At 67.8% G+C, this 894,424-nt stretch carries 855 protein-coding genes, 4 tRNA genes, 1 other RNA gene and 4 pseudogenes (2 of these 864 cut by a window edge); 421 read left to right on the top strand and 443 right to left on the bottom strand.

The window, feature by feature from the left end; translation table 11 throughout:
• From RZE79_RS11920 to RZE79_RS11910, 3 genes are all read left to right on the top strand, one after another.
• Positions 1-807, top strand: partial view of a S8 family serine peptidase gene (locus tag RZE79_RS11920; protein WP_319360564.1) — the 3' end only. It extends 1,290 nt beyond the left edge of the window; only the last 807 of its 2,097 coding nucleotides appear in the window; its start codon lies off the left edge, out of view; the stop codon is at positions 805-807.
• 89 nt (positions 808-896) lie between these two features.
• A complete protein-coding gene (locus RZE79_RS11915; protein ID WP_099796436.1) occupies positions 897-1,148 on the top strand; it encodes a hypothetical protein in 252 nt (83 codons plus the stop codon).
• A 91-nt stretch (positions 1,149-1,239) separates the two neighbouring features.
• Positions 1,240-2,844, top strand: a complete 1,605-nt coding sequence (locus tag RZE79_RS11910) for a phospholipase D-like domain-containing protein (protein WP_319360563.1) — start codon at positions 1,240-1,242, stop codon at positions 2,842-2,844.
• Here RZE79_RS11910 and RZE79_RS11905 read toward each other — a convergent pair.
• Positions 2,835-3,821 (bottom strand): LysR substrate-binding domain-containing protein, encoded by a 987-nt coding sequence (locus tag RZE79_RS11905; protein WP_319360562.1) that lies wholly within the window; start codon positions 3,819-3,821, stop codon positions 2,835-2,837. The two genes, RZE79_RS11910 and RZE79_RS11905, sit on opposite strands and share 10 nt — an antisense overlap.
• Positions 3,822-3,948: 127 nt before the next feature.
• Here RZE79_RS11905 and RZE79_RS11900 point away from each other — a divergent pair, with 127 nt between their 5' ends.
• Together RZE79_RS11900 and RZE79_RS11895 are read left to right on the top strand one after the other, a co-directional pair.
• The gene (locus RZE79_RS11900; protein WP_319360561.1) at positions 3,949-5,169 is read left to right on the top strand and encodes a M20 aminoacylase family protein; all 1,221 of its coding nucleotides are present in this window, start codon (positions 3,949-3,951) and stop codon (positions 5,167-5,169) included.
• 41 nt (positions 5,170-5,210) lie between these two features.
• Complete coding sequence (locus tag RZE79_RS11895; protein ID WP_319360560.1) at positions 5,211-6,203, top strand: tripartite tricarboxylate transporter substrate binding protein; 993 nt, start codon at positions 5,211-5,213, stop codon at positions 6,201-6,203.
• A 13-nt stretch (positions 6,204-6,216) separates the two neighbouring features.
• Here the strand turns inward: RZE79_RS11895 and RZE79_RS11890 are convergent, their stop codons facing one another.
• Entirely contained in the window at positions 6,217-6,417 is a 201-nt protein-coding gene (locus RZE79_RS11890) for a hypothetical protein (protein WP_319360559.1), read from the bottom strand.
• A gap of 155 nt (positions 6,418-6,572) precedes the next feature.
• Between RZE79_RS11890 and RZE79_RS11885 the strand changes: the two genes are divergently transcribed.
• Complete coding sequence (locus RZE79_RS11885; RefSeq protein WP_319360558.1) at positions 6,573-6,863, top strand: hypothetical protein; 291 nt, start codon at positions 6,573-6,575, stop codon at positions 6,861-6,863.
• A 104-nt stretch (positions 6,864-6,967) separates the two neighbouring features.
• A complete protein-coding gene (locus tag RZE79_RS11880) occupies positions 6,968-7,861 on the top strand; it encodes an amidohydrolase family protein (RefSeq protein ID WP_319360557.1) in 894 nt (297 codons plus the stop codon).
• Between the two features lie 22 nt (positions 7,862-7,883).
• Here RZE79_RS11880 and RZE79_RS11875 read toward each other — a convergent pair whose 3' ends face one another.
• The 12 genes from RZE79_RS11875 to RZE79_RS11820 form a co-directional block, all read right to left on the bottom strand.
• Complete coding sequence (locus RZE79_RS11875) at positions 7,884-8,642, bottom strand: tRNA-uridine aminocarboxypropyltransferase (protein ID WP_319360556.1); 759 nt, start codon at positions 8,640-8,642, stop codon at positions 7,884-7,886.
• A gap of 38 nt (positions 8,643-8,680) precedes the next feature.
• Positions 8,681-9,901, bottom strand: a complete 1,221-nt coding sequence (locus tag RZE79_RS11870) for a DUF1501 domain-containing protein (protein ID WP_319360555.1) — start codon at positions 9,899-9,901, stop codon at positions 8,681-8,683.
• 286 nt (positions 9,902-10,187) lie between these two features.
• Positions 10,188-11,774, bottom strand: a complete 1,587-nt coding sequence (locus RZE79_RS11865) for a DUF1800 domain-containing protein (protein ID WP_319360554.1) — start codon at positions 11,772-11,774, stop codon at positions 10,188-10,190.
• 114 nt (positions 11,775-11,888) lie between these two features.
• Positions 11,889-12,563, bottom strand: coding sequence for a DsbA family oxidoreductase (locus RZE79_RS11860; protein ID WP_319360553.1), 675 nt, complete (start codon positions 12,561-12,563; stop codon positions 11,889-11,891).
• Positions 12,564-12,615: 52 nt separating this feature from the next.
• Positions 12,616-14,037 carry an MFS transporter gene (locus RZE79_RS11855; RefSeq protein ID WP_153284885.1) on the bottom strand — a complete coding sequence of 474 codons (1,422 nt, stop codon included), beginning with the start codon at positions 14,035-14,037 and terminating at the stop codon, positions 12,616-12,618.
• A 48-nt stretch (positions 14,038-14,085) separates the two neighbouring features.
• Complete coding sequence (locus tag RZE79_RS11850) at positions 14,086-16,002, bottom strand: TIM barrel protein (protein ID WP_319360552.1); 1,917 nt, start codon at positions 16,000-16,002, stop codon at positions 14,086-14,088.
• A 140-nt stretch (positions 16,003-16,142) separates the two neighbouring features.
• Positions 16,143-16,919, bottom strand: a complete 777-nt coding sequence (locus tag RZE79_RS11845; protein WP_319360551.1) for an alpha/beta fold hydrolase — start codon at positions 16,917-16,919, stop codon at positions 16,143-16,145.
• Positions 16,916-18,163, bottom strand: coding sequence for an MFS transporter (locus RZE79_RS11840; protein WP_319360550.1), 1,248 nt, complete (start codon positions 18,161-18,163; stop codon positions 16,916-16,918). The genes RZE79_RS11845 and RZE79_RS11840 overlap by 4 nt, the downstream gene beginning before the upstream one ends.
• Positions 18,160-18,606 carry a carboxymuconolactone decarboxylase family protein gene (locus RZE79_RS11835; protein WP_319360549.1) on the bottom strand — a complete coding sequence of 149 codons (447 nt, stop codon included), beginning with the start codon at positions 18,604-18,606 and terminating at the stop codon, positions 18,160-18,162. Before RZE79_RS11835 ends, RZE79_RS11840 begins: the two co-directional genes overlap by 4 nt.
• On the bottom strand, positions 18,603-19,817 hold the full coding sequence (pcaB, locus tag RZE79_RS11830) for a 3-carboxy-cis,cis-muconate cycloisomerase (protein WP_319360548.1): 1,215 nt from the start codon (positions 19,815-19,817) through the stop codon (positions 18,603-18,605). The genes RZE79_RS11835 and pcaB overlap by 4 nt, the downstream gene beginning before the upstream one ends.
• A 16-nt stretch (positions 19,818-19,833) precedes the next feature.
• Positions 19,834-20,667: a shikimate dehydrogenase gene (locus RZE79_RS11825; protein WP_319360547.1), complete on the bottom strand. Its 834-nt coding sequence runs from the start codon at positions 20,665-20,667 to the stop codon at positions 19,834-19,836.
• 30 nt (positions 20,668-20,697) lie between these two features.
• A complete protein-coding gene (locus RZE79_RS11820; protein WP_319360546.1) occupies positions 20,698-21,621 on the bottom strand; it encodes a shikimate dehydrogenase in 924 nt (307 codons plus the stop codon).
• A gap of 199 nt (positions 21,622-21,820) precedes the next feature.
• Here RZE79_RS11820 and RZE79_RS11815 point away from each other — a divergent pair, with 199 nt between their 5' ends.
• Together RZE79_RS11815 and RZE79_RS11810 are read left to right on the top strand one after the other, a co-directional pair.
• Positions 21,821-22,615: an IclR family transcriptional regulator C-terminal domain-containing protein gene (locus RZE79_RS11815; RefSeq protein WP_101493738.1), complete on the top strand. Its 795-nt coding sequence runs from the start codon at positions 21,821-21,823 to the stop codon at positions 22,613-22,615.
• A 74-nt stretch (positions 22,616-22,689) separates the two neighbouring features.
• Entirely contained in the window at positions 22,690-23,694 is a 1,005-nt protein-coding gene (locus RZE79_RS11810) for a tripartite tricarboxylate transporter substrate binding protein (RefSeq protein ID WP_319360545.1), read from the top strand.
• Between the two features lie 326 nt (positions 23,695-24,020).
• On the opposite strand, the gene RZE79_RS11805 is transcribed toward RZE79_RS11810, so the two are convergent.
• From RZE79_RS11805 to RZE79_RS11785, 5 genes are all read right to left on the bottom strand, one after another.
• Positions 24,021-26,075, bottom strand: coding sequence for a DUF2235 domain-containing protein (locus tag RZE79_RS11805; RefSeq protein ID WP_319360544.1), 2,055 nt, complete (start codon positions 26,073-26,075; stop codon positions 24,021-24,023).
• A complete protein-coding gene (locus tag RZE79_RS11800) occupies positions 26,072-26,833 on the bottom strand; it encodes a DUF3304 domain-containing protein (RefSeq protein WP_319360543.1) in 762 nt (253 codons plus the stop codon). Before RZE79_RS11800 ends, RZE79_RS11805 begins: the two co-directional genes overlap by 4 nt.
• 75 nt (positions 26,834-26,908) lie before the next feature.
• Positions 26,909-27,664 (bottom strand): DUF3304 domain-containing protein, encoded by a 756-nt coding sequence (locus tag RZE79_RS11795; RefSeq protein ID WP_319360542.1) that lies wholly within the window; start codon positions 27,662-27,664, stop codon positions 26,909-26,911.
• Positions 27,665-27,694: 30 nt separating this feature from the next.
• Positions 27,695-28,537, bottom strand: coding sequence for a DUF4123 domain-containing protein (locus RZE79_RS11790; protein WP_319360541.1), 843 nt, complete (start codon positions 28,535-28,537; stop codon positions 27,695-27,697).
• A gap of 6 nt (positions 28,538-28,543) precedes the next feature.
• Positions 28,544-31,555: a type VI secretion system Vgr family protein gene (locus RZE79_RS11785; RefSeq protein WP_319360540.1), complete on the bottom strand. Its 3,012-nt coding sequence runs from the start codon at positions 31,553-31,555 to the stop codon at positions 28,544-28,546.
• Between the two features lie 215 nt (positions 31,556-31,770).
• Between RZE79_RS11785 and RZE79_RS11780 the strand changes: the two genes are divergently transcribed.
• From RZE79_RS11780 to map, 6 genes are all read left to right on the top strand, one after another.
• Positions 31,771-32,436: a response regulator gene (locus tag RZE79_RS11780; RefSeq protein ID WP_153284900.1), complete on the top strand. Its 666-nt coding sequence runs from the start codon at positions 31,771-31,773 to the stop codon at positions 32,434-32,436.
• Positions 32,437-33,864: a sensor histidine kinase N-terminal domain-containing protein gene (locus RZE79_RS11775; protein ID WP_319360539.1), complete on the top strand. Its 1,428-nt coding sequence runs from the start codon at positions 32,437-32,439 to the stop codon at positions 33,862-33,864.
• Positions 33,865-33,884: 20 nt separating this feature from the next.
• Positions 33,885-34,904, top strand: a complete 1,020-nt coding sequence (locus RZE79_RS11770; RefSeq protein WP_319360538.1) for a tripartite tricarboxylate transporter substrate-binding protein — start codon at positions 33,885-33,887, stop codon at positions 34,902-34,904.
• 16 nt (positions 34,905-34,920) lie between these two features.
• Positions 34,921-35,325: a DUF6194 family protein gene (locus RZE79_RS11765; RefSeq protein ID WP_319360537.1), complete on the top strand. Its 405-nt coding sequence runs from the start codon at positions 34,921-34,923 to the stop codon at positions 35,323-35,325.
• 66 nt (positions 35,326-35,391) lie between these two features.
• Positions 35,392-35,652: a ParD-like family protein gene (locus RZE79_RS11760; RefSeq protein ID WP_062482851.1), complete on the top strand. Its 261-nt coding sequence runs from the start codon at positions 35,392-35,394 to the stop codon at positions 35,650-35,652.
• Positions 35,652-36,443, top strand: coding sequence for a type I methionyl aminopeptidase (gene map, locus RZE79_RS11755; RefSeq protein ID WP_319360536.1), 792 nt, complete (start codon positions 35,652-35,654; stop codon positions 36,441-36,443). The genes RZE79_RS11760 and map overlap by 1 nt, the downstream gene beginning before the upstream one ends.
• A 130-nt stretch (positions 36,444-36,573) precedes the next feature.
• On the opposite strand, the gene RZE79_RS11750 is transcribed toward map, so the two are convergent.
• On the bottom strand, positions 36,574-37,191 hold the full coding sequence (locus RZE79_RS11750) for a hypothetical protein (protein ID WP_319360535.1): 618 nt from the start codon (positions 37,189-37,191) through the stop codon (positions 36,574-36,576).
• Positions 37,192-37,424: 233 nt separating this feature from the next.
• On the opposite strand from RZE79_RS11750, the gene RZE79_RS11745 reads away from it, so the two are divergent.
• Positions 37,425-37,682 (top strand): hypothetical protein, encoded by a 258-nt coding sequence (locus RZE79_RS11745; RefSeq protein ID WP_319360534.1) that lies wholly within the window; start codon positions 37,425-37,427, stop codon positions 37,680-37,682.
• Complete coding sequence (locus RZE79_RS11740; protein ID WP_319360533.1) at positions 37,667-38,119, top strand: hypothetical protein; 453 nt, start codon at positions 37,667-37,669, stop codon at positions 38,117-38,119. The genes RZE79_RS11745 and RZE79_RS11740 overlap by 16 nt, the downstream gene beginning before the upstream one ends.
• A gap of 282 nt (positions 38,120-38,401) precedes the next feature.
• Here RZE79_RS11740 and RZE79_RS11735 read toward each other — a convergent pair whose 3' ends face one another.
• The 13 genes and pseudogenes from RZE79_RS11735 to RZE79_RS11675 form a co-directional block, all read right to left on the bottom strand.
• Complete coding sequence (locus RZE79_RS11735; RefSeq protein WP_319360532.1) at positions 38,402-39,625, bottom strand: ROK family transcriptional regulator; 1,224 nt, start codon at positions 39,623-39,625, stop codon at positions 38,402-38,404.
• Positions 39,618-40,415, bottom strand: a complete 798-nt coding sequence (locus tag RZE79_RS11730; protein WP_319360531.1) for an ATP-binding cassette domain-containing protein — start codon at positions 40,413-40,415, stop codon at positions 39,618-39,620. Before RZE79_RS11730 ends, RZE79_RS11735 begins: the two co-directional genes overlap by 8 nt.
• The gene (locus RZE79_RS11725) at positions 40,415-41,374 is read right to left on the bottom strand and encodes an ABC transporter permease (protein ID WP_319360530.1); all 960 of its coding nucleotides are present in this window, start codon (positions 41,372-41,374) and stop codon (positions 40,415-40,417) included. Before RZE79_RS11725 ends, RZE79_RS11730 begins: the two co-directional genes overlap by 1 nt.
• A 27-nt stretch (positions 41,375-41,401) precedes the next feature.
• Positions 41,402-42,415, bottom strand: a complete 1,014-nt coding sequence (locus RZE79_RS11720) for a sugar ABC transporter substrate-binding protein (protein ID WP_319360529.1) — start codon at positions 42,413-42,415, stop codon at positions 41,402-41,404.
• A 422-nt stretch (positions 42,416-42,837) separates the two neighbouring features.
• Positions 42,838-44,031: an MFS transporter gene (locus tag RZE79_RS11715; protein WP_319360528.1), complete on the bottom strand. Its 1,194-nt coding sequence runs from the start codon at positions 44,029-44,031 to the stop codon at positions 42,838-42,840.
• A complete protein-coding gene (gene aroC / locus RZE79_RS11710; protein ID WP_319360527.1) occupies positions 44,031-45,143 on the bottom strand; it encodes a chorismate synthase in 1,113 nt (370 codons plus the stop codon). Before aroC ends, RZE79_RS11715 begins: the two co-directional genes overlap by 1 nt.
• Before the next feature lie 33 nt (positions 45,144-45,176).
• The gene (locus RZE79_RS11705) at positions 45,177-45,362 is read right to left on the bottom strand and encodes a hypothetical protein (protein ID WP_153284913.1); all 186 of its coding nucleotides are present in this window, start codon (positions 45,360-45,362) and stop codon (positions 45,177-45,179) included.
• 54 nt (positions 45,363-45,416) lie between these two features.
• The gene (locus tag RZE79_RS11700; RefSeq protein ID WP_319360526.1) at positions 45,417-47,000 is read right to left on the bottom strand and encodes an MFS transporter; all 1,584 of its coding nucleotides are present in this window, start codon (positions 46,998-47,000) and stop codon (positions 45,417-45,419) included.
• Positions 46,997-47,374: a YciI family protein gene (locus tag RZE79_RS11695; protein ID WP_319360525.1), complete on the bottom strand. Its 378-nt coding sequence runs from the start codon at positions 47,372-47,374 to the stop codon at positions 46,997-46,999. The genes RZE79_RS11700 and RZE79_RS11695 overlap by 4 nt, the downstream gene beginning before the upstream one ends.
• A complete protein-coding gene (locus RZE79_RS11690) occupies positions 47,371-47,751 on the bottom strand; it encodes a YciI family protein (protein ID WP_319360524.1) in 381 nt (126 codons plus the stop codon). The genes RZE79_RS11695 and RZE79_RS11690 overlap by 4 nt, the downstream gene beginning before the upstream one ends.
• A 72-nt stretch (positions 47,752-47,823) precedes the next feature.
• A complete protein-coding gene (locus RZE79_RS11685; RefSeq protein ID WP_319360523.1) occupies positions 47,824-49,107 on the bottom strand; it encodes an RNA polymerase sigma factor in 1,284 nt (427 codons plus the stop codon).
• Positions 49,104-49,586, bottom strand: coding sequence for an SRPBCC domain-containing protein (locus RZE79_RS11680; RefSeq protein ID WP_319360522.1), 483 nt, complete (start codon positions 49,584-49,586; stop codon positions 49,104-49,106). Before RZE79_RS11680 ends, RZE79_RS11685 begins: the two co-directional genes overlap by 4 nt.
• Positions 49,587-49,735: 149 nt before the next feature.
• Positions 49,736-49,915 (bottom strand): annotated as a pseudogene (locus tag RZE79_RS11675) (ArsR/SmtB family transcription factor); the annotation flags it as partial.
• Between the two features lie 104 nt (positions 49,916-50,019).
• Between RZE79_RS11675 and RZE79_RS11670 the strand changes: the two are divergent.
• A complete protein-coding gene (locus RZE79_RS11670; RefSeq protein WP_153284918.1) occupies positions 50,020-50,442 on the top strand; it encodes a cupin domain-containing protein in 423 nt (140 codons plus the stop codon).
• Between the two features lie 15 nt (positions 50,443-50,457).
• Here the strand turns inward: RZE79_RS11670 and RZE79_RS11665 are convergent, their stop codons facing one another.
• From RZE79_RS11665 to RZE79_RS11640, 6 genes are read right to left on the bottom strand one after another with little or no spacing between them, the layout of a single operon-like run.
• Complete coding sequence (locus RZE79_RS11665) at positions 50,458-51,246, bottom strand: enoyl-CoA hydratase-related protein (RefSeq protein ID WP_319360521.1); 789 nt, start codon at positions 51,244-51,246, stop codon at positions 50,458-50,460.
• 1 nt (position 51,247) lies between these two features.
• Entirely contained in the window at positions 51,248-52,078 is an 831-nt protein-coding gene (locus RZE79_RS11660; protein ID WP_319360520.1) for an SDR family NAD(P)-dependent oxidoreductase, read from the bottom strand.
• A 34-nt stretch (positions 52,079-52,112) separates the two neighbouring features.
• Positions 52,113-52,532 (bottom strand): MaoC family dehydratase, encoded by a 420-nt coding sequence (locus tag RZE79_RS11655; protein WP_153284921.1) that lies wholly within the window; start codon positions 52,530-52,532, stop codon positions 52,113-52,115.
• Between the two features lie 14 nt (positions 52,533-52,546).
• Positions 52,547-52,987 carry a MaoC family dehydratase N-terminal domain-containing protein gene (locus RZE79_RS11650; RefSeq protein WP_101493760.1) on the bottom strand — a complete coding sequence of 147 codons (441 nt, stop codon included), beginning with the start codon at positions 52,985-52,987 and terminating at the stop codon, positions 52,547-52,549.
• A gap of 13 nt (positions 52,988-53,000) precedes the next feature.
• Positions 53,001-54,185 (bottom strand): lipid-transfer protein, encoded by a 1,185-nt coding sequence (locus RZE79_RS11645; protein WP_153284923.1) that lies wholly within the window; start codon positions 54,183-54,185, stop codon positions 53,001-53,003.
• Positions 54,186-54,236: 51 nt separating this feature from the next.
• Positions 54,237-55,796 carry a long-chain-fatty-acid--CoA ligase gene (locus RZE79_RS11640; protein ID WP_153284924.1) on the bottom strand — a complete coding sequence of 520 codons (1,560 nt, stop codon included), beginning with the start codon at positions 55,794-55,796 and terminating at the stop codon, positions 54,237-54,239.
• Positions 55,797-55,935: 139 nt separating this feature from the next.
• Between RZE79_RS11640 and RZE79_RS11635 the strand changes: the two genes are divergently transcribed.
• Both RZE79_RS11635 and RZE79_RS11630 read left to right on the top strand, forming a co-directional pair.
• Positions 55,936-56,970 carry an AraC family transcriptional regulator gene (locus RZE79_RS11635; RefSeq protein ID WP_319360519.1) on the top strand — a complete coding sequence of 345 codons (1,035 nt, stop codon included), beginning with the start codon at positions 55,936-55,938 and terminating at the stop codon, positions 56,968-56,970.
• Positions 56,971-57,020: 50 nt separating this feature from the next.
• Entirely contained in the window at positions 57,021-57,611 is a 591-nt protein-coding gene (locus tag RZE79_RS11630; RefSeq protein WP_153284926.1) for a GbsR/MarR family transcriptional regulator, read from the top strand.
• 35 nt (positions 57,612-57,646) lie between these two features.
• On the opposite strand, the gene cydX is transcribed toward RZE79_RS11630, so the two are convergent.
• The 12 genes from cydX to RZE79_RS11570 all read right to left on the bottom strand — a co-directional run bounded on the left by cydX (position 57,647) and on the right by RZE79_RS11570 (position 72,369).
• Positions 57,647-57,796 (bottom strand): cytochrome bd-I oxidase subunit CydX, encoded by a 150-nt coding sequence (cydX, locus tag RZE79_RS11625; protein WP_153284927.1) that lies wholly within the window; start codon positions 57,794-57,796, stop codon positions 57,647-57,649.
• Between the two features lie 17 nt (positions 57,797-57,813).
• Positions 57,814-58,968, bottom strand: a complete 1,155-nt coding sequence (gene cydB, locus RZE79_RS11620) for a cytochrome d ubiquinol oxidase subunit II (protein WP_319360518.1) — start codon at positions 58,966-58,968, stop codon at positions 57,814-57,816.
• Entirely contained in the window at positions 58,965-60,584 is a 1,620-nt protein-coding gene (locus RZE79_RS11615) for a cytochrome ubiquinol oxidase subunit I (RefSeq protein ID WP_319360517.1), read from the bottom strand. Before RZE79_RS11615 ends, cydB begins: the two co-directional genes overlap by 4 nt.
• A gap of 44 nt (positions 60,585-60,628) precedes the next feature.
• Positions 60,629-62,332, bottom strand: a complete 1,704-nt coding sequence (locus RZE79_RS11610) for an ATP-binding cassette domain-containing protein (RefSeq protein ID WP_319360516.1) — start codon at positions 62,330-62,332, stop codon at positions 60,629-60,631.
• Complete coding sequence (gene cydD, locus RZE79_RS11605; protein ID WP_319360515.1) at positions 62,329-64,026, bottom strand: thiol reductant ABC exporter subunit CydD; 1,698 nt, start codon at positions 64,024-64,026, stop codon at positions 62,329-62,331. The genes RZE79_RS11610 and cydD overlap by 4 nt, the downstream gene beginning before the upstream one ends.
• A 156-nt stretch (positions 64,027-64,182) precedes the next feature.
• Positions 64,183-65,277 (bottom strand): acyltransferase, encoded by a 1,095-nt coding sequence (locus RZE79_RS11600; RefSeq protein WP_319361161.1) that lies wholly within the window; start codon positions 65,275-65,277, stop codon positions 64,183-64,185.
• A gap of 68 nt (positions 65,278-65,345) precedes the next feature.
• Positions 65,346-66,308, bottom strand: a complete 963-nt coding sequence (locus tag RZE79_RS11595) for a nitronate monooxygenase family protein (protein ID WP_153284932.1) — start codon at positions 66,306-66,308, stop codon at positions 65,346-65,348.
• 78 nt (positions 66,309-66,386) lie between these two features.
• The gene (locus RZE79_RS11590) at positions 66,387-68,177 is read right to left on the bottom strand and encodes an acyl-CoA dehydrogenase (RefSeq protein ID WP_319360514.1); all 1,791 of its coding nucleotides are present in this window, start codon (positions 68,175-68,177) and stop codon (positions 66,387-66,389) included.
• Between the two features lie 88 nt (positions 68,178-68,265).
• Positions 68,266-69,198 carry an FAD-binding protein gene (locus RZE79_RS11585; RefSeq protein ID WP_319360513.1) on the bottom strand — a complete coding sequence of 311 codons (933 nt, stop codon included), beginning with the start codon at positions 69,196-69,198 and terminating at the stop codon, positions 68,266-68,268.
• Between the two features lie 2 nt (positions 69,199-69,200).
• Positions 69,201-69,950: an electron transfer flavoprotein subunit beta/FixA family protein gene (locus RZE79_RS11580; RefSeq protein WP_153284935.1), complete on the bottom strand. Its 750-nt coding sequence runs from the start codon at positions 69,948-69,950 to the stop codon at positions 69,201-69,203.
• A 136-nt stretch (positions 69,951-70,086) separates the two neighbouring features.
• A complete protein-coding gene (locus tag RZE79_RS11575; RefSeq protein WP_319360512.1) occupies positions 70,087-71,376 on the bottom strand; it encodes a mechanosensitive ion channel domain-containing protein in 1,290 nt (429 codons plus the stop codon).
• A 39-nt stretch (positions 71,377-71,415) separates the two neighbouring features.
• Positions 71,416-72,369 carry a histone deacetylase family protein gene (locus RZE79_RS11570; protein ID WP_099796365.1) on the bottom strand — a complete coding sequence of 318 codons (954 nt, stop codon included), beginning with the start codon at positions 72,367-72,369 and terminating at the stop codon, positions 71,416-71,418.
• 89 nt (positions 72,370-72,458) lie between these two features.
• On the opposite strand from RZE79_RS11570, the gene RZE79_RS11565 reads away from it, so the two are divergent.
• From RZE79_RS11565 to RZE79_RS11545, 5 genes are all read left to right on the top strand, one after another.
• Positions 72,459-73,379, top strand: coding sequence for a MoxR family ATPase (locus RZE79_RS11565; protein WP_319360511.1), 921 nt, complete (start codon positions 72,459-72,461; stop codon positions 73,377-73,379).
• Positions 73,376-74,356, top strand: coding sequence for a DUF58 domain-containing protein (locus RZE79_RS11560; RefSeq protein WP_319360510.1), 981 nt, complete (start codon positions 73,376-73,378; stop codon positions 74,354-74,356). Before RZE79_RS11565 ends, RZE79_RS11560 begins: the two co-directional genes overlap by 4 nt.
• A 13-nt stretch (positions 74,357-74,369) precedes the next feature.
• Positions 74,370-76,391: a DUF3488 and transglutaminase-like domain-containing protein gene (locus RZE79_RS11555; protein ID WP_319360509.1), complete on the top strand. Its 2,022-nt coding sequence runs from the start codon at positions 74,370-74,372 to the stop codon at positions 76,389-76,391.
• 74 nt (positions 76,392-76,465) lie between these two features.
• Complete coding sequence (gene mltB / locus RZE79_RS11550; RefSeq protein ID WP_319360508.1) at positions 76,466-77,572, top strand: lytic murein transglycosylase B; 1,107 nt, start codon at positions 76,466-76,468, stop codon at positions 77,570-77,572.
• A 5-nt stretch (positions 77,573-77,577) separates the two neighbouring features.
• Complete coding sequence (locus tag RZE79_RS11545) at positions 77,578-78,201, top strand: N-methyl-D-aspartate receptor NMDAR2C subunit (RefSeq protein WP_319361159.1); 624 nt, start codon at positions 77,578-77,580, stop codon at positions 78,199-78,201.
• Here RZE79_RS11545 and RZE79_RS11540 read toward each other — a convergent pair.
• The 16 genes from RZE79_RS11540 to glpD form a co-directional block, all read right to left on the bottom strand.
• Complete coding sequence (locus tag RZE79_RS11540) at positions 78,177-78,695, bottom strand: hypothetical protein (RefSeq protein WP_319360507.1); 519 nt, start codon at positions 78,693-78,695, stop codon at positions 78,177-78,179. The genes RZE79_RS11545 and RZE79_RS11540 overlap by 25 nt on opposite strands.
• Positions 78,692-79,774 carry a beta-ketoacyl synthase N-terminal-like domain-containing protein gene (locus tag RZE79_RS11535; RefSeq protein ID WP_319360506.1) on the bottom strand — a complete coding sequence of 361 codons (1,083 nt, stop codon included), beginning with the start codon at positions 79,772-79,774 and terminating at the stop codon, positions 78,692-78,694. The genes RZE79_RS11540 and RZE79_RS11535 overlap by 4 nt, the downstream gene beginning before the upstream one ends.
• Positions 79,771-80,049, bottom strand: coding sequence for an acyl carrier protein (locus tag RZE79_RS11530; protein ID WP_153284944.1), 279 nt, complete (start codon positions 80,047-80,049; stop codon positions 79,771-79,773). The genes RZE79_RS11535 and RZE79_RS11530 overlap by 4 nt, the downstream gene beginning before the upstream one ends.
• Positions 80,046-81,203 carry an ABC transporter permease gene (locus RZE79_RS11525; protein ID WP_319360505.1) on the bottom strand — a complete coding sequence of 386 codons (1,158 nt, stop codon included), beginning with the start codon at positions 81,201-81,203 and terminating at the stop codon, positions 80,046-80,048. Before RZE79_RS11525 ends, RZE79_RS11530 begins: the two co-directional genes overlap by 4 nt.
• Positions 81,204-81,212: 9 nt before the next feature.
• Positions 81,213-82,121 (bottom strand): ABC transporter ATP-binding protein, encoded by a 909-nt coding sequence (locus tag RZE79_RS11520; protein WP_319360504.1) that lies wholly within the window; start codon positions 82,119-82,121, stop codon positions 81,213-81,215.
• On the bottom strand, positions 82,121-83,101 hold the full coding sequence (locus tag RZE79_RS11515) for a BtrH N-terminal domain-containing protein (protein WP_319360503.1): 981 nt from the start codon (positions 83,099-83,101) through the stop codon (positions 82,121-82,123). The genes RZE79_RS11520 and RZE79_RS11515 overlap by 1 nt, the downstream gene beginning before the upstream one ends.
• On the bottom strand, positions 83,098-83,493 hold the full coding sequence (locus RZE79_RS11510) for a hypothetical protein (protein WP_319360502.1): 396 nt from the start codon (positions 83,491-83,493) through the stop codon (positions 83,098-83,100). Before RZE79_RS11510 ends, RZE79_RS11515 begins: the two co-directional genes overlap by 4 nt.
• An 87-nt stretch (positions 83,494-83,580) precedes the next feature.
• A complete protein-coding gene (locus RZE79_RS11505) occupies positions 83,581-84,717 on the bottom strand; it encodes a beta-ketoacyl-ACP synthase III (RefSeq protein ID WP_319360501.1) in 1,137 nt (378 codons plus the stop codon).
• A complete protein-coding gene (locus tag RZE79_RS11500) occupies positions 84,707-85,711 on the bottom strand; it encodes a dialkylrecorsinol condensing enzyme (RefSeq protein WP_319360500.1) in 1,005 nt (334 codons plus the stop codon). Before RZE79_RS11500 ends, RZE79_RS11505 begins: the two co-directional genes overlap by 11 nt.
• 167 nt (positions 85,712-85,878) lie before the next feature.
• Positions 85,879-87,609 (bottom strand): ABC transporter substrate-binding protein, encoded by a 1,731-nt coding sequence (locus tag RZE79_RS11495; RefSeq protein WP_319360499.1) that lies wholly within the window; start codon positions 87,607-87,609, stop codon positions 85,879-85,881.
• Positions 87,610-87,698: 89 nt separating this feature from the next.
• Complete coding sequence (locus tag RZE79_RS11490; RefSeq protein WP_153284951.1) at positions 87,699-88,007, bottom strand: DUF2160 domain-containing protein; 309 nt, start codon at positions 88,005-88,007, stop codon at positions 87,699-87,701.
• A gap of 132 nt (positions 88,008-88,139) precedes the next feature.
• Positions 88,140-88,952 carry a carbohydrate ABC transporter permease gene (locus tag RZE79_RS11485; protein WP_319360498.1) on the bottom strand — a complete coding sequence of 271 codons (813 nt, stop codon included), beginning with the start codon at positions 88,950-88,952 and terminating at the stop codon, positions 88,140-88,142.
• Complete coding sequence (locus RZE79_RS11480) at positions 88,949-89,839, bottom strand: carbohydrate ABC transporter permease (protein WP_153284953.1); 891 nt, start codon at positions 89,837-89,839, stop codon at positions 88,949-88,951. The genes RZE79_RS11485 and RZE79_RS11480 overlap by 4 nt, the downstream gene beginning before the upstream one ends.
• 166 nt (positions 89,840-90,005) lie before the next feature.
• Positions 90,006-91,076 carry an ABC transporter ATP-binding protein gene (locus RZE79_RS11475; protein WP_319360497.1) on the bottom strand — a complete coding sequence of 357 codons (1,071 nt, stop codon included), beginning with the start codon at positions 91,074-91,076 and terminating at the stop codon, positions 90,006-90,008.
• A gap of 1 nt (position 91,077) precedes the next feature.
• Positions 91,078-92,151: an ABC transporter ATP-binding protein gene (locus RZE79_RS11470; RefSeq protein ID WP_319360496.1), complete on the bottom strand. Its 1,074-nt coding sequence runs from the start codon at positions 92,149-92,151 to the stop codon at positions 91,078-91,080.
• Positions 92,151-93,827: a glycerol-3-phosphate dehydrogenase gene (glpD, locus tag RZE79_RS11465; protein ID WP_319360495.1), complete on the bottom strand. Its 1,677-nt coding sequence runs from the start codon at positions 93,825-93,827 to the stop codon at positions 92,151-92,153. The genes RZE79_RS11470 and glpD overlap by 1 nt, the downstream gene beginning before the upstream one ends.
• A 122-nt stretch (positions 93,828-93,949) precedes the next feature.
• On the opposite strand from glpD, the gene RZE79_RS11460 reads away from it, so the two are divergent.
• Positions 93,950-94,720, top strand: coding sequence for a DeoR/GlpR family DNA-binding transcription regulator (locus RZE79_RS11460; RefSeq protein WP_319360494.1), 771 nt, complete (start codon positions 93,950-93,952; stop codon positions 94,718-94,720).
• A 165-nt stretch (positions 94,721-94,885) separates the two neighbouring features.
• Positions 94,886-96,382, top strand: a complete 1,497-nt coding sequence (glpK, locus tag RZE79_RS11455; RefSeq protein ID WP_153284958.1) for a glycerol kinase GlpK — start codon at positions 94,886-94,888, stop codon at positions 96,380-96,382.
• A 12-nt stretch (positions 96,383-96,394) separates the two neighbouring features.
• Here glpK and RZE79_RS11450 read toward each other — a convergent pair whose 3' ends face one another.
• The 4 genes from RZE79_RS11450 to RZE79_RS11435 all read right to left on the bottom strand — a co-directional run bounded on the left by RZE79_RS11450 (position 96,395) and on the right by RZE79_RS11435 (position 102,315).
• Positions 96,395-96,859 (bottom strand): SH3 domain-containing protein, encoded by a 465-nt coding sequence (locus tag RZE79_RS11450; RefSeq protein ID WP_319360493.1) that lies wholly within the window; start codon positions 96,857-96,859, stop codon positions 96,395-96,397.
• 412 nt (positions 96,860-97,271) lie between these two features.
• Complete coding sequence (locus RZE79_RS11445; protein ID WP_153284960.1) at positions 97,272-98,228, bottom strand: alpha-E domain-containing protein; 957 nt, start codon at positions 98,226-98,228, stop codon at positions 97,272-97,274.
• Positions 98,229-98,239: 11 nt separating this feature from the next.
• On the bottom strand, positions 98,240-99,736 hold the full coding sequence (locus RZE79_RS11440) for a circularly permuted type 2 ATP-grasp protein (RefSeq protein WP_319360492.1): 1,497 nt from the start codon (positions 99,734-99,736) through the stop codon (positions 98,240-98,242).
• A 110-nt stretch (positions 99,737-99,846) separates the two neighbouring features.
• The gene (locus RZE79_RS11435) at positions 99,847-102,315 is read right to left on the bottom strand and encodes a DNA internalization-related competence protein ComEC/Rec2 (RefSeq protein WP_319360491.1); all 2,469 of its coding nucleotides are present in this window, start codon (positions 102,313-102,315) and stop codon (positions 99,847-99,849) included.
• A gap of 121 nt (positions 102,316-102,436) precedes the next feature.
• Between RZE79_RS11435 and RZE79_RS11430 the strand changes: the two genes are divergently transcribed.
• From RZE79_RS11430 to RZE79_RS11400, 7 genes are all read left to right on the top strand, one after another.
• Positions 102,437-105,955: a transglutaminase family protein gene (locus tag RZE79_RS11430; RefSeq protein ID WP_319360490.1), complete on the top strand. Its 3,519-nt coding sequence runs from the start codon at positions 102,437-102,439 to the stop codon at positions 105,953-105,955.
• A 303-nt stretch (positions 105,956-106,258) separates the two neighbouring features.
• Entirely contained in the window at positions 106,259-109,003 is a 2,745-nt protein-coding gene (locus RZE79_RS11425) for a circularly permuted type 2 ATP-grasp protein (RefSeq protein ID WP_319360489.1), read from the top strand.
• 40 nt (positions 109,004-109,043) lie between these two features.
• Positions 109,044-109,865, top strand: a complete 822-nt coding sequence (locus tag RZE79_RS11420) for a basic amino acid ABC transporter substrate-binding protein (RefSeq protein WP_319360488.1) — start codon at positions 109,044-109,046, stop codon at positions 109,863-109,865.
• Positions 109,866-109,880: 15 nt separating this feature from the next.
• On the top strand, positions 109,881-110,867 hold the full coding sequence (locus tag RZE79_RS11415; RefSeq protein ID WP_319360487.1) for a transglutaminase family protein: 987 nt from the start codon (positions 109,881-109,883) through the stop codon (positions 110,865-110,867).
• Positions 110,864-111,322 carry a RidA family protein gene (locus tag RZE79_RS11410; RefSeq protein WP_101492354.1) on the top strand — a complete coding sequence of 153 codons (459 nt, stop codon included), beginning with the start codon at positions 110,864-110,866 and terminating at the stop codon, positions 111,320-111,322. The genes RZE79_RS11415 and RZE79_RS11410 overlap by 4 nt, the downstream gene beginning before the upstream one ends.
• 283 nt (positions 111,323-111,605) lie before the next feature.
• A complete protein-coding gene (locus tag RZE79_RS11405; RefSeq protein ID WP_319360486.1) occupies positions 111,606-112,667 on the top strand; it encodes a PAS domain S-box protein in 1,062 nt (353 codons plus the stop codon).
• Positions 112,664-113,296 carry a response regulator transcription factor gene (locus tag RZE79_RS11400; RefSeq protein ID WP_101492351.1) on the top strand — a complete coding sequence of 211 codons (633 nt, stop codon included), beginning with the start codon at positions 112,664-112,666 and terminating at the stop codon, positions 113,294-113,296. Before RZE79_RS11405 ends, RZE79_RS11400 begins: the two co-directional genes overlap by 4 nt.
• A gap of 162 nt (positions 113,297-113,458) precedes the next feature.
• On the opposite strand, the gene RZE79_RS11395 is transcribed toward RZE79_RS11400, so the two are convergent.
• The 4 genes from RZE79_RS11395 to RZE79_RS11380 all read right to left on the bottom strand — a co-directional run bounded on the left by RZE79_RS11395 (position 113,459) and on the right by RZE79_RS11380 (position 117,933).
• Complete coding sequence (locus RZE79_RS11395) at positions 113,459-115,213, bottom strand: carboxylesterase family protein (RefSeq protein ID WP_319360485.1); 1,755 nt, start codon at positions 115,211-115,213, stop codon at positions 113,459-113,461.
• A gap of 162 nt (positions 115,214-115,375) precedes the next feature.
• Positions 115,376-116,386, bottom strand: coding sequence for a hypothetical protein (locus tag RZE79_RS11390; RefSeq protein ID WP_319360484.1), 1,011 nt, complete (start codon positions 116,384-116,386; stop codon positions 115,376-115,378).
• Positions 116,383-117,192 carry a hypothetical protein gene (locus RZE79_RS11385; RefSeq protein WP_319360483.1) on the bottom strand — a complete coding sequence of 270 codons (810 nt, stop codon included), beginning with the start codon at positions 117,190-117,192 and terminating at the stop codon, positions 116,383-116,385. The genes RZE79_RS11390 and RZE79_RS11385 overlap by 4 nt, the downstream gene beginning before the upstream one ends.
• A 171-nt stretch (positions 117,193-117,363) precedes the next feature.
• Positions 117,364-117,933: a peroxiredoxin-like family protein gene (locus RZE79_RS11380; RefSeq protein ID WP_319360482.1), complete on the bottom strand. Its 570-nt coding sequence runs from the start codon at positions 117,931-117,933 to the stop codon at positions 117,364-117,366.
• Between the two features lie 117 nt (positions 117,934-118,050).
• On the opposite strand from RZE79_RS11380, the gene RZE79_RS11375 reads away from it, so the two are divergent.
• Together RZE79_RS11375 and RZE79_RS11370 are read left to right on the top strand one after the other, a co-directional pair.
• Entirely contained in the window at positions 118,051-118,701 is a 651-nt protein-coding gene (locus tag RZE79_RS11375; protein WP_319360481.1) for a TetR/AcrR family transcriptional regulator C-terminal domain-containing protein, read from the top strand.
• Positions 118,702-118,844: 143 nt separating this feature from the next.
• Complete coding sequence (locus RZE79_RS11370; protein ID WP_319360480.1) at positions 118,845-120,590, top strand: hybrid sensor histidine kinase/response regulator; 1,746 nt, start codon at positions 118,845-118,847, stop codon at positions 120,588-120,590.
• On the opposite strand, the gene RZE79_RS11365 is transcribed toward RZE79_RS11370, so the two are convergent.
• Complete coding sequence (locus RZE79_RS11365; RefSeq protein ID WP_319360479.1) at positions 120,587-121,234, bottom strand: response regulator transcription factor; 648 nt, start codon at positions 121,232-121,234, stop codon at positions 120,587-120,589. The genes RZE79_RS11370 and RZE79_RS11365 overlap by 4 nt on opposite strands.
• 158 nt (positions 121,235-121,392) lie before the next feature.
• Between RZE79_RS11365 and RZE79_RS11360 the strand changes: the two genes are divergently transcribed.
• Entirely contained in the window at positions 121,393-123,057 is a 1,665-nt protein-coding gene (locus tag RZE79_RS11360; RefSeq protein WP_319360478.1) for a GMC family oxidoreductase N-terminal domain-containing protein, read from the top strand.
• Here the strand turns inward: RZE79_RS11360 and RZE79_RS11355 are convergent.
• From RZE79_RS11355 to RZE79_RS11320, 8 genes are all read right to left on the bottom strand, one after another.
• The gene (locus RZE79_RS11355) at positions 123,023-124,051 is read right to left on the bottom strand and encodes a LacI family DNA-binding transcriptional regulator (RefSeq protein ID WP_319360477.1); all 1,029 of its coding nucleotides are present in this window, start codon (positions 124,049-124,051) and stop codon (positions 123,023-123,025) included. The genes RZE79_RS11360 and RZE79_RS11355 overlap by 35 nt on opposite strands.
• 454 nt (positions 124,052-124,505) lie before the next feature.
• Positions 124,506-125,486, bottom strand: coding sequence for a D-glycerate dehydrogenase (locus tag RZE79_RS11350; RefSeq protein WP_319360476.1), 981 nt, complete (start codon positions 125,484-125,486; stop codon positions 124,506-124,508).
• Positions 125,486-126,439: a sugar kinase gene (locus RZE79_RS11345; protein WP_319360475.1), complete on the bottom strand. Its 954-nt coding sequence runs from the start codon at positions 126,437-126,439 to the stop codon at positions 125,486-125,488. The genes RZE79_RS11350 and RZE79_RS11345 overlap by 1 nt, the downstream gene beginning before the upstream one ends.
• A gap of 10 nt (positions 126,440-126,449) precedes the next feature.
• A complete protein-coding gene (locus RZE79_RS11340) occupies positions 126,450-127,193 on the bottom strand; it encodes a glutamine ABC transporter ATP-binding protein (protein ID WP_319360474.1) in 744 nt (247 codons plus the stop codon).
• Complete coding sequence (locus RZE79_RS11335; RefSeq protein WP_056583293.1) at positions 127,193-127,948, bottom strand: amino acid ABC transporter ATP-binding protein; 756 nt, start codon at positions 127,946-127,948, stop codon at positions 127,193-127,195. The genes RZE79_RS11340 and RZE79_RS11335 overlap by 1 nt, the downstream gene beginning before the upstream one ends.
• Positions 127,949-127,975: 27 nt before the next feature.
• Positions 127,976-128,773, bottom strand: a complete 798-nt coding sequence (locus RZE79_RS11330) for a transporter substrate-binding domain-containing protein (RefSeq protein ID WP_319360473.1) — start codon at positions 128,771-128,773, stop codon at positions 127,976-127,978.
• Positions 128,774-128,824: 51 nt separating this feature from the next.
• Positions 128,825-129,478, bottom strand: a complete 654-nt coding sequence (locus RZE79_RS11325; protein WP_099796310.1) for an amino acid ABC transporter permease — start codon at positions 129,476-129,478, stop codon at positions 128,825-128,827.
• Between the two features lie 31 nt (positions 129,479-129,509).
• Positions 129,510-130,181, bottom strand: a complete 672-nt coding sequence (locus RZE79_RS11320) for an amino acid ABC transporter permease (protein WP_319360472.1) — start codon at positions 130,179-130,181, stop codon at positions 129,510-129,512.
• A gap of 134 nt (positions 130,182-130,315) precedes the next feature.
• On the opposite strand from RZE79_RS11320, the gene RZE79_RS11315 reads away from it, so the two are divergent.
• Both RZE79_RS11315 and RZE79_RS11310 read left to right on the top strand, forming a co-directional pair.
• Positions 130,316-132,022 carry a hypothetical protein gene (locus RZE79_RS11315; protein ID WP_319360471.1) on the top strand — a complete coding sequence of 569 codons (1,707 nt, stop codon included), beginning with the start codon at positions 130,316-130,318 and terminating at the stop codon, positions 132,020-132,022.
• 303 nt (positions 132,023-132,325) lie between these two features.
• Positions 132,326-133,063 (top strand): metallophosphoesterase family protein, encoded by a 738-nt coding sequence (locus RZE79_RS11310; RefSeq protein WP_319360470.1) that lies wholly within the window; start codon positions 132,326-132,328, stop codon positions 133,061-133,063.
• Here RZE79_RS11310 and RZE79_RS11305 read toward each other — a convergent pair.
• On the bottom strand, positions 133,060-133,590 hold the full coding sequence (locus RZE79_RS11305; protein WP_319360469.1) for a cysteine hydrolase family protein: 531 nt from the start codon (positions 133,588-133,590) through the stop codon (positions 133,060-133,062). The two genes, RZE79_RS11310 and RZE79_RS11305, sit on opposite strands and share 4 nt — an antisense overlap.
• 154 nt (positions 133,591-133,744) lie before the next feature.
• On the opposite strand from RZE79_RS11305, the gene RZE79_RS11300 reads away from it, so the two are divergent.
• Both RZE79_RS11300 and RZE79_RS11295 read left to right on the top strand, forming a co-directional pair.
• A complete protein-coding gene (locus RZE79_RS11300) occupies positions 133,745-134,872 on the top strand; it encodes an MBL fold metallo-hydrolase (RefSeq protein ID WP_319360468.1) in 1,128 nt (375 codons plus the stop codon).
• Between the two features lie 415 nt (positions 134,873-135,287).
• Positions 135,288-136,259, top strand: coding sequence for an ABC transporter substrate-binding protein (locus RZE79_RS11295; protein ID WP_153284993.1), 972 nt, complete (start codon positions 135,288-135,290; stop codon positions 136,257-136,259).
• A 30-nt stretch (positions 136,260-136,289) separates the two neighbouring features.
• Here RZE79_RS11295 and RZE79_RS11290 read toward each other — a convergent pair whose 3' ends face one another.
• The 5 genes from RZE79_RS11290 to RZE79_RS11270 form a co-directional block, all read right to left on the bottom strand.
• Positions 136,290-136,487 carry a hypothetical protein gene (locus RZE79_RS11290; RefSeq protein ID WP_225617000.1) on the bottom strand — a complete coding sequence of 66 codons (198 nt, stop codon included), beginning with the start codon at positions 136,485-136,487 and terminating at the stop codon, positions 136,290-136,292.
• A complete protein-coding gene (gene parC, locus RZE79_RS11285; protein WP_319360467.1) occupies positions 136,487-138,883 on the bottom strand; it encodes a DNA topoisomerase IV subunit A in 2,397 nt (798 codons plus the stop codon). The genes RZE79_RS11290 and parC overlap by 1 nt, the downstream gene beginning before the upstream one ends.
• Positions 138,884-138,973: 90 nt before the next feature.
• Positions 138,974-139,915: a lytic transglycosylase domain-containing protein gene (locus RZE79_RS11280; protein WP_319360466.1), complete on the bottom strand. Its 942-nt coding sequence runs from the start codon at positions 139,913-139,915 to the stop codon at positions 138,974-138,976.
• A gap of 32 nt (positions 139,916-139,947) precedes the next feature.
• On the bottom strand, positions 139,948-141,936 hold the full coding sequence (locus tag RZE79_RS11275) for a DNA topoisomerase IV subunit B (protein ID WP_319360465.1): 1,989 nt from the start codon (positions 141,934-141,936) through the stop codon (positions 139,948-139,950).
• A 74-nt stretch (positions 141,937-142,010) separates the two neighbouring features.
• Positions 142,011-142,922: a LysR family transcriptional regulator gene (locus tag RZE79_RS11270; RefSeq protein ID WP_153284997.1), complete on the bottom strand. Its 912-nt coding sequence runs from the start codon at positions 142,920-142,922 to the stop codon at positions 142,011-142,013.
• 90 nt (positions 142,923-143,012) lie between these two features.
• Between RZE79_RS11270 and RZE79_RS11265 the strand changes: the two genes are divergently transcribed.
• From RZE79_RS11265 to RZE79_RS11230, 8 genes are all read left to right on the top strand, one after another.
• Positions 143,013-144,209, top strand: coding sequence for a serine hydrolase domain-containing protein (locus tag RZE79_RS11265; protein ID WP_319360464.1), 1,197 nt, complete (start codon positions 143,013-143,015; stop codon positions 144,207-144,209).
• Positions 144,202-145,398 (top strand): MFS transporter, encoded by a 1,197-nt coding sequence (locus RZE79_RS11260; protein WP_319360463.1) that lies wholly within the window; start codon positions 144,202-144,204, stop codon positions 145,396-145,398. The genes RZE79_RS11265 and RZE79_RS11260 overlap by 8 nt, the downstream gene beginning before the upstream one ends.
• A 136-nt stretch (positions 145,399-145,534) precedes the next feature.
• Positions 145,535-146,764 (top strand): MFS transporter, encoded by a 1,230-nt coding sequence (locus RZE79_RS11255; protein ID WP_319360462.1) that lies wholly within the window; start codon positions 145,535-145,537, stop codon positions 146,762-146,764.
• A 24-nt stretch (positions 146,765-146,788) separates the two neighbouring features.
• Complete coding sequence (locus RZE79_RS11250) at positions 146,789-146,932, top strand: hypothetical protein (protein WP_192196102.1); 144 nt, start codon at positions 146,789-146,791, stop codon at positions 146,930-146,932.
• A 43-nt stretch (positions 146,933-146,975) separates the two neighbouring features.
• Positions 146,976-147,548, top strand: coding sequence for a class I SAM-dependent methyltransferase (locus RZE79_RS11245; protein ID WP_319360461.1), 573 nt, complete (start codon positions 146,976-146,978; stop codon positions 147,546-147,548).
• 119 nt (positions 147,549-147,667) lie between these two features.
• The gene (dapA, locus tag RZE79_RS11240; protein WP_257884969.1) at positions 147,668-148,516 is read left to right on the top strand and encodes a 4-hydroxy-tetrahydrodipicolinate synthase; all 849 of its coding nucleotides are present in this window, start codon (positions 147,668-147,670) and stop codon (positions 148,514-148,516) included.
• Between the two features lie 154 nt (positions 148,517-148,670).
• Positions 148,671-149,750 carry an outer membrane protein assembly factor BamC gene (gene bamC / locus RZE79_RS11235; RefSeq protein ID WP_319360460.1) on the top strand — a complete coding sequence of 360 codons (1,080 nt, stop codon included), beginning with the start codon at positions 148,671-148,673 and terminating at the stop codon, positions 149,748-149,750.
• A 5-nt stretch (positions 149,751-149,755) separates the two neighbouring features.
• A complete protein-coding gene (locus RZE79_RS11230) occupies positions 149,756-150,535 on the top strand; it encodes an MBL fold metallo-hydrolase (RefSeq protein WP_319360459.1) in 780 nt (259 codons plus the stop codon).
• A gap of 79 nt (positions 150,536-150,614) precedes the next feature.
• Here RZE79_RS11230 and RZE79_RS11225 read toward each other — a convergent pair whose 3' ends face one another.
• From RZE79_RS11225 to RZE79_RS11215, 3 genes are all read right to left on the bottom strand, one after another.
• Entirely contained in the window at positions 150,615-150,863 is a 249-nt protein-coding gene (locus RZE79_RS11225; RefSeq protein ID WP_056583267.1) for a hypothetical protein, read from the bottom strand.
• Positions 150,864-150,957: 94 nt separating this feature from the next.
• The gene (locus tag RZE79_RS11220) at positions 150,958-151,464 is read right to left on the bottom strand and encodes a hypothetical protein (RefSeq protein ID WP_319360458.1); all 507 of its coding nucleotides are present in this window, start codon (positions 151,462-151,464) and stop codon (positions 150,958-150,960) included.
• Entirely contained in the window at positions 151,454-152,596 is a 1,143-nt protein-coding gene (locus RZE79_RS11215; protein WP_319360457.1) for a JmjC domain-containing protein, read from the bottom strand. The genes RZE79_RS11220 and RZE79_RS11215 overlap by 11 nt, the downstream gene beginning before the upstream one ends.
• A gap of 14 nt (positions 152,597-152,610) precedes the next feature.
• On the opposite strand from RZE79_RS11215, the gene RZE79_RS11210 reads away from it, so the two are divergent.
• Positions 152,611-153,135, top strand: a complete 525-nt coding sequence (locus RZE79_RS11210; protein ID WP_153285006.1) for a peptidylprolyl isomerase — start codon at positions 152,611-152,613, stop codon at positions 153,133-153,135.
• 68 nt (positions 153,136-153,203) lie between these two features.
• Here RZE79_RS11210 and RZE79_RS11205 read toward each other — a convergent pair whose 3' ends face one another.
• The 4 genes from RZE79_RS11205 to coaBC all read right to left on the bottom strand — a co-directional run bounded on the left by RZE79_RS11205 (position 153,204) and on the right by coaBC (position 156,017).
• Complete coding sequence (locus RZE79_RS11205) at positions 153,204-153,704, bottom strand: glycine zipper 2TM domain-containing protein (RefSeq protein WP_153285007.1); 501 nt, start codon at positions 153,702-153,704, stop codon at positions 153,204-153,206.
• A 190-nt stretch (positions 153,705-153,894) separates the two neighbouring features.
• Entirely contained in the window at positions 153,895-154,341 is a 447-nt protein-coding gene (gene dut / locus RZE79_RS11200; protein WP_101492295.1) for a dUTP diphosphatase, read from the bottom strand.
• Between the two features lie 15 nt (positions 154,342-154,356).
• Positions 154,357-154,794: a hypothetical protein gene (locus RZE79_RS11195; protein WP_319360456.1), complete on the bottom strand. Its 438-nt coding sequence runs from the start codon at positions 154,792-154,794 to the stop codon at positions 154,357-154,359.
• Positions 154,794-156,017 carry a bifunctional phosphopantothenoylcysteine decarboxylase/phosphopantothenate--cysteine ligase CoaBC gene (coaBC, locus tag RZE79_RS11190; protein WP_319360455.1) on the bottom strand — a complete coding sequence of 408 codons (1,224 nt, stop codon included), beginning with the start codon at positions 156,015-156,017 and terminating at the stop codon, positions 154,794-154,796. The genes RZE79_RS11195 and coaBC overlap by 1 nt, the downstream gene beginning before the upstream one ends.
• Positions 156,018-156,141: 124 nt before the next feature.
• Here coaBC and RZE79_RS11185 point away from each other — a divergent pair, with 124 nt between their 5' ends.
• The 8 genes from RZE79_RS11185 (at position 156,142) to RZE79_RS11150 (ending at position 163,158) form a co-directional block, all read left to right on the top strand.
• Positions 156,142-157,824, top strand: a complete 1,683-nt coding sequence (locus RZE79_RS11185; protein ID WP_319360454.1) for a CTP synthase — start codon at positions 156,142-156,144, stop codon at positions 157,822-157,824.
• Between the two features lie 55 nt (positions 157,825-157,879).
• On the top strand, positions 157,880-158,737 hold the full coding sequence (gene kdsA, locus RZE79_RS11180; RefSeq protein ID WP_099796285.1) for a 3-deoxy-8-phosphooctulonate synthase: 858 nt from the start codon (positions 157,880-157,882) through the stop codon (positions 158,735-158,737).
• Complete coding sequence (locus RZE79_RS11175) at positions 158,734-159,024, top strand: DUF1330 domain-containing protein (protein ID WP_056583246.1); 291 nt, start codon at positions 158,734-158,736, stop codon at positions 159,022-159,024. The genes kdsA and RZE79_RS11175 overlap by 4 nt, the downstream gene beginning before the upstream one ends.
• Positions 159,025-159,075: 51 nt before the next feature.
• Positions 159,076-160,359, top strand: a complete 1,284-nt coding sequence (eno, locus tag RZE79_RS11170) for a phosphopyruvate hydratase (RefSeq protein WP_062474653.1) — start codon at positions 159,076-159,078, stop codon at positions 160,357-160,359.
• A 15-nt stretch (positions 160,360-160,374) separates the two neighbouring features.
• On the top strand, positions 160,375-160,653 hold the full coding sequence (gene ftsB / locus RZE79_RS11165; RefSeq protein WP_062474651.1) for a cell division protein FtsB: 279 nt from the start codon (positions 160,375-160,377) through the stop codon (positions 160,651-160,653).
• 162 nt (positions 160,654-160,815) lie between these two features.
• Entirely contained in the window at positions 160,816-161,448 is a 633-nt protein-coding gene (gene pnuC, locus RZE79_RS11160; RefSeq protein ID WP_319361157.1) for a nicotinamide riboside transporter PnuC, read from the top strand.
• On the top strand, positions 161,445-162,122 hold the full coding sequence (locus RZE79_RS11155; protein ID WP_153285012.1) for an AAA family ATPase: 678 nt from the start codon (positions 161,445-161,447) through the stop codon (positions 162,120-162,122). Before pnuC ends, RZE79_RS11155 begins: the two co-directional genes overlap by 4 nt.
• Before the next feature lie 52 nt (positions 162,123-162,174).
• Positions 162,175-163,158 (top strand): hypothetical protein, encoded by a 984-nt coding sequence (locus RZE79_RS11150; RefSeq protein WP_153285013.1) that lies wholly within the window; start codon positions 162,175-162,177, stop codon positions 163,156-163,158.
• A 3-nt stretch (positions 163,159-163,161) separates the two neighbouring features.
• Here RZE79_RS11150 and RZE79_RS11145 read toward each other — a convergent pair whose 3' ends face one another.
• The gene (locus RZE79_RS11145) at positions 163,162-164,037 is read right to left on the bottom strand and encodes an AraC family transcriptional regulator (protein ID WP_153285014.1); all 876 of its coding nucleotides are present in this window, start codon (positions 164,035-164,037) and stop codon (positions 163,162-163,164) included.
• Between the two features lie 105 nt (positions 164,038-164,142).
• Here RZE79_RS11145 and RZE79_RS11140 point away from each other — a divergent pair, with 105 nt between their 5' ends.
• Positions 164,143-164,931 carry an SDR family oxidoreductase gene (locus RZE79_RS11140; protein WP_319360453.1) on the top strand — a complete coding sequence of 263 codons (789 nt, stop codon included), beginning with the start codon at positions 164,143-164,145 and terminating at the stop codon, positions 164,929-164,931.
• Positions 164,932-164,956: 25 nt separating this feature from the next.
• Positions 164,957-165,835 (top strand): NAD(P)-binding domain-containing protein, encoded by an 879-nt coding sequence (locus RZE79_RS11135; protein ID WP_319360452.1) that lies wholly within the window; start codon positions 164,957-164,959, stop codon positions 165,833-165,835.
• 12 nt (positions 165,836-165,847) lie between these two features.
• On the opposite strand, the gene RZE79_RS11130 is transcribed toward RZE79_RS11135, so the two are convergent.
• Both RZE79_RS11130 and RZE79_RS11125 read right to left on the bottom strand, forming a co-directional pair.
• Positions 165,848-166,846, bottom strand: coding sequence for an Hsp33 family molecular chaperone HslO (locus tag RZE79_RS11130; protein WP_319360451.1), 999 nt, complete (start codon positions 166,844-166,846; stop codon positions 165,848-165,850).
• A 31-nt stretch (positions 166,847-166,877) separates the two neighbouring features.
• Positions 166,878-167,402 (bottom strand): gamma carbonic anhydrase family protein, encoded by a 525-nt coding sequence (locus tag RZE79_RS11125; RefSeq protein ID WP_070059531.1) that lies wholly within the window; start codon positions 167,400-167,402, stop codon positions 166,878-166,880.
• A 39-nt stretch (positions 167,403-167,441) separates the two neighbouring features.
• On the opposite strand from RZE79_RS11125, the gene RZE79_RS11120 reads away from it, so the two are divergent.
• Both RZE79_RS11120 and RZE79_RS11115 read left to right on the top strand, forming a co-directional pair.
• Positions 167,442-168,254, top strand: coding sequence for a ferritin-like domain-containing protein (locus tag RZE79_RS11120; protein ID WP_153285017.1), 813 nt, complete (start codon positions 167,442-167,444; stop codon positions 168,252-168,254).
• A complete protein-coding gene (locus tag RZE79_RS11115; RefSeq protein ID WP_153285018.1) occupies positions 168,251-168,931 on the top strand; it encodes a pentapeptide repeat-containing protein in 681 nt (226 codons plus the stop codon). Before RZE79_RS11120 ends, RZE79_RS11115 begins: the two co-directional genes overlap by 4 nt.
• Before the next feature lie 12 nt (positions 168,932-168,943).
• On the opposite strand, the gene RZE79_RS11110 is transcribed toward RZE79_RS11115, so the two are convergent.
• From RZE79_RS11110 to phnD, 9 genes are all read right to left on the bottom strand, one after another.
• Positions 168,944-169,399, bottom strand: a complete 456-nt coding sequence (locus tag RZE79_RS11110) for a MaoC family dehydratase (RefSeq protein ID WP_319360450.1) — start codon at positions 169,397-169,399, stop codon at positions 168,944-168,946.
• 39 nt (positions 169,400-169,438) lie between these two features.
• Positions 169,439-170,572, bottom strand: coding sequence for a thiolase family protein (locus RZE79_RS11105; protein ID WP_319360449.1), 1,134 nt, complete (start codon positions 170,570-170,572; stop codon positions 169,439-169,441).
• Positions 170,573-170,666: 94 nt separating this feature from the next.
• Positions 170,667-171,248 carry a TetR/AcrR family transcriptional regulator gene (locus RZE79_RS11100; RefSeq protein WP_192196080.1) on the bottom strand — a complete coding sequence of 194 codons (582 nt, stop codon included), beginning with the start codon at positions 171,246-171,248 and terminating at the stop codon, positions 170,667-170,669.
• A 45-nt stretch (positions 171,249-171,293) separates the two neighbouring features.
• On the bottom strand, positions 171,294-172,286 hold the full coding sequence (locus RZE79_RS11095; RefSeq protein WP_319361155.1) for a tripartite tricarboxylate transporter substrate binding protein: 993 nt from the start codon (positions 172,284-172,286) through the stop codon (positions 171,294-171,296).
• A gap of 44 nt (positions 172,287-172,330) precedes the next feature.
• Complete coding sequence (locus RZE79_RS11090) at positions 172,331-173,299, bottom strand: tripartite tricarboxylate transporter substrate binding protein (protein WP_319360448.1); 969 nt, start codon at positions 173,297-173,299, stop codon at positions 172,331-172,333.
• Between the two features lie 71 nt (positions 173,300-173,370).
• Positions 173,371-174,474, bottom strand: a complete 1,104-nt coding sequence (gene psrA, locus RZE79_RS11085; RefSeq protein WP_319360447.1) for an iron-containing alcohol dehydrogenase PsrA — start codon at positions 174,472-174,474, stop codon at positions 173,371-173,373.
• Between the two features lie 59 nt (positions 174,475-174,533).
• Entirely contained in the window at positions 174,534-175,355 is an 822-nt protein-coding gene (gene phnE / locus RZE79_RS11080) for a phosphonate ABC transporter, permease protein PhnE (RefSeq protein ID WP_319360446.1), read from the bottom strand.
• Positions 175,352-176,203 (bottom strand): phosphonate ABC transporter ATP-binding protein, encoded by an 852-nt coding sequence (gene phnC / locus RZE79_RS11075; protein ID WP_319360445.1) that lies wholly within the window; start codon positions 176,201-176,203, stop codon positions 175,352-175,354. The genes phnE and phnC overlap by 4 nt, the downstream gene beginning before the upstream one ends.
• Positions 176,200-177,063 (bottom strand): phosphonate ABC transporter substrate-binding protein, encoded by an 864-nt coding sequence (gene phnD, locus RZE79_RS11070; RefSeq protein WP_153286144.1) that lies wholly within the window; start codon positions 177,061-177,063, stop codon positions 176,200-176,202. Before phnD ends, phnC begins: the two co-directional genes overlap by 4 nt.
• A 250-nt stretch (positions 177,064-177,313) precedes the next feature.
• Here phnD and RZE79_RS11065 point away from each other — a divergent pair, with 250 nt between their 5' ends.
• The gene (locus tag RZE79_RS11065) at positions 177,314-178,198 is read left to right on the top strand and encodes a LysR substrate-binding domain-containing protein (protein ID WP_153285026.1); all 885 of its coding nucleotides are present in this window, start codon (positions 177,314-177,316) and stop codon (positions 178,196-178,198) included.
• A gap of 16 nt (positions 178,199-178,214) precedes the next feature.
• Here the strand turns inward: RZE79_RS11065 and xerD are convergent, their stop codons facing one another.
• Positions 178,215-179,129: a site-specific tyrosine recombinase XerD gene (gene xerD, locus RZE79_RS11060; RefSeq protein ID WP_159272478.1), complete on the bottom strand. Its 915-nt coding sequence runs from the start codon at positions 179,127-179,129 to the stop codon at positions 178,215-178,217.
• Between the two features lie 67 nt (positions 179,130-179,196).
• Positions 179,197-180,171 (bottom strand): tripartite tricarboxylate transporter substrate binding protein BugE, encoded by a 975-nt coding sequence (locus RZE79_RS11055; protein WP_319360444.1) that lies wholly within the window; start codon positions 180,169-180,171, stop codon positions 179,197-179,199.
• A gap of 113 nt (positions 180,172-180,284) precedes the next feature.
• Here RZE79_RS11055 and RZE79_RS11050 point away from each other — a divergent pair, with 113 nt between their 5' ends.
• Complete coding sequence (locus tag RZE79_RS11050; protein WP_153285029.1) at positions 180,285-181,202, top strand: AEC family transporter; 918 nt, start codon at positions 180,285-180,287, stop codon at positions 181,200-181,202.
• Between the two features lie 11 nt (positions 181,203-181,213).
• On the opposite strand, the gene RZE79_RS11045 is transcribed toward RZE79_RS11050, so the two are convergent.
• The 4 genes from RZE79_RS11045 to RZE79_RS11030 form a co-directional block, all read right to left on the bottom strand.
• Positions 181,214-182,632, bottom strand: coding sequence for a carotenoid oxygenase family protein (locus RZE79_RS11045; RefSeq protein WP_319361151.1), 1,419 nt, complete (start codon positions 182,630-182,632; stop codon positions 181,214-181,216).
• Positions 182,633-182,658: 26 nt separating this feature from the next.
• Positions 182,659-183,699 carry a MerR family transcriptional regulator gene (locus RZE79_RS11040; RefSeq protein ID WP_319360443.1) on the bottom strand — a complete coding sequence of 347 codons (1,041 nt, stop codon included), beginning with the start codon at positions 183,697-183,699 and terminating at the stop codon, positions 182,659-182,661.
• Positions 183,700-183,800: 101 nt separating this feature from the next.
• Entirely contained in the window at positions 183,801-184,553 is a 753-nt protein-coding gene (locus RZE79_RS11035; RefSeq protein ID WP_319360442.1) for a sulfite exporter TauE/SafE family protein, read from the bottom strand.
• A gap of 40 nt (positions 184,554-184,593) precedes the next feature.
• Complete coding sequence (locus tag RZE79_RS11030) at positions 184,594-185,847, bottom strand: MFS transporter (RefSeq protein WP_319360441.1); 1,254 nt, start codon at positions 185,845-185,847, stop codon at positions 184,594-184,596.
• 89 nt (positions 185,848-185,936) lie between these two features.
• Here RZE79_RS11030 and RZE79_RS11025 point away from each other — a divergent pair, with 89 nt between their 5' ends.
• The 7 genes from RZE79_RS11025 (at position 185,937) to RZE79_RS10995 (ending at position 192,486) form a co-directional block, all read left to right on the top strand.
• Positions 185,937-186,830, top strand: a complete 894-nt coding sequence (locus RZE79_RS11025) for a helix-turn-helix transcriptional regulator (RefSeq protein WP_319360440.1) — start codon at positions 185,937-185,939, stop codon at positions 186,828-186,830.
• 59 nt (positions 186,831-186,889) lie between these two features.
• Positions 186,890-187,576 (top strand): phosphatase PAP2 family protein, encoded by a 687-nt coding sequence (locus tag RZE79_RS11020; RefSeq protein WP_319360439.1) that lies wholly within the window; start codon positions 186,890-186,892, stop codon positions 187,574-187,576.
• A gap of 157 nt (positions 187,577-187,733) precedes the next feature.
• Positions 187,734-187,976 (top strand): acyl carrier protein, encoded by a 243-nt coding sequence (locus RZE79_RS11015; protein WP_099796257.1) that lies wholly within the window; start codon positions 187,734-187,736, stop codon positions 187,974-187,976.
• A 35-nt stretch (positions 187,977-188,011) separates the two neighbouring features.
• The gene (locus RZE79_RS11010) at positions 188,012-189,190 is read left to right on the top strand and encodes a beta-ketoacyl synthase (protein WP_373696569.1); all 1,179 of its coding nucleotides are present in this window, start codon (positions 188,012-188,014) and stop codon (positions 189,188-189,190) included.
• Between the two features lie 120 nt (positions 189,191-189,310).
• Complete coding sequence (locus tag RZE79_RS11005; RefSeq protein ID WP_319360437.1) at positions 189,311-189,778, top strand: DUF2501 domain-containing protein; 468 nt, start codon at positions 189,311-189,313, stop codon at positions 189,776-189,778.
• 61 nt (positions 189,779-189,839) lie between these two features.
• Positions 189,840-191,570 carry a SulP family inorganic anion transporter gene (locus RZE79_RS11000; RefSeq protein WP_319360436.1) on the top strand — a complete coding sequence of 577 codons (1,731 nt, stop codon included), beginning with the start codon at positions 189,840-189,842 and terminating at the stop codon, positions 191,568-191,570.
• 31 nt (positions 191,571-191,601) lie between these two features.
• Positions 191,602-192,486: a LysR family transcriptional regulator gene (locus RZE79_RS10995; RefSeq protein WP_319360435.1), complete on the top strand. Its 885-nt coding sequence runs from the start codon at positions 191,602-191,604 to the stop codon at positions 192,484-192,486.
• 10 nt (positions 192,487-192,496) lie between these two features.
• Here the strand turns inward: RZE79_RS10995 and RZE79_RS10990 are convergent, their stop codons facing one another.
• A complete protein-coding gene (locus RZE79_RS10990; protein ID WP_319360434.1) occupies positions 192,497-192,910 on the bottom strand; it encodes a GFA family protein in 414 nt (137 codons plus the stop codon).
• Between the two features lie 120 nt (positions 192,911-193,030).
• Positions 193,031-193,615 carry a DUF3299 domain-containing protein gene (locus tag RZE79_RS10985; RefSeq protein WP_319360433.1) on the bottom strand — a complete coding sequence of 195 codons (585 nt, stop codon included), beginning with the start codon at positions 193,613-193,615 and terminating at the stop codon, positions 193,031-193,033.
• Positions 193,616-193,750: 135 nt separating this feature from the next.
• Here RZE79_RS10985 and RZE79_RS10980 point away from each other — a divergent pair, with 135 nt between their 5' ends.
• A complete protein-coding gene (locus tag RZE79_RS10980) occupies positions 193,751-194,278 on the top strand; it encodes a hypothetical protein (RefSeq protein WP_319360432.1) in 528 nt (175 codons plus the stop codon).
• Here RZE79_RS10980 and arfB read toward each other — a convergent pair.
• From arfB to RZE79_RS10960, 4 genes are read right to left on the bottom strand one after another with little or no spacing between them, the layout of a single operon-like run.
• Entirely contained in the window at positions 194,247-194,654 is a 408-nt protein-coding gene (gene arfB, locus RZE79_RS10975) for an alternative ribosome rescue aminoacyl-tRNA hydrolase ArfB (protein ID WP_319360431.1), read from the bottom strand. The genes RZE79_RS10980 and arfB overlap by 32 nt on opposite strands.
• 16 nt (positions 194,655-194,670) lie before the next feature.
• Positions 194,671-195,855 (bottom strand): acetyl-CoA C-acyltransferase family protein, encoded by a 1,185-nt coding sequence (locus RZE79_RS10970; RefSeq protein ID WP_319360430.1) that lies wholly within the window; start codon positions 195,853-195,855, stop codon positions 194,671-194,673.
• 42 nt (positions 195,856-195,897) lie between these two features.
• Positions 195,898-196,695: an enoyl-CoA hydratase-related protein gene (locus RZE79_RS10965; RefSeq protein WP_319360429.1), complete on the bottom strand. Its 798-nt coding sequence runs from the start codon at positions 196,693-196,695 to the stop codon at positions 195,898-195,900.
• Entirely contained in the window at positions 196,692-197,354 is a 663-nt protein-coding gene (locus tag RZE79_RS10960) for a TetR/AcrR family transcriptional regulator (RefSeq protein WP_319360428.1), read from the bottom strand. Before RZE79_RS10960 ends, RZE79_RS10965 begins: the two co-directional genes overlap by 4 nt.
• A 168-nt stretch (positions 197,355-197,522) precedes the next feature.
• On the opposite strand from RZE79_RS10960, the gene RZE79_RS10955 reads away from it, so the two are divergent.
• The 6 genes from RZE79_RS10955 to RZE79_RS10930 all read left to right on the top strand — a co-directional run bounded on the left by RZE79_RS10955 (position 197,523) and on the right by RZE79_RS10930 (position 204,247).
• Positions 197,523-198,362: an ABC transporter ATP-binding protein gene (locus RZE79_RS10955; protein WP_319360427.1), complete on the top strand. Its 840-nt coding sequence runs from the start codon at positions 197,523-197,525 to the stop codon at positions 198,360-198,362.
• On the top strand, positions 198,362-199,240 hold the full coding sequence (locus RZE79_RS10950; protein WP_056583166.1) for a branched-chain amino acid ABC transporter permease: 879 nt from the start codon (positions 198,362-198,364) through the stop codon (positions 199,238-199,240). Before RZE79_RS10955 ends, RZE79_RS10950 begins: the two co-directional genes overlap by 1 nt.
• Before the next feature lie 2 nt (positions 199,241-199,242).
• Positions 199,243-200,280, top strand: a complete 1,038-nt coding sequence (locus tag RZE79_RS10945; protein ID WP_319360426.1) for a branched-chain amino acid ABC transporter permease — start codon at positions 199,243-199,245, stop codon at positions 200,278-200,280.
• A gap of 15 nt (positions 200,281-200,295) precedes the next feature.
• Positions 200,296-201,486, top strand: a complete 1,191-nt coding sequence (locus tag RZE79_RS10940) for an ABC transporter substrate-binding protein (RefSeq protein ID WP_319360425.1) — start codon at positions 200,296-200,298, stop codon at positions 201,484-201,486.
• A 122-nt stretch (positions 201,487-201,608) separates the two neighbouring features.
• Positions 201,609-202,418, top strand: coding sequence for an ABC transporter ATP-binding protein (locus tag RZE79_RS10935; protein ID WP_319360424.1), 810 nt, complete (start codon positions 201,609-201,611; stop codon positions 202,416-202,418).
• On the top strand, positions 202,415-204,247 hold the full coding sequence (locus RZE79_RS10930; protein WP_319360423.1) for an AMP-binding protein: 1,833 nt from the start codon (positions 202,415-202,417) through the stop codon (positions 204,245-204,247). Before RZE79_RS10935 ends, RZE79_RS10930 begins: the two co-directional genes overlap by 4 nt.
• A 16-nt stretch (positions 204,248-204,263) precedes the next feature.
• On the opposite strand, the gene RZE79_RS10925 is transcribed toward RZE79_RS10930, so the two are convergent.
• Complete coding sequence (locus RZE79_RS10925; RefSeq protein WP_319360422.1) at positions 204,264-204,605, bottom strand: hypothetical protein; 342 nt, start codon at positions 204,603-204,605, stop codon at positions 204,264-204,266.
• A 9-nt stretch (positions 204,606-204,614) separates the two neighbouring features.
• Positions 204,615-207,236: an ATP-dependent chaperone ClpB gene (clpB, locus tag RZE79_RS10920; protein ID WP_319360421.1), complete on the bottom strand. Its 2,622-nt coding sequence runs from the start codon at positions 207,234-207,236 to the stop codon at positions 204,615-204,617.
• 145 nt (positions 207,237-207,381) lie between these two features.
• Between clpB and RZE79_RS10915 the strand changes: the two genes are divergently transcribed.
• Together RZE79_RS10915 and RZE79_RS10910 are read left to right on the top strand one after the other, a co-directional pair.
• Positions 207,382-208,374 (top strand): Bug family tripartite tricarboxylate transporter substrate binding protein, encoded by a 993-nt coding sequence (locus RZE79_RS10915; protein WP_153285051.1) that lies wholly within the window; start codon positions 207,382-207,384, stop codon positions 208,372-208,374.
• Between the two features lie 106 nt (positions 208,375-208,480).
• Complete coding sequence (locus RZE79_RS10910) at positions 208,481-209,317, top strand: phosphatase PAP2 family protein (RefSeq protein ID WP_319360420.1); 837 nt, start codon at positions 208,481-208,483, stop codon at positions 209,315-209,317.
• 25 nt (positions 209,318-209,342) lie between these two features.
• On the opposite strand, the gene RZE79_RS10905 is transcribed toward RZE79_RS10910, so the two are convergent.
• A complete protein-coding gene (locus tag RZE79_RS10905) occupies positions 209,343-209,825 on the bottom strand; it encodes a molybdenum cofactor biosynthesis protein MoaE (RefSeq protein WP_153285053.1) in 483 nt (160 codons plus the stop codon).
• A 250-nt stretch (positions 209,826-210,075) separates the two neighbouring features.
• Here RZE79_RS10905 and dapA (RZE79_RS10900) point away from each other — a divergent pair, with 250 nt between their 5' ends.
• Positions 210,076-210,975 (top strand): 4-hydroxy-tetrahydrodipicolinate synthase, encoded by a 900-nt coding sequence (gene dapA, locus RZE79_RS10900; RefSeq protein ID WP_319360419.1) that lies wholly within the window; start codon positions 210,076-210,078, stop codon positions 210,973-210,975.
• Here the strand turns inward: dapA (RZE79_RS10900) and RZE79_RS10895 are convergent.
• The 7 genes from RZE79_RS10895 to RZE79_RS10865 are packed head-to-tail and all read right to left on the bottom strand — an operon-like array spanning position 210,962 to position 218,081.
• Complete coding sequence (locus RZE79_RS10895; protein ID WP_319360418.1) at positions 210,962-211,213, bottom strand: MoaD/ThiS family protein; 252 nt, start codon at positions 211,211-211,213, stop codon at positions 210,962-210,964. The two genes, dapA (RZE79_RS10900) and RZE79_RS10895, sit on opposite strands and share 14 nt — an antisense overlap.
• 8 nt (positions 211,214-211,221) lie before the next feature.
• Positions 211,222-212,511, bottom strand: a complete 1,290-nt coding sequence (gene glp / locus RZE79_RS10890) for a gephyrin-like molybdotransferase Glp (RefSeq protein WP_319360417.1) — start codon at positions 212,509-212,511, stop codon at positions 211,222-211,224.
• A complete protein-coding gene (mobB, locus tag RZE79_RS10885; protein WP_153285057.1) occupies positions 212,504-213,049 on the bottom strand; it encodes a molybdopterin-guanine dinucleotide biosynthesis protein B in 546 nt (181 codons plus the stop codon). The genes glp (RZE79_RS10890) and mobB overlap by 8 nt, the downstream gene beginning before the upstream one ends.
• A gap of 16 nt (positions 213,050-213,065) precedes the next feature.
• Positions 213,066-214,481, bottom strand: coding sequence for a threonine synthase (thrC, locus tag RZE79_RS10880; RefSeq protein ID WP_319360416.1), 1,416 nt, complete (start codon positions 214,479-214,481; stop codon positions 213,066-213,068).
• Positions 214,478-215,800, bottom strand: a complete 1,323-nt coding sequence (locus RZE79_RS10875) for a homoserine dehydrogenase (protein ID WP_153285059.1) — start codon at positions 215,798-215,800, stop codon at positions 214,478-214,480. Before RZE79_RS10875 ends, thrC begins: the two co-directional genes overlap by 4 nt.
• A 14-nt stretch (positions 215,801-215,814) precedes the next feature.
• Positions 215,815-216,852, bottom strand: a complete 1,038-nt coding sequence (locus tag RZE79_RS10870; RefSeq protein ID WP_319360415.1) for a DUF1176 domain-containing protein — start codon at positions 216,850-216,852, stop codon at positions 215,815-215,817.
• The gene (locus RZE79_RS10865; protein ID WP_319360414.1) at positions 216,849-218,081 is read right to left on the bottom strand and encodes a pyridoxal phosphate-dependent aminotransferase; all 1,233 of its coding nucleotides are present in this window, start codon (positions 218,079-218,081) and stop codon (positions 216,849-216,851) included. The genes RZE79_RS10870 and RZE79_RS10865 overlap by 4 nt, the downstream gene beginning before the upstream one ends.
• 100 nt (positions 218,082-218,181) lie before the next feature.
• On the opposite strand from RZE79_RS10865, the gene RZE79_RS10860 reads away from it, so the two are divergent.
• The 8 genes from RZE79_RS10860 (at position 218,182) to RZE79_RS10825 (ending at position 223,742) form a co-directional block, all read left to right on the top strand.
• Positions 218,182-218,565 (top strand): Mth938-like domain-containing protein, encoded by a 384-nt coding sequence (locus RZE79_RS10860; RefSeq protein ID WP_319360413.1) that lies wholly within the window; start codon positions 218,182-218,184, stop codon positions 218,563-218,565.
• Positions 218,566-218,709: 144 nt separating this feature from the next.
• Positions 218,710-219,186, top strand: coding sequence for a peroxiredoxin (locus tag RZE79_RS10855; protein ID WP_062472998.1), 477 nt, complete (start codon positions 218,710-218,712; stop codon positions 219,184-219,186).
• Between the two features lie 217 nt (positions 219,187-219,403).
• Positions 219,404-221,191 (top strand): PhoH family protein, encoded by a 1,788-nt coding sequence (locus RZE79_RS10850; RefSeq protein ID WP_319360412.1) that lies wholly within the window; start codon positions 219,404-219,406, stop codon positions 221,189-221,191.
• A 162-nt stretch (positions 221,192-221,353) separates the two neighbouring features.
• A complete protein-coding gene (locus RZE79_RS10845; protein ID WP_319360411.1) occupies positions 221,354-221,725 on the top strand; it encodes a VOC family protein in 372 nt (123 codons plus the stop codon).
• A gap of 5 nt (positions 221,726-221,730) precedes the next feature.
• Complete coding sequence (locus RZE79_RS10840; RefSeq protein WP_319360410.1) at positions 221,731-222,180, top strand: EVE domain-containing protein; 450 nt, start codon at positions 221,731-221,733, stop codon at positions 222,178-222,180.
• Positions 222,181-222,223: 43 nt separating this feature from the next.
• The gene (locus RZE79_RS10835) at positions 222,224-222,673 is read left to right on the top strand and encodes a GyrI-like domain-containing protein (protein WP_319360409.1); all 450 of its coding nucleotides are present in this window, start codon (positions 222,224-222,226) and stop codon (positions 222,671-222,673) included.
• Entirely contained in the window at positions 222,670-222,993 is a 324-nt protein-coding gene (locus tag RZE79_RS10830; RefSeq protein WP_319360408.1) for a hypothetical protein, read from the top strand. Before RZE79_RS10835 ends, RZE79_RS10830 begins: the two co-directional genes overlap by 4 nt.
• Positions 222,993-223,742 carry a YafY family protein gene (locus RZE79_RS10825; RefSeq protein WP_319360407.1) on the top strand — a complete coding sequence of 250 codons (750 nt, stop codon included), beginning with the start codon at positions 222,993-222,995 and terminating at the stop codon, positions 223,740-223,742. Before RZE79_RS10830 ends, RZE79_RS10825 begins: the two co-directional genes overlap by 1 nt.
• A gap of 19 nt (positions 223,743-223,761) precedes the next feature.
• Here RZE79_RS10825 and dnaB read toward each other — a convergent pair whose 3' ends face one another.
• The 7 genes from dnaB to ppsA form a co-directional block, all read right to left on the bottom strand.
• On the bottom strand, positions 223,762-225,168 hold the full coding sequence (gene dnaB / locus RZE79_RS10820; RefSeq protein ID WP_056583115.1) for a replicative DNA helicase: 1,407 nt from the start codon (positions 225,166-225,168) through the stop codon (positions 223,762-223,764).
• Between the two features lie 181 nt (positions 225,169-225,349).
• Positions 225,350-225,802, bottom strand: coding sequence for a 50S ribosomal protein L9 (gene rplI, locus RZE79_RS10815; RefSeq protein ID WP_319360406.1), 453 nt, complete (start codon positions 225,800-225,802; stop codon positions 225,350-225,352).
• A 15-nt stretch (positions 225,803-225,817) separates the two neighbouring features.
• The gene (rpsR, locus tag RZE79_RS10810) at positions 225,818-226,099 is read right to left on the bottom strand and encodes a 30S ribosomal protein S18 (RefSeq protein WP_007830781.1); all 282 of its coding nucleotides are present in this window, start codon (positions 226,097-226,099) and stop codon (positions 225,818-225,820) included.
• Positions 226,100-226,120: 21 nt separating this feature from the next.
• Positions 226,121-226,435, bottom strand: a complete 315-nt coding sequence (gene priB / locus RZE79_RS10805) for a primosomal replication protein N (protein WP_319360405.1) — start codon at positions 226,433-226,435, stop codon at positions 226,121-226,123.
• Positions 226,436-226,439: 4 nt separating this feature from the next.
• The gene (gene rpsF, locus RZE79_RS10800; protein WP_153285067.1) at positions 226,440-226,814 is read right to left on the bottom strand and encodes a 30S ribosomal protein S6; all 375 of its coding nucleotides are present in this window, start codon (positions 226,812-226,814) and stop codon (positions 226,440-226,442) included.
• Between the two features lie 116 nt (positions 226,815-226,930).
• Positions 226,931-227,398, bottom strand: a complete 468-nt coding sequence (locus RZE79_RS10795; RefSeq protein WP_319360404.1) for a hypothetical protein — start codon at positions 227,396-227,398, stop codon at positions 226,931-226,933.
• Between the two features lie 225 nt (positions 227,399-227,623).
• Positions 227,624-230,020 carry a phosphoenolpyruvate synthase gene (gene ppsA / locus RZE79_RS10790; protein ID WP_153285069.1) on the bottom strand — a complete coding sequence of 799 codons (2,397 nt, stop codon included), beginning with the start codon at positions 230,018-230,020 and terminating at the stop codon, positions 227,624-227,626.
• A gap of 193 nt (positions 230,021-230,213) precedes the next feature.
• On the opposite strand from ppsA, the gene RZE79_RS10785 reads away from it, so the two are divergent.
• Positions 230,214-231,035 carry a pyruvate, water dikinase regulatory protein gene (locus tag RZE79_RS10785; RefSeq protein ID WP_056583104.1) on the top strand — a complete coding sequence of 274 codons (822 nt, stop codon included), beginning with the start codon at positions 230,214-230,216 and terminating at the stop codon, positions 231,033-231,035.
• Between the two features lie 81 nt (positions 231,036-231,116).
• Here RZE79_RS10785 and ahpF read toward each other — a convergent pair whose 3' ends face one another.
• Together ahpF and ahpC are read right to left on the bottom strand one after the other, a co-directional pair.
• Positions 231,117-232,685, bottom strand: a complete 1,569-nt coding sequence (gene ahpF, locus RZE79_RS10780; RefSeq protein ID WP_319360403.1) for an alkyl hydroperoxide reductase subunit F — start codon at positions 232,683-232,685, stop codon at positions 231,117-231,119.
• 89 nt (positions 232,686-232,774) lie between these two features.
• Positions 232,775-233,338 carry an alkyl hydroperoxide reductase subunit C gene (ahpC, locus tag RZE79_RS10775; RefSeq protein WP_153285071.1) on the bottom strand — a complete coding sequence of 188 codons (564 nt, stop codon included), beginning with the start codon at positions 233,336-233,338 and terminating at the stop codon, positions 232,775-232,777.
• A gap of 261 nt (positions 233,339-233,599) precedes the next feature.
• Here ahpC and bfr point away from each other — a divergent pair, with 261 nt between their 5' ends.
• The 13 genes from bfr (at position 233,600) to hemP (ending at position 244,771) form a co-directional block, all read left to right on the top strand.
• On the top strand, positions 233,600-234,076 hold the full coding sequence (gene bfr / locus RZE79_RS10770; protein ID WP_062473038.1) for a bacterioferritin: 477 nt from the start codon (positions 233,600-233,602) through the stop codon (positions 234,074-234,076).
• A 131-nt stretch (positions 234,077-234,207) separates the two neighbouring features.
• Entirely contained in the window at positions 234,208-234,855 is a 648-nt protein-coding gene (locus RZE79_RS10765) for a PepSY-associated TM helix domain-containing protein (RefSeq protein ID WP_153285073.1), read from the top strand.
• 95 nt (positions 234,856-234,950) lie between these two features.
• A complete protein-coding gene (locus RZE79_RS10760) occupies positions 234,951-235,451 on the top strand; it encodes a DUF2271 domain-containing protein (protein ID WP_174543631.1) in 501 nt (166 codons plus the stop codon).
• A 52-nt stretch (positions 235,452-235,503) separates the two neighbouring features.
• Complete coding sequence (locus RZE79_RS10755) at positions 235,504-236,313, top strand: DUF4198 domain-containing protein (protein ID WP_319360402.1); 810 nt, start codon at positions 235,504-235,506, stop codon at positions 236,311-236,313.
• Positions 236,314-236,345: 32 nt separating this feature from the next.
• Positions 236,346-237,356: an FAD:protein FMN transferase gene (locus tag RZE79_RS10750; RefSeq protein ID WP_319360401.1), complete on the top strand. Its 1,011-nt coding sequence runs from the start codon at positions 236,346-236,348 to the stop codon at positions 237,354-237,356.
• Complete coding sequence (locus RZE79_RS10745; protein WP_319360400.1) at positions 237,353-238,717, top strand: sulfite reductase subunit alpha; 1,365 nt, start codon at positions 237,353-237,355, stop codon at positions 238,715-238,717. The genes RZE79_RS10750 and RZE79_RS10745 overlap by 4 nt, the downstream gene beginning before the upstream one ends.
• 237 nt (positions 238,718-238,954) lie before the next feature.
• Positions 238,955-241,333, top strand: a complete 2,379-nt coding sequence (locus RZE79_RS10740; RefSeq protein ID WP_319360399.1) for a catecholate siderophore receptor Fiu — start codon at positions 238,955-238,957, stop codon at positions 241,331-241,333.
• 103 nt (positions 241,334-241,436) lie between these two features.
• Positions 241,437-242,117: a Fe2+-dependent dioxygenase gene (locus RZE79_RS10735; protein WP_319360398.1), complete on the top strand. Its 681-nt coding sequence runs from the start codon at positions 241,437-241,439 to the stop codon at positions 242,115-242,117.
• Positions 242,118-242,228: 111 nt separating this feature from the next.
• The gene (locus RZE79_RS10730) at positions 242,229-242,501 is read left to right on the top strand and encodes a bacterioferritin-associated ferredoxin (RefSeq protein WP_062473051.1); all 273 of its coding nucleotides are present in this window, start codon (positions 242,229-242,231) and stop codon (positions 242,499-242,501) included.
• A gap of 104 nt (positions 242,502-242,605) precedes the next feature.
• Positions 242,606-243,295, top strand: coding sequence for an energy transducer TonB (locus RZE79_RS10725; RefSeq protein WP_373696568.1), 690 nt, complete (start codon positions 242,606-242,608; stop codon positions 243,293-243,295).
• A gap of 22 nt (positions 243,296-243,317) precedes the next feature.
• Positions 243,318-244,034: a MotA/TolQ/ExbB proton channel family protein gene (locus RZE79_RS10720; protein ID WP_319360397.1), complete on the top strand. Its 717-nt coding sequence runs from the start codon at positions 243,318-243,320 to the stop codon at positions 244,032-244,034.
• Positions 244,035-244,042: 8 nt separating this feature from the next.
• Entirely contained in the window at positions 244,043-244,456 is a 414-nt protein-coding gene (locus RZE79_RS10715; RefSeq protein WP_192196031.1) for a biopolymer transporter ExbD, read from the top strand.
• Between the two features lie 102 nt (positions 244,457-244,558).
• Entirely contained in the window at positions 244,559-244,771 is a 213-nt protein-coding gene (gene hemP / locus RZE79_RS10710) for a hemin uptake protein HemP (protein ID WP_099796208.1), read from the top strand.
• Between the two features lie 183 nt (positions 244,772-244,954).
• Here hemP and RZE79_RS10705 read toward each other — a convergent pair whose 3' ends face one another.
• A complete protein-coding gene (locus tag RZE79_RS10705) occupies positions 244,955-245,362 on the bottom strand; it encodes a heme-binding protein (protein WP_153285081.1) in 408 nt (135 codons plus the stop codon).
• Between the two features lie 171 nt (positions 245,363-245,533).
• Here RZE79_RS10705 and RZE79_RS10700 point away from each other — a divergent pair, with 171 nt between their 5' ends.
• The gene (locus RZE79_RS10700; protein ID WP_062479032.1) at positions 245,534-246,235 is read left to right on the top strand and encodes a Bax inhibitor-1/YccA family protein; all 702 of its coding nucleotides are present in this window, start codon (positions 245,534-245,536) and stop codon (positions 246,233-246,235) included.
• 46 nt (positions 246,236-246,281) lie between these two features.
• Here the strand turns inward: RZE79_RS10700 and rlmD are convergent, their stop codons facing one another.
• The 5 genes from rlmD to surE form a co-directional block, all read right to left on the bottom strand.
• Positions 246,282-247,718: a 23S rRNA (uracil(1939)-C(5))-methyltransferase RlmD gene (gene rlmD, locus RZE79_RS10695; protein WP_319360396.1), complete on the bottom strand. Its 1,437-nt coding sequence runs from the start codon at positions 247,716-247,718 to the stop codon at positions 246,282-246,284.
• Between the two features lie 66 nt (positions 247,719-247,784).
• Entirely contained in the window at positions 247,785-248,858 is a 1,074-nt protein-coding gene (locus RZE79_RS10690) for a sigma-70 family RNA polymerase sigma factor (RefSeq protein ID WP_319360395.1), read from the bottom strand.
• Between the two features lie 4 nt (positions 248,859-248,862).
• Positions 248,863-249,771, bottom strand: coding sequence for a peptidoglycan DD-metalloendopeptidase family protein (locus RZE79_RS10685; protein ID WP_153285085.1), 909 nt, complete (start codon positions 249,769-249,771; stop codon positions 248,863-248,865).
• An 11-nt stretch (positions 249,772-249,782) separates the two neighbouring features.
• Positions 249,783-250,559 (bottom strand): protein-L-isoaspartate(D-aspartate) O-methyltransferase, encoded by a 777-nt coding sequence (locus RZE79_RS10680; protein ID WP_319360394.1) that lies wholly within the window; start codon positions 250,557-250,559, stop codon positions 249,783-249,785.
• 4 nt (positions 250,560-250,563) lie between these two features.
• Positions 250,564-251,322 carry a 5'/3'-nucleotidase SurE gene (gene surE / locus RZE79_RS10675; protein ID WP_062479041.1) on the bottom strand — a complete coding sequence of 253 codons (759 nt, stop codon included), beginning with the start codon at positions 251,320-251,322 and terminating at the stop codon, positions 250,564-250,566.
• Between the two features lie 128 nt (positions 251,323-251,450).
• On the opposite strand from surE, the gene RZE79_RS10670 reads away from it, so the two are divergent.
• A complete protein-coding gene (locus tag RZE79_RS10670; protein ID WP_095744683.1) occupies positions 251,451-252,437 on the top strand; it encodes an NADPH:quinone oxidoreductase family protein in 987 nt (328 codons plus the stop codon).
• A 97-nt stretch (positions 252,438-252,534) separates the two neighbouring features.
• On the opposite strand, the gene RZE79_RS10665 is transcribed toward RZE79_RS10670, so the two are convergent.
• Both RZE79_RS10665 and RZE79_RS10660 read right to left on the bottom strand, forming a co-directional pair.
• Positions 252,535-252,882, bottom strand: a complete 348-nt coding sequence (locus RZE79_RS10665; RefSeq protein WP_056583066.1) for an H-NS family nucleoid-associated regulatory protein — start codon at positions 252,880-252,882, stop codon at positions 252,535-252,537.
• Positions 252,883-253,166: 284 nt separating this feature from the next.
• Positions 253,167-253,242, bottom strand: a tRNA-His gene (locus RZE79_RS10660).
• A 278-nt stretch (positions 253,243-253,520) separates the two neighbouring features.
• On the opposite strand from RZE79_RS10660, the gene RZE79_RS10655 reads away from it, so the two are divergent.
• Positions 253,521-253,769 (top strand): GlsB/YeaQ/YmgE family stress response membrane protein, encoded by a 249-nt coding sequence (locus RZE79_RS10655; protein ID WP_153285089.1) that lies wholly within the window; start codon positions 253,521-253,523, stop codon positions 253,767-253,769.
• Positions 253,770-253,861: 92 nt separating this feature from the next.
• Complete coding sequence (locus RZE79_RS10650) at positions 253,862-254,194, top strand: hypothetical protein (RefSeq protein ID WP_319360393.1); 333 nt, start codon at positions 253,862-253,864, stop codon at positions 254,192-254,194.
• Positions 254,195-254,200: 6 nt separating this feature from the next.
• On the opposite strand, the gene RZE79_RS10645 is transcribed toward RZE79_RS10650, so the two are convergent.
• From RZE79_RS10645 to RZE79_RS10620, 6 genes are all read right to left on the bottom strand, one after another.
• Complete coding sequence (locus RZE79_RS10645; RefSeq protein ID WP_319360392.1) at positions 254,201-254,875, bottom strand: histidine phosphatase family protein; 675 nt, start codon at positions 254,873-254,875, stop codon at positions 254,201-254,203.
• Positions 254,876-254,984: 109 nt separating this feature from the next.
• Positions 254,985-256,904 (bottom strand): SurA N-terminal domain-containing protein, encoded by a 1,920-nt coding sequence (locus RZE79_RS10640; protein WP_319360391.1) that lies wholly within the window; start codon positions 256,902-256,904, stop codon positions 254,985-254,987.
• 76 nt (positions 256,905-256,980) lie between these two features.
• Positions 256,981-257,056: transfer RNA gene (locus RZE79_RS10635), tRNA-Val, on the bottom strand.
• A 29-nt stretch (positions 257,057-257,085) separates the two neighbouring features.
• On the bottom strand, positions 257,086-257,358 hold the full coding sequence (locus RZE79_RS10630; protein WP_099796196.1) for an HU family DNA-binding protein: 273 nt from the start codon (positions 257,356-257,358) through the stop codon (positions 257,086-257,088).
• A gap of 212 nt (positions 257,359-257,570) precedes the next feature.
• Complete coding sequence (locus RZE79_RS10625) at positions 257,571-258,656, bottom strand: tartrate dehydrogenase (RefSeq protein WP_319360390.1); 1,086 nt, start codon at positions 258,654-258,656, stop codon at positions 257,571-257,573.
• On the bottom strand, positions 258,653-259,564 hold the full coding sequence (locus RZE79_RS10620; RefSeq protein ID WP_319360389.1) for an alpha/beta hydrolase: 912 nt from the start codon (positions 259,562-259,564) through the stop codon (positions 258,653-258,655). Before RZE79_RS10620 ends, RZE79_RS10625 begins: the two co-directional genes overlap by 4 nt.
• 70 nt (positions 259,565-259,634) lie before the next feature.
• Between RZE79_RS10620 and RZE79_RS10615 the strand changes: the two genes are divergently transcribed.
• On the top strand, positions 259,635-260,597 hold the full coding sequence (locus RZE79_RS10615) for a LysR substrate-binding domain-containing protein (protein ID WP_319360388.1): 963 nt from the start codon (positions 259,635-259,637) through the stop codon (positions 260,595-260,597).
• Between the two features lie 20 nt (positions 260,598-260,617).
• On the opposite strand, the gene RZE79_RS10610 is transcribed toward RZE79_RS10615, so the two are convergent.
• Genes RZE79_RS10610 through uvrC form a run of 3 tightly spaced genes read right to left on the bottom strand, consistent with a single transcriptional unit; the run spans position 260,618 to position 264,099 of the window.
• Positions 260,618-261,505, bottom strand: a complete 888-nt coding sequence (locus RZE79_RS10610; RefSeq protein ID WP_319360387.1) for a DMT family transporter — start codon at positions 261,503-261,505, stop codon at positions 260,618-260,620.
• Positions 261,502-262,068, bottom strand: a complete 567-nt coding sequence (gene pgsA / locus RZE79_RS10605; RefSeq protein WP_056583051.1) for a CDP-diacylglycerol--glycerol-3-phosphate 3-phosphatidyltransferase — start codon at positions 262,066-262,068, stop codon at positions 261,502-261,504. Before pgsA ends, RZE79_RS10610 begins: the two co-directional genes overlap by 4 nt.
• 57 nt (positions 262,069-262,125) lie before the next feature.
• Entirely contained in the window at positions 262,126-264,099 is a 1,974-nt protein-coding gene (uvrC, locus tag RZE79_RS10600) for an excinuclease ABC subunit UvrC (RefSeq protein WP_319360386.1), read from the bottom strand.
• Positions 264,100-264,258: 159 nt separating this feature from the next.
• Between uvrC and ggt (RZE79_RS10595) the strand changes: the two genes are divergently transcribed.
• Positions 264,259-266,310 (top strand): gamma-glutamyltransferase, encoded by a 2,052-nt coding sequence (gene ggt, locus RZE79_RS10595; RefSeq protein WP_319360385.1) that lies wholly within the window; start codon positions 264,259-264,261, stop codon positions 266,308-266,310.
• A 62-nt stretch (positions 266,311-266,372) separates the two neighbouring features.
• Here ggt (RZE79_RS10595) and RZE79_RS10590 read toward each other — a convergent pair whose 3' ends face one another.
• Positions 266,373-267,821, bottom strand: coding sequence for a M20/M25/M40 family metallo-hydrolase (locus RZE79_RS10590; protein ID WP_319360384.1), 1,449 nt, complete (start codon positions 267,819-267,821; stop codon positions 266,373-266,375).
• 103 nt (positions 267,822-267,924) lie between these two features.
• Here RZE79_RS10590 and earP point away from each other — a divergent pair, with 103 nt between their 5' ends.
• From earP to RZE79_RS10575, 3 genes are all read left to right on the top strand, one after another.
• Positions 267,925-269,010, top strand: coding sequence for an elongation factor P maturation arginine rhamnosyltransferase EarP (earP, locus tag RZE79_RS10585; protein ID WP_319360383.1), 1,086 nt, complete (start codon positions 267,925-267,927; stop codon positions 269,008-269,010).
• A 153-nt stretch (positions 269,011-269,163) separates the two neighbouring features.
• Positions 269,164-269,718: an elongation factor P gene (gene efp / locus RZE79_RS10580; protein ID WP_093011949.1), complete on the top strand. Its 555-nt coding sequence runs from the start codon at positions 269,164-269,166 to the stop codon at positions 269,716-269,718.
• A gap of 117 nt (positions 269,719-269,835) precedes the next feature.
• Positions 269,836-270,699 carry a TIGR00730 family Rossman fold protein gene (locus RZE79_RS10575; protein WP_319360382.1) on the top strand — a complete coding sequence of 288 codons (864 nt, stop codon included), beginning with the start codon at positions 269,836-269,838 and terminating at the stop codon, positions 270,697-270,699.
• A gap of 9 nt (positions 270,700-270,708) precedes the next feature.
• On the opposite strand, the gene RZE79_RS10570 is transcribed toward RZE79_RS10575, so the two are convergent.
• From RZE79_RS10570 to pncB, 8 genes are all read right to left on the bottom strand, one after another.
• Positions 270,709-271,359, bottom strand: coding sequence for a TetR/AcrR family transcriptional regulator (locus RZE79_RS10570; RefSeq protein WP_319360381.1), 651 nt, complete (start codon positions 271,357-271,359; stop codon positions 270,709-270,711).
• A 2-nt stretch (positions 271,360-271,361) separates the two neighbouring features.
• Positions 271,362-271,817 carry a hypothetical protein gene (locus tag RZE79_RS10565; protein ID WP_319360380.1) on the bottom strand — a complete coding sequence of 152 codons (456 nt, stop codon included), beginning with the start codon at positions 271,815-271,817 and terminating at the stop codon, positions 271,362-271,364.
• An 89-nt stretch (positions 271,818-271,906) separates the two neighbouring features.
• Positions 271,907-273,445 (bottom strand): DHA2 family efflux MFS transporter permease subunit, encoded by a 1,539-nt coding sequence (locus RZE79_RS10560; protein WP_319360379.1) that lies wholly within the window; start codon positions 273,443-273,445, stop codon positions 271,907-271,909.
• A gap of 130 nt (positions 273,446-273,575) precedes the next feature.
• Positions 273,576-274,739, bottom strand: coding sequence for an MFS transporter (locus RZE79_RS10555; RefSeq protein ID WP_319360378.1), 1,164 nt, complete (start codon positions 274,737-274,739; stop codon positions 273,576-273,578).
• Positions 274,736-276,112, bottom strand: a complete 1,377-nt coding sequence (locus tag RZE79_RS10550; protein ID WP_319361147.1) for a DNA recombination protein RmuC — start codon at positions 276,110-276,112, stop codon at positions 274,736-274,738. The genes RZE79_RS10555 and RZE79_RS10550 overlap by 4 nt, the downstream gene beginning before the upstream one ends.
• Before the next feature lie 42 nt (positions 276,113-276,154).
• On the bottom strand, positions 276,155-277,147 hold the full coding sequence (locus RZE79_RS10545; RefSeq protein ID WP_319360377.1) for a D-glycerate dehydrogenase: 993 nt from the start codon (positions 277,145-277,147) through the stop codon (positions 276,155-276,157).
• 34 nt (positions 277,148-277,181) lie between these two features.
• Positions 277,182-278,594 (bottom strand): sodium:proton antiporter, encoded by a 1,413-nt coding sequence (locus RZE79_RS10540; RefSeq protein WP_153285105.1) that lies wholly within the window; start codon positions 278,592-278,594, stop codon positions 277,182-277,184.
• A 49-nt stretch (positions 278,595-278,643) separates the two neighbouring features.
• Positions 278,644-279,864, bottom strand: coding sequence for a nicotinate phosphoribosyltransferase (pncB, locus tag RZE79_RS10535; protein WP_153285106.1), 1,221 nt, complete (start codon positions 279,862-279,864; stop codon positions 278,644-278,646).
• Between the two features lie 180 nt (positions 279,865-280,044).
• Between pncB and RZE79_RS10530 the strand changes: the two genes are divergently transcribed.
• Together RZE79_RS10530 and RZE79_RS10525 are read left to right on the top strand one after the other, a co-directional pair.
• Positions 280,045-280,278 (top strand): CsbD family protein, encoded by a 234-nt coding sequence (locus RZE79_RS10530; protein WP_153285107.1) that lies wholly within the window; start codon positions 280,045-280,047, stop codon positions 280,276-280,278.
• A 55-nt stretch (positions 280,279-280,333) separates the two neighbouring features.
• Positions 280,334-280,744, top strand: coding sequence for a hypothetical protein (locus RZE79_RS10525; RefSeq protein WP_153285108.1), 411 nt, complete (start codon positions 280,334-280,336; stop codon positions 280,742-280,744).
• A gap of 55 nt (positions 280,745-280,799) precedes the next feature.
• On the opposite strand, the gene RZE79_RS10520 is transcribed toward RZE79_RS10525, so the two are convergent.
• On the bottom strand, positions 280,800-281,258 hold the full coding sequence (locus tag RZE79_RS10520; RefSeq protein ID WP_319360376.1) for a thioesterase family protein: 459 nt from the start codon (positions 281,256-281,258) through the stop codon (positions 280,800-280,802).
• Complete coding sequence (locus RZE79_RS10515) at positions 281,255-282,181, bottom strand: histone deacetylase (RefSeq protein WP_319360375.1); 927 nt, start codon at positions 282,179-282,181, stop codon at positions 281,255-281,257. The genes RZE79_RS10520 and RZE79_RS10515 overlap by 4 nt, the downstream gene beginning before the upstream one ends.
• A 184-nt stretch (positions 282,182-282,365) precedes the next feature.
• Between RZE79_RS10515 and RZE79_RS10510 the strand changes: the two genes are divergently transcribed.
• Together RZE79_RS10510 and RZE79_RS10505 are read left to right on the top strand one after the other, a co-directional pair.
• Positions 282,366-282,917, top strand: a complete 552-nt coding sequence (locus RZE79_RS10510; protein ID WP_095950673.1) for a phasin family protein — start codon at positions 282,366-282,368, stop codon at positions 282,915-282,917.
• A 129-nt stretch (positions 282,918-283,046) separates the two neighbouring features.
• The gene (locus tag RZE79_RS10505; protein WP_153285111.1) at positions 283,047-283,805 is read left to right on the top strand and encodes a 3-hydroxyacyl-CoA dehydrogenase; all 759 of its coding nucleotides are present in this window, start codon (positions 283,047-283,049) and stop codon (positions 283,803-283,805) included.
• On the opposite strand, the gene RZE79_RS10500 is transcribed toward RZE79_RS10505, so the two are convergent.
• Positions 283,753-284,700 carry a YihY/virulence factor BrkB family protein gene (locus RZE79_RS10500; RefSeq protein WP_319360374.1) on the bottom strand — a complete coding sequence of 316 codons (948 nt, stop codon included), beginning with the start codon at positions 284,698-284,700 and terminating at the stop codon, positions 283,753-283,755. The genes RZE79_RS10505 and RZE79_RS10500 overlap by 53 nt on opposite strands.
• A 74-nt stretch (positions 284,701-284,774) precedes the next feature.
• Here RZE79_RS10500 and dnaG point away from each other — a divergent pair, with 74 nt between their 5' ends.
• From dnaG to RZE79_RS10480, 4 genes are all read left to right on the top strand, one after another.
• A complete protein-coding gene (gene dnaG, locus RZE79_RS10495; protein ID WP_099796172.1) occupies positions 284,775-286,802 on the top strand; it encodes a DNA primase in 2,028 nt (675 codons plus the stop codon).
• A gap of 295 nt (positions 286,803-287,097) precedes the next feature.
• Positions 287,098-289,461 (top strand): RNA polymerase sigma factor RpoD, encoded by a 2,364-nt coding sequence (gene rpoD / locus RZE79_RS10490; RefSeq protein ID WP_319360373.1) that lies wholly within the window; start codon positions 287,098-287,100, stop codon positions 289,459-289,461.
• A 107-nt stretch (positions 289,462-289,568) separates the two neighbouring features.
• Positions 289,569-290,807 carry a multidrug effflux MFS transporter gene (locus RZE79_RS10485; RefSeq protein WP_319360372.1) on the top strand — a complete coding sequence of 413 codons (1,239 nt, stop codon included), beginning with the start codon at positions 289,569-289,571 and terminating at the stop codon, positions 290,805-290,807.
• Positions 290,808-290,820: 13 nt separating this feature from the next.
• The gene (locus RZE79_RS10480) at positions 290,821-291,948 is read left to right on the top strand and encodes an HPP family protein (RefSeq protein ID WP_319360371.1); all 1,128 of its coding nucleotides are present in this window, start codon (positions 290,821-290,823) and stop codon (positions 291,946-291,948) included.
• A gap of 287 nt (positions 291,949-292,235) precedes the next feature.
• On the opposite strand, the gene RZE79_RS10475 is transcribed toward RZE79_RS10480, so the two are convergent.
• The 3 genes from RZE79_RS10475 to RZE79_RS10465 are packed head-to-tail and all read right to left on the bottom strand — an operon-like array spanning position 292,236 to position 295,399.
• Positions 292,236-293,222: a tripartite tricarboxylate transporter substrate binding protein gene (locus RZE79_RS10475; RefSeq protein ID WP_153285117.1), complete on the bottom strand. Its 987-nt coding sequence runs from the start codon at positions 293,220-293,222 to the stop codon at positions 292,236-292,238.
• 33 nt (positions 293,223-293,255) lie between these two features.
• A complete protein-coding gene (locus RZE79_RS10470; RefSeq protein ID WP_319360370.1) occupies positions 293,256-294,455 on the bottom strand; it encodes a CaiB/BaiF CoA-transferase family protein in 1,200 nt (399 codons plus the stop codon).
• Entirely contained in the window at positions 294,452-295,399 is a 948-nt protein-coding gene (locus RZE79_RS10465) for a hydroxymethylglutaryl-CoA lyase (RefSeq protein ID WP_319360369.1), read from the bottom strand. The genes RZE79_RS10470 and RZE79_RS10465 overlap by 4 nt, the downstream gene beginning before the upstream one ends.
• A 100-nt stretch (positions 295,400-295,499) precedes the next feature.
• On the opposite strand from RZE79_RS10465, the gene RZE79_RS10460 reads away from it, so the two are divergent.
• From RZE79_RS10460 to RZE79_RS10450, 3 genes and pseudogenes are all read left to right on the top strand, one after another.
• Positions 295,500-296,417 carry a LysR family transcriptional regulator gene (locus tag RZE79_RS10460; RefSeq protein ID WP_319360368.1) on the top strand — a complete coding sequence of 306 codons (918 nt, stop codon included), beginning with the start codon at positions 295,500-295,502 and terminating at the stop codon, positions 296,415-296,417.
• Positions 296,418-296,538: 121 nt separating this feature from the next.
• Positions 296,539-297,432 (top strand): annotated as a pseudogene (locus tag RZE79_RS10455) (MBL fold metallo-hydrolase); the annotation flags it as partial.
• A gap of 2 nt (positions 297,433-297,434) precedes the next feature.
• Complete coding sequence (locus tag RZE79_RS10450; RefSeq protein ID WP_319360367.1) at positions 297,435-298,160, top strand: DsbA family protein; 726 nt, start codon at positions 297,435-297,437, stop codon at positions 298,158-298,160.
• On the opposite strand, the gene RZE79_RS10445 is transcribed toward RZE79_RS10450, so the two are convergent.
• From RZE79_RS10445 to RZE79_RS10405, 9 genes are all read right to left on the bottom strand, one after another.
• The gene (locus RZE79_RS10445; protein ID WP_153285123.1) at positions 298,157-298,456 is read right to left on the bottom strand and encodes a putative quinol monooxygenase; all 300 of its coding nucleotides are present in this window, start codon (positions 298,454-298,456) and stop codon (positions 298,157-298,159) included. The genes RZE79_RS10450 and RZE79_RS10445 overlap by 4 nt on opposite strands.
• Before the next feature lie 151 nt (positions 298,457-298,607).
• The gene (locus RZE79_RS10440; RefSeq protein WP_319360366.1) at positions 298,608-299,315 is read right to left on the bottom strand and encodes an ABC transporter ATP-binding protein; all 708 of its coding nucleotides are present in this window, start codon (positions 299,313-299,315) and stop codon (positions 298,608-298,610) included.
• Positions 299,308-300,081, bottom strand: coding sequence for an ABC transporter ATP-binding protein (locus tag RZE79_RS10435; protein WP_319360365.1), 774 nt, complete (start codon positions 300,079-300,081; stop codon positions 299,308-299,310). Before RZE79_RS10435 ends, RZE79_RS10440 begins: the two co-directional genes overlap by 8 nt.
• A complete protein-coding gene (locus RZE79_RS10430; protein ID WP_319360364.1) occupies positions 300,078-301,064 on the bottom strand; it encodes a branched-chain amino acid ABC transporter permease in 987 nt (328 codons plus the stop codon). Before RZE79_RS10430 ends, RZE79_RS10435 begins: the two co-directional genes overlap by 4 nt.
• A gap of 1 nt (position 301,065) precedes the next feature.
• Positions 301,066-301,938 (bottom strand): branched-chain amino acid ABC transporter permease, encoded by an 873-nt coding sequence (locus RZE79_RS10425; protein WP_319360363.1) that lies wholly within the window; start codon positions 301,936-301,938, stop codon positions 301,066-301,068.
• Positions 301,939-302,265: 327 nt separating this feature from the next.
• Positions 302,266-303,450, bottom strand: a complete 1,185-nt coding sequence (locus RZE79_RS10420; RefSeq protein WP_319360362.1) for an ABC transporter substrate-binding protein — start codon at positions 303,448-303,450, stop codon at positions 302,266-302,268.
• Positions 303,451-303,604: 154 nt separating this feature from the next.
• Complete coding sequence (locus tag RZE79_RS10415) at positions 303,605-304,594, bottom strand: PDR/VanB family oxidoreductase (RefSeq protein WP_319360361.1); 990 nt, start codon at positions 304,592-304,594, stop codon at positions 303,605-303,607.
• A gap of 45 nt (positions 304,595-304,639) precedes the next feature.
• Positions 304,640-305,413, bottom strand: coding sequence for a GntR family transcriptional regulator (locus RZE79_RS10410; RefSeq protein ID WP_153285130.1), 774 nt, complete (start codon positions 305,411-305,413; stop codon positions 304,640-304,642).
• On the bottom strand, positions 305,413-306,522 hold the full coding sequence (locus RZE79_RS10405) for an aromatic ring-hydroxylating dioxygenase subunit alpha (protein WP_319360360.1): 1,110 nt from the start codon (positions 306,520-306,522) through the stop codon (positions 305,413-305,415). Before RZE79_RS10405 ends, RZE79_RS10410 begins: the two co-directional genes overlap by 1 nt.
• 145 nt (positions 306,523-306,667) lie before the next feature.
• On the opposite strand from RZE79_RS10405, the gene RZE79_RS10400 reads away from it, so the two are divergent.
• The 3 genes from RZE79_RS10400 to RZE79_RS10390 are packed head-to-tail and all read left to right on the top strand — an operon-like array spanning position 306,668 to position 309,891.
• The gene (locus RZE79_RS10400) at positions 306,668-307,789 is read left to right on the top strand and encodes a 5-methyltetrahydropteroyltriglutamate--homocysteine S-methyltransferase (protein ID WP_319360359.1); all 1,122 of its coding nucleotides are present in this window, start codon (positions 306,668-306,670) and stop codon (positions 307,787-307,789) included.
• Between the two features lie 27 nt (positions 307,790-307,816).
• On the top strand, positions 307,817-308,485 hold the full coding sequence (locus RZE79_RS10395) for a glutathione S-transferase family protein (RefSeq protein ID WP_319360358.1): 669 nt from the start codon (positions 307,817-307,819) through the stop codon (positions 308,483-308,485).
• A gap of 26 nt (positions 308,486-308,511) precedes the next feature.
• Positions 308,512-309,891: a phospholipase D-like domain-containing protein gene (locus tag RZE79_RS10390; protein ID WP_319360357.1), complete on the top strand. Its 1,380-nt coding sequence runs from the start codon at positions 308,512-308,514 to the stop codon at positions 309,889-309,891.
• Positions 309,892-309,926: 35 nt separating this feature from the next.
• On the opposite strand, the gene RZE79_RS10385 is transcribed toward RZE79_RS10390, so the two are convergent.
• Positions 309,927-310,985, bottom strand: coding sequence for an ROK family protein (locus RZE79_RS10385; RefSeq protein WP_319360356.1), 1,059 nt, complete (start codon positions 310,983-310,985; stop codon positions 309,927-309,929).
• A 110-nt stretch (positions 310,986-311,095) separates the two neighbouring features.
• Between RZE79_RS10385 and RZE79_RS10380 the strand changes: the two genes are divergently transcribed.
• Complete coding sequence (locus RZE79_RS10380) at positions 311,096-312,634, top strand: glycine betaine ABC transporter substrate-binding protein (RefSeq protein ID WP_319360355.1); 1,539 nt, start codon at positions 311,096-311,098, stop codon at positions 312,632-312,634.
• A 312-nt stretch (positions 312,635-312,946) separates the two neighbouring features.
• Here RZE79_RS10380 and RZE79_RS10375 read toward each other — a convergent pair whose 3' ends face one another.
• The 8 genes from RZE79_RS10375 to RZE79_RS10340 form a co-directional block, all read right to left on the bottom strand.
• Complete coding sequence (locus RZE79_RS10375) at positions 312,947-314,383, bottom strand: aldehyde dehydrogenase family protein (protein ID WP_319360354.1); 1,437 nt, start codon at positions 314,381-314,383, stop codon at positions 312,947-312,949.
• 53 nt (positions 314,384-314,436) lie between these two features.
• On the bottom strand, positions 314,437-315,534 hold the full coding sequence (locus RZE79_RS10370) for an SMP-30/gluconolactonase/LRE family protein (RefSeq protein WP_319360353.1): 1,098 nt from the start codon (positions 315,532-315,534) through the stop codon (positions 314,437-314,439).
• A 51-nt stretch (positions 315,535-315,585) separates the two neighbouring features.
• Complete coding sequence (gene gudD, locus RZE79_RS10365) at positions 315,586-316,941, bottom strand: glucarate dehydratase (RefSeq protein WP_319360352.1); 1,356 nt, start codon at positions 316,939-316,941, stop codon at positions 315,586-315,588.
• 135 nt (positions 316,942-317,076) lie between these two features.
• Positions 317,077-318,066: a tripartite tricarboxylate transporter substrate binding protein gene (locus RZE79_RS10360; RefSeq protein ID WP_319360351.1), complete on the bottom strand. Its 990-nt coding sequence runs from the start codon at positions 318,064-318,066 to the stop codon at positions 317,077-317,079.
• Between the two features lie 14 nt (positions 318,067-318,080).
• A complete protein-coding gene (locus tag RZE79_RS10355; RefSeq protein ID WP_319360350.1) occupies positions 318,081-318,539 on the bottom strand; it encodes a nuclear transport factor 2 family protein in 459 nt (152 codons plus the stop codon).
• A gap of 54 nt (positions 318,540-318,593) precedes the next feature.
• Positions 318,594-319,505 (bottom strand): 5-dehydro-4-deoxyglucarate dehydratase, encoded by a 912-nt coding sequence (kdgD, locus tag RZE79_RS10350; RefSeq protein ID WP_319360349.1) that lies wholly within the window; start codon positions 319,503-319,505, stop codon positions 318,594-318,596.
• Positions 319,506-319,655: 150 nt separating this feature from the next.
• Positions 319,656-320,645, bottom strand: coding sequence for a tripartite tricarboxylate transporter substrate binding protein (locus RZE79_RS10345; RefSeq protein ID WP_319360348.1), 990 nt, complete (start codon positions 320,643-320,645; stop codon positions 319,656-319,658).
• Positions 320,646-320,769: 124 nt separating this feature from the next.
• On the bottom strand, positions 320,770-321,630 hold the full coding sequence (locus RZE79_RS10340) for a FadR/GntR family transcriptional regulator (protein WP_319360347.1): 861 nt from the start codon (positions 321,628-321,630) through the stop codon (positions 320,770-320,772).
• Between the two features lie 109 nt (positions 321,631-321,739).
• Between RZE79_RS10340 and RZE79_RS10335 the strand changes: the two genes are divergently transcribed.
• From RZE79_RS10335 to RZE79_RS10250, 18 genes and pseudogenes are all read left to right on the top strand, one after another.
• Positions 321,740-322,564: an NAD(P)-dependent oxidoreductase gene (locus RZE79_RS10335; RefSeq protein ID WP_319360346.1), complete on the top strand. Its 825-nt coding sequence runs from the start codon at positions 321,740-321,742 to the stop codon at positions 322,562-322,564.
• A gap of 14 nt (positions 322,565-322,578) precedes the next feature.
• Positions 322,579-323,469, top strand: a complete 891-nt coding sequence (locus RZE79_RS10330; RefSeq protein WP_319360345.1) for an SMP-30/gluconolactonase/LRE family protein — start codon at positions 322,579-322,581, stop codon at positions 323,467-323,469.
• 44 nt (positions 323,470-323,513) lie between these two features.
• A complete protein-coding gene (locus RZE79_RS10325; protein WP_319360344.1) occupies positions 323,514-324,491 on the top strand; it encodes a TRAP transporter substrate-binding protein in 978 nt (325 codons plus the stop codon).
• Positions 324,492-324,627: 136 nt separating this feature from the next.
• Positions 324,628-325,116, top strand: a complete 489-nt coding sequence (locus RZE79_RS10320) for a TRAP transporter small permease (RefSeq protein ID WP_056582957.1) — start codon at positions 324,628-324,630, stop codon at positions 325,114-325,116.
• Between the two features lie 8 nt (positions 325,117-325,124).
• Complete coding sequence (locus tag RZE79_RS10315) at positions 325,125-326,420, top strand: TRAP transporter large permease (protein WP_153285147.1); 1,296 nt, start codon at positions 325,125-325,127, stop codon at positions 326,418-326,420.
• A gap of 22 nt (positions 326,421-326,442) precedes the next feature.
• Entirely contained in the window at positions 326,443-328,014 is a 1,572-nt protein-coding gene (gene garD, locus RZE79_RS10310; RefSeq protein ID WP_319360343.1) for a galactarate dehydratase, read from the top strand.
• A gap of 17 nt (positions 328,015-328,031) precedes the next feature.
• Entirely contained in the window at positions 328,032-328,793 is a 762-nt protein-coding gene (locus RZE79_RS10305) for a glucose 1-dehydrogenase (RefSeq protein ID WP_319360342.1), read from the top strand.
• Between the two features lie 54 nt (positions 328,794-328,847).
• Positions 328,848-329,828: a tripartite tricarboxylate transporter substrate binding protein gene (locus RZE79_RS10300; protein ID WP_319360341.1), complete on the top strand. Its 981-nt coding sequence runs from the start codon at positions 328,848-328,850 to the stop codon at positions 329,826-329,828.
• A gap of 26 nt (positions 329,829-329,854) precedes the next feature.
• Positions 329,855-330,847 carry a tripartite tricarboxylate transporter substrate binding protein gene (locus RZE79_RS10295; RefSeq protein WP_319360340.1) on the top strand — a complete coding sequence of 331 codons (993 nt, stop codon included), beginning with the start codon at positions 329,855-329,857 and terminating at the stop codon, positions 330,845-330,847.
• A gap of 346 nt (positions 330,848-331,193) precedes the next feature.
• Positions 331,194-332,039 carry an archaetidylserine decarboxylase gene (asd, locus tag RZE79_RS10290; protein WP_056582945.1) on the top strand — a complete coding sequence of 282 codons (846 nt, stop codon included), beginning with the start codon at positions 331,194-331,196 and terminating at the stop codon, positions 332,037-332,039.
• A 189-nt stretch (positions 332,040-332,228) separates the two neighbouring features.
• Positions 332,229-332,531: pseudogene (locus RZE79_RS10285) on the top strand (winged helix-turn-helix transcriptional regulator); the annotation flags it as partial.
• A 204-nt stretch (positions 332,532-332,735) separates the two neighbouring features.
• Positions 332,736-333,086, top strand: coding sequence for an FKBP-type peptidyl-prolyl cis-trans isomerase (locus RZE79_RS10280; protein WP_056582943.1), 351 nt, complete (start codon positions 332,736-332,738; stop codon positions 333,084-333,086).
• 261 nt (positions 333,087-333,347) lie between these two features.
• On the top strand, positions 333,348-333,884 hold the full coding sequence (gene grpE / locus RZE79_RS10275; protein ID WP_319360339.1) for a nucleotide exchange factor GrpE: 537 nt from the start codon (positions 333,348-333,350) through the stop codon (positions 333,882-333,884).
• A 114-nt stretch (positions 333,885-333,998) separates the two neighbouring features.
• Positions 333,999-335,939, top strand: coding sequence for a molecular chaperone DnaK (dnaK, locus tag RZE79_RS10270; RefSeq protein WP_319360338.1), 1,941 nt, complete (start codon positions 333,999-334,001; stop codon positions 335,937-335,939).
• Positions 335,940-336,039: 100 nt separating this feature from the next.
• Positions 336,040-337,179, top strand: coding sequence for a molecular chaperone DnaJ (dnaJ, locus tag RZE79_RS10265; RefSeq protein WP_095744576.1), 1,140 nt, complete (start codon positions 336,040-336,042; stop codon positions 337,177-337,179).
• Between the two features lie 651 nt (positions 337,180-337,830).
• Positions 337,831-339,753, top strand: a complete 1,923-nt coding sequence (locus RZE79_RS10260; RefSeq protein WP_319360337.1) for a PrkA family serine protein kinase — start codon at positions 337,831-337,833, stop codon at positions 339,751-339,753.
• A gap of 80 nt (positions 339,754-339,833) precedes the next feature.
• Positions 339,834-341,126, top strand: a complete 1,293-nt coding sequence (locus RZE79_RS10255; protein ID WP_319360336.1) for a YeaH/YhbH family protein — start codon at positions 339,834-339,836, stop codon at positions 341,124-341,126.
• Positions 341,123-342,706 carry a SpoVR family protein gene (locus RZE79_RS10250; RefSeq protein ID WP_228121807.1) on the top strand — a complete coding sequence of 528 codons (1,584 nt, stop codon included), beginning with the start codon at positions 341,123-341,125 and terminating at the stop codon, positions 342,704-342,706. The genes RZE79_RS10255 and RZE79_RS10250 overlap by 4 nt, the downstream gene beginning before the upstream one ends.
• A 7-nt stretch (positions 342,707-342,713) precedes the next feature.
• Here RZE79_RS10250 and aroQ read toward each other — a convergent pair whose 3' ends face one another.
• Together aroQ and RZE79_RS10240 are read right to left on the bottom strand one after the other, a co-directional pair.
• Positions 342,714-343,154 (bottom strand): type II 3-dehydroquinate dehydratase, encoded by a 441-nt coding sequence (gene aroQ, locus RZE79_RS10245; RefSeq protein ID WP_319360335.1) that lies wholly within the window; start codon positions 343,152-343,154, stop codon positions 342,714-342,716.
• A gap of 46 nt (positions 343,155-343,200) precedes the next feature.
• Positions 343,201-344,199 carry a LysR family transcriptional regulator gene (locus RZE79_RS10240; protein WP_319360334.1) on the bottom strand — a complete coding sequence of 333 codons (999 nt, stop codon included), beginning with the start codon at positions 344,197-344,199 and terminating at the stop codon, positions 343,201-343,203.
• Positions 344,200-344,370: 171 nt separating this feature from the next.
• Between RZE79_RS10240 and RZE79_RS10235 the strand changes: the two genes are divergently transcribed.
• Genes RZE79_RS10235 through RZE79_RS10190 form a run of 10 tightly spaced genes read left to right on the top strand, consistent with a single transcriptional unit; the run spans position 344,371 to position 351,537 of the window.
• Positions 344,371-345,054, top strand: coding sequence for a Rieske (2Fe-2S) protein (locus RZE79_RS10235; protein ID WP_319360333.1), 684 nt, complete (start codon positions 344,371-344,373; stop codon positions 345,052-345,054).
• A gap of 16 nt (positions 345,055-345,070) precedes the next feature.
• Positions 345,071-345,916 carry an aromatic ring-hydroxylating dioxygenase subunit alpha gene (locus RZE79_RS10230; protein ID WP_319360332.1) on the top strand — a complete coding sequence of 282 codons (846 nt, stop codon included), beginning with the start codon at positions 345,071-345,073 and terminating at the stop codon, positions 345,914-345,916.
• Positions 345,913-346,560 carry a glutathione S-transferase gene (locus RZE79_RS10225; protein WP_319360331.1) on the top strand — a complete coding sequence of 216 codons (648 nt, stop codon included), beginning with the start codon at positions 345,913-345,915 and terminating at the stop codon, positions 346,558-346,560. The genes RZE79_RS10230 and RZE79_RS10225 overlap by 4 nt, the downstream gene beginning before the upstream one ends.
• A gap of 52 nt (positions 346,561-346,612) precedes the next feature.
• On the top strand, positions 346,613-347,719 hold the full coding sequence (locus RZE79_RS10220) for an S-(hydroxymethyl)glutathione dehydrogenase/class III alcohol dehydrogenase (RefSeq protein ID WP_101492101.1): 1,107 nt from the start codon (positions 346,613-346,615) through the stop codon (positions 347,717-347,719).
• Between the two features lie 19 nt (positions 347,720-347,738).
• The gene (locus RZE79_RS10215) at positions 347,739-348,671 is read left to right on the top strand and encodes an alpha/beta hydrolase (RefSeq protein WP_319360330.1); all 933 of its coding nucleotides are present in this window, start codon (positions 347,739-347,741) and stop codon (positions 348,669-348,671) included.
• Positions 348,668-349,552 carry an S-formylglutathione hydrolase gene (fghA, locus tag RZE79_RS10210; protein WP_319360329.1) on the top strand — a complete coding sequence of 295 codons (885 nt, stop codon included), beginning with the start codon at positions 348,668-348,670 and terminating at the stop codon, positions 349,550-349,552. The genes RZE79_RS10215 and fghA overlap by 4 nt, the downstream gene beginning before the upstream one ends.
• Before the next feature lie 46 nt (positions 349,553-349,598).
• The gene (locus tag RZE79_RS10205; RefSeq protein WP_319360328.1) at positions 349,599-350,093 is read left to right on the top strand and encodes a GNAT family N-acetyltransferase; all 495 of its coding nucleotides are present in this window, start codon (positions 349,599-349,601) and stop codon (positions 350,091-350,093) included.
• Between the two features lie 30 nt (positions 350,094-350,123).
• Positions 350,124-350,519: a VOC family protein gene (locus RZE79_RS10200; RefSeq protein ID WP_319360327.1), complete on the top strand. Its 396-nt coding sequence runs from the start codon at positions 350,124-350,126 to the stop codon at positions 350,517-350,519.
• A complete protein-coding gene (locus RZE79_RS10195) occupies positions 350,516-350,908 on the top strand; it encodes a TfoX/Sxy family protein (RefSeq protein WP_099796117.1) in 393 nt (130 codons plus the stop codon). Before RZE79_RS10200 ends, RZE79_RS10195 begins: the two co-directional genes overlap by 4 nt.
• Positions 350,905-351,537: a 3'-5' exonuclease gene (locus tag RZE79_RS10190; protein WP_319360326.1), complete on the top strand. Its 633-nt coding sequence runs from the start codon at positions 350,905-350,907 to the stop codon at positions 351,535-351,537. Before RZE79_RS10195 ends, RZE79_RS10190 begins: the two co-directional genes overlap by 4 nt.
• An 18-nt stretch (positions 351,538-351,555) precedes the next feature.
• On the opposite strand, the gene RZE79_RS10185 is transcribed toward RZE79_RS10190, so the two are convergent.
• Positions 351,556-352,284, bottom strand: coding sequence for an alpha/beta hydrolase (locus RZE79_RS10185; RefSeq protein WP_319360325.1), 729 nt, complete (start codon positions 352,282-352,284; stop codon positions 351,556-351,558).
• 166 nt (positions 352,285-352,450) lie between these two features.
• Here RZE79_RS10185 and RZE79_RS10180 point away from each other — a divergent pair, with 166 nt between their 5' ends.
• The 6 genes from RZE79_RS10180 (at position 352,451) to RZE79_RS10155 (ending at position 357,887) form a co-directional block, all read left to right on the top strand.
• The gene (locus tag RZE79_RS10180; protein WP_319360324.1) at positions 352,451-352,780 is read left to right on the top strand and encodes a metalloregulator ArsR/SmtB family transcription factor; all 330 of its coding nucleotides are present in this window, start codon (positions 352,451-352,453) and stop codon (positions 352,778-352,780) included.
• A 310-nt stretch (positions 352,781-353,090) separates the two neighbouring features.
• Positions 353,091-354,377 carry an arsenic transporter gene (locus tag RZE79_RS10175; protein ID WP_319360323.1) on the top strand — a complete coding sequence of 429 codons (1,287 nt, stop codon included), beginning with the start codon at positions 353,091-353,093 and terminating at the stop codon, positions 354,375-354,377.
• A gap of 35 nt (positions 354,378-354,412) precedes the next feature.
• A complete protein-coding gene (gene arsC / locus RZE79_RS10170) occupies positions 354,413-354,844 on the top strand; it encodes an arsenate reductase (glutaredoxin) (protein ID WP_319360322.1) in 432 nt (143 codons plus the stop codon).
• A complete protein-coding gene (gene arsH, locus RZE79_RS10165; protein WP_319360321.1) occupies positions 354,828-355,547 on the top strand; it encodes an arsenical resistance protein ArsH in 720 nt (239 codons plus the stop codon). Before arsC ends, arsH begins: the two co-directional genes overlap by 17 nt.
• A gap of 148 nt (positions 355,548-355,695) precedes the next feature.
• Positions 355,696-356,721, top strand: a complete 1,026-nt coding sequence (locus tag RZE79_RS10160; RefSeq protein ID WP_319360320.1) for an AraC family transcriptional regulator — start codon at positions 355,696-355,698, stop codon at positions 356,719-356,721.
• 74 nt (positions 356,722-356,795) lie between these two features.
• Entirely contained in the window at positions 356,796-357,887 is a 1,092-nt protein-coding gene (locus RZE79_RS10155; RefSeq protein WP_319360319.1) for a hypothetical protein, read from the top strand.
• Positions 357,888-357,913: 26 nt separating this feature from the next.
• Here the strand turns inward: RZE79_RS10155 and RZE79_RS10150 are convergent, their stop codons facing one another.
• Entirely contained in the window at positions 357,914-359,101 is a 1,188-nt protein-coding gene (locus RZE79_RS10150; RefSeq protein WP_319360318.1) for an ABC transporter substrate-binding protein, read from the bottom strand.
• 188 nt (positions 359,102-359,289) lie between these two features.
• Here RZE79_RS10150 and RZE79_RS10145 point away from each other — a divergent pair, with 188 nt between their 5' ends.
• From RZE79_RS10145 to RZE79_RS10120, 6 genes are read left to right on the top strand one after another with little or no spacing between them, the layout of a single operon-like run.
• A complete protein-coding gene (locus RZE79_RS10145) occupies positions 359,290-360,552 on the top strand; it encodes a dienelactone hydrolase family protein (RefSeq protein ID WP_319360317.1) in 1,263 nt (420 codons plus the stop codon).
• Entirely contained in the window at positions 360,549-361,514 is a 966-nt protein-coding gene (locus RZE79_RS10140) for a PDR/VanB family oxidoreductase (RefSeq protein ID WP_319360316.1), read from the top strand. The genes RZE79_RS10145 and RZE79_RS10140 overlap by 4 nt, the downstream gene beginning before the upstream one ends.
• Positions 361,515-361,537: 23 nt before the next feature.
• Positions 361,538-362,914, top strand: a complete 1,377-nt coding sequence (locus RZE79_RS10135) for an aromatic ring-hydroxylating dioxygenase subunit alpha (RefSeq protein WP_319360315.1) — start codon at positions 361,538-361,540, stop codon at positions 362,912-362,914.
• Positions 362,911-363,399 (top strand): aromatic-ring-hydroxylating dioxygenase subunit beta, encoded by a 489-nt coding sequence (locus tag RZE79_RS10130; protein WP_319360314.1) that lies wholly within the window; start codon positions 362,911-362,913, stop codon positions 363,397-363,399. The genes RZE79_RS10135 and RZE79_RS10130 overlap by 4 nt, the downstream gene beginning before the upstream one ends.
• Complete coding sequence (locus tag RZE79_RS10125) at positions 363,396-363,989, top strand: cysteine hydrolase (protein ID WP_319360313.1); 594 nt, start codon at positions 363,396-363,398, stop codon at positions 363,987-363,989. The genes RZE79_RS10130 and RZE79_RS10125 overlap by 4 nt, the downstream gene beginning before the upstream one ends.
• Positions 363,986-364,771: an SDR family oxidoreductase gene (locus tag RZE79_RS10120; protein ID WP_319360312.1), complete on the top strand. Its 786-nt coding sequence runs from the start codon at positions 363,986-363,988 to the stop codon at positions 364,769-364,771. Before RZE79_RS10125 ends, RZE79_RS10120 begins: the two co-directional genes overlap by 4 nt.
• 7 nt (positions 364,772-364,778) lie before the next feature.
• Here the strand turns inward: RZE79_RS10120 and RZE79_RS10115 are convergent, their stop codons facing one another.
• Positions 364,779-365,774 carry a helix-turn-helix domain-containing protein gene (locus RZE79_RS10115; protein ID WP_319360311.1) on the bottom strand — a complete coding sequence of 332 codons (996 nt, stop codon included), beginning with the start codon at positions 365,772-365,774 and terminating at the stop codon, positions 364,779-364,781.
• A 131-nt stretch (positions 365,775-365,905) separates the two neighbouring features.
• On the opposite strand from RZE79_RS10115, the gene gnd reads away from it, so the two are divergent.
• A complete protein-coding gene (gnd, locus tag RZE79_RS10110) occupies positions 365,906-367,330 on the top strand; it encodes a decarboxylating NADP(+)-dependent phosphogluconate dehydrogenase (RefSeq protein WP_319360310.1) in 1,425 nt (474 codons plus the stop codon).
• A 42-nt stretch (positions 367,331-367,372) separates the two neighbouring features.
• Here the strand turns inward: gnd and RZE79_RS10105 are convergent, their stop codons facing one another.
• Entirely contained in the window at positions 367,373-368,047 is a 675-nt protein-coding gene (locus RZE79_RS10105) for a LuxR C-terminal-related transcriptional regulator (RefSeq protein WP_319360309.1), read from the bottom strand.
• A gap of 451 nt (positions 368,048-368,498) precedes the next feature.
• Here RZE79_RS10105 and RZE79_RS10100 point away from each other — a divergent pair, with 451 nt between their 5' ends.
• The 5 genes from RZE79_RS10100 to RZE79_RS10080 all read left to right on the top strand — a co-directional run bounded on the left by RZE79_RS10100 (position 368,499) and on the right by RZE79_RS10080 (position 380,445).
• Positions 368,499-374,099: a DUF5801 repeats-in-toxin domain-containing protein gene (locus tag RZE79_RS10100; RefSeq protein ID WP_319360308.1), complete on the top strand. Its 5,601-nt coding sequence runs from the start codon at positions 368,499-368,501 to the stop codon at positions 374,097-374,099.
• Between the two features lie 83 nt (positions 374,100-374,182).
• Positions 374,183-375,979 carry a type I secretion system permease/ATPase gene (locus RZE79_RS10095; protein WP_319360307.1) on the top strand — a complete coding sequence of 599 codons (1,797 nt, stop codon included), beginning with the start codon at positions 374,183-374,185 and terminating at the stop codon, positions 375,977-375,979.
• Complete coding sequence (locus RZE79_RS10090; RefSeq protein ID WP_319360306.1) at positions 375,976-377,700, top strand: type I secretion system permease/ATPase; 1,725 nt, start codon at positions 375,976-375,978, stop codon at positions 377,698-377,700. The genes RZE79_RS10095 and RZE79_RS10090 overlap by 4 nt, the downstream gene beginning before the upstream one ends.
• Positions 377,701-377,727: 27 nt before the next feature.
• A complete protein-coding gene (locus RZE79_RS10085) occupies positions 377,728-379,101 on the top strand; it encodes an HlyD family type I secretion periplasmic adaptor subunit (RefSeq protein WP_319360305.1) in 1,374 nt (457 codons plus the stop codon).
• Between the two features lie 3 nt (positions 379,102-379,104).
• On the top strand, positions 379,105-380,445 hold the full coding sequence (locus tag RZE79_RS10080; RefSeq protein ID WP_319360304.1) for a TolC family outer membrane protein: 1,341 nt from the start codon (positions 379,105-379,107) through the stop codon (positions 380,443-380,445).
• A 7-nt stretch (positions 380,446-380,452) separates the two neighbouring features.
• Here RZE79_RS10080 and RZE79_RS10075 read toward each other — a convergent pair whose 3' ends face one another.
• On the bottom strand, positions 380,453-381,547 hold the full coding sequence (locus RZE79_RS10075) for a PA0069 family radical SAM protein (protein WP_319360303.1): 1,095 nt from the start codon (positions 381,545-381,547) through the stop codon (positions 380,453-380,455).
• 134 nt (positions 381,548-381,681) lie between these two features.
• Here RZE79_RS10075 and RZE79_RS10070 point away from each other — a divergent pair, with 134 nt between their 5' ends.
• From RZE79_RS10070 to RZE79_RS10045, 6 genes are all read left to right on the top strand, one after another.
• Positions 381,682-382,275, top strand: a complete 594-nt coding sequence (locus RZE79_RS10070; protein ID WP_319360302.1) for a MarR family transcriptional regulator — start codon at positions 381,682-381,684, stop codon at positions 382,273-382,275.
• A 68-nt stretch (positions 382,276-382,343) separates the two neighbouring features.
• A complete protein-coding gene (locus RZE79_RS10065) occupies positions 382,344-382,520 on the top strand; it encodes a DCC1-like thiol-disulfide oxidoreductase family protein (protein WP_319360301.1) in 177 nt (58 codons plus the stop codon).
• Positions 382,520-382,777: a DCC1-like thiol-disulfide oxidoreductase family protein gene (locus RZE79_RS10060; RefSeq protein WP_319360300.1), complete on the top strand. Its 258-nt coding sequence runs from the start codon at positions 382,520-382,522 to the stop codon at positions 382,775-382,777. The genes RZE79_RS10065 and RZE79_RS10060 overlap by 1 nt, the downstream gene beginning before the upstream one ends.
• 30 nt (positions 382,778-382,807) lie before the next feature.
• Positions 382,808-383,791, top strand: coding sequence for a methyltransferase domain-containing protein (locus RZE79_RS10055; protein WP_319360299.1), 984 nt, complete (start codon positions 382,808-382,810; stop codon positions 383,789-383,791).
• The gene (locus RZE79_RS10050; RefSeq protein ID WP_319360298.1) at positions 383,788-384,405 is read left to right on the top strand and encodes a DUF4166 domain-containing protein; all 618 of its coding nucleotides are present in this window, start codon (positions 383,788-383,790) and stop codon (positions 384,403-384,405) included. The genes RZE79_RS10055 and RZE79_RS10050 overlap by 4 nt, the downstream gene beginning before the upstream one ends.
• A 7-nt stretch (positions 384,406-384,412) precedes the next feature.
• A complete protein-coding gene (locus RZE79_RS10045) occupies positions 384,413-384,760 on the top strand; it encodes a DOPA 4,5-dioxygenase family protein (protein WP_319360297.1) in 348 nt (115 codons plus the stop codon).
• Here RZE79_RS10045 and RZE79_RS10040 read toward each other — a convergent pair.
• Both RZE79_RS10040 and RZE79_RS10035 read right to left on the bottom strand, forming a co-directional pair.
• Complete coding sequence (locus RZE79_RS10040) at positions 384,757-386,106, bottom strand: aromatic ring-hydroxylating dioxygenase subunit alpha (protein ID WP_319360296.1); 1,350 nt, start codon at positions 386,104-386,106, stop codon at positions 384,757-384,759. The genes RZE79_RS10045 and RZE79_RS10040 overlap by 4 nt on opposite strands.
• A 25-nt stretch (positions 386,107-386,131) precedes the next feature.
• On the bottom strand, positions 386,132-387,115 hold the full coding sequence (locus tag RZE79_RS10035) for a tripartite tricarboxylate transporter substrate binding protein (protein WP_319360295.1): 984 nt from the start codon (positions 387,113-387,115) through the stop codon (positions 386,132-386,134).
• A gap of 115 nt (positions 387,116-387,230) precedes the next feature.
• On the opposite strand from RZE79_RS10035, the gene RZE79_RS10030 reads away from it, so the two are divergent.
• Positions 387,231-388,058, top strand: a complete 828-nt coding sequence (locus RZE79_RS10030; protein WP_153285195.1) for a helix-turn-helix domain-containing protein — start codon at positions 387,231-387,233, stop codon at positions 388,056-388,058.
• A gap of 10 nt (positions 388,059-388,068) precedes the next feature.
• On the opposite strand, the gene RZE79_RS10025 is transcribed toward RZE79_RS10030, so the two are convergent.
• Complete coding sequence (locus RZE79_RS10025; protein WP_319360293.1) at positions 388,069-388,725, bottom strand: glutathione S-transferase; 657 nt, start codon at positions 388,723-388,725, stop codon at positions 388,069-388,071.
• Between the two features lie 91 nt (positions 388,726-388,816).
• Here RZE79_RS10025 and RZE79_RS10020 point away from each other — a divergent pair, with 91 nt between their 5' ends.
• The 3 genes from RZE79_RS10020 (at position 388,817) to RZE79_RS10010 (ending at position 391,138) form a co-directional block, all read left to right on the top strand.
• Positions 388,817-390,037: a polyhydroxyalkanoate depolymerase gene (locus RZE79_RS10020; RefSeq protein ID WP_319360291.1), complete on the top strand. Its 1,221-nt coding sequence runs from the start codon at positions 388,817-388,819 to the stop codon at positions 390,035-390,037.
• 73 nt (positions 390,038-390,110) lie between these two features.
• The gene (locus RZE79_RS10015) at positions 390,111-390,236 is read left to right on the top strand and encodes a hypothetical protein (RefSeq protein WP_257884956.1); all 126 of its coding nucleotides are present in this window, start codon (positions 390,111-390,113) and stop codon (positions 390,234-390,236) included.
• A 254-nt stretch (positions 390,237-390,490) separates the two neighbouring features.
• Positions 390,491-391,138 (top strand): GNAT family N-acetyltransferase, encoded by a 648-nt coding sequence (locus RZE79_RS10010; RefSeq protein ID WP_319360289.1) that lies wholly within the window; start codon positions 390,491-390,493, stop codon positions 391,136-391,138.
• Here the strand turns inward: RZE79_RS10010 and RZE79_RS10005 are convergent.
• Positions 391,135-392,037, bottom strand: a complete 903-nt coding sequence (locus RZE79_RS10005; RefSeq protein ID WP_319360288.1) for a LysR family transcriptional regulator — start codon at positions 392,035-392,037, stop codon at positions 391,135-391,137. The genes RZE79_RS10010 and RZE79_RS10005 overlap by 4 nt on opposite strands.
• 85 nt (positions 392,038-392,122) lie before the next feature.
• Here RZE79_RS10005 and RZE79_RS10000 point away from each other — a divergent pair, with 85 nt between their 5' ends.
• Positions 392,123-393,235 (top strand): adenosine deaminase, encoded by a 1,113-nt coding sequence (locus RZE79_RS10000; RefSeq protein ID WP_373696549.1) that lies wholly within the window; start codon positions 392,123-392,125, stop codon positions 393,233-393,235.
• Positions 393,236-393,243: 8 nt separating this feature from the next.
• Positions 393,244-394,227 carry a tripartite tricarboxylate transporter substrate binding protein gene (locus RZE79_RS09995; RefSeq protein ID WP_319360286.1) on the top strand — a complete coding sequence of 328 codons (984 nt, stop codon included), beginning with the start codon at positions 393,244-393,246 and terminating at the stop codon, positions 394,225-394,227.
• Positions 394,228-394,258: 31 nt separating this feature from the next.
• Here RZE79_RS09995 and RZE79_RS09990 read toward each other — a convergent pair whose 3' ends face one another.
• Positions 394,259-394,717 (bottom strand): CBS domain-containing protein, encoded by a 459-nt coding sequence (locus tag RZE79_RS09990; RefSeq protein WP_099796075.1) that lies wholly within the window; start codon positions 394,715-394,717, stop codon positions 394,259-394,261.
• 148 nt (positions 394,718-394,865) lie between these two features.
• On the opposite strand from RZE79_RS09990, the gene RZE79_RS09985 reads away from it, so the two are divergent.
• Together RZE79_RS09985 and RZE79_RS09980 are read left to right on the top strand one after the other, a co-directional pair.
• Positions 394,866-396,176, top strand: a complete 1,311-nt coding sequence (locus RZE79_RS09985; protein ID WP_099796074.1) for an O-acetylhomoserine aminocarboxypropyltransferase — start codon at positions 394,866-394,868, stop codon at positions 396,174-396,176.
• Between the two features lies 1 nt (position 396,177).
• Complete coding sequence (locus tag RZE79_RS09980) at positions 396,178-396,984, top strand: alpha/beta hydrolase (RefSeq protein WP_319360283.1); 807 nt, start codon at positions 396,178-396,180, stop codon at positions 396,982-396,984.
• Between the two features lie 19 nt (positions 396,985-397,003).
• Here the strand turns inward: RZE79_RS09980 and RZE79_RS09975 are convergent, their stop codons facing one another.
• Positions 397,004-397,669, bottom strand: a complete 666-nt coding sequence (locus tag RZE79_RS09975) for an NAD-dependent epimerase/dehydratase family protein (protein WP_319360282.1) — start codon at positions 397,667-397,669, stop codon at positions 397,004-397,006.
• A gap of 21 nt (positions 397,670-397,690) precedes the next feature.
• Positions 397,691-398,083, bottom strand: coding sequence for a thioredoxin family protein (locus RZE79_RS09970; protein WP_373696548.1), 393 nt, complete (start codon positions 398,081-398,083; stop codon positions 397,691-397,693).
• An 89-nt stretch (positions 398,084-398,172) separates the two neighbouring features.
• Here RZE79_RS09970 and RZE79_RS09965 point away from each other — a divergent pair, with 89 nt between their 5' ends.
• Positions 398,173-398,532: an Mpo1-like protein gene (locus RZE79_RS09965; protein ID WP_319360280.1), complete on the top strand. Its 360-nt coding sequence runs from the start codon at positions 398,173-398,175 to the stop codon at positions 398,530-398,532.
• 13 nt (positions 398,533-398,545) lie between these two features.
• On the opposite strand, the gene RZE79_RS09960 is transcribed toward RZE79_RS09965, so the two are convergent.
• A complete protein-coding gene (locus RZE79_RS09960; RefSeq protein ID WP_319360278.1) occupies positions 398,546-399,757 on the bottom strand; it encodes a YihY family inner membrane protein in 1,212 nt (403 codons plus the stop codon).
• A gap of 66 nt (positions 399,758-399,823) precedes the next feature.
• On the opposite strand from RZE79_RS09960, the gene RZE79_RS09955 reads away from it, so the two are divergent.
• Positions 399,824-400,246 (top strand): DUF2069 domain-containing protein, encoded by a 423-nt coding sequence (locus RZE79_RS09955; protein WP_153285208.1) that lies wholly within the window; start codon positions 399,824-399,826, stop codon positions 400,244-400,246.
• The gene (locus tag RZE79_RS09950) at positions 400,243-401,679 is read left to right on the top strand and encodes an FAD-binding oxidoreductase (protein WP_319360276.1); all 1,437 of its coding nucleotides are present in this window, start codon (positions 400,243-400,245) and stop codon (positions 401,677-401,679) included. Before RZE79_RS09955 ends, RZE79_RS09950 begins: the two co-directional genes overlap by 4 nt.
• A 142-nt stretch (positions 401,680-401,821) precedes the next feature.
• Here the strand turns inward: RZE79_RS09950 and RZE79_RS09945 are convergent, their stop codons facing one another.
• The 3 genes from RZE79_RS09945 to nthA are packed head-to-tail and all read right to left on the bottom strand — an operon-like array spanning position 401,822 to position 403,505.
• Positions 401,822-402,199 carry a nitrile hydratase accessory protein gene (locus RZE79_RS09945; RefSeq protein WP_319360275.1) on the bottom strand — a complete coding sequence of 126 codons (378 nt, stop codon included), beginning with the start codon at positions 402,197-402,199 and terminating at the stop codon, positions 401,822-401,824.
• Positions 402,196-402,861 carry a nitrile hydratase subunit beta gene (gene nthB, locus RZE79_RS09940; RefSeq protein ID WP_319360273.1) on the bottom strand — a complete coding sequence of 222 codons (666 nt, stop codon included), beginning with the start codon at positions 402,859-402,861 and terminating at the stop codon, positions 402,196-402,198. The genes RZE79_RS09945 and nthB overlap by 4 nt, the downstream gene beginning before the upstream one ends.
• The gene (gene nthA, locus RZE79_RS09935; protein ID WP_319360272.1) at positions 402,858-403,505 is read right to left on the bottom strand and encodes a nitrile hydratase subunit alpha; all 648 of its coding nucleotides are present in this window, start codon (positions 403,503-403,505) and stop codon (positions 402,858-402,860) included. Before nthA ends, nthB begins: the two co-directional genes overlap by 4 nt.
• A 36-nt stretch (positions 403,506-403,541) precedes the next feature.
• Here nthA and RZE79_RS09930 point away from each other — a divergent pair, with 36 nt between their 5' ends.
• From RZE79_RS09930 to RZE79_RS09915, 4 genes are all read left to right on the top strand, one after another.
• Positions 403,542-404,381, top strand: a complete 840-nt coding sequence (locus RZE79_RS09930; RefSeq protein WP_319360271.1) for a thymidylate synthase — start codon at positions 403,542-403,544, stop codon at positions 404,379-404,381.
• A 5-nt stretch (positions 404,382-404,386) separates the two neighbouring features.
• On the top strand, positions 404,387-404,905 hold the full coding sequence (locus RZE79_RS09925; RefSeq protein ID WP_319360270.1) for a dihydrofolate reductase: 519 nt from the start codon (positions 404,387-404,389) through the stop codon (positions 404,903-404,905).
• The gene (locus RZE79_RS09920) at positions 404,902-406,029 is read left to right on the top strand and encodes an App1 family protein (RefSeq protein WP_319360269.1); all 1,128 of its coding nucleotides are present in this window, start codon (positions 404,902-404,904) and stop codon (positions 406,027-406,029) included. Before RZE79_RS09925 ends, RZE79_RS09920 begins: the two co-directional genes overlap by 4 nt.
• A gap of 165 nt (positions 406,030-406,194) precedes the next feature.
• A complete protein-coding gene (locus RZE79_RS09915; protein ID WP_319360267.1) occupies positions 406,195-406,434 on the top strand; it encodes a hypothetical protein in 240 nt (79 codons plus the stop codon).
• A 22-nt stretch (positions 406,435-406,456) separates the two neighbouring features.
• Here the strand turns inward: RZE79_RS09915 and gdhA are convergent, their stop codons facing one another.
• Positions 406,457-407,800, bottom strand: coding sequence for an NADP-specific glutamate dehydrogenase (gene gdhA / locus RZE79_RS09910; RefSeq protein ID WP_319360266.1), 1,344 nt, complete (start codon positions 407,798-407,800; stop codon positions 406,457-406,459).
• Positions 407,801-408,470: 670 nt separating this feature from the next.
• Between gdhA and RZE79_RS09905 the strand changes: the two genes are divergently transcribed.
• Complete coding sequence (locus tag RZE79_RS09905) at positions 408,471-409,721, top strand: hypothetical protein (protein ID WP_319360265.1); 1,251 nt, start codon at positions 408,471-408,473, stop codon at positions 409,719-409,721.
• 298 nt (positions 409,722-410,019) lie between these two features.
• Here the strand turns inward: RZE79_RS09905 and RZE79_RS09900 are convergent, their stop codons facing one another.
• Entirely contained in the window at positions 410,020-411,039 is a 1,020-nt protein-coding gene (locus tag RZE79_RS09900; RefSeq protein ID WP_319360263.1) for a TRAP transporter substrate-binding protein, read from the bottom strand.
• Between the two features lie 46 nt (positions 411,040-411,085).
• Positions 411,086-411,868, bottom strand: a complete 783-nt coding sequence (locus RZE79_RS09895) for an IclR family transcriptional regulator (protein ID WP_319360262.1) — start codon at positions 411,866-411,868, stop codon at positions 411,086-411,088.
• 215 nt (positions 411,869-412,083) lie between these two features.
• On the opposite strand from RZE79_RS09895, the gene RZE79_RS09890 reads away from it, so the two are divergent.
• From RZE79_RS09890 to RZE79_RS09870, 5 genes are read left to right on the top strand one after another with little or no spacing between them, the layout of a single operon-like run.
• Positions 412,084-413,067, top strand: a complete 984-nt coding sequence (locus RZE79_RS09890) for a TRAP transporter substrate-binding protein (protein WP_319361143.1) — start codon at positions 412,084-412,086, stop codon at positions 413,065-413,067.
• 40 nt (positions 413,068-413,107) lie between these two features.
• Entirely contained in the window at positions 413,108-413,569 is a 462-nt protein-coding gene (locus tag RZE79_RS09885) for a type II 3-dehydroquinate dehydratase (protein WP_153285219.1), read from the top strand.
• Positions 413,566-414,132, top strand: coding sequence for a TRAP transporter small permease (locus tag RZE79_RS09880; protein ID WP_319360261.1), 567 nt, complete (start codon positions 413,566-413,568; stop codon positions 414,130-414,132). Before RZE79_RS09885 ends, RZE79_RS09880 begins: the two co-directional genes overlap by 4 nt.
• The gene (locus RZE79_RS09875; protein ID WP_319360260.1) at positions 414,129-415,409 is read left to right on the top strand and encodes a TRAP transporter large permease subunit; all 1,281 of its coding nucleotides are present in this window, start codon (positions 414,129-414,131) and stop codon (positions 415,407-415,409) included. Before RZE79_RS09880 ends, RZE79_RS09875 begins: the two co-directional genes overlap by 4 nt.
• A gap of 4 nt (positions 415,410-415,413) precedes the next feature.
• The gene (locus RZE79_RS09870) at positions 415,414-416,820 is read left to right on the top strand and encodes an ELWxxDGT repeat protein (RefSeq protein ID WP_319360259.1); all 1,407 of its coding nucleotides are present in this window, start codon (positions 415,414-415,416) and stop codon (positions 416,818-416,820) included.
• Here RZE79_RS09870 and RZE79_RS09865 read toward each other — a convergent pair.
• From RZE79_RS09865 to RZE79_RS09830, 9 genes are all read right to left on the bottom strand, one after another.
• Positions 416,801-417,733, bottom strand: coding sequence for an alpha/beta fold hydrolase (locus RZE79_RS09865; RefSeq protein ID WP_319360258.1), 933 nt, complete (start codon positions 417,731-417,733; stop codon positions 416,801-416,803). The two genes, RZE79_RS09870 and RZE79_RS09865, sit on opposite strands and share 20 nt — an antisense overlap.
• A 13-nt stretch (positions 417,734-417,746) precedes the next feature.
• On the bottom strand, positions 417,747-418,925 hold the full coding sequence (pqqE, locus tag RZE79_RS09860; protein WP_319360256.1) for a pyrroloquinoline quinone biosynthesis protein PqqE: 1,179 nt from the start codon (positions 418,923-418,925) through the stop codon (positions 417,747-417,749).
• Positions 418,903-419,172: a pyrroloquinoline quinone biosynthesis peptide chaperone PqqD gene (gene pqqD, locus RZE79_RS09855; RefSeq protein ID WP_319360255.1), complete on the bottom strand. Its 270-nt coding sequence runs from the start codon at positions 419,170-419,172 to the stop codon at positions 418,903-418,905. The genes pqqE and pqqD overlap by 23 nt, the downstream gene beginning before the upstream one ends.
• Entirely contained in the window at positions 419,169-419,846 is a 678-nt protein-coding gene (gene pqqC / locus RZE79_RS09850; protein WP_319361142.1) for a pyrroloquinoline-quinone synthase PqqC, read from the bottom strand. The genes pqqD and pqqC overlap by 4 nt, the downstream gene beginning before the upstream one ends.
• Positions 419,847-419,919: 73 nt before the next feature.
• On the bottom strand, positions 419,920-420,840 hold the full coding sequence (pqqB, locus tag RZE79_RS09845) for a pyrroloquinoline quinone biosynthesis protein PqqB (RefSeq protein ID WP_319360253.1): 921 nt from the start codon (positions 420,838-420,840) through the stop codon (positions 419,920-419,922).
• A gap of 57 nt (positions 420,841-420,897) precedes the next feature.
• Positions 420,898-420,972 (bottom strand): pyrroloquinoline quinone precursor peptide PqqA, encoded by a 75-nt coding sequence (pqqA, locus tag RZE79_RS34770; protein ID WP_373696567.1) that lies wholly within the window; start codon positions 420,970-420,972, stop codon positions 420,898-420,900.
• 36 nt (positions 420,973-421,008) lie between these two features.
• Positions 421,009-423,234 (bottom strand): PQQ-binding-like beta-propeller repeat protein, encoded by a 2,226-nt coding sequence (locus RZE79_RS09840; protein WP_319360252.1) that lies wholly within the window; start codon positions 423,232-423,234, stop codon positions 421,009-421,011.
• Between the two features lie 90 nt (positions 423,235-423,324).
• On the bottom strand, positions 423,325-424,386 hold the full coding sequence (locus tag RZE79_RS09835) for a ThuA domain-containing protein (protein WP_319360251.1): 1,062 nt from the start codon (positions 424,384-424,386) through the stop codon (positions 423,325-423,327).
• Between the two features lie 157 nt (positions 424,387-424,543).
• A complete protein-coding gene (locus tag RZE79_RS09830) occupies positions 424,544-425,551 on the bottom strand; it encodes a TRAP transporter substrate-binding protein (RefSeq protein WP_319360249.1) in 1,008 nt (335 codons plus the stop codon).
• A 141-nt stretch (positions 425,552-425,692) separates the two neighbouring features.
• Between RZE79_RS09830 and RZE79_RS09825 the strand changes: the two genes are divergently transcribed.
• On the top strand, positions 425,693-426,475 hold the full coding sequence (locus RZE79_RS09825; protein WP_319360248.1) for an IclR family transcriptional regulator: 783 nt from the start codon (positions 425,693-425,695) through the stop codon (positions 426,473-426,475).
• Between the two features lie 110 nt (positions 426,476-426,585).
• Here the strand turns inward: RZE79_RS09825 and RZE79_RS09820 are convergent, their stop codons facing one another.
• The 14 genes from RZE79_RS09820 to RZE79_RS09755 form a co-directional block, all read right to left on the bottom strand.
• Positions 426,586-427,299, bottom strand: a complete 714-nt coding sequence (locus tag RZE79_RS09820) for a response regulator transcription factor (protein ID WP_194273979.1) — start codon at positions 427,297-427,299, stop codon at positions 426,586-426,588.
• A 232-nt stretch (positions 427,300-427,531) separates the two neighbouring features.
• Entirely contained in the window at positions 427,532-427,762 is a 231-nt protein-coding gene (locus RZE79_RS09815) for a hypothetical protein (protein WP_319360246.1), read from the bottom strand.
• 74 nt (positions 427,763-427,836) lie between these two features.
• On the bottom strand, positions 427,837-428,700 hold the full coding sequence (locus RZE79_RS09810; protein WP_319360244.1) for an intradiol ring-cleavage dioxygenase: 864 nt from the start codon (positions 428,698-428,700) through the stop codon (positions 427,837-427,839).
• A complete protein-coding gene (locus RZE79_RS09805) occupies positions 428,684-429,733 on the bottom strand; it encodes a branched-chain amino acid ABC transporter permease (RefSeq protein WP_319360242.1) in 1,050 nt (349 codons plus the stop codon). The genes RZE79_RS09810 and RZE79_RS09805 overlap by 17 nt, the downstream gene beginning before the upstream one ends.
• Positions 429,734-429,756: 23 nt before the next feature.
• Entirely contained in the window at positions 429,757-430,620 is an 864-nt protein-coding gene (locus tag RZE79_RS09800; RefSeq protein WP_319360240.1) for a branched-chain amino acid ABC transporter permease, read from the bottom strand.
• Complete coding sequence (locus tag RZE79_RS09795; protein WP_319360238.1) at positions 430,613-431,329, bottom strand: ABC transporter ATP-binding protein; 717 nt, start codon at positions 431,327-431,329, stop codon at positions 430,613-430,615. The genes RZE79_RS09800 and RZE79_RS09795 overlap by 8 nt, the downstream gene beginning before the upstream one ends.
• Positions 431,330-431,474: 145 nt before the next feature.
• The gene (locus tag RZE79_RS09790) at positions 431,475-432,194 is read right to left on the bottom strand and encodes an ABC transporter ATP-binding protein (protein ID WP_319360237.1); all 720 of its coding nucleotides are present in this window, start codon (positions 432,192-432,194) and stop codon (positions 431,475-431,477) included.
• Between the two features lie 12 nt (positions 432,195-432,206).
• Complete coding sequence (locus RZE79_RS09785) at positions 432,207-433,460, bottom strand: ABC transporter substrate-binding protein (RefSeq protein WP_319360236.1); 1,254 nt, start codon at positions 433,458-433,460, stop codon at positions 432,207-432,209.
• Positions 433,461-433,508: 48 nt separating this feature from the next.
• Positions 433,509-434,576, bottom strand: a complete 1,068-nt coding sequence (locus tag RZE79_RS09780) for a maleylacetate reductase (protein ID WP_319360235.1) — start codon at positions 434,574-434,576, stop codon at positions 433,509-433,511.
• A 20-nt stretch (positions 434,577-434,596) separates the two neighbouring features.
• Positions 434,597-435,571, bottom strand: coding sequence for a tripartite tricarboxylate transporter substrate binding protein (locus RZE79_RS09775; protein ID WP_319360233.1), 975 nt, complete (start codon positions 435,569-435,571; stop codon positions 434,597-434,599).
• A gap of 32 nt (positions 435,572-435,603) precedes the next feature.
• On the bottom strand, positions 435,604-437,067 hold the full coding sequence (locus RZE79_RS09770; protein WP_319361141.1) for an aldehyde dehydrogenase family protein: 1,464 nt from the start codon (positions 437,065-437,067) through the stop codon (positions 435,604-435,606).
• Between the two features lie 157 nt (positions 437,068-437,224).
• On the bottom strand, positions 437,225-438,232 hold the full coding sequence (locus tag RZE79_RS09765) for a hydroxyquinol 1,2-dioxygenase (protein ID WP_153285242.1): 1,008 nt from the start codon (positions 438,230-438,232) through the stop codon (positions 437,225-437,227).
• 23 nt (positions 438,233-438,255) lie between these two features.
• Positions 438,256-438,765 carry a hydroxyquinol 1,2-dioxygenase gene (locus tag RZE79_RS09760; RefSeq protein WP_319360232.1) on the bottom strand — a complete coding sequence of 170 codons (510 nt, stop codon included), beginning with the start codon at positions 438,763-438,765 and terminating at the stop codon, positions 438,256-438,258.
• Positions 438,766-438,921: 156 nt separating this feature from the next.
• Positions 438,922-439,872, bottom strand: coding sequence for a LysR family transcriptional regulator (locus tag RZE79_RS09755; RefSeq protein WP_153285244.1), 951 nt, complete (start codon positions 439,870-439,872; stop codon positions 438,922-438,924).
• Between the two features lie 204 nt (positions 439,873-440,076).
• On the opposite strand from RZE79_RS09755, the gene RZE79_RS09750 reads away from it, so the two are divergent.
• Genes RZE79_RS09750 through RZE79_RS09740 form a run of 3 tightly spaced genes read left to right on the top strand, consistent with a single transcriptional unit; the run spans position 440,077 to position 440,779 of the window.
• A complete protein-coding gene (locus RZE79_RS09750) occupies positions 440,077-440,262 on the top strand; it encodes a hypothetical protein (RefSeq protein WP_319360231.1) in 186 nt (61 codons plus the stop codon).
• Positions 440,263-440,271: 9 nt separating this feature from the next.
• Positions 440,272-440,517, top strand: coding sequence for a hypothetical protein (locus tag RZE79_RS09745; RefSeq protein ID WP_319360230.1), 246 nt, complete (start codon positions 440,272-440,274; stop codon positions 440,515-440,517).
• Positions 440,518-440,527: 10 nt separating this feature from the next.
• Complete coding sequence (locus RZE79_RS09740; RefSeq protein ID WP_319360228.1) at positions 440,528-440,779, top strand: hypothetical protein; 252 nt, start codon at positions 440,528-440,530, stop codon at positions 440,777-440,779.
• 12 nt (positions 440,780-440,791) lie between these two features.
• Here RZE79_RS09740 and RZE79_RS09735 read toward each other — a convergent pair whose 3' ends face one another.
• From RZE79_RS09735 to RZE79_RS09725, 3 genes are read right to left on the bottom strand one after another with little or no spacing between them, the layout of a single operon-like run.
• Positions 440,792-442,552 (bottom strand): cytochrome c biogenesis protein DipZ, encoded by a 1,761-nt coding sequence (locus RZE79_RS09735; RefSeq protein ID WP_319360227.1) that lies wholly within the window; start codon positions 442,550-442,552, stop codon positions 440,792-440,794.
• A 27-nt stretch (positions 442,553-442,579) separates the two neighbouring features.
• The gene (locus RZE79_RS09730) at positions 442,580-443,944 is read right to left on the bottom strand and encodes an ATP-binding protein (RefSeq protein WP_319360226.1); all 1,365 of its coding nucleotides are present in this window, start codon (positions 443,942-443,944) and stop codon (positions 442,580-442,582) included.
• A 48-nt stretch (positions 443,945-443,992) separates the two neighbouring features.
• Positions 443,993-444,412, bottom strand: coding sequence for an organic hydroperoxide resistance protein (locus RZE79_RS09725; RefSeq protein ID WP_319360224.1), 420 nt, complete (start codon positions 444,410-444,412; stop codon positions 443,993-443,995).
• Positions 444,413-444,605: 193 nt separating this feature from the next.
• Between RZE79_RS09725 and RZE79_RS09720 the strand changes: the two genes are divergently transcribed.
• Together RZE79_RS09720 and RZE79_RS09715 are read left to right on the top strand one after the other, a co-directional pair.
• Positions 444,606-445,346: a response regulator gene (locus tag RZE79_RS09720; protein ID WP_192195878.1), complete on the top strand. Its 741-nt coding sequence runs from the start codon at positions 444,606-444,608 to the stop codon at positions 445,344-445,346.
• A 370-nt stretch (positions 445,347-445,716) separates the two neighbouring features.
• Positions 445,717-446,739, top strand: a complete 1,023-nt coding sequence (locus RZE79_RS09715; protein WP_319360222.1) for an alpha/beta hydrolase — start codon at positions 445,717-445,719, stop codon at positions 446,737-446,739.
• 14 nt (positions 446,740-446,753) lie between these two features.
• On the opposite strand, the gene RZE79_RS09710 is transcribed toward RZE79_RS09715, so the two are convergent.
• Positions 446,754-447,692, bottom strand: coding sequence for a formate dehydrogenase accessory sulfurtransferase FdhD (locus RZE79_RS09710; protein WP_319360221.1), 939 nt, complete (start codon positions 447,690-447,692; stop codon positions 446,754-446,756).
• Between the two features lie 106 nt (positions 447,693-447,798).
• Here RZE79_RS09710 and RZE79_RS09705 point away from each other — a divergent pair, with 106 nt between their 5' ends.
• The 17 genes and pseudogenes from RZE79_RS09705 to RZE79_RS09625 all read left to right on the top strand — a co-directional run bounded on the left by RZE79_RS09705 (position 447,799) and on the right by RZE79_RS09625 (position 464,834).
• A complete protein-coding gene (locus tag RZE79_RS09705) occupies positions 447,799-448,401 on the top strand; it encodes a DUF3305 domain-containing protein (RefSeq protein ID WP_319360220.1) in 603 nt (200 codons plus the stop codon).
• Complete coding sequence (locus RZE79_RS09700) at positions 448,394-449,029, top strand: DUF3306 domain-containing protein (RefSeq protein WP_319361139.1); 636 nt, start codon at positions 448,394-448,396, stop codon at positions 449,027-449,029. Before RZE79_RS09705 ends, RZE79_RS09700 begins: the two co-directional genes overlap by 8 nt.
• Positions 448,989-451,067, top strand: a complete 2,079-nt coding sequence (locus RZE79_RS09695; RefSeq protein ID WP_319361137.1) for a 4Fe-4S dicluster domain-containing protein — start codon at positions 448,989-448,991, stop codon at positions 451,065-451,067. The genes RZE79_RS09700 and RZE79_RS09695 overlap by 41 nt, the downstream gene beginning before the upstream one ends.
• Entirely contained in the window at positions 451,064-451,681 is a 618-nt protein-coding gene (locus RZE79_RS09690) for a molecular chaperone TorD family protein (protein WP_319360219.1), read from the top strand. The genes RZE79_RS09695 and RZE79_RS09690 overlap by 4 nt, the downstream gene beginning before the upstream one ends.
• Before the next feature lie 123 nt (positions 451,682-451,804).
• Entirely contained in the window at positions 451,805-452,029 is a 225-nt protein-coding gene (locus tag RZE79_RS09685; RefSeq protein WP_153285255.1) for a formate dehydrogenase, read from the top strand.
• Between the two features lie 9 nt (positions 452,030-452,038).
• Positions 452,039-455,014 carry a formate dehydrogenase subunit alpha gene (locus RZE79_RS09680; RefSeq protein ID WP_319360218.1) on the top strand — a complete coding sequence of 992 codons (2,976 nt, stop codon included), beginning with the start codon at positions 452,039-452,041 and terminating at the stop codon, positions 455,012-455,014.
• 9 nt (positions 455,015-455,023) lie between these two features.
• Complete coding sequence (fdh3B, locus tag RZE79_RS09675; protein ID WP_062470938.1) at positions 455,024-455,644, top strand: formate dehydrogenase FDH3 subunit beta; 621 nt, start codon at positions 455,024-455,026, stop codon at positions 455,642-455,644.
• A gap of 14 nt (positions 455,645-455,658) precedes the next feature.
• Positions 455,659-455,892 (top strand): hypothetical protein, encoded by a 234-nt coding sequence (locus RZE79_RS09670; RefSeq protein ID WP_319361136.1) that lies wholly within the window; start codon positions 455,659-455,661, stop codon positions 455,890-455,892.
• Positions 455,893-455,904: 12 nt separating this feature from the next.
• Positions 455,905-457,164, top strand: coding sequence for a formate dehydrogenase subunit gamma (locus tag RZE79_RS09665; RefSeq protein WP_319360212.1), 1,260 nt, complete (start codon positions 455,905-455,907; stop codon positions 457,162-457,164).
• Positions 457,161-457,547, top strand: a complete 387-nt coding sequence (locus tag RZE79_RS09660; protein ID WP_319360210.1) for a hypothetical protein — start codon at positions 457,161-457,163, stop codon at positions 457,545-457,547. The genes RZE79_RS09665 and RZE79_RS09660 overlap by 4 nt, the downstream gene beginning before the upstream one ends.
• 147 nt (positions 457,548-457,694) lie before the next feature.
• The gene (gene glp / locus RZE79_RS09655; protein ID WP_319360208.1) at positions 457,695-458,948 is read left to right on the top strand and encodes a gephyrin-like molybdotransferase Glp; all 1,254 of its coding nucleotides are present in this window, start codon (positions 457,695-457,697) and stop codon (positions 458,946-458,948) included.
• Positions 458,945-460,867 carry a molybdopterin biosynthesis protein gene (locus tag RZE79_RS09650; RefSeq protein ID WP_319360206.1) on the top strand — a complete coding sequence of 641 codons (1,923 nt, stop codon included), beginning with the start codon at positions 458,945-458,947 and terminating at the stop codon, positions 460,865-460,867. Before glp (RZE79_RS09655) ends, RZE79_RS09650 begins: the two co-directional genes overlap by 4 nt.
• A gap of 38 nt (positions 460,868-460,905) precedes the next feature.
• Positions 460,906-461,736, top strand: coding sequence for a substrate-binding domain-containing protein (locus RZE79_RS09645; protein WP_319360204.1), 831 nt, complete (start codon positions 460,906-460,908; stop codon positions 461,734-461,736).
• Between the two features lie 70 nt (positions 461,737-461,806).
• Positions 461,807-462,514 (top strand): annotated as a pseudogene (locus tag RZE79_RS09640) (ABC transporter permease); the annotation flags it as partial.
• A 6-nt stretch (positions 462,515-462,520) separates the two neighbouring features.
• Positions 462,521-463,300 (top strand): ATP-binding cassette domain-containing protein, encoded by a 780-nt coding sequence (locus RZE79_RS09635; RefSeq protein WP_319361134.1) that lies wholly within the window; start codon positions 462,521-462,523, stop codon positions 463,298-463,300.
• Positions 463,301-463,515: 215 nt separating this feature from the next.
• Complete coding sequence (xth, locus tag RZE79_RS09630) at positions 463,516-464,301, top strand: exodeoxyribonuclease III (protein ID WP_319360202.1); 786 nt, start codon at positions 463,516-463,518, stop codon at positions 464,299-464,301.
• Positions 464,302-464,306: 5 nt separating this feature from the next.
• The gene (locus RZE79_RS09625; protein ID WP_319360200.1) at positions 464,307-464,834 is read left to right on the top strand and encodes a hypothetical protein; all 528 of its coding nucleotides are present in this window, start codon (positions 464,307-464,309) and stop codon (positions 464,832-464,834) included.
• Positions 464,835-464,860: 26 nt separating this feature from the next.
• Here the strand turns inward: RZE79_RS09625 and ntrC are convergent, their stop codons facing one another.
• The 12 genes from ntrC to RZE79_RS09565 form a co-directional block, all read right to left on the bottom strand.
• Positions 464,861-466,390 carry a nitrogen regulation protein NR(I) gene (gene ntrC, locus RZE79_RS09620; RefSeq protein ID WP_319360198.1) on the bottom strand — a complete coding sequence of 510 codons (1,530 nt, stop codon included), beginning with the start codon at positions 466,388-466,390 and terminating at the stop codon, positions 464,861-464,863.
• A gap of 26 nt (positions 466,391-466,416) precedes the next feature.
• Complete coding sequence (gene glnL / locus RZE79_RS09615) at positions 466,417-467,496, bottom strand: nitrogen regulation protein NR(II) (protein ID WP_319360195.1); 1,080 nt, start codon at positions 467,494-467,496, stop codon at positions 466,417-466,419.
• An 11-nt stretch (positions 467,497-467,507) separates the two neighbouring features.
• Positions 467,508-468,035: a hypothetical protein gene (locus tag RZE79_RS09610; protein ID WP_319360193.1), complete on the bottom strand. Its 528-nt coding sequence runs from the start codon at positions 468,033-468,035 to the stop codon at positions 467,508-467,510.
• A 235-nt stretch (positions 468,036-468,270) separates the two neighbouring features.
• A complete protein-coding gene (glnA, locus tag RZE79_RS09605; RefSeq protein WP_153285267.1) occupies positions 468,271-469,686 on the bottom strand; it encodes a type I glutamate--ammonia ligase in 1,416 nt (471 codons plus the stop codon).
• Positions 469,687-469,833: 147 nt separating this feature from the next.
• A complete protein-coding gene (locus tag RZE79_RS09600; protein ID WP_319360189.1) occupies positions 469,834-470,634 on the bottom strand; it encodes a molybdopterin-binding protein in 801 nt (266 codons plus the stop codon).
• Complete coding sequence (locus tag RZE79_RS09595) at positions 470,631-471,533, bottom strand: EI24 domain-containing protein (RefSeq protein ID WP_319360187.1); 903 nt, start codon at positions 471,531-471,533, stop codon at positions 470,631-470,633. Before RZE79_RS09595 ends, RZE79_RS09600 begins: the two co-directional genes overlap by 4 nt.
• 54 nt (positions 471,534-471,587) lie before the next feature.
• Positions 471,588-472,562 carry a sterol desaturase family protein gene (locus RZE79_RS09590; protein ID WP_319360185.1) on the bottom strand — a complete coding sequence of 325 codons (975 nt, stop codon included), beginning with the start codon at positions 472,560-472,562 and terminating at the stop codon, positions 471,588-471,590.
• Between the two features lie 16 nt (positions 472,563-472,578).
• A complete protein-coding gene (locus RZE79_RS09585) occupies positions 472,579-473,397 on the bottom strand; it encodes a polysaccharide deacetylase family protein (RefSeq protein WP_319360183.1) in 819 nt (272 codons plus the stop codon).
• Entirely contained in the window at positions 473,381-474,388 is a 1,008-nt protein-coding gene (locus RZE79_RS09580; protein WP_153285272.1) for a YncE family protein, read from the bottom strand. The genes RZE79_RS09585 and RZE79_RS09580 overlap by 17 nt, the downstream gene beginning before the upstream one ends.
• Positions 474,389-474,493: 105 nt before the next feature.
• A complete protein-coding gene (locus RZE79_RS09575; RefSeq protein ID WP_319360179.1) occupies positions 474,494-475,237 on the bottom strand; it encodes a 16S rRNA pseudouridine(516) synthase in 744 nt (247 codons plus the stop codon).
• Between the two features lie 61 nt (positions 475,238-475,298).
• Positions 475,299-477,035 (bottom strand): gamma-glutamyltransferase, encoded by a 1,737-nt coding sequence (ggt, locus tag RZE79_RS09570; protein WP_319360177.1) that lies wholly within the window; start codon positions 477,033-477,035, stop codon positions 475,299-475,301.
• Positions 477,036-477,094: 59 nt separating this feature from the next.
• The gene (locus tag RZE79_RS09565) at positions 477,095-478,690 is read right to left on the bottom strand and encodes a class I SAM-dependent methyltransferase (RefSeq protein WP_319360176.1); all 1,596 of its coding nucleotides are present in this window, start codon (positions 478,688-478,690) and stop codon (positions 477,095-477,097) included.
• Between the two features lie 145 nt (positions 478,691-478,835).
• Here RZE79_RS09565 and RZE79_RS09560 point away from each other — a divergent pair, with 145 nt between their 5' ends.
• Positions 478,836-479,042 carry a hypothetical protein gene (locus RZE79_RS09560; RefSeq protein ID WP_056573549.1) on the top strand — a complete coding sequence of 69 codons (207 nt, stop codon included), beginning with the start codon at positions 478,836-478,838 and terminating at the stop codon, positions 479,040-479,042.
• Between the two features lie 47 nt (positions 479,043-479,089).
• Here RZE79_RS09560 and RZE79_RS09555 read toward each other — a convergent pair whose 3' ends face one another.
• From RZE79_RS09555 to RZE79_RS09545, 3 genes are all read right to left on the bottom strand, one after another.
• Positions 479,090-479,584 (bottom strand): CBS domain-containing protein, encoded by a 495-nt coding sequence (locus RZE79_RS09555; protein WP_153285276.1) that lies wholly within the window; start codon positions 479,582-479,584, stop codon positions 479,090-479,092.
• A gap of 153 nt (positions 479,585-479,737) precedes the next feature.
• Positions 479,738-480,175, bottom strand: coding sequence for a PPC domain-containing DNA-binding protein (locus tag RZE79_RS09550; RefSeq protein ID WP_153285277.1), 438 nt, complete (start codon positions 480,173-480,175; stop codon positions 479,738-479,740).
• A 28-nt stretch (positions 480,176-480,203) separates the two neighbouring features.
• Entirely contained in the window at positions 480,204-480,542 is a 339-nt protein-coding gene (locus RZE79_RS09545) for a hypothetical protein (protein ID WP_319360175.1), read from the bottom strand.
• A gap of 212 nt (positions 480,543-480,754) precedes the next feature.
• Here RZE79_RS09545 and RZE79_RS09540 point away from each other — a divergent pair, with 212 nt between their 5' ends.
• Positions 480,755-481,528, top strand: a complete 774-nt coding sequence (locus RZE79_RS09540) for a glutaredoxin family protein (RefSeq protein ID WP_319360174.1) — start codon at positions 480,755-480,757, stop codon at positions 481,526-481,528.
• 15 nt (positions 481,529-481,543) lie between these two features.
• Here RZE79_RS09540 and RZE79_RS09535 read toward each other — a convergent pair whose 3' ends face one another.
• The 5 genes from RZE79_RS09535 to RZE79_RS09515 all read right to left on the bottom strand — a co-directional run bounded on the left by RZE79_RS09535 (position 481,544) and on the right by RZE79_RS09515 (position 489,617).
• A complete protein-coding gene (locus RZE79_RS09535) occupies positions 481,544-484,945 on the bottom strand; it encodes an efflux transporter outer membrane subunit (protein ID WP_319360173.1) in 3,402 nt (1,133 codons plus the stop codon).
• A complete protein-coding gene (locus RZE79_RS09530) occupies positions 484,933-486,258 on the bottom strand; it encodes a hypothetical protein (RefSeq protein ID WP_319360171.1) in 1,326 nt (441 codons plus the stop codon). The genes RZE79_RS09535 and RZE79_RS09530 overlap by 13 nt, the downstream gene beginning before the upstream one ends.
• Before the next feature lie 22 nt (positions 486,259-486,280).
• Positions 486,281-487,570 carry an HlyD family efflux transporter periplasmic adaptor subunit gene (locus RZE79_RS09525; protein WP_319360169.1) on the bottom strand — a complete coding sequence of 430 codons (1,290 nt, stop codon included), beginning with the start codon at positions 487,568-487,570 and terminating at the stop codon, positions 486,281-486,283.
• Positions 487,571-488,088: 518 nt separating this feature from the next.
• Positions 488,089-488,643, bottom strand: a complete 555-nt coding sequence (locus RZE79_RS09520) for an ureidoglycolate lyase (RefSeq protein ID WP_319360168.1) — start codon at positions 488,641-488,643, stop codon at positions 488,089-488,091.
• Positions 488,644-488,750: 107 nt separating this feature from the next.
• Complete coding sequence (locus RZE79_RS09515) at positions 488,751-489,617, bottom strand: c-type cytochrome (RefSeq protein WP_319360167.1); 867 nt, start codon at positions 489,615-489,617, stop codon at positions 488,751-488,753.
• A gap of 74 nt (positions 489,618-489,691) precedes the next feature.
• On the opposite strand from RZE79_RS09515, the gene RZE79_RS09510 reads away from it, so the two are divergent.
• Genes RZE79_RS09510 through ctaD form a run of 3 tightly spaced genes read left to right on the top strand, consistent with a single transcriptional unit; the run spans position 489,692 to position 493,556 of the window.
• On the top strand, positions 489,692-490,114 hold the full coding sequence (locus RZE79_RS09510; RefSeq protein WP_319360166.1) for a c-type cytochrome: 423 nt from the start codon (positions 489,692-489,694) through the stop codon (positions 490,112-490,114).
• Positions 490,111-491,052, top strand: a complete 942-nt coding sequence (locus RZE79_RS09505; RefSeq protein ID WP_319360164.1) for a c-type cytochrome — start codon at positions 490,111-490,113, stop codon at positions 491,050-491,052. The genes RZE79_RS09510 and RZE79_RS09505 overlap by 4 nt, the downstream gene beginning before the upstream one ends.
• Positions 491,049-493,556, top strand: a complete 2,508-nt coding sequence (ctaD, locus tag RZE79_RS09500; protein WP_319360162.1) for a cytochrome c oxidase subunit I — start codon at positions 491,049-491,051, stop codon at positions 493,554-493,556. The genes RZE79_RS09505 and ctaD overlap by 4 nt, the downstream gene beginning before the upstream one ends.
• A gap of 6 nt (positions 493,557-493,562) precedes the next feature.
• On the opposite strand, the gene RZE79_RS09495 is transcribed toward ctaD, so the two are convergent.
• Both RZE79_RS09495 and RZE79_RS09490 read right to left on the bottom strand, forming a co-directional pair.
• Positions 493,563-494,225: a UdgX family uracil-DNA binding protein gene (locus tag RZE79_RS09495; RefSeq protein WP_319360161.1), complete on the bottom strand. Its 663-nt coding sequence runs from the start codon at positions 494,223-494,225 to the stop codon at positions 493,563-493,565.
• Entirely contained in the window at positions 494,222-494,722 is a 501-nt protein-coding gene (locus RZE79_RS09490; RefSeq protein WP_319360160.1) for a YetF domain-containing protein, read from the bottom strand. The genes RZE79_RS09495 and RZE79_RS09490 overlap by 4 nt, the downstream gene beginning before the upstream one ends.
• Positions 494,723-494,909: 187 nt before the next feature.
• On the opposite strand from RZE79_RS09490, the gene RZE79_RS09485 reads away from it, so the two are divergent.
• Complete coding sequence (locus RZE79_RS09485; protein WP_319360159.1) at positions 494,910-496,691, top strand: thiamine pyrophosphate-requiring protein; 1,782 nt, start codon at positions 494,910-494,912, stop codon at positions 496,689-496,691.
• A 36-nt stretch (positions 496,692-496,727) separates the two neighbouring features.
• On the opposite strand, the gene RZE79_RS09480 is transcribed toward RZE79_RS09485, so the two are convergent.
• Complete coding sequence (locus tag RZE79_RS09480; protein WP_153285289.1) at positions 496,728-497,219, bottom strand: hemerythrin domain-containing protein; 492 nt, start codon at positions 497,217-497,219, stop codon at positions 496,728-496,730.
• Positions 497,220-497,541: 322 nt separating this feature from the next.
• Here RZE79_RS09480 and RZE79_RS09475 point away from each other — a divergent pair, with 322 nt between their 5' ends.
• Entirely contained in the window at positions 497,542-497,694 is a 153-nt protein-coding gene (locus RZE79_RS09475) for a hypothetical protein (protein ID WP_153285290.1), read from the top strand.
• Between the two features lie 16 nt (positions 497,695-497,710).
• On the top strand, positions 497,711-498,913 hold the full coding sequence (clsB, locus tag RZE79_RS09470; RefSeq protein WP_319360155.1) for a cardiolipin synthase ClsB: 1,203 nt from the start codon (positions 497,711-497,713) through the stop codon (positions 498,911-498,913).
• Positions 498,914-498,945: 32 nt separating this feature from the next.
• On the opposite strand, the gene RZE79_RS09465 is transcribed toward clsB, so the two are convergent.
• The 3 genes from RZE79_RS09465 to RZE79_RS09455 are packed head-to-tail and all read right to left on the bottom strand — an operon-like array spanning position 498,946 to position 500,428.
• A complete protein-coding gene (locus RZE79_RS09465; protein WP_153285292.1) occupies positions 498,946-499,263 on the bottom strand; it encodes a hypothetical protein in 318 nt (105 codons plus the stop codon).
• Positions 499,260-500,216 (bottom strand): alpha/beta hydrolase, encoded by a 957-nt coding sequence (locus tag RZE79_RS09460; protein WP_319360152.1) that lies wholly within the window; start codon positions 500,214-500,216, stop codon positions 499,260-499,262. The genes RZE79_RS09465 and RZE79_RS09460 overlap by 4 nt, the downstream gene beginning before the upstream one ends.
• Positions 500,213-500,428 (bottom strand): hypothetical protein, encoded by a 216-nt coding sequence (locus tag RZE79_RS09455; protein WP_319360150.1) that lies wholly within the window; start codon positions 500,426-500,428, stop codon positions 500,213-500,215. Before RZE79_RS09455 ends, RZE79_RS09460 begins: the two co-directional genes overlap by 4 nt.
• 296 nt (positions 500,429-500,724) lie before the next feature.
• On the opposite strand from RZE79_RS09455, the gene RZE79_RS09450 reads away from it, so the two are divergent.
• A complete protein-coding gene (locus tag RZE79_RS09450; protein WP_153285295.1) occupies positions 500,725-501,039 on the top strand; it encodes a proteophosphoglycan ppg4 in 315 nt (104 codons plus the stop codon).
• A gap of 31 nt (positions 501,040-501,070) precedes the next feature.
• Positions 501,071-501,709 (top strand): L,D-transpeptidase, encoded by a 639-nt coding sequence (locus RZE79_RS09445; RefSeq protein ID WP_319360147.1) that lies wholly within the window; start codon positions 501,071-501,073, stop codon positions 501,707-501,709.
• Between the two features lie 18 nt (positions 501,710-501,727).
• On the opposite strand, the gene RZE79_RS09440 is transcribed toward RZE79_RS09445, so the two are convergent.
• Positions 501,728-502,504, bottom strand: coding sequence for a metallophosphoesterase (locus tag RZE79_RS09440; RefSeq protein ID WP_319360145.1), 777 nt, complete (start codon positions 502,502-502,504; stop codon positions 501,728-501,730).
• A 161-nt stretch (positions 502,505-502,665) separates the two neighbouring features.
• On the opposite strand from RZE79_RS09440, the gene RZE79_RS09435 reads away from it, so the two are divergent.
• The 5 genes from RZE79_RS09435 to RZE79_RS09415 all read left to right on the top strand — a co-directional run bounded on the left by RZE79_RS09435 (position 502,666) and on the right by RZE79_RS09415 (position 506,090).
• Positions 502,666-503,565, top strand: coding sequence for a nucleotidyltransferase (locus RZE79_RS09435; RefSeq protein ID WP_319360143.1), 900 nt, complete (start codon positions 502,666-502,668; stop codon positions 503,563-503,565).
• The gene (locus RZE79_RS09430) at positions 503,555-503,899 is read left to right on the top strand and encodes a nuclear transport factor 2 family protein (RefSeq protein ID WP_319360141.1); all 345 of its coding nucleotides are present in this window, start codon (positions 503,555-503,557) and stop codon (positions 503,897-503,899) included. Before RZE79_RS09435 ends, RZE79_RS09430 begins: the two co-directional genes overlap by 11 nt.
• 214 nt (positions 503,900-504,113) lie before the next feature.
• On the top strand, positions 504,114-504,539 hold the full coding sequence (locus RZE79_RS09425; protein ID WP_153285299.1) for a CBS domain-containing protein: 426 nt from the start codon (positions 504,114-504,116) through the stop codon (positions 504,537-504,539).
• Positions 504,540-504,597: 58 nt separating this feature from the next.
• A complete protein-coding gene (locus RZE79_RS09420; RefSeq protein ID WP_153285300.1) occupies positions 504,598-505,182 on the top strand; it encodes a YSC84-related protein in 585 nt (194 codons plus the stop codon).
• Positions 505,179-506,090, top strand: coding sequence for an arginase family protein (locus tag RZE79_RS09415; RefSeq protein WP_319360136.1), 912 nt, complete (start codon positions 505,179-505,181; stop codon positions 506,088-506,090). The genes RZE79_RS09420 and RZE79_RS09415 overlap by 4 nt, the downstream gene beginning before the upstream one ends.
• Positions 506,091-506,136: 46 nt before the next feature.
• Here the strand turns inward: RZE79_RS09415 and mrdA are convergent, their stop codons facing one another.
• From mrdA to RZE79_RS09335, 16 genes are all read right to left on the bottom strand, one after another.
• A complete protein-coding gene (mrdA, locus tag RZE79_RS09410) occupies positions 506,137-508,113 on the bottom strand; it encodes a penicillin-binding protein 2 (protein ID WP_319360134.1) in 1,977 nt (658 codons plus the stop codon).
• A 186-nt stretch (positions 508,114-508,299) separates the two neighbouring features.
• Positions 508,300-509,043, bottom strand: coding sequence for a GntR family transcriptional regulator (locus RZE79_RS09405; protein WP_319360132.1), 744 nt, complete (start codon positions 509,041-509,043; stop codon positions 508,300-508,302).
• Positions 509,044-509,101: 58 nt separating this feature from the next.
• Positions 509,102-509,863 (bottom strand): aspartate/glutamate racemase family protein, encoded by a 762-nt coding sequence (locus RZE79_RS09400; protein WP_319360130.1) that lies wholly within the window; start codon positions 509,861-509,863, stop codon positions 509,102-509,104.
• A 22-nt stretch (positions 509,864-509,885) separates the two neighbouring features.
• A complete protein-coding gene (gene hydA, locus RZE79_RS09395; protein WP_319360128.1) occupies positions 509,886-511,313 on the bottom strand; it encodes a dihydropyrimidinase in 1,428 nt (475 codons plus the stop codon).
• Positions 511,314-511,359: 46 nt separating this feature from the next.
• Positions 511,360-512,088, bottom strand: coding sequence for an aspartate/glutamate racemase family protein (locus RZE79_RS09390; protein ID WP_319360126.1), 729 nt, complete (start codon positions 512,086-512,088; stop codon positions 511,360-511,362).
• 20 nt (positions 512,089-512,108) lie between these two features.
• Positions 512,109-513,446, bottom strand: a complete 1,338-nt coding sequence (locus RZE79_RS09385; protein ID WP_373696547.1) for an MFS transporter — start codon at positions 513,444-513,446, stop codon at positions 512,109-512,111.
• A 218-nt stretch (positions 513,447-513,664) separates the two neighbouring features.
• Positions 513,665-514,891 (bottom strand): aminotransferase class V-fold PLP-dependent enzyme, encoded by a 1,227-nt coding sequence (locus tag RZE79_RS09380; RefSeq protein WP_319360125.1) that lies wholly within the window; start codon positions 514,889-514,891, stop codon positions 513,665-513,667.
• A gap of 44 nt (positions 514,892-514,935) precedes the next feature.
• On the bottom strand, positions 514,936-515,706 hold the full coding sequence (locus RZE79_RS09375; RefSeq protein ID WP_319360124.1) for a fumarylacetoacetate hydrolase family protein: 771 nt from the start codon (positions 515,704-515,706) through the stop codon (positions 514,936-514,938).
• A 41-nt stretch (positions 515,707-515,747) separates the two neighbouring features.
• A complete protein-coding gene (locus RZE79_RS09370; protein ID WP_319360122.1) occupies positions 515,748-516,542 on the bottom strand; it encodes a fumarylacetoacetate hydrolase family protein in 795 nt (264 codons plus the stop codon).
• Positions 516,518-517,903, bottom strand: a complete 1,386-nt coding sequence (locus RZE79_RS09365; RefSeq protein ID WP_319360120.1) for an amidase — start codon at positions 517,901-517,903, stop codon at positions 516,518-516,520. Before RZE79_RS09365 ends, RZE79_RS09370 begins: the two co-directional genes overlap by 25 nt.
• Positions 517,904-517,914: 11 nt before the next feature.
• Positions 517,915-519,207, bottom strand: coding sequence for a TRAP transporter large permease (locus tag RZE79_RS09360; RefSeq protein WP_153285309.1), 1,293 nt, complete (start codon positions 519,205-519,207; stop codon positions 517,915-517,917).
• Positions 519,204-519,857 (bottom strand): TRAP transporter small permease, encoded by a 654-nt coding sequence (locus tag RZE79_RS09355; protein WP_319360117.1) that lies wholly within the window; start codon positions 519,855-519,857, stop codon positions 519,204-519,206. The genes RZE79_RS09360 and RZE79_RS09355 overlap by 4 nt, the downstream gene beginning before the upstream one ends.
• On the bottom strand, positions 519,854-520,909 hold the full coding sequence (locus tag RZE79_RS09350) for a TRAP transporter substrate-binding protein (RefSeq protein ID WP_153285311.1): 1,056 nt from the start codon (positions 520,907-520,909) through the stop codon (positions 519,854-519,856). The genes RZE79_RS09355 and RZE79_RS09350 overlap by 4 nt, the downstream gene beginning before the upstream one ends.
• A 185-nt stretch (positions 520,910-521,094) precedes the next feature.
• Positions 521,095-521,916, bottom strand: coding sequence for an IclR family transcriptional regulator (locus RZE79_RS09345; RefSeq protein ID WP_153285312.1), 822 nt, complete (start codon positions 521,914-521,916; stop codon positions 521,095-521,097).
• A 260-nt stretch (positions 521,917-522,176) separates the two neighbouring features.
• Complete coding sequence (locus RZE79_RS09340; RefSeq protein ID WP_228121815.1) at positions 522,177-523,466, bottom strand: bifunctional diguanylate cyclase/phosphodiesterase; 1,290 nt, start codon at positions 523,464-523,466, stop codon at positions 522,177-522,179.
• Positions 523,467-523,726: 260 nt separating this feature from the next.
• Positions 523,727-525,259 carry a sensor domain-containing diguanylate cyclase gene (locus tag RZE79_RS09335; protein WP_319360112.1) on the bottom strand — a complete coding sequence of 511 codons (1,533 nt, stop codon included), beginning with the start codon at positions 525,257-525,259 and terminating at the stop codon, positions 523,727-523,729.
• A gap of 210 nt (positions 525,260-525,469) precedes the next feature.
• Between RZE79_RS09335 and RZE79_RS09330 the strand changes: the two genes are divergently transcribed.
• Genes RZE79_RS09330 through RZE79_RS09315 form a run of 4 tightly spaced genes read left to right on the top strand, consistent with a single transcriptional unit; the run spans position 525,470 to position 528,367 of the window.
• Positions 525,470-526,519: a cyclopropane-fatty-acyl-phospholipid synthase family protein gene (locus tag RZE79_RS09330; RefSeq protein WP_319360110.1), complete on the top strand. Its 1,050-nt coding sequence runs from the start codon at positions 525,470-525,472 to the stop codon at positions 526,517-526,519.
• Entirely contained in the window at positions 526,519-527,310 is a 792-nt protein-coding gene (locus RZE79_RS09325; RefSeq protein ID WP_319360108.1) for a DUF1295 domain-containing protein, read from the top strand. The genes RZE79_RS09330 and RZE79_RS09325 overlap by 1 nt, the downstream gene beginning before the upstream one ends.
• On the top strand, positions 527,307-527,939 hold the full coding sequence (locus RZE79_RS09320) for a DUF6134 family protein (protein ID WP_319360106.1): 633 nt from the start codon (positions 527,307-527,309) through the stop codon (positions 527,937-527,939). The genes RZE79_RS09325 and RZE79_RS09320 overlap by 4 nt, the downstream gene beginning before the upstream one ends.
• Positions 527,936-528,367 carry a DUF2177 family protein gene (locus RZE79_RS09315; RefSeq protein ID WP_319360104.1) on the top strand — a complete coding sequence of 144 codons (432 nt, stop codon included), beginning with the start codon at positions 527,936-527,938 and terminating at the stop codon, positions 528,365-528,367. The genes RZE79_RS09320 and RZE79_RS09315 overlap by 4 nt, the downstream gene beginning before the upstream one ends.
• On the opposite strand, the gene RZE79_RS09310 is transcribed toward RZE79_RS09315, so the two are convergent.
• Both RZE79_RS09310 and RZE79_RS09305 read right to left on the bottom strand, forming a co-directional pair.
• A complete protein-coding gene (locus RZE79_RS09310; RefSeq protein WP_153285317.1) occupies positions 528,330-528,986 on the bottom strand; it encodes a ChrR family anti-sigma-E factor in 657 nt (218 codons plus the stop codon). The genes RZE79_RS09315 and RZE79_RS09310 overlap by 38 nt on opposite strands.
• Before the next feature lie 2 nt (positions 528,987-528,988).
• A complete protein-coding gene (locus RZE79_RS09305; protein ID WP_153285318.1) occupies positions 528,989-529,573 on the bottom strand; it encodes a sigma-70 family RNA polymerase sigma factor in 585 nt (194 codons plus the stop codon).
• Between the two features lie 179 nt (positions 529,574-529,752).
• Here RZE79_RS09305 and RZE79_RS09300 point away from each other — a divergent pair, with 179 nt between their 5' ends.
• From RZE79_RS09300 to RZE79_RS09275, 6 genes are all read left to right on the top strand, one after another.
• Positions 529,753-531,147, top strand: a complete 1,395-nt coding sequence (locus tag RZE79_RS09300) for an NAD(P)/FAD-dependent oxidoreductase (protein WP_373696546.1) — start codon at positions 529,753-529,755, stop codon at positions 531,145-531,147.
• Positions 531,144-531,938, top strand: coding sequence for a DUF1365 family protein (locus tag RZE79_RS09295; protein ID WP_319360101.1), 795 nt, complete (start codon positions 531,144-531,146; stop codon positions 531,936-531,938). The genes RZE79_RS09300 and RZE79_RS09295 overlap by 4 nt, the downstream gene beginning before the upstream one ends.
• Positions 531,935-533,161 carry a cyclopropane-fatty-acyl-phospholipid synthase family protein gene (locus tag RZE79_RS09290; protein WP_319360099.1) on the top strand — a complete coding sequence of 409 codons (1,227 nt, stop codon included), beginning with the start codon at positions 531,935-531,937 and terminating at the stop codon, positions 533,159-533,161. Before RZE79_RS09295 ends, RZE79_RS09290 begins: the two co-directional genes overlap by 4 nt.
• 133 nt (positions 533,162-533,294) lie before the next feature.
• Positions 533,295-533,807 (top strand): sigma-70 family RNA polymerase sigma factor, encoded by a 513-nt coding sequence (locus RZE79_RS09285; protein ID WP_319360097.1) that lies wholly within the window; start codon positions 533,295-533,297, stop codon positions 533,805-533,807.
• Positions 533,800-534,789 (top strand): FecR domain-containing protein, encoded by a 990-nt coding sequence (locus tag RZE79_RS09280; protein WP_319360095.1) that lies wholly within the window; start codon positions 533,800-533,802, stop codon positions 534,787-534,789. The genes RZE79_RS09285 and RZE79_RS09280 overlap by 8 nt, the downstream gene beginning before the upstream one ends.
• Before the next feature lie 243 nt (positions 534,790-535,032).
• Positions 535,033-537,435, top strand: coding sequence for a TonB-dependent siderophore receptor (locus RZE79_RS09275; RefSeq protein WP_319360092.1), 2,403 nt, complete (start codon positions 535,033-535,035; stop codon positions 537,433-537,435).
• Between the two features lie 169 nt (positions 537,436-537,604).
• Here RZE79_RS09275 and RZE79_RS09270 read toward each other — a convergent pair whose 3' ends face one another.
• From RZE79_RS09270 to ompA, 5 genes are all read right to left on the bottom strand, one after another.
• Entirely contained in the window at positions 537,605-540,856 is a 3,252-nt protein-coding gene (locus RZE79_RS09270) for a PAS domain S-box protein (RefSeq protein ID WP_319360090.1), read from the bottom strand.
• Positions 540,857-541,123: 267 nt separating this feature from the next.
• Positions 541,124-541,508: a transfer-messenger RNA gene (gene ssrA / locus RZE79_RS09265) on the bottom strand.
• Between the two features lie 12 nt (positions 541,509-541,520).
• Positions 541,521-542,195 (bottom strand): phosphoglycolate phosphatase, encoded by a 675-nt coding sequence (gph, locus tag RZE79_RS09260; protein WP_319360088.1) that lies wholly within the window; start codon positions 542,193-542,195, stop codon positions 541,521-541,523.
• Positions 542,192-542,920, bottom strand: coding sequence for a bifunctional 2-polyprenyl-6-hydroxyphenol methylase/3-demethylubiquinol 3-O-methyltransferase UbiG (ubiG, locus tag RZE79_RS09255; RefSeq protein WP_319360086.1), 729 nt, complete (start codon positions 542,918-542,920; stop codon positions 542,192-542,194). The genes gph and ubiG overlap by 4 nt, the downstream gene beginning before the upstream one ends.
• 130 nt (positions 542,921-543,050) lie before the next feature.
• The gene (gene ompA / locus RZE79_RS09250) at positions 543,051-543,701 is read right to left on the bottom strand and encodes an outer membrane protein OmpA (protein ID WP_101492498.1); all 651 of its coding nucleotides are present in this window, start codon (positions 543,699-543,701) and stop codon (positions 543,051-543,053) included.
• A 224-nt stretch (positions 543,702-543,925) separates the two neighbouring features.
• Between ompA and gyrA the strand changes: the two genes are divergently transcribed.
• The 21 genes from gyrA to mnhG all read left to right on the top strand — a co-directional run bounded on the left by gyrA (position 543,926) and on the right by mnhG (position 566,332).
• Positions 543,926-546,571, top strand: coding sequence for a DNA gyrase subunit A (gene gyrA / locus RZE79_RS09245; RefSeq protein WP_319360084.1), 2,646 nt, complete (start codon positions 543,926-543,928; stop codon positions 546,569-546,571).
• Entirely contained in the window at positions 546,568-547,155 is a 588-nt protein-coding gene (locus RZE79_RS09240) for a DUF2059 domain-containing protein (RefSeq protein WP_228121817.1), read from the top strand. The genes gyrA and RZE79_RS09240 overlap by 4 nt, the downstream gene beginning before the upstream one ends.
• Positions 547,156-547,161: 6 nt before the next feature.
• Entirely contained in the window at positions 547,162-548,292 is a 1,131-nt protein-coding gene (gene serC / locus RZE79_RS09235) for a 3-phosphoserine/phosphohydroxythreonine transaminase (protein ID WP_153285327.1), read from the top strand.
• A gap of 24 nt (positions 548,293-548,316) precedes the next feature.
• On the top strand, positions 548,317-549,438 hold the full coding sequence (gene pheA, locus RZE79_RS09230; RefSeq protein ID WP_153285328.1) for a prephenate dehydratase: 1,122 nt from the start codon (positions 548,317-548,319) through the stop codon (positions 549,436-549,438).
• A gap of 18 nt (positions 549,439-549,456) precedes the next feature.
• Positions 549,457-550,350, top strand: coding sequence for a prephenate dehydrogenase/arogenate dehydrogenase family protein (locus tag RZE79_RS09225; protein WP_153285329.1), 894 nt, complete (start codon positions 549,457-549,459; stop codon positions 550,348-550,350).
• A 1-nt stretch (position 550,351) separates the two neighbouring features.
• A complete protein-coding gene (locus tag RZE79_RS09220) occupies positions 550,352-552,370 on the top strand; it encodes a bifunctional 3-phosphoshikimate 1-carboxyvinyltransferase/cytidylate kinase (RefSeq protein WP_319360080.1) in 2,019 nt (672 codons plus the stop codon).
• 232 nt (positions 552,371-552,602) lie between these two features.
• Positions 552,603-554,291, top strand: a complete 1,689-nt coding sequence (gene rpsA, locus RZE79_RS09215; RefSeq protein ID WP_056582667.1) for a 30S ribosomal protein S1 — start codon at positions 552,603-552,605, stop codon at positions 554,289-554,291.
• 80 nt (positions 554,292-554,371) lie between these two features.
• A complete protein-coding gene (locus RZE79_RS09210) occupies positions 554,372-554,698 on the top strand; it encodes an integration host factor subunit beta (protein WP_056582668.1) in 327 nt (108 codons plus the stop codon).
• A 57-nt stretch (positions 554,699-554,755) separates the two neighbouring features.
• Positions 554,756-555,091 (top strand): LapA family protein, encoded by a 336-nt coding sequence (locus RZE79_RS09205; RefSeq protein WP_319360076.1) that lies wholly within the window; start codon positions 554,756-554,758, stop codon positions 555,089-555,091.
• On the top strand, positions 555,081-556,268 hold the full coding sequence (lapB, locus tag RZE79_RS09200; protein ID WP_319360075.1) for a lipopolysaccharide assembly protein LapB: 1,188 nt from the start codon (positions 555,081-555,083) through the stop codon (positions 556,266-556,268). The genes RZE79_RS09205 and lapB overlap by 11 nt, the downstream gene beginning before the upstream one ends.
• Positions 556,269-556,405: 137 nt before the next feature.
• The gene (locus RZE79_RS09195; protein ID WP_153285333.1) at positions 556,406-556,738 is read left to right on the top strand and encodes a helix-hairpin-helix domain-containing protein; all 333 of its coding nucleotides are present in this window, start codon (positions 556,406-556,408) and stop codon (positions 556,736-556,738) included.
• 162 nt (positions 556,739-556,900) lie between these two features.
• Positions 556,901-557,869: a TRAP transporter substrate-binding protein gene (locus tag RZE79_RS09190; RefSeq protein ID WP_153285334.1), complete on the top strand. Its 969-nt coding sequence runs from the start codon at positions 556,901-556,903 to the stop codon at positions 557,867-557,869.
• Positions 557,870-557,894: 25 nt separating this feature from the next.
• On the top strand, positions 557,895-558,404 hold the full coding sequence (locus tag RZE79_RS09185) for a TRAP transporter small permease (RefSeq protein ID WP_319360073.1): 510 nt from the start codon (positions 557,895-557,897) through the stop codon (positions 558,402-558,404).
• Positions 558,397-559,698: a TRAP transporter large permease gene (locus RZE79_RS09180; RefSeq protein WP_153285336.1), complete on the top strand. Its 1,302-nt coding sequence runs from the start codon at positions 558,397-558,399 to the stop codon at positions 559,696-559,698. The genes RZE79_RS09185 and RZE79_RS09180 overlap by 8 nt, the downstream gene beginning before the upstream one ends.
• A gap of 34 nt (positions 559,699-559,732) precedes the next feature.
• Positions 559,733-560,113 (top strand): fluoride efflux transporter CrcB, encoded by a 381-nt coding sequence (gene crcB, locus RZE79_RS09175; RefSeq protein ID WP_319360071.1) that lies wholly within the window; start codon positions 559,733-559,735, stop codon positions 560,111-560,113.
• 77 nt (positions 560,114-560,190) lie between these two features.
• Positions 560,191-563,169: a monovalent cation/H+ antiporter subunit A gene (locus RZE79_RS09170; protein WP_319360069.1), complete on the top strand. Its 2,979-nt coding sequence runs from the start codon at positions 560,191-560,193 to the stop codon at positions 563,167-563,169.
• Positions 563,169-563,519 carry a Na+/H+ antiporter subunit C gene (locus RZE79_RS09165; protein WP_056582686.1) on the top strand — a complete coding sequence of 117 codons (351 nt, stop codon included), beginning with the start codon at positions 563,169-563,171 and terminating at the stop codon, positions 563,517-563,519. The genes RZE79_RS09170 and RZE79_RS09165 overlap by 1 nt, the downstream gene beginning before the upstream one ends.
• Positions 563,516-565,222: a monovalent cation/H+ antiporter subunit D gene (locus tag RZE79_RS09160; protein ID WP_319360068.1), complete on the top strand. Its 1,707-nt coding sequence runs from the start codon at positions 563,516-563,518 to the stop codon at positions 565,220-565,222. The genes RZE79_RS09165 and RZE79_RS09160 overlap by 4 nt, the downstream gene beginning before the upstream one ends.
• Positions 565,219-565,710: a Na+/H+ antiporter subunit E gene (locus tag RZE79_RS09155; RefSeq protein WP_153285339.1), complete on the top strand. Its 492-nt coding sequence runs from the start codon at positions 565,219-565,221 to the stop codon at positions 565,708-565,710. The genes RZE79_RS09160 and RZE79_RS09155 overlap by 4 nt, the downstream gene beginning before the upstream one ends.
• Positions 565,707-565,985 (top strand): K+/H+ antiporter subunit F, encoded by a 279-nt coding sequence (locus RZE79_RS09150; protein WP_153285340.1) that lies wholly within the window; start codon positions 565,707-565,709, stop codon positions 565,983-565,985. The genes RZE79_RS09155 and RZE79_RS09150 overlap by 4 nt, the downstream gene beginning before the upstream one ends.
• On the top strand, positions 565,982-566,332 hold the full coding sequence (gene mnhG, locus RZE79_RS09145; RefSeq protein WP_153285341.1) for a monovalent cation/H(+) antiporter subunit G: 351 nt from the start codon (positions 565,982-565,984) through the stop codon (positions 566,330-566,332). The genes RZE79_RS09150 and mnhG overlap by 4 nt, the downstream gene beginning before the upstream one ends.
• 18 nt (positions 566,333-566,350) lie before the next feature.
• Here the strand turns inward: mnhG and RZE79_RS09140 are convergent, their stop codons facing one another.
• Complete coding sequence (locus RZE79_RS09140) at positions 566,351-567,346, bottom strand: ABC transporter substrate-binding protein (protein ID WP_319360066.1); 996 nt, start codon at positions 567,344-567,346, stop codon at positions 566,351-566,353.
• Between the two features lie 119 nt (positions 567,347-567,465).
• Here RZE79_RS09140 and RZE79_RS09135 point away from each other — a divergent pair, with 119 nt between their 5' ends.
• From RZE79_RS09135 to RZE79_RS09110, 6 genes are all read left to right on the top strand, one after another.
• Positions 567,466-568,146 carry a TetR family transcriptional regulator gene (locus RZE79_RS09135; RefSeq protein ID WP_099795911.1) on the top strand — a complete coding sequence of 227 codons (681 nt, stop codon included), beginning with the start codon at positions 567,466-567,468 and terminating at the stop codon, positions 568,144-568,146.
• A gap of 80 nt (positions 568,147-568,226) precedes the next feature.
• The gene (locus tag RZE79_RS09130; RefSeq protein WP_319360063.1) at positions 568,227-569,039 is read left to right on the top strand and encodes an ABC transporter permease; all 813 of its coding nucleotides are present in this window, start codon (positions 568,227-568,229) and stop codon (positions 569,037-569,039) included.
• Positions 569,036-570,085 carry an NAD-dependent epimerase/dehydratase family protein gene (locus RZE79_RS09125; protein ID WP_319360061.1) on the top strand — a complete coding sequence of 350 codons (1,050 nt, stop codon included), beginning with the start codon at positions 569,036-569,038 and terminating at the stop codon, positions 570,083-570,085. Before RZE79_RS09130 ends, RZE79_RS09125 begins: the two co-directional genes overlap by 4 nt.
• Before the next feature lie 4 nt (positions 570,086-570,089).
• On the top strand, positions 570,090-570,935 hold the full coding sequence (locus RZE79_RS09120) for a GNAT family N-acetyltransferase (protein ID WP_319360060.1): 846 nt from the start codon (positions 570,090-570,092) through the stop codon (positions 570,933-570,935).
• A 12-nt stretch (positions 570,936-570,947) separates the two neighbouring features.
• Positions 570,948-572,015 (top strand): dihydrodipicolinate synthase family protein, encoded by a 1,068-nt coding sequence (locus RZE79_RS09115; protein ID WP_319360059.1) that lies wholly within the window; start codon positions 570,948-570,950, stop codon positions 572,013-572,015.
• Positions 572,012-572,803 (top strand): ABC transporter ATP-binding protein, encoded by a 792-nt coding sequence (locus RZE79_RS09110; RefSeq protein WP_319360058.1) that lies wholly within the window; start codon positions 572,012-572,014, stop codon positions 572,801-572,803. Before RZE79_RS09115 ends, RZE79_RS09110 begins: the two co-directional genes overlap by 4 nt.
• 20 nt (positions 572,804-572,823) lie before the next feature.
• Here the strand turns inward: RZE79_RS09110 and RZE79_RS09105 are convergent, their stop codons facing one another.
• The 7 genes from RZE79_RS09105 to RZE79_RS09075 are packed head-to-tail and all read right to left on the bottom strand — an operon-like array spanning position 572,824 to position 580,539.
• A complete protein-coding gene (locus RZE79_RS09105) occupies positions 572,824-573,846 on the bottom strand; it encodes an XdhC family protein (protein WP_319360057.1) in 1,023 nt (340 codons plus the stop codon).
• A gap of 19 nt (positions 573,847-573,865) precedes the next feature.
• Positions 573,866-574,543, bottom strand: a complete 678-nt coding sequence (locus RZE79_RS09100; RefSeq protein WP_319360055.1) for a carbon monoxide dehydrogenase subunit G — start codon at positions 574,541-574,543, stop codon at positions 573,866-573,868.
• Between the two features lie 33 nt (positions 574,544-574,576).
• Entirely contained in the window at positions 574,577-575,791 is a 1,215-nt protein-coding gene (locus RZE79_RS09095) for a VWA domain-containing protein (protein ID WP_319360054.1), read from the bottom strand.
• A gap of 19 nt (positions 575,792-575,810) precedes the next feature.
• Complete coding sequence (locus tag RZE79_RS09090; RefSeq protein WP_319360052.1) at positions 575,811-576,713, bottom strand: MoxR family ATPase; 903 nt, start codon at positions 576,711-576,713, stop codon at positions 575,811-575,813.
• A 58-nt stretch (positions 576,714-576,771) separates the two neighbouring features.
• On the bottom strand, positions 576,772-577,563 hold the full coding sequence (locus tag RZE79_RS09085) for a xanthine dehydrogenase family protein subunit M (RefSeq protein ID WP_319360051.1): 792 nt from the start codon (positions 577,561-577,563) through the stop codon (positions 576,772-576,774).
• 25 nt (positions 577,564-577,588) lie between these two features.
• Positions 577,589-580,027, bottom strand: a complete 2,439-nt coding sequence (locus tag RZE79_RS09080; protein ID WP_319360049.1) for a xanthine dehydrogenase family protein molybdopterin-binding subunit — start codon at positions 580,025-580,027, stop codon at positions 577,589-577,591.
• A gap of 14 nt (positions 580,028-580,041) precedes the next feature.
• Entirely contained in the window at positions 580,042-580,539 is a 498-nt protein-coding gene (locus tag RZE79_RS09075; protein ID WP_153285353.1) for a (2Fe-2S)-binding protein, read from the bottom strand.
• A 191-nt stretch (positions 580,540-580,730) separates the two neighbouring features.
• On the opposite strand from RZE79_RS09075, the gene RZE79_RS09070 reads away from it, so the two are divergent.
• Positions 580,731-581,885, top strand: coding sequence for a helix-turn-helix domain-containing protein (locus RZE79_RS09070; protein WP_319361128.1), 1,155 nt, complete (start codon positions 580,731-580,733; stop codon positions 581,883-581,885).
• Between the two features lie 9 nt (positions 581,886-581,894).
• Here RZE79_RS09070 and RZE79_RS09065 read toward each other — a convergent pair whose 3' ends face one another.
• From RZE79_RS09065 to RZE79_RS09030, 8 genes are all read right to left on the bottom strand, one after another.
• The gene (locus tag RZE79_RS09065; RefSeq protein WP_319360048.1) at positions 581,895-582,272 is read right to left on the bottom strand and encodes a nuclear transport factor 2 family protein; all 378 of its coding nucleotides are present in this window, start codon (positions 582,270-582,272) and stop codon (positions 581,895-581,897) included.
• 91 nt (positions 582,273-582,363) lie between these two features.
• Positions 582,364-583,857, bottom strand: coding sequence for a M81 family metallopeptidase (locus tag RZE79_RS09060; protein WP_319360047.1), 1,494 nt, complete (start codon positions 583,855-583,857; stop codon positions 582,364-582,366).
• Positions 583,854-585,134, bottom strand: coding sequence for a Zn-dependent hydrolase (locus RZE79_RS09055; protein WP_319360046.1), 1,281 nt, complete (start codon positions 585,132-585,134; stop codon positions 583,854-583,856). The genes RZE79_RS09060 and RZE79_RS09055 overlap by 4 nt, the downstream gene beginning before the upstream one ends.
• 163 nt (positions 585,135-585,297) lie before the next feature.
• Entirely contained in the window at positions 585,298-586,005 is a 708-nt protein-coding gene (locus RZE79_RS09050) for an ABC transporter ATP-binding protein (protein WP_153285357.1), read from the bottom strand.
• A 157-nt stretch (positions 586,006-586,162) separates the two neighbouring features.
• On the bottom strand, positions 586,163-586,930 hold the full coding sequence (locus RZE79_RS09045) for an ABC transporter ATP-binding protein (protein WP_319360044.1): 768 nt from the start codon (positions 586,928-586,930) through the stop codon (positions 586,163-586,165).
• A complete protein-coding gene (locus RZE79_RS09040; protein WP_319360043.1) occupies positions 586,927-587,886 on the bottom strand; it encodes a branched-chain amino acid ABC transporter permease in 960 nt (319 codons plus the stop codon). Before RZE79_RS09040 ends, RZE79_RS09045 begins: the two co-directional genes overlap by 4 nt.
• A gap of 7 nt (positions 587,887-587,893) precedes the next feature.
• The gene (locus tag RZE79_RS09035) at positions 587,894-588,754 is read right to left on the bottom strand and encodes a branched-chain amino acid ABC transporter permease (protein ID WP_099795893.1); all 861 of its coding nucleotides are present in this window, start codon (positions 588,752-588,754) and stop codon (positions 587,894-587,896) included.
• Between the two features lie 128 nt (positions 588,755-588,882).
• Entirely contained in the window at positions 588,883-590,088 is a 1,206-nt protein-coding gene (locus tag RZE79_RS09030; protein WP_319360042.1) for an ABC transporter substrate-binding protein, read from the bottom strand.
• A 218-nt stretch (positions 590,089-590,306) separates the two neighbouring features.
• On the opposite strand from RZE79_RS09030, the gene RZE79_RS09025 reads away from it, so the two are divergent.
• Positions 590,307-591,071, top strand: a complete 765-nt coding sequence (locus RZE79_RS09025) for a FadR/GntR family transcriptional regulator (protein ID WP_099795891.1) — start codon at positions 590,307-590,309, stop codon at positions 591,069-591,071.
• 12 nt (positions 591,072-591,083) lie between these two features.
• Here RZE79_RS09025 and RZE79_RS09020 read toward each other — a convergent pair whose 3' ends face one another.
• Together RZE79_RS09020 and RZE79_RS09015 are read right to left on the bottom strand one after the other, a co-directional pair.
• On the bottom strand, positions 591,084-591,563 hold the full coding sequence (locus RZE79_RS09020; RefSeq protein WP_319360041.1) for a GNAT family N-acetyltransferase: 480 nt from the start codon (positions 591,561-591,563) through the stop codon (positions 591,084-591,086).
• A complete protein-coding gene (locus RZE79_RS09015; RefSeq protein ID WP_101492534.1) occupies positions 591,563-592,546 on the bottom strand; it encodes a LysR family transcriptional regulator in 984 nt (327 codons plus the stop codon). Before RZE79_RS09015 ends, RZE79_RS09020 begins: the two co-directional genes overlap by 1 nt.
• A 106-nt stretch (positions 592,547-592,652) precedes the next feature.
• Between RZE79_RS09015 and RZE79_RS09010 the strand changes: the two genes are divergently transcribed.
• Positions 592,653-594,008: an aspartate aminotransferase family protein gene (locus tag RZE79_RS09010; protein ID WP_319360040.1), complete on the top strand. Its 1,356-nt coding sequence runs from the start codon at positions 592,653-592,655 to the stop codon at positions 594,006-594,008.
• Positions 594,009-594,030: 22 nt separating this feature from the next.
• On the top strand, positions 594,031-595,548 hold the full coding sequence (locus RZE79_RS09005) for a CoA-acylating methylmalonate-semialdehyde dehydrogenase (RefSeq protein WP_099795888.1): 1,518 nt from the start codon (positions 594,031-594,033) through the stop codon (positions 595,546-595,548).
• Positions 595,549-595,567: 19 nt separating this feature from the next.
• Here RZE79_RS09005 and RZE79_RS09000 read toward each other — a convergent pair whose 3' ends face one another.
• The 5 genes from RZE79_RS09000 to RZE79_RS08980 are packed head-to-tail and all read right to left on the bottom strand — an operon-like array spanning position 595,568 to position 600,983.
• Positions 595,568-596,956: an FAD-dependent oxidoreductase gene (locus RZE79_RS09000; RefSeq protein ID WP_319360039.1), complete on the bottom strand. Its 1,389-nt coding sequence runs from the start codon at positions 596,954-596,956 to the stop codon at positions 595,568-595,570.
• A gap of 9 nt (positions 596,957-596,965) precedes the next feature.
• Positions 596,966-597,535, bottom strand: a complete 570-nt coding sequence (locus tag RZE79_RS08995) for a phosphonate degradation HD-domain oxygenase (RefSeq protein ID WP_319360038.1) — start codon at positions 597,533-597,535, stop codon at positions 596,966-596,968.
• Positions 597,536-597,537: 2 nt separating this feature from the next.
• Complete coding sequence (gene phnY, locus RZE79_RS08990; RefSeq protein WP_101492537.1) at positions 597,538-598,986, bottom strand: phosphonoacetaldehyde dehydrogenase; 1,449 nt, start codon at positions 598,984-598,986, stop codon at positions 597,538-597,540.
• Between the two features lie 22 nt (positions 598,987-599,008).
• Positions 599,009-600,235 (bottom strand): phosphonoacetate hydrolase, encoded by a 1,227-nt coding sequence (gene phnA, locus RZE79_RS08985; RefSeq protein WP_319360037.1) that lies wholly within the window; start codon positions 600,233-600,235, stop codon positions 599,009-599,011.
• A gap of 1 nt (position 600,236) precedes the next feature.
• Positions 600,237-600,983 carry a phosphonate utilization associated transcriptional regulator gene (locus RZE79_RS08980; RefSeq protein ID WP_319360036.1) on the bottom strand — a complete coding sequence of 249 codons (747 nt, stop codon included), beginning with the start codon at positions 600,981-600,983 and terminating at the stop codon, positions 600,237-600,239.
• A gap of 165 nt (positions 600,984-601,148) precedes the next feature.
• Between RZE79_RS08980 and RZE79_RS08975 the strand changes: the two genes are divergently transcribed.
• From RZE79_RS08975 to RZE79_RS08940, 8 genes are all read left to right on the top strand, one after another.
• Positions 601,149-602,186 carry a putative 2-aminoethylphosphonate ABC transporter substrate-binding protein gene (locus RZE79_RS08975; RefSeq protein ID WP_373696545.1) on the top strand — a complete coding sequence of 346 codons (1,038 nt, stop codon included), beginning with the start codon at positions 601,149-601,151 and terminating at the stop codon, positions 602,184-602,186.
• Positions 602,187-602,263: 77 nt separating this feature from the next.
• A complete protein-coding gene (locus RZE79_RS08970) occupies positions 602,264-603,403 on the top strand; it encodes a putative 2-aminoethylphosphonate ABC transporter ATP-binding protein (RefSeq protein WP_319360035.1) in 1,140 nt (379 codons plus the stop codon).
• A complete protein-coding gene (locus RZE79_RS08965; RefSeq protein ID WP_319360033.1) occupies positions 603,400-605,124 on the top strand; it encodes a putative 2-aminoethylphosphonate ABC transporter permease subunit in 1,725 nt (574 codons plus the stop codon). The genes RZE79_RS08970 and RZE79_RS08965 overlap by 4 nt, the downstream gene beginning before the upstream one ends.
• Before the next feature lie 52 nt (positions 605,125-605,176).
• The gene (locus tag RZE79_RS08960) at positions 605,177-606,307 is read left to right on the top strand and encodes a 2-aminoethylphosphonate--pyruvate transaminase (protein WP_319360032.1); all 1,131 of its coding nucleotides are present in this window, start codon (positions 605,177-605,179) and stop codon (positions 606,305-606,307) included.
• Between the two features lie 39 nt (positions 606,308-606,346).
• On the top strand, positions 606,347-607,138 hold the full coding sequence (locus RZE79_RS08955) for a helix-turn-helix domain-containing protein (protein ID WP_319360031.1): 792 nt from the start codon (positions 606,347-606,349) through the stop codon (positions 607,136-607,138).
• Positions 607,139-607,282: 144 nt separating this feature from the next.
• Entirely contained in the window at positions 607,283-608,029 is a 747-nt protein-coding gene (locus tag RZE79_RS08950; RefSeq protein ID WP_319360030.1) for a hypothetical protein, read from the top strand.
• A gap of 40 nt (positions 608,030-608,069) precedes the next feature.
• Positions 608,070-609,794: a hypothetical protein gene (locus tag RZE79_RS08945; protein WP_319360029.1), complete on the top strand. Its 1,725-nt coding sequence runs from the start codon at positions 608,070-608,072 to the stop codon at positions 609,792-609,794.
• A gap of 106 nt (positions 609,795-609,900) precedes the next feature.
• On the top strand, positions 609,901-611,343 hold the full coding sequence (locus tag RZE79_RS08940) for an MFS transporter (protein ID WP_319360028.1): 1,443 nt from the start codon (positions 609,901-609,903) through the stop codon (positions 611,341-611,343).
• A gap of 7 nt (positions 611,344-611,350) precedes the next feature.
• Here the strand turns inward: RZE79_RS08940 and RZE79_RS08935 are convergent, their stop codons facing one another.
• The gene (locus tag RZE79_RS08935) at positions 611,351-612,640 is read right to left on the bottom strand and encodes an SUMF1/EgtB/PvdO family nonheme iron enzyme (protein WP_319360026.1); all 1,290 of its coding nucleotides are present in this window, start codon (positions 612,638-612,640) and stop codon (positions 611,351-611,353) included.
• Between the two features lie 163 nt (positions 612,641-612,803).
• Between RZE79_RS08935 and RZE79_RS08930 the strand changes: the two genes are divergently transcribed.
• Both RZE79_RS08930 and RZE79_RS08925 read left to right on the top strand, forming a co-directional pair.
• Positions 612,804-613,415 carry a TRAP transporter small permease subunit gene (locus RZE79_RS08930; RefSeq protein ID WP_153285377.1) on the top strand — a complete coding sequence of 204 codons (612 nt, stop codon included), beginning with the start codon at positions 612,804-612,806 and terminating at the stop codon, positions 613,413-613,415.
• 23 nt (positions 613,416-613,438) lie between these two features.
• Positions 613,439-615,301, top strand: coding sequence for a TRAP transporter large permease subunit (locus RZE79_RS08925; protein WP_319360025.1), 1,863 nt, complete (start codon positions 613,439-613,441; stop codon positions 615,299-615,301).
• A 142-nt stretch (positions 615,302-615,443) separates the two neighbouring features.
• On the opposite strand, the gene RZE79_RS08920 is transcribed toward RZE79_RS08925, so the two are convergent.
• The 4 genes from RZE79_RS08920 to xseB all read right to left on the bottom strand — a co-directional run bounded on the left by RZE79_RS08920 (position 615,444) and on the right by xseB (position 619,725).
• Positions 615,444-616,526 carry a TRAP transporter substrate-binding protein DctP gene (locus tag RZE79_RS08920; protein ID WP_319360024.1) on the bottom strand — a complete coding sequence of 361 codons (1,083 nt, stop codon included), beginning with the start codon at positions 616,524-616,526 and terminating at the stop codon, positions 615,444-615,446.
• 130 nt (positions 616,527-616,656) lie between these two features.
• Positions 616,657-618,501 (bottom strand): 1-deoxy-D-xylulose-5-phosphate synthase, encoded by a 1,845-nt coding sequence (gene dxs, locus RZE79_RS08915; RefSeq protein WP_153285380.1) that lies wholly within the window; start codon positions 618,499-618,501, stop codon positions 616,657-616,659.
• A 22-nt stretch (positions 618,502-618,523) separates the two neighbouring features.
• The gene (locus RZE79_RS08910; protein ID WP_319360023.1) at positions 618,524-619,447 is read right to left on the bottom strand and encodes a farnesyl diphosphate synthase; all 924 of its coding nucleotides are present in this window, start codon (positions 619,445-619,447) and stop codon (positions 618,524-618,526) included.
• A gap of 11 nt (positions 619,448-619,458) precedes the next feature.
• On the bottom strand, positions 619,459-619,725 hold the full coding sequence (gene xseB / locus RZE79_RS08905) for an exodeoxyribonuclease VII small subunit (RefSeq protein WP_319360021.1): 267 nt from the start codon (positions 619,723-619,725) through the stop codon (positions 619,459-619,461).
• A 270-nt stretch (positions 619,726-619,995) separates the two neighbouring features.
• Here xseB and RZE79_RS08900 point away from each other — a divergent pair, with 270 nt between their 5' ends.
• The 8 genes from RZE79_RS08900 (at position 619,996) to RZE79_RS08865 (ending at position 628,867) form a co-directional block, all read left to right on the top strand.
• On the top strand, positions 619,996-621,141 hold the full coding sequence (locus tag RZE79_RS08900; RefSeq protein ID WP_153285383.1) for an aromatic ring-hydroxylating dioxygenase subunit alpha: 1,146 nt from the start codon (positions 619,996-619,998) through the stop codon (positions 621,139-621,141).
• Positions 621,142-621,202: 61 nt separating this feature from the next.
• Positions 621,203-622,135 (top strand): DMT family transporter, encoded by a 933-nt coding sequence (locus tag RZE79_RS08895; RefSeq protein ID WP_228121820.1) that lies wholly within the window; start codon positions 621,203-621,205, stop codon positions 622,133-622,135.
• A 53-nt stretch (positions 622,136-622,188) separates the two neighbouring features.
• Complete coding sequence (locus RZE79_RS08890) at positions 622,189-623,097, top strand: sulfurtransferase (protein WP_319360020.1); 909 nt, start codon at positions 622,189-622,191, stop codon at positions 623,095-623,097.
• Positions 623,094-623,675: a DUF2796 domain-containing protein gene (locus RZE79_RS08885; protein WP_319360017.1), complete on the top strand. Its 582-nt coding sequence runs from the start codon at positions 623,094-623,096 to the stop codon at positions 623,673-623,675. Before RZE79_RS08890 ends, RZE79_RS08885 begins: the two co-directional genes overlap by 4 nt.
• 4 nt (positions 623,676-623,679) lie before the next feature.
• The gene (locus tag RZE79_RS08880) at positions 623,680-624,429 is read left to right on the top strand and encodes an ABC transporter ATP-binding protein (RefSeq protein ID WP_319360016.1); all 750 of its coding nucleotides are present in this window, start codon (positions 623,680-623,682) and stop codon (positions 624,427-624,429) included.
• On the top strand, positions 624,426-625,688 hold the full coding sequence (locus RZE79_RS08875; RefSeq protein WP_319360015.1) for an FtsX-like permease family protein: 1,263 nt from the start codon (positions 624,426-624,428) through the stop codon (positions 625,686-625,688). Before RZE79_RS08880 ends, RZE79_RS08875 begins: the two co-directional genes overlap by 4 nt.
• Before the next feature lie 2 nt (positions 625,689-625,690).
• Positions 625,691-626,317: a DUF3299 domain-containing protein gene (locus RZE79_RS08870; RefSeq protein ID WP_319360013.1), complete on the top strand. Its 627-nt coding sequence runs from the start codon at positions 625,691-625,693 to the stop codon at positions 626,315-626,317.
• A 159-nt stretch (positions 626,318-626,476) separates the two neighbouring features.
• The gene (locus RZE79_RS08865) at positions 626,477-628,867 is read left to right on the top strand and encodes a DUF3300 domain-containing protein (RefSeq protein ID WP_319360012.1); all 2,391 of its coding nucleotides are present in this window, start codon (positions 626,477-626,479) and stop codon (positions 628,865-628,867) included.
• Positions 628,868-628,904: 37 nt separating this feature from the next.
• Here RZE79_RS08865 and RZE79_RS08860 read toward each other — a convergent pair whose 3' ends face one another.
• Entirely contained in the window at positions 628,905-630,176 is a 1,272-nt protein-coding gene (locus RZE79_RS08860) for a M20/M25/M40 family metallo-hydrolase (protein ID WP_319360010.1), read from the bottom strand.
• 147 nt (positions 630,177-630,323) lie between these two features.
• Positions 630,324-631,232, bottom strand: coding sequence for a sulfite exporter TauE/SafE family protein (locus RZE79_RS08855; RefSeq protein ID WP_319360009.1), 909 nt, complete (start codon positions 631,230-631,232; stop codon positions 630,324-630,326).
• A 15-nt stretch (positions 631,233-631,247) separates the two neighbouring features.
• On the opposite strand from RZE79_RS08855, the gene RZE79_RS08850 reads away from it, so the two are divergent.
• From RZE79_RS08850 to RZE79_RS08835, 4 genes are all read left to right on the top strand, one after another.
• Positions 631,248-632,012, top strand: a complete 765-nt coding sequence (locus tag RZE79_RS08850) for a helix-turn-helix transcriptional regulator (RefSeq protein WP_319360008.1) — start codon at positions 631,248-631,250, stop codon at positions 632,010-632,012.
• A 140-nt stretch (positions 632,013-632,152) separates the two neighbouring features.
• Positions 632,153-632,452, top strand: a complete 300-nt coding sequence (locus tag RZE79_RS08845) for a hypothetical protein (protein WP_153285393.1) — start codon at positions 632,153-632,155, stop codon at positions 632,450-632,452.
• A 4-nt stretch (positions 632,453-632,456) separates the two neighbouring features.
• Positions 632,457-632,831 (top strand): DUF2845 domain-containing protein, encoded by a 375-nt coding sequence (locus RZE79_RS08840; RefSeq protein WP_319360007.1) that lies wholly within the window; start codon positions 632,457-632,459, stop codon positions 632,829-632,831.
• Positions 632,832-633,066: 235 nt separating this feature from the next.
• Positions 633,067-633,882, top strand: a complete 816-nt coding sequence (locus tag RZE79_RS08835) for a methyltransferase domain-containing protein (protein ID WP_319360006.1) — start codon at positions 633,067-633,069, stop codon at positions 633,880-633,882.
• A 7-nt stretch (positions 633,883-633,889) separates the two neighbouring features.
• On the opposite strand, the gene RZE79_RS08830 is transcribed toward RZE79_RS08835, so the two are convergent.
• Positions 633,890-634,240 (bottom strand): DUF2200 domain-containing protein, encoded by a 351-nt coding sequence (locus RZE79_RS08830; RefSeq protein WP_319360004.1) that lies wholly within the window; start codon positions 634,238-634,240, stop codon positions 633,890-633,892.
• A 33-nt stretch (positions 634,241-634,273) separates the two neighbouring features.
• Complete coding sequence (locus tag RZE79_RS08825) at positions 634,274-634,987, bottom strand: XRE family transcriptional regulator (protein ID WP_319360003.1); 714 nt, start codon at positions 634,985-634,987, stop codon at positions 634,274-634,276.
• A 204-nt stretch (positions 634,988-635,191) separates the two neighbouring features.
• Between RZE79_RS08825 and RZE79_RS08820 the strand changes: the two genes are divergently transcribed.
• The 14 genes from RZE79_RS08820 to RZE79_RS08755 all read left to right on the top strand — a co-directional run bounded on the left by RZE79_RS08820 (position 635,192) and on the right by RZE79_RS08755 (position 652,712).
• Entirely contained in the window at positions 635,192-636,346 is a 1,155-nt protein-coding gene (locus tag RZE79_RS08820; protein WP_319360002.1) for an FAD-binding oxidoreductase, read from the top strand.
• Between the two features lie 44 nt (positions 636,347-636,390).
• A complete protein-coding gene (locus RZE79_RS08815) occupies positions 636,391-637,842 on the top strand; it encodes a M81 family metallopeptidase (protein ID WP_319360000.1) in 1,452 nt (483 codons plus the stop codon).
• Positions 637,843-637,895: 53 nt separating this feature from the next.
• Positions 637,896-639,476, top strand: a complete 1,581-nt coding sequence (locus tag RZE79_RS08810) for an ABC transporter substrate-binding protein (RefSeq protein WP_319359999.1) — start codon at positions 637,896-637,898, stop codon at positions 639,474-639,476.
• 15 nt (positions 639,477-639,491) lie between these two features.
• A complete protein-coding gene (locus tag RZE79_RS08805) occupies positions 639,492-640,427 on the top strand; it encodes an ABC transporter permease (RefSeq protein WP_319359998.1) in 936 nt (311 codons plus the stop codon).
• A 25-nt stretch (positions 640,428-640,452) separates the two neighbouring features.
• Positions 640,453-641,370, top strand: coding sequence for an ABC transporter permease (locus tag RZE79_RS08800; RefSeq protein WP_319359997.1), 918 nt, complete (start codon positions 640,453-640,455; stop codon positions 641,368-641,370).
• 16 nt (positions 641,371-641,386) lie between these two features.
• Positions 641,387-642,421 carry an ABC transporter ATP-binding protein gene (locus RZE79_RS08795; protein ID WP_319359995.1) on the top strand — a complete coding sequence of 345 codons (1,035 nt, stop codon included), beginning with the start codon at positions 641,387-641,389 and terminating at the stop codon, positions 642,419-642,421.
• Positions 642,418-643,422 (top strand): oligopeptide/dipeptide ABC transporter ATP-binding protein, encoded by a 1,005-nt coding sequence (locus RZE79_RS08790; RefSeq protein WP_319359994.1) that lies wholly within the window; start codon positions 642,418-642,420, stop codon positions 643,420-643,422. The genes RZE79_RS08795 and RZE79_RS08790 overlap by 4 nt, the downstream gene beginning before the upstream one ends.
• A 316-nt stretch (positions 643,423-643,738) precedes the next feature.
• The gene (locus RZE79_RS08785) at positions 643,739-645,193 is read left to right on the top strand and encodes a D-aminoacylase (protein WP_319359993.1); all 1,455 of its coding nucleotides are present in this window, start codon (positions 643,739-643,741) and stop codon (positions 645,191-645,193) included.
• Positions 645,194-645,427: 234 nt separating this feature from the next.
• The gene (locus tag RZE79_RS08780; RefSeq protein WP_319359992.1) at positions 645,428-645,967 is read left to right on the top strand and encodes a MarR family transcriptional regulator; all 540 of its coding nucleotides are present in this window, start codon (positions 645,428-645,430) and stop codon (positions 645,965-645,967) included.
• Positions 645,968-645,973: 6 nt separating this feature from the next.
• Positions 645,974-647,566, top strand: coding sequence for an ABC transporter substrate-binding protein (locus RZE79_RS08775; protein WP_319359991.1), 1,593 nt, complete (start codon positions 645,974-645,976; stop codon positions 647,564-647,566).
• Positions 647,567-647,696: 130 nt separating this feature from the next.
• A complete protein-coding gene (locus RZE79_RS08770; RefSeq protein WP_319359990.1) occupies positions 647,697-648,638 on the top strand; it encodes an ABC transporter permease in 942 nt (313 codons plus the stop codon).
• Positions 648,639-648,669: 31 nt separating this feature from the next.
• Positions 648,670-649,620, top strand: coding sequence for an ABC transporter permease (locus tag RZE79_RS08765; RefSeq protein ID WP_319359988.1), 951 nt, complete (start codon positions 648,670-648,672; stop codon positions 649,618-649,620).
• 2 nt (positions 649,621-649,622) lie between these two features.
• Positions 649,623-651,263: an ABC transporter ATP-binding protein gene (locus RZE79_RS08760; RefSeq protein ID WP_319359987.1), complete on the top strand. Its 1,641-nt coding sequence runs from the start codon at positions 649,623-649,625 to the stop codon at positions 651,261-651,263.
• Between the two features lie 63 nt (positions 651,264-651,326).
• Complete coding sequence (locus RZE79_RS08755) at positions 651,327-652,712, top strand: amidase (RefSeq protein WP_319359985.1); 1,386 nt, start codon at positions 651,327-651,329, stop codon at positions 652,710-652,712.
• A gap of 10 nt (positions 652,713-652,722) precedes the next feature.
• On the opposite strand, the gene RZE79_RS08750 is transcribed toward RZE79_RS08755, so the two are convergent.
• The 5 genes from RZE79_RS08750 to RZE79_RS08730 form a co-directional block, all read right to left on the bottom strand.
• Positions 652,723-652,941: a hypothetical protein gene (locus RZE79_RS08750; protein ID WP_153285412.1), complete on the bottom strand. Its 219-nt coding sequence runs from the start codon at positions 652,939-652,941 to the stop codon at positions 652,723-652,725.
• A gap of 130 nt (positions 652,942-653,071) precedes the next feature.
• Positions 653,072-653,977 carry a ZIP family metal transporter gene (locus RZE79_RS08745; protein ID WP_319359984.1) on the bottom strand — a complete coding sequence of 302 codons (906 nt, stop codon included), beginning with the start codon at positions 653,975-653,977 and terminating at the stop codon, positions 653,072-653,074.
• Positions 653,978-654,090: 113 nt separating this feature from the next.
• Positions 654,091-654,990 carry a dienelactone hydrolase family protein gene (locus RZE79_RS08740; protein WP_319359983.1) on the bottom strand — a complete coding sequence of 300 codons (900 nt, stop codon included), beginning with the start codon at positions 654,988-654,990 and terminating at the stop codon, positions 654,091-654,093.
• Positions 654,991-655,094: 104 nt separating this feature from the next.
• Positions 655,095-655,850 (bottom strand): amino acid racemase, encoded by a 756-nt coding sequence (locus RZE79_RS08735; RefSeq protein ID WP_319359982.1) that lies wholly within the window; start codon positions 655,848-655,850, stop codon positions 655,095-655,097.
• A gap of 21 nt (positions 655,851-655,871) precedes the next feature.
• Positions 655,872-656,762 (bottom strand): transporter substrate-binding domain-containing protein, encoded by an 891-nt coding sequence (locus tag RZE79_RS08730; protein WP_153285416.1) that lies wholly within the window; start codon positions 656,760-656,762, stop codon positions 655,872-655,874.
• A gap of 202 nt (positions 656,763-656,964) precedes the next feature.
• Here RZE79_RS08730 and RZE79_RS08725 point away from each other — a divergent pair, with 202 nt between their 5' ends.
• Positions 656,965-658,200, top strand: a complete 1,236-nt coding sequence (locus RZE79_RS08725; RefSeq protein ID WP_319359980.1) for a D-amino acid dehydrogenase — start codon at positions 656,965-656,967, stop codon at positions 658,198-658,200.
• On the opposite strand, the gene RZE79_RS08720 is transcribed toward RZE79_RS08725, so the two are convergent.
• From RZE79_RS08720 to polA, 6 genes are all read right to left on the bottom strand, one after another.
• Positions 658,133-659,707, bottom strand: a complete 1,575-nt coding sequence (locus RZE79_RS08720) for a PepSY domain-containing protein (protein ID WP_319359979.1) — start codon at positions 659,705-659,707, stop codon at positions 658,133-658,135. The genes RZE79_RS08725 and RZE79_RS08720 overlap by 68 nt on opposite strands.
• A 1-nt stretch (position 659,708) precedes the next feature.
• Positions 659,709-661,874 carry a TonB-dependent receptor gene (locus RZE79_RS08715; RefSeq protein ID WP_319359978.1) on the bottom strand — a complete coding sequence of 722 codons (2,166 nt, stop codon included), beginning with the start codon at positions 661,872-661,874 and terminating at the stop codon, positions 659,709-659,711.
• A gap of 117 nt (positions 661,875-661,991) precedes the next feature.
• Positions 661,992-662,351: a DUF2946 family protein gene (locus tag RZE79_RS08710; RefSeq protein WP_319359977.1), complete on the bottom strand. Its 360-nt coding sequence runs from the start codon at positions 662,349-662,351 to the stop codon at positions 661,992-661,994.
• Positions 662,352-662,393: 42 nt separating this feature from the next.
• Positions 662,394-663,296 carry a LysR substrate-binding domain-containing protein gene (locus RZE79_RS08705; protein ID WP_319359975.1) on the bottom strand — a complete coding sequence of 301 codons (903 nt, stop codon included), beginning with the start codon at positions 663,294-663,296 and terminating at the stop codon, positions 662,394-662,396.
• A 22-nt stretch (positions 663,297-663,318) separates the two neighbouring features.
• Positions 663,319-664,605, bottom strand: a complete 1,287-nt coding sequence (locus RZE79_RS08700) for a M20/M25/M40 family metallo-hydrolase (RefSeq protein WP_319359974.1) — start codon at positions 664,603-664,605, stop codon at positions 663,319-663,321.
• A 61-nt stretch (positions 664,606-664,666) separates the two neighbouring features.
• Positions 664,667-667,489, bottom strand: coding sequence for a DNA polymerase I (gene polA, locus RZE79_RS08695; protein ID WP_319359973.1), 2,823 nt, complete (start codon positions 667,487-667,489; stop codon positions 664,667-664,669).
• Between the two features lie 97 nt (positions 667,490-667,586).
• On the opposite strand from polA, the gene RZE79_RS08690 reads away from it, so the two are divergent.
• The 3 genes from RZE79_RS08690 (at position 667,587) to RZE79_RS08680 (ending at position 669,924) form a co-directional block, all read left to right on the top strand.
• Positions 667,587-667,961, top strand: coding sequence for a hypothetical protein (locus RZE79_RS08690; protein WP_099797445.1), 375 nt, complete (start codon positions 667,587-667,589; stop codon positions 667,959-667,961).
• A 73-nt stretch (positions 667,962-668,034) separates the two neighbouring features.
• Complete coding sequence (locus tag RZE79_RS08685; protein WP_319359971.1) at positions 668,035-669,084, top strand: homoserine kinase; 1,050 nt, start codon at positions 668,035-668,037, stop codon at positions 669,082-669,084.
• A 9-nt stretch (positions 669,085-669,093) separates the two neighbouring features.
• Complete coding sequence (locus RZE79_RS08680; protein ID WP_319359970.1) at positions 669,094-669,924, top strand: BPSS1780 family membrane protein; 831 nt, start codon at positions 669,094-669,096, stop codon at positions 669,922-669,924.
• 15 nt (positions 669,925-669,939) lie between these two features.
• Here the strand turns inward: RZE79_RS08680 and RZE79_RS08675 are convergent, their stop codons facing one another.
• The 3 genes from RZE79_RS08675 to RZE79_RS08665 all read right to left on the bottom strand — a co-directional run bounded on the left by RZE79_RS08675 (position 669,940) and on the right by RZE79_RS08665 (position 677,811).
• Complete coding sequence (locus tag RZE79_RS08675; RefSeq protein WP_319359969.1) at positions 669,940-671,433, bottom strand: DUF3999 domain-containing protein; 1,494 nt, start codon at positions 671,431-671,433, stop codon at positions 669,940-669,942.
• Positions 671,430-675,251, bottom strand: coding sequence for a DUF2339 domain-containing protein (locus tag RZE79_RS08670; RefSeq protein WP_319359967.1), 3,822 nt, complete (start codon positions 675,249-675,251; stop codon positions 671,430-671,432). Before RZE79_RS08670 ends, RZE79_RS08675 begins: the two co-directional genes overlap by 4 nt.
• 109 nt (positions 675,252-675,360) lie before the next feature.
• The gene (locus RZE79_RS08665; RefSeq protein WP_319359965.1) at positions 675,361-677,811 is read right to left on the bottom strand and encodes a UvrD-helicase domain-containing protein; all 2,451 of its coding nucleotides are present in this window, start codon (positions 677,809-677,811) and stop codon (positions 675,361-675,363) included.
• Between the two features lie 204 nt (positions 677,812-678,015).
• On the opposite strand from RZE79_RS08665, the gene RZE79_RS08660 reads away from it, so the two are divergent.
• Positions 678,016-678,669, top strand: coding sequence for an OmpW family outer membrane protein (locus tag RZE79_RS08660; protein ID WP_319359964.1), 654 nt, complete (start codon positions 678,016-678,018; stop codon positions 678,667-678,669).
• Between the two features lie 220 nt (positions 678,670-678,889).
• Positions 678,890-679,867 (top strand): GMP reductase, encoded by a 978-nt coding sequence (locus tag RZE79_RS08655; RefSeq protein WP_101492602.1) that lies wholly within the window; start codon positions 678,890-678,892, stop codon positions 679,865-679,867.
• A gap of 44 nt (positions 679,868-679,911) precedes the next feature.
• Here RZE79_RS08655 and RZE79_RS08650 read toward each other — a convergent pair whose 3' ends face one another.
• Positions 679,912-680,778, bottom strand: a complete 867-nt coding sequence (locus RZE79_RS08650) for an alpha/beta hydrolase (RefSeq protein WP_319359961.1) — start codon at positions 680,776-680,778, stop codon at positions 679,912-679,914.
• 88 nt (positions 680,779-680,866) lie between these two features.
• Here RZE79_RS08650 and RZE79_RS08645 point away from each other — a divergent pair.
• Positions 680,867-680,942, top strand: a tRNA-Ala gene (locus RZE79_RS08645).
• Positions 680,943-681,021: 79 nt separating this feature from the next.
• Here RZE79_RS08645 and RZE79_RS08640 read toward each other — a convergent pair.
• On the bottom strand, positions 681,022-681,729 hold the full coding sequence (locus RZE79_RS08640; RefSeq protein WP_319359960.1) for an SDR family oxidoreductase: 708 nt from the start codon (positions 681,727-681,729) through the stop codon (positions 681,022-681,024).
• 150 nt (positions 681,730-681,879) lie between these two features.
• Between RZE79_RS08640 and RZE79_RS08635 the strand changes: the two genes are divergently transcribed.
• Together RZE79_RS08635 and RZE79_RS08630 are read left to right on the top strand one after the other, a co-directional pair.
• A tRNA-Lys gene (locus RZE79_RS08635) sits at positions 681,880-681,955 on the top strand.
• 124 nt (positions 681,956-682,079) lie between these two features.
• Positions 682,080-682,367, top strand: coding sequence for a hypothetical protein (locus RZE79_RS08630; RefSeq protein WP_153285431.1), 288 nt, complete (start codon positions 682,080-682,082; stop codon positions 682,365-682,367).
• A 5-nt stretch (positions 682,368-682,372) separates the two neighbouring features.
• Here the strand turns inward: RZE79_RS08630 and RZE79_RS08625 are convergent, their stop codons facing one another.
• Positions 682,373-683,374 (bottom strand): alpha/beta hydrolase, encoded by a 1,002-nt coding sequence (locus RZE79_RS08625; RefSeq protein WP_319359957.1) that lies wholly within the window; start codon positions 683,372-683,374, stop codon positions 682,373-682,375.
• A gap of 123 nt (positions 683,375-683,497) precedes the next feature.
• On the opposite strand from RZE79_RS08625, the gene RZE79_RS08620 reads away from it, so the two are divergent.
• Positions 683,498-684,496 carry a DUF2272 domain-containing protein gene (locus RZE79_RS08620; RefSeq protein ID WP_319359955.1) on the top strand — a complete coding sequence of 333 codons (999 nt, stop codon included), beginning with the start codon at positions 683,498-683,500 and terminating at the stop codon, positions 684,494-684,496.
• Between the two features lie 24 nt (positions 684,497-684,520).
• On the opposite strand, the gene RZE79_RS08615 is transcribed toward RZE79_RS08620, so the two are convergent.
• The 3 genes from RZE79_RS08615 to RZE79_RS08605 form a co-directional block, all read right to left on the bottom strand.
• On the bottom strand, positions 684,521-684,775 hold the full coding sequence (locus RZE79_RS08615; RefSeq protein WP_153285433.1) for a DUF3297 family protein: 255 nt from the start codon (positions 684,773-684,775) through the stop codon (positions 684,521-684,523).
• 64 nt (positions 684,776-684,839) lie between these two features.
• Positions 684,840-685,304, bottom strand: a complete 465-nt coding sequence (locus RZE79_RS08610) for a ribonuclease HI family protein (protein WP_319359953.1) — start codon at positions 685,302-685,304, stop codon at positions 684,840-684,842.
• 48 nt (positions 685,305-685,352) lie between these two features.
• Positions 685,353-685,820: a DUF4124 domain-containing protein gene (locus tag RZE79_RS08605; RefSeq protein WP_319359951.1), complete on the bottom strand. Its 468-nt coding sequence runs from the start codon at positions 685,818-685,820 to the stop codon at positions 685,353-685,355.
• 161 nt (positions 685,821-685,981) lie between these two features.
• Here RZE79_RS08605 and RZE79_RS08600 point away from each other — a divergent pair, with 161 nt between their 5' ends.
• Entirely contained in the window at positions 685,982-686,932 is a 951-nt protein-coding gene (locus RZE79_RS08600; protein ID WP_319359949.1) for a hypothetical protein, read from the top strand.
• A gap of 182 nt (positions 686,933-687,114) precedes the next feature.
• The gene (locus tag RZE79_RS08595; RefSeq protein ID WP_319359946.1) at positions 687,115-687,498 is read left to right on the top strand and encodes a GFA family protein; all 384 of its coding nucleotides are present in this window, start codon (positions 687,115-687,117) and stop codon (positions 687,496-687,498) included.
• Positions 687,499-687,518: 20 nt separating this feature from the next.
• Here RZE79_RS08595 and RZE79_RS08590 read toward each other — a convergent pair whose 3' ends face one another.
• Together RZE79_RS08590 and RZE79_RS08585 are read right to left on the bottom strand one after the other, a co-directional pair.
• Complete coding sequence (locus RZE79_RS08590; RefSeq protein WP_319359944.1) at positions 687,519-687,788, bottom strand: hypothetical protein; 270 nt, start codon at positions 687,786-687,788, stop codon at positions 687,519-687,521.
• 54 nt (positions 687,789-687,842) lie between these two features.
• Positions 687,843-688,742, bottom strand: a complete 900-nt coding sequence (locus RZE79_RS08585) for a LysR family transcriptional regulator (protein ID WP_319359943.1) — start codon at positions 688,740-688,742, stop codon at positions 687,843-687,845.
• Between the two features lie 105 nt (positions 688,743-688,847).
• Between RZE79_RS08585 and RZE79_RS08580 the strand changes: the two genes are divergently transcribed.
• Together RZE79_RS08580 and RZE79_RS08575 are read left to right on the top strand one after the other, a co-directional pair.
• A complete protein-coding gene (locus tag RZE79_RS08580) occupies positions 688,848-690,014 on the top strand; it encodes a mandelate racemase/muconate lactonizing enzyme family protein (RefSeq protein WP_153285439.1) in 1,167 nt (388 codons plus the stop codon).
• A 30-nt stretch (positions 690,015-690,044) separates the two neighbouring features.
• Positions 690,045-691,034, top strand: a complete 990-nt coding sequence (locus tag RZE79_RS08575; RefSeq protein ID WP_153285440.1) for a tripartite tricarboxylate transporter substrate-binding protein — start codon at positions 690,045-690,047, stop codon at positions 691,032-691,034.
• Positions 691,035-691,080: 46 nt separating this feature from the next.
• Here RZE79_RS08575 and RZE79_RS08570 read toward each other — a convergent pair whose 3' ends face one another.
• The 7 genes from RZE79_RS08570 to RZE79_RS08540 all read right to left on the bottom strand — a co-directional run bounded on the left by RZE79_RS08570 (position 691,081) and on the right by RZE79_RS08540 (position 695,673).
• Entirely contained in the window at positions 691,081-691,407 is a 327-nt protein-coding gene (locus RZE79_RS08570) for a DMT family transporter (RefSeq protein WP_319359931.1), read from the bottom strand.
• Positions 691,408-691,559: 152 nt separating this feature from the next.
• Positions 691,560-692,720, bottom strand: a complete 1,161-nt coding sequence (locus tag RZE79_RS08565; RefSeq protein WP_319359930.1) for an ABC transporter substrate-binding protein — start codon at positions 692,718-692,720, stop codon at positions 691,560-691,562.
• Positions 692,717-693,268 carry an HD domain-containing protein gene (locus RZE79_RS08560; protein ID WP_319359929.1) on the bottom strand — a complete coding sequence of 184 codons (552 nt, stop codon included), beginning with the start codon at positions 693,266-693,268 and terminating at the stop codon, positions 692,717-692,719. Before RZE79_RS08560 ends, RZE79_RS08565 begins: the two co-directional genes overlap by 4 nt.
• 69 nt (positions 693,269-693,337) lie before the next feature.
• The gene (locus RZE79_RS08555) at positions 693,338-693,916 is read right to left on the bottom strand and encodes a dihydrofolate reductase family protein (RefSeq protein ID WP_319359927.1); all 579 of its coding nucleotides are present in this window, start codon (positions 693,914-693,916) and stop codon (positions 693,338-693,340) included.
• Between the two features lie 94 nt (positions 693,917-694,010).
• Positions 694,011-694,376, bottom strand: a complete 366-nt coding sequence (locus tag RZE79_RS08550) for a hypothetical protein (protein ID WP_319359924.1) — start codon at positions 694,374-694,376, stop codon at positions 694,011-694,013.
• A gap of 62 nt (positions 694,377-694,438) precedes the next feature.
• Positions 694,439-694,813 carry a tetratricopeptide repeat protein gene (locus tag RZE79_RS08545; RefSeq protein WP_319359922.1) on the bottom strand — a complete coding sequence of 125 codons (375 nt, stop codon included), beginning with the start codon at positions 694,811-694,813 and terminating at the stop codon, positions 694,439-694,441.
• 65 nt (positions 694,814-694,878) lie between these two features.
• Complete coding sequence (locus tag RZE79_RS08540) at positions 694,879-695,673, bottom strand: ornithine carbamoyltransferase (protein WP_319359920.1); 795 nt, start codon at positions 695,671-695,673, stop codon at positions 694,879-694,881.
• Between the two features lie 124 nt (positions 695,674-695,797).
• Between RZE79_RS08540 and RZE79_RS08535 the strand changes: the two genes are divergently transcribed.
• A complete protein-coding gene (locus RZE79_RS08535) occupies positions 695,798-696,088 on the top strand; it encodes a helix-turn-helix transcriptional regulator (RefSeq protein WP_319359918.1) in 291 nt (96 codons plus the stop codon).
• Here the strand turns inward: RZE79_RS08535 and RZE79_RS08530 are convergent.
• A complete protein-coding gene (locus tag RZE79_RS08530; RefSeq protein ID WP_319359916.1) occupies positions 696,085-696,225 on the bottom strand; it encodes a hypothetical protein in 141 nt (46 codons plus the stop codon). The genes RZE79_RS08535 and RZE79_RS08530 overlap by 4 nt on opposite strands.
• Before the next feature lie 101 nt (positions 696,226-696,326).
• On the opposite strand from RZE79_RS08530, the gene RZE79_RS08525 reads away from it, so the two are divergent.
• Together RZE79_RS08525 and RZE79_RS08520 are read left to right on the top strand one after the other, a co-directional pair.
• Positions 696,327-697,325, top strand: a complete 999-nt coding sequence (locus RZE79_RS08525) for a LysR family transcriptional regulator (RefSeq protein WP_319359914.1) — start codon at positions 696,327-696,329, stop codon at positions 697,323-697,325.
• A complete protein-coding gene (locus RZE79_RS08520) occupies positions 697,322-697,786 on the top strand; it encodes a GNAT family N-acetyltransferase (protein WP_319359912.1) in 465 nt (154 codons plus the stop codon). Before RZE79_RS08525 ends, RZE79_RS08520 begins: the two co-directional genes overlap by 4 nt.
• A 14-nt stretch (positions 697,787-697,800) precedes the next feature.
• On the opposite strand, the gene RZE79_RS08515 is transcribed toward RZE79_RS08520, so the two are convergent.
• Positions 697,801-698,145 carry a hypothetical protein gene (locus RZE79_RS08515; RefSeq protein WP_319359910.1) on the bottom strand — a complete coding sequence of 115 codons (345 nt, stop codon included), beginning with the start codon at positions 698,143-698,145 and terminating at the stop codon, positions 697,801-697,803.
• An 88-nt stretch (positions 698,146-698,233) separates the two neighbouring features.
• On the bottom strand, positions 698,234-698,719 hold the full coding sequence (locus RZE79_RS08510; RefSeq protein WP_319359908.1) for a DUF2165 family protein: 486 nt from the start codon (positions 698,717-698,719) through the stop codon (positions 698,234-698,236).
• 95 nt (positions 698,720-698,814) lie between these two features.
• Between RZE79_RS08510 and RZE79_RS08505 the strand changes: the two genes are divergently transcribed.
• On the top strand, positions 698,815-699,168 hold the full coding sequence (locus RZE79_RS08505; RefSeq protein WP_319359906.1) for a hypothetical protein: 354 nt from the start codon (positions 698,815-698,817) through the stop codon (positions 699,166-699,168).
• A 6-nt stretch (positions 699,169-699,174) separates the two neighbouring features.
• Here the strand turns inward: RZE79_RS08505 and RZE79_RS08500 are convergent, their stop codons facing one another.
• From RZE79_RS08500 to RZE79_RS08475, 6 genes are all read right to left on the bottom strand, one after another.
• Positions 699,175-699,807 (bottom strand): heme-binding beta-barrel domain-containing protein, encoded by a 633-nt coding sequence (locus tag RZE79_RS08500; RefSeq protein WP_319359904.1) that lies wholly within the window; start codon positions 699,805-699,807, stop codon positions 699,175-699,177.
• Between the two features lie 79 nt (positions 699,808-699,886).
• Entirely contained in the window at positions 699,887-700,312 is a 426-nt protein-coding gene (locus RZE79_RS08495) for a hypothetical protein (protein WP_319359901.1), read from the bottom strand.
• Positions 700,313-700,330: 18 nt separating this feature from the next.
• Complete coding sequence (locus RZE79_RS08490; protein ID WP_319359899.1) at positions 700,331-701,665, bottom strand: adenylosuccinate synthetase; 1,335 nt, start codon at positions 701,663-701,665, stop codon at positions 700,331-700,333.
• A gap of 4 nt (positions 701,666-701,669) precedes the next feature.
• Positions 701,670-702,641 carry a VWA domain-containing protein gene (locus tag RZE79_RS08485; protein WP_319359896.1) on the bottom strand — a complete coding sequence of 324 codons (972 nt, stop codon included), beginning with the start codon at positions 702,639-702,641 and terminating at the stop codon, positions 701,670-701,672.
• A gap of 45 nt (positions 702,642-702,686) precedes the next feature.
• Positions 702,687-703,631 carry a protein kinase family protein gene (locus RZE79_RS08480; RefSeq protein ID WP_319359893.1) on the bottom strand — a complete coding sequence of 315 codons (945 nt, stop codon included), beginning with the start codon at positions 703,629-703,631 and terminating at the stop codon, positions 702,687-702,689.
• A gap of 16 nt (positions 703,632-703,647) precedes the next feature.
• A complete protein-coding gene (locus RZE79_RS08475; protein ID WP_319359891.1) occupies positions 703,648-704,958 on the bottom strand; it encodes a hemolysin family protein in 1,311 nt (436 codons plus the stop codon).
• 23 nt (positions 704,959-704,981) lie between these two features.
• On the opposite strand from RZE79_RS08475, the gene RZE79_RS08470 reads away from it, so the two are divergent.
• Positions 704,982-705,833 (top strand): symmetrical bis(5'-nucleosyl)-tetraphosphatase, encoded by an 852-nt coding sequence (locus tag RZE79_RS08470; RefSeq protein WP_319359889.1) that lies wholly within the window; start codon positions 704,982-704,984, stop codon positions 705,831-705,833.
• 22 nt (positions 705,834-705,855) lie between these two features.
• Here RZE79_RS08470 and RZE79_RS08465 read toward each other — a convergent pair whose 3' ends face one another.
• Positions 705,856-707,409: a M20/M25/M40 family metallo-hydrolase gene (locus tag RZE79_RS08465; RefSeq protein ID WP_319359887.1), complete on the bottom strand. Its 1,554-nt coding sequence runs from the start codon at positions 707,407-707,409 to the stop codon at positions 705,856-705,858.
• A 138-nt stretch (positions 707,410-707,547) separates the two neighbouring features.
• On the opposite strand from RZE79_RS08465, the gene RZE79_RS08460 reads away from it, so the two are divergent.
• Entirely contained in the window at positions 707,548-708,504 is a 957-nt protein-coding gene (locus tag RZE79_RS08460) for a LysR family transcriptional regulator (protein WP_319359885.1), read from the top strand.
• Here the strand turns inward: RZE79_RS08460 and RZE79_RS08455 are convergent.
• On the bottom strand, positions 708,470-708,985 hold the full coding sequence (locus RZE79_RS08455; RefSeq protein ID WP_319359884.1) for a response regulator transcription factor: 516 nt from the start codon (positions 708,983-708,985) through the stop codon (positions 708,470-708,472). The genes RZE79_RS08460 and RZE79_RS08455 overlap by 35 nt on opposite strands.
• A gap of 239 nt (positions 708,986-709,224) precedes the next feature.
• On the opposite strand from RZE79_RS08455, the gene RZE79_RS08450 reads away from it, so the two are divergent.
• Positions 709,225-710,253, top strand: a complete 1,029-nt coding sequence (locus RZE79_RS08450) for a helix-turn-helix transcriptional regulator (protein WP_319359883.1) — start codon at positions 709,225-709,227, stop codon at positions 710,251-710,253.
• Here RZE79_RS08450 and RZE79_RS08445 read toward each other — a convergent pair.
• The 7 genes from RZE79_RS08445 to RZE79_RS08415 form a co-directional block, all read right to left on the bottom strand.
• On the bottom strand, positions 710,250-711,212 hold the full coding sequence (locus RZE79_RS08445; RefSeq protein ID WP_319359882.1) for an ABC transporter substrate-binding protein: 963 nt from the start codon (positions 711,210-711,212) through the stop codon (positions 710,250-710,252). The genes RZE79_RS08450 and RZE79_RS08445 overlap by 4 nt on opposite strands.
• 36 nt (positions 711,213-711,248) lie before the next feature.
• Entirely contained in the window at positions 711,249-712,391 is a 1,143-nt protein-coding gene (locus RZE79_RS08440; protein ID WP_319361125.1) for a cytochrome c, read from the bottom strand.
• A 1-nt stretch (position 712,392) separates the two neighbouring features.
• Positions 712,393-713,181, bottom strand: a complete 789-nt coding sequence (locus RZE79_RS08435; protein WP_319359881.1) for an ABC transporter ATP-binding protein — start codon at positions 713,179-713,181, stop codon at positions 712,393-712,395.
• Entirely contained in the window at positions 713,175-714,242 is a 1,068-nt protein-coding gene (locus RZE79_RS08430) for an ABC transporter permease subunit (protein WP_319359880.1), read from the bottom strand. Before RZE79_RS08430 ends, RZE79_RS08435 begins: the two co-directional genes overlap by 7 nt.
• Positions 714,239-715,243, bottom strand: a complete 1,005-nt coding sequence (locus RZE79_RS08425; protein ID WP_319359879.1) for an ABC transporter substrate-binding protein — start codon at positions 715,241-715,243, stop codon at positions 714,239-714,241. Before RZE79_RS08425 ends, RZE79_RS08430 begins: the two co-directional genes overlap by 4 nt.
• Positions 715,244-715,272: 29 nt before the next feature.
• Positions 715,273-716,097: a class II aldolase/adducin family protein gene (locus RZE79_RS08420; RefSeq protein ID WP_319359878.1), complete on the bottom strand. Its 825-nt coding sequence runs from the start codon at positions 716,095-716,097 to the stop codon at positions 715,273-715,275.
• Positions 716,098-716,249: 152 nt separating this feature from the next.
• Positions 716,250-717,359 (bottom strand): LLM class flavin-dependent oxidoreductase, encoded by a 1,110-nt coding sequence (locus tag RZE79_RS08415; protein WP_319359877.1) that lies wholly within the window; start codon positions 717,357-717,359, stop codon positions 716,250-716,252.
• A 218-nt stretch (positions 717,360-717,577) separates the two neighbouring features.
• On the opposite strand from RZE79_RS08415, the gene RZE79_RS08410 reads away from it, so the two are divergent.
• The 4 genes from RZE79_RS08410 to RZE79_RS08395 are packed head-to-tail and all read left to right on the top strand — an operon-like array spanning position 717,578 to position 722,017.
• Positions 717,578-718,810, top strand: a complete 1,233-nt coding sequence (locus RZE79_RS08410) for an acyl-CoA dehydrogenase family protein (RefSeq protein WP_319359876.1) — start codon at positions 717,578-717,580, stop codon at positions 718,808-718,810.
• Positions 718,807-719,778, top strand: coding sequence for an ABC transporter substrate-binding protein (locus RZE79_RS08405; RefSeq protein ID WP_319359875.1), 972 nt, complete (start codon positions 718,807-718,809; stop codon positions 719,776-719,778). Before RZE79_RS08410 ends, RZE79_RS08405 begins: the two co-directional genes overlap by 4 nt.
• Positions 719,775-720,374 (top strand): cysteine dioxygenase, encoded by a 600-nt coding sequence (locus RZE79_RS08400; protein WP_319359874.1) that lies wholly within the window; start codon positions 719,775-719,777, stop codon positions 720,372-720,374. The genes RZE79_RS08405 and RZE79_RS08400 overlap by 4 nt, the downstream gene beginning before the upstream one ends.
• Positions 720,371-722,017: a rhodanese-related sulfurtransferase gene (locus RZE79_RS08395; protein ID WP_319359873.1), complete on the top strand. Its 1,647-nt coding sequence runs from the start codon at positions 720,371-720,373 to the stop codon at positions 722,015-722,017. Before RZE79_RS08400 ends, RZE79_RS08395 begins: the two co-directional genes overlap by 4 nt.
• Before the next feature lie 70 nt (positions 722,018-722,087).
• Here RZE79_RS08395 and RZE79_RS08390 read toward each other — a convergent pair whose 3' ends face one another.
• The 8 genes from RZE79_RS08390 to RZE79_RS08355 form a co-directional block, all read right to left on the bottom strand.
• Positions 722,088-723,563, bottom strand: a complete 1,476-nt coding sequence (locus tag RZE79_RS08390) for a DEAD/DEAH box helicase (protein ID WP_101492660.1) — start codon at positions 723,561-723,563, stop codon at positions 722,088-722,090.
• A gap of 130 nt (positions 723,564-723,693) precedes the next feature.
• On the bottom strand, positions 723,694-724,587 hold the full coding sequence (locus RZE79_RS08385; RefSeq protein WP_319359872.1) for a neutral zinc metallopeptidase: 894 nt from the start codon (positions 724,585-724,587) through the stop codon (positions 723,694-723,696).
• 112 nt (positions 724,588-724,699) lie between these two features.
• Positions 724,700-725,266, bottom strand: coding sequence for a dCTP deaminase (gene dcd, locus RZE79_RS08380; RefSeq protein ID WP_099795730.1), 567 nt, complete (start codon positions 725,264-725,266; stop codon positions 724,700-724,702).
• Between the two features lie 81 nt (positions 725,267-725,347).
• Positions 725,348-726,634, bottom strand: coding sequence for a guanine deaminase (gene guaD, locus RZE79_RS08375; protein WP_319359871.1), 1,287 nt, complete (start codon positions 726,632-726,634; stop codon positions 725,348-725,350).
• 105 nt (positions 726,635-726,739) lie between these two features.
• Positions 726,740-727,855: a BMP family ABC transporter substrate-binding protein gene (locus tag RZE79_RS08370; RefSeq protein WP_319359870.1), complete on the bottom strand. Its 1,116-nt coding sequence runs from the start codon at positions 727,853-727,855 to the stop codon at positions 726,740-726,742.
• A 108-nt stretch (positions 727,856-727,963) separates the two neighbouring features.
• On the bottom strand, positions 727,964-730,498 hold the full coding sequence (locus tag RZE79_RS08365; RefSeq protein ID WP_319359868.1) for a penicillin acylase family protein: 2,535 nt from the start codon (positions 730,496-730,498) through the stop codon (positions 727,964-727,966).
• 99 nt (positions 730,499-730,597) lie between these two features.
• Positions 730,598-731,407 carry a helix-turn-helix domain-containing protein gene (locus RZE79_RS08360; RefSeq protein ID WP_319359867.1) on the bottom strand — a complete coding sequence of 270 codons (810 nt, stop codon included), beginning with the start codon at positions 731,405-731,407 and terminating at the stop codon, positions 730,598-730,600.
• A gap of 104 nt (positions 731,408-731,511) precedes the next feature.
• Positions 731,512-732,465: a LysR substrate-binding domain-containing protein gene (locus tag RZE79_RS08355; RefSeq protein WP_319359866.1), complete on the bottom strand. Its 954-nt coding sequence runs from the start codon at positions 732,463-732,465 to the stop codon at positions 731,512-731,514.
• Positions 732,466-732,570: 105 nt separating this feature from the next.
• Here RZE79_RS08355 and RZE79_RS08350 point away from each other — a divergent pair, with 105 nt between their 5' ends.
• Positions 732,571-733,863, top strand: coding sequence for an MFS transporter (locus RZE79_RS08350; protein WP_319359865.1), 1,293 nt, complete (start codon positions 732,571-732,573; stop codon positions 733,861-733,863).
• Here RZE79_RS08350 and RZE79_RS08345 read toward each other — a convergent pair.
• Positions 733,824-734,891 carry an adenosine deaminase gene (locus RZE79_RS08345; protein ID WP_319359864.1) on the bottom strand — a complete coding sequence of 356 codons (1,068 nt, stop codon included), beginning with the start codon at positions 734,889-734,891 and terminating at the stop codon, positions 733,824-733,826. The two genes, RZE79_RS08350 and RZE79_RS08345, sit on opposite strands and share 40 nt — an antisense overlap.
• A gap of 231 nt (positions 734,892-735,122) precedes the next feature.
• Between RZE79_RS08345 and fabA the strand changes: the two genes are divergently transcribed.
• The 3 genes from fabA (at position 735,123) to RZE79_RS08330 (ending at position 737,375) form a co-directional block, all read left to right on the top strand.
• Positions 735,123-735,638 carry a 3-hydroxyacyl-[acyl-carrier-protein] dehydratase FabA gene (fabA, locus tag RZE79_RS08340; RefSeq protein WP_056574156.1) on the top strand — a complete coding sequence of 172 codons (516 nt, stop codon included), beginning with the start codon at positions 735,123-735,125 and terminating at the stop codon, positions 735,636-735,638.
• 10 nt (positions 735,639-735,648) lie between these two features.
• Complete coding sequence (gene fabB, locus RZE79_RS08335) at positions 735,649-736,869, top strand: beta-ketoacyl-ACP synthase I (RefSeq protein ID WP_319359863.1); 1,221 nt, start codon at positions 735,649-735,651, stop codon at positions 736,867-736,869.
• Positions 736,870-736,973: 104 nt separating this feature from the next.
• The gene (locus RZE79_RS08330; RefSeq protein WP_319359862.1) at positions 736,974-737,375 is read left to right on the top strand and encodes a nuclear transport factor 2 family protein; all 402 of its coding nucleotides are present in this window, start codon (positions 736,974-736,976) and stop codon (positions 737,373-737,375) included.
• A 6-nt stretch (positions 737,376-737,381) separates the two neighbouring features.
• Here RZE79_RS08330 and RZE79_RS08325 read toward each other — a convergent pair whose 3' ends face one another.
• The 13 genes from RZE79_RS08325 to RZE79_RS08265 form a co-directional block, all read right to left on the bottom strand.
• On the bottom strand, positions 737,382-737,759 hold the full coding sequence (locus tag RZE79_RS08325; protein WP_319359861.1) for a hypothetical protein: 378 nt from the start codon (positions 737,757-737,759) through the stop codon (positions 737,382-737,384).
• An 89-nt stretch (positions 737,760-737,848) separates the two neighbouring features.
• On the bottom strand, positions 737,849-739,018 hold the full coding sequence (locus RZE79_RS08320; RefSeq protein ID WP_319359860.1) for a BMP family ABC transporter substrate-binding protein: 1,170 nt from the start codon (positions 739,016-739,018) through the stop codon (positions 737,849-737,851).
• Between the two features lie 52 nt (positions 739,019-739,070).
• On the bottom strand, positions 739,071-739,991 hold the full coding sequence (locus RZE79_RS08315) for an ABC transporter permease (protein ID WP_319359859.1): 921 nt from the start codon (positions 739,989-739,991) through the stop codon (positions 739,071-739,073).
• Between the two features lie 2 nt (positions 739,992-739,993).
• Complete coding sequence (locus tag RZE79_RS08310; protein ID WP_319359857.1) at positions 739,994-741,136, bottom strand: ABC transporter permease; 1,143 nt, start codon at positions 741,134-741,136, stop codon at positions 739,994-739,996.
• Positions 741,123-742,676 carry an ABC transporter ATP-binding protein gene (locus RZE79_RS08305; RefSeq protein ID WP_319359856.1) on the bottom strand — a complete coding sequence of 518 codons (1,554 nt, stop codon included), beginning with the start codon at positions 742,674-742,676 and terminating at the stop codon, positions 741,123-741,125. The genes RZE79_RS08310 and RZE79_RS08305 overlap by 14 nt, the downstream gene beginning before the upstream one ends.
• Before the next feature lie 106 nt (positions 742,677-742,782).
• Positions 742,783-744,180, bottom strand: a complete 1,398-nt coding sequence (locus RZE79_RS08300; protein WP_319359854.1) for an NCS2 family permease — start codon at positions 744,178-744,180, stop codon at positions 742,783-742,785.
• A gap of 76 nt (positions 744,181-744,256) precedes the next feature.
• Positions 744,257-745,249, bottom strand: coding sequence for a LysR family transcriptional regulator (locus RZE79_RS08295; protein ID WP_319359853.1), 993 nt, complete (start codon positions 745,247-745,249; stop codon positions 744,257-744,259).
• Positions 745,250-745,343: 94 nt separating this feature from the next.
• Positions 745,344-747,803 (bottom strand): xanthine dehydrogenase molybdopterin binding subunit, encoded by a 2,460-nt coding sequence (gene xdhB / locus RZE79_RS08290; protein WP_319359851.1) that lies wholly within the window; start codon positions 747,801-747,803, stop codon positions 745,344-745,346.
• A gap of 2 nt (positions 747,804-747,805) precedes the next feature.
• Positions 747,806-749,419: a xanthine dehydrogenase small subunit gene (gene xdhA, locus RZE79_RS08285; protein WP_319359849.1), complete on the bottom strand. Its 1,614-nt coding sequence runs from the start codon at positions 749,417-749,419 to the stop codon at positions 747,806-747,808.
• Between the two features lie 188 nt (positions 749,420-749,607).
• Complete coding sequence (locus tag RZE79_RS08280; RefSeq protein WP_319359847.1) at positions 749,608-750,411, bottom strand: sulfite exporter TauE/SafE family protein; 804 nt, start codon at positions 750,409-750,411, stop codon at positions 749,608-749,610.
• A 518-nt stretch (positions 750,412-750,929) separates the two neighbouring features.
• On the bottom strand, positions 750,930-752,006 hold the full coding sequence (locus RZE79_RS08275) for an IS110 family transposase (protein ID WP_319355424.1): 1,077 nt from the start codon (positions 752,004-752,006) through the stop codon (positions 750,930-750,932).
• A gap of 421 nt (positions 752,007-752,427) precedes the next feature.
• Complete coding sequence (locus tag RZE79_RS08270; protein ID WP_319355424.1) at positions 752,428-753,504, bottom strand: IS110 family transposase; 1,077 nt, start codon at positions 753,502-753,504, stop codon at positions 752,428-752,430.
• 289 nt (positions 753,505-753,793) lie between these two features.
• Complete coding sequence (locus RZE79_RS08265; RefSeq protein ID WP_319359845.1) at positions 753,794-754,705, bottom strand: LysR family transcriptional regulator; 912 nt, start codon at positions 754,703-754,705, stop codon at positions 753,794-753,796.
• A gap of 87 nt (positions 754,706-754,792) precedes the next feature.
• Here RZE79_RS08265 and RZE79_RS08260 point away from each other — a divergent pair, with 87 nt between their 5' ends.
• From RZE79_RS08260 to RZE79_RS08220, 9 genes are all read left to right on the top strand, one after another.
• A complete protein-coding gene (locus RZE79_RS08260) occupies positions 754,793-756,952 on the top strand; it encodes an indolepyruvate ferredoxin oxidoreductase subunit alpha (protein ID WP_319359843.1) in 2,160 nt (719 codons plus the stop codon).
• 14 nt (positions 756,953-756,966) lie between these two features.
• Complete coding sequence (locus RZE79_RS08255; protein ID WP_319359841.1) at positions 756,967-758,589, top strand: indolepyruvate oxidoreductase subunit beta family protein; 1,623 nt, start codon at positions 756,967-756,969, stop codon at positions 758,587-758,589.
• A 14-nt stretch (positions 758,590-758,603) separates the two neighbouring features.
• A complete protein-coding gene (locus RZE79_RS08250) occupies positions 758,604-759,593 on the top strand; it encodes a tripartite tricarboxylate transporter substrate binding protein (RefSeq protein ID WP_319359839.1) in 990 nt (329 codons plus the stop codon).
• Between the two features lie 20 nt (positions 759,594-759,613).
• Positions 759,614-760,060 (top strand): acyl-CoA thioesterase, encoded by a 447-nt coding sequence (locus RZE79_RS08245; RefSeq protein ID WP_319359837.1) that lies wholly within the window; start codon positions 759,614-759,616, stop codon positions 760,058-760,060.
• A gap of 202 nt (positions 760,061-760,262) precedes the next feature.
• The gene (locus tag RZE79_RS08240) at positions 760,263-760,541 is read left to right on the top strand and encodes a hypothetical protein (protein ID WP_319359835.1); all 279 of its coding nucleotides are present in this window, start codon (positions 760,263-760,265) and stop codon (positions 760,539-760,541) included.
• Between the two features lie 289 nt (positions 760,542-760,830).
• Entirely contained in the window at positions 760,831-761,052 is a 222-nt protein-coding gene (locus RZE79_RS08235; protein ID WP_319359833.1) for a hypothetical protein, read from the top strand.
• Positions 761,053-761,269: 217 nt separating this feature from the next.
• Complete coding sequence (locus tag RZE79_RS08230) at positions 761,270-762,013, top strand: hypothetical protein (protein ID WP_319359831.1); 744 nt, start codon at positions 761,270-761,272, stop codon at positions 762,011-762,013.
• Between the two features lie 24 nt (positions 762,014-762,037).
• A complete protein-coding gene (gene mgtA / locus RZE79_RS08225) occupies positions 762,038-764,803 on the top strand; it encodes a magnesium-translocating P-type ATPase (protein ID WP_319359829.1) in 2,766 nt (921 codons plus the stop codon).
• A gap of 89 nt (positions 764,804-764,892) precedes the next feature.
• Positions 764,893-765,609 (top strand): MgtC/SapB family protein, encoded by a 717-nt coding sequence (locus tag RZE79_RS08220; RefSeq protein WP_319359827.1) that lies wholly within the window; start codon positions 764,893-764,895, stop codon positions 765,607-765,609.
• Here the strand turns inward: RZE79_RS08220 and RZE79_RS08215 are convergent, their stop codons facing one another.
• The 4 genes from RZE79_RS08215 to xdhC form a co-directional block, all read right to left on the bottom strand.
• Complete coding sequence (locus RZE79_RS08215) at positions 765,610-767,052, bottom strand: NAD-dependent succinate-semialdehyde dehydrogenase (protein WP_153285500.1); 1,443 nt, start codon at positions 767,050-767,052, stop codon at positions 765,610-765,612. It abuts the gene before it with no gap.
• A gap of 175 nt (positions 767,053-767,227) precedes the next feature.
• On the bottom strand, positions 767,228-768,568 hold the full coding sequence (locus tag RZE79_RS08210; RefSeq protein ID WP_319359824.1) for a glycerate kinase: 1,341 nt from the start codon (positions 768,566-768,568) through the stop codon (positions 767,228-767,230).
• Positions 768,569-768,638: 70 nt separating this feature from the next.
• Positions 768,639-769,850, bottom strand: a complete 1,212-nt coding sequence (locus RZE79_RS08205) for a urate hydroxylase PuuD (RefSeq protein ID WP_319359822.1) — start codon at positions 769,848-769,850, stop codon at positions 768,639-768,641.
• A gap of 214 nt (positions 769,851-770,064) precedes the next feature.
• On the bottom strand, positions 770,065-770,871 hold the full coding sequence (xdhC, locus tag RZE79_RS08200; RefSeq protein ID WP_319359820.1) for a xanthine dehydrogenase accessory protein XdhC: 807 nt from the start codon (positions 770,869-770,871) through the stop codon (positions 770,065-770,067).
• A 53-nt stretch (positions 770,872-770,924) separates the two neighbouring features.
• Between xdhC and RZE79_RS08195 the strand changes: the two genes are divergently transcribed.
• Positions 770,925-771,428, top strand: a complete 504-nt coding sequence (locus RZE79_RS08195; protein ID WP_319359818.1) for a hypothetical protein — start codon at positions 770,925-770,927, stop codon at positions 771,426-771,428.
• Between the two features lie 2 nt (positions 771,429-771,430).
• Here the strand turns inward: RZE79_RS08195 and uraH are convergent, their stop codons facing one another.
• On the bottom strand, positions 771,431-771,781 hold the full coding sequence (gene uraH, locus RZE79_RS08190; RefSeq protein ID WP_070061690.1) for a hydroxyisourate hydrolase: 351 nt from the start codon (positions 771,779-771,781) through the stop codon (positions 771,431-771,433).
• Between the two features lie 108 nt (positions 771,782-771,889).
• Here uraH and RZE79_RS08185 point away from each other — a divergent pair, with 108 nt between their 5' ends.
• From RZE79_RS08185 to RZE79_RS08165, 5 genes are all read left to right on the top strand, one after another.
• A complete protein-coding gene (locus RZE79_RS08185) occupies positions 771,890-772,564 on the top strand; it encodes a GntR family transcriptional regulator (RefSeq protein WP_056574067.1) in 675 nt (224 codons plus the stop codon).
• Positions 772,565-772,572: 8 nt separating this feature from the next.
• A complete protein-coding gene (puuE, locus tag RZE79_RS08180) occupies positions 772,573-773,535 on the top strand; it encodes an allantoinase PuuE (protein WP_319359813.1) in 963 nt (320 codons plus the stop codon).
• On the top strand, positions 773,532-775,319 hold the full coding sequence (uraD, locus tag RZE79_RS08175; RefSeq protein ID WP_319359811.1) for a 2-oxo-4-hydroxy-4-carboxy-5-ureidoimidazoline decarboxylase: 1,788 nt from the start codon (positions 773,532-773,534) through the stop codon (positions 775,317-775,319). The genes puuE and uraD overlap by 4 nt, the downstream gene beginning before the upstream one ends.
• Before the next feature lie 23 nt (positions 775,320-775,342).
• A complete protein-coding gene (locus RZE79_RS08170; protein WP_319359809.1) occupies positions 775,343-776,569 on the top strand; it encodes an ArgE/DapE family deacylase in 1,227 nt (408 codons plus the stop codon).
• A gap of 185 nt (positions 776,570-776,754) precedes the next feature.
• Entirely contained in the window at positions 776,755-778,455 is a 1,701-nt protein-coding gene (locus RZE79_RS08165; protein WP_319359807.1) for an S-layer protein, read from the top strand.
• Between the two features lie 26 nt (positions 778,456-778,481).
• Here the strand turns inward: RZE79_RS08165 and RZE79_RS08160 are convergent, their stop codons facing one another.
• From RZE79_RS08160 to RZE79_RS08140, 5 genes are all read right to left on the bottom strand, one after another.
• The gene (locus RZE79_RS08160; RefSeq protein ID WP_319359805.1) at positions 778,482-779,990 is read right to left on the bottom strand and encodes a PepSY-associated TM helix domain-containing protein; all 1,509 of its coding nucleotides are present in this window, start codon (positions 779,988-779,990) and stop codon (positions 778,482-778,484) included.
• Positions 779,987-780,280: a DUF3649 domain-containing protein gene (locus RZE79_RS08155; protein WP_319359803.1), complete on the bottom strand. Its 294-nt coding sequence runs from the start codon at positions 780,278-780,280 to the stop codon at positions 779,987-779,989. The genes RZE79_RS08160 and RZE79_RS08155 overlap by 4 nt, the downstream gene beginning before the upstream one ends.
• A 5-nt stretch (positions 780,281-780,285) precedes the next feature.
• On the bottom strand, positions 780,286-782,760 hold the full coding sequence (locus tag RZE79_RS08150; protein WP_319359799.1) for a TonB-dependent siderophore receptor: 2,475 nt from the start codon (positions 782,758-782,760) through the stop codon (positions 780,286-780,288).
• 154 nt (positions 782,761-782,914) lie between these two features.
• The gene (locus tag RZE79_RS08145) at positions 782,915-783,892 is read right to left on the bottom strand and encodes a FecR domain-containing protein (RefSeq protein WP_319359797.1); all 978 of its coding nucleotides are present in this window, start codon (positions 783,890-783,892) and stop codon (positions 782,915-782,917) included.
• A 21-nt stretch (positions 783,893-783,913) separates the two neighbouring features.
• The gene (locus RZE79_RS08140; protein WP_319359795.1) at positions 783,914-784,417 is read right to left on the bottom strand and encodes a sigma-70 family RNA polymerase sigma factor; all 504 of its coding nucleotides are present in this window, start codon (positions 784,415-784,417) and stop codon (positions 783,914-783,916) included.
• A gap of 252 nt (positions 784,418-784,669) precedes the next feature.
• Here RZE79_RS08140 and RZE79_RS08135 point away from each other — a divergent pair, with 252 nt between their 5' ends.
• Genes RZE79_RS08135 through RZE79_RS08125 form a run of 3 tightly spaced genes read left to right on the top strand, consistent with a single transcriptional unit; the run spans position 784,670 to position 787,701 of the window.
• Positions 784,670-786,163 carry an NCS1 family nucleobase:cation symporter-1 gene (locus RZE79_RS08135; protein ID WP_153285513.1) on the top strand — a complete coding sequence of 498 codons (1,494 nt, stop codon included), beginning with the start codon at positions 784,670-784,672 and terminating at the stop codon, positions 786,161-786,163.
• Positions 786,164-786,190: 27 nt separating this feature from the next.
• Positions 786,191-786,928 (top strand): aspartate/glutamate racemase family protein, encoded by a 738-nt coding sequence (locus RZE79_RS08130; protein ID WP_319359792.1) that lies wholly within the window; start codon positions 786,191-786,193, stop codon positions 786,926-786,928.
• A gap of 14 nt (positions 786,929-786,942) precedes the next feature.
• On the top strand, positions 786,943-787,701 hold the full coding sequence (locus RZE79_RS08125; protein ID WP_319359789.1) for a GntR family transcriptional regulator: 759 nt from the start codon (positions 786,943-786,945) through the stop codon (positions 787,699-787,701).
• 18 nt (positions 787,702-787,719) lie between these two features.
• On the opposite strand, the gene RZE79_RS08120 is transcribed toward RZE79_RS08125, so the two are convergent.
• Positions 787,720-788,421 (bottom strand): TetR/AcrR family transcriptional regulator, encoded by a 702-nt coding sequence (locus tag RZE79_RS08120; RefSeq protein WP_319359787.1) that lies wholly within the window; start codon positions 788,419-788,421, stop codon positions 787,720-787,722.
• Between the two features lie 152 nt (positions 788,422-788,573).
• Here RZE79_RS08120 and RZE79_RS08115 point away from each other — a divergent pair, with 152 nt between their 5' ends.
• From RZE79_RS08115 to RZE79_RS08105, 3 genes are all read left to right on the top strand, one after another.
• The gene (locus tag RZE79_RS08115; protein WP_319359785.1) at positions 788,574-789,632 is read left to right on the top strand and encodes an SDR family oxidoreductase; all 1,059 of its coding nucleotides are present in this window, start codon (positions 788,574-788,576) and stop codon (positions 789,630-789,632) included.
• A gap of 16 nt (positions 789,633-789,648) precedes the next feature.
• On the top strand, positions 789,649-790,905 hold the full coding sequence (locus tag RZE79_RS08110) for a prolyl oligopeptidase family serine peptidase (RefSeq protein ID WP_319359783.1): 1,257 nt from the start codon (positions 789,649-789,651) through the stop codon (positions 790,903-790,905).
• Positions 790,906-791,031: 126 nt separating this feature from the next.
• The gene (locus RZE79_RS08105) at positions 791,032-792,522 is read left to right on the top strand and encodes a nucleobase:cation symporter-2 family protein (protein ID WP_153285518.1); all 1,491 of its coding nucleotides are present in this window, start codon (positions 791,032-791,034) and stop codon (positions 792,520-792,522) included.
• Positions 792,523-792,539: 17 nt separating this feature from the next.
• Here RZE79_RS08105 and RZE79_RS08100 read toward each other — a convergent pair whose 3' ends face one another.
• Positions 792,540-793,397 (bottom strand): aldo/keto reductase, encoded by an 858-nt coding sequence (locus RZE79_RS08100; protein WP_319359780.1) that lies wholly within the window; start codon positions 793,395-793,397, stop codon positions 792,540-792,542.
• Between the two features lie 272 nt (positions 793,398-793,669).
• Between RZE79_RS08100 and RZE79_RS08095 the strand changes: the two genes are divergently transcribed.
• From RZE79_RS08095 to RZE79_RS08045, 11 genes are all read left to right on the top strand, one after another.
• Entirely contained in the window at positions 793,670-794,761 is a 1,092-nt protein-coding gene (locus tag RZE79_RS08095) for a tartrate dehydrogenase (protein ID WP_319359778.1), read from the top strand.
• Positions 794,762-794,943: 182 nt separating this feature from the next.
• Complete coding sequence (locus RZE79_RS08090) at positions 794,944-795,894, top strand: ABC transporter permease (protein WP_099795676.1); 951 nt, start codon at positions 794,944-794,946, stop codon at positions 795,892-795,894.
• On the top strand, positions 795,891-796,775 hold the full coding sequence (locus RZE79_RS08085; RefSeq protein ID WP_319359775.1) for an ABC transporter permease: 885 nt from the start codon (positions 795,891-795,893) through the stop codon (positions 796,773-796,775). The genes RZE79_RS08090 and RZE79_RS08085 overlap by 4 nt, the downstream gene beginning before the upstream one ends.
• Positions 796,776-796,781: 6 nt before the next feature.
• Positions 796,782-797,774, top strand: coding sequence for an ABC transporter ATP-binding protein (locus tag RZE79_RS08080; protein WP_319359774.1), 993 nt, complete (start codon positions 796,782-796,784; stop codon positions 797,772-797,774).
• Positions 797,775-797,782: 8 nt separating this feature from the next.
• The gene (locus RZE79_RS08075; protein ID WP_319359772.1) at positions 797,783-798,595 is read left to right on the top strand and encodes an ATP-binding cassette domain-containing protein; all 813 of its coding nucleotides are present in this window, start codon (positions 797,783-797,785) and stop codon (positions 798,593-798,595) included.
• Positions 798,596-798,649: 54 nt separating this feature from the next.
• A complete protein-coding gene (locus RZE79_RS08070; protein WP_319359770.1) occupies positions 798,650-800,143 on the top strand; it encodes an ABC transporter substrate-binding protein in 1,494 nt (497 codons plus the stop codon).
• 7 nt (positions 800,144-800,150) lie between these two features.
• On the top strand, positions 800,151-801,551 hold the full coding sequence (locus tag RZE79_RS08065; protein ID WP_319359768.1) for an amidase: 1,401 nt from the start codon (positions 800,151-800,153) through the stop codon (positions 801,549-801,551).
• A 25-nt stretch (positions 801,552-801,576) separates the two neighbouring features.
• Positions 801,577-803,025, top strand: coding sequence for an aldehyde dehydrogenase family protein (locus RZE79_RS08060; protein WP_319359766.1), 1,449 nt, complete (start codon positions 801,577-801,579; stop codon positions 803,023-803,025).
• Positions 803,026-803,034: 9 nt separating this feature from the next.
• Entirely contained in the window at positions 803,035-803,928 is an 894-nt protein-coding gene (locus RZE79_RS08055; protein WP_319359764.1) for an NAD(P)-dependent oxidoreductase, read from the top strand.
• A gap of 219 nt (positions 803,929-804,147) precedes the next feature.
• Entirely contained in the window at positions 804,148-804,474 is a 327-nt protein-coding gene (locus RZE79_RS08050) for a hypothetical protein (RefSeq protein WP_319359762.1), read from the top strand.
• Between the two features lie 17 nt (positions 804,475-804,491).
• Complete coding sequence (locus RZE79_RS08045; RefSeq protein WP_319359760.1) at positions 804,492-804,935, top strand: hypothetical protein; 444 nt, start codon at positions 804,492-804,494, stop codon at positions 804,933-804,935.
• A gap of 22 nt (positions 804,936-804,957) precedes the next feature.
• On the opposite strand, the gene RZE79_RS08040 is transcribed toward RZE79_RS08045, so the two are convergent.
• From RZE79_RS08040 to RZE79_RS08025, 4 genes are all read right to left on the bottom strand, one after another.
• On the bottom strand, positions 804,958-805,353 hold the full coding sequence (locus tag RZE79_RS08040; RefSeq protein WP_153285532.1) for a hypothetical protein: 396 nt from the start codon (positions 805,351-805,353) through the stop codon (positions 804,958-804,960).
• A gap of 586 nt (positions 805,354-805,939) precedes the next feature.
• The gene (locus RZE79_RS08035) at positions 805,940-806,092 is read right to left on the bottom strand and encodes a hypothetical protein (protein ID WP_319359758.1); all 153 of its coding nucleotides are present in this window, start codon (positions 806,090-806,092) and stop codon (positions 805,940-805,942) included.
• Positions 806,089-806,343, bottom strand: a complete 255-nt coding sequence (locus RZE79_RS08030) for a hypothetical protein (RefSeq protein ID WP_153285534.1) — start codon at positions 806,341-806,343, stop codon at positions 806,089-806,091. The genes RZE79_RS08035 and RZE79_RS08030 overlap by 4 nt, the downstream gene beginning before the upstream one ends.
• A gap of 299 nt (positions 806,344-806,642) precedes the next feature.
• On the bottom strand, positions 806,643-807,305 hold the full coding sequence (locus tag RZE79_RS08025) for a tRNA-uridine aminocarboxypropyltransferase (RefSeq protein WP_319359755.1): 663 nt from the start codon (positions 807,303-807,305) through the stop codon (positions 806,643-806,645).
• Positions 807,306-807,452: 147 nt separating this feature from the next.
• On the opposite strand from RZE79_RS08025, the gene RZE79_RS08020 reads away from it, so the two are divergent.
• Positions 807,453-808,148, top strand: coding sequence for an NADPH-dependent F420 reductase (locus tag RZE79_RS08020; RefSeq protein WP_153285536.1), 696 nt, complete (start codon positions 807,453-807,455; stop codon positions 808,146-808,148).
• A gap of 52 nt (positions 808,149-808,200) precedes the next feature.
• Here the strand turns inward: RZE79_RS08020 and RZE79_RS08015 are convergent, their stop codons facing one another.
• Positions 808,201-808,473, bottom strand: a complete 273-nt coding sequence (locus tag RZE79_RS08015) for a hypothetical protein (RefSeq protein WP_319359753.1) — start codon at positions 808,471-808,473, stop codon at positions 808,201-808,203.
• 447 nt (positions 808,474-808,920) lie between these two features.
• The gene (locus RZE79_RS08010) at positions 808,921-809,808 is read right to left on the bottom strand and encodes a LysR family transcriptional regulator (RefSeq protein ID WP_062472076.1); all 888 of its coding nucleotides are present in this window, start codon (positions 809,806-809,808) and stop codon (positions 808,921-808,923) included.
• A gap of 263 nt (positions 809,809-810,071) precedes the next feature.
• Between RZE79_RS08010 and RZE79_RS08005 the strand changes: the two genes are divergently transcribed.
• Positions 810,072-813,614 (top strand): indolepyruvate ferredoxin oxidoreductase family protein, encoded by a 3,543-nt coding sequence (locus RZE79_RS08005; protein ID WP_319359749.1) that lies wholly within the window; start codon positions 810,072-810,074, stop codon positions 813,612-813,614.
• Between the two features lie 33 nt (positions 813,615-813,647).
• Here the strand turns inward: RZE79_RS08005 and RZE79_RS08000 are convergent, their stop codons facing one another.
• Positions 813,648-815,117, bottom strand: coding sequence for an HD domain-containing phosphohydrolase (locus tag RZE79_RS08000; RefSeq protein ID WP_319359747.1), 1,470 nt, complete (start codon positions 815,115-815,117; stop codon positions 813,648-813,650).
• A 142-nt stretch (positions 815,118-815,259) separates the two neighbouring features.
• Here RZE79_RS08000 and RZE79_RS07995 point away from each other — a divergent pair, with 142 nt between their 5' ends.
• Positions 815,260-815,874: a DUF308 domain-containing protein gene (locus tag RZE79_RS07995; protein ID WP_319359745.1), complete on the top strand. Its 615-nt coding sequence runs from the start codon at positions 815,260-815,262 to the stop codon at positions 815,872-815,874.
• Here the strand turns inward: RZE79_RS07995 and RZE79_RS07990 are convergent.
• Positions 815,843-816,817 carry a hypothetical protein gene (locus tag RZE79_RS07990; RefSeq protein WP_319359743.1) on the bottom strand — a complete coding sequence of 325 codons (975 nt, stop codon included), beginning with the start codon at positions 816,815-816,817 and terminating at the stop codon, positions 815,843-815,845. The genes RZE79_RS07995 and RZE79_RS07990 overlap by 32 nt on opposite strands.
• 218 nt (positions 816,818-817,035) lie before the next feature.
• Between RZE79_RS07990 and RZE79_RS07985 the strand changes: the two genes are divergently transcribed.
• From RZE79_RS07985 to RZE79_RS07965, 5 genes are all read left to right on the top strand, one after another.
• On the top strand, positions 817,036-818,367 hold the full coding sequence (locus tag RZE79_RS07985; RefSeq protein ID WP_319359741.1) for a C4-dicarboxylate transporter DctA: 1,332 nt from the start codon (positions 817,036-817,038) through the stop codon (positions 818,365-818,367).
• A gap of 5 nt (positions 818,368-818,372) precedes the next feature.
• Positions 818,373-819,080 (top strand): GntR family transcriptional regulator, encoded by a 708-nt coding sequence (locus tag RZE79_RS07980; RefSeq protein ID WP_319359739.1) that lies wholly within the window; start codon positions 818,373-818,375, stop codon positions 819,078-819,080.
• Positions 819,081-819,249: 169 nt separating this feature from the next.
• Positions 819,250-820,359, top strand: coding sequence for an AI-2E family transporter (locus RZE79_RS07975; protein WP_153285542.1), 1,110 nt, complete (start codon positions 819,250-819,252; stop codon positions 820,357-820,359).
• Positions 820,360-820,513: 154 nt separating this feature from the next.
• Positions 820,514-820,951 carry a DUF2141 domain-containing protein gene (locus RZE79_RS07970; RefSeq protein ID WP_319359736.1) on the top strand — a complete coding sequence of 146 codons (438 nt, stop codon included), beginning with the start codon at positions 820,514-820,516 and terminating at the stop codon, positions 820,949-820,951.
• 11 nt (positions 820,952-820,962) lie between these two features.
• Positions 820,963-822,465 (top strand): carotenoid oxygenase family protein, encoded by a 1,503-nt coding sequence (locus RZE79_RS07965; protein WP_319359734.1) that lies wholly within the window; start codon positions 820,963-820,965, stop codon positions 822,463-822,465.
• Between the two features lie 265 nt (positions 822,466-822,730).
• Here RZE79_RS07965 and RZE79_RS07960 read toward each other — a convergent pair whose 3' ends face one another.
• Positions 822,731-823,633, bottom strand: a complete 903-nt coding sequence (locus RZE79_RS07960; protein WP_319359732.1) for a LysR family transcriptional regulator — start codon at positions 823,631-823,633, stop codon at positions 822,731-822,733.
• 110 nt (positions 823,634-823,743) lie between these two features.
• Here RZE79_RS07960 and gcl point away from each other — a divergent pair, with 110 nt between their 5' ends.
• The 3 genes from gcl to RZE79_RS07945 are packed head-to-tail and all read left to right on the top strand — an operon-like array spanning position 823,744 to position 827,278.
• The gene (gene gcl / locus RZE79_RS07955; protein ID WP_319359730.1) at positions 823,744-825,537 is read left to right on the top strand and encodes a glyoxylate carboligase; all 1,794 of its coding nucleotides are present in this window, start codon (positions 823,744-823,746) and stop codon (positions 825,535-825,537) included.
• A gap of 17 nt (positions 825,538-825,554) precedes the next feature.
• Positions 825,555-826,340, top strand: coding sequence for a hydroxypyruvate isomerase (gene hyi, locus RZE79_RS07950; protein ID WP_319359728.1), 786 nt, complete (start codon positions 825,555-825,557; stop codon positions 826,338-826,340).
• Between the two features lie 23 nt (positions 826,341-826,363).
• Positions 826,364-827,278, top strand: coding sequence for a 2-hydroxy-3-oxopropionate reductase (locus RZE79_RS07945; RefSeq protein ID WP_319359726.1), 915 nt, complete (start codon positions 826,364-826,366; stop codon positions 827,276-827,278).
• A 2-nt stretch (positions 827,279-827,280) separates the two neighbouring features.
• Here the strand turns inward: RZE79_RS07945 and RZE79_RS07940 are convergent, their stop codons facing one another.
• Positions 827,281-828,618, bottom strand: a complete 1,338-nt coding sequence (locus RZE79_RS07940) for an NAD(P)/FAD-dependent oxidoreductase (RefSeq protein WP_319359724.1) — start codon at positions 828,616-828,618, stop codon at positions 827,281-827,283.
• 229 nt (positions 828,619-828,847) lie between these two features.
• On the opposite strand from RZE79_RS07940, the gene RZE79_RS07935 reads away from it, so the two are divergent.
• The 10 genes from RZE79_RS07935 (at position 828,848) to RZE79_RS07890 (ending at position 840,234) form a co-directional block, all read left to right on the top strand.
• The gene (locus tag RZE79_RS07935; RefSeq protein WP_153285549.1) at positions 828,848-831,148 is read left to right on the top strand and encodes an NADP-dependent malic enzyme; all 2,301 of its coding nucleotides are present in this window, start codon (positions 828,848-828,850) and stop codon (positions 831,146-831,148) included.
• A gap of 318 nt (positions 831,149-831,466) precedes the next feature.
• On the top strand, positions 831,467-832,381 hold the full coding sequence (locus tag RZE79_RS07930) for a dihydrodipicolinate synthase family protein (RefSeq protein WP_153285550.1): 915 nt from the start codon (positions 831,467-831,469) through the stop codon (positions 832,379-832,381).
• 37 nt (positions 832,382-832,418) lie between these two features.
• A complete protein-coding gene (locus RZE79_RS07925) occupies positions 832,419-833,036 on the top strand; it encodes a TRAP transporter small permease (protein WP_319359721.1) in 618 nt (205 codons plus the stop codon).
• A 1-nt stretch (position 833,037) separates the two neighbouring features.
• Positions 833,038-834,303: a TRAP transporter large permease gene (locus tag RZE79_RS07920; RefSeq protein ID WP_153285552.1), complete on the top strand. Its 1,266-nt coding sequence runs from the start codon at positions 833,038-833,040 to the stop codon at positions 834,301-834,303.
• Positions 834,304-834,357: 54 nt separating this feature from the next.
• Entirely contained in the window at positions 834,358-835,356 is a 999-nt protein-coding gene (locus tag RZE79_RS07915; RefSeq protein WP_153285553.1) for a TRAP transporter substrate-binding protein, read from the top strand.
• Between the two features lie 154 nt (positions 835,357-835,510).
• Entirely contained in the window at positions 835,511-836,545 is a 1,035-nt protein-coding gene (locus RZE79_RS07910) for an ABC transporter substrate-binding protein (protein WP_319359717.1), read from the top strand.
• Positions 836,545-837,399 (top strand): ABC transporter ATP-binding protein, encoded by an 855-nt coding sequence (locus RZE79_RS07905; protein WP_153285555.1) that lies wholly within the window; start codon positions 836,545-836,547, stop codon positions 837,397-837,399. Before RZE79_RS07910 ends, RZE79_RS07905 begins: the two co-directional genes overlap by 1 nt.
• A 10-nt stretch (positions 837,400-837,409) precedes the next feature.
• On the top strand, positions 837,410-838,180 hold the full coding sequence (locus RZE79_RS07900; protein WP_153285556.1) for an ABC transporter permease: 771 nt from the start codon (positions 837,410-837,412) through the stop codon (positions 838,178-838,180).
• 11 nt (positions 838,181-838,191) lie between these two features.
• Positions 838,192-838,668, top strand: coding sequence for a nucleoside deaminase (locus RZE79_RS07895; RefSeq protein WP_153285557.1), 477 nt, complete (start codon positions 838,192-838,194; stop codon positions 838,666-838,668).
• 54 nt (positions 838,669-838,722) lie between these two features.
• Positions 838,723-840,234 (top strand): hypothetical protein, encoded by a 1,512-nt coding sequence (locus tag RZE79_RS07890; RefSeq protein WP_319359714.1) that lies wholly within the window; start codon positions 838,723-838,725, stop codon positions 840,232-840,234.
• Here RZE79_RS07890 and RZE79_RS07885 read toward each other — a convergent pair.
• From RZE79_RS07885 to RZE79_RS07875, 3 genes are all read right to left on the bottom strand, one after another.
• Positions 840,198-840,419: an oxidoreductase-like domain-containing protein gene (locus RZE79_RS07885; RefSeq protein WP_319359713.1), complete on the bottom strand. Its 222-nt coding sequence runs from the start codon at positions 840,417-840,419 to the stop codon at positions 840,198-840,200. The genes RZE79_RS07890 and RZE79_RS07885 overlap by 37 nt on opposite strands.
• Before the next feature lie 16 nt (positions 840,420-840,435).
• Positions 840,436-841,788 carry a HAMP domain-containing sensor histidine kinase gene (locus RZE79_RS07880; RefSeq protein WP_319359712.1) on the bottom strand — a complete coding sequence of 451 codons (1,353 nt, stop codon included), beginning with the start codon at positions 841,786-841,788 and terminating at the stop codon, positions 840,436-840,438.
• Between the two features lie 61 nt (positions 841,789-841,849).
• Positions 841,850-842,530 (bottom strand): response regulator transcription factor, encoded by a 681-nt coding sequence (locus RZE79_RS07875; protein WP_153285561.1) that lies wholly within the window; start codon positions 842,528-842,530, stop codon positions 841,850-841,852.
• A 124-nt stretch (positions 842,531-842,654) separates the two neighbouring features.
• Between RZE79_RS07875 and RZE79_RS07870 the strand changes: the two genes are divergently transcribed.
• Positions 842,655-843,344, top strand: coding sequence for a phosphatase PAP2 family protein (locus tag RZE79_RS07870; RefSeq protein ID WP_319359710.1), 690 nt, complete (start codon positions 842,655-842,657; stop codon positions 843,342-843,344).
• A gap of 10 nt (positions 843,345-843,354) precedes the next feature.
• Here RZE79_RS07870 and lpxO read toward each other — a convergent pair whose 3' ends face one another.
• The 4 genes from lpxO to RZE79_RS07850 all read right to left on the bottom strand — a co-directional run bounded on the left by lpxO (position 843,355) and on the right by RZE79_RS07850 (position 847,502).
• Positions 843,355-844,251 (bottom strand): lipid A hydroxylase LpxO, encoded by an 897-nt coding sequence (gene lpxO / locus RZE79_RS07865; protein WP_153285562.1) that lies wholly within the window; start codon positions 844,249-844,251, stop codon positions 843,355-843,357.
• Positions 844,252-844,343: 92 nt separating this feature from the next.
• Positions 844,344-845,774, bottom strand: a complete 1,431-nt coding sequence (locus RZE79_RS07860; protein WP_319359707.1) for an ATP-binding protein — start codon at positions 845,772-845,774, stop codon at positions 844,344-844,346.
• The gene (locus RZE79_RS07855; RefSeq protein ID WP_101489285.1) at positions 845,771-846,454 is read right to left on the bottom strand and encodes a response regulator; all 684 of its coding nucleotides are present in this window, start codon (positions 846,452-846,454) and stop codon (positions 845,771-845,773) included. The genes RZE79_RS07860 and RZE79_RS07855 overlap by 4 nt, the downstream gene beginning before the upstream one ends.
• 172 nt (positions 846,455-846,626) lie before the next feature.
• The gene (locus tag RZE79_RS07850; RefSeq protein ID WP_319359706.1) at positions 846,627-847,502 is read right to left on the bottom strand and encodes an NAD(P)-binding domain-containing protein; all 876 of its coding nucleotides are present in this window, start codon (positions 847,500-847,502) and stop codon (positions 846,627-846,629) included.
• A 124-nt stretch (positions 847,503-847,626) separates the two neighbouring features.
• Here RZE79_RS07850 and RZE79_RS07845 point away from each other — a divergent pair, with 124 nt between their 5' ends.
• On the top strand, positions 847,627-847,980 hold the full coding sequence (locus RZE79_RS07845; RefSeq protein ID WP_319359705.1) for a helix-turn-helix domain-containing protein: 354 nt from the start codon (positions 847,627-847,629) through the stop codon (positions 847,978-847,980).
• Between the two features lie 13 nt (positions 847,981-847,993).
• On the opposite strand, the gene RZE79_RS07840 is transcribed toward RZE79_RS07845, so the two are convergent.
• Together RZE79_RS07840 and RZE79_RS07835 are read right to left on the bottom strand one after the other, a co-directional pair.
• Entirely contained in the window at positions 847,994-848,395 is a 402-nt protein-coding gene (locus tag RZE79_RS07840) for an OsmC family protein (protein WP_319359703.1), read from the bottom strand.
• 76 nt (positions 848,396-848,471) lie between these two features.
• Entirely contained in the window at positions 848,472-848,939 is a 468-nt protein-coding gene (locus RZE79_RS07835) for a winged helix-turn-helix transcriptional regulator (protein ID WP_056578796.1), read from the bottom strand.
• A gap of 128 nt (positions 848,940-849,067) precedes the next feature.
• On the opposite strand from RZE79_RS07835, the gene RZE79_RS07830 reads away from it, so the two are divergent.
• Positions 849,068-850,372 (top strand): D-amino acid dehydrogenase, encoded by a 1,305-nt coding sequence (locus RZE79_RS07830; RefSeq protein ID WP_319359702.1) that lies wholly within the window; start codon positions 849,068-849,070, stop codon positions 850,370-850,372.
• A 24-nt stretch (positions 850,373-850,396) separates the two neighbouring features.
• Here RZE79_RS07830 and RZE79_RS07825 read toward each other — a convergent pair whose 3' ends face one another.
• Complete coding sequence (locus RZE79_RS07825; RefSeq protein ID WP_319359701.1) at positions 850,397-851,479, bottom strand: aromatic ring-hydroxylating dioxygenase subunit alpha; 1,083 nt, start codon at positions 851,477-851,479, stop codon at positions 850,397-850,399.
• Between the two features lie 349 nt (positions 851,480-851,828).
• Between RZE79_RS07825 and RZE79_RS07820 the strand changes: the two genes are divergently transcribed.
• From RZE79_RS07820 to RZE79_RS07810, 3 genes are read left to right on the top strand one after another with little or no spacing between them, the layout of a single operon-like run.
• Positions 851,829-852,857, top strand: a complete 1,029-nt coding sequence (locus RZE79_RS07820; protein WP_319359700.1) for an ABC transporter substrate-binding protein — start codon at positions 851,829-851,831, stop codon at positions 852,855-852,857.
• Positions 852,854-853,381, top strand: a complete 528-nt coding sequence (locus RZE79_RS07815; protein WP_101489277.1) for a nucleoside deaminase — start codon at positions 852,854-852,856, stop codon at positions 853,379-853,381. The genes RZE79_RS07820 and RZE79_RS07815 overlap by 4 nt, the downstream gene beginning before the upstream one ends.
• A 28-nt stretch (positions 853,382-853,409) precedes the next feature.
• On the top strand, positions 853,410-854,240 hold the full coding sequence (locus RZE79_RS07810) for an urease accessory protein UreD (protein ID WP_319359698.1): 831 nt from the start codon (positions 853,410-853,412) through the stop codon (positions 854,238-854,240).
• A gap of 2 nt (positions 854,241-854,242) precedes the next feature.
• Here the strand turns inward: RZE79_RS07810 and RZE79_RS07805 are convergent, their stop codons facing one another.
• Together RZE79_RS07805 and RZE79_RS07800 are read right to left on the bottom strand one after the other, a co-directional pair.
• The gene (locus RZE79_RS07805; RefSeq protein WP_319359696.1) at positions 854,243-854,662 is read right to left on the bottom strand and encodes a sel1 repeat family protein; all 420 of its coding nucleotides are present in this window, start codon (positions 854,660-854,662) and stop codon (positions 854,243-854,245) included.
• Positions 854,663-854,767: 105 nt separating this feature from the next.
• Entirely contained in the window at positions 854,768-855,820 is a 1,053-nt protein-coding gene (locus RZE79_RS07800; RefSeq protein WP_319359695.1) for a YeiH family protein, read from the bottom strand.
• Between the two features lie 70 nt (positions 855,821-855,890).
• On the opposite strand from RZE79_RS07800, the gene RZE79_RS07795 reads away from it, so the two are divergent.
• Positions 855,891-856,784, top strand: a complete 894-nt coding sequence (locus tag RZE79_RS07795) for a LysR substrate-binding domain-containing protein (protein ID WP_319359694.1) — start codon at positions 855,891-855,893, stop codon at positions 856,782-856,784.
• Between the two features lie 53 nt (positions 856,785-856,837).
• Here the strand turns inward: RZE79_RS07795 and RZE79_RS07790 are convergent, their stop codons facing one another.
• Together RZE79_RS07790 and RZE79_RS07785 are read right to left on the bottom strand one after the other, a co-directional pair.
• On the bottom strand, positions 856,838-857,044 hold the full coding sequence (locus RZE79_RS07790; protein WP_319359693.1) for a YbdD/YjiX family protein: 207 nt from the start codon (positions 857,042-857,044) through the stop codon (positions 856,838-856,840).
• A gap of 5 nt (positions 857,045-857,049) precedes the next feature.
• A complete protein-coding gene (locus RZE79_RS07785; protein ID WP_319359692.1) occupies positions 857,050-859,122 on the bottom strand; it encodes a carbon starvation CstA family protein in 2,073 nt (690 codons plus the stop codon).
• Between the two features lie 220 nt (positions 859,123-859,342).
• On the opposite strand from RZE79_RS07785, the gene RZE79_RS07780 reads away from it, so the two are divergent.
• From RZE79_RS07780 to RZE79_RS07740, 9 genes are all read left to right on the top strand, one after another.
• Positions 859,343-859,774, top strand: coding sequence for a type IV pilin protein (locus RZE79_RS07780; RefSeq protein ID WP_153285583.1), 432 nt, complete (start codon positions 859,343-859,345; stop codon positions 859,772-859,774).
• On the top strand, positions 859,765-860,232 hold the full coding sequence (locus RZE79_RS07775; RefSeq protein WP_319359691.1) for a GspH/FimT family pseudopilin: 468 nt from the start codon (positions 859,765-859,767) through the stop codon (positions 860,230-860,232). Before RZE79_RS07780 ends, RZE79_RS07775 begins: the two co-directional genes overlap by 10 nt.
• The gene (pilV, locus tag RZE79_RS07770; protein WP_153285584.1) at positions 860,233-860,850 is read left to right on the top strand and encodes a type IV pilus modification protein PilV; all 618 of its coding nucleotides are present in this window, start codon (positions 860,233-860,235) and stop codon (positions 860,848-860,850) included. It begins immediately after the preceding gene.
• Positions 860,851-860,861: 11 nt separating this feature from the next.
• A complete protein-coding gene (locus RZE79_RS07765) occupies positions 860,862-861,917 on the top strand; it encodes a PilW family protein (protein ID WP_319359689.1) in 1,056 nt (351 codons plus the stop codon).
• A complete protein-coding gene (locus RZE79_RS07760; protein WP_228121830.1) occupies positions 861,914-862,465 on the top strand; it encodes a PilX N-terminal domain-containing pilus assembly protein in 552 nt (183 codons plus the stop codon). Before RZE79_RS07765 ends, RZE79_RS07760 begins: the two co-directional genes overlap by 4 nt.
• Positions 862,459-865,788, top strand: coding sequence for a PilC/PilY family type IV pilus protein (locus RZE79_RS07755; RefSeq protein WP_319359688.1), 3,330 nt, complete (start codon positions 862,459-862,461; stop codon positions 865,786-865,788). Before RZE79_RS07760 ends, RZE79_RS07755 begins: the two co-directional genes overlap by 7 nt.
• A 227-nt stretch (positions 865,789-866,015) precedes the next feature.
• On the top strand, positions 866,016-866,858 hold the full coding sequence (locus tag RZE79_RS07750) for a DUF6502 family protein (protein WP_319359687.1): 843 nt from the start codon (positions 866,016-866,018) through the stop codon (positions 866,856-866,858).
• The gene (locus tag RZE79_RS07745) at positions 866,855-868,219 is read left to right on the top strand and encodes a DUF5666 domain-containing protein (protein WP_319359686.1); all 1,365 of its coding nucleotides are present in this window, start codon (positions 866,855-866,857) and stop codon (positions 868,217-868,219) included. Before RZE79_RS07750 ends, RZE79_RS07745 begins: the two co-directional genes overlap by 4 nt.
• Positions 868,220-868,325: 106 nt before the next feature.
• Positions 868,326-869,633 carry an FAD-dependent oxidoreductase gene (locus tag RZE79_RS07740; RefSeq protein WP_319359685.1) on the top strand — a complete coding sequence of 436 codons (1,308 nt, stop codon included), beginning with the start codon at positions 868,326-868,328 and terminating at the stop codon, positions 869,631-869,633.
• Positions 869,634-869,651: 18 nt separating this feature from the next.
• On the opposite strand, the gene RZE79_RS07735 is transcribed toward RZE79_RS07740, so the two are convergent.
• The 7 genes from RZE79_RS07735 to RZE79_RS07705 form a co-directional block, all read right to left on the bottom strand.
• Positions 869,652-870,209: a C40 family peptidase gene (locus tag RZE79_RS07735; protein WP_153285590.1), complete on the bottom strand. Its 558-nt coding sequence runs from the start codon at positions 870,207-870,209 to the stop codon at positions 869,652-869,654.
• Positions 870,210-870,314: 105 nt separating this feature from the next.
• Positions 870,315-870,962: a DUF938 domain-containing protein gene (locus RZE79_RS07730; RefSeq protein ID WP_319359684.1), complete on the bottom strand. Its 648-nt coding sequence runs from the start codon at positions 870,960-870,962 to the stop codon at positions 870,315-870,317.
• 372 nt (positions 870,963-871,334) lie between these two features.
• Positions 871,335-872,108 carry a hypothetical protein gene (locus tag RZE79_RS07725; protein WP_319359683.1) on the bottom strand — a complete coding sequence of 258 codons (774 nt, stop codon included), beginning with the start codon at positions 872,106-872,108 and terminating at the stop codon, positions 871,335-871,337.
• Positions 872,109-872,545: 437 nt separating this feature from the next.
• Positions 872,546-873,982 (bottom strand): IS1182 family transposase, encoded by a 1,437-nt coding sequence (locus tag RZE79_RS07720; protein WP_319359682.1) that lies wholly within the window; start codon positions 873,980-873,982, stop codon positions 872,546-872,548.
• Positions 873,983-874,102: 120 nt separating this feature from the next.
• Positions 874,103-874,345, bottom strand: coding sequence for a hypothetical protein (locus RZE79_RS07715; RefSeq protein ID WP_319359681.1), 243 nt, complete (start codon positions 874,343-874,345; stop codon positions 874,103-874,105).
• A gap of 382 nt (positions 874,346-874,727) precedes the next feature.
• Positions 874,728-875,402: a response regulator transcription factor gene (locus RZE79_RS07710; protein ID WP_319359680.1), complete on the bottom strand. Its 675-nt coding sequence runs from the start codon at positions 875,400-875,402 to the stop codon at positions 874,728-874,730.
• A 5-nt stretch (positions 875,403-875,407) separates the two neighbouring features.
• Positions 875,408-876,772 carry a cache domain-containing protein gene (locus RZE79_RS07705; protein WP_319359679.1) on the bottom strand — a complete coding sequence of 455 codons (1,365 nt, stop codon included), beginning with the start codon at positions 876,770-876,772 and terminating at the stop codon, positions 875,408-875,410.
• Positions 876,773-876,919: 147 nt separating this feature from the next.
• On the opposite strand from RZE79_RS07705, the gene RZE79_RS07700 reads away from it, so the two are divergent.
• Positions 876,920-877,693, top strand: a complete 774-nt coding sequence (locus tag RZE79_RS07700) for a LysM domain-containing protein (RefSeq protein ID WP_319359678.1) — start codon at positions 876,920-876,922, stop codon at positions 877,691-877,693.
• Complete coding sequence (locus tag RZE79_RS07695; RefSeq protein WP_319359677.1) at positions 877,690-878,109, top strand: hypothetical protein; 420 nt, start codon at positions 877,690-877,692, stop codon at positions 878,107-878,109. Before RZE79_RS07700 ends, RZE79_RS07695 begins: the two co-directional genes overlap by 4 nt.
• Positions 878,110-878,119: 10 nt before the next feature.
• Here RZE79_RS07695 and RZE79_RS07690 read toward each other — a convergent pair whose 3' ends face one another.
• From RZE79_RS07690 to RZE79_RS07650, 9 genes are all read right to left on the bottom strand, one after another.
• Entirely contained in the window at positions 878,120-879,058 is a 939-nt protein-coding gene (locus RZE79_RS07690; protein ID WP_319359676.1) for a VTT domain-containing protein, read from the bottom strand.
• Positions 879,059-879,199: 141 nt separating this feature from the next.
• Positions 879,200-880,210, bottom strand: a complete 1,011-nt coding sequence (locus RZE79_RS07685) for an aldo/keto reductase (RefSeq protein WP_153285597.1) — start codon at positions 880,208-880,210, stop codon at positions 879,200-879,202.
• Between the two features lie 243 nt (positions 880,211-880,453).
• Complete coding sequence (locus RZE79_RS07680; RefSeq protein WP_319359675.1) at positions 880,454-881,710, bottom strand: MFS transporter; 1,257 nt, start codon at positions 881,708-881,710, stop codon at positions 880,454-880,456.
• Positions 881,711-881,819: 109 nt separating this feature from the next.
• Positions 881,820-882,512, bottom strand: a complete 693-nt coding sequence (urtE, locus tag RZE79_RS07675) for an urea ABC transporter ATP-binding subunit UrtE (RefSeq protein WP_319359674.1) — start codon at positions 882,510-882,512, stop codon at positions 881,820-881,822.
• Positions 882,513-882,528: 16 nt separating this feature from the next.
• Positions 882,529-883,407, bottom strand: a complete 879-nt coding sequence (gene urtD, locus RZE79_RS07670; RefSeq protein WP_319359673.1) for an urea ABC transporter ATP-binding protein UrtD — start codon at positions 883,405-883,407, stop codon at positions 882,529-882,531.
• Positions 883,404-884,618, bottom strand: a complete 1,215-nt coding sequence (gene urtC / locus RZE79_RS07665) for an urea ABC transporter permease subunit UrtC (RefSeq protein ID WP_319359672.1) — start codon at positions 884,616-884,618, stop codon at positions 883,404-883,406. Before urtC ends, urtD begins: the two co-directional genes overlap by 4 nt.
• Positions 884,615-886,162, bottom strand: coding sequence for an urea ABC transporter permease subunit UrtB (gene urtB / locus RZE79_RS07660; RefSeq protein WP_319359671.1), 1,548 nt, complete (start codon positions 886,160-886,162; stop codon positions 884,615-884,617). Before urtB ends, urtC begins: the two co-directional genes overlap by 4 nt.
• Before the next feature lie 184 nt (positions 886,163-886,346).
• The gene (urtA, locus tag RZE79_RS07655; RefSeq protein ID WP_319359670.1) at positions 886,347-887,615 is read right to left on the bottom strand and encodes an urea ABC transporter substrate-binding protein; all 1,269 of its coding nucleotides are present in this window, start codon (positions 887,613-887,615) and stop codon (positions 886,347-886,349) included.
• A gap of 115 nt (positions 887,616-887,730) precedes the next feature.
• The gene (locus RZE79_RS07650; protein ID WP_319359669.1) at positions 887,731-888,054 is read right to left on the bottom strand and encodes a nucleotide pyrophosphohydrolase; all 324 of its coding nucleotides are present in this window, start codon (positions 888,052-888,054) and stop codon (positions 887,731-887,733) included.
• Between RZE79_RS07650 and RZE79_RS07645 the strand changes: the two genes are divergently transcribed.
• Both RZE79_RS07645 and RZE79_RS07640 read left to right on the top strand, forming a co-directional pair.
• Entirely contained in the window at positions 888,037-888,732 is a 696-nt protein-coding gene (locus RZE79_RS07645; protein ID WP_319359668.1) for a nucleotidyltransferase domain-containing protein, read from the top strand. The two genes, RZE79_RS07650 and RZE79_RS07645, sit on opposite strands and share 18 nt — an antisense overlap.
• Positions 888,716-889,144: a hypothetical protein gene (locus tag RZE79_RS07640; protein ID WP_319359667.1), complete on the top strand. Its 429-nt coding sequence runs from the start codon at positions 888,716-888,718 to the stop codon at positions 889,142-889,144. The genes RZE79_RS07645 and RZE79_RS07640 overlap by 17 nt, the downstream gene beginning before the upstream one ends.
• A gap of 48 nt (positions 889,145-889,192) precedes the next feature.
• On the opposite strand, the gene RZE79_RS07635 is transcribed toward RZE79_RS07640, so the two are convergent.
• Complete coding sequence (locus RZE79_RS07635) at positions 889,193-890,230, bottom strand: PHB depolymerase family esterase (protein WP_319359666.1); 1,038 nt, start codon at positions 890,228-890,230, stop codon at positions 889,193-889,195.
• A gap of 50 nt (positions 890,231-890,280) precedes the next feature.
• The gene (ppk2, locus tag RZE79_RS07630) at positions 890,281-891,207 is read right to left on the bottom strand and encodes a polyphosphate kinase 2 (RefSeq protein ID WP_319361123.1); all 927 of its coding nucleotides are present in this window, start codon (positions 891,205-891,207) and stop codon (positions 890,281-890,283) included.
• A 196-nt stretch (positions 891,208-891,403) separates the two neighbouring features.
• Here ppk2 and RZE79_RS07625 point away from each other — a divergent pair, with 196 nt between their 5' ends.
• The 4 genes from RZE79_RS07625 to RZE79_RS07610 form a co-directional block, all read left to right on the top strand.
• The gene (locus RZE79_RS07625; RefSeq protein WP_319359665.1) at positions 891,404-892,438 is read left to right on the top strand and encodes a transporter; all 1,035 of its coding nucleotides are present in this window, start codon (positions 891,404-891,406) and stop codon (positions 892,436-892,438) included.
• A gap of 97 nt (positions 892,439-892,535) precedes the next feature.
• Entirely contained in the window at positions 892,536-893,393 is an 858-nt protein-coding gene (locus tag RZE79_RS07620) for a 3',5'-nucleoside bisphosphate phosphatase (RefSeq protein ID WP_319359664.1), read from the top strand.
• Positions 893,390-894,367, top strand: a complete 978-nt coding sequence (locus RZE79_RS07615) for a DMT family transporter (protein WP_153285608.1) — start codon at positions 893,390-893,392, stop codon at positions 894,365-894,367. Before RZE79_RS07620 ends, RZE79_RS07615 begins: the two co-directional genes overlap by 4 nt.
• Before the next feature lie 16 nt (positions 894,368-894,383).
• Positions 894,384-894,424, top strand: partial view of an L-threonylcarbamoyladenylate synthase gene (locus RZE79_RS07610; RefSeq protein WP_319359663.1) — the beginning only. The gene runs 595 nt beyond the window's last position; 41 of the gene's 636 nt are visible here — the first part of the coding sequence; it begins with the start codon at positions 894,384-894,386; its stop codon lies beyond the right edge, outside the window.

The following is an 894,424-nucleotide window of genomic DNA, read 5'->3' as shown; positions in this document are numbered from 1 at the left end:
AATTCGCAGGAAGACAACACGCACACGGCGGGCACCGTGCCCGGCAACGGGCACCTCGACGTGTCGTGGACCCTGGTCAACGGCAGGGGCGGCGAGTTCGAGCTCTGGTACGGCGGCAGCCATCGCCTGCGCGCCGAACTGCTGGGGCCCGACGGCGAGGTGCTGGCGAGCGTGGCGCCGGGAGAAAACTTTCCGCTCGGCGCGGGCAACGGCGAGATCGCCGCGTTCCTCAGCAGCCGCATCACCGACCCGAACAACAAGGACAACGTGATCGGCATCTGGCTCGCACCCAACTGGCCCGACGGCGAATTCAAGGTGCGGCTGTACGCCCTGGCCGCCGACGAGGTGCCGTTCCATGCGTGGCTCGAGCGCCTGGACATCGGCCAGTCGTACTTCGGCCACCCGGTGAAGTCGCACCTGCTGGGCTCGCTGTCGACGGGCAAGCTGTCGATCGTGGTCGGCGCGTACGACGCACGCAAGACGGGCGAGCCCGCCGCCAGCTTCTCGAGCGCGGGCCCGACGCGCGACGGCCGGCCCAAGCCCGAGGTCAGCGCGCCCGGCGTGCAGGTGAAGGCCGCGCAGTCGCGCACGAAGGACGGCATGGTGAAGAAGTCGGGCACGAGCATGGCGGCGCCGGCGGTGACCGGGCTCGTCGCGCTGATGCTGGCCAAGGCCCACAAGGCGGGCAAGAAGCTGACCATCGCCGACATCCGCGCCAGGCTCAAGGCGGGCGTCAAGCCCGGCACGGGGCCGGCCGGTTGGGACCCGCAGCGCGGCGATGGCCGCGCCGGCAGCGGCGCGATCTGACGATTCAGCCATGGCCCCCACTCCCGGCGCGGTTGTGCCGAACCTGAACGGGGGGTGTAATCTGTGTTCCGGCCCCCATCTGCCCTCTCATGACCATCGATCTGCGTTCACTCAAGAAGCTCGACTTTTCGGCCGCCCCCGCGCCGGTGTCGGGCGAGCGCGTCGTCGTGCTGGTCAAGCTGTGCGAGGGCGCCGAGCGCCCGGACTACATCGCCGCGCGCGCCGACATTGCGCCCGGCCTGTTCTCGGCGGAGATTCCGCTCGACAAGCTCCAGCAGCTCGAAGCCGACCCGGCCGTCGAATCGGTCGAGCTCTCGCGCCGCCTGCCCAACATCTCCTGACACGCGGCCCCGTGAGGTCGCTCCCTTCGCGCATGCCATGCCGGCAGGCGCCCGCACACGCGTGCACGACAACCCCTCCCAAGGAACATCCATGAGAGTGCTCGACGATGCCGCGCGCGCGGCGGTCCGATCGGTGATCGCAGCCCATCAGGCAGAGCTGACCGGTTTGCCCGGCTATGTGGCGGCGGAGCCGGGCTTTCCGTTGGTCGATGGCCGGTTCCTGCGCGAGCCCGCCGTGATCGTGCTGGTCGACCGCAAGCGCCCTTTGTCGGAGGTGCCCGTGGCCGAGCGCGCGCCCCGGCAGCTGGGCCCGTACCGCGTCTGCGTGATGCAGGCCGACCCGGAGCGGCAACTGGCCGCCAGCGCAGACTTCGAGGACACGGTCAACGCGCTCGCCGAAACGGCTGTCAATCTCGTCTACAAGCCGCCCGCAGGCAAGCCCATCGACAAGCCCTACAACGTGAAGCAGCCCTTCCTGTGCCACGTCGGCCCCGACGCCGGGTGGCCGGTGCTGCGGCCCTTTCTCGAAGGCACCACGCGCTCGCTCTCGGTGGCGATGTACGACTTCAACGCCGACCACATCGCGCAGGTCTTCATCGACCTCGTGCGCGACGGCGGCATCCAGGCCTCGCTGAGCTGGGACGACGGCATGACCAAGGAAGAGCAAGTCATCCGCAAGAAGCTGCGCACACTGCAACAGGAGGCCGACCTGACGGCCTGGCTCGTGCAGTGCGGCAAGGGCCGCCGCTTCGCCAGCGCGTACCACGAGAAAGTGGCGGTGCGCGACGGCAAGGCCTTCTGGCTCTCCAGCGGCAACTGGAGCAAACGCAGCCAGCCCGACATCGACCCCGTGGGCACGCCCACGCAGGCCAAGGGCATGTTCAGCAAGGGCAACCGCGAGTGGCACGTGATCTGCAACGACGCCGTGCTCTCGAAGGTCTTCGAGAAGTACATCCGGCACGACCTTGCCGCGTCCGCGAAGGAAGAAGCCGACGGTGCGGCCGATGCAGCACTGGACGTGGCGCCCAAGCTCACACTGCCCGATCTGTTCGTCCCGCTCGACCATCTGCTGGAACAGGCCGTGGCCTTCGCCGGGCCTGTCGTGCCGGTCGAACCCGCGCGGCTGCCGTCGGTGAAGACCACGGTCAAGGTCCAGCCCGTGCTCACGCCGGACAACTACCTGCCGCACATCAACGCGCTCATCGACAGCGCGCAGACCTCGCTGTACCTGCAGTTCGCCTACATGACCTGGAGCGATGCCGACAAGGACGCCGACTTTCGAGCGCTGCTGCACAAGATCGCCCAGCGCAGCACCGAGCCGGACCTCGACCTGCGCATCATCCTGGGCAGCACCAGCGCGGCCGAGAACATCCGCAAGCTGGTCGAGGCGGGCTGCAACCAGGAGGTGTTCCGCGTCCAGGGCAGCATCCACAACAAGGGAATCATCGTGGACGGCCAGACGGTACTCGTGAGCAGCACCAACTGGTCGGGCGACGGCGTGCTGCGCAACCGCGACGCCGGCCTGATCATCCACAACGAGGACGTGGCGCAGTACTACCAGCAGGTCTTTCTCGACGACTGGGACTCGCGCGCCAGAAGCCGCGTGGACGACGACCCGCCGGTGACGCTGGCCTCAGCCGATGCGCCCACGCCGCCGGGCATGGTGCGGATGTCGTGGGGGGACTATCACGGTTGAGGCGGCAAGGCGCCCGGCATGGCCTCGATGAAATCCACCGAGTGCAGCACCCGCCGCAGCTCCGGATCGTCCGAGGCCTGCCACGCCGGCAGTTGCGCCAGGAAGTGCGCAATGAAGCGCGCCGCCGCGTGCGACGGCGCCTCCTGCGCGCGGCGCACGATGCCCACGACGTTGCTGTGGAAGCGCTCGCGCAGCTGCAATGTCACCAGCGCATGGCGCAGGCTGTCGGTTTCCACCAGCGGCCAGGGGCAGAAGGTGAGCATGTCGGTCTTGCGCACGAGCCCCAGCATCATCGAGGGCGAGTGGGCCAGCTGGATGCGCTGCACGGGCGCGGCCAGGCCGTGCTGGCGGAACAGGTTGTCGAGAAAGCTCGCGCCCTCGCCCGGCGTGAAGTTGAGCACCCAGTCGTCCTGCAGCAGCTCCGCCATCGACTGCGCGCCGGCCCGCGGATGGCCGCGGCGCGCCACCACCGTCATGTCGTAGCGGAACAGCGGCTGCGCCTGCAGGCCCTGCATGGCCTCGTCGGGGCCGATGCGGCCGATCAGCAGGTCGAGGCTGCCTTCGCGCAGCCGCGCATAGCTGAGTGCCGACAGGCCGTCGAACATCTCGAGCTGCACATGCGGCAGCTCTTCGCGGAACAGCGACACCACGCGCGGCAGCAGGGTCTGCGTGACCCAGGGCGTGATGGCCACGGTCAGGCGCTGCTGCGCGCCGGTGTCGCGGTGGCGTGAGAGCGTGTCTTCCGCCTGGCGCAGTTGCGCCAGCACGCGCTGCGCATGTTCCAGCAGCTCCTGGCCGGCCGGCGTGAACGCGATGCCGCCGCCGTGGCGCGTGAACAGCGCGACCTGCGCATGCGCCTCCAGCTCGCGCAGGCCCTGCGTGACCGTGGCTTGGGTGACGCCCAGCGCCCGCGCGGCGGCGCGGATGCTGCCTTCGGAGGCGACGGCGGCGAGATAGCGGAGCTGGTGCAGCTTCATGGCGGTCGATTATCCGCAGCCCTCCGCAGCGACAGGCACAGCCCGCCTCCGCATGGCGGCGCCTGTCTGCCGCCGCAGGCACGCAGTTCCTAGACTCGCCGCAAGACAGCAACAAGACAGATTCCCCATGACGACCTACACCGTCGACAACGCCGCCGCCCTCGAGAACGTGCTGCCCGCCGTGCGCGAGGTCGCGCCCGAGATGGTCGGCCTGCGCCACCAGATCCACGCGCACCCCGAGCTGGCCTACGAAGAACACGTGACCAGCGAACTGGTGGCCACGCGCCTGGCCGAATGGGGCTACGAGGTGCACCGCGGCCTGGCCGGCACCGGCGTGGTCGGCACGCTGACATGCGGCAACGGCACGCGGCGCCTGGGCCTGCGGGCCGACATGGACGCACTGCCGATCCACGAAGCGACCGGCCTGCCCTACGCCAGCCAGGTGCCGGGCAAGATGCACGCCTGCGGCCACGACGGCCACACGAGCATCCTGCTGGCCGCCGCGCGCGTCATCGCGCAGGAGCGCAGCTTCGACGGCACGCTGCACCTGATCTTCCAGCCGGCCGAGGAAGGCCTGGGCGGCGGGCGCCGCATGGTCGAGGAAGGTCTGTTCGACCGCTTTCCCTGCGACGCCATCTTTGCGCTGCACAACATGCCCGGCTTTCCAGCGGGCAAGTTCGGCTTCAAGGAAGGCTCGTTCATGGCCTCGTCCGATTCGGTCACGATCACGGTGAACGGGCGCGGCGGGCACGGCTCGGCGCCGCACCTGTCGGCCGACCCGGTGGTGGCTGCGGCGCACATCGTCGTGGCGCTGCAGACCATCGTGTCGCGCAACGTCGATCCGCGCGAGATGGCAGTGGTCTCGGTGGGCGCGATCCACGGCGGCGACGCGCCCAACGTGATTGCCGACAGCGTGCAGATGCGCCTCACGGTGCGCGCCTACCGCCCGGAGATCCGCGCCATGCTGCGCGAGCGCATCACCGAGCTGGCGCAGGCGCAGGCCGCCACGCTCGGCGTGAAGGCCGAGGTGGACTACCACTGGCGCTACCCCGCGCTGGTCAACGACGAAGCATCGACGCGCTTCGCACGGCAGGTCGCACTCGACTGGCTGGGCGACGATGGCCTGCTGCCGGCGCTGGCGCCGCTCACGGGCAGCGAAGACTTCTCCTTCATGCTCGAGCGCTGCCCGGGCAGCTACCTGATCGTGGGCAACGGCGAAGGCGAGCACCACCGCACCGGCGGTTGCATGGTCCACAACCCCGGCTACGACTTCAACGACGCGATCCTCCCGATCGCGGCCAGCTACTGGGTGCAGCTGGTGCGGCGCTTCCTGAGCGCGAACGCCTGAGCAGGCCTTCTCTTTTCCCACTTTCCCGTACTGGAACCGCGATGACCCGTCTTCCTTCTTCCGTTTCACGCCGCGTGGCTTTGAATGCACTCGGCGCCGCCGCCCTCTGTGCCGCTGCACCCGCGCTCGCGCAGGGTACCTACCCGGCCAAGCCGATCAAGCTGCTGGTCGGCTACGCGCCGGGCGGCTCGGTCGACATGGCCGCGCGCGTGGCGGCGGACATTCTGTCGGCCAAGCTCGGCGCGACGGTGGTGGTCGAGAACGTGAGCGGCGCCGCAGGCGTAGTCGCGGCGCAGCGCGCGGTGAGCAGTGCGGCCGACGGCTACACGCTGCTGGTCGGCTCCAGCAACGAGATGGCGGCCACCGTGATGGTGAACCCGGCGCAGCGCTACGACCCGGTGAAAGACCTGACCCCGGTCAGCCTGCTCGCCGCCGCGCCCGTGCTGCTGGTGGCCGGGCCGAAGGTGGGCGTGAAGAACCTCGACGAGTTCATCGCGCTGGCCAGGCGCAACCCCGGCAAGTACAGCTACGGCAGCTCGGGCGTGGGCTCGACGCTGCACTTCGTGGGCGAGCAGATCAAGCAGCGCGCGGGCCTGTTCCTCACGCACATTCCCTACCGCGGCACCGCGCCGCTCACGAGCGACCTGGTCGGCGGCACGCTGGACTTCGCGATCGTGTCGCCCACTGCCGCGGCGCCCTTCCTCCAGGGCGGGCGGATCGTGCCGCTGGGTGTGTCGTCGGCCAAGCGCTTTCCCGGTTTGCCGCAGGTGCCGGCGCTCGGCGAGCATCCGCAGCTCAAAGGCTATGAGTTGAGCGGCTGGTTCGCGCTCGCGGGCCCGAAGGACCTGCCCGCGCCCGCCGTGCAAAGCCTGCGCGCAGCGCTGCAGGCCGGCCTGGCCGACCCGGCAATCCGCCGCCGGCTGGAAGAAGGCGGCTCCATTCCTGCGACGGGCAAGGAAGACCTCGGGCAGATCATGCGCGAGGACACGGCGAAGTACGCGACGCTGGTGAAGTTCGCCAACATGCGCGACTGACCCTCCGGCTGTTTCAGCGCGCGGGTTCGCCGCCCTGCCGCTCCTCCACCCACCACTTCGATTCCACGGCATTCATCGCACGCGCATTGGCGATCATCTCGTCGATCTGCGCGCGCGTGGCCGGCGAATCGACCATCCAGGCGGTCTGCACGGCATGCGCGGGACCGTCGGCGGCCAGCCGGTACTCCAGACAAAAACGAACCTCATTGCTCATCGGTGATCGAACCCTCTCTCTGCCACCGATTCTGTCCGAATCAAGTGAAACAGAACGCTTCTTCGATGCGTTGCAGCCACAGGAACCGATGGCGTTTTGAGGCCATTCGTTCACAATGATTGCACCGTTGTTGCAGCGGAAAGGAGTGTGAAATCATGTTCGACTTCTTGTTTCGGCCCACCCACACGGCCTATTTGAAACGTGCCTCGGCACTGCTCGAAGAGGCCCAGATGGCGCGCATCGAACACCAGGCTGCCGCAGAGCATCACAGCGCCCTCGCCCGCATGTACGCGGAACGTGCACGGCGGCTCGAGAACGAGCTGTACCGGCAACCGCGCGCCACAGAGCATGGAACCGAAGCGGTCGCGGTGGCGGTGGAAGACCGCCCGCAGCTGTATTCGCTGGATGGCAGCCGCAAGGCGACCCCGCATCCGGCCGGCAGCTGACGCCGGCCTGCGCGATCGCTTCGACGTCGCGTCCGGCGACAAGGGCGCGGCTGCGCCGGCGCGGTGATGTAATCCGGCTGTCCGGTCATCACCGCGAGAACCTCATGCGCCTCATTGCTGCCCCGCTGCTCGCCGCCTGCGCGGCCCTGGTCTTCTCCCCTGCCCACGGTCAGGCTGCCGCGCCTTACGACGGCCCGCTGTTCGACACCCACCTGCACTACAACCAGGAAGCCTGGGACGGCACCGCCGGCCCCTTCCCGCCCACCGAGGCGCTCGCGCGCATGCAGCGCAACCAGGTGAAGGCGATCATCGCGAACTCGCGGCCCAACGCCGGCACGCAGACCCTGGCCGCCGCGCGCGAGACACGCGCCGCCGGCGTCACCGTGGTGCCCTTCGTGCGCCTGTACCGCAACCGCGACGACTACAGCAACTGGTTCCGCGACGAGACCATCTACGAGATGGTGCAGACCGAACTGGCACGCGGCACGGCCAGTGGCCCCTACCGCGGCATCGGCGAATTCCACCTGTACGAAAGCGCCAACGCCAACGGCCCGGTGGCGAAGAAGCTGATCGCGCTGGCCGAAGAGAAAAAACTCGCCGTGCTCGCGCACGTGGACGACGTGGCCGTCGACCTGCTCATGGCGAACGCGCCGTCGAAGGGCCGATCGCTGCGCCTCATCTGGGCCCACACCGGCATCGGCGGCACGCCGGTCGAGCGCGTGCAGGCGATGCTGGAGCGCTACCCGCTGCTGATGGGCGAACTCTCGTACCGCCCGGGCCTGACCTGCGAAGGCGGGCGCCTGTGCCCCGAATGGCGCGCGCTGATCCTCAAATACCCGGAGCGCTTCATGGTCGGCTCCGACACCTGGGTCAACCAGCGCTGGAGCGCCTACGACGAGATCATGCGGGGCTACCGCACCTGGCTCGGCGACCTGCCGCCCGCCGTGGCGCAGCGCATCGCGTGGGGCAACGCGGCGGCACTGTTCGACATGCGCTGAGGCGGACCGGCGCAGGATTTTCTCAGGCTTCTTGATTGCGCAGCGCGACCACCTCGCGCAGCCGCTGGTGCGCGGCACCGTCCCACACCACGGGCTGCTGGTTCTTCGCGCACAGGTAGTGGTGCGTGAACACGCCCAGGTACGCGTCCAGCGTCTGCTGCGCCGCGTGCTCGCCTGCGAGGTCCATGCACATCGCGGCCACCTCGCTGGTGCAGAAATGATCGTCGCGGCCCGAGTTGCGCAGCTTGTACTGCGTGATCTGCTCCGGCTGCAGGCTCAGCACCGGCAGCCGGTCGAGGTACGGGCTGCGGCGAAACATCTTGCGTGCCTCGCCCCAGGTGGCGTCGAACAGGATGAACAGCGGGCGTTTCGCGGCGCCGCCATCGGCCCCATCTGGCGACGAAGGAACGACGCTGAGCACCACGCGCTCGGGCGCCGCGTACTGCCCCGGGAACACCACGTAGGGCTGCCATTGCGGGTCGTTCAACAGCGCCAGCAGCGCGGGATCGGTCTGGGTGCGGGCCCAGCCGAAGGCGAAGGTGTCGGCCACCACATCGGCCACCAACCACCCCGTGTTGGTCGGCTTGAGCGGCTCGATGTCGGCCATGAGCAGGCACACCCCCGCGCGCGTGGCCACCGGCGGCCGCACGGCGCACATGCAGTGGCTGGGCACGAGGCGGCAGCCCGCACAGCGCTCGCGCTTGAAACCGCCACGGGCAAGAAAGGGCTTGGCACTGCGCGCCAGGCGCTCGGCGCGAAGGAGGGAGACGGCATGAGGCATGCGGCGATTCTCGGTGGACCGCATGCGCAGCTGAATCGCTAGACCAGCCGCAGGTCCTTCACCGCCGCCCCGCCAAACACCTTCGCCACCTGCGCCGGCGACAACCCGTACATGCGCTGGAACAGCCCGCCCAGCACCGCCCGGTACTCGTTGAGCACCGGGTAGTCGCGGTTCTGGAACAGCGTGGCCTGCGTCAGCGGCTGCTGTTCGCCCACGACGCGCCCGCCCGCCTGCGCGGCCAGGCCGCCGCCGAGCACCCAGTACACGGTGCCGTGACCGTGGTCGGTGCCGCGGTTGCCGTTCTCGCGGAAGGTGCGGCCGAACTCGCTGACCACGACCACCACGGTCTGGCGCCAGGCGGTGTCGCCCATCTCCTGCGCGAAGCCGGCCACGCCGCGACCGAGTTCTTCAAAACGGTTGGCCAGGTAGCCCTTGGCTGCGCCCTGCCCCACGTGGGTGTCCCAGCCGCCGACGTCGACGAAGCCGATGTCGAAGCGATCGCGCATCAACAGCGCCATGCGGCGCGCGACCTGTTCGAAGCCCTTGGGGCTCATGGCATTGCGGCTGGCGGCCTGCATCTCGGCCTGCATGGCGCGCACCACCTCGTCGCGCACCTGAAAACCCTCGGCCACGGGCTGGGCGAGCGCGGTGTTGCGGTACATCGACGCGATGATCTGGCTCTGCCGCGCATCGACGCCCGGCCGCGCGACGCCCGCGAGCGCCATGTTGGCGGCCTTGGCGTCGTCGCCGCGCAGCACGATGGGCAACTGGTCGGTGAAGGCGATAGGCGAAACGTCGACCAGCGGCCCGGCGCCGAGCACGCCGGCCAGCCGGTTGAGAAAGCCCGAGCGGTAGTCGCGCTGCGCGCTGTCGGGCGCCACGCCGAGCTCGATGGCGTCCTGCGTCTCGAAGTGGCTGCGCGTGAGGTCGTCGGTGCCGGCGAAAGCGATGAAAGACGCCTGCTTCTGCTGGAACAGCGGCAGCACGCTCTGCGCGAGCGCAGGGTGCAGGCCCCAGTCGGCGTCCAGCGGCAGCGCGCCGTCGGGTGTACCGGGCCGGGGGATGGCGATGTTGGGGCGCGAGGCGTAATAGAAGTCGGCGTTGCCGGTGGGCACCAGCAGGCTCGTGCAGTCGTACGCGCCGCGCAGGAACACGACGAGCAGCTTGGTGCCCTGCGCAGCGGGCGCGGCGGCCACGCGTGCGGCGGCGCCGGCGAAGGGTGTGGCGGCGATGAGTTGCAGCAGGTGTCGACGTTGCATCACAGGAATCCTTTCTTCTTGCCTTACCCCTTCCCCCTCTGGGGGAAGGTTGGGATGGGGGCTCGACGGCGCTGGCATTCATCGCTGTGCTTCAGCGAGCGCCGCGTGCCCCCACCCCTGCCCTCCCCCAGCGGGGGAGGGAGAAAAACCAAATGCCTTGCTCCTTCCCCTTCCGGGGGAAGGTTGGGATGGGGGGTCGGCGGCGCTGGCATTCATCGCTGTGCTTCATCGAACGCCGCTGGCCCCCACCCCTGCCCTCACCCAACGGGGGAGGGAGAAAATCAAATCACCGCCGCATCAGCTCGGGCGATGCGAGCAGGAAGGTGTTCCACTCCGGCGGGTTCTTCGCCTGCGCGAGCGCCTGCTGCGTGTCGGCGCTCAGGCCAGGTTGCAGCGCGCGCACGGCGAGCGACTCGGCAAGCGGCGGAAACGGCGGTTTCTCGAGCGGTGCCTTGTCGTCGGTGCGGAACAGCACGGCGCCGCTCATGCCGATGGCGCGCGCCACTTCGAACCGCGTGTTCATCTGCCCCGCGCTGGCCCAGGCGGCTTCGTTGAGCGGGTAGCCGTCGGGCGTCTCGTGGGCGTACAGGGTCTCGCCCATGCGGTTGATCCAGCCGATCATCGGCTGCGTGTTGAGCACCACGCGCTCGTCGTAGGCCAGCCGCACGCCCGCCACCACGTAGTGCACGGGATCGCGGAACTTGCGGCCCAGCGAGGCCGCGAACTCGCGCGATTCGAACAGCGTCTGCAAGGTGGCGGCGATGTCGCCGTCGCTGCGCGTGAAGGAGGCAGCCATGCGCTCGACCAGCGCGGGCGGCGGCTCGTCGGCCACGAAGTACACGGCGAGCTTGCGCGAGATGAAGCGCGCGGTGGCCGGCGCGCGCGCCAGACGGTCGAGCGCCTCGTCGGTCTCGGCCAGGCCGCGTGACTGGATGGGCTGGCCCAGCAGGGTCTTCGGTCCGTAGTCGTGCCGGTTCGGGTGGAATTCGAAGAGGCCTTGGCGCACGTAGTCGGCGCGCACGGCCGCACGCACCGCGGGCGGTGGCACATCGGGCGGCTGCACGCTGACGCCAACGCCGGTCAGCACGCGCGCCAGTTCCTGCACGTCAGCCTGCGTGTAGCCGCCGCCCACGCCAAGCGTGTGCAGCTCCATGAGTTCGCGCGCGTAGTTCTCGTTGATCCGGTTGGCGCCGTTCTGTGCGTTGTCGAGGTAGCGCAGCATCGCCGGATGCCGCGCGGTGGCGCCCAGCAGGTCGCGGAACTTGCCGAGCGCGTGCGGGCGGATCGCGTTCTCCTCGTAGTCGCCGACCATCGCGCGCACCAGGTCCTTGCGGATGCTGACGTTGAAGTGGTTCATCCAGAACCAGGTCATCTGCTCCTGCAGCTGATTGGGCGCGTACAGCGCGCGCAGCAGGAAACGCTGCTGCGCCTCGCGTGCGAGCGTGTTGAGTTCCTGCTGGTAGGCCGCGAGCGCAGCCGTCTTTTCTGCGTCATCGGTCAGCGCGACGGCGGCCTTGCGGCGCGCGTCGAGCGCGAAGACGAGCTGATCGAGCGGCGTGCGCGAAACGGCCATGGCGTCGATCTGCGCCTGCGCCGCCGCGGGCAGCGGACGCGGCGCGGGGCGCAGCTGGCGGCCCATCCAGCGCGGCAGGCCGTCGCGCGAAAGTTCGGCCTGGCTGCTGGCGTTGGCGCCCCAGCTCACGCGATCGAGCCAGCGCAGCTGCGCGGCGGGCGTGTCGGCCGCATGGCCCAGCGCCGTGAGCGGCGGGCCTTCGGGGCGCAGCAGGCCGGTGGAACAGGCAGTGAGCGACAGCACGGCGGCCAGCGCCACGGCGATCGCGCGTGAACGGTGCAGCTTCGGGAACAACGGCATGCGGCTCATCATGAACCGATCAACCGCCGCGCGATGTAGGCGGTTGACCGACCTCGGCCGTGCGCAGGTAAAGCTGAGGGTCAGCTTCGTTTCAAGGCGAAACGAGCGCGTCTGTCAGGCTGTCGCGACGCGGCTGGGCTCCGCGCCCGCGATCTGCCGCAGCGCGCGCTCGAACACCTCGACCGGCTGGCCGCCGGAGATCAGGTGCTGGTCGTTGATGATGATCGCGGGCACCGAATGGATGCCGGCGTCGGTGTACATGCGCTCGCGTTCGCGGGTTTCGGCCGCGAACTCGTCGCCGGCCAAAATCTCGCGGGCCCGCGCCGCATCGAGCCCTGCCTCGGTCGCCGCACGCACCAGCACCTCGGGGTCCGAGGGGTTCTGGCTGTCCGTGAAGTAGGCCTTCAGCAGCAGCTTCTTCAGCGCCACCTGCTTGGCCGGGTCTTCCAGCTCGGCCCAGTGCAGCAGCCGGTGGGCATTGAAGGTGTTGTACACGCGGGGCCGGCCGCCGGGGCTGAACTCGAAGCCGACGGCCGCGCCGCGCTGGCGGATCGCCTCGCGGGCCTGCGCCTGCTGCTCCTGCGAGGAGCCGTACTTCTGGTTCAGGTGCTCGAAGGTGTCCTGGCCTTCGGGCGGCATCTGCGGGTTCAGCTCGAAGGGCTGGAAGTGCAGCTCGGCCGACACCTCCGGCGCCACCCGTTTCAGGGCAGCCTCGAGTGCGCCAAGGCCCACGGCGCACCAGGGGCAGGAGACATCGGAAACGAAATCGATCTTGAGATGAGCGGTCATGGCGCCATTCTTCATGGCGCCACAACCCCTTTGTGCGCGCGGGGTCTTCAGCTCAGGCCACCGCCTTGCGGCGTTCGCGGTCCGTGCGGGCGCTGGCCATCGTCTCTTCGCGCAGGCGGTCGTACTCGGCCTTGTCGACCGGCACGGCATTGGGGTCGCCCAGGTCGCGCATGTGGATGCGGTAGGTTTCGCGGGCGCTCATGGCGGCCAGCGCGGCGAGCACGGTCACTGCGAAGGTGATGGCGCCGACCGTGAACCACACGTTGGTCGAACCCGGAGGCGCCACGGCGGCGAACAGCGCGGGCAGCAGTGCGGTGAAGGTGGTGCCGATGTTCTGCGAGATGGCCATGGCCGACACGCGGTTGCGGGTGCGGAACAGCTCCGGGTAGAAGCTCGGGAAGGTCGCGTTGTAGCCCTGGTACACGATGCCCCACATCAGCAGCGACATGCAGATGGCCAGCGGCACGTTCTTGATGCTGATGGCATACAGGTACACGAACGAGAGCAGGCCCGAAGCGAGCGCGCCCACGATGATCGGCGGCTTGCGGCCGATGCGGTCCGACAGGTTGCCTACGAACGGAATCACCAGCACGGCCAGGATGTTGCCCAGCACGGGAATCCACAGGTACACGTCTTTCTGGAAGCCGATGCCGTAGGCGGCCTGCACCGCGTAGGCGGCGCCGAACACGGTGGCGACCACCGGAATCACGTTCATCAGCGCCATGCAGACCACGCGCAGCATGTCGGCCCAGCTGTCGGTGAAGGCCTGGACGATGGGCGACTTCGCCACTTCGCCCTTCTTGTCGACCTCGGCAAAGGCCGGCGTCTCGTCGACCTCGCGGCGGATGATGTAGCCGGCCACGATCACGAGGAAGCTCAGCAAAAACGGAATGCGCCAGCCCCACGAGTTGAAGGCTTCCTCAGGCATGTAGTGCGCGAGCGGCAGGAACACGGCAGCCGCCAGAATCTGGCCGGCCTGCACGCCCTGCAAGGTGAAGCTCGCGAAGAAGCCGCGGCGCCCGAAGGGTGCGTGCTCCAGGATCATCGAGCTGGCGCCCGAGATTTCGCCGGCCACCGCAAAGCCCTGCACCAGGCGCAGCAGCACCAGCAGCGCGGGGGCCAGCAGGCCGACCTGATCGTAGGTGGGCAGCAGGCCCACGGCCACGGTCGAGAAACCCATCAGGAACATGCACAGCACCAGCACCTGCTTGCGCCCGTGCGTGTCGCCCCAGTGGCCGAGCACGAAGGCGCCGATGGGGCGCGCCACATAGCCCACGCCGTAGGTCGCGAGCGACGCAATGATGGCCGTGGTCGGGTCGCCCTTGGGAAAGAAGATCTGCGGAAAGATCAGCGCCGCGGCGGTCGCGTAGATGAAGAAGTCGTAGTACTCCAGCGCCGAGCCGATCCAGCCGCTGGCGGCGGCTTTCTTCGACTGGTGCCTGCCTTGCGGCTCTTTGGCGGATGTGTTGGCCATGGGTTGTCTCCAGGGGTGTGACTAAGGTGACGGATGCGAGGGGAAAAATCAGTCTTGTTGCTGCTGTGGCTGTGGCTGCTGCTGCTGTGCTTGCGACGCCATGCGCGCGGGTGCGTTGAGCGCGCCGTAGGCGTCGTAGCCGCCCATGCGCTGCGCGACCTCGAAGAAGAGGCCGCCTTCGAAACTCTCGGTGTAGATGTGCAGGTAGTCGCCCGTCGCCGAGCGGTCGAACAGCACGCCCGCTTCGCGCATGCGCGCCAGCAGCTCGGGCGCCACGTCGATGCGCGTGGCCAGGTCGTCGTAGTAGTTGTCCGAGATCGGCACGAAGCGCGTGCCATTGGCGCGCAGCTTGGTCACCGTTTCGAAGATGTCGTCGCAGTCGAGCGCGATGTGATGCACCGCGCCGCCGCCGGTCACGCTCAGCGTGCGCGCGGTGCGCGTGCGCTGGCTCAGCGACACGTTCAGCACCAGCCGCAGGCTGCGGTCGGCATTGGCCACGCCGCGGCTGCGAATCAAGCCGAAGGGGTCGGCCAGCTCCAGGCTCTCGCCGGGCTCCAGGCCGAGCACGGCGCGCGTGAACAGCACCCAGGTGTCGAGCTGGTCGAGCGCCAGGCCCAGCGCGACGTGGTCGATGCGCGTGAGGCCGGCATCGCGGTCGTCGGGCCCCGCGTCCTCGAGGATGAAGTCGGTCTCGTACAGCCCGTTGGCGCCCAGCGCCTCGGGCACGAAATGGATCAGGTTGCCGCCCGGCGCCACGATGGCCGGCACGCGCAGTTCGTTGGGCCCGACCGGGCTGTCGTGGCGCAGCGAGCGCATGGCGGTCGCGCGGCCCACGGCGGCGAGCGGGTCGGCGCAGCGCACGCCCAGCGCGCACACCGAGGTGCCGTGCGCCTCGAAACGGCGGCGCGCAAACGAATCGGGCTGCGCGTTGACGATGAAGTGGATGCCGCCCTGGCGGTACAGCGTGACGGCCTTGGAGCGGTGGCGGCCGACACGGCGGCAGCCCAGCTGCCCGAGCAGCGCGTCGAGCGAGACGGCCGAAGACTCGTCGGCCGCGAACTCGATGAACGACAGGCCAGAGAGCACCGGCGCGGGCGGCGGGTTGAACAGCTCCACGCGCTGCGGCTGCACGGGTGCATCACTGGCGGCGAGCCGCTCGCGCGTTTCGCTTTCGAGGTACAGCAGCGAGCGCATCGCATCGACGGCGGTGCGGCGGTTCGGTGTCTCGCGGAAGATGTCGTTGAAGATCTCCAGCGACAGCGGCCCGGTGTAGCCCGCGCGCAGCACCTGCTCGAAGAAGCCGGTCACGTCGAAGTCGCCCTGCCCCGGGAACGAGCGGTGGTGGCGCGCCCACTGCAGCACGTCCATCGACAGCAGCGGCGCGTCGGCCATCTGCACGAAGAAGATCTTTTCGCCCGGAATCGCGGCGATGCCCGCCGGATCGTCCTTCAGCGACAGCGTGTGAAAGCTGTCGAGGATCAGCCCGAGGTGCGGGTGATCGGCGCGCTGCACGATGTCCCAGGCCTGCGCGTAGCGCGAGGTGTGGCGGCCCCAAGCCAGCGCCTCGAAGCCCACGCGCAGGTTGCGGCGCGCAGCGCGCTCGGCCAGTTTGTGCAGCTGGGCCGCGGCGCGGGCCGGGTCGTTCACCGACAGCGGCGAGGTGTTGGAGCAGCACAGCACCAGCGGCGCGCCCATGGCTTCCATGAGGTCGAACTTGCGTTCGGCGCGCTCCAGGCTGCGCTGGAACTGCGCCTGCGGCATGCCTTCGAAATCGCGGAACGGCTGGTACAGGTCGATAGCCAGGCCCAGGTCGGACGCGATGCAGCGCAGCTCGGCGGCGGTGCCGCGGAAGTTGACGAAGTCGGCTTCGAACAGCTCGATGCCGTCGAAGCCCGCCGCCGCGATGGCTTCGAGCTTCTGACGGAGGGTGCCGCTGAGCGAGACGGTGGCAATGGCGCGGTGCATGGGATGGACTGTAGAAAGAGCCCAGGCGCGCCACAACGCAAATCAGCCCCTCTTGATCGATGATCGCACGCCATCGATCATCATTCGCACGAAATAGGGGTTACACCTAGCCCGCGCGAGGGTGCGGGCCGGATGTTTTTTTAGAGGCTGCGCCAGTAATCGATCAGCATCTGCGCGAACTCGACCGGCCGCTCCACCGCGCTCAGGTGCGCGGCGTCGATGGTCGCCAGCCGCGAGCCCGGAATCTGCGCCACCATGGCTTCGGACATCGCCAGCGGCGTGGCCTCGTCCTGCAACCCGCCGATCACCAGCGTGGGCGTGGCGAAGCGGCGGTTGCTGTCGCGGAAGTCGATGGCGGCCACGGCATTGCAGCTCTCGATGTAGCCCTGCGCGTCGGTGCGCACCAGCGTGTCGTGCAAGGTGCGCGCCGCCAGTGCGCCTTCGGGCGTGCCGGCATATGCGGGCGTGAGCCAGCGCGCCACGGCACCGGGTGCGATGGCGGCCACGCCCTTGGCGGTCACGGTTTCCGCGCGCAGGCGCCACGGCGCCTGGTCGGGGTAGTGGGCGGCCGAATTGGCGATGACCACGGACTTCAGCAACCCGGGGTGCCGCACCGCCAGCGCCTGCGCGGTCATGCCGCCCATCGACAGGCCGACGAAGTGCACGGGCTCGCCGCCCGTTTCGCGCGCAATGAGGTCGGCCGCGTCCTGCGCCAGCGTTTCGACGCGCAGCACGCCGGGCACCACCTCGGAGCCGCCGTGGTTGCGGTGGTCGTAGCGGATCACGGTGTGGGCGCGCGCGAGCTGCGCGGCCACGCCGTCCCACATGTGCAGGTCGCAGCCGAGCGCATGGCTGAGCACGACGAAGGGGCCTTCGCCTTCGCGCACGACATTCAGGCGGGGGGTGGAAGTGGTCATGGGGTGGAGTCCTTCGTCGATGAGGAGGGGGAGGATGGAGAAGCAGGTTGCGGGAGACGCGGCAGCCACAGGAATGCAATGGCCAGCAGCACGGTGCCGGCCATCAGCATCGGCACGACCATCGGCCAGACGCCGTAAGAAAAACTTGTGTCGACGAACAGCGCGGCAACCTGCCCCACGCAGAACGCGACCATCATCATGCCGAAACCGGACCACGACACGGCCCGCCCCGCCAAGTGCGGCAGGTCGCCCGCGGCGCCGGCCTGCCCGCAGGGCTGGTGGATGCCGTGGCCGAGGCAGTACACGGCGTGGCCCGCCAGCAGCGGCACGGCGCTGAGCGGCATCAGCCAGCAGCCCAGCGCCTGGATGACGGCGCCCGTGATGCTCAGTACGGCACCGAGCCGCACGGTGCGCATCGGCCCGAAGCGGCGCAGCAGGCTGCGGCACATCGTGGTGCTGAAGATATAGACCAGCGAGCCGCCGGCCGGAATCCAGCCGTACCACGCAGGCGACCATCCGAGGTAGCCGATGTAGACCATCGGCGAGAGCAGCAGGAAGCAGAACAGCCCGCCATAGGTGGTCGCCGCCACCGAGGCCCAGACGCGGAACGCGCGGCTCGCGAACACCGCGCGCGTGCTGCCGCGCGGCGCGGACGATTCGCCCGTCATCGGTCGGCGCGTTTCATCGAACGAGCGCCAGCACAGCGCGAACAGCACCGCTGCATAGAGCGCCATGGAAACCATCACCCAGCGCCAGCCCGCGCCCTGCACGAGCCACGCGCCGAGCAGCGGCGCCATGAGGCCGACCACGCCCAGCCCCGTGAGTCCCCGCGCCATGACGTGCGGGCCTTCGTGCGCGGGGTACAGGTCGCGCACCGCGGCACGCGCGCACACGAGGATGGCCGCCATCGAAAATCCCTGCAGCGTGCGCCAGCCCGCGAGCACCGCCACGCTGCCCGCGAACGCGCCGCCGAAGGCCGCAATGGCATAGCAGCCCAGGCCCGCCAGCAGCACCGGCCGGCGGCCGAAGCGGTCGGCCAGCGGGCCGCACAGCAGCTGTGCAAAGCCGAAGGCCAGCACGAACAGCGTGAGGCTGGTGCTGGCCGAGCCCAGCTCCTTCGCGATGGCGGGGAGCGCGGGCAGATAGCTGTCGGTGGCCACCGGTTGCGCGGCCAGCAGCAGCGGCAACAGCAAGGTGAAACTGACGTCGAACCGGCCCTTCTTCGGGGCGACCGGCGCGTTCACTGCGCCGCGGATGGAGCGGACGAAGCGAGCGTTGCGGGCAGCAGGCCCTTCTCGCGCAGGATGTTCGTCGCGATGCCGAAGGCGTGGTTGGCCACCGGCACGCCGCAGTAGATGGCGGCCATCATGATCACTTCCTTGATCTCGTCAGGCGTGAGGCGCGACTCGGGCGGGCCGTCGAGCGCGGCGCGCACGTGCATCGCGAATTCTTCGTAGGCATGGATGCCCAGCATCATCGACAGCACCATGAAGCGGCGCGTCTTGTCGCCCAGCGCGGGGCGGCCCCAGATGTCGTTCCACGCGTGGCGCGTGATGAGTTCCTGGAACTCGGCGTTGAAACCGTTGCGGTTGGCGAGCGACTTGTCGACCCAGGCGTCGCCGAGCACGCGGCGGCGGTTGACGAGGCCGTCTTCGTAGGGATTGCTCGGATTTTCGGGCGCGGTCATGGCGAGAGTTCCTTGTGCGATGAGAGTTGGGCTTGCAGGGCTTTCACCTCTGCCACAGCGGTCTGGCCGGCGCTCACGGCAAGCGCAGGATCGAACCATTCGTCGGCCGCATCGCGCGGCAGCTCGGCACGCAGCCGGTCGATGTTGGCGCGCATGCGCGCCGCATCGACCTGCAGGCCGGGCAAGGCGCCGGCCATGGCGCGCACGCTGCCGTGCGCCGACATCAGCAGCTGCGGCCACTCGGCCAGTTCGGCCTGCCAGGCGCCGAGCGCGCGTTCGTGCTGTTGCGGCATCGCGCCAAGCAAGGCGGCCACGCGCTGCGGCGCGCGGTGCGCGGCGGCGATGGCCACCATCGAGGCCACGGGGTTGCGCTTGTGCGGCATCGCCGACGAGCCGCCGCGCCCGGGTTCGCTGGGCTCGGCGACCTCGGCCACTTCGTACTGGCCGAGCAAGGAGATGTCGACCGCGACCTTGCCGAGGCTGCCCGTCATCAGGCCGAGTTCGCAACCGAGCGCGACCCATTCGTCGCGCTGTGTGTGCCACGTCGCACCGGGGTCGCCCAGGCCGAGTTCCTTGGCCATGCGCTGGCGCACCGCGGCGCCCTGCCCCTTCATCTGCGCCAGCGTGCCGACGGCGCCGCCGAGCTGCAACTGCAGCGCGTGCTTCGCCGCGGCGCGCAGGCGCATGCGGCTGCGCACCAGCGGCGCGGCCCAGCCGGCGCACTTGAAGCCGAAGCTGGTGACCGAGGCCGGCTGCATCAGCGTGCGCGCGAGCATCGGCGTCTCGGCGTGCTGCACGGCCAGGCGCAGCAACGCGTCGGCGGCCTTGGCGAGATCGGTCTCGACGAGCGCGACGGCCTCGCGCGTGACCAGCGCCATCGCGCTGTCGATCACGTCCTGGCTCGTGCTGCCGAAGTGCACGAAGGGCGCAGCCTCGGCATTGAACAGGCCCACCGCTTCGCGCAGTGCCTTCACCAGCGGAATGGCGACGCTGCCCGCGCGTCCGCTCTCGCGCACGATCTTGGCCACGTCGAACAGCTCGACCTTGCAGCTGCTGACGATCGAATGCGCGGCGCTCTCGGGAATCAGACCCTCGGCCGCCTGCGCGCGCGCGAGCGCGGCCTCGAAGCGCAGCATGGCGTCGACGAAAGCGCGGTCGCTGAAGGCGCCCAGCGTTTCGGAGGTGGAAAGGAAGCCTTCAAAAATGCTCATGCGTGTTCCGGTGTTTTCAGTATTTCAGTTGCGCGACGGCGCGCAGTTCTTCGGGCGAGGCCGTGCCGAAGCCGAAGAACTCGAGGTAGGCCGGGATCATTTCGAACAGCATGTCGGTGCCGACCTGTACCTGGCAGCCCTTGGCCTTGGCGGCCTGCAGCAGCGGCGTGTACTCGGTCTTCATGACGACCTCGCCGACGAAGGTGTCGGGGGCGATGCGGTCCACGTCGAAAGGCAGCGGGTCGGTGTCCTTCATGCCCAGCGGCGTGGCGTTGACGACGATGTCGAAGCCGGCCGGGTCCTTCGAGCCCGTGGTGACCTTCATGTGCGGGTAGTGCTCGCGCAGCCGTGCGGCCAGTGCCTGCGCGGAGGCGTCGCTCATGTCGAACAGCATCAGCTCGGCCGCACCGGCAGCGGCAATCGACGCCGCAATGGCCGAGCCCACGCCGCCCGTGCCCGACACCAGCACCCGCGTGCCCTTGAACAGGCGGCCCTTGCGCTCCACGCCGCGCACGAAGCCCGCGCCGTCGAACTGGTCGCCCAGCAAGCTGCCGTCGGGCCGCTTGAGCACGGCGTTGCAGGCGCCCGCGACGCGCGCAGTGGGCGTGACCTCGTCGACCAGCGACATCGTCGTCACCTTGTGCGGCATCGTGACCAAGGCGCCGCGCAGGTTCGAGAACCTGAAGATCTGCGCGAGCGACACCGCGTAGTCCTCGGGCTTCACGCCCATCGGCACGACCACCGCGTCGATGCCCTGCTTGTCGAACCAGGGGTTGTAGATCATCGGCGCCTTGAAGGCTTCGGTGGGATAGCCGATGTGGGCGATGAGCGTGGTCTTGCCGGAAATCATGAGAGTCGTTGGGTTCAGGAAGGTGCGGGCTCAGGCCACGCTCGGAGATTGGTAGCGCAATGGCGTTGCGATCTCGGCGTGCATCGCCGGCGGGTAGATGAGCTCGCGCAGAAAGTCGGCGTCGGCCTGCATCGCATCCGCCGCGTCGAGGTGGCCGAAGTAGCGGAAGTAGTGCGGCATCTGCTGCACCAGCATCTCGAAGCCGGCCTGCGCATTGAGCCCGCGCGCACGCGCCGCGCGCACCAGCGGCGTGGGCTGGTTGCGCAGCAAGATGTCGAACAGCGCCGCGTGCGGTTCCATGCGCGCCACATCGAGCGGCAGCGCGTCGTCTTCGGCCAGGCCCAGCGGCGTGGCGTTGATGACAAGGTCGTAGCCCTCGGGCGCGTTGCTGTCGACCGCGACCACGGTCGCATCGAAGAAGGCGTCGAGCTTGGCGGCCACGCCCGCGGCCTTGCCGGAGGCGGTGTCGAAGAAGGCGATGTGCTCCGCGCCGTTCACCGTGCCGCCTTCGGCCAGCGCCACGCCGATGGCCGCGGCGCTCACGCCCGCGCCGAGGATCAGCACGCGCTTGCCGCGGAACGGCACATTGCAGCGGTCGAGCGCGCCGATCAGGCCTTCGCCGTCGAACAGGTCGCCTTCGAGCTGGTCGCCCTCGGTGCGGCGCACCACGTTGACCGAGCCCGCCACGCGGCCGAACAGGCCGCAGCCGTCGAGCAGGTCGACCACGCGCGGCTTGTGCGGCGGCGCAATCACCATGCCGCGCACGTTGCGCGCGAGAAAGGCCGACTTCATGAACACCGCGAAGTCGCGCACCGGCACCTGCATGGGCACCAGCACGGCGTCGATGCCGTGGCGCGCGAAGGCGGCGTTGAACATGCGCGGCAGCCGCACATTGCGCACCGGGTCGCCGGGGATGAGGTAAACCTGGGTGCTGCCAGTGATGAATGGGCTCATGGGCGTGCTTCCGTTCGTCAATCGCTCGTTTCGGGGCGGATCAGCGGGCTTTATAGACCCTTCGCGAGCGGTGTGCTGGCACATGAGCCACCAAACGCTCGATCATCGATCTTTAAAGTTCGTCAATCGATCGAATTACGGGTTTTCACTTAGCCATTCGGGCGCCGCCGCGACGCCCGACGCGGGCACACTTCCGCCCATGACCCCCACCAGCCCCGACGACTCGACGCCGCCCGCCGGCCTGGACAAGCGCGACTGGATCGCCGGGCTGGAGCGCGGCGTGAGCATCATCGAGGCCTTCGACGACGCCAACCCGCGCCTCACCGCCAGCCAGGCCGGCCAGCGCACGAACATGACCCGCACCGCCGCGCGGCGCTACCTGCTCACCCTGCAGCACATGGGCTACGTGGCGAGCGACGGCAAGCTGTTCTGGCTCACGCCGCGCGTGCTGCGGCTGGGGCAGTCGTACCTCGAATCGGCCCGCTTGCCGCGCGTGGTGCAACCTTTTCTGCAGCGCGTGGCAGCCGGCACCAACGAGATCGCCTACCTCAGCGTGATGGACGGCGACGAGGTCGTCTACATCGCCCGCAACGGCCCCAACCGCAGCATGAGCACCGGCTACGTGCTCGGCGCGCGCGTGCCGGCGCAGGTGACGGCCTCGGGCATGCTGATGCTGGCGCTGCGCAGCGACGCCGAGCTGAACGAATGGCTCGCCATGCGGCAGCTCACGGTGTTCACCTCGCACACCATCGCGAGCATGGAGCGCATGAAGCTCGAGCTGGCGCGCATCCGCGCCCAGGGCTGGGCGCTGTCGGAGCAGCAGCTCGACCTGAACTCCCGCGGCATCGCCGTGCCGCTGCGCGACCGCCACGGCACGCTGGTGGGCGCGCTCAACATCACGATGCCGATGGGGCACGAGAGTTCGGAAGACGCGGTGGCCCGCGTGCTGCCGGTGCTGCGCGAGACGGCGCAGGCGATGCGCAACCTGATCTGACGAACTGACAGCATTCCGACAGCATCCGACCGGCAGGATGCGGGCTCTTATCCAAAAAACACTGGAGACAAGCCATGTCCGACCGCTTTCCGACCGATACCCACACCCGCCGCCACTGGCTCCAAGCCGGCGGCGCCCTCACCCTCGGCGGCCTGCTGCCTTCGATGGCCTCGGCGCAGGACGCCTGGCCCAGCAAGTCGGTGCGCTTCGTCGTGCCCTTCGCACCGGGTGGCAGCTCCGAGATCGTGGCGCGCTCCACCGCCGCCGAGCTGTCGCGCACGCTGGGCCAGAGCGTGTTCGTCGACAACAAGCCCGGCGCGGCCGGCAACATCGCGATGAGCGAGGTCGCGCGCGCCACCGACCAGCACACGCTGATCCTGGGCCACATCGGCACGCTGGCAGTCAACCCGTACATCTTCGCCAAGCTGCCCTACGACGCGAACAAGGACTTCAAGCCCGTGAGCCTGCTGGCCAAGGTGCCCAGCCTGTACGTGGTGCACCCCGACGTGCCGGCGAAGAACCTCAAGGAGTTCGTCGCGTACGCCAAGAGCAAGCCGGGCAAGCTGAGCTACGGCTCGGCCGGCAACGGCAGCGCCGGTCACCTGGCCTTCGAGTACCTGAAGATGACGGCCGAGGTCTTCATGCTGCACGTGCCCTACCGCGGCACCGGCCCGATGGTGACCGACCTGCTCTCGGGCCGGCTCGACGCTTCGGCCATCGGCGCGGCGGCGATCATTCCATTCATCAAGTCCGGCAAGGTGCGCTGCATCGCGACCGGCTCGGCCAAGCGCCTGGCGCAGCTGCCCGACGTGCCGACCGTGGCCGAGCAAGGCTTCCCCGGCTTCGAGATGACGCAGTGGTACGGCATGCTCGCGCCCGCCAGCATCACGCCCGCGCAGATGGCCAAGCTCTCCGCCGAGACGATGAAGGCCGTGAAGTCGCCCGACTCGATGCAGCGGCTCACGGCCGATGCGGCCGAGGCCGTGGGCGGCACCCCGGAGCAGTTCGCGCAGTTCATCACTGCCGAGCAGAACCGGTGGCAGAAGGTCATCGCAAGGGCAAACATCAAGCCGGATTGATTGACTGGCACGACGAAGAACAAACTTCGTCCAGCACAGCCGCAGGTCGTAGTTCGCGTCGTCGTAGCCCGTGTTGGTGTACTCCGGCACCCAGAACTTCTTGGGGTCGTGGTTGTCTTCGTGATACCGGCAGTTGCGCCTCCAGGCCTTGTCGCCTATCTGGAGCGGCCGGGTTCGGCTCCTTCGCACCTTCGGGCATGACTGCCGCATCGACCTGCTCGGGCGATGAAATTCGCCAGCCCCTTGACGCGTGTCGCGGGGGTCACCGCGCGACGGGTGGCGTCTTCCGAGAAGACCCGACTGCCTGCCCTGGCTGCACAGATCGATCAGGCTGTCATCGGTTCCTGTGGCTCCTTCTCGGCGGGCCGACGGTTCTGGGTCAGGCGTGTCTCGTCCGCGCCCGCATACACACGGCGATACCGCAAGTAGCCGGCCCCCCACGCATACCATTCGCGCCCTTCCGTGAAATCGGGCGCGTACTCGCCCGTGGTCAGGTACAGGTTGACCCATCGCTCCTGGCGGCGTGTCAGCCCGGCCGGCGCTCCACCTCTGGGTGGATCGATCCCCGTGCGTGCCTCGTCCGCCTTTTTCTTGCGGGCCACCAGTTTTTCGAGTTGCGTCTTGAACTCGGCCGCCTCGGGCCCGGTGAGCTTGAACCATGCATGCGAATCGTGCACGCGGTCCTCGAACAGCTTGCTGGTGAGCACCGGCTCGTTCCAGTACGGCTCGATGCGCCCCCACTCGCCCACCCGCTCCGAATCGATGCCGGGCACGTTGTCGACTTCGCGCGGTGTGCCATCCGGGCTGTTGCGGCCGCTGATCCGCTTCTTTTTCTTGAGCCAGGCTTCGAAATCTTCCACTTCCTTGACGAACTGCTCGTCGGCCGACTTGAGGTCCGCCCGGTCTGGCTCCGAAGCGCGCAAGACGAACGGCATCGTGGCCGCGTGACCAGCCCAGGACTTGCGCCATTGGATGAACAGCTTGCGCTGCTCTGCCATGACATCGCGCAACATACCTTCCTTGACCTGGCATACGGCAAGGTAGGCGTTGAAATCACGGATCAGTTCCTTGGCGACCATGAACTGCGCCTTGATGACTGGACGTGCAAGCTCCAGTTTGAGGGGCACGCCCAGTATTCGCGCCTCACGGTACATAAGGGCAAGGGAAATGCGCGAGAGCATGTCGTCGCCTTTGGGATGGACTCCCTTGCCCTGCTCCGTCGGCATGTAGCCTCCGCCGATGTCCGAGTGCATGCCGGGACACACCCACTCCCGAGAATTCTCAGGCAACGTATTGCCGACGTGAATGGAATCCGACGGGAAGCTGCGACGGAACTCGTGCGCGGCCACGATGTGCAGGCAGGGCACCTCCGCCGGAATGCGCATTGAGGCGTCCGCATCGGCCCATCCGCCATGCCCGTCGGCGAACAGCGACGAGGCCGCTACACCGACCGACGCGACCGTATCGAACAATCCCAGGAAGTCGAAGGTCACCGGGAACGAGGCCAACGTCGGCCCTGTCTGCCCGCGAAGCTCTGCATCGATCTGGCACATCGCCAGGAACCAGTTGACGAAGACCCGTGCCTCGGCTGCTCCCCGCGAAAAGCCGAATGCGCTGACGAAGATGCGTTGCACCCGACCCGGATCGATCTTGCTGCACTGGCCGGTTTCGGGGTCGATCATGTGCGGCTTGACCGACTCGTGCAGCTTGTCGAGCATCGCCTCCAGCGTGCGGCGATTCTTGTTGTCGCGTTGGCGCCGGTCGGCAGGACCTTTACCTGCCTCCAGCAGTTCCTCGCGTCCGAGGTCGAAAGCCTCGCAAAACTTCAGCACTTCTTCGGTGGAGAACAGGCCTGGTCCGTTGCCGCTTCGGGTGAGGTAGCGGTAGACGCAGTTGAGCGCTTGCGCCAACGCCCACAGGATGCGGCGCTCGCCGTAGAGCGCCGTGGCGTTGCCCAGCAGCGCGTCCTTGCCGGTGCCGCTGTCGTCCACCTGCGTGAAGGGCGTCCCCACGCCCGGCACATACACCTTGAAGAACTGCTGGTAGTTGTCGGGGTTCGTGGTCCACTGCGCATCGGGGTCGGCTGGCACCCCGGGCACATGCTGGCCCGGATAGGCACCGTACAGGCGCGCGACGTTGGAGTGCGTGTGATCCTTTTCTCTGGTGCTGCGATCGTAGTTGTTACGCGTGCCGTCGAAGAAGAAACCCATGAAGAGATTCACGTCACAGGACTTGCCGGGCTGGCCGATGGGGCGCAACTCCCGACCTATCTCGTAATTTCTCTTGATGCGTTCACTCTGTTCCTTTCCGAAAAATCGTTCTCGATCTAATAGGTCTGAAAAAGCAAGCTCATCAAGAGAAGAAATGAGCTGCGCAGTCATGGCTTAACCTTCATGAGCTGCTCGATTTTTTCGCGAGAGTACTGCAGTGATTTTTCCTTCCACTGACGTTCGTGGATGAGAAATGCCGGGTCGGTTGGACCAGTAAACATCTGCAGCTCTTTGGGAGGCCGTTTTTGCTTTTTCTCTTCCAAGTAGAAATCCCACGTCTTTTTGAGAGACGTCAATGGGTCCTGATTGAACTCACCTATGGACTTCTCACTTGCTTTGAGACTTTCCTGCGCCAACCGCATATCTCGGTCCCACAACTCCTGCTGGAAAGCCAATGAAGGCTTGGGCCACCCCTTGATTTTCCCCGGCCACTCGTCACCGTTGGGTCGATAGGCAGTCGAAACCACCCCCACCGTGCCATCGGGATAGTTGATGAACCACACATCCCCCGCCTTGCCGCTCTTGTCGTAAGGCGGCAAATCGACGATGAAGGTCTGGCGCGGTCGATAGTCGCGCGCCTTGTTGTCGTAGCTCTGCAGGACCACGCCCACCTGGATGCCAGGTGCCCAGGTCTTCGGCACGTTGTAGCAACAGATCACGCCTCCTGCGGAAAACGGACCGATCTCTTCGGAAGCGACCACGGTCTGCTTTGGGTCCTTGGGGTCGAACAGCCGGTAGCGGATGTCCTGGTCGGTGTAGTTGACGCCGCTGACCGAGGCCGGAACCGTGTCGGCGCGGCCAAGAGCACAACCACTGGTGGCCAGTGATGCAAGAAGCGCGAAGGAAAGTAGCCAATTTCTGAGAATCATCTGTCGTTCCTGTTGCGACAAGCTAAGTACGAAAAGCGCGAGGCGCTTCTTTGCAGTGTTGTTCGGAAAGCATGGTCATGGCTTTATCTTCATTAGGCGGTCGATCTTCTCTTGCTGCCACGCCACGAGCCTCTCCGTCGTTTCTTTTTCCTCTGCAAAGAATGCGGGATCGTCTGGCCCTGAGAATGGCTTTAGTTTGTGCCTGAATGCATGGCTCTTTGAGAGCCAATCCCACTCTTCCCTCAGGTACTTTTTCGGGTCATTCTTCAGTCTTTGCAGCGAACTTGTGCTCGACGTCAACCCTTCCTGCGCCAACCTCATATCCCTCTCCCACAGCTCCCGCTGAAAAGCCAAAGAAGGCTTGGGCCATCCCTTGATCTTCCCGGGCCACCCATCGCCGTTGGGTCGGTAAGCGGTTGAAACCACCCCCACCGTGCCATCGGGATAGTTGATAAACCACACATCCCCCGCCTTGCCACTCTTGTCGTAAGGCGGCAGATCAACGATGAAGGTCTGACGTGGCCGGTAGTCGCGCGCATTGTTGTCGTAGCTCTGCAGAATCACACCGACCTGAATGCCAGGCGCCCAGGCCTTCGGTACGCCGTAACAGCACAGCACGCCTCCGGCGGCAAATGGGCCAATGTCTTCGGAGGCAAGTGTGGTCTGCTTCGGATCCTTGGGGTCGAACAGCCGATAGTGGATGTCCTGGTCGGTGTAGTTGACGCCGCTGACCGATGCTGGAACCGTGTCGGCACGGCCGATGGCGCATCCTGTCGCAGCCAGGGATGCAAGAAGCACGAGGAAAAGAAGGGGCCAGTTCTTGAAAAGCATCTGTTTGTTGTTCCTGCTGCGATGGATGAGCTAAGCCATCAAGGTGCGTAGCGCTTCATGGTCCGGGCGGACGCTGCGGCTGAGTTCGGGCTGCTGCCAAAACACCTCGCACAGTCTCATCCGTTGCGCCACCGTGTCGACCTGCATGGCGTTGGCTGCGGCGAGCCCGCATGTCGCAAGCGCGTGCAAGGCCGAGGGCGAATGCTTCGCTTCGTAGGTTGGCGAGAGCTGCAGCAGGTTCGCGATCATTTCGTCCGCTTCGCTGCCGGCAATGAGCGCCGCGCATTGATCACCATCGAGTACCGGCGCGCAAGGAGCCAGGGATGTGGAAGCGGCCGTTTGCCCGGATGCAAGGAAAGTGCTCCAGCTCGCGTCGCGCCGACAGAAATGCCAGGTGGCGCCGGGACCGCAGAACGCCATCTGCTGCAACGGTGACAGCGCAGCCAGCACATCCGGCAGGCGGCGCGTGTCAGGAAAGCGCAGCACGAAATACTGACCGTCGGCATTCACGATGCACCAGGGGCTCAGACGTTCGAACAGCGATTCGAGCGATTCGACCGAGCGGATAAAGCTGAGCATCGGCAAGCCATTCGTCAGCTGCAGCACACGATCGAGCAAGGACCTCTCGACGGCGTCGATGTTCAGCAGCATCGGTGAATGCCGGATCGCCTCGTCCGAAGCGCCGGGCATGTCCTCGTAGAGCGACCGGCAAGAGCCGGAGCCCAGGTGACTCTTGAGCAACTGATGGCATTGCGGAGCGAAGGCGCAATCGATCAAGGCGTAGCGAAATCCCTCAGTACCCGCGGCAAGAGAGCCGTCGTCCGCAAACAGGGCGTCGATCCATCCGGGCGCGTGCTTGTCGATCAGGTTCATCGTGCGTTACTCCACCTGAGTGAAGGCCGGCGCCGACTTCAGCGACTTCAAGAGGCACGCCACGCAAATGCTCTTGGGAAACGCCGGCAGCGGATAGCTCTTCTGCACCGGCCCAGCCAACTTCCGCTGCACCGCGTGATAGGTGATCTTCCCCGGGCACTCGAAGGTGATGTCCCCATCCTGCAGCGTGATCGACGCGCCCTGCGCAGTCGCGATGCGGATCTTCTTCTTGGCCGCGAACTCCACCGTCTGGTCCGTACTGGCGATCTTCAGCGCGTCCCTGGCCTGGATGCGCAGCTCGTCGTGCTGCGCCTGGAAGTCCAGGTCGTCGTTGCCCGCGATGACTGACAGGCCCGCGTCGGCATCCGCCTTCTGCGCCCCGGCCAGCACCCCAATGGCCTGTCCGCTGTGCACGCGCAGCACGTCGGCCAGTGCCAGGTTGATGTCGCCACCGCTGGCCAGCGTGGCGGTCTCGCCGCTGACGATCTGCAGCTGCTGGCCCGCCACCATCGCAAGCCCGCCGCGTGCGGCCAGCGCGATCACGGCGTCGCTCGTGTGCGGCACCTTGCCTTCGCCGGTGGCGATGGCCTTGTCAGCGGCATCGGCGTAGGCGGTATCGAGCGCGTCGGCAGCGACCATGCCGCTGGCAGTGCGCTCCATCGCCGCGTAAGGGGCACGCTCCTTGTCGAGTTGCGATGCGTCGGCCTTGCTCGCACCGATGTGCCCGGCCAGCTGCACGGTCTCGTGGGTCTTGGCCGCATCGCTCAGCGCCTGCCCCAGCTGCTGCACCTGCTTGAGCAGCGCCATGCCGGCAGCGAAGTCGCCCACGGGTTCCAGCTTCTGGCCACCTGTGCCGTGGTACGTGCTCAGCAAGACGCCCTTGCCCCCGCGCAGGGCCGCATAGCCGTCGGTGCGCAGCTCCAGCCCCTGGCCGCGGAAGCTGCCGCGGAAGTTGTCGGCCTGGTGGATCAGGTGGCCCAGGTTCAGCTGGCTGTGGGCGGTGCTGGCGTGCAGCTGCACACGCAGCTGCTGGTTGGAGTCGTCGAACACCAGCTGGCTGAATCCCTCGCCGCCGAACTCCTTGGTCTTGAAGCCGCTCAGGGCGGCCGCATTGCGGTGGCCCTTGTCGTCGGCGCTGGCGCCGTGCCAGGGCGGCGCGTGGCCCGCGGCCAAGTTGGCCTGGGCGCTGGGCGAGGCGTTGCCCGCTTGGGCAAAGACGTCTTCATTGGTTTCACCGGCTCGCGATGCGCCACCGGGCGTGGGGGCGATGCCGCCGTCGCCGCGGCCGTTGTACAGCGCGCCGACGATGACAGGCTGGTCCACGTCCAGATCGACGAACTTGACCAGCACTTCCTGGCCGATGCGCGGCAGCCATTGCCAGCCCATGCCGGGGCCGGCCTGGCGCTGGGCCACGCGAATCCAGCGGGTGCTGCGGTTGTCTTGAGCGCTGTCGCCGTTTTCATTTGACCCGCTCTGCCAGTGGAAACGCACGCGCACGTCGCCGCGGTCGTTGCAGTACAGCTCGTCGGCGCCGTTGGGCGTGGTCTCGCACGAAGGGCCGACCACGATGGCGCTGTGCACGCCGCTGGCCGTGGGCCTGGCATGCAGGCGGGCACCATCGGCCGCAGCCAGCGCGGGGCGCCAGGGGCGCGGCACGTGCACGCCCGAGAAGCTGTTGGCGTAGCCCTGGGCCTGCGCGGTGGCGAGGTTTTGAGGCTGCGGCTGGACGCCGTCGATGTCGTTGCCCGCTGCTGCAGACACCAGCCCGAACACATCGGCCTCGGCGATCACGGGTGCGCACGGCTGGTCGAACACCAGATGTTCCGTCAGCTCGCCCAGCTGCGCCGCAATCGACGCGGCCGTGTCCTTGGGCAGGTTGTTGATGCCCACATGCTCGACGGTGTCCAGCAGCAGCGCAGGCTTGGCTTGCAGGCCCAGTGCGGGCGCATCGTCGATCTCGATGCGCGTGCCTGCGCGCAAGGTGCGCACGGTGCTGTGGCCCAGCATCACGTCGGCGCGGCATTCGGCCGCTTCCATCATCAGGGCGGCGTAGCGCTCCAGCGTGCGGTTGGTGTCCCAGCCGCGGCTGCGGTCGTTCAGGCCGAGCACGTCGTCGTACTCCAGGCGCGGGGCGTTCTTGCCGCCCACGGGAAAGCGCGCCGGTGCGCTGCCTGTGAGCTGGCGCTTGCCGTCGACGTTCCAGGCGCTCAGGTGCACCTGAGCCACCGACTGGCGCATGCGGCGCACCAGCGCCTGCACGGCGTCGCTGCGCTCCTGCGAGCTCTTGCGGTGGAAGCGAACGGGCGAGCCGGTGTCGGCGGGCTGGGTGTCGTTCGACGAGAAGATGACGAGCTTGTGACCCATCGGGGCCTTGGCGTCTTCTTCGGTGCGCCAGGCCAGGCCTTCTTCGGCCAGCAGGCGCGAGAAGAAGTCGAAGTCGCTCTCGCGGTACTGGGTGCAGTAGGTGCGAATGGGTGCATCGGCGAGGAAGCCATTCACCTCGGAGGAGAAGGCCCAGCTGCCCGCATCCGCATACGGTGCCAGCACGCGTTCGATGATGTCTGCGACGCTGCGCTGCTGGAAGACCTGGCTGCGGCCCTGCTGGGTGGCCAGCCAGAGCCAGGGCACCAAGGTCAGTCGGTAGCGGGCCAAGCCGCCATCGGAACCCAGCGACTCGACGGCTCGGATCAGTCCGGTGCGTCGGCCAAGAGCGCCGTCGGCCAGCACGGTGACCAGCGTCAGCGGCTGGTCGATCAGCGAAGACAGCGCCAGGTCCGCGCGCAAGCTCAGACACACGACGCGCAGCTCGAACAGCTGCGACACGGCCTCGCGCTGCACCCAGCCTTCCACGCGCAAGGCGTCGATGCTCTCGCGGGCCGTGGACGAAGAAGACGAAGCAGTGCTCGGTGCTTCGAGGCGATAAAGCCGGGCCGTCTGGCTCAACTCGGCCCACAGGGCGCTGCGATCAAGAGCAAAAGACGAACGCGCGTGCAAAGGCACGCGGCCTTGAATTGACATGTGATTCCCTGTAGCTTCTTGTTCTGCCCCATGCAGGGGGGGGTGACCTCAGTGGATTGTCCGTGGCGCGAAGGCCTTCGCGTAAGTACCTGAAAGTAGCAGGGCTCCAGTCCCACGCGGCCTATGCATCCGCGCCTTGCCCTATGCATCCACGGGCTGCCTACCGCCCCGCCTCAGGTTCCGAACCGCATGGCGTAGTGCACTAGCATCGCGCCATGCGCATCCTGCTGGCCGAAGACGAACACACCCTGGGCACCTGGCTCTGCAAGGCGCTGGAGCATGCGGGCATCCAGGTCGAATGGGTGGACGATGGCCGGCTGGCCGACCGGGCCTTGCAACAACGCGACCACGACGCGCTGGTGCTCGACCTGGGCCTGCCCGGCATGGACGGCCACACGGTGCTGCAGCGGCTGCGCGAACGCGACCAGCGGCTGCCGGCGCTGATCCTCACGGCGCGCGATTCGCTGAGCGAGCGTGTCGCGTCGCTCAACGCAGGCGCCGACGATTTCCTTGCGAAGCCCTTCGCATTGGCCGAGCTCGAGGCACGGCTGCATGCACTGGTGCGCCGCGCGCGCGGCGTGGAGCATCCACGACTGGCCTGCGGGCCGCTGGTGTACGACGGCGCACGCCGGCAGTTCACGCTGGGCGGCGAAGCGCTCGCCCTGTCACCGCGCGAACAGGCCGTGCTGCGCGCGCTGGTGCAGCGCAGCGGCGAGCCGCTGTCGAAGCAGCAGATCCTCGATCGCGTGTTCTCCGACGATGACGAAGTGCACCTCGAAGCGGTCGAGGTGCTGGTCTACCGGCTGCGCAAGCGGCTGGACGGCAGCGGCGTGCGCATCGTCACGCTGCGCGGTCTGGGCTACGTGCTGGAAGCCGACTGAGTGAGCGCGCTGCGCCGCTTCACCGATCGCCTGCGCCGCACCAGCCTGTGGCAGCGGCTCGCGCTGCTGCTGTTCCCCGCCCTGCTGCTGGTGACGGGCCTCGAGCTGTGGATGACGCGGCACGACGCGCTGGCCGCGGCCAATGCGGCCTACGACCGCTCGCTGCTCGGCGCGCTCAAATCGATCGACGCGAACATCTCCACCGCGTCGGGCGGGCTCTCGGTCGAGCTGCCGTACACGATGTTCGAGTTCTTCGAGCTCACGGCCAGCGGGCAGGTGTTCTTTCGCGTCGCGACCTCCGACGGCCTCGTCGAGCTGGGCAGCGCCGACCTGCCCGCGCCGCCCGTCGAGCCCGCGATGGGCGTGCCGGCCTTCTACGACGCCACCTACTTCGGCGAAGCCGTGCGGCTCGCGGCCTACCGTCGCGACCTCGACCGCGCGCCGGCCGGCAGCACCGGGCGCAGCGTGCTGATCCAGGTCGGCGAAAGCACGCGCTCGCGCCAGGAGTTCACAAGCCGCTTCGTGCGCAGCGCCGCGCTGCGCGACGGGTTGATCCTCGCCATGCTGCTCTGCGGCACCGCGCTGGCGCTGGCCGCGGCGCTGCGCCCGCTGTCGCGGCTGGCGCGCGAGGTGCAGGCGCGCTCGCCCGACGACCTGACGCGCATCGCCGAGACCGACCTGCCCGCCGAGGTGCGCCCGCTGGTCGCCGCCGTGAACCAGCAGATGGCGCGCACGCAGGAACTGGTGGCGCAGCAGCGGCAGTTTCTCGACGACGCCTCGCACCAGCTGCGCACGCACCTCACCACGCTGCAGATGCAGGCCGACTACGCACGGCGCGAAGACGACCCCGCGCAGGTGCGCGCCGCGCTCGACGCGCTGGGCGCCGAGATCGGCCGCGCCACGCGCAGCGCGCAGCAGTTGCTGGCGCTGGGCCGCAGCGACACCGTGGCGGTCGAGCCCGCCGAATTCGACACCGCCGAGTTGCTGCGCGAAGTGGCGGTCGACCTGCTGCCGCTGGCGCGCGCCAAACGAATCGACTTGGGCATCGACCTGGGCATCCACGCGCCCTCTTCCGATCTGCACGCGGTGGGCGATCGGAGCCTGCTGCGCGAAGCGCTGAGCAACCTCGTGGCGAACGCGATCACCTACACGCCGGTGGCGGGCACCATCACGCTCTTCGCGGCCGGCGATGCGGCGGGCTGGAGCCTCAATGTCGAAGACGACGGCCCCGGCCTGAGCGACGAAGAGCGCGCCACCTTGGGCCAGCGCTTCCGGCGCGGCACGCGCGCGGGCCATGGCGGCTTCGGGCTCGGCCTGGCGATCGTGCGCGCCATCGCGCAGCGGCACCGTGGTGATCTGCGGCTCGAAGCGCGCGGCGCGGGGCCGGGTCTGCATGCCATCATCTGGTGGCCCCGTCCTGCGGGGTGAACCGCCGCCCTCCTTCTTCGATGCCACGCCCTTTCGCCTTCACCCGTCGCCACGCGTTGCGCGCGCTGTCCGCGTGGCTCGCGCCTGCTGCGCTGCATGCGACGGCGGCAACGGGCGATGCGTCCGAAGGCCCGGCGGAATGCGTGATTCCTGCCAAGGCCGGCGGCGGTTTTGCACTGACCTGCGCGCTCGCGCGCGACGCGCTGCAGGCCGTGCGCCCCACGCGCACGCCGCTCGCGCAGCGCTACCTGCCGGGCGGGATCGGTGCCGTGGCCTTCGACCGCATCGCGAGCGGCCAGCTCGGCGGACCGGGCACGCTGGTCGCGTTCTCGAGCGGTTCGCTGCTCAACCTCGCGCAGGGCCGCTTCGGGCCGCACCCGCCCTCTGCCGTGCGCTGGATCGCCACGCTCGGCACCGACTACGGCGTGATCGCCGTGCACCGCGACTCGCCCTACCGGCGTTTGCAGGACCTGATCGCCGCGCTGCGCCAGGACCCGTCGCGCATCGTCTTCGGCGCGGGCGGCACGGTCGGCAGCCAGGACTGGGTGAAGGCCGCGCTGCTGGTGCGCGCGGCGGGCGGCGCACCGAAGTCGATGCGCTTCGTGTCCTTCGAAGGCGGCGGCGACGCGCTCGGCGCGCTGCAGGGCAAGCATGTCGATGCCTTCCCGGGCGATGCCGCCGAGGCGCTGCAGGCCATCGCCGGCGGCGCGGCCGTGCGACTGCTCGCGGTGCTGTCCGAAACGCGGCTGGGCGGGGCGCTCACGGGCGTGCCCACCGCGCGCGAGCAAGGCGTGGACATCGTCTGGCCGACCGTGCGCGGCGTGTACCTGAGCGCCAACGTGCCCGACGCCGCCGTGCGCGCCTGGACCACCGCCTTCGCCGAAGCCACGGCCGCACCGGGCTATGCGGCGCTGCGCGAACGGCACAGCCTTTATCCTTTCGCGCTCACCGGCGCCGCGCTCGACGACTACGTGCAGGCGCGCATCAAGGCCTACCAGGCACTCGCCGACGAGCTGGGCCTGCGCCGCTGGAAGCCCTGACCACATCCGCAAATCCATGACCGAAGACGACATCACCCAACACCTCATCGACACGCTCGGCGGCGGCCATTTCGAGGTGGCCGACGACAACACCTTCTTCTTTCACGGCGCGGACAACAAGTTCCCCTTTGCCACGATCGTCACGAAGGACAGCGCGTTCGACAGCGCCTCGAACCTGAACCGGCCCGGCGTGTTTCGCCTGAACGTCGGCGTGGGCAAGGAGACCTTTCGCGCGCTGTTCGGCGACGCCGAGCCGTCGGGCATCGACCACACCGCCCTCGACCGGCTGATGCCGCATCCGGTGTACGCCAGGATGTACTGGGTCAGCGTGATCAACCCGAGCGCCGCGACCTTCGAGACCGTGAAGCCGCTGCTGGCGGAAGCTCGCAACCTGCTGGTCGCGCGGGACAAGAGCGCGTAGATCTCGCCAAGCACCAGGCCATATGAAACGCATACAATACATATACGTTTCATACAGAGGTGACCCATGGGCATCGTCAAGATTTCAGACCTGATGCACGAGAACCTGCGCGTGGCGGGCAACGCCCTCAGCCGGTCGATCAATGCGCAGGCAGAGCACTGGATGCGGGTCGGCATGCTGACCGAGATGCACCCGGACCTGGACTACCGCGAGGTCTGCCAGTTGCTGATCCAGGCCGAGCTTTCGGGCGGGCTGGACATTGCCGCGACAGTCACTGCAGCGCCACCCGGCAAGCCCCGCGCCCCCGCAAACGGCAAGCAGCACTGATGGCACACGGCGTTCCCCTCCGCTCGGCCGAAGAACTGGTGATGGCACGGCGGGCCGCGCAGCTGGCGGCCGAGGTCCTGGCGATGATCGAGCCCCACGTCGTGCCGGGCGTGAGCACGGACGCGCTCGACCGCATCTGCCACGAACACATCGTGAAGGTGCAAGGCGCCGTTCCCGCCAACGTCGGGTACCTCGGGTATCCGAAGACCATCCTCACTTCGGTCAACCAGGTCGTGTGCCACGGCATCCCCTCGCCCGACAAGATTCTGAAGAAGGGCGACATCGTCAACATCGACGTGGCCGTCAACAAGGACGGCTGGTTCGGCGACACCAGCCGCATGTTCTTCGTCGGCGAGCCCAGCGTGCTCGCCCGCCGGCTGGTGGAGACGACCTACGAAGCGCTGTGCGCGGGCATCCGGCAGGTGAAGCCCGGCGCGACGCTGGGCGACGTGGGCCACGCCATCCAGTCGGTTGCCCAGCGCGAGCATTTCAGCGTGGTGCGCGAGTACTGCGGGCACGGCATCGGCCGCATCTACCACGACGAACCGCAGGTGCTGCACTTCGGGCGGCGCGGCGCGGGCCTCGTGCTGGAGCCGGGCATGGTCTTCACCATCGAGCCGATGCTCAACGCGGGCCGCGCCGAAACGAAGCAGCTGGCCGACGGGTGGACCGTCGTGACGAAAGACCGGTCGCTGTCGGCGCAGTGGGAGCACATGGTGGCGGTGACGGCCGACGGGTATGAAGTGCTGACGGCCTGGCCGGGCGGTACGGGGGCTTACGCGCCGGTTTGAGCGAGGCCTGGTTCAGGCCTGCCCATTGCATCGGTGCACAGAAGCGCTTCGCACGGTTCCACGCTCCGTATGACCTTCGCTTCCCCAGACCCGGAAGCGGATGCCATCTCGCAGGTCAGAGAACAGGGAGTCAGCGCGACAGCGTCGCCAGTCTCTTCTTCGCACTTTGCAGCAGGCCGATCTTCTCGACAGGCAGCCGGGCCTTCGTATCCCCGAGCGCGATGACTTCGATGACGGACGCCGCCGCGAGCTTCGACGCGAGCGGGTCGCGCGGCATGAGGCCGTTGAACCTGGCGTTGGAGATGACGTGCACTTTCAGGTGCCGGTGGATGTTCTTCGACAGCTTCTGGCACGCGGCCTTCATGGCCGTTTCGTCGGGCGTCAGCTCGCCGTGCACGACGAGGAGCTCCAGCGTGCCGTCTTCCTCGACCCCCAGCACGAAGGCGCGCACGACCGAGTCCTTGAACTTGGCGCGCAGCATCGCGCGCACCGGCTCGGCGGCGGCGAACGACTTCATGGCGATGCGGCGCAACTCGTCATGGAAGACGAAGGCGCGGTTGATCTCGACGGTTTCGACAGACTCTGTGGGGTCGGCCTTCGGCCTGTGCTTTTTCAGGATGCCGCTGCCCACCAGGTGCTCCAGGGTTCGCGCCACATCGGCGGGGTCGAGCTTCGAACGCCGGGCCAGTTCGCTGGAAGTCAAGGGTTGGTCGGGCGCCGCGTAGGCGACCATCAAAAGCTTTTGCACCTCGGGGGCGAAAAGAAAATCTGCAGCACTCATTTCGCGGTTCTCTACTTCTCTACGTCTGTGGGGTTCTCTACAAGCGGGTTGCATTATCGAGAGCACCCCTGCTTCCCGTGCGATGCGGCTTTCTCCACGGCGTTTTCGCGGCGGATTCCGTCACCGCGCATGGCGCCGGCCTACAGCGGCGCCCGGTGCGCGCCGGTAAGAACGGCTGAACACGACAAGGAGCTTCAGCCATGGACATGGAACAGACGATCGACAAGATCAAGCAAGTGGATGCCGCGCGCGCCGACTACCCCGGCGAACACCTCGTCGTGCTCGGCGCCGGCGTGCTGCTGTTGCTGGCAGCGGGCCGCAGCCGGTCGTTCCTGATGCGCATGGTCGCGGGCGCGGCCGGCGGCGCGCTGATCGGCCGCGCGGCCAGCGGCACCGGCGGCATCGCGAAGCTGGCCGGGGTGTTGCAGAACGGAGGCCTGGCATGGCCGCGGCGCTGAGTTCGCGGGCCCGCCCGCCTGCGGCCGACCCCAGGCGGTATTGGGCGCCCTGCCTGGGCGTCGCGCTGGTGGCGATGGCGCTCTTCCATGCGACCTTGAAAGACCTGGTGAACGAGAGCGCGGCACGTGCCGCGCTCGTGACCACGGCAGTCGTTCCGGCCGAAGCCGAACCCGACAGATCGGCCGCAGGCCAAGCGTTGCCGGATGGGGCGCCGAGTGCGCCGTCAGTCCCCGTCACGCTGACGAACACGAACTTCGAGCCTTCCGTGATCCTTCCCGCAGCGCCCACCGCCAAGGCCGCGCCTGCCGTCGTCGAGGTGCACAAGTGCGTCATGCCCGAGGGCAATGCGGCCTACTCCGACGGACCGTGCCCCGCAGGCGCACACGCGACCACGCTGCGACTGCCGCGCGACCTGCACGCCTCGGCGAGCCTGTGAGCGCCTCCGCACAGGGAGGTTGCGGGAACGCCGGTTTCTGCGGAAATCCGGCGTCTGCTTCAGGCTGCAAGAACCACTTCATCCGGCAGTTCATCAAGATGGGTGCTTTCGTGGGCGGTGCCGATGGCGCAGTCGGATACCTGCGGCAACTGAGCGGCGTCCCTGGGGAAGCGATCGCAAACGCCTGATCGCCTTCCCCAATCGATTTCCACGCCGGCTTTCGCCCAAGGAATGGCCGGCCATCAAGGCGTGCACGTGCTGCGTCGCGACGCCTGCAGCCTCTCAGGCGACCTTCAAGAACACCTCATGGTCCGGTGCGAAATTGGCGTGCAGCGGCAGCATCGCGCCGCCGAGCGCACAGGCCTGCGCCCCCGCCCGCCCGCCGTGCAGCCGCGGCGCCCACAGGCCTTCCCAGTTGCACTGCGCGAGTGCGGCGCGGGTCTGCACCAGCAGCGCTTCGAGCAGCGCGCGTGACATCGAACCGTCCATCACCACGTCGGCCAGGTCGAGCACTGCAGTGCTGCTGACGATGGCATGCGCCAGCGCCCGCGACGCGCTGCCCAGCCAGGCCTGCGTGGCTGCGGCGAACGGTGCCTCAAGTGCGCGGTCGTCGTAGGCGGCGGTGGCGTCGAGGCCTTCGGCGCGCAGGCGCTGCTCGAGCTCCCACAGCGACGCCTCGGCCACCACCTGCGTCGACACGCCTTCGGAAGGCTTCTCGGTGCGCATCGGGATCGACGCAAGCGCGCCCGCATTGCCGTGCGCGCCGGTGTGCAGGTGCGAGTTGATGACCAGCCCGCCGCCCACGAAGGTGTCGACGAAGATGTACAGGAAGCTCTTGAGGTCGTGGCCGCGCCCCGTCACCAACTCGGCCACGCAGGCCGCCACCGTATCGCGCGCAAAGCCCACGGGCACGTCGGTGCGCGCGCGCACCTCGGCCAGCAGGTCCATCTGGTTCCACTCGTCCGATTGCGCCTTCGACAGCCCCAGCGTGCGGTGCCAGCCGCCGAGCTGGAACGGCGCGGCAAGCCCCGCGCCCACGTTGCGCGCGGCCAGCGACCCGAGCCCGTCGCGCAGCCGGTGGATGTGCTCGGCGATCACGGGCAGCAGCGCCTCGGCATCGGGAAACTCGTAGCGGATCGCGTGGTGCTCGCGCACCTGTGCCGCGAAGTCGATCAGCAGCCACTCGGCCCCGCGCCGCCCGAGCTTGACGCCGATGGCGAAGGCGCCGTCGGGGTTGAGCGCCAGCGGCACCGAGGGCTGGCCGATGCGCCCGCGCACGCGGCTTTGTTTGACGATGAGGCCGTCGTCTTCGAGCCGCGCGGTGATGAGGCCGATGGTCTGCGCGCTCAGGCCCGTGAGCCGCGCGAGGTCGGCCTTGGGCAGGCTGGGGTGCACGCGCAGCGCCTGCAGCACCACGCGCTCGTTGAACTGGCGCATGCCCACATGGTTGGAGCCGCGCGGACGCAGCAAGGCCGACGGAAGCTCGAGGGCATCGGGATCAGGCATGCGCCTCCGCGGGCAACTGATCGGCGGTCATGGCACCGGTCATCACGGCCACGGTGTCGCTCATGCTGATCTTCTTGGGGTTGAGCACGGCGGCGCGGCGGCCGAGACGCGCCACGTGGATGCGGTCGGCCACCTCGAACACGTGCGGCATGTTGTGGCTGATGAGCACCACGGGCAGGCCGCGCTCGCGCACGCGGCGGATGAGTTCGAGCACCATGTTGCCCTCCTTCACGCCGAGGGCGGCGGTCGGCTCGTCCATGATGACCACGTGCCGCGCGAAGGCCGCGCTGCGCGCCACGGCCACGCACTGGCGCTGGCCGCCCGAGAGCGTTTCGACCGCCTGCGTCATCGACTGGATGCCCACCTTCAGGTCGGCCATGCGCGCCGTGCTTTCGAGCAGCATCTTCTTCTTGTCGAGCATGCGCAGCACGTTGCCCAGGAAGCCGGGGCGGCGCAGCTCGCGGCCGAGAAAGAGGTTCTCGTAGATGGTCATCGCGGGCGCCACCGCGAGGTCTTGATAGACCGTCTCGATGCCGGCGCGGCGCGCGTCGAGCGGATTGCGAAAGTGCACCGGCGCACCATCGAGCAGGATCTGGCCCTCGTCCGGCACGATGGCACCCGATAGCGCCTTGATGAGCGACGACTTGCCCGCGCCGTTGTCGCCGATCACCGCGAGGATCTCGCCCTCGCGCAGCTCGAAGTCGACGCCGTCGAGCGCAGTGACCTGGCCGTAGCGCTTCACCAGGCCTTTCGCCTGCATCACGATCTTTGGGTTGGCCACGGCGTTCATCAGCGGGCTCCCTTGCGCGAGAGCTGGTCAGCGGCCACCGCCAAGATCACCAGTACGCCCGTCACCAGCACCTGGTAGATCGACGACACGCCCATCAGCGTGAGCCCGTTGCGGAACACGCCCACGATGAGCACGCCGATGAGCGAGCCCAGCACGATGCCGCGCCCACCGAACAGGCTGGTGCCGCCGAGCACCACGGCCGTGATGGCGTCGAGGTTCTCGGTCTGGCCCGCGTTCGGGTCGCCCACGCCGGTGCGCGCCACCGACAGCAGCGAGGCAATGCCGTAGAACACACCCGCGGCCACATACACCGCGAGCAGCACGCGCTGCGTGGGAATGCCCACCAGCCGCGTGGCCTCGGCGTTGTTGCCGATCGCGTAGACATGCCGGCCGGCCGCCGTCTCGCGCAGCACGAACCACGCGAGCGCATAGAGCGCCAGCATGAGCACCGAGCCCCACGCCACTTCGGCGCTGCCGATGGTGAAGGTGGTGCCCAGGCCCGTCAGGCCGCCGGGCAGGTCGGTGATCGTTTGCGACGACGAATACAGCTGCGTGATCGCGAACGCGATGTTCAGCGTGCCCAGCGTCACGATGAACGGCGGCAGCTTGATGCGTGTCACCAGCAAGCCGTTGAGCAGGCCGAACAGCGTCGTCACGCCGATGCCGCACAGGATGGCCAGCGGCACCGGCAGCCCGAGTTCGGTCGCGAACTTGCTCATGACGATGCTGCCCAGCGCCATCACCATGCCGCACGACAGGTCGATGCCGGCCGTGAGGATGATCAGCGTCTGGCCGATGGCGATCACGCCCACCACCATCACCTGCTGCAGGATCAGCGACAGGTTGCCGCCCGTCAGAAAGCGGTCGGACTGCGTCGCAAAGAAGATGCAGGCGCCGAGCAGGGCCAGCCACGGCCCGAGGGCGCCCCACGGGATGTGGTGCGTCGGAGATTTCGCCATCGATGTGCCTCCCTTTCTACCGACCGCTTACTTCTTGCCCCAGCACAGCTCGGCGCCGGTCTTGGTGTCCTTGCTCTCGACACCCGCCACGCTCTTGCCGGCGATGAGCGTCACGCCGGTGTCGACATAGCCCGAGGCCTTCTTGCCGGTCTTGGCGAACTCGACGCCCGCGGCCACGCCCATGGCGGCCATCTTCAGCGGGTACTGCTGCGAGGTCGCGGCAATGACGCCGGCGGCCGTGTCCTTGATGCCCTGGCAGCCGCCATCGACCGAGACGATCATCACGCCCTTCTCCTTGCCCGCGCGCTTGAGCGCGTTGTAGGCACCGGCCGCGGCGGGTTCGTTGATGGTGTAGACCAGGTTCACGTCGGGCGCCTTCTGCAGGCAGTTTTCCATCACCGTCTGCGCCTTGGCCTGGTCGCCGAAGCTGTCGGCCATGCAGACGATTTCGGGCGCCTTCGACAGCTCGTTCGACTTGGCGTCGTTCGCCGCCAGGCCGAAGCCCTTCATGAAGCCGTTGTGGCGCTGCGCGCCCACGGGGTGGCCCGGCAGCAGGTCGAGCGCGACGATCTTGGGCGTCTTGCCGGCCATCGCGGCCTTGGCGTATTCGCCGATGAGCACGCCGGCCGTGTAGTTGTTGGTGGCAAAGAGCGCGTCGGTCGCGTCCGGCGGATCGGCCGGGCTGTCCAGCGCAATCACCTGCACGCCCTTGTCACGCGCCTTCTTGATCGCCGGCACGATGGCCTTGGCGTCGCTCGGCGTGATGAGGATGGTCTTGGCGCCGGCGGCAATCATGTTTTCCATCGCCGTGATCTGGCCGGCGTTGTCGCCGTCGGCCTTGCCCGCGCCCGACAGCAGCTTGGCGCCGAGCTTCTTGGCCTCTTCCTGCGCGCCCTCCTTCATCTTCACGAAGAAGGGATTGGTCTCGGTCTTGGTGACCAGGCCGATGACCGGCGGGTCGGCGGCGAGGGCCGTGGAGGCTGTGGAGGCGGCCAGGGCCAGAACGGCCAGGGTGGGAACGAAGCGCGGGCTGATGAACATGGGTGTGTCTCCTTCAGGGGCGGGGCACGGCGTTTTGCCGTGCTTTTCTGTGAAACCGGCGGCCTTCTTGTTTGCAATTCAACGAGAACGCACCGGACGCGAGACGGACTATCGAACAGTCGACTTACTAAATCAAGTTGATTGAGTTATCGAAAACCCGCGTTTGAACAGATTCGTTGGCCGTGACATTTGCCGCGGTTCATCGGCCTGCGGCCCGCAGTTTGTCATTCAAAAAGCCTCAATGCCTGGACGGCGTCGACGTTTGAATTCAGTTTTTGACGACTGGCTCGAATGTCGCTTCAGCGCTCAGCTGGGTGCGAAAAGTCGGCTACGGACCGAAATGTAAAGAAGGTGCGCTCTTTGTCACCACGGCTGGCAAGCCCCGGCGTCGGCGATGAATGCAGCGCCTCGGGCGGGCGCGCTCAGGCCCGGTACGGACGCGCCGAAGGCTCGAGCACCACCATCCGCCACGCGCACAACGACCCCGCCACCGCCAGCACCGCCGCCAGCGCGAACATGACGCGGTACCCCAGCTCCTGCGCCACCGCGCCGCCGAGCAGCACGCCCAGCACACCGCCGAAGCCGTAGCCGATCACCGTGAACAGCGCCTGCCCGCGTCCGCGCAGGTGGCCCGGGAAGCGGCGCGACACCACGGCGATGCAGGCCGTGTGGTGCGCCGCGAAGCTCAGTGCGTGCAGCCATTGCGCGACGACGAGCGCCGCGATGAAGCCGCCGAGCCCGGCCGTGAGCCCGAGCCGCGCCACGCCGGCAATGCCGCACACCAGCATCCAGCGCGGCATCGGCAAGAGGCCGATGAGGCGGCCCTGCAGAAAGAACCAGACGATCTCGGCCACCACCGACAGCGCCCACAAGAGGCCGATGGTGCTCTTGCCGTAGCCGATCGAATCGAGGTACAGCGAGAAGAACGCGTACACCGAGAAGTGCGACATCACCTGGAAGAACAGCGACGCAAAGAACCAGCGCACAGCGGGGATGCGCAGCACGGGGCCGATGGGCTCCTTCACGGCGTCGTGCGCGGCCGGCGGCTCGCGCACGTCGGGCAGCTTCATCGTGGCGATCAGCACGACGGCCAGCGTGCCGGCCGCCCAGTACGGGAAGTGCTTCATGCCGAAGCGCTCGAACCATTCGCCCGCGACGAACACGGTGACGAGGAAGCCGGCCGAGCCGCACAGGCGAATGCGCCCGTAGCGGCCCCAGTCGCCCGCGACGATCTGCGCCATGGCCGCTTCGGTGAGCGACATCATCGAACTGGTGTGCGTGAACATCACGAGCAGCACGAGCGCGAGCCACCAGGCGCCGCCGTGCCACCACAGCCCGAAGGAGCTGGCCAGCGCGACGGCGGCACTGAAGCGCAGCAGCTTCACGCGCTGGCCGGTGTGATCGCTGAGTGCACCCCAGGCATAGGGCGCAAAGACGCGCGTGATCGATTGCACCGAGGCCAGCAGGCTGATCGTGAAGATCGGCAGGCCCAGGTCCTTGAGCCACAGCGGCAGGTACGGATTGAAGAAACCGATGTGCGCGAAGTAGCTGGCCGACAGGCCAGCGAATGCCAACAGGTGACCGCGCCCGGCGGCCACAGGTGGCGCGGCGGGCACTACAGGAAAGACGACTGCGGCGACGCAGCTTCGCTCTTCTCGGCAGGCGGATTCACGTCGCCGCACTGCGCGCGGTTGCGCAGCACGTGTTCCATCACCACCAGCGCGAGCATCGCTTCGGCGATGGGCGTGGCGCGGATGCCCACGCAGGGGTCATGGCGGCCCTTGGTGATGACTTCGACGGGGTTGTTGTTCACGTCGATGGACTGGCGCGGGCTGATGATCGAGCTGGTGGGCTTGATCGCAATGCTCACCTCGAGGTCTTGCCCCGAGCTGATGCCGCCCAGGATGCCGCCCGCGTTGTTGCTGAGGAATCCGGTCGGCGTGATCGAGTCGCCGTGCGTGGTGCCGCGCTGCGTGATGCTGTCGAAGCCGGCGCCGATTTCCACGGCCTTCACCGCATTGATGCCCATCATGGCGTAGGCGATTTCGGCATCGAGCTTGTCGAACAACGGCTCACCCAGGCCCACGGGCACGTTCGTGGCCGTGACGCGGATGCGCGCGCCGCACGAATCGCCGGCCTTGCGCAGGCGGTCCATGTAGTCCTCCAGCGCGCTCACGTCGGCGATGGGGGCGAAGAAGGGGTTGTTGGGGACGTGGTCCCAGCTCTCGAAAGGAATCGTGATCTCGCCGATCTGCGTCATGCAGCCGCGAAACACCATCCCGTATTTTTCGGCCAGCCACTTCTTGGCGACGGCGCCGGCCGCGACCATGGGTGCGGTGAGGCGTGCCGAAGAACGCCCGCCACCGCGCGGATCGCGGATGCCGTATTTCTTCCAGTAGGTGAAGTCGGCGTGGCCGGGGCGGAACTGCTGGGCGATCTGCCCATAGTCCTTGCTGCGCTGGTCGGTGTTCTGGATCAGCAGCGCGATCGGCGCGCCGGTGGTCTTGCCTTCGTACACGCCGGACAGGATCTGCACCGCGTCGGGCTCGTTGCGCTGCGTGACGTGGCGGCTGGTGCCGGGGCGGCGGCGGTCGAGGTCGCCCTGGATGTCGGCCTCGCTCAGGGCCATGCCCGGGGGGCAGCCGTCGATCACGCAGCCGATGGCCGGGCCGTGCGACTCGCCGAAATTGGTGACCGCGAAGAGAGTTCCGAAGGTATTGCCGCTCATGGCGGGGATTATCCCCACAAAGCAGCAGCCGACTCAGTCGGTGGTGTTTTCCATGCGCTTGGCGAGCGCGCCCAGCTGCAGCTCGATGCTGAACAGCCGCTCGTTCAGCACCGCCGTCTGCAGCCGGATCGCCTCGACGATGGCCTTGGTCTGCGGGTCGGAGGTGCTGTCTGACAGTTCAGACAGGTCATGCAGCTTCTTGCGCAGTTCGTTGCTCATGGGGCCTCCGTTCGGTCGTGGGGTGCGTCGTGGAAGCCCCAGTATGGAGGCTCGTCAACGCTCCGGCAATGCGGCGCCGCCCGGGGGTGCGACGCCCTCCTCCGCATGTGACGCGCCCACGCCGCGCAGCCGCACCGCCACCAGCACGCCGACGAACAGCAGCACCACGGCGCACAGGCCGGCCACCAGCCGCAGGGCGCGCAGCAGCGCCTCGCGCCCAGTGTCGAGCAGCGCGGCGCCCGTGGCGCCGGGCAGTTCCCCGGCCAGCGCGACCGCCCCGCCCAGGGTGCTGCGCGCGGCTTCGAGCGCCGCCGCATCGGCCAGGCCGACCGGCACCGCATCGGCCATGGCCGCGCGGTAGATCGCCGCGCCGACACTGCCGAGGATGGCGATGCCCAACGCGCCGCCAAACTCGGAACTCGTCTCCGAGATCGCCGAGGCCACGCCCGCGCGCTCCGGCGGCGCGCTGCCCACGACCAGGTCAGTGGCCAGCGTGAACACCGGCGCCAGGCCGAGCGACGAGATGATCGCGCTCGTCACCATCCAGGCCAGCCCGCCCTGCGCGGGCAGCAGCACCAGCATGCCGAAGCCCAGCGCCGCCACGCCCAACCCGCCGCCCATCACATAGGCCGGGCACAGGCGCCGCGTGAGCGCGGGCACGATCATCGAGCCGACGATGAAGGCGCCGGCGCTCGGCATGCTCCACAGGCCTGCCTCCAGCGGCGACAGGCCGAGCACCAGCTGCAGGTACTGGGCGTTGTAGAGAAAGAGCCCGAACATCACGAAGCAGGCCAGCATGTAGGCACCGAGCGAGACGCTGAAGGCCGGCAGCCTGAACAGGCGCAGGTCGATCATCGGATTCGCCAGCCGCCCCTGCCGGCGCGCGAACAACCAGCCGAGCAGCGCACCGACCGCGATGGCCAGCAGCGACACCGCGTCGGGACCGTGCTCGGCCACCTGCTTGATGCCGTAGATGGCCGCCAGCACGGCGCCCAGCGAGAGCGCCACGCTGGCCAGGTCGAGCGCGCCCGCGTCGGGGTCGCGGTACTCGGGCAAGAGCCAGGGGCCGAGCGCCAGCAACAGCACCATCACGGGCACGCCGATGAGGAACACCGAGCCCCATGGAAAGAACTGCAGCAGCACGCCGCCCAGCACCGGGCCGATGACCGCGCCGGCCGAGTAGCTCGAGATCCACACGCCGATGGCCACGGTGCGCTGCGCCGGGTCGAGGAACATGTTGCGGATCAGCGAGAGCGTGGACGGCGCCAGCGTCGCCCCCGCCACGCCGAGCAGCGCGCGCGTGGCGATCAGCATGTTGGCGCTGGTCGAGAAAGCCGCGAGCACCGAGGCAATGCCAAACGCCACCGCGCCGATCAGCAGCAGCCGGCGCCGCCCGATGCGGTCGCCCAGCGTGCCCATGGTGACCAGCAAGCCGGCCACGAAGAAGCCGTAGATGTCGACGATCCACAGCAGTTGCGAGGCGGTGGGCTTGAGGTCTTCGCTGATCGACGGGATCGCCAGGTTCAGCACCGTGAGGTCCATCGAATAGAGCATGCACGGCAGCGCGATGACCGCCAGGCCGGTCCATTCGCGCGCCGTGGCGCGGGCGGGCGTCACCCGCTGCGTTGCGCCGCTCATGGGCCGGACCCCTGGTCGCCGTTGTCGCTGACCGAGAACGCCTTGCGCACCTCGATGCTGCTGAAGCGCGCCGACGGAATGCCGGCCGCGAGCTGCAGCGCTTCTTCGTCGCTGTCGGCCTTGACCAGGTAGAAGCCGCCCAGTTGCTCGCTGGTTTCGGCGAACGGCCCGTCGGTGACCGAGAGCTTGCCGTTGCGCATGCGCACCGTGACCGCCGTGCCGGCCGGCTGCAGGGCCTCGGCCGCGACGAGCTTGCCGCGCGCCTGCAGATGGGCGTCGTAGTCGATGTGTTCGTTGATGTAGTGGTCCATGTCCTGCGCCGAGAAGTGGCTCGTCTGCGCGTCGGTTCCGTAGATCAGGCAAAGGTATCTCATGCAACATTCCCCTTCGGGTTTTCGATCATTTCCATGACGTCGATGGGACGCACTTCGATGGCGCCGTAGCGCGCCATCGGAATGCGGCCCGCCAGCTGGATCGCGGCGTTCAGGTCGCGCGCCTCGACCAGGATGAAGCCGCACAGTTGCTCGCGCGCTTCGGCATACGGCCCGTCGACGTGCGAGCGCTGGCCGTGGCGCACCTGCACGACCTTGGCGGCGCTCACCGAGGTCAGCGCCTCGGCGGCGATGAAGTGGCCGGCGGCTTCGAGCAGGCGGTCGTAGGCCATCGAGTCGGCGTTGAGCGCGCGGCGCTCGTCGGGCGGCAGCGCGCGCAGCACCGCTTCGTCGCAATGAACGAGGCAGAGGTATTTCATGCGGAATCTCCTTGCAGGTTTGAGTGAGGACATCACTGGTCGAACGGCGACGGCCGAAATCGACACGGGCTGTCAAAAATTTTTCGTGTCCGGCAACGACGCCAGTTGCCGCTCCAGGAATTGCCGCTCGGGCTGCTGGCGGACCAGCGACAACGCCTGCAGGTAAGCCTCACGCGCGTCCTCGGTGCGGCCCAGGCGCCGGCACAGCTCGGCACGCGCGCCATGCGCCAGGTGGTACTGCGCCAGCTCGCCGCGCGCGAGCAGCGCGTCGATCAGCGCGAGCCCCGCCGCCGGCCCGTCGCGCATCGCCACGGCGGCCGCGCGGTTGAGCTCGGCCACGGGCGAAGGGTCGAGCCGCAGCAGCACGTCGTACAGGCCGACGATCTGCGGCCAGTCGGTGTCGACGGCCTCGGGCGCTTCGGCATGCACCGCGGCAATGGCGGCCTGCAAGGTGTACGGGCCGAAGCGGCGCGACAGCAGCGCGCGCTCGACCAGCGCCGCGCCCTCCCCGATCTGCCCGCGGTGCCACAAGCTGCGGTCCTGCACATTGAGCAGCACGAGCTCGCCCTGCGCCGACGTACGTGCGGCGCGGCGCGCGTCGTGCAGCAGCATCAGCGCGAGCAGGCCCAGCGCCTCGGGGTCGGGCAGCAGCTCGGCCACCAGCCGCCCGAGCCGGATCGCCTCGGCCGACAAGTCGGCACGCGTGACGCTCTCGCCCGACGAGGCCGCATAGCCTTCGTTGAACACGAGGTACACCACGCGCAGCACAGCGTCGAGCCGTTCGGGCAGCTCGGCCAGGCCCGGCACCTGGTACGGAATGCCGGCGTCGCGGATGCGCGCCTTGGCCCGCACGATGCGCTGCGCGATGGTGGGGGCGGGCACGAGAAAGGCGCGCGCGATCTCTTCGGTCGCCAGCCCGCAGACCTCGCGCAGCGTGAGCGCCACCTGGGCGTCGGGCGCGAGCGCGGGGTGGCAGCAGGTGAAGACCAGGCGCAGGCGGTCGTCCTCCAGCGCCTCGGCATCGGGGTCGGCCTCGTGCCAGGCGGGCGCGGGGTCGGCCAGGGTGTCGGTGTGGGCGGTGGCGTCGTCCCACGCCGTGAAGCGCGCCTGCCGGCGGATGCCGTCGATCGACTTGAAGCGCCCCGCCGACACCAGCCAGGCGCGCGGGTTGGCCGGCACGCCCTCGCGCGGCCATTGCTCGAGCGCGGCGCGAAAGGCGTCGTGCAGGGCTTCTTCGGCCCGATCGAAATCGCCCAGCAGGCGCACCAGCGTGGCGAAGATGCGGCGCGACTCGGTGCGGTAGATCGCGTCGAGCGCGTCGAGCGCGTCGGCAACGCCCGTCGTTTTTTCGGTCACCCGGTGTCGCCGCTGAGCAGCCAACTCTCGAGCTTGACGAGCGCGCCGGTCCAGCCGTGGGTGTGGCCCTCGCGCGCCGCTTCGTCGAAGAACTGCTGGTGCATGAGCACGAGCTCGCAGCCGCCCGCGTCGGGTTCGAATTGCAGCGTGACGCGCGACTCGCGCTCGGGCGTGCTGCGCCAGGCCCAGCTGAAGACCAGCCGGCGCTCGGGCACGACCTCCAGGTAGGTGCCGCTCACGTCATGCGTCTCGCCATCGGCCGCCAACATGGTCACGCGAAAGCGCCCGCCCACGCGCAGGTCGACCTCGGCCAGCGGCACGTCGACGATTTCGTCGGGGCCGAACCAGTGCTTCAGCGCTTGCGGGTCGGTCCACGCGCGCCAGACTTTGGCGGGGCTGACGCGGAAGTGCCGGCGGAGCGTGAGCGACGGGCGCTCGGTGGTGGAACTGGTGGGGTTGTCGGGGGAAGGCTTCGCCATTCGGTGTCCTCCTGGTGATAAAGAAAGCGCGCCAGTGCATCGAGGCGGCCGGTCCAGAACTTCTCATAGCGCGAGAGCCACACGGCGGCCTCCTGCATCGGGCCCGCCGACAGCTCGCATCGCACGACGCGGCCCGCCTTCGTGCGCGAGATGAGCCCGGCGCCTTCGAGCACGCGCAGGTGCTTCATGAAGCCGGTCAGCGACATGCCGTGCGGTTCGGCGAGCTCGGTCACGCTGAGGCCGCCCTCGCCCAGCGCTTCGAGCACGCTGCGACGCGTCGGGTCGGACAGGGCCGCAAACACGGCGTCCAGGGCATCTGAGTGAACCATGCGGTTGAGTATCTGGAGCGGCCTGCGGGCCGTCAAGCAATGGGCCCCGCGCAGGAACGGTTTATGCATGCTGCATCGCAGCATCATTCCGCGAAGGAGCGCCCATGCTGGACCGAACCGCCACCCAGTTCTCCCACGTCAAACCCGGCGACACCGAGTACGTCTCGGGCGGGTTGCGAGACTTCTTCCTGTACCGCGACCTCGGCATTGCGGCCGCCACCCACGGCCAGGTGATCGCGCACCTCGTCAAGGCCAACATGGCACCCGAAACGGGCACCGGCTGGCACCGCCACGAGGCGGACTTCCAGATCGTCATCATGCTCAAGGGCTGGGCGCGCTTCATGTACGAGGACAAGGAAACGCGCGTCGAGGCCGGCGACGTGGTGCACCAGCGCCCCGGCATCCGCCACTTTCTGTTCGACTACTCGCCCGACATGGAGTACCTGGAGATCGTCTCGCCGGCCGACTTCAAGAGCATCGACGTCGAGCCGGTGTGCGAGATTCCGCCGCCCACGCCCTGGGCTTGAACCCGCGCGGCCTCGTCAACGGCCCGAGAAACGCGGCGCGCGTTTGGCGGTAAATGCCGCCACGCCCTCGCGCGCATCCGCGCTGCCCGATCGTTCACGCAGCAGGCGGTGCTCCATCTCGAAGTGTTCTTCGATCGGGCGCGCGGTCGCACCGCTGCACAGCGCCTTGATGCCCGCGAACGATGCGCTCGCGCCGTTCGCCAGCCGCGTCACCAGTGCTTCGGCAGCCGCCGCAAGCTCGGCGTCCGGGTACAACGCATCGACCGCTCCCGCCGCCAGGCAGCGTGCGCTGTCGATCGGGTCGCTGAGCATCAGCCATTGCTGCGCGCGCACCGGCCCGATGCGCCGCGACAGGAAATATGAACTCCCCGCGTCCGGCGACAGGCCGATGACCGCATAGCCCGTGCGCAGCTTCATCGACTCGGCCGCGAGCACGAAGTCGCCGCACAGCGCCAGCCCCACGCCGGCACCACCGACCGTGCCGTTCACTGCCACCACCAACGGCGCCGGGTTGTGCGCCAGCCGCAGCAGCGCGGGATGCAACCGGTCGAGGATGGCGTCGACCAGCTCGGGCAGCTTGTCGCCGGCGGCCACGAAGCTGTCGATGTCGCCGCCCGCGCAGAACACGCGCCCCTCGCCGGTCAGCAGGATGGCGCGCGGCGCGGCGTCGATCACCTCGTCGATCGCGCGCGACAGCGCATGGCTGCTCGCCAGCGACACCGAGTTGGCGCGCTCGGGCCGCTTCAGCACGATGCGGCCGATGCTGTCCTGCACGCCCCAGGCGATGCCTTCTTCGTGCTGCATCTCAGATGCCCGTGAGCCCGCCGGTGCACATGAGCGTCTGGCCGCTCACGTAGTCCGACTCGGGCGCGCACAGCAGGTACACCGCGCCGGCCGCTTCTTCGGGTGTGCCGCCGCGGCCCAGCGGGATCGACTGTTCCATCATCGCCAGCAGCCCCGGGTTGACGCCGACCTTGATCTCGCGCCCCTCGATGTTCGCGGTGGTGGCTTCGGCCGTGCTGGCCGTGAGCCGCGTCTGGATGAAGCCGAAGGCCACGCAGTTCACGGTGACGTTCATGCGCCCCCACTCCTTGGCCAGCGTCTGCGTCATGCCGACGATGCCGGCCTTGGCGGTCGAATAGTTGGCCTGGCCCGCATTGCCGAAGAGCCCGGCCACCGACGAGATGTTGACCACCTTGCGCACCACGCGCCGGCCGGCTTCGGTCTCTGCCTTGCCGAGCGCGCGAATCACCGGCTGCGCGGCGCGCAGGATGCGAAAAGGCGCCGTCAGGTGCACGTCGATCATGGCGTACCACTGCTCGTCGGTCATCTTCTGCACCACGCTGTCCCAGGTGTAGCCGGCGTTGTTGACGATGATGTCCAGGCCCTTGAATTCGCTCACCGCCGTGCCGACGAAGCGCTCGGCAAAGTCCGGTGCCGACACGCTGCCGACGCAGGCCACGGCCTGGCCGCCCGCGGCGCGGATGGCCTGCACGGTTTCTTCGGCCGGTTCGGCATCGAGGTCGTTGACGACGATGCGCGCGCCTTCCGACGCGAGCTTGAGCGCGATCGCGCGGCCGATGCCGCGACCCGATCCGGTGATGAGGGCGACCTTGCCTTCGAGTTTGGGTGCCATGTCTCTTCTCTCTTATTTCGTTCGTTCAGGGGATTCAACGCAGCGCCACGAGCGCTTCGCCCGCAATGCGGGGCTGGCCGTACTGGTTGGCGCTGAGCACTTCCACGCGCACGCAGCGCTCGCCGTTGTGCTCGAGCTTCTCGACCACGCGGCCGGTGCAGCGCACGGCATGGCCCAGGTGCGTGATGCCCTGGAAGCGCACGTCGAAGCGGCGCAGCTGCGCCTGCGGCACCCACTGCGTAAGCAGACGGCCGAGCCAGGCCATGCCCAGCATGCCCTGCGCAAACACGTCGGGCATGCCGGCCTTGCGCGCGAAATCGGTGTCGATGTGGATCGGGTTGTGGTCGCCCGAGGCGCCCGCGAACAGCGCGAGCGTGGTGCGGTTGACCGGCGCAAGCTGCAAGGCGGGAAGCTCGTCGCCGATCTGGATGCTGTCGTAGGTGGGATGGGTCATCGTGCGTTCCTTCTTCAGTGGCGGCACACGATCACCGTGCGCAATTCGGCCACGAGTTCGTCGCGCTGGTTGGTGGCGCGCGAGGTCTTCACCACGAATTCGAGCGCGCCGTTCTTCTTGTCGTAGATGTCGCTGATGGTGGAGCGCACCGTCACCGTGTCGCCCACACAGGCCGGCCGGTGGTATTCAAAGCTCTGCTCGCCGTGCAGCAGCTTCGACAGCGGAATCTGCAGGTCGTCGAGCATCTGGCCCGACGCGCCCGAGTCCAGCTCGGCCGCGAACAGGAAGGTCGGCGGCGCGGGCAGGTCGGGGTAGCCGGCATCGCGCGCGGCGGCGGCATCGGTGTAGACCGGGTCGGTCTCGCCGATGGCCTTGGCGAAGAACTGCAGCCGGGTGCGCTCGATGGGCAGCACCGAAGCGGGCAGCTCGTGGCCGATCCATTTCTTGTCGATCATGTTCTGCCTTTTTTCAGACGCGTTCGTACAGCGTGACCACGCAGGCGCCGCCCAAACCCAGGTTGTGCTGCAGCGCCATGCGCGCGCCTTCGACCTGCCGTTTGTCGGCCGTGCCGCGCAGCTGCTGGACCAGTTCCGTGCATTGCGCAAGACCCGTGGCGCCCAACGGGTGGCCCTTCGACAGCAGGCCGCCCGACGGGTTGGTCACCACCTTGCCGCCGTAGGTGTTGTCGCCATCGACCACGAACTTCTCCGCGCCGCCGACCGGGCACAGGCCCAGCGCTTCGTAACTGATGAGTTCGTTGTGCGCAAAGCAGTCGTGCAGCTCGACCACGTCGATGTCCTGCGGGCCGACACCGGCTGCGTCGTACACCTTCTGCGCGGCTTCCTGCGCCATGCTGAAGCCGACCACCTCGCGCATGTCGCGGCTCTCGAAGGTGATGGCGCGGTCGGTGGTCATGGCCTGCGCCTTGATGCGCACGCTGCGGTCCAGGCCGTGGCGCTCGGCGAAACGCGGCGAGCAGACGATGGCCGCAGCCGCACCGCAGGTCGGCGGGCAGGCCATGAGCCGCGTCATCACGCCGGGCCACATGACGGGCGCGGCCATCACCTCATCTTCGGTGACGACGGTGCGAAACAGCGCCACCGGGTTGTTCGATGCATGGCGGCTGGCCTTGGCGCGGATCTTCGCGAAGGTCGACATCTGCGTGCCGTACTGCTGCATGTGCGCGAGCCCCGCGCCGCCGAAGTAGCGCAGCGCCAGCGGCACCTGCTCGTTGCCGACCAGCTCGTCGGTGATCGACTCGAAGTGGTCGAACGGACTCGGGCGGTCGTTGAACACCGCGCCCAATGCGCCGGGGCTCATGTGCTCGAAGCCGAGCGCCAGCACGCAGTCGGCCGCGCCGCTGGCCACGGCCTGGCGCGCAAGGAACAGCGCGGTCGAGCCGGTGGAGCAGTTGTTGTTGACGTTGACGACCGGAATGCCGGTCATGCCCACTTCGTAGAGCGCGCGCTGGCCGGCGGTCGAGTCGCCGTACACGTAGCCGACGTAGGCCTGCTGCACCAGCTCGTAGCCGATGCCGGCGTCTTTCAATGCGGCATTGGTCGCGTGCGCGGCCATCTGCGGGTAGGGCTGGTTCGCGCCCGGCTTGGTGAAGGGGATCATGCCGACACCGACGACGTAGACATCCTGGCTCATGAGCGTCTCCTGAAATGAAGTGAATGAAGAAGAAAAAATGGTGGGCAGTGCTCAGGCTACGCTTCGTTGGCGGTCTTGCCAAAACGGTTCGCGCAGCCGGGTCTTGAGCACCTTGCCCGCACCCGAGAGCGGCAGCGCCTCGACCAGCGCCACGCTGCGCGGGCACTTGTAGTTCGCGATCAGCGTCTTGCAATGCGCGATGAGCACATCGGCCGCCAGCTGCTGGCCCGGCTTGAGCACGAGCACCGCATGCACGGTCTCGCCCCACTCCTCGCTCGGGATGCCGATGACGGCGCAGGCGGCCACGGCCGGGTGCTGGTTGATGGCGTTCTCGACCTCGGCCGAGTAGATGTTCTCGCCGCCGCTGATGATCATGTCCTTCAGGCGATCGACCACGAAGATGTAGCCGTCGTCGTCCATGTACGCGCCGTCGCCGGTGTGCATCCAGCCGCCGCGCACGGCCGCGGCCGTTTGCGCGGGCTGGTTCCAGTAGCCCTGCATCACGTTGGGGCCGCGCACCGCGACCTCGCCGACGGTGCCGCGCGGCACTTCGACGCCCTCGCCATCGACGATGCGCACCTCGGTGCAGTAGCTCGCGCGGCCGGCCGAGCGCAGCTTGCCCCGTCGCTGGCCTTCGGGCGTGTGGTTGCGCGCGGGGTTGAGGGTGGCCAGCGGCGACAGCTCGGTCATGCCGTAGGCCTGCACGAAGTCCACGCCCGGGAAGGCGTCCATCGCGCGGTTCAGCACCGCCTCGGCGATCGGCGAGGCGCCGTAGGTGATGCACTTCAGGCTGCTCAGGTCGCGCGGCTCGCGCATCGCCGGATGGTCGACCAGCATCTGGATCATGGTCGGCACCAGCAGCACGTGCGTGACGCGGTCTTGCGCGATGGCGTTCAGCACCGCCTCGGGGCTGAAGGCCGGAATGATCGCGTGCGTGTTGCCCTCGAGCCAGTGCGGTGCGGAGATGCCCATGTCGGCCAGGTGGAACATCGGCGCGGCATGCAAGTAGCAGCCGTCGGGCGCAGCCAGGCCTTCGGCATGCAGGGCCAGCCCCGAGCTGCCCATGTTGGTGTGGCTCAGCATCACGCCCTTGGGAAAGCCCGTGGTGCCGCCGGTGTAGAAGATGCCGGCCAGGTCTTCGCCGCGGCGGCCCACATCGGGCACGGGCGAGGCGGCCTCCAGCAGTGCCTCGTAGCCATGCATGCCGGGCGGCGTAGGGCCGTCGCCGCAGTAGATCACCTCGCGCAGGCTGGTCGCCTGCCCGCGCATCTGCTCGACCACCGCGCGGAAGGTGTCGTCCACCAGCAGCAGCGAGGAGCCCGAGTCTTCGAGCGAGTACAGGATTTCGGCGGCCGACCAGCGGATGTTGCAGGGGTTGAGCACGCCGCCGCCCCAGGGCACGGCCATCTGGTATTCGAGGTAGCGCGCCGAGTTGAGCGCCAGCATCGCCACGCGGTCGCCCGCCTGCATGCCGAGCCCCTGCAGGGCGCCCGCGAGGCGCGCGACCCGCTCGGCATAGGCGCGAAAGCTCAGGGTGCGGCCGGCGGCGCGCACGGCGATCCGGTCGGGGTGCTGCTGCACGCTGCGGTGCAGCGACTGGGTCTGGTACATGGCGGTTGTCTCCGTTCGGTTCTTGTGTGAACGCATGGTAGAAACCGCGCCGTGCCGCGGCGATTGCGCTTCGCATCGCCCGCATGGCAGAAAACCTCAATCGACACTCGCGCCGCCGTCAGGTCTGATCCGCACACGCATGTTGCAACCGCCCGTCACCATCCCGATCGTGTTCGTCCAGGGCATGCTCTCGGGCGTGCGCGCGCGCGGCGACAACGCACCGATCTGCATCGACACCGCGCTGCAGGATGCCGGCATTGCCCCCGCCCTGCTCGATGCGCCGGGCGCGCGCGTCACGGCCGAGCAGTACGTGGCGCTGTTCGCGCTGCTGATGGAGCGGCTGGACGACGAGGCCCTGTGCTTCCTGTCGCGCCGCCTGCGCCGGGGCAGCTTCGCGCTCATGACGCGCGCCACGATGGGCGCGCCCACGCTCGAGGTGGCGCTGCGGCGCGTGGCGCGCACCTTCAGCCTGCTGCAGGACGACCTCGAGATGGTGCTGCTACGCGAGGGGCCGCTCGCGGGCTTCGGCCTGCGCGTGCAGGGCATGCCGAGCGCGCCGCTGAACTTCCTGCACGAGCTGATGCTGCGCGTGTACTGGCGGCTCTTTGCCTGGCTGCACGGCGGGCGGCTGACGGCGCGCCGCTTCGACTTCGGCTTCGAGCAGCCGCCTTATGCGGCCGGCTACAGCAAGGTGTTTCCCGCGCCGCTGCAGTTCGGTCAGCCGCTCTCGGCCGTGTGGTTCGACGCGAGCGCACTGGCCACGCCGATCCACCGCGACGCACGCGCCATGCGCGACTTTCTGGCCGCCGCACCGGCCCACGTGATCCTGCCGCCGCTGGGCGAACTGGCCGTGAGCGCGCGCGTGCGCACCGTGCTGCAACAGCACCGCCCGGCCTGGACCGACCTGGCCACGGCCGCGCGCAGCCTGCACATGTCGGTGAGCACGCTGCAGCGCCACCTGGCGACCGAGGGCACCTCGTTCCAGTCGCTCAAGGACCAGCTGAGGCGCGACGTGGCCATCGTGCGGCTGAACACCAGCACCGTGCCGCTGGCGGCGCTGGCCGAGGAGCTGGGTTTTTCGGACAGCGCGGCGTTCCAGCGTGCCTTCAAGACCTGGACCGGCGGCGCGCCAGGGTCGTATCGAAGGCGGCCGGGACCGGACCCGGAGGCCTGAGTTTTCAGACACTCCTGAAACTACAGCCATCTCGCGCGACAATCCGCCGCATGGCTTCCGCACCCGAACTCCCTCCCCTCAACCGCCAGTTCGTCGCCCACTTCGGCGAGATGGGCAGCAAGTGGGGCATCAACCGCACCGTCGGGCAGATCTACGCGTTGATCTTCCTGTCGGAGCGCGCGCTCAATGCCGACGAGATCGCCGAGCTGCTGGAGTTCTCGCGCTCCAACGTGAGCATGGGCTTGAAAGAGTTGCAAGCCTGGCGCCTCGTGCACCTGCGCCACCACGCAGGCGACCGGCGCGAGTACTTCGAGGCGCCGAAGGACGTGTGGGAAATCTTCCGCGTGCTGGCCGAGGAGCGCCGCCGCCGCGAGATCGAGCCCACGCTCTCGATGCTGCGCAACGCGCTGCTCGAGTCGCCCACGAGCGACGCCGAGCGCCACGCACAGGCCCGGATGCGCGAGATGCACGACCTGATCGACCGGCTGATGAAGTGGTTCGACGACGTGCAGCGCCTGGCACCCGAAACCGCCATGCAGCTCATGGGCATGGGCGCGACGGTGACGAAGGTGCTGACGCTGAAAGACCGCCTCACGGGCGGTGCGTCGAAGAAGAGCAAGGGCCCCGCGGACAAGGACTGAGTCGCCGCGGAACCGAACGGAAAACTACCCGTTCTTCAAAGCCGTTCCTGCCCCTGCGGGGGTTCCGGCATGCCGAGCTTTTCCTTGCGGATGGCCTCGTCGTCCATGAGTTCGTACCACATGGCGTTGAGCACGGCGAAGGCGGCTGCCAGCGGCAGGCCGAGGATCCAGGCGAAGTACCACATATCTTTTCCTTCCCGTTTCAGTAGGCGTGTCCGCTCTCGTCGCGGATGGCTTGCTCGTCGACCTTGCCCCACAGCACGTGATAGACCCAGGTGGTGTAGCCGATGATGATCGGGATGAAGATCACGGTGACCACCAGCATGATGAACAGCGTCAGGTGGCTCGACGATGAATCCCACACCGTGAGGCTGGCGCGCGGGTCGATCGACGAAGGCAGGATGAACGGGAACATCGACGCGCCCACGCTGAGGATGATGCCGGCGATGCCCAGCGCCGCCGTGAGCAGCGCCAGCCCCGGCCGGCGCAGCACCAGCCCGAGCAATGCACCCAGCGTGCCGACGAAGCCCGCCACCGGCGCGGCGATGGTCCAGGGGTGCGCCGCGTAGTTGCCCATCCAGGCGCCCGCATGCAGCTCGACGGTCTTCAGCATCGGGTTCGACGGGCCCACGGTGTCGACCACGCTGCTGATGCGAAAGCCCCCGATGCCCATCGCCAGCCACACGCCGGCCAGCGCGTAGAACACGAGCGTGAGCACCGCCGCGACCATGCCGTAGCTGCGCGCGCGCTCGGCCACCGGACCGGCGGTCTTGAGCAGCAGCCACGCCGCGCCGTGCATCACCAGCATCGCCACCGACACCAGTCCGCAGAGGATGGCAAAGGGATTCAACAGGCCAAAGAAGCCGCCGTCGTAGAAGATGTGCATGTCGGCGCCGAAGCGGAACGGCACGCCCTGCAGCACGTTGCCCACGGCCACGCCGCTGATCAGCGCGGGCACGAAGCCGCTGAAGAACAGCACGCCGTCCCAGCGCGCGCGCCACTGCGGCGACTCGCGCTTGCTGCGGAACTTGAAGGCCACCGGCCGCAGGATCAGCGCCGAGAGAATCACGAACATCGCCAGGTAGAAGCCCGAGAACGACACCGCGTACAGCTGCGGCCAGGCCGCGAAGACGGCCCCGCCGCCCAGGATCAGCCAGACCTGGTTGCCTTCCCACACCGGGCCCACGCTGTTGATGACGACGCGGCGTTCGATGTCGTTGCGCGCGGCAAAAGGCAGCAGCATGCCGGCGCCGAGGTCGAAGCCGTCGGTCACCGCGAAGCCGACCAGCAGCACGCCGATCAGCAGCCACCAGATGAAGCGCAGGGTGTCGTAGTCGAGAAGTGTGTGGAGGATCATGCGGCGCTCCCGGTCGAGGCAGAAGAGGAAGGCACGGCGGCGCGCGCCGGCGGAATGTGCGAGCGGGCATCGCCCTCGGTGGGCGCGTGCTCGGTCTGGGGGCCCTTCTGGATGGCCTTGAGCATCAGCTTCATCTCGATGATGAGCAGCGTCGTGTAGATCGCGATGAAGCCCGCGAGCGTGATCAGCAAGGTCGTCACGCCCAGGTTCGACACGGCCACCGCGGTCGGCAGCACGCCTTCGATCACCCAGGGCTGGCGACCGTACTCGGCCACCAGCCAGCCGGATTCAATGGCGATCCACGGCAGCGGAATCGCCCACACCGCGACCTTGAGCAACCAGCGGTGGCGGTCGAGCGCGCGACGCGCCGACAGCACGAAGAAGGTGCCGGTCAGCAGGATCAGCAGCATGCCGATGCCCACCATCACGCGGAACAGCCAGAACAGCGGCGCCACCTGCGGCACCGTGTCCCACGCGGCCTTGGCGATCTGCTCGTCGGTGGCCTGGCGCGGGTCGTCCACGTAGCGCTTGAGCAGCAGCGCGTAGCCCATGTTGATGCCGTTCTCTTCAAAGTCGCCGCGCACGCCCTGCGTCACCTTGTCGGCGCCGCCGGCCTCGCGAATCTTCTGCAGCGCGTCGTAGGCCTTCAGGCCCTCGCGGATGCGGGCCTCGGCGCGCTTCACGAGCTCGTCGATGCCGGGCATCACGGTGTTGAGCGAGCGCGTGCCGATGAGGCCCATCACCGCCGGGATGTGAATGGCGTAGTGCGTCTCGCGCGCCTTCTGGTCGGGGAAGCCGATCACGGTGAAGGCGGCGGGCGCGGGTTGCGTCTCCCACATGCCTTCGATGGCGGCCAGCTTCATCTTCTGGTGTTCGCCCGAGAGGTAGCCGCTCTCGTCGCCGAGCACCGCCACCGACAGCGCGGCGGCCAGCCCAAACGAGGCAGCCACGGTCATCGAGCGCTTCGCCAGTTCGACATGCCGGCCCTTGAGCAGGTACCACGCCGACACGCCGAGCACGAACACCGCGGCGCACACATAGCCGGCCGACACGGTGTGCACGAACTTGGCCTGTGCCACGGGGTTGGTCAGCACGGCGGCGAAGTCGGTCACTTCCATGCGCATGGTCGCCGGGTTGAAAGCCGCGCCCACGGGGTTCTGCATCCAGCCGTTGGCAATGAGAATCCACAGCGCCGAGAAGTTGGAGCCGATGGCCACGGCCCACGTCGCGACCAGGTGACCGACCTTCGAGAGCTTGTCCCAGCCGAAGAAGAACAGGCCCACGAAGGTCGCTTCCATGAAGAAGGCCATGAGCCCTTCGATGGCCAGCGGCGCGCCGAAGATGTCGCCGACGTAGTGGCTGTAGTAGCTCCAGTTCATGCCGAACTGGAACTCCATCACGATGCCGGTGGCCACGCCCATCGCGAAGTTGATGCCGAACAGCACGCCCCAGAACTTGGTCATGTCGCGCCAGATGACGCGCCCGGTCATCACGTAGACCGTCTCCATGATGGCCAGGATGATCGACAGTCCGAGCGTGAGCGGCACGAACAGGAAGTGGTACAGCGCCGTCACGGCGAACTGCAGGCGCGAGAGCGCGACGATGTCAAGGTCCATGGGGCTTCCTTTGTGTGTTCTGTTTGTTCGGTATCGGCTCGGGATCAATCAGGGCGCAGGTCACGCAGTGCGGCCTCGAAGGCATCGGTGCCGCGGCGCAGGTCGGCCACGATGCGGCCCTGCGCCATGCACACGAGGCGATCGGCCAGCGCGGCTTCGCGGCGCAGGTGCGTGGCGATCAGCAACGTGCGCGCGCCGGCCTGCTGCGCCAGGCGCTGCAGCACGTCGTGCGCGGTGGCGGCATCGATCGCTTCGGTGGGTTCGTCGAGCAGCCACAGCGGCACGGGCCGCAGCAGCAGCCGTGCGAGCGCAAGCCGGCGCGACTGGCCGCCCGAGAGGCCGAGGCCGCCTTCGCCCAGGCGCGTGTCGAGCCCGGTGGCCAGCGCGCGCACGTCGGCGTCGAGACCGGCAGCGTGCAACACGGTCCACAGTCGCTCGTCACTCGCGCCCGGATCGGCAAGGCGCAGGTTGTCGCGCAGGCTGTCCTGGAAAAGTTCGGTGCGCTGGGTCAGCAGGCAGGCCGGTTGCGCCTGCACGTGGCCGGCGCGCGGGGTGAGATCGCCGGCGATCACGGAGAGCAGCGTGGACTTGCCTGCGCCGCTGGCGCCGACCAGTGCAACGCGCTCGCCATCGTTCAGATGCAGCGACACGCTGCTGAGCACTTCGACAAGGCTGCCGGGGTGGATGACGGTGAGCTGGTCGACCTGCACCGCTGCCGTTTGCTCGGTGCGAAATGGGCGCGCGCCCTCTTCCACTGCGGGGTCCAGCCGCGGCACCAACCGACGCACGGCCAGCCACGTGCGACCTGCGTCGAGCGCGCCACGCCGCAGCGCCGCGAAGGGCTCGGTGGCGGTGAGCGCGATGAGCAGCGCGAGCGCCGCGCCGGGTGCGCCGATGACGCCTTCGCTCACCAGTGCGCCCACGGCCAGCAGCACGCCGACCAACGTCAGGGTGCCGGCGCTGCCGTAGGCGAAACCGGCAGCCGCTTCGAGCTTGTTCAGCGCGAGGTCGGCTTGCGCGAGGTGCGCGTCGGCGTTCATCAGCGCGGCGCGCTGCGCGTCGAGGCGGCCCGCCATTGCGAGGTCGGCCTGGCCTGCGACCAGATCGACGGCCCGCGCACGCAGCGCCTCGACCGAATGGGCACGCTGCCGCGCCGGCCGCCGCGCACGCCGTGCGATGACGTACGCCAGGCCCCAGCCGATGGCGCAGAGCCAGAGCGCGATCGCCACGCCCATCCCCACATGCATGAAGCCGAGCACGATGCCCGCCAACAGCGCAGCGCCCAACGCCGCAGCGGCGGGCACGAACAGGCGCAGGTAGAGCGACTCCAGTGCATCGATGTCGGATGTGAGCCGGAACAGCAGCCGCGCCGGCCGCATCAGCAGATCGCGCGCGGCCTCGGGGCGGGCCCAGCCGCGGAACAGCCTCACGCGCAGTTCGGCGAGCACGGCGAAGGTGGCGTCGTGCGTGACGAGCCGCTCGCCGTAGCGCGACCCCGTGCGCCCGAGGGCGAGCAGCCGGATGCCGGCCGACGGCATGAAGACATCGAAAGTGAAGGCCGTGGCCGCGTGCAGACCCGCGAGCGCGGTCGCCGTGATGAACCAGCCCGACAGGCCCAGCAGCGCCATGCCTGCGAGCACAGTGACAGCGGCGAGAAGGCAGCCTAGCAGCAGCGCACGCGGCTGCGTCGCGAGGAAGGGACGCAGCACGAGGCGCAGGTCGCGCCAACGAGGAGCCCGGTTGCTCATGCGGCCTTCTCCACCCGCGGTTGCGGGCCGAGGCTCACGGTGCGGTCCATGCGCGCGGCCAGTACTGGGTCGTGGGTCGAGACGATCAATGTCCGGCCACGGGCGAGCGTCACCAGCGCATCGGCCACGCGCGCGGCAGTGGCGGTGTCGAGGCGGGCCGTGGGTTCGTCGGCCAGGATCAGGTCGGCGTGCGGATGCACCGCGATGCGCGCCAGCGCCAGCCGCACCGCCTCGCCGCCCGACAGGCCGCTGCCGCCCTCGCCCAGCGCGGTGCCGGGGTGGGCCTGCGCCACGTCATCGAGCGCGGCAAAGCGCATTGCCTCGGCGACCTCGGGCGCGCCGATGTCGGCGCGGCCCAGCGCCACGTTGGCTTCGACCGAGCCGGCGAAGACGTGGGGCTTCTGTCCCATCCACGCCGTGCGCTGACGCAGCGCGGCGGCCGTGTGCTCGGTGAGCGGCACGCCGCCGATGGCGATCTCGCCGCGCGTGGCCGGCATCAGCCCCGCGAGCAGCGAGAGCAAAGCGGTCTTGCCCGATCCGCTGGGGCCGGTCAGCGCGATGTGCTCGCCGGCGCCGATGCGCAGCTCGTAGCCGTCGAAGAGCGCCGTCGCCTCGCCGGGCCAGGAGAAATGCAGCGCGTGGACCGTCACCGCAGGCGCGGCGCCCGCACCGGCGGCACCGGTGGCCGCGCGCGTGACCGCGACACCCGCGCCGGGCAACGGCAGTGCGCCGCGTTGCAGGTCGTCGAGCGCCTTCAACGCCGCCTCACCCGCCGCGCGGTCGTGCCACACCGCCGACAGCTCGCGCAGCGGCTCGAAGAACGCCGGCGCCAGCAACAGCACGAACAGGCCTTCGCCCAGGCTGAGCTGCTGGCCCCAGGCGCCGAAGCCGAGCGAGCCCAGCAGATGAAAACCGATGTAGACCGCGACCAGCGCCACGCCCAGCGCGGAGAACAGCTCCAGCACCGCCGACGACAGGAACGCGATGCGCAACACCGCCATCGTGCGCTGGCGCAGCGATTGCGCGGAGGCGCCGAGCCGGTCGGCCGTGGCATCGACGGCGTCGAGCGCGCGCAATGTGGCCAGGCCGCGCAGGCGGTCGAGCAGGAAGGCGTTCATGCCGCCCATCTCGACCATCTGCGCCTCGCTGGCCGCCTTGGCGCGCCAGCCGACGATGGCCATGAAGATCGGGATCAGGGGCGCCGCCACCAGCAGCACCAGCGCCGCGACCCACGAGAACCAAGCCACGGCTGCGAGAAGGAACAGCGGCACCACCGTCGCACGCCAGCGCGCGGGCTGGTAGCGCACGAGGTACGGCACCAGCGCCTCGGCCTGTTCGGAGAGCACGCTGGCCGCAAGGCCGGAGGGCGCGCGTTCACGGTCGAGCGGCGAGCCGGCCGCCAGCGTCGATGCGGTCTGCGCGCGCAAGGTGGTCAGTTGCGCCCGCGCGCGCCCGAAGGTGCGGCGCACGCCCCAGGCTTCGCAGCCCGCGCGCAGCAGACCGAGCAAGAAGATGCCCACCGCCGGCCACAGCACGGCCACCATACCCTCCCCGCTTGCCAAGCCCTGGACCGCCATCGCCAACAGCGCCGCCTGCGGCAACCACGCGAGCGCGGCGGCGCCTTGCACCACGCTGCCGATGTCGGGCGACGTGAAAGCCTTCAGCGGCGACCGTGGCGGCGTTTGTTCTGTCATTCCTTGATTTTGTGTATTTTCAGTATTTCCTGAAAGTTTCACAATCATACACACGACAAGCACTTGGCGCAGACTGCCCGCTCTGAAGCCCCAAGGCAACAGATTTGCAAAGATTTGGAAAGGAAAAGGTCCGCGCCCGAGCGGGCGCGGCACGCTTCAGTACGACACGATGAGGCCGCTGACGAGCAATGCGGCAAAAAGTGTGCATACGCTGCGCAGCGAGGCCGGCCGGGCTTCGACCCCCCGGTACAGCAGCACCGCGGCGCCCACCGACAGGCCGAAGGTCGCGACCATGCCGAGCAGATCAACCCACGGCCCGTGCGGCCCCAGCGCCGCCACCAGCGCATTCACGGCGAGCAGCACCGGGAAATGGATCAGGAACAGCGAATAAGAAATGCGGCCCAGCTGCTGCAGCGGCACGGCAGCTGCGGGCCAGTGCGCGGGCGACAGCCATTGCCGGCGTTGCGCCACGGCGATGAGCAGCGCAGTGACCAGCGCGATGGCGATGCGGCTGCGCCAATCGATCATGAGCGCGCCCACCCCGACCAGCGCCAGCAGCGCGACGGCGCCGTGCCAGGTGCTGGCGCGCGTGGCACGGCCGACCCAGAAGGCCAGCATGCCGAGCCCGTAGGCGCCGAAGAAATAGAACGCCGTCTCGTCCAGCCGCGCGTGCCGGTTGAACAGCGTGAGCGACGCCACCGCCACGAGGAACACCAGCGCCACGGGCGCCCAACGCGCGGCCGAAGTGGGCTGGCGCAGCACGGCGGGCAACCCGACCAGCGCGAGCGCCAGCGCGAACAGCTGGAAGTCGATGGCCACGTACCAGACACCGGTCGACAGCGACTCGTAATTCAGCAGGTCCTGCAGCAGCAGGCCGTGGGCCAGCATCTGGCCGAGGCCCGGCTCGGCCGGCACCACCTCTTCACCGAGCCATGGCCGTGCCACCTCGGCCACCAGCACGCACACCGTGAGCGCCGCGAGGTACGGCATGACCAGCCGGCCATAGCGCTGGAAGAGCCTGGACAGTGGCCGGTCCGCCCGAAGCATGCCGTCGGGCGCGAGGCTCGCCGCGGCGAGAAAGCCGGCGATCACGAGGAACACCTGCACCGCGAGCCGGCCGTCGTCCGCCAGCCAGCCGAAGAAATCGGGCGCGAGCACCTGCGCGCCGGCCGGCATCGGGCCATAGCGCGCCAGGTGGTGCCCGACGATCAGCGCACAGGCCAGGCCCTTGACCACGTCGAGCAGCGGCATGCGCGCCTGCCGCGCCGTCGCGGGCGCCCCGCTGACCGCGACGGTCGCTGCCGTTGCGTGCGAACCGCTCAAAGCGCCAGTCGCTGTCGTGCTTCCTGGTACTCGCGCTTGAGCTTCTCGATGAAGGCGCCTGCGCTCGCCACTTCGGTGATCGCGCCAATGCCCTGGCCCGAGCCCCAGATGTCTTTCCAGGCCTTGGCCTTGCTGCCCTCGCCGCCGCCGAAGTTCATGGTCGTCACGTCGCCTTCGGGCAGGTTGGCCGGGTCCATGCCGGCCTTGACGATGCTGGGCGCGAGGTAGTTGCCGTGCACGCCGGTGAACAGGCTCGAATAGACAATGTCGTCCGAGTTGCCGTCCACGATGGCCTGCTTGTACTCGTCGCTCGCGCGCGCTTCTTCGGTCGCGATGAAGGCGGTGCCGATGTAGGCGAAGTCGGCGCCCATGGCCTGCGCCGCGAGCACCGCGCCGCCCGAGGCGATGGAGCCCGACAGCGCGATCGGGCCGTCGAACCACTGGCGGATTTCCTGCACCAGCGCAAACGGACTCTTCACGCCCGCATGGCCGCCGGCACCGGCCGCCACGGCGATGATGCCGTCGGCGCCCTTCTCGATCGCCTTCTGCGCGAACTTGTTGTTGATGATGTCGTGCAGCGTCACGCCGCCGTAGCTGTGCACCGCGTCGTTCACGTCGGTGCGCGCGCCCAGCGAGGTGATCACGATCGGTACCTTGTACTTCACGACCATCTCCATGTCGTGCTCCAGGCGGTCATTGCTCTTGTGCACGATCTGGTTGATGGCGAAGGGCGCGGCCGGCTTGTCGGGGTTGGCCTTGTTGTAGGCCGCGAGCTCTTCGGTGATCTCGATCAGCCACTCTTCGAGTTGCGCGGCCGGGCGGGCGTTGAGCGCCGGCATCGAGCCGACCACACCGGCCTTGCATTGCGCGATCACGAGCTTGGGGTTGCTGATGATGAACAGCGGCGAGCCGATGATCGGCAACGGGAGGTTCGCGAGAACAGAAGGCAGCTTGGACATGTCGTCTCCGGAAAGGGGTTCGGTTTTATAAGAGCAAGGGCCGCTGCCGCCCGTCAGGTGGGCGACAGCGGCGGTGCCTCAGAACGCTTCGAGCGCCAGCGCCGTGACGCTGTCGGCGCCTTCGACGATGCTGTCGCGGATGCCCGGCACCTTGTTCAGGATGTGCTCGGCGTAGAAGCGCGCGGTGGCGATCTTGGCCTGCATGAAGGCGACGTCGACGTTGTGCGAAGCCTGGTCCTGCGCCACGATGAGCGAGCGCGCGAGCTGCCAGCCGGCCACGAGGTTGCCCGCGAGCATGAGGTACGGCACGCTGCCCGAGAACACGGCGTTCGGCGAAGCCTTGGTCTGGCCGGCGACGAAGTCGACCACGTCGATGAAGGCGAGGCGCGCAGCGGTCAGGCGCTTGAGCACGGCGGCTGCAGCGGCGCTGTCGCTCTTGGCGAGTTCGGCCTCGGTCTTCTCGATCTGCGCGGCAATCGCCTTGGCCGTCTGGCCGCCGTCGCGCGCGGTCTTGCGGCCCACGAGGTCGTTGGCCTGGATCGCGGTGGTGCCTTCGTAGATCGTGAGGATCTTCGCGTCGCGGTAGTACTGCGCCGCACCCGTCTCTTCGATGAAGCCCATGCCGCCGTGCACCTGCACCCCCAGCGAGGTCACTTCGAGGCTCATCTCGGTGCTGTAGCCCTTCACGAGCGGCACCATGAATTCGTAGAAGGCCTGGTTCTGCTTGCGCGCGTCGGCATCGGGATGGTGGTGCGCGGCGTCGTAGGCGGCGGCGGCCACCGAGGCCATCGCGCGGCAGCCTTCGGTGTAGGCGCGCATCGTCATCAGCATGCGCTTCACGTCCGGGTGATGAATGATGGGCGCGCTGGCGTTGATCGAGCCATCGACGGGGCGGCTCTGCACGCGGTCTTTCGCGTAGGCCACGGCGTGCTGGTAGGCGCGTTCTGCAATGGCGATGCCTTGCATGCCCACGGCGTAGCGGGCCGAGTTCATCATGATGAACATGTACTCGAGGCCACGGTTCTCCTGGCCGACGAGGTACCCCACGGCGCCGCCGTGGTCGCCGTACTGCAGCACGGCGGTGGGCGAGGCCTTGATGCCCATCTTGTGCTCGATGCTCACGCAGTGCACGTCGTTGCGCGCGCCGAGCGAACCGTCGGCGTTGACCATGAACTTCGGCACCACGAACAGGCTGATGCCCTTCACGCCTTCGGGCGCGCCGCTCACGCGGGCCAGCACGAGGTGCACGATGTTCTCGGCCATGTCGTGCTCACCGTAGGTGATGAAGATCTTGGTGCCGAACACCTTGTAGGTGCCGTCGGGCTGCGGCTCGGCGCGGCTGCGCACCATGGCCAGGTCGCTGCCGGCCTGCGGCTCGGTGAGGTTCATCGTGCCGGTCCACTGGCCGCTCACGAGCTTTTCGAGGTAGATGGCCTTGAGCTCGTCGGAGCCGGCGGTGAGCAGCGCCTCGATGGCGCCGTCGCTCAAGAGCGGGCACAGCGCGAAGCTCATGTTGGCCGAGTTGAGCATTTCGCCGCAGGCCGCGCCGATGGTCTTGGGCAGGCCCTGGCCGCCGAAGTCCGCCGGATGCTGCAAGCCCTGCCAACCGCCGGACACGTACTGCGCGAAGGCGTCCTTGAAGCCCTTGCTGGTGGTGACCTCGCCGTCCTTGAACGACGAGGGGTTGCGGTCGCCTTCGACGTTCAGCGGCGCGACCACGTCCTGGTTGAAGCGCGCGCACTCTTCGAGCACGGCCTGCGCGGTTTCGAGGCCGGCGTCTTCAAAGCCGGGCAGCTTGGCGATCTCGCCGATGTTGGCCAGGTGCTCGATGTCGAACAGCATGTCCTTGAGGGGGGCGGTGTAGCTCATGTCTCTTCTCTCCAGGGGCCGCGGCGGATGCGGCAGATGTAAAAAAGGCATCGCGAACGATGCCTTCTGGCTCAATGCGCTGAAGCGATCAGAGCGCCTTCACAAGTTCCGGCACGGCCACGAACAGGTCGGCCACGAGGCCGTAGTCGGCCACCGAGAAGATCGGTGCTTCTTCGTCCTTGTTGATCGCGACGATGACCTTCGAGTCCTTCATGCCGGCCAAGTGCTGGATGGCGCCCGAGATGCCCGCGGCGATGTACAGCTGCGGCGCGACGATCTTGCCGGTCTGACCCACTTGCCAGTCGTTCGGAGCGTAGCCCGCGTCGACGGCTGCGCGGCTGGCGCCCAGGCCTGCGTTGAGCTTGTCGGCCAGAGGGGCCATCACTTCGGTGAACTTCTCGGCGCTGCCGAGAGCTCGGCCGCCCGAGACGATGATCTTCGCGGCGGTCAGTTCAGGACGCTCGCTCTTCGTGACTTCACGGCCGACGAAGCTGCTCTTGCCGCTGTCTGCGACGCCTTCAGCGGTTTCGATCGCTGCGCTGCCACCCGCGGCGGCTGCTGCATCGAAGCCGGTCGTGCGAACCGTGATCACCTTGGTGGCGTCGGTGCTCTGCACGGTGGCGATGGCATTGCCGGCGTAGATCGGACGCTCGAAGGTGTCCGGGCTCTCGACCTTGGTGATGTCGCTGATCTGAGCCACGTCCAGCTTGGCAGCCACGCGCGGCGCGACGTTCTTGCCGTTGGCGGTCGAGGGGAACAGGATGTGGCTGTAGTTCGCTGCGATCGCGAGCACTTGGGCTGCAACGTTTTCGGCGAGGTTCTCGGCCAGCGATGCGCTGTCGGCAGCGATCACCTTGGACACGCCGGCGATCTGCGCGGCGGCCTTGGCGGCTTCGGCGGCGTTGGCACCGGCCACGAGGATGTGGACGTCGCCACCGCAAGCCAGGGCTGCAGTCACGGTGTTGAGGGTGGCCGGCTTGATGCTGGCGTGGTCGTGTTCGGCAATAACAAGTGCGGTCATGTTCAGATCACCTTCGCTTCGTTCTTCAGTTTGTCCACCAGCGTTGCAACATCAGGCACCTTGATGCCTGCACCACGCTTCGGCGGCTCGCTGACCTTGAGGGTCTTGAGGCGGGGCTTGACGTCCACGCCCAGGTCTTCGGGCTTGAAGACGTCGAGCTGCTTCTTCTTGGCCTTCATGATGTTCGGCAGCGTCACATAGCGCGGCTCGTTCAGGCGCAGGTCGGTCGTGATGACTGCGGGCAGCGTGAGCGTCAGCGTTTCCATGCCGCCGTCGACTTCGCGCGCGACGGTGACCTTGTCGGCTGCGAGCTCGACCTTCGAGGCGAAGGTGGCTTGCGGCAGGTCGGCCAATGCAGCCAGCATCTGGCCCGTTTGATTCGCGTCGTCATCGATGGCTTGCTTGCCCAGGATGATCAGCTGGGGCTGTTCCTTGTCGACCAGTGCCTTGAGCAGCTTGGCAACCGCGAGAGGCTGCAGCTCTTCGGTGGTTTCGACCAGGATGCCGCGGTCGGCGCCGATGGCCATCGCGGTGCGCAGGGTCTCCTGGCACTTGGCATCGCCGCACGAGACGGCGATGACTTCGGTCACGAGGCCCTTTTCCTTCAGCCGAACCGCTTCTTCGACAGCGATCTCGTCGAAGGGATTCATGCTCATCTTGACGTTGGCAATGTCCACCCCGGTGCCGTCGCTCTTGACGCGCACCTTCACGTTGTAATCGACGACCCGTTTGACAGGCACAAGAACCTTCATTGACTTGACTCCATTGGATTGCAAAAAGGGGGGCTTCGAGAGCAGCCGGCCATTTTAGGACGCCAGCCTTGGCTGCTACTCCATTCTTCTTGTCGGCCTCGAAGGTCGAAAAAAGAACGATCGTGCTTTTCCGTGATTATAAAACAGCGGGAGGCGCTGCGGCCGCACCCGCCGGCAAAGATTCCACTCGCAGCACCCGCTGCGGATAGGGAATGTCAATGCGGGCAGCGCGCAGTCCTTCGAGGATGGCGACGTTGATGGCCGAGCGCACGTTGTCCTTGCCCTTGTCAGGGTCGGCGACCCAGAAGTTCAGGCTGAACTCCAGGCCGTCGGGCGCAAAGGTGACGAGGTAGGCGACAGGCGCGGGGTCGGTCATGACGCGCGGCTGGGCCTTGGCGGCGTCGCACAGGATGCCCTGCACCTGCGCCACGTCGCTCTCGTAGCCGACCACGATGTTGGTCGCGATGTTGAACTTGCGATCGGCCAGCGACAGGTTTTCCACGCGGCTGGTGATGAGCGATTCGTTCGGCACGATGGCCTCGCGCCCGTTGCCCGCACGAATGAGCGTGTAGCGGGTCTTGATGTCGGTGATGCGGCCTTCGAAGGTGTCGACCTTCACGTTGTCACCGATGCGGATCGAGCGCTCCAGCAGGATCACGAAGCCGCTCACATAGTTGGCCGCCAGCTTCTGCAGGCCGAAGCCCAGGCCCACGCCGAGCGCGCCGCCCAGCACCGACAGCGCCGTGAGGTCGACCCCCACCGCCGACAGCGCAAACAAGAGGCCGATCAGCAGCAAGAAGGCGCGCACCGCATTTGACGCCACCTTGCGCATCGAGAGGTCGCTCACGGCCTCGCGCAGGATGCGTTTTTCGATCGTGCTGGCAATCCACAGCGCGACCATCAGCACCAGCCCGGCCGACAGCGCGCCCTGGATGATGGTCTGCAGGCTCACGCGGGTCTTGCCGAAGGCCAGCGTGATGTCGTCGAGCTCGGCCAGCACGGGCGGCAGCAGGCCGACGATCCACAGGACGGCGGCGATCCAGGCCAGCCAGGAAATGGTGCGTTCGATCAGCCGCACGAGGCTGGAGGTCGGGAACACGGCGCGCAGCACCCGAGCGAACAGCCGGATGACCGCCAGCGACAGGAACACCGGCACGGCGATGCGCAGCACCAGCACCACGGGCAGGAATTCGAGCGCCGCGCGGCGCGCCAGGTCGGTCACCACGAGTGCGAGCAGCGGGAACAGGAGGCCGTCGAAGGTGCGTTCGCCGAACCAGATCGAGTCCTTGGGCTGGTCGCGCCCGAACCATTTGCACACCGCCCATGCCACGGCAACGCAGCTCACGAGCACGGCCAGTTCGATGCCCAAGCCGCGTGCGTCGACCTGGTTCACACGTTGGAGGAAGTCGTTGAAATTGAAATTCATCGATGAAAGAAACATGGCGCCCCGCGGGCGCCGTCTGCGTTAGAGGTCTGCCAGCACGCGGATGTGCGCTTCCACGCTGCGCGCCAGGGCGTCGAGGTGATAGCCGCCCTCGAGCAGCGAGACGATGCGCCCGCGCGCATGGCGCTTGGCGACATCGCGCACGCGGCCGGTGATCCAGGCGAAGTCGTTTTCGTTGAGGCCGAGCTGGCCGAGTTCGTCTTCGCGGTGGGCGTCGAAGCCGGCGCTGATGAAAACCATCTGCGGCTTGAAGGCGTCGAGCCGCGGCATCCAGATCGCCTCGACCAGCTCGCGCACGTCCATGCCCTTGGTGTAGGCCGGGATCGGCAGGTTGAGCATGTTCGAGGCCGGGTGCTCGGTGCCGCTGTACGGATAGAACGGATGCTGGAAGAACCCGACCATCAGCACGCGCGGGTCGTTCGACAGGATGTTCTCGGTGCCGTTGCCGTGGTGCACGTCGAAATCGACGATGGCCACGCGGTCCAGGCCGTGCACCTCGAGCGCGTGCCGCGCAGCAATGGCCACGTTGTTGAAGAAGCAGAAGCCCATCGCCTGCTCGCGGCAGGCATGGTGGCCCGGCGGGCGCACGGGGCAAAAAGCGTTCTCGATCTCGCCGGCCATCACGGCATCGGTCGCCGCAACGGCGGCGCCAGCGGCGCGGCGCGCGGCCAGCAGGGTGAAGCGGGTGAGCACGGTGTCGGGGTCGACCTGCGCATGGTCGGGGCCGCCGGCCGGCGCGTCCGCCACGAGGCGCTGCTGCAGTTCCTCGAGGTGTTCGACGTGCGCGTGGCTGTGGGCCCGGGTGATCTGCTCCAGCGTGGCCAGGGGCACTTCGCCCCGCGCCAGCGCGTCGCCGACGCCGGTCAGCAACAACCGGTCTTCGATGGCATCCAGGCGCTCAGGGCATTCGGGATGCCCGTTGCCCATGTCGTGCTTCCAGAAGTCGCGATGCGTGAAGTAGCCTGTCTTGCCCATCTCTCGCCGTGTCTCGTGTCGTCGCGTCTAGACCTCACACGGCATGGGGCCGCAAGGTCTTACGGTATCGTTTGCATATGGATACAAATATGGACGTAGCCGCGAAGCTAGCCTCTTTGCTGAGTCAGCTTAACACGGTGATTGTTGGCAAAGATGCCCAAGTGCGCGACTGCGTGGCCTGTCTGCTGGCCGGCGGCCACCTGTTGATCGAGGACGTGCCGGGGGTCGGCAAGACCACGCTGGCCCATGCGCTCTCGCACACTTTCGGCCTGCAGTTCTCGCGCGTGCAGTTCACGGCCGACCTGATGCCGGGCGACCTGTCGGGCGTGGCGATCTATGACCGGGGCCAGCAAGCCTTCGTGTTCCACCCCGGGCCGATCTTTGCGCAGGTGCTGCTGGCCGACGAAATCAACCGCGCCAGCCCCAAGACCCAGAGCGCGCTGCTCGAGGCGATGGAAGAAAAGCAGGTCACGGTCGAGGGCGAGACCCGCCCCCTGCCCACGCCCTTCTTCGTGATCGCCACGCAGAACCCGCAGGACCAGCTCGGCACCTTCGCGCTGCCCGAGTCGCAGCTGGACCGCTTCCTGATGCGCATCTCGCTCGGCTACCCCGACCGCGCCGCCGAGCGCCAGCTGCTCGCGGGCGCCGACCGCCGCGAGATGCTCGCCGGCCTGCCCGCCCTGCTGACCGCCGGCGAACTCACCGCCCTGCAGCAGCGCGTGCAGCAGGTGCATGCGGCCGAGCCGCTGCTGAACTACCTGCAGGACCTGATCGCCGCGACCCGCTCGGGCCGATGGTTCCTGCAGGGCCTCTCGCCGCGCGCGGGCATCGCCGTGCTGCGCGCCGCCAAGGCGCAGGCGCTGCTGGCCAACCGCAACTACGTGGCGCCCGACGACATCCAGGCCGTGCTGCCGCAGACGATCGCGCACCGCCTCACGCCCGTGGGCGACGCGGGCCGCGGCGCGGTCGAACAGGTGCGCGCGATGATCGCCGCGGTGCCGCTGCCGTGACCCCTGTCGGCGTCCTGCGTTCGCGCATCGACGGCTGGTTTCTTTCGCGCCGGCCGCCGTCGGACACGCTCGAGCTCACCCAGCGCAACGTCTACATCGTGCCGACGCGCGCCGGCTGGACGCTGGCGGCCACGCTGCTGGTGCTGCTGGTGGCGTCGATCAACTACCAGCTCAACCTGGGCTACCTGCTCACCTTCCTGCTGGCAGGTTGCGTCGCGGTGGGCATGCATGTGTGCCACGCCACGCTGCGCGGGCTGGCGCTGCGCATGGTGCCGCCCGAGGCGCAGTTCGCGGGCGCCGCGGCGGTGTTCCGCGTGGTGCTGCACAACACGCGGCGCAGCGTGCGCTACGGCATCGGCATGGCGGTGCGCGGCAGCGGCCAGTGGGCCTGGACCGACGTGCCGGCCGAAGGCACGTCCACCGTGGAGATCGCCTTCCAGCCCGAGCGGCGCGGCCTGCACCCGGTGCCGCCGCTGACGGCCGAGACGCGCTTTCCGCTCGGCACCTTCCGGGTGTGGACCGTCTGGCGGCCGGCCGCGCAGATGCTCGTGTACCCGACGCCCGAGGCCCATCCGCCGCCGCTGCCGCCGGGCGAACCGCTCTCGGGGCCTGCCGCCGCGTCGGCCGCGATGCGGGCACAGAACGCCGGCGAGTACGACGGCGTGCGCGCCTACCGCCGCGGCGACCCGCTCAAGCTCGTGGTCTGGAAGAAGGCCGCGCGCGCGCAGGCCAACGGCTCCGAAGACCTCGTGAGCCGCGACACGCAGCAGACGCAGCGCGAAGAACTCTGGCTCGACGCGCAGGCCGCCGCACTGCCCGACACCGAAGCCCGCCTGTCGCGCCTGTGCGCCTGGGTGCTGATGGCCGACCGGCTCGGCGTGGACTACGGCGTGCGCGTGGCCGGACGCACGGTGAAGCCGTCGCAGGGCGAAGCGCACCGGCGCGCCTGCCTCGAGGCGCTGGCGCTGTGCGCATGAACGAGGTCGCTGCATGAACCGGGTCGTCCGCGAACTCACCGCACTGCCGAGGGACGCACGGGACACGCTGTTCCTGCTCTGCGTCATCGGCCTCATCCTGTTGCCGCAGGTGAACGAGCTGCCGTGGTGGTGCTCGGCCATCACCGCCATGGTGCTGCTGTGGCGCGCCTCGCTGGCGGTGCAGGCGCGCCCGCTGCCCGGCAAGTGGTGGCGCATCGCGCTGCTGGCGCTGGCGCTGGCCGGCACCTACGCCACCCACCGCACGCTGCTGGGCCGCGACGCGGGCGTGACGCTGGTCGTGTGCCTGCTGGCGCTCAAGACGCTGGAGCTGCGCGCGCGGCGCGACGCCTTCGTGGTCTTCTTCCTGGGCTTCTTCGCGATGCTCACGAACTTCTTCTATTCGCAGTCGCTGCTCACCGCCTTCACCATGCTGCTGGCGCTGCTGGGCCTGCTGACGGCGCTGGTCAACGCCCACATGCCGGTGGGCCGGCCGCCGCTGATGCAGGCCGCGCGCATGGCCGGCTGGATGGCGCTGGCGGGCGCGCCGGTGATGCTCGCGCTGTTCCTGCTGTTCCCGCGCTTCGCGCCGCTGTGGGGCACGCCCAGTGACGCCATGGCCGGGCGCAGCGGGCTGTCGAACACGATGCGGGTCGGCACCATCGCCGAACTGGCGCTGGACGGGAGCATCGCCGCGCGCATCAAGTTCGACGACAACCGCGCGCCGCCGCAAAGCCAGCTGTACTTTCGCGGCCCCGTGCTGGCGCAGTTCGACGGCCGTGAGTGGACGGCGCTGCCGACCTGGGCGCGCAGCGGGCAGGCGGTGTCGAACCTGCGCACGCGCGGCGAGCCGGTGCGCTACGAGGTCACGCTCGAAGCCAGCCAGCGCCCGTGGCTGCTCACGCTCGACGCGGCGCCGCGCGCGCCCGCGCTGCCCGGCTACGAGGTCATCGGCACATCCGACCTGCAGTGGTTCGTGAACCGGCCGGTCACCGACCTCGTGCGCTACCGCGCAGAAAGCCATCCGCAGTTCGAAAGCGGCCCGGTCACGCGCACGGGCAGCCGGCTCCAGCCCTACCTGGCGCTGCCGGCCGGCAGCAACCCGCGCACCGCCGCACTCGCCGCCCAGATGCGCGCCGACCCCGCGCTGGCCGGCGCCGATGCACAGGCCTTCGTGCAGGCCGCGCTGCAACGCCTGCGCACCGGCGGCTACACCTACACGCTGGAGCCCGGCGTGTACGGCAACGAGACCGCCGACGAATTCTGGTTCGATCGCAAGGAAGGCTTCTGCGAGCACATCGCCTCGGCCTTCGTGGTGCTGATGCGCAACCTGCAGATTCCGGCGCGCATCGTCACCGGCTACCAGGGCGGCGAACTCAACAACGTCGACAACTACTGGGTCGTGCGCCAGAGCGACGCGCACGCCTGGGCCGAGGTGTGGCAAGAGGGCGCGGGCTGGGTGCGCGTCGACCCGACCGGCTCGGTCGCGCCGGGGCGCATCGGGCAGTTCCAGCGCCTCACGGCGCAGCCCGGCCTGTTCGCAGGCGCCATCGGCGTCATGAGCCCGACGCTGGTGCAGAACCTGCGCGCCGCCTGGGAAGCCGTGAACAACGGCTGGAACCAGTGGGTGCTCAACTACACGCAGAGCCGCCAGCTCGACCTGCTCAAGACCCTCGGCTTCAACGCCCCGAGCCTGGAAGACCTGGCCTACGTGCTGCTGTACCTGCTGGTGGCCGCAAGCCTGGCCGGCGCCGGCTGGACGCTGTGGGAACGCAGCCAGCATGACCCGTGGCTGCGGCTGCTGGGCCGCGCCCGTGCGCGCCTGGCGAAGGCCGGCCTGCCGCTGCCCGAGACCGCGCCGCCGCGGCAGATGGCGCAGGCGGCCGACGCCCGCTTCGGGCCCGCCGCGCAGGCGGTGCGCGACTGGCTGCTGAAGCTCGAAGCCCAGCGCTATGCGCCCACCACGCCCGCGTCGCTCGCCGCGCTGCGCGCCGAGTTCCGCCGGCTGCCCTGGCCGCCCACACCGCCGCGCGCCTGACACGCAGGCCACGGGGCTGCAACCACATGTGTCGCCCGAAAGTGCGCATGCGCACGGGCGGCACAATCGTGTCCATGTCACACGCCTTCCCCACGCCCTTGCGCGCCGCAGCGGCCGCCACCGCCCTCCTCGCCGCCTGCGCCGCCTGGCCCACGGGAGCCCTGGCCCAGAAGCCCTCCGCGAACGGCCGCGCCGCCGCCGTCACGCCCGTGCGCGGCAGCGTTCCCTACGCCGCGCGCGACGACGCCATGGAGTTTGCCGACGAGGTCGCCAAGCGCCGCAACCTCGACCGCGACTGGGTGCGCGCCACCATCGGCGCCGCGCGCTTCCTGCCCAACGTGCCGCGCCTGATGCTGCCGGGCCCCGTCGGCACCGTGAAGAACTGGCAGACCTACCGCAGCCGCTTCATCGACCCGGTGCGCATCGCGGCCGGCGTGCGCTTCTGGCGCGCCAACGCCGACACGCTCGCGCGCGCCGAAGCCACCTACGGCGTGCCGCCGGAAATCATCGTCGGCATCGTCGGCGTCGAGACCATCTACGGCCGCAACATGGGCAACTTCCGCGTGATCGATGCGCTGGCCACGCTGTCCTTCGACTTTCCGCAAGGCCATCCGCGCGCCGCCGAGCGCATCGCCTTCTTCCGCGGCGAGCTCGAGAGTTTCCTGAGCACCGAAAGCCGCACCGCCGACGATCCGCTCACGCCCGTGGGCAGCTACGCCGGCGCGATGGGCATGCCGCAGTTCATGCCCAGCAGCATCGCCAAGTACGCGGTCGACTTCGACGGCGACGGCCGCATCGACCTCGTGAACAACCCGGTCGACGTGATCGGCTCGGTCGCGAGCTACTTCAAGGGCTTCGGCTGGACGCCGGGCATGCCGTCGATCTACCCTGTGCATTTCGAGGAAGCGCGCCTGAAGAAGGCGCTGCTGCTCGCGCCCGACATCCTGCCGACTTTCAGTGCCGACAGCTTCGTCGCCGCGGGCGCCGTGCCCGAGGGCGAAGGCCTGAAGCACAAGGGCCTGCTCGCGCTCATCGAGCTGCAGAACGGCCTCGACGCACCGCCGACCTATGTCGCGGGCACGCGCAACTTCTACGTGATCACCCGCTACAACTGGAGCAGCTACTACGCGATGTCGGTGCTCGACCTCGGGCAGGAAGTCAAGGCCGCGATGGCGCAGTGACTGCCATGACACCGCAGGCGCTGCACGCGAACTGGACCGCAGCCTGGCGCGCGCTCGGGGTGGCCGCGCCCGACGACGCGCTGTGGCTCGAACTGCAGCGCCGCTACAGCGAGCCGCAGCGCCACTACCACACGATGCAGCACCTCGGCGAATGCCTCGCGTGGTTCGACCAGGAACAGGCGCTGGCCGAACACCCCGGCGAAGTGGCGCTGGCGCTGTGGTTCCACGATGCGATCTACGACGTGCATGCGCGCGACAACGAGGCACGCAGCGCCGACTGGGCACGGCAAGCCCTGCAAGCCGCAGGTGTGGATGCAGTGGCGGCCGATCGCGTCCACGCGCTCGTCATGGCGACGCGCCACGACGCCGTGCCCGAGGGCCGCGACGCTGAATTGCTGATCGACATCGACCTGTCGATCCTCGGCGCCGGGCGTGCGCGCTTCGACGAGTACGAGCGCCAGGTGCACGCGGAGTACGGCTTCGTTCCAGAGGAGATTCGCCTGCCGCGTCGGCGCGCGATCCTCCAGCGCTTCCTCGACCGTCCGGCGATCTACGCCACGCCGCGCCTGCATGCACTGCTCGAAGCGCGAGCGCGCGAGAACCTTCAGCGGTCGATCGCGGCAGCCTGATCGGTCGGCACCAAGCGCCACCACTCGGAGCGCGGCGGCACGTCGCCGAATGCTTCCTCCACCACGCCGAACAGCAGGCCGTCGCGCCCCGCACCGAGCTGCGACAGCGCCAGCGGGCGCGCAAGATCGCGGCACAGCATGAAGCTCGCATCGCCCTGCCAGTCGAGGCAGCGGCCGACTTCCGCCAGCATCAGCGCAGGCTGGCTCTGCATGAAGGTGAAGGGCATCGGCAAGCCCGTGTCGAGCTGCGCCAGCCCCGCGCGCGTGGCTTCCCATGCGCCGCGCTGGCTGGTCACGCGCAGGCGCGCACCGGCTGGCAACGCGGCTTCACCGGCCGCATCGAGGCACGCGCGCGCCCCGTACATCGCCAGCTCGGTCCACAGGCCGACACGGCGCGGCCGACGGCCCAGGCGGGTCGCCAGTGCATCGCGCCAGTCGTCGGGCGGCGGATGCGCCACGACGTGCGCAACGGTGCGCCAAGTCGGGGGGTTCATGCGGCGCTGCAATCCGTCAGCACCAGCGACGCATGCCCGCCGCCGAAGCCCACGACGTTGAGCAGGATGTGGCGCAGCCGCGCCGGCGGCCGGTCGCTCAGTGCGATGCCGAGCGCCTCGTCGAGCGCATAGCCGACCGATGGCCAGACGCCGCCTTCGATGCAGCCGACCAGCAAGGCCAGCTCCGCCGCCCCGGCCGCGCCAAGCGTGTGGCCGATCGCCGACTTGAGCGACACCAGCGGCGGCAGCGGGTCGAACACCTGCCGCAGCGCTTCCACCTCGATCGCGTCGTTGACCGGGCTGCCGGCGGCCTGCACCTTGATGAGGTCGATGTCCGCGGGCTGCAGGCCGCTGCGCGCCAGCGTCTCGCGGCACATCGCGCGCACCGCGCTCGCTTCTGTGCCCGAGGGGTTGCGCCCATCAACCACGTTGGCGCCACCGCCCAGCGCCCAGCGCGCAGGTTGCGACCCGAGCCGCAGCGCCGCCACGGCCTCGCCGAGCACCAGCCCCTGGCGACCCGCGCCGAAGGGCCGCGCGCTGTCGGGCGCGAGGAGCTGCATCGCACCGAAGCCGGCCACGGTGAAGCGGTTGTCGAGCTCGGCGCCGATCACCAGCGCCTCGCGGGCCTCCCCCGCGCGCACCATGTCGGCTGCCGCCAGCATCGCATTGAGCGCCGAGGTGCAGGCGGTCGAGACGGTGAAGACCGGGCCTTGCCAGTCGAGCGCGGCGGCGGCGATGTCGGCAAAGTCCTGCAGGTCGCCGCTCAGCCGCGCGTCGTGCTGCGCGTGTTCCATGGCGCCGATGTCGAGCGACGACGAGGCCACGAACAGCGGCCCCCGCCGGTCCAGCCCGTCGCCGGTCTGCGCGACCACGCGGCGCACCGTGTGCTGCACGCGCTGCGCCCAGTCACCGGGCGGCACCGGTAGCGTGTAGACCGGCCACTGCTGGCCGTCGGCCACGGTCACCGGCGTGGGCGGCACGCCGCCGCGCCGCAATGCCGCGAGCGCCGACGGCAGATCGTCGCCAAGCACGCAGGCCAGGCCCATGCCCGCCAGGTACACCGGACTCCTCAGGCTCATGCCTTGCCCGCTTGCACCAGGTGTTCCGCCAGGTGCGCGATGGAGGTCAGGGCGCGGCGCGTGTCCTTGCTGTCGGGCATGCGCAGGCCGAAGTGCTGCTGGATCGCCATCGACACCTGCAGCGCGTCGAGCGAGTCGAGGTCGAGTCGCGCTTCGGGGCCGAACAGCGGTTCGTCGTCGCCGAGGCCGCCGGGCGGCGCGTCTTTCTCGACGGCCTCGAGCACGAGGGCCTTGAGGCGGGCGATGAATTCAGGAGAAGAAGCGGTGCTCGTCACGGTGCGCGCCTGCGAAACAGAAAGACAGCCACGAAAAACATGAGGGCCGCGAACGCCACCAGCCGGCCGACCTGCGGCAGCACCTCGGCCACGCCGCCGCCGCGCAGCAGCACGGTGAGCAACGCTTCCAGCCCCCAGTTCATGGGAGAGATTTCGACCATGCGCTGCATGAAGCCCGGCATGACGAACTTGGGCACCATGATGCCGCCCGCCGCCGCCATCAGCACATTCACCATCGGCCCGAGCGTGGCGGCCTGGGCATGGCTCTTGACGAGGCAGGCCACCGCGAGCGACAGGCTCACCGCCGCCAGGCTCACGGCCGCCAGCGACAGCAGCAAGCCGCCCCAGTGGATGCCCGACAGCGAGAGCGCGTCGCCGCCGATCATCGGCATGAGCCAGATGCCCGCCGCCAGCATCAGCAGCGCCTGCAGCGCGTTCACGCCGAGGTAAGGCAAGGCCTTGGAGGCCAGCAGCATCGTGCGCGACACGCCCAGGCTCTGCAGCCGGCCGAGCGCGCCCGAGCCGCGCTCCTGCACGAACAGGCTAGAGAGAGAAGCGACCACGAAGAACATGCCGAACACCAGCCAGGCCGGCACGTTCTGCTGCACCGACGTGGGCCGCGGGCCGGCCGTGGCAAAGCGCTCGGCCTGCACCATCGCCTGGATGGACGCATCGGGCGCGGGGCTGGCCGTGCCGGGCACTGCCAGCGCGAGCCGCGCCTTGAGCTCGCCCGAGGCACCGATGAGCTCGGCACGCAGCGCATTGAACAGGTTGGCGTCGATGCCGGGTTCGGCCAGCAGGCGGATGTGGGCGCGCGTGGAAAGCGCGGCCGATTCCAGTTCTTCCGACAGCCCGGGTTCCAGCACGATCACGTACTTGAGCGTGCCGCTGCGCAGCCGCGCCTGCCAGTCGGCGCCCAGCGGTTGCGGCGCGCCGTGGCTGCGCTGCCAGATCTGCAGCAGCCACTTGGCGGGCGTGTCGCTGTCGCGCACGTCGACCGCGTAGCTCAGCTCGGCCAGCGGCGGGCGGTAGATGTCTTTCAGCGTGAGCGACATCAGCACGATGAACACCATCGGCATCACGAACAGCACGGCCAGCCCGTGCATGTCGCGCACGAGGGCCAGCAGTTCTTTCTTGATGAGCGCGAAAAGCATGTCGTTCGATCAGTCGCGCAGCGAACGGTGCGTGAGCGCCATGAAGAGCTGCTCGAGGTCGTGCCGGCCGAACTCGGCCTGGCGCACCTCGATGCCCTCGGCTTCGAGCGCGACCAGCACGGGGCCCGGGCCGGTGTCGGGATTCAGGTGGATGCGCCAGTGCGCCGCCCCCTGCTCCACCGTGCCGAAGCGCGACAGCATCTGCGCATCGAGGCCGTCGGCGGCCAGGGTCAGCAGCATCGCGCTTTGCGACAGCAGCGCGTCGAGCGGGCCTTCGCGCAGCACGCGGCCCTGGTCGAGGATGGCCACGCGGTCGGCGATGGCCTCGATCTCTTCCATGTAGTGCGAGGCGTAGATCACCGCCGCACCGGCATGCGCCAGGCTCTTGATCGCATCGAGGATGAAGGCGCGTGATTGCGGATCGACGCCCACGGTCGGCTCGTCGAACAGCATCAGCTCGGGCTCGGGCAGCAAGGCGATCGCGAGGTTGAGACGGCGCTTCAGGCCACCCGACAGCCGCTCGGCGCGCACGCCCGAGAACTGTTCCAGCTGCGCGAACTGCGTGCAGGTGTCGATGCGCGCCTTCTTGCGCGCACCCGAAAGCTGGCCGGCCGCGGCGAAGCAGGCCAGGTTCTCGGCCACGGTGAGCATCGGATAGAAGGCCTGGTCCTGCGGCGCCACGGCAATGCGCGTGGGCGCCTTGGCGCGCACCTGCTGCAACGGCTGGCCGTCGATGCGGATGTCGCCCGACTGCACCGCGAGCGCGCCCGACAGGTGCGAGATCAGCGTGGTCTTGCCGGCGCCGTTCGGGCCGAGCAGGCCCAGCACGCAACCGCGCGGCACGGCGAGCGACACGTCGGCCAGCGCGGCCTTGTCAGCGTGCGGGTAGCGGTAGCCGAGCTGACGAAGCTCCAGCATCAGGCGACGGCGGCCTTGAGGTCGCGGAAGAAGGTTTCTTCCTGCTGCGCCTGTTCGCGCAGCTTGCCGGCGAGCGCGACCGGATCGACCGGCTCGCGCCCCTTGACCATGCGCGCCGCCTTGAGCGCGAACGCGCGCCAGCCGTCGCCGATGGCGATCAGGCGTTCGGACATCTGCGTCAGCTGCGGCTTGTCGAGCAGCTGCGCCGCCTCCTGCAAAAAGCCCGCGTAGATGAAGCGGAAGCCCGCCCCGCCCGTGCCGATTTCTTCCTGCATGCGCACCAGGTGGCCGATGAAGTCGACGCTGCGCGGATCGCTGGGCGACAGCTTGTGCATGCGCTTGGCCAGCGTGCGCATGCCGCGCACGCCCACGATGGGCACGGGCGCGAGCATGTTGCGCACGGTCTTGCGGATCGCCTTGGTCACCGAGGCGGCGTCGACCGCTTTGCGCTCGATGGCCTGCGGGTAGTACATGAGCCCCTTGGGTGCCAGCACGCCCTTGGCGAAGCGCGCGCGCGACAGGTCTTCGCTGGCGCAGCGCACGGGTTCCTCGAACACGGGGTCGCTGATCAGGTAGTCGTCGCCGTCCTTGCCGTAGACCAGCAGGTTGTGCGCGTTGAAGTGAAAGCGCATGTTCGGCGGAAAGTACGGCAGCCAGTAGACCGAGGTCTGCAGGCCCACGAGCTGGCCGTCGGCCAGCAGCGCGTCGAGCCGCTGCTGCCCTGCTTGCGGGCTGCGGAAGGTCTCGAAGCGGAAGCGCGCGGCCATCGGTGCCAAGAGGCCCTTGATGATGGCCTTGGGCGGCATGCGGTACGAGATGAGCGGCAGGCCCGACAGCTTGATGAACGGCAGGTAGGCGAACGACAGCGCCGACGACAACCCCAGCGCCATCGCCTCGCTCATCGGCGCGCCGTGGTGGCGCATGAGGCTGGAGATGACGCCGCTTTCGCAATGCGCCGCCTGTTGGTGTTGGAAGTTCACGGCAGGCCTTGCAGGGTGGAAATGGGCAGCCCCAGCGCCTGGCCGTAGCGTGCGAGCTGGGTCGGCGACAGCGCGGCGAAATGGCGCGGCTGCAGGTGGCGGCGCACGCGCCATTGCCAGAAGCCGCTGGTCTGCGAGAGCAGCGCCACGTCCATGCGACGCTCGTACATCCAGTATTCGAGCGGCGAAGCCAGTCCGGCCTTCACGCGCACCTTGGCCTCCTGCGCCTGCTCGACCAGCACGTCGACCGCATGGCTGGTGACGATCTCTTCCGCCTCCCAGCCCTTCGACGTCGTGGTGACGACGCGGCCTTGCGCGTCGCGGGCGTACATCAGCTTGGAATGGCCCGCGAGGGTCGCGTTGCCCTCTTGGGGCACGGCATCGAGGTCCATGTCAGGCCTCCCGCCGGGCCGCCCCAAGGGAGGCCTGCGCCCCCTCGGGGGGCAGCGATACGCGAAGCGATGAGCGTGGGGGCAAGGTCATACAGCCTCCAGGTAGATGAAGCCGCTGGAGAAGCGACCGCTTTCGGGCACGAACATCAGCAACTTCTGGCCGGGTTGGATGCGACCGGAACGGAACAGCTCGTCCAGCATGATGTACGGCGAGGCCGAGCCGGTGTTGCCCTTGGTCGCGAGGTTGCTGAACCAGCGCTCGCGCGGAATCGGCAGGCCCAGCGAGGCCAGGCTGGCCGCCACGGGCTCGACGAAATAATGCGACGACAGGTGCGGCAGGAACCAGTCGATGTCGTCGGTCTTCAGCCCGCGACGCTCGATGAGGGCTGCGAGCGGCTCGGTCAGCGTGGCGCGCACGATGTTGTCGTTGAGCAGGCGCACGTCCTGCTTGACGGCGAAGGTCGAGTCGCGCTGCCAGTCGGCGGGCGAGGTGCGGGCCCAGCCGTCGAGACCGCCCTGCGCGTTCTTGTCGGCACCCGCATACATGCACACCGGCAGTTCGTGCGCGGCCGATGACAGCTCGATCCATTCGACGCGCAGCGACAGCGGCCCGCGCGGTTCGCGCTCCAGCAGCACCGCGCCGGCGCCGTCGGACAGCATCCAGCGCAGGAAGTCTTTCTCGAAGGCGATCTCGGGGCGCGCTTCGAGCGCTTCGATCTTGTGCTCGAGTTCGGCTTCGAAGTTGATGCCGCGCATCACGGCCGAGGCCAGTTCGGAGCCCGTGGCGACCGCGCGCCGCGCATCGCCCGCGCGCACCGACAGCCACGCATGCTTGAGCGCCGCCGCGCCGGCCAGGCAGATGCCGGCGCAGGCCACCACCTCGAGCCGGGGCCAGCCCAGTTCGCCGTGCACCATCACCGCATGGTTGGGCATGAGCTGGTCGGGCAGCGAGGTGCCGGTGGCCAGGCAGTCGACCGGGCCGATGTCGTCGCCCAGCGCGCGGATGGCCGCGGCGGTGAGCTGTGCGTTGGTCATGGCCAGCTGGCCGGTGGCACGGTCGATGGCGTAGTGGCGCGACTGGATGCCGTTGCTGCGCAGGATGAGGCGTCGCGCACGCGACACCTTGCCGCCGATGCGACCCAGCACTTCTTCGATGTCTTCGTTGCTGACCGGAGAAAAAGGCAGGAAGGCAGCGGTGCGGGTCAGGAAAACATCAGTCGTCATAAAAAGGGAGCCGGTCCGTGGCAGAGCCCGACGGGCGCTCGAATTGAGCGGTCATTTTAGTCAGCCACCCTCGGAACAAAGGCCGCAGCAGCGCCTGCAAGGTCAGGCTCACCGGCACGACGGTCACGATCAGCGCCAGCAGGAACAGCACGTACAGCAGCAGCAGCGGTTTGCGCACCGCCGCGCCCGGCCCGCCGGCCGCCATGATCAGCTTGCCCCAGAGGTAGAAGCTGCGCGTGCCGGCCTTCTCGCTGACCAGCAGCCGTGCGTCGGCGCGCACCGCGCCCAGCCCGGCCAGCAAGGGCGCATCGCCCTGCTCTCGGCCTTCGTGCAGCGCGTCGCGCAGGGCGCGGCCGAAGCGGCTGCAGCCACGGATCTGTTCCTCGCTCAGGCCCGCGTCGGGCATGCCCCAGAAGCCGCGCTTGCGGCCCCAGATGAGCCAGGCCGGCGTGGTGAAGAAGGTGGCCAGCGTGGGGCCAGGGTCGGTCAGCACCACGTTGTCGATCAGGCGCGCGCCGGTCGCGGCGAGCAGGCCCTTGAGCTTTTCGTGGGCCAGCAGCCACATGTTGCGACACGCAATGACCGTGACCACGGGTTTTCCCTTGAGCAGCCGCGCCGCCACGGGGTGCTGCAAAAAGGCCGCAATCGGCTGCGCGGGCGCCAGGAACCAGACCTGGTACGGCAGGATGACGAGGTCGAAGTCTTCGTCGCCCGTGAGCGCGAGCGGCGCCAGCGGGCCCGGCTTCATGTGGGCCGACTCCGGAAACGCGTCGAAAAAAGTCAGGAACGGCCAGGGCCAGGGAAAGCTTTGCAGCGGCCGCAGCGTTTCCACATGCAGGTCGATGCCCGGGTCGGCGCGCAGCGGCGCGGCGATCTGCCCGGCCACGCGGTCGAGCTGCCCGGTCTGCGAGTACTGGATCAGCAGGACGCGTTTGGCACGCGCGCTCGGGGTGGCAGGAGGGCTGGCGGAGGGGCTGGAAGAACTTGGATTCACAGGCGGGGCGTGGCGGGGGCCGTCGAATGTAAGCGAAGCTTTTCAAAGGTGCATCTGCCATTGGTCATGGCGTCGCATGAATCCGACGAACCATTCGGGCAGAACGAGAAAAAGGGCCGCACCTTGCGGCACGGCCCTTGTTTGCATTTGTGATGCCCGGTGTGCGCTCAGCGCACCTTGCCGTCCTTCCAGGCGCTCAGCAGCTTGTTGTAGTCGATGGTTTCGCCCTTGGGCTTCTCGTTGGCCAGCTTCTTCCACGGGGCGTTCTTGTCGCTGAGCCACTTGTTCGGATCGCCCTTCGCGTTGAGCTTGGGCGCGCAATGGGCCATGCCGGCGCGTTGCAGGCGGGCCATCACGTTGTCCATCTCGTCGGCCAGGTTGTCCATGGCTTTTTGCGGGGTCTTCTCGCCCGTGACGGCTTCGGCGACGTTCTTCCACCACAGCTGCGCCAGCTTCGGGTAGTCGGGCACGTTGGTGCCGGTGGGCGTCCACGCCACGCGGGCCGGGCTGCGGTAGAACTCGACCAGGCCGCCCAGCTTGGGCGCCATGTCGGTCATGGCCTTGCTCTGGATGTCCGATTCGCGGATCGGGGTCAGGCCCACGATGGTCTTCTTGAGCGAGACGCTCTTGGAGGTCACGAACTGGGCGTAGAGCCAGGCAGCGGCGGTCTTGTTGGCGTCATGGCCGTTGAAGAACGACCACGAACCCACGTCCTGGTAGCCGTTCTGCATGCCCTGCTTCCAGTACGGGCCGTTCGGGCCGGGCGCCATGCGCCACTTGGGCGTGCCGTCCTCGTTCACCACGGGCAGGCCCTTCTTGGTCATGTCGGCGGTGAAGGCCGTGTACCAGAAGATCTGCTGGGCGATCTGGCCCTGCGCGGGCACCGGGCCGGCTTCGCCGAAGGTCATGCCCATGGCCTCCTTGGGCGCGTACTTTTTCATCCAGTCGATGTACTTGGTGAGCGCGTACACGGCGGCCGGCGAGTTGGTCGCACCACCGCGCGACACGGCGGCGCCCACGGGCGTGCACTTGTCGTCGGCCACGCGGATGCCCCACTCGTCGATCGGCATGCCGTTCGGGGTGCCGATGTCGGCGGTGCCGGCCATCGAGAGCCACGCGTCGGTGAAGCGCCAGCCCAGCGACGGGTCCTTCTTGCCGTAGTCCATGTGGCCGTAGATCGGCTTGCCGTCGATGGTCTTCACGTCGACGCTGAAGAACTCGGCGATGTCTTCGTAGGCGCTCCAGTTCAGCGGCACGCCCAGGTCGTAGCCGTACTTGGCCTTGAACTTGTCCTGCAGGTCCTTGCGCGCGAACAGGTCGGCGCGGAACCAGTACAGGTTGGCGAACTGCTGGTCGGGCAGCTGGTACAGCTTGCCGTCGGGCGCGGTGGTGAACTTGGTGCCGATGAAGTCCTTGATGTCGAGCCCGGGGTTGGTGTACTCCTTGCCCGCACCGGCCATGTAGTCGGTGAGGTTCATCATCTTGCCGTAGCGGTAGTGCGTACCGATGAGGTCGGAGTCGGAAATCCAACCGTCGTAGATCGACTTGCCCGACTGCATCGAGGTCTGCAGCTTCTCGACCACGTCGCCTTCCTGGATCAGGTCGTGCTTCACCTTGATGCCGGTGATTTCCTCGAAGGCCTTGGCCAGCGTCTTCGATTCGTATTCATGCGTGGTGATGGTTTCCGACACCACCGAGATTTCCTTGACGCCCTTGGCCTGCAGCTTCTTGGCCGCGTCGATGAACCACTTCATCTCGGCCGCCTGCTGGTCCTTGCTCAGGGTCGACGGCTGGAACTCGCTGTCGATCCATTTCTTGGCCTCGGGCTCTGCGGCCCATGCGCCGTGCGCGGCGACCATCGCCGCCGCCATTGCCAATGCCGTGTAGCGCATCTTCATGAATATGTCTCCTCGGTTGTGCTTCCCCGGTTTTTTCATCGCGGCTCCGGGGAGGCGGAGAGCCGGACGTGTGGGTGGAATCGGTGAACCTAGCCTTTGCGCATGACCAGGGCAAGAACGAGCATCGACAGCACGAAGCCGATCCAGATCGAGGGCTCGGCCTCCAGGCTCAGCCACTCCTGCGCCTTGCCGGCCAGGCCGACGAAGATCAGGTTCACATACGCGGCGGACAGCAGGCCGATGAACAGCCGGTCGCCGCGCGTGGTGGCAATGGGCAGCCAGCCGCGCCGCATGACGGTGGGCGACTTGATCTCCCACACGGTCATGCCGACCAGCATGAGCGCGATGCAGGTGAAGAAAACGGCCACGGGGGTGGTCCAGACCATCCAGTCGAACATTCTTTATCTCCTTGTCTTCTCTTGCGCCTTCCCCCTCTGGGGGAAGGTTGGGATGGGCATCAGCGTCCAATGGATACGCCGCTTGCCCCCACCCCTGCCCTCCCCCAGAGGGGGAGGGAGAAAAACCGAACGTCACACGCGACCCATCGCGAAACCCTTCGCGATGTAGTGGCGCACAAACCAGATCACGATCGCGCCCGGCACGATGGTGAGCACACCGGCCGCAGCCAGCGTCGCCCAGTCCATGCCCGACGCACTCACTGTGCGCGTCATCGTCGCGACGATCGGCTTGGCGTTCACGCTCGTGAGCGTGCGCGCCAGCAGCAGCTCGACCCAGCTGAACATGAAGCAGAAGAACGCCGCCACGCCCACGCCGGCCTTGATGAGCGGCAAGAAGATGGTGAGGAAGAAGCGCGGGAACGAGTAGCCGTCGATGTACGCCGTCTCGTCGATCTCGCGCGGAATGCCGCTCATGAAGCCTTCGAGAATCCACACCGCGAGCGGCACGTTGAACAGCAAGTGCGCCAGCGCCACGCCCAGGTGCGTATCCATCAAACCCACGGTGCTGTACAGCTGGAAGAACGGCAGCAGGAACACCGCGGGCGGCGTCATGCGGTTGGTCAGCAGCCAGAAGAACACGTGCTTGTCGCCCAGGAACGAATAGCGCGAGAACGCATACGCTGCCGGCAGCGCCACGGTGAGCGAGATCACCGTGTTGATCGCCACGTAGATCAGGCTGTTGATGTAGCCCGAGTACCACGACTCGTCGGTGAAGATGCGCGCGTAGTTGGCCCAGGTGAGCTGTTGCGGAAAGAACGAGAAGCTCGACACGATCTCCTCGTTCGTCTTGAAGCTCATGTTGACCATCCAGTAGATGGGCAACAGCGCGAACAGGATGTACAGCAGCAAAAAGATGCTGCGCTTGTGGAAGCGTTTTTCGTTCATTGCTCTTTCTCCACTTCCTGTGTACCGACCCGTTGCATCCAGTTGTAGAGCACGAAGCAGAACAACAGGATGATCAGGAAATAGATCAGCGAGAACGCCGCCGCCGGCCCCAGGTCGAACTGCCCCACGGCCTTCTGCGTGAGGTACTGGCTCAGGAAGGTGGTCGCGTTGCCCGGCCCGCCGCCCGTCAGCACGAAGGGCTCGGTGTAGATCATGAAGCTGTCCATGAAGCGCAGCAGCACGGCAATCATCAGCACGCCGCGCATCTTGGGCAGTTGGATGTAGCGGAACACCGCGAACTTGCTGGCACCGTCGATGCGCGCGGCCTGGTAGTAGGCGTCGGGAATCGAGCGCAGGCCGGCGTAGCAGAGCAAGGCGACCAGCGGCGTCCAGTGCCACACGTCCATCACCAGCACCGTGAGCCACGCGTCGGTCGCGCTGCCGGTGTAGTTGTATTCGATGCCCATCACTTGCAGCGCGTGGCCCAGCAGGCCGATGTCGGCGCGGCCGTAGATCTGCCAGATGGTGCCCACCACGTTCCACGGAATGAGCAGCGACAGCGCCACCACCACCAGCACCGCCGACGATTTCCAGCCCGTGGCCGGCATCGACAGCGCGAGCGCGATGCCCAGCGGAATCTCCACCAGCAGCACCGAGAGCGAGAAGCCCAGCTGGCGCCACAGCGCCTGGTGCAGCTCGTCGTCGCGCATCACGGCGGCAAACCATTCGGTGCCGACGAACACGCGCCGATCGGGCGAGATGATGTCCTGCACCGAGTAGTTGACGACCGTCATCAGCGGGACGATGGCGGAGAAGGCGACGCAGATGAGCACCGGCAGCACGAGCCACCAGGCCTTTTGATTGATGGGTTTGTTGGTGGCGTTCATGGTGTTTGCTCCCGCTGCGTTTTCTCCCTCTCCCTCTGGGAGAGGGTTGGGGTGAGGGATGACGGCGCTCGAAAGGCTGCAAGCGGTGGCAAGGCCCCTGCCCTCACCCTAGCCCTCTCCCCGCAAGGGGAGAGGGAACAAGACCGAGCAACGGCTGATTGATGCGTCATGCCACCAACTCCTCATCCTTGTAGTAGCACGTGTGCGTATCAAGCACCCGCAGCCACACCGTGTCGCCCACCGCCGGCGGCTGTTCGTCCGAGTGCATGCGCACCTTGACCACGCCGCCGTCGACCTCCGCGCTCAGCATCGCGTGCGTGCCGACGTCCTGCACCTGCTTCACCACCGCAGGCACGGCGCCAGCCGCGCCGGCATTCGACAGGCGCAGGTACTCGGGCCGGATGCCGATCTTGAGCGCGCCGGGCGGCAGTTCGCGCGTCGGCACCAGCGGCGTACCCGCCACTTCGAGCGCGCCGTTGGCGCTGTGCGCCGACAAAAAGTTCATGCCCGGCGAGCCGATGAAGTGCCCGACAAAGGTGTGGGCCGGCCGCTCGAACAGCGCCTCGGCGCTGCCCACCTGCACGGCCTTGCCGCGCGTCATGACCACCACCTCTTCGGCGAAGGTGAGCGCCTCGACCTGGTCGTGCGTCACGTAGATCAGCGTGAGCTTGAGCTCGCGATGGATCTGCTTGAGCTTGCGGCGCAGTTGCCACTTCAGGTGCGGATCGATCACGGTGAGCGGTTCGTCGAACAGCACCGCCGACACGTCGCTGCGCACCAGGCCGCGGCCCAGCGAAATCTTCTGCTTGGCGTCGGCCGCGAGGCCCGCGGCGCGCTGGTTGAGCTGGCCGCTCATGTCGAGCATTTCAGCGATCTCGCCGACGCGCTTCTTGATCTGGTCTTCAGGCACCTTGCGGTTGCGCAGCGGGAACGCGAGGTTCTCGGCCACGGTCATGGTGTCGTAGATCACCGGGAACTGGAACACCTGCGCGATGTTGCGTTCCTGCGGCGTGGCGCGCGTCATGTCGCGGCCGTCGAAGCTCACGCTGCCTTGCGAGGGCACGAGCAGGCCCGAGATGATGTTCAGCATGGTCGTCTTGCCGCAGCCCGAGGGGCCGAGCAGGGCATACGCGCCGCCATCGCGGAAGCTCATCTTGAGCGGGAGCAGCGCGTAGTCGCTGTCCTGCGTGGGGTTGGCGCGGTAGGCGTGGGCCAGGTCGAGATCGATGCGTGCCATCTCAAGCTCCTTTGCGCCATGCCGGCGCGCGCGCCAGCTTTTCGCTGGCATCGAACACATAGGCCTGCGACGCGCTGAAGTACAGCGTGATCGCGGCGCCCAGTTCGAAGCGGTGCACACCGGTGAGCTGCGCCACCAGTTCGCCCACCGCGGTATCGACGTGCACGAAGGTGTCGGAGCCCGAAATCTCGGCCAGCTCCACCTTGCCGGACAAGGCGATGTCGCCCTCCCCCGCACCCACGTTCAAGGCACTCGCGCGCAGGCCGATGGTGACTGCGCCCGACACGCCTTCGGGCAGGGCCAACGTCAGCGCAGGCCCGCCCGCGAGTTGCACCTGGCCGGCGGTGGCCGTGCCCGCCAGCAGGTTCATCGGCGGATCGCTGAAGGCGCGTGCCACGCGCAGCGACTGCGGCGCGTGGAACACCTCGGCGGTCGGACCGTACTGCAGCAGTTCGCCGGCGTCCATCACGGCCGTGTAGCCGCCGAGCAGCAGCGCTTCGCCGGGCTCGGTGGTGGCGTAGATGACGGTCGAGTCGCCGGTGGCGAAGAGCTGCGTGAGTTCTTCGCGCAGGCCTTCCCGCAGCTTGTAGTCCAGGTTGACCAGCGGCTCGTCGAGCAGCATGAGCGGTGCGTTCTTGGCGAGCGCACGCGCCAGCGCCACGCGCTGCTGCTGGCCGCCCGACAGCTCGGCCGGCAGGCGGTCGAGGAACATGCCGATGTGCAGCTTGTCGGCCAGCGCCTTCACGCGCGCCTCGATGTTCGATTCGCCGCGCAGCTTCAGCGGCGAGGCGATGTTGTCGAACACCTTGAGCGAGGGGTAGTTGATGAACTGCTGGTAGACCATCGCGACATTGCGCTCGCGCACCGGCGTGCCGGTGACGTCCTTGCCGTCCACCAGCACACGCCCGGTGCTCGGCGTGTCGAGCCCGGCCATGAGGCGCATCAGGCTGGTCTTGCCGGCCTGCGTGGCGCCGAGCAGCACGGTCACCGCGCCGCTTTTGGGCGCGATGCTCTGCTCGTAGAGCCAGGTGTGCGCGCCGACCTTCTTGGTGACGCGCTCCAGAGTCAGCTGCATCAGCTCACCTCCACTTCCACGGTGTCGTTGTTGTTTGTTGCGTTGGCCTGCAGCCAGATCGCCACCTGCTCGCGCTCGGCGGGCGTGTAGTGCAGGCCGAGCTTGGTGCGGCGCCAGAGCACGTCGTCCGAGCTCACGGCCCATTCGCGCGCCTGCAGAAAGCGCAGCTCGCGCTCGTACAGGCCGGGCGCGACCTCGGCGCCCATGTCGGCCAGCGACTGCGCCTCGCCGACCAGTTCGACCACGCGCGCGCCATAACCGCGCGCCAGCCGCAGCGCGACCTTGGCATCGAGCCAGGGATACTTCGCCTGCACGGCGGTCACGAAGCGACCGAAGTCGTCGTCGGGGCGCTTGGGTGCACCGATCCAGGCCGACAGGTCACCGCCGGCCAGGAAGGCGCCGTCGGTCCAGGCCGGGCGTTGTGCGCCCGACTGCCCGAGCATCTTGCCGACCTCGTCGGCGGCATCTTCTGCCAGCTTGCGGAAGGTGGTGATCTTGCCGCCCCACACCGACAGCAGCGGCGCGGCGGTGGTGTTCGACTCGAGCAGATAGTCACGCGTGACGGCCGAGGGATCGCCCGAGGCGTCGTCCAGCAGCGGGCGCACGCCCGAGTAGGTCCAGACCACGTCGGCCGGCACGATGGCCTTGTCGAAGTAGCGGCTGGCCTGCGTGCAGAGGTAGTCGATTTCTTCCTGCGCGATGCGCGCGGCGCCGGGATCGTCGCCGCTGATCTCGATGTCGGTGGTGCCGATCAGCGTGAACGCGCCCTGGTAAGGAATGGCGAAGATGATCCGCTTGTCGGGGTTCTGGAAGATGTAGGCATGGTCGTGGTCGAACAGGCGTGGCACGATGATGTGGCTGCCCTTCACGAGCCGCAGGCTCTTGGTGGCCAGCGCCTCGCCGCGTGCCGACTGGGCCACGCCACGCAGGAAAGATTCGGCCCACGGCCCGGCCGCGTTCACCACGGCGCGTGCGCGCACGGTGCGGTGCGCGCCGTCGGGGCCTTCGAGCGTGGCAACCCAGCCGTCGGCGCCGCGCTGCGCATGGATGCAGCGCGTGCGCGTGAGCACCTCGGCGCCCTTCGAACGCGCATCGACGGCATTGAGCACCACCAGCCGCGCGTCGTCGACCCAGCCGTCCGAGTACACAAAGCCGCGCTTGTACTGCGCCTTGAGCGGTGCGCCGGCCGGGTGCTGGCGCAGGTCGATGCCGCGCGACGGCGGCAGCACCTCGCGCCTGGCGAGGTGGTCGTACATGAACAGGCCGATGCGGATCATCCAGGCCGGGCGCATGGAGGGGTCGTGCGGCATCACGAAGCGCAGCGGCCACATGATGTGCGGCGCACTCTTGAGCAGCACTTCGCGCTCCTGCAGCGCCTTGCGCACCAGCGAGAACTCGTAGTACTCCAGGTAGCGCAGCCCGCCGTGGATCAGCTTGGTCGAAGACGACGAGGTGTGCGAGGCCAGGTCGTCCTTCTCGCACAAGACTACGCGCCAGCCCCGGCCGGCCAGGTCGCGCGCAATGCCGCACCCGTTGATGCCGCCGCCGACGATCAGCACATCGCATTCGGTGGCCGGCGCGGCCGCTGGGGAAGAGAAATCGGTCACAGGCTGGAGGTCCGTAGGTTCGTGACTTTTGTCAGCAAAGGCCGAGATTGTATTTTCGAGTTTTTTCATTTGGATTCCTTTTGGCGCGATTTTCCTCCGAGTTTTCCCTTACTAAGATTCGTTTTCTTTCGTTTTAAAGTGACGCGGCCTGTACCCTCAAGCTCAGTCTTTCCGCTTTCCACGACGTCTCTGTGAACTCCAATCCGCGCCAGATCAACCTCCTCGACACCGTGCGCGCGCGCGGCTCCGTCACCGTCGAACAGCTCGCCGACATGCTGGGCGTGACGCTGCAGACCGTGCGCCGCGACGTGCAGCGGCTGGCCGACGCAGGCTTGCTCACGCGTTTTCACGGCGGCGTGCGCGTGCCGAGTTCGACCACCGAGAACATCGGCTACCAGCAGCGCGAAACGCTCAACGCCGACGGCAAAGCGCGCATCGCGCGCCGCGTGGCCGAGCTGGTGCCCAACGACTGCTCGCTGATCCTGAACATCGGCACCACCACCGAGGCCATCGCCAAGGCGCTGATGCGCCACACGGGCCTGCGCGTGATCACCAACAACCTGAACGTGGCGACCATCCTGAGCGGCAACACGGCCTGCGAGGTGATCGTGGCCGGCGGCTCGGTGCGCCCGCGCGACCGCGCCGTGGTGGGCGAGGCCACCATCGACTTCATCCGCCAGTTCAAGGTCGACATCGCGCTCATCGGCGTGTCGAGCATCGAGGCCGACGGCTCGCTGCGCGACTTCGACCTGCGCGAGGTGAAGGTCGCGCAGACCATCATTGCCCAGGCACGCGAGGTGTGGCTGGCGGCCGACGCGAGCAAGTTCAACCGGCCGGCCATGATCGAGCTGGGCACGCTCTCGCAGATCGACCGCCTGTTCACCGACGCCGCGCCGCCGCCGCCGTTTCCCGACCTGCTGCATGCCGCACAGGTGCGGTTGGAAATCGCGCGCGACGCATGAGATGAGCGGCCCTGACGTATTTCTCCCTCCCCCGCTGGGGGAGGGTCGGGGTGGGGGCACGACGGCTTCCGAAGAAGCATGGCGCCTCATTGAAGGCCTGCCCCCATCCCAACCTTCCCCCAAAGGGGGAAGGAGCCAGACAGGATTCAAAGGAACACGCAACCCATGACCACCTACCTGCTCGCCCTCGACCAGGGCACCTCCAGCTCGCGCAGCATCGTGTTCGACCGCGAAGGCCGCATCGTCGCCATCGCCCAGAAGGAACTCACGCAGATCTACCCGCAGCCGGGCTGGGTCGAGCACGACCCGATGGAAATCTGGCGCAGCCAGCTCGCCACCGCGCGCGAGGTGCTGGCCAAGGCCAAGCTGCAGCCCGCCGACATCCACGCCATCGGCATCACCAACCAGCGCGAGACCACCGTGCTGTGGAACCGCGCCACCGGCCAGCCCGTGCACCACGCCATCGTCTGGCAAGACCGCCGCGCCGAACCGCTGTGCGCGCAGCTGCGCGACGAAGGCATGACGGACACCATCCGCGACAAGACCGGCCTCGTGATCGACGCGTACTTCTCGGGCACCAAGCTGCGCTGGCTGCTGGACCACGTGCCCGGCGCGCGCGCCCAGGCCGAGCGCGGCGAACTCGCTTTCGGCACGGTCGACAGCTGGCTCATGTGGCAGCTCACCGGCGGCAAGGTGCACGTGACCGACGTGAGCAACGCCTCGCGCACGATGCTGTTCAACGTGCACACCAACGAATGGGACGCCGACCTGCTCGCCGCGCTGAAGATCCCCGCCGCGCTGCTGCCGAAGGTGCAGCCGTCGAGCTCGCATTTCGCCGACACCGACGCCGCGCTGCTCGGCCACACGCTGCCCATCGGCGGCGTGGCCGGCGACCAGCAGAGCGCCCTCTTCGGCCAGGCCTGCTTCGAGGCCGGCATGGCCAAGAACACCTACGGCACCGGTTGCTTTCTGCTGATGCACACGGGCGGCGCGTTCCAGCCGTCGCACAACGGCTTGCTGGTCACCAGCGCGGCGCAGGTCGATGCGACCCCGCAGTACGCGATGGAAGGCAGCGTGTTCGTCGGCGGCGCGGTGGTGCAGTGGCTGCGCGACGGCCTCAAGGCCATCAAGGGCAGCGCCGAGGTGCAGTCGCTCGCCGAGAGCGTGCCCGACGCGGGCGGCGTGATGATGGTGCCGGCCTTCACCGGCCTGGGCGCGCCCTACTGGGACGCGGACGCGCGCGGCACGATCACCGGCCTCACGCGCGGCACCACGGTCGCGCACATCGCGCGCGCCGCGCTCGAAAGCATCGCCTACCAGAGTGCCGCGTTGCTGCAGGCCATGAGCCGCGACGCCGTGGCGGCAGGCGGCAAGCCCGTGGCCGAGCTGCGTGTCGATGGAGGCGCGAGCGTGAACGATCTGCTGATGCAGTTCCAGGCCGACCTGCTGGGCATTCCGGTGGTGCGGCCCGAGGTGATCGAGACCACCGCGCTGGGCGCGGCCTACCTTGCCGGGCTGTCGACCGGCGTCTACACCGACGCGCGCCAGCTCTCGAAGCTGTGGAAGATCGAGCGCCGCTTCATGCCCACCATGGGCCGCGCGCAGGCTGAGGAATCGATGGCGCGCTGGGAGCGCGCCGTGCGCCAGGCCACCGCGACCTGAACGCCCTCGGTTTCACCAGCCCCAGAGGGAGCGCTTCAGCACCCAGCCGGTGGTGCCGCCTTCATGGCGCACCTTCACCCAGTCGCCGCGGCGCTCGAGCGTGCGCAGCACGTCGCCATACACGGCCCGCTTCACGACCGGGCTGCGCGCACCGGGGGCGCGGCGCAGTTGCGCGGTCTTCGCCTTCACGACGTGGTGCGGCGTCTTGTTCGTCATCGAACGGAAGACCCAGGCCTTGTCGTTCTCGAAGTCGGTGACCCGCAGCCAGTCGCCCTTGCGGCCGATCACGCGCAGCGGATAGCCCCGGCTCACCGTCCAGTGCGCGTCGGCGCGCTGGCTCGGGCCGGTGCGCATGTTCAGCGTCTTGACCGCGACACTGACCATCTGCGGCTGCGCGGCAAAGGCGGACGGCAGCACCATCCACGAAAAGAAGAATGCGAGCAGGAGCGCGGGCAGTCGGCGGCTGAATCGGGCCATGGGGCGAAGGTTCCTTTCAAGAAGACACGGAGTCCGGCAAATGCCGGGCGAGCCCCTCAGGGACGCTGCGCGCGAATAAGTTCCGCGGGGATATCCCTGAGGTGGGGCTCAAAGAACCCGCAAGGGTCGGGACACTGAGCGTGCGGCGGCAGGGCGCGGGGCAGAATTCGGCCGCCTTCGATTCCCCCCGCGCCGCGTTTGCCCCTCAACCGACGCGCCACGGCCCGACGCCGCGGAACTGCCGCTCGACCCGGGTGCGGCACTTCCGCCACGCGTACGACGCTGGGCATCCGCTGGAGCGGACAGAAGGCAGAGCGCGATGTGCTGCGCGACAACCGCCTGCGGCGGGCGTCGGAGATTCCGGTGGCTGTCGGATCGTTTTCGCGTTGACAGTCGCCGGAGACGGGCTCGCTCAGTGCGCCGGCACCAGGAAGTCCTGGCTGATGCGCCCGCCCAGCTCGTTGACGCGGTCAAGGAACTGCGTGAGGTAAGCGTGCAGCCCGGTCGCGAGGATCTCGTCGACCCGCGCGTACTGCAGATCAGCCAGCAGCTTGCCGGCACGGCGTTGGGTTTCGGCGCTCTGCTCGTTCTGCACCTTCGCGAGGTTGGCGACCACCTCGGCCAGGCTCGCGTGCAGCGAGCGCGGCATGTCGGCGCGAAGAATGAGCAACTCGGCCACGCGCTCGGGCTTGATCACGTCGCGGTACACCTTGCGGTAGACCTCGAAGGCCGAGACGCTGCGCAGGATGGCGCTCCAGTGATAGAAGTCGTACTCCTGGTCTTCCTCGGTGGCGGCACCGAAGAATTCGCTGTTGAGCGCGTGGAACTTCACGTCGACCAGGCGCGCCGTGTTGTCGGCACGCTCCAAAAAGGTGCCTAGGCGCGAGAAGTAGAACGCCTCATCCTGGAGCATGGTGCCCAGCGTGACGCCGCGCGACAGGTGCGAGCGGAACTTGACCCACTCGAAGAACTGACCCGGGTCGCGCTCGAAATCACCCGCGCGCAGCATGCGGTTCACTTCGAGCCAGGTGGTGTTCTGCGTTTCCCAGGCCTCGGTGGTGAGCGCGCCGCGCACGGCACGGGCGTTCTCGCGGGCGGCCTTCAGGCAGGAGACGATCGACGACGGATTGCTCTCGTCCTTGACCATGAACTCCATGACCTCGTTGGGTGCGATGTGGTCGTACTTGTCGTTGTACAGCGGCAGCAGCTCGCTGATGGACAGCACGCCCTGCCAGCCGTACTTGGCGACCTCGGCCGACTGCGGCAGCAGCGAAGTCTGGTAGTTGACGTCGAGCATGCGCGCCGTGTTTTCGGCACGCTCGGTGTAGCGCGACATCCAGTAGAGGTGGTCTGCGGTGCGGGACAGCATCGTTTGTGCTCCTACTGCGATTGGCTTTGCGACTGCGTGGCCGTCTTCGGCTTGGCCGTGCGGTCCGCTTCGAGAATCCAGGTGTCCTTGGTGCCGCCGCCCTGCGACGAGTTGACCACCAGCGACCCCTCCTTGAGCGCCACGCGCGTGAGGCCGCCGGGCACCATCTGCACCTCGCTGCCCGAGAGCACGAAGGGGCGCAGGTCGATGTGGCGCGGCGCGATGCCGGCGTCGACGAAGGTCGGCGAGGTCGACAGGCTCAGCGTGGGCTGGGCGATGTAGCCGTCCGGCTTGGCGATGACGGCCTTCTTGAAGTCTTCGATCTCGGCCTGCGTGGCGGCCGGGCCGATGAGCATGCCGTAGCCGCCGGCGCCGTGCACCTCCTTGACGACCAGGTCCTTCATGTTGTCGAGCGTGTACTGCAGCTCGTCCTTGTTGCGGCACATGTAGGTCGGCACGTTCTTCAAAATCGGCTTCTCGCCGAGGTAGAACTCGATCATCTTCGGCACGTACGGGTAGATCGACTTGTCGTCGGCCACGCCGGTGCCCACGGCATTGCAGATGACGACGTTGCCCGCGCGGTAGGCGCGCATGAGGCCCGCGCAGCCGAGGGTGGAGGTCGGGCGGAACACGTCGGGGTCGAGAAAGTCGTCGTCGACGCGGCGGTAGATCACGTCGACCCGCAGCGGGCCGCGCGTGGTGCGCATGTAGACGAAGTCGTCCTTGACGAACAGGTCTTGGCCTTCGACCAGTTCCACGCCCATCTGCTGGGCCAGGAAGGCGTGCTCGAAGTAGGCGCTGTTGTACATGCCGGGCGTGAGCACCACCACCGTGGGCTCGGCCGTGGCCGGCGGCGCGCTGGCGCGCAGCGTTTCGAGCAGCAGGTCGGGGTAGTGGGCGACCGGCGCGATGCGGTTCTGGTTGAACAGCTCGGGGAAGAGCCGCATCATCATCTTGCGGTTTTCGAGCATGTAGCTCACGCCGCTGGGCACGCGCAGGTTGTCTTCGAGCACGTAGTACTCGCCGTTGCCCTGGGCGTCGGGCGCACGCACGATGTCGATGCCCGAAATGTTCGAGTAGACGTTGTGCGGCACGTTCACGCCCATCATCTCGGGGCGGAACTGGGCGTTGTTCAGGATCTGCTCGGCCGGGATGATGCCGGCCTTGATGATGTCCTGGTCGTGGTAGACGTCGTACAGGAAGCGGTTGAGCGCCGTGACGCGCTGCACCAGCCCCTTTTCCATGCTCTCCCACTCGTGGGAGGGAATGATCCGGGGCAGCAGGTCGAACGGGATCAACCGCTCGGTGCCGGAGCCGTCCTCGTCCTTGGCGCCGTACACCGCGAAGGTGATGCCGACCCGGCGAAAAATCATTTCCGCCTCTTCTCGCCGCGCTCGCATCACCTCACCGGGTTGCTTCGCAAGCCATTGGTCGTAGCGCTTGTAGTGTTGCCGGATTGCAGCGCCCGCATAGGGGAGCTGCTCATACATCTCGTCGAATTTGTGCATGGAACGACCAATCTCCTTGAGCCATAGCTTAGCAAGTTCAAGGCCAGTAGAAGCCCTAGGTTTGAACGCGATGCGAGGGCCTTTGGTGTTTCGGACCCGCCTTCACGATTTCAGGGCATGCGGTGGCGCCAGTAACGCAGGTCGAGCGCGCGTTCACAGCTCACCTCGGCCGGCGTCGCGCTTGCCCAATGGGCGGCACCGCAGCGCGGGCTGTCGATCACCCGCACGCCGCGCTCGACGTAGCGCGCCACCACCTCGGGCGCCGGGTGGCCGAAGCGGCTGCGGTAGCCGGCCTGGACCAGCGCGATGCGCGGGCGCACGGTGTCGAGCAATGCCTCGCTCGACGAAGTCTTGCTGCCGTGGTGAGGCACCAGCAGCACATCGGCCTGCAGCCCCGGCGTGCGCGCCACCAGCGCGGCCTCCTGCAGCCGCTCGATGTCGCCGGCCAGCAGCGCCGTGGCGCGGCCATTGCCGATGCGCAGCACGCACGACACGGCATTGGGCCGCGTGAAGCTACGGTAGTCGCTGTCATAGGGAAACAGCAGCTCGAAATCGACGCCATCCCAGGTCCAGCGCTGGCCGGCCTCGCATCGGCGCGCGGGGCGCAGCGCCTGCAGCGGATGCCCGGCCTCGATAGAGCTCAGCAGCGCGGCTTGCGGCTGCATGGCGAGCACGGCGGGCGCACCGCCCGTGTGGTCGATGTCGCGGTGACTCAGCAGGAGCATGTCGAGCCGTTCGCCCCGCGCGCGCAGCAAAGGCACGAGCACGCGGTGGCCCGCATCGCTGTCGAGCCCGTAGCGCGGGCCGGCGTCGTACAGCAGGCTGTGCGTGGCGGTGCGCACGAGCACCGCGTTGCCCTGCCCGATGTCGGCGGCGAGCAGGTCGAACTCGCCTGCGGCGGGCCGCGCCGGCTGCCACAGCAGCACCGGCAACAGCAGCGGCAGGCCGAGGGCGCGCATCGACCACGGCAGGCGCATCGCCAGCAGCACACCGCCCGCCACACCCCCTGCGGCCAGCCACGGCGGTGGCGCGGCCATCGACAGCGTGGCGAACGGCAGGCCGGCGAACGCCTGCAGCAGCAAGGCGAACAACTTCACCGCGCCGGCCGCCACGTCCCACAGCGGCGGCACCACCACGCCGAGCATCGCCAGCGGCGTGATCACCAGCGTCACCCACGGGATTGCGATCGCATTGGCCACGAGCCCGACGGCCGACACCTGCTGGAACAGCAGCAGGCTCAGCGGCGCGAGCGCCAGTGTGATGGTCCATTGCTCGCGGAAGAAGCGACGCAGCCGCGTGAGCGCCCCCATCTTGCCCTCGCCCGGCACGGCCGTCGCAGAGGCGAACAGCACCGCCACCGCCACGAAGCTGAGCCAGAAGCCGGCCTGCAGCAGCGCCCACGGGTCGGCCGCCACCACGACCGCGGCCGTGAGCAGCCAGACATGCGGCCACGGCCAGCGCCGACCGGTGAGGCGCAGCAGCGCCACGGCCGCGAGCATCCAGACCGTGCGCTGCGAGGGCACGCCCCAACCGCTGAAGAGCGCATAGAGCGCGGCCAGCAGCACACCGCCCGCGAGTGCGGCCTGCTGCGCAGGCAGCCACAGCATGAGCCGGCTACTGCGTCGCCAGAGCGCACCGACGACATGCGCCGCGAACCACGCGAACAAGGTGATGTGCAGGCCCGAGATCGACATCAGGTGCGCCACGCCAGTGGCGCGGAACACGTCCCAGTCGGCGCGGTCGATGGCGCCCTGGTCGCCTGTGACCAGCGCGGCGATCACGCCGGCCTGCCGCCGGTCGTCCACGCGGGTGAAGACGTCATCGCGCACGGCCTCACGTGCCCGCTCGATCGGGTGCAGCCACGTGACGCCCAGCAGCTGCGGCGCGGGTTCGCGTGCGCCGACGCGCACATGGCCCTGGGCATGCACGCCCTGCTCCCACGCCCAGAGTTCGCTGTCGAAACCGTGCGGGTTGAGATTGCCGTGTGGCGCGCGCAGGCGCACGGTCAGTTGCCAGCGCTGGCCGGCGTGCACTTCGCCCACCGTGCGCGCGGTGGACGCGCGCCGCTCGACGGGCTGCTCCCACACGCCGCTGTGCTCGCCGTACCAGGCGAGCGCGATGCGTGAGGGCACCGTCGGTGGCGCAGCTCCGTGTGAGGCCTCGGCCCATTGCGCCGTCTCCACATCGAAACGGAAGCGTGTTCCGATCTCGCTGTGCTGCGGCATCTGCGAGACCACGCCCGTAAGCCGCAGGTCGCGCCCTTCGAGCTGCGGGCTCAGCGCGCCATTCGCATAGGCCGTCGCGCGCCATCCGGCCAGGCCCGCACCGGCCATCGTGCCGCAGGCCAGCGACAGCATCAGCACGATCAGCCGACGCCCACGCCACCGCCACAAGAGCCATCCACCGCCGAGCCCCACGAGCAGCAACGCGGCGTAAACGCCTGCGTGCCACAGCTGCGGCTGGCGCAGCTGCAAGGCCGCGCCGAGCAGCGTGCCGCCGAGCGCAGCAAAGGCCCCCGCCCCACCCGCGACCGCGCCGGACGCACGCCGCGACCGATCTCCAGACACCTCTGAAACCATGATGCAAACCCTCCCCCAATCCACGCTCGATGGCGCGTTAATTGCTTGGCAACTGGGCTAGTATGCGTCTCACCAGAGACATCTTTTCGATGCAACCTCGCTGCACTGCACGCCCCTACGCATGTCCATTCACGCCGCACTCCACCACGTCACCCACTACACATACGACCGCCTGGTGCAGTTGGGCCCGCAAGTCGTGCGACTGCGCCCCGCGCCCCATTGCCGCAGCAATGTGATCTCGTATTCGCTGCGGGTCGAACCGGCCGAGCACTTCGTCAACTGGATGCAGGACCCGTTCGCCAACTACCAGGCGCGGCTCGTGTTCCCCGAGAAAACGCGCGAGTTCAAGGTCACGGTCGACCTCGTGGTCGAGATGGCGGTCTACAACCCTTTCGACTTCTTTCTCGAGCCGCAGGCCGAGAACTTCCCGTTCAAGTACACGGCCTCGCAGGCCGAAGAGCTGGCGCCCTACCTCGTGGCCGACCCGGTCACGCCGCTGCTGGAGGCCTACCTCGACAAGGTCGATCGCAAGGAGCAGCGCACCATCGACTTCCTGGTCGGCCTGAACCAGCAGGTGCAGCAGGACGTCAACTACCTCATCCGCATGGAGCCCGGCGTGCAGACGCCGGAAGAAACGCTCACCAACGGCAGCGGCTCGTGCCGCGACTCGGGCTGGCTGCTGGTGCAGCTGCTGCGCCACATGGGCTTGGCCGCGCGCTTCGTCTCGGGCTACCTGATCCAGCTCACGCCCGACGTGAAGGCGCTCGACGGTCCGAGCGGCACCACGGTCGACTTCACCGACCTGCACGCGTGGTGCGAGGTGTTCCTGCCGGGCGCCGGCTGGATCGGCCTGGACGCCACCTCGGGCCTCATGGCCGGCGAAGGCCACATTCCGCTGGCCTGCACGCCCTCGCCGTCGAGCGCCGCGCCCATCGAGGGCGGCGTCGACGAATCTGAGGTCGAGTTCAGCCACGAGATGAAGGTCACGCGCATCTACGAATCGCCGCGCGTCACCAAGCCCTACACCGAAGAGCAATGGGCCGAAGTGCTCGCGCTCGGCGACGCGGTCGATGCGCGCCTCGTGGCCGGCGACGTGCGCCTCACGATGGGCGGCGAGCCCACCTACGTGGCCACCAGCGACCGCGACGCGCCCGAATGGAACACCGACGCGCTCGGCCCCACCAAGCGCGGCTACGCCACCGAGCTCGTGCACAAGCTGCGCGCCGAGTACGGCCAGGGCGGCTTCCTGCATTTCGGCCAGGGCAAGTGGTACCCGGGCGAGCAGCTGCCGCGCTGGGCGCTGTCGATCTTCTGGCGCGCCGACGGCCAGACGCTGTGGCACGACCCCGAGCTGTTCGCCGACGAGCGCGTACCCACGCACTACACGAGCGAAGACGCGCGCCGCTTCACCACCGTGCTGGCGCACAAGCTGGGCCTCACCGAGCGCTACATGCAGCCCGGCTACGAAGACACCTACTACTACCTCTGGCGCGAACGCCGTCTGCCGGTGAACGTCGACCCCTTCGACTCCAAGCTCGACGACGAACTCGAACGCGTGCGCCTGCGTCGCGTCTTCACGCAGAAGCTCGACGCGGTCATCGGCTACATGCTGCCCATCGAACCCGGCAACGCGAACAGCGACACACCCGCCCTCGCCGGCCCCGGCTGGAAGACCGGCCCCTGGTTCCTGCGCGACGACCGCCTGTTCCTGATTCCGGGCGACTCGCCCATGGGCTACCGCCTGCCGCTCGACTCGCAGCCGTGGGCCAGCAAGGGCGACTACCCGTACCTCATCGAGCGCGACCCGACCGCGCCGCGCGGCGCCTTGCCGAGCGCGTCCGACTACCGCGCGCGCTATGCCACTGCCACGACGGCGGCCGGCGCCGAGCTGGGCGACGTGCCCTACACCTTCGGCACACCGCCCGTGGTGGCCGCGTCGCTGCGCATGCAGAGCCCGGGCGATGCGGCACAAGGCGATGCAGCAGCAGCAACGGCCGCTGATGCCCCGAGTGCCTCCGCCACACCCGCCACGCGCCAACCATTGCGCGGCGAATCGGCCCACTGGGTCACGCGCACCGCGCTGTGCGTCGAGGTGCGCGACCCGCGCCGCGCCAACGGCCCCGCGGCCGAGAAGAAGGGCAGCGCCTCGGGCGTGCTCTACGTCTTCATGCCGCCGCTCGCGCGCCTGGAGGACTACCTCGACCTCGTCGCTGCCATCGAAGCCACCGCGAAACAGCTCGGCGTGCGCATCGTGATGGAAGGCTATCCGCCGCCGCGCGATCCGCGCCTGAAGATGCTGGCCGTGACGCCCGACCCGGGCGTGATCGAAGTCAACATCCACCCGGCCCACAACTGGAAGGAACTGGTCGACCACACCGAGTTTCTCTACAACGCCGCGTTCGAAACGCGCCTGTCGGCCGAGAAATTCATGACCGACGGCCGCCACACCGGCACCGGCGGCGGCAACCACTTCGTGATGGGCGGCGCCACGCCCGCCGACAGCCCTTTCCTGCGCCGGCCCGAGCTGCTGGCCAGCCTGCTGCTGTACTGGCACAACCACCCGTCGCTGAGCTACCTGTTCTCGGGCATGTTCATCGGCCCGACGAGCCAGGCGCCGCGCGTCGACGAGGCGCGCAACGACCAGGTCTACGAACTCGAAATTGCGCTGAAAGAAATCGCCAAGAACCGCGAGATCTACGGCCAGAACATGCCCGCATGGCTGGTCGACCGCACGCTGCGCAACATCCTGATCGACGTGTCGGGCAACACGCACCGCAGCGAGTTCTGCATCGACAAGCTCTACTCGCCCGACTCCAGCACCGGCCGCCTCGGCCTGCTGGAACTGCGCGCGTTCGAAATGCCGCCGCATGCCCGCATGAGCATCGCGCAGCAACTGCTCATTCGCGCCCTCGTGGCGCGCTTCTGGGACGCGCCCTACGAGGCGCCCGTCACCCGCTGGGGCACCGAGCTGCACGACCGCTTCCTGCTGCCGACCTTCGTCAAGATGGACTTCGACGACGTCATCAGCGAGATGCGCCAGGCCGGCTTTGCCTTCGATGCCGACTGGTTCGCGCCGCACTTCGAGTTCCGCTTCCCGCTCGTGGGCCAGATGCAATCGATGGGCGTGGAGCTGTCGCTGCGCAACGCGCTCGAACCGTGGCATGTGATGGGCGAGGAAGGCTCGGCCGGCGGCACGGTGCGCTATGTCGATTCGTCGCTGGAGCGCATCGAGGTGCGCGTGACCGGCCTGAACGAAAGCCGCCACGTCGTCACCGTCAACGGCAAGGTGCTGCCGCTGCAGCCCACGGGCGTCACCGGCGAGTTCGTGGCCGGCGTGCGCTACAAGGCCTGGAACCCGCCTTCGGCGCTGCACCCGAGCATCCCGGCCCACGCACCGCTGACCTTCGACCTCGTCGACACCTGGATGAAGCGCTCGTTGGGCGGCTGCCAGTACTTCGTCGCCCACCCGGGCGGGCTCAACTACGACTCCTTCCCGGTCAACGCCTACGAAGCCGAAAGCCGTCGCCACTCGCGCTTCACACGCATGGGCCACACGCCGGGCCTGCTGCGCACGCCGCCGGCCACGATCGACCTGCCGGGCAGCCGGGAGTTTCCGTTCACGCTGGACCTGCGGCGCTGATTGAAGATTGAAGTGGACTCTGGTCGCACGCAGCGCTCATTTCTTGCTGCGCGCGTTCAGGGTCTTCTTCTTTTCGGAGTTCAACGTCGCCACACCTTGCTCGGTGAACACGTAGAGCGCCCTTCATCGGCCGCCGCGGCCGATGTTTGTGGTCACAGTTTGTGACCACAAAGCCTCCCACTCCTACGCCGAGAGTTGAGACATGAAGGCGGCTGGGAAGCACATGGACCTTCAACGCCTTCATTTCGCCTCGCCGGACCGCTCGCAGGGCCCCGGTGACGGTGATGTGACAATCTCCCCCCTGTGGAACCCCTGAACGAATCCCTGTTCGACGCCCAGGCCCCGGAGCATCCGGCGGCGCTGGCGTCTTCGCTCGCGCCGGCGGCCCTGCCCGGGCATTTCGACGAATTGCGGGGAGAGGCGACGCCTGCGGTGCCCTCGCGGCCCCTGCCGGGCGCGGCCCCGGCGCCCGCCGCGGCACCGCTGCTGTACGACGCCGCCGCGGAACGACCGGCTCCGTCGCAATCGCAATCGCAGTCGTCCTCCCAGTCACAGTCGCAAGGACAGGAGTCCTCCCCTTCCAGCGACCAGCCCCCCCTCACCCCCGCCTGGAACGCCTTCTTCGAACAGCTCGGCCCCGGCGGCTTCAACGACCTGCCGCGGCGTGCGGTCAGCCTCGAGCGGCAGATCCGTGACAACGGCGTCACCTATAACGTGTACGCCGACGCCAACGGACCGCAGCGGCCGTGGTCGCTCGACCTGTTCCCGTTGATCGTCTCGCCCGAGAGCTGGGCGCAGATCGAGGACGGCGTACAGCAGCGCGTGCGCGTGCTCGACCGCGTGATGGCCGACGCCTACGGCCCGCAGCAGTTGCTCGCCGAAGGCCTGCTGCCGCCGGCGCTGGTGCGCGGCCACCCGGGCTACCTGCGCGCGCTGCATGGCGTGAAGCCGGCGGGCGACACCTGGCTGCACATCGCCGCCTTCGACCTCGCACGCGGCCCCGACGGCAACTGGTGGGTGGTCTCGCAGCGCACGCAGGCGCCTTCAGGCCTGGGCTACCTGCTGGAGAACCGCCTGGCGATCACGCGGCAGTTTCCGCAGGCCTTCGAGGCGCTGCACGTGCAGCGGCTGGCCGCCACCTACAGCGCCATGATGGAAGGCCTGCAGCGCATGTGCCCCTCGGGCTCGCCGCCGCACATCGCGCTGCTCACGCCCGGCCCGTACAACGAGACCTACTTCGAGCACGCCTACCTGGCGCGCTACCTCGGCCTGACGCTGGTCGAGGGCAGCGACCTCACGGTGCGCGACCAGCGCGTGTACCTGAAAACGCTGCAGGGCCTGCGCCCGGTGCACGGCCTCATCAAGCGGCTCGACGACCAGTTCCTCGACCCGCTGGAGCTGCGCCCCGACTCCACGCTCGGGGTGCCGGGCCTGCTGCAGGCGATACGCGCGGGCAACCTGCTGGTGGCCAACATGCCGGGCTCGGCCTTTCTTGAGTCGCCCGCGCTGCTCGGCTTCTTGCCGGGGCTGGCGCTGCGGCTCATCGGCGAGAAGCTCAAGCTGCCGGCGCTGCCGACCTGGTGGTGCGGCGAACGCGCCTCGCTCGAGGCCGTGCTGCCGCAGCTCGGCGAGAGCGCCATCAAGCCGACCTACCCCGGCTTCGAGGGACGCTCCAGCTTCGACGCCGTGTTCGGCAGCCAGCTCAGCCGCCGCGAAATCGATGAATGGGCCGGCCGCATCGTGCGCGAGGGCGACGTCCACACGGTGCAGGGCTACCTGCCGCTGTCGCAGATGCCGACCTGGGCCAGCGACCTCGGCCCCGGCCACATCGCGCCGCGCGCGCTGATGCTGCGCGTGTTCGCAGTGAGCGACGGCCCGCAGTCGTGGCGCGTGCTGCCCGGCGGGCTGGCGCGCCTCGCGGGACCCGACGCACAGATCGCTTCGATGCAGCGCGGCGGCAGCAGTGCCGACGTCTGGGTGCAGACGCACGGCGAGGTCGACCGCACCACGCTGCTGCAACCGCACGCCACGCCGGCTTCGCTCGCGCGGCACCGCGCGCCGGTCACCAGCCGCGCGGCCGAGAACATGTTCTGGCTCGGCCGCTACACCGAGCGCGCCGAGAACGCGGTGCGGCTGGCGCGGCTTACGCTCAATCTGCTGGGCAGCGAAGACCTGTCGTCGCGCCCGCTGCTCGAATGGCTGCACCGCATGGCGGTGCGCAATGCGCTCGTGCCGGCCGAGGCGCCGAGCGCACCGCAATCGCGCCGCGTCTTCGAGCGCGCACTCATCGCCGAGCTGGGCGATGTCGACCACGGCGGCAGCGTGGGCTACAGCCTGCGCAGCATCCGGCAGGCCGCGGCGGCCGTGCGCGAACGGCTGTCGCAGGACAACTGGAACCAGATCGTGCGCGCCGAAAGCGACTTCCTGCGGCGCGCGGCCGAGCAGGCCGGCGAAGGCAGCTTTGCGGCCGGCGCCGCCCTGCGCGCGCTCGAATCCGCCAGCACCGCATTGGCCGCCATGACCGGCGCGCAGACCGACCGCATGACGCGCGACGACGCCTGGCGGCTGCTGTCGATCGGCCGCCACATCGAACGGCTGGCCTTTTTGTCGAGCGCGCTCGAGGCCGGCTTTGCCAACGGCGCCGTGCACGAGGTGAGCGGCTTCGAGGCCATGGTGGCGCTGTTCGACAGCACCATCACCTTCCACGCGCGCTACCAGCAGCGCCGCGACGTCGCCACGCTGGTCGACCTGCTGGTGCTCGATGCCGAGAACCCGCGCTCGCTGGCCTGGGTCACGCAGACGCTGCGCGGGCGCATCGCGCGGCTCGCGGGCAGCGCGCCGGGCAAGCTCACGGCCCTGTCGTACGAGCTGCCCGACCCCGCCACCTGGACGCTCGAACACCTGTGCGCAGCCGGCCCCGGCGCCGACTACCCCGCGCTGGTGCAGCTGCTCGCCACCTGCGAGACCGCGGCGTACCACGTCTCGGACGCCATCGGCACGCGGTACTTCACGCTCACGTCGGAATCGCTGCGTTCCGTCGGGGCCTGATCTCATAACTAGACAACGATATTTCGAAGGAGGCATTTCCATGCCATGCATCGCCCTCAACCGCCGTCTCACACTGACCGCCGCCAGCCTGCTGGTCGGCCTTGCACTCGCCGGTTGCGGCAAGCAGGAACCCGCCGCGCCCTCGGCCGCTTCCACGCCGCCGCCCGCTGCCGCACCGCGCGTGCTGGTCGTCGGCACCGACGCGGCCTACACGCCCTTCGAATCGCAGAACGAAAAGGGCGAGGTCGTGGGCTTCGACATCGACGTGGTGAAGGCCGTCGCGCAGAAGGCCGGCATCGAGGTGAAGTTCGTCAACACGCCGTGGGAAGGCATCTTCAACACGCTCGACCTGGGCGACCGCGACCTGCTGGTGTCGGCCATCACGATCACGCCCGAGCGCCGCCAGACGATGGACTTCTCGCAGCCCTACTTCGAGGCCCGCCAGCTCATCGCCGTGAAAAGCGATTCGACCGTCACGAAGTTCGACGACATCAAGAAGCTCAAGGTCGGCGTGCAGAACGGCACCACCGGCGACGAGGTGGTGGGCAAGCTGCTCGGCAAGTCGAGCACCGACATCAAGCGCTTCGAGTCGACGCCGCTGGCGCTCAAGGAACTCGAAGCCGGCGGCGTGCAGGCCGTGGTGGCCGACAACGGCGTGGTCGCGCACTACCTGGCCAACAACCCGGGCGGCGGCTTCAAGACCGTGAGCGACGCCGGCTTCTCGGCCGAGCAGTACGGCATCGCCGTGAAGAAGGGCAACGCCGAGCTGCTCGCGAAGATCGACAAGGGCCTGGCCGACATCAAGGCCGACGGCACCTACGCCAAGATCTACGCCGCGCACTTCGGCGCCGAGTCCAAGTAAACAGCGAGCCGCGCGATGCTGCTGCACGTCACCCACGAAACGCGCTACGCGTACGCGCCGGCGGTCGAGACGGCGCAGCACCTGGCGCACCTGCGCCCCCTGGCCACCGCGTCGCAGGAACTCGTGAGCCACGAGCTCACGATCGACCCCGCACCCGCGCAGCACACCGAAGTGCCCGACCTGTACGGCAACACGCGCGCCTTCTTTGCACTCGAGGCCACGCACGACCACCTCATCGTCACGGCCGAGAGCGTCGTGAAAACCTCGGAGCCCGTGCTCTCGCCCGCCGTGGCGCGCGAGCTGCCCTGGGAGACCGTGCGCGAGCGCTTCCGCTTTCGCAAGGACGCACCGTTCGACCCCGCCTCGGAGTTCGTGTTTCCCTCGCCGTACGTGCCACGCCACGACGACTTCGTGGCCTACGCGCGCGCCAGCTTCGTGCCCGAGCGTCCCACCTTCGACGTGGCGATGGACCTCACCGAGCGCATGTACCGCGACTTCGCCTACGACGCCGACAGCACCGAGATCAACACCCCCGCCGTCGAAGCCTTGGCGCAGCGCAAGGGCGTGTGCCAGGACTTCGCGCACATCCTCATCGCGTGCTTTCGCGCCATGGGCCTGCCGGCGCGCTACGTGAGCGGCTACCTGCTCACGCAGCCCCCGCCGGGCCAGCCGCGCCTGGTCGGCGCCGACGCCTCGCATGCGTGGGTGTCGGTGTATTTGCCCGGCGAGGGCGAAGGCCCCGAGAGCATGGGTGGCTGGGCCGACTTCGACCCCACCAACGGCCGCCAGCCCGGCGAGGACTACGTCACGCTCGCCATCGGGCGCGACTACTCCGACGTCTCGCCGATGCGCGGCGTACTGCATGGCGGTGCGCGCCACACGCTGCATGTCGGCGTGACCGTGCAACCCGTGGGGGAAGTGATCGCGTTGCCGCAGTCGCCGGCGCAAACGCAGACACAATCACATCTGTCACCGTTATCCCCAGATCAGGAGTCTCCATGAGCGTTTACGACAAGCTTTCCAGCCTCGGTATCACCCTGCCCCCGGTCGCCGTCCCCGCGGCCGCCTACCTGCCCTTCGTGCAGACCGGCAACCTCGTGTTCCTCTCGGGCCACATCGCCAAGAAGGACGGCAAGCCGTGGGTGGGCCAGCTCGGCGCCAACATCACCACCGAAGAAGGCAAGCTGGCCGCACGCGCCATCGCCATCGACCTGCTCGGCACGCTGCACGCCGCCGTGGGCGACCTCAACAAGATCAAGCGCATCGTCAAGCTGATGAGCCTCGTGAACTCGGTCGGCACCTTCACCGAACAGCACCTCGTGACCAACGGCGCGAGCGAGTTCTTCGCCGAAGTGTTCGGCGCCGAAAAGGGCGCGCATGCACGCAGCGCCTTCGGCGTGGCACAGGTCCCGATGGGCGCCTGCGTCGAGATCGACCTGATCGCCGAGATCAGCTGATCCTTCCTTCGGGCGGCGCCGTTCCTGGTGAACAGGCCGTCCGCCGCTGCCAGCCATTGGCAGCGTCACCGGACGCGGGCGCACCCCAAGGTCGCCGCCCCTCCGGCCCCCGATATCCCCCTGCGCTCACGCCGAAGCATCCGCTTCATGGCCTCGTGCGTCGCGCGCGGCAATCGGACATTTCCGGCCGACGCTACGGGGAACCCTGCTGCTCGCAAACCCTCGGGCGCGGGGTGCCCGGCGCAGGCCGCGTCCTATCATGCAGCGCGCCACCGCCCACGCCATGACCGACCCCGCACCCGAGCGCCAGCCGGACATTCCCTTCGACGCCATCGTCGAACAGATGGTTGCGGGCATCTACGTGATCCAGGACGACCGCTTCGTGTACTGCAACGCGACCTGGGCCGGCATTGCGGGCTACACGGCCGAAGAAGCGACCGGCATGTCGCTCGCGCAGATCGTGCCGCCCGACTTCCTCGAGGTGGTGCGCTCGCGCATCAGCGCCCGGCTGGCGGGGCTGCCGCCGAGCATGCACTTCATCACGCGCGGCCTGCACCGCGACGGCCGCGTGCGCTTTGTCGAAGTGCACGGCTCGCGCATCACCTACCGCGGCCGCCCGGCCGTGATGGGCGTGGGCGTCGACGTGACCGACCGCGTGCGCCACGAGGAAGAACGCCAGCGCTCGCGCGAGCAGCTGCAGGCCCTGGCCGCCTACACCGCCAACAAGCTTGAGGAGCAACGGCTGGCGCTGTCGCGCGACGTGCACGACGTGCTCGGCGGCATGCTGACCTCGATCAAGATGGACGCCACGCGCATCCAGCGCCGCGCCGACAACCCCGAGGTGCAGGCGCTCACGCAGGGCCTGATCGCGCTCACGCAGCAGGCCATCGACACGGTCAAGCAGATCTCCGAGGCGCTGCGCCCCAGCGCGCTCGACCACCTCGATCTGTCGGTGGCGCTCGCGAACGAACTGCAGGCTTTCACGCGGCGCTCGGGCGTGCCGCATTCGCTGGACGCCGACGCACCCGCGCTGCGGCTCGCGCCCAGGCACGCGACAGCGGTCTATCGCATCTTCCAGGAAGGCCTGACCAATATCTCGCGCCACTCCAAAGCACAGCACGTCGATGTGCGCTTGCGCGTGGAAGCCGAGCGCCTGCAACTCGTGCTGCACGACGACGGCCGCGGCTTCGACACCGACGCGCCCGAGGGCAGCGCGCTCGGCCTCTTGAGCATGCGCGAGCGCGCACGCGAGATCGGCGGCGAGCTGCACATCCGCTCGGCGCCCGGCGCGGGCACACGGCTCGCACTGAGCGTGCCGCTGCACCCGGAGAGCGGCACCGCATGATCGACATCCTGATGGTCGACGACCACACGATCTTCCGCTCGGGCCTGCAGCGCCTGCTGCTCGACGAGACCGACCTGCGCACCACGGCCGAGGCCGGCAACGGCGCCGAGGCGCTCGAGCTCGTGCGTCAGCGCCGCTTCGACGTGGTGCTGCTCGACATCAACATGGAGGGCCGCAACGGCCTGGAAGTGCTGGCCTCGATGCGCGCGGCGCAGCCCGCGCTGCCGGTGCTCATGCTGTCGATGTACGCCGAGGAACAGTACGCGCTGGTCGCCATCCAGGCCGGCGCACGCGGCTACATCGCGAAAGATGCAGAGCCCGCCGAGCTGGTGCGCGCGATCCGCTGCGTGGCGGCCGGCGGCCAGTACCTCAGCGCGCGCGCCGCCTCGCAGGTGAGCGGCCAGCTCGAAGGCCGCGACGACCGCCCCGCGCACCAGCGGCTCACGGTGCGCGAGCACCAGATCATGTTGATGATGCTCAAGGGCATCTCGCTCACGGCCATCGGCGACGAGATGCTCATCAGCGTGAAGACCGTGAGCACGCACCGCAGCAACATCCTCGACAAGCTGGGCGTGGCCAGCACGGCGGAGCTGGTGCTCTATGCCGTGCGGCACGGGATCATCCAGTAGGCGTTGCAGGTTTTTTCACGGCGTGCGCACCTTCCGCGCCGCACGAAACCGGCGCGATCCCTTCGCGAGACACCGCAGAACCGGCTTTGCCGGGCTGCAGGTGTCGCCCCCGGTAGGGGGTTGGAGAAGCGACACGAAGTGCGCGAAGCCTGGGGGCGAGCTCTACCGGGTACCGTTGCGCAGCGGATCGACCGAATCGGGCAGCGCATTGAAATCGATCTGCTGGAACAGGAACTCGCGTTGCTGCGGCGACAGCAGCGAGTAACGCGGCCAGAAGAACAGGTAGTCGTCGGCCGACATGCGCGGCTGGTTGTCGAAGACCATCCGCTTGCTGCACAGCAGGCACACGAAGTTGGTCCAGTTGTTCCAGGTCGTCTGGCCGTCGAACATGCGGCTCGGTGCGCCGTAGCGGGCAAAGCTCGCCGTGTGGCCGATGAACTTGTCCGACAGCGCCTTGCGGCTGCTCGCGTTCGCGCTGCTCCACGCAAAGCGCATGAAGTTCGGCTCGTCGGTCACGAAGTTGCCGAACAGCGCGGCCACGTCGATGCCGTGGAATGCGCCGAAGGTGTCCTTCCAGGGTTGCGGCGTGTCGTCCCAGTTGTAGTTGTAGCGGTAGATGTCGCCGTTCTGCAGGCGCAGCACGCGGATCACGTTGTCGATCACGTTGTCCAGCGCGTAGCTGATCACTTCATGCGTCTGCGTGTAGATCGGCTGGAACTCAGGCTTGATCAGCTGGTTGAAAGTGACGCTGCCGGGCGCCGCGTAGTTGCTCAGGTTCCAGAGCTCCTGCTGCGAAGGCTGGCCCATGCCGAACAGGAAGGCGAAGTACGAGCCCTCGTCATGCGTGGAGCCGATCATCAGCGGCATCTTGTTGTAGTTGCCCGCAATCAGCCCGGGCAGGCCGCTCGCGCGGATCACGGTGCCGTCGGTGAAGTGGCCGGGCACCACGGGGCTGGGCGTGAACTTCATGATCTGCGCCGCGCTCGCGCCGCGCAGCAGCGCGGCGATGTCGGACTGGCTCATCGTAAGGCGCTGCGCCGCGGCCTGCAGCGCGGTGGAAGCGCGACCGCTGTCGACCAGCAGGCTGTCGATCAGCGAGTCGGCCGCCAGCGTGCCCACCACCGGCGGGTAGGCGTTGGGCACGCCCGACATGCACACCGCACGATGGAACTTGCCATCGGCCAGCGGCGACTGCAGCAGGCCCCAGGTGTTGATGCAGCCGGCCGACTGGCCCGCCACCGTCACCAGCCCCGGGTTGCCGCCGAACGCGCGCGCGTTGGCCTTCACCCAGTCGAGCGCGCGCACGAGGTCGAGCGTGGTGAAGTTGCCCGAGTCGTCCAGCGCGTTGCCGGTTTTCATCGCCGGGTGGTTCAGCCAGCCCAGCATGCCCATGCGGTACTGCACGGTGACCACCACCATGTTGGCCTTCTGCGCCAGGTAGGCCCCGTCGTAGGCCGGCTCGCGCGCCGAGCCCTTCGTGTTGCTGCCGCCGTGGATCCAGAAGAACACCGGCAGGTTCTCGGCGCTGGAGTTCGGGCGCCACACGTTCAGGTACAGGCAGTCTTCCGTGCCCACGGGCTGGCCGAAGGTGGCCGGATCGGGCTCGCCGAAGGGGTTGCCGACCTGCGCGCACATGCCGGCCAGCGTGGTCGCGGCGCGCGCGCCGCTCCACGGTTGCGGCGGCTGCGGGGCGCGCCAGCGCAGGCTGCCGACCGGCGGCTGCGCGAAGGGAATGCCCAGGAAGGCGTGCGTGTTGTTGGCGGCAACCTTGCCGTAGATCTGGCCGGCGTCGAGCGCGCGCGTGAGGCTCTGGTTGTAGGCGGCCAGCGCGGGCGCTGCGAGCACGGCGAGCGCCCACAGGACCGTGGTGCGAAGCAGCAGGCGAAAGAGGCCTGCGAAAGAGCGAGGGCAATGCATGGCGGTTGTCTCCTGGAGGTGGATGCGACCGGCTCTGACGACCGGGGTCATGCATCGATTCTCGTGAGCGCCCTGCGCCGCCGCCTCGGTGTCATCGGAGGGCCGCAGCAAGAATCCGCCGATTGACATCCAGCCCGCAAAGGGCCATGCAAGCGGCTCGGGCTACTTGCGCTTCCAGCTCGCGACGGTGATGAACACGCCGGTTTCCTTCGCGTCGCGCAGGCGCACGCTGTAGCGGCCCGCGCCGTCGGTGCCGTTGAAGACGACCTCGCGGCCCTCTTCGTCCAGCGTCGCGCCCTTCGCGAGTTCGCGGTAGGTGTCGACCAGCTTGGCGATCGGCTCGTAGCTGCGCAGCGTGACCTCGGCGTCGGGCAACTGCGCCTCGGGGCGCTGCGAGCGCTCGTAGGCCGTGCGCATCGGCAGGCCGGCCAGGCCCTTGGGCAGCACGATCTTGCCGGCGCTGGCCGAGCTGTTCACCTCGGCCGTCTGCACGAGCATCGGATGCAGCGACGCGGGGAAGCCCGGCGGCAACTGCGCGACGCGCCAGCCCGGCACGTTCGGCTGGCCGGTGATGTACTCGACGCGCGCGATCTTCTGCGCGGCGGCCACGTCCGCCGGATCGTCGCTCTCGGCCATGGCCGCGAGGTACGAGGGCAGCCGCTTGCTCCAGGCCACCAGCGGCGCGGCATCGGCCTGGCTGGCACCGGCGTGCTGGAAGACCGACAGCACGGTCTGCGGCAAGGGGTTGCACACCTTGGGGTCGTCGCGCTTCGCGGCCGCGCGGCAGTGGCCGTTGACCAGCCCCACCGCTTGCACGCGGCCGTCGGCGTCGATCAGCATCGCCGCGCGCTCTTCGCCGTGGCCGTTGCCGCTGACCGACGCAATGACCTGGCGGCCGTCGGGCCACACGGTGCGCGTGACGTCGAACTTCGAGCGCATGCCTTCGAGCAGCTGCTGCGCGATCAGCGTGTCGGGCTCGGTGTAGCTGCCGCGCGCGTAGCCGACGAGGCCGATCACGGCGCTGCGGATGCGCGTCTGCTCGCTCAGGCGCAGCGCGGGCGGCGGCAGCTCCGTCGTGACGGGGGCGGGCGCGGCAGCGTCTTGTGCGTGGGCGGTGAGCGCGCAGGCGAACACCAGCGACGCCAGCGCCGACTGAATCAAGGTCTTCTTCATTCGGAAATTTCCACTTCGATGTTCGTGATCGCGGGCATGTCGCGCGGGATCGTCGTGCTGACGGAGAAGCTCAGGCCGTTGCGGCTGCCGGCGATGAAGCCGTCGCCGGATTCGATGTCCTTCAGCGGCGGCGACAGCTGCTTGTAGAACGCCAGCACCTGCTCCGGCGTGTCGACGGTCTGCAGGCGCAGCACGCGCTTGGCCTTGGCGTCGCTCAGCGCGTCTTGCGCGGTGCCGTAGATCAGCGCCTTGGGGTACAGCGGCACCTGCGCGGAGAAGGCCTTGTTGGGCCGCACGATCGGGCGCGCCGTGGTGCGCGCGGCGTCCATCGTGACGTACTCGGTGGTGGCGATCTTCTCGCCCACGCCCTCGCCGCCCTGCATGCGGTCGGGAACCTGCTGGCTCCACGCGACCAGCGGTTGCGCCTTGGTGCGGTCGAAGCCGGGGCGCAGGAAGACCGAGAGCACGGCGTGCTGGTCGTCGAGGCAACCGCTCGACGACGAGTCCTTGCCGCAGCTGCGATGCACCAGTGCCGCAGCCAGCACATCGCCGCTGCGGTCGTCGACCAGCACGGCCGCGCGCTCGCCACCGTCGTAGGGCCGGCGATAAGACGAAAGCAGTCGTTGGCCGTCAGGCAGCGCCTGCTGCTTGCGGTCGGGGCGCGAGGCCAGGCCCGAGATCAGCTGCTCGGCCAGCAGGCCTTCGGGCCAGTAGTACGAGCCCGACGCCATGCCCGCGAAGCGCGTCACGGCAAGGTCGAGTGCGGGGGCCTGGGCGTCTTCCTGCGCACGCTCGTGATGCGGCACGAGGACGAGTTGGGGTGTCGCACTTTGTTGTGCGACAGCGCCGAAGGAAGAGAGAAGAAGGAAAGCGAGGAAAGCGGAACGCGGTCGAAAGTGAGGCATGAAAAAAGAAAACGAACGATGCGGCTTGCCCGATGTTTGCAGACAAGTGTGTCGTTTGATTCTAGAAGGCGTTCATTGCGGAAACCCGTGCGCCGGAGCCTCGCGGGACCGCGGCGGACTCGCGGCCAGCGTCAACAGTTCGTCGACCCCCCAGTGGTCGTCCGCGTGCCGGCCGTACCGGGCCGCGACAACGGTTCCTCGCGCGTCGATGAGCAAGTCGGCCGGCAGCCCCGTGATGCCGTTCTCCGCCTTTCTGTAGAAGCGGCCGGTCGCAAGAATCCAGCGCAGGCCGCTCCAGAAGACGCGCGGATGCAGGAACGCCAGCCGCGAGGTTTCCACGCCGAAGCGCCGGTACTGCGCCTTGGTGGGATCGGCCACGCAGTCAAATGGAAGCTGCGCTTGGTACTTGCGCATTTCCTGCGCGGACGAGTGAAAGAGCACGATCTCGCGAATGCCCGCCGCTGCCAGCTCGTCTTGCCTTTGGGCGAAGGTTCGCAGATGAAAGTTGCAGACCGGGCAGCCCGCGAACCGGCGAAACTGCAGGTGGACCCAGCGCGCGCCGGCGTCGGGCAGCTGCACGTGCTTTCCATGGATCGTTTCCAGGGTCGTGGCAGGCACCACATCGCCAGGCGAGAACTTCATCGATGCTCCTTCAGAGGGGTTGCGAAGAGGCCGGACTGCATGCGGGAAGGAGTCCGGAGATTTTTAAGTACACTGTACGTTTATTAATTTGAACGCCTTTCAGAAACGGAGTCAAGCATGGGACGTCCCGCCAAATTCACCCGTGAACAGCTCCAGCAGGCCGCACTGGCGCTGGTCGATGCGGACGGCCTCTCCGGCCTGACCATGCGTGCGCTGGCGAGCCGGCTGGAGACCGGCGCCATGACGCTCTACAACTACGTCTCGCAACGCGAGGAGCTTGAGATGCTGGTGGTCGAGGCGGTGCTGGGCAAGGTGCGCTGGGAGACCGACGGCCACCTGCCCTGGCACGAAGCACTGGAAGACATCGCGATCGCGCTGTGGCGCGTGATCCGCGACCATCCCCATGTGATTCCCCTCATCCTCACGAAGCGCAGCCGCTCGCCCGCGGTGTTCGAGGTGACCGAAGCCTTGCTGCACACGCTGGCCCAAAGCGGCCGCAGCGGCGCCCGCCTGCTCGTGGGTTTCCGTGCGGTGTCCGCGCTCATCATGGGCGCCGCACAAGCCGAACTCGCCGGGCCGCTCACGCTGCAGGCCGACGAATCGCCCGACGACACCATCGCGCGGTTCCAGGCGCTGCCGCCGGACCGGTTCCCGCACCTGATCGAGATCGCGACGGCCGCCACGGCCAGCGATGCGGAGACCGAGTTCCGGGCGAGCCTGTCGCTCCTGATCGACGGCCTGCGCGCGGATGCTGCGCCGCAAGCCTGACGCCGCGAAGGCCAAGGCGAGTGCCCCGATCCGTTCCAGCGCGCAAGAGGCATGGGACTAAAGTCCCATGACGCCTCCCGCCCCACGCGTTACCTTGCGATCGCCATCTTCGGCAACCCCACCCTCCCTGCCCACACACACCGATGAGCGCCACCCCACCCACGACGCCCGCCGACCCCGTCTTCGCCGCGCGCATGGCCGCCTTGCGACGCAACTTCCCGTTCTCGCTGCTCGGCGTGATGCTCACGGCGGGGCTGGTGGTCGTGGCGCTGTGGGGCGCTGTCGCACACGAGCAGTTGCTGGCCTGGGTCGGCGCCAACGCGGCGCTCACGGCGGCGCGCGCGTGGCAGGTGGCGCGCTACCGGCACGCCGAGCACGATGCGGGCGCGCTGCGCCGCTGGCAGCGCGGCGCCATGGTCGGTGCGGTGCTCGGCGGGTTGCTGTGGGGGCTGCCGCTCGCGGGGTGGATGCTGCAGGTCGCTCTGCCGCAGCAGATGTTCATCGTGGTGGCGATGCTCACCATGGGCACGGGCGCGATCTACGCCTACTGCATCGACCTGGGCCTGCTCTACGGCTTCCAGGTGACGTACTTCGTGCCCGCGATTGCCGCGATGGCCACGCTCGACGACGTGCTGCTGCGCGTGATGTCGGCGGCCGGCGTGCTCTACCTGTTCGTCACGCTGGCCTTCGCGCAGCGCATGTACCGCACGCAGGTCGATTCGCTCGAGCTGCGTTTTGAAAACCTCTACCTGCTGCGGCAGCTGCGCCTCGAGAAAGACGCGGCCGAGCGCAGCGATCTGGCCAAGTCGCGCTTCCTCGCGGCCGCCAGCCACGACCTGCGCCAGCCGGTGCATGCGCTGGGCCTGTTCGTAGGCGTGCTGCGCGAGCAGGCGCTGCCGGCGGCGAGCCGGCACCTGGTCGACAGCATCGGCCGCGCCGCCGCCGCGATGGGGCTGCTGTTCGAAGGCCTGCTCAACGTGTCGCGGCTCGACGCGGGCGTGGTGCGCGTGAAGGCGCGGCCGTTTGCGCTGGCGGGCCTGCTCGATCAGATCGTGCTGGAGTTCACGCCGCAGGCAGCGGGCAAGTCGCTGTCGCTGCGCTTGCGCGCGAGCGATGCCGTGGTGCACTCCGACCCCGCGCTGCTCGACCGCGTGCTGCGCAACCTGGTGGAGAACGCGATCCGCTACACGGCGCGCGGCGGCGTGCTCATCGGCTGTCGCCGTGCGGGCACCGACGCGCTGCGCATAGAGGTGTGGGACACCGGTGTCGGCATTCCGCCCACCGAACAGGAGCAGGTGTTCTGGGAGTTCCATCAGCTCGGCAACCCCGAGCGCGACCGCACCAAGGGACTGGGACTGGGCCTGGCCATCGTGCGGCGCACGGCCGCGTTGCTGGGCCATCCGCTGGCGCTGCGCTCGCGCGTCGGCCGGGGCACGGTGTTCTCGGTGACGGTGCCGCTGTCGCGTCAGGCATTGCCCGTGCCTGAGGCATCACCTCCGCCGCTGCCGGCCGACACCGGCCGCCTCGTGCTCGTGGCCGAGGACGACGGGGAAAGCCGCCACGGCCTGCAGCTGCTGCTCGAAAGCTGGGGCCTGCGCGTGATCGCGGCCGAAAGCGGCGACGAGCTGCTGGCGCTCGCCGCGCGTCAGACGGGCAAGCCGGCGCTCATCATCAGCGACTACCGCCTGCGTGCGGGCGAAACCGGCATCGACGTGGTCGACCGCCTGCACGAGGACTACAACGACGACGGCATTCCCGCGCTGATCGTGAGCGGCGACACCGATCCGCGGCGCCTGAGCGACGTGGCGGCGCGCGGCTGGCAGATGCTGCACAAGCCGGTGGACCCGGCGCAGTTGCAGGCGACGGTGTCGCAGTTGATTGCCGGCTAGCGCGGCCGCCCGAGCATCCCCGCGCGCCGCGCCGCGATCACCGCCTGCGTGCGGCTGGTCACGCCGAGCGCGCCGAAGATCGCCGAGATGTGCGCCTTGATCGTCTTCTCGCTGGTGGTCAGGCGCAGCGCGATCTCGGCGTTGCGCAGCCCTTCGCACAAGAGCTGCAGCACCTCGGACTGCCGCCCCGTGAGCGTGCTCAGCGCATCGGTCGGCGTCGACAGCACGGGCAACATGACGGCACCCGCCGGCGAGGCCTGCACCACGTTCTGCTCGCCCGCCATGACGCGGCGCAGCGCGTCCATGAGCTGCTGGCTGTCGGCCGACTTGTGCACGAAGCCCTGCGCGCCGGCGTCGAGCGCGGTGTCGATGTCCTGCGGGTCTTCCGACGCCGACAGCACCAGGATGCGCAGGCCGCTGCGCCGCCGGTGCAGCTCGGCCAGCAGGGCTGCACCGCCGAGGTCGGGCAGGTAGTAGTCGGTCATCACCGCATCGAGCCGGGGCAAGGTGGCGAGTGCTTCGAGCGCTTCGGCGCCGTTGCGGGCCGTGGCGACGGTCATCGAGGGCTCGGCCTCGCGCAGCGCGAGGAACAGGCCCTCGCGGAACATCGCATGGTCGTCGATCAGCAGGATGGTGGCGGGCATGTTCCGATTCTGGCCGCAACCTGCGCCTGGCCCACGGTTTCCCGTGGCCAACAGGGGAAACCCGCTGGGCGCGACCCCGGGGTCGCTGGCCACAATGCCGTGCACGCATCGGCGCATCGGCGCTCCCCAATATCCAACGACAAGAAGGACCAGATGCCATGGCGGAATTCGACTACGTGATCGTGGGCGGCGGCTCCGGCGGCGCGACGCTGGCCTCGCGCCTGAGCGAAGACCCGTCGGTGACGGTCTGCCTCATCGAGGCCGGCGGCGACGGCCGCGGCATTCTTGTGCGGGCGCCGGCCGCCGTGGTCGCAATGCTGCCGGGCCGCCCGCGCCTCAACAACTACGCCTACCAGACCGTGCCGCAGCCCGGCCTGAACGGGCGGCGCGGCTACCAGCCGCGCGGACGCTGCCTCGGCGGCTCGAGCGCGATCAACGCCATGCTCTACGTGCGCGGCCACCGTGAGGACTACGACGACTGGGAACGTTCAGGCTGCGCCGGCTGGGGCTTCGAGGAGGTGCTGCCGCACTTCCTGCGCGCCGAGGGCAACCAGCGCGGCGCGAGCGCGCTGCACGGCGCCGACGGCCCGCTGCAGGTGGCCGAGCAGCAAAGCCCGCGCGCCCTCAGCGAGGCCTTCGTGCGCGCCGCCGCCGAGTGCGGCATTCCACGCAACGACGACTTCAACGGCCCCGAGCAGGAAGGTGCGGGGCTCTACCAGGTCACGCAGTTCCACGGCGGTGCGAAGAACGGCGAGCGCTGCTCGGCCGCCGCGGCCTACCTGCACCCGGTGATGGACCAGCGCCCCAACCTCTCCGTGCTGACCGGCACGCAGGCCCTGCGCGTGGTGCTCGAAGACCGGCGCGCGGTGGGCGTGGAGGTGCGGCGCGACGGCAAGGTCGAGACGATTCGCGCGCGCCGCGAAGTGGCGCTGTGCGGCGGCGCCTTCAACTCGCCGCAGCTGCTGATGCTCTCGGGCATCGGCGACCCCGACGAACTCGCGCGGCACGGCATCGAAGTGCGGCATGCGCTGCGCGGCGTGGGGCAGAACCTGCAGGACCACTGCGACTTCATCGTCGCCTACAAGTCGAAGCAGACCGACATGTTCGGCATCGGCCCGGTCGGCGGGCTGCAGCTGCTGAAGGCCATCGGCCAGTGGCGCCGCGACGGCACGGGCCTGGTCGCCACGCCTTTCGCGGAAGGCGGCGCCTTCATCAAGTCGTCGCCCGAACTGCGCCGGCCCGACCTGCAGCTGCACTTCGTGATCGCGATCACCGACGACCATGCGCGCAAGCTGCACGCGGGCTTCGGCTTCTCGTGCCATGTGTGCGTGCTGCGCCCCAAGGGCCGCGGCGACGTGCGCCTCACCGACGCCAGCCCCGACTCGGCGCCACGCATCGACCCGCGCTTCCTGGCCGACCCGGAGGACATGGCGCTGCTGCTGCAGGGCGTGAAGAAGACGCGCGAGATCATGCGGTCGCCCGCACTCGAGAAGTACCGCCACCGCGAGGTCTACACCGCCGACGCCCACACCGACACGCAGCTCGAACAGCACATCCGCGCGCGCGCCGACACCATCTACCACCCGGTGGGCACCTGCAAGATGGGCGTGGATGCGATGGCGGTGGTCGACCCGCAACTGCGCGTGCACGGCATCGCGGGCCTGCGCGTGGTCGATGCCTCGGTGATGCCGACGCTGATCGGCGGCAATACCAACGCGCCCACCATCATGATCGCGGAGCGTGCAGCCGGCTGGATGCGCGGGCCGGTTGCCTCCGCCGCACAGCCCGCTACGGCAGTGCCTGTGACGAGCCTCGCACCATGAGTTCGCCCGGCAGCAGCAGCTGACGCGGTGCCGCGTCGAGCCCGCGCAGGCGCTCGATGAGGCAGGTAGCGGCAGCACGGCCGATCTCGTCGGTCGGCTGCGCCACGGTGCTCAGGCCCGGCCCGATGAGCGAGGCCCATTCGGGATCGTCGAAGCCCACGAAGCCCAGGTCGGCGCCGAAGCGCCAGTCGAGCCGCGCCATGGCCTGCGCCACGCGCAGCGTGACCACGGCATTGCCCGCGACCACCGCTGCGCGGCGGCCGCGCTTGGCGCGCTGGCGCAGCGCGCGCAAGGCCTCGTCGAGCGCGTCGTTCTCGCCCTCGACCGATTCGAAGACCTCGCCCGCCACACGCGGCTCGTGCGCGGCCACGCAGGCGCCGAACGCGGCCGTGCGCTCGCGCCGCGAGCTGACGCCCTTCTGCGGCTCGGTAACGTACAGCAGCTCGCGGTAGCCGCCCTCGACCAGGTGGCCGCAGGTGTCGCGCATCGCGGCGTGGTTGTCGAGCGAGACGAAGTCGGTGTGCATGCCCGTGTGCCGGCGGTCGACCAGCACGGCGGGCTTGCCGTGCAGCGTGACCGCATCGACCACGTTGCTGCCGCGCCCCAGCGTGTTGAGGATGAAGCCGTCGACCTGGTAACCCGCGAGCGCATTGATGGCCTCGCGCTCGCGTTCGCTCTCGTTGCCGAGGTTGAACAGCATCACGAGGTAGCCCGCGTCCTGGCAGGCCTTCTCGGCGCCGCGCAGCACGGCCACCGAGTACGGGTTGGTGATGTCGGCCACGATCAGGCCGATGAGCCGCGAGCGGCCGTGGCTCAGCGCCTGCGCCATCGGGCTCGGTGAATACGCCAGCTTGGCGATGGCGGCCTCGACGCGCGTCGCGATGTCGGGGCTCAGCAGGCGCTCGCGGTGGTTCAGGAAGCGCGAGACGGTGGCCTTGGAGACGCCGGCGGCTTCGGCAACGTCGGCGATGGTGGCGCGGCCTGTGGGTTTCATGGTCTGCCCCCGAAAGGCGAGGAACGCGGTGGCCGGCATTGGCTCCCTCTCCCCTTGGGGAGAGGGTTGGGGTGAGGGCCGGCGGCGCTGATGCGGCGCATGCTTGTGCGATGGCCGCTGCCCTCACCCCCGCCCTCTCCCCGAGGGGAGAGGGCGCAAGACAGGTCGGACCTTCGCGGTCGATGCGTCTGTATTGCTCCTTCCCCTTCCGGGGGAAGGCTGGGATGGGGGCAGGCAGAGCGCGCGATGGATGCGCCGCTTGCCCCCACCCCTGCCCTCCCCCAGAGGGGGAGGGAGAAAGACATGCCCGGCATTCGCGGCCGACGCGTCTGTATTGCTCCTTCCCCTTCCGGGGGAAGGTTGGGATGGGGGCAGGCAGAGCGCTCGATGGATGCGCCGCTGGCCCCCACCCCTGCCCTCCCCCGGGAGGGGGGGGAGAAAGACATGGGACGTCTCATGCGCCTGCCGTGTCGTACGGCGCCGTCGGCTTCTCGCCCGCCAGCACCTGCAACAGATTGGTCGTAGCCAGCTCAGCCATCGCATGCCGCGTCTCATGCGTGGCCGAGCCGATGTGCGGCAGCGGCGTCACGCGCGGGTGCGTGCGCAGCGGCGACTCGCCCGGCAGCGGTTCCTTCGCGAACACGTCGAGGCCGGCGGCGCGCAAGGTGCCGTGGTCGAGCGCGTCGAGCAGCGCGGCTTCGTTCACGGTCGCACCGCGCCCGCCATTGATGAACGACGCGCCCGGCTTCATGCGCGCGAAAAAAGCGGCGTCGATCATGCCGCGCGTGGCATCGGTCAGCGGCAGCATCGCGAGCACGATGTCGGCGCGCGCGAGCAGATCATCGAGCGGCGTGTGGGTGGCCCGGCCTTGCAACTCGGGCGCCTGCGTGGCGAGGTCGACCGCGCGACGCGAGTGATAGAGAACCGGCATGCCGAAGCCCAGCGCGGCGCGGCGCGCCACGGCCTGGCCGATGCGACCGAAGCCCAGGATGCCCAGCGTCTTGCCGTGCACGTCGGTGCCAAAGAATTCTTCGCCGATGTTCTTGGTCCAGTTGCCTTCGCGCACGAGGTTCGAGAGCTCGACCACGCGGCGCTGCGTGGCCATGAGGATCGCGAACACGGTGTCGGCGACCGTCTCGGTGAGCACGTCGGGCGTGTGACACAGCACGATGCCGCGCTGGTGCAGTTCGGCGAGCGCGTAGTTGTCGACACCGACCGACACGCTCGAAATCACTTCGAGCTGCGGCGCCGCATCGAGCAGGGCGGCGTCGACGTTGTAGCTCGAACCGATCAGCCCGTGCGCAGTGGCGAGCGCAGCGGCAAAAGCCTCGGGCTCCTTGCGCGGATCGGCCACGGTGACGTGGTGCACCGCCTGCAGGCGCGCGAGTTGGTCCTCAGGCAACGCCCGGAACACCAGCACATTTTTCTTTGTCATCAGAGTCCCGCTTCTTCCAGTTGCGCCCGCGTCGGCAGGCCTTCGGTGTCGCCCAGCACCTGCACGGCGCGCGCGCCGATCCAGGCGCCGCGGCGCACCGCGTCGGGCACGCTGCGGCCTTCGAGCAATGCGCTCACCACGCCGGCCGCAAAGCCGTCGCCCGCGCCCACGGTGTCGATCACTTCCTTCACCGGGAAGCCGTCGACATGGCCGGTGCCGGCCACGTCGCTGTCGTAGTACGCACCGGCCGCACCGAGCTTGACGACGACCAGCTTCGCGCCGCGCTGGCGGTAGAACTTCGCGACGTCTTCGGGCTTGTCGTGGCCCGTAAGCAGCAGGCCTTCTTCGATGCCGGGCAGCACCCAGTCGGCGCGCGACGCGAGTTCGTTCACCCAGTGGCGCATCGTCTCGGTCGACGACCACAGCGTGGGCCGCAGGTTGGTGTCGAACGAGATGGTGCGGCCGGCCGCGCGCATCACGTCCATGGTCTTGAGTGCGGCCTGCAGGCTGGTCTCGGAAATGGCCGCGAACACGCCGGTGGCATGCAGGTGGCGCGCCGAGCGCAGCCAGGCTTCGTCGACATCGGCCGGGCCCATGTGGCTCGCGGCCGATCCCTTGCGGTGGTATTCGATCGGCGGGTCGCTGCCGTCGGTGACGCGGCCCTTGAACTGGAAACCGGTGCGCTGCGTGGCGTCGGTGATCACGTGCGAGCAATCGATGCCTTCGGCGCGCATCGCGGCCAGCAGCGCACGGCCCATCGAGTCGGTGCCCAGGCGGCTGGCCCAGCCGACCTTCAGGCCGAGGCGCGACAGGCCGATGGCCACGTTGGTCTCGGCGCCGGCGGTGCGCTTGAAGAACGACTCGGCGTTTTCCAGCGGACCGGGCCGGTCGGCCACCAGCAGCAGCATGGCTTCGCCGAACAAGGCGACATCGAAAGCGGTAGGTTCCGTCATGTGTGTAGTCCTACGCCCGTGCGGCGCGGATGAAGTCGATCTGCGTGCGGGTGACGGCCAGCAGGTCGTCGCCCACGAGCGGGTATTCGATGGCGTGCGGCACGTCGGCCGGCAGTGCGCGCAGCACCGCGCGCCACGGCGCGACCGAGTCGCCCATCGGCACCGCCACCCACTTGTGCGGCAGGCGCTGCGCGCCCTTGCAATGCACATAGCGCACGCGGTGGCCGAGCGCCTGCGCGGCCTGCAGCGGGCACTCGCCGAGCCAGTGCCAGTTGCCCATGTCGAAGGTCATGCCGAGCGACACGCCGGCGCGGTCGGCCACGTCGAAGAAGGTCTGCAGCGCGGCCAGCGTGCCGGCGCGCACGGTCTGGTCGTTCTCGATCAGCAGCTCGACGCGGGTCTCGGCCAGCGCGACCTTCAGGCCCCAGAGCGAGCCGTGCGACGACGGCTGGAAATCCCCGATCGCCATCTTGAGCCGCTTCGCGCCCACGCGCGTGGCGGCAGCGATGCCGCGTTGCAGCGCGGCGCTGTCGAGCCAGCCGCCCTCGGCCCACAGGCCCTCGGGGCTGGAGTACACGGAAGCGAGACCGTTCAGCGCCGGCAGTTCGGCCTCGGCATCACGCAGCATCTCGCCGCGTACTTCCACCGAATCGGCACCTGCGGCGCGCGAGAGTTGCGAGCACCAGAGCTGGCCGTGCCGCCCCACCTCGGCCGCACCGAAGGACGACAGAGAAATCAGGACTTCGAAGGCCATCAGTGAGCTTGGTGCGAGCTGAGGATCTGGCCGAGGAACTGGCGCGTGCGCTCGTCCTTGGGGTTGCCGAAGAACTCCTGCGGCGGTGCCTGCTCGACGATCTTGCCGTCGGCCATGAAGATCACGCGGTCGGCCACGCTGCGGGCAAAGCCCATCTCGTGCGTCACGCACAGCATGGTCATGCCGTCTTCGGCCAGGCCGATCATGGTGTCGAGCACTTCCTTGACCATCTCGGGGTCGAGCGCCGACGTGGGCTCGTCGAACAGCATGATCTTGGGCGACATGCACAGCGCGCGCGCAATCGCCACGCGCTGTTGCTGGCCGCCCGAGAGCTGGCTCGGGTACTTCTTGGCCTGCTCGGGAATGCGCACGCGCGTGAGGTACTTCATGGCCACCTCTTCCGCCTGCGCCTTGGTCATGCCGCGCGAGCGCATCGGCGCCAGCGTGCAGTTTTCCAGAATGGTGAGGTGCGGGAACAGGTTGAACTGCTGGAACACCATGCCGACTTCGGCGCGCACCGCATCGACGTTCTTGCCGCCCGCGGTGAGGTCGATGCCGTCGACCACGATGCGGCCCTTTTGCACCGTTTCGAGCCGGTTGATGCAGCGGATGAGCGTCGACTTGCCCGAACCCGAAGGCCCGCAGATCACGATGCGCTCGCCCTGGCGCACCGACAGGTCGATGCCGGTCAACACCTGGAATTCACCGTACCACTTGTTGACCGCTTCCATGCGGATGATCGATTCCGTCGTCATGCCAGGATTCCCTTCAAGCGCTTTCGCTTATTGCATCTTCGGCAGGTCGGCCTGCAGCCACTTTTGATAGAGCTTGTTCAGCTCGCCGTTGGCGGTGTTCTTCTGCACGAATTCGTTCACGGCCTTGGTCAGCTCTTCCTGGCCCGGACGCATCGCGATGCCCATCGATTGCTGCACCAGCGTGAACTTGTTTTCGAAGGTGTTGGCCGGCACGCGCTTGGCGATCTGCGCCGCCACGGTGACCGAGCAGCCGATCGCATCGACCTGGCCCGAGATCAGCGCCTGCATGGCCGAGGCGTCGTCGTCGAAGCGGCGGATTTCGGTGCCTTCGGGGGCAGCCTTGGTCACGGCCACGTCTTGCGTCGATGCGCGGGCCACGCCCACGCGCAGGCCCTTCAGATCGCCTGCGGCCTTGATCGAGGTCTTGGTCGCGCCGTACAGCACGATGGTCGCGGCCGCATAGGGCTGCGAGAACTGCACCTGCTTGGCGCGCTCGGGCGTCACGGCCAGCGAAGCGACCAGCAGGTCGACCTTGTTGGTCAGCAGGAACGGAATGCGGTTCGGGCCCGTGACCGGCACGATGTTGGCCTTGACGCCCCAGTCTTTGGCCAACAGCTTGGCCACGTCGGCGTCGTAGCCGTCGGGCTGGTTCTTGGCGTCGGTGGTGCCGTAGGGCGGGAAGTCGACCAGCATGCCGATGGTGATCTCGCCCTTCTTCTTGATGTCAGCCACGCTTTGCGCCGAAGCGAACGGCGCGAACACGGTCAGGGCGGCGCCGAGGCCCAGGGCGGCGAGCGCAACACGGCGGGTGGTGGAACGGGTCATGGAATGTGTCTCCTGAAAAAGAAAGGAAGCGACGAGAAAAACGAGGATCGATCAGCGGGCCAGCGCGAGAGCGCGCTTGCGCTCCATGCGCGCCGCGAGCAGCGACAGCGGCCAGCAGATCGCGAAGTAGATGGCGGCCACCACCGAGAACACGATGAGCGGCTGGAAGGTGGCGTTGTTGACGATCTGCCCGGCGCGCGTGATCTCGACGAAACCGATGATGGCCGCGAGCGACGTGCCCTTGATGATCTGCACCAGGTAGCCCACCGTGGGCGCCAGCGCAATCTTGAAAGCCTGCGGCAGCACCACGTCGCGCATGCGCGCCGCGTACTTGAGGTTGAGCGCCTGCGCCGCCTCCCACTGGCCGCGCGGGATCGCCTGGATGCAGCCGCGCCAGATTTCGCCGAGGAAGGCCGCGCTGTTCAGGATGAGCGCCACGCCCGCGGCGACCCACGGGTTGATGTCCAGCCCCAGCACCGGCGCACCGAAGAACACCAGGAACAGCTGCAGCAGCAGCGGCGTGCCCTGGAAGATCTGGATGAAGGTGGTCGACACGGCGCGCGCCCACGTCGATTCCGACGTGCGCATCAGCGCGATGGCCAGCCCCAGAATGGCGCCGCCCACGAAGGCGATGGCCGACAGCGCGAGCGTCCACTTGGCCGCTTCGAGGATGAAAAGGAATTCGGGAAAACCGAAGGTGCGCATGGTGTGTGCTCCGTCCGTCGTGGTCAGTCAGTTACCGGCGGTCCGGGTAGTTGAGCGTGCGCTTGTAGATCAGCTTGAACATGGCCGAGAAGGCCAGCGCCAGCGCGAGGTAGATGCCGGCCACGACGATGTAGATCTCGAAGCTGCGGAAGGTCTGCGACTGCAGGTTGGCGGCCACCGAGGTCAGGTCGTCGGCCGAGATGACCGAGACCACCGCCGAGCTCAGCATCAGCAAAATGAACTGGCTCGTGAGCGCCGGGTAGATCGCCTTCAGCGCGGGCTTGATGATGACGAAGCGGAAGATTTCCCAGGGCTTGAGGTTGAGCGCGCGGCCCGCCTCGATCTGCCCCTTGGGAATCGACTCGATGCCCGCGCGGATGATTTCCGTGGCGTAGGCGCCGAGGTTCACCACCATCGCCACCAGCGCGGCCGTTTGCGGCGACCAGCGCAGGCCGATGGCCGGCAGCGCGAAGAAGAAGAAAAACAACTGCACGAGGAACGGCGTGTTGCGGATCACCTCGATGTAGGCATTGACGATAAAGCGCAGCCAGCCCGGCCCCGAGGTCTTTCCCCAGGCACAGAAGATGGCCACCACCAGCCCCAGCAGGGTGGCGATGAGCGAGAGCTGAACCGTGATCCACGTGCCCTTGAGCAACAGCGGCCAGGCGGCAAAGACGGCGTCGAATTGGAACTGGTAGTTCATGGTGGAGCGGGCACGGAGAGCCGTGCGCGGACCCTGAAAGGAATGCTTGCAGCTTAAATGAAACCGGTTTCAGAGCAATCTAGGGATTCCCCTAGGTGGGCGTTTTGCCCCACCCGCCTGCCTACACTGGCGCGATGCCGAACCCCCATGCGGACCCCGTGGAACCCACCTCTCCCCCGGCAAGCACCCCGGCTGACAGGCCCGTCGTGCAGCATTTCCGGCAGGCGCTGCTCTGGCCCTTGCGCCTCGTGCCGGCGCCCGGCGCGGCGCCCTCGCACCACGGCCCTTGGCACGTGCTGCGCGACATGGGCGAGGCCTCGCCCTGGCGCGAAGAGGTGGACGAATACACCGGCGACAGCGGCCGCTTCCACGAGCGCCACTACAACGAGTTCGTGAGCTTCCTGCCTTACGTGCAGCGCTTCCTGTACGGCGAAGGCCGATCGCGCAGCAGCAGCAATGACGGCACGGGCAGCGACGGCGACTCGCCCATGCGCATCTTCCGCCGCCGCGACATCGCCTCCGTGCGGCTGGTGGCGCGGCCCGGCGAGGCGCCCGTCACGCTCGACGTGATTCACTGCGACCTGTACTTCTTCTTCGACATCGACGTGGTGCTGCTCAACCTCGAGGTCGGCACCGACCACCTGAGCCTCGCGCAGGCGCAGGACATCCTCTACCGCTTCGGCCGCGCCTACCCTTCGGGCTGGGAGGCCGACGGCGCCGCCCTGCACTGCATGGCCAGCGTCGAGTGGCTCGGCACCGACGGCCGCGTGCTCGCCGCCTCCGACGCGCAGCAGCGCGATGCCTTCCTCTCGCACGTGGCCCAGCACCGCGCCCCACGCATCGCCGCCCACTGGGCCTACCTGATGCAGCCGCTGGTGAGCGACCATTCGGACGACCCCGGCGTGCTGCGCTACCGACAGATCGAGTACTACCGCATGCCGGTGATGGCCTACCTGTCGCTCGACGATCCACGCCGCCTCACGCGCGACGACTTCGTGCGGCTCGCGCTCGTCACGGGCGCGGGCGGCGCCGATGCCCACCTTCCCTATGCCGAGCAGCATCTGGCCGACTTCGAGCACACCTACTGCTACGACCGCTTCTGGGTGAACGCGGGAGCGGCGCCCAACACGCGCTACCTGTGCAACGGCCATGCGCTCATCGTGGTGGGCGACGCGCGCTCCGAATTCTTCTGCTGCCGCGACCGCGGCGTGCTCGCGCAGTTCAGGCACCAGCACTTTTTGCTGTTCCTCATCGCGCATTTCCAGAAGGCCTCGCTGCTGATGTTCTCGGACCAGCTGGTCGAGGCGCTCAACAAACTCGACATCCGCAACACGCCGAGCGTGAAGCAGTTCAAGCGAGCCATCCGCGCGAGCTTCGAGCGCTTTCTGCGCTTCACGCACCGCTACTGGTTCCACGAAATCTCGGAGCAGGCGCAGGTGCGCGCGCTCTCGCACATGTGCGCCACGCACCTGCGGCTCGACCCGCTGTACGACGAGGTGAAAGCGCGCATCGCCGACATGAACACCTACCTCGACGCCGACAGCCTGCGCCGGCAAGCCAGCACCGTCGTGCGGCTCACGGTGGTCACGCTGTTCGGCCTCATCGGCACCGTCACCACCGGCTTCCTCGGCATGAACCTGCTGGCCGAAGCCGAGGCGCCGCTGTGGCGCAAGGCGATCTGGTTCGGCGTGGTGTTCACCTTCACCACCTGGCTCACGATCTACACGATGGTGAAGTCGCAACGGCTGTCGGACTTCATCGATGCGTTGTCGAACGACAAGCTGAGTTTGCGGGGCAAGCTGGCGGCGCTTGGGCGGGTGTGGCGGGCGGGGGCGGACTGATCAGGGCGACGCTCCCGCCGACGCGGTACCTTGCTCCGCGAATGTCCCCCGGGGCTTCGCCCCTCCTCCCTGATTTCGCTGCGCAAGGCACCCCATCGACGTGAGCGTTGTTCAGTGCGGCTGTTGATCGACCGGCACCACGACCGCGCTCGGTGTGCGCAGGACACTGGGTGCTTCCCGCAGCGAAATCAAGGAGGAGGCCGCAGGCCGGGGGACATTCGCGGAGGGAAGTACCCGGTGGCCTGTGCACATGCCCTGAAGGCCGCCCCCAAACTAAGATCACCGCCCCTACCAAAGGCCACCATGCGCATTGCCATCGTCTCCGACATCCACGGAAATCTCCCCGCGCTCGAAGCCGTGGTCGAGGACATTGCCCGCCGCGGCGCGGACGCCATCGTCAATCTGGGCGACAGCCTCTCCGGCCCGTTGATGCCGCTGGAGACCGCGCAGTTCCTGATGGCGCAGGACTGGGTCCAGCTGGCCGGAAACCATGAACGCCAGCTTCTCTCCTTGCCTGCCGGGGGGCGCGGCCCGTCCGACGCGTTCGCGCATGCGCGGCTCGGTGCGAAGGAATTCGAATGGATGGCATCGCTGGTGCCCCACCTTCGCTTCAGCCCTGAGGTTGTGCTCTGCCATGGCACGCCCGCCAGCGATCTCGAGTACTTCCTGGAGACCGTGGAGCCTGCGAACTTTCGCGCGGCCACGCTGCCGGAAATCGATGCGCGCCTCGGTCACGTCGAGGCCGAACTGATCGCGTGCGGCCACACGCATGTGCCGCGCGCAGTGCACGCGTCCAGCGGGCAATTGATCGTCAACCCGGGCAGCGTCGGCCTGCCCGCGTATGCCGACATCCATCCGCATCCGCATGCGGTCGAAACGGGTTCGCCGAATGCGCGCTATGCCATCGCCGAGCAGCGCGAGGGTGGCTGGACCGCCCGGCTGGTTTCAGTGCCCTACGACCACACGGCCATGTCGGCGCTGGCGCTGAAGCACGGGCGGCCCGACTGGGCCCATGCCCTGGCGACCGGGCGCATGTCCTAAAGAGCGATCTGCGCGCTGTCGATCGCGCGGATCGGTACGCCGAAGCTCGTGATGTCCGACAGCGTTGCGTTGTGGTGCGCGCGGATGAAGGCACCTTTGGCATGCGGCTTGTCGTGCGAGGTGTGGGCGTCGGCCGCCAGCACCACCTCGTAGCCCAGCGCGGCGGCGCGGCGCACGGTGGTGTCCACGCAAAACTCCGACGAATAGCCGCAGACCACCACGCGCCGCACGCCCTGCCCCGACAGCCAGGCGTCTAGCGGCGTGCGCAGAAACGAATCGGGCGTGGTCTTGCGCAGGCGCGCGTCGGCCGGCGTCACCTGCAAGGCGTCGGCCAGCTGCCAGCGTTCAGAATCGAATTCCAGGTCGATGGCGTTCTCGTGCTGGATGAAGGCCACCGGCACGCCGGCCGCGCGTGCGCGTGCCGTGAGCGCGTTGATGCGCCCGATGACCACTTCGGATTCGTACGGCCGGGGCGGATCGTCGCAAAGGCCGCGCTGCATGTCGATGACGAGGATGGCAGTTTTCATGGCGATGAAGGGCGGTGGGCGTGGATTGCCGGAGTATGCCGCCGGCCCGCGGATTGCCCCCGCGCGCCGAATGTTTCTGTCGCTGAAACCATTGAAAGGCCGACTCCCGCTAGTCTCGCGCCTCAAGATCAACACACATCAAGAAGGCTTTCTCATGGCTGACGACTCGGGTTCGCAAGGCGCTTATCTCCCCCGACTGCTGCGCCGCGGCGCGGTACTTGCCACGGCCGGCTGTGCCTTCGTCGCAGGCTGCAGCAGCGCCGGCGGCGGTGAAACCCGCTACGACAACTCGCCGCAATTCAAGGGCGGCGTGTTCCAGAACATGCCCAACCCCGAGCTGCTGCCCACGGCCAGCACGTGGCGCATCTGGTCGCGCTTCATCGTCGGCAGCAAGGTCGACACCGTGCCGGTCGACCCGATTCCGGTGCGCGCGCTGACGCCCCAGGCGCTCGAAGCGCTCGCGGCCGACGCCAACCATGTCGTACGCCTGGGCCACTCGTCGCACCTGCTGAAGCTCAAGGGCAAGTACTGGCTCATCGACCCCGTGTTCAGCGAGCGCGTCTCGCCCTTCACGTGGGTTGGGCCGAAGCGCTTTCACAAGCCGCCGATCCAGCTGGAGCAGCTGCCGCCGATCGAGGCCGTGATTCTTTCGCACGACCACTACGACCACCTCGACGTCGCCACCATCGAATACCTCGCCACGCGCGTGCAGCGCTACTTCGTGCCGCTGGGCATACGCGCCCGGCTCATCGAGATGGGCGTGCCCGCCGAGCGCGTGACCGAGCTCGACTGGTGGCAGGGCGGCGAGCATGCGGGCGTGAAGCTCACGGCCACGCCGGCGCAGCATTTCTCGGGCCGTGCGGTCACGCTGACCGACCGCGACCGCACGCTGTGGGCCTCGTGGGTGGTGCAAAGCGGCGATCAGCGCATCTTCTACAGCGGCGACTCGGGCTACTTTCCGGGCTTCAAGCAGATCGGCGAACGCTTCGGCGGCTTCGATCTGGCGCTGATGGAAAACGGCGCCTACGACGCCTACTGGCCCGGCGTGCACATGACGCCCGAGCAGAGCGTGAAGGCCTTCGAAGACCTGCGCGGCAAGGTGCTCTATTCGGTGCACAACAGCACCTTCGACCTGGCCTTCCACACCTGGCACGACCCGCTGGACCGCATCGCCGACCTGGCACAGGCCAAGAAGATCGAACTGGCCACGCCGGTGATCGGCGAAGTGCTGACGGTGGGGCAGGCGCGCACCAACGTGCGTTGGTGGGCCGGGCTGAAGTGAGCGCGCCATCCTCCACGCGCCAGTGAATATTTCGATTGTTTCTCGCCACTTTTAAAAGGTTTACGGACGGTTAACTGGCCATCGGTTCAATCGCTTCACCGCCGCGACGACTCCCTCGAAGGAAGGCGCCGGCGGCGAAGCCAGATCGTCTGCAAGGCAGCAGCCACAGGGAGCACGACGACAACAGGAACCGGTGCGAAGTGAGGCCCCGTCACCGCGGTAGAAGCAACCACCCTTCGGAGGCGCCTGGACATTGGTTCGAGCACTTTCGAAGGGTGCGCGCGCACCACGGCGCATGCTTTGCGGCATGAACCACCACGGATGCCGGTAGCGACCCGCGGACCACCTGCGCGAGGGGTGTCAGGACGCATCGAACCTGTCATCATCGAATCCCGCTCACTGCTCCCTCTCGACGATGCCGCTTGCCTCCCCGCTCACGAAACGGCGCCCGCGCACCTGGCTGCTGGCCGTCGTTCTCGGCATGGGCCTCGCCGGCAACGCGCTCGCGACGCACGGCAACCCGCAAGGCAAAGGCCCACGTGTAGGCGTTCTCGTGAGCGACCTACGCAACCCCTTCTTCGCCTACATCGCCCGCGCGGTCGAGACGACCCTGAACGAGGGCGAGCAGCGCGCCGCGCACATCACCGTCGTGTCCAGCGGGTTCGATCCGCAGCGCCAGGACGAGCAACTCAAGGAAATGATCCGCCAGCGCGTGCAACTCGTGATCGTGACGCCCGTCGATTCGACCAGCCTGCACGCCCGCGTCGCGGAAGCGCGGGCGGCCGGCATCAAGGTCGTCGCTGTCGATGCGCTCGTGCAGGGCGCCGACGCGGCCGTGGTGACCGACAGCCGTGCGGCGGGCAAGCTGGCCTGTGAACATCTGGTGCGCACGCTCGGTGGCAAAGGCGAAGTGGCGATCATCGACGGCCCGCCGAACACGGCTGCGGTCGGCCGTGTGAGCGGCTGCCGCGAGGCGCTGGGCGCAGCGCCCGGTGTGCGTGTCGTGCCGATGGCATTGAACGGCGGTGCCACCAAGGACGGCGGCGTCGAACAGATGACCCAGCTGCTCGCGCGCCATCCGAAGCTGTCGGGCGTGTTCGCGATCAACGACCTGTGCGGCATCGGCGCGGAACTGGCGGCCCAGGTCGCGGGGCGCCGCGACATCGTCATCACCGCGATGGACGGTTCGCCGGAAGTGGTGCAACGCCTGCAAGACCCGGCCACATTGATCGCCGGCAGCGCGACGCAGTCGCCTGCGTTGATGGGCCAGCGGGCGGCCGAAATCGGGTTGAAGCTCCTGTCGGGCCAGACACCGCCGCAGCGCGTGCTGCTGTTGCCCTCGAAGCTCGTGACGCGCGAGAACGTCGGCGGCTACGACGGCTGGTAAGCAAGCCGGCGGGCTTGCTGACCGATCGACTTACTTGCCTTCCTGCTCGCGCCGCTCACGCGCGCGCCGCACCTGGCGCGTCTCGTTGGCCTGCGCAATGGCGCGGTCTTTCGCGCGCCGCTTGCCCTGCCGCTTCTCGCGCATGCGGCGCCCCAGGATGTAGCTGCCGAAGCCGGTGACCACGGCGAGGATCACGCCGAGGATGCTGATGTCGATGCCGCCCAACATCAGAGCACCCGCAGCACGCTCGCCGGCGTGAACCCGAGGTCTGCCACCTTGCCCTTGCGTCCGCGGGTCCCCATCGCGTTGTTGAGCGATCGGATCTCGAGCGTTTCTTCGCGCTCCTTGCCGCCGCGGGCGACGCCTTCGATGCGCACGCTGCGCGTGTAGGCCACCGCACCGGCCAGCGTGTCCTTGGCCTCCAGGTCGATCAGCGTCAGGCCGCGACCGCCCTTGGGCAGGCTCTTGAGCTCGGTGATGTCGAAGGTCAGGATGCGCTTGCCGCTCGAGGCGCAGGCCACGTGCGTGGCGGCCGGCATCGGCTCGGCGCCGCTCGCGCCACCCACCAGCGACGGACGGCACAGCTGCTCGCCCTCGCCCACGTCGATGAAGGCCTTGCCGCCGCGCTGGCGCGACATCATGTTCTCGACGGTGGCCATGAAGCCGTAGCCGCCCGTGTTGGCCAGCAGCACGCAGGCGCCCACCGGGCCCGCGAAGAAGTGCGTGACGTGCGTGCCGGCATCGAGATCGATGAGCGTGGTGACGGGCTGGCCGTCGCCGCGCGCACCGGGCAGCGAAGCCACGGGCACGGTGTAGACGCGCACGCTCTTGTCCTTGGCGCTGCCGAAGACCAGCAGCGTGTCGACGCTGCGGCATTCGAAGGCACCGTAGAGCGTGTCGCCCGACTTGAAGCTGTACTCGGGCGCGGTGCCGCCGTTGCCTGCAGCTTTCTCGCTGGCCCAGCCCTTCTGCGCGCGCACCCAGCCCTTCTGCGACACGATCACGGTGACGGGCTCGTCGACCACCTTCACCTCGGCCACGGCGCGCTTCTCGGCCTGGATGAGCGTGCGGCGCGGGTCTTCGAAGGTCTTGGCGTCGGCCTCGATTTCCTTGATCAGCAGGCGGCGCAGCGTGGCCGGGCTGGAAAGGATGTCTTCGAGTTTCTTCTGCTCGTCGCGCAGGCCGGCAAGCTCCTGTTCGATCTTGATGGCTTCGAGCCGCGCAAGCTGACGCAGCCGGATTTCAAGAATGTCCTCGGCCTGCCGGTCGCTGAGGTTGAAGCGCGCAATGAGCGCCGCCTTCGGGTCTTCCGCGGCGCGGATGATGGCAATGACTTCGTCGATGTTCAGCAGCACGAGCTGCCGACCTTCGAGGATGTGGATGCGGTCCAGCACCTTGCCCAGGCGATGGCGCGAGCGCTTCTCGACGGTGATCTCGCGGAAGGCGATCCACTCGTTGAGCATCTGGCGCAGCGACTTCTGCGTCGGCTTGCCGTCGATGCCGACCATCGTGAGGTTGATCGACGACGAGGTTTCGAGCGAGGTCTGCGCCAGCAGCGTGGTCGCGAACTCGTCCTGGCTGATGCGCGAGGTCTTGGGCTCGAACACGAGGCGCACGGCGGCGTCCTTGCTCGACTCGTCGCGCACCACGTCGAGCATCGACAGCATGGCGGCCTTCAGCTGGGTCTGGTCGGCGCTCAGCGCCTTCTTGCCGGCCTTGACCTTCGGGTTGGTGATTTCCTCGATCTCTTCGAGCACCTTCTGCGTGCTGACGCCAGGCGGCAGTTCGTTGACCACGAGCTGCCACTGGCCGCGCGCGAGGTCTTCGATCGTCCAGCGCGCGCGCACCTTGAGCGAGCCGCGGCCGGTGCGGTACGCATCGGCGATGTCGCTGGCGCCGCTGATGATCTGCGCGCCGCCCGGGTAGTCGGGGCCGGGCACGATCGCCAGCAGTTCTTCTTCGCTGAGCTTGCCGTTGGACTTGATCAGCGCCACGCAGGCGTCGGCAATTTCACGCAGGTTGTGGCTCGGGATTTCGGTGGCCAGGCCCACGGCAATGCCGCTCGCGCCATTGAGCAGCGTGAACGGCAGCCGCGCGGGCAGCAGGCGCGGCTCTTCGGTGCTGCCGTCGTAGTTGGGAATGAAGTCGACCGTGCCTTCGTCGATCTCGTCGAGCAGCAGGCTGGTGATGCGCGCCAGGCGCGCTTCGGTGTAGCGCATGGCCGCGGCGCCGTCGCCGTCGCGGCTGCCGAAGTTGCCCTGGCCGTCGACCAGCGGATAGCGCTGCGAAAAGTCTTGCGCCATGCGCACCAGCGCGTCGTACGCGGCCTGGTCGCTGTGCGGGTGGAAGCGGCCGAGCACGTCGCCGACGACGCGCGCGCTCTTCACGGGCTTGGCGCCCACGGTGCCGTTGGTGCCGCCGAAGCCCAGGCCCATGCGCGACATCGAGTACAGGATGCGCCGCTGCACCGGCTTCTGGCCGTCGGACACATCGGGCAGCGCGCGGCCCTTGACCACGCTCAGGGCGTATTCGAGATAGGCGGTCTGCGCGTAGTCGGCCAGCGTGAGGGTGGTGTCGCCGTCGGTGGGGCCTGCAAGGTCGAGCGGGGGTTGAGAGTCGTCCATGAAGAAGAGAGAAAGAAAACAGTTGCGTGGGGCTGCGTGCGTGGTGCGCTCAGCCCGAAGTGAAAGAGGGGTGCATCGCGGTCTTCGGCGTCACGACAACGGAGACGGCGGCGGCGCATCGCCCGGCTCCGCCGCGCCGGTCGGCACCTCGGACAGGTCGGGAACCTCGGGCATGGTCGGCACGTTGCGCGGCGACTCGGACGGCATGTTGCCGCGGCCGATCGCGCCGCCCTTGGGCACCGACATCTCCATGCGGATGCGTCCCGGCGTCTTGCCGCCACCGCTGCTGCTGCCCGTGCCGCTGCGCAGGTTGCCGCCCACGGTCACGGCCGAGGGCTTGAGGTACGCGTACAGCTGCAGCACGGTCTGCACGTAGTTCTGCGTTTCCTTGTAGTTCGGGATCTTGTTGCCCGCGCGCTGCACCGCGCCCTCGCCCGCGTTGTAGGCGGCCAGGGCGAGTTCGATCTGGCCCGGGAACATCGCGATCAGGTCGCGCAGGTAGCGCGAACCGGCGGCGATGTTGATGTGCGGGTCGAACAGCTTTTTCTCGATGGTGCCGCGCTTGTCCGTCGCCACGCCATAGCGCTGCGCGGTGGCGGGCATGAGCTGCATGAGCCCCATCGCACCCTTGGGCGAGACGGCTCTTGCATCGAAGCCCGATTCGGTGGCGACCAGCGCCTGCAGCAGCTCGTAGTCGATGGCGTGCTTGCTCGACGCATCGCGCAGCGCCGACTTGGCGGTCTTGTAGCCGGGCGAGGCCTCGAACATGGCGAGCAGGTTCTGCGACGCCGGCGACACCCTGCCGTCGAGCCGGCGGTTGATGCTGTTGCGGCCCAGCGGCGAAATGCCTTTGGCCGTGTCGAAACTCTGGCCGCCGTGGAAGAAGATCTTGTAGCGCTCGTCAACCTTCTCGGCCGCGAAGTGGGCCACGCCGTTGCTGTCGATGTAGCCGTAGATGTCGGCGGCGTGCGCGAGCCCCTGCTGCATGCACAGCAGAAGGGCCAACCACAGCGAACGCTTGAAAACCGACATGCGTGTGAGAAGAAGGAAAGAAAAGGGAAAGCTCAGACGTCGATGTCGACGTCGTCTGCGCGCAATTCCATGAGCTCGCGCCGCGCCGCCGCTTCGCCCTTGCCCATCAGCTTGGTGATCTCGCCCTGGGTGGACGAAAAGTCGAACCGGCCCAATTGGACCTTCATCAGGCGGCGGGTGTCCGGATTGAGCGTGGTTTCCCACAATTGTTCCGCGTTCATTTCGCCCAGGCCCTTGAAGCGGCTGATGCTCCAGGCGCCTTCGCGCACGCCGTCCTTGCGCAGTTTGTCGAGCGTGGCGGTGAGTTCGCCTTCGTCGAGCGCATAGACCTTGGAGGCCGGCTTCTTGCCGCGCGCGGGCGCATCGACCCGGAACAATGGCGGCTTTGCTACATAGACGTGGCCGGCTTCGATGAGCTTGGGAAAGTGCCGGAAGAACAGCGTGAGCAGCAGCACCTGGATGTGCGAGCCGTCCACGTCGGCATCCGACAGGATGCAGATCTTGCCGTAGCGCAGGCCGCTCATGTCGGGCGTGTCGGTGGGGCCGTGCGGATCGACGCCCACGGCCACCGAGATATCGTGGATTTCGGTGTTGGCGAACAGCCGGTCGCGCTCGACTTCCCAGGTGTTGAGCACTTTGCCGCGCAGCGGCAGGATGGCCTGGCTTTCCTTGTCGCGACCCATCTTGGCGCTGCCGCCGGCGGAGTCGCCCTCGACCAGGAACACTTCGTTGTGGCTGATGTCCTTGCTCTCGCAGTCGGTCAGCTTGCCGGGCAGCACGGCCACGCCGGAACCCTTGCGCTTCTCGACCTTCTGGCCGGCGCGCTGGCGGGTCTGCGCGGCCTTGATGGCCAGCTCGGCCAGCTTCTTGCCGTAGTCGACGTGCTGGTTGAGCCACAGCTCGAGCGTGGGACGCACGAAGCTGGACACCAGGCGCACGGCGTCGCGCGAGTTGAGCCGTTCCTTGATCTGGCCCTGGAACTGCGGGTCGAGCACCTTGGCGCTGAGCACGTACGAGGCGCGCGCGAACACGTCTTCGGGCAGGAGCTTCACGCCCTTGGGCAGCAGCGAGTGCAGCTCGATGAAGCTCTTCACCGCGGTGAACAGGCCGTCGCGCAGGCCGCTTTCGTGCGTGCCGCCGGCGCTGGTGGGAATCAGGTTGACGTAGCTCTCGCGCACCGGCTGGCCGTCTTCGGTGAAGGCCACGCACCAGTCGGCGCCCTCGCCTTCGGCGAAGTTGTCGGCGTTCTTGTCGGCATGGCCGCTGCCTTCGAACAGCGGAATGACCGGGTCGCCGTTGAGCGTCTGCATGAGGTAGTCGCTCAGGCCGCCCTTGTAGAGCCACTGCTGGCTTTCGCCGGTCTTCTCGACCGTCAGCGTGACGCTCACGCCGGGCATCAGCACGGCCTTGCTGCGCAGCAGGTGGGTGAGTTCGCCCATGGGCAGCGCGGCGGTCTCGAAGTACTTGGCGTCGGGCCAGGCACGCACGGTGGTGCCCTGCTTGCGCTCGCCCGCTTCGAGCTTGCGGATGTTGAGCGCCTCGATCACGTCGCCGGCGCTGAAGGCCAGCTTGGCGGCCGAGCCTTCGCGGTGCGAGGTCACTTCGAGGCGTTTGGACAACGCATTGGTCACCGACACGCCCACGCCGTGCAGGCCGCCCGAGAAGCTGTAGGCGCCGCCCGAGCCCTTGTCGAACTTGCCGCCGGCGTGCAGCCGGGTAAACACCAGCTCGACCACGGGCGCTTTTTCTTCGGGGTGCATGCCGAAGGGAATGCCGCGGCCGTCGTCCTCGATGCTGACCGAGCCGTCGGTGTGCAGCGTGACCTTGATCTTCTTGCCGTAGCCCGCCAGCGCCTCGTCGGCGGCGTTGTCGAGCACTTCCTGGATGATGTGCAGGGGGTTGTCGGTCCGGGTGTACATGCCCGGGCGCTGCTTCACGGGCTCGAGGCCCTTGAGCACGCGGATGGAGCCTTCCGAATAGCCGGAAGCGGAGTCTGAAGATGTCTTGGGGGAAGTCGCCATGGGGGCGGATTGTAGTCAGTTGGGTTGAAATGACTGGATACCCATACAGGCACCGGCTTCGGTCTTTTCGCACATCAGGCGCTGATTTCCACGGGCGGGCCGAACATCCGCGCGCCCAGGAAGTCGATGAACGCCCGCAGCTTGGGCGACGGATGGCGCCCCGACGGCCACAGCACGCGGAACGCGATGGTACGGGGCTGGCGCAGGTGCTCGGTCAGCACGGGCTGCAGCGTGCCCTCGGCCAAGGCAGCGCGCACGCTGAATTCGGGCAGGCAGGCGATGCCGCGCCCGCGCAGCGCAAAGCACAGGCGGGTCTCGATGTTGTTGCAGATCATCGAGACCGGCGGGCGCACCTCGCTGCCGTCGGGCCCGGGCGCCAGCGGCCAGACCTCCACCTTGCCGGTCGCCGGGTAGCGGTAGTGCAGGCAGGCGTGCCGGGCCAGGTCGTCCGGCGAGGCGGGCGTGCCGTGGCGCGCCAGGTAGCCGGGCGAGGCCACGAGCAGCTGCGAGAACTCGCCGAGCTGGCGCGACGAGAGCCGTGAATCCGCCGGCTCGCCGGTGCGCACCACGGCGTCGAAGCCTTCCTCGATGACGTCGACGAGGCGGTCGCTGAAGTCGAGGTCGAGCTCGATCGCCGGGTACGCGGCCATGAAGTCGGCCAACACGGGCAGCACCAGCGAACTGACCAGCGGCAGGCTCACGCGCAGCCGCCCGCGCGGCGCCTCGGCGGCCTGCGACAGCTCCTGCTCGGCGGCCTCGATCTCGGCCAGCACGCGGCGGCTGCGCGCCAGGAACAGCGCGCCCTCGGCAGTGAGCGTGATGCTGCGCGTGCTGCGGTGGAACAGGCGCACGCCCAGCCGCTCCTCGAGCCGTGCCACGCGCTTGCCCACGGCCGAGGCCGACACGCCGAGCGCGCGCCCGGCCGCCACGAAGCTGCGGGTTTCGGCGACCTGAACGAAGACGGCGAAGCCGCTGAGGCTGTCCATGGGGAATCTCCATTGCGGACTTCAATGTCCGCATTGATCGGAACTGTAGCCGTCTTTATCCGAAGTCGGCTTCTTCCTATCGTTGGCCGCATGACCTTCCTCCCCGACATTTCCCCCACTTTTGCCCCGGCCTGGCCGGGCCCGGACCCGTCGCGCATCGACGCCGCCATCGACCGAGCGCTCGCCGAGCAGCGGCTGGTCGGCGCCGTGGTGCTGGTGCGCCACAACGGGCGCCTCGCCCACCGGCGCGCCGCCGGGCTGTCCGACCGCGAGGCCGGTCGGCCGATGCACGAAGACGCGCTGTTCCGGCTGGCCTCGGTGTCCAAGCCGATCGTCTCGACCGCCGCGATGGTGCTCGTGGACCAGGGCCGCCTGGGCCTGGACGACCCGGTGACGCGCTGGCTGCCGGACTTCCGCCCTCGCCTGCCTGATAGCGCGGATGAAGCCGTCATCACGCTGCGCCAGTTGCTGACCCACACGGCCGGCCTGGGCTATCGCTTCTTCGAAAGCTCGGAGGACGGCCCGTACGCGCGCGCCGGCGTGTCCGACGGCATGGACCGCGACGACGGCCTCACGCTGGCCGGCAACCTGCAGCGCCTGGCCCGCGTGCCGTTGCTGTACCCGCCGGGCACAGGCTGGCTCTATTCGCTGGCCATCGACGTGGTCGGCGCGGTGGTCGAGGCCGCCAGCGGCCTGCCGCTGCCCGAGGCGGTGCGCACGCTGGTGACCGTGCCGCTGCAGATGCACGACACGGGCTTCGCCGTCGCACCCGGCGACCCGCGGTTGGCCACGCCCTACGTGAACAGCCCCGACACCACGCCGCCGCAGCGCATGGACGGCCCCGTCGTCGCCACGCCGTTCGAGGGCGCGGTCGGCATCCGCTTCGACCCGGCACGCGCCTTCGATGCCAGCGCCTGGCCCTCGGGCGGCGCCGGCATGGTCGGCAGCGCGGGCGACTTCCTGCGTCTGCTCGAAACGCTGCGCACCGGGGGCGCCCCGCTGCTACACGCCGCCACCGTCGACGCGATGGGCCGCAACCACACGGGCGACCAGGGACCGGCGGATGCGCCGGGCTGGGGCTTCGGCCTGGGCTTCTCGGTGCTGCACGACCCGCAGCCCACGCAGACGCCCGAATCGCCGGGCACCTGGCGCTGGGGCGGCGCCTACGGCCACGCCTGGTTTGTTGACCGGGCGCGCGGGCTCAGCGTGGTGGCCTTCACGAACACGCTCTACGAAGGCATGTCGGGCCGCTTCGTCACCGAACTGAGGGACGCCGTCTATGCGTGACACGACCTCCTCTTCACCGCTGCCCCTCTCCGGCCTGCTGGCGCTGGCTGCCGGCGGCTTCATCACCATCCTCACCGAGGCAATGCCGGCCGGGTTGCTGCCGCAGATCGGCGCCGACCTGGGCGTTGCGCCCGCGCTGGTCGGCCAGCTCGTCACTGTGTACGCGCTGGGCTCGCTGGTGGCGGCCATTCCGCTGGTGGCCTTCACGCGCGGCTGGCGGCGACGGCCGCTGTTGATGGGCGCGATCGGCGGCTTTGCGGTGGTCAACACGGTGACGGCGCTGTCGCACGACTACACGCTGACGCTGGTCGCGCGCTTCTTCGCCGGTGTGTTCGCGGGGCTGCTGTGGGCGCTCTTGGCCGGGCACGCCGCGCGCATGGTGGCGCCGTCGCAGCAGGGCCGGGCCATCGCGGTCGCGATGCTGGGCGTGCCGCTGGCGTTGTCGCTGGGCATTCCGGCAGGCACGCTGCTGGGCGCGAGCGTGGGCTGGCGGGCGGCCTTCCTGGTCATGTCGGCGCTCTCGGTGCTGCTGCTCGGCTGGGTGCGCTGGCAGGTGCCGGACTTCCCGGGCCAGGACGCCGGGCGCCGGCAAAGCGTGCGCCGCGTGTTCCTGCTGCCGGGCGTGCGGCCGGTGCTGGCCGTGATGTTCGCCTTCGTGCTCGCGCACAACATCCTCTACACCTACATCGCGCCTTTCCTGGCGCACGCCGGGCTCGGCGCACAGGTCGGTCGGGTGCTGCTGGTCTTCGGCGTGGCCTCGCTGGGCGGCATCTGGCTCACGGGCGTGCTGATCGACCGCTGGCTGCGCGTGCTGGTGCTGACCGGCACGGTGGCCTTCGCGCTGGCGGCGCTGATGCTCGTCGCGGCGGGCGGATCGGCGGTGGGCGTGTACCTTGCGGTCGCGGTCTGGGGCCTGGCCTTCGGCGGCGCGGCGACGCTGTTCCAGACCGCCTCGGCCCAGGCGGCCGGCGATGCGGCAGACGTGGCGCAGTCGATGGTGGTGACGACCTGGAACCTCGCCATCGCGGGCGGCGGGCTGGCGGGCGGCCTGCTGCTGCAGGGCGGGGGTGCGGGCAGCCTGCCCTGGGCGCTGCTTGCATTGCTGGCGCCGGGGCTGGTGCTGGCGTGGCGGGCCTGCGAGCACGGCTTTCCGGGCGTGCGCGACGCGGCGGCGGCGCCGGCGCGCTGACGAGCACTGAAAGGCAGGCCGCGCACCTGCCTTCTTTCTTTGATGCGATCCACGCATCGAAACCGCGCCCACAAATCATCAATGGCTTTGGCCGCCGCGCCACCTGCCGCAGCATGCACTTCGCTACATTCGAAGGATGCAAGCCGTCTCCCCCGCTCCCACCCTTTCGATCAAACAGGTGCTGTTCTGCGGCGCCATGATCGTCACGCTCTCGATGGGCATCCGCCACGGCTTCGGCCTCTGGCTGCAGCCCATCACACAGGCGCAGGACTGGAGCCGACAGACCTTCTCGTTCGCGCTCGCGGTGCAGAACCTGTCGTGGGGCATCTTCGGCGTGTTCGCCGGCATGCTGGCCGACCGCTTCGGCGCGTTCCGCGTGCTGATCGGCGGCGCGATCTTCTATGCACTGGGCCTGTTCGGCATGGCGCATTCGCCGACGCCGCTGCTGTTCACCCTGAGCGCGGGCGTGCTGATCGGCGCCGCGCAGGCGGGCTCGACCTACGCCGTGATCTACGGCGTGATCGGCCGGCAGATTCCGGCCGAGCGGCGCTCCTGGGCCATGGGCGTGGCCGCTGCGGCCGGCTCGTTCGGACAGTTCCTCATGGCGCCCATCGAAGGCCGCCTGATCGGCGCCTTCGGCTGGCAGACCGCGCTGGCGGTGCTGGCGGTGGTGGTGCTCGTGATCGTCCCGCTGGCCTTCGGCCTGCGCGAGCCCAAGACCGCAGCGCTGGCCGGCCACCGCGACCAGTCGGTGCTGCAGGCCGTGGGCGAGGCTTTCCGTTACCCGAGCTTCGGGCTGCTGATGGCGGGCTACTTTGTGTGCGGCTTCCAGCTGGCCTTCATCGGCATCCACATGCCGACCTACCTGCGCGACCAGAGCCTGTCGGCCGACGTGGCGGGCTACGCGCTGGCGCTGATCGGCCTGTTCAACGTGTTCGGCACCTACACGGTCGGCCTGCTGGGGCAGAAGCTGTCCAAGCCGAAGATTCTGGCGGCCATCTACCTGGCGCGGGCGGTCTCGATCGCCCTGTTCCTGCTGGTGCCGATCTCGCCGCTCAGCGTGTACGTCTTCTCGGCGGCGATGGGCTTCCTGTGGCTGTCGACCGTACCGGCCACCAACGCCATCGTCGCGGGCATCTTCGGCGTGGCGCACCTGTCGATGCTCAGCGGCTTCGTCTTCCTGAGCCACCAGGTGGGTTCGTTCCTGGGCGTGTGGCTCGGCGGCTTCCTGTACGACACGACGGGCAGCTACAACATCGTCTGGTACATCTCGATCGCGCTGGGCGTGTTCGCGGCGCTGATCAACCTGCCGGTGAAGGAAAGCGCCATTGCGCGCGGCGTCCGGCCGGCTGCCGTGGCGGGCTGACCGCCCCTCTTGAGGAGAACCGCGATGACGCCCCGCACACGCAACCACTACCTGGCCCAGGCCGCCTGGCTCGCCGCCGTGCTGGCGGCGCTGGGCGGCGTGTTCGCGCTGTACGTGCATCCGGCGTTCCTGGTCACACTGGTCGACCAGGTGTGGTCCTGTTTCTGAACGATTTGGCCTTGAAGCGCCCGTCCATCGGGCGGAAGCAGCTATGAAAGATGTAGCAATTCCCGTGCACTCGAGCACAACGCCCTCCGAATGGATCGTGCGCTGGTCGCACCTGCTCGCCCCGAACACCGCGGTGCTCGACGTGGCCTGCGGGTCCGGCCGGCACATGCAGTGGTTCGCGGGGCGCGGGCATCCAGTGACCGGCGTCGACCGGTCACCCGAGGCCGTCGAAGCGGCCGGTGTGTTCGGGCGTGTGGTGGCGGCCGACATCGAGTCGGGCCCGTGGCCCTTCACGGCCCAGCGCTTCGGCGCGGTGATCGTCACGAACTACCTCTGGCGCCCGCGCATGGCCGACATCGTGGCCGCCGTGGCGCCGGGTGGCGTGCTGCTGTACGAGACCTTCGCGGCCGGCAACGAGACCGTCGGAAAGCCCTCGCGGCCCGATTTCCTGCTGCAGTCGGGCGAACTGCTCGGGGCCTGCGCCAGCCTGCAGGTGATCGCCTATGAAGACGGCTTCCTGCCGGAGCCGGCACGCTTCGTCCAGCGCATTGCCGCCGTGCGGCCCGCCGAAGCGGCCGCGGGCGCCCCGCTGCGCCACTTCCTGAAGGGCAGCTGAGCGCGCCGACACAACTGTCTCCGGCCCGGCCGGAGTCAGTAGAATGGCCGCTTTCGTCCACCGACAAAGAGATTCCCTTGGAGCAACTGACAGGCAGCATCGTCGCGCTCGTCACGCCGATGCACGACGACGGCAGTGTCGACTACCCCGCCCTGCGGCGGCTCATCGACTGGCACATTGACGAAGGCACCGACTGCCTTGGCGTGGTCGGCACCACCGGCGAATCGCCGACGGTCGATGTGGAAGAGCACTGCGAAATCATCCGCGTTTCCGTCGAGCAAGCCCGGGGCCGCGTGCCCGTGATGGCCGGCTGCGGCGCGAACTCGACCAAGGAAGCCATCGAGCTCGCCAAGTTCGCCAAAGGCGTGGGCGCCGATTCGCAACTCCAGGTCGTTCCCTACTACAACAAGCCCACGCAAGAGGGCCAGTACCAGCATTTCAAGGCCATCGCCGAAGCTGTCGGCGACCTGCCCGTGGTGCTGTACAACGTGCCTGGCCGCACCGTCGCCGATATGGCGCACGACACCGTGCTGCGCCTGGCGCAGGTGCCCGGCATCATCGGCATCAAGGAAGCCACCGGCAACATCGAACGTGCCCAGTGGCTCATTCGCGACCTGCCCAAGAGCTTTGCCGTGTATTCCGGCGACGACCCGACCGCGGTGGCGCTCATGCTGTGCGGCGGCCAGGGCAACATCAGCGTCACGGCCAACGTGGCGCCGCGCAAGATGCACGAGCTGTGCGTGGCCGCGCTGGCGGGCGACGTGAAGCGCGCCATGCAGATCCAGTTCGAACTGATGCCGCTGCACCGCAACCTGTTCGTCGAACCCAACCCGATCCCGCTCAAGTGGGCCATGGCCCGCCTGGGTCTGTGCGGCGGCGCCCTGCGGCTGCCGCTCACGGAACTCGGCGAAGCGAGCCGCCCGGCGGTCGAGGGCGCCCTGCGCGCCACCGGCCTGCTCAAGGACTGACCGAGCCCGGGTTTCCCACCGATCAAACGGTTCCCGCCCGCCCTTTCCCCTGTTCGCAGCAAGGTCAAGCAACCTTTTGCCGGAACAGTGCTCAGAGAGAGCCGGGCGCTGGGGCCCATCGATTGACCGAACCATTCCACCAAGGAAGACGACGTTGAAGAATATTTCGCGACTTGCACTGCTGGCCCTCGTTGCCAGCCTCGCCGCCTGCTCCGTCCTCGAGAGCGACAAGATCGACTACAAGAGCGCAGGCAAGGCCCCGACGCTCGAAGTCCCACCCGATCTCTCCCAGCTCTCGCGTGACAACCGCTACGCGGTGCCCGGCGGCGCCGTCACCGCCAATGCCTACCAGGCCGGCGTCGCGAACGCACCGGGCATTCCCACCGCCGTGGCCAACATCGGCGACGTGCGCATGGAGCGCTCGGGCACGCAGCGCTGGATCATCGTCAACCGCACGCCCGACCAGCTCTGGGAGCCTGTCAAAGACTTCTGGCAGGAAAGCGGCTTTCTGCTGACCACCGACCAGCGCAACCTGGGCATCATGGAAACCGACTGGGCCGAGAACCGCGCCAAGCTGCCGCAGGACATCATCCGCGGCACGCTGGGCAAGCTGGTCGACTCGGTCTACTCGACCGGCGAACTCGACCGCTTCCGCACCCGCCTGGAGCGCAGCACCAACGGCACCGAGATCTTCATCAGCCACCGCGGCATGCAGGAGGTCTACAACAACTCCCGCCAGGACCAGACCGTGTGGCAGCCCCGCCCGAGCGACCCTGAGCTCGAGACCGAATTCCTGCGCCGCCTGATGGTCAAGCTCGGCGTGTCGCAAGAGCAGTCGAAGATCCTCGCCGCGACCACCGCAGCGCCCAAGACCGCGACCGTGGCCACCATCGGCAACCAGCCGGTCGTGCAGATCAACGAAGGCTTCGACCGCGCATGGCGCCGCGTCGGCCTGGCCCTGGACCGCACCGGCTTCACCGTCGAAGACCGCGACCGCAGCGCCGGCGTCTACTTCGTGCGCTACGTGACGCCGAACCCCGACAAGAAGGACGACGGTTTCTTCGGCAAGCTGTTCAGCGGCTCCAAGAAGGACGAAGCGCCGATCAAGTTCCGCATCTCGGTCAAGAGCCAGGGCGAGGCCACCACGGTTTCGGTCCTGAACGAAGCCGGCGCACCCGAAACCTCGGCCAACGCGCAGCGCATCGTCAAGGTCATCGCCGACGACCTGAAGTAACCCGCATGCTCCGCTTCCGAAGCCTCGGCAGCGGCAGCACGGGCAACGCCGCGCTGGTCGAATCGACGACCAGCGCCGGCCGCACCACCCGCCTCCTCGTCGACTGCGGCTTCGGCATTCGCCAGCTCGACCGGCGGCTGGCCCAGGCGGGCCTTGCCGCAGCAGACCTCGACGCCGTCTTCATCACGCACGAGCATGGCGACCACATCGGGTGCGCCCATGCGCTGTCGCTGCGCGACCGCATCCCGGTCTGGATGAGCGAAGGCACGTGGCTTGCCACCGGTGGCCGCGACTACGAAGGCCGCCTGCACCTGGCGCGCGACGACGCCGAGTTCACGGTCGGCGACCTCTGCCTGCAGCCCTTCACCGTGCCCCACGACGCCCGCGAGCCGCTGCAGCTGCGCTGCACCGACGGCAACCGCACGCTGGGCGTGCTGACCGACCTGGGCCACGCCACCAGCCATGTGCTGGCACGGCTGCGCGGCGCGCACGCGCTGCTGCTCGAGTTCAACCACGACAGCGACCTGCTCGCCGGCTCGGCCTACCCGGCGTTCCTGAAGCAGCGCGTGGGCGGCAACTACGGCCACCTGTCGAACACCGCGGCAGCCGAGATTGCCCGGGCCGTGCTGCACGACGGACTGCGCCACGTGGTTGCGGCGCACCTGAGCGAGCAGAACAACCGGCCCGACATCGTGCGCCGCCTCATGGCCGACGCGCTGGGCGGCGACGAGGCCGAAATGCTCACGGCGACCGCCGCAGAAGGTTCGCCCTGGCTCGACGTTTGAGAAGGCCGGGCAGCGCCCTCCCCCAATGAAGAAGCCGCCCGAGGGCGGCTTCTTGCATGGTGCGGACCTGGCAGCGGAATTACTGCTTCGGTGCCTCGCCCTTCTTGGCGGCTTCGGTCGCGGCGTTGGCGGCGTCCAGGGCCGACGAAGCGGCTGCCGACGGTGCCGATGCAGGCGCGGCGGCCGGCGGCGCGGCGGGCGCGGGTTCGGTCACGGGAGCGGGCGGCGGGGTCACAACCGCGGGCGCGGCGTCCTCTTTCTTTCCGCAGGCCACCAGGGCGGCAGCGGCGATCAGCGAGGCAATCAGGACGGACGACGACTTCTTCATGAGGACTCCTTTGGCAATGAAGGTCTGGAACGAAAAAATTCTAGACCGCCAACCCCGCCCGGATATGTCGCGGGGATGTATTTGCGGCATTGGCTTACAAGCCGAGCGTGGAGGCGGGAAAGGCCGGCCGGCCCTGGCGCCAGCACTCGTCGAAGCTTTCGCGCAGGTCGCGCCGCGCGCGCGCCTCGCTGCTGCAGACGCCGCGGCTGCGTTCGGCGTCGATGCGGTGCAGGCACCAGGTGGACGCCCAGAGGGCGCTGGGCACCTCCTCGGCCGCGCCTGTGCGGCCTGCCGCGCGGCACTCGATGATGTGGTCCCAGGTGCGGCGCCACGTCACGAAGCGCGCATGGCCGCGCTCGACCAGGTCGAAGCGCCGCGCCAGCAGCAACAGACGGCGCCCGCTGGCCGACCAGGCCTGCAACGCCTCGATGCTCGCGCGCTCGCCCAGGGGCCAGTCGGCGAAGTCGGGGTCGCTGAAGACGATCTCGTTCCAGCCCTGATGGGCGGCGGCAGACAAGGCGCTGCGGACGAGGTCGGCGAAGGCCTCCCGGCCGTCGAAACGGCCTTCGATCAGGACCGGGATGGCGCCTTCACCCGGCATGCAGCCAGCCCGCCTCGCACCAATCGCCCAGCAGCGCCCGTGCGCCCTCGCTGGCGCGGGCCAGGTCGCGCGCGCCCAACGCGCGCTGGTCGGCCAGGCGCCGCATCAGCGTGGCGTCCGCCCCACCGGCACGGAAGCTCTCGCCGTTGATGTAGATGTGCCGCGCGTCGTAGAGCATGCGCGTGCGGCGATCGAGCGCCACCTCGCGCAGCACCTCGGGCGCCTGGCCGCCCTCGCCGAACCAGACGTTGGCCTTCGGCTCGGTGAGCGATTCGCCCAACGCACGATCGATCGCGTCGGGGTCGCGCAGCGCGGCCTCGACGGCCTTGCGCGCGAAGTCCTGCAGCGCAGCCGGCATCGCGGCCGGGGCCTCGACGGCAGGTTGCGACGGGTCGCGGTAGCGTGCGAGCTCGGCAGGACCTGCGTCTTCCAGGTCTTCCGAGTAGGCCTGCGCGACGCGCGCCAGCAGGTCAGCGCCCAGCTCGCCCACGGCCGACGAGCGCAGCCCGATCGAGTACGTCATGCAGTCGTCGCCTACCGCTACGCCGTCGTGGGCGTACTTCGGCGGCAGGTAGAGCATGTCGCCGGGCTCGAGCACGAAGGTCTGCTCGGGCTCGAAGTTCTCGAGCACCTTGAGCGGCACACCGGGCTGCAGCCGCAGGTCGGACTGCTTGCCGATGGACCAGCGGCGCTGGCCCTGCGCCTGCAGCAGGAACACGTCGTAGCTGTCGAAATGCGGGCCGACCCCGCCCGTGTCGCTCGCGTAGCTGATCATCAGGTCGTCCAGGCGCGCGTCGGGCAGGAAGCGGAACTGCCGCAGCAGGTCGTGCACGCCGTCGTGGTGCAGGTCGACGCCCTGCACCAGCATCGTCCAGCCCGGCTGCTTCAGCGGCGGCAGCGCGCGCCGGGGCAGCGGGCCGTGCTTCAGCGACCAGCCGGCGTTCCCATGCCGGATCAGGCGCGACTCGACCCCCTCGCGCTCCGCCAGCGCAAAGAGCGCGGGGCGGTCGATCGGCGGCACCATCGAGGGAATGGCCTGCCGGATCAGCAGGGGTTTCTTTTGCCAGTACCGGCGCATGAACTGCGCGGGACTCAGGCCGCCGAGCAACGGCAGCGGTTGATTGATCTCCATGGGAGAATTCTGCAATGGAAATCTCTGAACAATGCGTGGTCGGCCTGACCTGGACCATGAAAGACACGCTCGGCGATGTGCTGGACGTGCTCGACGAGCCGGTGGAATTCATGGTGGGCGGCGACGACCTCTTCGACGTGATCGAGGCCGCCCTGCAGGGCCATGAGCCCGGTGCGCGCGTCCAATTGCAGATCGAGCCCGAGCAGGGCTTCGGCGACTTCAACGACCAGCTGCTCTTCCTGGAGCCGCGCACGCTGTTCCCCGAAGGCACCGAGGAAGGCATGACCTTCGACGGCTCCGCCCTGCCCAAGGGCGTGAGCGACGGCATCCCCAAGGACGCGATCTACACCGTGGCCGAGATCTATCCCGACCACCTCGTGCTGGACGGCAACCATCCGCTGGCAGGCATTGCGATCCGCCTGGACATCACGGTGCGTTCGGTGCGCGAAGCCACCGAAGAAGAAGTCGGCCGCGGCACGGCCGGCACCGCCTTCTTCAAGGTGCCGCCGATGGCACCGGGCAACCAGATGCTGCACTGAGACCACACCCTCCAACAAAGCAAAAGCCGGGCACTGCCCGGCTTTTTTCCTTGCGCGCGGCCGACCGCTTACATGCGCGAGATGTGGCCGTTGTCGATGCGCACGCGGTCGCCGATGCGCAGGTCGCCCGGGTGTTGCACGTCGAAGGCACGGTAGCCGCCGCGGTCGGTCTGCACCGAGACGCGGTAGCTTTCGTAGGCACGCGGCCCGTTCTGCTGGGCCTCGATGGTGTTGCCCAGCAAGGCGCCGCCCACAAGGCCGAGCGCGGTGGCTGCGGCGCGGCCATTGCCGTGTCCGAACTGGTTGCCCACCACGCCGCCGATGAGGCCGCCCGCCACGGCACCGCCACCCGTGGTGCCGGTACCAGCGGTTTCGCTGCGCAGCACCTCGATGTTGGCCACGTGGCCGTACTCGACGTAGGCCGCTTCCTGGTACTGGATCGCCCGTGGCGGGGCCTGGTAGGGGTAGCGCGAGGTCTGGTAGACCGGGGCCGGCGCGACACAGGCCGTGAGCGTGGCCAGTGCGAGCACGGACGCGGTGACGGAAATGAAGCGCATTGGGATATTCATGAAAGAGGCTCCTCGAAGAAAACAGCACGCGCCCGGACGGGCCCATGCCTGCCGTGTCTAACGTCCGAGCCGCAGCCGCGATGACGAAAGACACACGCTGAAACCTTCGAGGCGAGCCGTGCGCCGGCAGTTCCGCTCTTTACGCCTTGGATACTCAGGTGCCCTTCAGCTTTCCCGGGGCACCCATTGCTCAGTGCTTGCCGGTTGAGCCGTAGCCGCCCTCGCCGCGTTGCGAAGCTGCAAATTCGGTGACCACCTGAAACTGCGCCTGCACCACCGGCACGATGACCAGCTGAGCAAGCCGCTCCATCGGCTGCAGCACGAAGGGCGTGTTGCTGCGGTTCCAGGCGCTGACCTTCAGCTCGCCCTGGTAATCGCTGTCGATCAGGCCGACGAGATTGCCCAGCACGATGCCGTGCTTGTGGCCCAGGCCCGAGCGCGGCAGGATCAACGCGGCATAGGCCGGATCGGCCAGGTGGATCGCGATGCCGGTGCCCACCAGTTGCCAGGCATTGGGTTCGAGCGTGACCGGGGCATCAAGGCAGGCCCGCAGGTCGAGGCCGGCGCTTCCGGGAGTGGCATACGCGGGCAATTGATCCACCATGCGCGGATCGAGGATTCGGACGTCGACTTTCACTGACTTGCTGCCTTCTTACTTCTGTTGCTGTTCTTTTTGCTTGCGGGCCGCCTCTTCGAGCACCTGCTGCCATTTGGCGACCCCGGGCCTCAGGTTGAGGCCCTTGAGAAAGCGCTTGCCGAACCATGCGGCAGCGGCGGTTCCCAGGACCAGCACGGGGAGCGACACGCCGAGCGCCCACAGCACCAGGAACACGAACGCGGCCGCGCCGGCCAGCACCTTGAGCGACGCCGGGGCGAGGGCCTTGCCGTCGACTTTCGCGGCCTCGCCACTCGGCGATTCACGCCGCGTGGCAACGGTCCCCTGCGCACCGGGCGAAGGCGTCATGCCGACGTCGAGCCCATGCTCCGATTCCTTGCCGGGAACGCGGGCCGACTGCCCTGCGCGCGCCGAAAGCTGCTCCACGTAGCGAGCGAAGTCGCCATTGGGTGGTGTGTTCGATTCGGTGTTCATCAGGCCCTCCAATCGGGAAGTCGCGCGGCAATTTCAGTCATCAGTTCGCGCGCCAGCCGGAGCTTGGGCGCACGGGGCAACTCGCGCACGCCCTTGGCATCCACCAGCAGCAGCGCGTTGTCGTCCTGCCCGAAGGTCAACGGGCCGATGTTGCCCACGAGCAGCGGAATGCCCTTGCGCTCGCGCTTGGCCTTGGCGTGCTCGACGAGGTTTTCGCTCTCGGCGGCAAAGCCCACGCAGAACAGTTTCTTGGCCTGCGCGCGCTCGCTCTTGGCCACGGTGAGCAGGATGTCGGGGTTCTCGACGAAATGCAGCACCGGCGTCTGGCCGCTGCCATCTTTCTTGATCTTCTGGTCGCTGTGCGTGGCGGGGCGCCAGTCGGCCACGGCCGCCGTCGCTACAAAAATGCTAGCTGCCTGTGCCGCACGGGTGGTGGCGTCGAGCATCTCCTGCGCCGACAGCACGTCGATGCGGCTCACGCCACGCGGCGTGGGAAGGTGCACCGGACCGGCCACCAGCGTGACCTCGGCACCGGCTTCGCGCGCCGCGCGGGCAATGGCGAAACCCATCTTGCCGGACGAGTGGTTGGTGATGCCGCGGATCGGGTCCAGCGCCTCGAAGGTCGGGCCGGCCGTGACCAGCACCTTCTGCCCTGCCAGCAGCTTGGGCTGGAAGAAGGCCGTGATGTCCTCGAGCAGTTGCGCCGGTTCGAGCATGCGCCCGTCGCCGGTTTCGCCGCAGGCCTGCCAGCCACTGCCCACGCCCAGCACGGTCGCGCCGTCGGCGGCCACCTGCATCAGGTTGCGCTGCGTGGCCGGATGGGCCCACATCTCACGGTTCATGGCCGGGGCGATCAACAGCGGCACGCGGTCGGTCGGACGCGCCAGGCACAGCAGGCTCAGCAGTTCGTCGGAGCGGCCCTGCACCAGCCGCGCAATGAAGTCGGCGCTGCAGGGCGCCAGCACGATCGCATCGGCCTCGCGGCTCAGGTTGATGTGCGGCATGTTGTTGGGCTCGCGGGCGTCCCACTGCGAGGTGTAGACGGTGCGCCCCGAAAGCGCCTGCATCGTGACCGGCGTCATGAACTGCTCGGCTGCCTCGGTCATCACGACCTGCACCGTGGCGCCCGCCTTCACGAGCAGGCGGCACAACTCGGCCGATTTGTAGCAGGCGATGCCCCCTGTGAGTCCGAGGACGATGTGTTTGCCGGCGAGATCTTGCATGAGTCATATTGTTGCTCACATACCGACAAGATCAGGAATGGGATGGCCTTGGGCCGAAGAGGCACAAAGGGGACACCTATAATCGCAATTTCCCACTGCCCGGATTCACGCGTCCGGAACTGGCATGACCAAATTTGTCTTCGTCACCGGTGGTGTCGTATCTTCCCTTGGCAAGGGAATCGCCTCCGCCTCGCTCGCCGCGATCCTCGAATCGCGCGGCCTCCAAGTCACCCTTATCAAGCTCGATCCGTACATCAATGTCGACCCCGGCACGATGTCACCGTTCCAGCATGGCGAGGTGTTCGTCACCGATGACGGCGCCGAGACCGACCTCGACCTCGGCCACTACGAGCGCTTCATCAACACGCGGATGCGCAAGGCCAACAACTTCACGACCGGTCAGATCTACAAAACCGTGCTCGAGAAGGAACGCCGCGGCGACTACCTCGGCAAGACCGTGCAGGTGATTCCGCACATCACCAACGAGATCCAGGAATACATCAAGCGCGGCGCCGGCATCGGCACCCCGCACGAGGTCGACGTGGCCATCGTCGAAATCGGCGGCACGGTCGGCGACATCGAGTCGCTGCCCTTCCTCGAAGCCGTGCGCCAGATGAGCCTGCGCAACGGCCCGAACAACTCGGCTTTCGTGCATCTGTCGTACGTGCCCTGGATCGCCGCCGCCGGCGAACTCAAGACCAAGCCCACGCAGCACACCGCCAAGGAACTGCGCGCCATCGGCATCCAGGCCGACGTGCTGCTGTGCCGCGCCGACCGCCCGATTCCCGACGACGAGCGCGCCAAGATCTCGCTGTTCTCGAACGTGCCCGAATGGGGCGTCATCTCGATGTGGGACGTGGACACCATCTACAAGGTGCCCCGCATGCTGCACGAACAGGGCCTCGATGGCCTGATCTGCGACAAGCTGCGCATCAACACCCCGCCGGCCAAGCTCACGCGCTGGGACGACCTGGTGTACGAGGTCGAGCATCCGCAACAGGAAGTGTCGATTGCCATGGTCGGCAAGTACGTCGACCTGTCGGACAGCTACAAGTCGCTCAACGAAGCACTGCGCCACGCCGGCATGAAGAACCATGCGCGCGTGAAGATCGACTACATCGACTCCGAAACCATCTCGACGCAAGACGTGTCGCGCCTGGCGAAATACGACGCCATCCTCGTGCCGGGCGGCTTCGGCCAGCGCGGTGTCGAAGGCAAGATCTCGGCCGCCCGCTTCGCCCGCGAATCGAAGGTGCCCTACCTGGGCATCTGCCTGGGCATGCAGGTGGCCACCATCGAATACGCCCGCCATGTGGCCGGCCTCAAGAACGCCAACAGCACCGAGTTCGATCCCGAAACGCCGACCCCCGTGATCGCATTGATCACCGAGTGGAAGGACGCCGACGGCACCGTGAAGACGCGCGACGAGAAGTCCGACCTCGGCGGCACCATGCGCCTGGGCGCGCAAAGCTCCGATGTGTCGCCCGGCACGCTGGCGCACAGCATCTATGGCGACGTGGTCACCGAGCGCCATCGCCATCGCTACGAAGCCAACGTCAATTACCTCGACGAGCTGCGCACCGCCGGCCTCGTGATCTCGGCGCTCACGCAGCGCGAGCACCTGACCGAAATCGTCGAACTGCCGCAAGACGTGCACCCGTGGTTCATGGGCGTGCAGTTCCACCCCGAGTTCAAGTCGACCCCATGGGGCGGCCATCCGTTGTTCAACGCCTTCATCAAGGCGGCGCTCGACCACAAGGACAAGGGCGCGGGCAGCACCAGCAAGACGCTCAAGGCCGTGGCATGAGCCGCCGGGCCGCTCCCAAGGCGAATACCGCAGTGCGCAGCACGAAGGCATGCCGATGAAGCTTTGCGGATTCGACATCGGGCTGGACCAGCCTTTCTTCCTGATCGCCGGCCCCTGCGTGGTCGAATCCGAACAGCTGCAGATGGACACGGCCGGCACGTTGAAGGAAATCACGGCGTCGCTGGGTATTCCGTTCATCTTCAAGAGCAGCTTCGACAAGGCCAACCGCTCGTCAGGCACGAGCTTTCGCGGCCCGGGCCGCGACAAGGGCCTCGAAATTTTGGCCAAGGTGAAGCGCGAACTCGGTCTGCCGGTGCTGACCGACGTGCACACCCACGAAGACATCACCGAGGCCGCCAAGGTGGTCGACGTGCTGCAGACGCCCGCGTTCCTGTGCCGCCAGACCGACTTCATCCACGCTGCAGCGCAGTCGGGCAAGCCGGTGAACATCAAGAAAGGCCAGTTCCTCGCGCCGCACGACATGAAGAACGTGATCGACAAGGCCCGCGCTGCTGCAAAAGAAGCCGGCCTCGACGAAGACAGCTTCATGGCCTGCGAACGTGGCGCCAGCTTCGGCTACAACAACCTCGTGTCGGACATGCGCTCGCTCGCGATCATGCGCGAGACGAAGGCGCCCGTGGTGTTCGACGCCACGCACTCGGTGCAGCTGCCCGGCGGCCAGGGCACGAGCTCGGGCGGCCAGCGCGAAATGGTGCCCGTGTTGTCGCGCGCGGCCGTGGCCGTGGGCGTGGCCGGTCTCTTCATGGAGACCCACCCCGACCCGAACAAAGCCCTGAGCGACGGCCCCAACGCCGTGCCGCTCAAGCACATGAAGGCCCTGCTCGAAACGCTGCTGGCGCTCGACCGGGTCACCAAGAAAAACGCTTTTCTAGAGGACAGTTTTCAAGCATGAGCAGCGGTTACGTCATTGCCCACGTCGAAGTCACGAATCCGACGCAGTACGAGGAATACAAGAAGTGGTCGAGCGTCGCGATGCAGGCGCACGGCGCCGAAGTCTGCGTGCGCGGCGGCCAGGTGCAGCCGCTCGAAGGCGACTGGAAACCCACCCGCGTGGTCGTGCTCAAATTCCCCAGCTTCGAGCAGGCCAAGGCCTTCTACGAAACGCCCGAATACCTGAAGGCACGTGAAGCGCGTGCCGGCGCCGCCATCATGAACATGATCGCGGTCGAAGGCCTTTGATTCCGTTTTTTGCCAGTCCACTCCACCAAGAGACCAGAGAAAGAAATAGAGATGAGTGCAATCGTTGACATCGTCGGCCGCGAAATTCTCGACAGCCGAGGCAACCCCACCGTCGAGTGCGACGTGCTGCTCGAATCGGGCACCATGGGCCGTGCGGCCGTGCCCTCGGGCGCTTCGACCGGTTCGCGCGAGGCCATTGAGCTGCGCGACGGCGACAAGAGCCGCTACCTCGGCAAGGGCGTGCTGAAGGCCGTCGAGAACATCAACACCGAGATCTCGGAAGCCGTGCTGGGCCTGGACGCCAGCGAACAGGCTTTCCTCGATCGCACGATGATCGACCTGGACGGCACCGACAACAAGGCCCGCCTGGGTGCCAACGCCACCCTCGCCGTGTCGATGGCCGTGGCCCGCGCCGCGGCCGAAGAATCGGGCCTGCCGCTGTACCGCTACTTCGGCGGCATGGGCGGCATGCAGCTGCCGGTGCCGATGATGAACGTCATCAACGGCGGCGCGCACGCCAACAACAGCCTCGATCTGCAAGAGTTCATGATCATCCCCGTGGGCGCCAAGAGCTTCCGCGAGGCCGTGCGTTACGGCGCCGAAGTGTTCCACGCCCTGAAGAAGATCCTGGGCGACCGCGGCATCAGCACCGCTGTGGGCGACGAAGGCGGCTTTGCCCCCAGCGTCGAAAGCCACGAAGCAGCCATCCAGCTGATCCTGGAAGCCATCGACAAGGCCGGCTACACCGCCGGCGAACAGATCGCCCTGGGCCTGGACTGCGCGGCCAGCGAGTTCTACAAGGACGGCAAGTACGTGCTGTCGGGCGAAAACCTGTCGCTCACGGCCGAGAGCTGGACCGACATGCTCGCCACCTGGGTCGACAAGTACCCGATCATCAGCATCGAAGACGGCATGCACGAAGGCGACTGGGACGGCTGGAAGCACCTCACCGAACGCCTGGGCAAGCGCGTGCAGCTGGTGGGCGACGACCTGTTCGTCACCAACACCAAGATCCTGCAAGAAGGCATCGACAAGGGCATCGCCAACTCGATCCTGATCAAGATCAACCAGATCGGCACGCTGACCGAAACCTTCGCCGCCATCGAGATGGCCAAGCGCGCGGGCTACACGGCCGTCATTTCGCACCGCTCGGGCGAAACCGAAGACAGCACCATCGCCGACATCGCCGTGGGCACCAACGCCGGCCAGATCAAGACCGGCTCGCTGTCGCGTTCGGACCGCATCGCCAAGTACAACCAGCTGCTGCGCATCGAAGAAGACCTCGGCGACATCGCCGTCTACCCGGGCCGCGGCGCGTTCTACAACCTCAAGTAGCGCCTCGCAGCCTGCATGCGCGCGCGCTTCGTCCCTCCTCTCATCCTGGTGCTGCTGCTGGTCATCCTGCAGTGGCAGCTGTGGAACGGGCGCGGCAGCGTGCGCGAGGTCGCCCAGCTGCGCACCCAGCTGGCCGACCAGAAGGACGCCAACGCCAAGGCCGCGCTCAACAACGAGCGGCTCGCGTCCGAAGTCAATGACCTGAAAGACGGCCTCGAGATGGTCGAGGAACGCGCCCGCGCGGAACTCGGCATGGTCAAACCGAACGAAGTCTTCGTGCAGATCGCAAGGTAATCGGATGACCCCCAGTCTCCGCGCACTTCGTGTCGCTTCGCCAACCCCCTTCCAGGGGGCGACACCAGCGGCCCGGCAAAGCCGGTTCCACGGTGTCCCACGACCAGACTGTGTGAGGTTCACAGAGCGCTCCGAAAGACGCACAGCCTCGGCGTGAACCTCATCCCCGAGTTCCTCTCGGCCTCCGCCTTTGCGCTGTGGGGCTCTCCCGTCACCTGGCTCGAACTCGTCGCCGCCGTGCTCGCGCTCGCGATGGTCGGCTGCAACATGCGCGAGATCCACTGGGGCTGGCCGCTGGCCATCGTCAGCTCGCTGCTCTACGTGGTGGTGTTCGCCAACGCACGCATCTACGGCGACGCCTCCCTTCAAGTTTTCTTCGCTTTCGTTGCCCTGTGGGGCTGGGCGCAATGGCTGCGCGGATTTCGCGCCGACGGCAGCGCCTTGCGGGTCAGCCGGCTGTCGCCGCGCGGCACCGCCTACGCCCTCGTCGCCTGCGCGATTGCGTGGCCCGTGGTCGCCCTCTTCCTGCGCCGCTTCACCAACACCGACGTGCCTTGGTGGGACGGCTTTGTCACCGGCCTGAGCCTGGTCGGGCAGTTTTTGCTCGGGCGCAAGTTCATCGAGAACTGGCTCGTGTGGCTGGCCGTGAACGTGGTCAGCGTGGGCCTGTTCATCCACAAGGGCCTGTGGCTCACGACGGCGCTGTACGCGGTGTTCGCCGTGCTCAGCGTGGCCGGCTTCCTGGCATGGCAGCGACGCCTGCCGAAGGCCACCACGAAGGCGGTGCCCGCATGACACCGAACCTGCCGACCGGCTGCGTCATCGCGCTCGTGGGCGCCGAGAGCACCGGCAAGACCGAGCTCTCGCGCGCCATCGCGCAGCGCCTGCAAGACCGCGGCACGACCGTCACGCTCGTGGGCGAGTACCTGCGCGAATGGTGCGAACGCGAAGGCCGCACGCCGCGCCCCGACGAGCAGCAGGCCATCGCCGACGAACAGATGCGCCGCATCGACGCCGCTGCCGCCACGGGCGTGGTGGTGGCCGACACCACGGCGCTCATGACAGCCGTCTACAGCGAGCAGCTGTTCGCCGACACCTCGCTCTACGACAGCGCCCTGGCCGCGCAGCGGCGCTACGCCATCACCTTGCTCACCGCGCTCGACCTGCCCTGGGTGGCCGACGACATGCGCGACGGTCCTCATGCGCGCCAGCCGACCGACACGCTGGTGCGCGCCGCGCTCTCGCGCGCAGGGCTTTCGTATGCGGTGGTACACGGCAGCGGCGGCGAGCGGCTGGCGAACGCATGGAATGCGATCAACACCATCGCCGGCAACGAAGGCCGGGCCCGCACGCGCACCCGCCGCGATGCGAAGCCCGCCTCGTGGACATGGCCTTGCGAGAAGTGTTCCGACCCGGAATGCGAACATAAGCTTTTCAGCGACCTGATGGCGCGCCGCGACCCCACCTGAGCCTCTCGGTTCGCAGGTGCTCGCGCGCCCTCTCCTTTTCACCGGAGACCCGATGCCCGTTTCGATTGCTGCGCGCCTTGCCCCGCGCGCTCCCGCCGCCGCTTTCCTCGCCCTGCTGCTGACCGCCAGTGCCGCTTCTGCAGCGCCCGTTGCAGCCACCGTCGAGAACGCCACCACCCCGACAGCCTGCGCCGAGGAAGACAACGTGTCGATGGTGCTGCGCGGCGACGGTATCCGCCACATGCGCATCGAAGCGCTGCAGCCGAGCTACCTCGGCAACATCGGCAACGACGTCACCGCGCCCGACTTCTCGGGCTGCAACTTCGACGGCGGCGCCCACCCGACCGACCCGGCGCATCGTTTCAAGAAGCGCACCGTCGTGCTGCTCGACAACGCGCAATGGCGCATCGTCGGCATGACGCTGCCGACCTTCTGGCGGTCGGCGCGCGTGCCGGTGCAGGTCGGCGCGCGGCACGACCGCGGCTTTCACCTGCTGCAGGTGTTCAAGAAGGACAACGGCAAGGCGCTCGAAGCCATCGTGCTCTACCCCTCCGACGGCTACTGGCGCCTCAAGCCGCTGCCCGAGGCGCGCTTCGGCGACGGCGTGTACGGCTCGTCGTTCCTGCTCGGCCCGGTCGTGCAGGCCGGGCGGCCGGTGGTGAACATCGCGTCGATCCGCGTCGTGCCCGAGCCGCTCGCGATCCACCTGCGCTTCACCGACGGCGGCAAGGCGGTGGCGCGCGTGACCGAGATCAGCCGCACCCGCACCGCGCTCGACGTGACGCTCTCGAAGCCCACGGCCAGTGCCAAGCAACCCTTCGCGGTGCTGCGTTCGATGTACGTGACGCCCGACAACGCCGACATGAGCGAGGTGCGCTGGCAGGCCTCGCCGCAGGCGGCCGAACAGGTGTTGCCGCTGCCCGCGGTGAAGACGCTGAACGCCACGCAGGTGCGCTTCGGCCGCAGCCTGCCCTCGAAGCACAACACGAGCGCGCCGGACATCGAATTCAGCGGCTTCGACGACGAAGCCCGCTGAACACTAGGCTGCGCGCCGCACCTCGCCGGGCGTGAGGCCCAGCACGCGCCGCATGCAGCGCGCCATGTGGCTCTGGTGCGAGAAGCCGCTCTCGAGCGCCACGAGGCTCGCGGGCAGTTCGCTGTTCAGCAGCAGGCTGCGCGCGCGGTCGACGCGGCGATGCACCACGTAGGCATGCACCGCCTGGCCGGTCGAGCGCTTGAACTGCGTCTTCAGGTGCGAGGCGCTCAGGCCCGCGACCTCAGCCAGCGCGGCCAGCGACAGGTCGCCGTCCAGATGCGCCTCGATGAACTCCGTGACACGCTTCAGCTGCAATCGCGTCAGCCCCTGCGCGGGTGACGGCGCCACCTGCGGGCCGGCCGCGATCAACTGCACCGCGAGCGCCGTGCCGAGACTGTCGGTGTAGAGCCGCCCGTTGGGAAAGCCCGCGCGGCGCTCGGCGTCGAGTGCCCAGGCGATGTGCTCGATCTGCGGGTCGCGGAACTGGTGACGCTCGCCGAGCACCGCGCGCTCGGCCGGCAGTCCCATCTCGTCGGCGGTGCGCGCGAGCAGCGCGGGCGCCATGCGCACCACAACCGACGTGCTCGCCGACTCTTCGTGCCAGATGTCGGTGCTGCCGGCCGGCAGGATGTCGAGGTCGCCGCGCGTGTAGAGAAAGCGATGAAACTGGCAGGCGCCCGCCACCGGCGCGCCCGCGTGCAGCTTGAGGCGGTGGTCGGGCAGCGCCTCGTAGCCGACCACGCCGCCGGGGGTCTGTCGCACGTCGACGCGCAGGCTGTCGGTGGCGGGCGGGGCGACGAAGCTGTCGCCGGACAGCGCCACATCAGGCGCCACTCCACCGTGCCCGCGGAAATCGGTGTCCAGATCGGTATCGCTCATCGAAACATTATGGGCCGCGAGCGCCGTGCATGCCGTCGACCGTTTGTGCTCCCCCGCAGCCGAATGTGCGCGACCCGACGCCGTGCGATCGGGATCATCGAGCCCATGAACACCACACCCCACACCCCTTACGCAGGCAAGAAAGCCGTCATCACCGGCGGCACCCTCGGCATGGGCCTGGCCACCGCGCAAGCGCTGCTCGAAGGCGGCGCCGACGTGCTCGTGACCGGGCGCAATCCGCAGAACCTGGAGGCCGCGCGCCGCGTGCTCGGCCCGTTCGGTTCGCGCGCCCATGTGCTGGCGTCCGACACGGCCTCGCTGGCCGACATCGATGCACTCTCCGCCACGGTGCGCGAGCGTTTCGGCCGCATCGACCTGCTGCACATCAACGCCGGCATCTCGTCGCTCGAACCTTTCGAACAGGTGACCGAGGCGGGCTACGACCGCGCCTTCGCGGTCAACACCAAGGGCCCGTTCTTCACCGTGCAGCGCCTGGCGCCGCTGATGCCGGCGGGCAGTTCGATCGTCTTCACCTCGTCCATTGCGGACGAAGGCGGCATGCACGGCCTGAGCGTCTACAGCGCCACCAAGGCCGCACTGCGCTCGATGGCCTCGGGCTTCGCGGCCGAGCTGGTGACGCGCGGCATCCGTGTGAACGTGGTGAGCCCCGGCTTCATCGACACGCCCACGCTCGGCGTGACCGACGCGAGCGCCGAAGAGCGCGCCGAGTTCATGCGGCTGGGCGACCAGATCACGCCGATGCGGCGCCACGGCACCTCCGCCGAAGTGGCGCGCGCGGTGCTCTTCTTCGCCTTCGAGGCGACCTTCACGACGGGCGCGCGGCTCTCCGTCGACGGCGGGCTGGGCCAGGGCCTCACGCCGGCAGCCGCTTGATCTGACTTCTCTCCAAGGACTTCACATGACCGACGTTTCCCTCATCGGCCTCGGCCCCATGGGCGTGGCCCTCGCGCGCGCGCTGCAATCATCGAAATTCACGCTGACGGTGTGGAACCGCACCGCCGAGCGCGCCAAGCCCCTGCTCAACCCAGGCACGGTGCTGGCACCGACGGCCCTGGCCGCCGTGCAGGCGAGCCCCGTGGTGCTGGTCTGCGTGGCCGACTACCCGGCGTCGCGCGCCATCCTCACCGCGCCCGGCGTTCACGACGCGTTGCGCGGCAAGGTGCTGGTGCAGCTGAGCACCGGCACGCCGCAGGACGCACGCGACGACTGGGCCGCGCTGAGCGGCGTGGCCTACCTCGACGGCGCCCTGCTCGCCACGCCGGGCCAGATCGGCCGGCCCGACACGCCGCTCTTCATCTCCGGCGAAGCACGCGCCCTTGCCGCCTGCCGGCCGCTGCTCGAAGCCATCGCCGGCAACATCCAGCACATGGGCGAGCCGATCGGCAACGCGGCCGCCTGGGACCTGGCCACGCTCTCGTGCATGTTCGGCGCGATGAGCGGCTTCTTCCATGGCGTGCGCATCTGCGAAGCCGAGGGGCTGCCGGTGGACGGGTTCTCGCAGATGATCGGCGCGATCTCGCCGGTGCTCGGCGAAATGATCCAGGCCGAGGGCGAGGCCATCCACGCCGGCCAATACGGCGAGCCCGAGAGCTCGATGGCCACCTGCGCGGGCTCGGGCCGGCTGTTCGTGAAGCAGGCGCGCGAGGCGCAGCTCGACGCGGCCTTCCCGGATTTCCTGATGGGGATGTTCGACCGCGCGCTGCGCGCGGGCCTGGGCAACGAGCGCCTGGCCGCGATGGCCAAGGTGCTGCGGCATCAGCCGCCGCAGCCCGCCTGAGCGCAGCCGCGCTTACTGGACGACCGGGCTGCCCGGCAGCTGGTCGCCCGGCGGCTTGAACAGCTGCGCGGTGTCGATCGCGTCGAAGCGGTACTGCTTGCCGCAGAAGTCGCAGCCGACCTCGATGTCGCCGCGCTCGGCGAGGATTTCCTCGGCCTCTTCCACGCCCAGCCCGCGGATCATCTGCGCCACGCGCTCGCGGCCGCAGGTGCACGCGAAGTGCGGGCCGAGCAGGCCGGCCTGCGGTTCGAAGCGCAGCAGCTTCTCTTCCCAGAACAGGCGGCGCAGGATGGTCTCGACGTCGAGCGTGAGCAGTTCGTCGCGCGTGAGGCTCGACGCGAGGATCGAGATGCGGTTGTATTCCTCGTTGCGGCCGATGCGGTCTTCGCTGGCCTGGTCGCGGTCCTTGTCGGACGTGCCTTCGAGGTTGCCTTCGCCCTTCACCGGCAGGCGCTGGATCAGCAGGCCGGCCGCCACCTTGTCGTCGGCCGCGAGCACCAGCGTGGTGTCGAGCTGCTCGCTTTGCAGCATGTAGTGCTGCAGCACGTCGCTGAGCTTGCCGAGCTTTTCACCGTCGTCGCCGAACAGCGGCACGACGCCCTGGTACGGCGTGGCGCCCGGGAGCTTGTCTTTCGGGTCGAGCGTGATGGCGCAGCGGCCCTTGTTGTTCACGTTGACCATGTCGGGCAGGTGCGCGTCGGCCGGCAGGTCGCCGATCACCTTGGCGGTGGCGCGCAGGCTCAGGTCGGGCTTGGCCTCGGCCACGGCCACCTTCACGGGGCCGTCGCCGAAGATCTGCAGGATCAAGGCGCCGTTGAACTTGATGTTCGACTGCATCAGCGTGGCCGCAGCCGTCATCTCGCCGAGCAGTTCAGCCACCGGCGGCGGGTACGGGCCGGTGGCGGTGTTGGAGGCGCGCCGCGCAAGGATCTCCTGCCACGCATCTGTCAGGCGCACGATCATGCCGCGCACCGGCAGGCCATCGAACAGGAATTTGTGCAGCTCGCTCAAAACGGATTCTTTCTCTCTGTGCCTGCGCGGGTCAGGCGATTTTTTTCAGGCCCTTCGCGAAGCGATGGGCGTTTTCGACGTAGTGCTCGGCGCTTTGGCGAAGCTTGGCGGCGGCGGCATCGTCGAGCGTGCGCACCACCTTGGCGGGCGAGCCGATGATGAGGGAGTTGTCGGGAAACTCCTTGCCCTCGGTCACGACGCTGCCGGCGCCAACGATCGAATTGCGGCCAATCTTGGCGTTATTCAAGACCACCGCCTGGATGCCGATCAGCGAGTTGTCGCCGATGGTGCAGCCATGCAGCATCACCTGGTGTCCCACCGTCACGTTGTCGCCGATGGTCAGCGGGCAGCCGATGTCGGCGTGCAGCACCGACAGGTCCTGGATGTTGCTGTTGCGCCCGATGGTCAGCACCTCGGTGTCGCCGCGCAGCACGGCGCCGAACCAGACGCTCGCGTTCTCCGCCAGTTCGACGTTGCCCATGACCTGGGCGCTGTCCGCGACCCATGCGCCTTCGCCAAGGCGCGGGGCAATGCCATCCAATTCGTAAATCGCCATCGTGGTTGTCTCCGGAGGGGCAAAACTAGAATTGTAGGGATGCACCCCCGATTGAGCGCGCTGGCCGCGCTGCGCCTGACAGACCCCGACGACAAGGTGGCCGCCACGCGCGCCACGGCTGCCGAGGCAGCTACTGTTTCCATAGCACTCGAGCCCCTGCGCACGCCCGGCGACGATGACGGCGTGCCGGGCCGTCCCGAGCGCCCGCTGCGCGTGGCCGCCACCGCCGTGCAAAAGCGCTCGCCCTTCACGCCCGAGGGCCGCGCCGCGCTGATCCATTCGATCTGCCACATCGAGTTCAACGCGATCAACCTCGCGCTGGACGCCGTGTGGCGCTACGACGGCATGCCCGAGGCCTACTACCGCGACTGGCTGCGCGTGGCCGACGAGGAGGCGCAGCACTTCACGATGCTGCACACGCACCTGCAGGCCATGGGCTGGCGCTACGGCGACTTTCCGGGCCACGACGGCCTGTGGAACATGTGCGAGAAGACCAAAGACGACGTGCTCGCGCGCATGGCGCTGGTGCCGCGCACGCTCGAGGCGCGCGGGCTCGACGCCACGCCGCTGATCCAGTCCAAACTCAAGCGCGTGAACACGCCCGATGCGCTGCGTGCCGTGGAAATCCTCGACATCATCCTGCGCGACGAAGTGGGCCACGTGGCCATCGGCAACCACTGGTACCGCTGGCTGTGCGAACGCGCCGGGCTCGACGCCGAAGCCAACTACCCGGCCCTGGTCGCGCGCTACGACGCGCCGCGCCACAAGCCGCCTTTCAACCTCGAAGCCCGCAGCCGGGCGGGCTTCAGCCCCGCAGAGCTGCAAGCGCTGACCGACTCCCGCCCCGAATGACTGATGTGATTTCCGACCAGACCTGGTCACGCGCCGACCTGCAAGCCTGCCTGCAAGACCGCGACACGCCGCCCCGCTTCGAACGCTGCCATTTCGACGAGGCCGACCTGTCGCGCCTCGACCTGCGCGGCGCGCAGTTCACGCTGTGCAGCTTCGCCGAAACCTCGTTCGACCGTGCCCAGCTGGCGGACACGCGCTGGACCGGCTGCCGCGCACGCCAAGCCGACTTCGGGCTCGCCGACCTCACGAACGCGCGCTTCCAGGACTGCGACCTGAACAACACGCAGTGGGCGCGCGCCAAGCTGCCCTCGGCGCTCTTCACGGGCGTGAAGCTCACGGGCGCGCACTTCGGCGAGGTGTCGGCGCTGGGCGTCGTGTTCAAGGATTCGCTGCTCATCGACGCGCACCTGCGCGGCCTGTCGTTTCGCAAGCAGACGCTCGCCCAGCTCGACCTGTCGGAAGCCGACCTGTCGGGCTGCGATTTCCGCGAGGCCATTTTCGAAGGCGGCAGCCTGCGCAACGCGCACCTGAAGCTTGCGCGCTTCGAAGGCGCCGACTTGCGCGACGTGGACCTGGGCGGCCTGCGGCTGGCCAACGCCGCGCCGTTCAAGGGCGCGACCATCTCCCACCGCCAAGCCGCCGCACTCGTCGAGGAACTGGGCCTGCGCGTCGTCTGAGTCGACTGAGAGTCAAGACGTCGCGGTGCGGCTGTGCACCACCAGCTTCGGCGTGAAGTACTGCAGCACCTCGCCGCGCTGGTTGCGCGTCTGGCAGCGCATCGTGACCATCGCGCGGCCGGGCTTGGAGCGCGAAGGCGTGATGTCGACCACCTCGCTCAGCACATGCAGCACGTCGCCAGGGCGCGTGGGCTTGGGCCACTGCAGCTCGCCGCCCGAGCCGATGATGCCGCCGGCCAGCGGGATGCCGCTGTCGACCAGCAGCTTCATCGTGAGCGCCGCCGTGTGCCAGCCGCTCGCGGCCAACCCGCCGAAGAAGGTGTGCTTCGCGGCCTCTTCGTCGGTGTGAAAAGGCTGCGGATCGAACTGCTGCGCGAAGGCCTTGATCTGCGCCACGTCGAGCAGGTGTTCGCCGCTCTGGAAACGGTCACCGACCTTCAGGTCTTCGAGATACAACAACGTGGCCATGGGAGTCTCCTTGTGGTGTTGCCCGTCATTCTCGGGCGATCAGACGCGCTCGAGGATGGTGGCAATGCCCTGCCCGCCGCCGATGCATTGGGTCGCAAGCGCATAGCGGCCGTTCTCGCGCGCCAGCAACGAAGCCGCCTTGCCTGTGATGCGCGCGCCGGTCGCGCCCAACGGGTGGCCGATGGCCAGGCCGCCGCCGTCGAGGTTCACCGTCGCCGGGTCGAGCCCGAGGTCGCGGATGCAGGCCAGCGCCTGCGACGAGAAGGCTTCGTTGATCTCGACCACGTCGAGGTCGGCCACGCTCAGGCCCGCGCGCGCCAGCGCCTTGCGCGTGGCGGGAATCGGGCCGATGCCCATCACGGCCGGGTCGACGCCCACGGTCGCGAACGAGCGGATGCGCGCCAGCGGCTTCAGGCCGTGCTTCGCGGCGAAGGCGTCGCTGGTGACCAGCACCACCGCCGCGCCGTCGGTCAGCGGCGACGCAGTGCCGGCCGTGACCACGCCATCAGGACGGAAAGCGGGCTTGAGATTGGCGAGTGCTTCAGCCGAAGTCGAGGGGCGGATGCAGCCGTCCGCATCGACCACCTCGCCGGAGGCCAGCCGCACCGGCACGATCTCGCCGGCCAGCCGGCCCTGCGCGCGCGCTTCGGTCGCCTTGCGGTGCGACTCGACGGCCAGCGCTTCCTGGTCGGCGCGACTCACGTTCCAGCGCTGCGCAACGTTCTCGGCCGTCTCGCCCATCGAGATGTAGGCATCGCTGTTCGCCAGCAGCTCGGGGCTGGGCGAGAAGTTGAAGCCGCCCTGCGGCACCATCGTCATCGACTCCACGCCCACGCACAGGAAAGCCTCGCCCATGCCCGCCTCGATCTGCGCGGCGGCGATGTGCACGGCCTGCATCGAGGAGCCGCAGAAGCGGTTCACCGTCATGCCGCCCACCTCGTGCGGCAACCCGGCCAGCAGCCCGACGATGCGCGCAAGGTTGTTGCCCTGCGAGGCCTCGGGGTAGGCGCAGCCCAGGATGATGTCTTCAAGCAGCGCGGGGTCGAGGTCGGTGCGCTGCAGCAGGCCCTGCACCACGCCGGCGGCGAGCGTGTCGGGGCGCACCTCGGCCAGCGCGCCCTTCTTGGCGAAGTGGAACGGCGAACGGGCGTAGGCGGAAATCACGGCTTTCATGGGAACACTCCTTGGGGAAAAACTACCATCCAATCGGTAGGCTTCGGGGTTCAAAAAAAGGCACGTCCGGCGTGCCCGTGGTGAAACAGATCGGTCAGTCCAGCGGCAGCGCGCGCCGCAGCTGGGCGATGGCGTCGTCGAAGTCTTCGACGCGCCCTGTCATGCGCGACGCGAGCAGCGCGCCCTGGCACGACGAGAACACGAAGGCCGCGAGCGAGGCCACGGGGTTGTCTTTCTGCGCCTGCGCCGGCACCAGCGCGCCAAGCACGCCGGTGAGCCACATCACCTGCGTGTTGCGCAGGGCCTGCACGGCCTGGCGCAGGTCTTCGTTGATGCAGTCCCAGCCCGGCGCCAGCGCGCCCGCGGGGCACAGGCCCGAGCCGGCCTTCAGCGTGTTGCGGTACATGCGGAAATACGATTCGAGCGCGTCCTTGGGCTCGCGCGCGCGCGCCGCCACCCAGTCCTTGAAACTCTGCGTGGCGCCCTGGATCACCGCGATGCCCAGCGCTTCCTTGGTCGGAAAGTGGTGGTACAGGCTCGCCTTGCGCACGCCCACCGCGTTGGCCACGTCCTGGAAGCTGAAGCCCAGGTACGAACGGGTTTCGATGAGCCCGCGCGCCACCGCGAGGATCTGATCGCGGGTACCGCCGGGGGCCAGGGTGGAAGCGTCGTGCATCTACCTACTATAAGGTAGGCAATCTCACCCCTGCAAGCGCCGGGGTCAATCGGCCTTGATGCCCGCGGCCTTCACGATGCGGCCGTTGCTCTCGAACTCGCTGGCGATTTCCTTCGCGAAGGCAGCCGGCGTGCCCGTGGCGGGCACGTTGTCGGTGGCCGTGAGCTTGGCGCGCAGCTCGGGGCTGGCGAGCGCCTTGTTGATCTCTGCGTTGTACTTCGCGACCAGTGCCGCCGGCGTTCCTGCGGGCGCGAACACGCCGAACAGCGAATGGATGTTGGCCGCGCTGTAGCCCAGCTCGGCCAGCGTGGGCACCTGCGGCAGGCTCTCGAGCCGCGCGGGCGCGCCGGCCGCCAGCGGGCGCAGCTTGCCCGACTGGATGTGCGCCGACAGCGTCGGGCTGGCGTTGGTCGACAGGATTTCGAACTGCCCGCTCAGCGCATCGTTGAGCTGCTGACCGCCGCCCTTGTACGGCACGTGCGTGATGTCCACGCCGGCCGTCGCGCGCACCTGCTCGAGCACGATGTGCCCGAGCGAGGCCGGCCCCGACGTGGCCCAGCGCACGGTGCCGGGCTGCGCCTTGGCTTCGGCAATCAGCGCACGAAAGTCCTTCGCCTTGCTGGCGGGCGTGGCGACCAGCAGCACGGGCGAATACATCACGCTGGCCACCGGCACGATGTCCTTCAGCGGATCGAACGGCAGCTTGCCCAGGTGCGGGCTCAGCACCAGCGGGCTGATGGCCGAGAAGCCCAGCGTCGCGCCGTCGGGCGCGGCCTTGGCCACAGCGTCCATGCCGATGGCGCCGCTCGCGCCTGCGCGGTTGTCGACGATCACCGTGGTGCCCAGCTGCGTGGCGAGCCGGTCGCCAAGCGCGCGGGCGACCACGTCGCTCACGCCGCCCGCCGGGTAGGCCACGATGAGCCGCACGGTGCGCGGCACGGCCTGCGCATGCGCGCCGCTGGCCGCGCACAGCGCCGCGGCGGCGAGCAGCCGGGTCGTGGTGCGGCGCGAGTGCTTGGAGGCGGCGAGGAAGTTCATGGTGTCGATGAAAGGCATGCGTCGAAAAGAAGAAGAAAGATCGGTCAGTCCAGCTGCAGCTTGCGCTCGCGGATCAGCCTGGACCATTTCTCATTGTCCGCCTTGACGAAAGCCGCAAACGCCGCCGGGCCGAGCGGATGCACCTCGGCACCGGCCGTCGCGAACTTGGCCTTGATCTCCGGTGTCGCCAGCGCTTTCGCGAGTTCAGCCGACAGGCGATCGACCACGTCCTTGGGCATGTTGGCCGGGCCGACCAGCCCCTGGAAACCGACCGACTCCATGCCCGCGAGGCCCAGTTCCTTCACGGTCGGCACATCGGGCAGTTGCGGATCGCGCACCGGGCCGGTCACAGCCAGCGCCTTGAGCTTGCCGCCCTTCACCTGCGGCAGCAGCACGCTGCCCGCGTCGATGAGGATCTGCGTCTGCCCGCCGAGCAGGTCTTGCACCGCAGGCGCGCTGCCCTTGTACGGCACGTGCGTCATGTCCAGGCCCGTCACCTGGTTCATGAGTTCGCCGTTCAGGTGCGTCGAAGTGCCGTTGCCGCCCGAGGCGAAGTTGACCTTGCCGGGCTGGCCCTTGGCCCACGCCACGAACTCCTTGAGGTTCTTCGCCGGATGGTCGGGCCGCGTCACCGCGATGTAGCTGCCCTGGCTGATCTGGCCGATGTAGGTGAACTGCTTGATCGGGTCGTACGGCGGCTTGCTCTGCAGGTACGGCGCGATGGCGAAGGGGCCGGTGTTGGCCAGCAGCAGCGTGTAGCCGTCGGCCGGCTGGCGCGTGAGCTCGGTCGCCGCGATCATGCCGCTCGCGCCGGGCTTGTAGTCGACCACCAGCTGCTGCTTGAGCGCCTCCTGCAGCGGCACCTGCACCGTGCGCGCCGCGAAATCGATGCCGCCGCCGGGCGGGTAGCCGACGATCAGGCGGATGGGCTTGGCGGTGGGATAGCCCTGGGCCATGGCCAGCGTGGCGGTCGTGGCCAGCGCGAGGCCGGTGCAGAGTCTGCGAAGGTTCATGGATGTCTCTCGATGCCTCTTGATAAGAGCGTCCATTCTGAAACATCGCCGGACCTCCGGCGCGCGCGTTCTCAGGCTTCCTGCGCCTCCACATCGTTGCCGATGAAGTTGCGCCCGCGCGCCCCGCCCTGCGCATGGCGCAGCATCTCGCGCGCCTCGTCCTCGCCCACGCCGTAATCGGCGAAGCGCGTCTTCACGCCCAGCGATTCGATGAAGGCTGCAAGCTGCGCCGGCGCCTCGGCCAGCGGCATGCGCAATGCCTGCGCCAGCACCGCGTCGCGGTCGGGCCGACGTCCGATGGCCCGCGCCAGCACCATCGGCAGCGGGAACGAGCAGGCGATGCCGTGCGGCAGGCCGTAGCGCAGCGTCATCTCGTACGAGATCGAATGCGCGAGCGCGGTCTTGGTGTTGGAAAACGCCATGCCCGCCTTCAGCGCCGCGAGCGCCATGCGCCCGCGCAGTTCGACGTCGTCGAGCCGGCCCATGAGCTGCGGCAGCACCTCCAGCGTGTCCTGCACGGCCGCCACGGCGAAGGTGTCGGACATCGGATTGGCGTTGACGTTCCAGATCGCCTCGAGCGCATGCGACAGCGCATCGAGCCCACTCTGCAGCGTGACCGCCGCCGGCAGCGACAGCATCAGCTCGGGGTCGATGATGGCGTGGCTCGGCCAGGTCTGCGGCAGATGCAGCGAGTACTTCTTCTGCCGCTCGCGGTCCCAGATGGTGGCCCAGGGCGTGACCTCGCTGCCCGTGCCGGCCGTCGTGGGCACGGCGATGAGCGTCTTGTGGCGCGTGGCCACGAAAGGCCGCTCGCCCGCGAGCCCCGCCACCAGGTCGGCGAAGCGCCCGTGGTCGTCGGCCACCATCAGCGCCTTCGCGGTGTCGATGGCGCTGCCGCCGCCGACCGCGACGATCACCTCGACGTCGGCATGCGTGCGCCAGAACCATTCATAGGTCTCGGCCAGTTCCGCCACGTCGGGGTTGGGTCGCGTCTGGTCGAGCGTGCAGGCCAGCGCATCGCCGAGCACCGCCTCCAGCCGGTCGCGCAGCCCGAGCGCGCGTGCCTCGGGAAAGGTCACCAGCGCGGCGCGCCGGCCTTCGAGCAGCTTCGGCAGGGACAGCAGGGCCCCTGCCCCGTACACGCTGTGCACGGGGTTGTGGTAGTTGGCGCTCATGGAGGGGTTTCTTCAGGAAGCGGCGAACGCCGCGGGCAGGGACGCGAAGCGCGAGCGGGTCATCGGTGCGCGCCCTGCTGGATCCAGCTGCGCAGCCGCGTCGAGAGGTAGTCGGCCGTCATCACCATCACGACGATCACCAGGATGCAGGTGGCCGTGTCCTGGTACTGGAACAGCTTCATGCTGCCCACGAGCTCGAAGCCGATGCCGCCCGCGCCCACCATGCCCAGCACGGTGGCCTGGCGCAGATTGGTCTCGAAGCGGTAGACGATCACGCCGATCCACGCGGTGACCACCTGCGGAATGACGCCGAAGATGATGGTCTGGATCGGCCCGGCGCCGGTGGCGCGCAGCGCCTCGATCGGGCCCTGGTCGATCTCCTCGATCGACTCGGCGAAGAACTTGCCGAGCATGCCCGCGCCATGCAGCGCCAGTGCCAGCACGCCGGGGAACGGACCCAGGCCGACGGCCGCCACGAAGATCAGCGCCAGGATGATCTCGTTGATGCCGCGCGTGATGTTGAGCACCTGCCGCATCGCATGGAACACGGCGATGTTCGGCGAGATGTTGCGCGCCGCGAAGAAGCACAGCGGCACCGCAAGAATCACCGCGAGCAGCGTGCCCCACAGCGCGATCTGCACGGTCTCGATGGCGGGGCCGACGAGCTTCTGCATGAACTCCCAGTTGGGCGGCAGCATGCGTCCGAGGAAGTCGCCGATCCAGGGCATGCCCTTGCCGAGTTCGCTGAAGCTCACCTGGCTGCCGATGGCGGCCCACCAGAGCACGCCGATGCCGGCGAACACGGCCACGGCGTACTTCCACCAGCCGGGGTTGCCGCCGCTCTTGGCGATCAGCACGTTGAAGCGTCCGATGGCGATCATGATTGCTCCATGGCGAGTTGCGGGGCGGTGCGCGCCGGCACCGCATGCAGGGCCGCGGCGGGCACGGCCGGCGTTGCAGGCTCTGCGCCTGCAACAGCGGCTTCGGTGCCCTCTTCCACGCCCCCCGGATAGATGAGGTGCAGCACCTCCTCGGTCAGTTCGTCGGGCCGGCCTTCGAACACGATGCGCCCGGCCGCCACGCCGATCACGCGCTGCGCGAACTCGCGCGCGTAGTCGACCTGGTGCAGGTTGCAGATCACCGTGATGCCGTCCTGCCGGCTGGCCTGCTTCAGGTAGTTGAGCACCTTGCGCGAGGTCTTCGGGTCGAGGCTGGCCACGGGCTCGTCGGCCAGGATCACCTTGGGTTTCTGCGCCAGCGCACGGGCAATGCCCACGCGCTGCTTCTGTCCGCCCGAGAGCGTGTCGGTGCGCAGGTCGGCCTTGTGGTCGAGCTCGACGCGGCGCAGGCATTCGCGGGCGATGGCGATGTCCTTCGAGGGGAACACCTGGAACCACGACAGCAGCGCAGGCATGGAACCCAGCCGCCCCGTCAGCACGTTCTTGAGCACCGACAGGCGCGGCACCACGTTGTAGTGCTGGAAGATCATCGCGACGTCGCGGCGCACCTTGCGCAGCCCGGCGCGGTCGCCGCGCGAGCGCTCGCCGTCGACGTGGATCTCGCCTTCGCTCGGCTCGGCCAGGTGGTTGATGCAACGCAGCAGCGTGGACTTGCCCGCACCCGACGCACCGAGGATGACGACGAACTCACCCTTGGCCACCGTGAGGTCGACACGGTGAAGCGCAGTGAAGTCGCCGTAGCGCTTGCACAGCCCGCGGATCTCGATCATTTCATCTTCCTCAGGTCGAGGTTCAGCACCTTGGCCGTGTCGCGGATGATGTTGTAGGCCGCGTCGTTGGTCGGGTGGAAACCGTTGAGCAGGCCCTGGTCTGACCAGGGGATGTCTTTGACCTGCAGGAAGGCGGCCTGCACGCGCGCCTTCAGGTCGGCGGGCAGGTCCTTGCGCCACACGGTGGGCGACTCGGGAATCGGCTCCGACTTCCAGACCTCGACCAGGTCTTCGCGCTTGACCAGGCCCTTGGACACGGCAGCGTCGAGGATGCGGTCGGCGATGGCCGCGGCGTCCACCTTCTTGTTCTGCACCGCGATCGCGCTCGAGTCATGCGAGCCCGAGAAGATCACGCGGCCGAAATCCTTGTCGGGGTTGAAGCCCACCTTGATGAGGCCGGCCTTCGGGAACAGATGGCCCGAGGTGGAGCTGGGGTCGACGAAGGCGAAGGTCTTGCCCTTGAGGTCGGCCACCGTCTTGATGCCGGTGTCCTTGTGGGTCACGATCTGGCTGTGATAGTAGGAGCGCCCGGCCTTCTTGGTCTCGGCCACTGCAAAGGCCTCGATGTCGGCCACCGTGGTGCCCAGCACATAAGAGAAGGGGCCGAGGTAGGCCACGTCGAGCCGCTTGGAACGCAGCGCTTCGATCACCCCGTTGTAGTCGGCCGCCACGAAGGGCTTGACCGCGAAACCGAGGGCCTTGGACAGCATGTCCATCATGGCCTGGCTGTTGGCAATCATGGCGCGCGAGTCCTCGGAAGGAATCAGCCCGACAGTGAGAACCTGCTGTGCCCGTGCCATCGGCACGAAGGCGGACGCTGTCACGGCGGCAGTGCCGAGCAGCAACTTTCTACGCTTCATCATGGTTGTCTCCAGTGGTCTGCGTTGCATGGAATCCTCAGGTCGTTTCGAAGGGCAAAAGTACCCGTCTCGAGTCTTCCAGTCGTGCGTGTCATGGTGATGACAGCGTGAGGATTCGGGACGTCCGGCGCATTTCTGTCGGGGCCTGGTCCGTCTTGAGCGCGAGTACATCACTGGTACTCATATCGATCCAATTCAATTTTTTTCGATGATCTATATACTGAACCTATAGATCAGAAAGGCTCCCGCGATGCGCCTCACCCAGCTGCGTTCCTTCTATGCCGTGGCCCGCGAAGGCAGCTTCACGCGGGCTGCCGAGCACCTGCACGTGAGCCAGCCCACCATCACCACGCAGGTGCGTTTTCTCGAAGAGGCCTACCAGGTCGAGCTCTTCCATCGGCGCGGCCGGCGCGTGCAGCTCACCGAAATCGGCGAACAGCTCATGCAGCTCGCGCAGCAGATCTTCAGCCTCGAAGGCGATGCGGTGGCACTGCTCGGCGACGCCGGCACGCTGCGCACCGGCCACCTGCGCGTGGCGGCCGTGGGGCCGTACCACGTGACGAAGATGCTGGTCGACTTCAGCCTGCGCTACCCCGACGTGAAGGTCACGGTGAGCACCGGCAATTCACAGGACGTGCTCGACCGACTGCTCGACTACAGCGCCGATGTCGGCGTGCTCGCGCAGCTGGTGCGCGACGACCGCTTTCTGTCGGTGCCCTTCAGCCAGCACCCGGTCGTGATGTTCGTGCCCTCCACGCACCGCTTTGCGAAGCGGCGCAACATCCGGCTCGCGGAGCTGCAGGGCGAACGGCTCATCCTGCGCGAGCAAGGATCGACCACGCGCAAGGCGCTCGAACTGGCGCTCGCGAAAGCCAAGGTCGAGGTCGACGTGGTGATGGAGATCAGCAGCCGCGAGGTGATCCGCGAAGCCGTGGCGCAAGGCCTGGGCATCGCGGCCGTGTCGGGCGTGGAGTTTGTGCCGGGGCCCAACCTGCACATGGTCGGCTTCAGCGACACCGAAATTTTTACCTACGCCCACGTGCTGTGCCTGGCCGAGCGGCGCGAGATGCGCATGGTCAGCGCCTTCTACGACACGCTGGTGCCCGCCATCGAAGCGCGCAAGCGCAAGAGCTGAACGAACGACCGCTGCGTCAGCCGCGCGGATGGTGCTGCGCGTGCAGCTGCTTCAGGCGCTCACGCGCCACGTGCGTGTAGATGGTGGTGGTCGAGATGTCGGCGTGCCCCAGCAGCAGCTGCACCGCGCGCAGATCGACGCCATGGTTCAGCAGGTGCGTGGCGAACGCATGGCGCAGCGTGTGCGGCGACAGCGGCACGTGGATGCCCGCTGCAGCCGCCTGCTTCTTCACGATGACCCAGAACATCACGCGCGTCATGCCCGCGCCGCGCGCGGTCACGAACAGGTCGGGCGTCTGCTGGCCGTCGAGGATCACGGGGCGCGATTCGTCGAGGTAGCGCTCGATCCAGCGCCGCGCCTCGCCGCCGAAGGGCACGAGGCGTTCCTTGTTGCCCTTGCCGAGCACGCGCAGCACGCCGTCGTTGAGGCTCATGTCGATCACCTTCAACGCCACCAGCTCGCTCACGCGCAGGCCGCTTGCGTACATCAGCTCCAGCATCGCGCGGTCGCGCAGGCCGAGCGGGCTCTCGACATCGGGCGCGGCCAGCAGGTCGTCGACCTGCTTCTCCGACAGCGTCTTGATCGCGCGCGGCATCTGGCGCGCGGGCATGAGGCGGATGCTCGGGTCGGCCGTGATGCGGCGTTCGCGCAGCGCCCAGCGGTAGTAGCGCTTGAACACCGTGAGCCGGCGGTTCGCCGAGGTCGCCTTGCCCTTCGTGGACAGGCGCACGCCCATGTAGGCCTGCAGGTCGGTCTCGCGTGCGGCGTCGAGGCCCATGCCGCCCCGCTGTTCGCGCAGCCACTGCGCGAACAGCGCGAGGTCGCGGCGGTAGGCGGCCAGCGTGTTCTTCGACAGCCCGTCCTCGAGCCAGAGGGCGTCGATGAAGGTGTCGATGTCGGCGGTGGGGGGAGCGGCGGCGGCCTCGGTCATGCGGTGCAAGATAACAAAAGAAAAAGCCGCCCGGAACGCGGGCGGCTTTCAGGGGAAGCGAAGCCGATCAGTCGAGCTTGAGGTTCTGCTTCTTCACGACCTGCTTGTACACGTCGAACTCGGCCTTGATCTGCGCGGCGAACTGGTCGGGCGAGTTGGCCACGATCAGCGAGCCGGTGTCTTCGATGCGCTTCTTCACGGCCGGATCTTCCACCGCCTTCTTCACGCCGGCGTTGATCTTGTCGACCACTTCCTTCGGCAGGCCCTTGGGGCCGAGGATGCCGTAGTAGGCCATGCGGTTCACCGGCTCCAGGCCGACTTCCTTGAAGGTCGGCACGTTCGGCAGGCCGGCCACGCGCGTCGGCGCCGACACCACGATCGGCACCAGGCGGCCGCTCTGGATGAAGGGCATCGCCGAGGGCAGGTTGTCGAAGATGATCGGCACCTGGCCGGCCACCACGTCGTTCAGCGCCGGGCCCGCGCCGCGGTACGGGATGTGCGTGACGAAGGTGGTGGTCAGGCTCTTGTACAGCTCCATCAGCAGGTGGCCGATGCCGCCCGTGCCCGACGAGGCGTACGAATACTTGCCCGGGTTCTTCTTCAGCTCGGCCACGAACTCGGCGTAGTTCTTGGCGGGGAAGCTCGGGTTCACGGCGATCACGTTCGGCGTGGCCGCGATGTTGACGATCGGCGTGAAGTCGGTGATCGGGTCGTATGGCGTCTTCGGGTTGATGGCCGGGTTGGCCGCCGTGCTCGACACCGTCGCCACGCCCAGCTTGTAGCCGTCGGCCGGCGCGCGCGCGGTTTCGGCCGCGCCCACGATGCCGCCGCCACCGGCGCGGTTGATCACCACCACGGGCTGGCCCAGCACCTTGCCCAGCGGGTCGGCGATCACGCGCGCCACGATGTCCGTCGTGCCGCCGGGTGCGAACGGCACGCTCAGCTCGACCGGCTTGGTGGGATAGCCCTGCGCGAAACTCTGACCTGCCGCTGCGACCAGCACGGCGGCGCCCGCAAGCGCGCTCCATTGACGACGTTGCATCGATAACTCCTTGACTAGACGGGACCGGCCGGGGCCGGAAAAAAGCGAAGCCCGGATGCTAGCGGGTCGGGGCTTTCCTTCATGCTGTGGAATACCCACAGTTGTGGCGGTTTATGCTCGAAGCGGTGAACTACGCACAGCTGCTCTTCCCCGACTTCTCCCTCATCGCCATCGGCTGGCTCCTGTGCCGCTACACCGCGCTCGACCGCCGCGTGTGGGACCAGGTCGAGAGCCTGGTGTATTACTTTCTATTTCCTGTCCTGCTGTTCCATTCGATCGTGCGCAGCCCGCTCGACTTTGGTGCCACGTCGAGCCTGCTGACCGCGGGCGTCGGCGTCGGGCTGGCCGGCATCGCGATGGCGTACGCCCTGCCCTTCGTGCCGGGCCTGCGCACGCACATCGACCGGCACGACCACGCCGCCAGCGCGCAGATCGCGTTCCGCTTCAACTCCTTCATCTGCCTGGCGCTGGCCGAGCGGCTGGCCGGGCCCGAGGGCCTGCTGCTGATCGCCGTGCTGATCGGCGTGTGCGTGCCGATGTTCAACATCGCCGCCGTGTGGCCGATGACGCGCCATGCGCAGACCGGCTTCGTGCGACAGCTGGTGCGCAATCCGCTGATCGTGGCGACGCTGGCGGGCCTGATCGCCAACGTGCTGGGCCTCACCGTGCCGACCTGGCTCACGCCGACGCTCACGCGCATCGGTGCGGCTTCGCTGGCGTTGGGGCTGCTTGCGGCGGGCGCGGGCATGCAGTTCGCGACGCTGGGGCGCGGCAAGGCGCTGGCGGTGTCGGTGCTGGCGATCCGGCATTTCTTCTTGCCGCTGGTGGCCTGGGGGTTGTCGCTCGCCTTGAAGCTGGATGCGACGCAGGCTGCGGTGTTGATGGCCTTCTCGGCCGTGCCCACCGCGTCGAGTGCCTATGTGCTGGCGGCGCGCATGGGCTACAACGGGCCGTATGTGGCGGGGCTCGTCACGCTGTCGACCATCCTGGGCGTGGCCAGCCTGCCGTTCGCGCTGGCGCTGCCGCGCTGACCCGCCGACAGCTACGCGTTCGGCCGCCAATTGCCGTGAAAGCCGAACGGCACGCGGTGCGGCAGCCGGGCTGTCGCAACGGGCGCGGCGCGCAGGTCGCGGGCATCGAGCACGATCAGGTCGCTGCGCCGGGTCTTCTCGCGCCAGACCACGGCCAGGAGCCAGCCGTCGCCTTCGTCGGCGTGCGGTGCGCGCGGCACGAACACCGGCTCCGACACGACATCGCCCGGCGGCAGCGTGTGGAGGTGGCGCTCGCCCGTCTCCAGGTCGCAGCGCGCAAGGCTGTCGAAAAGCACGCTCTCGGCATCGCCCCGCGCGCGTGCGGTGGCATGGCAGGCATAGAAGCCGTACCGGGTGCGGCTGCCCGCGAAACGCTCGTCGATGCGCGGGAACTCGCCCACCAGATCGTCGAGGTACTCGCGACGGAAACCTGTGCCGCTGCCGGCCAGGTCGAAGGTCCAGCGGCACAGCCGCGCGGCCATCGCGTGCGGATCGCCGGGGCGGCCCTGCGCATCGGGCAGGCCGGGCGCGGCGTCCGACTGCATCACGAGCGCGACGACGGTGTCGCCCTCGTCCCACGCGTTCATGACGTGGAACATGTGGCAGGCCTCGGTCTCGAACCAGCGCATCGTGTCGACCGCGGCGCCGCGCCGCATCACGCCGACGTGGGTCCGCTTGTCGGCCTCCCAAGCCAGCAGCGGCAGGCCGCGCATCGCGCGCTCCACGCTGGTGGTCAGCGGCATCACCGGAAAGAGCACGTGCCCGCGCGTCAGCATGAAGTCGTGCGCCATGCTGGCGTACGGCGCGTCGAAGGCCTGCAGCTCGGTCACTTCGCACTGGCTGTCCATCACGCCGTAGCGCATGCCGGGCGTGCCGGGGCCGTCGGGTGAGTAGGCGAAGAAATGCAGCTCGCCGCTGTGCGGGTCGTGCTTCGGATGCGCGGTGCAGCGCGTGGTCAGGCGGTCGCCGAAGCTCTGGTGCCCTTTCGACGCCAGCGTGAAGGCGTCAAGCTCGAAGGGTTGGTGCGATTCCTCGAGCGCGAACAGCCGGCCGCCGTGCCAGAGCATGCTGGTGTTGGCCGTGCCGCTGTTGTGGCCGATCACCGCCGGGTCGCTGGTCGCGGGGTTGCCGAAGGAGCCGAACAGCGCGCGCCCGGCCGCGTGCTCCAGTTGCCACTTGGGCGTGCGCGCCCAGCGGTTGCGGTACGCCACCTGACCGCCATCGATGTGAAACGCGTGCACCATGCCGTCGCCGGAAAACCAGTGGTAGTTGTCGTCGCGCGGCGCATGCTGCGGGCTCGGCCCCACGCGGTAGAGCGTGCCCGAGAGTTCCGGCGGCATCGCACCGTCGATGGCGAGGGCCGCGATGTCGTGCTCCTCGGTGAGCGGGGCGTAGTTGCCGGTAAAGAAATGGGCGTTGGCCCGGGGCATGGCGGTCACTGGGAGTTCCTGGTCGTTCAAAGGGATTGGGGGTCGGCGAGTTGCGCGATGGCGCGCCCGATGTAGGCCGCCAGCGGCGCGTCGATGCCCGAGCCGGCGCGCAGCGCGGGGTCGCTGCGGAAGGCCTCCTGCAGCTTCGCGTTCAGTACCGCATCGCCGCCGGCCTTGGCCAGGGACAGCGCCTGCCAGCGCGCGGCCAGCACGCGCACCGGCGCGCTGTCGGGCGCCGCACCCTGCCGCATCTGCTGTCGCACATCGGCGATCAGCGGGGGCCAGGCGTCGGTCTGCGCGACGTAGTGCTGCGCGAGCAAGGCCATCTCCGCAGCATCGCAATGCGCGGCGTAGCGCTGCAGCCGCGCGTACGCCATCGCATGCGAGATGAACTGCATGCCGGCGCGGTCGACACCGGTCAGCGAGTGCAGCGCGGGCTCGTTCCAGTGCATGGCGTAGAGCTGCATGAGCAGGGCTTCGTCGCCGCCGGCTTCTTCGAGCAGCAGCGCGATCCAGCGCTGCGCGAGGGCCTGCGCCTGCGCGCTTTCCGGCGAGGCGCCTTCAGCGACCAGCGCGCGGAGCACAACGGTCAGCTCGGCGCGCTCGGGTGCCACCGCGTCGGCGAAACCGTCGCGACCGGTCTGGAGCCGCCCGAGCTCGTCATCGCTGAAATACTTCGCGCCCGCGACCGTGCGCTCGAGCGCCACGAGCCAGTCGTCGATGGCGGGTTCGGTGCGGGCCTGCAGCTGGGCCTGCAGTGTCAGCAGGTGCGTGCGCAATGCCGTGGCCTGCGTGATCTCGCGTTCAAGCTGCGACAGCTGCTGCGCCACGACCTCCGACAGCCCGTCGGCCGCGCGGTCGAGCAGGCCCTGGATCTCGGCCAGCGACAGGTCGAGCCGGCGCAGCGCCTGGATGCGGTACAGCCGCGCGACGTCGTTGCGGTCGTAGAGACGGTAGCCGCCGTCCGAGCGCTGCGACGGCACCAGCAGGCCGATGTCGTCGTAGTGCCGCAGCGCGCGCACGGTCAGCCCGGTGCGCCGGGCCAGTTCGCCAATCCTCAGGTACATGCCTTCCCTCTCAAGTTGAAGGCATCGTAGAGCGTGCCGTTACGAGAGGGTCAAGCGAATTTCGTTGAAAAGATGCGCGCCGTTTTACGTCGGCGCGGGCGTCAGCTGCGTTGCAGCAACGCGGGCACCGCCGACGCCAGCATCGCGATACCCGACAAGGTCAGGAGGCTCAGCACGATCTTGCGAAACGCCACCTCGCTGATCCCGATGTAGAGCCGGGCCCCCAACAACACCGGCACCGCGACAGCCGCCGCGACCAATGCCAGAAGAGGCACCACCGAACGCCCGATGCTCCCGCTCGCCACATGCACAGCAAAGGCCACGGCCAGCATCGAGAGGTTGAAGTTCTGGATCACGGCGCGTTGCGTGTCGCGCTGGAAGCCGCGCAGCGTGCACCACAACGTGGGCACGACACCCGAGAAGCCGCCGATGCCCGCCATCACGCCGCCGATGGCACCCGCGACACCGTCCGCCGCACGGCCGCCAAAGGTGATCTTCGGCAGGTGCTGCGACATCAGCATGGCCGGGCACCACAACACCAGCAGCGTGCCCAGGCACACCTTGAACAGCACGATGTCCAGGTGCGGCAGCAGCCAGACACCGAAGGGCACGCCGACCAGGCCGCCAAGCACGAAGGGCCAGAGGATGCGCTTGTCGAAAGACCGCCGCACCGTGAGCGCCGCGATCACCTGCCCCGTGAGCGCCCCGAACAACGCGAGCACGGCGGCCAGCTGCGGCTCCAACGTCCAGGCCCACACAGACATCGCGACCATGCCGAAGGCAAAGCCCGACAGGCCCTGCACGAACCCCGCCAGCACAGCGCCGACGATCACAGAGACATACAAGGCTTGCATGCGGCCCATGATAGGGGCCGCCGCCCCGCCCTCCGGCGGTCTACGCCGACGCAGGCACCAGCGCCGTGCGACGCACGCGCCGCACATTGAAGGCGCTGGCGATCAGCACGCCCTGCACCAGCGCCAAGCCGACGATCACGCTGGTGTACTGGCCGGCGTCCATCAGGCGGCCGAACACCAGCGGCGCCACGGCCTGGCCGATGTCCAGGCCCGCGTACACCACGCCGTAGACGCGCCCCGTGGCATTGGGCGGCGTCGACTTCTTCACCAGCAGGTCGCGCGACGGCCCGGCGATGCCCGAGACGAAACCCATCGCGCCGAACAGCACCGGCACCATCACGGGCGGAAACTGCGCGAAGGCCAGCACCAGCGCCAGCGCCGCCGCCACACCAAAGCCCGCGCCCACGATGCGCTCGCAGCGCGAGGGGTCGGAGGCCAGGAAGCCGCCCACCACCATGCCGGCCGCGCTCGCGACCATGTAGACCGTGAGGCACACCGCCACCAGCGCCACCGGCACCGCATGCAGGTGGCCCGCGGCCACGGGCGCGAAGGTCTGCACCACGCTGATCACGGCGGCATAGAAAAAGAAGAAGCCGAAGCACATCCACACGGCCGGGATGCGCAGGAAGTCGAACTCGCCGCCGACCGGCGTGGGCTCGCCGTGGCCCGTGGCCTTGTGCACGGCCGCCGCGTCGAGCGACAGCACGCTGCGGTAGATCCACAGGATCAGCAGCACGACGATCGCCACCACGCCGGCCGAGGCCAGCGCCACGCGCCACGAGAAGGCAATGGCGATCGGCACCACGAAGGCCGGTGCCAGCGCCCAGCCCAGGCTGCCGGTGATGCCGTGCACGCTGTAGGCATGGCCCAGCCGCGTCGGTGCGACCTTGCGGTTGAACAGCGTGTAGTCGACCGGATGGAACACGCCGTTGCCGATGCCGCCGACCACGGCGCACGCCAGCAGCATCCAGTAGCTCTGCGCCATCGCGTAGCCGAAGGCCGCGAGCCCCAGCGCGCCCAGCCCGACGAACAGCACCGGGCGCGGGCCCAGCTTGTCGACGATGAAGCCCGAGGCCGCCTGCACGATGCACGAGACCACGAAGAACACGGTGAGCACCGCGCCCAGCTCGGTGTAGCTCACGTTGAACGCATCCTTCAGCCACGGAAACAGCGGCGCCAGGATCAGCTGGCTGAAATGGCTCACCGCATGCGCCAGGCCGACCAGCCCGATCAGTTGGGCGTCGCTGCGCAAAGAGGGGCCGGAAGCCGCGGCCGGCGTGGAAGTGGATGACATGGATTGCTACAAAAAACCCGGGGGACCTGCGATGCTATGCGGCGGCGACGCGGCAGAATGGCGATACAGCGACAACATTTGTCGAAACCATGCCAAGCGCCGCTCCTCCGACCGTTCCGACCGCCCTGCCCGCTTCCGAGCCCGCCAAGCCGCGCGGAACGCCCACCGCGCCGACCACCAGCGTGGGCCCGCTCACGCCGCACCTGTACGCCCCCGACGCCGTGCGCCCGCTGCGCGCCAAGGAACACTTTTTAAGCGCCGACACGCTCGTCGAACTGCACGAGCACCCGTGGCCGCAACTCACGTTCTCGACCCGCGGCGTGATCCGCCTGAGCACGCAGGACGGCAGCTACATCGTGCCGCCGTCGCGCGCGCTCTGGGTGCCGGCCAACATGCAGCACAGCATCACGCTGATCGAAGACGCCGAGCTGCGCACCGTCTACCTGCACGCCTGGATCGCGCCCACCTGGGAGAAGTGCGAGGTGCTCGAGATCAGCCCGCTGCTGCGCGCGCTGATGCTCGCGCTCGACACCACGCCCGACGGCCTGCCGCCGGCCGACCCGCATGCGCCGCAGCGCGAACGCATGATCGCGCCGCTCTTGGTCGACGAGGTCGAACGCGCCACGCAGATCCGCATCGACGTGCCGCTGCCCTCCGACAAGCGCCTGCGCCAGCTGTGCGAGACGCTGCTGCGCAACCCCGCCGACCGCGCCACGCTGGCCGAGCGCGCCGCCGCCATCGGTGCCAGCGAGCGCACGGTGGCGCGGCTGTTTCGCGACCAGCTCGGCATGAGCTGGCAGCAATGGCGCCAGCAGGCCGTGATGGCGCATGCGCTGCCGCTGCTGGCACGCGGCATGGCCGTGAGCCAGGTGGCGTCGGCCAGCGGCTACGCCACCGACAGCGCCTTCTGTGCCATGTTCAAGGCAGCCACCGGGCGCTCGCCCACCTCGTTCCAGCACAAGAAACGAACGGCCACCCTTTGATGCCGCAGGGCATGGACAGGGCACGTCATGGGGCTCTGGCAAGATCGGCGACCGACACCATGCACTCACCGATCCCCCTGCACATCGCGGCCGAGACCCGGCCTGCAACGTGGACCGCCGACATCTGGCTGCGCATGCGCCGCCACTTCCTGCTGAAGGCGGTCGGCACCACGGCCTTCACCTGGCTGTTCTTCATCGGCTACTTCCACCTGCTGCGCAACCCGGCCTTTCCGGTCACGGTGATGCCGCTGACGCCGCTGGACCACCTGATTCCGTTCCAGCCCTACACGCTCGGCGCCTACCTGTCGCTGTGGGTGTACGTGGGCTTTGCGCCGGGCCTGCAGCTCACCTTTCGCGAGCTGGTGGTCTACGGGCTGTGGATCGGCGCGCTGTGCCTGAGCGGCCTGGGCCTCTTCTATGTCTGGCCGACGCAGATCCCGCCGCTGAGCATCGACGTCTCGGGCTACCCCGGCTTCGCGATGCTGCAGGGCGTGGACGCGGCGGGCAACGCCTGCCCGTCGATGCACGTGGCGGTCGCCATCTTCACCGCGGTGCGGCTGGCCGACGTGCTGCGCGCGGCGCGCACGCCGTGGCTGTTGCAGGCGATCAACTGGGCCTGGTTTGCCGCCATTGCCTATTCGACGCTGGCGGTCAAGCAGCACGTGGTGCTCGACGCGGTGGCCGGCGCGCTGCTCGGGCTGGCCTTCGCGCTGCCCTCGCTGCGCTGGCGTCCCGGGAATCGCTGACCCGAGGATTTCCCTAGGATCGAAGCGGATATCATCAATCACCATTGATCACATTCACCACAGGCCGAGCGAGGAAGGGATCGACCCCGTGGCCCGCCACCCGCAAGGGACAGGCAGCCCATCGATCAACGGCGGCACAAGACGACAGGCATCGCAGATGAGTTCGCTGAAGGAATTGCAGGACCTGATCCACGAGAAGTACGGCATCGAACCGTCCAAGCTCGACCCCCACGCCTCGATGCGTGAAACCGGCGGACTCGATTCGCTGGCACTGGCCGAATTCCTGTTCGCCATCGAAGACCATTTCGGCATCACCATGCCCGACGAAGACGCGACCATCGACACCCTGGCCGAGCTCGCGCAGCTGGTCGACAAGGTCCGGGCCGCCAAGCCAGCGTGAGCACGCACGAAGTCGCCGTCACCGGACTGGGCGTCATGGCGCCCCACGGCGACGCGCCCGGCGCGCTGTTCGATGCGCTGTTGCAGGGCCGCTCGGCCCTCGCGCCGGTTTTTCCCGAACTCCCCAAACCCGCCGCCGCCGCCACGGTCGCTTTCGACGAGACGCGCTGGTTCACCAAGCTGCAGCTCGCGGGCGTCGACCGCGTGAGCCAGCTTGCCGTGGCCGCCGCCGACCTCGCACTGCGCGACGCCGGCCTGGCGATGAGCGATGCAGGCGTCGATGCCGAGCGCGTCGGTGTCTACGCCGGTTGCGGCATGGGCGGCGCCGCCGCGCTCGAAGCCGCCTACCGCGGCAACGGGCGCGTCTCGCCGCTCACCATTCCCGCCTTCATGCCCAACGCGCCCGCGGCCCACGTGGCGATGCGCAACGGCGTGCTGGGTCCGGTGCTCACGTATTCGGTCGCCTGCGCCTCGTCGTCGGTGGCCATCGCCGAGGCCGCCAAGGCGGTGCAGCGCGGCGAAGTCGACATCGCCATCGCGGGCGGCAGCGAAGCGCTGATCGTCCCGGGCGTGGTGCTGGCCTGGCAGGCCATGCAGACGCTGGCCGGCTTCCAGCCCGGTGAAGCGGCCGGCGCGGTACGGCCCTTTGCCACCGACCGCAGCGGCTTTGCGCTCGGCGAAGGCTCGGCCTTCCTCATTCTTGAATCGGCCGAGCGCGCCCGCGCGCGCGGCGCCCGCCGCTACGCCACGCTGGCCGGCTGGGGCCTGAGCAGCGACGCCACCCACCTCACCAAGCCCGACGCGCCGGGCCAGGCCCGCGCCCTGCGCGCCGCGCTGCGCCAGGCCGGACTTCAGCCGCGCGACGTCGGTTACTGCAACGCGCACGGCACGGCCACGCGCATCGGCGACGTGGTCGAGCGCAACGCGCTGGCCGAGGTCTGGGGCAGCGACTTCGACGCCCTGCGCGTCAGCTCGACCAAGGCACTGCATGGCCACATGCTGGGCGCGGCCGGGGCCATCGAGGCGCTGATCACCGTGCTGGCGCTGCACCGGCGCGAGCTGCCGCCCAACGCGAACTGCAGCGCCATCGACCCCGACTGCCAGATGAACCTCGTCGCCCTCGGCGACAGCGCCGCGCCCACGCTCGACGCCGCCATCAGCAACTCCTTCGCCTTCGGTGGCACGAACTCGGTGCTGCTGTTCCGCCGGGGCTGAGCCGCGTGCTCTTGCGGGCCGTGGGCCCCGTGCCGCTGTGCCCCGCGCGATAGAGACATTCCGGGCGCTCCGGTATGCTGGTGGGCGCTTCTCCCCTCATGTTTGTCCCAGGAGGCCACCATGCACGCTCGCTCCACCTTCGTCGCCCTCGCCCTGCTGGCCGCAGGCGCCTCGGTGCAGGCCAACAACCTGCTCGACCAGTTGAAAGAACAGGCCGGCGCGGCAGTCAACTCGCAAGGCAGCAGTAGCAGCACCGGCAACAGCAGCGGCGGCGGTTCGGCGCTCAGCAACCTCAGCCTCGGCGGCTTCAAGATGCCCGCCATCGGCTCCAGCACCGTCGGCAGTGCGGCCGGCGTGCTCGAGTACTGCGTCAAGAACAATTACCTCGGCGGCGATGCTGCGTCCGTCAAGGACAAGCTGCTGGCCAAGATCACCGGCCAGAAGAAACAGGAAAACGACTTCGCGAGCGGCGCCAAGGGGCTGCTCAAGGGCGGCGACGGCAAGTCGCTCAACCTTAAGGGGCTGTCGTCGAAGGTCAAGGAAAAGGCCTGCGACTACGTCCTCAAAAACGCGACCTCCCTGATCTAGGCTCTTTCTCTCTCTCCCGCTCTCCGCGCGCGGCCTGCCCGCCGTGCGCGCGCCCCGCTTCATGAATCCGGCTTCTCCTTCCTCTTCCCCCGCACCCTCTGTTCGCCAGCGCCTTGCGCGCTGGGTTCCCTGCCTCGCCTGGCCCCGACCGTCCGCCGCGCTGCTGCGCAACGAGGCCATGGCCGGCATCACCGTCGCGCTGATGGTGCTGCCGCAGGGCGTGGCCTATGCGGCGCTGGCCGGCATGCCGCTGGTCACGGGCGTGTATGCGGCGCTGTTCCCGGCGCTCATCGCCGTGATGTTCAGCTCGTCGCAGCGGCTGTCGGTGGGGCCGACCGCGCTCACCAGCCTGCTGGTCGGCGCGTCGCTCGCGCCGCTGGCGGTGGCGGGCAGCGAAGAATGGGTGGCGATGGCGGTGTGGCTCACGCTGATGTCGGGCGCAATCCAGATGGTGCTCGGCGCCGGGCGCTTCGGCTGGCTGCTGCGGCTGGTCAATTCGCCGGTGCTGATCGGCTTCACACAAGGCGCGGCGGTGCTGATCGCCATCTCTCAGCTGCCGGCGCTGCTGGGTTTCACCGGTCGCACCATTCCGCAGGTGCTGCAGGGCGGGCCGCTGCCCGATCTCACTGCCATCGCCTTCGGCCTGGGCAGCATCGCCGTGCTGTGGCTGGGCAAGCGCTGGGTGCCGCGCTTCCCGACCACGATGGCGCTGGTGGCCGGCGCCGCGGCCATCAGCTGGACCATCAACTACGCGCTGCGCGGCGGCGCCGTGGTCGGCGCCCTGCCCTCGGGCCTGCCCTCGTTCTACTGGCCCGGCCTGCTGCCGGCGCACACCTTCAGCGCACTGGTGCTGCCGGCGCTGATGATCACGCTGGTGAGCTTTCTCGAGACCGCATCGAGTGCCAAGGTCGACAACGGCCGCGCGGGCACGCTGTGGAACGAAAACCAGGACCTCATCGGCCAGGGCCTGGCCAAACTGGCCTCGGGCTTCTCGGGCGCATTCCCCACCAGCTCGTCGTTCTCGCGCTCGGCGATCACGCTCTACGCGGGCGCGCAGACCGGCTGGGCCACGCTGTTCAGCGTGGCCGTGGTGGCCGGTGCGCTGCTGTGGCTCATGCCGCTGCTGTACCACGTGCCGCAGGCGGTGCTGGCGGCGGTGGTGGTCACGGCCATCCTCGGGCTGGTGAAGCCGTCGAGCTTCACCGCGCTGTGGCGCGTCTCGAAGCTGGAGGCCGGCATCGCCTTCGGCACCTTCGTGCTCACCATCGCCACCGCGCCGAGCATCTACTGGGGCGTGCTGGGCGGCCTGCTCGCCAGCCTGGCCCACTACATGTACCGCCACCTGCACCCGCGCATCATCGAAGTGGGCCTGCACCCCGACGGCAGCCTGCGCGACCGCCACCTCTGGAAGCTGCCGCCGCTCGCGCCACAGCTCTATGCCGTGCGCATGGACGCCGAACTCGACTTCGCCTCGGCCTCCACGCTGGAGCGCGCGCTCACGGTCGCGCTGGCCGAGCGCCCCGACCTGACCGACGTGTGCCTGTTTGCGCAGCCGATCAACCGCATCGACATCACCGGCGCCGAGGTGTTCGGCTCGATCCGCCGGATGATGGAATCCAAGGGCGTGCGCCTGCACCTGAGCGGCATGAAGCTGCCCGCGATGCAGGTGCTCGAGCGCGCCGGCCTGCTCGCACCGGGACCGATGCTCTTCAGCTACCGCACCGACGCCGAGGCGCTGGCCGCACTGATGCCGCGCATCGACGTGACCGAAGAAGCCGAAGCCGCGGCCTGACCGCGGCCCCCTCTTCCCGGACACGGGCGCCATGAAAACCACCATCGAAGAACTGGTCGCCTTCCGCGCCGTGGTGGACACCGGCTCGATCACCGCCGCAGCCGACCAGCTGGGCCAGACGGTGTCGGGCATCAGCCGCGCGCTGAGCCGGCTCGAGCAGAAGCTCGGCACCACGCTGATGCGCCGCACCACGCGGCGGCTCGAACTCACCGAAGAAGGCGCCGCGTTTTTGCAGCGCACGCGCGCCATCCTCGATGCGATCGACGACGCCGAAGAACACATGGCCGCGCGCCGCCAGCAACCGGCCGGCCGCCTTCGCGTGAACGCGGCCTCGCCTTTCATGCTGCACGCCATCGTGCCGCTGGTGCCGGAGTTCCGCCGGCTCTATCCGCAGATCAGCCTCGAACTCGACACCGACGACCTGCCCATCGACCTGCTGGAGCGGCGCACCGACGTGGCGATCCGCATCGGCCCGCTGCGCGACTCCACGCTGCATGCGCGCCCGCTCGGGACGCACCGGCTGCGCGTGCTCGCAAGCCCCGCGTACCTGGAGGCCCACGGCAAGCCGCGCAAGGTGGACGAACTGCCCGGCCACGCGCTGCTGGGCTTCACGCAGCCCGAGTCGCTGAACCGCTGGCCGCTGCGCGGCGTGCACGGCGACGAATGGACCATCACGCCCACCGTCGTCGCGTCGAGCGGCGAGACGCTGCGCCAGCTCGCGCTCGCCGGCGTGGGCATCGTCTGCCTGTCGGACTTCATGACCGCCACCGACCGCGCCAGCGGCGCGCTGGTGCAGGTGCTGCCGAAGGACACGGTCGATGTGCGTCAGCCCGTCAACGCCGTGTACTACCGCAACACGCAGCTGTCGGCGCGGATCACGTCGTTCCTCGATTTCCTGTCGCAACGCATGGCCTGACCGGCTGGGTTCAGCCCGGCGGCATCCGCTCGAACTTCGGCAGCGCCGGGTCGAGAAAGTCCCAGGCGTGCCCACGCACCGCGTACGTGACCGCCTGCGGCCGGTAGCGCCCCGGATCGTCCAGGCTCGCGGCATGCACGGTGAACACGCCGGGCATCGCCGCGAAGGTCATGTACACGGGCGAGCCGCAGGTCGGGCAGAACGCACGCGTCTTGACATTGCCGCTGTCGCCCTTGAGGCGCCACAGCGTGGCCGCGCCGGTCTGCTTCACCTCGGCGCCCGCGAAGCTGAGGTACGAGCCATGGCCCGTGCCGCTCTTGCGCTGGCAGTCGAGGCACTGGCAGTCGTTCTGGAACACGGGTTCCCCTGAAATCTCGTAGCGAATCGCGCCGCACGCGCAACCGCCGGTGTAGGCCGAGTTCATGGTTCTTGCCCTTTCGAAGTGATGAAGGGCAATCTATTCGAGCAAGGACGTGAGGCGGGAGTAACAAGATCGTCGCGAAACCGATGCGCGTCGTGCCGACCGCCGACGGCACTTCGGCCTTCACGGCCCCTGCGTGACCACCAGCCGCTCGACCGCCGCTGACACGATCTCGTAGCCGCTCACGCCCATGTCCACCGACGCGTAGCGCGCCGCCTTCAGCGTGCCGCTGACGCGCACCGTGTCCATCGCATGCAAGCCCTTCACGGGCGCGGGCGCGATCACGTGGACGATCTGGTTGGCGGGCGGCGGTGGTGTGTGGATGCAGGCGCCGAAGTACGGCACCAGCAGGAACTCGCGGATGCCGTCGAGCGTGGCATCGAGCGGCACCACGAAGCCCGAGAGCCTGGCGGCGGTGCCGTCGAGCGCGACGTTGACCGGCGCGTTGTCCCAGACGGCACGCATCTCGTCGAGCATCTGGATCGCGCGCGGATCGTTGTCGCGCAGCGCCTCGAGGCTGATGTTGCGGTAGCGCTGGGTCGGGTCCCAGTCCTTGGGCACCAGCGCGTCCCAGGCCAGTTCCTGCGCGGCGGGCGCGCTGGCGGGGCCCTGCCCCTCTGCGGCGTCGGGGCTGCAGGCGGACAGCAGGCTGCCCGCGACCGCCATCAGCAGCACCATCATTCCCACGCGACGAACAAGAACACTCATGGCCCCGATTGTGCTTGCCGAAGGCGACACGGCGCTCGAGGCGGGCCGGAAGACCCGCCTTGAAACAAATGGCACACATGGCAAAAAGGCGGGCACCGCGCCAGAATGCCGCACCACGACCACGAGGAGATCCGCATGGCACCCACAGGATGGCTTGGATTGACGTCACTCGGCACGGTTCACACCGCGATCAGCCTGATCGCCGTGTTCGCAGGCCTCTGGGCCCTGCTTCGCTACAAGGAAATCACGCTGCGCACCGGCCTGGGCCAGGTCTTCGTCTGGACCACGGTGCTGACCTGCCTCACGGGCTTCGGCATCTTCCAGCACGGCGGCTTCGGCAAGCCGCATGCGCTGGGCATCCTCACCCTGGTGGCGCTGGCCGTCGGCGCGCTGGCGGGGTACGGGCGGCTCGGGGCCAAGTCGCGCTACATCGAGGCCGTCGCCTATTCGGCGAGCTTTCTCTTCCACTGGATTCCGGCCTTCACCGAGACGCTGACGCGGTTTCCACTCGGGGCGCCGCTGCTGCCGAGCGCCGAAGCGCCCGAACTGAAGGCGATCACCGCAGTGCTCGGCGCGCTGTACGTGGTCGGGGTGACGCTGCAGATCAAGCGGCTGCGCGGCGACAAGCCCGTCAGTCCTGCACCCGCCCGCGCAGGTTCTTGATCTGCGAGCGCTGGCTCTTGCCTTCGAGCCGGCGCTGCTTCGAACCGTAGGTGGGCTTGGTGGCGCGCCGCACGCGCGGCGGCGTGGCCACGCTGTCGATCACCGCCTGCAGCCGCGCGAGCGCGTCGGCGCGGTTCATCTCCTGCGTGCGGTGCTGCTGAGCCTTGAGCACGAACACGCCTTCCTGCGTGATGCGGCTGTCGCGCAAGGCGAGCAGCCGTTCCTTCACATCGGCGGGCAGCGAGCTGGCGTGGATGTCGTAGCGCAGATGGATCGCGCTCGACACCTTGTTGACGTTCTGCCCGCCCGCCCCCTGCGCGCGGATGGCGCTGATCTCGACCTCGTCGGGATTGATCAGGAGTGGGGGGCGGAGCATGCCCGCGAGTGTGCCTTCAAACGCGTTCGAAGACAGCGGCGATGCCTTGGCCGCCGCCGATACACATCGTCACGAGCGCGTAGCGGCCACCCGTGCGGTGCAGCTCGGCGATCGCCTTCGTCGTGATGATCGCGCCGGTCGCGCCCACCGGGTGGCCCAGCGAAATGCCCGAGCCGTTGGGGTTCACCTTGGCGGGGTCGAAGCCCAGTTCCTTGATGACCGCGCAGGCCTGTGCGGCGAAGGCTTCGTTCGACTCGATCACATCGAAGTCGCTGACCTTCAGGCCCGTACGCTCCAGCACCTTGCGCGTGGCCGGCACCGGGCCGATGCCCATGTACGCGGGTTCGACGCCGGCGTGTGCATAGCCGACGAGGCGTGCCAGCGGCTTCAGGCCCAGCGCCTTCACGCGGCCGCCTTCGGCCAGCACCACGGCGGCTGCACCGTCGTTGATGCCCGAGGCGTTGCCTGCGGTGACGAGGCCGTCCTTCTTGAACGCGGGCTTCATCTTCGCGAGCGTGTCGACGGTGGTGTCGGCGCGCACATGCTCGTCGGTGTCGAACAGCACGACGCCCTTGCGCGTCTTCACTTCGACCGGAACGATCTGATCCTTGAAGCGGCCTGCGGCAATCGCGGCGGCGGCGCGCTGCTGGCTGGTCACGGCCAGCTCGTCCATCTGCTCGCGCGTGATGCCGTAGCGCGCGGCCACGTTCTCGGCCGTGATGCCCATGTGGATCTTCTCCCACGGGTCGTGCAGGATGCCCAGCATGTAGTCGACCAGCACCGCGTCGCCCATGCGTGCGCCATAGCGGGCCGAGGTGTCGAAGTACGGGCCACGGCTCATCGATTCGGAGCCGCCGCCGATGGCGATGTCGCAGTCGCCCAGTGCAATGGCCTGCGCCGCCGACACGATGGCCTGCAGGCCCGAGCCGCACAGGCGGTTGACGTTGAAAGCCGGCGTCTCGATGGGGCAGCCCGCATCGATGGCAGCCACGCGGCTCAGGTACGCGTCCTTCACATCGGTGGGGATCACATTGCCCATGACCACATGACCGATGGCGTCGGCGGCCACGCCGCTGCGTTCGATGGCGGCCTTGACGGCGGTGGTGGCCAGTTGCGTGTTGGGCACGTCTTTCAGTGCACCGCCGAAGGTGCCGATGGCGGTGCGGGCGGTGCCGACCACGAAGATGTCGCGTTGGGTCATGGGATGGATCTCCTGGATTGAAAAAACGAAAAGATGAATGCTTCAGCGACCGGTGAAGGCCGCGGGCTTCTTGCCGAAAAAGGCATCGAGGCCGATGCGGAAATCGTCGGTGGCCGCGCACGACTGGAACGCGGCCGACTCGGCGTCGAGCTGGCTCACGAGGTCGCGGTCTAGCGAGCCGCGCATCAGCCGGCGCAGGTTGCCCAGCGCCACGGTCGGGCCCTTGGCGAGCCGCTGTGCGAGGGCCATGGCTTCGGATTCAAGCTCGGCGGCGGGCACCACGCGGTTGATGAGGCCCATGCGCTCGGCGGCGGCGGTGTCGTAGGTGTCACCGAGCATCGCGATCTCGAGCGCGCGGCGCATGCCGACGAGGCGCGGCAGCGCCCACGAGGCGCCGACGTCGCAGCTGGTGCCGATGTTCACGTAGGCCAGGTTGAAGCGCGTGCCTTCGGCCGCGAGCACGAAGTCGGCCTGCAGCATCAGGCTCAGGCCCGCGCCGGCCGCCACGCCGTGCACCTGCGCCACCAGCGGCGCGTCCATGGCGTCGAGCACGGTCAGCGCCTCGTGCAGCGGGCCGATGAGGTCGGCCGCGCCCTGCTTCGGGTCGGCGCTCAGCACGCCGAGGTCGCCGCCGGCCATGAAGCCCTTGCCCGCGCCGCTCAGCAGCACGGCGCGCACGCTCTTGTCGGCGGCCAGCGTGCGCGCGGCGGCGAGGAAGGCGGTGGCCATCGGCACGTCGATGGCGTTGAGCGCGGCCGGCCGGTTGAAGCGCAGCGTGGCCACCGCGCCTTCGCGGCCCACCAGCAGTGGCGAAGAAGAAGTCTCTGGGGTTGTCGTCATGTCTTTGCTTTCGTCGGGGCGCGCTGCAGCACGCCGTTGAGCAGCAGCTCGATGCCCTGGTCGGCGATCTGATCGGGCGTGAGGTCGCCGTCGGGGCGGTACCAGCGGCCGATCCAGCTCAGCGCGCCGGCCAGCATGAAGGCGGCCATCTTGGCGTCGCAGGGCGCCAGCGCGCCTTCGGCCACGCCCTCTTCGATCAGGCGGCGGAAATGCCCGTCGATGCCGGCCTTGAGGCGGCGCAGTTCCTTCTTGAGCGGATCGGGCAGCGGGTCTTCGCCGATGCGGATCACGCACATGCCGAAGTCTTGCGTGACCACGCCCGAGTAGATGCGCATGCAGGCCTTGAGCTGGTCGATGGCGCTGCCGCCCGCGGCACGCACCTCGCCGATGCCGGTCTGCATGAGGTCGAGCGCCATCTTCACGCACTCGAGCAGGATCTGGTCCTTGTTCTCGATGTAGTAGTACAGCGTGGGCTTGCTCACGTTGAGCCGCTCGGCAATGTCGTCGAGCGAGGTCGCGTGAAAGCCGCGCTCGTTGAAGAGCTGGGCGGCCGTGCGCAACACGGCCATGCGCTTCACCTCGCGCTGCTGCGCGCGGCGGTCGGCGGGCTCCCACGGAGAGGGGGGCGCTGAGGCTGGAACGGCGGAAGAACGGGGCATGGGGTTTGTGCGGGCGGGGAAAGTCCCGATGCCGCGACCTGCGGCGAACACAGACATTACCGACCAGTAGGAATTTTACGGGCCAGTAGCATTTCGCTGCTGGACACAAACCCTGACCTTGCGGCGCGCCCCTTAGCCATGCCTGACGAGACCCGACGGGAACCCTCCATGTCCGCACCTTCCGCCACGGCCCCGGTGCTGCAGGCCGAGGCGTTGACGCTGGCATTCGGCGGCGTGAAGGCGCTCACCCACGTCGGCTTCAGCGTCGCGCCCGGCTCCATCACCGCGGTGATCGGGCCCAACGGCGCGGGCAAGACCTCGCTGTTCAACACCATCTCGGGCTTCTACAAGCCCTCGCAGGGCCGCGTGCTGTTCGAAGGCGCGGACATCACCCGCCTGCCCGCCCCCAGGCGCGCCGCACTCGGCCTGGCGCGCAGCTTCCAGAACATCGCGCTGTTCCGCGGCATGACCGTGCTCGACAACATCAAGCTCGGCCGCCACACGCACCTGAAGACCAACGTGTTCGACGCCCTCTTCTACCTGGGCCGCGCACGCCGCGAAGAGGCCGAGCTGCGCCGCGACGTCGAAGAACGCATCATCGATTTCCTCGAGATCGACCACATCCGCCACGCCTCGGTCGCCGCCCTGCCCTATGGCCTGCAGAAGCGCGTCGAGATGGCGCGCGCGCTCGCCATGCAGCCCAAGGTGCTGATGCTCGACGAGCCCGTGGCCGGCATGAACCGCGAGGAGACCGAAGACATGGCACGCTTCATCCTCGACGTGCGGCGCGAATGGGGCATCACGGTGCTGATGGTCGAGCACGACATGGGCATGGTGATGGACCTGTCGGACCACGTGGTGGTACTCAACTTCGGCCAGGTCATCGCGCAAGGCACACCGGCGCAGGTGCAGGCCGACCCGGAAGTGATTCGCGCCTACCTCGGCGCGGGCGATGTCGGCGAGCTGCGTCGCCGGCTGCGCGGTGAAGCCACGGCAGGAGCCGCCTGATGGATTGGGCCTACCTCTTCGAGATCGCACTCACCGGCATCGCCGGCGGCGGCCTGTATGCGCTCGCGGCGCTGGCCTTCGTGCTGGTCTACAAGGCCACGCGCGTGGTCAACATCGCCATCGGCGAGATGCTGATGGTCGGCGCCTACCTGTTCTTCACCTTTGCCGCGAGCTTCTCGCTGCCGATCTGGATGGCGGTGCTGGGCTCGGTGATCGGCACCGGCCTGCTGGGCGCGGTGATCGAGCGCACCATGATCCGCCCGCTGCTGGGCGAGCCGCCGATCTCGGTGTTCATGGTGACGGTGGGGCTGGCGTCGATCCTCGTCGGGCTGGTCGAGATCATCTGGACCGCCGACCAGCGCCGCCTGCCCGAGTTCCTGCCCAACACGCCCGTGATGGTCGGCGAGGCCTTCCTGGCGCCGAAGATCGCGTATGGCGCACTCATCGCCGTGGTGCTGATCGGCCTCGTGCTGCTGCTGTTCCGCTTCTGGCGCGGCGGCGTGGCGCTGCGGGCCACGGCCTCGGACCAGGCGGCCGCTTACTCGATGGGCATCCACGTGCCGCGCGTGTTCTCGCTGGCCTGGGTCGCATCGTCCATGATCGCGGCGGTGGCCGGCATCATCGTCGGCGCCATCGGCGGCATCTCGTCGTCGATGGGCGTGTTCGGGCTGTCGGTGCTGGTGGTGGTGATCGTCGGCGGGCTCGACAGCGTGCTGGGTGCGCTGGTGGGCGGTGTGCTCATCGGGCTGATCGAAGCACTGGCCGGCTCCTACCTCGGCGGCGAATACAAGCTGCTCGCCACCTTCATCGTGCTGGTGTTCGTGCTGATGGTGCGGCCGTACGGGCTCTTCGGCACGCACGAGATCGAGAGACTCTAGCCATGCGCATCGGCACCCTCAAGCAAAGCTACACCGCCGACGCGGCGCTGTTCGATTCGCGCACGCAGAAGGTGTGGCTCGCGGTCGGCGTCGCGCTGCTCGTGCTGTTCCCCTTCATGGCCAGCGACTACTGGCTGTACCTCGCGTGCCTCGTCGCCATCAACGTCGCGAGCGCCACGGGCCTGAACATCCTCACGGGCTATACGGGTCTCGTGAGCCTCGGGCAGGCCGCGTTCATGGGCCTGGGTGCGTACACCGTCGCGATCATGCAGACGCGGCTGGGCACGCCCTTCCTGCTGAACATCCTCGCGGGCGGCGTGGTCGCGATGCTCGGCGGACTGGTCGTCGGCATCCCGTCGCTGCGCGTGAAGGGCCTGTACCTCGCCATCGCGACCATCGCGGCCTCGTTCATCACGCACTTCCTGTTCGCCAACCTCAAGCTCACGGGCGGCACCACGGGCATCTCGCTGCCGCCCGCGCAGCTCTTCGGCCTGCCGCTCGACACGTCGTTCCGCCTGTACTGGGTGATCGTTCCGGTGATGGTGCTCATGGTGCTCGGCGCAGCCAACCTGTTCCGCACGCGCGTGGGGCGCGCCTTCATCGCCATCCGTGACCGCGACATCTCGGCCGAGGTGCTGGGCATTCCATTGCTGCGCTACAAGCTGCTGTCGTTCGGGCTGTCGTCGTTCTACGCGGGCGTGGCGGGCGGGCTGTGGGCGTACTTCTTCCGCGTGGTCACGCCCGAGAGCTTTCCGCTGCTGATGTCGATCTTCTTCCTGGCCGCCATCATCGTCGGCGGCATGGGCACCATCCTGGGCGGCATCTTCGGCGCCGTGTTCATGACCATGGTGCCCGAGCTGCTCAAGCTGGTGGTCGACCTGCTGCCGGGCGGCGTCGAGATGACCGTGTTCCTCTCGCCGGTACGCACCGTCGTCTTCGGCCTGCTCATCGTCGGATTTCTGGTGTTCGAGCCGCACGGGCTCGCAGAAGTGTGGCGGCGCATACGCCGCTTCTTTCACCTATGGCCGTTCCGTAACTAGAACCAGGAGACACACATGCCCAAGACAACGAAGAAGCCTTCTCACCAGCGCCGCGCCCTGCTGCTCGCAGCCGGCCTGGCCGCCACCGTGCCCTTCGCCGCGCACGCGCAAGCCAACGAAGACATCGTCATCGGCGGCTCGATTCCCATGACCGGCGTGTTCGCCTTCGCGGGCGTGGGTATCAACGCCGGCATTGCCGACTACGTGAAGATCGTCAACGACGCGGGCGGCATCAAGGGCCGCAAGCTGCGCTACGTGCCGGAAGACACGGGCTACAAGGTCGACGTGTCGGTGGCGGCCTTCAAGAAGATCACGAGCCAGAACAAGGTCAACCTCTACTACGGCGACTCCACCGGCTTCTCGAAGACCATCAACCCCGAGCTCGACCGCAGCGGCCAGATATTGATGGCAGGCGCCTCGTTTGCCACCGAGCTGAACGACCCGGCCAAGTACCCGAACCAGTTTCTCGTGGGCCCCGACTACACCGAGCAGATCGGCATTCTTCTGCGCCACATCGCCAAGGAAAAGCCGGGCGCGAAGGTGGCCTTCGTGTACTCCGACTCCGAGTTCGGCCGCGACCCGATCGAGGCCAGCGAAGCCGCCGCGAAGAAGCTGGGCCTGAGCGTGCCGGTGAAGCTGATGACGCCCGCGGGCAGCGTCGACGTGTCGACCGAGGTCATCAAGCTGCGCCGCGCCGCGCCCGACTACACGATCTTCCACGGCTACATCCTCGCGCCCATTCCCGAGTTCGTGCAGCAGGGCAAGCAGATGGGCATGACCAGCAAGTGGATGGGCACCTTCTGGACCATGGACAGCTCCACCGTCATGAAGATGGGCGAAGGCGGCGACGGCTTCATGGGCGTCATGCCCTACCGCTACTACTACGACACCACAGCCAAGGCGCCGATGCTCGACAAGATCCGCGCGCTGCGCCCCGAGTACCAGAGCACGGCCTACACGCAGGGCTTCCTCACGGCGATGCTGTTCACCGAAGCCGCCAAGCGCACGCTCGACGCCGGCAAGCCGCTGGACGGCAAGAACCTGAAGGCCGCACTGAACACCATCAAGGACTTCGACACCGGCGGGATCATCGGCACGCCGATCACCATCAAGGGCAATTCGATTCCCGTGGGCCGCGTCTACAAGGCCGACATGAAGGCGCAGAAGATGGTGCCGGCGTCGGACTGGATCAACCTCTCGCAGTAAGAGATGGGCGCTCGACTCTTCTTCCAGGAACACCGCAGAACCGGCTTTGCCGGGCTGCTGGTGTTGCCCCCGGTAGGGGGTTGGCGAAGCGACACGAAGTGCGCGAAGACTGGGGGCGAGCCATGAACGTTCTCGAGGTCAACAACATCGAGGTGGTCTACAACAAGGTCGTGCAGGTGCTGCGCGGCCTGTCGCTGGCCGTGCCGCGCGGGCAGATCGTGGCGCTGCTGGGCAGCAACGGCGCGGGCAAGTCGACCACGCTGAAGGCAGTGTCGGGCCTGCTCGCGCTGGAAGACGGCGAGGTCGAGGCCGGGCGCATCGTGTTCGACGGCGCACCGACCGAACGGCTCGCACCGCAGCAGCTGGTGCGGCGCGGCCTGAGCCATGTGATGGAAGGCCGGCGCGTGTTCGAAGACCTCACGGTCGAAGAGAACCTGGTCGCCGCGACCTATGCGCTCACCGGGCGCACGGGCGCTGCGCCGGCGTCGCGCAACTTCGACGACGTCTATGCCTACTTCCCTCGCCTGCATGAGCGCCGCAAGGGCCTTGCGGGCTACCTCTCGGGCGGCGAGCAGCAGATGCTCGCCATCGGCCGCGCGCTGGTGGCGCAGCCTCAATTGATATTGCTCGACGAACCCTCGCTGGGCCTGTCGCCCAAGCTGGTGGAAGACATCTTCACGATCATCGCGCGCATCAATGCCGAGCGCGGCACCTCGATGCTGCTGGTGGAACAGAACGCCAGCGTGGCACTGGCCATTGCACACACGGGCTACATCATGGAAAGCGGCAAGGTCGTGATCGACGGCAGCGCCGAACGCCTCGCGGCCGACCCCGACGTGCGCGAGTTCTACCTCGGCGTGGGCGGCAGCGGCGAATCGCGCAGCTTCCGTGAGCTGAAGCACTACAAGCGCCGCAAGCGCTGGCTGTCATGACGACCCCGACGACGAACCCGCTCCCTTCGCTCACGCTGCCGCAGATGCTGCGCGAGCAGGCGCGCCTGCAGCCGCAGCGCATCGCGATCCGGCAGAAGGACTTCGGCATCTGGCATCCGCTGGACTGGGCCGGCTACCTGCAACGCGCCAGCCGTTTCGGCCTGGGCCTGCACGCGATGGGCCTCGCGCCCGGCGGGCACCTCGGCGTGATCTCCGAGAACCGTGTCGAATGGCTGCTCGCGCAGATGGGCGCGGGGCTCATCGGCGCCGTGACCGTGGGCGTGTATCCCACCAGCCCGAGCAACGAGGTCGCGTACGTGGTCGGCCATGCGGACATCGAGGTGATCGTCTGCGAAGACCAGGAGCAGACCGACAAGGTGCTCGACGCGCTCGACCAGCTGCCGCGCCTGCGCAAGATCGTCGTGATCGAGACCAAGGGCCTCGCGAGCTACCCGCCTGAAGTGCGCGAGCGCATCGCGACCTTTGCAGAGGTCGAGCAGGCCGGTGCCGAGGTGCTGGCACGCGACGGCAGCGCGCTCATCGACGCCGCGCTGCAGCGCCAGACGCTCGCCGACATCGGCTTGATGATCTACACCTCGGGCTCCACCGGCAAGCCCAAGGGCGCGATGATTTCGTACCGCAACATCCGCGGCGTCGTGCCCGGCATCGTCGAGCGGCTCGGGCTCGACGGCAGCACCACGCACCTGTCGTACCTGCCGCTGTGCCACGTGGCCGAGCAGATGCTCACGGCCTTCGTGCCGCTGTACCTGGGCTCGCAGGTCAACTTCGGCGAATCGATCCGCACCGTGCAGGAAGACCTGCGCGAGGTGGCGCCCACCATGTTCCTCGGCGTGCCGCGCATCTGGGAAAAGCTGCACGCGGGCATCAGCATCAAGATGCAGGAAGCCGGTGGCTTGCAGCGCGCGTTGTTCCGCAAGGCCATCGAGGCTTGCGCACCGCTGGCCGAGAAGCCGCGCAGCGCCTGGACGCTGGCCGAGCGCGGCCGCTTCGCCCTCGCCTACTGGACCGTGCTGCGCGCGCTGCAGAACTTCATCGGCCTGCGCCGCGCACGCATCGCGCTCACGGGCGCGGCGCCGATTCCCGCGGACGTGGTGCGCTTCTTTCGCACGCTGGGCGTGCCGCTGGTCGAGGTGTACGGGCTCACCGAATCGACCGGCATGGTCGCGGGCCATCGCGCCGACGCCGTGACCATCGGCACCGTCGGCCCACCCACGCAGGGCACCGAGCACCGCGTGGGCGAAGCGGGCGAGCTGCTGGTGCGCGGCGACATGGTGTTCGAGGGCTACTACAAGAACCCCGAGGCCACGGCCTCATCGATCCGCGATGGCTGGCTGCACACGGGCGACGTGGTGCGCGAGGAAGCCGGTGGCCAGCTGCGCATCGTCGATCGGCTGAAGGACATCATGATCACCGCCGGCGGCAAGAACCTCACGCCCTCGGAGATCGAGAACACCATGAAGGGCAGCCCCTTCATCAAGGAATGCATCGTGGTGGCGGACGGCCGCAAGTTCGTCGGCGCGCTGCTGCAGATCGATTACGAGACGGTCGGCAAATGGGCCGAAGCCCAGCGCCTGCCGTTCACGCACTTTCGCTCGCTGGTGGAAGAACCCAAGGTGCGCGCGCTGATCGAGGCCGAAGTGGCGCGCGGCAATGGGAAGCTGGCGCAGGTGTCGCAGATCAGACGTTTTCATCTGCTCACCAAAGAGTTGGACCATGACGACGGTGAAGTCACCGCGACCATGAAGGTGCGGCGCTCCAGCATCTACAAGTCTTACGCCAACGAGATCGAGGCGCTGTACAGCGCCTGATCGAGAAGAAAGAGGCTCAGTCGCCGCGCACGGGCCGCGCCCGCACGTCGGTCACATCGTCGGCCGGGCCCAGCACGACCGGGCTGCGCACCGATTCGCCGCGTGCACGGGCGCTGACCACGTCCGCTGCCGTGGGCTCGGCCGGCTGCTGTGCCGCATGGCGAAATCGGTCGAAGCCCGAGCGGGGGTTGAAGCGCCCGCCCATCGAAGCTGTCCAGGGCGTCACGGGCTTGCCCGTGATGCGCCCCCAGGCGTAGCGCACACCCCACACCGCCGCCAGCAGCAGGGCCGCCACGGCCAGGCTGGCCGCGAAGACCAGCCCCAGGAGCAGAAGAATGACGCGAAGAATAAAGTTCATCATCCGACTTTAGGCCGATGCAGCCGCCGTTGGTTCCCCGCCCTTGCGGAACGAGAACTGGCCCGGCGACTGGATCGGGTCGGTTTCGACCTCGATCGTGTCCTTCGGCCCGAAGCTGCCGTCGAGCAGCAGTCGCGAGAGCGGGTTCTCGATGCGCTGCTGGATGGCGCGCTTGAGCGGACGCGCACCGAACACCGGGTCGAAGCCGACCTTGGCGATTTCGGCCAGCGCCGCAGGCGACACCTCGAGCCCCAGATCCATCTTGGCAAGACGGGCCTTCAGCACCTTCAGCTGGATCGCGGCGATCGATTCGATGTTCTTCGCGTCGAGCGCGTGGAACACGACCGTCTCGTCGATGCGGTTCAGGAACTCGGGGCGGAAGTAGTTCTTCAGCTCGTCCCACACCGCTTCCTTGATGTCCTCGGAAGGCTGGCCCACCATCGCCTGGATGATCGGCGAGCCGATGTTGCTGGTCATCACGATGACGGTGTTCTTGAAGTCCACGGTGCGGCCCTGACCGTCCGTGAGGCGACCGTCGTCGAGCACCTGCAGCAGCACGTTGAAGACGTCGGGGTGGGCCTTCTCGACCTCGTCGAGCAGCACCACGCTGTAGGGCTTGCGGCGCACGGCTTCCGTGAGGTAGCCGCCCTCTTCATAGCCCACGTAGCCCGGCGGCGCGCCGATGAGGCGCGCGACCGAATGCTTCTCCATGAACTCGCTCATGTCGATGCGAATCAGGTGGTCTTCGCTGTCGAACAGGAAGCCCGCGAGCGCCTTGCACAGCTCGGTCTTGCCCACGCCCGTGGGGCCGAGGAACAGGAACGAACCCGTGGGGCGGTTCGGATCGCTCAGGCCCGAGCGCGAGCGGCGGATCGCATTCGCGACCGCACCGATGGCCTCGTCCTGCCCGACCACGCGCTCATGCAGCTTGTCTTCCATGACGAGCAGCTTGTCGCGTTCGCCCTGCATCAGCTTGGCGACCGGGATGCCGGTGGCGCGCGCCACGACCTCGGCGATTTCTTCCGCGCCGACCTGCGTGCGCAGCAGCGTGGGCGCGCTGGACTTGCCCTTGCTCGCTTCGCTTTCTTCGGCTTCCTTCAGGCGCTTCTCGAGCGCCGGCAGCTGGCCGTATTGCAGTTCGGCGACCTTGTTGAAGTCGCCCTTGCGCTTCCACTCTTCGATCTGGAACTTGATCTTGTCGATGTCTTCGCGCACATGCGCGCTGCCCTGGGCCTGGGCCTTCTCGGCCTGCCAGATCTCGTCGTAGTCGGCGATTTCCTTTTGCAGCTTGGTGATCTCGTCCTCGATGAGGCCGAAGCGCTTCTGCGAGGCTTCGTCCTTTTCGCGGCGCACGGCTTCGCGCTCGATCTGCAGCTGGATGAGGCGGCGATCGAGGCGGTCCATGACCTCGGGCTTGGAGTCCATCTCGATCTTGATCTTGGCCGCGGCCTCGTCGATCAGGTCGATGGCCTTGTCGGGCAGGAAGCGGTCGGTGATGTAGCGGTCGCTCAATTCGGCCGCGGCCACGATGGCCGGGTCGGTGATCTGCACGCCGTGGTGCACTTCGTATTTTTCCTGCAGGCCGCGCAGGATGGCGATGGTGGCCTCCACGGTGGGCTCGCCCACGATGATCTTCTGGAAGCGGCGCTCCAGCGCGGCATCTTTCTCGATGTACTTGCGGTACTCGTCGAGCGTGGTCGCGCCCACGCAGTGCAGTTCGCCACGCGCGAGCGCTGGCTTGAGCATGTTGCCCGCGTCCATGGCGCCTTCAGCCTTGCCGGCGCCGACCATGGTGTGCAGCTCGTCGATGAAGACGATGGTCTGGCCTTCGTCCTTCGCGAGTTCGTTGAGCACGGTCTTCAGGCGTTCTTCGAACTCGCCGCGGAACTTGGCACCAGCCAGCAGCGCGGCCATGTCGAGCGACAGCACGCGCTTGCCCTTGAGCGACTCGGGCACCTCGCCCGCGACGATGCGCTGCGCCAGGCCTTCGACGATGGCGGTCTTGCCCACGCCGGGTTCGCCGATGAGCACGGGGTTGTTCTTGGTGCGGCGTTGCAGCACCTGGATGGCGCGGCGAATTTCTTCGTCGCGCCCGATGACCGGATCGAGCTTGCCCAGGCGGGCGCGCTCGGTGAGGTCCATGCAGTATTTCTTGAGGGCTTCGCGCTGGCCTTCGGCATCGGCGCTGTTCACGCCCTGCCCGCCGCGCACGGCCTCGATGGCCGATTCGAGCGACTTGCGGCTCAGGCCGTTTTCCTTGGCGAGCTTGCCGATGTCGGCCTTGCTGTCGACCACGGCGAGCAGAAAGAGTTCGCCCGCAATGAACTGGTCGTTGCGCTTGATGGCTTCCTTCTCGGTCGCCTGCAGCAGCTTGCCCAACTCGGGGCCGACCTGCACGATGTCGTGGCCCTGCACCTGGGGCAGTTTCTTGATGGCGCCTTCGGCGGCCTGCAGCAGCCCGGGCACGTTGACGCCGGCACGCTCCAGCAGGGCACGCGGGCCGTCGTCCTGGCGCAGCATCGCGACCAGCAGGTGGGCCGGTTCGATGTAGGCGTTGTCGTTACCGAGCGCCAGCGTCTGGGCGTCGCTCAGTGCTTCCTGAAATTTGGTGGTGAGTTTGTCTTGTCGCATGGTGGTATTCCTGCATCCAAAATAGGGCTGTTCGGGCACGATTCAAGGTTGTGAATCGGATTTGCACCCTGGGCACGGGTATTGCACCGGGCCCCGCACCTTCCTGCCACAGGCATTTCTCTCTTTATCTCGAATGGAGTCGATCATGGTTTTTTCAATGCAGCGCGTCCAGCCGATGCGCCGCGCGTTCAGCGTGGGTCTTTTGGCAGCAGCCCTGGGCATGGCCGGACTGGCGCAGGCCCAGAGCGGCACGCCGGTGCGCATCCTGGTGGGCTTCCCCGCCGGCGCGGGCACCGACGCCATTGCGCGCACCCTGGGCGAAAAGCTCAAGGACGTGCTGGGCGTGCCCGTGGTGGTCGAGAACCGCGCGGGCGCGGGCGGCCAGATTGCGGCGCAAGCGCTGAAGGCCGCGCCGGCCGACGGCCACACGCTGTTCCTGTCGCATGACCACTCCATCTCGATCCTGCCGCAGGTGGTGAAGAACCCGGGCTTCAACCCCGCGACCGACTTCGTGCCCGTGGCCGGCTTTGCCACCTTTGCCAACGTGCTGGCGGTGTCGGGCGGCACGCCGGCCAAGAGCATCGACGAGTACGTGAAGTGGATCCGCACGCAAAAGGGCGGCAAGGAAACGATCGGCGTGCCGGCACCGGCGTCGATTCCCGAGTTCCTCGTGAAGATGATCTCGGACAAGTACAAGATCGACGTGCAGCCCGCACCGTACCGCGGCAGCGCGCCCATGACGGCCGACATGCTGGGCAACCAGATCACGGCAGGCATCGCCTCGGTGCCGGACTTCATCGAGAACCACCGCGCGGGCAAGGTGCGCATCGTGGCGTCCATCGGCGCCAAGCGCCAGGCGCTGCTGCCGAACGTGCCGACCTTCACCGAGCTGGGCTTTGCGAACCTCGAAGACCTGCCCTACTACGGCATCTTCGCGCCGGTCGGCACGCCGCAGGCCGTCATCGACAAGTACGGCGACGCATTGCAAAAGGTGCTGGCCATGCCCGACGTGAAGCAGAAGCTCACCACCATGGGCCTGACGGTCGGCTACGAGCCCCAGGGCCAGTTCGCGGGCCGCGTGCGCAGCTACACGCAGACCTGGGAAAAGATCATCCAGGCGAGCGGCTTCAAGCCCTGACCCGCGCGGCCTGACGCGGCCGTCACATGGGTGATCTTCCGGCCTGCTGGGGTCCCACTACGATGGGACCTCAGCTTCCAAAAACAAAGCCGGAGACACATCCCTCATGCAATTCACGACCCTCGCCGCCTCACTGGCGGCCGCGCTGCTGCTTGGCGCCTGCGGCAGCACCGCACCCGTTTCCCCCGCCGAAGTCGGCGAGTTGCGTCCGGGCTCGGGCTACCTCAAGGGCTACCTGCCCAGCGCCGAGCTGCCCGACAGCCTCGCCCTGCTGCCCCCGCCCCCGGCCGAAGGCTCTCCCGCGCTGGCAGCCGACGGCGCCACCTTCCGCGCGCTCACGGCCCTGCAGGGCACCCCGCGCGGCGCACTGGCGGTACAGGACGCCAACCTCAAGTTTCCGAAGGCCGCCGAGGTGTTCTCGTGCGCACTGGGCATGCCCATTTCCGAGCAGGCCACGCCGCACCTGAACATGCTGCTGCGCCGCACGCTGGCCGATGCCGGCTCAGCCACCTACAAGGCCAAGAACACCTACAACCGCACGCGCCCCTTCGTCGCCTTCAAGACCGGCAGCTGCACGCCCGCCGAAGAAGCCTTTCTGGCCAAGGACGGCTCCTATCCCTCGGGCCACGCGGCCCTGGGCTGGGCCTGGGCGCTGGTGCTGACGGAACTCGCGCCCGAACGCGCCGATGCGCTGCTGCAGCGCGGACGCGCCTTCTCGCAGAGCCGCGCGATCTGCGGCGTGCACTGGCAGAGCGACATCGAGAACGGCCGGCTGGTCGGCGCGGCGACCGTGGCGAAGCTGCACACGAACCCGGTGTTCCAGGCGCAGATGGCGGGCGCCCGGTCGGAGATTGCGAAGGCACGCGCGGCGGGTGCGGTGCCGGCTCAGGATTGCGGTGCCGAAGCCAAGGCGCTCGCCACCTCGGCGCTGATCGCGCCGTAAGTCTCGAACGCGCCGAACGCGTCGCTCAGGTGGCGCTGTTCGAGGCCGCGATGCCCCAGCGTGCCAGCGCCTCGTCGTCGGTCACACGGGCATCGACCCAGCGCGCACCCTCGGGCGTCTGCTCCTTCTTCCAGAACGGCGCCTGCGTCTTCAGATAGTCCATGAGGAACTCGCAGGCCTGGAAGCTCTGGCCGCGGTGGGCGGACACCACCGCCACCATCATGATCTGGTCGAGCGGCTGCAGCAGCCCCACGCGGTGGATCACGCGCGCGCCGAGGATGTCGAAGCGCTGGTGGGCCTCGTCGATCATGGCCTCGATGGCCTTCTCGGTCATGCCGGGGTAGTGTTCGAGCTCCATCGAGGCGATGGTGCTGCCGTCGTTGCGATCCCTGACCGTGCCGACAAAACTGCAGACGGCGCCGATGCGTTTGTCGCCGGCGCGCAACGTGGCGACCTCTGCAGAGAGATCGAAATCGGCCGTCTGGATCGAAACACGCGCAACGTTCATGTCCGAATTGTGGCATCGCGCTAGACTGCCGCAATGCCTTGTCTCGCCACGTTCTCCCCGCTGCTGTCGCAGCCCGAGAGCCGTTGCGCGCGCCAAGGCAGCAAAGCCAAAAAACCAAAGCTCGTCTGACCGGAGCCGAGGTTCCGTCGTCGGATGAGCGACGGAACCTGCCAAGGCTTTGGCCCCTCTTGGGTTGCGCGCGCATCGGACGGTGGTTCTTCCATCGGTCGATTCCTGAAAGGAAGCCTGCGTGCCACATCAACCCACCACCGCCGACACCCCCACCGATTTCTCGGGCCTGTGGGTCGCCCTCGTCACCCCGTTCCGCGATGGCGCGGTCGACCACACCGCCCTGGCGGCGCTCGTCCGGCGGCTTGCCGACGATGGCGTGACCGGCTTCGTGCCCTGCGGCTCGACCGGCGAAGCCGCCGCGCTCGACGAGGCCGAACAGCTCGCCGTGCTCGACACCGTGCTGACGGCCGCGGGCGGACTGCCGGTCGTCATGGGCATGTCGGGCTACCACTTGGGCAAGGCCGCGGCCTGGGCGCGCAAGCTCTCGGAACGCCCGCTGGCGGGCCTGCTGGTGTCCGCGCCGCATTACATCCGCCCGTCGCAGGCCGGCGTGCGCGAGTGGTTCCACGCCATCGCCGATGCCAGCACGATTCCCGTGCTGGTCTACGACATTCCCTATCGCACCGGCGTGACCATCGCGCGCGAGACGCTGCTGGCTTTGGCCGAGCACCCGCGCATCCGCGGCATCAAGGACTGCGGCGGCGACATGGCCAAGACGCGCGCGGTGATCGCCGACGGCCGGCTGCAGGTGCTCACGGGCGAAGACCACCAGATCTTCGCCACCATGGCCGAAGGCGGCGTGGGCGCCATCGCGGCCAGCGGCCATGTGCAGACGAAGCGCCTCGTGCGGCTGGTTCACCTGCTGGCCGAGAACCGGCTGGCCGAGGCGCGCGCCGAATGGCAGCCGCTGCAACCGCTGCTGGAGATGCTGTTTGCCGAACCGAACCCGGGCCCGCTGAAGGCGCTGCTGGCGCATGCGGGCGAACTGCACGACGAGCTGCGCTCGCCGATGACGCGCGCGTCGGACGGTCTGCGCGAACGCCTCGTGGCGCTGGACGCGAAGCTCAGCCGCCCGTGACGGGCGGGAAGAACGCGACTTCGCAGTCGTCGCTCAGCGCGGCGGCTTCGTCGCTCATGGCCTGGTCGAGCGCCATGCGCACGGCCTTGCCGCGTGCGAGCGCGCTGGCGTAGGGGCCGCCACGGGCGATGAGCTCGTCGCGCAGGGCCGCGAGCGTGCCGGCCTGCGTGTCGACGGTTTCGCCGCTGCTGGACAGTGCCTCGCGCACCGAGGCGAAATAACGGATACGGACTTTCATGGGAAGACTCAGCCGAGCAACGATGCGAGGGGAATGACGTTCACGGTGTCGCCGACCTTGATCGTCCGGCCCGCCGGGTTGTCGACCAAGCCGTCGCCCCAGACCATCGACGTGAGCACACCCGAACTCTGGTTGGCGAACAGGTCGAGCCCGCCCGCCGCGTTGCGCCGCACGCGCAGGAACTCGCGGCGCTTGTCGGCGCGCAGCCAGTCGAAATCGGCGCGCAGCGGCACGGCCTCGGGCGTCACACGCGTGGCGCCCTGCAGCGTGAGCAGAAAGGGTCGCACCAGCATCAGGAAGGTCAGGAAGCTCGACACCGGGTTGCCGGGCAGACCCGTGACATGGCAGGCGCCCTGCCCGTTGCTGCGGGCAATCGAGCCGTAGGCGAAAGGCTTGCCGGGCTTCATCGACAGCGACCACAGCTGCAGCTCGCCGAGCGACTGCAGCGCGGCGCGGATGTGGTCTTCCTCGCCGACCGAGACGCCACCGGTCGTGATGATCAGGTCGCTCGTTTCGGCCGCGTCGCGCAACGCGGCGATGGTGGCTTCGCGGTTGTCGGGCACGATGCCCAGGTCGTTCACCTCGCAGCCCAGGCGGTGCAGCAGCGCGCGCATGAAGAAGCGGTTCGAGTTGTAGATCGCGCCGGGCTTCATGGCGTCGGGCGCGACCTCGCCGGGCATCACCAGCTCGTCGCCGGTGGAGAGCATGGCCACGCGCGGCTTGCGCGCGACCTGCAGCGTGTCGAAGCCGACGCTCGCGGCCAGGCCGAGCGCGGCGGGTGTGAGGCGTTCACCGCGTTTGAGCACCACATCGCCCGAGGCCACGTCTTCGCCCGCGCGACGCACCCACTGGCCGGCCACGGGCGCGATGGCGATGCGCACCGATCCCAGGCCGCCCTCTTGCGGCTTGGCGGCCGTGTCTTCCTGCATGACGACCGCGTCGGCGCCCTCGGGGATCTGCGCGCCCGTGAAGATGCGCGCCGCCGTGCCAGCCGCGAGCGGCGTGCCGACGGTGCCGGCGGGGATGCGCTGCGTCACGGTCAGTTCGGTGCCGGGCGTGGCGCAATCGGCCGCGCGCACGGCATAACCGTCCATCGCGCTATTGTCGCGCGGCGGCACGGTGAGGCCCGAGACGAGGTCCTGCGCCAGCACGCGTCCGTCGGCGTCGAAGGTGCCGACGCTTTCGGCCGGCAGCAGCGGCTGCGCCTTGGCGAGCAGCACCGCGATCGCTTCGTCCAGAGGCATCAGCGGCGGGCGCAAGGACGAGGCGGCGAAGGGAACGGGAGAAGAGTCAGCCATGGTGTTCGGGGTTGTAGTCGAAGCGCTCGCCGCTGTCGATCAACCACGTCGCAATGGCCTCGGCGTCGTTGAGGTCGAGCACCGGACGCACCGTGGGCTCGGGCAGGCCCGCCGGCGCATCGGTGGCGATGGCGGTGACGAAGGGGTCGTCGATGTACAGCGCGGCGCGCGGCGCCTCGCCGTCGCCGCTCGGGCGCCAGACCTCGATCTTGAGCACGTCGCTGTGCCGGAAGCCCTCGACCAGCACCCAGTCGACCGCCGGGTGCAGCTCGGCGAGCAGCTGGTGCACCGTGAGATCGGCGGGCACCTCGAACTCGCGCATCAGCGCAAGCCGCTGGTCGGACGCCACGACCACCTCGAAGGCCCCGGCCTGCCGGTGGCGCCAGGTGTCCTTGCCGGCATGGTCGATGTCGAAGCGATGGTGCGCGTGCTTGACCACCGACACGCGCAGGCCGCGCTGCTTGAGCACGGGAATCAGGCGCTCCACCAGCGTGGTCTTGCCCGCGCCCGAGTAACCGGCGAAGCCGACGACCTTCATGCCGTGGCCGCCTGCGTCAGTCGCAGTGCTCGGCGATGTAGGCCTTGACGGCCTCGGCATCGGCCGGCAGCTGGACCACGCGCTTGGGCAAGGCTTCGATGCCTTCGAACTTCTTCGGGCGCGCGGGCTCTTCGCCCAGCGCCTCGACCACCGTGGCTGCGAACTTGATCGGCAGCGCGGTTTCAAGCACCACCATCGGCACGCCGGGCACGAGCTGTTCGCGCGCGGCCTTGAGGCCGTCGGCGGTGTGCGGGTCGATCAGCGTGGCGAAGCGCTTCTCCGTGTCGCGAATCATCGCGAGCCGGTCGGCATGCGTGCTGCGGCCGCTGCGGAAGCCGAAGCGCTCGGCCGCCTGCTGGAACGCCGGGTCGGCGCTCAGGTCGAAGCTGCCCTTCAGGCCCAGGTCGTCCACGAACAGCTGGCGCAGGCGGGCCGCATCGCGACCGACCAGGTCGAACACGAAGCGTTCGAAGTTGCTGGCCTTGCTGATGTCCATCGACGGGCTCGAGGTTTCGTGCGTGTCGACTGCGGCGCGCACGCGGTACACGCCGGTGCGGAAAAACTCGTCGAGCACGTCGTTCTCGTTGGTGGCGACGACCAGCGTCTGGATCGGCAGGCCCATCATGCGTGCCACGTGGCCCGCGCACACGTTGCCGAAATTGCCCGAGGGCACCGTGAAGCTCACCGGCTTGTCGTTGCTCGCCGTGGCCTGGAAATAGCCCGCGAAGTAATAGACGACCTGCGCCAGCAAGCGCGCCCAGTTGATCGAGTTGACCGTGCCGATGCGGTATTTGCGCTTGAAGCCCAGGTCGTTCGACACCGCCTTGACGATGTCCTGGCAGTCGTCGAACACGCCGGTGATGGCGATGTTGTGGATGTTCTCGTCCTGCAGGCTGAACATCTGCGCCTGCTGGAACGGGCTCATGCGGCCGTCGGGCGAGGTCATGAAGACGCGCACGCCCTTCTTGCCGCGCATGGCGTACTCGGCCGCACTGCCGGTGTCGCCGCTGGTCGCGCCCAGGATGTTGAGCTCGGCGCCGCGGCGGGCCAGTTCGTACTCGAACAGGTTGCCCAGCAGCTGCATCGCCATGTCCTTGAAGGCCAGCGTGGGGCCGTTGGACAGGGCTTCGAGGTACACGCCGTCTTCGAGCTCGCGCAGCGGCACGATCTCGTCGGAGCCGAACACTTCGGCCGTGTAGGTCTTCGCGCAGATCGCCTTCAGGTCGGCCGCAGGAATGTCGTCGATGTACAGCGAGAGGATCTCGAAGGCCAGCTCGTTGTACGGCAGCGCGCGCCATTTGGCGAGCGTGTCGGTGTCGACCTGCGGGTACGTTTGCGGCAGGTACAGGCCGCCATCGGGCGCGAGGCCTTCGAGGAGGATTTCGCAGAAGCGCTTGCGGTCGGGGTGGCCGCGGGTGCTCAGGTAGTTCACTTCAACTCTTCCTTGCGGATGCGCACGATGGGTTCGAGCACGGTCGGCAGCGCCTGCAGCTCGGCCATGACGTCGTCGACGGTGCCTTCGCGCGCGTCGTGCGTGAGGATGATGAGGTCGGTCTGCGTGGAACCTTCGCCGCCCACTTCGTCGGCTTCGCGCTGCAGCACGGCATCGATGCTGATGCCGGCGGTGGCCAGCAGGCCCGTCACCTTGGCGAGCACGCCGGCCTGGTCGGCCACGCGCAGGCGCAGGTAGTAGCTGGTGACGACTTCCGACATCGGCAGCACCTTCAGGTCGCTCATGGCGTCGGGGTGGAAGGCCAGGTGCGGCACGCGGTGCGCGGCGTCGGCGGTGTGCAGGCGCGTGATGTCGACCAGGTCGGCAATGACGGCGCTGGCGGTCGGCTCGCTGCCGGCGCCCTTGCCGTAGTACAGCGTGGTGCCGACGGCGTCGCCGTGCACGACCACGGCGTTCATCGCGCCTTCGACGTTGGCCAGCAGGCGCTTGGACGGCACCAGCGACGGGTGCACGCGCAGTTCGATGCCCTGGGAAGTGCGCTTGGTGATGCCCAGCAGCTTGATGCGGTAGCCGAGTTGTTCGGCGTACTTGATGTCCTGTGCGGCGAGCTTGGTGATGCCCTCGACGTGGGCCTTGTCGAACTGCACGGGGATGCCGAAGGCGATGGCGCTCATCAGCGTGACCTTGTGCGCGGCGTCGACGCCTTCGATGTCGAAGGTGGGGTCGGCTTCGGCGTAGCCCAGACGCTGGGCTTCCTTCAGCACGGTGGCGAAGTCCAGGCCCTTGTCGCGCATCTCGGACAGGATGAAGTTGGTGGTGCCGTTGATGATGCCGGCCAGCCACTGGATGCTGTTGGCGGTGAGGCCTTCGCGCAGCGCCTTGATGATCGGGATGCCGCCGGCCACCGCGGCCTCGAAGGCCACCATCACGCCCTTGGCGTGCGCGGCCGCGAAGATCTCGGTGCCGTGCACGGCGAGCAGCGCCTTGTTGGCCGTGACCACGTGCTTGCCGGCCGCGATGGCCTCGAGCACGAGTTGCTTGGCAATGCCGTAGCCGCCGATGAGTTCGATGACGATGTCGATGTCGGGGTTGGCAATGACTTCGCGCGCATCGGCGACCACGGTCACGCCTTCGCCGGCCACTTCGCGGGCGCGGGCGGTGTCGAGGTCGGCCACCATGGTGATCTCGATGCCGCGGCCGGCGCGGCGCTTGATTTCTTCCTGGTTGCGCTGGAGCACCTTGAAGGTGCCGCTACCGACCGTGCCTGCGCCGAGCAGGCCTACTTGGATGGATTTCATGGGAGGGGTCGCGTTCATGGTTTGGAGGGGGTGAGGGACGGTGCTGCGGCGTCCACGAGGCGGCTGACGTAGCGCGGCAGGCTCCAGGCGCCGCCCGCGAAGCCGCGGCACATGCCGTCGCCGGACGCGCCGGTGCGCACGAAGGTCGTGCCGTTGAAGTGCCAGGTTTCACTCGACCAGCAGTCGCCGATGCCGCGGCCCTTCATGGCCGAGGTGACGCTGGCGTCCTTGTCATCGAAGTCGCCGTTCGCCTCGAGGGACACCGGCGCATGGGGCGGCTTGTCGTTGGCGATCCAGAGCAGGCTCGAATAGTTGTACGCGCCCATGCCGCAGCCCATCGACAGCAACACCTTGCTGCCGCTCAGGCGGACAACGTCCAGCGACTTGGCGCTGAGGTCCGTGCTGTTGTTGCACTGCTCCTTCACTGCGGCGATGTCGAGCGACGGAAAGATGCGCGCGGGCAGCGCGGCGTCGCCGGGCCGCGCCTTCGGCGGCTTGACGATGTTGACGACAGGGGCTGGCAACGCAGGCAGCACGGACGATTCGGGCTTGGTGCCGCGGCGCACCAAGGCGCCTGGCGTGCCGATGCGGCCTTGGGTGTCGTCCATCTTCAGCAGCACGGCGTTGAGGCCGGCGAGCGACAGCGTCCACTTCTTGCCGCCGTTGGCGGTGACGGTCGCCTCGTCGCTCTTGAGCAGTTCAGGAAGGAGGGTGCGGACCTGCTGGGCGTCGAGCGTGGCCGTGTCGGGCTTGAGCCCTGCAACGGAGGCCTTGCCGACCTTGAACCGCAACGGGCCTTTCACATCGCCTTCGCCACCGACCTGGAGCTGAACTTCGACGGGTTGATCGGGCCCGGCGGCGCGCGTGAGCAGCATCGACACGGGCTCCGAGACACCGCTGTCCGCCTGGTAGCCGGCGGCGCGGCAGGTGCGCGTGTTGTCGCAGACCAGCTCCCAGTCGTTGTGCGAGAACGAGACCGGATCTTTCTTCCCGGCCGCGCCGACAGACAGTGCGCCCAGCAGCAGCGCGGCAGCGACGCAGGCGGACTTCATGGCCCCGTCTTGCGACGCAACCGGTACTGCTCCAGGAACTTGGCGATGCGGTGGATGGCCTCGCGCAAGTCGTCTTCGTGGGGCAGGAACACGATGCGGAAGTGGTCCGGCGTGGCCCAGTTGAAGCCGGTGCCCTGCACCAGCATCACGCGGGTCTCTTTCAGCAGCTCGAGGAAGAACTGGCGGTCGTCCGCGATCGGATAGACCTCGGGGTCGAGCTTGGGAAACATGTAGAGCGCGGCGCTGGGCTTGACGCAGCTCACGCCCGGAATGGCGGTGATCAGTTCGTAGGCCAGGTCGCGCTGGCGGCGCAGGCGGCCGCCCTCGCACACGAGGTCGTTGATGCTCTGGTAGCCGCCGAGCGCCGTCTGGATCGCCCACTGGCCCGGCACGTTGGCGCACAGGCGCATGTTCGAGAGCATGTTCAGGCCCTCGATGTAATCCTGTGCGCTGCGCTTGTCGCCCGACACCACAAGCCAGCCGGCGCGATAGCCGCACGAACGGTAGCTCTTGGACAGCGAATTGAAGGTCAGCGTGAGCACATCGGTCGACAAGCTGGCAATGGCGGTGTGCTTGACGCCGTCGTACAGCACCTTGTCGTAGACCTCGTCGGCGAAGATCACGAGGCCGTGCTCGCGAGCGATCTCGACGAGGCTCTTGAGCAGGTCGTCGGAATAGAGCGCGCCGGTCGGGTTGTTCGGGTTGATGACCACGATGCCCTTGGTGCGCGGCGTGATCTTGGCGCGGATGTCGGCCAGGTTCGGCATCCAGCCGTTGTCCTCGTCGCACAGGTAATGCACCGGCGTGCCGCCCGACAGGCTCGTGGAGGCGGTCCACAGCGGGTAGTCGGGGGCCGGCAGCAGCAACTCGTCGCCGTCGTTGAGCAGCGCGTTGGTGGACATGGCGATCAGCTCGCTGGCGCCGTTGCCCAGGTAGATGTCGTCGAGCGTGACGCCCGCGATGCCCTGCTTCTGGGTTTCGTGCATCACGGCCTTGCGCGCCGCGAAAACACCCTTGCTGTCCGAGTAACCCGCCGAGGTCGGCAGGTTGCGGATCATGTCCTGCTGGATCTCCTCAGGCGCATCGAACCCGAACACGGCCAGATTGCCGATGTTGAGCTTGATGATCTTCTGGCCTTCTTCCTCCATCTGCTTGGCGGCGTCCATGATGGGACCGCGGATGTCATAGAGGACGTTGGCCAGCTTGGCCGATTTCTTGAGCTGCTTCAAAGGGGCCCTCCCGGGCGGGTTTACTCGAAGGTCAAAGGCCCCTGCGGGCCTCGTGTCACTAGGGAAAACCTATAATTTGACCACAGTTCCCAGTGCCCCGATGAAGCTCCAGCCCGACAAATCAGACGCCCAGACCCTCACCGCACACGGCCCCGGCTGGGTCGCGATCAACAACGAAAAGGTGGAGGGCAGCGTGGTCGTGGGTTCGCGTGGCGAACGCTTTGTCTGGGATTGCACGCGTTTCGACCAGTTGGGCCCCGAACATTTCGCGCAATTGGCCTCTTTGGGCGCCGAATTGGTCATTTTCGGCAGCGGAACCCGCATCCGATTTCCCCAGCCCACATGGCTGCAGCCCCTGATGGCGCAACGCACCGGCGTGGAGACCATGGACACCCCGGCGGCCTGCCGAACCTACAACATCCTGGCCGGTGAAGGCCGGCACGTGATCGCCGCCCTGCTCGTCGAGCGCCCGACCGGTGGCTGAGAGAGGGGTTTTCGAGGTAAAATACCGGGTTGCGAACCGGCCAGCTACCCAAAGTTAGCAACGACCAATCCTCCATTCTTCGAGCAAGCCTGTAAAGGGCTGAGAGGGCTCGGAGAACGGAATCTAACGGAGAAAACAAGTTTCATGGCGATCGTTGTCAACAAACCCATTCCTGAATTCGACGCCAACGCCACGGGCGGCATCAAGGTTTCGAATACCTCGCACCTCGGCCACGTCATGGTCATGTATTTTTACCCGAAAGATAACACTCCGGGTTGCACGACCGAAGCGATGCAGTTCCGCGACCACTACAAAGACTTCGAAAAAGCAGGTGCCACGGTCTTCGGCGTGTCGCGCGACAACATGAAGTCGCACGACGAATTCAAGGCCAAGCTCGAACTCCCGTTCGAACTGATTGCCGACACCGAAGAAAAAATGTGCCACATGTTCGGCGTGGTCAAGAACAAGATCATGTACGGCAAGAAGGTCAAGGGCATCGAGCGCAGCACGTTCCTGATCGGCGCCGACGGCATCCTGAAGGCCGAATGGCGCGGGCTCAAGGTTCCGGGTCATGTCGAAGACGTCCTCAAGGCCGTCAAGGCACTCAAGAAGGCTGCCTGATCGCGCCGCAAGGCACCGGGCGTGCGCTTTTGCATCAAGTCGTGGGAATTGCCCCACGCAGTGTGCAAAGAGCCTCCGGTGCGTCTTTTGCGGTGTGCATAATGGCCTCATGCCGTTGAGCTCCACGACCGCATCCTCCGAACGAAGCCGCCTGGGTCTACAGGCGGCTTTTTCGTTTTCCGGCCCTTCTCTTTCTTCCTTGCGAGCGACCTGACCCATGCCACTGCCTCCCGCCCCCACGAAACGCGCCGCATTGCTCTCGCCGGACGCAATCGACGCACCTGCCCGTCCCTCGCACAGAAACTCGCGCCGTTCCGGCGATTCGCGCGACGACGCCCCCGCCAAGAGCGGACCGCAGCCGCTGGAGCTGTTCGACAACCTCGGCACGGACGGCGGCGGCGATGCACCGGCCGCGCGCCCGGCACGCCGCTCGAAAACCAAGGCCGCGCCCACGTCGGCACCGACGAGCACACCGCAGCAGCAACCACCCGCGATGGTGCAGGTCGAGACGCGCGTGCCCACGCCCGCCCCCGCAGCCGCCACGCCCGCCGCTGCACCCCAGCCCCCGGCACGCCCCAAACGCAAGTCCACCGGTCCGGCCAAGCTGTTCGTGCTCGACACGAACGTGCTGCTGCACGACCCGATGTGCCTGTTCCGCTTCGAAGAGCACGACATCTTCCTGCCGATGATCGTGCTGGAAGAGCTCGACGGCCACAAGAAAGGCACGACCGAAGTCGCGCGCAACGGCCGCCAGACCAGCCGCACGCTCGATGCGCTGGCCGGTGCGCAGGACGCCGACATCGACAAGGGCCTGAAGCTCGACACCACCGGCCATCGCGAGGCCGGCGGGCGGCTGTTCTTCCAGACTGCGCCGCTCGACTACTCGCTGCCGGTCAGCCTGCCCCAGGGCAAGGCCGACAACCAGATCCTGGGCGTGGTCCAGGCCTTGCGCGACGAATACGCGAAAGACCGCCCGGGCAAGGCGAAGCAGGAAGTGGTGCTGGTGTCGAAAGACATCAACATGCGCGTCAAGGCGCGCGCCCTCGGCCTGGCCACCGACGACTACCAGAACGACAAGACGCTGGAAGACGGCGACCTGCTCTACGCCGGTTCGCTCGCGCTCCCGCCCGACTTCTGGACCCGCCAGAGCAAGACGGTCGAAAGCTGGCAGAGCGGCAGCAACACGTTCTACCGGATCAGCGGTCCGATCGTGCCCAACCTGTACATCAACCAATTCGTCTTCTTCGAGGCGCCCGGCGAGCCGAGCATGTACGCGCGCGTCACCGAAATTCGCGACAAGACCGCGGTGCTCAAGACGCTCAAGGACTACAGCTCAGGCAAGAACGCCGTGTGGGGCGTGAACACGCGCAACCGCGAGCAGAACTTCGCGATGAACCTGCTGATGGACCCGGAGATCGACTTCGTCACGCTGACCGGCACCGCCGGCACCGGCAAGACCCTGATGGCACTGGCTTCGGGCCTCACGCAGGTGCTGGACGACCGCCGCTACACCGAGATCATCATGACCCGCGCCACGGTGAGCGTCGGTGAAGACATCGGCTTCCTGCCCGGTACCGAGGAAGAAAAGATGGGCCCCTGGATGGGCGCGCTCGACGACAACCTCGAGTTCCTGGCCAAGGGCGACGGCGGCGGCGCCGGCGAGTGGGGCCGCGCGGCCACCAACGAGCTGATCCGCAGCCGCATCAAGGTCAAAAGCATGAACTTCATGCGCGGGCGCACCTTCCTGAACAAGTACGTGATCATCGACGAGGCGCAGAACCTCACGCCCAAGCAGATGAAGACGCTGATCACCCGCGCCGGCCCCGGCACGAAGATCATCTGCATGGGCAACCTCGCGCAGATCGACACGCCCTACCTCACCGAAGGCTCGTCGGGCCTGACCTTCGCGGTCGACAAGTTCAAGGGCTGGCCGCACGGCGGACACATCACGCTGGCGCGCGGCGAACGCTCGCGTCTGGCCGATTTCGCAAGCGACGTGCTCTAAGTTCATCGGCCCCGGCCGACACCAGCCCGCGCATGCTCCTGGAGCATCGCGGGCTTTTTTTTTTTCGTCCGCCATGACAGGCTACTGACAAGACGTTGTCAGGAGGCGGCTCGCACCATGCAGGCTCCTTCCACCGCAACAACGAACGAAAGCGAGCACCTCATGACAACCACCGCCATCACCTGGTTCGAGATTCCCGTCGCCGATCTGGACCGCGCCCAAGCCTTCTACGAAACCGTGCTCGCGCGCAAGCTGCGCCGCGAGGACTTCGGCGGCAACCCCTTGGTCGTGTTCCCCTACGACGAACCCGCCACCGGCGGCGCGCTGAAGCCCGGCGCCAACACCAGCGCGCAGGCCGGCAGCGGCATCCGCGTCTACCTCGACTGCATCGGCATCGATGCCGTGCTCTCGCGCGTCGAGGCGGCTGGTGGACAGATCGTGGCGCCCAAGTCGGCATTGCCGCCCGGCATGGGCTTCATCGCCCACCTGCGCGACACCGAAGGCAACGAAGTCGGCCTGCACGCCCCAGCCTGAAGACCATGGCACAACGCAACTGGATTGCGGTCGCCAGCGCCGAGCATGCCCGGCGCGGGCGGGACCACCGGCCGCTCGGGTTCATGCAGCTGGGCCACGGCAAGCTCGCACCGCTCAAGCGCGTGGCGGCGGGCGACCGCGTGGCCTACTATTCGCCGGCCACGGTGTTCGGCGGCACGGACAAGCTGCAGAGCTTCGTGTCGCTTGGCATCGTCCAGCCTGGCGATCCCTACGAGTTCGACATGGGCAACGGCTTCGTCCCGTGGCGTCGCGACGTGGCCTACGTCGCCGCACACGAAGCGCCCATCGCCCCGCTGATCGAACGCCTCGCCTTCATCGAAACCCCGAAGCAATGGGGCTACAAGTTCCGCTTCGGCCTGTTCGACATCACTGACATCGACATGAAACTGATCGCACAGACGATGAAGGCCGAACCGAAGGCGCTCCTGTTTTGAGCGCCTTCGCCCTCCTCATCCGACACCTCCGCAGAAAACCCTCATGGCCCCCCTCCGCCAACACCACGACGCCTTCCGGGTCTCCGGCCTCACAGCACGCACCACCAACCGCGAAGAAAGCGACCCCGCCACCGCACGCATCGGCGCACTGTGGAACCGCTTCTTCGGCGAGCAGACCTACAACGCGACGCCGCACCGCACCGGCGATACGCGCATCTTCAGCGTCTACTCCGCCTACGAATCGGACGCGCACGGCGCTTTCGACGTGACGGCCGGCGTGGCCGTTGCGGAGGGCCCGAACAGCATCGCTATCGAAGCAGGCGACTACCTCGTGTTCACCGGCCGCGGCGAGATGCCGCAGATGGTGATCGCCACGTGGCAACGCATCTGGCAGTATTTCGAGGCGCATCCGGAAATCGTTCGCCGCTACCGCAGCGATTTCGAAGCCTACGAGGGGCCGGACGCAGTGGCGATCCACATCGGAGTCTCATGAGCACACGCAAGGGCTGGCGCGACCGGCTGGCCGGCTACCCGAACCGGCCGAACGTGAAGGCCACTCTCCCGGCCATGCGCGCGCAGCACGGCAAAGGCACCATCGCCGCGCCCTCGCCCGCCGAAGTCGAGGAGGCCATGCGCGACGTGCCCGAGGGCCGGCTCGCGACGGTGTTCGGCATTGGCGAAGAGATGGCAGAACGCCATCACGCGACCATCCGCTGCACGGCGACCACAGCGATCTTCGCCCGCATGGTCGTCCAGCGCGGCAAGCGCTACTTTGTCGAGGACTTCGCCAGAAAGCTCGTCGGAACGCGTTGATGCGACGCGCCGATCGCCTCTTCCAACTCGTGCAGCTCATCCGCGGCCGCCGGCTCACCACGGCTGCCTTTCTGGCGCAGCGCCTGGAGGTGTCGGAGCGCACGGTGTACCGCGACGTGGCCGACCTGCAGCACCAGGGTGTGCCGATCGAAGGCGAAGCCGGCGTCGGCTACCGGCTGGGCGCGGGCTTCGAGTTGCCACCGTTGATGTTCACGCAGGACGAAGCATCGGCGCTCGTGGCCGCCGCGCGCATGACCCAGAGCTGGGTCGATCCGGCGATGGCGCGCAACATCGAGACCGGCCTGGGAAAGATCCTGTCGGTGCTGCCGCCGGCCGCGCGCGTCTCGGCCGAGGCGCTGGCGCTGTATGCGCCCGCGCTCGGTCTCGACGACGCCCTGCGCACCCGGTTGCAGACGCTGCGTGAAGCCGTGCAGGCGCACCAGAAGCTGCGGCTGGACTACCGCGACGTCTCGGGCGACGCCAGCGAGCGCACCGTGCGGCCGCTGGGCTGCTTCTACTGGGGCAAGGTCTGGACGCTCTCGACGTGGTGCGAGCTGCGCAACGATTTCCGCGGCTTCCGGGTCGATCGCATGGAGGGCGTGGAAGTGCTCGCGGCCCGCTTCCAGGACGAGCCGGGCAAGACGCTGGCCGACCTGCTGCGGCAGGTGAAGGCCGAAGCGGCGCGGCACAAGGTGTGGGAACAGAAGCCGCCGGCCTCGACGCCCGAACCCGGCAGCAACGCCGGCTGACGGCCTGCCGCGCGACCGGTCAGTACTCGTCGTTGTTGCTGTAGCCGACGAGGTTTTCGAACTTGGTGATCGGCTTCAGGAAGGCCAGCTTGACCGTGCCGGTCGGGCCGTTCCGGTGCTTGCTGATGATCACCTCGGCCACGCCCGGCTCCTTCGACTCCTTGTTGTAGTAGTCGTCGCGGTAGATGAACATGATGATGTCCGCGTCCTGCTCGATGGCGCCGGATTCGCGCAAGTCGCTCATCATGGGGCGCTTGTCGGTACGGGCTTCCACGCCGCGGCTGAGCTGCGACAGCGCGATCACCGGACACTTCAGTTCCTTGGCCAGCATCTTCAGGCCGCGCGAGATTTCACCCACGGCCGTGGCGCGGTTCTCGTCGCCCGAGCTGCTGGTCGACATGAGCTGCAGGTAGTCGACCACGATCAGGCCCAGGCGCCCGTACTGCCGCGCCAGCCGGCGCGCATTGGCGCGCAGCTCGCTGGACGAGAGACCCGGCGTCTCGTCGATGTGCAGCGACACCGTGCGCAGCTTCTCGATGGCTTCGGTCAGACGCGGCCACTCTTCGTCGCTGAGTTTGCCGGTGCGCAGATGGCCCTGGTCGATGCGGCCGATGGAGCCCACGATACGCACCGCCAGCTGGGCGGCGCCCATTTCCATCGAGAACACCGCCACCGGCAGCCCCTCTTCGAGCGCCACGTGCTCGGCGATGTTGATCGCCAGCGAGGTCTTGCCCATCGACGGACGTGCGGCCAGCACGATCATGTCGCCCGGCTGCAGGCCCGAGGTCATCTTGTCGAAATCGTTGAAGCCGGTGCGCACGCCCGTGATGTCGTTCGGGTTCTCGGCCATCTCGGTCACGCGGTCGAGCAGCTCGACCACCAGGGAATCCATGCTCTGGAAACCCTGCTTCATCCGCGTGCCTTCTTCGCCGATGTTGAAAATCTTCTGCTCGGCTTCGTCCAGGATTTTGTCGACCGGTTTGCCCTGCGGATTGAAGGCGTTGGTCGCGATTTCGTCGGCGGCTGACACCAGCTTGCGCAGGATGGAACGCTCGCGCACGATCTCGGCGTAGCGCCGGATGTTGCTCGCGCTCGGCACGTACTGCGCCAACGAATTCAGGTAGACCAGCCCGCCGATGTCGTCGGCCTTGCCGAGGTTCTGCAACTGCTCGAAGACCGTGATCACGTCGGCCGGCTTGCTGGCATTGATCAGCCCGCCGATGGCCGCATAGATCAGCTTGTGCTCATGGCGGTAGAAGTCGCCGTCGACCAGCAGGTCGCCCATGCGGTCCCAAGCGCCGTTGTCCAATAACAAGCCCCCCAGCACACTGGATTCGGCCTCGATGGAGTGAGGCGGAATGCGCAATTGCGCGATCTGACGGTCGGCCGACGAATCATTGTCGGCATAGGAGAAAACGGCGGACATGGACTTCCCTTGCAACCCTGCATGCTAAGCCGCGCGGGGCGCGACGTGTGTGGACAAGGTTGTTAATAAACAGTGAACTTCCGGTGCGCCGAGGTGGACAACTTGGACAACTCGCGCGCAGAAAAGAAAAAGCCGCCCGAAGGCGGCTTTCTTGCGTCAGCGCACAGGGCGCTGCAAACGATCAGGCGGTTTCGCCGTAGACCGTGACGGTGATCTCGACGACCACGTCGGTGTGCAGCGAGACGCTCACGGTGTTGTCGCCAACGACCTTGATCGGGCCGTTGGGCAGACGCACTTGCGACTTGGCAACCTTGTAGCCCTGCTTGTTCAGCTCTTCGGCGATGTCGCCGTTGGTGACCGAACCGAACAGACGACCGTCCACGCCAGCCTTTTGGGTCAGCTTGACGGTCGAGCCGGCGAGCTTCTCGCCCTGGGCTTGCGACTCGGCCAGCTTGACGGCGGCAGCCTTTTCGAGTTCGACGCGCTTGGCTTCGAATTCGGCCTTGTTGGCAGTGGTGGCGCGACGGGCGCGGCCCGAGGGGATCAGGAAGTTGCGTGCGTAGCCGTCCTTGACCTTGACGATGTCGCCCAGGCCGCCGACGTTCAGAACCTTGTCCAGAAGAATGATTTGCATGGTGTGTGCTCCTTCTTAGACGCGGTGCTGGTCGCTGTACGGCACCATGGCCAGGAAGCGCGCGCGCTTGATGGCGGTGTTCAGCTGACGCTGGTAGATCGCGCGGGTGCCGGTCAGGCGTGCGGGGATGATCTTGCCGTTTTCGCTGATGAAGTCACGCAGCGTGTCGATGTCCTTGTAGTCGATTTCTTCGACGCCAGCGACGGTGAAACGGCAGAAGCGCTTGCGCTTGAACAGCAGCGACTGGGTGTTGCGCTTCGGGCGCTTGTCTTTGTTGAATTTCTTGAACGTGGCCATTGGGGGACCTCTTGTCGAAAATTAATCTTGCTGAAAATCCTGGATGTGCAGGACCGGATGCTTGCCGTTGCCCGGTGTCGCGAGAAACCCCTGGAATCGCCAGAGACTTCCCATCGACTGTCTTGCGAGCCGCTCGGCGATGGCGCCGAACGCAACAGCCTTGAGGGCCGCCTTCACCTGCCGAGGCTTCCCTGCCTCCTGGAGCGTCGACTCATGGTCGAGCTTCAGATCGAGAGCGGGAAGGCCGGCTGGCGTATATCGCAGGGTTCCGAGTTCGGCGACAGAGGCGGTCAGCAGAAGCTGGTTGACCCCGGTCGCCACAGCGGCAGCCGTCACGCCATCAGTTGTTGTTGGCGGCGTATTCGGCCTGCTGGGCCTTGCGGGCCTCTTCGCGCTCGACCGTCTTCATCATCGACGAAGGACCGGTGTCGGCCTTCTTCTTCTGAACGGTCAGGTGACGCAGCACGGCATCGTTGAACTTGAACGCGTGTTCCAGTTCAGCCATCACGGCTTGTTCAGCTTCGATGTTGACGCACAGGTAGTGAGCCTTGTTGAGCTTGTTGATCTGGTACGCCAGCTGACGGCGGCCCCAGTCTTCAACGCGGTGGACCTTGCCGCCGCCGGCCGTGATCAGGCCCTTGTAACGCTCCAGCATGGCCGGAACTTGTTCGCTCTGATCCGGGTGGATGAGCAAGATGATTTCGTAGTGACGCATGGCACTCCTTGTGGATTCTTCCGTGGAAGAGGAAAAGCCATCCGCAGCGTCGGGCGCGGTATGGCAAGGCAAAGCCGGCGATTATAGCCCTGTCTTGCGCGATCCGGCAAGGCGCCTCAGTCGTTGAGGGCCTTGTCGAGCGCGGCGGCCTTCTCCGGGCCCACGGCGGCGCGGATCTTGGGCGCCAGCGCCAGGAGGTCTTCGTAGCTGGTCGTGCCTTCGACCTGGAGGTTGAGCCGGAAGCCCATCAGGCCCAGGCTGCCGGTCAGTTGGGTGGCGATGGGGTAGGCGTCTTTGTAGCGCTGCTGGCGGCTGCGGCCGGAAGATACAGCCGGTACAGCCGGCGCCGGGGCCGCCACCACGGCAGCGGGCGCCGCGGCCGGCTGGCCGTCCAAGGGCGCCAGCAGGCCCAGCGCGATCATTTGATCGACCTCTTCACGCCCGATGCCCAGGCCCGAGCCCAGCACGTCGTCGATCGAGCGTTTGCCGTCGAACTGGATGAACGCCGAGCGCTGGCGCGGCGTCAACGGCACCGAGCGGTCCTTGAGGACCTGCTGTCCGGCTTCCGTCTTGACAAGAATCATGGGGGTCTCCGGCGAAGTGCTGACACGGGCCCGGACGGGCCTGTGCCGCCTCAGGCGGGCAGCCGGGATACGGCGCCTGCGAATGTCACGAGTCTGACACCGGAAACGCACTTTGTTTCATTTGCACGGGACAAGCACGGGGGAATCCCCCATGGGGATTTCCGCCATTCGCCGCGTTGCATCACGCGGCGAGCATGCCTTGGGGCATGCCCGCCGCGCGCTGGCTCAGCCTCGTTGGGCCAGCTGCTGCCAGGTGTCGATCACGCTGTCCGGGTTCAGCGAAATCGATTCGATGCCCTGCTCCGCCAGCCACAGCGCGAAGTCCGGGTGGTCGCTGGGGCCCTGGCCGCAGATGCCGACGTACTTGCCTTCGGCCTTGCAGGCCTTGATGACACGGCTCAGCAGCGCCTTGATGGCCGGATCGCGCTCGTCGAAGTCGGCCGCCAGCAGTTCGAGGCCGGAGTCGCGGTCCAGGCCCAGCGTGAGCTGGGTCAGGTCGTTCGAACCGATCGAGAAACCGTCGAAGAACTTCAGGAACTCTTCCGGCAGCACGGCATTGCTCGGCACCTCGCACATCATGATCAGCTTGAGCGAGTTTTCACCGCGCTTCAGGCCGTGCTCGCCCAGCAGCGTGGTCACGCGCTCGGCCTGGCCCAGGGTGCGCACGAAGGGCACCATGATCTGCACGTTGGTCAGGCCCATGTCGTTGCGCACGCGCTTGAGTGCCTCGCATTCCATGGCAAAGGCCTCGCCGAAGTCGGCGCTCAGGTAGCGTGCGGCACCGCGAAAGCCCAGCATCGGGTTTTCTTCTTCGGGCTCGTAGCGGCTGCCGCCGATCAGCTTGCGGTACTCGTTCGACTTGAAGTCCGACAGGCGCACGATGACGGGTTTGGGCCAGAACGCGGCGGCGATGGTGGCAACGCCCTCGGTCACCTTGTCGACGTAGAACGCGCGCGGCGAGGCATGGCCACGGGCCACCGACTCGACGGCCTTCTTCAGGTCGTTGTCGACGTTCGGATAGTCGAGGATCGCCTTCGGGTGCACGCCGATGTTGTTGTTGATGATGAACTCCAGGCGGGCCAGGCCCACGCCGTGGTTCGGCAGCTGCGCGAAGTCGAAGGCGAGCTGGGGGTTGCCCACGTTCATCATGATCTTCAGGTCGATCTCGGGCATCACGCCGCGCTGCACTTCGGTCACTTCGGTCTCGAGCAGGCCGTCGTAGATGAAGCCGGTGTCGCCTTCGGCGCAGCTCACGGTGACGAGCGTGCCGTCCTTCAGCAGGTCGGTGGCATCGCCGCAGCCGACCACGGCCGGAATGCCGAGTTCGCGCGCAATGATCGCCGCGTGGCAGGTGCGCCCGCCGCGGTTGGTGACGATGGCGGCGGCGCGCTTCATCACCGGCTCCCAATTCGGGTCGGTCATGTCGGTGACGAGCACGTCGCCGGCCTGCACCTGGTCCATTTCGCTGATGTTGTGCACGATGCGCACGGCACCGGTGCCGATCTTCTGGCCGATGGCACGGCCTTCGGCCAGCACGGCGCCCTTGCCCAGCAGCTTGTAGCGCTGCTCGGCCTTGCCCTGCTGCTGGCTCTTCACGGTTTCGGGACGCGCCTGCAGGATGTAGAGGTGGCCGTCGGTGCCGTCCTTGCCCCACTCGATGTCCATCGGGCGGCCGTAGTGTTCTTCGATCACCAGCGCGTAGCGGGCCAGTTGCTCGACATCGGCGTCGCTCAGCGAGTAGCGGTTGCGCTGCTCGGCCTTGACGTCGGTGGTCTTGACCAGCTTGCCGCTCGCCTTCTTTTCTTCGGGCGTGGCGAACTCCATCTGGATCAGCTTGGAGCCGAGGTTGCGGCGGATGACGGCCTTCTTGCCGGCCTTGAGGGTCGGCTTGTGCACGTAGAACTCGTCGGGATTCACCGAGCCCTGCACCACCGTCTCGCCCAGGCCGTAGCTCGAGGTGATGAACACCACCTGGTCGAAGCCCGATTCGGTGTCGATGGTGAACATCACGCCGGCGGCGCCGAGGTCGGAGCGCACCATGCGCTGCACGCCGGCCGAGAGCGCGACCACGTCATGCTCAAAGCCCTTGTGCACGCGGTAGCTGATGGCGCGGTCGTTGTAGAGGGAGGCGAACACCTCCTTCATCTTGTGCAGCACGTCGTCGATGCCGACCACATTCAGGAAGGTTTCCTGCTGACCGGCGAACGAAGCGTCGGGCAGGTCTTCGGCGGTGGCCGACGAGCGCACGGCGAACGAAGCGGACGGGTTGCCGGCGCTCAGCGTGGCGAAGGCTTCGCCGATGGCTTTCTGCAGGTCGGCCGGGAACGGCTGGGCCTCGACCATGGCGCGGATTTCGGCACCGGCCGCGGCCAGGGCGCGCACGTCTTCGGTGTCCAGCGCGGCCAGGCGCTTGCTGATCTTGTCGGCCAGGCCGTCGTGCGCTAGGAACTGGCGGAACGCGTGGGCCGTGGTCGCAAAACCGGTCGGCACGCGCACGCCCTGTGGCAACTGCGAGATCATTTCGCCGAGGCTGGCGTTCTTGCCGCCAACCGACTCGACGTCGGTCATCCTCAGGTTTTCAAATGGCACGACCAGTGCGGTCGCCTCGAAAAGTGCAGACATGGGGAAGCTCCAGAAGTTGAAACCGGCGCTGCATGCAGACGGCGCAGCACGATCGTTGTCGTTGCTTTGGGTGCGGTCGCGGTGTGCATGGAAAGAATTCGAGGGGGTTGGGAAAGCGGATTCCCGATAATGGCCCGGATTGTAGGCGTGGCAGGTCGCGCGCGCCGCAGGACTCCGCCGCAAAAGCAACACCATGCATACACGCACTGTTTTCTTCGTCTCCGACGGCACCGGCATCACCGCCGAAACCTTCGGCAATGCCGTTCTGGCCCAGTTCGAGATGAAGCCGCGCCACGTGCGGCTGCCGTTCACCGACACGGTCGACAAGGCGCACCAGGCGGTGCGGCAGATCAACCACACGGCCGAAATCGAGGGCGTGCGGCCCATCGTGTTCACCACGCTGGCCAACATGGACGTGCTGGGCGTGATCGAAACCGGCTGCAAGGGCATGCTGCTGGACATGTTCGGCACCTTTGTGCGCCCGCTGGAGATCGAGTTGGCCATGAAGTCGAACCACCGCATCGGCCGCTTCAGCGACGTCAGCAAGAGCAAGGCCTACAACGACCGCATCGCGGCCATCGACTTCAGCCTGCAGCACGACGACGGCCAGAGCAACCGCGACCTGGAAGGCGCCGACCTGATCCTGGTCGGCGTGAGCCGCAGCGGCAAGACGCCCACTTCGCTCTACCTGGCGATGCAGCACGGCCTGAAGGCGGCCAACTACCCGCTGATTCCCGAAGACTTCGACCGCCGCCAACTTCCGCCGGCGCTGAGCCCGCACCGCAAGAAGATCTTCGGCCTGACGATCCAGCCCGAGCGGCTGAGCGAGATCCGCAACGAGCGCCGGCCCAACTCGCGCTACGCCAGCCTCGAGAACTGCCGCCACGAAGTCAGCGAGGCCGAAGCCATGATGCGGCGCGCCGGCATTCGCTGGCTCTCGACGACGACCAAGTCGATCGAGGAAATCGCCACCACGATCCTGCAGGAGCTGCGGCCGGAGCGGCTGATCTACTGAGCCGGCCGCCTCACCTGTTCGCACGAAAAAAGGGGTGCCATCTGTTCGATGGCACCCCTTTTCCTTTGAGAGCCCCTGGACTCAGGCCGGGGCCGACGTGCGGATCAGGTGGTCGAACGCGCCGAGCGCCGCCTTTGCGCCGTCGCCGGCCGCGATGATGATCTGCTTGAACGGCACCGTGGTGACGTCACCCGCCGCGAACACGCCGGGTACCGAGGTCTGCCCGCGTGCATCGACCACGATCTCGCCGTGCTTCGTGAGCTCGACCGTGCCCTTGAGCCAGTCGGTGTTGGGCACGAGGCCGATCTGGATGAACACGCCTTCGAGCTCGACCTTCTTCAACTCGCCCGTAGCGCGGTCCTTGTAGACCAAGCCGTTGACCTTCTGGTCGCCGGTGATCTCGGTGGTCTGCGCGTTGGTGAACACGTCGACGTTCTTCAGGCTCTTGAGCTTGCGCTGCAGCACGGCGTCGGCGCGCAGTTGCGTGTCGAACTCGATCAGCGTGACGTGGCCGACGATGCCGGCGAGGTCGATGGCGGCCTCGACACCCGAGTTGCCGCCGCCGATGACGGCGACGCGCTTGCCCTTGAACAACGGACCGTCGCAGTGCGGGCAGTAAGCCACGCCCTTGTTCTTGAACTCGTGTTCGCCGGGCACGTTGATATTGCGCCAGCGGGCACCGGTCGAGATGATGACGCTCTTGCTCTTGAGCGAGGCGCCGCTCTCGAGCTGCACCTCGATGAGGTCGTTGCCCGGCCCTGCATTGGGCACAAGGGCCTTGGCGCGCTGCAGATTCATGATGTCGACGTCGTAGTCGCGCACGTGCTCTTCGAGGGCGTGGGCGAACTTCGGTCCTTCGGTTTCCTTGATCGAGATGAAGTTCTCGATGCCCAGCGTGTCGAGCACCTGGCCGCCGAAGCGCTCCGAGGCGACGCCCGTGCGGATGCCCTTGCGCGCGGCGTACACGGCGGCTGCGGCACCAGCCGGGCCACCGCCGACGATCAGCACGTCGAAGGCGTCCTTGGCGGCGATCTTGGCGGCTTCGCGCTCGACGCCGCTGGTGTCGATCTTGGCGAGGATTTCTTCCAGGCTCATGCGGCCCTGGCCGAACTCGGTGCCGTTCAGGAACACGGTCGGCACGGCCATGATTTGGCGTTCCTTCACTTCGTCCTGGAAGGTGCCGCCCTCGATCATCGTGGTGCGGATGCGCGGGTTCTGAATGGCCATCAGGTTCAGCGCCTGGACCACGTCGGGGCAGTTGTGGCAGGTGAGCGAGACGTAGATTTCGAACTCGAAATCGCCGTCGAGCGCCTTGATCTGGTCGAGCACGGCCTGCTCGACCTTGGGTGGGTAGCCGCCGATCTGCAGCAGCGCAAGGATCAGCGACGTGAATTCATGGCCCATCGGCAGGCCGGCAAAGCGGGGGCCGTGGTTTTCGCTCGGGCGGTTGACCGAGAACGAGGGCTTGCGGTGGTTGTCGTCGCGGCTTTCGGTCAGCGTGACCAGCGGCGACGATTCGGCCACGTCCTTCAGCAGCGACAGCATCTCGCCCGAGGCCTTGCTGTCGTCGAGCGAAGCGACGATCTCGATCGGCTGCGTGGCGCGTTCGAGGTAACTCTTCAATTGGGCTTTGGTGCTGGCGTCAAGCATGGCGGACTCTCTTTCGATAACTGAAAACTATCAACTCGGGACAAAAAAGCCCGGGGCCTCGTGAGCGCCCGGGCTTTCGCGCGGAGCGCTTAGATCTTGCCGACGAGGTCGAACGACGGAGCGATGGTCTTGTCGCCGTCATTCCACTTGGCGGGGCAGACTTCGTTCGGGTGCGCGGCGGTGTACACGGCTGCCTTCAGCTTGCGCAGCGTTTCCTTGACGTCGCGGGCGATTTCGTTGGAGTGCACTTCGGCGGTCTTGATGATGCCGTCCGGGTTGATCACGAAGGTGCCGCGCAGTGCCAGGCCTTCTTCGGGGATGTGCACGCCGAATGCGTTGGTGAGTGTGTGGGTCGGGTCGCCCACCAGCGGGAACTTGGCCTTGCCGACGGCCGGCGAGGTGTCGTGCCAGACCTTGTGCGAGAAGTGCGTGTCGGTGGTCACGATGTAGACCTCGGCACCCAGCTTCTGGAATTCGGGGTAGTGGTCGGCCGCGTCTTCGACTTCGGTCGGGCAGTTGAAGGTGAAGGCTGCCGGCATGAAGATCAGGACAGACCACTTGCCCTTGAGCGTCTCGTCGGACACATCGATGAACTTGCCGTTGAGGTAGGCCTGGGTCTTGAAGGGTTGGACTGCGGTGTTGATCAGGGACATGTTGATTCCTTGGATGCTCGGGTGGACAAAAATAAGTGCGAGCCATGAGTATAACTACCAATATCTAGTTTTCAATAGATATCAACTATTGAAAGTATTGGAACCCCCTATGTTTGCCATCGCCTCGCGCGTCGGCTTGCGGCAGGTCAATACGAACGTGTATCACCATCACACGCATGCAGACCGGCGCAGCATGGGTTTGCTTGCAAGGGCATGTTCTCCCCTCGGACAATCACCGCTTTCAGAACAAGGAAAAGAACCATGAAGGGCGACCCCAAAGTCATCGAACACCTGCAGGCGCAGCTCAAGAACGAGCTGACTGCGATCAACCAGTACTTCCTCCACTACCGCATGCTCAAGCACTGGGGCCTGGACAAGCTGGCAAAGAAGGAATACGAAGAGTCCATCGGCGAGATGAAGCACGCCGACAAGCTCATGGACCGCATCTTCATGCTCGACGGCCTGCCCAACCTGCAGGATCTGGGCAAGCTGAACATCGGCGAAGACGTGCCCGAGCTGCTGCGCTGCGACCTCGGCGCCGAAACCGGCGCGCAAGCGACCATCAAGGACGGCATCGCACATTGCGAATCGGTGCGCGACTATGTCTCGCGCGACCTGCTGCAAGAGATCCTGGACGACACCGAGGAGCACATCGACTTCCTCGAGACGCAGATCGACCTGATCGACCGCGTCGGCCTGCAGAACTACCTGCAGTTGCAGGTGGGCGAGCTCGAGTAAGCACAACGCACCGCCGTCATGGCATTGCAAACAAACGGGGCTTCGGCCCCGTTTTTTATTGCTCTTTACTTAACTTTATCCCCACTGAATAGCAGTCATTCTCATTCGCGCGAATACAATTCGCGCTTTCGATGACTGCCCCCGCCCGTTCCGACAACCGCCGCCGCGCCTATTGGCTCAAGACCCTCCACGAGTGGCATTGGGTCAGTTCCGCCATCTGTCTCGTCGGGATGATCCTGTTCAGCGTCACGGGCTTCACGCTCAACCACGCGGGCCAGATCGAGGCCAAGCCGGTCGTCACCACGCACAACGGCATCGTCGACGACGCGCTGCGCGCCCGCCTCGAACAGCAACTGCCGGCCGCCAAGGCCCAGCAGGGCAAAGCCCCGCTCCCCGCCGAACTGCAAGCCTGGCTGCGCAAGCAGTGGGACATCGACACCGTCGGCCGCGAGGCCGAATGGTCCGACGACGAAATCTACCTCTCGCTCCCCCGCCCCGGCGGCGACGCCTGGCTGCGCCTGAGCCTGCCCGAGGGCGAGGTCGAATACGAGCGCACCGACCGCGGCTGGCTCTCCTACTTCAACGACCTGCACAAGGGCCGCAACACCGGCACCGCCTGGAGCTGGTTCATCGACATCTTCGCGGCCGCCACGCTGGTCTTCTCGGTCACCGGGTTGTTCATTCTCAAGATGCATGCGGGCAACCGCCCCTTCACCTGGCCCATGGTGGGCATGGGGTTGGTGGTGCCCGTGCTGCTCGCGCTGCTGTTCATTCACTGACCGATCCGATAGTTGGATCGGTCGGCACGTTGTTTTTGTTGATTCAGGAAAAGAGGTTTCCCGTGCACCTTCGCTACTCGCTCGCACCGATTGCCATGTCGGCGCTGTTCGCGGCCCCGGCCATTGCGGCCGGCCTGTCGGTCAACATCGAGATCCCCAGGCTCAATGTGTCGGAGTACCACCGCCCCTACGTGGCGACCTGGATTGAGCGCGCCGACAGCACGATGGCTGGCACGTTGGCCGTCTGGTACGACGTGCGCACCAAGACCAACAACCCCGAAGGCGAAGGCACCAAGTGGCTCAAGGACATGCGCCAGTGGTGGCGCCGCGGCGGCCGTGAACTGGCGGTGCCGGTGGACGGCGTGACCGGCGCCTCCAAGCCCGCGGGCAAGCACCAGCTGAGCTTCACCGAAGGCTCGGGCGCGATGCCCAAGCTCGCCCCCGGCGCCTACAAGCTGGTGGTGGAAGCCGCCCGTGAAGTCGGCGGCCGCGAGGTCGTGACCATCCCGTTCCAGTGGCCGCCCACCGCCGCCGCGCAACCGGTTGCCGCCGGCAAGGAAGAGCTCGGCGAGATCAAGCTCGAACTCAAGCCCTGACTTCCGACCGACCTGCCCTCCCTTCGCCCGCCCTCTCATTCCAAGGACCCCCATGACCCGCTTCACCCTGCGCGCCGCCGGCCTCGCCCTCGCCCTTTCGGCCATTGCTTCCGTGACCCAGGCGCACAACGCCTGGCTGCTGCCCTCGAGCACCGTGCTGTCGAAGGCCGACACCGTGAGCGTCGATGCTGCTGTGTCGAACGACCTGTTCGTTGCCAACCACGCGCCGCTGCGCCTGGATGGCCTGCAGATCACCGCGCCCGACGGCAGCACTGTCAAGCCCGAAGCCGAGGCCAAGCTCAAGGCGCGCAACGTGTTCGACGTGAACGTCGCGCAGCCGGGCACCTACCGCATCGCGGTGGTCAACAACGGCGCGTTCGCCGCCTGGAAGGACAAGGCCACGGGCCAGAACAAGCGCGCACGCGGCACGGCAGAGACCATCGCCAAGGAAATCCCGGCCGACGCGCAAGACGTGACGATCACCCAATCGGCCGGCCGCATCGAGACCTTCGTGACCGTCGGCAAGCCCTCGGTGCTCAAGCCCATCGGCCAGGGCCTGGAGCTGATCTCCACCGGCAGCCCGACCGACCTCGTCAAGGGCGAGAAGGCCACCTTCACACTGCACCTGGACGGCAAGCCCGCCAAGGACCTCGAAGTGACCGTGACCGCCGGCAACACCCAGTACCGCGACAAGCTCGACGAAGTGAAGCTCAAGACCGACGACAAGGGCCAGTTCAGCGTGATCTGGCCGAGCGCCGGCATGTACTGGCTCGACGCCAGCACCAAGGACAGCAAGACCACCGTGCCGCAAGCCAAGGAACGCCGTCTGAGCTATGCGGCCACGCTGGAAGTGATGCCCTGACCCTGCAGCCCGCACCGTCAGCACCCGCTCCCTTGAGCCTTTCGTTCAGCACCTGGCGCGCGGGCGGCTACGCCAACGCGGCCGTCCCCCGTCGTGCCGATCCCGCCAGCCTTCAGCAGCTCGGCGGGCAGACGATGGGCACGACCTGGTCGCTGCGCTTCGACAACCCGCAGATGCTGCCGCTCGCGCAGGTGCGCGAGGCGGTCGAAGCGGCGCTCGCGCGCGTGATCGCGCAGATGAGCCATTGGGAGCCCGACTCCCTCATCAGCCGCTTCAACGCCGCGCCCGCCGGTTCGCGCCATGCGCTGCCGGCCGAGTTCGCACAGGTGATGCAGTGCGCCCTCGCGTGGGCGCAGGCCAGCGGCGGCGCGATCGATCCGACAGTCGGCGCCTTGGTGGCGCGCTGGGGCTTCGGCCCCGCAGCGTCGCAGGACAACGCCCTGCCCTCGCCCGACGCGCTGGCCGCGATCCACTCGCACGTCGGCTGGCAACGGCTGACATTCGATGCGGCCGACCACACGCTGCTGCAACCCGGCGGCGTGCAGCTCGATCTCTCCGGCATCGCGAAGGGTTTCGCGGTGGACCATGGCGTCGACGCGCTGCGCGCGCTCGGCCTCACCGACCTGCTGTTCGAGATCGGCGGCGAGCTGCGCGGCATCGGCCGACGGCCCGGCGGCGCGCCGTGGCAGGTGCAGGTCGACACCGAGATGCCGACCCCGCAACGCATCGCCCTGGCCGACATGGCCGTGGCCACCTCGGGCGACCGCTGGCACCGGCGTGCAATCGAAGGCCGCAGCTGGTCGCACACCATCGATCCGCGCGACGGCGAACCGGTGGCGCATGCGTTGGCCAGCGTCACAGTGTTGCATCCGCAGTGCATGCAGGCCGATGCGCTCGCCACCGTACTGACCGTGCTCGGCCCCGACGAGGGCCTGGCCTTCGCACAGCAGCGCGACATCGCAGCCCTGTTCATTTCCCGCGCCGAGGACGGATCGATCTCCGAGTGCGCCACGCCCGCGTGGCAGGCGCAGGCCGGCGCATGACCGAGACCTTGTGGCGTGCGCTGGGCGCCAGCGCGACGGTCGCGGCCTATGCCGCGCTGTGCCTGGGCATCTACGCACGCCAGCGACGACTGCACGCCATGGCCGCCCGCGAAGCCGCGGCGCTGTCGGCCGGTGACGGCGCGCAAGCCTCGCCCACCCTCGTGCTGTTCGCCAGCCAGACAGGCCAGGCGGAGACCATCGCCTGGCAGACCGCGCGGCGACTGCGCGCGGCGGGCACCGCGGTACGGGTGATGGCACTCAACGCACTCGACAGCGCCACACTCGCATCGGCCCGCCGCGCCCTCTTCGTGGCCAGTACCTACGGCGAGGGCGATGCGCCCGACGGCGCCAGCGTGTTCGCCGAACGCGTGATGGGCGCGCCGCTGGCGCTGCCTTCGCTTCGCTACGCCGTGCTGGCGCTGGGTGATCGCCAGTACACCCACTTCTGCGGCTTCGGCCGCGCGCTCGATGCGTGGCTTCACACGTCGGGCGCGATGCGCGACTTCGACCCCATCGAGGTCGACAACAGCGACCCCGCCGCGCTCGCCGACTGGCAGTCCCGCTGGGGCGACGCGCCAGACGACATCGACCACGCCCCCGCGAACTTCGCGCCGTGGCGGCTCACGCGGCGCGAACTGCTCAACGCCGGCAGCACGGGCGGCCCGGTCTTTCACCTCGGCCTGACGCCGCAAGCCGGCGCCCTGCCGCATTGGGCCTCGGGCGATCTGGTGCAGGTCGCCGTCGCGAGCGATCCGGCACGGCCACGCGACTACTCGATCGCCTCCCTGCCCGCCGATGGCGAGCTGCAACTGCTCGTGCGCCAGGAACAGCACCCCGACGGCTCGATGGGCGCCGCGTCGGGCCTGCTCACCTCGACGCTCTCGGTCGGCGACACCGTCGCGCTGCGCCTGCGGCCGCACCGCGGCTTCCAGCTCGAAGGCAACGAGAACGGTCCGCTGATCCTGATCGGCAACGGCACCGGGCTGGCCGGCTTGCGCGCCCACCTGCGCGCGCGCGCCGCCGCCGGGCGAAAAGACAACTGGCTGGTGTTCGGCGAGCGCCAGTCCGCGCACGACTTCCTCTGCCGAGAAGAAATCGAAGCCTGGCAGGCCGACGGCACGCTCGCGCGGCTCGACATGGTCTTCTCGCGCGATCAGGCCGAGCGCTTCTACGTGCAGCATCGCCTGCTGCAGCTGGCCGACACGCTGCAGGCCTGGTTGCGCGACGGCGCGGCCGTCTATGTCTGCGGCAGCCTGCAGGGCATGGCGTCGGGCGTCGACGCAGCGCTGCGGCAGATCGCCGGCGACGACCTCTGGGCCGAGCTGTCGGCCAGCGGGCGCTACCGCCGCGACGTCTACTGAACGGCTCGCGCGGCGGGCTCAGTTGCGTCCCGGCAACGGGTGGCGAGAAACTTTTGGCTTAAGAGTTCACTTTTTAGCACCTTGGTATTGAGAAGCAATATCATTTGCATCGATTTGCAAAAACCCTCGCAAATCAGCTCACCCAGCCAGTCTTGCCGCCCTTTTTCTCCCTGAGAGTGCGCCGCCCGGACCCAGCCAGTCGAGCTCTGCCCGCCCGCCCTTTCTGGAGAAAACAACATGGCCTATATCAAGAGCCGCAAACACGCCGTCGCCCGCGCCGTTCCTCACCTGTCGGGTGCTGCCGCAGCCACGCTGCTGGCCATCGCAGCCCCCGCCGCCTTTGCCCAGACCGGACGGGCACTGCCTGAAGTCCGCGTGCAGGATTCGACCGCCGCCGACTACAAGACCGACACCTCGGCCAATCCGAAGTTCACGGCCCCGCTGGTGAACACGCCGCAGACGATCCAGGTGATCAAGGAACAGATCATTCGCGAACAGGGCGCGACCACGCTCACCGAAGCGCTGCGCAACACCGCCGGCGTCGGTACCTTCTTCCTCGGCGAGAACGGCAACACCAACACCGGCGACGCCGTGTTCATGCGCGGCTTCGACAGCTCCAGCAGCATCTTCGTGGACGGCATCCGCGACCTGGGCTCGGTCTCGCGCGACATGTTCAACATCGAGCAAGTTGAAGTGGTGAAGGGCCCGTCGGGCACCGACGTGGGCCGCACCTCCCCCACCGGCTACATCAACCTCGTGACCAAGAAGCCGAAGCTCGAAGACAGCTTCCTGGGCTCGCTCGGTTTCGGCAGCGCCGACTACAAGCGCGGCAGCATCGACTGGAACAAGTCGCTCAGCGGCGCCAACGGCATCGGCGCCGCGTTCCGCCTGAATGCGGCGATGGAAGATGCCGGCGTGCCCGGCCGCGACTTCGTGAAGAACAAGCGCACCGCCATTGCACCGTCGCTCGCGCTCGGCCTGAACTCGCCCACGCGCTTCTACTTCGATTACCTGCACGTCGACCAGGACAACGTGCCCGACGGCGGCGTGCCGACCATCGGCCTGCCCAGCTATTCGAACCCCGATCCGGTCGCCCTGGGCGCACGTCGCCGCAGCTTCCTGAACTACGCGGCACCGGTCGATCCGAAGAACTTCTACGGCACCGCGTACGACTTCAACAAGGTGACGGCCGACATGTTCACCGCGCGCGTGGAGCACGACTTCACGCCCGACATCACGCTGCGCAACACGACCCGCTACGGCAAGACGAAGCAGGACTACATGCTGACGTCGTTCATGCTCGCGGGCCTCGCAGCAACCGGCCGGCCCCCGGCAGCCGGCGCCGCCTTCCTGGACACGCCGATTCCGGGCCTGCCCGCGTCGTGGACGGTCACGCGCAACTCGCCGACCAACAAGAACCAAGAAAACACGATCTTCGTCAACCAGACGAACGTGACCGCCAAGTTCAACACCGGCAGCCTGAGCCACTCGCTCAGCGCGGGCGTCGAGCTGATCCGTGAAGAGCAATCGAGCCTGGGCTACTTCAGCCCCGGTGCGACGTTCAACGGCAAGGTCGTGCAGAACGGCGCCTGGCCGGTGGCCAACCTGTACGCGCCGAACCCGTACGTGAACGGCTACAACCGCATGCTCAGCGGCGCCGACAGCAAGGGCGTGACCAACACGGTCGGCCTCTATGCCTTCGACACCGTCAAGCTCAACGAGCAATGGCAGATCACCGGCGGCCTGCGCTTCGACCACTACAACACCTCGTTCCAGAGCGCGGCGCTGTCGACGGCCGCGAACAACCCCGGACTGCCGGTCGGCACGCTGGTGCCCTCGTCGCTCAAGCTGTCCGACAACCTGTTCACCGGCAAGATCGGCGTGGTCTACAAGCCCGCGAAGAACGGCAGCATCTACGCAGCCTACGGCACCTCGGCCCAGCCTCCGGGCGGCGCGAACTTCTCGCTGTCGGCCGCCGGCACGGGCAACAGCGCAGCACGCACCGACTTCCTGCCGCAAAAGGCCAAGACCTTCGAGGTCGGCACCAAGTGGGACGTGCTGGACGACAAGCTGTCGCTGACCGGCGCGATCTACCGCACCGACGTGAGCAACGAAGTCGTGCAAGACCCGACCAACACCGCGCTGTACTACCAGAGCGGCAAGAAGCGCGTGCAGGGTATCGAGCTGGGCGTGGCGGGCACCATCACGGAACGCTGGGGCATGAGCGCCGGCTTCACGACGATGGACACCAAGGTGCAAAGCGGCCCCAACGTCACCGCCGACGGCACCAACGTGCTGACCTACACGCCGAAGAACTCGTTCACGGCCTGGACCACCTACCAGTTCCCGTTCGGCCTGACGGTCGGCGGCGGCGCGCGCTACAACGGCAAGCTGCACCGCGGCACCGACGGCGCGGTGGGCACGCCGGCGTACATCGATTCTTACTGGGTGTTCGATGCCATGGCGTCGTACCGCATCAACAAGAACATCGACATCCAACTGAACATCGCCAACCTGTTCGACAAGCAGTACGCGGCTGCCATCAACAAGAGCGGCTACCGCTACACGCCGGGCACCCCTCGCTCGGCCAAGATCACCGCGAACTTCGCGTTCTGATCCCGACGACCACGTCGCTCCTGTGCCGGCCCTTGCGGCAGGCGCAGTGCGACACTCAAGCCCCGGCCAGCGCCGGGGCTTTTTTCTTGTGGAGTTCGCTGAAATGATGCTGCATGTGCCCGACGTGCTGAGCCCAGACCAGGTGCGCGAGATGCGCGCCGCGCTCGACGCCACCCAATGGGTCGACGGCCGAGAAACCGTGGGCGACCAGGGCGCGCAGGTGAAGCGCAACCGCCAGTTGCCGGAGTCGTCACCCGTCTCGCGCGAACTCGGCGCGACCATCCTGGCCGCGCTCTCGCGCCACGCGCTGTTCTTCTCGGCAGCACTGCCTGCGCGGTTTGTGCCGCCACTGTTCAACCGCTACGAAGGCGGCGAACACTACGGCGTGCATGTCGACGGCTCGGTGCGCGCGGTGCCGGGCAGCAGCCAGCAGCTGCGCACCGACCTGTCGTGCACCCTCTTCCTGAGCGACCCGGAAGACTACGAAGGCGGCGAACTCGAAGTGATCGACACCTACGGCTCGCACGAAGTGAAGCTGCCGGCCGGCGACCTGATCCTTTACCCGGCGAGCAGCCTGCACCGCGTGCACCCGGTCACGCGCGGGGCACGGGTGTGCTCGTTCTTCTGGCTCCAGAGCATGGTGCGCAGCGACGCACAACGCGGAATGCTGTTCGAACTCGACCAGACCATCCAGAAACTGCGCGCCCGCCTGGGCGAATGCGAGGAAACCGTGGCGCTCACCGGCCACTATCACAACCTCTTGCGGCTCTGGGCCGAGGTGTAACACCGGCTTGCAAACTCAGGCGGCATGTCAGTCATAGTTATTGCAAATGCGATGGATTCTTATTTATAATGAGCCACATTCAACAGCCAGCCAACTGCCGCTTTCACCGCCATGATCGTTTGCGTCTGCCGCCGAGTCTCTGACCGTGAAATCGCACGTCATGTGCGAGCCGGCATGACTTTCGACGAAGTCCAGTTCGAACTCGGCGTGGCCACCCAGTGTGGTCAGTGTGAAGGTTGTGCGCGCGACATCGTGGCGCAGTGCAGCGTCTCTCACCCGGTCGCCGCCTTGAATTGCGAATCGGCGCCGAGAGCGATCCAGCTTGCCAACTCCATCAAGGAAAGCAAAGCATGGAACTCGTCTCGGCTCTCGGCGGCAGCCTGATCCTCGTCGCCGGCTCTGTCTGGTGGATTTTTCGCAAGTAGCGTCTCTGTAGCGGTTTTGCTGCAATCGGGGCACGATTTGTAGTGCCCGCATTCGAATGGTTGATCGTGTCTGACCGCTTTGCCCCCCCTCCCTCTTTCCTTGGCCTGTCGCGCACTGTCGTCATTGCCGGCGGCGTGATCCTGTTTCACGGCGCCGCGCTGTGGGCGCTGCAAAGCGGCCTGCTGCGCCGGGCCGCCGAAGTGGTGATTCCCGTCGAGATCCTGAGCCAATTCGTCGAGCCGCCGAAACCCAAGGCCGATCCGCCACCCCCGCCTCCTCCGCCGCCGCAACCCAAGGTGAACAAGGCGCCCCCGCCGCCGCGCCCGCAGGCCATCCGCGAGCCCAAGCCGACGCCTGCGCCGGCTGCGCCCGTCGGCACCGCGGAGCCGCCGCCCCCGGCCGCGCCGCCGGCACCGCCCGCGCCGCCAGCCCCTCCCGCACCGCCGCCGGCACCTCCGGCGCCGCCCGCCGTGCAGCTGCCATCGAGCAATGCCGACTATTTGCAGAACCCGAAGGCGGTCTACCCCGCCATGAGCAAGCGGCTCGGTGAGCAGGGCAAGGTGATCGTTCGCGTGCTCGTGGGCGCCGACGGCCTGCCCAAGAGCGCCGAAGTCAAGAAATCCAGCGGCTTCGATCGCCTCGACGAGGCGGCCGTGGAATACATCATGAAATGCCGGTTCGTGCCCGGCAAGGTCAACGGCGTGGTGCAGGCCATGTCTTACGACGCCCCCGTCAACTACGTCCTGAACTAATTTTTCTCTGGAGCAACTTCGTATGGATTCCCAATTTGGCTTGATGAACGTCTGGAATCAGGGCGACTTCGTCACCAAGGCTGTCGCGGTTCTGTTGATCGGCATGTCCCTCGCGTCGTGGATCGTGATCATCGTGAAGGCGCTCGACGTCGTCCGCTACAAGCGCTTCGCCAAGCGCTCGCAAGACTTCTGGCACAGCGAAGACTTCGCCACCGCCCTGAACAAGCTGGGCGCCGACGACGGCAACCCGTTCCGCGCCCTGGCGCTCGAGGGCCGCGAAGCCGCCGCCCACCACCGCAACACCAAGGCGCACCTGCATGACGCGCTCGACGTGAGCGACTGGATCACGCGTTCGCTGCGCAACGGCATCGACGCCTTCACGGCACGCCTGCAGACCGGCCTGGCCATCCTGGCTTCGGTAGGCTCGACGGCGCCGTTCATCGGCCTGTTCGGCACGGTCTGGGGCATCTATCACGCGCTGATGAGCATCGGCTCGGCCGGCCAGGCGACCATCGACAAGGTGGCCGGCCCGATCGGCGAAGCACTGATCATGACGGCCCTGGGCCTGGCGGTCGCCATCCCCGCCGTGCTGGGCTACAACGCCCTGGTGCGCGGCAACAAGTTCGTGCTGACCAAGCTCAACAGCTTCGCGCACGACCTGCACGCCTACTTCGTGACCGGCGCCCGCGTGCAAAGCGGCAGCGGCGAAGCCGTCGTGGTTCCGCTCAAGAAGGGCTGAGCAGCATCATGGCTTTCGGAACCCAAGACGAACCCGATGAGGTGATGAACGAGATCAACATGACGCCGCTGGTCGACGTCATGCTGGTGCTCCTGATCATCTTCATCATCACCGTGCCGGTCATGAAGCACGCCGTGAACATCGATCTGCCCCGCGCCAGCAGCGAGCCCGAGCAGCCCAAGCCGCAGAACATCCTGTTCAGCGTCACGGCCGACGGTTCCTATTACTGGAACGAAGAGAAGATCGACGACGGCCAACTGCCGAACCGCCTGGCCGCCGAAGCCGCCAAGGAACCGCAGCCCGAGCTGCACATCCGCGGCGACAAGGCCGTGCGCTACGAGCGTGTGGCCAAGGCCATGGCCGAGGCGCGTGAAGCCGGCGTGCGCAAGATCGGCTTCATCACCGAGCCCGACACGAAGTGACCTCAACGAATGAGCAAATGATCGAAAAAAGTTGATCGCGACGATTGACTTTATATTGAGAATCATTATCATTCACTCATCGCTTCCCTAAAGGAACTCCAGATGCCAGCCACCCCGAATGCTTTTTCCGTTCTGAACCACCCTTCGCTCGACCAATCGGGTGGCGGTCATGCATCGATCCAGGTGGCGCGTCCGGCGCCGATGGTCGAAAGCACGGAGCTTCTGAAAGGAAGCAAGACCGTGGGCATCATGCACAACGGCTCGCTCTACCGGCTTCAAGCCACCAAACTCGGCAAGCTGATCCTGACCAAGTAGGTCGATCAGCCGCCCCTCGCGCAAGTTTCATCGTGGGGCGACTCGAGGAGATTCATCTCCGAAGGGTCGTTTTTTGCTAGCCAACGGTTCGCCGACTAGCCAAGCTTTTTTTCACGCTGAAGCCCCGAAAACGAAAACGCCGACCATCTGGTCGGCGTTTTGCTTTGGGCGAAGCGAAAAGGCTTACAGGCCGAGTGCGGCGATGCCGGCCTTGGCGACTTGCGCGTCTTCGTTCGACTTCACGCCGCTCACGCCCACGGCGCCGATGACGTGGCCGTCCTTGACGATCGGCACGCCGCCTTCGAGCAGCCCTTCCACCAGGGGCGCCGTCAGGAACGCGGTGCGGCCGCCGTTGATGATGTCTTCGTAGACCTTGCTGTCGCGACGGCCCATGGCGGCGGTGTGTGCCTTGGCGGGGGCGATGTGCGAGGACAGCGCGGCGGCACCGTCCAGGCGCTGCAGCCAGAGCAGGTTGCCGGCGTCGTCGGAGATGGCGATGGTCACGGCCCAGTTGTTCTTCAGGGCCTCGGCTTCCGCTGCAGCGGCGATGGCCTTGACGTCGGCGAGTTCGAGGAATGATTTGGTCTTCATGAATAAGCTCAGGTTGCGTCGAAACCCGACAGCATAACGGCGGGGCGCCGCAGCGTCCCGCCGGGGTTTAAGAACATCGGGCATACGGTCTTTGCAATACCCCCTCTTGCAGCCCCCTAGAATGCGCCCAACTGCGTGTCATTGCATGCAGCAACCTCAGGAGCTTCGGCCATGAACGACCGTGTGACCACCCTCGACACTTCCACCGGCTACGGCCAGACACTGCCGCAGGCCGAGCGCCAGCGCGTGCTGCGCAACACTTACTGGCTGCTCGCGCTGAGCCTGCTGCCCACCGTGCTGGGCGCCTGGATCGGCGTGAGCACCGGCATCACCCGCTCTCTCACCGGCGGGCTCGGCCTGATCGTCTTCCTCGGCGGCGCCTTCGGCTTCATGTTCGCGATCGAGAAGACCAAGAACTCGGCCGCCGGCGTGCCGGTGCTGCTGGGCTTCACCTTCTTCATGGGCCTGATGCTGTCGCGCCTGCTCGCGATGGTGCTCGGCTTCAAGAACGGCCCCGAACTGATCATGACGGCCTTCGGCGGCACCGCCGGCGTGTTCTTCGTGATGGCCTCGCTGGCCACGGTCATCAAGCGCGACCTGTCGGGCATGGGCAAGTTCCTGTTCGTCGGCGCCCTGGTGCTGATGCTCGGCGCCGTCATCAACGTCTTCGTGGGCTCGAGCACCGGCATGCTGGTGATCTCGGTGGCGGCCATCGGCATCTTCTCGGCCTACATGCTCTATGACCTGAAGCAGATCATGGACGGCGGCGAAACCAACTACATCAGCGCCACGCTGGCCCTGTACCTGGACATGTTCAACGTGTTCCAGAGCCTGCTGGCCCTGCTGGGCATCTTCGGCGGCGAGCGCGACTGAGCGGCTTCCCCCGACCCCAAGAAAAAAGGCCCTTTCGGGCCTTTTTTCATTCCAGCTCGAAGACCGCGATCGACTCGACGTGCGCCGTGTGCGGGAACATGTTCACCACGCCCGCGAAGGTGCAGCGGTAGCCCGACTGGTGGACCAGCAGGCCGGCATCGCGCGCCAGTGTCGACGGGTTGCAGCTCACGTACACGATGCGTTTCGGCGGCGTCCAGCCATTGGCGCGAAGTTCGGGCTGCTGGTGCAGATCGGCCATCGCCTTGGCCAGCGCGAAGGCGCCTTCGCGCGGCGGATCGACCAGCCACTTGTCGGCACTGCCGTCGGCCACCAGCATCTCGGGCGTCATTTCGAACAGGTTGCGCGTCACGAACTGGGTGGCTGACAGCGCGCGCCGCTCGGGCGTTGCAGGCTGATTTCTCTTGAAGTTCTCGGTCGCGCGCGCCACCAGCGTGTCGCTGCCCTCGATGCCCAGCACCTCGCGCGCCTGGCTCGCCAGCGGCAGCGTGAAGTTGCCCAGGCCACAGAACCAGTCGATCACACGCTCCTCGGGCTGCACGTCGAGCAGGCGCAGCGCCTTGCCGACCAATGCGCGATTGATGTGCGGGTTGACCTGCGTGAAATCGGTCGGCTTGAACGGCATCGTCACGCCGAACGCGGGCAGGCGGTAGGCCAGTGGCGTGCCGCCCTCTTCCAGCAGCTTCACGGTGTCCGGGCCCTTGGCCTGCAGCCACCATTGAACACCCTCGTTCTCGGCCGCAAAGGCCTTGAGCCGCCCGATGTCAGCGCCCGACAACGGCTCCAGGTGCCGCAGCACCAGGGCGATGGTGCCCAGCGCGGTCGAGCCCGGCGCGTCGCCGCAGGCCAGCTCGATCTGCGGGCAGGTTTCGCGCGCGTCCATCGAGCCGATCAGCGCGCGCAGCGGCATCAGCATGGCGCTGACCTGCTTGGGCAGCACGGGGCAGACCTGCATGTCGGCGAGGTAGCGGCTCTTGCGCTCGTGGAAGCCGATCAGCACTGTGCCCTTCTTGACCACATGGCGCACCGACAGCCGAGCCCGGTAGCGGTAGTGCCAGGCCGGACCTTCCAACGGGCGCAGCAGGTTCTCGGGCTTGACCTTGCCGAGGTGCCAGAGGTTGTCTTCGAGCGCCCGCTGCTTCACCGCCACCTGGGCTGCGGCGTCGAGGTGCTGCATCTTGCAGCCGCCGCACGCGCCCGTGTGCAGGCCGAAGTGCGGACAGCCGGGGCGCACGCGCTGCGAGGATTCGCGGCGGATCTGCGTGACCGTGCCTTGTTCCCAGTTGTTCTTGCGGCGATGGACGTTGAACTGCACTTCCTCGAAAGGCAGTGCGCCCTCGATGAACACGACCATGCCGTCGGACTTGTGTGAAACGCCTTGCGCATCCAGGTCGAGCGACTCGACCTGGAGCCATTCATCGGCGGGGCTCGCGGGGACTTTCTTTTCTTCGATGGATTCCGTCATCCCCCGATTGTCTCAGCGTGGCCGGGGTGGTCTCGCGCGGCGGGTTACCTTCGTTCTTTGAGGCGACTAGAACAGCGCGTCGCGACCCACGCCGGAGCGCGCTAGCTGCTTGCGCATCTTGGCCAGCGCTTCGTTCTGGATCTGCCGCACGCGCTCGCGCGTCAGGCCCAGCCGCACGCTCAGGACCTCGAGCGTTTCGGGCTCCCGGTCGTGCAGGCCGTAGCGACCCTCGAGCACTTCACGCTCCCGCGCGTTGAGGGCCTGCACCCATTGGTCGAGCAGACGCTCCACCTCGTGCGTGTGCGTCACGGCGGCCGGGTTGCCCTGCTCGTCGTCGGAGGCCACGGTGTCGGCCAGTGTGAAGCCCTCTTCGCCGTGCGCGTCGCCTGCATCGAGCGAACGCGGCGCCTCGGCCAGCGCCAGCAGGTCGGCCACGGCCTGCACGTCGCGACCGAGCAGCGCGGCCATGTCCTCGACGCGCACGCCGTCCGGGCGGCTCGCCATGAAGTCGGCGTCGCCTTCGAGCGTGCGCCGCGCCCTCAAGACTTGCTGCAGCTCGCGCACGACATGCACTGGCAGCCGGATCGCCCGCGCCTGCGTGATGGCGGCGCGCTCGACCGATTGGCGGATCCACCAGGTCGCGTAGGTGGAGAAGCGGAACCCACGCTCGGGCTCGAACTTGGTGATGGCGTGCATCAGCCCGAGGTTGCCTTCCTCGATGAGGTCGGACAGCGGCATGCCGCGCCCCAGGTAGTTCTTGGCAATGTTGACCACGAGCCGCAGGTTGTGCTCGATCATCGATTGCCGCGCGGCGAAGTCGCCGGCGCGCGCGGCGCAGGCGGTGGCGTACTCCTCGGCGGGGGTGAAGAGCTCGGTGCGCCGGACCTGGCGCAGGTAGATGGTCAGGGCATCGGCGCCCTCGCCGCCCATAACCTCGGCCGTGGCACCGTGAAGCGGGGCCGGTGCTGCGGAAGAGGTCGACGAATCTGCGGTGGAGTCTTCGGGAAGGGCGTCTGCGCTCAGCGGCTCGTCGCCGCTGTCCTGGTGACCATTGCGGCCACCGTTGCTTGACGGTGAAGGGCTGCCCTGCCCCGCCAGCCCGCGCACGGGCAGTGTGCGGCGAGGGCGGGAGGCAGCCATGGCATCACCGGTTGGGCAGGTAACGCGACGGGTCGACGGGCTTGCCCTGGCGGCGGATCTCGAAATGCAGCTTCACGCGATCGGCGTCGCTGTTGCCCATTTCGGCGATCTTCTGGCCCTTCTGAACCGACTGGTCTTCCTTCACGAGCAGCGTCTGGTTGTGCGCATACGCCGTGAGGTAGGTGTTGTTGTGCTTCAGGATGATCAGGTTGCCGTAGCCGCGCAGGCCGGCACCGGCGTAGACGACACGGCCGTCGGCCGCGGCCAGCACGGGATCGCCGGCCTTGCCGCTGATGTCGTAACCCTTGTTCTTGGCTTCGTCGAACCCGGCGATCAGCGAACCGCTGGCAGGCCAGATCCAGCCCAGATCATCGTCGCCCGAGCTGCTCGGGCCCGAAGGCGAGGCCGTGACGGGCGGCTTGGTCGTGCCGCTCGCGCCGCTGGCGGGCACGGTCGGCGTGACGCTGGCCTGCGGGGTCACCGGCTTGGTCGTCGCCTCAGTGGCCGACGGCGCCGTGGTGGACGGTGCCGCGGCAACCGCCGTGCTCGCGCCTGTCGGCGGAATCACGCGCAGCACCTGGCCGACTTCGATCAGGTCGGGGTTGTCGAGGTTGTTCCAGCGCACGATGTCCTGCCAGCGCTGGCCGGTTTCGCTGCCGATGCGACGGATGGAGTCACCGGGACGCACGGCGTAATAGCCGGGCTTGCCGTAGTTCTCGATGCCGGGAAGCGGCTTGCCGGACGCATCGGTCGTGATGGGAGGACCACCGGGCGTCGTCGCCCCGGGTGCGCGCGTCATCGTGCCCCGGTCTTCGACCGGTGCGGGACCACGCGGTGCGGAGCAGCCCGCGATCACGAGCACAACGGCCAGCGTGATCCCTGCGAACAAACTCCGATTGCCAAAACCCTGCATTTGTTATTCCTTCAAGCGATGCCCGATTTTAGGGGGACAAAGTGAACCGCCTCAAGAATGCGCCGCTCGAGTCCCCGAGGGGTCTTGTCGATCACGACGAGGGCTTGTCCACCGGTGGCGGAATGGGTCGGCGCGACGATGCGACCACCCACCGCAAGCTGCGTGATCCAGGCCTCGGGCACAGCCTCGCCGCCGGCCGCGGCGATGATGCCCGCGTAGGGCGCGCCCTTTGCGTAACCGATCATGCCGTCGCCCAGCATCAGATGCACGGTGGCCAACCGGAAGTGCCGCAGGTTGATGCGCGCGCGCTCGTGCAGCCCACGCAGGCGCTCGATGCTGTAGACCTCGGTGGCCACTTCGTTCAGCACCGCGGCCTGGTAGCCGCAGCCGGTGCCAATCTCGAGCACGCGCCCGAGCCGGTCTTGCGGTTTGCCGACCAACGCCGGTGCGCCGAGCAGCAGCTCGATCATGCGGGCCACCACATTGGGCTTGGAAATGGTCTGACCCAGCCCGATCGGCAGGCTGGTGTCTTCGTACGCCTGGTTGACCAGCGCGCTGTCGACAAAACGGTGCCGCTCGACCGCGCCCATGGCACGCAGCACGCGCGCGTCGCTGATGCCCTGGGCCGCGAGCCTTTGCACCATGCGTGCCCGTATGGCATCGGAGGCCATCGAGGGCGTGGACGGCACCATCGGCTTGACCGGCACGGCGGGCATGCGCCCGCGCGTAGCGGCCGAGGCGGTGGGGGTCAGTCGAACCGGAAAACTGGGCCGCGGAGGGGTCGCCATGTCGTCAATTGCCGAGACGTGCAACCGTCTCGCGCCATTGGCCCAGGTTGGCGTGGTCCGTCAGGTCGATCTGCAACGGCGTCAGCGCGATGTGGCCGGCCGCGGTCGCGTGGAAGTCGGTGCCCTCCCCGCTGTCCTTGGCGCTGCCGGCGCCGGCGATCCAGTACATGGTTTCTCCGCGCGGACTGTCCTGCGTGATCACCTTTTCGGCGGCGTGGCGGCGTCCGAGGCGGCAGACCTTGACGGGCTTCAGCTCGTCGAACGGGCGGTTCGGCACGTTCACGTTGAGCAGGAAGGCAGGACCGCCGAGCATCTTTTCGCGTTCGATCTGCTGCACGAGCCGGCGCGCCACCTGGGCCGCCGCATCGACATGCGCCCAGCCTTTTTCGATCTGCGAGAACGCGATGGCCGGGATGCCGAACAGGTAGGCCTCCATCGCCGCGCCCACAGTGCCCGAATAGATGGTGTCGTCGCCCATGTTGGCGCCGTTGTTGATGCCCGAGACCACGAGGTCGGGCCGGTAATCGAGCAGGCCCTTGAGCGCGATGTGCACGCAATCGGCCGGCGTACCCGTCACGTAGCGGAAACCGTTGTGCGCCTTGTGCACATACAGCGGCGCGGCCAGCGTCAGTGCATTCGACTTGGCGCTGTTGTTGTGCTCGGGTGCCACGACCTCGACGTCGGCGATGTCCTTGAGCGCGTCGTGCAGCGCGACGATGCCCGGCGCCTGAAAGCCATCGTCATTGGAAATAAGTATCTTCATGGTGCTTCTGGGTGCAGCGGATTGTAGGTGCGGGGTGCGTCGCAGCAGGGACAACGCCGCACCACAGCGCCGCCTATCATCGCCCCGAATTCATTGCCCACACGACTCATTCGAAGGAGACCCCGAGCATGCACGCATGGCTTTGCGAAAACCCCACCGGCGTCGACGCGCTGACCTGGAAAGAACTGCCCACCCCCACGCCGGGCCCGGGCCAGGTGCTGATCGAAATCAAGGCAGCCAGCCTGAATTTCCCCGACCTGCTGATCGTGCAGAACAAGTACCAGATGAAGCCGCCGCTGCCCTTCGTTCCCGGATCGGAATATGCGGGCGTGATTCAGGCGGTGGGCGAAGGCGTGACGCACCTCAAGGTCGGCCAGAACGTGGCATGCCTCTCGGGCACCGGCGGCTTCGGCACCCACACGCTGGCACCCGCCGCGCTGTGCATGCCGCTGCCAGAAGGCTTCGGCCATGTGGATGCCGCCGCTTTCATCATGATTTACGCCACCTCGTGGCACGCGCTGATGGACCGCGCGCAGCTCAAGGCCGGTGAAACCGTGCTGGTGCTCGGCGCGGCCGGCGGCGTGGGCACCGCAGCCATCCAGATCGCCAAGGCGGCCGGCGCCAAGGTGATTGCCGCGGCATCGACCGACGAGAAGTGCGAACTCTGCCGCTCGATTGGCGCCGACGCGACGATCAATTACACGACGCACGCACTGCCCAATGGCTTCCGTGATGCCATCAAAGCCGCAACCGACGGCAAAGGCCCGGATGTGATTTACGACCCCGTGGGTGGCGATTTCGCAGAACCCGCATTCCGTTCGATTGGCTGGCGCGGTCGCTATTTGGTGGTCGGTTTTGCGTCGGGCCCGATCCCGTCCTTGCCATTGAATCTGACGCTGCTCAAAGGCGCATCGCTCGTGGGCGTGTTCTGGGGTGATTTCGCCAAGCGCGAACCCAAGGCCAATGCACAGATGATGGCCGAATTGGCCCAGTGGTATGGCCAAGGAAAAATCAAGCCAGTGATCGACAGCACGATGCCGATGGCCGAATTGAAGGCCGCCTATGCCCACATGGGATCGCGCGGCGTCAAGGGAAAACTGGTGATGGTGAACTGACCGGGCGAGCGCGCACCCGCATGCGCGTTTCCCAATAAAAAAGCCCGCCGAAGCGGGCTTTTTTATTGGGCGAATGTCCAACTGATTCTGCAGGCAATCACTTGATCTCGTAATCCGAGAGCGACTTGCCGGCTGCCAGGGCTTCCGTGACCCAACGCGGCTTGCGGCCACGGCCACCGGACCAGGTTTCGCCCGTCGGGCCGCGGTATTTGGCGGCGGCCTTGGCGGCTGCAGGACCTGCGCTGCGCTTGGTTGCCGCCGCACGGCCGCCACCCAGCTTCAGATCGGAAGCGGTCAAACCGTATTCCGCAATCTTCCTGCGCACTTCTTCGATCACGCCGGCCCGTTCCTGGTTACGCAGGTCTTCGGCCTGCTTGCGCAATTGGGCAATCTGCTCGTCGTGCTTCTGGATCTGGGAATTGATATCGGCGAGTGACGAAGCCATTGTTGGACTCCTGTTGTGAATTGAAAACGGCTGAATTCTAATTCAAACCGCTTTTGCCACAAGCGCCTTTTCAGCAGAAAAATGCAGACGCATTGGTTGAATGCAACAAGGCGCAACACGCACGCACCGTTTGGGGCACTTTCAAAATCGGGGGAGCAGGGGAAGAATGCGGCTTGCAACCCGGCGCTTGAAGCGATGGCGAAGCCAGAAATGACAACGCCGGGCAAACCCGGCGTTGGAATCCCTTGGGTGCTATTGAGAAATAGCGCAGGGACGGAATTTTTTGGGGTGGCTGATGGGACTCGAACCCACGACGACCAGAATCACAATCTGGGACTCTACCAACTGAGCTACAGCCACCGTAGAGCCTCTGATTGTAGCGTTAAAAATCGCGGCTTTCACTCTTGCGATCACCAAAGACGCCGAAATGCCACATCGACGTACAACCCGACGCCTTCAGAGGCCGCCTGCGATGGCCTGCCGCCACACAGGCGCCCTGCCCCGTGGGCATAACTTCGCGGTCGCCCGTCCGATGTACTTGGCCGACGTCGACGCGCGAATGGCTCCGCTATCATGAATGCGAGCGGCCCAGCCGGGCCCGGCTCCCGCCACTTTCACTTCATCAAAGGAACTTCTTCATGAGCATCGTCTGGACTATCCTGATCGGGTTCGTCGTGGGTCTCGTGGCGCGGGCCGTCAAGCCGGGCAACGATTCCGCCGGCTTCATCGTGACCACGCTGATCGGCATTGCAGGTTCGCTGGGCGTGACCTACCTCGGCCAGGCGATGGGCTGGTACACCGCCGGCCAGGGCGCCGGCTTCATCGCCTCCGTGCTGGGCGCGATCGTACTGCTGGTTCTCTACGGTCTCATCAAGCGCAAGAGCTGATGCCCGTGACGCCGTGCCGCGCCACGCGGCCGGCGGTTTCGGCTGACTGAACCCCCACACTTCTTCAGCCAGCCTCGCGAGGCTTCCCGCCGATGCCCCGCAAACCACGCGCCCGTCACCACGTCTATGTGGTCGAACTCGACGATCGCGTCTGGAACAACGGCCGCTTCCGGCGCGCCAACCCCGACTACCAACTCGGCAAGCCCTTCGTCTATGTCGGCATGACCGGCCTGGACCCCGACATCCGTTTCGACAAGCACAAGGCCGGCATCCAGGCCAACCGCTTCGTGCAGGAGTTCGGCCTGCGGCTGCTGCCTGTGCTCTACGAACACCACAACCCGATGCCGTATGACGATGCGCGGCTGATGGAGGTCGACCTGGGCATCGCCCTGCGCCGCGCCGGCTATGGCGTCTGGCAGGCCTGACGCGGTTCAGGAGTAGGTGACCCAGTCCTCGTACGCCGGGCCATCGAGGTGCGGCAAGGTGTTGTAGGTCACGAGCATGTGCCGCTTCGGCGTGAACGCGAACTCGGTCACCGAGCTGTTGCGGATGCGCAGGTTGAGTTCGATGGTCGTCTCGGCGCTGGTGCCCAGCACATGGCCGACCGCAGTGCTGATCGGCCCACCGCTCGACACCACCAGCACCTTCGCGCCGTGGTGCCGCTCGCGCACGTGGTCGAGCGCGGTGGTCACGCCGGCCAGGAAGTCGATGTAGCTCGGCATGCCGACCGGCGTCGTGCGCCCCTGCATCCATGCGCCGAGTCCGTCGCGCAGCAGACGGAAGTGATGGCGGTACATCTCAGGCGAATCGGGCTTCTCGAGCTTGCCCTGGTGCACCGTCGCGATGACAGCCTCGCTGTCGTACTCGTTGAGTCCCGGCCACGGCAGCACATCGTCGCGCGACAGCCCGAGCCCCTGCGCGATGCCCACCCAGGTCTGCTTGTGGCGCTTCAGCGTGCCGGTGATGACGGCATCGAAACGCATGCCGCGCTCGCGCCAGTATTCGCCCAGGCGCACGGCCTGCCGGTGTCCGAGTTCGCTCAGGTTGTCATAGTCGGCAGCACCGAAACTGGCCTGCCCGTGGCGCACGAGGTAAAGGGTTCCCATGCGCCGGATTCTGGCAAGAAGCGCGAACGGCGCTTGTCCCTCGTGCGACCAAAAAAAAGCCCGGGTCGTCGGACCCGGGCTTGTTGCGAGCAGCAGTTGCGCGTCTGTATCAGCGCGCTGCTGCAGCGGCCGGCAGCGTGTCCGCCGGCTTCGGCACGAGGATCTCGACCTTGAAGCGTTGCTTCAGCAGCTCGTAGTACGCAGCGGCTTCGGCGGCGGTCACCGACTGGGCGATCTGCATGCTTTCCTGCTGCGCCTGTTCGGCCGTCGGCGGCGTGCGCGGCACGACCTTGGTCACACGGACCACCGCGTAGCCTTGTGCGCCCAGATCCACACCGAGCAGCGCGGGCAGCTTGGCGCCGTCGGCGCGCAGCGCGGCGTCGATCACCGGCGTGGGCTGCGACTGTGCATCGATGCGCGACACCGTGACCGGCGCACCGAAGGTGGCGCCATCGGCCTTCACCTTCCAGGCAGCGAGCTTGGCTTCGCCCTCGGTCTTGGCCAGAGCAGCGGCGCGTTCGGTGATGAGCTGTGCGCGGATCTTGTCCTTCACCTCGGCCAGCGGAATCGGATGCGCGGCCGTGTACTGCGTCACGCGGCCCGACGCGAGCTGGTTCGGACCGACTTCGATCGCTTCGGTGTTCTGCTTGCGCTCGAGCGAGTCGGAGGCATACAGCGCTTGCAGGAAGTTGCGGCTGGCGAGCGGGCCGGTGGCGCCCGGTGCGGGCGTGCGCGGCACGTTGGTCGCGGTTTGGATCGTGAGCTTCAGCTTCTCGGCGGCCGGCTTGAGGCTCTCGGGTTGCTGGTAGACGGTGTCCGTGAAAATTTCCGCAGCCTTTGCGAATTCTTGCGTGGCCTGTTGGGCACGCACGTCGTTCTCGATGGTCGCGCGCACCTTCTCGAAAGGCGGCACCACGGCCGGCTTGATGTCGGTCAGCTGGATGATGTGGTAACCGAACTCGGTCTCGACGAGGTCGCTGATGTCGCCCTTCTTGAGCGCGAACATCGCGTCTTCGAACGGCTTGACCATCGCGCCGCGCGTGACGAAGTCGAGGTCGCCGCCCTTCTCGGCCGAGCCGGGGTCTTGCGAGTTCTTACGTGCCACGTCGGCGAAGGTGGCGGGTGCCTTCTTCACGTCGGCCAGCAGCTGCTCGGCCTTGGCCTTCGCCTTGGCACGGTCGCCGCTGGACATGCTGGCCGGCGCGGTGATCAGGATGTGGCTCGCACGGCGCTCTTCCTTGGTGCCGAAGCGCGCGGTGTTCTGTTCGTAGTAGGTCTTGAGGTCGGCTTCGTTCGCGACGATGTTCTTCTTCGCGGCTTCGAGGTCGAGCACGAGGTACTCGATGCTGGCCTGCTCCGGCGCCTGGAACTGCGCCGTGTGGTCCTTGTAGTAGGTCTCGATGTCGGCATCGCTGACCGTGACCTTCGACGCGAAGCTCTCGGGTGCGAAGCGCGCGACCTGGATTTCACGGCGATCGTAGAACGCATTCACGGTGGCCGCGGTCAGTGCCGGCGGCGCGAAGCTCGTGCCGGTCACGCCCAGCAGCACCTGCTGCGAGGCCATCTCGGCGCGCACCGAGGCTTCGTACTGCTCGGGCGTGCGGCCGGTGGCGCGAAGGAAGGCTTCACGATCGAACTTGCCGTCGGCCGTACGGAACGCGACCAGGCCGGCGTCCTGCGCGAACATGCGCGAGAGGCGGTCTTCGGACACCGACACGTTGGCCTTCGTCGCCGCGGTGGCCAGCACGCGATCGCGCACCATGCGTTCCAGCGTCTGGTAGCGCAGTGCGTCGGAGTCGAGCAGCGTCGGGTCGACGTTGGGCGACTGCTGGCGGATGCGGTCAGTCTCGACGCGGTGCTGCTGGTCCCACTCGGGCTTCGTGATGTCGTGGCCCTGGATACGGGCCACCTTCTCGTCGCCGCCGAGTCCCTGGTAACGCTCGACGCCGAAGAAGACGAACGAGGGAATGATCAGCAAGAACAAGAAAATCATCACGATCTTGTTGTACTTGCGGAAGGTATCAAACATGCTTGAACACTCTTTTTCGACGGGCGCCGGAAGGCAATAAAAAAGGCGAACCGGTGTTCGCCTTTGCATCGGGTGGTGGTGGGTGCTGAGGGGCTCGAACCCCCGACCTACGCCTTGTAAGGGCGCCGCTCTACCAACTGAGCTAAGCACCCCACCTGAAATACTCTCCGAGTCTACAGCCTCAGTTCAGCGCGTCTTTGAGCGCCTTGCCGGGACGGAACTTCGGGATCTTGGCTGCCTTGATTTTAATCGCCTCGCCGGTGCGGGGATTCCGGCCGGTGCGGGCTGCGCGTTTACCGACTGCGAAAGTGCCGAAACCGACGAGCGACACGGAGCCGCCCTTCTTGAGCGTGGTACGAATGGCGCCAATGGTGGATTCGAGCGCACGGGTCGCTGCGGCTTTGGAAATATCGGCGTTCTTTGCGATGTGCTCAATCAGTTCGGTCTTGTTCACAAGGGCCCCTTGTCGAAGAAATAAAGTTGGTCGGCTTTCGTCAGCTGCGACCTGGCCGCGACGGTTGCGACTCAAGAACATGGCAGGCCTGACGCCTCGGCAGCGCACTGCCAGCGAGGATTACAACCACTGGTCTGCAGGGTGTCAATAAGACACAAGGCTCTGCAGCCCAGCGGAGCGCGCGATTTTAGGGGCGTTTCGCGACGTACTTTTCAAAGGGCCTCGGCAATTGCCTTTCCGAGGTCGCTGGTGCTCGCCCGACCACCGATGTCGGGGGTGCGCGGTGCGCCGCTTTGGGGCGCGAGCACCTTCTCGACGGTCGCCAGGATCGCGTCGTGCGCGTCCTTGTGGCCGAGGAACTCCAGCATCATCGCGCCGCACCAGATCTGGCCGATCGGGTTGGCGATGCCCTGCCCGGCGATGTCGGGCGCCGAGCCGTGCACCGGCTCGAACAGCGAGGGCGTGGTGCGCTCGGGGTTGAGGTTGGCGCTGGGCGCAATGCCGATGGTGCCGGTGCAGGCCGGGCCCAGGTCGGACAGGATGTCGCCGAACAGGTTGCTCGCCACCACCACGTCGAAGAAGTCTGGCCGCTGCACGAAGTGCGCCGTGAGGATGTCGATGTGGAACTTGTCGAGCGTGATGCCCGGATAGCCCTTGGCCATTTCCACCACGCGCTCGTCCCAGTACGGCATGGTGATCGAGATGCCGTTCGACTTGGTGGCGCTCGTCAGGTGCTTCTTGGGCCGCGACTGCGCCAGCTCGAACGCAAACTTCAGCACGCGGTCGACGCCGATGCGCGACATCACGGTTTCCTGCACCACGATCTCGCGCGGCGTGCCCTGGTACATGCGCCCGCCGATGCTCGAGTATTCGCCCTCGGTGTTCTCGCGCACGATGTACATGTCGATCTCGCCGGGCGCGCGCGGCGTGCCGTCGCGGCGCACCACGGGCGCGACGATGCCGGGCATCAGGCGCGCGGGGCGCAGGTTGATGTACTGGTCGAACTCGCGCCGGAACATCAGCAGCGAGCCCCACAGCGACACGTGGTCGGGAATCTTCTCGGGCCAGCCGACCGCGCCGAAGAAGATGGCGTCGTGGCCGCCGATCTGGTCTTTCCAGTTGTCGGGCAGCATCTGGCCGTGCTTCTCGCAGTAGTCCCAGCTCGAGAAATCGAAGTGGTCGAACTTCAGGTCGATCCCGAATTTGCGCGCTGCCGCATCGAGCACGCGCAGCCCCTCGGGCATGACTTCCTTGCCGATGCCGTCGCCGGCGATGACTGCGATTCTGTGGGTGCTCATGGATTGGCTCCTGGATGTTCAGGGGAAACGAAAAAATCAAGCGCCTCGGCCAGCACGGCGTCGGGGGCTTCTTCGGGGATGTAGTGGCCGCAAGGCAATGCGCGGCCCGACACCTCGTCAGCGCGCTCGCGCCACAGCGAGAGCACATCGAACGCGCGCCCCACCGCGCCGTGTTCGCCCCACAGCACACGCAGCGGCTGCGCAAGGCGACGGCCGGCGGCGATGTCGGCGCGGTCGTGCACGAGGTCGATGGTGGCGGAGGCGCGGTAGTCCTCGCAGATGGCTTCGGCGGTTCCGGCAATGGCGATGCAGCGCTCGTACTCGGCCAGCACCTCAGGCGCGAACGGCGCGAGCCCCGCGTGCCGCCCGCCCATCACGCTGCGCACGTAGCGCACAGGGTCGGAGGCGATCAGCGCCTCGGGCAGCGGCGGCGGCTGGATCAGGAAGAACCAGTGCCAGTAGGCCTTGGCAAACGCTTCGGAGGTGCCTTCGTACATCGCCAGCGTCGGTGCGATGTCGAGCAGCAGCATGCGCTCGACCGCGCCCGGATGGTCGGCCGCGAGCCGGTGCGCCACGCGCGCGCCGCGGTCATGCGCAAGCACGGCGAAGCGTTCGAAGCCATGGTGATGCATGGCGGCCAGCGCATCGCGCGCCATCTCGCGCTTGCTGTAGACCGCGTGCTCGGCGTCGGCCGCCGGGCGGCCCGAGTCGCCGTAGCCGCGCAGGTCCACGGCGATCACCGTAAAGCGCTCGGCCAGCGCGGGTGCCACGCGGTGCCAGATTGCATGCGTCTGCGGATGGCCGTGCAACAGCAGCAAGGGCGCGCCCTGCCCACCGATGCGACCGTGGATGCGCACGCCATCGCGGGCGATGTCGAAGCGGGGGAAGTCGAGGAAAGAGGCCGTCACGCCACGATTGTGCGTTGCACCCCGACGGCCATCAAGCAACAATCAGCCAATTCATACTTTCCGATTTGGCATGAATCCCCACGCGATGGAACGCGGCGATCTCGAACTGGTGCTGGCCATCCGCGACCAGGGCAGCCTGGCCGGCGCGGCTGCCACGCTCGACGTGGTGCCTTCGGTCATCACCAAGCGGCTCGGCGCGCTGGAGGCCCGGCTCGGACAGCGGCTGTTCGACCGCACGACACGGCGGCTCAGCGTCACGGCCGAGGGCGAAGCCGTGTGCCTGCATACGCGCACGCTGCTCGAAGGCTTTGCGGCGCTCGAAAGCGAACTCGGCGAGCGGCAGAACGCGCTCATCGGCACGGTCCGCCTCGCCGCCACCTTCGGCTTCGGCCGGCACTGGCTCGGCCCGGCGCTCGCGGACTTCCAGGCGCAGCATCCCGGCCTGCAGGTCGAGCTGCTGCTGACCGAGCAACTGCCCGACCTGGGCGCCGAAGGCTACGACGGCGCGGTCTGGCTGTGGGCGGTGCAGCAGCACCGCGCCGCCGACTGGACCACGCGCCGCATCGCACGCAACCAGCGCGTGCTGGCCGCTTCGCCCGACTACCTTGCGCGCCGCGGCACACCCGCCACGGTGGAGGCGCTGGCCACACACGACTGCCTGATCGCGCGCGAGAACGGCGACGCCGCGCAGTCGCGCCAGTTCGCGCTCTGGACGCTGCGCCATGCGCGCGACGGCAGCACGGCGCGCGTGCGGGTGCAGGGCCCGCTCACGAGCAATTCAGGAGAGATGGTGCGCGACTGGTGCCTCGCGGGCCACGGCGTCATGCTGCGCAGCCTCTGGGACATCGCGCCGCAACTCGCAAGTGGCGAACTCGTGCGCGTGCTGCCGCAGCACGGCATGCCCGACGCCGACATCCACTGGGTCGCGCCCTGGCGACCGAAGACGCCGCGTCGCGTGCGCCTGCTGGTCGATCACCTCGTCGAGCAGTTCCGATCGGAGCCCTGGAAGCCGGCCAAGCCAGGCGGTCGCTGAAAGAAGAAAAGAGAGCGCGGTCAGCGCTCTGCGCGCACCACGAGGCTCACACCGACCGCCGTCAGGCCGATGCCCAGTACCGTCGTCCAGGTGATCGGTTCGGCGAACAGCAGCCAGGCCATCAGCGCCGTGCACGGCGGCACGAGGTACAGCAGGCTGGTGACCGCCGTGGCCGTGCCGCGCTGAATCAACATATAGAGCAGCGAACTGCCGCCCAGCGACAGCGCCAGCACCGACCACGCCATCGCGCCGATCGAATGGGTGTTCCATTCGATGGCCTGCGCCTCAAGCGCGGCAAAAGGCAAGGTCACGAGCAGCGCGGCCGCCATCTGCACCGCGCTGGCGCTGCGCACGTCGCAGGGCGCGACAAAACGCTTCTGGTACAGCGTGCCCGCCGTGATCGACAGCAGCGCCATCACGGCCAGCCCCATCGTCAGCGCGTTGACCTCGGTGCCCTGCCCCAGCTTGCGAGATACCACGAGCACCAGCCCCGCGAAGCCCAGCGCAAGCCCGGCCCATTGCCGGCCCGAAATGCGCCCGCCGTTGAACGACAGCCAGACCGCCGTGAGCACCGGCTGGATGCCGACCAGCAGCGCGACGAGCCCCGCGCCCATGCCGGCATGCACCGCAGCCCAGACACCACCGAGATACCCGGCCTGCATCAGCACGCCCGTGACCGCCAGATGCCCCCATTGCGCGCGCCTGGTCGGCCACGCCACCCGCGCGAGCATGACCCAGAGGCCGAAGCAGGCGAGCGACAGCGCATAGCGCACGGCGAGAAACTTGAGGGGCGGCGCGTAGGGCATGCCATAGCGCGCCACGATGAAACCCGTGCTCCAGATCAGCACGAAGACCGCCGGCATCGCCCGCAGCCAGCCTGCGTTGCGGGCCGAGACGGCCGCGGTCATTTGGAGTGGGCCCGGATCTCGGGAATGGCCTTTTGCAGGTAATAGACCATCGACCAGACGGTGAGCACCGCCGAGATCCAGATCAGCCACTGGCCCCACAGGCCCGTGTCGATCACCTTGAAGAGATGCCCGTCATAGAGCAGGAAGGGAATCGCGACCATCTGCACGGTCGTCTTGACCTTGCCGATCATGTGGACCGCCACGCTCTTGCCGGCGCCGATGCGCGCCATCCATTCGCGCAACGCCGAGATGGCGATCTCGCGGCCGATGATGATGAGCGCCACGAACACGTCGGCGCGCTGCAGATGCACCAGCACCAGCAGCGCGGCGCACACCAGAAACTTGTCGGCCACCGGATCGAGAAAGGCGCCGAAGGACGAGGTCTGGTTGAGCTTGCGCGCCAGATAGCCGTCGAGCCAATCGGTGGCGGCGAACACGATGAACATCACCGTGGCGATCAGGTTGCGCATCGGCTCGCTGATCGGCAGGTAGAAAACGCCGACGATCAACGGTATCGCGACGATGCGCGTCCAGGTCATGATGGTCGGTAGGGTCCAGAACATGCGGGCGATTGTGTCATGCACACGTGAAGCGCCGGAAGGCCAGGGGCAATCCCGTCTTCAATGCAGTGCGCGATAGATTTCCTCGGCCAGGTCGGTGGCAATGCCTTCGACCGACGCGATGTCTTCCACGCTCGCCGCAGCCACGCCGCGGATGCCGCCGAAACGCTGCAGCAGCCGCGCCCGGCGCTTCGGCCCGATGCCCGGAATGTCTTCGAGCTGGCTGCCGCCCACGCGCACCTTGGCGCGCTTGGCCCGCATGCCGGTGATGGCGAAGCGGTGCGCCTCGTCGCGGATCTGTGCCACCAGCATCAGGGCCGCCGAATCCTTGCCAAGGTAGACCTTCTCGCGGCCGTCGGCGAACACCAGCTCTTCGAGCCCGACCTTGCGGCCCTCGCCCTTCTCGACGCCGACGATCAACGACAGCGGCAAGCCCAACTCGCTGAAGACCTCGCGCGCCATCGACACCTGGCCCTTGCCGCCGTCGACCAGCACCAGGTCGGGCATGCGCGCGGCCGGCGTCCTGGGTGGCGGCGCCTCGACGCCTTCGGCCCCTTCGCCTTCCGCGTCGCCCGGGGCGAGCGCCTCGGTCTCGGCGGCCATCGCCTCGGCCAGCTTGCCGTAGCGGCGGTGCAGCACCTGGCGCATGGCCGCGTAGTCGTCGCCGGGCGTGATGCCCTCGATGTTGTAGCGGCGGTACTCGCGGTTCTGCATCGTGTGCTGCGCGAACACCACGCACGACGCCTGCGTGGCCTCGCCCGCCGTGTGCGAGATGTCGAAGCATTCGACGCGGAAGTTGTCCAGGTCGTCCGACGCCAGCTCGAGCGCATCGGCCAGGGCGCGGGTGCGCGCCTGCTGCGAGCCTTCTTCGGCCAGCAGCCGCGCGAGTTGCAGGCCGGCATTCGTTTCGGCCATCTCGAGCCAGTGACGGCGTTGTTCGTGCGGCTGGAACACCGCCGTCACGCGTGCGCCGGCCTGCTGCGAAATGGCCTCGATAAGCGCCCGGCTCACCTGCCGGCCCAGCACCAGCGTGGCGGGCACCGGGATGTCGATGTAGTGCTGCGCGATGAAGGCCTCGAGCACCTGCACCTCGATCGGGTCGGCCGCCACCGGAGCGACGCCCTCTTCGGCATCGAGCTCGCCGTGGTGGATCTGCGCCGCGTCGTCCACGTGCACCGGAAAGTACGCGCGGTCGCCCAGGTGGCGTCCGCCGCGCACCATGGCGAGGTTGACGCAGGCCTTGCCGCCCTGCACCTTGACCGCGAGGATGTCCACGTCCTTGTCGGAAGCTACCTCGATCGACTGTTGATGCAGCACGCGCGAGATGGCCGACATCTGGTTGCGCAGTTCGGCCGCCTGCTCGAACTCGAGCTTCTCGGCGTGCGCCGTCATACGCTGCTCGAGCTTGGAGAGCACAAGTTGCGTGTCGCCCATGAGGAAGGCCTCGGCGCTGGCCACGTCCTGCGCGTAGGCCTCGGGCGAAATCAGCGCCACGCAGGGGCCGCTGCAGCGCTTGATCTGGTACAGCAGGCAGGGCCGCGTGCGGTTGGCGTACACCGTGTCCTCGCAGGTGCGCAGGCGGAACACCTTCTGCAGCAGCTGGATCGATTCCTTCACCGCCCATGCGCTCGGGTACGGCCCGAAGTAGCGGTGCTTCTTGTCGACCGCACCGCGGTAGTAGGCCAGCCGCGGAAACGCGTGCGAGGCGATCTTCAGGTAGGGGTAGCTCTTGTCGTCGCGAAACAGGATGTTGTAGCGCGGCTTGAGCGTCTTGATCAGGTTGTTCTCGAGCAGCAGCGCCTCGGCTTCGGAGCGCACCACGGTGGTCTCCATGCGCACGATCTTCGAGATCATGTGGCCGATGCGGGTGCCGCCGTGGCTCTTCTGGAAGTAGTTGGCCACCCGCTTCTTCAGGTTGCGCGCCTTGCCCACATACAGCACGGCGCCGGCCGCGTCGAAATAGCGGTAGACACCCGGCAACTGCGGCAGGGCCGCGACTTCGCTGAGCAATTGATCGGAATGCACGTCGGACATGGCGGCTATTGTGGCGCGCGCCGCGGGGTCCCGCAGCGAACCCGGTCACACCCGCACGCACGTGACACGGGCGGGAACGAAATGTGCTCATGATGAGCGCGGGCGCGAGGAGCGCCCGTTGTCATTCCTGTCTTTCAACAACAGCAAAGGGAAACTCCGATGAAGAAGAACTCCGTGCGCGCGTGGTGGGCCCTGACGCCCCTCGCGCTCTCCCTGGCCGTGGCCGGTTGCGGCGGCAACAGCAACAACAACGCACAGAACAACGCCGCACTGGTCGCGGCCATCGCCGCGATCAACGCGGCCAACCAACCCGGCCCCACGGCCCCGCCGGCCGCCGACAACGGCTGCCAGATTCCGAGCAGCGGCACCTCCGTGGTCGTCGGCTCGGGCGACCCGGGCGATCCGGCCGCGCCGGAACCGGCGTCGGGCTACGTGCCCGGCCACAAGCTGGTGTACGCCAAGAACTACATGGTGGTCGCGAACCACCCGCTGGCCACGCGCGCCGGCTGCGACGTGCTCAAGGCCGGCGGCAGCGCGGTCGATGCGGCGGTGGCGGTGCAGGCCGTGCTCGGCCTGGTCGAGCCGCAGTCGAGCGGGCTCGGTGGCGGCGCCTTCATGCTCCATTACGACGCGGCGACGAAGAAGGTGCAGGCGTATGACGGCCGCGAGACCGCGCCTGCGGCGGCGACCGAGAACTACCTGCGCTATGTGGACGATGCCACCGACACCAGCGCCCCCGTGCCCAGCGCGCGCTGGAGCGGCCGTTCCATCGGTACGCCCGGTGCCGTCCGCATGCTCGACATCGCTTATCAAGACCACGGCAAACTGCCCTGGAAGGACCTGTTCGGCTACGGCATCACGCTCGCGTCCGACGGCTTCCTGATCGGCGGACGCATGGCGACCGCCATCGCGGGCTCCGCGACACACCTGAAGCGCGACGCCGACGCCACGGCCTATTTCTTCAACGCCGACGGCACGCCGAAGGCGCTGGGCACCAAGCTCACCAACCCAGCCTATGCCAGGACGCTGAACGCCATCGCCACACAGGGCGCCAACGCTTTCTATACGGGCGACATCGCCAAGAGCATCGTCGACAAGATCGGTGTCACCACGGCGGCCAGCGACGGCTCGGCCATCACGCCCGGCAAGACCACGCTGGCCGACCTGGCCAGCTACAAGGCCAAGCGCCGCGATCCGGTATGCGGCACCTATCGCGACTACTACGTGTGCGGCATGTCGCCGCCTTCCTCGGGCGGCATTGCGGTGATGCAGACGCTCGGCATCCTCGAGACCTTCAATCTCGGCCTGCACAAGCCGACCGCCATCGACCTCGAAGGCGGCAAGCCGAGCGTGATGGGCGTGCATCTGGTGAGTGAGGCCGAACGCCTGGCGTACGCCGACCGCGAAAAGTACGTGGCCGACACCGACTTCGTCCCGCTGCCGTACGGCTCGATCGACTCCCTGATCAACAAGCCCTACCTGCAGGGCCGCGCCAGCCTCATCAGTCTGGCGAAGAGCATGGGCACCGCCCAGCCGGGCGATCTTGGCGACGTTCCGCTCGGCATCGACAAGACCGAAGAGCACGGCACGACGCACTTCACCATCGTCGACAAGCAAGGCAACGTGGTCGCGATGACCACCACGGTGGAAGGCGGCATGGGGTCGGCCCACATGACGCAGGGCTTCCTGCTGAACAACCAGCTGACCGATTTCTCGGACGAACCGTACGGCAGGCCCACGCAGACCTACAAGGTTGCCAACCGCGTCGCGCCGGGCAAGCGTCCGCGCAGCTCGATGGCGCCGACGCTGGTGTTCAGGAAGAACGCCGACGGCAGCATGGGCGAATTCCTGATGGGCACTGGTTCGCCAGGCGGCGGCACGATCATCCAGTACGTGGTGAAGACACTGGTTGGCGCGCTGGACTGGGGGCTGGATGCGCAACAGGCCACGTCGCTGGTCGACTTCGGGGCTCCCAACTCCGTGACCACCAACGTCGGCGGCGAGCACCCGAATGTCGACGAGACCAACTCGGGCCTCAACGACCCGCTGGTCGCCGGGCTGATCGGGCTGGGTCACAAGGTGTCTGTGACCCCGCAGTCCAGCGGCGTGAGCACAATCATTCGCACGAACGTCGGCGGCAAGCCCGTGCTGACCGGCGGCGCAGACCCGCGCCGCGAAGGCATCGTGCTGGGCGACAGCTTCACGCCCTGAACGACCAAGGGCCGGCGCAGCCTTCGCTGCGCCGGCCCTTCGGCCTGATCACTTCGCTCTATCTACTTCGCGACTTCCGACACCAGCCGGTACAGGAACTCGCGCCCGTCGTACAGCCGCTGGATCTCGATGCGTTCATCGAGCCCGTGCGCGCGCGCATCGGATGGCTCCAGGAACATGCCGGTCACGCCGTACATCGGGATGCCGGCGTTGCGCAGGAAGCGGCTGTCGGTGGCGCCGGTGCTCATGGCGGGCACCACGGGCACGCCGGGCCACATCTGCTGCGTGAGCGTCTCGACCGTCTTCACGAGGTCGCCGTTGAGCGGCGAGGCCGGGCTGCGCAGCGGCTTGCCCATGTTGCGCACCACGATCTTGTCGTTGCCCACGGCCTGGGTCAGCAGGCGCTCGACCTCCTCCGGGTCGTCGTGCGGCAGGATGCGGCAGTTGACCGTGGCCTTGGCCGATTGCGGCAGCGCGTTCTCGGCATGGCCGGCCTGCACCATCGTCGCCACGCAGGTGGTGCGCAGCTGCGCGTTGTAGGCCGGGTTGGCGGTCATGCGCTCGAGCACGCCGGCGTCGGGGTTGCCGCTGCCGATGGCACGCATGTCGTCGGCCAGCTGGCCGGTGGCAAAGGGTGCGCTGCGCGCGAAGTAGGTCTTGGTGACGTCCGCGAGCTTGATCGGAAACGCGTAGTTGCCCAGGCGCTCCAGGCCGGCCGAGAGCGCGTAGATGGGGTTGGTCTTGGTCGGCACCGAGCTGTGGCCGCCGACGTCGCGCATCTCGAGCATGTAGGTGGTGTACATCTTCTCGGCCACCTGCATGCGGTGCAGGTTCGGCTTGCCGCCGCGCAGCTCGCCGCCGCCGCCTTCGTTGATGCCGAACTCGGCCTGCAGCAGCTCGGGCTTGTTGCTGATGAGCCAGAAGGCGCCGTTGCTCAGCGCATCGCCGCGCTCTTCGTCGGCCGTGAGCGCCAGGATGATGTCGCGCTTGGGTTTGAAGCCTTCCTGCTTGAGCTGCCCCAGCACGGAGACCAGCGCCGCGGCCATGGCCTTGTCGTCGATGGCGCCGCGTGCCGTGAAGTAGCCGCCGGTTTCCTGCAGCTTGAAGGGGTCGGTCTTCCAGTCTTCGCGGCGGGCCTCGACCACGTCGATGTGCGCCAGGAGCAGCAGCGGCTTCTTGCTGCCGTCGCCCTTGAAGCGCAGCACCAGGTTCCCCTTCTTCGGGAAGGGCTCGAAGATCTGGATGTCGCCCGCGGCGAAGCCGGCATCGACCAGCCGCTTTTCCATGGCCCGCGCCGCGGCGGTGTTGTCACCCACCGAGTGCGTGGTGTTGATCTCGATCAGCTCCTTGTAGATCTCGCGGAAGCGCTGCTGTTGTGCGGTGAGCGGCGCGGTCTGGGCCTGGGCGCCGGCCATTCCGGCCAGGGCCAGCGAGAGCGCGAGCACGCCGCGTTTGGCGACGGTCAAGGGCGAAGAAGAAAACGACGAACGGCGACGGGTCTGCATCCTCATGGTCTGGCTCTCTCCGGTGGTTGTTGTGGCGAGGCCAGCATAGCAATCACACGGCGTTTTCGCCTGCACCTGAGCGACCGCGAAGACGGGCACACTCGCGGCCATGGGCACGCGCATGCAATGGGACATCTTCTGCAAGGTCATCGACAACCACGGCGACCTGGGCGTCTGCTGGCGCCTGGCCTGCCAGCTCGCGGCGGCGGGCGAACGCGCGCGGCTGTGGGTCGACGACCCGACGGCGCTGCACTGGATGGCGCCGGCCGGCTGCGAGGGCGTGCAGGTGATCGACTGGTCCGACGCCGAAGCCGTGCGCCGCGCCGTTGCCGATTCGGTGCCTGAAGTGCTGGTCGAGGCCTTCGGGTGCGACCCGGAACCCGAGCTCGTCGCGCGATTCGCGCAGACCCCGAGCCATGCGCAGGCCTGGATCAACCTCGAGTACCTGTCGGCCGAGCCCTATGTCGAGAAGCTGCACCGACTGCCGTCGCCGGTGTTCAAGGGCCCGGGCGCCGGGCTGACGAAACGTTTCTTCTACCCGGGCTTCACGCCCGCGACCGGCGGCCTGCTGCGCGAGCCCGACCTGATGGCGCGCCAGGCGCGCTTCGACCGGGCGCGCTGGCTGGAGGCGCAGCAGATTCCGTGGCAGGAGGGTGAACGTCTGGTCTCGCTCTTCTGTTACGAGCCCCCGGCGCTGGCCGCCCTGCTCGCCCAGCTGGCTGCCGACCCAGCGCCCACGCGCTTGCTGGTCACTGCGGGCCGTGCCGCGCACGCCGTGCAGGCGTGTGTGTCAGATCGCCCGCTCGACGGTCAAAGCTCGCTATCAATTTCATACCTCCCCTACCTCAGCCAGACGGATTTCGATCACCTGCTGTGGGCCTGCGACCTCAACTTCGTGCGCGGTGAAGACTCGCTCGTGCGCGCTCTCTGGGCCGGCGTGCCGCTGGTCTGGCAGATCTACCCGCAGGACGACGACGCGCACCACGTCAAGCTCAACGCCTGGCTCGACTGGTTGGGCGCCCCGCCCGCGCTGCGGCTTTTTCACCACGCCTGGAACGGCTTCGGCGACCGTGCCCTGCCCCCACCCGGCCCGCTGGCGGCATGGCGCGAAACCGCCCGTGCGGCACGCGACAGGCTGCTCGCGCAGGACGATCTGCTGGCCCAACTGCGGCAGCTGGTCGCCGGAAAAAGCTAAAATAGCGGGCTTTGCGGAATTCAGCCCTGACCGCCGTGGTCCGGGACGCCTTTCGCCAAACCTGCCGCGGGACATGTACGGCGGGGCCAGATACGACGGCACACAGCGCCGAGGGCCCCGCGCACCGAGCGGCCAACATCCAGAGAACCTGATATGAAAATCGCTCAAGAAATCCGCGCCGGCAACGTCATCATGCACGGCAAGGACCCGATGGTCGTCCTGAAGACCGAATACAGCCGCGGCGGCCGCAACAGCGCCACCGTGCGCATGAAGCTCAAGAGCCTGATCGCCAACTTCAACACCGAAGTGGTCTTCAAGGCCGACGACAAGATCGACCAGATCGTGCTCGACAAGAAGGAGTGCACCTACTCCTACTTCGCCGACCCGATGTATGTCTGTATGGACACCGAGTACAACCAGTACGAAGTCGAAGCCGAGAACATGGGCGACGCCCTGAACTACCTCGAAGACGGCATGGCTGTCGAAGTGGTGTTCTACGACGGCAAGGCCATCTCGGTCGAACTGCCGACCAGCGTCGAGCGCGAAATCACCTGGACCGAGCCGGCCGTCAAGGGCGACACCTCGGGCAAGGTCATGAAGCCCGCCAAGATCGCCACCGGCTTCGAAATCGGCGTGCCGCTCTTCGTCGCACAAGGCGACAAGATCGAAATCGACACCCGCACCGGCGAATACCGCAAGCGCGTCTGATCGCGCTCGCACCCGGCTGACCACCACCCCGAAAGGCTCCGCAAGGAGCCTTTTTCGTTGGCGGGCATACCGCTTGCGTCGGCGCACAATGCCAAGTCAATTCAGCTCGACAGTTCCATGAACAACACGCACAACATTCACGACAAGCGCCTGGCCGATGCCTGGGCCACGCTGCAGTCCCATGCCGACCGGGGCCTCCCCCTGGACCCCGATCCCTCGCGCCTGGCCTTCGCCGATCCCGAGTTCTTGCTGCGCCGCGAAACGCGCGGCATCCGCATGCAGCTGGAGCTGATGAAGCCCGACCTCGAGCAGCGCGCGCACGGCATCGAGAACACGGTGGTGGTCTTCGGCAGCGCGCGCTTCCGCAGCGAAGACGAAGCCGCCGCGCTGGTCACGCAGGCCGAAGCCGCCGGCGACACGGTCGCAGCCGAACGCTGGCGCCGGCTCGCGCGCAACTCGCACTACTACGAGAAGGCGCGCACCTTCGGCAAGCTGGTCGCGCAGTACAGCGAGAAGAAGGAGCCGCAGGACAAGCTCTTCGTGTGCACCGGCGGCGGCCCCGGCATCATGCAGGCGGCCAACCGCGGCGCGCACGAAGCTGGCGGCCTTTCGGTCGGCCTGGCCATCGCGCTGCCGATGGAAGAAGAAGCCAACCCCTACGTCACGCCCGCGCTGAGCTTCAAGTTCCACTACTTCGCGATCCGCAAGATGCATTTCATGATGCGTGCGAAGGCGCTGGTGGCGTTCCCCGGCGGCTTCGGCACGCTCGACGAGCTGTTCGAAGTCATCACGCTCGTGCAGACCAAGAAGTCGAAGCCGGTGCCGATCGTGCTGTTCGGCTCGGCCTACTGGAAGAAGATGATCGACTTCGACTTCCTGGTCGACGAAGGCGTGATTTCGCCGGGCGACCTGAAGCTCTTCGAATACGTCGACGCGCCCGAAGACGCGTGGGACGCCATCAAGCGCTTCTACAAGCTCTGACCGAGCGGATCAGGCGTCGTCGCTGTCATCGGGCCGCAGGGCCTGCTCGAAGAAGCGCGTGAGCGCGCGGGCGCGGCGGCGGCGATCGGCCACGGGGTTCGCATGCGGCCCCATGGCCACGGCATCGTCGGCCACGCCGTGCAGCGCATTGAAGAGGATCACGGCCGTCAGCGTCGCGTCCTCGACCTCCCACACGCCCGCGGCGTCGCCCTGCGTCAGCAGGGTCACGAGCTGCGTGATGACGACGTTGTCGTTGCGCATGCGCCGGTCCTCGGGCCGGTACTCGTGGAACACCACGTCGTGCAGCGCGACGTTGTCGAGGTAGGTCTCCAGCCCCGTTTCCACCCAGGCCTTGAGCCGTGCGCGGTACTTGCCTGGTGCGTGGCGGTCCATCGCCTCCTGCAGGCGCCCGCAGAAGGTGTCGACGAAACGCTGCTGCAGCGCGCCGAGCATCGCTTCCTTCGACGGGAAGTACAGATAGAAGGTGCCCTTGGCCACCTGCGCGCCGGCTGCGATGTCGTCGATGCTGGTGGCCGCAATGCCTTTGGTGATGAACAGCTGCTCGGCCGCATCCATCAGCGCGGCGGCGCGGGTCTGCGGCGCCTTGGTGCGGCGGCGTGCAGTGGTCGCCGGGGTGTCGTCGGGACTGCTGTGTGTCATGGTCAGGAGGCCGTTGTGCCGGTACGTGCCATATCGATGGCGGCGCGCACCGCCGCGGCATCGAGGACCAATCCGCGCGGCGCCAGCACGCGCTCACGCAACCAGGCCAGTGCTTCGTCGGTGCGGGCGAAGGTGCTTGCAGGGATGCCGAAGAGCTTCTCGACGTTCATCTTGCTGATCTTCTCGAACTGGTCGGCGGGCACCACGCTCGCCATGCCCATCATGTGGCGGCGGATGTCGGCGCCGCGCGCCTGCAGCCACTGCCTGGCACGCTGGGCGCTGCCCTCGGGATGCACCAGCGCGTCGGCGTCCGCGAACACGCGCAGCGAGACAAAGGGCTCGCCGCGGTCGAGCCAGCGGTTCCAGTCGTCGGTGAAGGCCTGCATGCTTTCCAGCGTCTGCAAGCCTGTCGAAACGCTGATGACCAGCGGCCATTGGCTGAGTTCATGACGGACCATGAAAGTCTCCTTCGGAATCACAAGAAGGCGCCGGGCACTCCGGCGCAGGAAAGGGACGCGGACGGCGGGCATGGCGAACGGCTCCCGACTCAGGCGCGCGTGGCGGCGGCCAGCGCGTCGGCACGCGGCCTGACGCGCAGCAGCAGCCCTGCCGCCACCAACCCGGCGACGCCGGCACAGGCCATCGCCGCATGGAAGCCGCCCGCGAGCGCATCGCTCAACAGCCGCTGCGCGGTGCCGGCGTCGAGCGCCGCAAGCGCGCCGAGGTCGTGCCGCGAGACCGCTGCCACCGCCGCCTGCGATGCATCGGACACGCCGGCACGCGCAAGCGAGTCGGTCATCAACGCGGTGGCACGCGTGCGCATCAGCGTGCCGAGCAGCGCGATGCCGATCAGCATGCCGCCCTGGCGCAGCGCGTTCATGGTCGCCGAGGCCATGCCCGAGCGCTGCGCGGGCACCGAGGCCATCACCGCCGTGCTCGTCGCCGGCACGGCCAGGCCCGCGCCCACACCCAGCGCCACGAAGATCAACGCCAGCGGCAGGTACGGCGTGTCGGCCGAGAACAGCGTCAGCAGCAGCATCGCCGTGCCGATCAGGCCGTAGCCCGCGACCATCAGCGTGTGCACATCGAAGCGGCGCGCCAGCCGGCCGAACTGCGAAGCCACGACGCCGGTCGCCACGAACTGCGGCACCAGCCGCCAGCCGGTGTCGCTGGCTGACCAGCCCTGCACCTGCTGCAGGAACAAAGAGAAGAAGAACAGGCTCGCGTAGGTCGAAAAACCGAGCACGAACGAGGCGAAGTTGGTGGCCGAAAAGCGCGCGTCGCGGAACAGCACAAGCGGCAGCAGCGGCCGTTCCACGCGCGCCTCCACGGCCAGGAACAGCGCCAGCCCGACACCCGCTGCCACGAGCGCGATCACCGCGTGGCGCGACCCCCAGCCGTGCTCGCCCGCGGCAATGAGCCCGTAGGTCAGCGCGCCCAGCCAGAGCACGCTGAGCACCTGCCCCGCCGGATCAAGCGCCGCATGCTCGGGATGCGATGACTCGCGCAAGCCCCACACGCCCAGCGCCACAGTCAGCACGCCGATCGGCAGGTTGATGAGAAAAATACTCTGCCAGCCCGCGTGGTCCACCAGCAGGCCGCCGAGCATCGGCCCGAGGATCAGTGACAGCGCAGTGAACGACGACCAGCCGCCGATCACCCGCGCGCGGCTCGCCGGCTCGGGGAAAGCGTGCGCCAGCAGCGACAGCGCGCCCGGGATCATCAGCGCGCCCGCCACGCCCTGCACCGCGCGGCCCGCGAGCAACATGGGCAGGCCCGACGCCATCGCGCACATCGCCGAGCCCACGGTGAAGACCACCACGCCGGCCAGCCAGGCGCGCTTGCGGCCGTAGCGGTCGCCGATCGGGCCGGCCGACAGCATGAAGGCCGACAGGCACAGCGCATAGATGTCGATCACCCACTGCAGCCCGGCCAGGTCGGTCGCGAGCGCGCGCTGCAGCGTGGGCAGCGCGACGTTGACGATGCTCACGTCGAGCGTGGCAATGAAGCTGCCAAGGTAGACCGCCGCCACCAGGGCCAGGCGGCGGCGCGGGTCGGCAGCCGCCGACGGGGAATGGGAGTCCATGGACGCCTTCGGGTCAGGAACGAAGAAGGCGCAGATACTGACTTTGGGTCAGTATTTTGTCAATCAAATGAGAATTACTGTCATTTGCAACGTGGGATTCAGGCCGCCGTCAGGCGCCCTCCCGTGCAGGTCAGAGCTTCAATCCCCAGGTCGCTTTCGCGCCCAGCGCCAGCACGCCGCCCACCACCCAGAACACGCCGGTGATGCCGATCAGCGCGCCGAGCGAGCCGAACAGCATCGGCATCGCGACGCTCGATGCGTTGATGGTCATGAGCCGCAGCCCGAGCGCCTCGCCATGCCGCGCATGCGGCGTGATCTGGTGCAGCATGCTCATCACCATCGGCTGCACCGCGCCAAGCGCGAAGCCCAGGATCACCGAGCAGATGCCCATGGTCCACGGCGACACCAGCAGCGGGTAGACGGCGAACACGGCCGCCGTGACAACGGTCGAGCTCAGGATCACGCTGCGCTCCGACGCGCGCGATGCGATCAGCGGCAGCACCACGCGGATGACCGCCGCCGCGATCGCGAAGGCGCCGAGGATGGAGCCGATCACCGAGGCGCTGATGCCCCGGTCGTGGCCCAGCACCGGCAGCACGAAGGCGTGCACATCCCAGCTCGACGACTGAAGCCAATTCACGAACAGCAGGCGGCGGAACATCGGCTCGCGCAGCAGGTCCCAGGCCCGCGTGGGCGCGGCGCCCGGCGCTGGCGCCACCCGCGGCGGCTCGTGCGCGCCGCGCGCCAGCAGCCAGCACAGCAGCGGCAAAAAGGCCATCACGGCGAAGCAGATGCGAAAGGCCAGCAGGTCGGCCGGCGCGCGGCCGGCATGATCGATCAGCATCCCGGCCAGGAAGGGCCCGACGAAGTTCGCCGCGGCCGGCGCGATGGCCAGCCAGCTGAACACGCGCTTGAGCTGCGTCGGGTCGGTGGCCGAACGACCCACGTGCCGCTGCAATGCGATGACGGTCGCGCCGGTGGCGCCGCCGGTCAGCAGCGCGGCGAGGCACATGACGGGAAACACCGGGAAGACCAGCGCCAGCCCTGCCCCGCCCGAGGCCGCGATCACCGACAGCCATAGCGGCCGCTTGAGTCCGTGCCGGTCGGCAAAGCGCCCGGCCGGCAGCGCAAGAAACACCTGGGTCAGCGCGAACAGCGCGATCAGCAGGCCGACGGCCGCTGCGCTGTAGCCTTGCTGCAGCGCGAGCAGCGGTGTGGCGAGTCGCATGCCCGCCATCGTGGCGTGCAGGCAGACCTGCGCCACGATGACGCGCAGCAGTTCAGAACCTTTCACGGGGTGTCGTCGCCCTCGCTGTCGAGATCGGTGCCGGCGATGGGCGGTAGCAGCCCCTGAGACTGCTCTTCGGGCAGCGCCTCGACCTTGCGCAGCGCGAGCCGCATCTGCTTGGCGCGCGTGTCGGCCTTGTCGATGGTGTCGGAGGCCTTGGCCACCTGCTCCTTGATGCGCGCCACCCATTCGCCATAGCGCTCGAACTCGGTCTTGACCGCGCCGAGCACCTTCCAGACCTCGGAGGCCTGGCGCTCGAGCGCCAGCGTGCGAAAGCCCATGTGCAGGCTGTTGAGCATGGCCAGCAAGGTGGTGGGGCCGGCCAGCGTCACGCGGTGCTGGCGTTGAATGGCGTCCATCAGGCCGGGGCGGCGCAGCACCTCGGCGTAGAGGCTTTCGACCGGCAGGAACAGGATCGCGAAGTCGGTGGTGTGCGGCGCCGCGAGGTAGTTGTCGGCGATCGACTTGGCCTCGGTGCGGATGCGCGCTTCGAGCGCCTTGGCCGCGGCCTCGGCACCGGCGGCATCGGCGCGCTCGTGGGCGTCGATGAGGCGTTCGTAGTCGTCGCGCGGAAACTTGGCATCGATCGGCAGCCACACCGGCGCGCCGTCGTCGCCGCGCCCCGGGAAGCGGATCGCGAAGTCGACGCGCTGGCCGCTGCGCGGCTTGGTCTCGATCTGGCGCGCGTACTGCTCGGGCGTGAGCACCTGCTCGAGCAGCGCTTCGAGCTGCACTTCGCCGAACACGCCGCGCGTCTTCACGTTGGTCAGCACGCGCTGCAGGCTGCCGACGCCGACGGCCAGCGTCTGCATTTCGCCCAGGCCCTTGTGCACCTGCTCGAGCCGGTCGGCCACCTGCTTGAAGCTTTCGCCCAGGCGCGCTTCGAGCGTGCTCTGCAGCTTCTCGTCGACGGTCTTGCGCATCTCGTCGAGCTTGGCGGCGTTGCTCTGCTGCAGCTGCGCGAGCTGGGTTTCCATGGTCGTGCGCACCTCGGCAAGACGGCGTGCGTTCGATTCGCTCAGGCCCTGCAGCTGGGAGTTCAGCGTGTCGGCCAGGGTTTTCTGCAGCGAGGCGAGCTGCAGCGAGAAGGCGTCGAGCTGCGCGTTCTGCGTGCGCGTGGCCTCGGCGCCTTGCTGCGTCAACGACTGCTGAAAGGTGGCGAAGGCCTGCGCAGTTTCTTGGCGCGCACCGCGCGAGTGCTCGCCGATTTCGCGGCGCAGTTCGCGCTCGGTGCGCTCGTTGGCCTTGCCCAGCGCGGCGAGCACGCCCAGCATTTCGCTGTGATCAGGTCGCGGTTGCCGGCGGGCCAGCAGCCAGATGACCAGCACCAGCTGCACCACGGCGAGTGCAGCCAGTGCGAGAAGAATCAATTCCGTCAGTTCCAAGGTGGGGGCGTGTCGCTTTCGCGGTCAGATGTCAGGTTACTTCGCGGCCGATGGCACCGGCGTGACCGGCGTCAGAGCGCCCTTGCCGCTGCCCCAGGCGATGAGGTTGTCGGCCGCCAGGTCGGCCATGGCGCGGCGCGTGGGCACGGTGGCGCTGGCGATGTGCGGCGTGAGCACGACGTTGGGCACGGTCAGCAGGTCGGGGTGGACCTTGGGCTCGCCCTCGAACACGTCGAGGCCGGCGGCGGCGATGCGCTTTTCGCGCAGCGCCACGGCCAGCGCGGCGTCGTCGACGATGCCGCCGCGCGCGATGTTGATGAGCGTGGCGGTCGGTTTCATGAGCGCGATCTCGGCCGCGCCGATGGTGTGGTGCGACGCCGGCGAGTACGGCACGACCAGCACGACGTGGTCGGCGGTCTTGAGCAGCTCTTCCTTGCCGACGTAGCGGGCCTTGCATTCGGCTTCGAGCGCGGCGTCGAGGCGCGAACGGTTGTGATAGATCACGTTCATGCCGAAGCCGTGCGCACCGCGCCTGGCGATGCCCTGCCCGATGCGGCCCATGCCGATGATGCCGAGCGTGGACCCGTGGATGTCGGAGCCGGCGAACATGTCGTAGCTCCACTTTTCCCACTTGCCGGCGCGCAGGAAGTGTTCGCTCTCGGTGATGCGGCGCGCGGTGGCCATGAGCAGCGCAAAGCCGAAGTCGGCCGTGGTTTCGGTCAGCACGTCGGGCGCGTTGGTGCCCAGCACGCCGCGCGCAGCCATGGCGTCGACGTCGAAGTTGTTGTAGCCCACGGCCATGTTGGCGCAGATCTTCAATTCGGGGCAGGCGTCGAGCACCGCGGCATCGATGCGCTCGCTGCCGGTGGTGAAGGCGCCCTGCTTGCCTTGCAGCTTCGCGATCAGTTGGTCCTTGCTCCAGGTCTCGTCGGCCTGGTTCGACTCGACCTCGAAATGCTGCGCCAGGCGCGCGAGGGTCTCGGGGAACACCGCGCGCGCGACCAGGATCTTGGGCTTGCTGCTGCTCATGGAACGTGTCTCTTTCTTGAACGTGTGGGAAGGATCAGACGAAGAAGATGAAGGTGGTCAGCACGAACAGCGGAATCAGGATTGCGCCCGACCACAACATGTAGCCGAAGAAGCTGGGCATGCGCACGCCGCGGCTTTCGGCGATGGCCTTGACCATCAGGTTCGGCGCGTTGCCGATGTAGGTGTTCGCACCCATGAACACGGCGCCGGCCGAGATGGCGGCCAGCGTGGTGGCATAGGTGGTCATGAGCGCCACCGGGTCGCCGCCCGCCGTGTTGAAGAACACGAGGTAGGTGGGCGCGTTGTCCAGGAACGAGCTCAGGATGCCGGTGGCCCAGAAGTACATGGCCGGGTCGGGCTGGCCGTCGGCGCGCGTCACGGCAGCGACGATGGCGCCGAACGGACCCTGCGTGCCGGCCTTGAGCATGGCGATGACCGGGATGATGGTCAGGAAAATGCCGGCGAAGAGCTTGGCCACCTCGGCCATCGGGCCCCACTCGAACTGGTTGTCGGCGTGCACCTTGGGCGCGGTGATCTTCAGCGACAGCAGCGTGAGGGCAATGAGGCCCACGTCGCGCACCAGCCCCGGCAGGCCCATCTTGGAGCCGTAAATGTCGAAGGTGACCGGCGACTTCCAGAAGCCGCTGATCAGCACCAGGGCGACCACGCCGCCCAGCAGCACGAAGTTGATGGCGCCGTCGAAGCCGATGCGCTTGGTGTCGGGCGTCGGGTCGACCGGCAGCACGCCTTCCTTGCGGTAGTAATAGCGGTCGATCAGGTAGAACAGCACGAGCAGCACGGCCAGAATGAACAGCGTGTCGGGCAGGATGTGCTTGGCGGTCCAGAAGAAGTCGACGCCCTTCAGGAAGCCCAGGAACAGCGGCGGATCGCCCAGCGGCGTGAGCGAGCCACCCGCGTTCGAGACGATGAAGATGAAGAACACGACCACGTGTGCGCGGTTCGCCCGGTTGTCGTTGGCGCGGATCAGCGGGCGAATCAGCAGCATCGAGGCTCCCGTGGTGCCCATGAAGCTCGCGAGCACCGCGCCGATGGCCAGGATCGCCGTGTTGAGCCCCGGCGCCCCATGCAGGTTGCCCCGGATGTGGATGCCACCGGCCACCGTGAACAGCGCGGTGAGCAGGATGATGAAGGGGATGTATTCCTCGACCAGCGCATGCACCGTCTGCGCCCCGGCCAGCGGCGCGCCGTATATGGCGGCGAACGGCAGCAGGAAAGCCAGCGACCAGGCCGCCGACACCTTGCCGTAGTGGTGATGCCAGAACGACGGCACCAGCAACGGCATGAGCGCGATCGACAGCAGGATGCCCGCGAAGGGCACGCCCCACAGCGGCGACAGTGTGGCGCCGTTGAATTCGGCGGCCGACGCGAGGGCAGGAAACATCAGCGGCAACAGTGCGGCCGCGGCCAGTCGGAGGGGGTTTTTCATGGGGCTGTACCGTACCAGACGAAGTGCCGTACGGGGGTCGGTACAGGGTTCACGCGGGGGGTTGTTCGATCTCGAACACCTGGCGCAGGTAGGCCAGGTATTTCTCGTCCTCGCACATGTTCTTGGACGGCGTGTCCGACAGCTTGGCCACCGGCTGGTCGTTGCACTGGATCATCTTGATGACGATCTGCAGCGGCTCGTAGCCGAGGTCGTTGGTGAGGTTGGTGCCGATGCCGAAGGCCAGCAGGCAGCGGCCGCGGAACTGCTGGTACAGCTCGATGGTGCGGGGCACCGTGAGGCCGTCACTGAAGATCAGCGTCTTGGTGAGCGGATCGACCCGGTTCGCGTGGTAGTGCGCCAGCATGCGCTCGCCCCACTGGAACGGGTCGCCGCTGTCGTGGCGCGCGCCGTCGAAGAGCTTGCAGAAGTACAGGTCGAAGTCGCGCAGGAAGGCGCTCATGCCGTACACGTCGGACAGCGCAATGCCCAGGTCGCCGCGGTATTCGCGGGCCCAGCTCTCGAAGCCGAAGATCTGGCTGTCGCGCAGCCGCGGGCCCAGGGCCTGGCAGGCCTGCAGGTACTCGTGCGCCATGGTGCCCAGCGGAATGAGGCCGAGCTTCATGGCGTACAGCACGTTGCTGGTGCCGGCCAGCTGCGGCAGGTGTTCGCCGGCGGGCGACTTGGCCGGCGGGGAGACCACGGCGCCGAGCCGTTGCGTCAGCGTGCGCAACACTTCTTCGTGCCAGTCTTTGGAGAAGCGGCGGCGCGTGCCGTAGTCGGCAATCTTGAGGTCGCCCAGGCCGGCCTCTTGCAGCTGGCTGATCTTGAGATCGAGGCGGCGGCGGCCTTCTTCGAAGTCGGGGTTCTTCTGCGTGTTGCGAAAGTAGACCTCGTTCACGATGGCCAGCACCGGGATCTCGAACAGGATCGTGTGCAGCCACGGGCCCTTGATGCGGATCTCGAGCTCGCCCGAGGGCTGTGGGATGACGTTGATGTACTTCTCGTTGAGCCGGAACAGCCCCAGGAAGTCGACGAAGTCGCTCTTGATGAAGCGCATCGAGCGCAGGTAGGCCAGTTCGGCGTCGCGGAACTGCAGCGAGCACAGGCTGCGGATCTCGTCGCGGATCTGGCCCGCGAACTGCGCGAGGTTGACGCCGGGGTTGCGGCACTTGAAGCGGTACTCGACCCGCGCCCCCGGAAAGTGGTGCAGGACCACCTGCATCATCGTGAACTTGTAGAGGTCGGTGTCGAGCAGGCTGTGAATGATCATGGTGCGCGGTGTCTCGGGTCTCTGGCTGCGGGGTCCGTTCCATTATCACGGCCCGAGTCGGCCTCTGCCTACGATGGCCGCTCTGCACGTCCTACCGGCAGGGGAAATCACTCACGCGACATTGATTTCACGGCGGCGGCAAGTTCCGCCGGGTCATCACTCTTACGCAAGGAGATTCGCATGAACAAGGACACCATCGAAGGCAACTGGAAGCAGCTCAAGGGCAAGGTCAAGGAGCAGTGGGGCAAGCTGACCGACGACGACTTCGACGTCATCGCAGGCAAGCGCGACCAGCTGCTGGGCCGCATCCAGGAACGCCACGGCATCAGCCGCGACGAGGCCGAGAAGCAGGTGAAGGATTGGGAATCTCGCGACGGCCGCTCGCCCGACGCGCTCTGGTACGAGAAGTACTGAGAACCCACGAACGCGCCCTGCGCTCTTGCCTCATTCACCGCAAAGGACACACACCATGAAAAAACAGCACCTCGCCATCCTCGCCCTTGCTTCCACCTGCTTCGTCGCCGGTCAGGCCGGCGCGATGACCAAGGACGAGTACAAGGTCGCCAAGGAAAAGGTCGAAGCCGACTACAAGCTCGCCAAGACCCAGTGCGACACGATGAAGGACAACGCCAAGGACGTCTGCCAGAAGGAAGCCAAGGGCAAGGAAGAAGTGGCCAAGGCCGAACTGGAGCAGCAGTACCAGCCGAGCGACAGCCATGCCCGCAAGGTGGCCGAAGAGAAAGTGAAGGCCGCCTATGAAGTCGCGAAGGAAAAGTGCGACGACCAGCAGGGCGAAGCCAAGGCTGCGTGCGTGAAGCAGGCCAAGGCCGACGAGGCCCAGGGCAAGGCCGATATCAAGGCCATGAAGAAGACGATGTAAGCGGGGCCCCGCCCCACCCACGACGGCGCCCGCGGGCGCCGTTTTTCTTGGGCGCTCAGGCGCGCAGCGAATCGACCACCTGCTGCAGCGCCTCGGGCAACGGCACCGGCCGCTGCGTCGCGCGATCGACGTACACGTGCACGAAGTGCCCCTGCGCGGCGGCGGTGTCGGCGCCTTCGGCGAACAGCGCGATCTCGTAGCGCACACTCGAACGGCCCGCCTGCGCGACGCGGATGCCGGCCTCCACCGTCTGCGGGAACGCCACCGGCGCGAAGTAGTTGCACTGCGTCTCGACCACGAAGCCGATGGTCTGGCCGCCGTGGATGTCGAGCGCGCCGCGCTCGATGAGCAGCGCGTTCACCGCGGTGTCGAACCAGCTGTAGTAGACGACGTTGTTGACGTGGCCGTACATGTCGTTGTCGGCCCAGCGCGTCGGGATGTTGCGAAACGCCCGGTAGGCGCTGCGGGTGTGGGGCGTGGGCTTGGGGGTGGGTGTCGAATTCGGGGCGCTCATCGCGCGGCATTTTGCCAGCGGCGCCAGTAGTCCAGCGCCACACGGAAGGTGCCCAGCTGCACCTGCACGGTCTCGGCGATGTCGCTGGCGTAGCCGCCGGCCATCGCGAAGGCGGTCGGGATGCGGCGCTGCCAGGTCCAGTCGAACACGCGGCGATCGCGCGCCTCCAGGCCGTCGAAGCTCAGCTTGAGGCGGCCGAGCCGATCGCGCTCGAAGGGATCGGCGCCGGCCAGGTAGATCACGAGGCCGGGCGAGAAGCGGCGGTCGAGTTCGTCGAGCGCGTGCTCCAGCGCCGCGAGGTAGTCGGCGTCGCCACAGCCGTCAGGCAGTTCCACGTCGAGGTCGCTCGCCTCCTTGCGGAACGGGAAGTTCTTCTGGCCGTGCACCGACAGCGTGAACACGCTCGGGTCGCTCTGGAAGATACAGGCGGTGCCGTTGCCCTGGTGCACGTCGAGATCGATCATCGCGACCTTGAGCAGCCGGCCGGCGCGGGCCTGCTCGGCCTGCATCAGCCGCGCGGCCACCGCTGCGTCGTTGAAGACGCAGAAGCCGCTGCCCTTGTCTGCGTAGGCGTGGTGCGTGCCGCCCGCCATGTTGGCCGACACGCCGTCCGCGAAGGCGGCGCGGCACGCGGCGATGGTGGCGCCGGTGGAACGGCGCGAGCGCTCGACCATCGCCTCGCTCCAGGGGAAGCCGATCTCGCGCATGGCCTGCGGGCTCACACGGCCTTCGCTGACGGCGGCGATCCATTCGGGCGTGTGGGCCAGCGCCAGCTCGTCGTCGGTGGCGCGCGGGGCCGGGTCCATCTCGACAGCCGGCACCTGCTCTTGCAAGCGGTCGCGCAGCATCGCGTAGCGCGACATGGGAAAGCGGTGGCCCGGCGGCAAAGGCAGCACGAACTGCCCGGAATAGAAAGCACGCATGGCCGCATTCTGGCCGCGCAGACCGGTTTTAGAAGGCCGCTTCTAAATTGCTGCACAGCAGCAAAAAGCACTTGATCGCTGCGATCAGCTGCCTATACTTCAGGCCATGCTGCACCGCAACATGAACGACGAGGCGCAGCGCAACGTGAATCGACCACCCCATCATCCTTCCTGGAGATCTCAAATGGCCCTGACCGCTGACCAAATCCTCGCCGCTCAAAAAGCAAACCTCGAAACCCTGTTCGGCCTGACCACCAAGGCTTTCGAAGGCGTTGAAAAGCTGGTCGAACTGAACGTGACCGCTTCCAAGGCCGCCCTGACCGAAGCCCAGAGCACCGCTCAAGCTGCCCTGAACGTCAAGGACGCCCAAGAGCTGCTGACGCTGCAAGCCAGCCTGTTCCAGCCCCTGGCCGAAAAGACCGCTGCCTACAGCCGTCACCTGTACGACATCGCCCAAGGCACCAGCACCGAATTCTCGAAGGCTTTCGAAGCCAAGGCCGCTGAAGCCCAGCAAGCCTTCGTCGGCCTCGTCGACAGCGCTTCCAAGAACGCCCCCGCCGGTTCGGAAACCGCCGTCGCCGTGCTGAAGAGCGCCGTGGCTGCCGCCAACAACGCTTTCGAATCGGTCCAGAAGGCCGTCAAGCAAGCGTCGGACGTCGCCGAAGCCAACTTCAACGCCGTGTCGACCCAAGCCGTCGCCGCTGCCAAGACGGCCACCGCTTCGCGCAAGCGCTAAGCACCGACCACCACCAGTTGTCTCCTTGGGTCCTCACGGATCCAATTCAGGGCCTCATCTTCGGATGAGGCCTTTTTTTTAGCCCGGCGACGTCTTCGATAATGCGGGTCTCATTTCTGGAGACTCTCAATGCAAATCGACGGCAAGGTTTTTATCGTGACCGGTGGCGCTTCAGGCCTCGGCGAAGGCACGGCGCGCATGCTGGCCGCCAACGGCGCCAAGGTGGTCATCGCCGACATGCAGGCTGACAAGGGCGAAGCCGTTGCGAAGGAAATCGGCGGCGTGTTCGTCAAGTGCGACGTGAGCCAGGAAGCCGACGGCCAGGCCGTGGTGGCTGCCGCCGTCAAACTCGGCAAGCTGATGGGCCTGGTCAATTGCGCCGGCATCGCGCCGGCCGAGAAGACCGTGGGCAAGAACGGCCCGCACGCACTGGCCGTGTTCAGCAAGACCGTCACGGTCAACCTGATCGGCAGCTTCAACATGATCCGCCTGGCGGCCGACGCCATGGGCAAGAACGAGCCCGAAGCCACCGGCGAACGCGGCGTGCTGATTTCGACCGCCTCGGTCGCGGCCTACGACGGCCAGATCGGCCAGGCCGCCTACAGCGCCTCGAAGGGCGGCGTGGTCGGCATGACCCTGCCCATCGCCCGCGACCTGGCACGCAGCGGCATCCGCAACATGACCATCGCCCCCGGCATCTTCGGCACGCCCATGCTGTTTGGCATGCCGCAGGAAGTGCAGGACGCGCTGGCCGCCAGCGTGCCCTTCCCGTCGCGCCTGGGCACGCCCGACGATTACGCCAAGCTGGCCAAGCACATCATCGAGAACGACATGCTCAACGGCGAGGTGATTCGTCTGGACGGAGCGATTCGATTGGCCCCTCGCTGACCTCGGACGCCGGCAGCTTCGTGCTGCCGGTGCGGTCCAGGCGCTCGTAGTTCGCGATCACCTGGGCCCCGAGCAGCACCAGCATGGCGGCGATTTCCAGGCTCAGCAGCACCACGATCGCCGTGGTGAGCGAGCCGTAGACGATGTTCACCTGCGACAGCGTCGAGAAATACCAGATCAGCACGCGCCGCGTGGCCTCCCACAAGAGCGCCGCGGTCACGCCGCCCAGCAGCGCATGCCGCAGCGACATGCGCCCGGCCGGCATCACGAGATAGAGCGACGTCAGCATGAAGATCTCGCCGCCCAGCCCGAGCAGGTACAGCAGCACCCCCGAAATGCCCGACAGCGACCAGCTGCGCCCCAGCAGGTCGACGCTTTCCTGTCCCACGAGCTGCAGCGCGCCCGACACCAGCGTGACCAGCAGCAGCCCGGCGCAGAGGCTCAGGATGTAGAGGTACGGCATCGCCACCGACACGAGAAAGTGGCGCTTGTGATCGTCCTTGCGGTGGTGAAAGATCACCGCCATCGCGCTTTCGAGCACGCTGAACGCCAGCGAGCTGAAAAAAATCATCGTCACCAGCAGCACCGGCCCGAGCACCGAGCGGTGGTCCAGGAAGCTCGACAGCTCGGCCACGATCGCTTTCGACTGCCCCGGCAGCAGCCATTCGAGGTAGCGCCCGATGGTGCGCAGCAGCTCGCCCTGGTCGATCACGTGCGACAGCGCCATCACGCTCACGATCAGCAGTGGCACGATCGACAGCAGCGCGTAGTAGGCGACCGCCCCCGCCAACAGCAACCCCTGGTTGGCGCGGAAGTCCTTGAGCGCGCCCCAGACGAAGCGCAGCGGATGGCGCAGCAGCGGCGCGGCGTGTTGCAAAGGCAGGGGCGTCTTCATGCGTGATGTGGATTTGCGGCGGGGTTCAGTATGCCGCCCGTCGGCTTGCGTATGATTTGCCGCTCCCCGCAGCCATGACCATCCCCGCTTCATTCATCCAGGAACTCATCGCGCGCGCCGATGTGGTCGAAATCGTCGGCCGCTACGTCCAGCTCAAGAAGGCCGGCGCCAATTTCATGGGGCTATGCCCCTTCCACGGCGAGAAGTCGCCCTCGTTCTCGGTCAGCCCGACCAAGCAGTTCTATCACTGCTTCGGTTGCGGCGTGCACGGCAACGCCATCGGCTTCCTCATGGAACATGCGGGCATGGGCTTCGTCGAAGCCGTGCACGACCTGGCCGGCCAGTACGGCCTGGTCGTGCCCGAGGACGACGTCTCGCCCGCCGAACGCGCCCGCGCCGCCACCCAGCGCCAGAAGCAGGCCACGCTGACCGACGTGCTCGAGAAAGCCGGCGACGCCTACCGTAAGGCGCTGCGCCAGGCGCCCGGCGCCATCGACTACCTCAAGGGCCGCGGCGTGTCGGGCGAGGTCGCCAAGCAGTTCGGCATCGGCTATGCGCCGGCCGGCTGGCGCGCGCTGGCCAGCGTGTTTCCCGACTACGACGACCCGCTGCTCGCGGAGAGCGGGCTGGTGATCGTCAACAACGAGGAAGGCAAGCTCAGCGACGAGGAAGCCAAGCGCTACGACCGCTTCCGCGACCGCGTGATGTTCCCGATCCGCAACGTCAAGGGCGAGTGCATCGGCTTCGGCGGGCGCGTGCTCGGCGACGAAAAGCCCAAGTACCTGAACTCGCCCGAGACACCCGTCTTCAGCAAGGGTCGCGAGCTCTACGGCCTGTACGAAGCGCGCGCCGCCTTCCGCGACCGCGGCTACGCGCTCGTCACCGAGGGCTACATGGACGTGGTCGCGCTGGCCCAGCTCGGATTTCCGAACGCGGTGGCCACGCTCGGCACGGCCTGCACCACCGAGCACGTGCAGAAGCTCTTCCGCTTCACCGAATCGGTGGTGTTCAGCTTCGACGGCGACGCCGCTGGACGCCGCGCCGCACGCAAGGCGCTCGACGGCGCCCTGCCCTATGCCACCGACACGCGCAGCATCAAATTTTTGTTCCTGCCGGCCGAGCACGACCCCGACAGCTACATCCGCGCGCACGGCGCCGAGGCGTTCGCGGGCTTCGTGGCCGAGGCCACGCCGCTGTCGCGCTTCATGCTCGAGGCCGCCCGCGAAGGCTGCGACCTGAGTTCCGCCGAAGGCCGCGCCCACATGACGAGCAACGTGCGCCCGCTCTGGAGCGCCATGCCCGACGGCGCGCTCAAGCGGCAGTTACTGAGCGAGATCGCCACGCTGGTCCAACTCGACGCCGCGGCGCTGTCCGACCTGTGGGCCACCGCCGCGCCCGGCCCCCGCAAGGGTGCCGGTGCCCCGTCGCAGGCCCCGCAGCGCCACAGCGAACCCGACAGCTACGGCAACGACCCCGGCGACTACTACCCGGACATGCCGCCGGCGCAGGACTACGAACCGCCGCGCTACGAAAACGAGAGCAAGCCCAAGTTTCAGCCACGCAAGTTCACCAAGGGCAAGCGCTGGGGCGGCAAGTTCGAGGAGCCCATCGAGCCCCTGCGCGGACGCGGCAAGCCGCCGAGCCGGCCCGACGTGGCGGTGCGGCTGGTGCTGTCGAACATGGCGCAGTGGGAGGCGCTGTCGCACGAGCTGCACGTGATGCTGTGCGACCTGCCGGGCGAGCACGGCGCCCTCTTCACCTGGCTCGACAGCCAGCTGCACGAGCACGGCGTGCAGCCCTGGGCGGCGCTGCGCGAAGGCCTGCGCGGGCTCGATTTCGCGCCGCTGGCCGAACGCCTCATGAGTGTTTCGGAGGCCGGGCCGGTGCCCGAAGGCGAGGAAGAACAACACCTGGCCGATGCCGCCAAGGAGCTGGCGAGCGTGCTCGACTTCATGCTCGACGACCGCCTGAAAGCCCAGCAGAGCGAGGCCATCGCGTCGGTCGGAAAAGACCCGAAAGCCCTGGAACGCTACAAAGCACTGGAAGCCCGCCGGCTCGAATTGCGAGACCGCATTCGCGCGTCTGGGACAGATACTGCTTGAAATTTGCGCAACAGGCTATAATGTAGGGCTTCGCAACTGGCGAAATTAGGCAAGAGCGACAGCAGCACCTCCGGGCCGACCCCTAGCGCAATGCACTCCAACGGTAAATTCCGGCGGAAAGGGTCAATAACCGCAAGGACTGCATACCAAATGTTCGCCCGACATCTTGCCTGATGAGGACTTAGTCCTCATTTCCCAATTGTTCTGTCCGTGCCTGTGCACGGGCCTGGTGGTGCTGTCCGCGTGATGGCGCGCCTGTGATCCCGCTTGTCTTTTCTTGTCGTAACGAGGTCGTATGCCCAGTTCAAAGAAGCCTGCTCCTTCACTTGCAAAAAGCGTCAAAAGCGTCGCCACCAAGCCCGCAGCAGAGAAACCGTTGAAAGCCGGTGCCAAACCGGCAACCAAGACGGCTGCCGCCGCGTCCAAAACGGCAGCCGCAACGAAAGTGAAACCCGTGCCCACGAAATCGACCTCTCTCGACGATCCCAAGAAAGCCGCAGCCACTGCCACGGCTGCCCCCGCTGCCAAGAAAGTTGGCCGTCCGCCCAAGGCCGCCGGCGCTGCAGCTGCGCCCGCCACCGGCGCCAAGCGCGGGCGCAAGCCCAAGGCCGCCAAGGAAGCCGGCGAGAGCGACATCGACCTGTCGGACATCGAGGAAGACCTGGCCGGTGACGAGCCCGCGGTCGTCGCGACCACCGAAGAGAAGGTCAAGCCGCTGCGCATGAAGATCAGCAAGGCGAAGGAACGCGCCTTGATGAAGGAGTTCGGCCTCGACGAGACCGTGCTCTCCGAAGAAGACCTGGCCAAGCGCCGCTCGCGCCTGAAGACCCTGATCACGCTGGGCAAGACCCGCGGCTACCTCACGCACGGCGAAATCTCCGACCACCTGCCCGACAAGCTGGTCGACGCCGAGACCATGGAAGTCGTGGTCACCATGCTCAACGACATGGGCGTGGCGGTGTACGAGCAGACGCCCGACGCCGAAACCCTGCTGCTGAACAACACCGCGCCCACCGCCACCACGGTGGAAGAAGCCGAAGAAGAAGCCGAAGCGGCGCTCTCCACGGTGGACAGCGAATTCGGCCGCACGACCGACCCCGTTCGCATGTACATGCGCGAAATGGGCACGGTCGAGCTGCTGACGCGCGAAGGCGAAATCGAAATCGCCAAGCGCATCGAAGGCGGCCTGATGGCCATGATGGAAGCCATTTCGGCCTCCCCCGCCACCATCGCCGCGATCCTCGAGATGGCCGCGACCATCCGTGAAGGCAAGGTCGTCATCTCGACCATCGTCGACGGCTTCTCGAACCCCAACGAGGCCGACGACTACGTAGCCGAAGAAGACTTCGACGAATTCGACGAAGAGGACGACGACGACGGCAAGGGCGGCTCCAAGGCCCTGACCAAGAAGCTCGAAGAGCTCAAGAACGAAGCCCTCGCGCGCTTCGACCGCATTGCCGAGATGTTCGAGAAGATCCACAAGATCTACGAGAAGGAAGGCTACGGCACGCCGGCGTACACCAAGGCCCAGCAGGCCGTGTCCGACGAGCTCATGACCATCCGCTTCACGGCCAAGACCATCGAGAAGCTGTGCGACCTGGTGCGCACGCAGGTGGACGACGTGCGCAAGAAGGAACGCGAACTGCGCCGCATCATCGTGGACAAGTGCGGCTTCCCGCAGGACGAGTTCATCCGCGACTTCAGCGGCTTCGACAAGAACGGCAACCGCATCGCCTCGAACCTGCTCAACCTCAAGTGGGTCGAGAAGCAGGCCGCCGCCGGCAAGCCCTGGAGCGCCGTGCTCGCGCGCAACATCCCGCCGGTGCAGGAACTGCAGCAAAAACTCACCGACATCCAGTCGCGTGTGGTGGTGCCGCTGACCGAGCTCAAGGACATCAACAAGCGCATGAACGAGGGCGAATCGTCCTCGCGCGATGCCAAGAAGGAAATGATCGAGGCCAACCTGCGCCTCGTGATCTCCATCGCCAAGAAGTACACCAACCGCGGCCTGCAGTTCCTGGACCTGATCCAGGAAGGCAACATCGGCCTGATGAAGGCGGTCGACAAGTTCGAATACCGTCGCGGCTACAAGTTCTCGACGTACGCCACGTGGTGGATCCGCCAGGCGATCACCCGGTCTATCGCGGATCAAGCTCGAACCATCCGCATCCCGGTGCACATGATCGAGACGATCAACAAGATGAACCGCATCTCGCGCCAGCACTTGCAGGAGTTCGGCTTCGAGCCCGACGCCGGCATCCTGGCCGCCAAGATGGAGATCCCGGAAGACAAGATCCGCAAGATCATGAAGATCGCGAAAGAGCCGATCTCGATGGAAACCCCCATCGGCGACGACGACGATTCGCACCTGGGCGACTTCATCGAGGACAGCAGCAACACGGCCCCCATCGAGGCCGCCATGCAAGCCGGCCTGCGCGACGTGGTCAAGGACATCCTCGACTCGCTCACCCCGCGCGAAGCCAAGGTGCTGCGCATGCGTTTCGGCATCGAAATGTCCACCGACCACACGCTGGAAGAAGTCGGCAAGCAGTTCGACGTGACCCGCGAGCGCATCCGCCAGATCGAAGCCAAGGCGCTGCGCAAGCTGAAGCACCCGTCGCGTTCCGACAAGCTGCGCAGCTTCATCGACACCCTGTAATCCAGGTTCGCTGAAGCCCAAGCGCCCGCCTTGCCCCTCACCCGGGCGGCGGGCGTTCTCGTTTTTTCCACCGCCATACACAACAAGTACAACGGAGCCGTCTTTCCATGAATCCCGACGCAGACAAACTCTGGCAGGCCCCGCGCTGGGCGCTTGCCGTGCTGCTCGCCGTACTGGGCATGCTCGGGCCCTTCTCCATCGACACCTACATCCCGGCCTTCTCGGGCATTGCGAAATCGATCGGCGCGACGCCGGCCGAGATGCAGCAGACGCTGTCGGCCTACCTGTTCGGCTTTGCGTTCATGAACCTGTTCCACGGCGCGCTGTCGGACAGCTTCGGGCGCCGGCCCGTGGTGCTGTGGGGGCTGGCCGTGTTCACGCTCGCCTCGCTGGGCTGCGCGCTGTCGCAGAACATCACGCAGCTGGTGTTGTTCCGCGGGCTGCAGGGCCTGTCGACCGGCGCCGGCATCGTGGTGTCGCGCGCCGTCATCCGCGACATGTTCCCGCCGGCCGAGGCGCAGCGCGTGATGAGCCAGGTGACGATCTACTTCGGCGTGGCACCGGCCATCGCGCCCATCGTGGGCGGCTTCCTGTTCGTGCATGCGGGCTGGCACTCGATCTTCTGGTTCCTCGTGGCCGTGGGCGTCGTGCTGTTCGTCGCCAATTACAAGCTGCTGCCCGAGACGCTGCACAAGGACCATCGCCAGCCCTTCCAGGTCCGCCACCTGATGCGCGGCTACCGCGACCTGTGCTCCGACCCGCGCTTTCTGCTGCTGGCCTTTGCGAGCGGCGTGCCGTTCAACGGCATGTTCCTCTACGTGCTGGCCGCGCCCGCGTTCCTGGGTGACCACCTCGCGCTGCAGCCGCAACAGTTCTTCTGGTTCTTCCTGCTGACCATCGGCGGCATCATGCTCGGCGCGCGCGCCAGCGGCCGCATGGCCGGCAAGGTGGCGCCCAAGCGGCAGATTCGCGACGGCTTCCTGATCATGATGGTCACCTCGGTGGTCAACGTGGTGGCCAACATCTTCTTCGTGCCGCACGTGGCGTGGGCCGTGTGGCCGCTCGCGGTGTTCGCCTTCGGCTGGGCGCTGATGGTGCCGGTGGTCACGCTGCTGGTGCTCGACCTGCACCCTGAACGCCGCGGCATGGCCTCGTCGCTGCAGGCCGTGATCGGCTCCACCGCCAACGGCGTGGTGGCCGGCGCCATCGCGCCGCTGGTGATGCACTCCACGCTGGCACTGGCGCTGACCTCGGCGCTGATGCTCGTCATCGGGCTGGTCGCCTGGGTCTGGCTGCACGACCGCTGGCCCGAGATCGGGCGCCGGGTGGCTCACGAAGAAGCCTGAGGGGGACGTGGGGATGCGATTCGCCGCACTGTGGACCTATCTGCGCGCCTGGCTCCCGGGCCCTTCCAACGTCAACGCGCGCGAGCGCCTGCGCGCCGCGGGCGGCGCAGGCATCGGGCTGCTGATCACCGGCCTGCTGTGCCGCTGGCTGGCCGTTCCGCTGGAGCATGCCGTGTGGCTGGTCGCGCCGATGGGCGCCACCGCCGTGCTCGTGTTCGCCGTGCCCGCCAGTCCGCTGGCCCAGCCCTGGTCGGTGATCGGCGGCAACACGCTGTCGACGCTCGTGGGCATCGCCTGTGCGAGCTGGATTCCTGACACCGCCGTGGCCGCTGCCGCGGCCGTGGCGCTCGCCATCGGTCTGATGTTCTTCACGCGCTGCCTGCACCCGCCCGGCGGCGCGGCAGCGCTGCTGGCGGTGCTCACGCACACCACCGACTTCTCTGCGGCGCTGTTTCCGGTGCTCGTGAACTCGGTGCTGCTGGTGCTGGCCGGCGTGGCCTACAACACGCTCACGGGGCGGCGCTATCCGCACGTGCAGGTGGCACGCCCGCCCTCGCCCGACGCGCGCTTCAGCCAGGCCGACATCGACGCCGTGCTGGCACGCTACAACCAGGTGCTCGACATCAGCCGCGACGACCTCGAATCGCTCATTCAGCAGACCGAGCTCGAGTCGTACAAGCGCCGCCTGGGCACGCTGCACTGCGCCGACATCATGTCGCGCACGCCGATCTCGGTGGAGTTCGGCACGCCGCTGCAAGAGGCCTGGACGCTCATGCACCAGCACCGCATCAAGGCCCTCCCGGTGACCGACCGCACGCGCCGCGTGGTCGGCATCGTCACGCAGGCCGACTTCTTTCGCCAGCTCGACCTGCAGCACCACGACGGCATCGCCGGCCGGTTGCGCGACCTGATTCGCGCCACGCGCACGGTGATCTCGAACAAGCCCGAAGTGGTCGGCCAGATCATGACGCGCCAGGTGCGCGTGGCCAGCGCCGACCGGCCCGTGGTCGAGCTGGTGCCGCTGTTCTCGGAGGGCGGGCATCACCACATTCCGATCATCGACAGCGAGAAGCGACTGACGGGGATGATCACGCAGTCGGATTTCGTGCGGGCGCTGTACCGCGCGGTGAGCCCGGCGTAGGCCTCACGGGCATTTCTCCCTCCCCTTCCGGGGGAGGGTCGGGGTGGGGGCACGACGGCTTCCATGACCATGCGGCGCCTCATCGAAGGCCGCGCGCCCCCATCCCAGCCTTCCCCCGGGAGGGGAAGGAGCAAGACCTCCGGACCTTCACTCGCCCGTGTTTCTCCCTCCCCCTCTGGGGGAGGGGCGGGGTGGGGGCACGACGGCTTCCAAGACAACGCGGTGCTTCATCGAAGGGCGCTTGCCCCCATCCCAGCCTTCCCCCGGGAGGGGAAGGGGCAAGACCTTCATTCCAAAACCACGTTCGCCTTCTTCACCAGCGCCGCGTAGCGCGCAGCCTCGCTGCGGAAGTAGCTCGCAGCCTCTTCGGGCGACGTGGGCTTGATGACGTTGCCCTGCTTGTCCATCGCCTCGCGCACCTCGGCGCTGGTGTAGGCGGCCGCCACCGCGTCGTGCGCGCGCTTGATGTCGGCGGCCTGCATCTTCGGCGGACCGATCACCGCGAACCAGCCTTCGACGGCGTAGTTCGGCAGGCCTTGTTCTGCGATCGTGGGGATGTCCGGCGCGGCCGGCGAGCGTGCGGGTCCGCACACGCCGATGGCGCGCAGCGCGCCGCTCCTGATGTGCTGCTGCACGGCCGGCAGCGCGATCACGCCGATCTCGACCTGTCCCGCCATCATGTCGGTCACCATCGGGCCCGTGCCCTTGTACGGAATGTGCCGCGCCTTCACGCCGGCTTCGTCCATGAACATCTCGCCGGCCAGATGGATGATGGTGCCGTTGCCCGACGAGGCGTAGTTGTAGCCGTCGGGCTTCGCGCGCAGCAGCGCCACGAGCTCCTTCACGTTCTTCGCGGGCAGCTTGGGGTTGACCATCAGCACCAGCGGCGTGGCGCCGACCACGCTGATGGGTGTGATGTCGTTGATCGCGTCGAACGGCATCTTCTTGAACACGCTCGGGTTGATCACATGGTTGTTCGACACCATGCCCAGCGTGAGCCCGTCGGGCGGCGCCTTCACGATGGCCGACGTGCCGGTGATGCCACCCGCGCCCGGCAGGTTCTCGATCACCACCGGCTGGCCGAAGGCCTTGCCCAACGCCACCGAGGCAGCGCGTGCGATGTTGTCCACACCCGAGCCCGCGCTGATCGGCAGGATGAAGCGGATCGGTTTGTCGGAGCCCTGCGCGAGCGCGGGGCATGCGGCAAGCGCCGCGGCGCTGGCGCCCAGGCCCAGCATCGCGCGGCGATTCATCGGAAAAAAGTTCGGGGTCATGGTCTTGTCTCTCGTCTTGTTGTGATGAAGCAATCAGGCGATGGCCGCGTCGGCATGCATCGCATCCACCTGCGCGCCGGCATAGCCGAGTTCGGCCAGCAGCTCACGCGTGTGTTCGCCCAGCGTCGGTGGATGCAGCCGCACGCCCAGCCGCTCGCCGCCGAGCGTGATCGGGAACAGCGTGGTCTGCGCCATTTCGCCGGCGCGCTCGCCGTCGGGCAGGCGGATGTCCGCCAGGCCGCCCGTGGCGTTCAGGTGCGGGTCGGCGTACAGGTCTTCGGGCCGCGTGATCGGCGCGAACGGCAGGCCGCGCGCCTCGAAGATCGCCGACAACTCGGCGGCTGATCGGTCGGCCAGGCGGGTGCGCAATTCGGCCAGCAAGGTGGGACGCAAGCGCACGCGGTCGTTGTTGGTCTGCAAGGTGGCGTCGGCCTTCAGGTCGTCGAAGCCCAGCGCATCGCAGAAGGTCTTCCATTGCGCATCGCTCACCGCCGCCAGGAAGATCTGCTCGCCGTCCTTCACGGTGAACACGTCGTACAGCGCCCAGGCCGAGATGCGCTCGGGCATCGGCGCGGCCGCCTGCCCCGTGATCGCGTACTGCAGCATGTGCTGGCCGACCAGGAACACGTTGTTCTCGAACAGTGCCGACTGCACCTCCTGGCCCTGGCCGGTTTCCGCGCGCTGCATCAGCGCGGCGATCGCGCCGATGGCGCCGAACATGCCGCCCATGATGTCGTTCACGCTCGTGCCCGCGCGCAGCGGATCGCCGGGGCGGCCCGTCATGTAGGCGAGCCCGCCCATCATCTGCACGACCTCGTCGAGCGCGGTGCGATGTTCGTAGGGGCCGGGCAAAAAGCCCGTGTGGTTCACGTACACAAGCCGCGGATTGAGCTTGCCCAGCGCGGCGTAGCCCAGGCTGTACTTGTCCATCGTGCCGGGCCGGAAGTTCTGCGCCACCACGTCGGCCGTGGCGCACAGGCGCAGCGCGGCTTCGAGCCCCTGCGGATTGCGCAGGTCGAGCGCGATGCTCTTCTTGTTGCGGTTGAACATCGGGAAGAAGCCCGCGCCCGCGCCCAGCAGGTGCCGCGTGCGGTCGCCCTCGATCGGCTCGACCTTGATGACTTCGGCGCCCAGGTCGGCCAGCACCATGCCGCAGGTCGGCCCCATGACCATGTGCGTGAACTCGACCACGCGGATGCCCGCGAGTGGCAGGCGCTTTGCTTCGGTGCTCATGCCGCGACGCCTCCCGACAGTGCGAAGGTCTTCGGAAAACCCGCGCGCCAGACCGTGCCCTGCAGCGTCTCGCCATCGAGCCAGCCGGCCACGCGTTGTCTCAGGTCGAGCAGTTTCGGCAGGTCGACGCCGGTGGCGACGCCCATGCTCTCGAGCATGAAGACGAGGTCTTCGGTGTCGACATTGCCGCTCGCGCCCGGCGCATGCGGACAACCGCCGATGCCGGCGAGGCACGCATCGAAGCGCGTGACGCCGACCTCCAATGCCGCGTAGACATTCGCAAGCCCCAGCCCGCGCGTGTCGTGGAAATGGCCGCACCACAGGCGGTCGCCCGCAATGCGCAGCGCGCGCTCGAACAGGCTGCGCACCATGGCCGGATCGGCGTAACCCACCGTGTCGGCCAGGCTCACGCGGTCGGCGCCGGCATCGAGCAATGCCTGCATCAGCCGAAGCACTTCGTCGGGGTCGACATGGCCCTGGATCGTGCAGCCGAACGCGGTCCCCACGCCGCCGTCGATCAGCGTCTTCGAGCCCGCCGCATCGCGCGCGGCGCGCATGCGGCCGACCTCGGCCACCACCTCGTCGGGCGTCTTGCGCAGGTTGGCGAGGCTGTGCGCGTGGCTGGCCGACAGCGGCACCATCATCAGGTCGGCCTCGCCGGCGATGGCACGCTCCGCGCCCTTGAGGTTGGGCACGAGCACCGAAGCGAACAGGCCCGGCAGCGTCTTCGCATACGCCAGCAATTCGGCCGTGTCGGCCAGCTGCGGCAGCAGGTGCGCCGGCACGAACGAACCGACCTCGATCTCGCGCTGGCCGGCCGCGTGCGCGTCGTGAATCCATTCGAGCTTGTGCGCCGTGGGCAGCACGCGGGCGATGCTTTGCAGCCCGTCGCGCAGGCCCACTTCGCGAACGACCGCGCGCGGCGGCAGGAAGGCGTGAATCAAGTTTTTGTCTCCGTCGTGAGGGAATGGCGCCCATCGTAGAAGTTCCGATTCAGTCCTGAAGGTATATTTTGGAAGCCATTCGCTTCCAAACTGGAACTTCATGAGAGACCTCGACCTGACCACCCTGCGCCTGTTCGTCGCCGTCTGCGAGAGCCGCAGCATCGCGCGCGCGGGCGAGCAAGCGAACATCGTCGGCTCGGCGATCAGCAAGCGCCTCGCGCAGCTCGAAGACACCGTCGGCACGCCGCTGCTGCTGCGCAAGCGCCGCGGCGTGGTGCCGACGCCGGCCGGCGAAACGCTGCTCGAACACGCGCGCGCCATGCTCGGCAGCGCGACCCGCATCGAGCGCGACATGGCCGCGTATGCGGGCGGCGCGCGCGGGCATGTGCGCATCCTGGCCTCGGCCTCGGTCATGGCCGAATCGCTGGCCGAGGACGTGGCCGGCTTTCTGCAAGACCCGGCGCACCGCAACATCCGCGTCGACATGGAAGAGCGCGTGAGCCCCGAGATCGTGCGCGGCATCCGCGACGGCGTCGCCTCTATCGGCCTGTGCTGGGACGCGGCCGATCTCGACGGGCTGGAGCGGCGCGACTACCGCTCGGACCACCTCGCGATCGTCGCGCACCCGTCGCACCCCGTGGCGCGCCATGACGCAGTGCGCTTCGAGCAGGTGCTCGACCACGAGTTCGTCGGCATGCCCGCACTGAGCGCCGTGCAGCTGATGCTCGCGCGCGAGGCGGCCGTGGCCGGCAAGCCGCTCGTGTACCGCGTGCTGGTGTCCAACTTCGACGCGGCGCTGCGCGTGGTGCGCGCGGGGCTGGCCATCAGCGTGGTGCCGGCGGAAGTCGCCCGGCCCTTCACCGAGGCCTTCGGGCTGCGGCTGATGCCGCTCACGGACGACTGGGCGCGCCGGCGTTTCGCGATCTGCTTTCGCAGCGAGGCAACGCTGTCGCCCTCGGCGCAGCTGCTGGTCGCGCACCTCGAGCGGTGCGCGACGGACCGCTCGGAAGGCCCCTGATTCGTCCGATAACCGAAACGATCCATTGTTTCGGGGGCGGTTTTTGTTTCGTTTCGCGCAACCTAACATCCGGTCTGTTCACGCTGTCACCCATCCAACCCACCGACCGAAAGACACCGCCATGTACCGCAGAACCCTCGTTGCCGCCGCCGCCCTGTCCGCCGCATTTGCTCTCGCGCCGCTCGCCGCCCAGGCTGCCCAGCCGCTGAAGATCGACGTCTACAACCCCGGCACGAAGTCGATGTTCCCCGTGTCGTCGGTGCTGGTCGCCGGCGCCACCGATGCCGTGCTGGTCGACGCCCAGTTCCAGCGCAACGACGCGCAGGCGCTGGTGCAGAAGATCAAGGACAGCGGCAAGAAGCTGACCACGGTCTACATCAGCCACAGCGACCCCGACTACTACTTCGGCCTCGACGTGATCCACGCCGCGTTCCCCGACGCGAAGATCGTCGCCACGCCGCAGACCGTGGCCGCCATCCAGGCCTCGAAGGACGGCAAGCTCGCGCACTGGGGCCCGATCCTCAAGGACAACGCGCCCCAGGCGCTGGTCGTGCCCGAGCCGCTGGCCGGCAACAGCCTCACGCTCGAAGGCAAGAAGATCCAGGTCGTCGGCCTCGACGACTCCACGCCCGCGCGCACCTTCGCGTGGATTCCCTCGCTGAAGGCGGTGGTCGGCGGCATTCCGGTGTCGGCCAACATCCACGTCTGGGTGGCCGACACGCAAACCGTGCAGTCGCGCCGCGACTGGCTCAAGACCCTCGACCGCATCGCCGCGCTGCACCCCAAGACCGTGGTGCCCGGCCACTACCTGCCCAACGCCGACGGCTCGGCGCCCTACACCGTGGCTTCGGTGAAGTTCACGCGCGACTACCTCGAGGCCTTCGAGACCGAAGCCACCAAGGCCAAGGACTCGGCCGCACTCATCGCCGCCATGAAGCAGCGCTACCCGAAGCTCGAAGACGCCTCGTCGCTCGAACTCGGCGCCAAGGTCATCAAGGGAGAAATGAAGTGGCCGCAATGAACGCGAACAGCAACAACAACGGCGACACCGCCACCCTGCACTACATCTTCGATCCGCTGTGCGGCTGGTGCTACGCCGCCGCGCCACTGGTCGAGGCGGCGCGCACCGTGCCGGGCCTGCGCGTCGCGTTCCACGGCGGCGGCATGATGACCGGCGCCAACCGCCGCCCCATCACGCCGCAGTGGCGCGACTACGTGATCCCGCACGACAAGCGCATCGCCGAGCTCACGGGCCAGCCCTTCGGCGAGGCCTACTTCGAAGGCCTGCTGCGCGACACCGGCGCGGTGATGGACTCCGCCCCACCGATCACCGCCATCCTCGCCGCCGAATCGCTGCGCGCGGGCGGCGGGCTCGACATGGCGCACCGCGTGCAGCAGGCGCACTACGTCGACGGCCAGCGCATCGCTGAAGCCGGCGTGCTCGCCGCGCTGGCGGCCGAACTCGGCTTCGACGCCGAGGCTTTCGCCACCGCCGTCGAGCAGCACACGGGCGACGCCACCACGCAGCACATCGCCGCGAGCCGCGACCTGCTGCAGCGCGCGGGCGGCCAGGGCTTCCCGACCTTCGTGCTCGCGCAGGCGGATGGCAGCACGGGGCGCATCGACATCGGGCCGTGGCTCGGGCGTGCGGACGACTGGAAGGCGCAGCTCGCCACTTTCGTCGCGCCGGCGCCATCTGCAACCGCCTCGGAAGCCTGCGGCCCCGACGGCTGCGCGATCTAGGCGACCTTCTCCAGGAACACCAGCCGGATCGGCGCGTCCAGCAGTTCGTCGAAACGCTTCTCGAAAGCCTGGAAGTACGGCGTGGCGAAGTGCGCGTCCAGCGCGGCCTGGTCCTGGAACGACTCGCGCATGTAGAAGCTGCCGGGCTCATCGCGGAGTTCGAACAAGGTGTAGTCGAGGCAACCGGGCTCCTGCCGCGTGGGCGCCACCAGCGCGCTCAAGGCGTCGCGCAGCGCCTCGCGCTGGCCGGTCCTGGCTTTCAATACGGCGATGCTGATGAGGGGCGTGGTGCTCATGGGTCGGTGCGCTGCGTATGGCAAGAAGTTTTGTGGCCTGCAGTCTGCGATGACACCCGCGCATGAAAAAGCCCCCGCGCCCGGAAACTCTTTCAATCGCCTCTTGAAGATCGCTGCTCACAGGGTGCGGCCATCGCACCATGGCCCGCTGCTACCTGGCCACACCCAGCAGCCGATCCAGCACTTCCGGCTGCGCACGCAGCGCCGCCGCCGTGTCGGTGTGCACGATGGTCCCGTGGTCGAGCACCACGGCGTGGTCGGAAATCGCGAGGATCGCCTGCGGGTGCTGCTCCACGATGATCGCGGCGAGCCCCTCGTCCTGCGTGATGCGGCGAATGGCGCGCAGCAGCTCTTCCACGATGATCGGCGCGAGCCCTTCGAGCGGCTCGTCGAGCAGCAGCAGCTTGGGGTTGAGCACCAGCGCGCGGCCCACGGCCAGCATCTGTTGCTCGCCGCCCGAGAGCTGCGTGCCGAGGTTGGTCTTGCGCTCGGCCAGGCGCGGGAACATCTCGTACACGCGCTGCGGGTTCCACTTGCCCGGCCGCTCCACCGCCGTGAGGTTCTCGTGCACGGTGAGCGACTTGAAGATGTTGCGCTCCTGCGGCACCCAGCCGATGCCCGCTGCCGCGCGCTGGTGCGGCTGCAGCTTGTGCAGCGCCGTCTGCCCGCCGAGCGCGATGGTGCCGCCGTGCTGGCGCGTGGCGCCGGCCAGCGTGTTGATGAGCGTGGTCTTGCCCGTGCCGTTGCGGCCCAGCAGCGCGAGCGTCTGGCCCTCGCCGAGCGTGAAGGCCACGTCGTGCAGCACCACGGCCTCGCCGTAGCCGGCACTCAGGTTCTCGATGCGCAGCAGTTCAGACATGGGCACCCTCCTTCACGTCTGTTCCGTGGCCCAGGTAGACCTCTTTCACTTTCGGATCATTGGCGATGGTCTCGGGGTCGCCCTCGGTCAGCAGTGCGCCGTTGACGAGCACCGTCATGCGGTCGGCAAAGCTGAACACCAGGTCCATGTCGTGCTCGATGAGCAGCACCGACACATCGGACGGCAGCGCGGCCACGGTCTGCAGCAGTTCTTCGCGCTCGCCGGCGGGCACGCCGGCCACGGGTTCGTCGAGCAGCAGCACGCGCGGCTCGCAGGCCAGCGCGATCGCGATCTCCAGCAGGCGGCGCTTGCCGTAGGCCATGAACTTGGTCTGCTGCTGCGCCACGTCGGCGAGGTGGAACTGCTCCAGCAGCTGTCCGGCCCGCTCGGCGATGCGCTTGTCCGCACCCAGCGGGCGCCACCATTGCGCGGCGATGCCCTTCTGTTGCGACACCACGAGCGCCAGCGTTTCCAGCGGCGTCATCGAGTCGAACAGCTGGTTGATCTGGAAGGTGCGCACCAGCCCGCGCGCCACGCGCTTGTGCGGCGCGAGCGTGGTGATGTCTTCGCCGAGCAGCGAGATGCGGCCTTCGGTCGGCGTGAGCACGCCCGTCAGCAGATTGATCAGCGTGGTCTTGCCGGCGCCGTTCGGTCCGATGAGCGCGTGCCGCGCGCCACGCTTCAGTTCCATCGTGACGTTGTTCGTGGCGGTGATGCCGCCGAAGCGCATCACGAGGCCTTGGGTCGAGAGCACGGTATCGCTCATGCGGCACCGCCTTTCTTCTTACCCAGACCGAACCACGTCCACGGCTTGAGCAGCCGATCGCGCCCCACGAGCACCAGCAGCACGAGGATCAGGCCGATCCAGAACATCCAGTACTGCGGCGTGACCGACGACAGCCAGTTCTGCAGCAGCTTGAAGACGATGGCACCGGTCACGCCGCCATAGAGCCAGCCGACGCCGCCGATGACCAGCATCAGCAGCACGTCGGCCGAGCGGTCGAAGGCCAGCACGTCGAGCGAGGCGAAGCCGGTGGTCTGCGCCAGCAGCGCGCCCGCCGCGCCCGCGATGCCGGCGGCCACGGTGTAGACCACGGCGAGCCGCGACACCACCGGGATGCCGATGGCCATGGCGCGCAGCCGGTTGTCGCGGATGGCCTTGAGCGTGGCGCCGAAGGGCGAGTGCACGATGCGGCGCATCACAAGGAACAGCACGAGCATCACGGCCAGCGAGTACCAGGCGGCCGTGCGGCCGTAGAGGTCGAACTCGAAGAGGCCGAGCACCGGCCCCATGACCACGCCCTGCAGGCCGTCGGCGCCGCCGGTGAGCCAGTCGAGCTTGTTGGCGAGTTCGAGCAGCAGCAGCGCGGTGCCCAGCGTGACCATGAGTCGCGTGAGGTCGCTGCCCCGCAAGATGGTCACGCTGGCCACGAGGCCCAGCACGGCCGACAGCACGGTGGCGAAGACGAGGCCCACGGTCGGGTCGGGCATGACGAGCTTGGCGAACAGTGCGGCGGCATACGCACCGAAGCCGAAGAAGGCCGCATGGCCAAGCGACACGATGCCGGTGTAGCCGAGGATCAGGTCGAGCGACATCGCGAACAGCGCGACGATGGCGATCTCGTTGACCAGCAGCGAGTGCGAAGGCATGGCCAGCGGCAGCGCGAAGGCCACGGCCCAGATCACGAACTCCCAGGGGCGCCAGCGCGCGGTGCGCAGCAGGGCCGATTCATAGGCAGGCGCGCTCATGTCAGCGGCCTCCTTTGCGCGTGAACAGGCCTTGCGGCCGCCACATGAGGATCAGGATCATGAGCAGGTAGACGGTGAACGCGCCCATCTTCGGAATGAAGTACTTGCCCGCCACGTCGGCAATGCCGAGCAGCAGCGCGGCGGCGAGCGGCCCGGTGATCGACGAGGTGCCGCCGACCGAGACCACGATGAGGAAATAGATCATGTACTTGAGCGGGAAGGTCGGGTCGAGCCCGAGGATTTCCGCGCCCAGTGCGCCGCCCAGCCCGGCCAGGCCCGAGCCCACGGCGAAGGTCATGAGGAACACGATGTTGACGTTGATGCCCAGGCCCGCTGCCACGCGCGGGTCGTCGACGGCGGCGCGCAGGCGGCTGCCGAAGCGGGTCTTCGAGAGAATGAGCTGCAGCACCACGGTGAGCACGGCGCACACGGCGATGATGAAGATGCGGTAGTGGCCCATGCCCAGCAGGAACGCACCGTCGCCGAATTCGCTGCGCCCGCGCAGCCACTCGGGCAGCTGCAGGTTCTGCTGCGACGAGCCGACGAAGTAGTCGACGGCCGCGACGGCCATGAACGCCAACCCGATGGAAAACAGCACCTGGTCCAGGTGCGGCTTGCCGTACATCGGCCGGTAGAGCGTGCGCTCCAGCAGCGCGCCGGCCAGCGCGACGACGATGAACGCGAGCGGCAGGCAGGCCAGGAACGGCACGCCGAACTTCTGCATCGCGAACACGGTGAGGTAGCCACCCGCCATGGCAAAGGCACCGTGCGCGAGGTTGATGAAGTTCATCAACCCGAGCGTCACGGCCAGTCCCACGGCGAGGACGAAGAGCAGCATGCCGTAGGCGATGCCGTCGAAAAGAATGGTCAGCATGTCGGTTGTCTGGGTCTGGTGCGTTCGTTCAGGATGCTGCTGTTCAGGGCGCGTGCCCAGGCCACCGGGTACTTCCCTCCGCGAATGTCCCCCGCTTCGCTCCTCCTTGATTTCGCTGCGGGAAGCACCCAGTGCCCTGAGCACAAGGCACGCTGTCGGTTCACAGCCGATCAACCAGTGCTCTGAACACGCTCACGTCGATGGGGTGCCTTGCGCAGCGAAATCAAGGAGGAGGGGCGCAGCCCCGGGGGACATTCGCGGAGCAAGGTTCCCCGTCGGCGGGAGCGTCGCCCTGAACGGCAGCGCTCCCACACGACGAAGCAAAAATTACTTCGCCTTGCCCGGGTCTTTCACACCCTTGATCACGTCGAACTCGACGTTGTAGAGCTGCCCGTCCTTCTTTTCAACCTTGCGCAGGTACACGTCCTGCACGATGTCGCGCGTCTGCGCATCGATCAGTACCTGGCCGCGCGGGCTCTCGAAGACCTGGCCCTTCATGGCGGCCAGCAGTGCTTCGCCGCCGCCCTGGCCCTTGGTGGTCTTGAGGGCTTCGTAGATCACGCGCATGCCGTCATAGCCGCCCACGGCCATGAAGTTGGGGCGCATCTTGGGGTTGGCTTTCTGGAAGGCCTCGACGAACTTCTTGTTGAGCGCCGAGGGGTGCGCGGCCGAGTAGTGGTGCGAGGTGACCACGCCCAGCGCGCCGTCGCCCATGTCGTTCAGCTGATCGTCGTCGGTCACGTCGCCGGTGGCGATCATCTTGATGCCGGCCTTGTCCATGCCGCGTTCCAGGAACTGCTTCATCACGGCCGCGCCCGCGCCCGAGGGCACGAAGACGAACAGCGCGTCGGGCTTGGCGTCGCGCACCTTCTGCAGGAACGGCGCGAAGTCGGGGTTGCGCAGCGGCACGCGCAGCTTCTCGATGACCTTGCCGCCGTTGAGCTGGAAACGCTCGCTGAAGAATTTCTCGGCGTCGTTGCCGGGGCCGTAGTCGGTGACCAGCGTGACCACCGACTTCACGCCGTTCTTCGGCGCCCAGTCGCCCATCACCACCGACACCTGCGGCAGCGTGAAGCTGCTTCGCACGATGTAGGGCGAGGCCTCGGTGATGCTCGAAGTGGCGGCGGCCATCACGACCTGCGGCGTCTTCGACTGCGTGGCCAGCGGCGCGGCGGCCAGCGCGGCCGGGGTGATGCCGAAGCCGGCGATCACGTTGACCTTCTCGTTGACGATGAGCTCCTGCGCCAGGCGCTTGGTCACGTCGGGCAGGCCGGTGTCGTCCTTCACGATCAGCTCGACCTTCTTGCCGGCCACGGTGTCGCCGTTCTGCGCCATGTACAGGCGCGCGGCGGCCTCGATCTGGCGGCCGGTGGAGGCCGACTGGCCCGTCATCGGCAGGATCAGGCCGATCTTGAACTTGTTGTCCTGGGCGCTGGCCACAGGCAGCGACAGCGCGGTGGCGAGCGCAATCGCCGAAAGGCCGGCGGTCTGGATGAGATGGCGTCTTTGCATGGAGTTTTCCTTTGAGGGACGGAACGCGAAACCGGGCGTATTTTGAACAATTCGCAACAATTGGCGGAGAAGGCAACCCCCTACCCACCCGCCGCACGGGACTTTGTTGCGCGATCAGTCGAATGGTTGCGCGATGATCGCGCAACCGATGTTTTCAGCAGTCGGGGCGGTAGGCGGAATCGAGCGTGAGCGTACCCACGGCGCGTGACACACAGGCGCAGATGCGCGTGGTCGCCTGCTTCTCGTGCGGGCTCAAAAACACGTCGCGGTGATCGACCTCGCCGTCGACCGCCAGCACGTCCATGGCGCACAGGCCGCACTCGCCGCGCTTGCAGTCCGACAGCGTCTGCACGCCGGCGGCATCGAGCGCGTCGAGCAGGGTGCAGTCGGCCGGCACGGTGATCGACAGGTCGTGACGCGGAATGCGCACGGTGAAGGCCTGCGTCGCGAGGCGCCCGCTGCTGCCGAAGGTTTCGAAGCGCAGGTCGGCGAGCGGCCGGCCGGCCGCGGCCCAGGCGCGCTTGACGGCTTCGAGCATCGGCACCGGGCCGCAGGTGTAGAGCTGGCCGCCGGGCGGCAGCGCGGCGATGGCGGCGTCGAAGTCGATCGGCGCGGCGCCTTCGTGCGCCTGCACGCCGGCTTCGCCCAATGCGTCGCGCAGGGTGTCGAGGTAGCCGAACTCGCCCGCATGGCGCGCGCCGTACAGCATCGACACCGGCACGCCGCGGCGTTGGGCCAGCGCGCCGAGGCGCTGCGCCATCAGCACCAGCGGCGTGATGCCGATGCCGCCCGCCACCAGCAGGTAGCCGGGCGCCGCGAGGTCGAGCGGAAAGTGGTTCTGCGGTGCGCTCACCTGCAGCCGGTCGCCCACGGCCAGCCGCCACATCGCGCGCGAGCCGCCACGGCCGTCGTCCAGCCGCTTGACGGCGATGCGCCAGCAGCTGCCGTCGCCCTCGCCCACCAGCGAGTAGGAGCGCGTCTGCACGCGACCCTGCTCGGTCATCACCTGCACCTGCAGGTGGGCGCCGGGCTCATGCGCGGCGACGAAGTCGGCGTCTGGGCGCAGCGTGAATTCGCGCACGGTGGGCGTGACGTCGCGCAGCGCCACCACCTGCGCCTGCATCCATTGAAGATCGCTTTTCATCGGGGGAACACCAGCAGGAAAAGAAAGAAGGAAGAAGGTCGTCGATCAGCCGCGACGGCGGATCAGTTGCACGCCCGGCAACGGGCGCTGCTCAGCGCTCGGCGTGCCGTGCAGCGCTTCGCGCAGGTTGCGCCGTGCGATGCGGCTGTGCTCGCGCATCAGCGCCTCGGCGCGCGAACCCTCGCCGGATTCGATGGCGTCGAGCACCTGCAGGTGCTGGTCTTGCGCAATCACGAGCATGTCGCGCGCGGCCGGCGAATTCGCCTGCACGATGACGAAGCCCGAGGGCGAAGCGAACGGCAGGTTGACCACGCGTTCGAGCTGCTGCGCGATGACGGGGCTGCCCGCCATCTCGCACAGCAGCGCGTGGAATTTTTCGTTGTGCGTCACGTAGCGCGAGAAGGCCGCGTCGTCGAGCGCGGGCTCGCGCAGCAGCTCGTCGATCCGCGTGAGGCAGGCGCGTGCCTCGCGCAGCACCACGGGCGCCGCGCCGCGCTCGGCCGCCAGCCGCGCCACCAGGCCTTCGAGCGTGCCGCGCAGCTCGATGGCGTCGGCCACGTCGCGTTCGGAAAAGGTGCGCACGGCATAGCCGCCGTTGGGCAGTGCTTCGAGCAAGCCTTCCTGCTCCAGCCGCATGAGCGCGCTGCGCACCGGCGTGCGCGACACGCCGAGCTGCTCGGAGATGGCGACCTCGGCAATGCGCGCGCCGCCAGGCAGCTCGCCCGCCAGAATCATTTCGCGCAGCCGCAGCTGCGCCTTCACGGCCTGCGAACTGCCGCTGTCGCCGGGCTCGGCGGAAGTCAGGGGGGCGACCTTCATCACGCCGCCTGCTTCTCTTCGACGGGGTGGATCGGGATCGCGGCGCGCGCGGGCCGCTCCTTCTCGATCATGCGGTCGATGAGGCGGCGCGCCCACATCGAGCCGGCGTCGATGTTGAGGTTGTAGAACTGGTGGTCGGGGTGCTCGTCGATGGCTTTCTGCTGCGCCTCGAGCACGATCTCGTCCTCCCGGAAGATGCCCGACACGCCCTCGCGCAGCTCGTGCGTGAGGCGCTGTTCGCCCAGGCAGTAGTTGCGTGCGAAGGCCCAGAAGTACAAGCAGGTCTTGTCGGTCTCGGGCGTGATCGTGTTGAGCACATAGCCGTTGACGCCCTTGCTGCGGTCGCCGGGGTTGCTGCCCGACGGCACGGCGCCGCTGCCCGCCTCGGCCACGCCGACGTCGATGTTCACGGTGCACGGGCCTTCGAAACGGATGATCTGCCAGCGGTCGACCTTGCCCGTGTAGCCGCGTGCATGGCGGATCTGGTTGCCCCAGAACGGCGGCGCGTCGATGTTTTCCATCCAGCGTGTGACGGTGGCCGAGCGGTCGCCGTGCGTGGCCACGAAGGGCGCCTCGGCCACCTCGCGGTTGCCGATCGACGAGCCGTGCACGAAGGTCTCGTGCGTGAGGTCCATGAGGTTGTCGACCACGAGTCGGTAGTCGCAGTTGACGCGGATCATCTTGCCGTCGCCGGCCCAGGCCGCGTCGTTGTTCCAGTGCATGTCGGGCACGAGCGCGGGGTCGGCCTTGGCCGGATCGCCGGGCCAGATCCACACGAAGCGGTGCTTCTCGACCACCGGAAAGCTGCGCACGCAGGCCGAAGGGTTCAGCGTTTCCTGGCTCGGCATGTGGGTGCAGCGGCCCTGGCTGTTGTAGACGAGGCCGTGGTAGCCGCAGACCAGCTCGTCGCCTTCGAGGCGGCCCAGCGACAGCGGCATCAGGCGGTGCCAGCAGGCGTCTTCGAGCGCGGCCACCTGGCCGTCGGTGCGGCGGAACATCACCAGCTTCTGGTTGCAGATCGTGCGGGGCAGCAGCGCGTGGCGCACTTCGACGTCGTAGGCGGCGGCATACCAAGCGTTGAGCGGAAAGGCGGTCGTGGGCGTCTTCATGAATACGCAATGTATACAGAACAGCGAGAAATTCCAGCGTGCAACCCATTATTCGAGGGTAAACACCGAGTTCAACGTATACAAACAAGCTTCGCGCGAAGGCGATAGGATTCCGCTCGTTCACAGTCACGACGGAGTTCATTCCATGTCCCAGCATGCCGCCCTGCCCGCCCGCTACGACCACGTGGGCAGCTTCCTGCGCCCCCAGTACCTGCTCGAAGCCCGCGAGCAGAAAGCCAAGGGCCAGATCACGCCCGAGCAACTGCGCGAGGTCGAAGACAAGGCCATCACCGAGATCGTCCGCTTCCAGGAAGACATCGGCCTGAAGAGCATCACCGACGGCGAGTTCCGCCGCACCTACTTCCACATCGACTTTCTCGACCAGCTCGGCGGCGTGAAGACCGACATCCCGGTCACCATCCGTCGCCCCGACGGCACCGAGGAACTGGCACCGCCCGCGATGCGCGTGCTCGACAAGGTGCGCCACGTGAAGGACATCCAGCTCGCCGACTTCCAGTACCTCAAGAGCCAGGTGTCGGCCGGCCGCACGCCGAAGGTGACGATCCCGTCGCCGACGATGCTGCACTTCCGCGGGGGCCGCGCCGGCATCAGCAAAGAGGCCTACCCCGAGCTCGACCCGACCTTCTACGACGACGTGGCCAAGGCCTACGGCGACGAGCTGCGCTCGCTGGCCGCCGCCGGCTGCACCTACGTGCAGATGGACGACACCAACCTCGCGTACCTGTGCGACGAGCACATGCGCGAAGCCGCCCGCAAGCGCGGGGACGACCCGAACGAATTGCCCCACCGCTATGCCGCATTCATCAACAAGGTGGTGGCGCAGAAGCCGCCGGGCATGCTGCTGGCCATGCACCTGTGCCGCGGCAACTTCAAGAGCACGCACGCCGCCGCCGGCAACTACGAGCCTGTGGCCGAGGCACTCCTGAAGGAGATGGACCTCGACGCCTACTTCATGGAGTACGACGACGCGCGCTCGGGCGACTTCAAGCCGCTGCGCTACCTGCCCAAGGGCAAGACGGTGGTGCTCGGCCTCGTGACCACCAAGTTCGGCGAGATGGAAGACAAGGACGAGCTCAAGCGCCGCATCGAGGACGCCGCCAAGTACGCGCCGCTCGAGCAGCTCGCGCTGTCGCCGCAGTGCGGCTTCTCCAGCACGGTGCATGGCAACAACATCGCCGTCGAAGCGCAGCGCAACAAGCTGCGCCTCGTGGTCGAAACCGCGCAGGAAGTCTGGGGCTCGACCTGACGCGCGCTTTCTGTTGAAGTCGGGGGCATGACGACGACGCAGATTTACTCCGGCCCCCTCAGCATGTTCGGCGCGAAGGTGCAGATCGCCGCGTACGAAAAAGGCATCACCTTCGAGCTCATCATGGTGCCGTTCACCACCGACGACGCCTACGAGCCCAAGCACCCCGAGGTGCTGCGCGTGAACCCGGTGAAGCAGCAGGTGCCGGTGCTGGTCGACAACGAGGTCGCGCTGTTCGATTCGACGCAGATCTTCGAGTACCTCGAAGACCGATATCCGCAGCCCGCGCTGTGGCCCGAGGGCATTGCCGACCGGGCCCGCGCGCGGCAGCTGGAGCAGAAGTCGGACGAGGTGTTCTTCCCGAACGTCATCAAGCTCTTCGGCCTGCAGGACGCGATGCAGAGCGCGCCCGCGGTCGCGGCCTGCGCCGCCTGCGCGCGCTTCTACGAAGAGATGGAGGGCCTGCTCGCCACGCGCGAGTTCCTGGCCGGCCCCTACTCCTTCGCCGACATCGCCTTCTACATGGCCCACGTGTTCGCCGACCGCAAGGGCGCCGGCATGACCGATGCCACGCCGCGCCTCGTGGCCTGGCGCGACCGCGTGGGCGCGCGGCCCGCGGTGCGCGCGGTGGTCGATCCGATGATGCGGTTCCTGGCGTCGCAAGGGCGCGGCGTGCCGGCCTTCCTTCAGCGCTGAGCGGGCACCGAGGCATCACCCGCCCCATGCCGGACACCGCCTTCGACTGGCTGCCCTCCCCTTCGCAGCATTTTCTTGCCGTCACTTTCGCGTTGCTGGTCTATGTGCTGACCACGCGCACGCGCCGCGAGCAGCGCGCCCCCACCACCGCCATCGCATGGGTCATGGGGCTGGTGCTGATGCCGTATGTGATCCTTCCGATGTACCTGCTGTTCGGCCAGCGCAAGCTGCGCCCGGCGGGTGCGCCGCGGCCGCCGCGTTCGCTGCCGCCGGGTCACTGGGCGGCCGACCTCATCGAGAGCTTCGGCCTGGCGCCGCCCGGTCGCTGCGCGATCCGCATGCACGCCGACGGCGAGGCCGCGCGCGAAGCGCTGTTCGAGGTGATCGACGGCGCGCGCGAGCGCATCGACGTGTGCACCTTCATCATTGGCGACGACGCGCTGGGCCACGCCGTGCTGGCGCGGCTCGCGCAGCGCGCACGCGACGGCCTCAAGGTGCGCGTGCTGCTAGACGGCTTCGGCGCGCTCTCGCTGCCGCGCCATCACTTCGACCGGCTGCGCGCGGCGGGCGGCGAGGTGGCGGTGTTCCGTCCCTTCTTCAGCCTGCGCCGCATCGGGCCGCGCAACCTGCGCAACCACCGCAAGCTCACCATTGCCGACGACTGCTGGCTGTGGTCGGGCGGGCGCAACCTCGCGGGCGAATACTTCACCGGCAACGACACGCACCCCGAAGCCTGGCACGACCTGTCGTTCGACCTGCGCGGCAGCGTGGCCGCCGCCGCCGCGCGCCAGTTCGACCACGACTGGAGCTCGGTGCGCGGGCGCAAGGCGCGCGCCATCACCGCCGACGACGTGCCTGCGGGCCCCGGCTGCGCGATGGCGCAGTTCCTGCCGAGCGGCCCCGACCAGACCGAAGACACGGCGCACGCGCTGCTCATCGACGCCTGCTTTCGCGCCGAGCACCGCCTGCTCGCCATCACGCCCTACTTCGTGCCCGGCGACGGCCTGCGCGACGCGCTGCGCCTCGCCGCGCGGCGCGGCGTGCAGGTGACCATCGCGATGCCCGCGCAATCGAACCACCGCCTCGCCGACTTCGTGCGCGCACGCGCCATGCGCGACCTCGCACGCGCGGGCGTGAGCTTTCGCATGCTGCCCTTCATGGCGCACGCCAAGGCCGTGGTGGTCGACGACGAACTCGCGATGTGCGGCTCGATCAACCTCGACCTGCGCAGCCTGCTGCTGAACCACGAAGCGGCCGTGGTGTTCTACGGCCGCAGCGACATCGAATGGTTCGCCGAGTGGATCGAGACCACCGCCTCGGCCGGCGAGCCCTACCGCGCGCGGCGCCCGGGGCTGCTGCGCGACGTGGCCGAAGGGCTGCTGCTGACGGTCGCGTTCCAGCTGTAGGTGCCTGGAGACGACGGCGCATCGCGCGCATCGGCTCAGCGCCGGTTCGTGAAGCTCGCGTTGCCCAGCCCGGTGCCGATGGTCAGCACGCCCCAGTGCCGCACGTCGCGCATGAAGGGCAGCTCGCTCAGGCCCTGCACCACCGCGTCGTTGTGCATGAGCACCAGCGTCGGGCCCGAGCCGATGATCGGCAGGCGCTGCCACAGCGCGGCCGGCAGGTGGAAGGCGCGGCTCTCCCAGTCGCCCGGCAGGTTCTGCGCACCCCGCGCGATCGAGCCGTCGGAGCGAATCAAGCCCGGGCAGCCGATGCCGATGAAGGGCGCGAGCCGGATCTTGCGGCGCTCGGCGTAGATCACCATGTCCTCGAGCATGTCGGCGATGCGCTCGACCATGTGGCTGCGGTTCGGCCCGTCGTCGGCGTGGCGCCACTTCTCGCGCCGAACCACCTTGGCGCGCGAGAAATCGGCTGCCTTGCGATGGCGCGTCTTCACGATGCCGCAGCGCACGTTGGTGCCGCCGATGTCCACCGCAAGAATGGCGTCGTGCCCCTTCAACAGCGCCCGCGGCGTCAGGTGCGCCCAGCCGATCAGCCCGCCGTCGTCGACATTGTGCGACAGCCGGCCCAGCTGCACGTGCACGCCCAGGTCTTCGAGCATCGCGCCCGCCTCCAGGATCGCGCGCTCGCCCACGTCGCTCTCGGGAAAACCGCCGCCGACCACGATGCGCTGCACCTTGCGCCACGAAGGCTGGCGCATGAAGCGCTGGATCACGAAGGCCAGCTCTTCCGCGAACTCCTCGATGGCACCCTGCATCACATCGGCGGCGGGCGTGGCCTTTTTTTGCTGCAGCGCGCGGTCGAGGTCCTTCTTGCTGAGGTCGCGCGAATGGGTCTTGCCCAGCGGGTCGCGGCCCGCCTTGCGGCGGCGCTTGCGCCAGCGCTCGAGCAGTTCGCGAAACGCCGTCTGGCTGGCCTGGTCGCCGACAAAGCCGTCCTTGTCGCGCAGCTGCAGGCTGTAGCCGTCCACACGCAGGCCGGGCAACTCGCGCAGGCCGTGGATGTCGGGACCGGGGAGCGCGTGCTTGGTTTTTTTCATGACGGTCACTATGGGCTGTTGCACGCCCGCGGCGCATCGGCCCCGCGCACCACGGCGTGTAGGAGACGGACGGGTACGGCTTGCGCGGCGATGCCGATACACTGACCCGGATGCACCTGCTTCGCAGCTTCTGGCGCGCCGCCCTGTGGCTTCCCGCGATGCTCTGGCTGGCTACCGCGCCCTCGGCGCAGGCCGCCGACGAGACCTTGCGCGTCGGCTCCAAGCGCTTCACCGAGTCGTACATCCTGGCCGAGGTGCTGGCGCAGACCGCCGCGCCGCACACCGCGTCGCCGCCCGTCATACGCCAGGGCCTGGGCAACACGGCCATCGTCTACGAAGCGCTGCGCTCCGGCGCCATCGACCTCTACGCCGAATACACCGGCACCATCGCGCTCGAAATTCTCAAGGGTTCGCCCGCCGGCACGCGCGAAGCGATGAACGCCGCGCTCGCACCGCTCGGCCTCGGCGTGGCGACTCCACTGGGCTTCAACGACGGCTACGCACTGGCTGTGCGCGCCGCCGATGCCGACAAGCTCGGGCTGCGCACGCTGAGCGACCTGGCCAGGCACCCCGAGCTGCGCGTCGGGCTGTCGAACGAATTCATCGGCCGCGCCGACGGATGGAAAGGCCTGGCGGCAAGCTACGGCTTCACGCAGACACCGACCGGGCTCGACCACGGCCTGGCCTACGACGCGCTGACCGCCAGGCAGATCGACGCCATCGACATCTACACCACCGACGCCAAGATCGACCACCTGGGCCTGCGCGTGCTGGAAGACGACAAGAAGTACTTCCCGCGCTACGACGCCGTGGTGCTCTACCGCCTCGACCTGCCGACGCGGCTGCCGAAGGCCTGGGCTGCGTTGCAGACGCTCGAAGGCACCATCGACGAGCACGCCATGATCGCGATGAACGCGCGCGCCGAACTGCAGGGCGTGCGCTTCGACACCATCGCGCGCGACTTCCTCGCCGGCGCCACCAAGGACGGCAAGACGCCGCCGAGCGCCGCGCGCGGCTTCACGGCCAAACTCTTCGGGCCCGACCTCTGGCCGCTCGCGCGCCAGCATCTGCTGCTGGTGGCGGTGTCGGTCGGCGTCGCCATCCTCATCGGCGTGCCGCTCGCGATCCTCGTGTTTCCGCACCTGCGGCTGCGCGCCGTGGTGCTCGGCTTTGCGAGCGTGATGCAGACCGTGCCGTCGCTCGCGCTGCTCGCGGTGCTGATCTCGCTGCTCGGCGCCATCGGCGCCCTGCCCGCGCTCATCGCGCTCACGCTGTACTCGCTGCTGCCGATCATGCGCAACACCGTGACCGGGCTGACCGAAGTGCCCCACGGCCTGCGACTGGCCGGCACCGCGCTGGGCATGACGCCGCCGCAAAGCCTTCAGCTGGTGCTGTTGCCTCTGGCATTGCCCACGTTGTTGGCGGGTGTGCGAACCGCCACGGCCATCGCCATCGGTACAGCGACCATCGCGGCCTTCATCGGTGCAGGTGGTTTCGGTGAACGCATCGTGACGGGGCTGGCGCTCAACGACCGCGAGTTGTTGATGGCCGGCGCACTGCCGGCGGCGGCCATGGCGCTGATCAGTGAAGGCATCTTCGAGTTGATCGAATTTTTGATGCGGCGCAGTCGCAGGGCGCCGCTCGCCTGAGCTGTTCAGGGCGACGCTCCCGCCGACGCGGTACCTTGCTCCGCGAATGTCCCCCGGCCTGCGGCCTCCTCCTTGATTTCGCTGCGCAAGGCACCGCATCGACGTGAGCGTGTTCAGAGCCGTTGTTGATCAGCCAGCACAACGACCGCGCTCGGCGGGCGCAGGACACTGGGTGCTTCCCGCAGCGAAATCAAGGAGGAGCGAAGCGGGGGACATTCGCGGAGGGAAGTACCCGGTGGCCTGTGCTCGCGCCCTGAACACGGCAGACGCAAAAAAGCCCCCAACCGGGGGCTTCCAACGAGACAAGAAGCGTCAAGCCAGCGTGTAAGCCGTCTTCACCGTAGTGAAGAACTCCTGCGCGTACTTGCCCTGCTCACGCGGCCCGTAGCTCGAGCCTTTGCGCCCGCCGAACGGCACGTGGTAATCGACACCGGCCGTCGGCAGGTTCACCATCACCATGCCCGCCTGGCTGTGGCGCTTGAAGTGCGTCGCGTACTTCAGCGAAGTCGTGGCGATGCCGGCCGACAGACCGAACTCGGTGTCGTTGGCCGTGGCCAGCGCTTCTTCGTAGTTCTTCACGCGGATCACGCTCGCCACCGGGCCGAACACTTCCTCGCGGTTGATGCGCATGTGGGCTGCGGACTCGCTGAACAACGCAGGCGACATGTAGTAGCCATCGGTCTCCAGCTTCAGCAGCTCGCCGCCGGCCGCCAGCGTGGCGCCTTCGCCCTTGCCGATGGCGATGTATTCCATGTCCTGGTCGAGCTGCGACTTCGACGAGACCGGGCCCACGTCGGTGCCCTGCGCGAGCGCGTCGCCGACCTTGATCTTGGCCATGCGCGTCTTCATCGCCTCGATGAACTTCGGGTAGATGCCTTCGGTCACGATGAGGCGGCTCGACGCCGTGCAGCGCTGGCCGGTCGAATAGAACGCGCTCTGCACGCTGAGTTCCACGGCCTGCGCGAGGTCAGCATCGTCGAGCACCACCTGCGGGTTCTTGCCGCCCATTTCGAGCTGCACCTTCTTGTGGTTGGTGACGCATTGCACCGCGATGTTGCGGCCCACGCCCACCGAGCCGGTGAAGCTGATCGCATGGATGCCCGGGTGGTTGACCAGCGCATCGCCGATCACGCTGCCGCGACCCATCACGAGGTTGAACACGCCGGCCGGAATGCCCGAGCGGCTGATGATCTCGGCCAGCGCCCAGGCGCAGCCCGGCACGAGGTCGGCGGGCTTGAGCACCACGCAGTTGCCGAAGGCCAGCGCGGGCGCGATCTTCCAGGCGGGAATGGCGATGGGGAAGTTCCACGGCGTGATGAGCCCGACCACGCCGACCGGCTCGCGCGTGATCTCGACGCCGATGTTCGGACGCACCGACGGCAGCAGCTCGCCCGACAAACGCAGGCATTCGCCCGCGAAGAACTTGAAGATCTGCCCTGCGCGCGTGGCCTCGCCGATGCCTTCGGCCTTGGTCTTGCCTTCTTCGCGCGCGAGCAGCGTGCCAAGCTCTTCCTTGCGCGCCAGGATCTCGGTGCCGATCTTGTCGAGTGCATCGGAGCGCGCCTGGATGCTGCCCGTCGCCCATGCGGGGAAGGCGGCGGTGGCAGCAGCCACGGCCGCATCGACGTGGCCCTTGTCGCCCTGCGTGTACTGGCCCAGCACGTCGGCCAGGTTGCTGGGGTTGATGTTGGGGCTGTAGCTTTGGCCGGCCAGCCATTCGCCATTGATGAGGTTGTTGAATTCAGTCATCGTCGGTGTCCTTGTGTGCGTGTTGCGGTGAGGAGGTTGGAAAAGTCTAAAGGCTAGGTGGCGCCTTCGGACTCCACGTAGAGGGCGTACAGCGAATGGCTGGCCGCCATGTAGAGGCGGTTGTTCTTGGGGCCGCCGAACGTCAGGTTGGCACAGCGTTCGGGCAGGCGGATGAAACCGATGGGCTTGCCTTGCGCGTTGAAGATCTTGACGCCATCGAGGTCTTCGGATTTGGCCTGCGGCTGATAGACCTTCATGCCGTTGCCGGCATCGACGGGTTCGGGTGCGACGGCGCCGTTCCAGCCCCAGCCCATCCAGAGGTTGCCGTCGCGGTCGACGCGAAAGCCGTCGAGCGCCGCAGCGCCCGTGCCGTCGATGAGCTTCACCTTGTTCGATACGCTGCCGTCGGCCGCCACGTCATAGCTCCACAGGCTGCGGTTCGGCGTGCCCTTCCATTCGACGACGTAGAGCTTTTTCTCGTCCGGCGAAAAGGCCAGGCCGTTCGGGTTCACGAGGTCGGTGATCACCGCCGACAGCTGGCCGTCGGGCGTGAGGCGGTACACGTTGGTCGTCGCCTGCTCGGGCGCGGCCTTCTCGCCTTCCCACGTGCCCGAAATGCCGAAGAGCGGGTCGGTGAACCACACGGTGTCGTCCGACTTCACGACCACGTCGTTCGGTGCATTCAGCCGCTTACCTTGATATCGATCGGCCAGCACGGTCACACGCCCGTCAAGCTCGGTGCGCACCACGCGCCGCGTCACCGAGTGCTCGCAGCTGATGAGGCGGCCCTGGCGGTCGCGCGTGTTGCCGTTGCAATAGCCGGCGTTCGCCTTGTGGACCTTGAACTCGCCGGTCTTTTCCTCGTAGCGCATCAGCCGGTTGTTCGGGATGTCGCTGCACACGAGGTAGCCCTCGCGCGGCAGGTACACCGGGCCTTCGGCCCAGCGCATGCCGGTGCCGACCTGCTCGAGCGTGCTGCTGTAGATGCGGTACTTCGCAAAGCTGGGGTCAAGGATCAGCACCGACGGATCGGGATACCGCTGCTGCGGCTTGTAGGGAAACGACTGGGCGCCCGCGGCGGCGGCCACCGCGCCGAGTGCCGAGCCGGCAGCCGCTTGCAGCAGGCGACGGCGATCCATGTGCTTGTTCATTCGGTCTCCTTGAAGGTCGGGACGGTCGGCGCGCAGCGTGCGCCGGAGGGTTCAGCGGACCATGCAGGGTCGCTTGTTGTCGAAAGTCCAGTTCGGGATGAGGAACTGCATCGCCTGCGCGTCGTTGCGCGCGCCGAGGCCGTGCTTCAGGTACAGCTGGTGCGCCTTCTCGACCTCGGCCATGTCGAGTTCGATGCCCAGGCCGCCGCGCGTGGGCACCTGCACGAGGCCGCCTTCGATCTGCAGCGGCGCCTTCGTGAGGCGCTGGCCGTCCTGCCAGATCCAGTGCGTGTCGATGGCCGTGACCTTGCCGGGTGCGGCGGCGGCCACGTGCGTGAACATCGCGAGCGACACGTCGAAGTGGTTGTTCGAATGCGAGCCCCAGGTCAGGCCCCAGGCCTGGCACAGCTGCGCCACGCGCACCGAGCCCTGCATCGTCCAGAAGTGCGGGTCGGCCAGCGGAATGTCGACCGACTGCAGCGAGAGGCTGTGCACCATCTCGCGCCAGTCGGTGGCGACCATGTTGGTGGCGGTGGGCAGGCCGGTGGCGCGGCGAAATTCAGCCATCACCTCGCGGCCCGAGAACACGCCTTCGGCGCCGCAGGGGTCTTCGGCATAGGCCATCACGCCGTGCAGGTCGCGGCACAGGCGGATGGCGTCGGCCAGCAGCCAGCCGCCGTTCGGGTCGAGCGTGACGCGCGCCTGCGGAAAGCGTTCGTGCAGCGCGCGGATCGCCTCGACCTCTTCTTCGCCGCGCAGCACGCCGCCCTTGAGCTTGAAGTCGGTGAAGCCGTAGCGCGCGTGCGTGGCCTCGGCCAGCCGCACGATGGCCTCGGGCGTCATGGCTTCTTCGTGGCGCAGGCGGAACCAGTCGTTGTCGGCGTTCGGGTCGGTCTCGTACGCCAGGTCGGTCTTCGTGCGGTCGCCCACGTAGAAAAGGTAGCCGAGCATCTGCACTGCATCGCGCTGCTGGCCTTCGCCGAGCAGCGCGGCCACGGGCACGCCCAGGTGCTGGCCCAGCAGGTCGAGCAGCGCGGCTTCGGCCGCGGTCACGGCGTGGATGGTCACGCGAAGGTCGAAGGTCTGCAGGCCGCGCCCGCCGCTGTCGCGCGCGGCAAACGCGCTGCGCATGCGGTTGAGCACGGCGTTGTGGTTGCCGATGGGCTGGCCCACGATCAGGTCGCGCGCGTCTTCGAGCGTCTGGCGGATCTTCTCGCCGCCCGGCACTTCGCCCACGCCGGTGTGGCCGGCGCTGTCGGTCAGGATCAGCAGGTTGCGCGTGAAGAACGGGCCGTGTGCGCCGCTGAGGTTCATCAGCATGCTGTCGTGGCCCGCAACGGGCACGACGCGCATGGCGGTGACGACGGGCGCGCCCGACACCGGAGGGGTGGAATTTGAAAGTGTCATTTCGAATCAATCCAAGGCCGTGCCGTCCCCTTCGTGGAACACCGCGGAACCGGCTTTGCCGGGCCGCTGGTGTTGCCCCCGGCGAGGGGGTTGGCGTAGCGACACGAAGTGCGCGAAGGCTGGGGGAGAGCCAATTTAGTCTGCGGTGATGTGACGGGTGTCGATGAGCGTCTTCCATCGCGCCCATTCGCGCAACTGGAAAGCGGTGAAGTCTTCTGGGGTGCTCGCGACGATTTCCAGGCCCTGGTCGAGCATGCGTTTCTTCGTCTCGGGGTCTTGCATGGCGGCGATGACCGCGTCGCTCAGCTTCTTCTTCGTGGCGGCGGGCAGGCCCTTGGGCGCGGCCATGCCTTGCCACGAATAGACCTCCGCGCCCTTCACGCCGGCTTCGGCGAGCGTGGGCACGTCGGGCAGCACGGGCGAGCGCTTGTCGCCGGTGACGGCAATCGCGCGCAGCTTGCCGGCGCGGATGTGCGGCAGCACGGCGTTCACGTTCTGGAACGAGAAATCGACCTGGTTGCCCAGCAGATCGTTCACGGCCGGCGCGCCGCCCTTGTAGGGCACGTGCACGCCTTCGGTCTTCGATTGCTGCCAGAAGAGTTCGGCCGACAGGTGGTCGGACGAGCCGTTGCCCGAGCTCGCGAACGAGACCTTGCCGGGCGTCTTGCGCAACAGCGCGAGCACGTCGGCCACGGTGTGTTCGGGCCGCGCGACATTGGCCACGAGCACGTTGGGCGCCTGCACGGGCACGCTGATGTAGTCGAAGTCCTTGGTGGCGTCGTAGGGCACGCTCTTTTGCAGGTGCGGCGTGACGACGAAAGCACCGAGCGACGACACGAGCAGCGTGTAGCCGTCGGGCAGTGCGCGCCGCACGAAGCCGGTGCCGATGGTGCCGGTGGCGCCGGGTCGGTTGTCGACCACGAAGCTGCCGCCGAGCTTGGCCTGCAGCTGCTGCGCCAATGCGCGCGCCACCATGTCGGTGGAGCCGCCGGCGGGAAACGGCACGATGATCGTCACGGGCTTCTGCTGCGGCCATGTGTCGGCCGCCTGCGCCGAAGCCTGCAGCGGCAGCAGCGCGGTGGCGGCGAGCGCGAGGCCCGCGGCCAGGAGGTGTTGTCTCTTCATCGATCGCGCCTCCGTCAGGTCGTGAGGCGAACGGCCTGGCGCGCGAGCAGCTTCCACTCGCCGCCCTGCTTCTGCCAGATGCCGAGGATCTTCAACGCGACCTTGCCGGGCTTGCCCGAGTCGTTGGTGTCGGCCGTGAGCGTGTGGCGCACGATGGCCGTGTTTCCGTCGACGACCTTGATGGTCTGGTCGGTGATCGCGATGGACACGAAGTCCGACTTGCGGTCGAGCAGGTCGCTGATGAAGCTGGCCTGCGTGTCGACCTTGCCGCCCGAATGACCGTAGCTCAGGTCGTCGGCCACCAGCGCGCGCAAGGCGGCCGGTGTCGGGTCGACCATGGCAACGCGCAGCCGCTCGGCGGCCGCGGCCACTGCCGGTTCGGCCGATGCGCTGTTGCTGCCGCCACCGCTGGCGGCGCAGCCGGCGAACACGGCGGTCGCTGCGGCGGCGAGGAAGAATTTTCTGATGAGCATGTCGTTGTCTCCTGTTGTTCTGTGGTGCGGTCGACTACTGCGATCAGTGCCGGCTTACTGCGGGCCGAGCGTGTCGATGAGCGCCTTCAGCGCGTCCATCTCGTCGGGCTTGAGGTCGGTCAGCGGCGCGCGCACGGGGCCGGCGTCGTGGCCGACGAGCTTGGCGCCCGCCTTCACGATGCTCACGGCGTAGCCGGGCACGCGGTTGCGCAGTTCCAGGTAAGGCATGAAGAAGTTCTTCAGCAGGTGGTGCTGCGTGGCCATGTCGTCGTTGGCGACCGCGTGATAGAAGTCCATCGCCGTCTTCGGAATGAAGTTGAAGACCGCCGACGAGTACACGGGCGTGCCCATTGCCTTGTAGGCCGCGGCATAGACCTCGGCCGTGGGCAGGCCGCCCAGGTAGGCGAAGCGGTCGCCCATCTTCTGGAAGATCGCGACCATCGCTTCGATGTCGCCCACGCCGTCCTTGAAGCCGACGAGGTTCGGGTTGCGCTCGGCCAGGCGGGCCAGCGTGTCGGGCTTGAGGCGGCTCGAGGCGCGGTTGTAGACGATCACACCGAACTTCACGCTCTTGCACACGGCCTCGACGTGTGCGGCCAGGCCTTCCTGGCCGGCTTCGGTGAGGTAGTGCGGCAGCAGCAGGATGCCGTGCGCGCCGGCCTTCTCTGCGGCTTGCGCACATTGAATGGCAAAGCGCGTCGGGCCGCCGGCGCCGGCAATGATCGGCACCACGCCGCGGCAGGTGTCGACGGCGGTCTGGATGATTTCGGGGTACTCGTCACCCGTCAGCGAGAAGAACTCGCCCGTGCCGCCCGCGGCGAACAGCGCGCTCGCGCCATAAGGGGCCAGCCATTCGAGGCGCTCGACGTAGCCCTTCTTGTGGAAGTCGCCGTTGCTGTCGAAGTCGGTCAACGGGAACGAGAGCAGGCCGGAGCCCATGATGGTCTTGAGTTCTTGCGGGTTCATCGGAGATTCCAATAAAAAAGTAAAAGGAAAAAATTCAGGGCGCGGGAAGGCGGCCGCCGCCGGGCCGCCCCAAGGCGAGCCGCGCCTCCCCCTCGGGGGGTGGCGAATGACACGGAGCGAAGCGAGTGCAAAGCCGGGGGGCCAACATGACTAGTCGAGCTTCAGGTTGGCCTGCTGGATGACCTGCGCCCAGCGCGCGCGCTCCTTGGCGAAGAACTGGTCCTGCTCGGGCGCGGTCATGGTCACGACCTCGGCGCCCTGCCCCGCAAGGCGCGCCCGGATGTCGGGCGTGCGGATGATGCGGACCAGCTCCTTGTTGAGCCGGGCGATCACCGCGTCAGGGGTGCCGCGCGCCGCGACCACGCCCTGCCATGTGCCCGACTCGTAGCCGGGAACGCCCTGCTCCGCGATGGTCGGCACATTGCCGATCAGCGGCATGCGCGTCGACTTCGACACCGCGATGAGCTTGAGCTTGCCGCTCTGCACATGCGGGTACGTGGCCAGCATGCCGTTCATGAGCACCTGCGTCTGGCCGGCCACGGTGTCGAGCACGGCCTGCACGCCGCCCTTGTAGGGCACGTACTCCCACTTGGCGCCGCTCTTGCGCTGCAGCTCGACGCCGGCCAGGTGCGCGGTGCTGCCGCTGGCGGTGACGGCGAAGTTGAGGTCGCTCTTCTTCGACAGCTCGACCAGTTCCTTCAGCGTGCTGGCCTGCACCGACGGGTGCACCACCAACAGGTGCGGCGAGTAGGCCAGCATGGTCACGCCGCGCAGGTCCTTCGACGGGTCGAACGGCAGCTTGGGGTACAGCGACGGGCTGATGGCCAGCGCGCCGAGGTCGCACAGCATGAGCGTGTGGCCGTCGCCCGGCGCCTTGGCCAGCAGGTCGGCGCCGAGGTTGCCGTTGGCGCCCGCGCGGTTCTCGATGACCACGGGCTGGCCCAGCGCTTCGGACAGCGGCTGGCCGATGGCGCGCGCAATGATGTCCGACGAGCCGCCCGGCGGGTACGGCACGATGAGACGGATGGGCTTGGAAGGCCAGGTGCCGCCCGCCCCTTGCGCGAAAGCGTGCAAGGGCAGGCTGGCAGCCAGTGTGGTGGCGAGGGCGGCGCCGAGCGCGCCGCGTCGGTTGATGGTCATGGGTGCTGTCTCCTGAAGTTCGATGCGGGACATGCGTGGCCGTGATGGCACCGCATGTTATCAGTCATCGTACAACTAGAAAATCAGCTTGTCCAGACTTGAGCCCTGAAAACTCAGCGCGAACTCAACGCGAAGGGGTGTGGTCGGACGAGGCGGCGCCGTTGCCGGCCGCCTCCGCCTTGGCTTTTTGCTGTTGCGCGGCTTCCTGCGCCATGCGCAGCCGCTCGCGGCTGTTGGTCAGGTGGATGCGCATCGCGGCGCGTGCCGACTCGGGGTCGCGGCGCGCAATGGCCGCATAGATTTCTTCGTGCTCGCGGTTCACGCGGCTCAGGTAGCTGCCGTCCTGCACGCGGATCGCGCTGATGCGCGTGCGCGGAATGATCGTCGTGCCCAGGTGCCGCATGATGTCGGCGAAGTAGGGGTTGCCGGTCGACTGCGCAATCTCCAGGTGAAAAGCGAAGTCGGGCGCGACGGTGTCGCCGCCCACCGTGACGTTCTGCTCGAACGCGTCGAGCGCCTGGCGCATCGCCACCAGCTGCTCGTCAGTGCGCCGGCTCGCGGCCAGCCCGGCGGATTCGGTCTCCAGGCTGATGCGCAGCTCGAGCACGGCAAGCACGTCGACCGAGGTCGCGATCTCGCCGGGATCGAGGCGAAACACCCCGCCCATGCCACCCGGTCGCGGCTGCAGCACGAAGGTGCCCACGCCGTGCAGCGTCTCGACCAGCCCGCCCGCCTGCAGCTTCGACAGCGCCTCGCGCACCACGGTGCGGCTCACGCCATAGGCCTGCATGATGGCCGACTCGGTTGGCAGCTTGTCGCCCGGGCGCAGCGACTGGCTGCGGATCTTCTCGCCCAGGTCTTCCACCAGCCCGTGCGCCAGGCCGCGCGCGCGCTGGCGCGGTCGCCCGACGAAGGCGGCGCTTCCCGCCGGATGGTCGGCGGTCGTTTTCTGAACCTCGGGATTACCCGCAGTCGTTTGGGCCATGGCGACGATCATAATCCCCTCACAGTTGTACGACAACAGATAACTTATCACCTAAAAACGGTGACACCGTTGTCCATTTCACACCGCTTCCCTCACACATCCCGAAGACATGTCGACGCCTGAAGCCCCCTCCTCCCCACTCGGCCGCTTGCTGCTGACCGGCGCCGCCGGCGGGCTCGGCCGCGTGCTGCGCGAGCGGCTCGCACCGTTTGCGAACGTGATCCGCCTTTCTGACATCGCCGACATCGCGCCGGCCATGGGCGCGCATGAAGAAGTCGTGCCCTGCGACCTGTCCGACAAGGCCGCGGTCGATGCGCTGGTGGCCGGCTGCGACGCCATCGCCCACTTCGGCGGCGTGTCGGTCGAGCGCCCTTTCGAAGAAGTGCTCGAAGCCAACATCAAGGGCGTGTTCAACCTGTACGAGGCCGCGCGCCGCCACGGCGTGAAGCGCGTGGTGTTCGCCAGCTCGAACCACGTGATCGGCTTCTACAAACAGGACGAGCACATCGACGCGCACGCCGCACGCCGGCCCGACGGCTACTACGGCCTGTCGAAGTCCTTCGGCGAAGACATGGCGCAGTTCTACTTCGACCGCTGGGCCATCGAAACGGTGAGCATCCGCATCGGCTCTTCGTTCCCCGAGCCGCTCAACCGCCGCATGATGAGCACCTGGCTCAGCTACCGCGACCTGACGACACTGATTCAAAAGTCGCTCTTCACGCCCGACGTGAAGCACACGGTGGTCTACGGCATGTCGGCCAACCGCGACCTGTGGTGGGACAACGCCGCCGCCGCGCACCTGGGCTTCGTGCCGCAAGACAGCTCCGAGGTGTTCCGCGACAAGGTCGAGGCGCAACCGAAGGTGGCGCCCACCGACCCGAACGCCATCTACCAGGGCGGCGCGTTCACCACACAAGGCCCGTTCGGCGACTGAACGCGCGGCACCCGATGCAAGCCGAACTCGTTCTCGACGCGCGCAACGGCACGGGCGAAAGCCCCGTGTGGCTGGCCGCGGAGCAGGCGCTCTACTGGGTCGACATTCCCGCGCGCACGCTCAACCGCTGGCACGCCGCCGAAGGCCATGCGACGTGGCAGGCCGATGAAATGATCGCCTGCATCGCACCCCGCGCCGGCCAGCCCGGCGAGTGGATCGCAGGCATGGAAAGCGGCCTCTTCTCGCTGCGCCCGCGCACCGACGGCACGCTCGCGGCCACGCCGTTCGCGCCCGTGGCGCATGCCGCGCCGGGCATGCGCTTCAACGACGGCCGCTGCGACCGGCAGGGCCGCTTCTGGGCCGGCACGATGCTGCTCGACATGGCCGCCGGCGCACGCGTCGGCCGCCTGTACCGCTACGGCGCCGGCAACGAGAGCGCGACGCTGCAGCTCGACGACCTGATCGTGCCCAACGGCCTGGCCTTCAGCCCCGACGGCCGCACGATGTACCTGTCGGACTCGCACCCGAGCGTGCAGGCCGTCTGGGCCTTCGACTACGACACCGACACCGGCACGCCCCACAACAGGCGCCTGTTCGTCGACATGCAGCCCCTGCCCGGGCGCCCCGACGGCGCGGCGATGGACGTCGACGGCTGCTACTGGATCTGCGGCAACGACGCCGGCCTGGTGCACCGCTTCACGCCCGACGGCCGGCTCGACCGCTCGCTCGCCGTGCCGGTGAAGAAGCCCGCCATGTGCGCCTTCGGCGGCGCGAACCTCGACACGCTGTTCGTCACCTCGATCCGCCCCGGCGGCATCGACCTGTCGGACCAGCCGCTGGCCGGCGGCGTGTTCGCGCTGAATCCCCGCGTGGCCGGCGTGCCCGAGCCGGCCTTCGGCGGCTGACCCCTTTCTTTCTGTTTACGACAACCACCAAGAGGACGAGACAAATGAAGCTCTACAAGACACTCATCGCACTTGCTGCCGGCGCTGCAGCCGCGTTGACCACACTGGCTGCAGGCGCCACCGAGTTCCGCTCGGCCGACATCCATCCCGACGACTACCCCACGGTGACCGCCGTGAAGTTCATGAGCGAACGGCTCAAGGCGTTGTCCGGGGGCAAGCACAGCATCAAGGTCTTCAACAACAGCGCGCTCGGCAACGAGAAGGACACGATCGAGCAGACCAAGATCGGCGCGCTGCAGATGGTGCGCGTGAACATCGCGCCCATGAACAACATCTGCCCCGAGACGCAGGTGCCGACCATGCCCTTCCTGTTCCGCTCGGTCGACCACCTGCACAAGGTGCTCGACGGCCCGGTCGGCGAAGAGATTCTGAAGTCGTGCGAGAAGCAGGGCTTCGTGGGCCTGGCCTACTACGACAGCGGCGCGCGCTCGATGTTCACGGCCAAGAAGCCCGTGCGCAACTTCGCCGACATGAAGGGCCTGAAGGTCCGCGTGCAACAGTCCGACCTGTGGGTGTCGATGCTCGAAGCCATGGGCGCCAACGCCACGCCGATGCCCATGGGCGAGGTGTACACGGGCCTGAAGACCGGCCTCATCGACGCCGCAGAAAACAACTACCCCACCTACGAAAGCGCGCGCGCCTTCGAGGTCGCCAAGTACTACAGCAAGACCGAGCACTCGATGGCGCCCGAGATGCTGCTGTTCTCCAAGCGCGTGTGGGACAAGCTCTCCACCGAAGAGCAAGGCTGGCTGCGCCAGGCCGCCAAGGAATCGGTGCCCTACATGCGCAAGCAATGGCAGGAGCGTGAAGTGAAGTCGCTGGCCACGGTGAAGGCCGGCGGCGCCGAGATCATCGACGTCGACAAGGCCCCGTTCCAGGCCGCGATGAAGCCGGTGTACGACAAGTTCATCACGGACGCGAAGCTCAAGGACCTGGTCAAGCGCGTCCAGGACACGAAGTAAGCCCCTCGCCGTATTGGCTCCTTCCCCCGCTGGGGGAAGGCCGGGATGGGGGCACGACGGCGCTCATGCATGCGCCGCGTGCCCCCACCCCAACCCTCCCCCAGAGGGGGAGGGAGGAAGACACAGAAGAACCTTCATGTACACCAAACTTTGCCGCACGCTCGCCCGTGCCTGCATGTGGATGGGCATCCTCGGTCTCGTCGCGGTGATCTGCGCCGTGAGCTGGCAGGTGTTCGGCCGCTATGTGCTCAACAACACCCCCACCTGGGCAGAAAGCCTCGCGCTGCTGCTGGTGCTCTACGTGACCATGCTGGGCGTGGCCGTGGGCGTGCGCGACGCGGGCCACATCGGGCTTGAATCTTTCCTCGTGCTCGCACCCGACTGGCTGCGCCTGAAGATGGAATACCTCATTCACGCGCTGATCCTGCTGTTCGGCCTGGCCATGGCCTGGAACTGCGCCTCGCTGGCCGAATCGGTGTGGGACTACAGATTGCCCACGCTTTGGATTTCCGAAGGCTGGAAGTACGTGCCCGCCGCCGTGTCGGGCGTCCTCATCGTGATGTTCTCCATCGAACACATCATCGCGCTCGCTCAAGGCCGCGAAGTCGAACCCGCCTGGGGCTGAACCTCATCATGACGACCCCTCTTCTCATTCTTTGCCTCTCGTTCACGCTGTTCCTGCTGCTCGGCGTGCCGGTGGCGTTCTCGATCGGCCTGTCGGCCCTGGCCACGCTGCTGTACGAAGGCCTGCCGCTTGCGGTGGGTTTCCAGCAGATGACCTCGGGCATGGGCATCTTCTCGTTCCTGGCCATTCCGTTCTTCATCTTCGCCGGCGAGCTCATGCTCTACGGCGGCATTGCGGACCGCATCGTCAACTTTGCGCGCAACCTCGTGGGCCACGTGCGCGGCGGCCTCGGCATGTCGAACGTGGTGGCCTGCACCTTGTTCGGCGGCGTCTCGGGCTCGCCCGTGGCGGACGTCTCGGCCATGGGCGCCGTGATGATCCCGATGATGAAGAAAGAGGGCTACCACGCCGACTACGCCGTCAACGTGACGACGCACGCGGCGCTGGTCGGCGCGCTGATGCCGACGAGCCACAACCTCATCATTTACTCGCTCGCAGCGGGCGGCAAGGTGTCGATTGCGGCGCTGATCCTGGCGGCGCTGCTGCCGGCGGCCGTGCTCACCATCAGCAACCTTGCGGCGGCCTACCTCGTGGCCGTGAAGCGCGGCTACCCGGCCGGCAAGTTCCCGGGCTGGGAGATCGTGGCGCGCTCGTTCGCGGCGGCGCTGCCGGGCCTGTTCATCGTGGTGCTGATCCTCGGCGGCATTCTGTCGGGCATCTTCACGGCGACCGAATCGGCAGCGGTGGCGGTGCTCTATGCGCTGGCGCTCACGATCTTCGTGTACCGCACGCTGAAGTGGGAGCACTTCATCAAGGCGGCCGCGAAGGCGGTGCGCACCACGGGCGTGATCCTGCTGCTCATCGGCATCTCGAGCACCTTCGGCTACCTCATCAGCCTGTACGGCGTGGCCCAGCTCACGGGCGAATTGCTGTCGCAGATCACGACCACGCCGTGGATGATCTTCCTGCTCATCAACGTCATCCTGTTCGTGCTGGGCACCTTCCTGGACATGGCCGCGACGATCCTGCTGTGCACGCCGATCTTTTTGCCGATTGCCCAGCATTACGGCATGACCTCGGTGCAATTCGGGGTGGTGATGCTCATCAACTGCGCGCTCGGCCTGAACACGCCGCCCGTGGGCACCACCCAGTTCGTGGGCTGTGCCATCGGCGGGGTGTCGGTGGGCACGGTGATGCGAACGATCTGGCCCTTCTATGGCGCATTGATCTTTGCGCTCGGGGTCGTTACCTTTGTTCCCGCGTTTTCCACCTGGCTGCCCGGCCTGTTCATGGTGGTGAAGTAAAGACAGAAGAAAGGGCCTCCCGATGGCCGATGCGAACACCCGACCGCCGCTGTACATCCGCATCCACGCGGCCGACAACGTCGCCATCGTCGCGAACGACGGCGGCCTCAAGGCCGGCACGGCCTTCGACGACGGCCTCGTGCTGGTCGACACCGTGCCCCAGGGCCACAAGGTCGCGCTGACCGACTTGGCCGAAGGCGCGGCCATCGTGCGCTACAACGTGGTGATCGGCTACGCGCTCAAGGCGTTGCCGCGCGGCAGTTGGGTGCACGAGCGCGTGATGCGCATGCCGGTCGCGCCCGAGCTCGACGGCCTGCCCATCGCGACCGTCAAGCCCCCTGCCCTGCCGCCGCTCGAGGGCTACACCTTCGAGGGCTACCGCAACGCCGACGGCTCGGTGGGCACGCGCAACATCCTGGCCATCACGCAGACCGTGCAGTGCGTGGCGGGCGTGACCGAGTTCGCCGTGCAGCGCATCAAGGCCGAGCTGCTGCCGAAGTACCCGAACGTCGATGACGTGGTGGCGCTGGAGCACACGTACGGCTGCGGCGTCGCCATCGACGCACCCGATGCCATCGTGCCGATCCGCACCTTGCGCAACATCAGCCTCAACCCGAACTTCGGCGGCGAGGTGATGGTCGTGAGTCTGGGTTGCGAGAAGCTGCAGCCCGAGCGGCTGCTGCCGCCCGGCACCATTCCCATCACCGACCAGCGCGGCGCGCCCTCCGACGACCTTGACGTGGTCTGCCTGCAGGACGACGCGCACGTCGGCTTCATGTCGATGATCGATTCGGTGATGCGCCAGGCCGATGTGCACCTCGCGCGCCTCAACCAACGCCGGCGCGAGACCGTGCCCGCGAGCGAGCTCGTCGTGGGCGTGCAGTGCGGCGGCAGCGACGCCTTCTCGGGCGTCACCGCCAACCCGGCCGTGGGCTTTTGCACCGACCTGCTGGTGCGCGCGGGCGCCACCGTGATGTTCTCGGAAGTGACCGAGGTGCGCGACGGCATCGACCAGCTCACCTCGCGCGCGTCGACGCCCGAAGTGGCCGACGCGATGATCCGCGAGATGGCCTGGTACGACGCCTACCTGCACCAGGGTCGCGTCGACCGCAGCGCCAACACCACGCCGGGCAACAAGAAGGGCGGGCTGTCGAACATCGTCGAGAAGGCGATGGGCTCGATCGTGAAGTCGGGCTCGTCGCCGATCACCGGCGTGCTCGCGCCCGGCGAGAAGGCCAGGCAGAAGGGCCTGATCTACGCCGCCACGCCGGCCAGCGATTTCATCTGCGGCACGCTGCAACTCGCAGCGGGCATGAACCTGCATGTGTTCACCACCGGCCGCGGCACGCCTTATGGGCTGGCCGAGGTGCCGGTGATCAAGGTCGCCACGCGCAGCGACCTCGCGCGCCGCTGGCACGACCTGATGGACGTGAACGCGGGCCGTATCGCCGACGGCGACGCCAGCATCGAGGACATCGGCTGGGAGATGTTCCGCCTGATGCTCGACGTGGCCAGCGGCCGCAAGAAGACCTGGGCCGAGCACTGGAAGCTGCACAACGCGCTGGTGCTGTTCAACCCGGCACCCGTGACCTGACACCGAAAGGAAGCACCATGGAAGACCTCAAGGACAAGACCGCCCTCGTCACCGGTGCCAGCACCGGCATCGGTGCGGCAGTGGCCATCGCGTTTGCCGCGCGCGGCATGCGCGTGGCCGTGCACTACAACAGCTCGGCCGATGCGGCGAACGGCGTGGTCGACACCATCCGCGCGGCCGGCGGCACGGCCTTCGCGCTGCAGGCCGACGTGCGCGACACGGCCGCGATCCGCGCCTGCGTGCAGGAAACCACGGCGCATTTCGGCCGCATCGACGTGCTCGTGAACAACGCCGGCAGCCTGGTCAAGCGCATGCCGATCGCCGAGTTCGACGATGCGCTGTTCGACGAGGTGATGCACATCAACGCGCGCTCGGTGCTGGCTTTCTGCCGCGAGACGGTGCCGCAGATGCGCAAGCAAGGCAGCGGCGCCATCATCAACGTGACCTCGGTGGCCGCGCGCACCGGCGGCGGTCCTGGTGCCTACCTGTACGCGGGCGCCAAGGGCTTCGTGAGCACCGCGACGCACGGCCTGGCCCGGGAACTCGTGGGCGACCGCATCCGCGTGAACGCGGTCGCGCCCGGCGTGATCCAGACGCCGTTCCAGGACCGCTTCTCGACGCCCGCGATGCTCGAAACCTTCAAGACCGGCATCCCCATGGGGCGCCTGGGCACGGCCGACGAATGCGTGGGCGCCTTCCTGTACCTCGCGTCCGAACAGCTTTCGGGCTACGTGACCGGGCAGGTGCTCGAGGTAAACGGCGGGCAGTACATGCCCTGAGCCTGCGCCCTCCCCTGCGCCACACCACAGATCAACAACGGAGACAGAGACACCATGCAAAGAAGCCAGTTCGTCCGCGGCATTGCCGCCCTTTCGGCCACCGCCGCCCTCTCGCTCGGCCTGGCCGCGCCCGCCGCGGCACAAGCCAACGACTTCCCGAACCGCACCATCGAGTTGCTCGTGCCCTATCAGCCCGGCGGCGGCACCGACGGGCTGGCGCGCGCTTTCTCGGAAGCGAGCCGCAAGCACATCTCGCAGAGCATCGTGATCGTCAACCGTCCCGGCGCGGGCGGCGCCATCGGCTGGACCGAGGTGATCAACGCCAAGCCCGACGGCTACAAGCTCGCGGTGCTCACCGTGGAGCTGCTCACGCTGCCGCACCTGGGCCTGGCCAAGTTCAACTACGACGACTTCCAGCCGATTGCGCAGCTCAACGCCGACCCGGCCGCGATCACCGTGAAGGCCGATGCGCCGTGGAACACGATCGAAGAGTTCCTGGCCGCCGCGAAGAAGTCGCCCGAGGGCATTCGCGTGGGCAACTCGGGCAACGGCTCGATCTGGCACCTGGCCGCCGCCGCGCTCGAAGACAAGACCGGCACCAAGTTCGGCCACATCCCCTACCAGGGCGCGGCGCCCGCCGTGCTCGCGCTGCTGGGCGGCCACATCGAGGCCGTGGCCGTGAGCCCCGCCGAAGTCACGACGCACGTGCAGGGCGGCAAGCTCAAGGTGCTGATGGTGATGGCCGACAAGCGCGTGAAGGGCTTCGACAAAGTCCCGACTGCCAAGGAGCGCGGCATCGACCTGTCGATCGGTACGTGGCGCGGCCTGGGCGCGCCGAAGAACACGCCGCCCGAAGTGATGGCCAAGCTGCGCGAGATCACCGCCAAGACCGCCGCCGAGCCGCTCATGCACGAAGTGATGGACCGCCAGAACCTGGGCTACGTCTACACCGACGGCGCCGTGTTCAAGGACACGCTGGCCAAGGACAACGCCTACTTCAAGGCGCTGATTACCAAGCTCAACATCAAGCCGTGAACGCCCCACGACAAGGAGACACTGCCATGCAACGCCGCACACTCATCCAGTCCGCCCTCGCCGTTTCGCTCGCCGCGGCCCTGCCCGCCTTTGCGCAAGGCGGCACCACCTGGCCCACGAGCAAGGCCATCACCTACCTCGTGCCCTTCCCCGCGGGCGGCACCACCGACGTGCTGGGCCGCCTCATCGGCCAGAGGCTCGGCACCGCGCTGGGCACGAGCGTGATCATCGACAACAAGGGCGGCGCCGGCGGCAGCGTGGGCTCCGAGATCGGCGCGCGCGCCGCGCCCGACGGCTTCACGCTGGTGGGCGGCACGATCAGCTCGCACGCCATCAACGTGAGCCTGTACCCCAAGCTGGGCTACGACCCGCAGAAGTCGTTCGCGCCCGTGACGCTCATCGGCACCAACCCGGTCGTGCTGGTGGTGAACCAGGCCAGCCCCTACAAGACGCTGAAGGACGTGATCGCCGCCAGCAAAGCCAAGACCGGCGGCCTCTCGTCGGCTTCGGCGGGCACGGGCACTTCGCAGCACCTGGCGCTGGAGCTGCTGGGCTTCAAGTCGGGCGTGAAGTTCACGCACATCCCGTACAAGGGCAGCGGCCCGGCGATCCAGGACGTGATCGGCGGCCAGGTCGACATGATGTTCGACACCACCGTGGTGGCCGGCCCGCACATCCAGAGCGGCAAGCTGCGCGCGATTGCCGTGACCTCGGCCAAGCGCCTGGCCTCGATGCCCGACGTGCCCACGGTCGCCGAGTCGGGCGTGCCCGGCCTGCAGGACTTCGAGGTGGTGTCGTGGCAGGCGATCTTCCTGCCCGCCGGTGCGCCCGCCCCCGTGGTCGAGCGCCTGCACACCGAGATCCGCAAGATCCTCGCGACGCCCGAGATGCAGGACAAGCTCAAGGGCTTCGGCATGGAACCCGCCGACCTGACGACCGCGCAGATCGCAGCCTTCCAGAAGGCCGAAGTGGAGAAGTGGGCGCAGGTGATCAAGGCAGCAGGCATCAAGGCCGACTGACCCCACCCCAGCAGCGGCCCGACAGCCTCCACACCCCCACAAGCGCCCGGTGGGCGGTGTGGTGCGGGCGGCCCCTCTGTGCCGCCGAGGCGCGCAGCGTTTCGCGGATCAGGGCTCGCAGCTGTTTGAGCCGCAGGCGAGTTCTGCGAGCCCCCGCGAAACGCGAGCACCGCAGGGCAGCCGCGCAGCGGCCGGCACAGTGGGGCCGCCCGCGCCGCACCGCCCACCGGGCGCGTGCCCCGCAAAGAGCGCCCACCCTCGCGAACCAAGGGAAGCTTCCTACGCTCCCCGAGGGAAGCGCTTTATAGAATGCCCGTCCGATTCCGCATTCCAGGCCCTTCACAACGTGTCCGATCGCTCCGCAGTTCTGCCCCAATACCTGTTCCCCAAGCAGGCCCTGACCAATTTCGCCGGCTGGGTCGCAGGCAAGGAACGAGGCGCGGTCACCACCTGGATCATTCGCCGCTTCGTTGCCAAGTACGGCGTCGACATGGGCGAAGCGCTCGAGTCCGACATCCATCACTACAAGAGCTTCAACCAGTTCTTCACGCGCGCCCTCAAGCCCGGCATGCGCCCGCTTGCGCAGGCCGACCTCGTCTGCCCCGTGGACGGCGCCATCAGCCAGTTCGGTGCGATCGAGGGCGACCAGATCTTCCAGGCCAAGGGCCACAACTACACGACCACCGCGCTGGTCGGCGGCGACGCGGCGCTGGCCGCCAAGTTCGCGCACGGCAGCTTTGCCACGCTGTACCTGAGCCCCAAGGACTACCACCGCATCCACATGCCCTGCGACGGGCGGCTGGTGCGCATGATCCATGTGCCCGGCGACCTGTTCTCGGTCAACCCGACCACCGCGCGCGGCGTGCCCGGCCTGTTCGCGCGCAACGAACGCGTGGTGTGCGTCTTCGAATCGGCCAACGGCCCCTTCGTGCTCGTGCTCGTGGGCGCCACCATCGTGGGCAGCATGGCCACCGTGTGGCACGGCGTGGTCAACCCGCCGCGCGTGGGCGAACTGCGCGAGTGGCACTACAACGACCAGCAGATCGACATCCGCAAGGGCGACGAGATGGGCCGGTTCTTGCTCGGCTCCACCGTCGTCATGCTGTTCCCGGCGCCCGCGCTGGCCTTCAACCCGGACTGGTCGCCCACCCGCGCGATCCGCCTGGGCGAAGCCATGGCCAACTACGCCTGATTTGTGAAGCTTTGTCTCGAAACCCGCATGCTGCATGCCTGTATAGCTATAAAACCAGTAGCATCCTGATCCTTCGCGCTATAGTCGTCGGCCCGCCAGACGGTCCCTGACGGCCAATCACAAACAAGAGTGCGCCGCCCCGGCCTGCCCCCGGCCGACGGTCCGCCCAGCTTCGAGGAGATGATGTCGATGAGTACCAAGGAAAACGCAGCCATCAGCCAGTTGCTCGCCCTGCTCGAAGCCCGCTATGCGCTGCGTGTGCTCTGGGCCCTGCGCGACGGCCACGCCCAGACCTTCCGGCTGCTGCAGGACAGCGTCGGCGGCATCACTCCCAACACCCTCAACACCCGCATCAAAGAGTTGCGCGAAGCCGGCGTCGTGAGCCACGGCAGCGACGGCTACTGCCTCACGCTCAGCGGGCAAGACCTGCTCAAGCGCCTGTCCGACCTGCAGGCCTTTGCCGCCAAGTGGCAGCTCGGGCAGAGCAAGAAGGCCGCGGGGCCGGCCACCGCCCAGCCGGCCTCTGCCGAGGCGCTCACACCTGTGACGCCCGCGCCTTCCGCACCCGACGCGACACCTCCCGCAAGCACGCCGTCCGGCTCCGACAGCCAGGGCTGAAGCGGGGGCCGTTCGAGCCTCGGTAAACTCCGCGGCTCCGATTCCTCTCCCCTTTCATCGACGCAAGGAGCGTTTCCCATGCCCACCACCCCCTCCGGCCTGCAATACGAAGACACCGAAGTCGGCACCGGCGCTGAAGCCAAGGCCGGCCAGCACGTGCATGTGCACTACACCGGCTGGCTCTTCAACGACGGCGTGCAAGGCGCCAAGTTCGACTCCAGCCGCGACCGCAACGACCCCTTCGCGTTCTCGCTGGGCGCCGGCCAGGTCATCAAGGGCTGGGACGAAGGCGTCGCCGGCATGAAGATCGGCGGCAAGCGCACGCTGATCATCCCGGCCGCACTGGGCTACGGTGCCCGCGGCGCCGGCGGCGTGATTCCCCCGAACGCCACCCTGAAGTTCGACGTCGAGCTCCTCGACGCACATTGATTTAGCTCGCCCCCAGGCTGCGCGGCACTTCGTGTCCGCTGCGCCAACCCCCTACCGGGGGCGACACCAGCGGCCCGGCAAAGCCGGTTCCGCGGTGTCTCTCGCGAAAGTCACTTCGCCCCCTCTTGCGGCCGTTTTGGCCGCATTTTTACGCTTGAAAAGCCCTAGACCAGCCCCAAGTGGCTGGCTGTGTTTGTTTTCCGGCGCACGCCGGTTCTTTGAAAAATGTCTGACCCGCAACAATCCGCACAGAATTCTCAAATGCTGCAAGGCGAGCCCAGTCCCGAAGAACTGGAGGCCGCGCACGCCGCCAATGAAGCCGAGGCGCTCGACGCCCTGGCCGTGGCACAAGGCGAGCTGGCTGCCCTGCAGGCCAAGAACGTCGAGCTGGCCGACCAGTACCTGCGCGCCCAAGCCGACGTGCAGAACGCCCGCCGCCGCGCCGACGACGAGATCACCAAGGCCCGCAAGTTCGCGGTCGAAGCCTTTGCCGAGAGCCTGCTGCCGGTGACCGACAGCCTCGAAGCGGGCTTGGCCATCAAGGACGCCACACCCGAGCAGATCCGCGAAGGCGCCGAAGCCACGCTGCGCCAGCTCAAGAGCGCGCTCGAACGCAACAAGGTGATCGAAGTGGCCCCCGCCGCCGGCGACAAGTTCGACCCGCACCTGCACCAGGCCATCTCGATGGTGCCCGCCGACCAGGAAGCCAACACCGTGGTCGGCCTGCTGCAAAAGGGCTACACCATCAACGAGCGCGTGCTGCGCCCGGCGCTGGTCACCGTGGCCGCGCCCAAGTAAGACGGCATCGGCCCACAAGATTCCCACAGGAAATCCCCGCGTCATCCCTTGAATCACGCCGGGTTATCCACAAGTTCATAACAACATATTTTTCCGAATTTCAGGAGTAAGAACATGGCAAAGATCATCGGCATCGACCTCGGCACCACCAACTCGTGCGTGTCGATCATGGAAGGCAACACCACGCGTGTGATCGAGAACTCGGAAGGTGCCCGCACCACGCCGTCGATCGTCGCGTACCAGGAAGACGGTGAAGTCTTGGTCGGTGCCTCGGCCAAGCGCCAGGCCGTCACCAACCCCAAGAACACGCTGTACGCGATCAAGCGCCTGATCGGCCGCAAGTTCGAGGAAAAGGAAGTCCAGAAGGACATCGACCTGATGCCCTACACCATCGCCAAGGCCGACAACGGCGACGCATGGGTGGAAGTGCGCGGCAAGAAGATGGCCCCGCAACAGGTCAGCGCCGACATCCTGCGCAAGATGAAGAAGACCGCCGAAGACTACCTCGGCGAAACCATCACCGAAGCCGTGATCACGGTGCCGGCGTACTTCAACGACGCACAGCGTCAAGCTACCAAAGACGCCGGCCGCATCGCGGGCCTGGACGTCAAGCGCATCATCAACGAACCCACCGCTGCAGCCCTGGCCTTCGGCCTGGACAAGCAGGACAAGGCCGACCGCAAGATCGCCGTGTATGACCTCGGCGGCGGTACCTTCGACGTGTCGATCATCGAAATCGCGGACGTCGACGGCGAGAAGCAGTTCGAAGTGCTGTCGACCAACGGCGACACCTTCCTGGGCGGCGAAGACTTCGACCAGCGCATCATCGACTACATCATCGGCGAGTTCAAAAAGGAACAAGGCGTCGACCTGGGCAAGGACGTGCTCGCCCTGCAACGCCTGAAGGAAGCCGCTGAAAAGGCCAAGATCGAGCTGTCGAACAGCGCGCAGACCGACATCAACCTGCCGTACATCACGGCCGATGCCTCGGGTCCGAAGCACCTGAACATCAAGCTCACCCGCGCCAAGCTGGAAAGCCTGGTCGACGAGCTGGTCGAGCGCACCATTGCGCCCTGCCGCCTGGCCATCAAGGACGCCGGCATCAGCGTGAACGACATCAACGACGTGATCCTGGTCGGCGGCATGACCCGCATGCCCAAGGTGCAGGAAAAGGTGAAGGCCTTCTTCGGCAAGGAGCCGCGCAAGGACGTGAACCCCGACGAAGCCGTGGCTGTCGGCGCCGCCATTCAAGGGCAGGTGCTCTCGGGTGACCGCAAGGACGTGCTGCTGCTCGACGTGACCCCGCTGTCGCTGGGCATCGAGACCATGGGTGGCGTGATGACCAAGATGATCACGAAGAACACCACGATCCCGACGAAGTTCGCGCAGACCTTCTCGACCGCGGAAGACAACCAGCCGGCCGTGACGATCAAGGTGTTCCAGGGCGAGCGTGAAATCGCTTCGGGCAACAAGGCCCTGGGCGAGTTCAACCTCGAGGGCATTCCGCCGGCATCGCGCGGCACGCCGCAGATCGAGGTGAGCTTCGACATCGACGCCAACGGCATCCTGCACGTCGGCGCCAAGGACAAGGGCACCGGCAAGGAAAACAAGATCACCATCAAGGCGAACTCGGGCTTGAGCGAAGACGAGATCCAGAAGATGGTCAAGGACGCCGAGCTCAACGCCGACGAAGACAAGAAGAAGCTCGAACTCGTGCAGGCCCGCAACCAGGGCGAAGCCATGGTGCACAGCGTGAAGAAGTCGCTCGGCGAGCACGGGGCCAGCCTCGAAGCCGCCGAGAAGGACGCGATCGAAGCCGCGATCAAGGACGTCGAAGAAGCCCTCAAGGGTGAAGACAAGGCCGTGATCGAGGAAAAGACCAACACGCTGATGACAGCGAGCCAGAAGCTCGGCGAGAAGATGTATGCCGAATCGCAGGCCGCCGCGGCCAGCGCCTCGGCAGCCGGCGGCCCGGCAGGCTCGGAAGCCTCCGCCAGCGCGCAGGCCGACGACAACGTGGTCGACGCCGAAGTCAAGGAAGTCAAGAAGGGCTGATCTTCAGTCCCTTGCACAAGGCTGGAACACCTGAACAGGTGCTCCAGCCTTTCTCGCTTCCAGTTCCCCGAGTTCCTGCCGCCCGACCGAATCTGCTGACATGGCCACCAAACGCGACTACTACGAAACCCTCGGCGTTCCCAAGAACGCCAACGAGGACGAAATCAAGAAGGCTTATCGCAAGCTCGCGATGAAGCACCACCCCGACCGCAACCACGGCGACACCAGCAAGGACGCCGAGGCCAAGTTCAAGGAGGTCAAGGAAGCGTACGAAATGCTGTCGGACGGCCAGAAGCGCGCCGCCTACGACCAGTACGGCCATGCCGGCGTCGACCCCAACATGCGCGGCGGCCCGGGCGCGGAAGGCTTCGGCGGTTTCGCGGAAGCCTTCGGCGACATCTTCGGCGACGTGTTCGGCGGTGGCGGCCGCGGCCGCACCAGCAGCGGACGCCAGGTGTTCCGCGGCAGCGACCTGAGCTACGCGATGGAAGTCACGCTCGAGGAAGCGGCCGAGGGCAAGGACGCCCAGATCCGCATCCCGAGCTGGGACGACTGCGGCACCTGCCACGGCTCCGGCGCCAAGCCCGGCACCAAGCCCATCACCTGCACCACCTGCCACGGCGCGGGCGCCGTGCAGATGCGCCAGGGCTTCTTCAGCGTGCAGCAGACCTGCCCGACCTGCCACGGCAGCGGCAAGATCGTTCCCGACCCGTGCACCGTGTGCCACGGCCAGGGCAAGATCAAGAACAACAAGACGCTCGAAGTGAAGATTCCGGCCGGCATCGACGACGGCATGCGCATCCGCAGCACCGGCAACGGCGAGCCCGGCACCAACGGCGGGCCGCCCGGCGACCTGTACATCGAGATCCGCCTCAAGAAGCACGACCTGTTCGAGCGCGACGGCGACGACCTGCACTGCGTGGTGCCCGTGAGCGTCACCACAGCGGCGCTCGGCGGCGAGATCAACGTGCCCACGCTCAAGGGCGCGGCCGCCATCGACATTCCCGACGGCACGCAAAGCGGCAAGCAGTTCCGCCTGCGAGGCAAGGGCATCAAGGGCGTGCGCTCGAGCTATCCGGGCGACCTGTACTGCCACGTGCGCGTGGAAACGCCGGTGAAGCTCACCGAGCACCAGCGCAAGCTGCTCAAGGAACTCGACGAATCGCTCAAGAAGGGCGGCGAGAAGCACAGCCCGACCGACAAGGGCTGGTTCGACAAGGCCAAGGAATTCTTCAGCTGATATTGCTGCTGACGCGCTGACGGCCTTCGTCAGCGCCGGGCCGACGCCCTGTCGGCCCGCAGCGTGCCCTCTTTCGGCCGCCGCCTTCCGGTGGCGCGCCAGGCACGCGAACGGTGCTCCCCGCACCGTTGCGGAACGCGCCGACCGGCGCCCGCGCTTTCTTCCCACGTTTGCATGCGCCAGCCACCCGCTGTGGAAGTGGCGCGGGGATTGCTTTAATCTTTTTTTGGATATGCAATAAACCAAACGACAGGTCGTGCGTTATTGATGAAAGGCATCGGCTTTATTGAACCCGGGTTCAATTAGGAAACCTGTTCGCCGGAGAATTGCAATGAGGACGATAGCCATTCGGCATAGTCATTTCATCCGGGGACAATTACGCGAGCGCGAGCTTTTCAATTTAGCAGAAACGCCAAAAGCAGTTGCGCATTTTTCGAGGAACTTTACTTGCGAGAGGGGTTCAGAATAAATAAAACATTTGCCTGGTTCTTTCTTTGCTTTATGCTGATTGAACCGATTCAGTAGACAGTGTGTAAGGGAGTTTTCCACGGCATACGGCCATGGGCGGGGCCCCTCTTTCGAGAGGAGCGACGCAGTCTCTGGCTGTAGGCATCGGGGTCAAAAGCCCCGCCGACCTAAGGAGGCGCGACCATGGACGTGATCAGCAACTTTGCAGCCCGCTACGAACGCACCCGCGAGGAAGTTCTCTCGCTGCAGGAATATCTGGATATCTGCAAACGCGATCCGACGGCATATGCAACGGCCTCCGAACGAATGCTTCAGGCCATTGGCGAGCCGGAACTGGTAGATACCCGCAATGACCCCCGTCTTTCGCGGATCTTCGCCAACAAGGTCATCAAGATCTATCCGGCGTTCAAGGAGTTCTATGGCATGGAAGATGCCATCGAGCAGGTGGTGTCCTATTTCCGCCACGCCGCGCAGGGCCTGGAAGAAAAGAAGCAAATCCTTTACCTCCTGGGGCCCGTCGGCGGCGGCAAGAGTTCGATCGCCGAGCGCCTGAAGCAGCTCATGGAGCGGGTGCCTTTCTATGCGATCCATGGCTCGCCGGTGAACGAGTCGCCCCTGGGGCTGTTCGACACCGCCGAAGACGGCGAGATCCTCGAAAAAGAGTACGGCATCCCCGTCCGCTATCTGAACCGCATCCTGTCGCCCTGGGCGGTGAAGCGGCTCGAGGAGTACGGCGGCGACATCCGCCAGTTCAAAGTAGTCAAGCGCTACCCCTCGGTGCTGCGCCAGATCGCGGTCGCCAAGACCGAGCCGGGCGACGAGAACAACCAGGACATCTCGTCGCTGGTCGGCAAGGTCGACATCCGCAAGCTCGAGACCTACGCCCAGGACGACCCCGACGCCTACGCTTACTCCGGCGGCCTGTGCCTGGCCAACCAGGGCTTGCTCGAGTTCGTGGAAATGTTCAAGGCCCCCATCAAGGTACTGCACCCGCTGCTCACGGCCACGCAGGAGAGCAACTTCAAGGGCACCGAAGGCTTCGGCGCCATTCCCTTCGACGGCATCGTGCTGGCGCACAGCAACGAGAGCGAGTGGAAGGCGTTCCGCAACAACAAGAACAACGAGGCGTTTCTCGACCGGATCTACATCGTCAAGGTGCCGTACTGCCTGCGCGCCTCCGAAGAGATCAAGATCTACGAGAAGCTGGTGCGCAACTCGTCGCTGGCCAAGGCGCCGTGCGCGCCCGGCACCTTGCGCATGATGGCGCAGCTGTCGGTGCTCACGCGCCTGAAGGAGCCCGAGAACTCCAGCACCTTCAGCAAGATGCAGGTGTACGACGGCGAGAACCTCAAGGACACCGACCCCAAGGCCAAGTCGATCCAGGAGTACCGCGACTACGCGGGCGTCGACGAAGGCATGAGCGGTGTGTCGACGCGTTTCGCCTTCAAGATCATCTCCAAGGTGTTCAACTTCGACAGCACCGAGGTGGCCGCCAACCCGGTGCACCTGATGTATGTGCTCGAGCAGCAGATCGAGCGCGAGCAGTTTCCGCCGGAAACCGAGCAGAAGTACATCAGCTACATCAAGGAGCTGCTGGCGCCGCGCTATGCCGAGTTCATCGGCAAGGAAATCCAGACTGCCTACCTGGAAAGCTACAGCGAGTACGGCCAGAACATCTTCGACCGCTACGTGACCTACGCCGACTACTGGATCCAGGACCAGGAGTTCCGCGACGTGGACACCGGCGAAGTGTTCGACCGCGCCTCGCTCAACGCCGAACTCGAGAAGATCGAGCGGCCCGCCGGCATCGGCAACCCGAAGGACTTCCGCAACGAGATCGTCAACTTCGTGCTGCGCGCACGGGCCGGCAACGCGGGGCGCAACCCGGCGTGGACCAGCTACGAGAAGCTGCGCGCAGTCATCGAGAAGAAGATGTTCTCCAACACCGAAGAGCTGCTGCCGGTGATCAGTTTCAACACCAAGAGCAGCGCCGACGAGCAGAAGAAGCACGAAGACTTCGTGACCCGCATGGTCGAGAAGGGCTACACGGCCAAGCAGGTGCGGCTTCTGTGCGAGTGGTACCTGCGCGTGCGCAAGAGTTCATAGCGGACAGCGGGAACAACGGGCGCGTGCGCAGAACCTAACCCTCGCACCGCCCACCGTTTTGCAAGGAGCTTGAAAACATCGTGGCCATCCTGCAGCAGATCATCGATCGTCGGCTCTCGGGCAAGAACAAGTCCATCGGCAACCGCGAGCGCTTCCTTCGGCGCTACAAGGGGCAGATCCAGGAGGCGGTGCGGCGCGCGGTCAGCGGGCGCAACATCCGCGAGCTGGAGCAAGGCGAAGACGTGACCCTGCCGCGCCACGATGTCTCCGAGCCAGTGTTCGGCCATGCACGCGGCGGCGACCGCGAGTATGTGCACCCCGGCAACCAGGAGTACCTCAAGGGCGACCGCATTGCGCGCCCCGAGGGTCAGGGCGGCGGCGGCTCGGGCAGCGGCGAGGCCAGCGACAGCGGCGAAGGCGAGGACGACTTCGTCTTTCGCCTCACGCGCGAGGAGTTCATGCGCGTCTTCTTCGACGACCTCGCGCTGCCGCACCTCGTCCGCACCCAGATCGCCGAAGTGCCCGAGTGGAAGAGCCACCGCGCCGGCTTCACGAGCGATGGCACGCCCAACAACCTGCACGTGGTGCGCTCCATGCGCGGCGCGCTCGCACGGCGCATTGCGCTCGGCGGCGAACCGCGCAAGGAGCTCAAGCGCCTGGAGGCGCACCTCCTCGTCCTGAAAGCGCATCCGCAGGCCGAGACAGCGCTGATCCAGAAGGAAATCCGCGAGACCGAGGAGCTCATCGCCGAGCTGCGCCGCACCATGCGGCACGTGCCCTACATCGACCCGATCGACCTGCGCTACCGCAACCGAGTGAAGACGCCCGTGCCCAGCGCCAAGGCCGTGATGTTCTGCCTCATGGACGTGTCGGGCTCGATGGACGAAGCGCGCAAGGACATGGCCAAGCGCTTCTTCATGCTGCTGTACCTGTTTCTCACGCGGCACTACGAGCGCATCGACCTCGTGTTTTTGCGCCACCACACGCAGGCGCAAGAGGTGACCGAGGAAGAGTTCTTTCACGCCACCGAAACCGGCGGCACCGTGGTGTCGAGCGCACTGGTGCTCATGGACGAGATCGTCAAGGCCCGCTACGCCAGCGGCGAATGGAACGTGTACGGCGCCCAGGCCAGTGACGGCGACAACTGGCACCAGGACAGCGGCCGCTGCCGCGAACTGCTGGTCGACAACATCCTGCCTGCGGTGCGCTACTACGCCTACGTGCAGGTGGCCGAGACCGAGCAGAACCTGTGGCAGGAGTACCAGCAGCTCGAAGGCGTGGCGCCCAACTTCGCCATGCGCAAGGTGTCGGACGCGCAAGACATCTACCCGGTGTTCCGCGACCTGTTCAAGAAGGAAGGGGTGCCCGCATGATCACCACCACCGAACGCCCTCCCGGTGCCCCCGTCCTGCCGCGCAGCACCGACCTCCCCACCTCCCGCCTGGAGCGCCTGCCCAGCCCGTCCGACTGGACCTTCGAGCTCATCGAGACGTACCACACCGAGATCGCCAAGACCGCCAGGAGCTTCGGCCTGGACACCTACCCGAACCAGCTCGAGGTGATCACGGCCGAGCAGATGATGGACGCCTACGCCAGCGTGGGCATGCCCATGATCTACAGGCACTGGTCGTACGGCAAGCAGTTCATCTCCACCGAGAAGAACTACAAGCGCGGCCACATGGGGCTGGCCTACGAGATCGTCATCAACTCCGATCCGTGCATTGCCTACCTCATGGAAGAAAACACCATGGCCATGCAGGCCCTGGTGATTGCGCATGCGGCCTACGGGCACAACAGCTTCTTCAAGGGCAACTACCTGTTCCGCATGTGGACCGACGCGTCGTCGATCATCGACTACCTCGTCTACGCGCGGCACTACATCGCCGAGTGCGAAGAGCGCCACGGCCTCGATGCGGTGGAAGACCTGCTCGACTCCTGCCACGCGCTCATGAACTACGGCGTCGACCGCTACCGCCGTCCGCAGAAGCGCTCGCTGGCCCAGGAAAGCGCGCAGCGCGCCGACCGCGAGCGCCACATGCAGCAGCAGGTGAACGACCTGTGGCGCACGCTACCTCGCAAGAGTGAACAGGCCACCGAGTCGGAAGCCGAAGCCGCACGCCGCTTTCCGTCGGAGCCGCAGGAGAACCTGCTCTATTTCATCGAGAAGAACGCCGCCCTGCTCGAACCGTGGCAGCGCGAAGTGGTGCGCATCGTGCGCAAGATCGCGCAGTACTTCTACCCGCAGCGCCAGACCCAGGTCATGAACGAAGGTTGGGCCACCTTCTGGCACTACACGCTGCTCAACACCATGTACGACCGCGGCCAGCTGGATGACGGCTTCATGATGGAATGGCTCAGCTCGCACACCAGCGTGGTGTTCCAGCCGCCCGTGGGCCACCGCGCCTACAGCGGCATCAACCCCTATGCGCTGGGCTTCAAGATGTTCACCGACCTGCGCCGCGTCTGCGAGAAGCCGACCGAAGAAGACCGCCGCTGGTTCCCCGACTACGCGGGCACCGACTGGGTCAAGACACTCGACTACGCGATGCGCAACTTCAAGGACGAGAGCTTTGTCGGCCAGTTCCTGAGCCCGAAGACGATGCGCGATTTCCGCCTGTTCGCCATCCGCGACTACCAGAGCGAATCGGAACTCGAGGTGTCGGCCATCCACGACGACAGCGGCTACCAGGCGCTGCGCGAATCGCTGTCACGCCAGTACGACATCGGCAACCGCGAGCCCGACATCCAGGTCTGGAGCGTCGCCACGCGCGGCGACCGCTCGCTCACGCTGCGCCACACGCAGCGCAACAACCTGCCGCTGAACGACAGCGCCGAAGAGGTGCTGAAGCACGTCGCGCGGCTCTGGGGCTTCGACGTGCACCTGGAAAGCGTCGACAGTGGCGGCCGGGTCAGCCGCAGCTGGAAGGCTGCCGCGCCGAAGCAGAACTACTGAGGAAGGGTCAGGGCACCAGCGCGGCGATGGCCAGCGTGTAGCCCTTCGCCCCCAGCCCCACGATGATCCCGCGCGCCGCAGGCGAGATGTACGACTTGTGGCGAAACTCTTCGCGTGCATGCACGTTCGAGATGTGCAGCTCGATCAACGGCACGCTCGCGCCCTTGATGGCGTCGTGCAGCGCAATCGACGTGTGGGTGTAGGCGCCCGGGTTCATCACCACGCCCAGCATGTTGCCGGCGGCCACTTCGCGGCCCGCCTCCTGGACCCAGTCGATCAACACGCCTTCGTGGTTCGACTGGCGGCATTCGATCGCCACGCCGAGCTTGGCACCCGTTTCATGGCACAGGCGCTCGACGTCGGCGAGCGTGTCGCGACCGTACTGTTCGGGCTCGCGCGTGCCGAGCAGGTTGAGGTTGGGGCCGTTGAGAACGAGGATTTTCTTCATGATGGATCGGTGAAGGAAGCAACCGGATGCCGGCAGATGGCCAAGATTATGGGCGCGCCGCCGGCCGCGCCCGCCGTGCCGAAGGCGACACCGCCGCAGTCGAACCCACGTAGTGGTTGTACGAGCCGATGTCCGCCACGCAGCGCGCCATGAGGTCGACGAACGCGCGCAGCTTCTGCCCCATGTAGCGCTGCCGCTGGTAGGCGCAGTACAGCCGCCGCGCCTCCGGCGGCCACTGCGGCAGCACCGGCACCAGCACGCCCTGCGCCACCTCGGGGCCGGCGAAGAACACCGGCAGCGGCGCGATGCCCAGGCCGTCGATGCAGAAGGTCTTCATCACCCAGTGGTCGTTGGTCTCGAAGGCCGGCTCCGTGCGCACCACATGGCGCCCCGAGGCCTGCTGCGACACCAGCCGCAGCGGCGACGACGGCCCCGACGGCTCGCGCATCGCGATCATCCGGTGCTGCGCCAGCGCCTCGGGCGTCTGCGGCGTGCCATGCCGCGCCAGGTACTGCGGGCTCGCGTAAAGGCCGTAGGCCAGCCGGCCCAGCAGCTTGGCGACCAGGTCCGGAAGGTCGGGCGGCGCCGAGCCGACATAGCAATCGACCTCGCCGATCTGCGGCGCCTGCGCGCCGTTCGCCACGTCGAGCTGGCAGCGCACGTTGGGGTGCGATTCGAGAAAGATCCGCACCACATGGCAGACGAAGGAGGTGCTGAACTGCGTGTCGGACAGCAGCGTGAGCCGCCCCGACACCCCGCCCGTGAGCTCCTGCACCTCGGTGCGCGCCGTTTCCAGCCGGCCGCTCACCTCCCCGAGCAGCCCCTCGCAACGTGCGAAGAACGCACGCCCGGCCTCCGTGGGCGCGATGCGGCGCGAGCTGCGCAGCAACAGCTGGGCGCCCAGCAGTTCCTCCAGCCGCGTGAGCTGCCGGCTCAGCGTGGCCTTCGACACGCCCGACAGGCTCTCGGCCTTGGTGAGGCTGCCGCTCTTCATCACGAGCACGAAGGCCTCGACCAGCGCGAGGTCGATGCGCCCGGCGCTCATGAAAGCCACCGCTGTGGAAGTCGTCGTTGCAGGAATGAAAAGGAGCGTCTTGGCATGGGGCTTTCATCGGTGCGGCGGACACGCTACGGTAGGCGGCACCGCCGACAAGGGCATGCCCGATGCTATGCCGGTTTGCGGCGCCCTTTTCCGCCGCCCCCACGATCAAGCCCCATGAATCCCTCTGCCGCATCACAGGCCTGGCACCCCGTCGCCCCCTCTGCCGAGGTGCGCGCCGGCGCCAACATCGTCGCCGGCTTCGCGCAAGGCCAGGAGCTCGCGCTGTGGCGCGCAGCCGATGGCACGCCGCAGGCCTGGGAGAACCGCTGCCCGCACCGCAGCGTGCGCTTCACGCTCGGCCAGGTGACCGGCGGCGACCGCCTGGCCTGCGCGTACCACGGCTGGCAGTACGAGGCCGGCAGCGGCGCGTGCGTGCGCATCCCGGCACACCCGGCCATGCAGGCGCCGCGCAATGTCTGCGCCAAGGTGTTCGCCACGGCGGATGCCGCGGGCATGCTGTGGGTGCGCCTTGCCGCCGATGGCGCGCCCGCGCCAGCCGAACTGGCCCATGTCGTTCCCGCCGGCTGGCACCTCGCCCGCACGCTGACCTTGCGCGTGGCCGCGTCCGAGGTGCGCGATGCGCTGGCGCAGCATGGCTTCGCATCGGCAGCAACGCCCGATGCGTGGCAAGGCATGCTGGGCGAATCGCCCGTCGCCGCGCTGCTGCTCGACGCCCAGCCGCAGCTGAGCTTCCTGCACCTGTGGACCGACGCAGCCCCCGGCTCCGACGCGATGGCCCGTGTGCACCGCGCGGCGCGCCAGCTGCGCAGCGACATCGAAGCCACTTCATCGCACTGAAAAGAAGAAAGAAAACATGCCCTTCGTCACCGACGATCCCAACATGCTCGACGACTGGCTCGTCGTCGGCCCCACCAGCGGCTTGCCACGCACGACACGGCTGCTCGGCGAAACCCTGCACCTGCACATCGATGCCGACGGCACGCCGCACGCCCTTCTCGGCACCGACGCACTGACCGTGCAGTCGCGCTACGGCTTCCTCTGGGTCTGCCCCAGGGGCCGCCCCGCCCGCCCGCTGTTCGCGTTCCCCGAGCACGAAGAGCCCGGCCGCCGCCTCGTCGATTGCGGCGGGCTCGGCGTGGCCGTGTCGGGCCTGCGCGTGATCGAGAACTTCCTGGACATGGCGCACTTCCCTTTCGTGCACCCCGACTACCTCGGCAAGGTGCCGCACACCGAAGTCGCCAAGTACAACGTCGAGGTCGATGCCGCCACCGACGAAATCTGGGCCACCGACTGCCGCTTCTGGCAGCCGCGCGCCTCGGCCGCCCACGACACCGGCAGCGAGGTGTTCTACAAGTACCGCGTGATGCAGCCCTTCTCGGCCATGCTCTACAAGTCGAGCCACCGGCCCGACAAGCTCGACGCCATCGGCCTGTTCCTGCAGCCCGTGGACGATGAGCACGTTATCGCCCACACGCTGCTGGCCTACTTCGACGACGTGTCGACCGACGCCGAGCTCATCGCGTTCCAGCACACGATCTTCGGGCAGGACAAGCCCATTTTGGAGAACCACGCCTTCAAGCGCATGCCGCTCGAAGGCCGCGCCGAAACGCCCACGCGCGGCGACACCACCTCCGTCACCTACCGCCGCTGGCTGCGCGAGCGCGGCATGCGCTTCGGCACCGCGAGGGCCGCCGCATGACCGTCAAGCTCTACGACTACCCGCTCTCGGGCAACTGCTTCAAGGTGCGGCAGATGCTGCTGTGGCTCGGCGTGGACCACGTGAGCGTGCCGGTGGACTTCCACCCCGGTCGCGAACACAAGTCCGCCAGATTCCTCGCGCAGGTCAACCCGCTGGGCCAGCTCCCGGTGATCGACGATGAAGGCTTCGTGCTGCGCGACGCGCAAGCCATCCTCGTCTACCTCGCGAGCCGCTACGACGCATCGCAGCGCTGGTACCCCGCCGACCCGAAGCTGCGCGGCCAGGTCGCGATGTGGCTCGCCATGGCCGACGAGATCACGCGCACCGCCTCGGCCGCGCGGCTGCACGACGCGCTGGGCTACACGCACCTGGACATCCACGCCTGCCGGCGCGGCGCGCGCGCGGCCTTCCGCGTGCTCGACGACCACCTCGCCGAGCAGCATGCCGCCACCGGCCTGCGCTGGCTCGCCGCCGCGCCCGAGCCGACCATCGCCGACCTCGCCTGCTTTCCGTACGTGGCGCTGGCGGGCGAAGGCGGCATCCCGCTCGACGAGTTTCCTGCGCTGCGCCGCTGGGTCTGGGATTTCCGTCACCTGCCCGGTTTTGTGGGCATGTCGGGTATCTTCCCCGCTGGCCCCGCCTGAAGGCTCGCCTGAGTATCCTTGACCCCTTCCGCTCTCTGAAGAACCGAATCCCATGAAAACCAAAGCCGCCGTCGCCTGGCAAGCAGGCCAACCCCTCACCATCGAAACCGTAGACCTCCAGGGCCCGAAGTTCGGTGAAGTGCTGGTCGAGATCAAGGCCACCGGCATCTGCCACACCGACTACTACACGCTCTCGGGCGCCGACCCCGAAGGCATCTTCCCCGCCATCCTGGGCCATGAAGGCGCGGGCATCGTGGTCGACGTCGGCCCCGGCGTCACCACGCTGAAAAAGGGCGACCACGTCATTCCGCTGTACACGCCCGAATGCCGCCAGTGCAAGTTCTGTCTGAGCCGCAAGACCAACCTGTGCCAGCTGATCCGCGGCACGCAGGGCAAGGGCCTCATGCCCGACGCCACCTCGCGTTTCAGCCTCGACGGCAAGCCGATCTTTCACTACATGGGCACGAGCACCTTCAGCAACTACACGGTCGCGCCCGAAATTTCGCTGGCCAAGATCCGTGAAGACGCACCCTTCGACAAGGTCTGCTACATCGGCTGCGGCGTCACCACCGGCATCGGTGCCGTGCTCTTCACGGCCAAGGTCGAAGCCGGCGCGAACGTCGTGGTGTTCGGCCTGGGCGGCATCGGCCTGAACGTGATCCAGGGCGCCAAGATGGTGGGCGCCGACAAGATCATCGGTGTCGACCTGAACCCCGAGCGCGAAGCCATGGCCCGCAAATTCGGCATGACGCACTTCATCAACCCCAAGACCACCGAGAACGTGGTCGACGCGATCGTGCAGCTGACCGACGGCGGCGCCGACTACAGCTTCGAGTGCATCGGCAACACGCAGGTGATGCGCCAGGCGCTGGAATGCACGCACAAGGGCTGGGGCCGCAGCATCATCATCGGCGTGGCCGAGGCCGGCGCCGAGATCAGCACGCGCCCGTTCCAGCTGGTCACCGGCCGCAAGTGGGAAGGCTCGGCCTTCGGCGGCGCGCGCGGTCGCACCGACGTGCCGAAGATCGTCGACTGGTACATGGAAGGCAAGATCAACATCGACGACCTGATCACGCACACCATGCCGCTGGAAGACATCAACAAGGGCTTCGACCTGATGAAGCGCGGCGAGTCGATCCGCGGCGTCGTTCTTTACTAAGCCCGAGGAGGCGCCCGCCATGAACCGCATGGAACCCTTGCGCACCATTGAAGCGGGCGTCCTCGAAGTCGCCTACTACGAAGCCGGCGAGGCCGACGGCCCGCCCGTGCTGCTGATGCACGGCTTTCCGTACGACATCCACACGTACGCAGAGGTCGCGCCGATGCTGGCCGCGCAAGGCTGCCGCGTCGTCGTGCCGTACATGCGCGGCTACGGCGGCACGCGCTTCCTGAGCGACGCCACGCCGCGCTCGGGCGAACAGGCGGCGTTCGGCGCCGACCTGCTCGCACTGCTCGACGCCCTGCAGATCGAGCGCGCCGTGCTCGCCGGCTACGACTGGGGCGGCCGCGCCGCCTGCGTGGTGGCGGCGCTGTGGCCCGAACGCTGCGCTGGGCTGGTCTCGCTCAACAGCTACAACATCCAGAACATCGCCCAGGCGATGGAGCCGGACACGGCCGAGAACGAACACAGCCTCTGGTACCAGTACTACTTCCACAGCGAGCGCGGCCGCGCCGGTCTTGCGAAGGACCGCAACGCGATCGCGAAGCTGCTCTGGCAACTGTGGTCGCCGACCTGGAATTTCGACGACGCCACCTTCGCGCGCAGCGCCGCCGCTTTCGACCACACCGACTTCGTCGAGGTGGTGATCCATTCGTACCGCCACCGCTTCGGCCTCGTGCCCGGCGACCCGGCCTATGCCGACATCGAACGCCGCCTCGCCGCGCAGCCGACGATCACCGTGCCCGCCATCACCTTCGACGGCATCGACGACGGCGTGCGACCGCCCGCCGATGCCTCGGCCCACGCGCATCGCTTCAGCGGGCCGCGTTCGCACCGCCTCGTGCCCGGCGCGGGCCACAACCTGCCGCAGGAAGCACCGCGCACCTTCGCGGATGCCGTGCTTGAACTCGTGCCCGCACTGATGCGCAGCCAGACGACCTCTTCTTCATGACCGACACCACCCCGACACTCCTTTCCGAACACCACGCCTTCGGCGGCGTGCAGCGCTTCTTCGAGCACCGCTCGCACGAAATCGGCCTGCCGATGCGCTTCTCGGTCTACCTGCCGCCGCAGGCCGCAACCGCAGGCAAGCCCGTGCCCGCCCTGCTCTACCTCGCGGGCCTGACCTGCAACGAGGAAACCTTCGCGGTGAAGGCCGGCGCGCAGCGCATGGCCGCGAGCCTGGGCCTGGCGCTCATCGCGCCCGACACCAGCCCGCGCGGCGCTGGCCCCGAGGGCTTGCCAGGCGCGAAAGACAGCTGGGACTTCGGCATCGGCGCCGGCTTCTACCTGGACGCCACCGCCGAGCCCTGGGCCACGCACTGGCGCATGGAAAGCTGGATCGTCCACGAGCTGCTGCCGCTTGTGGCGCAGCACCTGCCCGTCGACGGTCAGCGACTGGGCATCTTCGGCCACTCGATGGGCGGCCACGGCGCGCTCACGCTGGCGCTGCGGCACCCGGGGCGCTTCTTGTCGCTCTCGGCCTTCGCACCGATCTGCGCGCCCACCCAATGCCCGTGGGGCCAGAAGGCCTTCGCCGGCTACCTGGGCGAGCCCGGCGACGACCGCGCGCAATGGCTCGCGCACGACGCCAGCGCGCTGATGCAGTCGCAGACCGTCGCGCCCTATCCGCAAGGCATCCTCATCGACCAGGGCCTGGCCGACAAATTCCTCGCCGAGCAGTTGCACCCCGAGGTCTTCGAGGCCGCCTGCTTCGCCGCCGGCCAGCCGCTCACGCTGCGCCGCCATGCGGGCTACGACCACGGCTACTACTTCATCCAGAGCTTCATGGCTGACCACATCGCGCACCACGCGCAAACGCTGAACGCCTGAACGCAAAGGGGTGCGGTTCGCACCCGGCGTGGCTATCATGGTCCGCATGTCTGCCGCCAAGATTCCCGCCTTCGAGCTGCGCTCGCGCGATGGCGGCGCCGAAGAGAACATGGTGCTCGCCGGCATCTGGCGCCGCGCCTGGGTGTCGGCCAACCGGGGCGCCGCCCACGTCGAGCCCATCGGCCACTGGCTGCACCGCGTGCAGACCGAATTCATTCCGCCCGCCGACGTGGTGCTCGCCGAGCGCGACGGCCAGGTGCTGGCCTTCATGGTGCTGCTCACGGCGCGCGAGTACGTGGCCCAGCTGTTCGTCGAACCGCACCTGCGCAGCCAGGGCCTGGGCAAGGCGCTGCTCGACGAGGCCTGCGTGCGCATGCCGCACGGCTGGCGGCTGCACGTGGCCGTCAGCAATACCGAGGCGCAGCGCTTCTACGAACGCTACGGCCTCTTGCGCGGCGTGGTCGACCGGCACCCGGGCAGCGGGCGCGAACGCATCGCCTACCATTGGTCGCCTGCCCGCGCGCCCTGGCGCACGGGCTGACACCGCCGCCCTCTTCCTTCTTCTTGCCCCATGCGCATCCGCATCGATCACATCGCCCTCTGGACCACCGACCTCGAACGCTGCAAGCGCTTCTACGTCGACTACTTCGGCGCCACCGCCGGCGCGGGGTATGTCAACCCGACCAAGGGCTTCGCCTCGTGCTTCCTGAGCCTGGGCGACGGCGCGCGCATCGAGGCCATGACCACGAGCACCCAATCGCCCGTGGTCGCCGAGGCCGGCGCGCAGCGCATGGGCTGGACGCACCTCGCGATCTCGGTCGGCTCCGACGCCGAGGTTGACGCCCTCACACAGCGGCTGAAGGCCGACGGCTACCCGCTGCTCGACGGCCCGCGTCGCACCGGCGACGGCTACTACGAGAGCGTAGTGCTCGACCCGGACGGCAACCGCATCGAGATCACTTCATGAGCGTTTTTGTCCAGAGCCTGCACGAGACCTTCGAACGCCTCGGCCGCATCGAAACCCGCCGCATGTTCGGCGGCCACGGCGTGTGGCACGAGGGCCGCATGATCGCGCTCGTCGCCAAGGACACGCTGTACCTCAAGTCCGATGCCGGCAGCGCCGCGCACTTCGATGCGCTGAACCTGCCGCCCTTCACGTACGTGCGCGCGGGCAAGGAGATGCCGATGTCGTACCGGCTGGCGCCGGCCGACCTGTTCGAAGACCGCGAGGAAGCCGCCCGCTGGGGCCGCCTCGCCTACGAAGCCGCGCTGCGCTCGGGCCAGCCGCCGAAGCAGAAGAAGCCCAAGCCCCCACCCAAGACACCCCCCAAGGCCGCGAAAGCGAAGACCCGGTGAACGAACAGAACAACGACAACAACAACCCCAGCCACCGGCTTCCTCCGCTGCCTGAGCGCGAACAGATCGCGCTGCTCGATCCCTTCGACAGCCTCGACCTGAAAGACATCGTGGTCGTCGCCTCGCTGGCCGAAGCCGAGCGCGCCGCAGACGAATTGCTCACGGCCGGCGTGGCGGGCTTCGACACCGAGTCGCGCCCCACCTTCGCAAAGAACGAGGTATCGACCGGCCCGCACGTGGTGCAGTTCGCGACGCGCGACACGGCGTGGCTGTTCCAGCTGCACCGCGACGAGTGCAACCACGTGGTCGCGGGCCTGCTTGCGTCCACCGAGCTGCGCAAGGTCGGCTTCGGGCTCTCGAGCGACCTGTCGATGATCCGCATGCGCCTGGCCATTGCGCCGCAGGCCGTGTTCGACATCGACGACGAGTTCCGCCGGCGCGGCTACCGCCGTTCGGTCGGCGTGAAGACGGCCGTGGCGCTGATGTTCAACCAGCGCTTCGCCAAGTCGCGCAAGGCCACCACGTCGAACTGGGCGCACAAGCAGCTCAGCGAATCGCAGATCCGCTATGCGGCCAACGACGCCTATGCGTCGCTGCGCGTGTTCGACGCGCTCTTTCCGAACGGCTGACCGAGCGCGCGACTGCCGTCAGTCGCGCCCCGCTTCAAGGATCGCCTGCGCCAGCCGCTGCGGGTTCGAGAAGAACATCTCGTGGCTGCCCGGGCACTCCACGAGGCGGAACAACCCCAGCCGCTCCGACAGCCGCGGATGCCACGGCAGGCTGTGCGGCAGCGCCGTGTCCTGCAGGCAGTTGACATACGACTTGCCCAGCGCCAGCGCCGCCAGCGGCTGCTTCAGTTGAATCTTGTCGGTGAAGGTGCGGTACGGGTGCGGGTTGAGCTGGTCGTAGGCGGACTGCGCCAGCGCCAGGTCGGCGTCGTTGATGAAGGCCTCGCGCCAGATCTCGAACGGCAGCGTCACGGCGTTGCCGTTGGCCGCGGCCACCGCGTCGAACATGGCCACGTAGTGCGGCGGCACCATGTCGTTGAGCGCTTCGCCATCGAGCGGCACGAAGGCGTTGATGTAGACCAGCCGCCGCAGCCGCGCCGCGATGCGATCGGCCACGCCCGAGATCACCATGCCGCCGTAGCTGTGACCCACGAGCCGCACCTGCGTGAGGTCCTTGCTCTCGATGTAGCGCACCACCGACGCGATGGCGTCGTCCAAGCTGGTGTTCGTGCGGCTGTCGCCGGGGTTGTTGCCTGCCACGGTGGGGCAATGCACGGTGTGGCCGGCCGCACGCAGGCCTTCGGCCACGGCCTCCATTTCGGCGCCGGTGTGCCAGGCGCCGTGAACCAGAACATAGATGTCGGACATGGGTGTCTCCTTCGTTGGATGCGTCGTTGGGTGATAGACCGAGGCGACTGTAGAAAAAACGGTGCGTTGCGGATGGCCGCTGCCTGCCAACCTGATGGCCGATTCGCGCCACCGGTCTTTTCGTTTGCGGGTTGCCTCACTTCAATAATTCAAAGATACTTGAATAATGGAAGAAAACGATGTGGTTCGCGCCTTGGGCGCACTCGCGCAACCCGTGCGCTTGCGGGTGTTCCGTGCCTTGGTGGTGGCGGGGCCCGAAGGGCTGACGCCGGGCGCGCTGACTGAAGCGCTGGCGGTTTCGGCCACGGGCCTGTCTTTTCACCTCAAGGAGCTGGTGAACGCGAGCCTGGTCTCGCAGGAGCGCCAAGGGCGCAACCTCATCTACCGCGCGTCGTTCGAGCGGATGAACGGCCTGCTCGGCTACCTCACCGAGAACTGCTGCCAGGGGGAAGCCTGCCTTCCGGCGGCTGCTACTCAACAAGCCTGCGACTGCTGACATATGAAAGCCTGTGCTGTTGCACGCCGCGTGCGTGCGCTCTGGCGTGCTCCCGCCGACGGGGCACCTTGCTCCGCGAATGTCCTCCGCCCTTCGGGCTCCCCCTTGATTTCGCTGCGCAAGGCACCCCATCGACGTGAGCGTTGTTCGCAACATTCGTTGATCGGCGAGCACCAGCAGCGTGCCCCTGTGCACAGGGCACTGGGTGCTTCCCGCAGCGAAATCAAGGAGGAGCCGAAGGCGGGGGACATTCGCGGAGGGAAGTACCCGGTGGCCTGTGCACGCGCCCTGAACAAGAACAAGAACTGACATGACCACAGCCCTCCTCATCTTCGCCTGCACGTTGGTGCTGGTCATCTGGCAGCCTCGCGGCCTCGGCATCGGCTGGAGCGCCATGCTGGGCGCCGTCGTCGCATTGATCTTCGGCGTGGTGCAGCTCGCCGACATCCCCGTCGTCTGGGGCATCGTCTGGAACGCCACCGCGACCTTCATCGCCGTCATCATCATCAGCCTGCTGCTCGATGAAGCCGGCTTCTTCGAATGGGCTGCGCTGCACGTGGCCCGCTGGGGGCGCGGCAACGGCCGGCGGCTGTTCGCCTTCATCGTGCTGCTGGGCGCCGCGGTGTCGGCCCTCTTTGCGAACGACGGTGCGGCGCTGATCCTCACGCCCATCGTGATGGCGATGCTCGTGGCGCTCGGCTTCCGGCCCGCCGCCACGCTCGCCTTCGTCATGGCCGCGGGCTTCATTGCCGACACGGCCAGCCTGCCGCTGATCGTGTCGAACCTCGTGAACATCGTGTCGGCCGACTTCTTCAAGATCGGCTTCAACGACTACGCGGCCGTGATGATCCCGGTGAACCTCGCCGCAGTCGCGGCCAGCCTTCTGGTGCTGATGCTCTACTTTCGCCGCGACATTCCAGCCAGCTACGACGTGGCGCAACTGAGAAACCCCGTGGAAGCCATCCGTGACCCGGCCACCTTCCGGGCCGGCTGGGTCGTGCTGGTGCTGCTGCTCGTCGGCTTCTTCGGGCTGGAGCCGCTGGGCGTGCCGGTCAGCGCCGTGGCGGCCGTGGGTGCCGCCCTTCTTCTGGCCGTGGCTGCGCGCGGACACGTCATCAGCACGCGCAAGGTGCTGCATGGCGCGCCCTGGCAGATCGTCGTCTTCTCGCTGGGCATGTACCTCGTGGTCTACGGGCTGCGCAACGCGGGGCTGACGGGTCAGATCGCGTCGCTGCTCGACGTGTTCGCGCAAGGTGGCGTGTGGGGTGCCGCCATCGGCACCGGCTTCCTGGCCGCGGGGCTCTCATCGGTCATGAACAACATGCCGACCGTGCTCGTGGGCGCGCTTTCCATCGACGCGTCGGGCGCCACGGGCCTCGTGAAGGAAGCCATGATCTACGCCAACGTCATCGGCTGCGACCTGGGCCCGAAGATCACGCCGATCGGCAGCCTGGCCACGTTGCTGTGGCTGCACGTGCTCGAGAAAAAGGGCACGACCATCGCCTGGGGCTACTACTTCAAGGTCGGCATCGCGATGACGCTTCCCGTGCTGGCCGTCACGCTGGCCGCGCTCGCGCTGCGCCTCAGCCTCGGCTGATCCCTTTCATTTTTCTTTCGTCCACCGAGATTCCCATGAGCGACATCACGATCTATCACAACCCCGCCTGCGGCACGTCGCGCAACGTGCTCGCGCTGATCCGCAACACGGGCGACGAACCCACCGTCGTCGAATACCTCAAGACCCCGCCCGACCGCGCCACGCTCACGCAGTTGATCGCAGCGATGGGCGTGCCCGTGCGCGACGTGCTGCGCCAGAAAGGCACGCCCTACGACGAACTGGGCCTTGGCGATCCGACCTGGAGCGACGAACAGCTCATCGACTTCATGTTGCAGCACCCGATCCTCATCAACCGCCCCATCGTCGTCACGCCGCTCGGAACGCGCCTGTGCCGGCCGTCCGAAGAAGTGCTCGACATCCTGCCGAAGCCGCAGCAAGGCGCGTTCGCCAAGGAAGACGGCGAAGCCGTGATCGACGCGAAAGGCCAGCGTGTCGCCAAGCCCTGATCTCCCCCAGCTCGACGCCGATGCGTTCCGCATCCCCAGCCTGCAGGAGCTTCTGCCCACCGCACGCGCCACGCATGCACCGCGCATCCTGCTGCTGTACGGTTCGCTGCGCGAGCGCTCCTACAGCCGCCTGCTGACCGAAGAGGCCGCGCGTCTGCTGCGCGCGATGGGCGCCGAGCCCCGCATCTACGACCCACGCGGCCTGCCGCTGCCCGACGGCGAGCCCGAAGACCATCCGAAGGTGCAGGAGCTGCGCGATCTTGCACAGTGGGCCGAGGGCATGGTGTGGACCTCGCCCGAACGCCACGGCGCCATGACCGGCATCATGAAGGCGCAGATCGACTGGATTCCGCTGGCCGTCGGCTCCGTGCGGCCCACGCAGGGCAAGACGCTCGCGGTGATGGAAGTGTCGGGCGGCTCGCAGTCGTTCAACGCGGTGAACCAGCTGCGCGTGCTGGGTCGGTGGATGCGCATGATCACCATCCCCAACCAGTCGTCGGTGGCCAAGGCCTTTCTCGAGTTCGACGATGCGGGCCGCATGAAGCCCTCGCCGTACTACGAACGCGTGGTCGACGTGATGGAAGAGCTGGTGAAGTTCACGCTGCTCACGCGCGACTGCGCGGACCACCTGGTCGACCGCTACAGCGAGCGGCGTGAGAGCGCCGAGGCGCTGTCCAAGCGCGTCAACCTGCGCAGTATTTAGATACAAGCCCGGCAAGCTTCTTGCAACGGGGACGCCCGTTGCCCGGGCAATTCCCATGGCGACGCGCGGCGCACCGACGTAGATTCCGGCGTAGAACTTGAGCGTCCGTCGCCGTCGCTTTCCCCACTTTGGCCCCGCAGGAGTGTCCATGGACGCATGGTCGAGTCAGCAACTGTCCCCGCTGTACAGGCGCGAGGTCTTCCGTTCGCGCGAGGCCGAAGAGACCGACGCGCGCGTGGCGCGCGAACTGAAGCCGCACCGCAGCGCGTGGGGCGCGGGCGATGTCGATGCCATCTTCTGCCGCGCCGAGATGAGCGCACTGTCGCTGTGCATCCTGCGCTACGGCTGCGACGTCGACATCGAGCCCGACGCGCTCGGCAACTTCGTGCTGGTGCAGATGCCGCTGCGCGGCCGTGCCGACATCCACACCGGCGGGCAGACGCTGCAGATCCATCCCGGCCAGGGCGCCATCATTTCTGCCCACAAGCCGGTGCGCCTGCGCTGGCATGCCGACTGCGAACAGCTGATGCTGAAGATCGAGCTCAGCCGCCTGCAGGAAGTGGCGCGCCATGCCTTTGCGCTGCGCGGCACCGACACCGTGGGCGAGATCGATTTCGACATGCCCCTGCGCCTGGACGACGCGGCGGGCACGCAGTGGTGCCGCATGGTCGCGGGCCTGGCCTCGCTGCTGCCGGCGAACGAGTTCGAGCGCTACGACCCGCGCTGGCTCGCGCACTGCGAAGACAACCTCATGCTCTACCTGCTGTGCCACCGGCCCAACTCGGTGCTGCAGCGGCATGCCGACGCGCAGCGCGGCACCGAAGAAACCAGCCTGCGGCAGCTGCGCCTGGCCGAAGAGTTCATGCGCGAGGGGCTCGACTCGCTGTTGTCGCTCGAAGACGTGGCCCAGGCCGCGGGCGTCACGCGCCGCGGCCTCGCCCTGCTCTTCAAGCGCTACCGCGACCTCTCGCCCGGCGAGGTGCTGCGCAACATGCGCCTCGATGCCGCGCATGCGCAGCTCGCGCGGCACGACGGCGCCAGCGTCACCGAGGTGGCGCTGAACTGCGGCTTCTCGCACCTGAGCCGCTTTGCCGCCTGCTACCGCGAGCGCTTCGGGCAGCTGCCGCGCGACACCGTGCAAGGCACTTCGCGCCTTTCCGTTTCGAGGCATTGAGCGCTGGCGGGGCTGACTGCGGTCGCGCTGCAGTCCTGCATCGCAGGCGGCGCGATGTCTGGTAGAAAACCCCCATGACCGTCTCACTCGCGGCGTCCCTCATCGATCTCGCGCTCGGACTGAAGCTCTCAGCGGCAGACAAGGCCGCCAGCAACCGCTTCTCGCTGGAAGGCGCGAGCTGCCAGCCGGGACCGGACGGTGGACTCGAGATCCGGATACAGCGCATCGAGGCCACCGCACTGCTGCTTGCGTCGGGGCCGTTCGTGCTGGAGATCGGCCGCATCGTTGTGCACGACCTGGTGGCGCAGATACAAACCGACGGCGGCGCGCCGCGCCTCGATGCCATGCAGGCGCGCGAAGTCGAATGTGCGGGCTTGAAGCTGCAAGGCCCCCTCAACATGGCGCCGCACGTGCGCAAGGCAGGCGACGCTTCGCTGACGCCAGACGATGCGTGGCGCCTTGACCCGCTCGGCCAGGCCGAAGGCACGGTCCGCGCACAGATCACCGATGCGCACCTGCTCTTCGACGCCGACGTGACGGTGCCGATCCGGCACGGCCAGATCGACTTCAACGATGCGACCGTCGAACACGTCGGCCCCGACTCGCGCATGGGCATCAGCCGGCTGGGCCTGTATGTCGACGCGCCCAACGGGCGCAGCTACCTGTACCAGTTCGCGTCGGCACCGCTTGCCGGTGTGGAGTTCGAGCACCGCGGCGCGCTGCTGGGCTCGTGGGTCTCCGAGCGCGGTAAGCTGCAACTGCAGGCCTTCGCAGAGTCGACGCTGCGACAAGGCCGCGAGAACCTCGACCCCGGACTGACCGCGCAGGCGCGCCTGTTGATGGCCCGCACCGGGCTGTCGGGCGAGGTCCGGCTCGGCGATGGGCTGCTCGCCATGCCAGGCATGCAAGTGCATCTGCAGGGGCGCGCTGAAGGGGCCAATGCCATCGCGCTGCACTCGAAGTCCGCCGGCCGTGGCTTGACTGCGGACATCGCCTCGCTGTCGGCGCGCGACGCTGCAGCGAGCTGGAAAGGCGCGCAACTCGGCTGCGACGCGTTGACGGGAAAGCTCAAGGTGCAGTTGCTGGTCGAAGGGCCCCCGATGCGCTTCGTGCTCGAACTGGAAAACGCCAGGCTCACGACGCCGCGATTTGCGTCGCCGCACTGAGCGGCGGGCCACGCCGTTCACGAGCCTCAGGACTTCATCGCGCACTGCGCAGCCGTGCGGTCCTGGTAGCGCTCCAGCACAGTGCCGATCACCTTGTTGGCGATGCGCCCGTTCGCATCCTTGGCGATCACGCGCAGGTAGTAGTTCTGGATCGGGAAGTTGTTCGACCCATAGCGAAAGTCGCCGCGCACCGACTTGTAGTTCGCCGCCTTGATCGCCTTGAGCAGCGCGGGCTTGTCGGCCACCTTGCCGCCGACGTCGCGCACGGCGGCGTCCATCGCCATCAGCACGTCGTAGGCCTGGCCGGCATAGAACGACGGGTTACGCCCATTGTTCTGCTGACGGAACGCGGTCACGAAGCGCTGGTTGGCGGCGTTGTCGAGATCGAACGACCAGTGCGCCGTGTTGAACAGGCCGAGCATCGGCTCGCCGACGGCGGGGATCATGTCTTCGTCGGCCGAGAACGCAGTGGAGATGAGCGCCACGTCTTTCGACAGCCCGGCACCGACGAACTGCTTGATGAAGCTCACGCCCATCGCACCGGGCAGAAAGAAGTACAGCGCATCGGGCTTCGACGCGCGAATCTGCGCGAGCTCGGCCGAGTAGTCGAGCTGCCCGAGCTTGGTGTACAGCTCGTCGCCCACGCCGCCCTTGAAGGTGTGCTTGAAGCCATTGATCGCGTCCTTGCCGCCCGGGTAGCTGGGCGCGATCATCGCGACCTTCTTGAAGCCCTTGTCCGAGGCGAACTTGCCGGCCGACTCGTAGTACGCGTCGTTCGGGTACGAGGCGCCGAAGAAGTACGGGTTGCAGCGCGCGCCCGAATAGTCGCTCGGGCCGGTGTTGCTCGACAGATAGGGCACCTTGGCCGCGAAGAGTGGCGGGCCGACGGCCAGCGCGACCGACGAGCCGACGGGCCCGGTGAACAGGTCGATCTTGTCGCGCAGCAGCATGCGCTCGACCACCTGGCGCGCCATCTCGGGGTTGCCGGCCGTGTCGGCCTCGACGAACTCCACCGGCACGCCGCCGAGCTTGCCGCCCAGCTGCTTCATCGCGACGGCGAAGCCGGCCTTGGCCTCGGCACCGCCGACGGCGAAGGGGCCGGACAGGTCCATCGCCAGGCCGACTTTCACGGTCTGCGCCTGCGCGGGTAATGCCAGCGCGCCCACCAGGACGGTGAGCGCGCACAAGACGGATCGGGGCGTGGCCTGCGACATGAAAGATCTCCTCGGGGTGAGTTCGTTGAACGTGGGGGCAGCAGCAAATGCAGGGCGCAGTCTCTGTGCGGCAGCGGCGCCCCGCTATCCGTTTCGTGCACCCCAAACCGCTGCACGAAATGGACAGACAACGCCCCGTCGCGCTCCCCAGAATCGCCGCCGACCCCACCACTTCGAGAGACGAACCGATGAGCGACACCATCGACATTCCCACCGGCGACGGCACCCAGACCTTTCGCGGCTACCTGGCCCTGCCGGCCTCGGGGCGCGGCCCCGGCATCGTGCTGTGCCAGGAGATCTTCGGCATCAACGACTACGTGCGCGAGGTGGCCGACCTCTACGCCGAAGAGGGCTACGTGGTGCTCGCGCCCGACCTGTTCTGGCGCATGGAGCCCGGCGTCGATCTGGGCTACTCGCCCGAAGACTGGCAGCGCGCCTTCGGCTTCTTCCAGAAGTTCGACATCGAAGCCGGCATGGCCGACGTCACGGCCAGCGTGAAGGCGCTGCGCGCGCACCCGGCCTGCACCGGCAAGGTCGGCGCGCTGGGCTTCTGCCTCGGCGGCAAGCTGGCCTACCTGGCCGCCGCGCACTCGGGCGTCGACGCGGCCGTGGGCTACTACGGCGTGGGCATCGAGGGCGCACTCGACCTCGTGCCGAAGATCGAATGCCCGATTGCCCTGCACTTCGCGGAGCTCGACCAGTTCTGCCCGCCCGAGGCCCGCGCCCAGGTGCTCGCAGCCTTCGCCGGCAAGGCCGATGCGCAGATGTACGTCTACCCCGGCGTCGACCATGCCTTCGCACGCACAGGCGGCGACCACTTCGACAAGCCCTCCACGCTCATGGCGCACCAGCGCTCGATGGCGCTGTTCAAGGACGCGATCGGCCCGGTGTACGACCTCTCGGCGCTGTGGGACAAGCACTGCGAGTACGAGTTCGCCACGCGCGACGTGGTCGCCACCATGGCCACGATGGTGGGCGAGCCCTACGTGAACCACATCCCGACCATGACCGGCGGCGTGGGCGCCAGGGAGCTGTCGCGCTTCTACAAGCACCACTTCATTCCGAGCACGCCACCCGACACGCGGCTCACGCCCATCTCGCGCACGGTGGGCGCGACGCAGATCGTGGACGAGATGCTGTTCAGCTTCACCCACACGGTCGAGATCGACTGGCTGCTCCCGGGCATCGCGCCCACCGGCAAGCCGGTGGAGATTCCGCTCGTGGCCATCGTGAAGTTCCGCGGCGACAAGCTGTACCACGAGCACATCTACTGGGACCAGGCCAGCGTGCTGGTGCAGATCGGCCTGCTCGATCCGAAGGGCCTGCCCGTGGCCGGCGCCGAGACCGCACGCAAGCTGGTCGACGAAACGCAGCCGTCGAACACGCTGATGCCGCGCTGGAAAAAATCGACCGCGCTCACCATCGCCGACCCGGCGCTGCCTTTGGGATGAGCGGCGACTCCGACATGCTGGCGCTGGTCGTGGACGCGGTCACGCCGCTCACGCCGGCCATCAAGGCCTTCGTGCTGCGTTCGGCCAACGGCGAGCCCCTGCCGCCGTTCGCGCCGGGCGCGCACCTGGGCGTGCAGGTGGTGCAGGCCAACGGCCACGCGGGGCAGCGCGCGTATTCGCTCGCCAGGCCGCACGACGGCTCGGACCGCTGCGAGATCGCGGTGCTGTGCGAGCCCCAGGGCGCGGGCGGTTCGACCTGGATGCACGCGCTGCAACCCGGCACCAAGTTGACCGCGCATGCGCCGCGCAACGACTTCGCGCTGCACGCGGGCAGCGCACCGCCACTGCTCCTTGCCGGTGGCATCGGCATCACGCCGCTGCTGTGCATGGCGCGCTCACTCGCGGCCGAAGCGCGCCCCTTTGAATTCATCTACGCCACGCGCAGCGAAGAAACCACGGCCTACCTGCACGAGGTGCGCGCGCTCGGTGGCACGGTGGTACATGACGGCGGCGACCCCGCGCGCGGCATTGACCTGCGCGCGCTGCTGGCTGCGCCCGTGCCCGGCCGCCACCTGCATGTGTGCGGTCCGCGCGGCATGGTGCAGGCCGTGGTCGACACCGCCCGCGCGCTCGGCTGGCCCGACGACCACGTGCACTTCGAACTCTTCGCCGGTGCCATCGAGCAGGCGGGCGATGCGCCCTTCGAGGTGCGCACGCTGCGCTCGGGCAAGACGCTGACCGTGGCGCCCCACCAGAGCCTGCTCGACGTGCTCATCGCCGCGGGCCTGGACCCGCTGTACGACTGCCGCCAGGGCGACTGCGGCGTGTGCGTGGTGGACGTGGTCGAGGGCGTGCCCGACCACCGCGACCACAACCTCAGTCCGCGCGAGAAGGCGGACGGCAAGACCCTGTGCAGCTGCGTGTCGCGCGCGAAGACGCCGCTCCTGGTGCTCGACATCTGATGACGTTTCAGGAGACCTACCCGATGAATCCCGTGATCCCCATCATCCCCATCATCCCCATCGCGGCGACAAACCCGATCGACATCCAGTCGCTCGTGCAGCCCGACCGCGTGCACAAGCGCGTCTACACCGACCCCGCCATCTTCGAGCTGGAGATGGACCGCGTGTTCGGCCAGGCCTGGATCTACATCGGCCACGAAAGCCAGGTGCCCAAGCCCGGCGACTACTTCACCACCCGCCTGGGCCGCGAGCCCGTGGTGATGGTGCGGCACACCGACGGCCAGGTGCACGTGATGTTCAACCGCTGCCCGCACAAGGGCGCCAAGCTCGTGCCCGACGGCAGCGGCAGCGCCGGCAAGTTCCTGCGCTGCCTCTACCACGGCTGGACCTTCAAGTGCGACGGCAGCCTGCTGTCGGTGCCGCTGCGCAGCGGCTACGAATGCACGGCGCTCGATTTGAAAGACCCGCAGTACGGCGTGCGCAAGGTGGCGCGCGTGGCCACGCACCGCGGTTTCGTGTTCGCCAGCCTGTCGGAAGACGGGCCGGAGCTGAAAGAATTTCTGGGCGGCGTGGCCACGTCGCTCGACAACTTCTGCGACCGCGCACCCGAGGGCGAAGTCGAGGTGGCGGGCGGCGTGCAACGCGTGATTCAGCGCAACAACTGGAAGATCTTCTTCGAGAACCTGCACGACACCATCCACGCCGTGGCCACGCACGAGTCGTCGTGGCGCGCGGCCAAGGAAGAACACGAGTCGATGCCGGCCGGTACGCCCAAGCCCTTCGAGGTGGTGATCGTCGACGGCAACGGCGAACCGCTGGAGTTCTGGGAGAAGCTGGAGCTCAAGGGCTACGACCACGGCCACGGCTTCATGGAAGGCATCTTCGTGCCGCCGACCGACCCGGTGAGCCTGGCCTACGTGGCATCGCTCGAAGCGGCGAAGGGCGCCGAGCGCACCGACGAGATCCTGCGCGTGAACCGGCACAACACCATCGTGTACCCGAGCTGCTCGCCGCACACCTCGTTCCAGCAGATCCGCGTGATCCGGCCGCTGTCGGTGGACCGCACGCTGGTCGAGATCTTCAGCTTCCGCCTCAAAGGCGCGCCCGAGGCCACCTTCCAGCGCACGCTCAAGTACACGAACATCGTCAACGCGCCCTCGTCGAACGTGATGTCCGACGACCTGGAGGCCTACAACCGCGTGCAGGAAGGCCTGGGCTCCGACGGCGGCGACTGGGTCAGCATGCACCGCGCCGCGGGGCGCGACCAGCCGCTGCCGGGCGGGCGCGCGTCCAACGGCAACAGCGAGATGCCCTCACGCAACATGTTCGCGGCGTGGGCCGGGTACATGGGTATCGATACGGGCGCCAAGACGAACGAACAGACCGGGAGCGCCGAATGAACTTCCGCGACTGGAACGAACAGCAGGACCTCACGCAGTTCCTGCACCACGAGGCACGCCTGCTCGACGAGCACCGCTGGGACGAGTGGCAGAAGCTCTTCACGCCCGACGGCCTGTACTGGGTGCCGTTGGTGCACGGCCAGGTCGACCACCTCAACCATGCGTCGCTGTTCTGCGAGGACGCGCTGCTGCGCTCGATGCGCGCGCGGCGGCTCGAGCAGGCGCGCGCCTATTCGCAGCAGCCGCCCACGCGCACCGTGCACGTGCTGGGCAACATCGCGCTCGAATCGCGCGACGGCGATGCGGTCTGCACCGTGCGCTCGACCTTCCTGCTGCTGGAGTGGCGCAAGACCGAACAGCGCACCTTCGGCGGCAGCGTGCTGCACACGCTGCGCCGCGCCGACGACGGCTGGCGCATCCAGACCAAGCGCATCGACCTCGTCAACTGCGACGCGCCCCACGAAGCCCTGCAGGTGTTCCTGTGAAGGCCGCGCTGCTGGCGATGCACTACCAGAACGACGTGCTGCACGTCGACGGCAAGGTGCGCGTGGGCGTGGCCGCCGACGACCCGGCGCGCCCGCGCCTCATCGCCTCGGCCGCACGGCTCATCGCCGGTGCGCGCGCGAACGGCGTGCCGGTGATCTTCGTGCGCATCGCCTTCGCGGCGGACTACACGGACTGCCTGCGCAACTGCACGCTGTTCCGGCGCGTGGCCGAGAGCGGTGCGGTGCAGGAAGGCAGCTGGGGCGCCGGCTTCTACGACGAGCTCGCGCCGCTGCCGGGCGAGGCCGTCGTCACCCACAAGCGCAACAACCCCTTCTGGGCCAGCGGGCTCGAAGAGGCGGTGCGCGCGACCGGTGCCATCCGCCTGTACGTGGCCGGCATCGCCACCAACCATGTCGTCGAGCACGGCGCGCGCCATGCGAGCGACCTGGGCTACGACGTGGCCGTGGTCGCCGACGCCTGCAGCACCGCGCAGGCGCACCTGCAGGCAGCGAGCCTCGAAACCCTGGCGATGCTCGCGGACGTGGTGCGCGTCGACGATGCCGTCGCGCAGATGGGAGGCCGCACATGACGACGCTGCAAGGCAAGGTCGCGATCGTGACGGGCGCCGCCGCGCTGCTGGGCAGCGCCATCGTGCGCGCCTTCGTGCAGGCCGGCGCGCGCGTGGTGGCGGTCGACATCGACACGGTGCGCGGCGCGGCGCTGGCGGCCGACGTGGGCGCGGACTGCCGCTTCGTCGCCTGCGACATCGCCTCGGACGACGCGCTCGATGCGCTCGTGGCCGGCACGCTGCACACCGAAGGCCGCATCGACTTTCTCATCAACAACGCCGTGGTCTACGGCGATGCAGGCCTGGATTCCGCGCGCGCCGACTGGTTGGGCGCACTGAACGTCAACCTCGTCTCCGGCGCGATGCTGGTGCAGAAGACCGCCGACGCGCTGGCCGCGCACGGCGGTGCCATCGTGAACATGGGCAGCGTCGGTGGCAAGTTCGGCGCGGCGGGCCGGGCGCTGTACCCCGCAGCCAAGGCCGCCATCCTGCAGCTCACGCGCAACCAGGCCGCCACGCTGGCGCCGCGGGGCGTGCGCGTGAACTCGGTGTCGCCGGGCTGGACGTGGTCGGACGCGCTGTCGCGCATGACGAACGGCGACCGCGCACGCGCCGACCGCGTCGGCGCACCGATGCACCCGCTGGGCCGCGTAGGCGACGGCGACGACGTAGCGCAGGTGGTGCTGTTCCTGTGCTCGGACGCGGCGCGCTTCGTGACCGGCGCGGACATTCCGGTCGACGGCGGTTTCTCGATGCTGGGGCCGGACCAGGGGCGGTCGGCGCGCGACTGGTTCGACGCGTAGCAGCGGTTCAGTTGCGCGACTGCCGCAGCGCGCCCGGCGTGCCGCCCAGATGGCGGCGGCACAGGCGCACGAAGTGCGACGCATCGGCCAAGCCGACGCGCAGGCCGATCTGCGCAATGCTCAGTCGGTCGAAGCGCGCATCGGCCAGCATGCGCTGCGCCACCTGCATGCGGCAGGCGGCCAATGCGTTCGCGAAGGTGGTCGCGCCCTCGCCCTCGCCCTCGCCCGCTTTCGCGAGGCAGCGGTGCAGGCTGCGCTCCGAAATACCGAGCCCCTGCGCCACGGCCGCGGCCGTGAGGCCCGGCTCGGCATGGCGCTCGCGCGTGGCGTCGCGCACGCGCTGGCGCAAAGCGGCGCGACCGCATGTGCCGGGCACCGCCACGCCGGGCCCGAGCGCCAGTGCCAGCAACCCGCCGAGCTGGTCGGCCAGCAACGCCGCCGGCAGCGGCGGCCGCAGGGCCACCTCGGGCGACAGCGCCCGGGCAAAGCTGCTGAGCGCCGCGCCCCAGCCGCTGTGCCCGTCGATGCGGTGCGCCACGTGGTCGCCTGCATCGGGCAGCCACGACTCGACCCAGGCGGTCGGCAGCTCGATCGACACGGTGTCGGCCGACTGCTGCAGGTGGAAGGCGTAGCAGCGCCGCGAATCGACCAGCACCGCGTCGCCGGGCAGCAGGCGCGCCGAGCGCTCCTCCTGCACCGCCACCCAGGGCGAGTCGGACTTGCACAGCAGGTAGTAGTAGTTCTGGCGGCTGTGGGCGATGGCGCGGCGCGTGCGGTAGACGTCCTGCGCGCTGCCGCGCACGCGGTTCACATGCAGCGGCCCGAGCGGTGCGGATTCGAGCGAGGCGCCGAAGCCGCCGCTCACCGGGCTGCGCACGTCCATCTCGAGAAAGCCCTCGCAGACCGCGCCGATCCAGTAGTCCAGCCGCTGCGGCGGCGGCACCGCGTCGGTCGACCAGGTGTGGATCGCGGCAGCGGTGGCGGGCGGGGCGACGGAAGTCATCCCGCCAACATAGCCAGCCCGGGCCCGTTTGCCAAGCGGGTATAGACGCCCTCCGACGCCGCGGCGCGCGGGCGCCCGGCACAATCACCGGCTACTTTTTCCAACTGCACATGCACGAAGGGCCCGCACACATGAGCAAGCAGCAAAGCGATTTCGGATTGATCGGCCTGGCCGTGATGGGACAGAACCTGGTGCTGAACGTGGAAAGCCGCGGCTTCCAGGTCAGCGTCTACAACCGCACCGAGGCCACCACCGAGGCCTTCATTGCACAGAACCCGGGCAAGAAGCTCGTGGGCGCCAAGACGCTCGAGGAGTTCGTTCAAAGCCTGGCCAAGCCCCGCAAGATCCAGATCATGGTGAAGGCCGGCGCCCCGGTCGATCAGGTGATCGAACAGCTCATTCCCCTGCTCGAGAAAGACGACATCGTCATCGACGGTGGCAACAGCCTCTACACCGACACCGAGCGCCGCGACGCCTACCTGGCGAGCAAGGGCCTGCGCTTCATCGGCGCGGGTGTGTCGGGCGGCGAAGAAGGCGCGCGCAAGGGGCCGTCGATCATGCCGGGCGGGCCGCTCTCGACCTGGGAGGTGATGAAGCCGATCTTCGAGAGCATCGCGGCCAAGGTGGACGGCGAGCCTTGCGTGATCCACATCGGTCCGGGCGGCGCGGGCCACTACGTGAAGATGGTGCACAACGGCATCGAGTACGGCGACATGCAGCTGATCTGCGAGGCCTACAGCCTGTTCAAGGCCGCAGGCTTCACGACCGACGAGATGGCCGCGATCTTCAACGAGTGGAACGAGGGCGAGCTGCAGAGCTACCTGATCCAGATCACCGCCAAGGCGCTCGAACAGAAAGACCCGGAAACCGGCCAGCCGGTGGTCGACCTCATTCTCGACAAGGCCGGCCAGAAGGGCACGGGCCAGTGGACGCTGCTGAATGCGGCCGAGAACGCGGTGGTCATCAGCACCATCAACGCCGCGGTCGAAGCGCGCGTGCTGTCGTCGCAGAAGAAGGCGCGCGTCGCGGCCAGCCAGCTGCTGCACGGGCCGGTGCCCGCGCTGTCACTCGAGAAGCAGGCGCTGGTGGCCAAGGTGCACGACGCGCTCTATGCCTCGAAGGTCATCAGCTACACGCAGGGCTTCGACCTCATCCAGACGATGGGCGAGAAGAAGGGCTGGAAGCTCGACCTGGCGGGCATCGCGTCGATCTGGCGCGGCGGCTGCATCATCCGCGCGCGCTTCTTGAACCGCATCACCGACGCCTTCCGCACCGACCCGGCGCTGGGCAACCTGATGCTCGACCCGTTCTTTCAGGACCTGCTGAACCGCACGCAGCAGAACTGGCGCGAAGTGGTGGCGCTGGCAGTGAGCAATGGCATTCCGGTGCCGGCCTTCAGCGCGTCGCTGGCCTACTACGACAGCTACCGCACGGCACGACTGAGCGCGAACCTGCTGCAGGCGCAGCGCGATTTCTTCGGGGCGCACACGTACGAGCGCACCGACAAGCCCGAAGGCCAGTTCTTCCACACGGACTGGCCCGAAGTCATCGAGTAAGCAGCGCCCTTGCGCGGCACCGGCACCGGTGCCTGCGGTGGATCAGGCGAGATGCCAGCGCCGGCTGTGCGGCCCCTGCTTCGCGAACACGTGGGCCAGGTGCTTCTTGACCGTGTTGACGCTGATGCCGAGCCGCTCGGCGATCTGCTTGTTGGTCATGTCCCGGTGCATCAGCGACAGCACCTCCTCTTCCCGCGCGGTCAGCCGGACGGCCGGCGTGGTCCCGCCGGACGCCCGCCGTCCGCCGCTGGCCTTCGATCGCAGCAGGGACAGATACAGCGCCTGCAGCACCGGCCCCGGGAAGCCCAGGACGCCTGCCAGCACGGCATCCAGCGCGAGGGCGAGCTGCTCGGCACTCGCGGCCCACTCGATGCTGCCGCGCGCCTGGCTCCGGATCGCCGCGTCCAGGCCCAGCAGCGAGGGCGCCTCCCAGCCGAGGAGCCAGTCGGTGGCTGCAAAGCGGCGGCGCAGATCGCCCAGCCGGTTGACGCTCTCCGGCGAAATCAACGCGATGTCCACCAGCAGCAGACGAGGTGCCTGCGGCCGGCAGAGGGCTTCCAGTTCGGCGAGGCTGTTCATCTGCGCGTACGCGACCTCGTACATCCGCCCGACCCGGTGCCGCGAGGCCAGCAGGCCCAACCCGAACAGCGGGGGTGCGCGGCTGGGGCCGGTGGCGACGAGCACCGGCACGCGGACGTCGGCCGACGGGCGTGGCATGTCGAAGAAGGCCGGCTGAAAACGCTCCGATGCCCAAAGTTCGGATGGCGCGGATGGCGCCGGGGGAGCGAATGGCGACAGGGGACGCAAGCCTTGCATGACCGCCAGCGGATCGGCGTTCCAAGTGGGTGGCCCAACAGACGACAGTGGGACTTGTTCCATAGTTTCCCTCCGCGGTGCTCATGGGGAAGGCAGGCGGATCGTAATGATAAAGACCACAACTTTTTGAGGACAGGTCCGCGGCGCTCGCAAGGTATCAAAGGGTAAGGACGTGCGGCCGGCACGGCGCATCACCCTGTGGGTGACAACTTTTATCCTATGGACGGGGCGCAGCCCTGAGGTTCAGCATCCTTGTCTGCTGATAAGTGAACGTGGTTGATCGCCAGCGAGCGCACGTCAATTCGGGAAGCACAGACTCCTATCGGCGCCCTTTTCCAAACAAGGAGTTCCTATGGCTGCGCTAAACCTGACGACGGGCTCGACCGTCACCCTCGATGAATCCGCCAATTTGCAGAACCTTGCCGCTACTCCCGCTGCGCCCGGCGACAGTAACGACAATGACATCTCCGCAAGTTCGCTGCCCACCGCCTTCAGCACCCGCCTGACCGCCCAAGGCGCAGGCACGGCCATCAACGCAGCGTTGAGCGGCTACAACGGGACCAACACCGGCACCAACGCCTTCACGTTCACCGTGACGGGCACAGTCACCGACATGTCCTTCACGGACGCCAACGGCGCACCGCTCAATGGCCAGGACAGCGGCCTCAACACCGCCGACGGCGAAAACATCTTCCTGTACACCGACACGACCAACAACAACGTCGTCTACGGAAAGACCGCCCTCAATGTCGTCGTGTTCGCCGCTTACCTGGAAGAGACGGGAAGCCCGGTGAGCGGGGCCAAGATCTGGACCGTTCAGTACGAAGCGATATCGAACCCCGATGCGACCAACGCCGACGATCCGGTCGACCTGACGGACAAGATCTTCGTCAGCGTGAGCAAGGACACGGAGTTCAACCTCGCGGACGCGCCCTCCGGCCAGAACCTGTTCCTGATGTTCACGACGGACACTCCGACGATCGTCGATGGCCGGATCACCAACGTGTCGATCATCGCGACCGGCAGGGACCCCGCCAACCAGTCCGGTGCCAACTTCAACAGCACCGCCGACGACATCAACATCAACACCGGCGACACGATCAACACCAGCAAGGCCGGTGGGCCGACCACGTTCGGCACCAACAGCCAGATGATCACCGAGCAGGAAGGCATCCGCTTCACCTTCGTGACCGGCGCCAGGGCGGACGTCACCATTCCGAACCTGGACCAGAACGAGGCCGACCTGGAGTCGAACATCGACTTCACCGGCATGTTCGGCGCGACGACGGCCGACTTCGACGTGGTGCAGTTGCAAGGCGGCAAGAGTGCCCAGGTCAGGATCTCCGCCTTCAGCACGGCGGTGGAGTCGGGCAACAGCTTCGTCGAGGGCTACGCGAACGACACGATGGTGTCGATCACGAGCGTGCGCGTGCTCGACTCCGCCGGGAACGTGCTCGAAACCTACTCGGCCGGTGCCGAGGGCGCACTGAGTTCGACCCTTGCCATCAGCATCACCGGCGGCATCGCGACCATCACCGGCGTCGTGGCCGGCCAGTCGATCGAATACACGACGACAGCGAACCACAACCGCGTGCTCATCGAAAACGGGGCGGCCCTTGATGCGTCGGGCAACACCCACGCGGACTTCGACATCGGGGGATTCCGGCTGCTGAGGTCGTCCACCGCCACGGCGGAGATCGGCTCGCAGATGGTCTTCGAGGACGACGGGCCGAGCATCGCGGTGGCCGATACGGCGCCCCCTGACGCCTTGACCGTCGACGAGACGGTTCTGGCGACCAATGCCTCGGCCAACTTTGCCGACAACTTCTCCAGCACGCCGAGCTACGGCACGGACGGCGCGGGCACAGTCACCAGCGTCTATGCGCTGAGCCTGAAGACCAGCGGCGCGGACTCCGGCCTGGACGACGTGGCCACCGGCAACAGCGTGTTCCTGTTCCTCAACGCCTCGGGCGTGGTCGAGGGGCGCCAAGGCACGGACGCCATCGCAGCCGCCACAGGCGACATCGTCTTCACGGTGAGCGTCAGTGCCACCGGCACGGTCACGCTCGACCAGCAGCGTGCGATCGTGCACCCGGACACCACCAACCCTGACGATTCGAAGACGCTCTCTGCGGCCGACCTGATCGTGCTGACGCGCACCGACACCATCACCGACCAGGACGGCGACCAGGCGATGAGCTCGGACTTCCTGAACATCGGCCAGGCCCTGAACTTCGAGGATGACGGGCCGAGCATCGGGGTGGCCGACACCGCACCTCCTGACGCACTGACGGTGGACGAAACCATCCTGGCCACCAACGCCTCGGCCAACTTTGCCGACAACTTCTCCAGCACGCCGAGCTACGGCGCGGACGGCGCAGGCACGGTCACCAGCGCCTACGCGCTGGGCGTCAAGAGCGCGGGCGTCGCCTCGGGCCTGGTCGACACCCTGACCAACCAGAGCGTGGTGCTGACCCTCACCGCCGGCGGCGTGGTCGAAGGGCGTACCGCCATCAGCGGTGCGCTGGTCTTCACCGTGAGCGTCAGCGCCACCGGCACGGTCACGCTCGACCAGCAGCGTGCCATCGTGCATCCGGACATCACCAACCCGGACGATTCGAAGACGCTCGCCGCGGCAGACCTGATCGTGTTGACGCGCACCGACACCATCACCGACAAGGACGGCGACCAGGCCATGGGCTCGGACTTCCTGAACATCGGACAGGCCCTGAACTTCGAGGACGATGGGCCGAGCATCGGGGTGGCCGACATCGCACCTCCTGACGCACTGACGGTGGACGAAACCATCCTCGCCACCAATGCGTCGGCCAGCTTCGCCGACAACTTCTCGAGCTCGCCGAGCTACGGCGCGGACGGTGCGGGCACGGTCACCAGCGCCTACGCGCTGACCCTGAAGACCAGCGGTGCGGACTCCGGCCTGGACGACGTGGCCACCGGCAACAGCGTGTTCCTGTTCCTCAACGCCTCGGGCGTCGTCGAGGGGCGCCAGGGCACGGACGCCGTGGCAGCCGCCACAGGCAGCATCGTCTTCACGGTGAGCGTCAGTGCTGCGGGCCTCGTCACGCTCGACCAGCAGCGTGCGATCGTGCACCCGGACACCAACAACCCGGACGACTCGAAGACGCTCGCCGCGGCCGACCTGATCGTGCTGACCCGCACCGACACCATCACCGACAAGGACGGCGACCAGGCCACGGGCTCGGACTTCCTGAACATCGGCCAGGCCCTGAACTTCGAGGATGACGGGCCGAGCATCGGCGTGGCCGACACCGCACCTCCTGACGCACTGACGGTGGACGAAACCATCCTCGCCACCAACGCCTCGGCCAACTTCGCCGACAACTTCTCCAGCACGCCGAGCTACGGCGCGGACGGCGCAGGCACGGTCACCAGCGCCTACGCGCTCAGCGTCAAGAGCGCGGGCGTCGCCTCGGGCCTGGTCGACACCCTGACCAACCAGAGCGTGGTGTTGACCCTCACCGCCGGCGGCGTGGTCGAAGGGCGCACAGCCATCAGCGGTGCGCTGGTTTTCACCGTGAGCGTCAGTGCTGCGGGCCTTGTCACGCTGGACCAGCAGCGTGCCGTCGTGCATCCGGACACCACCAACCCGGACGACTCGAAGACGCTGTCTGCGGCCGACCTGATCGTGCTCACGCGCACCGACACCATCACCGACAGGGACGGCGACCAGGCCATGGCCTCGGACTTCCTGAACATCGGACAGGCCCTGAACTTCGAGGATGACGGGCCGAGCATCGTGGTGGCCGACACCGCGCCTCCTGACGCCCTGACGGTGGACGAAACCATCCTCGCCACCAACGCCTCAGCCAGCTTCGCCGACAACTTCTCCAGCACGCCGAGCTACGGCGCAGACGGCGCAGGCACGGTCAGCAGCGCCTACACGCTGGGCGTCAAGAGTCCGGGCGTCGCCTCGGGCTTGGTCGACACGCTGACCAACCAGAGCGTCGTGCTGACCCTCACCGCCGGGGGCGTGGTCGAAGGACGCACAGCCATCAGCGGTGCGCTGGTCTTCACCGTGAGCGTCAGTGCTGCGGGCCTTGTCACGCTCGACCAGCAGCGTGCGATCGTGCACCCGGACGCCACCAACCCGGACGATTCGACGACGCTGTCTGCGGCCGACCTGATCGTGCTGACGCGCACCGACACCATCACCGACAAGGACGGCGACCAGGCCATGGGCGCGGACTTCCTGAACATCGGCCAGGCCCTGAACTTCGAGGACGACGGGCCGACCATCGTGGCCCGCACCGACCTCATCTATTCGAATACCAGCAACCCGGCGCCTGGCGGCACGGGCGTCTTCGACTACGAGATCGGCGCCGACGCACGGTCGAGCTACAGCCTCACCAACTCCGACTTTTCAGCGATCACGTTGACGGGCACGGTGGGCAGTGCGGCGATCGGCAGCCCGACGGTGACCTGGACCTCCGAGACGGCGACGGGCGCCTCGTTCGCCGTGAGCTTCAGCTACAAGCCAGACCCCAGTTCGGCCACCACCACCAACGCAACCGGCACGCTGAGCTTCGACAAGGTGAACGGCACCTACTCGCTCACGCTGAATGCGCCCATCGCGGGCTTCAACACCGTCTCGACCGGCCAGGCGCTGGGCTTCACCGGCTACACGCTGGGCACATCGACGGTCGACCAGACGCAGCCCGACGTGTCGGTGGCCCAGTTGAGCAGCAACTTCTTCGTGCAGTTCACCGGCTACAACGAGCCGGGCGGCGGCACCGGTGCCAAGAACATCCAGGCGATCGCGCCGGCAGCCCCGTTGGGCACGGCCAATGGAACCACGTTTGCGAACGGCGAACTGTTCAAGCAGGAAGGGACGTGGGTAAGCGTGTCCAACCAGGCCAACGGCGTGGCGAGCGACACGATCCAGCAGGGCGAGGTGCTGGACCTCGACTTCTTCGCCGCGAACCCGTTCGGCTTCGCGACCACGACGCCGACCACGCAGGCGGCCGGCATGTTCCTGAAGTTCGACGGCATCGGCAGCGAGGACCTGGTGCTCGTGCTCAAGCTGGTGGATCCGGACGACGGCAGCCGCACGACGAAGGCCATCATCATCGACAACGCCGACATCATCAAATTCGGCGGCACCATTCCGGCCCCGTACAGCATCGTGCTCGACAACAACGATGGCGCCATCATCATCGAGTCGAACGACTTCAACACCGGCACCGAAAACTACGTCATCGAAGGTGCGCAACTGCTGGTGTCGACCGAAGACGTGACGGGCACGGCCATCAACCTCAACCCACTGACCGGGGCCGGCGGCGGCAGCACCACGTTCCAGGAATTTTCGGGAACGCCTGGCACGGCCAACCCCGAAGCGGCCACGACCGACAACGACGTCATCAAGATCTCGGACATCGGGTTCGTCACGCTCAACAGCGGGCAGCTCGACGCCAACCTGCAGTTCTCGCTGGCGGTCCAGGACGCCGATGGCGACGCCACCGCGACGCAGATGCTGGACGTCGGCATCGTCGGCGGCACCGTCTTCACCGGCGGTGCGGACAACGAGTCGATCCAGGGCAGCGCGGGCAACGACACGCTGACCGGCGGGCTGGGCAAGGACGCACTCACCGGCGGCGACGGCAACGACGTGTACGACTTCAATGCCGTGGCCGAAAGTCCGGCGGGTGCCAACAAGGACGTGGTCTCCGGCTTCACGAGCGGAGCGGACACGATCGACCTGTCGGGCATCGACGCCATTTCGGGCAACGCGAACGCGAACGACGCCTTCAGCTACCTGGCCGGTGCGGCGTTCACCAACGTGGCCGGACAGCTGAGGTTCGACGTCGCCACCCAGACGCTTCAGGCCGATGTCGACGGCAACGGCGGCGCCGACTTCGAAGTGCAGCTGGTGGGCGTCGTGGCGCCGCCACCGCTGAGCGACCTCGTCGTGTAGGCCCAGGCAATGCGTTGAAGCGAGGGCGGCCATCATGCCAACCGCCCTCGTCCCCGTGATCGAAGTCGAATGAGCGAGGTGGTATGAAGCCTCCGGAAAAATCGGGCGAACTGCGGCAGGCGGTGACAGCGCTGCGCCCCTACGTCGTGCGGGCGGCCTGGTTCAGTGTGTGCGCCGGCCTTCTGCTGCTGGCGCCGAGCGCGTACATGCTGGAGGTGTACGGGCGCGTGCTGAACAGCCGCAACGCGTTCACGCTGGCCATGCTGACCTTGCTGGTCCTGGCCGCGTACGGCCTCATGGAAGTGCTCGACTGGGCCCGCGCGCAGGTGATGTACCAGGCCGGACAGGCACTGGACCAGGCGATGCGCAACCGCGTGTTCGTCGCCGTCTTCGACGCGGGTCTCATGCGGGTGCCGGGTGGAACGGTGCAGCCGCTCAACGACCTGCGGACCTTGCGCGAATTTCTGTATGCGCCGCCGTTGCTGGCGCTGATGGAAGCGCCGGTGTCGCTGGTCTTCGTGGGGCTGATGTTCGCCATCAGCCCGGTGCTGGGCTGGTCGGCGGTTGTCGGCTCGCTGCTGCAGGTGTTTGTCGGCTGGCTCAACGACCGCCACACGCGCCCGCCGCTGGTGGCGGCCAATCGGTGCGCGATCGATGCGCAGCAGTACGCCGACGCCGTGTTGAGAAACTCGCAGGTCATCGAGTCGATGGGCATGCAGCAGGACGTCCATCGCCGCTGGATGGGCAAGCGGCGCGATTTTCTGCAGCGCGAGGCCGTGGCCTCGGACCACGCCGGGACCTCGCAGGCCGTCAGCAAGTTCCTGCAGGTCACCACGGGTTCGTTGCTGCTCGGGCTGGGCGCCTGGCTGCTGCTGAAGAACCAGCTCAACGGCAACGCCGGAATGATGGTGGTCGGCTCGATCCTGGGCGGCCGGGCCCTCGCGCCGCTGGTGCAGCTCGTGACGCAGTGGCGCGTGGTGGTCAACGCCGGCGATGCATGGCGGCGCCTGGACAGCCTGTTGAGCGCCATCCCCCCGAAACCCGACACGATGCCGCTGCCGCCGCCCAAGGGCGCGCTGCAGGTCGAAAGCCTCGTGGCAGGCGCGCCACCGGGCAACGGCCCCGCCCTCCTGAAGAACGTGGCCTTCAGCCTGGCGCCCGGCGAGGTGCTGGCCGTCGTCGGTCCGTCTGCCGCGGGGAAGACGACTTTGGCGCGCCTGCTCGTCGGCCTGTGGCCTGCGGCGAGCGGCAAGGTGCGGCTGGACGGCGCCGACGTGTTCGCGTGGGACAAGCGCGAACTCGGCCCGCACATCGGCTACCTGCCCCAGGACGTGGAATTGCTCGAGGGCACGCTGGCCGAGAACATCGCGCGCTTCGGGGAGGTGCGGCCGGCGAAGGTCAAGGCGGCCGCATTGGCCGTCGACCTGCACGCCAGCATCACGGGCCTTCCGCTGGGCTACGACAGCCCGGTCGGGCCCGACGGGACCGTGCTGTCGGGCGGGCAGCGGCAGCGCGTGGCCCTGGCGCGCGCGATCTATGGCGAGCCCGCGCTGGTGGTGCTCGACGAACCGAACTCGAGCCTCGACGACGCGGGCGACGCCGCCCTGGCGGCCGCCATCCTGACCCTCAAGGCGCGGGGCACGACCTTCGTCGTCATGACGCACCGCACCAGCGTGCTGGCCGTGGCGGACAAGATGCTGGTGCTGAGCGACGGCGTCATGCAGGCGTTCGGCCCGCGCGACGAGATCCTGGCTGCGCTGCGGCAGGCCGGCGATCAGGCGGCAGACCGGACACGCCAGGCGGCCCACGGCGCGGCATCGCGGCGGCGCGATGCTGGCAACGCGGCGAGCATCGCGCTTCAGGCGCACCCACGGCCATGAAAACCCCTGCGCTCTTCCACCGCAGCGAACTGGGGCGCGTGCTCTGGGGGTTCCGAAGGGAGTTCCTGGTCGTCGGCGCGTTGAGCTTCCTGACCAACCTGCTCATGCTCGCGCCGACCCTCTACATGCTGCAGATCTTCGACCGCGTGCTGTCCAGCCAAAGCGAGATGACCTTGCTCGCGGTGTCCCTGATCACGCTGCTGCTTTTCGGCGCGCTGGCCCTGTCGGAATGGCTGCGCTCGCGCCTGCTGGTGCGGGCCAGCCTGCGCTTCGACCGGCAACTGAGCACGCGGGTGTTCAACGGGAGCTTTCGCGCCTACCTCGGCCAGTCGGCGGCCGTGGCGCCCCGGCCGTTCGCCGACCTGAGCCAGATCCGCCAGTTCCTGACCGGCCAAGGCATCTTTGCGCTCTTCGATGCACCGTGGACGCCGATCTACATCGCGGTGATCTTCTTTCTTCATCCCTGGCTCGGTGTGCTGGCGCTGGCGTTTGCGCTGGTCCAGGCCGCATTGGCCTGGTTCGGCCAGCGCCGGACCGTCGCGCCCTCGGAAGCGGTGCTGCAGGCCACGGGCGAGACGATGAACGACCTGCAAGGCAAGCTGCGCAATGCCGAGGTGCTCGAATCGATGGGCATGGTGGGCGCGCTGCAAACGCGCTGGAACCGCCAGCATGCGGCCAGCATGGACCAGAGCGCTCGCGCGCAGGGCCTGGTGCATCGCGTCGCCGGCTGGAGCAAGTTCATCCGCTACAGCCAGCAGTCGCTCGCGCTGGGCGCGGGTGCGTTGCTGGTGATCGATGGCCAGTTGTCGCCGGGCGCCATGATCGCGGCGAACGTGCTGATGGGCCGCGCCCTCGCGCCGATCGACCAGCTGCTCGGTGCGTGGCGGGGCTTCGTCTCCTGCCGCTGCGCATTCCAGCGCCTCGACAGGCTGCTGGCCGACTTCCCCGAGCAGGCCCCTGCCCCGTCCCGCGCCGCCCCCACCGGCCAGATCAGCCTGCAAGGCGTGTTTGCAGGGGCTGTGGGGCGCGCGACGCCCATCCTGAAGAGCATCTCGTTCGCGATCCCCGCAGGCACCGTGGTCGCGGTGCTGGGCCCTTCGGGCTCGGGCAAGTCCACGCTGGTGAAGGTCATGGTGGGCATCTGGGCCGCATCGCGTGGGGCGGTGCTGCTCGATGGCGTGCCGATCGGGGACTGGAACCGTCTGGAACTGGGTCCTCATCTGGGCTATCTGCCGCAGGACGTGGAGTTGTTCGGCGGCTCCATTGGCGAGAACATTGCGCGGCTCGGCGAGGTCGACTCGCGCAAGGTCATCGAGGCGGCCAGCAGCGCCGGCCTGCACGAGACGATCCTGCACTTTCCCAAGGGCTACGACACCCCCATCGGGGACGCGGGCCACCTGCTGTCCGGCGGGCAGCGGCAGCGCATCGGACTGGCGCGGGCGCTCTATGGCGATCCGTCGCTCGTTGTTCTGGATGAACCGAATGCCAACCTCGACGACGCCGGCGAAGCCGCGCTGCTGCGCGCCATCCGGGAGTTGAAGGCCAAGGGAAAAACGGTGCTGCTGGTGACGCACCGCCAGGGCGCGGTGGGCGTGGCCGACCGCCTCATGGTTTTGAGCGACGGCGAACTGACGGCCGACGGACCGCGCGATGCCGTGCTCGCGTGGCTTCGCCGACCTCCGCCCGTCATGCGGCCGGCGGCCCTGGTGCAGTCGGCTTGACTCGATTCATCCCGGAGGGAGTTCCACATGGCCCAACCCAACCTTCTCAGAGACGTGACGTCCGCCCCCGCACCGGCCGCAGACGATCGATCGAAGAATGCCGATGTCCAAGGCCTCGGCACCGAGTTCGGACGCGCAGGACGGATCGGCGTGTGGGCCCTGGCCGTCGGGTTCGGCGGCTTTCTGTTGTGGGCCGCGTTTGCGCCGCTCGACGAGGGTGTGCCGAGCCAGGGGCTGGTCTCCATCGACACGAAGCGCAAGGCAGTGCAGCACCAGATCGGCGGCATCCTCAAGGAGGTGCGGGTCGGCGAAGGCGACCAGGTGCAAGAGGGCCAGTTGCTGTTCAAGCTCGACGACGCCGCGGCCAGGGCGAGCTTCGAAACCGTGCGGCAGCGCTACCTCGGGTTTCGCGCCATTCAAAGCCGCCTGCTGGCCGAACAGGGCGGACTGGACACCATCGACTTCCATCCGGACTTGCAGGCCGCGGCCAAGGACCCGCTGATCCGCCAGCAGATGTTCAACCAGGAACAGCTGCTCCGGTCGCGCCGCGCCGCCTTGCGCGCCGACCTGCAATCGATCGAGGAGAACATCCAGGGCCAGCAGGCCTTGTCGCAGGCCTACACCAGCATGCTGGGCAGCCGCCGGACCCAGCTGTCGCTGCTCGGCGAGGAACTGACCCAGACGCGCAAGATGGTCGCCGAAGGGTATGCGCCGCGCAATCGCCAGCTGGAGATGGAACGCCAGCTCGCGGAATCGAGCACCTCCATTGCCGAGCTCATCGGCAACACGGGCCGGGCGCGGCGCTCGGTCGCGGAGCTTCGCCAGCGTGCCATTGCCAGGCAGCAGGAGTACCACAAGGAAGTGGAGACACAGCAGGCGGAAGTCAGCCGCGAGGTGCTGGGCGACTTCGAGAAATTCGTCGCCTTGCGGGACGAACTGGGCCGCACCGAGATCCGCTCGCCCGCGTCGGGCCAGGTGGTGGCACTGGTGGCGCAGACTGTGGGCGGCGTGATCGCACCGGGGCAGAAGCTGATGGACGTGGTGCCCGCCAACGAGCCCCTGCTGCTTGAGACGAGAGTGCCTCCGCATCTGATCGACCGCATCCACGCCGGCATTCCGGTGGACGTGCGTTTCTCGAGCTTCGCCCATTCGCCGCAGCTCGTGGTGCAGGGCCAGCTGGTGTCGGTTTCTGGCGACTTGTTGACCGACCCCCAGACCAACGCGAGCTACTACCTGGCGCGGGTGGCGGTGACGCAGGAGGGCCTGAAAAAGCTGGGCAAGCGGTCGCTGCAGCCGGGCATGCCGGTCGAGGTGGTGTTCAAGACCGGCGAGCGCTCGCTGCTCGTGTACCTGCTGCATCCGCTCACCAAGCGCATCGCCGCCTCCATGACGGAAGAATGACCCGTGAAAAAGAACGCGCTGGCACTCACCGCTGTTGCTGTTGCGGCCGGCCTTCTCTGCGGGCCGGCCTGGTCGATCGACCTGTCCCAGGCGTATGGGGAAGCGCTGCAACAGGACGCGACGATCCGGTCGGTGCGCGCCGCCACGGACGCCCGGCGCGAGCGCCTGCCGCAGGCCCGCGCGCAACTGCTTCCCAACCTGTCGGCCAGCGTCTCGCGCCATCGGAACTGGCTGGACAGGACCTCGCCCGACGCCTCGGGGCAACTCGTCACGTCCCACCTGCGCTACACCAGCAGCAGCGAAGCGCTGACCTTGCGGCAGCCCCTCTTCCGCATGTACCAGATGGCCGACTACCGACAGGCGCAGGCGCAGGTCGACGATGCCGAGGCCATTCTTGAACGCGAACTGCAGAACGTCGGCGTGCGGGTGAGCGGCGCCTACTTCGAGGCTTTGCTGGCCGAGGAGCATCTCGCGCTGGTGCTGTCGCAGAAGACGGCCTTCACGACCCAGTTCGATGCCGCGCAGAAGCGGCTCGGCGCGGGTTTCGGCACGCGCACCGACATCGACGAAGCACGCGCGGCGCTGGACCTCAACGTGGCGCAGGAACTGGAAGCGCGGCAGAACCTGGACTTCACGCGCAGGCAGCTCCAGAGCCTGGTCAATCGCCCGATCGACGGGCTCGCGCCGCTGGACCCGTCGCGGATGCAGCTCGTGCGGCCGACGCCCGACCGGGTGGAAGACTGGATCGCGCAGGCCGAACTCACCAGCCCGGAAATTCAGTCGCTCGCCGCCCAGGTGGAAGCTGCGAAGCATGAGCTGGACAAGGCACAGGCGGGCCACTACCCGACCCTGGACGCCGTCGCCCAGTGGTCCCGCAACGACAGCGACACGATCACCAGCATCAAGACCCGCTACACCAACCGGTCCATCGGCGTGCAGCTCACCATTCCTCTGTATTCGGGCGGCTATGTGAGTTCCACCGTGAGGCAGGCGCTCGCAAACCAGCAGCGGGCCGAAGAGACGCTCGAAGCCTTGCGCCGCGACCTCGGGGTGCGGCTGCACCGTGAGTTCCGCGGCGTGACCGAAGGCGTGCTGAGGGTCAAGGCGCTGGAGCAGGCGGTGCGCTCCGCGGAGCAGGTCGTGCTGTCGAACCAGCGCTCGTTCGAGGCCGGCAGCCGCACCTTGCCTGACGTGCTGAACGCGGACCAGTTGAAGGTCTCCGCCCAGCGTGACCTGGCGCAGGCCCGCTTCGTCTACCTGCTGTCGCGCATACGGTTGCAGGCCCTCGCGGGCGGCGCCAAGGCCGACGTCATTGACGAGATCAACGGTTGGCTTACGCGCTGACCTGCCCTCAGAACAGATTGCCCTGCCCTTGTGCGCCCGGCGGCCGGAAGGCCGAGGTGTCGAGCGCAATCCGCTCGCGGTTGAAGCCCAACCGGTTCGTCGCCTTCTGGAAGCGCTGATGAATCAGGTCGGCCCACAGGCCTGAGCCCTTCATGCGCGTGGCGAAGTCGGCGTCGTAGTCCTTGCCGCCGCGCATCTCGTGGATGCGCGCCATGACGCGCTCGGCGCGCTGCGGGTAGTGCAGCGCGAGCCATTCCTTGAAGAGCGGCGCCACCTCCCACGGCAGCCGCACCACGGTGTAGAAGGCGCTGCGCGCGCCGGCCTCCCAGGCCGCTTCGAGCACCTGCTCCATGTCCTCGGTGATGAACGGAATCTGCGGTGCCAGGCTCACGCCCACCGGCACGCCGGCCTCGGCCAGCGTGCGGATGGTGCGCAGCCGCCGGTGTGGCGCGGCGGCGCGCGGCTCGAGCTTGCGCGCCAGTTCGCCGTCGAGCGTGGTGATGGTGACGTACGCGGCCGCGAGCCGGTCGGCCGCCATCGGCGCGATCAGGTCGAGGTCGCGCTCCACGGCGCTCGACTTGGTGATGAGCGCGAACGGGTGGCGCACCTCGCTCAGCAGCTCGATCACGCCGCGCGTGAGCCGCAGCTCGCGCTCGATGGGCTGGTAGCAGTCGGTCGCGGTGCCGATGGCGAGGTTGCTGGGGCGGTAGCTCTTGCGCCCTAGTTCGGCGCGCAGCACCTCGACGAGGTTGCGCTTGGCGATGAGCTTGGTCTCGAAGTCGAGGCCGGGCGAGAGGTTCAGGTAGCTGTGCGTGGGCCGCGCAAAGCAGTAGATGCAGCCATGCTCGCAGCCGCGGTACGGGTTGAGCGAGCGGTCGAAGGGAATGTCGGGCGACTCGTTGCTGCTGAGCACCGACTTCACGTCCTCGAAGCGCACTTCGGTGGTTAGCGGCATCAGTTCGGCGGCTTCGGCCTCGCCTTCTTCCAGCGTGCCCCAGCCGTCGTCGAAGGCGTCGCGCTCGTCTTTGGAGAACCGGTGCGCGAGCCGCGTGGCCGCGCCACGGCCTTTGACGATGTGGATGGGAATCTGGGCGGCGGGCATGGCGAGTCCTTGGAAGGAGGCAGGAAACAAGTTGAATAACTGTTTATTCATACAGTATTTCACTTTTGCGCCGGCCATGCATCGTTTTTTGTTTCTGTCTTGACAGAAATCAAGGAATTCCTAAACTCGACGCCATGGAACTCACCGACATTCAACGCAAGTTCGTTCTGCACTGGGGCGAGATGGGCTCCATGTGGGGCGTCAACCGCACGGTCTCGCAGATCCACGCCCTGCTGTTCGCGCACGGCAGGCCGATGCACGCCGAAGAGCTCTCGGAAACGCTGGGCGTGGCCCGCTCCAACGTCAGCAACAGCCTGAAGGAACTGCAGGCCTGGAACCTCGTGCGCATCACCCATACGCTGGGCGACCGGCGCGACTATTTCGAGACCAGCGTCGATGTGTGGGAGCTGTTCCGCACCGTGGTGCGCGAGCGCAAGGAGCGCGAGTTCGACCCCACCATCCGTGTGCTGCGCGAGATCGTTGCCAGCCCCGATTTCCAGAAGGAGCCGCCCGATGCGCAAGACCGCATCCGCTCCACCATGGACCTCATGACCAAGCTCGCCACCTGGGCCGATGAGATGCTGCGGCTGTCGCCCGGCACGCTCGACAAGGTGCTCACGCTCGGCGCCAGCGTGCAGAAGTTCGTGCGCGGCGACAGCGCACCGCCACCGCCCCCCGACAAGGGCGACGACCCCGACGCGCACCACGCCAGCCTGCCGATGATCTGAGAAAGGCCGAGTCCTTTTTTTGCCTTCTCATTTCTGTTTTGACTGAAATATCGAGAACCAAGAACACCATGACCCGCTTCGCCCCCGCCACCTACCCACTCACCGTCTATTTCGATGCCACCTGCCCGCTGTGCACGGCCGAGATGGGCGCCATGCAGGCGCGCGACAACGACGGTCGGCTGCGCCTGGTCGACTGCTCGCCCACCGGTTTCGCGGATGGCCCCCGGCGCCACGCGACGCGCTGATGCGTTCGCTGCACGCAGTCGATGCCGCTGGCCAATTGCGCGTGGGCGTGAACGCCATCCGCGCCTGCCGCGCCGCGGTGGGCCTGCCGGCCGGTGGCGCGGTGCTTGATCTGCCGGTCGTCGGCCGGCTGGCCGACCGCGCCTACGCGGTGCTGGCCCGCAACCGCTACCGGCTGCCGCGCTGGCTGGTGCTGCGGCTCGCAGGGCACGGTGCGATCGCGCCGACCACCTGCGCCGACGACCACTGCAAGCTCTGAACAAACTCACCATCGCCTGAAGGAGTTTCGATGCCCGACGTCTTCCAGCCCGACTTCCGCCTGCCCGGCACCGCGCGGCCTGCGCCGCCTGCGCCGCCTGCGCCGCCTGCGCCGCCTGCAGTCGAAGGCCACGTGAGCCGCGAGGACACGCAGGACTATTTCACCGAGGTCGCCGACGACTATCGCGCCTGGAGCCCCAGCTACAACATGCACTTCGGCTTCTGGCGCCTGGGCCTGAACCCGCTGCGGCGCGAAGGCATGCTGATCGAGATGAACCGCACCGTCGGGCGCGCGCTGCGGCTCGACACGGCCACCACCGGCCCGCGCTGCGTGCTCGACCTCGGCTGCGGCGCGGGCGCCACCTCGCGCACGCTGGTCGGCGACGATCCCGCGCTGCATGCGGTCACCGTGACCAACGTGCCGGTGCAGAACGGCATCGCCGCACGGCTCGACGCCCGCGCCGGCGTGGCCGACCGCGTCGCGCACGTCGAGGCCGACTACACCCGCACCGGCCTGCCCACCGCCCAGGCCGATGGCGCCTGGGCACTCGAAAGCGCCTGCTACGCCGAAGGCACCGCCAAGGCCGACTTCGTGCGCGAGGCCGCCCGGCTGCTCAAGCCCGGCGCGCGGCTGGTGGTGGTCGACGGCTTCCTGCTGCGCCGCCAGCCGGGCCGCCTCGCGGGCTGGCTGCACCGCCTGTGGGCCGACAGCTGGGCCGTGCCCACACTCGCTGTGCGCGAAGACTTCATCGCGGCGCTGCGCGCCCACGGCTTCGACGACATCGAAGTGAAGTCGCTGCGCTGGCGCGTTGCGCCCAGCGCGCTGCACATCCCGGTGCTGGCCACGCGCTTCACGCTGGCCGAGCTCTGGAAGGCGCGCGGCAAGCTCAGCCCGTGGCGCCGCAAGCACATCGTGGCCAGCTACTGCGCGCTCGCGCTGGGCATGTTCTGGCGCGACTTCGACTACGCCATGGTGAGCGCCACGCGCAAGGCCGACGAAAGCACTGCTGCATGAGCGCCACGCCGCTGATCCAGCAGGCGCTCGGCCCCGCATGGGCGCACCTCGGCGACGTGATCCGACGGCACTACGCGATGACGCCGCTGTCGGCCGAGCATGTGTGCGTGCACGGCGCCATGCACGAGGTGCACCACGCACCGTGGGCCGCGCTGCTCATGCCCTTCGGCCGCCTCGTCGGCGCGCTGGTGCCGCACACCGGCACCGACGTGCCGATCGAGGTGCACTACCGCTGCCGCGCCGACGACCCGCACCTATACTGGGACCGCATCTTTCACTTCGCGGGTCGTGCGCCCTTTCACTTCCGTTCGCACATGGAAGCCGCGCCTTCGCAAGGCGGCGAGGTGATCGAGTTCGTGCGCTTCGGCATCGGCATGCGGCTCGCCGTGAGTGCGGAAGACGGCGCACTGGTGTTCCGCGACAAGGGCTACATCTGGCGCATTGCGGGGTTGCGCATTCCGCTGCCACTGGGCCTCTTTCTCGGCACCGCCTATGTCGAGGAACGGCCCGACCCGACCGACCCCGACCACTTCACCATGAAGATGCTGCTGCGCCATCGCTGGTTCGGCGACGTGTTCCGCTACAGCGGCCGCTTCCGCCTCGGTTCACAATGAGCGCACCATGCCGCGCCGCCCCGAAAACCTCTACGCCCAGTACCACGCCCACATCTACTTCGCGCCCGACACGCTGGCGCAGGCGCGCGAACTCAGCGAGCGCGCCGGCCGCGAGCTGATGGTGGTGGTCGGCCGCGTGCACGAACGCCTCGTCGGCCCGCATCCGCACTGGAGCTGCCAGCTGGCCTTCGACGCCGCCGAGTTCGACGAGGTCATCGCCTGGCTCGACGCCAATCGCAACGGGCTCGACGTGTTCGTGCACGGCGTGACCGGCGACGATTTCGCGGACCACACGGCGCATGCGATGTGGCTGGGCGAAGAGAGCGCGCTCGACCTGCGGATGTTCCGGCGCTAGGCCGCATCGCGGCAGGCCGCGTCCTGCGTTTCAACTTCGGCGTCCGACGCACCGCCGTGCACCTTGAAGAACTGCGCGCCCTCGACCTTCTGCCCGATGGCCTTCTCATACGCCGCACGCACATCGTCAGGCTGACCGGCCTGTCCGAAGAAGTCCTTCAGGTACGGCCCCAGCAGCGGATGCGCAGCCAGTTCGGCGCGCGGCAGGCCGTGCAGCATCTCGTCGCGGCAGGCCGACGGCAGGCACACGTCGCGGTTCTTTTCGGGATCGCGAATCAGCCCCTTGGGCTCGTGCGACGGATCGGCCTGCATCGACTCGAGTTCTTCAAAAAAGCGCCGGCGCATCATCACGATGCCCTTGTCGCTCTGGCCCAGCTTCTCGCGCGTGCGATCGGTCACGGTGCCCTGCCCAACCCAGACCACGAAGTCCTGGTTGGCGACATGGCTGGTGATCCAGCGGCCCGTGACCGAATCTTTGATGGGGCCGTACCACGAGGGAATGCGTTCCTGCACATAGGGCTCCTGCTCGTTGGGCACGCGGCTGAGCACCCACAGCACGCTCAGCGTGTGGTGGTCGTCGATGGGCACGCGCCACTCGAAGTGATGGCCGAGGAAGAAGCCGTTGGGCCACAGCGTGACGCGGCCGGTGGTCCACATGACGTTGTCTTCGCGCTCGCCGCCACGCAGGCGCTTGTAGACGAAGCCGTGCTCGAACTCTTCGAACGCGAGCTTCAGGTGCGTGGGCACGTAGGGGCCTTCGTCGCCCTGCAGGCGCGTGGTCCAGTTGTTGTGCGTCCATTCGAAGTGCACGGGGTCGATGGAGTTCTCCTGGCACTGGAACCAGTTGCAGGGAATTTCGGCGAACACGGCCTGTGCAAAACCGTTCTTGCAGTTGAAGAGTTCCCAGTCGGGCAGCAGCGGCGCGGGCTGCGGGCCCATGTAGGCCCACAGCAGGCCGGCCTTTTCCTGCACGGGGTAGGCCTTGATCTTCGTGTTCTTGCGCATGCGCGCATCGGGGTCCAGCGTTTCTTCAAAGGGCTGGTGGATGCACTGGCCGCTCGTGTCGTACTGCCAGCCGTGGTAGCTGCAGCGCAGGCCGCACTTCTCTACATAGCCATACGACATGTCGGCGTTGCGGTGCGGGCAGCGGCGGTCGACCAGGCCGTAGTTGCCGCTCAGGTCCTTGTAGAGCACCAGGTCCTCGCCGAGGATGCGCAGCGGCTTCACGGCCTTGTCGTCGAACTCGCTGGCACCGGCAATCGGGTGCCAGTAGCGGCGCAGGTAGTCGCCCATGGGCTTGCCCGGACCGACTTCGGTCAGCAGGCGGTTCTTTTCTTCGCTCAACATGCTTCGTCTCCTTGTCTGTCTGTCGTCAATCGGCGCGGATGCCGAACTCGCGCACCAGCCTGCCGAAGCGCTGGTCGTCGTCGCTGATCTGCTGTGCCAGCACGGACGGCGCGCCGCCCACGGGCTCGATGCCCAGCGCGGCCATGCGGGCCTGCACGTCGGGCATCTTCAGGATCTCGTTGAAGTGGCGGTTGAGCGTCTGCACGACCTCGGCCGGCATCGCCTTCGGCCCGAGCAGGCCCATCCAGGCGCTCACGTCCATGTCGCGATAGCCCAGTTCGAGAAACGTGGGCACGTTGGGCATCAGCTTCGTGCGCTGGCGTTCGGCCACGGCCAGCGGCACGAGCTTGCCGGCGGTGATGTGGGCCGCCACCGCGCCGGGCGTGATCCAGCCCACGCTCACGTGGCCGCCCAGCGTGTCATTGACCACCGGCGCCACGCCGCGGTACGGCGCATGCGCGACGGCAATGCCGGCGTCCTTGTTGAAGAGCTCGCCCGCGATGTGCATCGGCGAGCCCGCACCCGGCGTGCCGTAGGTGAGAGCCTTGCCGGCCTTGGCACCGGCCACGAGCTGCGCCACGTTCTGGAGGCCGCTCGTGGGCGACGTGACCATCAGCACCGGGATGTTGCCGGTCTTCACGATGGGCGTGAAGTCTTTCACCACGTCGTGCGCCACGCCGGGGCCGGCCTTCAGCACGTGCTGCGCGATGGGAAAGGTGCTGGGCGTGAACAGCAGCGTGTAGCCGTCGGCCGGTGCCTTCGCGACCCAGGCGTTGCCGATCATGCCGCTCGCGCCGGGGCGGTTGTCGATCAGCACCGGCTGGCCGACGCGCTGCGCGAGCTTCTCGGCATAGGCGCGCGCGATGGCGTCGGTGTCGCCGCCGGCCGGGTAGGCGACGACGATGGTGATCGGCTTCGCGGGCCACGACTGTGCCAGGGACGCGGTGGCGGCACACAGCAAAAGAATGGCTCCTGCAGCGGCATGGAGCGCGTTTCGGTGGTGAAACATGAGGTGGTTTTCCTTCTCGGTGGGACGACGTGGGGTGTCATCGGACTGTAGGAATGCAGCCGCACCGCCAGAAGATATAGTTTCACTGAGTGAACCTTTTTTCTTCGGAGGCGGCATGTCAGACACCACCGGCGCGCAGAGCGTGAAGTCGATCGACGCACTGCGCCGCGGGCTCGACGTGATGCTGGCGATCCAGCGTGCATCGGCCGTCACGCTGCAGGAGCTGCACCGGCAGACGGGCTTGTCGAAGGCGACGCTGCTGCGCATCCTGAAGACGCTGCAACAGGCCGGCTGGGTGGAGCGCAACGAGTTGGAGAAGCGCTACGTGCCCACCTCGGCCACCGGCCAGTCGGGCGCTGCAGCGGCGTGGCGCACGCGGCTCACGGCCCTGGCCGCATCGCCGCGTGCCACGCTGCAGCGGCTGGTGCCGTGGCCGATCGACCTCGGCGTGCGCGACGGCACCGCCATGCTGATCCTCGACACCGACCGGCCGCGCAACGGCCTCGCGGTCAACTACCGGGCACTGGGCTTTCGTCCGCCGATGCTGCTGTCGTCGCTCGGGCGTTGCTACCTTGCGTTCTGTCCCGAAGACGAGCGGCGCGAAATCCTCGCCGCACTGGCGCGTTCACCGAACGATTTCGACCGCGGCGCGCGGCGCCCCGACAGCATCCGCCGCATGGTGGCGCACGCACGCGACCAGGGCTACGCGGCGCGCGACCCCACGTCCACCAGCCTCGATTCGCCCGACCGCTTCGGCGCGGTGTCGGTGCCGGTGCGGCTGGGCGATCAGGTGGTGGGTTGCCTCAGCTGCGCGTGGCTGCCGACGGTGAAGAGCGAGCGCGAGATCGTGACGGCGCACCTGGGCGACCTGCAGCAGGCCGCGCAGAGCATCGAGCGCCGGCTGCGACAGGACGGGCTCGGCCTGCCGCCCGCGAGCCCCTGAAGAAGAAGCGTCAGAACTCGGCCTCGAGCTCGTCGATCTCGTCGGGCTCCTGCAGCGCGGCGGCCACCCACTCCTTCATGGCGGGCAGTTCCATCACGCGCTTGCAGTACGCGGCGCAGGTGCTGTCGAGCGCCACGTCGTAGCTCAGGAAGCGCGTGACCACGGGCGCGTACATCGCGTCGGCCATGCCGGGCTGCTTGCCGAAAAGGAAGGGGCCGCCGTAGGCCTTGAGGCACTCGCGCCAGATGGCGACGATGCGGTCGATGTCGCCCTGCGCGCGCGACCACACCTTGAAGTTCTTGAAGCGGGCCTTGATGTTCATCGGCAATGCGCCGCGCATCGAGGCAAAGCCCGAGTGCATCTCGCCGCAGATGGCGCGGCAATGCGCGCGTGCCGCAGCGTCGGCGGGCAACAGGCCGGCCTTGGGCTTGATCTCGTTCAGGTACTCGCCGATGGCCAGCGTGTCCCACACCTTGATGCCGCCGTGCTGCAGCGAGGGCACCAGCATCGACGACGACAGCAGCAGCATCTCGGCCTTCATGGCCGGATCGTCGGGCGGGATGACCTTCTCGCTGAAGTCCAGCCCCGCGAGCCTGCACATCAGCCAGCCGCGCAGCGCCCAGGCGCCGTAGTTCTTGCTGCTGATCGTGAGAACGGGTTTGGCCATCGCGACACTCCTTGGACGATGTCTCGTGTGTGCAAGCGCCGTGCCATGAGATGCAATGCTTGTTGGCCCACAACTTGCCTGCAACCGAGGCATGCTGTACCGCGCTTACCAGAACCAGGCCGACCTGTTCTCGCCATGGCGACTCACCGCGCAGTACCTGGGCCGCGCACTCTGGCAGGACGGCACCGATCGCACCGCGCTGCGGCGCATGGCCGCGCGCTGCGAGGTCTTCTCGCGCATGCGGCTCACCCACTCGCGGCCTGACTACGGCATCGACTCGGTCATTGTCGACGGCACCGAGGTGCCCGTGCATGAAGAGGTCGCGCTGGTCTCGCCGTTCGGCACCTTGCTGCACTTTCGCAAGGCGCACACCGATGCGGTGCACCCGCGCGTGCTGCTGGTCGCACCACTGTCGGGCCATTTCGCGACCTTGCTGCGCGAAACCGTGCGCACCCTGCTGCGCGACCACGACGTGTACCTGACCGACTGGCACAACGCGCGTGACGTGCCGCTGTGGCACGGCGGCTTCGGGCTCGACGACTACACGCTGCAGCTGATCCGCTTCGTCGAGGCCATGGGCCCGGGCGCGCACATGGTGGCCGTGTGCCAGCCCTGCGTGGCCGCGCTGGCCGCGACCGCGCTCATGGCGGAAGACGACCACCCGGCCACGCCGCGCAGCCTCACGCTGATGGCGGGGCCGGTCGACTGCCGCATCAACCCGACCGGCGTGAACGTGCTCGCGACCAGCAAGCCCATCGAGTGGTTCCGCCGCAACCTCATCAGCCATGTGCCGTGGCCGCATGCGGGCGCGATGCGGCGCGTGTACCCGGGCTTCCTGCAGCTCACGGCCTTCATGAGCATGAACCCCGAGCGCCACAAGAAGCAGTTCGAGGACATGGAGCGCCTGCTCGTCGAAGGCGAACTCGACAAGGCCCGCACCATCGCCGACTTCTACGACGAGTACCTGGCGGTGAACGACCTGCCCGCCGAGTTCTACCTGGAGACCGTCGAGCGCGTGTTCCAGACCTACGACCTGCCGCGCGGCGTGCTCACCGTGGCCGGGCGCACCGTGAACCCCGCGGCGATCCGGCGCACCGCGCTGCTCACCGTGGAAGGCGAGCGCGACGACATCTGCGCGGTCGGCCAGACCGTGGCCGCGCAAGACCTCTGCACCGGCATCCGCCCGTACCTCAAGACGCACCACCTGCAGGCCGGCGTCGGGCACTACGGCGTGTTCAGCGGCAGCAAATGGAACACGCAGATCTACCCGCGCGTGCGCGAGACGATCCACGCGGCCGACGAACTCCACTGAACGCAACCCAATCTGGCAGAGACCGCGGGGGCTTTGGTTGCCCTGACACCTCCGGCTTCCTACAATCGACCCTATGAACGTCATGGTTTTCATTGCCGGTTTCGATCGCACGGCGGCCTCCGCGGCCCCGGGCGATGCGCGCGTGCGCGCGCCCGCCGCAATGACGGCGAGGTCGCAGCAGACCCTCGCACATCCCTGAGCCCGGCGGTCAGCCTCCTTTTTTCTTCAGCGCACATCGACCGTCGGGCACCTGCCCCGCGCGGTCGCGCGCCCTGGCCCTGATCGCTTGATCGATCGGCCCGGGCAACGCACCACTTCCCCAGCGTCCGACCTTCTTCCCGCCTTCGGCCCCGTGCCGCGTGGAAGAGCCTCGTCCGCTTCGTCGTCGTGTTTCGTCGTGAGGATTTCCCCGTGGTGGCTCTTGCCTGCTCCCCTTTTGTTCCTTCGCCCGCCTTGCCGCCCTGGCCCGCGTGGCTCTCGTTCGACGCGCTGCGCCGCCGCTTCCTGCAGTCGGCCGAACTGCGCATCGACGTCGATCCGAAGAAGGGTCGCCCGAGCGAGCCGCTGACGCCCGTGTACGAGCGCATGCGCGCCATGGGCGAGCGCGTGCAGGACCTGCCCGCGCTGCACCTGGACGACCCCGACCTGCGCGCACGCTTTCGCGAGGCCGACGGCGAGACCTACGTGTACATCGAGGACGTGCGCCACCAGCGGCTGGTCGGCTACACCGTGTTCAACCGCCTCATCGAACTCGACCGCCGCGCCGACCGCCACCTCCGCGCGCCGCATTCGCAGTACGACCCCGCCTACCAGCGGCGCGGGCTGGCCACGGCCGTGTACCGGTGGGCACTGGGCAGCGGCATGTGCCTGATGAGCGGCGCGCGCCAGTCGCCGGGCGCGCATGCGCTGTGGCTGCGCCTGGGGCGTGACTACACGACGGGCTTTGTCGACCTGCGCGAAAAGCGGCTGAGTTATCTCGGCGACGAGGTGGATGGCGACACGCTGTCGCAGTTGCACACGCGCATGTTCATGCTCGGCGACGGCTGGACGCTGGAGCGTTTCAGCAGCGAAACGCGCATGGCAATGCTCGAAGCTGCCTAAGCCTGCGGCAGCCGCTCGCGCAGGAACCCGATCAACTCCTGCGCCGCCACATTGCGCATCGGCCCCGGCAGGTAGGCCAGCACCACACGCCGTTCGATGCGCGGCGCCGACAGCGGCACCACGGCCAGTTCGGGGTCGCGCAGCGACGAGGTGTACAGCTGCGGCATCAGCCCCAGCGCCTGCCCGCTGCGCACCAGCGCATAGAGCGTTTCGGAATAGCTCACGCGGTACGGCTGCGCGCCCTGCGCAAACTGCGCGCGCGCCGGGTCGCCCAACGCCGGCATGCTGCCGCTTTCGAACAGCACGAGGCGCTCGCTGCCGATGGCCTCCCAGCGCGCCTCGCCGGCCGCCGCCAGCGCGTGGTCGCGGCGCACCACCAGCACCAGCGGGTCGCGGAACAGGTCGATGCATGCCAGCCCGCCCGGCGGTTCGGTGATCGCGGCCACGGCCATGTCGAGCTGGCCGCTGCGCAACTCGGCCAGCAGCACCGTCGAGGGCGCGTCGCGCCAGGCCAGTTCCACCTCGCCGCGCTGCTGCAGGAAGTCGGCCGCCGCCGCCGCGACGCGCGCGCTGGCCGAGGGGATCACGCCCACGCGCACGTAAGCCCGGCCGCGCTGCACCGTGCTCTCGATGTCGCGCAGCGCCACCTCGAAGGTGTGGACGAGAAAGTCGGTGCGCGCCAGCACCTCGGCGCCGACGGGCGTGAGCTCAAGCCGGTGGGTGGAGCGTGTCAGCAGCTCGGCGCCGAGCAGCTTTTCCATCTGCTTGATCGCGTTGCTCAGCGCGGGCTGCGTGATGGCGAGCCGGTGCGCCGCGCGGCCGAAGTGCCCTTCCTCGACCAGCACCGAGAAACACTGCAGCTGGCGCAGCGTGAGGGCACGCAGGGGCAAGGCGGCCATGGGCGTCCTGGTTATCGATTCAATGAATCAAATTATAGAAATTCAAAATTTTCCTTATGAGCACGCACTGCCTAGACTGCGCCGCATGACCCTTGCCGCGCCCACGTCCGCCTCCGCTTCTTTCGCGCTCGAAGCGATGCTGCGCGAGATTCCCAAGGTGGAGCTGCACTGCCATCTCTTCGGCACCGTGCGCCACGCCACCTTCCGCCAGCTCAACCAGCGCGCCGGCGCGCCGCTGGCCGACGCGGAAATCGACGGCTTCTACACGCGCGGCGAAAAGCCCGTGGGCGTGCTGCGCGTGCTGCGCGCACTCGACGCCCAGCTGGTGCGCAGCCCCGGCGATCTGTACCAGCTCACGCGCGAGTACCTGCAGGACGCGGCCTCGCACCAGGTGCGCTACGCCGAGTTCTTCTGGAACCCGACCGGCACGGTGCACGGCTCGGGCATTGCGTACCCGCTCGCGCAGGGCGCCATCGTCCGCGCGATCCAGGACGCACAGCAAGCGTTCGGCATCACCGGACGGCTCATTGCCGCCATCGACCGCGAAGCCAGTGCCGAAGCGGCCGTGGAGATGGTCGAGTGGGTCAAGGCCCACCGCTGCGACGAAGTGATCGGCATCGGCATCGACTACCGCGAGAACGACCGCCCGCCCGAGCTGTTCGCGCGTGCGTACGCCGATGCGAAGAAGGCCGGCCTCAAGACCACCGCGCACGCCGGCGAGTTCGGCATGCCCTGGACCAATGTGCGCACGGCGGTCGAGTTGCTGCAGGTCGACCGCATCGACCATGGCTACACGGTGGTCGACGAGCCCGACTTCGCGCGCCAGTGCGCCGAGCGCGGCGTGATCTTCACCGTGGTGCCGACCAACTCGTACTACCTGCGCACGCTGTCACCCGAGCGCTGGGCCCTCGATCACCCCATCCGTCGCATGCCCGGCCTGGGCCTGCGCATCCATCCGAACACCGACGACCCGACGCTGCACCAGGTCACGCCCACGGGCGCCTGGCTGATGATGGTGCGCGACTTCGGCTTCGGCTTGGACGACCTGCGCGGCTTCATGCACAACGGCCTGGACGGCGCGTGGATTGACGACACGCAGCGCCGCCAGTGGCGCGCCGAATGGAGCGCCGCCTTCGACGCGCTGCGCGCCCGCCTGCCCTCCGAACCCACGCCTTCCGCCACTCCTTTCCCCGGATGAACCCCGCCATGACCACGAACCGCCGCCTGATCCTTGCTGCCGCCGCACTCTGCGCCGCCCTGCCCACGGGCGCCTTCGCCCAGCAGGCCTGGCCCGCTGCCAAGCCCCTCACGCTGATCGTTCCCTACACGGCCGGCGGCAGCGTAGACGTCAACGCCCGCCTCGTGGCGCAGCGTCTGGGCGAGCGGCTCAAGCAGTCGGTGGTGATCGAGAACGTGAGCGGCGCGGGCGGCGCCATCGGCGTGGCCAAGGCCGTGAACGCGGCGCCCGACGGCTACACGCTGGTGGTCGGCCCCGACAGCGCCATCGCCATCGGCCGGCTGGTCAACCCCTCGGCCTTCCGCTTCGATCCGCTGAAAGACCTGGCGCCCGTCGGCCTGCTCAACACCGCGCCGATGGTGCTGGTGGCGCGCCCCGGCCTCGACGTGCGCAGCTACGCTGACTTCGTGAAGCTCGCCAAGGCCCAGCCCGGCCACTACAACTACGCCACCTCGGGCGTCGGTACCGTGCTGCAACTGGCGATGGAACTGCTCAAGGAGCGCAGCGGCATCTTCGTGACGCACGTGCCCTACCGCGGCGGTGCGCAGATTGCCACCGACGTGATCGGCGACCAGGTCGACCTCGCGATGCTGGTGAGCACCAGCGCCATTCCACATGTGAACGGCAAGCGCCTGAAAGCCTTGGGCATCACCGGCAGCCAGCGCTTGCCGGCGCTGTCGCAGGTGCCCACCTTCAACGAGATGCCCGGCCTCAAGGGCTACGACATGGTGAGCTGGACCGGCATCTTCGCGCCCGCGAAAACGCCGCCGGCCGTGGTGGCGCGGCTCAACCAGGAACTGAATGCGGTGCTGCAGGAGGAAGGCGTGCGTGCCAAGCTGGCGGAGCAAGGCGCGTTGCCGGGCAGCGGAACGCCGGAGGCGTTCGGGAAGTTCGTGCAGGCCGAGTACGCACGCAATCAAAAGATCGTGCAGACCGCCAACATCAAAGAGTAGCGGTCAATCGGCCGGCGGCTGACTGAAAGGCTCAGCCGGCCTTTTCGTTGCTCTCGTCTTCCGGCCAGTCGCGGATGTAGGCCTTGAGCATCTTGTTCTCGAAGTTCTGCGCGTCGACCACGGCCTTGGCCACGTCGTAGAAGCTGATGACGCCCATGAGCATGCGCTTGTCCATCACGGGCATGTAGCGCGCATGGCGCTCCAGCATGATGCGGCGGATTTCGTCGAGGTCGGTTTCGAGGGTGCAGGTGACCGGCGCATCGTCCATGGCCTTGCGCACCAGCGTGGTCCCGACCTGGCCGCCGTTTTTGACGACTGCCATGATCACTTCACGGAATGTGAGCATGCCGACCAGGTCGCCGTGCTCCATGACCACCAGCGAACCGATGTCCTTGTCCGCCATGGTCTGGGCGGCTTCTGCCAGCGGGTCGTCGGGCGTGATGGTGAAGAGCGTGTTGCCCTTGACGCGAAGAATGTCGCTGACTTTCATGGTGGTGCTCCTCTCGGGGATTCGTCGTTCTCGGCGTCGTGCCAATTTGAATATAGCCCACAATCGACGCCGACCCGAACGCCCCTGTCGCCTGTGCATGCATTGCAGGCGTAACGGGGCATTGCGAAGAGACAACAGAAAGGCCTTCATGCCCGGTTATTCCGATCCCGGTTTCGACACCCTCGCGCTGCACGCCGGCGCCGCCCCCGACCCCACCACCGGTGCGCGGGCCGTTCCCATCCACCTGACGACCTCGTTCGTCTTCGAATCCAGCGACCACGCCGCCGCGCTCTTCAACCTGGAGCGCGCCGGCCACGTGTACTCGCGCATCAGCAACCCGACCAACGCGGTGCTGGAGCAGCGCGTGTCGGCGCTCGAAGGCGGCATCGGCGCCATCGCCACGGCCAGCGGCCAGGCGGCGCTGCACCTGTCGGTCGCCACGCTGATGGGCGCGGGCTCGCACATCGTCGCGAGCACGGCGCTGTACGGCGGCTCGCAGAACCTGCTGCACTACACGATGCGCCGCTTCGGCATCGACACCACCTTCGTGAAGCCCGGCGACCTTGACGGCTGGCGCGCCGCAGTGCGCCCCGAGACCAAGCTGTTCTTCGGCGAAACCGTGGGCAACCCTGGCCTCGATGTGCTCGACATTCCCGCCGTGAGCGACATCGCCCACGAAGCCGGCGTGCCGCTGCTGGTCGACTCCACGCTCACCTCGCCCTACCTCATCAAGCCCTTCGACTGGGGCGCCGACCTGGTCTACCACTCGGCCACCAAGTTCCTGTCGGGCCACGGCACCGTGATCGGCGGCGTGGTGGTCGACGGCGGCAGCTTCGACTGGGAGAAGTCGGGCAAGTTCGCCGAGCTCACGCAGGCCTACGACGGCTTCCACAACATGGTGTTCAGCGAAGAAAGCACCGTCGGCGCCTTCCTGCTGCGCGCGCGCCGCGAAGGCCTGCGCGACTTCGGCGCGTCGATGAGCCCGCACACGGCGTGGCTCATCTTGCAGGGCATCGAGACGCTGCCGCTGCGCATGGAACGCCACATCGACAACACGCAGAAGGTGGTCGAGTTCCTGTCCACGCACCCGTTCGTGTCGCGTGTGGGCCACCCGCTGATCGAGTCACACCCCAGCCATGCGCTCGCGCAGAAGCTGCTGCGCCACGGCGCGCGCGGCGCGGGCGCGGTGTTCAGCTTCGACATCAAGGGCAGCCGCGCGCAGGGCAAGGCCTTCATCGAAGCGCTCAAGCTGTTCAGCCACCTGGCCAACGTGGGCGACTGCCGCAGCCTGGTGATCCACCCTGCGAGCACCACGCACTTCCGCATGACCGACGAGGCGCTCGCGGGCGCGGGCATTTCGCAGGGCACGATCCGCCTGTCGATCGGCCTGGAAGACCCGGCCGACCTGATCGACGACTTGAAGCGCGCGCTGAAGGCCGCGGAAAAGGCGGGGGCCTGACATGCACTACACCGTCAACGGCCACAGCACCTACTGCTACACCGCCGGCAAGCCCTTCGATGCGGCCAAGCCCACGGTGGTGTTCATCCACGGCGTGCTCAACGACCACAGCGTGTGGATTCTGCAGAGCCGCTGGTTCGCCAACCACGGCTGGAACGTGCTGGCGGTCGACCTGCCGGGCCACTGCAAGAGCGCCGGCGCGCCGCCGGCCAGCGTGGAAGACGCGGCGCAGTTCGTCATTGCGCTGCTCGACGCGGCGGGCGTGCAGAAGGCTGCGCTCATCGGCCACAGCTTCGGCTCGCTGATCGCACTCGAAACCGCGGCGCGCGCTCCCGAGCGCATCACGCAGCTCGCGATGGTCGGCACGGCCTACCCGATGGTGGTGTCGCCCGCGCTGCTCGAAAGCTCGGTGAGCGACCCCCAGCGCGCCATCGCCATGGTCAACACCTTCTCGCACTCGCTGCTGGCGCCGCCGCCTTCGTCGCTTGGCCCGGGCACGTGGCTGTACGGCAGCTCGCGCGCGCTGATGCGCCGCGTGCTCGCGAGCAACCGCGAGGCCAATGTGTTCCACGTCGGCTTCAAGGCCTGCAACGACTACGCGAACGGCGAAGTGGCGATCGAGAAGGTGCAGTGCCCGGTGCTGTTCCTGCTCGGCGACGCCGACCAGATGACGCCACCGCGCGCGACCAAGGCACTCGTGAGCAAGGCGCGCAATCCCAAGGTGGTGACGGTGCACGCCGGTCACGCGCTGATGAGCGAGGCGCCGGACGAGGTGCTGTTCGCGCTGCGCGACTTCGTCGCGGGCTGAAAGAACGCAGGGCGGTGTTTCAGCTGCCCAGCGCGTTGATGTCCGCCGGGTCGAGCAGCACCTTGCGCGCGCCTTTACGCGCCACCGTGAGCATTGCGCGGCCCACCTTCTCGGTGGTGGTCACGCGGTCGGGCCACCAGCGGTGGGCCAGCCCGAGCACGGGCTTGAGTACGACGATCGCGGCCTGGTACAGCGGCGTCTTCGAGCGCACGCCGTGCAGCGGCTGGATCATCCCGGGCCGGAACATGTAGGACGCGCGAAACGGCAGGCGCATCAGGGCGTTTTCGGTCGCCCCCTTCACACGCGCCCACATGCGTTCGCCGCGCTCGCTGCTGTCGGTGCCCGCGCCCGTCACGTAGGTGAAGGTCATGCCCGGGTTGAGGCGCGCCAGCACGGTGGCCGCGGCCATCGTCAGGTCGTAGGTGATGCGCTTGTACTCGGACTCCTTCATGCCCACCGACGACACGCCCAGGCAGAAGAAGCAGGCATCGAAGCCCGTCAGCTGCGGCTCGATGGCGCGGTAGTCGTACATGTCGGTGTGCACCAGGTCCTGCAGCTTGGGGTGCTGCTGTCCGGTGGCGCTGCGCCCCACGGCCACCACGCGCTCCACGTCGGGCGCCAGCAGGCACTCGCGCAGCACGCCCTGCCCCACCATGCCGGTGGCGCCAAAGATCAGGATGTTCATGGGAGGGAGGCTCCGAAGGGGTCAGACCGCGAAGGCCGCGGGCTTTTTCTCGAGCACGGCCAGCAGCAGGTCGACGTCGAGGCTGGAAGGTTGCGGCGGCTGCAGCGCGCCGAGCAGGCGCGACAGCGTCTCGATGTGCGGCAGCAGCGGGCCCAGAAAGCGCGTGCCGTCGGCGCCCGCCACCAGCAGGGTCGGGAAGGTCTCGACGTCGAAGGCGTCGGCGATCTCGGCGTGGTCCTCGATGTCGACCCAGGCGAAGCGGAACTGCGGATGCGCTTTCGCCAGTTCGGCCAGCAGCGGCCGGTAGTCGCGGCAGGTGCCGCACCATTCGGCGCAGAGGCAGACGACCCACAGCGCGTTGGCATCGGCGGAAGAAGCGGCGGGGACGGCGGGAACAGCGCTCAAAGTGGACACGGTGAAGGTGGGATGGCGAACCCGGGTGGTGCGTCCGCAGGCTCGTGGCTATTATCAACAAAGCCCCTGCGGGGCGCAGGAGACCCACGATGAACACCTCCACCCCTGCCGCGCCGAGCACGCCGAACACGCCGGCCGCGGTCGATCCGCGCCGCTTCACGAGCTTTGCCGAGTTCTATCCCTTCTATCTGACCGAGCACGCCAACGTCACCTGCCGGCGGCTGCATTTCGCGGGCTCGACGATTTCGCTGCTATGCCTCGTGGCCCTGGTGGTCACGCTGAATCCGTGGTGGCTGCTGGCCGGGCTGGTGGCCGGCTACGGCTTCGCCTGGGTCGGGCATTTCGGCTTCGAGAAGAACAGGCCGGCCTCGTTCAAGCGCCCGCTGTATTCCTTCATGGGCGACTGGGCGATGTACCGGGACATCTGGGCCGGGCGCGTCAAGATCTGACGCTCCTGGATTTCTAGATCAGCAGCACGTCGCCCAGCCGCAGCGTGTGCAGCGGGCCCTTCTGCCACAGGTCTTCGAGTGGCTCGGCGCGCGGCATGAGCAGCTCGCGCAGCAACGGCTCGATGGGCGTCGACGGATCGGCCAGCAGCACGTAGCGCGGGTCCTCGTTGGCAGGCTCTTCGGCCAGCGGCGCGATCCAGTCGAGCCGCACCAGCGTGTCGATCACCGGCACCAATTGCAGCCCGTCGACCCGCATGCGCGTCAGCAGCTCGCTCGCGCCCATGCCCTTGGCTGGCGTGGCCCGTGCGCGCGCCAGGTGCTGCAGCACTTCCATGGCGAGCTGCATCGGCCAGCCCGCCGCACTGCCCCGGCGCGCCACGCCCACCAGCAGGCTCGGCAGGTAGGCTGCGATGACGGCGCCCAGCAGCACGATCACCCACGCCACGTAGATCCACACCAGCAAGATCGGAAAGGTGGCAAAGGCGCCGTACAGCACCGAGTAGGTCGGCACCAGGCTCAGGTAGTAGCCGAGCACGCGCTTGGCGATCTCGATGGCGGCCGCCACGAAGAGGCCGCCGGCCCAGGCGTGCGACCAGCGCACCGTGGTGTTCGGCACGTAGTGGTACAGCGCGGCCATGCCGGCCGCGAGCAGCACGAATTCGAAGGTGTCGAAGACCAGCTTGACGATGCTCACGCCCACCACGCCGCGCGAGGCGGTGAACACGTACGAGGTGGTCGACAGGCTCACCGCCAGGATCAGCGGCCCGAGCGTGATGGTGGCCCAGTAGATGAGCACCAGCTGCGCCAACGGCCGCGGCGTGCGCACGCGCCAGATGTTGTTGAGCGTCTTGTCGACGGTGAGGATCAGCGCAATGGCGGTGATCAGCAGCACCACCAGGCCCGCGATGCCCAGGCCGCCGGCCTTGCTGGCGAACTGGTTCAGGTAGCCCAGCACCTGGCGCGCGATGTTGTCGGGAATCAGGCTCTCGATCAGCCAGCGCTGCAGGCGGCCCTGCATGGTGGCGAACATCGGGAACACGGTGAACAGCGCAAGCGCCACCGTGAAGAACGGCACCATCGCGATGGTCGTGGTGAAGGTCAGGCTGCTGGCCGTGAGCCCGAGGCGGTCTTCGCGAAAACGCTCGCCCAGCACGGCTGCGGTGTTGCGCCAAGGAAAGCGCGAAAGATCCCTCCAAAGCTGCCTGCGATTCATGGCCGGTATCATGCCATCCGCTCTTTCCTGAGACGCGCCACACCCGGTGCGCCTCCCCCTCTCTCTTTCGCTGCCACCGTGTCCGACACCCCGCTTCCTCCCTCTTCCGTCCGCGCCACCCGTTGGTTTGCCGTGGGCAGCCTCGTCGGCCTGATCGTGCTGGGCCTGGCCTGGGAGCTGTGGCTGGCGCCGCTGCGCCCGGGCGGCTCGCTGCTTGCACTCAAGGTGCTGCCGCTGGTCATTCCGCTCGCGGGGCTTTACAAGAACCGCATGTACACCTACCGCTGGGTCAGCCTGATGATCTGGCTCTACTTCACCGAAGGCGTGGTGCGCGCCTGGAGCGACACCAACGGCGTGGGGCAAATCCTTGCGCTCATCGAGGTGCTGCTGTGCCTCGTGCTCTTCGCGGCCTGCGCGTGGCATGTGCGCCTTCGCCTGCGTCACGCCAAGGCCGCTGCTGCCGCTGCATCTGCCCGTCAACTGGAAGCTTCCGCCCAATGACTTCTTCTGCCACCCCCACCGCATTGATCGACCAACTGCGCGCCATCGTCGGCGCCTCGCATGTGCTGAACGAGGGCGACCTCACCGCCTACGAGCAGGACTGGCGCAAGCGTGCGCGCGGCAAGTCGCTCGCCGTGGTGCGCCCGGCCAATGCGCAGCAGGTGGCCGACGTGGTCAAGGCCTGCGCCGCGGCCGGGACGGCCGTCATTCCGCAGGGCGGCAACACCGGCCTGGCGGTCGGCTCCATTCCCGACGACAGCGGCACGCAGGTGGTGCTGAGCCTGCAGCGCCTGAACGCGATCCGCAGCATCGACGCCGCCAACCTCACTATGACCGTCGAGGCCGGCTGCATCCTGCAGACCCTGCAAGAGACGGCCGAGAAAGCCGGCTACCTGTTCCCGCTGAGCCTGGCGGCCGAGGGCAGCTGCACCATCGGCGGCAACCTCGCGACCAACGCCGGCGGCACGCAGGTGGTGCGCTACGGCAACACGCGCGACCTGTGCCTGGGCCTGGAAGTGGTCACGCCGCAGGGCGAAATCTGGGAAGGCACGAGCGGCCTGCGCAAGGACAACACGGGCTACGACCTGCGCGACCTGATCGTCGGCAGCGAAGGCACGCTGGGCATCATCACCGCCGCCACCATGAAGCTGTACCCGCTGCCCGCCGCGCAGCTCACGGCCTGGGCGGCAGTGCCTTCGCTGGACCACGCGGTCACGCTGCTGGGCCTGGCGCACAAGCACCTGGGCTCGGGCCTCACCGGCTTCGAAGTGATGGGCAAGTTTGCGCTGAGCCTGGTCGACAAGCACATGCCGCAGTTGCGCGTGCCCTTCATCAACGATGAAGCGGTGCCCTACTGCGTGCTGCTCGAGAACTCCGACAGCGAGTCCGAAGACCACGCCCGCGCGCGCTTCGAGGCGCTGCTCGAAACCGCCTTCGAAGACGGCTGCGTGAGCGACGCGGTGGTGGCCGAGAACCTCACGCAGGCGCACCAGCTCTGGCACATCCGCGAAAGCATTCCGCTCGCGCAGGCCGAAGAGGGGCTGAACATCAAGCACGACATCTCCATTCCGGTGTCGCGCATTCCGGCCTTCGTGGAAGCGACCGACGCGCTGCTCCAACGCGAGATCGCCGGCGTGCGGCTGGTCAACTTCGGCCACCTGGGCGACGGCAACCTGCACTACAACGTGCAGGCGCCGGAGAACATCGACACCAAGGCGTTTTTGAAGAACGAGGAAGAGCGCATCAACACGCTGGTCTACGACGCGGTCGAGCAGTTCGGCGGCTCGTTTTCGGCCGAGCATGGCGTCGGCTCGCTCAAGGTCGACAAGCTCGAAAAGCACAAGTCGCCGGTGGCGCTGGAGATGATGCGGGCGATCAAGCGCGGGCTTGATCCGAAGAACATCCTCAACCCCGGGCGCGTCATTCGCGTTTAAGGCTGCCGGATATTTCTCCCTCCCCTCCCGGGGGAGGGCCGGGGTGGGGGCACGCGGCGCTCGATGAAGCACTGCGCCGAACCAGCGCCGCTTGCCCCCATCCCAACCTTCCCCCGGAAGGGGAAGGAGCAACACCAAACACTCAGCCCGGAAAGTCTTCCCCGCGCAGCTCGATCGGCTGCCCATGCGGCGTGCGCTCCGCCGCGTGATCCCACGCGTGGCGATAGCGGGCCAGCTCGTCGTCGGAACTCGCACCCTTGCGGGCCACAAGCCCTTCAAGCGCAGCGAGCCAGTGGCGGTAGTAGGTGTCGCCCGTGTCCGGATCGCCCGCGGCTTGCGCGGCGGTGATCTGGGTGGCCAGCGCCTCGGCCCACTCGACCCAGCTGAACAGGCCGCGCTCGTGCAGCGCCAGCGTCATCGCGAAGGCCTGCGCCTCCCACGGCTCCCTGAACACCGGTCCGTCGGCGTCGCGCGGCATGCCCGGGGCAAGCGCGAGCGGCGGCATGTCGTTCGCCTTCATGCCGCGGGCTCCAGGTAGCTTTCCCACGCATCGACCGACACGGCGAGGTTCTGGCGCGGCGCGTCGTCGCCCCACAGCTCGGCCTCGTCGAAGACCACGGTGTAGAGCCATTGCGGCTGCTCGCCCAGGCCCTGCGCATTCGCATCGGCGAACACGTGTGCGCCGTGGATGTGTTCGATCATGCCGCGCTTGCCCTGCACGTAGCCCGGCAGGCGCGTGTGGTGGTCGACGCGGCCGAGGTGCATGCGCACGGCCTGGCCGACCGCGAAGCGTGCGGGCGCCGATGCGGGGCGTTCGGTGGCGGAGCCCTTGGCGAGCACGGCGGGCACGTTCGCGGCCTGCAGCACGCGGGCGACCGGTGCGGGCGGATGCCTCATCTCGCCAGATGCGATCTCGTCGGGGAAAACCTGCGCGCGCTGCAGCATGAGCTGCTCCAGCGCGCCGAGCCAGATCTGGTAGTAGCTCAGGTCGCGGTAGTTCGGCAACGTCTCGCGCACAGCACGGCTCGCATCGATGTTCCAGGAACCGGTCGCGCCCATCGCGAGCGTGAGGGCCAACGCGCGCGGCTCCCACGCGCCATGGAACAGCTCGCCCTCGGGTTCGGGCGTGACGGGGCCGAAACCGGGTTGCCCGCCGAGGTCGGCGTGGGTCGTGTAGGTCATGCAGCACTCCTTGCCGAAGGCGCCTCGACCACGCGCGTACCGATCATCGAATCGCGCGAGACCAGCGCAGCCAACTCGTCCTCACTCCAGCCTTCGGTGCCGACCGGGCGCTGCGGGATCACGAGGTAGCGCACCTCGGCGGTCGAGTCCCAGACGCGGATGCGGGTGTTCTCGGGCAAGGTCGTGCCGAAATCGGCCAGCACGCCCCGCGGGTCTTTCACGGCGCGCGAGCGGTACGGCGCGCTCTTGTACCAGGTGGGCGGCAGGCCGAGCACGGGCCAGGGGTAGCAGCTGCACAGCGTGCAGACGACCATGTGGTGCTGGTCGTCGGTGTTGGCCACAGCCACCATGTGCTCGCCCTGGCGGCCTGTGTAGCCGAGCGAGGCGATCGCCGCCGTGGCATCGGCCATCAGCCAGTCGTGGAAGCTCTGGTCGACCCAGGCCCGCGCCACCACCCGTGCGCCGTTGCGCGGGCCGATGCGGGTCTGGTAGGTGTCGATCAGCGCGTCGAGCGCGGCAGGGTCGATGTAGCCCTTTTGGGTGAGCACGCTTTCGAGGGCGCGCACGCGCAGGTCCATCTCGCCGAGTTCGCTGTGGTCGTGAGAGTGGTCGTGGGAGTCGTGGGAGTGGTCATGGCCGGTCATCGGCCGATGCTAGCGCCGCCCCGTAAAATTCCCAACATGACCTCGTCCCCCCGCCCCATCCGCTCCCAGTACGAAGACTTCATGCGCCATGTCGACACCCATGGCGTCTTCAAGAGCGACCGCACGGGCACGGGCACCAAGAGCGTGTTCGGCCACCAGATGCGCTTCGACCTGAACGAGGGCTTTCCGCTGGTGACCACGAAGAAGGTGCACCTCAAATCCATCATCCAGGAACTGCTGTGGTTCCTGACCGGCTCGAGCAACAACAACTGGCTCAAGGAACGCGGCGTCAGCATCTGGGACGAATGGGCGCGCGAAGACGGCGACCTGGGTCCGGTGTACGGCGTGCAATGGCGCAGCTGGCCCACGCCCGACGGCGGCCACATCGACCAGATTTCCGACGTCATCAAGACGCTCAAGACCAACCCCGATTCGCGCCGCATCATCGTGAGCGCCTGGAACGTGGCCGAGCTGTCGAAGATGGCGCTCATGCCCTGCCATGCGTTCTTCCAGTTCTACGTGGCGCCGCCGCAGGCCGAAGGCGAGCGCGGCAAGCTCAGCTGCCAGCTCTACCAGCGCAGCGCCGACATCTTCCTGGGCGTGCCCTTCAACATCGCCAGCTACGCCCTCCTCACGCACATGGTCGCGCAGCAGTGCGACCTCGACGTGGGCGATTTCATCTGGACCGGCGGCGACTGCCACATCTACAGCAACCACGCCGAGCAGGTGAAGCTGCAGCTGAGCCGCAATCCGTACCCCTACCCCACGCTGAACATCAAGCGCAAGCCGGATTCGATCTTCGACTACCAGTACGAAGACTTTGAAGTGCTGGACTACAAGCACGGCGATCCGATCAAGGCGCCGGTGGCGGTGTGAGCGCCATGAGTGCCGCCACGCCCCGCATCCACCTGATCTTCGCGCGCGCCGCCAACGGCGTGATCGGCGCGAACAACTCCATTCCCTGGCACCTGCCGGAGGACATGGCGCACTTCAAGCAGCAGACGCTGGGCGCGCCGGTGATCATGGGGCGCAAGACCTGGGACTCGCTGCCGCCGCGCTTTCGTCCGTTGCCGGGCCGCCAGAACATCGTGATCACGCGGCAGGCCGACTGGGCCGCCGACGGCGCGCAGCGTGTGGGCAGCGTGCAGGAAGCAATCGCACTGTGCGAAGCACTGAAGCTGCCCGATGCCTGGGTGATCGGCGGCGCACAGATCTACGCCGAAGCCGAACCGCTGGCCCAGCGCGCCGTGGTCACCGAGATCGCACGCGACTACGAAGGCGATGCGCACGCCCCCGTGCTCGACGCCGCCGTGTGGCGCGAGACGCAGCGCGAGTCGCACGTCTCGGCCAAGGACGGCCTGCCCTTCAGCTTCGTGACCTACGAACGCATCGCGGCATGACGACGCCGCATCGCACGCCCGGTACCTCGCCACACCTCTCACGGCGCACCGTGCTGGCCGGCGCTGCCTTGCTCGCAGGCCTCGCGCCGCTGCAGGCCCTGCGTGCCGCCGGACCGCTGGAGTCCGACGAAGAGGCGCTCTTCATGCCCGGCACCGCGCGCCCCACCGCCGACGGCCGGATCGAGGTCGACGTGCATGCCTGGGTGTTCGAGCGCGAACAGCGCTGGGGCCTGGACGCCGCGCTCGCGCGCTACCTCGGCATGAACCTGAAGAAGCTCACGCCGGCCGCGCGGCTGCGCTTCAGCCAGCGCACCGCGCTGTTCCATGCCGAGTCGGAAGAAGACAAGGTGATCGACGTCGTCTTCGACGGCTCGGCCACGCGCCTCACGATGCCGCCCACGGGCGCCGACGGCCGCAGCAACCTGCGCGCGGTCGTCGAGGCCTCGCACATCCCGGCGTCGCAGGAGTGGCTGCCTTTCCACGGCGTGACCGGCCCGGGCGAGCTGCTGCCGCGCTTTCGCGGCCGTGCGCAGATCGTGCCGGCGCAGGGCGTGTCGGTCATCTCGGACATCGACGACACCATCAAGCGCACGCAGGTGCGCGACCGGCGCGAGATGCTGCTGAACACCTTCGCGCGCCGCTTCGAGGCCGCGCCGGGCATGGCGGCGTACTACCGCGCGCTGGCGCAGGTGCCCGGCACGCGCTTTCACTACCTCTCGGGCAGCCCGATCCAGCTGTACCCCGCGCTCACCGATTTCATTCGCGATGCCGACTTTCCCGCCGGCAGCATGCACCTGCGCGAGAGCACGACCTGGCGCACGCTCATTCCCAGCGGCGAAGAATCGCGCGCGCACAAGCTCGGCGCGATCGAGCGGCTGCTGGCCGAATTTCCGCAGCGCCGCTTCGTGCTCGTGGGCGATTCGGGCGAGGCCGATCCCGAGATCTATGCGCAGGTGTTCCGTGCGCATGCGCAGCGCATCGACGGCATCGTGATCCGCGACGTGACCGACGAGAACCGGCTGTCCGATCGCTACCGTGCGACCTTTGAAGGCATCGATCCGGTGGCCTGGCATCTGCTGCAGGCCGACACCACGGCATGGCCGATGCAGGCGGCCCTGCGGTAGCCGGACACGGCAGAAACAAAGCGGCACACCGCCACCGTTTGCGCTTGCAAAAAGAACACTTCGGTACACGCAAAAAAGGCATGCCCGGCGCAGGGTTTACACAGCGCTGATTGTTTGTGCGCACAATGGTCGAACCGCCCTCCCCTCAACCCAAGGAGACGACCCATGTCCATGGAATTTCTTCGGACCATCGCCGAGCAGAAATTGCCATACGTCCTCCACACGCCCGCTGACATCGACAGGCTGCGCGTGCTGCGTGCCGCCGAACTCGTGACTGCCTTCATTCCGCCGTCGGAGCATGCGCTGGACGAGCGCGCGATCCGTCAGCTGGCCCAGGTGGAATCCATCACCGCGAAGGGCCGCCTGGCACTGAACAAGGCGACCTCTTCGTTCATCGAGCTCTGAGCGCCCGGCCTGAACGCTCAGGTCAGACGACGCCCTGCGCCAGCATCGCATCCGCCACGCGCACGAAGCCGGCGATGTTCGCGCCGTCCACGTAGCTCACGCTGCCGTCGGCACGCGAACCGTAGTGCAGGCACGACTCGTGGATGCCCTGCATGATCTGCAGCAGGCGCGCATCGACTTCGTCACGCGTCCACACCAGCCGGGCCGCGTTCTGGCTCATCTCCAGACCCGACGTCGCCACGCCGCCCGCGTTGCTCGCCTTGCCCGGCGCATACAGCACGCCGTGGCCTTCGAGCACCTTCACGGCCTCGATGGTCGAGGGCATGTTGGCGCCTTCGGCCACGCACACCACGCCGTTCTTCACCAGCGTGCGCGCGTCTTCCTCGTTGAGCTCGTTCTGCGTGGCGCTGGGCAGTGCCACGTCGACCGGCACGTGCCACGGCGTGGCGCCGGCCACGAAGCGGGTGCCGGTGCGCTCGGCATAGTCGCTCACGCGGCCGTAGAGGTGGTTCTTCACGTCCATCAGCACGGCGAGTTTTTCGGGCGTGAAGCCGTCCTCGTCGACCACGGTGCCGCTCGAGTCCGACACGGTGACCACCTTGGCGCCCAGCGCCATGGCCTTCTCGATGGTGTACTGCGCCACGTTGCCCGCGCCCGAGACGCTCACGCGCAGGCCGTCGAAGCTGCGGCCCTTGCGCTTGAGCATTTCCTGCGCGAAGTAGACGTTGCCGTAGCCGGTGGCTTCGGGGCGGATCAGCGAGCCGCCGAAGCTCAGGCCCTTGCCCGTGAACACGCAGTCGGCGCGGTTGGTGAGCTTCTTCACCATGCCGGCCATGAAGCCGACCTCGCGCCCGCCCACGCCCACGTCGCCGGCCGGCACGTCGGTGTCGGAGCCCACGTGGCGGAACAGCTCGGTCACCAGCGCCTGGCAGAAGCGCATCACCTCGCCCTGGCTCTTGCCCTTGGGGTCGAAGTCGGCGCCGCCCTTGCCGCCGCCCATGGGCAGCGTGGTCAGCGCGTTCTTGAACGTCTGCTCGAAGGCGAGGAATTTCAGGATCGACAGGTTCACCGACGGATGAAAGCGCATGCCGCCCTTGTACGGGCCGATGGCCAGGCTGTGCTGGATGCGAAAGCCGCGGTTGACCTGCACTTCGCCGTGGTCGTCCACCCAGGAGATGCGGAACATGATCACGCGCTCGGGCTCGACCAGCCGCTCCAGCAGGCTGTGGCTCGTGTACTTCGGGTGCTTTTCGATGTACGGCCAGAGGCTTTCCATGACCTCGGTCACGGCCTGCAGGTACTCGGGCTGTCCGGGGTTGCGTTGTGCGACGTGTGCGAGGAACCCCCCGGCGGATGCGTGCTTCATTCCAATCCTCTGTTTTCCAAAACGGTGCATAACCTTATGCGAATCCTGCATTTTGCCGGATTGGAGAACCAGATTGAGGCGAAAAGCCCTCAGAAGGTGCGTCGTTTGGGGTGTCTGGTGTGGTGATGCCCCAACTTGAAACGCAGCGGGGGAAGGCACGCCCCCTTCCCCCGCGCGGCGCGCCACCAAAGATATTGGTTCGCGATCTCAGGCCCCGACCAAACCAAGGATGTCTCCGGCTAAAAAATCAACCGTATCAACCAGCGGTGAAGTCGTCAGTCTCTGTTGGCAAGCTAGGCCAATACCGCCGTGGTGGTTTCAAAGTCCATCTCAACCATTAACCAATTCAGGACGTAGGACATGGAAGGCAAGCACTCGATGTTCGGATTCGACGGATTTGACGCAACCCAGCTTTTCTGCCGGGGAGCTAAGTCCGTCGAAACCACAGGTAGTGCTCCAAGTTGCTCGCTTAGTATCCAACTTCACCGGCTGCGAGCGAACGCCAAGCCCCGCTAACAACCCGATCACCGAGCGTGAGTTACTCACCAAAAAATTCTGAGTCATTAATAAATTCCGACCTCGTTCAATCACGATCTACTAGGCGTTGAGGTTCTGAGAAACCATTGGCTAACAGCCAATAGAATGCCGCGCAACCCTTACGAAAGAATACATGGCCAAAAGTGACACGACAACCTCTTCCTCGAAGCCAGTCCCCGCGAAGAAAGCGGCACCTCCGAAGGGGTCAAAAAACAGCTCTTCCATTGACGCGGTTAACAAGCGCGTCGCCGAAGCGGTGGAAAAAAGATCTCGCTCCTCACGCCCATTCCCTGCTTGTTCTTTTGAGGAAGCGGCAGCCTTCGCTAAGCAGCTTTTTGATTTCGGAGCTGGACGACCAGTCCGAAAAATCACGCTTTTCGATCACTTGGGAAAGTCACCCGACAGCGGTGCCACGCGTCAGATCATTACCAACTCTGGTAAGTACGGCCTTACGAAGGGAAGTTATGCTGCGGAGATGCTTGAAATTACGCCTGAAGGCGCAAAGGCGGTGGATCAAGAGCATCCAGCCCGAGAAAGAGCGAAGGCTCGCATATTTCTCGGCCTAGAGAATATCCCAGCATTCAAGGCACTCTTCGATACGTACGTTGGCAATAAGCTGCCCCCGAAGGCGGCCTTAGTAGATACCGCGAAGTCGCTTGGTTTGAGTGATGACCTCGCAGTCGAAGCTGTCGAGACTTTCACGGTTAATTTACGTGAACTGGGCTTGCTGCAAACGTTGTCGGGCGCAGAAAGAATTTTGACATTCGATCACTATCTGGACTCGTTGCCGCAAACGAGTGCGGTGCAGAGTACCCGTCCTGCCCCGACCGTTGGGGCGGTGCCTGTGTCAGAAGTGAGGGTGGCGACGTCCCTCATCACATCAGACCAAGCGCAGTTCGAAACTACATGCTTCTATGTGACACCAATAGGGGCTCCCGGCTCTGACGAGCGTTTGCATTCGGACCTGATGCTAGGGTCAATCGTGGAACCGGCTCTGGAAGGCTTTGGACTCACCGTGGTCCGCGCAGATCAGATCGATAAACCAGGAACGATTACACGTCAGGTCTTCGACTATTTGCTACGCGCTAGGCTCGTCGTTGTCGACCTCTCCTTTCACAATCCCAACGTTTTCTACGAACTTGCTATTCGGCATGCCGCTCGCCTGCCAGTCGTCCAAATCATTCGCGCTGCCGAAAAAATCCCGTTTGATGTGAATCAGATGAGGACCATTCCCATCGATACGACTAGCATCTACACGCTGCTGCCCCAGCTGCAGTCATACGTCGCTCAGATCGCGAGCCACGTCAGACGCGCTCTTCAAGATCCAGATGCTGCGGACAACCCGCTCTCGACCTTCTACCCAAATTTTCGCGTCCAGCTGTAGCGCCTCCACCACAAGCTGCTCTTTAGCGGGCGCACGCTGTTGACGAGTTTCCAACGGCTACCCCGATCCGAATTGGAATGGATGCTTTCGACGGCAACTGCTTCGGGATAAGGTAAAGGCGGATGGACCCTAGCTGCCGAACCCTCGTCCTCACGCAAAGGATGGATCAAAGGCTGACCGGAAATCCCATGGTTTTACTCGCCATCACGCTATGGTTCAGCAACGCGGGCCTCAGCGCAGCACGCGTCGAGCAGTTTAAGTATCAAACTCGTTTCGCAGCGCCTGCGCCCTTCTCCTGCTACTTGCGCGCCTTCTCGATCTCCGCCATCAGCTCCTTGACGGTGGCCTCGCCGACCGACGCGGTGTACTTGTCGATCACCGGCTTCACCTTGGCGCGCAGCTTCGCCATTTCTTCGGGCGGCAGCTCGGAGACGGTCATGCCGGCCTTCTTGAGCGCGTCGAGCGCGCTGTCGGCCGCGCCGCGCGAGGCCTGACGCTGGAACGCGGTCGCTTCGGCGGCGGCCTCGTTGACGATCTTCTTCTCGTCGGCGCTCATGCCGTCCCAGGTCTTGCGGCTGATGAGCAGCGCCTGCGGGTTGTAGATGTGGCGGGTCTGGGTGATGTACTTCTGCACTTCCGCGAACTTGGACGACAGGATGGTCGTGTTCGGGTTCTCCTGGCCGTCGACCGCCTTCTGATCGAGCGCCGGATACAGCTCGGGGAACGGCATCGGCGTGGCGTTGGCGCCCAGTGCGTTGAACATATCGATGTAGATCGGCGACTGGATCACGCGGATCTTCAGCCCCGCGATGTCGTCCGCCTTGACGATCGGGCGCTTGCTGTTCGTGAGGTTGCGAAAGCCCAGGTCCCAGTAGCCCAGGCCGTGCAGCGCCTTGTCTTCCAGCTTGGCCATCATCTTCTGGCCGAAGGGGCCGTCGGTGACCACGTCGGCTTCCTTGCCGCTGTTGAAAAGGAACGGAAAGTCGAAGGCCGCGAACTCCTTCACCTGCGCCGACAGGATGCCCGCGTTGAGCACGGTCATCTCCACCGTGCCGCCCTGCAGCGCCGACACGGTCTGCAGGTCGCCGCCGAGCGTGCCGCCGGGGAACAGCTTCACGGTGATCTTGCCGCCCGACTTCGCGGCCACGAGGTCGGCAAACTTCTGCGCGCCCTGCGCCTGCGGATGGCCGGCCTGGTTCTGGAACGCGAACTTGATGGTGCGCTCCTTGAGCTGCGCGAACGCGCCGGGGGCGGCGAACGCGAGGGTCGCCGCCACGGCGGCCAGCAGCAAGGTGCGCTTCGAATGCTTCGTCTTCATGGTGATGTCTCCTTCTCTTTTCTGGGGGTGGTGAAACCGGCAGGGCCTACGCCCTCTTCTTGAACAACGCCGAGGCCCCGCTGGCGCGCGCCACCTCTTCGGCGGCCTGGCACAGCGCCGGCCCCAGCGCTTCCATGCGTTGCGGCGTGAGCCGCACCGACGGGCCCGCGATGGTGACGACCCCGATCGCCGTGCCGTCGGCGCCGAACACGGGCGCGGCCATGGCGGTCATCGCGGGGGCGAACACCTCGTTGATCATGCTGAAGCCGCGCTGGCGCGCCGCCTTCACGAAAGCCATCACGGCCTTGAGCGAGGTCGGCGCCTTGGGGCCGAAGTCTTCGGGCTTGCCCAGCCCCTTCTTGGCGACGAGCGCCATCGCGTCGTCTTCGCCCATGGTCGACAGCCACGCATGTCCGGCCGCGCTGCACGAGAGCGCGACAGACAAACCCATGTCGGGGTCGTAGCGCAGGCCGTGCGTGGCGCCCTGTGCCTTGGCGACGAAGGTCAGGTCTTCGCCGTCGACCACCGCCAGGCGAACGAGTTCGCCCGAGGTCGAGGCCAGCTGGTCGAGCAGCGGCTGCGCGATGTCGACGATGCCCGAGCGGCTGAGGAACGACAGGCTGATCGACACCAGCTTGATGGTCAGCACGTAGTGGCCGTCGCGCGCCTCTTGTCGCACGTAGCCGCAGCGGATGAGCTCCGCAAGCAATCGGTGCGATGCACTCAATGGAATCTGCAATTCGCTGGCCAACGCCGACAGCGCGCACCCCTCGGGATGCTCCGCCAGATATTCCAGCACCTTGAAGCTGCGCTCCAGTATTCCGCTCATTTCGTCCTCCGGATGTCGTCTCGTCAACGCGGGCGATGAGGCCCGCCACTCGTGGATCGCCAGCGTAGCAGAACTCGGGGAAGGGATTTCCATTATGGAAATTCTTTCCAATAAAAATACGATCGCCACCGTCCTGCATTTTTCTTCACCTCTGTTCCCTCCTTCTCCCTTTTTTCTTCCTTCCCGCCTGAGGACCCTTCGTGAAACTTCTTCGTATGCTTGCCGTGGCCGGCCTGTGCGCCGGCCTGACCGCCCCGTCGTGGGCACAGCAGGAGCGCGTGATCCGCTTCGGCCACCTGAACAACGCCGACCATCCCGTGAGCTTCGGCGTCAAGCGCTTTGCCGAGCTGCTCTCGGCCAAGAGCGGCGGCAAGATGAAGGTGCAGGAGTTCCCCGCCTCGCAGCTGGGCAACGAGATGCAGCAGCAGTCGGCCCTGCAAGGCGGCGTGCAGCAGATGTCTGCGCCGGCGACCACGTCGCTCGCGGGCATCGTCAAGGAATTCGGCCTCGTCGACTTTCCCTTCTCGGTGAACAACTTCGCGCAGGCCGATGCGCTGCTCGACGGGCCGCTGGGTCAGGCGCTGATCGCCAAGCTCCCCGAGAAAGGCCTCGTCGCCTTGGGCTACTGGGACCTGGGCTTTCGCAACGTCACGAACAGCAAGCGCCCGATCACCAAGCCTGAGGACCTCGAAGGCCTGAAGATCCGCGTGATCCCCAATCCCGTGTTCCTGGAGACCTTCAAGGCCTTCAAGGCCAACCCGGTGCCGATGCCTTTCGCCGAGCTGTACGGTGCGCTCGAAGCCAAGGCGGTCGACGGCCAGGAGAACCCGTATGCGGTGATCCTGTCGAACAAGTTCTACGAAGTGCAGAAGTTCGTGAGCGCCACCAACCACGTGTACGCCGCCAACATCGTGCTGGTGAGCAAGAAGTTCTGGGACTCGCTCACGCCGGCCGAGCAGAAGATGATGAACGACGCGGCCAACGAGGCACGCGGTTACCAGCGGCAAGTGAGCCGCGCCGCCGCACAGAAGGCCGTGGGCGACCTGCAGGCCAAGGGCGCGCAGTTCAACGAACTCTCGCCCACCGAGCAAAAGCGCATGCGCGACATCGCCAAGCCCGTCGTCGACAAGTTCGCCGCCCAGTACGACCCCGCCATCGTCAAGCTCTACAACGACGAGCTCGCGCGCATCCGCAAGTAAACAAGTCAGCAAGCCAGTCAGTCCCTCACCGAAGCTCCCCATGAAGATCCTCGTTCTCCACGGCCCCAACCTCAACCTGTTCGGTCGCCGCGAACCCCACATCTACGGCAAGACCACGCTCGCCGAAATCAACGCGCAGCTGCAGGCGCTCGCTGTCGAACTCGGCGTGACGCTCGAAACCATCCAGTCGAACCACGAAGGCGACCTGATCGACTTCCTGCACGCCCACATCGACGATGCGCAAGGTGCGCTGGTGAACCCTGCCGGCCTCACGCAGCACGGCGTGCCGCTGCACGACGCGATCAAGGCGATGCCGTTCCCGACCATCGAGGTCCACATGTCGAACATCGCCGCGCGCGAGGCATGGCGCGCGCATTCGATCATCTCGCCGGCGGTGAAGGGCACGGTCCAGGGCCTGGGCCCGCTGTCGTACCTGGCGGCCTTGCGCGCGCTGGTCGACATGCAGCGCCAGGCGCAAGCGCAGGCACAGGCCTCCGCATGACCCGCTGGCTCGACCGGTGCTGCACCGGCATCGAGGCGCTGATCGCGGCCGCGCTCGCGGTCATGGTCGTGCTCGTGTTCGGCAACGTGGTGCTGCGCTACGGCTTCAACTCGGGCATCACTGTGTCCGAGGAAATCTCGCGCTGGCTCTTCATCTGGATGACCTTCCTGGGCGCCGTGGTGGCGCTGAAGGAGCACGGCCACCTGGGTGTCGACATGGTGGTGCAGAAGCTGCCGCCGCTCGGCAAGAAGATCTGCCTGGCCGTCGGCCATGCGGTGATGCTCTACATCGTCTGGCTGCTGCTGCAGGGCAGCGTCGCGCAGGCGCGCATCAACTGGGACGTGACGGCGCCCGTCACCGGCGCGTCGATGGCCATCGTCTACGCCGCGGGCATCGTGTTCTCGGTGCTGGCCGGGCTCATCCTGGCGCTCGACCTGCTGCGCCTGCTCACGGGCCGCATCGCCGACGATGAGCTGGTGATGGTGCAGGAGTCGGAAGAAGCCGTGCAGCTGCAGCAGATCCTGGGGTCGCAGGGCGCCAAGGAACCGGGGGCGCGGCCATGACCATCGTTGTATTTGTCGGCTCGCTGCTGCTCGCCATGGCGATGGGCATTCCCATCGCCTTCTCGCTGCTGGCCAGCGGTGTCGCGCTGATGTGGCACCTCGACCTGTTCGACGCGCAGATCCTCACGCAGAACGTGATCGGCGGCGCCGACAGCTTTCCGCTGCTGGCCGTGCCCTTCTTCATGCTCGCGGGCGAGATCATGAACGTGGGTGGCCTGTCCAAGCGCATCGTCGACTTCGCGCTCGCGCTCGTCGGCCACGTGAAAGGTGGCCTGGGCTACGTGACCATCATGGCCGGCTGCCTGCTGTCGGCGCTCTCGGGGTCGGCCGTGGCCGATGCCGCCGCGCTCACCGCGCTGCTGCTGCCGATGATGGTGCGCGCGGGCCACGACAAGCCGCGCGCGGCCGGCCTCATTGCGGCCACCGGCGTGATCGGCCCCGTGATCCCGCCGAGCATCGGCCTCGTGATCTTCGGCGTGGCGGCCAACGTGTCGATCTCCAAGCTGTTTCTCGCGGCCATCGTGCCGGGCCTGCTGATCGGCGGCGCGCTGTGGATCACCTGGGCCTGGCTGGTGCGGCGCGAAAAGATCGTGCCGCCGCCGCGCAAGTCGTCGGCCGAAATTGCCGCCGCCTTCCGCAACGCGCTGTGGGCGCTGATGCTGCCGGTGATCATCCTCGTGGGCCTGCGCATGGGCGTGTTCACGCCCACCGAGGCCGCGGTGGTGGCCGCGGTGTACGCGCTCTTCGTGTCGACGGTCGTGTACCGCGAGATCACCTGGAAAGACCTGTACGCCATCTTCGTGAACGCGGCCAAGACCAGCGCCATCGTGATGTTCCTGATCGCCGCGGCCATGGTGAGCGCCTGGCTCATCACGGTGGCCGACCTGCCCTCGAAGATCGTGGGCATGCTGCAGCCGTTCATGGACAACCGGATGCTGCTCATGATCGCGATCATGGTGCTCGTGATGGTGGTGGGCACGGCCATGGACATGACGCCGACCATCCTCATCCTCACGCCCGTGCTCATGCCGGTGGTGAAGGCGGCCGGCATCGACCCCGTGTACTTCGGCGTGCTGTTCATCATCAACAACTCGATCGGCCTCGTCACGCCGCCGGTGGGCACGGTGCTCAACGTGGTGGCGGGCGTGGGCAAGATCTCGATGGATGACGTCACGCGCGGCGTGGTGCCGTTCATGCTGGCCGAGTTCGCGATCCTGTTCCTGATGGTGGCGTTTCCGCAGCTGGTGATCGTGCCGGCGCGGTGGTTCGGGGGCTGAGCCGATGCGCGCCCTCTGCCTCGCCGCGCTCGCGCTGTTCGCGGCCCTGCCTGCCGCTGCACAAGACCCCGAGCGCGAGGTGCTGCCCGAGCAGCGCCAGCGGCTGGCCTTCATCGCGCCCTCCGGCCTCGCGCCACTGGGCAGCGGCAAGATGGTGTTCAGCGCCTTCCACGTCACGACCGGCCAGGAGCTGTGGGTCACCGACGGCAGCAACGCCGGCACCACCTTGCTGAAGGACATCCGGCCGGGCTTCCGCGGGTCGTTCCCCGCCGGACAGGTCGCGTTCAAGGGCCACGTCTACACCACGACCACCGACGGCGCGAGCGGGCTCGAACTGTGGCGCACCGACGGCACCGCCGCCGGCACGAAGCAGGTGATCGACCTGCGCCCCGGCGAGGAAGGTTCGATGCCCAACGAACTGACCGTGTTCCGCGACGCGCTCTACTTCGTGGCCGACGACGGCCAGACCGGCTTCCAGGTGTGGAAGACCACGGGCGACGCGAAGGGCACCACGCGCGTCTCCGCCGTCGACGCCGGGCCGCGCGCCCTCACCCGCCAGCTCACCGTGGCCGGCTCGCGCCTGTTCTTCACCGCGACCACGCGCACACACGGCCACGAACTGTGGGTGACCGACGGCACGCCCGAGCACACGCGTCTCGTGAAAGACATCCGCCCGGGCCTCGAGGACGCAGGCATCCAGAACCTCACGGCCATGGGCAACGACGTTTACTTCACCGCGCACGACGGCGAACACGGCGTCGAGCTGTGGAAGAGCGATGGCACCGAACCCGGCACCCAGCTGGTGAAAGACTTGCGCCCCGGCGCCGCGCCCTCGCGGCCGACGCACCTGGCGGCGCTGGGCCGCACGCTGTACTTCTCGGCCGACGACGGCGTGCACGGCATCGAGCTGTGGAAGACCGACGGCACGGCGAAGGGCACGGCGCTGGTGAAGGACATCCGGCCCGGTCCCACCGGCTCCGTGTCGAGCGCGATCGCCGTGATGGGCGGCAAGCTCTACTTCGCGGCGACCGACGGCGTCTCGGGCGCGGAGCTGTGGCGCAGCGACGGCACGGCGGCGGGCACGGTGCGCGTGAAGGACATCGCACCGGGCGCGGAGAACGGCTCGCCGGCGCGCTTCGCCGTCGTCGGTACGCGCTTATGGTTCGCGGCGAACGGCGGCGGTGGCCGCGGTGTCGAGCCGTGGACCAGCGACGGCACGCCGGCCGGCACGCGCCCCGTGGCCGACCTCGCCGCGGGTGAACGCCACGCCATGCCGCTGGGCTTTCGTGCGTTGGGCGATGCGGTGCTCTTCGTGGCCGACGATGGCCATGGCAACGACCGACTGTGGTCACACCGCAAGGATGGGCGGGTGACGTTGATCGGCGATCCGCTCAAGGCGCGGCTGCGCTGACGCCGAAGGCCTGCGTGGCCGCATAGTCGCGCAAGGCCTGCTGCATGGCCGCGGCGATGGCCGGATGCGTCGGGTCGTGACCCGCGCCCTGCGCCCACTGCAGCGGCGCGCCCAGCACCTGCGCCAGTGCCTGCGCGCCCTCGGGCGGGCACAGCGCGTCCTGCGTGCCGTGCACGATCAGCGTGGGCACAACAGGCAATGCGGCACAGCGCTGCAGCAACGTGGGCGCATCGAGCCAGCAGCCATGCCGCAGGTAGTGGCTCTGCACGCGGTAGCGCGCCACGAGCCGCGACAACATCGCCTCGTCGAGCGGCGGTGCGACACCGCCGGTGGCGAGGCGCTGTTCCCAGTCGAACCATTGACGCGTCAGCTCGCACTGCCGCGCCCAGGTGCCGTGCGCGAAGACCTCGGCGATCGGCACCGTCACCGGGCATTGCCCGCGCTCGGCCTCGTCCCACAGTGCGCGCCATGCAGGGCCGTCGTGCCGCAGGGCGCCGGCGAAGAGCGCGTGGATGTCGCTCTCGCGCGCGAGGAACACGTTGCGCAGCAGCAGGCCCGCGACGCCCTCCGGTGCATCGAGCGCATGCATCAGTGCCAGCGTGGCGCCCCACGAGCCGCCCACCACCAGCCATCGGTCGATGCGCAGGTGCGCGCGCAGGCAACGCAGGTCGGCCAGCAGATCGGCGAGCGTGCTGTGTTCGATCGATCCCGTGGGCGTGCTGAGGCCCGACCCGCGCTGATCGGGGCAGACGATGCGGTAGTGCGCCGGATCGAAGTCCCGGCGCAACAGCGGCGAGCAGCCCGAGCCCGGCCCGCCATGCAGCACCACCACGGGCAGGCCTTCGGGGTTACCGTGCTCCTCGACGTGCATCACATGCCCGCCGTCCAGCGGCAGGCGATGGGTGATCGTCATGGGCGCGTGCCGCTCAAGCTGACGCGTTCGCGTCGGTGCGAAAGACGAGTTCGCCCGCACGCCGCGCGCCCGGCACGAAGCGGATCGGCGTGCCGACGTCGCGCGGATCACCCGCCGCCTTGACCATCGCCTCGACCTCGTCATGCCGCGGACTCTTCGGACACACCGGGTCCGTGGCCGCCGCATCGCCGGTCAGCAAAAAGGCCTGGCAGCGACAGCCGCCGTGGTCCTTTTCCTTCTCGTCGCAGCTCTGGCAGGTGCTGCTCATCCAGCCCGTGCCGCGGTAGGCGCCGAAGGCCGGGCTCTCCTGCCAGATGCTGCGGATGCTGTGCTCGCGCACATTGGGAAAGTCGAGCCCGGGCAGCATGCGCGCGCTGTGGCACGGCAGCGCCACGCCGTCGGGCGCGACCACGAGGAACACGCTGCCCCACCCCGCCATGCAGGGCTTGGGCTTGCCCTCGGCGTAGTCGGGCACCACCCAGAGGATCTTCATGCGGCCGTCCAGGCGCGGGCGATGGGTTTCCACCACCGCCTCGGCCGTGGCCAGCATGTCGCGCGAGGGCATCAGCATCTCGCGGTTGCGCCAGGCCCAGCCGTAGTACTGCACGTTGGCGAGTTCGAGAAAGTCGGCCTCCATCGCCTCGGCCATCTCGATGATGCGGCCCACGTGCGGCAGGTTGTAGCGGTGCATCACGCAGTTCAGCACCATCGGATAACCGAGGTCCTTGATGGTGCGGGCCACGCGCTGCTTGAGGTCGAAGGTCTTCGTGGAGCTGAGGAAGTCGTTGAGTTCGCGGCTCGAATCCTGGAACGACAGCTGGATGTGGTCCAGCCCCGCGCGCTTGAGCGTCTCGGCGCGCTGCGGCGTGAGGCCCACGCCCGAGGTGATCAGGTTGGTATAGAAGCCGAGCTCGTGCGCCGCCGCGACCAGCTCGGGCAAGTCGTCACGCAGCAGCGGCTCGCCGCCCGAAAAGCCCAGCTGCACCGCACCCATCGCGCGCGCCTCGCGGAACACGCGAATCCATTCGTCCGTGCCCAGCTCTTCGCGGTAGCGCGTGTAGTCGACCGGGTTGGAGCAGAAGGCGCAGTGCAGCGGACAGCGGTACGTCAGCTCGGCCAGCAGCCACAGCGGCGGCTTGGCCACCGCGCGGGGTGCGCTGGCCTGCAACTCAGCGGATCCAATGGCGTCCATGGGCCTGCTCCAGAAATTCGAGCACGTCGGCATGCAGGTCGCTCTCGCCGAAGGTGTGCTCCAGGTCGGCCACGAGCGCGCTCACCGAGGTCTTGCCGTCGCAACGCTGCAGGATCTCGGCCGCCGGCCCGTTGAGCTTGATCATGCCTTCGGGGAACAGCAGCACGTGGCACTGCTGCGCCTCTTCCCACTGCATGCGGTACATCGAGGTGAGCGCCGGCTGGGCATCGTCGGTCCATGCGGTCATGGCTGCTTCTCTTTCGGAAGGTCGTCGGGGTAGGCCTTCTCGATCGCGTCGAGCATGGCCCAGAGGATGTCGAGCTTGAAGCCCAGGATGTGCAGCGCGCGCTGCTGCCGCTCGCGCGTGGTGCACCACTGCATCGCCACTTCGAGGCCGTGCTCGACGTCGCGGTCGGCCAGTGGAATGCGGCTGCGAAAGTAGTCCAGTCCCGAGGTGTCGATCCACGGGTAGTGCGTGGGCCAGCCCGCGAGCCGGTCCTTGTGGATGCGCGGCGCGAACATCTCGGTGAGCGACGAAATCACCGCCTCCTGCCACGGCGCCGTGCGCGCGAAGTTGACGTACGCATCGACCGCGAAGCGCACGCCGGGCACGACGAGCGCATGCGACTCGAGCACCTCGCGCGCCAGGCCCGTGGCAATGCCCAGCCGGGTCCAGATCTCGATGCCGCCCGCGTTGGCACCTTCATGGTCGCCGTGCCCGTCGTGGTCGAGCATGCGCACCACCCAGCGCCGGCGCGTCGCGCGGTCGTCGCAGTTGGACAGAACGGCCGCATCCTTCACCGGAATGCGGCACTGGTAGTAGAAGCGGTTCGCCACCCAGCCGCGCACCTGGAAGGGCTGCAACTCGCCCGCATTGAGCCGGCGGTTGAACGGATGGTGGCTGTGATAGCGCGACTCCATGGCGCGCAGCCTCGCTTCGAATTCCTGCGGGGACCATGGGTCTTGCTGCTCTTGTTTGTCTGCTGTCACGTGTTCAGATCTCCAGCGTCATGCCGTCGAACGCGACCTCGATGCCGCGCTGCACGAGCTGCGCGCGCTCCGGGCCGTCTTCGTCGAGGATGGGGTTGCTGTTGTTGATGTGGATGAGCACCTTGCGTTGTGCAGCGCAGGCGTCGAGTGCGTTCAACATGCCGGGGCCGTGCGGCCCGTCGCATTGCGGCAGATGGCCCATGTCGGCGGCGTGCTTCTTTCCGAGGCCGGCCGCAACCATTTCGTCTTCGGTCCAGAAGGTGCCGTCGACGAGCACGCAGTCGCAGGCGTCGAGGCTGCGGCGCTCGGCCTCGCCGACCTGCGCCAGGCCCGGCGCATAGAGCACGCGCTTGCCGGTGGCGGGGTCTTCGATGAGCACTGCGGCGTTCTCGCTGCGCGCCTCGGCCTGGCGGCGCGGCGAATACGGTGGCGCCTTGCCGGGCACCGGCAAGGCCTGCAGCCGCAGGCCGGCGATGTCGTGCCAGGCGCCACCGCCGGGCTCGAGCGACAACGGGTGCCAGGTCACGCCGCAGTAGCTCTCGAGCGTGCGCAGCAGCGGCAGGCTGCCGGTGAGGTCGTCGTGCGCCTCGGGCGTGCAGTACAGCTGCAGCCGCTGCCCTTCGCGCAGGCTCAGCAGGCCTGCGACGTGGTCGATCTGAGAGTCCATCAGCACCACCGCCTCGATGGGGGAATGGCGCAGTCCGTGGCGTGGCCACAGGGCCGGCGAGGCGCGCAGTTGCGCGCCGAGGTCGGGGGACGCGTTCAGCAAGATCCAGCGCTCGCCATCGGCCGACACCGCAATCGAACTCTGCGTGCGGGGCGTGGCCCGCACCTGTCCGCTTCGCTGGCCGGCGCAGAGGCGGCAATTGCAATTCCATTGAGGGAAGCCACCGCCCGCTCCCGAACCCAGCACCAGAATCTTCATGGGGGCCCAACAAAAAAACGGCACCGGCGCAAGGCCGGTGCCGTGTGGGGGCCGCGCTCAGCGCGCGGAAATGTACATCGTGATTTCGAAACCGAAACGCATTTCTACAAACTCAGGCTTGCACCACTTCATCGCATTGCTCCTTCAGGGTTGGGGTTGAGGGACATATCAATAAACGACGATCTTTCCCGTCGGACGCGGGCTATGGCAGTCGTTGTAAAAGTATTCGCCTGGCGTGTCAAAGGTGTGGGTCTGCGACTGGCCCGGGTTCAGCCTCAGATTGAAGCGGCCTTCGAAGAACTGCGTGGCGCAATGGGTGTTGGCGTTGGTGGCCGGATTCGTGAAGGTCACGACGGTGTTCACCGGCACGCGCATGAAGGTCGGCGTCATGGCATTGACGGCCGTCGACTCGGTCGCACCGGGCTCGTTCGCCGGCGTTTGCACGCGCGCCAGGAACACGGTGTTCGGCGTCGGCAGTGCCGCGCCCTCCACCGCCGCGCCCGACACGGGCCGCCGCACCACGGGCGGTGTCGGCGTGGCGGCCGCGGTCACCGCGCCGCCGACCTTGAAGGCCCACAGCCGGTCGCCGCGCGGTGCCGAGTCGCCGTACGGAATGCCCGTGCCGCCCGAAAACACCGCGATGTACTGCTCGCCGTCGATCTCGTAGGAAACCGGGCTCGCGCTGATCGCCGCGCCGGTCTGGAAGCGCCACAGCTCGGTGCCGTCCTGCGCATCGAGCGCCAGCAGGTTGCCGTCGGGCTGGCCGATGAACAGCAGGTCGGAGGCCGTGCTCAGGATGCCGTTGCCGTGCGCCACCGAGTACGGCAGCGGCTTCTTCCACTTGACGAGGTTGGTGCTCGGATCGACCGCCACGACCGCGCCGGTCATGTAGGTGCCCGGCGGACGCAGGCCGTTGCTCGACTCGCTGAGCGAGTGCGCCGCCGACACGTAGCCCATGCCCGTGTAGACCAGGCCCGTGCGCTGGCTGAACGACTGGTGGTTCCAGTTGGCACCGCCGCCGTGGCCCGGAATGGACAGGATCGGCACGTCCCAGTGTGCGTCGTACAGGCAGCCCTTGGTGTAGTTGGGCACCGCGCGGTTCGGGTCGCCCGGAATCGCCGTGCCCAGCGGCTGGTCGACGATGCAGGTCTCGGTCCAGGCGCCCTGGCGCGGCAGAGGCTGCGTGGGCCAGCTGGCCTGGCGGGCGTCCTGCTTCACGGGCACTTCGTCGATGCCCAGCGGCGCGCTGCCGTCCTTGCGATCGAGGATGTAGTACATGCCCGTCTTGCTGCCGTAGATGACGACCTTGCGGTCCTTGCCGTCGATCTTCACGTCGGCGAGCACGGGCGACATCACGTTGTCCATGTCCCAGATGTCGTGGTGCACCGACTGGAAGTGCCACTTGTACTCGCCGGTCTTGAGGTCGAGCGCGACGATGGAGTTGGCGAACAGGTTCTGGCCCGGACGGCTGCTGCCGTTCTGCGACGAACCGCCGCGCACGTTGCCGAAGGTCCAGTACACCAGGCCCAGTTCGGGATCGACCGCGGGATGGATCCACGGCGTCGCGCCGGTGCGATCGCTCTCGGGTGCGCCGCCCCAGGTGTCGTAGCCCAGCTCGCCCGCACGGGGCACGCCCCAGAACGTGGTCAGCACCTTGCCGGTGAGCGCGTCGGCCGAGAACGCGGCGCCGCGGTTGCCGTCGTTGGTGCCCAGGTAGAGGCGCTTGTCGTGATAGACCAGCGCGACCTTCTGCAGCGCGCCCTTGTAGTCGGGGTCGGTGCTGCTGGTCGGGTACTGCTTGATCCACTCCACGGCGCCGGTGTCGGTGCGCAGCGCGACGAGGCGGTTGCCGGTGGCCACGGTGAACACCAGGCCCAGGTCCTTCGCGACGGCCACGCCGCGGCGCGTGATGCCGCCATAGGGCGTGGTCCACTTCCACTTCGTGACGCCGGTCTTGCCGTCCACCGCGACCACGTTGCCCAGCGCCGACTCGATGTAGAGCACGCCGTCGACGACGACGGTGGTGCTCTGGTTGTTGCCGGTGGTCATGCCGCCTTCGATCGGGTTGACCCAGGCGCCGCCGAGTTGCGTGACCAGGCCCTTGTTGATCTTGCGCAGGCTCGAATAGTTCTGGTTGCCGAGGTTGCCGCCGACCTTCGGAAAGTCCTTGTCGCCGGCGGTGCAGCAGTCCGACAGATCGGACGCAGGTGCGGCAGCGGCCGGTGGCGAAGCAGGCGGTGCGCTGGCAGACGGTGGCGGCGGGGCGGGCGCTGGCACCACAGGCAGCACGGGCGTGCCGCCACCGCCGCTGGAGCCGCCGCAGGCGGTGATCAGCAACGGCGATGCGAGCACGCCGCAAGAGATCAGCAGCGTGACCAATGATTTTTTCTTCATGGATGTCTCTACTCGGTGAACGTTGGAACAGGGGTGTTCGAAACGACCGGTGGCGCGCGCACGGCGCCGCACCGGCCCGGGAGGTCGTGCTTATTCAGTGGTGCAGAAAGGTGTCAGGCCCATCGCCGACTTCACGCCTTGCACGACGAGCTTCTGGAACTCGATGGCGCCCACGCCCGACAGGTCGGCGGTGAACGAGTGCGCGTTGTGCCCAAGGGTCGAGAGCCAGGCGCGGCCGCCGTCGTAGTACTGGCACCACGCGACCGGATGGAAGTCGGCGTGGCCGGGATGCGGCGCGGAGGTGAGCGGCTTCAGCGTCGAGGTGTCGACCTTGGCCAGGAACTTCACCTTCGTCGGGAACGGCATCAGGTTGTACCACTCGTCCTGGAACGAGAAGCGCTTGGGCACGTCCTTGGTCGAGGGGTCGTCCGAGACGATCTCGACGTCGCCCGCGCGGTTGGGTCCGTGGTTGTAGAAGTTCGCGTTGCCCAGCAGGCCTTCGTAGTACGGCCAGTTGTATTCGGCGCCGAAGGCGTTGTGCAGGCCGACGAAGCCGCCGCCGCGGCGCATGTAGTTGCGCAGCGCCGTGCGCGCGGCGTCCTGGCTGGTGCTCACGGCGCCGTTCCACAAGGTGTCGCGGTTCGAGCTCGCGAAGATGATGGCCTTGTAGTTGTTGATGCGGCTGCTCAGCACCGACACGTCCTCGGTCCAGTCGACCGTGATGCCCTCGGCCGACAGCATGCGCACGAGGCCGGCCTGCATCACGTTGTCGGGATTCATCGTCGGGTTCATGCCGGCCGCCATCGGCGTGCCGAGCACGGCATGGCGCGGGCCCGCGGTGCGCGAGTAGATCAGCACGCGGTCGGGCGTGGTGGCGAAGGCGCCCCAGTCGTTGTAGCACTTGGGGTTGGTGCCGCGGCACACGTTGTAGTACTCGTCGAAGCTGTCGTCGACCTCGGCCACCGGTTCGGTGGGCGGCGGCACTTCATCGGTCGGTGCGGGCGGCGGTGCCGAGGCAGCGGGCGCGGGCGCCACGGGCAGGATCGGGAAGGCGGGCCCGCCACCGCCGTCGCCTCCACCGCAAGCAGTCAAGGCCAGCGCGAGCGCCGCGGCCGATGCAAGTCCGAAGGGAATGGATCTGGAATGTGTCAACGGAGTCTCCTCTTGGTGGTCAATGGCGGAATCGGACGGGCGCACGCGCCCAGCACGTGTCGCTGCGCCGCGGGTGGCGGCAGGCGCAGACGTGGGAGTGACGGAAATTGCCGGCGTGAACGAAGAAGGAATCCGTCGTCCGCCGTGGGAGCGCGCGCTACTTGCGGATGCGCGCGAGCTCGTCGTTGTAGAGCTTGACGATGGCGGGGTCGTACTGGGCGGCGAACTTGTCGACGACGGGCTTGGCGATGTCGCGCATGCGCTTCTGCTCGGGCGCACTGAGCTCGTTGAACTGCGCGCCCTTGGTCTGCAGGTCGCCCACGGCCTTCTGCGCGGCTGCACGACTCACCTGCCGCTGGTAGCCGCGTGCCTCGTTGGCCGCGTCGTTCATCATCTTCTGCTCGACGGGCGTGAGCGAGTCCCAGAACTTCTTGCTCACCAGCACGATGTTGGCGGCGTACACGTGGTTCGTCGCACTCACGAACTTCTGCACTTCGTAGAACTTGTTCGACAGGATCACCGCATACGGGTTCTCCTGCCCGTCGACCGCCTTGGCTTCGAGCGCACCGTACAGCTCGGCGAAAGGCATCGGCACCGGGTTGGCCTTGAAGGCCTTGAAGGTCTCGAGGAACACGGGGTTGGGGATCACGCGGATCTTCAGACCCTCGAGGTCTTCAGGTTTGGTGATCGGGCGCTTGCTGTTCGTGACGTTGCGAAAGCCCAGGTCCCAGTAGCCCAGAGCGACGAGGCCCTTCTCGGGGAGCTTGGCGATCAATGCCTGGCCGAGCGGACCATCGAGCAGTGCATCGGCCTGCGCGAAGTTGTTGACCGAGAAGGGGAAGTCGACGAGGCCGAACTCCTTGACGATGCCGGCCAGCGAGGTGGTGGCCGGTGCCGACATCTGCTGCACGCCGCCTTGCAGCGCCGACTGCTGCTGCATCTCGTTGCCCAGCTGCGAGGCGGGGAACTCCTGCACCTTCATCTTGCCGCCGCTCTTGGCCGAGAGCAGCTCGGCAAAGCGCTTGACGCCGAAGCTCACGGGATGGTCGGCGTTGTTGAGGTGGCCGAAGCGGATCACGCGCTCCTGCTGCGCCTGCGCAACGGCAGGAACGACCAGGGCGAGGGCGAGGCCGGCGGTGGCCAGCGAGCGGTAAAGCGTTCTCAAAGTTGTTCTCCAGCTTGCGATGTGAGCGATCCATGCCGGGGCGCCAAGAAGCGCCTCCGACCCCAGACGGCGCGATCTTATCGATTTAGTGGAAAATCTTTCTACTAGTGAAAACACTTGGCAAAATGCTAGAGTCGTCTCATGACAGCCATACTCGAACGCAGCTTCAAGGTGCTCGAACACCTCTCCGGCCACCCCGAAGGCCGCGCGCTTTCCGCGCTGTCTGCCGAGCTGGAAATGCCCTTGAGCGCCACCCACCGCCTGCTGAGCGAACTCGTGCGCTGCGGCTATGTGCGGCAAGACCAGAGCCATGGCGACTACATGCTGACCATCAAGCTGGTGTCGCTGGGCCTGAGCTTCCTGAGCAACAGCGGCATCGTCGATGTGGCGCAACCGCTGCTCGATCGGCTCGCGGTCGAATCGGGCGAACTGGTGCGGCTGGCCGTGGTCGACGGCGACGAACTCACCTTCGTCGCGAAGGCGCAAGGCGCCACGCGCGGACTGCGCTACGACCCGGACATGGGCCTGTCGGTGAACCTCTCGTGCAGTTCCGCAGGCCACGCGTGGCTCTCGACCATGACGGACGAACAGGCGCTGCAACTCGTCGCGAAGCAGGGCTTCGGCCAGCCGGAAGACTTCGGCCCCAAGGCGCCGACCACCATGAAGGCGCTGCTCGTGTTCTTGCGTGCCACGCGCAAGCGCGGCTTCTCGATGATCAACGAGGTGTTCGCCCCCGCCATGACCGCCATGGCCGCGCCGGTGCGCGGTGCGCACGGCGGCGTGATCGGCGTCATCACCATCGCGGGGCCGCTGGTACGGCTCACGGAAGAACGCATGTTCGCGCTGGGCCCGCAACTGCTGGCCGCGGCGGACGACGTGGCGCGGGCCAGCGGCGCGTCCGCGCTGTTCAAGCGCAGGGCCTGAAGGCCCGCCGGGTCGTCAGTCGACCTTCACCTGAAACAGCACGAAGCCCGTGCCGCCTGCGGGCTGAACGGCGGCGCAGGCCACCATCGCGGCAGGGGGCCGGTGCGTCATCACTCCCTGCGTCGGTCGTGCGCGCGCTCCAGCGTGTAGCCCACCCCGTAGAGCGAGCGCACCCGGAATTCGTCGCCCACGATCAATCCCAGCTTCCTGCGCACGCGGGACACCAGGGCGTCCAGCGAACGGCTGGCGCTCGGCTCTCCGCCGCCGCGGGGCCCCTGTGGCATTTGCTGGCGCGACACCGGTGTGCCGAGATAGCGCACCAGCAGGCGGGCAATCTCGAATTCGCTGGGCGTCATGATGGTTTCGCGGCTCGCGTACTCGACCGCCAAACGGCTGCGTACGAGCTGGAACCCGTAGAGGCTCCGCGGCTCGACGTTCCTCCGCAAGGACTTCCGGCCGCACAGCGCCGACACCCGCGCCACGACCTCTTCGGGGCTCCAGGGACTCACAAGGAAATCGTCGATGTCGAACAACGACACGCGCGACGCATCCAGCACGGCCCGTGAGCGGGTCAGCACAACCACCGGCACCGTCGCCGAACGGCTGGCGCCGATGCCGAACAGGATTTCAGGCAGCGCGCACGCCATCGCCTCGCCCATCAGCAGGAACAGCCCGACGCCCGGCATCGACGCGGCCTCCATCAGATCTTCCTCGTTCACGACACACAACGGGCTGTAGCCGACGTCCTTCAACCGGCTTCGCAGCCAGTCGATCTCTTCGTCGGAATCCGTCAGCACCACCACGCGACCGTTTTTCTGTTCCACCCTGCCCACCATCGATTCCCTTTTCATCGCGTCATGCCGCTCGCCATGGAGTGGAATGTATTAACGTTTGTGGACAGTCGACAGGGAAAAGTGCCGTTATTGACCAACGGAAACAGGTAGGCCCCTTCTTTTGTCATCATGTGCAAACAAACGCACACTTATGAAGCCCGGCCCCATCAGCACGAAGCGACGCAATCTCGAATCAGCCTTCCATTCCACGAAGGCCGAGCCTTCAAGCGCTCGTGGAAGTGCCTTCGGACGCCTTTGCCGCCTTGCGCGCAGACAGCCTTTCGAGCAGCCCCACAAGCCAGCACATCGGGCAGCCGCGCAGCAGCAGCAAGGCGCCGATGAGCGCCGGTGGTGCGATCCAGGGATGCTCGGACGACAGCAGCACGGCCAGCGCGACGAGCGCCAGGGCTCCGGCGCCGCGAAGCAGATGCCAGGTGATGGAAATGGGACACATGGTGCAGGGCTCCTTGGGGATGGACACCTGACATTGAGGCGGCGAAACGCCAAAACGGTTCGGTCGCAGGCCCCTCAACCCGCGGCCGGCTCGAGCACGAACGCGAAGTCCAGCGTGTGGAACGGCCCCTCCTGCACGCTGCCGTCGGGCGCGCGGCCCGGGGCATGCGCCGCGAAGTCGCCGATCAGCGAGCTGCGCACGCCGAACACCGCATCGCTGTCGAGGTACGCATCGCCCTCGCGGAAGACGTGCGTGATGAGCGTCTCGTAGCCCGGCGCCTGCACCATGAAGTGCACATGCGCGGGCCGCCACGGATGCCGCCGGGTCGCGCGCAGCATCGCGCCCACCGGCCCGTCGGTGGGAATCGGATAGGCCACCGGCGCCACGCCGCGAAACCACAGCCGGCCTTCGGCGTTCGTGCGAAAGACCGCTCGCCCCTGCAGGGGGTTGCCAGGCCGCTGCACGTCGTAGAAGCCTTCGGCATCGGCCTCCCACACATCGACCACTGCATCGGCGATGGGCTCGCCATCGCGCCCGCGCACGGTGGCGTCCACGAACAGCGGCTCGCCCACCGCGCCAGCCGCGATGTCGCTGCCCAGCGGCAGCTGCGGCGCATCGGCCACATGGAAGGGGCCGAACACGGTGGCCTCGGTGGCCTGCGGGCTCTTCGCGTGGTTCATCGCCACCGTGAGCATCGACAGGCCCAGGGTGTCCGACAGCAGGATGAACTCCTGGCGCTGCGCATCGCACTTCTGGCCCGTGGCCGTGAGGAAGTCGATGCCGGCGGCCCACTCGGCCTCGGTCAGCTTCACTTCGCGCGCGAAGTCGTGCAGGTGGCGCACGAGCGCCGACAGCACTTCCTTCAGACGCGCGTCCTCGCACCCGGCCATGCGGTCGATCACCGCGGCGGTGATGGTGTGTTCATCGATGTTGCGCATGGGCGTCGGGCTCCAGGTCGGGAGAAGAAAGCGCGTGCGGCCGCGTCATCAAGCGCCGCTGCGTCGGGAACAGGGACCAGGCCCAGCGCTGCTGCGCCCAGCCCCACAGTCCCTGCTTGAAGAAGAGTGTGACCACGATGGCCAGCAGCCCGAGCCCGAGCAGGTACCAGGTGCCGTAGTCGCTGAAGAACTTGTTCAGCGCCCAGAACACGAGCGCGCCCACCAGCGGCCCTTCGATGCGACCGATGCCGCCGATCACGACCATGAAGATCGCGAAGGCGGTCCAGTTCGGCGCAAAGGCCGCGTCGGGGCTGATGCGCAGGTTGCCCACGAAATAGAGCGCCCCCGCCAGCCCGGCGCCGAAGGCCGCCACCACATACACCGCAAGCTTCATGCACGCCACCGGAATGCCCTGTGATTCGGCCGCCATCTCGTTGTCGCGGATCGCCAGCAGCGCCAGCCCGAAGCGGCTGCGCAAAAACAGGTAGACCAGCGACACCGCCGCCGCCACGCAGCCCAGCGCCATCCAGTAGGTGACGCTCTCGCGCGTGGCGCGCTCGATGCCGCGCAGCGCCGTGAGCGTGGTGCCCGAGCCGCCGCCCACCGCCGCCACGTTGGCAAAGCTGAGCCGGAACACCTCGGCGATCACCCAGGTGCCGATGGCGAAGTAGCCGCCCGACAGCCGGAACGCCACGAAGGACACCGGCACCGCGATCAACGCAGCGGCCAGCGCGCCGAGCGGAATCGCCACGAACGGATTCACGCCCGCGAAGTTGCCGAGCATCAGCATCACGTAGCCGCCGAAACCGAAGAAGGCCTGCTGCCCGATGCTGACCATGCCGCCGTAGCCGGCCAGCAGGTTCCACATCATCGCGAAGATGAAGTAGCAGGCGATCTCGACGAACTCGCGCATCCAGCTCGGCTCGCCCCAGAACGGAAGGCTGGCCGCCAGGACCACGAGCGCGCTCGCCACCCACAACGCCCAGCGGCTCGCAGCGGTGCTGCACCTCACCTCGAAATATGTGTTCGCCATGATCTGTTCAATGGTTCCGGGCCTCAGCCACGTGTCTTGGGAAACAGTCCCTGCGGCCGCAGCACCAGCACCGCGAGGAACACGAGATGGCCGAACCAGATGCCCCAGCCCGGGTCGATGCGAAAACCGATCTGCTGCGCGATGCCCAAAATCATGGCGCCGGCCAGCGTGCCCCAGAACGAGCCCATGCCGCCGATGATCACGGCCTCGAAGGCGAACAGCAGCAGCAGCGGGCCGTCCGACGGCGACACCGTGGTGCGCATGCCCTGCAGCGCACCGGCGATGGCGATGAGCACGAAGGCGATGCCCGTGGCCAGCGCGTAGACCTGCTTGGCCTTCAGGCCCATCAGCTCGGCGATCTCGCGGTCGTCGGACACCGCGCGGAAGGTGCGGCCCAGCGGCGTGCGCGCGAACATCCACTGCATCGCCGCCGTGGCCGCCACGGCGACCGCCAGGATCACCAGCGGCAGTGCGCCCAGTGCCAGCGCATCGCCCAGCGGCACCGACGCGGTGGCGAGCGCACCGACCTCGATGGCGCGCGGATCGGCCGAGAACAGCTCCAGCAGCAGGTTCTGGATCACGATCGACAGGCCGAAGGTCACGACCAGCGAAGGCAGCGGGTCCTTGCCCAGCGTGCCGTTGAGCACGTGGCGCTGCAGCAGGTAGCCGAAGCCGAAGGCCAGCGGAAGCACCGCGAGCACCACCAGCCACGGCACGGCGGCGCCGGTCATCGAGACGCCGGCGATCACCGCGAAGGCGCCCAGGATGATGAAGTCGCCCTGCGCGGTGTTGGTCAGCCGCATGACGCCGAACATCAGCGACTGGCCGAGCGCGAACAGCGTGTAGAGGCCGCCGAGCAGCACGCCCTGGAGCAGGGTTTCAAGCATGGGAGTCCTCGATGCCGAAGTAAGCCTGCGAAATCTGCTCGGGCGTGAGTTCGTCGGAGCGCCCCGTGAGCGACACGCGCCCGTCCTGGAAGCAATACACGCGCTGCGACACCTGCCGCGCCATGCGCACGTCCTGCTCCACGATCACGACCGTCATGCCCTCCCCCGTGATGGCCGGCATGGCCGCGTAGATTTCGCGGATGACGACGGGCGCCAGGCCGAGCGACAGCTCGTCGCACAGCAGCAGCTCGGGGTTGCTCATGAGCGCGCGGCCCAGCGCCACCATCTGCTGCTGCCCGCCCGACAACGAGGTCGCAGGCTGGCGCCGCTTCTCGGCCAGGATGGGGAACAGGCCGTACAGGCGCTGCAGGTTCCACGGCCCCGCGCGGCGCGGTGTGGCGCCCATCAGCAGGTTCTCTTCCACGCTCAGGCTCGGGAACAGGCGCCGGCCTTCCGGCACCATCGCCAGGCCGCGCCGCACGATCTCGCCGGGCGGCAGGCCGCCGATGGGCGCGCCCTTGAAGCGGATCGCTTCGGAGGGCGCGCGCAGCAGGCCCGTGAGGCTTTTCAGGAAGGTCGACTTGCCCGCGCCGTTGGCGCCGATGATCGCCACCAGCTCGCCGGCCGAGAGCGTGAAGTCGATGCCGAACAGCGCCTGGGCATCGCCGTAGAAGGCCTGCAGGGCGTGGGTGTGGAGCAGTGCGGTCATGGTCTTTGCTCCCTCCCCTTCCGGGGGAGGGTTGGGGTGGGGGCCTGCGGCTTTCGATGAGGCGCCGCGGCGAAACCCGCGCCGTCGTGCCCCCATCCCAACCTTCCCCCGGAAGGGGAAGGAGCCATACGAAGACAGGTCGCAGTCATGCCTCGATCCCCATGTACACCCGCCGCACCTCCGGGTCATTCATCACCGCGCGCGGCGCGCCTTCCGCGAGCTGCTGCCCGAAGTTGATGACGAACAGCCGGTCGGCCAGCGACAGCAGCGCATGCACCACGTGCTCGATCCAGATCATGGTCACGCCGCGCGCCTTGATGCGCCTGAGTTCCGCCACCAGCACCGCCGCCTCGGGCTCAGTGAGCCCGCCCGCGATCTCGTCGAGCAGCAGCAGGCGCGGCTTGGTCGCGAGCGCGCGCGCCAGCTCGAGCCGCTTGCGGTCGAGCAGCGTGAGCCCGCCGGCCGGCTTGTTGGCGTGTGGCGCGAGGCCGGTCTGGCCCAGCACCTCGTGCGCTGTTTCCCACGCCTCGCGCTCGGACTGCTGGCCGCCGAAGCAGGCGGCCGTGACGAGGTTCTCGAACACGCTCATGTGGCCGAAGGGCTGCGGCACCTGGTAGCTGCGGCCGATGCCGGCGCGGCAGCGCTGGTGCGGGCGCAGCCGCGTCACGTCGCGGCCCGCGTATTCCACGCGGCCGGCGTCGACGCGCGCGTCGCCCGAGATCAGGTTGAACAGCGTGGTCTTGCCCGCGCCGTTGGGCCCGAGGATGCCCAGCGTCTCGCCCTCGGTCACCGACAGCGTGATGCCGTCGGTGACCTTGAGCGCCCCGAAGGACTTGCTCACCCCATGCAATGCCAGCAGCGTCATGGCGGCGGCCACTCAGAGCAGGCGCAACGCGCCGCCGGTCGGAATCGCTTTCGCGGCCTCGTTGTTCACCAGCGTCAGCTCCACCTTGCGCTGCTTGCCCTTGCCCCATTGACCGAGCACCAGCGGCGTCTTGCTGACGTTCTTGAACGGACCCTGGCCGCCCCACTTCACGGGGCCGACCACGGAGTTGATCGAGGTCGCGGCCACGGCGTCGCGCACGTCGCCCGACTTCAGCGACTTCGACCGCGACAGCGCGTTCGCCGCCACCTCGAACAACGCATGCGCAAAGCCGATGGGCTGCGTCCACTGCTTCTTCGTGCCGGCCTCGTAGGCCTCGGCCAGCGCCTTGGCGCTTTGCTGCGTGAGGCTGGAGCTGAACGGATGCGACGGGCTCCACCACACCTCGGTCGAGAGCCCGTCGCCCAGCTCGCCCAGTGCCTCGATGGCACCCGGGAACAGCAGCGCCTTGCCCAGCGTGATCACCTTGGGCTTGAAGCCCTGCTGGCGCGCCTGCGTGAGAAAGGTCTTGGCGTCGGGCGGGATCACCACGCCAGTGACGATCTCGACGTTGTCGCGCTTGAAGGCCGCGATCTGCGCGCTGAAGTCCTGCGTGCCGTTCTGGAAACGACCGGGATCGGTGAGCGTGAAGCCCATCTGCGCGAGCGGCTTCGCAAAGCCCAGTTCCTTGTCGCCCCAGGCGTTGCCGTCGCCGTCGTTGGGGAACAGCCCACCGACCTTCTTGTTGGTGGCCACGGTCTTCCAGCCGGCGGTGAAGGTGGCGATGACGTCTTCCAGGCCCCAGAACAGGTGGTACGTCCAGTTGAAGCCCTTCGCCGGATCGCCCTTGCGGCCGAAGAACCACGGCTGCCACGGCACCACGCTGGAGATGCACGGCACTTCGTTGAGTTCGCAGGCATCGCTCACCGGGTTGGCGGTCTCGGGCGTGCCGGCCGTGAGCACGAGCGCGACCTTGTCCTTCAGGATCAGGTCGTTCGCCACCTCGCCCGCGCGGTTGGGGTTCGACTGGCTGTCCTTCAGCACGATCTGCACGGCGTACTTCTTGCCACCGACGGAGAGGCCGTCCTTGAAGGCGACCTTCATCTGCTCGATCACCCATTTGTCGGCCTCGCCGAAGGGCGCGAGCGGCCCGGTCTGCGGCGACACGTAGCCGATCTTGAGCGTATCGGCGGCGAACACCAGCGGTGTGGCGCCCGAGGCCACGAGTGTGGCGGTGGCCTGCGTGAACTGTCTGCGGTTGAATGTCATGGCTGTCTCCTTCGTTGTTCGTGTGTGTCGCTGTGTCCGCGCCGTGGGCTAGCCCGGCGGCTCGCCGTCGAAGGCGCGCTGCAGCAGCGCGCGGATCGCATCGCGCTCGGCCGGGCCGAAGGGCCGCGGGTTCCAGTAGGGGTTGGCGACGGCGATGTCGGCCGCGCGATCGAGGTCGGCGGCGCGCATGCCGATGTCCTTCAGCGCCACCGGCGCGCCGTTGTCGCGTGCCAGCGCATGGACCGCTGCGGGTGCCGACACGCCGCCGAGCGCGCGCGCGATGCGCGCCATGGCACGCGGCGCGGCCTGCGCGTTGAACGCGAGCGCGTGCGGCAGCACCACCGTGTGCACCTCGGCGTGCGGCAGGTTGAAGCTGCCGCCCAGCGTGTGGCACAGCTTGTGGTGCAGGGCCATGCCCACCGCGCCGAGCACGCCGCCGCAGAGCCAGGCGCCATAGAGCGCGTCGGAGCGTGCGGCCAGGTCGTCGGGCTGGATGCGGATGGCCGGCAGTGCGCGTGCAAGTGCGGCGATGCCCTCCTCGGCCATCAGGTCCATCACCGGGTTGCTGTCCTGCGCGTACAGGCCTTCGGCCGCGTGCGCGATGGCGTTGATGCCGCTCGTCACGCTCAGGCCCACGGGCAGCGTGCGCGACAGCTCGGGGTCGTAGATCACGGTGCGCGGCAGCACGCGCGGGTCCTTGCCGGTCTTCTTCAGGCCGTTCTCGGTGAGGCCGTAGATCGGCGTCATCTCGCTGCCCGCGTAGGTGGTGGGAATCGCGACGATCGGCAACCCCGACTCGAGCGCGATGGCCTTGCCCAGCCCCGTGGTGGAACCGCCGCCCAGCGCCACGGCGCAGTCGGCGCCGAGCTGGCGCGCCAGGTCACGCGCTTCGCGCGCCGTCTCGACGGGCACGTGCATCACGGCGCGATCGAACAGGCCGGCCGCCTGCGCACCGAGCGACGCCGCCACGCGCTCGGCCTGCGGGCGCTGCTCGGGCGTGCAGAGCACCAGCGCCCGCTTCGCGCCCAGCGCATCGATCTCGCGCGCCAGGTGGCGCAGCGAACCGGCGCCGAAGACCACACGCTGCGGATGGGTGGTGTGGATGAAGTCGTGCATGGCGTGCGCTTTCTTTCTGGCTACTCGAGGCTCAGGCGGCGCTCGCGCACCAGCCGGCCCCACTTGTCCTGCTCGGTGCGCAGCACGGCGGCGAACTGCTCGGGCGTGTTGGCGATGCCCGTCAGGCCCTGTTCGCGCAGCCGCTGCTGGAAGGCGGGCTCGGTCACGATCTTGCGCACCTCGGCCTGCAGCCGGTCGACCACGGCGCGCGGCGTGCCAGCCGGGGCCAGCAGGCCGACCCAGGAGTTCACCTCGAAGCCGGGGTAGCCGCTCTCGGCCACGGTCGGCACGTCGGCATAGGCGGGCACGCGCTGCGCGCCGGTCTGGGCCAGGGCGCGCAGCCGGCCCGCGTTGACATGCGGCTGGGCCAGCACGGCCGAGAGGAACATCATCTCGACCTGTCCGCCCAGCAGGTCCTGCTGGGCCGGACCACCGCCGCGGTAGGGAATGTGCGTGACGAAGGTGCCGCTCACGGCCTTGAAGTACTCGGCCGTGAGGTGGTTGCTCGAGCCCGGTCCGACGCTGGCGTAGTTGAGCCGCCCCGGCTGCGCCTTGAGCTGGCCGACGAAGCGCACGAAGTCTTTGGCCTCGACCTTCGGATTGACCACCAGCACCAGCGGGTTGCTCGCGACCTGCGTCACGGGCTGCAGGTCTTTCGCGATGTCGAAGCTCAGCTTGGGATAGACCAGCGGATAGGTCGCGTAGCTGTCGAACACCATCAGCAGCGTGTGGCCGTCGGGCGCCGCGCGGGCCACCTCGGCGCCGGCCAGCGTGCCGCCGGCGCCGCTGCGGTTGTCGACGATCACCGTCTGGCCGAGCGCGGCCTGCAGGCGCGGCTGCAACTGCCGCGCGACCGTGTCGACGATGCCGCCCGGCGGAAAGCCGACGACCAGCCGCACGGGCTTGGAAGGCCAGGCCGGCGTCTGCGCTTGTGCAGCCATTCCGAACAGCAAGGTGCAGGCGACCAGGGCCCGGGAAAGAATCGAGAAGGACATCGTGTGCGCCCGTGGGTTGATGGATGAAAAACTCAGCGCACGAAGTGCGGCGGAATCTGCGCGTCGACGTTGACCCACACGCTCTTGACCTGCGTGTACTCGCGCATCGCGTCGAAGCCCATCTCACGGCCATAGCCGCTCTGGCCCACGCCGCCGAAGGGCGAGCCGGGGTTCACGCGCTTGTAGCTGTTGATCCAGACCATGCCGGCGTGCAGGTCGCGCGCCACCTTGTGGGCGCGCTGCAGGTTGTTCGTCCACAGGCCGCTGCCCAGGCCGTAGTCGGTGCCGTTGGCGATCTGCATCGCTTCTTCGTCGGTCTTGAAGGTGAGCACGGTGACGAAAGGGCCGAACACTTCTTCCTGCGCCACGCGGTCCTGGTAGGACTTCGCACGCACCACGGTCGGCGCCACGTAGCAGCCCTGCGCCAGATCGCCGCCGGGCGAGGTTCCGCCGGACAGCACCTCGCCGCCCTGCGCCTTCGCCACCTCGACATAGCTCAGCACGCGGTCGCGGTGCTGGGCACTCGTGAGCGGGCCCATCTCGGTGTTCTCGTCGAGCGGATTGCCCAGGCGGATGGATTGCGCCAGCGGAATGAACTGTTCGAGAAACGCATCGGCGATCTTCTCGTGCAGCATCAACCGCGAACCCGCGATGCAGGCCTGCCCCTGGTTGTGGAAGATGGCCCAGGCGCTGCCGTTCACGGCGGCCCGCAGGTTCGCGTCCTCGAACACGATGTTGGGGCCCTTGCCGCCGAGCTCGAGCTGCACCTTCTTCAGGTTGCCCGCACTGGCCTGCACGATGCGCCGGCCGGTGGCGGTGCTGCCGGTGAAGGCGATCTTGGCGATCTCGGGGTGCTCGGCGATGTACTGGCCCGCCACGCTGCCCAGGCCCGGCAGCATGTTGACCACGCCGGGCGGCACGCCCGCCTCGGCCATCAGCTCTGCGATGCGCAGCGACGTGAGCGGCGTGATCTCGGCCGGCTTCATCACGATGCAGTTGCCGGCCGCGAGCGCGGGCGCCATCTTCCAGCTCGTGAACATGAGCGGGAAGTTCCACGGCACGACCTGGCCGACGATGCCGACGGGCTCGCGCAGCGTGTAGTTGAGAAAGCCCTCTTCCACCGGAATGGTCTCGCCCTGGAACTTGTCGGCCATGCCGCCGAAGTAGCGGAAGCACGCGGCGGTGCGCGGCACGTCGAGCCGGCGCGAATCGCGGATCGGGTGGCCGGTGTCCAGCGATTCGAGCCGCGCGAGTTCTTCGCCGTTGGCCTCGATGAGGTCGGCCAGCTTCAGCAGGATGCGGCCGCGGTCGGCGGCGGCCATGCGGCTCCACTTCGGGAACGCGCGCTTCGCGGCGGCCACGGCCTTGTCGACGTCGGCCTTGCCGGCCAGCGCGACCTGGGCGATGGGCGTGTTGTCGTGCGGGTTCAGCGTGGCGAGGGTCTCGCCGGATTCGGCGTCGACGAAGCGGCCGTCGATGAAGAGTTGGTGGCGGATGGGCGTGCGCAGGCCTGCCTGAGCGGCGATGTCATTGGGCTTCATGTTTTTGCATTCCTCCCTCTCCCCTTGGGGAGAGGGTTGGGGTGAGGGAGCGACGGTGGCTCGAACACCACCCTCACCCCAGCCCTCTCCCGCACGCGGGAGAGGGGGCCATTCAGAACTGGACCGGAATCTCCGGGCTCTCGCCCTTCTGGATCTCGAAGACCAGGCTCGGCGAGCCGTTCTCCCACACCAGCAGCATCGAGCGCTTCGGGCTGAAGCCCTGGTGGCGGCAGTAGGCGGGCATGGCGGCCATGTCGCCTGCCTTCATGATCACGCGGGCCATGGGCTTGCCGGTGTTCTTGTCGCCGCAGTCCCAGTGGATCTCGTCGGTCATCTGGAAGAACCACTCGACGCGGTCGTTGCCGTGAATGATCGGCAGGATGTGCTCCTCGGTCGTCGGGCACATGTAGCTGTGCTTCACCACCGATGTGAAGCTCGGGTTCCACGTCACCTGCGAACGGCTCAAAAAGCCGAAGAGGTTGAAGGCGTGCACCTCGTTCTCGAAGCCGGGCTCGGGGTGCAGCTCGGGCTGGGCCTGCGGCACGTCGGCAAAAGCACGGTTGATGGGCGCGCCGCGTTCGTCGCTGCGCAGGTCGAGGTCGCCCTTCAGGCCCACGCAGCGCTTGGCCAGCTCGCGCGCCCGGGTGATCTTGGCGGTGTTGTTGCCGCTCTTGCGGCCGTAGGCCGAGCCGGTTTCCTGCGGCGCGGCGAACGGGTCGAAGCTCTCGTTGGTCCAGTCGTCGAGCATGGCCTCGAAGGTGGCGCGGATCTGCGCGGTGGGGAAGTTCTCGAGCAGGTCGATGCCCGCGTCCTTCATGGTGCCGTTGAAGCTGCCGGCGTACAGGTCGACCGAGTCGTAGTGGTTGATGGTGCCGAACACGTTGTCGAAGTTGACCCAGCCGTAGAAGAAGCCCCAGGCCACGTCGCGCATCAGCGCACGCAGGTAGCTGCCGGCGTCCATGGTGTGGCTCATGGGACGGCCGTCGCGGGTCTTCCAGGTGATGTGGGCAAAGTACTCGTCGCGGCGGAAGCCGAAGCTGCCGAGCGAAAAATCCTTGTAGCCAAGCGTGGCGTCGGGTTGCGATGCGAGGACCTTGGCGAGTTCTGCGGGTGCGTTCATGGTGTGGCTCCTGGATGGCGGGTTCAGTGCGTCTGGCAGATATCGGCCCACTTCTCTACCGAGAGGTCGCCTTTACATGTCTGCAGCACGATCACGCCGGGATCGCCGGCCACGCGGAACTGGTAGGCCGTGTTCTTCGGCAGCAGGCCCTGGTGGCCGCGCGAGAGCTTCATCCAGCCCATCTTCTTGCCCTGGGGTTCGCCCTTCACGAAGACGGCGCCGTTCTTCTCGGTGTCGGCCACGGCCTGGGCCGCATCGAGCTGCACGAGGTGCACTTCGACCTCGCCGTCCATCACCAGCGCGAACTCGTCATGTGCGCTCGTGTACCAGGGCGAGGTGCCTTCGGCGCGCAGCGTTTCCAGCACGTAGATCTGGTTCTGGCCGAACACGACCTTCTCGTAGGGCTTGCTGATGCTGGCGATCTCGAAGCAGTTGGAGAACGCGTAGTGGCGCACGTCGTCGTCGATCGGCTCGACGTGGCCCTTCTCGAAATGCTTGAGGGACCCGAAGCGGGTCTGGTATGCGACGGTCATGGGTGTCTCCTGAAGTGCCGACGGTGCAGCGTGGCGGCTGCGATGTGTGCACTGTAGGAAACGAAGGGCTACAGCGGTAGGCCCGAAACGCGGGCCGCATTGTTCGGCAAATCCGTTCAATGCACAGGGTTTACCCAGGAACGGACGGCGTTCGCGTCAGGCGTCCCAGATCAGGCCCGGCGGCAGCAGGCCGCGTTCGATCATGGCCGCGTCCCACGGCGGCACCTTCGAGAACGCATGGGTCAGGTGCTCGATGAACAGCCGCAGCTTGAACGCATTGCGCGAGGTGCCCGCGTACACCGCGCTCAGCGAGAACGACGACAGCTGGTGCGCCGGCAGCACCACCTCCAGGTCGCCGCGCAGGATCGCCTCGCCCGCCACCAGCGTCGGCAGGCAGACGATGCCGGCGTGCTCCATGGCGTACTCGCGCAGCAGGTGGACGCTGTTGGTGAGCAGCGCGGCGCTCATGTACATCGTGACGTGCTCACCGGCGTGGTGAAAGGTCCAGCGGTCGCGCGTGGGGTAGCCGGAGTACAGGCCGAGCGTGTGCTTGTGCAGCTCGCGGGGGCTCGCGGGCCGCCCGTGGGCGCCCAGGTACTCGGGCGTGGCGCAGAACACGCGGCGCACCGGGAACAGCGGGCGCGACACCAGCTCGGTCGAGGCCGCCGGAAAGATCTGCAGCGCGCAATCGACGCCCGCCTTCACCGGATCGACCACCGCGTCGCTCACGATGAGCTCGAGGTGGATGTCCGGAAAGCTCACCTGGAAGGCCCGCAGCAGCGTGGCGAAATGCCCCAGCACGAAGCCGGTGAGCGCATGCACGCGCAGCGTGCCGGTGGGCCCGTCCTTGGCGTCGCGCATCTGGTCCATGATGTCGTTCGCCCGGCCGACCAGCTCGACGCAGTCGCGCAGGAAGGCCTGCCCCACATCGCTGAGCCGGACCACGCGCGTGCTGCGGTGGAACAGCGGCGCGCCGACATGGTCTTCGAGCTGCTTCACGCGGCTGGTCACCACCGACTTCGACACCCGCAACTGGCGCGCGGCCTCGGCAAAACTCTGGGTCTGCGCGACCCGCACGAAGGTCTCTATGTTCTCGAGGCGGTCCATGGGGCATGCACTGTAGCGGGTCCGCGGCGGCGGCCGGTCGGGCGCACGGGTGTGAAGTACTGCGCAATCCTGCAGAGAGATTGGCCGCGCCCCTCTCAATTCGCTCACAAATGTGAGCATTTCCATGTGAGATCGTTAATTCGGCGACTATTGTTCAGCCCTCAGGCACCCGAGGTGCACAAGAAATCACAGCAGGGAGTTCCCATGACCCGATTCACCAAATCCACCAAATCCACCAAATCCACGATCACCGTGATGCTCGCGCTGGCGGCATCCGTTCTCACGAGCGCCTGTGTGCACCACCACGCGCCACCGCGTGCGGAGCCCGGGCCCGCGCACAAGGGCGGCAACTTCTGCCCGCCGGGCCAGGCCAAGAAGGGCAACTGCTGATCGCCCGCGATGCTGAACCCGTTTCTGCGGGACATGACGCCCGACGAACTGCCGACCGGCAACGCACGGCCGGTCGGCATCGCGCTGCTGCCCGTGCTGGCCTACGTGCTCGTCGCCATCGCCTTCCTGAGCATGTCGGTGATGGTGCCGAGCCTGGCCGTGGCCTGTCTCTTCGCGACCGCGGCGGCCATGTCGCTGGGCGCGGGCGTGGTGCTCGGCATGAGCGTCTGGATCTTTCCGCAGCTGTCGCGCTGAGGGCAGCTGCATGAGCACGTCCAACGCTTCCGTCTTCCGCGTCCAGAGCTGGCGCACGACCCTGCTCGCGGCCTCGGTCGTGCTGCTGGTCGTGATGGCGCTGCTCATGAAGTGGCTCGTCGAGCTGCAGGTGGAAACCGCGCAGGAACGCCAGCTGCGCGAAGCCGTGGCGCGCGAGGCGGACGCCCGCTGCTTTGCGCTGTCCACGCGCCAGGAGATCGACACCTGCCGGGCCGTCAACGCAGCGCGCGTCGCGCCCTGACATCGGCCGCGCTCAGCCGAAGGTGAACGCGTAGGCCTGCGCGCCGGCGTCGAGAAACTCGATCTCGAACAGGCGCTCCCTGCCGCCACCCGACTGCCGCACCAGCTGGTACAGCTTCTGCGCATCGACCACGCCGTGGCCCTGGGCATCGGTGTCGGCGCCGTGGTCCGCCAGCGGCGGCTGGCCGTCGACCCGCACCGTGAAGCGGACCGGTTTTCCGTCGGCCATCGGCCCCAGCACCAGATGCAGGTCGCGCGCTTTGAAGCGGTACGCGATGCGGCCGTTGGCGTGGTTCAGCACGGCACGCTCGGCCTCCACGGTCCAGTCGCCGCCCAGTGCCCATTGGTTGGTGCGCAGCGATGAAGCCGCGGGGTCGTAGGCCTTCGCGCGGTCGCGAACGATGCCACCGGGCGACGCAAAGCCGTGCGCGCGCGCATGGCCCAGGTAGGTTTCGCCGGACTGCGCCGGCTCGGCGCCGGGCGCGGCTTGCGTGCCCTGCCCCAGCGGCGCCACCAATCCACCGGCGACCTGGGCCTGTCCGGCCTCGGCCAGCAGCTGCTGGATGACCTGCTCGGCCTTGTCGTAGCGGTTCTCGCCGAACTGGTGATGGCGGATGCGCCCCTGCGCATCGACGAAATAGAACGCCGGCCAAGCCTGGTTGTCGAAGCCGCGCCAGATGGCAAAGTCATTGTCCAGCGCCACCGGGAACCCGATGCCGAGGTCTTTCACGGCCTTGCGCACATTGGCCGGGTTCTTCTCGAACGCGAACTCCGGCGCATGCACGCCGAGAACGACCAGACCAGCGTCCTTGTACTTGTCGGCCCACGCGCGCACGTAAGGCAGCGTGCGCAGGCAGTTGATGCACGAATAGGTCCAGAAGTCGATCAGCACGACCTTGCCGCGCAAGGCCTCGGGCGTGAGCGGCGCCGAGTTGATCCATTCGGTCGCACCCGCCAGCGACGGCAGGCGGCCTTCGACGCGGAGGTTGTGCACGGGCACCGACGCCGGGCGAGCGTCCGAGACGCGCAGGAAGCCGGTGTCTGCGCGTTGCGCCTGCGGCGTGTCTTTGCGGAGCGTGTCGACCAGCGCCTGCTCCAGGGTCGACGTGGTGCCCAGCGACAGGCGCGCGAGCAATCCGGTGTCCAGCCTCAGCGCGATGGCGCCCACGCCCGCCAGCACCGCCGCGCCGGCGATGCGCCGCACCCCTTCGCCAGTCGGCAGCGTGCGCTTCAACACCGCGAGCAGCCGGCCGCCCGACAGCAGCGCCACCGCGAGCGAGGTGCACGCACCGGCCGCATAGGCGAGCAGCAGCAGCGAGGTGCCGACGCTCGCGCCGTTGAGCGCCGCGCCCGTGAGGATCAGTCCGAGGATCGGCCCCGCGCACGGCGCCCAGAGCAGGCCCGTGCCCACGCCCAGCCACAGCGGCGAAAACACCGAGGCCTGCGGCCCCTCGGACATGCGCAGGCCCAGCGCCACCAGCGGCCGGCTCAGGCGCTCGGCCACGCGCGGGAACAGCAGCGTCGCACCGAACAGCGCGAGCAAGGCCATCGCGGCATAGCGCCCGTATTCGTTGAGCGTGACGATCCAGCCACCGCCCACTGCGGCCAGCGTGGCGACCACGGCAAAAGCCAGCGCCATGCCGGCGAGCATCGGCAGGCCGTGCGAGCGGAACGGACGGTCGGCGCGTGCGAACACGAACGGCAGCACCGGCAGGATGCAGGGGCTCAGGATCGTGAGCACCCCGCCCAGGTAGGCGATGAAGAGGATGAGCATGGTGGTGTGAGGGATATCGGTTGGGGGTCAGCGGGCGGGCGCGGCGGCCAACGCCAGCCGCGCCTCGAGCCCGCCTTCGGCGCGGTTATGCAGCGTGAGTTCGGCGCCCATGGCCATGGCCAGCTGGTGCGCAATGGCCAGGCCCAGGCCCGTGCCGCCGGTGCTGCGGTTGCGCGAACTCTCGACCCGGTAGAAGGGCTTGAGCACCGCGTCGAGTTCGTCGGGCGGAATGCCCGGGCCGTTGTCGCGCACGCTCACCACGAGGCGGCCGCCCTCGCCTTCGGCCTGCACGCGCAGCGTGACGTCGGTGCCGAACTTCAGCGCGTTGTCGATCAGGTTCATGAGGATGCGGCGCAGCGCGTTCGGTCGGCTCACGATCGGCGCGCCGGCCCGGCCTTCGAGCCGCACCTGCTGGCCCACGTCTTCGTAGTCGGCCACCATGCTTTCGAACAGCGCATCGGCGTCGATGCGCAGCGGCGGCTCGGTGGCGCCGTGGAGCGTGCGCGCATAGGTCACGCCTTCGCGCACCAGCGCGTTCATCGCGTCCAAATCCTGGCGGAATTTCTCGCGGTCGTGCGTGTCGTCCATCAGGTCGGTGCGCAGGTGCATCCGTGTGATGGGCGTCTGCAGGTCGTGCGAAATGGCCGCCAGGATTTCCACGCGCTCCGACATGTAGCCCGCGATGCGCTGCTGCATGGCGTTGAAGGCGCGCGCCGCGTGCGCCACTTCGGTCGGGCCCTCTTCCGCCAGCGTGCGGCTCTTCAGGTCGGGGCCGAGCTGGTCGGCCGCGGCGGACAGCTGCGCGAGCGGCCGTGTCACCAGCCGCACTGCGATCCAGGCGCACACGGCCAGCACCAGCAATTGGCCGACCAGCAGCCACATCACCCAGCCCGACACCGGCATGCCCACGCGCATGGCGTGCACGACCACGGACGACCCGTCGCCCAGCCGCACCTCGATCTGCAGGCCTTCGGGCGGCCAGGCCACCTCGCCGACCTTGACGACGGGGAACGGGCGCATCGCATCGACGATGGCCGCCGCAAACTGCTGCGAAGCCTCCGAGGCGGGCGCGCCGCCCTGCGCATTGCCGCCCAGCACGAAGCGGTAGTTGCGCCGCTCCAGCCTGTCGAGCCACCCGGCGCGCTCCGCCGCGGGGAGCCGGTCGAGGATGGCGACCGAGCTCGCGATGTCGCGCTCGATGCCGATCATCATCAGCTCGCGAAGCGCCATGTTCCGCTCGTAGCGGATCGCCGCGAAGGTGAGCAGCTGCGCGATCGCCAGGCCCACCACGATGATCAGCGTCACGCGGGCATACAGCGAGCCGGGCAGCAGCCGGCGCCAGCGCGGCGCGGTGCCGGAGGGGTTCGCAACAGGGTTCGCGGAAGTGGACATGAACAGCTTCGTCGGTAGGCGGCGTGGCGATGCGTCAGCGCAGCGGGCTCACACCAGGTGGATGGCAACGTCGATGTTGCCTCGGGTTGCCTTGGAATAGGGGCAGGTCTGGTGCGCTGCCTCCGTGAGGGCCTGCGCCACCTCGCGGTCCAGGCCCGGCAGGCTCACGTTCAGGCGTGCCTGCAGGAAGTAGTCGCCGCCCGCCGTGCCCAGGTCGACCTCGGCATCGACGGCCAGATCGGGCGGCAGCGCGACCTTCATCTTGCCGGCGGCCTTGCCCATCGCGCCGATGAAGCAGGCCGACCAGCCGGCCGCGAACAGCTGCTCGGGGTTGGTGCCGGTGCCGGCGCTGCCGGGCGACGAGAGCTTGATGTCCAGGCGGCCGTCCGAGCTGCGCGCCTCGCCGTCGCGGCCTCCCGAGGAGGTGCGGGTCTTGCCGGTGTAGAGGACTTTGTCGATGCGGGTCATGAAGGTTCCTTGGGTGCAGGAGGGTTGAAAACGGACGGATTGTTGGGCCGCTTTCCCCCTGCCCCGCCGCCTTTTGTATGCCTGTGTATCTGCGCCGGAAACCCACACACTACGTTTCCAACGGCGCCCCCCTGCACCCCGCCGGAACGCTACATTGCGGCTGCGGCGCCGTGCCGCCACCGCCCACCCTGCCATGACGCCCAAGACCTCCGACCACATCCTCATCGTCGACGACGACCGGGACATCCGCGAACTGCTCACCACCTACCTGGTGAAGAACGGCCTGCGCGTGGTCGCGGTGCCGACCGGGCGCCACATGCGCGCCGCGCTCGAGGCGTCGGGGCCTTTCGACCTGATCATCCTGGACCTGATGCTGCCCGGCGAAGACGGGCTCACGCTGTGCCGCGACCTGCGCACCGGCAAGTACAAGGCCACGCCCATCCTCATGCTGACCGCGCGCAGCGAGGAAGCCGACCGCATCCTGGGCCTGGAGATGGGCGCCGACGACTACCTGGCCAAGCCCTTTTCCGCGCGCGAGCTGCTGGCGCGCATCCGCGCCGTGATGCGCCGCACGCGCATGCTGCCGCCGAACATGGGCGCCGTCGAGCCCTCGCAGAAGCTGGGGTTCGGGGAGTGGCAGGTCGACACGGTGGCGCGCCACCTGATCGACGACGCCGGCGTGATGGTGGCGCTGAGCGGCGCCGAGTACCGGCTGCTGCGCGTGTTCCTCGACCACCCGCAGAAGGTGCTCAGCCGCGACCAGCTGCTGAGCCTGACGCAGGGGCGCGAAGCCGAGCTCTTCGAGCGCTCCATCGACCTGCTCGTGAGCCGGCTGCGCCAGCGCCTGCGCGACGATGCGCGCGAGCCCCGCTACATCAAGACCGTGCGCAGCGAAGGCTACGTGCTCGCTTCTGCGGTCGAAGCGAGAGACTGACCGACGCCACGCTCTGGCACTGGGTCGGGTGGCGCAGCTCGTGCGCGAACCCGCCCGCGAAGAACAGCAGTGCAAACCAAAGCTTCTTGAATCCGCGAGAGTGCGTCATGGGGGTTTCCTTCGGGCGATGAGTGGATGACGGGCGGATTGTTGGCTGCCTGTTCCCCGCACAACGGCCATTGCGTATGCCTGTGTATCTCCACCTGGAATCGACACACCACGTTGCGTTGAGGCCGCCCCGCGCGCCTGCGATTGAAATTTAGTGTGGCCGAAACCGGCGCGGATACAGAGGCATACACAAGCCGGTCAGGGAGCGGACTTCGCGCCGAACAATCGCGCCGTCAACCCCTTCGAATCCCAGGAGATTTCCATGACCGCATCCCCCTTGCTGCCGCGCCGTTCGTTCATCGGCAAGGCCGCGCTCGGCCTCGCCGCCACGCAGCTCACGTCGATCGTTCCCGCCTTCGCCCAATCCGCCAGCACCAGCAGCACGAAGCGCCTCGAGCCCCTGAAGAGCATCGACGCCGGCACCCTGCGCATCGGCTATTACGAAGCCGGCCCGGCCGACGGCGCGCCGGTGATTCTTCTGCACGGCTGGCCTTACGACATCCACATGTTCGTCGACGTTGCACCGCAGCTTGCGGCGGCGGGCTTTCGCGTCATCGTGCCGTACCTGCGCGGCTACCGCACCACGCGCTTTTTGTCGGCCGACACGCCGCGCAACGGGCAGCAGTCGGCGGTGGCCGTCGACATCATCGCGCTGATGGATGCGCTGAAGATCCCCGTCGCCACCGTCGCCGGCTGCGACTGGGGCGCGCGCACCGCATGCATCATGGCCGCGCTGTGGCCCGAGCGCGTGAAGGCGCTGGTGTCGGTCAGCGGCTACCTCATCGGCAGCCAGGAAGCCGGCAAGGCACCGCTGCCGCCCGCAGCCGAGCTGCAGTGGTGGTACCAGTACTACTTCGCGACCGAACGCGGCCGCGCGGGCTACGAGAAGAACCGCCACGACTTCGCCAAGCTCATCTGGCAGATCGCCTCGCCGAAGTGGAACTTCGATGCCGCCACCTTCGAGCGCAGCGCCGTGGCCTTCGAGAACCCCGACCACGTGGCGATCACCGTGCACAACTACCGCTGGCGCCTCGGCCTGGCCGAGGGTGAGGCGAAGTACCAGGCGCTGGAGAACCGGCTCGCCCAAGCGCCGGTGATCGGCGTGCCCACCATCACGCTCGAAGGCGACGCCAACGGCGCGCCGCATCCGCAGCCGAGCGCGTACGCGAAGAAATTCTCGGGCCGTTACGAGCACCGGCTGGTCAGCGGCGGCATCGGCCACAACCTGCCGCAGGAAGCGCCCGAGGCGTTTGCGAAGGCGGTGATCGACGTAGCGCGCGGGTAAGCCGCGCACGCCCCTCAGTCGGCAGTGAGTGCCTGCGCCTGTACCTGCGCGTTCGCTTGCGGCTCGGCGTCGAAGCGTTCGAACCCGCAGTAGCACAGGAAGTGGCGGTTGGCGGCGCGGCCGAACAAGGTCATGCCGAGCTTGCTGGCCAGCTCGTGCCCCATCGCGGTGACGCCGTTGCGCGAGACGATGATCGGCACGCCCATGTGGGCCGACTTCATCACCATCTCGCTGGTCAGCCGGCCCGTGGTGTAGAAAACCTTGTCGCCGCCGTCGATGCCATGCACCGCCATCCAGCCGGCAATGGAATCGATGGCGTTGTGCCGGCCGACGTCTTCCACGAACACCAGCATCTCGGTGCCGCGGAACAGCGCACACCCATGCACCGAGCCCGCATGCCGGTGCACGCTGTGGCGCGATTTCATGAGTTCGAGAATGCGCAGCAGCGTGCCCTGCGCGATGCGGGCCGACTGCGCCGTCGGCAGCCGCAGGGCGCCGATCTGGGCCATGGCATCGCCGAACACGGTGCCTTGTCCACAGCCCGTGGTCACGACCCGGTGCGCGGTTTTTTCAGCAAGGTTGGTGATGCCGGCGTGCGTTTTCACCGCCGCCGCCTCCACGCTCCAGTCGACGTCGATGCTCTCGACGTCGCCGGCGCGCTGCACCAGGTTCTGGTTGAGCAGGTAGCCCAGCACCAGCAGTTCGGGCGCAGCGCCCAGGGTCATGAGCGTCACGAGTTCGCGCTTGTCGACGAAGACGGTCAACGGCCGCTCCGCCGGGATGTCGATGTCGCGGCGCTCGCCGTGCTGGTCGACGATTTCGATGCGGCGCAGCAGCGGGCCACGCGCCGGGTTCAGGCGCGGCGCGTCGGCGCGCCGGGGCAGCGCCACGGCGTCGAAAGCCAGCGGTGCTTCGTTCGCGTCGTCTGCTTCGTCTTCATCGGATGGGGCCATGCAGGAATGCTACGACACCGCGCTGCCGCGGCATGCCCGGGTTTTCGCGTCGGCGATCGAGGGGTACTGCGCGCAGACCCGCGTGCCATCGGCTATGGTTCGGCCCATGCTCTCCTCGGACACCCCTGCGACCGCGCCAGCGACCGCGCCCACGGGCCGCCCGACGCTCGACGTCGCGGTGGTCATGCGCCGCGAACGCCTGCATGGCCCGTCGAGCCACTGGCAGCCCTGGCGCTGGACGCTCGACAGCGTGCAGCCCGACGAGCCCGGCTTCGGCACCGAACCGCGCCTGCTGCGCGACGACGGCGGCGCGCAGCAGTGGCTGCACCCCGGCTTCAAGGTCGAGCTGTTCCGCGACGAGGCCGAGGGCTATCACCTCAATGCGATCACGCCGACGCCGTGCTGGTTCGTGCTGTGGCGCATGGACGAGGAGGCGACGCTGTCCACGGAACCCATTCCGCGCCCGGTCGTGGTCACGCTGAGCTACTACGAGGCGGGGCGCTGGCTCGATGCGCAGGAAACCGTCGAGCAGGTGCCGGCCCCCGCCGAGGTGGTCGACTGGGTGCGCGCCTTCGTCGACGAGCACTACGTGGTCGAGCCCAAGCGCCGCCGGCGGCCCGAGAGCTTCCGCTCGCTGGTCGACCGTTTCGGCAACGCCGCGAGCGTGTCGACCGAGAAAAAACGCGGACGGGGTGCGGGCGATGTCTGAGGGTTTTCTCGGACGCTGGTCGCGCCGCAAGCAGGAAGTGCGCGCGGCCGAGGCCGTCGTGGAAGAGAAAGAAAAGGCACCGCCGGCAGACGAACCTGTGCCGTCGCCCGCCCTCGTTGCGGCGCCGGCCGCCCTGCCGCCCGAAGCCGACCCGGACGCCGCGCCGCCGTTGACCCTTGCGGACGTGGACGCGCTGGGCCTCGAGTCCGACTACACGCCCTTCCTCACGAAGCAGGTGGCGCCCGAGGTCAAGAACGCGGCCTTCCGCAAGCTCTTTACCGATCCGCATTTCAATGTGATGGACGGCCTCGACACCTACGTCGACGACTATTCCCAGTCCACCCCCGTGCCCGAGAGCGTGCTGCGCCAGATGGCCAGCGCCAAGTTCCTCAAGCTCTTCGACGAAGAGCCCAAAGACGCCGAAGCCACCGAAGACATTCCCCCTGAAACCCCCGACGCCATCGAGGCGACGGACGTGGCACAGTCCCAGGATCCCGCAACGCTTCCCAGCCCGCCGGTTGCACCGATGCAACCCGCCAGCCAAGAAACCGATGACCACCACGCTGATTTGCGACTGCAACCAGACGATGCCGCTCGAGCCGAAGACGCTCGGCGCGGCACTGGCTGAAACTCTTCCGCTGCATTCGTCGCTGTGCCGCCGCGAGGCGACCTCTTTCCAGCGCGCCATCCAGTCCGGCGACGACGTCGTGGTCGCCTGCACCCAGGAAAAAAGGCTCTTCGGCGAACTCGCCACGCAGACGCCCAACGCCACCTCGCCGATCCGCTTCATCAACATCCGCGAGACGGGCGGCTGGAGCCGCGACGCCAAGAGCGCGATGCCGAAGATCGCCGCGCTGCTCGCCGCCGCCAGCCTGCCCGAGCCCGACCCCGTCTCGACCGTGACCTACACCAGCCAGGGCCGGCTGCTGATCATCGGCCCGCTCGACGCCGCCGAACGCGCCGCGGCGCTGGTCGGCGACACGCTCGACGTCACCCTGCTCGCACAGGGCCCCGGTGCGGCCGGTGGCGCACAGGCGCGCCGCTGGCCGGTGATTGCCGGGCGCATCGATTCGCTCAAAGGCTGGCTCGGCGCCTTCACGCTGCGCTGGACGCGCGACAACGCGATCGACCTCGACCTGTGCACCCGCTGCAACGCCTGCGTGGTCGCCTGCCCCGAGCAGGCCATCGGGCTGGACTACCAGATCGACAACGCGCGCTGCACCTCGCACCGCGACTGCGAGCGCGCCTGCAGCGTGGCCGGCGCCATCAACTTCAGCCGCGAGGCCCAGGCGCTCGATGCGGCCTTCGACCTCGTGCTCGACCTCGGCGCCGCGCCGCAGATCGACTGGCACGCGCCGCCGCAGGGCTACTTCCACCTGCCCGGCGGCGTCGCGCAGGCCGAGGGCCTGCAGACCTTGCTGCGCCTGCGCGAGCTGGTCGGCGAATTCGAAAAGCCCAAGTTCTTCGACTACAAGCAGAAGCTCTGCGCGCACAGCCGCAACGAGGTGGTCGGCTGCAACGCCTGCGTCGACGTGTGCTCGGCCCACGCCGTGAGCAGCGACCCGCAACGCCAGCGCATCGTGGTCAACCCGAACCTGTGCGTCGGCTGCGGCGCCTGCACCACGGTGTGCCCGACGGGCGCACTGGGCTACACCTACCCGCGCGCGCCCGACCAGGGCCTCAAGCTGCGCAAGCTGCTCGGCACCTATGCCACGGCCGGCGGGCGCGATGCCGCGCTGCTGCTGCACAGCCAGGAAGGCGGCCAGGCGCTGCTCGAACAACTCGGGCGGCAGGCGCAACTGGGCAAGGCCCAGGGCGTGCCGGCGCGTGTGATCCCGGTCGACCTCTTTCATGCGGCCAGCACCGGCATCGACCTGTGGCTCAGCGCGATTTCCTTCGGAGCCTCGCAGGTCGCGGTGCTGTGCACGGGCGAAGAAGCGCCGCAGTACCTCGCCGCGCTCAAGCAGCAGATGAACGTGGCTCAGGCGCTGTTGCTGGGCCTGGGATACACAGGCACGCACTTTCACGTGATCGAGGCCGACGCGCCCGCCGTGCTGGACGCCGCGCTGGCCGGCTTGCGCACGACCACGCAACGCGTGCCGGCCACGGCCGCCCGTTTCGCCGTCGGCGCCGACAAGCGCGACCGGCTCGAGATGACGCTCGATCACCTGATGGGCGCGGCCCCTGCCCTGCAGACGCCCGGCGATGCGCCGCTGGCTTTCGCGCTGCCGACCGGATCGCCGCTGGGCGCCATCGCGGTCGACAAGGACAAGTGCACGCTGTGCCTGGCCTGCGTGAGCGCCTGCCCGTCGGGTGCACTGCTGGACAGCCAAAGCGCGCCGCAGCTGCGCTTCATCGAGAAGAACTGCGTGCAGTGCGGCCTGTGCGAAATCACCTGCCCTGAAGACGCCGTTTCGCTCGTGCCGCGCCTGCTGGCCGCGCCCGAGCGCAAGCAGCAGGTGCTGCTGAACGAGGCCAAGCCCTGGGCCTGCATCCGCTGCAGCAAACCCTTCGGCACGCAGAAAGCCATCGAGGCCATGCTCGGCAAGCTGGCCGGGCATGCGATGTTCCAGGGCGAAGCGCTGGAGCGCCTCAAGATGTGCAGCGACTGCCGCGTCATCGACCTGTACAGCGCCACCAACGAAGTGAAGATCGCCCCGCTATGAGCCAGACCTTTCCCGCCACGTCCGCACTCGACGAGGAGGTGGCCCGGGCCGAGCTCTACGGCCTGCTGGCGCGGCTCTGGTACGCCGCACCCGATGCCGCGTTGCTCGAAGCCTTCCAGGTCGCGCCCACCGAGGCGCCGGCCGCGGGCGCCTTTCTGGAAGAACCGTGGCGCCAGCTGGTCGGCATCGCGCGCGACACCAGCGCAGCGGCCGCATACGAGGAATACGACGCGCTCTTCGGCGGCATCGGCAAGCCCGAGGTGCTGCTGTTCGGCTCGCACTACCTGAGCGGTTTTCTCAACGACAAGCCGCTCGTGCAGCTGCGCAACGACCTCGACCGGCTGGGGCTGGCGCGCACCGAGACCACCTACGAGACCGAGGATCACATCGCCTGCCTGTTCGAAGTCATGCGCTACCTGATCGCCGGCGACGACGTGGCGGTGGCCAACCTCACGCAGCAGCAGGCCCTTTTTTCCAAACACATCCAGCCCTGGCTGCCCGCGCTCTGCGATGCGGTGTCGCAGCATCCGCAGGCCCGGTTCTACGCGGCCCTTGCCGTCTTCACGCGCGCGTTCGGCGATGTCGAGGCGCAGGCCTTCGACATGCTGGACTGAGAAGGTGTGAACGAACCAATGCAAGGGGTATTCAGGTTGCTCACACCTTGTTGCTGGTCTAGTATCCACAAGGCCGACCGGGTTTCCCCTCTCTCGTCGCGCCCAGCCACTCCTGGAGTCACTATGCAGGACAGCCAAAACACCGGCATCAAGCCGGCCTCCCGCCGCGGATTCTTCATCGGTGCCGCCACCGCCGGCGCCGCCGCGGTGGCCGTCACGTCGCTGCCAAACATGGCCGAGGCGCCCGTCGCCGCCGTCGCCCCCTCTTTGCCGCCCCCGCCCGAAAACGGCGGTGGCTATTCCCTGAGCGAACACGTCAAGCGCTACTACGCCACCACGTCAGCCTGAGGAGACCCCGTGCTTCTGACCAGAAAATCCCCAGGCACCGCGAGCCAGCGGGCCTCCGACACCTCGCCCTTCGTTCACAGCTTGCGGCGCGGCCTCGCGAACGCCTTGCCGACGATGGATCGCCGCTCCTTCCTGCGGCGCTCCGGCCTCGGCGTCGGTGTGGGCCTGGCGGCCAGCCAACTCACGCTGATCCAGAAGGCCAAGGCCGCGGACGGCCGGCCCACGGCCATCGGCGCCGGCAAGATCGAGGTGAAACGCACCGTGTGCTCGCACTGCTCGGTCGGCTGCGCCTCCGACGCCGTGGTCGAGAACGGCGTGTGGGTGCGGCAGGAGCCCGTGTTCGACTCGCCCATCAACCTGGGCGCCCACTGCGCCAAGGGCGCGGCGCTGCGTGAGCACGGCCATGGCGAATACCGCCTGCGCTACCCGATGAAGCTCGTCAACGGCAAGTACGAGCGCATCAGCTGGGACACCGCGCTGGACGAAATCACCGCCAAGCTCAAGGAACTCACCAAGGCCAGCGGACCCGACGCGATCTACTGGATCGGCTCGAGCAAGCACAGCAACGAGCAGGCCTACCTGCTGCGCAAGTTCGTGAGCTTCTTCGGCAGCAACAACTGCGACCACCAGGCGCGCATCTGCCACTCGACCACGGTCGCGGGCGTGGCGAACACATGGGGCTACGGCGCCATGACCAATTCGTACAACGACATGCGCAATTCGAAGATTGCGATGTACATCGGCTCGAACGCGGCCGAGGCGCACCCCGTGAGCATGCTGCACATGCTGCATGCCAAGGAAAACGGCTGCAAGATGATCGTGGTCGACCCGCGCTTCACGCGCACGGCGGCCAAGGCCCACGAATACGTGCGCATCCGCTCGGGCTCGGACATCGCGTTCCTGTTCGGCATCCTGCACCACATCTTCAAGAACGGCTGGGAAGACAAGCGCTACATCAACGACCGCGTCTACGGCATGGAAGAAGTGCGTGCCGAGGTCATGAGCAAGTGGACGCCCGACAAGGTCGAAGAGGCCTGCGGCGTGAGCGAAGCCCAGGTGCTGAAGGTCGCCACGATGCTCCACGAGCACCGCCCCGGCACCGTGGTGTGGTGCATGGGCCAGACGCAGCACACCATCGGCAACGCCATCGTGCGGGCGTCGTGCATCCTGCAGCTGGCGCTGGGCAACGTGGGCAAGTCGGGCGGCGGCACCAACATCTTCCGCGGCCACGACAACGTGCAGGGCGCCACCGACGTCGGCCCCAACCCCGATTCGCTGCCGGGCTACTACGGCCTGGTCGAGGGCTCGTGGAAGCACTTCGCCGCCACCTGGGGCGTCGACTTCGAATGGATCAAGGGCCGCTTCGCATCGCCCGCGATGATGAGCAAGCCCGGCATCACGGTGTCGCGCTGGATCGACGGCGTGCTCGAGAAGAACGAGCTCATCGACCAGGACTCGAACCTGCGCGGCGTCTTCTACTGGGGCCATGCGCCCAACTCGCAGACGCGCGGCCTCGAGATGAAGCGGGCCATGGACAAGCTCGACCTGCTCGTCGTGGTCGACCCGTACCCGTCGGCCACGGCCGCCATGGCCGCGATGCCCGGCCGGCCCGAAGACGCCAACGCGAACCGCGCGGTGTACCTGCTGCCCGCGTGCACGCAGTTCGAGACCAGCGGGTCGGTCACGGCATCGAACCGGTCGGTCCAATGGCGCGAGAAGGTCATCGAGCCGCTGTGGGAAAGCCGCACCGATCACATGATCATGCAGCAGTTCGCCGACCGGCTGGGCTTCGGCAAGGAGCTCAGCAAGAACTACAAGATGCAGAAGGTCAAGGGCATGGACGAGCCCGTGCCCGAAGACATCCTGCGAGAAATCAACAAGTCGTGCTGGGCCGTCGGCTACTCGGGCCAGAGCCCCGAGCGGCTGCAGGCGCACATGCGCAACATGGCCGCGTTCGACGTGCGCACGCTCAAGGCCAAGGGCTCCGTCAAGGACAAGGTCAACGGCTACGACATCTCGGGCGACTACTTCGGACTGCCCTGGCCCTGCTACGGCACGCCCGAACTCAAGCACCCCGGCTCGCCGAACCTGTACGACCCGTCCAAGCACGTGATGGACGGCGGCGGCAACTTCCGCGCGAACTTCGGCGTGGAGCGCAACGGCAAGAACCTGCTGGCCGAAGACGGCTCCTACTCGCTGGGCGCCGACATCACCACCGGCTACCCCGAACTCGACCACCAGCTGCTCAAGAAGCTCGGCTGGTGGGACGAACTCACCGAAGCCGAGAAGCCCAAGGCCGAAGGCAAGAACTGGAAGACCGACAGCTCGGGCGGCATGATCCGCGTGTTCATGAAGAACCACGGCTGCCACCCCTTCGGCAATGCCAAGGCGCGTGCGGTGGTGTGGAACTTTCCCGACGCGATTCCGCAGCACCGCGAGCCGCTGTACGGCACGCGCCCCGACCTCGTCGCGAAGTACCCGACCCACGACGACAAGATGGCCTTCTGGCGCCTGCCCACGCTCTACAAGACCGTGCAGCAGAAGAACATCGCCGACAAGGTCGCCGAAAAATTCCCGTACATCATGACCTCGGGCCGGCTCGTGGAATACGAAGGCGGCGGCGAGGAAACGCGCTCCAATCCCTGGCTGGCCGAGCTGCAGCAGGAGATGTTCATCGAGATCAACCCCAAGGTGGCGGCCGAGAAGAACATCCGCAACGGCGAGCGCGCCTGGGTGCACACGCCCACCGGCGCCAAGCTCAACGTGCAGGCCCTCGTCACCGAGCGCGTCGGGCCCGACACGGTGTTCATGCCCTTCCACTTCTCGGGCCGCTGGCAGGGCGAAGACCTGCTGGCCTACTACCCGAAGGGCGCCGCGCCCATCGTGCGCGGCGAGGCCATCAACACCGGCACCACCTACGGCTACGACAGCGTCACCATGATGCAAGAGACGAAGACCACGGTCTGCAACATCGAGAAAGCATAAGGAATCACCATGGCAAGAATGAAGTTCGTCTGCGATTCCGAGCGCTGCATCGAATGCAACGGTTGCGTCACGGCCTGCAAGAACGAGAACGAGGTGCCCTGGGGCGTGAACCGCCGCCGCGTGGTCACGCTCAATGACGGCCTGCCGGGCGAGAAATCGATCTCGGTGGCCTGCATGCACTGCTCCGACGCGCCCTGCATGGCGGTGTGCCCCGTGCAATGTTTCTACCGCACCGACGAAGGCGTGGTGCTGCACGACAAGGACGTCTGCATCGGCTGCGGCTACTGCTCGTACGCCTGCCCCTTCGGCGCGCCGCAGTTCCCGTCGCAAGGCACCTTCGGCGCCCGCGGCAAGATGGACAAGTGCACCTTCTGCGCCGGCGGCCCCGAAGCCAACGGCTCCGAAGCCGAGTTCGAAAAGTACGGCCGCAACCGCCTGGCCGAAGGCAAGCTGCCGGCCTGCGCCGAGATGTGCTCGACCAAGGCCCTGCTGGCCGGCGACGGCGACGTGGTGGCCGACATCTTCCGCACCCGCGTCGTGCACCGCGGCACGGGCGCCGAAGTCTGGGGCTGGGGCACGGCCTACGGCTCGCAACAGGCCGGCACGCCGCCCACCGGAGGCACCAAGTGAAGCGCGTGGTCGTGATGCTCGGCGCGCTCGCTTCGGGCGCGATGCTGCTGGCAGCCTGCAGCGAGAAGCCGCAGACGAACGCCGAGGGCGTCAAGTACGACGCGGTGCCCTGGAGCGGAACCGGCACGCAGGCCAACACCGGCACGGTCTTCACCGCGCCCGGCTGGAAGGTGGGCGACAAGGCGTCGTGGGAGCAGCAGATCAAGACGCGCTCCAACGGCCAGAACGAGTACACCCGAACGAACTGAACCGGAGGCCGCATGAGCGTCACCATTCGCACCAGGCAGGCGTTCCACGCGCTGCTGGCGACCGCGCTCCTGGGCAGTGCAGCCGTGGCGCTGGCCCAGGAGGCCAACCCGGCCGCGAGCGGCGCTGTCACCGCCTCGCCCGCGCCCGCTTCGTCAGCCCCGGCCGCCACGGCCACACCGGCGCCGAAGACTGAAGGCGGCATCCGCAGCCAGAACATCTTCGAGGTCAAGCCCGAGGCCAGCGCCGACCCGAACTACCTCAACCAGACCAACGGCGAGCGCAACAAGGTGCAGCCCGGCAACAACGCGCCGATGTGGCGCCAGGTGAGCGGAGGCGTCACCGGCTACAGCAGCCTGCCCGTGAGCGAAGCGCCCGAGGCCGGCAACCTGATCCAGGGCTTCGTGCAGTACCCGGGCTCGCGCTTCACCAACGCCGGCGAAGCCTGGCGGCAGGTGCGCAACAACTGGATCATTCCGTACGGCGCGGCGCTGCTCTTCGTCACGCTGCTGGCGCTGGCGATCTTCTATTTCACGCGTGGACCGATCCGCCTGCATGGCAAGGAAACGGGCCGCAAGATCGAGCGCTTCACGCCGTTCGAACGGGCCACGCACTGGTCGAACGCGCTGGCCTTCGTCACGCTCGCGATCTCGGGCATCGTGATGGCCTTCGGCAGGTTCTTCCTCTTGCCGGTGCTCGGCAGCACGCTCTTCGGCTGGCTGGCCTACGTGCTCAAGACCGTGCACAACTTCGTAGGGCCGCTGTTCGTGGTGACCACGCTGTTCATGATCTTCACCTTCATCCGCAGCAACTGGCCGAGCAAGGACGACCTCACCTGGCTGCGGCACGGCGGCGGCCTGTTCGGCGGCAAGGAGCCCGCGTCGCACCGCTTCAACGCCGGCGAGAAGGCGGTGTTCTGGGGCGGCGTGCTGTTCCTGGGCAGCATCGTCATCGCCTCCGGCCTGTTCCTCGACAAGCTGCTGCCCGGCTTCGTCTACACGCGCGGCGAGATGCAGGTCGCGCACATGGTGCATGCGGTGGCCACGCTGCTCATGATGGCCATGATCATGGGCCACATCTACATCGGCACCCTGGGCATGACCGGCGCCTATAAGGCGATGCGCGAAGGCTATGTCGACGAGGCCTGGGCGCGCGAGCACCACCGCCTCTGGTACGACGACATCGAGGCCGGCAAGATCCCCGCGCAGCGCTCGCAACCCGCCGGCGCCCCGGAGCCCGCACGACCGGCGACGGCGCAAGGAACCTCCGTATGAAGCACACATTGACCCTTCTGTGCACGCTGGCCGCAGCGTCCGCATTCGCCAAGCTCCCGCCGCTCTCGCCCGAAGCCCAGGCCAAGGCCGCCGAGACCGCCGCCCGCACCGCGTGGACCGCCAAGACCGACGGCTACCTGCTGTGCAAGTCGCAGGACCAGGTCGCGGCCAAGTACCGCGCCAGCGCCGAAGCCGCGGGCAAGCCGGCACCGGCCGCGGTGGCCACGCCGCCGTGCGTGGACCCCGGCCCTTACGCCGCGGCGCCCAAGCCCGAGGTCAAGCCCATCGAGGCGTCGGGCGCCCACTCCCCGGCCCCCACGGCCGCGGCGCCGCCGAGTTCGAACCAGACGTCGGCCCAGACGAATCCCGCGCCCAAGAAGTAGGTCGGCGGCACATCGCGCATGCGCGGGTGCGACCGAAAAAAGAAGCCGGAGAAGGCTCGCCGGCCCGTGCCGGCGTGGCCGCTTTCGGCGTGCGACCGAGCGTTGTGCCCGACAGCGCCAGCGACATCCAACTTCTATACTGGCCCGATGCCCCCACCCGAACGAACTGCCTCGACCGATGTGCGCATGCGCGGCTTCACGCAGCGCGCCGAGGTGCCCACCGCCCTCGCCTGGATCGATGCCCACGCGCCCCTGCTGTCCGGCGAATCCGTGGCGGTCGAGGAGGCCACGGGGCGGGTGCTGCTGCAGGAGGTGATCGCGCCCATCGCGGTGCCCGAGTTCGATCGCGCGGCCATGGACGGCTATGCGCTGCGCGGCGCCGACACCACCGGCGCCGGCGAATACAACCCGCTCGAATTTCCGATCGTGGGCCACGCCTGGCCCGGCCGGCCTTTCGAGGGCGACGTGCCCGCGGGCGCGGCCGTCCGCATCATGACCGGCGCCCCGGTGCCGCAAGGGATCGACGCCGTGGTGCCCGCCGAATACGCGAGCGAACACGACGGCCGCCTGGCCATCACGCGCGCCGTCGCACCGGGCCAGCACGTAGGCCACATCGGCGAAGACATCGCGCGCGGCAGCACGGCGCTGCCCACGGGCCGACGGCTGCGTCCGCAGGATGCGGGGCTGGCGGCGTCGCTGGGCCTGGCGCAATTGCAGGTGGTGCGCCGGCCGCGTGTGCGGCTGCTCGTCACGGGCAACGAAGTGCGCGCGCCCGGCACGCCCAAGGGGCCCTTCGAAATCTATGACGCCAACTCCGTGACCCTGCGCGGCCTCGTCGCGCGCGACGGCGGCGTGCTCGAGTCGCACCAGCGTCTGGGCGACGACCCGCAGGTCATCGCGCAGGCGCTTGCCGCACCGGGCGCCGACGTGGTGCTCATCTCCGGCGGCTCCAGCGTGGGCGCCGAGGACCATGCGCCGCGCCTGCTGGCCGAACTCGGCGAACTGGCCATCCACGGCATCGCGATGCGGCCCTCCAGCCCGGCCGGCATGGGCCGCATCGGCGACACGCTGGTCTTCCTGCTGCCGGGCAATCCCGTGTCCTGCCTGTGCGCCTACGACTTCTTTGCCGGGCGTGCGATCCGCCGGCTCGGCGGACGGCCCGCCGACTGGCCCTACCCGCGCACGCGCGCCACCGTGGCACGCAAGATCGTGTCGCAGGTGGGGCGCGTCGACTACGTGCGCGTGAAGCTCGGCAGCGACGGCGTGGAGCCGCTCGCGCTGTCGGGCGCGTCGGTGCTGAGCTCGACGACGCGGGCCGACGGCTTCGTGATCGCCCCCGCCGAAAGCGAAGGCTTCGGGCCCGGGACCGACGTCACTGTTCATCTGTACGAGTGCCTGTGAAAGCCCAATCGCAATTTCTCGATGTCGTCACGCGGGACGAGGCCGAGCGCCGCTTCCGCGAACACCTGACCCTCGCGCCGCTGGGTCGCGAGACGCTGCCCCTGCACGCGGTGCTGGGCCGGGTGTTGGCCGACGACGTGGTCGCGGCCATCGACGTGCCCGGCTTCGACCGCTCCAACGTCGACGGCTTTGCCGTGCAGGCCGCCGACACCTGGGGCGCGATGGAAGAACAGGTGCGCGCGCTGGCCCTCGTGGGCGAGACGCTCGCGCCCGGCATCGTGCCGCAGCGCGAAGTGACGCCCGGCCAAGCCACCGCGATCGCCACCGGCGGCATGCTGCCGCGCGGCGCCGATGCGGTGGTGATGGTGGAACACACCGACCTCGACCACGGCGACGTGCAGGTTCGCCGCGCCGCCACGGCGGGCGAGAACGTCAGCTATGCCGGCACCGACATCGCACGCGGCGAAACCGTGCTGCGCGCCGGCCAGCCGCTGAGCTCGCGCGAAATCGGCGTGCTCGCGGCGCTGGGCCTGGCCGAGGTCGGCGTGTACCGCAAGCCGCGCGTCGCCATCTTCTCCACGGGCAACGAGATCGTCGCGCCCGGCGCGCCGCTGCCGACGGGCGCCGTGTACGACTCCAACGCCGCCATCATCGGCGCCGCGGTCGAGGAACTGGGCGGCGAGCCCGTGCGGCTGGGCGTGATTCCGGACGACGAAGCCCTGCTGTCAGCCGCCCTCGCGCGCGGGCTCGCATGCGACGCCGTGGTCTTCTCGGGTGGCACGTCCAAGGGCGAAGGCGACCTGTCGTACCGCGTGGTGGCAGCCCTGGGCGACCCGGGCGTCGTGGCGCACGGCGTGGCGCTCAAGCCCGGCAAGCCGGTGTGCCTGGCGGTCACGGGCGGCAAGCCGGTCGTGATCCTGCCGGGCTTTCCGACCTCGGCGGTCTTCACCTTCCATGAGTTCCTCGCGCCCGTGATCCGCGCCTTTGCGGGCCAGCCGCCCGAGCGGCGCGAGCACGTGGCGGCCACGCTGCCCCTGCGCGTGAACTCCGAGCGCGGGCGCACCGAATATTTGCTCGTGGGCCTCGTGCCCACCGACGACGGCCTGGCCGCCTACCCGATGGGCAAGGGCTCGGGTTCCGTCACCACGTTCAGCAGTGCGGACGGTTTCATCACCATCGGCCAGCACACCGAGATCCTCGATGCCGGCGCGCCCGTGCAGGTGCAGCGGCTGGGCCAGGGGCTGGACGCCGCCGACCTGATCTTCATCGGCAGCCATTGCGTGGGCCTCGATTGGCTGGCCGGCGAACTGATGCGCCAGGGCTTGCGCATCAAGGCCATGAACGTGGGCAGCACAGGCGGGCTGATGGCCGCGAAGCGCGGCGAATGCGACGTGGCGGGCATCCACCTGATGGACCCGGCGACCGGCGTCTACAACCAGCCGCTGCTCACCCCGGCGCTCGAACTGGTGCCGGGCTACGGCCGCATGCAGGGCATCGTCTACCGCCCGGGCGACGCACGCTTCGACGGGCTCGATGCCGCCACGGCCATCGCCGCCGCGACCACGCTGCCCGGCTGCACCATGGTCAACCGCAACGCCGGCAGCGGCACGCGCATCCTCATCGACCGTCTGCTGGCCGGCGCGAAGCCGCCCGGCTACGGCGTGCAGACCAAATCGCACAACGCGGTGGCGGTGGCCGTGGCGCAAACGCGCGCCGACTGGGGCCTGGCCATCGACACCGTCGCGCGGCAGTACGGCCTGGGCTTCATTCCGGTACAGGAAGAGCGCTACGACTTCGCCGTGCCCAAGGCGCGGCTGCCGCGTGCGCCCGTGCAGGCCTTCGTTGCGTTGCTGCAGTCGGCGGCGGCGCGCGAGGCGCTGGGCCGGCTGGGCTTTCGCGTCGTCGAACCCGCCGCCTGATCACAGAACTGCTTCTTCCACTCACAAGGACCTCGACGATGGCTTTGCGCAGACGCTTCACCCTCCTCGCCCTCGCCGGCGCGCTCGCCGGCACGTTGCTCGCGCCGATGGCGCACGCGCAGGACAAGTTCATCGTGCTGGCCTCGACCACCTCGACGGAACAGTCGGGCCTGTTCAAGCACCTGCTGCCGCAGTTCACCAAAGCCACCGGCACCGAGGTCCGCGTGGTGGCCGTGGGCACCGGACAGGCGCTGGACATGGCGCGACGCGGCGATGCCGACGCGCTGTTCGTGCACGACCAGCCCGCCGAAGAGAAGTTCGTCGCCGAAGGCTTCGGCCTCGCGCGCCAGGCGGTCATGTACAACGACTTCGTGCTGATCGGGCCGAAGTCCGACCCCGCCGGCGTGCGCGGCAAGGATATCGCGGTGGCGCTCAAGCGCCTGGGCAGCACGGGCACGGCCTTCGTCTCGCGCGGCGACAAGAGCGGCACCCACTCGGCCGAACTGCGCCAGTGGAAGCTCGCCGGCATCGACCTCGCCGCCGCCAAGCCTGCCGGCTACAAGGAGTGCGGCTGCGGCATGGGCCAGGCGCTCAACATCGCGGCGTCGACCAATGCCTATGTGCTGTCCGACCGCGGCACCTGGCTCAACTTCAAGAACCGCGCCGACCTGGGCATCGTGGTCGAGGGCGACAAGCAGCTGTTCAACCAGTACGGCGTGATCGTCGTGAACCCGGCCAAGCATCCGCACGTGAAGAAAGACCTGGCGCAAGGCTTCGCCGACTGGGTGGTGTCGCGCGACGGGCAGGCCGCCATTGCCTCGTACAAGATCGGCGGCGAGCAGCTCTTCTTCCCGAACGCGGGCCAGTGAGCGGCGCTCCGGTCGATGACGGGCCGCGCGACAGGCAGGGCCTCGCGGTGGCGATGAAAGCCGGTCGTCGATGAACACCATGACCGAAGGCTGGGCGCTGGCCTGGCGACTCATCGCCGCCGCCGACCCCGAACTCGTGCGCATCACGGCGCTCTCGCTGCAGGTGAGCGCGACGGCCTGCCTCATCGGTGCGCTGTTCGGCCTGCTGCTGGGCGCCTGGCTGGCGGTGGCGCGGTTCCCGGGGCACGCGCTGGCCGTGTGGCTGGTGAACACGCTGCTCGCGCTGCCCGCGGTGGTGGTGGGCCTGCTGGTGTACCTGCTGCTCTCGCGCTCGGGGCCGCTGGGCCAGCTGGGCATCCTGTTCACGCCGTCGGCGATGGTGGTGGCGCAGGCCGTGCTCGTCACGCCGCTGATCGCCGCGCTGTCGCGCCGGCTCGTGATGGCGGCGCTGGCCGATGGCGGCGACCAGCTGCGCTCGCTGGGCGCCGGGCCGCTCGCCACCTCGCTCCTGATGCTGGTGCACGACCGGATGGGCGTGGCCACCGTGCTGCTCACGGCGTTTGCGCGCGCCATCGCCGAGGTCGGCGCCGTGATGATCGTGGGCGGCAACATCGCCGGCGTCACGCGCGTGATGACCACCACCATCGCGCTGGAGACCAGCAAGGGCGACCTTGCACTGGCCTTGGCGCTGGGCATCGTGCTGCTGGCGGTGGTCGGCGCGGTCAACGGCGCCATCGGACTGCTGCAGTGGCTGGCCACGCGGCAGCCGAACGCCGCGGCGCAAGTGAAGCCGCATGCAGTGCACAGGACGCCCGCTCCGCGCGCGCACGTTGCCGCCGAGGCAACACCGCTGATCCGGGCCGAGCAGGTCACGGTGCGCTTCGGCCAGGTGATCGCGCTCAACGAGGCATCGCTGACGCTGCACCGGGGCGACCGGCTCGTGCTCGTCGGTGCCAACGGCTCGGGCAAGACCACGCTGCTGCGGCTGCTGCATGGCCTGCTGCCCTGCGAAGGCCGCTGCGAGCGCCTGCCGCTGCAACCCCAGGGCCGCCTTCCGCGCGCGGCCATGCTGTTCCAGCGCCCCTTCCTGTTGAGCCTCTCGGTGTGGCGCAATGTCTGGATCGGCCTGTGGCTGTCCGGCGTGCCGGCCGCCGAGCGCAACGAGCGCTGCGGACTGGCGCTGGCACGCGTGGGGCTGCTGGACCATGCGCAGCGCTCGGCGCGTTCGCTGTCGGGCGGACAGCAGCAACGCCTGGGTCTGGCACGCGCCTGGGCGCTGCAGCCGGACATCCTGTTCCTGGACGAACCGACGGCCAGCCTGGACCCCGGCGCCAAGAACGAGATCGAGGCCCTCATCGAAGAGGTCGCCCGCAGCGGCGTGACCCTCGTGATGAGCACTCACAACCTGGGCCAGGCCAAGCGCCTGGCCACGCGCGTCGCGTATCTGCATGCGGGCCGCATCGTCGTCGACCGGCCGGTGGCGAACTTCTTCAACGCAGAAGATCTGCCGCCCGAGGCGGACCAGTTCCTGCAGGGTGAACTGGGCTGGCACATCCAGCCCTGACGCCGGCGGTCTCTTGCGCTTGCGCACCCATGCTTCCGCTTACACGGCACCCCGATCCGTCGAGGCAAAATACCGCGATGGAAATCACTGTCGCGGTCTCGCTGCCGACATTCCTTCCGGGTCTGGGGGCGCCACTGCTTTCGCCTGCACGAAGACCTCACCGACCGGCTGCGAACGCACGGCCGACACCCGATCACTGAATACGCAGAGCCCTCATGAAAATAGCCACCTGGAACGTCAACTCCCTCACCGCGCGCCTGCAGCATGTGCTCGACTGGCTCATCGCCAACCCGGTCGATGTGCTGTGCCTGCAAGAGCTCAAGATGACCGACGACAAGTTCCCGCTCGAGGTACTGAAGTCGGCCGGCTACGAAGCCGCGGTGTTCGGGCAGAAGACCTACAACGGCGTCGCCATCCTCAGCCTCGCGCCGGTGCGCGACGTGGTGAAGAACATCGAGAACTTCGCCGACGAGCAGTCGCGCGTGATCGCCGCCACCATCGACACGCCCTCGGGCCCGCTGCGCGTGGTGAACTGCTACTTCGTGAACGGCCAGGCGCCCGGCAGCGAGAAGTTCGCCTACAAGATGTTGTGGCTCGACGCGCTGCACAACTATCTTGCGCGTGAACTCGCGGCGCACCCCAACCTCGTGCTGCTGGGCGACTTCAACGTCACGCCCGAAGACCGCGACAGCTTCGACCCGGTGGGCCTGAAGGAAACGATCCACCACACGACCGAAGAGCGCGACCACTTCAAGGCGCTGCTCGGCCTGGGGCTGACCGACAGCTTCCGCATGTTCGAGCAGCCCGAAAAAAGCTATTCGTGGTGGGACTACCGCATGCTGGGCTACCAGAAGAACCGCGGCCTGCGCATCGACCACATCCTCGTGAGCGAGCCGCTGCTGCCGCGGGTGAAGGGCTGCGTCATCGACCGCGTGCCGCGCAAGTGGGAAAAGCCCAGCGACCACGCCCCGGTGGTGCTCGAACTCGGCCCGGGCGCCTGACGGCCATGACGACGCCGATCGTCGCGCGCCTGGCCCGTTCCGCCGCGATCGCCGCCGCGGCGCTCGCGCTGGCTGCCTGCTCGGTCCTCAAGCCGGGCGGTGGGTCGGGAAGCCCGGCCAGCACATCACCGGGCGGCGCAACCGCCACGGAAGGCAGCCGCGACGTGCCGACCGTGCGGCTCATCACCGCGCAGACGCCCGCGATCCGCACCTACCGCAAGACCGGCGCGCGCCACATCTACAAGGCCTACGCCAGCCGCATCTACAAGGGCAAGATTCCGCCGCTGGTGTATGCCGTGGTCGTGGTCGAAACGGAGATCGATGCAAACGGCAAGATCACCAACGTGACCTTCAGCCGCGTGCCCAGCCACGCGCCCGAGGTGCCACCGATGATCGCGGACCTGATCAGGGCGACCTCGCCCTTGCCCAGCCCCGGCAAGCTGGGCGGCCACACCTACGTCGACACCTGGCTCTGGGACAAGAGCGGCAATTTCCAGCTCGATTCGCTCACCTTGGGCCAACGCAGCCGGTAATCAAAAAAGGCCCTGAGAGGGCCTTTTCATTCGATACCGAGTTCCTGGATTTTCCGGGTGATGGTGTTGCGCCCGATGCCCAGCTTCTGGGCCGCCTCGATGCGCCGTCCGCGCGTGTTGGCCAGCGCGGTGAGGATCAGTCGCGATTCGAAGCGGCGCGTGAGCACGTCCCACACGTCGGTGCGGCCTGCGGCGAGCAGGGCCTGGGCTTCGGCTTCGAGGCCGCTTTCCCAGGCGCTGGGGCCGGCCGGTGCGCCTGGCACCACCTCGGGGACGGCCACAGCCGGCACTGACGCGTCGCGCTCGACAACAGCCAACGGCGCCGCCGCAACAGCCTGCACGGGCGCCGCAACCTCGGCCACGGCCGCATGCACGTCCGCCCCACTGCCCGCCATCACTTCGGGCGGCAGGTCTTTCGACTCGATCAGCTGCGCGGGCGCCATCACGGTCAGCCAGTGGCAGATGTTCTCGAGCTGACGCACGTTGCCCGGGAAGCCGAAGGTCGCGAGCTTGGCGAGTGCGGCGTCGGAGATGCGCTTGGGCTCGACGCCCAGCTGCCGCGCGCTCTGCTGCAGGAAGTGCCTTGTGAGTGCGGGCACGTCCTCGCCGCGTTCGCGCAGCGCGGGCAGGCGCAGGCGGATCACGTTGAGGCGGTGGAACAGGTCTTCGCGGAAGCCGCCGAGCTTCACGCGCTGCTCGAGGTCCTGGTGGGTGGCGGCGATGACGCGCACGTTGGCCTTGACCGAGTTGTGGCCGCCCACGCGATAGAAGTGACCGTCGCTGAGCACGCGCAGCAGGCGCGTCTGCAGGTCGAAAGGCATGTCGCCGATTTCGTCGAGGAACAGCGTGCCGCCCTCGGCCTGTTCGAAACGGCCGCGGCGCATGGTCTGCGCGCCGGTGAAGGCACCGCGCTCGTGGCCGAAGAGTTCGCTCTCGAGCAGGTCTTTGGGAATGGCGGCGGTGTTGATTGCCACGAAGGGGCCGTTGGCGCGCGGCGAGTGCTTGTGCAGCGCGCGTGCCACCAGCTCTTTGCCCGAGCCCGATTCGCCGGTGATGAGCACCGTGACGTTGCTCTGCGACAGCCGGCCGATGGCGCGGAACACGTCCTGCATCGCGGGCGCCTGGCCGAGCATTTCGGGGGCGGCGACCATGCGCTCTTCGGAGACTTCTTCGCGCTGGCTTTCGTCGACGGCGCGGCGGATGAGTTCCACGGCGCGCGGCAGGTCGAAGGGCTTGGGCAGGTACTCGAAGGCGCCGCCCTGGAAGGCCGAGACCGCGCTGTCGAGGTCGGAGAAGGCGGTCATGATGATGACCGGCAGGCCGGGGTGCTTGGCCTTGATCTTGTCGAGCAGGTCGAGCCCCGAGCCGCCCGGCATGCGGATGTCGCTCACCAGGACCTGCGGGCCCTGCTGCTCGTCGCCCTCGGCCTGTTCGAGTGCGGCCAGCACTTCGCGTGTGTTCGTGAAGCTGCGCGTGGGCATGTCTTCGCGCAGCAGGGCCTTCTCGAGCACGAAGCGTATCGATTGGTCGTCATCAACTATCCAGATCGGCTTCATGCATCTCCTCTGTTGCCGGGGCTGCGCTAGGGCAGCGGAATCAATATCTTGAAATCGGTTCGGCCCGGGACGCTGTCGCACTCGATCACGCCGTGATGCTGCTGCACAAAAGTCTGTGCAAGCGTCAACCCCAGCCCGGTTCCGCCTTCCCTGCCCGAAACGAGCGGATAGAAGATGCGGTCCTTGATCGTGTCCGGCACACCCGGTCCATTGTCGATGACATGCAATTCCAGTGCCAATCGATACCACTGCTTGTTGAAGATCACTTGTCGGGCCACGCGGGTCTTGAAAGTGATCTGCGCATCGCCCGCCGCGCGGCGCTCGGCCAGGGCCTGCGCCGCGTTGTGCGCGATGTTGAGCGTGGCCTGGATGAGCTGCTCGCGGTCGCCGCGGAACTCGGGAATGGAGACGTCGAAATCGCGCTCGATGTGCAGGTCGCGCGGAAACTCCGCCAGGATGACCGAGCGCACGCGCTCGCACACCTCGTGGATGTTCACGTCGCCCACCACGTGCGGGCGCCGGTGCGGCGCCAGCAGCCGGTCGACCAGCGTCTGCAGCCGGTCGGCCTCGTGGATGATGACCTGGGTGTACTCGATGAGGTCGCGCGACTCGACCTCCATCTGCAGCAGCTGCGCCGCGCCGCGGATGCCGCCCAGCGGGTTCTTGATCTCGTGCGCGAGGTTGCGGATGAGTTCCTTGTTGGCCTGCGCCTGGTCGATGAGGCGCTCTTCGCGGTCCTGGCGCACCTGCTGCTCCAGCGGCGACATCTCGATGATGAGTTCGCCCTTCTTGTCGCCGTGCGCCAGCGTGACCTGCACGGGCATCAGCTCGTGGTTTACGCGTCGCAAGAAGGCCTCGTAGCGCAGCGTGGCGAAGTCGTTACTGCTGGCGCCGTCGAGCGCAGTGCGCAGCACCTGCGGCTCATGAAAACAGGCACCGAATTGCGAGCCCTCGAGCGTGCGCCGCGAGGTGCCCAGTGCATCCTCGAGGCCTGCGTTGGCAAACAGCACCGAGCCGTCGCTGTTGACCACCGCGATCAGTGTGGACAAGAGGTCGAAGGCGCGAAAGCGCGGAGTGGCGCCAGTCGCCTTCTTCCCGAACACCATGGTGACGCCGTTTACTGCGCTTGCGGCTTGCCGGGAAGGCGGCCGATTTCGCGGCGGATGCCGGCGATGTCGCTCTCGTTGCGCGCGAGTTCGGCCTTCATTTCAGCCACGCGGTCGAGGTACTTCTGGTAGTTGCGGCCTTCGCTGCCCTGCTTCTCGGGCTCGCCGTTGTTGAATTCCTTCTTGAGCTCGGTCTGGCGGGCTTCGGCCTTGCGCAGCTCGGCTTCGAGCACCGAGCGCGCCTCGCCGTCGCGGGCGCGTTGGTCGACGCCTTCGACGCGCGGGCTGCCCGCCGGGGCGCGTGCGGCGGATGAACCGCCCGACGACGACGCACTGCCGCCACCACCGCCACCTGATGGCTTCGTGCCCTGCACGACGGTGACGTTGCCGCCTTCCATGACCTTGCAGCCCTTTTGCTGGGCCACGGTGGCGTTGTTGGTGTACTCGTTGCCGCAACGCCAGACGCGCTCTTGCGCGAGCGCCGCCGGGGCGGTGGCGAACGAGGCGGCGGCCAGGAAAATCAGGGAGGCAGTCTTCATTGGATTCCGGGGAGGGCGCGACAAACGCGCATTTTGATGCAATTCGGGCCCTCTCACGATGGGATGTTCCGCACCAAGGAAAAAGGACGGCCGGGGCCGTCCTTTCGTTTTACTCATCAGGCTCGCTCCCTTCGCGAAACACCGAGGAACCGGCTTTGCCGGGCCTCAGGTGTTGCCCCCGGTAGGGGGTTGGCGAAGCGACACGAAGTGCGCGCAGCCTGGGGGCGAGCTTTTCTTACAGCGAGTAGTACATGTCGAATTCGACGGGGTGCGTCGCCATGCGGAAGCGCGTGACTTCCTGCATCTTGAGGTCGATGTACGCGTCGATGTACGAGTCGGTGAACACGCCACCCTTGGTCAGGAACGCACGGTCCTTGTCCAGGTTTTCCAGGGCCTGGTCCAGGCTGTGGCAGACGGTCGGGATCAGCGCGTCTTCTTCCGGCGGCAGGTGGTACAGGTCCTTGCTGGCGGCTTCGCCCGGATGGATCTTGTTTTCCACGCCGTCCAGGCCGGCCATCAGCAGCGCGGCAAAGCCCAGGTACGGGTTCATCAGCGGATCGGGGAAGCGCGCTTCGACGCGGCGGCCCTTCGGGTTGGCCACGAACGGGATGCGGATCGAGGCCGAGCGGTTCTTGGCCGAGTAGGCCAGCTTCACCGGGGCTTCGAAGCCGGGCACCAGGCGCTTGTAGCTGTTGGTGCCGGGGTTCGTGATGGCGTTCAGGGCACGGGCGTGCTTGATGATGCCGCCGATGTAGTGCAGCGCGAAGTCCGACAGGCCTGCGTAGCCGTCGCCTGCGAACAGGTTCTTGCCGTCCTTCCAGACCGACTGGTGCACGTGCATGCCGGAGCCGTTGTCGCCGACGATGGGCTTGGGCATGAAGGTGGCGGTCTTGCCGTAGGCGTGGGCCACGTTGTGGATCACGTACTTCTGCAGCTGGACCCAGTCGGCGCGCTGGACCAGCGTGCTGAACTTGGTGCCGATTTCGAGCTGGCCGGCGTTGGCCACTTCGTGGTGATGCACTTCGACCGGGATGCCCAGCGATTCGAGCACCAGGCACATTTCCGAGCGCATGTCGTGCAGGCTGTCGACCGGGGGCACGGGGAAGTAGCCGCCCTTGACCGCCGGACGGTGGCCGCTGTTGCCGTGTTCGTATTCCTTGTCGGTGTTCCACGAAGCTTCTTCGGAATCGATCTTCACGAAGCAGCCCGACATGTCGTTCTTCCAGCGCACGCCGTCGAAGACGAAGAATTCGGGTTCCGGTCCGAAGAAGGCGGTGTCGCCCAGGCCGGAAGCCTTCATGTACGCCTCGGCGCGCTTGGCGAGCGAGCGCGGGTCGCGCTCGTAGGCCTTGCCGTCGGCCGGATCGATCACGTCGCAGGTCAGGATCAGCGTCGTTTCTTCGAAGAACGGGTCGATGTTGGCGGTGTTCGGGTCGGGCATGAGCTGCATGTCCGAGGCTTCGATGCCCTTCCAACCGGCGATGGACGAACCGTCGAACGCGTGGCCCGAGGTGAATTTGTCTTCATCGAAATGCGACACGGGCACGGTGACGTGCTGTTCCTTGCCGCGGGTGTCGGTGAAGCGCAAGTCGACGAACTTGACCTCGTTTTCCTTGACGAGCTTGAGTACATCGGCGACGGTCTTTGCCATCAGTTTCTCCTGAGTTGGATGGTGGTTAGGAATACGGGAACGGAAGGATGCAGTTTCTGTGCCATTGTCACCCCGCCGGATGAGGCCCGGGTGACGGCCCAGGGGCTGCCGGAAAAGGAATTAATCACCAAACTGGTGCGATACGAATTAACGCACCAATTCGGGGCCAAGCTTCGCATCAAAGGTGTGCAAGCCTTCGATCAGCTGGCCATAGGCGGCATCGAGCCGCGCGGGGTCGCCCTTGACGCCCAGCTCGATGTGGCGCCCGTACTGAGGGTGATCCACGCTGGGGAGGCTGAACACCTTGATGCCGGCGTGGGCCTGCTCGATGGCCTGCATCAGCGGCGTGAGGGTGGCTTCCATCGCACCGAAAACGATCACGGACTTCTCGGCGATGGCGTCGCGGGTGAACAGATCGGCGTAGCGGCGGTCGAGCACCGACTCGATCATCGGCCAGGCCATGACCGGAAAGCCCGGCACGAAATGCACGTGCTCGACGCTGAACCCCGGAATCTTGTTGTACGGGTTGCGGATGATCGACGCGCCCTGCGGAAACACGCCCATGTTCAGCCGGTGGATGTTGTCGGGCCGGTCGGGCTCGTAGGGCACGCCCTGCTCCTGGGCGGTGTCCTGCATGCGCTCGCGGATCAGCACTTCGGCCTCGGGATGCAGTGCCAGCGGCACGCGCAGGGCCTGGGCGGCGCACTGGCGGGTGTGGTCGTCGGGCGTGGCGCCGATGCCGCCGGTCGAGAACACGATGTCGCCCGACGCAAAGGCGCGCATCAGGGCCGCGGTGATCCGCGTGGGCTCGTCGCCCACGTACTCGGCCCAGCCCAGCTGCAGGCCGCGCGCGGCCAGCAGCTCGATGACCTTGGCCATGTGCTTGTCGGCCCGCTTGCCGGAAAGGATCTCGTCGCCGACGACGATGAGACCGAATGCGCGTGTCATGGTGAACCCCATTGAGAAAGAGCGGCCTTGTTGGCCTCGGTGGCTTCGGCCGCCTCGAGCGTCTGCTGCGCGTCGCCGCTGCCGGTCGCGGGCTGCAGCGCCGCGCGCTGGGCGCGCAGTTGGGCCAGCGCGTCCAGGCAGTAGTGGGCGAACCAGAGCGCCGAGAAAGCAAAGACCAGCGTGTAGATCCAGATGGCGATCGGCACCAGCACGAAGAAGGCGGCAGCGAACAGCAGGCCCGAGGCCCAGACGATGCTCGGCGCGGCGCCCAGGTAGCCGCACAGCACGCCGATGCACAGCAACGGCAGCCGGTGGGCGCGCAGCAGCGCGGCGCGTTCTTCAGGGCTGGCGTGCTCGGCCAGCGCGTCGAAGCTCATCACCCGGTAGGTCAGCCAGCCCCAGATCAGCGGCGGCAGGATCAGCACCAGCGGCGGAATGAGCCACAGCGGCATCGACACCACCAAGGCGATCAGCGCCAGCACGGTGGCGGCGAGCGAGCGCATCACGCTGCCGAAGAAGGAGGCGCCCTTCTTCTGCTCAAGCGTCGGAAAGCGCCGTTCGGCCACGAGCTTGGTGAGCGCCGGCGCCATGAAGCCGGCCACGATCAGCAGCGACAGCACCACGATCAGCGGCGTGACGCCGAACACCACCACCAGCGGCGCCAGCGCGGCCGTCACATCGCTCGAGAACAGGCGCCCGATCCAGGCCCAGAAGCTGGACAGCAACGGCCAGGCGTCGAGGGCTTCGCGCGTCCAGGCGACGGCAGCGTCCCAGTAGAAGTAACCGAGCCCCGCGGCCAGCAGCACCATGAGCGCCAACGGCAGGAGCGACAGCAAGATCACGCGCGGGAGCATGCAATAGGCGACCGCGCGCCAGAAGGAGTCGAGGAGCAGGCGCATGAGGTTCGAGGATAACGTAAGGCTTCTGCGCCCTGGCCGTGCCTCGCAGCGCGCTCAGGCGCGGCCGAACAACCGCTTCAGCCCCAGCCACTGCTGCGACCAGAAGCCCTGGCCGTAGTCGCGCGGCCGGCCGTCGACGCCGGGCTCGACCTGGTCGCGAATGCCCGTCGGGTCGTAGCGGTTCTCGAAGTTGGCGGTGCGAAAGAGCATGTCCCACCAGGGCAGCAGCACGCCGAAGTTGTGGCCGCCCAGCGTGCTCTTGCCGTGCGACTCGTGGCCCAGCCCGATGCTGTGGTGCAGCCGGTGAAAGCGCGGGCTGACCCACAGCCGCTCGCCGATGACCCCGAAGCTCAGCCGCAGGTTGGCATGCTGCAGGCTCTCGCTGAGCTGGGTGAAGGCCACGACGGCGATGAACTGGCCCGGCGCCACGCCGATCAGCTGCGCCACGATGACGATGAGCGTGTCGTGGATCACGTCGTCGAGCAGGTGGTTGCGGTCGTCGCTCCACATCGTCATCTGGCGCTGCGAGTGGTGCAGCGAATGCAGGCTCCACCACGCGTTGAAGTGATGCTGGCCGCGGTGAATCCAGTAGCCGACAAAGTCGAGCACCACGAGGTAGATGGCAAAGGCCACCCACGGCACGTCGGTCACGCCGGGCCAGACCTCGTCCAGGTGGAAGGTGCCCCACCCCGCCATGCGCAGGCTGCCGAGCAGGTCGTCGAACAGCGGCTGCAGCGTGAAGAACAGCGCCAGCCGGAACAGGCCCAGCCGGTGGATCAGCGTGTAGAGCACGTCGATGCGGATCGCGCGGCGGTCGGTCACGGGTTCGACCGCGCGCCAGCGCTGCAGCGGGCCGATCACGGCCAGCAGCACCAGGATCTGGACCACGCCGACCAGCAGCCAACCGGTGGCGTCGAAGGCGTCTTCGGCCCAGCCGCCCAGGCCGATGGCATACACCAGCGGCTGCACGGCGGCCTCGAAGAGCCAGCCCTGCATGGCGGAAAAAAAGTCGGTCAACCAATCGATCACGGCGAAAACTCAGGATTCAAGGGTGGGAGGCGATCCAGGCGCGGTAGTCCGGGTGCTGGCGCAGCGTGCGAAAGCAGAAGCCCTTGGCCTTCAGTCCGACGATCAGCGGCTCCAGGTTGGCGGGCGCCCACGGGTCCTGGCGCGACCAGATGCCCAGGTGCGCCAGCAGGATGTCGCCGGGGCGGATGCCCGCAAGCGCCTGCGTCAGCAGCTTGGGGTTGCTGAACGTTTCGCTCGGCAGCTCGTCGCCCAGGAAGCCGGCGGGCGACCAGCCCACGTGCGCGTAGCCGCAGTCCCTGGCGGCTGCCAGCAGCGCGGGCGAGGTCTTGCCGCCCGGTGCGCGGTACAGCGGCAACGGCTTCTTGCCGGTGATGGCGGCCAGCCGGTCGGACGACTTGCGGATGTCGGCGCAGTACTGGGCCGCGCTCCAGACTGACTCTTTCCCGGTCTGCGGGCCGGCCGACGGCTTGATGCGAAAGCTGGGCGGCGTGCCCTTCACGTCGCCGCGCCAGTAGGCGTGGTCGTAGGTGTGCGAGCCGAACTCGTGGCCCTCGGCCGCCCTCGCCTTCCACCACGGCGCCCAGTGGTCGTCCAGGCTGTCGCCATCGGTCTGCGTGCGCTCGGCGGCGGCAAAGAAGGTGACGCGCACGTCCTGGCGCTTGAGCACGTCGGCCACCAGCGGGGCGACGCCCATGTGGCCGGTGTCCAGCGTCAGGTAGACGGGCTTGTCGCAGGCGGCCTCTTGTGCTCCGGCCGCCGGCATGGTGGCGCAGGCTAGCGCCGCGACAGCCAAGGCGACGCCCGCGGCGCGCACCCGCTCAGGTCCGCTTTGCATGGTCCAGCGTCCAGACGCCGTGCGGCGAGCGGCCGACGTTGACCTGCCGCACGACCTTCTGGCTCGCCAGGTCGACCACCGTGAGCTTCTTGGCCCAGCGCGAGGTCACGTACAGCGTCTTGCCGTCGGCCGACACGTCCATGCAGTCGGGGCCGCCCGGCACGTTGTAGGTGGCGACGACCTTCAGCGTGGTCAGGTCGATGCGGCTGATGCTGTTGGCCACCCGGTTGCTCACGAACACGGTCTTGCCGTCGCCGGCCGAGCGGAAAGCGTGGGCGCCCTTGCCGGTGGGGATCTTGCCGACCAGCTTGGGCTGCGCGCCGGCCACGTCGAACACCTGCACGCCATCGCTGCCGGTGAGGCCCACCAGCAGCGTCTTGTCGTTGTGGGCGCCGAAGATGTCGGCCGGCATCGCGCCGGTGGCCATGCGCCAGCGGACGGTCTGCGTCGGCAGGTCGACGGCAATGAGCTCGTCGCTGTCCTGCATGGTGACGTAGGCCACGGTGCTGGTGTTGTCGATCCAGATGTGGCTGGGCGTCTTGCCGGTGGCGATGCGCTTGGCCAGCTTCAGGTCCTTGCCGTCCCAGCGGTACACGTCGACGTGGTTCAGGCGGTTGGCCGCCGTGACAAACCACTTCATGTCGCGCGAGAACTGCAGCTGGTACGGATCGATGATCCCGTACACCACGCGCTGCACTTCGGCCGTGCGCGGGTCCAGGAAGGTGAGCGAGTCGCCCGCCGAATTGGCCACGATGACCGACTTCTCGTCGGGCGTCATGTAGATGTGGTGCGGCTCCTTGCCGGTGGGAATGCGCTGCTTCTCGGTCCAGTCGACCGGGTTGATCACGCTCACGCTGGCGTCCAGCGAATTGAGCACAAAAACCGGTGGGGGGGCCGGCGGCGCCGCCGCGGCGGGGAGGGTCACCAGGGCTGTCAGGCAGGAGAAAAGGAAGGCCGCAATGCGGCCGTTCGGGCAGGCAGGAAGTCGCAAGGGAAGGTTCCGGGAGAGAGTTAACAATCTTAACGGTCGAACCCGACGAACAGCTGACCGCCGGCACCCTCTCCCCCGCTGTCGGGCCCGGCGCCTTGACCTATGTCAAGCGGCGGCCCGGGGCACCGGCGCCCGCAGCTGGGCCACCTGCTCGGCCGTGAGCCAGCGCCATTGGCCCGGCGCCAGGTCCTCCGGCAGCGCCAGACCGCCGATGCGCGAGCGGTGCAGCCCTTCGACCCGGTTGCCGACCGCCGCCAGCATGCGCTTGACCTGGTGGTACTTGCCCTCGGTGAGCGTGAGCCGCAGGTGCAGCGGGCTGTCCGATTCGCAGGCGGCCGCGCGCACGGGCTTCGGGTCGTCGTCGAGCACCACGCCGGCCAGCAGCTTGGCGATCTGCGACTCGTCGATCGGGTGCTTCGCCGTCACCTCGTAGACCTTGGGCACGTGGTGCTTGGGCGAGCCCATCTTGTGGATGAACTGGCCGTCGTCGGTCAGCAGCAGCAGGCCGGTCGTGTCCTGGTCGAGCCGGCCGATGGCCTGCACGCCCTGCACGGCGCCCTTGTTGGGCCGCAGCCGCAGCGGCGACGGCAGCAGCGTGTAGATGCTCGGGTAGGTCGAGGGCTTCTGCGAGCACTCGGTGCCGGCCGGCTTGTGCAGCATCAGGTAGGCCTTGTCGTGGTACGCCCACTCGGTGCCTTGCACGGTGAACAGCAGGCCATCGGGGTCGAGGTCGGCAAAGGGGTCGGGCACGGCCGCGCCGGCAATGCTCACGTGGCCTTGCTGGACCAGGCCCGCGCACACGCGGCGGGTGCCGAAGCCCTGGGTATAGAGGATGTCTTGCAGGTGCATGAAAAATGAAAAAAGCGGCCGTGCCGACAGGGGCACGACCGCCTTCAAGTGTGCCGCAGGTTCAGTAGCCTGCCGCGAGGCCCGTGTTGCGACGGGGGTCGTTGGCGCCGTAGAAGCGATTCGCGCCCACCGGCTTGCCGCCCAGCGAGGGCGCGCCGACGATGATCGCCGCCAGGTGGTTGGCCGGCTGCGGCACGCCCAGGTTGTGGCCCATGTCGGTCAGGATCTTGCGGGTGTCGGGGCTGATCGCGAAGGTCTCGACGTTGGTCACGTCGGGCAGCCACTGCTGGTGGAAGCGCGGCGCATCGACGGCTTCCTGCACGTTCATGCCGTAGTCGACCACGTTCAGGATGGTGTGCAGCACGGCCGTGATGATGCGGCTGCCGCCGGGCGTGCCGACCACGAACACCGGCTTGCCGTCCTTCGACACGATGGTCGGGCTCATCGAGCTCAGCGGACGCTTGCCCGGCTCGATCTTGTTGGCCTCGCCCTGCACCAGGCCGTAGAGATTGGGCACGCCGACCTTCGAGGTGAAGTCGTCCATCTCGTTGTTCAGCAGCACGCCGGTCTTGTCGGCCGTGACCTTGGCGCCGAACCAGTCGTTCAGCGTGTAGGTCACCGACACCGCATTGCCCCACTTGTCGGTGATCGAGTAGTGCGTGGTGTTGCTGCCTTCATGCGGCGCCACGCCGGGCTTGATGTCCTTGGACACGCCGGCCTTCTTGGGGTCGATGGCGGCGCGGATCTTCGCGGCGTAGCCCTTGTCGAGCAGGCGGTCGAGCGGGTTCTTCACGAAGTCGGGGTCGCCCAGGTAGCTGTTGCGGTCCACGTAGGCGTGGCGCATGGCTTCGATCTGGTAGTGCACCGACTCGGCCGAGCGGAAGCCCAGGTCCTTCAGCGGATAGCCCTCGAGGATGTTGAGCATCTCGCAGATGATCACGCCGCCCGAGCTCGGCGGCGGCGCCGACACCACGCGGTAGCCGCGGTAGTCGCACTCGACCGGCGCGAGTTCGCGCGTCTTGTACTGGTCGAGGTCGGCCTGCGTGATGATGCCCTTGCCGGCCTGGCTCGACGCCACGATGGCCTTGCCGACCCAGCCCTTGTAGAAGCCGTCGGTGCCCTTGGCACTGATTTCCTTCAGCGTCTTCGCCAGGTCTTTCTGCACCAGCTTCTGGCCGACCGCGAAGGGCTCGCCCTTGTTCAGGAAGATCGCACCGGAGACCGGGTCTTTCTTGAAGTCGTTGGTGGCCGTGAGCAGCATGTCGATGGCGCCCTGCTCCAGCGCGAAGCCCTTGTCGGCCAGCTGGACCGACGGGGCGATGAGGTCGGCGCGCTTCATCGTGCCGTACTTCTCGCGCGCGTATTCCATGCCCGACACCGAGCCCGGCACGCCCACGGCGAGGTGGCCGTTGGTGCTCAGGCCCTTGACGACGTTGCCGTCCTTGTCGAGGTACATGTTGGCCGTGGCAGCCAGCGGGGCCTTCTCGCGGAAGTCGAGAAAGGTCTTGCGCCCATCGGCCAGCTGCACGGTCATGAAGCCGCCGCCGCCGAGGTTGCCGGCGGCCGGATACACCACCGCCAGCGCATAGCCCACGGCCACGGCCGCATCGACCGCATTGCCGCCGCGCTTGAGCACATCGACGCCGACCTTGCTGGCCAGGTGCTGCGCGCTCACGACCATGCCGTGCTCGGCCGCGACCGGCGCCTGCGACGCGGCCTGCGCGCCGCCGGCCGCCGCCAGGGTGAGCGCGGCCGCGACGGCCGCGCGCAAGGTGGGGGTCCACTTGAAGTGCTGCATGGAAAAGTCTCCTCTGTGCGTTGGATGAAGAATGAGGGAGGGGCGAAGGGTGTGTGCCGTCAGGCCGTGAGCAGCGCCTTGCGCCGCAGGCTCTGCAGCGCCTGCGCGACCTGCTCCTGCGAAAAATCGTGAAGCGCCGACGGGTCGGTCAGCGGCTGGTCGTCCTTGAGGAAGCGCAGGCGTCCGGCGCGCACTTCGTCGAGCAGGAAAGCGGCCAGCACTTCGTGCGTGTGCGCCCCGTCCAGCAGCGGCAGCAGGCTGCGCTCAAGCACCGAGAGCGACACCGGCTCGTGCCACTGGTTGCAGACGACGGCCGTCGCTTGCGACGCGGGCACGCCGGCCACCGCGCGGCGCACCGGTGCCAGCACCTGCGGCAGCGCGGACACCGACGAAACCGCCGACACCGGCGTGCGCCGGATGCGCAGCGCGCCAAGAATCAGCAGCTCCTCGAGCATGGCCAGCACGATGGGCTCGACGGCCGCGCGCGGCTCGCCGGTGAGCGTCACCACGGCGGCCAGCAGCGCCTCGGTCGACATCGAACACGGATAGCTCGCATCGAGCGCCTGCGCCACCGCCTTGTGCGCCGGCAGCCGCAAGGTGACCTTCAGGTCGCGCAGCGCGGTGCAGGGCTGTTCGCGGGCGTCCATGGTGAGTGCATCACCACCGTCCACGCGGAAGAGGCCGGCGAATTCCAGCGCGCGCAGGCGGGGAACCTCGAGGCGGTAGCGGATGTTCGCGGCGTTGCCCTGCTTCACCAGCAGCGTCTGGCGGAAGGTGCGGTTGACCAGGAAGTCGAGGTACTGCTCCATCATCACCTGGCTGCCGCCGCATTCGCGCAGCAGCGGGTCGCGCACCTTCTCGCCGTAGTTCTGCACGAACATCGTCGAGGGCTCGGCGTCGCACAGGTAGGCCAGCCCGCGGGATTCGGCACGCGCGACGAACTCCTTGAAATAGCAGGGCTCGTTGCAGGGCTCCAGGAACTCGTGCAGCAGGTAGTAGTTGCCGGAATTGCGAACGATCGGCATCGTCTCTTCGAGCGTCTTCTTGAGCACGCTGTCGGGCCGTGCCGACTGCTCCAGAAACTCGAGCATGCCGCGCGCGTACGAGAGCTTTTCTTCGGGCGTGTCGCGCGGGCCGCCGCGCAGGATCATCGCGTCGCGCACGATCTCGCGCGCCTTCCAGCCCGGGTAGACGTTGTAGCTCACGTACACCACGCCATTGGGCGCGAGGTTCTCGGCGCACACGCGCAGGATGGCGTCCTGCACCGGCCCCGGCACCCAGCTGTAGACGCCGTGGCAGACGATGTAGTCGAAGAGGCCGAACGAGGCGTCGATGTCGGCGATGTTGAAGGTCTTGAGCTCGATGTTCGACAGCCCCGCGTGGTCGAGCGCCGCGGCGCCCTGGGCCACCTGCACGCGCGACAGGTCGACGCCCACCGCGCGCGCCTCGGGGTGGCGCACCGCGAATGGAATCAGGTTGCCGCCGGCGGCGCAGCCCAGTTCCAGCACGCGCGCCTTCTGGGGCGGCGGCGCATCAAGGCCGAACAGGAAGGCCAGGGCTTCCAGGTGCTCCACGGCCGACTGGGGGAACGGGTGCGAGTCGTAGGGCACCGCATCGTAGTAACTGGTGAGCGTGGAAGTCAGAGAGTCCGGCACGAACGTCCTTTGGGGAGCGGAAGGGGCTGCAGAAGTGCTCGCAGACTATAGCCCCGCGCCCCGGCAAAAAGAAGCCGGCGCCCCTCGACACGCCCGCCCCTCGACACCGACCCGTGCGCCCACGCGACCTCTTTAGAATGGCCCGATGAACTGGCGCATCACTCTGTTTCCCCTCGCTTTGGTCATTGCCGGCTGCTCGTCGCCGCCCAACCAGATCGTTCCCTTCCGCGACGGTGTGCTGCGCGCCATGACCTACACCCAGGCCTCGGACTACTGCAGCGCCAAGGGGCAAGACCCCAAGTGGCTGGGCAAGGCCCCCGCCGAATCCGGCGTGCTGTTCCAGTGCCAGTGAGCCGCTGAAGCCGGAGGGCCGAAGCCGGCCCCCGCGACTCTTTTTCCTCAGCTCTTGCGGGTGCGTTTCGTCTGCCCGCCGCCTGCCGGGCCGCTGGCCGCCGACTGACGGGAACGGTCAGGCTCCGCCGGTTGCGAAATCTGCCCCAGCCGTTCGCCGGTTTCGGACGTGTCGCCCTTCGCGGCCGCATCCCCCAGCGTCAGCACGCCGACGAGGCGCCGCTCGCGGTCCACCACCGGCAGGCGGCGGATCTGCAGTTCGCCCATCGTGCGCAAGGCTTCCTCCACGGACACATCGTCGAAACACCAACGCACCTGCCCGCTCATGATGGCGTCGAGGTGGGTGGTTTCCGGCGGCAGCTTCTGCGCCACACCGCGCACGGCGATGTCGCGGTCGGTGACGACGCCCACGAGCCGCTCGCCGTCGCACACGGGCAGCACGCCCACATCGAGTTCTTCCATCGCCTGGGCGGCGTCGCACAGCGTGTCGGTGGGCGCGGCGGTGCGTACGCCGCGCGTCATGAGTTCGTTGACCTGGGTCATGGTGGCTCCTTGGTGGTGTGCGTCGGCCTCGCAGGCGACCACCCGCGATGGAAAAACCGGCGCAACGTCAAACCACCGTAGCCCCACGTCGCAGGGGCGGTGTCAGGGCATGAACGGCATTGGCGTGGGAATCGGCTGGCGTGCGCCTGCGGCTCAGGCGTCGATGTCGATGAGGGCCAGGCCGCTTTCGCGGTCGCAGGTCTTGCGCAGGTAGCCCGGCGATTCGACCAGCAGCACCTCGAGCGTGGGCTGCACGGTGGCCTGCAGCACATGGCCGCCGATCGTGCTGCCGTCGCGCCGGCCCAGCACGGCGTGCGCATGCACCGTGGGCTGGTCGCCATCGAGCGCGACGTCGCCGTTGAGGGACAGCACCTCGACCTGCTCCCCGACGGGAATGCGCTCGTATTCCTTGCGCTCCCAGTCGAAGTACCCCAGCACCGCCCCGCGCAGCGCACCGATCGCGCTGAAGCGGCTGGCCGACAGCCCGTGCGTCTTCGCAAACTCTTCCAGCAGGGGCATGACTTCGTCGCCCGTCTCGAACACCAGGGCGATGGTGCGCTCGGGGCCGGCGTTGAGGATCTTGGATTTCATGGCGGGGCGGGTCCTTTCGATCGTCGCGTCAGCGCGGGGAGTTCTGCTTGCAGTCCTCGGCGGTGCCCCGGCAGTCGTCCTGGCGCGAGGGCGCACCGGGATCGTCCGCACGCGGCTTGGTGCTGTCCTTGTCTTCGCCGGCGGGCTTGGGGTCGGCCGGCGGCTTCTTCACCAGGCCTGGGTCGCGGTCGGGCGGCGCGGGCTTCACCAGCCGCGGATTGCCATGGGCAGGCGGCTTCACGAGGAACTCGGAGTCGGGCTGTGCTTCAGGCCGAACCGGTGGGGGCGGCGGCTTGTCGGCCGGCTGCGCGGCAACCGGAGCGGCGATCAGCACCGCAAGAACCCCGAGGGCGAGGCGTGAAGTCACTGTGGATTTCGTTGAATTGCGCATGGCGTTCACCCATGCGCCGAAGGTTTCACCGGCGCGGTCCGGGCGGTGTAGGCCTCCTTCGCCAATGGCCGCAAGTCAGCGACCCCGTGCCCGGGCATTCCGTCAGGCGAACATGACATCGTCCGACAGGACGCAGGCCGCTGCCGCGCGCCAATCGGGCGATCGATCCGACCGACGGAGCACCACCCATGTCCACACGAACCGCCGACCACGCCGCCACCGACAAAACCGCCACGCTGTACCGCATGGTCATGCCCGGGCACATCTGCCCCTTCGGCCTGAAGGCGCGCTTCCTGCTGCGGCGCAAGGGCTACGCGGTCGACGACCGGTGGCTGAAAACGCGCGAGCAGACCGACGCCTTCAAGGCCGAGCAGCAGGTGAAGACCACGCCGCAGGCCTTCATCGACGGGCGCCGCATCGGCGGCTACGACGACCTGCGCCGCCACTTCGGCCTGGCGGTGCGCGAACCCGGCGAGACCTCGTACCGGCCGGTGATCGCGGTGTTCGCCGTGGCGCTGCTCATGGCCGGCGCGAGCCTGCTGGCGGCGGGCCAGTCGCTCGCAAGTCCGCAGCTGCTGTCGTCGTTCATCGCCTTCGCGATGTGCATCCTGGCGCTGCTCAAGCTGCAGGACGTGGAGAGCTTCTCGACCATGTTCCTCAACTACGACCTGCTGGCGCGGCGCTTCGTGCTCTACGCCTACGTCTACCCCTTCGCAGAGCTGCTGGCCGGCGTGCTGATGGTGGCGGGCCGGCTGCACGCGGTGGCGATTCCGGTGGCGCTTTTCATCGGCAGCGTGGGCGCGGTGTCGGTGCTCAAGGCCGTGTACGTCGACCGGCGAGAGCTCAAGTGCGCCTGCGTCGGCGGGAGCAGCAACGTGCCGCTGGGCTTCGTGTCGCTGACCGAGAACCTGATGATGGTGGCGATGGCGCTGTGGATGCTCGCCGGCACCGCCGGCGCATGACCGGCCGACGCCACCCTAGGCCCGGTCCCAGCCCCCGCCGAGCGCCTTGTACAGGTTCACGGAATTCACCGCCGCCTTCAGCTGCAGTTCGATGAGCTGCTGCTGCCCGGTGTACAGCTCGCGCTGCGCATCCTGGCTCGAGAAGTAGTCTTCCATGCCGCTGCGATAACGCGTGCGCGAGATGCCGGCCACCTTCTCGAGCACCTGCACGCGCGCCTGCTGCGCCTCCAGCTGCGGCTGCAGGTGGTCGCCGGCGATCAGCGCGTGGGCCACCTCGCGAAAGGCCACCTGCGCCGCGGATTCGTACCCGGCCATCGCGGCGGCCAGCCGCTCCTGGTTGGCGCTGACGTTGGCGGACCGGCGCCCCCAGTCGAAGATCGGCAGCGACACGCCCAGCACGCCGGCCCAGCTGCTGTTGCCGCTGGCGAGCAAGGTCGACAGCTCCTTGCTGACACCGCCGGCCAGCGCCGTGAGCGAGATGGTCGGCAGCATCGCGGCCTTGGCCGCGCCCACGCCCGCGTTGGCGGCCTCGACGCGCGCGTACGCCGCCAGCAGGTCGGGCCGGCGCTGCAGCAGGCTCGACGGCAGCCCGGCCGCGACCGGCGCCGTGGAGCGCTCGGGCCAGGGCCGCGCGGTGCCCGTCTCGGGCGGCACGGCGCGCCCGACCAGCACGTTGAGCCACTGCAGGTCCTGCGCGACACGCATGCGGTATTCCTCCTGCCGCACGCGCGCGTTCTGCAGCAGCGACTGCACGCGGTACACGTCGAGCTGCGCGGCGCCGCCGACGGCGCGGGCGCGCCCGATCATGTCGGCGTTGGCGTTCAGCGCGGTCTCGTTGGCCATGGCCAGCGCGAGCAAGGCGCGGTCGGCGCGCAGCGTGAGGTAGGCATTCGACACCTCGCCCACCAGGTTCATGCGCGCGGCGGCATGGTCCTTGTCGCCGGCCTCGGCGAGCGCACCGCTTTGCTGCGCGGTGCTCTGCTGGCGGCCGAAGAAGTCCAGCTCGTACGACATCACGCCCGCCTGGATGTCGAAGCTGTTCGACACGCGCCCGTCCGACGGCAGGTTGCCGACCGGGCTGAGCGAGCCCTGGGTCGTGGTCTGCGCCCGCTGGCCGTGCGCCGACAGGCCCACCTGCGGGAACAGCGAGGCACGGCTGCCGGCATAGGTGGCGCGCGCCTCGCGCGCCTTCGCGGCATAGACGCGCAGGTCGCGGTTGTTGTCGAGCGCCGTGGCGATCAGGCCGCGCAGTTCCTCGTCCTGCACGAAGCTGCGCCAGTCCGCCGGCTGCGCGTCCGGCGCCGTGGCGCCGGCCGGCCATTGCGAGGGCACCGCGAGGTCGGGCTCCTTCATCGGCGGCGTGAGGTTGCATCCGGTCGTCACCAGCAGGATGCACACGGCCAGCACCGCGAGCAGCAGCCGCAGCGACAGCCGCGCGAAGCCCGCGCCCGGCGCGCGCATACCCGCGCTCGCGAACAACGCCGAAGCGGCCTGCCAGGGCCGCACCTGCACCGCCACGTGGCTCGGCGGCACGTTGAAGACGTGGCGCACGAGGTGTTCGCGCTGCGCCTCGGTGGCAGCAAACTTCAACTCGGCCCCCGCCCTGCCGCGCGCGGCGAGGTGGGCCGACAGCCAGCCGATCGGCTCGACATGCACCTCCAGCGGCTGACCGACGCGCAGGCGCTTCAGCAGGCCCCGGCCTTCGAGCAATGCGCCGTCGGTCGCGATGTTGACGAAGCGCGACTCGCCCTCGCCCGCGGCCGTGCGCACCCGTGTCAGCGCGCGCCACGGAAAGCGCTCTTCCTGCTGCGGGCGCGGCAGGTCGACGCAGGCCATGAGCGCGCCCAGGCACAGCACCAGCGCGATGCCGGTCCACACGAGGTTGAGCTGGTCGCCGGGCGTGAGCGCCGCGCCGCTCAGGGCCGCCATCGCAGCCGCGCCCTGCAGCGCCACGAGCAGGCCGCCGAAGACGGCCACCAGCTTCCAGTGCACCACCGTGCGCGAACGGTCGAGTCCCTTGGCCGTCACCTTGAACGGATGGCCGAAGGGCTTGAGCATCGCGCGGGCCAGCGTGCTGCTCACGGCCATTGCCGCCACCAGCTGGCTCACCTCGCTGAACACGGGCAAGCAGCGCCGCTGGCTGATCCAGTAGCTGTAGGCCCAGAACATCATGAGCGTCGGCAGGCCGTAGGCCGCAAAGGCCTGCGGCGTGGCGTGGAAGGCCGACACGCCGGCATACCAGTACAGCGCCGGCGCCAGCAAGACGAGCACCATGAACGGCTTGCCCAGCCAATGCAGCAGCCCGTGCAGGAAGTGCAGCCGCGCCGGCAGGCTGTAGCCCCGGCCGAGCAAGGGCCCGTCGGGCAGCAGCGCAAGCTGCACGGTGCCCAGGCACCAGCGGCTGCGCTGGTTGATGTAGTCGATGATGCTCTCGGCCGACAACCCGTTCGACAGCCGCTCGCCCAGCCAGCGCGTGATGCGGCCCTGGCGCAGCAGCAGGTAGGTGGTGTGGATGTCCTCGCACACGCTGCCGACCGGGAACCCGCCCGCGTCGGTGATCGCGTCGCGCCGCACGATGAACGAGGTGCCCACGCAGAAGGCCGAATCGACCGCGTCCTTGGCGGGCTGCAGCACGTCGAAGAACACGCGCTGCTCGTCGACCCAGCTGTCGGTGGCGCGCAGGTTGTGCTGGATGGGGTCGGCGTTGTAATAGAACTGCGGCGTCTGCACCAGCCCCACGCGCTTGTCCTCGAACAGGCCCAGCATGCGGTAGACGATCTGCCGCTGCGGCGCGAAGTCGGCGTCGAGCACGAGGATGAACGGCGCGTCGGTCACGCCCGCGGACAGGCGCAGGCCGTTGTTGAGGTTGCCGGCCTTGGCGTGGCTGTTGTCGGGCCGCCGTGCGTAGTGCACGCCGCGGCGCTCGCAGTAGTCGCGCAGCCAGTCGCGCCGCGTGTCGTCGAGCACCCAGACGTTCAGCCGCGGGTAGTCGATGGCCTGCGCGGCGATGATGGTTTTCTCGAGCACGGCCAGCTCTTCGTTGTAGGTGCAGATGAAGACGTCGACCGCCGGCACATCGTCACCGCGAGCGCGCAGCGCGGCCTCGCCCCGGTCGGCCTGCGCGCGGTTGTCGCGGCGCCGCATGAGCATGTGGATCGACATCAGCGTGTAGACGATGGCCGTGAGCTCGAAGCCCAGGAACACCCAGGCGAACAGGGTTTCGAAACCCAGGTCCGACGGCGGCATGGTGGCGACGATGCGCCAGACGGCGTAGCGCATCAGCAGCAGCGCCGTCAGCGCGCCGAACAGCACGCGGTGGGTGATGCGGTCCACCCTGGCCCAGGTCATGAGGAGCAAGGCAAGCCCCCCGACCAGTGCGTTGAGCTGGAATTCCGGAGTGGCGATCAGGCTGGACATGATGGAACGGCTCCCGAGGCAAGGGTCTTGCCGGTGAAAGGGTTGAAGCCCGTGGCGGCCAGGGCGATCCAGGCGGTCGCGCCCAGGTGGGGCCAGCGGTAGTAGAAAAAATCGGCCCCCGTCGAATCGGGGCCAATGGCCAGGCCGGTGGAAATGCGCGCGCCCGGCGTGGCGTAGTACAGGCCGTTGCCGGCGCGCTGCGCGGCGAGCAGCTGCCACAGCGCCTCGGGCGCCGTGCCCTTGCGCGCCACCAGTGTGGCGGCGGCCTGTGCGCTGCCTTCGGTCCAGATGCCGTCGGGCTCGCGCGAGAAACCGTAGCCCGCGCCGGAGCGGTGGTGCTTCTCCACCCAGTCGAGGCTGCGCACCCAGGCGCACGAGCCCTCGGGCGCCGCGAGCACCGGCCACAGCTGCGCGTCGAGGCCGGAACCTTCGGTGGAGACGGTCGCGCCGTCCTCCTTGGTGCCGATGTGAAAACGCTGCTCCGACGGGTTCCACATGCGGCGCACGAAATCGAGCGCGGTGCGCGCCTGTCTCTGCTCCGCCGCGTCGGGCTGGCCCTCGGCGCGCGCGGCCCGTGCCGCCCACGCCGCGGCCATCGCGATGTCCAGGTTGTGCTCGGTCGACTTCCAGGTCTGCGCACGCTGGGCGTTGTCCCATCCATGGCGCCCACCGTTGTAGCCGTCGGGTCCGTTCTTGGCGCGCGTGTTCTGCTCGGTCCAGGCCAGCAGCCGGCGCGCGGTCGCCAGGTAGGCGGGTGTCGGTTCGGCCTGGTGCAGGTTCAGCAGCAGCAGCGCCGCCCAGGCCACGTTGCCGGTGGCGGTGCTGACCTGGTACGCGTCGGCGATCCACTGCTTGCGCCCGGCGTCCCAGCGGCCCGGCAGCGCGGGCTTTTCTTCAGTGACCGGCCCGGCGCGGTAGGCGTTGCGCACGCGCCCGTCGGGCATCGACTGGTCGTGCGCCACGGCCCGCACCACGGCATCGCCGATGCGCCGTGCGGCAGCGCGGTCGCCGCACGCCAGCAGCGCGATGCCGGCCAGCGCGTTGTCGTAGGTGAAGGCAGCGCCCGCCAGCGCGGGTTCGAACGGCGGCTCGCCGGGCGCACCCGTCGTGCGGTAGCTGGTCAGGAACAGCGGCCCCGACGCCGCGCCGCCCTGGTCGTGCGCGACGGCGCGTCGCAGCCCGTCGCAGCTGTCGCGCGCAAGGGCCTGCTGCGTGGCGCCGGGCGAAGGCGCAGCGACAACCGCAGCGCCGACCAGCGCGATCGATGCAGCGGCGCAGCGCGCCCCTGTGGCGAGCGAAAGACGAATCGGCATGGCGTTCTCACCTGCTGTGCGCTCAGGCCTTGGCAAGGCTGGCGGAGACCACCTTGCCCGGCACGCACAAGGTCTGTCGGCTGCCGTCCGCGGACTGCGGCGGCTCGGCCGCCTCGATGCGCGCCACGGCATAGATCGAGCCCTGCTCCGCAAAGGGGAAGGGCACGCTGTAGGTGCTCTGCAGCGCATCGGAGGCCACGGGCAGCAACTGCTCGACGCGCGCCGGCACCGCGACGTTCTCCGCCACCTTCACATCGAGCATGGAGCCGACGCTCAGGCGCTTGGCCAGCCGCGCGGGAAACACGGCGATGACGCCGATGCGGCTGCAGTCGGTCACGCGCACCAGCGACGCACCCGCCGTGACATACGCGCCTTCGGGCGTCAGCACGGTGTGCACCATGCCGGGCTGGGTGGCTTTCACTTCGTAGGCGGCGAGCTTTTCGACGCGGCGACGCTCTTCTTCCTCGAGCTGCGAGATCTCCTTGAGCTGCTTGAAGATCGCGGTGCCGTCCTGGCGCGCGCGGTCGGTGCTGTTTCGCAGCGCTTCGCGCCGGCTCGCGAGCGTCTGGAACAGGCTGTTGCCCCCGGTGCCCACGAAGGCGCCCTGCCCCGCGCTCGCCACGGTCTGCGCCTGCCCCGCGAAGGCCTGCTCGGCCACCGCCGCAGCGGCACGGGCGGTGCTCAGCTGCGCCTCGGACGCGTTCATCACCTGTTCGCTGATGGCGCCTTCTTTCAGCAGCGCCTCGTTGGTGCGCACCTTGTTCTCCTGCTCGGCGACCATGCTGTGCGCCACGTCGCGCTGGCGCTGCGCGATCTCCCAGGCGTCCCAGGTCTGCGCCAGCGAAGCCTGACGCGTCACCTGCGCCTGCTGGCCGATGGAGCGCATCTCCTGGCTGTCGGACTTGTACTGGTTGCCCAGCTGCGCCATCTGGCTCTGCAGGCCGAGGCGCTGCGTGGTCAGCGTGGTGAGGATCTCCTGGCTGACCGTCGGGTTGCGCACGGTCGCCACCAGCGTGCCGGGCAGCACCGCGTTGCCCGAGCGCACCGCCATCTGCGTCACCACGCCATTGATCGGCGAAGTGACGATGCCGACCGGCGCCTGCAGCACGGCGCGCGTGGCCTGCGAGGACAACAGCGGCTCGACCAGCGTGGCGACCATGAGCCACAGCACGAAGGCCAGCAGCGCATAGCCCGCCAGCCTGGGAACAAGGGCGCCTCGCTGGCGCCGGCGCCGGCCTCGCACGGCACGCGGCCTGGCACGCACGGCCGCGTGCGGTTTCGACGCAGAAGGAATGGGTCTGGACACTGGCATAACCACCTCTTGAAAACATCGACGGCGGGCCTTGAACGGCACACCCCTTTGGTGAAGAAAGAGACTGACTCAAGCCTCCCCCACCCCTCTTCCGCGCCTTCGATTTTTCGTGCTGCGGTGCAATAAAGTTACGCCCAAAGCGCGGTCCGAGCTGCTTCCGGGAGAAACAAGATGTGCGAACTTCACATTTACTTTTGGGCCGCGGACCGGGCGAAGTCCTACATTGGTTCTGCTGCGGCGGGGGGTTGACACGAACCGGGCGCCCCGGCACGCCGGCATGCCGCGCGATCGCGTTTGTCTCGGAAGCGCGCAGGTGTCGCGAGGGCGCAAGCCGAGGAGGCCGTCGGCCCGGGGCGCCCTGCAAAAAACGCGGCGTGTGCGCCGCGCTCAACAGACCGTAACGATATTGCCGCGAATGGTCACAGCCGCCGCGACGGCGTGTGGCGGGCGCGCATCAGCGATGGCGGCCGCGGCGCGGTTCCAGCGAGAGTTGAGCCCGTTGAGCCCCTTGAGCCCGCTCAGTCCGCAAGACGGACGCGCACCTCACACCCCGGCGGCACAAAGATCTCGTCGCAGTTCGGCCCCACCCCGCCGCGGTCGATCACCACGAAACTGGCCGTCTGCTGCGTGACCACCAGCGGGTGGTGCCAGACGCCGCGCGCATAGTTCACGCCCTGCCGCCCGTCGGTGACGAAGGCGCGGATGTCTTCCACGCGCACCGTGTCGCCCGCCGGCGCCACGACCACGAGAAAGCGGCTGCCGTCCATCGGCACGAAGGCCTGGCTGCCCAGCGGGTGGCGCTCCAGCATGCGCACGGGCAGCGGCATCGCATAGGGCTGCGTCTCGAAGATGTTCACCAGCACGCGGCTGTCGCCGGGACCCGGGTCCACGCGCGCCAGGTCGTGGAAGCGCGTGGTCATGCCCGCGTTGATCGACATCGAGCGGCTGTGCGCGCTCTCGATGACGTCGCCGAACGCGGCGAAGGCCTCGCGCGTCAGCGGCTGCGCGACGAGCGCGAGCGCAGCGGGCGTGCCCGGCGCCGGGGGCAGGAAGGTGGGGCTGGCAATCGTCAACGGAAACTCCTCGGCATGGGGTCCAACTGTATGACCAGTATCCGCGTGAAGCGTCCACGCAGCTCGACGAGCACATGGCGATCATCGAGGCGCTCACGCACCCCCACTCAATCCAGCGTCGCCAGGTAGGCCGCGATGTCGCGCGCGTCAGCCTCGGTCACGCCCATCTCGGGCATCGCGGTGCGCGGATCGACCGTGTGCGTGTGGCGCAGCCATCGCACCATGTGCTCGGGCGTGTTGGCAAGCTGGCCGGCGATCATGTCGCGCCGTGCGACGCCGGCGAGCGACGGCCCCACATGCGGCGACGAGCCCGTGACGCCGGGAATGACGTGGCATGCATTGCACGCGTACTGCGACAGTGCCCGCTGCCCGCGCCGGACGCTGTCGCCGATGCCGTCGTTGGCGCGCGGCCCCGGCGCACACGTCGGCCCGGGTGAGGCACCGGGCGACACCGTCACCTCGCCCGCCTGCGCTTGCTGTGCGTACTGCTGCGGCGTCATGTCGGGCAGATGCTGCAGGAACGCCACCAGCGCCCACAGGTCGTCCTCGGAGAGCCGGTACTCCCAGGCCGGCATGCCGCTCATGCGGATGCCGTTCTTCGTGACCCAGTAGAGCTCGCGCGCGTGCCAGCGCTGGCGCGCGTCCACCAGCGGACCCGGCAGTGGCTGCATGCTCTTGCCGATGTCGCCCTGCGCCACGCCCGGCGCGCCGTGGCACTGCACGCACTTGGCGCGGTAGCAGGCGGCGCCGCGCGTCACCCGTTGCGCGTCGTCCAGCGGCGGCGGACGGATGTCGCGGGCGCGCAGGCGCACCGACTGGCGCATCGCCGTCTCGAGCAGCGTGTGCACGGGCTGGTAGTGCGGCGTGTTCGCGGCCACGTCGTACAGGCCGCCGAGCACCACGCACGCAGCGCCGGCCAGCGCCGCCGCGCCCAGCGCCGCGACGGTGAGGAGAAACGTCTTGGTCGTCCCCATTTGGCGGCATTGTCCGACGCGCACCCGCGCCGCCGTGTCGGCGCAAGCCGCGTCCGCGCTCGCAGAATCCGCCCATGGCCGCCCCCGCCGCCGATCGTTGCGCAGCCCACGCCTTGCCTTCCCGCCGCACGGCCGCCGGGCTTCTGCTGCTCGCCGTACTTGCCGGCGGCTGCGAAGTCGGCGAGCGCCCCCTGCCTTACGGCGATGCGTCCCCGGACCAGCGCCTGTCGGGCCAGCGCCTGCTCGCGCAGTACCAGTGCGGCAGCTGCCATGCCATTCCGGGCGTGGCTGCCGTCCGCCAGCAGACGACCGGCCCCGTGCTCGCCGCCTTCGGCCGGCGCAGCTACATCGCGGGCCACGTGCCCAACCGGCCCGACACGCTCGCACGCTGGATCGCCGACCCCGCCGCGCTCGTGCCCGGCACGCCGATGCCCGCGATGGGTGTCTCGCCCAGCGACGCGCGCGACATGGCGGCCTACCTGCTGGCGCTCGAATGACCGGCGCCACGCCCCAGTCGGCACTGCACTCGGCCGGCCCGGTCGCCGACACGCTGCTGGGCGTCACCGGCCTGCTGAGCGCGGGCGCGGCGCTGATCCTGCTCGGCGTGATGGCGCTGCTGGCGGCGGCGGTGCGCCGCCGCGAAGGCACGCTGAACGTGCGGCTGTGGCTGCTCGGCGGCGGCGTGGTGTTTCCGGTCGTGGTGCTCACGGCGCTGTTCGCCTACAGCGAATGGCACCGCCCGCCGTGGCAGCCCGTGCCGCCGAAGGACGCGCTCATCGTCGGCGTCACCGGCCACATGTGGTGGTGGGAGGTGCGCTACCGCGACCCCGCCACGGGCGCGGAGGTGGTCACGGCGAACGAGATCCGCATCCCCGTCGGACGCCCCGTGTACTTCGGCCTCGGCAGCGCCGACGTGATCCACAGCTTCTGGATCCCCGCGCTGGGCGGCAAGATGGACATGCTGCCGGGCCGCGTGCAGCACCTGCGGCTGCAGGCCGACCGCCCGGGCGTGTGGCGCGGCCAGTGCGCCGAATACTGCGGCGAGCAGCATGCGCGCATGGCGCTGCACGTGGTGGCACTGGCCCCCGCCGATTTCGACGCCTGGCTCGCCGCGCAGGCCCGGCCCGCCGTGCCGGCCGACGCGCTGTCGCCCGCGCTCGTGCGCGGGCGCGAGGCCTTCCTGGCCCACCGCTGCGACGCCTGCCACACGGTGCGCGGCGTGAGCGAAACCAGCCGCCTCGGCCCCGACCTCACGCATGTCGGCAGCCGGCTCTACCTGGGCGCGGGCACCGTGGCCAACGACGCCGACGGGCGCGCCGCCTGGGTCGCCCACACGCAGGCGCTGAAGCCCGGCGCGCGCATGCCGTCGTCGCACGCGCGCCTCGACGACGCCACGCTGCGGTCCATTGCCGACTGGCTCGGCCACCTCGAATGAACACGACCACCGACGCCGCCGACCCGGACCGCGAAGCGCTCGAGCGCGCATGGCAAGCGCCGCGCGGCTGGCGGCTGCTCTCGGCCGTCAACAACACGCACATCGGCGGCTTCTACATCGCCACGGCCATGCTCTTCTTCGTGCTCGCCGGCGTGCTCGCGCTGGTGATGCGCACGCAACTGGCCGTGCCCGACAACGACCTCGTCGACGCGCGCACCTACAACCAGCTGTTCACGATGCATGGCACCGTGATGATGTTTCTGTTCGCGGTGCCGATCGTCGAGGCGGTGGCGGTGTACCTGCTGCCCGGCATGCTCGGCGCGCGCGACCTGCCGTTTCCGCGCCTGTCGGCCTATGCCTTCTGGACCTACGCCATCGGCGGCATCGTCTTCTTCTGCACGATCTTCTTCGGCGAGGCGCCCGACGGCGGCTGGTTCATGTACCCGCCGCTCACGGGCAAGGAGTTCTCGCCGGGGCGCGGCGCCGACTGGTGGCTGCTGGGCATCGGCTTCATCGAGATCTCGGCCATTGCGGGCGCCATCGAACTCATCATCGGCGTGCTCTTCACGCGCGCGCCGGGCATGACGCTCATGCGCATGCCGGTGTTTGCGTGGGCCATGCTGGTGAGCGCGCTGATGATCGTGTTCGCCTTTCCCGCGGTGATCGCGGCCACGATGCTGCTGGAGGTCGAGCGCGCCTTCGGCTGGCCCTTCTTCATGCCCGCGCGCGGCGGCGACCCGCTGCTGTGGCAACACCTGTTCTGGTTCTTCGGCCACCCCGAGGTCTACATCATCTTCCTGCCCGCGGCGGGCATGGTGTCGATGATGGTCGCCACCTGCGCGCGCACGCCGCTCGTGGGCTACCGCGCGGTGGTGATGGCGCTCATCGGCGTGGGCGTGGTGAGCTTCCTGCTGTGGGCGCACCACATGTTCACGGCCGGGCTGGGCGGCGTGCCGATGCTGCTGGTGTCGGCGGCCAGCTTCGTGGTCGCGATTCCGAGCGGGCTGCAGGTGTTCGCATGGATCGCCACCTTCTGGCGCGGCCGCGTCACGCTGGACACGCCGACGCTCTTCCTGCTCGGCTTCCACTTCATCTTCGTGCTCGGCGGGCTCACGGGCGTGATGGTGGCGGTGCTGCCCTTCGACTGGCAGGCGCACGACAGCTACTTCATCGTGGCCCACCTGCACTACGTGCTGATCGGCGGCATGGTGTTTCCGCTGTTCGCGGGCTTCTACCACTGGGCGCCGGTGTTCAACGGGCACCGGCTGTCGGAGCGCGCCGGGCGCTGGGTGTTCGGCCTGATGTTCGGCGGCTTCAACCTGGCGTTCTTTCCGATGCACATCGCCGGCCTGCTCGGCATGCCGCGCCGCGTGGTCACCTACGTAGGCGACCTGGGCTGGAACGGCCTCAACCTGGCATCGACCGTGGGCGCCTTCGTGCTCGCGGGCGGCGTGCTGCTGTTCCTTGTCGACGCGCTGCGCACGATGCGCCGCCCCGAGCGCGACCACGGCAACCCCTGGGGCGCGGGCACGCTCGAATGGCTGCCGCAGCGCGACTACGGCGTGCGCAGCATTCCCGAGGTCGATTCGCCCTACCCGCTGTGGCAGCAGCCGTCGTTGCCGCAAGAGGTCGAGCGCGGCCACCACTGGCTGCCGGGCACGGTCTTCGGCGGGCGTGAAACGCTGGTGACCAGCGTGCGCGCCGCGCGGCCGGTGCAGCTGCTGCGCCTGCCCACCGATGGCTGGTTGCCGGTGGTGGCAGCGGCGGGCACGGCCGGCTTCTTCCTGCTGCTGACGGTGTCGCAGACGGTGGCCGCCTCCGCGTGCGGCGTGCTGGCCATCGTCGCCATGCTCTGGTGGCTGTGGGAGGCCGACCAGGCGCCGCCCGCGCTGACCGCCGACGTCGGGCATGGCAGGTACCTGCCGGTCGTGGCAACCGGGCGCAACTCGCATTCGTGGTGGGCCACGGTCGTGCTCGTGGCCGTGGACATGACGATCTTCATCTCGCTGCTGTTCGCCCACCTGCACCTGGCGATGGCCGCCGAGGTCTGCCCGCCACCCGGCGCGGCGCTGCCCGCGCTGCAATGGCCGTTGCTCTCCGCGCTGCTGTGGCTGGCCGGATCGGGCGGCATCGCGTGGGCCGGCCGCCTGCTCGACGACCCGCGGCCGCAGCGCCAGCGTGCGCTGCGATGGCTCACGGTGCTGGCGCTGTGCTGCACGCTGGGGGCGGTGGCGATCGATCTCGCCAGCCACCGCATCGCGGGCCTCGACCCGACCGACCAGGCCTGGAGCGCGACCGTCGGCATGCTGCTGGGCTACGAGGCCTTCCATGCGGCCGTGCTGCTGTTTGCAGGCGGCTTCGTGCTGGCGCGCTCGTGGCGCGGCAAGCTGCAGCCCGTGGCGCGCGCCAGCCTCGACAACACGCGCCTGCTGTGGCACTGCGCGACGGCGCAGGGCGTGCTCGGCGCACTCGTCGTGCAGGCGGCGCCGCGCCTTCTGGGTTGAAGCCGGTCAGGCCAGCGCGGGCGCGCGCTTGCGACGCTCGCGCGCCGCGGGCTCGAACAGCTCGGAGGCCGCGGCCAGGTCTTTCAGCCAGGCCGCCCACGCGGCTTCACGCTGCGCCGGATCGCCGCGCAGCAGCGCCGACGGGTGCAGCGTGATCAGCACGCGCAATCCGTCCTCGCGCGCGAGCCATTGGCCGCGTTCGCGCGTGACCGCCACATGCCGCCCGAGCAGCGAACGCGCCGCGACGCCGCCGAGCGCGAGCAGCGCGCCGGGCCGCACCAGGCCGATCTCACCCTCGAGCCATGGAAGGCACGCATCGGCTTCGCGCTGCGCCGGCGTCTTGTGGATGCGCCGCTTGCCGCGCAGTTCGTACTTGAAGTGCTTGACCGCGTTGGTCACGTAGAGCTTGTCGCGCGACCAGCCCAGCTCGGCGACCGCGCGATCGAACAGCCGACCCGCCGGTCCCACGAACGGACGGCCCTGCAGGTCTTCCTTGTCGCCCGGTTGTTCGCCCACCACCATGAGGCGCGCACGCACCGGCCCTTCGCCGAACACCGACTGCGTGGCGCGCGCGCCGAGCGGGCAGTCGCGGCAGGCGTTGGTCGCCTCGCCCATGGCATGCAGCGCCACGGGGGCGGACTTCGTGCTGCGCGCGTCGCGAGGCGTCATTGCGCTCCTCCGGATTTCTTGTAGGTCAGCACACTGAGTTCGCCGTCGCCCTCCAGCCGCGCCACGCGAACCTCGGACAGATCGTCAATGCCCTTCTCGCGCAGCTTGGCCATCAGCTCTTCCACCGTGATCAGCTCGCGGCGCAGCGTGCGGTGCACGATGTGGCCGTGCCGCACCAGGGGCTCCGGCCGTGGCGCGAGAAAGCGCCACACCCACGGCGAGTGATAGCTCGCCCAATCGAGCAGGTAGTTCCAGCTGACCAGCGTGAAGATGAGCACCAGCCCGTCGCCGATGGTCTTGTAGTCGCCCTGCATGGCGTTGCTGGACGCGTCGGCGATGAGCACCACGAACAGCAGGTCGGCCACGCCCAGCGAGCCGACGTCGCGGCGCAGCAGGAAGCGGAACACGATCAACAGGGTCCAGTAGATCGCCGTTCCCCGCAGCACCATCTGCCACGGAGGTTGTTCAAGTCGGAACAGCTCCAGCATTGCGTCCATCCACCCATGTTCGACGGTTCCTCGCCGCCGCCGGTCGGAAGGTGCGGTGCACGCGCGTCAGCCAACTCCTGCACGCACTTCATCCCTTCTCCGGTCAACGGCTGGCGGCTTTGGCCGAAAGGTCCGGCTTTCACCTGCGCCTGCGCCGGCGCAGCCGTTCACCTTTTCCCACCCATGGAGCATTCCGATGAAGACCACCGTCAGCGACTTCGTGATCCAGCGCCTGCACGACTGGGGGGTGCGCCGTGTGTACGGCTACCCCGGCGACGGCATCAACGGACTCATCGGCGCGCTCGACCGCTTCGAGGGCCCGCTCGACTTCGTGCAGGTGCGGCACGAGGAACTGGCCGCCTTCATGGCCGCCGGCGACGCCAAGTTCTCGGGCGAGGTGGGCGTGTGCCTGGCCACCTCCGGGCCCGGCGCGATCCACCTGCTCAACGGCCTGTACGACGCCAAGCTCGACCACCAGCCGGTGGTTGCGCTCGTGGGGCAGCAGCAGCGCAGCGCGCTGGGCGGCGACTACCAGCAGGAGGTCGACCTCGTGTCGCTGTTCAAGGACGTGGCGCACGAGTTCGTGCAGATGGCCACCAGCGCCACGCAGGCGCGCCACCTGATCGACCGCGCCATGCGCATCGCGCGCGACCGGCGCGCCGTCACCTGCGTGATCTTTCCCAACGACGTGCAGGACCTGCCCGCCGTGCCGGCTCCGCCGCGCGAACACGGCACGGTGCACACCGGCATCGGCGCCACCGCGACGGCGCAGGTGCCGCCCGACGACGCGCTCGCGCAGGCCGCCGACATCCTCAATGCCGGCGAGCGCGTCGCCATCCTGGCCGGCGCGGGCGCGCTGCATGCGACCGACGAGCTCATCCATGTGGCCGAGCGCCTCGGGGCCGGCATCGCCAAGGCGCTGCTCGGCAAGGCCTGCGTGCCCGACGACCAGCCCTATGTGACGGGCGCCATCGGCATCCTCGGCACGCGCGCGAGTTCGCGCCTCATGGAAGGCTGCGACACGCTGCTGATCGTCGGCTCGTCGTTTCCGTATGCCGAGTTCCTGCCACCCGAAGGCCGGGCGCGCTGCGTGCAGATCGACACCGACCCGCGCGCGATCGGCCTGCGCTACCCGGCCGAGCTGGGGCTGGTGGGCGACAGCCGCGCCACGCTCGCGGCGCTGCTGCCGAAGCTGGAGCCCAAGCCCCATGGCGCGTGGCGGCGCGGCATCGAGGACGACGTGGCGCAGTGGTGGCGCGTGCTCGAAGCCCGCGCGCACGTCGAGGCCTCGCCGATCAATCCGCAGCGCGTGTTCTGGGAACTGTCGCCGCGCCTGCCCGAGCAGGCCGTGCTGACCTGCGACAGCGGCACCAGCGCGCACTGGTACGCGCGAGACGTCAAGCTGCGCCGCGGCATGAAGGCCAGCCTCTCGGGCGGGCTGGCGTCGATGGGGCCGGCCATTCCCTATGCGATTGCCGCCAAGTTCGTGCACCCCGACCGGCCGGTGGTCGCCATGGTCGGCGACGGCGCGATGCAGATGAACGGGCTCAACGGCCTCATCACCATCGCGCGGCTGTGGCGCGACTGGGCCGACCGCCGGCTGGTCGTGATGGTGCTCAACAACCGCGACCTGAACCTCGTCACCTGGGAACAGCGCGTGCTCGGCGGCGATCCGAAGTTCGAGGGCTCGCAGACACTGCCCGACTTTCCGTACGCACGCTTCGCCGAGATGCTGGGCCTGGGCGCAGTGCGGGTCGACACGCCCGAGGCGATCGGCCCCGCGTGGGACGCCGCCTTCGCGGCCGACCGGCCCATGCTGCTCGAGATGGTGACCGACGCCGCCGTGCCGCCCCTGCCGCCCGACGTGTCGATGGCGCAGGCGCGGGCGTACGTGTCGGCGCTGTGGCAAGGCGACCCCGAGGCGCTGCGCACGCTCAAGGCCGTCGTCAGGGAATACTGGGCCAGCCTGCGGGCCTGACAGGCGCCGAGGCTGGCAGGGGGCGGTCGCGGTGGCTCAGGCCATCGCGCCGAGTTCTTCCATGAGTTCTTCCTTGCGCTGCGCGAGCTGCTCGCGCATGGCGACGAGGTCGAGGCCGCGCGCCGCGCGCGCCTTCACGAAGATCTCGTTGCGCTCTTCCTTCACGTGGTGGTCGATGTACTCGCCCAGCACGATCACCTTGGCGTCGAACTTCTCGTCGATCTCGGTGGCCTCCTGGATCTGCGCGATCAGTTCCTTGGCGCTGGCGTGTTCGACCTCGGCTTCGTCGAGCAGGTCGGTTTCCTTGATGGCGGCGCGCAGCGCGGGGTAGAAGATTTCTTCCTCGATCTGCGCGTGGACGGTGAGCTCCATGCAGATCTCGTTGGCCAGTTCGCGCTTCTTCTGTTCCGCGGAGGCGGCGCGCGATTCGGCCAGTTCGCCGTACGTCTTGAACATCTTCTTCACGTGGCGGTGGTCGGTGTCGAGAAGGCTGCAGGCATCGGGTTCGTTGCGTCGGGTCGTGGGCATCGTGGGCTCCATGGGTTGAAGGAATAAAGGATGAAAGAAACGAAACGGAGATCGCACGATGGAATGCCGCGGCAGGGCACGGCGTAGGAAAGCTCCGTACCCGCGTGGCGGCGCACGGCGCAGGCTGCAACAACTCGCAACGCCGCCCACCGCACGCGTCGCCCGCGCTGCGTGCCCTGCGTGCGCCGCGTGCCGGCCTCGTCCGACCCGCAGGCGGTGCGCGGGCCTGACACGTCGACGGTGCGGGCGCGCTAGCGTCGGTGGGACGGCGCCGACCGACCTGTGATCGCCGGCCCGCAGCCTTTTCGAAAGGAGCTTTCCAATGATCCGCAAACTCGCTTCCGGCCAGTACCGCCTCTATGCCCGCAAGGTCGACCCGCAGACGGGCAAGCGCCGCAACCTGGGCACCTTCGACTCGCGCGAGGACGCCGAGCGGCACGAGCGCGAAGTGCAGTACTTCAAGCGCCGCCACTGACCCGCAGGCACCCGGCATGAAGCGCTCGGACTGGACCCGCGGCAACGCGGCGCAGTTGCTGGAAAACGGCGACGCCTTCTTTCCGCGCGTCTTCGAGGCCCTGGGCCAGGCCCGGCAGCTGGCCTTGCTGGAAACCTTCATCCTCAAGGATGACAAGGTCGGCCGGGCCCTGTGCGACGCGCTGTGCGGGTGCGCCGGGCGCGGCGTGCGCACCGTGCTCACGATCGACGGCTTCGGCTCGCCCGGGCTCTCCGAGGGCTTCCTCGGCCGGCTCACCGGGGCCGGCGTGCAGGTGCGCATCTTCGACCCGGGCCGCTCGCTCTTCGGTCAGCAGCTGAACCTGCTGCGGCGCATGCACCGCAAGCTGGTGGTGGTGGACGACGCCGTGGCCTTCGTCGGCGGCATCAACTTCTGCGCCGACCAGCTGCTGGACTTCGGCGAGATGGCCAAGCAGGACTACGCGGTGGAACTGCGCGGGCCGATCGTCGGACGCATCCGCGCCTTCATGCAACGCACGGCGAACACCGACGCGGCCCCGCCGCGGGCCCCGGTGGCGAGGGCGGGCACGGCCGCCGTGCTGTTCGCGGCCCGCGACGACAAGGCCTCGCCCGACGGCATCGAGAAGATCTACCGGCAGGCGATTCGCACGGCGCGCTCGCGCGTGTGCATCGCCAACGCCTATTTCTTTCCGGGCTACCGCCTCTTTCGCGACCTGTGCCGCGCGGCCGGGCGCGGCGTGGAGGTGAAGCTGTTCCTGCAGGGCATGCCCGACATGAAGTCGGTGCGCTTTGCCGCGCGGCTGCTCTACGGCCACCTGCTGCGCGCGGGCGTCGAGGTGCACGAGTACTGCGCCCGGCCGATGCACGGCAAGATCGCGATCGTGGACGACGGCTGGGCCACCGTCGGCTCCAGCAACCTCGACCCGCTGAGCCTGGCGCTCAACATGGAGGCCAACGTGGTCGTGATCAGCCGGTCGTTCAATGCCCAGGTGGCCGCGCGCCTCGCCATGCTGGAAACCCACTGCGAGCCCGTGCGCCAGGACACGCTGCCGTTCTGGAACCGGTGGCCGCCGCTGGGCAGCTTCATCGTGTTCCATGTGCTGCGCTGGGTCTCGCGCGTGGGCGCATGGCTGCCGCGCCGGCCGCAGCGCGTGAAGGCCCTGGGCGGCCGCGCAGACGCCGGACAGGGCCCTCGCCACCGTGCGCCGCCGCTGCGGTGACGCGCGCACCGCCCGTGCGCCGGGGCCCGCGTCTAGGCGCAGGTGTTGACGACGATGCGCAGCACCTCGACGCGCTCGGGCAGTTCGATGAGGAACTCCGGGTCGCGCGGCAGGTGGTGCACCGCGTTCGGATCGCCCCCGGTGAACGCGCGCATGGCCGCCACGTCGCGCCAGTAGGAGGTGGTGACGAACTCGGTCTCGGTGGCGCGGTCTTCGCGGAACAGCTGCACCGCGAGGGCCGTCTTGAGCAGCGGCGGAATGCCTTCCACCTGCAGGTAGCGCTCGTAGGCGTCGGCGCGGTCGCGCACGACGCGGCCGCGCCAGATGCGCGCGATCGTGGCGGCGCTCATACCGGCACCCCTTCGATCGTCCGGGCCGATGGCACCGGCAGATGCTGCGCCAGGAAGTCGCGCAGCCGCGGCAGCACCTCGGCCAGGTGCGTCTCGAGCAGCCAGTGCCCGCCATCGTCGAACGAATGGAACTGCGCGTCCGGCAGGTCGCGCAGGTAGGCGCGGCCGGCCTCGATCGGCATGTAGCCGTCCTGCGGTCCCCACAGGATCAGCGTGGGCGGGCGGTAGGTGCGCAGGTACTCCTGGTAGCGGGGAAACCATCGCAGGTTCTCCTTGAGCCCCTTCATGAGGCCCAGCGCAATGCCGCGCCGCGCGGGCGTGTTCATCAACTGCCAGTGAAGGCGCCAGAGATCGGGCGCGAGCCGCGGGGCGACACGCGACGGCACCTCGCCGATGAACTCTTCGCGAAAGCCTTCTTCGCTCACGGCGCGCTCCAGCACCGCGAGGTGGGCGGGACTCGGATCGTTCCAGTACGCCTGGATGGCGGCGTACTTCGGTCCCAGCGTGTCTTCGTAGATGTCGCCGTTCTGGATGATCAGCGCCGTCACACGCCCGGAACGCCGGATCGCGTGGCGCAGGCCGATCTGCGAGCCGTAGTCGTGCAGGTACAGCGCGTAGCGGCGCAGTTCGAGTGCGGCGGTGAAGCGGTCGAGAAAGTCTGCGTAGCCGTCGAAGTCGTACGTGAAGTGTTCATCGGGCGTGCCGCTGTAGCCGAAGCCCGGGAAATCGGGCGCCACCACGCGCCAGCGGTCCGCCAGCGCGGGCATCAGCGCGCGGTACTGGAAGGAAGAGCAAGGGTAGCCGTGCGGCAGCAGCAGCACGGGCGCCCCCACCGGGCCGGCCGCGCGGTAGAAGACCTCGACGCCGTCGATCTGCAACGTGCGGTGCGTCACCGCAGTCGTGCCGGCGGCCGCCGATGCAGGCGCCGCACGCGCGCCCGCCGGGGCGCTCATGGCCTCGTGCCGCCGCCCCGGCGGGACTGGCTCTGGTTGCCGCTGCCGACCTGGCTCTCACGGTCGTGGCGGCTTTCGGGCGTGCGGCGCGGCTCGTTGCGCGGCGTGAGGGGCTGGTGGCCGGCCTTGTTGTGGTCGGCGGACCGGTTCTCGCGGCCTTCGTCGTCGGTCGCGTCGTTCGGGTCGTTCTTTGGGGGATTGGGATTCGCCATCTCGGCTCCTTGAAATCGTGAGAAGTGCAAAGGCAAACGGAGAGAGGCTTCTTTGTGGTCCCGCGCGCCGCGCGCGCATGTGGGAGGAGGCCGACCCCGGCTGTCGTCCTCGCCGCGCGACGCCGCGCGACGCAATGGCAGCCCGGCCGCGCCAGCGCGCCACGTACTGCGTTTCCTACGCTGCAGGTCGCCCATCCCTGACAACACGCCGCCCCGACCTGCCTAGTCTGCGCAAGGTCAGCCATGAGATTTGCAATCCGGCGCTCGGCAGCTGGCATCTTCCTTTGGAGACCACCATGACCCTCTCACGTCTTTCCACGCTCCTGGCTTCCGGCACCCTCGTCCTGGCGGGCGTGGCTTTCGCCCAAGGCAATCCGCCCACGACGGCACCCGCCAATCCCGCCACCGGGGCCGGGCAGCAAAGCCCCACGGGCGGCCCGATGGGCACCACCGGCACGACGCCGCAGAACACGCAGAGCGGCAGCACCATGTCGTCGCCGCCGAGCACCGGCAGCACGGGTTCGAGCACGATGAACACACCCGCCCCCAGCACCGATTCGACGACCATGGCCGCCAACGAGCCGCGGCCTGCGCGTGCCGACCGCAACTGAGCCCGGCGGGCGGCCTGCGGCATCGCCGCCTGTGAAGCGCGCGACCCCGTTCACGGTCGCGTCGTTCGCGGGGGTGGTGCTGGCCGCGGCGCTGGCGGGCCTGCCGCCGCAGCCCGCCCGCGCCGCGCCGCTCCCCGCGGCTGAACAGTTCGCCCAGGCGGCCGCTGCCGCCGGCGACAACCTGTCGCAGCCCTTTGCCGTCATCGACAAGACGGCCGCGCGCCTGTACCTGTTCGACGGCAAGGGGCGCATGACCGCGTCGTCGCCCGTGCTGCTCGGCCTGGCGCGCGGCGACGATTCAGTCCCCGGCATCGGCACGCGGCCGATGGCCGACATCCGCGCCGAGGAGCGCACCACGCCCGCGGGGCGCTTCAACGCCGAACCGGGCACCAACACGGCAGGCGAAGACATCACCTGGATCGACTACGACGCCGCGATCTCGATGCACCGCGTGCGCGCCACGAACAAGAGCGAGCAGCGGCTGCAGCGGCTCGCCTCCGCCACCGTGAGCGACAACCGCATCTCGTACGGCTGCATCAATGTGCCGGTCGCGTTCTACGACCGGCATGTGAAGCCGATGTTCGCGAGCCGGGGGCGCGCGGTCTATGTGCTGCCCGAGGTGGCGTCGCTCGATGCGCGGTTTCCGTTCCTGCGGGCGGCCGGCAACTGAGGGGCGCAGGCGCTGGCCCTAGGTGGCCGGCGGCGCCTCGGCTGCGGCGGGTTCGCGCGGCAGCTCGTACAGGAAGAAAGGCGGCGCGTCGGGCCGGCTGCGCTGCAGCAGCGGCTTGGCCACGTTGTAGACGGGCACGCCGCTGATCGTGCGCCCCTGCGGCGTGCCCCGGTGCGCATGGCCGTGGAACACCGCATCGATCGGATAGCGCACCAGCGGGTCTTCCAGCCGGCTGCTGCCCAGGAACGGATAGATCTCCACCGGCTCGCCTTCGACCGTGCCGACCACGGGCGCGTAGTGCAGCAGCGCGATGCGCCGCCGCGTGCGCAGCTTGGCCAGCGCCGACTCGAGCTTCATCGCCTCGTTCAGCGCCTCCTGCACGAACAGCTTGATCGCGGGCTCACCCCACGCGCCCAGCGCGCCGCGGCCGAAGCCGCCGCCGAAGCCTTTCACGCCCGCGATGCCCACGCCTTCGATCTCGCACACCGAACCGTCGAGCACGCGCACGCCGGCGTGCGCAAGCGTGGAGGTCACCACTTCGGGCGTGCCCGATTCGTAGTCGTGGTTGCCCAGCACGGCGACGATGGGAATGTGCACCGCGCCCAGTTCCTCGGCGAGCACGCGGGCTTCTTCTTCGGTGCCGTAGTCGGTCAGGTCGCCGCACAGCAGCAGCGCGTCGGCTTCTTCGTTCGCCTGCGCGAACAGGCTGCGCAAGGTGCCGCCGGCATCCTTCTGGACATGGATGTCGCCGACGGCGGCGAAGCGGATGTGGGAGGAGGATTTGGGCGTGGGCATGGGTGATCCGGTCGGTGGCGCTTCAAACGTGGGAACCAGCCTGTACCCCGCCGCGCGCGGCCGTCATCGGCCTCCTCCCGCAGCGGCTGTAGGCGCCTGCCGACGCGCGATGGGGCCGTTGGCTTTGCCCTGTCGCCCCGTGGCCGCGCGACCTTTCACGCATGCCATCGACCACCACGCTCGCCCCTTCGCTCGAGGAAGAAGTTCCGCCCGGCGTGGCCGACTTCTATCGGCGCAGCCTGCGTGCCCTGCGCGATGCGGGCATTCCCTTCCTGGTGGGCGGCGCCTTTTCGCTGGCCTGCTACACGGGCATCCGCCGCGCGACGAAAGACTTGGACCTGTTCATCCTGCGCGAAGACTTCGAACGCATCGCGCAGCTGATGCAGCAGCACGGCTGGCGCACCGAACTCACCTATCCGCACTGGCTGGCCAAGGTGTACGACGGCGATGCGTTCATCGACCTGATCTTCAACTCTGGCAACGGCGTGACGCCGGTCGATGCGCGCTGGTTCCACGGCAACTGCCGCGCCGACGTTCTGGGCGTGCCGGTGCTGGTGGCCAACGTCGAGGACAGCCTGTTGTCGAAGGCCTTCATCATGGAGCGCGAGCGCTACGACGGCGGCGACATCGCCCACCTGCTGCTGGCCCGCGCCGATCGGCTCGACTGGGCCAGCCTGCTGGAGCGCTTCGGCCCGCACTGGCGCGTGCTGCTGACGCACCTCACGCTGTTCGGCTACATCTACCCCGGGGAGCGCCACCGCATTCCCGACTGGGTGATGGCCCGCCTGATCGATCGCCTCACCGACGAAATGCACGGCCCGCCTGCACCATCGCAGCGCCAGGTGTGCGCAGGCACCCTGCTGTCGCGCGAGCAGTACCTGCACGATGTCGAACAGGCCGGCTACGTCGACGTGCGCCTCACGCCGGCCAGCGGCATGACGGAACGCGACGTGGCGGTGTGGACGCGGGACATCGATCACGCTCCCGCAGCGCCGCGTGACCCCACCGACCCCGCTGATGACAGGGAGCAACCCCATGCAGGAGGTTCCCATGGACGATGACAACCTGTGGCGCATCGAAGAACAGTTCTGGTCTGCCGGCGCCGACTTCTACGAACAGCACCTGTCTGAAGACGTGCTGATGGTGTTTCCCGCCCCCGCCGGCGTGCTGGATCGCGCGGCGACGCTGGCGTCGATCCAGTCCGGCAGCCGCTGGGTCCACGCCAATTTCGAAAAGCGGCAACTGCTGCGGCCCACCGACCACGTGGCCATGCTGGTCTATTCGGTGACGGCGTCGCGGCATGAAGGCGTGGCCTACCGCGCGTTGTGCAGCTCGACGTACGTGAAGCAAGGCGATGCGTGGCTGCTGAGCTTGCACCATCAGACGCCGCAGTGAGGAGATCGCCCGGCGCGCCTCGTGCACCTCGTGCGCATCGCGCGCAGGCGGCACCCGTGCGTGCTTCCTTTGCACCACCGGCTTTTCGGTGGTTGTCCTACAGATCGGGCCGCGCAGAAGACTAGACCTGTACCTGCACCGGCCCGGGCCGTGTGCGCCCCGATTCATTGCCGCCGACTGCGGCGCCCCACTCTCTTTTTTCAAAGGATTCCAGATGCGAAAAGTCAACGCTGTGATGACCCGCGATGTCGAGGTCATCAGTCCTGACGCCACCATCGCCGAAGCGGCCCGACGCATGCGCGACGGCGACTTCGGGATGATGCCCGTGGGCGAGAACGACCGCATGATCGGCGCGATCTCGGACCGGGACATCGCCATCCGCGGCATCGCCGAGGGACACGACGGCAACGCCAAGGTGCGCGACGTCATGTCGGACGGCATCCGCTGGGCCTACGAGGACGACGCCGTCGATCATGCGGCGCAGCTCATGGCCGAGCACCAGGTCCGGCGCCTGCCCATCGTCGACCGCGACAAGCGGCTCGTGGGCATCCTGGCGCTGGCCGATGTCGCGGTGAAGGAGCGCAAGGCCAAGCCGGCCACCGAAGCGCTGTGCGGCATCTCGCAACCCGTCGAGGCCTGAGAAGGTCCCGCACCACCGCTTCCTTCCCTTCCCTTCTGTCTTTCCTGGAGGATCTGCCATGCACGTCGCACCTTCCCGCCTGCTTGCAGCCGCTGCCATCGCGTCCACCCTCGCCGTGACCGGCTGCACGGTCACCCGGCCCACCGGAGCGGCGAACGACGTCCCGGCGTCGTCGGCATCGGCCATCGATGCCCAGGTCGATGCGTCGCTGTCCAGGCTCTATGACACCGTTGCCGGTTCGCGCGCGATGGTCGCGGGCGCCCAGGGCGTGCTGGTCTTTCCTTCCGTGGTCGGCGGCAGCCTGGGTGTCGGGGCCGAATACGGGCGCGGCGCCCTGCGCACCGGTGGCCGCACGCAGGCCTACTACAGCACGACCGCCGGCTCCATCGGCTTCCAGGCCGGTGCCCAGTCGAAGGCCGTCTTCTACGTGTTCAATTCCAAGGAGGCACTGGACAAGTTCCGCCAGAACCGCGGCTGGACCGTGGGCGCCGACGCGACCGTCGCGCTGGCACGCTACGGCGCCAACGGCGTCATCGACACGAGCACCTTCCGGCAGCCCGTGGTCGCTTTCGTGATGACCAATGTGGGGCTGGAAGCCGGTGCCTCGGTGCAGGGCGCGAAGGTGACGGAAATCCGGCCTTGAGCCTTGCGATGGGCTTGCCGACGCTGCGCCCTGCCATTGTCGAAGCCCCGTCCACGCTGGGCCTGGCAACGGACGGGGTGGAGCGCTTGCCCAACCGGCTCCTTGCACTCGGCCTGGCGCGGCGTCTCCATGCACGCCGCGCCGGCCGGCTGGCGGTGCCGGCGAAGAACCCCACGCCCGATCCCGAGACGGGTACGTTGAATGCCAGCGCCATCGCGGCGTGGTCGCCCCGGCTCGCCGACGCGGTGGAAGCGGTGCTGGACGCGGGCGAATTTCCGATCGTTCTGGGCGGTGATTGCACGGTCGTTCTGGGCTCGATGCTCGCGCTGCGACGGCGAGGCCGCTACGGCCTGTTCTTCATCGACGGCAATGCCGATTTCTTCCAGCCCGAGGCGGAACCCCACGGCGAAGGCGCATCGATGGACCTGGCCTTCGTCACCGGCCACGGGCCGCCGCAGCTCACCGACATCGAAGGTCGCGGGCCGCTGGTCCGTCCCGAAGACGCGGTCGCGTTCGCCTACCGCGATCACAAGGACCAGGAAGACCACGGAAGCCAGCCGCTCCCCCAGGAACTCAAGGCGATCGACCTCCCCGCCGTGCGCGCCATGGGCATCGAGGCCGCCGCGGGCGAAGCGGTGGCGCACCTGACGCGAGCGGAACTGGACGGCTTCTTCATCCATCTGGACGCCGACTGTCTCGACGACGCCCTCATGCCGGCCGTCGATTTCCGCGTGCCGGGCGGGTTGTCGTGGGACGAACTGGCGACCGCGCTCCGGGTGGCCCTGGCGAGCGGCAAGGCCGTCGGCCTGGAGGTCACCATCTACAACCCCCGCCTGGATGCGGACGGCAGCGCGGGGCGCGGCCTGGTCGACGTGTTGGCGGCGGCGTTCGGAACAGCAGCGTCCTGAAAAGCCCGTGGTCGCCTCGGCTGTGCGCCGAAGGCTCCGCGTCCCCTCAGAGCACCGACGCTTCACCCGCCGCTGCATCGTCCTCCCGCATCGGCACCTCGCTGGCCACCAGGGGCGTGCCGAGGGGCGCGCCGGCCTTCCCGACCTGGACCGCCGCCATGTCGGCGTCGTTCGGGTACTGGTCCGCAATCCAGTAGTCGAACACCCGCCGCACGATCGGCGCCGCATGCGCCGCGCCGAAGCCCGCGTTCTCGACGACGGCCGCTACCGCGATGCTCGGGTCTTCGGCCGGGGCGAACGCCATGTACAGCGCGTGATCGCGCTGGCGCGCATCCAGCGCCTTGCCGCTCGCGCGCGCTTTCGCACTCAGGCCCACGGCCTGCGACGTGCCCGTCTTGCCCGCCGAGGTGTAGGCGGCGCCGGCAAACACGCGGGTGCCGGTGCCGCCCCGGGTGACCGCCACCATCGCGTCGCGCACCACCTGGACGTGCTTGCGCGCATAGCCCAGGTCCTGGGCCGGGGGCTGCACCTGCCGCACCACCTGCCCGCTCGCCGTGTCGCGGATCGCACGCACCAGGTGCGGCTGAAAGCGCACGCCGCCGTTCGCCAGCGTGGCGTTGGCCGAGGCCAGTTGCAGCATCGTGAAGCTGTTGTAGCCCTGCCCGATGCCCAGCGAAATCGTCTCGCCCGGGTGCCAGGTCTTCATGTCGGCGCGCCGGTAGGCCGCGCGCTTCCACGCCTTGCTCGGCAGCACGCCGCGCGATTCGCCCTGCAGGTCGATGCCGGTGAGCTGTCCGAAGCCCAGGGGCGCCATGAAGTCGTGGATCAGGTCGACGCCCATCTCGGCGGCCAGCGAATAGAAATAGGTGTTGCTCGACAGCTGGATGGCGCGGTGCATGTCGACGCCGCCCAGTCCGCCCCGATGGCTGCGGAACGTGCGCCCGCCGAAGTTGTAGAAGCCCGGGTCGTTCTCCACCTTGTCGGCCGCGCGCTTGCCGGTCTGCAGCGCCGCCATCGCCATGAAGGGCTTGTAGGTGGAGCCCGGCGGATACGTGCCGCGCAGCGCGCGGTTCAGCAGCGGGTTGTCGGGCGACTCGATCAGCGCCTTCCAGCTCTGCGTGTCGATGCCCTCGACGAACAGGTTGGGGTCGAAGGTGGGCTTGCTCACGAAGGCCAGCACCTCGCCGCTCTTCGGGTCGATGGCGACCAGCGCGCCGCGGCGCTCGCCGAACATGTCTTCCACCAGCTTCTGCAGCTTGATGTCCAGCGACAGCACCACCGTCTGGCCCGGCCTGGCGGGGTGACGGGCCAGGCGGCGGACCGCGTGCCCGCCGGCCGAGGTTTCCATCTGCTCCACGCCGGTCTGACCGTGCAGCGCGTGTTCGTAGCTCTGCTCGATGCCGACCTTGCCGATGTAGTCGGTGCCCCGGTAGTTGGCGCGCTCGTCTTCGGCCCAGTCGTCCATGGCGGTCTTCTCGCGCTGGTTGATGCGGCCGATGTAGCCGATCACGTGCGCGCCCACCTCGCCGTGCGGATAGCTGCGGAACAGCCGCGCCTTGATTTCCACCCCGGGGAAGCGGTAGCGCTGCGCCGCGAAGCGCGCCACCTCTTCATCGCTCAGGCGGGTGCGGATGGGAAGCGAGTCGAAGCTGCGCGAATCTTCGCGCAGGCGCTGGAAGCGGCGACGGTCCTTGGGCGTCACTTCGAGCAGCGCCCCCAGCTCGTCGATGACCGTGGTGATGTCGTCCACCTTCGACGGCGTGATCTCCAACGTGTAGGCCGCGTAGTTGGACGCGAGCACCACGCCGTTGCGGTCCAGGATCTGCCCGCGGTTGGGAACCACGGGCACGATCGCCGTGCGATTGCTCTCGGCCCGGTCCGACAGCGTTTCGTGGCGCACCACCTGCAGGTAGACCAGCCGTGCGCCGATCAGTCCGAATCCGAACAGCACCGCGCAGCCGACCACCACCACGCGGCGGCGAAAAAGGGCGAGCTCGGCGGCGGCATTGCGGATTTCATTCATCTGGCGAAGGGGGAGAAGGGAGGAAGGAACAGAAGGGGCGGAAAAGCCCGATAGGAGGCCCTCCTCGCCCGAAGGTTCCGCCCCTCGGCTGTCATTCGACGAATGAATGCGCCCGGAAGTCAGCCCGGCCTCGCGCAGCGTTGCGCAGACCGGGCGGCACCGGGTCCGCCGCGCCCCGCGACCGCCTCAGCTGAACACGCTCTCCAGGTCGACCTCTTCGGCGCTGTCGTCCAGCTTCAGGCTCTGCTCGATGTGGTCGAGGTGATGCAGCATGAGCTTCTCGGCGCGCGCGGCGTCGCCGCGGTTCACGGCGGCGACGATTTCCTCGTGCTCGTCGGCACGGCAGCTGGTGGCCGTGGGCGCGTCGTACAGCGAGATGATCAGGCAGGTCAGCACCGACAGCTCGCGCATCGAGCGCGCCAGTGCCGAGTTGCCGGCCAGCTCGGCCAGCAGCACATGGAACTCGCCCGACAGCCGCACGATGGCGCGCTTGTCGTCGCGGCGGCGCGCGTCGGCCTCGAGCTCGATGTGGCGTTGCAGGCGCTCCCGCTTGGCGTCGTCGAGCGTGCGGATGAGCCGGCGCAGCACGCCGGGTTCGATGAGGCGGCGCGCCTCGAACACATCCTGCGCCTGCTCGATGGTGGGCTTGGCGACGAAGGCGCCGCGCTGCGGCACCAGCTCGACGATCTGTTCATGCGCCAGCCGGGCCAACACCTCGCGCACCTTGGCGCGGCTGGTCGCGAAGATCGTGGCCAGCCGGTCCTCGCCCAGCTTCGTACCCGGCGCGAGACGGTGTTCCAGGATGGCGGCCGAAATCTTTTCGGCGATCTCGTCGACGCTGTGTTCGCGTGCGGTGGTGGCACCGGTCGTGCCGGTGGCGCCAGTCGCGCCGTTCGCGCTGGTCTTGCGGGCTGGGGCTTTGGTGGGCATCGGCGCCGATTCTATCGACGCACCCTCCAGGCTGCAGTGCGCCACGGGGCTCACAACCTCAGCCTGCGGTGCGTGCGCCGTCGCGCGCGAGCAGCCGCGCCAGCGCCTCGGGCAGGCCCTGGTTGGGCTTGATCGGCGGCGGTGCAAAACTGCCCAGCCGCGCCGGCGCGGGCGCCAGCGACACGAGCGTCTGCGCATGGCACACGGCGCTCGACACGCCGTCGACCACCGGCACCGGAATGCGGTCCTTGATCGAGCGTGCCAGGCCCGCCAGCGGCGCGCCGGCAATGATGATCACGTCCGCGCCGTCGTCCTCGATGGCCGACATGCACAAGGCCTCCAGGCGCTGGCCGTGGTCGTCCTGCACGTGGCCGATGTCCTTGAGCGGGCCGTCGAGGCTGCGGATGCTCGCGAGCCGGTCGATGAGGCCGTTGGCCTGCACGCACTCGCGGTACCAGGCCGTGATGCGGCGCGAGATCGCGATGATCGAGAAGCGCTTGCCCAGCAGGCACGCACTCATCAACGCGGCTTCGGTGAGGCCGACCACGGGAATGTCGAGCGCCTCGCGTAGGCCGTCGATGCCGGGGTCGCCAAAGGCCGCGACCACGATGGCGTCGTGCCGCGTGTGGTGTTCGGCCGCGAGCGTGGCGGTTGCATACGCGCCGATCAGCGATTCGAAGCGGGTCTCGATGTAGGCCACGCCGAAGGGCGCCGTGAGCACCTCGATGCGCGTGTCGCTCGCGGCCGCGCGGCGGGCTTCGGCCGCGATCAGGTCGGAGACGCTTTGCGAGGTGTTGGGGTTGATCAGCAGCAGGTTCATGGCATGTCTCCAGGCGAAAGGCTCAGGCCGGTCGGCGGCTCGGCAGCAAGGTGGGCTCGCCCCGGCGCAGGAATTCTCCACGTCCGGCGCGCGGATGGAAACGTTCGCCGTCCCACACGACCTCGCCGCGCGCCAGCGTCAGTGCCGGCCAGGCTTTCACCTCGATGCCTTCATAAGGCGTGTAGTCGACGTCGTGGTGCAGATCGGCATTGCGGATCGCGCGCGGCGTGGTGCCCCAGACCACGAGGTCGGCATCGGCGCCGACGGCGATCGTGCCCTTGCGCGGGTGCAGCCCGTAGGCCTTGGCCGGGTTGGTGGACGTCAGCTCGACGAACTTGTTGATGGTGATGCGCCCGTCGAGCACGCCGTGCGAAAACAGCAGCGGCAGCCGCGTCTCGATGCCCGGAATGCCGTTGGGGATGTGGCGGAACGCGACCTCTTCGCCGCCGGGCTTCTTGCCCTCGGGCGCGTCGTAGCGGAACGGCGCGTGATCCGAAGAGAAGATCGTGAAGAGCCCATCGGACAGCCCGTTCCAGATCACCTGCTGGTTCTCGCGGTTGCGCGGCGGCGGGCTGCAGACGCAGCGCGCGCCCTGGTAGCTGTCGTCGATGCCGAGGTCTTCGGCGGTCAGGAACAAATACTGCGGACAGGTTTCGGCGAACACGCTCAGGCCATGCGCGCGCGCCCAGCGGATCTGCTCGACCGCTTCGCGCCCCGACACGTGCACGATCATGATCGGCACGTCGACCAGCTCCGACAGCGCAATGGCGCGGTGCGTCGCCTCGCGCTCCACCAGCATCGGCCGCGAGTGCGCGTGAAAGCGCGGCGCCGTGCGCCCGTTGGCTTCGAGCCGCTTGGTCAGCCACTCGATGCAGTCGGCGTTCTCGGCGTGGATCATGGCCATCGCGCCCTGCTCTCTTGCCACCGACAGCACGTCGAGGATCTGGCCGTCGTCCAGCTTCAGATCGTCGTAGGTCATGTAGATCTTGAACGAGGTGTAGCCCTCGGCGATGAGCTGCGGCAGCTCGTGCTTGAGCACTTCTTCGGTCGGGTCGCTCACGATCAGGTGGAAGGCGTGGTCGACGTGGGCGCGGCCCTCGGCGCGCCGGTGGTAGTCCTGCACGGCGGCGCGCAGCGACTGGCCCTTCTGCTGCGCGGCGAACGGGATCACGGTGGTCGTGCCGCCGCAGGCCGCGGCGCGCGTGCCGGTGTCGAAGTCGTCGGCCATGCGCACCGGCGGCTCCATCGGCTGGTCGAGGTGGCAGTGCGCATCGACGCCGCCCGGCGTCACGTAGCGGCCGGCGGCATCGATCTCCTGCCGACCGGGCGGCAGGCCGAGGCCGAGCTGCACGATGCGGCCGTCGCGGATGCCGATGTCCGAATCGAAGGTGTCGCTGGCGGTGGCAACGCGGGCGTTGCGCACCACGAGATCGAGGTCGCGGAAGGTCATGGTCTTTCTGTGCTTTTCTGTCTATGTCTGGCGGGATCGGTGGGTCTCAGGCTTTCGCGTCGAACAGCCGGCCCCAGCCCTTCACGGCGCTCGGCTCGACGCCGACCGTCTTCAGTGCGCGCCAGACCACGGTGGCCACCGAGTCGTAGATCGGGATGCCGAGTTCGCGCTCCATCTCCTCGACCAGCTGTGCGCCGCTCAGGTTGGTGCACATGATCGTGATGGCGTCGGGGCGCTGCTGCGCCACCTCGCGCAGCATGCGGCGCAGCGTGTCGGGCTCAACCTCGCTGAACGAGAAGTTCACCGTCAGGTCCAGATGCCGCTCGGCCACGCAGTCGATGCCGATGCCCGCGTAGTTGGCAACGATGCGCTGCTGCACGTCATCGACGTACGGCGACACCAGGCCCAGCGTGCGCGCGCCCTGCGCGGCCAGCAGCTCGTTGAGCGCCAGCACCGAGGTGGTCGCCGGAATGCCCGTCGCTTTGGTGATGCGTGCGCACAGCGCCTGGTCTTTCTCGAAGCCGAGCCAGCTGGCCGAGGTGCCGCTCCAGCAGATGGTGTCGACGCGCGCATCGGCCAGCAGCCGTGCGGCCTCAAGGATCTTGCGGTCGTCGAACTGGTTGAGCGATGCGTCGCGCATCGAGATCTCGGTGACGGTGAAGCGCGAGAAATGCGCCGACACGCCGGGCACGCCCGCGACCATCGCGCTGGTCAGCGGCTCGAGCGCGGTGTTCGACGAAGGCGTGAGCACGCCGATGAGTTTGCGAGGGGTCATGGGAGTCGAGTTGGGTGGCATCAGACCGGCAGCTTCTTGCTGTAGTCGATCAGCATCGTCGAGCAGACGAAGAGGCCCGCGCCGGCGGCCGTGAACAGCATGAGCGCCATGAAGTACGAGCCCGTGGCCTGCACGATCAGGCCGACCACGATCGGCACGCCGATGCCCGCCACGTTGCCCCCGAGGTTCATGGTGCCGCCCAGGAAGCCGACCTTGGCGCGCGTGCCGAGGATCGACGGCACGCACCAGAACAGGCCGCACCAGCGCAGGAAGAACAGCGTGACCGACAGCAGCACGACCACGGCGACCGGGTTCGTGATCTGCGTCACCATGAAGATGGCGATGGTCGCGATGATCGACGAGATGCCGAACAGCGTGCGCAGCACCTTGCTCTGCGACGCGCCGGCAGCCATCCATTTGTCGGCCAGCCAGCCGCCGAACATTTCGCCGACGAAGCCCGAGAAGAACATGATGAACACCGCGCCGCCCATCTGCTTGATGTCGAAGCCGTGCACCTTCGACAGGTAGTTGGGCATCCACGTGAGCAGGCCGTAGAACAGCGCGTTGAAGCACATCCAGCCGAAGAACATGCCCCACACCGAGCGGTAGCGGAAGAAGTCGAGCACGCGACCGCTCGCGTTGGCCGATTCCTTGGCGGCGTCAGCGGCATGGCTGGCCTCGATGTAGCGCGCCTCGGCTTCGTTCACGCCGGGATGCTGGCGCGGATGGTTGCGGATGTAACTCCAAGCGAAGTAGCCGGCGATCACGGTGCCGACACCGGCAACGACGAAGGCCGTGCGCCACGAGCCGAACAAGGCGATCAGCCCCGAGATCAGGATCGCGCCCAGCGCCGCACCCAGCGGCGCGCCGCCGTCGAGCAAGGTGGCGCCCCGCCCGCGTTCGGTCTGCGTCATCCAGATGCCGTTGAGCTTGCCGCCCGCGGGGTAGATCGGCGCTTCGGCCGCGCCCAGGCCCAGCCGCGTGAGCAGCAAAGGCACCCAGCCCGTGCAGACGGCGGCGATGGCCTGGAAGAAGCCCCAGCCCACGGTGGCGCCGGCAATGACGACGCGCGGGCCGAAGCGGTCGGCCAGCATGCCGCCCGGGATCTGCATCAGCGCATAGGTCCAGAAGAACGAGCTGAGCAGCAGGCCCTGCACGGCCGGGCCGATGTCGAACTCCTTGGCGATCAGCGGCATGGCCACCGAGAGCGAGGCCCGGTCGATGTAGTTGATCGAGATCAGGAACAACATCATCAGAAAGATCTTCCAGCGCACCTTGGTGGGCTGGAGCGCGGCATCGGGTGCTGAGGCAGGTGCTGCGGCGGTCGCCTTGGCGCCGTCCGTCATGGTGTTTTGCATCGGTTTGTCTCCTTGCAGTGGCACGGATGCCAGCTTGCAAGGAAACGACCCGGCACGCTGACGAACTTTGCAGTCGCGGGTCGGGCTGGTCCGGGCCAGTGCACCACCGAGGCTGTGGAGCGGAATTTAGGCTTTGTCGAAATCAACGTCAACAACAATGTCGACAATCTTGTTAACGATAATGGAAAGTACCTAGCCCGCAGCCCCTTCCCGAGGGATCACGCGGCGTTGGCGGCCGGTGTTTCCGCAAAGTACGCCATGGCCGCCAGCACCCCGCTGCCGGCCACCGGCACGCCTGCCAGCTTGAAACCCATCTCGACGCCGGTCAAGGCGGCCATCAGCGTCAGGTCGTTGCAGTCGCCCAGGTGGCCGATGCGGAACATGCGGCCCTTGAGCTTGCCCAGGCCCGCGCCCAGCGACAGGTCGAAGCGCTGGTGGATGAGGCGGCGCAGCGCATCGGCATCGACGCCCTGCGGCGTGATGACGCCGGTCAGCACGGGCGAATGCACGCGCGCGTCGGCGCACTGCGTCGGCAGGCCCCAGGCCTGCACGGCGGCGCGCACGCCGCGGCCCCAGCGTTGGTGGCGCGCGAAGATCACGGGCAGGCCCTGCTCGAGCACCATGTCCAGCGCCTCGCTGAGGCCGTACAGCAGGTTGGTGCTCGGCGTGTAGGGCCAGTAGCCGCCCTGGTTCATTTCGATGATCTCGTCCCAGGCCCAGAAGGCCTTGGGCAGGCGCGCCGTTTTCGCCACCTCGAGCGCCTTGGGCGACACCGCGTTGAAGCTGATGCCCGGCGGCAGCATGAGGCCCTTCTGCGAGCCGCTGACGGTGACGTCCACGCCCCATTCGTCGTGCCGGTAGTCGGCGCTCGCGAGGCCCGAGATGGTGTCGACCATCAAGAGCGCCGGATGGCCCGCCGCATCGATCGCGCGGCGCACCGACGCGATGTCGGAGGTGACGCCGGTCGAGGTTTCGTTGTGCACCACGCACACGGCCTTGATGTGGTGCGTGGTGTCCTGGCGCAGGCGCTGCTCGATGAGGTCGGCCTGCACGCCGTGGCGCCAGCTGCGCGGCAGGCCGGTTTCGTCGCTGCCTTCGAGCGCGAGGAACTCGGGCTCCAGGCCGAGCCGGCGCGCCATCTTCTGCCACAGCGTGGCGAAGTGGCCGGTCTCGAACATCAGCACGTGGTCGCCGGGGCTCATCACGTTGACCAGCGCCGCCTCCCACGCGCCGGTGCCCGACGCGGGATAGACGACGACCGGGTGCCGGGTCTGGAACACCTGCTGCAGCCCGCTGATGACCTTCTTGCCCAGCGTGGCGAACTCGGGCCCGCGGTGGTCGATGGTCGGCAGGCTGATGGCCCGCAGGATGCGGTCAGGCACGGGGCTGGGGCCCGGGATCTGCAGGAAGTGGCGGCCGCTGGGATGGTTGTCGAGCGCGATCATGGATGTGTCTCCGTTCTGTGTTCTGGTTGGGGGATTGAAAGGTTCTAGAGCTGCACCGACGCGTGGCCGATGCCCGGGAATTCAGCGGTGACGAGGTCGCCCTCGCCCGCTTCCAGAATGCCGACCCACGTGCCGGTCGTGACCACCGTGCCGGCCGCGACGGTCTCGCCGTGGCGCGTGGCATGGCGCAGCCACACGGGCAGCAGCCAGGCGGGGTCGCCGAGCGAATGCGTGCCGCGGCGCATCACGGTGGCGCGCGCGCCGATGCGCACTTCGCAGGCCTGCGCGGCCCAGTCGCGGGCCACGAAAGGCACCCACTCGCCGAGCACCAGCGCGCCGTGCGATTGCAGGTCGGCCAGCTTGCACAGCGCGGGCGCGTCGATGGCTTCCTGCCAGCGCGAATCGACGACTTCGATCGACACCGCCATCGCATCGATCAGGGCGCGTGCGCTGTCGACATCCAGCGCAGATGCCAACGCCGCATCGACATCACGCCCGATCCGCAGCGCGATCTCGGCCTCGATGCCGCGCATGTGGAACGGCCAGTCGCCCGCCGTTGCCGGGCTGGGCCACACGCCGCGCGGCGGCAGCGGTGCGTGGGTCAGCACCGCATCGCGCGACGGACCGCCGGCTTTCCAGTAGCGAGGCGGTGCCATGCCGAACCAGCCGAGCGCCTGCGCCACCTGCTGTTGCACGGCGTAGGCATCGTCGGCCTGCGTGAGCAGGCCGGCCACTTCTGCCGCCGGACACGCGACGTGTTCACCGCGCGCACGAACCAGCGCGCCGGCGACAACTTCGATTCTTGAAAGGGACATGTCGGTGGCCTCCAGTGATCCCAGAAAAAAGAACAAGACATTCAGAAGCTCGCGCGCAACGGCGCGAGCCCCTTCACCTGCACCCGCACGGCCGTGCCCTGCGAGGCGAACAACATGCCGGTGCACGAACCGGTCGTCACGACCTGGCCGGCCCGCAGGCCTTCGCCCCGGGCCGCGCCCTGGTTGGCCAGCCACACGAGCAGCGCGCCGACGTCGGGGTGCGTGTGCTCCCCGACCGTGTGGGCCACGACCTGCTCGTCGAAATGCATCACGACCTCGGTCTGTGCCAGATCGAGCCACGCGCGCTCGAAAGGCACGGGCTCGCCGAGCACCAGGCCGCCGTGGCACAACAGGTCGGCCAGCAGTGCCGAGGGGCTGGCGTCGAGCCAGTCGACCAGCCGGGTTTCCGCCACCTCGATCACGGGCAGCACCGACGCGATGGCATCGGCGACCTCGTCGCGCGTGTAGGGCGCTGCGCGCGGCGGCAGGTCGGCGCCGAGGCGAAATGCAATCTCGGCCTCGACGCCGCGCAGATGCCATGCGCCACCGACCAGCGACGCGCCGCCCGCCACCAGCCCTTCGGCCGGCAGCGGCGCGCACACGGGCTCGCGGCCCGGCGCACTCGCGCCGACCTTCCAGCCGCCGACCGCGCCGAGCGCCGCCAGCGTCGCGTCCTGGATGGTGTAGGCCGCGCGCCAGTCGTGCAGCGGCAGCAGCGAGGACATCACGCGCCGGCCGTCGCGCCGCGCGCGGCACAGCGCCTGCGCGGCCTCGGCCGGCAAGAGCTGCGGCGCGACGGCCTCGGCCAGCGTCACAACACGGGGAAGCGCAGCCACGGATGGGCCTGTTCGAACGAGCGCGCCAGCGCGAGCAAGGCGTCGTCCGCCCCTTCGCGCGCCACGAGCTGCACGCCGACGGGCATCGATCCCGCAAAGCCGCAGGGCAACGCGATGGCGGGCAGGCCCACGGCGTTCGCGAAGCCGGCGAACACCGCGTGGCCGCGCGGGCCGACCTCGCGCCCGTCGATCCGCGTCGGGTGCGTCTCGCGGGCCGGCCACGGCAACGCGGCGGCCGCGGGCGTGAGCAGGAAGTCGTAGCGGTCGAACAGCTGCGCGAGCGTGTTGCGCAAGCGCTCGGCCTCGTACAGCAGCTCGAACAATTCCGACGCGCCGGCCTTGCGGCCGTTCTCGGCATTGGCCTGCATCGCGGGGCCGAACAGCGACGGATCGAAGGGCCGGCTCGACAGCTCCTGCGGATGCGCCACCAGCCAGGCCAGCCCGACCTGCGCCAGCAGCGGCCAGCGCTGGTTGACGGCCTCGACGAGGCCGAAGTCCTGCGCCGTCGTGACCTCGTGGCCGAGCGCCGCCATGTGGCGCGCGGTCGCTTCGGTCAGCGCCGCGATCTGCGGATCGACCGGGTGATCGCCGAAGCGCGGAATGAAAAGAATGCGCGCGCGTTGCGGGCCCGCGCCCTCTTCCACCGGCCGGTCGCCGATCACCTGCATCACCGCGGCCACGTCGGCCACGCTGCGCGCGATCGGGCCCGCGACCTCGAAGCCGAGAAAAATCGGCGGCAGCCCATCGCCGCGCGGCACGCGTCCGCGCGAAGGCTTGAAGCCGACGAGGTTGGTGTGCGAGGCCGGCCGGCGGATCGAACCGCCGCCGTCGGTGCCCAGCGCGATCGGGCAGCCGCCGGCGGCCACCAGTGCCACCGCGCCGCCCGACGAACCGCCGGGCGTGAGCGTCGGGTCCCACGGGTTGCCGGTGGGGCCGAACACCGGGTTGTCGGTGTAGCCCTGCATCGTGAACTCGGGCACGTTGGTCTTGCCGAAGATCACGGCGCCGGCTTCGCGCAGCTTCGCCACCGGCAGCTCGTCGCGCTCGGCCACGCCGCCGGCCAGCGCGCGGCTGCCCCAGTGCGTCGGCAGGCCGCGCACCTGCAGGTTGTCCTTGATGGTGACGGGCACGCCGTCGAGCGCGCCCAGCGCCCGGCCGCTGCGCCAGCGCGCGGTGCTTTGCCCGGCCGCGTGCGTGGCGCCTTCGCTGTCGAGCGTGATGAGTGCGTTGAGCCGCGGGTTGACCTCGGCGCTGCGCTGCAGGCAGGCATGCAGCGCGTCGGCCGGGGTGAACGCCGCCTCGCGATAGCCGGCCGCGAGCTGCGCCGCATCGAGTTGCCAGAGCGGTGTGGTGGTGTGCATCGGGGCGTGCCTCACATGTGCGCCGGCAGCCACGTCACCAGCTGCGGCACGGCCATCAGCAGCAGCGTGAACGCGATCATGATCAGCGCGTACGGCAGCGCACCCCAGATCGCGTCCTGGATGCCGCCCTTGTCGGGACGGATGCCGTGCACCACGAACAGGTTCATGCCCACCGGCGGCGTGATCAGGCCCAGCTCGCACATCAGCACGATGAAGATGCCGAACCAGATCGGGTCGATGCCCACGGCAATCGCGATCGGGTAGGTGATCGGGATCGTCGCCACCTGCATCGACAGCACGTCCATGAACATGCCCAGGACCAGGTAGAACACGATGAGCGCCAGGATCAGCCCGGTGGCCGACAGGCCCTGGCTCGCGACCCACTTCGTCATCGCTTCGGCCACGCCCGTGAGGCTCACCGTCAGGTTGAGGATGAAGGCGGCCACGACGATCAGCAGGATCATGCCGCTCACGCGCGCCGTCGAGATGAAGCAGTTGCGCAGCAGCTCCCAGTTGAGCTTGCCCGACTGCCAGACGAAGCCCAGTGCCGCGAGCACGCCCAGCGCCGCACTCTCGGCCGCCGTGGCGATGCCGAAGTACAGGCTCCCCATCACGATGCCGAACACCACCGCCGGCGGCACCAGGTGCACCAGCACGCGCAGCCGTTCGCGCAGCGGCACCTTGGGCTCGCGCATCGCGTTGCCGCTGGCCAGGCTCGAGATGGCGATCCACAGCATGAAGCTCAGCGTGAGCAGCAGGCCCGGGATGATGCCGGCCACGAACAGCTTGCCGATCGAGTTGTTGGTGAGCGAGCCGTACACGATCATGTTCACGCTCGGCGGAATCAGGATGCCCAGCGTGCCGCCCGCGGCCAGGCTGCCCAGCGACGCGCGCATCGGGTAGCCGCGCCGCTGCAGCGACGGCAGCGCCACCGTGCCGACCGTGGCCGCGGTGGCGACCGACGAGCCCGAGGTCGCCGCGAACAGCGCGCAGCTGCCGATGTTGGTGTGCAGCAGCCCGCCCGGCAGGCGGCCCAGCCACGCCGACAGCGCGATGTACATGCGGTCGGCGATGCCCGAGCGCAGCAGCAGCTCGCCGAGCAGCACGAACAGCGGCACCGAGGTGAGCAGGCTCTCGTTCTGCACGCCCCACACGACCGGCGCGATCGAGTCCATGAACGGCGCGCCGTAGGCGGCAATGCCGCCGATGATGCCGATGGCCGCCATCGACACCGCAATCGGCAGGCCGAGCAGCATCAGGGCGAGCATCGCGAAGAATGCGAATCCGATCAGGGCAATGTTCATGGTGCGGCTCCTTCGGCCTGCTGCCGTGCCTTGAGGTCGTCGAGTTCTTCCTTGAGCTCTTCCTTCGCGCTCTTCGGATGGAAGTCGCTGTTCAGCGTGCGGATGTCGCCGCTGGCCAGCAGCCGCGTCGCGCGCCAGGCCAGCGCGCAGGCCACGCCCGCGAAGATCACCAGGCCCGCGTACCACACGCCCTGCGGAATGATCAGCGGCGTGGCCCAGGGCGTCTGCGCGGTGCTGCGGTAGGCCGTCGTGTCCTGGATCACCTTGAACGCGACCCAGGCGATGAACAGCGAGAACACCGCCAGCGAGACGATCGAGAGCCAATTCAGCAGCGCCTGCACGCGCGGCGGGAAGCGCTCGTGGAACACGTCCACGCGGATGTGGTTGCGCCCCAGGAGCGACAGGCTGAAGGCCAGCGTGGAGCCGACCGCCAGCGCATAGCCGCCCAGCTCGTCGGCGCCCTGCAGCGAGATGTTGAACAGCTTGCGCGAGATCGTCTCGATGGCGACGACGAAGGCCAGCCCCAGGAAGATCGCGCCGAAGGCCGTGGCCAGCACGGTCTCCATGCGGGTCCTGAAGTCGGCGCGCCGGGTGTGCGCAGAGGCCGCCGTGGCGGATTGCCGGTCGCGGGTCATGGCGACGCTGTTCATTGCAGGCCCAGCACCGGTGCCACCGTCGCCTGCCAGGTCTTCAGGCAGGTGGGGTTCGACTTGTTGCACACCTCGGCCCACACCGGCAGCGACACCTTGGTGACCGCGCCGCGCAGCAGTTCGGTGTCGGCGGGCGCGACGGGCACATCGACCAGCTTGAACTTCTTGCCGGTGGTGCACGGGTCCTTGCCGGCGTTGCAGTTCAGCGCATCCTTGAAGAGCTCTTCGGAGTACGTCCACATGTCGTCGCTCAGCGTGTCGAAGGCCTGCTTCATCTTGACCTTGGCATCGGGCGCCAGCGCGTTCCACGACTTCATCGTCATGCCGTAGCCGTTCAGGGCCATCTGGAAGCCGATCGGCATCTGGTGCGTCGTCACCTCCGGCCAGCCCGCCGAGTTGGCCGAGCTGGGCCCGGTGATGGCGCAATCGACCACGCCCAGCGACAGCGACTGGTGCGTGTCGGCGAACGACACCGGCACCGGCGTGCCGCCCACCATCTCGATGAACTTGGCCAGGTTCTGGTCGTACACGCGGACCTTCAGGCCCTTGATGTCGGCCAGCTTGGCGATCGGCTTCTTGCAGAAAAGAATCTGCGGGCCGAAGGGCCACACGGCCAGCAGCTTCACGCCGAACTGCGCCTGCAGGCGCGCATCGACCGTGTCGAAGTAGGCCTTGGCCACCTTGCGGCCCGTGGCGTAGTCGGGCGCCGCGCCGACCAGGTCCAGGCCGAGGATGGTGGGCTCGTCGCGCGAGTTCTGCGACACGCGCAGCGACACGATGTCGAACAGGCCTGCCTTCATCACGCGCAGCTGCTCGGTGTCCTTGATGCCCAGCGTGTCGATGGGCTTGTAGTCGACGTCGATCGGCAACCCGGTGCGGGCCGCGAAGTTCTCGAAGAAGGGCTGCTCCTTGTTCTTCTGGAGCAGGCCGGTGGCCAGCGGCTGGCCGATGGCTTTCATCTTGATGCGGTCTTGCGCGTGGGCCGCGGGCAACGCGAGCACCACGGCCAAGGCAACTGTGGCGAAGGACTTGAGGCGAAGGTGGAACGGCATGAAAAACTCCAGCAGAGGTAAGTGGGAAGGAACGGGGCGGCATCGAAAGAAAGACGTGCCATTGAATCCCGCAGCGGCGCCGCGCAGCGGACTATTCCGCTGCGCGGGACAGTCGAAAAAACTGGTTTGGAATCAAGCACTTGGCGCGTTGCGCCAGTGGAAGATGCGCCGAGGGCGCAGGGCCTTCAGCGACCGCCGTAGGCGGCGGTGATCTCGTCGGCGGCGGCGCGCACGGTGGCGCCCAGGTGCAGGAAGTCGGTGCTCTTGATGCGCTGCGTCGGGCCGACCAGCGAGATCGCGCCGAAAGGCTGGCCATGCTCGTCGCGGATGGCCGCGGCAATGCAGCGCAGGCCGACCGCGTTCTGCTCGTCGTCGATCGCATGGCCCGCACGGCGCACCTCGCCCAGCGTTTCATGCAGCCGCGAGGCGCGCGCGATCGTGTTGTTCGTGAGCTTGGGCAGGCCGTAGGTGCGCAGGTACTGCAGCACGTCTTCTTCCGACATCGCGGCGAGGATCGCCTGCCCCATCGCGGTGCCATGCAGCGGTGCACGAAAACCCGGCTTGCCGATGGCGCGCATGAGTTCGCGGCTCTCGACCTGCGTGACGAACACGATGTCGCCCAGGTCGGCGATGCCCAGGTTGATGCTCTCGCCGGTGCTGTCGCGCAGCCGGCGCATCACCGGCAGCGCCAGGTGCGCGATGCGGCGGCGCCGCCCGAAGGCCGCGCCCACCGAGAAGCAGCGCACGCCCACGTACCAGAGGTTGGTCTCGCGATCGAACTGCACGAAGCGCCGCTGTTCGAGCGTGGTGAGCAGCCGGTGCGCAGTGGACGACGACAGCCCCGTGTGCGCCGCGATGTCGACCAGCCGGAAGCCTTCGTCGTCCTCCGCGAGGAGTTCGAGCAATTGCATGGCGCGCGTGAGCGACTGCACGGTGCTGTCGTGGTCGCGGTCGATGCGGGTGACCTTGGGGGCCTTGGCGGGGGTGCGCGGCGAGCTGGCTGTCATGGCGGGCCTTGTGCAAATTGCGTGCCATCCGGCCTGCCCGTCCGGCACGCCATCCGGTGGCCGATGGTCTGCGACAACGTCCGCGTCAAAAACAGTGTTTACACCAATGTTGACATTTTTTGGATCACCGGCGGGTGGTGTGCCCTCCGGGCCGGGAAAGGACGTCGGCCGGCCTTCTTGCGCCCCCTTGAGGGGCGCAGCAGGGTCGCGACGCCCCGAAGTGGGGGGACGTGCGCGAGATCAGGGGGTTGCGCGACGCCTTACACGCCGCTGCCCTGAGGATGGGTCGCGGCCTGTTCGCGGCCCCACGGCGGCGCGCACTCGAACCCGGCCACCCAGCGCTGCATCTGGTCGGCCGGCATCGGCTTCGCGATGCCGTAGCCCTGGGCCAGCGTGCAGCCCATGGCAAGCAAGGCTTCGCCGTGGTGCAGCGTCTCGACGCCTTCGGCCACGGCCGTGCGCCCGAGTGCCTTCAACAGCAGCAGGATGCCCTGCACGATCGCGCGGTCGGCCTCGCTGTCGAGCATGTCGCGGATGAACGACTGGTCGATCTTGACCGACGACACCGGCAGCTGGCGCAGGTACGTGAGCGACGAATAGCCGGTGCCGAAATCGTCGATGGCCACCGCCACGCCGAGCGCCTGGCACGCCTCCACGAAGCGGGCCACCGTGGCGAACTGGCTGATGGCCGTGGTCTCGAGAATCTCGAGCTCCAGCGCCCCGCGGCCGAGCTTCGGGTACTGCGCCAGTTGCTGCGTGAGCCGGTCGACGAAGTCGTGGCGCATCATGTGCAGCGGACTCACGTTGACGCTGACCGACATGCGCAGGCCCGCCTCGAGCCAGTCGTGCAGTTGCCGCAATGCCGTGGCGACGACCCACTCGCCGACCTGCTCGGCCAGCGCGTCGTCCTCCAGCAGGGGCACGAAATGGATCGGCTGCAGCAGGCCACGCTGCGGATGGTTCCAGCGGATGAGCGCCTCGGCACCCACCACCACGCCGCGGCGCATGTCGACCTTGGGCTGATAGCACAGGAAGAACTCGCCCTGCACCAGGCCTTCCTGGATGCGCTGGCGCTGGCGCACCACCTGTGCGTCGGCCTGCGCCTGCGGGGCGTCGAAATAGTGCACCTTGCCGTCGGCGGCACGCTTGGCGAAGAAGGCCGCATGCTGGGCGTCGCGCAGCGCAAGTTCGGGCGCCGGGCCGCTGCTGTCCATCAGCCGCGCACCGAGGCTGGCGCACAGGTCGGCGGTGTGCCCCCGCCATTGCCAGGGTTCGGCCAGCGCGATCAGGATGCGCTCCAGCACCTCGTGGCATTGCGAAAACCCGAGCCCGGCGAAGACGGCCGCGAACTCGTCTCCGCCGATGCGTGCCGACAGCGACTCGCGCGGCAGTTGGGCCTTGATGCGACGGGCCGCCTCGACCAGCGCGGCATTGCCGCCCGCCATGCCCAGGCGCTGGTTGAGTTCGCGGAAGCGATCGAGGTCGATGTCGCAGACGACAGCAAGGCGCTTCCCGGCGCGCGCCCAATCCGCGATGAGCGGAGCCAGCACCTCGTCCGGAGGAAGGCGCCTCAACGCTTCGTCGGGCGACGAGATGACATGAGCGGACTCGTTCGGCACAGGTGGGCGTTCCGAAAATCAAAAGCGGCTGTTGCCCGGATTCAGCCTGCCCGAGCCGGCCATGGCAAGGTATTTTTCGCGGACGGCCTGCACGAACGGGATTCCCTGGTTCTTGCTACCACCAAAGAACTCCTCCTTGCCATCGGCAGTCGGCAGTCGGGGGCCATCGTCGAGTGGATTCGGGGGCCTGTTTACGCAGCCGCCGGCCGCATCGCCGTGCACACGCGATTGCGCCCTCCCATCTTGGCCGCGTACAAGGCCTTGTCGGCGGCCTGGACCAATTCCTTCGGGGGTCCCGAATTCAGCGCAGGGCTGAACGCATCCACACCGGCGCTCAGCGTGACGAAGCCGTCGGGGGTTCCGGCGTGCACGATTTCCAGGTCGCGAACCGCGGTGCGGATTCGCTCCGCCAGGACGGCGGCATCGGCCACATCGGTATTGGGCAAGAGCACGGCCAGCTCCTCCCCGCCGTAGCGGGCGGCAAGATCGCCCGGACGGCGGGATGCAACGCTTGCGATCGTGCGCCCGATCGTCTGCAGGCACTCATCGCCGGCCGTATGGCCGTAGATGTCGTTGTACTGCTTGAAGCAATCGACATCGATCAGGATGAGCGCCAGGGTGCTCGCGTTGCGCATGGCCCGGCTGAATTCGCTGTCGAGCGCCACGTCGAACTGCCGGCGATTTGCCAACCCCGTGAGACCGTCCTCCATGGCGAGGGTGTTCAAGGTCTTGTTGAGCGTCTCCAGCGCGTCGCGCGCCCGCAGCAGTTCGGCCTCGGACTTGCTTCGCAGTTCCATCTGCCTGACCAGCCGCCATCCCACGAAGCCGACGATCAACGTCAGGAGCGTGACGCCGCCCGTATGCCAGAGCGTTTCCCGCCACCAGGCAGCCAGGATCTCGTCCTTGGAGAGGGCTGCGGCAACGAACAGCGGATAGTTGGAAAGACGCCGGAAGCTGTTCAATCGCGTCACGCCGTCCTGCGCCGATTTGATTTCGGCCGTTCCTGCCGGGCCCTGGGTTGTATAGGCCTGGAAGAGGCCCGTTCCCAGCATGCTTCGTCCGACCATGTCGGTGCTGTACGGCCGGCGAGTCATCATCGTTCCGTTCTCGAGGATCAGCGCAACGGCGCCGGCCTGCCCGATGTCGAGGCTTTCATAGAACTTCAGGAAGAAGGCGACCTCGATCGTCGCGAGCGCCACGCCGGCGAAGCTGCCGTCCGCGTGGTTGATGCGCCGGGACACGGGAACGAGCAGTTTGCCGTTGGTCCGGCTCTTCACCGGAATGCCGATGTGCGGTCCACGGTCCTCGTGCTCGCGATGGAAGACGAAATACTCGCGGGTCGCGTTGTTCAGGTTCTGCGGCGGGATCTGCCGGGAATTCGCGACCCAGTTTCCGTCCTTGTCGTAGACGTGAATTCCGTCCAGTTGCGGGAGTTCGGCCACCTGCATGGCGAGCACCGTGCGAAGCCGCGCGACGGCGGCCGGCTGCGTGCCGTCGTGTTCGATGCGCTCGACGATGCCGACCAGCGCAGTGTCTGCCTGCTTGATCGTGTCATCCGCCTGCTGCGCCATGGCACGCGCCAGGTTCGACGCCGCGACGCTCATCTGCTGAAGCTGCTCCGCGCGCGAATTCCAGCTGTTCCAGCAGTCGAGCGCCACGAGGGCCAGGCAAACGACGGTCACGAAGGCTGTCGTTCGAAAAGTGATGGAGGGTCGGCGAAACACGGTGTCCTTCCGGGGCAGCGGCATCTGGAGCGCTGGCGCGACTTTGACACATCTCCGGGCGGATTCGTCGCTTTTGCCCGGTCGGGTGTGCGGTGCAAACAGGCCGACCGCCCATCGCCCCGATTTCCGCGCACTTGAGCCGCCCCCAGTGATCCATTGCGGCCGGCCTGGCGTAGGAAGAGAAGACTCTCTCTTCCTGCACCCACCGCCATGCCCCAAGCCTCCAGCACCTCGACTGCCATCCATTGGGTTGAACAGGGCCTGGTGCCCGACGGCGCCGTTCGGCTGGGCGTGCGGCGGCTGCTGCGCCAGCGCCTGGTCGAACTGGACAGCGGCAACCCGGAAGCCGTGGCCCGGCGTTCGGAGGCATTTTTCGATGGATTGCGGGAGGCGCCCTTGGCGCTGCTGCCCGAGAAAGCCAACGAGCAGCACTACGAGTTGCCCGCCGAGTTCTTCACGGGCGTGCTGGGGCCGCACCGCAAGTACAGCTGCTGCTGGTGGCCCGAAGGGGTGCAGACGCTCGAGCAGGCGGAGGCGGCAGCCCTGGCCGAAACTTGCGCACGCGCCGGCCTGGCGGATGGGCAGCGCATCCTGGAGCTGGGCTGCGGTTGGGGTTCGCTGAGCCTGTGGATGGCCGAGCACTTTCCGGGCGCCCACATCACGGCGGTTTCCAATTCGCACTCGCAACGGCTGTTCATCACGGCCGAGGCTGCTGCACGCGGACTGGGCAACCTCGAGGTGATCACCTGCGACTTCAATGACTTCGAAACCGGCGAGCGTTTCGACCGGGTGGTGTCGGTGGAGATGTTCGAGCACCTGCGCAACTGGCCGCGCGCCTTTTCGCACGTGGCCCGCTGGTTGCAACCACAGGGGCGGTTCTTCATGCACGTCTTCGTTCACCGCGAAGCGCCCTACCCGTTCGAGGCGCGCGATGCCAGCGACTGGATGAGCCGCCACTTCTTCTCCGGCGGCATGATGCCCGGCGACGATCTCGCGCTGCGCTGCCAGGACGACTTGCGCCTGCTGCACCGCTGGCGCTGGGACGGCCGCCACTACGCGCGAACCTCGGCCGCCTGGCTGGCACGCATGGACGCCCGACGGGCCACCCTCATGCCCCTGCTGGCCGCCGTCTACGGAGAGCGCGACGCGCCGGTGTGGTGGACCCGCTGGCGGCTCTTCTTCATCTCGGTGGAAGAGCTGTTCGGCTACGCCGAGGGCAGCCAGTGGTGGGTCGGTCACTACCTGTTCGAGAAACGGTGATGCTGTCGCTCGCCTGCCTGGGCCTGGCGATTGCACTCGCCGTGGCGCTGCCGGTCTGGGTGTTCAGCATCGGCGTGCGCGACGCCAGCCTGGCGGACCGGATCTGGCCCCTGATGATCGCGGCGCCGGCGCTGGCCTACGCCGGCGCCCATGCCCGCGTGCTCGACGCCCGCAGCGCCTGGATGCTCGCGCTGCTGCTGCTGTGGGCGTGCCGACTGGCGCTGCACATCGGGCGTCGCAACTGGGGCCACGGCGAAGATCGCCGCTACCAGGCCATGCGTGCGCGCAACGAACCGCACTTCGGCCTGAAGAGCCTTTACCTCGTGTTCGGGCTCCAGGCGGTGCTGGCGTGGATCGTCGGCTGGCCGCTGCTGGCCGCGTTCGCGCACCCGTCGCCGCTGTCCTGGCTGGATGTGCTGGCGCTGCTGCTGGCCGGCGGCGGCGTGGTCATCGAGGCCGTGGCCGACGCCCAGCTCGCCCGTTTCCTGCGCGGCCCGCGCCGCGAGGATGCGGTGATGGACCGCGGTCTCTGGGCCTGGTCGCGCCACCCCAACTACTTCGGCGAGGCCTGCGTCTGGTGGGGCCTCGGGCTGGCCGCGCTGTCGGCGGGCGGAGGGGCGGTGGCGTGGTGCCTGGTGTCTCCGCTGCTCATGACCGGCCTGCTGCTCAAGGTGTCGGGCGTGGCGCTGCTGGAGCACGACATCGCCGAGCGCCGGCCTGCCTACCGCAGCTACGCGGCGCGCACCAGCGCCTTCATTCCCTGGCCGCCACGGCGCGGCGCCCGGCCATGAAGCGCCGCGCCGTGGGGCTGATGCTGGGGCTGGCACTGGCGCAGGCGACCTGCCTGGCCGTGGCTCAGGACGCCGACGAGGAAGCGGGCGAATGGCACTTCACCGCCACGCTCGACGGCAAGCCGATCGGGACCCATCGCTTTGTGGTCGGCGGCACGGCGGCGGCGCGCAGCGTCGACAGCCGCGCCCTGTTCACCGTGCGCATGCTCGGCATTCCTGTGTACCGCTATCGGCACCAGGCCGAGGAGCGCTGGGCCGGTGACTGCCTGCGCGAGCTGCGCACCGAAACCGACGACGACGGCACCCGCCAGCAGGTCGCGCAGCGTTTCGACGGCGACTGCCCGATGAGCTTTGCCTACTGGAATCCCCGGCTGGTGAAACAGCAGCGCCTGATCGACCCCCAGACGGGCAAGGCCGAGGCGGTGCGCTTCGAGCCGCTGCCCGATGCGACCCTCGAGGTCCGCGGCCAGCCCGTGCGTGCGCGCGGGTGGCGACTGCAGACGGCGCAACAGCGCATCCGCATCTGGTATGCCGCCGACAGCAAACGCTGGATCGGGCTCGACGCCGACACCAAGGGCGACCACCAACTGAGCTACCGACTGACCTCTTCTCCACGGAGCACCCCATGAAGCCATCCCCGCGCACCTTGCTCGCTGCCTACCTGTGGGCGCTCGTGTGTTTTCTGGTACTGGACGCCGTCTGGCTGTCGGTCATGGGGCCCCGCCTCTACCAGCCCGCACTCGGTGCGCTGATGGCGCCGCAGGTGGACTGGACGGCGGCCGTGCTGTTCTATGCCCTCTACCTGGTCGGCCTCGTCGTCTTTGCGATCGCACCGGCGCTGGAGGCCGACGAGCCCGCCGCGGCGTGGCGTCGCGGCGCGCTGTTCGGGCTCGTGGCCTATGCCACCTACGACCTGACGAACCAGGCCACGCTGCGCGACTGGCCCTGGGCCGTCACGGCCGCCGACCTGGCCTGGGGCACGGCCGTGAGCGGCGTGTCGGCGTGGGTCGCGGCGCGCCTCACATCCCGACCAGCGCGCCGAAGAAACGCGCAATAGCCCCGTCGAAGCGCAGCCGGCCGTCCAGCGAGGCCAGGCAGATGCACTCGCTGCCGTCCTGGACCACGGGCTGGTGGTTGATCTCGGCATCGGCCGCATCGAAATCGCCGGCGCCGAACAAGGCCCGGCCATCGTGGAAGCGGCCATGCAGCACCTGGGTGAACTCCTGGCCCTGGTGCGTGTGCTGCGGCAGGTACTTGCCAGCCGCGATGCGCAGCAGAAAGACGTTGGCCTCCGGGGCCTCGGGCACCGTCACACGGCTCCAGCGCATGCCGGGGCCGATCCAGCGCCAGGGCGTGGCACTGCAGTGCGCGAGCGCCCGCGGCCAGCGCGCACCCGGTGGCAGCGGCGGGGGCGCGCTGACCCGCACGGGGGTGGGTTCAGCGCCTTCATGCGCTTCGATCCGGGCCCAGGTGCGCGCCAGTGCATCGTCGGCCAGGGGGGCCTCGGCCAGGTCGTCGAGCAGGAGGCCGCCCACGACATCGAGGGCGCGCGCCCGCTCGCGGCACAGCGGGCACAGTTCCAGGTGGCTGGCCAGAACCAGTCGCATGCCAGCCGGCATGTGGCCGGAGGACCGGGCCAGCAGCAGGTCGTCGTCGGGGTGGTGTCGGATGTCCATCGTCAATGTTCCAGCAGGCGGCGCAGTTGGGCGACCGCCAGGCGCACGCGCGACTTCACCGTGCCCAGCGGAATGCTCAGCTGGGCCGCGATGCGGGCGTGCGGCGCGTCTTCAAAATAGGAAAGGTGCAGCACCTGCTGCTGCTCGGGCGGAAGCAGGCGCAGGGCGCCGCGCAGGCGTTCGCTCAGGCGCGCGTCGTGCAGCTGGTCTTCGACGGCCGGTTCTTCCGACTGCAGCAGGTCGAAATCGAACGCGTCGTCGGCCGACTGCACGCCCTGACGCCGCCGCAGCGCGTCCACGCGCAGGTTCCGCGCGACGGCGAAGATCCAGGTCGTGGCGGCTGCCCGGGCCGGATCGAACAGCGCAGCCTTGCGCCAGACCGTGACCAGCGCTTCCTGGGCCAGCTCTTCGGCCTGGATGGCCGGGCTGCCGCTGTGCATCAGGTAGTGCTTGATGCGCGGCGCGAAATGCGAGAACAGCTGCGCGAACGCGTCCCGGTCCTGCCGCTGCGCCACGGCCACCATCGCCTGGGCCCAGAGATCGTCGGGGCGGGCAGGCGGCGGCGAATCGGGGGAGACAACGGTCAAGAGGGACGCTCGGCGACTGCGGGGCACCGGAGTGCCCGCAGAGGGGTTGGACGGATCGGGGGCAGCGGCCATGTCCTGTTGTACGCAAAGGAGCGGCGTTCGGATCATCGCAGCGACACGCGGGCAATCCAAACGATCGTTTCATGCGTACAGGCAGCACGACTCGCCAAAGGCTCCCCATGCTGCCTCCTCCCGCCCCGCTTGCCCCGCCTGCCGCCTTGCCGATGCCTGCTTCGGTGCCCTCGGGCCAACGCATCGCCGTCGTCGGCACCGGCATCGCGGGCCTGTCCTGCGCCTGGCTGCTGTCCCGGCGCCACGAGGTCACGGTGTTCGAGAGCGAGCCCCGGCCGGGCGGCCACAGCCATACCGTGGACGCGCCGGGCCGGGACGGCACGGTGCCGGTGGACACCGGCTTCATCGTCTACAACGAGCCCGCCTACCCGAACCTCACCGCGTTGTTCCAGCACCTGGCGGTGCCGACCGCGCCCTCGGACATGTCGTTCGCCGTGAGCCTGGACGCCGGGGGGCTCGAATACGCGGGCACCGACCTGCGCGGCCTGTTCGCACAAAAGCGCAACCTCGCGCGCCCCCGCTTCTGGGCCATGCTGCGCGACTTGCTGCGGTTCTACCGCGAGGCACCGCGCGATGCGCAGGTGGCGGGCGACCAGGCGCTCGACGACTACCTGGACGCCCACGGCTACGGCCGCGCGTTTCGCGACGACCACCTCTACCCGATGGCTGCGGCCATCTGGTCCACGCCGGCGGCGCAGGTGGGCCGCTATCCGGTCGCCGCCTTTGTGCGCTTCTGCGAGAACCACGGGCTTCTGCAGGTCAGCGACCGTCCGACCTGGCGCACCGTGGTGGGCGGCAGCCGCGAATACGTGCGGCGCCTCAGCCAGCCTTTCGCCGACCGCATCCAGCTGGACCGGGCCGTGCTCGAACTGCGTCGCGAGCCGGCGGGTGTGCGGCTTCGCACGAACGCCGGCTGGTGGCCCGAGCGTTTCGACCAGGTGGTGCTGGCCACCCATGCGGACCGCTCGCTGGCGCTGCTCGACGCGCCCAGCGGTGCCGAGCAGGCCCTGCTCGGCGCCCTTCCCTACAGCCGCAACCTGGCCGTGCTGCACCGCGACCCCGCCCTGATGCCGGCGCGGCGCGCCGTGTGGTCGAGCTGGAACTACCTCGGCACGCGCGGCAGCGGTGCGGCCCCCACGGTGACCTACTGGATGAACCGGCTGCAGCCCCACCTGCCGCAGGGCGCGGCGGCCGAGCCGCTGTTCCTGACCCTGAACCCGGCGGCCAGCCCGCGGCCCGAGCACCTGATCCGCACCGAGGTCTACGACCACCCGCTGTTCGATGCCGCGGCCATGGCCGCGCAGCGCCAGCTGTGGCAGCTGCAGGGCCAGCGCCGCACCTGGTTCTGCGGCGCCTACTTCGGCGCCGGCTTCCACGAAGACGGATTGCAGGCCGGCCTGGCCGTCGCCGAAACGCTCGGCGGCGTGCACCGGCCCTGGCGCGTGGCGCAAGAGTCCGGGCGCATCCACCTGCCGCAGCGCGCGCAGACCGTCGCCTCATGAACGCGCACGAAGGCTCGGCGCTCTACGTCGGACGGGTCATGCACCAGCGGCTGCGGCCGAAACGGCACCGGCTGAGCTACCGGGTCTACAACCTGCTGATCGACATCGACGAGCTGCCGCAGCTGCACGCCCGCTTGCGCTGCTTCTCGGTGGACCGGTTCAACCTGTTCAGCTTCCATGCCGCCGACCATGGCGACGGCTCGGGGAGCGACCTGCGGGCCCAGGTGGAGGCACGGCTGCGCGAAGCCGGCCTGCCGACCGGCGGCGCGATCCGGCTGCTGGCCATGCCGCGGCTGCTCGGCCATGTGTTCAACCCGCTCAGCGTCTGGTTCTGCCATGCGCCCGGCGGCGCGCTGCAGGCGCTGCTGTACGAGGTCAACAACACCTTCGGGCAGCGGCACAGCTACCTGATCCCGGTCGCCGACGACGACGGCGCGCCCGTTGTCGACCAGCACTGCGACAAGCAGATGTACGTCTCTCCCTTCAACGGCATGGACCTGCACTACCGGTTCCGCATCGCGCCGCCGGGCGAAGCGGTGTCGGTCGGCATCAGCGTGCACGACGCCGCCGGCGCCGTGCTCAACGCGCGGCTCGACGGCCAGCGTGCGACCTTGAGCGACCTGGCGCTGCTGCGCGTGTTCATCACCCATCCGCTGCTGACCCTCAAGGTGGTGGCGGCCATTCACTGGCAGGCCCTGCGCCTGTGGATCAAGCGCGTGCCGCTGCATCCGCGACCGGCTGCTGCCCCCGACCGCGACCTCACCATCGTTTCCTCGAGCAAGACCCCATGAGCCTGACCACGCCTTCCGCCCCCGCCCTCGACGCCGCTCCGGTCTTCTCGCCGCTGCGCCGGGTGCTTGCCCGCACGCGTTTCGGCCGGTTGACCCTGAGCCTTCCGGGCGGCCGGTGCATCGAGGTGGCCGGCCGCGAACCCGGGCCGCACGCGAGCCTGCGCCTGCTGAGCTGGCGCCCGCTGCTGCGCCTGGCGCTGCAAGGTGATCTGGGGCTGGCGCTGTCGTTCCGCGATGGCCAGTGGGACAGTCCCGACCTGCTGGCCCTGTTCGAGTTCGGCCTGGCCAACGAGTCGGCCTGGGGATCGCTGCTCAAGGGGCGCACGCTGACGCGCTGGGCTGCGCGGCTGCGGCACCTGACCCGCAGCAACAGCCGGCGCGGAAGCCGCCACAACATCGCGTTCCACTACGACCTGGGCAACGCGTTCTACCGGCACTGGCTGGACGACAGCATGCTGTATTCGAGTGCGATGTTCAGCGACGCCGACGACGACACGCTGGAAGCCGCCCAGGCGCGCCGCCTCGCAGCCATCGCCGACATGCTCGACACCCCGCAAGGCGCCGACGTGCTGGAAATCGGCTGCGGCTGGGGCACGCTGGCCGCGAGCCTGGCCCGCCGGCACGAAGCCCGCGTCACCGGCGTCACGCTGTCGAGCGAACAACTGGCCTTCGCCCGCGAACGCGCGCAGGACTGGGGCGTGGCCGACCGGGTCGACCTGCGGCTGCAGGACTACCGCGACGTGCAGGGCCGCTTCGACCGCATCGTGTCCATCGAGATGATCGAGGCCGTCGGCGAGGCCTACTGGCCCACCTACTTCGCCACCTTGCGCGAGCGCCTCAAGCCCGGTGGCGTCGTGGTGCTGCAGGCCATCACGATCGCCGATGCGCAGTTCGACAGCTACCGCCAGGGGGCCGATTTCATCCAGCACTGCATCTTTCCCGGCGGCATGCTGCCCAGCCCGCGCGTGCTGCGGGAACAGGCGCAGCGCGCGGGGTTGGTGATCGAGGCTTCCCATTGCTTCGGCAAGGACTACGCGCGGACCCTGGCGGAGTGGCACCGCCGCTTCCTCGCGGCCTGGCCGCAGATCGAGCCGCTCGGTTTCGACGCCGCGTTCAAGCGCCTGTGGACCTACTACCTGTCCTACTGCGAGGCCGGCTTCCGCGCGGGGCTCGTCGACGTCGGCCTCTACCGGTTGCGCGTGGCTGAAGCAGGACCGGGCTGATCGGTCGGTGCGTCGCTCCTGATGGGCGCCGGTGCTGTCGCTTGCGAACCGGCCGGACCGAGGGGTGCCGGCAGCGCGTGCGAATTGGCCCGACTAGAATGAGAGTAATTCTCATTCCCTCCCTCCTGGTTTCATGCCCTCCCCCGCTGTGGTCGCCCCGATCGATGCGCTCTATCGCGAGCACCGCGACTGGCTGCTGGGCTGGATGCGGCGCCGCCTGAACGATGGCCACATGGCCGCGGACCTGACGCAGGACACCTTCGTGCGCGTCGTCGTCGGCGGCCAGGCCCCGGTGCTTCAGGAACCCCGCGCCTACCTCACCACGCTGGCGCAGCGTGTGCTCTACAACTTCTGGCGCCGACGTGAACTGGAGCGCGCCTGGATCGAGGCGCTCGCGACCCAGCCGCAGGAGCTGGCACCTTCCCCCGAAACCTGCGCGCTGGTGCGCGAGGCCCTCGAGACGCTGGACCGATGGCTCGATGGCCTGCCTTCCAAGGCGCGCGAGGCCTTCCTGTTGCGCCGGCTCGAAGGCCTCGCACATGGCGAGATCGCGCAACGCATGGGTGTCTCGGTTTCCACGGTCGAGCGCTACATCAAGCAGGCCGTCGTGCACCTGTACACCTGCCCGGTACAGCCCGATGCCTGAAAGGGCGCCGCTGGATGCGGCCGCGGAACAGGCGATCGACTGGCTGGTGCGGCTCGACTCGGGCCACAGCAACGACGGGGACCGACAGGCTTTCGAGCGCTGGCTCGGCGCGGCGCCTGCGCACGGCGCCGCATGGACGGCACTGCAGCAGCGGCTGAACCAGCGCCTTTCGCCCGCGCTCAGCCAGTTGCAGGCCTCCGGACACGCCGCGCCCGGCGTGCGCGCGCTGAGCACGCCGCCCGATCGTCGCGCCCGCCGGCGCGCCCTGCTGGGCGGCGCCGCGGCGGCGCTGCTGACCGCCACGGGCGGCGGACTGTGGGCCGACCGGCGCGCGCCGCTCGCGGCATGGTCCGCCGACCTGCGCACCGGCACGGCCGAGCGGCGGCGCTTTGCACTGGCGGACGGCAGCGACCTGCTGCTCAACGCGCGCTCGGCGGTCGACCTGGATTTCAGCGGAACGCAGCGCCGGGTGCGGCTGCGCGCGGGCGCGCTGATCGTCCACGCGGTGGCCGACGCACACCGGTCCTTCGTCGTGCACAGCGCGCAGGGCACCGTGCAGGCATTGGGCACGCGCTTCATGGTGCAGCAGGACGAGGGCCGCACGCTGGTCTCGGCGCTGGAACACAGCGTGCGCCTGAGGGCGCGGCACGACAGCGCAGCCGTCGATCTGCGCGAAGGCGCCAGTGCATGGATCGAGGCCGACCGCATCGCGCCGCTCGCCACGGCGCGCGTCGACCCGAGTGCCTGGTCCACCGGCGTGCTGGAAGTGCACGACCAGCCGCTGGGCGAAGTCATCGATGCCCTGCGCCCCTACACGCCCGCCATCCTGCGGGTCAGCCCCGAGGCGGCGGGGGTCGGCGTCTACGGCGTCTATCCGCTGGACCGGCCGATGGACGCACTGCAGGCCCTGGTGGACACCCTGCCGCTGCGCGTGCGCCGCTGGGGCGACTGGGTGGTGCATGTGGACGTGCGCGCCGCATGAATCAGACATCGGCACGCATCGGCTGAGGGGTTTGCGCCCCCTCGCGGGTCATACAGGGTTGAACGCTTCGATCCACCAGAACCGCCGAGAAAGTCCGACGTGCCACTGTCCCTCCTTCCTTCCCCTGCCCGCCCGTCGGCCGGCAGCCGCCCGACCGACCACAGGACCACGCTGGCCCTGGCGGCGTTGCTCGCATGCGCCAGTGCGTCATCGTGGGCACAGACCCCGCCAGCCGCCGCGCCCATGGCCGCTTCCGCCGATGCCGTGTCGGAATGGAACCTGGCGGCCGATGAACTGGGCATCGTGCTGGCGCGCATTGCGCGTCTGAGCGGCCGCACCATCAGCGCCGCGCCGGCCCTCGTGGCCGGACGGCGCGCCAACGCCGTACAAGGCCGGTTCACCGTGGCGCAGGCGGCGCAGCAGGCGCTGTCGGGCAGCGGGCTGGCACTGGCACAGACACCGGGCGGCACGCTGACCGTTGTTCCTTCCGCCAGCGGTGCGACGCAGGCTGCAGGCGCTCCCGAGTCAGGCACGACCCTGGCGGAGGTGCGCGTGACAGCACAGGCCGAGCGCCCGGGGATCACGGAAGGCACGGGCGCCTACACCGCCTCCGGCCCGACAGGCGTGGCCACCGGCCTCGGCCTGAGCCTGAAGGAGACGCCGCAGTCGGTCAGCGTCATGACCCAGCAGCGCATGGAGGACGAGCACCTCACCAGCATCAGCCAGGTGCTGGCACGCACGCCGGGCCTGTCCACCAACGTGCTCGGTACCGAGCGTTCCAGCGCCAGCGCGCGCGGCTACGCGATCAGCAATTACCAGCTGGACGGCATCAGCACCCACACCGAATTCCTGGGACTCGACGCGCTGCCTTCGCAGAGCATCGCCGACATGGCGCTGTACGACCGCATCGAGGTGCTGCGCGGCGCCTCGGGCCTGACCACGGGCGCGGGCGATCCGTCCGGCATCGTCAACATGGTGCGCAAGAAACCCACGGCCGCGTTCCAGGGCGTGGCGGAGGCCAGCATCGGTTCGTGGGGCGACCGGCGAGGAATGATCGACCTGTCGACGCCGCTGAATGCGTCCGGCACGGTGCGCGGTCGACTGGTCGCTGTTCACCAGGAAGGAGGCAGCTTCATCGATCACTACAAGAAGAAGAAGGAGGTGGTCTATGGCGTGGTGGAAGCCGACCTGACGTCGTCGCTCAAGCTCACCGCGGGCATCGACCACCAGGAGAACCGCTCGCGCGGCTCGCTGTCGTACCTGGGCTACCCGCTGTTCAACAGCGACGGCGAGCAGACCGATTTTCCGGTGTCGTTCAGCGGTGCCAGCCGCCACAACCGCTTCAACACCAATTCCACCAGCGGGTTCCTGGCGCTGGAGCAATCGTTCGCCAACGACTGGAAGCTCAAGCTCTCGGCCAACTACCTGCGCTCGCAGCAGCGCGAGGACTCGGTCTACCTGGCGGTCAGTGCGGGCCTCTTCGACAAGGCCACGGGCGATGGGCTGCGGCTCAACGGCGAGCGCCGCGACTACAGGCTGCGCAACAAGACTGTGGACCTGAAGCTGGGCGGTCCCTTCAGCCTGTTCGGCCGCCAGCACGAGGCGGTGTTCGGCGCCGACTACACCAGCTTCCAGAGCCTGACCGATGGCAGCTTCGACACGTCGGGGCTCAATGGCGCAGCCGTCAACATCTACCGCTGGAATAACAGCGGCGTGCCCGTCTTCGGCGAGCGCTTCGTCACCTTCGACAGCACGCGCCGCCAGACCAGCCTGTACGGCGCCGGCCGCTTCGCGCTGGCCGACGGGCTCAAGCTCATCGTCGGGGGCAAGCTGCTGAACTACGACAGCAACTACGTCACCCACACCACGGCCGGCTACAACGAGCGCTCCCCGTCCTCCGAGCGGCGCGTGTTCACGCCCTACGCCGGGCTGGTGTACGACCTGAGCGCCCACCACACGCTGTACGCGAGCTTTGCCACGATCTACAACCCGCAGACCTCGATCGACCGCAACGGCGTACTGCTCGATCCGCAGGAAGGCAACACCTACGAGGCCGGCATCAAGAGCAGCTTTCTCGATGGCCGCGTGACGGGCAGCGCCGCCGTCTACCAGATCCGCCAGGACAACCTCGCGGAGCCGGACCCCGGCCACTTCATTCCGGGCACCACCAACACGGCCTCGCGCCCCATCCAGGGCGCCCGCACTAAGGGCATCGACCTGGAATTCAACGGCACGCTGGCACCGGGCTGGAACCTGAGCGCGTCGTACAACTACAGCCACTCGCAGGACGCCACCGGCAAGCGCGTCAACACCACCTTCCCGCGCCAGATGGCCCGCGTCTGGACAACCTACCGCCTGCCCGGCGCGTGGCGCCGGCTCACGCTGGGCGGCGGTGTGGACTGGAACAGCGGCATCCACTACACAGGCGAGGCCTGGCAGATCGAGCGCAGCGTCACGGCGCGCCAGCGTGCCTATGCGGTGGCCAGCCTGATGGCACGCTACGACGTCAACGACCAGCTCTCGGTCACGCTCAATGTGCAGAACCTCTTCGATCGCAAGTACATCGCGTCGATGTCAGGCTGGTGGTACTCGGGCATGTACGGGGCACCGCGCAACGTGCAGCTGACCGCCCGCTACAAGTTCTGAGCCTGCGGCTTGCGGCGAGCCGTTCGTTCTCCATCAACGCGCGATGCCGATGGCGATGACCTCGCCTTCAGGGCCGAGCCGAGCGTCGCCGCCCAAGAGGTTGATGGAGCAGCGGCAAGAGAGTTGAAAGTGCCGGATGCCGCCGATGTTTGGCTCGCTGGATGCAGGGTCAATTTTTGGTGGCAACCGGATGCGAGGCCCCTTGGTTTCTGCGCGAGGCGATGAGTTCGTGTACTTGCGAAGCCGGCACCGGCCGTGCGAAGAGATAACCCTGCGCCTCGTCAAACCCTTCCTCCCGGATGATCTGCAACTGCGCCTCGGTCTCGACGCCCTCCACAGTGGTCGCGATGCCCAGGCTCGCGCCGATGCCGGCCACGGCCCGGATGATCGCGAGCGACTTTCTGTCGGGCAAATCGGCGATGAAGCTGCGGTCCACCTTGATCTTGTCGAACGGGAAGCTGCGCAGGTAGCCCAGCGACGAGTACCCGGTTCCGAAATCGTCCATTGCGATCTTCACGCCCAGTCGCCGGATCTGCCGCAGGGTGCGCAGGTTCTTGTCGTCGTGGCCGAGCAGCACGGACTCGGTGATCTCGAGTTGCAGGCGCGAAGGGGACAGCGCTGAAGCATCGAGCGCATTCCTGATGGCTTCGACCAGGTTGTCCGCGCCGAACTGGACCGGCGAGAGGTTCACCGCCACACCGATCCCGTCGGGCCAGGTGGCGGCCTCCCGACAGGCTGCGCCGAGGACCCATTCGCCAAGTTCCACGATCAACCCGGTCTCCTCCGCGATGGGAATGAAGTCAGCCGGCGAGATCATCCCGCGGTCCGGGTGGCGCCAGCGCACCAGCGCCTCGAAGGCGGTGCAGCGATTGGAGGCGAGACTCACGAGCGCCTGGTAGTGGACCTCGAACTCCCCGCGGGCGAGCGCCTCGCGCATGGAAAGCTTCAAGGTCTGGCGCGTCTGCAGGTGGGCGTCCATGCTCCTGGCGTACCTCTGGAGGCTCCTTCCCCCGGCGGCCTTGGCGCGATGCAGTGCCACGGCAGAGGCGCGCTGGATCTCATCGATGGTTTCGCCGTCGTCCGGCGCCAGCGCGACGCCGACACTGGCCCCGATGCTCACCTGGTGTCCATCGAGCTCGAAGGGCTCGAGCAGGACGGCCATCAGGCGCCGCGCGATCTCGATCGCCGCGTCGGGATGCGGCAGTCCGAAGCAGCCGATCGCGAATTCGTCCGCACCGAGTCGCGCGAGCGCGTACTCGTCGCCGGCGAGCCCAAGCCGCAGCCGCTGCGCGACCTTCTGCAGCAAGGTGTCGCCCGCGGGATGGCCGTAGGCGTCGTTGACGGACTTGAAACCGTCGAGGTCCAGTGTCAGCACGGCCACCGAGGTCTTGTTGGCGCCAACATCGTTCAAGTGTCGCTGCACCGCCTCGCCGAATGCGAAGCGGTTGGGCAGACCGGTAAGAACGTCGTGGCGGGCCATGTGAGAGACCTGGCGCTGGGCCTGCAAGCGCTCTTTCTCCGCCTTGCGACGAGCGGTGGTGTCGCGAAAGAAGATCGACAGCCCCCCTTCGGTCGGCGAGGCATGAACCTCGAGCCATACCTGCGTCACGGGCACGAATTCCTCGAACGACACGGCCTTGTTGTCCGCCATCGCCCGCCGGAAGTAGTCGCCGAACAGGCTTTCGACCTCGGCGGGATAGAGGTCCCACAGCCTTGTGTTCACGGCCTCCTCGCCGAGCTTCAGGAACCGGCGGGCGTTCTCGTTCATGTACGTGATGCGCCATGCAGGGTCGACAACCAGCACGCAGTCCATCGTGTTCTCGAGAACCGCCGAGAGCCGGATCGCCGCGCTTTCGGCGCGCTGCTGCGCCACCACGGCATCGTTGCGCGCAGCCTTGGCCTCGGTGATGTCACGCCAGATGCTCACCATCCGGATCGGCACGCCCGATGCGTCCAGTACCGGCGCACCGATGACGTCGAGCCATCGGTGCACGCCCTGGGCATCGACGGCATCGACCTCCAGCCTGGATGTGCCGCCGGCGCGCACCACATCGAACATGGCGCTCAGTTTTCGAAGCCGGCCTTCGGGAAAGATCGTCTCGAGCGCCTCGCGGCTTGCCAATTCCGAGACATCGAGCCCGATCATCCGCCGCGCCGCCTTGTTCATCAGCAGCGTGTTGCCCGACAGGTCCAGCATGCTGATGCAATCGGGGCTGCTGTCAAAGATGCTCCGAACCGAAGCTTCGCTCTCGCGCAGTGCGGATTCAGCCGCGCGCCGCTCGGTGACGTCGAGAATGGAGCCGGCATAGCCGAGAAGCCCGCCGTCAGGTGCGAGCCGGGGCGCCCCGGTGTCGATGACCCACGCCCAGCTGCCATCGGACCGTCGCAGCCTGTATTCGAGTTGAACCGGCATCCGCTGTGCGGTCGCCGTTTCAAACAGCTTCAGCACCGACGCGCGGTCTTCGGGATGGATGGCCCGGCTCCAGCCTCCGCCCAACGACTCGGTTTCCGTCTGCCCCGTCACCTCGAGCCAAAGCCGGCTGTGGTAGGTCGCCTCGCCGTTTGGGTCCGTGAGCCACATCATCACGGGCACGCTGTCCGCGATGAGACGGAACAGAGACTCGCTCTCGCGCAGCGCTTCGATGGCGATGCGACGCTGATGAACGTCTTCGAGCAGCCCGTACCAGCGCACGATGGCGTCGTTCTCGTCGCGACGGGGGGCCGCCCGAGCCCTGAACCATCGGTACCGTCCGTCCAGGGCGCTCAGCACCCTGTATTCGGCATCGAAGGGAACGCCGCGGGTCACCGAGTCGACCCACTGCGTTCTGACGCGATCGAGATCGTCGGTGTGCAAGGCGCTTTCCCAGCCCGTGCCCAGCGTCTTCTCGACCGAATTGCCGGTGAGCGCCGGCCAGCCCGGCCCGACTTCGGTGACCGCGCCTGTGGCATCCGCGGTCCAGGTGATCTGCGGGTGCAATTCGACGAACGAGCGGTAGTGCGCTTCGCTGGCCCGCAGCACCCGCTCCGCCGTGCGCAGTTCGGTCACGTCGGAGATCACGACCACGAGCAGCCTGCCGCCAGAATCCGAGAGATCGACCGCTTTTTTGAACGTGACCAGGGTTCGGGTCGATCCGTCCTCCGTGGTGATCTCTTCCTCGAAACTGCGGCTCTCGCCGCTCGCGAGTATCTGGAGATCCAGCGTCCTGATCCGATCGGCCTGCGCGCGGGGCAGGAAATCGTGATCTGTCTTGCCTCGTGCTCGATCCAGCGAGACGTTGAGCAGCTCGCAGGCCCGCCGATTGAGATGCACGAACCGCGAGTCCTCGTCCTTCACGATGACCGCCTGGCCGACCCCATCGAGGATCGCGGCCATTTGGACCAGCGGATCAGCGGGCTGACGTGCTGCGCGGGGCTCACTCATGTCGGTGTCTCCTGTCTGGAATGCTCACAGGTTTGCCATCGTAGCCCGGAGGACGCCCGGGGCGGGTCTTCATTCCATCTACGCTGCAAAGTCCGAATCTACTGCTCGCTCAGATGCTCTGCACTCGCCGGTCCGCCCGGGTTTGTTCCCCGATCTAACCTTGGCTGCCCTCAAATCTCATCGGCCTTCCTCGCAAGACAAGTGACCCACGCCCCAATGAAAAAGGGCGTTCACTGAGATTCAGTGAACGCCCTTGGACGTTGTATGTGGTGGAGCTGGGGGGATTTGAACCCCCGTCCGCAAGCCTTCATCGCGCAGTTCTACATGTTTAGTGATCTGATTTAAGTCTCGCTTCCGGAGTCGCGCAGTCACACGCTAAACCGGACGCCAGCACCCTATTTTCTCGCCCCGACCCAAGGTACCCGGATCGGAGCCAGCCCATGTAATTATCCTTGCAGCCGGGAGGTCAGGATTGCTCCAGACCCCCTTGCCCAGCCCATCGGCCAACTGTTGCAAGGCTCACTGGCAATTAAGCAGCGAGTGCGAAACGTTCGTCGTTTGCAGTTAGTTTGTTTGAATCTGTTTTACGAGCGCATTCAGCTCGACATGCCCCGCTGCGACTCCGAACCCACGTCGAAACCAGTGCAGCCCCAAGCGTCCCATTTTAGGCGCTATTGAGTAACTTCAAGAGCTCAAGGGGTGAAGAGATTGAAGCATCGGCCTGCCACAGGGTCGAATCGGCCTCTGAACCCATGTAGCCGTAGGTGGCAGCGACCGTGCGCATGCCTGCGGCACGGCCCGCGACGATGTCGCGTTCGTCGTCCCCGACGTAGATGCAGGCCTCGGACGCCACGCCCAGGCGGCGCGCCGCCTCGTGCAGCGGCTCGGGGTGGGGCTTGGAAAACGGCGTGGTGTCGCCGCTCACGATGGCGCCCGCGCTCGCGAAGAGCGGCATTGCGCCGGTCAGCGGGTCGGTGAAGCGGGCCGACTTGTTGGTGACCACGCCCCAGCGCAGGCCGCGCTCGCGCAGCGCCTCGATCAGCGGCGCCACGCCATCGAACACGAGTGTATTGAGCAGCATGCGACGCTCGTAGGCGACGTAGAACTCCTCGCGCAGCGTGTCGAACTCGGGCGCATCGGGCGTGATGCCGAATGCGATGCCGAGCATGCCGCGCGCGCCGGCACCGGCCATCGGGCGGTAGCGCTCCAGCGGATAAGGCGCCAGCCCGCGGTCGGTGCGCATCTTGTCGGCGGCGGCGCCGAGATCGGGGGCGCTGTCGATCAGCGTGCCGTCGAGGTCGAACAGGATGGCCTGTGTCTTCTTCGCCGCTCCCGTCATCGCTGCGCCTCCGGCAGCGCCGGCTTCTGGGTCGCGAACATGTAATTGACGCTGGTGTCGGCGCTGAGCCAGTAGCGCCGGGTGAGGGGGTTGTGTTCCATGCCGCGCGTATGGCGCAGGTCCAGGCGGGCGGCACGGCAATAGCCCGCCAATTCGCTGGGGCGGATCAGCTTGGGGTACTCGTGCGTGCCGCGCGGCAGCATGCCCAGGACGTACTCGGCCCCCACGATCGCCAGCATGAAGGACTTCAGGTTGCGGTTGATGGTCGAGAAGAACACCCAGCCGCCCGGTTTCACCAGGGTGGCGCAGGCCTGGATCACCGATGCCGGATCGGGCACGTGCTCCAGCATTTCCATGCAGGTGACGACATCGAAGCTGCCGGGTTGCTCGGCCGCCAGCGCCTCGGCGCTGACTTCGCGGTACTTGACGCCACGCGTCCCCGCCTCGAGCGCATGCAGTTGGGCGACCTTGAGGGCCTTGGTCGCCAGGTCGATGCCCAGCACGTCGGCACCCTTGCGCGCCATCGAATCGGCCAGGATGCCGCCGCCACAACCGATATCGACCACACGTTGACCCGAAATAGGCGCAATACCGTCAATCCATTCGAGTCGCAATGGATTGATTTCGTGCAGCGGGCGGAATTCACTCTCCAAATCCCACCACCGGTGTGCGAGCTCCGAAAACTTGGCCAGTTCGGCCGGATCTGCATTCACGTGTTCTGTCATACGGCAATTATGAAGCGAGCAAAGCCCGACTCGAAAGCAATGGGCTTGGATTCAGGCCCGACTGCAAATACGTCAGGCATAAAAAAACCCCGCCGAGGCGGGGTTTTCATTCGTCGATGGAATCGATCGATCAGTTGGCGCGGGTGCCAACCACTTCGATTTCCACGCGACGGTTCTTGGCGCGGCCTTCCTTGGTGCGGTTGTCAGCCACTGGCTGCTTCTCGCCCTTGCCTTCGGTGTAGACGCGGTTGCGTTCGATGCCCTTCGAGACCAGGAAGGCCTTGACGGCTTCGGCGCGACGCACCGACAGACGCTGGTTGTATGCGTCGGTACCGATGGAGTCGGTGTGACCCACAGCGATGATCACTTCGAGGTTCACGCCACGGATCTTCTCGACCAGGTCGGTCAGCTTGGCGCGACCTTCAGGCTTCAGAACCGACTTGTCGAAGTCGAAGAAGGCGTCAGCAGCGAAGGTGACCTTCGAAGCAGCGACTTGTGCGGGAGGCGGAGCAACCGGAGCGCCAGGCGTAGGAGCCACAGCAGCCGGGCCAGCCGGAACCAGAGCACCGTCGCAACCGGCGGCAGCCGTTGCGGGCGTCCAGTTGGCATCGCGCCAGCACAGTTCGTTCGTGCCGTTCTTCCAGACGAGTTCGCCGGTGCCGTTTTGCCAGTTGTCGATCGTAGGACCGCCGTTCGCAGCGGTGACACGGGTCTGCGCGCCGGCGGCAGTGGCGAGCGCAGCGACTGCAAACATCATCGCCACTTTATTCAGTTTCTTCATGGTTCTCCTCTTGGGGAAAAAGCCGCAGCCGCGCTGCGAATCAAGGACGCTTTAAGTGACCACCACCCAAAACGTTGAGACGATTGTGCCATAGGGTCTTTGGCAAACAGGCCGCTGGACGCCCCCGAAGCGTAGGACGGAGGCGGAATAGAGCCCTTGTGTTGCGGCGGTGCGACACCCCTCACAGCGTAAAATTTCGCCTTCCTGCCGCCAGCCTCTAGCTCATGACCTCCTTCGCCAAAGAAACCCTGCCCATCAGTCTCGAAGAGGAAATGCGCAGCAGCTACCTCGATTACGCCATGAGCGTGATCGTCGGCCGGGCGCTTCCCGACGCCCGCGACGGCCTCAAGCCGGTGCACCGCCGGGTGCTGTACGCGATGCACGAGCTCAACAACGACTGGAACCGGCCGTACAAGAAGTCGGCCCGTATCGTCGGCGACGTGATCGGTAAGTACCACCCGCACGGCGACCAGTCGGTCTACGACACCATCGTCCGCCTGGCCCAGGACTTCTCGATGCGCCACATGCTGGTCGACGGCCAGGGCAACTTCGGGTCGGTCGACGGCGACAACGCGGCCGCAATGCGTTATACGGAAATCCGGCTGGCCAAAATTGCACACGAAATGCTGGCGGATATCGACAAGGAAACCGTCGACTTTCAGGACAATTACGACGGCTCCGAAAAAGAACCGAAAGTTTTGCCCAGCCAGCTGCCGAATTTGCTGGTCAATGGCTCCGGCGGTATTGCGGTCGGCATGGCCACGAATATCCCGCCGCACAACCTGAATGAAGTGGTGGATGCATGCCTGTATCTGCTGCGCAATCCGCAGGCCACCATCGACGAACTGATGGAAATCGTGCCGGCGCCGGACTTCCCCACCGCCGGCATCATCTACGGCATCAACGGCGTGAAGGACGGCTATCGCACCGGCCGCGGCAAGGTCGTGATGCGCGCCAAGTGCCACTTCGAGGACATCGACCGCGGCCAGCGCCAGGCGATCATCGTTGACGAGCTCCCCTACCAGGTCAACAAGAAGACGCTGCAGGAGCGCATGGCCGAGCTGGTGCACGAGAAAAAAATCGAAGGCATCAGCCACATCCAGGACGAGTCCGACAAGTCGGGCATGCGCCTGGTGATCGAACTCAAGCGCGGCGAAGTGCCCGAGGTCGTGCTCAACAACCTCTACAAGCAGACGCAGCTGCAGGACACCTTCGGCATCAACATGGTGGCGCTGGTCGATGGCCAGCCCAAGCTGTGCAACCTGAAGGACCTGATCGAGGTCTTCCTGCAGCACCGCCGCGAAGTGGTCACGCGCCGCACGGTCTTCACGCTGCGCAAGGCCCGCGAACGCGGCCACGTGCTCGAAGGCCTGGCGGTGGCGCTGGCCAACATCGACGAGTTCATTCGCATCATCCGCGAATCGCCCACCCCGCCGGTCGCCAAGGCCGAGCTCATGACCCGCGCCTGGGACAGCAAGCTGGTGCGCGAAATGCTCACGCGCTCGCGCGCCGACGGCGGCGTGATCAACGCCGACGATTACCGCCCCGAAGGCCTCGAGCGCGAGTTCGGCATGGGCGGCGATGGCCTCTATCGCCTGTCTGAAACGCAGGCGCAGGAAATCCTGCAGATGCGTCTGCAGCGCCTGACCGGCCTCGAGCAAGACAAGATCGTCGCCGAGTACAAGGAAGTCATGGCCGAGATTGACGACCTGCTCGACATCCTGGCCAAGCCCGAACGCGTCTCCATCATCATTGGCGACGAGCTCGGCGAGATCAAGCAGGAGTTCGGCCAAAGCAAGCTCGGCGCCCGCCGCAGCCTGGTCGAGCACAGCGCCTACGACCTCTCGACCGAAGACCTGATAACGCCGACCGACATGGTCGTCACGCTCTCGCACAGCGGCTACATCAAGAGCCAGCCGCTCGGCGAGTACCGCGCACAAAAACGCGGCGGCCGCGGCAAGCAGGCCACGGCCACGAAGGAAGACGACTGGATCGACCAGCTCTTCATCGCCAACACGCACGACTACATCCTGTGCTTCTCCAACCGCGGCCGGCTGTACTGGCTCAAGGTGTGGGAAGTGCCGGCGGGTTCGCGCGGCTCGCGCGGGCGTCCCATCGTCAACATGTTCCCGCTGCAGGAAGGCGAGAAGATCAACGTCGCGCTCGCCCTCACTGGCGAGAAGCGCACCTTCCCGGCCGACCAGTACGTGTTCATGTCGACCTCCATGGGCACGGTCAAGAAGACGGCGCTCGACGAATTCAGCAACCCGCGCAAGGGCGGCATCATTGCCGTGAACCTCGATGAAGGCGACTACCTCATCGGCGCGGCACTCACCGACGGCAAGCACGACGTGATGCTGTTCAGCGACAACGGCAAGGCCGTGCGCTTCGACGAAGAAGACGTCCGCCCGCTGGGCCGCAATGCCCGCGGCGTACGCGGCATGTCGCTGGAGCCGGGCCAGGGCGTGATCGCCATGCTGGTGGCCGAGGACGAACAGCAGAGCGTGCTCACCGCCACCGAAAATGGTTACGGAAAACGTACAAGCATTACCGAATACACCCGTCATGGCCGCGGAACCAAAGGCATGATCGCGATTCAACAGAGTGAGCGCAACGGCAAGGTCGTTGCCGCCACGCTCGTTCATGCGGACGATGAGATCATGCTCATCACCGACAAGGGTGTGCTCGTGCGCACCCGTGTGGCCGAGATTCGCGAACTGGGTCGGGCGACGCAAGGCGTCACGCTGATCGGGCTCGACGAAGGCGCCAAACTCAGCGGGCTTCAACGCATCGTCGAAAACGACGCGGTCGGCGAAAGCGAGCCGGACGCAGACGACACTTCCACATCTTCAACGGAGAATCCTCAGTGAAAAAACAACTCAAGCTCGCACTCCTGACCGCTGCCCTCGCCGGCTCGTCCATGGCCGCCATGGCCCAGGACAAGGCCACGCTGATCAAGCAGTTCATCGAGATCCAGCGCCCCGGCATCGAATCGCTGGCACGCGGCCTGATCGAGCAGTCGAGCGCCCCCATCGCGCAAGCCGGTTCGCAGTACCTGCAGACGCAAGTGCCCGAAGCCAAGCGCGAAGCCGCCGCCAAGGCCGCCGACGCCGAGCTGAAGAAGTACTTCGACGACGCCTACCCGGTCGTGCGCGACAAGGCCGTGCAGATCGCCCCTGGCGCCCTCACGCCCATCCTCGAGCAGAACTTCACCGAAGACGAGCTCAAGCAGCTGCTGGCCTGGATCAACTCGCCCCTGAGCAAGAAGTACCAGGAACTGAACCCGAAGATGCAGACCGCTCTGACGGAAAAGCTGGTGACCGACACCCGCGCCACCATCGAACCCAAGATGCGCGCACTCGACACCAACGTCGCCAAGGCCCTCGGTGCTCCGACCGACGGCGGCGCAGCTCCCGCCAAGGCGCCCGCCGCCAAGGCTCCTGCCAAGAAGTAAAGCAACGTGACCCAGCAGCAGACGCCGGCCGGCAAGCGCCCCTACAACTTTTCGGCCGGTCCGGCTGCCATGCCGGAGGCGGTGCTTCAACGCGCCGCTTCCGAGATGCTCGATTGGCAGGGCAGCGGCATGAGCGTGATGGAAATGAGCCATCGCGGCAAGGAGTTCGGTGCCATCTGCACCCAGGCGGAAGCCGACATCCGCACGCTGCTGGCCATCCCCTCGCACTTTCACATCCTGTTCATGCAGGGTGGCGGCCTTGGCGAAAACGCCATCGTGCCGTTGAACCTGTCGCGCGGCGCCGCCGCCGACTTCGTCGTCACGGGCAGCTGGAGCGCCAAGTCGCACAAGGAAGCGCAGCGCTACTGCACGGCTCGCGTGGCCGCGAGCAACGTCGACAACCAGCACACGAAGCTGCCCGATCCCGCGCGCTGGCAGCTGTCCGCCGATGCCTCGTACGTGCACGTGTGCAGCAACGAAACCATCAACGGCATCGAGTTCCAGCAATTGCCCGACCTGGCCGCGCTTGGCAGCAAGGCGCCGCTGGTCATCGATTTCTCGTCGCACGTGGCCTCGCGCAGCGTCGACTGGAGCCGCGTGGGCCTGGCCTTCGGCGGCGCCCAGAAGAACCTCGGCCCCGCCGGCCTGACCATCGTGGTCGTGCGCGACGACCTGCTGGGCCACGCCCTCGAAATCTGCCCGAGCGCGTTCAACTACAAGACCGTGGCCGACAACCAGTCCATGTACAACACCCCGCCGACCTGGGGCATCTACATGGCGGGGCTCACGTTCCAGTGGCTGCTGCAGCAGACCGAAGGCGGACTCACCGGCATCGCCGCGATGGAGCAACGCAACATCGAGAAGGCGACGCTGCTCTACAGCTTCATCGACGGCTCCGACTTCTACGCCAACCGCATCGACGCAAGCTGCCGTTCGCGCATGAACGTGCCGTTCTTCCTGGCCGACGAAAGCCGCAACGAAGCCTTCCTGGCCGGTGCACGCGAAGCCGGACTGCTGCAGCTCAAGGGTCACAAGTCGGTCGGTGGCATGCGGGCGAGCATCTACAACGCCATGCCGCTGGCAGGGGTGCAGGCCTTGGTGGCCTACATGAGAGAATTCGAGCGATCGCATGCGTAGGCGCATGCCCTGTTGCTCGCACCGATGACCGCCTCTGCCCCCACACCACCCACCTCCCCCGACAATTCCGAAAGCCTGGCCGATCTGCGCGTGCAGATCGACTCGCTCGACCAACGGCTCCTGAGCCTGCTCAACGAGCGCGCCCATGTGGCCGAGCTGGTCGGCGAGGTCAAGAAGCGCGAAGGCACGCCGTTCTTCCGCCCCGACCGCGTTGCCGCGGTCATCGACAAGATGCAAAGCAGCAATGGCGGTCCGCTCAAGGACCTCCATGTCGCAGCCATCTGGCGCGAGATCATGTCGGCCTGCCTGGCCCTCGAGTCGCCGCAGCGCGTGGCCGTGCTCGGCCCCGAAGGCACCTTCTGCGAACAGGCCGCCATCGAGTACTTTGGCGGCGCCGCCGACCTGATTTACTGCGCCAGCTTCGACGAGGTGTTCCACGCCACGGCAGCAGGCAGCGCCCAGTACGGCGTGGTCGGTGTCGAGAACTCGACCGAAGGCGTGGTCACGCGCTCGCTCGACCTGTTCCTGCACTCGCCCACCCATGTCGTCGGCGAAGTCAGCCTGCTGGTGCGCCATCACCTGATGCGCAGCAGCAATTCGCTCGAAGGCGTCGAGGCCGTGCTGGCCCACCCGCAGGCGCTGGCGCAGTGCCAGACCTGGCTGTCCAAGCACCTCCCCAACGCCGAGCGACGCGCCGTGTCGAGCAACGCCGAAGGCGCGCGCCTCGCGGCCACCAACCCGGCCTGGGCCGCGCTGGCCGGCGAACGCGCCGCCACCCGCTTCGGCCTGCACATCGTGGCGCACGCCATCCAGGACGACTCGTACAACCGCACCCGCTTCTCGGTGATCTGCCTGCCGCAGACGCTGGCCATGCCGCCGGCCTCGGGCAAGGACTGCACGAGCCTCATCGTCTCGGTGCCGAACCGGCCCGGCGCAGTGCACGACCTGCTGGTGCCGTTGAAGGCCAACAACGTGTCGATGACGCGCTTCGAGTCGCGCCCCGCACGCACCGGCCAGTGGGAGTACTACTTCTACATCGACCTCGACGGCCACCCCTCGCAGCCCAACGTGGCCGCGGCACTGGCCGAACTGCGCGGCCTCTGCGCCTTCTACAAGGTGCTCGGCGCCTACCCGATCAAAGCCTGAGCCGAACGGACCGACGCGATGTTCGAGCAACTGGGATTGATCGGCTGCGGCCTCATGGGCGGCTCCTTTGCGCTCGCGCTCAAGCGCGCGAAGCTGGTGAAACGCGTGGTCGGCTACAGCAAGTCGCCCTCCACCACTGAGCGGGCGCGCCAGCTCGGCGTGATCGACGTGGCGGCGCCCTCGGCGCTGCTGGCGGTGTCCGGCGCCGACCTCGTGCTGCTGGCGGTGCCGGTGGCCGCCTCGGAAGCCACCTTCAAGGCCATCCGCCACGGCATCTCGGCCGACACGCTGGTGATGGACGTCGGCTCGACCAAGGGCGACGTGATCGAAGCCGCGCGCAACGGCCTGCAAAAGCAATTCGCGAACTTCGTGCCGGCGCACCCGATCGCCGGCAAGGAAGTCTCCGGCATCGAGCACGCCGAAGCCTCGCTGTTCACCGGCCGCCAGGTCGTGCTGACCCCGGTCAAGACCACGCTGCGCTCGAACGTGCAGCGCGCCTCGCAGGTGTGGAGCGGCATCGGCGCCAACGTCGTCACCATGACGCACGAAGCGCACGACGCCGCTTTTGCCGCCGTGAGCCATCTGCCGCACCTGTTGGCCTTCGCGTACATCAATGCGCTGACCGCACAGCCCGAAGGCGACCGCTTCCTGGACCTGGCCGGACCGGGCTTTCGGGACTTTTCGCGCATCGCCGCCAGCGATCCGGTCATGTGGCGCGATGTGCTGCTGGCCAATCGCGAGCAGGTGCTCCAACAATCGAGGGCTGTCCGGCAGGCGCTCGACGATCTCGAAGCGCTGATGACCGCCGGCGACCTTCAGGGGCTGGAGCAATCCATCGCCTCCGCCAGCAAGGCGCGCGCGCGTTGGAAGCCGAATGCGAGTTCCGACGCCTCGGCCCTGCAGGACAGCTGACATGTTCTCGACCGCTTTCCTCGATCTTCCGCCTCTCGTGGGCGCCGCCGGCACGGTCCGGCTGCCGGGCTCCAAGAGCATCTCCAACCGCGTGCTGCTGCTGGCCGCGCTTGCCAGCGGCACCACCACGATCCACGACCTGCTCGATTCCGACGACACGCGCGTGATGCTCGACGCCCTGCGCGCGCTGGGCTGCGGCATCCAGCCGGCCGGCAGTTCGCTGCGCATCACGGGCCTGGGCGGCCAGCTGCCGCCGTCGCCGGGCGCGACGCTGCTGCCGCTGTTCCTGGGCAATGCCGGCACAGCGATGCGCCCGCTGACCGCGGCGCTGTCGCTGCTCGGCGGCGAGTTCGAACTCAGCGGCGTGCCGCGCATGCACGAGCGCCCGATCGGCGACCTGGTCGATGCACTCACGCAACTCGGCTGCCGCATCGACTACCTCGGCAACCCCGGCTATCCGCCGCTGCGCATTCATCCGGTGTCGCACGACGAACTGGCACTGCGCGCACCGATCCGCGTGCGCGGCGACGTGTCGAGCCAGTTCCTGACCGCCCTGCTGCTGGCGCTGCCGCTCGCGGCGGCCAACGACATCGTGGTCGAGGTGGTCGGCGAGCTGATTTCCAAGCCCTACATCGAGATCACGCTGAACCTGCTGGCGCGCTTCGGCATCACGGTGCGGCGCGATGGCTGGGAGCGCTTCACCATTCCCGCCGGCAGCCGCTACAGCTCGCCGGGTGAGATCCACGTCGAGGCGGACGCCTCGTCTGCCAGCTATTTCATAGCACTCGGCGCCATTGCAACGGGCGTTTCGGGCCAGAACGGCATCCGGATCGAAGGCGTCGGCGCGGCCTCGATCCAGGGCGACATCCGTTTCATCGATGCCGCCGCGCAAATGGGTGCGCTGGTCGACAGCGGCCCGAACTGGCTCGAGATCCGCCGCGGCGCCTGGCCCCTCAAGGCCATCGACCTCGACGCGAACCACATCCCCGATGCGGCCATGACGCTGGCCGTCATGGCGCTGTACGCCGACGGCCCCAGCACGCTGCGCAACATCGCGAGCTGGCGTGTGAAGGAAACCGACCGCATCGACGCCATGGCCAACGAGCTGCAGAAGCTCGGCGCGACGGTCGAGGCGGGGCCGGATTTCATCCGCGTCCATCCGCTGCCGGCTGCCGGATGGCGGCCCGCCAGCATCCGCACCTATGACGATCACCGCGTCGCCATGTGTTTTTCGCTCGCGGCCTTCAACCCGGCCGGCGTGCCGGTGCGCATCCTCGAGCCCCACTGCGTCGCCAAGACCTTCCCCGACTACTTCGAGACCCTGTTCTCGGTGGCCCAGGCTGCCGAGGTGCCCGTGATCTGCATCGACGGCCCGACCGCCTCGGGCAAGGGCACGCTGGCCGCCGAGGTGGCGCGCCTGCTGGGCTATCACTACCTCGATTCGGGCTCGCTCTACCGCGTGACCGGCCTTGCTGCCCGCCGCGCCGGCCTGGAGGCCACGGCCGCGAACGAGGCGCAGATCGCCGCCCTCGCGGCCGCCCTGCCCCTGCAGTTCACCGAGGGCAAGGTGCTGCTGGCCGGCGACGATGTGAGCGACGACATCCGCACCGAAGCCGCCGGCATGGATGCCTCGCGCGTCTCCGCGCTGCCGGCCGTGCGCGAGGCGCTGCAAGACCTGCAACACCGCTTTCGCCGCCTGCCCGGCCTCGTGGCCGACGGGCGCGACATGGGCACCGTGATCTTCCCCGACGCGGCGCTCAAGGTGTTCCTCACGGCGGGTGCCGCCCAGCGCGCCGAACGGCGGCATAAGCAGTTGATTTCAAAGGGTATTTCGACTACACTCGACAGTCTTCGCTCCGACTTGGAAGCACGTGACGCCCGGGACTCTTCCCGCAGCGTCGCCCCTCTGAAGCCGGCGCAGGACGCTCGCCACCTCGACAACTCCCAGCTGTCCATCGAACACTCGATCGACACGGTGTTGAACTGGTGGCAAGAAATTCAACCGTTCAAGTCCGCTTGAGCGGATTGAAGTGCAGCCTTTCAAGTCCGCTTGAAAGGCTTGCGTCTCCCGGGTGTTCCGGGTGGCGCCTACCGCTCCAGCAGGCTCCTTCCGCGCGACAGCGCACTGGCCTGCTGGTTGTTCCACCAACCGGGCTCCTGCCCACAACCTAACCGCCGTCTACAGACCTCCAGCAGCCGCACGCAATTTCGCAAGAGCGCCTGCCAACCCTGCCTGACGGAAGGAACCATAAATGTCTGAATCTTTTGCCGACCTATTCGAAGAGTCCCTGAAGCGTTCCGAAATGCGCAGCGGCGAGGTCATCACGGCCGAAGTCGTGCGCGTCGAACACAACCACGTCGTCGTCAACGCCGGTCTGAAGTCCGAAGCGTATGTGCCGATCGAAGAGTTCAAGAACGACAAGGGCGAACTCGAAGTCCAGGCCGGCGATTTCGTTTCCGTTGCCATCGGCAGCGTTGAAAACGGCTACGGCGACACCATCCTCTCGCGCGACACCGCCAAGCGTCTGGCTTCGTGGCTCGCCCTCGAGAAGGCCCTGGAATCGGGCGACTTCGTCACCGGCACCACCAGCGGCAAGGTCAAGGGCGGTCTGACCGTTCTGGTCAACGGCATCCGTGCATTCCTGCCGGGTTCGCTGATCGACACGCGTCCGATCAAGGACCTGACCCCGTACGAAAACAAGACCCTCGAATTCAAGGTCATCAAGCTTGATCGCAAGCGCAACAACGTCGTGCTGTCGCGCCGTGCTGTGGTCGAAGCCAGCATGGGCGAAGAGCGCGCCAAGCTGATGGAAACCCTGAAGGAAGGCGCTGTTGTCCGCGGCGTGGTCAAGAACATCACCGAATACGGTGCGTTCGTGGACCTCGGCGGCATCGACGGCCTGCTGCACATCACCGACATGGCATGGCGCCGTGTTCGCCACCCGAGCGAAGTCGTTCAGGCCGGCCAGGAAATCACCGCCAAGATCCTCAAGTTCGACACCGAAAAGAACCGTGTCTCACTGGGTCTCAAGCAAATGGGCGACGACCCGTGGATGGGCGTTTCGCGCCGCTACCCGCAATCGACCCGCCTGTTCGGCAAGGTCACGAACATCGCCGACTACGGCGCGTTCGTCGAACTCGAACCCGGCATCGAAGGCCTGGTGCACGTCTCCGAAATGGACTGGACCAACAAGAACATCGCTCCGAACAAGATCGTCTCGCTGGGCGACGAAGTCGAAGTCATGGTCCTGGAAATCGACGAAGACAAGCGCCGCATCAGCCTGGGCATGAAGCAGTGCAAGGCCAACCCGTGGCAAGAGTTCGCGCAAAACACGAAGCGTGGCGACCGCGTCAAGGGCCCGATCAAGTCGATCACCGACTTCGGCGTGTTCGTGGGTCTGGCTGCCGGCATCGACGGCCTGGTGCACCTCTCGGACCTCTCGTGGAACGAAACCGGCGAAACCGCCGTTCGCAACTACAAGAAGGGCCAGGAAGTCGAAGCGATCGTGCTGGCTGTCGACGTCGACCGCGAACGCATCTCGCTGGGCATCAAGCAGCTCGACAGCGATCCGTTCACCACGTTCACCACCGTGAACGACAAGGGCCAGATCGTGACCGGCAAGGTCAAGACCGTGGACGCCCGCGGCGCTGAAATCGACCTCGGCGAAGACATCATCGGCTACCTGCGTGCTTCGGAAATCTCGCGCGACCGCGTCGAAGATGCCCGTAACGTGCTCAAGGAAGGCGACGAAGTCACGGCCATCGTGGTGAATGTGGATCGCAAGACCCGCAACATCCAGCTGTCGATCAAGCAGAAGGACATGGTTGACGAACAAGGCGCCATGGCCAACCTGAGCCAGCAGTCGGCACGCGAAAACGCGGGCACGACCAGCCTGGGCGCTCTGCTGCGCGCCAAGCTCGACAACAGCGACAACAAGTAAGCTGAGTCCGAAGACAGAGGCAGGCCCCCGGGGCCGCTCTGTCTTTTTTTTCGTCCACGTTTTTCGTTTATGTTTGGCCTATGACCCGCTCAGACCTCGTCGAAGAACTCGCCGCCCGTTTCGCGCAGCTCACGCACCGCGATGCCGAATACGCCGTCAAGACCATTCTGGACGCGATGAGCGACGCGCTGGTGCGCGGACACCGCATCGAGATCCGTGGCTTCGGCAGCTTCTCGGTGAACCGCCGTCCGCCGCGCATCGGCCGCAACCCGCGTTCGGGTGAGAGCGTGCAGATCCCCGAGAAGCGCGTGCCGCACTTCAAGCCGGGCAAGGCACTGCGCGAAGCCGTCGACGCGAAGACCGCCGAACTCGATGCAGGCAAGGAAGCCGCCGGCCGCAAGGCCTGATGGCAGGGCTGCCCCGATGGCTGCAAACGTAGAATCGTCCCGCCAACGGGAACGCGCATGAAATACCTCCTGTGGCTGCTCAAGGCAGCCATTTTTTTTACGCTCTTCGCCTTCGCGCTGAACAACCAGCACGACGCGACCGTCTACTTCTTCTTCGGAACCCACTGGCGCGCGCCGCTGGTGCTCGTCGTGCTCGCGGCCTTTGCCGGCGGGCTCGTTGTGGGTGCGCTCGGCATGCTGCCCGGGTGGTGGAAGCACCGCGCCGCCGCAGCCCAGGTGCCTGCGGTTTCCGAAGCCCCCTCGCCCGCGCCGACGGCCACTGCGACCGCTTCCGCGGCAACGCCGTCCATCTCGGCCACCGACCTTCCCGCCGTACGTCAACATGGACTTTGATCCCAGCTGGCTGCTGATCGGCCTGCCCGTCGCCTTCGTGCTGGGCTGGCTCGCATCGCGCTTCGACATCCGCCAGCTCAAGCTCGAGAACCGGCAGGCGCCCAAGGCCTACTTTCGCGGCCTGAACTTCCTGCTCAACGAGCAGCAGGACCAGGCGATCGACGCCTTCATCGAGGCCGTGCAGAACGACCCCGACACGCAAGAGCTGCACTTCGCGCTCGGCAACCTGTTCCGCCGCCGCGGCGAGTACCAGCGGGCCGTGCGCGTGCATGAGCACCTGCTGGGCCGCGGCGACCTGAGCCGCGCTGACCGCGAACGCGCCCAGCATGCGCTGGCGCAAGACTTCCTGCGCGCCGGTCTGCTCGACCGCGCCGAGGCCGCACTGCAGAAGCTCGAAGGCACGCGCTACGAAAACGAAGCCCGGCTCGCGCTGCTGGCCATCTACGAACGCTCGCGCGAATGGGCCCAGGCCGCCGACGTGGCGCAGAAGCTCGACGAGTCCGACCAGGCCAGCTACAGCACGCGGCGCGCCCATCACCTGTGCGAACAGGCCAACGAACGCGTCGCAGCGGGCGACCTGCCGGGCGCCAGCGACCTGCTCACGCAGGCCCGGGCCCTGGCACCGCAAGCCCCGCGGCCGGCCATCGACACCGCCACCCTGCAGCTGCGCAACGGCGAAGCCGCCGCAGCCTTCGACACGCTCGAAGGACTCAGCGACACGGCGCCGCTGGCGCTGCCGCTGTACGCCGCGTCACTGCAAAAGGCGGCCGTGGCCGCGCACCGAGAAGGCGAGGCGCTGGCGCTGCTGCAGCGGCGCTATGCCGAGTCGCCGTCGATCGATGTGCTCGAAGCGATGATCGCGCTCGGCGGCACACCCGATGCCACGCCATCGGACGCGACCGACACGCCCACCGAAGCCCCCACGCCGCGCGACAGCTACATCATCCACCTCGCGCACCAACCCTCGCTGGTCGCCGCCTCGCGCTGGCTGGCCGGCGAACGCTTCGAGCACGAGCAGTTCCATCCCCAGGTGCAACGCGCGCTCGACCAAGCCACGCGCCCGCTCATGCGCTACCGCTGCGCGGCCTGCGGCTTCGAGGCGCACCAGTACTTCTGGCACTGCCCCGGCTGCCAGGCCTGGGACAGCTATCCACCGCGCCGCGTGGAAGAACTCTGACCACGGTTCTGAACAATCGTCACACGGGGCCCTGGGCCCCGTTTTCACGTCAACTGGTGCGCGCGCCCTCTCGTTGAGCCGATGCCGATATTCCTGTCGGCTTAGTCATACCAACAATTGAAGAGGGAGTTTTCACCATGTTCAAGAAAATCATCGCCACGCTCGCCATGTGCTTCGCGGCCGTCTCGTTCGCCGCGGTCGACGCCAACAAGGGCAGCGCCGCCGACCTCGACGGCCTCAAGGGCGTCGGCCCCTCGCTGTCCAAGCGCATCCTCGACGCCCGCAAGGAAGGCGAATTCAAGGACTGGCCCGACCTCATGCAGCGCGTGAAGGGCGTGAAGGAAAAGAGCGCGGCCAAGCTGTCGGCCGAGGGCCTGACGGTCAACGGCCAGAGCTTCGACGGTGCTGCAGCACCTGCCAAGGCGGGCAAGACCGCCAAGGTGGCCGAAGCGAAACCCGCCAAGCAGTGACAGCACCCTGAAACCAGGAAACCGCCGCCGAGGCGGTTTTTTTACGCCCGCACTTTGTGCCGCATCGACACCACATGGCAGGGAAATGCCTCAGCGAATGGCCCGGAATTTGCACGTATGCTTTTCTTTCATCCAGCTTTAACCACATTCCGGAGCGCGTTCATGAATCACAAGTTCGGCATGGCCCTGGCGGGCCTCACCTTCGGCGCCGCCGCCTTCGCGCAAACCAAGTGGGACCTTCCCACCGCCTACCCGACCACCAACTTCCACACCGAGAACATCACGCAGTTCGCGAGCGACGTGGACAAGGGCAGCGGCGGCAAGCTCAAGATCACGGTGCATGCCAATGCGTCGCTGTTCAAGGCGCCCGAGATCAAGCGCGCGGTGCAGGGCGGCCAGGCGCAGCTCGGCGAGATCCTGCTGGTGAACTACCAGAACGAATGGCAGATGTTCGGCGCCGACGGCATCCCCTTCCTGGCCGACAGCTACGACGCCGCCTGGAAGCTCTACCAGGCACAGAAGCCCGCGCTCGAAAAGAAGCTGGGCGAACAGGGCATCCAGCTGCTGTACGCCGTGGCATGGCCGCCGCAGGGCATCTTCGTGAAGAAAGAAATCGCCTCGGCCGCCGATCTGAAGGGCGTGAAGTGGCGCGCCTACAGCCCCGCCACCGCGCGCATCGGCGAGCTCGTGGGCGCGCAACCCGTCACCGTGCAGCAGGCCGAGCTGTCGCAAGCCATGGCCACGGGCGTGATCGAGTCGTACATGTCCTCGGGCTCCACCGGCTACGACACCAAGACCTACGAGTACATCAAGAACTTCTACGACACCCAGGCCTGGCTGCCGAAGAACGCGGTGCTCATGAACAAGAAGGCCTTCGACGCGCTCGACAAGCCCACGCAGCAGGCGCTGCTCAAGGCGGCGGCCGATGCCGAGAAGCGCGGCTGGGACACCTCGAAGAAGAAGAACGTCGAGTACCTCGATCTGCTCAAGAAGAACGGCATGACGGTGCACGTGCCCTCGGCGCAGCTCAAGGCCGACATGAAGAAGGTCGGCGACACCATGATCAAGGAGTGGACCGAGAAGACCGGCCCTGAAGGCCAGGCCGTCGTCGACGCCTACAAGAAGATGTGACCCGGCTTCGCACGCACGGCACCCGATGCGCAAGACGCTGGATTTTCTCTACCTGAGCGCCGCCGCCCTGGCGGCGCTTTTCATGATCGGCCTGCTGGCGATGGTGCTGCTCTCCATCCTCGGCCGGCAGCTGCACTTCAACATTCCCGGCATCGACGCCTACGCCGGCTACCTGATGGCCGGCGCAGGCTTCCTGGCGCTTGCGCACACGCTCAAGCGCGGCGAGCACATCCGCGTGACGCTCGTGATGCAGAACCTGCCGCCCGCGGCACGGCGCTGGCTCGAGCGCTGGGCCATGGGCGCCGCGGCGCTGCTGGCCCTGCTCTTTGCCTGGTACAGCGTGCGCCTGGTCTGGCAATCGCTCGACTACCAGGACATCTCCACCGGCAACGACGCCACGCCACTGTGGATTCCGCAGCTGTCGATGGCGCTCGGCGCCATCGTCTTCGCGATCGCGTCGCTCGACGAGTTCGTGATCGAGTGGCGCGGCCGCCCGGCCCAGTCCACCGAAACGGAGGCGCTGCGCCATGAGTGACATCGCCATTGCCGGCCTGCTGATCGCCGCGCTGTTCCTCATCCTGGGCAGCGGCGTGTGGATCGGCCTCACGCTGTCGGGCGTGGCGTGGATCGCCATGCAGATCTTCTCGTCGCGCCCCGCGGGCGACGCCATGGCCGTGACCATCTGGGGATCGGCCTCGAGCTGGACGCTCACGGCGTTGCCGCTGTTCGTGTGGATGGGCGAGATCCTGTTTCGCACGCGGCTGTCGCAGGACATGTTCAAGGGCCTCGCGCCCTGGATGCAGGCCCTGCCCGGCCGGCTGCTGCACACCAACGTGGTGGGCTGCGCGGTGTTCGCGGCGGTGTCGGGCTCGAGCGCGGCCACCTGCGCCACCATCGGCAAGATGAGCCTGCCCGAGCTCAAGCGCCGCGGCTACCCCGACGACATGGTCATCGGCACGCTGGCCGGCGCCGGCACGCTGGGGCTGCTGATCCCGCCCTCGATCATCATGATCGTGTACGGGGTGAGCGCCGACGTGTCGATTGCGCGCCTCTTCATCGCGGGCGTCATCCCCGGCATCCTGCTGGCGCTGCTGTTCTCGGGCTACATCGTGGTCTGGGCCCTGCGCAACCCCGACAAGGTGCCGCCCGCCGACGCGAAGCTGCCCTTCGTCGAGAAGCTCTGGGCCTCGATGTCGCTGATCCCGGTGGCGCTGCTGATCCTGTCGGTCCTGGGCTCCATCTATGCCGGCATCGCCACGGCCACCGAGGCGGCGGCCGTGGGCGTGGTCGGCGCCATGGTCATCTCGGCCGCACAGGGCTCGCTCACCTGGCACAGCTTCAAGGAAGCGCTGCTCGGGGCCACGCGCCTGTACTGCATGATGGCGCTGATCCTCGCGGGCGCGGCCTTCCTCACGCTGGCCATGGGCTACATCGGACTGCCGCGCCACCTGGCCGAGTGGATCGGCTCGCTGGGGCTGTCGAAGTTCCAGCTGATCCTGATGCTCGCCGCGTTCTACGTCGTGCTGGGCTGCTTCCTGGACGGCATCTCCATGGTGGTGCTGACCATGGGCGTGATCATGCCGACCGTCATCGCGGCCGGCATCGACCCGGTCTGGTTCGGCATCTTCGTCGTGCTGGTGGTCGAGATGGCGCAGATCACGCCACCGGTGGGCTTCAACCTGTTCGTGCTTCAGGGCATGACCGGGAAAGACCTGCTCTACATCGCACGCGTCACGCTGCCGATGTTCGGGCTGATGGTGGCGGCGGTGCTGCTCATCTACTTCGTGCCGCAGCTGGTGACGTGGTTGCCCCAGCAAATGGCGCCCTGAACTCGAGGGGCCGCGACCCACCGACAATAGGCCCATGCTGCTTCCGGCTCTTGCAATCTGTCTCGGCGCCTCGTGCGGCGCCCTCGCCCGATGGGGCCTGGGCCTCTGGCTCAACACCGGCGGCCCCGTGCCCTACGGCACGCTGGCCGCCAACCTCATCGGCGGCTACTTCGTCGGCGTGGCCGTGGCCGTGTTCCAGGCGCTGCCGCAACTCGACCCGGTGTGGCGCCTGCTGCTCATCACCGGCTTCCTTGGCGGGCTCACGACCTTCTCGAGCTTCTCGGCCGAAGTGGTCGCGCTGCTGCTCGGCGGACGGCCGCTGCTGGCGCTGGGCACCGGCCTGCTGCACCTGTGCGGTTCGCTGGTGCTGACCTGGCTGGGCATTCGCAGCGTGCAGCTCGTGCTGGCTTCGTGACAGCGACAAAACTGCCCGCGCTCCTGCGGTTATAGACAGGGGCTTCGCAGAGGGTCGATCGATAGAATCGACCCCCAATGCCCCTCGCCCTTCTCGTCGCACTCCCCTTTCTTGCCAGCGTGCTGGCCGCGTTGATGCCGTCCAACGCGCGCAACCGGGAGTCGACCCTCGCAGGGCTCGTTGCATTGGGCTGCGCCATCCAGGTCGCATGGCTCTTTCCGCAGATCGCGCACGGCAATGTGCTGCGCCAGGAAATCGAGTGGCTCCCCGCCCTCGGCCTGAACCTCGTGTTCCGCCTCGACGGCTTCGCGTGGCTGTTCTGCATGCTGGTGCTGGGCATCGGCGCGCTGGTGGTGCTCTATGCGCGCTACTACATGTCGGCCTCCGACCCGGTGCCGCGCTTCTTCTCGTTCTTCCTCGCGTTCATGGGCGCGATGATGGGCGTGGTGCTCTCGGGCAACCTGATCCAGATGGTGCTGTTCTGGGAGCTCACCAGCCTCTTCTCCTTTTTGCTCATCGGCTACTGGCACCACCGGCGCGACGCGCGGCGCGGGGCGCGCATGGCGCTCACGGTCACGGGCGCGGGCGGGCTGTGCCTGCTGGCCGGCGTGCTGGTGCTGGGCCGCATCGTCGGCAGCTACGAACTCGACATCGTGCTGGTCTCGGGCGACATCATCCGCGCGCACGCGCTGTACCCGGTGGCGCTGGTGCTGATCCTGCTCGGCGCGTTCACCAAGAGCGCGCAGTTCCCGTTCCATTTCTGGCTGCCGCGCGCCATGGCCGCGCCCACGCCGGTGTCGGCCTACCTGCACTCGGCCACCATGGTGAAGCTGGGCGTGTTCCTCATGGCGCGCCTGTGGCCCGTGCTCTCGGGCACCGAGCAGTGGTTCTGGATGGTCGGCGGCGCGGGCGCGATCACGCTGCTGCTGGGCGGCTTCGCGGCCATGTTCCAGCGCGACCTGAAGGCGCTGCTGGCCTACTCGACCATCTCGCACCTGGGCCTGATCACGCTGCTGCTGGGCCTGAACAGCCCGCTCGCAGCCGTCGCTGCAGTCTTCCACGTCATGAACCACGCGACCTTCAAGGCCTCGCTGTTCATGGCGGCCGGCATCATCGACCACGAGACCGGCACGCGCGACATCCGCAAGCTCAGCGGCCTGATGCGGCTCATGCCCATCACCGGCACGCTGGCCATCATCGCCAGCGCCTCGATGGCCGGCGTGCCGCTGCTCAACGGCTTTCTCTCGAAGGAAATGTTCTTCGCCGAGACGGTCTTCATCCAGGCCACGCCCTGGATCGACCTCAGCCTGCCGGTCATCGCGACCATTGCGGGCATCTTCAGCGTGGCGTACTCGGCGCGCTTCGTGTTCGACGTGTTCTTCGGCCCACCCTGCGGCCCCGACGTGCCCAAGCCCCCGCACGAGCCACCGCACTGGATGCGCGTGCCCGTCGAGTTTCTGGTGCTGCTGTGCCTGGTGGTGGGCGTGGCGCCGGCCTGGTCGGTCGGGCCGATGCTCGCGGCGGCGGCCACGCCGGTGGTCGGCGGCACGCTGCCCGAATACAGCCTGGCCGTGTGGCACGGTTTCAACCTGCCGCTGATGATGAGCTTCGTCGCGCTCGCGGGCGGCGCCGCGCTCTACCTGCTGCTGCGCCGCCCGCTGGGCAGCGGCCGCCTCGAGCGCACGCCGCTGCTGCACCGCTTCGACGGGCAGCTCATCTTCGAACACCTCATCGCGCTGCTGAGCGAGGCCGGCCGGCGCAGCCGCCGCCTGTTCGGCACGCGCCGCCTGCAGTGGCAACTGCTGTGGCTGGTGGTGGTAGCGGTGGCGGGTGCAGCGGCGTCGCTGTGGGCCACGCCGGCCGACCGCGGCACGCGCGAGCTGCTGCCGTTCTCGCCGATGTTCGCGATGACCTGGCTCATCGGCTGCATCTGCGCCGTTGCCGCCGCGTGGCAGGCCAAGTTCCACCGGCTCGCGGCGCTCATGCTGGCCGCGGGCGCCGGGCTGGTCTCGTGCGTCACGTACATCTGGTTCTCGGCACCCGACCTCGCGCTCACGCAGCTGGTGGTCGAGGCCGTGACCACGGTGCTGATTTTGCTGGGCCTGCGCTGGCTGCCGATGCGCAGCAAGGACGTCATCCAGCCTGCGCGCGCGCGGCTGCGGCCCTGGGGCCGTCGCGGGCGCGACCTGCTGGTGGCCACCATCGCCGGCTGCGGCATGGCGGCGCTGGCGTGGGCCCTGATGACGCGCACCTTCCCGCAGAGCATCTCGCCCTTCTTCCTCGAACGCGCGCTCACCGAAGGCGGCGGCACCAACGTGGTCAATGTGATGCTGGTCGACTTCCGCGGCTTCGACACCTTCGGCGAGATCACCGTGCTGGGCATCGTGGCGCTCACCGTGTATGCGCTGCTGCGGCGCTTCCGCCCGGCCATCGAATCGATGGCGCTGCCCATCCAGCAACGCCTGCAGGTCGACGATGGCAGCAGCGACCTGCTGAACCCGCGCCGCGCCACCGACTCCGCCATCGGTTACCTGATGGTGCCGGCCGTGCTGGTGCGCCTGGTGCTGCCGGTGGCCGTGCTGGTGTCGGTGTACTTCTTCATGCGCGGCCACAACGCGCCCGGCGGCGGCTTCGTCGCGGGGCTGGTGATGTCGGTCGCGCTGGTGCTGCAGTTCATCGTCTCGGGCACGGAGTGGGTCGAAGAACACCTGCGCATCTACCCGCGCCGCTGGATCGCCATCGGCCTGCTGTTCGCACTCGCCACCGGCGGCGGCGCGCTCCTCTTCGGCTATCCCTTCCTGACCACGCACACCGCGCACCTGCACGTGCCGCTGCTGGGCGACATGCACGTGCCCAGCGCCCTCTTCTTCGACATCGGCGTGTTCGCGCTGGTGCTCGGCGCCACCATGCTGATCCTCACCGCGCTGGCCCACCAGTCCATCCGAAGCCACCGCTGGGCCGACGAACAGGAAGAGAAAGAAGCGGAGGCGCGCGCCGCCGCCGAAGCCGAAGAAGCCGCTGCTGCGGCTGCGGCCATCACCGGAGGGGCCCGCTGATGGAAATCGTGCTGGCCATCGCCATCGGCGTGCTCACCGGTTCGGGCGTGTACCTGCTGCTGCGCCCGCGGACCTTCCAGGTCATCATGGGCCTGACGCTCATCTCGTACGCGGTCAACCTGTTCATCTTCAGCATGGGCCGGCTCAAGGTCGACAGCGAGCCGGTGCTGGTCGAAGGCTTCAAGGCCACGCTGGCCAACACGGCCGACCCGATGCCGCAGGCGCTGGTGCTCACGGCCATCGTGATCGGCTTCGCGATGACCGCGCTGTTCCTCGTCGTGATGCTCGCCTCGCGCGGCCTCTCGGGCACCGACCACGTCGATGGTGAAGAGCGGGAGGCCGTGGAATGACCGACGTGCTCCACCTGCTCGACCGCTTCCTTGAATTCAGCATGCCGCACCTGGTGGCGGTGCCGATCCTCGTGCCCATGCTCACGGCGGCGCTGATGCTGCTGATGAACGAGAACCGCCGGCGCACCAAGTCGTTCCTCAGCGTGGTCTCGGGTCTGATCGGCCTGCTCGCTGCGCTCGCGCTGCTGCGCTGGGTGAACGCGGCCGACACCGGCGGCGGCCCGGGCTCCATCGGCGTGTACCTGCCGGGCAACTGGCGCGCGCCCTTCGGCATCGTGCTGGTGGCCGACCGGCTCTCGACCATGATGGTCGCGCTGACGGGCGTGGTCGCCTTTGCCGCGTCGATTTACTCGACCTCGCGCTGGGACCGCGCGGGCGTGCACTTTCATCCGCTGCTGCAGCTGCAGCTCATGGGCCTGAACGGCGCCTTCCTCACGGGCGACCTGTTCAACCTGTTCGTGTTCTTCGAGGTGATGCTCGCGGCCTCGTACGGCCTGCTGCTGCACGGCTCGGGCCAGCTGCGTGTGCGCGCCGGGCTGCACTACATCGCGATCAACCTTGCGGCCTCGTCGCTGTTCCTCATCGGCGCGGCCATTCTGTACGGCGTGACCGGCACGCTCAACATGGCCGACCTGGGCGCGCGCATCGCCGAGCTGGCGCCGGGCGATCGCGGCCTCGTGCACGCGGCCGCGGCCATCCTGGCCACCGCGTTCTTCGCCAAGGCGGGCGCGTGGCCGCTCAACTTCTGGCTGGTGCCGGCCTACAGCGCGGCCGTGTCGCCGGTGGGCGCGGTGTTTGCGCTGCTCACCAAGCTCGGCGTGTACACCGTGCTGCGCCTGTGGACCGTGCTGTTCGCGCCCGACACCGGCGCCTCGGCGGCCTTCGGGCAGGCCGCGCTGGTGAGCGTCGGGCTGGCCACGCTGTTCGTCGGCGCCATCGGCATCGTCGGCACGCAACGCCTGTCGAACCTCGCGGGCTTCAGCGTGCTGGTGTCGGCGGGCACGCTGCTGGCCGCCGTCGGGCTCGGCGATCCGGCCGTGTGGGCCGGTGCGCTGTACTACATGCTGAGTTCCACGCTCGCGGTGGCGGCGTTCTTCCTGCTGATCGACATGATCGAGCGCTGGCGCAACGCGGGCATGAGCGTCGCGCCGCACGAGGCGGCGGGCAATGCGCCCTTCCTGGCCGAAGACCTGCGCGCGCTCAACGACGTGAACCTCGACGACGATGCGCAGGCGCTCTACGGCCGTGCCATCCCGGCGGGCGTGGCCTTTCTCGGCCTGAGCTTCATGCTGTGCACACTGCTGCTGGCGGGCCTGCCGCCGCTGTCGGGCTTTGTCGGCAAGTTCGCCATGCTCTCGGGCCTGCTCGACGCCAAGGCCGTCACCACCGCCGGCTGGACCTTCCTCGGCCTGCTGATCGTCGCGGGCTTTCTCTCGCTGATCGCGCTGAGCCGCACCGGCATCCGCCATTTCTGGACGCAACACCATCCCACCATGCCGTCGCTGCCCGCACTCGAGGTGCTGCCGGTGGCCGCCCTGCTCGCAGCCTGCGTCGCGCTCACGGTGTGGGCCGAGCCCGTGATGCAGCACGCGCAAGCCACCGCCGGCGGCCTGCGCACGCCCACCGCGTACCGCGAGGCCGTGCTCGGCGCCAAGCAGAAGCCCAACCCGGTGCCCGTGAAGAAAGAGGAGGCCAGGCCATGAAGCGCTTGATGCCTTCCCCGCCGCTGTCGTTCGCGCTGTTCGTCATCTGGCTGCTGCTCAACCAGTCGCTCGAAGCGGCCACGCTGCTGTCGGCCGCGGTGCTCGCCATTGCCGTGCCGCTGATCACCAAGGGCCTGCGGCCCGCCAGGGTGCGCATGCGCCGGCCCGGCGTGGCGCTGCGGCTGTCGTTCCTCGTCACTTTCGACATGCTGAAGTCGGCGTACGACGTGGCGCGGCTGCTGCTCACGCGCCGCACCGCCGACATCTCGGCGCGCTTCGTGCACATTCCGCTCGACATGCGCGACCCCAACGGCTTGGCCGTGCTCGCGATGATCATGTGCCTCACGCCCGGCACCGCCTGGGGCGAGGTGTCGTTCGATCGCACCATGCTGCTGATCCACGTGTTCGACGTCGAGGACGACGCGGCCTTCATCGCCATGATCAAGACCCGCTACGAACGTCCGCTGATGGAGATTTTCGAATCATGACCCCTGTTCTCTACTGGGCCCTGAAGGCCGCGCTGTTCCTGCTGGCCGTGGCCATGCTGTGCGCCCTGTTCCGCCTGCTGGCCGGACCGTCCGCGCAAGACCGCGTGATGGCGCTGGACTGCCTCTACATCAACGGCATGCTGATGATGCTGGTGCTCGGCATCAACTACGCGAGCAGCGTGTACTTCGAGGCGGCGATGCTGGTGGCGCTGTTCGGCTTCGTCGGGTCGACTTCGATCGCGAAGTTTTTGCTGCGCGGGGAGGTCATCGAATGAGCGCCGCTGCCCTGCCCCTGTGGGCCGAGATCATCACCGCCGTGTTCGCGGTGCTGGGCGCGGCCTTCGCGGCCATCGGCTCCTTCGGCCTGGTGCGCCTGCCCACTTTTTTCCGCCGCATCCATGCGCCCACGCTGGGTGCCACGGTGGGCGCCTGGTGCCTGACGGTGGCCACCATCGCCTACTTCTCGGTGCAGGGCTTCAGCCTGTTCCTGCACGCGATGCTGATCGTGCTGTTCATCGTGCTGACGGCGCCGATCACCACCATCTTCCTGATGCGTGCCGCCCTCTTCCGTGAACGGCAAAAGGGCAACCCGAAGGTGCCGCCCGCCGCGAAGTCGGACTGAGGCGGCTTTCTTCTCCGATCAGTTGGGCGCCATGCGCACGCCCTTGTCGAGGAACTCGTTGGTGAACAGCGTCGCGGGGTCGTAGGCCTTGTCGATGCCGATCAGCGAGGACACGAGGTCGTAGTCGGCCTTCACGCGTGCACCGTCGAACGCCCCGAGCGCCACCTTCGTCGTGGTGTCGTCGCGCATGAGTTGCTTGATGCGCATCCATTGGTCGCGCTGGTTGTCGGGCGTGAGACCGCTCACGCTGGCCTGCAGTGCCTGCAGGCAGGGCTCGAAGCTCTTCACGCAGGCGTCGTAGGCGCGCTGCGTCACGGCGACGAACTTCTTCACCTGGCCGGGGTTCTTCGCAAGGTACGGGCCATTCACGATCAGCGAGTTGCCGTACACGTTCACGCCGGCATCGCGCCACGGCTGAAAGCCCAGGTCGGCGCCGAACTCGCGCGCCTTCAGGTCGTGCTCGTTGTAGAAGTCGCTGATGATGTCGACCGACTTGCTCTTCAGCGCCGCCACCTTGGCCTGCGGGCTCACGTTGACGAAGCTCACGCTGGCCGGGTCGAGCCCCACCTTCTTCGCGAAGGCCGGCCACATGAGGCGCGCGGCGTCACCGGGCGGGTTGCCGATCTTGCGGCCCGCGAAGTCCTTCGGGCCGTTGATGCCCGACGACTTGAGCCAGTAGAAGCCCTGCGGGCTGTTGGCGTAGATGACCATCACGGCCTTCACGTCGGCGCCCTTGCCCTTGGCCTGGATCGTGGTGGGCAGGTCCGAAATGCCCAGGTCGCTGCCGCCCGTGCCCACGCGCTGCGCCGACACGGCCGAGCCCTTGCCGGCCTCGATGTTCAGGTCGATGCCCGCCTCGGTGTACCAGCCTTTGGCCTTCGCAAAATAGATCGGCGCATGATCGGCCGTGGGTGTCCAGTTGAGCATCAGGCTCATGGCATCGGCCGCAAATGCGGCGGGGGCCGAGGCCATCAACAGGGCAGTGGCGCCGGCGGCCGACAACAGCTTTTTCATGCGGATCACTCCAAAAGAAGGTAAAAACAGGTCCTGAAATTTATATTACCAACTGTTTGGTTGACAAGCAATCCAGATCATCCAGACCGCGTTGCCACTGCCGGGAGAATCAAAACACCATGACCGCCACCAGCCCTACCCGCACCGCCCGCAGCACCGTTGCCACGAAACGCGAGCGCGACCCCGTCGCCGCCAAGCAGGCCCTCATTTCCGCCGCGGTGGCCGAGTTCGCCACCAAGGGCTTCGCGGGCGCGCGCGTCGACGAGATCGCCGCCAACGCCGGCGTCAACAAGCAGCTCGTTTATCACTACTTCGACAGCAAGCAGGGGCTGTACCTGGTCGCGCTCGAATCGGTCTATGCCGAGATCCGCGAGAAGGAACAGAAACTCACGCTCGACGAACTCGAGCCGCTCGAGGCCATGAAGCAGCTGGTCGCCTTCTCGTTCGACTACCTGGCCGAGCACCCCGAGTTCATCGCGCTGCTGGCCGACGAGAACCGCAACCACGGCGCGCACCTGCGCGAGTCGGAGCGGCTGCAGAAGATGCATTCGCCCTTCATCGAGATGCTCGAGGCCACGCTCAAGCGCGGCGTGGCGGCGGGCGTGTTCCGGCCCGACTTCGATGCGATCAACCTCTACATCTCGATCGCCGGCATCTCGTACTTCTTCTTCTCCAACAACCACACGCTGTCGGCCATCTTCGGCAAGCCGCTCGACGCACGCGGCGCGCTGCTGCAGCGCCGCCGCCACGTGATCGAGTTCGCGCTCAATGCCTTGCGGCCCGACAAAGCCGCCGCATGAAAATTATCAACTAGTTGGTTGACTCGGGTCGTGGCGACTCCTATGATTCGCCGCATTGCTTCCTCGACCCAGGAATTGAGATGACGGCACCTGATGGCGCTCTGGCGCCCCTCGCACCTGCGCCCTTGTCGGGCGAGCGCCCCGAATGGCAGCGCTGGGCCCTCGTGGTCGCGGTGCATCTGGCGGGCATCGCGCTGTGGGAGCTGGCAGTGCGCGTCTTCGCGATCCAGCCCTTCATCCTGCCGGCGCCCTCGAAGGTGCTGGCCACGCTGGCCAACCCGAACTACAGCTGGCTCAAGAACACCGGCGTCACCGCGCTCGAAGTGTTCGGCGGCTACGCGCTGGGGCTGGTGCTCGGCATTCTTTGCGCGCTGCTCTTCATCACCAGCAAGCGGCTGATGCTGCTGGTGTTCCCGCTGCTGGTCACGCTCAACATGATCCCGAAGGTGGCGATGGGGCCGCTGGTGATCGTGTGGTTCAGCTACGGCATCGGGCCGAACATCCTGATCACGTTCAGCCTGTGCTTCTTTCCGATCCTGCTGACCACCATCCGCGGGCTCAATGAGACCGAGCCCGAGCTGCTCGACCTCGTGCGCGCGCTCAAGGGTTCGCGCTGGCAGCTGTTCCGCTACATCCAGCTGCCGGGTTCGCTCCCGTACGTGTTCTCGGGCATGAAGGTCGCCACCATCCTCGCCGTCGCGGGCGCGGTGGTGGGCGAGTTCATCGCCTCGGAACGCGGCCTGGGCTATCTGATGATCCAGGTCCAGGCCTCGCTGGACACGCCCGCGGTCTTCATGGCCGTGCTGCTCATCACGGGCCTGGGCGTGCTGCTCTATCTGCTGGTGCTCCTGCTGGAGCGCCTCTTCATCACCCAGGACGCAAGAATCCAATGACCTCCACGCCTGTCCTCGACGACCTGCCCTTTCCCGAGCGCTTCGAGAGCGAAGCCGCGCTTGAAGACTACCTGGCCACGCCCTCGCGCGACCTCGTGCGCGACATGGCCCGCCTCGACGGCGACCTGATGATCCTCGGCGTGGGCGGCAAGATGGGCCCCACGCTGGCCCGCCTCGCCAAGAACGCCATGCCCGGTCGCCGCGTGATCGCCGTCGCCCGTTTCAGCGAAGCCGGCGTGCGCGAAGCACTCGAAGCGCACGGCATCGAGACCCTCGCCTGCGACCTGCTCGACCGCGCCGCCATCGCCGCGCTGCCGCCCTGCGCCAATGTGGTGTTCATGGCAGGGCGCAAGTTCGGCGCCGACGCCGACAACCCGCTGACCTGGGCCATGAACGCGCACGTGCCGGCGCTGGTGGCCGAGCACTTCCATGCCTCGCGCATCGTCGCCTTCTCGACCGCCTGCGTGTACCCCTTCGTGCCCGTGACCAGCCAGGGCGCGAGCGAGAGCGACGCGCCCAATCCGCCCGGCGAATACGCCAACTCGTGCGTGGGCCGCGAGCGCATGTTCGAGTACTTCTCGCAACGCCACAGCACGCCCGGGCGCCTGTTCCGCCTGAGCTACGCCATCGACCTGCGCTACGGCGTGCTGGCCGATGTGGCGCTCAAGGTGTGGCGCGGCGAGCCGGTCGACGTGACCATGGGCCACGTCAACGTGATCTGGCAGGGCGACGCGAACGCGCAGGCGCTGCGCTGCCTCGCGGCGGCCACCGTGCCGACCTCGCCGCTCAACGTGAGCGGGCCCGAGACCACGTCGATCCGCTGGCTCGCGGAAGAGTTCGCGCGACAGTTCGACAAGCCCGTGACGATCACCGGGCAAGAAGCGCCGACCGCCTGGCTCATGAACACCGGCGAGGCCGAGCGCCTGTTCGGTTACCCGCGCGTGCCGCTGGCACAGCAGATCCGCTGGGTGGCTGACTGGATCTCGCGCGAACAACGCCAGTACGGCAAACCGACCAAGTTCGAATCCCGCGACGGCAAGTACTGAGCCCATGACCATGCCCGCCGTCGAAGCACTCTCGTCGATCACGCCCGGCATCGCCCCGATGCTCGACGCGCTGGTTGCCGCGAGCAACTGGAACCAGACCGCGCACGACTGGCGGCTGTTCGAGCGGCTCGGCATGGTGCATGGCGTGCATGACGTGAGTGATGGCGAAGGCCAGCTCATCGCCAGCGGCGCGGTGCTGCCGATGGACGGCGTGGCCTGGATCAGCATGATCCTCGTGATGCCTGCCGCGCGCGGGCAAGGCCTGGGCCGCGCGGTGTTCGCGCGCTGCCTCGACCAGGTGAAGACCGCCGGTCTCGTGGCGATGCTCGACGCCACGCCGCAGGGCGAGCCGCTCTACGCGAGTTTCGGCTTCACGCCGCTGTGGCGCCTCACGCGCTGGCAGCGTGATGCCGCACCCGCCACGGCATCGCTCGCCACCGACAAGCCGGCCCTCGACAGCCTCGCCGCGCTCGACGCACAGGCGCTGGGCTTCGCGCGCCCCGCCGTGCTCGCCGACCTGCTCGGCCGCGACGACAGCCGCTGCGTGCGCAACGGCCTGGGCTTCGGCCTCGTGCGCGCAGGGCGCACTGCGCACCATATCGGCCCGCTGCTGTCGTCCGACGAGGCCGTCGCCGCCGCGCTGCTGACGCAAGCTGCACGCGGCATCGACGGCCGCATCTGCATCGACGTGCCCGACGACCGCCCAGTCATGACTGCCGCGCTGCGCGCCGCCGGCTTCGCGCCCCAACGCAGCTTCACGCGCATGGCGCTGGCCACGCGCGAGGGCGCGCAGCCGCCCACCGGACACCCCGCCTTCATCCACGCCATCGCCGGCCCCGAGTTCGCCTGAGGACCTTCGCCCATGTCACTGAACCGCTCCGACCTTCCCGCCGACGTGCTTGCGCTGCTGTCGCAAGGCACTGTCATTCCGGCGCATCCGCTTGCACTCGACGCGCATCGCCAGCTCGACCGCCAGCGCCAGCGCGCGCTGACCCGCTACTACGTCGATGCCGGCGTCGGCGGCCTCGCGGTGGGCGTGCACACCACGCAGTTCGCGATCCGCGAGCGCGGCCTGTACGCCACGGTGCTCGAAGCGGCGATGCAGGATCGGCTGGCGTGGAGCGACCGCCCGATGGCGATGATCGCCGGCCTGTGCGGCCCGACCGCGCAGGCGCAGGCCGAGGCGCGCACCGCCGTGGCTCTGGGTTATCACGCGGGGCTGCTGAGCCTCGCGGCACTGGCCGGGTCGTCGGAAGACGCACTCATCGCCCATTGCGAGGCGGTGGCGCAGGAGATCCCGCTGATCGGCTTCTACCTGCAGACCGTGGTCGGCGGCCCGATCCTGTCGAGCGACTTCTGGCGCCGCTTCGCGCTCATCCCCAACGCACTCGCCATCAAGGTCGCGCCCTTCAACCGCTACCGCAGCATCGACGTGGTGCGCGGGCTGGTCGATGCGCGCGCCGAAGAGCGCGTGTTCCTCTACACCGGCAACGACGACCACATCGTGCTCGACCTCGCGCTGCCCTTTGCCGCGATGCGCGACGGCGCACCCGTGCAGGTGCGCTTTCGCGGCGGCCTGCTGGGCCACTGGTCGGTGTGGACGTCGAGCGCCGTGCACCAGCTGCAACAGATCAAGGCCGAGCTGGCCGCCAGCGGCGGCGCGCTGAGCCCCGCCCTGCTCGCGCTCGATTCGCGCGTGACCGACTGCAACGCCGCCTTCTTCGACGTGGCGAACAACTTCCACGGCTGCATCGCGGGCTGCCACGAGGTCCTGCGGCGCCAAGGTCTGCTCGAAGGCATCTGGTGCCTCGATCCCGAAGAAGGTTTGGGCAAGGGCCAGTCGGCGGAAATCGACCGCGTCTACCGCCAGCACGGCGACCTGGCCGACGACGCCTTCGTGCGCGACAACCTGGCACGGTGGCTGGCATGAGCGCCGTGCTCGCACCACCGCAGGAAGCGCCGCTGATCCGCATGCGGCAGCTGCGCAAGGTCTACCGCAAGCGCAACGAAGAATTTCTTGCCGTCTCCGACGTCACGATGGACGTGCATGCGGGCGACATGATCTCGCTGGTCGGCCCCTCGGGCTGCGGCAAGTCGACGCTGCTGAAGATTTTGTCGGGCCTGCACGGCCATGACGGCGGCACGCTCGAGATCGGCGGGCCCGGCGGCTCGGGTTTCAATGCGGGCCGCGATGTCGGCATGGTGTTCCAGCAGCCGCTGTTGCTGAAGTGGCGCACCATTCTCGAGAACGTGCTGCTGCCCGCCGACATCCTCGGGCTGGACCGCAAGGCCGCCAAGGCGCGCGCGCACGAACTGCTCGACATGGTCGGCCTCACGGGCTTCGCCGACAAGCTGCCCTACGAACTCTCGGGCGGTATGCAGCAGCGCGCCGCCATCGCGCGCGCGCTCATCCACGACCCGAAGCTGGTGCTCATGGACGAGCCCTTCGGCGCGCTCGATGCGCTCACGCGCGAGAAGATGAACCTGGAGATGCTGCGCATCTGGGAGCGCAGCCGCAAGACCTTCATCGTGGTCACGCACAGCATCCAGGAGGCGGTGTTCCTGGGCTCGCACTGCGCCGTGCTCACGGCCGGTCCGGCGCGCATGGCCGACTTCTTTCGCATCGAGCTGCCCGAGCCGCGCAAGCTGCACGTGAAGACCAGCCCCGAGTTCGGCGAGTACGTGCGCCGCATCTACGACCTGCTGGGCGTGGACTGAGCCACGCCCGGTGGTTCAGCTCAGCTCGGTTGCAGCTGCTGGATTTCCTTGGCGCGCGCGACTTCCATTTCGCGCGGCAGCGTCACCGCATTCTTCACCGCAAGAATCTCCGCCATCACGCTCACCGCGATCTCGGGCGGCGTCTTGCTGCCGATGAAGATGCCGATGGGCCCGCGCAGGCGCGCGAGCGATGCGGCCGTCTGGTCGAAGTGCTCGATCATGCGGTCGCGCCGCGCGTCGGCATTGCGGCGCGAGCCGATGGCGCCCACGTAGAAGGCCTCGCTCTGCAGCGCTTCGAGCAGCGCGAGGTCGTCGAGCTTGGGGTCGTGCGTGAGCGCGACCACGCAGCTGCGGCGGTCGGGCCGGAAGGCCAGCACGGCGTCGTCGGGCATCTCGGTGGTGATCGTCACGCCGGACAGCGTCCACGCGGTGCGGTACTCGGCGCGCGGGTCGCACAGCGTCACGGCGAAGCCGCTGAACTTGGCCATCGTCGCGAGGTATTCGGCGAGCTGGCCGGCGCCGATCAGCAGCATGCGGTACTCGGGACCGAAGGTGTTGGTGAGCTCGGTGTCGTTCACCGTGAGCTCGTCGGGTGCGGTCGCCTCGGCCAGCCGCACCGCGCCGGTGGCCAGCGTCACCGTGCGGCGCATGAGCTTGCCGCGTTCGAGTTCGGCGACCAGCGTGTCGAGCGTGTCGGCGTCGGGCGCGTATTCGAGCAGCAGCTCGAGCGTGCCGCCGCAGGGCAGGCCGAAGCGGTGCGCCTCGTCGGCCGTGATGCCGTACTTGACCAGCGCGGGCGGCGCGCCCAACGGCACGTCTTCGCCCTTGCCGTGGGCATGGCTGTAGCGCGCGATGAGGTCGTCTTCGATGCAGCCGCCCGAGACCGAGCCGACCACGGCGCCGTCTTCGGCCAGCGCCATGATCGAGCCCACGGGCCGCGGCGACGAGCCCCAGGTGCGCACCACGGTGGTCAGCAGCGCGCGCTTGCCGGCACGCCGCCAGTCGCGCAGCGTGCGCAGCACCATGACGTCGAGGTTTTCCATGGCGAAGTCCGGTGCGTTGTCAGGCGGCGTCGCCGGGGGTGGCGGTGTCGTCGCCGTCCTTCTTGCCGAAGCCCATCTTCTTCATGAGGCCCGACATCACGCCGGCCTTCTCGGCGGGCGCCTCATCGGCCGATGCCTCCGCGGGCGGTGCGGGCGGCGGGCCATATCGGCTTTGCATCTCGGCCTCGAAGCGCTTGAAGAAATCGTCGGCGGTGGACTTGGCCGCGCCGTCGATCAGGCGCTGGCCGAGTTGGGCGATCTTGCCGCCGACCTGGGCCTGCACGGTGTAGTCGAGTTCGCAGCCTGCTGGCGCAGATGCGGCTTCGGCTGGCACAGCGACCACGGCTTCAGCGGCGGGCGCGCTGTCGGCCACAACGGGCACCGTATCCGACGCCCCGGCCAGCGGCTTGAGCGACACGCTCGACGAGCCCTTGGCGAACCCCGCCACGCCGCCCTGCCCCTCGAAGGTGAGCTTGTAGCCATCAGGCGCGACGATGTCCGACAGCATCACCTTGCCGCTGAACTTGGCCGACACCGGGCCGATCTTCACGGCCAGCGCCACGCTGTAGGTGTTGTCGCCCGTGAGCTCGAACTTGTCGCAGCCGGGGATGCACTTCTTGAGCGTCTCGGGGTCGTTGAGCGCTTCCCAGGCCTGTTGTTGGGTGACGCCGAGGCGGCGGTTTCCGAGCATTTCCATGGTGGGTTTCCTTTGTTCTTCCTGAGTCCGGTCCTAGCGGCTGGCGCGCATCAGCGCGGCCAGGCTGGCGGCCAGCTGTTCGAGTGCATTCAGATTGTGGACCGCCAGCATCGCGTCCGCATGGCGGTGCAGCACGGCGGCCCCACGCGCCAGAGGGGCGTAGCCCTCGAAGCGCAGCAGCGGGTTGAGCCACAGCAGGCGGCGCGAATGGCGCTTGAGCCACTGCAGCTCGGTCTCGAGCTGCGCGGGCTCGCCGGTGTCGAGGCCGTCGCTGATCACCAGCACCAGCGTGCGGCGACCGATGAGCCGGCGCGCATGCGACTGGCGCAGCTCGGCCAGCGAACCGCCCAGCCGCGTGCCGCCCGCGAAGTCGTCGATGGCCAGGCTGGCCGCGCCCAGCATGGCGTCGGCGTCGGCCAGCCGGAAGGCCGGCGTGAGGTCGGTCAGCCGCGTGCCGAAGGCGAACACGTCGCGCCGACCGGCCCGCCGCGTGGCGGCATGCAGAAAGGCCAGCAGCAGGCGCGCGTAGCGCTCCATCGAGCCCGACACGTCGACCAGCACCAGCAGCGGCAAGGGCTGCTCACGCCGCGCCAGCCGGGGCAGGCGCAGGATCTCGCCGCCGGTGCGCGCCGCTTGGTGCAGCACGCCGGGCCAGTGCATGCGGGCGTGCGCGCTGCCCGCATCACCGGCCGGGCGCAGGCGGCGCGTGGGCAGCCGGGGCACCGGCAGCGTGATGTCGCGCGCCAGCCGCTCGACCAGCCGGTACTCGGCCGCACCGAGCGCGTTGAAGTCCGCATGCTGCAGCCGCTGGCGGTCGCTGGCCGTCATGGCGGCGTCGAACTTGATCTCTTCGTCGGGCTTCGTCGGCACCGCGGGCTTCACGGCATCGCGCGGCGGGCTCAGCGCCTCGCGCACGCGCGGGCGTCGCTTGGAGGGTTCGGCCTTGCCTTCGGCGCTGGGCAGCATCTGGGCGAGCAGCTTGTTGGCCAGCTCGGGGTCGCGGAACCACGCATCGAAGAGCTCGCGAAACACCAGCCGGTCTTGCTCGCGGCTGACCATCACGGCTTCCATCGCGGCGCTCAGGTCGAGCTTGTCTTCAACCCCGACCCACGTGATCGCCTCGGTCGCGAGCGCGATACGCATGGCATCGGTGCGCACGCCGGCGCGGCGCAATGCGCGGCCGAAGGCAGCGATGTTGCCCGCCAGCTTGCCGCTGCGGACGTCGCCGAGTTGCTGGATGCCGGCCATGTATGTGCCTCGGCCTCGCTTAACTGGCGAGCGGTTCCTCGGGCCTCAGCAGGTCGGAGGCCAGCTCGTGCGTCAGCGCCGCCACGTCGTCGCGCTGCTTGAAGAGAATGCCGGCGGTGTCGACGACCACCTCGGGGTCGAGTTCGACGGTGTCGAGGGCGATGAGCGCCCGCGCCCACTCCACGCTTTCGGCAATGCCGGGCGCGCGCTGGAAGGCGTTGACGAACGGCGCCGAGCGCAACCGCGCGACGAAGGCCGCCACCTGCGCCGACAGCGTCTCGCCGGCCTGCGGCACCTGCGCGCGCACGATGGCGAGTTCACGCTCGCGCTCGGGATAGTCGAGCCAGTGGTAAAGACAGCGCCGCTTCACGGCATCGTTCAGCTCGCGCGTGCGGTTGCTGGTGAGCAAGGTGACGGGCGGCACCACGGCGCGCACGGTGCCCAGTTCGGGAATGCTGACCTGGTACTCGCCCAGGTATTCGAGCAGGAAGGCTTCGAAGGGCTCGTCGGCGCGGTCGACCTCGTCGATCAGCAGCACGGCACCGGGAGCCGGCGTCTGCAGCGCCTGCAGCAGCGGGCGGCGGATCAGGTAATGCGGCTGGTAGACCTCGGCCTCGACGTCGCGTGCCGCCCCGGTGGCTTCGGCCGCGCGCATGTGCAGCAGCTGCGCGGCGTAGTTCCATTCGTAGAGCGCCTCGCGCTGCTCCATGCCGTCGTAGCACTGCAGGCGCAGCAGCTCGCGGTTGAGGGCGATCGACAGCGCCTTGGCCAGCTCGGTCTTGCCGACACCGGGTTCGCCTTCGAGCAGCAGCGGGCGCTGGAGCTTGAGCGCGAGGAACACCGCGGTGGCCAGGCGGCGGTCGGCAAAGTAGCCGGCCTGCATCAAACCGTCGGAAAGGGCGTCGATGGTCGGAAAAGTCATGGCGAAGCGTAGCGGAAGACGCGAACGCGTCGCGCCTTCCGGTGGGCGGCTGGTGGCTTCAGCCGAGTGCCTTGGTGACGGCGCGCTGCGTGAGCACGCTGATCAGGTTCGCGCGGTAGGCGGCCGAGGCGTGCAGGTCGCTGTTCAGGTCGCTCGCGTCGATCTTCACGGCGGCAGCTGCCGCGGCGGTGAAGCTCTTGTTGAGCGCGTCTTCGAGCCCGGCATGGCGGAACACGCCGTTGCCCGCGCCGGTGACGGCCACGCGCACGCCGCTGTCGTACTGCGCCAGGAAGATGCCGACCAGCGGGAAGTTGGAGGCCTTCTGGCGCAGCTTCTCGTACACGGCGCGCTTCGGAATCGGGAAGCGGATGGCGGTGATGAGCTCGTCTTCTTCGAGTGCCGTGGTGAACAGGCCCTGGAAGAAGTCGTCGGCGGCGATTTCGCGCTTCGACGTGACGATGGTCGCGCCCGACGCCAGCACGGCGCTCGGGTAGCACGCCGCCGGGTCGTTGTTGGCCACGGAGCCGCCGACGGTGCCCATCGCGCGCACCTGCCGGTCGCCGATGCGCGACGCGAGGTCGGCCAACGCGGGGAACGCGGCCTTCACGTCGGCATGGTTCGCCACGTCGAGGTGGCGCGACATGGCGCCGAGGGTGACCGTGCCGCCATCTTTCTTGATGCCGGTGAGTTCCTTGATGCCGCTCAGGTCCACCAGTTGCTCGGGCGCGGAGAGCCTGAGCTTCATGGAGGCGAGCAGCGTCTGACCGCCGGCGAGCGGCTTGGCGCCCGCGGCGATGAGTTTGGCCGCATCGGCCACGGTGGCTGGCCGTTCGAGAGTGAAGGCGTACATGGTGTGTGAGTCCTTCTGTTGTTGTTCAGGGCGCGGGACGGCCTTGGGTGCTGGCAGCGAGCGAGGGTGCTTGCGCATCCTGCGGCGTGCTGCCCTTTTGCATCGCTTCCCAGACGCGGCTGGACGAAGCGGGCATGTCGAAATCCTTGACGCCGAGCGGCGCCAGCGCATCGAGCACGGCGTTGATGACGGCCGGCGGCGAGCCGATGGCCCCCGCCTCGCCGCAGCCCTTGGTGCCCAGCGGGTTGTGCGTGCACGGGGTGCACACCGTGTCGAGCTTGAACTGCGGGAAGTCGGCGGCGCGCGGCATGGCGTAGTCCATGAAGCTGCCGGTGAGCAGCTGGCCGGTTTCGTTGTCGTAGACGCAGTTCTCGAGCAGCGCCTGCCCGATGCCCTGCACCAGCCCGCCGTGCACCTGGCCCTCGACGATCATCGGGTTGATGATGGTGCCGAAATCGTCCACCGCGGTGAAGCGGTCCACGCGCACTTCGCCGGTCTGCCTGTCGATCTCGACCTCGCAGATGTAGGTGCCGCCCGGGAAGGTGAAGTTCGTCGGGTCGTAGAAGGCGGTTTCGTTCAGGCCGGGCTCGAGCTTGTCGAGCGGGTAGTTGTGCGGCACGTAGGCCGTGAGCGCCACCTGCCCGAACGGGATCTTCTTGTCGGTGCCCTTGACCGTGAACTCGCCGTTGGCGAACTCGATGTCGGCATCGCTCGCTTCCATGAGGTGCGCGGCGATCTTCTTGGCCTTGGTCTCGATCTTGTCGAGCGCCTTCATGATGGCTGCGCCGCCCACCGAGATGGAGCGCGAACCGTAGGTGCCCATGCCGAAGGGCACGCGACCGGTGTCGCCGTGCACCACGTCGACGTTGTCGACCGGGATTCCGAGGCGTGCCGCGACGACCTGCGCGAAGGTGGTTTCATGGCCCTGGCCGTGGCTGTGCGAGCCGGTGAACACCGTCACGCTGCCGGTCGGGTGCACGCGGATCTCGCCGCATTCGAACAGGCCCGCCCGCGCGCCGAGCGCGCCCGCGATGTTCGACGGCGCGATGCCGCAGGCCTCGATGTAGCTCGAATAGCCCATGCCGCGCAGCTTGCCCTTGGCCTCGGTCGCCGACTTGCGCTGCGCATAACCTTCGACGTCCGCCAGCACCCGCGCCTTGTCCATGCACGCATGGAAATCGCCGGTGTCGTACTGCAGCGCCACGGGCGTCTGGTAGGGGAAGCTGGTGATGAAGTTGCGCTTGCGGATCTCGTCCTGGCCCAGGTTCATTTCCCAGGCGCAGCGCGACACGAGGCGCTCCAGCAGGTAGGTGGCTTCGGGCCGCCCTGCGCCGCGGTAGGCATCGACCGGCGCGGTGTTGGTGAACCACGCATCGACCTCGACATAGATCTGCGGCGTCGTGTACTGGCCCGCCAGCAGCGTGGCGTACAGGATGGTCGGCACTGCGGTCGAGAAGGTCGACAGGTAGGCGCCCAAGTTGGCGTCGGTGTGCACGCGCATCGCGAGGAACTTGCCATCCTTGTCCATCGCCATTTCGGCGTGGCTCACGTGGTCGCGGCCGTGCGCGTCGGACAGGAAGCACTCGGAGCGCTCCGCCGTCCACTTGATGTTGCGGTTGAGCTGCTTGGCCGCCCAGGTGAGGCACACGTCTTCGGCGTACAGGAAGATCTTGGAGCCGAAGCCGCCGCCCACGTCGGGCGCGATCACGCGCACCTTGTGCTCGGGCAGGCCCAGCACAAAGGCCGTCATCAGCAGGCGTTCGACGTGCGGATTCTGGTTCGACACATAAAGCGTGTAGTCGTCGGTGCCGCGGCTGTAGCTGCCGATGGCCACGCGCGGCTCGATCGGGTTGGGAATCAGCCGGTTGTTGACGAGATCCAGCTTGGTGACGTGCGCGGCCGTGGTGAACACGTTGTCGACCGCCGCCTTGTCGCCGAGCACCCACTTGTAGCACTGGTTGTCGGGCGCTTCGTCGTGCAGCGTGGTGCTGCCGGTCTTCTTCGCGGCGTCGGCCACGCTCACGAGTGCGGGCAGCACGTCGTAGTCGACCACCACGGCTTCGGCCGCGTTCTTGGCCTGCTCGACCGTCTCGGCCACCACCATGGCCACATGGTCGCCCACGTAGCGCACCTTCTTGATCGCGAGGATCGGGTGCATCGGCTCCTTCATGGGGGTGCCGTCGGGGTTGTTGATGAGCCAGCCGCAGGGCAGCCCGCCCATCTTTCCTTCGATGTCCTTACCGCTGAAGATGCCGACCACGCCGGGCATCTTGAGCGCCTCGGTGATGTCGATCGACTTGATCGTGGCGTGGGCGTGCGGCGAGCGCACGAAGACCGCATGGCTCTGGTTGGCCAGCGTGATGTCGTCGGTGTAGTTGCCCGCGCCGGTCAGGAAGCGATAGTCTTCCTTGCGGCGCAGCGCCTCGCCGATGTGCGGCAGGTTGGAGAAGTCGGAAGCACCCATGATGCGGCTCCCTTTCAGGCGGTGACGGTGGTCTTGACCGGGGTGCCCGAGGCCATGGCCTCGCCACCCATCTTCACGGCCTTCACGATGTTCTGGTAGCCCGTGCAGCGGCACAGGTTGCCCTCGAGCAGCTCGCGGATTTCCGATTCGCTCGACTTGGGGTGGTGGGTGCACAGGTCGATGGCGCTCATGACCATGCCCGGGGTGCAGAAACCGCACTGCAGGCCGTGGCATTCCTTGAAGGCCGCCTGCATGGGGTGCATGGTGCCGTCGGCTTCGGCAATGCCTTCGATGGTGGTGATGTCGGCACCGGTCGCCTGCGCGACCAGGATGTTGCACGACTTGACCGCGCGGCCGTTCAGGTGGACCGTGCAGGCGCCGCACTGGGCGGTGTCGCAGCCGACGTGGGTTCCGGTGAGGTGGAGGTGCTCGCGGATCGCGTGCACAAGGAAGGTGTTCGGTGGGGCGTCGACCGTGACCGGACGGCCGTTGACCTTGAAAGCGACCTGCATGTGGCTGTCTCCGTGGAAGGTGATGGCTGGTTCAGCGGGTCATCTTGGATGCCGCTCTTTCGCACTATCCTAGGCAAAAACCCTTGACACTTGCACAGACCGCGGGAAATTCTCAAAATGAAACAGCTTGTCGTCCGGCGAGCCCGGAAAAGCCACCCGCCCTCCCCGCGCGAAGAAGAATCCTCATGATGATGTCCGCTTCCGCCGCCCCGCCGCCCGTCGAGCGTTCGCTGGCCATTGCGCAGGCGCGCCGTGAGCTGCTCGAAGGCGACGGCCCGCGTCCGCGCACCGCCGCGCGGGTCGATCCGGGCATCACCCGCTCCTGGCAGCGCTGCCTCGAAGCCGGCCGCCGGCCCCAGCAGCGCGTGAGCTTCGACCCCGTGAGCCGCACCGCCAGCCGCGATGTCACGGAATGCAACCGGGCGCTGGTCACGGCGGCGCGTCCGGTGATCGAACGGCTCTCGCGTGCCATTGCCGACACCCGCTATTTCGCCATCCTGACCGACGCCCGCGGCATCGTGGTCGACGTGGGCACGCTGCCCGACGGCACCGACCCCGCCGCCCGCTACGCGCGCGACATCGGGCGCGTGGGCGTCGACCTGTCCGAAAACGCCATCGGCACCAGCGCGATCGGCACGGCGCTGGCCGAACAGGAATCGGTGTGGCTGCACCGGGGTGAACACTTCTTCGACGACACCAGCGTGTACAGCTGCGCCGGCGCCCCGCTCTTCGGTCCGCGGGGCGACTGCATCGGCATGCTCGACCTCACGGGCGTGCAGGTGGTCGAGCGACCCGAACTGCGCCACCTGGCCACCATGTCGGCCCGCAGCATCGAGAACCTGCTGGTGCAGCGCGAGCCCTGCGAGCTGCTGCTGCGGCTGCTCTGGCCCGGTTGCCCGAGCAGCGAGACCACCGAAGGCCTGCTGTGCATCGACGCGGTCGGCCACGTCACGGGCGCCAACGCGGCGGCGCGGCAGATGCTGCACCAGCCGCTGGCTTGCCATCCGGGCGGCCTGCATTTCAACGACCTGTTCGCGCTGCCGCTGCACATGATGTTCGACGCCGCCCGGCGCGGCGATGCGACGCTCGAGGTGCCGCTGTGGTCGGGCCTGCGGGTGCAGGTGCGAGCCCAGCGCGGCGGCAGCGAGCATGGTGATGTGCCGGGGGTGCCCGGCGCGGTGGCCGATGGCCGCCCCCGCCTGCGCGACGTGGAAACCGCGCTGATCCGCAAGGCGGTGACCGATGCGCGCGGCAATGTGGCCGAGGCGGCGCGCACGCTGGGCATCAGCCGTGCGACCGTCTACCGCAAGCTCTGGCGCGGCCGGCCCGCGGGCACATCGGACTGAGCCGGCGCTTCAGGCGCCGACGGGCACCTTGTCGAGAAAGCCCGTCACCGCGCGCAGCTTGCCCGCATCGACCTGCGCAAAGTCGGTGCCCTGGATCAGGTCGTCGGCGCCGCTCGGGCCCAGGGTCCACGAGAAGCGCAGGTTGTCGCCGTGCGCCTCGGCCTTGCCCAGCAGGTGAAAGCGAAAACCCGGATAGCGCTGGTGCACCGCGCCGACCAGCGCGCTGATCTGTTCGCGGCCGCTGGCTTGCGCCATCGGGTCGACATAGCGGGCGTCGGCGGTCCAGCCGGTTTCGATGAGTGCGGCGCGGCGCGCGGCGTCGGTCTCGTTCCAGACGGCGATGTAGCCGGTGGCGATGGCATGGGCGTCGGAGGCGGCGGTGTTCATGGCGACTGTTCCTTTCGAGGGTTCGACCCGCAACAGCGCGGGGTGAAGGAATGGTCGCGGGACACGCGCCGCGCGTCGATGACGTGGCAGGTTATGCGGGCACGTCCATCGTCGCGTTCGCATCGAGCGGAAACACCGGCCGACGCACCTGGCTGAACGGGAACAGGCTGTAGTCGGAGCTGGTCACGCCCGGGCTGTCGCATTCCACCAGCGCCGCCGACAGCGGCTCGAACACCGGCCGGCAGTACATGCGCGACTTCAGCAGCAGGAAGCGCTCTTTGCGCGGATCGAGCCCGGCGCACTCGAACACGCCGATGTCCCACGGCTCCTGCGTGCGCTCGGTGACGACGATGCGCGCCGCGCCGATATCGAACAGCACCGTGCGGCCCATGCTGCTGCGCTGGCCGGTGTAGGTGGGGCCGGTGATCACGTACTCGCCGTCGCTGACCGTTCGCACGACGCCGGTCAGTTGCACGGGCGTCTTCGCGAGGCCGATGCCTTCCAGCGACACCTTGTTGCCCAGCGCCACCGTCACCTCGGCGCCCTCGCCCGCCGCGACCAGTGCGGCCACTGCCTCGGGGTCGCACAACGGCCCGACGCCAATGCCGTCCAGGCCCTGCGCCAGCGCTTCCTGCAGCACGTCCATCGTGTCGCAGCTGCCGCCCGACATGCAGTTGTCGCCGTGGTCGAGCAGCAGCACCGGGCGCGTGGCACCGCCGGCGATGAGCTTCGCGCGCGCGACCGATGCGGCCAGCGGCTCGCTGCGATAGATGAAGGCTTCGCGCTCGGCCCACATCTGCGCCGCGATGCGGTCGGCCGTGGCTTGTGCACGCGCAGGCGATTGGGCATCGACCACGATCACGCTCATGCACGGCGCCGCGATGTCCGACAGCGAGAAGCCGGCCAGGATCGACACCGCCAGCGACTCGGATTCTTCCGCTGCGCGCGCCGCCTCGATGGCCCGCTGCATCGCGCCGGTGAACGAGGCGCTGCGCAGCGTGTGCGCCATCAGCGGCAACTGCCGCCAGCGCATGTGCGGCTGGCTGCGCTTGGCGAGCAGGTCGAACAGCAGGCGACCGGCGTGCTCGCCAGTCTCGTACATGTCGACGTGCGGGTAGGTCTTGAAGCCGACGATCACGTCGGCGTTCTCCACCATCTCGGGCGTCACGTTGGCATGCAGGTCCAGCGCCACGCCGATCGGCACGCCGGGTGCTGCGCCGCGCAGGCGCACCAGCAGGTCGCCTTCGCCGTCGGTGCTGTTCTGCGCCACCATCGCGCCGTGCAGGTCGAGCAGGATCGCGTCGCAGCCCGGTGCCGCATCGACGATGCATTGCGTGAGCGTGGTGTAGGCCTGCGCATCGACCGGCCCGCTCGGGTTGGCCGAGGCCGACACCGGTGTGACGACCTCGGCGCCGGCGGCCTCGGCCAGGTCGATGAAGGCCGACATCGCGGTGCGCATGCCCTTGTTGTCCGTGTAGGCCTGCGCCCCGAAGGTCGGGCCGTCGGGCCCGAAGGCTGCGAGCGGCGTGGGCACGGGCGAGAAGGTGTTGGTCTCGTGGTTGAGACGCGCGATCAGGACTTTCATGCAGCGACTCCCGCGCTCTGCAGCATGGCTTGCAGCAGCACGTTGCAGCCAGCTTCGAGGTGATCGGGCTGCGCATCTTCGATCTCGTTGTGGCTGATGCCGTCCAGGCAGGGCACGAAGATCATCGCCGCGGGGCACACGCGCGCGAGGTACACGGCGTCGTGGCCGGCACCGCTGATCACGTTCATCCACGTCATGCCCTGGTCCTGTGCGGCCTCGCGCACGGCCGACACCAGTGCGGGCGTGAACGGCTGCGGCGGGAAGTACACGACCTGCTCGACCGTTGCCTCGACCTTGCCCTTGGTCGCGATGCGCTGCACGGCTTCTTTCAGTGCCGCGTCCATGGCCGACAGCACCACGTCGTCCGCTGCGCGCAAATCGACACTGAGCTTCACGCGGCCCGGGATCACGTTGCGCGAGTTCGGGTAGTTGTCGATCCAGCCGACCGTGCCGCGCCCGTGCGGCGCATGCGCGAGCGCGATGCGGTTCACTTCGACCACGAGTTCGGCGGCGGCCAGCAGCGCGTCCTTGCGCAGCTCCATCGGCGTAGGGCCGGCATGGGCTTCCATGCCCTGCACCACCACGTCGTACCAGCGCTGGCCCAGCGCGCCCTCGACCACGCCGATGACGCGCTCGTTGGCTTCGAGCACCGGGCCCTGTTCGATGTGCGCCTCGAAGTACGCGCCCACCGGCGAGGTCGCCGCCGAGGCGGGCACGGCGCCCGCATAGCCGATGGCCGACAGCGCATCGGCCACGCTCACGCCTTCGGTGTCGCGCTGCGCGAGCGCGTGCTCCAGCGTGAAGGCGCCCGCGAACACGCCGGAGCCCATCATCACGGGCACGAAGCGCGAGCCCTCTTCGTTGGTCCACACCGCCACCTCGATCGGCGCTTCGGTTTCGATGCCCGCATCGTTCAGCGCGCGCACCACCTCGAGCCCCGCGAGCACACCGTAGTTGCCATCGAACTTTCCGCCCGTGGGCTGCGTGTCGATGTGGCTGCCGGTGGTGATGGGCGGCAGCGCGTTGTTGCGGCCCGCGCGACGCGCAAAGATGTTGCCGATGGCGTCCACGCGCACTTCGCAGCCGGCCTCGCGCGCCCAGCGCGTGAAGAGGTCGCGGCCCTGTCGATCGAGGTCGGTGAGCGCGATGCGGCACACGCCGCCCTTCTCGGTGGCGCCGAGCTGCGCCAACTGCATCAGCGAGTCCCAGAGGCGCTGGCCGTTCACGCGCAGCGCGCGCACGTCCGGCGCGGTGGAAAGTTCGTTCTGTGTGTTCATGGTTTTTGACAACGAATGGATGGCGAAATGCGAAGGGCACGCAGAAGGTGTGAAGAAACCGTAGCGAGCGGCCCGAGGTCGCATCGAGGACCGGAGCCGTACACGCGTACGGTGAGGACCGCAGATGCGAGATCGGGACGCGCAGTAGGTTTATTCATACCTTCTAGGCAAGGCCTACGCCGAGGTATCGGTCTTTCACGTCGTGGTCGGCCATGAAGGCGGCGTTGCCGGCCTCGTGCACGATCACGCCCTGCTCCACGATGTAGTGGCGGTCGGCCAGCTGCACGCAGACCTCGAGGTTCTGCTCGACCAGCAGGATGGCCACGCCCGCGGCCTTGATGGTCTTGAGCTGCGCGACGATCTCTTCCACGATCACCGGCGCCAGGCCTTCCACGGGCTCGTCGAGGATCAGCAGGCGCGGATGGTTCATGAGCGCGCGGCCGATGGCCAGCATCTGCTGCTCGCCGCCCGACAGCTGCCCGCCGCCGTTGCGCCGCCGCTCCTTCAGGCGCGGAAAGATGCGGTAGATGTCGGCCAGCTGCCAGGGCGAATCGCGCCGCAGGCCGAGCAGCAGGTTCTCTTCCACCGTGAGCAGCTTGAAGATGCCGCGGTGCTCGGGCACCAGGCACACGCCGCGCGTGGCGATGCGGTGCGGCGGCTGGCCCGCGATGTCCGCGCCCTGGAAGCGCACGCGCCCGCCGGTCGGTGTGACGGCACCGGCAATGCTCTTGAGCGTGGTCGACTTGCCCGCGCCGTTGCGGCCCAACAGCGTGACGAGTTCGGCCTCGCCCACCGTGAACGACACGCCCTGCAGCACGTGGCTCTTGCCGTAGTGCGCGTGCAGTGCTTCGACTTCGAGGATGTTGCTCATTGGGTGACCTTCGCAGGACGGTGACTCTTGCTCCTTCCCCTTCCGGGGGAAGGCTGGGATGGGGGCAGGCAGAGCGCTCGATGGATACGCCGCTTGCCCCCACCCCCGCCCTCCCCCGGAAGGGGAGGGAGTAATACCCTGGCGCAAGACCGGGCGCTCATGCCTTGCCCCCAGTGATCATGTTGCCGAGATATGCCGTGCGCACGCGCGCATCCGACCGGATGTCGCCCGGCAGCCCCTCGGCCAGCACGCGGCCCAGTTGCATGACGGTCACGGTGTCGGAGATGTCCATCACGATGTTCATGTTGTGCTCGATCAGCACCACGGTGTGCGCGTCGCGCAGGCTGCGGATGAGGTGCTTCATCTCGTCGAGGTCGTCGATGCCCATGCCCGAGGTCGGCTCGTCCAGGAAGATGGCCTTGGGTTTTGCGGCCAGCGCCATGCCCACTTCGAGGCGGCGTTGCTGGCCGTGCGAGAGCACGCTGGCGGCCGTGTCGGCCAGCCGTTCGAGGCCGACGCGCGCGAGCACCTCGGCCACGGTGTCGGCACAGGCGCGCTCGCCGATGGGTGCGCGCCAGCAGTTCATGGCCTGGCGCGGCGCGATGCCCTGCGCCGCCACGCGCAGGTTCTCGCGCACCGACAGGCTGGGGAACAGGCTCGTGACCTGGAACGAGCGCGCCATGCCGCGCTGCACGCGCTTGTGGTCGGGCTCGCGCGTCACGTCGTGGCCGTCGAACACGATGCGACCGTCCGTGGTGGTGCCGGTGCCCGTGAGCATGTGGAACAGCGTGGTCTTGCCCGCGCCGTTGGGGCCGATCACCGAGTGCACAGTGTTGCGCTTGATCTTCAGGTCGACGCCGCCGAGCGCGGCGAACTTGCCGTAGTGCTTGGTGACGCCGATGGCTTCGATGAGGATGTCGCTCATGCTTGCTCTCCTTGCACGGCCGGCGCCTTGGTAGCGGCCGGTGTCTTGCGGAACACGCGACGCCAAATGCTTTCACCCAGGCCCCAGAGGCCGCGTTGCATGCCGATGCTCACGCCGATCAGCAGCAGGCCCAGCAGCAGCAGCCAGCGCGGCCACAGGGTGGAAAGCCAGTCGGCCAGCAGCACGTAGAAGGCCGAGCCGAGCACCGAGGCAAAGAGGTTGCCAGTGCCGCCGATCACGGTGATGACGAGGATCATCTCGCTCGTGTGGTACTCGGCGTTCGACAGCGGCGCGATGCCGGTCATCATCGCGTGCAGGCCGCCGGCCAGGCCGGTGACGGCGCCCGAGATCACGAAGGCCCGCAGCTTGAAGCGCTTGAGGTCGTAGCCCACGGCGGCGGCGCGGTCCTCGTTGTCGCGGATGGCGAGCAGCGTGCGGCCGAAGACCGAATCGGTCACCTTGAGCAGCAGCGCGAACGCGATGAGGAAGATCACCGCCACGAAGGCGTAGTACTTCCACGGCGTGTCCATGAAGGCCGGGCGCGGCACATCGAGCAGGCCGTTGTCGCCGCCCGTGAGACCCGAGGCCGTGTACGCCACGAAATAGAACATCTGCGCAAAGGCCAGCGTGAGCATCACGAAGTAGGTGCCGCGCTGGCGGATGGCCACCCAGCCGACCACCGCCGCGCCCAGCGCGCCCATGCCGATGGCGGCAAGCAATGCCAAAGGCATCGGCAGTTGCAGCCGCGTGAGCAGGATCGCGATGGTGTAGCTGCCCAGCCCGAAGAAGATGCCCTGGCCGAACGAGAGCAGCCCCGTGTAGCCCAGCAGCAGGTTGCAGCCCAGGGCCGCGAGTGCGTAGATGAGCACTTCGCTCGCGAGCGAACCCGAGCGCATGAACAGCGGCAGCGCGAGCGCGACGATCAGCGCCAGCAGGAAGGTGTATTTTTTTGGCATGGCGCGTTCATCCTCTGCGGCCGAGCAGGCCATGCGGGCGCAGCAGCAGCACGGCGCCCATCGCGATGTAGATCATCAGGCTCGCCCCGGGCGGCCAGATGGTGCTCATGAGGCTTTGCACGATGCCGATCAGCACGCCACCGACCAGCGCCCCGCTGAAGCTGCCGAGCCCGCCGATGACCACGACCACGAAGGCCACGCCCAGCGCCTCGACGCCCATGAAGGGCTCGGCCCCGCGGATGGGCGCGGCCAGCACGCCGGCCAGCGCCGCCGTGGCCGCGCCGAGCGCAAACACCAGGCTGAACACGCGGAACACGTTGATGCCCAGCAACGAGACCATCTCGGTCGATTCGCTGCCCGCGCGCACCGCGCTGCCCAGGCGCGTGCCCTCGAGCACCCACCACAGCAGGACCGCGAGCACGGCGGTGAAGCCGATCACGAAGAGCCGGTACTTCGGGTAGATGAAGCTGCCCCACATCACCACGCCCTGCAGCAGGTCGGGCGTGGGCACGCTGTTGCCCAGCGGGCCCCAGAACACGATGACGATCTCCTGCACCGCGAGCGCAAGGCCCACGGTCACGAGGATGTGGAACTCGTGCGGCTTGGCGTACACGCGGCGCAGCAGCAGCTTCTCGGCGAGCCAGCCGAGCGCGCCGACGAACAGCGGCACCAGCACCAGCGCGGCCCAGAAATTGAGGCCCCACTGCATGGCCTGGAAGCACAGGTAGGCGCCCAGCAGGTAGAAAGCGCCGTGCGCGAAGTTCACGAAGCGCAGCAGGCCGAACACGATGGACAAGCCAACGGCCAGCAGGAAATACAGCATGCCGATGCCGATTCCGTTGATGGTCTGGAGCAGGTAGACGGACATAGGTGTGATTGGTGGCGGGCTTGAATGCGCTTCCCTTCCAGGAACACCACGGAACCGGCTTTGCCGGGCCGCAGGTGTTGCCCCCTGCAAGGGGGTTGGAGGCCACACGCAGTGGGCAAGCCTGGGGGTTAGCCCAATTTGCAGCCGGTCTTGTCGACCGGGAGGAAAGACTTGCCGGAACTGATCACGTCGACGTAGTCGGCCGGGTTGGCCATCTTCGACTTCGCCTTGCCCTTGAGCAGGTAGTAGTCCTTGATGACCTGGTGGTCGGCCTTGCGGATTTCTTCCACGCCCGTGAGGCCGTCGAACTTCATGCCTTCGAGCGCGGCGATCACGGCCTTCTGGTCGACCGTGCCGGCTTTCACGATGCCGTCGATGAGGATCTTGGTGCAGATGTACGAACCGGCCAGGCTGTAGTTGGGCACGATCTTCAGCTTGTCGGCGGTGCGCTTCACGAGGTCCTTGTTGAGCGGCGTGTCGACCGTGTGCCAGTACTGCGCACCGAAGTAGACGCCGTCGCACAGGTCGGCGCCCAGCTCGTCGAACTGCTCCAGGCCCGAGGCCCAGGCCATGAGGATCGTCATGTTCTTGTGCATGCCGAAGCTCACCGCCTGGCGCAGCGCGGCCGACGACTGCGCGCCGAAGTTCAAGAGCAGCAGCACGTCGGGCTTGGCGGCCATCGCGTTGGTGAGGTAGCCGCTGAACTCCTTGTCGTTGAGCGAGTGGTAGCTGTTGCCCACGTGCTCGATGCCCTTCTCCTGGAAGATGGTCTTGGCGGCGCTCAAGAGGCCGTCGCCGAAGACGTACTGCGGCGTGATCGTGTACCAGCGCTTGGCCTTGGGCATCGACGCGATCAGCGGGCGCACCGTCTGCTCGATGGCACCGAAGGTGGGCACCGACCAGCGGAAGGTGGCGGGGTTGCAGTCTTTACCCGTGATCTCGTCGGCGCCTGCGGTGGTGATGAACAGGCCGCCGGCCTTCTCGGCCTCCTTGCCCATGGCCAGCGCTTCCGACGACAGGATGCCGCCCGCGAAAAACTTGGCGCCCTGCTGCTGCGAGGCTTCCTGCACCTTGCGCACGGCGGTGGCCGGCTTGCCTTCGGTGTCGAGCAGCGTGTAGGCCAGCGGACGGTTCAGCACCTTGCCGTACTGCTCGATCGCCAGCTTCGTGCCCAGGTCGGCGAACTTGCCGTTGGCCGCAAACGCACCCGACATGGGCACCGGTGCACCGAAGCGGATCACGTCGGTGGCCTGGGCGATGGCCGAGCGGTTCATCAGGAGCGAGGCCGGGGCGGCCGACAGGGCGGCGAGCTGAAGGAGTTGTCTGCGTTGCATGGGGTTCTCCGGTCGTGAGGTGTGAAAAGTGGGGGGAAGAAAACACAGTGCCTGCGATCGCCGGCAATTTAAGCGGATAAATAGGATTAATATGCTGGTAAAAACCCGCTAGCAAGCCCCGTGCCCCAACCCAACCCGACCCTGCCGATGACGCCGTTAAGATCGCGCGCTGTTGCGCATCCCGCGCATCTCCCGATGTGCATGGATGGAGCGTTTTGATGAGAGTGGGGCACAACCCTCCGAAGCGGCAAAAGCTCTCGGACGTCATCGTCGAAGACGTCAAGCGATGGATCGTTGCCGAGCGCAAGCAGCCCGGCGACCGGCTACCGAACGAGAAGGAACTGATCGAGCTCTTCGGCTATTCGAAGAGCACGGTGCGCGAGGCGCTGAAGGCGCTCGAGGTGCGCGGGCTGATCTCGATCCGCACCGGCCCCGGCGGCGGCGCGTACCTGCAGCAGGTGTCGGTCGACCATGCGTCGGAGCCGCTGCGCAACTTCCTGCACTTTCATCACCTCGACGGCCACCACATCTACCAGCTGCGCAAGGCGCTGGAGCCCGAACTGGCCGTGAGCGTGGTCGGGCGGCTCACGCCCGAACACTTCACAAGGCTCGAAGAGAACGTGCGCCTGTGCACCATCGAGCCCACCAACGAAGACGAGTTGCGCACCCAGCGCGAGGCCGAGCTGGCCTTTCACACGATGCTGGCCGAGGCCTGCCCCAATCCGGTGCTGTCCTTCATGTGCCGCTTTCTCAACGACCTGCTGCGCGACCTCGTCGTCTACAAGAAGGCGCTGGACCACCACCACTTCGGCGAGACCAACGTGGACTACCACACGCAGCTGCTGGCGGCCTACCGCAAGGAAGATGCGGACGAGGTGCGGCGGCTGATGGCGGAGCACATGGTGGATGCGGAGCACCACATGCATGAGATGGAAGCGCACATCGGGGCGAAGCATTTGTTGTTGCCCAGTGGGCAGCGATAGCACCACAAAGGTCTAGAAGACCTTGCGAAACCGCTCGGCCCTGCCGAAGCGCACGGCGACGGTGCCGTTCGCTTCGAATCCGCAGCGAAGGTAGAACGACCCGGCGTGCGGATTGCCGGTGACGTGGAGTGCCGACGCACCCTGGCGCCGGGAAACCTCGACACAGTGCGCGACCAATGCCTTGCCGATGCCGCGACGCCATGCCTCGGGCTCGACGAACAATCCATCGAATTCGGCGCTGCCGTCATCGTTGGGCAGCACGACAGCGAATCCAGCCGTCACGCCATGGATCTCTGCCACGAACACCCGGCCATCGACGATCTGGGCTAGAGGCAGTTCGATGGCGTCCGGGTCGGACTGAATCGCCTCGCGATCGCCAGGGTTCGCGAGCGATGCGCGCCGCTGCAAGTCTTCGAGTGCCCGGTGTTCCGATGCAAGTGCAGGGCGAATACGCAGTGGTGTTTCGGACATCTTGGCTGGTTTCAGTGCCATCAGATCTTCTTCGCACCGCCATGCGCCTGCTCCAGGCACGCCTGAAACGCCAACACCGCCCGTGAAGGCTTCGGCGATCGCCGCAGCAGACTCACGAACCGGCACGCATAGTTGAAGCGCGCCGGCAGCACCGCCTTCATCAGCCCGCGCTGCTCGAACACCTGCGCGTAGTGGTCGGGCAAAAAGCCCAGAAAGCGCCCCGAGAGGATCAGCGTTGCAATCGCCTCCTGGTCGAACCCCGTCGCCTTGCGCGACAACCGCGCCCGATGGCTCAGTTCCATGTTCGGCGAGTGGTAGCCCAGCCCCGCGAAATGGTGCTCGCCCAGCTTCGACCACGTGAGCTTGCCGTGCGGGCTGTCGAACAGCGGGTGCCCTTTGCCGCAGTACAGCAGCATGGTTTCGTCGAACAGGTCGGCGTAGACCAGGCTCTTCGAGCTGCGGTGCGCCGGGATGATGCCGATCTGGAAGTTGCCCTCCAGCACGCCCTGCTCGATCGCGTTGATCGAGCCCACGTGCACCGCCAGGTTCACCTCGGGCGCGATCTCGGTGAAGCGCGCAATGGCCTCGCCGATGCGCGCCTTCGGGTTGGTCGCGGTCTTGTCGAACAGCGCCACCTCCAGTTGCCCGCCCATGCGGTTGTGGATGTCGTCGATGCTGCCGCGGAAGGCGTCGACCGAGGCCAGCAGGCGCAGCGTCTCGTCGTACACGCGCTGGCCCTCGGCCGTGAGCGCAAAGCCCGCCCGGCCGCGCCGGCACAGCACGAGGCCCAGGCGCGTTTCCAGGTCTTTCACGTGGCGGCTCACGGTGGAGGTGCCGATGTTCAGCTCCAGCTCGGCCGCCGCCATGCCGCCGCAGTCGACCACGCTCTTGAACACCTTGAGCAGGCGCAGGTCCATGTCGCTGAGCTGCCCCAGCACGGCGCGATTGCGGGTGCCCTGGGCACTGGTTTCGGTGGCGGGCGAGGCCTTGGCCTTTACTTGCATGGATCGTCAAGTGAACATTGATATTGCGCCATTCTCCACACTGAAGGGTCTGCGAACAATCGGCACATCCCTTCACCCCCGGAGCCCGCCCTGCGCGGGATGCGCCATGAGCCTCGCCACACCCGCCATCGAACCCACGCCCACCGCGCGCACCGACGCCGCCTGGCTCGAGGCGCACTGGATGCCCTACACCGGCAACCGCAACTTCAAGGCCGATCCGCGGATCATCGTGGAGGCCAAGGGCGCCTACTTCACCGACAACGACGGCCGCAAGATCTTCGACGGCCTCTCGGGCCTGTGGTGCTCGGGCCTGGGCCACGGCCGCCCCGAGATCACCGAGGCGGTGAGCCGCCAGATCGCCAAGCTCGACTACTCGCCCGCGTTCCAGTTCGGCCACCCGCTCTCGTTCGAGCTGGCCAACAAGATCAAGGAACTGACGCCCGCCGGCCTGGACTACGTGTTCTTCACCGGCTCGGGCTCCGAAGCCGCCGACACCTCGCTGAAGATGGCGCGCGCCTACTGGCGCACCAAGGGCCAGGCCGGCAAGACGCGCCTCATCGGCCGCGAGAAGGGCTACCACGGCGTGAACTACGGCGGCATCTCGGTGGGCGGCATTGCGGCCAACCGCAAACTGTTCGGCCAGGGCGTCGAGGCCGACCACCTGCCGCACACGCAGCTGGCGGCCAACGCCTTCACGCGCGGCATGCCCGAGAACGGCGCCGAGCTGGCCGACCGCCTGCTCGACCTGATCGCGCTGCACGACGCCTCGACCATCGCGGCCGTGATCGTCGAGCCCTTTGCCGGTTCGGCCGGCGTGGTGATTCCGCCGAAGGGCTACCTGAAGCGCCTGCGCGACATCTGCACGGCGCACAACATCCTGCTGATTTTTGACGAAGTGATCACCGGGTTCGGCCGCTGCGGCGCGCTCACGGGTGCCGATGCCTTCGGCGTCACGCCCGACATCATGAACATCGCCAAGCAGGTCACCAACGGCGCGCAGCCGCTGGGCGCCGTGGTGGCCAGCAAGGACATCTACGACACCTTCATGGCCGCCGGCGGCCCCGAGTACATGCTCGAGTTCCCGCATGGCTACACCTACGGCGCGCACCCCGTGGCCTGCGCCGCCGGCATCGCCGCGCTCGAGGTGCTGCAGAAGGAAGACATGATTGGCCGCGTGCAGACGCTGGCCCCGCACTTCGAGAACGCCGTGCACAGCCTGAAGGGCAGCAAGCACGTCGCCGACATCCGCAACTACGGCCTCGCCGCCGGCATCACCATCGCCGCGCTGCCGGGCGAGCCCGCACGCCGCCCCTACGAGATCGCGATGAACTGCTGGAAGAAGGGCTTCTACGTGCGCTACGGCGGCGACACGATCCAGCTCGCACCGCCGTTCATTTCCGAGAAGGCCGAGATCGACCGCATGGTCAACGCCCTTTCCGACGCCCTCGCAGAAACCGCCTGAATACCTTTAAAGACCTGAAGACATGCAACACGACAAGAACGTCACCGCCACCATCGGCCACTTCATCGACGGCAAGCACGTCGGCGGCGGCAGCCGCGTGCAGCCGGTGTTCGACCCCGCCACCGGCCTGTCGGCCAAGAGCGTCGCGCTCGCCGACAAGCTCACGGTCGAGCAGGCCATCGCCGCGGCGCAGGCCGCCTTTCCGGCCTGGCGCAACACGCCGCCGCTGAAGCGCGCCCGCGTGATGAGCCGCCTGAAGACGCTGCTCGAAGAAAACGCCGACACCATCGCCGCGCTGATCACCGCCGAGCACGGCAAGGTGCTGGCCGACGCGCACGGCGAGCTGCAGCGCGGCATCGAGAACGTCGAGTACGCCAGCTACGTGCCCGAGCTGCTCAAGGGCGAGCACAGCAAGAACGTCGGCCCGTCGATCGACTCGTGGAGCGAGTTCCAGGCGATGGGTGTCGCGGCCGGCATCACGCCGTTCAACTTCCCCGTCATGGTGCCGCTGTGGATGTGGCCGATGGCCGTGGCCTGCGGCAACACCTTCGTGCTGAAGCCCTCGGAGCGCACGCCCTCCTCCACGCTGTTCATGGCCGAACTCGCGCTGCAGGCCGGCCTGCCGCCGGGCGTGCTCAACGTGGTCAACGGCGACAAGGAAGCGGTCGACACGCTGCTGACCGACCGCCGCGTGAAGGCCGTGAGCTTCGTGGGCTCGACGCCCATCGCCGAATACATCTACACCACGGGCACGGCCCACGGCAAGCGCGTGCAGGCGCTCGGCGGCGCCAAGAACCACGCGGTGGTGATGCCCGACGCCGACATCGGCAACGCGGTGAGCGCGCTCATGGGCGCGGCCTACGGCTCGTGCGGCGAGCGCTGCATGGCGATCCCGCTGGTGGTGGCCGTGGGCGACGCCACGGCCGACGCGGTGGTCGAGGGCCTGAAGGTCGAAATTGCCAAGATGAAGGTCGGCCCCGGCACCGACAACGGCAACGACATGGGCCCGCTGGTCACGCAGCCGCACTTCGAGAAGGTCAAGGCCTTCGTCGATGCGGGTGTGGCTGCCGGCGCCAAGCTGGTGGTCGACGGCCGCGGCATCCAGGTCGAAGGCCACGAAGGCGGCTACTACCTGGGCGCCTGCCTGTTCGACCACGTGAAGCCCGGCATGACGATCTACCAGGAAGAGATCTTCGGCCCGGTGCTCGGCGTGGTGCGCGTGAAGACGCTGCAAGAGGCGATGGACCTGATCGACGCACACGAGTACGGCAACGGCACCTGCATCTTCACGCGCGACGGCGAGGCCGCACGCTGGTTCAGCGACAACATCCAGGTCGGCATGGTCGGCATCAACGTGCCGCTGCCGGTGCCCGTGGCGTACCACTCGTTCGGCGGCTGGAAGCGCTCGCTGTTCGGCGACCTGCACGCCTACGGCCCCGACGCCGTGCGCTTCTACACCAAGCGCAAGACCGTCACGCAGCGCTGGCCCTCGGCCGGCGTGCGTGAAGGCACGATGTTCTCGTTCCCGTCGAACCGCTGACGCAATCGATCGCCGTGGGTCAGGCTTTGTCGGCCTTGCCTGCGGCGTTCGCGAGCTTGCTGAGCATGCGGTCCACCAGCCACGGCTGGCGGTCCTCATCCTCAGCGCGTTCCTTGCGGCGGATCGCGTTGCGCACGACGATCGAGCCCACATAGCGCATCGGCTCCGGCGGAAAGTAGCCCAGCGGCCCGGCCGTGATCGGGCTGCGCGTCCATGCGTTGTCCTGGTCGAGCACCAGCGACGACAGGATCTGCCCGCCCATGTAGGTCGGCCCCACCCCATTGCCCGAGTAGCCGAAGCCGTAGTAGATGTGCGGCGCGCCATCGAGCTTGCCGAAGAACGGAAAGCCCGTCACCGAGCGGTCGGACGGGCCGTTCCAGCTCGCGGTGATCGGCGTGTTGCTCAGTGCGGGAAAGAAGGAATGCAGGGCCTGCGTGAGTTCGGCCTCGTACGGCGAGCGCTCGTCGAACACCTTGGCCATGCGGCCGCCCCAGGCGAAGGTGTTGCCGCCCTTGCCCAGCATGATGCGACCGTCGACCGTGCTGCGGTAGTAGTACACGAAGGTGCGCGAGTCGAGCACCGACACGCCGTCGGTCAGGCCGATCTGCTGCAGCAGATCGGGGCAGCGCTCGGTGATGATCATGTCGCTCGACACGATGGCGATGGTCCGCTCGAACTGCGGGAAGCGGCTGGCCATCCACGCGTTCATCGCGAGCACCAGTTTCTTCGCGCGCACGCGCCCGGTGGGCGTGCGCACCAGCACGGGCTGGTCGGTGCTGAAGTCGAGCATCGGCGTGCGCTCGTGGATGCGAATGCCCATGGCCAGCGCCACGCGCCGCAGCCCGCGCACCAGCTTGCCCGGATGCACGGTGGCGGCGATCGGCGAGTACACGCCGGCCAGGTTGCGCGCCGAGCCCGAGCGCCGCGCCACTTCGTCGGGCGGCAGCGCGTGGTACGAATGGATGCCGCGCGCTTCCAGCGCCTGCATCATCGGATCGAGCGTGCCGATCTGCGCCTGCGAGGTCGCGGTGTAGAGCGTGCCGTCGCGCCGCAGTTCGGCGTCGATGCCGTGCGCGGCGCAGAAGTCGGCGATGTGCCCCACCGCCGCTTCCGACGCCTTCACGAGGCGCACCGCCTCGTCTTCGCCGAACAGCCGCCGCAGGGTTAAAAACTTGGCCGACCAGGTGAGCAGGCAACCGCCGTTGCGCCCGCTGGCGCCGGCGCCGCAGAGGTCGCTTTCGAGAATGACGATGTCGAGCGCGGGTGCCTGCAGCTTGGCCTGAATGGCTGTCCACAGGCCGGTGAAGCCGCCCCCGACGATGCAGACGTCGGCGGTGGTCTCTCCTTGCAGCGCCGGGGCCAGATCGCCGTCGTTGAAGAGCGCTTGTTCGATCCAGAAGGGGCGCATCCGTGTGCCTTAGGCGGTGAGGGATTGCCGGTACTCGGCGGAACTGATTTCGAGATGGCGCACGAAGTGTGCGAGGCCGGGCATGTCGGCATCGGCCAGCTTGGCCGTGTCGTCCCATTGCCGCAGGCGCACCGCATCCATCGCGTACGGCAAGGCCTCGAAGGCTTTCGCCTGCGCCTCGTCGAAGACGCCGCCCTGCAGTTGCAGGCTGCGCTTCGAGTCGGCCGACAGCGCTTCGAGGTAGCCGGGCACGCGCGCGCACAGGAATCGCTTGGCGTCCACATGCAACCGAATCGGCTCCAGCGTGGCCGGACCGAACAGCGCACGCAGGAACGGCAGGCAGCGGTACTGGTGCAGGTCGTCCAGCCCCTGCTGCGTCGGCGTGCCGCCGAAGTCGTGCAGCAGGTGGCCCAGATCGTGCAGCAGGGAGGCGGCGATCAGCGCGCTGTCCGCCCCCTCCTGCTCGGCCAGGTGTGCCGACTGCAGCGCGTGCTCCAGCTGCGTGACCGGCTCGCCGTCGTACTGCGCGTGGCCCTTGGTCTCGAAGAGGCCGACGATGTCGGGGATGCGGAGGCTCATGGTTACCAGGGCAGCGAGTAGGTCTTGGTGTTGGTGAAGCTCTTCATCGCCTCGAGCACGCCTTCCTTGTAGCCCAGGCCCGAGTCCTTGATGCCGCCGAAGGGCGTGAGCTCCAGGCGGTAGCCCGGCACCTCGCGCACGTTGACGCTGCCCACGTTCAGCTCGCGGATGAAGCGCGTGATGTAGTCCAGCCGGTTGGTGCAGATCGACGACGACAGGCCGTAGGCCGTGCCGTTGGAGATGCGGATCGCCTCGTCGATGTTCTTGAAGCGGATCACCGGCGACACGGGGCCGAAGGTCTCCTGCTTGGCGACGGTCATCTCGGGGTCGACGTGGTCGAGCACGGTGGGCGAGTACAGCGCGCCGCGGCGTTCGTTGCCGTACAGCAGCTTCGCGCCCGCTGCGATGGCTTCGTTCACGACCGCTTCGAACTGCTTGGCAGCCGCTTCGTCGATCACGGTGCCCATGTCGGTGTCCGGGTCCATCGGGTCGCCGTACTTCAGCGCCTTGGTCTTGGCGACCAGGAGTTCGACGAACTGATCCGCGACCGACTCGTGCACCAGCATGCGCTTCACCGCTGTGCAGCGCTGGCCCGAGTTCTTGTACGACCCGTTGGCGGCCAGCGTCGCCGCCTCCTCGATGTCCGCGTCTTCCATCACGATGATCGGATCGTTGCCGCCCAGCTCCAGGATCTGGCGCTTGTAGGTGGCCTTGCCTGCGATGTACTTGCCGATGGGCACGCCACCCGTGAAGGTGACGAGGTCGACGTCGGCATTGGTCAGCAGCTCGTCGGCGATCTCCTTGGGGTCGCCGGTGAGCACCGACAGCATCTGCGGTGGCAGGCCTGCCTCGTACAGGATGTCGGCCAGGAGGAAGGCCGTGAGCGGCGTCTTCTCGCTGGGTTTCAGCACGATGCGGTTGTTGGTCGCAATGGCCGGCGCCACCTTGTGGATCACCTGGTTCAGCGGGTGGTTGAACGGCGTGATGGCGGTGATGGCGCCCAGCAAGGGCTCGCGCATCGTGTAGACCTTGCGGCTCTTGCCGTGGTGCGTGAGGTCGCACGAGAACACCTGCCCGTCGTCGACCAGCGCCTGGTTGGCGGCGAACAGCAGCACGTCGGAGGCGCGGCCCACTTCGTACAGCGAGTCCTTGCGCGACAGGCCCGACTCGAGCGTGATGGTGCGCGACATTTCGTCCAGGCGCGAAGCGATGATTTCGCCGGCACGCATGAGGATCTTGTAGCGCTCGTAGCGCGTGAGCGTGGGCTTGTAGTCGCGGGCGATGCGCAGGGCATTGCGCACGTCGTCCAGCGTGGCCTTGGGCACGGTGGCGATCACTTCGCCGGTGTACGGGTAGGTGACGTCGATGGTGCGGTCGCGGTGGACTTTCTCGCCGGCGATGCGCAGGGCTTCGCGGTGGACAGTGCCTGGCTTCAGGATGGCTTGGCTCATGGGGTGATTGCTCCGTGTGGCTTCAGCGTGCGTGGTTCAGGGCGAGGTCGAGTGCGTCGAAGTTGCGCAGCCGGCGACCGGCGGCAATGCCTTCGACCGGGCGGTTGCAGATCAGCGGCACCTTCTGCTCGGACACACCGCCGTGCGAGCGCAACGGCACTTCAAGCGCCGACAGGTCGTGGCGGCTGGCAGCGGTGCCGATGACGGTGCTCTGCTCGCTGACGACCACGATGTCGCCGATGCGGTCGGGTGGCAGCTCGAAGCGCTGTGCGGCTTCCTTGCGCGAGAGCACGAGCTCCATGCCCGGAATGCCCTTGATGCGTTCGATCCAGCCCGGCACGCTGGCTTCGTCGGGCGCATACACCGTGGCGAAGGAGCCGAGCGCGCCGTGGTGCACGACGTAGGGGTCGGTGATCGGCAGGATCACGCGGGCCGTTTCAGCGCCGTACCAGCCGTCGAGCACGTCCTGCAGATAGATGACGTTGGGCGAGCCGTCGGCACCGTGCTTGTCGTTCATGCCGTGGTCAGCCGTAAGCACGATGGTGGCGCCCAATGCGTCGAGCTGCGCGAGGTAGCCGTCCATCATTTGGTAGAAGGCATTGGCGGCGGGGCTGCCCGGCGCGGCCTTGTGCTGCACGTAGTCGGTGGTCGACAGGTACATGAGGTCAGGGCGCTGCGATTCCATCAGCTTCACGCCGGCGGCGAACACGAACTCCGACAGTTCGGCGCTGTACACCGAAGGCACGGGCATGCCGACCATGTCGAGCACGTTGTCGATGCCGTTCTCTTCCATCGTCACCTGGTCCGACTTCTCCGACGAGAAGCAGATGCCCTTCATCTGGTGGCCGAGCAGCTTGCGCAGCTTGTCCTTGGCGGTGATCACGGCCAGCTTGGCGCCCGCGTCGGCGAACGCGGCCAGCACGGTGCCGGCGCGCAGGTACTTGGGGTCGTTCATCATCACTTCCTGACCCAGCTCGCGGTCGAAGAAGTAGTTGCCGCAGATGCCGTGCACCGCGGGCGGCGCGCCGGTCACGATCGACAGGTTGTTGGGGTTGGTGAACGAGGGCACGACGCAATCGGCGAGCAGGTCGGCGCCGTCCTTGCGCATGCGGGCGATGTACGGTGCCACGCCGGCTTCGATGGCCGCGTCGAGGTAGGCCGGCTCGCAGCCGTCCACGCACACGACCACGATCGGACGGGCCATCCAGCGATAGCTCCTGGCATTGACTTCAAGTGTCTCCGGTGTCATTTCAGACTTCCTTTTGGGGTGGGTGGTTCGGGGTAACGGGGGTGTTGCTGATGGCAGCCGCATCGCCGTCGATGCGGCCGAAGGCCTTGTGCATGCGCGCGCGGCTGCCGGCCACGTGTTCGCGCAGTGCGCGCCCTGCCGTGTCGGCGTTGCCGCTGGCAATGGCGTCGACGATGTGGCTGTGCTCGTCGGCCGAGACCCGCAGGCCGCCGCCGCTGTCGAGCGCGCGCATTCTGAAAAGGTGCAGTTCCTTGACGAGCCGCTTGTAGGTTTCGGTGAGCTTCTTGCTGCCGGCGGTGTCGAGCAGGATCTCGTGGAACTGCAGGTTGAGCTGCGCGTACTGCTCCACGTCCTGCGCCTGGGCCGCCGAGCGCATGGCGTCGACCATGGCGCGCAGGCGCTCCACCGCGTCGGGCTGAATGGCCAGCGCCACGCGCCGGCCGATGATTTCTTCGAGTGCCTCGCGCAGTTCGTAGATCTCATCGGCTTCCTCGAATGCGATCTCGCGCACGAAGACGCCGCGGTTCTTCTCGTTGCGCACCAGGCCGGCCTCTTCCAGTGCGCGCAGCGCCTCGCGGATCGGGCCGCGGCTGGTGTTGAAGCGCAGCGAGAGCTCGCTCTCGTTGATGCGGCTGCCCACGGGAAGCTCGCCCGTCATGATCAAACGCTCGATTTCTTCCTGCATCAGCATCGGCAGCGAGCTGGACTGGAGGAACGCGAGGGCGGCGGAGTGATTGCTGGTGACCATGGGGCGTATTTTCCCGAAGGATCGTCAACTGTCAACAATTTTTTATTGACAGTCGGCAATCAGCAACCTACATTGCAAACACCGGACGGCGTTGGACACCTTCGCGCCGGCGCCAGCCCCTCACTCACCCTCTTCAGTGACAGCCAGCCTTTCAGGAGAAAACAGATGACGATGAAACAAAGCACGCGCCGTCTCACGGCCGCCCTGTGTGTTGCGGCCCTCGGCCTCATGTCCGGCAGTGCGTGGGCGCAAAAGACGCCGCTCCTGGTCTACACGGCGCTCGAGACCGACGCCATGAAGCTCTACAAGGACGCCTTCGAAAAGGCCAACCCCGACATCGAGGTGAAGTGGGTGCGCGACTCCACCGGCATCGTCACCGCCAAGCTGCTGGCCGAAAAAGCCAACCCGCAGGCCGACGTGGTGGCCGGCCTGGCCGCCAGCAGCCTGGCGCTGCTGCAGCAGGAAAGCATGCTGCTTCCTTATGAGCCCAAGGGCTTCAAGGAGTTGAACCCTGCGTACTCCGACGCCGCCCGCCCGCCCGCCTGGGTCGGCATGGACGTCTGGGCCGCCACCATCTGCTTCAACCATGTCGAGGCGAAGAAGCTCGGCCTGCCCAAGCCCGAAAGCTGGAAAGACCTGACCAAGCCCATCTACAAGGGCACGATCTCGATGCCGCACCCGGCCTCCAGCGGCACGGGCTACCTCGATGTGTCGTATTGGCTGCAGAACCTGGGCGACGCCGAAGGCTGGAAGTACATGGACGCACTGCACCAGAACATTGCGCAGTACGTGCACTCGGGCTCCAAGCCCTGCAAGCAGGCCGGCGCGGGCGAGTTCCCCATCGGCATCTCGTTCGAGTTCCGCGCGCACCAGGTGAAGAAGTCGGGCGCACCGGTCGACCTGATCTTCCCGAAGGAAGGCCTGGGCTGGGACATCGAGGCCACCAGCCTCATGAAGACCAGCACGAAGCTGGCGCAAGGCAAGCGCTTTGCCGACTGGATGGCGAGCAAGGAAGCCAACCAGATCAGCGCACGCTGGTGGGCCGTGGTCGCCTACCCGGGCGTGGTCTCGAAGCTCGAAGGCATTCCTGAGAACTACGAGAAGCTGCTGGCCAAGAACGACCTGAACTGGGCTGCGAAAAACCGCGAACGCATCCTGGCTGAATGGAGCAAGCGCTACGAAGGCAAGGCCGAACCCAAGTAAGCCCGACGGCATCCCCCGGTTTTCAATTCAAGGGTGCCGCCGCAACGGGTGACGCCCTCCAACGACGAGTGCGAAAAATGGACATGACCGACACCCGCTTCATTGCCAGCCAGTTGACCCCCACCGCGGCCCCGCCCGCGGCCCTCGAGATCGTCGGCGTTCGCAAGGACTTCGAAACCTTCAGCGCACTGCGCGACGTGCACCTGCGCGTGAACCCCGGCGAGATGCTGTGCTTTCTCGGCCCCTCGGGCTGCGGCAAGACCACGCTGCTGCGCATCATCGCGGGCCTCGAAACACAGACCGCCGGGCAGATCCTGCAGAACGGCAAGGACGTCTCGTGGCTCTCGCCGGACAAGCGCGACTACGGCATCGTGTTCCAGTCGTATGCGCTCTTTCCCAACCTGTCGATCGCGGAGAACGTGGGCTACGGCCTCGTCAACAGCCGCGCGAAGCGGGGCGAGATCAAGGCGCGCGTCGACGAGCTGCTGAAGCTGGTCGGCCTGCCGACCTCGGGCGCCAAGTACCCGAGCCAGCTCTCGGGCGGCCAGCAACAGCGCGTGGCCCTGGCCCGCGCGCTGGCCACGCGCCCCGGCCTGCTGCTGCTCGACGAGCCGCTGTCGGCGCTCGACGCGCTGGAGCGCATCCGCCTGCGCGGCGAGATCCGCCGGCTGCAAAAGCAGGTCGGCATCACGACCATCATGGTCACGCACGACCAGGAAGAGGCGCTCTCGATGGCCGACCGCATCGTGGTGATGAACCACGGCGTGATCGAGCAGGTCGGCACGCCGATGGAAATCTACGAACAGCCGGCCACGCCTTTCGTGGCCGACTTCGTGGGCAAGGTCAACGTGCTGCGCGCGGTGGCGCTGGGCAACCAGCGCTTCCAGGTCGGCGACATGGAACTGCAGTGCGACGCCTGCGACGGCGCCTTCGAGCCCGGCGACGACGTCAACCTGTACCTGCGCCCCGAAGACCGCGCCGTCGAGCACCTGCACGAGGACACGCCCAACCGCCTGCAGGCCAAGGTCACGAAGGTCGAGTTCCTCGGCGGCCTGTGCATCGCCGAGGTGACGGCCGACGCGCTGCACGGCCAGGTGCTGGGCCTGCACTTCTCACTGAACCAGCTGCACGACCTGGACATCCGCGAGGGCAACACGATCGACATCGCGCTGCGCGCCAACCGCATCCGCGCCTTTGCCGCGCGTCCGGCCCAATGAACACGCTGGTACATCCCCGCCCTGCGTTGGCCGCGCGCCCCGCCCTGCGCTGGAGCCGCGACGAGACCATCGCGCGCGCCATCCTGTTCGTGGTGATGGCGATGCTGTTCGTGTTCCTCGTTGCGCCGCTGCTCACCATCCTGGCGCACGCGGTGCAGGACAAGAACGGCAACTTCGTCGGCCTGGCCCACTTCATCACCTACTTCCAGACACCGAGCCTGCTGCGCGCGGCGTGGAACTCGGTGTGGGTGTCGGCCGCGGTGGTGATGATCTCGGTGCCCACGGCCTTCGTGTTCGCCTACGCGCTCACGCGCAGCCGCATGCCGGCGCCGCTGAAGGCGGTGTTCCGGCTCATCGCGCTCATTCCGCTGCTCGCGCCCTCGCTGCTGTCGGCCATTTCGTTCGTGCAGTGGTTCGGCAACCAGGGCGCGCTCAAGTTCCTGCTGGGCGGCGCCTCGATCTACGGTGCGCCCGGCATCATCCTGGCCGAGGTCTACAACACCTTTCCGCACGCGCTGATGATCCTCGTCACCGCGCTGTCGCTGGCCGACGGCCGGCTGTACGAGGCGGCCACCGCGCTGCGCACGCGGCCCTTGCGCCAGTTCATGACGATCACCCTGCCCTCGTGCAAGTACGGCCTGATCAGCGCGGCCACCGTGGTCTTCACCTACGTGGTGAGCGACTTCGGCGCACCCAAGGTCATCGGCGGCAACTTCAACGTGCTGTCGGTCGACGTGTTCAAGCAGGTGGTCGGGCAGCACAACTTCTCGATCGGCGCGGTGGTCGGCATGCTGCTGCTGCTGCCGTCGATCATCTCGTTCGTGATCGACTACGTGGTGCGGCGCAAGCTGAAGGCGCAGCTCACGGCGCGCTCGGTGCCCTACACGCCCAAGCCCCGCAAGGTGGCCGATGCCGTGCTCACGCTGTTCTGCACCGTGGTCTGCGGCCTGCTGCTGGCGACCATCGGCATGGCGGTCTACACCTCGGCGATCTCGCTGTGGCCGTACGACCTGTCGTTCACGCTCAAGCACTACCACTTCGTGCTCATCGAGAGCGACATGGCCGCCGCCTACGGCAACAGCCTGATGGTGGCGATGGTGACTGCCGTGGCCGGCTCGCTCATCGTGTTCGTGGGCGCCTACCTGATCGAGAAGACGCGCAACCTGGGCCTCATGCGCAAGGGCATGCACCTGATGGCGGTGCTGTCGATGGCGGTGCCGGGCCTGGTGCTCGGCCTGGGCTACGTGATGTTCTTCAACCATCCGTCCAACCCGCTGAACTTTCTCTATCAGACGATGGCGATCCTGATCATCTCGATGGTGGTGCACTACTACACCTCGAGCCACCTCACTGCGGTGACGGCGCTCAAGCAGATCGACAACGAGTTCGAGGCCGTGTCGGCCTCGCTCAAGGTGCCGTTCTTCAAGACCTTCCTGCGCGTGACGGTGCCGGTGTGCCTGCCGGCCATTCTCGACATCGGGCGCTACTTCTTCGTGGTGTCGATGGCCAGCCTCTCGTGCGCCATCTTCCTGTACACGCCCGAGACCATCCTCGCGTCGGTCGCGATCATGCACCTGGACGACGCCGGCGACATCGGCCCGGCCGCCGCGCTGGCCAGCCTGATCGTGGTCACCTCAACGCTGGTGTGCATTGCCTACGCGCTGCTCACGCGCGTGCTGCTCGCACGCACGCAGGCCTGGCGCAACCTCAGCCGCGGCTGAACGATTCCTTTCACCTCTCGCCCCTCATTTCCTTTCCCTGCCTGGAGACACCATGAGTCAAGCCGCCCACCCCATCCTGCTCACGCCCGGCCCCCTGACCACCTCGGACCGCACCCGCCAAGCGATGCTGCGCGACTGGGGTTCATGGGACGCCGACTTCAACCAGATCACGGCGCGCATCCGCAAGGAAGTGCTGAACATCGTGCACGGCACGGGCACGCATGAGTGCGTGCCCTTGCAAGGCAGCGGCACCTTCTCGGTCGAAGCGGCCATCGGCACCATCGTGCCGCGCAACGGCCATGTGCTGGTGCCGAGCAACGGCGCCTACTGCCAGCGCCTCGCCAAGATCTGCAAGGTGCTGGGCCGCAAGCTCACGACCATCGACTACACCGAAGAGAAGCAGGTCTCGCCCGCCGACGTCGACCGCGCGCTCGCGGCCGACCCGAGCATCACGCACGTGGCGGTGGTGCACTGCGAAACCGGCGCTGGCGTGCTCAACCCGCTGCACGAGATCGCGCTGGTCGTTGCCAAGCACGGACGCGGCCTGATCATCGACGCCATGAGCTCTTTCGGCGCACTGGACATCGACGCACGCAAGACGCCGTTCGATGCCGTGGTCGCCGCTTCGGGCAAGTGCCTCGAAGGCGTGCCGGGCATGGGCTTCGTCATCATCAAGCGCAGCACGCTCGAGCAATGCGAAGGCAACTGCCACTCGCTGAGCATGGACCTGTACGACCAGTGGGTCTACATGGAGAAGACCACGCAATGGCGCTTCACACCGCCCACGCACGTGGTCGCCGCGCTCGACACCGCCATTGCGCAGTACATCGAGGAAGGCGGCCTGCCCGCGCGCGGCGGGCGCTACGCGCGCAACTGCAAGGCGCTCATCGACGGGCTGGCGACGCTGGGTTTCCGCAGCTTCCTCGACCCGCTCATCCAGGCGCCGATCATCGTCACCTTCCATGCGCCCGACGACGCCAACTACGACTTCAAGACCTTCTATCAAGAGGTGAAGAAGCGCGGCTACATCCTCTACCCCGGCAAGCTCACGCAGGTCGAGACCTTCCGCGTGGGCTGCATGGGGCACTTCGGCGACGCGGGCATTCCGGGCGCGGTGGCGGCCATTGCCGACACGCTGAAGGCGATGGGCATCCGGCAGGTGACGGCGGCCGTTCCGGCATGATGCCGGCCGGAGGGCGCGGGCCCTTTCCGAAGGACGCCCATGACCGCACAGAACTTCCTGCATCTCTGGGACCGCAGCTTTCTCTACGTCACGCCGGCCATCGAGTCTGACCTGACGGCCCGCTCGTCGGTGACGCTGCTGGCCTCGGTCAGCGGCCATCCGTTCCGGCTGGAGGCCGCCGACGGCACGCGCGCGCTGTGCACGGCCGCGCTGGTGGCGCCGGGCACGCAGCGGCGGCTGTATGTCGACGGCTGCGGGCTGCTGTCGCTCAACCTCGATCCGGGCTCGATCGCCTACCGCACGCTCTCGCGGTGGATGGGCGAGCGGGGCATCCTGCCGATCGATGCGCAGTGCTTCGGCCGGCTGCGCGACAGCTTCGAGGCGGCACAGTGCGGGGCGCTGGCCGAGCACCACCTGCAATCGCTCAGCGCACGGATGGTGGAGGCCGTCACCGGCCGGCCCGAGCCCGCGGGCGGGCTCGATCCGCGCATCGACAACGTGATGCGCGTCGCCCGCTCGCATGCGGGCCCGTTGCCGCTGCAGGAGCTGTCCGAGGTGGCCTGCCTGTCGCCCGACCGCCTGACCCACCTGTTCCGCGAGCAGGCGGGCGTGTCGATCAAGACCTATCTGCTGTGGGCCAAGGTGCGCCGCTCGGTGCAGCAGTTCGCCAGCGGCCGGCCGCTGGCCGGGATTGCGCTGGACGGCGGCTTCGCCAGCGCGGCCCACATGAGCCGCACCTTCCAGTGTTCGTTCGGCCTGCCGCCCTCGTTCCTGTCGCGCCGGGTGTGCGTGACGGCGGACGAACAGGCGGAGCGCGTCTGGGGGCAGTGAGCGCAGTGCAACACGGTTGCATCGCTGCGCATTTCTCGTTTGTACCTAGAACCTTAGCGGCTGCATGAAAGTGCGCGCCGCGGTCCCTGTCTACGCTTCCCGGGTGACGGAAACGAACAAGACAAGAGACAAGAGAGGTTCCCGGTGCGCTCCCGCTTATCGACATCCGCCAGGCTCGGCCTCGGCGCCGCCACCCTGCTGACGGCGCTCGGCGCCTGGTTCTTCTTCGCCGACCCGGACAGCCATGCCGCCACGCGCGACACGGCCGCTGCCGCTGCGGCTTCCGCCCACGCACAGGCCGCGCCGCGGGAAGGCGTCGTGCTCGCCAAACGAGCACCGGTCTACACGCCCTTCGCGCCGGGTGCGTCGCCCTACCAGACCTCGGCCGGTGCGCGCGAGCGCGGCCTGGACCTCGTGCAGCTGCGGCGCGACCTGGCCGGCACCGGCAAGGACGTGGCGCAGGAGGTGGACCGCATCGTCGCGCTTGCACGCTTCCGGGACCGCATCAACACGCTGGCGCAGATGCTGCCGAACCTCGGCGACGAGGAGCGGCGCGACGAGTCGTACGCGATCCTGGAGCAGCTGCCCCGGCACGTGGCCAACGGCGAGATCCTGCCCGTGGAGGCCATCGCATCGACGCGCGCGCTGATCCAGATCGGCGAGCCCGACCCCACCATTCGCGACGCGCTCACCAAGCAGCTGACCGAGTCATTGCAGGCGCACGCGCGGCAGATGGTCGGCCCCGCGCCCACCACCGAACCGCGCTACCAGAGCTACACGCAGGCCAGGAACCAGATGGCCGGCGAGGTGCAAGCCTCCGTGCAGGACCCCGATGAACGACAACGGGTGATGGCGCGCAGAGAGCTCGAGATCCGAAGTCGCCATTACTGAATCCGAATCCTTCATCGCAAAAAATCAGGAGCCGCACAACATGAAGCAGGTGAGAGTTCTCTGGAAAATCGCGGCCGCGCTGGCCGTCTCGCTGTCAGTGGCCGCGGCCAGCAGCGCCTCGACACCCGAACAGGAAAGCAGCGCGCCCACCCTCTCCGCACAACGCAGCCGGGCCGATGCGCAGGCCTTCATCGACGAGGCCACGCGCAAGTACAACGCGGGCCTCACGACCAGCTCCAAGCCCGGCCAGACCATCGTGCCCGCCGCGGGCCCCAACTGGTCGGCCGACCTCGACACCTGGGTCGAGTACACCTTTCCGGCCAGCTCGGGCGCGTCGTGCATGAACGGCACGCCGTACCGCATGTACTACAAGGTCTCCTCCGATGCCGGCATGCGCGACAAGGTGCTGGTCGACTTCGAAGGCGGCGGCGCGTGCTGGGACTTCGAGTCGTGCCGCCCCGACGCCGCGACCGGTGCAGCCAACCCCGACGGCCTGCCCTCGGGCTACATCCAGGGCGACGGCATCGTGTCGAACACCGCGCTGCTGCTCACTTCGCCGGTGCTCGAGGGCAACACCCTCCTCGTCGAAGCGGCCGCGCGCCTGCTCTTCGGTCGCGGCTCGGGCAAGCTGGACGACGGCTGGTGGGGCCGCCTGTGGCAGACGACCACGGCGCCGGAAACCCAGAAGTGGACCAAGCTCGTCTTTCCGTACTGCACGGGCGACGTGTCCGCCGGCGCGAGCTTCCGCGCGTTCGACGACCCGGCCGCACCCGGCGACGCGACGAAGACCAAGTACCTCAACTTCAACGGCCTGAACAACGTGCGCGCGGCCATGAAGTTTTTGCAGGACCACCAGTTCACGCAGAGCCTCTCGCAGCGCGGCTACCTGCAGCAGCTGCTGGTGTACGGCGGCAGCGCCGGCGGCTACTCTGCGCAGTTCAACTACCCGATGATCCGGCAGGCGCTGGCCGGCGAGAAGACACGCGTCGCGCTGCTCAACGACTCGGGGCCGCTGTTGACGGCGCCGGTCTACGGCACGGGCGAGACGATCCCGGCCGCCGACCTGGAGAAGACACCCGCGGCCAAGTTCTGGCAGCTGGCCAGCCACACCTGGGGCTTCTTCCAGCAGCCGCTGGCCGCCGACCTGCGCGTGCCCGGCCATCCCGAGTACGCCGAGCAGGCCAGCGGGCTCATCGCGCGCTGGGAAAAGACGACGGGCAAGAAAGTCGACATCGCCAAGGCCACCGGCGGCACCACCGGCAACTTCAGCAAGGTGCTCTCGCAGCGCTACCCCATCGATCGCTTCGGGCTGTCCACCTTTCAGCAGGACCAGGTCATCTCGCGCTTTTTCTTCATCGGCGCGCAGAACGCCGAGGTCGTGGGCCTCGAAGGCTCGGCGCTGCGCGATGCGAAGCTCAAGCTCTTCCGCAAGGAGATGGACCTGGTGCGTGCCGACCTCGGCCCGCTGCCCAACTTCGGCTACTACATGCCGTGGTCGCGCTACCTCGTCATCGGCAGCCACGTGACGACGGCGCTGACCTTCGCGGGCACCGAGACCACGCGCGCCGCGAACATCCGCGATGACGGCGGCCGCATCCAGCCGGCCTTCGACGGCGACGTGGGCCACTTCCTGAACAACCTGCTGAGCGTGAACACGCTCGACGCCGAGCCTGTGCTGAAGGAGGTGGGACCGGAGAAGGCCGAGTCGCTCAACCTGGCCGGCGTTGCGGGCTGGCTGCTGGCACTGTTCAACGTGTTCGGCTGACCGGCGCCGAAGATCCCACGGCAGCGCGTCCACAGCCCATGCATCGCAGACCATGGCCGGCGTGGTCCTACAGCGCCGGGCGCGGCAGCCGCCCAGAATGCTGCGCATGACGGTTCTGCGCAGCGACATCCCTGCCCGCCTGGACCGCCTGCCGTGGTCGCGCTGGCATTGGCGCGTGGTGATCGCGCTGGGCGTGGCCTGGATCCTCGACGGCCTCGAGGTCACGCTGGTGGGCTCCATCGGCGCGGTGCTGGAGCGGCCCGACACGCTCGGGCTCACGGCGGGAGAGATCGGCTGGTCGGGCTCGATCTACATCGCGGGTGCGGTGATCGGCGCGCTGGTGTTCGGCCGGCTCACCGACCGGCTCGGGCGCAAGAAGCTCTTTCTGCTCACGCTGGTGGTCTACACGCTCGGCACGCTGGCCACGGCCTTCTCGCCCAACTTCGCCTTCTTTGCGCTGTGCCGCTTCGTCACCGGGCTGGGCATCGGCGGCGAGTACGCGGCCATCAACTCGGCCATCGACGAACTCATTCCGGCGCGCGTGCGCGGGCGCGTCAACCTTGCGATCAACGGCAGCTTCTGGATCGGTGCGGCGCTCGGCGCGGCGCTGAGCCTCGTGCTGCTCGACGCGCGCGTGATCGGCCCGGTGTGGGGCTGGCGCGCGGGCTTTGCGCTGGGCGCGGTGCTGGCGGTGGCCATCCTGCTGGTGCGGCGCCATGTGCCCGAGAGCCCGCGCTGGCTCATCGCGCACGGGCGCGCCCAAGAGGCCGAGCGCATCGTCGCGGACATCGAGCGCGAAGTCGAAGTGCAGCATGGGCCGCTGCCCGCCGCGCAAGGCCACGTGATGTACACCGCGGCGCGCCAGAACAGCCCGCCGATGCGCGAGGTGGCGCGCGTGCTGCTGCAGCGTTACCCGGCACGCAGCATGGTGGCGGTGGCGCTGATGGTGTCGCAGGCGTTTTTCTACAACGCGATCTTCTTCACCTACGCGCTGGTGCTCACGCGCTTCTACGACGTGGCCGAAGGCCGCGTGGCGCTGTACATCTTTCCGTTTGCGCTGGGCAACGTGCTCGGACCGCTGCTGCTGGGCCCGCTGTTCGACAGCGTGGGCCGGCGCAAGATGATCGCGCTGACCTATGTACTGGCCGGCGTGGGCCTGGCGCTCACGGGCTGGGCCTTCATGCAGGGCTGGCTCGATGCGCGCAGCCAGGCGCTGTGCTGGTCGGCGGTGTTCTTCCTGGCGTCGGCGGCGGCCAGCTCGGCCTACCTGACGGTGAGCGAGGTGTTTCCGCTCGAGATGCGCGCCATGGCCATCGCGATCTTCTATGCCATCGGCATGGGCGCGGGCGGCTTCGCGGCGCCGGTGCTGTTCGGCCTGTTGATCGAAACCGGCAGCCGCGGCGCGGTGATGGTGGGCTATGTGATCGGCGCCGTGCTGGTCATCGTCGCGGGGCTGCTGGCGCTGCGCTACGCGGCCGATGCGGAGCGCAAGCCACTGGAAGAAGTGGCGCCGCCGCTGTCGTCGGAAGCGGGCGGCGAACGGCCCTGACGGCGCGCTACAGCGCGCAGGTGCGAAAGCCGAAGAAGCCGTCGTCGGAATCGGGCAGCGCGAAGCCACGTCGACGCGGCGAGCGCAGCCGCGCACGGGTCGCGAACGAGGCGCCGCGCAGCACGCGCGCGCGGCCGAAGGCGGCCACGGGGTCGAACTCGCCGCCGGCGCTCCACGGATCGGCGCGGAAACCCGGCCAGGGCTGCAGCGTGCCTGCCGTCCACTCGTGCACGTCGGCCCAGCGGAAGCCGCGCCGTGCGGCCGTGTGGGCCGCGATTTCCCATTCGACCTCGGTCGCGATGCGCCGGCCGGCCCAGCGCGCCCAGGCGTCGGCCTCCCACCAACTGAGATGCACGGCGCTGTGGTGCCCGGCCGCGCGCACGGTGACGCCGAAGCGCTGCTGCAGCACCGAGCCGCCCGTGCCGTTGCGGGCCACGCCGATCTGCTCGACGTGGCGCGGTCCGCGCCGGCCTTCGGTCTGCGCGGCGAGCCAGCGCCAGCCGTCGCTGTGCCACAGCTCCTCGCGGTCGTAGCCGCCGTCGTCGACGAACTGGATGTACTGGTCCCAGGTGACGGGCTGGGCGTCGATCTCGAACTCGGGCACGTCGACGCGGTGCGCCGCGCCTTCCTGCGCGAACAGGAAGCCGCTGTGCTCGGGCAGGCCAAGCTCCCAACGCGTGGCGGGCAGCAGCAGCGGCTCGTGCGTGACGGCGATGGGTGCCGGCTCGATGTTCAGCGGCAGGCCCAGCGTCTGCGCCAGCACCACGAGCTGTTCGCCGCGCAGGTCTTCATGGAACAGCGCGAGCCGGTAGAAGTACAGGCCGGCATCGGTCTCGGCGGCGTTCTCGAGCAGTTCGAGCGTGCTCTCGAGGGTTTCGAGCAGGTAGGCCTTGGTCTGGCCCAGGCCCGGCAGGTCGGGCGACCCGCTGCGCTCGGCGGCGCCGTGGGCGGGGTTCCACCAGTCGTCGGCGTCGGGGTCGATGGCGGCCAGCCGCGTGGGGCGCACGGGGCAGTCGATGCCGAAGGCACGCTGGGTGTTGCGCCCGATCCACCATTCGGCGAACCAGCCGATGTGGCCCGCCAGCCAGACCGGCGGCAGCACGCCCGGCTGCTGCGGCACGCGCATGCTTTCGCCCAGTGCCTCTTCGAACAGGGACAGCAGGTGCAGCGTGTGGTTGCGGGCGTCGATGAGGGCCAGCGAGAGCAGGTCGCGGCCGGCGCGGCGCATGTCGGGGGAGTCGATCGACAGCGGGCCCGCTGCCGCCGGGGCCGGTGGGGGGCGCGGAGTCTGGGCCATGTCGCATTATGGCCACCATGGCAGCCCTGGGTAGGACCCGAAAAGAACTTTCCGCGTACACCGATAGAATCCGAGCCGCCTCTTGCACCCGACCCGTTGGCACACAAAGCCAGTGCGTCGGGTGCCGTCGTATCGGGGCATCCAATACAAAAATGGAGATGTAATGCAAGGCTTGCTCAAGCTGTCCCGGGCCATTGACTGGCTCAATGCCCAGGTCGGCAAATACGCCATCTGGCTCATCCTGGCCGCCACGGTGATCAGCGCCATCAACGCGATCGTCCGCAAGGTCTTCAACACCAGTTCCAACGCCTTCCTCGAAGTGCAGTGGTACCTGTTTGCCTGGTCGTTCCTGGTGGCCGCCGGCCTCACGCTGCTGCAGCGGGAACACGTGCGCATCGACGTGGTGAACAGCCGCCTGTCCAAGCGCACGCAGGTGTGGATCGACATCGTCGGCTTCACCCTCTTCCTGACGCCGCTGTGCATCACGGTGCTGTGGCTGTCGATGCCGGTCGTGATCCAGATGTACCAGTCGGGCGAGATGTCCGGCAACTCGGGCGGCCTGATCCGCTGGCCCGTGTGGGTGGCACTGCCGGTGGGCTTCGTGCTGCTGATGCTGCAGGGCTGGTCGGAACTCATCAAGCGCATCGCGTTCCTGCGCGGCGAAGGGCCTGACCCGATGGGTCGCCTGACCGACAAGACCGCCGAAGACGAACTCATCGAGGCGCTGCGTCGCCAGGCCGAGGCGGACGCCGCCGCGGCCAAGCCCCAGCACTGAACGGCCAAGGCAGAAAAGACACCATGGAATTCATTGTTGCCAACTTCGCCCCGATCATGTTCGCGGGGCTGATCTGCTTCCTGCTATTGGGCTTTCCCGTCGCATTCAGCCTGGGCGCCTGCGGCCTGTTCTTCGGACTCGTGGGCATCGAGCTGGGCGTGTTCCAGTCGTCCGTCATGGCCTGGCTGCCGCAGCGGCTCATCGGCATCATGGCCAACGACACGCTGCTCGCGGTGCCCTTCTTCACGCTGATGGGGCTCATATTGGAGCGCAGCGGCATGGCGGAAGACCTGCTCGACACCGTCGGCCAGGTCTTCGGTCCGATGCGCGGCGGCCTCGCCCTGGCGGTGATCTTCGTCGGCGCTCTGCTGGCGGCCACCACCGGCGTGGTGGCGGCTTCGGTCATCTCGATGGGCCTGATCTCGCTGCCCATCATGCTGCGCTACGGCTACGACCGGCGCCTGGCCAGCGGCGTGATCGCCGCCTCGGGCACGCTGGCGCAGATCATCCCGCCCTCGCTGGTGCTGATCATCATGGCCGACCAGCTCGGCAAGAGCGTCGGCGACATGTACAAGGGCGCCTTCCTGCCCGGCTTCATGCTGATGGGCATGTACGTGCTGTACGTGGTGTTCCTCGCGATCTTCAAGCCCGCGCAGGTGCCCGCGCTGCCGCCCGAGGCACGCACCTTCCGCGAACCCAACGGCGGCGGCGGCTACGCCTCGCTGGTGGGCATCACCGCGCTGTCGGCCGTGGTGGCCGTGTTCCTGGCGCGCAACATGGAAACCGTGCACACCTGGTTCCAGGGCGAGCCGGTGACCTTCGTGGCCACCGACGAAAAAGTCGTGGTCGCCATGTGCGGCGGCGTGTTCGTGGCGCTGGTGATCGCGCTGATCAACAAGGGCCTGAAGCTCAACCTGCTGTCGCGCCTGGCCGAACGGGTCACCTTCGTGCTGATCCCGCCGCTGCTGCTGATCTTCCTGGTGCTGGGCACCATCTTCCTGGGCGTGGCCACGCCGACCGAAGGCGGCGCCATGGGTGCCATGGGCGCGCTGGTGATGGCCTGGGTGCGCCGTCGCATGAGCTTCACGCTGCTCAAGCAGGCGCTGGGCTCGACCACGCGGCTGTCCAGCTTCGTGATGTTCATCCTGATCGGCGCGACGGTGTTCAGCCTGGTGTTCCAGGCCGCCGACGGCCCGATCTGGGTCGAGCACCTGCTGACCTCGCTGCCTGGTGGCCCCGTGGGCTTCCTGATCGCGGTGAACGTGCTGATCTTCTTCCTGGCGTTCTTCCTCGACTACTTCGAGTTGTCGTTCATCGTGGTGCCGTTGCTGGCCCCGGTGGCGCACAAGATGGGCATCGACCTGATCTGGTTCGGCGTGCTGCTGGCGGTGAACATGCAGACCTCGTTCATGCACCCGCCCTTCGGCTTCGCGCTGTTCTTCCTGCGCTCGGTCGCCCCCGAAAAGCAGTACGTGGACCGCGTCACGCAGAAGGTCATGGAGCCCGTCACCACGATGCAGATCTACAAGGGTGCGATTCCCTTCGTGCTGATCCAGCTGACGATGGTGGGCGTGCTGATCGCGTTCCCGCAGATCGTGACGGGCAGCCTCGACAAGGAAGTGAAGGTCAACCTCGACGACATCGGCGCGCAGATGCGCGACAGCCTGAAGCCCGAAGAAGGCGCACCGCCGGCCGACCCGTACGGCGGCGCGGAAGAGTCGGAGCCGAAGATCGAAGTGCCCGGCGCGGAAGGCGCGGCACCTGCGGCGCCTGCCGCACCTGCAGCGGCCCCGTCGTCGACGCCCGAGCCGGCTGCCGAGACCGGCGAGAGCGATCCGATGAAGGCGATGCAGGACGCATTGAAGTCGCCGCCGCAGAAGCCCTGAGCGGCCTCCCCGCTCCAGCCACCAAGCCCCCGACCCCGGGGGCTTTTTTCATGTCCGCGCGAAAGCAGCGGACAACGCGCACCAACGAAAAAGACCGGCCTGCTTGCGCAGACCGGCCTTTGGATGAAGCCTCAGCAGATCGTCAGATCTTGACCGAGTTCATGTACTGGTTGAACGGGTACTCCGAGAAGCGGTTCCACAGGATCTGGTCGCGCTGGAAGGCGCGCATGTCCTGGTGGATCTTCTTGAACTCGGGCGACTTGCCTTCGTGCAGCGCGAACACTTCCATCGAGGCCTTGAAGCCGGCGTCCATCACGGCCTTCGGGAAGGCCTTGAGCTGCGTCTTGGCAGCCACGAGGCGCTTCAGGGCGACGGGGTTGTAGGCGTCGTACTTGGCGGTCATGTCGCGTGCGGCGACCTTGGTCGCGGCATCGAGGATGGCCTTGTTCTCGTCCGACAGCTTGGCAAACGCCTTGTTGTTGATGAAGAACTCGAGGTCGGCGCCGCCTTCCCACCAGCCGGGGTAGTAGTAGAACGGGGCGACCTTGTTGAAGCCCAGCTTTTCATCGTCGTGCGGGCCGACGAATTCGGCCGCGTCCAGCGTGCCCTTTTCGAGCGACTGGTACACGTCGCCGGCCGGCATGTTCTGCGACACCACGCCCAGCTTGGCCATGGCCTCGCCGAACACGCCGCCGCCCATGCGCATCTTCAGGCCCTTGAGGTCTTCGACGGTCTTGATTTCCTTGCGGTACCAGCCGCCCATCTGCGTGCCGGTGTTGCCGGCGCTGGCGGTGCGGAAGTTGTACTGCGCGAAGAAGGCGTCGAGCAGCTTGCGGCCGTTGCCGTACTCTTTCCACGACTCGTTCTGGCGCGCCGTGAGGCCGAAGGGAACGGCGCAGCTGAACGCGAAGATCGGGTCCTTGCCGGTGAAGTAGTAGGCGGCGGATTGCGCCATTTCGAGCGTGTCGGCCTGCAGGGCATCGACCACGCCGAACGCGGGCATCAGCTCGCCGGCGGGGTGGACCGAGATTTCGAACTTGCCGCCGGACAGGGCCTTGACCGTCTTCGAGAGCATTTCAGCGCTGCCGAAGATGGTGTCCAGGGAACGGGGGAAGCTCGAGGCCAGGCGCCAGCGAACCGCGGCCTGCGCATGGACGGCAGGTGCGATGCCAGCGGCCAAAACGCCGGCGATGCCCGCGTTTTTGATGAGGGAACGACGATCCATTGAATTCACTCCGAGTGCTTTGGAAAAAACAAAACGCGGCTTGTGACCGCGTCAGGGACTTTTGTGAGTCCTTTTGATTGTAAAAACGCGCTTACAGGTGACTGGCGGGGGTTTACCCTGCGCCCTCTTGTCAAACGAAGCGTTTCTTGATCGCGGCGGCAATGCCGTCGGCATCGAGACCGATCGATGCGAGCAGCTTGGCCGGATCGCCGTGCTCGATGAAGCGGTCGGGCAGGCCCAGTTGCAGCACCGGCTTCTGGACACCGGCAGCCACCAGGGCCTCGAGCACCGCACTGCCCGCGCCGCCCATGATGGCGCCTTCTTCGAGCGTGACGAGCGCGTCGTGCGTGCCCGCGACCTGCAGCAGCAATTCGACGTCGAGCGGCTTGGCCCAGCGCATGTTGACCACCGTGGCGTCGAGCGACTCGGCCGCCGTGAGCGCCGGGTACAGCAAGGTGCCGAAGGCGAGGATGGCGATGCGCTGGCCTTCGCGGCGAATCTCGCCCTTGCCGAAGGGCAATGCGTCGAGCGTGAGGTGCGGCGTGGTGCCGGCGCCCGCGCCGCGCGGGTAGCGCACGGCCACGGGGTGGTTCTGCTCGTAGGCGCTCGTCAGCAGCTGGCGGCACTCGCGCTCGTCGGCCGGGCAGGCGATGCTCATGTTGGGAATGCAGCGCAGGAACGGGATGTCGTAGGCGCCCGCATGCGTGGCACCGTCGGCACCCACCAAGCCCGCGCGGTCGAGCGCGAACACCACGGGCAGGTTCTGGATCGCCACGTCATGGATCAGCTGGTCGTAGGCGCGCTGCAGGAAGGTCGAGTAGATCGCGACCACCGGCTTGAGGCCCTCGCAGGCCAGGCCGGCCGCGAACGTGACCGCGTGCTGCTCGGCAATGCCGACGTCGTAGTAGCGGTCGGGGAAGCGCTTCTCGAACTCCACGAGCCCCGAGCCTTCGCGCATCGCAGGCGTGATGCCCACGAGGCGGCCGTCGTGCGCGGCCGTGTCGCACAGCCACTGGCCGAAGACCTGCGTGAAGGTCTGCTTGGCCGCCGTGGTCGACTTGACCAGCCCGACCTGCGGATCGAACTTGCCCGGGCCGTGGTAGGCCACCGGGTCGGCTTCGGCGAGCTTGTAGCCCTGCCCTTTTTTCGTGACCACATGCAGGAACTGCGGGCCGTCCAAGTGCTTGAGGTTCTCGAGCGTGGGCACCAGCGAGTCGATGTCGTGGCCGTCGATCGGGCCGACGTAGTTGAAGCCGAACTGCTCGAACAGCGTGGCCGGCACGACCATGCCCTTGGCATGCTGCTCCAGGCGCTTGGCCAGCTCGAACAGCGGCGGCGCATTGCGCAGCATGCTCTTGCCGACGTTCTTGGCGGCGGCGTAGAAGTTGCCGCTCATGAGCTGCGCGAGGTAGCGGTTGAGCGCGCCCACCGGCGGGCTGATCGACATGTCGTTGTCGTTCAGGATCACCAGCAGCTTGCAGTCGCACACGCCCGCGTTGTTGAGCGCCTCGAAGGCCATGCCGGCCGTGAGCGCGCCGTCGCCGATGATGGCCACGGCATGGCGCTTCTCGCCCTTCTGCTTGGCGGCCATGGCCATGCCGAGCGCGGCCGAGATGCTGGTCGACGAGTGGGCGGTGCCGAAGGTGTCGAACTCGCTCTCGCTCCTCTGCGGAAAGCCCGAGATGCCGCCGAGCTGGCGCAGCGTGGGCATGCGCTCGCGCCGGCCCGTGAGGATCTTGTGCGGGTAGGTTTGATGGCCCACGTCCCACACCAGCCGGTCGTGCGGCGTGTTGAACACATGGTGCAGCGCCACCGTCAGCTCGACCGTGCCGAGGTTGGAGCTCAGGTGGCCGCCGGTGCGCGAGACGTTGTCGAGCACGCAGGCGCGCACCTCGTCGGACAGCTGCTTGAGCTGAGCCCGGTCGTACTGGCGGATCGGCGAAGGGTCGTGGAGAGTGGGAAGCAGCGGAGCCATGGAGGTGGGTTCTTTTTTCTTCTCAGTGGTCGCGGTCGACCACCATGTGGGCCAGGGCGCGCAGGGCGGCAGTGTCGGGCAAGCCGCTCTTGTTCAGTGCGGCGATGGCGTCGGCGAGCAGCTGGCTCGCCTGCGCGCGCGCGCCGTCCAGGCCGAGCAGCGACACGTAGGTGGGCTTGTCGGCCGCGGCATCCTTGCCGGCGGTCTTGCCCAGGGTGTGCGAGTCGGCCGTGACGTCGAGGATGTCGTCGACCACCTGGAACGCCAGGCCGATGGCGGCGCCGTAGTCGCGCAGCGCCGCCAATGCGACCGGCGACACGGTGCCGCAGGCGGCGCCCATCTCGACGCTGCCTTGCAGCAGCGCGCCGGTCTTCAGGCGGTGCATTTCGCGCAGCTGGGCTTCGTTCAGTGCGATGCCGACGCTGGCCAGGTCGATGGCCTGGCCGCCGGCCATGCCCTGGCTGCCGGCCGCGCGCGCCAGCAGGCGGCACAGCAGCGCCTGCATCGCGGCGGGCACCTCGTCGCCCTCGGGCGCGAGCAGCTCGAAGGCCAGTGCCTGCAGCGCGTCGCCCGCGAGCAGCGCGTCGGCCTCGCCGAACTTCACGTGCACGGTGGGCTTGCCGCGGCGCAGCACGTCGTTGTCCATGCACGGCAGGTCGTCGTGCACCAGCGAATAGGCGTGGATGAGCTCGGTGGCGCAGGCCGCACGCAGCGCCGCATGGGCGTTGCCGCCGACCGCTTCATTGGCCGCGAGCACCAGCAGCGGCCGCAGCCGCTTGCCGCCGTCGAGCACGGCATAGCGCATGGCGTCGCCCAGCAGCACCGGCGCATCGACGCCGACCCAGCGCGACAGCGCCGCTTCGACCGTGGCCAGATGCGGCTCGGCCCAGTTGGCCAGCGTCTTCGCGTCCCAGGGGGTGGCGGTGGTCGTGGAGGAGGAGGTCATCGGGACGGCGCTCATTCGGCCGTCCAGGGCTTGAGGCTGCCGGCGTCGAGCACCTTGATCTGGTCCTCGACCGCCTGCAGCTTGTCGCGGCAGAACGCGAGCAATGCGGCGCCGCGCTGGTAGCTGCCCAGCAGCTGGTCCAGCGGCAGCTGCCCCGATTCGAGTTCTGCAACCAGTTGTTCCAGTTCCTGGAGCCCGGCTTCGTAGCTGGCGGGCAGCGGGCCTGTGTCGGGCGTCGCCGCCGGGCGGGTCGTGGAAGGAGAAGGCACCTTGGGCATGCAACGAATCGTGGATGAAACGAAGCATTTTAGGGCGGGGGCGCAACGAACCGCCGAGCGGCCCGCGCACGCCCGCGTTGCCCTTTGCAACACCCTGTATGACGCCCGGCGATGCGAGGCAAAACCCCGGCGGGCGCAAAAATGCCCCCCGGGTACAATCCCCGCTTCCCCCGCCGGTCACGCCGGCACACCTCTTCGGGCCGTCACCCATGCAGACGGCGCCTTCCGTTTTTCTTTTTTCTCCCTGTGGGGAGCTTGGTCAGGTCCTCCATGTCTGATTTAAGTCTTCAACTGCAGCAGGCCGCGAGCCAACTTCCAGTTACCGCGTATTTCGACGAGGCCTTGTACGCCCGCGAAATGCAGAACCTTTTTGCGCGAGGGCCCCGCTACGTCGGGCACCGACTGGCCGTGCCCGAGCCGGGTGACTTCCACACCCTGCCGCAAGAACACCAGGGCCGCGCGCTGGTCCACACGCCCAAGGGCGTGGAGCTCATCTCGAACGTCTGCCGCCACCGCCAGGCCCTCATCCTGCAGGGCCGCGGCCAGCTCGACGCGCAGACCGGCGGCAACATCGTCTGCCCGCTGCATCGCTGGACCTACGCCGCGAAAGACGCGCGCACCACCGGCACGCTGATCGGCGCCCCGCATTTCGACCAGGACCCGTGCCTGAACCTGCACAACTACCCGCTCACCGAGTGGAACGGCCTTCTGTTCGAGAAGAACGCCGACGGCAGCGGCCGCGACGTGGCGGCCGACATGGCGGGCCTGGGCCCGCAGGCCGACCTCGACTTCTCGGGCTACGCGCTCGACCGCGTCGAGCTGCACGAGTGCAACTACAACTGGAAGACCTTCATCGAGGTCTATCTCGAGGATTACCACGTCGGCCCGTTCCACCCCGGCCTGGGCAGCTTCGTCACCTGCGACGACCTGCGCTGGGAGTTCAAGCCCGAGTTCTCGGTGCAGACCGTGGGCGTGGCCAACCGCCTGGGTCGCGCGGGCAGCCCGGTCTACCAGAAGTGGCAGGAGCAGTTGCTCAAGTACCGCGACGGCAAGCCGCCGAAGTACGGCGCGATCTGGCTCACCTACTACCCGCACGTGATGATCGAGTGGTACCCGCACGTGCTCACCGTGTCGACGCTGCACCCGGTGAGCCCGACCAAGACGCTCAACATGGTCGAGTTCTTCTACCCCGAGGAAATCGTCGCCTTCGAGCGCGAGTTCGTCGAGGCCCAGCAGGCCGCTTACATGGAAACCTGCGTGGAAGACGACGAGATCGCCGAGCGCATGGACGCCGGCCGCCGCGCGCTCATGCTGCGCGGCGACAACGAAACGGGCCCTTACCAGAGCCCCATGGAAGACGGCATGCAGCAGTTCCACGAGTGGTACCGCAACGCCATGCAGCAACCACCCGTCTGAGCCTCGCCTCCCCGCCCCGCACCCGCCGGGGCTTTCTTTTTTCTGATCTGGATATCAATCGATGCAAGCGCTGTGGATGGTGCTCGGGGCCTTTCTGTTCGCCACCATGAGCGTGGTCGTGAAGATTGCCTCGGAATGGTTCAACAGCGGTGAGATGGTCCTGGGGCGCGGCCTCATCGGCATCGTGTTCCTCTGGCTGCTGGCGCGCAACCGCGGCACCTCGCTCGCCACCAAATACCCCGGCATGCACGCCTGGCGCAGCACCATCGGCGTGGTATCGCTGGGCGCATGGTTCTACGCCATCGCGCACATGCCGCTGGCCACCGCCGTCACGCTCAACTACATGAGCAGCGTGTGGGTCGCGGCCTTCCTGGTCGGCGGCGCGCTGCTGGCCTGGGTGCCGGTGCCCGGGCGCGACGGCCGCATCGAGCGCCCGCCGCTGCAGGGCCCGCTGGTGATGACGGTGCTCGCGGGCTTTGCCGGCGTGGTGCTCATGCTCAAGCCCACGGTGGGCGGCGGCGACGGCTTTGCGGGCATGCTGGGCCTGCTGTCGGGCGTCACGGCCGCCTTTGCCTACATGCAGGTGGTGGCGCTGTCGCGCATCGGCGAGCCCGAGCTGCGCACGGTCTTCTACTTTGCGGTGGGCTCCGCCGTGGCCGGCGCCTTCGCCACGGCCGCGACCGGGTTTTCGGGCGGCAGTTCGTGGACGTGGCAGCATGCGCTGTGGCTGCTGCCGATCGGCCTGCTGGCAGCTCTCGGACAGCTGTGCATGACCCGCGCCTACGCCACCGCGAAGACCCAGGCGGGCACACTGGTGGTCGCCAACCTGCAATATTCGGGCATCGTGTTCGCGGCCTTCTACAGCGTGGTGCTGTTCGACGACCGCATCGACGCCACTGGCTGGGCCGGCATGGCGCTGATCATCGCCAGCGGCATCGCAGCCACCGTGCTGCGCCAGCGGGCCGTGCCGAAGGCGCCGGCCGAGGAACACTGAACGCAGCAGCCACGGCACCCATCGCCGATCATTTTTTCGAAGGAGCTCTCGCCATGTACACCACCCTCATCTCCGTCGAACAACTGAGACAGCTGCGCGAGGGCGACTCGCCCCTCATGGTGTTCGACTGCAGCTTCGAGCTCATGAAGCCCGAAGCCGGCGCGCAGCTGTATGCCGCCGCGCACATCCCGGGCGCGCAGTACGCCAACCTCGACACCGACCTCAGCGCCAGGCATGGCCTGCCGGGCGCACACGGCGATGTGGTGGTGGCACAGGACGACGGTGTGCCCGCCTCGGGCGGACGCCATCCGCTGCCCAGCCGCGAGAAGTTCGCGACGTGGCTGTCGTCGGTCGGCTTCTCCAACGAGATGCAGGCCGTGGTCTACGACCGCAACGGCGCCAACTACTGCGGACGCCTGTGGTGGATGCTCAAGTGGATGGGCCACGACGCCGTGGCCGTGCTCGACGGCGGCCTGCAGGCCTGGCAGGCCGCGGGCGGCGAAGTGACCGACCGCGAAGAGCCCGCGCGCTTTCAGTCGAACTTCGTACAGGGCGAGCCCTTGGTGAAGCTTGTGACTACCGACACCGTGTTGCGTCGGCTCGGCCAACCTGACCAGCAGCTGATCGACGCACGGGCCGGTGCACGATATCGCGGCGAGGTGGAACCTCTGGACCCGATCGCGGGTCACATCCCCGGGGCCCTGAACCGGCCCTTCGCCGACAACATCGGTCCCGACGGCAAGTTCAAGCCCGCCGCGCAACTGCGCGCCGAGTTCGAAGCACTGCTTGCAGGTCGCGATGCGGCGACCGTCGTCCACCAGTGCGGCAGCGGCGTGAGCGCCGTGCCCAACCTGCTCGCGATGCAGATCGCGGGGCTCGGGACGACCGCGCTCTATGCCGGCAGCTGGAGCGAATGGAGCAACACGCCGGGGCTGCCGACCCGGCAAGGCGCAGAACCATGATGCATACCCGACTTCGACGCATTTCATCCGGCTTCGCATTGGCCGCCGCCGCGCTGCTCGCGGCCGCCGCCCTTCCCGCCCAGGCCCAGCAACAGCACGCGCATGTGCACGGCCAGCTCAAGCTCGACGTGGCCATCGACGGGCCCACCATCGTGATCGCCATGGAATCGCCGCTGGACAACATCGTCGGCTTCGAACGCGCGCCCAAGACCGACGCCGAGAAGAAGACCGTCGAGGCCGCCATCGCCCAGCTGCGCGCGGCCGACAAGCTCTTCACCATCGACCCCGCCGCCAACTGCAAGCTCGGCCCCGTCGACCTGCGCTCCGGCGCGCTCGGCCTGGGCAACCCCGACCCCGCTGAATCGAGCGGGCATGCGGACCTCGACGCCTCTTTTTCGTTCAACTGCACCCAGGCCGCCGCCGCGAAGTTCATCGACGTGAACCTGTTCTCGGCCTTCAAGGGCGCACGCCAGATCGACGTGCAGATTGCCAGCGCGCAAGGCCAGTTCAAGCGCCAGCTGAAGCGCCCGAGCGGCGCGCAGGCCGCGCAGCCGTCCCGCCTGACGCTGGGCAAGTGACAGCGTGAGCACCGCCCCGCAGGCCGACACCACCGCGCCCTTACGCGTCGTGCTCGCCGCCGAAGCCCTGCGCTTCACCTGGCCCGGCGTGAAGGCACCGTGCATCGACATCGAGGCCCTGCGCATCACGGCGGGTGAGTCCGTGTTTTTGCACGGCCCGAGCGGCTGCGGCAAGAGCACCTTGCTGTCGCTGCTGGCCGGCGTGCTGGTGGCCGACGAAGGCCGCGTCACGCTGCTGGGCCACGACTGGTCCAAGCTCTCGGGCACGCAGCGTGACCGCTGCCGCGTGGCACACGTGGGCTACATCTTCCAGCAGTTCAACCTGCTGCCCTACCTGAGCGTGCTCGACAACGTGCTGCTGCCCTGCCGCTTCTCGGCGCGGCGCGAGGCGCAGGCTGCGCGCAACGGCAGCTCGCGTGATGAAGCGGAACACCTGCTCGACCAGATGGGCCTCGACCGTGGACTGTGGAAGCGCCAGGCGCTGCAGCTTTCCGTCGGCCAGCAACAGCGCGTGGCCGCGGCACGCGCACTCATCGGCCAGCCCGAAGTCGTGATCGCCGACGAGCCCACGTCCGCACTCGACGAAGACCGGCGCGAAGCCTTTCTCGACGTGCTGCTCACGGCCTGCGCCGTGAACCACAGCGCGCTCGTGTTCGTGAGCCACGACCAGCGCATCGCGCCTCGCTTCGCGCGGCACGTGCTGCTGCCGGAGATCAACCGTGCGGCATCGAGCGCGATGGCGGTGGACGCATGAGAGCCTTGTTTTCCATTGCATGGCACAGCGCCTGGAACCGACGTTTCACGCTCGCGCTGACGGTGTTCTCCATCGCGCTGTCGACCTTCTTGCTGCTCGGCGTCGAGCGCATCCGCACCGAACTGCGCGAGAACTTCGCGTCGTCGGTCTCGGGCACCGACCTCATCGTCGGCGCGCGCACCGGCTCCACGCAGCTGTTGCTGTACTCGGTGTTCCGCATCGGCGCGGCCACCAACAACATCTCGTGGAAGAGCGTGCAGGCGCTGCAGGCGCACCCCGGTGTCGACTGGGTGGTGCCGCTGTCGCTGGGCGATTCGCACCGGGGCTTCTCGGTGCTCGCGACCACGCCCGAGTACTTCTCGCACTTTCGCTACGGCGACCGGCAGACCTTGAAGCTGCGCGAGGGCAAGCCCTTCGATGCGCTGTTCGATGCCGTGGTCGGCGCCGAGGTGGCCGACAAGCTGGGCTACCACGTGGGCCAAAAGATCACGCTCGCGCACGGCAGCGGCGAGCTCAACGTGGCCGAGCATGCCGACAAGCCCTTCACCGTGGTGGGCGTGCTCGCGCGCACCGGCACGCCGGTCGACCGCACCGTGCACATCGGCCTCGCAGCCATGGAAGCCATCCACCTCGAATGGGTGGGTGGCGCGCCGATGCCGGGCGTAAAGATTCCTGCCGAGCAGGTGCGCAAGTTCGACCTCACGCCCAAGAACGTGACGGCCGCGCTCGTGGGCCTGAAGAACCGCGCCGCCGTGTTCGGCGTGCAGCGCTGGATTTCCACCTACACCGGCGAACCGCTCATGGCCATCCTGCCCGGCGTGGCGCTCGACGAGCTGTGGAGCGTGATCGGCATCGGCGAGAACGCGCTGCTGCTGATGTCCGCATTGGTCGCGCTCGTGAGCCTTGCGGGCCTGGTGTCGGTGGTGATGGCCGGCCTGAACGAACGCCGCCGCGAGCTCGCCGTGCTGCGCGCCGTGGGCGCGGGCCTGCGCCATGTGCTGGCGCTGCTCGCACTCGAAGGCGCGCTGGTCACCGTGCTCGGCGTGCTGCTCGGAGTGACCATGGCGGTGCTCGGCATCGCCCTGCTCTCGCCATGGCTGCAGTCGCAGTTCGGACTGACACTGAGCCTGTCCGAACCTACACTGAACGAATGGCTGCTGACGGCGAGCCTGCTGGTCGCGGGCTGGCTCGCGAGCCTGCTGCCCGGCATCCGGGCCTATCGCCTGTCGCTGGCCGACGGCCTTTCTCCGAGAATCTGACCATGACGAAGACCCCCACACCCCGCGTGCTCACCGCCCTGTCGATGCTGCTGGCCGGCGCCGGCCTCGCAACCGCCGCCTGGGCCGCCGACCCGGCACCGAAGGACACCACCGCGACCAACCCGCTGGGCGGCAAGCCGGCCGCAGCCGCACCGCAGGCCGCGTCGGGTCAGCCGCGCCAGATCAGCTGGGAAGAGCTGGTGCCCAAGGACTGGGACCCGGCCAAGGCCTTCAAGGGCATCGACCTGAGCACGCTCGACGACGGCGACCCGCGCGCCAACGAGCTGCTGATGAAGATGCAGGAGGTGTCGAACAACGCGCCCACCAACCCCGCACTCAACGGCGTGGAAGTGAAGATCCCCGGCTTCATCGTGCCGCTCGAAGAGGCCAAGGGCGAGGTCACCGAGTTTTTGCTCGTGCCCTACTTCGGCGCCTGCATCCACACGCCGCCGCCGCCGGCCAACCAGATCCTGCACGTCATTCCGCAGAAGGGCGCCAAGTTCCGCGCCATGGACACCGTGTGGGTCACCGGCAAGCTGCAGACGCTGCGCAACGACTCGATGATGGGCGTGAGCGGTTACCACGTGAAGGCGAGCAGCGTGACCAAGTATTCGGGCGGCGCGAAGTAACAACGCGTTCGCGAGGTCTCGTGGTCCTGCGCCGACAGGACACGCGGCGCACCGCCGACACAGACCGTTGCATCACAGGCGCAGGCTCTGTCATCGCCTGCCCTGGCCCGCCGTTGAAGGAGTTCCGGGCACCACGCCGGCGTCTTCAGGACATGCCAGATGACACCCTCTCCCCGCCTCCCCCTGCTTCAGCGGCGCCTCATGGCCTCGCTGTGCGTCGCAGCGTTGTTCATTGCAGGCTGCGACAAGCCTGCGCCGCCGCCTCCAGCCGCTGCTGAAGCACCCGCCGCCGCACCTGCGCCCGCTGCGGCCCCGGTGCCGGCCGCCTACACACCGCCCTCGGCCGAACAGCTCTACCAACTGGTCGCACCCATCGCGCTGTACCCTGACAAGCTCGTCGCGCAGGTCCTGGCCGGCGCCACCTACCCCGAGCAGATCACCGCGGCGCACGACTGGCTGCAGCAGAATCGCACGCTCAAGGCCGGCCCGCTCGCGGATGCGGCCAACCAGCAGCCGTGGGACCCGAGCGTGAAGTCGCTGACCGCGTTCCGGCCCGTGATGGACCAGATGGCCGGCAACATCGCGTGGACCGAATCGCTGGGCAAGGCCTACTACAACGACCCCGCCGACGTGATGAACGCGATCCAGGTGATGCGCCAGCGCGCGTCGAAGGCCGGTCGCCTCAAGAACAACGACAAGCTGCGCGTGGCGCGCGCCGCGACGCCGTCCAACTACACGCCCGCGCCCGACCTGCAGCCGATGTACGCGGGCCCTGCGGTGATCGAGCCGCCCGAAGAGTTCATCACCATCGAGCCCGTGCAGCCCGACGTGGTGTACGTGCCGCGCTACGACCCGCAGGTGGTGTACGACATGCCCGTGCCCGTCTACCCCGGCTACGCCTACGCACCGCCACCCCCATCGCCCGAGCCCGGCTACAGCCGTGGCCAGGTGGCCGCCGTGGGCGCCCTCGCCTTCGGCAGCGGCGTGATCGTCGGCTCGGCACTGGAGCGCCACGGCTGGGGCTGGAACGCCTGGAACATGAACTGGGGCGCACCGCGCTGGCGCGACCGCGCGGCACCGCCGCCGCCCGCCTACCGGCCTGCGGTCGTCTACAACAACAGCACGTACGTCTCGCGCTCGACCACGGTCGTCAACAACGTGCGCAATGTCTACAACAACAACTACGGGGGCGATCGCAACGCCCCGCCGACCGGTGCGGCGGCATTGCAGGCCGCGCAGCAACAACAGCAGCTGCAACAACAACAGGCACGCGCCCAGCAGCAACAGGCGCTGATGCAGCAGCAGGTGACCCAGAACCAGTTGCGCGAACAACAGCAGGTGCAACAGGAACAGGCACGGCGCCAACAACAGGCGCAGCAGGAGCAGGCCTTGCGCCAGCGCACGGACCAGCAAGAGCAGACCCGACGCCAGCAGATGCAACAGCAAGCGGCCCAGAACCAGCAGCGCCAACAGCAGCAAGCCCAGCAGGAACAGGCGCGCCGCCAACAGCAGACGCAACAGGAACAGGCACTGCGGCAACGCCAGGATCAGCAGGAACAAGCCCGTCGCCAGCAGATGCAGCAACAGCAGGCCACGCAGAACCAGCAGCGCCAACAACAGGCGCAGCAGGAGCAGGCACGACGCCAGCAGCAAGCGCAACAGGAACAGGCGCTGCGTCAACGGCAGGACCCGCAGGAGCAAGCCCGCCGCCAGCAGATGCAGCAACAGCAGGCCGCACAGAACCAGCAACGCCAGCAACAGGCGCAGCCGGAGCAGGCCCGGCGTCAGCAACAAGCCCAACAGGAACAGGCAGTGCGCCAACGCCAGGACCCGCAGGACCAGGCCCGTCGCCAGCAGATGCAGCAACAGCAAGCGGCTCAGAACCAGCAGCGCCAACAGCAGCAGCAGCAGCAACAGCAGGAACAGGCGCAGCGGCAACGCCAGGACGCACAACAAGAACAAGCCCGGCGGCAACAGGTGCAACAGCAACAGCAACAAGCCCAGCAAGAACAGGCGCGTCGCCAGCAGCAGGCGCAGCAACAGGAACAAGCATTGCGCCAACAACGCCAGGACCAGCAGGAACAAGGCCGACGCCAACAGATGCAGCAGCAACAAGCGCAGCAGGAGCAGCTAAGGCGTCAGCAGGAACAACAGCAGGCCCAAGCCGCCCAGCAGCAGCAACGGCAGGCGCAGCAACAAGCCCAGCAGGCTCAACAACAGGAGCAGGCCCGTCGTCAGCAGCAGATGCAGCAGCAACAACAGGCACAAGCGCAGGCCGCGCAACAGCAACGTCAGGCCCAGCAGGAACAGGCGCGCCAGCAGCAGATGCAACAGCAGCAAGCCGCCCAGGCTCAACAACGCCAACAGCAGGAGCAGATGCAGCGCCAGCAGATGCAACAACAACAGGCGGCGCAGAACCAGGCGCGCCAGCAACAGCAACAACAGGAACAGATGCGACGCCAGCAGGCGCAGCAGCAGCAAGCCCAAGCTCAGGCCGCAGCAGCCGCCGCGCAGCGCCGCCGCCCGGGCGATCCTCCGGGGCAGCAGTGAACCCGCGGCTACCGCCGCGGGCGCACCAAGCGCAACCTCAGTTCTTGCCGATCTCGGTCAGCAGCCGCGTCACGAGGTACAGGCGCGGCACGATCGAATCAACTTCGATGTACTCGTCGCGCGCGTGGTAGCCGAAGCCCGCGAGGCCGAAGCTCTCGACCACCGTGGCCTTGCCCGAACGGCCCGCGAAGCCCGCGTCGGTGCCGCCGCCGGTCATCGGCGTCAGCGCCAGTTCGCGGTCGAGTTCCTTGTAGATCGCCTGCGCCTTCTCGGCCAGCACACGGCCCTTGGGGCCCGCGACGAACGCCGGGCGGCCCACCTCGACCTTCACCGTGGTCTCGGTGTCGGGAATCAGCTTGCCGCTGGCGATCTTGGCCTGCAGCGCCTCGGTGAGTTTCTTCTCGGCGCCGGGCTGCGTGATGCGGATGTCGCCCAGCGCCTGCGCCTTCTCCGTGATCTGGTTGATCGGACCGGTGGCGCGCGCCACGGTCCAGTTCAGCGTCACGCCGGGGATGTCCTTGGCGAGATCCTTGGTCTGCAGCATCTGGTACGAGAGCTCGTACAGCGCGTTGCGGCCCAGCTCGGGCGCGGCGCCGGCGTGCGCGGCACGGCCCTTCACCTCGAGCGTGGCCTGCGCGATGCCGGCCGCGCCAAGCAACAGCGACTCGCCCTTGGCCACGGCCTTCGCGGCCGTCGGCTCGAAGGACAGCACCGTGTCGTGCAGATCGGCCGTGGTCGCGATGAGCTCGCCCGAGCCCACCGAGCCCACTTCTTCGTCGGGGTTCACGAGCACGGTGAGCGTGTCGTAGTCGCGCCAGCCGGCGTCGGCCAGGATCTTCAGCGACGCCATCATCACCGCGAGGCCGCCCTTGTCGTCGGCGATGCCGGGGCCGTAGATGCGGTTGCCGTCCACCTTGTAGGGCTGGCTGTTCAGGATGCCCGGCGCGTACACCGTGTCCATGTGGCCCTGCAGCATGATCTTGCGCTTGCCCGTGCCCTTGATCGTGCCGATGACGATGTCGGCACCCGCGCCGGCCGAGGCCTTGCGGCGCTCCGTCTTGAAGCCGGCCGCCTTCAGGCGCCCTTCGATCACGTCGGCCATCTTCATCAGGCCGTCGACGTTCAGGCTGCCCGATTCGATCGACACCATTTCCTTCAGGTTGTCGATGACGGCGGGCTGCGCCTTCTCGGCAGCAGCGAGCAGCTTCGCATCGGGGGCCGCCTGCACGGAGGCCGCGGCGCCGAGCGCGAGGCCGCAGGCCAGGGCGATGGAACGCAACGAGAAGAATGCCGAAGTACGCAGGGTCATGAGAGTCTCTTTTCTTGGAGTGATGGAGGGCGGGCGCCAGCATAGCGACATGGCGGTCGAAGCGGCGCAAATCGGCGACAGCAAGGGGCCGGCGAGCGAAGGCCCCTTCGACGTCGCCGTCGGCAGTGACCTGAGCCGGCCACGCGCTCAGCGCACCACCATCGCCCCGAACACCACGATCAACAAGGCCAGGTAGACCTTGGCGTGGACGCGGTCCGGGATGCGCCCGATCCACAGCGCGGCGACGCGAATGCCAATCCACGAGCCCACCACGAGCGTCGCTGCCGCGCGCACATCGACGTACCCCAGATGCCACGGCCCGAACGCGGGCGTCGAGGTGGCGGACAGGGCCACGTAGGTGGCCGTGCCGGCCAGCGCGACCGGCAGCGACAGCGGATTGGCCATGGCCGTTGCGCGGCTCATCTCGATGCCGCGACGGCGCATGAGGGGCACAGTCATCACGCTGCCGCCGACGCCGAGGAATGCAGCAACCCAACCGATCACCAAACCCGACAGCGCCGTGGCTGCGAAAGAAGGCGGCGCCTTGCTCGCCACGGTCGGCGAAAGAAAGCCGGGCCGGAGCCAGCAGTCTCCGATCGTCAGCGCGAGGTACGCCGCGAATGCCCATCGCAGCCATTCCCCATGGACCGCGGTGGCCGCCAGCGCCCCCAGCACCGCGCCGACACCGATCACGCCCAGCAGCGGCCTGACTTGCGACCAGTCCAGCGTCCCGGCGCGCTGATGGCGCCACGTGGCCAGCAGCGCGCCGAAGATCATCACGCAGGTGGACGTGGCCACCGCGATCTGCATGGCCGACTGCCCGACGGCGCTGTCGGCCGCATTGAGCTGGGACAGCAGTTGATAGAGCAACGGGACCACGACGAAGCCGCCGCCGAAACCGAACAGCACGGTAGTGACGCCCGTCAAACATCCACACACCACCAACAACACATACAACGACACAGGCCACTCCATCGAGACAGAAGCCTTGAGGCTAGAACCGTGTGGCTTGGCGCGCATGCGCGCTTCGGTCAACAATATTTGCGTTTCCGCCAACCCTCCGATCTCGCTGTGCGCAACCGATCCCTCGACAGCCTCGATCTCACACCGCGTGCCGTGCTGGCCATCGGCACCGACTACTCACCGGGCACCGTGCTCGACACGCACAGCCATCGTCGCGCCCAGTTTCTCTACGGCGCCACCGGCCTCATGGAGGTGGGCACGGACGATGGCGCCTGGGTCGTCCCGCCCCACAGCGGCGTCTGGATTCCGGCCGGCAAGCCGCACCGGGTGAAGATGGTCGGCGTCAGCACCCGCAGCCTCTACATCGAACCGACAGCTGCACCGCGCGGCGGTTCATCGTGCGAAGTGCTCGCGGTGTCGCCGTTGCTGCGTCAGCTGCTGATCGAGGCCATCGATGTGCCGGCGCTGTACGACGAGCGAGGTCGCGATGGCTTGTTGATGTCGCTGGTGTTGCAGGAGGTTGGCCGCGCCGCCGCCTTGCCGTTCTTTGCGCCGCTGCCCAGCGAGCCACGCCTGGCGGCTTTGTGCATCGCGTTCCTGCACCAGCCCGACGTGCGCACCTCCCCGCTCGCCTGGGCACGGCAACTCCATCAGAGCGAACGCACCTTCAGCCGGTTCTTTCGCCTGCAGACCGGCATGACCTTCGCTGAATGGCGAACCCAGGCGTGCCTGCTGTCGGCCATGGCCCAACTGGCGATGGGCCATCCGGTGACCGCCGTGGCGCTTCAACTGGGCTACGACAGCCCGGGCGCTTTCTCGACGATGTTCAGAAAGAAGCTGGGGCAGACGCCGTCGGCGTTCATGGCGGCTTGACGGGTTGCCAGCCGCCACGCGCCTGGGTAAGACGAGACGGAAACCGCGCTAACATTTCGCCGGCTCCGCCGCTCCACCCGGGCCGGACGCTTGAGAGGACCGCGCAAAATCCAGGGTGTCACTGCAAATGGAGCGTCCCGATGTGGAGCATCCTGGCCGATCTTGTCGTCGGCATCTTCGATTTCGTTCTCGATGTCCTGTTGTTGCGCAGTGTGCGCGACAAGCGCGGCCACCGGAAGCGCAGCGTGGCGGAAGACAGCCTCGCGGTCGCACGCTTCGATTTCGTCACGCTGGTTTTCATCGCAGGCGTCAGCGCCAGCCTGATGCTGCTGCTGGCGTTCGCCTTCGACGTACCGACAGGCTGGAGCGTGGCGATCGGCCTCACCGTCGGCGCGGTCTGGGGTGTCTGGCGGTATGCCCAACTGATTCGCGAGCGATGAACGCATGACGCACAAGGAACGTTTCGCACGCCTGGCCACCGGGCTGTCGATCGCCGCAGCCGCCTTGCTGCTCCCTGGCTCCGCCACCGCCCAGTCCCTCGCCTGCAACGGCTACCTTGTCGGCAAAGGCGCATCACCCGCGACCTTGCTCCAGACCTGCGGCGAACCGGTCTATCGGCAGGCGGTCTGTGTGCCGATGGTGCAGCTTGGCTGGGTGCTCACGCCGTTTCGGCCGGGCGGCCCTGAAGCCGTACTGGCCAACCAGTGCGTGCCGATGGAAGAGTGGACCTACGACCGCGGGCCGGGCACCTTCTTCGGCATCGTGCGCCTCTACAACGGCACGATCGAATCGGTGCGCGATGGGGACCGCGGCCGTTAGGGCGTCAAGGCCAGCCCCTCGGCAAGCCGGAAACGCCCGGCAACATCTCCGGTACCCACTATGGGGGAGGACGCCCGCGCAACGGCGTTGACGACGATGCCTGGCAGGGCCACCATGGCCCATCGCCCCCGTCACGCATGCCCAAACAGGCACGGACTCATTGGAGCAAGGGAGCAGGCTCGCTCTGCAATGCATGGTCAAGCCATGCACTGCTCAGAGCTTTCAAGGAGTTCCCATGGCTGCCGAAAGCGACAAGGTGTTCGCGGGCTCGATCCCGAAGTTCTACGACACGCTGATGGTCCCCCTGATCTTCGAGGGCTACGCGGTCGACGTGGCGGCACTGGTGGCCGCGTTCTCGCCGGGTGCGGTGCTGGAAACAGCAGCCGGCAGCGGCGCGGTCACGCGGATGCTGGCCCCCTTGCTCGGCGCCGATGCGCGCTACGTGGTGACCGACCTCAACCCGGCCATGCTCGATTACGCCGTCACCCGCCAGGCGGCCGACAACCGCATCGAATGGCGCCAGGCCGATGCGCTCGCCTTGCCGTTCGACGATGCCTCGTTCGATGTGGTGCTCTGCCAGTTCGGTGCGATGTTCTTCCCTGACCGGGTCGCCGGCTACAGCGAGGCGCGTCGCGTGCTCAAGCCCGGCGGACGCTTTGTGTTCAGCGTCTGGGACCGCATCGAAGAGAACGCCTTCTCCAACGAAGTCAGCCAGGCCGTCGCCACCGTCTTTCCGGACGACCCACCGCGGTTCCTCGCGCGCACGCCGCACGGCTACCACGACGTCGCACTGATCCGCGAAGACCTGGGCCGCGCGGGGTTCACCGACATCGAGATCAAGACGATCGAGAAGCAAAGTCGCTCGCCCTCTGCCAGCGAGGTGGCCATGGCCTACTGCCAGGGAACGCCGCTGCGCAACGAGATCGAGGCGCGCGATACAAGCCTGCTTCAGCTTGCGACGGACCGTGCGGCGGAGGCGATTGCCAGCCGACATGGCACGGGGCCGGTGGTCGGGAAGATCCAGGCGCACGTCATCGTGGCGACGGGTTAAACGCGCCCTACGCCCGCAGGATCTTCTCGATCGCCTTGCCCTTGGCCAGCTCGTCGACCAGCTTGTCCATGTAACGGATCTTCTGCATCAGCGGGTCTTCGACTTCTTCGACGCGCACGCCGCACACCACGCCCTTGATCAGCGCGCGGTTCGGATGCAGCGCGGGGGCCTGCGCGAAGAAGGTCCTGAAATCGTTCTGCTGTTCGATCTGCTGCTGCAGCCCCGCCGCGTCGTAGCCGGTGAGCCAGCAGATGACTGCATCGACCTCTGCCTTCGTGCGATTCTTGCGTTCCGCCTTCTGGACGTACATCGGGTACACCTTGGCGAACGGCATCGCGAAAATCTTGTGCTCGGGCATCGTCATTGCTCCTTCATGTCTGGCCGCGGGCACTCAGCCCTTGCGACCACCCACGGTTTTCTTCGCCCCCACGGTCTTGCGCGCCGACTTCAACGCCGGCGCCTCCCTCGCCGACTTCATGTGCCCGCTCTCCCCCGACGTCATGCCCACGATCTTCGCGAGCTGGCGGCTCACGCTCACGTAGGCGTGGCCGAGGCGGCTGTCGAAGTACAGCGAATCGCCGCGCGCCAGGCGCACGACTTCGCCGTTGTCGAAGTGCACGTCGATCTCGCCTGACAGCACGTACGCGAATTCTTCGCCGGTGTGCCGCACGAAGTCTTCGGGGCCGTTGATGCGGCGCGCATGCACCGTGCCGACGATGGGGCTCATCTGCTTGCCGGCGGCGGTGGTGCCCAAAAACTCATAGGCGATGGCCAGCCCCTTGTAGACCACGCCCTTGCCCGCGCGCGTGACGACCGGGCCGTCGAACTGCTCGGGCTTGACGCCGGCGCCCGCGAACATGGCGTTCATGTCCATCTCGAGCGCACGGCCCAGTGCGGTGAAGTTCTCGTAGCCGAGCGCGAGCTGGCCGCGCTCGGCGCGCGAGATGGTGGTGATCGACACGCCGGAGCGCTCGGCCAGTTGCGCCAGCGTCCAGCCGAAACGCTTGCGCGCGGTGCGCAGGCGATGGCCGAAAGTGGTGCGGTCCAGCGTGGGCGGCTCTTCCTTCGGCTTCGCCCCGGCCCGGTTCCCTGTGTGTGGAGTCACGCTTGGCTTTCTCTAGGTTGCCGGGTGATTCTGCCAGCCCCGCGCCCGGCCGGCCACGCACGGCGCGATCGGGGCCGGCATGCGTTTTGCGTATGCGCAAATTGCGTGTACGCAAATTTCACCTTGCTGGTGCACCCATGGTTTCCCCTTGGTCGACGCAAATCAATTTGCGTATCCGCAAATTTCTACCTACACTTTTCGGCGATGACAACAAACACAACCACCCCTGTCGTGGCCGACTATCTCGTGATCGGCGGCGGCATCGCCGGGGCCTCCGTGGCCCATTGGCTCGCCCCGCATGCCCGCGTGATCCTGCTCGAACGCGAGGCCCAGCCGGGCTACCACTCCACCGGCCGCTCGGCCGCGCTGTTCATGGAAAGCTACGGCACGCCGCAGGTGCGCGCCCTCACGATGGCCAGCCGTGCCTTCCTCGAACACCCGCCCGAAGGCTTTGCCGAGCACCCGCTGCTCACGCCGCGCGGCGCGATGATGGTCGCGGGTGCCGAGCAACTGCACGAACTCGAAGCGCACTGGAACGTGCTGCGCGCCATGAACGTGAGCGCCCAGCGCCTCGACGGCGAACAGGCGCGCGAGATGGTGCCGGCGCTGCGCCCTGAGCAGGTGGCCGGCGCGGTGTACGAGCCCGATGCCTCCGACATGGACGTGCACGCCATCCACCAGGGCTACCTGCGCGGCATGCGCCAGGCCGGCGGCAAGCTGGTGTGCGACGCCGATGTCACGGCCATGGAACGCGTGGGCGACCGCTGGCGCGTGACGGCCGGCGGCACGGTGTACGAAGCGCCCGTGGTGCTCAACGCGGCCGGCGCGTGGGTCGACACGATCGCGCAGCTCGCGGGCGTGCGCCCGCTCGGCATCGAGCCGCGCCGCCGCTCGGCCTTCATCTTCGCGCCGCCCGAGGGCCAGAGCGTCGCGCACTGGCCGATGGTGTTCGCCGCCGATGAAGGCTGGTACATCAAGCCCGACGCGGGCATGTTGCTCGGCTCGCCGGCCAACGCCGACCCGGTCGAACCGCAGGACGTGCAGCCCGAAGAGATGGACATCGCCATCGCCATGCACCGCATCGAAGAGGCGACCACGCTCGCCATCCGCCGCCCCACGCGCACCTGGGCGGGCCTGCGCTCCTTCGTGGCCGACGGCGACCTGGTGGGCGGCTTCGCGCCCGACGCGCCCGGCTTCTTCTGGGTCGCGGCGCAAGGCGGCTACGGCATCCAGACCTCGGCCGCCATGGGCGAGGCCTGCGCCGCGCTGGCACGCGGCCTGCCGCTGCCCGAGCGCATCGCGGGCTTCGGGCTCACAGCCGAGATGCTCGGCCCGCAGCGGCTGCACACGGCCGGCTGATCCGCTTCTTCCCTCACAACGAATCCATCCCACGAGAAATCACCATGCGTGTCTTCAGTGCTTCCCTCGCGACCGAAACCAACACCTTCGGCCCGATGCCGACCGGCATCGCGTCCTTCAAGGACCGCGGCTACTTTCCTGCCGGCCAGCATCCCGATGCGCTGACGATCTACTCGGGCCCGCTGTGGGCCGCACGCATCCGCGGCAAGGAAAAGGGCTGGACGCTGCTCGAGGGCATGGTGGCGGGCGCGCAGCCCAGCGGCATCACCACGCGCCACGCCTACGAAACGCTGCGCGACGAAATGCTGAACGACCTGCGCGCCGCGCTGCCTGTCGACATGGTGCTGCTCGGCCTGCACGGTGCGATGGTGGCCGATGGCTACGACGACTGCGAAGGCGACATGCTGGTGCGCGTGCGCCAGATCGTCGGCCCCGACGTCATCGTCGGCGCCGAGCTCGACCCGCACAACCACCTCACGCCCGCCATGGTGGACAACGCCAACGTGATGGTCTCCTTCAAGGAGTACCCGCACACCGACGTGCTCGAACGCGGGCTGGAGCTGGTCGACATCTGCGCCGCGGCGGTCGAAGGCAAGGTCAAGCCGGTGGCTGCCATGGTCGACTGCGACATCATCGTCACCGTCCATACCTCGCGCGAGCCGGCACGCAGTTTTGTCGAGCGCATGCAGGCGCTCGAAGGCAAAGACGGCGTGCTCTCGGTCTCGCTCACGCACGGTTTCTCGTGGGGCGACGTGCCCGAGATGGGCACCAAGGTGCTCGTGTACACCGACGGCGACCAGGCCAAGGCCAATGCCCTGGCGCGCCAGCTGGCCGACGAAGTCATCGGCATGCGCGACGGCCTCACGGTCAACTACCCGAGCATCGACGATTCGCTCGACCAGGCCCTGGCCTTCGACGGCGGCCCCGTGGTGCTGGCCGACGGTGCCGACAACCCCGGCGGCGGCGCGGCGAGCGACTCCACCTTCATCCTGCGCCGCATGCTCGAGCGCGGCATCACCAATGCGGCGCTGGGCCCGATGTGGGACCCGATTGCCGTGCGCATCGCCTTCGACGCCGGCGTGGGCGCCAAGCTGCAGATGCGCATCGGCGGCAAGATCAGCCCGCTGTCGGGCGACCCGCTCGACCTTGAATGCACCGTGAAGGCGCTGCAGCACGACCTGGTGATGACGGGCCTGTCGAACACGCCCACCGCCATGGGCGACTGCGCGCTGGTCGAGGTCGATGGCATCGAGATCGTGCTGATCACGCGGCGCAACCAGGCCATGGGCACCGACATGTTCACGCAGCTGGGTTGCGACCTGGCCGCCAAGAAAATCGTGGTCGTCAAGTCGTCGCAGCATTTCTACGCGTCGTACTCCCAGGTGGCAAAGCACGTGATCTACGCCGGCGCACCCGGCGCCGTGACGCTCGACCTCACCACCCTGCCGTATCGCAAGGCCCGCCTGCCCAAGTGGCCCATCGGCGTCGCTGCCTGAGCGCCCTTTTCTTTTTCTTTTTCTTTCGCCCCCCACCGACCGGAGAACCGACGATGAAACGACGAACGCTTGCCGCCCTCGCTGCCCTGGCCCTTTCGGCCGCCAGCCTTCCCGCGCTCGCCCAGACAACGCCGCCCAAGACACTGAAGGTGGTGGCGCATGCCGACCTGAAGATCCTCGACCCGACCTTCACCACGGCCTACATCTCGCGCAACTTCGGCCACATGGTGTACGACACCCTGTTCGCGCAGGATGCCACCGGCAAGCCGCAGCCGCAGATGGTCGAGAAGTACACGACCTCGAAGGACGGCAAGCAGTGGAGCTTCACGCTGCGCCCGGGCCTGAAGTTCTCCGATGGCGCCGCCGTGACCTCGGCCGACGCCGTGGCGTCGCTGCAGCGCTGGGCCGCGCGCGACAGCCTGGGCCGCGCCATGACGGGTGTCGGCGCCGAGTGGAAGGCGACCGACGCGCGCACCCTCACGCTCACGCTCAACGAGCCCTTCGGCATGGTGCTCGACGCGCTGGCCAAGCCCTCGGGCTTTCCGCCCGTGATCCTGCCCGAGCGCATCGCCAAGCTGCCGGCCACCTCGCCCCTCACCGAGGTCGTCGGCTCGGGGCCCTTCATCTTCAAGCGCGACGAATGGGTGCCGGGCAACAAGACGGTGTTCGTGCGCAACCCGAACTACGTGGCGCGCAGCGAGCCGCCGAGCGGCCTGGCCGGCAGCAAGAAGACCACGCTGGACCGTGTCGAATGGCTCTACCTGCCCGACGCCAACAGCGCCGTGTCGGCGCTCAAGCGCGGCGAGGTCGACTACATCGAGCAGCTGGCGCCCGACTACATCGCACCGCTGCGCACCGACAGCAACATCAAGATCGGCTCGGGCGGCGCCTACCAGGGCTTCCTGGTGATGAACCAGCTGCACGCGCCCTTCGACAACCCGAAGGTGCGCCAGGCGCTGCTGCAGGCCGTGAACCAGGAACGCTTCGTCGCGGCCATGGGCTTCCCGCTGGACATGCGCATGGCCTACTGCGCCACCTACTTCATCTGCGGCAGCCCCAACGAGACCGCGGCCGGTGCGGAGCCTTTCCGCAAGGCCGACGTGGCCAAGGCGAAGAAGATGCTCGCCGACGCCGGCTACAAGGGCGAGAAGGTGGTGCTGATGGTGCCCAGCGACGTGCCCTACCTCAACGCCGAGGCGCTGATGGCCGCGCAGACCATGAAGAGCATCGGCCTGAACGTCGATGCACAGACCATGGACTGGGCCTCGATCGGTGCGCGCCGCGCCAAGCGCGATGCGCCCGACGCCGGCGGCTGGAACATCTACGTCACGGTGGCCGGCGAGTTCGACGTCAACTCGCCCATCAGCAACGCCTACCTGGGCGCGGCCTGCGGCAACACGCTGCCCGGCTGGCCCTGCGACAAGAAGCTCGACGAACTGCGCACCGCCTGGCTGAAGGAAACCGTGCCGGCCAAGCGCAAGGAACTGCTCGACGCCTTCCAGACCCGCGCCTACGAGGCCGTGCCGTACATCAACGCCGGCCAGTACTCGGCCGCGTTCGCGGCGCGCGCCAGCCTCAAGGGGCTGGACAAGATGTGGGCCGGCATGCCCACCGTCTGGGTGCTCGACAAGTAAGCCGCCGCGCACGCCATGGGCTACATCGTTCGACGCTTTCTTTCCACGCTGCCGGTGATGGCGGTGGTGGCCGTGGTGGTGTTCCTGCTGATCCACCTGTCGCCCGGCGACCCGGCCGCGCTCATCGCGGGCGACCTCGCCACCACCGAAGACATCGACAAGCTGCGCGCCGCGCTCGGCCTGAACCTGCCCCTGTGGCAGCAGTTCGGGCTGTGGATCGGCAAGATCTTCACGGGCGACCTGGGCACCTCGATCTTCACGCAGGTGCCCGTGACGCAGCTGCTCGGCCAGCGGCTGGAGCCGACGGTGTCGATCGCGGCGCTGACCATGCTCATCACGCTGGTGACGGCCGTGCCGCTGGGCACGCTCGCGGCCTACTGCGCGGGCACCTGGATCGACCGCCTCGTGATGCTGTTCGCGGTGCTGGCGTTCTCGGTGCCGGTGTTCCTCATCGGCTACCTGCTGGTCTACACCTTCGCGGTGCAGCTGCCGTGGTTCCCGGTGCAGGGCTATGTGAACTTCTCCGAAGGCCCCGGCGCCTGGCTGCGCGCGCTGGTGCTGCCCTGCGTGAACCTGGCGCTGGTGTACATCGCGCTGGTGACGCGCATGACGCGCGCCACCGTGCTCGAGGTGCTGCACGAGGACTACATCCGCACCGCGCGCGCCAAGGGCCTGGGCGTGCTGCCGGTTCTGGGCCATGCGCTGCGCAACGCGGCCATTCCCATCGCCACGACGATCGGCGCGGGCATCGCGCTGCTCATCGGCGGCGTGGTGGTCACCGAGACGGTGTTCGCCATTCCGGGCGTGGGTCGGCTCGTGATCGATTCGGTGCAGCGCCACGACTACCCGGTGATCCAGAGCGTGCTGCTGCTGTCGGCAGGCGTGTACGTGCTGATCAACCTCTTGATCGACCTGAGCTACCGCCTGTTCGACCCGCGCATCCAGTACTAGAACAAAGAACGAGCCCCACGACGCCATGTCCACTGCCCTGCCCTTGCGCGAGGTCGATGCGCCGGTGCCCAGCACCGCCGTTTCCGATGCCGCCGAAGACCCTCCTTTCGTACCGCCGCGCTGGCGCTGGGTGCGCAAGCACCCGACGCTGATCGTCGGCGCGCTGCTGCTCATCATGGTGGCCGCACTGTCCATCGCCGCACCCTGGATCGCCACCCACGACCCGCAGGACATCGACCCGCTCGCGCGCATGCAGACGGCCTCGGCCGAGCACTGGTTCGGCACCGACGCGCTGGGCCGCGACGTGTTCAGCCGCGCCGTGTGGGGCGGTCGCGTGTCGATGATCGTCGGCGCCTCGGTGGCCGTGCTCGCCACCTTCTTCGGCATCGTGCTGGGCCTGGTGTCGGGCTTCGTGCGCTGGGCCGACGGCCCGATCATGCGGGTGATGGACGGGCTCATGGCCATCCCCGGCATCCTGCTGGCCATTGCGCTGATGGCCGTGACGCGCGCCAGCCTCACCACGGTGATCATCGCCATCACCGTGCCCGAGATTCCGCGCGTGGTGCGGCTGGTGCGCTCGCTGGCGCTCACCTTGCGCGAGCAGCTGTTCGTGGAGGCTGCGCATGCGGTCGGCACGCGGCTGCCGGTGATCCTCGTGCGGCACGTGCTGCCGAACATCGTAGCGCCGCTGATCGTGCAAGCCACCTTCGTGGCGGCCGCCGCCGTGCTCACCGAGGCCGCGCTGTCCTTCCTCGGCGTGGGCGTGCCTTCGCAGACGCCAAGCTGGGGCAACATGATGGCCGAGGGTCGCAACTTCGTGACCGTGGCGTTCCACATCATCCTGTACCCGGGCCTGCTGCTGGCGGCCACGGTGCTGGCGATCAACCTGCTCGGCGATGGCCTGCGCGATGCGCTCGACCCGCGCCTGGCGCGGCAGCTGTGATGAAGAGGAACGCCCCATGACGATCCACATGTCCCAGGCCACCCTCGCCCCCGGCGAGCCGCTGCTCGAGGTCGACAACCTGCGCACCTACTTCAACACGCTCGCGGGCACCGTGCGCTCGGTCGACGGCGTGTCGTACACCGTGCGCGCGGGCCGCACGCTGGGCGTGGTCGGCGAATCGGGCTGCGGCAAGAGCGTGACGGCGCTGTCGATCCTGCGGCTGGTGCCCACGCCGCCCGGCCGCCACATGGGCGCGGTGCGCCTGCGCGGCACCGACCTGATGCAGCTCAGCGAGCGCGAGATGCGGCAGATCCGCGGCAACCGCATCTCGATGATCTTCCAGGAGCCGATGACCTCGCTGAACCCGGTGCTCACCGTGGGCCGGCAGATCGCCGAGACGGTGCAGCTGCACCAGAAGGCCAGCCGCGCCGAGGCGCTGCAGCGCGCGGTCGAGATGCTGCGGCTGGTGCAGATTCCCGAGCCCGAGCGGCGCGTGAACGAGTACCCGCATCAGCTCTCGGGCGGCATGCGCCAGCGCGTGATGATTGCGCTGGCCCTGGCCTGCAACCCCGAGGTGCTGATCGCCGACGAGCCCACCACCGCGCTCGACGTGACCATCCAGGCGCAGATCCTCGACCTCATCAAGCGGCTGCAGAAAGAGCTGGGCATGGGCGTGGTGATGATCACGCACGACCTGGGCGTGGTGGCCGAGAGCTGCGACCGCGTCGTCGTCATGTACGCCGGCAAGAAGGTGGAAGAAGCCGACGTGGTCGACCTCTTCGATCGCCCGCTGCACCCCTACACGCGTGCGCTGATGGCCTCGATGCCCGCCATGAGCACGTCGAGTGCGCGGCTGCACGAGATTCCGGGCATGGTGCCCGCCGCGCACGAGCTCGGGCGCGGCTGCGCCTTTGCCGCGCGCTGTTCGCAGGCACGCGAACGCTGCCGCCGCGAGACACCGCCGCTTTCCACACAGGGCGACGGGCATGTGGTGGCCTGCTTCGCGGTGCAGGAGCAATGGACCGACGAGGCTGCCGAGGTGAGCGCATGACGACGACGACAACGACACCATCCACCAACGCGCCGCTCCTGCAGGTGCGCGAACTGCGCAAGCACTACATCTCGCCGCGCCGCTGGCTGCGCCCGAGCAAGCCGGCGATCCAGGCGGTCGACGGCGTGTCGTTCAACGTGGGGCATGGCGAAACGCTGTCGCTGGTCGGCGAATCGGGCTGCGGCAAGACCACCACCGCCAAGTCGGTGATGCGGCTGGTCGAACCCACCTCGGGCTCGGTGCGGCTGAACGGCGAAGAGCTGCTGACCCTGTCCGCGAACGCGATGCGCCAGCGCCGGCGCGACCTGCAGATCATCTTCCAGGACCCGTACGCCTCGCTGAACCCGCGCCTCACGGCCGGCGACATCGTGGCCGAGCCGCTGCGCAACTTCGGCGACGTGTCGCTGGCCGAGCGGCGCGAGCGCGTGCAGTGGCTGTTCTCGCGCGTCGGCCTGCGGCCCGAGGCGGCGAAGAAGTTTCCGCACGAGTTCTCGGGCGGCCAGCGCCAGCGCCTGGGCATTGCGCGCGCGCTGGCGCTCAACCCCAAGCTCATCGTCTGCGACGAGCCCGTGTCGGCGCTCGACGTGTCGGTGCAGGCGCAGGTGGTCAACCTGCTGATGGACCTGCAGGCCGAGTTCGGCATCGCCTACCTCTTTGTCGCGCACGACCTCGCCGTGGTGCGCCACATCAGCCACCGGGTGGCCGTGATGTACCTCGGCCACATCGTGGAGATCGCCGACCGCGACACGCTGTTCTCGGCGCCGCGCCATCCGTACACCGAGATCCTGCTGTCGGCCGTGCCCGTGCCCAACCCGCGCACGCCCGCACGGCGCCTGCTGCTGCAGGGCGACCCGCCGAGCCCGGCCAATCCGCCGTCGGGCTGCCGCTTCCACACGCGCTGCCCGATGGCGCAGGCCGTGTGCAAGGAGAAGACGCCCGAGCTGACGGAACGGCCTTCGTCTTCCAAGGGCGGGCACTGGGTGGCTTGCCACTTTCGCTGAGATGAAGGTTGGGGCGCCGCTGGTTCAGGGCGACGCTCCCGCCGACGGGGAGCCTTGCTCCGCGAATGTCCCCCGGGCTTCGCCCTCCTCCTTGATTTCGCTGCGCAAGGCACCCCATCGACGTGAGCGTTTCAGAGCACTTGTTGATCAGCGCGCACCAACTGCGCGTCCCGTGCTCAGGGCACTGGGTGCTTCCCGCAGCGAAATCAAGGGGGAGGCCGCAGGCCGGAGGACATTCGCGGAGGGAAGTACCCGGTGGCCTGTGCACACGCCCTGAAACCACGCGCTCTTGAAATGAACACATGAAAGGACCGACATGAAACCCACCACCCACTACGACCTGCTGATCCAAGGCGGCACCGTCATCGACGGCACCAAGGCCCCGCGCTTCGACGCAGACGTGGGCATCGTCAATGGCCGCATCGCCGCCATCGGCAATCTCGCAGGCCACACGGCCGACCAGACGCTCGACGCCACCGGCCGCATCGTCGCGCCGGGCTTCATCGACTCGCACACGCACGACGACCAGGCCGTGCTGTCGCAGGCGCAGATGCCGTTCAAGGTGTCGCAGGGTGTGACCACGGTGGTGGCGGGCAACTGCGGCATCAGCGCCGCGCCGCTGCGTGCCGACATGGACCTGCCGATGCCGCTGAGCCTGCTCGAAACGCCGGCCGAAGACCGCTTCACGACCTTCGCGGCCTACCTCGATGCACTGCGCGCCACGCCCTCGTCGGTCAACGTGGCGGCGATGGTCGGCCACTCGACGCTGCGCGCCGTGACCATGTCCGACCTCGACCGGCCGGCCACCGCGCAGGAGATCGCCGCCATGCAGGCGCTGGTCGAAGAAGCGATGCAGGCCGGCGCCATCGGCCTGTCGACCGGCACCTTCTACCCGCCGGCGGTGAAGGCCACGACCGAAGAGATCATCGAGGTCGGCCGCCCGCTCACGTCGCGCAAGGCGCTGTACGTGACGCACATGCGTGACGAGAGCGACCGCGTGATGGACTCGCTGGAAGAAACCTTCCACATCGGCCGCGCGCTCGACATTCCGGTGGTGGTGTCGCACCACAAGGTGCAGAACACGCAGAACTTCGGCAAGACCAAGGTCACGCTGCCGTTCATCCAAGAGGCCATGAAGCACCAGTGCATCGGCCTCGACTGCTACCCGTACACCGCGGGCTCCACCATGATCCGTACCGACCGCGGAATGATGGACGGCCGCGTGCTCATTGCCTCGAGCGTGCCGCACCCCGAGTGCGCGGGCCGCGACCTGAAGGACATCGCTGCCGAATGGGGCGTGTCGGGCGAAGAGGCCGCGCTGCGCCTGTCGCCCGGCAGCGCCATCTATTTCATGATGGACGAAGACGACGTGCAGCGCGTGCTCGCCTTCGACGAGACCATGATCGGCTCCGACGGCATTCCGCTGGGCGACAAGCCGCACCCGCGCCTGTGGGGCACCTTCCCGCGCGTGCTGGGCCACTACAGCCGCGACGTGGGTCTGTTCCCGCTGGAGACGGCCGTGTGGAAGATGACGGGGCTCACGGCGCGCAACTTCGGCCTGCACGAACGCGGCGCGCTCAAGGTCGGGCATCACGCCGACGTGGTGGTCTTCAATGCCGCCACGGTGCGCGACACGGCGAACTACGAAACGCCGACCGAACCCGCCGAAGGCATCGACGCGGTGATCGTGAACGGCGCCGTCACCTGGCGCCACGGCGTGCACAGCGGCGCGCGCAACGGCCAGGTGATCGTGCGCAGGGACGCGGCCTGACACCTCGCGCCACGGCGGCACCTGCATGGCGCCCGCCCTCGCATCCTGGTGCACGCGCAGCACCGGATCGGTGAACACACCGGGCCTCACGGGCCCGGTTTTTCTTTCTCCTTTGCGCTTTTCCTCTCTGGCAGTGCATCCCTAGGGGATTTCCCTCGACAGCTGGCCCGGAGCTTGCGTAGTTCGCCCACATAGTTGAACATTTCAACTATTGAAGTCTTCTACCAACCCGTCATGCACGCCCCGCTTCACCTGAAGAACGACTACCTCAACGTGCTGATCGACCTGGCGTCGCAGCGCACGCGCGACCGCGGCTCGCGCATCTACGAGATCGAGCTGGGCCTGTCGATCCGCGACGTGCGCCTGCTGCGCATGATCGGCGCCGAGCCCGGCATCACCATGGGCCAGCTGGTGCAGACCTGCGGCATCGAGAAGACGCTGGTCTCCAAGCTGGTGGGTTCGCTGGTGCAGCGCAAGCTGGTCGAGCGCCAGATCGGCACCGAGGACGCACGGCAGATCCGCCTGTGCCTGAGCAAGACGGGCGTCGACATGGTGCTGCGCGCCGAGCCCATCGGGCACGAGATGGAAGCGCGCTTTCTCGACTGCCTGAGCGTCGCCGACATCGAGAACCTGCGCCGCATCATGCACAAGCTCATCGACGCCGAAGAAGGCTCGCGCGACATCTTCGAATTCCTGCTGGTGCAGCTGCGCGAAAGCAAGGAATCGCCCCCGTCTTCCCCTCCCGCGTCTTCCGCTCCCTCCCGAAAGAAGTAAGGCTCCATGGCAATCCATTTTTCACCGCGCCGCGTCGCGGCGGCTTCCCTGTCGGCGCTCGCTTTGTGCTTCGCCGCCACCGCGTCCGCCCAGACCGTGCTTCGCACCGTGCCCTCGTCGGACCTGAAGATCGTCGATCCGATCTGGACCACCGCCAACATCACGCGCAACCACGGCCTGATGATCTACGACACGCTCTTCGCGATGGACGAGAAGGGCGTCATCAAGTCGCAGATGGTCGACAAGTACAGCGCGAGCGCCGACAACAAGGTGTGGAGCTTCACGCTGCGCCCGGGCCTGAAGTTCCACGACGGCGCACCGGTCACCTCGCAGGACGTGATCGCCTCGCTGGCGCGCTGGGCCAAGCGCGACACGCTGGGCCAGAAGATGTACGAGGCGATGGACAGCATCGCCGCCGACGGCCCCAACGGCTTTCGCATGACGTTCAAGCAGCCCTTCGGCGTGGTGCTCGATGCGCTCGGCAAGCCCAACCCGCTGGTGCCTTTCATCATGCCCAAGCGCGTGGCCGACACACCCGCCGACAAGCAGATCGACGAGATGATCGGCTCCGGCCCCTTCACGCTCGCCAAGGAAGACTTCCGCCCCGGCGACCGCGTCATCTACCGCAAGAACGCCGCCTACGTGCCGCGCAAGGAACCCGCCTCGGGCCTGGCCGGCGGCAAGGTGGTGCACGTCGACCGCGTCGAGTGGGTGATGCTGCGCGACCCGCAGACGCAGACCAACGCACTGCTCAACGGCGAGGTCGACATGATCGAGACCGTGCCCGTGTCGGGCTACACCGGCATGCGCACCAACGAGAAGATCGAGCTGGTCGACGTGATGCCGGCGGGCCCCTTCACGGTGCTCTACAACCACAAGGTGCCGCCCTTCAACAACCCGAAGGCGCTGAAGGCCGCGATGCTGGCCATCAACCAGGAAGCGATGCTGCGCGCGCAGGTCACCTTCCGCGATTTCTACAAGCCCTGCGCCTCGATCTACCTGTGCGGCTCGCTCTACGCGAGCGACAAGACCGGCTTCTACACCGGCAAGCCGCAGTTCGAAGAAGCGCGCAAGCTGCTCAAGGAATCGGGCTACGACGGCAAGCCCGTGGTGATCATGCTGCCGGGCGATGCGCCCGCGCTGAACAAGCTGCCCGCGGTGTACGGCCAGCTGCTCAAGCAGGTGGGCTTCACCGTCGACGTGCAGACCACCGACTGGGCCACGCTCGTGACCCGGCGCACCAAGAAGGACCTGCCCGAGAACGGCGGCTGGAACGCCTTCATCACCTTCTGGGGCGGCGTGGACGCAAGCAGCCCCATCAGCTACAGCCCGTTGACCGGCAACGGCGACCAGGGCTACTTCGGCTGGCCCGTGGTGCCCGAGCTCGAGGCGCTGAAGACCAAGTTCATCGCCACCGCCGACCTCGCGCAGCGCAAGGAAATCGCCACGCAGATCCAGCAGGTCGTGCTCGAGCACGGCGTGCTCGCGCCGCTCGGCGAAGCCAAGGCGCCCACGGCCGTGCGCCGCGGCAGCATCACTGGCCTGCTGCCGTCGCCGGCGGTGCTGTACTGGAACGTGCGCAAGAAGACGGCACCGTAAGCCGACGGGCGCTACCGCCCCCTCCCCTTTCTGACCGACACCCCTGACCGGCTGCGCCTTGCGCGGCAGCCGGGCGGGACTTCCTTTGCCCACGCCGGACGCCCGGCCCTTCGTCACGGACCTGATTCACATGCTCCACTTCCTGTTGCGCCGCGGACTGGCCACCGCGCCCGTGCTCCTGATCGTGGCCGTCATCGTCTTCCTGCTGCTGCGCATGACGCCCGGCGATCCGGCCGCGGCCATCGCGGGCGACGCAGCGAATGCGCAGGACATCGCGCGCATCCGCACCCAACTGGGCCTGGACGCATCGATCTTCACGCAGTTCGTGCACTGGCTCGGCCAGGTGCTGCGCGGCGACCTCGGCTATTCGTTCTTCTACCGGATGCGCGTGACCGAGCTGATCGGCCAGCGGCTGGAACCCACGCTCTCGGTGGCGGCGGTGACGGTGGTGCTCACGGTGCTGATCGCCGTGCCGATCGGCGTGCTCGCGGCCTCGCGGCGCGGCGGCCGGCTCGACCGCTTCATCATGGGCGCCTCGGTGCTCGGCTTCTCGGTGCCGGTGTTCGTGGCCGGCTACGTGATGATCTGGCTGTTCTCGATGCAGCTCGGCTGGCTGCCTTCGCAGGGCTACCAGCGCATCGGCGACGGCATCGGCCCGTGGCTGCGCCACCTGGCGCTGCCCTGCGTCACGCTGGCCGTGATGTATGCGGCGCTCATCGCACGGGTCACGCGTGCGGCGGTGTCGGAGGCGCTCACCGAAGACTACGTGCGCACCGCGCGCGCCAAGGGCATCTCGGAGTGGCGCATGCTGCTGCGCCACGCGCTGGCCAACGCGGCCGTGCCGATCGCCACCGTCATCGGCCTGAGCGTGGCGGGCCTCATCGGCGGCGTGGTGGTCACCGAAACGATCTACGCGATTCCCGGCCTCGGCCAGCTCACGGTGGACGCGGTGCTCTCGCGCGACTACCCGCTCATCCAGGGCATCACCCTCTTCTTCTCGCTGGTCTACGTGGTGGTCAACCTGCTGGTGGACCTGAGCTACCTGCTGCTCGATCCGCGCATCCGCTACTGACAGCCTTCTTCCGACTTTCGAAAGCCTCGCCATGACTTCGATCTCCCTGCGCGACGACGCGCCCACCTCGGCCGCGGTTGCTCCCGCTACGCCCCGCGCCCCGGCCCGGTCGCTGCTGCGCCGCCTGCTCGCCAACGGCGCCGTGCGCGTCGGCGGCGCCCTGCTGGTCGCGATGCTGGTGCTGGCGGTGGCCGCGCCCTGGCTCTACACCATCGACCCGAACGCGATGGACCCGGCGAACTCGCACCTGCCGCCCGGCACGCGCACCGAGTTCACCACGCTCGCGGGCGACAGCTTCGAGCGCTTCTTTCCGCTGGGCACCGACAGCATGGGCCGCGACCTGTGGAGCCGCACGGCCTACGGGGCGCGCATCTCGCTGTCGGTGGGCGTGGCGGTGGCGCTGGGCTCGGTCGCATTCGGCCTCGTGGTGGGCATGGTCGCGGGCTACTTCCGCCGGCTCGACGGCGTGATCATGCGGGTGATGGACGGGATGATGGCCATCCCCGGCATCCTGTTCGCGATCGTGCTGGTGGCCGTGTGGCGGCCCAGCCTGCTCACGGTGATCCTGGCCATCGTGGTGCCCGAGACGCCGCGCGTGGCGCGGCTGGTGCGCTCGGTGGTGCTGTCGGTGCGCGAAGAGCCGTATGTCGAAGCGGCCGTCGCGCTCGACACGCCGACCTGGAAGCTGATGCTGCGCCACATCCTGCCCAACACGGTGGCGCCGCTGATCGTGCAGGGCACCTTCATCTGCGCGGCGGCGATGCTGGTGGAGGCGGTGATGTCGTTCCTGGGCATCGGCCTGCCGTCCGACGTGCCGACCTGGGGAAACATCATGTCCGAAGGCCGCACGCACTTCACCTCGCATCCGTCGACCGTGCTGCTGCCCGGCTTCTTTCTGGCGCTCACGGTGCTGGCTGTGAACATGCTGGGCGACGGCCTGCGCGATGCGCTCGATCCCAAGTTCAAACCGCGCGGAGGCTGACCATGACATCCACCCCTTCTTCGGCTTCCGCGGCCTCCGCCGCGCCCTGCCTCGTGGTGCGCGACCTCGCCATCGACCTGCCTGCGGGCGCCGACCGCGCGCACGCGGTACACGGCATCTCGTTCGACGTGATGCCCGGCCAGGTCGTGTGCCTGCTCGGTGAATCGGGCTCCGGCAAATCGGTCATCGCGCAGGCCGCGATGGGCCTGCTGCCTGCGTCGCTGCGGCCCTCGGCCGGGCGCATCGAGGTGCAGGGCGAGAACGTGCTCGCGGCCGATGCGAAGCGGCTGCGCGCGCTGCGCGGCGCGCGCATGGCGATGGTGTTCCAGGAGCCGATGACCGCGCTCAACCCCGTGATGCGTTGCGGCGCGCAGGTCGACGAGATCCTGGCCGAGCACACGACGCTGGGCGCTGCGGCGCGCCGCGAGCGCGTGCTCGCCATCTTCGAGCGCGTGCGGCTGCCCGAGCCCCAGCGCATGTACGACGCCTACCCGCACCAGCTCTCGGGCGGTCAGCGCCAGCGCATCGTGATCGCCATCGCGCTGATCCTGCGCCCCGCACTGCTGATCTGCGACGAGCCCACGACCGCGCTCGACGTGACCACGCAGGCCGAGATCCTTTCGCTCATCCGCGAGATGCAGCAGGAGAACGGCACGGCCGTGCTGTTCATCACGCACGACTTCGGCGTGGTGGCGGACATCGCCGACCAGGTGGTGGTGCTGCAGCTGGGCCGGCAGGTCGAGAGCGGCCCGAAAGACGAGGTGCTGCGCCGACCGAAGGAGGCTTACACGCGCATGCTGCTCGACGCCGTGCCGCGGCTGGCACCGGTGCTGCGCGCCCCCGTCGAAGCGAAGGCGCCGCTGCTCGATGCGCGCGGCGTGGGCAAGGTCTACCGCACGGGCAGCTGGCCCGGCAAGCGCCGCACGGTGCATGCGGCGGCCGACGTGTCGCTGAAGCTGCATGCGGGCGAAACGGTGGGCATCGTGGGCGAATCGGGTTCGGGCAAGTCGACCGTGGCGCGTTGCATTGCGCGGCTCATCGAGCCGACCGACGGCGACATCCGCGTGCCGGGCATCGAGGGCTCGCGCGGCGCGCAGCGCTCGGCGTTCCGGCGCATGGTGCAGGTCGTGTTCCAGGACCCGAACCGCTCGCTCAACCCGCGCCGCACGGTGGGCCAGTCGATCGTCGAGGGCCCGGTGAATTTCGGCGTGCCGCATGCCAAGGCCTGGCAGCGCGCCGAGGAGCTGATGGCGCTGGTGCGGCTGCAGCCCGAGGTGCTGCACCGCTACCCGAGCGAGTTCTCGGGCGGCCAGCGCCAGCGCCTGTGCATTGCGCGCGCGCTGGCATGCGAGCCGCGCGTGCTGATCGCCGACGAGGCCGTGTCGGCGCTCGACGTGTCGGTGCAGGACCAGATATTGAAGCTGCTGGCGGAGATCCAGCAGCGGCTGTCGATCGGCATTCTGTTCATCACGCACGACCTGCGCGTGGCCAGCCAGATCTGCGACCGCCTGATCGTGATGCACCAGGGCCGCATCGTCGAGCAAGGCAGCGCGCACGACGTGCTGCTGTCGCCGCGCGAGGCCTACACGCGCACGCTGCTGGCCGCGGCGCCCGGCCAGGGCTATGCGTTCGGAGGCGGCTGAACGCCGTCGCCCGCCTGAATTGTCCGATCACCTTCATCCAACCACCCAAGAAGAAACGAAGCCATGACCACACCCTTGTACGAACTCAGTGCCCTCCAGTTGCTCGAACACTACCGTGACCGCGCCTTGTCGCCGGTCGAGGTGACGCAGGCCGTGCTCGCGCGCATCGAGCGCTGGGAGCCGCACATCCACGCCACCTACGGCCTTGACGCCGAAGCCGCGCTGGCCTCGGCCCGCGCCTCCGAGGCGCGCTGGGCGCAGGGCAAGCCGCAGGGCGAGCTCGACGGCGTGCCGGTCACGCTGAAGGAGAACATCGCCACGCGCGGCACACCCACGCCGGTGGGCAGCGCGGCCACCGTGCTCGCGCCCGCCGCGGCCGACGCCCCCGCCGCCGCACGCCTGCGCGAAGCCGGCGCGGTGATCGTGACCAAGACGACGATGCCCGACTTCGGCTTTCTCGGCGCCGCACCGTCGAGCTTCCACGCGCTCACGCGCAACCCGTGGGACCTGGGCCGCAACACCGGCGGCTCGAGCTCGGGCGCCGGTGCTGCCGCCGCCGCGGGCTACGGCCCGCTGCACCTGGGCACCGACATCGGCGGCTCGGTGCGCATTCCGGCCAGCTTCTGCGGTGTGTTCGGCCTGAAGCCCAGCCACGGCCGCATCCCCGTCGACCCGCCCGCCGCCGCGCGCGTGATCGGCCCCATGACGCGCACCGTGGCCGATGCCGCGCTGCTGATGCAGGTGGTGACGCGCCCCGACGCGCGCGACTACATGAGCCTGCCGCCGAACGACTTCGCATGGCAGCAACTCGAGCGCAACGTGAAGGGCCTGCGCATCGGCCTGTGGACCGAAACCACAGGCGACTGGCCCATCGATGCGGAAGTGAAAGAGGCCGTGCTCGCCGCGGCCCGCTTGTTCGAGCAGGCCGGTGCGATCGTCGAGCCGCTGGCCGACTGGACCACGCTGGACATGCGCATGGGCATGGCCCACTTCTTCACGATGCGCTGCCGCGTCGACCTGGCCGCGATGCCGCCGGAACGCGCGAAGCTCGCGGCCGGCTACATCCATCAGGCATCGGAGTTCGCGGCCTCGCTCACGCCCGAAGACACCTTCCGTGCCTTCACGCGCATGCAGGCGCTGCGCGCAGCCACCGTGGCGGCCACGCAGCCCTTCGACTACGTGCTGTCGCCGGTGTCACCGGTGCTGCCGTTCGCGGCGGACGCGATCAACAGCGGCTCGGAAAATCCACTCAAGGATTCGCACTTCACGTCGGTGTTCAACCAGTCGGAACAACCGGCCGCGTCGATCAACTGCGGGCATTCCACGAGCGGCCTGCCGATCGGCCTGCAGATCGCGGGGCGCCGCTTCGACGACCTGGGCGTGCTGCAGATGGCGCGCTTCTACGAATCGGTGCGTCCGGCGCAGGCGCGCTGGCCTGAACCGGCCTGAGCCCGGCGAATCAGTCCGGCGCGTTCATCACGCGATCGAACTCTTCGTCGGCCGGCACGTTGTCGGCATCGAGTTCGCTGGCATCGGTGAGGTCGATGCCGGTTTCGTCCGACAGGTCGTCGGACGCATCGGCTTCGAGTTCCTCGAAGTCGTCGGCAGGCGTGTTGTCCTCTTCGTCGTCTTCGGACGACGAGGCGGAGCGCGCGGTGGCATCGGCTTGGGGCGTCATGATCGAATTCCTCGGCAGATGAGTGAACGGCCCTCTATGGTGCGCCTGTTTTGCTCGTTGCGGGGGATCGAAGGCCTGACGGCGGTGTCGGAAAGTTTCCCGTCACGCACCGCCCTGCCGGCATGGCCGGTCAGTCCTTGTGGACGTGGCCGTGCTCGCCGTGTCCTTCATCGTGGCCATGCTCATGGCCATCGTCGCCGTGTGCCAACCGGCTCACGAGCGTGACCAGCAGGATGCCTGCTGCGAGCCACGCGATCTGCGCCGCGGTCTGGCGCGCGGGCAGGCGCTTCTGCAGCTGCGGAATCAGGTCGGCCAGCGCCACGTAGACGAAGCTGCTGCCGGCCAGCACCAGGAAGTACGGCAGCCAGCCATGCAGCTGGTCGACCAGCCACCAGCCCGCGATGCCGCCGAGCATGGTCATCGTGCCCGCGAGCGACACCTTCACCAGCGCGGCGCGCGAATTGGCCGAGCTCTGGCGCAGCACGACGAGGTCGCCGATGTGGTGCGGCACTTCGTGCGCGAGCACGGCCAGCGCGGCCACGAGGCCCAGGCGGATGTCGGCGACGAAGGCCGAGGCGATCAGGATGCCGTCGCCGAAGCAATGCACGCTGTCGCCCGTGAGCACGGCCCAGCTGCCGCCGCCCGTGGGCGATGCGTGGTGGTGGGCGTGGCCGTGCGAATGACCGTGGTCGTGGCCGTGGTGGTCGTGCGCTTCGCCCTTCGCGGGTGCGACATCGCCGTGGTGGTGCTCATGCCCGTGGTGCCACAACTCGGCCTTGTCGAGCAGGAAGAAGAACACCAGCCCGAACAGCAGCACCGCGAACAGCAGCGCGGGCTCGATGCGGCTTTCGAAGGCCTCGGGCAGCAGGTGCATGAAGGCCGTGGCCAGCAGCGCGCCGGCCGCCAGGCTCAGCAGGTGCTGCGGGTTCACGCCGCCGCCGCCGCTGCGCACGCCCACGCGCAGCAGCAAGGCCGCGAGCCAGACGCTTCCGATGCCGGCGACCAGGGTCGCCACGAGAATTACTATCAAATTCATAGCTGCTTGCGCAAAAGTGGCCGCCGTTACGGCCGTGTTCCGTTCATTAAAAGAGAAAGGCCGTCACTTCGGACGGCCTTCGGCGGAGGGTGGCTACGGGGCGCCGTCTTCAGTCAGGCGACACCATTGGCTTTGAACCAGGCCGTGGCACGCTGCCAGCCGTCGTCCGCGGCGCTCTTGACGTAGCTGGGACGGTAGTCGGCGTGGAACGCGTGGCCTGCTTCGGGGTACACGACGAAGCTCGATGCCTTGGCCGCCGGGGTTCCAGTGGCCAGAGCAGCTTTCATCTTATCAACCGTGTCAAGGGGGATGCCCTGGTCTTTTCCGCCGTACAGGCCGAGCACCGGCGCCTGTAGGCTGGCGGCGATGTCGATGGGGTGTTTCGGCTGCAGTTCGCTGGCCTGCCCGACCAGCCGGCCGTACCAGGCCACGCCGGCCTTGACCTTGCCCGTGGCCGCATACAGCCACACGATGCGCCCGCCCCAGCAGAAGCCGGTGATGCCGGCCTTGCTCGTGTCGCCGCCGTTGGCCTTGGCATAGGCCAACGCGCCGTCGAGGTCGGCCATGACCTGCGCGTCGGGCACCTTGCTGACGATGTCGGCCTGCAGTTTGGGAATGTCGGTGTAGCTGCGCGGGTCGCCCTGGCGCGCATACAGCTCGGGGGCAATGGCCAGGTAGCCGAGCTTGGCGAAGCGGCGGCAGGTGTCGGCGATGTACTCGTGCACGCCGAAGATTTCCTGGATCACCAGCACCACCGGCAGCCCGGTCTTTCCTGCGGGCGCGGCGGCGTAGGCCGGCACCTCGAAGCCGTTGACGGTGTACTTGATGGGGCCGGCCTTCAGGCCGTCGGCCGGGGTCGAGATGGCCGTCTGCGCAGCCACCGGCAGCACGGCGGCGGCGTAGCCGACACCGAGGGCGGCCTTGAGCGCAGTGCGGCGCGTGGCCCCCTGCTCGGTGCTGTCGCCGGGGCGCAGCGAATCGAATTCGGAACGGTTGTCGTCGAAGGAGGTCATGCAAAGGCTCCGGTTGAATCGTCTGACAAGGGGGTGAGCGCGTTGAAAAAACGCACGCCGCAATGTAGGCGAAATCGGGCCGGGCCGTGTGACGGGGCGGTAAATCAGCCGGGCAGTTGCTGTGTGCCGTAGGCCCGCCGTGCCAGCGCCTCGGCCAGCACCTGGGCCGGGTCGACGAGCCGCAGCCCCGCCACCGCGGCCGAGCCCTGCAGGCCCAGCGGCACCTCGGTGCAGCCCATGATGATCGTGACCGGGCCGTGCCGTTCGGCCAGCCGCAGCGCGACCTCGGAGAAGCAGCGCTCGGCCAGCGGCAGGTTGCCGGCTTTCACGCCGTCGAAGATGCCGCGCATGATCGTCTGGCGCTCGTCGGCCAGCGGCACGTGGCAGCCCAGGCCGGCCTCGGCCAGCGCCTCTTCATACAGCCGCACGCGGTAGGTGCCTTCGGTGGCCATCAGCGCCACCTCGGTTGCGCCTTGCGACGCCAGTTGCCGTGCGGTTTCGCGCGCCATGTGCAGCAGCTCGACCTGCGGAAAGCGTTCCTGCAGGCTCGCATGCCAGGCATGCGCGGTGTTGCAGGCGATGGCCACGGCGCGGCTGCCCAGCGCGGCCAGCCGGCCCAGCGCCTGCAGCATCGGTTCGAGCGGCTGGTGCGCGCCCTGCTCGCCCGAGGCCAGCGCGCCGGTGCGGTCGGGCACCGGCACCTGCGCCAGCCAGTGTTCGGGAAAGGACTGGTCGCGCACCGGCTCGCCGCGCGCACGCATCTGCTGCGCGCAGGCCTGCACGAAGAGCCGGACGAAGTCGGCGCCCGCCGCGGGGCCCATGCCCCCGAGGATGCCGACGACCTGTGTGGCTGCGACCATGTCTTTTCCTTCTTCCCTCGATCAGGTCGCGGGCTTGTCGCTGAAGGCCTTGAGGTTCTCTTTGAGCTGGTCGCTCATCGGCAGGTTCAGCGGCACGTTCTTCGGCGGAATCGGCTGCATGAACCACTTGGTGTAGAGCTTCTCGAACTCGCCGCTCTTCATCATCGCGATGAAGGTGTCGTCCACCAGCTTCTTGAAGGCCGGGTCGTCCTTGGGCAGCATGCAGGCGTAGGGCTCGACCTGCAGCGACTCGCCCACCACTTCGTAGTCGGCCGGGTTCTTCGAATTGGCGATGAGGCCGAACAGCAGGATGTCGTCCATGGCGAAGGCCACGGCGCGGTCGTTCTCGACCAGCAGGAACGCGTCGGCGTGGTCCTTGCCGAGCACGATGTCCATGCCCAGGTTCTTCTCGGCGTTGTACTTGCGCATGACCAGCGCGTTGGTGGTGCCGGTGGTGCTGGCCACGGTCTTCTTCGCGAGGTCGGCGTAGTCCTTGACCTTCGAAGACTTCTTCGTCAGCAGGCGCGTGCCCGTGTAGAAGTGGTTGACCGCAAAGGCCACGTCCTTGCCGCGCGCGGTGTTGTTGGTGGTGGAGCCGCACTCCAGGTCGACGGTGCCGTTGGTGATCAGCGGGATGCGGTTCTGCGAGGTGACCGCCATCAGCGAGACCTGCAGGTTGGGCTTGTTCAACTTCTTCTTCACCGCCTCGACCACGGCGTTGGAGAGTTCCACCGAAAACCCGATCGGCTTGCTCGGGCCGTCCAGGTAGCTGAAGGGCACCGACGACTCGCGGTACGCGAGCGTGATCTTGCCGGACTCGGCGATCTTGGCGAGCGTGTCGGCCGCCTGCGCGGCGGGTGCGGTGAACAGGACCGCGGCAGCCAGGGACGCCATCAAAACGGAGAGTTTCATTCGAGCCTTCATTCGGTTGGATTGAACAGACAACCAGTGTAAGAAGGAGTGACACATCGGGACAATTCCAATTAACCCCGGGGTCATGCCCAAAGGTTATGGGCTGGGTTCTTTTGGCATTTCCGGGCGGCGCGGGGCGCCTCTACAGTCGCACGCTGTCTCTTCTGTTCCCTTTCTTCTTCACTTCCGGAAAGTTGCCCCCATGCATGTGTGCGTGCTCGGCGCCGGCATCGTGGGCCTGGCGACCGCCTGGCAACTCGAGCGCCAGGGCCACCAGGTCACGGTGATCGATCGCGCGGCGCCCGGCGCGGGCGCCAGCGGCGGCAACGGCGCGCAGCTCAGCTACTCGTACGTGCAGCCGCTGGCCGATCCGTCGATCTGGACGCAGCTGCCCAAGCTGCTGTTCTCCCCCACCTCGCCGCTGAAGCTGCGCCCGCAGCTCGACCCGCTGCAATGGCGCTGGGGCCTGGCCTTCCTGGCCGCGTGCAACGCCGCGACCTCGCGCGACACCACCGCGCAGCTGCTGGCACTGGCGGCCGCGAGCCGCACGGGCTTCGAGGCCATGCAGGCCGACATCGCGCCCGACTGCGACTTCTCCGCCACCGGCAAGCTGGTGCTCTATGCGAGCGCGGCCTCGCTCGAAGGGGCGAGCGCACAGGTCGCGCTGCAGCGCACGCTGGGCAGCGAACAACGCATCGTCACGCCCGACGAGTGCGTGGCCATCGAGCCCGCGCTCGCGGACTACCGCGGCCAGATGGCGGGCGCGGTCCACACGCCGAGCGAGTGCGCGGCCGACTGCCTCAAGGTGTGTGCCGAGCTGATGCGCGCACTGAGCGCGCGCGGCGTGCGCTTCATGCTCGGCGCCGACGTGCACGGCTTCGCACGCAGCGAAGGTCGCGAGGGTCGTGTCGCGGCCGTGCAGACGAGCGAAGGCGACATCGAAGCCGATGCCTTCGTGATGGCGCTCGGCTCGGCCTCGCACAAGCTCGGTCGCACGCTCGGCGCCTACCTGCCGGTGTACCCGCTCAAGGGCTACAGCATCACGGTCGACGCCGACTCCGCGCCCGGCGCGGCGCCGCGCGTGAACGTGACCGACAGCGCGCGCAAGGTCGTCTTCGCGCGCATCGGCTCGCGCCTGCGGGTGGCCGGCATGGCCGAGCTCGTGGGGCACGACGCGAGCATTCCGGCCACGCGCATCGAGACGCTGGCCGACGCCACGCGCGCCGTGTTTCCGCGCGCGAGCCGGCTGGCCGAACTGCACCCCTGGACCGGCATGCGTCCGGCCACGCCGAAGGGCCTGCCGATCATCGGGCGGCTGCCGCATGCGCCGTCGAACATGCTGTTCAACACCGGCCACGGCGCGCTGGGTTTCACGCTGGCCTTCGGCTCGGCGCAGCGGATCGCGCAGGCGCTGGACGCGGCCCCGTCGCGCGCCTGAGCTCGCGGCCCAGCCGCCGCCATCCGATCACCACGCCGGTCAGACTCAGCAGCGCACCGCCCGCGCTCAGCGCGACCAGCAGCAGGTCCCACAGCGGACGGCGTTCGAGCAGCGGCAGCCAGTCCCAGCTGTGCAGCATGGCGAACAGCCAGCGGCTCCAACGACGCGTGCTGTCGCTGCGGCCGAGCACGGCGCCGGTCTGCGGATCGACGTGAACCCAGGTGGCGTGCGCGTCGGCGAACACCACGCGCCAGACGGGCAGCGGCTTCTCGCTGCCGCCGGTCATGGTGTGCGCGTCGCGCGTGTAGTAGTGGCTGTCGTAGGCGGTGAGCACGTCGATGCGCGCGACCGGGTCGGGCAGCAGCTGCGCGACGGCAGTGCGCAGCGCCTCCGGGTCGATCTGCTGCGGCTGCGCGCTGGCCGCGTCGCGCACCAGCGGCCGGCCGCTGGCGGTGCTGGCCAGCACCAGCGTCTGCCCTGCCGCGCGCACCCAGCGCAGTTCGCGGATGTCGCCACGCGTTGACGCCAGCAACGCAGCAGGCGCCGCATCGCCTGCGTCTACAACAAGCGGCCCGCCCTGCATCGCCGCCATGCGCAACGCCGGCGCGCCGCTGTCGAACACACGCCAGGGGTTCATGGACATCAGCCCGCTGAAGATCCACGTCAGCGTGACGAGCGCGAACAGCAGCCCGCTGATGTGGTGCCAGCGCATCATCGCGCCCTGGTACGGCGAATGCGAGCCGCTCTTGTAGGTGCGCAGGAAGCGCCAGCGCATCACGCCCACCACCGTGCCCGTGAGCGTGACGGCGATGCCGACGATCGACAGCCAGTTGACGATGTCGGCCCAGTAGCGGTCCAGGCCCGTGCCGCGCAGCGGGTAGAGCCAGTGGATCCATGCGCCGGCGTAGTTCCACAGCCGCTCGGCACGTGGCGCGTCGCGCACGACCTCGCCGGTCTGGCCCGAGATGTACAGCCGCGTGGCCTGCGCATCGGCCAGGTCGACCACGTGCAGCGGGCGGTGCGCGTCGAGCCCGCGCGAATGGGTGAAGGCGTCTTCATCGATGGCGCCCCGGTACCTGAGCAACACGCCCTCGCCCCCGTAGGTCTGCGCGCTCACCAGCGCACGGGCGCGATCGACCTCGCGCAACACCGCGCCGGTCTGCGCATCGACGACGACCACGCCGCGCCCCGGTGGCGACCGGCGCGCGCCGGGCTCTGCTGCGCGCGCCGGCACCGCCAGGTACACCGGCCGCCCGCCGCTGGCCACGGCGAGCCGCAGGTCCTGCAACGGCCCCGCAATGCCGGCCGCGTCGAGCGCCTGCCGCGGCCCCAGCAAGGGCGCCTCCGCATCGAGCGGCGGCAGGTGCTGCAGGCGCTCGGCCTCGGTGAGCTTGGGGTAGCCCACGTACATCATCACCACGCCCGAGATGAACCACATCGCGAAGAAGGCGCAGACGACCACGCCGAGCCAGCGGTGGATCAGGAACAACCAGCGTTTGGCGTGCATGTCAGAAGCTCACGCGCAGCGAGACGTCGGCCGTGCGCGGCGCGCCGAGGTAGGCAAAGCCGGCGCCGACGTTCGCTGCATACACACGGTCGGTCGCGTTGCGGATGCGGCCCACCAGCGTGACGGTGCGGTTCACCTGCCAGCTGAGCCCGAGGTCGAGCAGCGTGTAGCCGGGCCAGTGCATGGTGTTGGCCGCATCGGCATACACCTTGCCCACATGCCGCAGTCCCGCCGTGGCCTGCAGGCGCGGCGTGAAGGCATACGACACCCAAAGGTTCGCAACGATCGCCGGCGTGTTGGTCGGCGTGCGGCCCGCGAGCGACACACCGCCCTGGCGGAACTGCTCGTAGCGCGCATCGACATGCGTGAGGTTGCCCTGCAGCGACCACTGCGGCGTGGGCTGCAGCCCGAGCGCCAGCTCCACGCCCTTCGACGACTGCTCGCCGACGAGCACCGTGAGCGTGCTGTTGGCCGGGTCCTGCGTCGCGATGTTGGTGCGGCGGATGCTGTAGGCCGCGAGCGTGGCCGTGCCCTTGCCCTGCCAGAAGTCGAGCTTGGTGCCGACCTCGACCTGCCGGCCGATGGTGAGTTCGCTGTTGTTGCGCACGTCGGCGAACGAGGCGGTCGAGAGCACGCCCGACGGCGGGTCGGCCGCCGTCGCGTATTGCGCGTACAGGTTCGCGCCGGGCGCGAAGTCCCACACCAGGCCGATGCGGCCGGTCGTGGGTTGGTAGCCGCGATGGAAGGTGGCCGGGTTCGCCGCGTCCACGGTGCGGCGATTGGCCAGGTCGAGGTCGATGCGCTCGTGGCGCAGCGCCGTCACGAGGTGCAGCGATGGCTGCAGCGCGGTGCGGTTTTCCAGGTACAGCGCGGTGGTCCGCACCTTGTTGTCGCGATCGGGGCGGAAACCCGGCGTCATGCCCGGCACATCGAAGAAGCGCTCGGTGGCAAAGACATACGGGTTCACCGTGCTCACGGTGCCTGGCAGGCTGTTGGGAAAGCGCGTCTGCCGGTTCACGCTGAAGTCCAGCCCGAAGGACCAGTCGCTCTTCAGCCCGCCGAGCTGCCCCTTGTAGATGCCCTCGATGCGGTTGCCCCACACGTCCTGGTCGTGCCGCTGCAGCAAGGCGCCCGAGCGGATGACCGCCGTGTTGCGCGCGTTGTAGCGGTAGTTCTCGACGTTGCGGTAGTCGCGCAGCGCGTCGTAGGCATAGAAGGTGTTTCGGAACTGCAGCGCGTCGCTGGCCTGCCATTCGGTGACCGAGCGCAGCCACTGCACGCGCTGCGCGTAGAGGCCGTCGGCGCTGTTGTAGTTCTTGAAGCGCGTGCCGCGGTCGATGCGCATCTCGCCGCCCGCGGGGTTCAGCACCGGTGTGCCCCAGTAGGGCCGCGTCACGTCTTCGTCCTGGTATTCGTAGGCCAGCGTGTGCTTCAGGCCGCCACCGAAGTCCGACAGCAGCGAAGCCGCGAGCTGCGTCGACTGGTTCTTCGTGCCGTCGGTCCAGCCGTTGGCGTCGCGGTGGTTCACGTCGATGCGCGCGTAGTGGCTGCCCGCGCCGCCGTCGCCGGCGATGCGGCGGTTGAGGCCGAAGGAGGCTTCCTTCAGATGCTGCGTGCCCAGGCGCAGCTGCGCTTCGGCGAAGTCGCTGCGCTCGGGCGCCTTGGTGATGTAGTTGATCGAGCCGCCCAGCGCGCCCGAACCGAACAGGAAACTCGAGGGCCCGCCGATGGCTTCGACGCGGTCGTAGATCCAGCTGTCGACCGGCCGGGCCGCAATCGAATACTGCAGGTTGATGCCGTTGAACAGCTGCGCAATCGACCCGCTGCCGAAGCCCCGGTAGCTCACGCCGACGTTGCCGGGCGCATCGTGCGCGGTCACGCCGGGCACGGCACGCAGCGCCTCCTGCGTGTTCTGCGCGCCGCGCGCGTCGAGCACTGCGCGGTTCACCACCGTGACGGAAGCCGGCGTCTCGCGCGGCGTGAGGCCCAGGCGGCTCGCGGTGTCGGTGGGCGTGTCGAGGTCGAGCCGGCCGTTGGGGCGCGGGGCGTCGTCGGCCACCTCGATCAGGGGCAGCGAGGACACGGCGGTCTGGGCTTGAACGGGCCAATGGGCGGCGCCGAACAAGGCAAGCAGCCCCAGGGCGGGGGCACGGGAAAGGGTAGGCATGGCATCTCTCTTGCGGCGGCGCTGGCGCAAAAAAAGGCGCACAGCGCCGGCCGCACAACGACCGGGAACGCACCGCGCGGCCCGTTCAGGCGGCGTCAGGTGCAGGAACGACGAAGCTCAGGAGAGATGCGGGGGCGGCGCTCGCGCCGGCGGCGGCGAGGCCGTGGCTGCCGCGAGGCGGGCAGCGGGAATCGATTGCAGCGCGCGGCCCAGCGGCAGCGGCGTGGGCAGCGTCACCTGCACGGTGGCCGGCGGCGGTCCGGAGACCATGCACAGCGGACAGTCCATGGCCGCCATGCCGACTTCGGTCGCGCCGTCGTCGCCCTGCACGATGAGCTTGACGGTGCCCGCAGCGGAACACACCAGTTCCATCGCCTGCGGGTTCACGAGCGGCGATGCGCCCGCGACCAAGAGCGACGCCATGAACCACGCCAGCACCAGGCGGTGCATTGCGAAGAAGGTTCGAAGGGCGTGCATGGGCGCGAATTATGGCGCGAGGCGAATGCCCCGCATCTTTTCTCAGGCGGTCTGTTCGATGGCTTCGCGCATGCAGCGCGTGATGCCGCGCACTGCCACCGAATCGGGCCGGCCCGCGAAGCGCAGCGCGCGCACCGGCACCGGAATGTGCGGCTCCAGCGTCAGCACGTCGACCTTGGCGCGGTCGGCCGAGCGCGCCGTGCAGCCGTCGACCAGCGCGACGCCGAGTCCGTGGTGCGCCATGGCCAGCGCCGCGTGGTAGGTCTGCACCGTGACCACGGCCTGCTGGAAACCCACGCCGGCCTGCCGGCAGGCCTGGCTCAGGCTGGTGCCGACCGGGTCGCGGCCGTCGAGGCCGATCACGGGGCGGTCGATGAGGTCGTGCAGCGCCACCGAGCCGTTGCGCACCAGCGCGCGCGGCAGCATACCCTTGGGCGCGACGCACACCATGCGGCTGTCGGCCAGCGTCTCCTGCGTGAGCGAGGGATGCACCGCGGGGCTGAACGCAAAGCCCACGTCGGCCTCTTGCAAGAGCAGCGCCGACATGATCTGCGGCGAGTGCAGCGACTCGACGGTGATCGCATAGCCCGGGTGCATTTCGCGAAAAGCCTTGAGCGCGCGCGGCAGGATTTCGTAGCTCAGCGCGAGCACGCTGAGGATGCGCAGCTCGCCGGTGTCGTTGCCTGCGCGCAGGTTGGCCGCCAGCCGCTGCACCTCGTCGAGCTGCGCAAACAGCCGCTCGATGTGCGGGTACAGCGTGAGCGCCTCGGTGGTCGGCGTGAGCCGCCCCTTGGTGCGCTGGAACAGCGGAAAGCCCAGCTGCAGTTCGGCATGCTGCAGCGTGCGGCTCACGGCCGGCTGCGTGATGTTGATGAGCCGCGCGGCCGCGCTCACGCTGCCCGCGAGCATGATCGCGTTGAAGACCTCGATGTGGCGCAGCCGCATGGCCGACAGTCGTCGGGGGCGGTCAGCGAACGGTGGTCTTGCCGGTGGCGATGTCCATCACCATGCGCACGCCCAGATAGAGGCGCGGCTCGATCGAATCGATCAGCACGTACTCCGCGTCGGCCGAGTGCGCGCCGAAGCCTTGCAAACCGAAGCGTTCGATGACCGGCGCCTTGGTCTTGAGCGAGGCGAACGCCGCATCGGTGCCGCCACCGGCCGCCTTGTCGTCGGCGCCCAGCGGACGGCCCAGCTCGTCCTTGTAGATGGCCTGTGCATGCTTGGCGAGCGCGCGCGACGCGTCGGTGGCCTCGAGCGGCGGGCGGCGACGCTCGAACTTCAGCTCGACCTTGGCCTCGGGCACCAGCTGCTTCTTCACGCGCTCATTCACCTGCTGCTCGATGCGGTCGTAGTCGGCCACCTTGAGCACGCGCACATCGGCGCCCGCCGTGGCGCTGGCCGGGATCACGTTGCGGTTGGAACCCGACTTCGAGATCGTCCAGTTCATCTTCAGGCCCGTGGCCGGGTCGGACAGGTCGCGCATCTGCAAGATTTGATGCGACAGCTCGTACAGCGCGTTCACGCCCAGCTCGGGCGCCGAGCCGGCGTGCGAGGCCTTGCCCGACACGTTCAGCGTGACCGAGGCAATGCCTGCAGTGGCCAGCGAGAGCTTGTCGTCCTTGATGGATGCGCCTTCGAACGACAGCACGGCGTCGTGCTCGCCGCCCAGCCGGGTGAGCAGCGCGCGCGAACCCGGCGAGCTGATTTCTTCGTCGCCGTTGATCAGCACGGTGAGCGTGCCGTAGTCCTTGAACTTCAGCGTCTGCAGCATCGACACGAGGTGCGTGATGACGGCCACGCCCTGCTTGTCGTCCGAAATGCCCAGGCCGTAGGCCTTGTCGCCGTCGATGCGGAACGGCTGCTTGTTGAGCATGCCCACGGTGTAGACCGTGTCCATGTGCGCAATGAGCATGATCTTCTTCGTGCCCGTGCCCTTGAAGGTGGCGCGCACCACGCGGCCGATCTTCTCGGGCGTGTCTTCCATGCGGTAGGCGTCGGCGCTCGGGTCGATGAGCTCGACCTCGCCGCCCAGCGCCTTGAGCTTGGCGGCGATGAGGTCGGAGATCTTTTCCAGGCCTTCGAGGTCGCGGCTGCCCGACTCGATGGAGACCAGCTCCTTCAGCGTCTCGAGCAGCGCGGGCTTTTCCTTGGCGGCGAGCGCGGCGATGCGGGCATCGGGCGCGGCAAAGGCGCTGCCGAGGAAGGCCGCGCAGACGGCGGCGAGCAGGAAGGTGCGGGGCTGGAGTTTCATGAGCGTGCTTCTTGTTTCTGTCGTTTGTCTCGGGGGTCGTGCGAACGTGGATCGATGCGGATCAGTGGGCCTTGTCCCAGTTGGGACCGACGCCGATCTCGGCGAGCAGCGGCACCTTGAGCGCCGCCACGCCGGCCATCAGGCGCGGGATTTCGGTGCGCACCCATTCGACCTCGGCCTCGGGCACTTCGAACACCAGTTCGTCGTGCACCTGCATGATCATCCGGGTGGCGCGCTTTTCTTCGTCAAGCACGTTCTGTACCTTGACCATGCTCAGCTTGATGAGGTCGGCCGCCGTGCCCTGCATCGGCGCGTTGATGGCTTGGCGCTCGGCCGCCTTCTTACGCGGGCCGTTGCCGCCGTTGATCTCGCTCAGGTAAAGGCGTCGGCCGAATGCGGTCTCAACGTAGCCGTGCTCCCGCGCAAACTCCACGGTCTCATCCATGTACACCTTCACGCCCGGGTAGCGTGCAAAGTAACGTTCGATGTACGAGGCCGCGGCCTTGGTCTCGATGCCCAGGTTCTTCGCCAGCCCGAAGCTGCTCATGCCGTAGATGAGGCCGAAATTGATCACCTTGGCATAGCGGCGCTGCTCGCTCGACACCTGGTCGGGCGTGGTGCCGAACACCTCGGCCGCCGTGGCGCGGTGCACGTCGACGCCGTCGGTGAAGGCGCGCAGCAGCGACTCGTCGCCGCTGATGTGAGCCATGATGCGCAGCTCGATCTGCGAGTAGTCGGCGCTGGCAATCACGCGGCCGGCCGGTGCCACGAAGGCCTCGCGCACGCGGCGGCCTTCGGGCGTGCGGATCGGGATGTTCTGCAGGTTGGGGTCGTTGCTGCTCAGGCGGCCCGTGACGGCCACGGCCTGCGCGTAGTGCGTGTGCACGCGGCCGGTGCGCGGGTTGGCCAGCTGGCCGAGCTTGTCGGTGTAGGTGCCCTTGAGCTTGGACAGGCCGCGGTGCTCGAGGATCTTGGCGGGCAGCGGATAGTCTTCGGCCAGCTTCTCAAGCACTTCTTCGTCGGTGCTGGGTGCGCCGCTCGGCGTCTTCTTGACCACGGGCAGGCCCAGCTTGGTGAAGAAGATCTCGCCGATCTGCTTGGGCGAACCGAGGTTGAAGGGCTGGCCCGCGATCTCGTAGGCCTCCGACTCCAGCGCCATGATGCGCGTGCCCAGGTCGTGGCTCTGCGCGGCCAGCGTGGGGGCGTCGATCAGCACGCCGTTGCGTTCGATGCGGTAGAGCGCCTCGCTCGAATCCATTTCGAGCTGGTAGATGAAGCCCAGCTTTTCTTCCTTCTGCAGCTGGGGCCACAGGGTGCGGTGCACGTCGAGCGTCTGGTCGCTGTCCTCGCACGAATATTCGGCGGCCTTGGCGATGTCGACCTGGCTGAACGAGATCTGGTGTGCGCCCTTGCCGCACAGGTCTTCGTACGAAATGCCGCTGCGCCCCAGATGGCGCTCGGCCAGCGACGACAGGCCGTGCGGCCGGTGCACCTCGAGCACGTAGCTCTGCAGCATGGTGTCGTGCGCGTAGCCCTGCACCTCGATGCCGTGGTTGGCGAACACGTGGCGGTCGTACTTGATGTGCTGGCCGAGCTTCTTCTTGTCGGCGTTCTCGAGCCAGGGCTTGAGCCTGGCGAGCACCTCGTCGATCGGCAGCTGCGCGGGCGCGTCGGGGTAGTTGTGCGTGAGCGGAATGTAGGCGGCCTCGCCGGGTGTGACGCTGAAGCTGATGCCCACGATCTGCGCGACCATCTCGTCGAGCGAGGTGGTTTCGGTGTCGATGGCCGTGAGTTCGGCGGCCTCGATCTTCGCGAGCCAGGCGTCGAACTGCGCCCACTCCATGATCGTGTCGTACTTCAGGTTGCTCGCGGGCGCGGCGGCTTCGAGCGCGCCCAGTTCGGTGCTCTCGTCGAACAGCCCGCCCTGGTCGGCGCTCGCTGCGCCACCGCGGGCCTTCTGCTTCTTGAGGTTTTCCTCGATCAGCTCGGGCGGCACTTCCTGCGCTTCGAGCGACTTGACGAGGCTCTTGAAACCGAACTTCTCGTAGAAGGGCTTCAGCCCGGCCGTCTGCGGCGCACCGACGGGCAGGCCTTCGAGCGACGGCAGGCCGACCACGTGACCGTCGAGGTCGCAGTCGGTGCGGATGGTGACGAGGCGCCGGCTCAGCGGCAGCTTGTCGAGCGCCTGGCGCAGGTTCTCGCCGGCGGCACCCTTCACTTCGGCGGCGCGTTCGATCAGCGCATCGAGCGAGCCGTATTCGAGCAGCCATTTGGCCGCTGTCTTGGGGCCGACCTTGGGCACGCCGGGCACGTTGTCGACCGTGTCGCCGATGAGCGTCTGGTAGTCGACCATGAGGCTGGGCGGCACGCCGAACTCGGCCGTCACGCCGGCGATGTCGCGCTTCTTGCCGTTCATCGTGTCGATGATGGTGATGTGCTCGTCGACCAGCTGGCTCAGGTCCTTGTCGCCGCTGGACACGATCACCTCGACGCCCTGCGCGGCCGCCACCTTGGCGAGTGTGCCGATCACGTCGTCGGCCTCGACGTCGGGCACCGTGAGCACGGGCCAGCCCATCAACTTCACCACTTCGTGGATGGGGTCGATCTGGCTGCGCAGGTCGTCGGGCATCGGCGAGCGGTTGGCCTTGTACTCGGGGTACCAGTCGTCGCGGAAGGTCTTGCCGGGGGCGTCGAAGATGCAGGCCGCGTAGTCGGCGCGCACCTCGCGGCGCAACGCGGTCATCATGTTGATCATTCCGCGAATGGCGCCGGTGGCGGGGCTCTTCGGGTCGCCGGGCACGGCGCGCAGATCGGGCATCGCATGGAAGGCCCGGTACAGGTAGCTCGAGCCATCGACGAGCAGCAGCGTTTTCTTGTCGGTCATCGGGGCATTTTGCCGTGCCCGGACCGGCGTCCGGAACGACACCAGGGTCGGCTGGCCGCCGACACGCCGCCAGCGGGTGCACGCCTACAATCTGCGCATGCCTAGCTCCCCACTCCTGGTCGCCCGCCGCATCCTGCTGGCGCTGGCTTTCGCCACCCCCTTTGCCGCGCTTGCGCAGGCGCCGGCCGCGCCCGCCGCCCAGCCGGCACCGGCGGAACCGCTACAAAATCAGGAGCAGGCCGACGGCCGGCGCAACCAGAAGGTCGAGCACATCCACACGGAAGACAGCGGCGCCTCGGTCGACGAGGTGCGCTATGGCGGCCGCACGCAGAGCATCAACGTCAAGCCCAAATCGAACATGCCCGGTTACGAAGTGCTGCCCAACGACGGCGGCAGCGCCCGCCCCGGCACGACCGGCGACGCGAACAGCGGCGGCAACGGCCCGCGTGTCTGGAACGTGCTGAAGTTCTGACCGTGACGTCGTCGTTCTCCTTCCCGCCCTCCCTCTTTTCTCCCGCAGCCGCCGTCCGGCGCTGAACATCGCCATGGCAGTTTTTACCGAAGTCCAGTTCGGCGAGGCAGACGCGCTCGTCCAGCGTCTTGGCATGGGCGCCCTGCGCGAACTGCGCGGCATCGAGGGCGGCATCGAGAACACCAACTACTTCGCCACCACCGAATCGGGCGAGTTCGTGCTGACGCTGTTCGAGCGCCTGAGCGCCGAGCAACTGCCGTACTACCTGTGCCTGATGAAGCACCTGGCCGGTGCCGGCCTGCCGGTGCCTGCGCCCGTGGCCGACCCGGCCGTGGCACCGCCGACCGGCCATGCGCTGTCGATTCCCGCGCAGGCGCCCTGCGAGCTGCTGCACCGCGTGGCCGGCAAGCCTGCGGCGCTGGTGCAGAAACTCTCGGGCCGCAGCGAGCTGGCCCCCACGGCCGCCCACTGCGCCGAACTGGGCGCCATGCTGGCCCGCATGCACCTGGCCGGGCGCGACTACCCGCGCATCCAGCCCAACCTGCGCGGCCTGCCCTGGTGGAACGAGACCGCCCCGGTGGTGCTGCCCCACATGGACGAGGCGCAGTCGGCGCTGCTGCGCGCCGAACTGGCCTACCAGAACCATGTCGCCGAATCGTCGGCCTATGCGGCGCTGCCACGCGGTCCGGTGCATGCCGACATGTTCCGCGACAACGTGATGTTCGCGACCGACGGCGCGCCCGACGCGCCGCCGCGCCTCACCGGCGTGTTCGACTTCTACTTCGCCGGCACCGACACCTGGCTGTTCGACCTGGCCGTGTGCCTGAACGACTGGGCCATCGACCTGGCCAGCGGCCGGCATGACGCCGCCCGCGCCGACGCCCTGCTCGCCGCCTACGAAGGCGTGCGCGCGCTGAACGCCTCCGAGCGCGCCCTGCTGCCCGCGATGCTGCGCGCCGCCGCGCTGCGCTTCTGGATCTCGCGCCTGTGGGACTTCCACCTGCCGCGCGAAGCCAGCATGCTCAAGCCCCACGACCCGACGCACTTCGAGCGCGTGCTGCGCGAGCGCGCCACCCACCCGCACGCCATCGCCCACGTCCTAGAGCCGTTGATGGCCGCCTGACCCTACCCAATGAAACTCAACCTCGTGCCGGCGCGCACCGGCTTCGTCTGGGTCCGCCTCGGACTCAAGACCTTCTGGCGCCAGCCGCTGGCCTTCATCTCGCTGTTCTTCCTGCTGATGGCGATGATCTCGACGGCGTCGATGCTGCCGGTGCTCGGCAGCGTGCTCGCGCCGATCCTGCTGCCCTTCCTGACGCTCGGCCTGATGGTCGCGAGTTCGGTGGCCGCGAACGACAACGCCGACGGCCTGGGCAACGCGGGCGACCTGCAACGTCCCACGGGCTCGGCGATGTTCATCGCCGTGTTCGACGCCATGCGCACCGAATGGCGCTCGCTGGTGGTGCTGGGCGTGATCTCGGCCGTGTACTTCGTGCTGGCTGTCACGCTGACGGCGCTCATCGACGGCGGCCAGCTCATGCGCGCCTACCTGTTCGACGAAACGGTGACGCCCGAAATCATGAAGAGCAGCGAGTTCCTCACGGCGCGCACGCTGCTGATGTGCCTGAACCTGCCGCTGTCGCTGGCCATGTGGCATGCGCCCGCGCTGGTGCACTGGCACCGCGTGGAGCCGGTGAAGAGCATCTTCTTCAGCATCGTCGCGCTGTTCCGCAACTTCGGCGCCTACGCGCTGTTCGGCCTGGCGTGGTTCGGCGTGTTCATGCTCGCTGGCATCGCCATCGGCCTGCTCGCCACCGTGCTGATCGGCGTCGGCGCCATGGGCTCCGACAGCGCGGCCCTGGCCATCGGCAACATCCTGATGATCGGCACGGCGCTGGTGCTCGCAGCGATGTCGCTGGCTTCGACCTGGTTCACCTTCCGCGACAGCTTCGACGCGAACTGAGCCCGGTCGGGCTGGTCAGTCGGTTGGAGCCCCGTCCTTGCGCAGGCTCGCGAACAGCGACCACGCCATGCCTGCGAGCAACAGCAGGCCCCCACCCAGCGCGCCCCAGAGCCACCACTTGCGCGACGGATCGTGCGGCGCCGCCTCGGGAACGGGAACGGGCGCGAGCGCGGCGGCTGCGACAGCGGCCTCGACCGCCGCCACAGGCAGTGTGACCGAAGCGCCGTCGGCTGCGACGGGCTTGTCCGCTGCATAACCCGGGATCAGCGTGGACAACGCGAGCGGCGCACCCGGCACCGCCCCTTGAACCGTGCCCTTGTCGGTCGCCGCACGCCATGCCAGCGAGAACGGCGCACTGCCCTGCGAAAGAAACACCAGCGTGCGTGGTGTGGCCCCCACGGCAATCGTCGGCGGCGTCGCACCGAGCACGCTCACCGGGCCGGCGGTGCGCAGCCGCAGGCGCGAATACACCGCGCCATCGAGCGCCAGCACCGGCGAACGCGCCTCGCCGCCGGCTTGCGCGAGGCGATACACCACCGTGTCGAGCAGCGGCGCCTCGCCCGGGCCCGTGGGCAGTGCGGTCGTTCGGCGCTGCGAGTGCCGCAACGCGTAGAGCGGATTGCGCGGCACGAACTGCGGCGGCGTCGCCGAAGCCGGCGCGGCATCGACCAGACCCGACACGCCGACCTGCGCCAGCGTATTGATGTCGGCCAGGTCGATGCGCAGGCTCTGCACCGGCAGGCCGCGTGGCAGCAGGTAGTCGCAGTAATCCTCGGCGCAGCGCTCCGGCTTCAGCGCGCCGGACCATTCGATCGGCGCCACCGGTTCGACCTCCTGCACGCCGTCGATCTCCACCTTGGCGAGCGGCGCGCCGTGCTGCGGATCGCTCCAGCGCAGACGCAGGAAGCGCGTGCGCAGGTTGCCCAACTCGACCGCCATGCGCTCGATGGTCTGGCCGCCATGGGTCAGGCGCACCAGTTGCTCGTCGCTTCCCACCGAACGCCATTGCCGCAGGTCGTCGCTGGCCTCCAGCCGGAAGGCGAACAGGCCGCGCGCATCGGGCGCGACCTCGAAGCGCGCCTGCAGCAGGCTGCCCTTGACCTGGCTCACGTCGATGAGCCACTGCGTCGCGTCGTTCGGCTTGGCGATGGTCTTGCTGGCCAGTGCCAGCGAGCCGTCGGGGCGCACGGTGAACGCCAGTGCGGTGTCTCCCGATGCGGCGTTGCCGGGCAGCGCGAAGATCGGCACCGCCTGCGACGCCGTGCGCGGCGCGGCCGCTTCGTTGCGCAGCCAGGCATACGGCACCGCGTGCCCGGCGGCGTTCTGGACCCGCAGGTCGCTGAGGTCGCCATAGGCGGCTCGGCCGTAGATGGCGAGCGGCAAGGTGAGCCGGTGGTACGGCCCGGCGCCCTGCAGCGCGATGGGCGCTGACGTGACCGGCTGCGCCTGTGCAGCGCTCGCTGCGGCCATCAGCGCGACAAGGACCCCATGAATCGAACGACCGCTCATGCCGCACCTCCTTCGGCCGGCGCCGGCTTCGGCTCCGCCTCTTCCTTCTTCGGCGGCACCGGCGCGAAGTACCCGACCAGCAACAGCAGCGCGCCGACCGCAATGAAGGACACGATGCGGAACAGCCCGCCACGGTCCGCCAGTTCGACGAAGAACAGCTTCAGCACCACCACGCCGAGCAGCGCCGCACCCGCCATCCACAAGGTCCGCACCCGGCGCCCGTGGCCGAGCACCATCGCGACCACGCCGCAGATCGCCCAGGTGATCGACAGCGCCGCCTGCGTGAGCCACGAGGCATAGAGCGCGTCGAAGCGCCATGCCACGCCCGCGTAGTGGTGGCAGGTGCGCAGCACCATGCCGGTGAGCAGCGCGAGGCCGATGAGGCCGACCGCGCCCTTGGCGACCATCGGCTGCACGCGCGCGAACGAACCCTGCGGCAGCGCGCGCCACCAGAGCACCAGCGCGAACAGCACGAGCCATTGCGCGAGTTCGAGCGGATTGAGCAGCGGCACATACGGCAGCGGCGCCGCATCGCCGGGGCTCACGGCATTGGTGACCCACACCCAGGCGAGCAGGTACACCGCCACCGGCGTCGCGGCCAACTCCAGGTAGGCGCTGCGGTATTCGTTGAGCGGCCAGCGCTGCAGCAGCACGCGCGAGGGCAGCGCCCACAGCACGAGCGCCGGCACGAGGGCCCAGCCCAGCAATTGCCAGCTCGACCACTCGGCGCCGATGCGGCCGAGCTGCCACTGGCATTCGCGCGCCGCAAACAGCAGGAACAGCCAGAAGCCCGCCACGTGGAACGGCGTGAGCACCGAGGCGTCGAGCCAGCGCTTCTGCGCACGCAGCAGGCGCAGGTGCCACACGAGCGCCAGCGGCCACGCGATCCAGCCGAGCGCGCTCGACGGCACGTAGAACAGCGTCGGGCCGCCCGCGATCCCGTAGGCTGCGATCAGGCCGATGCCGGGCAGCGTGGCCAACGTCGCCCGGCCGAGCTGCGACCAGTCGCGCCGGTGCGCCACGAACGCAGACAGCACGGACGTCACGAGCACCGCCGCCATCGCAACTGCGGGCACGTAGCTCGCCAGCGCATGGAGGTTCAACACCCGGGCGCTTTCGTCCAGCATGCCGACCAGCCACCAGCCCAGGCCCCAGACCACCGGCGCCCACAGCACCGCAGGCAGCGCGCACCACGCGTTGACCCAGCGCTTGCGCGCCGAGCCGACAGCGCCGGTTTCGCGCGGCCGCGCTTCATCGCGCAGCCAGTCGCCGGCCAGCAGCGCCGCGAGACCCAGCACCACCGGCGTCCAGAAGCCGAGATGCCCGAAGGCGGGACGCAACGCGCGCATGTCGCCGCTCGTCTCCGCCAGCACGATGAAGAGGATCGCCGACACCGCGTGCAGCACGCCGGCGAACGCCGCGAGCGGCAGGTGCGCCATGCGCAGCGCCACCCACAGCACGACGGTGGCGGTCAGCGGCCACAGCAGCGCGGCCTGGGTGAGGCTGATCTGGAACAGCATCGCCAGGTGCAGCAGGCCCACGCCCGCGATCACGCCCACCACATTGCCGAGCGACCACACGGGCTGCACGCCGCGCGCCAGTGCCGCGCGGTGCGCCTGCAGCATCGACCAGGCCGCACTGCCAAGCACGCTGAGCGCGATGAGGCATGCAGCCGCGGCGCCCTGCCATCCGCTTTCGAGCGCTTGCGTGGCTTCGAGCCCCTCGCCCGCACGGTGCAACGTGGCGATGAAGCCCGCCACCGCCAGTGCCTGCATGCCGAAGCTCACGTACGTGAGCGGCAGCAGCGCGAAGCGCACCGCCACTGCGAAGGTGACCGATGCGAGCACGGCCGTCGCCACCGCGGCCCAGGGCGGCGTGAACCACTGCCACAGCAGCAGCGTGAGTGCGGCCATGCCAAGCCACGGCAAGGCGCTGCCGACGATCGCTTCGAGGCTGTCGCCTTCATCGAGCTTGGCGCGGCGCTGCATGGCCCACATCGCGAAGGCGCTGACAGCGACCAGCAGCGGGCCGATCACCGAACCCTGCAGCAACGGATGCCCTGCGGCCCCGTCGAGCTGCGTGGCTTCGAGCAGCTTCCACACTGCGCCGGCAAACACCAGGAACGAGAAGGCGCGCGCATAGACACGCCCCTGCCGCGCACCCAGCCAGTACATGCCGGCCGCCTCGACCGCCCACGCCGCGCCGGTCCACTGCCCTTCGAGGCCGAGCGGAATGGCGAGCGTGCCGAAGATCACGCCGACGATGGCGTAGGCCTCCGCCAGCAGCGCGAGGCCCTTGGGTTGCGTGGCGAATACCAACCGGCCCATCACGAGGTAGAACGCCGCGAGCGCCATCGCGGAGAAGGCGGCGCCGTATGGCCACGGATGCATCAGCAGGTACTGCATGCCGAACGCGACCATCGGCGTGCCGAACACCAGCGAGCTGTCGACCCGACCGGCGCGGCGCAGGGTGTCGAGCGCGCGCGTCGCGAGCGGTTGCGCGGGCTGCACCGGCGCATCGAACAGCGTGCGGCGTGCAAAGAACAAACCGATCGTGGTGAAGAGCAGGAAGAACACGATGAGGAACGGCTGCACAGTGCCGTACTGGTCGTCGGTGTAGTACTTGTGCGCCCAACCGGCCGCGAGCGTGAAGGTGCCGACGAAGCCGATCAGGTTCAGCACGCGCCAGGCCTTGAACCACGCGATCAGCACGATGCCCACGTCGAGCACCAGCAGGTAGGTGAAGAGGCCCACCGGTTGGTTCGAGCCGGTCGATGCCAGCACCGGCGCCGCGAAGCCTTCGAGCGCGGCGACAATCGCGAGCACGGGCGCGTTCTGCAGCACCGCGAGCGCGGCACTCAGCACCGCCACGCCGAACAGGAAAGCGAAGCCCACGCTGGCCGGCAGCAGGCCGCTGAGCTTCATGGCCGCGAGCGTCGTGAGATAGAAGACGCCGATGCCCGCGCCCTGCAGGATCAGCGCATAGCCCGCGCGCTTGTGGCGCAGCAGCCAGCCCAGCACCAGCAGGCCCGCGCCCACCAGCGCGACGGCCGCATAGCGCAGTTCGATGGGCACGGTCACGCGTTCGGCCGTGTAGCGCAGCAGGAAGGCCAGGCCGAGGAACAGGATCAGCACGCCGAGCTTGACCAGCATGTTGCCGCCGAAGATCAGGTTGGCGATCGGCGCGGGCAGGCGGTCGCGCAGCGGGACCGTTGGGGGTGGCGGCGGCGGTGGCGGGCGGCGGACCAGCGGCGGCACGACGACCGGCGGCGTGGGTGCTGCGACGGGTTTTTCAGCGGCAGGAGCGAGGGGCGCTGCGGCCGCGACCGGGGCTTCCGCAAGGGGCTCCTCGGGAACGGCGACTGGCCGCGGGACTTGCATGGTGGCGATGCGGGGCCGCGCCATCTCCGCGGCGCGTGCGGCGGCCGGCGGGCCCAAGGGCAGCGAAGGCGACGCCACAAGCGGCGTGCTGCCCATGGATGTGGCGAGATCGCCGACCGACGTTGTGACCACCGGCGCAGCAGGCACCTCGCCCGTGCCCAGCGCGAGCCGGCGTTCCAGCTGGCCGACACGCGCCTCGAGTTCGGTCACCCGCTGCTGCAGCTTCAGCACGGCGCCTGCCGGCGCAGACGGCGCACTGGCGACCCGGCCGTCCGACAACGCGCTTTCAGCCTCGGTGCGCTGCGGCTCGTCTTTTTTCTTCTTGCCGAACAGCTTCTGAAACGCGAAAGCGCCGACCAGCGCGAGAAGCAACGCCATGGGCAGCGATTCGAGCATCGCCCCCATGAACAGGCCGGCCATCATGCCTACGAACCACATCCCTGACTCCCCTTGTTTTGGCGAGCCCGGAGTGTACGACTGCTGCAGAAGAAAAGACGCTCTAACGCCCGTCCCGTCTTTGCAGTTAGCTACAACTTTCGTAGCAAATTCAAACCGGCGTGAGTTTCGCCACCGACAGCGCCAGCCACTTCACGCCGTGGCGCGCGAACTTCACCTGCGCCCGTGCGTCGTCGCCCGTGCCTTCGAGCGCGGTCACCGTGCCCTCGCCGAACTTGTTGTGGAACACCTGCATGCCTGAACGCAAACCGTGCGACGGCGCGGTCTTCTGCGGCGGCACGGGCGGGCTGGCGAAGGTGTCCTTGCCGGCGCTGCTGCCACCACCGTAGCGGTTGCCGCCGCCCCCACCGCCACCGTAGCCACCGGCACCGCCGCGCGTGCTGCCGTAGCCGCCGCCATAGCCGAAGGCCGAGGGCGCAAAGCCCTGGTTCTTCGGCGTGAGCCACTTGAGCGCGCTTTCGGGCAGTTCGTCGAAGAAGCGGCTCTTGACGTTGTAGCGGGTCTGGCCGTGCAGCATGCGCGTCTGCGAGTGGCTCAGGTACAGGCGCTTGCGCGCCCGCGTGATCGCAACGTACATGAGGCGGCGCTCTTCCTCGAGGCTCTCGAAATCGCTCATCGAGTTCTCGTGCGGGAACAGGCCCTCTTCCATGCCGGTGATGAACACGCAGTCGAACTCCAGGCCCTTGGCAGCGTGCACGGTCATGAGCTGCACCGCGTCCTGGCCGGCCTGCGCCTGGTTGTCGCCCGACTCGAGCGCCGCATGTGTCAGGAAGGCCGCGAGCGGGCTCAGCGTTTCGCCCGTTTCCGCATCGGGCGCCAGCGGCTCGTCGAGCACGGGGCGAGTCAGGTCGATGCCCTGGCTCGCGAGCGACTGGCGCAACTCGTCGACCGGCAGCGCCACGGCATCGCGGCCGAAACCTTCCTGCGTGACGAAGCTTTCGGCCGCGTTCACGAGTTCGTCCAAGTTTTCGAGGCGGTCAGCGCCTTCGCGGTCGGCCTTGTAGTGTTCGACAAGGCCGCTGTGGTCGAGCACCAGCTCGATGATCTCGCGCAGGCTCACGCCTTGCGTCTGCTCCCGCAGCACGTCGATCTTGGCGACGAAGGCCGTGAGGTTCGAGCCGGCCTTGCCGCCGACGGCGCTCACCGCGTCGTGCAGCGAGCGCCCGGCGGCGCGTGACGCGTCCTGCAGGCTTTCGAGCGTGCGCGCGCCGATGCCGCGCGGCGGAAAGTTGACGACGCGCAGGAAGCTGGTGTCGTCGTCCTTGTTCTCGAGCAGGCGCAGGTAGGCCAGCGCGTGCTTGATTTCGGCGCGCTCGAAGAAGCGCAGCCCGCCGTACACGCGGTATGGCACCGAGGCGTTGAACAGCGCCGTTTCAATCACCCGGCTCTGCGCGTTGCTGCGATAGAGCACGGCCATTTCCTTGCGGTCGAAGCCGTCGCGCGCCAGCTGGCGCATCTCTTCGACCATCCACTGCGCCTCGGCGAGGTCGGTGGGCGATTCGTACACCCGCACCGGTTCGCCCGGGCCCTGCTCGGTGCGCAGGTTCTTGCCCAGGCGCTTCTTGTTGTGGCTGATGAGCTCGTTGGCCGAATCGAGGATGTTGCTGTAGCTGCGGTAGTTCTGCTCCAGGATGATCTGGTGGCGCACATTGAACTCGCGCACGAAGTCGGTCATGTTGCCCACCCGCGCACCGCGGAAGGCGTAGATGCTCTGGTCGTCGTCGCCCACGGCGATCACGCTGTTGTGCTCGCCCGGCGTGAAGTGGCCGCCGGCCGCCGTGTGGCCCGAGAGCATCTTCAGCCATGCGTACTGCAGGCGGTTGGTGTCCTGGAACTCGTCGACCATGATGTGGCGAAAGCGCCGCTGGTAGTGCTCGCGCACCGGGTCGTTGTCGCGCAGCAGCTCGTAGCTGCGCAGCATCAGCTCGCCGAAGTCGACCACGCCTTCGCGCTGGCACTGCTCTTCGTACAGCTGGTAGAGCTCGACCTTCTTGCGGTCGTCGTCGCTGCGCGCTTGCATGTCACCGGGGCGCAGGCCGTCTTCCTTGGCGCCGGCGATGAACCACTGCGTCTGCTTGGCCGGAAAGCGCTCGTCGTCGACGTTGAACTGCTTCATCAGGCGCTTGATGGCCGAGAGCTGGTCTTGCGTGTCGAGGATCTGGAAGGTCGAGGGCAGGTTGGCCAGCTTCCAGTGCGCGCGCAGCAGGCGGTTGCACAAGCCGTGGAAGGTGCCGATCCACATGCCGCGCACGTTGACGGGCAGCATCGAGGTCAGCCGCGTCATCATTTCCTTGGCGGCCTTGTTGGTGAAGGTGACGGCCAGGATGCCGCCGGCGGACACCTGCCCCGTCTGCAACAGCCACGCGATGCGGGTGGTGAGCACCCGCGTCTTGCCGGAGCCGGCACCGGCGAGGATGAGCGCGTTGCCCGCGGGCAGCGTGACGGCAGCAAGCTGCTCGGCGTTGAGGTTGTTCAGCAACGGCGAGGCAGGGCCGCCCGCATCGGCTGCGGACGCGCCGGAAAACAGGTCGTGAGGGAGCATGGGGCCCATTGTAGAAAGCTGCCCCGTCGCGGGCACCGCCGGGCCCGGGTGACCTTGCGGGCATGACCTGGATCAAGGCAGCGCCTGCCGGCGTGCGCGGGCCTGCCGCGCTTGCGGCAGATCAAGCGGCGCGGCCTGGCCCGGCGGGAGACTGCCTTCCAGTTGCCGGCCCTGCGCGCCGGCCGTCACTGGAAAACAGAACACATGCAAAAGAAACTCGCCCCCGTCTGCATCGCCGCCCTGCTCGCCGCCACGACGGCCCTGCCGGCCGCGGCACAGGAAACGCAAGGCAACTGGCTGGTGCGCGCCCGCGCCGTGTACCTGAAGCCGGCGAACCACTCGGCCCCGGTGGCCGACCTGTCGATTCCGGCCGACGCCATCACCATCAACAGCAAGACCATTCCCGAGCTCGACGTCACCTACTTCTTCACGCCGAACATCGCCGCCGAACTGGTGCTGACGGTGCCGCAGAAACAGACGGTCACGGTGCAGCAGAGCGCGCTGGGCGGGCCCGTGGACATCGGCACCTTCAAGCACCTGCCGCCCTCGCTGATGCTGCAGTACCACTTCATGCCCACCGCGAAGATCCGCCCCTACATCGGCGCGGGCCTGAACTACACGCGGCTGAGCAGCGTCAACCTGCAGGTGCCGACGGTAGGCAGCCTGCAGCTGCAGAACGAGAGCTTCGGCTTCGCGATGGGCGCGGGCGTCGACATCGAGGTGGCGAAGAACACCTACCTCAACCTCGACGTGAAGAAGCTGCGGATCCGCAGCGCCGTGAACATGAACGGCGTGCAGTTGTCGACCGTGAAGGTCGACCCGTGGCTGTTCGGCGTGGGCGTCGGCTACCGGTTCTGACGAAGAACCGCACCGCGGTCGCCGGGTATACGCAGCAACCCATAGGGTCAATACGACCCGGCGACTTGCGCATCGCGACCATGGCCGTAAAATCAATCACCGGGCCCAAGTTTCTTGCGTCCGGTTTTTTTTGGCCGTCATTTTCATGACGCGACCACGAGAACCGGCCGGACCAAGCGCTCATTCGTTCCACTCAACGATTCCTTTCTGGAGCCTGGTCATGCAAATCTTCGATTACGACAACATCCTTCTGCTGCCGCGCAAATGCCGCGTGGAGAGCCGCTCGGAATGCGACGCCAGCGTCACGCTGGGCGAGCGCACCTTCCGCCTGCCGGTGGTGCCTGCCAACATGAAAACGGTGGTCGACGAGTCGATCTGCCTGTGGCTCGCGCAGAACGGCTATTTCTACGTGATGCACCGCTTCGACCTGGACAACATCCAGTTCGTGAAGGACATGCAGGGCAAGGGCGTGTTCGCCTCGATCTCGCTGGGCGTGAAGAAGCCCGACTACGACACGGTCGACCAGATGGTCGCCCAAGGCCTCGTGCCCGAATACATCACGATCGACATCGCGCACGGCCATGCCGACAGCGTGAAGAACATGATCGGCTACCTCAAGGCCAAGCTGCCCAAGTCGTTCGTGATCGCCGGCAACGTGGGCACGCCCGAAGCCGTGATCGACCTGGAGAACTGGGGCGCCGACGCGACCAAGGTCGGCATCGGCCCGGGCAAGGTCTGCATCACCAAGCTCAAGACCGGCTTCGGCACGGGCGGCTGGCAGCTGTCGGCGCTCAAGTGGTGCGCGCGCGTGGCCACCAAGCCGATCATTGCCGACGGCGGCATCCGCGACCACGGCGACATCGCCAAGAGCATCCGCTTCGGCGCGTCGATGGTCATGATCGGCTCGCTGTTCGCGGGCCACGAAGAGTCGCCGGGCAAGACGGTCGACGTCGACGGCGCGCTCTTCAAGGAGTACTACGGCTCGGCCAGCGACTTCAACAAGGGCGAGTACAAGCACGTCGAAGGCAAGCGCATCCTCGAACCCATCAAGGGCAAGCTGGCCGACACGCTGGTCGAGATGGAGCAGGACGTGCAGAGCTCGATCAGCTACGCGGGCGGCCGCACGCTGATGGACATCCGCAAGGTCAACTACGTCACGCTGGGCGGCGACAACGCCGGCGAACACCTGCTGATGTGAGCGCGACGGGCGGCCTTTCCGCCCGTCTTTGCCCGTCTCTCTTTTCAGGCCTCGAGCAACTGCACTGCGTAGCGGTGCAGCGCGTGGGCCGGATCGGCCAGCGCATCGACCACGCCGAAGTGGTCGAGCCCCGGCAGCACCTCGCACACCGGCACGGTGTGACGACCCCAGGCCTCTCGGATCATCGCGTTGTGGCGCAGGAACTCGGCGCTCTCGTTGCCCCCCACCGCCGCATAGAGTTGGCCGCGCGCTGGCGCAGACCACAGCGCCGGGCTCGCGCGCCGCGCGTCGGCATCGGTGAGCTTCAGCGTGTGCTCGAGGAACGGCGTGTGCTGCAGCGGCCGCAGGTCGAACAGCCCCGACACCGACAACGCATTGCGCACCAGCTGCGCGGGCAGATCGGGCGCGACCGCCTTCCAGTCGCAGGCCAGCAACGCGGCCGCCATGTGACCGCCGGCGGAATGTCCGGCGACGGTGATGCGCGACGGGTCGCCGCCATAGGCCGCCACGTGGCGCCACGTCCATTCGAGCGCCCGCACCATCTGCAGCAGGATGCCCGGCACCGTCACCGGCTGGTCGACCGGACCCGGGCACAACGCGTAGTTGGGCTGCACCACGCAGATGCCGCGGTCGTGGAAGGCGGGGCTGATGAACGAATGGTCTTTCTTGTCCATGGCGCGCCAGTAGCCGCCGTGAATGAAGACCAGCACCGGCGCATCGGGCACGGGCGCCGGGAAGACATCGAGCGTTTCGTTCGGGCCGGTGCCGTAGGGCACGTCGATGCGGCACGGCAGCGTGTCGCGCGCCGCGGCGGAATCGCGGGCCCAGCGCGCGAAGTACGCGGGGTGGTCCTTCACCCGCGCCAGGTTGTTGTACATGCCTTCCAGCCAGGCGGGATCGTGCGCTTCCATGCGGTGCTTGCTCCTTGTTTTTCCAGCCGGCATCTTGGCACGGCAGCGTGCATGGAAATGCGCGGCTGGATAAAATGCGGGCTGTGTTGGGGGGGTAGCTCAGCTGGGAGAGCGCCGCGTTCGCAATGCGGAGGTCGTGAGTTCGATCCTCATCCTCTCCACCAACCGACCCAGCAAAAAGGCCTTGGCAATCGCCAAGGCCTTTTTCGTTGGCAGCTGTGCGCTGTCGACGGGAAGCAGATGTCAGGCGTCGAGCGTCAGGTGCTGGCCGTGCAATGCCGCGGCGCCGGGCGATGCCAGGAAGCCGATGGTCTGCGCCGCGACCGTCGTGGAGACCCACTCGGCCGGATTCGCGTCGGGCATCGCCTGGCGGTTGGCCGGCGTGTCGAGCACGCTGGGCGCCACGCTGTTGATGTTCACGCCGTGCGGCGCGGCCTCGGCCGCCATCGATTCCACGAGCCGCTGCAGCGCGCTCTTCGATGCTATGTAGGCCGCCATGGCCGGCAGGCCGCGCGCCGCCACCTTGGCCGTCACCGCGATGATGCGGCCCGCGCGGCGCTCGATCATCGAAGGCAGCACGGCCTGCGTCACGGCGACGAACGACCAGGCGTTGAGGTTCATCATCCGGTCCCAGCTCTCGCGCGTGAGCGCATGCGTCGCCTCGCCCATCTCGAAGCCGCCGGCAATGTGCACCAGCGCATCGACGCGGCCGAAGGCCTGCAGCACCTGACCGGTGAGTGCCGCCATGTCGGGCGCCGAGGTCACGTCGCCAGCGAGCAGCAGGTGCTGCGAGTTGTCCAGGCCAGGGAAGACTTCGGCCAGGCGGCCGGCGTGGTGGTCGACCAGCGCGAGCCGCGCGCCCTGCTCAAGAAAGTGCTGGGACACGGCCCGGCCCAGTGCGCCTGCGGCGCCGGTGATCAGGACATGGGGGGTGTTGCTTGCATCGCTCATTGAAAACTCCTCGGATAGGGGGTGGGGCCAGGCCCCGACGGTCGCGCATCCTAGCGCTCTCGTACAAATGTGCAGAAAGTTTTTGAAGTGCCAAAAAGATTGGTATATACTCGTGGTCTTGCCAGAAAACACTAACGGTTTTCAAAGCAAGGGCTCTTAGCTCAGTTGGTAGAGCAGCGGACTCTTAATCCGTAGGTCGAGTGTTCGAGTCACTCAGGGCCCACCAACCAACATCGCGGCAACGCTGGAAAGCCTGCTACCCACAAGGTAGCAGGCTTTTTTCATGGTGCGTTCACTTGCACGTTTGCTTGCGCCAACGCTACCTTTCGCAAGCCTCTCCCCGACATCCCGTGAAGAAATCCAAACCCGCGTCATCGCCGACCTCCTTCGACCTCAAGCAGCACTGGCATTGGGGCCGCGGCATGCGCCAGTTGCGCATTGCCGACTTCCTGAAAGACGGTCGCCTGCTCGTTCCCGGCGACCTCACGGGCGAAGGCCCGGCCACCGATGACGGCACCGGCGCGCTGCGCACCGTGGGCGGCGTCCAGGTCGGCAGCGCCGACTACGCCACCGGCCTGATGTGGGTCGGCCGCAAGCTGCGCGAAGGCGATCTGCCAACCAAGAAGCCCCAGGACTGACTGGGTTACGGCGCGGTGACGCGCCGGAGAAACTGCAGCGAGCGCTCCAAGGCGAGCCGTCCCGGCGCATCGTCGAGATTGAACTGGTACTCGTGCGGCAACGCCGGCGTCTGGTCGGCGGGGAAGAACAGGCTGTCGACCTGCACGCCCTTTGCCACCAACGTCTCGGCCATCGACCGAGACTGCCCTTCGAGCGGATCGCCGTTGCCCGCGGTGATGAACGACGGCGGAAAAGCCCCGGTCACATAGCGGCGCACCGACGCGGTCTCGAAGGCCGGCGCCTGCTGGAAATCCTTGCTGCCGCTGTACGACCAGAACACGGTCCGCAAGAAGCCACCGAACGCACCGTCGAGCTTCGCCTGCGCCGCGTCGTAGGCGCCACAGTGCAGCAGCAAGCCGCGCAGTTGCTCGCGCGCGATGACGGGCGTGAGCCCGACGGCTTTCGCGTAACTGGGCACGGCCACGGCATTCGCGACCTGCGCGACGATGTGCGCGCCCGCCGAGTCACCGGCCAGCACGAGCCGCGTCGGGTCCACGCCGAGCCTTGCTGATTCCCGCACCAGATACCCCAGCGCCGAGTTCACCTGCCGCACCGGCACCGGGTAGCCCTGCCCAGGCGCGATCGAATAACCGACAGCCACCACGGTGTAGCCCTGCCCCGCCAGCACGCGCGCGTAGTTGGCCACGTCGCGCCGATGGCCCGAGACCCAGGCACCGCCGTGCACCCACACGATGGTGGGCAACGGCTGCGCGCCCGCCGAAGCCGGGCGGAACACGTCGAGGCGGGCATCGGGATCGGCCTCGTCGTAGTGCTGGTCGGGCACCGCCGCGATGCCGGGCGGCACGTGCTTTTGCAGCGACTGCGATGCGGCGTCCGATCCCTTGCCGAAGGCGTAGCGAATCATCAGCGCCGACGGCCACGGGCTCCACTGGAACGCGGCATAGCCCGCAATCATGAGGCCGATGACAACGCCGAGCACGGACAGCAGGATGTTCTTGAGCTTCACGGTGCAGCGCCTACGCCGGAGAGCCCGGCGCTTCAGGGAGCGCCCCGCATTCTGCTTGCCAGCCGCAGGGTCCCGCTATGCTCGCGCCACATGTCGCCACGGCCCACCGCTCACAGACCCACGATGCATCGCGCCACGCACACGCTGGCCCTGGCGCTGATTGCAGCGCCCACCTTCGCATCGGCCGCCGTCGGCTGCCTTGCCACGGCCTCTCACATTCCGCCGCCGCCACGCGCCCTCGCCATGGCCGCGTTGGCCCGGCAGGAGCACGCCGGCTTCGGCAGCCAGACCATGGACGCCGAAGGCCGGCTCACCGAGTCCGGCTATTCGGAGGCGGAAGACACGCGCTACCCCATCGGCGCGCTGCCCGCATGGCAACGCGTGCTGCGCTACTGGCGCGCGGTCGATCCGTCGGGCGAGCGGCTGCCGTCCCTCGTTCGCTTCGGCGCCGTGCGCGCAGCCGACCGCACGCTGCTGACCGAGGCCTTGAACCAGGCGAGTGCGGCGCGCCTGCAAGGCCTGGGCGTCGGCCCCGACCAGGGGCTTGACTCATCGGACCAGCGCGCGATCGAGACGGCCCTGCAACGCGTCGCGGTGATCGACACGCCCTGGTCTGCCGCGTTCATCAGCTGGGTCGCGCGCGAGGCCGGGCTCGGCGCGGACGAGTTCGTTTTTTCCGAGGCTCACGTCGACTACGCGGGTGCCGCATGGCAGGCCGGCATCGACGAAGCGGCGGGCCGCTCGACACCGCAAGCCCTGCGCGCCTGCGACCTGATGCGCACGTCGCCGCGTCCGGGCGACCTGGTCTGCCATGCACGCGGCGCGCGCGGTGCGTCGCTCGACCGTTTCGCAAAGATCGGCGAGCTGCTCGCCGGTCGCCCCACGGGCGGCGCCGCATTGCCGATGCACTGCGATGTGGTGGTGGACGTGGACGATGCGGGCTTCGACGCTGTCGGCGGCAACGTGCTGCAGTCGGTCACGTTGCGGCGCCTGGCCTTTGCGCGCGGCACGCGGCTGCTGGACCCGAGCTACCTGCCCGAAGGCTGCACGACGGGCGGCGCGGCGTGCGTCGATCGCCACATGAGCCGGCAGCCGTGGTCGCTGCTGCTGCAGTGGCGTTGAGAGAGGGCAAGGTGCCCCCAGGGGTCAGTCGCGGTAGTACACCTCGACAGCGCCCTTGAGCTTGATCAGCAGCGGATAGCCCTTGCGGTCCAGCGTGCGGCCGGCGGGCACCTTGATCCAGCCTTCGCTGATGCAGTATTCCTCGACGTCCAGGCGGTCCTTGCCGTTGAAGCGGATGCCGATGGGGTGCTCGAAAATGGCGGGAATGTGGTGCGGGCTGCGCGGATCGGTCGACAGGTGATCGGGCAATGCGGGCTTGGAGGTGGCTTCGTCGGTCATGGCAAACGGGTTTCTGAATCGACCCGAATGATAGAACCTGCCGCCCTGCCCGCCCCGAGTGCTTCTAGCGGCGCTTCTTCCACGCCTTGGGCGGTGGCTTCGGCCCGAAGCCCAGCGCGGCCCGCGCGAGCGCGTCGGCCTCGGCATTGCGGTGGCGCGGAATCCATTGCACGTGCGCCTCGTCGAAGCCCTGCAGCAGTGCGCGCGCCTCGTCGAACACCGGCGCCATGCGCACGATGGGCCGCACATCGGCATCGCCGCTCAACTGCTCGACCAGCGTGCTGTTGTCGCTGTAGGCCTGCACCGCCGTGGCGCCGCGCGCCTGCAGTTCGCGCAGCGCGAGCGTCAGCGCCCGCAGCTCGGCCTCGTTGTTGCAGCCCGTCGTGTGCGTGGCCTGCGAGAAGGTGTGGCGCGTGCCGTCAGGCTGCGTGATGACGACGCCGATACCCATGCGCCCGGGGTTCGGCATGGCGCTGCCGTCGCAGTGGACGACCCACGGAAGAAGGCGCTCGGGCGCGGCAACAGTCATGAAGAAAAGGAAAGAAACGAAGGAAGCGAAGGAAAGCGGCGAACGCGCTCAGCAGTTGTTGCGCTTGATGCCCGCGAGATTGCACGGCCGCTGGCCGGGCGGTGGACCGGGATCGCGCGAAGGACGCGGTGGCCGGTGATAGCCGGGGCGCGGTGCGCCGTAGTACGGATCGCCGCCCCAGATGTAGGTCGGCCCCGGATCGACCGCAGGCGCCTCGCCCACCGGGTAGCGCGGAATGATCGCCGGGCCCGAGGGCGCAGGCTGCGGCGGCGGTGCGGACGGCGCCGCGTAGGCGGGTCGGCGAGGCTCGGCCTCTTCGCCGGGCGCGCGCGCCGGTGCCGGCGGCGGCTCGTCGATCCGCAACTGCCGCGACTGCCGGGTGCCCGACGGGCAGGCGCCGTCTGTGTAGACGATGCGGCCGTCGGCATCGGTGCAGCGCACCACCTCCGCCTGTGCGACCGGCGCGGCCACGACAAGCCAGAGCAGCGAAACGAAAAGGATGGAGGGCGAACGCATGGAACGCTCTTTGTAACAGTGCGCGGGCGCGCGAACAAGCGAAAGAAGAGCCGCAGCTTCCTGTCGCCAGGCGTTCCCTAGGCGACAGGCGCACCCGGCGGACTTTGCCATCATCGTCCGTTCGATTGACGCCCGCCGCTGGACACACGGAGCCCCCACCCATGACCTCGCCTTTCTCCACCACCGCCCTGGGCCTGTGCGGCCCGCTGCGCCAGCCGCGCCAGATGCTGGCCGACCAGACCTACGACGACCACAAGTCCATCCACGACGACGCCACGGCCGAAACGCTGGGCCTGCGCGCCGGGCCGATCGAGGGGCCGACGCACTTCAGCCAGTTCGACCCCCTGCTGTTCCACGTGTTCGGCCAGGCCTGGTTCGAGACCGGCTGCATCAGCGCCCACTACCAGAACATGGTGGTCGAGGGTGAATCGGTGCGTGCCTTTGTCGACCTGCCCGCGCCCGGTGCCACCTTCGTGCGCCTGCGCGCCGAGAAGGCCGACGGCACGCCGGTGCTGACCGGCACCGCGTCGGTGGGCGATGCATCGCAGCATCCGCACGAGCTGCCCCAGCGCATCGCGAAGCTGCGCCCAGCCCAGGGCCTGGTCATCAACCGCGACCTGCGCGTGGGCCAGCGCGGCGCCGTCGTCGAAAAAATCCGCATGGGCTTCGACCAGCACATGGGCGACCACTACCCCTTCACCCTCGCCGACAAGCTCAAGGCCATCACCGAGCCCTGCGACTGGTACACGGCCGAAGGCGGCCAGCGCTCGCCGTGGGGCCGCGCGATCATTCCGACCGAGATGATCAGCGTGCTGCTCGGCTCCACCAGCGCCAAGGCCCAACTGAGCGGCCGCAAGCCCGCGGTGGGCCTGTTCGCCGGACAGGAGATTCGCCTCGTCAAGGGCCCGCTCTTCGTCGACCAGGACTACGAACTGGAGCGCGAGATCGTCGCGCTGAGCGAAAGCGCGCGCACCGAGTCCGTGTGGATACGCACCCAGGTGTACGAAATGCCGTCGCGCACGCTCGTGGCCGAGATGATCCTCAATGGCGCGACGATGAAGGCGTCGTATCCGAACTACGAAGCCGAAGCCAAGGAACTCGGTCTGGCCTGAGCGCGTGACCGCGTGACCGCGTGACCGCGGTATCGGCCCCGATTCATCGGGGCAGAATCCGATCTTTTGGGTGCCGTATGCCAGCTGTACTTGAAGGAGGTTGCCTCTGCGGCAAGGTCAGATTCCGTACGACCCAGCCGCCGCTGCGCACGTTCGCCTGCCATTGCACGTTCTGCCAGCGCATGACCGGCACGTCCTTCTACGCCGAGTCGCTCTTTCCGATGGACGCCGTGCGGTTCAACGAAGGCGAGCTTCGGCAGTACGAACATCGCTCGGACGGCAGCCACAAGAAAGTCTTCGTCCATTTCTGCCCCGCGTGCGGCACGACGATGGGCCTGACCTTCGAACGCTGGCCCGAGGTCCGTGCCATCTCGCGCGGGTGCTACGACGATCCGAACGCGGTCGAACTCACGAGCCACATCTGGACGCGTTCTGCGCAAAGCGGCGTGGCCTTGCCGGCCGATGTCGATTGCTTTGCCCGGGCGCGCGCCACGGCCGATGGCGTGCCGGAAGTGGCCTTGAGGTACGACGCACCGGCCCTGGCTCGGCAGGACGACGGGGCCTGAACCTTGGCGTCAGCCGGCCCTCAGCCGCGATGGGCTCGGCGACGGCGAAGCACGACGGCCAGGCAGAAGACAGAGACACACGTCAGCAGGCCCGCGAGCACCGACCACGCGGCGCCGGCCCCGATGAGATTGGCGCCGTCAGCCGCCACGCAACTCGATGCGGCCGCCTCGATGCAATCCCTGTGCTTGTAGTAACGCTCGTAGAACGCCCACCAGAAGAAGCCCGCCGCCGCGGCGAATGCAACGCAGAGGATGGCGGGCCGGGTGATGGAAAGGGGCGTTGTGGTCATGACGTCGAGCTGCGATCTCGCATCGCATCGGAGGCTGGGGCAATCATCACGCGATCACCCACCGCTCGCGGCGTTCCAGAACGCATTCGCGGCCTTCCCCAAAAGCTCGTTGTCGCGATAGAGCCTTACTTCCAGCGGCACTTCCCACGCGTGGTCCGCCGCGGCGACCAGCCGTCCCTGGTTCATATCGTCGTCCACCAGCGTCTGCGGCAACCACGCGATGCCCCTGCCGTCCAGCACCATCGTTCGAAGCACAGAGGCGAGATGCGCCGTGAAGACGGCCTGCGCGGGAACCGACTCCAGCCTTCGGCCGATCACGGCGCGCATGATGCGTCCCAGCCCTGATTCTTCCGAGTACTGGAGCATCGGAACTGCGGCGTCGCCCCGCCGCGCGAGCTGATGACGCGCGTGGCCCTCCCCGTCCGGCGCCGACACCGGAATCAGCAGATCCTCGCCGATGCGGGTCGACCTGTACGGCTCCGCGTCCAGCGCCCCTTGCGCCTTGCTGTGCGCGTGGCTCAGCACAAACTGGACCTTGCTTTGCAGCATCAGTGCTTCGCAACGCTGAAGCACGTCCGACATCAGCTGCACCGGCCCGAGCGTCGTGTTCGATTCGAGGCTTCGCAGCCATCGCGGTAAAAAAGTGAACGAGAGCGCGTGCGTGGACGCGATGCGCAAGGTGACAGAACTGGCCTCGGCCACCTTCCTGGCGTCGCCCGGCACCCGCGCGACGCGGGCGATCAATTCCTGCGCCACGCCGGTGAACCATTCGCCGGCCTCGGTCAGCTGGGCGGGTTGCGAACGCCGGTCGAAAAGCTCGGCGCCGATCCACTCCTCCAGGGCACGAATGCGCCGGCTGAATGCGGGCTGGGAACTGTGGCGGTCCTGCGCGGCGCGCGAAAAATTCCCCGTGGCAGCCAGGGCCATGAAGTCTTCAAGCCAGATCAGATTCATGTGCGGTTCGTCCAGTGCATGAAAGCAGCGAAAAGGAGCATTGGCCCAAACATCCGGTACGGCGGACCATGGCGGCTCTCAATCAGAAGTTCCCTGGAGCCAGTCATGAAGATCGTCGAAATCCGCGAGAAAACCATTCCCATCAGTTCGCCCATCCGCAACGCCTACATCGACTTTAGCAAGATGACGCTGAGCCTTGTCGCGGTGATCACCGACGTGATCCAGGGCGGCAAGCCGGTGGTCGGCTACGGCTTCAATTCGAACGGCCGCTACGGCCAGGGCAAGCTGATGCGCGAGCGGTTCATTCCGCGCATCCTCGAAGCCGCCCCGTCGTCGCTCGTCGACGACACGGGCGACAACCTCGATCCGCACAAGATCTGGAACACCATGTTCACCAACGAGAAGCCCGGCGGCCATGGTGAACGCTCCGTGGCGATCGGCACCATCGACATGGCGGTGTGGGACGCCGTGGCCAAGATCGAAGGCAAGCCCCTCTTCCAGCTGCTGGCCGACCGCTACGGCGACGGCAAGCCGAATCGCAAGATTTTTGTCTACGCGGCGGGCGGCTACTACTACCCCGGGCAGGACCACCGGAAGCTGCAGGACGAGATGCGCAGCTACATCGACCGCGGCTACACGGTCGTCAAGAAAAAGATCGGCGGTGCCTCGCTCGACGAAGACCTTCGCCGCATCGACTCGATCATGGAAGTGCTGCAGGACGGTCAGAAACTGTGCGTCGACGCGAACGGGCGCTTCGACCTGGAGACCGCCATCGCCTACGCCAAGGCACTGTCGCAATACGACCTGTTCTGGTACGAGGAGCCGGGCGACCCGCTGGACTTCGAACTCCAGGCGGCGCTGCGCAACTTCTACAAGAACCCGATGGCCACAGGCGAAGATCTTTTCTCGATGCAGGATGCGCGCAACCTCATCCGCTACGGCGGCATGCGCCCCGACCGCGACTGGCTGCAGTTCGATTGCGCGCTGAGCTACGGCCTCGTGGAATACCTGCGCACGCTCGACATGCTCAAGGAGCACGGCTGGTCCGCCAGCCGCTGCATTCCCCATGGCGGCCACCAGATGTCATTGAACATCGCCGCGGGGCTCGGGCTGGGCGGCAACGAGTCCTACCCCGACCTGTTCCAGCCGTTCGGCGGTTTCCCCGATGGCGTGAAGGTGGAGAACAGCCATGTGACGCTGCCCGACCTGCCCGGCATCGGCTTCGAAGGCAAGGCCGACCTGTACCGCGAGATGCAGGCGCTGTCGGCCTGACGTTCGCAAAAAACCCAAGGAGACAAGACCATGACGCGATACAGATTCCACCTTTGGCGCTGCGGCGCCGGCCTCGCCGCGCTCGGATTCGCTTCGCTGGCATGCGCCGAATTTCCGGACAAACCCGTCACACTGGTCGTGCCCTTTTCCGCCGGCGGTCCCAGCGACAAGATCGCCCGGGACCTGGCCGAGGCGCTTCGCAAGCCGCTGGGCCAGACCGTCATCATCGAAAACGCCGCCGGCGCGGGCGGCACGGTGGGCTCGGCCAAAGTGGCGCGCGCCGCACCGGACGGCTACACGCTGCTGGTGCATCACATCGGCATGGCCACCGCGCCGGCCCTGTACCGCAAGCTCAGCTACAAGGTGCCGGACGATTTCGAAACCCTGGGTGTCATCAACGAAGCGCCTTCGGTGCTGATCGGCAAGCCGAGCCTCGCTGCCGGCAACTTCGCCGAGCTGCGCCAGTGGATCGCGTCGAACGGCGGCAAGGTGAACCTCGCCAACGCCGGGCTCGGTTCCGCGTCGCACCTGTGCGGCCTGATGCTCCAGGGCGCGCTGAAGACGAGCATGACGCCCGTGCCCTACAAAGGCACCGCGCCGGCAATGACCGACCTCATCGGCGGCCAGGTCGACGTGATGTGCGAACAGGCGACCAACGCGGTGCCGCAGATCGAAGGCAGGAAGGTCAAGGTCTACGGCATCACCAGCTTGCAGCGGCTGCCGCTCGCCGCGCTGAAGGACACACCGACCTTGTCGGAAGCCGGACTGAAGGACTTCAACGTCCAGGTCTGGCACGGCGTGTACGCGCCGCGCGGCACGCCTGCCGCGGTGCTCGCCAAGCTCAACGCCGCACTGCGCACCGCGTTGAAAGACCCGGACCTGATCAAGCGGGAAGAGGCGCTCGGCCTCGCCGTCGTCAGTGACGACCGGCTCGACCCTGCCGGCCACAGGAAATACCTTGAAGCCGAAAAGGCCCGGTGGTCGAAGGTGATCAAGGACGCTGGCGAATACGCCGACTGATGCGGCAAGGGCCGGCGGGCGGCACTCCCTCGCCGGTCCGCGCACGTCAGCGTTCAGCCACGGGCCGCTTCTTCTGCGCGGACCTCGGCGCCTCGCTGCGCGCCAGCCACAGTCCGCTCGCCACGATCAACGCGCCGCCGCCCAGCGTCCATGCATCGGGCGCGGCCCGCCAGAACACCCAGTCCAGCACCAACGCCCACGCGAGGGCGCTGTATTCGAAGGGCGCGATGGCAGCGGCCTTCCCGTGGCGGAAAGCCTCGGCAATCGCCAGCTGCCCCAGAAAGCCGCTGATGGCCAGCCCGGCGAGCAACCCCATGTGCTCGGCCTTCAAGGGCACCCATTGCGGCACCGACAGCAGGCGAAGAAGGCGCATGCCAACAGCATCGCAGCGATGCCGCGCAGGGTTCCGGTCGATTGCATGGTCAGGTGGTTGTCTCGCGGCAGTGACCGGAGTCAGGGGACTTGTTCTTGACCGCCAAGCATAGGCGCGGCGAGCGTCGGGTCGTGTCCCCCTCTGCCGGCCCGCTACCGGCACTCGTTCCAGTACCCATCCGGATTCGCCTCCAGCGGCGTGGCGATCCGCTTGAGCGACGCGCGGCCCTGCGCGTCTTTCGCGACAATGAAGATGTGCCCGTCCTGAACCGGGAAACCGTTGCGCAGAAACTTGAAGCCACTGCGCACCGACGAAAAGTCGGCCTCGTTGAGTGCGTTGCGCAAGGCACCGCGATCGGCGACCGAGCCCTTGGTCTCCTTCAACGCGCGGTCGATCAGGAGCGCCGCGTCGAAACCTTGCGCGGCGTACTGCGAGGGGATGCGCCCGTGCTTCTTTTCAAAAGCGGCAACGAACGCCTTGCTCGTCGGGCTCGGCAGGTCGGGGCCCCAGACCGCGCCGGTCAGCACATGGAGCGCGGCATCCTTGAGCAGCGGCAGCGTCGTGCCATCGACCGTGCCGACCGTCAACAAGGGCAACTTGCTCAGCAGACCCGAGCGGTTCATCTGCTGGATGAAGTTCACGCCCATGTTGCCCGGCAGGAAGGCGACCACCGCGTCGGGCGCGACGCGCTTGATCTGCGCCAGCGCTGCCGCGTAGTCGGTCTGCTCGGGTTTGACGTAGATTTCGCTGACCACCTCGCCCGAGTAGTAGCGCTTGAAGCCCCGCAGCTGGTCCTTGCCCGACGCGTTGTCGGGCGCCACGAACAGCGTCTTCCAGTAGCCCTTGTCGACCGCGTACCGCCCCACGATCCCGGCCTGGTACTCGTCCTGGTACGAGGCGAAGACGAACTTGTTGTTGCACTGCTTGCCGGCAATCGGCGCCGGACCGGCATTCGAGCCGACGAACAGCATGCCCGCTCGGGCCATTGGCTTGGCCATCGCCATCATCACGTCGGAGAAGGTCACGCCGGTGATGAAGCTGACCTTGTCCGTCTCGATCAGGCGCTGCACCAGCTGCGCTCCGAGTTCGGGGTTGTGCTGGTCGTCTTCCTTGAAGACCGTCACGGGGGCGCCGCCGAGCATGCCTTGGCGTTGCTCGACCGCCAGCATGAAGCCGTCGTACTGTTCCTGCCCGAACGCGCCCCCCGGGCCGGAGAGCGTGCCGATGAAGCCGATTTTTACCTGCGCGGAGGCGGTCAATGCCGCGGCGCTCAAAGTGCAGGCCACGAGGACCGTGCGGATGCGGTGGATCAAGGTGTTCCTTGTGGATGAGTGGAGCGAGTGGTCAGAAGTGGCCGCTTGTCATCGCTCAGCAGCCCGTCGAGTTCAGACCAGAGTTCATCGCAGAGGCCCGCCCGAAATGCGGCGGCCTTGAACACCTCATGCTCACCGCGATAGACGCTCCACAGGTCGCGGTTGGCATCGGCCACACAGGCTCGGACGTTCGAGAGGCGGTCCGCCACCTTCACCACCAGCGCCAGTTCCTCCGCGCCGGTCACTTTGGCCAGCTTCGCGTAGGTCTTCGCTTTGCGCTCCTTCCGGTTCGCGCCGGGTTCGTCCGTGAGGAGTGCGACGCACGCAGCCACCAGGTCGCCGAAGCGCAGGCGTACCTCATCGACTGTCGCGTCCGTGTCTTCAACCACATCGTGCAGGTACCCGATGACCTGCGCCTCTTCACCGTACGGCAGAAGGGTCAGCGCAACGGCATCCAAGTGGTGCGCATACGGGTGCGTTCCGTACATTTGCGCGCCGTGCATGCTGAGTGCGTAGGCGCGGGCGGCGGGAAGGTTGGAGGTGTTCATGAGGCGTTTGGACGGGGCAGATGGGTCTGGCGTGACGCCGAATTTCGCTCGCGATGTCGGGCTGCCCGACTACCCAGCCTTCAAAGCGCCGGAGACCTTGTAGGCACTGACGAGGATGCCGGACGGCATTGCTTTCGTGCTGACGAGCTCGAAGGCGCGTGGCGGCGTTCCCTGTGCGAAGAAGCGCTTTCCAGCGCCCAGCAGAACCGGATAAACGACCAGCAAGACTTCATCCACAAGACCGTGTTCGAGCAGCGTCGATGTCAGCGTGGAGCTGCCCCAGAGAATCAGGTTCGGGCCAGCCTGCGACTTGATGCGGCGAACGCCCTCGACGATGTCCGGCCCCAGGCTTTCGAACGGGCCCCACGCCAGACTTTCCGGACGGTGGGTCACGACATACTTGGTCGCTGCATTCAGGCCGTCTGCCATCGCGCCGCTCGGTGCCTTGGGCCAATAGCCCGACCACAAGTCGTAGGTGCGGCGGCCGAGCAGCAGATCGAAGCGCCCGCCATGCGCGGCGAGCACTTCATCCCGGCCGGCAGGGCTGCGATAAGGAGCGGTCCAGTCCGCGTAAGGGAAAGCGTCTTCGCCAGAGGTCTGGATCACGCCGTCCAGCGAGATGTGCTCCATGATTTTCAGCGTTCTCATGCGGGTCTCCGTGCTCGGGGTTGGAGGGTGCGGCGCTGTCGCCTTGAGCGAAACAGTCGCTGTGTGCGCAAGTACGTTGCGAATGGTAGTGGCCTCATCTCCCCTGGCCAAACGGGCGCAGCGGAGGGTGAGGCAGCACCGAAGGTGCATCGGTGGCCAACGAATAGACCTCGATCCCACTGAGCAGGCCTTCGCTCTCGAAGATGAATGCCCCTGCCGGTGCGTCCACAGGACCGCAGAGAAAGTCTCCGAGGATGTGCACGCCCGGGGGCGCAGGGGGATGGCCCTTGATCTGCAGATTGATGCTTGCACAGCCGCAGGGACACCGCCACGGGGTCACTTTCGCCTCCTCCAGCTGCGCCAGAAATGCACGAGCCTCGGGAAGGCCGTTCTCCAGCATCCAGCGAGCGAGCACGCGTTCAGAGCCAGTCAACGCGCGGTTGTTCTCGGTCGAATTCATGGCATGACGGTACCGCCACTGGCGTTCACGACCGTCCGCTTCGGGCCGCTCGAATGCGCTGTTCAATGGGCCTGCGCATCAAAGTATGCCGTCCACGACAGCGGCGAAGCCTGGAGCCCTTCGGCCCCACGGAATGCAGACATGGCTTTCGCGCGCGAGCCGAAGTTCATCGTTGCCACGCCGAGGTTGAAGAAAGTGTTCCGGTCGGTGGAGCCGAGTTCGATCGCACGCTTCAGAGCGGATGCAGCCTCTTCGTGCTTGCCTTGATCGGAAAGCACTGCGCCCAAGCATGTCAGGGCAAGGACATTGTCAGGAGATTCGACAAGAACCTTCGAGAGCATCGCTTGCGCAGAGGCAAGGTTCGCTTCCCACTTGTCGGGGTGGTTCCATGCGTCGTCGACAAGCGATCGACTGAGGGAGATGACGTCCTCGCTCATAGGCTGTTCAGGTTTTTTTTTCGACTCTATTCCGTCCAGCACTCGACCGACCGGCCCCGGTCGATTCAGGTTGCAAGCAGATGTTGAAGCACCGCTCTTTGCACCGGCAAGAGGAGCTTCTTCTGCTCGTAGCCGGCGAAGTGCGGATAGCGACAAGGGTCCACCGAAAGTTCACCACCGACAGTGAACGGTGGCGTCGGCAACAGCACGGGGTTGCCCATCCGAGTCAGATCTTCAACGGACAGCGGACGGCTCAACTGCTCCGTGTCCCGAGGCCAGCCATCGGTGATGACCACCTCCGCTGCTTCTGAGGAAGACGACGAAAAGGCTACGTTGGGGATGGTCTCGTGGAAGCTCTCATGGCAGACATGAACCAGCGTAAAGCCCATCACGCCGGCCAGCTCGTGCCATGAACGAAACACGTTGGTCGGCGGCCCCCAGAGGCAGATGCGCACCTTCTGGATCGGACCTATGGTTGTTTCGACGAAGTAGGCGTCGGTAAGAACTTCGCATGGATGGCCGGCGTTCGACATCGCGTTGACTACGGGTCTGCGAGACGAGGCCGCAAACTCCGCGAGGCGCTCGTGGCTCGATTCCCGGATGACATAGATGTCATAGAAAGGGTCGAGATAGCCCGCGAGATCGCAAGCCCGTTCGCTTGTCTTCAGAAGATTCGGCAGCTCGATGACGGACAGGTTCAGTTCGTGGAATGCCTTCAGGAACGTCGTGCGCGTGCGAATGCCATTGCCTTCGAACGACCAGGCTGCGGTGCCTTGAACGCCTGCGCCGGGTGATGCAGCAAGGCGCCAGATCGCGTGGACATCCTCAGGGGCAAGGGCTGACAGGCTGACCAGGTTCATGGTTGGGAATGCGTCAGAGACTCGAGATTGGAGACTGCGATGGAACGCTCGGCTGCGGCCGCTATAGGCTGGCGGCTCAGACCGGTGTCGATCGTACCCACCTGCAACCAGAGACAATCACCCCATGGCCCAAGGAAAACGAATATCTTCCGACATCGGAGACGACGCGATCCAAGCGATCAAGGCATTCGGTGCTGCCGCCAAGCTGGCGCGCACAACGACTGGCGAGGGCCAGTCTGCCGCTGCCACGCGCCTGGGCGTTCACGTCCAGACGATCGCGCGGATCGAATCGGGTGAGCCGGGCGTCGCGATCGGGCACGTGCTCGGCATGCTGGCGCTCTACGGCATCTCGGCGACGGTGCAACAGCAGCGACCGACGGACAGCGGCGAGCGCCCTACCGGCCAGCCCGGCTAGGCATCGTTCACAGCTGCACGCAGCGACTGAAGCGTGACCTCGGCCGTTTCGATGCGCCGCTGCAGCTCTTCATTGACGAGCCGCACAAGCGCCCCGAGTTCGGTGCGCGTCGGGTACACATCGTCCGTGTCGTTCACGTGTTGCGGCACCACGCACCTCCGCCCGATTCACAGCGCAAAACCGGGATGCCCCTACGACCCGTGCCCCCTCCCCCGATGCTGGAACAATGGGCCGATCTATGGATGGTCTCGATCTCATCAAAACGTTCCGCGAAGTCGCGTTCCGGCGCAGCTTTTCCCGCGCGGCCCTGTCGCTGGGCATGTCCAAGGCGACGGTCAGCCGCTATGTGGCCGAGCTCGAATCGCGCAGCGGCGTGCGCCTGCTCAACCGCTCGACCCGCTCCCTGAGCCTCACCGACGCAGGCGAGGTGCTGCTGGAGCGCAGCACCGAGCTGGTGACGATGGCCGAGAACACGCTCAACGACCTGCAGGCGCACGGCTCGCACCCGCGCGGGCGCCTGCGCATGAGCGCGCCGCACGGGCTGATTGCAGGCTGGCTGTCGGACGTGATCGCGGAGTTCATCAAGCTCTACCCCGACGTGTACGTGAGCCTGAATTTCACCAACCACGACATCGACCTGATCGAGGCCGGCATCGACATCCACCTGACGGGCGGGCGCATCGACGACATGAACCTGATCGTGCGCCGGCTGGTGCGCTTCGACATGGTGGTGTGCGCGTCGCCCGCGTACTGGGCGCAGCGCGGCATTCCGCAGGTGCCCGAGGACATGGCCCGGCACGACGTGCTGAGCTATTCGCCGATGCCCACGACGAGCCTGCCTTTCGAAACCGACGGCCAGCCGCACGAGGTGGCGGTGCACAGCCGCATGGAGGCCAACGACGCGGTCGCGTTGATCGAGCTGGCGCTGCGCGGCGTGGGCGTGGCCTATGTGCCCGAGCCACTGGCGCAGTCGCACCTGGAGCGCGGCGCGCTGGTGCCGGTGCTGCGCGACCACATGCCGCACGAGCACTGGCTGTACGCCGCCTACTCGCAGCGCCGCCACAACAGCGCGGCGATGCGCGCGATGCTCGACTTCCTTGAGAAGTCGATGGGGCCGGTGCCCGAGCCCCTGCCCGCTGCCGTGCCGGTGGCGCTGCCGCCGTGCGGCACCACCGCCGCCGCCATCGCGGCGCGCGACTCCCTCGTTTCCAACGGAAAGGCTCCGCTCACCCCATGACCTCGCCCGCGCTCGTGATCCGCCCACCGACACCCGACGACTTCGCCGCCTGGAAGCCGCTCTGGGACGGCTACAACGCCTTCTACGGCCGCGAGGGCCCCACGGCCCTGCCCGACGCGATCACGCAGGTCACGTGGCAGCGCTTCTTCGATGCGTACGAGCCGGTGCATGCGCTGGTGGCCGAGCGCGACGGGCAGCTGGTAGGGCTGGTGCATTACCTGTTCCACCGCAGCACGACGCGCATCGAGCCCAACTGCTACCTGCAAGATTTGTTCACGCAATCGTCCGAACGCGGCCGGGGCGTGGGCCGTCATCTCATCCAGGGTGTGTACGACGAGGTGCGGCGCGCGGGCGCACACCGCGTGTACTGGCAGACGCACACGACCAATGCGGCGGGACGGATGCTCTACGACAAGGTCGCGAAGCACGAAGGCTTCATCGTCTACGCGACGATGGTCTGAGCCCGCACTGAAGATCAGTACTTGATGGTGATGCCGGCCTTCACGCCGGTGTTGGCCTTGCCGTCCGAATGCGCGCCGCCCGAGAAGGAGACGTCGCCCCCGGTCTTGGCGCCCACCGAATAGGTGGGCCGCTTGCCCGAGGTGTCGGTGCCAGCTTCGAGGGCGCTGCCGTCCGGGCGCTGCACGCCGACGGTGGCGCCGTTGGTGCGGGCCGAGGTTTCGGTGGAGTCCACGTTGGGCGTTATGTAGGCCGTGCCCTTCTCGTCGCTGTCGATCGGCACTTTGATGGGCTCCGCAATGGCCACGACAGCCGCTGCGCAGGCAACCACACCCAGGAACGCAAGAATCACTCTGTTCATGGGCACCGATGGTGGGGGCTGGCCGTCGCACGGGCTGTGGGGGTGGCCTCCCCTGCCGCGTAGGACAAGGACGGTGTTTTCGGCGGCTTCAGTGCCATGGCATGTTGAACAGGAAGAACGCCGCCAGCACCCACAGCATCAGCACGAGGTGCGTGAGCTGCAAGCCTTCTTGCCGAATCCAGTAGCCGAACCACAGGCCACCCAGGTGCATCGCGAGGAGGAATGCGGCAAAGCCGGCCAGCCCCAGGTTGAGCCACGGCCGCGCGACGGCCAGGTCGCCGCCGACGACCAGCGCGGCACTGCCCGCCCAGAACGCCAGCGCCGCGCCGAGTTGCAACGCCAGCACCACACCCAGCGCCGTGCGATGCAGCGCCACTGATCGGATCGCACGTGTCAGCAAGGGCGTCTCGATGGCGGGTTCGTCGTGCAACGGCGCCATCGACATCGTGCCGCCGACCGCGAACGCCGAGCCCGCAAAGCCGTGCCAGTTGTTGCGCACGGCAATCGAAAGCCACAGCGCCATGCCCAGCGCGTGAAGGGACTGGAACAGCCAGACGGAGGTAGGGAGATTCATCGGGGCGCCTGCGGCATTAAATATCAAAGATTATTCTTTGATATTGATGCGCCCGCCGGTCGGCGGTCAAAGTCCCTCAACGAAGGTCGAACGCCATGAACACCGCCACCACCCCGCCCGGCCCGTCACCCGAGGCGCTCGAGCGCCTGCTGGCCGCGGGCCGTGACAGCGCCCTGCTTCGCATGAGCCTGGCGCTGGCGCACCACCGGCGTGATGACGCGCCCACGGCGCTGATGCATGTGGAGAAGGCGCTCGCCTTCGACCCCGACTTCACGGCCGCGTGGCGGCTGCAGGGCCTGCTCGCGCTGGCGCTCGGCGACGCCGCGAAGGCCGAGGCCTCGTTCGCGCAAGCACTGGAGGTGGCGCAGCGGCGCGGGGAGCTTCAGCTGGTGAAGGAACTCACCGTGCGGCTGCGGCGCCTGCGCACGCCGAAGCCACCTGCAGACTGACCTGCGTCAGCCCGCCATCTTCGCCAGCGGATTGAGCCCCGGCTCGCCGACGCGCGTGAGGGTGTTGCGGTCGGTGTGATGGAAAGGCTCGGCCTGGCCCTGGATCTGCATCACGGTGTCCTGGTCGTACGACCAGGTGCCGTCGGGGTTGATCTTCACCGTGATGTTCCACGCCAGCGTGGTGAACGCGCGCTCGATGAACGGGTTCGACACGATGCCGTTCACCAGGCTGCCGTGCTCGGCGCTGAGCGTGAACTGCGTGTCGCCGGGGTTCACGCGCCCGCTGGCCATGGCCACCTGTCCGCGCGGAATGGCCAGCGTGTGGAACACGGTGCCGGTGGCCGGCTCCCACAGCCAGTAGCCGACCTGGTCGTGGTACATCTTCGTGAGGCCGGGCTTGTGGATGTAGGTGTGGTAGCGCAGACCGTACAGCAGCTGCGGGCCGTTGGTCTGCGCGTCGATGGGCTGCAGTTCGTAGTGCTCGACATACACCTGCGTCTTCGGGCCCTCTTTCTTCGGCTTGACGTCGACGCCCTTCATGCCCTCCCAGATGCCGGCCATCGGCCGCAACGGGCCGAGGTTGGCGAGCGTGTCGGGGTCGGCCGGGGGTTCGGTGTAGATGTCTTCGGGAGTGGTCATGGGATCGATCGTGGGAGGAAGAAAACGGAGAGAAGCTTTTCGATTCTGATTCTGCTTGAGTACCGCAGCGGCCCGGCCGTCAGAGCGTGTCCCAGACCTGCACGAGCCCGACGAGGTGCACCACGCCGTACACGAAGCACACGAGCGAGCTCCACACCCAGAAGGCGTTGAGGCGTCGCCGGTCGAACAGCCACATCGCGACAGCGACGAGTCCGCGCAACAGGTACACGGCGGTGATGGCGGGCAGCACCAGGGCCTGCGAGGGCAACGGCTGCAGCACCCCGGCGCCCGCGAGCGCGTAGGCGGCCCACACACCCAGCATGCCGGCAATCACCAACGTCACGGCCACGGGGTACAGATGGCCGGCCTCCGCGCTCGCGGCCATGCGCTCGCCGGCGCCGAAGAAGCGGTACCAGGCCGGGCCGCCGAAGATGATGCAGAGGTGCAGCAGCGCGGCAATGGCGCTCAGCACGGCGCCGGCGATCAGGAAGAGGTTGGGGGTCACGCAGGCTTTCTTGTCAGGTCAACACAGCAGGTCGCGCGCACGGACAGCCTCGCGCACCGGACCGAACGCACCGAAACGCACGGGCAGGCCGCTGAGGGCTTCCGCACGCCGGACCCAATCTGCCGCGCTGGCGACAGGGTTCGGTTCGTACAGGGGCTGCGCGCCTTCCAGCAGACGGGTCAGTGCGTGCTGGTGGTCGAGGTCGGGCGCGTCGCTCAGCGGCAGCGACGACAGCGTGCGGCCGTCGGCGCCGCGGTAGCCGGCGCACCACCGCAGGTCGGCGTGCGCAACCGCATCGAGGTGGCTCGCGAGCAGCCCGTCGAGCGGTCCGGCGGCGGCGAGCGCGTAGCGCAGCAGCACGGCGTCGGGGTGGCCGCGTCGGAACGCACCCTGCCAACCCTCGTCGGCGTTGTGCGGCTCGGCCAGCCGCGCATCGAGCCTATGGTCGTGCGTGGGCAGCGGGCCAGCACCGTGCCGCGTGAGGTGGCTGCGCAGCACGCCCAGGTGCTGCACGGGCGCCGCGATGCCCACGTCGCGCAGCACGGCCTCGACGGCGGCGGTGGAGACGGTGCTCCAGGTGGTGTGCGGATGAAAGCCGCGCCACTCATCGAGCAGCACGCCCTGCGCGCCTTCGAAGAGCACGGTGCCGGGCAGCACGAGCCGTTCGCCGATGGCGTCGGCACTTGCAGGAGGCGACTGGCGCAGGCAGGGCTGCACAGCGTCGAGCCAGCGCTGGGCGAGCGAGGCGTCGGCGAGCGCGGCCAGCTCGTGCGCGGCATCGGCCGACGAAGCCGCCGCGTCCGCGAACTCGCGGTGCAGCGCGAGGCGCACGGCTTCGAGCTTGTCGAGCGTGCGCGTCGCGTGAACCAGATCGCCGTAGTGCAGCGTCGTTTCGGGCACTGCCAGCGCTTGGCGCACGGTCTCGCCCACGCCGACGCCGCAACTGCCGTGCGCCGCTGCGCCCCGCGCCCATTCGCGCAGACGGCCGGTGGCCTGGTGGAACGGCGTGGTCACGCGGCAGCGCGCATCGATGAACAAGCGCGCGAACGCGTCAGGCACGCCCGTGCGCTGCAGCACCTCGGCCTCGACGCGCAACGCGGTCGGGTGCACCACCACCGGGCTCGCCAGCACGGTCGCCACGCCAGCGTGAAAACTGCCCGCGCCGAACTGAGCGAAGGTGTGGTGGCGGCCGTCGGCCAGCACCACGTTGTGGCCGGCCTGCGCGCCACCGTTGAAGCGCACGACGGTGTGCGCACCCCAGGCGCCGCACAAAAAATCGGTGAAGCGGCCCTTGCCGCAGTCGCCGAAGCCGAGGCCGAGCAGCGAGACGTAGCGCGTGGAAGTCAATGGCAAGCGGTCAGCCGAAGAGCCGCTTCCACCACGAACTGCGCGCGCCGTTGCCCGCGACGGGCGTGGCGCGGCGCGGTGCGGTCGGGTCGAGCAGCGCGGCGTAGCCGTCGAGCGCGTGCAGCACGCCGCCGACGCGCTCCTTGGCCATGCCGGTGGCGCCCATCACGCCGGCCAGTGCGTCAAGGTTGGGCACGGCCTTTTCGGTGAGCGCGACGATGCCGGCGGCGACCGCGCAGGCGTCGTCGGGCGAGTCCATGCAGATCACGTGGTCGCCGAGCAGTTCGCGCCAGCGCGGCTCGCACCGGCGGCGGCGTTGCGCATCGGGAATCAGGAAGAACAGGTGCGTGGTCTCGGCCGCGGCGGCGATGACTTCCTCGATGGGAATGTCCTCGTCGAGCTTCTCGCCGATGAGCCCTTCGACCTGGTGGCGCGACACGGCCGGGTACGGCAGCTCGTCGCCGGTGACGAACAGGTAGCCGCGCTTCTTGCGCTTGACCCAGCAGTCCATGTCGGTGTGCTGCGCCATGACGTAGAAGGCCAGCTCGTAGCTTTCTTCGCCGCTGCCCCCGCCGCCGCCTTCGAGGTAGCTCCAGGTGAGCCACTGGTCCATGAGGTTGGCGGTCGATTCGAACTGGCCCACCTGCAGCGGTGCCTGGTCGGAGGTGGCGTCGCCGATGGCCATGAACAGCAGCTGGGGGTCGGCCACGCCACAGTCGGTCAAGAGCTTCATGAAGGTGGGCAGCTCGCGGCGCGCCAGGGTCTGCGGGATGTCGCCCATCGAGCCGGTGACGTCGAGTGCGAACACGATGCCCAGCGAGTTCGGGTGGTCGGCGTTGTCGCGCGACTCGCGCACCTTGAGCCCCTGCGGGTTCATGAGCATGTGCGTGGCGGTCTGCGTGAAGACTTCGCTGCCGGACTTGGCGGCGCGGTCGGCCACGATGGCCGCGTGCGCGGCGTGCGAATAATTTCCGTAACCCATGGGGGTGCTCCTTCGTGCGGGAAAAAGTGAAAGGCTGGCGGGCCGTTAGCGAACCGGCGCGGGGTCGAAATGAACAAAACGCGGCGGCCCGAAGGCCTCGCGCGAAGCGGCCGACAGCGCCTGCTCGATGCCCTGCGCGCCCAGGCGTTCGCAGGCGATGGCGTCGTCGCTGCATTCGCGCAGCAAGGCGGCGAGCGGTGCAGGCGTGGCGCCATCGGACAACAACGCGCCCACGCTGCGCGCCGACGCCATCAGGTCGCGCCCGATGGCGCCGCCCGACACATCTTGCCGCGCCTGCGACCAGCCGATGAGCAGCACGCCGTGGTCGCGCGGATGCACGAGCGCATGAGCGGGCGTGAGCGCGCGGTGCGTCCAGCCGGCGCCGTGCACGAAGGCCAGCACCTCGAGCATGCGCCGCCAGAGCCAGACGGCATGGCGCGCGTCGATGCCTTGCGGGCTATTCGCCTGCTGCACCTCTTGCAGGCTGCCCCAGAAACCGGTCGGGTGCCGCAGCACGAGCGCCTGACGCTCGCCGTCGCCGAGGCCTTGCGCCACGCCCAGGCCCAGCGGCTGCGGCAGCCGCCGCGTGAAGTAAGCCGCACCGGCCACCGACAGGGCTTGCAGCGCCTGCAGCACGGCGGCCTCGCGTGCCAGCACGGCGTCGCCGGCCGCGTCACGCGCAAGCTTGATCGTCACGCGCTCGGGCACGGCGCCGAGCCGTTCGGCGAGCAGCACGTCGCTGTGCTCGCCGTGGCCCAGCGGGGCGAGCACGCGGTAGTGCGCGCCGCGCCATTGCAGGAGGCGGCCGGTGTCCGTGAGCTGCGACGCATTGGCGCGCCGCCAGGCGGCGCGAAAGCTCTCGCGCTCGACGGTTTCGGTGCCGCGCGTGATGGTGGCGCCGCAGTAGCCGCAGTGGACGGTGCGCCAGCGCGCCGCGCGCGGCAACGGCGCCGAGCATTGGGGACAACTCAGTGCAAGCAGCGACAGCATGGCCGCGCCCTCCTCTTCAGTCTTCTTGTGGCGCGGCCGGGTCCGGCGAGGCCAGGATGCGGTCGATGCGGCGCCCTTCGAGCGCCACAATCTCGAAGCACCAGCCCGCGCAATCGATGTGCTCGCCCACAGCGGGCAGGTGGCCCGACACGGACATCAGCAGGCCGGCCACGGTGTTGTAGCGGCCGCGCTCTTCGTCGGGCAGCTCGCGGATGCCCAGGCGCGCGCGCAGTTCCGACACGGGCATGAGGCCGTCGAGCTCCCACACGCCGTCGGCGCGCTGGTGGGCCCAGGCGTCGGCCTGCATGCCGGGCTGCAGCTCGCCGGTGATGGCTTCGAGCAGGTCGCGCGGTGTCATGAGGCCCTGCACCACGCCGTACTCGTCGACCACGAACACCAGCCGGCCGGCGCGCGTGCGGAACTGTTCGAGCAGCTCCATGCCGGTGAGCGTCTCGGGCACGAACACGGCGGGCGTGGCCTCCTGGCCCAGCACGCCCTCGTGCGCGGAGCCCAGGCGCAGCAGGTGCGCCACGCTGATCACGCCGACCACGTCGTCCAGCGAGTTGCGGCACACGGGGTACCACGAATGCACGAGGTTGAGCGCCGCGGCGTCGGCCACCTTCTGCAGCGCCTGCGCGACGCTGTTGGAGGCGTCGAGCCATTCGATGTCGGCGCGCGGGATCATGAGCGACGACAGGCGGCGGTCGTCCAGGTGGAACACGTTGCGCACCATCTGGTGCTCGTGATGCTCGATGACGCCCGCGTCCACGCCTTCTTCGAGGCTGGCCGAAATCTCTTCTTCAGTGACCGAGCGCGCGGCGTTGGCGTCGATGCGCAACAGCTTCAGCGTGGTGGCGGTGGCGCCGGCCAGCAGCCACACGAAAGGCTTGGCGCCCTTGGCCAGCCCGCGCATGGGGCGCGCCACGAAGCGCGCCACGGGTTCGGGGTACAGCTGGCCGATGCGCTTGGGCACCAGCTCGCCGAAGATGATGGTGAAGAAGGTGATGCAGGTCACCACCAGCGCGGTCGACACGATGCTGGCGGAGGCGGCGCCCATGCCGACGCTTTCCATCCACACCGCGAGCGGCCCCGCGAAGGCGGCCTCGCCGACGATGCCGCTGAGCATGCCGATGGACGTGATGCCGATCTGCACCGTCGAGAGGAATTGCGTGGGCGATTCCATCAACTTCAGCGCCGCCTCGGCGCCGGTGTCCCCCGTTTCGGCCAGGGCCGCGAGGCGTGCGCGGCGGCTGGTGGAAAGGGCCATTTCGGACATTGCGAACACCGCATTGAGGGTGGTCAGCAAGGCCAGCAGGAAGACATCCATGAACAGAGGGGGAAAATGAGGGAATGTCACTTTACTGTATCGGCGACGTCCAGGGCTGCGATGCCCCCCTGGGCCGACTGCTCGACAAGATCGATTTCTCCCCCAGCCGCGACACCCTCGTGGTGCTCGGCGACCTGGTGAACCGGGGCCCCGATTCGGCCGCGGTGCTGCGCCGCCTGCAGGGCTACGGCGCGGCGGCGTTGTGCCTGCTGGGCAACCACGACCTGCACCTGCTGGGCGTGGCGCATGGCGTGCGCAAGGGCGGCCGCAAGGACACGGTGGCCGACCTGCTGGCCGCGCCCGACAGCGAGGCGATGCTCGACTGGCTGCGCCAGCAGCACATGGCGCTGCACATGCAGGTGGGCGGCGGCGACCTGCTCATGGTGCACGCCGGCGTGCTGCCGCAGTGGACGGTGGGCGAAACGCTGGCGCTGGCGTCGGAGGTCGAGTCGGTGCTGCGCGGCCCCGCATTGGGCGACTTCCTGCACGAGATGTACGGCAACACGCCCGACCACTGGGACGACGCACTCACGGGCCATGCGCGGCTGCGCGTGATCGTCAATGCGCTGACGCGCCTGCGCTTTTGCACGCCCGAGGGCGTGATGGAGTTCGAGAGCAAGGACGGCGCGATTCCCGGCCCCGAGGGCTTCCTGCCGTGGTTCGACGTGCCGGGTCGCAAGACCGCCGCGGCCACCGTCGCCTTCGGCCACTGGTCGACGCTGGGCTGGCTCTCGCGGCCCGATCTGCTGTCGACCGACACGGGCTGCGTGTGGGGCGGCTGCCTGAGCGCGGTGCGCTTCGGCGCGACGCTGGACCAGCGCGAGCTGATCCAGGAGAAGTGCGAACAGGCGCAGAAGCCCCGCAAAGGGGCTTGAGCGACACGGGGCTCGTGCGGGCTCAGAACCCGTGCGTCATCAGCGCGTACACCGTCTGCACGCCGGTCACGTAGTTGCCCATGCGCAGGTTCTCGTTGGCCGCGTGCTGGTTGTTGTCGGCGTTCACCAGCGGAATGATCGCGAACGGCACCTGCAGCACGCGCACGATTTCCGCGGTCGGCACGGTGCCGCCCATCATGCGGATGCGCACCGGCTCGGGCGAGGTGCCGAAGGTGTCGGTCAGCGCCTTGTACGCCCACTGGCCGATCGGTGAATTGATCGGCGAGCCCGCCGCGTCGGCGCCTTCGCTGCGGTAGCTGAAGCTCGCGATCTTGTCGTAGCGGGCGCGCTCCTCGTCGGTCGGCGCGCCCTTCACGAGGTGGTAGCCCTGCTTGACGATGTGCGCCTCGATGAGCTTGCCCAGGTACGGCGCGTCGGAGTCGGGCGTGGTGCGCAGGTCCATCTCGGCTTCGGCCTTGTCGGGGACGATGTTCGCCACCTTGTCGCCCACGGCCGCCGAGGCCATGCCGCGCACGTTCAGCGAGGGGTACTGCATCGCCTCCTGGTAGTTGGCGCCGACCTTGTCGGTGCGCGCGATGCCCAGGCGCCGCTTGAGCGCGGCCTCGTCGTCGGGCACGGCGGCCATGATCTTGCGGTCGGCCTCGCCGATCTTCACGCGGTCGTAATAGCCCGGCACGGTCACGCGGCCGGTGTCGTCCTTCATCGTGGCCAGGAGGCTGGCGAGGCGCTGGGCCGGGTTGGGCGCGTAGTTGCCGTAGTGCCCGCTGTGCAGCGGCACCTTGGCGCCGTACACGGTGAGCCGCGCATCGGCCGCGCCGCGGTTGCCGAACACCAGCGTGGGCCGGTTGGTCGCGTGCATGGGGCCGTCGTGGATCACGATGGCGTCGCTGCGCAGCAGCTCGCGGTGCGCCTGCATGACCTGGCTGATCGACGGCGAGCCCTTTTCTTCCTCGCTGTCGAGGATCACCTTCACGTTGACCGCCGGCTGGCCGCCGCCGGCCTTGAGCGCATCGATGGCCGCGAGCAGCATCATGATCGGGCCCTTGTCGTCGGCCGAGGCCCGGCCGAACACGCGCCACTCGGGGTCGAGCGGGCCGCTGAAGAGCGGGGCCGCGTCGATCTCTTCCCACTCGCCCTTCTCGGTCTTGCGCTTGAGCACGGGCGTCCACGGGCTCTTCTGCGCCCACTGCGCCGGAATGACCGGCTGGCCGTCGAGGTGCATGTAGAACAGCACCGTCTTGCGCGCGGGGTCGCTGCCCGGGAACTCGGCGAAGAGCATCGGCTTGCCGCTGTTGGGCAGCTGCTTCGTCGTGAAGCCGCGCTTGCGGAAGGCCTGCTCGAGCCAGTCGACGTTCTTGCGGATGTCTTCCGGCACGGTGGCGTCGTTGGGCAGGGCCAGCAGCTCGAAGTACTCGCGGTAGGTGCCCTGCGCATGGCGCTCGGCCAGGGCCGGCGAGAGTTCGGCCGACTGCGCGAGGCCGTGGCCCATGAGCAGGAAGGCCGTGGGCACCAGCGCCATCAGGCGGCGGGGAAAGCGAGGAGAAGGGGTGGACATGGATGGCGGCGCAGAAGGAGCAGGACGGAGAACGGGTGTCTGCGCAGCATAAAAAGCGCGCACCTTTTCAACAATTGCTATTTTCTTGAGCTACCTTTGCGTTTGACGCAAACCTCGCGCCGCCCCGCTCCCCCGTCCATGCCCAGCCATCGCCTCCAGGAAACCTCGCTGCGCTACTTCCTCGAAGTGGCCCGCACCGGCTCGCTCACCGAGGCGGCCACGCGGCTGAACGTCAGCATCTCGGCCGTGAGCCGCCAGGTGGCCACGCTCGAATCCTGGATGGGCGTGCCGCTGTTCGAGCGCCGTCCGCGCGGCATGGTGCCCAGTGCCGCCGGCGAGTTGCTGGCGGCGCATGCCCTGCGCGGCGCGCTGGAGGCCGAGCGCGTGCTGTCGGACATCCAGGCGCTGCAGGGGCCGCTGAGCGGGCGCGTACGCATCGCCTGTTCCTCGGGCTTCGCCAACGAGTTCCTGCCGCGCACCATCGCGGCGTTCCGCGCGCAGTACCCGGGCGTGCGCTTTCGGCTCGATGCCACCGGCCCGTCGCAGGTGAGCGATGCCGTGCTGCTCGGCGAGGCCGACATCGGCCTCACCTACAGCCGCGCGGCGGTGCGCGGCATCCGGGTCGAGCATCGCCAGCCGGCCTCGGTGTTCGCGATCATGCGGCCCGACCATGCGCTGGCGAAGTCGCGCAGCGTCACGCTGGCGCAGATGCTTCCCTTTCCCATCGCACTCAGCAGCCCCGAGAACACGGTGCGCCAGCTGTTCGACGTGGGCTGCAGCAACCGCGGCCTCGTGTTCGACCCCGTGCTGGTCAGCAACCGCTTCGAGGCCATCGCCCACTTCGTGCTGCAGGACGGCGGCCTGGGCATCACGGGCGAGATCACGGTGCGCGACCGGCTGCAGCGCGGCGACCTGGTGGCCGCCGAGATCCGCGAGCCCGGCATGCGCGGGCGATCGGTCGAACTGCAGACGCTGGCCGACCGCACGCTGCCGGAGGTGGTGCGCACCTTCCTGGCGTACCTGCGCGCGCAGTTGCCGGCGCCGGGCGCCCGTGCCGCGGTCAGTTGCGAACAGGCCCCGCCACCGGAAACCTGATCACCCGCCGCTGCGCCGCGCCCGACGGCCGCAGCAGCCCGCGCTGCGTGGCCTCGTGCACGGCCTGCGTGCGCGAATGGACCGACAGCTTGCGGTAGATGCTCTTGATCTGGCTGGCGACGGTGCTGTCGGAGCGGTGCAGCGCCTCGGCCACGCGGCGGTTGCTCCAGCCCTGGGCCACGAGTTCCAGCACCTTGAGTTCGCGTGGCGAGAGCAGGCCTTCGTCGCAGGGCGCTTCGCGCGCCCCGTCGAGCCCATGGGCTTCCAGCGCAGCGTCCTCGATGTCGCAAAGAATCTGCCGCGCCGTGCGCGCAGCGACCCACACATCGCCGCGTTCGACCGCCGCCATCAGGTTGGCCAGCTGCAGTTGGTTGGCTTGTGCAAAGAGCCGCGCGGCGGCGTTCGCGGCCACCGCCGGGCTCAGGGGCGGCCCGTCGTCCAGTGCCGACATGGCACGCAGCTCGGCGCTTCCTTTGGACATGTCAATGCTCGCTCGGTGGGTCAACACTCAGGGGAAAAAGGGAATCTGACGCCCCGACGCAATGGAAATGCCATGCAAGGACGCCTGTCGCGAGCCTGAGGTCGCTTTGTAAACAGCCTTGACCATCCGTCTCAGTTCTTGGGAAAATTCCGCAAAATCTGTGATTTTTTAACGCCTAATTCGTACTATTTGGCGGAAACGGCCCCCTTCTTCCCCCTGGTGCCGCGTCGACCCCGCCCATGACACACCCCGCCGCCACGGCCCCCGAACGCCCCCTCTCTCCCCCGGGCGTGGCGCACAGCCACTTCGATGTGCGCGCGGAACCGCCTGACCGGCAGTTCCTGGCCTGGCGCGCGCGCGTCGGCCACGTGATGGACGCCCTGCCCTCGCGCGACGTGCTCGATCGCCCCTTCAACGCCGCGATCGACCGCTACGACGTGGGCGGCCTCGTCTTCACCGAATGCCGCGCCGACGCGCTGGTGATGGAGCGCTCGCTGGCGCGCGTGTCGACCGACAGCGTGCGCGACTTCGCCTTCCATGTGTTCGAGCACGGCCGCATGGACGACGTGCGGGTGCGCGCCGCGCCCCGTGCCCTGCGCAAGGGCGAGCCGCCTGCGGGCACGGTCACCCTCCTCGCGCTGGACATGAACCAGCCGGTGCGCCTGCGGCGCAGCGACTGCCGGGTTCACACCTTCTTCGTGCCGGGCGCGCTGGTGCAGGAAACCTTCCCCGATCCCGAGGCCCTGCACGGCCGCATGCTCGCCTGCACCACGCCGGCGGCGCGGCTGGCGGCCGCGCACGCGATCTCGCTGGCGCGCCACATCGGCGGCATGACGCCCGCGGCGGCCCAGAGTGCGGTGCGCACGGGTGCGCAGCTGGCGGTGTCGGCCTTCGGCAAGCAGGCCGGCTTCGAAGGCAACGCGCGCGCGGCGGCACGCGCGGCCATGTTCGACCAGGTGCGCCGCCATGTGCAGACCCACCTGCACCGCGCCGACCTCACGCCCGAGAGTGTGCTGGCCGCGCTGCAGCTGCCGCGCCCCACGCTGTACCGCATGTTCCAGCACGAGGGCGGGCTGGGCAGCTACATCCGCGGCCTGCGGCTGCGTCAGGCGGCGAGCGACCTCGCGCGCTACCCGCACGTGCTGGTGACCGACGTCGCCTACGGCGCGGGCTTTGGCAGCGCCTCGGATTTCAGCCGCGCCTTCCGCCGCGCCTACGGCATCGCGCCGCAGGACTTTCGCGTGCAGGCGCTTGAACGACGCTTCTAGGCCGCCGTACCGAAGCCCGTGTCGAACGTGCCCTTCACGTCGAGCGGCTGCTTGATGAGCCCCACCTGCCGGTAGAAATCGGCCGTGCCCTGCTGGTCGGCGATGACCTGCGCGTCGATGGCGATCCACTGCTGCTGGCGGCGCTCGAACTGCAGCTTCGCCGCCTCGGGCGGAATGCCGATGATGCGTGCGAGCGTGGCCGAAAACGCATCGACGTTGCGGTACGACCAGCGCTGCGCCTTCACCACGCGCTGCAGAAAGTCCTGCAGCACCGGTCGCTTCGCGGCAATGGCGGCATCGGTCGCCGCGAGGTAGCTCAGCCCCGGCAGCAGGCCGCGTCCGCTGACCAGCACGCGCGCGTGGCGGCTGATTTCGGCCAGCGCGGTGTAGGGCTCCCACGTGGCCCACGCGTCGACCGAGCCTTGCGTGAGCGCAAGCTTGGCATCGGCCGGTGCGAGGAAACGCAGGTTCACGTCCTCGGGCTTCAGCCCCGCCGCGGTGATCGCCTTGAGCGTGACGTAGTGGCCGATGGAGCCGCGGTTGGTGGCGATGCTCTTGCCCTTGAGTTCGGCAGCGGTCTTCAGCGGTGAATCGGGCCGCACCAGCACCGCCGTGCCGTAGGCATCCGAGCGGTTCGCACCGATGGCCTTGACGCGCGTGCCGGCCGCGAGCGCGAAGATCAGCGGCGCGTCGCCGATGGGGCCCGAATCGACCGCGCCCGCGTTGAGCGCTTCGGCCAGCGGCGCGGCGGCCGGGAACTCCGACCACTGGATGTCGTAGCCGAGCCCTCCGAGCCCGCCCGCCGCTTCGAGCAGCGCACGCAGCCCGCCCTTCTGGTCGCCGGCCTTGAGCACCGGGCGGCCCTGCGCGCGCACGAAGGCGGGCAAGGTGGCGGTCGTGGCGGCGGCAAGGCCGCCGGCAAGAAGTTGGCGGCGTGATCGGTCGAGGTGCGAGGTCATGGTTGGTTCTCTGTAGAAAGCGATGAAAAAAGGAAATCAGTGGATGAAGCCGCCCTTGACGAAGCGCACCGGCTCGGCGTCCATGCGGGCGATGAGCGCGCCCAGGCCGTCGAGCGGCAGCACGGCCCCCTTCGCCGAGGCAGCCGGCGGGCTGTCGCTGCGGCACAGCAGGTCGTCGTCGGACCAGCCGGCCTGTCCCGGCTGGCCGCGCACGCGCAACCAGCCATCGCGGTCGGCGATGAGCTGCATGCCCGCCAGTTGGTCGGTGCCCGCGATGAGTGCCAGTGCCTCCCACGCGGCCGGTGAATCGGCGACGCAATCGGACGTGACACCTGCTGCAATCGACGCAGGCGGCAGCAGTTGCACCGTCACCAGGCGCGGGTCTTCGCTCGGCGCGACAGCGCCCGCCACGACGCGCACGCGCTGTCCGCGCCAGTGCGCGAGCGACCGGGGCGCCTGTGCGCCGCAGCGCACCGCCATGTCGGGCAGGCCGACGGGCTGCGGCCAGTGGCCCAGCGCGCGCAGGCTCTGGCCCGCGCCCTGCGCCTTCATGTAATCGATGAGCGCCCACGCATCAGCCGCGTCGAGCGCACCGCCGAAGCCGGGCATGGTGGCCGTGCCGTGAAGCACGCGCCAGAGCAGGTCGCCATCGGCGCGACGCCACAGCAGCGGGCCCGTGAGGTTCGGTGGCCACACGGCGAGCGAAGCCGCGAGGGGCCCCTCGCCCTTGCCATCGGTGCCGTGGCAGCTCACGCAGTGCTGCGCGTAGAGCACGCGCCCCTGCGCGATGGACGCGGCCTTGAAGCCGGTCGGCGACGCCTGGAAACTCGTCGGCGTCGCAGGCACCAGCACGACGTTCGCGTGCGGCCACGGCGCGGCGATCAGCAGCATCGGCACCAGCGCGAGCAAATACCAACGCGGGCGCCGCCAGAGCAGCGCGATCACCAGCAGCAACAGCGCCACGCCGACACACACCAGCGTCCACGCGAGGCTGCGCGCCTGCCCCAGGTCGATCAGCAGGTTCTCGCCCGACAGCCGGTGCGCCCACGGCCACGCCGGCTGGCCGTGCACATGGCGTACGAGGCCGAGCGCATCGAGCACACGCAGCAGCTGCAGTTGAGCGCCCTGGAGCAGGCCGATCAGCAGGTTGAGCCAATCGGCCTCGGGCTTGCTGTTCATGTCACCAGGTGGCGTCGAGCCCCAGGTGGCGCAGCGCTTCGTGGCGCAGTTCTGCCAGCCGCGCATGGCCGCGATGCCGCGGGTACGGCAGGTCAACCACGAGTTCGGCCGCGATGCGCGCGGGCCGGTCGCTCAGCACGATCACGCGGTTGGCGAGGAACAGCGCTTCTTCCACGTCGTGCGTCACCAGCAGCGCCGAGAAGCCCGCGCGCTGCCACAGGTTGACCAGCTCGCTCTGCATCGCGATGCGCGTGAGCGAGTCGAGCTTGCCCAGCGGCTCGTCGAGCACCAGCAGCTGCGGGTCGTTGACGAGCGCGCGCGCCAGCGCCACGCGCTGCGCCATGCCGCCCGAGAGCTGGTGCGGAAAGGCTTTCGCGAACTCCGTGAGGCCGACGAGCTTCAGCGCCTCGTCGACGCGCCCGCGCTGCGCCTTGAGCACACCGCGCGCCTGCAGGCCGAGCGCCACGTTGTCCCACACGCTGCGCCAGGGGTAGAGCGTCGGGTCTTGAAAGACGACGATGCGCGACGGGTCGGGCCGCGTGATGGGCACGCCGTCTTGCGTGATGTGCCCGGCCGTGGCGGACTCCAGTCCGGCCACGAGACGCAGCAGCGTCGACTTGCCGCAGCCGCTCGGCCCGAGCAGCGCGACGAACTCGCCGGGCTTCACGCGCAGGTCGATGTCGTCGAGCACCTGCAGCGGACCCGCCGGCACGTCGAACCAGTGGCTCACGCCGTGGATGTCGATCTGCGCGCCGGCCTGGCGCACATCGGCTTCAGCGGCGGCTACCATTTGACGGTCCCCTTCTGCCACGACAGCACGCGGTCGCGCACCTTGAACAGCAGCGTGATCAGGCCCGAGCACAGCAGTGCCATCACGATCAGCGCCGCGTACATGTTCGAATACGAAGCCCAGCCCTGCGCCCATGACAGGTAGAAGCCCAGCCCGGCCTTCACGCCCATCATCTCCGCCGTCACCAGCACCGAGAACGCGGCACCGAGCCCCATGAACAGGCCCACGAACACCTGCGGCAGCGCGGCGGGAATCGCCACGCGCAGCACCAGGAAGCGTTCGCTCGCGCCCATGGTGCGCGCCACGTCGTAGTAGTTGCGATTGACGCCGGCCACGCCGGACCACGTCAGCACCGCCACCGGAAAGCCCGTGGCCAGCGCGATGAGGAACACAGCCGCCGCATAGCTCGACGGAAAGAAGAAGAACGCCAGCGGCAGCAGCGCCGAGGCCGGCACCGGCCCCACGAAGCGCAGCACCGGATGCACCCAGTAGCCCGCGATGCGCGACCAGCCGATGGTCACGCCCGTGAGAAATCCCGCGAGCGCGCCCAGCACGAAGCCGTGGGCAAGCAGCCGCGCCGAATGCGCCAGGCTTTCGCCGAGGCGGCGCCAGTCGTCGATGTAGGTTTCGATGAGGCTCTGCGGCGGCGCGAAGAACGGCGTGGGCAGCAGCGCGAGCTTGGCCGTGGCGATCTCCCAGAGGGCGAACAGCACCGGCAGCGCGACCAGCCACGGCCCGGCCGGCCGCAGCGCGCGCGCCACGCGGCCCGCGCGCGTGCCGAGCAGCGCCACGAGCAGCAGCGCCGCACCGATGGCGAGGGCGGCGATGCCGAACTCGTCGGTGTAGGCCCAGTCGCTGAAGCCCACGGCCTTGTTGGGCCAATAGATGGTGAGCAGGCCCAGCGCAACCCAGCCCGCGCTCGCGAGCGCGCCGGTCCGCCAGAAGCCTTCGGCGGGGCGCGCGAACACGGAGGCTGGCGCGGCCTTTTCGATGCCGGGGCGGCGCCAGTTTCCTGGCGCCTGCGGTGGTGCCTCCAGCACCCGATCAATGACGGCGCTCATGCCAGCGGATCGAAAGACACGTGCTCGGCGAAGCGCGCCGGGTCGGTGGTCTTCTTGAGCACGCCGACGCTGCGGAAATCGCGCGCATAGAACTCCACCTCGTTGCGCAGGTTCTTGCCCAGCGGATGGTGGTTGTGCGTGAGCGTGCCCAGCAGCGCGCGCAGGTCTTCGACCGGCACCTTGGGCGAGTACTTGGCGAAGAGCTTGGCCGACTCGTTCGGGTTCTCGGCCACGAAGTCGGAGGCCTGCGCAATGGCACGCACCAGCGACGCGACGGTCGCCTTGTCCTTGCGCACCAGCTCGCCGCGCGCGCCGACGATGCAGCAGACCTTGTCCTTGTACTCGCCCGAGAGGTTGCTCGCGAGCTCGACGAAGGTGCCCTGGTTGCGCTTCTCGATGAGGTACACGTTCGGGTCGCCGTCGGCAATGGCGTGGATCTCGCCCTTCTTCACCGCGATGTCGAGCAGGTCGGCCGGGTACTGGCGCCAGATGACGTCGCGGTCGGCGTCGATGCCGTTCTTCGCGAGCAGGATCGAGAAGAAGTTCTTGCCCGGGCTCGCGATGTCCGACACGCCGATGATCTTGCCCTTGAGGCTCGCCAGGCTGGTGGCGCCCGCGGCCTTGGCGCCCACGAGGCGCACGCAGCCGCCGTGCGAGCTGCCGACGATCTTCACGTCGAAGCCCGATTCGAGCGGCTTGAGCCAGCGGTGGATCATGCCCACGGCCGCATCGGCCTTGGCGGTGGCGAGCGATTCGAGCAGCTGGTCGGTCGAGCCTGTGTAGTTGACGAGGTCCACCTGCAGGCCGTTGCGCTCGAAGTAGCCGCGCTCCTGCGCCACCACCACGGGCGAGAGGCAGAACGCGGCGGCGTTCCATGCAAAGGTGAGCTTGCGCGTCTGCTGCGAAAAGGCCTGCGAGGCGATGAGGCCGCCCGAGGCGACCACGGCGGCGGCAGCGCCGGTGCGCAGCACGCTGCGGCGGGAAAGAAGGGATGCGTTCATCGGGGAAAGGCTCCGGGGGTTCATCGTCGTCAAAGCAGGAGTTCGGGTTCGGCCTCGACCAGCCCTTCGTACAGGCTGTCGAAGGAATGGATGGCGCCTTCGGGCCCGCCGATCTGGCCGTGCGTGTGGCGCGCGGTGGCCTCGTCGATCGGCTGCGGCGTGCCGGCGGCCTCGGCCAGCAGTTGCGTGTGGCAGGCGTTGTCCAGCGCGATGTACCACCACGCGGCAGCCTCCACCGTGGGGCCCGCCGTCAGGATGCCGTGGTTCTTGAGGATCGCGCCCTTCTTGTCGCCCAGCGCGCGGGCGATGCGATCGCCCTCGCTGGTGTCGACCACCATGCCGGTGAAGTCGTCGAACAGCGCCACGTCGTCGTGGAACACGCAGGCGTCTTGCGTGAGCGTGTCGAGCTTGCGGCCCAGCGTGGACCAGGCCTTGCCGTAGGTCGAGTGCGTGTGGGCGGCGGCCACGATGTTCGGGTTGTGCTCGTGGATCGCGGCGTGGATGGCGAAGGCGGCCTTGTTGAGCGGCCGGTCGCCGACGACCGTCTCGCCCTTCGCGTTGACCAGCAGCAGGTCGGACACCTTGATGCGCGAGAAGTGGATGCCGAGCGGATTGACCCAGAAATGGTCGGTCAGCTCGGGGTCGCGCGCCGTGATGTGACCGGCCAGGCCCTGCGCGAAGCCGAAGCGCGCGAACAGGCGGAAGGCGCCGGCGAGGCGCTCCTGCCGGTGGCGGCGCTCGGCCTGCACGGTGGGGCGCGGCGGGATGGGGTCGAACCAGTGCTTCTGCTGTGGGTTTGCGTGGAGCTTCAGCGGTTGGGGGGTGTGGCGGTCGATGGAGAGAACGGCACTCATCGGATTCCTCGTGTTCGGTTTTTTGTTTTTGCTCCTTCCCCCTCTGGGGGAAGGCTGGGATGGGGGCAAGCGGCGCTTGCAAGGCTGCGGTGTCGTGAAGGCCGCTTGCCCCCACCCCTGCCCTCCCCCAGAGGGGGAGGGAGAAAGACACGTCAGGCCGCCTTGCGAACGGAGGCCGCGCGCTGCGCGACCAGTTCACGCGTGCGCGGAATCAACTCACGCCCATAGTCCGTCGCGTCTTCCAACGGATCGAAGCCGCGAATCAGAAACGTCGTCACGCCCAGGTCGTAGTAGTCGAGCAGCGCATCCGCGACCTGCTCCGGCGTGCCGACCAGCGCGGTGCTGTTGGAGCGCCCGCCGATCTCTTGCGCGACCGCCGTCCACAGCCGCTTGTCGAGCCGCGAGCCCTTCTCGGCCGCGGCCAGCAGGCGCTTGGCCCCTTCGCTCTGCTGCGGCCCGCCGCGGTTGTAGCCCTGCACCACACGCAGCCGTTTCGTCTCCGCCAGGATGTTCTCGGCGCGCGCCCATGCGGCGTCTTCGGTCGCCGCAAGGATCGGCCGGAACGACACCGAGAAGCGCACGCTGCGCCCGTGCTTGGCCGCCTCGGCGCGCACGCGCGTCGTGAGTTCGCGCGCCTGGTCGAGCGATTCGCCCCACAGCGCGTACACGTCGGCGTACTTGCCCGCGACCGGAATCGCGGCCTCCGACGCACCGCCGAAGTACACGGGCACGTGCGGCTTGCCGTTGCGCGTCTGCAGCGGCTTCACTTCGGAGAACGCGTTCTGGAAGCGGTAGTGCGCGCCTTCGTGGTCGAAGGGCTTCTCGGCCGTCCACACCTTGTGCAGCACCTCGAGGTATTCGTCGGTGCGGGCGTAGCGTTGGTCGTGGTCGAGCCAGTCGCCGTCGCGCTGCTGCTCTTCGTCGGAGCCGCCCGAGATGTAGTGCACGCCGAGCCGGCCGCCGCTGAACTGGTCGAGCGACGCGAACTGCCGCGCCGCGAGCGTGGGCGCCACGAAGCCCGGGCGGTGCGCGAGCATGAAGTGGATGCGCTCGGTCACCGAGGCCGCGTAGGCCACCGTGAGCGTGGCGTCGGGGCTGGTGGAATGGTGCGGCACCAGCACGCGGTCGAAGCCGGCGTTCTCGTGCGCCTGCGCGAAGGCGCGCACGTAGTCGCGGTCGAGGGCCGGGCCCTTGGCGGCGTGGATCTCCGAGACCTTCTGGCCCTGGATCATGCCGATGAATTCAACGTCGTTCTGGCTCATGGTGTCCTCGTGGATGCGGATGGAATGAAGGGGTCAGGCGGCGGGCAGCCGCCGCAGGTTCTCGAAGTCATGGCTTGTGTTCTTTCTTCTTCACTCACGTTCGAGGAGAAGCGAGACCGTACCGAGACGGGCCCCGAAAACGAACGCAGAAAAACGAATTTGGATATGCGCGATGCATCCTTCGCGCGCTGGCAGCGGGCCTTTACCGTGCGGGCACCATGAGTGCACTCCCCTTGCGCCGCGCGCCGGCCGTTCCCGACACAGACACCCCGCCCTCCATCGACCCTGCCGTGCTGGCCCGCCTGTCGGACCAGTTCGCGTCCACGGCGGCCGACCACGACCGCAGCGGCGCCTTTCCGCGGCAGAACTTCGAGGCGCTGCAGGCGCACGGGCTCATCGGCCTCGTCGCGCCTGCCGCGTACGGCGGCGGTGGTGCCACGCTGGCCACGGCGCGCCGCGTGATCGCGGCAGTCGCGCGCGGCGAACCCGCCACCGCGCTGATCCTCACCATGACCTACCTGCAGCACCAAGCGCTCGCACGCCGCGAGAGCCGCTGGCCCGCGCACCTGCGCGAGCGCGTGGCACGCGACGCGGTGGCGCATGGCGCGCTCATCAACGCGCTGCGCGTGGAGCCTGCGCTGGGCTCGCCGGCGCGCGGCGGCCTGCCCGGCACCGTGGCGCGGCGCACGCCCGAGGGCTGGCGCATCGACGGCCACAAGCTCTACACGACCGGCATCGAGGGCCTGTCGTGGCTCGCGGTCTGGGCCCGCACCGACGAGCCCGCGCCGCGCACCGGCGTGTTCCTGATGCCACGCGACGCGCCCGGCATCCGCGTGATCGCGAGCTGGGACCACCTGGGCCTGCGCGCCTCGGGCAGCCACGAGGTGGCCTTCGAAGACGTCGCCATTGCCGCCGACCACGCCGTCGATCTGCGCGCGCCCGTCGACTGGGCGCCCGGCGCCGGCAGCCAGACCGACATCGACGCCCATGCGGCACAGCAGGCCTGGATGGTCGTGCTGCTGGGCAGCCTCTACGACGCCGTGGCGTGTGCCGCGCGCGACTGGCTGGTCGACTTCCTGAACCGGCGCGCGCCCGGCAGCCTCGGCGCGCCGCTGGCGAGCCTGCCGCGCGTGCAGGAGCAGGTGGGCGAGATCGAGGCGCTGCTGCGCACCAACCGCGTGCTGCTCGACGACGCAGCCGCCGCGGTCGACAGCGGCCACACGCCGCCTGCCGCCGACAGCGGCCTGCTCAAGCACACCGTGACCACGCACGCGATCCGCGTGGTCGAGCTGGCGCTGCAGCTGAGCGGCAACCACGGGCTCACGCGCCAGAACCCGCTCGAACGCTACTATCGCGACGTGCTGTGCAGCCGCATCCACACCCCGCAAAACGACGCGATCCTGGTCGCGGCGGGCCAGCGTGCGTTGCAGGCATCGGGAGGTGTCGCATGAGCGCGCTGCAAATTTCTCGCCGCACTTGGCTCGCGCAAAGCGCTGCGTTGTCGCTGGCCGTGGCCGGCCCGCTGCGCGCGGTGGCGCAGCCCAAGGCCACGCTGGTGCTCGGCGACCAGGCCGGCGGCCTGCGCTCGCTGTTCGAGGCCTCCAAGGCCCTCGACGGCGCGCCCTTTGCCTACCGCTGGGCCAACTTCCAGGGCGCCGCGCCGCTGTTCGAGGCGCAGCGCAGTGCCGCCGTCGACACCGCGATGGCCGGCGACCTGCCGGTGCTCGCGGCGGCCGTCGGCAAGACGCCGCTGAAGATCGTCGCCACGCGCGTCGGCAAGGCCGAGTCGCTGGGCCTCGTGGTGCAGCCCGACTCGCCGCTGCGCAGCGTGGCCGACCTGCGCGGCAAGACGGTCGTCGTCTCGTCGGCGCGCGGCAGCATCTCGCAGTACCAGCTCTACGGCGCGCTCGAAGAGGCCGGCGTGCGGCGCGACGAGGTCACGGTGAAGTTCGTGCTGCCCACCGACGCGGCCGCCGCGTTCGCGTCGAAGCAGATCGACGCCTGGGCCATCTTCGACCCCTACTACGCGATCGCGCTGCAGCAGGGCGGACGCATCCTGCGCGACGGGCGCGGCATCAACACGGCGCTGGGCTTCATCACCGCGAGCGAGCATTCGCTGGCCGATGCGGCCAAGCGCGAGGCCATCGTGCAGTTTCTCGACCGGCTCGCCCGCGCGGGCGACTGGGCGCTGGCCAACCCCGAGGCCTACGCGCAGGCGTACAGCCAGCTCACACGGCTGCCGATTGCGTCGGCGCGCCTCATCACGGCGCGTGCCTCGGTCGCGGGACGTCCGGTGAGCGAGGCCGACATCGTCGCGCTGCAAGCCGTGGCCGACCGCTCGGCGCGCGACGGTATCCTTCCGGTGCGCGTGGACGTGCGCGCGATCACCGACACCCAACTTTGGAAACGCCCCGCATGATTGCTCCGCTGCGCGATTTCGTCGGCGCCTTCGGCCGGTTGCTCGACAGCCACCCCGACGAGCCGCGCATCCTGTCCGAAGGCGGCGCGCTGCTGCGCACGCTGGTGGCGCGCGACGACTGGCTGCCCGACGCCTTCGCCGTGGCCGACCCGACCTACTACCAGCAGTTCCTGCTGCACGCCGACAGCACCGAGCGCTTCTCGGTCGTGAGCTTCGTCTGGGGACCGGGCCAGGCCACGCCGATCCACGACCACACGGTGTGGGGCCTCATCGGCATGCTGCGCGGCGCCGAGTACAGCCAGCCCTACGCGCTCGACGCCGACGGCACCGCGCGGCCGCAGGGCGAGCCGGTGCGGCTCGACGCGGGGCGTGTCGAGGCCGTGTCGCCCACCGTGGGCGACCTGCACCGCGTGCACAACGCGCATGCGGACCGGGTGTCGATCAGCATCCATGTGTACGGCGCCAACATCGGCGCCGTGCGCCGCCACACCTATCCGGCCGAAGGCGGGCGCAAGCCCTTCGTCTCCGGTTACTCCAACACGCTGCTGCCCAACCTGTGGGACCGCTCCGCCGAACTCCGAAACACTGCCGCATGACGACGACCACGACTGCCATCACCGCTTCCTTTCCCCTGCTGCCCTTCGCCACGCTGCGCGAACGGCTGATCGCGCGCGAGGAAACCGCGCTGCTCGACCTGCGCGAGGAAGACCCGTTTGCGCAGGAGCACCCGCTGTGGGCCGCCAACCTGCCGCTGTCGCGCATCGAGATCGAGGCGTGGCGACGCATTCCGCGGCGCGACACCTTCATCGTGCTGTACGGCGCGCACGACGGTGTCGATCTCGCCCCCCTCGCGGCGCGCACCTTCGCCGCGCTCGGCTACACGAACGTGCACCTGCTCGACGGCGGCCTCGAAGGCTGGCGTGCGGCGGGCGGCGAGCTGTTCCGCGACGTCAACGTGCCGAGCAAATCGTTCGGCGAGCTGGTCGAGCACGAGCGGCACACGCCCTCGCTGTCGGCGCCCGAGGTGAAGGCGCTCATCGACAGCCGCGCCGACGTGGTCGTGCTCGACGCGCGCCGCTTCGACGAATACCAGACCATGAGCATCCCCTCGGCCACCAGCGTGCCCGGCGCGGAGCTGGTGCTGCGCGTGCGCGAACTCGCGCCCGACCCGGCCACACGCGTGATCGTGAACTGCGCGGGCCGCACGCGCAGCATCATCGGCACGCAGTCGCTCGTGAACGCGGGCATTCCGAACCCGGTGGCCGCCCTGCGCAACGGCACCATCGGCTGGAAGCTCGCGGGCCAGGTGCTCGACCACGGCGCGGGCCGGCAAGCGCCCGCCGCGGTGTCTGAGGCCAACCGCGCGCAGGCGCAGGCCGACGCGCGCCGCGTGGCCGACGCTGCGGGCGTGCGCCGCATCGCCCTCGACGCACTCGACACGCTCGAAGCCCCAGGCCGCACCGTGTACCGCTTCGACGTGCGCACGCCCGAGGAATACGCCGCTGGCCACCTGCCCGGCTTCGCGAGCGCGCCCGGCGGGCAGCTCGTGCAGGAAACCGACCACCAGGTGCCGGTGCGCGGCGCACGCATCGTGCTGGCCGACGACGACGGCGTGCGCGCGTCGATGAGCGCCTCGTGGCTCGCGCAGATGGGCTGGGAGGTGTACGTGCCCGATGCGGTGCCGCCGACCTCCGCGCTCAGCGAGACCGGCACGCCGACGTCGGCCTACCCGCCTGTCGCGGCCACGGTCGCCGAGATCGCACCCGAGGCGCTGGCCGAGTTGCTGAAGCAGCAACCCACCACCGTCGTCATCGACGTGACCACGAGCGCCAACTACGTGAAGCGCCACATTCCCGGCGCCTGGTACGCGATCCGCGCGCAGCTCGCGCAGGCGATCGATGGCAAGGCCATCCCGTCCGCGCCGCGCTACGTGCTGACCTGCGGCAGCAGCCTGCTTGCGCGCTACGCCGCCGCGGACCTGCGCGCCCTGTTCGATGCACGCGGCCAGCGCGATGTGGAAGTGCAGGTGCTCACGGGCGGCAACACCGCCTGGTTCGCCGCCGGGCTGCCGGCCGAGACCGGCGAGACCCGCCTGGCCACGGCCCGCACCGACCGCTACCGCCGGCCCTATGAAGGCACCGACGCGCCCGTCGAGGCCATGCAGGGCTACCTGGACTGGGAGTACGGGCTGGTGGAACAGCTGGGGCGCGACGGCACGCATCACTTTCGCGTGGTCTGAGCGCGCAGAGCGCAGACGAAAAAAAACCGGGCACTGCCCGGTTTTTTCTTTCACTGTGCGCGCCACCGGTTCAACCCGGTTCGGCCGCCTTGAACAGTGCCGCGACCTTGCGTTTGCTCTTGATGTTGCTCGAGATGCCGCGTGCGGGCGAGGCCTTGGCCGACGCTTCCCAGGCCGGTGCGGCCTCGCGCTCGCCGGATTCGTAGGGCTTGTCGAAGAACGGATCGCGCGGTGCGGACGGTGCGCGGTGCGGGCGTCCGCCAGCGCTGCCGCTCATGCTGCGGCGGGGTTCCACGTCGCGGCGTTCGCGCGGCTGGTCGAGCACGTCGCGCGCGTCGCCGGCTTCGCCTTCTTCGCGCCAGTGGCGGCGTCCGTCGTTGATGCGACCGCGCGGGCGGTCTTCTTCGAACTCGACGGGTTCGAGCTCGATCTTCTTCTTGATCAGCTTCTCGATGTCGGCCACCAGGCGCGCATCGTTGCCGCCGCTGGCGAAGCTCACGGCCAGGCCCGAGGCGCCGGCACGGCCCGTGCGGCCGATGCGGTGCACGTAGTCTTCGGCGTTGAACGGGATGTCGAAGTTGAAGACGGCGGGCACGTCCTTGATGTCGAGGCCGCGGGCCGCAACGTCGGTGCACACCAGCAGGTCGACTTCGCCGGCCTTGAACGAGGCGAGCGCCTTCAGGCGTTCGTCCTGGCTCTTGTCGCCGTGCAGTGCGGTGGTACGCAGACCGTCGCGCTCCAGCGAGCGTGCGAGGCGCGCGCAGCCGAGCTTGCTGTTGACGAACACGAAGGCCTGCGTGATGCCGCGCTGCTTGACGATCTGCTTGAGCGCACGGCGCTTGTCGTCGTCGGAGACGCTGTAGAAGTGCTGTTCGACGGTGGAAGCCGTTTCGTTCGGCCGCGCCACTTCGATGGTGACCGGGTTCTGCAGGTAGCTGCTGGCCAGTCGCTTGATTTCGGGCGAGAAGGTGGCCGAGAACAGCAGCGTGGTGCGCTGCTTGGGCAGGTAGCTCAGGATGCGCTGCAGGTCGGGCAGGAAGCCGATGTCGAGCATCCGGTCGGCCTCGTCGAGCACGACGTATTCGACTTGGTTGAGCACCGCGTTCTTGGCTTCGATGTGGTCGAGCAGACGGCCCGGCGTAGCCACGAGCACTTCGACGCCCTTCTTCAGCTCCAGCGTCTGCGGCTTCATGTCGATGCCGCCGAACACGACCGTGCTGCGCAGGTTGGTGTACTTGGCGTACAGCTTGACCTGTTGCGCGACCTGGTCGGCCAGTTCACGCGTGGGCAGCAGCACCAGCGCACGCACCGGATGCCGCGCGGGCGAGGTGGAGGCGTTTTCGTGCTTGAGCATGCGCTGGAGCAAGGGGAGCGAAAACGCCGCCGTCTTGCCGGTGCCGGTCTGCGCGGCACCCATCACGTCCTGGCCTGAAAGCACCACCGGAATGGCCTCTGCCTGGATGGGCGTCATGGTCTCGTAGCCCATTTCGGCCACGGCGCGGGCCAGCGGTTCTGCCAGCGAAAGATTGGAGAAGGACATTGTCATTGAGCCCTCTATTGTCGCATTGCCGCAAAAAACGGCAGTGACAACGAAACGACAACGTCCGCAAAGCGCGAATTGCTATTTATTCGATAGCAAAAACCCCAATGAATCCGGGGTCCTCAGGACACAATCTTTACAGATTGCGCGCGTTGAAGGTGTCGCAGGACTTCATTTCACCCGTCTGATAGCCCGTGCCGAACCAGCGTTGGCGCTGCGCACTGGAGCCGTGGGTGAAGCTGTCGGGCACCACGGCGCGGCCTGCGGAACGCTGCAAAGCGTCGTCGCCGATCTTCTGCGCAGCGTTCATGGCGGCCTCGATGTCGCCCGGATCGAGCCACTTCTTCGACTCCTGCGAGTGGTGCGCCCACACGCCCGCGAAGCAGTCGGCCTGCAGCTCGACACGCACGCTGATCGCGTTGTTCTGCGCCTGGCTCAGGCGCCCGCGCATGCCGTCGACCTTGGCGGTGATGCCGAGCTCGTCCTGCACGTGATGGCCGACCTCGTGCGCAATGACGTACGCCTGCGCAAACTCGCCCGGCGCGCCGAGCTGGTTCTTGAGGGTGTCGTAGAACGCCAGGTCGATGTAGACCTTCTTGTCGCCCGGGCAGTAGAACGGCCCCATGGCCGATTGACCGGTGCCGCAGGCCGTGGGCGTGGCGCCGCGGAACAGCACGAGCCGGGGTGCCTGGTAGGTGCCGCCGTTCTTGCGGAAGAGATCGGTCCAGACCACTTCGGTGTTCTTCAACACGGTGGAGACGAAGGCTGCTTCGCGGTCGCCGGTGGGCGGCTTGGGCGCGGGGCCTTGTTGCTGTTGCTGCACCTGGGCCGGACTGCCACCGCCGCTGAGCAGGCTCAGCACGGTGAGCGGATTGATCCCGAAGACCCAGCCCGCGATGAGCGCGACCGCGATGGTGCCGATGCCGATGCTGCGGCCACCAAACAGGCCGCCACCGCCACCACCTCCGCCGCCCCCACCGTCACGGCGATCTTCGACGTTGTCGGATTGTTCGTTGCCTTCCCATCTCATCGCAGTCTCCTTGCCGGCTTGCTGATCGGCGTATTTGCCGGAACGTCGCAGGATGGTACTTGGCCTGACGGCCGGTGGCGTAACCGGCGGTCAGGAGACGCGCATCAGCGCGTCAGGTCTTGGGCAGCGTGACGCCGCGCTGGCCCTGGTACTTGCCGCCGCGGTCCTTGTAGCTGGTTTCGCAGACCTCGTCGCTCTCGAAGAACAGCACCTGTGCGCAGCCTTCGCCCGCGTAGATCTTGGCGGGCAGCGGCGTGGTGTTGCTGAACTCCAGCGTCACGTAGCCTTCCCATTCGGGCTCGAACGGGGTCACGTTGACGATGATGCCGCAGCGCGCGTAGGTGCTCTTGCCCAGGCAGATCGTGAGCACGTTGCGCGGGATGCGGAAGTACTCCACCGTGCGTGCCAGCGCGAAGCTGTTCGGCGGAATGATGCAGTAGTCGCCGTGCATGTCGACGAAGCTCTTCTCGTCGAAGTTCTTCGGGTCGACCACGGTGCTGTGGATGTTGGTGAAGACCTTGAATTCAGGCGCGCACCGGATGTCGTAGCCGTAGCTCGAGGTGCCGTAGCTGATGATCTTGTGGCCGTTGTTCTCGCGCACCTGGCCCGGTTCGAAGGGGTCGATCATTCCTTCGTTTTCGGCCATGCGCCGGATCCATTTGTCGCTCTTGATGCTCATATGCGCTCGCTGATGCTGCTGCGGGGGAATCGGGGCCGAATTGTGGCATGGGCGCCCTGCGCGCCCTCCCCCGCGCGCAGATCAGCCCGCCTGCGAAATCACCGTGCGCTCGACCAGCCGGTCGTCGCCCAGCACGATCATCGCGAACAGCAGCTCTTCGAGGTTGTTGGCCAGCGAGGTCTTGCGCGCCAGCAGCGGCGTGGCGGAGGGGTTCAGCACCAGGAAGTCGGCCTCGCAGCCCGGCTGCAGGTTGCCGACCACGCCGTCGAGCCCCAGCGAACGCGCGGCGCCGCCGGTGTGGTGCCACCACAGCCGCGAGGGCGCGATGCTCAGGCCGGTCTTGGTCTGGCCCTCGCGGCCCACGTAGTACGCGGCCAGCATGGTGTGGAAGGGGCTGAAGCTGGTGCCGCCGCCCACGTCGCTGGCCAGGCCGTAGGGCTGCTCGAGGCGGTCGGCCGCACCGAAGTCGAAGAAGCCGCTGCCCAGGAACAGGTTGCTGGTGGGGCTCACGGCGGCGGCCGTCTTGGTCTCGTGCATGAGTGCACGGTCGGTGTCGTCCAGGTAGATGCAGTGGGCGTACACGGCGCGTTCGCGCAGCAGGCCGAAGTCGGCGTACACGTCCAGGTAGGAGCGCGACTTCGGGTACAGCTCGCGCGCCCACTTCACCTCGTCGCGGTTCTCGGCCACGTGCGACTGGATCCAGGTGTCGCCGTACCTGGCGGCCAGCTCGCCGGCACCGCGCATCTGCGCGTCGGTGCTGGTGGGCGCAAAGCGCGGCGTGATGGCGTAGCCCAGGCGGTCGACGTTGTGCCACTTGCGGATCAGCGCCTCGGTGTCGACCAGGCTCTGCTCGGTGTCGTCGCGCACGCCGTCGGGCGAGTTGCGGTCCTGCAGCACCTTGCCGGTGATCATGCGCAGTTTGCGGCGCTGCGCGCTCTCGAAGAAGGCGTCGACCGAGGCGACGTGCGAGGTCGCGAAGGTCAGCGAGGTGGTCACGCCGTTGCGCAGCAGCTCGTCGAAGAACACGTCGGCCACCACGCGCGAATGCGCGGGGTCGGCGAACTTGCTCTCGGCGGGGAACGTGTAGTTCTCGAGCCAGGGCAGCAGGCCGGCGGCGGGCGCGCCGATGATGTCGGTCTGCGGGTAATGCACGTGCATGTCCACGAAGCCCGGCGCCAGGATGCGGCCCGGCAGGTGGGTGGTGTGGGCGCCGGCATGGCGCTGCGACACGTCGGCATGGCTGCCGGCGTCGAGCACGCGCTGGCGGCCGGTGCTGTCGGGGGCGACGACCAGCAGGCCGTCTTCATCGAAGACAGGCAGGCCGGCGGCGTCGAATCGCAGGAGGGAGGCGCGGTAGGCTTTTTTCATCGTGGATTCGGAGGGTAATCCAGCCCCGGACGGCGGGAATTGCCCTGCGCGTATGAGTGCTATACGCGGAACGCACTCTTCAGACGCAGGAAAAGGAGGCGGCGCTCAGCGGCTCACCCGCCCCTGCACGCCCTCGGCCAGCCAGTTCATCTGCAGGATCTGCTCGTCGCTGAGCTGCACGCCCTTGGCGATCGCGACGCGGCCTTCGTTGTCGCGCACATCGGTGGTCACCGCACGGAACGGCTGCAGCTTGCCCGCCGCGATGTCCTGCTGGCGCGCGAGCACCTCCTGCTGCACGGCCTTGGGCACCTTCGTGCCGAAGTCGCCGACGCGGATCATTCCTTCCTTCACGCCGCCCCAGAGGTTGCCGCTCTTCCAGGTGCCGTCGAGCACCGCGCGGGCACGCTGCGTGTAGTAGCCGCCCCACTGGTGCGTGACGGCGACGATCTGCGCGTCGGGCGCGATCTTGCGCATGTCGGAGTGATACGCCACAGCCATCTTGCCGCGCTCCTGCGCAGCGGCCATCACGGCGGTGGAGCCCGTGTGGAAGGCGAGCACGTCGGCGTTCTGGTTGAACAGCGCCATCGCCGCGTCGCGCTCCTTCGGCGGATCGAACCACGCGTGGAGCCACACCACGACCACCTTGGCCTTCGGGTTCACCGAGCGCATGCCGAGCGTGAAGGCGTTGATGCCCTGCAGCACCTCTGGAATCGGAAAGCCCGCCACGTAGCCGGCCACGTTCGTCTTCGTCATGCGCCCGGCCGCGATGCCCGCGAGGTAGCGGCCTTCGTAGTAGCGGGCGTTGGCGGTCGCCACGTTGGGTGCGGTCTTGTAGCCGGTGATCGACTCGAACTTCACGCCGGGAAAGTCCTTCGCGACCTTCAGCGTCGGCTCCATGTAGCCGAAGCTGGGCGTGAAGATCAGCTGGCTGCCCTGCTGCGCGAGGTCGCGGATCACGCGCTCGGCGTCGGCGCCCTCGGGCACGTTCTCGACGAAAGTGGTGTTCACGCGCGGGCCCAGCGCCGCCTCGACGGCCTTGCGGCCCTCTTCATGCTGGCGCACCCAGCCGGCATCGGTGACCGGTGTGACGTAGACAAAGCCGATCTTCAGGGCGTCCTTGGCCAGGGGCGGCTTCGGCGGCGCGGTCTGCGAAAAGGCGGGGGATAAAAAACAGGCGGTCACCCACGCCAGAACGGCGCGGCCCGCGAGGTTTTTGTACATGGTGGTCCTCTACATGGCCCCGGAAATGACAAACCCCGCCACAGGCCGGGGCGCCTGATGCGGGGTCGGGATTTTAGTGCGGCGCCGCCTGCGCGCCGTGCGCAGGGCTTATTCGCTCACCACCGCGCTGCGGTAGGCCGCGTCGCCCTTGATCTCGGCTTCGGAGAACGGCACCTTGAGCCACTTCCCGGCGCTGTAGGCGCGGGTGTAGTCGGCGTTGTGCGCCGATGCGGGGTCGTCCGACTGCGAGAACGTCAGGAAGGTGTGGGCTTCCACACCGCCTTCGGGGAACCGCACGATCTGCATGTAGCTGTTGCCGTTCGGGTTGCCGTCCATGGTGTAGCCGCCCTTGTCGAGACGGTTCTCCGAGCACGCGATGGTGAAGTAGCCCGGCCCGCCGCAGCCGCCGTACAGCGGGATCTTCTGGCCGCCGCGCGTGGCGAACAGGTAGTCACCGCGCTGTGCATCGAGTGCGAAGCCGCTGGCTTCCACGCGTGCGACGGCCGCGCCGAAGGCCTGCTGCAAGGCAGTAGCGGCGCCCGCCTTCAGGTCGCGTGGCGTGTGGATCGGATCGCTCGCGCTGAACGGCACGTTGTAGAGCGTGGCCGACGGCAGCAGCGCCGCGCGGCTCCAGAACTCGTCCCAGATGTGCGCACCGCGCGCGCCGGTCACGCCGGTGTTGTTCCAGCTTCGCAGCGCCGCGCAGGCCGGCCCGGTGTCCACATCGCGTCCGATGGCTGCGCCGCCTTGCGGATCGGTCGCCACGTTGATCGTCGGCGTCGCGCACACCATGGCCAGCGCCTGGTCCTTGAACAGCTCGGCCGTCAACACACGGCTGTTGAGCACCATCTGCTTGACGGTTTCGGACGTGGCCACCTTGCCAGCGTAGTTGTCTGTGCCGTCGAGGCGCCCCTGCGCCATGAGGTTGCCCAGTCGCGTGCGGAAGGTCACGGGGTCGGTGCCGGCGGGGCCCATGATGTCCGGGTAGCCGGTCATCGGCGCCTTCGGGTTCGCCAGCCAGTAGCTGTCGTTCATGTTGGCCACGTAGTCGTCGCGCAGCAGGCTCGGCAGCCGCGCTGCACCGATGGCGCCCTTCTGCGCCGAGTCGGCATCGGTCTGCCAGTCGCACTCGCTCTTCGAACCGTCGAAGAACGGCACGCGCGGCAACGAGCCGCCGGCCGCGGTGCCCAGCGGCGTCGTGCAGCTGGCCACCTGGGTGGGCGACACGTTGGGAATCGCGCCGATGTCGGCATACCAGGCCTTGGCCGCGCCGCGGCCTACCGCCACGGTGTTGACCCACGGAATGGCCGCTTCCTCGCGCTGGATGGCGATGAACTCGTCGAGCGACTTGGCCTGGTTCCAGCGCAGCCAGTTCTTGAAGGTGCGGTAGTTCTCACCGTTGATGTCGCGGATCGCGAAGGCCGTGGTCTGGCTCCAGGCGAACGGCGCACCGAAGGCCGTGAGGTTGACCATCGGCCCGTACTCCGACTTGTAGAGCGTGCGCGTCACCGGCGCCACGCTGCCATCGGCCTGCTTCACGTTGACGGTGAGGTTCAGCGCCTGCATCTTCACGGGCTTGCCGTCGCGCATGTAGCTGGTCGGATCGCCCGCCGCGAGCTTCAGTTCGTAGAAGCCGAAGCGCCGCGCGGTCGACACCGTGTGGCTCCACGCGATGTTGTCGTTGAAGCCGATGAGGATCACCGGAATGCCGAGGAACGAGGTGCCGCTGATGTTGAGCTGGCCCGGAATCGTGAGCTGCGCCTGGTAGAAGCGGTCGGGCCCGCGCCAGTACCAGTGCGGGTTGCCGAAGAGCAGCGGGCTGCTGTCACCGGTCGCGGCCGTGCCGAAGCCGATCATGTTGCTGCCCACGCCCTCCTTGCCGCCGACCTGCAGCTCAGGCTCGGGCACGTTGACCGCCGCCAGCTGCAGCGCGCCCTTCTTTGCGCCGCTGCGCGCGGCCATCTTGGTGGGCGCTGCCGGCGCGGGTGCGATCGCATTGGCGATGTTCGGCAAGAAGTTGCTGTAGCCACCCGCGAGGTTGGCCGCGTACATGCGGCGGTAGATGTCCTCGGCGGTGATGGGCTTCACCCAGGCTTCGCTGCGGCAGGCTTCGTGCGCGGTGCCGCCGGCCTTCACGTCGCGCACGTAGCGGTTGTAGCCGGCGGCGAAGCCCTCGACCAGCTGCTTCAGGTTGTCGGGCTGGGCCGCGATCATCTTCGTGAGCACATCGGCCGAGATCACCTGCTTGTGGAAGAAGTCGGAGTCGATGTTCTTCGGCCGCGCGATGGTGCTGCTGGCCACGAGCTGCGCGTCGCCGCCGAGGTACTGCGAACGCTCGCCGCGGTAGGTGAGGAACGAGTCGGCCATCGTGCACAGGTCGTCTTCGGCCTGCGCAAAACCGTAGCCGTAGCCCACGCCGGGCCAGTTGTCGGCCTTGATGTGCGGCACGCCCATCGCGGTGCGGCGGATCTCGGCCTTGTAGGAGCCTTCGGCCGGTGGGTTGGTGGGCGGGTTGCCGGCGCCGGGAAAGAACGGGAACCCGCCTCCGCCTCCACCACCGCCGCCGCAGGCGGTGAGCGTGGCCGCTGTGACCAACGCGAGCAGGGACAGCGGCATGGCGCCGCGCGAGGATGTCTGTCTCATGGATGTCTCCGGTTGATGCTCTCTTGATGGAGCACCACCAGCTTAGGCAGGGAGACCGGCTGCGGCTTGAACGCAGCCGCTGTCATGCGGACAGGAGACTCAGTGGACGGTCGCGTCGCCCCACGCGTGCGACGCATGCGCATCGGCCGTCACCCGCACCTGGTTGGCCAGGAACGACGGCGACAGGCCGAAGTAGCGCTGGAAGGTGCGGCTCATGTGCGCCGCGTCGGTGAAACCACTGACCAGCGCCACGTCGGTCAGCGGGCGGCGCTCGGTGAACTGCTGCACCGTGCGGCGCACCTTGGTCCACAGCGCATAGCGCTTGATCGACACGCCCACCTGCTGCGCGAACAGATGCGTGAGCCGGTCGGGCGAGAGGAAGGCGAGTGCCGACAGCTCGCGCAGCGGAATCTGCCCCGCATGCGCGCGGATGGCCTGCAGCACACGCTCGATGCGGGGGTCGATGGCGGCCTTCAGCTCGGGGCTCTCGGTGATCGACGTGACCAGCGTCGAACTCAGCATCTGCAGGCGCCGGTCGGACAGCGCGCCGTGCTGCGCCGGTTCGAAGTCGTCGCGCGCGCGGCCGAAGCGGCGCGCATCGATCGGCTGGATGCCGTGGCCGCCCATGTGCCGCGACAGCATGCGGTAGGCGCTGGAGGCCGGGTCGAGGTTGAGCGACAGCAGCCCGCAGCCGTCGACGTCGAGGCGGCGCGACACATGCGGCGCCACCAGCGCGGCGGTGCAGCGCACGCGCGTACCGTCGACCGCCTCGAGCGTGAAGGGGCGGCCGCTCACCGACGCCAGCAGCGTGGCCGACGAACGGGCCGTGAGTCCCGACTGGATCGCCGGGGTGATATAGAGGAACCTGTCGTCCCACAGGTGCAGGGAGTTGTGCCGCGTAATGGTCATGCCGCCTCGCTTGGGTCTTGTCTCTTGCGCTTCTTGTCTTGTCTCTCGCGGCGGATTCTCACGCATTGCGGCCGGGCCCCGGCAAGGGTTTGCGACCCGTGGGGTCAGCGCGGTGGCACGGCCTGCAACTGCGCGTGCTGGCGCACCGCCTCCAGCAGCAGCGTGGCCAGCCGGCTCGCCGGCGCCTCGGCGCGGGCCTGCGCGCGGTACAGCACGAGCGAGATCTGCGGCAGCGCCGGCAGCGAGAGCACCGAACGGTCGAGCGTGCGCACATGCGAGGGCAGCCCGAACGGCGTGCGCACCGTGAGACCGAGGCCGGCCGAGGTCGCGGCCCACAGCGCGGCCAGGCTGGCACTGCCGAAGGCGCGGCGCCACGGCAGGCCGGCGCGGTCGAGCGCGGTGATGACGATCTCGCGCAGCGGGCACGGGGCGTCGAGCATGATGAGCGGCAGCGGCTCCTTGCTCTTGACCGCGCGAACGCCCGCGCGGTGCTCGCGCTCGGTCCACCAGGGCGCATCGACGCGCTCGGGCGCGGTCGGGCCGATCCACAGCAGCGGCATCCGCGCCACGCGCTCGGCGTAGGGCGACAGCGGCTGGTCGCCCGCGTCCCATGCCAGTGCCAGGTCGAGCTGGCCCAGCTCGAGCCGCTCGCGCAGCTCGCCACTGCGGGCCACGCAGGCCTCGATGCGCACCTTGGGATGCGCACGCGCAAAGCGGCCGAGCACGGCCGGCAGCAGCGTCTCGCCGAAGTCTTCCTGCAGGCCGAGCCGCACCCAGCCCTGCAGGTCGACGCCGCGCAAGGCGGCACTGGCCTCGTCGTTGAGTTCGAGCATGCGGTGCGCGTAGGCCAGCAGCGTTTCGCCGGCATCGGTGAGCGCCAGGCCCCGGCCCTCCTTGCGGAACAGCACGGTGCCGGCCTGCGCCTCCAGCTTTTTGAGCTGCGCGCTCACGGCCGAGGTCGAGCGGCCCAGCTTGTCGGCCGCGCGCGCATAGCTGCCGAGCGCCATGCCGGTGGAGAAGGTGCGCAGCACGTCGAGATCGAACATCACCTGGGTCATTGCGGGTCCTTGCGTCGGTTCTTTCATCGTCCTGAATTTCAGGACGGCTCGCCCATTATTTTCTGATTTTCAAAACCTTTGCAGCGGCGGACACTGCACCGCAACATGACCCATTCACCCTCCTCTCCCCCGGTGTTTTCTCGCCGCCACCGCTGGAAGGTGCTCGCCGCCGGCGTGGCCGCCAACGCGGCCTTCTCGGTCGCGTTCAGCGGCATCCCCATGACCGCCGTGCTCATGCGCACCGGCTACCAGCTCGACAACGCCGCGCTCGGCCTGGTGCTCGGCCTCATGGGCCTGGGCATCGCCGTGAGCGAGCTGCCGTGGGGCCTGCTGACCGATCGCTGGGGCGACCGCCCCGTGCTGCTGGCCGGGCTCGGCAGCACGGCGATCGCGCTGGTGGCGATGGCGCTGTGGGCTGCGCCGGGGCACGGCCACATTCCCGGTCTTGGCGTGCTCGGTGCGGGGCTGTTGCTGGTCGGCCTGCTCGGCGGCAGCGTGAACGGCGCCAGCGGGCGCGCGGTGATGACCTGGTTCGACGCCAGCGAGCGCGGCCTCGCCATGAGCATCCGGCAGACGGCTGTGCCGCTGGGCGGCGGCATCGGCGCGCTGGTGCTGCCTTTCGTCGCCCTGCACTTCGGCTTTGCCGCGCTCTACGGCCTGCTCGCGTTGCTGTGCGCGCTGAGCGCGGCGATGAGTTGGGCCTGGGTGCACGAGCCGCCCATTGCACCTCGTCATGCCAACGCAGAAGCGTCTGCGCCGAAGACCGGCCCGCTGCGCGATGTGCGCGTGTGGCGCATCGTGGCCGGCATCGGCATCCTGTGCGCGCCGCAGTTCGCGGTGCTCTCCTTCGGCACGGTGTTCCTGCACGACTTCGGCCATGTGGGCCTGGGCACGATCACCGCCGCCATGGTCTTCGTGCAGGTCGGCGCGATGGTGATGCGCGTGTGGAGCGGCCGATGGACCGACCGCCGCCGCAACCGCCCGGCCTACCTGCGGGCCTGCAGCGCACTCAGCGTGGTGCTGTTCGCGGGCCTGGCCGCGCTGGTGATGGCAGCGGGCACCGAGGCGCCGTCACCCGCGCTGCGCGGGACGCTGATCGCGCTGCTGGCCCTGAGCGGGGTGTGCGTGTCGGCCTGGCACGGCGTGGCCTACACCGAGCTGGCCACGCTGGCCGGCGCGGCGCGCGCCGGCACCGCGCTGGGCATGGCGAACACCAGCGTGTTCCTCGTGTGCTTCGTCACGCCCTTCTCGATTCCGCACCTGCTGGCGCTGCAGGGCTGGCCGCTCGTGTGGCTGGCGGCCAGTGCGTGTGCGCTGGTGGCGGTGCCGCTGCTCGTGCCGCGGACCGCGGCGGTGGATCAGAAGGTCGCGAAAACGGCGTTGAGCCGGTCGACGTAGGCGCGCTTGGCCGCCGCGTCGATGAAGCTGCCCTCGAAGCTGTTCGCCGCGAGCTGCCAGGCCTGCTGCACGCCGAGCCCGGTCGCGGCGAAGGTCTGCGTGAAGTTCTGGTTCATGTAGCCGCCGAAGTAGGCCGGGTCGTCCGAATTGACGGTGGCGACCAGCCCCGCCTCGAGCAGCGCGCCGAGGTTGTGCTGCGACAGGTCGGGGAACACGCACAGCTTGAGGTTCGACAGCGGGCACACGGTGAGCGGAATGCGGTCTTGCGCCAGCCGCTTCATCAGCGCCGGGTCTTTGGCGCTTTGCACGCCGTGGTCGACGCGCTCGACCTTCAGCACGTCGAGCGCGCTCCATACGTACGCTGGCGGGCCCTCTTCGCCCGCATGCGCGACGAGGTGGAAGCCCAGCTCGCGGCAGCGCGCGAACACGCGCGCGAACTTCTCGGGCGGATGACCGACCTCGCTCGAGTCGAGCCCCACGCCGATGAATTTGTCGCGGTACGGCAGCGCCTGCTCCAACGTCTCGAAGGCTTCTTCCTCGCTCAGGTGACGCAGGAAACACAGGATGAGCGAGGCGCTCACGCCCAGCTTGGGCAGCGCATCGACGCAGGCGCGGTGCAGGCCGTTGACCACCGTGTCCATCGAGACGCCGCGCGCCGTGTGCGTCTGCGGGTCGAAGAACATCTCGGTGTGCACCACGTGGTCGGCGGCGGCGCGCTCCAGGTAGGCCCAGGCCATGTCGTAGAAGTCCTGGCCTTTGAGCAGCACGCTGGCGCCGGCGTAGTAGATGTCGAGAAAGGTCTGCAGGTTGGTGAAGGCGTAGGCCTTGCGCAGTTCTTCGACGCTGGCATACGGAATCGAAACGCCGTTTCGCTGCGCGAGGGCAAAGATCAGTTCGGGCTCGAGCGAGCCTTCGATGTGCATGTGCAGCTCGGCCTTGGGCATGGCGCGCAGCAGCTCGGGCAGGCGTTCGGCGGAAATGCGCTGCGCGAAGCTGGGGTCGAACAGGGGGCGGCTGAAATCGGTCATGGCGTGGGAAATCGACGTTGTGATCGCGCACAGCATAAGGGCAGACACCCTGCGCGGCATCTCCGAAAACGTATACGCTGCCCACCCCTTTTCCCCCAAACTGATCTGGGTCAAATCGGGCCGCGCAGGATGCGATAGGCTTGGACCCCGGCAGGCCCGGCATCGGGTGTGTTCCCTCCAATCCGCGCCCAGCGTGCTTTTATGCCCTGGCGCCGTCCTTGATCGAATCGCATGACCCTACAAAACGCCTTCACCCGCGAAGACCTGCTGCGCTGCAGCCGCGGCGAACTGTTCGGCCCCGGCAACGCCCAGCTGCCCGCCCCGAACATGCTGATGGTGGACCGCATCACCCACATCAGCGCCGAGGGCGGCACCTACGGCAAGGGCGAACTCACGGCCGAACTCGACATCACGCCCGACCTGTGGTTTTTCGCCTGCCACTTCGAGGGCGACCCGGTCATGCCGGGCTGCCTGGGCCTGGACGCCATGTGGCAGCTGGTCGGCTTCTTCCTGGGCTGGCAGGGCCTGCCGGGCCGCGGCCGCGCCCTGGGCTCGGGCGAAGTGAAGTTCACGGGCCAGGTCTTGCCGACCGCCAAGCTCGTCACCTACAGCATCCAGATCAAGCGCGTGCTCAAGGGCAAGCTCAACCTGGCCATCGCCGATGGCTCGGTGAGCGTCGACGGCCGCCAGATCTACACCGCCGAAGGCCTGCGGGTCGGCGTGTTCACTTCCACCGACAACTTCTGAGGGTTTCGCCATGCGACGCGTCGTCATCACCGGCCTGGGCATCGTTTCGTGCCTGGGCAACGACAAGGAGACCGTCTCCGCCAACCTGCGCGCCAGCCGCCCCGGCATCCGGTTCCAGCCGGCCTATGCCGAAATGGGCCTGCGCAGCCAGGTGGCCGGCTCCATCGACCTTCCCCTCGAAGACCTCATCGACCGCAAGCTGTATCGCTTCGTCGGCCACGCGGCGGCCTACGCCTACCTGGCCATGAAGGACGCCATTGCCGATGCCGGCCTGACCGAAGAGCAGGTGTCCAACCCACGCACCGGCCTCATCGCCGGCTCGGGCGGCGCCTCCACGCTCAACCAGATGGAAGCGCTCGACCTGCTGCGCGAAAAGGGCGTCAAGCGCGTCGGCCCCTACCGCGTGACACGGACCATGAGTAGCACCGTGTCGGCCTGCCTGGCCACGCCGTTCAAGATCAAGGGCCTGAACTACTCCATCGCCTCGGCCTGCGCCACCAGCGCGCACTGCATCGGCAATGCCATGGAGCAGATCCAGATGGGCAAGCAGGACATCGTGTTCGCCGGCGGCGGTGAAGAAGAGCACTGGACCCAGTCGTTCCTGTTCGACGCCATGGGCGCGCTGTCCACCAAGTACAACGAGACGCCCGAAAAGGCCTCGCGTGCCTACGACGCCGAGCGCGACGGCTTCGTCATCGCCGGCGGCGGCGGCATGGTGGTGGTCGAGTCGCTCGACCACGCACTGGCACGCGGCGCAAAAATCTACGCCGAAATCGTCGGCTACGGCGCCACCTCCGACGGCTACGACATGGTCGCGCCCAGCGGCGAAGGCGCCGTGCGCTGCATGCAGATGGCCATGTCCACCGTCGACACGCCCATCGATTACCTCAACACCCACGGCACCTCGACGCCCGTCGGCGACGCCATGGAAATGAAGGGCGTGCGCGAGGTCTTCGGCGACAAGGCGCCGGCCATCAGCTCCACCAAGAGCCTGTCGGGCCACTCGCTGGGCGCCGCCGGCGTGCACGAGGCGATTTACTGCCTGCTGATGATGGAAGGCAACTTCATGGCCGGCTCGGCCAACATCGAGGCGCTCGACCCCGAAGTGGCCGACATGCCGATCCTCACTGCGACGCGCGAGAACGTCACCGTCGACACCGTGATGAGCAACAGCTTCGGCTTCGGCGGCACCAACGCCACGCTGGTGCTGAAGCGCTGGCAAGGCGCGTAAGAAGAACACCTGCCGGTCCCGTCGCGCTTGCGACGATGGGCCCGCAGGCGCTTCGCTAGACTGGGTTTTCCGTGCTTCCATCCACCGCGCGAGGAGACAGACCCATGGCGATCGACAACACCCTTTCCACCTGGCACCGGCTCGTCAAGTCACGCGACGTCGCGGGGCTTGATGCCCTGCTGGCCGACGACGCCGTCTTCCTGTCGCCCGTGGTGCACCGGCCGCAGGTCGGCAAGGCCATCACGAAGCAGTACCTCGCCGCGGCCTTCCAGGTCTTCTTCAACGAGAGCTTCCGCTACGTGCGCGAGCTCCAGGGCCCGAACGATGCGGTGCTCGAGTTCGAACTGGAACTGGACGGCATCGCCATCAACGGCGTCGACATGATGAAGTGGAACGCCGACGGGCAGATCACCGAGTTCAAGGTGATGCTGCGCCCGCTGAAGGCGGTGAACCTCATCCACCAGAAGATGGCGGCGCAGCTGCAGGCGGCTGCCCCGCAAGCCTGAGCCCGCTCAGGGGCAGGCCAGTTCCGTCTTGGCCACGGCACACAGCCGTGCTTTCTCGGGCGCGGGCAACGTGAACCCCGGCATCAACCCGTCCAGCCGCAGCACCGCCGGGTAGAGCCGCGCATCCTGCGGGTTCTTGCGGTAGGCCCGCAGCACCAGTTGCTGGCCTTCCTTGCCGCAATGCTGGCGCTGCTGGCGCGCCACTTCCTTGTCGTGCGCCGACCCGTCGCCGTTGAATTCGCCGGCGAAGTGAAAGCACATTTCCGCGTCGTCCACGGCCTTGCGCAGGCGCTGCTCCTCTTTCGAGAACGTCGGCGGTGCGGCGAACGACAACGACACGGCCAGCAGTGCCGCGCCTGCCACCATGACTCCTTGCAGCTTCATGAGATGAACCTCTTGTCCGAATGAAAAAAGGGCCGTCCGCAGACGACCCTTCTCGTGGCAATCGCCGAAGCGATGGTTTGATCGATCGATTACTTCTTGTCGCCGCCCGGCACCTTGCCTTCGACGCCCTTGACGTAGAAGTTCACGCCCGACAGGAACTTGTCGTCGGCGACCGCGTCCTTGGCGATCAGCTCCTTGCCGTCCTGGCCGACGATCGGGCCCTTCCAGATCGAGAAGCTGCCGTCCTTCAGGCCCTTCTTGATTTCGTCGACCTTGGCCTTGGTTTCGGCCGGCACGTCTTCGGCGATCGAGACGATGTCGATCGCGCCTTCCTTGACGCCCCACCAGGTCTGGCCGGTGGCCCACTTGCCGTCCAGCGCGTCTTGCGTGGTCTTGATGTAGTACGGCGCCCAGTTGATGATGGCCGAGCCCAGGTGGGCCTTCGGGCCGTAGGCGGTCATGTCGGAATCCCATCCGAAGGCGCGCTTGCCCTTCTCTTGTGCGGTCTTCAGCACGGCCGGCGAGTCGGTGTTCTGGAACAGCACGTCGGCGCCGCCGTTGATGAGGGCGGTGGCGGCTTCGGTTTCCTTCGGCGGGCTGAACCACTCGTTCACCCACACGACCTTGGTCGTGATCTTCGGGTTCACCGACTGCGCGCCCAGCGTGAAGCTGTTGATGTTGCGCAGCACTTCAGGAATCGGCACCGAGCCGACGACGCCCAGCGTGTTGCTCTTGGTCATCGAGCCGGCGATCACGCCGGCCATGTACGCGCCTTCGTAGGTGCGGCTGTCGTAGGTGCGCATGTTCTCGGCCGTCTTGTAGCCGGTGGCATGCTCGAACTTCACGTCCTTGCTGTCGTTGGCGACCTTGAGCATGGGCTCCATGTAGCCGAAGGTGGTGCCGAAGATCAGCTTGTTGCCCTGGCCCACGAAGTCGCGGAACACGCGCTCGGCGTCGGCCGATTCGGGCACGCTTTCGACGAAGGTGGTCTTGATCTTGTCGCCGAATTCCTTCTCGAGCGCCTTGCGTGCGTTGTCGTGCGCGAACGACCAGCCGCCGTCGCCCACGGGACCGACATAGGCGAAAGCGATGTTCAGCGGCGCTGCCGGTGCGGGAGCCGGAGCGGCTGCGGGCGCCGGTGCCGGCGATGCAGCGGGAGCGGCCGCCTCTTCCTTCTTGCCGCAGCCGATGAGGGCCGCCGAAGCCACCGCGGTGAGTGCCGCGAGCTTGAGCAGGGAACGCTTGTTCAGATCATTCATTGTCGAAATCCTCAGAAGAAAAGGACGGGTTGGCAAAAAAACGAGAACGCGATTATGAGCCGGGGTAGAACGGTTTCCCCATCGACGCCGGCATGTTGATGCGGATGAAGGCGGGGTTGCGCGAGATCAGCGCCAGCACCACGATCGGCGCGATGTACTGGGCCATGCTGAGGAACTGCGAGGGCACGTCGACGCCGCTGCTCTGCAGGTGAAAACCGAGCATCGAGACGCCGCCGAACAGGTAGGCGCCGAGCAGCACGCGAATGGGCCGCCAGGTGGCAAACGTGGTCAGCGCCAGCGCGATCCAGCCGCGCCCGGCGACCATGCCCTCGACCCACAGCGGCGTGTACACGGTCGACAGGTACGCGCCCGCCAGCCCGCACAGCGCGCCGCCCGCGATCACCGCGAGGAAGCGGATGCGCCGCACCGGGTAGCCCAGTGCATGCGCCGACTCGGGCGACTCGCCCACCGAACGCAGCACGAGGCCGGCGCGGGTGCGGTACAAGAACCAGATGAGCCCGATGGTCAGCAGCACGGCCACGTACACCATCGGGTGATGCCGGAACAGCGCCGGGCCGGCCAGCGGAATGTCGGCCAGCACGGAAATGGCGAAGGGCGTGCTCTCGGGCAGCTTGGCCTGCACGAAGCTGATGCCGGCAAAGGCCGAGAAGCCGACGCCGAACAGGCTCAGCGCGAGCCCCGTGGCGTACTGGTTGGTGTTGAGCCAGATCACGAGCACGCCGAAGAACGCCGCGAGCAAGGCACCGGCCGCCATGCCGGCCAAAAAGCCGAGCCAGGGGTTGTGCGTGACGACCACCGTCGCAAAGCCCGCGATGGCGGCGCACAGCATCATGCCCTCGGCACCGAGGTTGACGATGCCGGCCTTCTCGTTGATCAGCAGGCCCAGCGCCGCGATGGCGAGCACGGTGCCCGCGCTCAGGGTCGAACCCAGCAGGAGTGCGTAGCTTTCCATGGTCAGTGACCCCCTTCGGTGGTGGCTGCGGGCGCGGTGATCGGCGTGCTGGCTTGCAGCGAGGCCGTGGCCGTGGTCGCGGCCTTGGCGCCGGCCTTGCGGCGGATGCGGTAGGCGATGAGCGTGTCGCAGGCCAGCAGCGTGAACAGCAGCAGGCCCTGGAACACGCCGGTGAGCGACTTGGGCAGGCCCAGGCGCGACTGCGCGAGTTCGCCGCCGATGTAGAACATGCTCATCAGGATGGCCGAGAAGATCATGCCCACCGGATGCAGCCGCCCGACGAAGGCCACGATGATGGCTGCGAAGCCGTAGCCCGCGGGCACGTACGGCGTGAGCTGGCCGATGGGGCCCGCCACTTCGAGCGCGCCCGCCAGGCCGGCTGCGCCGCCCGAGGTGAGCAGCGCGATCCACACGGCGCGGCGTGCCGAGAAGCCCGCATAGCGCGCCGCCGCGGGCGCCAGCCCGCCGACCTGCTGCGCAAAGCCCGCGCGCGTGCGGAACAAAAACACCCACAGCGCGCCCGCGCCGACGAGCGCGATGATCAGCCCGATCGACACGCGCGAGCCCTTCATGAGGCGCGGAATTTGCGTCACCGCCTCGAAGGTCTTGGTCTGCGGAAAGTTGTAGCCCTGCGGATCTTTCCAGGGGCCGAAGACCAGGTAGCTCAGCATCAGCGTGGCCACGTAGACCAGCATCAGGCTCACGAGGATTTCGTTGGCGTTGAACTTGTCGCGCAAAAACGCGACGATGCCCGCCCACACCATGCCGCCGGCGATGCCCGCCAGCAAGATGGCCACGACGATCCAGCTGCCGGTGCTCTTGTCGGCCAGCAGCGCCACGCCGCCCGCCGCGATGGCGCCACAGACGAACTGCCCTTCGGCGCCGATGTTCCACACATTGGAGCGAAAGCACACGGCCAGGCCGAGTGCAATGATGAGCAGCGGCGTGGCCTTCACCATCAGCTCGCCGATGGCGTAGCCGCTCTTGATCGGTTCGTAGAAGAACACCTGCAGACCCTTGACCGGGTCCTTGCCGAGCGCGGCGAACAGCGCCACGCCGATGAGCACGGTGATCAGCAGCGCCAGGATCGGCGAGGCAAAGCTCCAGAAGCGCGACAGCTCCGGGCGGGGTTCAAGCTTGAGCATGCGCGCCCTCCTCTTTCTTCTTGTTGTGGTGCTGCTGTTGATCCTGCGGCCACAGGCCGCTCATCCACTCGCCGATCTGCGGCAGCGTGGCCGCCGCGCGATCGATCGAGGGCGACAGCCGCCCCTTGGCGATCACGTGCAGCCGGTCGCAGATGTTGAACAGCTCGTCGAGCTCCTCGCTGATCACGAGCACGGCGCAGCCGGCATCGCGCAGCGCGAGGATCTCGGCATGGATCAGCGCGGCCGCGCCCACGTCCACGCCCCAGGTCGGTTGCGAAACGATGAAGAGCTTGGGGTTGGCGTCGATCTCGCGGCCGACGATGAATTTCTGCAGGTTGCCGCCCGACAGCGAGCGTGCCGCCGCGTTCGGGCCGCCGGCCTTCACCTTGAAGCGCTCGATGATGGAACGCGCCTGCTTGTCGAGTTCGGCGGTGCGGATCCATCCGCCCTTGCCGACCGCATTGCTGCGCGTGAGCAGCAGGTTGTGCGCCAGGCCCAGCGTGGGCACGGCGCCGCGCCCCAGCCGTTCCTCGGGCACGAAATGCAGGCCCAGCGCGCGCCGTGCACGCGGGCGCAGCCGGCCGGCCGGCTTGTCGAACACCCGCACCATGGCGGACTCGGCGCGCACGTCCTCGCCCGAGAGCGTGTACAGCAGTTCCTTCTGGCCGTTGCCCGAGACACCGGCGATGCCGACGACCTCGCCCGCGCGCACGTCGAACGAGATGCCGTCCAGGTCGACGCCGAACTGGTCTTCACGCGCCAGCTTCAGGCCCTGCACGCGCAGCGCCACCGCGCCGGCATGCAGCGGGCGGTGCTGCAGCGGCGGCGGTTCGCTGCCGATCATGAGGCGCGAGAGCGATTCGGTGCTCTCGTTGCGCGGGTTGCACACACCTGTGACCTTGCCGCCGCGCAGCACGGTGCAGGCCGTGCACAGCTCCTGGATCTCGTGCAGCTTGTGGCTGATGTACAGGATGCTGCAGCCTTCCGAGGCCAGCTTGTTCAGCACGCCGAACAGGCGGATGACAGCCTGCGGCGTGAGCACCGAGGTCGGCTCGTCCAGGATGAGCAGCTTGGGGTTGGTGAGCAGCGCGCGGATGATTTCGACCCGCTGCATCTCGCCCACCGACAGCGTGTGCACGGGGCGCGCGGGGTCGATGTCCAGGCCGTACTCGCTGGCCTTGGCCGTGATGCTGCGGGCCACTTCGGCCAGCGCGAGCGATTTGTCCAGGCCCAGCCAGACGTTCTCGGCCACGGTGAGCGTGTCGAACAGGCTGAAGTGCTGGAACACCATGCTGATGCCCAGCGCGCGCGCCTGCTGCGGGTTGCGCAGGTTGACCGCCTGGCCGTCGAAGGTGACGGTGCCTTCGTCGGGCTTGACCGAGCCGTAGATGATCTTCATCAACGTCGATTTGCCCGCGCCGTTCTCTCCGAGCACGGCGTGGATTTCGCCGGGCTGCACGGCCAGGGAGATGTCGCTGTTGGCCACCACCGCGGGGTACCGCTTGGTGATGTGCGCCAGCTGGAGTCTGGGGGTTGTCATGCCGGGTTTCGTGGGTTTGTCTCGTCAACTGCAACAAGCGGGGACAGCTATGAGTTTAATAGCGCCCCCGCGACCATCGGCGCCCGACGGCGCTCTGCTCAGCCTCTCAGTGCCCGCCGATGTAGGCGAACTTGAACAGGAAGATCGCCGCGATCACCCAGACCATCGCATGCACTTCCCGTGCCCGGCCGGTGCACAGCTTGAGCACGGCGTAGGTGATGAAGCCGAAGGCCAGGCCGTTGGCGATCGAGTAGGTGAAGGGCATGGCCAGCGCCGTCACGGCGGCCGGGATCACCTCGGTGGTGTCTTCCCAGTCGAGCTCGACCAGGTCGCGCAGCATCAGGCAGCCCACGAAGAGCAGCGCCGGTGCGGTGGCGTAGGCCGGCACCGAGCCCGCCAGCGGCGAGATCATCAGGCAGGCCAGGAACAGCACCGCCACCACCACGGCCGTGAGGCCGGTGCGGCCACCGGCTTGCACGCCGGCTGCGCTCTCCACATACGCCGTGGTGCTCGAAGTGCCGAGCAGCGAGCCCGCGAAGATCGCGCCGCTGTCGGCCAGCAGCGCCTTGTTCATGCGCTCCATCTTGCCGGGCACCAGGAGGCCGGCACGCTTGGCCACGCCCATCAGCGTGCCGGTGGCATCGAACATCTCGACCAGGAAGAACACCAGCACCACGTTCAGGATGCCGCCCTTGAGTGCGCCGAGGATGTCCAGCTGCATGAAGGTCGGTGCGATGGACGGCGGCGCATCGAACACGCCGTGGAACTTGTTGCCGCCAAAGAAGAACGACAGCACCGTCACCAGCATGATCCCGATCAGGATCGCCCCGCGCACCTTCAATCGGTCGAGCGCCACGATGACGAGAAAGCCGATGGTCGCCAGGATCACGGGCGCCGAGTGCAGGTCGCCCAGCGTGACGAAGGTGGCCGGCGAGGCGGCGACGATGCCGGCGCTCTTCAGCGCGATGAGCGCCAGGAACATGCCGATGCCCACGGTGATCGCTGTTCGCAGCGACTGCGGTATGCCCGCGATGAACAGCTCCCGCAATCCGGTGACCGTCACGATCAAAAAGAGGCAGCCCGAGATGAACACCGCGCCCAACGCGACCTGCCACGTGTAGCCCATGCCGAGCACGACCACGTAGGCGAAGTAGGCGTTCAGGCCCATGCCCGGCGCCATGGCGATCGGGTAGTTGGCGTACAGGCCCATGATCAGCGTGCCGATGGCCGCGATCAGGCAGGTGGCGACGAAGACGGCGCCCTTGGGCATGCCCGCGTCCCCGAGGATCGAGGGGTTCACGAAGATGATGTAGGCCATCGTCAGGAAGGTCGTCAGCCCTGCGATGACTTCGGTGCGCACGGTGGTGTTGTGCTCGGTCAGCTTGAAAAAGCGTTCCAGCAGACCGGCGTTGGCCGGTGCGCCCGCCGCACGCAACGGCGCCGCCTCGGTGACCCCGGCGGCCCGGGGAGTGGTGGCCTTGGGCACCTCTTCATACCTGTTCATTTCGCTTGTCTCCAGCTGTTGTATGTGGCGGTTCGTTCATCGTTGCCTCGGTCGCGACGCCGGCGCGACGGAGGGCTCAGGGAGGATCGGAAATCGGTTCAGCCGGCAGGGTTCGCGCGGCCACTGGTGCGGCCTCGAAGCCGGGCCGCAGCGACGCCGCCACGCCCTTGATGCATTCGCGCAGCCAGCGCGCGGAGCTCGAGGAATGCGTGCGTTCGTGCCAGAGCTGGTAGTACATGAGGCGCGGCAAGGCGGCCGGGCACTCGAGGATCTTCAGGGGCAGCCGTGCGGCGAAGCGCTCGCAGTACTGGCGCCCCGTGGTCAGCACCAGCAGGCTCGAGGCCACCATGTCCGGAATGAGGCCGAAGTGCGCGCAGCGCGCCGTGATGTTGCGCTGCCGGCCCAGCTCGTCGAGCATCTGGTCGATGATGCCGCGCCCGCCCGGGTGCATGGGCGTCGGCGCGATGTGCTCGGCCGCCAGCCAGGTTTCCAGGTCCCACCCGCGCCGCACGGCCGGATGGTCCTGGTTGACCAGCGACACCACCTCGTCGCCAAAGAGGCGCGCCATGTGCAGGTCTTCCGGCGGCTTGAGCCAGTTGCCGATCACCAGGTCGACCTGCCCGAGCGCCAGGTGCCCGTGGTAGTCCGAGTCGGGCGAGAGCGCGTGGATCTCGATCTGGCACAGCGGTGCCTCGCGCTTGACCTGCGCCACCAGCATCGGCAGGAACAGCGGGTCCATGTAGTCGCTGGCCGCGATGCGGAAGGTGGTGGCCGCCGACTGCGGCTCGAAACCCCGCGCATCCGAGAACAGCATCTCGGCCGCGCGAAGAATGCTGGCCGCGGGCTCGATCATGCGCAGCCCCGCGTCGGTCGGCACCATGCCCGAGCCCGAGCGCACCAGCAGCGGGTCGCCCGACAGCTCGCGCAGGCGCTTCAGCGCGGCCGAGACGGCCGGCTGGTACATGCCCAGGCGGATGGCGGCGCGCGAGACGCTGCGGTCGGTCAGCACGGTATGAAGCACCCGTATGAGATGAAGATCGATCTTGTCGAAAAGCGCCTGGTCTCTCATGGCTGTTCACACCTTTCTTGTCTGTGCGAACAGTTATACAGCGCAACATTTGGAGAACGGAAGGACGCTCGGACCGTGCGAGCACGGCCGGTGCTCATTCGCCAGAGGCTGCCTGCACCGCGGTCAGGGCGCGGAGGATGGATTCGCTCGTGGCCGGCGCCTTCAGCGGCGGATCGACCCGGTGCCCGCCCGCGGCCGACACGGCATCGCGGATCGCGAAGAACACCGAGAACGGCAGCAACAGCGGCGGTTCGCCCACGGCCTTGCTGCGGTGAATGGAGTCTTCGACGTTCTGGCCCTCGAACAGGCGCACGTTGAACACCGGCGGGCAGTCGTTGGCGGTCGGGATCTTGTAGGTGCTCGGCGCGTGCGTGGTGAGCTTGCCGCTCGCCGGATGCCACACCAGCTCTTCGGTGGTGAGCCAGCCCATGCCCTGGATGAAGGCGCCTTCGACCTGGCCGATGTCCACGGCCGGGTTCAGCGACTTGCCTGCGTCGTGCAGGATGTCGGCACGCAGCAGCTTCCATTCGCCGGTGAGCGTGTCGACCACCACTTCGCTCACCGCCGCGCCGTAGGCGTAGTAGTAGAACGGGCGGCCCTGCATCTTGTCCTTGTCCCAGCTCAGGCCGGGCGTGGCGTAGAAGCCGTCGGACCACAGCTGTTTGCGGTCGAGGTAGGCCTCGCCCACCACGGTGCTGAAGGCCAGCGTGCGGCCGTTCACTTCGACCTGGTCGTTGGCAAAGCGCACGTCGGCGGCGTTGCCGCCATGGCGCTCGGCGGCGCAGGCGGCCAGGCGTTCGCGGATCTGGCGCGCGGCATCCTGCGCGGCCTTGCCGTTCAGGTCGGCGCCGGTCGAGGCGGCCGTGGCCGAGGTGTTGGCCACTTTCGTCGTGTCGGTCGCAGTGACGCGCACGCGCTCGAAGCTCACGCCCAGTTCGTGCGCCACCACCTGCGCCACCTTGGTGTTCAGGCCCTGGCCCATCTCGGTGCCGCCGTGGTTCACGAGAATCGAGCCATCGGTGTACACGTGCACGAGTGCGCCGGCCTGGTTGAAGTGCTTCACGTTGAACGAGATGCCGAACTTCAGCGGCGCCAGCGCCAGGCCGCGCTTGAGCACGACGCTCTTCGCATTGAAGGCGGCGATCTCTTCACGGCGCAGGCGGTAGTCGCTGGTTTCTTCCAGCTCGGCCACGAGTTCGTGGACGATGTTGTCCGTCACGGTCTGGCGGTACGGCGTGACGTTGTTCTCGCCCTTGCCGTAGAAGTTGACGCGCCGCACGTCGAGCGGGTCGCGTTTCAGTTCGCGCGCCACCGAGTCCATGATGTTCTCGATGGCAATGGCGCCCTGCGGGCCGCCGAAGCCGCGGAACGCGGTGTTGCTCTGCGTGTTGGTCTTGCCCGAGAAGCCGTGCATGCTCACGTTGGGCAGCCAGTAGGCGTTGTCGAAGTGGCACAGCGCGCGCGTCATCACCGGGCCCGACAGGTCGGCCGAATGGCCGGCGCGCGAGACCATGGTGATCTCGGCGCCGAGGATGCGGCCCTCGTCGTCGTAGCCCACGTCGTACTCGTACCAGAAGCAGTGGCGACGGCCGGTGATCATGAAGTCGTCGTCGCGGTCGAGCCGCAGCTTCACCGGGCGCTGCAGCTGGCGCGCCGCAATGGCCGCCACGCAGGCAAAGATCGCCGACTGCGATTCCTTGCCGCCGAAGCCGCCGCCCATGCGCCGGCATTCCACATGCACTTCGTTCGAGGACAGGTGCAGCGCATGCGCCACCAGGTGCTGCATCTCGCTCGGGTGCTGCGTCGAACAGTGGATGTGCAGCGTGCCGCCCTCTTTCGGAATGGCGTAGCTGATCTGGCCTTCGAGATAGAACTGTTCCTGCCCGCCCACGTCGAGCGTGGCGCTGTGGCGATGCGGTGCCTTGGCGATGGCGGCGCGCACGGCGGCCTCGTCGCCTTCGTTGGCGGCCCCGCCGCTGCGCACGATGTGCATCGGCGGCACCACGTACTGGCCGCGCGCATGCGCGTCCTGCGGCGTGATGACGGGCGGCTGCGCCTCGAGGGTGATCGCGTCCTTGGCCTTGGCGGCGGCGCGGCGCGCGGCATCGCGCGTTTCGGCGATCACGGCGAACACGGGCTGGCCGAGGTAGCGGATCTGGCCGCCGTCGTTCACGGGCAACAGGATCGGGTCGTCATGGACGATCGAGCCGCAGTCGTTGGTGCCGGGGATGTCGTCGGCGGTGAGCACCGCGACCACGCCGGGCATGGCGCGGATGGCGTCGAGCGACAGCGCCGTCACGCGGCCGTTGGCCACCGGCGACAGGCCCAGCGCGCAGTGCAGCGTGCCGGCGAGTTCGGGAATGTCGTCGATGTAGGTGGCTTCGCCGGCCACGTGCAGGTGCGCCGACTCGTGCGGGCGGCTGATGCCCACGCGCATGCCGCGGTCGTGCGCCAGCGCTTCGGCGCCCACGTCGATGCGGGCGGCGGTGTTCTTCAGGTAGTCGGCAAAGGCCTCGGCGGGCTGCAGCAGGCGGGCGTCGATGGGTTTGTTCATGGTCAGAGTCCTTCCGCGGCCACCTTGGCAACGACATGAGGCATCACGCTCCAGACGCTGGTTTCCTCGAGGGACAGCGCGTCCTGCGTGCGGGTTTCGAGCCACAGGCGCTGGATCAGGTTCTGCGCCACCTGCAGGCGGTAGTCGGCCGAGGCCCGCATGTCCGACAGCGGCTTGAAGTCTTGCGCCAGCGCCAGCTTGGCGGTGGCCACGCTGGCCTGCGTCCAGGGCTTGCCGACGAGCGCGGCTTCGGCGTGGGCGGCACGCTTGACGGTGGCGGCCATGCCGCCGAAGGCCAGGCGCACGGCCTTCACCGTGTCCCCGCCCTCTTCCAGTTCGATGGCGAAGCCCGCGCACAGCGCCGAGATGTCGCAGTCGAAGCGCTTGCTGATCTTGTAGGCGCGCACCTGGCGGCGCATGGCGTCCAGCGGCACGGCCAGGCCCTGCACGAACTCGCCGGGCTGCAGCTGGTTCTTCATGTAGTCGAGGTAGAACTCGGGCAGCGGCATGCGGCGCACGGTGTCGCCGCGGCGCAGCTCGATCTGCGCGTCGAGCGACATGAGCACCGGTGGCGAATCGCCGATGGGCGAGCCGTTGGCGACGTTGCCGCCCATGGTGCCGGCGTGGCGGATCGGCGGCGAGGCAAAGCGCAGCCACACGTCGGCGAGGCTGGGCACGCGCTCGACCAGCGCGCCGAAGGCGGCTTCGAGCGAGGCGCCGGCGCCGATGTAGAGCTCGTCGGCGCGTTCTTCGACCGTCTTCATCTCGGCCACGTCGCCGACATAGATGATGTCGCCGAGGTCGCGGAACTGCTTGTTGACCCACAGGCCGACGTCGGTCGAGCCCGCGAGCAGCTGGGCGCCCGGCTTCTGCACACGCAGTGCGGCGAGCTGGGCGATGGTCTTGGGGGCGTGGAAGTGGTCGATGCGGGCGCCGAGCGGGGCCGCGTAGTCGAGGCCGTCGTTCTTCAGCGCGGTGAGCGCGGCCACCACGGGTGCGGTGTCCAGGCGCACGGCCGGCAGGTCGAACATGCGCTGGCCGGCGTCGAGGATGGGGCGGTAGCCGGTGCAGCGGCAGAGGTTGCCCGACAGGTCGTCGGCCAGCTGCTGGCGCGTGGGCTGCGTGCCCTCGGCCTGGTGGTGTTCGTAGGTGGCCCACAGCGACATCACGAAGCCCGGTGTGCAGAAGCCGCACTGCGAGCCGTGGCAGTCGACCATGGCCTGCTGCACGGGGTGCAGCGGGTGGACGGCATGCTTGGCCGGGGGTTCCGTCTTGGGCTTGCACTGCGATGCACACTGGCCCTTGAGGTCTTCGACCGTGAACAGCGCCTTGCCGTGCAGCGTGGGCAGGAACTGGATGCAGGCGTTGACGGTCTGCAGCTGCAGGCCGTCGACCGCGCCGGGTGCGTGGGCGTCGGTGGCCAGCTCGCCGATGACGACGGTGCAGGCGCCGCAGTCGCCTTCGTTGCAGCCTTCCTTGGTGCCGGTGCAACGCGCGTCTTCGCGCAGCCAGTCGAGAACGGAGCGGGTCGGATGGACCCCGCTGACGTCGACGATCTTTCCGCGATGGAAGAAGCGGATCGGTTGAATCGGTGTGCTGCTGCTCTCGGTGCTCATGCTTTTTTCAGGCTCGTGGGCGGCCCGTCGTGGGCCAGTCATGGACGTTAGCGGCTTGCGTGGGGTCTTGCATACGGGCACGCCCATAACGCGTATGTGAGGGTCGGTATGCCACGTCCGGGGAAACCCTTGGATTGACGCTGCAATTCCCGGGCCATGCCGGAAACCGAGGGTTTTCAGCTGCTTTCTCAGGCGTGCGCGATGGCGGTCCAGGCGGTGGCGAGCAGCGTCAATCCGGCCACGAAAAGCAGGCCGGCGACCAGCCATTGCAGGGTGCGCGGTTGCAGCTTGTTGGGCAGGCGGTGGTGCAGCCGCGTCGCGGCGTAGACCACGGGCATGGCGCAACCAGCGAGCAGCGCCGAGTGCCAAGAGAAGTGGCCGGTCGGCACCACGATGACGAGCCGCACGAGCGAGTTGAAGGCGAACATCAGCAGCAGCGCGCGGCGCACGAGTTCGCGGTCGAGCGGCTGGCGGTACATGTGGAAGACGATGGGCGGGCCGGAGGCGGAAAACAGCCCGCCCAGCACGCCCGAAAGCCCGCCGATGAGGGCGAAGCTGGTGCGGCCCGACACGGCCGGCAGCGGCTTGCCTTGGAGCAACAGCAGCACGGCGCAGATCAGGATTGATACGCCCAGAAGGCCCCGCAGCCAGTCCACGGCGCTGCCGCTGAGCCACACGAGCAGCATGAGCCCGACGATGACGCCGACGGTGCTGCCGTTGAGCGCGGGCTTCATGAGCTGCCACGGCACGGGGCCGGGGCGCGCGCGGAAGTAGGTCCAGGCGTTGAGGAGGCTCAGCACGGTCGCGGCATTGGCCGCGTCGTTCACGCTGGCGATGTCGAACACCGACACGAGGCCCAGCAGGATGAGGCTGAACGCAAAGCCCGTGAGGTTCTGCGCGTAGGTGGCCAAGCCCACGCAGGCCATGAAGATCAGGACCGGGACGGCGCCGGAAAGAATCGCTTGCACCTCGATGCCGTCAGTGCGCGCCAAGGCTGGCGGGACGGTGGAGGAAGGCGGGGGAACGGGGATGCGGGACGGACATGCGGACGGGGATCGGGAGACGGAGGCGCGAGGCGGAACGCTTGAGAATAACGCGGCCTGCGCATGTGCGTTCAGGGTGCGTGCACAGGCCACCGGGTACTTCCCTCCGCGAATGTCCTCCGGCCTGCGGCCTCCCCCTTTACCGGGACTTCTCGCGCGGTCAAGCACGGGTTCAGGGTTGTTTTCTTGCCATGCTGTATTGCCTGCAAGGCGGTGAGGAACCAGGCGCAACGAAACGAGGAACAGACTGCACATCTACCGACGGTCTTGTTGCACTGGCACTTGGCCGTGCGGACCCAGATACGAACCGCTCAGCGGGGCTCCATTCATTTCTCGTGATGCCCATTTCGATCGGCATCACCAAGGGGGAGTCGAGCTTGCCCGCTGCCGGTCTGACCTGTTCATTGCATCTTGGAACTCACGTCTGGCAAACAAATAGACAACAAAGGCTTTTCAAACGGATCGCGCTACACCGCGATGACCGCAGCGACAGCGCCTGGTGGTTTGGTACTGACGTGGTGCGCATCGAAGGCCCGCCCGCGTGCGAATACCGCCCACAGGATGCGCGCATTCTTGTTGGCCAACGCCACCACGGCCTTCTGCCAGCCAGAGCGCTCGCGCAAGGCCTGCACCCAGCGCGAGATCGGATCGTCGCGTCTGTGCGCCGTCAACACGATCGACTTGGCCCCCTGGATCAGCAGCGTGCGCAGGTACGCGTCGCCTCGCTTGGTAATGCGCCCCAGGTTGTTCTTGCCACCGCTGGAATTCTGTCGGGGCGTCAGACCCAGCCAGGCGCCGAACTGCGCACCGTTCTTGAATTGCTTGAAGTCGCCCACGGTAGCCACCACCGCGGATGCCGTGACCGGCCCCACGCCCAACAACTGCTCGGCCTGGCGCACCTGATCGCTGGCCTTGCCGTGTGCGGCGATGCGCTCGTCGCACCATCGCAGGTGTGCATCGAGTTCTTGCCATTGCGCATAGGCCCGCTGCAGCGTCAACCGGGCCAGAGCGCCCAGTTCATTGCTGGCATCTTCCATCGCGTCGGGAAGCGCCTGGCGCAACGCCTCAGGGCTTTGGGCGAACACCAATCCGAACTCCGCCAACAGGCCCCGGATGCGGTTGATGCAGGCGGTACGGTCCGCCTTGACGCCCTCTCGCAGGCGGTGGATGCACAGCATGCTTTGCTGCTCCACGCTCTTGATCGGCACGAAGTGCATGTGCGGGCGCGAGGCGGCCTCGCAGATGGCAGCGGCATCGTTGGCGTCGTTCTTGCCGCTCTTGCCTTGCAGGCGATAGGGCACGACGTGCGGGGCTGCGATGATGCGAGCATCCAGCCCCAAGGCCTGCAGCTTGCGCGCCCAGTAATGGGCGCTGGAGCTGGCCTCCATGGCAACCAGGCAGCCCGCGGGCAGTTGCGCGCACCAAGCCAGGAATTTATCGCGTGCCAAGGCGCGCCCGGTGACGCGCAAGCCCGCGGCATCGACCGCAAAGACCTGGATCACGCGCTTTGCCAAATCCACGCCGACTCGGGTAATCTCGTTCATGGGGCTTCTCCTTTCAAAGGTTTCAGATTGACTTCGCAAATCAATCTTGGCACTCGATGCCGTGACCAGAAAGCGAGAAGTCCCTTCGCATTCGTACCGGGACTTCTCGCGCGGTCAAGCACGGGTTCAGGGTTGTTTTCTTGCCATGCTGTATTGCCTGCAAGGCGGTGAGGAACCAGGCGCAACGAAACGAGGAACAGACTGCACATCTACCGACGGTCTTGTTGCACTGGCACTTGGCCGTGCGGACCCAGATACGAACCGCTCAGCGGGGCTCCATTCATTTCTCGTGATGCCCATTTCGATCGGCATCACCAAGGGGGAGTCGAGCTTGCCCGCTGCCGGTCTGACCTGTTCATTGCATCTTGGAACTCACGTCTGGCAAACAAATAGACAACAAAGGCTTTTCAAACGGATCGCGCTACACCGCGATGACCGCAGCGACAGCGCCTGGTGGTTTGGTACTGACGTGGTGCGCATCGAAGGCCCGCCCGCGTGCGAATACCGCCCACAGGATGCGCGCATTCTTGTTGGCCAACGCCACCACGGCCTTCTGCCAGCCAGAGCGCTCGCGCAAGGCCTGCACCCAGCGCGAGATCGGATCGTCGCGTCTGTGCGCCGTCAACACGATCGACTTGGCCCCCTGGATCAGCAGCGTGCGCAGGTACGCGTCGCCTCGCTTGGTAATGCGCCCCAGGTTGTTCTTGCCACCGCTGGAATTCTGTCGGGGCGTCAGACCCAGCCAGGCGCCGAACTGCGCACCGTTCTTGAATTGCTTGAAGTCGCCCACGGTAGCCACCACCGCGGATGCCGTGACCGGCCCCACGCCCAACAACTGCTCGGCCTGGCGCACCTGATCGCTGGCCTTGCCGTGTGCGGCGATGCGCTCGTCGCACCATCGCAGGTGTGCATCGAGTTCTTGCCATTGCGCATAGGCCCGCTGCAGCGTCAACCGGGCCAGAGCGCCCAGTTCATTGCTGGCATCTTCCATCGCGTCGGGAAGCGCCTGGCGCAACGCCTCAGGGCTTTGGGCGAACACCAATCCGAACTCCGCCAACAGGCCCCGGATGCGGTTGATGCAGGCGGTACGGTCCGCCTTGACGCCCTCTCGCAGGCGGTGGATGCACAGCATGCTTTGCTGCTCCACGCTCTTGATCGGCACGAAGTGCATGTGCGGGCGCGAGGCGGCCTCGCAGATGGCAGCGGCATCGTTGGCGTCGTTCTTGCCGCTCTTGCCTTGCAGGCGATAGGGCACGACGTGCGGGGCTGCGATGATGCGAGCATCCAGCCCCAAGGCCTGCAGCTTGCGCGCCCAGTAATGGGCGCTGGAGCTGGCCTCCATGGCAACCAGGCAGCCCGCGGGCAGTTGCGCGCACCAAGCCAGGAATTTATCGCGTGCCAAGGCGCGCCCGGTGACGCGCAAGCCCGCGGCATCGACCGCAAAGACCTGGATCACGCGCTTTGCCAAATCCACGCCGACTCGGGTAATCTCGTTCATGGGGCTTCTCCTTTCAAAGGTTTCAGATTGACTTCGCAAATCAATCTTGGCACTCGATGCCGTGACCAGAAAGCGAGAAGTCCCTTCGCATTCATTTCGCTGCGGGAAGCACCCAGTGTCCTGCGCACGCCGAGCGCTGTCGTTGTGCTGGCCCGATCAACGACCGCACTGAAAACGCTCACGTCGATGGGGTGCCTTGCGCAGCGAAATTAAGGGGGAGGCCGCAGGCCGGAGAACATTCGCGGAGCAAGGTACCCCGTCGGCGGGAGCGTCACCCTGGACAACTCGATCAGCGCTCCGAGAACAAAGCCACGATCACCTGCCGCAACCACCGGTTGCCCGGGTCGGCCTCGAAGCGCTTGCTCCAGTGCAGCGACACAGTGAAGTCGCGCAGCGGAAACGGCGGCTCGACGATGGCGTAGCCGCCTTCGGCCGCGAAGCCGCGCGCGATGTTGCGCGGCATCACCACTGCGAGGTCGGTGGCGCGCACGATGGCGGGCAGCACCATGAAGTGCTCGGTCGTCAGGCGCAGGCGGTCTTCGAGGTTCAGCAGCTGCAGGATGCGCAAGGTGTCGGCATGGGTGCGTACGGCCACGTAGTCGAGCTCGTGCAGCGCGGCAAGCAGTGCCTGGCCGCTGCGCCGGCGCTTCACGAAGGGATGGTCGTGGCGCAGCAGCACGATGTAGCGGTCTTTCAGCAGCTGGGCGCGCTGGGTGTCTTTCACGTGCGGCAGGAAGCCGAAGGCGAAGTCGACCTTGCCGCTGTCGAGCGCGGTGGCAATGTCGGCCGGCGCGAGCGGCAGGGTTTCCACACGCACGCCCGGCGCCAGTTCGCGCAGCCGCGCCATCAGCGCGGGCAGGAAGCGGCCCTCGCCGATGTCGCTCATGTGGATGCGGAACAGCTTGCGCGAGGCGGTGGGGTCGAAGCGCTCGGGCTCGCTCAGCGCCTGCTGCAGCATGGCCAGCGCCGACTGCACGGGCACGGCCAGCCGCTCGGCGCGCGGCGTGGGCGCAACGCCGCCGAGGCTGCGCGTGAACAGCGCGTCGCCCAGCAGCAGGCGCAGCCGCGTGAGGCCGTGGCTGGCCGCCGGCTGCGTGAGGCCCAGGGCCTCGGCGGCGCGGCTCACGTTGCGGGTGCGGTAGACGGCGTCGAACAACCGGAGCAGGTTGAGGTCGACCGCGTCGATATGCACACCATTCATATTCGATAGCTGGCTCATTGCATTGAAGTATGACGCAGGCCCGCCCACACTCCCGCGTTCTCCCCACGACAAGAAGCACGAGACACGATGGAAGTTTCATTCAGCAAGGAAGTGGAAATGCTGCGCCTGGGCGCGGGCGACACCTTCCACGGCGAGGGCATCCTCGCGATCACCAAGGGCCTGCTGCAGTCGGGCGTGGCCTACGTCGGCGGCTACCAGGGCGCGCCGGTGTCGCACCTGCTCGACGTGATGGTGCAGGGCAAGGCCTACATGGACGAACTGGGCGTGCACGTCGAGGCCTGCTCCAACGAGGCCTCGGCGGCGGCGATGCTCGGCGCGTCCATTCACTACCCGCTGCGCGGCGCGGTCACCTGGAAGTCGATCGTCGGCACCAACGTGGCGGCCGATGCGCTGTCGAACCTGTCGTCGCCGGGCGTGACGGGCGGCGTGCTGATCGTGGTGGGCGAAGACTACGGCGAAGGCGCCAGCGTGATCCAGGAGCGCACGCACGCCTACGCGCTCAAGTCGAGCATGTGCCTGCTCGATCCGCGGCCCGACCTGGGCGTGATGGTGCGCATGGTCGAGCAGGGCTTCCAGCTGTCGGAAGCGTCGAACATGCCCTGCCTGATGGAGCTGCGCATCCGCACCTGCCACGTGCGCGGCAGCTTCGACTGCAAGGACAACATCGCGCCCGCCGTGTCGACGCGCGCGCCGATGACCGAGCCCGCGGGCTTCGACTACATGCGCCTGGCGCACCCGCCCGTCACCTTCCGCCACGAGAAGCTCAAGGGCGACGAGCGCATGCCGGCCGCGCGCCGCCATATCGTGGCGAACGGCCTCAACGAGCTGGTGCCCGGCCAGCGCCACCCCGACCTGGGCATCGTGGTGCAGGGCGGCCTGTACAACGCGCTGATCCGCAGCCTGCAGCAACAGGGCCTGGCCGATGCCTTCGGCGACACGGACATCCCGATCCTCGTGCTCAACGTGACCTACCCGCTGGTGCCCGAGCAGGTGGCCGACTTCTGCATCGGCAAGCGCGCGGTGCTGGTGGTGGAAGAAGGCCAGCCCGAGTACATCGAGCAGGACATCGCCACCCTGCTGCGCCGCCGCGACATCCAGACGCCGCTGCACGGCAAGGACCTGCTGCCGCAGGCCGGCGAGTACGGCGTGGAAGTGCTGTCGGGCGGCCTCGCGGCCTTTGCCGAGCGCTACCTCGGCGCGAGCGAAGCCGCCACGTCGGCGCAGGCCTGGCTGGCGGGCAACCGCGAACGCCGCGAAGCGGTGGCGCGCCGGCTCGATGCGCCGCTGCCCAACCGTCCGCCGAGCTTTTGCGTGGGCTGCCCCGAGCGGCCGGTGTTCTCGGCCCTCAAGCTCGCGCAACAGGAGACGGGGCCGGTGCATATCGCGGCCGACATCGGCTGCCATGCCTTCGGCACCTTCGAGCCGTTTTCGATGGGCCACTCGATCCTCGGTTACGGCATGAGCCTGGCGAGCCGCGCGGGCGTGGCGCCGATGATGAACCGGCGCACGCTGTCGATCATGGGCGACGGCGGCTTCTGGCACAACGGCCTGCTCACGGGCGTGCAGAGCGCGCTGTTCAACGACGACGATGCGGTGCTGCTGATCTTCAAGAACGGCTACACCTCGGCCACCGGCACGCAGGACATCATCTCCACGCCCGACGACGAGATCAAGGAACGCGCCGTCGACAAGCAGCAGAGCCTGGTCGACAAGAACCAGACCATCGAGGCCACGCTCACGGGCCTGGGCGTGAAGTGGATGCGCACCGTCACCACCTACGACGTGGAGCGCATGCGCAAGACGCTCACCGAGGCGCTCACGAGCGACTTCAACGGCCTGAAGGTGGTGATCGCCGAGGGCGAGTGCCAGCTCGAGCGGCAGCGCCGCATCAAGCCGTGGATCGCCGGCCTGCTGAAGAAAGGCAAGCGCGTGGTGCGCGTGAAGTACGGCGTCGACGAGGACGTGTGCAACGGCGATCACGCCTGCATCCGCCTGTCGGGCTGCCCCACGCTCACGCTGAAAGACAACCCCGATCCGCTGAAGGTCGACCCGGTGGCCGTGGTGATCGACGGCTGCGTGGGCTGCGGCCTGTGCGGCGCGAACGCGCATGCGGCCACGCTGTGCCCGAGCTTCTACCGGGCCGAGGTGGTGCAGAACCCGAAATGGCACGAACGCCTGTTGCACGGCCTGCGCGGCGCGATCGTCGGCGCGTTGCGGCCGGCATGAAAGAGAGCCACGACATGGAACAGAACCGACCCACCACTCTGCTCGTCTGCGCTCTCGGCGGCGAAGGCGGCGGCGTGCTCACCGAATGGCTGGTCGACACAGCGCGGCACGCCGGCTACGCGGCGCAGAGCACGTCGATCCCCGGCGTGGCGCAGCGCACCGGCGCCACCACCTACTACATCGAGGTGTTCCCGGTGCCGATGGCACAACTGGGCGGCAGGCGCCCGGTGTTCAGCCTGAGCCCGGTGCCGGGCGCGCTCGACGCGATCGTCTCGTCGGAGCTGCTGGAGACCACGCGCCAGATCGGCAACGGCATGAGCGCGCCGCTGCGCACGCTGGTCATCAGCTCGTCGGCGCGCGTGCTCACCACGGCCGAGCGCATGGTGCCCGGCGACGGCCGCGCCGACGCGCAGCGCCTGCTCGACGTGGTCAAGGCCTTCAGCCGCGAGCACCACGTGCTCGACATGGGCGCCATGGCGCGCGAGGCCGGCACGGTGGTCAGCGCCGTGATGCTGGGCGCGATCGCCGGCAGCGGCCTCTTCCCGTTCCCACGCGAGGCCTACGAGCGCGCGGTGCGCGGCGGCGACGAAGCCGCGCCCGACAAGCTCGGCAAGATGGCCGCCGCCAGCCTGCGCGGCTTTGCCGCCGCCTTCGAGGCCGTGCGCGCGCCGCGCGCCCAGGCCGCCTTCGTGCAGGGCGTGCTGGCCAGCGACGACACGCGCGACGCACCCCCGACACCGCAGGCGCTGCCCGACGACGTGGCGCGCCGCTTTCCGCCGGCCGTGCACGACATGCTCGCGCTCGGCCATGCGCGGGTGCGCGACTACCAGGACGGCGCCTACGCCGCGCTGTACGCCGAGCGCCTCGCGCGGGTGCTCGAGGCCGAGCGCGCCGCCGATCCGTCGGGCGCGCAGGGCTTCGCGGTCACGCGCGAAATGGCGCGCTGGCTGGCGCTGTGGATGGCCTTCGACGACATCGTGCGCGTGGCCGCGCTGAAGGGCCGCGCCAGCCGCGCGCAGCGCGTGCGCCAGGAAGTGCGCGCGGGCGACGAAGACATCGTGAAAGTCTTCGACCACTTCAAGCCCGGCGCGCCCGAGTTCGCGGCGCTGCTGCCGCCGTCGCTCGCGCGCCGCGTGACCGCCTGGGACCGCGCCCGCCAGTCGCGCGGACTGGCGCCGTGGGCCCTGCCTCTGCAAGTGGGCAGCCACTCGGTGCTCGGCATGGCCTCGCTGCGCGTGCTGGCCTCGCTCACCTGGCTGCGCCGGCGCGGCAGCCGCTTTGCCGAAGAGCAGGCGCTGATCGAGCGCTGGCTCGCCGCCGTCGAGACCGGCACGCGCACGCACTGGGCACTGGGCCGCGAGCTGGCGCTGTGCGGCCGGCTGATCAAGGGCTACGGCAGCACCAACGAGCGCGGCAAGCACAACCTGCTGCACGTGATCGACGAGCTCGCGGGCCGCGCCGCGCTGCAGCCCGCCGCGCGCGCCGAAGCGATTGCCGCGGCACGCGAGGCCGCGCTCGCGGACGAAGGCGGCAAGGCGCTCGACGCCGCGCTCACGCGCCACGGCGCCGCGCCGCGCCCGGTGCAGGCGCAACCCATCCGCTGGATGAAGCGGCCCAAGACAACGACCACGACCTGAGGAGACAAAGAACCATGAACCCATCCACCCCCGCTTCATCGCGCCGCCTGCTGCTGGCGCTCGCCCTGGCCGGCACCGCCTTGTGCGCGCCTGCCGTGCACGCCGACACCTGGCCGTCCAAGCCCATCAAGGTGATCGTCAACTTCCCGGCCGGCGGCGCGGCCGACCAGCTTGCACGCGCCATCTCGCAGCCGCTGCAGGAAGCGCTGAAGCAGCCCGTGGTGATCGAGAACCGCGGCGGCGCCAACGGCAACGTCGGCGGCGAGGCCGTGGCGCGCGCGGCGGCCGACGGCTACACGCTGCTCATGAGTTCGGGCGGCATGGTGTCGGTGAACCCGCACCTGTATGCGCGCATGAGCTTCGACCCCGCAAAGGACCTGGTGCCCGTGGCCGCCGCCGCGCGCGTGCTGGTGTTCCTGGTCACGCGGCCTTCGCTGCCGCCGACCGACGTGAAGTCGTTCATGGCCTACCTCAAGGCCAACCCCGGCAAGCTCTCGTACGGTTCGCCGGGCAACGGCAGCTCGCCGCACCTGGCGGGCGAGATGTTCAAGAGCCAGGCCGGCCTGTTCGCGCTGCACGTGCCCTACCGCGGCGCCGCACCCGCGCTGCAGGATTTGCTGGCCGGCCAGATCGACTACGCCTTCGACCCCGGCATTGCACTGACCCAGGTGCGCGCCGGCAAGCTCAAGCTGCTGGCCGTGGGCAGCCCGCACCGCTCGTCGCAGTTCCCCGACGTGCCCACGCTCGACGAGGCCGGCCTGCGCGGCTTCGACGCCGACACGGTGTTCGGCTTCTACGCCCCGGCCGGCACGCCGCCCGAGGTGGTGGCGCAACTCAACACGCAGATCAACCGCTCGCTCGCGCTGCCGGCAGTGAAGGAGCGCATCGCGGCCATCGGCGGCGAGCCGGCGCCGGGCACGCCGGCCGACTTTCAGCGCCGTGCGGCCGCAGACTCGCAGCGCTTCGGCGCGCTGATCCGCGAGCGCGGCATCAAGGCCGATTGAGGGCCTAGGACAATCGGCGGATGAGCAGCACTCCATCTCCCAAAGACGCTTCCGGCCAGGAAGTCGTCTACACCACGCGCGTCGAGTTCGGCGACTGCGACCCGGCCGGCATCGTCTGGTTTCCCAATTTCTTTCGCTGGATCGACGCGGCCTCGCGCCACTTCTTTGCCGAGTGCGGCGTGCCGCGCTGGGAAGAAACAGCCCAGACCCTCGGCGTGATCGGCACGCCGCTGGTCGACACGCACACGCGCTTCGTCAAGGCGGCCAGCTACGGCGACACGCTGCACATTGCGGTGCGCATCACCGAATGGCGCGACAAGAGCTTCGTGCAGACCTACCGCGTGACGCGCGGCGACGACCTGATCCTCGAATGCGAAGAGGTGCGGATCTTTGCCGCAAAGCGCGAAGGCGGCGGCATCCGCGCGGTGCCGATTCCGCCGGCGATCCGCGCGCTCTGCACGGGCTGAACCCCGCCGCCTGCTCGCTGCATCCGCGGACAGGCACATCGGCATAGGCCGTCCTGCCCATGGCATCCCCCCGTCAGGGGATGCACCATGGGCGCAGAGGCCGACAGCGCCGCCCTCCTGCGAAGGCTCCCATATCTTCGGTATCGCCTGACACAACTTCTTGCGCTTCACTACGGCCCTTGGTCCATGCAGAGGAGTCACGATGCCCCGACCCAGCCTTCACAGCGCGAGCATCACGCTGAAATTGCCCTTCGACATGAGCGCCGCGCAAGAAGTGGCGGCCCTGCGCGCCGCGGGCATTCCGGTGGACGACCTGGGCAATGCCATCTCGGGCTTCCTCTTCGTGCGCTTCGGCGACGGCTGGCGCGGCGACTCGAACATCTACCGCTGGTTTCCAAGCCCCATCGAACGCAGCGCGACCGAGGCCCAGCTCCAGGCCGCGCGACCCCGGCGCAGCCTGTCGCTCCAGGCCAAGGGTTGACGCTGGCAATGATGCGGTGCAACAATCCGGAAATCATCATTTCGGAGCCCCGTGCGTGGACAGTGCCAGTTGGATCAGTGACAAGACGCGTGCCTCGGCAGGCGTGACACCCCCGGCCCTCTAGCGCAGGCAGCTCTCGCGCTTGCGGCCGCCGTGTCCGCAGCGCGAACCCCTTGCCCCACGGGCAAGCGGCTCCCCCTACCGATTTCCGTTGTTCTTCGTCGCTGACTTTGTCAGTCAGCTTGCGTGCGTCCGTGCGCGAGGCCCTTCAGCGTGAAGGAGCCTTGTCATGCGCCAGTTTCAGATTCGTCCGTTGCATCCGCAGACGCGACCGTCGCACGGTCGCCCGTCGACGCACGCCGGTGCGCCTGCGCCTGCACGCGTGAGCCCCGCACCGCACCTCGACGACGAGCAGGCCCTGGACCGCGGCGCCGCGCTGTGGACCACGCGCCGCATCCGCAGCTTCCTGCTGCTGCTCGAACAGCCCGGCCACGGCACGACGCGCCGCTGAAGCCCGCCCCTGCCACTCTCACCGAACAGGAGGCCCCCATGGACCCGGACCCTCGCTTGCGCCGCTGTGCGCCGCCTTCTTCCATGCCCGATCGATCCCCCATTCACCTCGCAGCCTGCCGCGCTGCGGAGGAGCGCCGCCGTCTGACTGCTGAGTAAGCACGTCGTCACGGGCGTTTCTTCCTTCGCGGCGCGCCGCATCCGAAGGAAAAACGCCCATGACCCGCGAACGCCTGCGGCGTGTCGTGCGGACGGCCACGGCCGCCCGTTCCACCGCCCGCCCCCTTCCCTTCCGCCGCCCCGCGCCAAGCCGCGCCTGGCTCGCGACCTTGTGCGGCCTGGCCGCCACACAGACCCACGCCGCCGGCGGACACCATTCAGTGGACGACGCCGCCATCCTCGATCCGGGCCAGTGCCAGATCGAGACCTGGGGCGGCCAGCGCCTCGCGCACCTCGGCCCGGCCTGCCGTGTCGGCCCGGTCGAGCTGGGCCTGAACCTCGAACGTGAGCGCACCGCCGACGGCCGCACCGTGCGCGCCGGCCCGCAGATCAAGTGGGCCTTTGCGCTCACCGACACGCTGAGCACCGGCGTGCTGGCCTCGGCCACGTGGCAACGCAGCAACGCCGGCAATGCCTCGCTCCGCCTCACCGACAGCAGCGTGGTGATCCCCGTCACCTGGCAGTTCGACGACGCATGGCGCGCCCACCTGAACCTGGGGCGCGACTTCCATCGCGCACAGCCGAGCACCAGCCACTCGGGTGCGGCGCTCGAATGGGCCGCGCTGCCCGCGCTGTCGCTCGTGGCCGAGCGCTTCCGCGAAGGCGGGCGCAACGCCTGGCGCGCCGGCCTGCGCTGGACGGCCAGCCCGTCGGTCAACGTCGATCTCAGCCACGCACGCGACCTGCGCCACGACGGCCCGCGCGGCTGGACGCTGGGCCTCACCTTGGCGTTCGCGCGCTGAGCGCCCCCACACAGGAGAAGAAAAATGAAGAACGTCCTGAAGTCCTTTTTCGAAAGCTTTCTGCGCAGCCGCCACATGCGGCATCACTTCGAGCGCTGGCAGACGCTGCTGAGCGCCAAGCCCAGCAGCCTCGGCTCGGCCGCGATGCCGCCCGAGATCGCCAAGGCGCTGGCCGCCGCCTCGCACACCGACGCGGGCGAAGTGCTGGTGCGCCTGAACAGCTCGTCGCAAGGCCTGAGCGAAGCCCACGCGCTGGCGCTGCGCAAGCGGCTGGGCAGCAACGAGGTGCGCCACGAGCAGCCGCTGCCGTGGTGGAACCACCTGTGGCAGTGCTACCGCAACCCCTTCAACCTGCTGCTGACTGTGCTCGCGCTGGTCTCCTACATCACCGAGGACACGAAGGCCACGGTGGTGATCGGCAGCATGGTGCTGCTGTCGACCGTGCTGCGCTTTCTGCAGGAGTCGCGCTCCAACCAGGCGGCCGACCGGCTCAAGGCGATGGTCAGCAACACGTCGACGGTGCTGCGCCCCGCGCCCGGCGAGAAGGCCGGACGCGCCAGTGACGACGGCTTCGACCTCGCGCACACCGGCACGCAGCGCATGGAAGTGCCGATGCGCGACCTCGTGCCCGGCGACGTGATCGCGCTGTCGGCCGGCGACATGATTCCGGCCGATGCGCGCCTGCTCTCGGCGAAAGACCTGTTCATCAGCCAGTCGGCCCTCACCGGCGAATCGATGCCGGTGGAGAAGTTCGCCGCCACCGCCACCGACCACCAGGCCGGCGTGCTCGAGCGCGACAACCTGCTCTTCATGGGCACCAACGTGATCAGCGGCACCGCCACGGCCGTGATCGTGCACACGGGCGAGCGCACCTTCTTCGGCGCGCTGGCCCAGCGCGTTAGCGACAACTACCGCGGCACCACCGCCTTCCAGGCCGGCATCAACCGCGTGAGCTGGCTGCTGATCCGCTTCATGCTGGTGATGGCGCCGCTGGTGCTGGTGATCAACGGCGTGACCAAGGGCGACTGGTGGGAGGCCGCGCTGTTCGCGCTGTCGATCGCGGTCGGCCTCACGCCCGAGATGCTGCCGATGATCGTGACCGCCACGCTGGCCAAGGGCGCGGTCGTGATGTCGCGCCAGAAGGTGATCGTGAAGCGGCTCGAGGCCATCCACAACTTCGGCGCGATGGACGTGCTGTGCACCGACAAGACCGGCACGCTCACGCAGGACCGCATCGTGCTCGAACGCCACACCAACGCCTGGGGCGAAGACTCCGACCACGTGCTGCAGCAGGCCTACCTCAACAGCTTTCACCAGACCGGGCTGAAGAACCTGCTCGACAAGGCCGTGCTCAGCCACGCCGAAGTGCAGCTCGACGCGCAGCTGCAGACCCGCTGGCGCAAGGTCGACGAAGTGCCCTTCGACTTCTCGCGCCGCCGCATGTCGGTGGTGGTCGCGCACGGCGACGACGAGCACCTGCTGATCTGCAAGGGCGCGCTCGAAGAGATCCTGTCGGTGTGCACCTCGGTCGAACGCGGCGCCGAAGTGCTCGCACTCGACACCGACGTGATGGCGCGCATCCACCGCGTGGCCTCGGAGCTCAACGCCCAGGGCCTGCGCGTGGTGGCCGTGGCCAGCCGCACGCTGCATGCCGACGCGCGCAAGCCGGCCTACAGCGTGGCCGACGAAGCCGGGCTCACGCTGCTGGGCTACGTGGCCTTTCTCGATCCGCCGAAGGAATCGACTGCGCCCGCGCTGCTGGCGCTGGCCGCGCACGGCGTGGCGGTGAAGGTGCTGACCGGCGACAACGAGCTGGTCACGCGCAAGGTCTGCGCAGACGTCGGCATCGACGCCGGGCGCATGGTGCTGGGCCACGAGGTCGAGCGCATGAACGAGGCCGAGCTGCGGCAGATGGTGGAAATGCGCCAGGTGTTCGCCAAGCTCACGCCCGCGCACAAGGAGCGCATCGTGCAGGCGCTGCATGCCAACGGTCACGTGGTCGGCTTCATGGGCGACGGCATCAACGACGCGCCCGCGCTGCGCGCCGCCGACATCGGCATCTCGGTGGACGGCGCGGTGGACGTGGCCAAGGAATCGGCCGACATCATCCTGCTCGAGAAGAGCCTCATGGTGCTGGAGCAAGGCGTGATCGAAGGCCGCCGCACCTTCGCCAACATGCTCAAGTACATCAAGATCACGGCCAGCTCGAACTTCGGCAACGTGTTCTCGGTGCTGGTGGCCAGTGCCTTCCTGCCCTTTTTGCCGATGCTGCCGTTGCACCTCCTGGTGCAGAACCTGCTGTACGACGTGTCGCAGATCGCGATCCCGTTCGACAACGTGGACGAAGAATTCTTGAAGACGCCGCAGCGCTGGAACCCGGCCGACCTGGGGCGCTTCATGGTGTTCTTCGGGCCGCTGAGCTCGGTGTTCGACATCCTCACCTACACCGTGATGTGGTTCGTGTTCGCGGCCAACACGCCGGAGCACCAGACGCTGTTCCAGTCGGGCTGGTTCATCGAGGGCCTGCTGTCGCAGACGCTCATCGTGCACCTGATCCGCACGCGCAAGATTCCGTTTTTGCAAAGCCGCGCGGCCTGGCCGCTGCTGGCGATGGGCGCGGCCATTGCCGCGGTTGGCATCTGGCTGCCGATGGGACCGCTGGCGCACTACTTCAAGCTGCAGGCGCTGCCGCTCGCGTACTTCCCATGGCTGGTGCTGATGCTGGTCGGCTACGCGACGCTGACGCAGGCGGTGAAGGGCTGGTACGCGCGCAGGTACGGCTGGCAATAAGAACAGGCATCACCCGGCGAACGCAGGATTGCGGCTGTCACACAAGGCCGCTACCCTGCGCCGCACACAGAAGATCAGGAGGATCACTCATGGAAGCCATCCGCAACATCAACCTGCCTTCGCTGCTGAACACCTTCATCAGCGTGGGCGCGGCCTTTCTGCTCGGCTCGCTGATCGGCTTCGAGCGCCAGATGCGCCAGCGCACCGCGGGGCTGCGCACCAACACATTGGTGGCCGTGGGCGCCGCCGTGTTCGTCGACATGGCGGCCCGCCTGGGCGGCCCCGACGGCTCGGTGCGCGTGGTCGCCTACGTGGTCTCGGGCATCGGTTTTCTGGGCGCGGGCGCGATCATGAAAGAAGGCGCCAACATCACGGGCCTGAACACGGCCGCCACGCTGTGGGGGTCTGCGGCAGTGGGCGCCTGCGCGGGCGCCAACCTGCTGGGCGAAGCGCTGATCGCGGCACTGTTCGTGCTCGCGAGCAACACGCTGCTGCGCCCGGTGGTGAACCGCATCAACCGCCGCCCGGTGCACGAGGAATCGAGCGAGGCGACGTACACGGTGCGCGTGATCTGTTCACGCGCGGCGCGGCCCGAGGTGATGGATCAGCTGCTGGTGCAACTGGAAGCCGCGAACTACCCGGTGCGCGACATCGACCAACACGCCTTCGGGCAGGCCGACACGGAGATTGCTGCGACGCTCTACGCCACCGCGGTCGAGCCCGACGAGCTCGACCAGGTGATCGCAGAGCTGGAAACCTTGGAAGGTGTCCAGCAGGCGTTCTGGAACGCCTCCGCCGAAGACTAGTTAAACGCCGAGGATCGACACCGCCTTGGTGTTCAAGTAGGCCTCGATCGCCTCCGGGCCGCCTTCCGAACCGTAGCCCGAATCCTTCACGCCGCCGAACGGCATTTCCGGCGAGGGCGTGGCGGGCTGGTTGATCCACAGCATGCCGAGCTCGAGCTTCTGGCTCAGCAGGTGCGCGCTCTTGATCGACTTGGTGAAGGCATAACCGGCCAGGCCGAAAGGCAGGCGGTTGGCTTCGGTGATGGCTTCTTCGAGCGTGTCGAAGCCGCGGATCGCGGCGATGGGGCCGAAGGGTTCGTTGTTGAACACGTCGGCGTCCAGCGGCACGTCGGTGATGACGGTGGGCGCGAAGAAGTTGCCGGTGTCGCCGACGCGGTCGCCGCCGGTCGCGATGGTGGCGCCCTTCTTGCGCGCGTCTTCCAGCACGTGGGCCATGGCCGTGAGGCGGCGGGCGTTGGCCAGCGGGCCAAGGTTGGTGCCTTCGGCCAGGCCGTCGCCCATCTTCAGGCCTTCGGCGTGCTTGACCAGCAGGCTCGCGAACTCATGGCGCAGGCTGTTGTGCACCAGGAAGCGGGTCGGCGAGATGCAGACCTGGCCCGCATTGCGGAACTTGGCGGCACCGGCGGCCTTGACGGCCAGCGCCACGTCGGCGTCTTCGGCCACGATCACCGGGGCGTGACCGCCCAGTTCCATCGTGACGCGCTTCATGTGCGAACCGGCCAGTGCGGCCAGCTGCTTGCCGACCGGGGTGGAGCCGGTGAACGTGACCTTGCGGATGATCGGGTGCGCAATCAGGTAGCTCGAGATCTCGGCGGGGTTGCCGAACACGAGGCCCACGACGCCGCCCGGAATGCCGGCGTCGACAAAAGCCTTCAGCAGTGCGGCCGGCGACGCCGGGGTTTCTTCGGGCGCCTTCACCAGGAAGGAGCAGCCGGTGGCGAGCGCGGCGCCGAGCTTGCGCACGATCTGGTTGACGGGGAAATTCCACGGCGTGAAGGCCGCGACCGGGCCGACCGGCTCCTTGATGACCAGCTGCTGCGCAGCCAGGTTGCGCGAAGGCACGATGCGGCCGTACACGCGGCGGCCTTCGTCGGCGAACCACTCGATGATGTCGGCGGCGGCCATCATTTCGACCTTGGCCTCGCCCAGCGGCTTGCCTTGTTCCTGCGTCAGCAGCTTGGCGATGTCCAGGGCGCGTTCGCGGATCAGGCCGGCGGCGCGGCGCATCACGGCGGCGCGCTCGTTGGCGGGCGTGTCGCGCCAGGCTTCGAAGCCACGCTGGGCGGCGGCCAGGGCACGGTCGAGGTCGACGATGCTGGCGTGCGCCACCTTGCCGATGGCCTTGCCGGTGGCGGGGTTCAGCACGTCGAGCGTCTTGCCGTCGGCGGCGTCGACCCATTGGCCGTCGATCAGCAGGCGGGTGTCGGTGTAGGTGGCGGTCATGGCGAACTCTTTCCTTCGAGGACTGGATGGTGAAAACGAAACGGGAAATCGGGCGCGCGGCGCGGCACCCCGTGGGGGTGCGCATGCGACAACGGCGGCCAAGCGCCGCCGGGGGCCGTAGATTAACCTGAGTTCACAAAGCTTGCCCGAGGCCCCGTTGGAGGCCTGAGCACGCCTACAGCACGAGGATCGCGCGGAAGTCGTTGACGTTGGTGTTCGTCGGACCGGTCACGAACAGGTCGCCGATGGCGTCGAAGTAGCCGTAGGCGTCGTTGCGGTCGAGGTGGTCAGACAGCTTCTTGCCCTGCGCCGTGGCGCGCGCCAGGGTGTCGGGCGTGACGAAGGCGCCGGCGTTGTCTTCCACGCCGTCGATGCCGTCGGTGTCGGCGGCCAGCGCCCACACCTGCGGTTGGCCCATGAGCGCACCCGACAGGCCCATGCAGAACTCGCCGGCCCGCCCGCCGCGGCCCTTGGCCTGGCCGGGCTGGCGCGCACGGATGGTGACCGTGGTCTCGCCGCCCGACAGGATGACGCAGGGCCGCGCGAACGGCGCGCCGCGCAGCGCCACGGCCCGCGCGAGCGCCCCGTGCACCTTGCCGACTTCGCGCGATTCGCCTTCGATCTCGTCGCTGAGGATGTGCGCCTCGAGGCCGGCGGCGCGCGCGGCCGCGGCGGCGGCTTCGAGCGACTGCTGCGGCGTGGCGATCATGTGCGTGCTGTGGCCGATGAACGCGGCGTCGTCGGGCTTGGGGGTTTCGAGCGCGCCGCTTTCGAGCTGCGCGCGCACGGGCGCCGGCACCTCGATGCCGTAGCGGTCGAGGATGGCGAGCGCGTCGGCGCAGGTGGTGGTGTCGGGCACGGTGGGGCCGCTGGCGATCACGGCCGGGTCGTCGCCGGGCACGTCGCTGATGGTGAGCGTGACCACGCGCGCCGGCGCGCAGGCCGCCGCGAGCCGGCCGCCCTTGATGCGCGACAGGTGCTTGCGCACGCAGTTCATTTCGCCGATGTGGGCGCCGCTGTCGAGCAGCTGTTTGTTGATGCGCTGCTTGTCGGCCAGCGTGAGGCCGTCGGCCGGCAGCACCAGCAGCGACGAGCCGCCGCCGGAGATGAGGCACAGCACGAGGTCGTCGGCCGTGAGGCCCTGCGTGAGCGCCAGGATGCGCTCGGCCGCCTGCTGGCCGGCCGCGTCGGGCACGGGGTGCGCGGCTTCGACGAGCTCGATGCGCTGCGGCACGCCTTCGGGGCGCGGCGGAATGTGGTCGTAGCGCGTGACGACCAGGCCCGACAGCGGGGCGTCGGCCGGCCACAGCGCTTCGAGCGCCTGCACCATCGAGCCGCCGGCCTTGCCGGCGCCGAGCACCACGGTGCGACCCTTGGGCGGCTTGGGCAGATGGGCGCCCAGCGTGGACAGCGGCAGTGCGCGGTCCACCGCCACGCGGTACAGGTGTTCGAGGAAAGCGCGCGGGGCTTCGCGCGGATCGGGAGCTGTTGCTGAGGGCGAGGTCGATGCGGTCATGGCTTGCGTGTTGTCTCCATTCGGCGATTGTGCGACGACCGGCGGCCCGCCCTTGCCGGCCGCTGCGCCTCTAGTTCGTCTTGGCGCCGGCCTGGAACCAGCGGCTGATGAGCGCCCGCTCTTCGTCGGTGATGTTCGTCGCGTTGTTCATCGGCATGATCTTGGTCACCACGACCTGCTGGTAGATCGCCTGCGCATGCGCCGTCACCTGGTCGGGCGTGTCGACGCGCACGTTCTTCATCTGCACGGCCGCGCCGTGGCACATGTAGCAGCGCTGCTCGAGCACCTTCTGCACGTCCTGGTAGGCCACGGCGGGCACGGCCTGGGCGGCGCTGGCCGCGACCGGCGCCACCGGCTCGGGCTTCATCCACACGATGGTGAGGCCCAGCACCGCGATGCCGACCATGGCGTAGGGCAGCGGGTTGCCCGCGTTGCCCAGCTTGAAGCGGTGGCGCACCACGAAGAACTGCCGGATGGCCGCGCCGCCGAGCATGATCAGCAGCAGCACGATCCAGTTGTACTTGTGCGTGTAGGTGAAGCTGTAGTGGTTGCTCAGCATCGCGAACAGCACCGGCAGCGTGAAGTAGGTGTTGTGCACGCTGCGCTGCTTGCCGCGCTGGCCGTGCACCGGGTCGACCGGCCGGCCTTCGCGCAGGGCCTTCACGTTCTTGCGCTGGCCCGGGATGATCCAGAAGAACACGTTGCCGCTCATGGTGGTGGCCATCATGGCGCCCACCAGCAGGAAGGCCGCGCGGCCCGCGAACCACTGGCAGGCCAGCCAGGTCGCGAAGACGATGAAGATCGCGATCAGCACGCCGACGATGGTGTCGCCGTTCTTGCGGCGCCCGAAGATCTGGCAGATGCCGTCGTAGACCATCCAGAACACGACGAAGAAGGCCAGCGCCACGGCAATGGCGGCGCCGGGCTGCCAGTCCATCTTGCTCTTGTCGATGAGGTACGTGCTCGCGTTCCACAGGTACGACATCGTGAAGAGCGCAAAGCCCGTGAGCCACGTCGAGTAGCTCTCCCAGTACGACCAGTGCAGGTGGTCGGGCAGCTTCTTGGGCGCCAGCGCGTATTTCTGGCTGTTGTAGAAACCGCCGCCGTGCACGGCCCATTGCTCGCCGCCCACGCCCTTGTCGAGCGACTCCTGGTCTTGCGGCTTCTCGAGGCTGTTGTCCAGCATCACGAAGTAGAAGGAGGCGCCGATCCATGCGATGGCGGTGATGACGTGGACCCAGCGCAGCAGCAGGTTGGCCCAGTCGAGGTAATAGCTTTCCATGTGCTCTCTCGCAACCCTCTAGACGCGTGGGGCGTCGATGAGGGGTTTCAGCCTGCTCACCACTGCGGGCGCTGTAAGCAGAGAAAGTGCCGCGAACGCAGGTCCGTTGAAAACGACCTCGCTCCGCTGCGGCTTGTTGTGGACCGAAAGTGTATACAGTTTTGACACGAGGCGGGATGCTATTTGCGGCGTTGCCGCCAAGGGAAAACCCTGTTCAGCCCAGCGATTGCAACAACTGTGCCGCCACGGCCACCGCGATCACCTCGGGTTCCTTGCCCGTGATGCCGGGCACGCCGATCGGGCAGGTGACGCGCGCCAGCTCGTCGGCCGTGAAGCCGCGCGCCTCCAGCCGGTGGCGGAAGGTGGCCCATTTGGTTTTGCTGCCGATGAGGCCGATGTAGGGCAGGTCGTTGCGCGTGCGCAAACGCTTCAGGCAGGCGATGACGATGTCGAGGTCTTCGGCGTGGCTGAAGCTCATGATCAGCACGCGGCTGCCGGGCGCGAGCGCGGCCACGGCGTCTTGCACGGGCTCGGAGTGCTCGGTGTCGATCTGCGCGGGCAGCGCGTCGGGGAACACGCCGTCGCGGCTGTCGATCCAGCGCACCGAGAACGGCAGCACGGCCAGCAGGCGCGCCAATGCGGCGCCCACATGGCCGCCGCCGAACAGCGCCACAGGTTCGAGTTGCGCGACCAGTTCTTTTTGCAGCGCGGGCGCGTCGGCCGCACCGATGCGCCGGTAGGTCAGGAACATCACGCCGCCGCAGCACTGCCCCAGGCTCGGGCCCAGCGGGTAGCGCTGCACGCCGTCGAGGCTGCGCGTGCCGGCCAGGATTTCGCGTGCTTCCTGCGTGGCCTGGAACTCGAGCTGCCCGCCGCCGATGGTGGCCGTGAGCCCGTCGGCCCACACGGCCATCCAGGTGCCGGCCTCGCGCGGGGCCGAGCCCTGCGTCGATTCGACGCGCACCAGCACGGCGTCTTCGGTGCGAAGACGCATCAACAACTGATCAACCGCACCGTTCATGACCGATACCTTCGGTTGCCTGGACCGCAACGACTCACGGTATAACCCCGGCGATGATGACGAACCGCCAGCTTACGCCGCGCCGCCTCGCCTGGGCCGCGACTGTTCTTTCCGCCTTGTGGCTCGCCGGCTGCGGCTCGACGGGCTCGGTGCCCGGCCAGCTGAGCGGCACCAGCAGCGCACAGGGCAGCGGCCCCGCACCGCGCGCCTCGAGCGCGGCCACCGCGCGCGACTACCGCCGCGACGCGGCGCGCCACATCTACAACGCCAACGCCTCGCGCATCTACAAGGGCCAGATGCCGCCCCTGCTGTACGCGGTCGGCACCCTGCAGGTGAACCTCGACACCGGCGGCAAGGTGGTCTCGATGCACTGGATGCGCGCGCCCAAGCACGCGCCCGAGGTGATCGCCGAGATCGAGCGCACCGTGCTGCAGGCCGCGCCCTTCCCGCCCGCCCAACGCCTGGGCACGGTCACCTGGACCGACACCTGGCTGTGGGACAAGAGCGGGCGCTTCCAGCTCGACACGCTCACCGAAGGGCAGCAACAAGGCGACTGACCTCAGGAGCCGCGGTACGTGGAGTAGCTCCACGGGCTGACCAGAAGCGGCACGTGGTAGTGCTGGTCGGTGTGCGCCACGCCGAAGTCCAGCGCCACCTTGTTCAGGAAGTTCGGCTCCGGCAGCGTCACGCCGCGGGCCTTGAAGTAACCCGCCACGTCGAACACCAGCCGGTAGGTGCCGACCTTGATGGAGTTGTTGTCGTACAGCGGGCCGTCGCTGCGGCCGTCCGAATTCAGCGTGAAGCGCTTCACCAGCGTCGCGGCGTCGCCGTCGGTGGTGTACAGCGCCACCTCCATGCCGGCCGCGGGGCCGCCGTGCATCGTGTCCAGTACGTGAGTGCTCAAACCCATGGGGCGTTCCTTCAAAAAATGGTGCCGGATCGGTGAGATCGGGGAGACCAGAGGGGCGGGAAATTCCGGTGGACAAAAGTGTATACAGTTACCGGCTTTGGGTCTATCATGAAAAACATGGAGTCCTCCACCACCCGTTCGATCGTCGATGCCCTCACGAAGGCCATCGTCGAGCACCGCCTTCAGCCCGGCACCAAGCTCGCCGAGCAGAAGCTGGCCGATCACTTCGGCGTGTCGCGCACGCTGGTGCGCCAGGCGCTGTTCCAGCTCTCGCAGAACAAGCTGATCCGGCTCGAGCCGGCGCGCGGGGCCTTCGTGGCCGCGCCTGCCGTCGACGAGGCCAAGCAGGTGTTCGCCGTGCGCCGCATGCTCGAGGCCGAAATGACCCGCGCCTTCGTGCGCAGCGTCACGCCCGCCAAGATCAAAGCGCTCAAGGAGCACGTGGCGCTCGAGAAATCGGCCGTCGGCGGCGAAGACGTGTCGGGCCGCACCGAGCTACTGGGCGACTTCCACGTGCGCATGGCCGAGCTCATGGGCAACCAGGTGCTGGCGCAAATATTGGGCGAGCTGATCTCGCGCTGCGCCCTCATCACGCTCATGTACCAGAGCACCAGCGCCGCCGAGCACTCCAACGACGAGCACGCCGACATCGTGAAGGCGCTGGCCGCGCGCGACGAAGAACTCGCCGTGCGCCTCATGACCGAGCACCTGGAACACGTCGAGGCCAACCTCACCTTCGACCGCAAGGTCCCGACCAACGACATCTCCCTCGCGCTGTCCTGATCCACACCATGACTGTCTACGACACCACCCTGCCCTACCCACGTGACCTCGTCGGCTACGGCCGCAACCCGCCCCACGCCCGCTGGCCCGGTGGCGCGCGCGTGGCGGTGCAGTTCGTCCTCAACTACGAAGAAGGCGGCGAGAACGCCACGCTGCACGGCGACGCGGGCTCGGAGCAGTTTCTTTCCGAGATGTTCAACCCGGCGAGCTTCCCCGACCGGCACATCAGCATGGAAGGCATCTACGAGTACGGCTCGCGGGCCGGCGTGTGGCGCATCCTGCGCGAGTTCGAAAAGCGCGGCCTGCCGCTCACCGTGTTCGGCGTGGGCATGGCGCTGGAGCGCTACCCCGAACTCACGGCAGCCTTCAAGGAACTCGGCCACGAGATCGCCTGCCACGGCTGGCGCTGGATTCACTACCAGAACCTCGACGAAGCCACCGAGCGCGAGCACATGCGCCTGGGCATGGAGGCGATCGAAAAGCTCACCGGCGAGCGCGCGCTCGGCTGGTACACCGGCCGCGACAGCCCGCGCACGCGCCGCCTCGTGGCCGACTACGGCGGCTTCGAGTACGACAGCGACTACTACGGCGACGACCTGCCCTTCTGGATGAAAGTGCAGAAGACCGACGGCACGGTCGTGCCGCAGCTCATCGTGCCCTACACGCTCGACGTGAACGACATGCGCTTTGCACTGCCGCAGGGCTACTCGCACGCCGACCCGTTCTTCCAGTACATGAAGGACACCTTCGACGCGCTGTACGCCGAAGGCGATCCGAACGGCGACGACAGCCCCAAGATGATGAGCATCGGCATGCACTGCCGCCTGCTCGGCCGCCCCGGCCGCATCACGGCGCTGCAGCGTTTCCTCGATCACATCGCCACGCACGACAAGGTCTGGGTCTGCCGCCGCGTCGACATCGCACGCCACTGGAAACAGGCGCACCCCTTCGAAGCCGGAGCCGCATCATGAGCACCCCCCTCCTCACCCTTGCCCAACTCAACGCCGCGGGGCCGGCCTCTGCCGTCGCCATGCTCGACGGCGTGTACGAACACTCGCCCTGGATTGCGCAGCGCGCGCTGGTGCAACGCCCCTTCCGTTCGCTCGCGCACCTCAAGCACGCGCTGGTGCAGGCGCTGGCCGCGTCGTCGGCCGACGAGCAGATCGGCCTGATCCGCGCCCACCCCGAGCTTGCCGGCAAGGCCATGGTCAGCAAGACGCTCACCGCCGAGTCGACCAACGAGCAGAACAAGGCCGGCCTGACCGACTGCACGCCCGAAGAGTTCGCGCAGATCCAGAAGCTCAACGCCGACTACAACGCCAAGTTCGGCTTCCCGTTCATCCTGGCCGTGCGCGGCCCGCGCGGCACCGGTCTGGCCAAGCGCGAGATCATCGAGACCTTTGCGCGCCGGCTGCACAACCACCCGAGCTTCGAACTCGGCGAGGCGCTGCGCAACATCCACCGCATCGCCGAGATCCGCCTGAACGACAAGTTCGGCGCCGACGTCACGCTCGGCAATGACGTGTGGGACTGGCAGGAACAGCTGTCGGTGCACACCGACCCCGGCTATGCCGAGAAGGGCCAGCTCACCGTGACGTACCTGACCGACGCGCACCGCGCCTGCGCCGCGAACATCTCGGGCTGGATGCGCGACTGCGGCTTCGACTCCGTGCACATCGATGCGGTCGGCAACGTGGTCGGCCGTTATGAAGGCGCCAAGCCCGATGCCAAGACCCTGCTCACCGGCTCGCACTACGACACCGTGCGCAACGGCGGCAAGTACGACGGCCGCCTGGGCATCTTCGTGCCCATGGCCTGCGTGCGCGAACTCAAGCGCCAGAACCGCCGCTTGCCCTTCGCCTTCGAAGTCGTCGGCTTCGCCGAAGAAGAAGGCCAGCGCTACAAGGCCACCTTCCTCGGCTCGGGTGCGCTCATCGGCCACTTCGACACGCGCTGGCTCGACCAGAAGGATGCCGACGGCATCACCATGCGCGAGGCCATGCAGCACGCCGGCCTGCAGGAAGAAGACATTCCGAAGATCCAGCGCGACCCGGCGCGCTACCTCGGCTTTGTCGAGGTGCACATCGAGCAGGGCCCCGTGCTCACCGAACTCGACCTGCCGCTGGGCATCGTCACCTCCATCAACGGCAGCGTGCGCTACGTGGGCGAAGTCATCGGCATGGCCAGCCACGCCGGCACCACGCCCATGGACCGCCGCCGCGACGCCGCCGCGGCCGTGGCCGAACTCATCCTCTACACCGAGCAGCGCGCCGCGAAAGACGGCGACTCGGTCGGCACCGTCGGCATGCTCGAAGTGCCGAGCGGCTCGATCAACGTCGTGCCCGGCCGCTGCAAGTTCAGCCTCGACCTGCGCGCGCCCAACAACGCACAGCGCGACGCGCTGGCGAACGACGTGGTCGCCGCGCTGAAGGACATCTGCGAACGCCGCAGCGTGCGCTACGAGCTCGAGGAAACCATGCGCGCCGCCGCCGCGCCGAGCGCACCGGCGTGGCAGCAGCGTTGGGAACAAGCCGTCGATGCACTGGGCATTCCGCTCTTCCGCATGCCCAGCGGCGCCGGCCACGACGCCATGAAGCTGCACGAGGTGATGCCGCAGGCCATGCTCTTCGTGCGCGGCATCAACTCGGGCATCAGCCACAACCCGCTCGAGTCGAGCACCAACGACGACATCCAGCTCGCCGTGCAAGCGTTCCAGCTGCTGCTGGACAACCTCGCCGCCGAACAAGCCCACTGACCGATTACAGAAGAACAGCCACCATGACCGACTACGCCAAACTCGACGCCTGGATCGACGCCCACTTCGACGAAGAAGTGCAGTTCCTGCAGCAACTGGTGCAGGTGCCCACCGACACGCCGCCCGGCAACAACGCGCCGCACGCCGAGCGCACCGCCGAGCTGCTGAAAGACTTCGGCCTCGACGCCGAGAAGCACGCCGTGCCCGCGCAAGAGGTGAAGGACTACGGCCTCGAGTCGATCACCAACCTGATCGTGCGCCGCCAATACGGCAACGGTGGCCGTACCGTCGCGCTCAACGCCCACGGCGACGTGGTGCCGCCCGGCGAAGGCTGGACGCACGACCCGTACGGCGGCGAGATCGTCGATGGCAGCCTGTACGGCCGCGCCGCCGCCGTCAGCAAGAGCGACTTCGCCAGCTTCACCTTCGCGCTGCGCGCGCTCGAAGCCGTGGCCAAGCCCACCAAGGGCAGCATCGAACTGCACTTCACCTACGACGAAGAGTTCGGCGGCATCCTCGGCCCGGGCTGGCTGCTCGAGAAGGGCCTGACCAAGCCCGACCTCATGATCGCGGCCGGCTTCAGCTACGAAGTGGTCACCGCCCACAACGGCTGCCTGCAGATGGAAGTGACCGTGCACGGCAAGATGGCGCACGCCGCCGTGCCCACCACCGGCATCGACGCACTGCAGGGCGCCACGAAGATTTTGAACGCGCTGTACGCGCAGAACACCCTCTACCAGCAGGTCACGTCGAAGGTCGAGGGCATCACGCACCCCTACCTGAACGTGGGCCGCATCGAGGGCGGCACCAACACCAACGTCGTGCCCGGCAAGGTCGTGTTCAAGCTCGACCGCCGCATGATCCCCGAAGAGAACCCGGTCGAAGTCGAAGCCAACATCCGCAAGGTCATCGCCGATGCCGCCGCCGAAAACGCGGGCATCACGGTCGACATCAAGCGCATGCTGCTCGCCAACTCGATGAAGCCGCTGGCGGGCAACCAGCCGCTGGTCGATGCGATCCAGAAGCACGGCGGCGAGCTGTTCGGCGAGCCGATCAAGGCCATGGGCACGCCGCTGTACACCGACGTGCGCCTGTACGTCGAAGCCGGCATTCCAGGCGTGATCTACGGCGCCGGCCCGCGCACCGTGCTCGAGTCGCACGCCAAGCGCAGCGACGAACGCGTGGTGCTCGAAGACCTGCGCCGCGCGACCAAGGTCGTGGCGCGCACGCTGAGCGACCTGCTCGCCTGAGCACTCTGAAACGCGATTGAAAGTACACGCCTTCGGGTGTGAACTTTCATCGCAGTTTCATCGAACCGTCACGACAGGATTTCAGACTCCGGGCTTCTCCGGCGGACGCGCTGTCATGCGCTCCGCCTCATTGAAATCCCGAAGCGGCGGCCAGCCATGCGCTGGCCGTTGCTGTTTGTGTCGCCATGAAAATCCTGCCTCCCGCGCCCCGCTTTCGCTCGTCCCTTTTCTCTACCCTCGCGCTCGGCGCGGCCCTGCTGACCGCGTGCGGCGGCGGCTCCGGCGGCGGTGCACCGTTCGCCGGCCTGCCCATCGCACCGCCGGCCCCTGCACCGGCGCCCTCGCCCGCCACACCGCCGCCGCCACCGGCCGCGCCCGCCGGCCGCTGGACCGTCGGCGACCTGCATGTCCACACCATCCAGTCGGAGGACACGCAGCAGATTTCCACGCTCGACCAGGTGCTCGCCAAGGCCTTCGACACCTTCGGCCTCGACTGGGTCGCGCTCTCGGACCACTTGCGCATGTCTTCCTATGACAACGACGGCCGCAAGCTCGACCCGGCGATCCCGTTCTCGCGAGGCATGGCCCTGTATCAGGTGCCGCGCATCAAGGCACTGCAGGCCGGCGGCAAGTACGCCGACAAGACGATCTTCGCGTCCTTCGAGTGGGACATGGCCACGCACGACCACGGCAACGTCGGCATCCTGACCGACAGCCCCATGTCCGACGCGGCGCTCAAGGCCGTGAGCCAGTTCGAGTACCTGTTCACCAACCGCGACCCCGCGCTGTTCCCGCCCGCCGACGTCGCGGCCTGGAACGCCAAGGACGCACGCGCCTCCACGACGCACGAAGACGTGCTCAAGGCCATCGCGTGGCTGAAGAAGAACTACCCCGACTCCAGCTACCTGCAGATCAACCACCCCTCACGCAGCCCCGGCAAATACACGGCCACCCAGTTGCGCGAGATGAACGACGCCGCGCCCGACATCGTGTTCTCGCTCGAAGGCATGGTCGGCAACCAGATGGAGCCCGACCGCGGCGGCTACGAGAGCGCTTACACGCCGGCCAACCTGCCCTCGCGCACCTACGGCGGCGTCGACTACCTCGTCGCCAAACTCGGCGGCACCTGGGACGCGCTGCTGTCCGAAGGCCGCCACATCTGGAACACGGCCGATTCCGACTACCACTTCACGACCTCGAAGGGCCTGTACAGCAGCGGCTACGCGCCCGGCGAGTACGCGAAGAACCACCTGTGGGGCGACATCAAGGACCCGAAGTCGCTGCTCACGGCGATGCGTTCGGGCAAGCTCTTCGCGGTCAACGGCAGCCTCATCAACGCGCTCGACTTCAAGGTCCAAAGCGCCAAGGGCGCTGGCGAGATGGGCACCGAAGTGAGTGCCACGCCGGGCGAAGACCTGAAGATCACGATCCGCTTCAAGAGCCCCGAGCGCAACAACTTCGAGTACCAGCTCGGCAGCGGCGTGTATGCCAACGTGAAGCCCGTGGTCGACCACATCGACCTCATCGCCGGCGACGTCACCGGCCGCGAACTCCCCGGCACGCCCGGCTACGCGCGCGACACCAACCCGACGACCCGCGTGGTCAAGCGCTTCACCCGTGCCGACTGGACGCTCGACACCGAAGGCTACTTCGCAGTGACCTACACGGTGAAGGCCGGCAACAACCAGTACTTCCGCCTGCGAGGCACCAACCTCGGCACCGACGTGCCGAATGAAACGGCCGGCGGCGAGCCGCTGTTCGATGCGCGCACGCCCACGCCGGCCGGCGACGACCCGGTCACGCGCTTCAACGCGATCAATGCGCGCAACTACAGCGACCTGTGGTTCTATTCGAATCCGGTGTTTGTGAAGGTGGCGGGGCTGTAAGCAGACACGCACCAGCGCAGCCGGGACTACGCGGCTCGCTGCTTCGAACGCCCGATGCGCATCGCGATGCCCGCCAGCACCAGCGACACGCCCCACAGCGCGATGTCGAACCCGGTGAATCCCCCACGCTCGCGAAGCCCCATCACCACGCCCACCCACGGCAACACCGCCAGCAAGGCAGCGCCCGCCGCGAACAGCTCGACCCACGCCCGGTGAACGGGCCTGGCGATCGCGAAGATCAACACCAGCGCCCAGGCGATGAAGAACAGGTGAATCTCCCATTCGCGCCGGTCCACGAGGGCCAGCGGCAGCAGCCGGTTGCCCCAGAGGAACGCCGCCATCGCCACGGGCAGCCCCGCGATGGTGGCGACGTTGAGCCGCTCCACGAGCCGGAAACCGAACGCAGGCTTTTCAGTGCCCGCCTGCTTCGCGCGCCGCTTGGCGGTCCACAGCACCAGCCCGGTGGCCACCATCGCCGTTCCCGCCAGGCTTGAAAGAAAGAACAGCCAGCGCGTCGCGGCATCGGCAAAGCGCGCCACATGCAGGCCGTACAGCACACCGCGGGTTTCGGCCGCGGGTCCGGCCTGGTCCCTGACCTGCCGCAACGTGCCGCTAGCGCCGTCGAACACCAGGTAGCGCGGGCTGACGGACACACGTCCCGCGTCGCCGCGCACGACACGCACCCGCGACGCGGCATCGCCCGGGTGGTCGACGATCACCCGCGCCACGCTGTCCGTGCCCCAGCGCTGCTGCGCCTCGCGCACCATCGCGCCCACGTCGGCGAGCGCGCCTGCCGTGCCGCTCGGTGCGCCGGCCGGCAGGAGCGCCGTCATTTCGGCGCGCAGCGCGGGGCGTATCTGCGCAGCTGAAGGCGCGCTGTCGGCGCCCCAGGGCATGTACAGCGTCATGAGCGTCACCAGGCCGGTGTAGGTGATCATCAAATGAAACGGCAGTGCAGTCACCGACAGCGCGTTGTGCGCATCCAGCCACGAGCGCTGGCCTTTGCCCCGGCGGAAGGTGAAGAAGTTGGCGAAGATCTTCTTGTGCGTGATCACGCCGCTGACCAGCGCGACCAGCATGAACATGGTGGCCAGGCCCACCAGCCAGCGGGCCGCCACACGCGGCAGGTAGTGCAGCGAAAAATGAAAGTAATAGAAGAACTCGCCGCCGTCGGTCGCGCGCGCGGCCAATGACCGGCCCGTCAGCGGATCGAGCACGGCACGGCCGTCGATCTCGCCGATGCGCCACGACGCGGCCACGACGTTCGTGCGCGTGCCCGCCAGATCGATCACCCATCGGGTGGCGCCGGGCGCGAGCGCCTGCAAGGTAGCGACGGCCCGCGCAGCGCTGTCCGCGACCACCGGCGGTTGCGTGAGCGCCGGCAGTTCGGGGCGCATCCATTGGGAAATTTCTTCGCGGAAATAGCTCGCCGCGCCGGTCAGGAACATCGCGTAAAGCAGCCAGCCGAACAGCAGGCCGGTCCAGGTGTGCAGACCGGCCATGGCCTGGCGCAGGCGGGGTGCGGCAGCGCTCATGCCGAAGCCTCCACCCAGACCTTGCATGCCATGGCCAGCAGCGGCAGCGCGACCGCGGCCAGCCCCAGCCACGCCCGCAGTGCGCTGCATGCAGCAAACACCCAGATCACCGCGCCCGCGTACACGAGGAAGCTGGCCTGCATGCCGGCGAGCACGGCCTCGACAGTGCGCATGGGCAGCGCGAGCGCCGCCACGCTGGTCAGTGCCGCGAGCGCATAGCCGCCGAACAGCGCGGCCACGATGCGCGACAGCAAGGCGGCCCGGCTGCGGTGCGCGGGGGCGCGCAACACCGGCATCAGAAGCGGTAGAGCGCGCTCAGGTTGGCGGTGCGCTCCGCGCTGCGGTAGCAGATGCTGCCGTTGCAATCCAGCAGCGACTGCTTGTTCAGCAGGTTGTTGAGATTGAGCGAGACGCGCCAGGGCCCGCGGTCGAAGCCGAGCGCCAGGTCGACCATCGCGATGCTCGGGTTCGTGATGTTGGCGTTGCCGGTGTCCCAGGCCGAACGCGCCTTGCCGAGGTAGCGCACGCCGAGGGCGGCAAACGCGCGGGTCGAGTCACCCACCGGGAACGAATACTTGCCCCACACCGAGGCGCTGTGCTTCGGCGCGCTCATCTGCGGCAGGCCCAGATCGCCGTCGTTGCTGCGTGTGATGCGGGTGTCCAGGTAGGTGTACTGGGCGATGAGGCTGATGTTGTTCGTCACGTCGGCCCGGGCTTCGAGCTCGAGCCCGCGCGACCTGACCTGGCCGGTCTGGATGACTTCTCCGGGCGCTTGCGGCGCGGCCGTGGTCACGTTGCTGCGCACGATGTCGAACACCGATGCCGTGTAGCTGGCGTTCTTTGCGGTCGGCTGGTAGCGCACGCCGGCTTCGATCTGCCGGCCCTTCGACGGCTTCAGCAGGTTGCCGTTCAGGTCCTTGCCGATCTCCGGCGAGAAGGACGTGGCGTAGTTCGCATAGGGCGCCCAGCCGGAATCGAACAGGTACACGACGCCGACGCGGCCGGTGGTGGCACTGGCCGAGGTGTCGTAGATCTCACTGCTGTCGCCGGTCTTGCCGAAGGTGCGGGTGCCCGTGGCGTCCGCCTTGTCATGCCGCAGGCCGGCCGTGAGCACCCAGCGGTCCCATTTGATCTGGTCCTGCAGGTAGAGGCCGACCTGCTTCGTCGGCACCCGGTCGACATACGGGTCGGCGGCCGGCGCGAGCGGCCGGTGCATGTACACGGGCGCGAACAGGTTCATCGGCGACAGCAAGGGGCGGTCGTACGGAAACTCGTCGGTGGTGCGCGACTTGGCGTAGTCGACGCCTGCCAGCATGGTGTGCTTCAGCGGGCCGCTGTCGAAGCGCGCCTGCACGCGCGTGTCGAGCAGCAGGCCCTTCCAGTGCGTTTCACGCGGCGAGAAGCTGCGGCCGAGCGTGTAGCCGTCGGCGCGCAGGCCGCGCGGGAACACGTTGGTCTCGGAACGGTCGAGCTCGCTGTAGCGCATGCTCTGCTGCACCGACCAGGTGTCGTTGAAGCTGTGCTCGAACTCGTAGCCGAGCATCTTGTTGTCGCGCCGCCAGCGGTTGTCGTCACCGCCGACGTTCACGCGCGGGCTCGGCTGGCCGAACACGCCGGGCTGCTCCAGCTGGTTCTGCCAGGCGTAGGCCTGGTTGTCCTTCTGGTAGCGCCCGAGCAGCGTGAGCTTGGTGCTGGCGTTGGGCTGCCATGTGAGGGCGGGCGCAATGAAGAGGCGGTTGTCGCGGTCGTGGTCCAGGCGGGTGTTCGACTCGCGTCCCAGCATGGTGAGGCGGTAGGTCCAGTCGCTGCCGCTGCCGAGCGCGCCGGAGAGGTCGGCCTTCAGTTGCTTGCGGTTGTAGCTGCCGTACTCGATGCCGATCTCGCGCAGGGTGTCGGCGGTCGGGCGCTTGCTCACGGCATTGACCATGCCGCCCGGTGGCATCTTGCCGTAGAGCACCGACGCCGGGCCGCGCAGCACTTCGAGCCGCTCGAGGCCGTAGGGCTCGATGGGCGCCGCATAAGAGCGGCCCGACGTGAGCAGGCCGTCCATGAAGACGCCGGCGGTGCCGAGTTCGAAGCCGCGCAGCAGCGAGAACTCGTCGACCGCCCAGGGCTTCAGGTTCGGCGTGACGCCGGCGGTGTAGCGCAGCGCCTCGTCGAGCGACTCGGCCTTGCGGTCGCCGATTTCGTCGGCCGTGATCACGGAGACCGACTGCGGGTTCTCGATCAACGCGGTGTCGGTCTTGGTGGCCGTGACGCTGCGCCGGGCGACGTAGCCATTGACCCGGCTGGTGGGCGTTTCGCGCTCGGTCGCGGCGGTCACCGTCACGGGCGACAGCGTGGCGGCGGTGTCACCCGCGCCGCTGCGCACGGGAGCGCTCGCCTTGCGCAGCACCGAGCCGCCACTGCCGCCGCCGACGACTTCGTAGCCGCTGCCGCGCAGCACCTGCTCGAAGCCTTCCTGCGCGGTATAGCGCCCGCGCAGCCCCGGGCTGCGCAGCCCGGCGAGCGTGCCGGGCTCGAAGATCAGCGGGACGCCGGCGGCGGCCGCGTACTGCGCCAGCACATCGGCGAGCGGGCCAGCGGCAATCGCGAACTGGCGCGCGCCGGTGCCTGCGGGCTCGGCCGCGAACACGGGCGTTGCCGCCAGCGCGCCGATGCCGACGGCGCCGCCCAATGCCACGCGAACGGCCGCGTGAAGTGCGGTGGTGGTGAGGGCGACCGTGAAAGTCCCGAGGTGCCGGTGCCGGCGCGCGTGCTGCGATCCCATGTGTCTGCGTCCTTTGGTGTCTGTGATGGCGGGAGAGCGCATCGGCATCGATGCGTCGTTCCCTCTCACACCGGACGAGACGAAAAAAGTGATCACCCGCGCGCGAAATTTTTTCGACCGGCGAGGCGGTCGTGCAGAAAGGCCGCGAACGCCACTAGCGCGGCGCCACGGTGACCCAGTACCGGGTCGTCTGCTCGATGCGCAACGGCAGCGCGCGCGCCAGCAGCGCGAGCCCGGCGTCGGTGTCGGCCAGCGACACGGCGCCCGACACCCGCAGGTCGGCGACCGCCGGATGGCAGCGCAGCACGCCGCTGCGGTAGCGGCCCATTTCGGCGACCACGTCTTCGAGCCGCATGTTCCGCGCGAGCAGCATGCCTTGCTCCCACAGCGTGGCGCTGCTCTCCACGGCCGCCTCGGTGCCGACGCGACCAGTTTCGAAATCGGCCTGCGTGCCGGCCCGCAGCACGCGTGACGCGCCGTCCATCGGGCGGATGTCGACGGCCTGCTCGATCACCGCGACGCGGGTGGTGTGGTCGTCGAGGCGGCGCACGCTGAAGCGCGTGCCCAGGGCCCGCACCGTGCCCTGCGGCGTCTGCACCACGAACGGCCGGCACGTGGGCGACGGGTCGGCATGCGTGGTGACGAGGATCTCGCCCGCCTGCAAGTGGATGCGCCGTTCCGCGGCGGTGAACACGATGTCGACCGCGCTGGCGGTGTTGAGCACCAGCTGCGAACCGTCCGCCAGCACCATCGACCGGCGCTCGCCGGTGGCCGTGGCGACGTCGGCACTCCACTCGCGCCAGGGCATGTGGCGCCACGCGAGCCAGCCGGCCGGCGCGGCCAGCAGCAGCGCGCCCAACATGCCCATGCCGCGCCGGCGGCTGGGTCTTTGCAGGGCCTGGAAGGTGTCCTTGCCGATGTCGGGCGGCACTTGCGCGAACACGCCCAGCATCGCCTCGGCCCGCGCCCAGGCCTGGCCGTGCGCGGGGCTCTGCTGGCGCCAGCGCTCGAAGCTGGCCTGCGCACGCGCGGCATCGTCGCCGTAGCGCAGGGTCAGGAGCCAATCGGCGGCTTCACTCAGCAGCGCCGGGTCGGGCGCCCCATTGGCCTGCAGCGGCGGCGGGCGGTTCATTGCGTTCGGGCCGTGCGCCGCTCAGGCCACGGACATGCAGGCGACCAGCGCCTTGTGGATGTGGCGGCGCACCGTGATCACCGGCATGGCCATGCGCTCGGCGATCTGCGCGAGCGTGAGTTCGTCGAACTGCGCGAGCAGGAAGACCTGCCGCGTGCGCGCCGGAAGGCTGGCCAGCATCGCCTCGATGCGCAGCAGCGATTCGATGATGAGCATGCGGGCTTCGGGCGAAGGCGCCTGCGGCTCGGGCAGGTGCGCAATCGCCTCCAGGTAGGCGCGCTCCACCTCGCGCCGGCGCCAATGGTCCGCCACCAGCCCCTTGGCGACGTGCGTGAGGAACGCACGCGGCTCGTCGCCCAGCGGCGCAGTGCGCGAGGACACCATGAGCCGCACGAAGGTGTCGTGCGCCAGATCGGCCGCATCGCAGGCGTCGCCCAGGCGGCGGCGCAGCCACGCCAGCAACCAGCCGTGGTGATCGCTGTAGAGCGCTTCGATGGGGGTGACGGAAGGTCCGGCCGCGGGCATGGAGGGCAGTTCTGGAGAGCGGGCTTGGAACGACTGAAATGCGAACCGTTCGCAATTGTAATGGTTTAGTTCCTCCGTGGGGGTCGCGCGAGCCGCGCCGCCGCGCCACGTGCATCAGGGAATCTACGGATATATGATTCCCCGCATGGTCTTGATTGGGTTCAATTTTTGTATACAAATAACGCACCCATAAAGACGGCGCGAAATTTGCGTCAAAAAGTCCCTCATCCCAACCATGACCGAGGAAAGACCATGAGCACAGTCGCCAGCCATGCCCCCGCCGGGGCGAGCGAAGCCGGCATCGCGCCGCACGCGGAATCGAACGCCCTCATCAAGCCGGGCTACGACCCACGCCTGACCAACGAGGACCTCGCACCGCTCAAGAAGCAGACCTGGGGCCAATACAACATCTTTGCGTTCTGGATGTCCGACGTGCACAGCGTGGGCGGCTACATCACGGCCGGCAGCCTGTTCGCGCTGGGCCTGTCGAGCTGGCAGGTGCTGGTGTCGCTGCTGGTGGGCATCGTGATCGTGCAGTTCTTCTGCAACCTGGTGGCCAAGCCCAGCCAGGTGACGGGCGTGCCCTACCCCGTGGTGTGCCGCGCCTCGTTCGGCGTGCTGGGCGCCAACATCCCGGCCATCATCCGCGGGCTGATCGCGGTGGCCTGGTACGGCGTGCAGACCTACCTCGCCTCGGCGGCCTTCATGGTGCTGGCGCTGCACATGGCACCGAGCCTGGCGCCGTATGCCGATGTCGCGCAGCACGGCTTCGTCGGCCTCTCGGCCCTGGGCTGGGTGGCGTTCATGGTCATGTGGGTGCTGCAGGCCTTCGTGTTCTGGCACGGCATGGAAGCCATTCGCAAGTTCATCGACTGGGCCGGTCCGGCGGTGTACGTGGTGATGGCGGTGCTGTGCGGCTGGCTGGTGTGGAAGGCCGGCTGGCAGAACATCGACCTGAACCTGGGCGGCATCAAGTTCCAGGGCTGGGACGCACTGCCCGTGATGCTCTCGGCCATTGCGCTGGTGGTGAGCTATTTCAGCGGCCCGATGCTCAACTTCGGCGACTTCTCGCGCTACGGCAAGAGCTTCGACGCAGTGAAGAAGGGCAACTTCTGGGGCCTGCCGATCAACTTCGTGTTCTTCTCGCTGCTGACCGTGATCACCACGGCCGCCACGCTGCCCGTTTTCGGTGAACTGATCACCGACCCGGTGCACACCGTGGGCAAGATCGACAGCACCACGGCCGTCGTGCTGGGCGCGCTGACCTTCATGATCGCGACCATCGGCATCAACATCGTGGCCAACTTCGTGTCGCCGGCCTTCGACTTCTCGAACGTGGCGCCGCAGCACATCAGCTGGCGCACGGGCGGCATGATCGCCGCGGTGGGTTCGGTGTTTCTCACGCCCTGGAACCTTTACAACAGCCCCGAGGTCATTCACTACACGCTCGACGTGCTGGGCTCGTTCATCGGGCCGCTGTTCGGCATTCTGATTGCCGACTACTACATCGTGCGCAAGCAGCAGATCGACGTCGACTCGCTCTACACCATGAGCAAGCAGGGCAAGTACTGGTACAGCGGCGGCTACAACCCGAAGGCGATCCAGGCGCTGGTGCCCTCGGCCCTCGTGCCCATCCTGTGCGTGATGGTGCCGACGCTGCGCGGCGCCGCCAACTACGCGTGGTTCATCGGCATGGCGCTGGGCTTCGTGCTCTACGTGCTCTTGAACCGCAACCACAAGACTTGAAACACTGACTGAAGAAGGGAGCGCGCCGTGCGCATCAAGATCATCAACCCCAACACCACCTGGCGCATGACCGAGAAGATCGGTGCCTGCGCCCGCGCGGTGGCGCACGCCGGCACCGAGATCGTGGCCGTGAGCCCGGCCATGGGGCCGGTCTCCATCGAGAGCCATTACGACGAGGCGCTGGCCGTGCCGGGGTTGCTGCAGGAGATCGCGGCGGGCGAGCGCGACGGCATCGACGGCTACGTGATCGCCTGCTTCGGCGACCCGGGCCTGAAGGCCGCCCGCGAACTCGCACGCGGCCCCGTGGTCGGCATCGCCGAAGCGGCGATGCACTTGGCCAGCATGATCGGCAGCCGCTTCAGCGTGGTGACCACGCTGGGCCGCACCATGGGCCAGGCCTGGCACCTGGCCGAGATCTACGGCATGGAGCGCTTCTGCGCCAACGTGCGGGCCTGCGAACTGCCGGTGCTCGAACTGGAAGAGCCCGGCTCCAACGCGCGCGAGCGCATCGTCGATGAATGCCGGCGCGCGCTCGAAGAAGACGGCTCTGATTGCATCGTGCTCGGCTGCGCCGGCATGGCCGACCTGTGCGAACACATCGAGCACGTGCTCGGCGTGCCGGTGATCGACGGCGTGGCCGCGGGCACCAAGCTCATCGAATCGCTGGTGGCGCTGAAGCTGCGCACCAGCAAGCGCGGCGAGCTCGCAAAGCCTTTGCCCAAGCCGATCATTGGCGCGCTCGAAGGCTTCACGCTGACGCGCTGAGCCACAATCGACGGATGCCCCGCGCCAGTTCCAAACCATCCGCCTCCTCCGCCGCCCCCGTTGCCGCACCGGCCGAGAACGGCGCGGCGCCGGCCGACAAGAACAGTTCCATCGAAAGCATCGCCAACGACATCGCCACCGCGATCGTCGAGAAGCGCCTGCCGCCGGGCACCTGGCTGCGTGAAGAGGCGCTGGGCCGCGTCTACTCGGTGAGCCGCACCAAGGTGCGCGCCGCATTGCTGATGCTGTCGAAGGACAAGCTCATCGAGATGATTCCCGACAAGGGCGCCTTCGTCTGCCAGCCCACGGTCGACGAGGCGCGCGAGGTGTTCGCCGTGCGCCGCATCCTCGAGCGCGAGGTGGTGCGCCTGTTCATCTCCAATGCGCGGCCACGCGACTACCAGACGCTCGAGCAGCACATCAAGTTCGAACGCGCGGCGCTGCGCCAGAGCACGATGGGCACGGTGCGCGAGAAATTGCTGGGCGACTTTCACGTGGCGCTGGCCGAAGCTACGGGCAACCACACGCTGGCCGAGATGGTGCGCGAGCTGGTGGCGCGCAGCTCGCTGATCGCGATGCTCTATCACTCGTCGAACGACCCGCACTGCTCGTCCGACGAGCACTCCGACTTCCTGCGCCTGTGCCGCAAGGGCGACGTGGAAGCGGCCGTGACCTGCATGATCGAGCACCTCGAACGCATCGAGGCGAGCCTCGAACTGGGCACCGACAAGCCTGATCGTCAGCTCGACCTGGTGAAAGCGCTGCTGGCCTGAAACGGCCCCTGCCCCGCCTCAGCGTTGGGGCTTGGCTTTCGCCGGGCGCTTCTTGGGCGCGCGCGGAGCAGGGTCATCCGGCGCGACAGCGACCTCTTCGAGGCGTTCCGCACTTGCAATCAGTCCGCGCAGGAACACCATGATCAGCCGCCCCGAGGGATCGGGGCGCGTGCTCATGCGCTGCAATGCCAGCCCGTGCGACAGGGCCATGAAGGCTGCGGCCAATTCTTCCGGTGGGGCGGGCAGCATGCGCCCGAGCTTGTCGAACAACTGACCGATCACGCCGCCGATTTCGGACCGGTGCCGGTCCCACACCTTCTTGTATTCCTGCGCGAAGCTTTGACTGCGGTTGGCATGCAGCTGAAGCTCGATGGACAGCATGCACCAGTCGGCATCGTGATTGAGTGTGGAAGCCCAGGCTTCCAGTTCGGCAAGCATCTGCTCGGGCGCTTGCCGTTCGTCGCCCATGGCCTTGAAAAGCTGTAGTGCTTCCGCTTCCATGTGCCGGCGCAGCAGTTCCAGCAGGACGTCTTCCTTGCTCGAAAAGTTCGAATAGAAGGCGCCTTGGGAGTAGCCCGCCTTGTCCGCGATGTCGCGGATCGACGCGCCCCCATAGCCGTTCGACACAAACAGCTGCTGCGCGGTTTCGATCAGGCGCTCGCGCGTCTGCGCCCTGCTTTCCTCGCGGGTCAGGCGCGTTTTGGCTGTCGTCGGGATCATGGCCGAAAAGATATCACATGAACTTTGGATAGCAGCTGGCCGTCTTTCGCCCGCTCGGCGCGCAGCCCGGAAGTCACTTTCAAATATCACTTGATATTCAGGAATGGCAACGCTACATTCAAAACTCGTTTGATTTTTGAAATTCGATTGATATGGAAAAATCCAAGGCGCTGAGGACCGCGTTCGTCACCGGCGCGACCGGCCTTCTCGGCAACAACCTCGTGCGCGAACTCGTCGCGCGCGGCGTCTTCGTCAAGGCCCTTGTTCGCTCGAAGGCCAAGGGCCAGCAGCAGTTTGCGGGGGTGAAAGGCGTCGAGCTGGTGCTGGGCGACATGGCCGATGTGCGCGCGTTCTCCCGCGCGCTGCAAGGGTGCGACGTGGTGTTCCATACCGCCGCGTTCTTCCGCGACAACTTCAAGGGCGGCAGCCACTGGGCAGAGCTCAAGCGCATCAACGTGGACGGCACCCGGCAGCTCATCGAGCAGGCCCACGCGGCCGGCATCCGGCGCTTCGTGCAGACCTCGTCCATCGCGGTGCTGAACGGCGAGCCTGGCGTGCCCATGGACGAGACCTGCCTGCGCGACCTGGCGGATGCCAGTGACGACTACTACCGCAGCAAGATCATGGCCGACCAAGTCGTGCTGGCCTTTCTGGGCACGCACCCGGACATGCATGCGACCTTTGTCCTGCCCGGATGGATGTGGGGGCCGGCCGACATCGGGCCCACCTCGTCAGGACAGTTCGTCAACGATGTGGTGCTCGGCAAACTACCCGGGCTCGTGCCCGGCAGCTTTTCCGTTGTCGATGCCCGCGACGTGGCGCAGGCGCAAATCTCTGCCGCGGAACACGGCCAGCGCGGCGAGCGCTACCTGGCAGCCGGCCGCCACATGACGATGCAGGAATTGGTGCCCCTGGTCGGAAAGATCGCCGGCATCCGCACGCCGACACGCCACCTGCCCTTTCCGCTTCTGTACCTGCTGGCGGCGGTGCAGGAACTCTATGCGCGGGTCACCGGCAAGCCCATCTTGCTCAGCCTGGCCACCGTGCGGCTCATGCGCAAAGAGGCGGGGCGCAGCCATTTCAATCACACGAAGAGCGAGCAGAAGCTTCAACTGAAGTTTCGCCCCGTCGAGCAGACCGTGGCCGACACGCTCGCTTGGTACCGCGGCAATGGCTGGCTGCCCGGTGTGTCGACCCGAACCGAATCCTGAACGAAGAAAAAAGACCATGACAAACAGATCGATCCTGAAACTCTCGACAGCCCTCGCAGCTGTTCTTTGCATCGTGGCAGCGCCGCAAGCCTCCGCGGCCCCAAGTCCTCCGGCCGCCAAGGCCGCGCCCAGCATGGCCGAGTTCTGCAGCAAGGGGCAGGCCGCGTATCCGGACGGCATCGCCCGCATGCACCCTTCGTTCAAATTCAACATCTGCTGGTGGCTCGAGGATGCCGGCATCGAAGCACGCACCTTCGACGACATCGCCGCAGCGCTGCCGGAACACACCGGGCCGTCGCAAGCGGTCTGGCAGGCGACGTTCAACACGCCCGCCCAACTGCACCTGGAACGCGCCCGCGCATTCGAAGCACAAGCCAACAACGCCGCCGCATCGGCCGAGTACAAGAAGGCCGCTTTCTACCTGCGGATGAACCGGCTTCCCAAGCGTGTGCCCACGCCCGATCTGCAGGCGACCGAGCGCGCCCATGCGCTGCTGGGAAAGCCACTGCAACGCATCGCATTCAAGGCCGGCGCGAAAGAATTCACCGGCTACTTCCGTGCCCCGCCCGCACGGCCGGGCCGCAACGAGAAGCTGCCGGTGCTGGTGATTCTGGGTGGCCTCGACAACCTGAAGACCGAGATGATCCGGCACAGCGATTACTTCATGAGTCGGGGCTTCGCCACCTTCATCGTGGAGAACCCGGACACCGGCGAGAACCCGCTGGCGTTCCGTCCGGAGTCGCACGTGATGTTCGACGCCGTGGCCGACTACATCAAGACCCGCAGCGACCTGGACACGAGCCGGGTGGCCGTCTACGGCTGGAGCATGGGCGGCTACCTGGGAACGCTCGGCGGGCTGAGCAACGACTTCTACAAAGCCGTCGTCAATGTGGGCGGCCCCAGCGATGTGAGCTTTGGACAAGCGCACTGCAAGGTGGCGCCGGCCTGGATCGTCGCGCCCTACACCGTGTTCGCGAACATGAATCCGCAGACCACGCCGCGCGAAACGATGTGCGCGTACTACGAAGCCTTCCAGCTCTCACGCCAGTTGAAGAACCCCACCGCGGTGCAGCTGCGCAAACCCATCCTCATGGTGAACGGCGCGCTCGAAGACCTTGTTTCCAGAGACGAGCCGGCCGCGCTTGCTGCGCTCGGCTTCAACGTGACGCAACTGGTCTTCGGGGAAGACGGCCACACGGCGGAATCGAACATGAGCGAGCACTTCGAGTTCACGGCGAACTGGCTCATGCGACGACTGAAGATGGGAGACTGATTCGGGTTTACCTGAATCTGGATTGCCGCATAAATTGTATACAGTTTCGCGTACACAACTGGTGTGCGCGACGGACCTCCGGCGCGCATCACTGCTCCGTTCCCCTCGCCGCGCCAGGAGACAACGATGACGGCAGATTCCCTTTCCAGCAACGTCCATCCCGTGGACCAGCGCCTGCCTTCGGGCAAGCTCGCGGCCCTCGGCCTGCAGCACGTGCTCGTGATGTACGCAGGCGCCGTCGCGGTGCCGCTCATCGTGGGCCGTGCGCTCAAGCTCTCGCCCGACGAGGTCGCGCTGCTGATCTCGGCCGACCTGTTCTGCTGCGGCATCGCCACGCTGATCCAAGCGCTGGGCGCCACGCAGTGGTTCGGCATCAAGCTGCCCGTGATGATGGGCGTGACCTTCGCTTCGGTGGCGCCCATGGTCGCCATCGCCAACGCCAACCCCGGGCAGAACGGCGCGCAGCTGCTGTTCGGCGCCATCATCGGCGCGGGGGTCATATCGATACTGATCGCACCGCTGGTGAGCCGCATGCTGCGGTTCTTTCCGCCGGTGGTCACGGGCACGATCATCGCGGTCATCGGCATCAGCCTGATGCGCGTGGGCATCAACTGGATCTTCGGCAACCCCGTAGGCCCGACGGCGCCCGCGCTGGTCGACCCGGTGTACGCCAAGTGGCTGGCCGAGGTCACCTCGCCGGGCAGCTCGATTCCTGCGGTGCCCAAGGGCTTCGCGATCATGCCCACCGTGCCCAACCCCAAGTACGCCGATCTGTCGGGCTTCGGCGTGGCCGCGCTGGTGCTCGTGTCGATCTTGCTGATCGTGAAGTACGCCAAGGGCTTCATCGCCAACATCTCGGTGCTGCTGGGCATCGTGATCGGCGCGGTGGTGGCATCGATCACCGGCCTCATGACCTACGAGAAGGTCGGCAAGGCCGCCTGGGTCGACGTCGTGCTGCCCTTCCATTTCGGCATGCCGCTGTTCGACCCCATCCTCATCCTGACGATGACGCTCATCATGATCGTCGTGATGATCGAATCAACCGGCATGTTCCTCGCGCTCGGCGAAATGACCGACCGCAAGATCAGCCAGAAAGACCTGGCCAAGGGCCTGCGCACCGACGGCCTGGGCACGCTCATTGGCGGCATCTTCAACACCTTCCCGTACACCAGCTTCTCGCAGAACGTCGGCCTCGTGGCCGTCACCGGCATCAAGAGCCGGTACGTCTGCGTGGCCGGCGGCGTGATCCTGATCGTGCTGGGCCTGCTGCCGAAGATGGCCGCGCTGATCGAGTCGCTGCCCACCGTGGTGCTCGGCGGCGCGGGCCTCGTGATGTTCGGCATGGTGGCCGCCACCGGCATCCGCATCCTGTCGGGCGTGGACTTCAAGACCAACCGCCACAACGCCATGATCGTCGCCGTGGCCATCGGCGTCGGCATGATTCCGCTGATCGCCCCCAACTTCAAGCAGTGGATGCCGCATGCGATTCACTCGCTGATCGAGTCGGGCATCTTGCTGGCGTCGATTACCGCCGTGCTGCTGAACCTGTTTCTCAACGGTGCGAAGCACGACGAAGAGGCGGTGATCGCGGCGGCCAAGCACGCCGACGCGCACTGAGCCGAACCGTGCGCTGACTAGATCATCGCCAACGGCGTCTTGCGCTTCGGCACCGGATAGATCCGGTCCAGCGCCGCCAGGGTCGTCGCATCGAGCTGCAGCTCGGCGGCGGCCATGTTTTCTTTCAGGTGCGCACTGCGCACCGCCTTCGGAATCGCCGCCACGCCCGGCCGCGCGATGACCGCGGCCAGCGCGAGCTGCGCGGCGCTCACGCCGAGTTCCGCAGCGAGCTTGCCCAGCGCCTCGTCGCCCGCCAGCGCGCCCTGGTCGATCGGGCTGTAGGCCATGAGCGGCATGCCGCGTTCGCGCTGCCAGGGCAGCAGGTCGAACTCGGGGCCGCGCTCGCCAAGCGACAGGTACACCTGGTTGGCCGCGCAGGCCGGGCCTTGGCCGACGACCTGCGCCAGCTCCCGCATGTCGTCGGTGTCGAAGTTGCTCACGCCCCAGTGGCCGATGCGGCCGGCCGAGACCAGTTCGTGCATGGCCTCGACCGTGTGCGCCAGCGGGTGGTTGCCGCGCCAGTGCAGCAGGTACAGGTCGATGTGCTCCAGCCCCAGCCGCGCCAGGCTGCGCTCGCAGGCTTGGCCCGTGCCGCGGCGGCTCGCGTTGTGCGGGTAGACCTTGCTGACGACGAAGAGCTCGTCGCGCCGCACGTCGCCCGCGCGCAGCGCCTCGGCCACGGCCTGGCCGACGACCGTCTCGGCGCCACCCTCGCCGTACATCTCGGCCGTGTCGATCAGGCGGTAGCCCAGGCCGATGGCCTCGCGCACCGCGGCCACCTCGGCCGCGTGGCGGGTGGCGTCTTCGCCCATGCGCCAGGTGCCGAGACCGAGAACCGGCATCTCGCCGCCGGTGGGGAGTGAAAGTGTTCGCATGGGCACGATCGTACGCAGGCCCTCGGGGCGGGTGGCCGGGTGCGGGTTTTCCGCCCCGGCGCCTTCTAATTTTTCGAAGATCAAGTCAGTTTGATGACCACCAACTGCTGATCTTCCGCCGTGTTTCGACGTTTTGGCCTTCGCATATTGTCAACACCCCGTGGGTGCCAACCCCCATCACGCGCACCCCACCCGCTCCTAGAATTTTTTGACGGCCCGGTGTCACAAGCGTCGGCGCTTTTTTCGAAACGGTTCAGGAACAGGTTGAGTCAATGCAGCAGAAGCAAAAGCACAGGATTGCCGTCATTCCCGGAGACGGCATCGGCGTCGAGGTCATGCCCGAGGGCCTTCGGGTGCTCGACGCGGTGGGTCGGCGCTTCGGCATCGATTTCGCGTACGACCATTTCGACTGGGGTTCCGACCACTACGTGCGCACCGGCCTGATGATGCCGGCCGACTGGGCCGACAAGATCCAGGGCCACGACGCCATCTACTTCGGCGCCGTGGGCGACCCCGCCAAGGTGCCCGACCACATTGCCGTGTGGGGCCTGCTCATCAAGATCCGCCGCGACTTCGACCAGTACGTCAACCTGCGCCCCGTGCGCCTGATGCCCGGCGTGCCCGGCCCGCTGGCGCATCGCAAGCCCGGCGACATCGACTTCCTGGTCGTGCGCGAGAACACCGAAGGCGAATACACCTCCGTGGGCGGCCGCCTGTTCGAAGGCACGCCGCGCGAAATGGCGATCCAGGAAGCCGTCTTCACCCGCGTGGGCGTCGACCGCATCATCGACTACGCGTTCCAGCTCGCCAACCGCCGCAAGCGCAAGAACCTGGTGGCCGCCACCAAGTCGAACGGCATCTCCATCACCATGCCCTACTGGGACGAGCGCCTGGCCGAGATCGCCACGCGCTACCCCGACGTGGCCACGAGCAAGTACCACATCGACATCCTGTGCGCGCACTTCGTGCAGCACCCCGACTGGTTCGACGTGGTCGTGGCCTCCAACCTGTTCGGCGACATCCTCTCCGACCTGGGCCCGGCCTGCACCGGCACCATCGGCATCGCGCCCAGCGCCAACCTGAACCCCGAACGCAAGTTCCCCTCGCTGTTCGAGCCCGTGCACGGCTCGGCCCCTGACATCGCCGGCAAGGGCATCGCCAACCCCATCGGCCAGATCTGGTCGGCCGCGCTCATGCTCGACCACCTGGGCAACGACGACCCCGTGTACGCACAGGCCTCGGCCGCCGTGCTCTCGGCGATCGAGACCGTGCTCAGCGAAGGTCCGCGCACGCGCGACATGGGCGGCACCGCCAACACGGTGGACGTGGGGCGTGCGATCGCCGAGTGCATCACTTCGGCATGACGCCGCCCGGCCTTCCTCCTTGCGTTAGACGAAACGCGCTGCGTCCCCGTGCTCAGGGCACTGGGTGCTTCCCGCAGCGAAATAAAGGAGGAGGCCGCAGGCCGGGGGACATTCGCGGAGGGAAGTACCCGGTGTCCTGTGCACGCGCCCTGAACCGCAACGCCAACCGGAGCCACTGAACCATGGGCCTCTTCCTGCTCAAGCGCACCCTGACGCTCCTCGGCACGCTGATCGGCGCATCCGTCATCGTGTTCCTGGTGCTCGAAATCCTCCCGGGCAACGCAGCGCAGATGCTCATGGGCCCCGACGCCTCGCCCGACGCTGTCGCCGCCCTGGCCACCAAGCTCGGCCTGGACCAGCCCGCGTGGACCCGCTACTGGCACTGGATCGCCGGCATGCTCACCGGCAACCTCGGTGACAGCTACGCCTACAGCTCACCCGTCATCGACCTGATCCTCGAGCGCTTAGCCCTCACCGTGCCACTCGCCGTGATGGCGATGAGCCTGACGGTCGTCATCGCACTGCTCGTCGGCGTGACAGCCGCCGCCCGCCACAACAAGCTCGGCGACGTCGGCCTCATGAGCATGGCCCAGGTCGGCATCGCCATTCCCAACTTCTGGTTCGCGATCCTGCTGATCCTCGTGTTCTCTGTGCAGCTGCAGTGGTTCTCTGCCGGCGGCTTCGAGGGCTGGGGCGAAGGCATCTTCGCGGGGCTCAAGTCGCTGCTGCTGCCGGCCTTGTCGCTGGCGGTGGTGCAAGCGGCGATCCTCGCGCGCATCACACGCTCGGCTGTGCTCGAAGTGATGCGCGAAGACTTCGTTCGCACCGCGCGCGCCAAGGGTGTCTCGCAGCGCATGGTGCTCTGGACCCATGTGCTGCGCAACGCAATGATCCCGGTCATCACCGTCATGGGCATGCAGTTCTCCGAGCTGCTGGCCGGCACCATCGTGGTGGAGAACGTGTTCTACCTGCCGGGCCTGGGCCGGTTGATCTTCCAGGCCATCAGCAACCGCGACCTGATCGTGGTGCGCAACTGCGTGATGCTGCTCGCCGCGATGGTCGTCATCGTGAACTTCGTGGTCGATGTGCTCTATGCCGTCATCGACCCGCGCATCAAGGCGAGCGACATATGAGCGCCATCCTCTCTCCCCTGGCGCCCGCTTCTGCCGCGCCCGTCGCGCCCGGCTTCTGGCGCCGTGCGATCAAGCACCGCAGCTTCGTCATCGGCGGCGTCTTCGCGCTGCTGCTGTTGCTGGCTGCGTTGATCTCCTTCGTCTGGACGCCCTGGTCCCCGTATGCGATGGACATGGCGAACAAGATGCAAGGCCCTTCGGCCACGCACTGGCTCGGCACCGACGCCTTTGGGCGCGATGTGGCCTCGCTGCTGCTGGTGGGCGCACGCGCGTCCATCCTCGTCGGCGTGATCGCCGTGGGCATCGGCCTTGTGGTCGGTACCGCGCTGGGCCTGCTCGCTGCGGCGAGACGCGGCTGGGTCGAAGAAGCCGTGATGCGGCTGTCGGACTTCACGCTCGCTTTCCCCGCGATCCTCTCGGCCATCATGATGACCGCCGTGTTTGGCGCGGGCATCGTCAACGCCATCGTCGCGATCGGCATCTACAACATCCCGACGTTTGCGCGTATCACACGCGCCTCGGCCAACGCCATCTGGTCGCGCGAGTACGTCGCTGCCGCGCGCGCCTGCGGCAAGGGCAGCTTCGCAATCACCATGCAGCACGTGCTGCCCAACATCTCTGCCGTGCTGATCGTGCAGATCACCATCCGCTTCGCCATCGCGATCCTGGCGGAAGCGGCGCTGTCGTACCTCGGCCTCGGCACGCAGCCGCCTCAGCCGTCATGGGGCCGCATGCTCAGCGAAGCCCAGACCCTCATGTTCCAGCAACCGCTGCTGGCCGTCTTCCCGGGCATGGCCATCGCCTTCGCGGTGCTCGGCCTCAACCTGCTGGGCGACGGTCTGCGCGACCTGCTCGATCCGCGCCTGGCCCGCGCAAGGTAGACCGCCATGCCCCTCCTCGAAGTCAACGACCTCCACATCGGCCTGCAGACGCAACGCGGCCCGGCCGAAGCCGTGCGCGGCATTTCCTTCTCGCTGGAGCGCGGCGAAACGCTGGGCATCGTCGGCGAATCAGGCTGCGGCAAATCGATCACCGTGATGTCGCTCATGGGCCTGCTGCCCTCCACTGCCAAGGTCACGGGCAGCATCAAGCTCGACGGCCAGGAACTCGTCGGCCTGCCCGAGAAGCAGCTGTGCCATTTGCGCGGCAACCGCATCGGCATGATCTTCCAGGAGCCGATGACGGCGCTGAACCCGGTGCACACCATCGCGCGCCAGGTCGGCGAGCCGCTGATGCTGCACCGCGGCCTCACCAGGGCGCAGGCGCGCAAGGAAGCGCTCGACCTGCTCGACCGCGTCGGCATCCCCGACGCCGCCTCGCGCCTCGACGCGTACCCCCACCAGTTCTCCGGCGGCCAACGCCAGCGCATCGGCATCGCGATGGCGCTGGCCTGCGGGCCCGACCTGCTGATTGCCGACGAACCCACCACCGCGCTCGACGTGACCATCCAGAAGCAGGTGCTCGACCTGATCCAGAGCCTGGTCAAGGAGATGGGCATGGCCCTGATCCTCATCTCGCACGACCTCGGCGTGATCGCCAGCAGCGTGCAGCGCATGCTCGTGATGTACGGCGGCAGCGCGGTGGAAAGCGGCCCGACCGACGCGGTCTTTGCTGACCGCGCCCACCCCTACACGCGCGGCCTGTTCGCGGCGCGCCCCGCGCTCGGCGCCGTGCGCGCGGGCCGGCTGCCCACCATCCGCGGCAGCGTGCCCGAGCTGGTCGACATTCCGCGCGGCTGCGGCTTCGCGGGCCGCTGCGACTTCACGACCGACGCCTGCCACACCACGAAGCCGCCGGTGGCCCGCCAACCCAACGGCCATGCGGTGAGCTGCCTGCACCTCGACGCCGTCGCCGCGCACGCCGCGCTGGCCGCCGCATGAGCACCCCGATGACTTCGACGTCTTCCTCAACCCCGCTGCTCCAGGTGACCGACCTCGTGCGGCACTACGCCCTGCCGCGCGAAAAGCTCTTCGGCCCGCCGCCCACCGTGAAGGCACTCAACGGCGTGAGCTTCGAGGTGCAGGCCGGCAAGAGCCTGGGCATCGTCGGTGAATCGGGTTCGGGCAAGTCGACCATCGCGCGCCTCGTGATGGCGCTGGACACGCCGACCTCGGGCAGCGTCGCGCTCGAAGGCCGCAACCTGCACACACTCTCGAAGGCCGACCTGCGCACGGCGCGGCGCGACTTCCAGATGGTGTTCCAAGACCCGTACGGCTCGCTCGACCCGCGCCAGACCGTCGCGCGCATCGTCGCTGAGCCGCTCGAAGCGCTGGCGCAAACCAGCCGCGCCGAGCAACGCGAGCGCGCATCGGAAGCGCTCTCGGCCGTCGGCCTGCGCACCACCGACCTCGACAAGTACCCGCACGAGTTCTCCGGCGGCCAGCGCCAACGCATCGCGATCGCACGTGCGCTCATCACGCGCCCCAAGCTCATCGTGGCCGACGAGCCCGTGAGCGCGCTCGACGTGTCCGTGCAGGCCCAGGTGCTCAACCTCATGCAGGACCTGCAGCAGCAGTTCGGCATCAGCTACCTGCTCATCAGCCACGACCTTGCGGTGGTCAACCACCTGTGCGACGACGTGTGCGTGGTGTTCAAGGGCCAGATCGTGGAACGCGGCGAGCCCGCCGAACTTTTTGCCCACGCGCAACACCCATACACACGCACCTTGCTGTCGGCCGTGCTGCACACGCCGTCCCGATAGGCCCGATCGGTCTGAACCGATCGCCCTGCTTTTGTCTTCCAGGAGAACCACAGAATGTTGAAGCGTCGCACCCTCATGGGCACCGCCATCGCCGCCGCGATCCCCGGCGCCTTTCCGCTGTTCGCGCAGGCCCAGACCGGCAAGAACATGCTGACCATCGGCATGCCGCTGGAACCGCCGGGCCTGGACCCGACGACCGCCGCCGCCTCGGCCATTGCCGAGATCGCGCACTACAACATCTTCGAGACGCTGACCAAGATCAACGCCGACGGCAGCGTCACGCCGCTGCTGGCCGAGAGCTGGACCGCGTCGACCGACCTCAAGACCCACACCTTCAAGCTGCGCAAGGGCGTGAAGTTCGAGAACGGCGAGGCCTTCGACGCGGCCGCCGTCAAGTTCAGCTTCGAGCGCGCGGCCGGCGAGAAGAGCACCAACAAGGACAAGCGCTTCTTCAGCGAGATCAGCCTGAAGGCGCCCGACGCCGACACCGTGGTCATCAGCACCGCACAGCCCAACCCCGACCTGCTCTTCATGCTCGGCCAGGCCACCGCCTGCATCGTCGAGCCCAAGAGCGCCGACACCAACGCCACCAAGCCCGTGGGCACCGGCCCCTACAAGCTCGACAGCTGGCAGCGCGGCTCGGCCTGTTCGCTGGTCAAGTCGCCGACGTACCGCAACCCGGCGCTGGCCAAGGTCAACAAGTTCGTCTTCAAGTTCATGTCCGACTCGGCCGCGCAGACCGCCGCGCTGATGGCCGGCGACATCGACATCTTCCCGCGCGCCGGCACGCGCAGCGTGGGCCAGTTCCGCGCCAACCCGCGCTTTCGCGTGCTCGAAGTGGGCACGCGCAGCAAGGTGATCCTGGCGATCAACAACAAGCGCAAGCCGCTGGACGACGTGCGCGTGCGCCGCGCCATCCTCGCCGCAGTGGACCGCAACGTGGTGATCCAGGGCGCGGCCGACGGTTTCGGCAAGGCCATCGGCAGCCACTACCCGATCGGCGCGCCGGGCTATGTCGACACCACCGCCATCAACCCCTTCGACATCGCCAAGGCGAAGAAGCTGCTGGCCGATGCGGGCGTGAAGACGCCGCTCGAACTGCGCATGACGCTACCGCCGCCTTCGTACGCGCGCCAGGGCGGCGAGGTGATCGCGGCCCAGCTCGCGGCCATCGGCATCAACGTGAAGATCCAGAACGTCGAATGGGCCCAGTGGCTCAGCGGTACCTTCGGCGGCGGGCACGATTTCGACCTGAGCATCGTTGCGCACGTCGAACCCTTCGACCTCGTGAAGTACACCGAGCCCGACTACTACTGGGGCTACGACTCGAAGAAGTTCCGCGACCTGTACGCCTCGGTGCAGAGCGAGCCCGACGAGAAGAAGCGCAACGCGCTGCTCGGCGAGGCGCAGAAGATGCTCGCGAACGATGCCGTCAACGGCTTCCTGTTCCAGGCCGTGTTCCCCACGGTCGCGCGCAAGGAAGTGAAGGGCCTGTGGCCGAACATGCCGATCGTCGCGAACGACCTGGCAGCCATCTCGTGGGGTTGATGCAGTCATGACGAAGCCTTTGTATGCCCTGGGCGTGCAGGAACTGCACGCGGCCTACGCCGCCAAGGAACTCTCGCCGGTCGAGGTGACGCGCGCGGTCAACGAACGCATCGCGGCCTGCGAGCCGCAGCTGCGCGCCACCTGGTTGTTCCGCCCCGAAGCCGCGCTCGAACAGGCGCGCGCCTCCGAAGCGCGCTGGCTCGCCGGCACGCCACGCGGCACGCTCGACGGCGTGCCCGTGACCATCAAGGAAAACCTCGCGACCGAGGGCGACCCGATGCCGCTGGGCACCGCCGCCTACGAACTCGTGCCGATGACGTACGACTCACCGCCCGCCGCGCGCCTGAAGGCCGACGGCACGGTAATGGTGGCCAAGACCACGATGCCCGACCTGGGCATGCTGTCGTCGGGGCTGTCGAGCTTTCACGACCTCTCGCGCAACCCGTGGGACACCTCGCGCACGCCGGGCGGTTCCAGCGCGGGCGCCGGTGCAGCCGCCGCTGCTGGCTACGGCCCGCTGCACGTGGGCACCGACATCGGCGGCTCGCTGCGCCTGCCGGCCAGCTGGTGCGGCATCTTCACGCTCAAGCCCAGCTTCGGCCGCATTCCGCTGAGCTCGCCCTACATGGGCCGCTGCGCCGGCCCGATGACACGCACCGTGGCCGACGCGGCGCTGATGATGGCGTCGGTCGCGCAGCCCGACGACCGCGACTATTCCGAGCTGCCGGCACCCGGCATCGACTGGACGGCCTTCGAAGTCGATCCGTCGTTCTTCAAGGGCAAGCGCGTGGCGCTGCACATGGACGCGGGCTGCGGCCTGCCACTCGATCCGCAGATCGCCCAAGCCATTCGCGATGCCGCGAAGCGCATCGAAGCGGCCGGCGCACACGTCGAAGAAATCCCCGCCTTCATGACGCCGAAGATGCTGGAAGGCATGGACCACTTCTGGCGCATGCGCTCGTGCCTCGACATGCAGGCCATGAGCGCCGAGCAGCGCGCGAAGATCCTGCCGTACATCCGCGAATGGGCCGAGAGCGCCGCCGGCTTTTCGGGCGCGCACGTCTTCGACGGCTACAGCCAGTTCGTCGCCACGCGCGCGGCCACGGTCGCCGCCACCAAGGCGTACGACTTCGTGATCTCACCGGTGTCGCCGAACATGCCCGCGCCCGCGGACCACGCCTCGCCCACCAACGACCCGATGCGGCCGCTGGAGCACATCGGCTTCACGGTGCCCTACAACATGTCGGAGCAGCCGGCGGCGTCGGTCAACTGCGGCTACTCGGCCGAAGGCCTGCCCATCGGCCTGCAGGTGGCGGGACGCCGCTTCGACGACCTGGGCGTGCTGCAGTTCAGCCGCGCCTTCGAGCAGATTCGCGACGCACAGAAACCCTGGCCGGAACCGACTTGATCCGCCACACGGAGACACACCTTCCATGAACGCCACCCACTACATCGACGGCCGCCGCGTGGCGTCCGAAGCCGACGCCACCATCGACGTGATCGACCCGAGCGACGGCCAGAAATTCGGCGCCATCGCACGCGGCACGGCCGCCGACATCGACGCCGCCGTGCGCGCCGCGCGCCAGGCCATGGGCGAGCACTTCGACGGCCCCTGGGGCGCCACCACCGCGCTCGAACGCGGCCGGCTGCTTGCCAAGCTCGGCGCCGCCGTGATGCAGCACCACGAAGAGCTGGCCCAGCTCGAGGCGCGCGACACGGGCAAGGCGCTGCGCGTGGCGCGCAACGACGCGACCGCGCTGGCGCGCTACTTCGAGTACTACGCCGGCGCCTGCGACAAGCTGCACGGCGACACCCTGCCCTACGAGCGCGGCTACACCGTGCTGACCGTGCGCATCCCGCACGGCGTGACAGGCCACATCATTCCCTGGAACTACCCGATGCAGATCGCGGGCCGCAGCGTGGGCGCCTCGCTCGCCGCGGGCAATGCCTGCGTGGTCAAGCCGGCCGAAGACGCGAGCCTGTCGCTACTGCGCCTGGCCGAGATCGCGACCGAAGTCGGCTTTCCGGCCGGCGCGCTCAACGTGGTGACGGGCTACGGCAAGGAAGCCGGCGCCGCGCTGTGCGCGCACCCGGGCATCGACCACATCTCGTTCACCGGCTCGACCATGACCGGCCGCAGCGTCGGCCTGGCCGCGGCCGAACGCCACTGCCCGGTGACGCTGGAGCTGGGCGGCAAGTCGCCGCAGATCGTGTTCCCCGACGCCGACCTCGACGCGGCCGAGCCCGTGCTGCTCAACGCCATCATCCAGAACGCCGGCCAGACCTGCTCGGCAGGCAGCCGCGTGCTGGTGGAACAGTCGGTGTACGAAGAGGTCGTGCAGCGCCTCGCCAAACGCTTCACGGCCGTGCGCGCGGGCACGCCCGCCGAAGACCTGGACATGGGCCCGCTCATCAACGAGAAACAGTTCCGCCAGGTGCGTGACATGGTCGCGACCGCCGAGGCAAGCGGCATGAAAGTGGCAGCGCGCGGCACGGTGTCGCCGCAGGCGCCGTCCACCGGCTACTACCAGGAGGCCGTGCTGTTCCGCGATGTGCCGCACGACAGCGACCTGGCCCAGCGCGAGGTCTTCGGCCCCGTGCTGGCCGTGATGCCCTTCGCCGACGAGGCCGAGGCCGTGCGTCTGGCCAATGGCACGGACTTCGGCCTGGTGGCCGGCGTGTGGACCCGCGACGGCGCGCGCCAGTTGCGCATGGCGCACAAGCTGCATTGCGGCCAGGTCTTCGTCAACAATTACGGCGCGGCGGGTGGTGTAGAACTGCCGTTCGGCGGCGTGAAATCGAGTGGCTTCGGCCGCGAGAAGGGCTTCGAGGCCCTGCTCGGCTTCACGACCCTCAAGACCATCGCCATCAAGCACGGATGAAGACAACCCATGACCACCACTGAACAACAACAAACCCCGCGCAAGGTCGGCCTCGTCGGCGTCGGCCTCATGGGCCACGGCATCGCCAGCAACATCGTCAAGCACGGCCACCAGCTCACGGTGCTGGAGCACGCGGGCAATCAGCCGATCGACGACCTGCTGAAGGCCGGCGCCACGTCGGTGAAGGACGTGGCCACGCTGGCCGCGCAGGTCGACGTGCTCATTCTCTGCGTCACCGGCACGCCGCAGGTCGAAGCCGTGATGCTCGGCGACCAAGGCGCGCTGACGACCCTGCGCCCCGGCACCGTGGTGATCGACTGCTCCACCGCCGTGCCCGCCTCCACCGCCAAGGTGGCCGAGGCCGTGCACGCCAAGGGCGGCCGCTTCCTCGACACGCCGATGACCCGCACCGCCAAGGAAGCCGCAGAAGGCCGCCTGAACCTGCTGGTGGGCGGCGACGCCGAGGTGCTGGCCTCGTGCCTGCCGCTGCTGCGTTGCTTTGCCGAGAACGTCACGCACGTCGGCGATGTGGGCGCAGGCCATGCGATGAAGCTGCTGCACAACTTCGTCTCGCTGGGCACCGTGGCGCTGCTGTGCGAGGCCGCGGCCTGCGCGCAACGCGCCGGCGTGAAGCCCGAAGTGTTTGTCGACGTGCTCGCCAAGGGCGGCGGCAACGGCGTGGCGTTGGAACGCCTCAAGCCCAAGCTGCTGACGGGCAGCACCGATTCGCTGAAGTTCTCGATGGCGAATGCGAAGAAGGATTTGGGGTACTACAACGACATGGCGGAGCAGTCTTCTTCCAGCCATGGCATCGCGCAGGCTGTCGATGCTTTGCTGGCCCATGGTGTCGAGACCTTCGGGCCGGATCGCATGGTGCTGGATCTGGTTGAAGCACTGCGCTGACATTCTTCGGGGTGCGGGCACGGGACAAGCAGAATTCTGAAGGGCCGGCGTCGGCCATGACCCGACGTTCATCAGCGGTGCTCAGTTCGCCCTAAAGCACCCGGCCGGGTCGAAAGAATTTCTGGAACGGGTCCCCAAAATTGCCCATGGAAGCGGCGCGGGGGATGACCATAAATGGACGATGTGGCAATCGTAGGCTAAAGGTTCAAATCCGTATTCATGGCAAATATCCCCTTTTCCCGCGCGAACGCATCGCAGCGAACGCACAGTGTCCCCTTGCGTTTGATCGAGCAGGCATTCGGCCGCGATGAAGTTGATTCGGCCTGCGACGAGATTCTGGCTGCCGCACGCACCGCTTGCAGTGCTCGGCAGCTGAGTTGCAGCTTCTCTTTCGAGTGCGAACACCCCAACCCGTGGTACCACGCCGTGGCTGTCGTCATCGAAGGCATGCAAGATCAAGAGTACGAGCAATTTTTGTTGGCACTCGCCAGGCTCGGCTTGGTCGAAGCGGGCCGGGCGACAGACTGTAGCCGACCAGAACCGTAAACACAGGAGGAAATGCAATGGGACTACTTTCAGATTTCTTCGTTGCGAGCGAAGAAGAAGCCACGCACTACGCGGACCGGATGAACGAGGACGATCAGGGCAAGGCCACGGCATCGCATGTGCGCCCGGCTGCGTACAAGGGCCTCACCGACCTTGAAGTAGGCACTCTGTGGGCCATCCTGGAAGGGAAGGAATGGGATGCCGACCTGCACGAGTTGGAAGATGAAGGGGATGGCGACGACGAAGGCGACGCCTGGCTCTTTCGGTTCCCAGATCGGCTGGTCCAGCTTCTTGCTCACGCCGAACACTCGGCACTTGAGTCCGCATTGCATCCATGGGCCGCAACCGAGGAGCTTCAGGTCGATGCGGACGAACTGCGACCTGTGGTGTTGGATCTTCAAAGACTCGCCAAACAGGCCATTGCAGAACAGAAATCGGTGTATCTATGGGGTAGCTTGTGAACACCTCTCGGGTCTCTCACCATCACTCGAACCGTATCTCGGCCACGGTCGGCGCATTCGGCTCCCGGGTCTTGGCATTCGCAATGGCGCCGTCTTTTTCGTTCCTGAACCAGTAGCGGCACCCGGTTCGAGAAATCATGGTCACGCACATCGAGCCGTCGGTGTTGAGAACCCACGTGCCCGACGCCTTGCCAGGCCCGCTCTGGTTGGCAAAGTCGACGCGGCCGTCTGAATAGAACTGCCAGCGCGAGACCATGCCGCTCGACAGATTGCTGGAAACGATGGGCTTGCCGATCAAGGTGGTCTCGATCTCGGCTTTGCTCAGGAACATGCGGCCATGGATGGGTGCGGGCTCCTCGGAGATGGCGGGCACGGCGGCAATGCACAGCAGCGTGCGAATGGCGTAGCGGGTGAACATGACATTCCCCTCTGACGTAGCGCAGCCGGCGTGCGTTCAGCCGTGCGCGTGCGTCCAAGCGCTGGGTTGGCCTGTCGGTAACGCCCCATGGCGTTACATGGCATTAACTAAAAAGCGCTACTTTTCTGCGCGCTGGGTACGGCCGGTGCACGCGAACGAGGCCTGCTTCTTCCTGCGCTCCATGGCCACACCGGAAGGCCGTGGCCCGAGATCGAGACGAGGAAGGCGGCGTTCTTTTTCTGTGACGACACGACGTGTGCTCCGAGGGCCCCTCGGCAAGGTGGCCGAAGGGCGTGGTGGGGTGGCTTGTGCAGACGCTTGGGCAGCGCGCCAGCGACGCCGCAAGAGCACTGTGAAGGCAACTGCGGCGTTGCTTGTATGGCGCTGTGTCGTGTGTACGGCGCTTGTAAGCGGCCGGTTGCTTTCCGCGCAGATGTGACCCAAGTTTCGGTTGAAGCTCAGCCCTCCCCATACCTCGGAATGCTGGCTTGCGGTCCAGTGCATCGGCACGCGAATCGTTGAAGCCCCGGCTTCAGAGTCGGGCCGACACGTGCGGCTCGGGTCGGTCGGAGTCAACTGATCACGCTTACCGACACAGCTCGGCCAGGAGCGGTCCTTCGGCGTCGCCGCCATGCAGGCGTTTGTGAGTGGGCCAGGAGAACTGCGCCGCACGGACAACCGACAGCGGGCTCGTCACCACCGGCACGCAGGTCGCCAGGCGCGTAGACGACGTGTTCATCGATCAGGGCCTCTCGCACCAATCAGATCGCGCACGGCAATGGCCAGCACCAAAAGCGCCAAGCCGGCGGCGGTCAGGGTTGCCGCCGTGTAGAAGCCGATCAGGGCCCAGTAAAAGACGGGCTGCTCGGCTGCAACGATGTCAGGTCCTTTGCGGTTGTTGAGCACCCCGGTGCGCAGGCTTTCCACCACTTCGGTCGCTCCCATAAGGCAACCCCAGCCGATCAAGGCCGCGACGGCGAGGGCCTGCATTGACTGTAGCCACGGCCGTCGGCGGCTCGGGGCATCCGGACGGCCCGTCACGTGCTCACTGCGTTGGCAAAGGTCAAGCGATTCCCAAAGGTATGCCGCACTGTCACCTCACGCGTGCACCAGGTCACGAGGCAGATGGTTCGGGGCAATGTCTTAGGCATGGGTTCGCTGATGCTGGCGGGAAAAACGACTTTACTCGAATGTCCTCTTTCGAATTTAGCGGCCGGCTGCTTCGGGCCCCAATGCGCCGACGTGGCGACAGGCTACAGTCGGCCAAAACCAGCCATTTAGCTGGTCACTTAAATGAAACCCGTAACCCTTGGTCGAGGGCGGGACTTGTCGGTTTGCGCGTTTCGCTGCCCGCCAGCCTGCTCCAAGTACTCTACAAACCCGTCGAAGGCATTCAACAAAGGCTGGAACCTCGCCGCATCGCCTTCCAGTTGGCACAAGGCGTAGCAGGTCGCCTCCAGCGTGGACAGTTGGTCGGGCCCATGGGCTTTGCGGATACGGTAGTGCGAAGGCGGCAGGTTGCGCAGGGCCAAGCGGGGCAACTGTTGAAGTGGCGGGCTTTGGTAGAGCATCTTTCGGCTTTTGCGCCAGGTGCCGTCCAGCACGACCAGGCGCAGGCGCGACGGTGGTTGCGACCACTCGGGCGGTACCGGGGGTGGGAGCCGCAGGTCCGGGGCGGTATCTTGCAGACTGTCCGGGTACAGCAGCAGCGTGTGCTTGCCGTCCTCCGGCCAGACGGGCACGGCAAATGCCTCACCCACCACCAAGCGGCAGTGCGCCAGGCTGAGGTGCAGCAGGCGGGCACTGCCTTTGGCCTGGTGTACCTCCAGCGGGTGCTGCAGCACCAGTACCTCCACCGCGTGGGCGGTGGGCGCGACCCAGCGGCAAATGCAGGCGCTGAGCGGGCGCAGGCAAGCGGTGCACTGGGGGCGTGGGACCAAAGCGGCGGACATGGATGAATTTTATTCAGCGTGCCTGATCAGTTTGGCAGGGCATGCCACCCTTGCGGCTGTGCAAGCATGGTCGGCCGTCTTGACCCTGTCAGCTGTCGGGAACGCCGTCGTTCGAATAATTGCCATTTTTGAATGAGGAATCTCAAGATGAACATTGGAATCATTGGGTCGGGCAACATTGGCAGCACACTCGCCCGCAACCTCAAGGCCTTGGGCCACGAAGTGCAAATTGCGAACTCGCGGGGACCGGCCACGCTCGCGGCTTTCGCGGCCGAGACTGGGGTGGTGGCTGCAACGGTCGAGCAAGCGTCAGGTGCTGCGGACTTGGTCATCATCGCCATCCCGCAACTGGCGGTCGCCGACCTTCCCCATGACGTGCTGCGCAAGAACCCTGCTGTCGTCGTCGACGCAGGCAACTACTACCCCACCCGTGATGGTGTCGTGGCGCAGGTCGAGCAAGGGGCCACGGACAGCGAATGGATTGCTTCGGTAGTGGGCAGGCCCGTCGTCAAAGCCTTCAACAACATCCTGGCTGAGAGCTTGGCGACACGCGGCCACTCGGGTGGAAGCGCCGGACGCATTGCACTTTCAGTTGCCGGCGACAACACTGAAGCCAAGCACCTTGTACAAGACTTGGTCCGCGAGTTGGGGTTCGATGCCATTGATGGCGGAACACTCGCTGAATCGTGGAGGCAGCAACCCGGAACCCCCGCGTACTGCAAAGACCTGAACGCCGCGCAACTCAAAGAAGCATTGGCAAGCGCGAGCAAGACGGAGATACCGAGCTACCGCAAAGCCGCTGATAGCGCCGCGGCACCCTACCTGACGCCTTTCAAGGGCTGAGTCCCGAGGGCCATTCGCGATGCCCCCCTTCCCGCAGCCCGCAGCTCTGCCGCTAACTGCCGGCCTCAGGCGCTTCGCGTCGCGCCCTCTCACTCGCCTGAAACAACGCCCCCGCCTTGCGCGCCAGTTCTGCCGCAAGCCACAGCAGGTTGTCCAACTGCCGGGGCCCTTCGCCGCTGCACCAGTCGATGTCTTCCCCGTGGCAGACCCACAGCAGGGCTTCGAGTTGGGCGAGTGTGTTTTCGAGGAGGTTCGCCGGGTCTTGGTGGGCGATTCCGTCGGGGGATACCGGCGTGCGAGGCCGGGCTATAGTCTTGGTAGCCATTTTTGTGCGGTCCTTTCGAGGGTGTTGCACGTCTTTGGTTAGACGGCTGGGGTGCTCGTAACACCCCGGCCGTCGCCTTTTGATACCTCGCATTTGCATCGCTGCTTTCGCACCGACAACCTGCCGCGAGGCAAGCAGCCTTTCAACATTTCAATGGCTGTGTGTGTGGCGTCTTCCGAGTCCCCTTGGTGGGGTTTTGAGTGGCAGGGGCAGCTACTTTAGAGAAGAGCCCGGCGCCGTGCCGACTTCGTGCGGCACGAAGTCGCGAAGCGCGCCAACAAATGCAGCTTCCGCAACGCGCCATGCGGTCCGCAGCTGCGCTCCACACGCTCACGTCGATGGGGTGCCTTGCGTAGCGAAATCAAGGAGGAGGGGCGAAGCCCCGGGGGACATTCGCGGAGCAAGGCTCCCCGTCGGCGGGAGCGCCGCCCTGAATGAACCTGAGCCTTACGGCATCCCGCGCGCCAACAGATGGTCCACCAACCGACGCTGCGGAAAACTCAACGCCTCCTGCCGCGTGCACAGGTACATGCGACGTGAAGCCCACGCATCGGTGAGGTTGATGAAGCGCAGCTTCATCTCCTTGCGGTAAGTCACCGCCGCCCCCTCGGGCAGGATGCCCACGCCCATGCCTGCTTCGATCATCCGGCACACGGCCTCGAAGCTCTTCACGCGCACACGCAGCCGCAGCACCTTGCGCGCGCTCATCGCGGCGTCTTCCATGGTGCGTGAGATGGCCGAGTCGTCTTCGAGCCCCACGAAATCGAAGTCGAGCAGTTCTTCGAACGACACCTCGCGCCCGCGCCACGGATGCTTCTGGCGCACGATGGCCACGAGCCGGTCGGTGCGGTACGGAATGAAGTGCAGCGCCGGGTCGACCGCCTCGCTGGTGATCACGCCCACGTCGGCCTGGCGGTCGCGGATGGCCTGCACGATGTACACGCTGCGGTGCTCTTCGACGCTCACGCGGATCTCGGGGTAGCGCAGCCGAAAGCTCGCCACATCGTCGGGCAAGAACTGCCCCATCGCCGACGCGTTGGCATGCAGCCGCACGCGGCCGGTGGCGCCCTGCGCGTAGTCGGACAGGTCGGCGCGCATGCGGTCCACGTCGCGCAGGATCTGGCGCGCATGCATCGCCAGCGACTCGCCCGCGCCCGTGGGCGTCACGCCCTTCGAGGTGCGGTTGAGCAGCCCCACGCCGAGCTGGCTCTCGAGGATGGCCAGGCGCCGGCTCGCGGCCGACAGCACCATGTGGCTCTCGGCGGCGGCCTTGGACAGGCTGCCGTGCTCAATGGCGCGCAGGAACAGCGCCAGCGAATCCAGGTCGGGTCTCATCAGGTCCTCGGTCGATCGGGCGGACATTGTCGGGCCTGGGCGCTGGCGCCTGCGTGGCCGAAGGCCTTTCGGTGAATCGACTTCGGCGGCGACGAATCTTCCGGAATGCGGGTTTCTCCCGCGAAACGAAGAAGCACTTTCGGGTCGGGGTGCGAAAGAATCGTCGCTGTCTCGGCGGCAACCCCGGCGAGGCGTTTCGCGGGCCGGCCCTCTACCGGGGCCACGCCCGCATTCCACGAGTCCTACCCGGAGTCTTTTCTCTCATGGCAACCCACGAACTCGCCAGCGTTGCGCTGGACGACAAATACACGGCCACCGAAGGCCGGATCTACCTGAGCGGCATCCAGGCGCTGGTGCGCCTCATGCTCGTGCAGAAATGGCGCGACCAGCAGGCCGGCCTGAACACCGCGGGCTTTGTCTCGGGCTACCGCGGCTCACCGCTCGGTGGCCTGGACGAAGCGCTGTGGAAAGCCCAGCCGCAGCTCGAGGCCAACGCCGTCAAGTTCCTGCCCGGCGTGAACGAAGAGCTGGCCGCCACCGCCGTGTGGGGCACGCAGCAGGTGCACCTGACCGGCGAGAGCGCGGTCGATGGCGTGTTTGCCATGTGGTACGGCAAGGCGCCCGGCGTGGACCGCTGCGGCGACGTGTTCAAGCACATGAGCCACGCGGGCACCTCGCCGAAGGGCGGCATCCTGCTGGTGGCGGGCGACGACCACGGCGCGTCGTCGTCCACCCTGCCCAACCAGAGCGACCACCTGTTCGCCGCGTCGATGATCCCCATGCTCTACCCGCAGAGCGTGGAGGAATACATCGAGCTGGGCCTGCACGGCTTTGCGATGTCGCGCTTTGCCGGCCTGCCGGTCGGCTTCAAGGCGCTGGCCGACACGGTGGAGTCGTCGGGCTCGATTGCCGCCGGCGCGCTCGACGTGCACACGCGCCTGCCGAAGGACTTCGCGTTCCCGCCCGGCGGCGTGCATGCGCGGCTGTCGACCGACACGCTCGGCGTGCAGGCGCGCAAGCAGGAAGCGCTGATGCAGGACTACAAGATCTACGCCGCCATCGCCTACGCGCGCGAGAACCGCCTGAACCGCGTGACCATCGATTCGCCTCAGGCGCGGCTGGGCATCGTGGCCTCGGGCAAGTCGTACCGCGACGTGCTCGAAGCGCTCGAAGAACTCGGCATCGACGCCGACGAGGCCGCGCGCATCGGCATCCGCCTGTTCAAGGTGTCGATGCCCTGGCCGCTGGAGCCGGATTCGATCCGCGAATTTGCCGACGGGCTCGAAGAGATCCTGGTGGTCGAAGAGAAGCGCCAGATCGTCGAGTACCAGCTCAAGGAGCACCTGTACAACTGGCGCGAGAACGTGCGCCCGCGCGTGATCGGCAAGTTCGACGAACAGGGCGAATGGGGCGCACACCCGCGCGGCCAATGGCTGCTGCCGGCCACGGCCGACTTCTCGGTGGCGCAGATCGCGCGCGTCATTGCCGGGCGCGTGGCGCGCTTTCACACCAGCGACCGCATCCGCATGCGGCTGGCGATTCTCGACGCGAAAGACGTGGTGCTCGGCAAGGCCGTGGCCACGCCCTCGCGCCCGGCCTGGTACTGCGCGGGCTGCCCGCACAACACCTCGACCAAGGTGCCCGAGGGCAGCCTCGCGCTCGCGGGCATCGGCTGCCATGTGATGGCCACGGCCATCTACCCCGAGCACAACCGCACCACCACGCACATGGGCGGCGAAGGTGCGCCGTGGCTCGGGCAGGCGTGGTTCTCCAAGCGCAAGCACGTGTTCGCGAACCTCGGCGACGGCACCTACTACCACTCGGGTTCGCTGGCCATTCGCGCGGCCGTGGCGGCGGGCGTGAACATCACCTACAAGATCCTCTACAACGACGCGGTCGCGATGACGGGCGGCCAGCCTGTGGACGGGCCGATCAACGTGCCGCGCATCGCGCACCAGGTCGCGGCCGAAGGCGTGAAGCGCCTCGCGCTGGTGGCCGAAGACCCGACGCGCTGGGCCGACCGCAGCCTGCTGCCACCGGACCGCGACGGCTTTTCACTGAGCGTGCACCACCGCGACGACATGGACGCAGTGCAGCGCGAGCTGCGCGGGTTCGAGGGCGTGTCGGTACTGATCTACGACCAGGTGTGCGCGGCCGAGAAGCGCCGTCGCCGCAAGAAGGGCGAGTTCCCGCAAGCCGCGCGGCGCGTGTTCATCAACGACGCCGTGTGCGAAGGCTGCGGCGACTGCGGCGAGCAATCGAACTGCACCGCCCTGCTACCGAAGCAAACCGACCTGGGCCTGAAGCGCAGCGTCGACCAGAGCGCGTGCAACGCCGACGAGTCGTGCATCAAGGGCTTCTGCCCGAGCTTCGTGACGGTCGAAGGCGTGAAGCCGCGCAAGCACGCGCCCGTGGCCGTGAAGGCCGCCGAGGAACCTGCGCTGCCCGCACCGGTACCGCTCGCACTGGACGGCATGCACAACATCCTGATCACCGGCATCGGCGGCACGGGTGTGATCACCATCGGCGCGCTGATCGGCATGGCGGCGCATCTCGAGGGCAAGGGCGTGAGCGTGCTCGACATGACGGGCATGTCGCAGAAGAACGGCTCGGTCACGTCGCACGTGCGCATTGCGCGCGACGCGACGCAGCTGAAGGCGCAGCGCATTCCCACCGGCGAGGCCGACCTGATCCTCGGCTGCGACATGCTCACGGCCGGCGCGCCCGACGCCATCGCGCGCATGCGGCCGGGCCGCACCTATGCGCTGGTCAACACCTTCGAGCAGCCGACCGGGCACTTCGCGCAGCAGCCCGACTGGGAGTTTCCGGCCGCGCAGGTGCGTGCGCTCATCGAGGAATCGGTCGAGGGCCGCGCCGACTTCATCGACGCCACGCAGCTGGCCACGCGCCTCATGGGCGACGCCATTGCCGCCAACCTGTTCCTGCTGGGCTTCGCGTTCCAGAAGGGGTTCGTGCCGCTGTCGGCCGAAGCGCTCGACAAGGCCATCGAGATCAACGGCGTGGCCGTGAAGGCCAACCAGGCTGCGTTCCGCTGGGGCCGCAAGGCTGCGCTCGACCTCGCGGCTGTCACCCGCCAGGCCGCACCGGCGCAGGTGGTGTCGCTGCAGAAGCCGCAGAGCTTCAAGGCGCTGGTGGCCGACCGCACCGCGTTCCTGACGTCGTACCAGAACGCCGCCTACGCACGCAGCTACGCGGACCTCGTCGAACGCGTGCGCGACGCCGAGCAACGCACGCGCGGCAGCACGGTGCTCGCCAAGGCCGTTGCTTCGGGTCTCTTCAAGCTCATGGCCTACAAGGACGAGTACGAGGTGGCGCGCCTGTACGCCGACCCGCGCTTCCTGGAGAAGCTGGGCGAGCAGTTCGAAGGCAAGCCCGTGCTTCGCTTTCACCTGGCACCGCCGGTGCTGGGCCGTCGCGATGCGGAAGGCCGCGCGCTGAAGACCAGCTTCGGCCCGTGGATGCTCGGCGCCTTCCGCGTGCTCGCCAAGCTGCGTGGCCTGCGCGGCACGGCGCTCGATCCGTTCGGCCGCACCGCCGAGCGCCGCATGGAGCGCCAGCTCGTTGCCGACTACCGCGCGATGGTCGAAGACCTGCTCGCGCGTTTCGAGCGCATCGACTTCGACACGGCCCTGTCGTTGGCGCGCCTGCCGGAGCAGATTCGCGGTTTCGGGCATGTGAAGGAAGAAAGCATCGTGTCGGCGCGCGTGCGGTGGGAGATGCTGCGTGGGCAGCTCGAGACCGGGGCGCCTGCGCGTGCGGTTCGGGCGGAGCCGATGGCCGCTTGAACGACGGGGCGGCCCTGTGCCGCCCCTGCCCCGCTACAGCAAGCCTCTGGCGGAGGCTTTCAGCGTGGCGGCCGCGCGGGTCGAGCAACCGAGCTTGCGGAACACGCGTTCGACATGCGTTCGCACGGTGCTCGCGCTGATGTTCAACGCACGCGCGACCTGCTTCGTGTTGTCACCCTGGCTGATGCAGCGCAGCACGTCCAGTTCGCGCTGGGACAGCGACGCGTCGTCTTGCGCGGGCCCCACGGGTTTCACAGGCGCGCCCGAGAGCGCGCAGGCGAGCAGCGCGGCGACGATCTCTTTGTCGAAGCGACCGGCCTCGGCGTCCGCCTGCATACGATCGCGCGCCTCGGCGTCGGTCAGTTCGGCTCGCCACGGCCGGCGGGTGCGGTGCGACACCCACTGCTCGGCCGCCGCGACGACCTGCCCTTCGAGCGGCATCGACGCACCGGAGCGGCCACGGAAGTAGCCCGAGCCATCGCGCCGCTCGAAGGCGAACGAGGCGATTTCTGCTTCCGCCGCGAGACCGTCGATCTGCCCTGCCGCGCGGGACGTCCAGTACGGCACGAGCCGCAGGCGTTCCATCGACGCGGCCGGCAGCGGTTCGGGCGCATTCCAGATGGCGTTGGGAACCGCGGCCCGCCCGATGCCGTGGATCAGGCCGGCCCTGTAGATGCGATGGCGCAACGCCTCGCTCATTCCCAGTTGGGCGCTGCAGTCGCGCGCCAGCTTGGCCACGCGCCGCGAGTAGCCCGTCATCCAGGGCAGCTTGAGGTCGCTCACGTCGCCGACGAGTTCCAGGCCGACGCGCTGGCGCATCGACGCCGACGTGTCTGCAGCATCAGTCCACGGCGGGGCAGGCGCATCCAACTGCTTCATCCACGCCGGGGCGTGCGGTGCGCAGGCGTCGACCAGGAAGCCGGGGTAGAGGCTGTCGGCGCGTCCCCGCGTGAGCGTGAGGGCTTCGTCGAGCCCATAGAGACGGCTGAAGATTTCGAGATCGCTCGCGAGGGCCACGACGTAAGTCGCAAGCGGCACGCCATCGCCCTGCAGCAGGCCGGGCACGCCGCTGCCATCGAACGCCTCGAAGATGGCGCGCAGGGCGGCCTCGGCCTCGGGTCCCAGGCCGAGCATGTTCGCGATGTCGCCGGCAATCTCGCAATGGATGTGGGCCATCTCCACCACGGCCCCGGGGATGGCCGCGCGGTTGGATTGGCGCATCCGCGGCTGCGACGAGGCGAGAAGGGCTCGCCGGCCCAGCACGTCGTCTTCGAGGAAGTCCGCGAACTCCTGCGCGTTCGCCGTGCAACCCGACCAGCGCAGCAGCGCCACGTGTTGCGCGACCTCGACCTGCGCCGCGTCGCAGCCGGCTTGCGTCGCGATCATTCCCGCCAGCCAGGCGGTGCGCAGCGAATGGTCGATGGGCTGGCCCATGCTCAAGTCGCCGATGAAGGCAAGCGCGCGGGCCGCGTCGAAAGCGGTGAGGGTGGTGTCTTCGAGCATGGGATCAGGGGCGGGTGCACAGCATCGCACAGCCGTCGGATCGGCGCCTGTCGGTCATTCGACCGATACCGCGGCGGGAGGGAACGCAGAAGAATCGTTGCAACCGCCTCGTTCGAGGCTCCCCCTCTCCTCCTCCCCCCTTATGTCCGACACCATCCAACCTCAACTGCAACCGGCCGCCTGGCTGCGCAAGCTCTACTTCACCCGCGCGGCCTTTTCCTTCGTGTGGGTCGCGCTGGCCTTCACCGTCGCCAAGCAATCGCCCGTGCTGACGATGATCTTGCTGGTCATCTATCCGGCATGGGACGCGCTGGCGAACCTGGTGGACGCCCGGATGACGGGCGGCACCCAAGCCAACCCGACCCAGATGCTGAACACGTGGATCAGCGCACTGGTCACCGCTGCCGTCGTGGGCTCTTTGGTGTTCGGGCTCCAGATCGGCCTGGCCATCTTCGGGCTCTGGGCCATCGTGTCGGGCCTTCTGCAGCTGGCGACCGCCCTTCGCCGCCGAAAGAGCCAGCGGGGGCAGTGGGTGATGATGCTGAGCGGCGCGCAGTCTGCGCTGGCCGGTGGCCTGTTCGTTGCACGGCAAGGCACCGACGCACCGGTCCTCCAGACGCTCGCAGGCTATGCGGCGGTGGGCGCGGTGTACTTCCTGATCTCCGGGCTCGTGATCCTGTTTCGCAAGCCGAATGGAGGGGCCGTGAACTCGCGCCCCGCCACGCCTACAGCATCTTCCACTTCTTCCGGTCGATGACGCGGCGGCGCGTGTCCATGTGCAGCTGCGACAGCTCGATGCTCACCTGGTCTTTCGTGATGTCGACGAGCCCCCAGTTGCATTGCAGCGCGCCGATGGTGACGGCCGTGCGCAACGCAGCGCCGGACGAGGTGGCCTCGAACAGGCTCCAGGGGCCGGTCGGCCATGGCACGGCGAAGCGGTTCTCGTGGACATCGCCGCTCAGGATGAGGATGCGGCGCGCCGCCGCGAGCGCCAGGATCGCGGCGTGCTCTGCCACGCAGTCCATCCAGGTCTCGCCGTGGCGGGCTTCGAAGGTGAGGCCGCTGGCGATCAGGTGCACCGTCTTCTCGTCTGATTCCTCGATGGTCTTTTTCAGCTTCTTCATCTGCGCGCTGCCAAGCACGGCCTTCTCGCCGCCCTTGGTTTTGTAGCTGCGTCCGTCGGTGAGGTGCAACATCACCGCGCCGTCCGGGTCGCCGGCGTTGCTGAGCATGAGGGTCCGGTAACCGGGTTCGGGAACGCCCGAGGCCCAGCCATCGGCGGGCTTGGGAAAGGTCTTCGGGTCGTGGGAGTCCAGCGCGTCGCGGTAGGCCTGGAACGCCGCGCGGGTCGGGTCCAGCAAGTGCCGGTACGAAGGCTGCCCCTCGATTTGCGCACCGCAGGCGCCGTTCCACAGAAAGTCGTGGTCGTCCCAGATCGGATGAATGCGCAAGCTCGTGTCGCGCACCAGCTTGGCGAACTCCTTCTGGTTCAGTTGGTCGCGCAGCCGGCCGAAGGCATGCAGCGCGAAGTCATGGGCGCCCATCGCCTTGACCGCGCCCATGTCGGAACCGTCGGCGTCGTAGTAGGCCGAGTCGCCCAGCAGCACCAGGTGCGTGGCGCCCGAGGCGCCGACCTGGGTCCAGACAGGCTGTTGTTTGAAGCTCTGGGCACTGAAGCAGGAAGTAAAGGCGATCTTCATCAGGGGCTCTCCTCGTTGTGGGTGGCGGATGCTAGGAGCCGCCCCGAAACGCCGCCTCCCCCGTCCATGGGAGCGCTTCTTCCGGCCGCTCGAAGCCCCTCGAAAAGCCCCGGGAATACCCTCTGAACCCCTGAAGTCTTCTTGCCTACAGTTCTTGTATGCAAGAAAAAGCGATCCTTGCATGCAAAACCTCGACACGACAACGACAGGAGATTTCCATGCCTCGCTTTGCCAAATCGCTCTTCGGACAGGTGGTCATCGCACTGGTGGTGGGCGTGCTCGTCGGCCTCTTTGCGCCCGAGTTCGCCGCCAAGCTCAAGCCGCTCGGTGACGGCTTCATCAAGCTGATCAAGATGATCATTCCCGTGCTGGTGTTCTGCGTGGTGGTGCATGGCATCGCCGGCGCGGGCGACCTCAAGCGCGTGGGCCGGGTCGGCGTGAAGGCGCTGATCTACTTCGAGGTGCTGACCACCATTGCACTGGCGATGGGCCTGGTGCTGGCCTTCGTGTTCGAGCCGGGCGTGGGCATGAACGTCGACCCCAAGGCGCTCGACGCGAGCGCCATGAGCGCCTACGCCTCCAACGCCGACAAGCTCACGAGCGGCGGCACGGTCGAGTTTCTGATGAAGCTCATCCCGACCACCGTGGTGGCCGCCTTCGCCACGGGCGACGTGCTGCAGGTGCTGCTGTTCGCGGTGCTGTTCGGCTGCGCGCTCGCGCTGCTGGGCGATCGCGGCGCGCCGGTGGCGGCGGTGGTCGATGCGCTCTCGCTGGTGCTGTTCAAGATCATGGGAATCATCATCAAGCTGGCGCCGCTGGGCGTGCTGGGCGCCATCGCCTTCACGGTCGGCAAGTACGGCATCGGCTCGCTCAAGCAACTGGGCATGCTGGTCGCGCTCTTCTACGGCGCGGTGCTGATCTTCGTGTTCGTGGTGCTCGGGCTGGTGATGCGCTTCTCGGGCTTCAGCCTGTGGAAGCTGCTGCGCTACCTGCGCGAAGAGCTGGCCATCGTGTTCGCCACCACCTCGTCGGACAGCGTGCTGCCGCAGATCATGGCCAAGCTGCGCCGCATGGGCATCCGCGACTCGACGGTGGGCCTGGTGATTCCCACCGGCTACTCGTTCAACCTCGACGCGTTCTCCATCTACATCACGCTGGCGGCGGTGTTCATTGCACAGGCGACCAACACGCCGATCTCGATGGCCGACCTGCTGACGATTCTGGCGATTGCGCTGGTCACGTCGAAGGGCGCACACGGCGTGCCGGGCTCGGCCATCGTGGTGCTGGCCGCCACGCTGCATGCGATTCCGGCGATTCCCGCCATCGGCCTGGTGCTGGTGCTGTCGGTCGACTGGTTCATGGGCATCGCCCGCGCGCTGGGCAACCTGATCGGCAACTGCGTGGCGACGGTGGCCATCGCAGCCTGGGAAGGCGACATCGACCGCGAACGCGCGCATGCGGTGCTCGACGGCACCTACTCGCCCGACGACGAGCCGTTGGCTGAAGCGCCCGTGGTAAACACCGGCACCGCCGCTTCCACCGCCCACTGAAAAAAATGCCCGCCGACGTCAGCCCCACCGCCATCGCCGAACGCGTCGTCGAGGCCATCCTCGCGCAGAAGCTCGCGCCCGGCGACCGGCTCGGCGAGCAGGCGCTGGCCGAGAACTTCTCGGTCAGCCGCACCATGGTGCGCGAGGCGCTGATGCAGCTGCAGGCGCGCGGTTTCGTCGAGGTGCAGTCGCGCCGCGGCTGGTACGTGGTGGAACCCTCGGCCGAAGAAGCGCGCGACGCGTTCTCGGCCCGCCGCATCGTCGAGGCCGGCATCCTGGCCGCGAGCGAAGGCCGCCCGCTGGGCCAGGTGATCCGCAAGCTGCGCGACCACATCGCCGACGAGCAGCGCGCCATCGAAGGCGCCGACGCCGCCACGCGCGCCTTTCTGCTGGCCGACTTCCATGTCTGCCTGGCCGAGCAGATGGGCCACCAGCTGCTGGTCGACGTGCTGCGCGACCTCACGGCCCGCACCACGCTGGCCGCCACGCTCTACCAGTCGAAGCACGAGGCCGGACAGTCGTGCGCGGAGCACGGCGCCATCGTCGAAGCGCTCGAGGCCGGCGACATCGCGCAGGCGCGCCAGCTCATGCTCGACCACATCGGCAATGTCGAACGCGCGCTGGAGGTCGACGCGACCACCGAGCCCGATGCACCGAGCCGCCTGCGCGCCACGTTGGCGCCCGTGGCGCTGCCGCGCGCAGCCAAGCGATAGCACTGTGTCGCTGTGCACTTGTGCCAGCCTCAGCTATCAATTGCGTAGCTGACACACGCCGCCGGCCTTGCGCCCGCGGCGTTTTTCTTGGGCAAGCCTGCTGCATCGCACAAGGGCGCGCCGGCTGACACGGCGACGGGTTCCGGCTCGGCTACAGTCCGAGACACTTATGAACTCTCCCCAACTTCAGCGCGGCGTCTTCCTCGCCCTGCTTGCTGCTGTCACCGTCGCCTTTCTGTGGGTGCTGATGCCGTTCTTCGGCGCGGTGCTCTGGGGGGTGGCGCTGGCGATCCTGTTCACGCCGCTCTACAAGTGGCTGCTCAGGAAGATGCCCGGCAAGCGCAATGCGGCCGCGCTTTCCACGCTGGCGATCTGCCTGTTCATCGTGATCCTGCCGCTGGCAATGGTGGGCGTGTCGCTGGTGCAGGAGGTGGCACTGATCACGCAGAACATCCGCTCGGGCCAGATCAACTTCGCGGCCTACTTCCAGCAGATCCTGAACGCCGCGCCGCAGTGGCTGCTGAGCCTCGTGGAGCGCTTCAGCCTGGGCGACATGGCGGCCTGGCAGGCGCGCATCTCGGCCATTGCGGGCCAGGCCAGCCAACTCATTGCCAGCCAGGCGCTGGCCATCGGGCAGAACACCTTCGACTTCGTCATCAGCTTCTTCGTGATGCTGTACCTGCTGTACTTCCTGGTGCGCGACGGCGCGACGCTCTCCAAGACCATGCGCGACGCCGTGCCGCTGGCCAAGCCGCACACGCACTACCTGCTGAACAAGTTCACCACCGTGATCCGCGCCACCGTGAAGGGCAACGTGGCCGTGGCCATTGCGCAGGGCACCATCGGCGGGCTGGCCTTCTGGTTCCTCGGCGTGCAGGGCGCGCTGCTGTGGGCGGTGCTGATGGCCTTTCTTTCGCTGCTGCCGGCCGTGGGCGCGGCGCTCATCTGGGGCCCCGTGGCCATCTACTACCTGGCCACCGGGCACTTCTGGCAAGGCGGCGTGCTGATCTTCATCGGCGTGTTCGTGATTGGCCTGGTCGACAACATCCTGCGCCCCGTGCTGGTGGGCAAGGACACGCAAATGCCCGACTACATCGTGCTGATGTCGACCATCGGCGGCATGGCGATCTTCGGCATCAACGGCTTCGTGATCGGGCCGGTGATCGCGGCGCTGTTCATGGCCGCCTGGAGCCTGTTCGCGGACGTCGGCCATGTGGGCCCGGGCCACGAAGCCGAGGACACGACCGACGCGGCGAAGGCGGGCCAGAAGAAGCTCTGACCGCAGCCGCGGCCCTTTCCTCGGGTCACAGGCCGCGACGTTCGCTCCGCCTGCGCGCATTTCGCGCGCGCATTCACGCATTCCGTCGCATGACGCTGGGCACCGCCCGGCGACTGCGGGATCGTCGGGCCCTCCACCCACCCCGAGGCCTGCCATGCACCTTCCCGCTTTGCTCTCCCGCCCCGCCGCGCGCGCCCTGCTCACGGCCGCCGCGCTCGCCCCGCTCGGCGCCCTGGCCGCCGACCTGAATCTGCGCATCGCCGACGGCCCTGCCGCCGGCGCCACGCTCTACGTCGCGCTGTACACCGACGCCGCCGGCTACGCCGACAGCAAGGCCGTCGCCTCGCAGACCGCGCCGATGCGCGAAGGCAAGGCGCGCTTCGTCTTCACCGACCTGGCGCCCGGGCGCTATGCGCTGCGCGTGTTCGCCGACGAGAACGGCAACGGCAAGCTCGACACCAACCTCGTGGGCATGCCGATCGAACGCTACGGCTTCTCGAACGACGCCAAGGGCAACCGCGGCGCGCCCGACTTCGAGGCCGCCGCCTTCCGCGTCGAGGCCGACGCGCAGGCCGTCATTCACCTGCGCTGAGGAGCACCGCCATGGAACGACGCGAACTCCTGCGCCTGCTGGCCACCGCCGGCGCCCTGCCCCTCTTCAGCCCGCTGGCGCGTGCCGCCGGCACCACCGACGACAACTGGCAGGCCCAGTTCGAAGCCGCCGATGCGCCGTGGAAGATCGGCTTCGCCACGCCCCCGGGCGACCTGCCGCTGACCCGCGCCACCGTGCGCGGTCGCTTTCCCGACGCCGTCGCCGGCACGCTGTTCCGCATCGGCCCGGCCGGCCACGACCTGGGCGGCGAGCGCTACCACCACTGGTTCGACGGCGACGGCATGGTCCACCGCTTCGTGATCGAAGGCGCCGACGTGCGGCACCAGGGCCGCTACGTCGCCACGCCCAAGCGCGTGGCCGAAGTGAAGGCCGGCCGCCACCTCACCGAAGCCTTCGGCACCATGCCGCCGGACGTGGAGCCGCCCACCTCGGCCGACGCCATCAACGTCGCCAACACCAGCGTGCTGCCGATGCAGGGCGAAGTGCTCGCGCTGTGGGAAGGCGGCTCGGCCACGCGCATCGATGCACGCACCCTCGACACGCTCGGCGTGAAGACCTGGCGCGCCGACCTCGCTGGCATGCCCTTCTCGGCCCACCCCAAGGTCGACCCGGACGGCACCGTGTGGAACTTCGGCGTGAGCTCGGGCCAAAGCCTGCTCGCGCTGTACGAGATCGCGCCCGGCGGTGCGTTGCGCCGCGCGGCCGTCGTGCCGGTGCCCGAGCTATCCATGGTCCACGACTTCGCCGTGACCGCGCGGCACCTGGTGTTCCTCATGCCGCCGCTGGTCTACGACAGCAAGCGCAAGGAGGCCGGCGCAAGCTTTCTCGACGCCCACGTCTGGCGGCCCGAGCTCGGCATGCGCGCGCTGGTGGTCGACAAGCAGAGCTGGGACACGCGCCAGCTGTTCGAGCTGCCCGCCGGCTTCCTGTTCCACGTCGGCAATGCATGGGAAGAAGACACGCCGCGCGGCGCGCGCATCCACATCGACTACGTCCGCACGCAGAACGCCGAGTCGGTGTTCACCAGCAACCGCGAGGTGATGCGCGCACGCCGCGTGCGCCGCAACGAACCGCGCCTGACCGTCGCCACGCTCGACCTGGGCACCGGCAAGGCCACGCAGCGCGAACTGCCGCTCGAGGCCGAGTTCCCCCGCATCGATCCGCGCCGCGTCGGCCTGCGCCACCGCCAGGTGGTCCACGCCACGCAGACGCGCGCCGACGTACCGGGTTTCGGCGCGGTCGCGCGCACCGACATCGAGACTGGACGCAGCCAGCGCTTCAGTTACGGCGCGCAGGCGATCGTCGAAGAGCACGTCTTCGTGCCGGATGGTGCGAAGCCGGGTTGGGTGCTGGGCACGGCGCTGGACTTCGGTCGGCAGCGGACGGTGCTGTCGTGCTTTGCTGCGGACCACCTTGCTGCAGGGCCTGTGGCGCAGGCGACGCTGCCTTATGCGCTGCCGCTGGGGCTGCACGGAGCGTTTGTGAGGGCCTGAAGTTCAGGGCGACACTCCCGCCGACGGGGAACCTTGCTCCGCGAATGTCCCCCGCCCTTCGGGCTCCTCCTTGATTTCGCTGCGCAAGGCACCCCATCGACGTGAGCGTCATCAGAGCGGTCGTTGATCGGCGAGCACAACGACAGCGCTCGGTGTGCTCAGGACATTGGGTGCTTCCCGCAGCGAAATCAAGGAGGAGCGAAGCGGGGGACATTCGCGGAGGGAAGTACCCGATGGCCTGGGCACGCGCCCTGAATGACCCAAGTCAGGCCCCCCACCACCCTTCGTCAAACCGCCCCTGCAAGAACGCCACGAACCCCGACACCTTCCCCGGCACCAACTTCGGCGAAGGAAACACCGCGTGAATCTCCTGCTCAGGCAGCGCATGGTCCCCCAGCACGGCGTTCACCCTGCCAGCAGCCAGCGACTCACTCGCCACATAGCGCGGCATCAGCGCAATCCCCAACCCGTCACGCGCCGCAGCCAGCACAGCCGACAGATTGTTGGAACGGAAGCGCCCCGACACAGGCACCGTTACCGGATCACCCTTCGGCGTGTGCATGCGCCAGAACTCGTCGCCCACCACGCTGCTGTAGATCAGTGCCACATGCGCGCTCAGGTCCTGCGCGCGTTTGGGCGTGCCGTGCTTCTTCAGATAGGCCGGCGACGCCACCATGACCCACGGGTTGGCGCCCAGGTAGCGCGCACCCAGTGACGAATCGGCCAGCTTGCCCATGCGGATCGCCACGTCGATGCCCTGCGCGATGAGGTCCACGTAGCGGTCTTCAAAACTCAGGTCGAGCTGCACCTGCGGATGCCGGCGCATGTACTCCAGCGCCAGCGGCACCACCACGCGCCGCCCGAAGGCCACCGACGTTCCCACGCGCAGCAGGCCCTGCGCCTGGTTCTGCCGCAGCTGCACGATGCTGTCGGCCTCTTCCGCGTCGCGCACGATGGTCTTGCACTTCTCGTAATAGAGCGCGCCCGGCTCCGTGAGGCTCACGCCGCGTGTGTTGCGGTTGAGCAGCCGCACCTTCAGCCGCGCCTCCGTGGCCGCGATCTGCTTGGTCACGGTGGGTTGCGTGGTGTTGAACTCGCGCGCCGCTTTCGAGAAGCTGCCGGTCTCCACGACCCGCACGAACATTTCCATTGCCAAGAGTCTGTCCATTCGCGGATGGTAGCCAGTTATTCCGCCACGGAATAGGTTTTATGGTCCCCAGCCGTCTTCTTGGAATGCGCCCCGCTTCCTACAGTGAGGCCACCTCAAGGAGACTTTCAATGGCAAAGATGACAGCGGTCCAGGCCGCAGTTCTGGTGATGGAAAAAGAAGGCGTGACGCAGGCCTTCGGCGTGCCAGGCGCAGCGATCAACCCGCTGTACTCGGCGATGCGCCAGCGCGGCAGCATCGCGCACATTCTGGCGCGCCACGTCGAGGGCGCCTCGCACATGGCCGAGGGCTACACCCGTGCCATCGCCGGCAACATCGGCGTGTGCATCGGCACCTCGGGCCCGGCGGGCACCGACATGATCACGGGCCTGTACTCGGCCTGGGCCGATTCGATTCCCATTCTTTGCATCACCGGCCAGGCACCGCGCGCCCGCCTGTACAAGGAAGACTTCCAGGCCGTCGACATCGAGTCGATCTCCAAGCCCGTCACCAAGTGGTCGGTCACCGTGCGCGAACCCGGCCAGGTGCCGCAGGTGTTCCAGCAGGCCTTCCACCTCATGCGCTCGGGCCGCCCGGGCCCCGTGCTCATCGACCTGCCCTTCGACGTGCAGATGGCGCAGATCGAGTTCGACATCGATGCCTACGAGCCCCTCAAGCCCTACAAGCCGGCCGCCACGCGCGCCCAGATCGAGAAGGCCATCGGCATGATGCAGGCGGCCGAGCGCCCGCTGATCGTGGCCGGCGGCGGCATCATCAATGCCGACGCGTCCGACCTGCTCGTGCGCTTTGCCGAAGCCACCGGTGTGCCGGTGATCCCCACGCTCATGGGCTGGGGCACGATTCCCGACGACCACCCGCTCATGGCCGGCATGTGCGGCCTGCAGACCAGCCACCGCTACGGCAACGCCACCGTGCTCGCGTCGGACTTCGTGCTGGGCATCGGCAACCGCTGGGCCAACCGCCACACCGGCTCGGTCGATGTCTACACCAAGGGCCGCACCTTCGTGCACGTGGACATCGAGCCCACGCAGATCGGCCGCGTGTTCACGCCCGACTTCGGCATCGTCTCCGACGCCAAGGCCGCGCTCGAACTCTTCGTCGAAGTGGCCGAGGAAATGAAGGCCGCGGGCAAGCTCACCGACCGTGGCGCCTGGGCCGGCGAATGCCGCGAGCGCAAGAAGACCTTGCTGCGCAAGACCAACTTCGACAGCGTGCCGATGAAGCCGCAGCGCGTGTACCAGTGCATGAACAACCACCTGGACCGCGACACCTGCTACGTGAGCACGATCGGCCTGTCGCAGATCGCGGCCGCGCAGTTCCTGCACGTGTACAACCCGCGCCACTGGATCAACTGCGGCCAGGCCGGCCCGCTGGGCTGGACCATTCCCGCCGCGCTGGGCGTGCGCGCCGCCGACCCGACGCGCAAGATCGTCGCGCTCTCGGGCGACTACGACTTCCAGTTCATGATCGAAGAGCTGGCCGTGGGCGCGCAGTTCAAGCTGCCCTACCTGCACATCGTGGTCAACAACTCCTACCTCGGCCTGATCCGCCAGTCGCAGCGCGGCTTCGAGATGGACTACTGCGTGCAGCTGGCGTTCGACAACATCAACGCACCGGCCGACGCCGGCATCGAAGGCAGCTACGGCGTCGATCACCTCAAGGTGGTCGAGGGCCTGGGCTGCAAGGCGATCCGCGTGCACAAGCAGGAAGAGATGGCACCCGCCATCGCCCGCGCCGAAGCACTCATGGCCGAGTTCCAGGTGCCGGTCGTCATCGAGGTGATGCTCGAGCGCGTGACCAACATCGCGATGGGCACCGAGATCGACGCCATCAACGAATTCGAACCGCTGGCCGAAAGCATGGCCGACGCACCGACCGCACTTGCAGTGGCGATGCTGGACTGACCGAGGAGACGAAAGACATGCCCAAGTTCGCAGCCAATCTCACGATGCTCTTCACCGAGCTGCCGTTCATGCAGCGCTTCGAGGCGGCCGCCAAGGCCGGCTTCGAGGCGGTGGAGTACCTCTTCCCCTACCCCTTCGACAAGAAGGAGCTCGTGGCCGCACTGCGCACCAACGGCCTGCAGCAGGTGCTGCACAACCTGCCGGCCGGCGACTGGGACAAGGGCGAGCGCGGCATCGCCTGCCACCCGGACCGCACCGGCGAGTTCCGTGAAGGCATTGCAGTGGCCATCGACTACGCGACCGCGCTGGGCTGCCCGCAGCTCAACTGCCTGGTCGGCAAGGTGCCGGCGAGCGTGAGCACGGAAGCCGCGCACAAGACCGTGGTCGAGAACCTGCGCCTCGCAGCGCGCGAGCTCGAAGCCGCGGGCCTGCGCCTGCTGATCGAGCCGATCAACACCTTCGACATCCCCGGCTTCTTTCTCACGCGCACCGACCAGGCGCTGGCGCTGATCGACGAGGTGGGCTCCAGCAACCTGCGCGTGCAGTACGACATCTACCACGCACAGCGCATGGAAGGCGAGCTGGGCAACACGCTCACCAAGCAGCTGGCACGCATCGGCCACATCCAGCTGGCCGACAACCCGGGCCGCGGCGAGCCGGGCACGGGAGAGATCAACTACCCGTGGCTGTTCCAGCACATCGATGCGCTGGGCTATGACGGGTGGATCGGCTGCGAATACAAGCCCCGCGCCACCACCGTCGAAGGCCTCGGCTGGCGCGAAGCCCTCACGAAGAAGCAATGAACGTTCACGAAGGAAACAGAGACATGACCACTGCAGCAGCACAAAAAATCGGATTCATCGGCCTGGGCATCATGGGCGCGCCCATGGCGGGCCACCTGCTCGACGCAGGCCACGAACTCTTCGTGAACACGCACGGCAACACGCCGGAGCCCTTCGTCTCGAAGGCCGCCATCTGCGGCTCGGCCGCCGAAGTGGCGCGCAAGGCCGACATCATCTTCATCATGGTGCCCGACACCCCTGATGTGGAAAAAGTGCTGTTCGGCGCACCGGGCGCGGAAGGCGTGGCCGACGGCCTGAAGGGTTCGCAGGGCAAGATCGTGGTGGACTGCAGCTCCATCGACCCGATCGCCACCAAGGAATTCGCGCGCCGCATCGTCGCGCTGGGCGCTGGCTACATCGACGCGCCGGTCTCGGGCGGCGAAGTGGGCGCCAAGGCCGCGAGCCTGACGATCATGTGCGGCGGCGACGAAGGCACCTTCGGCCGCGTGAAGCCGCTGCTCGACAAGATGGGCAAGAACGTGACGCTGGTGGGCGGCGCGGGCGACGGCCAGGTCTGCAAGGTGGCCAACCAGATCATCGTGGCGCTGAACATCGCCGCCGTGAGCGAGGCGTTGGTGTTCGCCTCAAAGGCCGGCGCCGACCCCGCCAAGGTGCGCCAGGCGCTGATGGGCGGCTTTGCCAGCTCGCGCATTCTCGAAGTGCACGGCGAACGCATGATCAAGCGCACCTTCGCGCCGGGCTTCCGCATTTCGCTGCACCAGAAGGACCTGAACCTCGCGATGCAGAGCGCGCGTTCGCTGGGTGTGGCGCTGCCGCAGACCGCGAACGCAGCGCAGCTGATGAACGCCTGCGCGGCGATGGGCTATGGACAGCTGGACCACTCGGCGCTGGTGAAGGCCCTTGAGGCCCTCGCCCAGCACACCGTGTCGCCTGACTGAAACTAGGTCTTTGCCGTTTCCAGCGATTCCTTCAGATTGCGTCGGCGCCATGCCCAGGTCTTCACGGCCTGCGGCAGGATGCCGATGCACGACGCGTAGTACGTCACCTTGAAGCCCCAGAAGCGCGGCCCGATGGGCGTGTTGCGGAACAGGTCGCCGGCCAGGATGGACAGCAGCGCCTCCTGCATGCGCCAGATGTTGCGCGGCGCCATGAACAGGCGGCGAATCGCGGGCGAGGTGATGCGATAGATGAACCACGAGAACATCTTCGGCCCGTGCTTCATCACCTTCTCGTAATGCCGGAAGGCCTTCTCGGCCTCCTTCGCCTCGCCCTTGAGCCAGAGGTCGGCGCAGGTCGCGGCCTCGAAGCCGCTGTTCATCGCCAGGTACACGCCCGACGAGAACATCGGGTCGACGAAGGCATAGGCGTCGCCCACCATCATGAAGCGGTCGCCGCGGCAGAACCTGGAGTCGTAGGCGTAGTTGCCGGTGGAGGTGGCGCCTTCCATCAGCGTGGCGTTCTTCAGGCGCGCAGCGAGCTTGGGCGCGAGCGCGATGGTTTCCATGAGGAAGTCTTCGAGCGAGCCCTTGCGGCGCTTGAAGTAGGCCGGCGAGGCCACCGCGCCGACGCTCACGGTGCCGTCCTTCAGCGGGATGTACCAGAACCAGCCGTGGTCGAACCAGAACAGCGAGATGTTGCCCTCGAAGCGGCCCGGCCGGCGCTCGGCGTTGGCGAAGTGGCCGTACAGCGCCGCGCTCGCATGCTTGCGGTTGCGCTGCTTGGCATCGAACTGGTTCGACAGCAGCGTGTCGCGCCCGCTGGCGTCGATCACGAAGCGCGGGCGCCATGCGGTCTCGGTGCCGTCGTCGGCCTTGACCTTCACGAGCGGCCGGTTGTCGAGCGTGCCCTTGCCCGCGTCCATGTCGACGCCGGTGACGCGCCGGCCCTCGAAGGTGCGCGCGCCGCGCTTGCCGGCATGGCGGAACAGCAGCTCGTCGAACTCCGAACGGCGCACGTGCACCGCATAGGGAAAACTCTTGTCCATCGCCTGGCCGAAGTCGAAGTGGCTGGTGTGGTCGTGCCAGGGCGAGACGAATTCGGCGCCGTGCTTGCGCAGGCCGATGGCCTCGACCTCGGTGCGCACGCCGAGCCGGTCGAACAGCGGCATGTTCATCGGCAGCAAGGATTCGCCGATGTGAAAGCGCGGGTGCTGCGCCTTCTCGAGCAGCACCACGTCGTGGCCCTTGTCTGCGAGCAAGGCAGCCACCGTGGAGCCCGAGGGGCCTCCGCCGATGACCACGACGTCCGGTTCGGTGCCGGTGAAAGGTCCGGGTGTCATTCGATGTCCCTCCGTGTTGTTCTGTCGCTGTGTCGTTCCAGGACGATGGTTCGTCGCACCGCCCGCGCGGCACGGATTTGTCCCCCTGAAACGGGGGTGTTGAAGTTTAGCCAGTCGGCAGACCCTCTCGATACGGCCGAAGATAGAGGGTCTCGTCGTTCCCCCCGAGAGAAGAGGCCACGCTTTTGCGGTAGCCTCATTGCCCGCCAGAACCAAGGAGACTTTTCAAATGGCTGCATCCCTGTCCCCCGCTGAAGAAGCACTTCGAGAAGCAGCGCGCGAATACCACCGCTCGCCCGTCAAGGGCAAGATCTCGATCACCCCCACCAAGCCCCTGCTGAACCAGCGCGACCTGTCGCTGGCGTATTCGCCGGGCGTGGCCTACCCCTGCCTCGACATTGCGGCCGACCCGTCGCTCGCGGCCGAATACACCGCCCGCGGCAACCTCGTGGGCGTCATCACCAACGGCACCGCCGTGCTGGGCCTGGGCAACATCGGCCCGCTGGCCTCCAAGCCCGTGATGGAAGGCAAAGGCTGCCTGTTCAAGAAATTCGCCGGCATCGACGTGTTCGACATCGAGCTGGCCGAGAACGACCCCGACAAGCTGGTCGACATCATTGCGGCGCTGGAGCCCACGCTGGGCGGCATCAACCTCGAGGACATCAAGGCGCCCGAGTGCTTCTACATCGAGAAGAAGCTGCGCGAGCGCATGAACATCCCGGTGTTCCACGACGACCAGCACGGCACGGCCATCATCTCGGCCGCGGCACTGCTCAACGGCCTGGAACTGGTCGGCAAGAAGATCGAAGACGTCAAGATCGCCGTCTCGGGCGCGGGCGCTGCCGCCATCGCCTGCCTGGACGTGATGGTCGGCCTGGGCGCCAAGCCCGCCAACATCTACGCCTGCGACTCCAAGGGCCTGATCTACATGGGCCGCGCGGGCGGCTTCGACGAATCGAAGTCGCGCTACGCCCAGAAGGACACGGGTGCCCGCACCCTGGCCGACGTGGTGAAGGACGCCGACGTGTTCCTCGGCTGCTCGGCCCCCGGCGTCATGAGCGCCGAGATGGTCAAGACCATGGGCACGCAGCCGATCATCCTGGCGCTGGCCAACCCCGAGCCTGAAATTCGCCCCGAGCTGGCCAAGGCCGTGCGCCCCGACTGCATCATTGCCACGGGCCGTTCGGATTACCCGAACCAGGTCAACAACGTGCTGTGCTTCCCGTACATCTTCCGCGGTGCGCTCGACTGCGGCGCGAGCAAGATCACGGAAGAAATGAAGCTGGCCTGCGTGCGCGAGATTGCCGACCTCACCAAGGCCGACATCAGCGAAGAAGTGGCCACCGCCTACGCCGGCCAGGAGCTGGCCTTCGGCCCCGACTACATCATTCCGAAGCCCTTCGATTCGCGCCTGATCTTGCGCATCGCGCCGGCCGTGGCCAAGGCAGCGGCCGCCTCGGGCGTGGCCGCGCGCCCCATCGAGGACATGGAGGCCTACCGCCAGCACCTGACGCGCTTCGTCTACCAGACGGGCATGTTCATGCGCCCGGTGTTCAGCGCCGCAAAAATCTCCACCACCAAGCGCGTGGCCTACGCCGAAGGCGAAGACGAGCGCGTGCTGCGCGCCGCGCAGTGGGCGGTCGACGAAGGCCTGGCCCAGCCCATCCTGGTGGGCCGCCCCGCCGTGATCGAGGCACGCATCCAGAAGGCCGGCCTGCACATCCGCCCCGGCACCGACTTCGAGATCGTGAACCCCGAGGACGACCCGCGCTTTCGCACCTACTGGGAGAGCTTCCACAAGCTCATGGGCCGCCGCGGCGTGACGCCCGAGGCCGCCAAGACGATGGTGCGCCGCTCCAACACGACCATCGCCGCGCTGATGCTGCACCTGGGCGACGCCGACGCGATGATCTGCGGCCTGGTCGGGCGCTTCGACGTGCACCTGGAGCACATCCGCAACCTGATCGGCCTGAAGCGCGGCGCGCCCGGCTTTGCCACGCTGAACGCGCTCACGCTCGAGAAGCGCACGGTGTTCATCACCGACACCAACGTGAACGAAGACCCGAGTGCCGAGCTGCTGGCCAGCATCGCCGTGATGGCCGCCGAAGAGGTGCGCCGCTTCGGCCTGCCGCCGAAGGTGGCGTTCCTGTCGCACTCGAACTACGGCACCTCCAGCCGCGGCTCGGCGCGCAAGATGCGCCTGGCGCGCGAGCTGTTCTCGCAGATGGCCCCCGACATCGAGTGCGACGGCGAGATGCACGGCGACGCCGCGCTGTCCGACGAGATCCGCCGCACCGCCCTGCCCGAGACCACGCTCAGCGGCGAGGCCAACCTGCTGGTGTGCCCCAACCTCGACTCGGCCCACATCCTCTACAACGTGCTGAAGATGACCGGCGCGAACGGCATCACGGTGGGCCCGATCCTGCTGGGCGGCGCAAGCTCGGCCCACGTGCTGACGCCCTCGGCGACGGTGCGCCGCATCATCAACATGACGGCGCTGGCCGTGGCGAAGGTGAAGGCCCAGGACTGATGGCGCTGACGTAGTCACCGCGCCCCACCGGCTCCGTCGCGAGCCGCACGCCCCGCCGCGTTCACCGCAGCGGGGCTTTTTTTCGTCCGCCGCATCCTGAGGCGCCTCGGTGCGCAGGCGCGCCAAGGCGGTGCTTCCGGACGCCCGACCGCCCGTTTCCGAAGCGTCCAACCACCATTTCGACTGGCACGCAATCTGCTAATACCCTGAGCGGATATTTCACATATCTTACTAATATATTTAGAAACCAAGCCTTCAGACCCTGGTTCCACCCGCTGTCCGCAGCGCCCTTTCTCTTCTTTTTCGAGGTACACGTTCATGAGCAATCCCCGCTGGCAAGGCATCTTCCCCGCCATCACCACCAAGTTCCACGCCGACGAGAGCATCGACGCCGAAGGCACCGCCCGCCACATCGACTTCCAGATCCGCAACGGCATCCACGGCCTCGTCACCTGCGGTTCGCTGGGCGAAGCCAGCACGCTGACGCTGGAAGAAAAGCTGCAGGTCGCGAAGATCGCCCTGGAAGCCGCCGATGGCCGCATCCCCGTGCTGGCCAACGTGTCGGAAACCAGCACCCGCGAAGCCCTGCGCTACGTGGACGGCGCCAACAAGCTGGGCGTGGCCGGCTACATGGTCATGCCCTCGGTGATCTACGTGGCCGACGCGCGCGAAGCCATGCTCAACGTGCGCACCATCGCCAACGCGGCCCAGAAGCCCATCATGGTCTACAACAACCCGGTGGCCTACCGCGTGGACCTGAAGCCCGAGCACATGGTCGAGCTGGCCGACTGCGAGTGGATCGCGGCCATCAAGGAGAGCACCGACAACATCCGCCGCATCACCGACCTGCGCAACACGGTGGGCGACCGCTACCAGCTGTTCCTGGGCGTGGACGATCTGGCCTACGAAGGCCTCGCCCTGGGCTGCGACGGCCTGCTGGCCGGCGTCGGTTGCGCCTTCCCGCGCGAGACGGTGGCGCTGTACGACCTGATGAAGGCCGGCAAGTTTGCCGAAGCGCTGAAGCTCTACCAGTGGATGACGCCGATGCTGCATCTGGACGTGTCGACCAAGCTGGTGCAGAACCTGAAGCTCATCGACCTGCTGGTCGGCGTGGGCACCGAGCACATGCGCCGCCCGCGCCTGCCGCTCATCGGCGAGGAGCGCGCCTTCATCGAGAAGGTCGTCGCCAAGGCGCTGGCCACGCGGCCCACGCAATACCAGTCGGTGGCCTGAGCCCCCTCGCACGACGCACCCCAAGGCCCAGAACACCATGCAAGAAAACGCCTTGAAAGAAAGCGGCGGCCTGTCCCGCCGCGTGCTCGACGCGTCGGACTTTGTCCTGCGCTGCGAGCGCCACCTCCTCAGCAGCCTGATGGGCTTGCTCATCGTGCTGGTGCTGCTGAACGTGGTCACGCGCTACGGCGGCTTTCCGATCTACTGGGTGGACGAGGCGTCGGTGTACTGCGTGGTCTGGCTCACCTTCATCGGTGCGTCGGCGATGACGCGGCTGCGCCTGGACTTTGCGGTGACCTTGCTCACCGACAAGCTCGGCGCCCGGGCCGTGCGCATCGCCAAGGCCGGTGCCTCGGGCTGCGTGCTGCTGCTCGGGCTGGCCCTGCTCGCGATGTGCTGGCTGTGGATGGACCCGGCCGGCATCGTGCGCCACGGCTTCGACGCGAAGGAGTTCGCGGCCGAGAGCTTCAACTTTCTCTACACCGAGCGCACGCAGACGCTCGACTGGCCGACGTGGCTGGTGCAGCTCATCCTGCCGATCTTCTCGCTCACTCTCAGCGTGCATGCGCTGGCCAACCTCCTCGAAGACCTCGGCCTGCAGCCCAAGCGCACGCATGACGAGTTCCATGTCGCCAACGCGGACGCCGTGAACTGAAATGCTGACCTCTGCCTTTTTCCTGCTGATCATGCTGGTCGGCGTGCCGATCGGTGCCTGCCTGTGCCTGTCGGGCATCGTCTACATCCTCAACTCGGGCGACACGGTGCTGTTCCAGTCGTTCCCGGTGCAGATGTTCGGCGGCGTCGACAGCTACAGCCTCATTGCGATTCCGCTGTTCATCCTCATCGGCGAGATCATGAACGGCGGCGGCATCACGAAGCGGCTGGTCGACCTGGCGCTGGCCTTCATCGGCTCGGTGAAAGGCGGCCTGGCCTACGTGAACATCCTGGCGAACATGCTGGTGTCGTCGATCATCGGCTCGGCCACCGCGCAGGTGGCGATCATGAGCCAGATCATGGTGCCCGAGATGGAGAAGCAGGGCTACGACAAGACCTTCGCGGCCGGCATCACGGTGTACGGCGGCATGCTCGGCCCGATCATTCCGCCCTCGGTGATGTTCGTGGTGTACAGCGTGCTCGCGCAGGTGGCGGTGGGCGACATGCTCATCGCGGGGATCATTCCCGGCGTGATTCTCACGGTGCTGTTCTTCATCGTCATCGCCTGCATGGGCCTGATCTACAACTACCCGCGCACCGAGAAGCGCACCGTCAGGCAGCGGCTGCACACGATCCTCACGGCCTGCCCGACGCTGCTCATTCCCATCGTGATCGTCGGCTCCATTCTTGGCGGGCTGGCCAACCCCACCGAATCGGCGGCGGTGGGCGCGGTGGCCGCGGTGCTGGTGGGTCGCTACGTGACCAAGGAATTCCGCTTCGCGATGATTCCTCAGATCCTGCTGAAGTCGGCGATCTACTCGGCGGTGGTGCTGTTCCTGGTGGCGGCGGCCGCGGTGTTCTCGTGGCTGCTGATCTACGGCAAGGTGCCGCAGGCCACCGCCGCGTGGATCCAGACCGTGGCCAAGGACCCGATCGCCTTCCTGCTTCTGGTGAACGTGATCCTGCTGGTGATCGGCACCGTGATCGACGGCATTCCCGGGCTGATCATGACCGTGCCGATCCTGCTGCCCATTGCGACCGAAATCTACGGCATCGACCCGCGCCACTTCGGCGTGGTGGTGGTCATCAACCTCGTGCTCGGGCTGATGACGCCGCCGGTGGGGCTGAGCTTCTTCGTGGCCTCGGCGGTGACGGGTGCCAAGCCCGGAAAGATGTTCATCGTCACGCTGCCCTTCTTCCTGATCTGCTGCGCGGCGCTGGTGCTGCTGTCGCTGTTCCCGAGTCTGTCTCTCGCGCTCCTCAAGTAAGCGCCGATCCGCTTTCCCGTTCCTTCACTTCACCTCACCCCACCGGAGCTTCGCATGCCTCTCTCCCGCCGCCAGTTCGTCCAGGCCGCCGCCGGCACCGCTGCCGCATCGACCGCCCTCTTCGGCACCGTGTCGCGTGCCGCCGCCGCCAAGGAATTCCGCCTGGGCCTCATCACGCCCGCGGGGCACTCGTGGAACCGCGCCGCGGTGAGCTTCGGCGAGGCGCTGAAGAAGGCCACCGACGGCCGCCTGAGCGCCACGGTGTTCCACTCGGGCCAGCTGGGCAACGAGTCGGCCATGATGCAGCAGCTGCAGTCGGGCGCGCTCGACATGGGCTGGATCCAGGCGGCAGAGCTCGGCTCGCGCGTGGCGAGCGTGGCGGCCATCAACGCGCCCTACCTCGTGCGCTCGACCACCAACGTCGCCTCGCTCGTGCGCACGCCCGCGGCGCTCAAGCTGCTGGACGTGCTCCCGCGCGAGACCGGCACCATCGGCCTGGGCTGGGGCATCACCGGCATGCGCGTGGTGTTCGCGACCAAGGACATCGCCTCGCCCACCGATCTGAAGGGCATGAAGCTGCGCATCAATCCCACGCCGGTCTACCGCGACTTTTATCAACTGCTGGGCGCCGCGCCCACGCCCATTCCCACGCCGGGCGTGTTCGACGCCATGTCCAACGGCCAGGTCGATGGGCTCGAAGCCGACATCGAGTTCTCGTGGAACCAGCGCTTCGATCGCGTCGCGAAAACGCTGCTGCCGATGAACGCGCTGTTCATGCCCTTCGCGCCGCTGGTGTCGGGCCGCATCTGGCAGACGCTCGACGCGAAGGACAAGGCGCTCATCACCGACCTCGTGAAGCAGCAGCTCGACGCACAGATCAAGGACATCGTGACCACCGAGCTGGGCCTCATCGACAAGTTCAAGGCCAGCGGCATCGCCTTCAAGAGCGCCAGCAACTACAACCCCGCGCCGGTCATCGCCGAGTTCGACAAGATCTGGCTGCCCAAGGCGCCGCAGATCGCCGAGCTGCGCAAGATCGGCGCGGCGCTCTGACGACGGCCCAAGGCCCCGATTCCCAAGAGCGGTGCACACCGCACACGCCTTGGGCGGGCCACGCACCTCGGTGATTCACCGGAAGGGTTCGCACCAATCGCGTGCGGGCACCGTTTTTGCTTGAATGCCGAAGCATTCACATTTCGGAACCTTCATGAACAAGCGTCACCTGCTCCAGTCCTTCCTCGCCGCCTCGGCCCTCAGCTTTGGCCTGTCTTCGGCCTTTGCCCAGAGCCCGACGCCGATCAAGTTCCAGCTCGACTGGCGTTTCGAAGGACCGGCCGCGCTGTTCCTGCATCCGGCGGCCAAGGGCTACTTCAAGGCCGCCGGCCTGGACGTGACCATCGACGCCGGCAACGGCTCGGGCGGCACCGTGACGCGCGTGGCCTCGGGCGCCTACGACATGGGCTTTGCCGACCTCGCGGCGCTGATGGAGTTCCACGCCAACAACCCCGACAGCCCGAACAAGCCGGTCGCGGTGATGATGGTCTACAACAACACGCCGGCCTCGGTCATGGCGCTCAAGAAGAGCGGCATCACCAAGCCGGCCGACCTTGCCGGCAAGAAGCTCGGCGCCCCGGTGTTCGACGCCGGCCGCCGTGCGTTCCCGATCTTTGCCAAGGCCAACAACGTCGGCGCCGTGAACTGGACCGCCATGGACCCGACGCTGCGCGAGACCATGCTGGTGCGCGGCGACATCGACGCCATCACGGGCTTCACCTTCACCTCGCTGCTCAACCTTGAAGCGCGCGGCGCCAAGGCGTCCGACGTGGTCGTCCTGCCCTACCCCGACTACGGCGTGAAGCTGTACGGCAACGTCATCATCGCCTCGCCCAAGCTGCTCAAGGACAACCCCGCGGCGGTGAAGAAGTTCCTCTCGGCCTTCGCCAAGGGCGCCAAGGAGGTCATCGCCAACCCGGCAGTGGCCATCGAGTCGGTGAAGGCGCGCGACGGCATCATCGACAGCAAGCTCGAGACCCGCCGCCTGCAGCTGGCCATCGACACCGTCATCAACAGCGCCGACGCGCGCACCGAGGGCTTCGGCGCCGTCAACGCGGGCCGCATGTCGCTCATGGCCTCGCAGGTGTCCGACGCCTTCAACACCAAGACGCGCGTGAGCCCCGACGCCGTGTGGACCGCGGCCATGCTCCCGCCCGCGGCCGAGCTCAGCGGAATCCTGCGCAAGTGATGGCGGCCGGCGCAACGGCACCCGACGCAGCCGCCCCCTTCGTCGATTTCCAGGACGTCTGGCTCGCCTACAACGAAGAGCTGCTGCGCGCCAACCACTTCGCGGTCGAGGCCATCGACCTGAAGGTGACGCGCGGCGAGTTCATCGCCATCGTCGGCCCCTCGGGCTGCGGCAAGTCGACCTTCATGAAGCTCACCACGGGGCTGAAGATGCCCTCGATGGGCAAGATCCGCATCGACGGCCAGCCCGTGACCGGGCCGCTGAAGATTTCCGGCATGGCCTTCCAGGCGCCCTCGCTGCTGCCGTGGCGCACCACGGTCGACAACGTGCTGCTGCCGCTGGAAATCGTCGAGCCCTACCGCTCGAACTTCAAGGCGAAACGCAAGGAGTACGTCGAACGCGCCCGCCGCCTGCTGCAGAAGGTGGGCCTGGGCGGCTACGAGGACAAGTTTCCGTGGCAGCTCTCGGGCGGCATGCAGCAGCGCGCGAGCATCTGCCGCGCGCTCATCCACGAGCCCAAGATGCTGCTGCTCGACGAGCCCTTCGGCGCACTCGACGCGTTCACGCGCGAGGAGCTGTGGTGCATCCTGCGCGACCTCTGGACCGAGCAGCAGTTCAACGTGATCCTGGTCACGCACGACCTGCGCGAATCGGTGTTCCTGGCCGACACGGTGTACGTGATGAGCAAGAGCCCCGGGCGCTTCGTGGTGAAGCGCGAGATCGACCTTCCGCGCCCGCGCGAGCTGGAGCTGACCTACACCAAGGAGTTCACCGACATCGTGCTTGAGTTGCGCAGCCACATCGGCGCCATTCGCGGCAACGCCGCCACCTCCGCTGCGGCGGCCACGCACTGAGGACGCGGCAATGAACAACAGCAAACAACTCGAACGCTGGTCGCCCTGGCTGCTGCTCGTGGCGGTGCTCCTGCTGTGGCAGGTGATCTGCGCGGGCTTCGGCGTGTCGGACTTCATCTTTCCGAGCCCGTTGCGCATCTGGGAGCAGTTCTGGGAGTTCAAGGCCATCATCGCGGGCCACGCGTGGCGCACCTACTGGGTCACGATGGCGGGCTTCGGCCTGGCGATCGTGGTGGGCGTGCTCATGGGCTTCGTGATCGGCAGCTCGCGGCTGGCCTATGCGGCGATCTACCCGCTCATGACGGCCTTCAACGCGCTGCCCAAGGCGGCCTTCGTCCCGATTCTGGTCGTGTGGTTCGGCATCGGCATCGGGCCGGCGATTCTCACGGCGTTCCTGATCAGCTTCTTCCCGATCATGGTGAACATCGCAACCGGCCTGGCCACGCTCGAGCCTGAGCTGGAAGACGTGCTGCGCGTGCTGGGCGCCAAGCGCTGGGACGTGCTCATCAAGATCGGCCTGCCGCGCTCCATGCCCTACTTCTTCGGTTCGCTGAAGGTGGCGATCACGCTGGCTTTCGTCGGCACCACGGTGTCGGAGATGACGGCCGCCAACGAGGGCATCGGCTACCTGCTGATCTCGGCCGGCTCGGCCATGCAGATGGGCCTGGCCTTCGCGGGCCTGATGGTGGTGGGCGCGATGGCGATGGTCATGTACGAACTCTTCAGCCTCATCGAGAAGCACACCACCGGCTGGGCGCATCGCGGCTCGCAGAACCAATAAATAATGGGGGCATGACTCCCGAACAGATCACCCGCGCGCTGCGTCGCGCCGACGCCGTGGCGCGACGCGCCATGGCCATGGGCCGCCACCCCTTCGGCGCCGTGCTCGTCGCGCCCGACGGCGAGACCATCCTCGCCGAGCAGGGCAACATCGACACGGTGCACCACGCGGAGGCCACGCTCGCGCGCCACGCGGCGCAGAACTGGCCGGCCGCGTACCTGTGGCAGTGCACGCTGGTGACCACCTTCGAGCCCTGCGCCATGTGCGCGGGCACGAGCTACTGGGCCAACATCGGGCGCATCGTGTACGGCGCGGAAGAATCCGCGCTGCTCGCGCTCACCGGCGACCACCCCGAGAACCCGACGCTGAGCCTGCCCTGCCGCGAGGTCTTCGCGCGCGGGCAGAAGCCGGTCGAGGTGATCGGCCCGGTGCCCGAGGTGGCCGAGGAGATGATCGCGACGCACCGGGGGTTCTGGGAATCGCGCTAGTGGGGCCGCACCGCCTGTTCGCGCGGCGCGGATCGCCGGTCAGGGGTCGGACGCATGTCTGATCCCCACTCTTACCTTGACGTCCTCGCACGGGTTCTGGCGCTGCCGCTGTCCGAAGGGCTTGTGTCTTCCGACGAGCGCTTTCATGCGGCATCGGCGGGTGCGGACACGCTGATCGTCGACGTCGAGCAGCGCCGCTACCACCGCGTGTTTGATGCGCGGCCGCTGCGCTTCGAGGACACGGTGCACGACGGCGTCGCGCAGGCCTCGCTGCAGATTGAACACAGCGATGGCGTTCGCACGATCGCGCTGGCCGCGCAGGACGACAGCTTCTGGACGCCGCTGCCCGATCCGCGCGTGATCGGCCTGCCGCGCATCGTGCAGCGGCACGACACGTCGTGGACGTCTCCGGCGCCGCCGCCTTCAGATGCCCCGCAGCGAACCAGCATCACCGACTGGCTGGGATCGTTGGTCGCGCTGGCGGTGCTGGCCTTCTTTGCGGCCTTCGGTTTCGACGCACTGCGCTGGTCGCTGGAGGGCGGCTGGAACCTGCTGTGGCTGCTGGTGGGGCTGCCGGTGTTTCCGATCTTCACTGTGATGACCCTGGCGGGCGCCTACGGCTTTTTCCGAACATCGGCGCCGCCGCGCCAAGCGCTGAACGCGATCGATGTCGGTCGCGACGAGCGCTTTCGCATCGGCGAGCCATTGGCCTTTCGCGTGGATGCCACGGTGCCAGCGTCGGTAGGCGATCAACCCGCGGAGCCACCGCCCCAGATCTTCGCTCGCCTGGTCGTCCAGAGGGTGAACGACAAGGAGGATGGCAGTTGGTGGGTGGGGAATCTGGGTTGGGACGCGGACCCCGCCGACTGCGTTCCATCGACGCTCACCGGCACAGGCGAACCCCATGTGCACTATGCAAGCACCGTGACGGTATCGCGCAACACGCCGCGCGCGGCACAGGAGCGCTGGTTTCTGACGTTGTCCGCCAGCCAGGAACCGGGTACCGAGCCGTTCCACGTCACCAGCCTCGCCACGCCGCCCTCGATCACGCCCTATCGGATCGTGCAGCAGCCGGATCGCCTGACGCAGCTTGATGCCCTGCTGGACAGTGAGGTGTGGGCTCTGGTTCGAACGGCGTACAACGGGGAAGACGGCACGACGTCCTTCGACGACTTCACGCCGGAGGAGTATCGGGCGGTGTTCACGGTCGACATTGAAGCGCTCGTGGACCACGCGATGGCCACCCGTTGGTACGAAGGCCAGATCAAGACCGCGCGAGTCGGCGGCGACAGCACCCTCTATCTGCTGAAAGAAGGTCCCGCCTACAAGGTGATGTTCACCGAACGCTGGTGGACCGAGTCGCTGTACGAATCAACCGATCTGCGCAGCGCCGTGGCGCGCTACCTTGTGGCAAACCAATTCTGTGTCCGACGCCTGCCGGGCGCGCAAGCGCTGGAGATTCCAGCGCCCTACAGCGACATGAGACCTGACTCAGCTCCGTCGGTTTCCGCGACCGACGAGACGCCTCCTCAACCCAGCAACAGCGACGCCTCATCCCGCCAATAGGCCACAGCCGCCAGCCACCCTTCCCACACGCACCCGTTGCACCCGCGCCCGCAGCAGGTGGTCGGCTCCGGCGGCGGCGCTCGCATCGCGAGCCCCTCGGCATCGAGCATCGCCTGCACGCGCGCAATAAGCGCTTGCGCGCCAACAAGGTTCGTGGGTTCAGGCAGCCGGTCGATGGCGTTCATGACAAGCGCATCTTCTTCACGCCTCAAGATTCATCAGCTCGAGCCGCATCTTCGCGCCGCCCGATTCGCTCGACCCGATGCTCAGCTGGCCACGGTGCAGCCGCGCCACCTCGGCCACGAGGTGCAGGCCCAGCCCGGCGCCGCGGCCGCGCGGCACGAGCCGGTGAAACGGCGCCACCACGCGCTCGCGGTCGGCCTCGGGAATGCCGGGGCCCGAGTCGCGCACCTCGATGCATGAGGGCTCGCACAGCCGCACCTGGATGTCGCAGCCCGGCCCGCCGTGCTCGATGGCGTTCTGGATCAGGTTGGTGAGCGCGCGTTCGAGCGAGGGCGCATCGCCGCGCACCGTGAGCGGCTGCGGCGCATCGACCGACAGCGTGCAGCGGCTGCGGATCGCCAGCGGCGCGATGTCGGCCGCCACGCGCTCGCAGAGCGACTTCAGTTCGACCTGCTGGTCCAGCGACAGGCCGTGGTCGAGCCGCTGAAGGTCGAGCAGCTGCTCGGCCAGCGTGGCGAGCCGCGCCGAGGCCTGCATCAGCTTCATCTTCAGCGGATCGTTCGGCAGGCCTTCGAGATGGATCTGCAGCGTGGTGATCGGCGTGCGCAGCTCGTGCGCGGCATCGGCGAGAAAGCGCTCCTGCCGGTCGTAGCCTTCGTTGAGCCGGTCGAAGGCGCGGTTGACCGCATTGACCAGCGGGCGGATCTCGCTTGCCACGTTGGCCAGCGGCAGGCGCGTGGTGCGCTCGTGCACGTCGATGCCTTCGGCGTGCTCCGCCGTGGCCACGACGCCCTTCAGGCCGCGCTTCACCACGAAGGGCGTCGCCAGGATCACGCCCAGGCAGGTCACGAGCGCCATCGGCGCCACCAGGAAAAGGAAGGCGATGCCGGTGCCCTTGAGCGTGTTCTCCAGCGTGAGCGGGCCGCCGGTCTGCGCCATGACGGCCACGGGGCCCGCGCGCGATTCGACGCGTTCGAAACGGGCCTTGGGCCGCGTGCCGTCGGCCTCGGGGTCGATGGCCATGCGGTCGGTGCCGTCGAGCGCACCGAGCAGCCGCAGGTAAGCGGGCGGCACCTCGCCGTGGCGCAGCTGCGCGCCGTGGCTGTCGCGCACGATGAACCAGAACTGCGGATCGGCCTTCTGCAGCCGCTCCAGCGCGCTCGTGGGCTCGGCCACCAGGTGGCCGGCGGCGTCGCGCGTCAGGGCGCGCTGGATCGATGCCACCGTCTCCTGGCCGTTCTCGTCGACCACGCGGCCCAGCGCCCAGGCCAGCCAGAGGAAGCCGCCCATCACCAGCAGGCCGACCACGACCTGCAAGAGGATGAGGCTCCAAATCAGCCGCCAGCGCAGCGAAAGCAGGCTGAGGCTCATCGGAATGCCTTCGTGCTTCGCACGGCGGTGCGAGCTTGCTTGGAGCGGCCCGGCGCTGCGCTCATGCGAACGACGGCGCACACATGAGGTAGCCCACGCCGCGGATCGCATGGATCTCGACCTGCGCGCCGGCCTTGTCGAGCTTGGAGCGCAGGCGCGAGACATGCGTGTCGAGCGCGTTCGACTGGATGTCGTCCTTGTGGCCGTACACGCGGTCTTGCAAGGCCTCGCGCAGCACGGTGCGGCCACGGTGTTCGAGCAAGGTCTCGAGCACGAGCAGCTCGCGACGCGGCAGCGTGAGGCAGGCCTCGCCGACGTGGGCCTGGCGCGTGTGGTGGTCGAAGCGCAGCTGCCCCAGCGTCATGATGAAGTTGGCGCGCACCGCGGGGCGCCGCGCCAGTGCGCGCACGCGCGCCAGCAGCTCGTCCATCGAGAAGGGCTTGGCCAGGTAGTCGTCGGCGCCGCCGTCGAGGCTCAGCACGCGCTCGGCCACGTCGGTCATGGCGGTGAGCACAAGCACGGCGCAGGCGATGTGGTTCTGGCTCAAGAATGAGACGAGCGAGAGGCCGTCGCCGTCGGGCAACCCGCGGTCGAGCACGACCACGTCGTAGGGCGCGCCGAGCGCGGCCTCCTCGGCCGCGCGCAGCGAGCTCGCCACATCGACCACCGCCTGGTTCTGGCGCAGCGCCGACGCGAGCGCCTGCGCCAGGTCGGCTTCGTCTTCGACAAGCAGGATTCTCATTGGGGGGGATCGACAAGGGACGGGACAGGCGGATGATTCTAGAGAGCCCCCACACGGGGAAACGCAATGTTCACGCAATGCAGGCGCCTACGCTGTGGCGCTTCCCTCTCCTGAAAGCGCCTCGGTGACGCCCCTCCGCCCGAACTCCGCCGCCCTTCCCGTCACGCCCTGGCACCTGGCGCTGGGGCAGCGGTTCGCCACGCTGTGGGTCGTGAAGATGATCGGCACCACGCTCGGCATCTCGGGTTTCTTCGTCCTGTACTTCTGGGTGATGCACCACCCGCCTTCCGCGCCGACGGTGATGCCGCTCACGGCCATCGACCACTGGGTCGGCGTGAGCGACGACGCGATGCTGCTCTACAGCTCGCTGTGGGTCTACATCTCATTGGCACCGGCCTTCACAAAGAACAAGGCCGAGCTGTGGGCCTGCGCCCGCGGGGCCGCGCTCATGGCGGCCATCGGGCTGGCGGTGTTCTGGTGTTTTCCGACGGTGGTGCCGAGCTTTGCGATCGACTGGTCGCAGTACCCGGCGCTGCAGTTCCTCAAGAGCGCCGATGCGGGCGGCAATGCCTTCCCGTCGCTGCATGTGGCCTTCGCCGTGTTCGCGGCCGTGTGGCTCGGCCGCCAGCTGCGCAGCGTGCAGGCGCCCGCGTGGACGCTGTGGGTGAACGGGCTGTGGGCCGTGGGGATCGTCTATTCGACGCTGGCCACGCGCCAGCACGTGCTGCTCGACGTGCTTGGTGGTGTGCTGCTGGCGGGTGTGGTGTGCTGGCGTCGCACACCGCGTACGCGGCTGGTGCTGGCCGAGGCGTGAGCGCCGTCGGTTACCAGAAGATCCAGAGGGCGAGGCCGCCGAAGATCGTCCACTTCACGAGGTAGTAAGCGCGCTTGTCCCAGGCCTTCAGGCGCTTGCCGACCACGCGGATCTGGTAGATGTACTTGAAGGCGCGGTTCAGGCCGCCCGTCTTGTCGCCTGCGTCGTTGGGCGACGCGGCAGCGGCCAGCAGGTTCTTCGCGAACCAGCGGTTCACGACGCTGGCCCAGCGGTACTTCAGCGGGCGCTCGATGTCGCAGAACAGAATCACGCGGTCGTGGTCGGTGGTGTTCTCGGCGTAGTGGATGTAGGTTTCGTCAAACACCACGGCCTCGCCGTCGCGCCAGTGGTAGCGCTGGCCGTCCACGTCGATGTAGCAGCCCTCGACGCCCGGCGTCCACAGGCCCAGGTGGTAGCGCAGTGAGCCCGCAAACGGGTCGCGGTGGCGCACGAGGCGGCTGCCCGGGGGCAGCTCGGCGAACATCGCGGCCTTGATGGTGCCGATGCCTTTGAGCAGCTCGGTGGTGCGCGGGCACAGCACGGCGGCCGAGGGGTGCGCCTCGTCGTACCACTTCAGGTAGAAGCGCTTCCAGCCGCTCTTGAAGAAGGAGTTGAAGCCCACGTCGTTGAACTGGCTCGAGGCCTTGATGCTGCCGCCGTTGCGCATGGCGAGCGCTTCTTCGCGGATCACTTCCCAGTTTTCCTCGAGGATGCGCATCTCGGGGAACTCGGCGGGCGACAGGTACGGCGTACCGGGCACCTTCGAGAAAAGGTACATGAAGACGTTCAGCGGCGCCAGGAAGGTCGAGTGATCAGAGAGCTGTCTGAAGAACTTGTGCCGGACCTGGCCGCGGAAGTGAACGTAGAGTGCGCTGAGCACGAAGATGGCAAGAATGACCCACTTCATTGGTGAAAGTGTCCTGTAGACGAGCGCCGGGGGAGCCGGCTAGTGTAAATCGTTGCCCCGGAACAGGCCCGGCCGGGGCCTTTCCCCCGGGCTCAGGCGCTCACCAGCAAGGGCTGCGGCACGTCGGCCTGCGCCAGCGGCAGCCGCACCCTGGCCCGCAAGCCCCCGCCCAGCGCCTCGTCGAGCACGACGTTGCCGCCATGCCGGTCGACCACCGACTTGACGATGGCCAGGCCCAGCCCGCTGCCGCTTTGCGTCTGGTCGGGGTTGCGGAAGAAGCGGTCGAACACGCGTTCGCGCAGCGCGGGCGGAATGCCCGGTCCGGTGTCGGCCACGGTCAGCAGCGCCTGGGCGCCGTCGCGCGCCACCTGCACCGTCACGGTGGCGCCGCAGGGGCTGTACTTGATGGCGTTGTCGATCAGGTTGTCGATCATCGAGACCAGGCTCTCGCGCTCGCCGAGCACCGGCACGGCGTCGTCGCACACGAGTTCGAGTTCCACGCCGCGTGATCGCGCCAGGCCCTCGATCATGGCCAGCCGGTCCTGCACCAGCCCGTCGAGCGACAGCATCACGGGCAGCGCGTTGGTGGCCACCGCGTCGCTGCGCATGAGCTGCAGCAGCTGCCCCACCAGCCGCGCCGCGCGATCGTTGCTGCGCAGCAGGTTGGCCATGAGCTCGCGCTGGCCCTCGTCGGTGCTCTGCTCTTTCATCGCCTCGACGTTCACGCGCATGGCCGCCAGCGGCGTGCGCAGCTCGTGCGCCGCATCGGCGATGAGGCTGCGCTCGCGCGTGGTGCTGTCGCGCACCCGCAGCAGCAGGCTGTTGATGCTCTGCACCAGCGGCTTGAGTTCCTTGTGCGGCGGCATGTACGACAGCGGCGTCAGGTCGTCGGGGCCGCGCTCGGCGGTTTCGCGGCTCACCTGGCGCCACGGCCGCAGCGCCAGCCGCACCGACAGCCACGCGGGAAAGATGAGAAACGGCAGGCTGATCACCAGCGGCAGCAGGTAGTAGCCGCGCGACAGCACGGTGACGGCCAACCGCCACACGCTGGGTTCGGCCAGCACCACGCGGGTGTCGGCGATGGGCGAGACCACCGTGCGCGCGCGCCACTCGCGCCCGCCCGCAAGCAGGGTCTCGTTGCGGTCGGGCGCCGAATTCAGCAGCACGGGCACATTGGCGCGCGAGTTGTAGATCAGCTTGCCGTGCTGCCACACCTGCATCACCCCCAAGGCTTCGGTTTGTTCGTCGCCGTCGCTGAGCGCTTCGATGAGCGCGGTGTCGAAGGCTTCGAGCGCCTTGCGTTGCTGCTCGGGTCGGTCCTCCAGCGTCTGCGCGATGGACATCGCGGCATTGAAGATGGTGGTGAACCTCAGCAGCCCGGGGTCCCTGTACGAGTCGTACAGCAGCAGGCCCACGGCCGAGGTCCAGAGCAGCGCGACCACGGTCATCTGCGCCACCAGCAGGCGGCGCATCAGCGACGGCTGGTTCCAGTTCTTCCAGCGCCGCGCCAGCTGGCGCATCATTTCGACGGGCTCCGCACCAGCGACTGCGTGTCGATCACGTAGCCGATGCCGCGCACCGTGCGGATGTAGCCCTGCCCGATCTTCTTGCGCAGGTTGGAGATGTGCACTTCGAGCGAGTTGCTGCCGTTGGCCTGGCCGCCCGGCAGCACCTGTTCTTCCATCACGCGGCGCGTGACCACGCGACCCGTGCGCTTGAGCAGCAGCGCGAGCAGGTCGAACTCGCAGCGCGACAGCTCGACCGGATCGCCGTCGACGATCACGCCGCGCGTGGGTTCGTGCAGCGCCAGGCCGCGCATGCGGATGGTCTCGTCGTTGAAGCCGTAGCTGCGCCGCGCCAAAGCCCGCACGCGCGACAGCAATTCGGCCAGCGCAAAGGGCTTCACGAGGTAGTCGTCGGCACCGTCGTCCAGGCTGCGCAGACGGTCGTTGAGCGCATCGCGCGCGCTCAGCACCAGCACCGGCAAGATCTGGCGGGTGCGGCGCAGGCGCAGCAGCAGGTCGAGCCCGTCGCCGTCGGGCAGGCCCAGGTCGAGCAGCACCATGTCGAAGGCGCCGTTGTCGAGGGTGCGCAAGGCGTCGTCGAGCCGGCGGACCCACACCACGTCCATGCCCTGGTTGGCGAGCGCGATGCGCACGCCGTTTCCAAGGTCAAGGTCGTCCTCAACAAGCAAAAGATTCATGGGAAGGATTCCAGGCGAACACGCCGGTTCCGGGAGTTCCGGGAAGTGGCCGAAGTATCTGCCACGCCCCTTCGCCCTGCTTCAGGAAGCCTTCATGAAAACCGCTGCGTCGCCGGCCCCCACGCCGATGCCCGATGCCCGATGCCGACGGGCCCCGCCGCGCCGGCAAGGCCTAGTGCCGCAGCAGCTTGATCAGCGCCGCGAGTTCCTCGCCGCCAAGCCCCGCCGCATCGGCGCGCCGGAACAGGCCCGCGGCGAAGGTCGGGAACTCGGTGTTGATGCCCGCTTCTTGCGCGGTCTGCAGGATGCGCTGCGTGGCCTCGACCGAAATGCGCATCGGGCTCTGCGTGATCGCGAAGTCGCCCGACTGGATGACCGCGCCCTCGTGCTCAAGAAAGCCCGCGAAGGTCGGCATGATGCCGGCCACGATACGGCCGTACTCCGCCACGTCGAAGCCTTCATGCTCGGCAATGCGTGCGCCGTGCAAGAAGCCGAGCATGGTGCCGTAGATGCTGGAAAGCGTGGAGAGGTCCATCGCCGCGGCCGCGCTGGCCTTCTCACCCAGGTAGACGATGCCGCCGGCCAGCACCTTCAAGAAGGGCTCGGCCTCGGCAAACACGGCCTGCGCGCCCGACACCAGCAGCGGCGTGTCGGGCCGGCCCATCTGGTCCGGTGCGGCCTGGATCGCGCCTTCGAGGTACGCCGCGCCGTGGCGGTGCGCCCAGGCTTCGGCCTCGCGCGCGTCCTTCGGGCTGCCGGTGGTGAGCTGCGCGAGCAGGCGGCCGTCCATGGCGGCCGCCACGCCGTCCATCGCGAAGATCGCGTCGGCGGCGCGGTAGTCGTACACGCACATCACGGCCATGCGGCTCGCGCGCAATGCCTCGGCCGCGCTGCGTGCCAGCACGGCGCCGCGGGCGACGAGCGCGTCGGCCTTGTCGGCCGAGCGGTTCCACAGCGTGACCTTGTAGCCCTGGTCGAGAAAGAGCCGCGCGATGACGACGCCCATCGCGCCCAGGCCGAGAACCGAAACTTCCTTCTTGTTGCTCATGACAATCCGATGCAGTGGTTGATGACGCCTGCATCGTAGGAATTACACTCCCATAGGGTCAAGTACCGACGATAAAGTAAGGTACTTACCAAATGGGAAGTATTGAAACTGCAAGGAGCACCGGATGGCAGCGAAGAAGCCCTACAACTGCGGCATCGGCCCCGCGTTCGAGGTCATCGGCGGCAAGTGGAAAGCCGTCATCCTGTGGGAGCTGCATGCGCAGCCCTACCGCTTCGGCGAGCTGAAGCGGCTGCTGCCCGAGGTCAGCGAAAAGATGCTGATCCAGCAGCTGCGCGAGATGGAAACCGACGGCCTCGTGCACCGCGAGGTGTTCCACGAAGTGCCGCCGCGCGTGGTCTATTCCGAAACGAAACTCGGCGCCACGCTCAATGCGGCACTCGCGCCGCTGGCCGATTGGGGCGACCGCCATGCCAAGCGCGTGGAGGCAGCGCGCAAGCTGGCCGAAGCGGCGAAGTAAGAAGGCCGCGGGCTCAGTCTGCCCAGCCGGTCTCGATTTCGGTCTTCACTTCCGTCATGAGTTTGTGGACCGGGCACTTGCCCGCCACGCGCAGCAGCTCGTCGCGCTGCGCGTCCGTCAGGTCGCCGGTCAGGCGCAGGCCCGACTTCAGGCGGTAGATGCCCTTGCGCTCCTCGCTGTCGTCGCGATCGACCACGACCTCGATGTCTTCCACCGGAATGCCCTTGCGGCGCGCGTAGAGCAGCACCGTGAGCGCCTTGCACGCCGCGAGGGACGCGTCGTACAGGTCGTGCGGCTCGGCACCGCCGTCGCTGCCGCCGCCCGCGGGCGAGGCATCGACCGGGATCTCGTGGTTGCGGATCTTGAGGATGTGGCGCGTGCCGGTGGTGCCGTCGCGGCGGATTGAAATACTCATGCCGGTTTCCTTTTGGGCGAGATGAAAAGAGGATTCGGGGCGCGAACCGATGGTAGCCATGGCGCCTGGGCGGCACTCACCGGTCCACCGCCAGCATCAGCGTTTCCTTGATCTCTTCCATCACCACGTAGCTGTGCGACTCGGCCGCCACCGGCAGCTTCTTCAGGATGTCGCCCAGCAGGTGCCGGTACTCGCTCATGCCGCTCAGGCGCGCCTTCACGAGGTAGTCGAAGCTGCCCGACACCAGGTGGCATTCGAGCACCTCGGGCATGTGCAGCAGCTCCTGCTTCACCTTGTCGAACACGTCGCCCGACTTGGCCGAGAGCTTGATCTCCACGAACACCAGCAAGGTCTTGCCCAGCGCCTCGGGCGACACGTGCGCGTGGTAGCCGGTGATGACGCCGTCGCGCTCCATGCGCTTCACGCGCTCGGCGCAGGGCGAGGCCGACAGGCCGATGCGCTCGGCCAATTCGGTCATGGCGATGCGGCCCTGGCGCTGCAGCAGATCGAGGATCTTGCGGTCGATTCGGTCGAGTTCGGGCATTTCACTCCGTGCGGGGGTTTTGGCGATTTTCAACAGAGATTTTCACTGCCAAACGTCAAAAAACAATGAAATCCACTTCATTATGCACTTTAGATTCACATCATTCCACTCAGATACGCGAATACACCATGAAAGTCATCGTTCTCGGCGGCGGCGTGATCGGCACCACCACGGCGTACTACCTCGCGCGCTCCGGCGCCGAGGTCACCTTGCTCGACCGGCAGGCCGGCGCGGCCGAGGAAACGAGCTTCGGCAACGCCGGCCAGGTGTCGCCCGGCTACTCGACGCCGTGGGCCGCGCCCGGCATTCCGCTGAAGGCGATCAAGTGGATGTTCCAGAAGCACGCGCCGCTGTCGATCCGCCCCGACGGCACGCTGTTCCAGCTGCGCTGGATGGCCGCCATGCTGCGCAACTGCTCGCCCGAGCGCTACGCGGTCAACAAGGAACGCATGATGCGCGTGGCCGAATACAGCCGCGGTTGCCTGCAGCAGCTGCGCGCCGACACCGGCCTGCAGTACGAGCACCGCACCGGCGGCACGCTGCAGCTGTTCCGCACGCAGGCGCAGCTCGACGCGGTACAGCGCGACATCGCCGTGCTCGAGGAGTGCGGCGTGCCCTATGAACTGCTCGACCGCGACGCCCTGGCGCGCGTCGAGCCCGGCCTGGCCGGCGCGCGCGACCGCCTCACCGGCGGCCTGCGCCTGCCCAACGACGAAACCGGCGACTGCCACCTCTTCACGCGCGGCCTCGCCGAAATCGCGCGCGGCCTGGGCGTGGACTTCCGCTTCGGCCAGACCATCGACGGCCTCGAAACCGACGGCGGCCGCATCACCGGCGTGCGCACCCGCGCCGGCAAGATCCTTACGGCCGACCGCTACGTGATGGCCTTCGGCAGCTACTCGCGCGCCGCCATCGCCTCGCTGGGCCTCGACATTCCGGTGTACCCGGTCAAGGGCTACTCGCTCACCGTGCCGCTGCTCGACGAATCGCTCGCGCCGCAATCGACCGTGCTCGACGAAACCTACAAGGTCGCCGTCACGCGCTTCGACAACCGCATCCGCGTGGGCGGCATGGCCGAGCTCGGCGGCTTCGACCTGCGCCTGAACCCGGCGCGCCGCGCCACGCTCGAGAAGGTCGTGAGCGACCTGTTCCCGGGCGGCGACCTGCCGAACGCCAGCTTCTGGACCGGCCTGCGCCCCATGACGCCCGACAGCACGCCCATCGTCGGCGCCACGCGCTACCCGAACCTGTTCCTGAACACCGGCCACGGCACGCTGGGCTGGACCATGGCCTGCGGCTCGGGCAAGCTGATTTCAGACTTGGTGACGGGTCAGCGGCCGGAGATTCGCACGGATGGGTTGGCGATGGACCGCTATGCGCAAGGTTCGTCGCGCGGAGCCTCGCGCCCGGCGCCCACAGCCGCCCACGCTTGACGCGCGGGGCGACAAGGCCGCCGCTCAGGCGGCCTTTGCGATGGGAATGACCGCGCTGCTCATTCCCCGATAAACCTCCGCCTCCCCACACTTCGCCAGCAGCTGCATCAGGTGCTTGCGAATCAGCATCCCCGGCCGGTCGGACTCCATCGAATACTCCACGCCGCGCCGCCGCGTGTCGACCAGCGCATCGGGGTCGGTCGATTCGAGGATGTCCTTGTCCTCGCGCGTGATCTCCTCGTCGAAGTCGATCAGCATCTGCGCCGCGCAGTCGGCCTCGGTGTCGTTGCGGAACAGCCACTGGCACAGCTGCATGCGCCCGTCGTCGATGGGCGTGAAGCAGTTGATGATGATGTGGCGGATGCCGCTCGGGTACTCGATGTCGAGCCGGCGTGAGAACGGCAGGAAGTAGGCGTTGCGCATGTGGCGCGTGGTGATCGCGTCGGTCACGCCGCTGATCGAATGGAACTTCACCGGGTTGGTCGCTTCGATCACCGTCTCGGCGTAGAAGCCCGACTCGTTTTCCACCAACTCGTACTTGCTCGGCTTCGGGCTCGCGGCCACGCCGAAGGTGGCGCGGTGCACAAAACTGAAGTGCGAGTTGTCGAACGAGTTTTCGAGCGCGCGCATCGGGCTGGTCTGCCATTCTTCGTAGAACTGGAAGATCGTGCGGTAGCCCGCATCCTCGAATTCGGGAATGACCGGGATGTCGGCGATGGGCTGTTCCAGTGCCACCCAGGCATAGCCGTAGCGCGCGGTGCAGTGGTAGGCAGTGGTCTTGTACTCGGGCGAGATCTTGCGGTCGGGCTCGTACTGCGGGATGCGTACTACCTGGCCGCTGCGGTCGTAGGTCCAGCCGTGGTAGCCGCACTGGATCGCGCCCTGCCCGCAGGCCTTGCCTTCGGTGTCCACGCACCAGCCCTTCGAGAGTTTGGCGGTGCGGTGGCAGCAGCGGTCGCGCAGCGCGGCCGGCTGGCCGTTGGCATCGAGAAACAGAACGATGTCTTCGCCCAGAAGCCGGAAAGGCTTGGGGCCGTGGGCCAGTTCGGTGAGCGGCATGACGGCATGCCAGAACTTGCGGAAGACGGGTTGTTGGGTGACGAGCATGGGCGAACTCCTTCGATGTTGCGTGTGGGGACGAACGTGAAAGAGCAATTTCCTGCTTCGTCGGCATGCTTGATAAAAAACATGCGCGAGGCTGAACGCTTCTACTCTGCGCCGATCGACTTGCAATTAGCGCGCCCGGATTGTGGCGCGCCCCGGCCGCGCGTCCAAGCCCCACCCGGCGATGCCCGAGCGCCGCACCCTGGCATGCCTCATGCAAGACAGCCGACAAGAGTAGAAGCGTTCAGCAGCGCACGCACCATCCCCGTGCGCCCGCCCGGAAATTGCTCTTGAGGCGCCTCCCGCCCTGGTGGGGGGCATCCGTCAAGACCACCGACTCCGAGGCCCCACCATGCAACGCCGATCCTTTCTTGCCGCAGCCGCCACCACCCTCGCCGCCCCTGCCGTGTTCGCGCAGGGCGGCAAGCTCACCCCGCTCAAGTTCACGCTCGACTTCCGCATCAACGGCCAGACCGCGCCCTTCTTCCTGGCACACGCCAAGGGCTACTACCGCGACGAGGGGCTGGACGTGACGATCGACACCGGTGCCGGCTCGGTCGCGTCGATCACGCGCATCGCGAGCGGCGTGTACCAGCTGGGCCTGGGCGACATCAGCTCACTGGTCGAGTTCAACGCACAGAACCCGGGCACGCCGGTGGTGCAGGCCGTGTACCAGTACTACAACCGTGCACCGTTCGTGATCATCGGGCGCAAGGACCGCGGCGTGACCAGCGACTTCAAGAGCCTCACGGGCAAGAAGGTCGCCGCCGCCGCCGTCGAGTCCACGCGCCGCGCGTGGCCGATGGTGGCGCGCAAGCAGGGCATGCGCGGCGACGCCTTCCAGTGGCAGACCACCGACTTCAGCGCGCGCGACAACGTGATGGTGCGCGGCGACGTCGATGCCGCCACCTACTTTCACGACTCGGCCGTCTCGCTCTTCGCGCGCATGAAGGCCGACGAACTCTCGGTGCTCAAGTATTCGGACGCTGGTGTCAACCTGTACGGCAACGCGATCCTTGCGAGCAGCAACCTCATTGCGCAAAATCCTAAGGTGGTGGCGGCCTTTCTGCGCGCGACCAACCGAGCCATCGTCGAGACCTTTGCCAACCCCGCACCGAGCATCGCCGCCATGCGCCAGCGCGAACCGATCCTGGACGAAAAGGTCGAACTCGAACGCTGGAGCCTCACGGCGCAGTACGTGGGCGCGGCGGACACACGCAGCCATGGGCTGGGCGACATCCGCAAGCTCACGCTCGAACAGCAGGTCGACGAGGTGGCCGACACCTACGGCCTCAAGACGCGGCCCTCGGCCGACGCCCTCTTCAACAGCTCGATGCTGCCTGCCCGCAGCGAGCGCCTTCTTCCCGCACCCAAGGCATGAACGTTCCTGAAAATTCCACCTCCGCCTTCCCCGACGAAAACACGCTCGACGAGCGCGACGGCCGCTACCTGCGCAAGGCCATCGTGTGGTCGCATGCCGCGCGCCGGCGCGGCAACCGGCCCTTCGGCTCGGTCATCGTCTCGGCCGCCGGCGAAGTGCTGGCCGAGGCCGCGAACAGCAACGCCGAAACCGGCGACTGCACCGCGCACGCCGAAGTGAATGCGCTGCGCGCGCTGGCCGGCCGCGGCCTCACGCGCGAGGAACTGGCCGGCGCCACGCTCTATGCCTCGGGCGAGCCGTGCGTGATGTGCGCGGGCGCGATCTTCTGGTCGAACATCGGCCGCGTGGTGTTCGGCATCGACGCGCAGCGGCTGCGCGTGTTTCGCGGCGAGCGGCAGGACCAGCGCGACGCAGAGCTGTCGTGCCGCGACGTGTTCCGCGCGTCACCGCATCCGATCGAATGCATCGGGCCGGCGCTGATCGATGAAGCGGCTGCCGCGCATGACGGCGCGTGGAAGACCTGAGCCTGTGACGGCGCACTAGACTCGCCGCATGCCCTGGCACGCCCGTCTCCACCTCGCCTACCAAAAAGAAGCCGACCGCAGCGTCGCCCGTTTTCGCCACGACGGCCCGCTGCGCATCTTGCAGAGCCTCTACCCCGAGGGCGATGCGGTGTGCCACAACGTGCTGGTGCACCCGCCGGGCGGGCTCGTCGGCGGCGACACGCTCGACATCGACATCGAAGCCGCCGAGGGCAGCCACGGCCTGATCACCACGCCCGGCGCCTCGCGCTTCTACCGTTCCGAAGGCGAGACCGCGCTGCAACGCACGCGCATCCGGCTCGCCTCCGGTGCGCGGCTCGAATGGCTGCCGCTCGAAGCGATCTGCTACAGCGGCTGCCAGGCCGAGAACCGGCTCACCATCGAAACTGCACCGGGCGCCGAATTGATCGGCTGGGACGTGTGCGCGCTCGGCCTGCCGAACGCCAACCAGCCCTTCGAACGCGGCACCTACCTGCAGCACATCGAAGCCCCCGGCGTGTGGCTGGAACGCGGGCGCATCGATGCGAGCGACCACCGCCTGCTGCAAAGCCCGCTGGGGCTGGGCGGCCACCGCTGCCTCGCCTCGCTGTTCGTGGTGACCGGCTCGCCGATGCCCAAGGCACGGCGCGAAGCCCTGCTGGCGCAGGCGCGCACGCTGCTCGAAGCGCACGAACTGCACGAGAGCGCGGGCGCGACCAGCCCGCACGCGGAAGTGGTCGTGCTGCGCGTGCTTGCGCCGGTGGTCGAGCCCGCGATGCAGCTGCTGCGGCAGGTCTGGCAGGCGTGGCGCAGCGAGCTGTGGCAATTGCCGGCCGCCACGCCGCGCATCTGGTCAACGTAGGCTCACTCGCAGTCGATGCGGCCTGCCGGCGCGCTGCGCAGCCGGTTGAGAAACACGAGTTGCACCTTCGCCGTCTCGCTGCCCTGCACGGCCGCGCGGCGCATCCAGTTGCGCGCCTCGCAGCGGTCAGCCTTCACGGCGGACCCATACAGCGTCTGCCCCGTCAGCAGCACCATGCCCAGCATCTCCTGCGCCTCGGGATGGCCTTCGGTGGCGGCCTGGCGCAGCTGCACGAGCATCGTGCGGTAGTCGCGCCCGGCCTGCGCTTCGAGGGCGAGCTGGTAGCGCTGCTCGGTTTGCAGGTCGGCGTTCACGTCGAATGGCTTCGCCGCAGCGATGACGGCGACGAGGCACAGCGCGCCTGACAGAAAGATGCGCCAGCGCAGCGACCAGTCGGCGATCTGGTTGAGTTCGGATGACATCGGTTTTTTCTCCACCAGTTGCGTGGCACCGATGGTCCCGCGAAGGGGCGCGCAGGAGAAACTGGAATTCACGCAGGACGCCTCAGGCGCCGCCTGAGCCCGGGCTTAGAACACCGCCAGCACGGCCGCATTCACCGCATAACCGCCGACCGTCAAAAACACGAACAGCAGCGCCCCCAGCTTGAGCGGCTGCGCCCCGGCCTTGCGCAGGCTCGCGGCGCTGGTGCGCAGGCCCATCGCAGCCATGGCGGTGGCGAGCAGCAGCGTGTCGAGCTGCACCAGCGCGGCGACGAGTGCGCGCGGCAGCACGTCGAGCGAATGCACGGCGCTCACGGCGATGAACAGCACCGCGAACCATGGCACGCGCACCTGGCGCCAGCAGGCGCGCAGGCTCGCGGTGCCCGGCGTCGATGCCGCCACGCGGAACGACAGGCCCATGAGGAACGGCGCCAGCATCATCACGCGCAGCATCTTCTCGACCACGGCCGCATTCGCCGCGCCCGGGCTGACCGCCTCGCCGACCGCGACCACCTGCGCCACCTCGTGGATGGTGGAGCCCGCGAAAAGGCCGAAGGCATGTTCCGTGAGGCCGAGGTACGGATAGACCAGCGGGTACAGCACCATCGACAGCGTGCCGAACACGACCACCGTGGCGACGGCGATCGACACCTTGTGCTCCTCGCCGCGCACCACGGGCTGCGTCGCCATCACGGCGGCGGCGCCGCAGATGGCGCTGCCCGCGCCGATCAGCGCGGCCGTCTCGCGGTCGAGCCCCAGCCAGCGCGTGCCGATGCGCACGGCAAGGCCGAAGGTCAGCGCCACCATCGCCATCGCGATCAGCACGCCGGGCCAGCCGACGGCGCCGATGTCGCTCAGCGAGATGCGAAAACCGTAGAGCACGATGCCCGCGCGCAGCAGCACGCTGCGCGCAAAGTCCACGCCCGCGCCGGTGCGGTCGGACACCGCGGGGAACACCGTGTTGCCCGCCACCATGCCCAGCGCGATGGCCAGGGTCAGCGCGCTCAGGCCCAGGTGCACCATCGGCGGCCACTCGGCCAGCAGCGCGGCGGCAGCAGCCAGCACCGCAGCGAAAAGCACGCCGGGGCCGCAGCGGCGAACGAAGGAAAAACCGGGCAAGGAGGCGGCAAGGGACGACATGGGCCCAAGCTTAGAAATCGACAGACCATGAGTCAAAGACATAAACTTCACCGATGCATGAAGTTAAGTTATGACCCTCAATCTGCACCTGGTGCGCCTGTTCGTCGCCGTGGCCGAGGCGGGCAGCTTCTCTCGCGCGGCCGAGGGCCTGTGGATCAGCCAGCCCGCAGTGTCCAAGGGCATCCGCGAGCTGGAGCACCAACTCGACCTGACGCTCATCGAACGCGGCGCGGGCAAGGGCTTCCGGCTCACGGAGGCCGGCGCGTCGCTGCTCACGCATGCGCGCGGCATCTTCGCGATGGAGCGCGCGGCGCTCGACGACGTGCGTGCGCGCGTCGGCGTGCAGCGCGGCAGCCTCACGCTGGGCGCCAGCACCACGGTGGCGAGCTACTGGCTGCCGCCGCAGATCGCGGCCTTTTGCGCCGCTTTTCCGGCGGTGGTGCCGCGCGTCACGGTCGGCAACACGCAGTGGGTGTGCGAGCAACTGCTCGAATGCCGCATCGATCTCGCGCTGGTCGAGGGTCGCGTGGACGCAGACAGCGAAGCACGCATCGACGTGCGCGAATGGACCACCGACCCGCTCGCCATCGTCGCGCCGCCCGATGCCGCGCTGCCCCGCCGCGGCGTGACGGCCGCGCTGCTGGGCCGGCAGAACTGGATCTTGCGCGAGCCCGGCTCGGGCACGCGCCAGGCCACCGAGGCGCTGTGCGCGACGCAGGGCATCGACGCGCCGCCGTGGATGGAAATGGCGAGCAACGAAGCCATTGCGCGTACCGTGGCCAGCGGCGTCGGCATCTCGATGCTGCCGCGCGTGGTGGTGGCCGACATGCTCGCGCTGGGCACGCTGCGCGAGCTGAAGCTGCCGGGCGCGGTGCTGTCGCGGCCGCTGTACCGGCTGAGCCTGAAGAACCGGCCGCTCTCGCCGGCGGCGCTGCGGATGGCGCAGATCCTCGACGCCTCCTGAAATGAAAAAAGGGCGCATCGCATGCGCCCTTTGTCGTTGTCAGTCGCCGCTTGCTAGCAGCAGCGGCCCTTGCCCCCGCCGTAGCGCGCTTCGAGCCGTTCGCGAAAGAACTCCTCGTAGCTCATCGGCACCCGGTCGGGGTGGGTGGCCGCCATGTGCGTCAGGTAGACGTCGTAGTCGGGCAGCCCGACCATGAGCCGCAGCGACTGCTTGATCGACCGGGCGATGTAGCGCCCGGCTTCGGGCAGGGCGAGGCCCATGGCGTTCAGTGGGCGGCGGACGAGGCCGCGCCCATCGACTCGAACGGCGTCTCTTGCGCGGTCGGCCGGTTGGCCGCGCGGGCCGCGAAGCAGGCCTTGATGCTGTACACCAGCACGCTCAGCACCACGAAGATGAACAGCGCACACAGCGCCGCGTCGAGTCGGTCGTTGAAGACAATGCGCGACATGGCTTCGGGCGTCTTGGCCGGTGCAATCAGCACGCCGTTGGCCAGGCCGTCGGCGTACTTCGACGCATGCGACAGGAAGCCGATCTTCGGATCACTCGAGAAGATCTTCTGCCAGCCCGCCGTCAGCGTGCAGGCCAGCAGCCACACAGCCGGCGCCGCCGCCACCCAGGCGTAGCGCTCGCGCTTCATGCGGAACAGCACGACCACGCCCAGCATCAGTGCCACCGCGGCCAGCATCTGGTTGGAGATGCCGAACAGCGGCCACAGCGTGTTGATGCCGCCCAGCGGATCGACCACGCCCTGGTACAGGAAGTAGCCCCAGGCCGACACGCACAGCGCGGTGGCGATCAGGTTGGCCGGCAGCGAGTCGGTGCGCTTGAGCGCGGGCACGAAGCTGCCCAGCAGGTCCTGCAGCATGAAGCGGCCGGCGCGCGTGCCGGCGTCCACCGCCGTGAGGATGAAGAGCGCCTCGAACAGGATCGCGAAGTGGTACCAGAAGGCCATCATGGCCTGCCCGCCGATCACCTGGTGAAGGATGTGGGCCATGCCCACGGCCAACGTCGGCGCGCCGCCGGTGCGCCCGAGGATGGTGGTTTCGCCCACGTCCTTGGCCGTCTGCAGCAGCATCTCGGGCGTGACCACGAAGCCCCAGCCCGAAATGGTGGCGGCGGCTTGTTGCACCGTGGTGCCGACCAGCGCGCCCGGGCTGTTCATCGCGAAGTAGATGCCCGGCTCGATGCACGAAGCCGCCACCAGCGCCATCACGGCGACGAACGATTCGGCCAGCATGCCGCCGTAGCCGATGAAGCGCGCGTGGCGCTCGTTGTCGAGCATCTTGGGCGTGGTGCCCGAAGAGATCAGCGCGTGGAAGCCCGAGACGGCACCGCAGGCGATGGTGATGAACAGGAACGGGAACATGCTGCCCGACCACACCGGGCCGTTGCCCTGCGCAAACTGCGTGAGGGCGGGCATCTGCAGCGTCGGCATCACCACCACGATGCCGATGGCCAGCGCGATGATCGTGCCGATCTTCAGGAAGGTCGACAGGTAGTCGCGCGGTGCCAGCAGCAGCCACACCGGCAGGCTGGCGGCCACGAAGCCATAGCCCACGAGCATCCAGGTGAGCGCCTTGCCGTCGAAGGTGAAGGCAGGGCCCCACACCGGATGCTGGCTGACCCACTGGCCGCCGAAGATGGCCGCCATCAGCAGCACGAAGCCGATCACCGACACCTCGCCGATGCGGCCCGGGCGGATGTAGCGCAGGTACACGCCCATGAACAGCGCCACGGGAATCGTCGCGGCCACCGTGAAGCTGCCCCACGGCGATTCGGCCAGCGCCTTCACCACGATGAGGGCCAGCACCGCCAGGATGATGATCATGATCATGAAGGTGCCGAACAGCGCGATCATGCCGGGCACCACGCCCATCTCCTGCTTGACCAGGTCGCCCAGCGAGCGGCCGTCGCGGCGCGTGGAAATGAACAGGATGATGAAGTCCTGCACCGCCCCCGCGAACACCACACCCGCCAGCACCCACAGCAAACCGGGCAGGTAGCCCATCTGCGCCGCGAGCACCGGGCCCACCAGCGGACCGGCGCCCGCAATGGCCGCGAAGTGGTGGCCGAACAGCACGTTCTTGTCGGTCGGCACGTAGTCCAGGCCGTCGTTGTGGCGATGCGCGGGCGTCTTGCGGTTGGCGTCGAGCCCCAGCACCTTGTCGGCGATGAACAGGCTGTAGTAGCGGTAGGCGATCAGGTAGGTGCAGAGCGCGGCGGTCACGACCCAGAGGGCGTTGATGCTCTCCCCCCGGCTCAGGGCGACGGTGCCCAGCGCGAAAGCGCCGAGCACGGCCACGGCCAGCCACACCAGATGGCGGCGAATGTTGGGCATGCGGATGTCTCCTCGATATGAACCGGGCGAGTGTTCCCCGCCTGCCGCAGGGCCGCATCCGTCGAACTGCGCGGTCCGGGCGGGTGGAATTGCCTAATGGATAACCCCTAACCACGTTCCGCCGAACGGTCATTGGCGGCGCGGTGAGGTGCTGGTGTTTACGTTAAATGTGATAAATTCACATTCACTAACAATGTGAAACAACTCTGACGAGTCCACGATGACCCAGCATTCGCAGGCGCGCACAAGCGGCGGCTTCACATTGATCGAGGTCATGATCACGGTGGCCATCGTGGCCATCCTGGCGTCGATCGCCTACCCGTCCTACCTGCGCTACATCATTCGGTCCAACCGGTCGGCGGCCCAGGGTTACATGCTTGAGGTCACCAACCTGCAGCAGCGCTATCTGCTGGATGCACGGGCCTACGCCGCCAATCTTGCAACGCTGAATTCGAGCGTTCCTTCCCATGTGTCGTCCAACTACACGGTCACGACCGCCCCCAAGACCGGAACAACGCTGCCGGGCTTTCGGGTCACGGCCACGCCGATCGGCAGTCAACTCGCCAGGGATACCGATTGCGCAGAGCTGACGATCGACGAATCGGGGACAAAGACCGCGTCGGGCAACAGCGGAGTTGCAGGATGCTGGTAGGCCGCCGCTCGCGCGGCTTCACGCTGATCGAATTGGTCACGGTCATCACGGTCATGGCGATCCTGGCTGCCATCGCGGCGCCTTCTTTCAGCGCATTCATTGCCAACCAGCGCATTCGCAACGTCTCCTTCGACCTGATGGCTGCCATCACGCTCGCCCGGAGCCAGGCTGTGACCCGAAACGGCAATGTGTCCCTGCGCAAGGTCGGCACCGACTGGGACGGCGGCTGGAAGGTGAGCAACGACACCCTCACGTTCCAGAACCAGGAGGCCTACAAGAACCTCTCCATCACCGACTCGGCGGGCCTGAGCGCCATCACCTACGGCAAGGACGGCCGCCCGGTGACAGCGAGCACGAAATTCACCATCGCACCATCAGCCGCGGTGAGCGGCGTGAGTTCGCGCTGCATCTCCATCGGCCTGAGTGGCGTGCCGAGCAGCAACACAGGAGCCTGCTAGATGTCGCCCCGTCGTTCTTCCAACCGCCGTCTCCATGTGGCCGCGCCCCAGCATGGGATCGCGCTGATCGAAGTGCTGGTCTCGCTCGTCATCCTCTTGTTCGGCCTGCTCGGCCTGGTGGGGGTGAGCAGCCGCTCGAGCCTGGCCGAGATGGAGTCCTACCAGCGGATCCAGGCCCTGCAACTCGTACAAGACATGGCGGACCGTCTCAACGCCAACCGGAAAGTCGCGAGTTGCTACTCCAACGATGCGACCGGCGTGCAACTGGGCACGGGCACTGGCAATACGGGGGCCCCGAGCTGCACCATCGGCAATGCACAGCAACAGGCGCGAGCCACGGCCGATCTTGCGGCCTGGGACAACATGCTCAAGGGACAGGCCGAGATCCAGTCGGGCGCAAACCTCGGCGCCATGATCGGCGCCATCGGCTGCGTAACCCTCGACGATGCCGCCGACAACGTCTACATGATTGCCGTGTCCTGGCAAGGCCTCGCCAAGACGGCCGCGCCGACCCTGGCCGATGGCAGCACCGCGTTTCCCTGCGGCAACGGCAGCTATGGCGATGAAAAACTGCACCGGGTCGTCACCACAAAGGTTCGAATGGGAGCACTGTCGTGAGGATACGAACCATGGTTCACCGCCAGCGGATCAGCCGGGGGTTCACGCTGGTCGAGTTGATGGTGGCTATCACCTTGGGCCTGTTCCTTCTGATCGGCCTGAGCAGCCTGCTCGTGTCGACCGTGAGTTCGCGTTCGGAACTCGACAAGTCCTCGCGGCAGATCGACAACGGGCGCTACGCATTGCAGGTGCTCAGCAAAGACATACAGCTCGCCGGTTTTGTCGGTGCATCCTCAAGCACGGCTTTCGCCAACATGACGCCCGTGGCTTGCCCCACGGGCATTACGGACCTCGGCTACGCGGCGACAACGAGTCCGGGCACCTCCAGCGTCCCCCTGCCGGTCTACGCGCTGGACAGCGTGCCGAGTTGCTTCGACAACGTCATGCCTGGCACTGCCATGCTCGTCGTCACGCGCGTCAGCACCAACGCGGTGAACGTGGCGTCGGCGGCCAGCGGCGAGCGCTACCTGCAGGTATCCACCTGCACGAGTGACTCGCTGCCCTTCGTGGCGGCCACCGGGTCCTCGGCGGCGAGCTTCACGCTGAGGCAGAAGGACTGCCTTGCGTCCAGCCTCGCGCCGCTGCGCAAGATCGTGCAGCACGTGTACTTCGTGAGCACCTGCAACGCATGCGGCTCCGACACCACGCCCACGCTCAAGATGGCCGAGTACCTCAACGGCGCAATGACCATCACGCCGCTGGTCGAAGGCATCGAGAACATTCAGTTCGACTACGGCATCGACATGGATGCCAACGGTTCGCCGGATTGCTATACCAGCAATCCGCACAGCCCTCCCACGACGGAAGTCGCGGCTGCCGTGTGCCCACAAACAACGCCCGCCTATGACTGGACGGCCGCCGCGACCAATTGGGCCAACGTGATGGCAATCCGCATTCACGTGCTGGCGCGCAACACGGAAGCCAGCAGCGGCTGGACCGACGAAAGAACCTACGACCTTGGCCTGGCGACGCCGACCGCAGGGCCATTCAATGACCACGTCAAGCGGCACGTCTACAGCACGGTTGCCCGCCTCTACAACAACTCAGGCCAGAGAGAAGTGCCATGAACCGTTTGAAAAATGACCGCACCCGCCGGGGCCAATCGGGTGCGACCTTGCTGGTCTCGATGATCTTCCTGGTGGTACTGACGCTCATGGTCGTTTCTGCAGTCAAAGTCACCACCGTCAACACAAAGCTGGTCGGCAACATGCAGACCGAGAACGAAGCCAATGCGGCCGCGATGCAGGCAATCGAAGCGGCGATCAGCACCGACTTCACCTCGATGCCGAAGGCCAGCACCACCACAGTGGACATCAACAACAGCGGCCAGGCCGGCTCCGCGTACACCGTCGCCGTGCCGGCGCCCGTTTGTACCGGCATCAAGCCCATCAAGCTCAGCGAGCTGGACGCCAGCCAGGCCAGCGACCAGCCCTGCTATGTGAGCGGCGCCTCGCAGAACACGGGCATCGCCGGCGGGGGCACAGGCGGCGATTCGCTGTGCTCGAACTCGAACTGGGAAGTCAACGCAACTGCCACGCCGCCCGCAGGCGGCGCAGCCGCGGCAACCACGCACCAGGGCATCGCGGTGCGCGTCGTGGTAGGTGCGGCATGTTGATCGAATGGGAGCAGGACATGAAGAGGCCTTCGAATTTCTGGCGGCTGGGTGCCTTGGCACTGCTTGCCCTGGCAAGTGCCGGCGCGCGAGCCGACGACATCGACATCTATCAGGGCACGACCAGCGGCGCCGCCCCGAACCTGTTGATGATCCTGGACAACGCGGCGGCGGCGAGTGCGAGTTCGACCTTCACCTGTTCCGACCCCAACCTGGTGGTGAACGATCCGACGAAGAACCTGGGCTTTGAGCAGTGCGGGCTGTACAGCGCCATCAAGGCCCTCGGCACCGATGCGGCCCTCAAAGGCAACATCAACCTGGGCCTGATGTACTTTCCTTCCGGCCAGACCAATGGCGGCACTTTTGTCTTGCCCGAACCGTCGCCGGTGCCGAGCTCACTGCTGCTGATGGATGACACGGGCCTCGACAAGATGCTCAAGCGGGTCGCGGCGCTGAGCCTTGACGCTGACAAGAGCAACAACAACCAGATTTCCCAGGCCATGCAGGAAGCCTGGGCCTTCTATCAGGGGAAGACTGGCCTGTCGGGCACCACCTACCCGGGGCTGGCGAACCAGCAAGTCTGCGGCAGGAATTTCGTTCTCTACATCACGCTGGCCACCAACAACCAGAAGATGCAGGACAGTGGGAACAAGGGCGGCGATGCACTGCAGGCGGCGCAAGGCCTGACGAGCCTGCCGACACAGCTGGCGATGCCGACATGGGAGTCTCCGATTGCGCCGAACAAGACCCCAAAGAGCGGACCTCCCTACGCAACCGACTACTCCGACGAGTGGGCGAACTTCATGTACACGGGGACGTCGCCCCACCTGAAGACGCCCTACCCGGGCATCACCACCTACACCATCATCCTGAGCGACGGAACCAATCCCGAGTACGAACAGCTCATGGTCAGCATGGCCAACCAGGGAGGAGGGCAGTATTTCGTGGTGCAGATCGGCGACGTCAAGGGGCTGGCCGCCGCCATCAGTCGGGTGTTCAGTGACGTGCAGGCCGTCAACAGCGTGTTCGCGGCGCCGGTGTTGCCGGTGAGCGCCAACATGCAGGGGACCTACGTCAATCAGATCTTCATGGGCATGTTCCGCCCCGACGGCAGCGAGAACCCGCGCTGGATGGGCAATCTCAAGCAGTACCAGTTCGGCGTGGACACCACCGACCCGACTGCGCCGCAGCTGTTTCTCGCCGACGCCTCGTGGGGACCCTACTCCGCAGGCAACAACGCCAACCGGGCGCTGAGCGCGGCGGGCACAGGTTTCATTTCACCCACGGCGGTCAGCTTCTGGAGCGCCAAAGACATCAGTTCCCTGCCCGACTCCAAGGGCGGTTTCTGGCTCAACGCGTTCAAGGCGCAAGGCGCCAGCGATGGTCATGACTGGGCAGACGGGCAGATCGTCGAGAAGGGCGGGGTCGGGCAGCAGATCCGCCTCAAATACCTGACTGACTCCTATCCCCCGACCTCGACGGCAAGCGCGACGACGTCGCGCAATGTGTACACCTGCGTTGGCAGCGGCTGCGTTGCCAACGCGGCACTGAGTGCGATGCCATTCAAGGTCAGCAACGCGAACCTCACCGCAACGGCGCTGGGCATCACCTCCAGTTCGGTGACCGCCGTCAACCTGATCAACTGGGCGCGCGGCGACGACACCTACGCGAGCGGCGACTCCGCCGCCGGCCCCGAGACCAGCCGCCCCCCCGATACCAGCATCACGGTTCGCGGCTCGGTACATGGCGACGTGCTGCACTCGCGGCCCGCCGTGATCGACTACGGCGGCACGACCGGCGTGGTGGTGTTCTACGGCGCCAACGACGGCATGTTCCGCGCCGTCAACGGCAACCAGCCCAACAACCCGACCGACCGCAGCAAGCCGAAGGGCAACTGCACGTTGTCGCCGACCTGCGCGATCTCCGTGAAGGACGCCACCGGCGCCACGGCCCGTGTTCCCCCGGGCGGCGAACTGTGGAGCTTCGTGCCTGCAGAGTTCTACCCCGGTCTGCAGCGGCTCTACCAGAACAGTCCCGCGCTGAAGCTGGGCAGTTCCACCAACGGTGTCGCAAAGACCTATTTCTTCGATGGTGCGCCGGGCGTCTACCAGAACAGCGCCACCGGCACGGCCTATCTCTTCCTGTCGGCGCGTCGCGGTGGGCGGCTGCTCTACGCGCTGGATGTGAGCGACCCGGCCAATCCGAAGTTCATGTGGAAGCGCAGCAACACCGACACCGGCTTCGGGGAGCTCGGGCAAACCTGGTCGCAGCCGAAGGTGGCGATGATCAAGGGCCACGCAAACCCGGTCCTGATCTTCGGTGCCGGCTACGACACCAACGAAGATGCCGAGCCGCCCGCAGCCGACACCATGGGCCGGGGGATCTTCATCCTCGACGCGGTCACCGGCAACCTGCTGTGGCAGGCCGGGCCGGGCGGAAGCGGCACGACCTGCACCGGCAACCCCTGCAAACTGGCGGGTATGAACTACGCGATTCCGGCCGACATCACGCTGGTTGACCGCGACTTCGACGGCTACATCGATCGGCTCTACGCAGCCGACACCGGCGGCAACATCTGGCGCGTGGATCTCCAGCCGACCGGCAGCGGCGACGCGAGCACCTGGCAGGCCACCCAGTTCGCCGCGCTGGGCGGAACCGGCGCGACCAAGCGCAAGTTCTTCTTCTCGCCCGATGTGGTGCTGACGAAGACCTACGACGTGGTGCTGGACATCACCGGCGACCGGGAGCATCCGCTGCTGACCCAGAAAGCCAGCGGCATCGTGAACCGCTTCTACATGATCAAGGACACCAACGTGGGAGGGGATGGAGCCGGCTGGACACCCGTGCGCGACGACACCAGCAGCACAGCGGACGTCGCACCGGCCGCACTGTTCCACGCCACCGCCTCCACCCCTTACAACAACACCCTGAGCGGTTTCTACGTGACCTTGGGCGGCGCGGGCGAAAAGGGCGTGAACGCGCCCACCACCGTCGGCGGCATCGTCTACTTCGGCACCAATCAGCCCATCGTCCCAAGCAGCACCAGCTGCCAGGCCAACCTGGGCACGGCGCGCAGCTACGGCGTCAATTTCCTGACAGGCGCCACGACCTCCAAACTGCTTCACGGCGGTGGGCTGGCGCCGTCGCCGGTGTTCGGCGTCGTCACGGTCACCGTCGACGGCAAGGAGCGGCGGCTGCCGTTTCTGATCGGCGGCGGCGGTGGCTCCGGCGCGGACGGAAGTTCAGGGCTCGGCGCGCAAAAGCCGAACATCCCCATCAATGCAACGAGAAAGAGAACATATTGGTATCGGGAAACCGACCGCTGAGAGGCATCACCATCTGCCGCGCCGACCCGTCGCGCGCCGTGGCCATCAGCGCCACCGGACGCACCACCGTCACCCGGTCGAACAGCGTCACCTGTCCGGCGACCTGACGCAGGCCGGCGCGGGTCGCTGGAGGACCGACGACAATAGCGCCCCGTGCCAAGGCCGGGCGCCGGCCCCGCCTTCTTGCTTCGACCACCCCCTCACCAGGAACAACGCTCCCCGCATCCATGGAACACCGGCTGGACTGGGCCCTTGCCGCCTGCGCTCGCATCCTCAGGCCCGTGGTCCGGCTGGCGCTGGCCATGGGCGTCAAGCACCCGCACCTGGAAACCCTGCTGCGCGACCTGCTCATCGAGGAAGCCCAGCGCACCTGGCGCGGCCAGGGCGTGCCCCGGCCCAACCTCAGCCAGATTTCGGTCACCACCGGGCTGAACCGCAAGGTCGTTACTGCCAAGGTGCGCGCCACCGTCGACCCCCTGCCCCACACCGAGCTGTCAGCCGCCGCCAAGACTTTTACGTTGTGGTTACAGATGACCACCGACGACGACACCCTGCGCCGCCTGCCCGTCGTCACCGAGGGTGACGGGCCGTCGTTCGAGCGCGTGGCCCGTCTGGCCAGCCGGGGCAACGTGCACCACCGCACCATCCTCGACGAACTGGTGCGCCTGCAGATGGTGGCCGAGAGCGACGGCACCGCCGAACTCACGGCCGACGGCTTCGTGCCGGTGGAAGACCTGCAATCGATGCTCGCCTTCCTGGGCGACAACGGCCGCGACCACCTGCTGGCCGCCGTCTCCAACACTCTGGGCGACACGCCCCGCATGCTCGAGCGCGCCGTGTACGCGCGCGGGCTCACGCTGGCCGATTGCACGGCCATCGAACGCCTCGTGCGCGAACGCTGGGCCGGCCTGCATCACGAGCTGGCCCGCGAGATGACCCAGGCCGTCGACCGCGCGGCCCCCGACGCCACCGCGAAGGCGCGCATCCGCGTCGGCATCTACACCTATTACGAAGACGATGAAGGCGCGCCCCCTCCCGGCGCGCCCCAGAAGAACGAGCCTCCCCGATGAACACCACCCTCACCTCCTTGCGACTCGCGCGCGGCCTGCTCATGGCCGGCGTCATGGCCCTGCTTCTCTCCTGCGGGGGAGGCGGCGGCGGCAGTGGCGGCGGCACGCCGGGCTTCGGCGCGCCCGGCACCGCGGCCAGCGGCAGCGGCACCGGCGGTGGGGGCGGCGACGGCGGCTCGGGTGACGCAGGCAGCGGCACGGGCACGGGCTCCGGCAGCACCGGCGGCGGCGACACCACCGCCGGCAACACCAACGGCGACGGCTCGGGCGTGGGCTCCGGCGGCACCGGCGTGAGCGCCGACGCCGCCGGCATCGGCGCGGCCGACGGCCTGGGCAGCGTGATCCTCAACGGCCTGCGCTACAACACCGACAGCGCCACCTTCAGCCTCGAGGACACCACCGAGCTGCAGATCGGCATGAGCGCGCGCATCGCCGGCAAGGTCGATGCCGACTTCAACAACGGCATCGCCGCCACCGTCGTCTCGGCCGCCGAGCTGCGCGGCACCGTGTCGGCCATCGACCCGAAGGACGGCAGCTTCACCGTGATGGGCGCCCGCGTGACCACCGACAACGCCACCGTCTGGGCCGGCGCCAAGGGCGACACCGACCTCGTCGATGGCACCATCGTGCAGGTGTGGGGCCTGCCCGCCGCACCGGGCACCCTGCGCGCCACGCGCGTCCAGGTGACGCCTGCCACCACCGCCCCGCTGGTGACCGGCACCGTGCAGAACCTCGACCGCGGCGCCCAGCAGTTCACGCTCGGCCTGCTGACCGTCGACTTCGGCGGCGCCGCCTTCGGCCCCGGCATCGACGCCGCGAGCCTGGCCAACGGCGCCATCGTCCGCGTGCGCGGCACGGCGGCACCGACCGCCGGCCGCTTCACCGCCACCCAGGTGCAGGGCTGGTACGCCATTCCCTCGGCCGACGGCATCGCGCTGCAACTGGCGGGCGTGGTCACCGACTTCACCGCGCTGGGCGACTTCCGCGTGCTCGGCAACAAGATCGACGCGCGCAATGCGCAGATCCCCCCCGGGACGGTCGGCGCCGTCGGCAACGGCGTGAAGGTCGAGGTCGACGGTTTCCTCTCGGGCCAGGTGCTCGTGGCCAAGAAGCTGCGCATCCGCAACGTGCCTGGCACCGGCGGGCCCGTGTCGTTCACCGTGATCGGCCCCATCGCCAACTACGTGTCGGCCGCCGACTTCATCGTGCGCGGCCAGCGCGTGGATGCCAGCGGCTCCGGTACCATCTTCGACAACGGCACCGCCGCCGACCTGGGCAACGCCAGGCGCGTGACCGTCGTCGGCGACCGCGTGGTCGACGGCGTGCTCATTGCACAACGCGTGAGCTTCACGTTGCCCTGAGGTCCGGGCCCCGGCGGTCCGGCCGCGCAGTGCGTACACCGAGGGTGCACGCACCGCGCACCCCACAGGCCACGCCACCCATGGCGCGACCGGATCGATCGGAGCCATGGACACGCACACCACCGCTGCCCCCGTTCCCACGTCGCCCCGCTGCTGCATTGCCGGCGGCGGCCCGGCCGGCATGGTGCTGGGCCTGCTGCTTGCGCGCGCCGGCGTGCCCGTCGTCGTGCTCGAAAAACACCTCGACTTTCTGCGCGACTTCCGGGGCGACACCGTGCACCCGTCCACGCTCGAAGTGCTGCACGAACTCGGCCTGCTCGACGCCTTCTTGCAGCGCCCACACAACCGCATCGAAGAGCTGCGCGGCACCTACGAGGGCCGCAGCGTGACCATTGCCGACTTCAGGCGGCTGCCCACCCACGCCCGCTTTCTGGTGCTCATGCCGCAGTGGGAGTTTCTGGACTTCATGTGCGACGAGGCGCGGCGCTACCCCGGCTTTGAGCTGTGGACCGACGCCGAGGCCACCGGCCTGCTGCAGGACAACGGACGCGTCAACGGCGTGAAAGTGCGCGTCGGTGCCCGCAGCCCCGACAGCGGCGGCCCGAAAGACATCGAGCTGCACGCCTCGCTCATCGTGGCCGCCGACGGCCGCCACTCCACCTTGCGCGACGCGGCGGCGCTGCCGCACATCAGCTACGGCGCGCCCATCGACGTGCTGTGGATGCGCATTCCCAAGCTGCCCGGCGACCCCGAGGCCACCGGCGGCCACATCGCGGCGGGCCGCTTGCTGGTGACGCTCAACCGCGGCGACTACTGGCAGTGCGCGTTCGTCATCCGCAAGGGCGGCCGGGTCGACCTGCAGTCGCGCGGCATTGCCGCCTTCCATGCCGAGATTGCACGCATCGCGCCCTTCTTTGCCACGCGCCTTCCCGAGGCCCTGCCCGACTGGGAGGCCGTGAAGCTGCTCGAAGTGACCGTCGACCGGCTCGAATCGTGGTCGTGCCCCGGCCTGCTGTGCATCGGCGACGCCGCGCACGCCATGTCGCCCGTGGGCGGCGTCGGCATCAACCTCGCCGTGCAGGACGCCGTGGCCGCCGCCAACCTGCTGGCCGCGTCGCTGGCAGGCACCGCCACCGACAAGGAGATCGACACCCTGCTGCCCCAGTTGCAGCGCCGCCGCGAATGGCCCGTGCGCGTCACGCAGGCCGCGCAGCGGCTCGTGCAAGACCGCGTGCTGATGCCGGTGCTCAGCCGCAAAGCGGCCACGGCTGCAGCCGCATCGTCATCGATCGCGCCCCGCCCCATGCCCTTGCCACTGCGCCTGCTGGGGCGCTGGCCGTGGCTGCGCACCTTGCCCGCGCGCGCCGTGGGCATCGGCGTGCGGCCCGAGCACGTGCAGTCGCCGCGGGCGTAGCGCGTCAGGGTCGTCGAATCAGCCGGGCCGGCGCGCCTGCGTCGCCTGCCGCGACCAGTACACGCCGTCGAGCCGGTCGAGCCGCACCTCGCCGCCCGTGGACGGCGCATGCACAAAACGCCCGTCGCCCACATAGATGCCCGCATGCGTGGGCGACGCCGAGCCGAACAGCACCAGGTCGCCCGAGCGAAGCTCGGACATCGGCACCGGCCGCCCGAAGCCCGCCATGCGCGACACCGTGCGCGGCGGCACCTGCCCCACGCTCTGGCGGTACACGTAGCCGATGAGCCCGCTGCAATCGAAACCGCCCTCGGGCGAGTTGCCGCCATAGCGGTACGGCGTGCCGACCAGCCCCAGCGCATGGATCGTGATGCTGTTCGATTGCTCCGACGTCAGCGGCGGGATGTTGCTGCTGGGCACCGAACCACCGGGCACGCGCGTCGGCGGCGGGCTCGCGCAGCCGATGGCCAGGAGGCAGGCGGTGACGGCGGGGATCAGTCGGAACAGCAGCCGCTGCGAGAGCAACAGCGATGCGGGGGAAGAACGTGAGGGCGTCGGCAGGGATGTGTCGAGCATGGGCGCAGGCCGGTCTTGTGGACGTGGCCCGACTCTAGCGCGAGTGCGCCGGATCGCAATGCAGAGCCCCTTGGCGAGCGATGACGCCCTCGCTCTTCTTCATCGTCAGCTGAAGCCGAAGACCAGCAGCAGGTTGTTCGAGGGCATCGCGTGCCGCTCGCGCAATGCAAGGCCGACGCGGCGCGCCTCTGCCACCACGTCATCGATGCGACGAATGCCCCACGCGGAATTGCGCGCGCGCAAGTCTTCGTCGAACGCCAGATTGCTCAGCGCCGTGGGGCCGTGCTGTGCTTCGTCTTCGAAGTAAGGCCCGTAGGTGATCAGCACGCCGCTGCCCGAACGCAGATGCCGCGCGGCACCGGCCATCAACGCGGCGCAGGTGGGCCAGGGTGCGATGTGCAGCATGTTGGCGCAGTAGATGGCGTCGAACTTTTCTTCTTCTTTGTCTTCTTGAGCGAACGCGGGGCCTTGCGACGGCCACTGCGGCGCCATCACGTCGAGCAGCAGCGGCGGGCGCAGATTGGGCAGCGCGGCTTGCTCGACGCGACTGGCGATTGCGGGGAGCGAGCGGGCGTCTGCGTCGGTGGGTTGCCAGGTCCATGAAGGCATGGCGGCGGCGAACCAGGCGGCATGTTGGCCTGTGCCGGAGGCGATTTCCAAGGCGGTGCCGTGTTCACCGAGGATGCGGGTCAGGGCATCGAGGATGGGTTGTTTGTTGCGGTCGGCGGCGGGGCTGAAGGGAAGGTTGGGCATCACGAGACGCTTCGGGCTGATACGACTTACAGGGTATCAAAGCAAGATCGCTCGGATCCGTTTCGTAGTTCCGCAATGTCGACGACACAGCTTTGCGGCCGGTGGTCATCAGCAAACGGACTCATGCTGACTAGTGAAAAGTAGTCGCAGCATCTCTGCGACTGACGATTGTACGAACGGCGGCTGTACAAGGTACTGCGGTTGTAGGCTGTCACTATCTGGCTGAAACTTCGCCACCGGCCGCTTCCTCATCACCTGGACGGGCGGCACGTGCCCTGTGCCCTCATACGCCAGGCCATTAAAGATGTCGCAGTTTGCGGTCGCTCAGCGCTAAGTCAGCCGACGCCGAAGGCATCCAAGTTAAACGGCAAGTTAGAGGTGCGCGGCCAACTCACTAGGTGATACAAACTTCACCCCATAGTCGACCTCAAGCCACTGTCGGTTAGGGGCGGCAAACGTCGAAGCCACGCCAGCAGCGACTGCGGCATCGTTGGTGCAAAAAAGGGCGTTCCCGTTCGCAACGTGTGCGGCTACGGAATCAGCATCTGCCCACTCTGCGACCGCCTTCGCGATAGGGCCATCTTCACTAGCCGGGGCCCTCGCCAGCCCCTCAAACCAAGGCTCATTGGGCGCTGCGTACTTGTTGCCGATGGCTTTGATCACGGCTATTCCAGCGCCTGCGCCTTCCAAGCGCCGCCCCACCTCTCCGAAGCGGTTCGCATATTCATTTGAGGTGGGGTAAAACCATTCGTCTTTCAAATCAACGTTCTGCACTCCGGCTACACGGGGGCACCGCATTAACTTAAATCCAACTGCTAAGGCGTCTGTTAGATGCGAGCTCAAGTAGGAGTTGTTGCCTGGATGCGCAGACCTTTCTGGTCCCAGACTGAGCCCTAGTTTTATTGTTCCATCGGGGAGTTCCTCCTCAGTGATCTTCACTTTCGGCCGATATGCCACGAGGAAATTCTTGCGGTCCGCTCGAGCGATTCCTTCAAGAGTAAACACCGTCTCACAGAGCACGCCAACGATTGCTCCGGATTTCAGTGCAGCATTGATCTTCACAAGCGCTGCGTACTCCGTATTTTTGGGAAACCGCGAAGGATCCGCAGCAGCCCTCCACACATTAGAGTCAAACGTTACAAGCATCAATTCTCCTCTTTAGGTCTAATTTTTATGTAGCCAGCGACCCACTGAATATGCCTGCTTGCCTTCTGGATAGCAAGGCTCGCTTGCTCGGGAAAAAGTGTTTGAAGTATGAAAGGCGGCTGCTTTGATCTGGGAAGATCAATGTCTCCATTGAATCAGCGCAGTTCAATCCTCACTCAACCGTCATTCGCGAAAAACGCATCGACGCCGCACATCAAGCGCTGGGTCTCGGTAGCACAGTGGTCATTTGAGTTGCCGATCGTCGGATTTCGGGACTTGATCGCGGCAGTCGCTCGGATCTCCTATTGCGAGTGACACCGTTCAGTCGAGGCTGTGTGGAAACAGCCTGCATTGAAGGGGCGCGCAAGATCCGTTGGACCGGCGGACTCAGTTCCTACCGGAATTCTCGGCCGTCTCGACAAGACGCGAGTCGGCTCCTACGACTTCATCTCTGCAATCAGGGTACTTGGGCCGAGGATCTTGATTGCTCGCTTGAGGTTGTAGGCCAGAACCTGCAGATTCATCTCGGTTTTCACGTTCGGCAAGGTCTTCGTCAGGAAGTGCGTGGCCCCCATCCACGCTTTCAGGGTGCCGAACACGTGTTCGATCGTTCGTTGCCTGAACTTTGAGGCCTCGGGCGCAGCATCTAGACGCGCCTGGACCTTTTCCAGGACCTCCTCGTACTCCCATCGACTGATGCGTCTGGCTGGCGCCGGGGTGCACTGCGGCTTCAAGTGACAGCCGCCACAGTTTGATGTCCAGTACTTGCGCAACGCCTTGCCGTCCTCAATGGCGGTGAAGCGGTAGATTGCGATCTCGCCCGCCGGACACCGGTACACATCCCGTCGCTTGTCATAGACGAAGTCTCGCTTGTCGAATCTGCCCTCGAACTTGCTGTTGGACGTCAAGGGCTTCGGGACAAGTGTCGCAATGCCCGCACGTTCGCACTCCAGAATCCCGTAGCCTTCGAAGTAGCCTCGATCCGCCAGCACGATTGGTTTGGGGTGTTCGATGGCCTCTTGAGCCGCCTTGGAGATGGCGGCCAGTTGGCCTCGATCGGTTACTGCGTTGGTCACCTCATGGGCGACGATCATGTGGTGTTTTGCATCGACCGCGGCCTGGACGTTGTAGCCTACGACTGCTGAGCCAAGTCGGCTGGTCGCCATCGAGCGGGCATCCGGATCGGTCAGCGAGATCTGTCGCTCTTGCGTGGACTGAAGCTGCCGCTCGATGGCAGAGATTTCACGCATCTTTCCTTTGATCTTGGCTACCTTTTCCTGGAGGCGCGCAACACGCTCGGGGAGAACCATCGCTGGATCTCGGTCAGCTCGATCAAGTTCGGCAAGGTATCGGCCGATGCTCTGCTCGAGCTGCTGCATCCGCACCTGGAGCTTGTGCTCGTTGAAGTTCTTGTCGCGGTTGTTGACGCCCTTGAACTTGCTTCCGTCCACGGCGATGACGCCGTCGGCAAATAGCTTGAGCCGGCGGCACAAAAGAACGAACTCTCGGCACACCAGACGAATGGCGTCACCATGATCTTTGCGGAAGTCGGCGATGGTTTTGAAATCAGGGGCCAGGCGCCCGGTCAGCCACATCAACTCCACATTGCGCTGTGCCTCGCGCTCCAGGCGTCGACTGGATTGCACTTGGTTCAGGTAGCCGTAGATATAGATCTTCAACAGCACTGAGGGGTGGTACGACGGCCGCCCGGTGGCCGCAGGTTCCGCGCCTTCAAAGCCGAGCCGATAGAGCTTGAGTTCATCGACAAAGACATCGACTACGCGGATGGGGTTCTCTTCTGAGATGTAGTCGTCAAGGCACTCTGGCAGCAGCGTGGTCTGGCTTCGATCCCCTGGCTCGATGAATCGCTTCATGTGGCAACCCAGTTCGTGGCGTTGTCTCAATCTAGGCGACGGCATGCACGGATTCAATGCGTTTTCACACAGCCTCAGTCTGAAGCAGCCACCCCGATATCCAATACCGGGGCCGCCCCCTCACCCTCCCCCACTCTCCTGAAACAACGCCGCCGCATCCCGCGCCAGATCAGAAGCGATCCACATCAGGTTGTCCCGATGCCCTGCTCCCGCTTCTTCGAACCATCCATCGCCGGCGCCGTAGCAGCACCACAGCAGTGAGTTCAGTTGTTCCAGCTTGCATTCCAGCAGGTCTGCTGCGCTGGGGGTGGTTGCATGGGGAGAGGTCGGCGCGGTAGCGCGGGCCATAATTCGTTTAGCCATTTGTTGTGCTCCTTGTCAAAGTAATGCACGTCACTTGGTTAGACGGTCATGGTGTTCGCGCACCGTGGCCGTCGCCTTTTGTGCCTCACGTTCGCATCGATCGATCTGCATCGATGGCCCGCCGTGAGGCGAAGCGGTTCATTCACTCAATCAGTCAGTCAGTGGTCCGTGGTGTTGTGTGTGCAGTGCTCCTCGCCCACATAGCGGGTCGTTTCATCACAGGGGCATTCACTGTAGAGAAGTCCTGCCCGGCGCAGAGAGATATTTCGCCGAGGAATGCGCGGTTCGCGCAAGTAATCGCACTGCGGCAGCGGCGATTCACAAAGCCCTGACAGTCAGGCGCTGAAAGCAGGGTCCGAGCCCCGCATCAACCCACAGCGCATCAGCCCTGCCCGCCGAACTCCCGCGCGTGCTCCACCGCGTACTTGATGAGCTCGGCCTGCCCTTCGATGCCCAGGCGCCGCTTGATGCTCTGGCGGTGCGCCTCCACGGTGCGCACGCTCAGGCCGAGGTCGCGCGCGATCTGCTTGCTCGATTCGCCGCGGCCGAGCGCGCTCAGGATTTCGCCCTCCCGCGGCGTGAGCAGCGGGCGCGGGGTCTGGTTGCGAAAGAGTTTCTTCGACACGGCCGGGCTCAGGAAGGTGCCGCCCGCCGACACGGCCTCGATGGCGGCCACGATCTCTGCGGCCGGCGCGTCTTTCAGCACGTAGCCGCGCGCGCCGACCTGCAGGGCCTTCTGCACGTACTCGGGGTTGTCGTACATGCTGAGCATGACGATGTGCGGCGCGGGCTGGTGCTGTGGTTGTTGCAGCAGCAGCGCCGCCAGCTCGATGCCGTTCATGTCCTTCATGCCGACATCCATCAGCACGAGGTGCGGTCGCGCGGGGCCGATGAGCGCCAGCGCCTCGGCCCCGCTGCCGGCCTCGCCCACGATCTCCAGGCCGGGCATGGAGCCCAGGCGCGCGCGCAGGCCGTCGCGCACCAGCGGGTGGTCGTCGACCAGGAACAGGCGCACGACCACAGGGACAGCAGCAGCGGTGGCGGGGACTTCATTCATGGCCGCTATTCTGGCCTTGCGCGCCTCACGGGCACTTCGGCCACGATGGACGTGTGGCCCCGGCCCGAGCGCATGCGCAGTTGGCCTTCGATCGATTCCATGCGTTCGCGCATGTTGCGCAGGCCGATGCCGCGCTTCGGGTCGAGCTGCATGGCCTCGACGTTGAAGCCGACGCCGTCGTCGCTGATCTCCAGGCGCACGGCCTCTTCGTCGAAGCCCAGTGCAATGTGCACCTGCTGCGCACGGGCGTGTTTGCGCACATTGGTCAACGCTTCTTGCGTGACACGAAACAGCGCGGTCTTGGCTTCTTGCGACAGCTCGAAGGGTTCGCCCTCGACCATGATCGATGCGTCGATGCCGCCTTCTTCGCCGAACTCGGCGCCCAGGCGCTCCAGCGCGGCGGGCAGGCCCAGCGTGTCGAGCAGCGCGGGGCGCAGCCGGTGCGAGATGCGGCGCACCTCGATGAGCGAATCGTTCAGCCGCTGCAGCGCCTTGCCGAGCGCGGGCGGCGGCGACTGGTGCGCGCGGTCGAGCGACTCGACGGCCGATTCGATCAGCAGCTTGGCCGACACCAGCGTCTGGCTGGTGCCGTCGTGCAGCTCGCGCGCGAGGTGGCCGCGCTCTTCTTCCTGCGACTGCACCACGCGGCGCGCGAGCAGGCGCAGCTTGGCTTCGGCCGTGCGGTGTTCGCTGAGGTTGAGCAGCAGCCCGGCCGCACTGACCACGCCCAGGCACAGCGCGGCGATGCCGGCAATCCACAGCAGCGTGGCGGTGACGTTGGCGTTCATCTGCCGGTCGAGGGTGTCCATGGTCGACTGGATGTCGTCCAGGTACAGGCCGGTGCCGACCATCCAGTTCCAGCGCGGCAGCGCGGTGACATAGCCGAGCTTGGGCGCCATCTGCGCGCTCGAGGGCTTGCGCCATTCGTACTCGACGTAGGCGCCGCCCTTGTCGCGCGCGCCCTTGATCAGCTCCTGGATGGTGAAGCGGCCATGCGAATCGCGCAGGCCCCACAGGTTCTGGCCGACCAGCTCGGGCTGGCGCGAGTGCATGAGCGAGTTGCCGTCCATGTCGTAGACGAAGAAGTAGCCGTCGTCGCCGTAGTTGAGCGTGGCCAGCCGGCGCAGCGCTTCGGCGCGCGTGGCTTCGTCGTCCAGGCCCGATTCGTACAGCGGCAGCAGGTTGCTCACGGCCAGTTCGACATAGCTGCGCAGCTCGCTGCGGCGCTGCGCCATGTAGCTGCGCTCGATGAGGGCACGCTCGCGCTGGGCGAGGTCGTGCTCCTGGTGGCGCACGGCCAGGGCCACCAGCACCAGCGCGATCAGCAAGGGCGCGACGGCCAGCGCGACGATCTTGGTGCGGAGGTTCATCGGGGAGGGAGACTACCACCGGGGCGGTGCAGGGCTTTCCCTCGCAGGAGCGTGGAGGAATCCCATTCGGGTAACGAACGATACGAATGTGTCTTGCCGGGGCGGCTTACAACGCTGGACCTGCAATACATACAAAGGGAGGACTGCATGGGAAACACCGCACATCGTCTGGCTTCGGGGCCTGCGAACAAGAGGCACACGGCGCCTCGGCCGAGGACGGGCTTCGACGGCTGGGCCGAGGGCGTCGACAAGGCCGACGACCAATGGAACACCTATGACTGCGAGATCCGCTCGGCAGTCGACGAATACAACATGCACCTCTCGCGCACGCCAGGCTATGTGCCGCTGGACTGGCGGGTGGTCAAGGCCATGCTGTGGGTGGAAACCGGCGCCGAGGCGCCTTCCTGGAAGTCGAGGCCCATGCAGATCGGCAATGCCTCGGATGCCGGACTGATGGCGCTGCTCGGGGACCGCGAAGGCGGCGACCTGATCGTTCCGCCCTCTCTTCGGGTCAGCCTGTCGGCCAGCTCGGTCCGGGCCGAGCCGGCATCGAACATTCGCGCAGGCATCGGCTATCTCCTGATGCGCATGGCAACGTTCGAGTTCAGAAGCATTTTGAGCACGGACGGCAAGGTCCATGAGGTCACGGTGAAGGACGGCGACAGTATTGAAAAAATCGCCAAGGAGCAAGGGAGCACGCCGGAGGTCATGAAGAAGCTCAACCCATCTGCGCACCTGCTCAAGGCGGGTCAGGTGCTGAAGTACCAGAAGGCGACGGTCAGGAGGGTCATCACGGGATGGATGCCCCTCACCTCATCGCGCATTGCCGCCCGCTACAACGTCGGCGATGCCAACTACGCCCGGAAGATGGACCACGCGCTGCCCGCAGTACGGAAGGCAAAGGAGATGGTATGCAGATGAGCCGAACGTTCGCGCTGATCGCGCTGGTCCTGGCGGGTCCATGCACTGCCCTTGCGGACGCACCATTCACAGGGAAGTTCAGCGGAACAGGCCGTGCATGCTCGGGCGGTCTGTATGTGCGCACCAAGACCATCGAGTGGAACTCGAGCTTCAGCATCTGTAAGCCCACGCGCTACGAGGTTCTTGACAACGAGTTGGACAAGAAAGAAGGCGAGCGAATCGCCTTTCGCCTCCAGTCTCCCAGCCGCCAATGCCTCTACCCCGTGATCGAGGTGCAACGGCTCAGCACCTACAGCTGGGGCGTGCAGGGCTATCAGTCGATGGAGTCGTACCGCAACCGTGCCCTGCCCGGCTGGGACAACTCGCCGCTAGAGGAGCGGTTGATTCTGTCGTGTCCCATGACACGCCTGGATTGAGTGTCCGCCTTCAGTGCAAGCTCGTCGGCCGCCCCGACGCCACCCACGCATCAAGCCCACCCGTCAGCGGCAGCGCCCGCCGAGCCCCACGCGCCAGCAGCACGCGCGCGGCCTGCGCGGCGGAGACTTCGTTGGGGCAATTGCAGTACAGCACCACGTCGCGGCTGGGGTCGATCGTCAGGTCGAGGTTGCGCTGCTGCAGGGCCTTGAGGGTGTACGACAGCGCGCCCGGAATGCGGCGCGGATCGACCTGCACGCCCGCCTCGCCGCGCACGTCGATCACCAGCGGCGGCACGTCGCCGCTCATCAGGTCGAACAGTTCGTCGACGCTGATGCGCGGCATGCCGGTGAGCCGCGCAAAGGCGCGGCGGCGCCAGTAGCGCACGACGAGCATCACGAGCAGCACCACGCCGAGCGCGGCGGTGGCGATGCCGCCGGCCTGCGCCAGCATGGCGAGCACCTGCTGGATCTGGTCGCGAAAGATCCAGCCGAGGCCGAGAAACAGGCCTGTCCAGACCAGCGCGGCCAGGATGTCGAAGCCGATAAAGCGCCGCACCGACATGCCCAGCGCGCCGGCCATGGGTGGGGCAACCACGGAGACGCCCGGCACGAACTTGGCGGCCACGAGCGACATGCCGCCCCAGTCGGAAATGAGCGATTCGCCGCGGCGCACGCACGAGTCCTGCGACAGCGAGATGCGGCACAGCAGCCGCATGAAGCGGTAGCCGAAGCGGCGCCCGGCATAGAACCACGCGCCGTCGCCCAGCAGGTTGGCGACCACGGCGGCCAGCACCACGCCGACCACCGACACGTCGCCCGCCGCCAGCAGCGCGCCGGTGACGACCAGCACGGCCGCGGCCGGCACGGGCAGCCCCAGACGCGCGGCAAAGCTGGCGCCAAACACCACCAGGATCGCGTTCTGCACCAGCAACGACATCAGCTGCGCCATGCGGGCCGCCGTTCGGTCGATGCCGGGTGCCGCAGGGCGGCGCGCCGGAAGGTGGTGTGGGAAGTCGTCATGCCGGCCGCGATTCTCCTGCATGGCCCAAGCACGTACTGCGCGCAGGCCATCCCGTCGGCATGCGTTCGCTCAGCGGGGTGCGTCGCCCTTGCGGTACTCGGCCGTGAGCGCGTCGAGCTTCTGCTTGAGCGCGGGGTCGAGCACGTAGCTGGCGGCGGCGACGGTGGCGTCCAGCTGTTCGGGGCGGCTGGCGCCCAGCAGCGGCGCGGTGATCAGCGGGTTGGCCATGACCCACGCCACGGCCAGCGTTGCCAGCGGCACGCCGGCTTCGTCGGCCAGCGCGTGCAGCTGGGTCACGGTGTCGAAGCTGCGATCGTTCCAGTAGCGGTCCTGGTACATGTTGCCGGCGGTGCCGAGGGTGAAACGGGTGTTTTCCTCGGGCTTGGCGCCGGGCTTGTACTTGCCGGTGAGCAGGCCGCCGGCCAGCGGGTTGTAGGGAATCACGCCCAGGCCCTCTTCGCTCGCCAGCGGCAGCAGCTCGCGCTCGATCTCGCGGAACAGCAGGCTGTAGCGCGGCTGCACCGACACGAAGCGCGTGAACCGGTGCAGGTCCGACTTGCCGAGCGCGCGAGCCAGCCGGTAGGCCAGGAAGTTGGACACACCGATGTAGCGCGCACGGCCCGACTTGACGATGACGTCGAGCGCCTCGAGGCTCTCTTCGAGCGGCGTCTCGCGGTCGTCCATGTGCAGCTGGTACAGGTCGACGTGGTCGGTCTTCAGCCGCTTGAGCGAGAGGTCGATGGCGTCGAGCAGATGCTTGCGCGAGGCGCCCTGGTCCCAGGGGTTGGGGCCGACCTTGTTGACGGCCTTGGTAGCGACCACGAAGCGGCGGCGGCCGGCAGTGCCCTGCTTCTCGAGCCAGTTGCCGATGATCTCTTCGGTGCGGCCGGTGGTCTCGACGGTGCCGCCCAGCGGGTACACGTCGGCGGTGTCGAGGAAGTTGATGCCGGCGTCGGCGGCCTTGTCGAGGATCTGGTGCGACACGGCCTCGTCGGTCTGCAGGCCGAAGGTCATGGTGCCGAGGGCCAGGCGGGAGACGGTGAGGCCGGTGCGGCCCAGGCGGGTGGTGGGGATGCTCATGCGCGCGCGCTCCAAGGGTAGGAGAAGAGGGAGGAGGAAGGGGCGGCGGTCATCATAGGCACGGCCGGGCATTCCTGCAGGCGGGCGCGATTCGGGCGCGCGGCCGGCCTTACAGCCTGCGGGAAAACAGGCCGGCGCGTCCCTGCACGTCGCGCGCATCCGAAGCGCTTCGGGGCTTGCGCGCTTTGGCGTGTCGCCCGGCGATTTCGAGGTCGATCGCCGCCGCCGCCGCTGGACAGTCTCTCACCCCGCCGACCCTTCGCAAGCCACAGCCACTGGCCGCCGCGCATCTGCACGCGCACTCGCCAGCGCCCAGGCGAAGATGCCCACGCCCGCCAGTGCCAGCAGCGCGCCAACCCAGCCGGTCGACGTCCAGCCCAGGCCGGCCGCAATGGCCACGCCGCCGAGCCAGGCGCCGAGGGCGTTGGCCATGTTGAAGGCCGAGTGGTTGAGCGCGGCAGCAAGCGTTTGCGCGTCGCCCGCCACGTCCATCAGGCGGATCTGCAGGGCCGGGCCGATGGCGACGGTGGTGCCGATCAGGAACACGGTGAAGGCCGCCGTCACGACGTGGTGCGCCGCGAAGGTGAAGGTGGCGAGCACCAGCGCCGCATACACGAGCACGCCGCCGATGGTGCGCATGAGCGACTTGTCGGCCAGCCGCGAGCCCACGAGGTTGCCGGTGACCATGCCCAGGCCGAACAGCGCGAGCACGAAGGGCACGCCGCCCAGCGGCAGGCCGGCCACTTCGATCAGCGTGGGCTTGATGTAGCTGAACACCGCGAACATGCCGCCGAAGCCGATGGCGCCGATGCCGAGCGTGAACCACACCTGCTTGCGCTTGAGCGCGCCGAGTTCGCGCCACGGGCTGGCGCCGGCGGCGGGTGCGATGTCGGGCACGTCGCGGCGCAGCAGCACCACGGCGACGAGCGCAATGACGCCGACGAACACGAAGGCCGCGCGCCAGCCGAACAGCTGGCCGAGCCACGCCGCGATGGGCACGCCGACCAGCGTGGCGCCGGTGAGCCCCAGCATCACGAGGCCGACGGCGCGCGCGCGGCGCCCCGGTGGCGCGAGCGTGGCGGCCACGAGCGCGGCCACGCCGAAGTAGGTGCCGTGCGGCAGGCCGGTGGCAAAGCGCAGCAGGTTGAGCGACAGGTAGCCCGGTGCCATCGCGCTGGCGAAGTTGCCGGCCGCGAACACGGCCATCAGCGCGATCAGCAGCGTGCGGCGGCCCCAGCCGGCGGCCAGCACCGCGAGCACGGGCGCGCCGATGACCACGCCCAGCGCATAGGCGCTGATGACGTGGCCGGCCTGCGGGATGGTGACGGCGATGTCTTTCGCGACCTCGGGCAGCAGGCCCATGATGACGAACTCGCCGGTGCCGATGGCAAAGCCGCCGACGCCCAATGCGAGCACCGCGCGCAAAAACTGCTGGGACGAGACGGACGGTGAAATGGCAGTGGTTTCCGCGCCTTCGCGGGCGGACGGTGAGGCGTTCAAGGCCGGGCTCCTGGGGGGTGCCCGGCGGACGCGGGCGAGGCCCGATTCTAGGGTAAACCCCTAAATTGTGAAGATGCGCTCGTGCGCGGCGTCGGTACCGTCTTGCAATTCAGATCGCGACCAGCTGCCGCACGCTCTGCGCTTCCATGTCCTTGCCCACGCCGCGCGCGATGACTTCGCCGCGCTCCATCACGAGGTAGTCGTCGGCCAGCTCCTGCGCAAAGTCGTAGTACTGCTCGCACAGCACGATGGCCATGTCGCCGCGGTCGGCGAGCATGCGGATGACGCGGCCGATGTCCTTGATGATGCTCGGCTGGATGCCCTCGGTGGGCTCGTCGAGGATCAGCAGCTTGGGCTTGGGCGCAAGGGCGCGGGCAATCGCCAACTGCTGCTGCTGCCCGCCCGACAGATCGCCGCCGCGCCGGTTGATCATCTGCTTGAGCACGGGGAACAGCTCGAACAGCTCCGCAGGAATCGGCGTGCCGCCGCTCTTGTAGGCCAGGCCCATGCGCAGGTTCTCTTCGACCGTGAGCCGCGCGAAGATCTCGCGGCCCTGCGGCACGAAGCCGATGCCGGCGCGGGCGCGCTCGTACGGCGTGGCCTTCTGGATCGGTTTGCCTTCGAGTTCGATGCTGCCGCTCTTGATGGGCACGAGGCCCATCAGCGACTTCAGCAGCGTGGTCTTGCCGACGCCGTTGCGGCCGAGCAGCACGGTGACCTTGCCGAGCGTGGCCTCGAAGCTCACATCCCTGAGGATGTGGGAGCCGCCGTAGTACTGGTGGATGTTCTTGACTGTCAGCATGGCTTCGGTTCCTCCGTCAGCGGCCCAGGTAGACCTCGATCACGCGCTCGTCGGCCTGCACCTCGTCGAGCGTGCCTTGCGCGAGCACGGAGCCATCGCACAGCACGGTCACGATCTCGGAGATGGTGCGGATGAAGCTCATGTCGTGCTCCACCACCATCAGCGAATGCTTGCCCTTGAGCGTGAGGAAGAGTTCGGCGGTGCGCGCGGTTTCCTCGTCGGTCATGCCGGCCACGGGCTCGTCGAGCAGCAGCAGTTTCGGGTCTTGCATGAGCAGCATGCCGATCTCGAGCCACTGCTTCTGGCCGTGGCTCAGGTTGCCGGCCAGGCGCGACACGCTGTCGGCCAGGTGGATGGTTTCCAGCACTTCGGCCAAGCGGTCGCTCTGCGCCGAGTCGAGCCTGAACAGCATCGACGCGCGCACGCCCTTGTCGGTCTTCAGCGCGAGCTCGAGGTTCTCGAACACGGTGAGGTGCTCGAACACGGTCGGCTTCTGGAACTTGCGGCCGATGCCCAGCTGCGCAATGTCAGCTTCGCGGTGACGCAACAGGTCGATGGTGCTGCCGAAGAACACGGTGCCCGAGTCGGGTCGGGTCTTGCCGGTGATGATGTCCATCATCGTGGTCTTGCCGGCGCCGTTGGGGCCGATGATGCAGCGCAGCTCGCCCGGTGCGATGTCGAGCGAGAGCTTGTTGATGGCCTTGAAGCCGTCGAAGCTCACGCTCACGTCTTCGAGGTACAGGATGCGGCCGTGGGTGATGTCGACCTCGCCCGGTGTGGCGATGCGGCCGAAGCCGGCCTCGCGGCCGCCCGACTCGGTCTGGCCCGTGGCCGTGTGCAGGCCGGCCGCGCGTGCGGCGCGCTCGGCGCCGGCTTCCATGAGGTCGGGTGTCATGCGCGGGCTCCCTTCGCGTCGACGGGCAGCGAGACGAGTGCCTCAGGCTCGACGCCCTTCTCTGCGGCGATGGCGCGTCGTGCATCCTGCACAGGCTCGGCCGCTGGCGTCTTCTCCTTCGACAGCCACTTCTTCACCAACCCCACGATGCCGTTCGGCAGGAACAGCGTGACGGCAATGAACAAGGCACCCAGGAAGTACAGCCAGTACTCGGGGTACGCCACGGTGAGCCAGCTCTTGGCCCCGTTGACGATGAAGGCGCCGATGATCGGCCCGATCAGCGTGGCGCGTCCGCCCACCGCGGCCCAGATCGCGATCTCGATGGAGTTGGCAGCGCTCATCTCGCCCGGGTTGATGATGCCCACCTGCGGCACATACAGCGCACCGGCGACACCGCACATCACGGCCGAGATGACCCAGATCGTGAGCTTGTACGGCAGCGGGTTGTAGCCCGAGAACATCACGCGCGTTTCGGCATCGCGAATGGCCTGCAGCACGCGGCCGAACTTGCTGCCGATGAGCCACTTGGCGAACAGGAAGAAGCCCAGCAGCGTGAGGCCGGTGAGCGCGAAGAGCGTCATGCGCATCTCTTGCGTGGCGATCGGGATGTTCAGGATGCGCTTGAAATCGGTGAAGCCGTTGTTGCCGCCGAAGCCCGTCTCATTGCGGAAGAACAGCAGCATGGCCGCGAAGGTCATGGCCTGCGTGATGATCGAAAAATACACGCCCTTGATGCGCGAGCGAAAGGCGAAGAAGCCGAACACGAAGGCGATGAGGCCGGGCACCGCGACGATGAGCAGCAGCGTCATGCCGAAGCTGCCGCTGAAGGTCCAGTGCCAGGGCAGTTCCTTCCAGTCGAGGAACACCATGAAGTCGGGCAGATCGCTCTTGTAGTTGCCGTCGCGGCCGATCTGGCGCATGAGGTACATGCCCATCATGTAGCCGCCGAGCGCGAAGAAGAGGCCATGGCCCAGCGAGAGGATGCCGGTGTAGCCCCAGATCAGGTCCATGGCCAGCGCGCAGATGGCGTAGCACATGATCTTGCCGACGAGCGCGACGGCGTAGTCGCTCATGTGCAGCGGGCTGTCGGCCGGCACCCACATGTTGAGCACCGGCGCGATCGCGCACACCACGATCAGCGCGACGAAGAAGGCCGTCCAGCCCTTGCCGCTCAGCAGCGGCCCTTTGGTTGGCAACGTGACCTTGCTCATGCTTCCGCGCTCCGGCCCTTCATCGCGAAGATGCCTTGCGGGCGCTTCTGGATGAAGATGATGATGAAAACGAGCACCGCGATCTTCGCGAGCACCGCGCCCGCCCAGCCTTCGATGAACTTGTTGAGAATGCCCAGCCCCAGCGCCGCATACACGGTGCCCGCGAGCTGGCCGACGCCGCCCATCACGACCACCATGAAGCTGTCGACGATGTAGCTCTGGCCCAGGTCGGGGCCGACGTTGCCGATCTGGCTGAGCGCGCAGCCCGCCAGGCCCGCGATGCCCGAGCCGAGCGCGAAGGCGTAGGTGTCGATGCGCGCGGTGTTCACGCCCATGCACGAGGCGATCGGGCGGTTCTGCGTGACGCCGCGCACGAAGAGGCCCAGGCGCGTCTTGCCGATGAGCCAGCCCATCGCAAGCAACACCAGCGCCGCAAAGATGACGATGCAGATGCGGTTCCATGGCAGCGTGACGTTGCTCAACATCGTGAAGCCGCCGCTCATCCAGCCGGGGTTTTCGACGCCGACGTTCTGCGCGCCGAAGAGCGAACGCACGAGCTGCTGCAGCATCAGGCTGATGCCCCAGGTGGCCAGCAGCGTCTCGAGCGGCCGGCCGTAGAGGAAGCGAATCACACCACGTTCGAGCACCGCGCCCACGAGCGCCGAGGCGAGGAACGACACGGGAATCGCAGCGACCAGGTACCAGCCGAACGCCGCCTCGGGCATGTACTTCTGGAAGATGCCCTGCATCACGTAGGTGGCGTAGGCGCCGATCATCATCAGCTCGCCGTGCGCCATGTTGATGACGCCCATCAGCCCGTAGGTGATGGCCAGGCCGAGCGCGGCGAGCAGCAGCACCGAGCCCAGGCTGATGCCGCTGAACACGGCGTTGATGCGGTCGCCCCAGACCAGCGCGCCGTCGATGTTCGCGATGGAGGCGGTGATGGCCGCCTTCACATCGGCTTCGGTCTCGTCGGCCAGGCGCTGGTTGAGCAGCAGCTTGGTGTCGGGGTTCTGGTTGTTGCCCAGTTCCTTGGCCGCGGCGAGGCGCTTGGCCTTGTCCGTGCTGGTGAGCATGCTCGCGGCGCGCACGAGTTCGAGCTGCGCCTTGATCTTCGGATTCTTTTCGGCGGCCAGCGCCTTCTCGACCATCGGCACGCGCGATTCGTCGGGCTCCTTGAAGAGCGCCTGCGCGGCTTCGGCGCGCACTGCGTCGTCGGTGCTCGTGAGCTTGAGCGCGGCCTGCGCGGCATCGAGTGCGCCGCGCATGAGGTTGTTGTTGACGACGTCTTCGGCGGTGTCGGGCACCTTCAGCTCGGCGCCGGTGACAGGATCAAAACCCTTGTCGTCCTTCATCACGAAGACCTTGTCTTCGGTGTACTTCACGGCGTCGTCGGCCATGGCCTGGATGAAGGCGGAGGTCTTGTCGTCGGCAGTGAGCACGGCCTTGTTGAGCGCGGCGATGCGGGCTTCGGACTCGCCGGAGGCGATGGCCCGGGCTTCGTCGGCGGTCAGCGCGTGGGCGGCCGGCGCTGCGAGGAGCATGGCGGCGAAGGCGCAGTGAAGGGTTCGTCGAAGCATCATGAACTTGGAAGTTGGGGTTGGCCCCTTCCCCTTCCGGGGGAAGGTTGGGATGGGGGCACGCGGCGCCCGGACAAGCGCAGTGCTCGAATCGACCGCCGTCAGCCCCCACCCCTGCCCTCCCCCAGAGGGGGAGGGAGAAACTCGCTTACATCGACTTGCCAGCCGGGTAATCCGGCTTCTTGTCATTGCCTTCGATGAATGGGCTCCACGGCTTGGCCTTCACCGGACCCGGCGTCTTCCACACCACGCCGAACTGGCCATCGGCCTTGATCTCGCCGATGAACACGCTCTTGTGCAGGTGATGGTTCTTCTCGTCCATCTTCGAGACGATGCCCGACGGGGCCGTGAAGGTCTGGCCGGCCATCGCCGCGATCACCTTGTCGGTGTCGGTCGACTTGGCCTTCTCCACTGCTTGCTTCCACATGTGGATGCCGATCCAGGTGGCTTCCATCGGATCGTTGGTGAGTGGCTTGTCCTTGTGGCCGGCGATGTTCTTGGCCTTGGCGTAGTCGCCCCATTGCTTGATGAACGCCGTGTTGGTCGGGTTCTTGATCGACATGAAGTAGTTCCATGCCGCCAGGTGGCCCACGAGCGGCTTGGTGTCCACGCCGCGCAGTTCTTCTTCGCCCACCGAGAAGGCGACGACCGGCACGTCCTTGGCCTTCAGGCCGGCGTTGCCCAGCTCCTTGTAGAAGGGGACGTTGGAGTCGCCGTTGATGGTCGAGACCACCGCGGTCTTGCCGCCGGCCGAGAACTTCTTGATGTCGGCAACGATGGTCTGGTAATCGCTGTGGCCGAAGGGCGTGTACTTCTCGTCGATGTCGGTGTCCTTCACGCCCTTGCTCTTGAGGTAGGCGCGCAGGATCTTGTTGGTGGTGCGGGGGTAGACGTAGTCGGTGCCCAGCAGCACCCAGCGCTTGGCGCCGCCGCCTTCCTTGCTCATGAGGTAATCGACGGCCGGAATGGCTTGCTGGTTGGGCGCGGCGCCCGTGTAGAACACATTCTTCGAGAGCTCTTCGCCTTCGTACTGCACGGGGTAGAACAAGAGGCCGTTCATTTCCTCGACCACCGGCAGCACCGACTTGCGCGACACCGAGGTCCAGCAGCCGAAGATCACCGAGACCTTGTCCTGGCCGAGCAGCTGCTTGGTCTTTTCGGCGAACAGCGGCCAGTTGGAGGCCGGGTCGACGATCACGGGCTCGAGCTGCTTGCCCAGCACGCCGCCCTTCTTGTTGATGTCTTCGATGGCCATCAGCACCGTGTCTTTCAACACGGTTTCCGAGATGGCCATCGTGCCCGACAGCGAGTGCAGCACGCCGACCTTGATGGTGTCGGCGGCAAATGCGGGCGCAGCACCAATGCTGGCCAGCGCGACGGCGGCGGTGAGCGCCTGAAGGGTGAAACGACGTTGCATGTGGACTCCTGCTCCGGGTTGATTGAACCGTTCGACAGCGCAGGGCTGGCGATGGAGGGAGTCTGCGGAACGCACCATCAAGGGGAAATACGCCGGGTGGCGTACACGGAGGTACTCAGGCGGGTGGCAGCACCGGGTACTTCACGGCGTTGGCGAGCATCTTGTGCTTCGCCGCCTCGACCGGGTCGATGCCGAGCCTGTCGGCCAGCTGCAGCAGGTAGAGCAGGACGTCCGCGATCTCGGTGCCGATCTCGGCGCGCTTGTCAGCGGGCAGCGCCCGGCTCTGTGCTTCGGTGAGCCACTGGAAGTGCTCGAGCAGCTCGGCGGCCTCGACCGACAGGGCCGATGCGAGGTTCTTGGGGGAGTGAAATTGCTCCCAGTCTCGGGCCTGTGCGAAGTCGCGCAAGGCCTGGGTCAGCGATTGCAGGTCATCGGCCATGACAGTCCTGTAGAGATTGAAAAACCCAATTTGGGCATTAAGATACCCAAAATGGGTAAATTGAAATCACCAGCACCGGTTGTCGAGAAGTCCGCCAGCCTGGCGGACGCCCTGTTCACGACCACGCAGCAGCGCGTGCTGGGTTGCCTCTTCGGCCAGCCCGACCGGAGTTTCTTTTCCAGTGAATTGATCAAGCTTACCGGCGCGGGCTCGGGCGCGGTGCAGCGTGAACTCCAGCAGCTGACCGACAGCGGGCTGCTCACGACGTCGCGTGTCGGCAACCAGAAGCACTACCACGCCAACGCAGACGCGCCGATCTTCGAAGAGCTGTGCGGCATCGTGCGCAAGACCTTCGGGCTCGCGGGCCCGCTGCGCGATGCCTTGCAGCCTGTGGCCGACAAGATCGACGCGGCCTTCGTCTTCGGCTCGGTGGCCAAGAAGAGCGACACCGCTTCCAGCGACATCGACCTGCTGCTGATCAGTGACGAACTTGCGTATTCCGATCTCTTTCTCGCACTCGACGCGGTCTCGGCGCGCCTCGGCCGTACAGTGAATCCCACCCTGTTCACGAGGAAAGAACTGATGCGAAAGCTCAAGGACGGCGAATCTTTCGTCACGCGCGTCATCGCACAGCCCAAGCTCTGGGTGATCGGCGACGCGCATGCCCTCCCCGCTTGACAATCTGTGCGGCCCGTCAAAGCCGCTGACGGCCGAAGCACCCGATGCACGCGAGTTCGCGGGCTTGCTTCGCTCCGGACTGGCGCGCCTGGCCGACGCGCAGGTCGCCCAGCTCTCGCTGGAAAGCCGCTTCGATCTGGCCTACAACGCGGCGCATGCCTTGTGTCTCGCGGCGCTGCGATGGCATGGCTACCGATCGGGCAACCGCTTCATCGTCTTCCAGGTGCTGCCACACACCCTGTCGCTGGGGCCGGAAGTCTGGCGCGTGCTGGCCAAGGGGCACGAGATTCGCAACCTCGGTGAATACGAAGGCGACATGAACATCGATGAGCGCATCGTGCGCGACCTCATCGCCGCCTCTCAGCGCGTGGCCTCGGCGCTGTCCGGGTTGCCTCCTCCTGCCACCTCCTAGCGCTGCCGCACACCGCGCGCCTGGCGTGTCCGTCAAGGCGCCAGCCGCTTACCGCACGCGCTTGAACTGCGCGGCCGCAAAGGCCCACGCCATGCGCGTCGCATCGGGCCCGATCGGATCGCTGAACAACAGCCCCCGCGCCCCGCCGCTCCACGAATGCCCGAGCCCCGCGATCTCGCACAGCGTGACGACGGTGCGGCCCTGGCGCTTGAAGTCGGTCACGCGCATGGCGCGGCGCTGGCCGCGCTGCAGGTCGCGCGCCACGCCGGCGTGCGCGCCCACGGCGGCGGCCCAGACGGCCGCGCTGCTCACGGCATTGCTGGGCGCGACGACCGCATCGGCGTCGCCGTGCAGCACCAGCATCGGCGGCAGCGTCGTGAAGACGGCGGCCGCGCCCATGGCCTTGCCGACCGCGGTGACGGGCATCGGCGGCACGTGCTGGCCGCGCATGGCGCCGAGCGCGGTGGCCGACGACCTGGCGGCGCCGGGCGCGACGCCCGAGTGCATGACCACGGCGCGAAAGCGGTTCGCATAGCGCGTGGCCAGCAGCGCCGCCATGCTCGCGCCGGCCGACAGGCCGACCACGGCCACGCGGTCGCGGTCCACGGGGTACAGCATGCAGGCCTGGTCGACGGCGGCCATCAGCGTGGCGGCCTCGGCATCGGCCTTGCCGGAGCGGCGCTCGTACCAGTTCCAGCAGCCTTGCGGATGGGCGATGCGGTCTTGCTCGGGATAGAGGACGAAAAAACGCTGGCGCACCGCGAGTGCGTTCATGCGCGTGCTGGCCGCGAAGTCGCGCCCGGTCTGGCCGCAGCCGTGCAGCATGACCATGAGCGGGAGTTTCTCGCCGGGTTGCAGCGCCAGGTCGGCCGGGCGGAACAAGTGATAACCGCGCGCGCCACCCGCGCCCATCGCCATGCCGCTGAGCCAGTCGCCCTTGCCGGGCGGCGGCTTGAGCCGCTTGGCGGTCGCGCGTTGCACCTGGCCGGCCACGCGCTTGCCGTTGCTCAGCGTGAGCTTGGTGAGCGCCTTCAGGTTGCGCTCGTAAGCGCGGGCGAAGAAGGAAGCGGTGGAGCGACGGGCCATGGCGCAGTGTGCAGGCAAAAGCGCCGGGCGGCCAAACGGCCGCGGACCCCTCAGTAGATCTCCGGGACGATCATGTTCGCAGGCACAGGCTGACGCAGGTAGTCGTCGTGCCGCTCGCGCGCAGGCAACTCGACCGGCGCATGCGCCACTTCCTGGTAGGGCAGCTGGCCCAGCAGATGGCTGATGCAGTTCAGGCGCGCCTTTTTCTTGTCGACGGCCTGCACCACCCACCACGGCGCCTCGGGGATGTGGGTGCGCTCCAGCATGATCTCTTTCGCCTTGGTGTATTCCTCCCAGCGGCGGCGGCTTTCGAGGTCCATGGGGCTGAGCTTCCACTGCTTGAGCGGGTCGTGGATGCGGCCCAGGAAGCGCATGTGCTGCTCGTCGTCGGTGATGGAGAACCAGTACTTGATGACCTTGATGCCCGAGCGCACGAGCATCTTCTCGAACTCGGGCACGGTGCGGAAGAACTCCTCGTACTCGTCGTCGCTGCAGAAGCCCATCACGCGCTCGACGCCGGCGCGGTTGTACCAGCTGCGGTCGAACAGCACCATCTCGCCGGCGGCCGGCAGGTGCGCCACGTAGCGCTGGAAGTACCACTGCGTGCGTTCGCGGTCGTTGGGTGCGGGCAGCGCGGCCACGCGCGCCACGCGCGGGTTCAGGCGCTGGGTGATGCGCTTGATGACACCGCCCTTGCCCGCCGCGTCGCGGCCTTCGAAAAGAATGACCACCTTCTGCTTGCTGTGCTGCACCCAGTCCTGCAGCTTGACCAGTTCGCCCTGCAGGCGGAACAGCTCCTTGAAATAGGCCTGGCGCGCCGCCTTGTCGGACACGGAAGACGCGGCCGAGGCGGGGTCGAGCCCGTCGAGGTTGCGGTCTTCGATCTCCAGTTCGAGCTCTTCGTCGTAGCTGTCGATCAGGTCGCGGGCGATGCGTTGCATCAGGTCTTCGTGGTCGGGAACGGCGCTCGTCAGCATGATGAAAAGGGGCAAGAGTGGCGGGTAGACAAAAAGCATGCTGCACCCGCCGCATGACGGCGGCGTGACGGTTTTGCGGCTGATTTCTGTCAGCCGACACGCCGTTGTCACATGGCGCGAACACCATCCGGAGCACGCTGGCAGCCCGCCGACCGGGGGGCGCCTGTTGTTCCCACGTCTTTTCTGACCACGCACCTTGTCGGTATTTCATGACCTCGCCGCGCAGTCCTATGGCGGTGACGAAGCCGGGCTGATCTGCGGCTATCTGTTCGACGCCGCGGCGCCGGAGCCCGCGCGGGCGATCGATTCGGCGCAGGCCGCCGCCTGGCTGGCCGACGCGGACCGCGTCGCGGACAGCGGCGCCTACGTGTGGCTGCACTTCAACCTGAGCCATGCCCATGCGGAGCGTTGGCTGACGCGGCACGCGGCCCTGTCGGACACCTTCTACGAGACGCTGCACGAAGGCCTGCCGTCCACGCGCATCGAGCGTGCCGACGACTCGCTGATCGCGGTCATCAACGACGTGCACTTCGAATTCAGCTTCGAGCCCTCGGACATTTCCACGCTGTGGATCAGCGTCGGCCCGCGCCTGGTGGTCACGGCGCGCACCAAGCCGCTGCGCTCGGTCGACGCGCTGCGCACGGCCGTGAAGGCGGGCGAGGCGCCGCGCTCGAGCACCGAGCTGCTCGAGCACCTGCTGCGCGCGCAGGCCGACGTGCTGGTGAAGATCGTGCGCGGCGTGACCTCGCGCATCGACCGCATCGAGGACGAGCTGCTGGCCGGCCGTTTGGACCACAAGCGCGCGCGCCTGGGCGTGCTGCGCCGGCTGCTGGTGCGGCTGCAGCGGCTGCTGGCGCCCGAGCCGGCCGCGCTGTTCCGCCTGCTGCAGGGCCCGCCGGCGTGGATGGCCGAGGCCGACGCACAGGAGCTGCGCGGCTCGACCGAGGAGTTCTCGGTGGTGCTGCGCGACATGCAGGCGCTGCAGGAACGCATCAAGCTGCTGCAGGAAGAAATAGCGGCCAACGTCAACGAGGACAACAACCGCAGCCTGTTCGTGCTGACGGTGGTCACGGTGCTGGCGCTGCCGATCAACATCCTGGCCGGCCTGTTCGGCATGAACGTGGGCGGCATTCCGCTGGCGGAGCACAGGCACGGGTTCTGGATCGTGGTGGCGATCGTGGCCACCTTCACCGCGGTGGCCGCATGGACGGCATTCCGCAAGAAGCGCTGAGGCGCATGCACCGGCGCATTAATGCTATTTATTTAGTAGCATCTTCCATAGCATCCATGCGCCCGCGTCAATATTCCAGACCCCCTAGAATGGCGGGGTGTCCTCCATTCTCAATGCCGATCTTCACTGCCACTCCGTGGTCTCCGACGGCACATTGACGCCCGAAGAACTGGCCGCACGCGCCGCCGCCAACGGGGTCGAGCTCTGGGCCCTCACCGATCACGACGAGGTCGGCGGCCAGCACCGCGCTGCCGCCGCGGCCCGCGCGAACGGCATGCGCTACCTCACCGGCACCGAGATCTCGGTGACCTTCGCGAACGAAACCGTGCACATCGTCGGCCTGGGCTTCGACCCCGACGATGCCGCCATGTCGCAGGGCCTGTACGACACGCGCGGTGGCCGCGGCAAGCGCGCGCAGGAAATGTCCGAGGGGCTGGCCAAGGTCGGCATCCATGGCGCCTACGAAGGCGCGCTCAAGTTCGTCGGCAACCCCGAACTGATTTCGCGCACGCACTTCGCGCGCTTCCTGGTCGAGCAGGGCCATTGCCGCGACACGCCCGAGGTGTTTCGCAAGTTCCTCACCGAAGGCAAGCCGGGCTACGTGCCGCACCGCTGGGCCTCGCTGAAAGACGCCGTGCACTGGATCACCGCCGCCAAGGGCATGGCCGTGATCGCGCACCCGGGCCGCTACAAGTTCACGGCCAACGAGGAGTACGCGCTGTTCCTCGAGTTCAAGGCGCATGGCGGCCAGGCGATCGAGGTCGTCACGGGCAGCCACACGACGGCCGAATACGTCGAGTACGCCGACAAGGCGCTCGAGTTCGATTTCGCCGCCTCGCGCGGCAGCGATTTCCACAGCCCCGACGAGAGCCACTGCGATCTCGGCAAGCTGCCACCGTTGCCCGGCGCCCTCACGCCGGTGTGGGAACTGCTCGGCCACCGCATCCAGCAGTGAGCCAGAGCCCCGGGCCCGGCACCGACAACGCGGCCAGCGCCGCGCTGGCCCAGGCACGCGCCGCGGCGCAAATCAGCCGCCGCACCGAATCCGAACGCATCCTCGCGGGCATCGGGCTGGTGATGCTGGCCGTGGCCTGCTTCGCCACGCTCGACACCGCCACCAAGTACTCGACGCTCGCCGTGCCCGTGCTCATGGGCGTGTGGTTCCGCTACGCCTTCCAGGCTGTGGCCACCACGCTGGTGCTGCTGCCGCTGCGCGGCACGGCCCTGCTGCGCACGCAGCACCCGCGCTACCAGGCACTGCGCGGGGCGCTGCTGCTGGGCTCGAGCCTCTTTGCCTTTTTGAGCCTGCGCTACATGCCGTTGGCCGAGTTCACGTCGATCGTGCTGATCGCGCCGCTGGTCATCACGCTGCTGGCGGCCACCACGCTCAAGGAGCAGGTGTCGCCGCTGCGCTGGACGCTGGTGGCGGGTGGCTTCCTCGGCACGCTGGTCATCCTGCGCCCGGGCGGCGGCAGCTTCAGCTGGGCCGTGTTGCTGCCGCTGGGGCTGGTGCTGACCAACGCCTGGTTCCAGGTGCTTACCAGCAAGCTCGCACAGACCGAGAACCCGCTGACGATGCACTTCTACACGGGCTGGGTCGGCACGCTGCTCGCCTCGGTGGCCGTGCCTTTCGCCTGGACCGCCCTGCCCTCGTGGGAATGGTGGGCGCTGCTGTGCCTCATGGGTTTCATGGGCACGGTGGGACACTTCATGCTGATCCTGGCCTACCAACGCGCGCCGGCCTCCACCCTCACGCCGTACCTGTACGCGCAGATCGCCTTTGCGATGCTGGGCGGCTGGCTCATTTTTTCCCACGTGCCCGACCGCTTCTCGCTGATCGGCATGGCGATGATCGCCGTGTGCGGCGCCGCCGGCGCGTGGCTCACCGTGCGCGAGCGGCGTGTGCCGATCGAACCCGCGGAATCCTGATCAGGAGCAATTCACCATGGCCCAGTACTTCGAAGTCCACCCCGAGAACCCCCAGCA

This window comes from Variovorax sp. EBFNA2 (assembly GCF_033802765.1).
Lineage (GTDB): Bacteria > Pseudomonadota > Gammaproteobacteria > Burkholderiales > Burkholderiaceae_C > Variovorax > Variovorax paradoxus_H.
This window is presented reverse-complemented; position numbering and strand designations above follow the sequence as displayed.

Coding starts and splice junctions, on each gene's coding strand:
- polA (WP_319359973.1), bottom strand. CDS start 667,489: ATGACCGACAAGAAAACGCTGCTGCTCGTCGATGGCTCGAGCTACCTG.
- RZE79_RS11020 (WP_319360439.1), top strand. CDS start 186,890: ATGCACTCACCGATCCCCCTGCACATCGCGGCCGAGACCCGGCCTGCA.
- RZE79_RS08315 (WP_319359859.1), bottom strand. CDS start 739,991: ATGGAAAGCTACGCACTCCTGCTGGGTTCGACCCTGAGCGCGGGCACC.
- RZE79_RS11800 (WP_319360543.1), bottom strand. CDS start 26,833: ATGATTCTCAGAAATTGGCTACTTTCCTTCGCGCTTCTTGCATCACTG.
- RZE79_RS09905 (WP_319360265.1), top strand. CDS start 408,471: ATGGCCAAAAGTGACACGACAACCTCTTCCTCGAAGCCAGTCCCCGCG.
- RZE79_RS08660 (WP_319359964.1), top strand. CDS start 678,016: ATGCAAAAGAAACTCGCCCCCGTCTGCATCGCCGCCCTGCTCGCCGCC.
- RZE79_RS07855 (WP_101489285.1), bottom strand. CDS start 846,454: ATGAATCTTTTGCTTGTTGAGGACGACCTTGACCTTGGAAACGGCGTG.
- RZE79_RS08275 (WP_319355424.1), bottom strand. CDS start 752,006: ATGAACGAGATTACCCGAGTCGGCGTGGATTTGGCAAAGCGCGTGATC.
- RZE79_RS08500 (WP_319359904.1), bottom strand. CDS start 699,807: ATGACCACTCCCGAAGACATCTACACCGAACCCCCGGCCGACCCCGAC.
- RZE79_RS08570 (WP_319359931.1), bottom strand. CDS start 691,407: ATGCGCCTTCTTCGCCTGCTGTCGGTGCCGCAATGGGTGCCCTTGAAG.
- RZE79_RS10840 (WP_319360410.1), top strand. CDS start 221,731: ATGGCACAACGCAACTGGATTGCGGTCGCCAGCGCCGAGCATGCCCGG.
- RZE79_RS11050 (WP_153285029.1), top strand. CDS start 180,285: ATGCTCGAAGCGGTGAACTACGCACAGCTGCTCTTCCCCGACTTCTCC.
- RZE79_RS08710 (WP_319359977.1), bottom strand. CDS start 662,351: ATGCACGCCCTTCGAACCTTCTTCGCAATGCACCGCCTGGTGCTGGCG.
- RZE79_RS11365 (WP_319360479.1), bottom strand. CDS start 121,234: ATGCCCGCCACCATCCTGCTGATCGACGACCATGCGATGTTCCGCGAG.
- RZE79_RS09480 (WP_153285289.1), bottom strand. CDS start 497,219: ATGCCCACGACCCGACGCAACGAACCCGATGCCTGCAGCCTTCTCGAC.
- RZE79_RS08075 (WP_319359772.1), top strand. CDS start 797,783: ATGACTTCGACGTCTTCCTCAACCCCGCTGCTCCAGGTGACCGACCTC.
- RZE79_RS11720 (WP_319360529.1), bottom strand. CDS start 42,415: ATGTTCATCAGCCCGCGCTTCGTTCCCACCCTGGCCGTTCTGGCCCTG.
- RZE79_RS09890 (WP_319361143.1), top strand. CDS start 412,084: ATGCTTGCCGTGGCCGGCCTGTGCGCCGGCCTGACCGCCCCGTCGTGG.
- RZE79_RS11820 (WP_319360546.1), bottom strand. CDS start 21,621: ATGAGCCCATTCATCACTGGCAGCACCCAGGTTTACCTCATCCCCGGC.
- RZE79_RS10545 (WP_319360377.1), bottom strand. CDS start 277,147: ATGAGCAGCAGCAAGCCCAAGATCCTGGTCGCGCGCGCGGTGTTCCCC.
- RZE79_RS07720 (WP_319359682.1), bottom strand. CDS start 873,982: ATGAAGCGATTCATCGAGCCAGGGGATCGAAGCCAGACCACGCTGCTG.
- RZE79_RS11695 (WP_319360525.1), bottom strand. CDS start 47,374: ATGAGATACCTTTGCCTGATCTACGGAACCGACGCGCAGACGAGCCAC.
- clpB (WP_319360421.1), bottom strand. CDS start 207,236: ATGCGACAAGACAAACTCACCACCAAATTTCAGGAAGCACTGAGCGAC.
- RZE79_RS09685 (WP_153285255.1), top strand. CDS start 451,805: ATGCAGGACAGCCAAAACACCGGCATCAAGCCGGCCTCCCGCCGCGGA.
- RZE79_RS09165 (WP_056582686.1), top strand. CDS start 563,169: ATGGAAATCGTGCTGGCCATCGCCATCGGCGTGCTCACCGGTTCGGGC.
- RZE79_RS09080 (WP_319360049.1), bottom strand. CDS start 580,027: ATGGGTGCTTCCGACTTCTCCAACCTGCCGCACATCGGCGAGGCGCTG.
- ppk2 (WP_319361123.1), bottom strand. CDS start 891,207: ATGCTGACGAGCGCCGTTCCCGACCACGAAGACCTGATGCAACGCATC.
- glnA (WP_153285267.1), bottom strand. CDS start 469,686: ATGGCAAAGACCGTCGCCGATGTACTCAAGCTCGTCAAGGAAAACGAG.
- RZE79_RS11725 (WP_319360530.1), bottom strand. CDS start 41,374: ATGGCGAAATCTCCGACGCACCACATCCCGTGGGGCGCCCTCGGGCCG.
- RZE79_RS08960 (WP_319360032.1), top strand. CDS start 605,177: ATGAGTCAAGCCGCCCACCCCATCCTGCTCACGCCCGGCCCCCTGACC.
- eno (WP_062474653.1), top strand. CDS start 159,076: ATGAGTGCAATCGTTGACATCGTCGGCCGCGAAATTCTCGACAGCCGA.
- RZE79_RS08055 (WP_319359764.1), top strand. CDS start 803,035: ATGACCACCACTGAACAACAACAAACCCCGCGCAAGGTCGGCCTCGTC.
- RZE79_RS10450 (WP_319360367.1), top strand. CDS start 297,435: ATGAACGCGAACAGCAACAACAACGGCGACACCGCCACCCTGCACTAC.
- uraD (WP_319359811.1), top strand. CDS start 773,532: ATGAGCACCCCCCTCCTCACCCTTGCCCAACTCAACGCCGCGGGGCCG.
- RZE79_RS09430 (WP_319360141.1), top strand. CDS start 503,555: ATGGACGATGACAACCTGTGGCGCATCGAAGAACAGTTCTGGTCTGCC.
- RZE79_RS09160 (WP_319360068.1), top strand. CDS start 563,516: ATGACCGACGTGCTCCACCTGCTCGACCGCTTCCTTGAATTCAGCATG.
- RZE79_RS08895 (WP_228121820.1), top strand. CDS start 621,203: ATGCAAGCGCTGTGGATGGTGCTCGGGGCCTTTCTGTTCGCCACCATG.
- RZE79_RS09980 (WP_319360283.1), top strand. CDS start 396,178: ATGCACTACACCGTCAACGGCCACAGCACCTACTGCTACACCGCCGGC.
- fabB (WP_319359863.1), top strand. CDS start 735,649: ATGCGACGCGTCGTCATCACCGGCCTGGGCATCGTTTCGTGCCTGGGC.
- RZE79_RS09775 (WP_319360233.1), bottom strand. CDS start 435,571: ATGTCCTTCTCGATTCTTTCCCGGGCCCTGGTCGCCTGCACCTTGCTG.
- xdhA (WP_319359849.1), bottom strand. CDS start 749,419: ATGAGCACCGAGAGCAGCAGCACACCGATTCAACCGATCCGCTTCTTC.
- RZE79_RS09275 (WP_319360092.1), top strand. CDS start 535,033: ATGGCCGCTTCCGCCGATGCCGTGTCGGAATGGAACCTGGCGGCCGAT.
- RZE79_RS09885 (WP_153285219.1), top strand. CDS start 413,108: ATGAAGATCCTCGTTCTCCACGGCCCCAACCTCAACCTGTTCGGTCGC.
- RZE79_RS10485 (WP_319360372.1), top strand. CDS start 289,569: ATGAATCCCGACGCAGACAAACTCTGGCAGGCCCCGCGCTGGGCGCTT.
- RZE79_RS11380 (WP_319360482.1), bottom strand. CDS start 117,933: ATGAAGTTCTCGCCTGGCGATGTGGTGCCTGCCACGACCCTGGAAACG.
- RZE79_RS11150 (WP_153285013.1), top strand. CDS start 162,175: ATGCCCGTTTCGATTGCTGCGCGCCTTGCCCCGCGCGCTCCCGCCGCC.
- RZE79_RS09985 (WP_099796074.1), top strand. CDS start 394,866: ATGCCCGGTTATTCCGATCCCGGTTTCGACACCCTCGCGCTGCACGCC.
- phnC (WP_319360445.1), bottom strand. CDS start 176,203: ATGATCGAGATCCGCGGGCTGTGCAAGCGCTACGGCGACTTCACTGCG.
- RZE79_RS07825 (WP_319359701.1), bottom strand. CDS start 851,479: ATGCTCGTCACCCAACAACCCGTCTTCCGCAAGTTCTGGCATGCCGTC.
- RZE79_RS09750 (WP_319360231.1), top strand. CDS start 440,077: ATGACCCGATTCACCAAATCCACCAAATCCACCAAATCCACGATCACC.
- RZE79_RS07965 (WP_319359734.1), top strand. CDS start 820,963: ATGGAACGACGCGAACTCCTGCGCCTGCTGGCCACCGCCGGCGCCCTG.
- RZE79_RS07635 (WP_319359666.1), bottom strand. CDS start 890,230: ATGGCCCGTCGCTCCACCGCTTCCTTCTTCGCCCGCGCTTACGAGCGC.
- RZE79_RS09530 (WP_319360171.1), bottom strand. CDS start 486,258: ATGCCGATTCGTCTTTCGCTCGCCACAGGGGCGCGCTGCGCCGCTGCA.
- RZE79_RS11785 (WP_319360540.1), bottom strand. CDS start 31,555: ATGTCAATTCAAGGCCGCGTGCCTTTGCACGCGCGTTCGTCTTTTGCT.
- RZE79_RS09055 (WP_319360046.1), bottom strand. CDS start 585,134: ATGAACACACAGAACGAACTTTCCACCGCGCCGGACGTGCGCGCGCTG.
- RZE79_RS11490 (WP_153284951.1), bottom strand. CDS start 88,007: ATGTTCGACTGGATGGTCTGGACCACCCCCGTGGCCGTTTTCTTCACC.
- RZE79_RS11495 (WP_319360499.1), bottom strand. CDS start 87,609: ATGAAGATGCGCTACACGGCATTGGCAATGGCGGCGGCGATGGTCGCC.
- RZE79_RS11845 (WP_319360551.1), bottom strand. CDS start 16,919: ATGACCACTTCCACCCCCCGCCTGAATGTCGTGCGCGAAGGCGAAGGC.
- RZE79_RS07820 (WP_319359700.1), top strand. CDS start 851,829: ATGCAACGCCGATCCTTTCTTGCCGCAGCCGCCACCACCCTCGCCGCC.
- RZE79_RS09810 (WP_319360244.1), bottom strand. CDS start 428,700: ATGCGCAACATCGATGAACACACCATCACCGCCGCGGTGATCGACCGC.
- ntrC (WP_319360198.1), bottom strand. CDS start 466,390: ATGAAGCCGATCTGGATAGTTGATGACGACCAATCGATACGCTTCGTG.
- RZE79_RS10955 (WP_319360427.1), top strand. CDS start 197,523: ATGTCCGCACCTTCCGCCACGGCCCCGGTGCTGCAGGCCGAGGCGTTG.
- RZE79_RS10355 (WP_319360350.1), bottom strand. CDS start 318,539: ATGCTCATCAGAAAATTCTTCCTCGCCGCCGCAGCGACCGCCGTGTTC.
- rpsA (WP_056582667.1), top strand. CDS start 552,603: ATGTCTGAATCTTTTGCCGACCTATTCGAAGAGTCCCTGAAGCGTTCC.
- RZE79_RS08540 (WP_319359920.1), bottom strand. CDS start 695,673: ATGAACCTGGTCAGCCTGTCAGCCCTTGCCCCTGAGGATGTCCACGCG.
- RZE79_RS08450 (WP_319359883.1), top strand. CDS start 709,225: ATGACACACCCCGCCGCCACGGCCCCCGAACGCCCCCTCTCTCCCCCG.
- RZE79_RS07835 (WP_056578796.1), bottom strand. CDS start 848,939: ATGCCCGAACTCGACCGAATCGACCGCAAGATCCTCGATCTGCTGCAG.
- RZE79_RS08890 (WP_319360020.1), top strand. CDS start 622,189: ATGTACACCACCCTCATCTCCGTCGAACAACTGAGACAGCTGCGCGAG.
- hyi (WP_319359728.1), top strand. CDS start 825,555: ATGCCCAAGTTCGCAGCCAATCTCACGATGCTCTTCACCGAGCTGCCG.
- RZE79_RS11565 (WP_319360511.1), top strand. CDS start 72,459: ATGGACGTAGCCGCGAAGCTAGCCTCTTTGCTGAGTCAGCTTAACACG.
- RZE79_RS09475 (WP_153285290.1), top strand. CDS start 497,542: ATGATCCGCAAACTCGCTTCCGGCCAGTACCGCCTCTATGCCCGCAAG.
- RZE79_RS10330 (WP_319360345.1), top strand. CDS start 322,579: ATGCAAGCCGAACTCGTTCTCGACGCGCGCAACGGCACGGGCGAAAGC.
- RZE79_RS10230 (WP_319360332.1), top strand. CDS start 345,071: ATGCCCTTCGTCACCGACGATCCCAACATGCTCGACGACTGGCTCGTC.
- RZE79_RS08405 (WP_319359875.1), top strand. CDS start 718,807: ATGAGCGCGCTGCAAATTTCTCGCCGCACTTGGCTCGCGCAAAGCGCT.
- phnA (WP_319360037.1), bottom strand. CDS start 600,235: ATGACACCGGAGACACTTGAAGTCAATGCCAGGAGCTATCGCTGGATG.
- RZE79_RS08780 (WP_319359992.1), top strand. CDS start 645,428: ATGCACGCCCCGCTTCACCTGAAGAACGACTACCTCAACGTGCTGATC.
- RZE79_RS08940 (WP_319360028.1), top strand. CDS start 609,901: ATGACGGTTCTGCGCAGCGACATCCCTGCCCGCCTGGACCGCCTGCCG.
- RZE79_RS09950 (WP_319360276.1), top strand. CDS start 400,243: ATGACTTCTTCTGCCACCCCCACCGCATTGATCGACCAACTGCGCGCC.
- RZE79_RS08835 (WP_319360006.1), top strand. CDS start 633,067: ATGGCTGCCGAAAGCGACAAGGTGTTCGCGGGCTCGATCCCGAAGTTC.
- RZE79_RS08615 (WP_153285433.1), bottom strand. CDS start 684,775: ATGACCGACGAAGCCACCTCCAAGCCCGCATTGCCCGATCACCTGTCG.
- RZE79_RS09210 (WP_056582668.1), top strand. CDS start 554,372: ATGACCCGCTCAGACCTCGTCGAAGAACTCGCCGCCCGTTTCGCGCAG.
- RZE79_RS10185 (WP_319360325.1), bottom strand. CDS start 352,284: ATGTCCGACATCTATGTTCTGGTTCACGGCGCCTGGCACACCGGCGCC.
- RZE79_RS10340 (WP_319360347.1), bottom strand. CDS start 321,630: ATGGCCCAAACGACTGCGGGTAATCCCGAGGTTCAGAAAACGACCGCC.
- RZE79_RS07640 (WP_319359667.1), top strand. CDS start 888,716: ATGCCCTCCCCGCTTGACAATCTGTGCGGCCCGTCAAAGCCGCTGACG.
- RZE79_RS11370 (WP_319360480.1), top strand. CDS start 118,845: ATGAGCGCCACCCCACCCACGACGCCCGCCGACCCCGTCTTCGCCGCG.
- RZE79_RS10935 (WP_319360424.1), top strand. CDS start 201,609: ATGAACGTTCTCGAGGTCAACAACATCGAGGTGGTCTACAACAAGGTC.
- RZE79_RS10560 (WP_319360379.1), bottom strand. CDS start 273,445: ATGGACTCCCATTCCCCGTCGGCGGCTGCCGACCCGCGCCGCCGCCTG.
- RZE79_RS10745 (WP_319360400.1), top strand. CDS start 237,353: ATGACCGAGACCTTGTGGCGTGCGCTGGGCGCCAGCGCGACGGTCGCG.
- RZE79_RS09965 (WP_319360280.1), top strand. CDS start 398,173: ATGAACACCTCCACCCCTGCCGCGCCGAGCACGCCGAACACGCCGGCC.
- RZE79_RS09920 (WP_319360269.1), top strand. CDS start 404,902: ATGACGACGCCGCATCGCACGCCCGGTACCTCGCCACACCTCTCACGG.
- RZE79_RS07815 (WP_101489277.1), top strand. CDS start 852,854: ATGAACGTTCCTGAAAATTCCACCTCCGCCTTCCCCGACGAAAACACG.
- RZE79_RS10375 (WP_319360354.1), bottom strand. CDS start 314,383: ATGACTGAATTCAACAACCTCATCAATGGCGAATGGCTGGCCGGCCAA.
- mltB (WP_319360508.1), top strand. CDS start 76,466: ATGTCACACGCCTTCCCCACGCCCTTGCGCGCCGCAGCGGCCGCCACC.
- RZE79_RS10180 (WP_319360324.1), top strand. CDS start 352,451: ATGGAAGAAAACGATGTGGTTCGCGCCTTGGGCGCACTCGCGCAACCC.
- RZE79_RS11890 (WP_319360559.1), bottom strand. CDS start 6,417: ATGAGCAATGAGGTTCGTTTTTGTCTGGAGTACCGGCTGGCCGCCGAC.
- phnE (WP_319360446.1), bottom strand. CDS start 175,355: ATGATCGCCATCGGACGCTTCAACGTGCTGATCGCCAAGAGCGGCGGC.
- RZE79_RS11690 (WP_319360524.1), bottom strand. CDS start 47,751: ATGAAATACCTCTGCCTCGTTCATTGCGACGAAGCGGTGCTGCGCGCG.
- RZE79_RS11410 (WP_101492354.1), top strand. CDS start 110,864: ATGAGCGTTTACGACAAGCTTTCCAGCCTCGGTATCACCCTGCCCCCG.
- RZE79_RS10730 (WP_062473051.1), top strand. CDS start 242,229: ATGATCGTTTGCGTCTGCCGCCGAGTCTCTGACCGTGAAATCGCACGT.
- earP (WP_319360383.1), top strand. CDS start 267,925: ATGGGCACGCGCATGCAATGGGACATCTTCTGCAAGGTCATCGACAAC.
- xerD (WP_159272478.1), bottom strand. CDS start 179,129: ATGACCGAGGCCGCCGCCGCTCCCCCCACCGCCGACATCGACACCTTC.
- RZE79_RS08705 (WP_319359975.1), bottom strand. CDS start 663,296: ATGCGGCTGCGCCACATCGAGGTCTTCAACGCGATCATGCTCGCGGGC.
- RZE79_RS10035 (WP_319360295.1), bottom strand. CDS start 387,115: ATGTTTCACCACCGAAACGCGCTCCATGCCGCTGCAGGAGCCATTCTT.
- RZE79_RS10715 (WP_192196031.1), top strand. CDS start 244,043: ATGGCTTTCGGAACCCAAGACGAACCCGATGAGGTGATGAACGAGATC.
- RZE79_RS10155 (WP_319360319.1), top strand. CDS start 356,796: ATGACCGTCTCACTCGCGGCGTCCCTCATCGATCTCGCGCTCGGACTG.
- RZE79_RS10420 (WP_319360362.1), bottom strand. CDS start 303,450: ATGCAAAGACGCCATCTCATCCAGACCGCCGGCCTTTCGGCGATTGCG.
- RZE79_RS11000 (WP_319360436.1), top strand. CDS start 189,840: ATGAATCCGGCTTCTCCTTCCTCTTCCCCCGCACCCTCTGTTCGCCAG.
- RZE79_RS10160 (WP_319360320.1), top strand. CDS start 355,696: ATGGACGCATGGTCGAGTCAGCAACTGTCCCCGCTGTACAGGCGCGAG.
- RZE79_RS10315 (WP_153285147.1), top strand. CDS start 325,125: ATGACGACCCCTCTTCTCATTCTTTGCCTCTCGTTCACGCTGTTCCTG.
- pheA (WP_153285328.1), top strand. CDS start 548,317: ATGACCGCCTCTGCCCCCACACCACCCACCTCCCCCGACAATTCCGAA.
- RZE79_RS07985 (WP_319359741.1), top strand. CDS start 817,036: ATGCCTCGCTTTGCCAAATCGCTCTTCGGACAGGTGGTCATCGCACTG.
- RZE79_RS08785 (WP_319359993.1), top strand. CDS start 643,739: ATGAAACCCACCACCCACTACGACCTGCTGATCCAAGGCGGCACCGTC.
- RZE79_RS07690 (WP_319359676.1), bottom strand. CDS start 879,058: ATGGCGCAGCTGATGTCGTTGCTGGTGCAGAACGCGATCCTGGTGGTG.
- RZE79_RS08675 (WP_319359969.1), bottom strand. CDS start 671,433: ATGAGCGGTCGTTCGATTCATGGGGTCCTTGTCGCGCTGATGGCCGCA.
- RZE79_RS09120 (WP_319360060.1), top strand. CDS start 570,090: ATGACCATGCCCGCCGTCGAAGCACTCTCGTCGATCACGCCCGGCATC.
- RZE79_RS08840 (WP_319360007.1), top strand. CDS start 632,457: ATGACGCACAAGGAACGTTTCGCACGCCTGGCCACCGGGCTGTCGATC.
- RZE79_RS07980 (WP_319359739.1), top strand. CDS start 818,373: ATGCCCGCCGACGTCAGCCCCACCGCCATCGCCGAACGCGTCGTCGAG.
- RZE79_RS11415 (WP_319360487.1), top strand. CDS start 109,881: ATGCTGCTGCACGTCACCCACGAAACGCGCTACGCGTACGCGCCGGCG.
- RZE79_RS08640 (WP_319359960.1), bottom strand. CDS start 681,729: ATGAGCGATGCAAGCAACACCCCCCATGTCCTGATCACCGGCGCCGCA.
- RZE79_RS07995 (WP_319359745.1), top strand. CDS start 815,260: ATGTCCGACACCATCCAACCTCAACTGCAACCGGCCGCCTGGCTGCGC.
- RZE79_RS08520 (WP_319359912.1), top strand. CDS start 697,322: ATGACCTCGCCCGCGCTCGTGATCCGCCCACCGACACCCGACGACTTC.
- rpoD (WP_319360373.1), top strand. CDS start 287,098: ATGCCCAGTTCAAAGAAGCCTGCTCCTTCACTTGCAAAAAGCGTCAAA.
- RZE79_RS10970 (WP_319360430.1), bottom strand. CDS start 195,855: ATGACCCAACGCGACATCTTCGTGGTCGGCACCGCCCGCACCGCCATC.
- phnD (WP_153286144.1), bottom strand. CDS start 177,063: ATGAAGCGTAGAAAGTTGCTGCTCGGCACTGCCGCCGTGACAGCGTCC.
- RZE79_RS08140 (WP_319359795.1), bottom strand. CDS start 784,417: ATGCCCGCGGCCGGACCTTCCGTCACCCCCATCGAAGCGCTCTACAGC.
- clsB (WP_319360155.1), top strand. CDS start 497,711: ATGAAGCGCTCGGACTGGACCCGCGGCAACGCGGCGCAGTTGCTGGAA.
- RZE79_RS11765 (WP_319360537.1), top strand. CDS start 34,921: ATGACCGAAGACGACATCACCCAACACCTCATCGACACGCTCGGCGGC.
- fghA (WP_319360329.1), top strand. CDS start 348,668: ATGACCGACACCACCCCGACACTCCTTTCCGAACACCACGCCTTCGGC.
- uraH (WP_070061690.1), bottom strand. CDS start 771,781: ATGGGTTTGAGCACTCACGTACTGGACACGATGCACGGCGGCCCCGCG.
- RZE79_RS09345 (WP_153285312.1), bottom strand. CDS start 521,916: ATGACAGCCAGCTCGCCGCGCACCCCCGCCAAGGCCCCCAAGGTCACC.
- RZE79_RS08050 (WP_319359762.1), top strand. CDS start 804,148: ATGGCAAATATCCCCTTTTCCCGCGCGAACGCATCGCAGCGAACGCAC.
- RZE79_RS09555 (WP_153285276.1), bottom strand. CDS start 479,584: ATGACCCAGGTCAACGAACTCATGACGCGCGGCGTACGCACCGCCGCG.
- RZE79_RS09380 (WP_319360125.1), bottom strand. CDS start 514,891: ATGATCGCGCTCGACAACCATCCCAGCGGCCGCCACTTCCTGCAGATC.
- RZE79_RS11435 (WP_319360491.1), bottom strand. CDS start 102,315: ATGGTTTCAGAGGTGTCTGGAGATCGGTCGCGGCGTGCGTCCGGCGCG.
- lapB (WP_319360075.1), top strand. CDS start 555,081: ATGGACTTTGATCCCAGCTGGCTGCTGATCGGCCTGCCCGTCGCCTTC.
- RZE79_RS09130 (WP_319360063.1), top strand. CDS start 568,227: ATGACGGCACCTGATGGCGCTCTGGCGCCCCTCGCACCTGCGCCCTTG.
- RZE79_RS09710 (WP_319360221.1), bottom strand. CDS start 447,692: ATGGCCCCATCCGATGAAGACGAAGCAGACGACGCGAACGAAGCACCG.
- ctaD (WP_319360162.1), top strand. CDS start 491,049: ATGAACACGACCACCGACGCCGCCGACCCGGACCGCGAAGCGCTCGAG.
- RZE79_RS11645 (WP_153284923.1), bottom strand. CDS start 54,185: ATGAGCCAGGATGTCTACGTCGTCGGTGTCGGCATGATCCCCTTCACC.
- RZE79_RS09525 (WP_319360169.1), bottom strand. CDS start 487,570: ATGCCAGTGTCCAGACCCATTCCTTCTGCGTCGAAACCGCACGCGGCC.
- urtC (WP_319359672.1), bottom strand. CDS start 884,618: ATGAGCAAGGTCACGTTGCCAACCAAAGGGCCGCTGCTGAGCGGCAAG.
- RZE79_RS09300 (WP_373696546.1), top strand. CDS start 529,753: ATGCTGCCTCCTCCCGCCCCGCTTGCCCCGCCTGCCGCCTTGCCGATG.
- RZE79_RS08860 (WP_319360010.1), bottom strand. CDS start 630,176: ATGACCCTGCGTACTTCGGCATTCTTCTCGTTGCGTTCCATCGCCCTG.
- RZE79_RS11850 (WP_319360552.1), bottom strand. CDS start 16,002: ATGCACCGCGCCATTGCCACCGTCTCGCTCAGCGGCACCCTCCGTCAG.
- RZE79_RS08820 (WP_319360002.1), top strand. CDS start 635,192: ATGACAACAAACACAACCACCCCTGTCGTGGCCGACTATCTCGTGATC.
- RZE79_RS11335 (WP_056583293.1), bottom strand. CDS start 127,948: ATGACGACGGAATCGATCATCCGCATGGAAGCGGTCAACAAGTGGTAC.
- RZE79_RS09515 (WP_319360167.1), bottom strand. CDS start 489,617: ATGGGGACGACCAAGACGTTTCTCCTCACCGTCGCGGCGCTGGGCGCG.
- RZE79_RS09730 (WP_319360226.1), bottom strand. CDS start 443,944: ATGTCCACTTCCGCGAACCCTGTTGCGAACCCCTCCGGCACCGCGCCG.
- gcl (WP_319359730.1), top strand. CDS start 823,744: ATGGCAAAGATGACAGCGGTCCAGGCCGCAGTTCTGGTGATGGAAAAA.
- RZE79_RS08070 (WP_319359770.1), top strand. CDS start 798,650: ATGTTGAAGCGTCGCACCCTCATGGGCACCGCCATCGCCGCCGCGATC.
- RZE79_RS07920 (WP_153285552.1), top strand. CDS start 833,038: ATGCTGACCTCTGCCTTTTTCCTGCTGATCATGCTGGTCGGCGTGCCG.
- RZE79_RS07910 (WP_319359717.1), top strand. CDS start 835,511: ATGAACAAGCGTCACCTGCTCCAGTCCTTCCTCGCCGCCTCGGCCCTC.
- RZE79_RS09100 (WP_319360055.1), bottom strand. CDS start 574,543: ATGGAAATGCTCGGAAACCGCCGCCTCGGCGTCACCCAACAACAGGCC.
- hydA (WP_319360128.1), bottom strand. CDS start 511,313: ATGACCTTCCGCGACCTCGATCTCGTGGTGCGCAACGCCCGCGTTGCC.
- RZE79_RS10505 (WP_153285111.1), top strand. CDS start 283,047: ATGCAAATCGACGGCAAGGTTTTTATCGTGACCGGTGGCGCTTCAGGC.
- RZE79_RS11910 (WP_319360563.1), top strand. CDS start 1,240: ATGAGAGTGCTCGACGATGCCGCGCGCGCGGCGGTCCGATCGGTGATC.
- RZE79_RS11340 (WP_319360474.1), bottom strand. CDS start 127,193: ATGGCCTTCGAAGTCCTGATTTCTCTGTCGTCCTTCGGTGCGGCCGAG.
- RZE79_RS08475 (WP_319359891.1), bottom strand. CDS start 704,958: ATGGATGTCTTCCTGCTGGCCTTGCTGACCACCCTCAATGCGGTGTTC.
- mrdA (WP_319360134.1), bottom strand. CDS start 508,113: ATGAATGAAATCCGCAATGCCGCCGCCGAGCTCGCCCTTTTTCGCCGC.
- RZE79_RS09045 (WP_319360044.1), bottom strand. CDS start 586,930: ATGAGCGACATCCTCATCGAAGCCATCGGCGTCACCAAGCACTACGGC.
- map (WP_319360536.1), top strand. CDS start 35,652: ATGGCACACGGCGTTCCCCTCCGCTCGGCCGAAGAACTGGTGATGGCA.
- glnL (WP_319360195.1), bottom strand. CDS start 467,496: ATGGTGTTCGGGAAGAAGGCGACTGGCGCCACTCCGCGCTTTCGCGCC.
- RZE79_RS08310 (WP_319359857.1), bottom strand. CDS start 741,136: ATGCTCAAGCTTGAACCCCGCCCGGAGCTGTCGCGCTTCTGGAGCTTT.
- RZE79_RS09660 (WP_319360210.1), top strand. CDS start 457,161: ATGAAGCACACATTGACCCTTCTGTGCACGCTGGCCGCAGCGTCCGCA.
- RZE79_RS07780 (WP_153285583.1), top strand. CDS start 859,343: ATGACCCAGCATTCGCAGGCGCGCACAAGCGGCGGCTTCACATTGATC.
- cydD (WP_319360515.1), bottom strand. CDS start 64,026: ATGACAGAACAAACGCCGCCACGGTCGCCGCTGAAGGCTTTCACGTCG.
- RZE79_RS08350 (WP_319359865.1), top strand. CDS start 732,571: ATGACCCATTCACCCTCCTCTCCCCCGGTGTTTTCTCGCCGCCACCGC.
- RZE79_RS10405 (WP_319360360.1), bottom strand. CDS start 306,522: ATGAAGACGCCCACGACCGCCTTTCCGCTCAACGCTTGGTATGCCGCC.
- RZE79_RS10910 (WP_319360420.1), top strand. CDS start 208,481: ATGCAATTCACGACCCTCGCCGCCTCACTGGCGGCCGCGCTGCTGCTT.
- RZE79_RS08220 (WP_319359827.1), top strand. CDS start 764,893: ATGGAAGCCATCCGCAACATCAACCTGCCTTCGCTGCTGAACACCTTC.
- RZE79_RS10570 (WP_319360381.1), bottom strand. CDS start 271,359: ATGACACACAGCAGTCCCGACGACACCCCGGCGACCACTGCACGCCGC.
- RZE79_RS11215 (WP_319360457.1), bottom strand. CDS start 152,596: ATGGAGATCAATCAACCGCTGCCGTTGCTCGGCGGCCTGAGTCCCGCG.
- RZE79_RS08685 (WP_319359971.1), top strand. CDS start 668,035: ATGGCAGTTTTTACCGAAGTCCAGTTCGGCGAGGCAGACGCGCTCGTC.
- RZE79_RS08925 (WP_319360025.1), top strand. CDS start 613,439: ATGGAATTCATTGTTGCCAACTTCGCCCCGATCATGTTCGCGGGGCTG.
- RZE79_RS08005 (WP_319359749.1), top strand. CDS start 810,072: ATGGCAACCCACGAACTCGCCAGCGTTGCGCTGGACGACAAATACACG.
- RZE79_RS08810 (WP_319359999.1), top strand. CDS start 637,896: ATGAAACGACGAACGCTTGCCGCCCTCGCTGCCCTGGCCCTTTCGGCC.
- RZE79_RS09320 (WP_319360106.1), top strand. CDS start 527,307: ATGAAGCGCCGCGCCGTGGGGCTGATGCTGGGGCTGGCACTGGCGCAG.
- RZE79_RS09185 (WP_319360073.1), top strand. CDS start 557,895: ATGCGCAAGACGCTGGATTTTCTCTACCTGAGCGCCGCCGCCCTGGCG.
- RZE79_RS08095 (WP_319359778.1), top strand. CDS start 793,670: ATGCAGCAGAAGCAAAAGCACAGGATTGCCGTCATTCCCGGAGACGGC.
- RZE79_RS10755 (WP_319360402.1), top strand. CDS start 235,504: ATGACCCGCTTCACCCTGCGCGCCGCCGGCCTCGCCCTCGCCCTTTCG.
- RZE79_RS08145 (WP_319359797.1), bottom strand. CDS start 783,892: ATGAACCGCCCGCCGCCGCTGCAGGCCAATGGGGCGCCCGACCCGGCG.
- RZE79_RS09945 (WP_319360275.1), bottom strand. CDS start 402,199: ATGAAGGCGAACGACATGCCGCCGCTCGCGCTTGCCCCGGGCATGCCG.
- RZE79_RS10195 (WP_099796117.1), top strand. CDS start 350,516: ATGAGCGTTTTTGTCCAGAGCCTGCACGAGACCTTCGAACGCCTCGGC.
- RZE79_RS10980 (WP_319360432.1), top strand. CDS start 193,751: ATGGCACCCACAGGATGGCTTGGATTGACGTCACTCGGCACGGTTCAC.
- cydB (WP_319360518.1), bottom strand. CDS start 58,968: ATGATCCTCCACACACTTCTCGACTACGACACCCTGCGCTTCATCTGG.
- RZE79_RS10075 (WP_319360303.1), bottom strand. CDS start 381,547: ATGCCCGCCGCCCAGATTCCCATCCACATCGTCAAAGGCCGTGGCGCG.
- RZE79_RS07900 (WP_153285556.1), top strand. CDS start 837,410: ATGAACAACAGCAAACAACTCGAACGCTGGTCGCCCTGGCTGCTGCTC.
- RZE79_RS10510 (WP_095950673.1), top strand. CDS start 282,366: ATGGCCCTGACCGCTGACCAAATCCTCGCCGCTCAAAAAGCAAACCTC.
- RZE79_RS07850 (WP_319359706.1), bottom strand. CDS start 847,502: ATGAGCAACAAGAAGGAAGTTTCGGTTCTCGGCCTGGGCGCGATGGGC.
- RZE79_RS10845 (WP_319360411.1), top strand. CDS start 221,354: ATGACAACCACCGCCATCACCTGGTTCGAGATTCCCGTCGCCGATCTG.
- RZE79_RS10040 (WP_319360296.1), bottom strand. CDS start 386,106: ATGTTGAGCGAAGAAAAGAACCGCCTGCTGACCGAAGTCGGTCCGGGC.
- RZE79_RS10645 (WP_319360392.1), bottom strand. CDS start 254,875: ATGGGAACCCTTTACCTCGTGCGCCACGGGCAGGCCAGTTTCGGTGCT.
- RZE79_RS09105 (WP_319360057.1), bottom strand. CDS start 573,846: ATGGAAAACCTCGACGTCATGGTGCTGCGCACGCTGCGCGACTGGCGG.
- RZE79_RS08945 (WP_319360029.1), top strand. CDS start 608,070: ATGAAGCAGGTGAGAGTTCTCTGGAAAATCGCGGCCGCGCTGGCCGTC.
- RZE79_RS11040 (WP_319360443.1), bottom strand. CDS start 183,699: ATGTACCTGAGGATTGGCGAACTGGCCCGGCGCACCGGGCTGACCGTG.
- RZE79_RS10435 (WP_319360365.1), bottom strand. CDS start 300,081: ATGAGCGATACCGTGCTCTCGACCCAAGGCCTCGTGATGCGCTTCGGC.
- RZE79_RS09840 (WP_319360252.1), bottom strand. CDS start 423,234: ATGAAGAAAAAATCATTGGTCACGCTGCTGATCTCTTGCGGCGTGCTC.
- RZE79_RS08740 (WP_319359983.1), bottom strand. CDS start 654,990: ATGACCTCCTTCGACGACAACCGTTCCGAATTCGATTCGCTGCGCCCC.
- RZE79_RS09360 (WP_153285309.1), bottom strand. CDS start 519,207: ATGAACATTGCCCTGATCGGATTCGCATTCTTCGCGATGCTCGCCCTG.
- RZE79_RS07800 (WP_319359695.1), bottom strand. CDS start 855,820: ATGTCGTCCCTTGCCGCCTCCTTGCCCGGTTTTTCCTTCGTTCGCCGC.
- aroQ (WP_319360335.1), bottom strand. CDS start 343,154: ATGAAGAAAATCCTCGTTCTCAACGGCCCCAACCTCAACCTGCTCGGC.
- rplI (WP_319360406.1), bottom strand. CDS start 225,802: ATGCAAATCATTCTTCTGGACAAGGTTCTGAACGTCGGCGGCCTGGGC.
- RZE79_RS09455 (WP_319360150.1), bottom strand. CDS start 500,428: ATGGCGAATCCCAATCCCCCAAAGAACGACCCGAACGACGCGACCGAC.
- RZE79_RS08320 (WP_319359860.1), bottom strand. CDS start 739,018: ATGAATGATCTGAACAAGCGTTCCCTGCTCAAGCTCGCGGCACTCACC.
- RZE79_RS09780 (WP_319360235.1), bottom strand. CDS start 434,576: ATGCACGACTTCATCCACACCACCCATCCGCAGCGTGTGGTCTTCGGC.
- RZE79_RS09690 (WP_319360219.1), top strand. CDS start 451,064: ATGAGCCAGACCTTTCCCGCCACGTCCGCACTCGACGAGGAGGTGGCC.
- RZE79_RS09625 (WP_319360200.1), top strand. CDS start 464,307: ATGACGACGCCGATCGTCGCGCGCCTGGCCCGTTCCGCCGCGATCGCC.
- RZE79_RS10325 (WP_319360344.1), top strand. CDS start 323,514: ATGAAGCTCTACAAGACACTCATCGCACTTGCTGCCGGCGCTGCAGCC.
- RZE79_RS09465 (WP_153285292.1), bottom strand. CDS start 499,263: ATGAGCGCCGCCACGATCGCGCGCATCTGGCGCGGCCGCGTCGTGCGC.
- RZE79_RS07880 (WP_319359712.1), bottom strand. CDS start 841,788: ATGAGCCTCAGCCTGCTTTCGCTGCGCTGGCGGCTGATTTGGAGCCTC.
- RZE79_RS10930 (WP_319360423.1), top strand. CDS start 202,415: ATGACGACCCCGACGACGAACCCGCTCCCTTCGCTCACGCTGCCGCAG.
- RZE79_RS08545 (WP_319359922.1), bottom strand. CDS start 694,813: ATGAGCGAGGACGTCATCTCCCTCAGTCGATCGCTTGTCGACGACGCA.
- RZE79_RS08480 (WP_319359893.1), bottom strand. CDS start 703,631: ATGCTGTCGCTGCTTGCACTGAGTTGTCCCCAATGCTCGGCGCCGTTG.
- RZE79_RS10610 (WP_319360387.1), bottom strand. CDS start 261,505: ATGACCGCGGCCGTCTCGGCCCGCAACGCAGGCTGGCTGCGGGCGATG.
- RZE79_RS10945 (WP_319360426.1), top strand. CDS start 199,243: ATGCGCATCGGCACCCTCAAGCAAAGCTACACCGCCGACGCGGCGCTG.
- RZE79_RS10220 (WP_101492101.1), top strand. CDS start 346,613: ATGAAAACCAAAGCCGCCGTCGCCTGGCAAGCAGGCCAACCCCTCACC.
- gnd (WP_319360310.1), top strand. CDS start 365,906: ATGAGCAAGCAGCAAAGCGATTTCGGATTGATCGGCCTGGCCGTGATG.
- RZE79_RS09505 (WP_319360164.1), top strand. CDS start 490,111: ATGACCGGCGCCACGCCCCAGTCGGCACTGCACTCGGCCGGCCCGGTC.
- RZE79_RS08525 (WP_319359914.1), top strand. CDS start 696,327: ATGGATGGTCTCGATCTCATCAAAACGTTCCGCGAAGTCGCGTTCCGG.
- RZE79_RS10530 (WP_153285107.1), top strand. CDS start 280,045: ATGAACAAGGACACCATCGAAGGCAACTGGAAGCAGCTCAAGGGCAAG.
- RZE79_RS11705 (WP_153284913.1), bottom strand. CDS start 45,362: ATGAGCAACGAACTGCGCAAGAAGCTGCATGACCTGTCTGAACTGTCA.
- RZE79_RS07935 (WP_153285549.1), top strand. CDS start 828,848: ATGGCTGCATCCCTGTCCCCCGCTGAAGAAGCACTTCGAGAAGCAGCG.
- RZE79_RS09760 (WP_319360232.1), bottom strand. CDS start 438,765: ATGACCGTCGCATACCAGACCCGCTTCGGGTCCCTCAAGCATTTCGAG.
- RZE79_RS11430 (WP_319360490.1), top strand. CDS start 102,437: ATGTCCATTCACGCCGCACTCCACCACGTCACCCACTACACATACGAC.
- RZE79_RS08585 (WP_319359943.1), bottom strand. CDS start 688,742: ATGAATCTGATCTGGCTTGAAGACTTCATGGCCCTGGCTGCCACGGGG.
- RZE79_RS10680 (WP_319360394.1), bottom strand. CDS start 250,559: ATGGCGACCCCTCCGCGGCCCAGTTTTCCGGTTCGACTGACCCCCACC.
- RZE79_RS10000 (WP_373696549.1), top strand. CDS start 392,123: ATGACCCTTGCCGCGCCCACGTCCGCCTCCGCTTCTTTCGCGCTCGAA.
- RZE79_RS10140 (WP_319360316.1), top strand. CDS start 360,549: ATGAGCGGCGACTCCGACATGCTGGCGCTGGTCGTGGACGCGGTCACG.
- RZE79_RS10895 (WP_319360418.1), bottom strand. CDS start 211,213: ATGAAAGTCCGTATCCGTTATTTCGCCTCGGTGCGCGAGGCACTGTCC.
- RZE79_RS11520 (WP_319360504.1), bottom strand. CDS start 82,121: ATGCTGGAGCTTCGTCAGCTCGGCTACCGCTACCCGCACGCTGACAAG.
- RZE79_RS08745 (WP_319359984.1), bottom strand. CDS start 653,977: ATGAATTTGATAGTAATTCTCGTGGCGACCCTGGTCGCCGGCATCGGA.
- xseB (WP_319360021.1), bottom strand. CDS start 619,725: ATGCCCAAGGTGCCTTCTCCTTCCACGACCCGCCCGGCGGCGACGCCC.
- urtE (WP_319359674.1), bottom strand. CDS start 882,512: ATGCTGACAGTCAAGAACATCCACCAGTACTACGGCGGCTCCCACATC.
- RZE79_RS08750 (WP_153285412.1), bottom strand. CDS start 652,941: ATGACGCCCCAAGCCGATGCCACCGCGCGCTCCGCCTCGTCGTCCGAA.
- RZE79_RS09915 (WP_319360267.1), top strand. CDS start 406,195: ATGTCCATGGAATTTCTTCGGACCATCGCCGAGCAGAAATTGCCATAC.
- RZE79_RS09800 (WP_319360240.1), bottom strand. CDS start 430,620: ATGCTTGAAACCCTGCTCCAGGGCGTGCTGCTCGGCGGCCTCTACACG.
- RZE79_RS09725 (WP_319360224.1), bottom strand. CDS start 444,412: ATGACCCGCATCGACAAAGTCCTCTACACCGGCAAGACCCGCACCTCC.
- RZE79_RS11010 (WP_373696569.1), top strand. CDS start 188,012: ATGGCGCCCCACGGCGACGCGCCCGGCGCGCTGTTCGATGCGCTGTTG.
- RZE79_RS11670 (WP_153284918.1), top strand. CDS start 50,020: ATGCTGGACCGAACCGCCACCCAGTTCTCCCACGTCAAACCCGGCGAC.
- RZE79_RS08385 (WP_319359872.1), bottom strand. CDS start 724,587: ATGAGATGGGAAGGCAACGAACAATCCGACAACGTCGAAGATCGCCGT.
- RZE79_RS09390 (WP_319360126.1), bottom strand. CDS start 512,088: ATGACCCCTCGCAAACTCATCGGCGTGCTCACGCCTTCGTCGAACACC.
- RZE79_RS11680 (WP_319360522.1), bottom strand. CDS start 49,586: ATGGCGAAGCCTTCCCCCGACAACCCCACCAGTTCCACCACCGAGCGC.
- RZE79_RS10015 (WP_257884956.1), top strand. CDS start 390,111: ATGAACGTCATGGTTTTCATTGCCGGTTTCGATCGCACGGCGGCCTCC.
- RZE79_RS09815 (WP_319360246.1), bottom strand. CDS start 427,762: ATGTGTCCCATTTCCATCACCTGGCATCTGCTTCGCGGCGCCGGAGCC.
- RZE79_RS08045 (WP_319359760.1), top strand. CDS start 804,492: ATGGGACTACTTTCAGATTTCTTCGTTGCGAGCGAAGAAGAAGCCACG.
- fdh3B (WP_062470938.1), top strand. CDS start 455,024: ATGGCAAGAATGAAGTTCGTCTGCGATTCCGAGCGCTGCATCGAATGC.
- RZE79_RS09035 (WP_099795893.1), bottom strand. CDS start 588,754: ATGTCCGTCTACCTGCTCCAGACCATCAACGGAATCGGCATCGGCATG.
- RZE79_RS08265 (WP_319359845.1), bottom strand. CDS start 754,705: ATGAATGGTGTGCATATCGACGCGGTCGACCTCAACCTGCTCCGGTTG.
- RZE79_RS09040 (WP_319360043.1), bottom strand. CDS start 587,886: ATGCCAAAAAAATACACCTTCCTGCTGGCGCTGATCGTCGCGCTCGCG.
- RZE79_RS10150 (WP_319360318.1), bottom strand. CDS start 359,101: ATGTCGCAGGCCACGCCCCGATCCGTCTTGTGCGCGCTCACCGTCCTG.
- RZE79_RS11300 (WP_319360468.1), top strand. CDS start 133,745: ATGGCTGACGACTCGGGTTCGCAAGGCGCTTATCTCCCCCGACTGCTG.
- ftsB (WP_062474651.1), top strand. CDS start 160,375: ATGCGCGCGCGCTTCGTCCCTCCTCTCATCCTGGTGCTGCTGCTGGTC.
- RZE79_RS09400 (WP_319360130.1), bottom strand. CDS start 509,863: ATGAACCTGCTGCTGATCAACCCCAACACCTCGCAAAGCGTCTCCGAC.
- RZE79_RS10090 (WP_319360306.1), top strand. CDS start 375,976: ATGAAAACCCCTGCGCTCTTCCACCGCAGCGAACTGGGGCGCGTGCTC.
- RZE79_RS11825 (WP_319360547.1), bottom strand. CDS start 20,667: ATGATTTCCGGCAAGACCACGCTCATCGCCCACATCGGCTATCCCACC.
- RZE79_RS08720 (WP_319359979.1), bottom strand. CDS start 659,707: ATGCACGCCAAACGCTGGTTGTTCCTGATCCACCGCTGGCTCGGCGTG.
- RZE79_RS08815 (WP_319360000.1), top strand. CDS start 636,391: ATGCGTGTCTTCAGTGCTTCCCTCGCGACCGAAACCAACACCTTCGGC.
- RZE79_RS11025 (WP_319360440.1), top strand. CDS start 185,937: ATGCCAAGCGCCGCTCCTCCGACCGTTCCGACCGCCCTGCCCGCTTCC.
- RZE79_RS08420 (WP_319359878.1), bottom strand. CDS start 716,097: ATGAGTGCCGTTCTCTCCATCGACCGCCACACCCCCCAACCGCTGAAG.
- kdsA (WP_099796285.1), top strand. CDS start 157,880: ATGAAGCTTTGCGGATTCGACATCGGGCTGGACCAGCCTTTCTTCCTG.
- RZE79_RS11090 (WP_319360448.1), bottom strand. CDS start 173,299: ATGAACCTTCGCAGACTCTGCACCGGCCTCGCGCTGGCCACGACCGCC.
- RZE79_RS10905 (WP_153285053.1), bottom strand. CDS start 209,825: ATGAACGTTGCGCGTGTTTCGATCCAGACGGCCGATTTCGATCTCTCT.
- RZE79_RS08330 (WP_319359862.1), top strand. CDS start 736,974: ATGGCGATCGACAACACCCTTTCCACCTGGCACCGGCTCGTCAAGTCA.
- RZE79_RS07960 (WP_319359732.1), bottom strand. CDS start 823,633: ATGGACAGACTCTTGGCAATGGAAATGTTCGTGCGGGTCGTGGAGACC.
- RZE79_RS08715 (WP_319359978.1), bottom strand. CDS start 661,874: ATGCCTACCCTTTCCCGTGCCCCCGCCCTGGGGCTGCTTGCCTTGTTC.
- RZE79_RS10575 (WP_319360382.1), top strand. CDS start 269,836: ATGAACAACACGCACAACATTCACGACAAGCGCCTGGCCGATGCCTGG.
- dnaB (WP_056583115.1), bottom strand. CDS start 225,168: ATGTCCGCCGTTTTCTCCTATGCCGACAATGATTCGTCGGCCGACCGT.
- RZE79_RS09595 (WP_319360187.1), bottom strand. CDS start 471,533: ATGCGCCTGCTCCTCGACTCCTTCTGGCGCGCGGTCGCCTATTGCATG.
- RZE79_RS08650 (WP_319359961.1), bottom strand. CDS start 680,778: ATGGAAGCGCACGATCCCGCCTGGCTGGAAGGCATGTACAACAACCTG.
- RZE79_RS10740 (WP_319360399.1), top strand. CDS start 238,955: ATGGCCTATATCAAGAGCCGCAAACACGCCGTCGCCCGCGCCGTTCCT.
- crcB (WP_319360071.1), top strand. CDS start 559,733: ATGCTGCTTCCGGCTCTTGCAATCTGTCTCGGCGCCTCGTGCGGCGCC.
- RZE79_RS08115 (WP_319359785.1), top strand. CDS start 788,574: ATGGAAAAATCCAAGGCGCTGAGGACCGCGTTCGTCACCGGCGCGACC.
- RZE79_RS11780 (WP_153284900.1), top strand. CDS start 31,771: ATGCGCATCCTGCTGGCCGAAGACGAACACACCCTGGGCACCTGGCTC.
- RZE79_RS11140 (WP_319360453.1), top strand. CDS start 164,143: ATGAACACCACACCCCACACCCCTTACGCAGGCAAGAAAGCCGTCATC.
- RZE79_RS09285 (WP_319360097.1), top strand. CDS start 533,295: ATGCCCTCCCCCGCTGTGGTCGCCCCGATCGATGCGCTCTATCGCGAG.
- RZE79_RS10990 (WP_319360434.1), bottom strand. CDS start 192,910: ATGAACTCGGCCTACACCGGCGGTTGCGCGTGCGGCGCGATTCGCTAC.
- RZE79_RS11175 (WP_056583246.1), top strand. CDS start 158,734: ATGAGCAGCGGTTACGTCATTGCCCACGTCGAAGTCACGAATCCGACG.
- RZE79_RS09220 (WP_319360080.1), top strand. CDS start 550,352: ATGTTCTCGACCGCTTTCCTCGATCTTCCGCCTCTCGTGGGCGCCGCC.
- RZE79_RS08935 (WP_319360026.1), bottom strand. CDS start 612,640: ATGGCCCAGACTCCGCGCCCCCCACCGGCCCCGGCGGCAGCGGGCCCG.
- RZE79_RS08655 (WP_101492602.1), top strand. CDS start 678,890: ATGCAAATCTTCGATTACGACAACATCCTTCTGCTGCCGCGCAAATGC.
- RZE79_RS11760 (WP_062482851.1), top strand. CDS start 35,392: ATGGGCATCGTCAAGATTTCAGACCTGATGCACGAGAACCTGCGCGTG.
- RZE79_RS11345 (WP_319360475.1), bottom strand. CDS start 126,439: ATGACGGAACCTACCGCTTTCGATGTCGCCTTGTTCGGCGAAGCCATG.
- RZE79_RS11480 (WP_153284953.1), bottom strand. CDS start 89,839: ATGAACGCCACCAACAAACCCATCAATCAAAAGGCCTGGTGGCTCGTG.
- RZE79_RS11880 (WP_319360557.1), top strand. CDS start 6,968: ATGCGCCTCATTGCTGCCCCGCTGCTCGCCGCCTGCGCGGCCCTGGTC.
- RZE79_RS10430 (WP_319360364.1), bottom strand. CDS start 301,064: ATGAGCGCGCCTGCCTATGAATCGGCCCTGCTGCGCACCGCGCGCTGG.
- RZE79_RS08080 (WP_319359774.1), top strand. CDS start 796,782: ATGCCCCTCCTCGAAGTCAACGACCTCCACATCGGCCTGCAGACGCAA.
- RZE79_RS11610 (WP_319360516.1), bottom strand. CDS start 62,332: ATGAGCAACCGGGCTCCTCGTTGGCGCGACCTGCGCCTCGTGCTGCGT.
- dnaK (WP_319360338.1), top strand. CDS start 333,999: ATGGCAAAGATCATCGGCATCGACCTCGGCACCACCAACTCGTGCGTG.
- RZE79_RS10025 (WP_319360293.1), bottom strand. CDS start 388,725: ATGGCCAAACCCGTTCTCACGATCAGCAGCAAGAACTACGGCGCCTGG.
- RZE79_RS11805 (WP_319360544.1), bottom strand. CDS start 26,075: ATGACTGCGCAGCTCATTTCTTCTCTTGATGAGCTTGCTTTTTCAGAC.
- RZE79_RS10200 (WP_319360327.1), top strand. CDS start 350,124: ATGCGCATCCGCATCGATCACATCGCCCTCTGGACCACCGACCTCGAA.
- RZE79_RS11485 (WP_319360498.1), bottom strand. CDS start 88,952: ATGAACGAAAAACGCTTCCACAAGCGCAGCATCTTTTTGCTGCTGTAC.
- RZE79_RS10515 (WP_319360375.1), bottom strand. CDS start 282,181: ATGCGTGCTTTCTATTCCGGGCAGTTCGTGCTGCCTTTGCCGCCGGGC.
- RZE79_RS09695 (WP_319361137.1), top strand. CDS start 448,989: ATGCCGCTCGAGCCGAAGACGCTCGGCGCGGCACTGGCTGAAACTCTT.
- RZE79_RS08910 (WP_319360023.1), bottom strand. CDS start 619,447: ATGACCTCCTCCTCCACGACCACCGCCACCCCCTGGGACGCGAAGACG.
- RZE79_RS11595 (WP_153284932.1), bottom strand. CDS start 66,308: ATGTCCAAGCTGCCTTCTGTTCTCGCGAACCTCCCGTTGCCGATCATC.
- RZE79_RS09010 (WP_319360040.1), top strand. CDS start 592,653: ATGAGCCTCGCCACACCCGCCATCGAACCCACGCCCACCGCGCGCACC.
- RZE79_RS10615 (WP_319360388.1), top strand. CDS start 259,635: ATGAATCCCCACGCGATGGAACGCGGCGATCTCGAACTGGTGCTGGCC.
- RZE79_RS10850 (WP_319360412.1), top strand. CDS start 219,404: ATGCCACTGCCTCCCGCCCCCACGAAACGCGCCGCATTGCTCTCGCCG.
- RZE79_RS09960 (WP_319360278.1), bottom strand. CDS start 399,757: ATGATACCGGCCATGAATCGCAGGCAGCTTTGGAGGGATCTTTCGCGC.
- RZE79_RS09365 (WP_319360120.1), bottom strand. CDS start 517,903: ATGCACACCACCACACCGCTCTGGCAACTCGATGCGGCGCAGCTCGCG.
- RZE79_RS09005 (WP_099795888.1), top strand. CDS start 594,031: ATGCAACACGACAAGAACGTCACCGCCACCATCGGCCACTTCATCGAC.
- RZE79_RS10705 (WP_153285081.1), bottom strand. CDS start 245,362: ATGAAGACCAAATCATTCCTCGAACTCGCCGACGTCAAGGCCATCGCC.
- RZE79_RS11260 (WP_319360463.1), top strand. CDS start 144,202: ATGCGTGACACGACCTCCTCTTCACCGCTGCCCCTCTCCGGCCTGCTG.
- ahpC (WP_153285071.1), bottom strand. CDS start 233,338: ATGTCCCTGATCAACACCGCAGTCCAACCCTTCAAGACCCAGGCCTAC.
- RZE79_RS11745 (WP_319360534.1), top strand. CDS start 37,425: ATGGACATGGAACAGACGATCGACAAGATCAAGCAAGTGGATGCCGCG.
- RZE79_RS10065 (WP_319360301.1), top strand. CDS start 382,344: ATGACCCGCTTCGCCCCCGCCACCTACCCACTCACCGTCTATTTCGAT.
- RZE79_RS11015 (WP_099796257.1), top strand. CDS start 187,734: ATGAGTTCGCTGAAGGAATTGCAGGACCTGATCCACGAGAAGTACGGC.
- RZE79_RS11885 (WP_319360558.1), top strand. CDS start 6,573: ATGTTCGACTTCTTGTTTCGGCCCACCCACACGGCCTATTTGAAACGT.
- RZE79_RS08185 (WP_056574067.1), top strand. CDS start 771,890: ATGAAAAACATGGAGTCCTCCACCACCCGTTCGATCGTCGATGCCCTC.
- RZE79_RS11280 (WP_319360466.1), bottom strand. CDS start 139,915: ATGTCGGTTTTCAAGCGTTCGCTGTGGTTGGCCCTTCTGCTGTGCATG.
- cydX (WP_153284927.1), bottom strand. CDS start 57,796: ATGTGGTACTTCGCCTGGATCCTCGGCCTGCCGCTGGCAGCCGCCTTC.
- RZE79_RS09280 (WP_319360095.1), top strand. CDS start 533,800: ATGCCTGAAAGGGCGCCGCTGGATGCGGCCGCGGAACAGGCGATCGAC.
- RZE79_RS07885 (WP_319359713.1), bottom strand. CDS start 840,419: ATGAACGCCATCGACCGGCTGCCTGAACCCACGAACCTTGTTGGCGCG.
- RZE79_RS08300 (WP_319359854.1), bottom strand. CDS start 744,180: ATGAACAGGTATGAAGAGGTGCCCAAGGCCACCACTCCCCGGGCCGCC.
- RZE79_RS10525 (WP_153285108.1), top strand. CDS start 280,334: ATGAAAAAACAGCACCTCGCCATCCTCGCCCTTGCTTCCACCTGCTTC.
- RZE79_RS10825 (WP_319360407.1), top strand. CDS start 222,993: ATGCGACGCGCCGATCGCCTCTTCCAACTCGTGCAGCTCATCCGCGGC.
- RZE79_RS11290 (WP_225617000.1), bottom strand. CDS start 136,487: ATGTTGGGCGGCATCGACATCAGCATCCTCGGCGTGATCCTCGCCGTG.
- RZE79_RS08205 (WP_319359822.1), bottom strand. CDS start 769,850: ATGGAAAGCTATTACCTCGACTGGGCCAACCTGCTGCTGCGCTGGGTC.
- RZE79_RS09560 (WP_056573549.1), top strand. CDS start 478,836: ATGAACTGGCGCATCACTCTGTTTCCCCTCGCTTTGGTCATTGCCGGC.
- RZE79_RS11125 (WP_070059531.1), bottom strand. CDS start 167,402: ATGGCGATTTACGAATTGGATGGCATTGCCCCGCGCCTTGGCGAAGGC.
- RZE79_RS08440 (WP_319361125.1), bottom strand. CDS start 712,391: ATGAACAGCAAGCCCGAGGCCGATTGGCTCAACCTGCTGATCGGCCTG.
- RZE79_RS10960 (WP_319360428.1), bottom strand. CDS start 197,354: ATGCCCCGTTCTTCCGCCGTTCCAGCCTCAGCGCCCCCCTCTCCGTGG.
- RZE79_RS10685 (WP_153285085.1), bottom strand. CDS start 249,771: ATGCAGGGTTTTGGCAATCGGAGTTTGTTCGCAGGGATCACGCTGGCC.
- nthA (WP_319360272.1), bottom strand. CDS start 403,505: ATGACCGGCCATGACCACTCCCACGACTCCCACGACCACTCTCACGAC.
- glp (WP_319360208.1), top strand. CDS start 457,695: ATGCCCCCACCCGAACGAACTGCCTCGACCGATGTGCGCATGCGCGGC.
- RZE79_RS11585 (WP_319360513.1), bottom strand. CDS start 69,198: ATGACCGCACTTGTTATTGCCGAACACGACCACGCCAGCATCAAGCCG.
- RZE79_RS10925 (WP_319360422.1), bottom strand. CDS start 204,605: ATGAACTTTATTCTTCGCGTCATTCTTCTGCTCCTGGGGCTGGTCTTC.
- RZE79_RS10045 (WP_319360297.1), top strand. CDS start 384,413: ATGCCGCGCCGCCCCGAAAACCTCTACGCCCAGTACCACGCCCACATC.
- RZE79_RS08445 (WP_319359882.1), bottom strand. CDS start 711,212: ATGACCTCGCACCTCGACCGATCACGCCGCCAACTTCTTGCCGGCGGC.
- RZE79_RS08970 (WP_319360035.1), top strand. CDS start 602,264: ATGGACATGACCGACACCCGCTTCATTGCCAGCCAGTTGACCCCCACC.
- RZE79_RS10760 (WP_174543631.1), top strand. CDS start 234,951: ATGTCGGCGCTGTTCGCGGCCCCGGCCATTGCGGCCGGCCTGTCGGTC.
- gudD (WP_319360352.1), bottom strand. CDS start 316,941: ATGACACTTTCAAATTCCACCCCTCCGGTGTCGGGCGCGCCCGTCGTC.
- RZE79_RS11325 (WP_099796310.1), bottom strand. CDS start 129,478: ATGCGCACCTTCGGTTTTCCCGAATTCCTTTTCATCCTCGAAGCGGCC.
- pilV (WP_153285584.1), top strand. CDS start 860,233: ATGTCGCCCCGTCGTTCTTCCAACCGCCGTCTCCATGTGGCCGCGCCC.
- puuE (WP_319359813.1), top strand. CDS start 772,573: ATGACTGTCTACGACACCACCCTGCCCTACCCACGTGACCTCGTCGGC.
- RZE79_RS11740 (WP_319360533.1), top strand. CDS start 37,667: ATGGCCGCGGCGCTGAGTTCGCGGGCCCGCCCGCCTGCGGCCGACCCC.
- RZE79_RS07905 (WP_153285555.1), top strand. CDS start 836,545: ATGGCGGCCGGCGCAACGGCACCCGACGCAGCCGCCCCCTTCGTCGAT.
- RZE79_RS08435 (WP_319359881.1), bottom strand. CDS start 713,181: ATGGTAGCCGCCGCTGAAGCCGATGTGCGCCAGGCCGGCGCGCAGATC.
- RZE79_RS10965 (WP_319360429.1), bottom strand. CDS start 196,695: ATGACGACAACCCCAGAGACTTCTTCTTCGCCACTGCTGGTGGGCCGC.
- RZE79_RS08020 (WP_153285536.1), top strand. CDS start 807,453: ATGAACATTGGAATCATTGGGTCGGGCAACATTGGCAGCACACTCGCC.
- RZE79_RS08690 (WP_099797445.1), top strand. CDS start 667,587: ATGCCTAGCTCCCCACTCCTGGTCGCCCGCCGCATCCTGCTGGCGCTG.
- RZE79_RS11475 (WP_319360497.1), bottom strand. CDS start 91,076: ATGGCACGCATCGATCTCGACCTGGCCCACGCCTACCGCGCCAACCCC.
- RZE79_RS08460 (WP_319359885.1), top strand. CDS start 707,548: ATGCCCAGCCATCGCCTCCAGGAAACCTCGCTGCGCTACTTCCTCGAA.
- RZE79_RS09015 (WP_101492534.1), bottom strand. CDS start 592,546: ATGCAAGTAAAGGCCAAGGCCTCGCCCGCCACCGAAACCAGTGCCCAG.
- RZE79_RS10735 (WP_319360398.1), top strand. CDS start 241,437: ATGATGCTGCATGTGCCCGACGTGCTGAGCCCAGACCAGGTGCGCGAG.
- RZE79_RS08965 (WP_319360033.1), top strand. CDS start 603,400: ATGAACACGCTGGTACATCCCCGCCCTGCGTTGGCCGCGCGCCCCGCC.
- RZE79_RS07750 (WP_319359687.1), top strand. CDS start 866,016: ATGGAACACCGGCTGGACTGGGCCCTTGCCGCCTGCGCTCGCATCCTC.
- RZE79_RS10380 (WP_319360355.1), top strand. CDS start 311,096: ATGCACCTGCTTCGCAGCTTCTGGCGCGCCGCCCTGTGGCTTCCCGCG.
- efp (WP_093011949.1), top strand. CDS start 269,164: ATGAAAATCGCTCAAGAAATCCGCGCCGGCAACGTCATCATGCACGGC.
- RZE79_RS11195 (WP_319360456.1), bottom strand. CDS start 154,794: ATGAACACCGAATCGAACACACCACCCAATGGCGACTTCGCTCGCTAC.
- RZE79_RS09330 (WP_319360110.1), top strand. CDS start 525,470: ATGCCCCAAGCCTCCAGCACCTCGACTGCCATCCATTGGGTTGAACAG.
- RZE79_RS08875 (WP_319360015.1), top strand. CDS start 624,426: ATGAGAGCCTTGTTTTCCATTGCATGGCACAGCGCCTGGAACCGACGT.
- RZE79_RS08040 (WP_153285532.1), bottom strand. CDS start 805,353: ATGTTCACCCGCTACGCCATTCGCACGCTGCTGTGCATTGCCGCCGTG.
- RZE79_RS07735 (WP_153285590.1), bottom strand. CDS start 870,209: ATGCTCGACACATCCCTGCCGACGCCCTCACGTTCTTCCCCCGCATCG.
- RZE79_RS11590 (WP_319360514.1), bottom strand. CDS start 68,177: ATGAGCTACACCGCCCCCCTCAAGGACATGCTGTTCGACATCGAGCAC.
- RZE79_RS10055 (WP_319360299.1), top strand. CDS start 382,808: ATGCCCGACGTCTTCCAGCCCGACTTCCGCCTGCCCGGCACCGCGCGG.
- RZE79_RS11600 (WP_319361161.1), bottom strand. CDS start 65,277: ATGCCGCTGCTCGACGTGGTCAAGGGCCTGGCCTGTGCGCTGATCGTC.
- RZE79_RS08270 (WP_319355424.1), bottom strand. CDS start 753,504: ATGAACGAGATTACCCGAGTCGGCGTGGATTTGGCAAAGCGCGTGATC.
- ompA (WP_101492498.1), bottom strand. CDS start 543,701: ATGAAGAAACTGAATAAAGTGGCGATGATGTTTGCAGTCGCTGCGCTC.
- RZE79_RS11315 (WP_319360471.1), top strand. CDS start 130,316: ATGCCGAACCCCCATGCGGACCCCGTGGAACCCACCTCTCCCCCGGCA.
- RZE79_RS11865 (WP_319360554.1), bottom strand. CDS start 11,774: ATGCCGTTGTTCCCGAAGCTGCACCGTTCACGCGCGATCGCCGTGGCG.
- RZE79_RS09995 (WP_319360286.1), top strand. CDS start 393,244: ATGACCACGAACCGCCGCCTGATCCTTGCTGCCGCCGCACTCTGCGCC.
- RZE79_RS11210 (WP_153285006.1), top strand. CDS start 152,611: ATGGAAATCTCTGAACAATGCGTGGTCGGCCTGACCTGGACCATGAAA.
- RZE79_RS09795 (WP_319360238.1), bottom strand. CDS start 431,329: ATGACCGCACTGCTCCACACCCACGCCCTGCAGGCCTTCTACGGCGAT.
- RZE79_RS08365 (WP_319359868.1), bottom strand. CDS start 730,498: ATGAGACAGACATCCTCGCGCGGCGCCATGCCGCTGTCCCTGCTCGCG.
- RZE79_RS07845 (WP_319359705.1), top strand. CDS start 847,627: ATGGCAGCGAAGAAGCCCTACAACTGCGGCATCGGCCCCGCGTTCGAG.
- RZE79_RS07915 (WP_153285553.1), top strand. CDS start 834,358: ATGCCTCTCTCCCGCCGCCAGTTCGTCCAGGCCGCCGCCGGCACCGCT.
- RZE79_RS08390 (WP_101492660.1), bottom strand. CDS start 723,563: ATGACAATGTCCTTCTCCAATCTTTCGCTGGCAGAACCGCTGGCCCGC.
- RZE79_RS11225 (WP_056583267.1), bottom strand. CDS start 150,863: ATGAAGAAGTCGTCGTCCGTCCTGATTGCCTCGCTGATCGCCGCTGCC.
- garD (WP_319360343.1), top strand. CDS start 326,443: ATGGCCGATGCGAACACCCGACCGCCGCTGTACATCCGCATCCACGCG.
- RZE79_RS09990 (WP_099796075.1), bottom strand. CDS start 394,717: ATGAAAGTCAGCGACATTCTTCGCGTCAAGGGCAACACGCTCTTCACC.
- RZE79_RS11615 (WP_319360517.1), bottom strand. CDS start 60,584: ATGGACCTTGACATCGTCGCGCTCTCGCGCCTGCAGTTCGCCGTGACG.
- RZE79_RS10030 (WP_153285195.1), top strand. CDS start 387,231: ATGTCAGACACCACCGGCGCGCAGAGCGTGAAGTCGATCGACGCACTG.
- RZE79_RS10335 (WP_319360346.1), top strand. CDS start 321,740: ATGTCGACGCCTGAAGCCCCCTCCTCCCCACTCGGCCGCTTGCTGCTG.
- RZE79_RS08735 (WP_319359982.1), bottom strand. CDS start 655,850: ATGGTCGCAGCCACACAGGTCGTCGGCATCCTCGGGGGCATGGGCCCC.
- RZE79_RS10050 (WP_319360298.1), top strand. CDS start 383,788: ATGAGCGCCACGCCGCTGATCCAGCAGGCGCTCGGCCCCGCATGGGCG.
- RZE79_RS11540 (WP_319360507.1), bottom strand. CDS start 78,695: ATGAACCCCCCGACTTGGCGCACCGTTGCGCACGTCGTGGCGCATCCG.
- RZE79_RS08515 (WP_319359910.1), bottom strand. CDS start 698,145: ATGAACAGAGTGATTCTTGCGTTCCTGGGTGTGGTTGCCTGCGCAGCG.
- RZE79_RS11220 (WP_319360458.1), bottom strand. CDS start 151,464: ATGCCGGGTGAAGGCGCCATCCCGGTCCTGATCGAAGGCCGTTTCGAC.
- RZE79_RS08580 (WP_153285439.1), top strand. CDS start 688,848: ATGAAGATCGTCGAAATCCGCGAGAAAACCATTCCCATCAGTTCGCCC.
- RZE79_RS08700 (WP_319359974.1), bottom strand. CDS start 664,605: ATGAAACTCCAGCCCCGCACCTTCCTGCTCGCCGCCGTCTGCGCGGCC.
- pqqE (WP_319360256.1), bottom strand. CDS start 418,925: ATGGACGCCATTGGATCCGCTGAGTTGCAGGCCAGCGCACCCCGCGCG.
- RZE79_RS10120 (WP_319360312.1), top strand. CDS start 363,986: ATGACGACGCTGCAAGGCAAGGTCGCGATCGTGACGGGCGCCGCCGCG.
- RZE79_RS09610 (WP_319360193.1), bottom strand. CDS start 468,035: ATGAAGACTGCCTCCCTGATTTTCCTGGCCGCCGCCTCGTTCGCCACC.
- RZE79_RS08830 (WP_319360004.1), bottom strand. CDS start 634,240: ATGCCCGAGCACAAGATTTTCGCGATGCCGTTCGCCAAGGTGTACCCG.
- RZE79_RS10985 (WP_319360433.1), bottom strand. CDS start 193,615: ATGAGTGTTCTTGTTCGTCGCGTGGGAATGATGGTGCTGCTGATGGCG.
- RZE79_RS08170 (WP_319359809.1), top strand. CDS start 775,343: ATGACCGACTACGCCAAACTCGACGCCTGGATCGACGCCCACTTCGAC.
- RZE79_RS08235 (WP_319359833.1), top strand. CDS start 760,831: ATGCGCCAGTTTCAGATTCGTCCGTTGCATCCGCAGACGCGACCGTCG.
- RZE79_RS11275 (WP_319360465.1), bottom strand. CDS start 141,936: ATGGCGACTTCCCCCAAGACATCTTCAGACTCCGCTTCCGGCTATTCG.
- RZE79_RS08885 (WP_319360017.1), top strand. CDS start 623,094: ATGATGCATACCCGACTTCGACGCATTTCATCCGGCTTCGCATTGGCC.
- RZE79_RS10700 (WP_062479032.1), top strand. CDS start 245,534: ATGAACGACCGTGTGACCACCCTCGACACTTCCACCGGCTACGGCCAG.
- RZE79_RS08975 (WP_373696545.1), top strand. CDS start 601,149: ATGACGATGAAACAAAGCACGCGCCGTCTCACGGCCGCCCTGTGTGTT.
- RZE79_RS09495 (WP_319360161.1), bottom strand. CDS start 494,225: ATGACGCCTCGCGACGCGCGCAGCACGAAGTCCGCCCCCGTGGCGCTG.
- RZE79_RS09225 (WP_153285329.1), top strand. CDS start 549,457: ATGTTCGAGCAACTGGGATTGATCGGCTGCGGCCTCATGGGCGGCTCC.
- RZE79_RS08120 (WP_319359787.1), bottom strand. CDS start 788,421: ATGATCCCGACGACAGCCAAAACGCGCCTGACCCGCGAGGAAAGCAGG.
- RZE79_RS08550 (WP_319359924.1), bottom strand. CDS start 694,376: ATGAATTCGACCGAGAACAACCGCGCGTTGACTGGCTCTGAACGCGTG.
- RZE79_RS11770 (WP_319360538.1), top strand. CDS start 33,885: ATGCCACGCCCTTTCGCCTTCACCCGTCGCCACGCGTTGCGCGCGCTG.
- RZE79_RS11570 (WP_099796365.1), bottom strand. CDS start 72,369: ATGGGCAAGACAGGCTACTTCACGCATCGCGACTTCTGGAAGCACGAC.
- RZE79_RS11730 (WP_319360531.1), bottom strand. CDS start 40,415: ATGAACGCCGTGGCCAACCCAAAGATCGTGATGCAGGCGAAAGGCCTG.
- RZE79_RS10370 (WP_319360353.1), bottom strand. CDS start 315,534: ATGAACAAGCACATGGATCGCCGTCGCCTGCTGCAAGCGGCTGCCGGC.
- RZE79_RS08305 (WP_319359856.1), bottom strand. CDS start 742,676: ATGACAACCCCCAGACTCCAGCTGGCGCACATCACCAAGCGGTACCCC.
- RZE79_RS10940 (WP_319360425.1), top strand. CDS start 200,296: ATGCCCAAGACAACGAAGAAGCCTTCTCACCAGCGCCGCGCCCTGCTG.
- RZE79_RS09550 (WP_153285277.1), bottom strand. CDS start 480,175: ATGAAATCCAAGATCCTCAACGCCGGCCCCGAGCGCACCATCGCCCTG.
- RZE79_RS11105 (WP_319360449.1), bottom strand. CDS start 170,572: ATGAAAGCCGTGATTTCCGCCTACGCCCGTTCGCCGTTCCACTTCGCC.
- glpK (WP_153284958.1), top strand. CDS start 94,886: ATGACCACCTACCTGCTCGCCCTCGACCAGGGCACCTCCAGCTCGCGC.
- guaD (WP_319359871.1), bottom strand. CDS start 726,634: ATGAAAAAAGCCTACCGCGCCTCCCTCCTGCGATTCGACGCCGCCGGC.
- RZE79_RS11045 (WP_319361151.1), bottom strand. CDS start 182,632: ATGCCCCGGGCCAACGCCCATTTCTTTACCGGCAACTACGCCCCGCTC.
- RZE79_RS09440 (WP_319360145.1), bottom strand. CDS start 502,504: ATGCCCACGCCCAAATCCTCCTCCCACATCCGCTTCGCCGCCGTCGGC.
- dxs (WP_153285380.1), bottom strand. CDS start 618,501: ATGGCTCCGCTGCTTCCCACTCTCCACGACCCTTCGCCGATCCGCCAG.
- RZE79_RS10625 (WP_319360390.1), bottom strand. CDS start 258,656: ATGAGCACCCACAGAATCGCAGTCATCGCCGGCGACGGCATCGGCAAG.
- RZE79_RS08295 (WP_319359853.1), bottom strand. CDS start 745,249: ATGAGAGACCAGGCGCTTTTCGACAAGATCGATCTTCATCTCATACGG.
- RZE79_RS09090 (WP_319360052.1), bottom strand. CDS start 576,713: ATGACTTTTCCGACCATCGACGCCCTTTCCGACGGTTTGATGCAGGCC.
- RZE79_RS09880 (WP_319360261.1), top strand. CDS start 413,566: ATGACCCGCTGGCTCGACCGGTGCTGCACCGGCATCGAGGCGCTGATC.
- RZE79_RS10860 (WP_319360413.1), top strand. CDS start 218,182: ATGAAGCTCCAGCCCGACAAATCAGACGCCCAGACCCTCACCGCACAC.
- RZE79_RS09075 (WP_153285353.1), bottom strand. CDS start 580,539: ATGCAGGTCGCTTTCAAGGTCAACGGCCGTCCGGTCACGGTCGACGCC.
- RZE79_RS10995 (WP_319360435.1), top strand. CDS start 191,602: ATGAAAACCACCATCGAAGAACTGGTCGCCTTCCGCGCCGTGGTGGAC.
- RZE79_RS11445 (WP_153284960.1), bottom strand. CDS start 98,228: ATGCTGTCCCGCACCGCAGACCACCTCTACTGGATGTCGCGCTACACC.
- RZE79_RS07760 (WP_228121830.1), top strand. CDS start 861,914: ATGAACCGTTTGAAAAATGACCGCACCCGCCGGGGCCAATCGGGTGCG.
- RZE79_RS09110 (WP_319360058.1), top strand. CDS start 572,012: ATGAGCGCCGTGCTCGCACCACCGCAGGAAGCGCCGCTGATCCGCATG.
- RZE79_RS08470 (WP_319359889.1), top strand. CDS start 704,982: ATGTCACTTTACTGTATCGGCGACGTCCAGGGCTGCGATGCCCCCCTG.
- RZE79_RS10400 (WP_319360359.1), top strand. CDS start 306,668: ATGTCCCAGCATGCCGCCCTGCCCGCCCGCTACGACCACGTGGGCAGC.
- RZE79_RS08110 (WP_319359783.1), top strand. CDS start 789,649: ATGACAAACAGATCGATCCTGAAACTCTCGACAGCCCTCGCAGCTGTT.
- RZE79_RS09030 (WP_319360042.1), bottom strand. CDS start 590,088: ATGCAACGCAGACAACTCCTTCAGCTCGCCGCCCTGTCGGCCGCCCCG.
- RZE79_RS08920 (WP_319360024.1), bottom strand. CDS start 616,526: ATGGATCGTCGTTCCCTCATCAAAAACGCGGGCATCGCCGGCGTTTTG.
- RZE79_RS09740 (WP_319360228.1), top strand. CDS start 440,528: ATGAGCACGTCCAACGCTTCCGTCTTCCGCGTCCAGAGCTGGCGCACG.
- RZE79_RS08240 (WP_319359835.1), top strand. CDS start 760,263: ATGCCCCGACCCAGCCTTCACAGCGCGAGCATCACGCTGAAATTGCCC.
- RZE79_RS11230 (WP_319360459.1), top strand. CDS start 149,756: ATGCTCCGCTTCCGAAGCCTCGGCAGCGGCAGCACGGGCAACGCCGCG.
- RZE79_RS11795 (WP_319360542.1), bottom strand. CDS start 27,664: ATGCTTTTCAAGAACTGGCCCCTTCTTTTCCTCGTGCTTCTTGCATCC.
- RZE79_RS08250 (WP_319359839.1), top strand. CDS start 758,604: ATGAACCCATCCACCCCCGCTTCATCGCGCCGCCTGCTGCTGGCGCTC.
- RZE79_RS08610 (WP_319359953.1), bottom strand. CDS start 685,304: ATGACTGTTGCCGCGCCCGAGCGCCTTCTTCCGTGGGTCGTCCACTGC.
- RZE79_RS08150 (WP_319359799.1), bottom strand. CDS start 782,760: ATGGGATCGCAGCACGCGCGCCGGCACCGGCACCTCGGGACTTTCACG.
- RZE79_RS09460 (WP_319360152.1), bottom strand. CDS start 500,216: ATGAGCGCCCCGGCGGGCGCGCGTGCGGCGCCTGCATCGGCGGCCGCC.
- dnaJ (WP_095744576.1), top strand. CDS start 336,040: ATGGCCACCAAACGCGACTACTACGAAACCCTCGGCGTTCCCAAGAAC.
- RZE79_RS09135 (WP_099795911.1), top strand. CDS start 567,466: ATGACCGCCACCAGCCCTACCCGCACCGCCCGCAGCACCGTTGCCACG.
- RZE79_RS09975 (WP_319360282.1), bottom strand. CDS start 397,669: ATGAACATCCTGATCTTTGGCGCCACCGGCATGGTGGGGCAGGGCGTG.
- RZE79_RS08125 (WP_319359789.1), top strand. CDS start 786,943: ATGCCCCGCGCCAGTTCCAAACCATCCGCCTCCTCCGCCGCCCCCGTT.
- RZE79_RS08210 (WP_319359824.1), bottom strand. CDS start 768,568: ATGACCGCATCGACCTCGCCCTCAGCAACAGCTCCCGATCCGCGCGAA.
- gdhA (WP_319360266.1), bottom strand. CDS start 407,800: ATGAAGCACGCATCCGCCGGGGGGTTCCTCGCACACGTCGCACAACGC.
- RZE79_RS11660 (WP_319360520.1), bottom strand. CDS start 52,078: ATGGCACCCAAACTCGAAGGCAAGGTCGCCCTCATCACCGGATCGGGT.
- ubiG (WP_319360086.1), bottom strand. CDS start 542,920: ATGACAGAACACGTGAATGCAGATCCGGCCGAACTGGCCAAGTTTTCG.
- RZE79_RS09420 (WP_153285300.1), top strand. CDS start 504,598: ATGCACGTCGCACCTTCCCGCCTGCTTGCAGCCGCTGCCATCGCGTCC.
- RZE79_RS10360 (WP_319360351.1), bottom strand. CDS start 318,066: ATGAAGAGACAACACCTCCTGGCCGCGGGCCTCGCGCTCGCCGCCACC.
- RZE79_RS10305 (WP_319360342.1), top strand. CDS start 328,032: ATGGAAGACCTCAAGGACAAGACCGCCCTCGTCACCGGTGCCAGCACC.
- RZE79_RS08725 (WP_319359980.1), top strand. CDS start 656,965: ATGCATGTGTGCGTGCTCGGCGCCGGCATCGTGGGCCTGGCGACCGCC.
- RZE79_RS08770 (WP_319359990.1), top strand. CDS start 647,697: ATGCTCCACTTCCTGTTGCGCCGCGGACTGGCCACCGCGCCCGTGCTC.
- RZE79_RS09150 (WP_153285340.1), top strand. CDS start 565,707: ATGACCCCTGTTCTCTACTGGGCCCTGAAGGCCGCGCTGTTCCTGCTG.
- grpE (WP_319360339.1), top strand. CDS start 333,348: ATGCTGCAAGGCGAGCCCAGTCCCGAAGAACTGGAGGCCGCGCACGCC.
- RZE79_RS09140 (WP_319360066.1), bottom strand. CDS start 567,346: ATGAAAAAGCTGTTGTCGGCCGCCGGCGCCACTGCCCTGTTGATGGCC.
- RZE79_RS10665 (WP_056583066.1), bottom strand. CDS start 252,882: ATGGCTTCGTCACTCGCCGATATCAATTCCCAGATCCAGAAGCACGAC.
- nthB (WP_319360273.1), bottom strand. CDS start 402,861: ATGACCTACACGACCCACGCCGACCTCGGCGGGCAACCCGGTTTCGGC.
- RZE79_RS09155 (WP_153285339.1), top strand. CDS start 565,219: ATGAAGCGCTTGATGCCTTCCCCGCCGCTGTCGTTCGCGCTGTTCGTC.
- RZE79_RS10225 (WP_319360331.1), top strand. CDS start 345,913: ATGACCGTCAAGCTCTACGACTACCCGCTCTCGGGCAACTGCTTCAAG.
- RZE79_RS10470 (WP_319360370.1), bottom strand. CDS start 294,455: ATGAGCACCGAAGCAAAGCGCCTGCCACTCGCGGGCATCCGCGTGGTC.
- RZE79_RS08955 (WP_319360031.1), top strand. CDS start 606,347: ATGACCGCACAGAACTTCCTGCATCTCTGGGACCGCAGCTTTCTCTAC.
- RZE79_RS11095 (WP_319361155.1), bottom strand. CDS start 172,286: ATGAACTTCCTCGCCGCCTCCAAGCACTCGCGCCGCACCACGACCCGG.
- RZE79_RS11790 (WP_319360541.1), bottom strand. CDS start 28,537: ATGAACCTGATCGACAAGCACGCGCCCGGATGGATCGACGCCCTGTTT.
- RZE79_RS11255 (WP_319360462.1), top strand. CDS start 145,535: ATGCAAGCCGTCTCCCCCGCTCCCACCCTTTCGATCAAACAGGTGCTG.
- RZE79_RS07975 (WP_153285542.1), top strand. CDS start 819,250: ATGAACTCTCCCCAACTTCAGCGCGGCGTCTTCCTCGCCCTGCTTGCT.
- RZE79_RS07685 (WP_153285597.1), bottom strand. CDS start 880,210: ATGAGCATCCCCACCACCCGCCTGGGCCGCACCGGCCTCACCGTCTCC.
- arfB (WP_319360431.1), bottom strand. CDS start 194,654: ATGCTCCGCCCCCCACTCCTGATCAATCCCGACGAGGTCGAGATCAGC.
- RZE79_RS08995 (WP_319360038.1), bottom strand. CDS start 597,535: ATGAGCCTCCGCATCCCCGACATCGTCGGCCTCTTCGAGACCAAGGGC.
- RZE79_RS11030 (WP_319360441.1), bottom strand. CDS start 185,847: ATGTCATCCACTTCCACGCCGGCCGCGGCTTCCGGCCCCTCTTTGCGC.
- RZE79_RS07970 (WP_319359736.1), top strand. CDS start 820,514: ATGCACCTTCCCGCTTTGCTCTCCCGCCCCGCCGCGCGCGCCCTGCTC.
- RZE79_RS10005 (WP_319360288.1), bottom strand. CDS start 392,037: ATGGCCGCCTTGCCCCTGCGTGCCCTCACGCTGCGCCAGCTGCAGTGT.
- RZE79_RS11665 (WP_319360521.1), bottom strand. CDS start 51,246: ATGCAGCACGAAGAAGGCATCGCCTGGGGCGTGCAGGACAGCATCGGC.
- RZE79_RS08765 (WP_319359988.1), top strand. CDS start 648,670: ATGACTTCGATCTCCCTGCGCGACGACGCGCCCACCTCGGCCGCGGTT.
- RZE79_RS10670 (WP_095744683.1), top strand. CDS start 251,451: ATGCACGCATGGCTTTGCGAAAACCCCACCGGCGTCGACGCGCTGACC.
- RZE79_RS09315 (WP_319360104.1), top strand. CDS start 527,936: ATGAAGCCATCCCCGCGCACCTTGCTCGCTGCCTACCTGTGGGCGCTC.
- RZE79_RS08620 (WP_319359955.1), top strand. CDS start 683,498: ATGCATCGCGCCACGCACACGCTGGCCCTGGCGCTGATTGCAGCGCCC.
- RZE79_RS11320 (WP_319360472.1), bottom strand. CDS start 130,181: ATGAACTACCAGTTCCAATTCGACGCCGTCTTTGCCGCCTGGCCGCTG.
- RZE79_RS08670 (WP_319359967.1), bottom strand. CDS start 675,251: ATGTGGTTCGTAGGCATGATGGCCGGCCTGTTCATGGGGGCGATGCTC.
- RZE79_RS10480 (WP_319360371.1), top strand. CDS start 290,821: ATGCGATTCGCCGCACTGTGGACCTATCTGCGCGCCTGGCTCCCGGGC.
- RZE79_RS07895 (WP_153285557.1), top strand. CDS start 838,192: ATGACTCCCGAACAGATCACCCGCGCGCTGCGTCGCGCCGACGCCGTG.
- glpD (WP_319360495.1), bottom strand. CDS start 93,827: ATGAAAAAACTCGAAAATACAATCTCGGCCTTTGCTGACAAAAGTCAC.
- RZE79_RS08805 (WP_319359998.1), top strand. CDS start 639,492: ATGGGCTACATCGTTCGACGCTTTCTTTCCACGCTGCCGGTGATGGCG.
- RZE79_RS10345 (WP_319360348.1), bottom strand. CDS start 320,645: ATGACCATCAACCGACGCGGCGCGCTCGGCGCCGCCCTCGCCACCACA.
- rpsF (WP_153285067.1), bottom strand. CDS start 226,814: ATGCGTCACTACGAAATCATCTTGCTCATCCACCCGGATCAGAGCGAA.
- RZE79_RS10500 (WP_319360374.1), bottom strand. CDS start 284,700: ATGAAGACGCCCCTGCCTTTGCAACACGCCGCGCCGCTGCTGCGCCAT.
- RZE79_RS09875 (WP_319360260.1), top strand. CDS start 414,129: ATGACCATCGTTGTATTTGTCGGCTCGCTGCTGCTCGCCATGGCGATG.
- RZE79_RS08795 (WP_319359995.1), top strand. CDS start 641,387: ATGACGATCCACATGTCCCAGGCCACCCTCGCCCCCGGCGAGCCGCTG.
- RZE79_RS08230 (WP_319359831.1), top strand. CDS start 761,270: ATGACCCGCGAACGCCTGCGGCGTGTCGTGCGGACGGCCACGGCCGCC.
- RZE79_RS07890 (WP_319359714.1), top strand. CDS start 838,723: ATGTCTGATCCCCACTCTTACCTTGACGTCCTCGCACGGGTTCTGGCG.
- RZE79_RS11635 (WP_319360519.1), top strand. CDS start 55,936: ATGTTGCAACCGCCCGTCACCATCCCGATCGTGTTCGTCCAGGGCATG.
- RZE79_RS08360 (WP_319359867.1), bottom strand. CDS start 731,407: ATGACCATTACGCGGCACAACTCCCTGCACCTGTGGGACGACAGGTTC.
- arsC (WP_319360322.1), top strand. CDS start 354,413: ATGAGCGACATCACGATCTATCACAACCCCGCCTGCGGCACGTCGCGC.
- RZE79_RS11630 (WP_153284926.1), top strand. CDS start 57,021: ATGGCTTCCGCACCCGAACTCCCTCCCCTCAACCGCCAGTTCGTCGCC.
- RZE79_RS11810 (WP_319360545.1), top strand. CDS start 22,690: ATGTCCGACCGCTTTCCGACCGATACCCACACCCGCCGCCACTGGCTC.
- RZE79_RS11735 (WP_319360532.1), bottom strand. CDS start 39,625: ATGCCTGATCCCGATGCCCTCGAGCTTCCGTCGGCCTTGCTGCGTCCG.
- RZE79_RS11580 (WP_153284935.1), bottom strand. CDS start 69,950: ATGAAGGTTCTTGTGCCTGTCAAACGGGTCGTCGATTACAACGTGAAG.
- RZE79_RS07790 (WP_319359693.1), bottom strand. CDS start 857,044: ATGGGCCTCGCCCTGCCCGAAGCCGGGCGCTACATCGCCCGGTCGATC.
- RZE79_RS11905 (WP_319360562.1), bottom strand. CDS start 3,821: ATGAAGCTGCACCAGCTCCGCTATCTCGCCGCCGTCGCCTCCGAAGGC.
- RZE79_RS08900 (WP_153285383.1), top strand. CDS start 619,996: ATGTCTGATTTAAGTCTTCAACTGCAGCAGGCCGCGAGCCAACTTCCA.
- RZE79_RS11575 (WP_319360512.1), bottom strand. CDS start 71,376: ATGAATTTCAATTTCAACGACTTCCTCCAACGTGTGAACCAGGTCGAC.
- RZE79_RS10690 (WP_319360395.1), bottom strand. CDS start 248,858: ATGGCTGCCTCCCGCCCTCGCCGCACACTGCCCGTGCGCGGGCTGGCG.
- RZE79_RS09715 (WP_319360222.1), top strand. CDS start 445,717: ATGACCGCATCCCCCTTGCTGCCGCGCCGTTCGTTCATCGGCAAGGCC.
- pgsA (WP_056583051.1), bottom strand. CDS start 262,068: ATGTTCTGGACCCTACCGACCATCATGACCTGGACGCGCATCGTCGCG.
- RZE79_RS10720 (WP_319360397.1), top strand. CDS start 243,318: ATGGATTCCCAATTTGGCTTGATGAACGTCTGGAATCAGGGCGACTTC.
- pqqD (WP_319360255.1), bottom strand. CDS start 419,172: ATGACCGCATGGACCGACGATGCCCAGCCGGCGCTCACCTCGATGTAC.
- RZE79_RS11155 (WP_153285012.1), top strand. CDS start 161,445: ATGACACCGAACCTGCCGACCGGCTGCGTCATCGCGCTCGTGGGCGCC.
- RZE79_RS09450 (WP_153285295.1), top strand. CDS start 500,725: ATGACCCTCTCACGTCTTTCCACGCTCCTGGCTTCCGGCACCCTCGTC.
- bfr (WP_062473038.1), top strand. CDS start 233,600: ATGAAGGGCGACCCCAAAGTCATCGAACACCTGCAGGCGCAGCTCAAG.
- RZE79_RS09205 (WP_319360076.1), top strand. CDS start 554,756: ATGAAATACCTCCTGTGGCTGCTCAAGGCAGCCATTTTTTTTACGCTC.
- RZE79_RS09325 (WP_319360108.1), top strand. CDS start 526,519: ATGCTGTCGCTCGCCTGCCTGGGCCTGGCGATTGCACTCGCCGTGGCG.
- RZE79_RS11375 (WP_319360481.1), top strand. CDS start 118,051: ATGGGACGTCCCGCCAAATTCACCCGTGAACAGCTCCAGCAGGCCGCA.
- RZE79_RS09600 (WP_319360189.1), bottom strand. CDS start 470,634: ATGACACGCGCATTCGGTCTCATCGTCGTCGGCGACGAGATCCTTTCC.
- RZE79_RS10415 (WP_319360361.1), bottom strand. CDS start 304,594: ATGAAAAGCGATCTTCAATGGATGCAGGCGCAGGTGGTGGCGCTGCGC.
- RZE79_RS08760 (WP_319359987.1), top strand. CDS start 649,623: ATGACATCCACCCCTTCTTCGGCTTCCGCGGCCTCCGCCGCGCCCTGC.
- RZE79_RS11510 (WP_319360502.1), bottom strand. CDS start 83,493: ATGGACCTCGATGCCGTGCCCCAAGAGGGCAACGCGACCCTCGCGGGC.
- RZE79_RS10640 (WP_319360391.1), bottom strand. CDS start 256,904: ATGTTTGATACCTTCCGCAAGTACAACAAGATCGTGATGATTTTCTTG.
- psrA (WP_319360447.1), bottom strand. CDS start 174,474: ATGAGCGCCAACTACCACAACCCCGTGCACAGCGTGTACGGGGCAGGG.
- RZE79_RS08560 (WP_319359929.1), bottom strand. CDS start 693,268: ATGAACACCTCCAACCTTCCCGCCGCCCGCGCCTACGCACTCAGCATG.
- RZE79_RS08665 (WP_319359965.1), bottom strand. CDS start 677,811: ATGCTCCCTCACGACCTGTTTTCCGGCGCGTCCGCAGCCGATGCGGGC.
- RZE79_RS09125 (WP_319360061.1), top strand. CDS start 569,036: ATGACCTCCACGCCTGTCCTCGACGACCTGCCCTTTCCCGAGCGCTTC.
- mobB (WP_153285057.1), bottom strand. CDS start 213,049: ATGAAGGTCGTCGGCTTCGCCGGTTACTCGGGCGCGGGCAAGACCACG.
- RZE79_RS09870 (WP_319360259.1), top strand. CDS start 415,414: ATGCGCGCCCTCTGCCTCGCCGCGCTCGCGCTGTTCGCGGCCCTGCCT.
- RZE79_RS08535 (WP_319359918.1), top strand. CDS start 695,798: ATGGCCCAAGGAAAACGAATATCTTCCGACATCGGAGACGACGCGATC.
- RZE79_RS09490 (WP_319360160.1), bottom strand. CDS start 494,722: ATGGACGCAATGCTGGAGCTGTTCCGACTTGAACAACCTCCGTGGCAG.
- RZE79_RS11525 (WP_319360505.1), bottom strand. CDS start 81,203: ATGCTTTTCGCGCTCATCAAGAAAGAACTGCTGGCCCTCGTGCGCGAC.
- RZE79_RS08845 (WP_153285393.1), top strand. CDS start 632,153: ATGTGGAGCATCCTGGCCGATCTTGTCGTCGGCATCTTCGATTTCGTT.
- RZE79_RS11450 (WP_319360493.1), bottom strand. CDS start 96,859: ATGGCCCGATTCAGCCGCCGACTGCCCGCGCTCCTGCTCGCATTCTTC.
- mnhG (WP_153285341.1), top strand. CDS start 565,982: ATGAGCGCCGCTGCCCTGCCCCTGTGGGCCGAGATCATCACCGCCGTG.
- RZE79_RS10390 (WP_319360357.1), top strand. CDS start 308,512: ATGCCGGACACCGCCTTCGACTGGCTGCCCTCCCCTTCGCAGCATTTT.
- RZE79_RS08410 (WP_319359876.1), top strand. CDS start 717,578: ATGAGTGCACTCCCCTTGCGCCGCGCGCCGGCCGTTCCCGACACAGAC.
- xdhC (WP_319359820.1), bottom strand. CDS start 770,871: ATGAACGGTGCGGTTGATCAGTTGTTGATGCGTCTTCGCACCGAAGAC.
- RZE79_RS10765 (WP_153285073.1), top strand. CDS start 234,208: ATGACTGCCCCCGCCCGTTCCGACAACCGCCGCCGCGCCTATTGGCTC.
- RZE79_RS11245 (WP_319360461.1), top strand. CDS start 146,976: ATGAAAGATGTAGCAATTCCCGTGCACTCGAGCACAACGCCCTCCGAA.
- RZE79_RS11205 (WP_153285007.1), bottom strand. CDS start 153,704: ATGAATATCCCAATGCGCTTCATTTCCGTCACCGCGTCCGTGCTCGCA.
- RZE79_RS11310 (WP_319360470.1), top strand. CDS start 132,326: ATGCGCATTGCCATCGTCTCCGACATCCACGGAAATCTCCCCGCGCTC.
- RZE79_RS09540 (WP_319360174.1), top strand. CDS start 480,755: ATGTCCACACGAACCGCCGACCACGCCGCCACCGACAAAACCGCCACG.
- RZE79_RS08015 (WP_319359753.1), bottom strand. CDS start 808,473: ATGGCTACCAAGACTATAGCCCGGCCTCGCACGCCGGTATCCCCCGAC.
- RZE79_RS07730 (WP_319359684.1), bottom strand. CDS start 870,962: ATGCCCAACCTTCCCTTCAGCCCCGCCGCCGACCGCAACAAACAACCC.
- RZE79_RS10070 (WP_319360302.1), top strand. CDS start 381,682: ATGGAACTCACCGACATTCAACGCAAGTTCGTTCTGCACTGGGGCGAG.
- RZE79_RS11005 (WP_319360437.1), top strand. CDS start 189,311: ATGCACGCTCGCTCCACCTTCGTCGCCCTCGCCCTGCTGGCCGCAGGC.
- RZE79_RS10410 (WP_153285130.1), bottom strand. CDS start 305,413: ATGAAGGTCGCCCCCCTGACTTCCGCCGAGCCCGGCGACAGCGGCAGT.
- RZE79_RS08870 (WP_319360013.1), top strand. CDS start 625,691: ATGACGAAGACCCCCACACCCCGCGTGCTCACCGCCCTGTCGATGCTG.
- RZE79_RS08160 (WP_319359805.1), bottom strand. CDS start 779,990: ATGAGCGCTGCCGCACCCCGCCTGCGCCAGGCCATGGCCGGTCTGCAC.
- RZE79_RS11270 (WP_153284997.1), bottom strand. CDS start 142,922: ATGGACAGCCTCAGCGGCTTCGCCGTCTTCGTTCAGGTCGCCGAAACC.
- RZE79_RS11355 (WP_319360477.1), bottom strand. CDS start 124,051: ATGAAACCCACAGGCCGCGCCACCATCGCCGACGTTGCCGAAGCCGCC.
- RZE79_RS10240 (WP_319360334.1), bottom strand. CDS start 344,199: ATGAGCGCCGGGCGCATCGACCTCGCGCTGGTCGAGGCCTTCGTGCTC.
- gyrA (WP_319360084.1), top strand. CDS start 543,926: ATGACCTCCTTCGCCAAAGAAACCCTGCCCATCAGTCTCGAAGAGGAA.
- RZE79_RS08600 (WP_319359949.1), top strand. CDS start 685,982: ATGACCTCGCCTTTCTCCACCACCGCCCTGGGCCTGTGCGGCCCGCTG.
- RZE79_RS11470 (WP_319360496.1), bottom strand. CDS start 92,151: ATGCAGCTGACTCTGGAGCGCGTCACCAAGAAGGTCGGCGCGCACACC.
- RZE79_RS10205 (WP_319360328.1), top strand. CDS start 349,599: ATGTCTGCCGCCAAGATTCCCGCCTTCGAGCTGCGCTCGCGCGATGGC.
- RZE79_RS07705 (WP_319359679.1), bottom strand. CDS start 876,772: ATGAACCTCCGCACCAAGATCGTCGCGCTGGCCGTCGCGCCCTTGCTG.
- RZE79_RS10280 (WP_056582943.1), top strand. CDS start 332,736: ATGCCCACCACCCCCTCCGGCCTGCAATACGAAGACACCGAAGTCGGC.
- RZE79_RS10830 (WP_319360408.1), top strand. CDS start 222,670: ATGAGCACACGCAAGGGCTGGCGCGACCGGCTGGCCGGCTACCCGAAC.
- RZE79_RS09350 (WP_153285311.1), bottom strand. CDS start 520,909: ATGCCGTTCCACCTTCGCCTCAAGTCCTTCGCCACAGTTGCCTTGGCC.
- hemP (WP_099796208.1), top strand. CDS start 244,559: ATGCCAGCCACCCCGAATGCTTTTTCCGTTCTGAACCACCCTTCGCTC.
- gph (WP_319360088.1), bottom strand. CDS start 542,195: ATGACGGGAGCGGCGAAGAAGACACAGGCCATCCTGTTCGACCTCGAC.
- RZE79_RS09510 (WP_319360166.1), top strand. CDS start 489,692: ATGGCCGCCCCCGCCGCCGATCGTTGCGCAGCCCACGCCTTGCCTTCC.
- urtA (WP_319359670.1), bottom strand. CDS start 887,615: ATGCAACGTCGTTTCACCCTTCAGGCGCTCACCGCCGCCGTCGCGCTG.
- RZE79_RS08430 (WP_319359880.1), bottom strand. CDS start 714,242: ATGAGCGCCGTCATTGATCGGGTGCTGGAGGCACCACCGCAGGCGCCA.
- RZE79_RS08325 (WP_319359861.1), bottom strand. CDS start 737,759: ATGAAGCTGCAAGGAGTCATGGTGGCAGGCGCGGCACTGCTGGCCGTG.
- RZE79_RS10260 (WP_319360337.1), top strand. CDS start 337,831: ATGGACGTGATCAGCAACTTTGCAGCCCGCTACGAACGCACCCGCGAG.
- mgtA (WP_319359829.1), top strand. CDS start 762,038: ATGAAGAACGTCCTGAAGTCCTTTTTCGAAAGCTTTCTGCGCAGCCGC.
- dapA (WP_257884969.1), top strand. CDS start 147,668: ATGCACGACGACGGCAGTGTCGACTACCCCGCCCTGCGGCGGCTCATC.
- RZE79_RS11855 (WP_153284885.1), bottom strand. CDS start 14,037: ATGGCCAACACATCCGCCAAAGAGCCGCAAGGCAGGCACCAGTCGAAG.
- parC (WP_319360467.1), bottom strand. CDS start 138,883: ATGGACGACTCTCAACCCCCGCTCGACCTTGCAGGCCCCACCGACGGC.
- RZE79_RS11860 (WP_319360553.1), bottom strand. CDS start 12,563: ATGACCGCTCATCTCAAGATCGATTTCGTTTCCGATGTCTCCTGCCCC.
- RZE79_RS09385 (WP_373696547.1), bottom strand. CDS start 513,446: ATGCAAAACACCATGACGGACGGCGCCAAGGCGACCGCCGCAGCACCT.
- RZE79_RS08370 (WP_319359870.1), bottom strand. CDS start 727,855: ATGTACAAAAACCTCGCGGGCCGCGCCGTTCTGGCGTGGGTGACCGCC.
- RZE79_RS08510 (WP_319359908.1), bottom strand. CDS start 698,719: ATGAATCTCCCTACCTCCGTCTGGCTGTTCCAGTCCCTTCACGCGCTG.
- RZE79_RS08090 (WP_099795676.1), top strand. CDS start 794,944: ATGGGCCTCTTCCTGCTCAAGCGCACCCTGACGCTCCTCGGCACGCTG.
- RZE79_RS09050 (WP_153285357.1), bottom strand. CDS start 586,005: ATGAGCAACATCCTCGAAGTCGAAGCACTGCACGCGCACTACGGCAAG.
- RZE79_RS08345 (WP_319359864.1), bottom strand. CDS start 734,891: ATGACCGATTTCAGCCGCCCCCTGTTCGACCCCAGCTTCGCGCAGCGC.
- RZE79_RS10145 (WP_319360317.1), top strand. CDS start 359,290: ATGAGCGACACCATCGACATTCCCACCGGCGACGGCACCCAGACCTTT.
- rlmD (WP_319360396.1), bottom strand. CDS start 247,718: ATGACGGAATCCATCGAAGAAAAGAAAGTCCCCGCGAGCCCCGCCGAT.
- RZE79_RS10425 (WP_319360363.1), bottom strand. CDS start 301,938: ATGCTGACCATTCTTTTCGACGGCATCGCCTACGGCATGCTGCTCTTC.
- RZE79_RS09585 (WP_319360183.1), bottom strand. CDS start 473,397: ATGCAAAGCGGACCTGAGCGGGTGCGCGCCGCGGGCGTCGCCTTGGCT.
- RZE79_RS11875 (WP_319360556.1), bottom strand. CDS start 8,642: ATGCCTCATGCCGTCTCCCTCCTTCGCGCCGAGCGCCTGGCGCGCAGT.
- RZE79_RS09665 (WP_319360212.1), top strand. CDS start 455,905: ATGAGCGTCACCATTCGCACCAGGCAGGCGTTCCACGCGCTGCTGGCG.
- RZE79_RS09180 (WP_153285336.1), top strand. CDS start 558,397: ATGAGTGACATCGCCATTGCCGGCCTGCTGATCGCCGCGCTGTTCCTC.
- RZE79_RS07830 (WP_319359702.1), top strand. CDS start 849,068: ATGAAAGTCATCGTTCTCGGCGGCGGCGTGATCGGCACCACCACGGCG.
- RZE79_RS11640 (WP_153284924.1), bottom strand. CDS start 55,796: ATGTACCAGACCCAGTCGCTGCACCGCAGCGTGCAGCAGCACCCCGAC.
- RZE79_RS07810 (WP_319359698.1), top strand. CDS start 853,410: ATGCCCTGGCACGCCCGTCTCCACCTCGCCTACCAAAAAGAAGCCGAC.
- RZE79_RS08595 (WP_319359946.1), top strand. CDS start 687,115: ATGACCGGCACGTCCTTCTACGCCGAGTCGCTCTTTCCGATGGACGCC.
- RZE79_RS09645 (WP_319360204.1), top strand. CDS start 460,906: ATGGCTTTGCGCAGACGCTTCACCCTCCTCGCCCTCGCCGGCGCGCTC.
- RZE79_RS07755 (WP_319359688.1), top strand. CDS start 862,459: ATGTTGATCGAATGGGAGCAGGACATGAAGAGGCCTTCGAATTTCTGG.
- RZE79_RS10395 (WP_319360358.1), top strand. CDS start 307,817: ATGACGACGACGCAGATTTACTCCGGCCCCCTCAGCATGTTCGGCGCG.
- RZE79_RS10565 (WP_319360380.1), bottom strand. CDS start 271,817: ATGGTCCGTCATGAACTCAGCCAATGGCCGCTGGTCATCAGCGTTTCG.
- RZE79_RS11295 (WP_153284993.1), top strand. CDS start 135,288: ATGCCGCTTGCCTCCCCGCTCACGAAACGGCGCCCGCGCACCTGGCTG.
- RZE79_RS09865 (WP_319360258.1), bottom strand. CDS start 417,733: ATGACGATCACCCATCGCCTGCCGCTGGACGGCGGGCATGTGATGCAC.
- RZE79_RS08165 (WP_319359807.1), top strand. CDS start 776,755: ATGAAAATCCTGCCTCCCGCGCCCCGCTTTCGCTCGTCCCTTTTCTCT.
- RZE79_RS07875 (WP_153285561.1), bottom strand. CDS start 842,530: ATGAGAATCCTGCTTGTCGAAGACGAAGCCGACCTGGCGCAGGCGCTC.
- RZE79_RS11305 (WP_319360469.1), bottom strand. CDS start 133,590: ATGAAAACTGCCATCCTCGTCATCGACATGCAGCGCGGCCTTTGCGAC.
- RZE79_RS08930 (WP_153285377.1), top strand. CDS start 612,804: ATGCAAGGCTTGCTCAAGCTGTCCCGGGCCATTGACTGGCTCAATGCC.
- ppsA (WP_153285069.1), bottom strand. CDS start 230,020: ATGTCTGCACTTTTCGAGGCGACCGCACTGGTCGTGCCATTTGAAAAC.
- surE (WP_062479041.1), bottom strand. CDS start 251,322: ATGAAGATACTTATTTCCAATGACGATGGCTTTCAGGCGCCGGGCATC.
- RZE79_RS09705 (WP_319360220.1), top strand. CDS start 447,799: ATGCTCTCCTCGGACACCCCTGCGACCGCGCCAGCGACCGCGCCCACG.
- RZE79_RS10795 (WP_319360404.1), bottom strand. CDS start 227,398: ATGATTCTTGTCAAGACGGAAGCCGGACAGCAGGTCCTCAAGGACCGC.
- RZE79_RS08425 (WP_319359879.1), bottom strand. CDS start 715,243: ATGAACGCATCCCTTCTTTCCCGCCGCAGCGTGCTGCGCACCGGCGCT.
- RZE79_RS10215 (WP_319360330.1), top strand. CDS start 347,739: ATGAACCGCATGGAACCCTTGCGCACCATTGAAGCGGGCGTCCTCGAA.
- pqqC (WP_319361142.1), bottom strand. CDS start 419,846: ATGGAGTCGCGCTATCACAGCCACCATCCGTTCAACCGCCGGCTCAAT.
- RZE79_RS07840 (WP_319359703.1), bottom strand. CDS start 848,395: ATGAGTATTTCAATCCGCCGCGACGGCACCACCGGCACGCGCCACATC.
- RZE79_RS08195 (WP_319359818.1), top strand. CDS start 770,925: ATGATGACGAACCGCCAGCTTACGCCGCGCCGCCTCGCCTGGGCCGCG.
- RZE79_RS09670 (WP_319361136.1), top strand. CDS start 455,659: ATGCTCGGCGCGCTCGCTTCGGGCGCGATGCTGCTGGCAGCCTGCAGC.
- ggt (WP_319360177.1), bottom strand. CDS start 477,035: ATGCAGCACTTCAAGTGGACCCCCACCTTGCGCGCGGCCGTCGCGGCC.
- RZE79_RS09070 (WP_319361128.1), top strand. CDS start 580,731: ATGTCCGCTTCCGCCGCCCCGCCGCCCGTCGAGCGTTCGCTGGCCATT.
- RZE79_RS10915 (WP_153285051.1), top strand. CDS start 207,382: ATGGTTTTTTCAATGCAGCGCGTCCAGCCGATGCGCCGCGCGTTCAGC.
- RZE79_RS10085 (WP_319360305.1), top strand. CDS start 377,728: ATGGCCCAACCCAACCTTCTCAGAGACGTGACGTCCGCCCCCGCACCG.
- RZE79_RS09060 (WP_319360047.1), bottom strand. CDS start 583,857: ATGAAAGTCCTGATCGCGCGTCTCAACCACGAGACCAACACCTTCTCG.
- xth (WP_319360202.1), top strand. CDS start 463,516: ATGAAAATAGCCACCTGGAACGTCAACTCCCTCACCGCGCGCCTGCAG.
- RZE79_RS11700 (WP_319360526.1), bottom strand. CDS start 47,000: ATGAGCGGCGCAACGCAGCGGGTGACGCCCGCCCGCGCCACGGCGCGC.
- RZE79_RS11505 (WP_319360501.1), bottom strand. CDS start 84,717: ATGACGACTGATGTTTTCCTGACCCGCACCGCTGCCTTCCTGCCTTTT.
- uvrC (WP_319360386.1), bottom strand. CDS start 264,099: ATGTCCGACGTGCATTCCGATCAATTGCTCAGCGAAGTCGCGGCCCTG.
- RZE79_RS08455 (WP_319359884.1), bottom strand. CDS start 708,985: ATGTCCAAAGGAAGCGCCGAGCTGCGTGCCATGTCGGCACTGGACGAC.
- RZE79_RS09270 (WP_319360090.1), bottom strand. CDS start 540,856: ATGAGTGAGCCCCGCGCAGCACGTCAGCCCGCTGATCCGCTGGTCCAA.
- RZE79_RS08010 (WP_062472076.1), bottom strand. CDS start 809,808: ATGAGACCCGACCTGGATTCGCTGGCGCTGTTCCTGCGCGCCATTGAG.
- RZE79_RS08255 (WP_319359841.1), top strand. CDS start 756,967: ATGGAACAGAACCGACCCACCACTCTGCTCGTCTGCGCTCTCGGCGGC.
- RZE79_RS08415 (WP_319359877.1), bottom strand. CDS start 717,359: ATGAGCCAGAACGACGTTGAATTCATCGGCATGATCCAGGGCCAGAAG.
- glp (WP_319360417.1), bottom strand. CDS start 212,511: ATGGCTGACTCTTCTCCCGTTCCCTTCGCCGCCTCGTCCTTGCGCCCG.
- RZE79_RS11835 (WP_319360549.1), bottom strand. CDS start 18,606: ATGACCGCGCCCGAAAATCCGAGCAATCCCTACGAAGACGGCCTCGTC.
- RZE79_RS07725 (WP_319359683.1), bottom strand. CDS start 872,108: ATGCTTGTAACGTTTGACTCTAATGTGTGGAGGGCTGCTGCGGATCCT.
- RZE79_RS08575 (WP_153285440.1), top strand. CDS start 690,045: ATGACGCGATACAGATTCCACCTTTGGCGCTGCGGCGCCGGCCTCGCC.
- RZE79_RS09895 (WP_319360262.1), bottom strand. CDS start 411,868: ATGAGCGGAATACTGGAGCGCAGCTTCAAGGTGCTGGAATATCTGGCG.
- RZE79_RS08605 (WP_319359951.1), bottom strand. CDS start 685,820: ATGCGTTCGCCCTCCATCCTTTTCGTTTCGCTGCTCTGGCTTGTCGTG.
- RZE79_RS09020 (WP_319360041.1), bottom strand. CDS start 591,563: ATGGCACTGAAACCAGCCAAGATGTCCGAAACACCACTGCGTATTCGC.
- RZE79_RS07990 (WP_319359743.1), bottom strand. CDS start 816,817: ATGAAGATCGCCTTTACTTCCTGCTTCAGTGCCCAGAGCTTCAAACAA.
- aroC (WP_319360527.1), bottom strand. CDS start 45,143: ATGAGCGGCAATACCTTCGGAACTCTCTTCGCGGTCACCAATTTCGGC.
- RZE79_RS10250 (WP_228121807.1), top strand. CDS start 341,123: ATGATCACCACCACCGAACGCCCTCCCGGTGCCCCCGTCCTGCCGCGC.
- ggt (WP_319360385.1), top strand. CDS start 264,259: ATGAAGAAGAACTCCGTGCGCGCGTGGTGGGCCCTGACGCCCCTCGCG.
- RZE79_RS08030 (WP_153285534.1), bottom strand. CDS start 806,343: ATGCAGGCCCTCGCCGTCGCGGCCTTGATCGGCTGGGGTTGCCTTATG.
- RZE79_RS11655 (WP_153284921.1), bottom strand. CDS start 52,532: ATGACCCATCCCACCTACGACAGCATCCAGATCGGCGACGAGCTTCCC.
- RZE79_RS07860 (WP_319359707.1), bottom strand. CDS start 845,774: ATGATGCGCCAGCTGGCGCGGCGCTGGAAGAACTGGAACCAGCCGTCG.
- RZE79_RS08395 (WP_319359873.1), top strand. CDS start 720,371: ATGACGACGACCACGACTGCCATCACCGCTTCCTTTCCCCTGCTGCCC.
- RZE79_RS09745 (WP_319360230.1), top strand. CDS start 440,272: ATGCTGAACCCGTTTCTGCGGGACATGACGCCCGACGAACTGCCGACC.
- RZE79_RS11555 (WP_319360509.1), top strand. CDS start 74,370: ATGAACCGGGTCGTCCGCGAACTCACCGCACTGCCGAGGGACGCACGG.
- RZE79_RS08105 (WP_153285518.1), top strand. CDS start 791,032: ATGACGGCAGATTCCCTTTCCAGCAACGTCCATCCCGTGGACCAGCGC.
- RZE79_RS11900 (WP_319360561.1), top strand. CDS start 3,949: ATGACGACCTACACCGTCGACAACGCCGCCGCCCTCGAGAACGTGCTG.
- RZE79_RS09435 (WP_319360143.1), top strand. CDS start 502,666: ATGCCATCGACCACCACGCTCGCCCCTTCGCTCGAGGAAGAAGTTCCG.
- RZE79_RS09575 (WP_319360179.1), bottom strand. CDS start 475,237: ATGCACCTGCAAGACATCCTCTATACCCAGGGCTTCGGCACCCGCCGC.
- RZE79_RS09025 (WP_099795891.1), top strand. CDS start 590,307: ATGAGAGTGGGGCACAACCCTCCGAAGCGGCAAAAGCTCTCGGACGTC.
- RZE79_RS11330 (WP_319360473.1), bottom strand. CDS start 128,773: ATGACCCGTTCCACCACCCGCCGTGTTGCGCTCGCCGCCCTGGGCCTC.
- RZE79_RS10655 (WP_153285089.1), top strand. CDS start 253,521: ATGAGCATCGTCTGGACTATCCTGATCGGGTTCGTCGTGGGTCTCGTG.
- kdgD (WP_319360349.1), bottom strand. CDS start 319,505: ATGAACCCGCAAGAACTCAAGACCATCATGGGCTCCGGCCTGCTCTCG.
- RZE79_RS07795 (WP_319359694.1), top strand. CDS start 855,891: ATGACCCTCAATCTGCACCTGGTGCGCCTGTTCGTCGCCGTGGCCGAG.
- dcd (WP_099795730.1), bottom strand. CDS start 725,266: ATGAGCATCAAGAGCGACAAATGGATCCGGCGCATGGCCGAAAACGAA.
- RZE79_RS09355 (WP_319360117.1), bottom strand. CDS start 519,857: ATGAACAGCGTCGCCATGACCCGCGACCGGCAATCCGCCACGGCGGCC.
- RZE79_RS09535 (WP_319360173.1), bottom strand. CDS start 484,945: ATGTCCAGCCTGATCGCCACTCCGGAATTCCAGCTCAACGCACTGGTC.
- dnaG (WP_099796172.1), top strand. CDS start 284,775: ATGACCATCCCCGCTTCATTCATCCAGGAACTCATCGCGCGCGCCGAT.
- RZE79_RS11100 (WP_192196080.1), bottom strand. CDS start 171,248: ATGCACGACGCTTCCACCCTGGCCCCCGGCGGTACCCGCGATCAGATC.
- RZE79_RS10835 (WP_319360409.1), top strand. CDS start 222,224: ATGGCCCCCCTCCGCCAACACCACGACGCCTTCCGGGTCTCCGGCCTC.
- RZE79_RS11915 (WP_099796436.1), top strand. CDS start 897: ATGACCATCGATCTGCGTTCACTCAAGAAGCTCGACTTTTCGGCCGCC.
- urtD (WP_319359673.1), bottom strand. CDS start 883,407: ATGACACCCGACCTCATGGAAGCCGGCGCCGAGCGCGCCGCACGCGCG.
- RZE79_RS09485 (WP_319360159.1), top strand. CDS start 494,910: ATGAAGACCACCGTCAGCGACTTCGTGATCCAGCGCCTGCACGACTGG.
- RZE79_RS11395 (WP_319360485.1), bottom strand. CDS start 115,213: ATGCATTGCCCTCGCTCTTTCGCAGGCCTCTTTCGCCTGCTGCTTCGC.
- RZE79_RS08555 (WP_319359927.1), bottom strand. CDS start 693,916: ATGAGAACGCTGAAAATCATGGAGCACATCTCGCTGGACGGCGTGATC.
- RZE79_RS07745 (WP_319359686.1), top strand. CDS start 866,855: ATGAACACCACCCTCACCTCCTTGCGACTCGCGCGCGGCCTGCTCATG.
- RZE79_RS11185 (WP_319360454.1), top strand. CDS start 156,142: ATGACCAAATTTGTCTTCGTCACCGGTGGTGTCGTATCTTCCCTTGGC.
- RZE79_RS07715 (WP_319359681.1), bottom strand. CDS start 874,345: ATGGCTAAACGAATTATGGCCCGCGCTACCGCGCCGACCTCTCCCCAT.
- RZE79_RS11405 (WP_319360486.1), top strand. CDS start 111,606: ATGACCGACCCCGCACCCGAGCGCCAGCCGGACATTCCCTTCGACGCC.
- RZE79_RS09930 (WP_319360271.1), top strand. CDS start 403,542: ATGACCTCGTCCCCCCGCCCCATCCGCTCCCAGTACGAAGACTTCATG.
- RZE79_RS11065 (WP_153285026.1), top strand. CDS start 177,314: ATGCGCCTCACCCAGCTGCGTTCCTTCTATGCCGTGGCCCGCGAAGGC.
- RZE79_RS10445 (WP_153285123.1), bottom strand. CDS start 298,456: ATGAGCACCACGCCCCTCATCAGCATCGCCGTATTGAAAGCCAGGACC.
- RZE79_RS09115 (WP_319360059.1), top strand. CDS start 570,948: ATGTCACTGAACCGCTCCGACCTTCCCGCCGACGTGCTTGCGCTGCTG.
- RZE79_RS09825 (WP_319360248.1), top strand. CDS start 425,693: ATGACAGCCATACTCGAACGCAGCTTCAAGGTGCTCGAACACCTCTCC.
- RZE79_RS09085 (WP_319360051.1), bottom strand. CDS start 577,563: ATGTACGCCTTCACTCTCGAACGGCCAGCCACCGTGGCCGATGCGGCC.
- RZE79_RS09735 (WP_319360227.1), bottom strand. CDS start 442,552: ATGCTCATCCTCTTCATCGCCTACCTGGGCGGGGTGCTCACGATCCTG.
- RZE79_RS08590 (WP_319359944.1), bottom strand. CDS start 687,788: ATGACCACAACGCCCCTTTCCATCACCCGGCCCGCCATCCTCTGCGTT.
- RZE79_RS09405 (WP_319360132.1), bottom strand. CDS start 509,043: ATGCCCACCAAAGCCCCAGCCCGCAAGACCAGCGCGAACGGCGCGACT.
- RZE79_RS08135 (WP_153285513.1), top strand. CDS start 784,670: ATGAGCACAGTCGCCAGCCATGCCCCCGCCGGGGCGAGCGAAGCCGGC.
- RZE79_RS11145 (WP_153285014.1), bottom strand. CDS start 164,037: ATGAGCGATACCGATCTGGACACCGATTTCCGCGGGCACGGTGGAGTG.
- lpxO (WP_153285562.1), bottom strand. CDS start 844,251: ATGAAGTGGGTCATTCTTGCCATCTTCGTGCTCAGCGCACTCTACGTT.
- RZE79_RS08980 (WP_319360036.1), bottom strand. CDS start 600,983: ATGGTCACCAGCAATCACTCCGCCGCCCTCGCGTTCCTCCAGTCCAGC.
- RZE79_RS07930 (WP_153285550.1), top strand. CDS start 831,467: ATGAGCAATCCCCGCTGGCAAGGCATCTTCCCCGCCATCACCACCAAG.
- RZE79_RS07775 (WP_319359691.1), top strand. CDS start 859,765: ATGCTGGTAGGCCGCCGCTCGCGCGGCTTCACGCTGATCGAATTGGTC.
- RZE79_RS08065 (WP_319359768.1), top strand. CDS start 800,151: ATGACGAAGCCTTTGTATGCCCTGGGCGTGCAGGAACTGCACGCGGCC.
- RZE79_RS10135 (WP_319360315.1), top strand. CDS start 361,538: ATGAATCCCGTGATCCCCATCATCCCCATCATCCCCATCGCGGCGACA.
- pcaB (WP_319360548.1), bottom strand. CDS start 19,817: ATGAGCATTTTTGAAGGCTTCCTTTCCACCTCCGAAACGCTGGGCGCC.
- RZE79_RS11265 (WP_319360464.1), top strand. CDS start 143,013: ATGACCTTCCTCCCCGACATTTCCCCCACTTTTGCCCCGGCCTGGCCG.
- RZE79_RS09425 (WP_153285299.1), top strand. CDS start 504,114: ATGCGAAAAGTCAACGCTGTGATGACCCGCGATGTCGAGGTCATCAGT.
- RZE79_RS11250 (WP_192196102.1), top strand. CDS start 146,789: ATGACGCCCCGCACACGCAACCACTACCTGGCCCAGGCCGCCTGGCTC.
- RZE79_RS10950 (WP_056583166.1), top strand. CDS start 198,362: ATGGATTGGGCCTACCTCTTCGAGATCGCACTCACCGGCATCGCCGGC.
- RZE79_RS10300 (WP_319360341.1), top strand. CDS start 328,848: ATGCAAAGAAGCCAGTTCGTCCGCGGCATTGCCGCCCTTTCGGCCACC.
- RZE79_RS08465 (WP_319359887.1), bottom strand. CDS start 707,409: ATGTCCACCCCTTCTCCTCGCTTTCCCCGCCGCCTGATGGCGCTGGTG.
- RZE79_RS11350 (WP_319360476.1), bottom strand. CDS start 125,486: ATGACAAAGAAAAATGTGCTGGTGTTCCGGGCGTTGCCTGAGGACCAA.
- RZE79_RS11035 (WP_319360442.1), bottom strand. CDS start 184,553: ATGCAAGCCTTGTATGTCTCTGTGATCGTCGGCGCTGTGCTGGCGGGG.
- RZE79_RS08355 (WP_319359866.1), bottom strand. CDS start 732,465: ATGACCCAGGTGATGTTCGATCTCGACGTGCTGCGCACCTTCTCCACC.
- RZE79_RS11360 (WP_319360478.1), top strand. CDS start 121,393: ATGGCGGAATTCGACTACGTGATCGTGGGCGGCGGCTCCGGCGGCGCG.
- RZE79_RS08260 (WP_319359843.1), top strand. CDS start 754,793: ATGGAAGTTTCATTCAGCAAGGAAGTGGAAATGCTGCGCCTGGGCGCG.
- RZE79_RS11390 (WP_319360484.1), bottom strand. CDS start 116,386: ATGAAGAAGACCTTGATTCAGTCGGCGCTGGCGTCGCTGGTGTTCGCC.
- RZE79_RS10650 (WP_319360393.1), top strand. CDS start 253,862: ATGCCCCGCAAACCACGCGCCCGTCACCACGTCTATGTGGTCGAACTC.
- RZE79_RS09925 (WP_319360270.1), top strand. CDS start 404,387: ATGAGTGCCGCCACGCCCCGCATCCACCTGATCTTCGCGCGCGCCGCC.
- RZE79_RS10870 (WP_319360415.1), bottom strand. CDS start 216,852: ATGAAGTCCGCCTGCGTCGCTGCCGCGCTGCTGCTGGGCGCACTGTCT.
- RZE79_RS07650 (WP_319359669.1), bottom strand. CDS start 888,054: ATGGCCGATGACCTGCAATCGCTGACCCAGGCCTTGCGCGACTTCGCA.
- RZE79_RS09375 (WP_319360124.1), bottom strand. CDS start 515,706: ATGTCCCTTTCAAGAATCGAAGTTGTCGCCGGCGCGCTGGTTCGTGCG.
- fabA (WP_056574156.1), top strand. CDS start 735,123: ATGACCCTACAAAACGCCTTCACCCGCGAAGACCTGCTGCGCTGCAGC.
- rpsR (WP_007830781.1), bottom strand. CDS start 226,099: ATGGCCACGTTCAAGAAATTCAACAAAGACAAGCGCCCGAAGCGCAAC.
- RZE79_RS09720 (WP_192195878.1), top strand. CDS start 444,606: ATGACGCCCAAGACCTCCGACCACATCCTCATCGTCGACGACGACCGG.
- RZE79_RS11815 (WP_101493738.1), top strand. CDS start 21,821: ATGACCCCCACCAGCCCCGACGACTCGACGCCGCCCGCCGGCCTGGAC.
- RZE79_RS08775 (WP_319359991.1), top strand. CDS start 645,974: ATGGCAATCCATTTTTCACCGCGCCGCGTCGCGGCGGCTTCCCTGTCG.
- RZE79_RS09805 (WP_319360242.1), bottom strand. CDS start 429,733: ATGGCGAACACATATTTCGAGGTGAGGTGCAGCACCGCTGCGAGCCGC.
- RZE79_RS10320 (WP_056582957.1), top strand. CDS start 324,628: ATGTACACCAAACTTTGCCGCACGCTCGCCCGTGCCTGCATGTGGATG.
- RZE79_RS11650 (WP_101493760.1), bottom strand. CDS start 52,987: ATGATCGACAAGAAATGGATCGGCCACGAGCTGCCCGCTTCGGTGCTG.
- RZE79_RS08755 (WP_319359985.1), top strand. CDS start 651,327: ATGACCACACCCTTGTACGAACTCAGTGCCCTCCAGTTGCTCGAACAC.
- RZE79_RS08790 (WP_319359994.1), top strand. CDS start 642,418: ATGACGACGACGACAACGACACCATCCACCAACGCGCCGCTCCTGCAG.
- RZE79_RS08245 (WP_319359837.1), top strand. CDS start 759,614: ATGAGCAGCACTCCATCTCCCAAAGACGCTTCCGGCCAGGAAGTCGTC.
- RZE79_RS11400 (WP_101492351.1), top strand. CDS start 112,664: ATGATCGACATCCTGATGGTCGACGACCACACGATCTTCCGCTCGGGC.
- RZE79_RS08060 (WP_319359766.1), top strand. CDS start 801,577: ATGAACGCCACCCACTACATCGACGGCCGCCGCGTGGCGTCCGAAGCC.
- RZE79_RS08025 (WP_319359755.1), bottom strand. CDS start 807,305: ATGTCCGCCGCTTTGGTCCCACGCCCCCAGTGCACCGCTTGCCTGCGC.
- RZE79_RS11420 (WP_319360488.1), top strand. CDS start 109,044: ATGCCATGCATCGCCCTCAACCGCCGTCTCACACTGACCGCCGCCAGC.
- RZE79_RS09295 (WP_319360101.1), top strand. CDS start 531,144: ATGAACGCGCACGAAGGCTCGGCGCTCTACGTCGGACGGGTCATGCAC.
- RZE79_RS07695 (WP_319359677.1), top strand. CDS start 877,690: ATGAGCCGAACGTTCGCGCTGATCGCGCTGGTCCTGGCGGGTCCATGC.
- RZE79_RS07925 (WP_319359721.1), top strand. CDS start 832,419: ATGCAAGAAAACGCCTTGAAAGAAAGCGGCGGCCTGTCCCGCCGCGTG.
- RZE79_RS10105 (WP_319360309.1), bottom strand. CDS start 368,047: ATGCCACGCCCGTCGGCCGACGTCCGCGTGCCGGTGCTCGTCGCCACC.
- RZE79_RS10385 (WP_319360356.1), bottom strand. CDS start 310,985: ATGAAAAAAACCAAGCACGCGCTCCCCGGTCCCGACATCCACGGCCTG.
- RZE79_RS09000 (WP_319360039.1), bottom strand. CDS start 596,956: ATGCGCCCCTTCTGGATCGAACAAGCGCTCTTCAACGACGGCGATCTG.
- RZE79_RS10100 (WP_319360308.1), top strand. CDS start 368,499: ATGGCTGCGCTAAACCTGACGACGGGCTCGACCGTCACCCTCGATGAA.
- RZE79_RS08000 (WP_319359747.1), bottom strand. CDS start 815,117: ATGCTCGAAGACACCACCCTCACCGCTTTCGACGCGGCCCGCGCGCTT.
- RZE79_RS07710 (WP_319359680.1), bottom strand. CDS start 875,402: ATGAATGAAGTCCCCGCCACCGCTGCTGCTGTCCCTGTGGTCGTGCGC.
- RZE79_RS08085 (WP_319359775.1), top strand. CDS start 795,891: ATGAGCGCCATCCTCTCTCCCCTGGCGCCCGCTTCTGCCGCGCCCGTC.
- RZE79_RS09900 (WP_319360263.1), bottom strand. CDS start 411,039: ATGAAGACGAAGCATTCGAAGCGCACCTTGCTGCTGGCCGCCGTGGCG.
- RZE79_RS10475 (WP_153285117.1), bottom strand. CDS start 293,222: ATGACCCCGAACTTTTTTCCGATGAATCGCCGCGCGATGCTGGGCCTG.
- RZE79_RS07805 (WP_319359696.1), bottom strand. CDS start 854,662: ATGTCATCCGAACTCAACCAGATCGCCGACTGGTCGCTGCGCTGGCGC.
- RZE79_RS08505 (WP_319359906.1), top strand. CDS start 698,815: ATGAACACCGCCACCACCCCGCCCGGCCCGTCACCCGAGGCGCTCGAG.
- RZE79_RS07740 (WP_319359685.1), top strand. CDS start 868,326: ATGGACACGCACACCACCGCTGCCCCCGTTCCCACGTCGCCCCGCTGC.
- RZE79_RS10115 (WP_319360311.1), bottom strand. CDS start 365,774: ATGACTTCCGTCGCCCCGCCCGCCACCGCTGCCGCGATCCACACCTGG.
- RZE79_RS09310 (WP_153285317.1), bottom strand. CDS start 528,986: ATGGACATCCGACACCACCCCGACGACGACCTGCTGCTGGCCCGGTCC.
- RZE79_RS07785 (WP_319359692.1), bottom strand. CDS start 859,122: ATGCCCAACATTCGCCGCCATCTGGTGTGGCTGGCCGTGGCCGTGCTC.
- RZE79_RS09065 (WP_319360048.1), bottom strand. CDS start 582,272: ATGAACACCGCCGCCTCCGACGCCCATGCCATCGCCACCGGCTACATC.
- RZE79_RS08485 (WP_319359896.1), bottom strand. CDS start 702,641: ATGGGTTACGGAAATTATTCGCACGCCGCGCACGCGGCCATCGTGGCC.
- urtB (WP_319359671.1), bottom strand. CDS start 886,162: ATGCTCCTCGCAGCGCCGGCCGCCCACGCGCTGACCGCCGACGAAGCC.
- RZE79_RS10020 (WP_319360291.1), top strand. CDS start 388,817: ATGCTGTACCGCGCTTACCAGAACCAGGCCGACCTGTTCTCGCCATGG.
- RZE79_RS07945 (WP_319359726.1), top strand. CDS start 826,364: ATGACCACTGCAGCAGCACAAAAAATCGGATTCATCGGCCTGGGCATC.
- RZE79_RS11440 (WP_319360492.1), bottom strand. CDS start 99,736: ATGCACAAATTCGACGAGATGTATGAGCAGCTCCCCTATGCGGGCGCT.
- RZE79_RS08400 (WP_319359874.1), top strand. CDS start 719,775: ATGATTGCTCCGCTGCGCGATTTCGTCGGCGCCTTCGGCCGGTTGCTC.
- RZE79_RS10875 (WP_153285059.1), bottom strand. CDS start 215,800: ATGAAATCCATCCAAGTAGGCCTGCTCGGCGCAGGCACGGTCGGTAGC.
- RZE79_RS07700 (WP_319359678.1), top strand. CDS start 876,920: ATGGGAAACACCGCACATCGTCTGGCTTCGGGGCCTGCGAACAAGAGG.
- RZE79_RS08035 (WP_319359758.1), bottom strand. CDS start 806,092: ATGAACACGTCGTCTACGCGCCTGGCGACCTGCGTGCCGGTGGTGACG.
- RZE79_RS09765 (WP_153285242.1), bottom strand. CDS start 438,232: ATGAACGCACCCGCAGAACTCGCCAAGGTCCTCGCATCGCAACCCGAC.
- RZE79_RS08865 (WP_319360012.1), top strand. CDS start 626,477: ATGACACCCTCTCCCCGCCTCCCCCTGCTTCAGCGGCGCCTCATGGCC.
- RZE79_RS10060 (WP_319360300.1), top strand. CDS start 382,520: ATGCGTTCGCTGCACGCAGTCGATGCCGCTGGCCAATTGCGCGTGGGC.
- RZE79_RS08800 (WP_319359997.1), top strand. CDS start 640,453: ATGTCCACTGCCCTGCCCTTGCGCGAGGTCGATGCGCCGGTGCCCAGC.
- xdhB (WP_319359851.1), bottom strand. CDS start 747,803: ATGAACAAACCCATCGACGCCCGCCTGCTGCAGCCCGCCGAGGCCTTT.
- pqqB (WP_319360253.1), bottom strand. CDS start 420,840: ATGAAGATTCTGGTGCTGGGTTCGGGAGCGGGCGGTGGCTTCCCTCAA.
- phnY (WP_101492537.1), bottom strand. CDS start 598,986: ATGAGCCAAGCCATCCTGAAGCCAGGCACTGTCCACCGCGAAGCCCTG.
- RZE79_RS10235 (WP_319360333.1), top strand. CDS start 344,371: ATGAATCCCTCTGCCGCATCACAGGCCTGGCACCCCGTCGCCCCCTCT.
- RZE79_RS10590 (WP_319360384.1), bottom strand. CDS start 267,821: ATGAGGATGCAGACCCGTCGCCGTTCGTCGTTTTCTTCTTCGCCCTTG.
- RZE79_RS09190 (WP_153285334.1), top strand. CDS start 556,901: ATGAATCACAAGTTCGGCATGGCCCTGGCGGGCCTCACCTTCGGCGCC.
- ahpF (WP_319360403.1), bottom strand. CDS start 232,685: ATGCTTGACGCCAGCACCAAAGCCCAATTGAAGAGTTACCTCGAACGC.
- RZE79_RS10460 (WP_319360368.1), top strand. CDS start 295,500: ATGAGAGACCTCGACCTGACCACCCTGCGCCTGTTCGTCGCCGTCTGC.
- RZE79_RS10095 (WP_319360307.1), top strand. CDS start 374,183: ATGAAGCCTCCGGAAAAATCGGGCGAACTGCGGCAGGCGGTGACAGCG.
- RZE79_RS10175 (WP_319360323.1), top strand. CDS start 353,091: ATGACCACAGCCCTCCTCATCTTCGCCTGCACGTTGGTGCTGGTCATC.
- RZE79_RS11135 (WP_319360452.1), top strand. CDS start 164,957: ATGACCGACGTTTCCCTCATCGGCCTCGGCCCCATGGGCGTGGCCCTC.
- RZE79_RS10440 (WP_319360366.1), bottom strand. CDS start 299,315: ATGTCTGAACTGCTGCGCATCGAGAACCTGAGTGCCGGCTACGGCGAG.
- RZE79_RS10785 (WP_056583104.1), top strand. CDS start 230,214: ATGCATACACGCACTGTTTTCTTCGTCTCCGACGGCACCGGCATCACC.
- RZE79_RS11120 (WP_153285017.1), top strand. CDS start 167,442: ATGCACCCCCGATTGAGCGCGCTGGCCGCGCTGCGCCTGACAGACCCC.
- coaBC (WP_319360455.1), bottom strand. CDS start 156,017: ATGCAAGATCTCGCCGGCAAACACATCGTCCTCGGACTCACAGGGGGC.
- RZE79_RS11535 (WP_319360506.1), bottom strand. CDS start 79,774: ATGAGCCTGAGGAGTCCGGTGTACCTGGCGGGCATGGGCCTGGCCTGC.
- RZE79_RS09095 (WP_319360054.1), bottom strand. CDS start 575,791: ATGGCCGGCATCCAGCAACTCGGCGACGTCCGCAGCGGCAAGCTGGCG.
- RZE79_RS11110 (WP_319360450.1), bottom strand. CDS start 169,399: ATGGCCACGTTGTTGTATCTCGAAGACCTGAAGGTCGGTGACCGTTTC.
- RZE79_RS07765 (WP_319359689.1), top strand. CDS start 860,862: ATGGTTCACCGCCAGCGGATCAGCCGGGGGTTCACGCTGGTCGAGTTG.
- RZE79_RS08730 (WP_153285416.1), bottom strand. CDS start 656,762: ATGAAACTCTCCGTTTTGATGGCGTCCCTGGCTGCCGCGGTCCTGTTC.
- RZE79_RS10130 (WP_319360314.1), top strand. CDS start 362,911: ATGAACTTCCGCGACTGGAACGAACAGCAGGACCTCACGCAGTTCCTG.
- RZE79_RS11115 (WP_153285018.1), top strand. CDS start 168,251: ATGACTGATGTGATTTCCGACCAGACCTGGTCACGCGCCGACCTGCAA.
- RZE79_RS07940 (WP_319359724.1), bottom strand. CDS start 828,618: ATGACACCCGGACCTTTCACCGGCACCGAACCGGACGTCGTGGTCATC.
- RZE79_RS10855 (WP_062472998.1), top strand. CDS start 218,710: ATGGCGATCGTTGTCAACAAACCCATTCCTGAATTCGACGCCAACGCC.
- RZE79_RS09790 (WP_319360237.1), bottom strand. CDS start 432,194: ATGACGCTGCTGGCATTGCATGGGGTGAGCAAGTCCTTCGGGGCGCTC.
- RZE79_RS11895 (WP_319360560.1), top strand. CDS start 5,211: ATGACCCGTCTTCCTTCTTCCGTTTCACGCCGCGTGGCTTTGAATGCA.
- RZE79_RS09755 (WP_153285244.1), bottom strand. CDS start 439,872: ATGGACCGCCTCGAGAACATAGAGACCTTCGTGCGGGTCGCGCAGACC.
- RZE79_RS11870 (WP_319360555.1), bottom strand. CDS start 9,901: ATGCAACGTCGACACCTGCTGCAACTCATCGCCGCCACACCCTTCGCC.
- RZE79_RS09785 (WP_319360236.1), bottom strand. CDS start 433,460: ATGACATTCAACCGCAGACAGTTCACGCAGGCCACCGCCACACTCGTG.
- RZE79_RS09700 (WP_319361139.1), top strand. CDS start 448,394: ATGTCTGAGGGTTTTCTCGGACGCTGGTCGCGCCGCAAGCAGGAAGTG.
- RZE79_RS10540 (WP_153285105.1), bottom strand. CDS start 278,594: ATGAAAAACCCCCTCCGACTGGCCGCGGCCGCACTGTTGCCGCTGATG.
- RZE79_RS09170 (WP_319360069.1), top strand. CDS start 560,191: ATGCCCCTCGCCCTTCTCGTCGCACTCCCCTTTCTTGCCAGCGTGCTG.
- RZE79_RS09195 (WP_153285333.1), top strand. CDS start 556,406: ATGTTCAAGAAAATCATCGCCACGCTCGCCATGTGCTTCGCGGCCGTC.
- RZE79_RS10295 (WP_319360340.1), top strand. CDS start 329,855: ATGCAACGCCGCACACTCATCCAGTCCGCCCTCGCCGTTTCGCTCGCC.
- RZE79_RS10520 (WP_319360376.1), bottom strand. CDS start 281,258: ATGAGCGCCCCGAATTCGACACCCACCCCCAAGCCCACGCCCCACACC.
- RZE79_RS08215 (WP_153285500.1), bottom strand. CDS start 767,052: ATGACCGCCACCTACACCGACACCCGCCTGCTGATCGACGGCCAATGG.
- RZE79_RS11055 (WP_319360444.1), bottom strand. CDS start 180,171: ATGCAACGTCGTCAATGGAGCGCGCTTGCGGGCGCCGCCGTGCTGGTC.
- RZE79_RS08680 (WP_319359970.1), top strand. CDS start 669,094: ATGAAACTCAACCTCGTGCCGGCGCGCACCGGCTTCGTCTGGGTCCGC.
- pncB (WP_153285106.1), bottom strand. CDS start 279,864: ATGATCATTCACAGCCTGCTCGACACCGACCTCTACAAGTTCACGATG.
- RZE79_RS09290 (WP_319360099.1), top strand. CDS start 531,935: ATGAGCCTGACCACGCCTTCCGCCCCCGCCCTCGACGCCGCTCCGGTC.
- RZE79_RS08100 (WP_319359780.1), bottom strand. CDS start 793,397: ATGCGAACACTTTCACTCCCCACCGGCGGCGAGATGCCGGTTCTCGGT.
- RZE79_RS11545 (WP_319361159.1), top strand. CDS start 77,578: ATGACACCGCAGGCGCTGCACGCGAACTGGACCGCAGCCTGGCGCGCG.